At 61.2% G+C, this 922,746-nt stretch carries 782 protein-coding genes, 4 tRNA genes and 6 pseudogenes (1 of these 792 cut by a window edge); 396 read left to right on the forward strand and 396 right to left on the reverse strand.

Annotated features, from left to right (window positions below):
* The first annotated feature begins 188 nt into the window (after nt 1-188).
* From FXN63_RS13485 to FXN63_RS13495, 3 genes are all read left to right on the forward strand, one after another.
* Nucleotides 189-1,001: a GIY-YIG nuclease family protein gene (locus FXN63_RS13485; RefSeq protein ID WP_148815618.1), complete on the forward strand. Its 813-nt coding sequence runs from the start codon at nt 189-191 to the stop codon at nt 999-1,001.
* 100 nt (nt 1,002-1,101) lie between these two features.
* Nucleotides 1,102-1,593 carry an arsenate reductase ArsC gene (locus FXN63_RS13490; RefSeq protein WP_148815620.1) on the forward strand — a complete coding sequence of 164 codons (492 nt, stop codon included), beginning with the start codon at nt 1,102-1,104 and terminating at the stop codon, nt 1,591-1,593.
* 196 nt (nt 1,594-1,789) lie between these two features.
* Complete coding sequence (locus FXN63_RS13495; RefSeq protein WP_148815622.1) at nt 1,790-2,695, forward strand: DMT family transporter; 906 nt, start codon at nt 1,790-1,792, stop codon at nt 2,693-2,695.
* A 231-nt stretch (nt 2,696-2,926) separates the two neighbouring features.
* Here FXN63_RS13495 and FXN63_RS13500 read toward each other — a convergent pair whose 3' ends face one another.
* Both FXN63_RS13500 and FXN63_RS13505 read right to left on the reverse strand, forming a co-directional pair.
* Nucleotides 2,927-4,318: an MFS transporter gene (locus tag FXN63_RS13500; protein WP_148815624.1), complete on the reverse strand. Its 1,392-nt coding sequence runs from the start codon at nt 4,316-4,318 to the stop codon at nt 2,927-2,929.
* A gap of 189 nt (nt 4,319-4,507) precedes the next feature.
* Complete coding sequence (locus tag FXN63_RS13505) at nt 4,508-5,287, reverse strand: SDR family NAD(P)-dependent oxidoreductase (RefSeq protein WP_148815626.1); 780 nt, start codon at nt 5,285-5,287, stop codon at nt 4,508-4,510.
* A 284-nt stretch (nt 5,288-5,571) separates the two neighbouring features.
* Here FXN63_RS13505 and FXN63_RS13510 point away from each other — a divergent pair, with 284 nt between their 5' ends.
* The 3 genes from FXN63_RS13510 (at nt 5,572) to FXN63_RS13520 (ending at nt 7,962) form a co-directional block, all read left to right on the forward strand.
* Nucleotides 5,572-6,486, forward strand: coding sequence for a LysR family transcriptional regulator (locus FXN63_RS13510; RefSeq protein WP_148815628.1), 915 nt, complete (start codon nt 5,572-5,574; stop codon nt 6,484-6,486).
* An 81-nt stretch (nt 6,487-6,567) separates the two neighbouring features.
* Nucleotides 6,568-6,870, forward strand: coding sequence for an ArsR/SmtB family transcription factor (locus FXN63_RS13515; protein ID WP_148815630.1), 303 nt, complete (start codon nt 6,568-6,570; stop codon nt 6,868-6,870).
* 102 nt (nt 6,871-6,972) lie between these two features.
* Entirely contained in the window at nt 6,973-7,962 is a 990-nt protein-coding gene (locus FXN63_RS13520; RefSeq protein WP_148815632.1) for a zinc-dependent alcohol dehydrogenase family protein, read from the forward strand.
* A gap of 26 nt (nt 7,963-7,988) precedes the next feature.
* On the opposite strand, the gene prpR is transcribed toward FXN63_RS13520, so the two are convergent.
* Complete coding sequence (gene prpR, locus FXN63_RS13525; protein WP_148815634.1) at nt 7,989-10,022, reverse strand: propionate catabolism operon regulatory protein PrpR; 2,034 nt, start codon at nt 10,020-10,022, stop codon at nt 7,989-7,991.
* A gap of 184 nt (nt 10,023-10,206) precedes the next feature.
* Here prpR and prpB point away from each other — a divergent pair, with 184 nt between their 5' ends.
* Entirely contained in the window at nt 10,207-11,097 is an 891-nt protein-coding gene (gene prpB, locus FXN63_RS13530) for a methylisocitrate lyase (protein ID WP_148815636.1), read from the forward strand.
* Between the two features lie 111 nt (nt 11,098-11,208).
* Here prpB and FXN63_RS13535 read toward each other — a convergent pair whose 3' ends face one another.
* The 11 genes from FXN63_RS13535 to FXN63_RS13585 all read right to left on the reverse strand — a co-directional run bounded on the left by FXN63_RS13535 (nt 11,209) and on the right by FXN63_RS13585 (nt 23,757).
* Nucleotides 11,209-12,606: an MmgE/PrpD family protein gene (locus FXN63_RS13535; RefSeq protein ID WP_148815638.1), complete on the reverse strand. Its 1,398-nt coding sequence runs from the start codon at nt 12,604-12,606 to the stop codon at nt 11,209-11,211.
* Entirely contained in the window at nt 12,603-14,012 is a 1,410-nt protein-coding gene (locus FXN63_RS13540; protein ID WP_148815640.1) for an FAD-dependent oxidoreductase, read from the reverse strand. Before FXN63_RS13540 ends, FXN63_RS13535 begins: the two co-directional genes overlap by 4 nt.
* Nucleotides 14,013-14,194: 182 nt before the next feature.
* Nucleotides 14,195-15,790, reverse strand: coding sequence for an MmgE/PrpD family protein (locus FXN63_RS13545; RefSeq protein ID WP_148815653.1), 1,596 nt, complete (start codon nt 15,788-15,790; stop codon nt 14,195-14,197).
* Complete coding sequence (locus FXN63_RS13550; RefSeq protein WP_148815655.1) at nt 15,775-16,470, reverse strand: ABC transporter ATP-binding protein; 696 nt, start codon at nt 16,468-16,470, stop codon at nt 15,775-15,777. The genes FXN63_RS13545 and FXN63_RS13550 overlap by 16 nt, the downstream gene beginning before the upstream one ends.
* Before the next feature lie 89 nt (nt 16,471-16,559).
* Nucleotides 16,560-17,357, reverse strand: coding sequence for an ABC transporter ATP-binding protein (locus FXN63_RS13555; protein WP_148815657.1), 798 nt, complete (start codon nt 17,355-17,357; stop codon nt 16,560-16,562).
* A complete protein-coding gene (locus FXN63_RS13560; protein ID WP_148815658.1) occupies nt 17,357-18,223 on the reverse strand; it encodes a branched-chain amino acid ABC transporter permease in 867 nt (288 codons plus the stop codon). The genes FXN63_RS13555 and FXN63_RS13560 overlap by 1 nt, the downstream gene beginning before the upstream one ends.
* Before the next feature lie 15 nt (nt 18,224-18,238).
* Nucleotides 18,239-19,168, reverse strand: a complete 930-nt coding sequence (locus tag FXN63_RS13565) for a branched-chain amino acid ABC transporter permease (RefSeq protein WP_187394892.1) — start codon at nt 19,166-19,168, stop codon at nt 18,239-18,241.
* Nucleotides 19,169-19,225: 57 nt separating this feature from the next.
* Nucleotides 19,226-20,383, reverse strand: a complete 1,158-nt coding sequence (locus tag FXN63_RS13570; protein WP_148815661.1) for an ABC transporter substrate-binding protein — start codon at nt 20,381-20,383, stop codon at nt 19,226-19,228.
* Nucleotides 20,384-20,471: 88 nt separating this feature from the next.
* Complete coding sequence (locus tag FXN63_RS13575) at nt 20,472-21,179, reverse strand: isochorismatase family protein (protein ID WP_148815663.1); 708 nt, start codon at nt 21,177-21,179, stop codon at nt 20,472-20,474.
* A complete protein-coding gene (locus tag FXN63_RS13580; protein ID WP_148815666.1) occupies nt 21,176-22,549 on the reverse strand; it encodes a dihydroorotase in 1,374 nt (457 codons plus the stop codon). Before FXN63_RS13580 ends, FXN63_RS13575 begins: the two co-directional genes overlap by 4 nt.
* Nucleotides 22,549-23,757 (reverse strand): CobW family GTP-binding protein, encoded by a 1,209-nt coding sequence (locus tag FXN63_RS13585; protein ID WP_148815668.1) that lies wholly within the window; start codon nt 23,755-23,757, stop codon nt 22,549-22,551. Before FXN63_RS13585 ends, FXN63_RS13580 begins: the two co-directional genes overlap by 1 nt.
* 427 nt (nt 23,758-24,184) lie before the next feature.
* On the opposite strand from FXN63_RS13585, the gene FXN63_RS13590 reads away from it, so the two are divergent.
* Both FXN63_RS13590 and ypfJ read left to right on the forward strand, forming a co-directional pair.
* A complete protein-coding gene (locus FXN63_RS13590; protein WP_187394893.1) occupies nt 24,185-25,012 on the forward strand; it encodes an IclR family transcriptional regulator in 828 nt (275 codons plus the stop codon).
* Between the two features lie 147 nt (nt 25,013-25,159).
* Nucleotides 25,160-26,023, forward strand: a complete 864-nt coding sequence (ypfJ, locus tag FXN63_RS13595; protein ID WP_148815672.1) for a KPN_02809 family neutral zinc metallopeptidase — start codon at nt 25,160-25,162, stop codon at nt 26,021-26,023.
* 180 nt (nt 26,024-26,203) lie between these two features.
* Here ypfJ and FXN63_RS13600 read toward each other — a convergent pair whose 3' ends face one another.
* Together FXN63_RS13600 and argC are read right to left on the reverse strand one after the other, a co-directional pair.
* Nucleotides 26,204-26,716 (reverse strand): hypothetical protein, encoded by a 513-nt coding sequence (locus FXN63_RS13600; RefSeq protein ID WP_222863915.1) that lies wholly within the window; start codon nt 26,714-26,716, stop codon nt 26,204-26,206.
* A 36-nt stretch (nt 26,717-26,752) separates the two neighbouring features.
* Nucleotides 26,753-27,688: an N-acetyl-gamma-glutamyl-phosphate reductase gene (gene argC / locus FXN63_RS13605; protein ID WP_148815674.1), complete on the reverse strand. Its 936-nt coding sequence runs from the start codon at nt 27,686-27,688 to the stop codon at nt 26,753-26,755.
* A 126-nt stretch (nt 27,689-27,814) separates the two neighbouring features.
* Here argC and FXN63_RS13610 point away from each other — a divergent pair, with 126 nt between their 5' ends.
* A complete protein-coding gene (locus FXN63_RS13610; protein ID WP_148815676.1) occupies nt 27,815-28,699 on the forward strand; it encodes a LysR family transcriptional regulator in 885 nt (294 codons plus the stop codon).
* A 167-nt stretch (nt 28,700-28,866) separates the two neighbouring features.
* Nucleotides 28,867-30,093, forward strand: coding sequence for an MFS transporter (locus FXN63_RS13615; RefSeq protein WP_148815678.1), 1,227 nt, complete (start codon nt 28,867-28,869; stop codon nt 30,091-30,093).
* A 127-nt stretch (nt 30,094-30,220) separates the two neighbouring features.
* Here the strand turns inward: FXN63_RS13615 and FXN63_RS13620 are convergent, their stop codons facing one another.
* On the reverse strand, nt 30,221-30,670 hold the full coding sequence (locus FXN63_RS13620; protein WP_148815680.1) for an SMI1/KNR4 family protein: 450 nt from the start codon (nt 30,668-30,670) through the stop codon (nt 30,221-30,223).
* 51 nt (nt 30,671-30,721) lie between these two features.
* A complete protein-coding gene (locus FXN63_RS13625; RefSeq protein WP_148815682.1) occupies nt 30,722-31,261 on the reverse strand; it encodes a DUF4303 domain-containing protein in 540 nt (179 codons plus the stop codon).
* A gap of 269 nt (nt 31,262-31,530) precedes the next feature.
* Here FXN63_RS13625 and ddpX point away from each other — a divergent pair, with 269 nt between their 5' ends.
* The 5 genes from ddpX to FXN63_RS13650 all read left to right on the forward strand — a co-directional run bounded on the left by ddpX (nt 31,531) and on the right by FXN63_RS13650 (nt 36,985).
* Entirely contained in the window at nt 31,531-32,115 is a 585-nt protein-coding gene (gene ddpX / locus FXN63_RS13630) for a D-alanyl-D-alanine dipeptidase (protein WP_148815684.1), read from the forward strand.
* A 119-nt stretch (nt 32,116-32,234) separates the two neighbouring features.
* Nucleotides 32,235-33,836 (forward strand): ABC transporter substrate-binding protein, encoded by a 1,602-nt coding sequence (locus FXN63_RS13635; RefSeq protein ID WP_148815686.1) that lies wholly within the window; start codon nt 32,235-32,237, stop codon nt 33,834-33,836.
* A gap of 139 nt (nt 33,837-33,975) precedes the next feature.
* Nucleotides 33,976-34,998 carry an ABC transporter permease gene (locus tag FXN63_RS13640; RefSeq protein WP_246165194.1) on the forward strand — a complete coding sequence of 341 codons (1,023 nt, stop codon included), beginning with the start codon at nt 33,976-33,978 and terminating at the stop codon, nt 34,996-34,998.
* A 118-nt stretch (nt 34,999-35,116) separates the two neighbouring features.
* Nucleotides 35,117-36,031 carry a nickel transporter permease gene (gene nikC / locus FXN63_RS13645; protein WP_148815688.1) on the forward strand — a complete coding sequence of 305 codons (915 nt, stop codon included), beginning with the start codon at nt 35,117-35,119 and terminating at the stop codon, nt 36,029-36,031.
* 84 nt (nt 36,032-36,115) lie between these two features.
* Nucleotides 36,116-36,985 carry an ABC transporter ATP-binding protein gene (locus FXN63_RS13650; RefSeq protein WP_148815690.1) on the forward strand — a complete coding sequence of 290 codons (870 nt, stop codon included), beginning with the start codon at nt 36,116-36,118 and terminating at the stop codon, nt 36,983-36,985.
* 97 nt (nt 36,986-37,082) lie between these two features.
* On the opposite strand, the gene FXN63_RS13655 is transcribed toward FXN63_RS13650, so the two are convergent.
* Entirely contained in the window at nt 37,083-37,727 is a 645-nt protein-coding gene (locus FXN63_RS13655; RefSeq protein ID WP_246164813.1) for an HAD family hydrolase, read from the reverse strand.
* 280 nt (nt 37,728-38,007) lie between these two features.
* Between FXN63_RS13655 and FXN63_RS13660 the strand changes: the two genes are divergently transcribed.
* Complete coding sequence (locus FXN63_RS13660) at nt 38,008-38,778, forward strand: ABC transporter ATP-binding protein (protein WP_148819318.1); 771 nt, start codon at nt 38,008-38,010, stop codon at nt 38,776-38,778.
* Between the two features lie 110 nt (nt 38,779-38,888).
* Nucleotides 38,889-40,757 carry an ABC transporter ATP-binding protein gene (locus FXN63_RS13665; protein ID WP_148815692.1) on the forward strand — a complete coding sequence of 623 codons (1,869 nt, stop codon included), beginning with the start codon at nt 38,889-38,891 and terminating at the stop codon, nt 40,755-40,757.
* 116 nt (nt 40,758-40,873) lie between these two features.
* On the opposite strand, the gene FXN63_RS13670 is transcribed toward FXN63_RS13665, so the two are convergent.
* Nucleotides 40,874-41,689: an aminotransferase class IV family protein gene (locus FXN63_RS13670; protein WP_148815695.1), complete on the reverse strand. Its 816-nt coding sequence runs from the start codon at nt 41,687-41,689 to the stop codon at nt 40,874-40,876.
* A 135-nt stretch (nt 41,690-41,824) separates the two neighbouring features.
* Between FXN63_RS13670 and gcvA the strand changes: the two genes are divergently transcribed.
* The 5 genes from gcvA (at nt 41,825) to FXN63_RS13695 (ending at nt 45,001) form a co-directional block, all read left to right on the forward strand.
* Nucleotides 41,825-42,775 carry a transcriptional regulator GcvA gene (gcvA, locus tag FXN63_RS13675; RefSeq protein ID WP_148815697.1) on the forward strand — a complete coding sequence of 317 codons (951 nt, stop codon included), beginning with the start codon at nt 41,825-41,827 and terminating at the stop codon, nt 42,773-42,775.
* 150 nt (nt 42,776-42,925) lie between these two features.
* Nucleotides 42,926-43,387: a hypothetical protein gene (locus tag FXN63_RS13680; protein WP_148815698.1), complete on the forward strand. Its 462-nt coding sequence runs from the start codon at nt 42,926-42,928 to the stop codon at nt 43,385-43,387.
* A 43-nt stretch (nt 43,388-43,430) separates the two neighbouring features.
* Nucleotides 43,431-43,886 (forward strand): hypothetical protein, encoded by a 456-nt coding sequence (locus tag FXN63_RS13685; RefSeq protein ID WP_148815699.1) that lies wholly within the window; start codon nt 43,431-43,433, stop codon nt 43,884-43,886.
* Nucleotides 43,887-43,902: 16 nt separating this feature from the next.
* Complete coding sequence (locus tag FXN63_RS13690) at nt 43,903-44,349, forward strand: hypothetical protein (protein ID WP_148815701.1); 447 nt, start codon at nt 43,903-43,905, stop codon at nt 44,347-44,349.
* Between the two features lie 52 nt (nt 44,350-44,401).
* Complete coding sequence (locus FXN63_RS13695) at nt 44,402-45,001, forward strand: hypothetical protein (RefSeq protein WP_148815703.1); 600 nt, start codon at nt 44,402-44,404, stop codon at nt 44,999-45,001.
* An 18-nt stretch (nt 45,002-45,019) separates the two neighbouring features.
* Here the strand turns inward: FXN63_RS13695 and FXN63_RS13700 are convergent, their stop codons facing one another.
* On the reverse strand, nt 45,020-46,570 hold the full coding sequence (locus FXN63_RS13700; protein WP_148815705.1) for an MFS transporter: 1,551 nt from the start codon (nt 46,568-46,570) through the stop codon (nt 45,020-45,022).
* A 97-nt stretch (nt 46,571-46,667) separates the two neighbouring features.
* Here FXN63_RS13700 and FXN63_RS13705 point away from each other — a divergent pair, with 97 nt between their 5' ends.
* A complete protein-coding gene (locus FXN63_RS13705; RefSeq protein WP_148815707.1) occupies nt 46,668-47,474 on the forward strand; it encodes a helix-turn-helix transcriptional regulator in 807 nt (268 codons plus the stop codon).
* A gap of 83 nt (nt 47,475-47,557) precedes the next feature.
* On the opposite strand, the gene FXN63_RS13710 is transcribed toward FXN63_RS13705, so the two are convergent.
* A complete protein-coding gene (locus FXN63_RS13710; RefSeq protein ID WP_148815709.1) occupies nt 47,558-48,469 on the reverse strand; it encodes a LysR family transcriptional regulator in 912 nt (303 codons plus the stop codon).
* Between the two features lie 220 nt (nt 48,470-48,689).
* Between FXN63_RS13710 and FXN63_RS13715 the strand changes: the two genes are divergently transcribed.
* Together FXN63_RS13715 and FXN63_RS13720 are read left to right on the forward strand one after the other, a co-directional pair.
* Nucleotides 48,690-49,766: a zinc-binding alcohol dehydrogenase family protein gene (locus FXN63_RS13715; protein ID WP_148819320.1), complete on the forward strand. Its 1,077-nt coding sequence runs from the start codon at nt 48,690-48,692 to the stop codon at nt 49,764-49,766.
* The gene (locus FXN63_RS13720) at nt 49,763-50,935 is read left to right on the forward strand and encodes an MFS transporter (protein WP_148815711.1); all 1,173 of its coding nucleotides are present in this window, start codon (nt 49,763-49,765) and stop codon (nt 50,933-50,935) included. Before FXN63_RS13715 ends, FXN63_RS13720 begins: the two co-directional genes overlap by 4 nt.
* 20 nt (nt 50,936-50,955) lie before the next feature.
* On the opposite strand, the gene FXN63_RS13725 is transcribed toward FXN63_RS13720, so the two are convergent.
* Nucleotides 50,956-51,627: an NAD(P)H-binding protein gene (locus tag FXN63_RS13725; RefSeq protein ID WP_148815713.1), complete on the reverse strand. Its 672-nt coding sequence runs from the start codon at nt 51,625-51,627 to the stop codon at nt 50,956-50,958.
* A 218-nt stretch (nt 51,628-51,845) separates the two neighbouring features.
* The gene (locus FXN63_RS13730; RefSeq protein WP_148815715.1) at nt 51,846-52,703 is read right to left on the reverse strand and encodes a pirin family protein; all 858 of its coding nucleotides are present in this window, start codon (nt 52,701-52,703) and stop codon (nt 51,846-51,848) included.
* Between the two features lie 514 nt (nt 52,704-53,217).
* Here FXN63_RS13730 and FXN63_RS13735 point away from each other — a divergent pair.
* Nucleotides 53,218-54,855, forward strand: a complete 1,638-nt coding sequence (locus tag FXN63_RS13735; RefSeq protein WP_148815717.1) for an ABC-F family ATP-binding cassette domain-containing protein — start codon at nt 53,218-53,220, stop codon at nt 54,853-54,855.
* A gap of 87 nt (nt 54,856-54,942) precedes the next feature.
* On the opposite strand, the gene FXN63_RS13740 is transcribed toward FXN63_RS13735, so the two are convergent.
* Nucleotides 54,943-56,025, reverse strand: a complete 1,083-nt coding sequence (locus tag FXN63_RS13740) for a metal-dependent hydrolase (RefSeq protein WP_148815719.1) — start codon at nt 56,023-56,025, stop codon at nt 54,943-54,945.
* Nucleotides 56,026-56,099: 74 nt separating this feature from the next.
* On the opposite strand from FXN63_RS13740, the gene FXN63_RS13745 reads away from it, so the two are divergent.
* The 4 genes from FXN63_RS13745 (at nt 56,100) to FXN63_RS13760 (ending at nt 61,915) form a co-directional block, all read left to right on the forward strand.
* On the forward strand, nt 56,100-56,735 hold the full coding sequence (locus tag FXN63_RS13745) for a DedA family protein (protein WP_148815721.1): 636 nt from the start codon (nt 56,100-56,102) through the stop codon (nt 56,733-56,735).
* A 67-nt stretch (nt 56,736-56,802) separates the two neighbouring features.
* A complete protein-coding gene (locus FXN63_RS13750) occupies nt 56,803-58,581 on the forward strand; it encodes a DUF4153 domain-containing protein (protein WP_148815723.1) in 1,779 nt (592 codons plus the stop codon).
* Nucleotides 58,582-58,662: 81 nt separating this feature from the next.
* Nucleotides 58,663-60,414, forward strand: a complete 1,752-nt coding sequence (locus tag FXN63_RS13755) for a DUF4153 domain-containing protein (RefSeq protein WP_148815725.1) — start codon at nt 58,663-58,665, stop codon at nt 60,412-60,414.
* A 100-nt stretch (nt 60,415-60,514) separates the two neighbouring features.
* Nucleotides 60,515-61,915, forward strand: coding sequence for a DUF4153 domain-containing protein (locus FXN63_RS13760; protein WP_187394894.1), 1,401 nt, complete (start codon nt 60,515-60,517; stop codon nt 61,913-61,915).
* A 4-nt stretch (nt 61,916-61,919) separates the two neighbouring features.
* On the opposite strand, the gene FXN63_RS13765 is transcribed toward FXN63_RS13760, so the two are convergent.
* From FXN63_RS13765 to FXN63_RS13785, 5 genes are all read right to left on the reverse strand, one after another.
* Entirely contained in the window at nt 61,920-62,261 is a 342-nt protein-coding gene (locus FXN63_RS13765; RefSeq protein WP_148815729.1) for an immunity protein Imm33 domain-containing protein, read from the reverse strand.
* A gap of 110 nt (nt 62,262-62,371) precedes the next feature.
* Nucleotides 62,372-63,535, reverse strand: a complete 1,164-nt coding sequence (locus tag FXN63_RS13770) for a DNA-binding protein (RefSeq protein ID WP_148815731.1) — start codon at nt 63,533-63,535, stop codon at nt 62,372-62,374.
* A gap of 422 nt (nt 63,536-63,957) precedes the next feature.
* Nucleotides 63,958-64,506 (reverse strand): isochorismatase family protein, encoded by a 549-nt coding sequence (locus tag FXN63_RS13775; RefSeq protein ID WP_148815733.1) that lies wholly within the window; start codon nt 64,504-64,506, stop codon nt 63,958-63,960.
* A gap of 331 nt (nt 64,507-64,837) precedes the next feature.
* Nucleotides 64,838-66,760: a hypothetical protein gene (locus tag FXN63_RS13780; protein WP_148815734.1), complete on the reverse strand. Its 1,923-nt coding sequence runs from the start codon at nt 66,758-66,760 to the stop codon at nt 64,838-64,840.
* Nucleotides 66,750-71,285 carry an HTH domain-containing protein gene (locus FXN63_RS13785; protein ID WP_148815736.1) on the reverse strand — a complete coding sequence of 1,512 codons (4,536 nt, stop codon included), beginning with the start codon at nt 71,283-71,285 and terminating at the stop codon, nt 66,750-66,752. The genes FXN63_RS13780 and FXN63_RS13785 overlap by 11 nt, the downstream gene beginning before the upstream one ends.
* Nucleotides 71,286-71,977: 692 nt before the next feature.
* Between FXN63_RS13785 and FXN63_RS13790 the strand changes: the two genes are divergently transcribed.
* From FXN63_RS13790 to FXN63_RS13825, 8 genes are all read left to right on the forward strand, one after another.
* A complete protein-coding gene (locus FXN63_RS13790) occupies nt 71,978-73,192 on the forward strand; it encodes a tyrosine-type recombinase/integrase (protein WP_148815738.1) in 1,215 nt (404 codons plus the stop codon).
* Nucleotides 73,193-73,369: 177 nt separating this feature from the next.
* Nucleotides 73,370-74,980: a methyl-accepting chemotaxis protein gene (locus tag FXN63_RS13795; RefSeq protein WP_148815740.1), complete on the forward strand. Its 1,611-nt coding sequence runs from the start codon at nt 73,370-73,372 to the stop codon at nt 74,978-74,980.
* A gap of 1 nt (nt 74,981) precedes the next feature.
* The gene (locus tag FXN63_RS13800) at nt 74,982-75,476 is read left to right on the forward strand and encodes a chemotaxis protein CheW (RefSeq protein ID WP_148815742.1); all 495 of its coding nucleotides are present in this window, start codon (nt 74,982-74,984) and stop codon (nt 75,474-75,476) included.
* Nucleotides 75,473-76,987 carry a CheR family methyltransferase gene (locus FXN63_RS13805; RefSeq protein ID WP_148815744.1) on the forward strand — a complete coding sequence of 505 codons (1,515 nt, stop codon included), beginning with the start codon at nt 75,473-75,475 and terminating at the stop codon, nt 76,985-76,987. Before FXN63_RS13800 ends, FXN63_RS13805 begins: the two co-directional genes overlap by 4 nt.
* Nucleotides 76,987-77,670 (forward strand): chemotaxis protein CheW, encoded by a 684-nt coding sequence (locus tag FXN63_RS13810; RefSeq protein ID WP_148815746.1) that lies wholly within the window; start codon nt 76,987-76,989, stop codon nt 77,668-77,670. The genes FXN63_RS13805 and FXN63_RS13810 overlap by 1 nt, the downstream gene beginning before the upstream one ends.
* Nucleotides 77,667-80,117, forward strand: coding sequence for a hybrid sensor histidine kinase/response regulator (locus tag FXN63_RS13815; protein WP_148815748.1), 2,451 nt, complete (start codon nt 77,667-77,669; stop codon nt 80,115-80,117). Before FXN63_RS13810 ends, FXN63_RS13815 begins: the two co-directional genes overlap by 4 nt.
* Entirely contained in the window at nt 80,114-81,172 is a 1,059-nt protein-coding gene (cheB, locus tag FXN63_RS13820) for a chemotaxis response regulator protein-glutamate methylesterase (RefSeq protein WP_148815750.1), read from the forward strand. Before FXN63_RS13815 ends, cheB begins: the two co-directional genes overlap by 4 nt.
* The gene (locus FXN63_RS13825) at nt 81,153-82,169 is read left to right on the forward strand and encodes a diguanylate cyclase (RefSeq protein WP_148815752.1); all 1,017 of its coding nucleotides are present in this window, start codon (nt 81,153-81,155) and stop codon (nt 82,167-82,169) included. The genes cheB and FXN63_RS13825 overlap by 20 nt, the downstream gene beginning before the upstream one ends.
* 133 nt (nt 82,170-82,302) lie before the next feature.
* Here FXN63_RS13825 and fur (FXN63_RS13830) read toward each other — a convergent pair whose 3' ends face one another.
* The 18 genes from fur (FXN63_RS13830) to mltG all read right to left on the reverse strand — a co-directional run bounded on the left by fur (FXN63_RS13830) (nt 82,303) and on the right by mltG (nt 101,142).
* Nucleotides 82,303-82,740 (reverse strand): ferric iron uptake transcriptional regulator, encoded by a 438-nt coding sequence (fur, locus tag FXN63_RS13830; RefSeq protein WP_148815754.1) that lies wholly within the window; start codon nt 82,738-82,740, stop codon nt 82,303-82,305.
* 17 nt (nt 82,741-82,757) lie between these two features.
* Complete coding sequence (locus FXN63_RS13835) at nt 82,758-83,936, reverse strand: DUF1513 domain-containing protein (protein ID WP_148815756.1); 1,179 nt, start codon at nt 83,934-83,936, stop codon at nt 82,758-82,760.
* Nucleotides 83,937-83,999: 63 nt separating this feature from the next.
* Nucleotides 84,000-85,205: an imelysin family protein gene (locus FXN63_RS13840; RefSeq protein ID WP_246164815.1), complete on the reverse strand. Its 1,206-nt coding sequence runs from the start codon at nt 85,203-85,205 to the stop codon at nt 84,000-84,002.
* Nucleotides 85,205-86,713: a di-heme oxidoreductase family protein gene (locus tag FXN63_RS13845; protein ID WP_148815758.1), complete on the reverse strand. Its 1,509-nt coding sequence runs from the start codon at nt 86,711-86,713 to the stop codon at nt 85,205-85,207. The genes FXN63_RS13840 and FXN63_RS13845 overlap by 1 nt, the downstream gene beginning before the upstream one ends.
* 102 nt (nt 86,714-86,815) lie before the next feature.
* Entirely contained in the window at nt 86,816-88,141 is a 1,326-nt protein-coding gene (locus FXN63_RS13850) for an imelysin family protein (protein WP_148815760.1), read from the reverse strand.
* Between the two features lie 213 nt (nt 88,142-88,354).
* Entirely contained in the window at nt 88,355-88,741 is a 387-nt protein-coding gene (gene mnhG, locus FXN63_RS13855) for a monovalent cation/H(+) antiporter subunit G (RefSeq protein ID WP_148815761.1), read from the reverse strand.
* Nucleotides 88,738-89,019, reverse strand: coding sequence for a K+/H+ antiporter subunit F (locus FXN63_RS13860; protein ID WP_148815763.1), 282 nt, complete (start codon nt 89,017-89,019; stop codon nt 88,738-88,740). Before FXN63_RS13860 ends, mnhG begins: the two co-directional genes overlap by 4 nt.
* Complete coding sequence (locus tag FXN63_RS13865; protein ID WP_148815765.1) at nt 89,016-89,498, reverse strand: Na+/H+ antiporter subunit E; 483 nt, start codon at nt 89,496-89,498, stop codon at nt 89,016-89,018. Before FXN63_RS13865 ends, FXN63_RS13860 begins: the two co-directional genes overlap by 4 nt.
* Nucleotides 89,495-91,120, reverse strand: a complete 1,626-nt coding sequence (locus FXN63_RS13870; RefSeq protein WP_148815767.1) for a monovalent cation/H+ antiporter subunit D — start codon at nt 91,118-91,120, stop codon at nt 89,495-89,497. Before FXN63_RS13870 ends, FXN63_RS13865 begins: the two co-directional genes overlap by 4 nt.
* 5 nt (nt 91,121-91,125) lie before the next feature.
* Entirely contained in the window at nt 91,126-91,470 is a 345-nt protein-coding gene (locus tag FXN63_RS13875; RefSeq protein ID WP_148819324.1) for a Na+/H+ antiporter subunit C, read from the reverse strand.
* A 17-nt stretch (nt 91,471-91,487) separates the two neighbouring features.
* A complete protein-coding gene (locus FXN63_RS13880) occupies nt 91,488-94,406 on the reverse strand; it encodes a monovalent cation/H+ antiporter subunit A (protein WP_148815769.1) in 2,919 nt (972 codons plus the stop codon).
* Between the two features lie 264 nt (nt 94,407-94,670).
* Nucleotides 94,671-95,192 (reverse strand): peptide deformylase, encoded by a 522-nt coding sequence (def, locus tag FXN63_RS13885; protein ID WP_148815771.1) that lies wholly within the window; start codon nt 95,190-95,192, stop codon nt 94,671-94,673.
* Nucleotides 95,189-95,839 (reverse strand): ankyrin repeat domain-containing protein, encoded by a 651-nt coding sequence (locus tag FXN63_RS13890; RefSeq protein WP_187394895.1) that lies wholly within the window; start codon nt 95,837-95,839, stop codon nt 95,189-95,191. The genes def and FXN63_RS13890 overlap by 4 nt, the downstream gene beginning before the upstream one ends.
* 183 nt (nt 95,840-96,022) lie before the next feature.
* The gene (locus FXN63_RS13895) at nt 96,023-96,805 is read right to left on the reverse strand and encodes a TatD family hydrolase (protein WP_148815775.1); all 783 of its coding nucleotides are present in this window, start codon (nt 96,803-96,805) and stop codon (nt 96,023-96,025) included.
* Between the two features lie 653 nt (nt 96,806-97,458).
* Nucleotides 97,459-97,737, reverse strand: coding sequence for a hypothetical protein (locus FXN63_RS13900; protein WP_148815777.1), 279 nt, complete (start codon nt 97,735-97,737; stop codon nt 97,459-97,461).
* Nucleotides 97,738-98,264: 527 nt separating this feature from the next.
* The gene (holB, locus tag FXN63_RS13905; RefSeq protein ID WP_148815779.1) at nt 98,265-99,332 is read right to left on the reverse strand and encodes a DNA polymerase III subunit delta'; all 1,068 of its coding nucleotides are present in this window, start codon (nt 99,330-99,332) and stop codon (nt 98,265-98,267) included.
* Nucleotides 99,329-99,973 carry a dTMP kinase gene (tmk, locus tag FXN63_RS13910; protein ID WP_148815781.1) on the reverse strand — a complete coding sequence of 215 codons (645 nt, stop codon included), beginning with the start codon at nt 99,971-99,973 and terminating at the stop codon, nt 99,329-99,331. Before tmk ends, holB begins: the two co-directional genes overlap by 4 nt.
* Nucleotides 99,970-101,142 carry an endolytic transglycosylase MltG gene (mltG, locus tag FXN63_RS13915; protein WP_425468604.1) on the reverse strand — a complete coding sequence of 391 codons (1,173 nt, stop codon included), beginning with the start codon at nt 101,140-101,142 and terminating at the stop codon, nt 99,970-99,972. The genes tmk and mltG overlap by 4 nt, the downstream gene beginning before the upstream one ends.
* Nucleotides 101,143-101,324: 182 nt before the next feature.
* Here mltG and ygfZ point away from each other — a divergent pair, with 182 nt between their 5' ends.
* Both ygfZ and FXN63_RS13925 read left to right on the forward strand, forming a co-directional pair.
* Entirely contained in the window at nt 101,325-102,374 is a 1,050-nt protein-coding gene (ygfZ, locus tag FXN63_RS13920; protein WP_148815783.1) for a CAF17-like 4Fe-4S cluster assembly/insertion protein YgfZ, read from the forward strand.
* Between the two features lie 3 nt (nt 102,375-102,377).
* Nucleotides 102,378-103,169 carry an NRDE family protein gene (locus FXN63_RS13925; protein ID WP_148815785.1) on the forward strand — a complete coding sequence of 264 codons (792 nt, stop codon included), beginning with the start codon at nt 102,378-102,380 and terminating at the stop codon, nt 103,167-103,169.
* A gap of 50 nt (nt 103,170-103,219) precedes the next feature.
* On the opposite strand, the gene FXN63_RS13930 is transcribed toward FXN63_RS13925, so the two are convergent.
* The 5 genes from FXN63_RS13930 to FXN63_RS13950 all read right to left on the reverse strand — a co-directional run bounded on the left by FXN63_RS13930 (nt 103,220) and on the right by FXN63_RS13950 (nt 108,114).
* Nucleotides 103,220-104,200: an alpha/beta hydrolase gene (locus FXN63_RS13930; RefSeq protein ID WP_148815787.1), complete on the reverse strand. Its 981-nt coding sequence runs from the start codon at nt 104,198-104,200 to the stop codon at nt 103,220-103,222.
* Between the two features lie 51 nt (nt 104,201-104,251).
* Nucleotides 104,252-104,938: a histidine phosphatase family protein gene (locus tag FXN63_RS13935; RefSeq protein WP_148815789.1), complete on the reverse strand. Its 687-nt coding sequence runs from the start codon at nt 104,936-104,938 to the stop codon at nt 104,252-104,254.
* A gap of 123 nt (nt 104,939-105,061) precedes the next feature.
* Nucleotides 105,062-105,955, reverse strand: a complete 894-nt coding sequence (locus FXN63_RS13940) for an SDR family NAD(P)-dependent oxidoreductase (protein ID WP_148815791.1) — start codon at nt 105,953-105,955, stop codon at nt 105,062-105,064.
* A gap of 130 nt (nt 105,956-106,085) precedes the next feature.
* A complete protein-coding gene (locus tag FXN63_RS13945) occupies nt 106,086-106,373 on the reverse strand; it encodes a Dabb family protein (protein ID WP_148815793.1) in 288 nt (95 codons plus the stop codon).
* Between the two features lie 106 nt (nt 106,374-106,479).
* Nucleotides 106,480-108,114 carry a 3-(methylthio)propionyl-CoA ligase gene (locus FXN63_RS13950; protein WP_148815795.1) on the reverse strand — a complete coding sequence of 545 codons (1,635 nt, stop codon included), beginning with the start codon at nt 108,112-108,114 and terminating at the stop codon, nt 106,480-106,482.
* 228 nt (nt 108,115-108,342) lie between these two features.
* Between FXN63_RS13950 and FXN63_RS13955 the strand changes: the two genes are divergently transcribed.
* The 8 genes from FXN63_RS13955 to FXN63_RS13990 all read left to right on the forward strand — a co-directional run bounded on the left by FXN63_RS13955 (nt 108,343) and on the right by FXN63_RS13990 (nt 116,834).
* On the forward strand, nt 108,343-109,947 hold the full coding sequence (locus FXN63_RS13955) for a protein adenylyltransferase SelO (protein ID WP_148815797.1): 1,605 nt from the start codon (nt 108,343-108,345) through the stop codon (nt 109,945-109,947).
* Between the two features lie 39 nt (nt 109,948-109,986).
* On the forward strand, nt 109,987-110,388 hold the full coding sequence (gene msrB, locus FXN63_RS13960; protein WP_148815799.1) for a peptide-methionine (R)-S-oxide reductase MsrB: 402 nt from the start codon (nt 109,987-109,989) through the stop codon (nt 110,386-110,388).
* Nucleotides 110,389-110,515: 127 nt separating this feature from the next.
* Entirely contained in the window at nt 110,516-111,100 is a 585-nt protein-coding gene (locus tag FXN63_RS13965; RefSeq protein ID WP_148815801.1) for a septation protein A, read from the forward strand.
* Nucleotides 111,097-111,384: a BolA family protein gene (locus tag FXN63_RS13970; protein WP_148815804.1), complete on the forward strand. Its 288-nt coding sequence runs from the start codon at nt 111,097-111,099 to the stop codon at nt 111,382-111,384. Before FXN63_RS13965 ends, FXN63_RS13970 begins: the two co-directional genes overlap by 4 nt.
* Nucleotides 111,385-111,499: 115 nt before the next feature.
* Entirely contained in the window at nt 111,500-112,267 is a 768-nt protein-coding gene (locus tag FXN63_RS13975; RefSeq protein ID WP_148815806.1) for a peptidylprolyl isomerase, read from the forward strand.
* A 250-nt stretch (nt 112,268-112,517) separates the two neighbouring features.
* Nucleotides 112,518-114,497, forward strand: coding sequence for a phosphatase PAP2 family protein (locus FXN63_RS13980; protein WP_148815808.1), 1,980 nt, complete (start codon nt 112,518-112,520; stop codon nt 114,495-114,497).
* 76 nt (nt 114,498-114,573) lie between these two features.
* Nucleotides 114,574-115,827, forward strand: coding sequence for a chromate efflux transporter (gene chrA, locus FXN63_RS13985; protein WP_148815810.1), 1,254 nt, complete (start codon nt 114,574-114,576; stop codon nt 115,825-115,827).
* 125 nt (nt 115,828-115,952) lie between these two features.
* The gene (locus FXN63_RS13990; protein ID WP_148815812.1) at nt 115,953-116,834 is read left to right on the forward strand and encodes an alpha/beta fold hydrolase; all 882 of its coding nucleotides are present in this window, start codon (nt 115,953-115,955) and stop codon (nt 116,832-116,834) included.
* A 148-nt stretch (nt 116,835-116,982) separates the two neighbouring features.
* Here the strand turns inward: FXN63_RS13990 and FXN63_RS13995 are convergent, their stop codons facing one another.
* Both FXN63_RS13995 and FXN63_RS14000 read right to left on the reverse strand, forming a co-directional pair.
* Nucleotides 116,983-117,615 (reverse strand): ABC transporter ATP-binding protein, encoded by a 633-nt coding sequence (locus tag FXN63_RS13995; protein ID WP_342791165.1) that lies wholly within the window; start codon nt 117,613-117,615, stop codon nt 116,983-116,985.
* Nucleotides 117,616-117,672: 57 nt separating this feature from the next.
* Complete coding sequence (locus tag FXN63_RS14000) at nt 117,673-118,665, reverse strand: GlxA family transcriptional regulator (protein ID WP_148815814.1); 993 nt, start codon at nt 118,663-118,665, stop codon at nt 117,673-117,675.
* A gap of 64 nt (nt 118,666-118,729) precedes the next feature.
* Here FXN63_RS14000 and FXN63_RS14005 point away from each other — a divergent pair, with 64 nt between their 5' ends.
* Nucleotides 118,730-119,437 carry a DJ-1/PfpI family protein gene (locus FXN63_RS14005; RefSeq protein WP_148815816.1) on the forward strand — a complete coding sequence of 236 codons (708 nt, stop codon included), beginning with the start codon at nt 118,730-118,732 and terminating at the stop codon, nt 119,435-119,437.
* A gap of 127 nt (nt 119,438-119,564) precedes the next feature.
* Here FXN63_RS14005 and FXN63_RS14010 read toward each other — a convergent pair whose 3' ends face one another.
* Both FXN63_RS14010 and FXN63_RS14015 read right to left on the reverse strand, forming a co-directional pair.
* A complete protein-coding gene (locus tag FXN63_RS14010; RefSeq protein WP_246164817.1) occupies nt 119,565-120,554 on the reverse strand; it encodes a Bug family tripartite tricarboxylate transporter substrate binding protein in 990 nt (329 codons plus the stop codon).
* 318 nt (nt 120,555-120,872) lie between these two features.
* Nucleotides 120,873-121,376, reverse strand: coding sequence for an Lrp/AsnC family transcriptional regulator (locus FXN63_RS14015; protein ID WP_148815818.1), 504 nt, complete (start codon nt 121,374-121,376; stop codon nt 120,873-120,875).
* Between the two features lie 71 nt (nt 121,377-121,447).
* Between FXN63_RS14015 and FXN63_RS14020 the strand changes: the two genes are divergently transcribed.
* Nucleotides 121,448-122,635: an MFS transporter gene (locus FXN63_RS14020; protein ID WP_148815820.1), complete on the forward strand. Its 1,188-nt coding sequence runs from the start codon at nt 121,448-121,450 to the stop codon at nt 122,633-122,635.
* A 106-nt stretch (nt 122,636-122,741) separates the two neighbouring features.
* Here FXN63_RS14020 and purL read toward each other — a convergent pair whose 3' ends face one another.
* Complete coding sequence (purL, locus tag FXN63_RS14025) at nt 122,742-126,800, reverse strand: phosphoribosylformylglycinamidine synthase (protein WP_425468605.1); 4,059 nt, start codon at nt 126,798-126,800, stop codon at nt 122,742-122,744.
* 110 nt (nt 126,801-126,910) lie between these two features.
* Between purL and FXN63_RS14030 the strand changes: the two genes are divergently transcribed.
* Nucleotides 126,911-128,428 carry an NAD(P)H-hydrate dehydratase gene (locus FXN63_RS14030; RefSeq protein ID WP_148815824.1) on the forward strand — a complete coding sequence of 506 codons (1,518 nt, stop codon included), beginning with the start codon at nt 126,911-126,913 and terminating at the stop codon, nt 128,426-128,428.
* A gap of 84 nt (nt 128,429-128,512) precedes the next feature.
* The gene (locus FXN63_RS14035) at nt 128,513-129,415 is read left to right on the forward strand and encodes a DMT family transporter (RefSeq protein WP_148815826.1); all 903 of its coding nucleotides are present in this window, start codon (nt 128,513-128,515) and stop codon (nt 129,413-129,415) included.
* 134 nt (nt 129,416-129,549) lie between these two features.
* Here FXN63_RS14035 and FXN63_RS14040 read toward each other — a convergent pair whose 3' ends face one another.
* Nucleotides 129,550-130,281 carry an ABC transporter ATP-binding protein gene (locus tag FXN63_RS14040; protein WP_148815828.1) on the reverse strand — a complete coding sequence of 244 codons (732 nt, stop codon included), beginning with the start codon at nt 130,279-130,281 and terminating at the stop codon, nt 129,550-129,552.
* Nucleotides 130,282-130,348: 67 nt separating this feature from the next.
* On the opposite strand from FXN63_RS14040, the gene FXN63_RS14045 reads away from it, so the two are divergent.
* Together FXN63_RS14045 and FXN63_RS14050 are read left to right on the forward strand one after the other, a co-directional pair.
* Entirely contained in the window at nt 130,349-131,083 is a 735-nt protein-coding gene (locus tag FXN63_RS14045) for an arylesterase (protein ID WP_148815830.1), read from the forward strand.
* A 73-nt stretch (nt 131,084-131,156) separates the two neighbouring features.
* Nucleotides 131,157-131,552 carry a hypothetical protein gene (locus FXN63_RS14050; RefSeq protein WP_148815831.1) on the forward strand — a complete coding sequence of 132 codons (396 nt, stop codon included), beginning with the start codon at nt 131,157-131,159 and terminating at the stop codon, nt 131,550-131,552.
* 178 nt (nt 131,553-131,730) lie between these two features.
* On the opposite strand, the gene FXN63_RS14055 is transcribed toward FXN63_RS14050, so the two are convergent.
* The 8 genes from FXN63_RS14055 to FXN63_RS14090 all read right to left on the reverse strand — a co-directional run bounded on the left by FXN63_RS14055 (nt 131,731) and on the right by FXN63_RS14090 (nt 144,876).
* Nucleotides 131,731-133,659, reverse strand: a complete 1,929-nt coding sequence (locus FXN63_RS14055) for a SurA N-terminal domain-containing protein (RefSeq protein ID WP_148815833.1) — start codon at nt 133,657-133,659, stop codon at nt 131,731-131,733.
* A gap of 246 nt (nt 133,660-133,905) precedes the next feature.
* The gene (locus FXN63_RS14060; protein ID WP_148815835.1) at nt 133,906-135,516 is read right to left on the reverse strand and encodes a phospholipase D family protein; all 1,611 of its coding nucleotides are present in this window, start codon (nt 135,514-135,516) and stop codon (nt 133,906-133,908) included.
* A gap of 115 nt (nt 135,517-135,631) precedes the next feature.
* Nucleotides 135,632-135,707: transfer RNA gene (locus FXN63_RS14065), tRNA-Val, on the reverse strand.
* A gap of 83 nt (nt 135,708-135,790) precedes the next feature.
* Entirely contained in the window at nt 135,791-136,087 is a 297-nt protein-coding gene (locus tag FXN63_RS14070) for an HU family DNA-binding protein (protein WP_281290810.1), read from the reverse strand.
* A gap of 422 nt (nt 136,088-136,509) precedes the next feature.
* Nucleotides 136,510-138,000 carry an IS1182 family transposase gene (locus FXN63_RS14075; protein ID WP_246164818.1) on the reverse strand — a complete coding sequence of 497 codons (1,491 nt, stop codon included), beginning with the start codon at nt 137,998-138,000 and terminating at the stop codon, nt 136,510-136,512.
* A gap of 163 nt (nt 138,001-138,163) precedes the next feature.
* The gene (gene lon / locus FXN63_RS14080) at nt 138,164-140,602 is read right to left on the reverse strand and encodes an endopeptidase La (RefSeq protein WP_148815839.1); all 2,439 of its coding nucleotides are present in this window, start codon (nt 140,600-140,602) and stop codon (nt 138,164-138,166) included.
* A gap of 366 nt (nt 140,603-140,968) precedes the next feature.
* Complete coding sequence (locus FXN63_RS14085) at nt 140,969-142,867, reverse strand: TRAP transporter large permease (RefSeq protein ID WP_148815841.1); 1,899 nt, start codon at nt 142,865-142,867, stop codon at nt 140,969-140,971.
* Between the two features lie 620 nt (nt 142,868-143,487).
* A complete protein-coding gene (locus tag FXN63_RS14090) occupies nt 143,488-144,876 on the reverse strand; it encodes an alkyl/aryl-sulfatase (RefSeq protein WP_246164819.1) in 1,389 nt (462 codons plus the stop codon).
* 247 nt (nt 144,877-145,123) lie between these two features.
* Between FXN63_RS14090 and FXN63_RS14095 the strand changes: the two genes are divergently transcribed.
* On the forward strand, nt 145,124-146,023 hold the full coding sequence (locus FXN63_RS14095; RefSeq protein WP_148815843.1) for a LysR family transcriptional regulator: 900 nt from the start codon (nt 145,124-145,126) through the stop codon (nt 146,021-146,023).
* Nucleotides 146,024-146,145: 122 nt separating this feature from the next.
* Here the strand turns inward: FXN63_RS14095 and clpX are convergent, their stop codons facing one another.
* From clpX to FXN63_RS14115, 4 genes are all read right to left on the reverse strand, one after another.
* Nucleotides 146,146-147,420 (reverse strand): ATP-dependent Clp protease ATP-binding subunit ClpX, encoded by a 1,275-nt coding sequence (gene clpX, locus FXN63_RS14100; protein ID WP_148815845.1) that lies wholly within the window; start codon nt 147,418-147,420, stop codon nt 146,146-146,148.
* Between the two features lie 2 nt (nt 147,421-147,422).
* The gene (gene clpP, locus FXN63_RS14105; RefSeq protein WP_148815847.1) at nt 147,423-148,079 is read right to left on the reverse strand and encodes an ATP-dependent Clp endopeptidase proteolytic subunit ClpP; all 657 of its coding nucleotides are present in this window, start codon (nt 148,077-148,079) and stop codon (nt 147,423-147,425) included.
* Between the two features lie 2 nt (nt 148,080-148,081).
* The gene (gene tig, locus FXN63_RS14110; RefSeq protein ID WP_148815848.1) at nt 148,082-149,389 is read right to left on the reverse strand and encodes a trigger factor; all 1,308 of its coding nucleotides are present in this window, start codon (nt 149,387-149,389) and stop codon (nt 148,082-148,084) included.
* A 346-nt stretch (nt 149,390-149,735) separates the two neighbouring features.
* Complete coding sequence (locus FXN63_RS14115) at nt 149,736-150,119, reverse strand: hypothetical protein (RefSeq protein ID WP_148815850.1); 384 nt, start codon at nt 150,117-150,119, stop codon at nt 149,736-149,738.
* A gap of 366 nt (nt 150,120-150,485) precedes the next feature.
* On the opposite strand from FXN63_RS14115, the gene FXN63_RS14120 reads away from it, so the two are divergent.
* On the forward strand, nt 150,486-156,884 hold the full coding sequence (locus FXN63_RS14120; protein WP_187394896.1) for an Ig-like domain-containing protein: 6,399 nt from the start codon (nt 150,486-150,488) through the stop codon (nt 156,882-156,884).
* Between the two features lie 139 nt (nt 156,885-157,023).
* Here the strand turns inward: FXN63_RS14120 and putA are convergent, their stop codons facing one another.
* Entirely contained in the window at nt 157,024-160,926 is a 3,903-nt protein-coding gene (putA, locus tag FXN63_RS14125; RefSeq protein WP_148815854.1) for a trifunctional transcriptional regulator/proline dehydrogenase/L-glutamate gamma-semialdehyde dehydrogenase, read from the reverse strand.
* Between the two features lie 417 nt (nt 160,927-161,343).
* Here putA and FXN63_RS14130 point away from each other — a divergent pair, with 417 nt between their 5' ends.
* A complete protein-coding gene (locus FXN63_RS14130) occupies nt 161,344-161,712 on the forward strand; it encodes a hypothetical protein (RefSeq protein ID WP_148815856.1) in 369 nt (122 codons plus the stop codon).
* 27 nt (nt 161,713-161,739) lie between these two features.
* Here the strand turns inward: FXN63_RS14130 and FXN63_RS14135 are convergent, their stop codons facing one another.
* The 5 genes from FXN63_RS14135 to FXN63_RS14155 form a co-directional block, all read right to left on the reverse strand.
* Nucleotides 161,740-161,982 (reverse strand): hypothetical protein, encoded by a 243-nt coding sequence (locus FXN63_RS14135; protein WP_148815858.1) that lies wholly within the window; start codon nt 161,980-161,982, stop codon nt 161,740-161,742.
* A 111-nt stretch (nt 161,983-162,093) separates the two neighbouring features.
* Entirely contained in the window at nt 162,094-162,474 is a 381-nt protein-coding gene (locus FXN63_RS27420) for a four-helix bundle copper-binding protein (protein ID WP_484266852.1), read from the reverse strand.
* Between the two features lie 85 nt (nt 162,475-162,559).
* Nucleotides 162,560-163,324 carry a hypothetical protein gene (locus FXN63_RS14145; RefSeq protein ID WP_148815862.1) on the reverse strand — a complete coding sequence of 255 codons (765 nt, stop codon included), beginning with the start codon at nt 163,322-163,324 and terminating at the stop codon, nt 162,560-162,562.
* 66 nt (nt 163,325-163,390) lie between these two features.
* A complete protein-coding gene (locus FXN63_RS14150; RefSeq protein WP_148815864.1) occupies nt 163,391-163,591 on the reverse strand; it encodes a hypothetical protein in 201 nt (66 codons plus the stop codon).
* Nucleotides 163,592-163,758: 167 nt separating this feature from the next.
* Entirely contained in the window at nt 163,759-163,983 is a 225-nt protein-coding gene (locus FXN63_RS14155; protein WP_148815866.1) for a hypothetical protein, read from the reverse strand.
* Between the two features lie 171 nt (nt 163,984-164,154).
* Between FXN63_RS14155 and FXN63_RS14160 the strand changes: the two genes are divergently transcribed.
* Complete coding sequence (locus FXN63_RS14160) at nt 164,155-164,481, forward strand: hypothetical protein (protein ID WP_148815868.1); 327 nt, start codon at nt 164,155-164,157, stop codon at nt 164,479-164,481.
* Between the two features lie 78 nt (nt 164,482-164,559).
* Here FXN63_RS14160 and FXN63_RS14165 read toward each other — a convergent pair whose 3' ends face one another.
* From FXN63_RS14165 to FXN63_RS14175, 3 genes are all read right to left on the reverse strand, one after another.
* A complete protein-coding gene (locus tag FXN63_RS14165) occupies nt 164,560-164,949 on the reverse strand; it encodes a response regulator transcription factor (RefSeq protein ID WP_148815870.1) in 390 nt (129 codons plus the stop codon).
* Between the two features lie 114 nt (nt 164,950-165,063).
* Nucleotides 165,064-165,714, reverse strand: a complete 651-nt coding sequence (locus FXN63_RS14170) for a response regulator transcription factor (RefSeq protein WP_148815872.1) — start codon at nt 165,712-165,714, stop codon at nt 165,064-165,066.
* Entirely contained in the window at nt 165,711-167,660 is a 1,950-nt protein-coding gene (locus FXN63_RS14175; protein WP_222863917.1) for a PAS domain-containing sensor histidine kinase, read from the reverse strand. Before FXN63_RS14175 ends, FXN63_RS14170 begins: the two co-directional genes overlap by 4 nt.
* Before the next feature lie 238 nt (nt 167,661-167,898).
* Between FXN63_RS14175 and FXN63_RS14180 the strand changes: the two genes are divergently transcribed.
* The 6 genes from FXN63_RS14180 (at nt 167,899) to FXN63_RS14205 (ending at nt 172,518) form a co-directional block, all read left to right on the forward strand.
* Nucleotides 167,899-168,438 carry a DsbA family protein gene (locus FXN63_RS14180; protein ID WP_148815874.1) on the forward strand — a complete coding sequence of 180 codons (540 nt, stop codon included), beginning with the start codon at nt 167,899-167,901 and terminating at the stop codon, nt 168,436-168,438.
* Nucleotides 168,439-168,550: 112 nt separating this feature from the next.
* Nucleotides 168,551-169,042, forward strand: coding sequence for a GNAT family N-acetyltransferase (locus FXN63_RS14185; protein WP_148815876.1), 492 nt, complete (start codon nt 168,551-168,553; stop codon nt 169,040-169,042).
* Nucleotides 169,043-169,151: 109 nt separating this feature from the next.
* Nucleotides 169,152-169,589: a hypothetical protein gene (locus tag FXN63_RS14190; protein WP_148815878.1), complete on the forward strand. Its 438-nt coding sequence runs from the start codon at nt 169,152-169,154 to the stop codon at nt 169,587-169,589.
* A 136-nt stretch (nt 169,590-169,725) separates the two neighbouring features.
* Nucleotides 169,726-170,898, forward strand: a complete 1,173-nt coding sequence (locus FXN63_RS14195) for a hypothetical protein (protein ID WP_148815880.1) — start codon at nt 169,726-169,728, stop codon at nt 170,896-170,898.
* A 37-nt stretch (nt 170,899-170,935) separates the two neighbouring features.
* Nucleotides 170,936-171,577: a type VI secretion system-associated protein TagO gene (locus tag FXN63_RS14200; RefSeq protein WP_187394897.1), complete on the forward strand. Its 642-nt coding sequence runs from the start codon at nt 170,936-170,938 to the stop codon at nt 171,575-171,577.
* A 335-nt stretch (nt 171,578-171,912) separates the two neighbouring features.
* Nucleotides 171,913-172,518 carry a hypothetical protein gene (locus FXN63_RS14205; protein WP_148815884.1) on the forward strand — a complete coding sequence of 202 codons (606 nt, stop codon included), beginning with the start codon at nt 171,913-171,915 and terminating at the stop codon, nt 172,516-172,518.
* Nucleotides 172,519-172,617: 99 nt separating this feature from the next.
* On the opposite strand, the pseudogene FXN63_RS14210 reads toward FXN63_RS14205, so the two are convergent.
* A pseudogene (locus tag FXN63_RS14210) lies at nt 172,618-173,148 on the reverse strand (IS3 family transposase); the annotation flags it as partial.
* Between the two features lie 588 nt (nt 173,149-173,736).
* On the opposite strand from FXN63_RS14210, the gene FXN63_RS14215 reads away from it, so the two are divergent.
* Complete coding sequence (locus FXN63_RS14215; RefSeq protein ID WP_148815886.1) at nt 173,737-174,585, forward strand: DUF6694 family lipoprotein; 849 nt, start codon at nt 173,737-173,739, stop codon at nt 174,583-174,585.
* A gap of 383 nt (nt 174,586-174,968) precedes the next feature.
* On the opposite strand, the gene FXN63_RS14220 is transcribed toward FXN63_RS14215, so the two are convergent.
* A tRNA-Leu gene (locus FXN63_RS14220) sits at nt 174,969-175,055 on the reverse strand.
* Nucleotides 175,056-175,236: 181 nt separating this feature from the next.
* Between FXN63_RS14220 and dapC the strand changes: the two genes are divergently transcribed.
* The 5 genes from dapC (at nt 175,237) to FXN63_RS14245 (ending at nt 181,515) form a co-directional block, all read left to right on the forward strand.
* Nucleotides 175,237-176,427 carry a succinyldiaminopimelate transaminase gene (dapC, locus tag FXN63_RS14225; protein ID WP_148815888.1) on the forward strand — a complete coding sequence of 397 codons (1,191 nt, stop codon included), beginning with the start codon at nt 175,237-175,239 and terminating at the stop codon, nt 176,425-176,427.
* A 212-nt stretch (nt 176,428-176,639) separates the two neighbouring features.
* Entirely contained in the window at nt 176,640-177,473 is an 834-nt protein-coding gene (dapD, locus tag FXN63_RS14230; RefSeq protein WP_148815890.1) for a 2,3,4,5-tetrahydropyridine-2,6-dicarboxylate N-succinyltransferase, read from the forward strand.
* Between the two features lie 4 nt (nt 177,474-177,477).
* Entirely contained in the window at nt 177,478-178,659 is a 1,182-nt protein-coding gene (gene dapE / locus FXN63_RS14235) for a succinyl-diaminopimelate desuccinylase (protein WP_148815892.1), read from the forward strand.
* Nucleotides 178,660-178,688: 29 nt separating this feature from the next.
* Nucleotides 178,689-179,567: a 50S ribosomal protein L3 N(5)-glutamine methyltransferase gene (gene prmB / locus FXN63_RS14240; protein ID WP_148819336.1), complete on the forward strand. Its 879-nt coding sequence runs from the start codon at nt 178,689-178,691 to the stop codon at nt 179,565-179,567.
* A 31-nt stretch (nt 179,568-179,598) separates the two neighbouring features.
* Nucleotides 179,599-181,515, forward strand: a complete 1,917-nt coding sequence (locus tag FXN63_RS14245) for an ABC-F family ATP-binding cassette domain-containing protein (protein WP_148815894.1) — start codon at nt 179,599-179,601, stop codon at nt 181,513-181,515.
* 116 nt (nt 181,516-181,631) lie between these two features.
* On the opposite strand, the gene FXN63_RS14250 is transcribed toward FXN63_RS14245, so the two are convergent.
* Nucleotides 181,632-182,078: an immunity protein Tsi6 family protein gene (locus FXN63_RS14250; protein ID WP_148815896.1), complete on the reverse strand. Its 447-nt coding sequence runs from the start codon at nt 182,076-182,078 to the stop codon at nt 181,632-181,634.
* Between the two features lie 156 nt (nt 182,079-182,234).
* On the opposite strand from FXN63_RS14250, the gene FXN63_RS14255 reads away from it, so the two are divergent.
* Both FXN63_RS14255 and FXN63_RS14260 read left to right on the forward strand, forming a co-directional pair.
* Nucleotides 182,235-182,696, forward strand: coding sequence for a type III secretion system chaperone (locus FXN63_RS14255; RefSeq protein WP_187394898.1), 462 nt, complete (start codon nt 182,235-182,237; stop codon nt 182,694-182,696).
* 3 nt (nt 182,697-182,699) lie between these two features.
* Entirely contained in the window at nt 182,700-185,783 is a 3,084-nt protein-coding gene (locus FXN63_RS14260) for a hypothetical protein (RefSeq protein ID WP_148815900.1), read from the forward strand.
* Nucleotides 185,784-185,854: 71 nt separating this feature from the next.
* On the opposite strand, the gene FXN63_RS14265 is transcribed toward FXN63_RS14260, so the two are convergent.
* Complete coding sequence (locus tag FXN63_RS14265; protein WP_148815902.1) at nt 185,855-186,862, reverse strand: LacI family DNA-binding transcriptional regulator; 1,008 nt, start codon at nt 186,860-186,862, stop codon at nt 185,855-185,857.
* Nucleotides 186,863-187,157: 295 nt separating this feature from the next.
* On the opposite strand from FXN63_RS14265, the gene FXN63_RS14270 reads away from it, so the two are divergent.
* The 7 genes from FXN63_RS14270 to FXN63_RS14300 all read left to right on the forward strand — a co-directional run bounded on the left by FXN63_RS14270 (nt 187,158) and on the right by FXN63_RS14300 (nt 194,427).
* Nucleotides 187,158-188,267: a Gfo/Idh/MocA family protein gene (locus FXN63_RS14270; RefSeq protein WP_148815904.1), complete on the forward strand. Its 1,110-nt coding sequence runs from the start codon at nt 187,158-187,160 to the stop codon at nt 188,265-188,267.
* An 89-nt stretch (nt 188,268-188,356) separates the two neighbouring features.
* On the forward strand, nt 188,357-189,265 hold the full coding sequence (locus FXN63_RS14275) for a sugar phosphate isomerase/epimerase family protein (protein ID WP_148815906.1): 909 nt from the start codon (nt 188,357-188,359) through the stop codon (nt 189,263-189,265).
* A gap of 11 nt (nt 189,266-189,276) precedes the next feature.
* The gene (locus FXN63_RS14280) at nt 189,277-190,458 is read left to right on the forward strand and encodes an aldose 1-epimerase family protein (protein ID WP_148815908.1); all 1,182 of its coding nucleotides are present in this window, start codon (nt 189,277-189,279) and stop codon (nt 190,456-190,458) included.
* The gene (locus tag FXN63_RS14285; RefSeq protein ID WP_148815910.1) at nt 190,455-191,219 is read left to right on the forward strand and encodes an SDR family NAD(P)-dependent oxidoreductase; all 765 of its coding nucleotides are present in this window, start codon (nt 190,455-190,457) and stop codon (nt 191,217-191,219) included. Before FXN63_RS14280 ends, FXN63_RS14285 begins: the two co-directional genes overlap by 4 nt.
* 12 nt (nt 191,220-191,231) lie before the next feature.
* Entirely contained in the window at nt 191,232-192,464 is a 1,233-nt protein-coding gene (locus tag FXN63_RS14290; protein WP_148815912.1) for a CaiB/BaiF CoA transferase family protein, read from the forward strand.
* Nucleotides 192,461-193,660 carry an extracellular solute-binding protein gene (locus FXN63_RS14295; protein WP_222863918.1) on the forward strand — a complete coding sequence of 400 codons (1,200 nt, stop codon included), beginning with the start codon at nt 192,461-192,463 and terminating at the stop codon, nt 193,658-193,660. Before FXN63_RS14290 ends, FXN63_RS14295 begins: the two co-directional genes overlap by 4 nt.
* Nucleotides 193,657-194,427, forward strand: coding sequence for an enoyl-CoA hydratase/isomerase family protein (locus FXN63_RS14300; RefSeq protein ID WP_148815914.1), 771 nt, complete (start codon nt 193,657-193,659; stop codon nt 194,425-194,427). Before FXN63_RS14295 ends, FXN63_RS14300 begins: the two co-directional genes overlap by 4 nt.
* Nucleotides 194,428-194,617: 190 nt before the next feature.
* Here FXN63_RS14300 and FXN63_RS14305 read toward each other — a convergent pair whose 3' ends face one another.
* Nucleotides 194,618-195,604: a tripartite tricarboxylate transporter substrate binding protein BugE gene (locus FXN63_RS14305; protein ID WP_148819340.1), complete on the reverse strand. Its 987-nt coding sequence runs from the start codon at nt 195,602-195,604 to the stop codon at nt 194,618-194,620.
* A 370-nt stretch (nt 195,605-195,974) separates the two neighbouring features.
* On the opposite strand from FXN63_RS14305, the gene FXN63_RS14310 reads away from it, so the two are divergent.
* A complete protein-coding gene (locus FXN63_RS14310) occupies nt 195,975-197,420 on the forward strand; it encodes a SulP family inorganic anion transporter (RefSeq protein ID WP_148815916.1) in 1,446 nt (481 codons plus the stop codon).
* A 115-nt stretch (nt 197,421-197,535) separates the two neighbouring features.
* Here FXN63_RS14310 and FXN63_RS14315 read toward each other — a convergent pair whose 3' ends face one another.
* On the reverse strand, nt 197,536-198,330 hold the full coding sequence (locus tag FXN63_RS14315) for a class II glutamine amidotransferase (RefSeq protein ID WP_148815918.1): 795 nt from the start codon (nt 198,328-198,330) through the stop codon (nt 197,536-197,538).
* A 323-nt stretch (nt 198,331-198,653) separates the two neighbouring features.
* Here FXN63_RS14315 and FXN63_RS14320 point away from each other — a divergent pair, with 323 nt between their 5' ends.
* From FXN63_RS14320 to FXN63_RS14350, 7 genes are all read left to right on the forward strand, one after another.
* Entirely contained in the window at nt 198,654-200,864 is a 2,211-nt protein-coding gene (locus tag FXN63_RS14320) for a TonB-dependent hemoglobin/transferrin/lactoferrin family receptor (RefSeq protein WP_187394899.1), read from the forward strand.
* 73 nt (nt 200,865-200,937) lie between these two features.
* Nucleotides 200,938-201,984: a hemin-degrading factor gene (locus FXN63_RS14325; RefSeq protein WP_148815922.1), complete on the forward strand. Its 1,047-nt coding sequence runs from the start codon at nt 200,938-200,940 to the stop codon at nt 201,982-201,984.
* Nucleotides 201,977-202,876, forward strand: coding sequence for a heme/hemin ABC transporter substrate-binding protein (locus FXN63_RS14330; protein ID WP_148815924.1), 900 nt, complete (start codon nt 201,977-201,979; stop codon nt 202,874-202,876). The genes FXN63_RS14325 and FXN63_RS14330 overlap by 8 nt, the downstream gene beginning before the upstream one ends.
* Nucleotides 202,863-203,867 (forward strand): FecCD family ABC transporter permease, encoded by a 1,005-nt coding sequence (locus tag FXN63_RS14335; RefSeq protein WP_222863920.1) that lies wholly within the window; start codon nt 202,863-202,865, stop codon nt 203,865-203,867. The genes FXN63_RS14330 and FXN63_RS14335 overlap by 14 nt, the downstream gene beginning before the upstream one ends.
* Complete coding sequence (locus tag FXN63_RS14340; protein ID WP_148815926.1) at nt 203,864-204,664, forward strand: ABC transporter ATP-binding protein; 801 nt, start codon at nt 203,864-203,866, stop codon at nt 204,662-204,664. The genes FXN63_RS14335 and FXN63_RS14340 overlap by 4 nt, the downstream gene beginning before the upstream one ends.
* A 270-nt stretch (nt 204,665-204,934) precedes the next feature.
* On the forward strand, nt 204,935-205,843 hold the full coding sequence (locus FXN63_RS14345) for a ChaN family lipoprotein (protein WP_148815928.1): 909 nt from the start codon (nt 204,935-204,937) through the stop codon (nt 205,841-205,843).
* A gap of 15 nt (nt 205,844-205,858) precedes the next feature.
* A complete protein-coding gene (locus FXN63_RS14350) occupies nt 205,859-207,091 on the forward strand; it encodes a voltage-gated chloride channel family protein (protein ID WP_148815929.1) in 1,233 nt (410 codons plus the stop codon).
* A gap of 1,114 nt (nt 207,092-208,205) precedes the next feature.
* On the opposite strand, the gene FXN63_RS14355 is transcribed toward FXN63_RS14350, so the two are convergent.
* Together FXN63_RS14355 and aceB are read right to left on the reverse strand one after the other, a co-directional pair.
* On the reverse strand, nt 208,206-209,453 hold the full coding sequence (locus FXN63_RS14355; RefSeq protein ID WP_187394900.1) for a DUF4303 domain-containing protein: 1,248 nt from the start codon (nt 209,451-209,453) through the stop codon (nt 208,206-208,208).
* A gap of 198 nt (nt 209,454-209,651) precedes the next feature.
* Entirely contained in the window at nt 209,652-211,235 is a 1,584-nt protein-coding gene (gene aceB / locus FXN63_RS14360; RefSeq protein WP_148815931.1) for a malate synthase A, read from the reverse strand.
* 300 nt (nt 211,236-211,535) lie between these two features.
* Between aceB and FXN63_RS14365 the strand changes: the two genes are divergently transcribed.
* Nucleotides 211,536-212,453: a LysR family transcriptional regulator gene (locus tag FXN63_RS14365; protein WP_148815932.1), complete on the forward strand. Its 918-nt coding sequence runs from the start codon at nt 211,536-211,538 to the stop codon at nt 212,451-212,453.
* 236 nt (nt 212,454-212,689) lie between these two features.
* Nucleotides 212,690-213,718 (forward strand): alcohol dehydrogenase AdhP, encoded by a 1,029-nt coding sequence (gene adhP / locus FXN63_RS14370; protein WP_148815933.1) that lies wholly within the window; start codon nt 212,690-212,692, stop codon nt 213,716-213,718.
* 143 nt (nt 213,719-213,861) lie between these two features.
* Here the strand turns inward: adhP and scpC (FXN63_RS14375) are convergent, their stop codons facing one another.
* Nucleotides 213,862-215,373: a succinyl-CoA:acetate CoA-transferase ScpC gene (scpC, locus tag FXN63_RS14375; protein ID WP_148815934.1), complete on the reverse strand. Its 1,512-nt coding sequence runs from the start codon at nt 215,371-215,373 to the stop codon at nt 213,862-213,864.
* A gap of 180 nt (nt 215,374-215,553) precedes the next feature.
* Complete coding sequence (gene scpC, locus FXN63_RS14380) at nt 215,554-217,065, reverse strand: succinyl-CoA:acetate CoA-transferase ScpC (RefSeq protein WP_148815935.1); 1,512 nt, start codon at nt 217,063-217,065, stop codon at nt 215,554-215,556.
* A gap of 189 nt (nt 217,066-217,254) precedes the next feature.
* On the opposite strand from scpC (FXN63_RS14380), the gene FXN63_RS14385 reads away from it, so the two are divergent.
* Nucleotides 217,255-218,172, forward strand: coding sequence for a LysR family transcriptional regulator (locus FXN63_RS14385; RefSeq protein WP_148815936.1), 918 nt, complete (start codon nt 217,255-217,257; stop codon nt 218,170-218,172).
* 58 nt (nt 218,173-218,230) lie between these two features.
* Nucleotides 218,231-219,427 carry an enoyl-ACP reductase FabV gene (gene fabV, locus FXN63_RS14390; protein WP_148815937.1) on the forward strand — a complete coding sequence of 399 codons (1,197 nt, stop codon included), beginning with the start codon at nt 218,231-218,233 and terminating at the stop codon, nt 219,425-219,427.
* Between the two features lie 150 nt (nt 219,428-219,577).
* On the opposite strand, the gene FXN63_RS14395 is transcribed toward fabV, so the two are convergent.
* Nucleotides 219,578-219,997: a RidA family protein gene (locus FXN63_RS14395; protein ID WP_148815938.1), complete on the reverse strand. Its 420-nt coding sequence runs from the start codon at nt 219,995-219,997 to the stop codon at nt 219,578-219,580.
* 147 nt (nt 219,998-220,144) lie between these two features.
* Between FXN63_RS14395 and FXN63_RS14400 the strand changes: the two genes are divergently transcribed.
* The gene (locus tag FXN63_RS14400) at nt 220,145-221,074 is read left to right on the forward strand and encodes a LysR family transcriptional regulator (RefSeq protein ID WP_148815939.1); all 930 of its coding nucleotides are present in this window, start codon (nt 220,145-220,147) and stop codon (nt 221,072-221,074) included.
* A gap of 123 nt (nt 221,075-221,197) precedes the next feature.
* Here FXN63_RS14400 and FXN63_RS14405 read toward each other — a convergent pair whose 3' ends face one another.
* The 9 genes from FXN63_RS14405 to FXN63_RS14445 form a co-directional block, all read right to left on the reverse strand.
* On the reverse strand, nt 221,198-222,355 hold the full coding sequence (locus FXN63_RS14405) for a FecR family protein (protein ID WP_148815940.1): 1,158 nt from the start codon (nt 222,353-222,355) through the stop codon (nt 221,198-221,200).
* 77 nt (nt 222,356-222,432) lie between these two features.
* On the reverse strand, nt 222,433-222,930 hold the full coding sequence (locus FXN63_RS14410; protein WP_148815941.1) for an RNA polymerase sigma factor: 498 nt from the start codon (nt 222,928-222,930) through the stop codon (nt 222,433-222,435).
* Between the two features lie 234 nt (nt 222,931-223,164).
* Nucleotides 223,165-224,232 (reverse strand): GGDEF domain-containing protein, encoded by a 1,068-nt coding sequence (locus FXN63_RS14415; protein ID WP_148815942.1) that lies wholly within the window; start codon nt 224,230-224,232, stop codon nt 223,165-223,167.
* A 214-nt stretch (nt 224,233-224,446) separates the two neighbouring features.
* Nucleotides 224,447-226,288: an AMP-dependent synthetase/ligase gene (locus FXN63_RS14420; protein WP_148815943.1), complete on the reverse strand. Its 1,842-nt coding sequence runs from the start codon at nt 226,286-226,288 to the stop codon at nt 224,447-224,449.
* A 9-nt stretch (nt 226,289-226,297) separates the two neighbouring features.
* Nucleotides 226,298-227,173, reverse strand: coding sequence for an ABC transporter ATP-binding protein (locus FXN63_RS14425; RefSeq protein WP_148815944.1), 876 nt, complete (start codon nt 227,171-227,173; stop codon nt 226,298-226,300).
* Nucleotides 227,174-227,176: 3 nt separating this feature from the next.
* Nucleotides 227,177-228,370, reverse strand: coding sequence for an ABC transporter substrate-binding protein (locus tag FXN63_RS14430; protein WP_148819345.1), 1,194 nt, complete (start codon nt 228,368-228,370; stop codon nt 227,177-227,179).
* 165 nt (nt 228,371-228,535) lie between these two features.
* Nucleotides 228,536-229,573 (reverse strand): branched-chain amino acid ABC transporter permease, encoded by a 1,038-nt coding sequence (locus FXN63_RS14435; protein ID WP_148815945.1) that lies wholly within the window; start codon nt 229,571-229,573, stop codon nt 228,536-228,538.
* Between the two features lie 4 nt (nt 229,574-229,577).
* On the reverse strand, nt 229,578-230,456 hold the full coding sequence (locus tag FXN63_RS14440) for a branched-chain amino acid ABC transporter permease (protein ID WP_148815946.1): 879 nt from the start codon (nt 230,454-230,456) through the stop codon (nt 229,578-229,580).
* Entirely contained in the window at nt 230,456-231,256 is an 801-nt protein-coding gene (locus FXN63_RS14445) for an ABC transporter ATP-binding protein (RefSeq protein WP_246165199.1), read from the reverse strand. The genes FXN63_RS14440 and FXN63_RS14445 overlap by 1 nt, the downstream gene beginning before the upstream one ends.
* 300 nt (nt 231,257-231,556) lie before the next feature.
* Here FXN63_RS14445 and FXN63_RS14450 point away from each other — a divergent pair, with 300 nt between their 5' ends.
* The 7 genes from FXN63_RS14450 (at nt 231,557) to ggt (ending at nt 239,797) form a co-directional block, all read left to right on the forward strand.
* The gene (locus FXN63_RS14450) at nt 231,557-231,901 is read left to right on the forward strand and encodes a DUF3088 domain-containing protein (protein WP_148815948.1); all 345 of its coding nucleotides are present in this window, start codon (nt 231,557-231,559) and stop codon (nt 231,899-231,901) included.
* Between the two features lie 343 nt (nt 231,902-232,244).
* Nucleotides 232,245-233,891, forward strand: a complete 1,647-nt coding sequence (locus FXN63_RS14455) for an ABC transporter substrate-binding protein (RefSeq protein ID WP_222863921.1) — start codon at nt 232,245-232,247, stop codon at nt 233,889-233,891.
* 138 nt (nt 233,892-234,029) lie between these two features.
* Nucleotides 234,030-234,977 carry an ABC transporter permease gene (locus tag FXN63_RS14460; RefSeq protein ID WP_148815949.1) on the forward strand — a complete coding sequence of 316 codons (948 nt, stop codon included), beginning with the start codon at nt 234,030-234,032 and terminating at the stop codon, nt 234,975-234,977.
* Between the two features lie 127 nt (nt 234,978-235,104).
* A complete protein-coding gene (locus tag FXN63_RS14465; protein WP_148815950.1) occupies nt 235,105-235,992 on the forward strand; it encodes an ABC transporter permease in 888 nt (295 codons plus the stop codon).
* Between the two features lie 5 nt (nt 235,993-235,997).
* Nucleotides 235,998-237,098: an ABC transporter ATP-binding protein gene (locus tag FXN63_RS14470; RefSeq protein WP_187394901.1), complete on the forward strand. Its 1,101-nt coding sequence runs from the start codon at nt 235,998-236,000 to the stop codon at nt 237,096-237,098.
* The gene (locus tag FXN63_RS14475; protein ID WP_148815952.1) at nt 237,095-238,102 is read left to right on the forward strand and encodes an oligopeptide/dipeptide ABC transporter ATP-binding protein; all 1,008 of its coding nucleotides are present in this window, start codon (nt 237,095-237,097) and stop codon (nt 238,100-238,102) included. Before FXN63_RS14470 ends, FXN63_RS14475 begins: the two co-directional genes overlap by 4 nt.
* Nucleotides 238,103-238,186: 84 nt before the next feature.
* Nucleotides 238,187-239,797, forward strand: a complete 1,611-nt coding sequence (ggt, locus tag FXN63_RS14480; RefSeq protein WP_148815953.1) for a gamma-glutamyltransferase — start codon at nt 238,187-238,189, stop codon at nt 239,795-239,797.
* Nucleotides 239,798-239,846: 49 nt separating this feature from the next.
* On the opposite strand, the gene FXN63_RS14485 is transcribed toward ggt, so the two are convergent.
* Both FXN63_RS14485 and FXN63_RS14490 read right to left on the reverse strand, forming a co-directional pair.
* Nucleotides 239,847-240,875, reverse strand: coding sequence for a methionine synthase (locus FXN63_RS14485; RefSeq protein WP_148815954.1), 1,029 nt, complete (start codon nt 240,873-240,875; stop codon nt 239,847-239,849).
* A gap of 53 nt (nt 240,876-240,928) precedes the next feature.
* On the reverse strand, nt 240,929-241,912 hold the full coding sequence (locus tag FXN63_RS14490; RefSeq protein WP_148819349.1) for a DUF1852 domain-containing protein: 984 nt from the start codon (nt 241,910-241,912) through the stop codon (nt 240,929-240,931).
* Between the two features lie 112 nt (nt 241,913-242,024).
* Between FXN63_RS14490 and FXN63_RS14495 the strand changes: the two genes are divergently transcribed.
* From FXN63_RS14495 to FXN63_RS14510, 4 genes are all read left to right on the forward strand, one after another.
* Nucleotides 242,025-242,945, forward strand: coding sequence for a LysR family transcriptional regulator (locus tag FXN63_RS14495; RefSeq protein ID WP_148815955.1), 921 nt, complete (start codon nt 242,025-242,027; stop codon nt 242,943-242,945).
* A gap of 148 nt (nt 242,946-243,093) precedes the next feature.
* Nucleotides 243,094-243,756, forward strand: a complete 663-nt coding sequence (locus FXN63_RS14500; RefSeq protein WP_148815956.1) for an HD domain-containing protein — start codon at nt 243,094-243,096, stop codon at nt 243,754-243,756.
* Nucleotides 243,757-244,000: 244 nt separating this feature from the next.
* Complete coding sequence (locus FXN63_RS14505) at nt 244,001-246,460, forward strand: membrane-bound PQQ-dependent dehydrogenase, glucose/quinate/shikimate family (RefSeq protein WP_148815957.1); 2,460 nt, start codon at nt 244,001-244,003, stop codon at nt 246,458-246,460.
* Nucleotides 246,461-246,869: 409 nt separating this feature from the next.
* On the forward strand, nt 246,870-247,841 hold the full coding sequence (locus FXN63_RS14510; RefSeq protein WP_187394902.1) for a serine hydrolase domain-containing protein: 972 nt from the start codon (nt 246,870-246,872) through the stop codon (nt 247,839-247,841).
* Between the two features lie 61 nt (nt 247,842-247,902).
* Here the strand turns inward: FXN63_RS14510 and FXN63_RS14515 are convergent, their stop codons facing one another.
* Nucleotides 247,903-248,874, reverse strand: coding sequence for an alpha/beta hydrolase family protein (locus tag FXN63_RS14515; protein ID WP_148815959.1), 972 nt, complete (start codon nt 248,872-248,874; stop codon nt 247,903-247,905).
* 196 nt (nt 248,875-249,070) lie between these two features.
* Here FXN63_RS14515 and FXN63_RS14520 point away from each other — a divergent pair, with 196 nt between their 5' ends.
* Nucleotides 249,071-250,318 carry a YbfB/YjiJ family MFS transporter gene (locus FXN63_RS14520; protein ID WP_148815960.1) on the forward strand — a complete coding sequence of 416 codons (1,248 nt, stop codon included), beginning with the start codon at nt 249,071-249,073 and terminating at the stop codon, nt 250,316-250,318.
* 21 nt (nt 250,319-250,339) lie between these two features.
* Here FXN63_RS14520 and FXN63_RS14525 read toward each other — a convergent pair whose 3' ends face one another.
* Nucleotides 250,340-251,242, reverse strand: a complete 903-nt coding sequence (locus FXN63_RS14525) for a LysR family transcriptional regulator (RefSeq protein WP_148815961.1) — start codon at nt 251,240-251,242, stop codon at nt 250,340-250,342.
* An 80-nt stretch (nt 251,243-251,322) separates the two neighbouring features.
* Between FXN63_RS14525 and FXN63_RS14530 the strand changes: the two genes are divergently transcribed.
* Both FXN63_RS14530 and FXN63_RS14535 read left to right on the forward strand, forming a co-directional pair.
* Nucleotides 251,323-252,105 (forward strand): NAD(P)H-dependent oxidoreductase, encoded by a 783-nt coding sequence (locus FXN63_RS14530; protein ID WP_148815962.1) that lies wholly within the window; start codon nt 251,323-251,325, stop codon nt 252,103-252,105.
* Between the two features lie 195 nt (nt 252,106-252,300).
* Nucleotides 252,301-253,620 (forward strand): hypothetical protein, encoded by a 1,320-nt coding sequence (locus FXN63_RS14535; protein WP_148815963.1) that lies wholly within the window; start codon nt 252,301-252,303, stop codon nt 253,618-253,620.
* Nucleotides 253,621-253,682: 62 nt separating this feature from the next.
* Here FXN63_RS14535 and FXN63_RS14540 read toward each other — a convergent pair whose 3' ends face one another.
* The 4 genes from FXN63_RS14540 to FXN63_RS14555 all read right to left on the reverse strand — a co-directional run bounded on the left by FXN63_RS14540 (nt 253,683) and on the right by FXN63_RS14555 (nt 257,648).
* Nucleotides 253,683-255,188: a DASS family sodium-coupled anion symporter gene (locus tag FXN63_RS14540; RefSeq protein WP_148815964.1), complete on the reverse strand. Its 1,506-nt coding sequence runs from the start codon at nt 255,186-255,188 to the stop codon at nt 253,683-253,685.
* Nucleotides 255,189-255,407: 219 nt separating this feature from the next.
* Entirely contained in the window at nt 255,408-255,899 is a 492-nt protein-coding gene (locus FXN63_RS14545) for a type II toxin-antitoxin system YhaV family toxin (protein ID WP_148815965.1), read from the reverse strand.
* Between the two features lie 2 nt (nt 255,900-255,901).
* Nucleotides 255,902-256,234, reverse strand: a complete 333-nt coding sequence (locus FXN63_RS14550) for a type II toxin-antitoxin system PrlF family antitoxin (RefSeq protein WP_148815966.1) — start codon at nt 256,232-256,234, stop codon at nt 255,902-255,904.
* A 61-nt stretch (nt 256,235-256,295) separates the two neighbouring features.
* Nucleotides 256,296-257,648, reverse strand: coding sequence for an Nramp family divalent metal transporter (locus tag FXN63_RS14555; RefSeq protein WP_148815967.1), 1,353 nt, complete (start codon nt 257,646-257,648; stop codon nt 256,296-256,298).
* A 244-nt stretch (nt 257,649-257,892) separates the two neighbouring features.
* Between FXN63_RS14555 and mntR the strand changes: the two genes are divergently transcribed.
* The 3 genes from mntR to FXN63_RS14570 all read left to right on the forward strand — a co-directional run bounded on the left by mntR (nt 257,893) and on the right by FXN63_RS14570 (nt 260,111).
* The gene (gene mntR, locus FXN63_RS14560) at nt 257,893-258,360 is read left to right on the forward strand and encodes a manganese-binding transcriptional regulator MntR (RefSeq protein WP_148815968.1); all 468 of its coding nucleotides are present in this window, start codon (nt 257,893-257,895) and stop codon (nt 258,358-258,360) included.
* Nucleotides 258,361-258,501: 141 nt separating this feature from the next.
* On the forward strand, nt 258,502-259,818 hold the full coding sequence (locus FXN63_RS14565) for a tetratricopeptide repeat protein (protein WP_148815969.1): 1,317 nt from the start codon (nt 258,502-258,504) through the stop codon (nt 259,816-259,818).
* 62 nt (nt 259,819-259,880) lie between these two features.
* A complete protein-coding gene (locus FXN63_RS14570) occupies nt 259,881-260,111 on the forward strand; it encodes a SlyX family protein (protein WP_148815970.1) in 231 nt (76 codons plus the stop codon).
* 92 nt (nt 260,112-260,203) lie between these two features.
* Here FXN63_RS14570 and FXN63_RS14575 read toward each other — a convergent pair whose 3' ends face one another.
* Nucleotides 260,204-260,806, reverse strand: coding sequence for a hypothetical protein (locus FXN63_RS14575; RefSeq protein WP_148815971.1), 603 nt, complete (start codon nt 260,804-260,806; stop codon nt 260,204-260,206).
* Between the two features lie 324 nt (nt 260,807-261,130).
* Here FXN63_RS14575 and FXN63_RS14580 point away from each other — a divergent pair, with 324 nt between their 5' ends.
* Entirely contained in the window at nt 261,131-262,072 is a 942-nt protein-coding gene (locus FXN63_RS14580) for an ankyrin repeat domain-containing protein (RefSeq protein ID WP_148815972.1), read from the forward strand.
* Nucleotides 262,073-262,120: 48 nt separating this feature from the next.
* Here FXN63_RS14580 and FXN63_RS14585 read toward each other — a convergent pair whose 3' ends face one another.
* Nucleotides 262,121-264,220 (reverse strand): ATP-dependent helicase, encoded by a 2,100-nt coding sequence (locus FXN63_RS14585; protein ID WP_148815973.1) that lies wholly within the window; start codon nt 264,218-264,220, stop codon nt 262,121-262,123.
* 140 nt (nt 264,221-264,360) lie between these two features.
* Here FXN63_RS14585 and FXN63_RS14590 point away from each other — a divergent pair, with 140 nt between their 5' ends.
* On the forward strand, nt 264,361-265,377 hold the full coding sequence (locus FXN63_RS14590) for a TRAP transporter substrate-binding protein (RefSeq protein WP_148815974.1): 1,017 nt from the start codon (nt 264,361-264,363) through the stop codon (nt 265,375-265,377).
* Nucleotides 265,378-265,428: 51 nt separating this feature from the next.
* Nucleotides 265,429-266,334, forward strand: coding sequence for a DUF72 domain-containing protein (locus FXN63_RS14595; RefSeq protein ID WP_148815975.1), 906 nt, complete (start codon nt 265,429-265,431; stop codon nt 266,332-266,334).
* Nucleotides 266,335-266,900: 566 nt separating this feature from the next.
* Here the strand turns inward: FXN63_RS14595 and FXN63_RS14600 are convergent.
* The gene (locus FXN63_RS14600; RefSeq protein ID WP_148815976.1) at nt 266,901-267,821 is read right to left on the reverse strand and encodes a LysR family transcriptional regulator; all 921 of its coding nucleotides are present in this window, start codon (nt 267,819-267,821) and stop codon (nt 266,901-266,903) included.
* Nucleotides 267,822-267,947: 126 nt separating this feature from the next.
* On the opposite strand from FXN63_RS14600, the gene FXN63_RS14605 reads away from it, so the two are divergent.
* Together FXN63_RS14605 and FXN63_RS14610 are read left to right on the forward strand one after the other, a co-directional pair.
* Nucleotides 267,948-268,700 carry an SDR family oxidoreductase gene (locus tag FXN63_RS14605; protein ID WP_148815977.1) on the forward strand — a complete coding sequence of 251 codons (753 nt, stop codon included), beginning with the start codon at nt 267,948-267,950 and terminating at the stop codon, nt 268,698-268,700.
* A gap of 232 nt (nt 268,701-268,932) precedes the next feature.
* On the forward strand, nt 268,933-269,604 hold the full coding sequence (locus tag FXN63_RS14610) for a glutathione S-transferase family protein (RefSeq protein ID WP_148815978.1): 672 nt from the start codon (nt 268,933-268,935) through the stop codon (nt 269,602-269,604).
* A gap of 784 nt (nt 269,605-270,388) precedes the next feature.
* Here FXN63_RS14610 and aceA read toward each other — a convergent pair.
* Entirely contained in the window at nt 270,389-271,714 is a 1,326-nt protein-coding gene (gene aceA, locus FXN63_RS14615) for an isocitrate lyase (RefSeq protein WP_148815979.1), read from the reverse strand.
* 564 nt (nt 271,715-272,278) lie between these two features.
* On the opposite strand from aceA, the gene FXN63_RS14620 reads away from it, so the two are divergent.
* The 3 genes from FXN63_RS14620 to FXN63_RS14630 all read left to right on the forward strand — a co-directional run bounded on the left by FXN63_RS14620 (nt 272,279) and on the right by FXN63_RS14630 (nt 278,339).
* Nucleotides 272,279-272,764 (forward strand): hypothetical protein, encoded by a 486-nt coding sequence (locus tag FXN63_RS14620; RefSeq protein ID WP_222863922.1) that lies wholly within the window; start codon nt 272,279-272,281, stop codon nt 272,762-272,764.
* Between the two features lie 240 nt (nt 272,765-273,004).
* Nucleotides 273,005-276,283 carry a beta strand repeat-containing protein gene (locus tag FXN63_RS14625; protein WP_148815980.1) on the forward strand — a complete coding sequence of 1,093 codons (3,279 nt, stop codon included), beginning with the start codon at nt 273,005-273,007 and terminating at the stop codon, nt 276,281-276,283.
* Between the two features lies 1 nt (nt 276,284).
* Nucleotides 276,285-278,339, forward strand: coding sequence for a glycosyltransferase family protein (locus FXN63_RS14630; protein WP_148815981.1), 2,055 nt, complete (start codon nt 276,285-276,287; stop codon nt 278,337-278,339).
* Between the two features lie 185 nt (nt 278,340-278,524).
* Here FXN63_RS14630 and FXN63_RS14635 read toward each other — a convergent pair whose 3' ends face one another.
* The 24 genes from FXN63_RS14635 to FXN63_RS14750 form a co-directional block, all read right to left on the reverse strand.
* The gene (locus FXN63_RS14635; protein WP_148815982.1) at nt 278,525-278,707 is read right to left on the reverse strand and encodes a hypothetical protein; all 183 of its coding nucleotides are present in this window, start codon (nt 278,705-278,707) and stop codon (nt 278,525-278,527) included.
* A gap of 367 nt (nt 278,708-279,074) precedes the next feature.
* Nucleotides 279,075-279,650, reverse strand: a complete 576-nt coding sequence (gene pgsA, locus FXN63_RS14640; RefSeq protein ID WP_148815983.1) for a CDP-diacylglycerol--glycerol-3-phosphate 3-phosphatidyltransferase — start codon at nt 279,648-279,650, stop codon at nt 279,075-279,077.
* Nucleotides 279,651-279,749: 99 nt separating this feature from the next.
* Nucleotides 279,750-281,729: an excinuclease ABC subunit UvrC gene (uvrC, locus tag FXN63_RS14645; RefSeq protein WP_148815984.1), complete on the reverse strand. Its 1,980-nt coding sequence runs from the start codon at nt 281,727-281,729 to the stop codon at nt 279,750-279,752.
* Nucleotides 281,729-282,736: a beta-N-acetylhexosaminidase gene (gene nagZ / locus FXN63_RS14650; RefSeq protein WP_148819352.1), complete on the reverse strand. Its 1,008-nt coding sequence runs from the start codon at nt 282,734-282,736 to the stop codon at nt 281,729-281,731. Before nagZ ends, uvrC begins: the two co-directional genes overlap by 1 nt.
* Nucleotides 282,737-283,391: 655 nt before the next feature.
* Nucleotides 283,392-283,811 (reverse strand): holo-ACP synthase, encoded by a 420-nt coding sequence (gene acpS / locus FXN63_RS14655; protein WP_148819354.1) that lies wholly within the window; start codon nt 283,809-283,811, stop codon nt 283,392-283,394.
* A gap of 92 nt (nt 283,812-283,903) precedes the next feature.
* Nucleotides 283,904-284,659 (reverse strand): pyridoxine 5'-phosphate synthase, encoded by a 756-nt coding sequence (locus FXN63_RS14660; protein ID WP_148815985.1) that lies wholly within the window; start codon nt 284,657-284,659, stop codon nt 283,904-283,906.
* Complete coding sequence (recO, locus tag FXN63_RS14665) at nt 284,656-285,423, reverse strand: DNA repair protein RecO (protein WP_148815986.1); 768 nt, start codon at nt 285,421-285,423, stop codon at nt 284,656-284,658. Before recO ends, FXN63_RS14660 begins: the two co-directional genes overlap by 4 nt.
* The gene (era, locus tag FXN63_RS14670; RefSeq protein WP_148815987.1) at nt 285,416-286,318 is read right to left on the reverse strand and encodes a GTPase Era; all 903 of its coding nucleotides are present in this window, start codon (nt 286,316-286,318) and stop codon (nt 285,416-285,418) included. Before era ends, recO begins: the two co-directional genes overlap by 8 nt.
* Nucleotides 286,315-287,142 carry a ribonuclease III gene (gene rnc, locus FXN63_RS14675; RefSeq protein WP_187395232.1) on the reverse strand — a complete coding sequence of 276 codons (828 nt, stop codon included), beginning with the start codon at nt 287,140-287,142 and terminating at the stop codon, nt 286,315-286,317. Before rnc ends, era begins: the two co-directional genes overlap by 4 nt.
* A gap of 97 nt (nt 287,143-287,239) precedes the next feature.
* Complete coding sequence (gene lepB / locus FXN63_RS14680; protein ID WP_148815989.1) at nt 287,240-288,142, reverse strand: signal peptidase I; 903 nt, start codon at nt 288,140-288,142, stop codon at nt 287,240-287,242.
* A 34-nt stretch (nt 288,143-288,176) separates the two neighbouring features.
* Nucleotides 288,177-289,970, reverse strand: a complete 1,794-nt coding sequence (gene lepA, locus FXN63_RS14685) for a translation elongation factor 4 (RefSeq protein ID WP_148815990.1) — start codon at nt 289,968-289,970, stop codon at nt 288,177-288,179.
* Nucleotides 289,971-290,158: 188 nt separating this feature from the next.
* Entirely contained in the window at nt 290,159-291,640 is a 1,482-nt protein-coding gene (locus FXN63_RS14690) for a Do family serine endopeptidase (RefSeq protein ID WP_148815991.1), read from the reverse strand.
* A gap of 185 nt (nt 291,641-291,825) precedes the next feature.
* Nucleotides 291,826-292,806, reverse strand: a complete 981-nt coding sequence (locus FXN63_RS14695) for a MucB/RseB C-terminal domain-containing protein (RefSeq protein ID WP_187394903.1) — start codon at nt 292,804-292,806, stop codon at nt 291,826-291,828.
* A 38-nt stretch (nt 292,807-292,844) separates the two neighbouring features.
* Nucleotides 292,845-293,417 (reverse strand): sigma-E factor negative regulatory protein, encoded by a 573-nt coding sequence (locus FXN63_RS14700; protein WP_187394904.1) that lies wholly within the window; start codon nt 293,415-293,417, stop codon nt 292,845-292,847.
* A gap of 131 nt (nt 293,418-293,548) precedes the next feature.
* Entirely contained in the window at nt 293,549-294,148 is a 600-nt protein-coding gene (gene rpoE, locus FXN63_RS14705; protein WP_148815994.1) for an RNA polymerase sigma factor RpoE, read from the reverse strand.
* Nucleotides 294,145-294,651 carry a protein YgfX gene (locus FXN63_RS14710; RefSeq protein WP_148815995.1) on the reverse strand — a complete coding sequence of 169 codons (507 nt, stop codon included), beginning with the start codon at nt 294,649-294,651 and terminating at the stop codon, nt 294,145-294,147. Before FXN63_RS14710 ends, rpoE begins: the two co-directional genes overlap by 4 nt.
* On the reverse strand, nt 294,651-295,880 hold the full coding sequence (gene fabF, locus FXN63_RS14715; protein ID WP_148815996.1) for a beta-ketoacyl-ACP synthase II: 1,230 nt from the start codon (nt 295,878-295,880) through the stop codon (nt 294,651-294,653). Before fabF ends, FXN63_RS14710 begins: the two co-directional genes overlap by 1 nt.
* Nucleotides 295,881-295,975: 95 nt before the next feature.
* Entirely contained in the window at nt 295,976-296,221 is a 246-nt protein-coding gene (acpP, locus tag FXN63_RS14720) for an acyl carrier protein (protein ID WP_148815997.1), read from the reverse strand.
* 107 nt (nt 296,222-296,328) lie between these two features.
* Nucleotides 296,329-297,072 (reverse strand): 3-oxoacyl-ACP reductase FabG, encoded by a 744-nt coding sequence (gene fabG / locus FXN63_RS14725; RefSeq protein ID WP_148815998.1) that lies wholly within the window; start codon nt 297,070-297,072, stop codon nt 296,329-296,331.
* 9 nt (nt 297,073-297,081) lie between these two features.
* Nucleotides 297,082-298,017, reverse strand: a complete 936-nt coding sequence (gene fabD, locus FXN63_RS14730; RefSeq protein WP_148815999.1) for an ACP S-malonyltransferase — start codon at nt 298,015-298,017, stop codon at nt 297,082-297,084.
* 81 nt (nt 298,018-298,098) lie between these two features.
* Nucleotides 298,099-299,088 (reverse strand): beta-ketoacyl-ACP synthase III, encoded by a 990-nt coding sequence (locus tag FXN63_RS14735; protein WP_148816000.1) that lies wholly within the window; start codon nt 299,086-299,088, stop codon nt 298,099-298,101.
* Complete coding sequence (gene plsX, locus FXN63_RS14740; RefSeq protein WP_148819356.1) at nt 299,085-300,176, reverse strand: phosphate acyltransferase PlsX; 1,092 nt, start codon at nt 300,174-300,176, stop codon at nt 299,085-299,087. The genes FXN63_RS14735 and plsX overlap by 4 nt, the downstream gene beginning before the upstream one ends.
* A 235-nt stretch (nt 300,177-300,411) precedes the next feature.
* On the reverse strand, nt 300,412-300,594 hold the full coding sequence (gene rpmF, locus FXN63_RS14745) for a 50S ribosomal protein L32 (RefSeq protein ID WP_148816001.1): 183 nt from the start codon (nt 300,592-300,594) through the stop codon (nt 300,412-300,414).
* Nucleotides 300,595-300,825: 231 nt separating this feature from the next.
* The gene (locus tag FXN63_RS14750) at nt 300,826-301,458 is read right to left on the reverse strand and encodes a YceD family protein (RefSeq protein ID WP_148816002.1); all 633 of its coding nucleotides are present in this window, start codon (nt 301,456-301,458) and stop codon (nt 300,826-300,828) included.
* 296 nt (nt 301,459-301,754) lie between these two features.
* On the opposite strand from FXN63_RS14750, the gene FXN63_RS14755 reads away from it, so the two are divergent.
* Nucleotides 301,755-302,462 carry a Maf family protein gene (locus FXN63_RS14755; RefSeq protein WP_148816003.1) on the forward strand — a complete coding sequence of 236 codons (708 nt, stop codon included), beginning with the start codon at nt 301,755-301,757 and terminating at the stop codon, nt 302,460-302,462.
* Nucleotides 302,463-302,626: 164 nt separating this feature from the next.
* Nucleotides 302,627-303,373 carry an SAM-dependent methyltransferase gene (locus FXN63_RS14760; protein WP_148816004.1) on the forward strand — a complete coding sequence of 249 codons (747 nt, stop codon included), beginning with the start codon at nt 302,627-302,629 and terminating at the stop codon, nt 303,371-303,373.
* Between the two features lie 182 nt (nt 303,374-303,555).
* Here FXN63_RS14760 and FXN63_RS14765 read toward each other — a convergent pair whose 3' ends face one another.
* From FXN63_RS14765 to FXN63_RS14780, 4 genes are all read right to left on the reverse strand, one after another.
* Nucleotides 303,556-304,242: a hypothetical protein gene (locus FXN63_RS14765; protein ID WP_246164821.1), complete on the reverse strand. Its 687-nt coding sequence runs from the start codon at nt 304,240-304,242 to the stop codon at nt 303,556-303,558.
* Nucleotides 304,243-304,406: 164 nt separating this feature from the next.
* The gene (locus tag FXN63_RS14770) at nt 304,407-305,396 is read right to left on the reverse strand and encodes a S49 family peptidase (protein WP_148816005.1); all 990 of its coding nucleotides are present in this window, start codon (nt 305,394-305,396) and stop codon (nt 304,407-304,409) included.
* Between the two features lie 59 nt (nt 305,397-305,455).
* Nucleotides 305,456-306,118 (reverse strand): HAD-IA family hydrolase, encoded by a 663-nt coding sequence (locus tag FXN63_RS14775; protein ID WP_148816006.1) that lies wholly within the window; start codon nt 306,116-306,118, stop codon nt 305,456-305,458.
* Nucleotides 306,119-307,030, reverse strand: coding sequence for an RluA family pseudouridine synthase (locus tag FXN63_RS14780; protein WP_187395233.1), 912 nt, complete (start codon nt 307,028-307,030; stop codon nt 306,119-306,121).
* A 760-nt stretch (nt 307,031-307,790) separates the two neighbouring features.
* Between FXN63_RS14780 and FXN63_RS14785 the strand changes: the two genes are divergently transcribed.
* The 4 genes from FXN63_RS14785 to mobA all read left to right on the forward strand — a co-directional run bounded on the left by FXN63_RS14785 (nt 307,791) and on the right by mobA (nt 314,018).
* Nucleotides 307,791-311,261 carry an Rne/Rng family ribonuclease gene (locus tag FXN63_RS14785; RefSeq protein ID WP_148816008.1) on the forward strand — a complete coding sequence of 1,157 codons (3,471 nt, stop codon included), beginning with the start codon at nt 307,791-307,793 and terminating at the stop codon, nt 311,259-311,261.
* A 204-nt stretch (nt 311,262-311,465) separates the two neighbouring features.
* Nucleotides 311,466-312,152, forward strand: a complete 687-nt coding sequence (locus FXN63_RS14790) for a 2OG-Fe(II) oxygenase (protein ID WP_148816009.1) — start codon at nt 311,466-311,468, stop codon at nt 312,150-312,152.
* A 140-nt stretch (nt 312,153-312,292) separates the two neighbouring features.
* Nucleotides 312,293-313,396, forward strand: coding sequence for a GTP 3',8-cyclase MoaA (gene moaA, locus FXN63_RS14795; RefSeq protein WP_425468608.1), 1,104 nt, complete (start codon nt 312,293-312,295; stop codon nt 313,394-313,396).
* A gap of 4 nt (nt 313,397-313,400) precedes the next feature.
* A complete protein-coding gene (gene mobA / locus FXN63_RS14800; protein WP_246164824.1) occupies nt 313,401-314,018 on the forward strand; it encodes a molybdenum cofactor guanylyltransferase MobA in 618 nt (205 codons plus the stop codon).
* A gap of 55 nt (nt 314,019-314,073) precedes the next feature.
* Here the strand turns inward: mobA and accD are convergent, their stop codons facing one another.
* From accD to FXN63_RS14835, 7 genes are all read right to left on the reverse strand, one after another.
* Nucleotides 314,074-314,949, reverse strand: coding sequence for an acetyl-CoA carboxylase, carboxyltransferase subunit beta (gene accD / locus FXN63_RS14805; RefSeq protein ID WP_148816011.1), 876 nt, complete (start codon nt 314,947-314,949; stop codon nt 314,074-314,076).
* Nucleotides 314,946-315,854, reverse strand: a complete 909-nt coding sequence (gene trpA, locus FXN63_RS14810; protein WP_148816012.1) for a tryptophan synthase subunit alpha — start codon at nt 315,852-315,854, stop codon at nt 314,946-314,948. The genes accD and trpA overlap by 4 nt, the downstream gene beginning before the upstream one ends.
* 13 nt (nt 315,855-315,867) lie before the next feature.
* Nucleotides 315,868-317,067: a tryptophan synthase subunit beta gene (gene trpB / locus FXN63_RS14815; protein WP_148816013.1), complete on the reverse strand. Its 1,200-nt coding sequence runs from the start codon at nt 317,065-317,067 to the stop codon at nt 315,868-315,870.
* Nucleotides 317,068-317,263: 196 nt separating this feature from the next.
* Entirely contained in the window at nt 317,264-317,923 is a 660-nt protein-coding gene (locus FXN63_RS14820) for a phosphoribosylanthranilate isomerase (protein WP_148816014.1), read from the reverse strand.
* Nucleotides 317,924-317,999: 76 nt separating this feature from the next.
* Nucleotides 318,000-318,806, reverse strand: a complete 807-nt coding sequence (truA, locus tag FXN63_RS14825) for a tRNA pseudouridine(38-40) synthase TruA (RefSeq protein ID WP_148816015.1) — start codon at nt 318,804-318,806, stop codon at nt 318,000-318,002.
* Between the two features lie 8 nt (nt 318,807-318,814).
* Complete coding sequence (locus FXN63_RS14830) at nt 318,815-320,821, reverse strand: motility hub landmark protein FimV (RefSeq protein ID WP_187394905.1); 2,007 nt, start codon at nt 320,819-320,821, stop codon at nt 318,815-318,817.
* A gap of 84 nt (nt 320,822-320,905) precedes the next feature.
* Nucleotides 320,906-321,586 carry a response regulator transcription factor gene (locus FXN63_RS14835; RefSeq protein WP_148816017.1) on the reverse strand — a complete coding sequence of 227 codons (681 nt, stop codon included), beginning with the start codon at nt 321,584-321,586 and terminating at the stop codon, nt 320,906-320,908.
* Nucleotides 321,587-321,720: 134 nt separating this feature from the next.
* Between FXN63_RS14835 and FXN63_RS14840 the strand changes: the two genes are divergently transcribed.
* Entirely contained in the window at nt 321,721-323,649 is a 1,929-nt protein-coding gene (locus tag FXN63_RS14840) for a sensor histidine kinase (RefSeq protein WP_148816018.1), read from the forward strand.
* A 159-nt stretch (nt 323,650-323,808) separates the two neighbouring features.
* Here FXN63_RS14840 and FXN63_RS14845 read toward each other — a convergent pair whose 3' ends face one another.
* The 4 genes from FXN63_RS14845 to FXN63_RS14860 all read right to left on the reverse strand — a co-directional run bounded on the left by FXN63_RS14845 (nt 323,809) and on the right by FXN63_RS14860 (nt 328,747).
* Nucleotides 323,809-324,531 carry an ABC transporter ATP-binding protein gene (locus tag FXN63_RS14845; RefSeq protein WP_148816019.1) on the reverse strand — a complete coding sequence of 241 codons (723 nt, stop codon included), beginning with the start codon at nt 324,529-324,531 and terminating at the stop codon, nt 323,809-323,811.
* A 10-nt stretch (nt 324,532-324,541) separates the two neighbouring features.
* Nucleotides 324,542-326,473, reverse strand: coding sequence for a branched-chain amino acid ABC transporter ATP-binding protein/permease (locus FXN63_RS14850; RefSeq protein WP_148816020.1), 1,932 nt, complete (start codon nt 326,471-326,473; stop codon nt 324,542-324,544).
* Nucleotides 326,474-326,475: 2 nt separating this feature from the next.
* Nucleotides 326,476-327,354, reverse strand: a complete 879-nt coding sequence (locus FXN63_RS14855) for a branched-chain amino acid ABC transporter permease (protein ID WP_148816021.1) — start codon at nt 327,352-327,354, stop codon at nt 326,476-326,478.
* 178 nt (nt 327,355-327,532) lie between these two features.
* Nucleotides 327,533-328,747 (reverse strand): ABC transporter substrate-binding protein, encoded by a 1,215-nt coding sequence (locus FXN63_RS14860; RefSeq protein ID WP_148816022.1) that lies wholly within the window; start codon nt 328,745-328,747, stop codon nt 327,533-327,535.
* Between the two features lie 251 nt (nt 328,748-328,998).
* Here FXN63_RS14860 and FXN63_RS14865 point away from each other — a divergent pair, with 251 nt between their 5' ends.
* Entirely contained in the window at nt 328,999-329,766 is a 768-nt protein-coding gene (locus FXN63_RS14865; RefSeq protein WP_148816023.1) for a FadR/GntR family transcriptional regulator, read from the forward strand.
* Nucleotides 329,767-329,946: 180 nt separating this feature from the next.
* Here FXN63_RS14865 and yghX read toward each other — a convergent pair whose 3' ends face one another.
* The 11 genes from yghX to FXN63_RS14925 all read right to left on the reverse strand — a co-directional run bounded on the left by yghX (nt 329,947) and on the right by FXN63_RS14925 (nt 341,711).
* Nucleotides 329,947-330,834, reverse strand: a complete 888-nt coding sequence (gene yghX / locus FXN63_RS14870) for a YghX family hydrolase (protein ID WP_148816024.1) — start codon at nt 330,832-330,834, stop codon at nt 329,947-329,949.
* Between the two features lie 168 nt (nt 330,835-331,002).
* Nucleotides 331,003-332,127 carry an aspartate-semialdehyde dehydrogenase gene (gene asd / locus FXN63_RS14875; protein WP_148816025.1) on the reverse strand — a complete coding sequence of 375 codons (1,125 nt, stop codon included), beginning with the start codon at nt 332,125-332,127 and terminating at the stop codon, nt 331,003-331,005.
* A 72-nt stretch (nt 332,128-332,199) separates the two neighbouring features.
* Nucleotides 332,200-333,273 carry a 3-isopropylmalate dehydrogenase gene (gene leuB / locus FXN63_RS14880; protein WP_148816026.1) on the reverse strand — a complete coding sequence of 358 codons (1,074 nt, stop codon included), beginning with the start codon at nt 333,271-333,273 and terminating at the stop codon, nt 332,200-332,202.
* 27 nt (nt 333,274-333,300) lie between these two features.
* Entirely contained in the window at nt 333,301-333,951 is a 651-nt protein-coding gene (leuD, locus tag FXN63_RS14885; RefSeq protein WP_148816027.1) for a 3-isopropylmalate dehydratase small subunit, read from the reverse strand.
* 15 nt (nt 333,952-333,966) lie between these two features.
* Nucleotides 333,967-335,370 carry a 3-isopropylmalate dehydratase large subunit gene (leuC, locus tag FXN63_RS14890; RefSeq protein WP_148816028.1) on the reverse strand — a complete coding sequence of 468 codons (1,404 nt, stop codon included), beginning with the start codon at nt 335,368-335,370 and terminating at the stop codon, nt 333,967-333,969.
* A gap of 342 nt (nt 335,371-335,712) precedes the next feature.
* Nucleotides 335,713-336,585, reverse strand: coding sequence for a metal ABC transporter permease (locus FXN63_RS14895; RefSeq protein ID WP_148816029.1), 873 nt, complete (start codon nt 336,583-336,585; stop codon nt 335,713-335,715).
* Nucleotides 336,582-337,361, reverse strand: coding sequence for a metal ABC transporter ATP-binding protein (locus tag FXN63_RS14900; protein WP_148816030.1), 780 nt, complete (start codon nt 337,359-337,361; stop codon nt 336,582-336,584). The genes FXN63_RS14895 and FXN63_RS14900 overlap by 4 nt, the downstream gene beginning before the upstream one ends.
* 320 nt (nt 337,362-337,681) lie before the next feature.
* Nucleotides 337,682-338,515, reverse strand: coding sequence for a M48 family metallopeptidase (locus FXN63_RS14910; protein WP_148816032.1), 834 nt, complete (start codon nt 338,513-338,515; stop codon nt 337,682-337,684).
* 7 nt (nt 338,516-338,522) lie between these two features.
* A complete protein-coding gene (aroC, locus tag FXN63_RS14915) occupies nt 338,523-339,638 on the reverse strand; it encodes a chorismate synthase (RefSeq protein ID WP_148816033.1) in 1,116 nt (371 codons plus the stop codon).
* Nucleotides 339,639-339,741: 103 nt separating this feature from the next.
* The gene (locus FXN63_RS14920) at nt 339,742-340,995 is read right to left on the reverse strand and encodes a hypothetical protein (RefSeq protein WP_148816034.1); all 1,254 of its coding nucleotides are present in this window, start codon (nt 340,993-340,995) and stop codon (nt 339,742-339,744) included.
* 260 nt (nt 340,996-341,255) lie between these two features.
* Nucleotides 341,256-341,711, reverse strand: coding sequence for a CBS domain-containing protein (locus FXN63_RS14925; protein ID WP_148816035.1), 456 nt, complete (start codon nt 341,709-341,711; stop codon nt 341,256-341,258).
* 215 nt (nt 341,712-341,926) lie between these two features.
* On the opposite strand from FXN63_RS14925, the gene FXN63_RS14930 reads away from it, so the two are divergent.
* Nucleotides 341,927-343,243 (forward strand): O-acetylhomoserine aminocarboxypropyltransferase, encoded by a 1,317-nt coding sequence (locus FXN63_RS14930; protein WP_148819362.1) that lies wholly within the window; start codon nt 341,927-341,929, stop codon nt 343,241-343,243.
* A gap of 1 nt (nt 343,244) precedes the next feature.
* Nucleotides 343,245-344,072 carry an alpha/beta fold hydrolase gene (locus FXN63_RS14935; RefSeq protein WP_148816036.1) on the forward strand — a complete coding sequence of 276 codons (828 nt, stop codon included), beginning with the start codon at nt 343,245-343,247 and terminating at the stop codon, nt 344,070-344,072.
* Between the two features lie 42 nt (nt 344,073-344,114).
* Here the strand turns inward: FXN63_RS14935 and FXN63_RS14940 are convergent, their stop codons facing one another.
* On the reverse strand, nt 344,115-345,497 hold the full coding sequence (locus FXN63_RS14940) for a YihY family inner membrane protein (protein ID WP_148816037.1): 1,383 nt from the start codon (nt 345,495-345,497) through the stop codon (nt 344,115-344,117).
* 127 nt (nt 345,498-345,624) lie between these two features.
* Between FXN63_RS14940 and wrbA the strand changes: the two genes are divergently transcribed.
* From wrbA to FXN63_RS14955, 3 genes are all read left to right on the forward strand, one after another.
* Nucleotides 345,625-346,224, forward strand: coding sequence for an NAD(P)H:quinone oxidoreductase (gene wrbA / locus FXN63_RS14945; RefSeq protein ID WP_148816038.1), 600 nt, complete (start codon nt 345,625-345,627; stop codon nt 346,222-346,224).
* A 62-nt stretch (nt 346,225-346,286) separates the two neighbouring features.
* Nucleotides 346,287-346,679, forward strand: coding sequence for a DUF2069 domain-containing protein (locus FXN63_RS14950; RefSeq protein ID WP_148819365.1), 393 nt, complete (start codon nt 346,287-346,289; stop codon nt 346,677-346,679).
* A gap of 28 nt (nt 346,680-346,707) precedes the next feature.
* The gene (locus tag FXN63_RS14955; protein ID WP_148816039.1) at nt 346,708-348,105 is read left to right on the forward strand and encodes an FAD-binding oxidoreductase; all 1,398 of its coding nucleotides are present in this window, start codon (nt 346,708-346,710) and stop codon (nt 348,103-348,105) included.
* Between the two features lie 110 nt (nt 348,106-348,215).
* Here the strand turns inward: FXN63_RS14955 and FXN63_RS14960 are convergent, their stop codons facing one another.
* Both FXN63_RS14960 and dusA read right to left on the reverse strand, forming a co-directional pair.
* Nucleotides 348,216-348,890, reverse strand: coding sequence for a P-loop NTPase family protein (locus FXN63_RS14960; RefSeq protein ID WP_148816040.1), 675 nt, complete (start codon nt 348,888-348,890; stop codon nt 348,216-348,218).
* A 215-nt stretch (nt 348,891-349,105) separates the two neighbouring features.
* Nucleotides 349,106-350,146, reverse strand: a complete 1,041-nt coding sequence (gene dusA, locus FXN63_RS14965; RefSeq protein ID WP_148819367.1) for a tRNA dihydrouridine(20/20a) synthase DusA — start codon at nt 350,144-350,146, stop codon at nt 349,106-349,108.
* Nucleotides 350,147-350,577: 431 nt separating this feature from the next.
* On the opposite strand from dusA, the gene FXN63_RS14970 reads away from it, so the two are divergent.
* The 5 genes from FXN63_RS14970 (at nt 350,578) to FXN63_RS14990 (ending at nt 353,770) form a co-directional block, all read left to right on the forward strand.
* Complete coding sequence (locus FXN63_RS14970; RefSeq protein WP_148816041.1) at nt 350,578-350,937, forward strand: DUF1622 domain-containing protein; 360 nt, start codon at nt 350,578-350,580, stop codon at nt 350,935-350,937.
* A 303-nt stretch (nt 350,938-351,240) separates the two neighbouring features.
* A complete protein-coding gene (locus FXN63_RS14975) occupies nt 351,241-352,410 on the forward strand; it encodes a zinc-dependent alcohol dehydrogenase (protein WP_148816042.1) in 1,170 nt (389 codons plus the stop codon).
* 6 nt (nt 352,411-352,416) lie between these two features.
* Nucleotides 352,417-353,025: a hypothetical protein gene (locus tag FXN63_RS14980; protein ID WP_246164828.1), complete on the forward strand. Its 609-nt coding sequence runs from the start codon at nt 352,417-352,419 to the stop codon at nt 353,023-353,025.
* A 99-nt stretch (nt 353,026-353,124) separates the two neighbouring features.
* Nucleotides 353,125-353,529, forward strand: coding sequence for a phage holin family protein (locus FXN63_RS14985; RefSeq protein ID WP_148816043.1), 405 nt, complete (start codon nt 353,125-353,127; stop codon nt 353,527-353,529).
* Complete coding sequence (locus tag FXN63_RS14990; protein ID WP_148816044.1) at nt 353,495-353,770, forward strand: hypothetical protein; 276 nt, start codon at nt 353,495-353,497, stop codon at nt 353,768-353,770. Before FXN63_RS14985 ends, FXN63_RS14990 begins: the two co-directional genes overlap by 35 nt.
* On the opposite strand, the gene FXN63_RS14995 is transcribed toward FXN63_RS14990, so the two are convergent.
* Complete coding sequence (locus FXN63_RS14995; RefSeq protein WP_148816045.1) at nt 353,753-354,673, reverse strand: LysR substrate-binding domain-containing protein; 921 nt, start codon at nt 354,671-354,673, stop codon at nt 353,753-353,755. The genes FXN63_RS14990 and FXN63_RS14995 overlap by 18 nt on opposite strands.
* 116 nt (nt 354,674-354,789) lie before the next feature.
* Between FXN63_RS14995 and FXN63_RS15000 the strand changes: the two genes are divergently transcribed.
* Nucleotides 354,790-355,530 (forward strand): sulfite exporter TauE/SafE family protein, encoded by a 741-nt coding sequence (locus FXN63_RS15000; RefSeq protein ID WP_148816046.1) that lies wholly within the window; start codon nt 354,790-354,792, stop codon nt 355,528-355,530.
* A gap of 55 nt (nt 355,531-355,585) precedes the next feature.
* Here the strand turns inward: FXN63_RS15000 and FXN63_RS15005 are convergent, their stop codons facing one another.
* The 3 genes from FXN63_RS15005 to FXN63_RS15015 form a co-directional block, all read right to left on the reverse strand.
* A complete protein-coding gene (locus FXN63_RS15005) occupies nt 355,586-355,843 on the reverse strand; it encodes a DUF378 domain-containing protein (RefSeq protein WP_222863923.1) in 258 nt (85 codons plus the stop codon).
* Between the two features lie 201 nt (nt 355,844-356,044).
* A complete protein-coding gene (locus FXN63_RS15010) occupies nt 356,045-356,476 on the reverse strand; it encodes an Hsp20/alpha crystallin family protein (protein WP_246164829.1) in 432 nt (143 codons plus the stop codon).
* Between the two features lie 14 nt (nt 356,477-356,490).
* A complete protein-coding gene (locus tag FXN63_RS15015) occupies nt 356,491-356,928 on the reverse strand; it encodes an Hsp20/alpha crystallin family protein (protein ID WP_148816047.1) in 438 nt (145 codons plus the stop codon).
* A 201-nt stretch (nt 356,929-357,129) separates the two neighbouring features.
* Here FXN63_RS15015 and FXN63_RS15020 point away from each other — a divergent pair, with 201 nt between their 5' ends.
* Nucleotides 357,130-358,143 (forward strand): DnaJ C-terminal domain-containing protein, encoded by a 1,014-nt coding sequence (locus FXN63_RS15020; protein WP_148816048.1) that lies wholly within the window; start codon nt 357,130-357,132, stop codon nt 358,141-358,143.
* Nucleotides 358,144-358,186: 43 nt separating this feature from the next.
* Here the strand turns inward: FXN63_RS15020 and phhA are convergent, their stop codons facing one another.
* Entirely contained in the window at nt 358,187-359,077 is an 891-nt protein-coding gene (gene phhA / locus FXN63_RS15025) for a phenylalanine 4-monooxygenase (RefSeq protein ID WP_148816049.1), read from the reverse strand.
* Nucleotides 359,078-359,228: 151 nt separating this feature from the next.
* On the opposite strand from phhA, the gene FXN63_RS15030 reads away from it, so the two are divergent.
* Nucleotides 359,229-359,675 (forward strand): PaaI family thioesterase, encoded by a 447-nt coding sequence (locus tag FXN63_RS15030; protein WP_222863924.1) that lies wholly within the window; start codon nt 359,229-359,231, stop codon nt 359,673-359,675.
* A 35-nt stretch (nt 359,676-359,710) separates the two neighbouring features.
* Here the strand turns inward: FXN63_RS15030 and folE are convergent, their stop codons facing one another.
* From folE to FXN63_RS15090, 13 genes and pseudogenes are all read right to left on the reverse strand, one after another.
* Nucleotides 359,711-360,274, reverse strand: coding sequence for a GTP cyclohydrolase I FolE (folE, locus tag FXN63_RS15035; RefSeq protein ID WP_148816051.1), 564 nt, complete (start codon nt 360,272-360,274; stop codon nt 359,711-359,713).
* A 139-nt stretch (nt 360,275-360,413) separates the two neighbouring features.
* Complete coding sequence (locus FXN63_RS27395) at nt 360,414-360,848, reverse strand: methyl-accepting chemotaxis protein (RefSeq protein ID WP_425468731.1); 435 nt, start codon at nt 360,846-360,848, stop codon at nt 360,414-360,416.
* Between the two features lie 108 nt (nt 360,849-360,956).
* Nucleotides 360,957-361,736, reverse strand: a pseudogene (locus FXN63_RS27400) (PAS domain-containing protein); the annotation flags it as partial.
* Between the two features lie 332 nt (nt 361,737-362,068).
* A complete protein-coding gene (gene typA / locus FXN63_RS15045; protein WP_148816053.1) occupies nt 362,069-363,889 on the reverse strand; it encodes a translational GTPase TypA in 1,821 nt (606 codons plus the stop codon).
* Nucleotides 363,886-364,785: a tRNA pseudouridine(55) synthase TruB gene (truB, locus tag FXN63_RS15050; RefSeq protein WP_148816054.1), complete on the reverse strand. Its 900-nt coding sequence runs from the start codon at nt 364,783-364,785 to the stop codon at nt 363,886-363,888. The genes typA and truB overlap by 4 nt, the downstream gene beginning before the upstream one ends.
* 37 nt (nt 364,786-364,822) lie before the next feature.
* Complete coding sequence (rbfA, locus tag FXN63_RS15055; RefSeq protein WP_148816055.1) at nt 364,823-365,269, reverse strand: 30S ribosome-binding factor RbfA; 447 nt, start codon at nt 365,267-365,269, stop codon at nt 364,823-364,825.
* Nucleotides 365,270-365,284: 15 nt separating this feature from the next.
* Entirely contained in the window at nt 365,285-368,158 is a 2,874-nt protein-coding gene (gene infB / locus FXN63_RS15060; RefSeq protein WP_148816056.1) for a translation initiation factor IF-2, read from the reverse strand.
* Between the two features lie 40 nt (nt 368,159-368,198).
* Entirely contained in the window at nt 368,199-369,677 is a 1,479-nt protein-coding gene (gene nusA, locus FXN63_RS15065; RefSeq protein WP_148816057.1) for a transcription termination factor NusA, read from the reverse strand.
* Complete coding sequence (gene rimP / locus FXN63_RS15070) at nt 369,674-370,201, reverse strand: ribosome maturation factor RimP (protein ID WP_148816058.1); 528 nt, start codon at nt 370,199-370,201, stop codon at nt 369,674-369,676. The genes nusA and rimP overlap by 4 nt, the downstream gene beginning before the upstream one ends.
* Before the next feature lie 900 nt (nt 370,202-371,101).
* Complete coding sequence (gene rluB / locus FXN63_RS15075) at nt 371,102-373,174, reverse strand: 23S rRNA pseudouridine(2605) synthase RluB (RefSeq protein ID WP_148816059.1); 2,073 nt, start codon at nt 373,172-373,174, stop codon at nt 371,102-371,104.
* A complete protein-coding gene (gene scpB / locus FXN63_RS15080; protein WP_148816060.1) occupies nt 373,171-374,091 on the reverse strand; it encodes an SMC-Scp complex subunit ScpB in 921 nt (306 codons plus the stop codon). The genes rluB and scpB overlap by 4 nt, the downstream gene beginning before the upstream one ends.
* Nucleotides 374,092-374,672: 581 nt before the next feature.
* Nucleotides 374,673-374,921, reverse strand: a complete 249-nt coding sequence (locus tag FXN63_RS15085) for a CsbD family protein (protein WP_148816061.1) — start codon at nt 374,919-374,921, stop codon at nt 374,673-374,675.
* A gap of 134 nt (nt 374,922-375,055) precedes the next feature.
* Nucleotides 375,056-375,238 (reverse strand): CsbD family protein, encoded by a 183-nt coding sequence (locus FXN63_RS15090; RefSeq protein WP_148816062.1) that lies wholly within the window; start codon nt 375,236-375,238, stop codon nt 375,056-375,058.
* Between the two features lie 283 nt (nt 375,239-375,521).
* Between FXN63_RS15090 and FXN63_RS15095 the strand changes: the two genes are divergently transcribed.
* From FXN63_RS15095 to FXN63_RS15180, 18 genes are all read left to right on the forward strand, one after another.
* On the forward strand, nt 375,522-377,735 hold the full coding sequence (locus tag FXN63_RS15095; RefSeq protein WP_187394906.1) for an FUSC family protein: 2,214 nt from the start codon (nt 375,522-375,524) through the stop codon (nt 377,733-377,735).
* A 182-nt stretch (nt 377,736-377,917) separates the two neighbouring features.
* The gene (locus FXN63_RS15100) at nt 377,918-379,381 is read left to right on the forward strand and encodes a putative bifunctional diguanylate cyclase/phosphodiesterase (RefSeq protein ID WP_148816064.1); all 1,464 of its coding nucleotides are present in this window, start codon (nt 377,918-377,920) and stop codon (nt 379,379-379,381) included.
* An 89-nt stretch (nt 379,382-379,470) separates the two neighbouring features.
* A tRNA-Met gene (locus FXN63_RS15105) sits at nt 379,471-379,547 on the forward strand.
* Between the two features lie 40 nt (nt 379,548-379,587).
* A complete protein-coding gene (locus tag FXN63_RS15110; RefSeq protein WP_148816065.1) occupies nt 379,588-379,833 on the forward strand; it encodes a hypothetical protein in 246 nt (81 codons plus the stop codon).
* A gap of 62 nt (nt 379,834-379,895) precedes the next feature.
* Nucleotides 379,896-380,915, forward strand: coding sequence for a luciferase-like monooxygenase (locus FXN63_RS15115; RefSeq protein ID WP_148816066.1), 1,020 nt, complete (start codon nt 379,896-379,898; stop codon nt 380,913-380,915).
* Nucleotides 380,916-381,052: 137 nt separating this feature from the next.
* A complete protein-coding gene (gene bcsD / locus FXN63_RS15120; RefSeq protein ID WP_148816067.1) occupies nt 381,053-381,508 on the forward strand; it encodes a cellulose biosynthesis protein BcsD in 456 nt (151 codons plus the stop codon).
* Nucleotides 381,509-381,553: 45 nt separating this feature from the next.
* Entirely contained in the window at nt 381,554-382,402 is an 849-nt protein-coding gene (gene bcsP / locus FXN63_RS15125) for a cellulose biosynthesis protein BcsP (RefSeq protein ID WP_148816068.1), read from the forward strand.
* A complete protein-coding gene (gene bcsQ, locus FXN63_RS15130; RefSeq protein ID WP_148816069.1) occupies nt 382,399-383,172 on the forward strand; it encodes a cellulose biosynthesis protein BcsQ in 774 nt (257 codons plus the stop codon). The genes bcsP (FXN63_RS15125) and bcsQ overlap by 4 nt, the downstream gene beginning before the upstream one ends.
* Before the next feature lie 68 nt (nt 383,173-383,240).
* Nucleotides 383,241-385,385: a UDP-forming cellulose synthase catalytic subunit gene (gene bcsA / locus FXN63_RS15135; RefSeq protein WP_148816070.1), complete on the forward strand. Its 2,145-nt coding sequence runs from the start codon at nt 383,241-383,243 to the stop codon at nt 385,383-385,385.
* Complete coding sequence (bcsB, locus tag FXN63_RS15140) at nt 385,382-387,748, forward strand: cellulose biosynthesis cyclic di-GMP-binding regulatory protein BcsB (RefSeq protein WP_246164830.1); 2,367 nt, start codon at nt 385,382-385,384, stop codon at nt 387,746-387,748. Before bcsA (FXN63_RS15135) ends, bcsB (FXN63_RS15140) begins: the two co-directional genes overlap by 4 nt.
* A 14-nt stretch (nt 387,749-387,762) precedes the next feature.
* Complete coding sequence (gene bcsZ / locus FXN63_RS15145; protein WP_148816071.1) at nt 387,763-388,983, forward strand: cellulose synthase complex periplasmic endoglucanase BcsZ; 1,221 nt, start codon at nt 387,763-387,765, stop codon at nt 388,981-388,983.
* The gene (locus FXN63_RS15150) at nt 388,959-393,401 is read left to right on the forward strand and encodes a cellulose synthase subunit BcsC-related outer membrane protein (RefSeq protein WP_148816072.1); all 4,443 of its coding nucleotides are present in this window, start codon (nt 388,959-388,961) and stop codon (nt 393,399-393,401) included. The genes bcsZ (FXN63_RS15145) and FXN63_RS15150 overlap by 25 nt, the downstream gene beginning before the upstream one ends.
* Nucleotides 393,402-393,482: 81 nt before the next feature.
* Entirely contained in the window at nt 393,483-394,097 is a 615-nt protein-coding gene (locus FXN63_RS15155; protein ID WP_148816073.1) for an NUDIX hydrolase, read from the forward strand.
* Nucleotides 394,098-394,113: 16 nt separating this feature from the next.
* Nucleotides 394,114-394,884: a leucyl/phenylalanyl-tRNA--protein transferase gene (gene aat, locus FXN63_RS15160; protein WP_148816074.1), complete on the forward strand. Its 771-nt coding sequence runs from the start codon at nt 394,114-394,116 to the stop codon at nt 394,882-394,884.
* A 117-nt stretch (nt 394,885-395,001) separates the two neighbouring features.
* Nucleotides 395,002-395,838 (forward strand): arginyltransferase, encoded by an 837-nt coding sequence (locus FXN63_RS15165; RefSeq protein WP_148816075.1) that lies wholly within the window; start codon nt 395,002-395,004, stop codon nt 395,836-395,838.
* A gap of 52 nt (nt 395,839-395,890) precedes the next feature.
* Nucleotides 395,891-396,991, forward strand: a complete 1,101-nt coding sequence (locus tag FXN63_RS15170; RefSeq protein ID WP_148816076.1) for a quinone-dependent dihydroorotate dehydrogenase — start codon at nt 395,891-395,893, stop codon at nt 396,989-396,991.
* 165 nt (nt 396,992-397,156) lie between these two features.
* Nucleotides 397,157-397,885: an IclR family transcriptional regulator gene (locus tag FXN63_RS15175; protein ID WP_246165203.1), complete on the forward strand. Its 729-nt coding sequence runs from the start codon at nt 397,157-397,159 to the stop codon at nt 397,883-397,885.
* Nucleotides 397,886-398,136: 251 nt separating this feature from the next.
* Entirely contained in the window at nt 398,137-398,769 is a 633-nt protein-coding gene (locus FXN63_RS15180) for a LysE family translocator (RefSeq protein WP_148816078.1), read from the forward strand.
* 95 nt (nt 398,770-398,864) lie between these two features.
* Here the strand turns inward: FXN63_RS15180 and pbpG are convergent, their stop codons facing one another.
* The 3 genes from pbpG to FXN63_RS15195 all read right to left on the reverse strand — a co-directional run bounded on the left by pbpG (nt 398,865) and on the right by FXN63_RS15195 (nt 401,567).
* Nucleotides 398,865-399,980: a D-alanyl-D-alanine endopeptidase gene (gene pbpG, locus FXN63_RS15185; RefSeq protein ID WP_148816079.1), complete on the reverse strand. Its 1,116-nt coding sequence runs from the start codon at nt 399,978-399,980 to the stop codon at nt 398,865-398,867.
* A 142-nt stretch (nt 399,981-400,122) separates the two neighbouring features.
* Nucleotides 400,123-400,623, reverse strand: coding sequence for an acyl-CoA thioesterase (locus tag FXN63_RS15190; protein WP_148816080.1), 501 nt, complete (start codon nt 400,621-400,623; stop codon nt 400,123-400,125).
* Nucleotides 400,624-400,667: 44 nt separating this feature from the next.
* Entirely contained in the window at nt 400,668-401,567 is a 900-nt protein-coding gene (locus FXN63_RS15195) for a DMT family transporter (RefSeq protein WP_246164831.1), read from the reverse strand.
* Nucleotides 401,568-402,085: 518 nt separating this feature from the next.
* Between FXN63_RS15195 and phaP the strand changes: the two genes are divergently transcribed.
* Nucleotides 402,086-402,691: a TIGR01841 family phasin gene (phaP, locus tag FXN63_RS15200; protein ID WP_148816081.1), complete on the forward strand. Its 606-nt coding sequence runs from the start codon at nt 402,086-402,088 to the stop codon at nt 402,689-402,691.
* 184 nt (nt 402,692-402,875) lie between these two features.
* Here phaP and FXN63_RS15205 read toward each other — a convergent pair whose 3' ends face one another.
* Entirely contained in the window at nt 402,876-403,694 is an 819-nt protein-coding gene (locus FXN63_RS15205; protein WP_148816082.1) for a competence/damage-inducible protein A, read from the reverse strand.
* Nucleotides 403,691-404,488, reverse strand: a complete 798-nt coding sequence (locus tag FXN63_RS15210; RefSeq protein ID WP_148816083.1) for an EI24 domain-containing protein — start codon at nt 404,486-404,488, stop codon at nt 403,691-403,693. Before FXN63_RS15210 ends, FXN63_RS15205 begins: the two co-directional genes overlap by 4 nt.
* A gap of 144 nt (nt 404,489-404,632) precedes the next feature.
* Between FXN63_RS15210 and FXN63_RS15215 the strand changes: the two genes are divergently transcribed.
* Nucleotides 404,633-405,025, forward strand: a complete 393-nt coding sequence (locus FXN63_RS15215; protein WP_425468609.1) for a thioredoxin family protein — start codon at nt 404,633-404,635, stop codon at nt 405,023-405,025.
* Between the two features lie 127 nt (nt 405,026-405,152).
* Here the strand turns inward: FXN63_RS15215 and hrpA are convergent, their stop codons facing one another.
* The 3 genes from hrpA to FXN63_RS26715 all read right to left on the reverse strand — a co-directional run bounded on the left by hrpA (nt 405,153) and on the right by FXN63_RS26715 (nt 411,855).
* Nucleotides 405,153-409,412, reverse strand: a complete 4,260-nt coding sequence (gene hrpA, locus FXN63_RS15220) for an ATP-dependent RNA helicase HrpA (RefSeq protein WP_148816084.1) — start codon at nt 409,410-409,412, stop codon at nt 405,153-405,155.
* A gap of 78 nt (nt 409,413-409,490) precedes the next feature.
* A complete protein-coding gene (locus FXN63_RS15225) occupies nt 409,491-411,389 on the reverse strand; it encodes a hypothetical protein (protein ID WP_148816085.1) in 1,899 nt (632 codons plus the stop codon).
* 10 nt (nt 411,390-411,399) lie between these two features.
* Nucleotides 411,400-411,855 carry a type III secretion system chaperone gene (locus FXN63_RS26715; RefSeq protein WP_187394907.1) on the reverse strand — a complete coding sequence of 152 codons (456 nt, stop codon included), beginning with the start codon at nt 411,853-411,855 and terminating at the stop codon, nt 411,400-411,402.
* 314 nt (nt 411,856-412,169) lie between these two features.
* On the opposite strand from FXN63_RS26715, the gene argA reads away from it, so the two are divergent.
* The 5 genes from argA (at nt 412,170) to FXN63_RS15255 (ending at nt 416,923) form a co-directional block, all read left to right on the forward strand.
* Nucleotides 412,170-413,525, forward strand: coding sequence for an amino-acid N-acetyltransferase (gene argA / locus FXN63_RS15235; RefSeq protein WP_148816087.1), 1,356 nt, complete (start codon nt 412,170-412,172; stop codon nt 413,523-413,525).
* A 340-nt stretch (nt 413,526-413,865) separates the two neighbouring features.
* Nucleotides 413,866-415,008 carry a DUF3734 domain-containing protein gene (locus FXN63_RS15240; protein ID WP_425468732.1) on the forward strand — a complete coding sequence of 381 codons (1,143 nt, stop codon included), beginning with the start codon at nt 413,866-413,868 and terminating at the stop codon, nt 415,006-415,008.
* A 108-nt stretch (nt 415,009-415,116) separates the two neighbouring features.
* Nucleotides 415,117-415,899, forward strand: coding sequence for a 3-hydroxybutyrate dehydrogenase (locus FXN63_RS15245; protein ID WP_148816088.1), 783 nt, complete (start codon nt 415,117-415,119; stop codon nt 415,897-415,899).
* A 214-nt stretch (nt 415,900-416,113) separates the two neighbouring features.
* Nucleotides 416,114-416,386: an oxidative damage protection protein gene (locus FXN63_RS15250; RefSeq protein WP_148816089.1), complete on the forward strand. Its 273-nt coding sequence runs from the start codon at nt 416,114-416,116 to the stop codon at nt 416,384-416,386.
* Between the two features lie 153 nt (nt 416,387-416,539).
* A complete protein-coding gene (locus tag FXN63_RS15255; protein WP_246164833.1) occupies nt 416,540-416,923 on the forward strand; it encodes a nuclear transport factor 2 family protein in 384 nt (127 codons plus the stop codon).
* A 124-nt stretch (nt 416,924-417,047) separates the two neighbouring features.
* Here the strand turns inward: FXN63_RS15255 and FXN63_RS15260 are convergent, their stop codons facing one another.
* Nucleotides 417,048-417,944, reverse strand: coding sequence for a LysR substrate-binding domain-containing protein (locus FXN63_RS15260; protein WP_148816091.1), 897 nt, complete (start codon nt 417,942-417,944; stop codon nt 417,048-417,050).
* Between the two features lie 186 nt (nt 417,945-418,130).
* Between FXN63_RS15260 and FXN63_RS15265 the strand changes: the two genes are divergently transcribed.
* The 11 genes from FXN63_RS15265 (at nt 418,131) to FXN63_RS15315 (ending at nt 428,277) form a co-directional block, all read left to right on the forward strand.
* A complete protein-coding gene (locus FXN63_RS15265) occupies nt 418,131-419,741 on the forward strand; it encodes an ABC transporter substrate-binding protein (protein WP_187394908.1) in 1,611 nt (536 codons plus the stop codon).
* 97 nt (nt 419,742-419,838) lie between these two features.
* Complete coding sequence (locus FXN63_RS15270) at nt 419,839-420,807, forward strand: ABC transporter permease (protein ID WP_148816093.1); 969 nt, start codon at nt 419,839-419,841, stop codon at nt 420,805-420,807.
* An 8-nt stretch (nt 420,808-420,815) separates the two neighbouring features.
* Complete coding sequence (locus FXN63_RS15275; protein WP_148816094.1) at nt 420,816-421,715, forward strand: ABC transporter permease; 900 nt, start codon at nt 420,816-420,818, stop codon at nt 421,713-421,715.
* 32 nt (nt 421,716-421,747) lie between these two features.
* Nucleotides 421,748-423,262: a class I adenylate-forming enzyme family protein gene (locus FXN63_RS15280; RefSeq protein ID WP_148816095.1), complete on the forward strand. Its 1,515-nt coding sequence runs from the start codon at nt 421,748-421,750 to the stop codon at nt 423,260-423,262.
* A 27-nt stretch (nt 423,263-423,289) separates the two neighbouring features.
* The gene (locus FXN63_RS15285; protein WP_148816096.1) at nt 423,290-424,327 is read left to right on the forward strand and encodes a zinc-binding dehydrogenase; all 1,038 of its coding nucleotides are present in this window, start codon (nt 423,290-423,292) and stop codon (nt 424,325-424,327) included.
* Entirely contained in the window at nt 424,324-424,755 is a 432-nt protein-coding gene (locus FXN63_RS15290) for a PaaI family thioesterase (RefSeq protein WP_148816097.1), read from the forward strand. The genes FXN63_RS15285 and FXN63_RS15290 overlap by 4 nt, the downstream gene beginning before the upstream one ends.
* Nucleotides 424,756-424,852: 97 nt before the next feature.
* Nucleotides 424,853-426,553: an ABC transporter ATP-binding protein gene (locus FXN63_RS15295; protein WP_148816098.1), complete on the forward strand. Its 1,701-nt coding sequence runs from the start codon at nt 424,853-424,855 to the stop codon at nt 426,551-426,553.
* A gap of 28 nt (nt 426,554-426,581) precedes the next feature.
* Entirely contained in the window at nt 426,582-427,106 is a 525-nt protein-coding gene (locus tag FXN63_RS15300) for an L-2-amino-thiazoline-4-carboxylic acid hydrolase (protein WP_148816099.1), read from the forward strand.
* Between the two features lie 218 nt (nt 427,107-427,324).
* Nucleotides 427,325-427,528: a hypothetical protein gene (locus FXN63_RS15305; RefSeq protein WP_148816100.1), complete on the forward strand. Its 204-nt coding sequence runs from the start codon at nt 427,325-427,327 to the stop codon at nt 427,526-427,528.
* A gap of 18 nt (nt 427,529-427,546) precedes the next feature.
* Nucleotides 427,547-428,056, forward strand: coding sequence for a hypothetical protein (locus tag FXN63_RS15310; RefSeq protein WP_148816101.1), 510 nt, complete (start codon nt 427,547-427,549; stop codon nt 428,054-428,056).
* Between the two features lie 2 nt (nt 428,057-428,058).
* Nucleotides 428,059-428,277 carry a hypothetical protein gene (locus tag FXN63_RS15315; RefSeq protein WP_148816102.1) on the forward strand — a complete coding sequence of 73 codons (219 nt, stop codon included), beginning with the start codon at nt 428,059-428,061 and terminating at the stop codon, nt 428,275-428,277.
* Between the two features lie 93 nt (nt 428,278-428,370).
* Here FXN63_RS15315 and phoU read toward each other — a convergent pair whose 3' ends face one another.
* The 7 genes from phoU to FXN63_RS15350 all read right to left on the reverse strand — a co-directional run bounded on the left by phoU (nt 428,371) and on the right by FXN63_RS15350 (nt 436,974).
* Nucleotides 428,371-429,072: a phosphate signaling complex protein PhoU gene (gene phoU, locus FXN63_RS15320; RefSeq protein WP_148816103.1), complete on the reverse strand. Its 702-nt coding sequence runs from the start codon at nt 429,070-429,072 to the stop codon at nt 428,371-428,373.
* Nucleotides 429,073-429,186: 114 nt separating this feature from the next.
* The gene (gene rpiA / locus FXN63_RS15325; protein WP_148816104.1) at nt 429,187-429,864 is read right to left on the reverse strand and encodes a ribose-5-phosphate isomerase RpiA; all 678 of its coding nucleotides are present in this window, start codon (nt 429,862-429,864) and stop codon (nt 429,187-429,189) included.
* A 100-nt stretch (nt 429,865-429,964) separates the two neighbouring features.
* The gene (locus FXN63_RS15330) at nt 429,965-430,600 is read right to left on the reverse strand and encodes a pyridoxamine 5'-phosphate oxidase family protein (protein ID WP_148816105.1); all 636 of its coding nucleotides are present in this window, start codon (nt 430,598-430,600) and stop codon (nt 429,965-429,967) included.
* 277 nt (nt 430,601-430,877) lie between these two features.
* Nucleotides 430,878-432,383 carry a DNA recombination protein RmuC gene (locus FXN63_RS15335; RefSeq protein ID WP_148819387.1) on the reverse strand — a complete coding sequence of 502 codons (1,506 nt, stop codon included), beginning with the start codon at nt 432,381-432,383 and terminating at the stop codon, nt 430,878-430,880.
* A gap of 353 nt (nt 432,384-432,736) precedes the next feature.
* Nucleotides 432,737-433,156, reverse strand: a complete 420-nt coding sequence (locus FXN63_RS15340) for a group II truncated hemoglobin (RefSeq protein WP_148816106.1) — start codon at nt 433,154-433,156, stop codon at nt 432,737-432,739.
* A 57-nt stretch (nt 433,157-433,213) separates the two neighbouring features.
* A complete protein-coding gene (locus FXN63_RS15345; RefSeq protein ID WP_187394909.1) occupies nt 433,214-435,685 on the reverse strand; it encodes an ABC transporter permease in 2,472 nt (823 codons plus the stop codon).
* Between the two features lie 71 nt (nt 435,686-435,756).
* A complete protein-coding gene (locus tag FXN63_RS15350) occupies nt 435,757-436,974 on the reverse strand; it encodes a threonine ammonia-lyase (protein ID WP_148816108.1) in 1,218 nt (405 codons plus the stop codon).
* Between the two features lie 144 nt (nt 436,975-437,118).
* On the opposite strand from FXN63_RS15350, the gene FXN63_RS15355 reads away from it, so the two are divergent.
* Both FXN63_RS15355 and FXN63_RS15360 read left to right on the forward strand, forming a co-directional pair.
* Nucleotides 437,119-438,567, forward strand: a complete 1,449-nt coding sequence (locus FXN63_RS15355) for a catalase (protein WP_148816109.1) — start codon at nt 437,119-437,121, stop codon at nt 438,565-438,567.
* A gap of 264 nt (nt 438,568-438,831) precedes the next feature.
* The gene (locus tag FXN63_RS15360) at nt 438,832-439,380 is read left to right on the forward strand and encodes a GNAT family N-acetyltransferase (protein ID WP_148816110.1); all 549 of its coding nucleotides are present in this window, start codon (nt 438,832-438,834) and stop codon (nt 439,378-439,380) included.
* 161 nt (nt 439,381-439,541) lie between these two features.
* Here the strand turns inward: FXN63_RS15360 and FXN63_RS15365 are convergent, their stop codons facing one another.
* From FXN63_RS15365 to FXN63_RS15415, 11 genes are all read right to left on the reverse strand, one after another.
* A complete protein-coding gene (locus FXN63_RS15365) occupies nt 439,542-440,243 on the reverse strand; it encodes a hypothetical protein (RefSeq protein ID WP_148816111.1) in 702 nt (233 codons plus the stop codon).
* Nucleotides 440,244-440,382: 139 nt separating this feature from the next.
* Nucleotides 440,383-441,357, reverse strand: coding sequence for a GGDEF domain-containing protein (locus FXN63_RS15370; RefSeq protein ID WP_148816112.1), 975 nt, complete (start codon nt 441,355-441,357; stop codon nt 440,383-440,385).
* 330 nt (nt 441,358-441,687) lie between these two features.
* On the reverse strand, nt 441,688-443,190 hold the full coding sequence (locus FXN63_RS15375) for a tripartite tricarboxylate transporter permease (RefSeq protein ID WP_148816113.1): 1,503 nt from the start codon (nt 443,188-443,190) through the stop codon (nt 441,688-441,690).
* A gap of 6 nt (nt 443,191-443,196) precedes the next feature.
* Entirely contained in the window at nt 443,197-443,685 is a 489-nt protein-coding gene (locus tag FXN63_RS15380; RefSeq protein WP_148816114.1) for a tripartite tricarboxylate transporter TctB family protein, read from the reverse strand.
* 112 nt (nt 443,686-443,797) lie between these two features.
* The gene (locus tag FXN63_RS15385; RefSeq protein WP_148816115.1) at nt 443,798-444,784 is read right to left on the reverse strand and encodes a Bug family tripartite tricarboxylate transporter substrate binding protein; all 987 of its coding nucleotides are present in this window, start codon (nt 444,782-444,784) and stop codon (nt 443,798-443,800) included.
* Nucleotides 444,785-444,974: 190 nt separating this feature from the next.
* Nucleotides 444,975-445,862 (reverse strand): LysR family transcriptional regulator, encoded by an 888-nt coding sequence (locus FXN63_RS15390; RefSeq protein WP_148816116.1) that lies wholly within the window; start codon nt 445,860-445,862, stop codon nt 444,975-444,977.
* A gap of 135 nt (nt 445,863-445,997) precedes the next feature.
* Entirely contained in the window at nt 445,998-448,139 is a 2,142-nt protein-coding gene (pnp, locus tag FXN63_RS15395) for a polyribonucleotide nucleotidyltransferase (RefSeq protein WP_148819389.1), read from the reverse strand.
* Between the two features lie 304 nt (nt 448,140-448,443).
* Entirely contained in the window at nt 448,444-448,713 is a 270-nt protein-coding gene (gene rpsO / locus FXN63_RS15400) for a 30S ribosomal protein S15 (protein WP_148816117.1), read from the reverse strand.
* 276 nt (nt 448,714-448,989) lie between these two features.
* A complete protein-coding gene (locus FXN63_RS15405; protein ID WP_246164834.1) occupies nt 448,990-449,511 on the reverse strand; it encodes a YbaN family protein in 522 nt (173 codons plus the stop codon).
* Nucleotides 449,512-449,553: 42 nt separating this feature from the next.
* Nucleotides 449,554-450,960 (reverse strand): GTPase/DUF3482 domain-containing protein, encoded by a 1,407-nt coding sequence (locus FXN63_RS15410; RefSeq protein ID WP_148816118.1) that lies wholly within the window; start codon nt 450,958-450,960, stop codon nt 449,554-449,556.
* Nucleotides 450,957-452,639 (reverse strand): DUF2868 domain-containing protein, encoded by a 1,683-nt coding sequence (locus FXN63_RS15415; RefSeq protein ID WP_148816119.1) that lies wholly within the window; start codon nt 452,637-452,639, stop codon nt 450,957-450,959. The genes FXN63_RS15410 and FXN63_RS15415 overlap by 4 nt, the downstream gene beginning before the upstream one ends.
* A gap of 309 nt (nt 452,640-452,948) precedes the next feature.
* On the opposite strand from FXN63_RS15415, the gene FXN63_RS15420 reads away from it, so the two are divergent.
* Nucleotides 452,949-453,464 (forward strand): hypothetical protein, encoded by a 516-nt coding sequence (locus FXN63_RS15420; RefSeq protein WP_148816120.1) that lies wholly within the window; start codon nt 452,949-452,951, stop codon nt 453,462-453,464.
* Between the two features lie 45 nt (nt 453,465-453,509).
* Here the strand turns inward: FXN63_RS15420 and FXN63_RS15425 are convergent, their stop codons facing one another.
* A complete protein-coding gene (locus tag FXN63_RS15425) occupies nt 453,510-454,304 on the reverse strand; it encodes a hypothetical protein (RefSeq protein WP_148816121.1) in 795 nt (264 codons plus the stop codon).
* A gap of 187 nt (nt 454,305-454,491) precedes the next feature.
* Here FXN63_RS15425 and FXN63_RS15430 point away from each other — a divergent pair, with 187 nt between their 5' ends.
* A complete protein-coding gene (locus FXN63_RS15430) occupies nt 454,492-455,082 on the forward strand; it encodes a nucleotidyltransferase family protein (protein ID WP_187394910.1) in 591 nt (196 codons plus the stop codon).
* A gap of 88 nt (nt 455,083-455,170) precedes the next feature.
* Here FXN63_RS15430 and pssA read toward each other — a convergent pair whose 3' ends face one another.
* The 16 genes from pssA to FXN63_RS15510 all read right to left on the reverse strand — a co-directional run bounded on the left by pssA (nt 455,171) and on the right by FXN63_RS15510 (nt 473,739).
* On the reverse strand, nt 455,171-455,929 hold the full coding sequence (pssA, locus tag FXN63_RS15435) for a CDP-diacylglycerol--serine O-phosphatidyltransferase (protein WP_148816122.1): 759 nt from the start codon (nt 455,927-455,929) through the stop codon (nt 455,171-455,173).
* Nucleotides 455,929-456,570, reverse strand: coding sequence for a phosphatidylserine decarboxylase (locus tag FXN63_RS15440; RefSeq protein ID WP_148816123.1), 642 nt, complete (start codon nt 456,568-456,570; stop codon nt 455,929-455,931). Before FXN63_RS15440 ends, pssA begins: the two co-directional genes overlap by 1 nt.
* 130 nt (nt 456,571-456,700) lie before the next feature.
* Complete coding sequence (locus tag FXN63_RS15445) at nt 456,701-458,089, reverse strand: formimidoylglutamate deiminase (RefSeq protein ID WP_148816124.1); 1,389 nt, start codon at nt 458,087-458,089, stop codon at nt 456,701-456,703.
* A gap of 22 nt (nt 458,090-458,111) precedes the next feature.
* Complete coding sequence (locus tag FXN63_RS15450) at nt 458,112-458,897, reverse strand: amino acid ABC transporter ATP-binding protein (RefSeq protein ID WP_148816125.1); 786 nt, start codon at nt 458,895-458,897, stop codon at nt 458,112-458,114.
* Nucleotides 458,894-459,562, reverse strand: a complete 669-nt coding sequence (locus FXN63_RS15455; protein WP_148816126.1) for an amino acid ABC transporter permease — start codon at nt 459,560-459,562, stop codon at nt 458,894-458,896. The genes FXN63_RS15450 and FXN63_RS15455 overlap by 4 nt, the downstream gene beginning before the upstream one ends.
* Nucleotides 459,563-459,613: 51 nt before the next feature.
* On the reverse strand, nt 459,614-460,354 hold the full coding sequence (locus FXN63_RS15460) for a transporter substrate-binding domain-containing protein (RefSeq protein ID WP_148816127.1): 741 nt from the start codon (nt 460,352-460,354) through the stop codon (nt 459,614-459,616).
* Between the two features lie 21 nt (nt 460,355-460,375).
* On the reverse strand, nt 460,376-461,116 hold the full coding sequence (locus tag FXN63_RS15465; protein WP_148816128.1) for an IclR family transcriptional regulator: 741 nt from the start codon (nt 461,114-461,116) through the stop codon (nt 460,376-460,378).
* A 452-nt stretch (nt 461,117-461,568) separates the two neighbouring features.
* Complete coding sequence (locus FXN63_RS15470) at nt 461,569-462,459, reverse strand: NAD(P)-dependent oxidoreductase (protein ID WP_148816129.1); 891 nt, start codon at nt 462,457-462,459, stop codon at nt 461,569-461,571.
* Nucleotides 462,460-462,528: 69 nt separating this feature from the next.
* Complete coding sequence (locus FXN63_RS15475) at nt 462,529-464,097, reverse strand: gamma-glutamyltransferase family protein (protein ID WP_148819395.1); 1,569 nt, start codon at nt 464,095-464,097, stop codon at nt 462,529-462,531.
* 35 nt (nt 464,098-464,132) lie between these two features.
* Nucleotides 464,133-464,834, reverse strand: coding sequence for a GntR family transcriptional regulator (locus tag FXN63_RS15480; RefSeq protein WP_148816130.1), 702 nt, complete (start codon nt 464,832-464,834; stop codon nt 464,133-464,135).
* A 78-nt stretch (nt 464,835-464,912) separates the two neighbouring features.
* The gene (locus FXN63_RS15485) at nt 464,913-466,055 is read right to left on the reverse strand and encodes a GGDEF domain-containing protein (protein ID WP_187394911.1); all 1,143 of its coding nucleotides are present in this window, start codon (nt 466,053-466,055) and stop codon (nt 464,913-464,915) included.
* A gap of 647 nt (nt 466,056-466,702) precedes the next feature.
* Entirely contained in the window at nt 466,703-469,147 is a 2,445-nt protein-coding gene (locus FXN63_RS15490; RefSeq protein ID WP_148816132.1) for a sensor histidine kinase, read from the reverse strand.
* Between the two features lie 92 nt (nt 469,148-469,239).
* A complete protein-coding gene (locus FXN63_RS15495) occupies nt 469,240-469,950 on the reverse strand; it encodes a response regulator transcription factor (protein ID WP_148816133.1) in 711 nt (236 codons plus the stop codon).
* A 446-nt stretch (nt 469,951-470,396) separates the two neighbouring features.
* Nucleotides 470,397-471,422 carry a ketol-acid reductoisomerase gene (ilvC, locus tag FXN63_RS15500; protein ID WP_281290879.1) on the reverse strand — a complete coding sequence of 342 codons (1,026 nt, stop codon included), beginning with the start codon at nt 471,420-471,422 and terminating at the stop codon, nt 470,397-470,399.
* A 105-nt stretch (nt 471,423-471,527) separates the two neighbouring features.
* Entirely contained in the window at nt 471,528-472,019 is a 492-nt protein-coding gene (gene ilvN / locus FXN63_RS15505; protein WP_148816135.1) for an acetolactate synthase small subunit, read from the reverse strand.
* A gap of 10 nt (nt 472,020-472,029) precedes the next feature.
* A complete protein-coding gene (locus tag FXN63_RS15510) occupies nt 472,030-473,739 on the reverse strand; it encodes an acetolactate synthase 3 catalytic subunit (protein ID WP_148819397.1) in 1,710 nt (569 codons plus the stop codon).
* Between the two features lie 576 nt (nt 473,740-474,315).
* On the opposite strand from FXN63_RS15510, the gene FXN63_RS15515 reads away from it, so the two are divergent.
* The 11 genes from FXN63_RS15515 (at nt 474,316) to FXN63_RS15565 (ending at nt 483,593) form a co-directional block, all read left to right on the forward strand.
* Nucleotides 474,316-474,771, forward strand: a complete 456-nt coding sequence (locus tag FXN63_RS15515; protein ID WP_148819398.1) for an RDD family protein — start codon at nt 474,316-474,318, stop codon at nt 474,769-474,771.
* 89 nt (nt 474,772-474,860) lie between these two features.
* Entirely contained in the window at nt 474,861-476,018 is a 1,158-nt protein-coding gene (locus tag FXN63_RS15520) for a hypothetical protein (protein WP_148816136.1), read from the forward strand.
* 285 nt (nt 476,019-476,303) lie between these two features.
* Complete coding sequence (locus tag FXN63_RS15525) at nt 476,304-476,483, forward strand: hypothetical protein (protein WP_148816137.1); 180 nt, start codon at nt 476,304-476,306, stop codon at nt 476,481-476,483.
* On the forward strand, nt 476,480-477,433 hold the full coding sequence (locus FXN63_RS15530; protein ID WP_148816138.1) for a hypothetical protein: 954 nt from the start codon (nt 476,480-476,482) through the stop codon (nt 477,431-477,433). The genes FXN63_RS15525 and FXN63_RS15530 overlap by 4 nt, the downstream gene beginning before the upstream one ends.
* Nucleotides 477,434-477,496: 63 nt before the next feature.
* Nucleotides 477,497-478,492 (forward strand): hypothetical protein, encoded by a 996-nt coding sequence (locus tag FXN63_RS15535; RefSeq protein ID WP_148816139.1) that lies wholly within the window; start codon nt 477,497-477,499, stop codon nt 478,490-478,492.
* A 145-nt stretch (nt 478,493-478,637) separates the two neighbouring features.
* A complete protein-coding gene (locus tag FXN63_RS15540) occupies nt 478,638-479,630 on the forward strand; it encodes a hypothetical protein (RefSeq protein ID WP_148816140.1) in 993 nt (330 codons plus the stop codon).
* Nucleotides 479,631-479,891: 261 nt separating this feature from the next.
* Nucleotides 479,892-480,347: a hypothetical protein gene (locus FXN63_RS15545; RefSeq protein ID WP_148816141.1), complete on the forward strand. Its 456-nt coding sequence runs from the start codon at nt 479,892-479,894 to the stop codon at nt 480,345-480,347.
* A 12-nt stretch (nt 480,348-480,359) separates the two neighbouring features.
* Entirely contained in the window at nt 480,360-480,590 is a 231-nt protein-coding gene (locus tag FXN63_RS15550) for a hypothetical protein (RefSeq protein ID WP_148816142.1), read from the forward strand.
* Between the two features lie 24 nt (nt 480,591-480,614).
* The gene (locus FXN63_RS15555) at nt 480,615-481,643 is read left to right on the forward strand and encodes a hypothetical protein (RefSeq protein WP_148816143.1); all 1,029 of its coding nucleotides are present in this window, start codon (nt 480,615-480,617) and stop codon (nt 481,641-481,643) included.
* Between the two features lie 40 nt (nt 481,644-481,683).
* Nucleotides 481,684-482,709: a hypothetical protein gene (locus FXN63_RS15560; protein WP_148816144.1), complete on the forward strand. Its 1,026-nt coding sequence runs from the start codon at nt 481,684-481,686 to the stop codon at nt 482,707-482,709.
* A 122-nt stretch (nt 482,710-482,831) separates the two neighbouring features.
* Nucleotides 482,832-483,593, forward strand: coding sequence for a dienelactone hydrolase family protein (locus FXN63_RS15565; RefSeq protein WP_148816145.1), 762 nt, complete (start codon nt 482,832-482,834; stop codon nt 483,591-483,593).
* A 123-nt stretch (nt 483,594-483,716) separates the two neighbouring features.
* On the opposite strand, the gene FXN63_RS15570 is transcribed toward FXN63_RS15565, so the two are convergent.
* A complete protein-coding gene (locus FXN63_RS15570) occupies nt 483,717-485,972 on the reverse strand; it encodes a TonB-dependent receptor (RefSeq protein WP_148816146.1) in 2,256 nt (751 codons plus the stop codon).
* A 264-nt stretch (nt 485,973-486,236) separates the two neighbouring features.
* Between FXN63_RS15570 and FXN63_RS15575 the strand changes: the two genes are divergently transcribed.
* Together FXN63_RS15575 and FXN63_RS15580 are read left to right on the forward strand one after the other, a co-directional pair.
* Nucleotides 486,237-487,121 (forward strand): UDP-2,3-diacylglucosamine diphosphatase, encoded by an 885-nt coding sequence (locus FXN63_RS15575; RefSeq protein ID WP_148816147.1) that lies wholly within the window; start codon nt 486,237-486,239, stop codon nt 487,119-487,121.
* Nucleotides 487,122-487,236: 115 nt separating this feature from the next.
* Nucleotides 487,237-487,497: an acyl-CoA-binding protein gene (locus FXN63_RS15580; protein WP_148816148.1), complete on the forward strand. Its 261-nt coding sequence runs from the start codon at nt 487,237-487,239 to the stop codon at nt 487,495-487,497.
* Nucleotides 487,498-487,614: 117 nt separating this feature from the next.
* Here FXN63_RS15580 and FXN63_RS15585 read toward each other — a convergent pair whose 3' ends face one another.
* Nucleotides 487,615-488,610: a 2-hydroxyacid dehydrogenase gene (locus tag FXN63_RS15585; protein ID WP_148816149.1), complete on the reverse strand. Its 996-nt coding sequence runs from the start codon at nt 488,608-488,610 to the stop codon at nt 487,615-487,617.
* Nucleotides 488,611-488,845: 235 nt separating this feature from the next.
* Between FXN63_RS15585 and FXN63_RS15590 the strand changes: the two genes are divergently transcribed.
* A complete protein-coding gene (locus tag FXN63_RS15590) occupies nt 488,846-491,713 on the forward strand; it encodes a PepSY domain-containing protein (protein ID WP_148816150.1) in 2,868 nt (955 codons plus the stop codon).
* A gap of 136 nt (nt 491,714-491,849) precedes the next feature.
* Here FXN63_RS15590 and pncB read toward each other — a convergent pair whose 3' ends face one another.
* Nucleotides 491,850-493,019 (reverse strand): nicotinate phosphoribosyltransferase, encoded by a 1,170-nt coding sequence (gene pncB / locus FXN63_RS15595; RefSeq protein ID WP_148816151.1) that lies wholly within the window; start codon nt 493,017-493,019, stop codon nt 491,850-491,852.
* A 386-nt stretch (nt 493,020-493,405) separates the two neighbouring features.
* Here pncB and fdxA point away from each other — a divergent pair, with 386 nt between their 5' ends.
* From fdxA to FXN63_RS15660, 13 genes are all read left to right on the forward strand, one after another.
* Nucleotides 493,406-493,729, forward strand: coding sequence for a ferredoxin FdxA (gene fdxA / locus FXN63_RS15600; protein ID WP_148816152.1), 324 nt, complete (start codon nt 493,406-493,408; stop codon nt 493,727-493,729).
* 2 nt (nt 493,730-493,731) lie between these two features.
* Nucleotides 493,732-494,529 (forward strand): ferredoxin--NADP reductase, encoded by a 798-nt coding sequence (locus tag FXN63_RS15605; protein WP_148816153.1) that lies wholly within the window; start codon nt 493,732-493,734, stop codon nt 494,527-494,529.
* 276 nt (nt 494,530-494,805) lie between these two features.
* Entirely contained in the window at nt 494,806-496,065 is a 1,260-nt protein-coding gene (locus tag FXN63_RS15610; RefSeq protein WP_148816154.1) for a polyhydroxyalkanoate depolymerase, read from the forward strand.
* 74 nt (nt 496,066-496,139) lie between these two features.
* Nucleotides 496,140-496,880 (forward strand): electron transport complex subunit RsxB, encoded by a 741-nt coding sequence (gene rsxB / locus FXN63_RS15615; RefSeq protein ID WP_246164837.1) that lies wholly within the window; start codon nt 496,140-496,142, stop codon nt 496,878-496,880.
* A 37-nt stretch (nt 496,881-496,917) separates the two neighbouring features.
* The gene (nth, locus tag FXN63_RS15620) at nt 496,918-497,562 is read left to right on the forward strand and encodes an endonuclease III (protein WP_148816155.1); all 645 of its coding nucleotides are present in this window, start codon (nt 496,918-496,920) and stop codon (nt 497,560-497,562) included.
* 148 nt (nt 497,563-497,710) lie between these two features.
* Nucleotides 497,711-498,484, forward strand: a complete 774-nt coding sequence (locus tag FXN63_RS15625; protein ID WP_148816156.1) for an ABC transporter ATP-binding protein — start codon at nt 497,711-497,713, stop codon at nt 498,482-498,484.
* Between the two features lie 44 nt (nt 498,485-498,528).
* Nucleotides 498,529-499,230: an ABC transporter ATP-binding protein gene (locus FXN63_RS15630; RefSeq protein WP_425468734.1), complete on the forward strand. Its 702-nt coding sequence runs from the start codon at nt 498,529-498,531 to the stop codon at nt 499,228-499,230.
* 116 nt (nt 499,231-499,346) lie between these two features.
* The gene (locus FXN63_RS15635; RefSeq protein WP_148816157.1) at nt 499,347-500,558 is read left to right on the forward strand and encodes an ABC transporter substrate-binding protein; all 1,212 of its coding nucleotides are present in this window, start codon (nt 499,347-499,349) and stop codon (nt 500,556-500,558) included.
* Between the two features lie 109 nt (nt 500,559-500,667).
* Entirely contained in the window at nt 500,668-501,555 is an 888-nt protein-coding gene (locus tag FXN63_RS15640) for a branched-chain amino acid ABC transporter permease (protein ID WP_148816158.1), read from the forward strand.
* Nucleotides 501,552-502,541 carry a branched-chain amino acid ABC transporter permease gene (locus FXN63_RS15645; protein WP_148816159.1) on the forward strand — a complete coding sequence of 330 codons (990 nt, stop codon included), beginning with the start codon at nt 501,552-501,554 and terminating at the stop codon, nt 502,539-502,541. Before FXN63_RS15640 ends, FXN63_RS15645 begins: the two co-directional genes overlap by 4 nt.
* A gap of 451 nt (nt 502,542-502,992) precedes the next feature.
* Complete coding sequence (locus tag FXN63_RS15650) at nt 502,993-503,646, forward strand: cysteine dioxygenase family protein (protein ID WP_148816160.1); 654 nt, start codon at nt 502,993-502,995, stop codon at nt 503,644-503,646.
* Nucleotides 503,643-505,286, forward strand: coding sequence for a rhodanese-related sulfurtransferase (locus FXN63_RS15655; RefSeq protein ID WP_148816161.1), 1,644 nt, complete (start codon nt 503,643-503,645; stop codon nt 505,284-505,286). The genes FXN63_RS15650 and FXN63_RS15655 overlap by 4 nt, the downstream gene beginning before the upstream one ends.
* 384 nt (nt 505,287-505,670) lie before the next feature.
* Nucleotides 505,671-506,165, forward strand: coding sequence for a M48 metallopeptidase family protein (locus tag FXN63_RS15660; RefSeq protein ID WP_148819404.1), 495 nt, complete (start codon nt 505,671-505,673; stop codon nt 506,163-506,165).
* 54 nt (nt 506,166-506,219) lie between these two features.
* Here FXN63_RS15660 and FXN63_RS15665 read toward each other — a convergent pair whose 3' ends face one another.
* The 7 genes from FXN63_RS15665 to FXN63_RS15695 all read right to left on the reverse strand — a co-directional run bounded on the left by FXN63_RS15665 (nt 506,220) and on the right by FXN63_RS15695 (nt 512,350).
* The gene (locus FXN63_RS15665) at nt 506,220-506,522 is read right to left on the reverse strand and encodes a 2Fe-2S iron-sulfur cluster-binding protein (protein WP_148816162.1); all 303 of its coding nucleotides are present in this window, start codon (nt 506,520-506,522) and stop codon (nt 506,220-506,222) included.
* A gap of 12 nt (nt 506,523-506,534) precedes the next feature.
* Entirely contained in the window at nt 506,535-507,284 is a 750-nt protein-coding gene (locus tag FXN63_RS15670; RefSeq protein ID WP_148816163.1) for a sulfite exporter TauE/SafE family protein, read from the reverse strand.
* Nucleotides 507,285-507,559: 275 nt separating this feature from the next.
* On the reverse strand, nt 507,560-508,249 hold the full coding sequence (locus FXN63_RS27340) for an RcnB family protein (protein WP_342791171.1): 690 nt from the start codon (nt 508,247-508,249) through the stop codon (nt 507,560-507,562).
* Nucleotides 508,250-508,368: 119 nt separating this feature from the next.
* Nucleotides 508,369-508,734: an RcnB family protein gene (locus tag FXN63_RS15680; protein ID WP_148816164.1), complete on the reverse strand. Its 366-nt coding sequence runs from the start codon at nt 508,732-508,734 to the stop codon at nt 508,369-508,371.
* Nucleotides 508,735-508,870: 136 nt separating this feature from the next.
* Nucleotides 508,871-511,189, reverse strand: a complete 2,319-nt coding sequence (locus FXN63_RS15685; protein ID WP_148816165.1) for an ATP-dependent DNA helicase — start codon at nt 511,187-511,189, stop codon at nt 508,871-508,873.
* Between the two features lie 165 nt (nt 511,190-511,354).
* Complete coding sequence (locus tag FXN63_RS15690; RefSeq protein ID WP_148816166.1) at nt 511,355-511,978, reverse strand: LON peptidase substrate-binding domain-containing protein; 624 nt, start codon at nt 511,976-511,978, stop codon at nt 511,355-511,357.
* Between the two features lie 42 nt (nt 511,979-512,020).
* Complete coding sequence (locus tag FXN63_RS15695; protein WP_148816167.1) at nt 512,021-512,350, reverse strand: AraC-like ligand-binding domain-containing protein; 330 nt, start codon at nt 512,348-512,350, stop codon at nt 512,021-512,023.
* Nucleotides 512,351-512,699: 349 nt separating this feature from the next.
* Between FXN63_RS15695 and FXN63_RS15700 the strand changes: the two genes are divergently transcribed.
* Genes FXN63_RS15700 through FXN63_RS15710 form a run of 3 tightly spaced genes read left to right on the forward strand, consistent with a single transcriptional unit; the run spans nt 512,700 to nt 514,895 of the window.
* Nucleotides 512,700-512,993 (forward strand): DUF3649 domain-containing protein, encoded by a 294-nt coding sequence (locus tag FXN63_RS15700; RefSeq protein WP_148816168.1) that lies wholly within the window; start codon nt 512,700-512,702, stop codon nt 512,991-512,993.
* Nucleotides 512,990-514,606 (forward strand): PepSY-associated TM helix domain-containing protein, encoded by a 1,617-nt coding sequence (locus tag FXN63_RS15705; protein ID WP_148816169.1) that lies wholly within the window; start codon nt 512,990-512,992, stop codon nt 514,604-514,606. The genes FXN63_RS15700 and FXN63_RS15705 overlap by 4 nt, the downstream gene beginning before the upstream one ends.
* 7 nt (nt 514,607-514,613) lie before the next feature.
* Nucleotides 514,614-514,895, forward strand: a complete 282-nt coding sequence (locus FXN63_RS15710) for a DUF3325 domain-containing protein (RefSeq protein ID WP_148816170.1) — start codon at nt 514,614-514,616, stop codon at nt 514,893-514,895.
* Nucleotides 514,896-514,916: 21 nt separating this feature from the next.
* Here FXN63_RS15710 and FXN63_RS15715 read toward each other — a convergent pair whose 3' ends face one another.
* A complete protein-coding gene (locus FXN63_RS15715) occupies nt 514,917-516,455 on the reverse strand; it encodes a sensor domain-containing diguanylate cyclase (RefSeq protein WP_148816171.1) in 1,539 nt (512 codons plus the stop codon).
* Nucleotides 516,456-516,660: 205 nt separating this feature from the next.
* On the opposite strand from FXN63_RS15715, the gene FXN63_RS15720 reads away from it, so the two are divergent.
* The 4 genes from FXN63_RS15720 (at nt 516,661) to FXN63_RS15735 (ending at nt 523,268) form a co-directional block, all read left to right on the forward strand.
* On the forward strand, nt 516,661-517,191 hold the full coding sequence (locus FXN63_RS15720) for a sigma-70 family RNA polymerase sigma factor (RefSeq protein WP_148816172.1): 531 nt from the start codon (nt 516,661-516,663) through the stop codon (nt 517,189-517,191).
* Nucleotides 517,192-517,296: 105 nt separating this feature from the next.
* Nucleotides 517,297-518,343, forward strand: a complete 1,047-nt coding sequence (locus tag FXN63_RS15725; RefSeq protein ID WP_148816173.1) for a FecR domain-containing protein — start codon at nt 517,297-517,299, stop codon at nt 518,341-518,343.
* 196 nt (nt 518,344-518,539) lie between these two features.
* Nucleotides 518,540-520,966, forward strand: a complete 2,427-nt coding sequence (locus FXN63_RS15730) for a TonB-dependent receptor (protein ID WP_148816174.1) — start codon at nt 518,540-518,542, stop codon at nt 520,964-520,966.
* 88 nt (nt 520,967-521,054) lie between these two features.
* Entirely contained in the window at nt 521,055-523,268 is a 2,214-nt protein-coding gene (locus tag FXN63_RS15735; RefSeq protein ID WP_148816175.1) for a TonB-dependent receptor, read from the forward strand.
* Nucleotides 523,269-524,409: 1,141 nt separating this feature from the next.
* Here FXN63_RS15735 and FXN63_RS15740 read toward each other — a convergent pair.
* Nucleotides 524,410-525,519, reverse strand: coding sequence for a YeiH family protein (locus FXN63_RS15740; RefSeq protein ID WP_222863926.1), 1,110 nt, complete (start codon nt 525,517-525,519; stop codon nt 524,410-524,412).
* Between the two features lie 117 nt (nt 525,520-525,636).
* Between FXN63_RS15740 and FXN63_RS15745 the strand changes: the two genes are divergently transcribed.
* Nucleotides 525,637-526,575 (forward strand): LysR family transcriptional regulator, encoded by a 939-nt coding sequence (locus FXN63_RS15745; RefSeq protein ID WP_148816176.1) that lies wholly within the window; start codon nt 525,637-525,639, stop codon nt 526,573-526,575.
* Between the two features lie 95 nt (nt 526,576-526,670).
* Here the strand turns inward: FXN63_RS15745 and FXN63_RS15750 are convergent, their stop codons facing one another.
* The 7 genes from FXN63_RS15750 to hglS all read right to left on the reverse strand — a co-directional run bounded on the left by FXN63_RS15750 (nt 526,671) and on the right by hglS (nt 535,747).
* Nucleotides 526,671-527,441: a class I SAM-dependent methyltransferase gene (locus FXN63_RS15750; protein ID WP_148816177.1), complete on the reverse strand. Its 771-nt coding sequence runs from the start codon at nt 527,439-527,441 to the stop codon at nt 526,671-526,673.
* Nucleotides 527,442-527,695: 254 nt separating this feature from the next.
* Nucleotides 527,696-528,340 carry a DsbA family protein gene (locus tag FXN63_RS15755; protein WP_148816178.1) on the reverse strand — a complete coding sequence of 215 codons (645 nt, stop codon included), beginning with the start codon at nt 528,338-528,340 and terminating at the stop codon, nt 527,696-527,698.
* A 190-nt stretch (nt 528,341-528,530) separates the two neighbouring features.
* The gene (gene phnE, locus FXN63_RS15760; protein ID WP_187394912.1) at nt 528,531-529,328 is read right to left on the reverse strand and encodes a phosphonate ABC transporter, permease protein PhnE; all 798 of its coding nucleotides are present in this window, start codon (nt 529,326-529,328) and stop codon (nt 528,531-528,533) included.
* A gap of 138 nt (nt 529,329-529,466) precedes the next feature.
* On the reverse strand, nt 529,467-530,411 hold the full coding sequence (gene phnD / locus FXN63_RS15765; RefSeq protein WP_148816180.1) for a phosphonate ABC transporter substrate-binding protein: 945 nt from the start codon (nt 530,409-530,411) through the stop codon (nt 529,467-529,469).
* A gap of 256 nt (nt 530,412-530,667) precedes the next feature.
* Nucleotides 530,668-531,528, reverse strand: a complete 861-nt coding sequence (gene phnC / locus FXN63_RS15770; RefSeq protein WP_148816181.1) for a phosphonate ABC transporter ATP-binding protein — start codon at nt 531,526-531,528, stop codon at nt 530,668-530,670.
* A gap of 1,295 nt (nt 531,529-532,823) precedes the next feature.
* Entirely contained in the window at nt 532,824-534,338 is a 1,515-nt protein-coding gene (gene amaB, locus FXN63_RS15775) for an L-piperidine-6-carboxylate dehydrogenase (protein WP_148816182.1), read from the reverse strand.
* Between the two features lie 29 nt (nt 534,339-534,367).
* A complete protein-coding gene (hglS, locus tag FXN63_RS15780) occupies nt 534,368-535,747 on the reverse strand; it encodes a 2-oxoadipate dioxygenase/decarboxylase HglS (RefSeq protein WP_148816183.1) in 1,380 nt (459 codons plus the stop codon).
* Between the two features lie 232 nt (nt 535,748-535,979).
* On the opposite strand from hglS, the gene FXN63_RS15785 reads away from it, so the two are divergent.
* Nucleotides 535,980-536,891 carry a LysR family transcriptional regulator gene (locus tag FXN63_RS15785; RefSeq protein WP_148816184.1) on the forward strand — a complete coding sequence of 304 codons (912 nt, stop codon included), beginning with the start codon at nt 535,980-535,982 and terminating at the stop codon, nt 536,889-536,891.
* 30 nt (nt 536,892-536,921) lie between these two features.
* Here FXN63_RS15785 and FXN63_RS15790 read toward each other — a convergent pair whose 3' ends face one another.
* Genes FXN63_RS15790 through FXN63_RS15800 form a run of 3 tightly spaced genes read right to left on the reverse strand, consistent with a single transcriptional unit; the run spans nt 536,922 to nt 539,658 of the window.
* On the reverse strand, nt 536,922-538,808 hold the full coding sequence (locus tag FXN63_RS15790; RefSeq protein ID WP_148816185.1) for a putative bifunctional diguanylate cyclase/phosphodiesterase: 1,887 nt from the start codon (nt 538,806-538,808) through the stop codon (nt 536,922-536,924).
* Nucleotides 538,805-539,317: a YfiR family protein gene (locus FXN63_RS15795; RefSeq protein ID WP_148816186.1), complete on the reverse strand. Its 513-nt coding sequence runs from the start codon at nt 539,315-539,317 to the stop codon at nt 538,805-538,807. The genes FXN63_RS15790 and FXN63_RS15795 overlap by 4 nt, the downstream gene beginning before the upstream one ends.
* A gap of 2 nt (nt 539,318-539,319) precedes the next feature.
* Complete coding sequence (locus tag FXN63_RS15800; protein ID WP_148816187.1) at nt 539,320-539,658, reverse strand: hypothetical protein; 339 nt, start codon at nt 539,656-539,658, stop codon at nt 539,320-539,322.
* A gap of 349 nt (nt 539,659-540,007) precedes the next feature.
* Between FXN63_RS15800 and FXN63_RS15805 the strand changes: the two genes are divergently transcribed.
* A complete protein-coding gene (locus FXN63_RS15805; protein ID WP_148816188.1) occupies nt 540,008-541,219 on the forward strand; it encodes an NnrS family protein in 1,212 nt (403 codons plus the stop codon).
* Nucleotides 541,220-541,295: 76 nt separating this feature from the next.
* On the opposite strand, the gene FXN63_RS15810 is transcribed toward FXN63_RS15805, so the two are convergent.
* Complete coding sequence (locus FXN63_RS15810) at nt 541,296-542,207, reverse strand: LysR family transcriptional regulator (RefSeq protein ID WP_148816189.1); 912 nt, start codon at nt 542,205-542,207, stop codon at nt 541,296-541,298.
* On the reverse strand, nt 542,192-542,359 hold the full coding sequence (locus FXN63_RS26725; protein ID WP_187394913.1) for a hypothetical protein: 168 nt from the start codon (nt 542,357-542,359) through the stop codon (nt 542,192-542,194). Before FXN63_RS26725 ends, FXN63_RS15810 begins: the two co-directional genes overlap by 16 nt.
* On the opposite strand from FXN63_RS26725, the gene FXN63_RS15815 reads away from it, so the two are divergent.
* Both FXN63_RS15815 and FXN63_RS15820 read left to right on the forward strand, forming a co-directional pair.
* On the forward strand, nt 542,358-542,795 hold the full coding sequence (locus FXN63_RS15815) for a VOC family protein (protein ID WP_148816190.1): 438 nt from the start codon (nt 542,358-542,360) through the stop codon (nt 542,793-542,795). The genes FXN63_RS26725 and FXN63_RS15815 overlap by 2 nt on opposite strands.
* A gap of 267 nt (nt 542,796-543,062) precedes the next feature.
* Nucleotides 543,063-543,485 (forward strand): hypothetical protein, encoded by a 423-nt coding sequence (locus tag FXN63_RS15820; RefSeq protein ID WP_148816191.1) that lies wholly within the window; start codon nt 543,063-543,065, stop codon nt 543,483-543,485.
* A gap of 55 nt (nt 543,486-543,540) precedes the next feature.
* On the opposite strand, the gene FXN63_RS15825 is transcribed toward FXN63_RS15820, so the two are convergent.
* The 5 genes from FXN63_RS15825 to icd form a co-directional block, all read right to left on the reverse strand.
* Nucleotides 543,541-546,018: a TonB-dependent siderophore receptor gene (locus FXN63_RS15825; protein ID WP_148816192.1), complete on the reverse strand. Its 2,478-nt coding sequence runs from the start codon at nt 546,016-546,018 to the stop codon at nt 543,541-543,543.
* Between the two features lie 171 nt (nt 546,019-546,189).
* Complete coding sequence (locus FXN63_RS15830) at nt 546,190-547,125, reverse strand: FecR domain-containing protein (RefSeq protein WP_148816193.1); 936 nt, start codon at nt 547,123-547,125, stop codon at nt 546,190-546,192.
* Nucleotides 547,122-547,622: a sigma-70 family RNA polymerase sigma factor gene (locus FXN63_RS15835; protein WP_148816194.1), complete on the reverse strand. Its 501-nt coding sequence runs from the start codon at nt 547,620-547,622 to the stop codon at nt 547,122-547,124. The genes FXN63_RS15830 and FXN63_RS15835 overlap by 4 nt, the downstream gene beginning before the upstream one ends.
* A gap of 168 nt (nt 547,623-547,790) precedes the next feature.
* A complete protein-coding gene (locus tag FXN63_RS15840) occupies nt 547,791-550,703 on the reverse strand; it encodes an HD domain-containing phosphohydrolase (RefSeq protein ID WP_246164840.1) in 2,913 nt (970 codons plus the stop codon).
* 180 nt (nt 550,704-550,883) lie between these two features.
* Nucleotides 550,884-552,140: an NADP-dependent isocitrate dehydrogenase gene (gene icd / locus FXN63_RS15845; protein ID WP_148816195.1), complete on the reverse strand. Its 1,257-nt coding sequence runs from the start codon at nt 552,138-552,140 to the stop codon at nt 550,884-550,886.
* Nucleotides 552,141-552,439: 299 nt separating this feature from the next.
* Between icd and FXN63_RS15850 the strand changes: the two genes are divergently transcribed.
* Nucleotides 552,440-552,868 (forward strand): DUF1841 family protein, encoded by a 429-nt coding sequence (locus FXN63_RS15850; protein WP_148816196.1) that lies wholly within the window; start codon nt 552,440-552,442, stop codon nt 552,866-552,868.
* 131 nt (nt 552,869-552,999) lie between these two features.
* On the opposite strand, the gene FXN63_RS15855 is transcribed toward FXN63_RS15850, so the two are convergent.
* The 4 genes from FXN63_RS15855 to FXN63_RS15870 form a co-directional block, all read right to left on the reverse strand.
* Nucleotides 553,000-554,082, reverse strand: a complete 1,083-nt coding sequence (locus tag FXN63_RS15855; protein ID WP_148816197.1) for a hypothetical protein — start codon at nt 554,080-554,082, stop codon at nt 553,000-553,002.
* 243 nt (nt 554,083-554,325) lie between these two features.
* Complete coding sequence (locus tag FXN63_RS15860) at nt 554,326-556,359, reverse strand: methyl-accepting chemotaxis protein (RefSeq protein WP_148816198.1); 2,034 nt, start codon at nt 556,357-556,359, stop codon at nt 554,326-554,328.
* Nucleotides 556,360-556,734: 375 nt separating this feature from the next.
* On the reverse strand, nt 556,735-557,097 hold the full coding sequence (locus FXN63_RS15865) for a c-type cytochrome (RefSeq protein WP_148816199.1): 363 nt from the start codon (nt 557,095-557,097) through the stop codon (nt 556,735-556,737).
* A 14-nt stretch (nt 557,098-557,111) separates the two neighbouring features.
* Nucleotides 557,112-557,546: a c-type cytochrome gene (locus FXN63_RS15870; RefSeq protein ID WP_148816200.1), complete on the reverse strand. Its 435-nt coding sequence runs from the start codon at nt 557,544-557,546 to the stop codon at nt 557,112-557,114.
* A gap of 262 nt (nt 557,547-557,808) precedes the next feature.
* On the opposite strand from FXN63_RS15870, the gene FXN63_RS15875 reads away from it, so the two are divergent.
* Nucleotides 557,809-558,687: an AAA family ATPase gene (locus FXN63_RS15875; RefSeq protein ID WP_148816201.1), complete on the forward strand. Its 879-nt coding sequence runs from the start codon at nt 557,809-557,811 to the stop codon at nt 558,685-558,687.
* Between the two features lie 61 nt (nt 558,688-558,748).
* The gene (locus FXN63_RS15880) at nt 558,749-559,921 is read left to right on the forward strand and encodes a vWA domain-containing protein (RefSeq protein WP_148816202.1); all 1,173 of its coding nucleotides are present in this window, start codon (nt 558,749-558,751) and stop codon (nt 559,919-559,921) included.
* Nucleotides 559,922-560,087: 166 nt separating this feature from the next.
* Here the strand turns inward: FXN63_RS15880 and FXN63_RS15885 are convergent, their stop codons facing one another.
* The 6 genes from FXN63_RS15885 to FXN63_RS15910 form a co-directional block, all read right to left on the reverse strand.
* The gene (locus FXN63_RS15885; RefSeq protein ID WP_148816203.1) at nt 560,088-562,304 is read right to left on the reverse strand and encodes an NADP-dependent isocitrate dehydrogenase; all 2,217 of its coding nucleotides are present in this window, start codon (nt 562,302-562,304) and stop codon (nt 560,088-560,090) included.
* Nucleotides 562,305-562,534: 230 nt separating this feature from the next.
* Nucleotides 562,535-562,783, reverse strand: a complete 249-nt coding sequence (locus tag FXN63_RS15890) for a BrnA antitoxin family protein (RefSeq protein ID WP_148816204.1) — start codon at nt 562,781-562,783, stop codon at nt 562,535-562,537.
* A complete protein-coding gene (locus tag FXN63_RS15895; RefSeq protein WP_148816205.1) occupies nt 562,761-563,039 on the reverse strand; it encodes a BrnT family toxin in 279 nt (92 codons plus the stop codon). The genes FXN63_RS15890 and FXN63_RS15895 overlap by 23 nt, the downstream gene beginning before the upstream one ends.
* A 244-nt stretch (nt 563,040-563,283) precedes the next feature.
* Nucleotides 563,284-564,765: a cytochrome c gene (locus tag FXN63_RS15900; protein ID WP_148816206.1), complete on the reverse strand. Its 1,482-nt coding sequence runs from the start codon at nt 564,763-564,765 to the stop codon at nt 563,284-563,286.
* The gene (locus FXN63_RS15905; protein ID WP_148816207.1) at nt 564,762-566,396 is read right to left on the reverse strand and encodes a GMC family oxidoreductase; all 1,635 of its coding nucleotides are present in this window, start codon (nt 566,394-566,396) and stop codon (nt 564,762-564,764) included. The genes FXN63_RS15900 and FXN63_RS15905 overlap by 4 nt, the downstream gene beginning before the upstream one ends.
* Nucleotides 566,397-566,420: 24 nt before the next feature.
* Complete coding sequence (locus tag FXN63_RS15910) at nt 566,421-566,960, reverse strand: sugar dehydrogenase complex small subunit (protein ID WP_148816208.1); 540 nt, start codon at nt 566,958-566,960, stop codon at nt 566,421-566,423.
* Between the two features lie 185 nt (nt 566,961-567,145).
* Between FXN63_RS15910 and FXN63_RS15915 the strand changes: the two genes are divergently transcribed.
* On the forward strand, nt 567,146-567,709 hold the full coding sequence (locus FXN63_RS15915; protein ID WP_148816209.1) for an RNA 2'-phosphotransferase: 564 nt from the start codon (nt 567,146-567,148) through the stop codon (nt 567,707-567,709).
* Nucleotides 567,710-567,792: 83 nt separating this feature from the next.
* On the opposite strand, the gene FXN63_RS15920 is transcribed toward FXN63_RS15915, so the two are convergent.
* Both FXN63_RS15920 and FXN63_RS15925 read right to left on the reverse strand, forming a co-directional pair.
* Nucleotides 567,793-568,803, reverse strand: coding sequence for a Bug family tripartite tricarboxylate transporter substrate binding protein (locus FXN63_RS15920; RefSeq protein ID WP_246164842.1), 1,011 nt, complete (start codon nt 568,801-568,803; stop codon nt 567,793-567,795).
* Nucleotides 568,804-568,887: 84 nt separating this feature from the next.
* The gene (locus FXN63_RS15925) at nt 568,888-570,033 is read right to left on the reverse strand and encodes a mandelate racemase/muconate lactonizing enzyme family protein (RefSeq protein WP_246164844.1); all 1,146 of its coding nucleotides are present in this window, start codon (nt 570,031-570,033) and stop codon (nt 568,888-568,890) included.
* Nucleotides 570,034-570,076: 43 nt separating this feature from the next.
* Between FXN63_RS15925 and FXN63_RS15930 the strand changes: the two genes are divergently transcribed.
* Complete coding sequence (locus FXN63_RS15930; RefSeq protein ID WP_148816210.1) at nt 570,077-570,970, forward strand: LysR family transcriptional regulator; 894 nt, start codon at nt 570,077-570,079, stop codon at nt 570,968-570,970.
* 384 nt (nt 570,971-571,354) lie between these two features.
* On the forward strand, nt 571,355-574,156 hold the full coding sequence (locus FXN63_RS15935; RefSeq protein ID WP_148816211.1) for a beta strand repeat-containing protein: 2,802 nt from the start codon (nt 571,355-571,357) through the stop codon (nt 574,154-574,156).
* A gap of 176 nt (nt 574,157-574,332) precedes the next feature.
* On the opposite strand, the pseudogene FXN63_RS15940 reads toward FXN63_RS15935, so the two are convergent.
* Nucleotides 574,333-575,143 (reverse strand): annotated as a pseudogene (locus FXN63_RS15940) (IS5 family transposase).
* A 216-nt stretch (nt 575,144-575,359) separates the two neighbouring features.
* Nucleotides 575,360-575,854: a hypothetical protein gene (locus FXN63_RS15945; RefSeq protein WP_148816212.1), complete on the reverse strand. Its 495-nt coding sequence runs from the start codon at nt 575,852-575,854 to the stop codon at nt 575,360-575,362.
* 244 nt (nt 575,855-576,098) lie between these two features.
* Between FXN63_RS15945 and FXN63_RS15950 the strand changes: the two genes are divergently transcribed.
* A complete protein-coding gene (locus FXN63_RS15950) occupies nt 576,099-578,924 on the forward strand; it encodes a M16 family metallopeptidase (protein ID WP_148816213.1) in 2,826 nt (941 codons plus the stop codon).
* A 104-nt stretch (nt 578,925-579,028) separates the two neighbouring features.
* Here the strand turns inward: FXN63_RS15950 and FXN63_RS15955 are convergent, their stop codons facing one another.
* From FXN63_RS15955 to FXN63_RS15970, 5 genes and pseudogenes are all read right to left on the reverse strand, one after another.
* A complete protein-coding gene (locus FXN63_RS15955; protein ID WP_148816214.1) occupies nt 579,029-579,379 on the reverse strand; it encodes an NHL repeat-containing protein in 351 nt (116 codons plus the stop codon).
* A gap of 8 nt (nt 579,380-579,387) precedes the next feature.
* Nucleotides 579,388-579,810, reverse strand: a complete 423-nt coding sequence (locus FXN63_RS15960) for a carboxymuconolactone decarboxylase family protein (RefSeq protein WP_148816215.1) — start codon at nt 579,808-579,810, stop codon at nt 579,388-579,390.
* Nucleotides 579,704-580,072 carry a MerR family transcriptional regulator gene (locus tag FXN63_RS15965; protein WP_246165311.1) on the reverse strand — a complete coding sequence of 123 codons (369 nt, stop codon included), beginning with the start codon at nt 580,070-580,072 and terminating at the stop codon, nt 579,704-579,706. Before FXN63_RS15965 ends, FXN63_RS15960 begins: the two co-directional genes overlap by 107 nt.
* A 3-nt stretch (nt 580,073-580,075) precedes the next feature.
* Nucleotides 580,076-580,213, reverse strand: a pseudogene (locus FXN63_RS27405) (MerR family DNA-binding transcriptional regulator); the annotation flags it as partial.
* A gap of 78 nt (nt 580,214-580,291) precedes the next feature.
* Entirely contained in the window at nt 580,292-581,929 is a 1,638-nt protein-coding gene (locus tag FXN63_RS15970; RefSeq protein ID WP_187394914.1) for an ATP-binding cassette domain-containing protein, read from the reverse strand.
* Between the two features lie 382 nt (nt 581,930-582,311).
* Between FXN63_RS15970 and FXN63_RS15975 the strand changes: the two genes are divergently transcribed.
* Both FXN63_RS15975 and FXN63_RS15980 read left to right on the forward strand, forming a co-directional pair.
* Entirely contained in the window at nt 582,312-583,622 is a 1,311-nt protein-coding gene (locus FXN63_RS15975; protein WP_148816218.1) for an MFS transporter, read from the forward strand.
* A gap of 117 nt (nt 583,623-583,739) precedes the next feature.
* Complete coding sequence (locus tag FXN63_RS15980) at nt 583,740-584,702, forward strand: LysR family transcriptional regulator (protein ID WP_148816219.1); 963 nt, start codon at nt 583,740-583,742, stop codon at nt 584,700-584,702.
* 21 nt (nt 584,703-584,723) lie between these two features.
* Here the strand turns inward: FXN63_RS15980 and FXN63_RS15985 are convergent, their stop codons facing one another.
* Nucleotides 584,724-585,644, reverse strand: coding sequence for a LysR substrate-binding domain-containing protein (locus FXN63_RS15985; protein ID WP_148816220.1), 921 nt, complete (start codon nt 585,642-585,644; stop codon nt 584,724-584,726).
* Between the two features lie 296 nt (nt 585,645-585,940).
* Between FXN63_RS15985 and FXN63_RS15990 the strand changes: the two genes are divergently transcribed.
* The 9 genes from FXN63_RS15990 to FXN63_RS16030 all read left to right on the forward strand — a co-directional run bounded on the left by FXN63_RS15990 (nt 585,941) and on the right by FXN63_RS16030 (nt 596,811).
* Complete coding sequence (locus tag FXN63_RS15990) at nt 585,941-587,452, forward strand: ABC transporter substrate-binding protein (RefSeq protein ID WP_425468735.1); 1,512 nt, start codon at nt 585,941-585,943, stop codon at nt 587,450-587,452.
* Nucleotides 587,452-588,579 carry an NAD(P)/FAD-dependent oxidoreductase gene (locus tag FXN63_RS15995; RefSeq protein ID WP_187394915.1) on the forward strand — a complete coding sequence of 376 codons (1,128 nt, stop codon included), beginning with the start codon at nt 587,452-587,454 and terminating at the stop codon, nt 588,577-588,579. Before FXN63_RS15990 ends, FXN63_RS15995 begins: the two co-directional genes overlap by 1 nt.
* Nucleotides 588,560-588,856 (forward strand): (2Fe-2S)-binding protein, encoded by a 297-nt coding sequence (locus tag FXN63_RS16000; RefSeq protein WP_148816222.1) that lies wholly within the window; start codon nt 588,560-588,562, stop codon nt 588,854-588,856. Before FXN63_RS15995 ends, FXN63_RS16000 begins: the two co-directional genes overlap by 20 nt.
* Entirely contained in the window at nt 588,853-590,253 is a 1,401-nt protein-coding gene (locus tag FXN63_RS16005; RefSeq protein WP_148816223.1) for an FAD/NAD(P)-dependent oxidoreductase, read from the forward strand. The genes FXN63_RS16000 and FXN63_RS16005 overlap by 4 nt, the downstream gene beginning before the upstream one ends.
* A gap of 127 nt (nt 590,254-590,380) precedes the next feature.
* Entirely contained in the window at nt 590,381-591,322 is a 942-nt protein-coding gene (locus FXN63_RS16010; RefSeq protein ID WP_148816224.1) for an ABC transporter permease, read from the forward strand.
* Entirely contained in the window at nt 591,319-592,191 is an 873-nt protein-coding gene (locus tag FXN63_RS16015; protein ID WP_148816225.1) for an ABC transporter permease, read from the forward strand. Before FXN63_RS16010 ends, FXN63_RS16015 begins: the two co-directional genes overlap by 4 nt.
* Complete coding sequence (locus FXN63_RS16020) at nt 592,188-594,068, forward strand: ABC transporter ATP-binding protein (RefSeq protein ID WP_222863927.1); 1,881 nt, start codon at nt 592,188-592,190, stop codon at nt 594,066-594,068. Before FXN63_RS16015 ends, FXN63_RS16020 begins: the two co-directional genes overlap by 4 nt.
* A 20-nt stretch (nt 594,069-594,088) precedes the next feature.
* Nucleotides 594,089-595,279, forward strand: a complete 1,191-nt coding sequence (locus FXN63_RS16025) for an NAD/NADP octopine/nopaline dehydrogenase family protein (protein ID WP_246164846.1) — start codon at nt 594,089-594,091, stop codon at nt 595,277-595,279.
* A gap of 110 nt (nt 595,280-595,389) precedes the next feature.
* Entirely contained in the window at nt 595,390-596,811 is a 1,422-nt protein-coding gene (locus tag FXN63_RS16030; RefSeq protein WP_222863928.1) for an MmgE/PrpD family protein, read from the forward strand.
* Nucleotides 596,812-596,986: 175 nt separating this feature from the next.
* On the opposite strand, the gene FXN63_RS16035 is transcribed toward FXN63_RS16030, so the two are convergent.
* The 5 genes from FXN63_RS16035 to FXN63_RS16055 form a co-directional block, all read right to left on the reverse strand.
* Entirely contained in the window at nt 596,987-598,066 is a 1,080-nt protein-coding gene (locus FXN63_RS16035) for a type II asparaginase (protein WP_148816226.1), read from the reverse strand.
* Nucleotides 598,067-598,530: 464 nt separating this feature from the next.
* Nucleotides 598,531-599,658 (reverse strand): molecular chaperone DnaJ, encoded by a 1,128-nt coding sequence (gene dnaJ / locus FXN63_RS16040; RefSeq protein WP_148816227.1) that lies wholly within the window; start codon nt 599,656-599,658, stop codon nt 598,531-598,533.
* A 174-nt stretch (nt 599,659-599,832) separates the two neighbouring features.
* Nucleotides 599,833-601,764: a molecular chaperone DnaK gene (dnaK, locus tag FXN63_RS16045; RefSeq protein ID WP_148816228.1), complete on the reverse strand. Its 1,932-nt coding sequence runs from the start codon at nt 601,762-601,764 to the stop codon at nt 599,833-599,835.
* A gap of 173 nt (nt 601,765-601,937) precedes the next feature.
* On the reverse strand, nt 601,938-602,519 hold the full coding sequence (grpE, locus tag FXN63_RS16050; RefSeq protein WP_148816229.1) for a nucleotide exchange factor GrpE: 582 nt from the start codon (nt 602,517-602,519) through the stop codon (nt 601,938-601,940).
* Nucleotides 602,520-602,697: 178 nt separating this feature from the next.
* A complete protein-coding gene (locus FXN63_RS16055; RefSeq protein WP_148816230.1) occupies nt 602,698-603,363 on the reverse strand; it encodes a phosphatase PAP2 family protein in 666 nt (221 codons plus the stop codon).
* 244 nt (nt 603,364-603,607) lie between these two features.
* On the opposite strand from FXN63_RS16055, the gene FXN63_RS16060 reads away from it, so the two are divergent.
* From FXN63_RS16060 to FXN63_RS16095, 8 genes are all read left to right on the forward strand, one after another.
* Complete coding sequence (locus FXN63_RS16060; RefSeq protein WP_148816231.1) at nt 603,608-604,654, forward strand: GNAT family N-acetyltransferase; 1,047 nt, start codon at nt 603,608-603,610, stop codon at nt 604,652-604,654.
* 237 nt (nt 604,655-604,891) lie between these two features.
* The gene (locus FXN63_RS16065; protein ID WP_187394916.1) at nt 604,892-606,847 is read left to right on the forward strand and encodes a polysaccharide biosynthesis protein; all 1,956 of its coding nucleotides are present in this window, start codon (nt 604,892-604,894) and stop codon (nt 606,845-606,847) included.
* Nucleotides 606,848-606,898: 51 nt separating this feature from the next.
* Complete coding sequence (locus FXN63_RS16070; RefSeq protein WP_148816233.1) at nt 606,899-607,495, forward strand: sugar transferase; 597 nt, start codon at nt 606,899-606,901, stop codon at nt 607,493-607,495.
* A gap of 97 nt (nt 607,496-607,592) precedes the next feature.
* Nucleotides 607,593-608,801, forward strand: a complete 1,209-nt coding sequence (locus FXN63_RS16075) for a DegT/DnrJ/EryC1/StrS family aminotransferase (protein ID WP_148816234.1) — start codon at nt 607,593-607,595, stop codon at nt 608,799-608,801.
* 59 nt (nt 608,802-608,860) lie between these two features.
* Nucleotides 608,861-609,892: a polysaccharide biosynthesis protein gene (locus FXN63_RS16080; protein WP_148816235.1), complete on the forward strand. Its 1,032-nt coding sequence runs from the start codon at nt 608,861-608,863 to the stop codon at nt 609,890-609,892.
* Nucleotide 609,893: 1 nt separating this feature from the next.
* On the forward strand, nt 609,894-610,997 hold the full coding sequence (wbjC, locus tag FXN63_RS16085; RefSeq protein WP_148816236.1) for a UDP-2-acetamido-2,6-beta-L-arabino-hexul-4-ose reductase: 1,104 nt from the start codon (nt 609,894-609,896) through the stop codon (nt 610,995-610,997).
* A gap of 79 nt (nt 610,998-611,076) precedes the next feature.
* Nucleotides 611,077-612,216 (forward strand): non-hydrolyzing UDP-N-acetylglucosamine 2-epimerase, encoded by a 1,140-nt coding sequence (gene wecB, locus FXN63_RS16090; RefSeq protein WP_148816237.1) that lies wholly within the window; start codon nt 611,077-611,079, stop codon nt 612,214-612,216.
* Nucleotides 612,217-612,223: 7 nt separating this feature from the next.
* Nucleotides 612,224-613,528 carry a glycosyltransferase family 4 protein gene (locus FXN63_RS16095; RefSeq protein WP_246164847.1) on the forward strand — a complete coding sequence of 435 codons (1,305 nt, stop codon included), beginning with the start codon at nt 612,224-612,226 and terminating at the stop codon, nt 613,526-613,528.
* Nucleotides 613,529-614,661: 1,133 nt separating this feature from the next.
* Here FXN63_RS16095 and FXN63_RS16100 read toward each other — a convergent pair.
* The 6 genes from FXN63_RS16100 to FXN63_RS16125 all read right to left on the reverse strand — a co-directional run bounded on the left by FXN63_RS16100 (nt 614,662) and on the right by FXN63_RS16125 (nt 622,425).
* Nucleotides 614,662-615,882 (reverse strand): glycosyltransferase, encoded by a 1,221-nt coding sequence (locus FXN63_RS16100; protein ID WP_148816238.1) that lies wholly within the window; start codon nt 615,880-615,882, stop codon nt 614,662-614,664.
* A 298-nt stretch (nt 615,883-616,180) separates the two neighbouring features.
* Nucleotides 616,181-617,431, reverse strand: coding sequence for a hypothetical protein (locus FXN63_RS16105; protein ID WP_148816239.1), 1,251 nt, complete (start codon nt 617,429-617,431; stop codon nt 616,181-616,183).
* A complete protein-coding gene (locus tag FXN63_RS16110) occupies nt 617,428-618,435 on the reverse strand; it encodes a hypothetical protein (protein WP_148816240.1) in 1,008 nt (335 codons plus the stop codon). Before FXN63_RS16110 ends, FXN63_RS16105 begins: the two co-directional genes overlap by 4 nt.
* A gap of 45 nt (nt 618,436-618,480) precedes the next feature.
* Complete coding sequence (locus tag FXN63_RS16115; protein WP_148816241.1) at nt 618,481-620,691, reverse strand: polysaccharide biosynthesis tyrosine autokinase; 2,211 nt, start codon at nt 620,689-620,691, stop codon at nt 618,481-618,483.
* Nucleotides 620,692-620,698: 7 nt separating this feature from the next.
* A complete protein-coding gene (locus FXN63_RS16120; protein ID WP_187394917.1) occupies nt 620,699-621,748 on the reverse strand; it encodes a polysaccharide biosynthesis/export family protein in 1,050 nt (349 codons plus the stop codon).
* Nucleotides 621,749-621,906: 158 nt separating this feature from the next.
* Nucleotides 621,907-622,425, reverse strand: coding sequence for an arsenate reductase/protein-tyrosine-phosphatase family protein (locus FXN63_RS16125; protein ID WP_187394918.1), 519 nt, complete (start codon nt 622,423-622,425; stop codon nt 621,907-621,909).
* A 367-nt stretch (nt 622,426-622,792) separates the two neighbouring features.
* On the opposite strand from FXN63_RS16125, the gene FXN63_RS16130 reads away from it, so the two are divergent.
* A complete protein-coding gene (locus FXN63_RS16130; protein WP_148816244.1) occupies nt 622,793-623,071 on the forward strand; it encodes a hypothetical protein in 279 nt (92 codons plus the stop codon).
* A gap of 182 nt (nt 623,072-623,253) precedes the next feature.
* On the forward strand, nt 623,254-624,057 hold the full coding sequence (locus FXN63_RS16135; RefSeq protein ID WP_148816245.1) for a PhzF family phenazine biosynthesis protein: 804 nt from the start codon (nt 623,254-623,256) through the stop codon (nt 624,055-624,057).
* Nucleotides 624,058-624,133: 76 nt separating this feature from the next.
* Here the strand turns inward: FXN63_RS16135 and FXN63_RS16140 are convergent, their stop codons facing one another.
* The 4 genes from FXN63_RS16140 to hrcA form a co-directional block, all read right to left on the reverse strand.
* Complete coding sequence (locus FXN63_RS16140) at nt 624,134-624,694, reverse strand: LbetaH domain-containing protein (protein WP_148816246.1); 561 nt, start codon at nt 624,692-624,694, stop codon at nt 624,134-624,136.
* Nucleotides 624,695-624,785: 91 nt separating this feature from the next.
* Complete coding sequence (locus FXN63_RS16145) at nt 624,786-625,166, reverse strand: RNA-binding S4 domain-containing protein (RefSeq protein WP_148816247.1); 381 nt, start codon at nt 625,164-625,166, stop codon at nt 624,786-624,788.
* A 32-nt stretch (nt 625,167-625,198) separates the two neighbouring features.
* Nucleotides 625,199-626,317, reverse strand: a complete 1,119-nt coding sequence (gene hemH, locus FXN63_RS16150; RefSeq protein WP_148816248.1) for a ferrochelatase — start codon at nt 626,315-626,317, stop codon at nt 625,199-625,201.
* Nucleotides 626,318-626,370: 53 nt separating this feature from the next.
* Complete coding sequence (hrcA, locus tag FXN63_RS16155; protein WP_148816249.1) at nt 626,371-627,378, reverse strand: heat-inducible transcriptional repressor HrcA; 1,008 nt, start codon at nt 627,376-627,378, stop codon at nt 626,371-626,373.
* 46 nt (nt 627,379-627,424) lie between these two features.
* On the opposite strand from hrcA, the gene FXN63_RS16160 reads away from it, so the two are divergent.
* Both FXN63_RS16160 and recN read left to right on the forward strand, forming a co-directional pair.
* A complete protein-coding gene (locus tag FXN63_RS16160) occupies nt 627,425-628,333 on the forward strand; it encodes an NAD kinase (RefSeq protein ID WP_148816250.1) in 909 nt (302 codons plus the stop codon).
* A 63-nt stretch (nt 628,334-628,396) separates the two neighbouring features.
* The gene (recN, locus tag FXN63_RS16165) at nt 628,397-630,043 is read left to right on the forward strand and encodes a DNA repair protein RecN (protein ID WP_148816251.1); all 1,647 of its coding nucleotides are present in this window, start codon (nt 628,397-628,399) and stop codon (nt 630,041-630,043) included.
* A 106-nt stretch (nt 630,044-630,149) separates the two neighbouring features.
* On the opposite strand, the gene fur (FXN63_RS16170) is transcribed toward recN, so the two are convergent.
* On the reverse strand, nt 630,150-630,575 hold the full coding sequence (gene fur, locus FXN63_RS16170) for a ferric iron uptake transcriptional regulator (protein WP_148816252.1): 426 nt from the start codon (nt 630,573-630,575) through the stop codon (nt 630,150-630,152).
* A 107-nt stretch (nt 630,576-630,682) separates the two neighbouring features.
* Here fur (FXN63_RS16170) and FXN63_RS16175 point away from each other — a divergent pair, with 107 nt between their 5' ends.
* Entirely contained in the window at nt 630,683-631,285 is a 603-nt protein-coding gene (locus FXN63_RS16175) for an outer membrane protein assembly factor BamE (protein ID WP_187395238.1), read from the forward strand.
* Nucleotides 631,286-631,289: 4 nt separating this feature from the next.
* Complete coding sequence (gene dapB, locus FXN63_RS16180; protein WP_148816254.1) at nt 631,290-632,084, forward strand: 4-hydroxy-tetrahydrodipicolinate reductase; 795 nt, start codon at nt 631,290-631,292, stop codon at nt 632,082-632,084.
* Nucleotides 632,085-632,223: 139 nt separating this feature from the next.
* Here the strand turns inward: dapB and FXN63_RS16185 are convergent.
* Nucleotides 632,224-632,865 (reverse strand): annotated as a pseudogene (locus FXN63_RS16185) (CheB methylesterase domain-containing protein); the annotation flags it as partial.
* 85 nt (nt 632,866-632,950) lie between these two features.
* Nucleotides 632,951-633,826 (reverse strand): CheR family methyltransferase, encoded by an 876-nt coding sequence (locus tag FXN63_RS16190; protein ID WP_425468612.1) that lies wholly within the window; start codon nt 633,824-633,826, stop codon nt 632,951-632,953.
* A gap of 334 nt (nt 633,827-634,160) precedes the next feature.
* Between FXN63_RS16190 and FXN63_RS16195 the strand changes: the two genes are divergently transcribed.
* Both FXN63_RS16195 and FXN63_RS16200 read left to right on the forward strand, forming a co-directional pair.
* The gene (locus tag FXN63_RS16195; protein WP_148816256.1) at nt 634,161-635,384 is read left to right on the forward strand and encodes a hybrid sensor histidine kinase/response regulator; all 1,224 of its coding nucleotides are present in this window, start codon (nt 634,161-634,163) and stop codon (nt 635,382-635,384) included.
* Nucleotides 635,381-636,013 carry a response regulator gene (locus FXN63_RS16200; protein WP_148816257.1) on the forward strand — a complete coding sequence of 211 codons (633 nt, stop codon included), beginning with the start codon at nt 635,381-635,383 and terminating at the stop codon, nt 636,011-636,013. Before FXN63_RS16195 ends, FXN63_RS16200 begins: the two co-directional genes overlap by 4 nt.
* An 88-nt stretch (nt 636,014-636,101) precedes the next feature.
* Here the strand turns inward: FXN63_RS16200 and FXN63_RS16205 are convergent, their stop codons facing one another.
* The 12 genes from FXN63_RS16205 to flgB form a co-directional block, all read right to left on the reverse strand.
* Complete coding sequence (locus FXN63_RS16205; protein ID WP_148816258.1) at nt 636,102-637,001, reverse strand: response regulator; 900 nt, start codon at nt 636,999-637,001, stop codon at nt 636,102-636,104.
* A gap of 236 nt (nt 637,002-637,237) precedes the next feature.
* On the reverse strand, nt 637,238-638,719 hold the full coding sequence (gene flgL / locus FXN63_RS16210) for a flagellar hook-associated protein FlgL (protein ID WP_148816259.1): 1,482 nt from the start codon (nt 638,717-638,719) through the stop codon (nt 637,238-637,240).
* A 91-nt stretch (nt 638,720-638,810) separates the two neighbouring features.
* The gene (gene flgK / locus FXN63_RS16215) at nt 638,811-640,727 is read right to left on the reverse strand and encodes a flagellar hook-associated protein FlgK (RefSeq protein WP_187394919.1); all 1,917 of its coding nucleotides are present in this window, start codon (nt 640,725-640,727) and stop codon (nt 638,811-638,813) included.
* 154 nt (nt 640,728-640,881) lie between these two features.
* Complete coding sequence (gene flgJ / locus FXN63_RS16220; RefSeq protein ID WP_148816261.1) at nt 640,882-642,030, reverse strand: flagellar assembly peptidoglycan hydrolase FlgJ; 1,149 nt, start codon at nt 642,028-642,030, stop codon at nt 640,882-640,884.
* 1 nt (nt 642,031) lies between these two features.
* Nucleotides 642,032-643,183: a flagellar basal body P-ring protein FlgI gene (locus FXN63_RS16225; RefSeq protein ID WP_148816262.1), complete on the reverse strand. Its 1,152-nt coding sequence runs from the start codon at nt 643,181-643,183 to the stop codon at nt 642,032-642,034.
* Between the two features lie 9 nt (nt 643,184-643,192).
* Complete coding sequence (locus FXN63_RS16230) at nt 643,193-643,897, reverse strand: flagellar basal body L-ring protein FlgH (RefSeq protein WP_148816263.1); 705 nt, start codon at nt 643,895-643,897, stop codon at nt 643,193-643,195.
* Nucleotides 643,898-643,920: 23 nt separating this feature from the next.
* Nucleotides 643,921-644,703, reverse strand: a complete 783-nt coding sequence (gene flgG / locus FXN63_RS16235) for a flagellar basal-body rod protein FlgG (RefSeq protein WP_148816264.1) — start codon at nt 644,701-644,703, stop codon at nt 643,921-643,923.
* A gap of 37 nt (nt 644,704-644,740) precedes the next feature.
* On the reverse strand, nt 644,741-645,481 hold the full coding sequence (gene flgF, locus FXN63_RS16240; protein ID WP_148816265.1) for a flagellar basal-body rod protein FlgF: 741 nt from the start codon (nt 645,479-645,481) through the stop codon (nt 644,741-644,743).
* A 66-nt stretch (nt 645,482-645,547) separates the two neighbouring features.
* The gene (flgE, locus tag FXN63_RS16245) at nt 645,548-646,942 is read right to left on the reverse strand and encodes a flagellar hook protein FlgE (protein ID WP_148816266.1); all 1,395 of its coding nucleotides are present in this window, start codon (nt 646,940-646,942) and stop codon (nt 645,548-645,550) included.
* Nucleotides 646,943-646,983: 41 nt separating this feature from the next.
* Nucleotides 646,984-647,646, reverse strand: coding sequence for a flagellar hook assembly protein FlgD (locus FXN63_RS16250; RefSeq protein WP_148816267.1), 663 nt, complete (start codon nt 647,644-647,646; stop codon nt 646,984-646,986).
* 2 nt (nt 647,647-647,648) lie between these two features.
* Nucleotides 647,649-648,059: a flagellar basal body rod protein FlgC gene (gene flgC, locus FXN63_RS16255; RefSeq protein ID WP_148816268.1), complete on the reverse strand. Its 411-nt coding sequence runs from the start codon at nt 648,057-648,059 to the stop codon at nt 647,649-647,651.
* A gap of 15 nt (nt 648,060-648,074) precedes the next feature.
* The gene (gene flgB, locus FXN63_RS16260; protein WP_148816269.1) at nt 648,075-648,494 is read right to left on the reverse strand and encodes a flagellar basal body rod protein FlgB; all 420 of its coding nucleotides are present in this window, start codon (nt 648,492-648,494) and stop codon (nt 648,075-648,077) included.
* A gap of 132 nt (nt 648,495-648,626) precedes the next feature.
* On the opposite strand from flgB, the gene flgA reads away from it, so the two are divergent.
* The 3 genes from flgA to FXN63_RS16275 all read left to right on the forward strand — a co-directional run bounded on the left by flgA (nt 648,627) and on the right by FXN63_RS16275 (nt 650,141).
* Nucleotides 648,627-649,322 carry a flagellar basal body P-ring formation chaperone FlgA gene (gene flgA / locus FXN63_RS16265; RefSeq protein WP_187394920.1) on the forward strand — a complete coding sequence of 232 codons (696 nt, stop codon included), beginning with the start codon at nt 648,627-648,629 and terminating at the stop codon, nt 649,320-649,322.
* 128 nt (nt 649,323-649,450) lie between these two features.
* The gene (gene flgM / locus FXN63_RS16270) at nt 649,451-649,744 is read left to right on the forward strand and encodes a flagellar biosynthesis anti-sigma factor FlgM (RefSeq protein ID WP_148816271.1); all 294 of its coding nucleotides are present in this window, start codon (nt 649,451-649,453) and stop codon (nt 649,742-649,744) included.
* A 58-nt stretch (nt 649,745-649,802) separates the two neighbouring features.
* Nucleotides 649,803-650,141, forward strand: coding sequence for a hypothetical protein (locus FXN63_RS16275; protein WP_148816272.1), 339 nt, complete (start codon nt 649,803-649,805; stop codon nt 650,139-650,141).
* 149 nt (nt 650,142-650,290) lie between these two features.
* On the opposite strand, the gene FXN63_RS16280 is transcribed toward FXN63_RS16275, so the two are convergent.
* From FXN63_RS16280 to flhD, 15 genes are all read right to left on the reverse strand, one after another.
* Entirely contained in the window at nt 650,291-651,013 is a 723-nt protein-coding gene (locus FXN63_RS16280; protein WP_148816273.1) for an RNA polymerase sigma factor FliA, read from the reverse strand.
* Nucleotides 651,014-651,023: 10 nt separating this feature from the next.
* Entirely contained in the window at nt 651,024-651,638 is a 615-nt protein-coding gene (locus FXN63_RS16285; RefSeq protein ID WP_148816274.1) for a MinD/ParA family ATP-binding protein, read from the reverse strand.
* 64 nt (nt 651,639-651,702) lie between these two features.
* Nucleotides 651,703-653,292: a flagellar biosynthesis GTPase FlhF gene (flhF, locus tag FXN63_RS16290; protein ID WP_148816275.1), complete on the reverse strand. Its 1,590-nt coding sequence runs from the start codon at nt 653,290-653,292 to the stop codon at nt 651,703-651,705.
* Between the two features lie 60 nt (nt 653,293-653,352).
* Nucleotides 653,353-655,443: a flagellar biosynthesis protein FlhA gene (flhA, locus tag FXN63_RS16295; RefSeq protein WP_148816276.1), complete on the reverse strand. Its 2,091-nt coding sequence runs from the start codon at nt 655,441-655,443 to the stop codon at nt 653,353-653,355.
* Nucleotides 655,440-656,675 carry a flagellar biosynthesis protein FlhB gene (gene flhB, locus FXN63_RS16300; RefSeq protein WP_148816277.1) on the reverse strand — a complete coding sequence of 412 codons (1,236 nt, stop codon included), beginning with the start codon at nt 656,673-656,675 and terminating at the stop codon, nt 655,440-655,442. The genes flhA and flhB overlap by 4 nt, the downstream gene beginning before the upstream one ends.
* Nucleotides 656,676-656,975: 300 nt before the next feature.
* Complete coding sequence (locus FXN63_RS16305) at nt 656,976-658,661, reverse strand: methyl-accepting chemotaxis protein (RefSeq protein WP_187394921.1); 1,686 nt, start codon at nt 658,659-658,661, stop codon at nt 656,976-656,978.
* 184 nt (nt 658,662-658,845) lie between these two features.
* The gene (locus FXN63_RS16310; RefSeq protein ID WP_148816279.1) at nt 658,846-660,735 is read right to left on the reverse strand and encodes a chemotaxis protein CheA; all 1,890 of its coding nucleotides are present in this window, start codon (nt 660,733-660,735) and stop codon (nt 658,846-658,848) included.
* A 16-nt stretch (nt 660,736-660,751) separates the two neighbouring features.
* Nucleotides 660,752-661,516: a protein phosphatase CheZ gene (locus FXN63_RS16315; RefSeq protein ID WP_148816280.1), complete on the reverse strand. Its 765-nt coding sequence runs from the start codon at nt 661,514-661,516 to the stop codon at nt 660,752-660,754.
* Nucleotides 661,513-661,908 (reverse strand): chemotaxis response regulator CheY, encoded by a 396-nt coding sequence (gene cheY / locus FXN63_RS16320; RefSeq protein WP_148816281.1) that lies wholly within the window; start codon nt 661,906-661,908, stop codon nt 661,513-661,515. Before cheY ends, FXN63_RS16315 begins: the two co-directional genes overlap by 4 nt.
* Nucleotides 661,909-661,918: 10 nt before the next feature.
* On the reverse strand, nt 661,919-662,836 hold the full coding sequence (locus FXN63_RS16325; protein WP_246164849.1) for a chemotaxis protein: 918 nt from the start codon (nt 662,834-662,836) through the stop codon (nt 661,919-661,921).
* A gap of 72 nt (nt 662,837-662,908) precedes the next feature.
* Complete coding sequence (motB, locus tag FXN63_RS16330; RefSeq protein WP_148816283.1) at nt 662,909-663,850, reverse strand: flagellar motor protein MotB; 942 nt, start codon at nt 663,848-663,850, stop codon at nt 662,909-662,911.
* Between the two features lie 39 nt (nt 663,851-663,889).
* On the reverse strand, nt 663,890-664,750 hold the full coding sequence (gene motA, locus FXN63_RS16335; RefSeq protein WP_148816284.1) for a flagellar motor stator protein MotA: 861 nt from the start codon (nt 664,748-664,750) through the stop codon (nt 663,890-663,892).
* Between the two features lie 49 nt (nt 664,751-664,799).
* Nucleotides 664,800-665,252 carry a response regulator gene (locus FXN63_RS16340; RefSeq protein WP_148816285.1) on the reverse strand — a complete coding sequence of 151 codons (453 nt, stop codon included), beginning with the start codon at nt 665,250-665,252 and terminating at the stop codon, nt 664,800-664,802.
* On the reverse strand, nt 665,237-665,794 hold the full coding sequence (gene flhC, locus FXN63_RS16345; protein ID WP_148816286.1) for a flagellar transcriptional regulator FlhC: 558 nt from the start codon (nt 665,792-665,794) through the stop codon (nt 665,237-665,239). Before flhC ends, FXN63_RS16340 begins: the two co-directional genes overlap by 16 nt.
* Nucleotides 665,794-666,162, reverse strand: a complete 369-nt coding sequence (gene flhD / locus FXN63_RS16350) for a flagellar transcriptional regulator FlhD (RefSeq protein ID WP_148819429.1) — start codon at nt 666,160-666,162, stop codon at nt 665,794-665,796. The genes flhC and flhD overlap by 1 nt, the downstream gene beginning before the upstream one ends.
* Nucleotides 666,163-666,392: 230 nt before the next feature.
* Here flhD and FXN63_RS16355 point away from each other — a divergent pair, with 230 nt between their 5' ends.
* Complete coding sequence (locus FXN63_RS16355) at nt 666,393-667,541, forward strand: sensor histidine kinase (protein WP_148816287.1); 1,149 nt, start codon at nt 666,393-666,395, stop codon at nt 667,539-667,541.
* 92 nt (nt 667,542-667,633) lie between these two features.
* Here FXN63_RS16355 and FXN63_RS16360 read toward each other — a convergent pair whose 3' ends face one another.
* The 8 genes from FXN63_RS16360 to FXN63_RS16395 form a co-directional block, all read right to left on the reverse strand.
* Nucleotides 667,634-668,710: an FkbM family methyltransferase gene (locus FXN63_RS16360; protein ID WP_148816288.1), complete on the reverse strand. Its 1,077-nt coding sequence runs from the start codon at nt 668,708-668,710 to the stop codon at nt 667,634-667,636.
* A gap of 103 nt (nt 668,711-668,813) precedes the next feature.
* Nucleotides 668,814-669,569 (reverse strand): cephalosporin hydroxylase family protein, encoded by a 756-nt coding sequence (locus FXN63_RS16365; protein ID WP_148816289.1) that lies wholly within the window; start codon nt 669,567-669,569, stop codon nt 668,814-668,816.
* Nucleotides 669,570-669,610: 41 nt separating this feature from the next.
* Entirely contained in the window at nt 669,611-670,312 is a 702-nt protein-coding gene (locus FXN63_RS27410; protein WP_425468614.1) for a CatB-related O-acetyltransferase, read from the reverse strand.
* Between the two features lie 43 nt (nt 670,313-670,355).
* Nucleotides 670,356-671,201, reverse strand: a complete 846-nt coding sequence (locus FXN63_RS16375; RefSeq protein WP_148816290.1) for an NAD-dependent epimerase/dehydratase family protein — start codon at nt 671,199-671,201, stop codon at nt 670,356-670,358.
* Nucleotides 671,198-671,794 carry a dTDP-4-dehydrorhamnose 3,5-epimerase gene (gene rfbC / locus FXN63_RS16380; RefSeq protein ID WP_246164851.1) on the reverse strand — a complete coding sequence of 199 codons (597 nt, stop codon included), beginning with the start codon at nt 671,792-671,794 and terminating at the stop codon, nt 671,198-671,200. Before rfbC ends, FXN63_RS16375 begins: the two co-directional genes overlap by 4 nt.
* Before the next feature lies 1 nt (nt 671,795).
* Nucleotides 671,796-672,848, reverse strand: coding sequence for a CDP-glucose 4,6-dehydratase (gene rfbG, locus FXN63_RS16385; protein ID WP_187394922.1), 1,053 nt, complete (start codon nt 672,846-672,848; stop codon nt 671,796-671,798).
* Complete coding sequence (rfbF, locus tag FXN63_RS16390; protein WP_148816292.1) at nt 672,848-673,618, reverse strand: glucose-1-phosphate cytidylyltransferase; 771 nt, start codon at nt 673,616-673,618, stop codon at nt 672,848-672,850. The genes rfbG and rfbF overlap by 1 nt, the downstream gene beginning before the upstream one ends.
* Nucleotides 673,615-675,873 carry a tetratricopeptide repeat protein gene (locus FXN63_RS16395; protein ID WP_148816293.1) on the reverse strand — a complete coding sequence of 753 codons (2,259 nt, stop codon included), beginning with the start codon at nt 675,871-675,873 and terminating at the stop codon, nt 673,615-673,617. The genes rfbF and FXN63_RS16395 overlap by 4 nt, the downstream gene beginning before the upstream one ends.
* Nucleotides 675,874-676,409: 536 nt before the next feature.
* On the opposite strand from FXN63_RS16395, the gene FXN63_RS16400 reads away from it, so the two are divergent.
* The 7 genes from FXN63_RS16400 to FXN63_RS16430 all read left to right on the forward strand — a co-directional run bounded on the left by FXN63_RS16400 (nt 676,410) and on the right by FXN63_RS16430 (nt 682,874).
* Nucleotides 676,410-677,954, forward strand: coding sequence for a flagellin N-terminal helical domain-containing protein (locus FXN63_RS16400; protein WP_148816294.1), 1,545 nt, complete (start codon nt 676,410-676,412; stop codon nt 677,952-677,954).
* A gap of 253 nt (nt 677,955-678,207) precedes the next feature.
* Nucleotides 678,208-678,567 carry a flagellar protein FlaG gene (locus FXN63_RS16405; protein WP_222863929.1) on the forward strand — a complete coding sequence of 120 codons (360 nt, stop codon included), beginning with the start codon at nt 678,208-678,210 and terminating at the stop codon, nt 678,565-678,567.
* A gap of 88 nt (nt 678,568-678,655) precedes the next feature.
* On the forward strand, nt 678,656-680,155 hold the full coding sequence (fliD, locus tag FXN63_RS16410) for a flagellar filament capping protein FliD (RefSeq protein WP_148816296.1): 1,500 nt from the start codon (nt 678,656-678,658) through the stop codon (nt 680,153-680,155).
* 122 nt (nt 680,156-680,277) lie between these two features.
* Nucleotides 680,278-680,682 (forward strand): flagellar export chaperone FliS, encoded by a 405-nt coding sequence (fliS, locus tag FXN63_RS16415; RefSeq protein WP_148816297.1) that lies wholly within the window; start codon nt 680,278-680,280, stop codon nt 680,680-680,682.
* Between the two features lie 73 nt (nt 680,683-680,755).
* Nucleotides 680,756-681,055: a flagellar protein FliT gene (locus FXN63_RS16420; RefSeq protein ID WP_148816298.1), complete on the forward strand. Its 300-nt coding sequence runs from the start codon at nt 680,756-680,758 to the stop codon at nt 681,053-681,055.
* Nucleotides 681,056-681,120: 65 nt separating this feature from the next.
* Nucleotides 681,121-682,374: a flagellar hook-length control protein FliK gene (fliK, locus tag FXN63_RS16425; RefSeq protein ID WP_148816299.1), complete on the forward strand. Its 1,254-nt coding sequence runs from the start codon at nt 681,121-681,123 to the stop codon at nt 682,372-682,374.
* Entirely contained in the window at nt 682,371-682,874 is a 504-nt protein-coding gene (locus tag FXN63_RS16430) for an EscU/YscU/HrcU family type III secretion system export apparatus switch protein (RefSeq protein WP_148816300.1), read from the forward strand. The genes fliK and FXN63_RS16430 overlap by 4 nt, the downstream gene beginning before the upstream one ends.
* A 156-nt stretch (nt 682,875-683,030) precedes the next feature.
* Here the strand turns inward: FXN63_RS16430 and fliE are convergent, their stop codons facing one another.
* Nucleotides 683,031-683,372: a flagellar hook-basal body complex protein FliE gene (fliE, locus tag FXN63_RS16435; protein ID WP_148816301.1), complete on the reverse strand. Its 342-nt coding sequence runs from the start codon at nt 683,370-683,372 to the stop codon at nt 683,031-683,033.
* Nucleotides 683,373-683,575: 203 nt separating this feature from the next.
* Between fliE and fliF the strand changes: the two genes are divergently transcribed.
* The 13 genes from fliF (at nt 683,576) to fliR (ending at nt 694,690) form a co-directional block, all read left to right on the forward strand.
* A complete protein-coding gene (gene fliF / locus FXN63_RS16440; protein WP_148816302.1) occupies nt 683,576-685,300 on the forward strand; it encodes a flagellar basal-body MS-ring/collar protein FliF in 1,725 nt (574 codons plus the stop codon).
* Nucleotides 685,301-685,312: 12 nt separating this feature from the next.
* Nucleotides 685,313-686,311 (forward strand): flagellar motor switch protein FliG, encoded by a 999-nt coding sequence (gene fliG, locus FXN63_RS16445; RefSeq protein ID WP_148816303.1) that lies wholly within the window; start codon nt 685,313-685,315, stop codon nt 686,309-686,311.
* Complete coding sequence (locus FXN63_RS16450; protein ID WP_148816304.1) at nt 686,304-687,224, forward strand: flagellar assembly protein FliH; 921 nt, start codon at nt 686,304-686,306, stop codon at nt 687,222-687,224. The genes fliG and FXN63_RS16450 overlap by 8 nt, the downstream gene beginning before the upstream one ends.
* Entirely contained in the window at nt 687,221-688,669 is a 1,449-nt protein-coding gene (fliI, locus tag FXN63_RS16455; RefSeq protein ID WP_148816305.1) for a flagellar protein export ATPase FliI, read from the forward strand. Before FXN63_RS16450 ends, fliI begins: the two co-directional genes overlap by 4 nt.
* A gap of 12 nt (nt 688,670-688,681) precedes the next feature.
* The gene (gene fliJ, locus FXN63_RS16460) at nt 688,682-689,134 is read left to right on the forward strand and encodes a flagellar export protein FliJ (RefSeq protein ID WP_148816306.1); all 453 of its coding nucleotides are present in this window, start codon (nt 688,682-688,684) and stop codon (nt 689,132-689,134) included.
* Between the two features lie 5 nt (nt 689,135-689,139).
* Nucleotides 689,140-690,411, forward strand: a complete 1,272-nt coding sequence (locus FXN63_RS16465; protein ID WP_148816307.1) for a flagellar hook-length control protein FliK — start codon at nt 689,140-689,142, stop codon at nt 690,409-690,411.
* A gap of 137 nt (nt 690,412-690,548) precedes the next feature.
* Nucleotides 690,549-691,058 carry a flagellar basal body-associated FliL family protein gene (locus FXN63_RS16470; protein ID WP_148816308.1) on the forward strand — a complete coding sequence of 170 codons (510 nt, stop codon included), beginning with the start codon at nt 690,549-690,551 and terminating at the stop codon, nt 691,056-691,058.
* A 42-nt stretch (nt 691,059-691,100) separates the two neighbouring features.
* Entirely contained in the window at nt 691,101-692,105 is a 1,005-nt protein-coding gene (gene fliM / locus FXN63_RS16475) for a flagellar motor switch protein FliM (RefSeq protein ID WP_148816309.1), read from the forward strand.
* Entirely contained in the window at nt 692,095-692,484 is a 390-nt protein-coding gene (gene fliN / locus FXN63_RS16480) for a flagellar motor switch protein FliN (RefSeq protein ID WP_246164853.1), read from the forward strand. Before fliM ends, fliN begins: the two co-directional genes overlap by 11 nt.
* Nucleotides 692,484-692,810 (forward strand): flagellar biosynthetic protein FliO, encoded by a 327-nt coding sequence (gene fliO, locus FXN63_RS16485; protein WP_148816311.1) that lies wholly within the window; start codon nt 692,484-692,486, stop codon nt 692,808-692,810. The genes fliN and fliO overlap by 1 nt, the downstream gene beginning before the upstream one ends.
* 5 nt (nt 692,811-692,815) lie before the next feature.
* Nucleotides 692,816-693,610, forward strand: coding sequence for a flagellar type III secretion system pore protein FliP (fliP, locus tag FXN63_RS16490; protein ID WP_425468736.1), 795 nt, complete (start codon nt 692,816-692,818; stop codon nt 693,608-693,610).
* Nucleotides 693,611-693,643: 33 nt separating this feature from the next.
* Nucleotides 693,644-693,916, forward strand: coding sequence for a flagellar biosynthesis protein FliQ (gene fliQ / locus FXN63_RS16495; protein ID WP_148816312.1), 273 nt, complete (start codon nt 693,644-693,646; stop codon nt 693,914-693,916).
* A 12-nt stretch (nt 693,917-693,928) separates the two neighbouring features.
* Complete coding sequence (gene fliR / locus FXN63_RS16500) at nt 693,929-694,690, forward strand: flagellar biosynthetic protein FliR (RefSeq protein ID WP_148816313.1); 762 nt, start codon at nt 693,929-693,931, stop codon at nt 694,688-694,690.
* Between the two features lie 124 nt (nt 694,691-694,814).
* Here fliR and FXN63_RS27285 read toward each other — a convergent pair whose 3' ends face one another.
* The 6 genes and pseudogenes from FXN63_RS27285 to FXN63_RS16530 all read right to left on the reverse strand — a co-directional run bounded on the left by FXN63_RS27285 (nt 694,815) and on the right by FXN63_RS16530 (nt 700,772).
* Nucleotides 694,815-696,416 carry a sensor histidine kinase gene (locus FXN63_RS27285; RefSeq protein ID WP_148816314.1) on the reverse strand — a complete coding sequence of 534 codons (1,602 nt, stop codon included), beginning with the start codon at nt 696,414-696,416 and terminating at the stop codon, nt 694,815-694,817.
* Nucleotides 696,409-697,092 carry a response regulator transcription factor gene (locus tag FXN63_RS16510; RefSeq protein WP_148816315.1) on the reverse strand — a complete coding sequence of 228 codons (684 nt, stop codon included), beginning with the start codon at nt 697,090-697,092 and terminating at the stop codon, nt 696,409-696,411. Before FXN63_RS16510 ends, FXN63_RS27285 begins: the two co-directional genes overlap by 8 nt.
* 187 nt (nt 697,093-697,279) lie before the next feature.
* A complete protein-coding gene (locus FXN63_RS16515) occupies nt 697,280-697,714 on the reverse strand; it encodes an ExbD/TolR family protein (RefSeq protein ID WP_148816316.1) in 435 nt (144 codons plus the stop codon).
* A gap of 10 nt (nt 697,715-697,724) precedes the next feature.
* Nucleotides 697,725-698,522 (reverse strand): annotated as a pseudogene (locus tag FXN63_RS16520) (MotA/TolQ/ExbB proton channel family protein); the annotation flags it as partial.
* Complete coding sequence (locus tag FXN63_RS16525) at nt 698,483-699,313, reverse strand: energy transducer TonB (RefSeq protein WP_148816318.1); 831 nt, start codon at nt 699,311-699,313, stop codon at nt 698,483-698,485. The pseudogene FXN63_RS16520 and the gene FXN63_RS16525, both read right to left, overlap by 40 nt.
* A gap of 169 nt (nt 699,314-699,482) precedes the next feature.
* A complete protein-coding gene (locus FXN63_RS16530; protein WP_148816319.1) occupies nt 699,483-700,772 on the reverse strand; it encodes a solute carrier family 23 protein in 1,290 nt (429 codons plus the stop codon).
* A gap of 200 nt (nt 700,773-700,972) precedes the next feature.
* Here FXN63_RS16530 and FXN63_RS16535 point away from each other — a divergent pair, with 200 nt between their 5' ends.
* The 9 genes from FXN63_RS16535 to FXN63_RS16575 all read left to right on the forward strand — a co-directional run bounded on the left by FXN63_RS16535 (nt 700,973) and on the right by FXN63_RS16575 (nt 711,587).
* Nucleotides 700,973-703,051, forward strand: a complete 2,079-nt coding sequence (locus FXN63_RS16535) for a TonB-dependent receptor (RefSeq protein WP_148816320.1) — start codon at nt 700,973-700,975, stop codon at nt 703,049-703,051.
* A 90-nt stretch (nt 703,052-703,141) separates the two neighbouring features.
* A complete protein-coding gene (locus FXN63_RS16540; RefSeq protein ID WP_148816321.1) occupies nt 703,142-703,918 on the forward strand; it encodes a class I SAM-dependent methyltransferase in 777 nt (258 codons plus the stop codon).
* An 87-nt stretch (nt 703,919-704,005) separates the two neighbouring features.
* Nucleotides 704,006-704,461, forward strand: a complete 456-nt coding sequence (locus FXN63_RS16545) for an H-NS histone family protein (RefSeq protein ID WP_187394923.1) — start codon at nt 704,006-704,008, stop codon at nt 704,459-704,461.
* A gap of 449 nt (nt 704,462-704,910) precedes the next feature.
* Nucleotides 704,911-705,633: a translesion DNA synthesis-associated protein ImuA gene (imuA, locus tag FXN63_RS16550; RefSeq protein WP_425468737.1), complete on the forward strand. Its 723-nt coding sequence runs from the start codon at nt 704,911-704,913 to the stop codon at nt 705,631-705,633.
* Nucleotides 705,563-707,005, forward strand: a complete 1,443-nt coding sequence (locus FXN63_RS16555) for a Y-family DNA polymerase (protein ID WP_148816324.1) — start codon at nt 705,563-705,565, stop codon at nt 707,003-707,005. The genes imuA and FXN63_RS16555 overlap by 71 nt, the downstream gene beginning before the upstream one ends.
* Before the next feature lie 5 nt (nt 707,006-707,010).
* A complete protein-coding gene (locus FXN63_RS16560; protein WP_148816325.1) occupies nt 707,011-710,631 on the forward strand; it encodes an error-prone DNA polymerase in 3,621 nt (1,206 codons plus the stop codon).
* Between the two features lie 74 nt (nt 710,632-710,705).
* Nucleotides 710,706-710,930, forward strand: coding sequence for a hypothetical protein (locus FXN63_RS16565; protein WP_148816326.1), 225 nt, complete (start codon nt 710,706-710,708; stop codon nt 710,928-710,930).
* Nucleotides 710,931-711,010: 80 nt separating this feature from the next.
* Complete coding sequence (locus FXN63_RS16570; RefSeq protein WP_148816327.1) at nt 711,011-711,223, forward strand: hypothetical protein; 213 nt, start codon at nt 711,011-711,013, stop codon at nt 711,221-711,223.
* Nucleotides 711,224-711,269: 46 nt separating this feature from the next.
* Nucleotides 711,270-711,587 (forward strand): hypothetical protein, encoded by a 318-nt coding sequence (locus tag FXN63_RS16575; RefSeq protein WP_148816328.1) that lies wholly within the window; start codon nt 711,270-711,272, stop codon nt 711,585-711,587.
* A 145-nt stretch (nt 711,588-711,732) separates the two neighbouring features.
* Here the strand turns inward: FXN63_RS16575 and FXN63_RS16580 are convergent, their stop codons facing one another.
* Complete coding sequence (locus FXN63_RS16580) at nt 711,733-712,260, reverse strand: hypothetical protein (RefSeq protein WP_148816329.1); 528 nt, start codon at nt 712,258-712,260, stop codon at nt 711,733-711,735.
* 245 nt (nt 712,261-712,505) lie between these two features.
* Between FXN63_RS16580 and FXN63_RS16585 the strand changes: the two genes are divergently transcribed.
* The gene (locus FXN63_RS16585) at nt 712,506-713,369 is read left to right on the forward strand and encodes an SDR family oxidoreductase (protein WP_148816330.1); all 864 of its coding nucleotides are present in this window, start codon (nt 712,506-712,508) and stop codon (nt 713,367-713,369) included.
* 29 nt (nt 713,370-713,398) lie between these two features.
* Nucleotides 713,399-713,716: a YnfA family protein gene (locus tag FXN63_RS16590; RefSeq protein ID WP_148816331.1), complete on the forward strand. Its 318-nt coding sequence runs from the start codon at nt 713,399-713,401 to the stop codon at nt 713,714-713,716.
* A 323-nt stretch (nt 713,717-714,039) separates the two neighbouring features.
* Here FXN63_RS16590 and FXN63_RS16595 read toward each other — a convergent pair.
* The 3 genes from FXN63_RS16595 to FXN63_RS16605 all read right to left on the reverse strand — a co-directional run bounded on the left by FXN63_RS16595 (nt 714,040) and on the right by FXN63_RS16605 (nt 715,576).
* Nucleotides 714,040-714,115, reverse strand: a tRNA-Thr gene (locus FXN63_RS16595).
* A gap of 64 nt (nt 714,116-714,179) precedes the next feature.
* Nucleotides 714,180-715,121 (reverse strand): 4-hydroxy-3-methylbut-2-enyl diphosphate reductase, encoded by a 942-nt coding sequence (gene ispH, locus FXN63_RS16600; protein ID WP_148816332.1) that lies wholly within the window; start codon nt 715,119-715,121, stop codon nt 714,180-714,182.
* Nucleotides 715,121-715,576 carry an FKBP-type peptidyl-prolyl cis-trans isomerase gene (locus tag FXN63_RS16605; RefSeq protein ID WP_148819437.1) on the reverse strand — a complete coding sequence of 152 codons (456 nt, stop codon included), beginning with the start codon at nt 715,574-715,576 and terminating at the stop codon, nt 715,121-715,123. Before FXN63_RS16605 ends, ispH begins: the two co-directional genes overlap by 1 nt.
* 150 nt (nt 715,577-715,726) lie before the next feature.
* Between FXN63_RS16605 and radC the strand changes: the two genes are divergently transcribed.
* The 4 genes from radC (at nt 715,727) to FXN63_RS16625 (ending at nt 718,808) form a co-directional block, all read left to right on the forward strand.
* Complete coding sequence (gene radC / locus FXN63_RS16610) at nt 715,727-716,419, forward strand: RadC family protein (protein WP_148816333.1); 693 nt, start codon at nt 715,727-715,729, stop codon at nt 716,417-716,419.
* A gap of 423 nt (nt 716,420-716,842) precedes the next feature.
* The gene (gene rpmB, locus FXN63_RS16615; protein WP_148816334.1) at nt 716,843-717,076 is read left to right on the forward strand and encodes a 50S ribosomal protein L28; all 234 of its coding nucleotides are present in this window, start codon (nt 716,843-716,845) and stop codon (nt 717,074-717,076) included.
* Between the two features lie 25 nt (nt 717,077-717,101).
* Nucleotides 717,102-717,269 carry a 50S ribosomal protein L33 gene (gene rpmG, locus FXN63_RS16620; RefSeq protein ID WP_148816335.1) on the forward strand — a complete coding sequence of 56 codons (168 nt, stop codon included), beginning with the start codon at nt 717,102-717,104 and terminating at the stop codon, nt 717,267-717,269.
* 261 nt (nt 717,270-717,530) lie between these two features.
* Complete coding sequence (locus FXN63_RS16625; protein WP_148816336.1) at nt 717,531-718,808, forward strand: putative bifunctional diguanylate cyclase/phosphodiesterase; 1,278 nt, start codon at nt 717,531-717,533, stop codon at nt 718,806-718,808.
* A 47-nt stretch (nt 718,809-718,855) separates the two neighbouring features.
* Here the strand turns inward: FXN63_RS16625 and FXN63_RS16630 are convergent, their stop codons facing one another.
* The 3 genes from FXN63_RS16630 to purN form a co-directional block, all read right to left on the reverse strand.
* Nucleotides 718,856-720,058 (reverse strand): DesA family fatty acid desaturase, encoded by a 1,203-nt coding sequence (locus FXN63_RS16630; RefSeq protein WP_148816337.1) that lies wholly within the window; start codon nt 720,056-720,058, stop codon nt 718,856-718,858.
* Nucleotides 720,059-720,430: 372 nt separating this feature from the next.
* Nucleotides 720,431-721,921, reverse strand: coding sequence for an RsmB/NOP family class I SAM-dependent RNA methyltransferase (locus tag FXN63_RS16635; protein WP_148819439.1), 1,491 nt, complete (start codon nt 721,919-721,921; stop codon nt 720,431-720,433).
* 737 nt (nt 721,922-722,658) lie between these two features.
* On the reverse strand, nt 722,659-723,333 hold the full coding sequence (gene purN, locus FXN63_RS16640) for a phosphoribosylglycinamide formyltransferase (RefSeq protein WP_148816338.1): 675 nt from the start codon (nt 723,331-723,333) through the stop codon (nt 722,659-722,661).
* Between the two features lie 168 nt (nt 723,334-723,501).
* On the opposite strand from purN, the gene FXN63_RS16645 reads away from it, so the two are divergent.
* The 7 genes from FXN63_RS16645 (at nt 723,502) to dut (ending at nt 730,678) form a co-directional block, all read left to right on the forward strand.
* A complete protein-coding gene (locus FXN63_RS16645; protein ID WP_148816339.1) occupies nt 723,502-724,650 on the forward strand; it encodes a bifunctional riboflavin kinase/FAD synthetase in 1,149 nt (382 codons plus the stop codon).
* A gap of 23 nt (nt 724,651-724,673) precedes the next feature.
* The gene (locus FXN63_RS26730) at nt 724,674-724,838 is read left to right on the forward strand and encodes a hypothetical protein (RefSeq protein WP_187394924.1); all 165 of its coding nucleotides are present in this window, start codon (nt 724,674-724,676) and stop codon (nt 724,836-724,838) included.
* On the forward strand, nt 724,817-727,690 hold the full coding sequence (gene ileS, locus FXN63_RS16650) for an isoleucine--tRNA ligase (protein WP_148816340.1): 2,874 nt from the start codon (nt 724,817-724,819) through the stop codon (nt 727,688-727,690). Before FXN63_RS26730 ends, ileS begins: the two co-directional genes overlap by 22 nt.
* Nucleotides 727,690-728,211, forward strand: a complete 522-nt coding sequence (gene lspA / locus FXN63_RS16655; protein ID WP_148816341.1) for a signal peptidase II — start codon at nt 727,690-727,692, stop codon at nt 728,209-728,211. Before ileS ends, lspA begins: the two co-directional genes overlap by 1 nt.
* 186 nt (nt 728,212-728,397) lie before the next feature.
* The gene (gene coaBC / locus FXN63_RS16660) at nt 728,398-729,588 is read left to right on the forward strand and encodes a bifunctional phosphopantothenoylcysteine decarboxylase/phosphopantothenate--cysteine ligase CoaBC (protein ID WP_148816342.1); all 1,191 of its coding nucleotides are present in this window, start codon (nt 728,398-728,400) and stop codon (nt 729,586-729,588) included.
* Between the two features lie 176 nt (nt 729,589-729,764).
* Entirely contained in the window at nt 729,765-730,232 is a 468-nt protein-coding gene (locus FXN63_RS16665; protein WP_148816343.1) for a hypothetical protein, read from the forward strand.
* Nucleotides 730,229-730,678 (forward strand): dUTP diphosphatase, encoded by a 450-nt coding sequence (gene dut, locus FXN63_RS16670; protein WP_148816344.1) that lies wholly within the window; start codon nt 730,229-730,231, stop codon nt 730,676-730,678. Before FXN63_RS16665 ends, dut begins: the two co-directional genes overlap by 4 nt.
* A 514-nt stretch (nt 730,679-731,192) precedes the next feature.
* Here dut and FXN63_RS16675 read toward each other — a convergent pair.
* Together FXN63_RS16675 and FXN63_RS16680 are read right to left on the reverse strand one after the other, a co-directional pair.
* Nucleotides 731,193-732,353 carry an ABC transporter substrate-binding protein gene (locus tag FXN63_RS16675; RefSeq protein ID WP_148816345.1) on the reverse strand — a complete coding sequence of 387 codons (1,161 nt, stop codon included), beginning with the start codon at nt 732,351-732,353 and terminating at the stop codon, nt 731,193-731,195.
* A 78-nt stretch (nt 732,354-732,431) separates the two neighbouring features.
* On the reverse strand, nt 732,432-733,412 hold the full coding sequence (locus FXN63_RS16680) for a hypothetical protein (protein ID WP_148816346.1): 981 nt from the start codon (nt 733,410-733,412) through the stop codon (nt 732,432-732,434).
* A gap of 234 nt (nt 733,413-733,646) precedes the next feature.
* Between FXN63_RS16680 and FXN63_RS16685 the strand changes: the two genes are divergently transcribed.
* Nucleotides 733,647-735,530 carry a methyl-accepting chemotaxis protein gene (locus tag FXN63_RS16685; protein WP_148816347.1) on the forward strand — a complete coding sequence of 628 codons (1,884 nt, stop codon included), beginning with the start codon at nt 733,647-733,649 and terminating at the stop codon, nt 735,528-735,530.
* A gap of 484 nt (nt 735,531-736,014) precedes the next feature.
* On the opposite strand, the gene FXN63_RS16690 is transcribed toward FXN63_RS16685, so the two are convergent.
* The 3 genes from FXN63_RS16690 to clpS all read right to left on the reverse strand — a co-directional run bounded on the left by FXN63_RS16690 (nt 736,015) and on the right by clpS (nt 740,808).
* Nucleotides 736,015-737,535, reverse strand: coding sequence for a DEAD/DEAH box helicase (locus tag FXN63_RS16690; protein WP_148816348.1), 1,521 nt, complete (start codon nt 737,533-737,535; stop codon nt 736,015-736,017).
* Nucleotides 737,536-738,181: 646 nt separating this feature from the next.
* Nucleotides 738,182-740,491 (reverse strand): ATP-dependent Clp protease ATP-binding subunit ClpA, encoded by a 2,310-nt coding sequence (gene clpA, locus FXN63_RS16695; protein ID WP_148816349.1) that lies wholly within the window; start codon nt 740,489-740,491, stop codon nt 738,182-738,184.
* The gene (clpS, locus tag FXN63_RS16700) at nt 740,488-740,808 is read right to left on the reverse strand and encodes an ATP-dependent Clp protease adapter ClpS (protein WP_148816350.1); all 321 of its coding nucleotides are present in this window, start codon (nt 740,806-740,808) and stop codon (nt 740,488-740,490) included. The genes clpA and clpS overlap by 4 nt, the downstream gene beginning before the upstream one ends.
* A 369-nt stretch (nt 740,809-741,177) precedes the next feature.
* On the opposite strand from clpS, the gene FXN63_RS16705 reads away from it, so the two are divergent.
* On the forward strand, nt 741,178-741,423 hold the full coding sequence (locus FXN63_RS16705; protein ID WP_148819441.1) for a cold-shock protein: 246 nt from the start codon (nt 741,178-741,180) through the stop codon (nt 741,421-741,423).
* Between the two features lie 217 nt (nt 741,424-741,640).
* Nucleotides 741,641-742,102, forward strand: a complete 462-nt coding sequence (locus FXN63_RS16710) for a DUF192 domain-containing protein (protein ID WP_425468619.1) — start codon at nt 741,641-741,643, stop codon at nt 742,100-742,102.
* A 60-nt stretch (nt 742,103-742,162) separates the two neighbouring features.
* Here the strand turns inward: FXN63_RS16710 and pbpC are convergent, their stop codons facing one another.
* The 4 genes from pbpC to xseA all read right to left on the reverse strand — a co-directional run bounded on the left by pbpC (nt 742,163) and on the right by xseA (nt 752,218).
* Nucleotides 742,163-744,613: a penicillin-binding protein 1C gene (pbpC, locus tag FXN63_RS16715; RefSeq protein WP_425468738.1), complete on the reverse strand. Its 2,451-nt coding sequence runs from the start codon at nt 744,611-744,613 to the stop codon at nt 742,163-742,165.
* A 76-nt stretch (nt 744,614-744,689) separates the two neighbouring features.
* On the reverse strand, nt 744,690-749,849 hold the full coding sequence (locus FXN63_RS16720) for an alpha-2-macroglobulin family protein (protein WP_246164855.1): 5,160 nt from the start codon (nt 749,847-749,849) through the stop codon (nt 744,690-744,692).
* 250 nt (nt 749,850-750,099) lie between these two features.
* Nucleotides 750,100-750,717, reverse strand: coding sequence for a superoxide dismutase (locus FXN63_RS16725; protein ID WP_148816352.1), 618 nt, complete (start codon nt 750,715-750,717; stop codon nt 750,100-750,102).
* A 121-nt stretch (nt 750,718-750,838) separates the two neighbouring features.
* Nucleotides 750,839-752,218 carry an exodeoxyribonuclease VII large subunit gene (gene xseA, locus FXN63_RS16730; RefSeq protein WP_148816353.1) on the reverse strand — a complete coding sequence of 460 codons (1,380 nt, stop codon included), beginning with the start codon at nt 752,216-752,218 and terminating at the stop codon, nt 750,839-750,841.
* 286 nt (nt 752,219-752,504) lie between these two features.
* Between xseA and FXN63_RS16735 the strand changes: the two genes are divergently transcribed.
* The 7 genes from FXN63_RS16735 (at nt 752,505) to FXN63_RS16765 (ending at nt 757,377) form a co-directional block, all read left to right on the forward strand.
* Entirely contained in the window at nt 752,505-753,110 is a 606-nt protein-coding gene (locus FXN63_RS16735) for a MotA/TolQ/ExbB proton channel family protein (protein WP_148816354.1), read from the forward strand.
* Nucleotides 753,107-753,538, forward strand: coding sequence for an ExbD/TolR family protein (locus tag FXN63_RS16740; RefSeq protein ID WP_148816355.1), 432 nt, complete (start codon nt 753,107-753,109; stop codon nt 753,536-753,538). The genes FXN63_RS16735 and FXN63_RS16740 overlap by 4 nt, the downstream gene beginning before the upstream one ends.
* A 52-nt stretch (nt 753,539-753,590) precedes the next feature.
* Nucleotides 753,591-754,559: a tetraacyldisaccharide 4'-kinase gene (gene lpxK, locus FXN63_RS16745; protein ID WP_148819447.1), complete on the forward strand. Its 969-nt coding sequence runs from the start codon at nt 753,591-753,593 to the stop codon at nt 754,557-754,559.
* Nucleotides 754,540-754,713 (forward strand): Trm112 family protein, encoded by a 174-nt coding sequence (locus FXN63_RS16750; RefSeq protein WP_148816356.1) that lies wholly within the window; start codon nt 754,540-754,542, stop codon nt 754,711-754,713. The genes lpxK and FXN63_RS16750 overlap by 20 nt, the downstream gene beginning before the upstream one ends.
* 108 nt (nt 754,714-754,821) lie before the next feature.
* Complete coding sequence (gene kdsB / locus FXN63_RS16755) at nt 754,822-755,598, forward strand: 3-deoxy-manno-octulosonate cytidylyltransferase (RefSeq protein ID WP_148816357.1); 777 nt, start codon at nt 754,822-754,824, stop codon at nt 755,596-755,598.
* 152 nt (nt 755,599-755,750) lie between these two features.
* Nucleotides 755,751-756,404 (forward strand): adenylate kinase, encoded by a 654-nt coding sequence (gene adk, locus FXN63_RS16760; RefSeq protein WP_148816358.1) that lies wholly within the window; start codon nt 755,751-755,753, stop codon nt 756,402-756,404.
* A gap of 214 nt (nt 756,405-756,618) precedes the next feature.
* A complete protein-coding gene (locus tag FXN63_RS16765) occupies nt 756,619-757,377 on the forward strand; it encodes a 3-hydroxyacyl-CoA dehydrogenase (protein WP_148816359.1) in 759 nt (252 codons plus the stop codon).
* 1,471 nt (nt 757,378-758,848) lie between these two features.
* Here the strand turns inward: FXN63_RS16765 and murJ are convergent.
* A complete protein-coding gene (murJ, locus tag FXN63_RS16770) occupies nt 758,849-760,426 on the reverse strand; it encodes a murein biosynthesis integral membrane protein MurJ (RefSeq protein ID WP_148816360.1) in 1,578 nt (525 codons plus the stop codon).
* 932 nt (nt 760,427-761,358) lie between these two features.
* Here murJ and rpsT point away from each other — a divergent pair.
* Nucleotides 761,359-761,622: a 30S ribosomal protein S20 gene (gene rpsT, locus FXN63_RS16775; RefSeq protein WP_148816361.1), complete on the forward strand. Its 264-nt coding sequence runs from the start codon at nt 761,359-761,361 to the stop codon at nt 761,620-761,622.
* 230 nt (nt 761,623-761,852) lie between these two features.
* Here rpsT and FXN63_RS16780 read toward each other — a convergent pair whose 3' ends face one another.
* Nucleotides 761,853-762,641: a flagellar brake protein gene (locus FXN63_RS16780; RefSeq protein ID WP_148816362.1), complete on the reverse strand. Its 789-nt coding sequence runs from the start codon at nt 762,639-762,641 to the stop codon at nt 761,853-761,855.
* 186 nt (nt 762,642-762,827) lie between these two features.
* On the opposite strand from FXN63_RS16780, the gene FXN63_RS16785 reads away from it, so the two are divergent.
* Nucleotides 762,828-764,639, forward strand: a complete 1,812-nt coding sequence (locus FXN63_RS16785; RefSeq protein ID WP_148816363.1) for an EAL domain-containing protein — start codon at nt 762,828-762,830, stop codon at nt 764,637-764,639.
* A 51-nt stretch (nt 764,640-764,690) separates the two neighbouring features.
* Here FXN63_RS16785 and FXN63_RS16790 read toward each other — a convergent pair whose 3' ends face one another.
* Nucleotides 764,691-765,005 (reverse strand): DUF3579 domain-containing protein, encoded by a 315-nt coding sequence (locus FXN63_RS16790; RefSeq protein ID WP_148816364.1) that lies wholly within the window; start codon nt 765,003-765,005, stop codon nt 764,691-764,693.
* Nucleotides 765,006-765,417: 412 nt separating this feature from the next.
* Here FXN63_RS16790 and FXN63_RS16795 point away from each other — a divergent pair, with 412 nt between their 5' ends.
* From FXN63_RS16795 to FXN63_RS16805, 3 genes are all read left to right on the forward strand, one after another.
* Complete coding sequence (locus tag FXN63_RS16795) at nt 765,418-766,605, forward strand: aspartate aminotransferase family protein (RefSeq protein ID WP_148816365.1); 1,188 nt, start codon at nt 765,418-765,420, stop codon at nt 766,603-766,605.
* Complete coding sequence (argF, locus tag FXN63_RS16800) at nt 766,602-767,546, forward strand: ornithine carbamoyltransferase (RefSeq protein ID WP_148816366.1); 945 nt, start codon at nt 766,602-766,604, stop codon at nt 767,544-767,546. The genes FXN63_RS16795 and argF overlap by 4 nt, the downstream gene beginning before the upstream one ends.
* Nucleotides 767,547-767,727: 181 nt before the next feature.
* Nucleotides 767,728-769,155: an erythromycin esterase family protein gene (locus tag FXN63_RS16805; protein WP_187394926.1), complete on the forward strand. Its 1,428-nt coding sequence runs from the start codon at nt 767,728-767,730 to the stop codon at nt 769,153-769,155.
* Between the two features lie 78 nt (nt 769,156-769,233).
* Here FXN63_RS16805 and FXN63_RS16810 read toward each other — a convergent pair whose 3' ends face one another.
* Nucleotides 769,234-770,103: an MBL fold metallo-hydrolase gene (locus FXN63_RS16810; RefSeq protein ID WP_246164856.1), complete on the reverse strand. Its 870-nt coding sequence runs from the start codon at nt 770,101-770,103 to the stop codon at nt 769,234-769,236.
* Between the two features lie 19 nt (nt 770,104-770,122).
* On the opposite strand from FXN63_RS16810, the gene FXN63_RS26735 reads away from it, so the two are divergent.
* Entirely contained in the window at nt 770,123-770,347 is a 225-nt protein-coding gene (locus tag FXN63_RS26735; protein WP_187395262.1) for a hypothetical protein, read from the forward strand.
* Nucleotides 770,348-770,418: 71 nt separating this feature from the next.
* Nucleotides 770,419-771,339 (forward strand): LysR family transcriptional regulator, encoded by a 921-nt coding sequence (locus tag FXN63_RS16815; RefSeq protein ID WP_148816369.1) that lies wholly within the window; start codon nt 770,419-770,421, stop codon nt 771,337-771,339.
* A 76-nt stretch (nt 771,340-771,415) separates the two neighbouring features.
* Here the strand turns inward: FXN63_RS16815 and FXN63_RS16820 are convergent, their stop codons facing one another.
* Nucleotides 771,416-772,465 (reverse strand): hypothetical protein, encoded by a 1,050-nt coding sequence (locus FXN63_RS16820; RefSeq protein WP_148816370.1) that lies wholly within the window; start codon nt 772,463-772,465, stop codon nt 771,416-771,418.
* A gap of 7 nt (nt 772,466-772,472) precedes the next feature.
* Nucleotides 772,473-773,540, reverse strand: a complete 1,068-nt coding sequence (murB, locus tag FXN63_RS16825) for a UDP-N-acetylmuramate dehydrogenase (RefSeq protein ID WP_148819449.1) — start codon at nt 773,538-773,540, stop codon at nt 772,473-772,475.
* A 194-nt stretch (nt 773,541-773,734) separates the two neighbouring features.
* On the opposite strand from murB, the gene FXN63_RS16830 reads away from it, so the two are divergent.
* Together FXN63_RS16830 and FXN63_RS16835 are read left to right on the forward strand one after the other, a co-directional pair.
* Nucleotides 773,735-774,220, forward strand: coding sequence for a YajQ family cyclic di-GMP-binding protein (locus FXN63_RS16830; RefSeq protein ID WP_148816371.1), 486 nt, complete (start codon nt 773,735-773,737; stop codon nt 774,218-774,220).
* A gap of 193 nt (nt 774,221-774,413) precedes the next feature.
* Nucleotides 774,414-775,457, forward strand: a complete 1,044-nt coding sequence (locus FXN63_RS16835) for a zinc transporter (RefSeq protein WP_148816372.1) — start codon at nt 774,414-774,416, stop codon at nt 775,455-775,457.
* On the opposite strand, the gene FXN63_RS16840 is transcribed toward FXN63_RS16835, so the two are convergent.
* Nucleotides 775,451-775,996: a DUF1294 domain-containing protein gene (locus FXN63_RS16840; RefSeq protein ID WP_246164857.1), complete on the reverse strand. Its 546-nt coding sequence runs from the start codon at nt 775,994-775,996 to the stop codon at nt 775,451-775,453. The genes FXN63_RS16835 and FXN63_RS16840 overlap by 7 nt on opposite strands.
* 127 nt (nt 775,997-776,123) lie before the next feature.
* On the reverse strand, nt 776,124-776,606 hold the full coding sequence (locus FXN63_RS16845) for an Lrp/AsnC family transcriptional regulator (RefSeq protein ID WP_148816373.1): 483 nt from the start codon (nt 776,604-776,606) through the stop codon (nt 776,124-776,126).
* Between the two features lie 102 nt (nt 776,607-776,708).
* On the opposite strand from FXN63_RS16845, the gene ilvB reads away from it, so the two are divergent.
* Both ilvB and FXN63_RS16855 read left to right on the forward strand, forming a co-directional pair.
* Complete coding sequence (gene ilvB, locus FXN63_RS16850; protein ID WP_148816374.1) at nt 776,709-778,487, forward strand: biosynthetic-type acetolactate synthase large subunit; 1,779 nt, start codon at nt 776,709-776,711, stop codon at nt 778,485-778,487.
* A 235-nt stretch (nt 778,488-778,722) separates the two neighbouring features.
* Nucleotides 778,723-779,301, forward strand: coding sequence for a hypothetical protein (locus FXN63_RS16855; RefSeq protein ID WP_148816375.1), 579 nt, complete (start codon nt 778,723-778,725; stop codon nt 779,299-779,301).
* 80 nt (nt 779,302-779,381) lie between these two features.
* On the opposite strand, the gene FXN63_RS16860 is transcribed toward FXN63_RS16855, so the two are convergent.
* The 6 genes from FXN63_RS16860 to FXN63_RS16885 form a co-directional block, all read right to left on the reverse strand.
* Nucleotides 779,382-781,835: a TonB-dependent siderophore receptor gene (locus FXN63_RS16860; RefSeq protein ID WP_222863930.1), complete on the reverse strand. Its 2,454-nt coding sequence runs from the start codon at nt 781,833-781,835 to the stop codon at nt 779,382-779,384.
* 209 nt (nt 781,836-782,044) lie between these two features.
* Nucleotides 782,045-783,025: a FecR domain-containing protein gene (locus FXN63_RS16865; RefSeq protein WP_148816376.1), complete on the reverse strand. Its 981-nt coding sequence runs from the start codon at nt 783,023-783,025 to the stop codon at nt 782,045-782,047.
* Nucleotides 783,022-783,543 (reverse strand): sigma-70 family RNA polymerase sigma factor, encoded by a 522-nt coding sequence (locus FXN63_RS16870; protein ID WP_148816377.1) that lies wholly within the window; start codon nt 783,541-783,543, stop codon nt 783,022-783,024. Before FXN63_RS16870 ends, FXN63_RS16865 begins: the two co-directional genes overlap by 4 nt.
* A 195-nt stretch (nt 783,544-783,738) precedes the next feature.
* Complete coding sequence (gene dxs / locus FXN63_RS16875) at nt 783,739-785,628, reverse strand: 1-deoxy-D-xylulose-5-phosphate synthase (RefSeq protein WP_148816378.1); 1,890 nt, start codon at nt 785,626-785,628, stop codon at nt 783,739-783,741.
* A 35-nt stretch (nt 785,629-785,663) separates the two neighbouring features.
* A complete protein-coding gene (locus tag FXN63_RS16880; RefSeq protein WP_148816379.1) occupies nt 785,664-786,554 on the reverse strand; it encodes a polyprenyl synthetase family protein in 891 nt (296 codons plus the stop codon).
* A gap of 31 nt (nt 786,555-786,585) precedes the next feature.
* On the reverse strand, nt 786,586-786,849 hold the full coding sequence (locus FXN63_RS16885; protein WP_148819453.1) for an exodeoxyribonuclease VII small subunit: 264 nt from the start codon (nt 786,847-786,849) through the stop codon (nt 786,586-786,588).
* A gap of 360 nt (nt 786,850-787,209) precedes the next feature.
* Between FXN63_RS16885 and FXN63_RS16890 the strand changes: the two genes are divergently transcribed.
* The 4 genes from FXN63_RS16890 (at nt 787,210) to FXN63_RS16905 (ending at nt 794,070) form a co-directional block, all read left to right on the forward strand.
* A complete protein-coding gene (locus FXN63_RS16890) occupies nt 787,210-788,364 on the forward strand; it encodes an aromatic ring-hydroxylating oxygenase subunit alpha (RefSeq protein WP_148816380.1) in 1,155 nt (384 codons plus the stop codon).
* A 265-nt stretch (nt 788,365-788,629) separates the two neighbouring features.
* On the forward strand, nt 788,630-790,273 hold the full coding sequence (locus FXN63_RS16895) for a methyl-accepting chemotaxis protein (protein WP_187394927.1): 1,644 nt from the start codon (nt 788,630-788,632) through the stop codon (nt 790,271-790,273).
* A gap of 209 nt (nt 790,274-790,482) precedes the next feature.
* A complete protein-coding gene (locus FXN63_RS16900) occupies nt 790,483-792,201 on the forward strand; it encodes a methyl-accepting chemotaxis protein (protein ID WP_148816382.1) in 1,719 nt (572 codons plus the stop codon).
* A gap of 207 nt (nt 792,202-792,408) precedes the next feature.
* Nucleotides 792,409-794,070 (forward strand): methyl-accepting chemotaxis protein, encoded by a 1,662-nt coding sequence (locus tag FXN63_RS16905; protein WP_187394928.1) that lies wholly within the window; start codon nt 792,409-792,411, stop codon nt 794,068-794,070.
* 101 nt (nt 794,071-794,171) lie between these two features.
* Here FXN63_RS16905 and FXN63_RS16910 read toward each other — a convergent pair whose 3' ends face one another.
* Both FXN63_RS16910 and FXN63_RS16915 read right to left on the reverse strand, forming a co-directional pair.
* The gene (locus tag FXN63_RS16910) at nt 794,172-795,341 is read right to left on the reverse strand and encodes an MFS transporter (protein ID WP_425468739.1); all 1,170 of its coding nucleotides are present in this window, start codon (nt 795,339-795,341) and stop codon (nt 794,172-794,174) included.
* A 244-nt stretch (nt 795,342-795,585) separates the two neighbouring features.
* Complete coding sequence (locus FXN63_RS16915; protein WP_148816384.1) at nt 795,586-796,809, reverse strand: MFS transporter; 1,224 nt, start codon at nt 796,807-796,809, stop codon at nt 795,586-795,588.
* A gap of 179 nt (nt 796,810-796,988) precedes the next feature.
* On the opposite strand from FXN63_RS16915, the gene FXN63_RS16920 reads away from it, so the two are divergent.
* Nucleotides 796,989-797,591, forward strand: a complete 603-nt coding sequence (locus tag FXN63_RS16920; RefSeq protein ID WP_246164859.1) for a TetR/AcrR family transcriptional regulator — start codon at nt 796,989-796,991, stop codon at nt 797,589-797,591.
* Between the two features lie 169 nt (nt 797,592-797,760).
* Here FXN63_RS16920 and htpX read toward each other — a convergent pair whose 3' ends face one another.
* Both htpX and FXN63_RS16930 read right to left on the reverse strand, forming a co-directional pair.
* Nucleotides 797,761-798,642 carry a protease HtpX gene (gene htpX / locus FXN63_RS16925; protein ID WP_148816385.1) on the reverse strand — a complete coding sequence of 294 codons (882 nt, stop codon included), beginning with the start codon at nt 798,640-798,642 and terminating at the stop codon, nt 797,761-797,763.
* A gap of 292 nt (nt 798,643-798,934) precedes the next feature.
* Nucleotides 798,935-800,080: a UxaA family hydrolase gene (locus tag FXN63_RS16930; RefSeq protein WP_148816386.1), complete on the reverse strand. Its 1,146-nt coding sequence runs from the start codon at nt 800,078-800,080 to the stop codon at nt 798,935-798,937.
* Nucleotides 800,081-800,366: 286 nt separating this feature from the next.
* Here FXN63_RS16930 and FXN63_RS16935 point away from each other — a divergent pair, with 286 nt between their 5' ends.
* The 3 genes from FXN63_RS16935 (at nt 800,367) to FXN63_RS16945 (ending at nt 803,209) form a co-directional block, all read left to right on the forward strand.
* Nucleotides 800,367-801,215, forward strand: a complete 849-nt coding sequence (locus tag FXN63_RS16935; RefSeq protein WP_148816387.1) for a DMT family transporter — start codon at nt 800,367-800,369, stop codon at nt 801,213-801,215.
* A gap of 117 nt (nt 801,216-801,332) precedes the next feature.
* Nucleotides 801,333-802,202, forward strand: a complete 870-nt coding sequence (locus FXN63_RS16940; RefSeq protein ID WP_148816388.1) for a sulfurtransferase — start codon at nt 801,333-801,335, stop codon at nt 802,200-802,202.
* Nucleotides 802,203-802,297: 95 nt separating this feature from the next.
* Nucleotides 802,298-803,209: a bestrophin family protein gene (locus FXN63_RS16945; RefSeq protein WP_148816389.1), complete on the forward strand. Its 912-nt coding sequence runs from the start codon at nt 802,298-802,300 to the stop codon at nt 803,207-803,209.
* Between the two features lie 101 nt (nt 803,210-803,310).
* On the opposite strand, the gene FXN63_RS16950 is transcribed toward FXN63_RS16945, so the two are convergent.
* The 3 genes from FXN63_RS16950 to FXN63_RS16960 all read right to left on the reverse strand — a co-directional run bounded on the left by FXN63_RS16950 (nt 803,311) and on the right by FXN63_RS16960 (nt 805,933).
* Nucleotides 803,311-803,841, reverse strand: a complete 531-nt coding sequence (locus FXN63_RS16950; protein WP_148819459.1) for a PIN domain-containing protein — start codon at nt 803,839-803,841, stop codon at nt 803,311-803,313.
* A gap of 183 nt (nt 803,842-804,024) precedes the next feature.
* Entirely contained in the window at nt 804,025-804,903 is an 879-nt protein-coding gene (locus FXN63_RS16955) for a dienelactone hydrolase family protein (RefSeq protein ID WP_148816390.1), read from the reverse strand.
* 37 nt (nt 804,904-804,940) lie between these two features.
* Complete coding sequence (locus FXN63_RS16960) at nt 804,941-805,933, reverse strand: GGDEF domain-containing protein (protein ID WP_148816391.1); 993 nt, start codon at nt 805,931-805,933, stop codon at nt 804,941-804,943.
* Nucleotides 805,934-806,061: 128 nt separating this feature from the next.
* On the opposite strand from FXN63_RS16960, the gene FXN63_RS16965 reads away from it, so the two are divergent.
* Nucleotides 806,062-806,394 (forward strand): hypothetical protein, encoded by a 333-nt coding sequence (locus FXN63_RS16965; protein ID WP_148816392.1) that lies wholly within the window; start codon nt 806,062-806,064, stop codon nt 806,392-806,394.
* Nucleotides 806,395-806,571: 177 nt separating this feature from the next.
* On the opposite strand, the gene polA is transcribed toward FXN63_RS16965, so the two are convergent.
* Nucleotides 806,572-809,292: a DNA polymerase I gene (gene polA, locus FXN63_RS16970; RefSeq protein WP_148816393.1), complete on the reverse strand. Its 2,721-nt coding sequence runs from the start codon at nt 809,290-809,292 to the stop codon at nt 806,572-806,574.
* Between the two features lie 47 nt (nt 809,293-809,339).
* Here polA and FXN63_RS16975 point away from each other — a divergent pair, with 47 nt between their 5' ends.
* From FXN63_RS16975 to FXN63_RS16985, 3 genes are all read left to right on the forward strand, one after another.
* Nucleotides 809,340-810,083: an LOG family protein gene (locus FXN63_RS16975; protein ID WP_148816394.1), complete on the forward strand. Its 744-nt coding sequence runs from the start codon at nt 809,340-809,342 to the stop codon at nt 810,081-810,083.
* 106 nt (nt 810,084-810,189) lie between these two features.
* Nucleotides 810,190-811,146: a homoserine kinase gene (locus FXN63_RS16980; RefSeq protein ID WP_148816395.1), complete on the forward strand. Its 957-nt coding sequence runs from the start codon at nt 810,190-810,192 to the stop codon at nt 811,144-811,146.
* Nucleotides 811,147-811,166: 20 nt separating this feature from the next.
* Nucleotides 811,167-811,952: a BPSS1780 family membrane protein gene (locus tag FXN63_RS16985; RefSeq protein ID WP_148816396.1), complete on the forward strand. Its 786-nt coding sequence runs from the start codon at nt 811,167-811,169 to the stop codon at nt 811,950-811,952.
* Nucleotides 811,953-813,314: 1,362 nt separating this feature from the next.
* Here the strand turns inward: FXN63_RS16985 and FXN63_RS16990 are convergent.
* Entirely contained in the window at nt 813,315-815,687 is a 2,373-nt protein-coding gene (locus FXN63_RS16990) for a UvrD-helicase domain-containing protein (protein ID WP_148816397.1), read from the reverse strand.
* 230 nt (nt 815,688-815,917) lie between these two features.
* Between FXN63_RS16990 and budC the strand changes: the two genes are divergently transcribed.
* From budC to FXN63_RS17040, 10 genes are all read left to right on the forward strand, one after another.
* Nucleotides 815,918-816,724: a meso-2,3-butanediol dehydrogenase gene (gene budC / locus FXN63_RS16995; protein ID WP_148816398.1), complete on the forward strand. Its 807-nt coding sequence runs from the start codon at nt 815,918-815,920 to the stop codon at nt 816,722-816,724.
* A gap of 95 nt (nt 816,725-816,819) precedes the next feature.
* Nucleotides 816,820-819,483, forward strand: coding sequence for a leucine--tRNA ligase (gene leuS, locus FXN63_RS17000; RefSeq protein WP_148819461.1), 2,664 nt, complete (start codon nt 816,820-816,822; stop codon nt 819,481-819,483).
* Nucleotides 819,484-819,500: 17 nt separating this feature from the next.
* A complete protein-coding gene (locus tag FXN63_RS17005; RefSeq protein ID WP_246164861.1) occupies nt 819,501-820,004 on the forward strand; it encodes an LPS-assembly lipoprotein LptE in 504 nt (167 codons plus the stop codon).
* Between the two features lie 3 nt (nt 820,005-820,007).
* Nucleotides 820,008-821,096: a DNA polymerase III subunit delta gene (gene holA / locus FXN63_RS17010; RefSeq protein ID WP_148816399.1), complete on the forward strand. Its 1,089-nt coding sequence runs from the start codon at nt 820,008-820,010 to the stop codon at nt 821,094-821,096.
* A gap of 136 nt (nt 821,097-821,232) precedes the next feature.
* The gene (locus FXN63_RS17015) at nt 821,233-822,498 is read left to right on the forward strand and encodes a glutamate-5-semialdehyde dehydrogenase (RefSeq protein ID WP_148816400.1); all 1,266 of its coding nucleotides are present in this window, start codon (nt 821,233-821,235) and stop codon (nt 822,496-822,498) included.
* 115 nt (nt 822,499-822,613) lie between these two features.
* Entirely contained in the window at nt 822,614-823,036 is a 423-nt protein-coding gene (locus FXN63_RS17020) for a CopD family protein (protein WP_148816401.1), read from the forward strand.
* Nucleotides 823,037-823,746: 710 nt separating this feature from the next.
* The gene (locus FXN63_RS27100; RefSeq protein WP_246165212.1) at nt 823,747-825,105 is read left to right on the forward strand and encodes a THUMP domain-containing class I SAM-dependent RNA methyltransferase; all 1,359 of its coding nucleotides are present in this window, start codon (nt 823,747-823,749) and stop codon (nt 825,103-825,105) included.
* A gap of 111 nt (nt 825,106-825,216) precedes the next feature.
* Nucleotides 825,217-825,447 (forward strand): hypothetical protein, encoded by a 231-nt coding sequence (locus tag FXN63_RS17030; RefSeq protein WP_148816403.1) that lies wholly within the window; start codon nt 825,217-825,219, stop codon nt 825,445-825,447.
* Between the two features lie 142 nt (nt 825,448-825,589).
* On the forward strand, nt 825,590-825,817 hold the full coding sequence (locus FXN63_RS17035) for a hypothetical protein (protein ID WP_148816404.1): 228 nt from the start codon (nt 825,590-825,592) through the stop codon (nt 825,815-825,817).
* Nucleotides 825,818-826,347: 530 nt separating this feature from the next.
* Complete coding sequence (locus tag FXN63_RS17040) at nt 826,348-827,298, forward strand: aldo/keto reductase (protein WP_148816405.1); 951 nt, start codon at nt 826,348-826,350, stop codon at nt 827,296-827,298.
* A 1,139-nt stretch (nt 827,299-828,437) separates the two neighbouring features.
* Here the strand turns inward: FXN63_RS17040 and FXN63_RS17045 are convergent.
* From FXN63_RS17045 to FXN63_RS17065, 5 genes are all read right to left on the reverse strand, one after another.
* Complete coding sequence (locus tag FXN63_RS17045) at nt 828,438-829,679, reverse strand: quaternary amine ABC transporter ATP-binding protein (RefSeq protein WP_148816406.1); 1,242 nt, start codon at nt 829,677-829,679, stop codon at nt 828,438-828,440.
* Complete coding sequence (locus FXN63_RS17050; protein ID WP_148816407.1) at nt 829,676-830,539, reverse strand: ABC transporter permease; 864 nt, start codon at nt 830,537-830,539, stop codon at nt 829,676-829,678. The genes FXN63_RS17045 and FXN63_RS17050 overlap by 4 nt, the downstream gene beginning before the upstream one ends.
* 175 nt (nt 830,540-830,714) lie before the next feature.
* Complete coding sequence (locus tag FXN63_RS17055; RefSeq protein ID WP_425468740.1) at nt 830,715-831,713, reverse strand: ABC transporter substrate-binding protein; 999 nt, start codon at nt 831,711-831,713, stop codon at nt 830,715-830,717.
* 602 nt (nt 831,714-832,315) lie between these two features.
* Nucleotides 832,316-834,787, reverse strand: coding sequence for a glucans biosynthesis glucosyltransferase MdoH (mdoH, locus tag FXN63_RS17060; RefSeq protein WP_222863931.1), 2,472 nt, complete (start codon nt 834,785-834,787; stop codon nt 832,316-832,318).
* Nucleotides 834,771-836,294, reverse strand: coding sequence for a glucan biosynthesis protein G (locus FXN63_RS17065; RefSeq protein ID WP_281290815.1), 1,524 nt, complete (start codon nt 836,292-836,294; stop codon nt 834,771-834,773). The genes mdoH and FXN63_RS17065 overlap by 17 nt, the downstream gene beginning before the upstream one ends.
* A gap of 305 nt (nt 836,295-836,599) precedes the next feature.
* On the opposite strand from FXN63_RS17065, the gene FXN63_RS17070 reads away from it, so the two are divergent.
* From FXN63_RS17070 to FXN63_RS17080, 3 genes are all read left to right on the forward strand, one after another.
* Complete coding sequence (locus FXN63_RS17070) at nt 836,600-838,201, forward strand: OpgD/OpgG family glucan biosynthesis protein (RefSeq protein ID WP_148816409.1); 1,602 nt, start codon at nt 836,600-836,602, stop codon at nt 838,199-838,201.
* 398 nt (nt 838,202-838,599) lie between these two features.
* Nucleotides 838,600-838,902, forward strand: a complete 303-nt coding sequence (locus FXN63_RS17075) for a hypothetical protein (RefSeq protein ID WP_148816410.1) — start codon at nt 838,600-838,602, stop codon at nt 838,900-838,902.
* A gap of 90 nt (nt 838,903-838,992) precedes the next feature.
* Nucleotides 838,993-840,150 (forward strand): multidrug effflux MFS transporter, encoded by a 1,158-nt coding sequence (locus tag FXN63_RS17080; RefSeq protein WP_246164864.1) that lies wholly within the window; start codon nt 838,993-838,995, stop codon nt 840,148-840,150.
* Between the two features lie 212 nt (nt 840,151-840,362).
* Here FXN63_RS17080 and FXN63_RS17085 read toward each other — a convergent pair whose 3' ends face one another.
* Nucleotides 840,363-840,941 carry a YaeQ family protein gene (locus FXN63_RS17085; protein WP_425468621.1) on the reverse strand — a complete coding sequence of 193 codons (579 nt, stop codon included), beginning with the start codon at nt 840,939-840,941 and terminating at the stop codon, nt 840,363-840,365.
* Nucleotides 840,942-841,134: 193 nt separating this feature from the next.
* On the opposite strand from FXN63_RS17085, the gene FXN63_RS17090 reads away from it, so the two are divergent.
* Together FXN63_RS17090 and FXN63_RS17095 are read left to right on the forward strand one after the other, a co-directional pair.
* Nucleotides 841,135-841,494, forward strand: a complete 360-nt coding sequence (locus FXN63_RS17090) for an H-NS histone family protein (protein ID WP_148816412.1) — start codon at nt 841,135-841,137, stop codon at nt 841,492-841,494.
* 298 nt (nt 841,495-841,792) lie between these two features.
* A complete protein-coding gene (locus FXN63_RS17095; protein ID WP_148816413.1) occupies nt 841,793-842,437 on the forward strand; it encodes a TetR family transcriptional regulator in 645 nt (214 codons plus the stop codon).
* Between the two features lie 3 nt (nt 842,438-842,440).
* Here FXN63_RS17095 and FXN63_RS17100 read toward each other — a convergent pair whose 3' ends face one another.
* The gene (locus FXN63_RS17100) at nt 842,441-842,998 is read right to left on the reverse strand and encodes a DUF4136 domain-containing protein (protein ID WP_187394929.1); all 558 of its coding nucleotides are present in this window, start codon (nt 842,996-842,998) and stop codon (nt 842,441-842,443) included.
* Between the two features lie 370 nt (nt 842,999-843,368).
* On the opposite strand from FXN63_RS17100, the gene pepN reads away from it, so the two are divergent.
* Both pepN and FXN63_RS17110 read left to right on the forward strand, forming a co-directional pair.
* Complete coding sequence (pepN, locus tag FXN63_RS17105; RefSeq protein WP_148816415.1) at nt 843,369-846,071, forward strand: aminopeptidase N; 2,703 nt, start codon at nt 843,369-843,371, stop codon at nt 846,069-846,071.
* A complete protein-coding gene (locus tag FXN63_RS17110; protein ID WP_148816416.1) occupies nt 846,068-847,090 on the forward strand; it encodes a class 1 fructose-bisphosphatase in 1,023 nt (340 codons plus the stop codon). Before pepN ends, FXN63_RS17110 begins: the two co-directional genes overlap by 4 nt.
* A gap of 113 nt (nt 847,091-847,203) precedes the next feature.
* Here FXN63_RS17110 and FXN63_RS17115 read toward each other — a convergent pair whose 3' ends face one another.
* The 8 genes from FXN63_RS17115 to FXN63_RS17150 form a co-directional block, all read right to left on the reverse strand.
* A complete protein-coding gene (locus FXN63_RS17115) occupies nt 847,204-848,595 on the reverse strand; it encodes an LLM class flavin-dependent oxidoreductase (protein ID WP_148816417.1) in 1,392 nt (463 codons plus the stop codon).
* Nucleotides 848,596-848,694: 99 nt separating this feature from the next.
* A complete protein-coding gene (locus tag FXN63_RS17120) occupies nt 848,695-849,543 on the reverse strand; it encodes an ABC transporter permease (RefSeq protein ID WP_148816418.1) in 849 nt (282 codons plus the stop codon).
* The gene (locus FXN63_RS17125) at nt 849,540-850,574 is read right to left on the reverse strand and encodes an ABC transporter permease (RefSeq protein ID WP_148816419.1); all 1,035 of its coding nucleotides are present in this window, start codon (nt 850,572-850,574) and stop codon (nt 849,540-849,542) included. The genes FXN63_RS17120 and FXN63_RS17125 overlap by 4 nt, the downstream gene beginning before the upstream one ends.
* 10 nt (nt 850,575-850,584) lie before the next feature.
* Entirely contained in the window at nt 850,585-852,276 is a 1,692-nt protein-coding gene (locus tag FXN63_RS17130) for an ABC transporter substrate-binding protein (RefSeq protein ID WP_148816420.1), read from the reverse strand.
* Nucleotides 852,277-852,440: 164 nt separating this feature from the next.
* Nucleotides 852,441-854,321, reverse strand: coding sequence for an ABC transporter ATP-binding protein (locus FXN63_RS17135; RefSeq protein WP_148816421.1), 1,881 nt, complete (start codon nt 854,319-854,321; stop codon nt 852,441-852,443).
* 484 nt (nt 854,322-854,805) lie between these two features.
* The gene (gene lpxO / locus FXN63_RS17140; protein ID WP_222863932.1) at nt 854,806-855,714 is read right to left on the reverse strand and encodes a lipid A hydroxylase LpxO; all 909 of its coding nucleotides are present in this window, start codon (nt 855,712-855,714) and stop codon (nt 854,806-854,808) included.
* 229 nt (nt 855,715-855,943) lie between these two features.
* Nucleotides 855,944-856,921, reverse strand: a complete 978-nt coding sequence (locus FXN63_RS17145; RefSeq protein WP_148816422.1) for a quinone oxidoreductase family protein — start codon at nt 856,919-856,921, stop codon at nt 855,944-855,946.
* Nucleotides 856,922-857,038: 117 nt separating this feature from the next.
* Nucleotides 857,039-857,998 carry a DMT family transporter gene (locus tag FXN63_RS17150; protein ID WP_148816423.1) on the reverse strand — a complete coding sequence of 320 codons (960 nt, stop codon included), beginning with the start codon at nt 857,996-857,998 and terminating at the stop codon, nt 857,039-857,041.
* 507 nt (nt 857,999-858,505) lie between these two features.
* Between FXN63_RS17150 and FXN63_RS17155 the strand changes: the two genes are divergently transcribed.
* The 19 genes from FXN63_RS17155 to FXN63_RS17245 all read left to right on the forward strand — a co-directional run bounded on the left by FXN63_RS17155 (nt 858,506) and on the right by FXN63_RS17245 (nt 882,196).
* Nucleotides 858,506-859,504 carry a BMP family protein gene (locus tag FXN63_RS17155; protein ID WP_148816424.1) on the forward strand — a complete coding sequence of 333 codons (999 nt, stop codon included), beginning with the start codon at nt 858,506-858,508 and terminating at the stop codon, nt 859,502-859,504.
* Nucleotides 859,504-861,072 carry an ABC transporter ATP-binding protein gene (locus tag FXN63_RS17160; RefSeq protein WP_148816425.1) on the forward strand — a complete coding sequence of 523 codons (1,569 nt, stop codon included), beginning with the start codon at nt 859,504-859,506 and terminating at the stop codon, nt 861,070-861,072. The genes FXN63_RS17155 and FXN63_RS17160 overlap by 1 nt, the downstream gene beginning before the upstream one ends.
* Nucleotides 861,069-862,151 (forward strand): ABC transporter permease, encoded by a 1,083-nt coding sequence (locus FXN63_RS17165; protein WP_148816426.1) that lies wholly within the window; start codon nt 861,069-861,071, stop codon nt 862,149-862,151. Before FXN63_RS17160 ends, FXN63_RS17165 begins: the two co-directional genes overlap by 4 nt.
* Entirely contained in the window at nt 862,151-863,086 is a 936-nt protein-coding gene (locus tag FXN63_RS17170; RefSeq protein ID WP_425468741.1) for an ABC transporter permease, read from the forward strand. The genes FXN63_RS17165 and FXN63_RS17170 overlap by 1 nt, the downstream gene beginning before the upstream one ends.
* Nucleotides 863,087-863,102: 16 nt before the next feature.
* Entirely contained in the window at nt 863,103-864,380 is a 1,278-nt protein-coding gene (locus FXN63_RS17175) for an amidohydrolase family protein (RefSeq protein WP_148816428.1), read from the forward strand.
* Between the two features lie 135 nt (nt 864,381-864,515).
* Entirely contained in the window at nt 864,516-865,166 is a 651-nt protein-coding gene (upp, locus tag FXN63_RS17180; protein ID WP_148816429.1) for a uracil phosphoribosyltransferase, read from the forward strand.
* Nucleotides 865,167-865,326: 160 nt separating this feature from the next.
* On the forward strand, nt 865,327-865,704 hold the full coding sequence (locus FXN63_RS17185) for a GntR family transcriptional regulator (RefSeq protein WP_246164866.1): 378 nt from the start codon (nt 865,327-865,329) through the stop codon (nt 865,702-865,704).
* 66 nt (nt 865,705-865,770) lie between these two features.
* Nucleotides 865,771-866,652, forward strand: coding sequence for an ABC transporter ATP-binding protein (locus tag FXN63_RS17190; RefSeq protein ID WP_148816431.1), 882 nt, complete (start codon nt 865,771-865,773; stop codon nt 866,650-866,652).
* 5 nt (nt 866,653-866,657) lie between these two features.
* Nucleotides 866,658-868,079, forward strand: a complete 1,422-nt coding sequence (locus FXN63_RS17195; protein WP_148816432.1) for a hypothetical protein — start codon at nt 866,658-866,660, stop codon at nt 868,077-868,079.
* Between the two features lie 265 nt (nt 868,080-868,344).
* On the forward strand, nt 868,345-869,367 hold the full coding sequence (locus tag FXN63_RS17200) for a Bug family tripartite tricarboxylate transporter substrate binding protein (RefSeq protein ID WP_148816433.1): 1,023 nt from the start codon (nt 868,345-868,347) through the stop codon (nt 869,365-869,367).
* Between the two features lie 266 nt (nt 869,368-869,633).
* Nucleotides 869,634-870,986, forward strand: coding sequence for a glucarate dehydratase (gene gudD, locus FXN63_RS17205; protein WP_148816434.1), 1,353 nt, complete (start codon nt 869,634-869,636; stop codon nt 870,984-870,986).
* Between the two features lie 155 nt (nt 870,987-871,141).
* Nucleotides 871,142-872,005 (forward strand): IclR family transcriptional regulator, encoded by an 864-nt coding sequence (locus FXN63_RS17210; protein ID WP_187394930.1) that lies wholly within the window; start codon nt 871,142-871,144, stop codon nt 872,003-872,005.
* A gap of 130 nt (nt 872,006-872,135) precedes the next feature.
* Complete coding sequence (locus FXN63_RS17215) at nt 872,136-873,308, forward strand: acetyl-CoA acetyltransferase (RefSeq protein WP_148816436.1); 1,173 nt, start codon at nt 872,136-872,138, stop codon at nt 873,306-873,308.
* A 179-nt stretch (nt 873,309-873,487) separates the two neighbouring features.
* Nucleotides 873,488-874,285, forward strand: coding sequence for an SDR family NAD(P)-dependent oxidoreductase (locus tag FXN63_RS17220; protein ID WP_148816437.1), 798 nt, complete (start codon nt 873,488-873,490; stop codon nt 874,283-874,285).
* 1,471 nt (nt 874,286-875,756) lie between these two features.
* Nucleotides 875,757-876,791 carry an AI-2E family transporter gene (locus FXN63_RS17225; RefSeq protein ID WP_148816438.1) on the forward strand — a complete coding sequence of 345 codons (1,035 nt, stop codon included), beginning with the start codon at nt 875,757-875,759 and terminating at the stop codon, nt 876,789-876,791.
* 168 nt (nt 876,792-876,959) lie between these two features.
* A complete protein-coding gene (locus FXN63_RS17230; protein WP_148816439.1) occupies nt 876,960-877,448 on the forward strand; it encodes a MarR family winged helix-turn-helix transcriptional regulator in 489 nt (162 codons plus the stop codon).
* A gap of 96 nt (nt 877,449-877,544) precedes the next feature.
* Nucleotides 877,545-879,011, forward strand: a complete 1,467-nt coding sequence (locus tag FXN63_RS17235; protein WP_148816440.1) for an efflux transporter outer membrane subunit — start codon at nt 877,545-877,547, stop codon at nt 879,009-879,011.
* A 106-nt stretch (nt 879,012-879,117) separates the two neighbouring features.
* Nucleotides 879,118-880,479, forward strand: a complete 1,362-nt coding sequence (locus FXN63_RS17240) for an HlyD/EmrA/EmrK family protein (RefSeq protein ID WP_148816441.1) — start codon at nt 879,118-879,120, stop codon at nt 880,477-880,479.
* Nucleotides 880,480-880,585: 106 nt separating this feature from the next.
* Nucleotides 880,586-882,196 carry a DHA2 family efflux MFS transporter permease subunit gene (locus tag FXN63_RS17245; RefSeq protein WP_425468622.1) on the forward strand — a complete coding sequence of 537 codons (1,611 nt, stop codon included), beginning with the start codon at nt 880,586-880,588 and terminating at the stop codon, nt 882,194-882,196.
* Nucleotides 882,197-882,322: 126 nt separating this feature from the next.
* Here FXN63_RS17245 and FXN63_RS17250 read toward each other — a convergent pair whose 3' ends face one another.
* Nucleotides 882,323-883,612 (reverse strand): MFS transporter, encoded by a 1,290-nt coding sequence (locus tag FXN63_RS17250; RefSeq protein ID WP_148816442.1) that lies wholly within the window; start codon nt 883,610-883,612, stop codon nt 882,323-882,325.
* A 93-nt stretch (nt 883,613-883,705) separates the two neighbouring features.
* Between FXN63_RS17250 and FXN63_RS17255 the strand changes: the two genes are divergently transcribed.
* From FXN63_RS17255 to rng, 8 genes are all read left to right on the forward strand, one after another.
* Nucleotides 883,706-884,434 (forward strand): YebC/PmpR family DNA-binding transcriptional regulator, encoded by a 729-nt coding sequence (locus FXN63_RS17255; protein WP_148816443.1) that lies wholly within the window; start codon nt 883,706-883,708, stop codon nt 884,432-884,434.
* Entirely contained in the window at nt 884,434-885,708 is a 1,275-nt protein-coding gene (gene purD, locus FXN63_RS17260; protein ID WP_148819475.1) for a phosphoribosylamine--glycine ligase, read from the forward strand. The genes FXN63_RS17255 and purD overlap by 1 nt, the downstream gene beginning before the upstream one ends.
* Nucleotides 885,709-885,715: 7 nt before the next feature.
* Nucleotides 885,716-886,621 (forward strand): oxygen-dependent coproporphyrinogen oxidase, encoded by a 906-nt coding sequence (hemF, locus tag FXN63_RS17265; RefSeq protein WP_148816444.1) that lies wholly within the window; start codon nt 885,716-885,718, stop codon nt 886,619-886,621.
* The gene (nadD, locus tag FXN63_RS17270; RefSeq protein ID WP_246164867.1) at nt 886,618-887,232 is read left to right on the forward strand and encodes a nicotinate (nicotinamide) nucleotide adenylyltransferase; all 615 of its coding nucleotides are present in this window, start codon (nt 886,618-886,620) and stop codon (nt 887,230-887,232) included. Before hemF ends, nadD begins: the two co-directional genes overlap by 4 nt.
* A complete protein-coding gene (gene rsfS, locus FXN63_RS17275) occupies nt 887,233-887,631 on the forward strand; it encodes a ribosome silencing factor (RefSeq protein ID WP_148816445.1) in 399 nt (132 codons plus the stop codon).
* Between the two features lie 16 nt (nt 887,632-887,647).
* Nucleotides 887,648-888,118 (forward strand): 23S rRNA (pseudouridine(1915)-N(3))-methyltransferase RlmH, encoded by a 471-nt coding sequence (gene rlmH, locus FXN63_RS17280; protein WP_148816446.1) that lies wholly within the window; start codon nt 887,648-887,650, stop codon nt 888,116-888,118.
* 101 nt (nt 888,119-888,219) lie between these two features.
* Nucleotides 888,220-888,825 (forward strand): Maf family protein, encoded by a 606-nt coding sequence (locus FXN63_RS17285; RefSeq protein WP_148816447.1) that lies wholly within the window; start codon nt 888,220-888,222, stop codon nt 888,823-888,825.
* Between the two features lie 11 nt (nt 888,826-888,836).
* Entirely contained in the window at nt 888,837-890,300 is a 1,464-nt protein-coding gene (rng, locus tag FXN63_RS17290; protein WP_148819479.1) for a ribonuclease G, read from the forward strand.
* Nucleotides 890,301-890,370: 70 nt separating this feature from the next.
* On the opposite strand, the gene FXN63_RS17295 is transcribed toward rng, so the two are convergent.
* Nucleotides 890,371-890,931 carry a DUF4142 domain-containing protein gene (locus tag FXN63_RS17295; RefSeq protein WP_148816448.1) on the reverse strand — a complete coding sequence of 187 codons (561 nt, stop codon included), beginning with the start codon at nt 890,929-890,931 and terminating at the stop codon, nt 890,371-890,373.
* Between the two features lie 48 nt (nt 890,932-890,979).
* On the reverse strand, nt 890,980-891,192 hold the full coding sequence (locus FXN63_RS17300; RefSeq protein ID WP_148816449.1) for a hypothetical protein: 213 nt from the start codon (nt 891,190-891,192) through the stop codon (nt 890,980-890,982).
* Between the two features lie 481 nt (nt 891,193-891,673).
* Between FXN63_RS17300 and bcsD (FXN63_RS17305) the strand changes: the two genes are divergently transcribed.
* The 17 genes from bcsD (FXN63_RS17305) to FXN63_RS17385 all read left to right on the forward strand — a co-directional run bounded on the left by bcsD (FXN63_RS17305) (nt 891,674) and on the right by FXN63_RS17385 (nt 915,655).
* Nucleotides 891,674-892,135: a cellulose biosynthesis protein BcsD gene (gene bcsD, locus FXN63_RS17305; protein ID WP_148816450.1), complete on the forward strand. Its 462-nt coding sequence runs from the start codon at nt 891,674-891,676 to the stop codon at nt 892,133-892,135.
* A gap of 31 nt (nt 892,136-892,166) precedes the next feature.
* Entirely contained in the window at nt 892,167-893,537 is a 1,371-nt protein-coding gene (bcsP, locus tag FXN63_RS17310) for a cellulose biosynthesis protein BcsP (protein ID WP_148816451.1), read from the forward strand.
* A gap of 28 nt (nt 893,538-893,565) precedes the next feature.
* Nucleotides 893,566-895,776: a UDP-forming cellulose synthase catalytic subunit gene (gene bcsA, locus FXN63_RS17315; protein ID WP_148816452.1), complete on the forward strand. Its 2,211-nt coding sequence runs from the start codon at nt 893,566-893,568 to the stop codon at nt 895,774-895,776.
* Nucleotides 895,776-898,163: a cellulose biosynthesis cyclic di-GMP-binding regulatory protein BcsB gene (gene bcsB / locus FXN63_RS17320; RefSeq protein WP_222863933.1), complete on the forward strand. Its 2,388-nt coding sequence runs from the start codon at nt 895,776-895,778 to the stop codon at nt 898,161-898,163. Before bcsA (FXN63_RS17315) ends, bcsB (FXN63_RS17320) begins: the two co-directional genes overlap by 1 nt.
* A gap of 23 nt (nt 898,164-898,186) precedes the next feature.
* Nucleotides 898,187-899,488 (forward strand): cellulose synthase complex periplasmic endoglucanase BcsZ, encoded by a 1,302-nt coding sequence (gene bcsZ, locus FXN63_RS17325; RefSeq protein WP_246164868.1) that lies wholly within the window; start codon nt 898,187-898,189, stop codon nt 899,486-899,488.
* Complete coding sequence (locus FXN63_RS17330) at nt 899,464-903,804, forward strand: cellulose biosynthesis protein BcsC (RefSeq protein ID WP_148816453.1); 4,341 nt, start codon at nt 899,464-899,466, stop codon at nt 903,802-903,804. The genes bcsZ (FXN63_RS17325) and FXN63_RS17330 overlap by 25 nt, the downstream gene beginning before the upstream one ends.
* 137 nt (nt 903,805-903,941) lie before the next feature.
* A complete protein-coding gene (locus tag FXN63_RS17335) occupies nt 903,942-904,577 on the forward strand; it encodes an SGNH/GDSL hydrolase family protein (protein WP_148816454.1) in 636 nt (211 codons plus the stop codon).
* A 44-nt stretch (nt 904,578-904,621) separates the two neighbouring features.
* Nucleotides 904,622-905,335: an SGNH/GDSL hydrolase family protein gene (locus FXN63_RS17340; protein ID WP_148816455.1), complete on the forward strand. Its 714-nt coding sequence runs from the start codon at nt 904,622-904,624 to the stop codon at nt 905,333-905,335.
* On the forward strand, nt 905,332-906,021 hold the full coding sequence (locus FXN63_RS17345) for an alginate O-acetyltransferase AlgF (protein WP_148816456.1): 690 nt from the start codon (nt 905,332-905,334) through the stop codon (nt 906,019-906,021). Before FXN63_RS17340 ends, FXN63_RS17345 begins: the two co-directional genes overlap by 4 nt.
* A gap of 197 nt (nt 906,022-906,218) precedes the next feature.
* Nucleotides 906,219-907,625 (forward strand): MBOAT family O-acyltransferase, encoded by a 1,407-nt coding sequence (locus FXN63_RS17350; RefSeq protein WP_148816457.1) that lies wholly within the window; start codon nt 906,219-906,221, stop codon nt 907,623-907,625.
* Between the two features lie 188 nt (nt 907,626-907,813).
* Nucleotides 907,814-908,794: an alginate O-acetyltransferase AlgX-related protein gene (locus FXN63_RS17355; RefSeq protein ID WP_187394931.1), complete on the forward strand. Its 981-nt coding sequence runs from the start codon at nt 907,814-907,816 to the stop codon at nt 908,792-908,794.
* Between the two features lie 2 nt (nt 908,795-908,796).
* Nucleotides 908,797-909,453 carry an SGNH/GDSL hydrolase family protein gene (locus FXN63_RS17360; RefSeq protein WP_148816459.1) on the forward strand — a complete coding sequence of 219 codons (657 nt, stop codon included), beginning with the start codon at nt 908,797-908,799 and terminating at the stop codon, nt 909,451-909,453.
* Complete coding sequence (locus FXN63_RS17365; protein ID WP_148816460.1) at nt 909,450-910,130, forward strand: cell division protein FtsQ; 681 nt, start codon at nt 909,450-909,452, stop codon at nt 910,128-910,130. The genes FXN63_RS17360 and FXN63_RS17365 overlap by 4 nt, the downstream gene beginning before the upstream one ends.
* Nucleotides 910,131-910,178: 48 nt before the next feature.
* Nucleotides 910,179-911,588, forward strand: coding sequence for an MBOAT family O-acyltransferase (locus FXN63_RS17370; RefSeq protein ID WP_148816461.1), 1,410 nt, complete (start codon nt 910,179-910,181; stop codon nt 911,586-911,588).
* 7 nt (nt 911,589-911,595) lie between these two features.
* Nucleotides 911,596-912,783, forward strand: coding sequence for an alginate O-acetyltransferase AlgX-related protein (locus tag FXN63_RS17375; protein WP_222863934.1), 1,188 nt, complete (start codon nt 911,596-911,598; stop codon nt 912,781-912,783).
* A gap of 283 nt (nt 912,784-913,066) precedes the next feature.
* Nucleotides 913,067-914,701: a methyl-accepting chemotaxis protein gene (locus tag FXN63_RS17380; protein WP_148816462.1), complete on the forward strand. Its 1,635-nt coding sequence runs from the start codon at nt 913,067-913,069 to the stop codon at nt 914,699-914,701.
* Between the two features lie 171 nt (nt 914,702-914,872).
* Complete coding sequence (locus FXN63_RS17385; RefSeq protein WP_148816463.1) at nt 914,873-915,655, forward strand: EcsC family protein; 783 nt, start codon at nt 914,873-914,875, stop codon at nt 915,653-915,655.
* A gap of 138 nt (nt 915,656-915,793) precedes the next feature.
* On the opposite strand, the gene FXN63_RS17390 is transcribed toward FXN63_RS17385, so the two are convergent.
* From FXN63_RS17390 to hisN, 3 genes are all read right to left on the reverse strand, one after another.
* Complete coding sequence (locus FXN63_RS17390) at nt 915,794-916,399, reverse strand: RES family NAD+ phosphorylase (RefSeq protein ID WP_187394932.1); 606 nt, start codon at nt 916,397-916,399, stop codon at nt 915,794-915,796.
* 5 nt (nt 916,400-916,404) lie between these two features.
* A complete protein-coding gene (locus FXN63_RS17395) occupies nt 916,405-917,067 on the reverse strand; it encodes a hypothetical protein (protein WP_148816465.1) in 663 nt (220 codons plus the stop codon).
* A gap of 237 nt (nt 917,068-917,304) precedes the next feature.
* Nucleotides 917,305-918,111, reverse strand: a complete 807-nt coding sequence (gene hisN / locus FXN63_RS17400) for a histidinol-phosphatase (protein WP_148816466.1) — start codon at nt 918,109-918,111, stop codon at nt 917,305-917,307.
* 130 nt (nt 918,112-918,241) lie between these two features.
* On the opposite strand from hisN, the gene FXN63_RS17405 reads away from it, so the two are divergent.
* The 4 genes from FXN63_RS17405 to FXN63_RS17420 all read left to right on the forward strand — a co-directional run.
* Entirely contained in the window at nt 918,242-919,291 is a 1,050-nt protein-coding gene (locus tag FXN63_RS17405) for an ABC transporter substrate-binding protein (RefSeq protein WP_148816467.1), read from the forward strand.
* Between the two features lie 16 nt (nt 919,292-919,307).
* A complete protein-coding gene (locus FXN63_RS17410; protein WP_148816468.1) occupies nt 919,308-920,315 on the forward strand; it encodes an ABC transporter ATP-binding protein in 1,008 nt (335 codons plus the stop codon).
* Complete coding sequence (locus tag FXN63_RS17415; protein ID WP_246164869.1) at nt 920,312-922,012, forward strand: ABC transporter permease subunit; 1,701 nt, start codon at nt 920,312-920,314, stop codon at nt 922,010-922,012. The genes FXN63_RS17410 and FXN63_RS17415 overlap by 4 nt, the downstream gene beginning before the upstream one ends.
* 71 nt (nt 922,013-922,083) lie before the next feature.
* A protein-coding gene (locus FXN63_RS17420; protein WP_148816469.1) for a DeoR/GlpR family DNA-binding transcription regulator crosses the window boundary here: on the forward strand, nt 922,084-922,746 show its 5' portion. 114 nt of this gene lie beyond the right edge of the window; 663 of the gene's 777 nt are visible here — the first part of the coding sequence; its start codon is at nt 922,084-922,086; its stop codon lies off the right edge, out of view.

The raw sequence follows: 922,746 nt of genomic DNA on the forward strand, positions 1-922,746 counted from the left end.
GCATATAACCCACCCTTAAATACGCCCAATATCGTCTATTTGGATGAGTATGGCACGCTAGCCGCATTCGGAAAACCGAGCTAGCATCCCGCGCTGGGACAACGTCGTCCCGCCGACGCGTGTGACCGCAGTATTTGTGGCGCACGCGATCGTTCCGGCACGTGGCCGGGATGCCCGGAGACCGCCCAATGCTTGTATTCGATCTTGTCCGCCTGATGGACCCGGATGTCACGCCGGACAACACCAAAGTGCACCTGGCTGCCTGGAATGGCTCTGAAGACCCGCTTCAGGTGTATTTCCAGGGGCAGTTCGATGATTGGCAGGCCTGGCAGACCCAGCGCAACTTCGATCAGCCCTACGTGCTGTCGCTGATCAAGATGCCAGAACAGGATCGCTGGCTGTATGCCGGCGTGTACGCATCCGGCGGTTATGACACCTTGGACGATGGGCAGCACTTCAAATACCGCCTGAAGCCGGTAAAAGCCTGCGCCGAGATGGCCGGCCGGCTGATGGCCAACTTCACCCGCCCTGGGCGACAGTCCTATCTGGAAGCCGCCGACTACGACCAGGACATTCTGGTGCACGAGCTGCGGCCAGAACGCATTCACATGGCCGAGTTTCCGGGCTTCAAGAAGGTGGATCTGGCCTATCGCGATCTGAATATCCTGGTTCGTCAGAATTCCACGTCATGGCGTGTGGCACTGTCCAATGTCGCGGGTGTCTATCTGGTGTCCGACCCCGAAGCGGGCAGACTGTACATCGGCAGCGCGCATGGCGAAGGCGGCATCTGGTCGCAGTGGAGCCGCTTCATTCACGGCAGCGGCGACGACGAAGAATTGATGAATGTGATTGCCGAGCTGGGTGCGGAACGTGCCCGCCTGTTCCGCTTTTCCATTCTGGAAATTGCCGACATGCATGCCAGCCCCGAAGACGTGCTGGACCGCGAGGCGCACTGGAAAGGCGTGCTGCTGTTTCACGGGCATGGGTATCGGACGGGGTGAGCGTGCACAGGCATGCGAAGAAAGTCGAATTTCCGAAATCTTCCGGTCACCGGCGTAGTTCACGCTTGCGGATCGCGATAACCGAATCTTTGAGACTTCGATGACTTCTGCCTACAACGTATTGTTCATCTGCACTGCCAATTCCGCACGTTCGATCATGGCCGAAGGCTTGCTCAACAGCCTGGGTGGCGGCCGCTTCCAGGCCTTTTCTGCCGGCAGTTTCCCCAAGGGCAGCGTCCACCCACTGGCACTGGCGACCCTGGAGCAAATGGGATTGCCCACCGACGGTTATCGAAGCAAGAGCTGGGAAGAGTTTGCAGAACCCGGCGCGCCGGAATTGGATTTCATCTTCACGGTATGCGATGACGCAGCCGGCGAGGTTTGCCCGGTCTGGCCTGGTGAGCCGATCTCGGCACACTGGGAGGTACTTGATCCGGTCAGAGTCGACAGCAGCGAAGCGGCACAGAGCAAGGCTTTCCTGGAAGCTGCAGTCGTGCTGAAGCGTCGCATCGAACTGTTGGTGTCACTGCCGGAAGCGCATCTGGACGCGATTTCGATTCATCAGCATCTGCACGACATCGGCAAACAATAAGCCAGCAGCAATCCATCGGCGGTCCACAAGACACCCCGCCGATAAACCTGTCTGACCAAACCCAGACCTGGCACTAACCCTTATTCGATGCAGGTGTCCCAGAATCGACACCTGCACCGATGCGGTGCGCAGTATCATTTCGAGGCTTTCTGATGCGGCACCAGACCGGTCCGCGCGGCTTGGCGCTTCCTCGGCAATGAACTCCCCTTCTCTTACTATTCGCGGCGGTCTAGACCGCGTCGCGCTGGCCGGCATCGGCTTGATGCTGCTCGGCTATTTCATGTTTTCTCTGAACGATGCCATGGGCAAATGGCTGGTCACCGGTTATTCGGTTGCCCAGGTGCTGCTGGTTCGTTCGATCGGTGCATTTCTGCTGATTACGCCGGCGCTGCTGCGCCAGCCTGCCGGAACACTGTGGCGGCTTGAGCGCCCTGGCCTGCAAGGCTTGCGCGCATTGATGGCTACCTTGGATACCTTGCTGTTTTACAGCGCAACGGTGTACATGCCGCTTGCCGACGTAATGACTTTCTACATGGCCGGGCCAATCTATATGGCAGCCATGTCACACCTGTTCCTGGGCGAGCGGCTGAGTTCCCGCCAGTGGCTGGCCATTGGGCTGGGGTTCATCGGCGTGGTGATTGCGTTGCGGCCGTCTTCCGCCGCGTTTTCCTGGGCCAGCCTGATTGCCTTGGTCGGCAGCGTGTCGTTCTCGGTGTCGCTGATTCTGGGGCGACGCCTGCGCAGCACGGCCGACCCGGTATTGGCGGGCTGGCAAACCATCGCTGCGCTGGCGTCAGCTGCTGGTTTGCTGATCGGCAACTGGGTGTTTGGCGATGTGGTTCCGGGGCGTTGGGTTGCCACTGACTGGCATGCCCTGGGCGCAATGCTGTTGTTGGGCTGCGTGGCCTGCGCCGCACACCTGATGATGACCCGCGCGCTGAAGACGCTGCCCGCATCTACCCTGGCTCCGCTGCAATACACCTTGCTGCTGTGGGCGGTGATCTTCGGGTATCTGTTCTTTGGCGATCTGCCCGATCTGCAACTGGTGATCGGCTGCTCGGTGATCGTGGTGGCGGGTGCCTTGCTGCTCCGGCGACGTTGATTGCGGCGCGGGTTTGACGCTGAGGTCGTGTTTGTGGGCAAGCGGGCTTAACCGGCTTACCCGATACGCCAATGGGCAGACACACTAACCCCAGCTTGCTCGACATGACATGGCGTTGAAATTAGCGCCGGGCATCGCAACAAACGTGCAACCGGAACTGCAGCACCACAGGCCGGGCGATTCGACCAAGTTCGGCCGGCTTGGACATTAAATCCTGCGTGTCCTGGCCGCTTAAACCTTCGACGCCTTGAATATCAAACGCGACACACTCGTCACGCTTGCCACGGCCGCAAATCCTGCGGCCAGCCACAACGCCCACATTGCGCCCTGCCCGGTCGATACGTGAAAACATGCGGCCACCAAGGCTGCGCCAATTGCCTGGCCCAGCAGGCGCACAGTGGCCACCATGCCGCTTGCGCCGCCGCTGCGTGACGGGGGCGCAGCGCTCATGATGGCGCGCAGATTGGGCGACTGGAAGAACCCGAAGCCAGCGCCGCACACCGCCATGCGCCACAAGATGTCGAACACGCTGGGCGTGGCTGGCATGGTGGCCAGCAAAGCCAGTCCTACGCTCAACACGACCAGCCCACCGCCCCCAAGCAAACCGGCTGGGTAGCGATCAGACAAGCGACCCGCGATAGGTGCCAGTGCAGCCACCACCACCGGCCACGGCGTGATCAGAAAGCCCGTGTCCACCTGGGAATAGCCCAGCATGTTCTGCAGCAGAAATGGCAAGGAGACAAATGCCAGTCCCTGTGCTGCGAACGAGCACACAGCGGTGACCGCCGACAGCGCAAACACCGGCCGCCGCAGCAGATCCACGGCCAGCATCGGGGCCGGATGATCGTTCTGGCGCATCATCAGCAACACCAGGCAAACGGCTGCCACGGCAAGCTCGATTCCGACCGCCAGCCAGGTGGCCTGATGCGCACCCTCGCCCAGGCCAAGCACCAACAAGCCCAGTGCCACCGCGCACAGGCCTGCTGCCACGCCATCGAACTTATAAGTAGCGCGGCTGGTGTTCGGCAGTCCGCGCAAGCCGAAATACATGGCCATCAAGCAAAGCGGCACGTTGATCAGGAACAGCCAGTGCCACGAGCCCAGCAGCAACACCGCAGATGCGGCGGTCGGCCCGGCGGCGAACGACAGGCCCACAACCATCGCGTTCAGGCCCATGCCACGGCCCAACGATGAATTCGGGTAGATATAGCGCAGCAGCGCGCCGTTGATCGCCATGACCCCCGCCGCGCCAAGACCTTGCACCAGGCGCGCGCCGACCAGCCACGGCAAAGACGGAGCCAGGCCGCATGCCAGGGAAGCAAGCGTGAAGATGATCAACCCGCCCATGAAGACCCGACGGTGCCCCAGCACTTCGCCCAGCGAGGCCGCAGGCAACAGCGCCGCGACCATCGCAAGCTGGTAGATGCTGACCACCCAAATCGAATTGGCGTCGCTGGTTTGCAATGACGCGGCGATGGTCGGCAATGCCGTGTTGGCGATGGCGGTGTCCAGCGTGGCCACACACACGGCCAGCATGACGGCGATCAATGCACTGACGCGCTCCTTGTCGGGCAGGCCCTGTCCGATGGGATAGAGGCGTTGCTGCGAGAAGGCGAATGACATGACGGGGACCGAAGGCGGAACGCGAGCGCGCGAAATGAGCAGGACAGGCCGGTGAACGGCCAAGAGCAGCCGTCGAGTATAGCGGCCGATCCTGCGTGCTGGCCCAGTAGTCTGGCATCAACAGATACTTCGACGGCTAACTTTCGTGACCGCGGCAACACGACTAGCGTGACCCTGCCCGCCTTGCCATCACACGAACATGCCGCCCGAGGCCTCGACGCGCTGGGCGTTGATCCAGCGGCTGCCGTCGGACAGCAAGGCCGCGATGGCCCCACCGATGTCGTCGGGCATGCCGACGCGGCCCAGTGCGGTCATGCTGGCAACATATTGATTGACGTCTGCGTTGTCGCGCACGGTGCCGCCGCCGAAGTCGGTTTCGATTGCGCCCGGAGCCAGCGTGTTCACTGCGATGCCGCGTGCACCAAGTTCCTTGGCCAGGTAACGGGTCCACACTTCGATCGCGCCCTTCATCGATGCATACGCCCCGTAGCCAGGCAATGCAAAGCGCGTCAGGCCGCTTGATATGTTCACGATCCGGCCCCCATCGTTGATCAACGGCAGCAGCTTCTGGGTCAGGAAGAACGGGCCTTTCAGATGGACGTTCATCAATTGGTCGAACTGTTCTTCTGTTGTCTCGGCCAAGCCGACATGAACGCCGATGCCTGCGTTATTGACCAAAAAGTCGATGCGTTCGCGGCCGAACTTGCTGCGCAGCACATCAGCCAATGCAGCGGTGAAACCGGCAAAACTGCTGCTGTCACCGACGTCTAGCTGCAGCATTGCGGCTTGCCCGCCGGCCGCCTCGATCTCGGCAACCACGGCCTGCGCGTCGGCCGATTTGCTGTGATAGGTGCCAATCACCGTGACGCCCTGCGCAGCAAGGTGGATGGCAGCATGCTTGCCAAGGCCGCGGCTGGCACCGGTAATCAGGGCAATCTTTTGCGTACTCGTGGCGATGTTGGTGGTCATGGTGTGACTCCGGTTCGATATGACGAAGGATGAAAATACTGGCGGCTGTCGGTGAATTGGCGTGATTCAGGTTCGACGCTTTTGCCGGCCCGTTCAGCATGAAACGCAGTGTATTGTTCGATCATTGACAGATAAACTTGTGCTGACAGGAAACACTGTCCGACAAAACCGAACAATCCAGCGACATCGCACCAAGGCCGTGCAACAGCAGGTGCTAACTGAGCGCCTGCAAGCACGCCAGTCGCGTATCCACTCCGAGGGCCCTCCCCTCGCCGGCTTTTCCCATGAACAAACTTGACCTGCTGAAAACCTTCGTGCGCGTGACCGAGCTGTCCAGCTTCACGCAAGCCGGCGAAAGCCTGGGGCTGCCGCGCTCCACGGCGTCGGATCAGATCCGCATGCTGGAAGATCTGGTCGGCGCGCGGCTGTTTCATCGCACGACGCGCAAAGTGCAGCCCACCCAGGATGGCGCGGCGCTTTACGAGCGCAGCAAGGAATTGCTGGCCGACATGGACGAGCTGGAAGGCTTGTTCCGCCGCGACGGTGCTGTGCTGGCCGGCCGCCTGCGGGTCGACATGCCAACGGTGGTGGCGCGCAAACTGGTAATCCCGAAGCTTGCGCAGTTTGTAGACGCCTATCCCCATATCGAAGTCGAGTTAAGCAGTTCCGATCGCCGGGTGGACCTGGTTCGCGACGGCTTCGATTGCGTGCTGCGGATTGGCGAGCTGCCTGACGCGTCGTTGGTGGCGCGTTCGCTGGGTGCCATGACCATGCTGAACTGCGCAAGTCCGGCTTATCTGGCGAAACACGGTGTGCCGCATACGCTGGACGACTTGCGCAAGCACCGCGTGGTGCATTACGTGCCGGTCCTGGGTGCGCGACCCATCGGCTTTGAATATGTGCTCAACGGCGTCACCCACCAGTTGCCGATGGCCGGCACCATCACCGTCAATAACACCGACACCTACGAAGCGGCTGCCCTGGGCGGACTGGGGCTGATCCAGTCGCCAGTGCTGGGCATTCGAGATCACATCGAAAGCGGGCGACTGGTTCACGTGCTGCCGGACTTTGTCGCGGCACCCATGGACGTGTCGCTGCTCTACGCGAACCGCCGGCACCTGCCGCAACGGGCACATGTGTTCATGGAGTGGATGACGGCGTTGATCCGGGACGATGAAGCGCAGTATGCAAATCGATAGGTGCTGCAGTACATAGCTGGTTATCGTGCCCTCGATTCAACATCGTATTGACATATCGGTAAATTTCGATATCATCGAGTCATGGATCTACTCGACATCTTCAAAGCCCTCTCCAACCGCACGCGTCTCGACATCCTGAAGGGGTTGAAAGACCCGGCGAAGAACTTTCCGCCGCAAGACGAAGGCGACGTCAACGAGGTCGGCGTCTGCGTAAGCAGCATCCAGGAAGGTGTCGGGCTGTCGCAGTCCACCGTGTCGGACTACCTGGCTACCTTGCACCGGGCCGGTCTGGTCGAAGTTCGACGTATCGGCCAATGGACCTACTACAAGCGCAACGAAGCAAGCCTTAAGGCGCTTGCCGAGATCATTGGGAAAGAACTGTAGGAAAAAGCGGTAGGAAAGCGCGGTAAGTTCTTTGGCGCAAAAATTTTAACCCAAAATATCGGTAATTCTCGATATCCCGTTTTATCGAAACAGGAGCATTCAATGCAAGCAGCACTACTCACCTCATTTGGCGGTCCAGAGGCATTCGAGCTTCGTGATGTGCCCAAGCCCGTCCCTCAGGCAGGACAAGTTCTGGTCCGGGTGCACGCAACGTCCATCAATCCGCTGGACTACCAAGTTCGCCGCGGGGATTACGCAAGTCTGGTGCCCTTGCCGGTCATTACCGGGCACGACGTATCTGGCGTGGTCGAGGCTGTGGGGCCAGGCGTGACCGCCTTCTCGCCGGGAGACGAGGTCTGGTACACGCCGCAGATATTCGATGGGCCGGGAAGTTATGCCGAATATCACGTTGCTGCGGAAAGCATCGTGGGCATGAAGCCGCAGTCACTAAGCCATCTTGAAGCAGCAAGCCTGACCTTGGTTGGCGGCACGGTATGGGAAGCGCTTGTCGCACGGGCGGCGCTCAGGGTCGGTGAGAGTATTCTGATCCACGGCGGCGCGGGCGGCGTGGGCCACGTCGCGATCCAGATCGCCAAGGCGATGGGTGCACGTGTGTTCACCACTGTGCGTCCCGCAAACTTTGAGTTTGTGCGAAATCTGGGTGCCGACGTACTGATCGACTATCAACAGGAAAGCTACGTCGACGCCGTCATGCGGGAAACCGGCGGGCGCGGCGTCGATGTCGTGTTCGACACGATTGGCGGCGACACCTTGTCGACCAGCGCGGACGTGCTGGCGCAGTTAGGTCGCGTCGTGACGATTGTGGATACGGCTGCGCCACAGAACCTGTTGCAGGCATGGGCCAAGAACGCCAGCTATCACTTTGTGTTCACCCGACAAAATCGCGGCAAGCTGGATGAGGTGAGCGCGCTGGTCGAGCGAGGTCAACTGCGGCCGCATGTCGGTGCTGTTTATCCGCTGGCGGACATTGCACAGGCTCACGCCCGGCTGGAAAGTCGTGATAACGGACTGCAGGGGAAGATCGCGATTGCTGTTGTGAAGTCAGCTGATTCCAGCGACGCACAAAGTTGACGATCCGTTTCGAGAAAACGACTCCCTCAGCCAGCCGCCTTCAGCTTGCGCCACAAGGTCGCCCTGCTGATCCCAAGACGCTCGCAGGCCAGCGCCTTGTCACCCCCACATGCGGCCAGCACGTCCAGGATGTAGCGCAGTTCGTTTTCCCGGCGTCCAGAAAGTTTGGCAGTCGACATAGGCGGCGGTGGTGCTGCGTGTGTCGAGGCGGGAAGGTTTGTAGGTGCCTGCAAGTTTGCGGGTTGCTGCTCAAATGCCAAGGCCTGGGTGGTCGCGTTACGTCGCGCGGCAAACAGTTCGGGCGTCATCTCGCGCAGTGCAAGATCGATCTCGGCGGTCGATGCCCGGTCCCACTGCGAGCGATATGCCAGCGCACGCTCAAGCAGGTTTTCGAACTCCCGCACATTGCCGGGCCAGGCATAGCTCTGCCCCGCGTACGCCAGTCTCTGCAACATGGGCTGGACGCTTGTCGCATCAATGTCCAGACGCTCGCAAAGCTTGGCGACCAAGTGCGCACCGATCTCCGGCAAGTCCTCGGGCCGCTCGCGCAACGGCGGCAATTGAAGACTCAGGATGTTCAGGCGGTAATACAGGTCGCGCCGAAACTCGCCGGTCTCCACCCGCGCGGCCAGATCACGATGGGTGGCGGCAATCACGCGAACGTCGATGGGCGTGGGTTCAGTCGCCCCCAGTCGCAGAACCTCGCGTTCCTGCAGCACACGCAGCAGCCGGGTCTGCAAAGCCGGAGCCATTTCGCCGATCTCGTCCAGAAAGATAGTGCCGGTGTGGGCCGTCTCAAACAGACCCGCCTTGCCCCCGCGCCGCGAGCCGGTGAACGCGCCTTCCTCGAAACCGAACAACTCGCTTTCCAGCAAGGCCTCAGGGAAGGCCGCGCAGTTGATGGCCACGAACGGTTGCGCGGCGCGCGGCCCGGCGTGGTGAATGCCCTGGGCCAGCAATTCCTTGCCGGTCCCGCTTTCGCCCGCGATCAGTGCCGTGGCCTGGCTGGCAGCACAGCGCAATGCAAGCGCTTTGGCGTGTTGCATCGGGGTGCTGCTGCCCACCAGATCGTCCAGCGTGTATCTGGCCTGGGCACTGCGTGCCTGCCCTTTTGCCCGCAGCCGTCGATCTGCGCGCTGGATGGCTTGTGGGTCCTGGCAGACCAGCACGGCACCGGTGTGAATGCCCTGCTCAACAATGGGCGTACGCGTGGCGACCAAGGTCCGCTGGTTGATACGCGTAATTTGCTCGATATCGCTGCGGCCTTCACGCAGCGTCACTTGCAGGCTCAGCGACGGTGCGACATCACTCAGTTTTCGCCCGATTACGGTATCGGCCGCGCCCAGCACGGCTTCCATCGCCGGGTTCAGTGTCTCGATGCGCTCATCCAGATCAACGGCAACCACGCCGTCCTTCAGGTGCCCAAGAATGATGTTCAAGCGCTCGCGCTTGGCCAGCTCGATGCGCGCGATCCGGCTCATTTCGATGGCAACGTCGATGGCCTCGCGCACGGCATCGTGGGTGTAGACGAACAGGCCGTGCATGCCCGCCGCCTCGGCCAGATCCGACACCAGACCAGGGGCCACCACCGCTTCGATGCCGCGCAACTTCATATCGCGCACGCAGGTTTCCGCCTCTTCCGTGGTTCGGTAGCTGTGCTGTTCGATATTCAGCCCGAAGCGTGCACTGAACTGCTCCACCTCGACCGACACGCCGCCGTAGCTGACCAAGGCGATTTTGCTTGCGATCTGGCGGGCGCGCGCCAGTGCACGCATCACGTCAAAACCGCTGGTTTTGATGAGCACCACCGGCAGATCCAGCCGTTCGCGCAGAAACGCGCCGTTAGCACCCGCCGCGACCACCACATCCACGACACCGGCTGCTTGCATCGCGCGTAGGTCGTCGACGGCATCGACGAAACCTTTGTCCAGTACCTCGACCGAGATTGCAGGGCGATAGCTGGGGGCTAGGTCGAGCAGCAGCTCTTTCAGGCGGTGAAAGCCAACGGCGACGATGCGCGGCGCGGGTTGAGCGGAAGTTTGATGCGCGGTGACGGGCATGTGGTATTTCAATTATGAATTGATGTGCGTTTCATAAATGAAACCACGAATCGGCAGTATGTGTCAGCCGTTTAAGTGTGTAGTTGCCAGGACGAGCAATGACGCCACTTTAGGGAGCCTTTACGCCTGATGGCACAGACGTTGCATTGACAGGACCACACTTCCTCAACTGAACAGGTCTGCCATGTCCCGTATCCCCTCCCCCGGCGCAGCTTTCCGTCTTGCCTTGGCCGAAGAATCTCCCTTGCAAGTGATCGGTGCCATCAACGCCAATCACGCCTTGCTCGCCAAGCGTGTCGGCTACAAGGCGATCTACCTGTCGGGTGGTGGAGTTGCTGCCGGCTCGCTGGGTCTGCCAGACCTGGGCATCAACACCCTGGACGACGTGCTGATCGACGTGCGCCGCATCACCGATGTCTGCGATACCCCGCTGCTGGTCGATATCGACACCGGTTTCGGCCCGTCGGCATTCAACATTGCACGTACCGTGAAAAGCCTGATCAAGGCTGGCGCGGCCGCCTGCCACATCGAAGACCAGGCCGGTGCCAAGCGCTGCGGCCATCGTCCGGGCAAGGAAATTGTCAGCAAGCAGGAAATGGTTGACCGCGTGAAGGCAGCGGCTGACGCCAGGACCGATCCGGATTTCTTCCTGATCGCCCGCACCGACGCCATCGCCAGCGAAGGCCTGGACGCCGCCATCGAGCGCTCGCTGGCCTATGTGGAAGCCGGTGCCGATTCGATCTTCGCCGAAGCCGCCTACGACTTGGACAGCTATCGCAAGTTTGTTGATGCCGTGAAGGTGCCGGTGTTGGCCAATATCACCGAATTCGGCAAGACGCCGCTGTTCTCGGTGCAGGAACTGGCCGGTTCAGGTGTGGCCATCGTGCTGTATCCGCTGTCGGCGTTCCGGGCGGCAAACAAGGCTGCCGAGGCCGTCTACACCGCGATCCGTCAGGACGGACATCAGAAAAACGTAGTGGATCAGATGCAAACGCGTGAAGAACTGTACGACCGCATCGGGTATCACGCGTTTGAGGCACATCTGGACGCGCTATACGAGCAGAAGAAAGCCTAAGGCGCAGGCTGTAAGTCAAAACAGTTAAGTTGGCACCCTTGCCCTGGGGTGCCGGGCTTAGCTTTCCCCTGAGTTTTGCCTTGCTTGTACGAAGGCGGTCGGCAGCAGGTATCAACCCGCCTGCCGACACCCCGCCACCAATGCGGCAAGCGTGTCGCCTTCCATAATTCCCGCCCAGATCGCATCACAAGCAGCCACCGGCACGCTGCGCGACGCGTTGTCGATGAGCTTCTGGCGCACGCGGTCTGCGCTGGCTGGCCGTTCAGCGCTGCCAAGCACTTGCGCAATCTGGTGATGCAACACGCTGCCATCCGCCAACGTGACGCTCAAGTCAGCCGCAAAGCGTGCCGGAAAGCCGGAATCCATCCACGGTTCGGCCGTTACATGGCCAGCAAGGGCCACGGCTTGCGCATTGATCTTGATGCCGGTCATCGCATCCAGGTCGATTGGTTGACCCAACAAAGCCAGCGCCACCGTGTAAGGCAAGCTGTATTTGGCGGCATTGCTGTCACGCGGCGACTGCTTGGCGGACCAGGGTTCAGCAATTACCGTGGCCGCACCCGGCGCAACCTTGCAGTGTGCAGCAACGATGGCAACGCCGTTCACCTGCGCGCGCAGCAGTTCAGCGGCTTCCAGATACGGGTGGATGTAATGGCAGCAGGGATAGAACTTGAAGGCCGCTTCGCTCAAAGCCCATCGCTCGCCCAACGTTGTCAGCGAGGCTGACAAGCGGGCTCCGGCCTGCGTGTCGTCGGCGTAAGCCGCGAAGATACCGTGCTTGCCTTCAAGCACCGTCATCGGCCCGGTCATACCGGACTCGGCCAGCATGGCTGCCCAGATCGCACCGTGCGCGGCCCAACCTGGGTGCAAGGCCTTGACCTTGGACCCATTGCTGAGAAATTCAAAAATGCCGCTGCCCTGGCTGCCCGCAATGCCTGCGGCATGGGCGGTCTGCTGGGCATCACAACCGCGCGCCGTTGCAGCCAGAATCGCTGCTACCACCACGCCGCCTACAGACGTCACCTGAAACCCCCGGCGCTGAAAACTACCCGGCGACGCTTCGCCCAGCCGCACCAGCAATTCCCAGCCGATGATCGTCAAGCGCAGCGCGTCGTCCAGCGTCAGCCCTTGCTCTTCCGCCACGGCCAGCACCGTGGCCACAATCACCGCGCTGCCATGCACGATCGACCCCATGTGGGTGTCGTCGTACTCCAGCGAATGCATGGACGTGCCATTGATCAACGCCGCCACGCTGGCCGGCGCGGGGTCGGCAAAACCCAGCACAGTCGCCGCACCAGTCTGTGGAGAAGCCCGGCGCAGCTTGGTGAGCATGCTGCGGTGCGCAGGCACCGAAGCCGCCGCCAGGGCCACGCCAATGGCGTCCGCTAGATGCAGGCGGGCAAGCATGACGACTTCAGCAGGGATCTGGGCAAGATCTAATTGCCGGGCGAAGTCGATCATGCGTTCGGTGGCTGAAGATGTGGGCATATTGGCAGAGATTGAAGTCATCCTTCCACACCCGCTGCCGTCTTGCCCGCCATATACCCCAGGCCAATTGCCGTCAGCAGGCCATTGCCTGACGAATACCCAGCCGCCCCTGCCTGACCGCTGATGCCAGCTGCTGCACCACCACCGGCAAACAGCCCCGGAATCGGTGCACCATCTGCCCGCAATACGCGTCCGTGCATGTCGACGGCCAAGCCGCCTTGCGTGTGGAACAGCCCTGGCGTCACACGGCAGATCCACAGCCGCCCCTGCAGTGGAGCCATGCCAAAACGCTTGCGGTTGAATGGGTCCAATCCGGCATCCGGGGAAGCAGCCGCACGGGCATACGCGGCGAGCGTGGCAGACAAGGCCTGAACCGGCACGCCAAACACGGCGGCCAATTCCTCCGCACTGTCCGCCGACTTCACGCCGCCGTGGTCCACCAGTTCCTGGAATTCTTCTTCTTTGCTCGCCAGCGCCTTGATGCGGTCGTCGAAAATCGCATAAACCGACGACTGCTCGGCCAGAACGAAGCGCGCATAACCGGAATACCCCAAGTCTTCGTCGCCAAAGCGCTCGCCCTGGCTGTTGACCAGAATCCCGCCTTTCTCGATCGTGGTCCACGACAGCAAGGAACCATGCGGATATGCGACTGCTGCATAGCCCTGGTAGGCCTGCATGTTTGCCATGCCTGCGCCCAACTGCTCGCCCCAGGCCACCGCTTCGCCTTCGCTGCCCAGCGCGCCAAAGTACTCAGCACCGGCGATTTCCGGGCAGTACCGCTGCACTAGCGCACGGTTTGCGCCGAAGCCGTTGGTGGACAAGATCACCGCCCTTGCGCCGATACGCGATGTCTCAATCCCCTCGCCTTGCACGGCCGCGCCAACGATTGCGCCGGATTCATCCACATACAGGGTGCTGACGCCTTGGTTGGTCGCCAGCGGAATGTCGCGCTGCGCTGCTGCCGACAGCAGGTCGTCCACCAAGTCCTGCCCGCGACGCGACACGGGTGCGTGCAGGCGCGGCACGGTGTGGCCGACGTGGCAGTAGTCGGTGATCAAGGCCATGCGCGCGCCTACTTTGTCGACCAGCCATTCGCACAGTTCTGCCGACACTTGCGCCATGACGCGCGTCAGTTCGGGCAGTTCACTGGGGCCGGCGGTGCGCTCTAAATCGGCAATCATGTGCTCAGGGGAATCGACAATGCCAGCTTCACGCTGAAAACGGCTGCCCGCACCGGGGACTGATCCGGTGCTGAGCGAGGAGTTGCCGCCCGGTCGATCACGTTTTTCCAGAATGGCGACTTGCGCGCCGGCATCGTGCGCGGCAATGGCAGCGGCCAGGCCGCAGGCTCCGGCACCGACGACCAGCACGTCTACGTCCAGGTCCCAGTCGATGTCGGCAGTCAGGCGTTCAATCACGGCTTTCATAAATTCCTTGGGAGTCGGGGTGCGGTCGTGCGGGTGCTCTGACAAACGCAGTGCCAGCACGACTGAGATAGGGAATCAACAGATGGAGAAATGGCGGGTTCGTTCGTCAGCAACGCGGTCAATCGCGTGGGTAACAGCAGCCGTGCACGGAACGTCAGCGAGTTGCATCTTGAGTCGGGAGGTCAACGCAACGCAGGCGACGCGAACAGCGCGTCCAGCCAGTTCGCCCACGATGCATTCAAGCCATCAGCGGGGCCGATTACGGGGTCGGAGACAGCGCCAACAAGGTCCGCCGTTGCAGGATCACTCGACAATCCGTTTGCCTGCCGACGCACAAACGCGTCTTGCTCACTTGCCCAGATGGCCGCTTGGTCTGACTTGGCAGAACCTGCGCCGGTCAATGCTCCCTCACCTGCAGCAAGCGCCAAGGCCTGCAGCACCTGTGCCGCCTGAGGCGCAACCGGTTCGCACAATGCCGCCACCTTCGCCCAGACTTCCGCCTCGCCGAAGGGGCGATCCGGCCCGCCGCGTGCGCTCCAAACCGTCTCTGACACGGTGCCTGCGTGCGTAGAGATCGTCACCGTAGCCGGTCGATCGTGGGGTGCCGGGCGTTGCTCGGCAAATGGCACGATCTCGATCAGGCCGCGCAAACCCGCTACCCGAGGGTCGTCCAGCGACGCGGCATCGAAGGACTGCACGCCCCCGTCACCATGCACCACAGCCGCTGCCACCGCATGCGGCAGGGAGAACTTCGCGCCCAGCGTGGTAGCCGGCGCACGATTGTCCAGCCTCAAAGCCAGCGGATGCGCATCGACGCGAATGCCGGTCACCCCTGCCCCGCCCTTTATCGACGGATCGCGGGCAATCAGGGCTTGCACCGCTTCGATTGCCGAGTGTGCGTACTGGCAGCAGGCATTCATCTTCTGATAGCCCGATTCCACTGCCCATTCGCCGTCATCGGCAAAAGCTGTCAGATCGGTCGTGGCGCAACCCAAGCCCGTCACATACACATCAAAAGGCGTGCTGGCCAGACCACCGATGCCCGCACGCGCATGCTGCACAGCCAACAGCCCGGCATTTGCACCGTGCGCGGCCCACGCGTTGCGAATCAATGACCCCTGCACGGCCTGATTGAACGGCCCGGCCATGCCAAGCGCCGTAGCACCCGCCACCGCAGATACCAGTTGGTCGGCAGGCAAGCGCATCAGAAAACCCAGGCCTGCTGCTGCACCCACCGGCATCAACAAAGCATGCGGGTGCAGCTTCAGGTCCGGGAATCGCCAGGCACGGGCAACTCGGGCTACCGTTTCGTAACCCAGAATCAAGGCACGCAACACATCTTGCGCGCTGGCACCAGTGGCTTCCGCGCAGGCCAGCAACGCCGGCAGCACATACAGGCCGCCATGGCATACCGCTTTGCGATAGCCCTCGTCCAGCTCGTTCCAGCCCATGGTCAAGGCGTTCAAGGCAGCCGCGTCACGCTGCGAGGTACGCGGCCGACCCGGTGAAAACACGCTGACAGACCCTGATTCTGCGTGCGCCATAGTGAAGGCCCGCATCGCAGCCACTTCCGGCTCCGCCACCGCACTGAAGGCCGCCGCCAGGTTGTCGGCCAGCACCATCGCGCCGCGCGAGCGGGCCGAGGCGGGAATATCGGCCCATTCCAAGGAGGCCAGGCGATGCAGGCAAGCCTGGAAAGCCGCAGCAGCGTCCTCGCGCGATGGGTTCAACGCGGTAGCCGCAGCCGTCGCGCGCGCCGAAGTCAAAACAGCTCCCACAGGCTTTCCTGCTTCAGCAGGTCTTCGCTGGCCCCGTCATAAATGATTCTGCCCGACTTGATGACTACCGCCCGATCGACATTCTTCAGCGTGGCCTGCACGTTCTGTTCAACGATGATGACGGTGGTGCCGCGTGTGCGGTTGATCTCGCTGATGCTGGCCAGCACGTCACGCACGATCACCGGTGCCAGGCCAATCGTGGGTTCGTCCAGCAACAGAATCGACGGTTGGGTCATCAGTGCCATGCCCAACGCCAGCATCTGCTGCTGCCCGCCGCTTAACGACCCGGCGATCTGTTCGCTGCGTTCGGCCAGCAGCGGGAACAGGCCGTAGACCTCGTCGAACGCTTTCTTGCGTGCCGACGCATCATGCTTCAGCCCGGCAATCGCCAGGTTCTGCTGCACCTGAAGATCACGGAACACGTTATTGCCCTGCGGCACAAAGGCCATGCCAAAGCCCACGTTGTGATGGACTTCCGATACCTTGATGGGATTGCCGCGATACGCCACGTGGCCGTCGCAGGTTTCCAGGTCACCCAGGCAGGCCCGCAGCAGCGTGGTCTTGCCCGCACCGTTGTGCCCGAAGATGCCCAGGCGCTGACCTTCCGGCACGCTCAGGTCCAGGCCGTGCAGCACGTGGAGTTTGCCGTAATGGGCGTTCAAACCCTTCAGTTCAAGCATTGCTTCCTCTCTTGCGCGAATCGTGGCGAGCTGTCGGTCAGCGGGTAGATCAAGAAATCAATCGCCGTCACAAACATGGCACCCATCGCTCATTGGCCGAAATAAAGCTCGGCCAACACCTTGCTTTCCAGCAAGGTGGCAACGTCGCCGCGTTCAAGAATGCGGCCCTGGGCCATGAAGACCGCGCTGTTGCACAGATCGCGGATGAAGGACACGTTGTGCTCCACCACGCACACCGCCCGGCCCGATGCCGCCTCTTCCCGCACGATGTCGCGCATGGTTTCGTAGGCAACCCCTTCCACCCCCGCCATGGGTTCGTCCAGCAGCAGCACCGGCCCATTGCTCATCAGTGCACGCGCCAGGCCCACCAGCTTCTGTTGACCAAAGGTGATGTCGTTGACGTTGGCATCGGCCAGCGCGTCCAGCTTCATGCGTTTCAGAATCAAGTGCGCACGTTCACGTAATTCGGCTTCCGCCCGGCGCACGGCAGCGGGCGACAGAATCAACCGCAACAGCGATTCGCCGGGGTAATGCGACGGTGCAACCAGCATGTTTTCCAGCACGGTCAGCGAGCCGAACAGCCGCATGTGCTGCCAGGTGCGCGCAACCCCAACACGGGCACGTCGGTACAGCGGCAAACCAAGTAAAGACTGCCCGCCCAGCACAATGCTGCCGGCATCGGCCGCCACCACACCGGAAATCAGGTTGAACAAGGACGTTTTGCCCGCACCGTTTGGCCCGATCAGCCCCAGGATTTCGCCGCCGCGAATTTCCAGGTCGATCTTGTCGGCCACCACCACACCACCAAAGCGTTTGCACACGCCCTTGATGTCGAGAATGGGCGCAGATGCAGCAACACCTGCCTGCAAGGTTTGCGTAGCAGCCATCAGTGGCCTCCCTCGACGCGCTTGGCCGGTGCGATCAAGCCCTGCGGACGCAGGAACAGGAACAGAATCACCAGCGAGGTGAAGATCACGCCTTGCAGCGGGCCCATGATGCCCGAGGGCAAGTTCAGGAAAGTGATGGCCTCAGGCAGCAACAGCAGCAGCACCGCACCCACCACCGGGCCCAGCACCGAACCCATGCCGCCCACCACCACCATCGTCAGAATCATGGCGGATTGCAGAATCTGGAATTGATCTGGCGTGACGTATTGGTAGTAGTAGGCGTACAAGCCACCGGCCACACCGGCCATGCCCGAGCCCAGCGCAAAGATGGCGATCTTAATGTTCATGGCGTTACGGCCTAGTGCCAGAAACGCCAGTTCGTCATCCCGCATGGCCTTGATCGCACGGCCATACGGACCGCGCACCAGCGCCCGCACGGCAAGGACCACAATCAGCGCAACCCCCAGCGACACACCCGCAAAGACCAGATTGCGCTGTCCCGACACCACGTTGGGAATGCCACCCAGACCGCTGGCACCGCCCACGAAGTCCAGGTTCTTGATGATTTCCAGCAAGCCCAGCTGGAAGCCGATGCTGGTGATCAGCAGGTAATCGCCAGAAATTCGCAGCGACGGCAAAGACAGCGCAAACGACGCCACCAGGGCCACAAAGAACCCGGCGATCACACTCAAGACCGGATGCACGCCGAACTTCACGCTGAGCACACCCACGGTGTAAGCACCCAGCGCAAAGAAAATCGGGTGCGCAATGCTGATCAATCCGCCGAAGCCGATGATCAGGTTGAAGCTGGAAGCCAGGATGATGTAGAGACCCACCAACACCAGCATTGACGCGACATATTCCATTTATTGGCTCCTGGCTTAAGCGTCTGCGGGCGTGGCGGACACGGCTGGCGCAGCCGTTGGCTTTTTGGCGCGTCGCGTCAGTCGAACCCCCTGCGGGAAGAACAGAATCGTGATGAACAGCAGCGCGTACAGAATCAGGCTCTGCCAGGCCGACGGAATCACCAGAATGCTGAACGCGCGCAGCAAGGCCAGGAACACGGCCGCAACCGCTGCGCCAAACACATTGCCCATGCCGCCCAGCAGGGCCGCAATCACCGCGAACAACATCATTTCCAGCGGCGTGTTGGGCACCATCGAGGCACGCGTGCCGAACAGGTACATGCCTGCGGTGATCAGAATCGCCGCAACCACAAAGGTCAGCGCGTATACCCGGCGCACGTTAATGCCATACAACCGCGACAGGTGCGGGTTATCGGCCGCTGCCAGCATGAACTGGCCTTGGCGCGAGCGCTTCATGATCAGGTACAGCAAGCCCATCAAGACAATGGTGGTGGCAATGGCTTTCAAGTCCCACTCGCTGACGACCACGCCGCCCACGATGTGTGACGCCGACATCAAGGTGGTGGCCAGGGACACCGGTTCGGTACCGGCTGCCATCGCAAGCAGGTACTGCACCAACTCTGAGACCACCAGGGTGAAGATGAAGAAGGTCAGCGGCGGCGAATGGCGGCGGCGGAAGGTCTGCAAGCCCCACACTTCCATGGCCAGCGCAGCGGCAATCGCGGCGGCCGCACCCAGGGCAATCGCCACCGGGGCTGGCAAGCCGAATTTCTGGATTGCCGCATACATCGTGTAATACGCAATGCCCATCAGGCCAGCCTGGGCGAAGTTCCAAACCTTGACGACTTTGAGGACCAGCGCAAACGCAGCCGCCAACAGCACCGCGTAGCTGGAATTGGCCAAGCCGGTCCAGAAGATTTGCAACAGGGTCTGGATATCCAGCATCACTGCTCCCGGTAGAGAAGGCGGCGGCCGATGCATTCATCGGCGCGCCGCCTGGTCTTATTGAACGGTCGCGACCGGGACGAATTGCCCGCCCTTGACCTCGAACAGGTACACCGGCTTGTTCACGCGGTGGTCTGCACCGACCGTCAGCTTGCCGGTCATGGGCAGGTCGAAGTTGGCCACTTCCACCAGCGCCTTGCGCATGTTCGGGCCAGTCAGCGGCTGCTTGGTCTTCAGCAGATGACCATACAGTTCACCGATCAGGTAAGGCATGTCGTACAGGTACTGGGTGTACGGCAGACCATTCGGGATGCGGTTTTCGGCTTTCTTCCAGCGCTCGACAAATTCCGCAATACGCGGGTTCTGCTCTGCCGACGGGGCCAGTGCCGACACCAGCAGGCCTTCGGCGGCTGCACCCAGCTGCGCGATGATCTTCGGGTTGTAGCCAGCGGAATACGTGGAAATCGGCTGCTTCAGGCCCAGTTGACGCAGCTGCGCAATCACTTGCGGCAGGTCAGACACCAGGCCCTGGATGTGGATGATGTCGGCGTTCGACGTACGCACCTTCAGCAGCGCACCGGTGTAGTCGGTGGACTGCGCATCGTAGGCCTCGTAGGACACCACCTTGCCGCCCATTTTCTCGAAGGCGTCGCGGTAGATCTTCGCGCCTTCCACGCCGCTGTCGTTGTGGATGTACAGCACGGCGGCACGCTCCTTCTTCAGCGTTTCGCGGGCGTAGCGGGCTTGCGCCACCACGTCTACGTCAGCCAGCGGATAGGTCGTGTACACGTAGTCGCCCAGCTTCGCGATTTCCGGCGAATTGGCCCCCACGCTGAGCGCCAGCACTTCGCTGCGGTTGGCAATCGGTGCCACGGCCTTCACCACCGCGCTCCAGGCGGTACCGAACACCGGTACCTTGTCGACGTTGACCAGGCGGTTGACCGCGTTGATGCCCAGGCGCGGATCGGCTTGGGTGTCCAGCAGGATCATTTCCAGCTTGTGGCCGTCGATGCCGCCTTTGGCATTGATGTCTTCCACTGCCCACTGGGCCGCCTTGGCCTGATCCGCACCGAACAGGGCCTGCGAACCGGTCAGCGGCATGGCCAGACCGAAACGCAAGGGTTCCTTGGCTTGCGCCAGGACCTGACCGCCAAGACCAAAACTGGCGGCAATCACTGCCGCCGACAAAATAAGAGTTCTACGCAAAGGCTTCATGGCAATGTTCCCGGTTTATGGCATGGATCGAAGACGTGGGGGTGGAAAAACTATTGGGGCAAAGGTCTGCGGGTAATTCGGTCCAGCTTCAGCGCCCAACCTGGTTCAGGTTGGCGATCAGGGTGTCAGTCGTGCCAACGTCGGCATACTTTTCAGACATATCGAACAGGTTCACGGCATGGGACACCTGGCTGCGGTCATACACCGCGTCCTGCGGCACGAACACCTTGAAGTTCAAGGAAAACGCATCGACCACGCTGCCGCGCACGCAGCCGCTGGTGGTGCAGCCGGTAACGATCAGGCTGTCGGCCTGAAGGTCGATCAAGTGGCTGGCCAAGGCGGTGCCGAAGAAGGCGCTGGGGTGCTTTTTCGGCAGCAGCACGTCACCCTCGCGGGGGGCTACTTCCTTCACGAAGTCGTAGCCATGCGCCGGAATGTTCATGATCGCGGGCACTTTTTCCGCCAGGCGACCGCCGTCCGTCGCTTTCTTCGGCGCCACGTGCGGGTACAGCACCGGCCAGCCGCGCTCGCGGAAGGTGGCCAGCAGCTTTTCGATGTTCGCTACCGCCTTCCAGCCCACGTCTCCGCAGCTGGTGGGGAATTCCTTGATCGATTCCCAGAACGGTTGCGGCGTGGTGCCCACGGTGCGGTACTGCACGTCGATGATCAGCAGTGCCGGGCGCACGCCCAGGCCAGACGGGCGGCCGAAACCTGCGGCGCGATAGGCGCGCTGTTCTTCGTCGCTGATGATGCCGTCCCAAGGTTTCGGGGGGCTTGCTTGCTTGTTTTCGCTCATGCTTTGTCCGTATTCATGGTGCGAGCCAGGTACTGTCCGTAGCCCGGCCTGCCGGTGATCTTGCCGTCCTGCATCACGGTTTCGCCGCGCACGATGGTGCGAACCGGCCAGCCTTTCAGGTCCCAGCCGTCGTACAGGCTGTAGTCCGAGTAAGAACCCAGTTCTTTTGCACGCACCACGCGATTCTTTTGCAAGTCCACCAGCGTCAGGTCAGCGTCCGCACCCACGTCCAGCCGGCCTTTTTGCGGCAGATTGAAGATGTCGGCCGGGCGTCGGGTCAGCAGATCGGCAATGCGCGACAGCCCCAAGCGACCCTTGTGATAGCCCTCGGATAACAGCACCGGCAGAATCGTGGCGGTACCCGGAAAACCCTGGGACGCGAGCCACAGGGTCCGTTCCTTGGTCGCCTTCTTGCGCGGCACGTGGTCGGACGCCACCACGTCGATGCTGCCGTCGCGCAGGCCTTCCCACATGGCCTCGATGTCGTCCTTGGACCGGAACGGCGGGTTGGCCTTGCCCAGCGGACCCAGGTCGCTGTCTTCGTCGTGGGTCAGATAATGCGGGCAGGTTTCCACGTAGACGTGTTCGTAACGCTCGCGCCAGCGGCGTACCTCGTTCAGCGCCATTCGGGTGCTCAGGTGCGGAATGTAGATCTGCGCGCCAAGGTGTTCGGCAAACATCATGGCGCGCACGCAGCTTTCGGCTTCCGTGAATGCCGGTTTGGCATCGGACCAGTCACGCAGCGTGTCGCGGCCTTCGGCCTGGAAGCGTTGGCGGATGCGGTTCACGATCTCGATGTTCTCGGTGTGGCAGACCACTTTCACGTCGCCCAGCTTGGCCGCCTGAGCCAGCAGGTCGTAGAAGTAGCCGTCGTCGGTGCCGTCCAGCCCCAGATACCGCCCTTCTTCGCCCTTGAAGTTCATGAAGTACTTGAAGGACGTGACGCCGTACTGCTTCACGTATTCCGGCAGTTCGCGCACGTGCAATTCATTGGCCACGCTGAAGTGAAAGCCGTAGTCCACGTGGGCGCGCGTGCGGGCGTACTCCTGCTCGCGGCGATACACGTCGGTGTAGTCCTCGTTGTTCAGGAAGTAGCCCAGCACGGTCGTGAAACCGCCCTGCGCGGCGTACACCGTTTCAGTTTCGTATTCCGTGATCTTTTCGCCGAAGCCGAAGTGGATGTGCGCGTCGATCAGGCCGGGAAACACATGCAGGCCGTGGGCCGAAACTTCCGGCATGCCTTCTTGAACAGGCGTGCCGGGCAGCAGCCGCGCGGCGATGCGTCCGTTCTGCACCAGCAGGTCCAAGGCCTGTCCGTCGCTGTCGGTGTCCACCAGCACACCGCCACGCAACACAAAATCCGTAGCCATCAACGACTCTCCGAATGAGGGGGGAAAAGACTGTCCAGGGCGGCCAAGTCGCCAGGCAGCAGGCCCGGCTCGTCAATACGCAGGGCAGCCAGGCTGCGGGTGAGCCAGGCGCGGTCAAGTCCTACGCCAATGCACACAAGCCGCGAACGCGGGTCCGAGTCGGGCCATTGCGCGACCGGCTCGGGACGATGGAAGACCTTGCCCACCGTCTGAAGGAAAATTTGCGGCGGCTGCGCGTCGGACATGCGCAGCAAGCCTTTACAGCGCAGCAGCTCGTCGCCGTAGTGACGCGACACCAGGTTCCACCAGGCGGCAACGCCGGGCCAGGTGGACGGGGTATCTATATAGAAGCTCTCGGTCGAGACGCGTTCGTGGAAGCTGTGGGTGTGGTCGTGCGGATGATTCTTTGCATCGCCCCCTTCCTGTCCGTGCTTGTCCTGGGCGTGTGCTGTGTCGTGCGAATCAAGCCCGTCGCTGCCGTCAGCGTGATGCGCGTGGTCATGCCCACAGTCTTGACAGTGTTCGTGCGAATGGTCGTGTGCGTGTGCTTCGCCAAGCGCGCCGTCGCCCTGCCCCAGCACCGCATCCCACTGCCGATCCCCACCGCTGCGCGTGAAGATCGCTTCCGAGCCCTCGCCTTCTGTGCAGGTCGTGACCATTGCCATCGGGTTCAGACGCTGAACCGCCGCACGGGTCGCCGCTACCGTGCTGGCATCCGCCATGTCCGATTTCGTAATCACCACCACCTCAGCCGCCGCAATCTGCCGCACAGCTTCCGGTTGGCTGTCGAACTGACGCACGCCTTGCATGCCGTCCACCGTCACCACCACCTGATTCAGCCGCACCACGGCCGTCAGAATCTTGTCGCCCAGCAGCGAATGCAGAATCGGCAGCGGTTCAGCCAGCCCCGTGGTTTCGATCACGATGCGCGTCAGCGGCGTGGGCAGACGGCTGGCCTGCGCGATCAAGTCCAGCAGCGTTTCGCGCAAAGACCCGCTCAGCGTGCAGCATAGGCAGCCTGACTCCAGCAGCATGACGTTGTCGGCCACTTCGGCCAGCACCAGCTGGTCGATACCGATATCACCCACTTCATTGACGATGACCGCCGTGCCCTTGGACGCAGGCGAACGCAGCCAGGCGTTCAGCAGCGTGGTCTTGCCGCTTCCCAGAAAGCCGGTCAGCAGGTCGCAGTCAATACGCGAAGCCATGAGCCTTCACCACTCGAACCGAGGTTCATCAAGGGCCTGAAGGCGTCGCGCGCCTGTCAGACCCCGCGTTGTTCTTTTTGAAGGCGGCACGTGGGCCACCTTTGTCTCCGTTATTTCTTCGTCAGGCCGTTCATGTTTTCGTAACGACAAGCGAGACAACGTTTCGATAAGCATAACGACGAAATTAAAGTTACGCTAGATGGAATGACACGATCAGACAGAAATTGGCACCCTGCTCCAGGCTGGGAAGCCAATCGTGTGTCAGTGATCCACGCGCAATCCCGCGATGTACGGCCAGTTGGCAATGCAGTGCCAGCAGCCGGCACCACGGGAGAGCGGCCACCCCGACCTAGCAGGAAGAGAAATGCGTCAAAATGCCCGCCTCCCCGTGCAAACCCACGCCTACACCCGGACGCCTCCCTCCTCTATGGTCGAAAAAAACGCCAACTCCGTCGAAGCCGTGAAAGTCGCGGTGCGTGTGCTGGATGAATTGGCGCTGCAACAGCGCGCAATGGGCGTCACCGAGTTGGCCGACGCGCTGGGCGAAACCAAGCCGCGTGTGCACCGGCACCTGTCCACGCTGAAAGAAATGGGCCTGATCGAGCAGGACCAGTCCACCGACCGCTATCACCTGGGCTGGCGCGTGTTCCAGCTGGGCGAAGCCGCTGGCAACCAGTTCGACCTGCGCGCCCGCGCCGAGCCCTACCTGATCCGCATCCGCGATGAACTGAAAGAAACCGCCGTGTTGGCCGTGCCGATCAACGGCATGCCAATGGTGATTGCGACCGCCGACAACATCTACGCGCGGATCTGCATCAGCGTAAAGCCAGGCAACCGGCCGCTGCCACATTGCTCGGCACTGGGCCGCCTGACGCTGGCGTTTTCACCGCGCGCCATGTGGGACACCCAGCTGTCGATGCCGCTACTGGCCGAAACCGAAACCTCTTTGATCGACCCGGTGAAAATCCGCGAGCGCCTGGAGGTCATCCGCAACCAGTATTTCGAGGTGTCGAACGGCGAAATGATGCTGGGCGTGAACACCTTGGCCGTGCCTATTTTCCGAGACGGTGAACAGCTGGCTGGTGCACTGAGCATCGTCGGCTCGATCCAGAATATTCCCGAGCCGCCGCGCCGCGCGCAGGTGGAATTTTTGCAGCACTGCGCAGCGGCATTGTCGGCGCAGCTGAACAGCAACGCCTACGCTGATTGGCATGCCCGCCAGAGCGCCAATGAAATCCTCGGACGCCTGCCCTGATGCGGGTTTTCGGCACGTTTGGCGTTGTATTTTCAGGTACTTGTCAGCCACGTCGCAATCGGTAGGAATTTGACACGCGGACGCGCAAAAAACGAAGGTGCCCGCATGCCATAGTGCAGACTTCCCACCCCGTAACAGCTGACCATCATGCGCCTCGATGACTCCCGAGAAAGTTCCAACGTAGAAGACCGCCGATCCAGTGGCGGCGGTGGCATCGGCGTCGGCAAAGGGACGGTCGGCATCGGCACCATCGTGCTGGCGCTGGTCGCCATGTACTTCGGCGTTGATCCGTCTGTCGTACTGAACATGGCCGGGCAAGGCGGCGGCATGACCCAGCAGCAAGCCGCCGGACCGCGTGGCGCGCCGTCAGACGCAGAAGGCAAATTCGTTGCCAAAATTCTGGGCGAAACCGAAGACACCTGGAGCGCCGTTTTCAAGCAGCAGACAACGGGCACCTACAAAGAACCCACCCTGGTGCTGTTCCGAGGCGCAACGCCCACCGCATGCGGCACGGGTCAGTCGGCAATGGGCCCGTTCTACTGCCCGCCCGACCAGAGCGTCTACATCGACTTGGCATTCTTTGCCGAGATGAAAAACAAGCTGAACGCGCCGGGCGACTTTGCGCAGGCTTATGTAATCGCCCACGAAGTCGGCCATCACGTCCAGAACCTGCTGGGCACCATGGACCGCGTAAACCGTCAACGCAGCGCCCAGCCCAACCGCGCCAACGAATTGTCGGTGCGCCTGGAATTGCAGGCCGACTGCTACGCCGGCATCTGGGCGAACAAGGCAAATGCCGCCCGCCAGATCGTGCAGGAAGGCGACATCGAAGAAGCGCTGGGCGCGGCAACTGCCGTGGGTGATGACACCTTGCAGCGCAAGAGCCAAGGCCGCGTCGTGCCGGAATCCTTCACCCACGGCAGCGCCGCGCAGCGCGTCAGCTGGTTCAAGCGTGGCTGGCAGCAAGGCACGCTGAAGGCCTGCGATACCTTTGCGAATGCGCAGCGTTGATAGATATAGATAACGGAAAGCCAGCAGCCGCGTTGGAGTAGCCAACCGGAACGAAAATGGCCCCAGGCTGGTGATGTCCTGAGGCCATTTTCATGACTTGGTGCCGATCCGACTTGGCGTTCTCACAGCAGGTCCTTAACCAGTTCAACCGCTTGGTGAGATCGCCGACATTTGCAGAAGCTACGCCTCGCCTCTTTTCCTGATGTTCTCGAACACGGTGTAGATGAAATCCCCTCTTCTGCGGTCCACGGAAGCAGACACCAAGGTCATCGGGCAAATCTGCGCGGACTGGCCTCGCATATTTTTCAGCTGGGGCAAGCCGTAGAACGCATTCTTCTTGTCGCTGTAATCAATGAACCAGATGCCGCCCAAGTTTTTCCGAAAGGTTTCGCCGACATAACGGGTCAGGCCATCCCATACCAAAACTTCGCTGGGTTTCCGAAGGTCTTCCACACGTTCATAGCTGCGCAAGATGAACGCCTCGACGTTTTTTAAGGAGTCAGCAGAAAAATCGAGTTTTTCTGCTGATTCCCCAGGGACCGTCGCATGAAACCGTTCCAACGCGTCGTCCATGTCCATGAGCCAAAGCTCAAACTGATCCTCTTGTTCACACACGTGAAGTTCCTTTGCGTAGATATCGGTTAGTGCAGAGCTTAAAACCCGCTTCCCGATCGCAGGAAGCGGCGTTTCCATCCGCTACGCACCCGTCTGCGGCCGCCTGGAGCAGCGTCAGACGCCAGCCGAACCAAGCATCAGATCCAAGTTCTGAACCGCCGCGCCGGATGCACCTTTGCCCAAGTTATCAAGTACGGCGGCCAGCAGCACATGCCCCTCTTTTTCATTCACGAAGACGCTCAACTGCATGTCGTTGGTGCCATTCAGCGCCTGAGGGTCCAGATATTCCAGCGCGCTCGACGCCTGCAATGGCGAGACCTGTACATGGGCGGCATCGGCATAGTGACGTGAAAGCTGGGCATGCAAGGCGCTTGCGTCCACGCCCTTCTCCAACAGCCGCAACGCAATCGGCACGGTCAGCACAATGCCTTGGCGAAACGCGCCATAGGCAGGCGTGAAAATCGGACGATGTGCAAGGCCTGCATGCTGCTGGATTTCAGGCGGGTGCTTGTGTGCCAGTTGCAGCCCATAGGCCAAGTATGCCGGCGCATCCGACGCTTGCGCTCCCTCATATTTCTCCACGGCAGGCCGTCCACCGCCGGAATAGCCCGACACAGCATGGATGCTGATCGGGTAGTCAGCTGGCACCAGCCCAGCCTGCACCAGCGGACGCAGCAGGCCAAGCGCACCGGTCGGATAACAACCTGGGTTGGTGACCCGCTTTGCCTGCGCGATTTTTTCTGCTTGTTCCTGCGTCAGCTCTGGAAATCCGTACGTCCAATCTGCATGCGTGCGATGGGCGGAGCTTGCATCGATGACGCGCACCGCAGGATTCACGATTGCAGCCACGGCCTCACGTGCAGCGGCATCTGGCAAACACAGAATGGCGATGTCGCTGGCGTTGATGGCTTCTGCCCGACGCTGGGCATTCTTGCGATCCGCAGGGTCAAGCGTCAGCAGCTTGATATCGGTCCGACCATGCAGCCGCTGATGGATCAGCAAGCCCGTGGTTCCCTGGTCGCCGTCGATGAAAATAACAGGAGCGCTCATGCTTGAAATTCCTCGGTTCTGAAATGCCAGAAAGCAAATCGATCGCCCATTCTGCTTATCGCTCTAGAATATAAAAAGTTGAATTTCATGAAATGAACATTCAGATTTTCTGAATCAGGGAGCCACATGCGAGAGATCAGCCTGGACCGTTTGCGCACGCTGATCGCCATTGCCGAGCGCGGATCATTCACCGAAGCAGCGCGGGCATTGAACCTGGCACCGCCAACGGTCAGCCTGCACATTGCTGAACTTGAAGACCGCGTCGGGGCACCGCTGCTGTCGCGCAAGCGCGGAAACGTGAAGCCATCGGCAATTGGGGAATTGCTGATCGAGCGCGCGCGTCGCTTGCTGGCCGACGCCGAGCAGGCCTTGGACGACATTCAGCGCCAGGTGCAGGGGCTGGAAGGACGCGTGCGGCTTGGCGCATCAACCGGTGCCATCGCACACCTGTTGCCGCAAGCCCTGGAAGTATTGCGCCAGAGCCACCCGGCCATCGAAATCCAGGTGGCCGTGCTCACCTCGCATGAAACCTTGTCCCGACTGGCTGACGGAACGCTGGACGTCGGGCTGGTTGCCCTGCCGCAACCCCCGGTGGCTGGCCTCGTGATCAAGCCCTGGCGGCGTGATCCGGTGATGGCCTTCGTGCCTGCGCATTGGCAGTGCCCTGCGCGCGTCACACCTGAATGGCTCGCGGACCAGCCCCTTATTCTCAACGATGCCACCACGCGTCTTTCCCGCCTGACAGCGGAATGGTTTGCGAACAAGGGGCTGCACCCCGTGCCTCGCATCCAGCTCAACTACAACGACGCGATCAAAAGCCTGGTCGCCGCAGGTTACGGTGCCTCGCTGTTGCCCCACGAAGCAACCGCATCGCTGCCCGACCCGCGTGTTGTGATGCGTCCGCTGCGCCCTGCGCTGTGGCGTCGGCTGGGGATTGCACATCGTGCGGAATACGTGGAGCGCCCCACGCAGCATGTGCTCGATGTGTTGAGCGATCAGCGATTGCCTTAGGCATTGAATTTGGGGCCAGTTTGACGGACCTCTGGCTTGATTTTTTAATTCCCAAGCGCAAGAAACGGAGTTTCCGTCAGTTCCGGGCACGGCAAAGTGCGTCCACCCGTAGCGCATCGTGCCCCAATCCTGGAACGCCGATGACGCTGCGGAAACGGATACGCACCATGCACGTCACCCCGTCCCTGCCACCCGCCTTTCAGCGCCTGGCCTGGTCCAACCTGCTTGCCCAAGCTGCCGAACAGATCGGCTTGGCGACCGCCCCGCTTTTGGCAGTCTTTCTGTTCCAGGCCAACACCGGCCAGACCTCCACGCTTCAGACCATCCAGAGCCTGCCCTTCCTGCTGCTGGCGATCCCGGCCGGGTTGCTGGCAGATCGATCATCCCGTCGCGTAATCCTCGCTGCCGCAGAAGGCCTGCGCGCCTTTTCCTTCGGCTTGATCCTGCTGTTGCTGGCCACCCAGAACCTGACGCTTGCCGCGTTGGCTTGGCTGGGTTTTGTGGGCGCTGCGGGCACGGTGGTCTACAACGTGACCGTGCCTGGGATGGTGCCCTTGCTGGTCGACCGGCCGTCTCTACCGCAAGCCAACGGCCGTCTGGAATTGGCCCGCAGCATTGCGTTCACGGCCGGTCCCGGTTTGGCGGGTTTGCTTTTCAGCGCCGTGGGCGCACCACTGGCCTACGTGCTGGCTTTGCTGCTGTCGCTCGCTGCCATGAACTTCCTGCGTGCACTGCCCGGCAATGTCGTGGTGCCGCAGACCGCAAGCATCGCGGCTGCACTGCGTGAGGGCCTGATATTCACCTTCCGTCATGACCTGCTGCGCCCTACCGTGATTACTGCGGTGATCTTCAACACCTCGTGGTTCCTGCTTCAAGCTGCATATGTACCTTACGCCGTCGAGCACCTGGGCCTGTCTGCTGCGCAGGTTGGCAGCACGCTCGCAGCCTATGGCGTTGGCATGGTGTCAGGGGCATTGGTCGCACCGTGGATCGGCAAGCGTCTGCGTTTTGGATCGCTGGTCATCATCGGCCCTGTCAGCGCCTTCGTAGGTGCGCTGATCATGGCGGGCACCATCCGTTATTCGTCTCTGGTGTTGGCCTGGATCAGCTTCTTCTTGTTCGGGGCCGGCCCGGTGATCTGGGCGATTGCCACCGCCACGCTGCGCCAGGCCGTGACCCCGCAGGCGCTGATGAGCCGCGTATCGGCCGTCATCATGACCTTGACCTACGGTGCCCGGCCTGCCGGTGCTGCCATCGCCGTGGTGATCGGCACGCGCTACGGTGCGGCGACTTGCATGGTGGCTGCGGCGGTGGGGTTTGGCTTGCAGCTGATGATGATTCTGTCGTCTCGGGTACCCAGGCTGCCCAGCATTCCTGCGGGGCATACGGCATGAACTGGCGATATCTATCGTGAAGTATCGACGGCGTGCCGCTGTGGAACTGGATAGGTGACGATTCTGACGCGGTCAACTGGAGCAGACGAGCGACGTCGTGTGGTGCGGGACCGTGCCGACTGATCGGTCAGCCCTGCTCGCCATCAAAAAGCTGATCGCGGAATTCCTGGAAAGACGCAGAAATATAAAAAATGTCTTCCCCACCCGGGGCATACAGGTAAACCGTCCCAGCGTCCTGATCGCGCAGCGAGATGAAGAACGAATTGCCACCAGCATCAAACGCAAAGGGCAGGAACTCGCCCGCTGCCCATGTGCCGTATTGCTCATCGTCCGGCACGATGCTGTCCATGTCCTGCGCCAGTTGCTCGATGCAAAGCACCCCGTGCTTGATGGCGTTGAACCCATGCACAGGCAAGCCCCAGCGACCCGCTTCGACATCCTCTTCGGCAGGCGAACCACCATTGAATTGCCGGTAATGCGCAATCAGCGCATCAGGCACGGCTGACCCGAACCGTGACCGGAACGCGTGAATATCCGCGTCGGTAAGCGCCGCTTCGCAATCAACCAGGCTTGGCATCGCTACTCCCTTAGCAAAAACAAATGCTTGTGCTGAACCGCATGCGGTCGATCACTGTTCCCGCCCAAACCGATTCACGAATTTCTCGAAAACTTCAGGGCTGTTCAGCACTTTCGCAGACCTGTTTTCAACGTCTTCCGCCTCGTCATCATCGGTCAGCGTCACGAACAACACCGGCGCATCCCCGGATGACTGCGGCTTGAAAACGCCTTCCTTGCTCAAGCGGGCCAGCGCATTGGTCATGACTTCATAGACCTTTGCCTGAGTGTGCGCGAAGTCTTCGCTTTCCGGGATGTCGCCCAGCTTGGTGCAAATGTCATTGAAGGAATCGGCTTGCCAGCTTTCGTAGGCCCACTCGGATGTGGCCCATCGATAGTAGGCGGCTTCTTCACCGTCCGGGTCTGTCTCGTCGTTGGCAAGCTCGCGTGTCAGGCCTTCGACAGAATTCGCAGCGGGGCAAATCGTCATCGCGCCGCTGTCGGTGTAGAGCGCAAACGCATAGAACTGTTCATTCGGGTGTGCGTTCTGCACATTCACAAACACTTCCTTGGCCGCCGCGTACACCTCGTTTTCCAGCTCGTTCCAATTCATCGTTTCCCCCGAAAAATAAGATGTGCGATTGATTTTCGAACGCGGGTGATTCTATCAATCGACATGCGGTCGCTTTCCCATGCAGGGGCTGCGGATTGATAACAAAGCGTGAGTTACCGGACGCACAGAATCAACGCGATGCACATCTGGTCAAACATCTGACCAGGGGCTTGGCTAGACACGGCGGCGGGCGTAACCTGACACGACGCGCTTTGCGCCTATGTCTGCTTCCCTCTATCCAGTTTTTCCCGTCCTGATACCGAGTCCTGATGTCTTCGCTGCCCCTGTCCTCTGCCCCCCGCCTGCGCCTGCTGACCCCCGACACGCACAACATCGAGATCGACCTGGTCTACGCGACCGATCTGAACCTGACCGGCAAGGTCATCTACCAACAGGCCCATTGCCTGCTGCTGGAACCCGCCTGTGCCGGGCTGGAAAAAGCCATTGCACTGGCGGCCGGCATGGGTTTGCGCATCAAGGTGTTCGACGGCTACCGCCCGCCCGAGGCGCAGCAGGCTTTGTGGGATTTCCTGCCTGATCCGACCTTCATCGCCGACCCGCGCAAAGGCTCGAACCACGCGCGTGGTGTCGCTATCGACCTGACCTTGGTAGATGCGGACAACAATGAATTGGACATGGGCACGGGCTTCGACGAAGCCGTGGCCGAATCTGGCCATCATCACCCGAACGTGCCGCCCGAGGCGCAGCGCAACCGCATGTTGCTGCTGGGCACCATGCTGGCGGCGGGTTTTACTGCCAACCCGAACGAATGGTGGCACTACCAGTTACCGAACCCTACGCAGTACGCCCTGTTGTCCGATGGTGCGGATGGCGTGCCGCGCATGATGTCGTGAACCACTGCGCCCAACACTGACGCACACTCGTTTTTTTGTAGACCAAGCCCTGCAAGCCAAGCCCTGACAGACACCGTTTTCCGACAGTCGTATCCTCCACCCGCCCCCAGGATCGTCCTATGAAACTCGCATTCACCCGCAGTCTGGCCGCCGTGCTGGTCACCACCGCCTTTGCCGTGTCGGCCCCGGCACCCGCGTCGGCGGCGACGCCCAAGGATTTCCTGGTCATTGCAACCCTGCTGGATGAGTTCATCTCCCTGGACCCGGCGGAAGTTTACGAGCTGCTGCCGCAGGAATACGTAGCCGCCACCTACGACCGGCTGATCCGTGTGAATCTGGACAAGCCCTCGGAATTCAAGGGCGATCTGGCGGAATCGTGGACGGTCAGCGACGACGGTCTGACCTTCACCTTCAAGCTGAAGAAAGGCATCAAGTTCCACTCGGGCAACGCGCTGACCGCCGACGACGTGGTGTGGTCATTGCAGCGCGTGGCCTTGCTGAACAAGGGTGCAGCCAGCGTGATCGCGTCGATCGGGCTGGACAAGGACACGGCAAAAACGGCCGTCACCAAGGTGGACGACTACACGATCGCGGTAAAAACCGACCGCCGTTATGCATCCACCTTTGTGCTGAACGTGCTGGGTTCCTGGCCGGCGTCAGTGGTCGACAGCAAGTTGCTGATCAGCAAGGCCGTCGACAACGATTACGGCAACGGCTGGCTGAAGACCAACGAAGCAGGTTCGGGTGGCTACAAGCTGGTGAAGTGGACGGCCAACGAAAGCCTGATCATGCAGCGCAACGACGACTACCGCGTGCCGCAGGCCATGAAGCGCATCGTCATGCGCCATGTGGCCGAATCCGCCAGCAAGCGTCTGTTGCTGGAAGCAGGCGACGTGGATTCCGCCCGCGAGCTTAGCCCGGACGACATTGCCGCGCTGCAGAAGACTGGCAAGGTCAACGTGCTGGCTGTGCCGCAGGTCACGCTGCTGTACCTGGGCTTGAACGTGAAGAACCCGAACCTGGCCAAGCCGGAAGTGCAGGAAGCCATCAAGTGGCTGGTGGACTACGACAACATTCAGGCCAATCTGCTGAAGACCACCTACAAGGTTCACCAAGCCTTCCTGCCGGAAGGTTTCCTGGGTGCGGTCAACACCAACCCCTACAAGCGGGATGTCGAAAAAGCCAAGACCTTGCTGGCGAAAGCCGGGTTGCCCAATGGTTTCACCGTGACCATCGACGTGCGCAGCGGTTATCCGTATGCCGATATCGCCCAGGCTGTGCAGGCCAACCTGGCGCAAGGCGGCATCAAGGCGGAACTGATCCAAGCCGACAACAAACAGACCTTGGCCAAGTACCGCGCCCGCCAGCACGACATCTACCTGGGCGAATGGGCGGCCGATTACATCGACCCGCACAGCAATGCGCAAGGCTTTGCCTGGAACCCGGACAACAGCGACAAGTCAGCTTTCAAGCTGCTGGCTTGGCGCAACAGCTGGGACATCCCGGCCCTGACCAAGCGCACCGACGCCGCATTGGCCGAACCTGAAACGGCCAAGCGCGAGCAGGCGTATCAGGCGATGCAGAAGGACTTCATGGCGAATTCGCCTTTCGTGCTGATGTTCCAGAAGGTCATGCCGGTGGTTCAGCGCAAGGAAGTGTCGGGCATTGTGTACGGCCCGATCAATGATTTGACGTCTTATCAGGGCGCGAAAAAGCAGTAAGAACGGGCACGTTGGGGGTGCTTGTGTGGTCAGCAGGCACCTCAGCTGACTATCCCTCTGATCCGTTTCTCCGGTCTTCCCGCCTTTGTCCTCACCCTCGCCCGCCACGTTGCCACCGGCATCCAGCTCAGCCAAGGTCCTGCGAACCGTGTCGCATGCGGCGAGCGCCGTGGCGCGTTGGCTGCTAACCCTGGGCATCTCGCTCTTAGGCCTGCTGGCCGTCACCTTCGTGATCGGCAGGCTGGTGCCCATCGACCCGGTGCTTGCCGTATTGGGCGACCGGGCAACGGCCAGTGCGTACGCAGAAACCAAAATCCTGCTTGGCCTGGATCAACCCCTGTACGTGCAATTCGGCATCTATCTGCGCGACGTGTTCAGCGGCAACCTGGGCACATCCTTGCTGACTGCCCGCCCGGTGCTGGATGACATTTTCCGCGTCTTCCCCGCCACGCTGGAGCTGGCCACCATTGCCACCATCGCAGGCTGTCTGGTGGGCATTCCGCTTGGTGTGGCCGCTGCGGTGTATCACAACCGCTGGATCGACCACGTATCGCGCATCATCGGGCTGCTGGGCAGCTCGGTGCCGGTGTTCTGGCTGGCCTTGATGGGGCTGCTGCTGTTCTACGCCAAGCTGTCCTGGGTTGCCGGGCCGGGCCGACTCGACCCCGTCTTCGACGGCATGGTCGATGCCCGTACCGGCAGCCTGTTGCTGGATTCCTTGATGGCTCGCGAGTGGGACGTGTTCTTCAACGCCGTGTCGCACGTAATTCTGCCGGCCGGCATTCTGGCCTGCTGTTCGGTCGCCTACGTCAGCCGCATGACCCGTTCCTTCATGCTGGACCAACTGAACCAGGAATACATCACCACCGCGCGCGCCAAGGGCGTGGCGGAATGGCGGGTGATCTGGCAGCACGCCTTCGGAAATATTTCGGTGCCGCTGCTGACCGTCGTGGGCCTGACTTACAGCATGTTGCTGGAAGGCTCGGTGCTGACCGAACTGGTGTTTGCATGGCCCGGCATCGGTTCCTACCTGACCGGCGCGCTATTGAACGCCGACATGAACGCGGTGCTGGGCAGCACCCTGGTGATCGGTGTGAGTTTCATCACGCTGAACCTGGTGATTGATGCGCTGTATCGGGTGTTGGACCCGCGCACGCGATGACGGATTGCATCCAAACAATAGGTATCCAGACCAGCGGTTTCCACGTCTGCGGGAGCGGACTCGTTCTGGTTCTGGTTGACCAACCCCACGCCGCATTGCCCTCGGCACACACCACCCCATGAGTCAGCCCCCCACTACCTTGAAGCAATGGCTGCTTAGCGATAACCCCGCATCGCGCCGACAGGCTGCGTGCGGCCTGGCCTACCGCCGCTGGCGACGCTTTGCGCGCAATCCCATCAGTTTGATTGGCTTGGTGATCCTGCTGACGCTGATCGTCGCCGCACTTTTCGGCCCGGCCCTTGCCCCGCACGATCCGTATGCGCAGGAACTGGCCAATCGCCTGGTACCGCCCGGCGCGGCTGACCACCTGCTGGGCACCGACGCCCTGGGTCGCGACATCCTGTCGCGCGTGATCTACGGCGCGCGCATCACGCTCAGCATTGCCGTGTTGGTGGTCGTGCTGGTGGTGCCGGTAGGTTTGGCCGTCGGCACGCTGTCCGGCTTCCTGGGCGGTTGGGTCGACACCGTGTTGATGCGGCTCACCGACATCGCCCTGGCCTTTCCCAAGATTGTGCTGGCACTGGCCTTGGCTGCAGCCCTTGGCCCTGGTGTCATCAACGCGGTGATTGCGATTTCCATCACCGCCTGGCCTGCCTATGCCCGCTTGGCGCGTGCAGAAACCCTGCGTCTGGTGCAGTCCGATTTCATCCACGCCGCACGCCTGCAAGGCGCAAGCAACACCCGGCTGCTGCTGAAATACATCGTGCCGCTGTGTTCGTCGTCGGTCATCGTGCGGGCCACACTGGACATGGCCGGCATCATCCTGACCGTCGCCGGGCTCGGATTCCTGGGCCTGGGCGCGCAACCGCCCAGCCCGGAATGGGGCTTCATGGTGGCCTCGGGTCGCAACGTGTTGATCGATGCCTGGTGGGTGGCCACCGTGCCCGGCATCGCCATCTTGCTGGTCAGCCTGGCGTTCAATCTGCTGGGTGACGGCCTGCGTGACGTGTTCGATTCAAGGCATGGTAATTGATGATCGGGCCGGACCTCAGCCATCAGCGTGATCCACGCACAGCAGCCCGGTTTATCTGGTTTTGAACCTTCGCTTTTGAACCCCATGCAGCCAGATCACATTCAAAGCCACGAGCCGCTTTGCGAAATCGCCAACCTGCGTATCGGTTTCCGCGGCCACGACGGGCATCTTAGCGAAGCGGTTCGCGGCCTGAGCCTGCGGCTGCAGCCTGGTGAGCGCCTGGGCATTGTGGGTGAATCTGGTTCTGGAAAATCCCTGACCGGGCGTGCCCTGCTGGGGTTGCTGCCCTCGTCTGCCCACTGGTCGGCCGACGGCATGCGGTTTGGCGGCGAAGACCTGCTGACCATGCCGGCGCGCGAACGGCGTCGCCTGTGCGGACAGCAGATCGGCATGATTCTGCAAGACCCGAAATACTCGCTGAACCCGGTGATGACGGTCGAGCAGCAGTTGAAGGAAGCCTTTCGGCTACGCTCGCCGTCGCTACGCGGTCAGCCGCTGAAAGACCGCGTGCGCGAAGCGTTGGAAGCCGTGCACATCCGCAACCCGGACCAAGTCGCCAAGGCGTATCCACACGAACTGTCTGGCGGCATGGGCCAGCGCATGATGATTGCGATGATGGTGTCGTCCGGCCCGCGCCTGCTGATCGCCGACGAGCCGACCAGCGCCCTGGACATTTTGGTGGCGCAGCAGGTGTTGACGGTGCTGGACGAACTGGTCGCGCAGCATCGCACCAGCCTGCTGTTCATCAGCCACGACTTGCCGCTGGTGATGTCTTTCTGCGATCGCGTGGCAGTGATGTACGCCGGGCGTGTGGTAGAAACCTGCGCGGCGCGCGATCTGGCGCAGGCAACGCATCCCTACACGCGCGGACTGCTGGCCGCCACGCCGCCACTGAACAATCCGCCCGCTGCGTTGCCGGTGTTGGCGAGAGACCCAGCCTGGTTGTCCCGTTGATGTAGCTGCCAATTGAGGCTGCCGACGGGGGCTACCAAATAAGGCTGCCAACCGACGCTACCAGCCCACACCACAAACGTCTGGTTCAACTACGCCCTCAGGCTGAATCGGCAGAGTCTGCCGGAAGTGGAATGCCAAGCGCCCTCAGCTGCGCGCGCATGCCTTCTGCACCCTGGAAATGAATGGCATGAATGCCCTCCAGAGCGGCTGCATGCACATTAGGCAGTGAGTCATCGATGAATACCGTGGTCGCGGGGCGCACCTGGTATCGATCAATGATCAGTTTGTAGATGGCTGGATCGGGTTTGACAAGGCGTTCACGGCCAGACACCACGATGCCTTCGAACAAGGCCAGGAACGGGAAACGCGCCTCTGCAATACCGAAGGTTTCATGCGACCAATTGGTAAGTGCCAGCAGGCGAATATCCATGTCGTGCAGCTGCTGAAGCGTACGGACGCTTGCTTCCAACGCGCCGCCCAGGGTCTCTTCCCAGCGGTCGAAATAGGCCCTGATGTATGGCTCATGGGCCGGTGATCGCTTGATCGCCTCGGCCGTTGCATCTTCCCAGGAGCGGCCGCGGTCTTGTTGTTCGTTCCATTCCGTGTGGCATACCGTTGCCAGAAAATGCTCCATGGCGGCTTCATCAGTGCCAAACATTTTGCTGAACAGGTTGCGAGGATTCCAGCGAATCAACACATTGCCAAGGTCAAAAATGACGGTATCTACTGCGGGTGAGCGCATGACTCTCCATTGATATTTACAAGAAAACATCGCGAACTGACCAGCATGGGCAGTGCCGAATTGCTGCAAAAACCGAATATCAGTTAATAAAATGTCATCATTGACAACGAGGCTTCGCGTTCATAAAGTGCATTGGCAGCATGGAAACGCCGTCACCATCCGCCGTTACTACCCGTGGTCACTACCATCCACAGTTTACGTCGCCAACTTCTGTCCAGAATTCATTGACCTTATTGCAGATCCAGTGGCTGATAACTCTGCAGAAGCACCCAGCGTTGCCATGATCGCCATCAACGACCTCAGTATCAGCTTCCGCACGCCCAGGGGCGTGGTCGATGCCGTCAAGCACGTCAGTCTGCAGGTTGCACCGGGCGAAGCATTCGGTCTGGTCGGTGAATCCGGCTCGGGCAAATCCACGGTACTACGCGCGCTCGCAGGCCTTGCCCCGGTGGTTGGCGGCACACTTGAGCTCGACGGACAGGTGCTTGGCAACACGCGAAGCCCCGCCTTCTACCGTCAGGTGCAAATGGTCTTCCAAGACCCTTACGCATCCCTGCACCCGCGTTTCACCATCGACCAGACCCTGCGCGAACCCTTGGTCATCAACGGGCTGGACAGCCACGATGCCCGGATAGCCAAGGCGCTGAAAGACGTTGGCCTGCCCGACACCTTCCGCTATCGCTACCCGCACCAATTGTCTGGTGGCCAACGGCAGCGCGTGGCCATTGCGCGCGCCATGATTCTTGAACCCCGAATTCTGCTGTTGGACGAACCGACTTCCGCGCTGGACGTATCTGTGCAGGCCGAAATCCTGAATCTGCTGCGCGGCCTGCACCAATCTCGCGGTTTGACCATGATTCTGGTCAGCCACAACCTGGCGGTGGTGGGTTTCCTGTGCCAGCGCGTGGCTGTCATGCAGCGCGGTGAAGTCGTGGAACTTGCCGATATCGACGCCATTCGTGCGCAGCGCGTGAATCACGACTACACCCGTCGATTGTTGGCTGCTACGGAAGGCTACCGGCGCACCACATCCGACGCCTTCGCGATATAGCGCAGACACCGTCACCACCCTTACGCCTGCGCCCGGCACTGACACAGAACCGCCGCGCATGACGCGTTATGCTGTTGGTCTTACGTTGTTCCCCCAAGACAGAGCCCCGCATGCGTAGTTGGTTCGAAAGACTGCTGTACCCCTATCCCGACGACAATATCGGCACGCCGCCCAAGAAATTCTTCGCGTTCCTGTGGGCGTGCTCGAAAGGTGCGCGCGGCGCCATCGTCTGCATGATCATCCTGACGGGCATCATCGGGGCATTTGAAGCTCTGCTGTTTGCCATCATCGGCAAGATTGTGGACTGGCTGGCCAAACTGCAGCCCGACCAGCTGTGGGCGCAGGAAACCACGACCCTGATTGCGCTGGCGGCGGTGTTGCTGCTGAGCCCGCTGCTGGTCATGGCGCAGACCATGATCAAACACCAGACGCTGGCAGGCAACTTGCCCATGCGGCTGCGCTGGAATTTTCACCGCTTGATGCTCGGCCAAAGTCTTGGCTTCTATCAGGACGAATTTGCCGGCCGCGTATCGGCCAAGGTCATGCAGACCGCACTGGCCGTGCGCGACGTGATGATGATCCTGGCCGACATTCTGGTGTTTATCACCATCTACTTCATCACCATGATCGCCGTGGTGGGCAGCTTCGACCTGTTGCTGCTGCTGCCCTTCCTGAGCTGGGGCGCGTGTTTCGGGCTGGCGCTGTGGTACTTCGTGCCGCGTCTGGGCAAGTCGGCCAAACTGCAAGCCGATGCCCGCTCACTGATGACCGGACGCATTACCGATGCGTATTCGAACATCGCCACCGTGAAGCTGTTTTCGCATGCCGGTCGCGAGGCCGGTTACGCCAAAACCGCCATGCAGGACTTCCTGGTTACCGTGCATCGCCAGATGCGACTGGTCAGCGGTTTTGAAGTCGTCAATCACCTGCTGAGCATGTTGCTGCTGCTATCGACCATTGGCCTGTCCTTGTGGCTGTGGTCGCGTGGCGTGAATGGCGTGGGAGTTGGCGCAGTCGCTGCCGCCACCGCCATGGCTTTGCGGCTGAATGGCATTTCGCACTGGATCATGTGGGAAACCGCGTCCTTGTTCGAGCAGATCGGCACGGTGCAGGACGGCATCAACACGCTGTCGCGCCCGCAAACCGTGGTGGACAAGGCAGATGCCAAGCCGCTTCAGGTCACTAAGGGCGATGTGCGTTTCGAGAACGTAGGTTTCAACTACGGTGGCGATCGCACCGTTATCGAGAACCTGAACCTGCACATTCGTCCCGGCGAAAAAATCGGCTTGGTAGGTCGTTCGGGTGCCGGCAAGTCGACCATGACCAACCTGCTGCTGCACTTCTACGAACTGGAAAAGGGCCGCATTCTGATCGACGGACAGGACATTTCCCACGTCACCCAGGACAGCCTGCGCGCGCAGATTGGCGTGGTGACACAAGATACGTCGCTGCTGCACCGCTCGGTGCGCGAGAACATCTTGTATGGCCGTCCCGATGCCAGTGAAGACGACATGCGCGCGGCAGCCAGTCGTGCCGAGGCGCATGACTTCATCCAGACGCTTTCTGACAAAAGCGGTCGCGTAGGCTACGACGCCCATGTAGGCGAACGCGGCGTGAAGCTGTCGGGTGGACAGCGCCAGCGCATTGCGATTGCCCGCGTAATGCTGAAAGACGCGCCGATTCTGCTGCTGGACGAAGCCACCAGTGCGCTGGATTCCGAGGTGGAAGTCGCGATTCAAGCCAGCTTGTATAACCTGATGGCGGGTAAAACCGTGATCGCGATTGCGCATCGTTTGTCGACCATCGCGGCGATGGACCGTTTGATTGTGCTGGACGAAGGCCGGATCGTGGAAGAAGGCGATCACGAAAGCCTGCTGGCCCAAAACGGGATTTATGCCCGCCTGTGGGCGCATCAAAGCGGTGGATTCCTGGGGGAATCGGCCGAGGATGAAGACGTCCACGTCACCAGCACGAACTGAGCGACGGACCCGGAAAAGGCTGTGCGAATAGCCCCGGGTCCGCGTTTTGGACTGATCTAAGATGCGTGGCGGTCTCTCCACGCAGAAGACAGACCGAATTCAGCTGCTTCGCGAATTCAAAGCGCAGTCAGCGGCTCGGCTTGATATGCCCGATGCAGCAGACGAACGAAATCAGGCGCTTCCGGCAAAGACACCGCCCCGATTCGGTTCACTGCTACGCCCGGCGTCCACGAATTCATCACCACCGCACCCACCATCGCAGATAAGTCTGCCAGCCTGACAGGCTGGGTTCGCTGCGGAATGCCTAACTTCACCAACTGTCGCTTCACGATTGCCATCGTCGTGCCCCCAAGCATGGCTGCGTCCGGCCAGATGACGGTGTCGCCATCCCAGAACGCCAAGTTCCAGATCGTCCCCTCGCTTAACCGCCCTTCTCTGTCCACAAACGCGGCGTCGTCAAAACCTTGCGCGACTGCTTCGCGCAGGAACCAGGTTTTGGCGATTTCGCCTACGTGCTTGATGTCGGGCAAGACGCGCTCGTGCTCGACGCTTGCCAGGCTTAACGGGCCGTCCGGGCCATTCGAAGCCGGCGCGGTACGCACCAGCAGCTCGGGCACGGCGTCGGCTCCGGCCACGGTGAATTCTCCAGCTGGCGAATACACCGTGGCGATCAAGGACAGGTCCGGCGGCCCGTTGGCAATCGCCGTCCGCAGGTGAGCACGCAGCACGCTGTCGGGCAATGCCTGCCCGAACATGCGAATGGATGCCGTCTGCAGCCGGGCCAAGTGCAGGTCAAGTCCCCTGACCTGCCCGCCTCGGATCTGCATGGCGGTGAAGTGCGCATACCCGGCGAAGGCCAGCGGACTCAGGTCGTGACTATTGGCGGCTTGTCCGTTGCGTTGGGCAACGAAGGTAAGTTCGTGAACTGACATGACTATCTTCCAGAAGAAGCGATGCAACGCGTCGTGACTGACGCCTGATCATCAAGTCGGGCAGTATCTGTCGGTTGTCGATTCCAACAGAAGCAAGTACTTTTCACGCCATCATCAAATTTTCCTTGAAGATATATGCGCCGCCTGATGCCCGGCACCCGTGCCCTTCGAACCTTCGAAGCCGCAGCACGCCATCTGAATTTCACGCGAGCCGGGTCGGAACTCGGTCTGACACCGGCCGCCGTCAGCTATCAGATCAAAGAGATCGAAGACCAGTTAGGTTTGGTGCTGTTCAGCCGCACCAGCCGCAGCATTCAGCTGACGCCCGCCGGCACTGTGTTGCTTGATGCAGTGTCCGATGCATTGGACGGCCTGCAACGTGCTGTCGGCCGCGCACATCGCATGGCTCGTGGCACGGCGCAGTTGCGGGTAACGCTGGGTGCCCGCTTCGCCACCAACTGGTTGTTGCCGCGCCTGCCCAGTTTTCAAGCAGCCAATCCGGGGCTGGATTTGAGCCTGGACATCACCGACACCCTGCGCGATTTCGACACCGACGACATCGATATCGCCATCCGTTTCGGTGCAGGCGCGTATCCGAATACGCAATCCGACCGGCTGTTCGACAGCGTCGTGGTGCCGGTATGCAGCCCCGCGCTGCTGGCAGCCGGCTTAAGCCTGAAAACGCCCCAGGACTTGATCGGCCAAACCCTGTGTCATGTGGATTGCAAGGTCGATGGCAAAACCTGGCCGAATTGGGCGATGTGGATGGCTGCGGCGGGCGTGACAGACTTCGACGACAGCCGATGTGTGGCCTTTGCAGATTCCAGCCATGTGGTGCAGGCGGTGTATGACGGCGATGCGGTTGGCTTGGTCGAGCTGCCGATGATTGCGCGAGAGCTGGCCCAGGGTCGGTTGGTCAGGCTTTTCGACCTGAGCTTGAACCTTGCACCGGAATACGCGTACCACCTGGTGCACGCGGCTGATAGCAACCATGACCCGCGCATCGCGGCGTTTCGGGCGTGGATGTTGGCGGAAATCAATGCCTTGAATCAGTACGGGCCAACGCCCAATACGCGCAGCGACTAGGTTGAGGTCATTCCCGCGTAACGCAGGATTCGGCCACCTTCTGCGTAGTGTTACCTTACCTTTGATAAGAAACTGAAACGGGTGTTTGACACGTGGCTGCGGCGATAATCGGCGGCTCGACATTCGGGCCGACCCATGCAGAAAATCAAAATGAAGCTACGCGCGGTGGCGATGCTTTGCGCGTCTTTGGCTACCCCGTCTGCATTTGCCATGAGTTGCATCAGCGATATCAATCAGTTTGATTTCATCAAGACATCTCCCCAGCAGTTCTATTACGGCACGGAAGAGAAAGTCAGGAACATCTACGACAAGTGGGCAACGGAAGTAAAAGACCCCGCCCGCTTTGATCGAACCACCATTTTCCTGGCAAAAGGCGATTTGCAGCATCTGTTCACTGCATATTGCAAAGACGAGAAATGCACGGGCATGGACTTCATGAAGGGACTTCAGAACTGCTCGGCCAACGGCCCGCCCAGCCAAGACCCGATATGCCGGCCGGTTGCCGTGGTTTACAACAAGAAAGCGTATTGCCTGTTGGCACCGGGGCTGGACAACTACTCCAGCCAGAAGCCGTATCGCGAATTCGTGCCGTTCAGCAAACCCGGGCAATGAATAAGCGCGTGAATAAGCTCGTGATTAAGGTCCATGCCTTCAAATGACATACACAAAACCGACACTTCTGACTGCGCTTGCTGCACTGAGCCTGATGTGTGTGACACAGGCCCACGCGCTGACTTGCGAAGCTGACCCGGCCAAATTTGCATTTACTGACGACAAGCTCACGGTGTTCCGCTTCGGCACTCCGGAACAAGTTGATCGCGCTTATCAGACCTTGAAAGACACCATCGGCCCGCTGGATAAATATGCTGCCACCACGGTGTTCTATTCCAAGGGTTATACCAAGCTGACACAGCACGTTTGTGCCGACGGCAAGTGCAGCGTGCCTGATATCGGCAAAGGATTCAGCGCCTGCTCGGCGGGCGGCATGAGCTTGGCCGATGCGTGTTACCCGCTTGCGGTCGCATATCAAAACAAGCTGTATTGCCTGTTGGCTCCGTCAAACAAGACGGCGTCTGGCGAGTCGGCAACGTATGTGCCGCTGAAACCATGACCGGCTGCGCTGGGCAGTGAAGGCCATGACCGATACCGCAACTGGCCGGGATATTTTCGTTGCGCCTTCTGCGCTTAATCCGCAGACAGCCACGGAAATCGGCCTGCTGTTTGCCAATGCATTCGGCGTACCGCCCCATGCGCTGAGCCTGGACGACGATCCAGCCCAGCTTGCCGCTATTACGCAGCCAACGCGCATCGCCATCTACCATCTTGAACCCGACGGCGACTTCGCCTTCAAGCTGGCCATCGATCTGGACAAACCGATAGCGACGGATCGCTTTGCCAATCTGGCTTGCGATCATCAGTTGACCATCGCCTGGGCGGTAGATGAAGCGGCGTTATACGGTGACTACTACGTCGCCTTTCCCAGCGGAAAGACCGCTGTGCATCCGCTGCATTTCCGCGAAACAGAGGAGTCTTATGCCTGCATGCTGCTACCCAAACCCACATTCGACTGCTGAGCATAAGCGCCTGCCACTGAATTCGAACCATGCGGCGTCTTTGCTATGCGCAATGCTGGCTGGCTTGTTCAGCATCAGCAGTCATGCCGACACCGGCGCTGCCCGATCGGACACCCGCAACATCAAATCGCAGCTCACCATCTACGTCGATGCGCCCGTCGCGCAAACGGGTGGCACGGTGCTGGTCGTTGCCAAACCTGTGTCGAAACAGGAATGGGACAAGCTTCCGGCCGTGCCAGCGCAGCGGCTGGCTTCCGGCAATGCCGCTGACATCACGCCCGGCAGCAAACTGTTCGAGACCGTGATCGCATCGAAAGTATCGATTGTCGAGTTTGTATACCCCGAGGGCGGCAGCTTCGGATTCAATCTGGTGGCCGCCAACCGTAGCGCACCCGCGCTCAGCACGAAGCGCATTCTTGTCGGCAGCGGGTACTACACCGACAGAAAGACCGGCGAACGCGTCGATTGGAAGGATGTATCGGCCATCCATATCCAAGGCCCCGAGGTAGACGAGCAATTCAGTCGCCGGGTGCGGGTGTCGTCGGGCGAGATCATGAATACCTATCCGCCCGTAACGCGCCAACCCGGGGTCACGGTGCATGCCCCCACGGATGCGCAGCTTGATGCAAGCCTGGTCAAGGAGCCGGGCTAACAGGCGAATCGGTCTCACTCAAGCCCGTTCAGTCCGCGTCAGTACGACCAACACACCAACCGCCAGGCCCGCCGCCACCAAGTTCCAGCGCATGCCCGCCACAAACGCCGTGGCGTAATGCGCCGCGCCGCTTGTGCCCTCGCCCGCCGCCGCGCTGAACAACATGCCGACCACCGCCACACCCAGCGCAGCACCCACCTGTTGCAGGGTCGAGATCACCCCCGCCGCCATGCCCGCCTGTCTGGCATCCACCCCGGCCAACACCAGGTTCAACAAAGGCGTCATCACGAAACCCTGGCCCGCGCCCACGATCACCAGCACCGGAATCAGCCACCAGGGGTCAAGCGCCGCGCCAGCAAGGGCCACCTGGGCGACCAGCCCGCACAGCGCCAACGCATAGACCAGCGCCCCCGCTGCGATCGCGCGCGTGCCCCACTTTGCCACCCAGCGCGGTGCCGCAAGCGAAGCAAGCACAAAGCCGACACTGCAAGGCGCGAACAGACTGCCAGCGGTGAACGGATCCAGGCCCAGGCCAGATTGTGCGAGCAAGGCAAAGCACAGGAAAAAGGAACTGGAGGTGGAATAGATCACCAGCACCAGCAGCCCACCCAACGCAAAATGCCGCTGGCCAAGCAGGCGCATGTCCACCAGGGGCTGCTGCCCACCACGTCGACGCGCTTCCTGATGGCGATAAAAGCCCGCCAGCAACATCAGAGCTGCCGCCAATGACAGCAGGCTCCAGGCCGGCCAGCCTTGGGCCGGGCCTTCGATCAGCGGCACCAGCAGCAAGCCCAGCCCGCCGCTGACCAAGGCCACGCCGAGCCAGTCCAGCGTCGGGCGCTCGGCGGCCCGAGATTCCGGGATGAAGCGCGCGGCAACCATCGCCAGCAAGCCCACGGGCACGTTGATCAGAAAAATGCTGCGCCATCCGCTGCCGAACAGATCCGCATGCACCAGCCAGCCACCCAGCACTTGCCCGGCAATAGCTGCCAGACCAAGCGTCATGCCAAGCAGTCCGAAGGCACGACGGCTGTCGTCGCCGGAAAAACCGACCCGGATCGCGGCGTAGACCTGGGGGAACAACAACGCTGCCGCCAGTCCTTGCAATACCCGCGCAGCGATCAAGAAGCCGGCATCGGGGGCGAATCCGCACAAGGCAGAGGCCAGCGTAAAACCTGCCATGCCCCACACAAACAGCCGCCGCCTACCGAACAGGTCACCCAGCCGGCCGCCCGTGATCAGCATGACGCCAAACGCCAGCTCGTAACCCGCGACGATGAAGCCGATCTGCGCAAAGCTCGCACTCAAGCCCGCCTGCATGCTTGGGATGGCCACGTTGACGACAAAGAGATCGAAGATGGTGACGAAGCCTGCAAGCAGCAGCGCGGACAGGCCAAGCCACGGTGCGGGTGATGCGGTGTTGTTGGCGCTGCTTGCCGAGCCAGATGCTGGCGAGGGTACGGCGTGTTTGCTGAGTGAATCATTAGCCAGGCAATGTGCCGCGTCGGTATCCGACGTCCAGTTTTCTGCCCGATCTTGCCCCCCTTCACCACGTATTTTTGAATTCATCTTGCCCGCCCGGATTGATCAGGCGAGCATTCTCGAACCCCTTCCAGGCAATTACAATTTAACTACTTATGCTATTACTCAAGACAACAGGCTAGTCATGCGCACCCTTGAACGCACCCGTGATGACCTGGCCGCATTCCTGCGCACCCGCCGTGAACGGTTGTCACCGGCCGACGTCGGCCTGCCCAGCAGCGCCCGCCGACGCACCCCCGGCCTGCGCCGCGAAGAAGTCGCCGCACTCGCAGGTGTGGGACTGACCTGGTACACCTGGTTGGAACAGGGCCGCGACATTGGCGTGTCAGCAAACTTTCTGGACAGCCTGTCGCGTGTGTTGAAGTTGGACGCATCCGAGCGCAGGCACTTATTTCTGCTGGCCCACGCGCGTCCACCAGTTGAACCCGGCAAGACTTGGTGCGTGCTCCCGCCCTTGGTGCGCCGCTTGGTGCACGATCTCAGCCCGCATGCCGCTTATGTGCTGAACCTGCGCTGGGACGTGCTGGGGTTCAACCAACCGGCAGACGCGCTATTCGGCTTTGGTGCGCATGCGCCCGAGCGTCGCAATCTGCTGTGGCTGCTGTTCACCGATCCCGCGCTGCATGCGCGTTACGTGGATTGGGACGAACAAGCACCGCAAATTCTATCCAGTTTCCGCCGTGATTACGCGCGGGCCACGCAGGAGTCCGATATCCAGGACTTGGTACAGCAATTGGAAAAAGTGTCGCCTGATTTCAAGCGCTGGTGGCGTCAGCATGATGTGCACGCGGCATGCAGCGGGTCACGAATGCTGCGGGTGGATGGCGAAAACACGGTGTTCGAACATACCTCGCTCACCATCGATGAAAACCGGCATCTGCGAATGGTGGTGTATGCGCGGCAGGAAACGAGTGTGCAGCCAGCGGGCTGATGCCTGCGGCGATCGGCGCAACAACGGATGCCATCCGCCTGGGTCGACTTCTTGGCAGACGCGATGTCGCCGATGAAATCCAACTAGCGCCCAGCAGGCTCGACAGCAGCGTCCTTGAACACCCGCGCGCAAAGAAAATCCACAAAGGCCCGCACCTTTGGTGATGGGTGCTTGCTTGCCGGCCACAGCACGTGGAACACGCCGCTGCGCTGCACATGATCGACAAGAATGGATTGCAAGGTGCCATTGGCCAGTTGCTCGCGAATCGAGAAGTCCGGCAGGTACGCAATCCCCAGGCCACGCAACGCAAAACACACCCGCGTCTCGATGTTGTTGCAGATCATCGAGATTGGAATGTGCAGTTCAGGTGCCCCAGGTGCCTGTTGCAGCGCCCAGGTTTCCAATTTTCCCGTGGCGGGAAAGCGGTAGTGCAGACAGGTGTGCTGCGTCAGATCGGCAGGGGTAAGCGGCATGCCCCGCTGCGCCAGATAGTCTGGCGACGCCACCAGCATCGACCGGAATCCGCCCAGGCTGCGCGCCGTCAGGCGGGAATCATTCGGCGTGCCGGTGCGCACCACCGCGTCAAAGCCCTCTTCGATCACGTCAACCAGGCGGTCGCTGAAATCCAGATCCAGTTCGATCTCGGGGTAGGCGCGCATGAAGTCGGCCAGCACTGGAAGCATCAATGAGCTGACCAGCGGGAAACTCAGACGCAAGCGTCCGCGTGGTGCGCCGCTGGCCTGCGACAGTTCAAGTTCGGCGGCTTCGATCTCGGCCAGAATGCGCCGGCTGCGCTCCAGAAACAGCGTGCCTTCGGCGGTCAGCGTGACGCTGCGTGTGCTGCGATGAAACAGGCGCACGCCCAGCTTTTCTTCCAGGCGTGCCACAGACTTGCCCACGGCAGACGCTGACACCCCCAGCAAGCGGCCGGCGGCAACAAAGCTGCGCGTCTCGGCCACCTGCACAAACACTACAAAGCCATTCAGGCTGTCCATGATCGATCCTATTGCGGACACAAATGTCCGCATAACCAGGAACAGTAGCCCACTTTTTCTTTAATCGCAGGTTTTCTATCGTCACGGTCTTGCCAACTAACCATATTTGATCCATGACCACCCCATCGCTTCGTCCTGCTGGAGCACACCCTTTGCTCGGTGCACAGCGCGCTGCAACCAATCGGCTCTGGGCGCAAACATGAGCGGGGCATCTTCACCAATGCGTGCCATTGCGTTTCGCAAACATTCGAAGGCGACAGCGCCCGATTGTCTGACCGACATCGATGCCATCCGTCCTGTTCCCGGCCCACATGATCTGCTGGTGTCGGTGCGCGCGGTGTCGGTCAATCCGGTCGACACCAAAATTCGCGCAGGCTTGGTCGCAGCACCGGAAAACGTCACGTCACTGGGCTGGGACGCCGCTGGCATCGTGGAAGCTGTGGGCCAAGCCGTGACGCTATTCAAACCCGGGCAGGCCGTCTACTACGCTGGAAGCTTCGATCGCAGCGGCAGCAACGCGCAGTTCCATTTGGTGGACGAGCGAATTGTCGGCCACAAACCCCGCACACTTGGCTTTGCACAAGCAGCGGCGCTACCGCTGACCTCGCTGACGGCGTGGCAGTTGCTGTTCGACCGTCTGGGCGAGCAGCCCAACAAACGCCTGGGCGCGGAGAGTCTGCTGGTGTTGGGTGGGGCTGGCGGCGTCGGATCCATGCTGATCCAGCTTGCCAGAAGGCTGACCGGCCTGACGGTGATTGCCACCGCATCGCGCCAGCAAAGCCGCGACTGGTGTATGGCGCTGGGCGCACATCACGTGATCGATCACAGGCAAGCCCTGGTCGACCAGCTTGACGCACTGTCGGTACCCCCGGTAACCCGCATTGCCGCCTTGTCGAATACCGCCAGTCACTTGTCTGAATTGGCGACCGTGATCTCGCCACAAGGCCGGCTTGCGATCATCGACGACCACGACTCACTGGACATCGTGCCCTTCAAGTCCAAAAGCGTGTCGGTGCATTGGGAAATGGTCTTCACCCGTCCGCTCTTCGGCACCAAAGACATGATCGCGCAGCATCACATCTTGAATGAGGTGGCAGCGCTGGTCGATGACGGTGTGTTGCGCGGCACAGCCACGCAGGTGCTGTATCCGCTGAATGCCGAAAATCTGATCCAGGCCCATCGGCTGGTGGAAGCAGGCGGACTGACAGGCAAGGTGGTGGTCGCTATGTCCCGAGCCGATTCCACGGCTGACACCAACACCCTTGCCACCCCTGAAGACCAGCAGGCTCACTCATGACACACACTTCCGACAAGCGCCTGCCGCTGGGTTCCTTGCTGGCCCTGGCCATGGGCGCTTTCATCACCATCCTGACCGAAGCGCTGCCAGCCGGACTGCTGCCGCAGATGGCGCAGAGCCTTGGCGTATCGGAAGCCTGGGTGGGCCAGACCATCACGATCTACGCTGTTGGTTCTCTGGTGGCCGCGATTCCCTTGACCATTGCCACGCAGGGCGCGCGTCGCCGCCCGCTGCTGCTGGCCGCCATCGTGGGTTTTGTGATTGCCAACACCGTGACCGCGCTGTCGGGCAATTATCTGCTGACCATGGTGGCGCGCTTTCTGGCGGGGGTATCAGCCGGATTGCTGTGGGCGCTGCTGGCGGGCTACGCCGCGCGCATGGTGCCCGAGCACCAGCGTGGGCGCGCAATCGCCGTTGCCATGGTCGGCGCACCGCTGGCTTTCTCGCTCGGCGTGCCTGCCGGCACGTATCTGGGCAACCTGATGGGCTGGCGTTTGTGCTTCGGCGTCATGAGCATGCTGGCACTGCTGCTGGTGATATGGGTACGCGCCAAGGTGCCTGACTTCGCCGGCCAAGCCGCAGGCAGACAGCTGTCACTGCGCCAGGTGTTCACCATGCCGGGCGTGCGTCCGGTGCTGACCGTCGTGCTGGCTTATGTGCTGGCCCACAATATTCTCTACACCTACATCGCCCCCTTCCTGGTCACCGCCAACATGGTCGAACGTACCGACCTGGTGTTGCTGGTGTTTGGCGTGACATCACTGTTGGGCATCTGGGTAGTGGGCGCATTGATCGACCGCCATCTGCGGGTCATGACGCTTGTCAGCACCGTGTTGTTCGGGCTGTCTGCCGTCGCGCTGGGTATGGCGGCCAACAACGCTGCCGTGGTGTACGCGGCGGTTGCGGCCTGGGGTCTGGCCTTTGGTGGGGTGCCAACGCTGTTTCAGACTGCGCTGGCGAACACCGCAGGCGACGCGGCGGATGTTGCGCAGTCTATGTTGGTGACCGCGTGGAATCTGGCGATTGCAGGCGGCGGCGTGGTGGGTGGGCTGCTGTTGGCGCAGTTCGGTGGATGGGCGTTTCCACCGGCTGTGCTCGCCTTGTTACTTGTGACCCTGCTGGTGGCGGGGCTGGCGAAACAGCACGGTTTTCCTGCTTCGCATGCTTGAAAGCAATCCGTTGAAAGCAATCAGCGTTGGCCGCCTGCCTTCGCCAACACATCGGACTTCAGCACGATGACGCCTTGCGCCCTGGGCACAACGCGAACCAGGGCATTTGCCACCGATTGGGCGTGCACCGGTCGATACGCCCCAGGAATGACCGGTGCCAGAAGCTTCGCGATCGGGATCGACAGCTTTTCACCCAGCCGCGGGGGCTGCCCCAGGCCGTCTCGGTGATCCAGCAGCAAGGACGGCCGTGCAATCACCAGCGCGGTCAGTTCCATCGCAGACAACACGTTTTCCAGCTGACCCTTCACGCGGTTGTAGAACACCGACGAACGCGCATCGGCACCCGCCGCGCTGACCAGGCCCACGCGCTGCGCACCCGCTGCGGCGGCAGCTTTGGCAACGGCCAGGTTGGCATCCAGATCCACCGCACGAAACGCCGCCTGGCTACCCGCCACCTTGATCGTGGTGCCCAAGGCCAGATACACCTCATCAACCTGCGGCAGCTTGGGCAGATTGCGAAAATCGACCAGGTGCACACGCAACTTGGGGTGGCTGAGGTTCAACCCACGACGACCCAGCGCGTGCACTTCCGACACCGACGCGTCATCAAGCAAGGCTTGCAATATCAGGCCACCCACCAGCCCCGTTGCGCCGGCAAGCAGCACTTTTCGTTGGTCAACAGTATTGGGCATGGCGGTTTTTCCCTTGATTCAAGATAAGGCGGAAGAGACGCACGTGGCGTTCCCGCCTGACGCTGAAGTCTGCGCCAACAATATTGCGCTTGATCTGCGGTGCTGCATGTATCTCACTTCATGTATCTCACTTCATGCATCTCACTTCATGCATCTCACCTCATGCATCTCACTTCATGTCTGATCAAAACACTGCTTATCAAGCGCTGGCGTGAATCTCAACCCGCCCCGTTCATCTTCCCGGCTTGGTAATCCAGAATCGCCTGATGAATCTCGGCCTGCGTGTTCATCACGAACGGGCCATGCGACACCACCGGTTCACCAATCGGTTCCGCGTGCCCGAACAAGACCACGGCATCTGATGACGCCACGATTTCCACCTCGTCGCCGTCGTGCGCGAATTCGACCAGATTGAATGCCGCCAGCGCGTCGCCGTTGATGCTCACCTCGCCTTTCACCAGGTAGCAGAACACATTGCGCGAGTTTGGCGCAGGCAGCGTCACGCTTGCTCCGGCACCGATGCGAACAATGGCCAGTTGCACGTCGATCAAGGTCTGGATCGGCCCCGTCGCACCAAACCAATGACCGGAAACCGCAGTCAGGCTCACACGCGCGTCACCTGCAGGCACGGTCGGCATCTCGTTGGCCTGCAGGCCGATGTAGCGCGGCGCGACCATCTTCAGGTTGGACGGCAGGTTCACCCACAGTTGCAGGATTTCCAGCGGACCACCGTCGCGCTTGAAGGCATCCGGCGACAACTCGGAATGCACCAAGCCACGCCCGGCCGTCATCCACTGCACACCGCCTGCACGAATGATGCTCTCGTGGCCGCCCGTGTCGTGGTGCGCCAGTTCACCTTCCAGAATGAAGGTGACGGTCTCGAAACCCCGATGCGGATGCGGGCCGAAAGGCAGGCCCTGGTTATTCGGCCGGTAGACCTGCGGGCCGTGATGGTTCAAAAACAAAAAAGGGTCGATCTGCTCGACCTTGCGGCCGGGTACAGGCCTGCGGGTAATCAAGTCGCGGATGTCGTCCCGCTCTGCGGGGTGGACGGCGTGAACGCTTCGGAGGCTCATCAGGGGTCCTTGCGAAAAAAGGTGCGGTCATCGAACCCGCATGGCCACCATTATCCCCCTCGGGTCGGATGGTTCTCGTCTGGCCAGCGGCAAAGGTCCTTCTCAGGAAACGGGGTGATCGCTGGGGGACAACAGTGATATTTGCCCTGGTGGCGTGGTTTATTCCCGTCAATCCCTGGTGATTGCTACGTCACTACGGGCTTACCCGCGACGCCGAACGCTGGCTCGCACTACAATGTTGCTTCTCATGGCCGTGCCAACGCCCAGGATTCAGGCTTGATGTGTACCTGTGCGTGCCCCGGCCGGGCCGCGATGCCCGATTTGCGGTGCACCCTGCGCCGCTGCGAGATCCCAGGCTGACATGGCGCTGTGCTTCGAGCCAGCGCTGTCATGACGATGACCAGCCTGTGCGCCAGGATACGAACCTGGCCACGGTGATCGATTGATCGCCCATGTTTTTCCCCTTTTATCCGGTTTCCCGCGACGTGGCGGGCATTCCTTTTCCTGCGTACCGATGATCCGTTTCCAGCAAGTTTCCCTGATGCGTGGCATCAAGCCGCTGCTCGACAAGGTCGATCTCGTCCTCAACCCAGGCGACAAGATCGGTCTGATCGGTGCCAACGGCGCCGGCAAGTCGAGCCTGTTTGCGATGCTTCGCGGTGAACTGCACCCGGATCAAGGCGATCTGAGCTATCCGCCGACCTGGCGCATGGCGCACGTGGCGCAGGAAACCCCCGCACTTGATCGCAGCGCCATCGACTACGCCATTGACGGCGACGTGCACCTGCGCAAGCTGGAAGCAGAATTGGCCGCACTGGAAGTGGCTGAAGACACCCCGGAAAACGGCAACCGTATCGGTGAACTCTATGGCGAGCTGGCCGATGCCGACGCCTACACCGTCATTCCGCGCGCCGAAACCCTGCTGGCCGGCCTGGGATTCCAGCCCGAGCAGATGTACCAGCCGCTGACCAGCTTCTCGGGTGGCTGGCGCATGCGCCTGAATCTGGCGCAGGCACTGATGTGCCCGTCCGACCTGCTGCTGCTGGACGAGCCCACCAATCACTTGGACCTGGACGCCATCATCTGGCTGGAAGACTGGCTGAAGCGTTATCCGGGCACGCTGCTGATCATCTCCCACGACCGCGACTTCCTGGACGAAGTGGTCAACGTGATCGTGCACATCGACGAGCGCAAGCTGAAACGTTATGGCGGTCATTACTCGTCATTCGAGCGCCAGCGCGCGGCCCAGCTGGTGCTGGCTGCCGGCATGATCGAAAAGCAGCAGCGCCAGCGCGCGCACCTGGAATCCTTCATCAACCGCTTCAAGGCCCAGGCCTCGAAGGCGCGCCAGGCACAAAGCCGGATCAAGGCCCTAGCCAAGATGGAAGAAACCGCGCCGCTGCGCGCTGCGGCGGAATTCTCGTTCACCTTCCGTGAACCGCTGCGCTCGCCCGATCCCCTGCTGACCATGGACGCAGTGTCCGCCGGTTATCGCTTTGACGACGACCAGGGCAAGCCGGTTGAAAAGAAGATTCTCGACAACGTGAAGTTCTCGCTGCAAAGCGGCCAGCGCATTGGCCTGTTGGGCATCAACGGCGCGGGCAAGTCGACCTTCATCAAGACCATTGCCGGTGAAATCGCGGCGCTGGCTGGCGATGCCGAGTTCAACAAAGGCTTGGCGATTGGCTACTTCGCCCAGCATCAGGTGGAAATGCTGCGCCATAGCGAATCGGCGCTGTGGCACATGATGAAGCTGGCTCCCACCGTGCGTGAACAGGAACTGCGCAACTTCCTGGGCGGCTTCAACTTCGCCGGCGACATGGCTACGCGCCCGATCGAGCCGTTCTCGGGTGGCGAGAAAGCCCGTCTGGCCTTGGCCTTGATCGTCTGGCAGCGCCCCAACCTGCTGCTGCTCGACGAGCCGACCAATCACCTGGATCTGGAAACCCGCGAAGCCTTGACCGAAGCCTTGGCGCAATTCGAAGGCACGCTGCTGCTGGTGTCCCATGACCGCCACCTGCTGCGCGCCACAACGGATGAATTCATCATCGTGGCCGATGGCGAGGTCAAGCCCTTCGACGGCGACCTGGATGATTACAAGCTGTGGTTGTACAAGACCAAGCTGGCCAGCAAGCAGGCTGCCAAGGCTTGAGTCTGAAAGCTTGATCCCTGCGGTTGACCTGAGCAGCAGGGTGACTTCAAAAGCAGGCTGCCAACCCAGGCAGCCTGCAGACCAGCCTTACTTCCCTGAAGGCACGGGCGTGGGTGCTGGCGCTTTCACCGGCACCACATGCATCCGCTGCTCCCACTCAGTCAGGGGCAGTGTCGTCCGCCCCAGCAAACGATCCCACAGCATTCCCAATTCCGCCATGCCGCCTCGGTTTGTGGGCCACATGCTCGGCACCACCGGATGCCACGCGTGCGGCTGGCCTTCGCCCATCTTGAAGCGGAACGAGTAATAGCCCGTCGCCAAGCCCATGCGCAGATCGCTGACGACCAGGCTGTTGCCGATCTCGTCATACCGCAGCCAATCGCCGGTGAACCAGCGCAGCCCCGGCAAGAGCGGGGAATCGGGCAGGTCCATCGCCAGTTTTGCATTCAAAGGTAAACGAGCGCGTTCGAACGGCTTCTGGTCGAACACTCCCACGATGGCCTCGACATACTCGTCGCGGTCCACCTGCGCCACCACGCGCCAAGCCAGAATATTGAAGGGCGTGGGCGTGGAGAAGATGCGGACGACAGACGTACCGCCTGCCATTAGGTCGTTGCGCACGCGCGTTTCGATCACCTGCTTGAACGACAGCGATGCCGCGATATAGACGCAACACCAGGCCAGCGCCCACGCGCAGGTCCGGGGCACCCTGCCCTTCATGCCGACAAGGAAGCCCGCTATCGTCACCCCTATCAAGGGCACCGTGAAGAACGGGTCGATGATGAACAGGCTGGACCAGGACGTTGGCGTCGGTTTCAGCGGCCACCATAGCTGCGTGCCGTAGCTGGTCAGCGCGTCCAGCAATGGATGCGTAATTAGCGACAACCAGATACACAGTAACAAGCGTCCGAAGCTGTAGTCTGCGGAAGGTCGCCAAGCGCGGAACAATATGGTCAGACCGACCGAGACGGCACTGAGCACGAACAGGGAATGCGAGAAACCTCGATGGTTTATCATCGCCGACACTGGATCGGGCTGGCCAAGGAATACGTCCAGGTCGGGCAAGGTGGCAATCACCGCACCATAGAGCAACGCCTTGCGCCCCTGGAATCTACCCAGCAGAGCGCCCTGAATACCGGCGCCAAAAACCGCCTGGGTCACAGAATCCATCTTTTTCAATCCTTTGTCGCGTCACGAATCAGCGTGCGGCGACATCTTAGCTTGCGTGCATGACACGCCGATCAATGGACAGTTACGTTTCGCAAGTCATCAGCTTCATCGAAACCCATCAACTCTGGGCAGGCCCCGTCATCGCATTGTTGTGCCTTGGCGAGTCGATGATTCTTGTCGGCCTGTTCATCCCGGCCACGGCTTTGCTGATCCTGATCGGCGGGCTGGTCGGTGCAGGTGCCCTGCCGCTGACGACAGTGCTTGCATGGGGCATCGCCGGTGCCATTGTCGGTGATGCGATCTCGTATTACCTGGGCCGCTGGATGGGGCCTGGCATTTTGCGCTGGGGGCCTTTGCGCAGTCAGCGCACACCGGTGGCCCGTGCGCGCCTTGCTTTCTCGCGCTACGGCTTCATGGCGGTGCTGGTTGGCCGTTTCCTGGGCCCGATCCGGTCCACCATCCCGCTGGTGGCCGGCATCATGCGCATGCCCAATCGATCCTTCCAGCTGGCCAACGTGCTATCGGCCATCGCCTGGGTGCCCGTGATGCTGGCACCGGGCTACATCGGTGCCCGCACGCTGGGTGCCGCAGACAATGCCAACCAGATCGGCATGATCGTTGGCAGCGGTCTGTCAGTGGTGGTAGGCGTGTGGCTGCTGGTCAGCATGATGCGCAAACGCAAACGTCAGCCTCCCGCCACCAAGCCGTAAAAAGCACGGCAAACCACTTCCCCGTCAGTATGTCCGCCGCGTTGTGCGGCGTGCGGAGCAATCGTAAATGCCGATCGTCATGCGCAGGATGGCCCTGATCGGGCTTGTCCAAGGTGTGGTCTTGTGGGTACTGGCCACATTGGTAGATGGCAAACATTGGCCCAGCGACAACATGGCCGTGTTGCTGGGCTTGGTCTACACAGCGGTCGCCATCCCCGCCGCCTGGTACTTGAGCGAAGACGTTGCAGGGGTCAGCAAGCAGCGGCGTCGGGTGGTGGTGATTGCACTCGGCGTGGGTCTGGGCCTGCTGGGTGTCTGCGAAGGCTGGGTGAATCAGGACGTGCAAGGCCCGTTCAAACCTGGCCCATCGCTGCCAGCCTGCATTGCTCTTGGCTTTGTGGCACTGCCGCTATTGCTGCACGCGGGCGGACGACATACTGACAGCACCGACCGCCGTACCTGGGGTTGGAACTATGCCGATCTGTTCCAGACTACCTGGCGCAATGCCATGGTGCTGGCCATTACCGCGTTGCTGACTGGCATTTTCTGGGTGGTGCTGCTGGCAGGCGGCCACCTGATGAAGAGCATCGGCATCACCCTGGTGCTGGATCTCATCGGCACAAACTTCTTCATCTCGCTCGCGAGTTCCATCGTGGTGAGCTGCGCTGCCGCGCTGGCTTTGTCGCGGACAGACACCATCGTGGTGCTGCGCCGATTCTGGCTGTCCTTGAATCAGGCTTTCTTGCCGCTGGTGCTGCTGTTTTCCACCATGTGGGCAGTCGCGCTGCCGTTCACGGGCGTGGAACCCTTGTTCCAGACGCGCAGAGCCGCGCTGGTGCTGCTGTGGTTCGCTGTGCTGGCGATTAATTTCGTCAACGCCGCCCGCCAGGATGGCCTGGCCCCTGCGCCGTTTGTGCCCTGGCTTCGCCGCGCGCTGGCTTATGCCTGGTTGACCATGCTGGTGGTGGTCGCGGTAGCGGCGCTCGCCATCTACCAGCGCGTCGCGCAATACGGCTGGACGGCCGACCGCGTATGGAGCGTGTTCGTGCTGCTGATGGCTGCCGGTTATGCCATCGGCTATTCGCTCAGTGTCTTCAAGCCCGTGCGCGGCTGGATGTGGAGCATCGACCAGACCAATGTAGCGATGGCAATCGTGCTGTGCGTGGGACTGCTTGCGCTGGCGTCTCCGCTGGCCGATGCGCGCCGCATTTCTGTTGCCAGCCAGCTTGACCGCCTGTTGGCTGGCAAGACGGCGCTGGACGACTTCGACTTCTATTACTTGAAGTACCGCAGTGGCACCTATGGCACGCGGGCCATGCAGGCCATGATCGATGGCATTCCCGGGCATGCCCAGGCCGACATGCTGTCGAAAACTGCGCAGCTGGCCCGTGACGGCAAGCTGCGTTCCGGCAACTTGCTGTCCCCGGCCAACATGGACGACAGCGCAATGCGCAGCAAACTGAAGCCTGTCAATGATCAGACTTCTGTTCCGCCAGCAGTCGTGGACGCCCTGATTGCCCACCTTCGTACTGAGTCGGGACCCCGCTCGGAAGATATCTGCGCGTATGACTACGGTAAATGCTCGGTGTGGATGGCCGATCTGGATGGCGATGACAAGCAGGAAGTGGTGCTGATCGTGAACAAAAGCTGGCAGCACGTTGCACAGGTATTCAACTGGCAGCCGGATACGGCCACCCTGACCTACGCCGGCGAGATCAATGGCGTGACCCAGACCTGGATCGACGGCTTGGGCGATGGCACCGTCACTTTCCCGCAAAGCAAATGGCGAGATATCAATGCCGGTGGCGTGCAGTTGCGTGTGACGCCGCCCGACACCGACCGGTAAAAGCAGCGTCTTGGCTCAAGACGCCCACCTATTTCCCGAAGCGATTTGTCCGCGTGTTGCGGACCACGGAGCAAGCAAGGCATGTCGAATACCATGCGCAGATTGGCCATCGTTGGCCTGATCCAGGGGGCGGCGCTGCTGGCCATCTATCTGGCTTCCATCAACAAGGGCTGGTTGTCGACCCAGGCCCCACTGTTGCTGGCGTTGATTTACACCAGCTTCGCACTGCCCGCAGCGTGGTATCTGACGGAGGACATCGACGGCCTGCCGCCGCGTCGCCGGCTGGTGGGCGTGCTGTCCTTGGGACTGATACTGGCATTGCTGGGTGCCTGCGAAGGCTGGGCTGGGGCCGATGCAGACGGCACCGCGCTCCCCGATATCTCGACGGTGGCGTGCATCGTTCTGGGCTTTGTGGGCGTGCCGCTGTTTGCGCACGCAGAGCGCAGCAACGGCTTCGGCTGGCGCTGGAATTACGCCGCCCTGTTCCAAAGCGCGTGGCGCAACGCCATGATGTTGATGGTGGCGTTCCTGCTGACCGGCATCATGTGGGGCGTACTGTTAGCCGGCAGCGCACTGATGAGCAGCATTGGCATCAACATCGTGCGCGATCTGTTGATGCGGCCCTGGTTCTGGATACCCGTCTGCACCACGACCTTTGCCTGCGCAATGGCGCTGACCTTGGCGCGTGCCGACACCATGATCGCGCTGCGACGCTTCTGGTTGTCGATGAACCAGGCGTTCCTGGTTCTGATGCTGCTGTTCTCGACCATGTGGGCGGTCGCACTGGTGTTCACCGGGATCGACCCGCTGCTGAAGACCCGCGTGGCAGGCTTTGCGCTGCTGTGGTTCGCCGCGCTGTCGGTGAAATTTGTCAACGCTGCGTATCAAGATGGCACCCACGCACCGTTCAGCCCTTGGCTAAGACGCCCGCTCAGCCTCGCCTGGCTGACCATCCCGGTGGTCACCACGGTGGCCGGCGTCGCCATTTATCAACGCATTGCGCAATACGGCTGGACAGGCGAACGTGTGTGGAGCGTGTTCATCCTGATCATGGCCACGGGTTATGCGTTGGGCTACTCGCTGAGCGCCTTCGCCCCCAAGCGCGGCTGGATGTGGAGCATCGGGCAGACCAATGTGGTGATGGCGCTGGTACTTTGCGCGGGCCTGATCGCCTTGTCGTCGCCGATTGCCGATGCACGCCGTGTGTCAGTAGACAGCCAGGTTGGCCGACTGCTGGCCGGCAAGACGCCGGTAGACAAATTCGACTTCCGTTATCTGGACGAGAAAAGCGGCATCTATGGCCGAAAAGCCTTTGCCGAGTTGAAAGCAGGCGTGCCAGGGCATCCGCAGGCGGCGGCGTTTACCAAGGCGGCAGAAGAATACGAGCGCAAGAAAAATCTGTGGCGCACCGATAGCAAAGCGCCGCCGACCGACGACGAGCTTCGCGCCAACTGGACACTGTTGCCCGAGGGTACGCAGCCCCAGCCCGCATTGGTGGATACCTTGCTTGCCCAACTGCGTGACCAGAAACTGAAGAACAATAAGGCCAGCGCCTGCCTGGAGGCGCGCAACCTCTGCACCTTGTGGCTGGGTGATCTGGACGGCGACAAAACGCCGGAACTGATGGTGGTAATCGACCAGACGTGGCGACAAACTGCCGTCATCTACCGTTGGCAGGCAGAAGGCGCGCAACTTGCGCGTGTGGCCACCATCGAGGAATTGACCGAAGAATGGGTGAAAGCTCTGCGCCGAGGCGAAAGCAAGCTCGTGCCCAATCCGTGGCTGGATATTGAAGCAGGCGGTCAACGCGTGCAGATCAAACCGGAGAACTGAATCCAAGGGAGTAATGGAAACTGAACCCGAGGGTTCAGCACGGTATGCCGAAGCACGCCCGCCTGCTACTGTTAAAGCGGGTTTGCTTCGGAGCGCATCCATGCAAGACGTTCACGCCGCGCAGAACGCGCCAGGCAGGTCACGCAGGACATCGGTCATTGGCATGACCGCATTGGGTGCACTGCAAGGCGTCTGCTGCTACGCGCTGCTGTCGCCAGCGCTGGCAGGCACCTTGCGCGGTTTCGAGGCGGTCATGTGGATGATGTCGCTGATGCTCGTCATGACCGTGCCGCTGCTGTGGTACTTCACAGAAAACCTGCTGGGCCTGTCGACACTGCGCCGCGTGGCGATCGTGGCGGTGCTGGGCTTGATCATCCCCATTATGTTGACCACCGAATACACGGTGATGCAGCAACGTGAATTCCCACAGACCAGTTCCGCGCCCCTGATCGCATCGGCAGTGCTGGCGTTCATCTGCTTGCCGCTGCTGGCGCACCTGCGACATGGACAGCAGCCGGGGCGTGGTTTGCAGCGAACCGTATCGGGTTGGCATTGGTCGTATCCCGACCTGTTCCAAACGACATGGCGCAATGTCATCGCGTTTTCCACGGCATTGCTCTTGGCGCTCATTGGCGTGCTGTTGCTGGCAGCGATGGCGGCCGGGCTACGACTGGTGGGCATCGGGCTGATCGGGCAGATACTGTTTCAGCCAGCCACCCTGTTTGCGGCCTATGCCACACTGTTCGGAGCTGCCATTGGCTTGCTGCTGGCGAAAGGCACCTGGCTGATCGCCGCGCGACGCTTTCTGTTGGCGCGGAAGTATTTGCTGCCGCTGGCGGTTGGTACCTTCGTAATCTGGACACTGGTAAAGCTGCAAACCCAGCAGCCGCCCCCACAAGATCAGGGGATCTCGGCATTGCTGGCCGGACTGCTGACCTTGCTGCTGGTAGCGGTCAACACGCGTTATCAGGACGGACTGGAGCTTGCAAAGCCATCGCGATTCGCCCGAATACGGATGATCTGCGTCTGTCTGCTGGCGATTGCCGCCCTGGGGTTCATCGCCTTGACCTTGATTCGGCGCGTCAATGAACACGGCTGGAGCGCCAACTTGGTATGGGCAGTGTTCATCTGGGTGCTGGCAGCCGGTTATTTGGCGGGGTATGCGGCGGGCATGATCGCCACCAAGCGCGGCTGGATGTGGAGCCTTGCGCCCACCAACATCGCGATGGGCGCGGTTTTGTGCGTTGGCGTATTGCTGCTTGCCACCCCACTGGCCGACGCGCGCAGCCTTGCCGCACAAGACCAGATTCAGCGCCTGCTGAACGGCGACACCCCCGCAGCCAGCTTCAACTACGAAGCCCTGGCCCGCAACAACGATCGCTACGGGCGCGATGCGCTGAAGTATCTCAGTCAACTGGATCCGAAGGTCCCGAACGGCACCGCTATCATTGCCGGTGCAAGACTGGCCTTGGACATCACGACGACCAAATCAGACAAGTAGCGTCTTAGTCTGCCAGCCAGACATCCTCATAACCTGCCCGATCGATGATGAACTTCGCCCCGGCAGGCAGACACAGATAGTTCACCACCTGCGGCAACAGCTCATGCAAATGGGTGGCGTGCAGCGCCTGATAAAAGTCAGGTGACGGCGAATGCTCGCCGGCATGGATGAACCAGCTGATCGTCCCGTTCTCCGGCAACACGATCCGCGTGCCATAGATCGGGGACTGATCCAGCGACGCCAGGGCAATGGCCACCATGTCATCGGGTAGCTGCACGGGTAACCCGTACTTTTCGCAGATGGTTTTCTGCGCGTCCGTTGGGGCAGATGATCCGGGTGCTTGCATTGCGTGGTCTCGGGTTTCTTGGCTTGGGTGGAAGATGCGCGCTGGAACGTGACTGTCGTCGCGCTGTTGATTTGGATGCTTGATTAACTTTTGGCTGCTTATTGAACTGCTTATTTAGCGGGTTGTTTTCTGGCCTCGGTCTGTTTGCCCTGCGCCCTGCCCTGCTCGACAAGGCTTGCAAGTTCTTTACGCAGGTTCAGAACCTCTTGCTCGGAAGCACGCTGACTATCGACGGCCGCTTGAATCGCAGCCTGTGCATCCGCTTTTTCTTGCGCCCGTTGCTCGTCAGCGCGGACACGTTCTTCGCTGATCGCCGCAAGCCGGCCTTCCAAGGCACCAAGCTTGCCCTGCCACTGTGCCGACTGATCGTGCCATTTTGCCGCCTCGGCTGCGGCGGCCTCGGTCTTGGCGCCTAGTTGCGTTTGAGCCTGCATCAACGCCTTGTCCAACTGCGCCGCCCGCATGCGCTCGCGGTCCAGTTCCAGCAAATTGTGCTTGTGCTGCGCATCGAAGCGCGCCTGAATGCCCGACAGCGCATCCCGCGATTCAGCGTGGGCAGCGCTCAGCGCACGGCGGTGATCTTCATGCGCCGCCGCCAAACCAGCCTGAACCTCGGCCAGAGCCTCGCGCAGCGTCGATTCCCGCGCCGCAAATGCCTCACGCAGATCGGCTTCCCGCAGGCTGGCCGCCTGCTGCTGCGCCTTCGCGTACGCGTCCCGGACATTGATCGACTCGCGATGTGCAGCGGTCTCGGCTGACAAGCGCTCACGCAGCTCGTCGGCTTCCTTGACCGCATCCAGATGCTGCGCGCGCGCCTGCTGCAAGGCGTCTTGCTGTTCGGCATGCAGCTTCTGCAAGTCTTCAAGTTCAGCCTGCACCGAACCAAGCCTGGTCAGCGTCTGCGCCAAGGCGTCAGCCGCCTCGCTGCGCTGCGCATCAAACGTCTGCTCGGCATGTTGCTTGGCTTCACGCCACAGACTCATCGTCAGTTCTGCAGCGGCATTTTTCAGGCCATCGGGCATATCCGCATGATCGATTTTCACGCGCGACTGTTCTCGCAAGCTGTTCCAGAACGCCCCAAGCGCCGCCGCCGGCGCAGACATGCTGCCCTTGCGCACTAGCTGATACAGCCGATTTGCCGTCGGCGTCTGCCCGTACCGGAAGAACATCAACGCACAGGTCTCGCGATACAGCTCGGCCGTGTTCGAAAACTGCGCGCGCAGCGCGTCAACGTCGTTTTGCAGCTGCTGATCGGGCGTTGGCGCGGTTTGCATAGATGGCTCCGGTGTCGGTAATTAATAATACAACGTATTATGTATTTTTAAATGATACGAGAGCTAGATTTTTGACATTATTACTCTACTGTCAAATAATCACGTTCTGCTTGTCCCGTTGTTGACGAAGTCTCGTGTCGTGCTTGGGGAACGCCGCCAGCTAGCACCCAAGGTCGTAAAACGCGGTGAAAAGCTGGCTTGCGGCATGAAAAAGAGCCTGTGGCAACATGCCCACAGGCTCTCGAAATCTCTGATTTAGCAAATTTTTGGCGCTAAATGTTGGCGCTAAATCAGGCAGCATCGTCGCCACTACACCGCTGGGGAGTGCGGCAAATCAGGTCTGTTTGCAACACTGCTGACCCAAGCGCGTCAAGCGTCATAGGCAGGCATTGAACGCACCCACACGCGCGCAGATGACCGCATCACCCGCTTTTGATCAGTTCAAGCACCTCTCGAAACCCCGGGTGTTCGCAGCTGCCCAGCCACTCAAACGCCACCATCTCGTGGGTCACGATGATCGCCCCCGCATGGCTCAGGCGATGCATTGCCGCGTCGTGATCTTGCGGCTTTCGGGACCCGCAGGCATTGGCCACCACCCAAACCTGCTTGCCCGCACGCAGCAGTCCAAGCGCCGTTTGAAGCAGGCACACATGCGCCTCACAACCCGCCACCACAATCTGCCTGGCCCCATTTGCCGAGGTTTGAATGGCGTCCAGCAAGCCATCGGCGCACGCGTCAAAATGCATTTTTTCCACGATCTCGTCGCAAAGCACACGCAAGGCCTCGACGTTTGGCCCGAGTTTCGTTGGGTTCTGTTCGGTTCCCAACACGGGAATGCCCAGGATCTTCGCAGCCTGCGCCAGCAATACGGCATTCGCGGACGCACGCGCCGCATCATGAATGGCAGGCATCAGGCGCGCCTGGTAGTCAACCAGCACCAAGAGAGATGACTTTGCGCGGATGGTGTCCATGTCGACCCCCTCAATAGTTCACGTGGACGGATGACTCAAGTCGCAACGGTAAAAGTGCTCGCGACAATCTGGGGACACCTAATCTTCGATCACCAACCACTGAAGGTTGCCTGAGACCTGATTTGGAACCGCACATGATCGCACTGGGAGTACATATCCGAGCTCGCCGGCCGCCATTTTTACTCAAAATTTGGTTGGACACCCTGATCGAGACAATGTGGGCATCTACCTTGAATGCACGCCTCCCAAACGAGGCAAGCTAGCACAGCGCCTCTTCGGCACTATTTAATGCTCTGGCCTGCGATGGCTTAGCACTTAATGATTGAGCAGGCTAGTGAGTGAAAGCGTCGAGAGCAGCATCAGCACGCGCACAGTGCTTAGCAAGCATAGGTTCGATTTTCACCAAACGACGGAGCTTAGGCAGGAAAGCCTTGGCGGCGTTTTTATCGCTAGTTTCGAAAACGATTTCGGTGATCCATTCACCTGAGAATCGCGCCCATTCCTCAGGATCCTTAAAAGAGGCCGCTGTAGTCAGAACAATCCTCAGTTCTTCGTTTAAGTCTCCAGCAAGACGCTTCCTACGACGCATTACTCTCGTAAATACACGGAGGGCGTCTGCAAGATTTCTACTACGAGTGACCGCAGCAAGAGTTGCTAGGCCGACCACAAGATCGAAATTCTTGTCTTTGTCTTCCGTGCTCTCGAGAGAAAACCTGACACGTCGCAAAGCGTCCGCTGCCATGCTTGCCATAGCTTCCTCCATGTCAAATAACAACGCACAGTTCACAAGCCCTGCAAATGCTTTTGCCTCAAGACGATCGGCTGCAAGCGCTGCCTTTACCTCAACCAGCCACTCGTCAGGGTAGGGCCGCTTGGCTGCGATAGCCCCTTCCATCGGACCAGGAAGAAGAGGGAAAGGCCACTGAGTAGCTTGCATAAGCTTTGAGTTTGGACCGAGGAGGAGTTTGCTTAAAGAATCGACTTTGATCTTATCTTCATTCAAATGCACTGCATTCGTGATGCGACCTATAAATTCAAAGCGAAGTTGTTCGGCACTCACGTAGTCTGGTAACCACCGTGGCTCACGACGGAGATCTACCAAGCCTTGTAAAAAATAAATCAGACCAAAACCTGTAGTACGAGCCCACTGTGTAACGCTCGCCACATCAATTCCCGCCTCGCTAATAGCGCGAATCATAAGCGAGGCGTGTGCGATTGCAGCTTGCCTGAAATAGAAAGGCGGGACGTCACCAAGAATGCGCTTCCTTGCGAGCTCAGAAGCTGTCATGACAACCATAGAACTCAAGATAGCAAAACCACCGCCGTCATCTTCGGGATCATCCGACAATAGTGCTTCGACTATTAGCTCAATAAACGGAGCAAGCACCGGAACGACATCCAAATGAGCAAGGGCTACCTCCACCGCCCCGATTCGCGAGATCGGATCACCATGCTTGGCAATCCACTCATAAGCCTGGACAAGTTCACTATGATTAAGCCTATCGATTTTTATGCAGCCTGCAATCGACCCTGCCGAGCACATCAACAAAGAGAAAACAAAACTCTGCCAGCCCTTATAAAATTGAAGACTTTCGACACAAACTTTTGCTCCAGTCTCAATATAGTCGGCAAAAGTGGTGCTTTGCTCAAGCTTTCCAACAAGACGCTCATAGTAACGAAAATCATGCGGCACCAATCTTGCCGGCTCCATCCTCATCGTCCCCATATCATTCTGAAGAGTAAGAATAAAACTTCTTGGTGACAGCCTAATATCCACCATCAACTCTGAAAAATCGTTATCACTAAGTGCTGATTGCTGCATACGGGTTAGCCAACCACGGCTATTTTCACGATCTAGAAAAACCTCCGAAGCCGCTTTCTCCAACCAGCCAACTCGAACTGCCACATCATCTGCAAGTGCGGAGTGGTCTCTCAAATAATAGTGCTTTTCCCCGCCACTCAATAAGAATTCAATGCCGTCACCCTGAGGCCGAGTAAGCAACTGCCAAACCAAGCCATCACTATCTTCAATTTCAATAGCAGAACCCACGTCTCGGATGGCACCCCGAATACCTTGATATAGCTGACTACGATCAAAAGATGGTCCATCTGGCCCTATCGTGAGGATGCCGATCGTATCGATACCCCATCTTTGAGTAAATGCACCATCATCAAGCAGAGCGCTCTGAACATCGAAAGGGAAAAGATTAAAAGCCGCTTGAATAAGCCTTTCCTTGAGGACACTATGATCCATTTCTCGCCCCCAACCTCTCCACTGACAATTCAACATATTGGGCAACGACCTCCTTGGCTCGTTCGAGCAAAAGCGCATACATCTCTTGGTCTTCATCAGCAATTTTATTTAGAATACGAGACACAAACCAGCGCCAATAGGCCTCTTTAACCGATTGAGTCTGATCCACAACCAGCATCATCAGAAGAGCTACCCAATCAAGATATCGATCTTTCAAACGCTGCGCTTCCTCGTTCAGACGATGCGTCCAACCTCGGGCATCACACAGTATCAAAATCCAGTCTGATCGCGCACATGCTGCCACCTCGTTCAGATCATCAACCCATTGCTCCTTCAGCACAAGAACTGAAACACTGAGCAAGTCGTTTAACCAGGTAGCCTCCTTTGGTAACTGAAGAAGGTCACACATGCGGATCCGTTGGACACTTTCCCGAATGAGTCGCAGCTCTGCAGTTTCAACAAGATCTCCATCAACAATCGGTGCACTAGAAACAAATTCTGATAGCTCTCTATGGCTGATCGGCAGAATCGCATAGTTCGCGCGACGCAACGCCGTCTTAGCCTCCAAAATTCTTGCTGAAGACAGGACACCACGACGCTCTAGAGAATCCAGCAAATCCAAAGTCGTCAGCAACGGCTTAGTAGACACGCCTGAAGATATGAAAAGATGTTGATTAATGAATCTGTCATCACTAACACCTGCTTCTGCACTATCGATCAGCTTTAGCATAGCAGTGGACGGGTGCACCAAGGCTCCACTAGCATCATCGTCATCATCAACACGAATCGCCTTCCCCAAACCTACCCTCCCACTTTCAAGTGCATTTTTTAATTTAATCCGCAGCCCGTCTACAATATTAACAACCGCGGCACTGCTCGCATCATGGCTAATGAGTGCATCCGCCTCATCTATTTCGCTTTGAGGGATTACCACCGTAATGTCGGCACGATGCAGCTTCTGTAGCAGCCCGAGAAATTCGAGATGAGAGATAGTGATATCATCTAAATATAAAATAGCTCCATCCGCTATAAACTTAGGCGGCCAAGGTGTTTCCCGCAGTTTGAGCGATTCGCGAGCGTCGTGGGCCTCGCTCACGGTTAGAACAGCTTTTTGCGCAAGTTTCTCAACCAGGTCCACAGCGCTACAGAGGTACGGCATATAATCAGTGAGATCAGCCTCTTCTTTCATGAAAGTACTGACCCTATGGATAGGCCCACCCCTCACAACCAGTCGCTGCCTTTGGTCTGAATGATTAGGGTCTGAAGCTTCCGCAAGCAGCAATGCCAGCGAATCGCCAACCTCGCTGATTAGATTGTCAGGTGCATATGAATCTCCATCAAAAGCCAGCAGATGCTGGTCAGAGATCATTCGCCGAAGCGCTCGAGCAGCAGCAACCCGACTGGGTTGGTGAAATAAAATCTGAGCCTTTTCGTTCAACAACCAGCCAAGTGTGTTGTGGGGAATGAGAATCTTATCGAATGTTGAGACGTATATGTCAAAAACTCCCAGCAATTCAGCTGTCATCAAAGACGTTGGATCTATGGCAATCGTCTGAGGATCGACCACGGATGATTTACGCGCACCGCTAAATGCATGAACAATTGATCGCTGGCGAACGTCCTGCTCGTCGACATTAACCAGTGCTGACCAAAGAAAAACATTAAGAAGCGAACGGTTTAAAATTTTACCGAAAGTGAATTGAGGAATCTCCCCTCGGGTGAGTAAATTCCTAGCATTCGTCTCGCGCTCATCCCACGCAGGCTTTCGCTCGACAATGTCCTCGATTGATAACCTTTGGATGAGGCCATCACCCGCCTGCTCCGACAGCACAGCACTCTGCTCGAACCATTGAAACACTTCGCGACTTTCTTCCCAACCCGCCGAAACAGCTGCGTGATAACAACCAATAAGGGTTTTTGCATCTCCGTCTGCTCTCGCCGCAGCATCACAAACAAGATCCTTTCCTCGCACAGCTCCAATAAGCTGCGCAATCTGTCCCGCGCTGAGCAACTCCTCCGGCGTTCTCTCTAACCGATTGCTCCACTCGCCTTCTACAAACCCTTGCAATGAGTCCCAGTCGCCAGAAGCGATCGTCAAGCTGACCTGCAATTGGCGCGCACCAGTTGAATCGGAATTTTTCCGCAGAGTATTTAAAACCAACTGCGCTTTTTTGATATTACCTTGCTCAAAAAGAGTACGAGCGTAGAGCAGACGCGCGTTGTCATACTGAGCGTCTAGGTTTTCGTATTCAGAGAATACTGTCAGCACCTCTTCCAAATGCTCTTGGTTGTATAACGCGACCACATACCGGTGTGCGTCTGAAATATCACCAGTTTTTGCTAACAAATGCTTACCGTATTCGACAACCTTTTCCCAATTCCCCGCATTTTCATAGGCATCGACGAGAAGCCGTAGGTCAACGACAGATCTGCTGTTTTCGTAGGCTGCAAGTCGACCAACGATAGGATCATTGCCAGCAATTTCTCTAAGTAGAAGACTTAGCCTATTTTCCTCATTTGGCGCAAGCCCCTTTTCTACAGCCTCTCGCAGAAGAATTTCTGCTTGCGCGAATTGCCCTGATCTAGCGAGCGCCTCAATCTCAAGCAAATAAACCCCTTTCCACTCAATATGGTCCAGAAGTTGGGCACGATGTTTGTTTAAATATGAGGCTGTAGAAGCGTAACCTCCCTGAACAAGGGCTAGCGAGAAGCGGGCGACTGCTGCATCGGGCGAGGCACCGCCGCTTAGCACGGTCTGACGATCGACTTCCTTTTCAACTTGCGATAGATCAATCTCGATACCGAACTGCACGGCTAAATTCAGGCGTCGAAGAAGTACCGCCGGATCCCTTAGGCTCGTTTCCAACTCCCTTCGGGCGGCCGCTGCATATTCTGGATCCCTCAGTCTAAGCCAAAGCGCTCGATCACTTGAATCGCCCGCATGTAAGGGCAAACCAAGCGCAGTTGCGACCACTGTCAACTGATCATAGAGTTCGATAGCTTTTCTTCTGTCGCGGAGACGATCAGGCTCACTTCGCAGCGGAAAGCTCGCTGCATTGCTGGGTAGATACTGACGCGGCAGCAGTCGCAGTTCATCTGGTACAGCTTGAGAAAGATGAGCATCTGCGGCGAGCCTTAGAATCGCAGGTGTTCGATCGAAATCGACATTACTCAGTGCAGTTGCAGCTTCACATGCAATATCCCACGCCCCTGCCTCCAGCGCAGCCCCGATATGGAAGAACTTTGCATCGCTATCAAGATCACTCTTAGTTAAGCCAGCTTGACAAAGCCAAATTTCAGCCTCTTCAAAGCCTTTATCCTTTTGAACGCAAATGTAAGCAGCCCCACGCGCTATTGGCGTATCGATAGCCGCTAGTTCCCCTAAGCCTTCTGCAAGGCTGCCGCCACCCTGTTTCAAAAAACTGCGAACAACTGCAATAAGTTCCCGGTTTGGAGTGGTGATTTGGTTTAACGCAAACTGGGCTTCGTCGGGCGCAGCGGTCGCTAGAAATCTCGCACACCACGCAAGAGCATCACTTTTAGAGCTGCTACTAGCCGCAGCAAGGGCACCGCTAGTTAGACTTATAACGAGCCGCCGCGCCTCGTCTACCGTATCGACGCTGCCAAAAAAACGACATTTTCGCAGGCGTTCCGTTTGATGAATAACCTCAGCATCGATAATTGCCGTATCCATCGCCAGTACAAGCGGCCTTTTTTCCAATGTGCGCTCGAAGGCTTCAAGAGCCAGAGTTTGCTCTTGACTCTGTATGATAAGTTGCTTCAGTTGACTAGTGTTATTTTCGACAGCCTCGACGATCGGAGCTTTAGATGGCCAGATAAAAGAGCGAGCTATAAAATCTTTTACATGAATGTATACGTCCGCTTCCCGACTTGCTGGTTTGCAAATAGTTGTATGACTTTCATCTACAGTAATAGAGAGCTCAGGTAATCCTGGATCAGCACTATCCGACCAGACTACTCTTCCTAGTGTTTCTGGAAGATTAATTCCGAAGACGCGTTCTGGACGCCCCTCGGCCAAGACAAGATGTTCTATGCCATTGGCCTGACTCTTTTTTCGGTACCAGCGATTGAGATCTTTCAGCTGTGGACTGCCAAGAAGAAGATCTCGAGTTGCAGCCGAAGGCCGCAGGAAGAACACCCTCAGCGTCATAGCAATATTGGCAAGAATCGCCCCCCGGTGTGGTGTGCCTAAAAAGGCAATGCGCCTAACGCGTGACAAAAAGTGCTCCGCCTTTCTATTGCTAGCAGCATCCCGTTCGGCACCCCTAAGCAGTTGCTCAACTATGAGACCGCCGAGACTATGAACGACGAAGATAACATTCCCCTTTGCTAAAAGAGGTTCTGAAAGTAGCCTCGCAAGAATGTTGTCCGCCCGATCAGCTAACGTCAGTGCGATGCCACCCCAATTAGTTTTTGGAGCAGGATAGCCAACAAGCCATATGCCTAACCCAGCAATATCCTCTGACAGCCAGCTTGGCCATAGCACCGGTGGAGTTGACGCCATAGAGGTCCAAGTCTTACTTATGTCGCCAGATAGTCCATGTACAAAAATGACATGAGTATCGGCATTTGAATGGTTGCCTGCGATAGCACGGAGCTCAGTCAGAATATACTCCTCATTTTAATTAAAGTGATGCTGAGCGATTCACGCGTGCCTACATCTCAGCAATCCACTCTTACACTGGGTCGAAGACAAATCTGCGAACAGTGCGGACATTTTTTACGTTGCATCGCTCATAGCGCTAGCAAGGCTAGGCAACATTCTGCAAGCGCTTCCCTTGATAGTTGTCTTAGCTGAACAATCTCACGCTTGTATATTGCCCAAATTCTACGGCCTCAGCTCGCGGTGTAGTGATGGAATAAATATAAGCTATCGCGGAGTATCCTCAGCCGACGTCGGCACCCTAGAAGCACCGACAACTACCACGGGCCTTGCTCAGACAGCCACCTCGCGCAACTTGAGCGCTTTTCTATTGCTGATCGGATTCCTACTGATGCTTGCCGCACGCTTGCGTCGCCGCACTGTCCACCCTGAATCCGCGTAGACGATCATGCACAGTCTTGGTTCTACCATGGCGGGTGCAGGTCATTCACGCATTGAATTGAGGGTAACCAAGCGGTTCTAACTGCCTACAGCCGGAACCGGCATCACCGTCAAGGGCCATAATCGCGGGAACGACATCCCGAACATGATCCATGACCCTGGTAATTGCCGACGCCACTCCCCATCTTGCGCCTATCGAGACGACAGTGCTGCCGCGCGCGCTCGACGGCAGTCAGGGCGCAAACCGGGCAGTCGGCACGCGCGCCCAGATATCCGCCACCAATGACCCGGATGCGATCAAGGCGTGGCTGGCGCGCTTTGTGGACTCACCGACTACCTTTTCCAGCTATCGGAAAGAAGCGGAACGGCTGCTGTGGTGGTCGGTGCTGGAATGCGGCAAGCCCTTGTCGGGCCTGAACCATGAAGACCTGCTGGCCTACCAGAATTTTCTGCGTGACCCGCAGCCCGCCGCGCGCTGGTGCATGCCGAACGGCCGCAAGTTCGGTCGGCTGGATGCGGGTTGGCGGCCGTTTTCAGGGCCGCTGTCGGCAAGCAGTCAGCGGCAGGCCATCGTGATCCTGAACACGCTGTTTTCCTGGCTGGTGAATGCGGGTTATCTGGCTGGCAACCCGCTGTCTTTGTCGCGCCAGCGACGCAGGCGTGCCGAGCCGCGCATCGTGCGGTATCTGGACGATGCTTCCTGGCAGGTGGTCAAGGACAGCATCGCCAGCGCGCCGCCTGACGACTTGCGTGCGGTGCGGGTGCGCTGGTTGTTCTCACTGCTATATATATGCGGCCTGCGTGTCTCGGAAGTGGCGGCCAATGACATGGGCGGCTTTTTCAGCCGGGTCGATCGCACCGGCGAAACGCGGTGGTGGCTGGAGATTCTTGGCAAGGGCGACAAGTTGCGCCTGGTGCCGGCCACCAGTGAATTGATGCAGGAACTGGCCCGCTATCGCCGGCAGCTGGGCCTGTCTGCGCTGCCGCAGCTCGGCGAAACCTTGCCGTTGCTGCTGCCCCTGGGCGGTGAGCCACGGCAAATGACGCGCGCGGCGCTTCACGCTGTCATCAAGCAGGTCTTCGCAGATGCCGCAGACAGTCTGCTGGCCCGCAATCCGGCTGCGGTTGTCCAGGCCGGGCGCATTCGTGCCGCATCGGCGCACTGGCTGCGGCACACGGCAGGCTCGGCGATGGCAAGTGGTGACATGGATTTGCGGCATGTACGCGACAACCTGGGGCACGAGTCGATTGCGACCACCAGTCGTTATCTGCACGCCGAAGATGACCACCGTCATGCCGAAACCGAGCGGGGACACCGGCTTTCCTGGCCGGACACGTCTGCCGGGCCAGTTTCGACAGATGCGTAAATCTTCGCCTGCCTTGACCTGACACTACGTATCCCTGTGGCAAGCATGGAATAATCGCGCTAAGCGCGTGCTGCAACATCCTGCAACGAAGCTCGGTTCATCAGCAACATCGACTGCAACTGCCGTCGCAAACTCCCAGCACCGCCCGCCCTTCCACCTGCCGCCCCCGGGATAAGAATGAAAGATTGGACGCTGCGCCAGCGCATCAAGGCGAGTTTCATCGCCGTTCTCGCCATCATGCTGGCCATGGCAATCTCCGACTTCTACCGCTTGATGCGGGTCGAGATCGAGGCCGAGGCCATCACCGGCAACGTCGTGCCCAGCCTGTATCTGAGTTCGTCCATACGCGGCGGCTGGAATGAAGGTTATCTGCTGACCGAAGAGTTTCTTGATCTGCCCGCGACAGGCCGGATTGCCCAGCTTGAAGCCATTCGCGCCATCGATCGCAACGTGGACGAGTTGATCAAGAATTTCGACCGTGTGATTACCGGTAGCGACCAGCGCGTGGCCTTCGATGTCTTCCGCAAGGATCGTCTGTCTTATATCGCGCTGCGCGATCAGGTATTGCAGGCGAACATGAATCAGGAAGGCGATCAGGTGTCGATGCGACAGCAGATTCGTCCTACGTTCCTGGCAGTTCGAACGCAGATGGAAGGCTTGATCGCTGCCAATCGGAAGGAAAATGATGCGGCGCTTGAACGCATCATCGAGGTCGTAACCGGGGCGAAATACGCCATCCTGATCGCTATCGTGCTGGCCATTCTGGCCGCCGCCACCTGCGGCATGCTGTTGATGCGCGCCCTGCTGCAACCGATGCGCAGCATTGTCGACACCATCGGTGCGATTGGCGGCGGCGACCTGACCGAGCGCATGCGCCTGGCCCGCCGCGATGAATTCAACGTGGTTGAAACCGGCTTCAATTCGATGGCGGAATCGCTGACTGGCCTGGTTGGCCAGGCCCAGCGTTCTGCAATCCAGGTTGCTACCTCGGTGACCGAGATTGCAGCCACGTCCCGCCAGCAGCAGGCCACGGCTTCAGAAATCGCCGCGACCACCACCGAGATCGGTGCCACCTCGCGTGAAATTTCGGCCACCTCGCGTGACCTGGTTCGCACCATGAGCGAAGTGTCGAACGCCGCCGAACAGACGGCCACGCTTGCCGGCGGCGGGCAGATCGGCCTGTCGCGCATGGAAGACACCATGCGCAATGTGGTGGATGCGGCTGGCTCGGTCAACGGCAAGCTGGCGGTGCTGAACGAAAAAGCCGGCCACATCACCCATGTCGTCACCACCATCAACAAGGTTGCGGACCAGACCAACCTGCTGTCGCTGAATGCTGCCATCGAAGCCGAAAAAGCCGGCGAATATGGGCGCGGCTTTGTGGTGGTGGCCAGCGAGATTCGTCGCCTGGCCGATCAGACCGCGATTGCCACCTACGACATCGAGCAGATCGTGCGCGAGATTCAGTCTTCTGTGTCGGCCGGCGTGATGGGCATGGACAAGTTCTCGGAAGAAGTCCGCCGTGGCATGAACGAAATGCAGGCTGTGGGCGAACAGCTGTCGCAGATCATTCAGCACGTACAAACCTTGGCACCGCGCGTGGCCATGGTCAACGAAGGCATGCACGCCCAGGCCACGGGCGCCGATCAGATCACCCAGGCGCTGACTCAGCTGAGCGATGCAACCCAGCAGACGGTGGAATCGCTGCGCCAGTCCAGTCTGGCTATTGAAGGCCTGAGCACGGTCGCCGCCGACCTGCGCCAGGGCGTGTCTCGCTTCAAGGTCTGACGTGGACGCGAAACTGCGCGGACGCCGCCTGTTCCTGCTGTTCTGGCTGGGCACGGAGCGTTACGCGCTGGAAGCCCACGACATTGCGGAAATTCTGCCGCTGCGCCCGATGAAGCAAGTACCGGCAACCCCAGATTGGGTGGCTGGTGTGTTCTCGCATCGGGGCACGGCGGTGCCGGTGATCGACCTGTCGCGGCTGGCGACTGGCGTAGCCAGCGCATCGCGCGCCACGACTCGACTGGTCGTCGTGCACTATCGTCATCGGCAACGAAACACCGCACATTTGCTTGGTTTGCTGTTGGAACGCGTGGTGGAAACACAGTATTTCGCTGCCGAATCTTTCACGTCCGATGGGCTGGACCACGTCGATGCGCGTTATCTTGGCCCCGTTGCGCGCACGCCCGAGGGCATGTTGCAGTGGATACGCGTCACCGACCTGCTGCCCGATGCGGTTCACCAACGCTTGTTCCCTGACGAGATGGAGCCGCAAGCGTGAGTTTGCCCAGCTCCGTCATCACCATGCTGCAACAGCGCATCGGGCTGGACCCGGCATCGATCGGGCCGGCCATGATCGAGCGCGCGGTGCGTAGTCGCGCCACGCTGCGCACGCGTGGCAACCTGGAAGACTATCTGCGTGAACTCGATGGCAACGCCACCGAGTTCCAGGCGCTGGTCGATGCGGTCGTAGTCCCGGAGACCTGGTTTTTCCGTTACCCGGAATCGCTGACTGCGATGACCAACGTTGCCTTGCGGCGCTTGGCCGAGCAGCCCGCTGCACCGCTGCGGATATTGAGCCTGCCCTGTTCCACAGGCGAGGAACCCTATTCCATCGCCATGGCCTTGCTGAGCGCCGGTGTTGCACCCGCGCGCTTTGTGATCGACGCCGTTGATATCAGCGAAAGCAATATCGACGCGGCACGGCAAGCCACCTACGGCAAGAACTCGTTTCGCGGTGGTGACCTGAGCTTTCGGGATCGCTATTTTTCGTTGGAAGAACACGGCTACGTGCTGTCGCCGGCCGTATGCGCGCAGGTGCGCCTGCACCTGGGCAACTTGCTGAGCCCCCTGCTGCCGTTCCCGAAGTCGACCTACGACCTGGTGTTCTGCCGCAATCTGCTGATTTATTTCGACGTTGCCACGCAGACGCGAAGCATTCACATTCTGACCGGCCTGGCCCGTTCAGACGGGCTGCTGTTTGTCGGTCCGGCTGAAGCCAGTGTGCTGACGCGGATGCAGCATCGGTCGATTGGTGTGCCGATGGCGTTTGCGTTTCATGCAACGCCAAATACGGCGTCGAACTTGGCATCTCATTCGGCATCCAGTTCGGCTTCAAACACCGCTTTGAACCGGGCCTCGAACACGGCAACGAACACCTTCCCGCATCTTCGTCCGAATGCAAATACGGGGCTGACGAGTTCTGGTCTTACAAGCACGGGTTTTACAAACGCTGCCAGCACCAATCCCCGACCGCTGTCGGCATGGCAACCCGATGCCACAAGACCTGCATCGCTCGCCGGATCGCGCAGTCTGCCCCCCTTGCCTGCGGCCGTCTCGCATGCACGAACGCCAGCAGCCAGTGCCGTACAGTCCGCCATTGCGCCGCTTCGCGCGGAAGCGCCTTCACTGGCACCGGGGCCGATGACGGCTGCCATCACCGCGCCAGTTACAGCTCCCATCACCGAGCAGTCAGACAGCGCCGCCGAAGCCCTGTCGTTCGCCGACATGAACGCGCTGGCCGACAAGGGCCGTTTTGAAGACGCCCTGACCGCCTGCAACGCGCACCTTCAGCGCTTCGGCCCCTCGGCGACCGTCTTTTATCGCCAGGGGCTGTTTCACGACGCCGCGCGTCGCCCTGAAGCCGCGCAAGAGGCTTACCGCAAGACGCTTTACCTTGAACCCCATCATCCGCAGGCGCTGCTGCAACTTGCAGCCTTGCTTGAAGCCGCTGGCGATGCCGAAGGTGCAGCACGCCTGCGCCGTCGCATGAGCCGTCGCGAGGCGACCTAATGAGCGATACCTTGATCCAGGCCCTTGCGCCCTTGCACGATGACATCGACCCATGCTGGCGAACCATCGGCACGCGTGGCGACCAAAGCTGCCCCAAGCTTCAGGAATACTTGCGGTGTGTAAATTGCTCGGTCTATCACGACAAGGCTCAGGCACTGCTGGAACGCCTGCCCGCACGTGTAGACGACGAGGCGGATGAGGTCGAATTCGGCCAGGAATCCTCCAGCGAACGCTTCAACGTACTGGTCTTCCGGCTGGAAGGCGAATGGCTGGCCGTGCCCACCCGCATGCTGGATGAAGTCAGCGAACCGCGTGGCGTCCACCCTGTGCCCCATCGTCGCCGGGGGGCCTTGCTGGGTTTGGTCAATGTGCGAGGCGCACTGACGCCTTGCATATCCCTTGCCCGCCTGCTGTCTTTGCCAGCAGACACCAGTGACCGCAGCGGACTGGAAAACCGCGGACGCATGCTGATCGTGAAAGACGGGGCACGTCAGATCGCCATTCCCGTCGATGCCGTCGAGGGCATTCACGCGATTCGCCGACAAGCCGTCACCGCCGCACCCGCCACCCTGTCGGCTGGCACGCAGTCGGTTGCCACCGGCGTGGTCGATTGCGGCAAACATCGCGCGGGCCTGATCGACCCGACACGGCTGCAACAGGCGCTGGCGGGAGTACTCGCATGAATTCGGATCAATTGCGCGACGCCTCGCTGCTGGAACTCTTCCAGATGGAAGCCGTGGCCCAGGCTGAAGTCCTCAACGGCGGTTTGCTGGCACTGGAACGCGACCCGACATCTGCTGTGCATCTGGAAGCCTGCATGCGCGCCGCCCACTCGCTCAAGGGTGCGGCGCGCATTGTCGACCTCGACCCGGGTGTACGCATTGCCCACGTGATGGAAGACGTGCTGGTCGATGCGCAGGCCGGCCGGCTGCTGCTGGAATCGCGGCATATCGATGTGCTGCTGCAAGGTGTCGACCTGCTGCTGCAGGTAGGCGACCCAGTGCGCCACATGACGATCAGCATCGAGCAAGTGGACGCCTATGTGGTGGCCTTGGGCGCGGTGGTGGCAACGCCGTCGGCAGACACGTTTGCGCTGCCGGCAGTCGATACCAGCATGTCTTTCCTGGGCGATCTGCCTGCGATCGATACGGTGACGCCGTTTACCGATTTGAGCACGCCGCTGGTGCCGTTGTTGCCCGTGATTCCGAACGCGCTGGCATCGGACGGTTATGGCATTCCGGCGATACCCGCCACCCCAGCGATTCCAGTGATTCCAGCAACGCCACTGGCACCGCCGCCCCCGCCGGTCGTCGAAGAAGCCCCCGAACCCGTGCTGAAGCTCCCCGCACGCCCTGGACTGGAAGACACCGACGACGATCAGGACCGCGCGCTGCGCGTCAACGCCCGCACGCTGAATCGCTTGGTTGGCTTCGCAGGCGAAACGCTGGTGGAAGCGCACTGGCTCAAGCCTTTCAACGCCTCGGTGCTGCGTCTGCGCCGCAACCAGCAAGGCGCCACGCGAGCCGTCGCCCGTGTGCAGGACCTGCTGGCCGAACGCGGCCTGGATGATCCTCGCCTGGACGCCGCATTGGAAGAAGCCCGACGCCTGCTGGAAAGCTGCCAGCAAGGGCTGGGCGAGCGCATGGGTGAACTCGATCGCTTCGGCAGCCGCGTCGAACATCTGTCCCAGCGACTTTACGACACCGCGCTGGCTTGCCGCATGCGGCCGTTTGCCGACGCCTTGCCCGGTGGTACTCGCATGGTGCGCGACTTGGCCCGCACCTTGGGCAAGCAGGCTCGCCTGGAAATTTCCGGCGAGACCACCCAGGTTGATCGCGACATTCTGGAAGCACTGGACGCGCCGCTTACGCATCTGCTGCGCAATGCGCTGGATCACGGCGTTGAAACCCCTGCCGAGCGACTCGCCATGGGCAAGTCGGCCGAAGGCGTGCTGCGCCTGCATGCCATGCATCGCGCCGGCAAACTGCTGATCGAGGTCAGCGACGACGGCGAAGGTATCGATCTGGCGCGACTCAGGTCCCGCATTCAGCAACGGGGTTATGCCAATGCCGAAACGGCCGAACGGCTGAGCGAAGCCGAACTGCTTGCCTTCCTGTTCCTGCCTGGTTTCAGCACCCGCAACGCCGTCACCGAATTCTCGGGGCGCGGCGTGGGGCTGGACGTGGTGCAGACCTTGATGCGTCAATTGCGTGGCACGGCACGCATCGAACAGCAGCAAGGGCGCGGCACGCGCGTGGTCATGGAGTTGCCGCTGTCCCTGTCGGTGGTGCGCAGCCTGCTGGTCGATGTGGGCGGCGAAATCTACGCCTTCCCGCTGGCCCTGGTGGACTGCACGGTTCGTGTGCCGGCGGAAGACATCGTCTCGCTGGAAGGCCATCAGCACTTTGCGATGGGCAACCGGCAGATCGGTCTGGTGTCGGCGCGCCAAGTGCTTCAGGAAGGCAATGCCGATGGCCACCCTGGCGATGTGCCGGTGGTGGTGATCGGTGTGGACGACACCGCATTCGGTGTCACCGTGGACAAGCTGCTGGGCGAACGCACGATTGCGATTCAGCCGCTGGACCCGCGCCTGGGCAAAGTCCAGGACATCATGGCCGGCGCGGTGCTGGACGACGGCACGCCCGTGCTGGTACTGGACGTGGAAGACTTGCTGCGGTCCATCGACAAACTGGTCAGCGGCGGCCGCCTGGCCCGGGTCGATGCGCGCCAGGTTGCACCCGTTGCGCATGCGCGCAAGCACGTACTGGTAGTCGATGATTCGCTGACGGTGCGTGAACTTGAACGCAAACTGCTGCATAACCGTGGTTATGAAGTCAGCGTGGCGGTCGATGGCATGGAAGGCTGGAACATGCTGCACGCGGGCCGCTTCGATCTGGTGGTGACCGACGTCGACATGCCACGCATGGACGGCATCGAACTCGTGTCGCGCATACGGGCTGAACCCCGCTTGCGCGCCATGCCGGTAATGGTAGTCTCCTACAAAGATCGCGAGGAAGACCGACGTCGCGGCCTGGATGCCGGTGCCGACTACTACCTGGCAAAGGGAAGTTTCCACGACGATGCCCTGCTCGACGCGGTGGCTGACCTGATCGGAGAGGCAAGATCGTGAAAGTTGCCATCGTCAACGATATGCCCCTGGCGATCGAAGCGTTGCAGCGTGCCTTGGCGCATGATCCAAGCCTGCAGGTCTGCTGGGTTGCCCGATCAGGCGAAGAAGCAATCACACGCTGCGCCACCGACCGCCCGGACGTCATGCTGATGGACCTCATCATGCCCGGCATCGATGGCGTCGAGACCACCAAGCGCATCATGGCCAGCTCGCCATGCGCCATCGTGATCGTCACTGGCGACATACAGCGCCAGACCAATCGAATTTTTGAAGCCATGGGCCACGGCGCGCTCGATGTCACCGGCACGCCGGTGCTGGGCGGCAAAGACCCCGCAGGCGAAGCCCAAGCCCTGCTGCGCAAGATCCGCAACGTCGGCTGGTTGATCGGCCGCGCTGCCATCACCCGCAAACCGGCCGCTGCAGCCCCCGCTACCCGAGGCCTGCCCGGTCAGCTTCTGGCAATCGGTGCATCGGCCGGTGGCCCGGCAGCCTTGGCGCAATTGCTGGCCCGCTTGCCTGTCGATTTTCCCGCTGCAATCGTGCTGGTGCAGCACGTCGATGCCGCGTTTGCTGCAGGAATGGCCGAGTGGCTGGCGACACAGATCAGTTTGCCGGTTAGACTTGCGCGCGTTGGCGAACAACCCCTTCCGGGTACAGTGCTACTGGCCGGTACCGCCGACCACTTGCGGCTGCTGGAAGACCAGACACTGGACTATTGCGCCGAACCGCGTGCCGCGCTGTATCGCCCGTCGATCGATGTGTTTTTCGACAGCGTATCGCGGCATTGGCGCGGACCAGCTGTAGGCGTATTGCTGACAGGCATGGGTCGTGACGGCGCGGAAGGCCTGAAGTCCATGCGTCAGCACGGTTTTTTGACGATTGCACAAGACCAGGCCACCAGTGCCGTCTATGGCATGCCAAAGGCCGCCGCTGCCATCGACGCAGCCGACCGAATCATGCCGCTGGGGTTGATCGCCCCGCTTCTGATAACTCATTTTGCCCCCGATGCCTCACGACAAGCCCAAGGAAGTGGACATGAACGCGGTGCCCGATGACACAACGGCCACGCCGCCAGACAGTTTTCCGGCGATGGTCTTGTTGGTTGACGATCAAGTCATGGTTGGCGAAGCGATCCGTCGCGCGCTGGCCAACGAACCCGGCATCGACTTCCATTACTGCCCAGATCCCCAGCGTGCGCTGGCCGAAGCGATCCAGACGCGCCCGACCGTCATTTTGCAAGACCTGGTGTTGCCCGGTGTCGATGGCCTGAGCCTGGTGCGGGCCTACCGTGCCCACCCGGCCGTCAAAGACGTGCCCATCATCGTGTTGTCTACCAAGGAAGAAGCCTCGGTCAAGGGCGCAGCATTTACGGCAGGTGCCAATGACTACCTGGTGAAGCTACCTGACACCATCGAACTGGTGGCCCGCATTCGCTATCACTCGCGTTCGTATCTGACGCTGCAACAGCGCGACGAGGCCTACCAGGCGCTGCGCAAAAGCCAGCAGAAGCTGCTTGAAACGAACATGGAATTGCGCCGGCTGACCAACCTGGACGGCTTGACCGGGCTGGCCAATCGCCGTTACTTCGATGAGTACCTGGACGCAGAGTGGAAGCGCTCGTTGCGCGAGCGGCGCGAGATCAGCGTGCTGATGCTGGATGTCGACCACTTCAAGCCTTTCAACGACACCTACGGCCACGTTGCCGGAGACGAAGCGCTGAAGCGGGTTGCCGCCACCATTCTTGCCAGCTGCGACCGATCTACCGACTTGGGTGCCCGATACGGTGGCGAAGAATTTTCACTGGTATTGCCAGGCATGCCGGCGGGCGGCGCGCGTCTGATCGCAGAAAAGCTGCGTCGTGCCATTGAAGGCCTGAAAATTCCGCATGCAAGTTCGCCCACTGCTCCGCACCTGACGGCAAGCATCGGCATTGCGTCGGTCATGCCCGACCAGGCAGACGGCGTGATATCGCTGGTGCATTCAGCCGATCGCGGTCTGTACGAGGCGAAGCGCCTGGGCCGCAATCGCGCGGTGCCGGCGTCTATGGTCTGATCGAGCAAGCTGATCAGGCGCGGCTGACGCAAAAAGACCCAGGCATTGCCTGGGTCTTTTGCATTGAGCGCCTGACGGTCTTGCCTGGCGCTGTCTGACTAATGCTGTGCTACGCCGTCTTGCTTGCGCAGTATTACTTGGCGTTGCCTTTCTTGGTCTCAACGACACCGGGGCCCGTGCCGTACAAGGTGATCGAAAACTCGGCCAGGTTGAAACCCAGCTCTGCCGCGATCTCGTGCAGACGTTCCTCGATCTTCGGATCGTGGAATTCCGTAACCTTGCCGGACTGCGTGCACACCATGTGACCGTGATGGCGCTCGTTATCGGTCAGTTCGAACACGGCCTTGCCGCCCACAAACTGGCTGCGCTTGAGCAGGCCAGCCTGTTCGAACTGGGTCAACACGCGGTAAACGGTGGCCAGCCCGATGTCGACATTGTCGGCAACCAACAGGCGATAGACGTCGTCGGCGCTCAGGTGGCGGGTATCCCCTTTGCGGAATACGTCGAGCACCTTCATGCGGGGGAACGTCACCTTCAACCCCATGTTCTTCAGTTCGTCCAAATCGCTCATAAAAACTCCTTGCTGCGTCATCCAGCAATATATGCTTTTTTCGAATCGACGCGGCGAAAGTGATTGTCCCAAGCTGTACTTGGGTCGCGGTCGAATTCGGTGGTAGGAAGATTCGGGCCGCTTTGCTGCAACACGCCCTCCCCGCTGCTTAGTACAAAACGCCCTTCGCCGGCTGCTGCCACGCCGCAGCCATCTGCAATATCGGTACTGCCCAGGCATGCACCGCTGTCTGCATCCCAGTAGACCACCAGGCCGCCCACCGGGCTGGATGTTGCGACAATCTTGCCCGCCATGTCCACGCTGACCGACCCGACATAGTTGCGCAGCCGGCGCAGCAAGTCTGGCGGGCCCGCGAACAGCTCCGCCGCTGATTGACCCCGACGATGGCGGCCCACCAACGGCGGCTGGTCCTGTGCCGGCCCGGAATATTGCATGCCGAACCATACTGCGCCATCGGCGGCGATTGCCAGATGGCGGATCGACAACCGATGCTGAGTGGCCGGCAGCGCGACTCGGTCGACTACCTTGCCGCTTGCCAAGTCAAGATAGACCAGCGAAGGCGACATGGTGTCCAGGTTCAGTTCAAGCTTGCCGTAGTCTGGGTGGGTAAGGATGCCACCGTTGGCCACGCACAGCGTGCGTCCATCAGGCATCAGCAACACTTCGTGCGGGCCGACGCCGGCAGTGTCGAATTCTCCGACTCGGCGGTAGGCACCGCCTGGGCTGGCGTCATATACCCCAAGCACGCCACGCCCGGCCTCGAAGTCATTTTCAGTCGCAAACAGCAGGTGGCCGTCGTTGCGGTATACCCCGTGACCGAAATAATGCCGGTCTGCGGGCAAAGGTAGTTCGGTCGCGGGCTGACGTCCTTGTAGATCAAACGCAGTCGCGAAGAATCCTGCCTGTCTGCCGAATACCACCGCCCGTTGGCGGGGGGCGTCGATGGCAAAGCTGTGACCGCGTGCTTCCAGGTCGATTGTGCGTGCAACATGACCACGGGCATCAAGCACGACTGCTTGAAAGCTGTCGCCGTGCTTGCGTGCGGCCAGGTACGTGGGGCTGGTATCAGCGATGGCACCAGACGCGAACGCCGCCTCGCCCGTTTGCAGCTTCGATGCAGCATGCACCGCAGGCACCGCAGGCACCGCCAACAACGCAGCACCTGCCGCCAAAAACCTTCTGCGATCAATCGCCATCAGGCAGTCGCCAGCATGGCGGTTGACATCAAGACCGTTGCAAACGAGTCAACCATATCTGAATCAATCACCATCAAGCGCATTGAACCCAAGCGTGACACCAAAAGCGGGAGCGATAACGCCGCCGACCATGCTGCCCAGGTTGTCAGCAATCAGTTTCGCCAAGGTGAGATGGCGGCGATTCGGCTCTGCCAGCGCAGTGTCGAGCGGCATGTCGGCGATAGCCTGCAAACTGCTTTGCGCGCTGGCGATCTCCGTCAGGAAACCGGAATCAGCAGATCGCTCTTCCGAGCTGTAGCTGTCAGCCAGTTGCGCTGCGGCGTAGAAATCACCCATGCCACGCACGTTCGCCGCCAGATAACGAGCGGTCGAGCCACTGCGCCAGAAGGTGCCGCGCTGCGCGCGCGCCTCGGAGGCGGTGGCACCCATCATCGGCGCAAGCTTCGCTTCGCGCAGGAACTTGATGCCGGTAGCCAAGGCTTTGAAGGCTTCGGCGGCAACCTCCTGCGTATTGCGGTAGATGGAATTCTCGGCCTTCGGCTCGGTAAATGCGCGCCCGGTGTCGCCCGTGGCCGACCAGGCATCGACCAATTCAGCACTGATGTCACGCACATTGGCAGTCGTGGCGGCTGCCAGCAGACAGCGGTAGCGCGATGCAGGACTGCCATCGGACAAGGTGTCTGCGCCATCACCGAACAACAGGAATTCGACTGCGGGCAAGCCCTGCACTGCCACGCTGCGAGCGCGCAACGCGCCCGGAGCCAAGGCCGCAGGATCGGCAGCTTTCAAGGCCAGGCCCAGTTGCCTGGGGACCGCGCCGCGTGCGTCGGGCCAGAAGAAGATGCGTTCGAAACGGTTGTCGCCAATCATCGGTCCGAAGCGCAACAGTTCCACGCGTGCCCAGGCGTCCAGTAGCAGCCGGAAGTTTTCATCGATCTTTGCCCGACCCGCAGCTGGTGCACCCGCCTCGCACCAGGGCACCAGACTCGTCTGCAAGCTGTTGCTGCGTTCAAGCAGCTGGGCGGTTGCCGGCCGTATATAGCCGTCCGCCAGGCGCTGCCCCAGATCGGCGGGCAAGGTGCCGGCTGTGGCGTTTGCCGATATGCCGAATGCGGCGGCAGTCAGCACAAGCGTGGTGACCAGGCGGCGCAGATACGTTTCCGAGCTTGTCTTCCGACGCGCCAAAGCAACCACAGCAGGTGTCGCAGGACCGCCCGCCAAGGGCATCTTTTTCAGCCAGCTTTCACGAAAACCGCGCAGCGCATGCATTACAGGGACTCCAGGAATCTGATCAGGTCGGCACGTTCTTGCGCGGTCATCTTGACCACCCGGTCACGGGCCGGCTGCGCTTCGCCACCATGCCACAACACGGCTTCAAGCAGCGTGCGCGCCCGACCATCATGCAGCCAGGTAGCTTGCGGATTGACGGTCTTGGTCAAACCAATGCCCCATAGCGGTGGCGTACGCCACTCGCTGCCGCTTGCGTCGCCTTCCGGACGGCCGTCGGCCAGGCCTTCGCCCATGTCGTGCAGCAGCATGTCGGTATACGGCCAGATCAGCTGGAAGCGATGCTCCAGCCGGGCGGCGTCGCGTCGCGTTACGTACTTGGGCGTGTGGCAAGCCACACAGTTGCTGGCGTAAAACAGTTGCTTGCCCGCCAACACTCGTTCGTTATCGACCTCGCGACGCTGGGGTACGCCCAGGTTCTGCGCGTAGACATTCACAAGTTCGGCAAATTTCGCGGGCACTTCTTCCTTGCCCAAGCGCGCCTGCGCGCCGTGGGGCATGGCCAGACAGGCTTTCTGCGCTTCGGTGCAGTCACCGTAATGCGTGGGCAGCATGGGCGTGGACAAGCCCATGTCCTCGAAGAACGCCATTGAATTCTGCTGATTCACCGAGGGCTGGCCAGCTTTCCAACCAAAGCGACCCAGGACCACTTTGTTGGTCACCAGATCACGCGCCCGGTTCGGACGCCCACTTATGCCGTCGCCATAGTCACTGCGAGCATTAGCATAGATGTCGTCTTCATGAATCGCTTCCAGCAGGCCCAGGCCGATCACAGGCGGTGCCAGTCGCGGCGACATCATTACCTGCGGGTGCATGGGGCCGTAGCCCAGATCACGGATCTGGTAAGTGGGCTTCATCAAGGTGACCGTCTCGCCACCATTGAGCACAACCGGGACTTCGTCGTAGCGGATGTCGATACGACCTTCGCCTGGGACACCCGTGGCCGCAAAAGGCTGCAACTGAAGACCGTAGGTTGGTTCGGCGAAGGTGAACAGTTCCGGCACGTCAATCTTGGGGCCGCCCGCAGCAGGCGTTGGCTGCGGGATCGACAGACGCATCAACAAAGCCATGTTCTCAGACCGCTCCGGCCCTTCGAATGCCGGAATTGTGCCGCGACCGTCCTTCACATGGCAGCCCTGACAGGACCGCGCGTTATACAGCGGCCCAAGCCCGTCAGACGCATGTGTGGATGCAGGCGACGCCACCCAATCCTTGCGGAACAGACCGTTGCCCACCAAAAAATCCTGCCGGGCCTGCATGCTCAGATTGGCAGCGGGCTGGGAAAAGATATCGGCGTTGATCAGTTTGTCGATCGTGCCCGCTCCGCCCTGCATCAGCTCGAACCGTTCGGGCAGCGAAAAGTCGCGCGTGGGCGCGGTGATGGCACGAACCCGTTCCAGGTCTGCCGGGCTGAGATCACGGCGTGGACCGTCGCCAGCGGCCACTGCCGGCAAGGCAAGCGCCGCCAGCAGGAAGAAATAACTACGCATGCGAATTGGACTCACCAGGGGCTAGGCAGCACGCTTGAAATGAATGCCACACGCAGGCAGCACTGGACAGTGCTTGCCTGTGTGTGGATCGACAACCAGGGCTTATTTGAAGATTTCGCCCGGCTTGTCCAGGCTGTCCGAGCCCTCGACCTTCACACCACCCAGCTTCAGCGCCACCACGACACGCTCGAAGCTGCGCGTCTGATCGACCAGGCGGTCGATCGCTGCCTGCACCACGGCGTTGCCTTCCTTGTTGCCCTCGGCAATCATCTGGTCATAGGTTTCAACGGTTTCCGCGCGCTTTTTCAGCGCAGCCATGGCGGCCGTCGTGGCATCGAGCTTGGCGCGCACTTCTGCATCCAGGGCAGCGTCGCTGGCTTTCACCAGGTCTGACACGCTGGCCCCCTTGACCACTACGCCGTCGCTGCGCTTGTACGAACCCAGGTAGACATTTTGAATGCCAATCTGGTCGTAGTAATGCGAGTTGTGCGTATTGTCGGAGAAGCAGTCATGCTCTTCCTCGGGGTCATGCAGGATCAGGCCAAGCTTCATGCGCTCGCCGGCCAATTCGCCGTAGGACAGGCTGCCCAAACCGGTCATCAACGCAGACAGCCCTGCTGCGGGATCACTTACCACTGCCTTGCGGGCTGCGCCATTGACCTTCCAGTTGCTGACCATTTCTTCCAGGTCGGAAACCAGCAGATCGGCTGCGGCTTTCAGATACTGCACCCGGCGATCGCAATTGCCGTTGGTGCACTGCTTGGTATCGAAATCGGTAAACGGACGATTGCCTGCATGGCGTTCCTGCGGCGTGCCCTTGCGGTCGGCCGGTGCGGGACCGGTGCCGTTCAAATCCTGGCCCCACAGCAAGAATTCAATCGCGTGATAGCCCGTTGCCACGTTGGCTTCGTTGCCGCCCGCTTCCTGCAGTTGTTCAGACAACAGCGCCGGGTTGATCTTGCTGGCGTCGATCTGCTTGCCGGCAACCGTGAGCTTGGGATTGGCGATCACGTTCAAGGCGTAGAACGCATTTTCGTCCGAGCTGGTGCCGTAGCTGGCATCGACATAATCGATCAGGCCTTCATCCAGCGGCCAGGCGTTTACGCGCCCTTCCCAGTCATCGACGATGGCGTTGCCGAAGCGGAAGGCTTCGGTTTGCTGATAAGGCACGCGGGCGGCAAGCCATGCCGTGCGCGCCGCTTTCAAGGAAGCTTCGCTGGGCTTGGAGGCCAGTGCGTTGATGGCTGTGCGCAGCTTGCGTGCACCGGACAGGGAGTCCTGATACCCGGCAAGCGCCAGGTCTGCATACAGGGCGACGACCTGCTTGGGCTGGACAGCGGCCACAGCGCTTTGCGCGCTCAACAAACCGGTGCCGAGGAAGGCCGCGCTCAACAAGATCGCGCCCAAGCGTTTTTTATACGTCGTCATCGAATTTTTCCCTGAAGTTTCCGGATCCCCATCGGGCAAGTCCCGACAGCTTCCGAATCAATTCCGGGCCGCTTTACCAAGCCGGCCTCCTCCCACGAAGCCGTTGATTGTAAACGATTTTCATTTAATAACTGACGGCGAACTTACTGCCTGAACGTTCTATCCAGGCAGTAAGTTGTGCCGCGATCTGAAACGCTTCGGATTTTTTCCGGCTTATTTACGCAGCACGGCGTCTTCCGGACCGGGCTGCGGCATTTCCACATTGTCTTCGGCGTCTTCTTCCGCTGGACGCTCGCGCTTGCGATACAACGCCGCGCGAACCAGCAGCATTGCCGTCACCGGTGCCGTCATGGTCAAGAAAATGTAGATCAATACCTCGTGCACCACGGGCCGGCCACCCACAGCCGAAAACACCAGGATAGACGCAGCCAGAATGCACAAGGTGCCCAAGGTGGTGCCCAAAGCCGGTGCATGGAAGCGGGTCAGGAATTCACGCAGGCGCAGCAGGCCCACAGCGCCGACCAAGGCGATCAGGCTGCCCAGCACCAGCAGCAGCGAAGCGGGTAAAGCAGCCCAGAGCGGAACGTCTTCGAGATTCATGGTTCGATCACCTCCCCGCGCAACAGGAACTTGGCAAACGCCGTCGAGCCGACGAAGCCGAACAGTGCAATCAGCAGCGCCACATCGAAGTACAGCGTGGTGCCGTAACGAATGCCCACGGTCAGCACCAGCAACATGGCGTTGATATACAAGGCATCGAGTGCCAACACACGGTCTTGCGCACTTGGCCCGATCAGCAGGCGTCCAAGCGAGCACAGCATGGCGGCGCACAGCGCCAGCAACGCAAACGTCAGTGCATACCCAAGAATCTGATTCATTCGAAAATCTCCATCAGCGGTCGCTCGTAGCGATCCTTGATGAGCCGCGTCCACGTCTCCTCGTCTTGCACGTCAAGCACGTGGATGGTCAGGATGTTGTCTGCGTTCAGGTCGGTCCAGACGCTGCCCGGCGTGGCCGTCAACACACATGACAACACGGCCAGGCCGTGCGGATCGCGCATGTCGAGCTGAATGCGGATGAAACCCGACACGACCTCGTGCCCTGCCATGCCCAGCACGATGCGGCCCACCGCAATATTCGAGCGGACCACGTCGACGGCCACTCGCGCCATCAGGCTGAAGACGGTGAGAACGCGACGCGGCTGTGAACGCAACGGACGCATTGCGCCGGTGGCGGCCGGAATCGCAAACGCCAGCAGGCCGCCCACGATCAATTGCCCTGCTGAGGCGGAATTGTTCAGCAGCAGCCACAACACCCACAGGAACAGGGGCAGCCAGGGAAGTTGACGGCGGTTCATTGTGTGGCTCCCGGAAGACCGGCCCGGTCGGGCCGTGCAGCCATCACTGCGTCGATATAACCCTGCGGATTGGCCAGGCTGGCGGCTGCGCCATCCAGATAGGTCAGCACCGGGCCGGCTGCAGCAGACATCAGCACGCAGCTCATCACCAGCAAGGCCACCGGTCCGGCTTCGATGACTCGCAGGCGCGGTGTGGTGCGCTTTTCCGCACCCCAGAACGAACGCATGCCGATCCGGCACAGCGTAATCACGCCAGCCAAGCCGGACAACAGCAGCATCGCGACAAACGCCCATACCGCCAGCGAATCCACCGCTGTCGGTGCCGATGCAATGGCCGCCGACAACATGGCGAACTTGCCGATGAAGCCAGACAAGGGCGGCATGCCGGTCACGAGCAAGGCGCAACTGACAAAGGCCAGGCCCAGGAACGCCATTGCCGCCGGAATTGCCACGCCGACCACGTCGTCGCTGCGCATGGCGTCGGCCGGGTCTTCCATGCCGAAGGCTTCGAACGACACCGCCAGCAGATCCGCCCCGAACACGCGGCTGCGCGCCACCATTTCCACCAGCAGGAAGAATGCACCCGTGGCCGTTACCGAACTGACCATGTAGAACAGTGCCGGCGCATTCAGGCGCGCATCGTTCAGCCCGAAGGCGGTCAGGACAATACCGGACGACATCAACACGCAGTACGCCACGACGCGATCAAGTTGCTGAGACGCCAACAGCCCAAGCGTTGCGAACCCAAGCGTCGCCAGGCCGCCCGCCACCATCCATTCGCCACCCAGGGGGGCAAAGACGCCAGCCGGCGCCAGCAAGGTGTCAAGCCGCACCAAGGCATACACACCCACCTTGGTCATGATGGCAAACATGGCAGCCACCGGCGCAGCAGCCGCCGTATAGGCGCTGGGCAACCAGAAGTTGAAGGGCCAGACGCCTGCTTTGACCAGGAAGGCACTGGCCAGCAACGCAATCCCCACTGAGAACTGGGTGCGCTGCGCCTCGGACAGTGCCTGCACGCGGTCGACCATATCGGCCATGTTCAGCGTACCGGTCATGGCATAGATCAGCGCCACACCCAGCAGGAACAGGAAGGACGCGGCCAGGTTGATGGCGATGTAATGCAGGCCGGCGCGTACCCGTGCCACGCCCGAGCCATGCAGCAGCAAACCGTAGGATGCCGCCAGCAAGACCTCGAAGAACACGAACAGATTGAACAAGTCGCCCGTCATGAAGGCACCGCTCAAGCCCATCAACAGGAACTGGAACAGGCTGTGGAAGTGCACTCCGACGCGGTCCCAATGGGCCAGGGAGTAGATCAGCGTGGCAAAACCCAGCAACGAAGTCAGGCCAACCATGACGGCAGCCAACTGATCGACAACCAGCACGATGCCGAACGGGGCAGGCCAGCCACCGGGCAGATAAACGACGATCCCCGAAGGCCAGATTTCCGGCCATGCGCCACCGGCTGCGCGCAGCAACATTACTGCGCAGAACCCATGGATCAGCATGGAAACCAGGGCCAGGGCTTCACGCACACCACGCTGCGACTCGCGCAGCAACAACATCAGCGCCCCCGTGAACAAGGGGACGACGACAACCAGAATGGGCAGATGGGTCATCCAGCTCAAGACTCGGACTCCCTGCCGTCAACGTGGTCGGTGCCGGTAAAGCCGCGAGCGGCCAGCAGCACCACCAGGAACAATGCCGTGGTGGCAAAACCGATCACGATGGCCGTCAGCACCAGCGACTGCGGTAGCGGATCGTCATACAAGGTCGGGTCCAGGCCGCGCACCGCGTCGATCACCGGGGCGCGCCCGGTGGTCAGGCGGCCGGCGCTGAAGATGAACAGGTTCACCGCATAGGACAGCAAGGTCAGTCCCATGATGACCTGGAAAGTACGCGGGCGCAGGACCAGCCAGATGCCCGAGCCGGCTACCACGCCCACCGCGACGGCGTAGACCAGCTCCATTGAAATCGTGAATTCCATCATGTTTCTCCGTCGGTGAGCTGGTTCGCCGCACCCGCGCGTCCGGCCGAGGGCCGACGCTGGCTACGCAAGGACTGGTGAGCCAAGGCCACCAGGATCAGCACCGTGGCACCGATCACAAGCATGTACACGCCGATGTCGAATATCAGCACGCTGGACAAATGCACTTCGCCCACCAGCGGCAGCACCGGGTGCCAGGCAATTGCAGACATGAAGGGCATGCCGGCAAACCAGCCCATTACCCCTGCAGCCGCCGCACACAGCAGACCGAAGGCGATCCAGTACTGCGGATGAATGCGCGTGCGCGACTCGACCCACACGGTGCCACCCACCATGTATTGCAGGATGGCAGCGGTTGCCATCACCAGGCCGCCGACAAATCCACCGCCCGGCTCGTTGTGGCCACGCAGCAGGAAGAACAGCGACACCATCGCAGCAATCGGCAGCAACAGCCGGACATTGACGGCAGGAATGCGCATGGCATTGCCAGGCAGCAGCGCCGTTACGTCCGGGGCCGGGTGATCGTCGGCTTCGTCTTGATCCAGCTGCTGATGCGGCCGGTCGATACTTTCTGGTGGCGGACGGAAGCGACGCAGCAAGGCGTAGACGGTGAGCGCCACGATGCCCAGCACCGTGATTTCGCCAAAGGTGTCAAAACCGCGGAAGTCGACCAGGATCACGTTCACCACGTTGGTGCCACCGCCCAGCGGCAGCGCATTTTCCACGAAGAACGGACCAATGCCAGGCACCATCGGGCTGGTCAGCATCACGTAGGTCACGGTCGCCAAGCCCAGGCCCACCGCGCAGGCAATCACCAAGTCACGCAGGCGGCGCAGCTTGGCGCGCGCTGGTTCGTTCTCGTCGTCGCGGGCAATCCGGCGGGGCAGCCAGCGCAGACCCAGCAGGATCAGTACCACAGTCACGACCTCAACAGTCAACTGAGTCAGTGCCAGGTCGGGTGCAGACAACCAGACGAAGGTCATGCATGTCACCAGCCCTGCTCCACCCGACAGCATCAACGCCGCCAATCGGTGGTACTTGGCCTGCGTTGCCGCTGCCACGGCGCTGACGCCGCCAATCACCCACATCAGCAGGAAGACCGGATCGAGCTCAGTGACCTCGCGGCGCGGCCCGGTGGTATCACCCGTCCACCACAAGGCGGTCCCGATGATCAGGCAGCCCAGCACCAGCAACAGCAGTTGCACCTGCAGACGACCCGAAGACAACAGCCGCAGCGCGTAATTGGCAGCCCCCGTGACAAACGCCATCACGATGTCGAAGCTGCGCTTGCCGTCGAAGCGGTAGATCACCGGCGCCTTGCCCGGATGTTCACGCTGGTGACGACGCAGCGCCAAGTACAGGCCAATACCGCCCAGCAAGGCCAGCAAGCTCATGACCAGCGGGGTATTCCAGCCATGCCACAAGGCCAGGCTATACGTCGGCATCGTGTCGCCCAGAATGGAACGGGCAGCGGTATCGAGCAAGGGACCAACCGTCAGGGCAGGCAGCACACCCACGACCAGGCAGGTAATCACCAGCAAGGTGCTGGGCAACAGCATCCAGCGCGGCGGCTCATGCGGCGGGCGCGGCAGATCGTCCGACGGAGCCGGACCAAAGAACACCTGCAAGATGAAACGCAGCGAGTAAGCCACGCTGAACGTACTGGCAACCACCGCCGCCAGCGGCAGCAGCACACGAACGCTCAGGTTGCCGGCCACGTAGACGGTTTCGGTGAAGAACATCTCTTTCGAGATGAAGCCGTTCAGCAAGGGCACGCCCGCCATCGAAGCCGCCGCCACCATGGCCAGCGTGGCGGTAATCGGCATGGCTCGTCGCAGCCCACTCAAGCGTCCAAGATCGCGCGTACCGGTTTCGTGGTCGACGATACCCGCCGCCATGAAGAGCGATGCCTTGAAGGTTGCGTGATTGACGATGTGGAACAGCGCGGCCACCAGGCCGATGGTGCTGTTCATGCCCAATAGCAGCGTGATCAGCCCAAGATGGCTGATGGTCGAGTAGGCAAGCACCCCTTTCATGTCTTGCTGGAAGATCGCCGCGTACGCGCCGATGACCAAGGACAGCAAGCCCGCGCCGCCCACGATATAGAACCAGGCATCAGTGCCCGACAGCACCGGCCAGAACCGGGCCAGCAGGAACACGCCCAGCTTCACCATCGTGGCCGAGTGCAGATAGGCAGACACCGGCGTCGGTGCCGCCATGGCGTTCGGCAGCCAGAAATGGAAGGGGAACTGCGCGCTCTTGGTCAGTGCGCCCAGCGCGATCAGCACCAGCGTGGTCACGTACCAGGGGTGAGCGCGAACCACTTCGCCTGCCTGAAGCACCACGTCCAGCTCGTAGCTGCCGACGATATGGCCAAGCATCAACATGCCGGCCAGCAAGCAAAGACCGCCGGCCCCAGTGACCGTAAGCGCCATGCGCGCACCGCGACGCGCATCCGCACGATGATGCCAGTAGGCAATCAGCATGAAGGACGCGAAGCTGGTGACTTCCCAGAACACGGCCAGTTGGATCAGATTGCCCGACAGCAACACGCCCAGCATGGCACCCATGAAGGCCAGGAAGAACGCGAAGAAGCGCGGCACCGGGTCGGCGGGCGACATGTAATAACGCGCGTACAGCACCACCAGCGCGCCCATGCAGGTAACCAGCATGGCAAACAGCCATGCATAACCGTCCATGCGCAAACTGAAGTTCAAGCCCAGCGTGGGTGCCCAGGGCAACACCATGCGTACAGGTTCACCGCTTTGAATGGCGGGATACAGAGAGGCGGTCAGACAGACGCAGGCGACTGCAACCAGACCCGCCAGCCAAGCCTCGGCATTACGCGCATTGGCGGGTAATACCGCCGCGCACAGGCTGCCCAGGAACGGCAGCATGACTATCAAGAGTAGTGTCATGCATCCCCTCCTGTCAGCATGGCCCCTATGGCCGAGACAAAGGCTATATAAACAGCCGGATAGGTGGCTAGGCGAGCGGCCACCTGAGCGCCGCTCATCGACCTCGAGCGTTGAACTTCATCGATCATCAGACCCCGCAAAGCAGTTCGGCTGTGCCGAGATTGGATTTTTATTTTAATTTTATAGGGTCAACGCGCCTGATCGACGCAGATTGCAGATTTTTTTGCACAAATCGCGCCAATTACGCGGCGATTCGTGCTTTTTTCAGGCCTCAGTCGCAGGAAACAGTACGTCGGTGAACCCAAAACGGCTGAAATCGGTGATACGCATTGTGTACAGCGTGCCAACCAAGTGGTCGTATTCGTGCTGCACAACGCGGGCATGGAAGCCGGTTGCTTCACGATCGATGATGTTGCCGTCGGCATCCAGGCCCTGATAACGGATGTGCCGATAACGGGGCACCACCCCACGCAGACCTGGAATCGACAGGCAGCCTTCCCAACCGTCTTCGATCTCGTCCGACAAGGGAGTGATCACGGGGTTGATCAGCACCGTCCGCGGAACCGGCGCGGCATCTGGGTTGCGTTCGCTTTGCTCGAAACCGAACACCACCAATTGAAGATCCACGCCAATCTGCGGAGCCGCCAGCCCTACCCCGCCTTCGGCGTGCATGGTATCGAACATGTCTTCAACCAGTTGCGCCAATTCAGGCGTGCCGGTTTGCTGCACCGGCTGTGCAATGCGCAGCAGCCGCGAGTCACCCATACGTACGATTTCACGGATCATGGCTTTGCTCCGCGGCGCTTCACGTCGCGGTCAATGCGTTCACGCAGCGCATTGGCCAAGGTGGTGTGGCCCATCGATTTGGCAAAATCGGCGGCGTCCATGCCCAACTGATTCTTCAGCGTGGCATCGGCACCTTCGTCCAGCAACAGCTTCACGGCGTCAAAGTGGTCGTGTCGCGCGGCCATCATCAGCGGCGTGGTCTGGTTCGGTGCAGCGGCGTCGATATAGGCGTAATTGGCGATGAAGAGCTTGATCAGCTCGACATTGCCAATGGTTGCGGCGTAGTGCAGCGGCGTCCAGCCTGCCTGATTGACCTCGGCACCACGCGCAACCAAGGCAGTTGCGCGCGGCACGTCACCCTTGATCGCCAAGTACATCAGCGGGGTTTCCTTGGCCGGGTTCTGGATGTTCAGGTCGATGTCCTTGGCAGCCAGCAGTACATCGTAGACCCCCCAGGCATCTTCCTTGATGGCTTCCATGATGGCGGGGCTGCCGTCTTCGGCACGGGTGTTGGGCGACAGGCCGCGAGACAGTGCCGACTTTACTTTCGGTGCGCGATCGTTACGAACGTCGATAAAGAAGTCGTCGAACTGGCCCGCCGCGCTGGCGTTGCTTGCGCAGCCAGTCACGAACAGCATCGTGGCCATGACAAGCGCGCCAAGGGTGATGCGCCGCGCTGAGGAAACACTTGATATAAATGACATTCGCTTAATCTCTCAAGTCATTGTTTTTATTGGATAACAGCCTCTTCATAGATCACCAAACTTAAAGTGATTTATGAAGTTCTATACAGGATCTCATCATCATGACGACTGCCATAAAAGTTCAAGTCAAACGTGATGAGTACGATCTATCCCGTTGAACAACCGGAAGAAGTTGTCAGACGATATCCGGGCCACGTCCGCAACCGTCATGCCACGCAGTTCGGCGATTTTTTCGGCAACATGAATGACTTTGGATGGGTCGTTTTGCTTGCCACGGAACGGCACCGGTGCCAGATACGGCGAGTCGGTTTCGATCAGCAGCCGGTCAAGCGGCACGGTTCTGGCCACTTCCTGCAAGTCTCGGGCGCTTTTGAAGGTCACGATGCCCGAGAACGAAATATAGAAGTTCATGGCCAGCGCGGCATCGGCAACGGCCTGCGATTCGGTAAAACAGTGCATCACGCCACCGGCTTCCGACGCGCCCTCTTCCTGCATGAGTCGCAAGGTGTCGTCGGCGGCTGCGCGGGTGTGAATGATCAGGGGCTTTCGAGTTTGGCGGGCGGCTTGGATGTGTCGGCGGAAGCGCGCACGCTGCCATTCCAGGTCGCCGGTCAGGCGGAAGTAGTCCAGTCCGGTTTCACCAATGGCAACGACTTTGGGTGCGGCGGCCAGTGCGACGAGTTCGTCGACTGATGGTTCGGGTGTGTCTTCGTAGTCTGGGTGTACGCCTACGGACGCCCACAGGCCGGGCTGGCTGTCGACCATTTGCATGAGGCCGGGCCAGTCTGTCAGGTTGACGCTGACGCACAGGGCTTGGCTGACGCGGTTGACGCGCATGCGGGCCAGGATCTCGGGCAGTTGGGCGGCGAGGTCGGGAAAGTTCAGATGGCAGTGGGAGTCGGCAAACATAAGGGGGAAACGGGGACCAAGCTGGATAGTCAGCAAGCTTAACCCGTTCGGGTCTTGAACCTGGGCTTTACCCCTACGGTGGATTGGGCTCAACTTCTGACGTCTGGTGCGGCTTTCAGGTGCTGCGATGGCTTTGGCTATTTGCCGGGTGCCATTCGTTGTTGCTCGTTTTGTATATGGGTCAGTCGTTGTACGTGGGCCAGTCGTTGTACGTGGGCCAGTCGTTGTACGTGGGCCAGTCGTTGTACGTGGGCCAGTCGTTGTACGTGGGCCAGTCGTTGTACGTGGGCCAGTCGTTGTACGTGGGCCAGTCGTTGTACGTGGGCCAGTCGTTGTACGTGGGCCAGTCGCGGGCATCGGGGGCGCGTCGTCTGCCCCGCTGGACCTACGCGTCGGGTCTCCCGCCCTCCACGTCGTCCAGAAGGGCAGCCGCCACGCCCCCGACACCCGCGCCTTCAGAACTGTTCAGGTTAAAAACCAATCCCGCCTTTGGGCGTTTGCCGTTTTGCTGGCTGCTTGGTGCTGGATGCGGTTCTCGGCATTCGGTGGTCACCGTCCTTGATCGCCACGCGGCTGGCCCTGGGGACTGGCTGCCCAGGTCGCCACGAAGCGGTTTCTCCGGCTTTCGATTCGGTAGGTTCTTCAGCTGCCTTTTACGGCAGCGCCACGCAAGAAAATTTGCGCATCTGCTTGGTGGTGGGGTGACTTGGAAGCGGGTGGCCGCGCACCAGGTAATGCGACGAAAAAGCGAGGCGCTGAAGGTTGGCGCTTTGAAGGCTGTGCACTAAACGTTCGGACTGATGATCGACGTTCGGGCTGGCGATGAACGTTCGAAGCGATGACGTGCGTTCGAAGCGGTAAAGAACGTTCAAGACGGCGCTGAACGGTAGTGAGCAGTGCTGAGCGCCGATGATGCTAAGCGCCTCGACCAACACAGCACAGCTGTTTTACGCAAATCAGCCGCCAGCGCCACGATCATCGCGGCCACTCTCCGCATGCCGGGATGCGGCGGCCACCCGCTTCGGTGTCACCCCACCACCAAGCAGACGCGCAAATTTTCTTGCGTGGCGCTGCCGTAAAAGGCTGCTGAAGGACGGTCCGAAACGTGAGCCGTTGACTCGCTTCGTGGCGACCTGGCCAGCCAAGTCCCCGGCTCCAGCCGGGCGGTGCTCAAGGATTGAATACGTCAGTACGGGGGAGCCGCGTCCAGCACCAATCAGCCAGAAAAACGAAAACCGCCCAAAGGCGGCATGCGCTTTTAACCAAACCGCTTTGAAGGCGCGGGTGGTGGGGCCGGATTGGCTGCCCTTCTGGACGAGGTGGAGGGCGGGAGTCCCGACGCCTAGGTCCAGCGGGGCAGACGAGCCGGCCCCACCACCCACGACTGGCAAAAGAACGCTACACCGTAACCAACGTACCCAGCGCTACACCCTGGCAACGGCATAAAAAACCCAAGCAGTCACCTCCCCCGTACAGCCTCAACCACGCGCAGCAGCGTTTCGTGGGCGAACAAGCGACCATTCAAAGGATGACCAGAAATACCCTGCTGCCGTTGCAACCAACGACCAAGCTCAGCAATCGACACCCGGCCAGCACTGGTACCGATACGCTCCAACGCACCCGATGCACTCGGGTAATACCGTGCACCCGCACCCGCCTGGATCAAGGCGATATCCACCGTCATGCGCTGCAAGGCGTCTAACCAGTGCGCGGGCGGCTGCTTTTCCAGCAGTTCGACCATTGCTCCGACATCCGGGCTGCGGCCGGCAGCCAGGGTATCGATCAGATCGCCAAGCCACACCGGGCGCGCCGGGATTTCAGCCTGGAAGCTGCGCCACGCACCCATTGGAGCACCACCGTTGGCGGCCAGCCGGCCGGCCGCATCGTCGGCACCTTGCGCAGTCAGCCATGCCAGCGCCACATCCGGCGCAGGCACCGGCAAAGGCAACCTACGGCAACGCGAAATCAAAGTCGGCAACAGTCGATCAGGCGCATTGCTGACCAACAAAAATACCGTAGCTGGTGGCGGTTCTTCCAGAATCTTCAGCAAGGCATTCGCCGACACCACATTCAGGCTGTCGGCCGGATACAGCACCACAACCCGCAAACCACCCCGGTGCGTACCGGTAGTAGCCCAGGCCTCCATCGCCCGGATCTGCTCAACCCGGATTTCCTTGGACGGGGCCTTCTTGGATGCACGCGCCACCACATCCACTGCGGGTGCCTCGCCATCCTCGTTCTCACCGGCTTCTTCGTCGCCCTCTTCCTGCGCCACTGCGTCTGGCCGGATACGTCGAAAGTCGGGATGGTTGCCGCTGGACATCCACACACAGGCCGGACACACGCCACACGCCAAGTGGCCGCGCGGCGATTCGCACAGCAATGCCGCTGCTGCCGCCCGGGCAAAATCGACTTTGCCCGTGCCAGCCAAGCCATGAATCAGCCACGCATGGGCAAACCGTTCACGCTGCGACAGCCATTGCTGCGCTGTCTGCGCATACCAAGGGGGAACCACCGCCAAGCTCATGCAGCCACCCAGGTGCGCAGCTCTTGGGCCAGCAATTCGCGGATGGCATCAATGCTCTGCGTACCGTCAATCACCCGGATACGGTCGGGCGATTCCGCTACACGCGTCAGATAGGCGTTGCGCGTACGCTCGAAGAACGCGTCGCTTTCCTGCTCGAAGCGGTCTGGCACACGTGCACGGCCAAGTCGCTCGCGTGCTACTGACAGCGGTACGTCGAACAACCACGTGCGATCAGGCTGCAAACCCGGATGCAGCCACTTTTCCAGCGCCGCCACCCGATCGCCGCCCAACTGCCGGCCACCGCCCTGATAGGCGTAGCTTGCGTCGGTGAAACGGTCGCTCAGCACCCAACGGCCTGCCGCCAGCGCAGGTTCAATAACCTGTTTGATGTGTTCGCTGCGGGCAGCAAACATCAGCAGAGTTTCGGTTTCCAGTGACATCGGCTGGTTCAAGACCATTTCGCGCAGCGTTTCCGCCAGCGGTGTGCCGCCCGGCTCACGGGTCTGCAACACATCGATGCCCAGGTCGCGCAGGGTCTGCGCAATCCAGTCTACGTGCGTGCTTTTGCCCGCACCATCCACGCCCTCAAGCGTCAGGAAGCGGCCACGCGGGCCGCCAGTTTCAGTCGACGACAGGGTCATGGCTTGTTGGTAGTGGGGTCAGTCTTGGGAGCTTCGGTCTTTTCAGCGTCGGCCTTGATGGCATCGCTTGCGGCAGCATCGGCAGCAGTTGGTTCACCTGCGGTTTCCACACCGGGCACCGCTTGCACCGGTGCAGATGCTGCGCGACCCGCCGCGCGCATCGCGGCGATGTAACGCGCAACCTGGCGGTTGTGCCCGGCCAAGTCTTCAGAGAAGGCGCTGGTACCGTCGCCACGCGACACGAAATAGAAGAACTTGTGCTTTTCGGGCTGAACCGCTGCCAGCAAGGCCTGGCGACCAGGCGCGGCAATAGGTGTGGGCGGCAGGCCGTTGCGCGTGTAGGTATTCCACGGCGTGTCGGTTCGCAGGTCACGCCTGCGCAAGTTGCCGTCGAAGGCGTCGCCCATGCCGTAGATCACCGTCGGGTCAGTCTGCAGCGGCATGTTGATGCGAAGGCGATTGGCAAACACGCCGGAAATCCGCTCGCGCTCGGTGTGCAGGCCGGTTTCCTTTTCCACGATGGACGCCATGATCAGCGCTTCGTAAGGCGTGCGCAGCGGCAAGTCGGCAGTACGCTTGGCCCAGATTTCAGCCAGTTCCTTCTTCTGCGCACGGTAGGCGCGACGAAGGATGTCCACGTCCTTGGCACCCCGCGCAAACAAATACGTATCCGGGAAGAACAAGCCTTCCGGATGCGTTTCTTCCGCACCAAGCTCTTTCAGTAGGCTGGCATCGTCCAAGCCGGGAAGCGTCTGCGTGATATCCGGGTGCTTGCCCAGCGCCACGCGAATCTGCTTGAAGGTCCAGCCTTCGATGAAGGCGACTTCGCGTTGCGTCACGTCACCGCGACTCATGCGAGTCAGCAGCGTCCAAAGCGTTTCACCCCGTGACAATTCATAGCCACCCGCCTTGACCTGCGTATCGGTCTTGGTGATCCGGGCCACCGCAATCACCACTTCGGGCGGGATGCCGACACCGGCTTCATGAACCTGGCGCGCCACGCTGCGCATGGTGCTGCCTTGGTCGATGACGAAGTCGATTTTGTCGGAAGGCAGGGGCAACGGGGCGTAGATAACGGCCAGCACGGCACCGGCCACCGCCAGGATGCCAAGGAACAGCAGCGTGAAGAGGCCGCTGAACAGGCGGCCGGCAAACGAACGTTTGGACAAGACGGAAACCAGGGGAAACGACGCATGGCCGGGCTGCCTATAATAACGTGATCCAAGCACAAGCTTCTTCGATGCGCCGGTCAGGCGGTAATGGGTTTCGGCTTCTTCTGGGTGTTTCACTCAGGGAGTCGCGGACGTCATCCTGCCTTCGGCCAGCCCGTCCTCTTCTCCAAGGCAAGGCGATGACTGAATCCGTCCTCCCCAATCCCGCAGAACATCCCGTGCCGGTCGCCGGCGTCCCGCCCATTGCCGCCATCGAGGCATGGTCCGGTCCCTCTCTGCACGTGGCCGCGCTCGACCACTTGCAGGTCTTCGACGCCACCGGTGCCGACACCTGGACCTTCCTGCAGTCGCAACTGACGCAAGACGTGGCCAAGCTGCCGGCAGACCAGGCGCGACTGGCGGGCTATTGCACTGCCAAGGGCCGCCTGCTTGCGAGCTTCGTGGTGTGGTCCGAGCAGCCAGCGGGTGAAGCGCCTCGCGCGCTTGCCTTGGTCGACGCCAGTCTGTCAGCCGGTTTGCTCAAGCGTCTGTCCATGTTTGTGCTGCGCGCCAAGGTGAAGCTGGGCGTGACGCCGCTTGCTGCCTATGGCGTGCAAGCCCGCGTCGCGGCCGATGCTGCCGTGCTGGTCGGCATTGCCGGCGAGCTGCCCAGCAAACCCTGGGCGCGCGTGGAATTGCCCAGTGGCACCTGGATTGCCGCGCCGTCGCAGGGCGACAGCCAGCGCTGGTGGTGGATCGCCAGTGCCGAGCAGCACGCAGAATTGCTGGCCAAAGCACGTGGCGTGCTGGAACCGGGTGACGTGCAAGCCTGGCGTCGCGCAGACATCGCGGCGGGCTTGCCGTGGATCGAAGCCGCCACCCAGGACATGTTCGTGCCGCAATCGGTCAACTTGGAGTTGGTTGAAGGCGTGAGCTTCACCAAGGGCTGCTATCCGGGCCAGGAAATCGTTGCCCGCAGTCACTATCTGGGCAAACTGAAACGCCGCATGTTCGCCGGCATTGCCCACGGCGCAATCGACACCGCAGGTCTGGTCGGCGCGGACGTGTTTCATAGCGAGCGCGACAATGAACCCTCTGGCCGGGTGGTGAATGCAGCCCAAGCAGAAGGCGGCGTGGCGTTGCTGCTGGAAAGCACCTTGGCGAGCGCACAGTCCGGCAGTCTGTCGCTGGCCGCACCCGACGGTGCCAAGATCGAACTGCGCGCCCTGCCCTACGCCTTCCCGGGTTAAGCCATGTGCCTGCTAGCGTTTGCGTGGGACCCCAAAGCGGCCAATCGTTTTGTGCTGGCCGCCAATCGCGACGAGTATTACGCACGTCCGTCGGTGCCGGCAGGATGGTGGGCCAGCTACCCTGACTTGTGGGGCGGTCAGGACTTGCAAGCAGGCGGCACCTGGATGGGCATCACGCGTGGCGGTCGCTTCGCGGCCATCACCAATGTGCGCGAACCACAGACCAACCGCGCAGGCATGCAGTCGCGCGGCCTGCTGGTACTGGAATTCCTGACGGGGTTGGCCTCGCCCGAGGACTATCTGGAAGCCGTCGAAGAAGGCGCAGACCAGTTTCGCGGTTTCAACCTGCTGGTTGGCGAGCTGTATGGTGCAACGCCCAGCCTTTGGTATTACAGCAACCGGGGCGGCGAGGCACCCTGCCCGCTGTCGCCTGGGGTCTATGGTCTGTCCAATGCGTCACTGGACACACCCTGGCCCAAGGTGGTCTCGCTGACGTCAGCACTGACGCTGCTTAAAGCGGCCGACGCCCCACTGGAAGCGTACCTGCGTCCCCTGGCCGATCGGCACATTGCGCCTGACCAGGCCCTGCCCAGTACCGGCGTAACGTTGGCAATGGAGCGCATGCTGTCTGCGCCCTTCATCATCAGCCCCGACTACGGCACCCGTTCACAGACGGTGCTGATCGCCAACGCGCAGCGCCAGGTCGATATGATGGAACGCAGTTTCGACAATGCCGATCAGGCTACGCTGCTGGCACCTGCCAGTGTGCACAGCGACCGGTTCATGATCGATTGAAGTTCAACCGGCTGTAGTTCGAGATCGATAAAGCTCAAGACCGACAAAGTTCAAAACCGATTGAAACGCTCACTTAGCCAGGCCACCGTATCCCGGTGCGCCTGGCGCGATGCCGCCAGCGCACCGCCCATGTTGTAGAACGCGTGCGCCATGCCTTCGTACATGGTCATGTCCACCTGCACACCCGCCTCATCCAGCCGGTTGGCATAGGCAATGCCCTCATCCACCAGCGGATCGCATTCGGCCAATTGCAGCAGACAAGGCGGCAAGCCTGCCAGGTGCGGGGCATCCAGCACCGCGAAACGCCAATCCTTGCGATCGGCGTCGTCACGCAGATAGTTGCCGAAGAACCATTTCACCGTCTGGGTATCCAGCAGATAACCATCGCCATATGCCGCATGCGACGGCGTGTCCTGCCATGCGCAAGTGCCCGGATAAACCAGCACATGCGCCAGCATCTGCATACCCGCGTCACGTGCGCGGATGGCCGCCTGCGCCGTCAACGTGCCACCCGCGCTGTCACCCATGCCTGCAATGCGGGTGCGGTCGATCCCCAACTGTTCGGCACGGTCCCACACCCAGCGCCAAGCATTGAACACATCGTCGGCAGCCGTCGGAAAACGATGTGTCGGTGCCAGCCGGTAGTCCAGTGACAGCACACGGGCCTGCAAGCCATTGGCCAGCATCCGGCAGATGGAATCGAAGCTTTCCAGACCGCCGAGGGTGAATCCGCCACCGTGGCTGTAGATCAGCAATGGCGTGGGTTTGCTCACATCGGTGCCCGTCCCGGTATACAGACGGCCGTCGATCTGCCCGCCCGCCACCGGAATCAGCACGGAGCGCACATCGGCAACCGGTGCGGGATTCAGATCCAGAATCGGGCTGGATTTCTCGTAGAAATCGCGCGCATCTTCAGGAGTGCGTTGCCAGAATGGCGCACGTCCTGCCCGGTGAATCCGGTTGATCAGGTCAGCCGCTTTGGGCGCAAGCGGGCGCGGATGCTGCAAAGAAGGAAAACGGGGTTCGCGCATTGAACAAAAACAGTATGGAAGGAAATCAGAGATGAATGCCGGGCCGCTTGCTCAGGCGTAGCTGGACAAGGCCGGGTCGCCGCTGGCATCCAGATGCGGAATCGCATTGAAGCTCAGCAGCTGCAAGCCTTGCCGCGTGGTCTTGAAGGTGGTGATGGCCGTATTGTGCACGTGCAGATTCAAATGCACCGCGCTGGCTGCGGGTGCCTCCAGCGCCGCACACACCGCAGCGGCCACCGGCCCGCCAGAGGTGGACACCAGCACATTGCCGGTCGGAAAACGTTGCCGCAAGTCATGCAGCACATCCATGATCTGTTTTTGGAATACCGCAAAGGTCGGCATGCCCACTGGCTCGGTGCCACCTTCGGCCCAGGCCAGCAAGCCATCCCGCAATAGGCGGAAATACGTGCGTACCGTCTCTGGGTCGCGGTGGACGGCCTTGGGGTCGAAACTGGGCGGCTCACCCGTGAACGCCGTCACCACCGACGTGGCGTCGTACTCATTCAGCGCTGCTATACGCTCGATTTCGTGACTGGCGCTCGCGCCGTCCAGAATCGCTTCGGCGGTCTGATGATGACGGGTCAGGGTGCCTGCCACCACTGCATCGAACTTCAGGCCCAGCGAGCCAAAATGTTGGCCCAGCAAATGGGCTTGCCGCCGGCCCAGGTTGGTCAGGCGGTCATAATCTTCGGTGCCGAACGCGGCCTGGCCGTGTCGCACCACATAAAGCGTACCCATCTATACATCCCTGTTGGCGTATTGCCGTCTTTCCATTCTGCCGCGTCGCCATGACAGTGACTTAGACGCCAGCGCATCAAGCCCACAAGCGTCCGGCCTTGCTGCCTGCGACCAGCAACGCGGTCAGTCCGCCTCGTCCAGCAGGCTGCGCAACTGCTCGGCAAATTCCGGCCTGCCTGCGTATGGATCTGCCGGCAGACCACCCGCCACAATGGCCCCCGCGCGCGCCGCATACTGTCCCAATGCCTTGGGATGCGAATACAGATAGAAGCGACCTTCAGCCACTCCTTCGAAGGTCATCAAGGCAACGTCACGGGCGCTGATCTTACCCCCTGCCACGGCCTTGGCCGTCAACAACTGGGCCGCACGCTGTGATGCGCTCAAGCTGGGGTCTGCCGCACCTGCGATTGCCGTCGGCACAAAGAACGGGCACAAGACCGACGCGCCAATGGGTGCCTTCACCAACGCCAGGTCGTGATAAAGCGTCTCGGTCAGCGCCACTACGGCATGTTTGGACACGTTGTAGACACCCATGTTCGGCGGTGTCACCAAGCCTGCCATCGACGCCACATTCACCACATGCCCGCGCCAGCCCACCTGTCGGCGGCCGACTTCGATCATGGCCGGAACGAACGCGCGCACCCCGGCGACCACGCCGCCCAGGTTCACGCCCATGACCCGCTTCCACTCGGTATCTGGCGTTTCCCATATCAGGCCGCCGCCGATCACACCGGCATTATTGAAAACCAGCTGCGGCACACCGAAGCGCGCGAAAGTCTGGTCTGCCAACGCGTCCACATGGTCTGCGTGGCTGACGTCGACCACGCAGGTATCCACTTGCACGCCGGCGTCTTTCAAGGCGCTTGCCGTCACGCGCAAGGCATCTGCATCGATATCGGCCAGCATCACCCGCATGCCCAGCTCGCCTGCCCGTTGCGCAAACGCCCGCCCCAAACCGCTGGCTGCGCCTGTGATTACCGCAGTCGATCCACGGAATACAAAACCGGAAGTCGTCATGGAAGCCGCCGAAAATGGTTTGTGCGAGGCATCAGGCTCGTACAGGGCCGGTCTTACAACGGAATGCGCCCGTTTGGGCGCAGGCAGATGGAGAAAATCGGGGGCACAAACACATGCCCCCAGATAATCATCAACGCGTAACGGGATAATCCAGCACGTGTCGCGTGTCACGACGCGGGCCAAAGAAGGCCTTCACGATTTCGTGCGTCGGGTGCACCTGATAACCGTCAAGCGCTGCCTGATCGGCAAACAATGCGTTCAAGGACAGCTGCGTGTTCGCTTCAAACCCGGCCTGCACCACACCCACTTCGAATTCAACGATCCCGGGCACGCAGTCGTGGCACGCGGCCAGCAACTCTGCGGCGCGCGGCACATCGGCCGCATCCTTGAACGTCCACAACACCAAATGACGAATCATTCCTGCATCCTGAAAAAGCGGATCGGATGGCACGCAACAGACTTCCGATCACGCCAAAAAATTGAACCCACCAGGTGCGCCAATGCACCTGGTGAACAAAGCGACATCAGGCCGGATCGACGCCCGGCAGGCGATACCCTGCAAACTGGCGTCGCAACTCGGCCTTCAACATTTTACCGGTGGCCCCCAGCGGAATCGAATCGACAAACACCACGTCATCGGGCTTCTGCCATTTGGCGATCTTGCCATCGAAGAACGCCAGCATTTCCTCGCGATCCAGCGTGCTGTCGGGCTTGCGAACGACCACCAGCAACGGGCGCTCGTCCCAGCGCGGATGCGCCACGCCAAAACACGCCGCGATCTGTACGCCGGGATGAGAAACAGCAATGTTCTCAAGCTCGATCGATGAAATCCATTCACCGCCCGACTTGATCACGTCTTTGCTGCGATCGGTGATCTGCATATAACCGTCAGGGTCGATGACCGCCACATCGCCAGTCTGGAACCATCCATCCTGCAAGGCGCTTTTGTCTTCGCCGTAATACTCGTTCACGATCCAGGGACCGCGTGTCATCAGGTTGCCGAAAGTCTTGCCATCCCAAGGCAACTCATTGCCCTCGTCATCGACAATCTTCAGATCGACACTTGGCAAGGCAAGACCCTGCTTGAACTTCACCGCGTAACGCGCTTCGGCAGACAACGACGAATGCTTGGATTTCAGCGCACCTGAAGTACCCAATGGACTGGTTTCGCTCATGCCCCAGGCGTGGACCACGGTCACGCGGTATTTTTCCTCGAAGGCCCGCATCATGGCCGGCGGGCAAGCCGATCCGCCGATCACCGTGCGTCGCATGGTCGAAAACGCCAGGCCATTGGCATCGACATAGGCCAGCAAGCCCTGCCATACCGTCGGCACGCCAGCCGACATCGTGACGCCTTCGGCCTCGAACAAGTCGTGCAGGCTCTTGCCGTCGAGCGCAGGGCCAGGAAATACGATCTTGCATCCCACCAACGGTGCGGCGTACGGCAACCCCCAGGCGTTGACGTGGAACATCGGTACCACCGGCAGTATCACGTCGGTGGCCGACAAGTTCATCACATCCGGCAAGGCCGCCGCGTACGCGTGCAATACCGTGGACCGATGGCTGTACAAGACCCCCTTCGGATTCCCCGTGGTGCCCGACGTGTAGCAAAGCGAAGAAGCCGTGTTCTCGTCGAAAGACGGCCAGGTGAACTCGTCTGAGGCTGCGTCGACCAGGCTTTCGTAGGCAAGCAAAGGTGCGGCGGCAGACTCGGCCGGCAACCTGTCTGCATCGGCCATCAGCACATAGCCTTGCAGGCCAGGCGTTTTGCCGGCGATCTGCTCCACAATCGGCTGCAGATTGGCGTCGTAGAACAGGAAACTGTCTTCGGCGTGATTGATGATCCACGCGATCTGATCCGGCAACAGGCGCGGATTGATGGTGTGCAGAATGGCACCCATGCCTGACACCGCGTAATACAACTCCATGTGGCGGTAGCCATTCCAGGCGAGCGTACCCACTCGATCGCCGGGTTTGACTCCCAAAGCCGTCAACGCATTTGCCAACTTGCGAATACGGGTGTGCAGGTCGCGGTAGTTCGTACGGTGAATATCGCCTTCGACTCGGCGCGACACGATCTCGGTGTCGCCGTGGAATCGCGCTGCATGCTGAATAAGGTCTGAAATCAGCAAAGGCGTTTGCATCATGAGCCCGCGCATTCTTACTCCTCTTGGTCTCGCTGGGTGGGCCGGGAGTGGCCGGACGATTCTCTGTGCAGTATCCAGCATGGTCAACATGCGACAGACCCTAGCGCCCGTTTTAAGCCCGAATTACGGGCAAATCGCGGGCAAACCCCAGTACGTACATCGATGACCGGCCACATTGCGATACCGTCAAACGGCCCCAACTACAATGCACTGTTTATCTCGGCCGACAGATCGATGGCCATGCCGGAGATTCGTGTGACATCTGCTTTCGACCGCCCTGCTCTCGACGCTTCGCCTCTGGATTCTGCGAATTTGAACGACACCGTTTCGACCGACTTGCATCTGAACCCGCCCCTTGTGCTCAAGGTGCAGAACCGCTTTGCGGGCCTGTCTGAGGTCTTCTATTCACGTCAGCCGCCCGCGCCGCTGTCCGACCCCTGGCTGGTCCACGCAAACGAGGACGCAGGCCGTCTGATTGGCCTGGACCGCGATGCCATGCACAGTCAGGCCTTCCTGGATGTGTTTTCCGGCCGTGCGCCATTGCCCGGTGGCGACCCGCTGGCCGCTGTCTACAGCGGGCACCAGTTCGGTGTGTGGGCGGGTCAGTTGGGCGATGGCCGGGCGCTGTTGCTGGGCGAAGCTGTCGGTCCTGAAGAGGCCTACGAATTGCAGCTGAAAGGCTCTGGCCGCACTCCCTATTCGCGTGGCGCAGACGGCCGCGCCGTGCTGCGCTCGTCGATCCGTGAATATCTGGCCTCGGAAGCCATGCATGCGCTTGGCATTCCCACTACGCGCGCGCTGGCCATCGTGGCCTCGGACGATCGCATCCGCCGCGAAACCATGGAAACGGCTGCCATCGTCACCCGCATGGCCCCCAGTTTTGTCCGCTTCGGTTCGTTCGAGCACTGGGCCAGCCGCAAGCAGCCGGAACGCGTGCGTGAACTGGCCGATTTTGTCATCGCCAACTACTACCCCGAATGCCTGACCCCGCCCGACGGCGAGGCCGAGGTGCCCAACGGCGTCTACCTGCGCTGGTTGGGCGCAGTCGTGCGCCGCACGGCAGAAATGGTCGCGGATTGGCAGTTGGTGGGCTTTTGCCACGGCGTGATGAACACCGACAACATGTCCATCCTGGGCTTGACCATCGACTATGGCCCGTACGGCTTCATGGACGGCTTCAACGCCCACCACATCTGCAACCATTCCGACAGTTCGGGGCGTTACGCCTGGGATGCCCAGCCGTCAATCGCCCATTGGAACCTGTATGCGCTGGGCAGTGCGTTGATGTCCTTGCTCGACAACGAGGAAGCAGCACTGCGCAGCCAGCTGGACCAGTTCGAAGAGATTTTCCTGCGCCGCTTGTATCAGCAAGCTGCGCTGAAGCTTGGCCTGCTTGAATGGCGTGCCGAAGACTCGGCCTTGCTGAACAGCCTGTGGAGCTTGATGCACAATGCGCGTGCCGACTTCACGCAAAGCTTCCGTCGTCTGGCCAAGGTCCGAATCGACGACAATGCGGTGGACGCAGACGGTGAAACCTTCCGCGATCTGTTCATTGACCGCGACGCAGCCGACGCCTGGCTGGAGACCTACCGTGCGCGTCTGCGCCTGGAAGCTCGTCCCGATGCCGAACGCGCTGCTGCCATGAACCGGGTCAATCCGATCTACGTGCTGCGCAACCACCTTGCCGAATTGGCGATACGTGGCGCGCAACAACGTGACACGGGGCCTTTGGAAGCCTTGCTGAACGCGCTGCGCGACCCTTACACAGAGCGACCCGGCCTGGAACAATATGCGTCGCTGCCGCCAGACTGGGCCAGCGATATCTCTGTCAGTTGCTCGTCTTGAACGACGTGGCTCGCCACGTACTACCGTAAGGAGTCATCGATGTCGGAACCCCGCAAGGTCATCAAGTCGGAAGAAGAATGGCGCGACCTGTTGTCGCCCATGCAATTTGCAGTCGCCCGCCAGAAAGGCACGGAACGCGCATTCACCGGTGAGTTCTGGAATCATCACACCCCCGGTGTCTATTACTGCGTGGCCTGCAATACCCCGCTGTTTGCATCGGACACCAAGTTCGATTCGGGCTGCGGCTGGCCCAGCTATTTCGAGGCGCTCGACCCGAAGAATGTCCGCGAGGAAGTCGACCGCAGCCACGGCATGGTGCGCACCGAGGTGATCTGCAACGTCTGCGATGCCCACCTGGGCCATGTGTTCGAAGACGGTCCGCCCCCGACAGGCCTGCGTTATTGCATCAATTCGGTATCGTTGCGCTTCGAGCCCAAATAGGCGTCAAGTAATCACCAGGATCGACTAACACTCAGGCCGGAACCAAGCTCGGGCCTGAAAAGTCATAGATCCCTGCCACGTTCACACACCACGTAGTCATTCCGCTCAAAATCATCCTGCTCAAGCAATGAAACTTTTATTCGACCTTTTCCCGCTCGTCCTCTTTTTCATCGCCTACAAGTTTGCCGATATCTATACGGCGACTGCCGTGGCGATGGTAGCGGGAGTGCTGCAGATCGTATGGCTGTTTGTCCGCAAGAAGCCGATCGAGCCAATGCACTGGGTCAACCTGGCCATCATCGTGGTCTTCGGTGGCGCTACCTTGTGGCTGCATGACGAAACCTTCATCAAGTGGAAGCCCACCGTGCTGTATTGGGGCTTTGCGCTGGTGTTGAGCATTGCGCAACTGGCCATGGGCAAGAATCCCATTCGCGGCATGCTGGGCAAGCAGATTCGCCTGCCCGACGCGGCATGGGGTCGCCTGAACCTGGCCTGGGCAGGGTTCTTTGCTTTCGTCGGTACGCTGAACCTGTACGTGGCCTACAACTGGCCCACGGAAACCTGGGTCACGTTCAAGGTCTTCGGCATTTTCGGCTTGCTGATCGTGTTTGTGATCGCGCAGTCGGTCTATCTGGGCCGCCACATGCAGCCTGAGGCAGCCAACGACGACGTGGCCATGCCCGGCCGCACCGATCAGGATGCGCCGCGATGAGCACCAACCGAACCACGATTATCGAAGAGCGGCTTGCTGCGCTTTTACCGACCAGCCTGCGCATCGATGACGAGTCCCACCTGCACGCCGGACACGCGGGTGCCGCGGGCGGTGCCGGACATTATCGCGTACACATCGTAGCGGCTTGTTTCAAGGGCTTGCGCCTGATTGCACGGCATCGGCTGGTGTATGATCAGGTGCAAGATTTGATGCCGCACGAGGTGCATGCGCTGTCCATCCATGCCCTGGCGCCAGACGAAGTGGCGGCGGTAACGCCAGCGTAAACATGGTCATCGATGCGGCCTCGCGCTGGTAAGCGTTCAAACGCTTCCCGGGCATTCCCATCTCAGTTTTCCATTTAGATTTCACCCCGATCTCTTCCGTCAAGGATTGACCCAAATGAAGCGTGTTTTGATGTTGGCGGCGGCACTCGCCGTGGCCGGCCCGGTGTTCGCCCAGAATGCGGCCGTTGTAAATGGCAAGGCGATCCCGTCGACTCGCGTCGATCAATTCGTCAAGCTGCTGACCAAGCAAGGTCAACCCGACAGCCCGCAGCTGCGCGAACAGGTTCGTGAAGAACTGATCAATCGTGAAGTGCTGATGCAAGAAGTCGAGAAGCGCGGCATTGCCAAGAAGCCCGATGTTCAGGTCGAACTCGAACTGAGCCGTCAAAGCGTGCTGATCCGCCAACTGCTGGCTGACTACGCAGAAAAGAACCCGATTTCCGACGCCGCCATCCAGGCCGAATACGACAACGCCAAGAAGGTTCAAGGCGAGAAAGAATACCGCGCTCGTCACATCCTGGTCGAAGACGAAGCCAAGGCGCGCGAAATCATTGCTCAGCTGAAGGCTGGCGGCAAGTTCGAAGAACTGGCCAAGCAATCGAAGGACACGGGTTCCGCAGCCAACGGCGGCGAACTTGACTGGGCTCCCCCCGGCACCTACGTCGGCCCCTTCGCTGACGCGCTGGGCAAGCTGCAAAAAGGCCAACTGACCGACGCACCGGTTCAGACCCAATTCGGCTACCACGTCATCCAGCTGGAAGACGTGCGCGACGTGCAGTTCCCGCCGCTTGCCGAAGTCAAGCCGCAAGTCGAAGAATCGCTGCGCGCTGCCAAGCTCCGTTCGTTCCAACAGGAACTGCGTGAGAAGGCCAAGGTGCAGTAAGACAATCAGGCACTGCCAAGGTAATCATGCCCCAAGCAGTCGTTTGATGAACAAGGCCCGCTTTCAGCGGGCTTTGTTTTTTGGGCAGCGCAAACATCAAAACCCACGCACAACGGCACATGCAGGCCTGACAAGCCCCCCTTCTCCGCTGAATCGATGATCAGGGCGTAATCGCCAGGTCACATAGCATCTCTAGCATGCGCGAGCTCTACCACGCACAGCCAGGGTTTCCCCCTGGCGGAGATAATCTATGTCCCGGTCCTACATTCGCGGTGGCACGCTTGCCGTCACTTCCGTTGTCGTTGCACTGTCCCTCGCCGCTTGCGGTGGTGGAGATGACGACAGCACGCCCGTCGTCGTCACCCCCGTTGCACCGGTTCCCGCTGCGCCGGCTGCACCCGCTGGCGTCGGCTTCGAAGATACTGCGCCCGTCGCGAACGTCACGACCGTTCCGCCCTTCGTTGACAATGTGGCCAGCAACCAGCGCGGCGACGCCCGCTTTGCCACGATGGACACCAACGCCGGCGTGCGTGTGCTGTCCAGCTTCCTGGATGTGTGGAAGCCCTCGTCGCTGATCGTGGACGCGGGCGTGACCGCCCCGGCCAACGGCAACTTCCCCGCTGTCACCCCGTCCACCTGGACCGGCATTCCCGGCGACGCCACCGACGGCACCAAACTGAATGCGACGGTGCTGGACGCCAACATCCAGTACGTCATCAACACCACCCGCACGCGCACCCCGGAACAGGCCCTCATCGCCTACCTGGACGACCGCCGTGGCAAGGCCTATAGCGTGACCGACGCACTGGGCCCGCTGACCAACGCCTGGCGCACTGCCGCGCAGCAAACCACCACCATCAACGACGTTCCGGCCGACGCCACCACCGTGCTGTACAACGACGGCGGCAACAACATCGGTGTGGGCGGCACGGCCAACCCCACCTTCGGCACTGTGATCGACCTGCTGGGCACCATGGGTGCCAACGCCTCGACCGAGCCGGCCAAGCGCTTCTACAAATACGCACGCCCCTTCCGCTGGAGCACCGACGTGGTCGTGCTCCCGGCCTTGCTGCCCGCACGCAGCAGCACCCCGGCCACCGACGGCGGCTTCCCCAGCGGTCACACCGCAGAAGCTGGCCGCAACACGCTGGGCATGGCCTACATCGTGCCGGAACGCTTCCAGGAACTGGCGCTGCGCGGTGTCGAAATGGGCCAAAGCCGCATTCTGGCCGGCATGCACTCGCCGTTTGACGTGATCGGTGGACGCATCCAGTCCATCGCCGCCGTTGCCGCCAATCTGAACGCCGCCACCCCCGCTACCCGCAAGGCTGCCTACGACCAGGCGCACACGGTGCTGATGGCCGCGACCAACACCACCACCCTGGCTGACTTCTACGCCGCTGCACACGCCTCGACCAGCACCACGGACCGCTTTGCGGACTACTCCGTGAACAAGGCCAACAACTTGCGCTGGATGACCTTCGGCTTCCCGCAGATCGGTGACACCACCAAGCCGGCAGTTGTGCCCAAGGGCGCGGAAATCCTGCTGGAAACGCGTTTCCCTTACCTGGATGCCAATCAGCGCCGCATCGTGCTGAAGTCCACCGCCCTGCCCTCGGGCTATCCGGCGATGGACGACGCCGAAGGCTGGGGCCGTCTGAACATCTTTGATGCAGGCGGTTCCTACGGTGCCTTCAACGGCGACGTGAGCGTCACCATGAACGCCGCGCTGGGTGGTTTCAACGCCCGCGACAGCTGGGTCAACGACATCAAGGGCGCAGGCAAGCTGACCAAGGCCGGCACGGGCACCTTGCGCCTGACCGGTGCAAACACCTTCGCAGGCGGCACGGAAATCAAGGCAGGCACGATCGAAGCCGGTGCAAACAAGGCATTCGGTAACGGTGACGTGTACGTGGGTGGCGGCACCGTACTGGCCGATGCTCCGAGCGCAGTCACCATCGGCGGCAACTACACGCAGCTGGCAGCAGGTGCATTGCAATTGCGTCTGGCGTCGGACACCAGCAGCCGCCTGTCAATTGCCAAGACCGCCACGCTGGCAGGTACCCTGACGGTGACCTTCGCCAACAACTATCGTCCGGCCATCGGTTCGACGATCAGCCTGTTGTCGGCAAGTACGGTAAATGGCACGTTCTCGAACGTAACGGTGACTGGCTACCGCGTGACGCCGGTTTACACCAGCACCGGCGTGCAAGTTCGCATTGATGGCTGATGCATAAACGCGCTTAGGAAACTGGGTGCGTCGTATGATCTGCGGGCGAAAGTAGTTTCTACGCAGGCATAAGGTCATGACGCATCCAGCCGATTCCGGCGCTGGTTCAGAACCTGGTTCTGAACTCAACTCAAATACCGGCCGGCTATGGCCGGTATTCCTGATTTTTCTTCGACTCGGCCTCACCAGCTTTGGGGGGCCGATCGCACATCTGGCCTACTTCCGTGATGAATTTGTCACGCGGCGTCGTTGGATCAGTGACCGCGGCTACGCCGACTTGGTTGCACTCTGCCAATTTCTGCCAGGACCGGCCAGCAGTCAGGTAGGCATGGCGCTTGGCTTGTCACGCGCAGGCTACAGCGGTGCGTTGGCTGCCTGGGCGGGCTTCACCCTGCCCTCGGCAATTGCCCTGATTATTTTTGCAGTGGGACTATCGCAAGTTGGCATTGCGCAGACCGGCATGGTTGGTGGCCCACTGCACGGCCTGAAAATCGTGGCGGTCGCCGTGGTGGCCCAAGCCATCTGGGGCATGGCGCGCAGCCTGTGCGTGGGCGCATTGCGCGCCAGCATCATGGTCATGGCTGCCTGCCTGGTGCTGTTCGTGCCCTCGGCATGGAGCCAGGTTGCCGCGATAGTCATCGCCGCCTTGGTGGGATTGCGATGGATAGTACCGACCAAGCCTGAAGCCAGCGATGCCTTTGCCGTGCCCATCGGCCGCAAGGCCGGTGCTTGTTGGCTGGCCTTGTTTTTCGTTCTGCTGATCGGGCTTCCGGTTCTTGTCGGGCTTGCGCCCGGCAACGTGATCACACTGATCGACGCTTTTTATCGAGCAGGTGCCCTGGTATTCGGCGGCGGCCATGTCGTGCTGCCACTGCTGCAAGCGGAACTGGTGCCCACCGGGCTGGTGTCCAACGACGCCTTTCTAGCCGGTTACGGTGCCACGCAAGCGGTGCCCGGCCCGCTGTTCACCTTCGCCGCATTTTTAGGTGCGTCGCTGACATCGCAGCCCACGGGCTGGATGGGCGGTGTCATCTGCCTGCTGGCGATCTTTGCACCGGCATTCCTGTTGGTGGCTGGGGCACTGCCCTTCTGGGCGTCCCTGCGACACAAACTGCACGTACAAGCCATGTTGAGCGGCATCAATGCCGCCGTGGTGGGCCTGCTGCTGGCCGCCTGGTATGACCCGGTGTGGACCAGTGCCATCAAACAGCCCACAGACCTTGCGCTGGCCTTGGTGGCATTGCTTGCACTGATGTCGTGGAAACTAGCGCCGTGGATGGTGGTAGCGGGTAGTGCCGCCTTGGGTGGGCTGTTGGCGCTGGTGTATTGAAGGTTGGCCAGCGCTGCCCAGCATTGCACGAAACGAAACAGTGAATTGAGCTGAGCGGTGGTTCTCGGGAAATGGTCTGGAATCTAGTATGGATACCACACCAATTCATTTCCAACACAAACCACATGACAAATCAAACCACTATTCCCGTCAGCTATCACACCCAGAAAGTCGGTAATGTCGACGTGTTCTACCGCGAGGCCGGCTCAAAAAATGCCCCAGTGTTGCTGCTATTGCATGGCTTCCCGACATCCAGCCATATGTTCCGGGATCTGATCCCGCTGCTGGCAGGCCAATATCGTGTCATCGCGCCCGACTTGCCAGGCTTCGGCAACACCAAGGCCCCGCCACGCGGGCAGTTCGACTACACCTTTGAGAATATCTACAAGGTAATCGAAGGCTTCACCGAAGCCCTGGGCCTGGAAAAATACAGCTTGTATGTATTCGATTATGGTGCCCCGACCGGCTTTCGCCTGGCCGCAGCCAACCCTGAAAAAATCACCGCCATCATCAGCCAGAATGGCAACGCATACCTGGAAGGCTTCAGCGACGACTGGGCACCGTGGCAAGCCTATTGGCGCGAGCCGACGCAAGCCAATCGCGAAGCCTGCCGCGCATCCTTGTCGCCAGAGGCCATCCGGGACTGGCAGTATGGCACCGGGTCAGACCTAAGCAAGCTGTCACCGGACGGCTATACGCTGGACCTTTTCTACATGGCCCGTCCGGGGGCGGAAGACATTCAGCTGGACTTGATCTTGGATTACCGCAGCAACGTTGCAGCCTACCCGGCATTCCAGCGGTATTTCCGCGAGCACCAACCGCCACTGCTGGCAGTCTGGGGCAAGCACGACCCGGCATTTCTTCCGCCCGGTGCCGAGGCGTATCGCAAAGATATTCCCAATGCCGAAGTGCACTTGCTGGATGCCGGACATTTTGCACTGGAAACACACGCCAGCGAGGTGGCAGGTTATATCCGGGAGTTCTTGGGAAGAAAACTGAAAGACTGATACCGCACGATAAGCAATGTTCGAAAACTAAGATTTGAACATTGAGCGTGATAATGACCGGCGAGCTACCAGAGTTGCTCATGTGGTCACTCGCCGGTCAATCTTTGAAATCCGCATGCACCAAGGCTGTACTACCCAAGACTTTGCCTCAAGCAGGCTTCATATCCGCAAAGCGAATCATTTTTGCCTCAGACGCGCGTACCAGGTTCTCGTCGTAGCTGGTGAAAAACACCAGACGGTCTTTGGCCAAGGTTTTGAACAGCTCGCTCAACACCTTGCGTGACGGGCCATCCAGCCCACTGGTTGGCTCGTCGGCAAGCACCACGCTGAATTTGCCAATCGCGGTGGCAGTGAAGAAAAACTTCTTCCGTGTCCCAAACGACATCTGCTCAAAACGCTTGTCCAGGTGCGGTGTCAAGCCGAACGCATCGGCCAGCGCCAGCGTGTCAGCACTCAGCGAAACCCGCTGTGAGGCCGCTACCTTTTCCAGAAACGCCCGGCCAGTTTCGATCGGATATTCCGCATAGTCTTCTGGCACGTAAGCCAGCACTGCCTTGGCTTCGTCAGCGACTTGCGCCAAGGAATGCCCACCCAACCAGATTTCGCCCTCATCGGCATCCGCTTCGCCTGCCAATATGCGCAGCAACGTGGACTTACCGCTGCCGGTGTCATCTTCCAAGGCAATGCATCCTATGCCAGATTCGTAAGCCAGGCCCTGGAAGAGCACGCGGTCTTCATAACGCTTGGAAAGATTGTCAAACTTCAGCAAATGAGCATTCATCAAAGACCCTGATCCTGAAAATGGTAAATCCGTGCCCGATTGTTCAAGCAACTACCTTCAAGCACTGAACCGCGCTCGATAATCCTGCGGCGTAACCGCCAGCACCCGCAGAAAACTACGCCGCATGGTTTCTTCCGACCCGAAGCCACAGCGCTGGCAGATCCGCTTCACCGGCAAGCGAGATTCGGACAGCAAGCGCCGCGCGGCTTCAACACGCAGGCGTTCGACGGCACGGCCAGGTGTCATGCCAGTCGCCTCGGCATAATGCCGACTGAAACTGCGCTCGCTCATCCCCACTTGGTCGGCCAGCAAAGGCAAGGATAAATCGTCAGCCAAATGGCTGCTGATCCACTCGTGCAGCGGCCCGAACTTGTCTTCTGCCGTCTGCAACGACAGCGCGGCACTGAATTGTGCCTGCCCGCCGGGCCGTTTCAAAAACACGACCAAGTGTCGCGCCAAGGACAGCGCCATGCTGCGCCCCAGGTCCTCTTCCGCCAAAGCGAGTGCAAGATCGATCCCGGCCGTCACGCCCGCCGATGTCCACACATTGCCGTCGTTCACAAAAATGGGATCTGGCTCGACACTGATGCGCGGATAGCGCTGCGCGAATTCAGCACAGTAAGACCAATGCGTCGTCGCACGACGCCCGTCCAATACGCCGGCAGCCGCGAGCAGAAACGCCCCGGTACATACCGACGCAACCCGCCTGGCGTTCCTGGCACGTACCTGCACCCAGGCGAGCAACGCGGTGTCCGCAGACGCGGCCCTGACACCCGGCCCACCTGCGACGATCAACGTATCCACGGCATCGTCCACGGCAGGCAACGCAGTCGCCGCCAAACCCAGCCCAGAGGAACTCATCACGCCTTGCCCACCCGGGGCTACGACGCGAAGCTCATAGGGCCTGGACAGGCCTTCGGCATCGGCCCGGTCGTTGGCCGAAGCAAACACCTGCAAGGGCCCCGAGACATCGAGCAGTTGCACCGACGGATAGGCAAGCAATTCGATGACACGAACTGCGCTTGGCGGAAAACGAGGGGCTTTTGGCATATTCGCCAAATCATGCGGGGCTAAGCTGTGTTTGTCCATCCCGAATCAACGCCAGGAGACGTCAATGATTCCGCAAGACAAGCATCTGCAAATCGGTTCACTGCTGTTTGAAGGCATCGATCAAATCGATCTGACCGGCCCCTTTGAAGTACTGGCCCGCATCCCGAATTCCACTTACCGCCTGTACGGCCAGACAGGCGATATGGTTCGTGACCTGAAAGGCTTGCGCATCACGCCGGATGCCGCGATTGCCGACGCTCCGCAGCTGGATATTCTGCACATTCCAGGCGGACGGGGTCAGGAAGCACTGATGGAAAATGAGGAAGTGCTTGGCTGGATCAGACAGCAGGCCGCCGGTGCCCACGGTATTTTTTCCGTGTGCACAGGGGCCCTGGTGTGCGGCGCTGCGGGCCTGCTGAAGGGCCGTCGCGCGACCACGCATTGGGCATCGTTTCACCTGCTGCCGTACTTTGGTGCGATCCCGGTCAACGAGCGCGTGGTGGTCGATGGCAATTGGATATTCGCAGCGGGCGTGACTGCGGGTATTGATGGCGCGCTGCGGCTTGCTGCCGAACTACGGGGTGACGATGCGGCGAAAGCGATTCAGCTGCACATGGTGTATGCGCCGGAACCGCCGTTTGACAGCGGGACACCAGAGACGGCACCCGCCGACGTCTTAGCGCAAACCAAAGCGTCAATCGCGGCAATTACTCTACAGCGCGAGGCTACTGCGCGCCGTATTGCGGCGAAGCTGAATATCGATATCGCTTGAGCTTGAGGTTGGTAACCGGACGGTGCTGACCGGAAGACGCTGATCTGAAAGCGTTGGGACATGACATCAAAGCAGACGGCAGTCAGCTCACTTACCAGGCAGCACCCGGTAAGTGAGGCTCGGAAGCTTAATCCGCCGTGATCTGCGCCCGTGCAGCCACGGCACGCATAGCCGGGATTTCCTTCGCCAGCAAGGCATCCACTTGAGATGCAGGGCCGACAACCGCCTCTACACCTTGTTCAGCCAGGATGCGCACTACACCGGGATCAGCCATGATCACGTTAAGCGCTTTTTCCAGCTTGGCGTGAACGGGCTTCGGCAGTCCGCGCGGAGCCATGATCGATCCCCACGACTCAAGGACGACATTCGGAAAACCAGCTTCTGCAAACGTGGGTACGTTCGGCAAAATGGCCAAACGCCTAGGCGACGCGACGGCAATCGCGCGGATTTTTCCAGAACTGATTAGTGGCCGTGCCGTGACCACGGTGTCCATCGCAAGCGGAACTTGACCGCCCATCAAGTCCACCAGCATGGGCGAACTGCCCTTGTACGGCACGTGCAAAAGCTTGGTGTCCATTGCCAGCCAAGCCATTTCCGCGGTGAAGTGCGACGCGGTGCCAGCACCGAAAGATCCATAGGGCAATTGGCCCGAAGCTTTCTTGGCGGCAGCCTGAACATCCGCCACCGTCTTGAAAGGCGAATCGTTGCTGGCAACCAGAATCATGCCGGCACGGCTAAGCATGCCGATCTGCTCGAAGCTCTTGGTCGAATCGTAAGGCAGGTCTTTGCGCACTGCGGGGTTCAGCGTCAGCATGGAGCCAGAACCGATCAGCAAGGTGTAGCCGTCAGGGGCGGAACGGGCCACGTAGCCTGCGGCAATGGCGGTACCTGCACCCGGACGGTTTTCAATGATCACCGGCTGCCCAAGCTGTTCTGCAAGCTTAGGGGCAATGGCTCTGCCGATCACGTCACTGCTGCCCCCTGGCGGGAACGGCACGACCAAGGTAACGGGGCGTGAGGGATAGGCGGCTTGTGCGGCAACTATCGATGGGGCCATCAACGCTACGGCAATGACGGGCAAGGCTTGCAAGGTCCAGGCGCGGACAGACTTCATCATGAGAACGCTATTTAGAAAGATAAGTTGATTTTAAGGTAGTTTTTCTAACAAACACATATACCCAAAGATCATTAGCTTATTCAATAAAAATTAATCGAAAACCACCATAAGCCTCTTTAGAAACCGAATCATTAATTTAGCCATCGATATCAGACACACTAAAAAAACCCGTCACACCCTTCCAGTCTGGAGCACGACGCCCAATCGACAAATAAATTTAATCATGCTTAGAAACTCGTCGCAGCATCCGGGGCTTCCTGAGCCTGGATGCCGAATAATATTCGAATAGGTGTATTTCGCTCCACAAACAAGACCGCACTACAAAGCAGGGTCTGGGCCACGCTCGACGAAAGTGGACAACACGATATAACTCCGGGTGCCGTCCACGCCCTCAATATCCTGAATCTTGCCCAGCAGCTCTTCCAGCCCTTCGGTCTCGCGCACCCGCACCTTGAGCATCACACCGCTGTCGCCGGCCACGGTGTGCATCTCTTCGATCTCAGGCAGATTGTTCAGTGTCAGCAGCCGCTTGGTGCTGACGACATTCTTGGTGTTCACCAGCACGAAGGCCAGCAAGGTGCGACCCACCTTGCAGCCGTCAATCTTTGCCACCGTCGCCCTGATGACTCCATCGCGTTTCAGCCGCTTCACGCGATCGTGCACCGCCGGCGCAGACAGGTGCAGGCGTTCGCCCAATTCGGCATAGCTCTGTGCGCTGTCCGCCGACAACAGCCCTAATAGCTTTCGGTCGACATCGTCCAGCCTGGCGGGCTGATGACGCACCTGCTTAACCGCATTCGTTTCTTCTGTTTTGTTAGGCATTTGGTCTTTATTCCCTAATTTCCTTCAGCCTATGATGCACGGGTCTACTGAAATTTGCCATAGGAAAGATCATGCCAATCGCGTTATGGGCCCTCGTCATCGGGGCCTTCGGAATCGGAACCACAGAATTTGTCATCGCTGGATTGCTGCCGGCCATTGCCGCCGACTTCGGCGTCTCCATCCCCGTCGCCGCCTATCTGGCCACCAGTTACGCGCTCGGGGTCTTCGTGGGCGCACCTGTGCTGATCATCCTGGGCACACGTATCTCGAAGAAAACCATGCTGGCGTTCCTCGCTTGTCTGTTTGTTGTCGGCAACCTGGTAACCGCAATGGCCCCGACATTCGAAATAGCCATTCTTGGCCGCATCATTACCTCGTTGACGCACGGTGCGTTCTTCGGCATTGGCTCGGTACTCGCGGCTGACATGGTGCCAAAGGAAAAACGCGTGAGTGCAATCGCCTTCATGTTCTCCGGGCTCACCGTTGCCAACCTGGTGGGTGTACCGGTCGGCACTTGGCTCAGCCAGCAGTTCTCCTGGCAGGTCACCTTCTATGCGATCACGGCCGTGGGCGTCGCAACCGTTGCAGGGGTAATCGTGCTGATCCCACCTACGCCCAAACCCAAGGTCCAGCGCATCGGCCATGAGTTCACCGCCTTCGGTAATGCCAAGGTACTGCTGGCGATGGGCATCACCATTCTCGGCCCGGCCGCGTTCTTTACCTCGATCACCTACATCGCCCCGATGATGCAGGAGGTAGCAGGCTTCTCGCCCGGTGCCGTGACCTGGCTCTTGATGGTGTTCGGCTTTGGGCTGTTCGTGGGCAACTGGCTGGGCGGGCGTTATGCCGACCGCGCCTTGATGCCGCTGCTGTATTTCACCTTGGCGGCTCAGGCAATCGCGCTGTTCGTCTTCCACCTGGTGGCCGGCAGCCAGACAGCATCCGTGATCTGCATCTTCCTGATGGCGGCATTTGGTTTTGCGACGGTCTCGCCGATCCAGAAGCTCGTCATGGACAAGGCAAAGGCCGCAGGTGCCCCCACCTTGGCCTCGGCGGTGAACATCGGCCTGTTCAATCTGGGCAACGCGCTGGGCGCGTGGCTGGGCGGTGTCGTCATCGCCGCAGGTTTCGGCTTCACGTCGCCGAATTGGGCAGGTGGTTTGCTGTCCGTAGGTGCCTTGGCGCTGGCGATCGCATCTGGCCTGCTGGATCGACGTGATGCAGCAAACGCCCTGCAGCACGCCGTGCCGGTGCCCTGACCACGACGCTAGCTAAAAGCCCGCTCGGCAAGGCTTTCGACCGCGCCACAAAACAAAAACCCGCAGCGATTTCTCGCTGCGGGTTTTTTACGTCAGTCGGTGAAGATCAACCCACCCACTTCCGCGCATTGCGGAACATGCGAATCCACGGCGAGAAATCACCGCCCGTATCCGCATTGCCCCAGCTTTCCGGTGCCCACGACATCTGCACGTTACGGAACACACGTTCCGGGTGCGGCATCAGCGCGGTGAAGCGACCATCGGCCGTCGTCACACCCGCCAAGCCACCCGGGCTGCCGTTCGGGTTGAACGGATAGGCCTCGGTAGCAACACCAGTATTGTCAACGTAGCGCAGCGCGGCCACAGCCTTCGCCTTGTCACCCTGCTGCGAGAAGTCTGCGAAGCCTTCACCGTGCGACACGGCCACCGGCACGCGCGTGCCACCCATGCCTGCCAGCAGAATCGACGGCGACTCGGGGATCTCAACCAGCGACAGACGCGCTTCGAATTTCTCGGAACGGTTGCGGGTGAAACGCGGCCAGTCTTGTGCACCCGGCACCAAGCCTGCCAGGGCTGCGAACATCTGGCAGCCGTTGCACACGCCCAGCGCGAAGGTGTCGTCGCGGCCGAAGAAGCCGCCGAACATTTCGGCCAGCTTGGGGTTGAACTGAATTGTCTTTGCCCAACCCTCGCCTGCACCCAGCACGTCGCCGTAGCTGAAGCCGCCGACTGCCACCAGGCCCTTGAATTCGGCCAGGTCAACACGGCCCGACAGCAGGTCGGTCATGTGAACGTCGATGGAAGCAAAGCCTGCCTGGTCAAAGGCGTAGGCCATTTCAACCTGGCTGTTGCAACCCTGCTCGCGCAGGATAGCCATTTTCGGACGCGTGCCCAGGTTCAGGTACGGTGCGGCAATGTCTTCCTGCGGGTTGAACGTCACCTTGGGCGACAGGCCCGGATCATTTTCCAACTTCCAGACGTCGAATTCAGCTTGGGCGCTGGCAGGGTTGTCGCGCATGGCCATAATGCGGCGGCTGACTTCGCTCCACTCCTGGCCCAGTTCCACACGCGGTGCGGTCCAGATGCGTTTGCCGTCGCGGTACAGCTCGACGGTGTCGGTCTTGTTCAGCGAACCGATCACGTGCGAGTGGGCGGACAGGCCGGCACCACGCAGCACTTCCATCACAGCGTCACGGCTGCCTGCGGGTACCTGAATGACGGCACCGGCTTCTTCCGCGAACAGTGCACGCAGCGTGGCTTCGTCGCGTTGCACGGACATCTGGTCGGCGCGGATCTTGAAGTCACCTGCGTCAGACGTGTTCGGGTCCAGCGTGAGCATGTCCAGGTTGATGGACACGCCGGTATGACCAGCGAAGGCCATTTCCGACACGGTGGCGAACAAGCCGCCGTCTGAGCGGTCGTGGTAAGCCAGCACAACGCCGGAATCGGCCAGGGTGCGCACGGTCGCGAAGAAGGCCATCAGGTCTTCCGGCGATTCCAGATCCGGCACCGATTCACCAACCTGGTTGATGACTTGGCTGAAGACCGAGCCACCCAGGCGCTGCTTGCCGCGACCCAGGTCGATCAGGATCAGAACGGTGTCGCCTTGGTCGGTGCGCAGTTGCGGGGTGAGCGTGCCGCGCACGTCTTCCACCGGAGCAAATGCGGTGACCACCAACGACACCGGCGAGACGACCTTGCGGTCTTCGCCGTTCTCGTTCCAGGTGGTGCGCATGGACAGCGAATCCTTGCCCACGGGCACGGACAAGCCAACGGCGATACACAACTCGCTGAGTGCCGACACGGTGTCGTACAACGCAGCGTCTTGGCCGGGTTCGCCGCAAGCAGCCATCCAGTTGGCCGACAGCTTGATGTCCTGCATGCGTGCCACCGGGGCCGCCACCAGGTTGGTGATGGCTTCCACCACCGACATGCGGCCCGACGCGGCCGCGTCGATCACGGCCAGCGGCGAGCGCTCGCCCATGGCCATGGCTTCGCCACGCACGCCACGGTAGTCGGCCAGGGTGACGGCCACGTCTGCCACCGGCACTTGCCAGGGGCCGACCATCTGGTCGCGATGCGTCAGGCCGCTGACGGTACGGTCACCAATGGTGATCAGGAAGGTCTTGTTGGCCACCGTGGGGTGACGCAGCACGCGACGTGCGATGTCGTCCAGCGGCAGGCCAGCGATGTCCATGGGTTCACGCACGCCAACCTGGCGTTTGACGTCGCGATGCATGCGCGGCGTCTTGCCCAGGATCACGTCGATCGGCACATCTACCGGGCGCATGTCGCTTGCGGGCACGTCGTCAATCGCGCGCGAAGCACCTGCCACGGGGATGTTGAAGTCGTTCTCACCATCGACCACGCGCAGTTGGCGTTCTTCAGTTGCCACGCCCACCACGGCAAACGGGCAACGCTCGCGCGCAGCCAGCGCCGAGAAGCGCGGCAGGTCTTTGGCCAGAATGGCCAAGACGTAGCGTTCTTGCGATTCGTTGGACCAGATTTCGGCCGGCGACAGGCCGGATTCTTCCAGCGGCACGCGGCGCAGATCGAACACAGCACCACGCTCGGAACCATCGACCAGTTCCGGGAAGGCATTGGACAGACCGCCCGCGCCCACGTCGTGGATCGACAAGATGGGGTTGTTCGCGCCCAGCTGCCAGCAGCGGTCGATGACTTCCTGTGCGCGACGCTCGATTTCCGGGTTGCCACGTTGGACGGAATCGAAGTCCAGATCAGCGGTGTTGCTGCCCACGCCCATGCTGGACGCAGCGCCGCCGCCCATGCCGATGCGCATGCCGGGACCGCCGAGTGCAATCAGCAGTGCGCCGGGCGGGATTTCAAACTTGTTGGTCAGGCCGTCGTCGATGCTGCCCAAGCCACCGGCGATCATGATCGGCTTGTGGTAGCCCCAGCGCGTGCCGCCGCCCGTTTGTTCGTAGGTACGGAAGTAGCCAGCCAGATTCGGGCGACCGAATTCGTTGTTGAAGGCAGCGCCGCCCAGCGGGCCGTCGATCATGATCGACAGCGGCGAGGCGATACGGTCCGGCAGACCGTGGTGATCTTGTTCCCACGGCTCGATGGCGTCCGGGAAACGCAGGTTCGACACGGTAAAGCCGGTCAGGCCAGCCTTGGGCTTGGAGCCACGGCCGGTTGCGCCTTCGTCACGAATTTCACCGCCAGCGCCCGTCGAGGCACCTGCATAGGGGGAAATCGCGGTCGGGTGATTGTGCGTTTCGACCTTCATCAGCGTGTGCACGGTCGCATCACGGTGCACGAAGCGTTGTTCCACGCCTTCGCCCGGGGCTGGGTGGAAGCGCTGCGCCGGACCGCCAGCCATCACGGCAGCGTTGTCCGAATAGGCCACGACGGTGCCTTCGGGCTGCGCGGCGTGGGTCGCGCGGATCATGCCGAACAAGGTGTTGGTCTTGGCTTCGCCGTCGATGCTCCACTGCGCATTGAAGATCTTGTGGCGGCAGTGTTCGCTGTTGGCTTGCGCGAACATCATCAGTTCGACGTCGGTCGGGTCACGGCCCAGGGTCGTGAACGACTCGGCCAGATAATCGATTTCGTCTTCCGACAGGGCCAGGCCCATCGACACGTTGGCTTTCAGCAGCGCGTCGCGGCCATCGGCCAACACGCCCACGGTCTGCATCGGCTTGCCAGCCAAGGTAGAGAACAGTGCCGAGCCATCAAACTGGGCGTCGACCACGGTTTCGGTCATGCGGTCGTGCAGCAGCGCGGCCACTTGGGCCAGTGCGGCGTCATCAAGCGACTTGGCACCCAGCAGGCCGCGCTTCGGCACCAGCGTGTATTCCACGCCGCGCTCGATGTGGCGGATTGCCGTCAGGCCACAGTTGTGGGCAATGTCGGTGGCCTTGCTGGCCCAGGGCGACAAGGTGCCAAGGCGCGGCACCACTTGCAGGGTGTATCCCTCGGGCTTGGCCGGGGCCGGATCGCCATAGACCAGCAGGCTGTCGAGTCGTTTGGACTCGTCCGCATCAAGGGCACGGTCGGCATGGACGAAGTGCACGTATCGCGCTGCTATATCGGCGATTGGAAGCTCTTTCGACACGCCCAGATCACGCAGGCTCGCCAACAGGCGATCCTTGCGAAAAGACGACAGGGCAAGCGGTCCGGACAAGCGCAGGATGTTGGTCACAGGAGAAGTCACTGGTGGTGGGGCACGGATAAGACAAGCTAAGCCCAGCATTTTACCTCGACCAGCGCCAGGGGGGCATTAGAATGGTCATCTGACTTTGCTCACGCGCCATGGCCGCCACATCTCACCCCCTGTTCGGTTCGACTGCACTGCGTGCGCTCGAACACGCCGCACAGTCTGCACTGCCCCCTCACACCCTGATGCCGCGTGCGGCGCAAGCAGCTTGTTTGCTGATCTTGCAACGCTGGCGCGGCCGCCCCGTCACCATTTTGTGTGGTCCTGGCAACAACGGCGGCGACGGTCTGGTGCTCGCAAGATTGCTGAATCAGGCAAGTGTGCCGGTACGCATCTGGGCGCTGAACGTGGATAAACGCCCTGCCGACGCCGAACGCGCCTGGCGTGATCTGCCCAGGGGTCTTCTGCAAAGCGGTGACCCAAAAGGCGACGCCAAGGGCGCAGTCATTGTCGACGCCTTGTTTGGCATCGGCCTGCACCGTGATCTGGATGCCGACACCCGCCGCTGGCTGGCCTGGGCAAATGAGCAGGAAGGTGCCGTGCGTGTTGCGCTCGACATCCCAACCGGCCTGGACGCAGACACAGGTGAAGCCCGCGAGGGTACTTTCATGGCCGATGTCACGCTGACCTTCCTGCGCGACAAGCCCGGCCTGCACACCCGCAGCGGCCAGGACCACGCGGGTGAAGTTGTGGTCGACATGCTTGGCACCGATGCGGTAACCGCCGCTCTGCCCTCGGATGATCAGTCCATCGGCACTGGCAACTTGATCCGCCGCGCCGACTGCAAAACCTTGTTCGTCAGCCGCAAGCATGACACCCACAAAGGCAGCTTCGGCACCCTGGCGGTGCTGGGCGGCGGCCACGGCATGACCGGCGCAGCGCTGCTGGCCAGCCGGGCGGCTTTGCACCTGGGTGCAGGCAAAGTGTTTGTCGGGCTGGCCGAAGCCAACCCCGCGCTCAGCTGCGACCTGCTGCAACCGGAATTGATGCTGCGCCCCGCCGCAAGCCTGCTAGGCAAAAAAGATGCAGGCATCGGCGTGTGGGTGGTTGGATGCGGCCTTGGTACTGATCAAGGGGCAGCCGACTGGCTGGCCGCTACCTTGCATGCCGCACGCGAAACCCCCACGGTGGTGGACGCAGACGCCTTGATTTTGATGGCTGCCAATCCCAAACGGGTGCCTGCCCGCAAGGCGGCCTGGGTATTGACGCCGCATCCGCGCGAAGCGGCGCAATTGCTTGGCTGCGACACGGCCGCCATTCAGGCCAACCGCGTCGCACAGGCCCGCCGCCTGGCGGCAAAGTACAGCGCCTGGGTGGTATTGAAAGGCGCTGGCACGGTGGTCAGTAGCCCGGACGGCCGCTGGTCGGTCAACGGCAGCGGCAACGCAGGCCTGGCCACCGCAGGCACGGGCGACGTATTGGCCGGCATGATCGGCGCACTGCTGGCCCAGGGATTGGACATGGACGACGCAGTGCGCGGTGGCGTGTGGTTGCACGGTGCCGCCGCACAAGACCTGTCCGCACGCGGCATTGGCCCCATCGGCCTGACTGCCGGCGAAGTCATTGCAGCCGCCCGCGACTTGCGCAATCGCCCGGAGAACGGCGTGACCTGACTTGCGTAATTTCCACCTGCCTGCATTTCGCCCGCTTGTCTTCGACGCTTTCTTTCTGCACTGCCTTAGCCCCGGCCACACCCCATGACGTACGCTCCGCAACACCGCCCCGCACTTGCCGTCGGGCTGATGACGCTTTCTCTCTGGGTGCTGTCCGTACTCGATGGCACCAGCAAATGGCTGGTCATGGCGGGCATGCCAGTCTTGCTGGTGGCCTGGATGCGATACACGGTGCACTTTGGTTTGGCTCTCACCATTGGTGTACGACAGCATGGTTGGGGAATCTTGCGCAGCAAGGTGCCGCGCCTGCAATTGCTGCGCTCTGCGCTGATGATCGGGTCCAGCCTGAGCGTCTATACCTTGCTGGGCTACGTCCCGCTGGCTGAGGCCACTGCACTGGGCTTCGTGGCACCGCTGATCATGCTGGCGCTTGCCCCCTGGCTGCTGGGCGAGTCACCGCAGATCTATCGTTGGGTAGGCACGGCCATCGCATTTGCCGGCATGTTGCTGGTCATTCGCCCAGGCGGCAGCCTGCCTCCGCTCGGTATTGCGCTGGGGCTGTTGAACGCGGTGCTGATTGCCTGTGTCCAGTTGATTACCAAACGCATGCACGTCGACAACCCGTTTACCACCATGATCTGGAGTTCGATGGGCGGCACGATTCTGGTCACCGCCATGCTGCCCATCGCATTCGCGCAACTGGCCGATGACTTCATGCCAACCACCATTCAGTGGCTGGCGCTGCTGTCCACCGGCGTCACCGGCCTGATCGGCCACTTGTTGCAGGTAAACGCCCTGCAACGCGGCCACGCCTCGGTGATTGCGCCTTTCATCTATCTGCAGATATTCAGCGCCACGTTCATTGGCTGGCTGATATGGGATCAGCTTCCAGATCAACTGACTTGGATCGGCATCAGCATCATCTTCCTGAGCGGTGCGATGGTGGGCTTCATCGAATACCGCAAACATCGGCGGGTCGCGCGCTAAGTGATAAGTGATGATTGAAAAAGATGATTCGCTCGGGTTCTCGCAAAATATGCGATGGGAATCCGGGCGGCCTCCACAGTGACGATGTGCACGGCGACAGCCACCACACCTGTCACGTGGATCAAGTCAGCACATCACGTCACATCGGTCGCCGAATCATGCGTCAATCGCCCACTGGCAATCACCAACTGACGGCCGCAACGATGCGCCAGACGCGGATCGTGGGTGACCAGCAGCAAAGTGGTGTTGCGCTCGCGGTGCAACTCGAACATCAGATCGATGACCGCATCGCCGGTAGCCGAATCCAGGCTGCCGGTCGGTTCATCGGCAAACAGCAGGTCGGGTTCGACCACAAAGGCACGGGCCAGAGACACGCGCTGCTGCTCGCCGCCTGACAGCGTGCGCGGGTAATGATCCAGCCGCTTGCCCAGCCCCACACGTTCGAGCATGCGAATTGCTGGGTCACGGGCATTGCGGCCCGCCAGTTCCAGGGGCAGCATGACGTTTTCAAGTGCGGTCAGGTGTGGCAGCAGTTGAAACGCCTGAAACACAAAGCCGACATGGCGGGCGCGAAGCCGGGCACGATCGTCTTCATCCAGTGTGTACAGGTCTTGGCCTGCCAACCTGACCGTACCCGACGAGGGCAAGTCCAGCCCGGCCAACAGGCCCAGCAGCGTAGACTTGCCCGAACCCGAACTACCCGTGATGGCAACGGTCTCACCGGCTGCGATACTGAAATCGACGCGATCCAGAATCGTGAGCGTGCCGGTGGCATCAGTCACTTGTTTGATCAGACCGTCGGCGACGATGGCCGCCGCAACAGCCTGCCCGGTTGAACCAACGCGTTCGGTGGATTGTCCCGACATTGAATAAGTCACTTTAAGAGGAGGCGATTTGAATAAGTTGCCGTATGGAAGCAAGCCGGGAATCAGCATGGATCGCAACACGCAATGCGAATCCGACCTGTCCAGCCGACTGACGAGCCGCCGACAATGGCTTGCAGGGCTTGGTGCACTGACACTGGGCATCGCCGGCCTGTCAGCCGGCGTCTTTTCCAGTGACGCTCAAGCACAGACCGCGCCAGGCGCCACGGGTTCCCCGGCCGCGGCTGGTGGCGCACCCCGTTTGCTGGTGGTGGGCGACAGCCTGTCCGCAGAATACGGCATTGTGCGGGGTACTGGCTGGGTACCCTTGCTGCAAGAACGCCTGAAGAAAAACGGCTACCCGTATCAGGTGGTCAACGCCAGTATCAGCGGTGATACCACCAGCGGTGGCGTGTCGCGCATGCCCAGCCTGCTGACCCAGCACAAGCCCGAGGTGGTTGTAGTCGAACTAGGTGCCAATGACGCGCTTCGCGGCCTGGCATTGTCGATGACCGAACGCAACCTGGACAAGCTGGTTGGTGACGCCAAGCAGTCCGGCGCAAAAGTGCTGGTTGCCGGCATTCAGATTCCGCCCAACTACGGCCGCGATTACACCGAGCGTTTCAATGCCATTTTTGGCAAGGTTGCCAAGACACACCAGGCTGCTTTGGTGCCCTTCCTGATGGAAGGCATTGCCACCGATCGGGACATGTTCCAGGCCGATGGCATTCACCCGGTGTCTGCCGCCCAGCCCAAGCTGCTGGACAACGTGTGGGCACGTCTGGAACCGCTGCTCAAGCGCTGAACATGGACAATGCGCCAAGGCCTGCATGGCTTGGCGTAGCTGACCTGACAAGCGATTCGCGGAGAGTCGGACAATGACAAACACGGCTGAAGATGCGTTCCAGGCAGCGCTGCGCCTGGACAGTGCAGGCGACCACGCTGAGGCGGCGCGCTGCTATGCGTTGCTGGTGGAGGACTGCGAGGATGCGAGAGTCTTCATGGCTTACGGATACTGCCTGCAAGCCCTGTCGAGATGGAAGGCGTCGATTCCGCAGTTCCAGCGTGCCATTGCACTGAAGCCCGCGTACTGCGAGGGAGATACGCGGCTCGCGTTGGCAACGTCTTTGATGAATGCCGGAAGCAAGGCAAAGGCGATCGAGCAGTGGCGGCTAGCGGCGGCAATGGCACCTGAGTACCCGAGCTACGGCGCGGTGCAGGAAGCGGCCAATGCAGCCCTGGCGAAGCACGCCGGTGGTGGAAAACGGCGATAAGAAAGCAGTGATGATCCACGCCTGACGTCAACCGCCTGCCAGGGTTTCAAACCCCTTCTACAACTGAGCTTCGCACGCAGGCGAAGCATCTTGCTCCGACGACTGAATCAATCCTCACCCACAAAAAAATGGCCGGCATATCGCCGGCCATTTTCACGTGCATCGCACTGGATCCCGATCAACCAGCGTCGGCAGCCGTGCGCTTGATGAAGGCTTCACCAGCCGGCGTCACCGACACCTTGTTGGTCTCGCGCAGCACCTTCATGACGGCATCCTGTTCGGCAGCCGCCACACGACGGGCGATCTGCTCGCGTTCAGCCTTGGCACGGTCCGCGTCCAGTGCCGGCGCAGCATCAACCTTGCTGATGCGGGCAATCGTATAACCGTTGCCAGTATCGATGCCGATGAAGGCCGGCAGCGTCTTCACATCCGCACGCATCACGCCACCAAGCACGGCAGCAGGAACGTCCTGTGCCGACTGACGACGCGAGAACTGGCGGCTGGCGGCAAAGCCAGTCACGTCGTCCTTGGTCTTGAGTGCGGCCAGGCGCTCTTCACCGGCTTTCTTGGCCAGTTCGGTGGCACGCTCGTTGGTCAGCTGCGTGCGGATGCGTGCAGACACCTCGGCCAAGGGAGCAACGTGCGCCGGGTTGTGCTTCAGCAGATGCACGGCAACCAGGGTGCCGGTGGCCACTTCAATCGCACCAGAATTACGGTTTTCCTTCAACACTTCGTCGGAGAACAGCGCATCGATCACCTTGCGGTTATCCGAGATGCCAGGGGCCGACGGCGGGCCCGAAGGCGAACGCGTAATACCGGTTGCGGTGCGAACCGTCAGACCCAGCTTGTCGGCAGCCGGCTTCAGGCTGTCGCTTTGCTCGTAGATGATGTTGGTGAACTGCTCGGCCAGCTCAGCGTAACGAGCAGACGCCTTTTGCTGACGGATCTCGTTTTCGATCTGCGGGCGCACTTCAGCCAGCGGCTTGATCTGCGCCGGACGAATGCCGGTCACCTGAATGACGTGATAACCGAAGTCGGATTGCACCGGTGCCGAGATTTCGCCCTGCTTCATCGAGAAGGCGCTGTCTTCGAATTGCTTGACCATCATGCCGCGACCGAACCAATCCAGATCGCCGCCGGTAGCAGCACTGCCCGGATCTTGCGAGTTGGCCTTGGCCAGTGCAGCGAAATCAGCCGGCTTGGCACGCGCCTGGGTCGACAAGGCTTCCGCCTTGGCACGAACCTTCGCACGATCGGCGTCCGATGCCTTTTCGTCCACGGTCAACAGAATGTGGCTGGCGCGACGCTGTTCCGGCGCGCTGAACTTGGCTTCGTTCTGCTTGTAGTAGCTTTCGACATCAGCCGTGCTGACAGGCGTCTCTGCAATCGCGGCCTTTTCGTCCAGCACGATGTATTGCGCGTCCACCTGTTCCGGCACCGAGAACTGGGCAGCATTGGCGTCGTAGAACTTCTTGACGTCTTCGTCGGTAACCGTGACCTTCGCGGTGTAGGCGGTGGCCGGCAGATTCAGCAGGCGCACTTCGCGCTGCTGGCCTTGTGCGGCAACCACGGTGTCAAACACCGTCTTGGGCAAGGTGGCGGAATCAGACACCGGAGCCGTCACCGTCTGTTGGGCCAGATCGTTGCGCAGTTGCGCTTCAAACATCGTCGGGGTCATACCCTGAGCGGCCAGTGCAGACTGGTAACGCGACATGCTGAACTTGCCATCTTCCTGCACAGCCGGGATCGCCAGGATGGTTTCCTGCAGGCGACGGTCAGATGCGGAGAAATGCGATGCGGCAACCGTGCTGGCAACCAGACGGGTGTCGATCAGGCTGTCCAGCAGTTGCTGACGCGCCTCGGGCGTGTCGAACATCTGCGGATCGAAATTCGAACCGAACTGGCTTCGCAGCTGCTCAAGACGCGCACGCTGCGCGTTCTCGTATTCCTGCTGCGAAATCGAGACCTTGCCCACCTTGGCGAAGGCCGTACCGGTATCGACGAAACTCGAATAGCCTTGCACACCCACGAACACGAAGGACGGCAGGATCAACAGCAGCAGGATGAGTTGCATCCAGCGTTGGTGACTACGAACGAAATCAAACATGCGGCAAGGCTCCGGGACGCGCAGGGAACGCGCTAGGCCTAGACAACCAGGCCCGATAAAAAAATGCTCATAGACGGCTCGCCTATGAGCATTCGACTACGATTCGATCAGCCCGTTCCAGCAATGCGCAATGCACCCGTACACGACCAACCTGAATCGCAGTTTAAGCCTGCGAATATACCAAAAATCCCCGTCAGCCCAAAGGATCGCCCTGCCGCAGGGCCAGGAACCACCGGGCTGACAGGCTTACAGCATCCACTCGATCGGCAGGATCGACAGAAAGTGGATGCCCATGCGCTGCAAAAAGCTGGTGCCGGGCTCGGTGTCATGCACCTTCAGGCCGGTATCGGTCTGCTCGCGCCACTGCAGATCGCCATCTGCTGACAGCGTCACCGTGTAGGTCGATTCCGGCATGCGCTCGGCAAGCGTGCGTGCCATGGTCTGCGCAAGCGACGAGCTGTCGATCACAAAGCCCATTTCGGTATTGAGCTTGGCCGAACGCGGATCGAAATTGTAGGAACCCACATAGACCCGTTGCCCGTCCACCGAGAACGTCTTGGCGTGCAGACTGGACGATGAACTGCCCATCAGGCTGTGCTGCCCGCCACCGCGCGAATCCGGCGAGTTGCGCTTCATCTCGAACAGGTGAATGCCTTGCTCAAGCAGCGCCTTGCGATGCTTTGCATAACCCGCATGCACCACTGCCACATCAGTGGCTTCCAGCGAGTTGGTCAGAATGGTGATGCCCACGCCATCTTTCGCCATCTCGCCAAACGCCTTCACACCGGCATCGGTCGGCACGAAATACGACGACACCAGCACCAGATCATGCTTGGGGGTGCCCAGCATCGTGCGCAGCAGATGCGGCATCATGTGCGCCTTGTCAGCCTCGCCCAAGCCCTTGGCAGGGTCGTCGCTGATCATGCGCGTGGCTGCCCACTCGATATGCAAAGACTGCGACATCAGGTCTTTGACAAAAGCCGATTCCGACAAGGCCTGCTGGTAGCTCACGGCCTCTTTCGAACCCTTCACGTTCGCCACGTGGTCGGCCCAACGCTGCTTGTCCTGATCGGTCGCTGCGCTTAAAAATCCTTTTACCGGATACGACGATGCGCTCGCCCAATACCGATCAAAGTCGGTAGAGACATCGTTCACCACCGGCCCTACCGCCATCACATCCAGGTCGGCAAAACTCATGGTGTCGGCAACGTCGAAATACTCGTCGGCAATATTGCGTCCACCAATGATCGTTGCCTGGTTATCAGCCGTCATGGACTTGTTGTGCATGCGGCGATTCAGGCGCGAGAAATCGGTCACGTAGCCAATCGCGCGGAAGCTTCGCTGAACGAACGGATTGAACAGCCGCACTTCCATGTTCGGATGCGCGTCCAGCACCGCCAGCGTCTTGTCCAAACCCTTGGCACCGTTATCGTCCAACAGCAGGCGCACTCGCACGCCCCGCTCTGCTGCACGCGCCAGCGCGTCCAGCAACAAAGTGCCGGACATATCGTCGTGCCAGATGTAGTACTGCACATCCAGGCTGCGTTCAGCGGTATCGGCAAGCAGCACACGCGATGCGAACGCAGCGCGGCCATCGCTCAAGGTGTGGATGCCGGATACGCCCTTGCGGTCACCGATGAAGGTGCCCACCGCGCGCCCCAGGCGGGTATCGGCAGTGTCGCGCAGTACAGATGATTCAGGCCGCCCTTCCAAGGATGGCAAGCTACCGCATGCAGCAAGCAGGGTAAGCGCCGTGGCGGCAGCCAATAGTCGAATGCCACCAAGCAGATGCTTGAGGCTGCGCGACGGTGTCGCGGAAATCGCGCCGATAATGTCAGTCTTGATCGTCTCGGTCATTACTGTCGGCCCGGAAATAAAAAAACCCGCATCCATTAGCATGGTGCGGGTTCAGTTTCGCGCCTTCGATGCATGAAAGCATCTGGCGGTCTCGAGCGGTGCACCATCGAAATGGTGGTGGGTGCTGAGGGGCTCGAACCCCCGACCTACGCCGTGTAAAGGCGCCGCTCTACCAACTGAGCTAAGCACCCGCTCTTTCGCGAGAGACAGAATTCTACACAATTTTGCCGCGTTGTGCACGCGGCGGTAGAAACCTGGCTATCGCGATGCAAGCTTAGTTGACGGCGTCCTTCAGGGCCTTGCCCGGACGGAACTTCGGCACCTTGGCTTTCTTGATCTTGATGGCCTCACCGGTGCGCGGATTGCGACCAGTGCGTGCGGCGCGAGCGGTTACCGCAAAGGTTCCGAAACCGACCAGCGTCACGGTACCGTTCTTCTTCAGCGTGGACTTGACTGCGCCCACCAGTGCGTCCAATGAACGGCCTGCTGCAGCTTTGGAGATATCTGCATGCTTGGCGATGTGGTCGATCAGTTCGGTCTTGTTCATTGGCCCCTCACAGGTCTCTGACAAATGTTTTAAGGGCTTCCCGACGTCGGTGACGCGTGCGAAGCCCAACGTGGATGTTCATTGATGCAACGCGTTCACTCCGTGAACGTGCGACCGATGCTGCGACTTCGTAGACCGCTGAAAAAAGCGTTTGAACAAGCACTTTTCCAACGGATGTATACGCTGCCGCAAAGGTCTCGGTTAACAGCAATGCAGGCGAACTATTTAAGCCTTGCAGCGAAACGCGTGTCAAGGGAAAACGCCTCGAAAGGCGCATGAATACTCGGGCTGCGTACTGGTGCCAAGTCTCTGCCAGGATTTTTGACCGATGCCCTGCCCCGCCGCCGCAAACGATGCGCCCGGGCAAACAAAAGGGGCACCGAGGTGCCCCTTCAGACTGCTGACCAACCCCCCGTTTTCGGACGTGGGGTTTTGTTTTTTGGGGATCAAGCAGCGAGCGCGGCGGGTTGTGCAGACAGCCAGCTATCGAGCCATCCGTCGGCACGGGCGGTCAGGGCGCGCCACCAGGGCGCAACAGGGGCCGATATCGACCACTGCAGGCGCAATAAAAGGCGCGCAAGCACCAGGGCGATCTTCTTGATGTTCTGCGCCGCCGCCGCCAGCAAGCATTGCTCGGCGACCTTGCGCAGCCCGCGCATGCGCGCGTAGCGGTGCCCATGCAGTTGCTTGGCATCGGCGAAGCTGCGCTCCACAGTTTCCTTGCGACGGGCGTATATCTTCTTACCCCAGTCCGTGTGGCGGCGTGCGTCAACCAGTTCCTTGTCGCGTTCCCACACGTGGCGCACGACCACCTTGATCGCGCTCTGGCTGTTGGTGCACTGGCTGCGTACCTCGCACTGCTGGCATTGCGTCGGGTCTGACTTGTATTCGCGGTAGCCCGCCCGATTGGTGGTGCTGTACGGCAGCCGCTGCCCAGCCGGGCAGACATATTCGTTGCGGTAGCGGTTGAACGTGTACTGTCGTTTGTAGAACAGCCCAGGCTTGTGGTTCGGCGTGCGGTAGCCCATTACTCCTTGGATATCGCGCGCATGCAGCCCGTGGCAGATCATCGGCGTGTAGTACCCCGCGTCCAGGCCTACCTTGCGCACACCGAAGCCGAAGCGCTCGCGCTGCCGATCCAGCCTCGCCAAGTAAGGTTGGCTGTCGTGCACCGAGCCTGACGTCACGTGTGTGTCGGTGATGATCGCGAACTTCGCATCGACCGTGCGATGGTCCAGGTAGAAGAACCCCACCGGCTTGTCGTCACGCACCATGAACCCGCTGTCCGGATCTGTACGACTGATCTTGACGTCCTTGGTCTGGGCAGCGCTGCCGCCCGCATCATCGTCGCCGCTGTCACGCTTGAGCGGCCGCTTGCCATGTAGCGCCCGATCCGCATCGACCGCCGCATCCAGCTCAGCCAAGTATGCCGAGGGTGTTTGTGCGACCGTCACCACGTCGAATTTCTTCTTGCTGGCGTTGGCCTTCAAGTGAGTGCTGTCCGTGTACAGCACCCGGCCATCCACCATCCCCCGCCCGATCGCCTGACGCACGATCTCGTCAAAAATCTCCTGGTACACCGAGGTGTCCGTATAGCGTCGCCTGCGGTTCTGCGAGAACGTCGATGCATCGGGCACCTTGTCGGTCAGCTGGAAACCGATGAACCACCGATACGCCACGTTCACCTGCACCTCGCGCATCAACTGCCGTTCACTGCGCACCCCAAACAGGTAGCCAATGAACAGCAGCTTGAACATCACCACCGGATCCAGCGCCGGACGGCCGTTGTTCATGCTGTACAGGTGCGCAACCTTCTCTCGGATGAACTCAAAATCGACCGCTGCCGCGATCTTGCGCAACAGGTGATCGGCCGGAACCAACGACTCCAGCGTCACCATCTCCAGCTCGTGCTGGTGGGGGATCGGTGCTCTTAACATCACCCAATTATGAACAAAGCCTCCGTTTTACGGGAGGCTTTGTCAGCAGTCTGAAGGGGCACCGAGGTGCCCCTTCATCTTCCTTGCGCATCATCCGGGAAATCGCCCGGATTTCTGCGCTGATGCGGCCATGTAATCGTTCATAGCCGCAGTGTCATGCAGCTTAGTGCTTGATGACCGGATCGGTCGTGCCGCCACCTGCTGCCGGCACATGCTCGACCTTGGCTGCGGCTTCCTTGGCGGCTGCCACTTCCTCATCGGGCAAGGGGGTAGGCATGCGTTCCAGCGCCAGTTCAAGCACACGATCGATCCAGCGTACCGGCACGATTTCGAGATGGTTCTTCACGTTATCGGGGATATCGCTCAGATCCTTCACGTTCTCTTCCGGGATCAGCACCGTGCGAATACCGCCGCGATGCGCCGCCAGCAACTTCTCTTTCAAACCACCGATGGGCAGCACTTCGCCGCGCAGCGTGATTTCGCCGGTCATGGCCACGTCAGCACGCACCGGAATGCCGCTGAGCGAAGACACGATTGCCGTGGTGATCGCAATGCCGGCAGACGGACCGTCTTTCGGCGTTGCACCTTCCGGGAAGTGGACGTGAATGTCACGCTTCTCGAACACGGTGTCAGCAAAGCCCAGACGATGCGAACGCGAACGAACCACCGAGCGCGCTGCCTCGACCGATTCCTTCATCACGTCGCCCAACGAACCCGTACGGTTGATCACGCCCTTGCCAGGCATGGTGGCCACTTCGATGGTCAGCAGATCGCCGCCCACTTCGGTCCATGCCAGACCCGTCACCTGACCGATCTGGTTTTCCTTCTCGGCCATGCCGAAGCTGTACTTGCGCACGCCCAGGAAGTCATTCAGATTTTCGCTGGTGACCGCAACCGACTTCAGCTCAGGCTTGAGCAAGAGCTGCTTGACCACCTTGCGGGCGATCTTGCCGATCTCGCGTTCCAACGCACGCACACCAGCTTCACGGGTGTAGTAGCGCACGATGTCTTGCAAGGCTTCGTCAGCCACCGTGATCTCGCCGTCTTTCAACCCGTTGGCCTTGATCTGCTTGGGCAGCAAATGCTGGCGCGCGATGTTGATCTTCTCGTCTTCGGTGTAACCCGACAGGCGGATGACTTCCATCCGGTCCAGCAGCGCCGGCGGAATGTTCAGCGTATTGCTGGTCGCCACGAACATCACGTCGGACAAGTCGAAATCGACTTCGACGTAGTGATCCTGGAAGGTGTGGTTCTGTTCAGGGTCGAGCACCTCAAGCAGCGCAGATGCCGGATCGCCACGGAAATCCATGCCCATCTTGTCGACTTCGTCGAGCAGGAAGAGCGGATTGCGCATGCCGGTCTTCGACAGGCTTTGCAGGATCTTGCCGGGCATCGAACCAATGTAGGTACGACGATGGCCGCGAATCTCGGCTTCGTCGCGTACACCACCCAGGGCCATCCGCACGAACTTGCGGTTGGTTGCCTTGGCAATCGACTGACCCAGCGAGGTCTTGCCCACGCCCGGAGGACCAACCAGGCACAGGATCGGTGCCTTGACCTTGTCGACGCGCTGTTGCACGGCAAGGTATTCAAGGATGCGTTCTTTCACCTTGTCCAGACCGTAGTGGTCGTCGTCCAGCACCTTCTCGGCGTTGGCAAGCTGGTTGTTGACCTTGCTCTTTTTCTTCCAGGGCAAGCCAACCAGCGTGTCGATGTAGTTGCGCACCACGGTGGCCTCGGCCGACATGGGCGACATGAGCTTCAACTTCTTCAGCTCGGCATCGGCCTTTTTGCGCGCTTCCTTGGGCATGTGCGCGGCGATGATCTTCTTTTCGAGTTCCTCGAAATCAGCGCCCTCTTCGCCTTCGCCCAGTTCCTTCTGAATCGCCTTGACCTGCTCGTTCAGGTAGTACTCGCGCTGGCTTTTTTCCATTTGCTTTTTCACGCGGCCACGAATGCGCTTTTCGACTTGCAGAATGTCGATTTCGGCTTCGAGTTGCGTAAGCAAAGCTTCCAGACGCTCGGAGGTCGAGAAGACTTCCAGCATCTTCTGCTTTTGCTCAAGCTTGAGCGGCAGGTGTGCAGCGATGGTGTCGGCCAGACGGCCCGGTTCGTCGATACCGGCTAGCGAGGTCAGGATCTCGGGCGGGATCTTCTTGTTCAGCTTCACGTACTGATCGAACTGCGACACGATCGTGCGACGCAGGGCCTCGGTCTCGGCACCTTCGCCTTGATCCGGCTCGATCGGCACCAGCTCGGCACCGAAGTGGGTGTTCAGGTCATCTACGCGAGTAATGCGGGCACGCTGAGCGCCTTCAACCAGCACCTTGACGGTGCCGTCAGGCAACTTGAGCATCTGCAGGATGCTGGCCACGCAGCCGATTTCGTAGATGTCGTCCGCCGACGGTTCGTCCTTGGCAGCGGACTTCTGTGCCACGAGCATGATGTTCTTGCCGGCTTCCATCGCCGACTCGAGTGCCTTGATGGACTTCGGGCGTCCCACGAAGAGCGGGATCACCATGTGCGGGAACACCACGACGTCGCGCAGCGGCAGCAGCGGCAACTCAATGGGTTCTGCAGGGAGGATCTGGCTCGCAGACATGATTATTCCTTGGATACGGATGCAATCAGTGTGGGGGCGAGGCCGTCCGATTCAAGCGGTAACCAGCCAGCCGCGCCTATCGTGCCGTCAACTCGACAGCAGAGCTAGCCCCCGGTCAAAATCACTGTAACACGGTGCCCGGGCGACAACGCCCGGGAATAGGACTGTGGCGTACACGTGACGAAGCCCCGACACACGCCGTAGCGCCTTGCCGGGGCTTCAGGGGCGCATAGAAATATCTACGCGTCACAAGGTCATTCGGTTGCAAGCAGTCCTGGTGCGCGGCAAAAAATCACCGCGCAGACCCGCGTGGGCGCAACTGTAACATGCAGATTCAGCGCCCAATAACCGCGGGTCACCGGCCTGTCAAAGTGCCACGGTCGAGATCCAAGGTACTGCTGCAATGACGATCACACCCACGATCAGCGCCACCAGGTAAGACCAGATCGCACCGATGACCTCGTCGGGCTTGGCACCGCCGATCTTGCAAGCAATGTAGAAGCCAATACCAACGGGCGGCATCATCAAGCCGACATTCATCGCGCAGACAACCACCATGGCGTAGTGAACGTCATGAATCCCCAGTGTCTTGGCAATCGGGAACATGATCGGCGCAAGCAGCAGCACGGCTGGCAAGCCTTCCAGCAGGCATCCCAGCACCACGAACACCAGGATGGTGACCGCCATGAACGCAAATACCCCACCCGGCAGCGTGGTCAGCGCATGCGACAACTGCTGGACCACGCCACTTTGGGTAATAGCCCATGCCATGGCCGATGCCGCTCCCAGCACCAGCAGCACGGTGCCGGACAGCGCAGCCGTGTCGACCAGCATGTGGTAGATCTTGCGTGCATTCAGGCCGCCGTACATCAAGTGCCCGACCACCATTGCATACAGCACGGCGACCGTCGACACCTCGGTTGCGGTAGCAATCCCCTCCCCGACCAGGCTTCGAATCAGGAAAGGCAGCACCAGCGCCGGGCCTGCTACCAGCAGCAGCTTGCCAACGAGGTTCATCGGGGCGCGCTTGGCACCACGCATGTCTTCGTGACGCGCTTTCCAGCGCGCCAGGACCATCAGCGTCGTCAACAGGACCATTGCCACGACGAAACCGGCATTGAACAGGCCCGCGATCGACACGCCTGCCACGGCACCCAGCACAATCAGCACAATGCTTGGCGGAACTGTGTCGGCCATGGCCGCGCCCGTGGCAAGCAGCGCGACCATGTCCCCTTGTTTTTGACCCCGACGCTTCATTTCCGGGAACAGCGCCGGCGCTACCGTCGCCATGTCGGACACCTTGGAACCCGAGATACCGGACACAATGAACAGCGATCCAAGCAGTACGTAAGACATGCCGGCTTTCACATGACCCAGCAAGGACGCCAGGAAATCGACAATCGCCTTGCCCATGCCCGTAGCGTCAAGCACGCATCCCAACAACACGAAGATAGGAACGGAGATCAGCACCAGACTGGAAATGCCTTCGTCCATGCGTCCGATCACCACCATCAACGGCACCTGGGATGAGAAGGCCAGGTAGCTGATCGTGCCCGCCGCGAAGCAGAACGCAATCGGCACGCCGGAAAGCAGACTCAGCGCAACAAAGCCCACCATGAAGATCAGGACGTTGACGGTACCCAGCTTCGCCAGTTGCGGAGACAGGCCCCAGCAAGTGGCGGCCACAATCGCCACCAGCACCGCGCCGAGAATCAATGGCTGCATGCGCACCGTTCTGCCTGCGAAGCCCAACACCATCGCCAACATGCCGACGATGCCGAAGAGCAGCGCAGACACGCGGAAGCTGTTGCGGATCTCCATCGCCGGCGTGGTGATATGCCACTCTTCCTGCACATATTCGAGCGCAGGCGGAATCAGCGCGATCAGCACGGCCGCCATGGCCATCAATGCAAACCCGTGTACGTATTCGCGCAGCTTCTCCGGCAGCATGTCTACGAACACGCCCAGACGAAGATGTTCGTTGCGATACACGGCAATCACCGAGCCAATCATTGCCAGCCACAGGAATTGCAGCGACACGACCTCGTCAAGCCAGACGATCGGGCTGGAAAGGATGTAACGCGACAACACGCCCGTGAACAACAGCAGCGTGATCGACGCGCCCAGCAACGCGGCGACGGCTTCAAGCGCTTTCAGCCACATGGGGCGGGCGGCAGTCGATTCGGGTGCCAGCAATGGGGACGCCAACGCGTCAAGGGGCTCCGTGGGAGCGGGCAGCACTGCGCCTTTCAGAATGTCACTCATGATGCCCCCATCAACCCAGCTTGCCGGCGTAGCATTCTGAAGCCGGCATATGGTTGGCAACGTCTGAGGTGAGTGCGGCTGATTGTCCAAGGGCCAACTTCCTTGGACCTGCGCTGACGGTGGCTGCAACGGCAGCACCTTGTATAAGCTTGCGGCGTGTGAGAGCCATGTGGTGTTTCCACTTTAATTAGAGTTGTGCGCACCTAGGCTATGCGGCGGCCTTCTCAGCGCTTTATTTGGCCACCGTCTTGTCGAGCAGACCTGGTATTTCCATCACGTACACCCAGGCTCAACAACAGTCATTCGACACCCCCGCGGATGCCGCCTGCTGCGTTGATGATTAGCTGACTAATCATCGGGCTTAGAAATAACAAAAACCGATGAAAAGTCAGGCAAACCGTACAATAAGATTTGCTTTGTGAACCATCCATACAGGGTTCCCCCCAGATGACCAAGGGGTGGTACTTCTGAGACGTCTGTCTGAAGCCTTTGCTGGCTGCGCACTCGGCCATCCACGGCTCGTGAAAAACAAAAAACCCTCACATCCGAAGATGGAGGGTTTATCAGTAGACCGAGGTTGAGCAACGGGACGTCAATCCCGAGCAAGCCCAGACAAGCAATTACGGATTGCTGCGCAAGTACTGAGCAGTCGTAAGGTAGTAGTTGCGTGCCGTGGCGTTCTTCTGGCGCTCGCCAAGCTCAGTGAAGGCTTGCGCTTTGATCTTGCGAGCGTCGGCATTCTTGGCATCGACGGCCAGCACGTAATCAGCCTGTTCGGCCGCCCACTGAAAATCTTTGTCAGTGATTGCGCGCGCAGCAGACTTCAGCATGCCTTCCTTTCCACCCGTCATCGCCAGCAGCTTTTCAGCACGCTCCGCAGGGGTCAAGGGGAAGATGTTGGTCGCATTGCCATCAAACCAGCCAGCCTGCTGCGCATAGATGCCGCGCACAGTCCAAGCGACGCCGCCATACCATTCCTGCAGATAGGGATGCTTCGCCAGATTCGGGGGAAGCTTCACGTCCTGCACCAGTTCGTCTGGCGTTTTGCCTTTGCCAATGCCATCCATCGTCTGGTCAAAGATCGACTTGATGCCATCACGATAGGCGGTCAGCGCATCCTTAGCAGCAGTCTCACCGCTTATCGGGCTCATGTGGCCCGGCACGATGTACTCAGGATTCAGCGCCAGCATCTTTTCAAGGCTTGTGATCCACTTCTCGACCGGGCGCGTGGGCAAGCCACGCAGCGGCGAAATGTTGGGGAAGGTCTTGAGCAAATCGTCCCCAGAGAACAGCACTTTATCGTCCGCCAGCCAGACCGCCACGGTCTCGTCGGCTTCACCAGGCGCGTGAATCAGCTTCAACTTCACGCCCGCAATCGTCAGGTCCAGTTCGTCACCGTCGAATGTCCTGGTCGGCGGGAGAAAACCTTCACGCGTGTGCGGCGTTGTACGGCCATATTCCAGCTGTGTGCCCGCATTGATGAACTGATCTGCTTTCAAGGAGACGCCGAACGCATCACCGCCTTCCCGCCGACCGCGACCGACATCCGGCTTTGCGGAAAGCATGGTTTTATGCGCGATGATCTCAGGCTTGCCATTACCCGCGAAAACCAATGCGCCGCCGGAATGATCAGGGTGGTTATGGGTATAAATGATGGCGCGAATCGGCTTGACGAGTTTGTCGCCGAATGCCGCAAGAATTGCACGTGCGTCATTTGGGTTGGCAGAGGTATCGATGATGATCGATCCGTCCTTGCCTTGAATCAACGCGACATTGCTCGCTGAATACCCTACCGCCACATATACGCGCTCAGAGACCTGAACAACCTTCTTCGCAAACTCATCCGAGTGCGCTTGAAGCGCCTGGCGGCTGCTGGCTGGATTTTCGTGTGCCATGGCAGGCGTGCTCCCGATCATGATTGCAGTCAGTGTGACACCAGCCGCAAACACCAGTTGGACATTGCGCATAACAGGGCGCTGCAGACGATAGTTAATCCAGCTCGATTTCATATTTATCGGTTTCAATAAAAAAAACCGAGTTTAGGCTGCAAAAAAGCAAGCAAACACTGCCGCTTTTGCAAGGCCGACTTTCATAAATGAAATTCGCAAGTTGCCGGAAAACCCACTCCGTTATTTCAAAAATGAAAGTTAGCCCTTCACTTTTCGTGTTTTGAAACTTATTCGCGCATGGTAGCTTGGCGGCGGAAAGCAAAGCGCTGCTTTTCCAAGAAACGCATTGCTGGACTCTGGAGCGTCGATGGATCTCAACGCGGTACGCATGTTTGTGGCGATTGCACAGACCGGAAGCCTGACTGGTGCGGCCCAGCGCCTGAACATTCCGCTGCCTACTGTCAGTCGCCGACTCAAGGAGCTTGAACGCGAACTGAAGGTTCAACTGGTTCAGCGTGCCGCAAAGGGTACGGTGTTGACCGACGCGGGCGTGCGGCTGCTTGAACATGCAGCCGTTGGCATAGAAGCATTGCAAGATGCCGAACATGCCGTTCAGTCCGACCAGATGTCGCTGAAAGGCCGCTTGCGGCTGTCACTGCCACAGACATTCGAGCCTTGGTGGAAGCTGATCGCCAGCTTTCAGAATCGCTACCCGGACATCGAAGTACTGGTCTATGCGACCGAGCGTCGCATGGACTTGTATGAGGACGGTATAGACGTTGCCCTGCGCGTAGGCGACATTCGGCACGAGAACCTCGTTGCGCGAAAAGTGCTTAGCTTCCGAAATATCGTGGTGGCAAGCCCCGCGCTGATCGAGCGGCTGGGCCGCCCAACCGACCCTGCCGACCTGCGTCGGTACCCGTGCGGCGTATGGGCCTCAAGGATAGATGCGCGCGCACGTTGGAGCCTGGGCGATCAGGTGATCGAACCTCGGGCCGTGATCGCGGCAAACGACTATCAGATGCTGACCCAGCGGGCCATACATGGAGACGTGGTCGCAGAGCTGCCGCCGTTTCTTGCACTACCTGCGATTGCAGCGGGCAGCTTGGTAGCTATTCTGGAAGCGTACCCTTGCCCGGAATGGCCGGTTCATCTGCTCTACCCGCAAAGTCGGTTCCGATCGAACCTGGTGCGTACCTATCTTGAGTATTGTCAGCTCAATATCGGCGAGGTGCAGGCCGCCTGCAATCACCGTATCTGGTGTTGAATTAACTGGCAGAAATCCATTAAGAAACTTCCATAAAAAAACCGGCCCACTTACGTGAGCCGGTTTTTTCCGCCTGAGAAACTCGATTTGAAGAACACTCCAAATCGAGCTAACAGAGGGCTTTAGTGCTTGGCAGAGATCGCAACCTTGGGGGCCTGGTCTTCGCCGTAGATCAACAAAGGCTTGCCTTCACCGCTGATGGCGTTCTCGTCCAGCACCACCTTGACGACGTTGCCCTGAGTGGGCAGTTCGTACATGGTGTCCAGCAAAGAAGCCTCGATGATCGAACGCAGACCACGCGCACCCGTCTTGCGCTTGAGCGCCTTCTGAGCGATCGCGAGCAAAGCCTGGGGACGCACATCGAGTTCAGCGCCTTCCATGGCCAACAGCTTCTGGAACTGCTTGACCAGCGCGTTCTTCGGCTCGACCAGAATCTGGATCAGCGCTTCTTCGTTCAACTCGGCAAGCGTTGCCACCACCGGCAGACGACCAACCAATTCGGGGATGAGACCGAACTTGATCAGATCTTCCGGCTCGACTTCACCGAACAGATCGCTGGTCGTGCGGCTGGATTCTGCCTTCACGGAAGCCGAGAAACCGATGCCGGACTTTTCAGTACGACCACGGATGACTTTTTCCAGACCATCGAAAGCGCCGCCGCAGATGAACAGGATATTCGTCGTATCGATCTGGACGAAATCCTGGTTCGGATGCTTGCGTCCGCCTTGCGGCGGGACCGAGGCAACCGTGCCTTCGATCAGCTTCAGCAAAGCCTGCTGCACGCCTTCGCCCGATACGTCACGGGTGATCGACGGGTTGTCGGCCTTGCGCGAGATCTTGTCGATCTCGTCGATGTACACGATACCGCGCTGGGCTTTCTCGACATCGTAGTTGCAGTTCTGCAGCAGCTTCTGAATGATGTTCTCGACGTCCTCGCCCACGTAACCGGCTTCGGTCAGCGTGGTTGCATCGGCCATCACGAACGGAACATTCAACAGGCGCGCCAGCGTCTGGGCAAGCAGCGTCTTGCCGGAACCCGTAGGTCCGATCAGCAAGATGTTGCTCTTTGCCAGCTCGACGTCATCCTTGCCTCCCGCTTGGCGAATGCGCTTGTAGTGGTTGTAGACAGCCACTGCAAGGATGCGCTTTGCGTGCGGTTGACCAATCACGTATTGGTCAAGGATTTCCTTGATTTCCGCCGGGGTGGGCAGCTCCGACTTGGTGCCGGCCGCCACTTCACCACCGACTTCGTCGCGGATGATGTCATTGCACAGGTCGATGCACTCATCGCAGATGAATACAGACGGGCCCGCAATCAGCTTGCGCACCTCATGCTGGCTCTTGCCGCAGAACGAGCAATACAACAGCTTTTCGTTCGACCCTTTCTTTTCCGACATGCTTAGTCCTGCTCAACGCGCGACTTCATCACCTTGTCGACGATGCCGTAGGCCACGGCTTCTTCGGCAGACATGAAGTTGTCGCGCTCGGTGTCGAGTTCGATTCGTTCGACCGGCTGGCCCGTGCTTTCGGACATGATGCGATCAAGGCGGCCACGAAGTTCGAGAATTTCGCGTGCCTGGATCTGAATATCCGTCGACTGGCCTTGGGCACCGCCCGAGGGTTGATGAATCATGATGCGGGAGTTGGGCAACGAGAAACGCTTGCCCTTCTTGCCCGCGGCAAGCAAGAACGCGCCCATGCTGGCAGCGATGCCGGTGCACAGCGTGGAGACGTCCGGCTTGATGAACTGCATCGTGTCGTAAATTGCCAGACCCGCATACACCGACCCGCCAGGCGAGTTGATGTAGAGCGAGATGTCCTTGTCGGGATTTTCCGACTCAAGGAACAGCAACTGGGCAACGACGAGATTGGCGGACTGGTCAGCAACGGGGCCAACCAGGAACACCACTCGTTCCTTCAGCATGCGCGAGTAGATATCGTACGACCGCTCGCCGCGTCCCGATTGCTCGATGACCATCGGGATATATCCCAGCGACTGTGGGCCCAGCGATTCGGTCCCGTACATCGATGCGTAGAAATCTACAAAGCGGCGCATATTTAGGCAGTTCCCATCAGTTCATCAAAACTAACTTTTTGCTCGGTGACCTTGGCCTTGGCCAGCACGTGGGCGACCACGTTGTCTTCCAGCACGACAGCTTCGACTTCTGCACGACGACGCTTGTCGGCGAGGTAGTAGCCGATGACTTCGGCCGGGCGCTCGTAGTTCTGCGAGAACTCTTCGATCTTGCCACGAACTTGTTCGGGCTTGGCTTGAAGGTTTTCAGCTTGCACGAGTTCCGACACGATCAGGCCCAGGCGCACACGACGCTCGGATTCTTCGGTGAAGGCTTCAGCCGGGATGGGCATCGAATCTGCATTCGGCACACCGCGCGACTTCAGGTCTTCGCGAGCGGACGCAACGCGGCGCTCGGTATCGTCGCTGACCAGCGACTTGGGCACGTCGAATTCAGCAGCCTTGACCAGTGCGTCCATCACGCTGGACTTGGTGCGGGCCTGGACGCGGCTCTTGACTTCGCGTTCCAGGTTGCTGCGGATGTCGGCACGCAGCTTTTCGACGTCGCCTTCGGCTTGGCCGAGTTGCTTCGCGAATTCTGCGTCAACGACCGGCAGCACGCCTTCTTCGACCTTCTTGATCGTGATGGCGAATTCTGCAGTCTTGCCAGCGACATCGGCCGAGCCGTAGTCAGCCGGGAAAGCCAGCGGGAAGGTCTTGGTGTCGCCAGCCTTCAGGCCACGCGCAGCATCTTCGAATTCCGGCAGCATGCGGCCTTGACCCAGCACGAATGCGAAGTCTTCAGCCGAGCCACCTTCGAATGCAACGCCGTCGATCTTGCCGACGAAGTCGAGGGTGATCTGGTCATTGTCGGCAGCAGCGCGGTCTGCGCGCTCTTCGAACGACAGACGCTGCTTGCGCAAGATGTCCAGCGTACGGTCGATTTCTTCGTCGCCAACGCTGGCTTCAGCGCGGGTGACTTCCAGGGTCGACAAGTCGTTCAGCTTGACTTCGGGGTAGACCTCGAAGGTAGCCGTGAAAGCGATTTCGCCTTCGACTGCTGCGTCGGCCTTCGGCTCGACGCGCGGCATGCCGGCGACGCGCAGCTTGGACTCACCCACGGCAGCTTCGAAAGCTTCACCGATCTTGGTGTTGATGACTTCCAGGCGCAGTTCTGGGCCGTAGGTGCGGGTCACCATCGACATCGGCACCTTGCCGGGACGGAAACCGGGCATCTTGGCAGTGCGGGCCAGACTTTTGAGGCGCGAGTCGACTTGTTTCTCGACGTCAGCAACCGGAACAGACAGATCCACACGGCGCTCGAGGCCGGACAGCGTTTCAACCACAGGCATGCAAAAACCTATATCTAAGAGTTGGAAGGTGGGCATGCAGCGGTTCGTCGAGGTCTCCAACGATGAACCGGACGCTGCATGGCGCAGGTTTGCATGACACAGATGCGTTCATGCTGGCCACTCCTGCGCCACAAAAGCTGAATGATAGCGTAAACCGCCAAATGCGCTTGCTGCACCGCCTCAGAAGTGCTTGGCGGGCGCGACTTTGTTGATGGTTGGGCCACAGATGGAAAGCACAAGGGCAGGTGCGAACAAACCATAGTGGGGCAACTTTCGCCCTGCTACGGTTTGCGCGCCCTGCCCTTGGATGACCTTGACCAGAGGCCAAGGCATCAACGCGAGCAGATCAAGGCAGCACGTCGCTTACGCCGGGGCTGCTCTTGACGGGGCTGCCCTCCAAGGGGTCGGCGTAGGTACCCGCCTGAGCTCGACGCGTTGCGGCTGCGATCAAAGCCGCGCCGCCCACCGCAGCAAAAGACCCACCCGTCCAGCTTTCAGGCAGCGGTGCGCCATTGGCGATGGCCTCAAGCTGAGGTTGTTCCAGATCCTTGGCCGCTTCCTGCGCGGCCGCTTCCAGTGCCTCTGCACTGGTAGGCAAGCCAATGGCAGCGGAGAGCGCGGCGAATTGCGCGGCTACAACATGAAGCGCACCGGCAAATGGCGCAGCCTGAGCCTGAACATCAGGGTCTTTGTGCAAGCGTTCAAGGAAGGGAATCAGATTTTCAGACATGGCAGGCTCCTTGGCGAATCGATTTAGTGCGTCTCACGATAGATGGGCGGCGAGGCCGCGCCATCAAAGCAACCGCAGGCGCAGGATTCATGCCCAATTCAGCCTTTTGAAGCTTAGGTCAGCCCACTACGATCAAGCTAAATCTTTCATTAAAAGATACACCTGGAAACCAATGCCGCATTTGGCAATGTTCTCGAGACGTCGTTAACCCAGTGACGTATTCCCTTGATTGAGCCTTTGATGACCCCTTGCACAGCGCCCGTTTCAAATAGTCCCGACTACCTGAATCTGCCGCTGTGTGCGGCTCCATTCCCCACTCGTTTGCGGCATGCAGAGCCCGAGCGGTATGGCGGGCGGAAAGAAGTCGTGTTGATCGATTCGGCGCTGCACGACCGACAAGTGCTGATCGACGGCGTACCGGAAGGCGTGGAAGTCGTAGCGTTCGGCGGTGATCGGGAAGGGCTTGCCGACTTGGCCGCATGGGCCGTGACGGCTGAAGGCTATGACGCGATTCACTTGCTGTGTCATGGTGCACCGGGCCGCTTGACCTTAGGCACCCAGATCATAGATTGCGACACACTGAGTGATCCGCAGGTGCAGGATGCGCTGACAGATATTGGCCTGTCGTTGCGTGAAGGCGGTAGTGTGCAGCTGTACAGCTGCGAACTTGCACAGGGTCAGGCGGGTAAAACTTTTATCACAGCAATGGCGCTGGCGATGGGTGTGCCGGTGGCGGCGTCGGCCACCTTGGTGGGTGCCGCTGCGCTGGGCGGTAGCTGGACACTGGAACACACTTCGGGAATTGCTGCTGGACTGGCGCTGCAGTGGCCCGCATATGACCATGTGCTGGGGACCATCGCTCAAAACGTCACGACGTTTGACTCGGTCAGCAGTACGGCTTATGTGACAACCGGTACCAATGGCTATGCTCCCGGAACCGTATTGAATGCCAGCAACCTCGCCAATACCGGCTGGGATGTCGAAGCGCAGTCGAGCAGCGCAGGCATCACGTTCAGGATACAAGGCAGTACAACCGACGGCAGCACCATCGACTCCAGCACCCGCGGCGCAATCCGCGTCCAGGCCGACGATGTCGATTATGTAATCTTCAAGTCCAACGTCAATGGTTTCTACTTCGATCTGACTTCGTTCGACATTCGCAATCCGCGGGACAGCAACTTTACCATCCAGGCCATCGACGCATCCGGGGCATTGATAGGCACTGCGGTACCCAGATCCATGACAGGGATCACTTCCACTCCTGCTTCTGCCTTTCAACGCATTGACATGAGCGGCAATGCTGATTTTTTGCGCATTTATGGGTTCAAGCTGTCATTCCCCACCCCATACGATAACGCCAGCACGCCGAATACCGGCGAAGCGCCGTTCTTCGACAACATCATCGTCGCCAATATCGGCGTACCCGTATTCCCCACCACCAAAGTATTGACCGCCACCCTGTCGGACGATTCCAACATCGCCACCGACGACATCACCAATGTCACCGCGCAGACTATCAACGGCACACTCGATGGTCCGCTGCTGAGCGGCGAATCGGTGCAGGTGTCGTTCAATGGCGGGGTGAGCTGGACCACCGCCAGCAACGCCGTGGTTGGCAGCAGCACATGGTCAGCCACCGGCAACCTGCTGAGCGGCAACAATGCCTTGATGGCGCGCGTATTCACCGCCGATGGCAGTACCGCAGCGGTCAGCCGTAACTACACGCTCGACACGGCTGTGTCAGCACCCCCTACACCGGTCCTGCTCAATGCAGACAACTCCGGTTCAACCAGCGATAACATCACCAAAATCGACACGCCTACCATTACTGGCACGGCAGAAGTTGGCAGTACCGTCACGCTGTACGATACCGATGGCAGCACCATACTTGGTACGGATGTGGCAGCCAACGGCACATGGTCGATCCGTAGCAACACACTGACCCAGCCCACGCACACGCTGACTGTCAAGGCAGTCGATGTCGCAGGCAATGTCTCAACCGTTTCGTCACCACTGGTGTTGGTGATTGATGGCACCGTACCAACCGCCGTGGCCCTGAGCAGCACCAGCGCCACCACGGCTGCCGCCGGCGCCAATGCTGCGGTCGCCACGCTGTCGGCCACCGACGCCACCGCCGTCACCTATGCGCTGGCCACTGGCAGCGCTGGCAACGATTCCGGCAACGGCAGCTTTGCCATTTCCGGCACCACGCTCAGCGTGGGCAATACGCCGCTTTCGGCCGGCACCTACAATCTTTACCTGTCGGCCACCGATGCCGCCGGCAACGTCAGCTACCTGGCCCAGACCTTCACCGTCAATACTGTGCCGACGGTGAGCTCGATCGTGCGCGCTGGCGGTGCCGGCACCACCGCGGCCAACAACGCCACCTCGGTTGCTTTCACGGTTACCTTCAGCGAAAGCGTGACCGGCGTCGATGTCAGCGATTTTGCACTCGCCACCAGCAGCTCGGCCAGCGGCGTTATTTCGAATGTTACCGGCAGCGGCAGCACCTACACCGTCACCGTCAACAACCTGGCCGGCGACGGCAGCCTGGGCCTGAACCTCAACCCCAGCGGCACCGGCATCCAGAATTTCAGCAACGTCGCCATCGCTGGAGGCTTTACTGGCATCAACAACTATGTACTCGACCACACGGCGCCCGCCGCACCATCGGCGCCGGACCTGCGCGCACTCGACGATACCGGTGGGTTCAATAACGACAACGTCACCAGCGTCACCACGCCGGTGTTCACTGGTACGGCCGAAGCCGGCAGCATGGTGCGCCTGTACGACACGGACGGCACCGAGCTCGGCTCGGCCCCAGCCAACAGCGGCAACTGGTCGATCACCAGCAATGCGCTGACGTCTGGTTCGCACACGCTGACCGTCAAAGCCACCGATGCCGCCGGCAACGTGTCGGCAGCGTCTTCCGCGCTGGTAGTGATCGTCGATGCGGCTGCGCCAACGGCGCTGGCCCTGAGCGGCAACACCATCGCCACCGTCAACGCCAACGGCGGTGCCGCCGTCGCCACGCTGTCGGCCACCGATGACAGCGCCATCACCTATGCACTGGCAGTGGGCAACGGCACCAACAATGCCCACAACGCTAGCTTCGCTGTCAGCGGCAATACCTTGAGCGTCGGCGGCTCGCCGCTGTCGGCCGGTACCTACCAGGTCTATCTGTCGGCCACCGACGCCGCCGGCAACGTCAGCTTCCTGGCGCAGACCATCAATGTGGTCCAAGCGCCGAGCGTGTCCTCCATCGTGCGCGCCGGCGGCGCCGCTGCCGGTGTGGCGACCAGCGCCACCTCGGCCAGCTACACCGTCACCTTCAGCGAAAGCGTAAGCGGCGTCGATGTCAGCGACTTTGCGCTGTTCACCAACAATGCCGCCAGCGGCGTTGTCTCGAACGTGGTCGGCAGCGGCACGACCTATACCGTTACCGTCAACAATCTCGCCGGCGACGGCTCGCTGCGCCTGGACCTCAATCCCAGCGGCACCGGCATCCAGAACGGCAGCAACATCGCGATTGCAGGCGGCTACAGCAGCGGCGCCAGCTATGTGCTCGACCATACGGCGCCGGTCGCGCCTTCGCGTCCGGATCTGCGCACGCTCGACGACAGCGGCAGTTCCCAGAGCGACAACATCACCAGCGAAACAACACAGGTATTTACCGGTACGGCCGAGAGCGGTACCACGGTGCGGCTGTATGTCACCGACGGCACCATGGCAGGAACTTTCCTGCTCGGTTCTGTGACGACCTCCAGTGGCAACTGGGCCATTCCCGTCTCCACGCTGTCCGAAGGTACGCATACTCTGATCGCCCGCAGTACTGACGCCGCCGGTAACGTCTCCACCGACTCACTGCCGCTGACGGTGACCATCGATACCACCGTACCAACGGCGCTGGCGCTGAGCAGCAACAACATTGCCACTGCCCACGCCAGCGCAGGCGCGACGGTTGCCACGCTATCGGCTACCGACAGCTCTGCCATCACCTATGCCCTGGCGGTGGGCAACGGCACCAACAACGCCAGCAATGGCAACTTCAGCGTCAGCGGCAATACCCTGAGCGTCGGCAGCGCGCAACTGTTGCCAGGTGCCTACCAGATCTATCTGTCGGCCACCGATGTCGCCGGCAACGTCAGCTACCTGGCGCAGACCATCAACGTGGTCAATGCGCCGGTGGTCACCTCGATCGTGCGCGCCGGTGGCGCCGGCACCACCGTGGCCAGCAGTGCCACCCTGGTTGATTTCACTGTTACCTTCAGCGAAAGCGTGACCGGCGTCGATGTCACCGATTTCATGCTGAGCTCCACCAATTTCGCCAGCGGCGTGATTTCCAATGTCGCCGGCAGCGGCACCACTTACACCGTCAGCGTCAACAACCTGGCAGGCGATGGCCAGCTGCGCCTGGACCTGAACCCGAGCGGCACCAACATCCAGAACAGCGGCAACATCGCCGTCGCCGGCGGCTATGTCAGCGGAGCCAGCTATGTGCTCGACCATACCCCACCGCTGGCACCATCGAGCGCCACCATGTCTGCGCTTACCGATACCGGTGTATCGCAAACCGATCGCATCACGAACAACAGCGCCCCCACCTTTACCGGCACGGCCGAAGCCAACGCCACCGTGCGCCTGTACGACACCGACGGCACCACGGTGCTGGACACCGTCACCGCCAACGGCCTGGGTGCCTGGGAGATGAACAACGTCGCACTGACCGAAGGCAGCCACACCCTGACCGTGCGCCAGACCGATGCCGCCGGCAATGGTTCGCCAGCCAGCAGCGCGATCACCGTGGTGCTCGACACAAGCGCTGCGACGCCCGCAACGCCCTCGCTGGCAGTAGCCAGCGATAGTGGTACCGCAGGCGACCGTGTGACCAATGTCAGTACGCCGACCATCACCGGCACGGCCGAAGCGTTTGCCGCCGTCACGCTGTACGCTACCGACGGTGTGACGGTGCTCGAGACGACCACGGCCGACATCAACGGCAACTGGACCATGGTGACGCCACAGCTCTCCGATGGCACCCACACGTTGACCGCGAGACAGACGGACCGTGCTGGGAATGTTTCAGGTGCCAGCCTTGGCTTGGTGCTGCAGATAGACACTCAGCCGCCCGTAGCCCCCAGTGCTCCGGTACTGACCCTGGCCAGCGACAGCGGCACGCCTGGCGACAACATCACCACAGTCACACAGCCGGTATTGACCGGCACCGCCCTTCCGAACGCCGCCGTGCGTCTGTACGACACCAACGGCATCACCGTAGTGGGCACTGCGGTTGCCGACGGCAGTGGCAACTGGAGCATCACCAACGCTACGCTGACACTAGGCACGCACACCCTGACCGCACGCCAACTGGACGTGGCCGGCAATCTTTCATCTGCCGGGCTTTCGTTGACCCTGACCATCGAGGCCCCGCCCGCCCCACCTTCTGTGACCCTGCCGCCAACCACGGTGGATGGTGTGCCCGTGAGCCAGCAGCCGGTGTTTCTCCCTGGTGGCGGGACAGGCACCCAGACCGTCATCGGCATTATCACGAACGATCGGGCCGAATCCGCTGGCAACGCCGGCGTTGCCGACATTCCCTTGGCAAACAATGGCGGTAATACCTTGCTGTTGGCACAGCTGGCTCCGGGTTATGGCCTGACGGCATCTGGCGGCACAAGCCAACCGGTTTCCACGACGAATCTGCAGTTGACCCAGGCAATTCTTGCCGCCACCCCTGGTCATGCAAGCAACGACAAAAACCACCTGACAGGTGAAGGTGTCAAGTTCCTCAATCAATTGACCGCAGGCGTGCCCTTGCTGGTTAATTCCATCACGCCGGTCAGTACATCCAACGCGCCAACCGGCCCGCTGACACTGACGGGAACCAGCAACGCCAACCAGCACACGGCGCTGGTCATCGATACCAGCGGGCTTGCGCCAGGCAGCAACCTGGTACTCAACAGTGTGGATTTTGCTGCGATCATCGGTGCTGCCACGGTAACGGGCAATACGAACCGCCAGATATTGACGGGAGACGTTGCCAGCCAGGGATTCACCGTCACTGACGGTAATTCCAGTGCCATCTTCTCCGGCGGTGGCAATGACCGGGTCACCATCAATTCAACGCCCACCGTATCGACGCAGTCGTTGACGACCCAGACGGCCAGCACGGCAACCCCACTTGCCACATCGCAGGCAGTCAGCACGAACATCGTGCACGGCGGCCAGGGAAGCGACACCGTTGCATTCAGTGGCACAAGCACGGACTACAACGTGTCATTGCATCGGGGCTATGCAATCGTGTCGTCCAAAGCACAGCCAGGACAACAATCAGTGGTCATCAATGCCGAAGACCTGAGCTTTGCCAACACTACCCTCAAGATCGAGAACGATGCTTCGCTGACGTCGCTGGCGGGTCTTTACCAGAACGTTCTGGGCCGCCAGGCTGACCATCTGGGCATCGAATTCTGGGCAGACGCTCATGCAGGCGGGGTCAGCTATGGAGAGATTGCGCTGCGCATCATTGCGTCGGTTGAAGCACAAGGCCGGCAGGCTGTCGTGTTCAACGGCAACAGTGCGCACGATGTTGAGCTGCTTTACCTGACCATCTTTGGCCGAAGCAGCGATGCTGTGGGGCTGAATTTCTGGACCAATGCCATGGCGCAAGGCATGTCGTTCACACAAGTAGCCAGCCACTTCATCGAGGCACCGGAAATGGATATCCATAAAATCGGTGCTCAGAACTGGGATTTCCAGCTGTCCTGAAGCTGGTGGTGCCACGTCATCTGTAAAGCTGCCGGGAGAAAAAAGAGCACGATTGCCTGGGCAATGGTGCTCTTTTCTTTCGTCAATCAGCGGATATCAGCCAATCGTCCTTAACTGATCGTTCTTACCCGATCCTTTTTTACCCAATCGTCATCAAGCTCGCATTCCCGCCTGCTGCGGCCGTATTGACGCTGATCGAGCGTTCCGCCACCAGACGATCAAGCACGTAATCCGCGCCCGCCTCGATCGCACCTGATGACAAGCCCTGGACTGACAGGATCGGCCCGGGCAACGCAGCCACGCGTTTGTTCAGTTCGCGCAGCGCGTCGCTATCGCCCTCGAACAGCACCGCACCCAGCGAGGCTGGCCATGCCTGGCCTTCGCTCAGGAACACGACATTGGGCTTGAGTGCCTCGGGACGAGCATCGCGCACAGCATCTGCTGCCGCGCCTGCCGGGAAGACCGCCTTGTTGCCCGTTGCCAGCACGGCCGCGAACTGCGCAAACGCCCCTGCAATGGTGCTTGCAACGCACAGCACCGGGCCGCGCGGGTCCAGGCGGTAGGTATTGCGCTCGCCGGTGGGGCCGGGCAAGGTCAGCTGCGCACCAATGCCCGAGACCTGCTGCAGACGTTCGCAGCGCGCCACCTGGTCGCTCAAGCCGATGCCGGCCACCGTGGCACGCCATGTGGCCAAGGGTGCCAGGCGGGCAGCTTCTGCTGTCAGACCCGTACGCGGACGCGACGGGGCCATGGCCAACAGACGGCTCAAATACAGCGGACCGCCGGCTTTCGGGCCGGTGCCTGACAGGCCCTCGCCACCGAAGGGCTGCACGCCCACCACGGCACCGATCACATTGCGGTTCACGTAGACGTTGCCCGCATGGATACGCGAGGTCACGCGTGCAATCGTTTCGTCGATACGGGTGTGCACACCAAAGGTCAGGCCGAAACCGGTACCGTTAATGGAATCGATCAGCTTGTCCAGATCGACCCGCGCGTAACGCAGCACGTGCAATACCGGGCCGAAGACTTCACGCTTGATCGACGCGATGTCGTCAATCTCGATCACCGTGGGTGGCACGAAGGTGCCTTGGCGGGTCTCATCGCCCAACGGAAGCTGCTCAACACGATGACCGGCGTCGCGCATGCCTGCGATATGACGATCCAGGTTGTCGCGGGCTTCGGCATCGATGACCGGGCCGACATCGGTAGACAACCGGTCAGGGTTGCCAACCGACAATTCACGCATCGCCCCCTTCAACATGGTCAGAACGCGATCGGCGGCGTCTTCCTGCAAGCACAGCACACGCAGCGCAGAGCAACGCTGACCGGCGGAGTCGAACGAAGACAGCAACACGTCGTTGACCACCTGTTCGGCCAATGCGGACGAATCCACGATCATGGCGTTCTGACCACCGGTTTCCGCGACCAGCGGAATGGTGTGACCGTTGTCGTCCAGGCGCTCTGCCAAGGCACCAGCGATCAGGCGAGCCACATCGGTCGAACCAGTAAACATCACGGCGCGCACACGGGCGTCGGCAGTCAAGGCTGCGCCAACGATCTCACCCGTGCCCGGCAGCAGTTGCACCGCACCTTCCGGCACGCCTGCCTGACGCAGAATGCGCACGGCCTCGGCGGCGATCAGCGGGGTCTGCTCGGCGGGCTTGGCCAACACCGGATTGCCTGCAGCCAACGCGGCAGCAACCTGGCCCAGGAAAATCGCCAGCGGGAAATTCCACGGGCTGATACACGCAACCGGCCCCAGCGGACGATGCGTGTCATTCGAGAAATCGCGACGAATCTGCGCGGCGTAGTAGTACAGGAAGTCGATGGCTTCGCGCACTTCAGCAATCGCGTTCGGCAAGGACTTGCCGGCCTCGCGCACGATCAGGCCAAGCAGGCTTTGCATCTGCTTGTCGAGCAGCAAAGCTGCGCGTTCCAGGCATTCCGCGCGCGCTTCCACCGGCGTGGCTTGCCAGATGGGGGCGGTATCAACAGCGGCACGCAAGGCGGTTTCGACATCTTCCGGGCTGGCATCGATCACGAAGCCGACCACATCACGATGATCGGCCGGATTGCGCACCGGACGCGCACGATTGGTGTCGAAGGCGGTGTCCACACCCAGCAGCGGCGCAGCCTGCCAGGCCGATGCGGTGCCTGCCAACAAGGCAGATGACAGCGAGGCCAGGCGGTGTTCGTTGGACAAGTCCAGACCAGCCGAATTCGGGCGCTCGGCACCGAACAGCTCGCGCGGCAACGGAATACGCGGGTGCGGCGCGCCCAGCGGCGTGATGGCTTCGGCTTCCAGCACCGGGTCACCGATCAGCGAATCGACACTGATGCTGTCGTCGCCAATGCGATTCACGAAGGACGTGTTCGCGCCGTTTTCCAACAGACGACGAACCAGGTAAGCCAGCAGGGTTTCATGCGTGCCCACGGGCGCATAAATGCGGCACGGGCGATTCAGCTTGCCTTCCGAGGTCGGGCCGGTGACTTCTTCGTACAGCGGCTCGCCCATGCCGTGCAGGCATTGGAACTCGTATTGGCCGGGGTAATAGTTGTTGCCCGCCATTTGATAAATGGCCGACAAGGTGTGCGCGTTGTGCGTGGCGAACTGCGGGAACACGGCATCAGGAGCAGCCAGCAGCTTGCGGGCGCATGCCAGGTAGGACACGTCGGTGTAGACCTTGCGGGTATAGACCGGATAGCCCTCCAGGCCATCGACCTGTGCACGCTTGATCTCGCTGTCCCAGTACGCGCCCTTCACCAGACGCACCATGATGCGATGGCGGGTGCGACGGGCCAGGTCGATCACGAAGTCGATCACGTACGGACAACGCTTCTGATAACCCTGAATCACGAAGCCGATGCCGTTCCAGCCAGCCAGCGCGGGTTCCACACACAGCGCTTCCAGCAGGTCCAGAGACAGCTCCAGACGATCGGCTTCTTCAGCATCGATGTTCAAGCCGATGTCGTAGTTGCGTGCCAGCAGCGCCAGCGACTTCACGCGCGGCAGCAGCTCTGCAAACACACGATCTTGCTGCGCGCGCGAATAGCGCGGATGCAAGGCCGACAGCTTGATGGAAATGCCCGGGCCTTCGTAGATGCCACGGCCGGCAGATGCCTTGCCGATGGCGTGGATGGCTTGTTCGTAAGAGGCGTAATACGCTTCGGCGTCGGCTTCAGTGGTCGCGGCCTCGCCCAGCATGTCGTAGGAATAACGGAAGCCCTTGGCTTCGAATTTGCGGCTGTTGGCAAGCGCCTCGGAGATGCGTTCGCCGGTGACGAACTGCTCGCCCATCATGCGCATGGCCATGTCCACGCCCTTGCGGATCAGCGGCTCGCCGCCCTTGCCGATCAGACGGGTAAGCGCCGACGACAGCCCCGCTTCGCTGGTCGTGCTGACCAGCTTGCCGGTAATCATCAAGCCCCAGGACGCGGCATTGACGAACAAGGACTGCGAGTTGCCGGTATGCGAATGCCAGTCGCCATGCGACACCTTGTCGCGGATCAGCGCATCACGCGTTGCCTTGTCGGGGATACGCAGCAGGGCTTCGGCCAGGCACATCAGCGCCACGCCTTCCTGGCTGGACAGCGAGAATTCCTGGATCAGGCCTTCCACGCCGCCGCCCTTGCGCTTGGCGCGCAGGGCCACCACCAGCTTGCGGGCAAGTGCCTTGACCGCATCGGGGTTGTCCTGGCGAGCACCATTGACCATGAGCGCAACGCATTCCGACTCGGGGCGACGGTAGGCAGCGGTAATTGCGGCGCGCAGCACCGATTGGGCACCAACGCTTTGCGCGAACTCCATGAAGGGCTGGTAGCTGCTGTCTTGTGTGACGGTCGCCTCTTCAGCATCGACCCCGGCATTGGCCAAGTGCGACAGTTCAGCAGGCATCTGGCCCTGCTCGATCTTGTCCAGGTAGGTGAAGATCGCTTGTTTGATGAGCCAGTGCGGGGTGCGATCGACTTGCTGCGCAGCGGCTTTCAAACGAAGGCGCAGTGCGTCGTCAACCTTGACGCCAAGGGTGGTGCTTGCCATGAGGGCGGTTCCAGTGAGCCACGGAGAAACCGCATGCTAGCCCAAAGGCGCAACCCGGTGAAGCGGTATTTTTGGCCAAAGGTTGCACCTGCCATTTTCGATGAAGAAAATGGTGCAACCGCACAATTGAACAACCAGAGGCATTGACACTTGACCTCACCTGCCGGAATCAACGTCGCCAAGAAAGCTTGTGCCTGACACGCGTAAAATCGGGCCATGCAAGCAGGGCATGCTGTTGCCGAAAACCATCACTTCAAACGCTCAAACCGCGCTGAGGTACTTGGATGGCACTTCCATCTGGCGTTGTTATTAGTCCCTGACGACTCGACACGGATGGTTACGCAGAAGACAACTTCCCTTCACAACGTGCTTGCACAATAATTCCAACGCGCCAGGATTTGGCGCAGGAGATGGAAAATGCGCAAGATCACAGCAGCAATATTGATAGCAGCAAGTTCACTTGCCGTGGTGAGCACACCGGCACTTGCTGACCGGGGCAACGGCGGTGCCATTGCTGGCGCACTGATCGGCGGCGCTGTTATCGGAGCCGTGATCGGAGCCAACAGCAACCGCGGCCCGGTTGTCGTGGAATCTGGCCCGCGTTATTACGCTCCGCCGCCGCCGCGTCCGGCATGTTTTGATCCGTACTCGGGCGAGTATGTGCGCTGCTATGCACCGCCCCCGCCGCCGCGTTACGTGTACGCTCCGCCGCCGCCTCGTTATTACGGCCCGCCGCCGCCGCGCTACTACGGTCCCCCGCCCCCGCGTTATTACCGCGGCTGGTAATTTCGGCGGACGGCAACAAAGCTCGGGTTACCTGACGGCAACCCGAGCTTTTTGTATTTTTTGCGCATGCTGCGCGCTGGAGGGAGCCTGTGCGCGCAGGCGGCGCACAGCGGCTTCAACGCCTTGCGGCTTCAGGCATCGGGCACCAGGAGCCTGGCTGTCTAGCGGATCGCGGATCTTGACCGAACCGGGTGCCACACTGTCATCGGCAGCACTGCCGGCTTGTTCAAAACGGGCGCGGCCAAAGGTACGAAGAGAATTGATCTGCATGATGCGTGTCGTCTAAGAAGCTAAGCGTAGGCTTGCGGGAGACAGCAAATATCGTGCCTCGACGTGAACAACGCTCGCTGCAGACGCAAAACCCGCCCATGCAGCGACAACTTACTGAATCATTTGCAGGCAATGTGCCTCGCAGGCTTCGCATGCCTCGACACAGGCCTGACAGTGATCCTCAGTGTGTTGACGGCATTCTGCCGCGCAAGCATGACAAATTGCCGCACACAGTTTGCAGACCATCAAAGCATGATCGCTGCGGCGTGCCATTACCCCAGCCGCCAGCCGGCATACCGCCGCGCAATCGATGGCATTGCGGATGCACGCAGCCATATGCGCCGCCCTCCCCTCGGACAGGCAAGCCCCCGCGCAGGTATCGCAAGCAGTCGCGCAGGTGTTGCACGCGTCGATGCATGCGTCATATGGCCCTGGCGCAAGGCTGACCACGTCGGACTCGGTGTGCACACTCATCACAGTTCTCCTAGTCATGGAGGGACAATCCCCTCAACCATGCTCCAGGGCTGCAAGTGACATGCCTATATGTGTTAACCCGAAGGCGACTCAGATGGGTGAATCAAGGCGGTGAATCAAGCCCCGCCCCCAGCACGGCCTGCGCATCGTTGTCAGGCGCGGCAACCGGTGACGCTTTGGCCAGCGCCATCCACACACCAAAAGGCAATGCCGCCCGAGCCGCAGGCGCGGCGCGACGCACTTGCTGAAGCACCACGCCGTCGTCTACCAGCACCCCACAATCAGGGGGGATTTCCGACGGATCGGCGATCTCGCGCCCTTTCGCGTCGCGGCCAAGGACGTACCAGCATTCACCCATGTCCAGGTAGGCAGTACGTTTGTCAGGGCGCTTCAGGTCGCCCAGCAAGTCGGCACGACTGACTTTGATCTCGTGCACGATGGGCTCGACATAGGTTTCGACCGTGGTATTACGGATCGAGAACACATCGGGCTTTGCCACGCACCAGCGGGCAGGCGCGCTTGGCTCAGAAGCTGGAAGCTGTGCGCGCAAGGCAAGGCCTCTCCACGCAATGCGACCCGCGCGAAGCATGGCATGCGCCACGCGTTCGACCAGCGCCTCATGGGCAGACATGGCAGTGCGATTGCGTGACGCCTGTTCTGCCAACAACCGTATGCCGGCATCGGTTACCCGTATGGTGTCCTGCCCGAACGCACTGCTGACGCGTTCGGCCATGCCCGAAGCCAGCAGCTCGATTTCCAGCACATCCTGGCTGGGCCAGCCCGCCGACCGGTACAAGGTACGCAATCGACGCAGGTGATACCGTCCTAAAGGTATAGCTGTCGGTATGGCCGCCGGTGTGTCTGTCATACGGGTAAACCAGTCATGCGAATAACGCTGATGATGCGCAAAGCCAGGTCAGTTTTCTTCTTCGTGTCAGTTTTCTTCTTCGTATTCAACATCGGAAATGCGCCGACGAAGATTGCTGCCATCCACCTCATTCACGTGGGTGTAGGCAAACGCAATCTGCACTGGATCGTTCGGTTCGGCTTCACGTGCGCGGCGTAGTGCTGCTTCAAGGGCAAATACTCGGCGCTGTGCTGCGCGACCAGCGTACTGATGGAAAAATCGCTTCATGACATCACCTGGGTAAGAAGCCCCATCATACCTGTCGGCTGAGTCATAAACGGGTGGGATGCCAGTTCATTCTGCGCGGCGTCTTTTCAAACGCAAACAAGCGTAAAAAAACCACCCGCAGGTGGTTTCACGCTGATGACAGCGCTGGTGACAGCGCTTGTGAAAGATTACTCAGCTTTGCTGTTCAGGGCGTCCGGCCACTCACCCAGACGACGCAGGCCACCGTCACCTTCAAGCCGATACGCAGCCAGGAAACCGCGCGAATTACGCAAGACCACGTAATGCCGGCCATCCAGTTCACGTTCTTCGCTGTCGCGGCCCGGCTGGTCCGGTCCACCGGTGCGCAGATAGGCTTCGATCGCACGGGCAATCAGCCCTTTTTTCTCGCTCATGATTTACTTCCTTTCCACAATTTGGAGCGAGTCTACCAGCGTGTCGTCAAGAAGCGACCGATCAGCGAAAGTAAGCCGGTTTGGCACCCGACCGCAGGACCGGTAAATTCCAGGGAACACGTTGCGCCCGCAACGAACCGCGCCTCGGGAGAACAGGGGCTGGGAAACAGCATGTCGCGTTTCATCCTGATCGATAACAAGAGTGGCTTCATCTTTGGCGACACTGCCGACTACGCCGCCGGGGAATCTGACCTGAGCCCTGCCGGGGCCGCACGGCTGCTGGATTTGTCGATTGGCGAACATAATCGGACGTATACCGAACTGCCAGAAACGCCTGATACCGCACAGTTAGGCTACGAGGTTTACAGCCTGGACCGCCCGGGTGTCATCGATGTGGTCAGCGAAGGCCAAGACCCGACGTTTGTTGCCGAAGCCATTCGTGCAGGGCGGTACGCCGGTTTTGTGCTGATCGAAGCAACCGAACCCTTGAGCACCTGACGTTGAACACCTGAGCTGAAGTTTCCGCACTGCGTTGGCGATGATGACGCGGGCGCAAACCGGCGCAGCCGCCTGGCGTCACAGGCGTGCGGCCGCCCTGCCCTGATGCAGCGCGGCCGCCAGGCAGCCTGCCATGGCATCGCCATCCACCGGTTTGTCCAGATAGGCGCAGGCCCCCAGGCTCATGACACGATTGCGCACCGCATCCGTGGGAAACGCCGTCATGAAAATCATCGGAAACAGCCGACCGGAAGCGATCAGCCTCGCCTGCAGTTGATCGCCTGTCATCGGTGACATCTGCACGTCGGTAACCATGCAGTCGGGGTCCCCAGCACCCTGATCGTCCAGAAACGCAGTTGCCGACGCATAGGCGCGCACCTCGTAACCAAGCGAGCGGATCAGACTGCACAGCGACACCCTGACCCCCTCGTCATCGTCAACGACTGCGATTGTGGGAGTTGGAACCATAGACAAAACATCCTTCGTGCCGGGCCACACGAACGTGCGGCCAATACTCGGCATCGTCTTTATGCCTGAATGTCGCGGCCACGAAAATCATACAGAGGTTTGGTCAGCCTTTTGTCAGGGTGCCGATACACCCAAAGCCTGGGCCTGACGCACCAGGTCTGCAAGCGAACGCACACCCATTTTTCGCATGACGTTGCCCCGGTGAATCTTCACCGTGATCTCGCTCAAGCCCAGCAGACCGGCAACCTGCTTGTTCATCAGGCCAGACACCACATGCGCCAACACTTCACGTTCGCGCGGCGTAAGCGTTTCATGCCGTGCGCGCAGGTCCAGCATCGCGGCTGACTGGGCGCGTTGCTGGCGATCGCGCTCGATGGCCGCGGCAACGGCGTCAAGCATGTCTTGCTCACGAAATGGCTTGGACAGAAAATCGACCGCGCCCGCCTTCATTGCGCGCACCGTCATGGGAATATCGCCATGCCCGGTCATGAAAACGATGGGCAGATCGATACCTTGCCTGGTCAGCTGATCTTGAAAATCCAGCCCGCTGATGCCCGGCAGGCGCACATCAAGAATGATGCAGGCCGGCACGTTTGGCATCGCCACCTGCAGCAGTTCAGACGCAGAGCCAAAAAGCGTGGTTCGAAAACCCACCGAACGGAACAAGCTGTCGAGCGAGTCGCGCACCGCAGCCTCGTCGTCCACAATAAAAATAAGCGCCTGTTCGGATGCCAGCGTGGCATCCAGTGAGGTCTGGGCATTCATGATTGGTCTACACCGTCTGGCAATACTGCGAGTGTAAGTTGGAAGCTTGCACCGCCGCCCGGCGAATTCACGATCGACAATTCACCGCCGTGAGCTTGTGCCGTGGTCCGGCAGATCGCCAAGCCCATACCCATGCCTTGCTGTTTGGTGGTGAAGAATGGATCGAACAGACGGTCCAGATTTTCCGCTGCAATGCCAGGCCCGGTATCGCGTACCGAAATCACCAGGCTGCTGACGCTGGCCCGCCGGGCCTGAATCGACAGCACACGCGCAGCGGTCTGCCCCGCCATGGCCTGACAAGCGTTGACCATCAGATTGACCAACACCTGTTGCAGCTGAATCCGATCACCGACGATGGCAGGCAGCCCAGGTTCGATATCCAGCCGCAGCATGACCTGCTCGCGGCTGCATTCGTACTCGACCAGCCGGATAGCTTCATCGATGAGTGCGGCCGAGCTCAGCACGTCGCGCTGCGTTGGCGCTTTCATCAAAAATGCGCGTATGCGTTTGACGATTTCGCTGGCGCGCCGCCCTTCCGAGATGATGCGGCCCATTGCCGTTTCAACTTCATGCAGATCGGGCACCGGTCGTTTGAGCCAGCGCATGCCCGCTTCCCCGCTGGTAACCACCGCCATCAAGGGCTGGTTGACCTCGTGCGCAATGGACGCCGTCAACTCGCCCAGCGTAGCCACCCGGGTAGCGTGTGCAAGTTCCGCCTGGGACGCCAGCAATGCACTTTGTGCCTGCTTGCGCTCGGTGTTGTCGACCACAAACACCAGCACGGTGCCATCGGCGTCGTCCACGGTGGGATACGTGATGGTGAACAGCACCGGAAAGCGGCTGCCATCGGCACGGACCATTTCCGTCTCACCTTCCAGGAAGGTATCGCCGCGCGCAAAAGAAATCAGCGCCGATGAGAACGTGCGATCGCCCTCACTGAGCATGTCATCGACCGATTCCAGCGCGTCGAAGGGTACCGTGGGGTCACGATGCAGCATGGTCAACAAGGCCGGATTCACATCCACGATATTGACCAGGGTGCGCGCACGGCCGACAAATTCCGGGTGGCTGGCCAGGTAGGTGCGAAGCGCGTCGCCATCCAATAAATTCAGCGCGACCAATTCCGCCCTGAGCGCGCTCCAGCTCTCTTGCACCACGCCAATTCGGCTGGCGTCGAACATGCGGCGAAAACGCCGTTCGCTGGCGACCAGGGCCGCATACGCCACCTTGCGATCCGTGACATCCGTATGCGTTTCCATCACCTCGACAGGGCGTTTCAGATGGTCGCACTGAACCACCCACCGGCTTTCTACAAACAGCGTGGCTCCTGCCTTGGTACGTTGTTCAAGCATGCCTTCCCAGCGACCGGTGCTGAGTAATGCGGCTTCGATACTGCTGCGTTGTTCCGGGTATCGGGTGCCCAACAAGTCGTCTGCCACCCGCCCCACCGCTTCGCGCGAAGACCAGCCGTAGACTTCTTCGGCACTGCGATTCCAGAACGTGATGAAACCCGCGTTGTCGCGCACAAAAATCATGTCGTGCGACAGATTCAACAAGCGGGCCTGCGCGGCCAGCTTGTTGGTGGCATATTGATGCTGCAGCGCCAACAAGGCCGTGCCACCAATCGCCGACAGACTGACAGCAGCCCGTATGGTCTGCGCGCCCACATGATTGAAACCATGCGAGTCGACATAAGCCAGCAGCGTCAACGCCGCGCAGCCAATACTCGCCCACACGATATCCACGCGCCGGTAGGTTCGCGCAGCCAGCAGCACCACCATCACATACAACACGGCCACGGCACCTTCCACGGTGCTGAGCGTGTCGATCAGCAGAATTACGAACGCCAATACGACCGCAGCCAGTCGGAACGCGATTCTCATCGTGCGCGCATAGGGGCCTTCAGCGCCGTCGATATCCAATGGCGCAGATGAGATACGGGACATCTGCCCGCGCTTGGACGTGAACAACACCTATCTCCGGGATGGGGCAATAACGGGCTGGGATTCTACGATTAAACCAAGGTATGACGCGGCAAAACGATAGAGCAATGTCGGGCCAACAAACAGACGCCTATCCTGTTCGCCATTGGACAGCCCCCAATTGCCAAACCGACACCCACAGATGACGGTAGTAAGAGCCGGCTGCGGCAGCCACGCAGGCCCCTGATCAGGAAGACCCGTCATGCGCAATCTATCTGTCCCCGTTGGCCCGCTGGACCACAGCACGGGCCCGGCAAACGCACCGGTAACGCTGGTGGAATACGGCGACTACGCGTGCTCGCACTGTGGCGCAAGCTACACCACCATCAAGGCAGTACAGCTTGCGATGGGCAAGCAGTTGCGCTTCGTATTCCGCAACTTCCCCGTGACCACCCAGCACCCCCACGGGCTGCGCGCTGCGCAACTGGCCGAAGCGGCGTCACACGTCGGGCAATTCTGGTTGGCGCACGACATGCTGTATGCACACCAGCACGCACTGACAGACATCGACCTGATGCGCTACGGCAGCGGCGTTGGCGTCAATGCACTGGCACTGCGCGAAGCCTTTGACAGACGTTTCGACCGCAAGATCGAAAGCGACTTCATGAGCGGCATGCACAGCGGGGTGAACAGCACCCCGGCCATGTTTATCAACGGCAGCCGTTATGACGGGCCGCGCGATGTCGATAGCTTGATTGCGGCATTGAGTCAGGTGGCGCAGTTTGTACTTGCGCGTGTTTGACTAGCTGCCGTGACGGGCAGTGGCAGTTTGGTCAGCGTCTTCGGCTTCAGGCTTCGATTTTCATGTGAACCCTGGCTTGTCTACACTGCTGGCTTTTGCCTGGACGCACAGGATGAACAACCCAGTATTTCGGCATCCCGTGCTGGCAGACGCCGCGCGCTGCTTTCAGATCGAATCATCCGCCTACGAAGGTGATGAAGCCGCGACCTTCGAGAAGATCGCGCTTCGCATCGCGCAATATCCCGAAGGTTTTCTGATCATGGAGATCGACGGGGAAACGGTGGGCTTCATCAACAGCGGCTGCGCGCATGAAGTGCTTATGTCTGACGACGCGTTCAAGGAACTCGTGGGCCACGACCCTGCCGCGCCAAACGTCGTCATCATGTCTGTGGTGCTGGACGCGGCGTATCAAGGCAAGGGCCTGTCCACGCAGCTAATGCAAACCTTCGTTGCGCAGATGCGAGCACGTGGCAAGGAGACTATCCATTTGATGTGCAAGGATCGTCATGTGCCGCTGTACGCCAAGATGGGTTATGCATATGTAAAGCCATCTGCGTCGGATCACGGCGGCATGGCTTGGCACGAGATGGTGATGCGGCTTTGAGTAAATGCATTCCGACACCGTGAACGCGCAACACTCAAGAACGCCGCGACAGTAGCTGGTAACCCGATGAATCTTGCCCCCTATACTTGTTCTTTGTATAGGAGACGGAATGCCCAAAAAAGTCTGGCTCTTCGTGCTGGGAGTAGCGGTCGGTGCAGTGCCCACCTATGTTGGATGGAACCGGGAAGTTCGCGAGCTGCAGAGCATCACAAAACCGCTTGCAGACAAGAGCGCCAAGCTTGAACGAGACAATCAAGATTTACGGCTGGCGCTTGGAGACGGCACGAGTTTGCGGTATGACAGACAGGCGCTGTCGACATGCATGATGACTGGCGCGAATCGGGCTACCGCGATCGGTGCGTATGCGCGCGGGGCCGCGATGGTGCCGCAAGAGGCGGCGGCGTTTGAACCGTTACGGTCGATTGTGGTTCGTAATCGCGATGCGGGGGCGAGTCGGATATTGGAGTTGTTGGTTGCTGAATCTGCGAGGCTGGGGGATGCTTGTATTGATGCCAGCAGGGTGAATACACCGCCATTGCCGAAATAAGTAGAAACGGCGATCGATGTGACGCACTCAAGTTGGTAGAAATTCCAGGCCGCTGACATCACTGATGAATTTGCAGCTTGGCTTTTAGAATGTGACCAGGCAAAACGCACCTCTTTCGTTTCCGGCGGACCCTGACGTGATCCAGCTAACAATAAAGATAATCCTGAGCGGCACGCTTGCCGCCATTGCCCTGCCCGCGACCGCAGCAACCGTCGACGAACTCATCCTTGCATGTGAAAAACTGAAGCGCGCCGAAGATCGAGCCAACTGCTTCAAGGAAGCGATTCGGTCCACTGCTGCACCAGCCGCTGAAGCAAAAACCCAAAGTCAGAAAGCAGTCGCGGTAACGGCTGCTGAAGACGTCGTCAAAGCGCTCAGGCGGCTGGGCAGCGCTGTATCGGTCGGCATCACCTTGCGTGACTACAGCCAGCTATTGGTGACCGAGTCAGCGGTCATCGATGAAGCGCTGCGCAGCGTGCCGGACGGCAAGTTCAAGGGATCCGCGCTGAAATCGCGCCAAGCCTTCATCGACGCACGTGAAATCTGGTCTCAGTCCATTCAGGAAGACTACCTGTCCGTGTTCAGAATCGTGGCAGAACCGATTCTCAAGCGCTATGCCATCGAATATGTCGTCTACGACTTACGCCTGAACAAGCCCTCGGATATTCCGAAAAGCAGCTTCTTGTCTCCCATTTGGAATGCAGCCCAGGAAGCAGCAGCAGAGGCGGATTCCGAAATCGCAAGCATCATGGTCCCGCCAGCGGCACCTAAACCCGCTGCCACGGTTTCAGCACCAGTCAAGGCTGAAACTCAGCAGCCCGAGCGCAAAAACCCATGGCAGCGACAACCAACAGCCGAAGACCAACTCGCTGTGAAGACGCTCAGGAAGATTGACGACGCTGCAGACACCAAGCTGGGTTTGATTGAATACAGCAAGCTGATCAGTGCGGACGTTGTGGCGATAGACCGGGCACTTCGCGATATGCCCGACGACGAATTCAGAAATCACATTGTCATCGCCCGGCAAGCGTACATAGACGCTCGGAACGTGTGGCACATGTCTGAACAGCAGCAGTATTTGTCGCTGTTCGTGGAAGCAGCCAGACCACAGCTGCAACGTTATTCGGTAAGCATTGCCGAGCTGAATGCGGCAGGCACCAGAGACATGACACGGATACCTAAGCACCTTTTCCTGTTCCCGATCTGGCGGGAGGCACGGCTTCGGATTGACGACGCAGAGCGATTGTTGACGAGCGCTGGGGCGAATGCCGCGCCAAAGGCCGAAGCAACGTCACCAGGAAAGCACTGAGTTTGGCCATTCACATATCCACCCGACAACGAAAGATATGACCACCACGCAATTCATCAGATCGGCATTTTCCGCGCTTGCACTGTCGTCCGTGGCATACGGTGCTTTTGCGCAAACCAACGCAACCACCGTCGCTGGCAAAGAGATTGCCGAGTGCGCCGCCAACACAAATACCGTGTTGCGCCTGGCATGCTACGACGCGCTGGCAACCAAAAACGGGCTAGCTCCGGCGACCAAGCCCACCACGGTGACCGGATCTGGCGAGTGGCGCACATCAACCCAGACCGACCCGCTGACCGACAAGTCTGTCCATGTTGCGACGCTTATCGCCGACAGCGGCAGAGGCCGCTTCGGAGAAGCAATCGGGCTGACTGTACGCTGTGCCAATAACAAGACCGAGCTTTACATCAACTGGAATTCGTACTTGGGACTGGAGTCGATATTCACCACGTACAGGGTGGATAAAGATGCCGCAGCAAAGTCCACGTGGACGATATCTACGGATCACAAAGCGGCATTCTTCCCTGGTTCACCGGTTACGGTGCTCAAGCGTCTGGTGACTAGCCAATCGTTTGTGGCAAACGTGACGCCTTACGGCGAAAACCCTGTCACTGCGACGTTCAAGACGGCTGGGGCGGAGACAGCGTTGGCTGATATACGGAAGGGATGTAAGTGGTAGGGGTACATGACGCTAATCGAGCCAGTTCCAACATTTTTAGCCGAGTCTGGCATCAAGACTTCCCAAACGCGTGCCGAATAGTTGCCTCTCCCCACGAACGAAATTTCAAGGATTTGGGAAATCCCGATTACGGATTTCGCGCAGCTAGATCCAAAGGTTTTACCTTTCGGACTTAAGCCAGGCTAGCGTCGGCCCGCTGGGTGAGTTCGCTACCACTCCCTCGACTCGCGACCACGCTGCGTTAGCTGTCAGCGCAAATTCAGACTTACCCTGCTTGCCTTAGGGTTTTCGACATGCCAAACTCGTTTGAGTAACCCTATGTATCAGGAAAAGGCATGAAAGGAATTATTGGCATAACGGCAATTTTGGGAAGCATCCTGTTACTGAACACGACTCCGGCTGCAGCATGGGATGGCCCGTTTGGTCTTGAGATGGGGTTGAGCCTTGATCAGATCAAACGCGTAGCTCCCGTGACATATAGCAAACCGACCTATGTCACATCCAAAGTGCCGGTGCCCAACGCAGCATTTGATGACTACCGACTGCTGCTTACCCCGCAAACCGGGCTGTGCTCGATCACAGCTTGGACTCCTGAAATCGAGGGGCATGCATACGGCGATGCTGTAATGGCCAAGTTTGCACAGCTTAGTTCTATGCTATCGGCAAAATATGGCAAACCATCCAGCCAATTCGACTTTCTAAGGCAGGGGGCGATCTGGAAGGAGCCCCGAGATTGGATGATGAGTCTGGAGCAAAAGGAACGCACTCTAGCCACCTTCTGGGGCGGAGACGGTGCGCCACTCCCCAATGGCATCTCCAATATAGCCATCAAGGCAGTTCCTATGAGCTCTCGGGCAGCAATGATCAGCCTAAGGTACGAATTCAAGAATTTTGAAGAGTGCCGTGCGTTGCTCAACGGGAACTCCTCCAGCGGCCTCTAAGAAGGCGCACGAGAGCAGGCACCGCCTGATTTGGGTTGGCTCGGAGCCACGAGATAAGTTGTGGTGGTCAAGTTTTTGTGGACACGGAGATAGGGTGTTTTAGTGGCCAACTTTTTCGTAGTCAGCCGGTAATTGATAGCCCAGCGTCGAGTGCAGCCGATGGGTGTTGTAGAAGCCCACGATGTAGTGATTGATGTCGACGATCGCTTCAGCCGCATTGGCATAACGCCGCTGCCACACCCGCTCCATTTTGAGGTTCAGGAAGAAGCGTTCCATCACGGCATTGTCCCAACAGTTGCCTTTTCGGCTCATGCTGGCGACCAGCTCATGTTTGGCCAGCAAGTCACGGTGGGCATGACTTGCGTACTGGCAGCCACGGTCGGTATGCACGATCAGGCCAGGCTTGGGCTGACGCAGTGTGATCGCCATCTTCAGCGCGTTGCAGACCAATTCAGCAGGCATGGCCGGTGCCGTCGACCAGCCCACCACCTTGCGTGAGTACAAGTCCAGCACGGCGGCCAGGTACAGCCAGCCTTGGTCGGTGCGGATATACGTGATGTCGGCGACCGGCAGGTCGTGTCGGCTGTCGGTGGTATGCAAGAACTTGCGCTTCCAGCTCAGCTTGAGAGCTGCGCATGCCGTGTATCTATTGGCGGAAGGTCTGCTGCTCGTCGAACGTGAATAAGCACCTTATTTTTAAACACACTGCGTGCTTGGTCACTGTCGCTGACGGAACCCCTGAAGGCTTTCGTTAGCATACTGGTGCCATCCCAAATCTCGCTTTCCCGCTGCGCAGCCCAACGCTGAGCATAACGTTTAGTCCAAGCGTCACTGCTTCTCAACCCGTTTTTTGAAGATTTCGACACGCTAAGCATCCTCGCACCTTCTTAGTGACGCCATTAAGCGAACTCTCCCATTTCAATGTCGAATGGCGAACGAGTGGCGGGAATTTAGCGTAACGAGACGCCAAATTTGTGCGGCTATAGCTGGCATAGTAGGTATTCGCTGGAACCAAGGAGCTCGAACCCACTAGACGGTGTGACAGCGGCAGGCCCGAAGCGCATATCCGCCGGTCTGTCCGAATCGACGAAGCGACGTGGGGTGCGAATTTCGTAAGATGCGACAGCGCAACCGCATTGCGTCATGCAGTATGAACCGTAAGCAACGCCTTGATGCGATATACACTTAGTTACCCAAGTCTGAAATACCGGATGTTGCATGAAAAATCGCGCTGCGCGAATTTTGTCTTTGCTCTTTGTGTTCATGCTTTCGGCATGCACTGAAACACGTTTGGATGGTTCAAGCGATGCGTCGCTTCGCAGCTCTGTTGCAAAGATGCGCGGCAGCATCTCTGCGGACAAGCGAGCGCAATTTGATCACGCACTTCTATCGATTGGGTTTGGCAGCATCAATTTGAAATTGCTGGATAAGGTCGGCACCCCAGAGGCCGCAAATATAGGCCTCTCCCCTAGCGTACTTTTAGCGCTGGACGGTAAAAACGTTGCCGAAGTTTTGGCGACCGCCGAAGAAATTACTGCCCGACGTAAAGAGGTAGAAAAGATAATTGGCCTTGACAACATCAGTCGCTTGCAGCAAAAGAAAGAGAGACACGAGGCAGCCCTTGCCCAGCTTGCCCTTTTCGAAGTCAGCAAAGCTAGTTTCAAACTACTGCCTCAGCGTTATGGGCGCCCTAAGCCATTGATCGAAATGACAGTGACCAACCGAACAAATCACGCGATCTCCCGCGCCTATTTTGAAGGAACCGTGAAGAGTCCCGGTCGCTCGGTTCCCTGGATTAAGGAAGAATTCAACTACTCGATCCCAGGTGGTCTGGAGCCGGGTGAAACTGTGAGCTGGAGCCTTGCACCCAATGAGTATGGGCCGTGGGGCAAAACCGAGGTTCCCGCTGATGCGATCATGACGGTAACGACGACCCAATTAGACGGACCGGACAATAAAACCATTGCAGCATCAAGCGATATCACTTCGCTGAAGGTTTTCACCAGTGAAGACGAGCTACAGCTTAATCAATTGAGAAGAAAGTTCGAGGTAGACGCCAAGCAATAGGCGAAAATTCCACACTCAACTAATGTCAACGAGTTCCCATTCCGGCAACGTTCCGCTCTTGCCGATCTGATCCCCACCTTTTGAACTCTGAGACTTGCCGGCAATGTCACCGGGTCTCGCCCTCTTTCGACAAGCTACACCGAGACTACGTCGACGCGTGCTTTGACCATTTCCCTTGACTAAGCACGGCCGCATGCCACGAACCGCGCAGGACGTACTTTCGGAGATGTGCAGCGCTGGTGCCAGCAACCGCTATGACGAAGATGCTGAGCTTCGAACCAGCGCTACATTTCCATGTACACCTGATTTCGATTCAGGAACATCCCGTCTTGCCCAAACAAAGGCGAGCAGACTGCTCAAGCCTTTGATATATAAGCGAATTCTGGTGCGAGGGAGGGGACTCGAACCCCTACACCTTTTACGGCGTCAGGACCTAAACCTGGTGCGTCTACCAATTTCGCCACCCTCGCACACGCCACCGAACAAACCGTACCTGGCCGCTTTCACGTCAGGCGATATGGTCCGGGGCGGGCCCGAAGCGCATATCCGCCGGTCTGTCCGAATCGGCGAAGCGACGATTGTAGCCGAGGCGCGGGCCACTTTTGGCTTGGACGCAGGAATTTTTAAGGTGGGGACGGTACAATTCCTGCTATGAACCCACGCCTCGACGCTCTGCAACCCTACCCGTTCGAAAAGCTGCGCGCACTCCATGCGGGTGTTGTGCTGCCGAGCGGCCTGCGACCGGTCAATCTGTCGATCGGTGAACCCAAGCATCCGACGCCTGCTTTTATCGAGCAGGCGATCATTGCCAATCTGTCTGGCTTGTCCGGTTATCCGCCAACGCTTGGGCCCCTGTCTTTGCGTACTGCCATCGCGCAGTGGCTGCAAAAGCGCTATGCCCTGCCCTTGATCGATCCGGCTACGCAAGTGTTGCCGGTGCTGGGCTCGCGCGAAGCGCTGTTCTCGTTCGTGCAGACGGTGATCGATCCGGCGCACGGCGGGGTGGTGCTCAGCCCGAATCCTTTCTATCAGATTTATGAAGGCGCAGCCTTGCTGGCTGGCGCGCGTATCGAGTTCGTCAATGATGATCCCTCGCGTGGCTTTGCCTGCGATTGGGACAGCGTGCCGGAATCGATCTGGCAAGATACCCGTCTGGTCTTCACTTGCTCGCCGGGCAATCCGGCTGGTCATGTGATGTCGCTGGATGAGTGGAAGACTTTGTTCGACCGCGCCGACAAGTATGGCTTTGTGATCGCGGCGGACGAGTGCTATTCGGAAATCTATCTGGACGAAGCCGCTCCGCCGATTGGTGCGCTGGAAGCGGCGCACAAGCTGGGTCGTACGGATTTCCGTAATCTGATGATTTTCTCCAGCTTGTCTAAGCGTTCCAATGTGCCGGGCATGCGTTCCGGTTTCGTTGCGGGCGATGCCAAGCTGGTGAAGAAGTTCCTGCTGTATCGCACGTATCATGGCTGCGCCATGAGCGGCGTGGTTGCGGCTGCCAGTGAAGCTGCCTGGCTCGATGAGGCGCATGTGGTGGAAAACCGCCGCCTGTACCGCGAGAAGTTCGACGCGGTGGTGCCAATTCTTCAGGGCAAGATCGACGTGAAGCGTCCGCCTGCTTCGTTTTATCTGTGGGCCGGGGTGAAAGGCGACGACACGGCGTTTGCGCGCGATTTGCTGCAGACGGAAGCGGTCACGGTGCTGCCGGGTAGCTACCTGGCGCGTGATGCCTGGGGCCGCAATCCTGGCGCGGGTCGTATCCGCATTGCCCTGGTCGCGCCGCTGGCCGATTGCGTGGAAGCCGCCGAGCGCATTGCGCGCTTCGCTACCACGCGTTAGTTCTTTTTTGCGGTTGCGCCCGGGGTAAGACATCACCTGGGCGGGCTGCATTTCTATCAGCAGGGGCTGGTGTCGCGATGGCTTGATGTCTCGCAGCACGGTGTCTGTTCTTGCCATGTTGATCGCCATGCTTCAACGCATGCCGATCTCACTTTTTTCTTGCACGTGCCGTGTTTGCCGGTACGTTGTCCGACCCATTTTCTGGAATCCACATGAGCCTTCAAGCCCTGCAACAAACCATTGAACAAGCCTGGGAAGACCGCACGACGCTGTCCGCTGCCTCGGCACCCGCCGCTGTGCGCGAAGCTGTCGCCCACGCCATCGACGCACTCGACAACGGCTCGCTGCGCGTTGCCGACAAGTCGTCGGGCGAATGGGTGGTGCATCAATGGCTGAAGAAGGCTGTGCTGCTGTCTTTCCGTCTGGAAGACAACACGGTGCAAGGCTTCGGTGACGGTGCCCCGATCCAGTTCTACGACAAGGTCCCGACCAAGTTCGCGTCGTACACCGAAGAAGATTTCAAGAAGGGTGGCTTCCGCGTGGTGCCGCCGGCGGTTGCTCGCCGTGGTTCGTTCATCGCCAAGAACGTGGTGCTGATGCCGTCGTATGTGAACATCGGCGCGTATGTCGATGAAGGCACGATGGTCGACACCTGGGCCACCGTTGGCTCGGCTGCACAGATCGGCAAGAACGTTCACCTGTCGGGTGGCGTGGGCATCGGCGGCGTGCTGGAACCCCTGCAAGCCAACCCCACCATCATCGAAGACAACTGCTTCATCGGCGCGCGCTCGGAAGTGGTCGAAGGCGTGGTCGTGGAAGAGAACTCGGTACTGTCGATGGGCGTGTTCATCAGCCAATCCACCCGCATCTACAACCGCGAAACCAAGGAAATCATCTACGGTCGCGTGCCGTCGGGTTCCGTGGTGGTGCCGGGCACCCTGCCCTCGGCCGACGGTTCGCACAGCCTGTACGCAGCGATCATCGTCAAGCGTGTCGACGCGCAAACCCGCGCCAAGACCAGCATCAACGACCTGCTGCGAGCGTAATTCGATGACTGTGTCAGGCCGCCTGCATGGCGATAAACAAGACAGCACCGACAATGCCGTGCTGTCCCTGGCCGAGGCGCTGATCTCGCGTCCGTCGGTCACGCCAGACGATGCGGGCTGCCAGGCACTGCTCGCCGAACGGCTGGTTCCCTTTGGCTTCCGTATCGAGACCATCGAGCGCGGCGGCGTAGTCAACCTGTGGGCGCGACGCGGTACCACTGCGCCCCTGGTCGTCTTCGCCGGCCATACCGATGTGGTGCCCACGGGCCCGCTGGAACAGTGGACCAGCCCGCCGTTTGCACCCACACAGCGCGACGGCAATCTGTACGGGCGCGGTGCGTCCGACATGAAAAGCTCGATTGCGGCCTTTGTGGTGGCAGTCGAAGAATTGCTGACTGCTGAACCCGACTTGCCCGGCTCGATCGCCTTGCTGATCACCGCCGATGAGGAAGGTCCGTCGATCGACGGCACCGTGGCCGTCTGCGAGGTGCTGAAGGCACGCGGCGAGCAAATGGATTTCTGTATCGTCGGCGAACCTACGTCCGTGAAGACGCTGGGCGATACCTTGAAGAACGGCCGACGTGGCTCCTTGTCTGGCAAGCTCACGATCCAGGGTTTGCAGGGGCACGTGGCCTACCCGCAGTTGGCGCGCAACCCGATTCACCTGGTTGCGCCCGCGATTGCGGATTTGACGACGACCGAGTGGGATACCGGCAACGAGTATTTCCCGCCAACCACGTTTCAGATTTCGAATTTCCACGCGGGTACCGGGGCGACCAATGTCGTGCCTGGCACCGCGGTGCTCGATTTCAATTTCCGATTCTCGACGGCCAGCACGCCGGAATCCTTGAAGGAACGTGTGCACGCCATTCTGGATCAGCATGGTCTGGAATACACGCTGGACTGGAACCAGGGCGGCGCGCCGTTCCTGACGCCGCGCGGCACGCTGTGCGATGCGCTGATCTCGGCTGTACAAGATGAAGTCGGCGTGGTGGCCGAACTGTCGACTACCGGTGGTACGTCTGACGGTCGTTTCATTGCACAGATCTGCCCGCAAGTCATCGAGTTCGGGCCGATCAACGCCAGCATTCACCAGGTGAATGAGCACATTGCGGTGTCGGCGCTGCAACCCTTGAAGAACATTTATCGGCGCACTGTCACCACGCTGTTGGGCGGTAGCAAATGAGCAACCACGTAAGCGACAACGCGGCAGATATGTCTTTCGACATGCCCACCGTCGGCGAGGTGATCGAACACGCCGAAGCGCGTTTCCTGGAAACCGAGGTCTTCTTTGGCCACGGCAGCCTGGAAGCGTACGACGAGGCGGTTTACCTGGTGCTGTTTGCACTGGGCTTGCCGCCCGATGAGCTGGACCCGTATCTGGACCAGATTCTGAACGACGAGCAATTCGCGGCGATCGAGACGCTGATCAATCGTCGCATTGACGAGCGCGTGCCGGCTGCCTACTTGACCGGCGAAGCTTGGTTGATGGGCCGCAGTTTCCGCGTCGATCCGCGCGTGATCATTCCGCGCTCGTTCATTGCCGAATTGCTGGAAGAAGGCTTGTCGCCCTGGGTCGAAGACCCGGCGCAGGTTGGCCGCATGCTGGACATGTGCACGGGTTCGGCCTGCCTGGCGATTCTGGCCGCGCAGGACTTCCCCAACGCGCAGGTCGATGCGGTGGACTTGTCTTCCGACGCATTGGCGGTGGCCGTGCAGAACGTGGCCGACTACGAGCTGGAATCGCGCGTGCGTTTGCATCGCAGCGACTTGTTCGCGTCGCTGCCAGCTGCGCGTTACGACGTCATCATCTGCAATCCACCCTACGTGAATGCAGACTCGATGAACGCCCTGCCCCCCGAATACCACCACGAGCCCGAATTGGCGCTTGCCGGTGGTACCGACGGCATGGACCTGATCCGGGTGTTGCTGCGCGACGCCCCGCGTTTCATGAACGACCACGGCATTCTGGTGCTGGAAATCGGCAATGAGCGTGAGTTCTTCGAGAAGGCCTTCCCTAAGCTGGAACCGGTGTGGCTGTCCACTTCCGCAGGCGACGATCAAGTCTTGCTGCTGCGACGCGATCAACTGTGATCCGTCAGATTTTTTCTAAGGTTCTTCCTCTGTGATTCGCGCTTCCGGCCTGACCCTGCGTCGTGGCACCAAGGTATTGCTCGACGGTGCGGATTTTGTCGTGCATCCCGGCGAACGGGTTGGCATTGTCGGCCCCAATGGCGCAGGCAAGTCCACGCTGTTTGCGCTGTTCACTGGCCGCCTGGACGCCGACGCCGGCGACCTGGACATTCCCGCCACCTGGAAGGTGGCCGCCATTGCACAGGAAATCGACCACACTGATCGCGCCGCCGTCGAGTTCGTGATGGACGGCGACGGCCACCTGCGCTCCTTGCAGGCGGCACGTGCCAGCATCAATGCCGAACGTGATGGCACGCGATTGGCGGAACTGGAAGCGGAATTGTTCGACGCCGGCGTGTTCACTGCACAGTCGCGTGCCGAACAGTTGTTGGTCGGCCTGGGTTTCTCGGAAGCGGAATTCACACAAGCCGTGACCAGCTTCTCGGGCGGCTGGCGTATGCGTCTGAACCTGGCGCGCGCGCTGATGGCACCGTCGGACTTACTGCTGCTGGACGAGCCGACCAATCACTTGGACTTGGACGCCATGCTCTGGCTGGAGCGCTGGCTGGCAAGCTATCCAGGCACGGTGATGGTGATCTCCCACGACACCGAATTCCTGGATGCGGTCGCGCGCACCATTCTGCATTTCGATCACGCCAAGCTGATTCGCTACAAAGGCGGCTACGAAGACTTCGTGACGCAACGCGCTGAACGCATGCGTCTGACGCAGATTGCGTTTGACCGGCAGACCAAGGAAGCCGCGCGTCTGCAAGGCTTCATCGACCGATTCAAGGCACAAGCTACCAAGGCCAAACAGGCGCAAAGCCGGGTCAAGGCGCTGGGCCGCATGCAGATGCTGGCACCGCTGCGCGATGCGGCGGCCATCAGCATTCGTATCCCCTCGCCCAGCTACATGCCTGATCCGCTGCTGACGCTGGACAAGGTCAGTGCGGGCTATGGCGAGAAGCCAATTCTGCGTGGCGTGGAATTGCAGGTTCGATCCGGTGCGCGCATCGGCATTCTGGGTGCCAACGGTGCCGGTAAATCGACGCTGGTGAAGACACTGGCCGACGAACTGGCGCCGCTTGCAGGCGCACGCAAAGCGGCACGTGGCCTGGAAGTAGGTTACTTCGCACAGCATCAGCTGGACATCCTGGACCTGGATGCGTCGCCGCTGCAGCACTTGGCCCGCATCGCACCTGACACCCGCGAGCAGGACATGCGCAATTACCTGGGCGGCTTCGGCTTCTCGGGCGAATTTGTGACGTCTCTGGTGCGACCGATGTCTGGCGGTGAAAAAGCCCGTCTGGCCCTGGCGCTGATCGTGTGGAAGAAGCCCAATCTGCTGCTGCTGGACGAGCCAAGCAATCACTTGGACGTGGACACCCGTGAGGCACTGACCGAAGCACTGGCCGAGTTCGAAGGCACCATGCTGCTGGTGTCGCACGACCGGCACCTGCTGCGCACCACCGTCGACAGTTTCTGGATCGTGGCCGACGGCGGCGTGCAGAACTTCGATGGTGACTTGGAAGACTATCGCGATTGGCTGTCCAACCGGCGCACGCCAGCGGCAGGCACGGCTACCTCCGGCGGTTCATCCGACGACAGTCAGGGCACCGATCGCAAAGCCACCAAACGCGAAGAAGCGGAAAACCGCCAGCGCCTGTCGGCCCTGCGCAAGCCCCTGGAAGCCAAGCTGCAAAAGCTGGAGACCACGATGGCCAAGAACGAGGCACGTCGCAAGGAACTGGACGCGCTGATTGCGGACCCGGAACTTTACGAAGACGCGCGCAAGGATGAATGCCGTCGTGTGATGGCAGAGCACGGCGAATTGCTCAAGCAGGCCGGCCAAGTCGAAGAGGAATGGCTGGAAATGCAGGAATCGCTGGAACAGATCGCCAAAAGCTGAAGACGACGAAAACCGAAGCTTGAAATAAAGCCGGGCCGCATCATCAATGCGACCCGGCTTTTATTTTGCCCTGGTTCTATCTTGCCAAAACAGCAGCACAATCTACCCGGTGACATTCACCCTTGTCGCACCCGGCGTGCAGCCCGACGCAAACCTTGCGTGTCCATCGGCAGATCACCTTCCAGCCGATGGCCAATATGCGCAGCGTTTTTCAGCGCCCGCGCAAATACCGCATCCACACCGTCCATGCCGCCACGGGCAAAGCGGTCCAGCGCAATGTCACGCAGGCGTGAACGGTCAGTTTGCTTGCCCACCACCACGCCGCGCAGGTAATTGAGCTGATTTTCAATGGCGCTGTACAACTGCGCGCCCGGAAAACGGCGGCGGCGCTGGCGGCACAGGGCAAGTGCCTCGTCCAGATAGTCCACGGGCTGAAGCCCGACGCCTGCACTTTCCTTGAGCAGCATTCGCAGCTTCAGGACCGGGCCGCTGGCCTTGAGCTTGGATAGCAATGACCGCCGCGTGGTGGGCAGATCGCTACGAACGGAATGGGAGCTTGACATAAAAGGGGCGTTCAAATGGCCTAGCACGCCGGTACCAGCATGGTGCCCGGTTGGTCTTGTCTATGTTATCGGCATACTTTCCGTGGAACTAAGGGTCGTTTAACGTCACTCACGTTTTACCTGAGCCGACTTGAACCAATTACCAGGCTATTCCACATGGACCTCTCCTCCCGCTTCTCCGCTGCGCTCGCAGCGATTTCTCCTGAACTTGTCGCTGAAGACAATTATTGTGCGCTGACGGTCGATGCCCGGCTGGTGCTGCACGTGGCGCTGGACGACCACAGCGGTGCGGTAATCGTATGGAGTAATTTCCCCCTTCTGCCCGTTACACCTGCGTTGCAGAAGCGCTTGCTGCATGCCAATTACTTCTGGCAAGGCACGGGAGGCTCCAGCTGGAGTCTGGACCCAAACACCGATACACCCATGTTGGCCGAGCGCCTGAGCACTCAGCAGTGGGACAGCCCGGCGCTGGACGAGCTGCTGCAACGCTTTGCCGATCGCGCGATGGCATGGCAGACAGAGTTGGGCGACACCGCTGAGGAAAGCGCAGCAGCAGAACATTCTTCAGCCGGGTCGTTCTCATCCGAGTCTTTTGGCAACCCCTTCCTGCGAGCTTAAGCGATGGCGATTGAGTCGAATGTCCTGCGCAATATGGTTCAAGCCTCGGCGACACTTGATACGCCCGTAGACCTGCGTGCGGGCAAGGATCTACCCGCCCAGTCACACAGCCGTTTCAGCCTGTTCCGATCGGATACGGAAAAATCCGCGAATCAGGCCCAGTTTGCCAGTCTGAAAAGCATTCTGGACGGCGATCCGAAACTGGCGCTTGCACCTGGCGCGGCTCGGGCTGCCTATGCGGCGATTGCCCGGGCGGAAGCCTCTGGTGCGCCGCTGACCAGCCGGTTGATCGCGCAAGCCTACTCGGCCGGAGACAGCGCCGTGCAGGCGCACCGTGACGCCATGACCGTCGCCCGCCATGATGTGCTCGGCAAAGGCATGAAAGCGCTGTCGGCCGATTTGCAAAGCGGCGAGACCAGCAAGTTCTTGCCTGAAGGCGTCCGGTCAGCGTCCCTGCCGCAGTCAACACGCAATGCCGTCGCCGCCGTGATCATCGACCAGATGCGTACCGACCTGGCCGCCCTCGGCGCGCACGTCGATACGTCAAACGTCGATCCAAGCGAATTGATCCGCACAGCGACTGCCAGGTCTGCCGATGCCATCGCCAAGGTAATTGCCAATCCCCCGGCAAGCGCAGGCCCTTCCGGCGTATCCCCTCGCATCGCCCCAGTCGTCGACGAATTGCAGGCAATCTCGCACATGCGCATGGGAGCGCGGCTGTTTTCGTCGGCGGGTGCCAATCTGCGCAATGAACAGGAAATCGGTCGTGCAATGCAGGGCAAGCTGGCAGCAATGTCCAACGACAGCTTCCTGGCCTTGTACAAGACCATGCAGTCGGCTGATTTGATGGAATATCGCCTGTCGTTGGCCAACGCCGCCAATCCTGCGGCAGAACAGCTGCTGACCGACCTTAATACCTGGGAAGCCCAGGTTCATGAAGACATGGCGCGACGTATTGCGCTAGGCGGGAAAACCGTAGGTGCGGATGGCACGCGATCGGCCCTGTCGGGCCAGAACCTCGCCGTCTTGTCCGACGCCGAAAAAACCGCAGGCCGTGACGCGCTGGGTCGCCAGAGCGCCGAGTGGCTGTCAGGGCTGAGCGAGGTCCGCACAACGACTGCGGGGGCCATGCGCGTTGCCGCCGCGCAAAGCGTCTCTGCCCCCTTGCTGGAAAAAACCCTGCGGGATGCCGAACTCACGGTCAATCTGCCGCTTCAGCTTTTTGCATCGGCCAAAAAAGGTGAGCCGCCGTCCACACTGATCGGTGAAAAAGGGGCAATACAGCCGGAGCGCCTGCATTTGCAGAACGTCTTCCATCGCGGTGCAGCCGCCAAAGGCGCGGAATACCTGGAGCGTCGCCAGGCAATTGAACACAGTTATTCTCCAGCGCTGGCATCCCAGGATGCCATCGAGCTGTCACCTGACAACCATCCCATTTCCGCCGCCGTGAATGTGGGCCGTAAGGCCCTCGGTGCCGCCGGCGGCATGGGATACGGCAACGTCGTCATCGTGTTGAAGCCTGAAGTGCGTGATCGGTGCACCTATACCGCGCGCGACTCCTTCGATTCCTACGCTGCTCGTATCGATGCAGCGGGCAGCCGCCGCTTTCTGGACGGGCTGGCCAAGGCACCGGAAGGCAGCCCGCTGGCAGCCTTGGTCGCACGCTCGCCCACATTGCTTGACACCCTGGGCGAGCGCCTGGGCATGGCCGAAGCGGAGAACCTGCAATTGGGGCCGACTCATGGCAAGAATCTTGCGCCGTACCTGGCAGAAAATCTGCTCGCCGGACTGGTCAGAGGTGAAGATCCAGCGTACGAACAGCTTCTGAACCTCGCTGTGCATAGCTTTGTAGATGCCGACGCCACGCAATCTCACCTTGCGACACGCGATCACATGGACCGGCTGTTCTCCGCAATGACCACGGAAACCGCAGCAGGACTCAAGGAAGCAAGCGACCCGCTGCGCGTCAACTGTGGCGGGACCGCCGCGTACATCGAGGCGCAGGTCTGGGGTGGCATCGACTTTTCCCGCGACGTGGCTGAGATCCGAATGCCTGGTGGCGATTTCGTCGAAGGCATGGCACCAGAGGAACTGGAAGCACTCACGAACCTCACAAACATGGGCGAAGCGCTTGGCGTGAAAACCAAGAGCTATACCCTTGACACGATCGCACCTGGCGTTCGTGAGGTAGACAGCAGCGCCAAACCCTTCGCGACGGTGACCACGGGTGCACCCGTGGTCACGCGTGTAGGTGGACTGGCGGTGTTCAAGACCACGCAGCTACCTGCAATGCTTGACCAATACCGCAGCCACGAACAAGGCTTTGATCCCGACGGCCTGCATGGTCGGCAACATGTGTCACGCGCATTGCTGTATTCGAATGTGCTGGCCAATATCGCGCGAGAACACGGCGCAACCATCGACAGCCACGCGCTCTACACGACGACGGTCTTGCACGACGTCGGGCGTGAAGGCAACGGTGTCGATCGTTGGGAGGCGCAAAGTTCGCAGGCGGCGGTCACTGCCTTGCGGTCTGCTGGCATCACAGATCCGGCCTACCTGGATCAAGCGGCGGCTTGCATCGACAGCCGGGCACCTGCAAAGGACTGGACCCTGGAACGGGGTCTGTTGAAATCGGCAGACTCCCTGGACATTCTTCGTCTGCACAAGCGGGAAAACTACAACCCAGACTTCCTGTGGTTCATGCACCAGGACGTCGAAGTCGCACCCGGCAGATTCATGGATGCAGACCCAGCGCTGCGCACTGCCCTGATCGACGAAGTCGAGCAATTCGTCGCCGCCACGGCCACGCCGCCGCATCCCAACAAGGCATTGCTGACCAAGGCCACCGCAGAACTGAATCGACTGAGCGAACTGCCTTTCGGCGAGCAGACACCGGCGGTGAAAGCGCAGATCGGTAAGCTGGAGGTTCGCTGTGCCAGCTTGCAGACCGAGATGATTGCCGACATGAGAGCCGCAAATGATCGGCTGGACAGCGCCACGCTGTTCAGCAGCCTGGAGGCGGAACTGGTGAACAATCCGGGCAAGTATCCGACCTTGCATCGGTATTACGACCCATCGAAATAGGCGCGCCAGCCCTGACACAACGACTACCTTGGTCACGTAGTCAGGGCGGCATCCGGTGCCTTGGCTGTGAGTCACGCCACCGGAATGTTCTCTCTGAAGATCACCTGCAAACGCGGCAGATAACTCGGTTCGGACTCTCCCCGCACCGCTGCCGCCAAGGCCCGCACGATTTCCCGCGCCTCCACGCGCGGGTTCTGATCGATGACTGCATCCATGGTGCGATCCAGCAGCAAACGCTGGGTCGCATCGGTCAGATCATGGCCGATGTACACCGTGTCGCGCTGACGCCCTGCTTCCTGCAAGGCGCGCGCAATACCCTGGTTGCCTGCACCGATGTTGTAGATGCCAGCGGGCGGGTCTTCGCGCAGCAATTGCCCGGTAACGTCATACGCACGTTCCCGGTCATCGCCGATTTCCAGAATGCGCGCAATGCGCAGGTGCGGAAATTCTTCACCCAGCACCGACCGGAAACCCATCTCGCGTTCTTCGTGGCCCCGGTAGGCCAATGAGCCCACGAATACTGCAATGCGGTGTTCAACGCCGGCTGGCAGGAATCGGCCCAGCAGCAAGCCCGCAAGCCGGCCTGCCGCGCGGTTGTCGATGCCGACATAAGCCATGCGTGCGGAAATCGGAATGTCGGACACCAGAGTGGCTACCTTCACCCCACTGTCGCGCAAGGACACGATGGCGTCACGCACCTGGGGATGGTCCAGGCCGACCAAGCCCACTGCATCGGTGTGGCCGCGTAATTCGTGCAGCTTGGCGGCGAGCTTTTCTGCGCTGAATCCTTCGACCACATGCAGGCTGGGCCGGATCAGAGGGCGCGTCGCTGCTTCTTCCAGCAAATGACGGCCCAATGCGGCCATGAAGCTGTTGGTACCTGCCGGCAACACGAAGTCGATACGCACGCTGTCGGTCGCAGCGGGCGCAGGGTCACCGAAATAACCCAGCCGGTTGGCAATCGCCAGTACGTGGTCACGCGTCTTGGCGCGGACGCCTTCGCGTTCGTTCAGCACGCGGTCCACCGTGGCAGTGGAGACGTCGGCGGCATGGGCAATGTCGTGGATGGTGGCGCGCATGGATACGGGCTAACTCAAATGACTGCAATCAGAAGCAATCAGATTACATCAAATTCGATCAGAGATTGGATGTGTCTTTGATGTTTCTCAGCAAATGACGCCTTAAAAGCCGCAAAAACTAAGGGATTTCCTTGTCCATGAAAGCACTTGGTTTACGGGGAAACGCGTTGATGTAAAAGTACGATGCATTCACATCAATAAAAACCATCAAAACAATCATTTCAGCGATGCAGCAGAAGGCGGCAGCAGACCGCCAAGCATCCGCCCGATTGTTCGAGACCTGTCAGGAGACTCCATGGCGCACCCCGCTTCGTTCCAGGATCAACCGCTCTACCCCGATGTCACGGTGCGTGAACGCGGTTTTCGCATTGGCTGCATCGGGGCCGGCATGATCATGGCCGAGTGCCACTTGGCTGCCTACAAAGAAGCTGGCTTCCAAGTGGCTGCCATCGCCTCACGCACGCCGTCGCGGGCACGTGAAGTCGCCGAGCGCTGGGGCATACCCACCGTGCACGACACGCCGGATGCCTTGATTGCAGACAGCGAGGTTCAGATTGTCGACATCGCCTACCCACCCGACCAACAACCCGCGTTGATTCGCGCCGCGCTGAAGGCACCGCATGTGCGCGCCATCCTCGCGCAAAAGCCGCTGGCGCTGTCTCTGGAAGAAGCCCGCGCCCTGCGCGACGAGGCACGTGCGGCCGGCAAGATTCTGTCGGTGAACCAGAACATGCGTTACGACCAGTCGATGCAGGTGCTGGCGCAGCTTTTGAAACGGGGTGATCTGGGCGAGCCGGTGTTCGCGCAGATCGACATGCACGCCATTCCGCACTGGCAAGGTTTCCTGCAGGACTACGACCGCCTGACGCTGGCCAACATGAGCGTGCATCACCTGGACGTGCTGCGCTTCCTGTTTGGCGAACCGGTTGAAGTCAGCACGATGACGCGTCCCGACCCGCGCACCGAATTCGCACACCAGGACGGCCTGGTGTCTACCACCGTGCGCTTTGAGTCCGGGTTGCTGGCGCTGTCTCTGGAAGACGTGTGGGCTGGTCCGCGTGGCGAAGGTTTTGAAGACGACCAACACATTCGCTGGCGCGTCGAAGGCACCGAAGGCGTGGCCAAAGGCACCATCGGCTGGCCCGACGGCAAGCCGTCCACACTCAGCTACGCATCACGCCTGAGCACGGGCGGTGCCTGGGTCACGCCCAGTTGGGAAACCATGTGGTTCCCGCACGCATTCATCGGCGTGATGGAACAGCTTCAGTACGCATTGGCTAACGGCGAAACGCCTGCGCTGTCGGTTGCCGACAACGTCAAAACCATGGCCTTGGTCGAAGCGGCTTACGTATCGATCGCCGAGCGCCGCACGGTGCGTCTGGACGAAGTGTTGCAGAACGACTGATCGGCAGAGATCAAAAAAGCAGAAAGCACGCTGAGCAAACACCCAACAAATCACCCAGAACGTCCATAAAAACGAACAGGAGATCACCCATGTTGCAGACCGGCATTTTCTCGGGCTACTTCCCCTACGCACTGGAAGAAACCGCCACCAAGATCCGCGCCCACGGCTTCAACACCGTGCAGTTGGATTTGCACTTCAAGGACATGGATCTGAGCAAGCTCAGCCGCGACAAGTGCGTGCGTATCCGCGATACCTTCCGCGACCACAACTTGCCGATCAGCTGCATCTCGGCCTACACCAACATCGTTCACCCCGAGCCCGCCGAGCGTGCGCGCCGCAACGGCGTGTTGAAGGACATCCTGGCCCATGCGCAATACCTGGGCTCGCCCTACGTGATCTCGGAAACCGGCACCTTCGCCACCGATAGCGACTGGGTGCACCACCCGCACAACAAGACCGAAGACGGCTGGGACCAGTGCCGCACGGTGCTGCGTGAACTGGCCCAGCACGCCTACGACCACGGCGCGGTGTTCCTGCTGGAAACCTACGTGAACAACGTGGTGGGCTCGGTGGAAGAAACCCTGCGCATGTTCGCCGAAGTCGACCACCCCGGCATGGGCTTGCTGATGGACCCGACCAATTACTTCGAGGCGCACAACATCGACGCGATGGACAAGACGCTGAATCAGGTCTTCGACGCGCTCTCGGACAAGATCAAGATCGCGCACGCCAAGGATGTGAAGCGCTCGGACGACGACAAGTCGGAAAAGCACAGCGACATCGGCGACGACACAGCGGCCGAAAGCCACACCTTCCGTGGCGTGGGCGAAATCGAACTGCCAGCCCCGGGCCTGGGCGCACTGAACTACGACCTGTACCTGAAGCGTCTGGCGCAAAAGCACCCGAACATCCCGCTGATCATCGAGCACCTGTCGGAAGACGACGTGCCGCGCGCCAAGGCCTTCATTGACGGCAAGCTGCGCGCCAACGGCCTTTGAACGGAGCAGTCATGGCAGAGTTGTACGCAAGCCAGCTTACCCGGCGGCAAATCGAAGCACGCACAGGCCAACTGGCGCAATTCGCCGGCGTCAGATTGATGACGCTGGACAACGGCCTGGAACGCGGCATTCGCATGCTGGAATTCCGCAGCGGCACCGGCCTGCGTTTCACGGTGCTGGTCGACCGGGCCATGGACATCGCCGAGTGCGAGTACCGGGGTTATGCGGTGGGCTGGCATTCCCCTGCCGGTTTCCGCCACCCGGGCCTGCACGATTACGAGGGCGAAGGCGGGCTTGGCTGGATGCGCTCGTTCTCGGGCCTGATGATCACCTGCGGGCTGGATCACATCCTGTTCATGCACGATGCGCCGGCCGACCAGTACGTGTATGGGCCGCGCAAGACGGTCAAACACTCGATTCACGGCCGCGTCGGCACCATCCCGGCCAAGCTCACCGGGCATGGTGAACGCTGGGAAGGTGATCGCTGTTTCCTGTGGGCTGAAGGTGTGGTGTCGCAGGGCACGGTGTTCGGTGAACACCTGGAACTGCATCGCCGCATCGAGGTGGAAGTCGGCACCAACGATATTCAGTTGAGCGATCGGGTGGTGAATCGCGGCTTCTACCGCACGCCGCACATGCTTTGCTATCACATCAACGTCGGGCACCCGGTGCTGGACGAAGGTTCGCGTTACCTGGCACCGATCCGCGATGTAGTGTGGGCGGCCCATGCGGGTGACGATTATCGTCGGCAAGACGTGGGCTATCGCACCATGCCGGCACCGAAGCTGGGGTTTCACGAGCAGGTCTGGCAACACGAGTTGGGTGCCAACGACGCGGGTGAAGTGCCGGTGGCGCTGGTCAATGATCGGCTGGGCATCGGTATTGAAGTCACGACGCGCAAGGACCAGTTCCCCTGCCAGTACGAATGGCAGAACCTGCAGGCTGGTCAGTATGCGGTGGGCATTGAACCGGCAACCAATCACGTGCTGGGTCATGGCGCAGCAAGCGAGCGCGGTGAACTGATCTGGCTGGAACACGGCGAAGAACGGCGCTACGACACGCGTTTCCGCATTCTGGGCGATGCGCAGGCGATTGCCGACAGCGAGTCACGCATCCGTGCGATTGCCGAACAGCCCGATGATGACTTCCCGCAACCATCAGGCACGTTCTTGCCGATTGGGGGCCGTTCATGAGCCGCGAACGTTTCTCGCTGGCCGGTCGGCGTGTGCTGTACACGGGCGCAGCCGGTGGCTTCGGCGTGGACACCACGTGCGCCATGCTGGAAGCCGGTGCCACCGTGCTGGCGCTGGACCACGATGCCGACAATATTGCCCGCCTGCGGGCAACGGTGCCGGCAGCACTTGCCCAGCGCCTGGAGATTGTCAAAGTTGACCTGGCCGATGCCGCAGCGCTGCAAGCACATCTGGACCGGCTGGTATCAAACGGCCCGATCGATGTCGTGATCAACAACGCGGCCATTTATCCCTCCCGTCCTTTCGAGGAATACAGCGACGAAGAACTGACGCGGGTGCATCGCATCAACGTTGGCGCGGCCGTGCAGATCGTGCGCGCGGCGCTGCCCGGCATGCGTGACCAGCACTGGGGGCGAATCATCAACATCACCTCCATCACCTTGTCGGGGGGTTGGGAAAACCTGCTGCCCTATGTGCAATCCAAGGGCGCGATGCTGGGCAACACACGCGCCTTTGCGCGTGAATTCGGCAAGTGGGGCATCACGGTGAATGCGATTTCACCGGGAGCCTTCCCCACCGATGCCGAGAAGATCCACCCGGACCCGGAAGGCTACGAACGCATGGTGCTGGAGCGCCAGTCAGTCAAGCGTCGCGGGCACGCGGGTGACATCGCATCGACCATCCTTTTTCTTGCCTCGGACGAGGCGGGTTTCATTTCCGGCCAGACCATCGCTGTCGATGGTGGCTGGATCATGCACTGATTGGCGGAAGCAATGGCTGAAAACAACGCAGCTGAAAAAGCAGTACCCAAGGGCATTCTCTCGGGCTACAAAGTCCTGGATTGCTCCATCGCAATGGCCGGCCCGTTTGCCGCGCAGCGCCTGGGTGATCTGGGCGCGGACGTGATCAAGATCGAGCCGAAGACCGGCGAATGGCAGCGCCACGCGCCGGCCGGGGGCATTCACGGCAACAAGGTCAATGTGTCGTTCCTGTCCTTGAACCGGAACAAGCGTTCGCTGGCCATCGATTTGAAAAGTGAGGGCGGCAAAGAGATCATTTATGAACTGGCCCGCCAAGCCGACGTGTTCATCCAGAACTACCGTCCCGGCGTGGCCAAGCGCCTGGGCGTGGACTACGAAACGCTGTCGGCGCTGAACCCAGGCCTGGTGTACATCTCGATGTCCGGCTTCGGTGAAGACGGCCCCTACGCACTGCGCCCCGGCCAGGATTTGCTGCTGCAAGCCATGTCCGGTGCCATGCTGTCCACGGGCTGCGATGGCGAAGCGCCGCGTGCCGCTGGTCAGTACATTGTTGATGCCGTGACCGCCTACTGCGCGTTTGAAGGCGTGCTGGCAGCACTGCTGCACCGCGAACGCACGGGTGAAGGCCAGAAGGTCGAGGTCAACATGCTGGATGCGATCGCCACCATCCAGATGCAGGAATTGTCGGTGTTCACGGTGGGCGGCAAGCCGCAAACGCGCACTGCCGAACCGCATGCCCACGTATACATTCGTGCCCCCTACGGCACGTTTGCCACCCGCGACGGATATCTGGCGCTGGCCATGCCCGACATGAAGGTGCTGGCAGACGTTGTCAATGAGCCGCGCCTGCTGGATTACGCCGAAGAACGCGCCGGTTGGGAACAGCGCGACGAGATTTTCCGCCTGGTGCGCGACGCGCTGAAGGACTCCACCACTGCCGACTGGTTCAACCGCCTGAACGCAGCGGGCATCTGGTGCAGCCCGGTGTACGGCTACGCCGACCTGATTGCCGACCCGCAGATTGCGCACAACGGCACCTTTGTGGAATACGAGCACCCCACCGAGGGCAAGGTAAAAACGCCGGGCTTCCCGATCCGCTTCTCGCGCACGCCGTCTGCAGTCACCCGGGGGGCCCCGCTGACCGGACAACACACGGAAGAAGTGCTGCGCGACTTCGGTTTCACAGATGAGCAGATCGGTAGCTTCGAGGCCGACGGTGCCATCTTGCGCGGAGAGCAGCCGTGACACTGGCCTGGCGCGGACTGACCTGGGACCACCCGCGTGGTTACGGCGCGCTGCGTGCAGCAGCCGGTTTGCAAGCGCTGATCGACTGGAACACGCATTCGCTGGAAGGGTTTGAATCGGCACCGATCCAGGACATTTGCTCGCGTTATGACCTGGTGGTGCTGGACCATCCGCACTTGGGCGAAGCGATTGCGCAGTCTTGCCTGCGGCCGCTGGATGAAGTGTTCGATGCAAAAGACTTGGCGCGCATTGCGGCGGCCAGCATCGGGCGAACTTACGACAGCTACCACATGGATGGCAGGCAGTGGGCGCTGCCGCTGGACGCAGCCACGCAGGTCATGGCGGTGCGGGCGGATTTATTGGCGAAGGTGGATAGTGGGCACGCTGGTCAGCTGAATCAAGATACGCCCACGCAGGCTGCTCACGGACCAGTCAATGTCCCTAAAACCTGGGACGAAGTCCGCGCACTGTCTGCCAGTACAGGAAAGGTCGCGCTGTCCTTGGCCGGGCCGCACGCCCTGCTCTCTTTGTTGTCGATTGCGGCTGCGATTGACCCGACAGCCGACCTGCGCAACGGTGACCGCTGGCACACCAAAGCCACTATCACACAGGCCTGCGAACTGCTGCTGGAACTCGCTGCACGCAGCCCGGCATCCGTGCGCGCGCTCAACCCCATCGGCCTGCTGGCACACATGACCACGCACGACGACGTGATCCTGTGCCCGCTGGTCTACGGCTATGTGAACTACGCATCTGCATCACTGGCCCAGCCGCTTGCATTCCACGATGCCCCAAGCGCCAAGCCCGGCATCCCGGGCTCGATTCTTGGCGGCACCGGCATTGCCATTTCCCGCCGATGCGAGCCCGACGCTGCGCTGCGTGAACACCTGCTGTGGCTGATGAGCGAGGCCACACAGACCGGCTTCATTCCCCTGCACGACGGCCAGCCCAGCAACGTGGCGAGCTGGGCCGATCCGCAGGTCAATGCGCTAAGCGACGACTTCTATCGTCAGACCACCCGCACCCTGGCTGCTGCCAGCGTGCGCCCGCGTCACGACGGCTATATCGCCTTCCAAGACCGTGGTTCGGCGCTGCTGCGTGAAGGCATTGCCGCTGGAACATCGGCCAGCCAGTTGGCCGACGCGCTGGCACAGCTGTTTGCAGATACCCATTCTTCTTCCCGGACCCCAGCATGAGCAAGCACATCACCCTGAGCATCGACGGCCAGGTTGCGATCATCGAATTCAACCGGCCCGAAAAACTCAATGCCATGACACCCGAGATGGCGGACCTGCTTGATGAAGCCGTCTCTGCCTGCAACGCCAACGATCAGGTACGTGCAGTCGTCGTCACCGGTGCCGGCCCGAAATCGTTCTGCGCGGGCTCCGACATTGCCGAACTCGACACCTACGCAACCGCCTGGGATTTCCGCAACCGCCGCGAATATTGCGACAGCATTCGCGCGCTAAAAAAACCGACGATTGCGGCGATCAACGGCTACGCGTTTGGTGGTGGATTGGAAATGGCGCTGGCCTGCGACATCCGAATCGCGTCATCGAATGCATGCCTGGGTGCGCCAGAGATCAAGCTGGGCTGGATTGGCGGCGGCGGCGTGACTGCGCATCTGGTCCATTGCATCGGGCAATCGAACGCGGCCTGGATGATTCTGACTGGTGATCCCATCAAAGCGGACCAGGCATTGGCATGGGGATTGATCAGCGAAATGACCACACCGGAAGACATTCGTACGCGTGCGATCGAGCTGGCCGGTATCGTCGCTTCGCGTGCCCCGATCGCAGCGGAAACCGCCCGTGCCAACTTGCGCGCGGCAGTCAGCATGCCGCTGGAAAAAGCCGTGGAATACGAGCGCGACTTGCAGACCATCTGCTTTGCCACCGCAGATGCCATGGAAGGTCGGCAAGCGTTCAAGGAAAAGCGCGCACCGGTGTTCCAGCGGCGTTGATGCGCGTGCGCGTTGATGCATACATGCGTTGACGCGTACACGCGCTATGACAGCAAAACACGCCTCGTCGTGGCAGCCGTTTCCGGCTTGCCATGCAAAACGGGTGGCATACCATCGGCATGCCACCCGTTTTTCTACTGCTGCTTAAAGCCAATTGCGTGCTGGGCAGAAACCACCCAAAGCACCAGCCTTATTCCAGCGTCAACTTCTGCTTGGCCACCACGTCCTTGTAGGCCGCGAATTCATCAGCCAATTGCTTCTTGAATTCGTCAGGCGTGTTGCCGATCACCACCGAGCCGGTGTCCTCGATACGCTTGCGCAGACCCGGCTCAGCCAGCACCTTGACCAAGGCGGTGTTGAGCTTCTTCACGACTTCGGGCGGCATGTTCTTCGGGCCGACCACGCCGTAGAACGCCATGCGGTTGATGCCGGGCATGCCGACTTCTTCAAACGTGGGCACATTCGGGAAGGCCTCGACACGCTTGGGCGATGCCACGACGATCGGGATCAGCTGGCCGCTTTTCAGGAAGGGCATGGCCGAGGGCATGTTGTCCAGGGTCATCGCGACCTGGCCCGCCACCGTATCGATCAGCGCCGGACCTGCGCCGCGATAAGGTACGTGCACCATCTGCACACCTGCGGTGGCCTTGAACATTTCCATCTGCATGTGCTGAATGCCACCCGTGCCCGACGACGAGTACGAGTACTTCTCGGGCGACTTCTTCAGCTCGGCAACCAAGCTCTTGAAGTCCTGGCCGGGGAAGCTCTTGGTAACCGCGATCACGTTCGGCGTCGCTGCCAGGTTGATGATCGGCGTGAAATCGGTCAGCGGGTTGTACGGCGTCTTGGGATTGATGGCCGGGTTGGTGGCCATGCTGGACACCGTGGCGATACCCAGCGAATAACCGTCCGGGTCAGAACGCGCGGTTTCACCGGCACCGATCACACCACCGCCACCGCCACGGTTTTCGACGATAACCGTTTGACCCAGTTCCTTGGACAGCGGGTCGGCAACCAAGCGTGCTACTACGTCAGTGGTACCGCCAGCAGCGAAGGGCACAACCAGCTTGATCGGGCGATTCGGGTAGTTGCTGGCCGATTGGGCTACAGCAGCCAGCGGCGTCAGGCCAGCCACAGCCGCCAGGGCGGATACAGCAAGGAAAGCACGTTTTTGCATCATTCGGATTTCTCCAGTACTGGTTTTATAGCTTGGCAGGCAGGTGCTGCATGTGTGCACTGTTGGTGAAGGCCCCCACGGCCCTCCACCAATAGCGCAGGCCATACCGCCACGCAGCGCAATCATCCCCGCCTGCCGGAGAGAGGGCGCGACGCGATGATGGTACAAATATTGCAAAGGCACAATTGGGCTAACTACGATGGTGTGACGGGGTGCACATTCCCTTCACGGTACACTGCGGCCCCAGCCTCAGTTCCTGCTTCACGCCGGACCTGAGCGTCTGACGGCACTGCTTTACCGCATTTCATTTGTCCTACCCCTTTTGCCGTCCCCATCTCGCCGCGCCATGCGGCCAGCTTCACACCATTCCATGAAATCCGCCAACCTGCGCGCCGACGTTCTAGCCGGCCTGACGACCGCTTTTGCCCTGGTTCCCGAGTGCATTGCCTTTGCGCTGGTCGCTCAACTGAACCCGCTGATGGGCCTGTATGGGGCGTTTGTGATCTGTACGATCACCGCGCTCTTCGGTGGCCGCCCCGGCATGATCTCTGGCGCGGCCGGTTCCATGGCGGTGGTGATTGTTGCGTTGGTGGTCCAGCACGGCGTGCAATACCTGCTCGCAACCGTGGTGCTAGGCGGCTTGATCATGCTGCTGTTTGGGGCGCTGCGGCTGGGCAAACTAGTGCGCATGGTGCCGCATCCGGTCATGCTGGGCTTCGTCAACGGCTTGGCGATCGTTATTGCCATGGCGCAGTTTGAGCACTTCAAGCAAGGCGACGCCTGGCTGTCCGGCACGCCCTTGCTGGTGATGATCGGTCTGGTCGCGTTGACCATGTTTGTGGTGTATGTGCTGCCGCGCGTGACGCGTGCCGTGCCCCCTGCCCTGGTGGCGATTCTGGGCGTGGGTTTGCTTACCTACGGCCTGGATCTTCCCACCCGCACGCTGGGGGACATGGCGCAGATCGCAGGCGGCCTGCCGAAGCTGTTGATGCCGGACATTCCCTGGACGCTGGAAACCCTGACCATCATCGGCCCCTACGCGTTCCTGATGGCCATGGTCGGTTTGCTGGAAACCCTGCTGACGCTGAACCTGACCGACGAAATCACTGAGAGCCGAGGTCACCCGGACCGAGAATGCATGGCGCTGGGCGCGGCCAACGTGGCGTCTGGATTGCTGGGTGGCATGGGCGGCTGCGCGATGATCGGCCAGACCATGATCAACCTGAGTTCAGGCGGGCGCGGCAGGTTGTCTGGCGTCGTCAGTGGCACGATGATTCTGCTTTTCGTGCTGTTCCTGTCGCCGCTGATCGAACGCATTCCGCTGGCCGCACTGGTTGGCGTGATGTTCGTGGTGGCGCAGCAAACCTTCGCGTGGGGATCGCTGCGGGTGCTGAACAAGGTGCCGCGCAATGATGTGCTGGTGATCATCGCGGTCACCATCATCACGGTGCTGACTGATTTGGCTGCGGCGGTATTTTGCGGCGTCATCATCGCCGCCTTGAATTTTGCGTGGCAGCACGCGCGCAACCTGTACGCGGACAGCCAGCTGGATGCGGAAGGCGGCAAGCAATACCTGGCGCATGGCACGCTGTTCTTTGCGTCCACCACCCAGTTCCTGAACCTGTTCGATGCTGCCGGTGACCCCAAGCACGTCACACTGGATTGCCGTCACCTGAGCTTTGTCGATTATTCAGCGATTGCCGCGCTGATGACGCTGCGGGAACGCTACGAGAAGGCCGGCAAGCATCTGCGTGTGGTCCACTTGTCGGACCGCTGCAAGACCTTGCTGCGACGCGCGGGCGCGCATCAGCACTAAGGCATCAGCACCAAGACATCAGCATTAAGACGGTCGTTTGCCAAGCGGTCAGCGCCGGGCAAACGATAAACAGAACCAAGCTGGGGCGCGTTTCAATCACGCCTCCGCCCGCTTGTCACACCGCCAATTGAAACTCGTGGATGCTGCTTGCCACCGGCAAGCCATCGATGAAGACCTTCAGCTCGCCCGGCTGGAACCGCGTCCAGACCTCGTTGTTGGTCAACGGCTCGGTCACGATCATGGCGATCCGGTCGCTGGGCGTGGTCACCGACGCGAAGTCCACGCTCATGTCCTCGTCACACAGCTTGGCCAGCGTGAACGGGTATTGGCGAACCAGGTAATACAGATTGGTCGAACAGTGTGCGAACAGCGCCGTGCCGTCTGACAGCATGTAATTGAACGTGCCGTGGGTGCTGATTTCCGCGCTGAGTTCACGCACGGCTTCGTTCAACTGAGCCTGTGCCGGGCGCGTCGGAAACCGTTCGCGCAAGGACTGCAGCATCCAGCAGAACGCCAGTTCACTGTCGGTCGTTCCCACCGGCAGATACGGGCCGGTCAGCAGCGGCGAATAATTCTTCAGGTCGCCATTGTGGGCGAACACCCAGTATCGTCCCCACAACTCGCGCACAAATGGGTGGCAATTTTCAAGCGACACCTTGCCCACGGTTGCCTTGCGGATGTGGGCAACGACGTTCTGCGACTTGATCGGATAACGGCGGATCAGCTCTGCAACCGGTGACACCAGCGCAGCCTGGTGATCGACAAAATGCCGTACCCCATGACCTTCAAAAAAAGCCACGCCCCACCCGTCCACATGCTCACCCGTGCGCCCGGCACGGCAGGCAAACCCGGTGAAGCTGAAAACGATATCGGTCGGCGTATTGCAATTCATGCCGAGCAGCTGGCACATGACTAACCTTCTTGCGAAATGACACCGCTATCGTAGCTCGTCAGTGGGTTTCCACGAGGCAAGACAGGCGTTATCAGCACACTAATGCGACCGGGATACGACAAATTTATGTTGCGAATGCAAACGATTTGCGTTTCTAATACTGTTACTCACCGTGACGCACCTTGCTTTTCTCGCATCACCATCCCCTGACACCGCATGAAACCAGGCGTCCTCAATGTCTCGCTCGATCCGTCAATTCGCCCACGCGGAGTCCTGTACTCCGCATGACCTGCATCGCCATGCAGGCATCGCGGCCTATCGACTTTTCGATACCAGGCGCCATGACCACCAAGCTTGCCCCAACCCGTTCCCTGCTTCCCTGGCCCATGCGGCCGCTCGTCTGCCTGCTGACCGCCCTGCCCTTCGCAACGGCCGGCGCGCAAGTGCAGCTTGCCGCAGCTGAACTGCAGACCGTAACGGTGACGGCCACCCGTACCGAAAAGCAGATCGAAGACCTTCCGCCTTCGGTAACGACCACCGATCGTGCGACGCTCGATGAGAACTTCGTCGACGACTACCAGGATCTGGGCAAGCAAGTGCCGGGCGTGGACATCAGCCGCAGTGGCCGGTATGGCTACACCGACATCAACATCCGTGGCCTGCAAGGCAACCGGGTGCTGACCTTGATTGACGGCATCCGCCTGCCGGACACCTTTGAATTCCAAGGGCGTGACAGCCGCGTCGGCCAAGACCTGGTCGACTTCGGCTCATTGTCCAGCGTAGACATCGTGCGTGGTCCGGGCTCGACACTGTATGGCTCGTCGGCATTGGCCGGCATCGTGGGCTTGCGCACGCTCGACCCGTCCGATCTGCTCACCGGCAACAAGACCCTGGGTGGCCGCGTCAAGGGTGATTACGACGGCGCCGACAACAGCAAGGGCGTGCAAGCCGCGCTGGCCGGCCGTTTTGCCGAAGACACCTTGTGGCTGGTTCAACTGGGCGAACGTCGCGGGCACGAGCTCGATACCGGCGGCAGCATCAGCACGCCCGACAACCGTCGTACCCAAAGCGACCCGCAAGACACTACCCGTCGCAGCATAATGGCCAAATTGCAGCAGCGTTTCGACGGCGGTCACAAGCTTGGTCTGACGGCGGAATACTTCAAGACCGACATCGACACCGATCTGTTGAGCCTGCAAGCGCCTGCTGGCAACACCGCTGCCGCCCGTGTGCTGAATTCCACGGCGCGCGACGAACAGGAACGCCGCCGCGTCTCGCTGGAATACGATTACCGCGCGCCCGGCGCAGGCAGCTTCCTCGATGCCGCCTCGGCACGCATCTACCACCAGAAGCTGGAAAGCGATCAGTTCCGCCGCGAAGTCCGCGCCAACGCACCGCGTTACGAGCGCGACGGTCAGTACGAGCAATCGCTCAAGGGCTTCTCGGGCCAGCTGAGCAAACGCATTGCGGGCAGCAGCATCAGCCAGAACTGGGTGATCGGCGGCGAGTGGTGGGAAACCGAGACCGACGAATTCGCGGCTGGCTTCCCCAACATTGCGGCGATCAACGTGCGCACCGTACCCAAGACCCGCAACAAGCAATGGGGCGTGTTTGCCGACAACGAACTGAGCTTCGGTGGCGGAGCCTTCACGCTGACCCCGGGTCTGCGTTACGACAGCTACAGCATCAAGCCTGAAGTCGATTCGATTCTTGCGGGGCAGATTGCCTCGGGTTCAGGCTCGCGTCCGGCCACGCAAAGCGATTCGCGCCTGTCGCCCAAGATTGCCGCCAACTGGGCCTTGTCCGACCGCGCCCACCTGTTCGCGCAATACGCCCACGGCTTCCGCGCACCGGGCCTGGTTGAAGTCAACGGCCAGTTCACCAACACCCGCATGTACACGCTGATTCCGAACGCAGCGCTCAAACCGGAAACCAGCCGTGGCCTGGAATTCGGTGCGCGCCTGGGTGACCAGCAGCTGGGCGGCACGGTGACGGTGTTCGACACCCGCTACAAGAACTTCATTGAAATGTCGACGCTGACCGCCGGCAGCCCTGGCTTTGTGCCGGGCTACGGCAGCGTCTTCCAGTACAACAACGTGGCAGCTGCCCGCATCTACGGTACCGAGTTCACGGGTCACTACCAGATCGCCCGCAACTGGCGCGCGGAAGGCATGCTGGCGTGGATGCAAGGCAAGAACGACACCACCAACACCTGGATCAACTCGGTTCCGTCGGCCAAAGCGTCGTTGGCATTGCGTTACTCGGAAGACAAGTGGGGCGCAATGGGCCGCCTGACCGTGGCTCGCGCCAAGGACAAGACCGCATCGCCCACCACCTTTGCTGCGCCGGGTTACGGCGTGGTTGACCTGACCGCATGGTGGGTGCCGGTGAAGGACGTCCGCGTCTCGGTGGGCGTATTCAACCTGTTCGACCAGAAGTACTGGAACGGCGTCGATTCCTTGACGACGGCCCAGGCCGCCAACAGCAGTACCCTAGACTTTTACTCGCTCCCGGGCCGCAATCTGCGCGCCTCGGTTGCCTGGCAGTTCTGATGCATAGGTCGGCCCGGGCCTCTTGGCCGGGCCGACCGCTTTCATACACACATCAATCCAGGAGACAGAATTCATGAACGCACTGTGGGACCGATATCAGAGCCTGAAACAGGCCGAACCGCGCCTGCGCGCCCGTGACGCCGCGGCCAAGCTGGGCGTAAGCGAAGGCGAGCTGCTGGCCGCCGACCCGGTGGCTTGTCCGTTGCGCAAGGACTGGGCTGCGCTATTGCGCGCGCTGGAACCGATTGGCCCGGTCATGGCGCTTACCCGCAACGAAGCAGCCGTACACGAAAAGACTGGCGTATATGCCAACGTACAGATCGAAGGCATGATGGGCCTGGCCCTGAACCCGGACATCGACCTGCGTTTCTTCCTGTCGCGCTGGGCGCACGGGTTTGCGCTGGCGGGCGAGCGACCCAGCCTGCAATTCTTCGATGCGCACGGCGACGCCGTCCACAAGATTTTTGCCGTCGACGCCAGTGACCGCACAGCGTTTTCCGCCGTGGTGGCACAGTTTGCCGACGGCGAAGCGGGCAGCGGCAGCCTGGTTCCCACGCTGCGTGAACCGCAAGCAGCAGAAAAAGCCGACAGCGATATCGACGCCGCCACGTTTCAGTCGGAATGGCTGGGCCTGACCGATACGCACCAGTTCTTTGGCATGCTGCGTCGCCACGGTGTGACACGCACTCAGGCCCTGCGTCTGGCCCCGGAAGGTCACGCCCGCGAAGTGGGTATCGCCGCCGTCGATACCTTGTTGAACGACGCGGCCGCCAGCGGTCTGTCGATCATGGTCTTCGTGAACAACCCAGGTTGCGTACAAATCCATACCGGCCCGGTGCACCGCATTACGCCGATGGGCGTCTGGCAAAACGTGATGGACCCCGGCTTCAACCTGCATCTGCGCATGGATTTGTTCGACCGTGCCTGGGTGGTGCGCAAGCCCACCAGCGACGGCATCGTGACCTCGCTGGAGTGCTTCGACGCCAAGGGCGACCTGATCGTCCAGTGTTTCGGTGCACGCAAGCCCGGCCAGCCTGAACTGGGCGAATGGACAGCACTTGCTGCCCAGTTGTCAGAAATAGCCCCCGGCACCCCGCGCGAGGAAGTCAGCCATGCGTGAAGGTGTACGCCCGAAGGCATTGGCTCGGGTGATGAACGTGCTGCTGCAAAGCGGTGGACAGCACGCAGCCACCGTGGGTGTGCGACTCGCGCGCCCCTTGGCGGGCGGCCTGTTGGCGCTTGCTTGTCTGCAGCCCGCCCTCGCGGCGGAACGTCTGGTTGTGCTCAGCTCGGATATCGCTGAAATTGCCGTCGCACTGGGTAAAGCCAGTGAAGTGGTCGGCCGCGATCGCGCGTCGAAAGCGCCTGAATTGGCAGCAGCCACCGACATCGGCAGCTCGCGGTCCTTGTCGGCAGAACCCGTGATGCGGCTCAAGCCCACACTGGTCATCGGCACGGAACTGGCGCAGCCGCCCGCTATCTATCAGCAACTGGAAACGCTTGGTGTCAAGACCGCCAAGCTGGGCGCCAAGGCGGATGGCAGCGACTACGCGCAGGTCATCCGTGCCATGGGCAAGCTGGTGAATGCGCAGGCAAACGCTGAAAAACTGGCGACCGACTGGGAAGCCAGCATGCGCCAGGCCGGCATGCCACCCGTGGCAGGCAAACCGCCGCGTGTACTGATCACCTATGACGGCAAGGTTGTCGGTGGTCGCAATACCGCCAGCGACACGCTGATCCGCGCAGCCGGTGGCGTCAATGCCGCCGACAGCATCGACGGCTACAAACCGCTGAACCCGGAAGCAGTTGCCGGCCTTGCGCCGGATATCGTGTTGATCGGCGAACACAATCGCGCGGTTTACGGCAGCCTGGATCAATTCCGTGCACGCCCTGACATTGCGGCAACACCTGCCGGCAAACAGGGCAAGGTGTTCGAAATCGTGGTGCAGAAGTACTTCACGGTCAATCTTCACAGCCCGGCTGTTGTCCAGGAATTGCGTGCCCGTTTCTGAAACCATGTTGTCAGTGACGCCCAAGGCAGCACCGCGGCGGCCAGCGAGTCGCCTGGCCAACTGGCTGGGCGGAGTGGCGGTGGCCGTGCTGCTGATCGGCATCTGTCTTGGCGTGCAGGGTGATGGCTGGGCCGTGCCTGACTGGTCCGACCCGATCTTTCGGGGCCTGCGCCTGCCTCGGGTGCTGTCTGCCTTGCTGGTTGGCGCAGCACTCGCTGCCTCGGGTGCGGCCTTGCAGGCCTTGTTTCGCAACCCGCTTGCCGATCCCACGCTGATCGGGACGTCGAGCGGTGCTGCGTTGGCGGTCATATCTGTCATGGCACTTGGCCTGAGCGGCATCGGATTGCCACTCGCGGCATTCGGTGGCGGCTTGCTCGCCACCTGGCTGCTGCTGGGCATGTCCCGGCTGCTGGGTGGCGGTGAAATCGGCCTGTTGCTGCTTGGCTTGGTATTGGCCACATTTTCCGGGTCGATCACCGGCCTGCTGATGTTCAATTCAGACGATATGGCCTTGCGTTCCGCCATGGTCTGGTTGTCCGGGCACCTGGGCATCGTCGGGCACACCCCCTTCGCACTGGCAGCCCCCGTGGCGTTTGTCGGCATCGCTCTGCTGTTGGCCTTGGGCCGCGATCTGGACTGCATGCTGCTTGGCGAAGACGATGCGCGCGCACTGGGCGTAAACGTCGGCCGTGTGCGTTTGTTGACTGCCCTGGGCGCTGCGCTGGCAGTCGGTGCGGCGGTATCGATTGCAGGCATCATCGGCTTCATCGGCATGATGGTGCCCAACGCTTGCGCATTGGTATTGGGCGGTGGACGACGCCGATTGATCGCGGTGTCCACCGTGGTGGGTGCAGTTTTCCTGCTGGTGCTGGATACCTTGGCACGCAGCGTGGCCTACCCGCTTGATATGCCGGTGGGTTTGCTGGCGGGCTTGGCCGGACCGGTGTTCTTCATCTGGCTGCTGCGTCGGCGTGCGCGGGGTGCGGCATGAACACGAATTCAACCCAAGTCAGCAACCCGATCGTCAGTTTGCGCTGCACGGGGTTGGCTTATCACCATCGCAAGAAGCCGCTGGTCAGCGACATCGACGTTGACATCCCGTCCGGCAAACTGACCGCGGTGATCGGCCCCAACGGCGCAGGTAAAAGTACTTTGCTGCGTCTGCTTGGTGGTCTGCTGCCGGCTACCCACGGCGCGGTATTGCTGGATGACATTGCGTTGGACGCCATTCCCGCTGCCGAGCGGGCGCGGCGCATTGGTTGGCTGTCGCAGTTTCCGCCTGCGGAATTGCCGCTTACCGTGCTCGACTACGTGCTGCTGGGTCGCCGGCCAAGCCTTGGCAGCTTCGGCCGTGCAAGCGACGACGATATGCGCCATGTGAATCGCGCGCTTGCGTCATTCGATGTTGCGGACATGGCCGCACGTCCCTGGCGTGAGCTGTCAGGCGGAGAACGCCAACGTGCCGCCCTGGCGCGCCTGCTGGCCCAGGACGCACCGCTGTGGCTGCTGGACGAACCCACCAATCACATCGACCTGAAACACCAGGCGCTGCTTTTCCGGCGACTGCGTGAAGAAATCGACGGTGGCCGCACGGTAGTGGCCGTGCTGCACGATCTTGGCCCGGCTGCGCAGGCAGCCGACCACGTGCTGCTGATGAGCGGCGGCCATGTCATTGCAAGCGGTCCGCCCCAGGACGCCCTGCGTGCGGACACGCTGAGCCGGGCTTACGACTGGCCGGTGGACGTGCGTATCGATAGCGGACGCTGGCTGGTTGACGTAGGGGCTTGAGGTCGGTGCTTGGCTTTTGCGCCTAAGGTCAGTACCTACTTCGATGCTTGGCTTCAGTGCCGGACTTCGTTGCTTGGCTCCAGGACTGACTGCGTTGCCTGAAATCGGTGTTTAAGGTCGGCATCTGATATCGGCAGGTCATACCCGCCCAAGAAAATCTCACGCGATTTGACAGCATTTCAACCGCGCTTCGACAGCCTTTCGACCACGATCCGCCCACACTTCGTCAATCCGCGACACCTTGCGCGTCGCGCCAGCTAAAATCCCAGCATGCCCACGCCTATACCCACGACCCTTCGCCGCCTGCTTCCCCTTTGCGTCGCCACGCTTGCCGCGTGCAGCTCCATCCCTTGCGACCCGGAAGTGCCAATCGCCCGGCCGCTGGCCTCGCAACTTATCGCCAACCAGCTGATCTTGCTGGGCGAAGTACACGACAACGCCGAGGGCCACAAACAACGCTTGGCGGCACTCACCGCTGCAGTTGCCACTGGCTGGAAACCCGCCATTGCAATGGAGCAATTCGACCGCGAACAGCAACCCGCACTCGATGCGGCCATGGCCAAATGCGCCGACGCCGATTGCGTGATCGACGCCGTGGTGCCCGACCGCAAACAGTGGCGCTGGGACTTCTACAAACCCGTCATCACGCTGGCCCTGCGTGAAAAACTGCCGCTGTACGCTGCCAACCTGTCGCGTGCCGACGCCGGCAAGGTCATGCGCGAAGGCGTAAGCAAAGCATTCGATATACAAAGCTCGCGCGCCGTCGGCATGGATCGCGGCATTCCTGCCACCTTGCAGGCTGCGCAAGAGCGCGGGCTGGAAGGTTCGCACTGCGGCATGCTGCCGCCGCAATTCGTCAACGGCATGGCCCGCGCGCAAATCGCGCGCGATGCCTTCATGGCCAGCGTCATGCTGGAAGCGCGCAACGCCACACCCGGCAAGCCGCGCCCCGTGGTGCTGCTGGCCGGCAACGGCCACGTCCGTCGTGACATTGGTGTGCCGCAGTGGCTGGGCCACAACGCGTCGTTTGTGGTCGGTTTCCTTGAGATCGACAACAAAGCCCCCGTTCATGGCGCAGGTACACACGCACAGCTCAGCCAGGAACCCTACGACCGCATCGACAGAGTCGCGGTGGCCGAACGGGCTGACCCCTGCATTGGCATGAAGCCGATCAAGTAAGACGAAGGACTGCACATGATTCGCTACCTGGGCCGCTGGAGCATATTGGCGGCCTTGGTCGCAATCTTTGCCGGTACCGCATCGGCTGCATTTCTGTTCGCACTGGATTGGGCAGGCACCACGCGCGATGCCCACCCCGGCCTGATCTGGCTGCTGCCCCTGGCGGGCTTCGTAGTCGGCTGGGTCTATCTGCGCATCGGCCAATCGGTCGAGGCCGGCAATAACCTGCTGATCGACGAAATCCACGATCCCCAACGGACCGTGCCCTTGCGCATGGCCCCCTTGGTCGCGGTGGCCACCGTTGTTTCCCACCTGTTCGGTGCCTCGGTCGGCCGCGAAGGAACCGCCGTGCAAATGGGCGGGGCCTTGGCAGACCAGACATCGTATCGACTACGCCTGAATTCGGATGACCGTCGCACCCTGCTGATGGCCGGCATTGCGGCGGGCTTTGCGTCGGTATTCGGCACGCCGATCGCCGGGGCAGTCTTCGCGCTGGAAGTGCTGGCAATCGGCAAGCTGCGCCTGCCCGCCCTGCTGCCCTGTTTGCTGGCAGCCTTCTTGGCTGATCGTGTGGGGCAGGCTTGGGGTGTGCATCACACGCATTATCCCTTGCAAGGTCTGGCACCAACCACGGTTCATACGGTGTTGGCCGTGCTGGCTGCGGGTGCTTTGTTCGGGCTGATCGGGATGCTGTTTGCGCGGACCACGCATGGCCTGGGGCGCTTGGTGAAGCGGCGTATTTCGTATGCGCCGATGCGGCCGTTTTTGGGGGGCATAGTGGTGACGGTTGCAGTATGGGCACTGGACGCCTATCGCTATATCGGGCTGGGTATTCCGGCGATTGTGGATGCGTTCGTGCAGCCTGCCGGGTGGGATTTCCTGGGCAAGTTCGTGTTCACGGTTGTGTCGCTGGGGACGGGCTTCAAGGGCGGTGAAGTGACGCCTTTGTTTTTCATCGGGGCGACGTTTGGCAATGCGATGGCACCGTTGCTGGATCTGCCGTTTTCGATGCTGGCGGGCTTAGGATTTGTGGCGGTGTTTGCGGGTGCGGCGAATACGCCGATTGCGGGCACCATCATGGCGATGGAGATGTTCGGTCCGGCCATCGGACCTTTCGCGGCGCTGGCTTGTCTTGCGAGTTATTTGTTCTCGGGACATGCGGGGATTTATGGGGCGCAGCGAGTTGGAAGCGGGAAGTTCGGATGGGTGCCGGTTAAAGTACGGGCCAGATTTGGTGGACGGCGTTAGGTCTTGGTTGGTGCTGTGTCGCGCTATGTAGCCAGTCGTGGGTGGTGGGGCCGGCTCGTCTGCCCCGCTTGACCTTGGCGTCGGGTCTCCGCCCTCCACCTTGTCCAGAAGGGCAGCCAATCCGGCCCCACCACCCACGCCTTCAAAGACGTTTGGTTAAAAGCGAATGCCGCCTGTGGGCGTGCAGTGATTTTCTGGCTGCCAAGTGCTGGATGCGGTTCTCGGCATGCGTAGGTCACCGTTCTTGACCGCCACGCGGCTGATCATGGGGATTGGCTGGCCAGGTCGCCACGAAGCGACTTCTCCGGCTCACCACTCGGACGGTTCTTCAGTTGCCTTTTACGGCAGCGCCACTCAAGAAGATTTGCGCGCCTGCTTGGTGGTGGGGTGACACCGAAGCGGGTGGCCGCCGCATTACGGCATGCGGAGAGCAGCGGCGACGGTCGGGCGCTGGCGGCTGATTTGATACAGGCGATTAACGCACGTGTGAGGGCTTTCGGAGACGCCTAGCAGCATCAGCGTTTAGCAACACTCACACCGTTCTTCACACTCCGAATGTTTTTCACCGCTTCGAACGTTCGTCATAAGTCCGATCGTTGATCAGCAGCCCGAACGTGCGATGCACAGTCTCCAAAGCGTCCACCTTCAGCGCCCCGCCTTTTCGTCGCATTACCTGATGCGCGGCCACCCGCTTCCAAGTCACCCCACCACCAAGCAGGAGCGCGACAATGTTGAGTGGCGCTCCTGCGAAAGGCCACTGATATACGGTCACACCCGCGAGCCGCTGACTCGCTTCGTGGCGACCTGGCCAGCCAAGTCCCCGGCTCCAGCCGGGCGGTGCTCAAGGATTGAATACGTCAGTACGGGGGAGCCGTGTACAGCACCCGAGCAGCCAGAAAAATCGAATCGCCCAAAAGCGGGATCTGCTTTTAACCAAGCCGTTTTGAAGGCGTGGGTGTCGGGGGCGTGGCGGCTGCCCTTCTGGACGACGTGGAGGGCGGGAGACCCGACGCGTAGGTCCAGCGGGGCAGACGACGCGCCCCCGATGCCCGCGACTGGCACAAGAACGCTCAAAACCACAAAAAAACGCTCAACAACCGTCAAGAGCGCCCACCTATGCCCTCAACCCATCCAACGCCAGCCCCACCAAATATCGCATCTTCTCGTCCGAATCATCCTCACACGTTTTCAGCGCAGCAATCGCCTTGGCAACCCCCTGCTTCCCCAGACGCCGCTCATTCAACACACATGCCGCATGCCGGCGAATCACCACATGGGACGACTGCAACCCGCGTATCGCCTCGGGCACATCACCCACACGAATCGTGCAGAAACTCGACCCCGGCTTAAGCAGTTCTTCCACGTCCGCCGCCAACTCCGGCCACTGAGCAAGCAAACGCTCAACAGGCCCGTAATCCAGCGTCAACGGCAGTGCACCCCTATCCCGAAACGCAGACAAGTTAGCGCAACACCCCGCCATCGCAATCTTCGTCGGCTGGGTCAACAGCCACTCCACATCCCCCAAGTAACCCAGCGCCCGCGCCGACCAACCCCAAGTCGATTCCCCTTTCGCCGTCGTCCCCTTACGCAAAGCGGCAATCGCGGTCGGGTCTGCAACGCCCGCCAAGCCCAGGATCATCGCCGTCTTCCAGGCATCCTTGCCTTTGGCCATATGCTCCACAAGCAAGGGCAACGCACTCTTGCCATGCGCAACCAGCCAGTCGGAAGCCGTCTCGCCATCAATGCCGTCGTACTTGTCCAAGCGATTCACGTAATAAGCAGCTTGCTCAGACTCCGGCAGGCCAGCCAGGCGACGGCGGGTTTGTTCGGTTTCGTCTTGCTCGGGGAAATGCCGCAGGAACAGGCTGTCGGACATGCTGGTCTTTGCCAATGCCGGCCCGTGCGCATCGTCGTGGAAGAACACTACAAAATGCTTGTCGACCTGCGGATGCTTGGCAAAGTGCTTGCGCACGGCAGCAGCCGCGCGGGCCACGGTTGCCATGAAACGCGTTTCGGCCGCGTCCCATTGTTCGGGCGTCCCGCGATTGGCATAAGCCTGCAAAGACGCATCCAGCGCGTGCAATGTCTCGTCGCCATAGTCCGACGGCTCCCAAGTCCAGCGCCAATCCACCGGGCTCCACTTCACGCTCCAGAAACCCTCATCGCCTCGCTTGGGATGATCTTCATCAAGCGCGGCCAAGGTGTTGGCCGCCAAGGACGGCAGGTCGATCACACGTTCGTCTTCGCGGTAGCTGCCGAAGAAAGCCGCGGCGTAGAGCGTGCCCACGTTGCTTGCCAGCAGCTTGTCCAGCGTGGCGCATGCCGTCACGGTCAAATGGGTTTCCAGCGTCTTCCAATCCATCGGGTCTCCAGAATTCTGGTGCCAAACCACTGAGCCGCAGCAACGACACATCAGATATCAAGGCACCACCAATCGCGGCAAATACCGCGACCGAGATTGTCGCAAACGCCCTGCCCGCACTCCAATGCAAAACGGGACAAGCCGTAACAGCTTGTCCCGTTGAAAGATGCCGTCCGCCAGCGTAGCGGACAAGGCAGCTTAGATTTCTTCGTACAGCGGCAAAGTCAGGAACTCTTCGAACTTGTCCTGCGTGCTCATGGTGGTGAAGATGTCCGCAGCACGGGGGTAAGCCGGGCTGTTGCCTGCCACGGCCACGACTTTGGCCAGTTCCTGCGGCACCAGTTCACGCACCAGGGCTTCCGTCACCTTGCGGCCATCTTCCAGCACACCCTTGCTGGAACGAATCCACTGCCACACCTGCGAACGCGAAATCTCGGCAGTGGCGGCGTCTTCCATCAGGTTGTGAATCGGCACGCAGCCATTGCCGTCCAGCCACGAACCCAGGTAGTGGATACCCACATTGATGTTCATGCGCAAGCCGTGCTCGGTGATCGGCGCTTCCGGCTTGAAGTCCAGCAGGTTGGCGGCGCTCACGTTCACGTCGGGGCGCTGCTTTTCGATCTGGTTGGGCTTGTCGCCCAGCACCTTCACGAATTCTTCCATCGCCACGCCCACCAGGCCCGGGTGTGCCACCCAGCCGCCGTCGTAGCCGTCGGTGGCGTCACGGGTCTTGTCGGAACGGATGCCGCCCATGGCGATCTCGTTCTTTTCCGGGTCATTCTTGATCGGGATCAGCGCGCTCATGCCGCCAATGGCCGGCGCGTTGCGGCGATGGCAGGTCTTCAACAGCAGCAAGGCGTAGGCGCGCATAAAGGGCGAGGTCATGGTGACCTTGGCGCGGTCGGCCAGGCAGAAGTCGCTGTCCAGCTTGAACTTCTTGATGCAGTTGAAGATGTAGTCCCAGCGGCCAGCGTTCAGGCCGGCGCTGTGATTGCGCAGTTCATACAGGATTTCGTCCATCTCGAAAGCAGCGAGGATGGTTTCGATCAAGACGGTGGCGCGGATGCTGCCTTGCGGAATGCCAAGTTCGTCTTGTGCGGCGACGAACACGTCGTTCCACAGGCGCGCTTCCAGATGGCTTTCCATCTTGGGCAGGTAGAAGTACGGGCCCGAACCGCGCGACAGCAGTTCCTTGCCGTTATGGAACAAGTGCAGCGCGAAGTCGAAGATGCCGCCCGACACACGCTGGCCGTCGACCGTGACGTGCTTTTCGTCCAGATGCCAGCCGCGCGGGCGAACTTGCAGCACGGCCACCTTGTCGTTCAGTTGATAGGTCTTGCCGTTCTGTTCCAGCTTGATGGTGCGGCGGATCGCGTCGCGCAGATTGATCTGGCCGCTGATCTGGTTTTCCCACAAGGGCGAATTGGAATCCTCGTAGTCCGTCATGTAGCTGTCGGCACCGGAATTCAGCGCGTTGATCACCATCTTGCGTTCAACCGGGCCGGTGATTTCCACGCGACGGCACAGCAGGTCTTGCGGCAGCGGCGTGATGGTCCAGTCGCCGTCACGAACGGCCTGGGTTTCCGGCAGGAAGTCCGGGCGCTCACCGGCGTCCAGACGCTTGGCGCGTGCGGCACGGGCTGCCAGCAGTTCCTGGCGACGCGATTCGAACTGGCGATGCAGCTTGGCCACCAGCGCCAGGGCGTCAGGCGTCAGGATCTCGGCGAATTCAGCAGAGACGGGGGCAGAAATGGCGACGCCAGCGGGCAGATCCAAGCTCATGGAGGTTCCTTGAAAGGGGAAAATCAGACGCCGCTTCATGCCCGGCGCAATGTCAGCAGTGTAGGCCGCAGCCGCGCGGCAATTAGCCATAAAATAGTCACTTCAGATTTTACTTTCAGTATGAAGCTGGCAACGTCTGTTGTTCTGCTTGGGGACAGCGTGCGCCTTTCACGTTTCGGCTGAATTTCGCGTCTTGGTTTATGGCTTGCTTCATGTCTTGATATCTCTGCTGTCTTTGAAATTTTCAGCCCGCCCGCCTCCAGGTCCGGCAGCTCTCAACATCTTTTCGACCGCCTCAATATGGACCGCTTCAAGCAACTCGAAACCTTCGTGAATGCAGCCACGCTGGGCAGCCTGTCGGCGGCGGCGCGCGCTGAAGGCGTGGTGCCCGCCCTTATCGGCCGACGGCTCGATGCGCTGGAAGCCCGGCTGGGTTTGAAGCTGCTGGTGCGCAGTACCCGTCGCCTGTCGCTCACAGCAGAAGGCGCGCGGTTTCTGGTCAGCAGCCGCGCCATCCTGGAATCCTTGGAAGACGCGGAAAGTGAAGTCGCCGTGCGTGGCGCGCAGGCCAGCGGCCGCTTGCGCATCACCGCACCGGCGGGCTTTGGCAGGCGTCACGTCGCACCGCTTTTGCCCGCCTTGATGGACGCCCACCCTGCGCTGTCCGTGTCGCTGGACCTGACTGATCGCGTGGTGGACTTGCGCAGCGAGGGCTACGACTGCGCGATTCGCCTGGGCGACCTGGAAGACTCCAGCCTGGTGGGCGTGCGCCTGGGCGAAAACCGGCGCGTGGTAGTGGGCGCACCAGCCTACCTGGCGCGGCGCGGCATACCCACGCAGCCATCGGAGCTGGCCCAACACAATTGCCTGTCCCTGGGCGGTGCCGGGCAGGCGCGCGGCTGGTTGTTCTCTGACGCTGGCAAAATCGTCGCGCATCGCATCGACGGTGATATGGGTTGCAGCGACGGCGCGGTGCTGCACGCCTGGGCGCTGGCCGGACGCGGCCTGGCATGGCGCTCGATGTGGGAGGTATCGGAAGACCTTGCCAACGGCAGGCTGGCCTCGGTGCTTGACGACTACGCCGCGCCCCCCAACGGCATCTACGCCGTGTTCCCACAACGCAAACACTTGCCGGCGCGTGTACATGCGTTGGTCGATCATCTGCGCGAAGCGTATCGCGATGCGGCTTATTGGACGCGGGCGCAGACGCTGCCTTGATGACAATCCACGACGCGATGCAGGTCTACCAGACCCGGGCTCGATCATGCGTCACCGTCCGTGCAGCCCCGGAGCAAGCGTGCAGGCCAAGGAGTCCTTTACCTTGATTTCAATCAACGATCCCCCGTCGATTCGCGCGCCTAATGAACCATTGGTAGCGAAAGTGCAGTACTGCCAGCCGCCGTCGCCTGCGTAATCCTGCGCGCCGCAAGCGGCGGGCAGCGACAGGAGATGACATGGCCAAGACGATGAAAGCCGCGGTGGTGCGTGAATTCGGCAAACCACTCTCTATCGATGAAATCCCCGTTCCCGAGCCCAAGGCAGGCCAGATTCAGGTCCGCATTGCGGCCAGCGGCGTCTGCCACACCGACCTGCATGCAGCCGAAGGCGACTGGCCGGTCAAGCCCAATCCTCCCTTCATCCCCGGCCACGAAGGCGTGGGCACCGTGTCTGCCGTGGGCGCAGGCGTTACCCACGTGAAGGAAGGCGACCGGGTTGGCATTCCGTGGCTGTACACAGCCTGCGGTTGCTGCACCCATTGTCTGGGCGGCTGGGAAACCCTATGCGAATCGCAGCAAAACACCGGCTATTCGGTCAACGGCGGCTTTGCCGACTACGTGATCGCCGATCCCAACTACGTGGGCCACCTGCCGAAGAATCTGGACTTCCTGGAAGTCGCGCCCATCCTGTGCGCTGGGGTCACGGTCTACAAAGGCTTGAAGGTCACCAACACCAAACCCGGTGACTGGGTGGTGATATCCGGCGTGGGTGGCCTTGGTCACATGGCCGTGCAATACGCCAAGGCCATGGGCCTGAACGTAGCGGCCGTGGACATTGCCGACGACAAGCTGGAACTGGCTACCCGCCTGGGCGCATCGCTGACCATCAACGCGCTGAAGGAAGACCCGATCGCGGTGTTGCAAAAGGAAATCGGCGGCGCGCACGGCGTGCTGGTCACCGCCGTGTCGCCCAAGGCCTTCGAGCAGTCCATGGGCATGCTGCGCCGAGGCGGCACGGTATCGCTCAATGGCTTGCCGCCGGGTTCCTTCCCCCTGCCGATCTTCGACATGGTATTGCGCGGCATCACGGTGCGCGGTTCCATCGTCGGCACCCGTCTGGACCTGCAGGAGTCGCTGGCGTTCGCTGCCGAGGGCAAGGTCAAGGCCACCGTCACGGCCGATCGACTGGAAAATATCAACGACATCTTCGCCCGCATGCATGCCGGCACCATCGAAGGCCGGATCGTGCTGGATATGCTGCAGTAAACCGCTGCCCGGGGCATGCGGGGTTCATCGTAGTCAGATCGCGGCCACCAACATGGCTGGTCGCGGTCCCCCCTGTATCAATGTCTCGCCTGCTACTTAACGCTGCCAAGCCCCGTCTGCGCCAAGCACGGAAACCCTTGTAATTACGCCACCCGCAGCGCCGAACCACCCTCACGCATCGACCCGGTTTCCCGCTGGCGTTGGTGCCACGAGAACGCCTCTTCCAGCACATGCGGCGTCTGACCACCGCGCAGGCAGGCGCGGTTGAAGTAATCACGCAGCGCATCGCGGTAGCTGGGGTGGACGCAATGCTCGATCACGGCACGGGCGCGCTCGCGCGGTGACAAACCACGCAGGTCCGCCAAGCCGACTTCGGTGACGAGCACATCGACATCGTGCTCGGTGTGGTCCACGTGGGACACCATCGGCACCACGCAAGACACATCCCCGCCCTTGGCGATCGACTTCGACACGAAGATCGACAAATGGGCGTTGCGCGCGAAGTCGCCCGAGCCGCCAATGCCGTTCATCATGTGGGTACCGCTGACGTGGGTGGAATTGACGTTGCCGTACAGGTCGAACTCCAGCGCGGTATTGATCGCGATGATGCCCAGGCGACGTACCAGTTCCGGGGCGTTGCTGATCTCTTGCGGACGCAGCACGATGCGTTCGCGGTAGTGCTCGATCTGCTCCATGAAACGATGCTGCACCGGTGCCGACACGGTGATGGCCGAGGCCGACGCGAACAGCAGCTTGCCGGCATCCAGCAGCTCGAAGGTGCTGTCCTGCAAGACCTCGGAATACAGGCTCAGCCCGTCGAAGGGCGCATCCAGAAAACCGTGCAGCACGGCATTGGCGATGGTGCCGACGCCCACCTGCAAGGGCAACAGCGAACGCTGCAGTCGGGTGTGATGCACCTCGTTGTACAGGAAGTCGTTGATGTGTCCGGCGATCTGATCGGTTTCAGGGTCCGACGGCAGCGCATGCGAGGGGCTGTCGGCCTGGTCAGTCATGACGATGGCCGCGATACGATCGGGGTCCACCGAGATCGCGCTGCCGCCGATGCGCTGTGACACCGAGCCCAGTTCCATCGGACCACGCTGCGGTCGAGAGCCGGGCATGTAGATGTCGTGCAGACCTTCAATAGCGGCCGGCACCGATGTGTTCAACTCGATCACGATCTGCCGCGCCAGTTGCGCGAACACCGGTGCGTTGCCCACTGACATGGTCGGCACGATGGCGCCTGTTTCCGTGATGGCCGCCGCCTCGATCACGGCGACGTCAATAGCCGGCAAATGGCCAGCGCGCAGCCTTTCGGCGGTCTGCGACAGATGCTGGTCAATGAAAGCCACGTCACCGTGATTAATCGCACGACGCAATGTAGGATCGGTCTGGAAGGGAAACCGGCGAGACAGCACGCCAGCCTCGGTCAACAGGCGATCCGTGTCATGGCCCAACGAGGCCCCGCTCATCAGTCCGATATGTAAAGGCATTTGGGCCGCCCGCTTGACCAAGGCGTGTGGCACGGCCTTGGCATCGCCCGCGCGCGCAAAGCCGCTCAGGCCAAGCGTCATGCCATTTTCGATCAGGGCGGCAGCATGGTCAGCGCTGGTAATGCGCTGGCGCGAGGCGGGGTGGCGGATACGGTCGTGCATGCGTTTCTCCTGCCGCGCCGGGGTAGATTCCGGGTATGAGCGCGCAGGATGCGTCGCCGTCTGCGCGGTCTCGGGCAGTATGCAAGGCGGGCCGGGACGCATTTATGACCTAGATCAGGACAACGCGTTTTTCCTGAGCACGATGTGCTCGTGTCAGCCCGACGGCCCAGGCCAAACCGATCACGCCACCAGCAAGGCCCGCGCGCCCTCAAGCATCGACCCCGTATCACGCTGGCGTTGATGCCACGAGAAGGCTTCCTCCAGCACATGCGGCGTTTGCCCACCACGCAGACAGGCACGGTTGAAATAGTCGCGCAGCGCGTCGCGGTAGCTGGAATGCACGCAGTTTTCGATCACTGCCCGTGCCCGTTCGCGCGGAGCCAGGCCACGCAGGTCGGCCAGGCCAACTTCCGTAACCAGCACATCGACATCGTGTTCGGTATGGTCCACGTGCGACACCATCGGCACCACGCTGGATATATCACCGCCCTTGGCAATCGACTTCGACACAAAAATCGCCAGGTGCGCGTTGCGGGCAAAATCACCCGAGCCACCGATGCCGTTCATCATCTGCGTGCCGCTGACATGCGTGGAATTCACGTTGCCGTACAAGTCGAATTCCAGCGCGGTATTGATCGCGACGATGCCCAAGCGGCGCACCAACTCCGGCGCATTGCTGATTTCTTGCGGGCGCAGCACGATACGTTCGCGGTAGTGTTCGATGCGGTCCAGAATGCGCTGGTGTACCGAGGCAGACACCGTAATCGACGAGGCCGACGCAAAGCCCAGCTTGCCCAGGTCCAGCAGCTCGATGGCACTGTCTTGCAAGACTTCGGAGTACATCGTCAGATTCTCGAACGGGGAATCGACAAAGCCATGCAATACCGCGTTGGCGATCGTGCCAATGCCAGCCTGAAGCGGCAGCAACGAACGCTGCAAACGTCCACGCCGCACTTCGTTGAGCAGGAAGTCGTTGATATGCCCGGCAATCAGCTGGGTATCGGCATCTGGTGGCAAGGCGTTCGACGGGCTGTCGGGCTGGTCGGTCATCACAATCGCTGCAATGCGCGACGGGTCTACCGAGATTGCATGCCCGCCAATACGCTGCGACACCGAACAGAGATCGATCGGCCCGCGATGCGGCCGCGCGCCCGGTACGTAGATGTCATGCAAACCTTCGATTGCAGCGGGCACGGAGGTGTTCAGTTCAATCACGATCTGCCGTGCCTGCTGGGCAAAAGCGGCGGAATTGCCGACCGACATTGTGGGCACGATAGCCCCTGATTCCGTGATGGCGGCCGCTTCGATGATGGCCAGATCAACCGCGGGCAGATGGCCGGCACGCAACTGTTCGGCGGTATCCGACAGATGATGATCCACATAGGCCACATCACCATGATTGATCGCACGCCGAAGCGTGGGGTCGGTCTGGAACGGCAGGCGGCGCGACAACACACCCGCTTCGGTCAGCAGACGATCCGTGTCATGGCCCAGCGACGCGCCCGTCATCAGGCCAATATGCAAAGGTGCCTGCTTGGCGCGACGCGCCAGCGCGGCCGGCACGGCCTTGGCGTCACCGGCACGGGTGAAGCCGCTCATGCCCACGGTCATGCCATCTTCGATCAAGGCAGCAGCCTGGTCGGCGCTGGTAATGCGCTGACGCAGCGCGGGGTGACGAATACGGTCCTGCATGCATTTCTCCTGTCCGCACCGTGAAGACACTGGGCGCAGGCATTCATGCGACACCTTTGGTCTGGGCGGTTGGTCGGAGTATAGGAACGCGATCAACAATCATGTGATGACTTAAAATCATTCAAACGAGTCGTTTTTTTCATCATTTGACTTACGACTCATCCTGTTCAGCTTCCAAGGACCATACCCGTGGACGTCCGCGCACTGCGTTACTTCGTCGAAACCGTGCGTCTGGCCAGCTTCACGCAGGCCGCCAACAGCTTGTTCGTGACCCAGTCCACCGTCAGCAAGATGATCCGGCAACTGGAAACCGAACTGGGCACCCAGCTGCTCATCCGGCAGGGGCACCGCGCCTTGCCGACTGACACCGGCCGTATCGTGTACGAACGCGGCCGGCAGATTCTGGCGTCCATGCGTGCGCTGGACGGTGAGGTGCGCGAAGCCGCCGATCTGCAACGTGGCCGGCTGGAAGTGGGCATTCCGCCGATGATCAACCTGCTGTTTGCACCCGTCGTAAAGGCTTTTCGCACACGCTGGCCTGGGTTGCAGCTAAGCCTGCGCGAAGCCTCGGGGCAAGCCGTTGAGCGCCTGGTTTCCGCAGGGGATCTTGAACTGGGCGCAACCATCTTGCCGATCGACGCACAAGGGCCGCTGGAGGCTAAACGCTTCGGCAGCTTCCCGATTCTGGCCGTTGGCCAACCCGACGCGCCCTGGGCCGGCCGCCCTACCCTGACACTGGCCGCACTGCGCGATCAACCTTTGCTGTTGCCCGCCGAAGATTTTGCGCTGACCCGGCGTTTGCGCCAGGCATTCACCGATGCGGGCATCACGCCGCACGTGGCCGCACAAAGCGCGCATTGGGACTTCCTGGTGTCGATGGCGGCGTCCGGTCTGGGCGTAGCATTGCTGCCCGACCCGCTGGTGCGCCGCATGAAAACCCGTGGTCTGGCCACCGCACGGCTGGTGCGTCCGGCCCTGCATTGGGAGGTCGGCCACATCTGGATGCGTGACCGATATCTGTCCTATGCGGCACGCGCGTGGCTAGCGATTTGTGACGAAGTGCTGACCGGCCCCCGAGTAGGCGATAATTCCCGGGTTAACCCGTAAAAATAGTGAGCCGCGACGCGTTATTCTGCCGGCTCGACATATCGGAACCGAATTTTTCATGATCATCAAACCGCGTGTCCGTGGATTCATCTGCGTGACGACCCATCCCGTAGGCTGCGAAGCCAATGTTCGCCAACAGATCGACTACGTGAAAGCACGGGGAGCCATCGCTGGCGGCCCCAAGAAAGTGCTGGTCATCGGCGCGTCGACCGGCTACGGCCTGGCAGCGCGGATCACGGCATCGTTTGGCTGCGGCGCAGGCACCCTGGGCGTGTTCTTCGAGCGCCCCGGTTCGGAATCCAAGGCCGGTTCGCCCGGCTGGTACAACACCGCCGCCTTCCACAAGGCCGCCGACGAAGCCGGCATCTACGCCAAGAGCATCAACGGCGACGGCTTCTCGGACGCCGTGAAGCAGCAAGTCATCGACACCATCCGTGAAGATCTGGGCCAAGTTGACCTGGTGATCTACAGTCTGGCCGCGCCCAAGCGCGTCCACCCGAAGACCGGCGTGGTGCACAACTCGGTATTGAAGCCCATCGGTGCGCCCGTCACGCTGCGCGGCATCGACACCGACGCTGAAGTCATCAAGGAAGCCGTGCTGCAACCGGCCAGCCAGGAAGAAATCGACAACACCGTCGCCGTCATGGGCGGTGAAGACTGGCAGATGTGGATCGACGCCCTGCAATCGGCAGGCGTGCTGGCCCAAGGTGCCAAGACCACGGCGTTTACCTACCTGGGCGAAGAAGTCACCCAGGACATCTACTGGAACGGGTCGATTGGCGAAGCCAAGAAAGACCTGGACAAGAAGGTCATTGGCATCCGCCAGAACCTGGCTGCCATTGGCGGCGATGCCCGCGTGTCGGTGCTGAAAGCCGTGGTCACGCAAGCCAGCTCGGCCATCCCGATGATGCCGCTGTACCTGTCGCTGCTGTTCAAGATCATGAAGGAACAGGGCACGCACGAAGGTTGCATCGAACAGCTGTACGAGCTGTACCAAGATGCCCTGTACGGCCCCACCCCGCGCCTGGACGAAGAAGGCCGCCTGCGTGTGGACTACAAGGAACTGCAACCCAACGTTCAGGAAGCCGTGAAGCAGGCCTGGAGCGTGGTCGAGAACGACACGATCTACAAGCTGACCGACTTCGCTGGCTACAAGCAGGACTTCCTGCGCTTGTTCGGTTTCGAGATCGACGGCGTGGACTACAACGCGGATGTGAATCCGGACGTGAAGATTCCGAATCTGATCACGGTCTGATTGCGAGCTGATTGCGCACTCAGGTGGCTGGCTTGTCCAGCTGCCTTTGCAGACGTGCCAATGGCACGCTGCGGCGTTCAAACAAACGGGGCTGCACCGAACATCCGGTGCCGCCCCGTTGTCATGTCAGGACTGGATTGAAGCTTATATTCAGCCTTGCACAGCAGCGCCTTCTGCACCCTCCGGCAGCTTCGCAATCACCTTGATCTCGAACCGGAAGCCAGACAACCACGTTACGCCAACAGCAGTCGCCGTCGGGTACGGAGCTTCGCCCCAGTAATCGGCGGCGATCTCCCAGGCTTTGGCGAAGTGGGTATCGGGATCGACCATGAATACCGTCACGTCGATCACATCGGCAAAAGTGCAATCCGCCGCGTCCAACACCGCGTTCAAATTCTTGAAGGCCAGGCGAACCTGCGCCTCGAAGTCAGGTTCGGGCGACCCGTCTTCGCGCGCCCCGACTTGGCCCGACACGAACAACAGGCCATTGGACCGAACCGCAGCGGAGTAACGGTGCTGTTCGTACAGTGCGTGACGACCAGCGGGGAAAACAACGTCTCTTGTAGCCATGATGAGTAACCTCTGCAAAAGAAGCGGCAATCGCTCCGTATTGACGATGAGGACACTGTAGGCGGCTGGACCAAGGCGATAAACAGGCAATCGCACCCATCATTGTTTGTAAAATCCAAACAATCAACCATGCTGCCGGGAACCAGAATGGACCGTTTCGATGCAATGCAGGCATTCGTGCGCGTGGTGGAAGCTGGCAGCTTCACCAAGGCAGCCGACACCCTGCACATGAGCAAAACCACCGTCACGCAGCTGGTGCAGCAGCTGGAAGCACGGCTGCGCGTGAAGCTGCTCAATCGCACCACACGCAAGGTGAACGTCACGGCCGATGGCGCGGCGTATTACGACCGTGCGGTACGCCTGCTGACCGATATGGATGATGCTGAAACCAGCCTGTCCAGCGCCGCCGTAACGCCACGCGGGCGCTTGCGGGTGGACGTGCCCAGCCCCTTCGCCCGCATGATTCTGGTGCCGGCCCTGCCCGCTTTCCACGCACGTTATCCCGACATCCAGTTCGACATGGGTGTCAGCGACCGGGTGGTCGATTTGATTGGGGACAACGTGGACTGCGTGGTGCGGGGTGGCGAAATGCGTGACCAGTCATTGGTGGCACGCCACGTTGGCGACCTGCGCATCTGCCTGTATGCCGCTCCCGACTACCTGACGCGCGAAGGCGTACCCAGCCGGCCGCAGGAACTGGAAGACAGCCATCACCGCATCGTTGGCTTCCTGCGCACCCGTACCGGCAAGGTACCCGCCTACGCGATGCGTCGCGGCGAGGAAAGCTTGACCGTACAAGGCCGTTACGTGATCGCACTGGACGACGGCAATGCCTACCTGGCAGCCGGTCTGGCGGGCCTGGGTGTGCTCTGGTTGCCCGACTACATGGCCAAGCCGCACTTGGCGCGTGGTGAACTGGTTCCCGTGCTGCAGGACTGGCAGGTCGACCCCATGCCCATGTACATCGCCCATCCGCCGAATCGGCACGTGAGCGCGAAGCTGCGGGTGTTCATGGACTGGGTGATCGAGCTGATGCAGGAACATGCGCCGGTGATCCGGCCGCCGGTGAAACGTTGATGGCCAGTTGAGGCGATAACGCCCGATCAAGCCAGATGCGCACGGCCCCAAGGATGACGAGGAAGACACGTGGGCCTCACTCAGATATCGCCAGGGCATTGCACCAGCAAGCCAAGCCACCGCTTACTGCGCCCGCACAATCTCCGTCTGCCCCCCTGCCCCGGCCACCAGCCGAACCGGCAGAATCCGCGCAACCATGCGCGCAAAGTCCGCAGGCCTGCCGACTTGGTAACTGCCACCGATCGTCATGGCGGCAACGGCGGGATCACGGATCACCAACCCACTGGCACCGTATCGCTCCATCTCCAGCAAGGCATCGGCCAAGGACGTGTTCTCGAAGCGCACCATGCCCTTGCGCCACAGCGCAACGCCGCCTGGCGCAACAGCCGCCACGTCTCCGACCAAGCCAGCGGACGACACCGTCAGGCGCTGGCCTGCGATCAGGTCCACCGCGTCAGTCGCTTGCTGTCCCGTCACGCGCACATGCCCTTCTTCGACAGCCACCTTGACCATGCCCGCATCCATGCCTGCCTGCCGGTAACGCACTGAGAACCGCGTGCCGACTACTGCCACCCGCGCCGGCCCGGCCAGCACATGGAAAGGTTGTCTGGCATCGTGCGCCACCGTGAACATCACCTGCCCCTCCAGGATGCGCACCTCACGCCGGTCACGATAAAGCGCAACCCGGGTTTGGGTGTCGGCATCCAGGTTCAGTTCGGTGCCGTCGGGAAGTTTGATGGTCTGGTGCTGCCCGCGCTCGGAAACGTAACTGCCTTCAAAGACCGGCAACTGCCACCAGTGATGCAAGCCAAGTCCGATGGCAAGCAATACGGCACAGCCGAAGGCAAGCATGGCTCCCCGTGCAGCGAATCCACCTAGGGACCACGATGCCCGGCTCGAACGCTTGCTTGCTTTCGAGCGCTGATTTGCTGCCGAAGGCGATGCACGCTGCGGCTCACGCGACCGCGAATCTGCCTCCAGCGGCTGAACAAGCGGGCCACGAACATGCGCCAACTTTTCCGCCGGAACGTCTCGCAATTCCGCCGCGGTCTTAACCAACCGCGCATATGCGGCAGCATGCGCATCACTGGCGGCCAGCCACTGCGCGAGCTCAGCTTGTTCGCCAACCGTCAGCCCTTGTTCCCAGCGCGTGTGCCAGTCCGCAGCCGCCACATCGACCGGGTCGAACTGACGGAAATATTCCGCAAGCTCACGTGCCTCGTCCGCCTCGCTTGTTGCGTTGGCAGATGCAGGGGATGACGGCGGGAAGCGGCTGCTCATCTTATCGGTAGGAATTAGGACCGGACAGCACTACGCCCTGCCCGGAAAGCAGCGAGTACACCACAATCCGCCTGGTTTCAGTGGTCATCATCAAGCGCCTGTCTGCGCGCGGCACACGCCAGTTTCCCGCGGCTGATGTACTGATTCACCATGCTCAGCGACACGCCCATGCGCTCGGCAATTTCCTTGTTGGGCAATTCATCGAACAAGTACAGGCAGAAAGCCTCACGACACCGTTCCGGCAGCGCCTCGATGGTGCCGATGTAGGCCTGAACAGCCTGCGATGACGCGTAGGCCGCATCGGGTTGCCAATGATTCGGCCCAGCCGGCTGACTGGCATCGTCCAAACCATCGATGCTTTCGTGTTGGCGAAGCTCGGCACGTCGATCCAGATCGATCTTGGCACGCAAGGCCACGGTTCGCAGCAAAGCCGCCGGTTCTGCGATTACCTGCCCTGACTGCTCCATCGACAGCACCCGCGCATAGCTCTCCTGCGCCAGGTCGGCCGCGGTATCGCGGTCTCGCACCTTGCGCAGGCAGAACTTCAGCAGATCTCGATAATAAGTGGTCAGCACTGTCCGTAACCCAGGCACGACAAAGCTGTCGACGCAATGCTGCAATGCGCCCGCGACAGGGTCAGTCACGCGAGACGTAAGGAAGCGCCGGGATTATAGGCAAGAATGCGAATTGTTCGCATGTGAATGGGTGCCGGCCAGGACCGAATTGACGTTTGGCCGTTTGGGTTCAGGCAATGCCAAGAAAGCAATTTGCCAGTTGGGATACGCCGGCAGAAGCGATGACCGCCCGTGCTAATCCGCGACACACACCCTATCGCGCCCCAGCTGCTTGGCCTTGAGCATGGCCAGGTCTGCCCGGTGCAAGGTCTGCATGATCGACTCGCCTTCGCGCATGCCTGCAATCCCGGCAGATATCGTCAGCGTGCCATCGGGCCGTGGCACAGCGGCCAACAAGGTGCGCAGCCGCTCTGCCAGCAGCTTGGCCTCGCCTTCGTTCTGGTAAGGCAGCAGCACACAGAATTCCTCGCCGCCCAGTCGACCGAACACATCGCCATCACGCAATGCTTGCTGCACGGCGCTTGCCATGCCACGCAGCACGGCATCGCCGGCCGCATGGCCATGACCATCGTTCAGCCGCTTGAAATGGTCAATGTCCAGGTACAACAAAGTAAGCGGTGCCTCGGTTTCGCAAGCGATGACCGCCTCGATCTCGGCTTGCTGCAGGAATTCCGCCCGGCTGCGCGCGCCGGTCAGGGCATCAGTCACTGACAGGTCAGCCAACCGGCATTCCTGATCGAACGCATAACGCTGGTGGTCGTGAATCCGTTTGTGGCTGACCGACCCTGCCAGCAAGGCCATGCCCGCAAAGAACAGGCTGAATATGGTGTCGGTGCGGTTGGCCGCATGTTCCACCACAAAGGGCAGGAAGAAGGCATAACAGACCAGGCTGCCGGCAACCCATTGGGCAAGCGTCACCCAGAAGAAGCTGGTGGACAGCACAATGATCAGCGCCGCCGGCAGGAAGTACATCAATGGCCGATCGGTGCCCAGCGCGCCCAGGTAGCTGTTGAAAGTGACGGTGGCAATGGTGGCCAGACAGGCGAAGCCGTAGGCACGTACCGAGGGTGCTTTAACGATCAGATAGGCGAAAAGCGCAGTCAGCGGCAGTAGCGCCACGCGCAGGCCAAGGTATTCGGGCGTGGGGATCAGCAGGCGGATCAGGATGGCAACGATCGATCCGACCACAGCCATGACGCCCATCTCGACAGCGGTCAGCTGCAGGCGTCGCAGGGTCTGCTGGCGAAAAGCGTGTTCGCGATCGACAGCGATTGCGTCTCGCAGAAGCTTTCTGTGTGGCATCTACAAAATCGTCCAGATGCCGGATGACGACGTGATGCGGCAAGAATGTTCAGATGATGCCTGGGGCATAAACCCAGCTGCACCAGCGCGCACCAAGGCGCGCTGGGGGCATTTTAGCCAGGATCACCCGGCATCATCGTCGTGTTGCGCCGCTCACTTGGTAAGGAAACGTGGCGAAGCAACACGGAAAATCCCGCGCGCAAACGCTGCTGTATCACGCATACAGCCGTTCGATATCCTCCGCATACCGTTGGTAGATGCTTGAGCGGCGCACCTTCATCGTTGCGGTCACTTCCCCATCGTCGTGATCCAGCTCCTTGGTCAGCAGATGGAAGCGACGCACATTCGCCACCTGCGCCAGTTGCCCGTTGGCGCGGTCCACTTCGGTCTGCACCAAGGCCCGCACGCGGCTGTCTTCCACCAGCGATCGGAAGTGCGTGAAGGCAATACCCTGGGTTTGCGCCCATTTGCCCACGTTGTCGAAATCGATCTGAATCAAGGCCGACACAAAGCGCCGCCCTTCCCCGATGACAATGCACTCCTTCACATACGGGCTACCCTTCACCGCGTTTTCGATCTCAGACGGCGTCAGGTTCTTGCCGCCTGCGGTGATGATGATGTCTTTCAGACGGTCGACAATGCGCCACTGGCCGTCTGCACCTTGCTCGGCCACGTCACCGGTATGCAACCAGCCATCCTGAATGGCTTTCTCGGTCGCCTCGGGGCTTTTGTAGTAGCCAGCAAACACCATGTCGCCGCGTACCAGCAGTTCGCCTTGGTCGCCACGACGCAGTTCGGTACCGACCGCGCCTTCGCCTACCGACCCGATGCGTACCCGCTGCGGGTGCTGTCCCAGGATCATGCCGGTGGATTCGGTCAGGCCATAGACTTCGATCAAGGGCACACCCAGGCCGCGCATGAAGCGCAGGACTTCGGGCGGAATGGGCGCAGCGCCCGTCAGCGCAACATGCGTATTGCGCAAGCCCAGGAAGTTCTGCAAGGCGCGCAGAATCAACACGTACCACCACGCGTAGACCAAGCGTTCACGCAGGCTGCGTTGTGATGGGGATTTTTCAGCAAACGGTGCGCAGGCGGCGGTGGCACGTTCGTACAACCAGCGTGCCGGTGCCCCGGCTTCCTGCATCTTGATGCAGACGGCACCGTGCAGCTTTTCCCAGATGCGGGGCACGCCCAGGAACAAGGTGGGAGCGACTTCGCGCAGATCGTCTTGCACGGTGCGAATCGATTCACCAAAGTTCACCTGAGACCCGGTGTACATCGGCGCAAACACCGTCAGCATCTGCTCGGCCACATGGCACAGCGGCAGGTAAGACAAGTGCGTGGAATGCGCGTCCATGCCCAGACGTTCGATCAGACCAGGGGCCACACCGCGAATATTGCGATAGCTGATCATCGCGCCCTTGGGCTTGCCGGTGGACCCCGACGTATAGATCATCAGCGCAATGTCATCCAGGCGCTGTGCATCCACGCCCTGAATCATTTCCGGCAGGTATTCGTCCAGGCGATCCGCACCCATTGCTTCCAGTTCAGCAAAGGTCAGGATCATTTCCCGTGCCTCGGCCGGCAGGCTGCGCAAGCCCTTGGGATCGATGACCACGATCTTGCGAAGACGTGGCAGACCACCGGGTTGCGCCAACACCGCCAAGACTTTTTCGGTCTGTTCCTGATCCTCGCAGACGATCATGTCTACATCGGCGTGTTCCAGCACATAGCCGATTTCCGACGCCGGGCTGGTGGCGTAGACGCCCACCGTGACGGCACCGACGACCCCGGCACCCAACTGGGCCAACACCCATTCGGTGCGGTTCTCCGACACGATGGCAACGTGGCAACCGCGCGCCAGACCCAGTGCGCGCATGGCACGCCCGATGCCGCAGGCACGCCGCCAGTAGTCGGCCCAGCTTAGCGGCTGCCAAATGCCGAAGTCCTTCTGCCGCAGCGCGATACGGTTCGGAATGGTCTGTGCGTGGTGGTGCAACATCTGCACGATGGTGCGTTCGGGCAGCGTGGCATGTGTAGCGGTGGAAGTTTCCATGCTTGCTCCTTACGACAGCCAGCGCTTGCGGCGCTTGTAGTGTTTGATGTCGCGGAAGCTGCGCGATTCACCCGCGCCGCCCACGCCAAGATAGAACTCGCGCACGTCGGGGTCGGCCGCCAGGCGTTCGGCAGTGCCATTGATCACCACTTTGCCTGACTCCATGATGTAGCCGTAATCGGCCACAGCCAGCGCAAGCGACGCGTTCTGTTCCACCAGCAGCATGGCCACGCCTTGTTCTGCGTTGATGCGGGCAATGATGGTGAAGATGTTCTCCACCAGCATGGGCGACAGGCCAAGCGACGGCTCGTCCAGCAGCATCAAAGACGGCCGGCCGATCAGGGCGCGGCCGATAGCCAGCATTTGTTGCTCGCCGCCAGACAGGTAACCCGCTAGCCCTTTGCGACGTTCATGCAGGCGTGGAAAGTACTCGTAGACCAAGTCGAAATCGGGCTTGGCAGCGGGATCAGAACCCAGTGCCCCGCCGCCTTGCGCTGACGATTGCGGTGCAGTGCCCCTGCCCCGCCCGCTCAGCGCATAAGTTGCCGCCACCAGGTTCTCTTCGACCGTCAGGTCTTCGAACACCCGACGGCCTTCCATCACGTGCCCCAAGCCCGCGCGCACCAGGCCATGCGGCGTCATGCTTCCGATGTCTTGCCCCGCGAAGTGAACGTGGCCAGCGGTGACGGAACCGTCTTCGATATCCAGCAGATTCGACACCGCTTTGAGCGTCGTGGACTTGCCCGCCCCATTGCTGCCCAGCAAGGCCACGATGCGCCCACGCGGTACTGACAGCGACAGGCCGCGCAGCACCTGCACCGCGTGGTTGTAGACCACCTCGATATTGTTGACGGCAAGCAGCGCGTCAGTTGCCGCGTTTGTCATTCCTTACTCCAGCACGATCCAGTCTGACGCCGGCACCATGCGCTTCTGCTTCACGTCCGCCTGGTAGATGCGCCCGACCGGAATCGAGTTGCCCTTGATGGTGATCGGCACGCCAATCAACCCGCCCGTGTCGAAGTCCTTCAGCGACGTCAATGCCGACTTCAGATTCGGCCCGGTCAACGGTTTACCCGCAGCCAGCGTGCGCTTGGCCGCTTCCGCGAACAACATGCCACCCAGGAAGCCTTGCATGTAACCAGTGCTCTGGTATTCAGGCCGCATCTTGCGGATCTGATCCAGCATCGGCGACTTGCCTTCGGTGTCGTAGTAATAGCGGTACGGCATCACACCCATGAAGCCCTGCGCGTCTTCGCCCATCTGCATCACGGTGGAATTGTCCATGGTCCAGAAGGTGCCCATGTAACGCGACTTCAGGCCCATCTTCTTGCCCTGGCTGACGAATTCCGGGATGGGTGCCAGCACGTAGCCGTGGAAGATGGTGTAGTCGGGATTGGCACGGCGCAGCTTGATGATTTCGGTCGATACATCGACTGATCCGGGCGCAGTCATGATTTCAACGGCGACGTCCAGGCCGAGCTTCTTGGCTGCCTCGCGCGAGGTGGCGATCGGGTCGCGGCCGAACTCGGTGTCGGAATACACAAACGCCACCTTGGCCTTGGGCGTTTCCTTGGCGATATGACGCAGCAAGATGCCGAACATTTCGGTGTAGTCCGGGCCGAGCATGAACTGGTTCGGGTACTTCTTGGGGTCATTCAATTCCGACGCAAACGATGCGCCCGACATCAGGATGTTGCCACCCCGGTCGATCTCGGCATTGATGGTCTTGGAAAACCCGGTTGAATCACCGTAGTACAGATTCACGTTGTTCTGGCTGGTGATCTTCTTGAAAGCCGCAACCGATACGTCAACCTTGTAGGCCGTGTCTTCCGGCACGTAACGCAGCTTGCGGCCGTCGATACCGCCCTGCTCGTTGGCCCATTTCACGTAGTCGCCCAGGCCGGCATGAATGCCGATGCCTGCAAATGCAAAGACCCCGCTCATGGGCACGGATGCGCCAATCACGATGTCTTCCTTGGCAGGTGCCTGCGCAAAGGCGCTGGAGACACATGCTGCCAATGCCACTGGCAGCGCCAGGCGACGCAGCCAACGGGCTGCGTTTGAGACGGAAGGCGAGAACATCGCACCAGCGCCGTCTGCGCGGCCTTGGGCAATCGGGTGTTGAGTCATGAAGATCTCCTGTCGCAGCCGTAGGCTGCGGTGGGGCGTGCATTAGGGACTTGCTTAACGTGCTTGTCTTGAGGTCTTGCCAGTCTTGTTCTTGAAGTTTTTTGAATCGGTACCCGGTCAATGTTTGAACGGCCACAGGTGGAAGAAGCGCCGCACCCGTCGCCACATCTCGGCCAGGCCATGCGGTTCGAACACCAGGAAACCGACGATCAGCACACCGAACACGATGATGCGAATGGGAGCCACGTATTGCAGCGAATCCGCACCCAGCGAGGTCCAGCCCACCACCAGCTTCAGAAACTCCGGCACCATCGTCATGAAGGTAGCGCCCAGAATCGCGCCCAGAATGGTGCCCATGCCGCCGACGATGATCGCGGCCAGGAAGAAGATCGACATCTGCAGCGGGAAGCTTTCCGGCGTGACCACGCGGAAGAAGTAGGCCCACAAGCCGCCTGCTACCCCTGCGTAGAACGAGGACAGCGCAAAAGACAGCAGCTTGTAGCGCAGCAGCGGAATGCCCAGCACTTCTGCCGAAATGTCGCGGTCGCGGATCGCGATGAAAGCCCGGCCAATACGGGTACGGAACAGGTTGGCCGCGCCCAGCAACATCAGCGCCGTGACCGGCACCACCAGCCAGTAGATGCGGAAGGACGTATCCAAGGCCACGCCGAAGATCTTGGCAGGCGGCACCGACAGGCCCGCCGTGCCGCCGGTTACGCCCAGATTGGCGAACAGGAAGTGCACGATGAACGAGGCGGCAATGGTGGCGATGGCCAGGTACAGGCCTTTCACCCGCAAGGATGGAATGCCGACCAGCACGCCACCCAGCATGGCCACCGTGCCACCGATCAGCAGATTCAAAATGGCGGGCGTACCCAGGCGCTGCTCAAGCACGGCAACGGTATATGCGCCGATGCCCATGAAAGCAGCCTGGCCCAGACTCACCAGGCCGGTGTAACCCGTCAGTATGTTCAGCCCGGTGGCGCTGGCAATGTTGATGGCGACCAGGCAGGCCAGGTATAGCCAGTAAGGGTCTGCCACGAAGGGGAATGCGATCAGGGCCAGTACCAGCACCAATACCCAGGTGCGTTGCGTGGCGGAGTCGAACAGGGCCTGATCGGCCGCGTAGCTCTGTTTGGCGGTGCCGATGCGCATGCGTCTACAGCCTTTCGATATCGCGTGTGCCGAACAGACCGTAGGGCCGAACCATCAGCACCACGACCAGCACGACAAAAGTGGTAAGCAGCTTGTATTCGCCGCCCAGATAACCGCCTGCCAAAGACTCGACCACACCAATCAGCAGCCCGCCCACCAGGGCTCCGGCAATGCTGTCCAGGCCGCCGACGATCACCACCACCAGCACCGACAGGCCAAAGATACCCATGGTGGGCGACAGGCCGCCGATCGAGCCGACCACGATGCCGGCCACCGCTGCAATGGCGGCACCCGCCACCCACGACAGCGAGAACACACGCGGTACCGCAATGCCCATTGCGTAGGCGGCACCCTGGTCAGATGCCGTCGCCCGCAAGGCCACCCCACCCCGCCAGAAGCGGAACAACAGCAGCACGGCAAGCGTCAGCGCCAAGGCCGTCAGGAAGCCGTAGAACACCTTGGGCGCAATGAAGGCTTCGCCCAGCACGATGGGATCGCGTGGCATGAATTCGATCAGGCGATGGGTGTCGGCACCCCAGGCGAGCTCAACCACACCCACCAGAATCGACGACAGACCAACCGTGACCATGAAGACGGAAATTGGTGGTTCACCCAGCATCGGACGAATGGCAATGCGCTCGATCAACCCGCCGATCAAGGCACTGGCCACCACTGCACCGGGAATCGCCAACCACACCGGCCAGCTCAATCCCGTAGACAGCCCGAAGAAGGTGTAGGCACCGATCATCAGCATTTCGCCGATGGCCAGATTCACCACGCGAGTGGCTTTGTAGACGATCACGAAAGCCAGCGCTGCCAGCGCATACAACCCGCCACCGGCCAGGCCTGCCAGCGTGATTTCGATCAGGAACCAGATGTCCATCACGCCGCCTCTGCGCGCAAGCGGCGCCGCAGGTCGGCCACATCGCCGGCCCCAAGATATGCCCGAATGACTTCAGGATCGGCCTGCACCTGAGCGGGTGTGCCATCGGCAATCACCTGCCCGAAATTCAGCACCACCACGTGATCGGATAAGTCCATCACCATGCCCATGTCGTGCTCGACCATCAACACCGTAATGCCCCATTCGGCACGCAGATCGAGAATGAAACGCGCCATGTCTTCGGTCTCTTCGCGGTTCATGCCCGCCACCGGCTCATCCAGCATCAGCACAGTGGGTTGCATGGCCAGCGCACGCGCCAGTTCCACGCGCTTTTGCAGTCCGTAGGGCAACGACGCGACCGAGGCATGACGAATGTGGTCGATCTCAAGAAAATCGACGATGCGGCGTTCAATATCTTCACGCAGCGCCAGTTCTTCGCGTCGGGCCCGACCCAGATAAAACAGCGCATCGAATATGTTGGTGCGCAAATGAACGTGACGGCCGAGCTTGATATTGTCGAGTACGGTCATGCCGCGAAACAGCGCAATATTCTGAAAGCTGCGAGCCAGTCCCAGCTTGGCGCGGGCAGGCGGAGCCAGATGCGTAATATCGCGGCCGGCTACGTGGATACTGCCCGTGTTTGGCTTGTAAAAGCCCGAGATCGTATTGAACAACGATGTCTTGCCTGCGCCGTTCGGACCGATCAGCGTAGTGATCGAGCCTGACGCAACAGAAAATCCCACCTGGTTCAGCGCCTTCACTCCCCCGAAGGCGAGCGTCACGCCTTCCACCCGAAGAATCGGGTCTGCCGCTGAGCTTTCCACCCTGTCTCCCGTGCCATCGTTATTGTTTTTGAAGCACATGCCCCAGGCGTGCGCAGTCACCGCGCAAGCTCGCACCCCTGGTCTGTTTGAATCAAAGATATAGCAGCGTCAGACGAGCGGTAAGCCGTCGTTTGCCCTGTTGGGGGAACTACGAAGCCAAGCGGGTGCATTTGATTTCAACGAATCGGTAGTTCGTGCGGCGAGGAAAGGAATCCAGAATTCGGGGTTGCGAATTTTCTGTTTCTCGCTTTTTTTCACCCCTTCAGGACCTTCCTCATGAGCCGTGACCGTCTCTTTCTGCTTAGCCCTGGATTCGCCGACGCCAACCACCCTGGCGAACGTTTCGTCTGCCCGGACTGCATTCCCATTGAGGGCTTGCTGGCGGCTGCTCCCGACCTGCTTGGCAAGCTGGACATTTCGCATCACCCATTCGCACGGCCACGTACCGGTGTGATTGCTGCGCTTGATGCCGATCATCAAGGACTGCCGGTGCTGATCTTCGGTGACGAGCAGCCAGCACCGGCCGATGCCGAATCCGTGGGTAGTGTGCGTTTCGTGACCGACACTCGCCGCATTCTGGATCTGCTGGCAGAACGCCACGGGTTTCCGAAGCTGCATTGAGCGTCATGGGCTACGTAGTCTGGGCTACGTAGTCGTTCCCCCACAGCCTGCACCAAGCTGAGGCCGCTGCCTGTGAATCGGCTCACGTAATCGGGCATCGGAAAATCTGGCAGACAGTCACCGAGCCTGTACCGACAAGGCATCGAGATCACGCCCCGAAAAACCAGGTTTTTCAGTTTCCGCAGGGAATAACGAGCATTAGTTGCCAGTCAGTGGCACGACCTGTTGCCACCATAAAAAATGGCACGGTCTTTGCTCGAATGGATGAGGTCTGGTTATGCATAAGCCCGGCATAAACCCGGCGTAAACCCACATAGCCCCTCACCCTGCCTCGGAGCGGAACATGGATGAAAAGTCGTTGAAGCAAGCCCTTGCAGCACGTCTTGAACAGGACTTCCGCCGAAGAGATTTTCTGCGCGCCATCAGCGCAGGCACCATGCTCGGGGCAGGTGCATTGATGAGTGGCGGTGTTGTACGCAACGCCTTTGCAGCCGAGCCGCCCAAGCGCGGCGGCACACTGACCTGGGCACAGACCGTACCGCCCGACACGTTGGACCCGCACTTCACCGGCTCGCTTGCCGCCATCAAGATTCACAACAACATCTTCAATGGCTTGCTGAAGGTCGTCTACGACGGCAAAGCGGTCAGCTTCGTGCCTGATCTGGCGGAATCGTGGGAGATGACCGATGGCATGACGCACATCTTCAAGCTGCGTGCCGGCGTCAAATTTCACGATGGCGGCGTCTGCGATGCCGAGGCCGTGAAGTGGAGCATCGAGCGTGTGAAAGACCCGAAGACCGGCTCGCCGCACGCGTGGATGGTGGCCTCGCTGGCAGGCATCGACATCATCGATCCGCTGACCGTGCGCATTCGCTACAGCAAGCCCTTTGCCTTCTTCCCGGTTGCCATGAACGGTGCCACCGGGCGCGCCGGCACCATCGTGTCGCGCAAGGCCGTCGAAAAATACGGCAAGGATTTCGGCCGCAATCCGGTGGGCACAGGTCCCTTCAAGTTCGTGCAGTGGCGCGAAAACGAGATGATCGAACTTGAACGCAATCCCGACTACTTCGAAGCCGGCTTGCCCTACCTGGACAAGATTCAGATCAAGCTGGTGAAAGAGCCGACCTCGGCAGTGGCTGCCGTCATGTCGGGCCAGGTCGACGGTATGGATGCCTGCCCGTTCCAGCTGATGCCCATGCTGCGCTCGAACAAGAACCTGAACGTCTATGGCGAACTGGAAGGCAACTATTCCTTTCTGGGCATGAACAACAAGCGTGCGCCATTCAACGATCCCAATCTGCGTCTGGCGATTGCGTATGCAATCGACCGCGAGCTGATCGTCAAGCAGGGGTATTTCGGCGATGCGTCACCAGCCTATTCGCTGATCTCGCCACCGATGACGAAGTTCTTCGATCCGAACATCGCCAAGTCTGGCCGGGGGCAGTTCTTCGACTTGAAGAAAGCCCAGGAATATCGCGCCAAGGCGGCAGTCCAGGGCGAAATCAGCCCGGTCTACATCGCCACCGAGGCCTTCACCTCCAACGGCGGCAGCGGCAGCCGCAATGCTCAGCTGATCATCCCTATGCTGGCCAAGATCGGCATCAAGGTGAAGCTGGAAATCATGGACCCGGCGGTGTTGACCAAGCGTCGTAACGCGGGCGACTTCGACTTGTACGACGAAGCCTGGCAGGCCGACCTGGACCCGGACGAAACCATTCGCCCGGAATGGACAACGGGCGTGCCCTGGAACTTCGTCGGCTACAGCAACCCGGAATTCGACAAGCTGATTTTGCAAGCCGCCGAGATCGTTGATGTCGAGGAACGCAAGAAGCTGTATTACGCGGCCGAAGACATCATGCTGCAGAAGGACGCGCCGATTGCGCTGCTGGCCCACACCAAGGTGTTCAAGATCTTCAACAAGCGGGTGGAAGGCTTCAAGTATGTGCCGGTGGACCTGATGAACATGCACACGGTCAGCCTGAAGACTTAATCAGTCGCTGCCTTTACACGTCTGCGATTTCTCATCAAGGGCGCAGACGCTGGATGGCAGTACTCGCACGCCTCCTGCGAAGGCTGCCCCACACCGGGCAGCCTTCGCTGAACGCCCGTTCCTGCTGTTGCGATAGATATGGCCCGCGCCTTTCTCACCAAGTTGCTGCAGACCCTGCTGGTCTTGTTCATCGTCTCGATCGTGGCGTTCTGGTTCCTGAAACTGGCACCCGGCGACCCGGTGATGATGTTGCTGGGTTCCGAGTACTCCCCTGCCGCCCACGCCAAGCTCACCCAGGACTTGGGGCTGGATAAACCCATTGCCGTGCAGTACGTCGATTGGCTGGGGCGCTTTGTGCAGGGGGACTGGGGCACGTCCTACATCACACGCGCGGACATCTGGACGCAGGCCGTGATGCAGGCCTTGCCGGTGACGCTTGCGCTATCGGCAGCGGCGCTGGCAATTGCACTGCTGGTCGGCATTCCGGTGGGGATGATTGCAGCACTCAAGCGCGGTGGGCCGGTGGATTGGGTCGTGTCGTCGCTGTCCTTGCTGGGCTCGGCCTTCCCAAGCTTTTTCCTGGGCATCGTGCTGATCTGGGTGTTCGGCGTGGCGCTGGGCTGGTTCCCGACCATGGGCTTCGTTCGCCCGTGGGAACAGTTCTGGTCGGGCGTGCACCACCTGGCATTACCCGCCATCACGCTGGCAGCCTACTACTGCGGCCTGATCGCCATCACCACCCGCGCCAGCTTGATCGAGGTGATGGAAAAGCCTTTCATCAATGCGGTTCGCGCGCGTGGCGAGCCCATGTGGCGGGTGGTCGGCGTACACGCCATGCGCAACGTGATGATGCCGCTGGTAACCGTGATCGGCTTGCAGCTTGGCGGCTTGCTGCGCGGCGCAGTGATGACGGAAGTGGTCTTTGCCGTACCCGGCCTGGGCATGATGATCACCACCGCCGTGCTCAGCCGCGAGTACGGCGTGGTGCAGGCCGGCATCATGCTGACCGCACTTTTCTTCGTGCTGGTCAATCTGCTGGTCGACCAGACCTACACCTGGCTGGACCCCCGGTTGCGCAGCCGATGAAACAGCCACTACGCATGCACACGTCGTCGACAAGCGTCGCTCGCTGCGGCAGGCCCGCAACCAGCACCCCGCCGAGCGCACAACTTAGCGTACATCCCAGCGCGCAAACCAGCCTTCAGACACGCCTATGACTGCGATCTCTTCGACATCTGCGGGCAAGCGTCCCGCCCAGGCCGGCTGGCGACGCCGCTACTGGCAACCGGTGCGACGCCAGCCGACAGCCATTGCCGGTCTGCTCATCGTTGGCCTGTTCGCTTTCATGGCGCTGTTTGCGCCCTGGCTGTCTACCCACGACCCAATCGTGCAGAACTTTGCCGATGCGCTGCAAGGGCCCAGCCTGTCGCATTTCCTGGGTACCGATTCCTTCGGGCAAGACGTGTTTTCGCGCGTGCTGCACGGCACCCGGCTGGCGCTCGGCATTGGCGTGGCCTCGGTCAGCCTGGGCATGGCTGGCGGCATGTTGATCGGGTTGGTCGCAGGCCTGGCCGGTGGCAAGGTCGAATGGGCATTGATGCGAGTCGTGGACGCCTTGCTGGCCTTCCCCGAGATCATTCTGGCGATTGCCTTCGTAGCGGTGTTCGGCATGGGCGTCGACAAGGTGATCTATGCGCTGGCGGTGTCTTTCATCGGGCCGTTTGCGCGCATCGTGCGATCCGATGTGTTGCAGGTCAAAGCGCTGCCTTTCATTGAAGCCGCGCAATTGATGGGCGTGCCACGGGTGCAGATCATCCTGCGCCACCTGCTACCGAACGTTGCACCGTCCTTGTTGGTACAGGCCGGCATACGCATCAGCACTGCGATTCTGCTGGAATCCGGCCTGTCGTTCTTCAGCATCGGCGTGGTGCCGCCTACCCCCGACCTGGGCCTGATGATCGCCGAGGGTCGCGCCTTCATCACCATGGCTCCCTGGATTTCTGCGGCACCGGGCGCGGCCTTGGCCATCTTGCTGGTAGGACTCACCTTGCTGGGCGACGGGCTGAGCAATGCCTTCAACCCACGTTCGCAGGGGAGATGAAGGCCATGCCTGCATACAGCCATCAGCACGCGAACACGCCCGGCCCTGTTTTCCAGTCAGCAATCGCCGCAACGCCCCTTTCTACGACCTTGCACGACGCAAGCCAGCAAACCGGACACCCCCCCGATCTGAACAGCGCCACGCCAGACCTGCTGCAGATTCACGCCTTCACCCTCAAACGTGGCCGCGCCGCTGTGCTGGACAAGGTCAGCCTGAGCCTGAAGGCCGGCCGCACGCTCGGCTTGCTTGGCGAGTCCGGCGCGGGCAAATCGACCTTGGCCATGGCCATCATCGGCTTGCTGACGGCACCGCAAGTCGACGTCCAGGGCAGTCTGAAATTTGCCGACATCGAACTGGTCGGCCTGCCAGAAAAACAATTCCAGAAGCTGCGTGGCAGTCGCATCGGCTTGATCTTTCAAGACGCCACCGCGTCGCTTGATCCCTGTTTCACCATCGGCCAGCAAATCTGCGAACCGCTGCGCCGGCATCTGAAGCTGTCTCGCAAACAGGCCATCGAACGCGCAGTGGCATTGCTCGACAGTGTTGGCATTCCCGACGCCCGGGCACGCCTGAGCGCCTTCCCGCACCAGTTGTCCGGCGGCATGCAGCAACGCGTGATGATCTCGATTGCGCTGGCCTGTGACCCGGAATTGCTGATTGCCGACGAACCCACCAGCGCGCTCGACGTAACCATTCAGGCGCAGATCATGGAGCTGATTCTGCGTCGGGTCCGCAGCCTGGGGTCCAGCGCGATCTTTGTGTTACATGACCTGGCCTTGGCGTCCCAGGTATGTGACGACATCGCGGTGATGTACGGCGGGCAGATCGTGGAAACCGGCCCGGCAGATGCGGTGCTGCGACGCCCTCTGCACCCTTACACCGTGGGCTTGCGATCCTGTGTGGTTGAACTGGATTCCGAGCGCCTGGTGCCCCTGCCCGGCACCATGCCGGGCGCAGACCAGATGCCGGAAGGCTGTCGGTTTGCATCGCGCTGCGCCTATCGCCAGGCCCGTTGCGACACCACACGGCCGCCACTGGAAATGCGCGATGGCCGCCTGCTTGCCTGCTGGCGCATCGACGAGATCATGACGGGGAGCGCGGCATGAACAAGCTTTATCAGCTACGTGACGTTGAGAAGGCATACACGGTCGGCACACGCCCCCGCAAAGGATTCTTCGCCGGTCGTACCCCTTTGTTGCTGAAAGCGCTGGACGGCATCCGGCTTGACTTGGCAGATGGCGATTCGCTGGCCATCGTTGGCGAAAGCGGGTCCGGCAAATCCACGCTGGTGCGACTGATGCTGGGGCTGGAAGCGCCCAGCGACGGAAGGCTGTTCTACCAAGGCCGGGAACTGGCGTCCTTGTCGGCTGAGGACCGAAAAACCTTCACACGGGAAGTTGCCTTCATCTACCAGGATGCACGCGGCTCGATGAACCCCAGAATGCGGGTGCGAGACGTCCTGGCCGAGCCCATGTTGCTGCACCGGCTTTGCAGCGAGGCCCAAGTCGATGCCAAGGTGGCCGAACTGCTGAACCGGGTTGGCTTGGCACCCGAGATGGCAGACCGTTACCCCGCCGAACTGTCTGGCGGCCAGGTACGTCGGGTGGCCGTGGCACGCGCGCTGGCAGTGCAACCACGGGTGATATTTGCCGATGAATCGGTGGCGGGCCTGGACGTCTCAGTCCAAGCGCAACTGCTGAACCTGCTGCGTGATCTGTGTCGCGACATGGGTCTGACCCTGGTGTTCATCACACATGACCTGGGCGTTGCCAGTTATCTGTGCACCCGCATTGCGGTGATGTATCTGGGCCGCGTGGTGGAAGAAGGCCCCAGCGCGGAAATTCTGGCGAACCCGCATCACCCGTACACCCGCAGCCTGCTGCGCGCGTTCCCCAGCTTCGACAGGCCGCTGACGGCATCGCTGACTGGTGAGATTCCCAGCCCGATCAACCTGCCTGCGGGTTGCCGGTTTGCCAGTCGCTGCCCCGATGCGCGTGAAGCCTGCAAACAGACCGATCCTACGCTTGCGCCGGTTTCTGATCGCAGCAGCGTTGCCTGCCTGTTTCCGTTGAACGTGCAGCCGCAGGAAGTTCTGGCGGCGGTGTCATAACCGAGCATCTTCCCGCACCACGGAGCCTCGGGGGCTTTGTGCCCGACTCTCTTTGCGTCGCCCCATATTTTCATAGGCAAATCCATGCGTTCACCCACCGCCACCGCCCGCCAAGGCATGATCACCACGCCCCATCACCTGGCCACTGCGGCCGGTCAACGTGTGCTGGCGGCGGGCGGCAATGCCATCGAGGCGGCCATTGCGGCGGGCGCAGTGCTGACCGTGGTCTACCCGCACATGAACAGCATTGGCGGTGATGCGTTTTTCGGCATCGACGACGGTAAAGGCTATGTATCGGGCCTGGACGGCGCTGGCAGCGCGGGGGCTGCTTGCAGCATCGATAAATATCGCGCGCTCGGATTCGACGCCATTCCCAAACGCGGGCCGCCAAGTGCCACTACCGTGGCTGGCATGGTGTCGGTATGGGGAGAAGCCTTCGAACAAAGCCGCCAATGGGGCGGAACATTCAGCTGGGCAGACTTGCTGGCACCCGCGATTGCACTGGCCGAAGACGGTTTTGCGCTCAATGCAGGCCAGCCTTCATCCCTGCACGCGCACTGGGACATCCTGTCGAAGACACAGCGATTCGTCGATACCTTCGCACCAGAAGGCGTGATCCCGCTGCCCGGCAGCCATTTCAAGCAAATCGCGCTGGCCAATACCCTGCACCAGCTGGCGCAGGATGGTGCTGAAAGCTTCTACCGTGGTGCCCTGGGCCAGCGCATTGGTAATGGCCTGCACGCCGAGGGCAGCTTGCTTGATGCCGCCGATCTGGCTGCCTTCCGCTGCAAACGGGTCGACCTGCTGCAAGTGCCCTACCGCGACGGCCAGGTGGTCAACCTGCCGCCACCCACCGTTGGCATGACCGCGCTGATGGTGCTTGCCATTCTTGATCGCTTCGACCTGACGGGGCTGGACCCGCAATCCGCGCGTTTTGTGCACCTGCAGGTTGAAGCGGCCAAGCTTGCACACCAGCTTCGTGATCAGTATTTGAACGACCCCGATTTCAACCCGGTACCGACTGCCAAGCTTTTGGACAGCGCGTTCATCGACCGCCTTGCCGCCAGCATCGACCCCGATCGTGCAGCGCCCTTCACCAATGGCCCGACGCCCGGCGATACCGTCTGGTTCGGCGTGATGGATGCCGAGCATCGTGCGGTCAGCGCGATCCAGAGTATTTGCTGGGAATATGGCAGCGGGGTAATGGCGGGCGACACCGGCATCCTGTGGCATAACCGAGGGCACGGGTTTTCGATGGACCCGCAGCATGTCAACGCACTGGCACCCGGCAAGCGCCCATCGCACACGCTTAACGCACCCTTGTTCTTGAAAGACGGCAAGACGCGCATTGTGTTCGGCACCATGGGCGGCGAAGCGCAGCCGCAGATCAGCACGGCTGTGCTGACACGCGCGCTCGATCTGGGCATGCCACTGGACGAAGCGCTGGACGCGCCGCGCTGGGTCATCGGCCGCGCCTGGGGCGACCAGTCGCCTACCAGCTTGAAGCTGGAACGTCGGTTCAGTCAGCAGACTTATGACGAACTCGCCGCAATGGGCCACGAGATGGAGTGGTTCCCCGGCGACTACTCAGACTTCGTTGGCCATGCCGGCATCATCGTGTTGTGCGATGACGCCAACATGCAAGGCTGCGCCGACCCGCGCAGCGACGGGGCGGCCTTGGGCGTTGATAGCTGAAACACGTCCCGCAGCCATTTGGGCAGTTGCGGAAAGCTGATGACAAGTATCAGGCCGCGAGTTCCTGGCGGATAATTTCCGCGCCTGCGCTGAGCGCCTCCAGCTTGCCCTTTGCGATGGCGCGTGACAGAGGTGCCATGCCGCAGTTGGTGCAAGGGTAGAGCTTGTCGGCATCCACGAACTTAAGTGCCTTGCGCAGCGTGTTGGCGACTTCTTCGGGTGTCTCGACCGTGTTGCTTGCCACATCGATGGCACCCACCATCACTTTCTTGCCACGAATAAGCTCGATCAGGTCGATTGGCACATGCGAGTTGTGGCATTCCAGCGAGATGATGTCGATGCTGGACTTCTGCAGCTTGGGGAAGGACTCTTCGTACTGACGCCATTCAGAACCCAGCGTCTTCTTCCAGTCGGTGTTGGCCTTGATGCCGTAGCCGTAGCAGATATGCACGGCCGTTTCGCACTTCAGTCCTTCGACTGCCCGTTCCAGCGTGGCAATGCCCCACTCGTTCACTTCGTCAAAGAACACATTGAACGCAGGTTCGTCGAACTGGATGATATCGACGCCAGCCGCTTCCAGTTCCTTGGCTTCCTGATTGAGGATCGTGGCAAATTCCCAGGCCAGCTTTTCGCGGCTTTTGTAGTGGGCGTCGTAGAGCGTGTCGATCATGGTCATGGGTCCAGGCAGCGCCCATTTGATGGGTTGCTTGGTTTGCTGACGCAAGAACTTGGCGTTTTCCACAAACACGGGCTTCGGACGGCTCACGGCCCCAACGACCGTCGGCACGCTGGCATCGTAGCGATCGCGAATTCGAACGGTTTCACGTTTTTCGAAGTCGACGCCGCTCAGGTGTTCAACGAAGGTCGTGACGAAGTGCTGACGGGTCTGTTCGCCGTCGCTGACGATATCAATGCCCGCCTGCTGCTGCTCTTGCAGGGCCAGGCGCAAGGCGTCTTGCTTGCCCTCGGTCAATTCTTCGTCTTGCAGCTTCCACGGGGACCAGAGTTTTTCCGGCTGCGCGAGCCAAGACGGTTTGGGCAGACTGCCGGCGGTGGAAGTGGGCAACAATTTTTTCATGGTAGATAACTGGCAAATGATTTCGGGTATTTTTTTTTCGGATTTCTGTTCAGTTAGCGCGCGTAATTCGCCGCCCACTGATCGAGAATTTTCTTGTACGGCTTGATGAAATGCGTCTCGGTGAACTTGCCCTGCCTGACGGCCAACTGGCTGCGCTCTTCGCGGTCATAGACGATTTGCGTCAATGAATAATCCCGATGTTTCAGGCTGGGTTGGTATACCTTCCCTGCCACAGAATTGGCGTTGTAAATCTCAGGCCGGTAAATCTTCTGGAAGGTTTCCATCGTGCTGATGGTGGCGATCAATTCAAGATTGGTGTAGCCGTCAAGCAGGTCACCAATGAAATAGAACGCCAAGGGTGCCACGCTATTGGGCGGCATGAAGTAGCGAACCTGCATGCCCATCTTTTCGAAATACTGATCGGTCGACGAAAATTCGTTCTGCTGATATTCAACGCCCAGTACCGGGTGCTGGTTTTCTGTCCGATGATAGGTCTTGCTGCTTGACGCACTCAGACAGATAACCGGCGGCTTGCTCAGGTGCGCCTTGTAGGCGTCCGAATTCACGAAATGCTGGAACAACTTGCCATGCAAATCGCCAAAATCTTCGGGCGTGGCGAATGTCGATTTGTTGTTGTTATATTCCGGCAGCAACACACTGAAGTCGTAATCACGCACGTAGGACGAGAAGTTATTTCCCGCAATCCCTTCGATGCGCTCCTTGGTTTTCTTGTCGAGAATATTCGGCTTCAATATCTCGATCAACGGGAACACATTGCCGCCTGCGTCAGAAGCAATGCTCATTTCAACGGAAATGATTTCAAGCTCAACCGCGTAACGATCTCCGTTCGGGTTGTCCCACTGCGCCAAGCTATTGAAGCGGTTATCGATCATTCGCAGGGTGTTGCGCAAGTTCTCCTGGCGGCTTGCGCCCCGGGCCAGATTGGCGAAGTTGGTCGTCAGACGGGTGCCGTCCGAAGGCTGGTAATTCTCATCGAAGCGAATGCTGTTGATGTTGAATGTGAACTCGTTGCTCATCTTGCGCTGGCGTCCTGGATTTCTGCGGAAACAATGGAAGTGGATGCTAGAGGTCGCTATCGATGAAGTAAAATGGTCATTTCTCATAAATCCATGAATTCGGATCATCTGAATGCTTGAACGCATCCATCTCAGCATCGTTCAGCAGGTCGAACGACAAGGCTCGTTGACCGCCGCCGCAGGCGTGTTGAACCTGACCCAGTCGGCCCTGAGCCACAGCATGAAGAAGCTGGAACAGCAGCTGGGCACAGACATCTGGCTGCGCGAGGGGCGAAGCCTGCGGCTGACGCAGGCCGGCCAATACCTGCTGGCGGTGGCAAACCGGGTACTGCCGCAACTGGACCTGGCCGAAGAACGCCTGGGCCAGTTCGCGCAGGGCGAGCGCGGTGCGCTGCGCATCGGCATGGAATGCCACCCCTGCTACCAGTGGCTGTTGAAGGTGGTGTCCCCGTACCTGACGACGTGGCCCGACGTGGATGTGGACGTCAAACAGAAGTTCCAATTCGGCGGAATTGGCGCGCTGTTTGGCTACGAGATCGACCTCTTGGTCACGCCAGACCCGTTGTTCAAGCCGGGGCTGAAGTTCGAACCGGTGTTCGACTACGAACAGGTGCTGGTGGTGGCCAAAGGCCATGCGCTGGCCTCAGTAGCCTATGTGAAGCCCCAGCAACTGACCCAGGAAGTGCTGATCAGCTACCCCGTGGACATCGAGCGGCTGGACATCTACAACCAGTTCCTGTTGCCGGCCGGCGTCACGCCCAAGCGCCACAAGGCCATCGAAACCACCGACATCATGGTGCAGATGGTGGCCAGCGGCCGTGGTGTGGCCGCCCTGCCGCGCTGGCTGGTCGAGGAATATGCAGACAGGATGGACGTGGTGCCCGTGCGGCTGGGTGTGCGCGGCATCCCCAAGCAGATTTTCCTGGGGGCACGCGAGTCGGAAACTTCCATTGACTACGTGCGAGCCTTCATCGAATTGGCGCGGCAACCTGCGCTTGCTGCTGTTGCTGCTGCGCCAGGGAACAACGGATAAGGTCGTCAGCGAGCCGCTCTGCCGCTGCGCCGACGTTGCGCAGTGACGGCGCAACGTCGGGCATCAGCATGAAGCATTGAAGAAGCGCCGTTTGAGGCCAGCATTTCAGACCGGTTAAGCTGTGCCGCCCGACCGCTTTCGCATGCCGATGTCCGACACACTCACCACCTGGCACCCTCGCCTGATCGCCCTGGCCACCCACGATGCCCATGATGACGGTGCGCATGACCTGAATCATCTGCACCGCGTGTGGCAAGCTGCCCAGACACTGCTTGTGGAGCACCCGGAAGCCGATTCGTTGGTGGTGATGGCCGCCTGTTATCTGCATGACCTGGTCAATCTGCCGAAGAACCACCCGGACCGCGCGCTGGCATCGAGCATGGCGGCTCAACGTGCCATCGAGCTGTTGCGCGAAGCGGGCTTCCCGGCAGACAAACATGCGGGTGTCGCCCACGCGGTTGAGGCTCACAGCTTTTCTGCCGCCATCACACCTGAAACCATCGAAGCCAAGATCGTTCAAGATGCCGACCGCTTGGATGCCCTGGGTGCCGTTGGTTTGGCACGCTTGTTCTACACCGCCGGCCGCATGGGTTCGGCCTTTGCGCATCCCGACGACCCGCTGGCCGTCTCGCGTGCGCTGGATGACAAGGCGTTTGCGTTGGACCACATCGAGGTCAAACTGGCGGGCCTGCCAGCAACAATGCAGACCGCCGCTGCCCGCAAGCTGGGCGAATCCAGGCTGGTGTGGCTGCGTGCGTTCCGCGATACCTTCGTGGCGGAATGGGGCACGGCAGATACCTTGCCCAGTTGAAGCCGCGCGAAAAACGAGGCAGTCCGTTTGTTTTGTACAATGCGCGCGCTGTCGCAGGTCTTGCATAGAAGATAAGACCTCACGAGCCACTCCACGACTCGGTCAGCACGAACTCCGCACGAGCCCAGCCAGCAGTTTCCACCACCGTCCGCGCATGTCGCGAACGCCGTCGATGTCCTCTTGCTCATCCTGCGCCCAGGCGCGGATGCACGGCCGGGCCATTTTCTTTACCTCAGGATTTTTGATGACGTTGTCGTCTACCAAACCAGGCGGCATCGGTCGCTGGCTATTTGCACTCATCGCGCTCGTTGTGGCCGCTTTTGGCCTTGGCATGCTGGTGCTGGGCGGCAAGCTGGTAGTTGCGGGCGGCACCTGGTATTACGCCATTGCGGGTGCCGCGTTTGTGGTGGCCGGCGCACTGCTCGCGGCCCTGCGCCGCACTGGCGTGCTGCTGTTTGGCGTCACGGGCGCGGCCACCTTGATTTGGGCAACGGCTGAAGTCGGTTTCGACGGCTGGGCGCTGATTCCCCGGCTGGCATGGTTGTCGCTCCTGGGCTTGATGCTGTTCGCCTTCTGGCCAGTCGCCAGGCACGGCATGCGCGGCTTCAGCAAACCGGTGTATCTGGTCAGCATGGGCGTGCTGCCGTTGACCATGCTGGGTTCGATCGTGGTGCCGCTGTTCAACTCGCCCCATGTCGAATTGGCAAGCACCAAACTGGCCAGGGACCGCCCTGCTGTCGCCTTCAGCCGGCTGACCGTTGAATCGCCAGACGGCAACGTGGCCGCCAACCACGACGCCAGCAACTGGACGTCTTACGGCGGCTCGAACCTGTCGAACAAATACAGCCCGTCGGCCCAGATCACCCCGGCCAACGTGAGCCAACTGGAAGAAGCCTGGCACTTCCACACGGGCGACCTGAAGCCTGCCGATGCCAAGTTTGCGTACGCGTTTCAGAACACGCCCTTGAAGGTCAAGGATACGGTGTATGTGTGTACGCCCAGCCAGATCGTGATTGCGCTGGATGCGGCCAAGGGCACGGAAAAATGGCGGTTCGACCCGCAGACCAGCCGCGAGGCCATGAGCAGGATCGCCGCCAGCACCTGTCGTGGCGTGGCCTACTTCGAGGCCAAGATGCCGGTTACCGAGTGCCCGACCCGCATCGTCTGGCCGATGGTCGACGGCCGGGTCGGTGCTATCGATGCAGCAACCGGCAAGCTGTGCACTGGCTTCGGCACCAACGGCTATCTGGACTTGAACGACGGCACGGGCAACACCTTCCCGGGCTTTGTAGCCCCCACCTCGCCCCCGCTGATCATGCGCGGCACGGTCATCATTGGCACTGGCCAAGTACGCGACGGCACGGAACGCGACGCGCCGTCGGGCGTGGTGCGCGGCTACGACGCCATCACGGGTGCCCAACGCTGGGCCTGGGACCTGGGTAATCCGGGCGTAAGCACCCCACCCAAAGCAGGCGAGGTCTACACCCGCAGCACGCCAAACGTATGGTCGCTGCTGGCAGGCGACGACGAACTTGGCCTGGTCTATCTGCCTACAGGCAACCCGGCCAGCGATTTCTACGGCGCCGACCGCACCAAGCTTGAAGACGAATACACCGCAGCATTGGTCGCGCTGGATGCCAGCACTGGCGAAGAACGCTGGCACTTCCGCACGGTCAACCACGATCTGTGGGACTTCGATCTGAGCCCACAACCCAATCTGGTCGACTTCCCCACGGCAGAAGGCACACGTCCGGCCGTGGTTCAAGCCACCAAAAGCGGGCAGATTTACGTGCTGGACCGCGCCACTGGCGAGCCCATCATGCCGGTGGTGGAAATGCCCGTGCCCCAAGGCACCGACACCCCTGACTGGGTAGCCAAGACCCAGCCACTGTCGCCCGGCATGCCCAACACCGTTGGCCCGCCAAGCAAAGCCATGGAAGTGCTGGACGAAACGGCGGCGTGGGGCATCACGCCCTTCGACCAGTTGATCTGCCGCATTCAGTTCAAACAACTGCGTTATGACGGCCCTTACACACCGCCTACGTTGAAAGGGTCGCTGGCCTACGCAGGCAACCACGGCGGTGTGAATTGGGGCGGCGTATCGATCGACCCCGTGCGCGGCCTGATGCTGATGAACAGCAATCGCCTGCCCTACACCGAGCAACTGTTCACCCGCGAAAAAATGGACGAGCTGGGCGTGGTGTCGATCTTCCGTGGCAAAAGCCAGGTGTCGGGCTACATGCCGCAGAAAGGATCGGCTTACGGTGCGCGCAAGGAGCCGTGGATGTCGCCGCTGAACACGCCGTGCATTGCACCGCCGTGGGGCTACATGTCGGCCACCGACCTGCGCACCCAGGAAGTGATCTGGAGTCGCCCGCTAGGCACCGGCTACGACTCCGGCCCGCTGGGTGTTCCATCGCGCGTGAAGCTGGAAATGGGCACGCCGAACAACAGCGGTTCCTTGGCCACCGCAGGCGGCATGACCTTCGTCGGTGCGGCGCTGGACCAGTTCCTGCGCGGCTACAACTCGGAAACCGGTGAACTGCTGTGGGAAGTCCGCCTGCCGGCTGGCGCGCAGGCCAATCCGATGAGCTATGAGATCGATGGTCGCCAGTACATCGTGGCAGCCGTGGGTGGCCATCAGCGCATGGATACGAAGCTGGGCGACAGCGTGATTGCGTGGGCGCTGCCGAAGAGGAACTGATGGTGATTCGGGGTGTAAACCGGTGAAAACCTTCCGCTCGTGGCAAATAACCGGCTTATACGGCTGCGCCACCTTTTTCGCAGTCGGCGTCTCGTACACTGTCGCAAAGTTCGGCACCGTAGTTCGCTAGCTTGAAGGCCGCGATTGATTCCCTCATCAATCTGGCAGTTTGCCTGCGTGCTTGCCGCGACGCCCTTGGTCAAGGACATAGCAAAAGGGGCTGCACGCTCCCCGACACTTGAACTCCGCTGGTTGAAAAAGGTGGTCTGAACATGGTCGGGCAGCTCGCACGGCCACGCATCGTCAATGTGAAATGAACCTTCTTCGACGCAATCTGATTCTTTCCGGTTTCTCCGGGCTCGCCCTTTCCGCCTGCGCAACCAACCTGAGCAAGTACGGTGCGACACCAGTGGCAGAAGTCGCCACAGATGCAGGCATTTGTCATGCAAGCTACGTCACCCTGAAGGCCGGTGTGCCGGCATCGCCTGTTGTCCTTCAGGGTTGCGGACCATCAACGCTCGCAGCGCCAGACGGCATCCTGCAGGCGGCTTCGCTGACCAAACCGATCATCGCCTTCGTGGCACTCGAGTTGGTACGTGCCGGCAAACTCGATCTACGCTCTCCGGTTTCTGCCTATTTGCCCGAGGGTTATATCCATCGCCAACGGCCCTTCGACGGGCCAAGCGATCTTCATGTCGATCGGGTTTTGCCAGCCACGCTGGCCAATATCCCGATGGCAAGCCTGCTCAATCACAGCTCCGGTTTGCCGAACTGGTCGAGTGATGCGCTGGCCCCGACTTTCACTGCCGGGCAGCGGTGGCAGTACTCGGGCGAAGCCTATCTGCTTCTGCAAGCCATCATCACCGCAGTGACAGGCCAACCTATCGAAGCAACCGTCTCGCGCGTCGTTTTCGAGCCCTTGGGCATGCGAGATTCCCGGATGCGCCTGACTGATGACATCCGTGCTCGTGTCGTCACGGGCGTTGACTGGCTTGGCCGCGACAAACATTTCGAGTTCATCGAACCCAACGCGGCAGCCTCCATGTACACCACGGCGGGCGATTATGCGAAATTCCTCGCCGCCCTTGCTTCCAGGCGTGATCTGCTGGCGCTGATCACGGCCGACCCCATCGCGGTCGATCGCGATCTGGGCCTATCCTGGGGCTATGGCTGGGGCATCGAACAGGCAGAAGGCGGCCCCTACCTTTGGCAATGGGGCAACAATCCGGGGTACCGTGCCTTCGCCATGCTGTCGGTCGCGTCTGGCCACGGATTTATCCTCATGACCAATAGCGAGAACGGCCTGAAATTGGCCCCCTCGCTAGCGCAATCAACCGTCCCCGCCACGCATGGCGTGTTTCGCTTCGATATGCTGGGCTGAGCGCTTGCATCGCAAGCGCTGATTGCCCCCAGGCGCTTGGTGGGCAATCAGGGGACCACCGTTATTGGCCACCACGTTTCAGATGGCGTTGGAAGAAAGCCGACACCTTGGCATTGAAGTCCCGGTGAAACGACGTCCGGTCGAAACCGGGACCATCACGGCAAATCTCTGGTGCCATCTCTGCCATCGCTGCTGAGCATGGCGCAAGAAACGCAAAGTGCCCTGCCCCCGTTGCAACATGCCAGTCCGGCGCAACAGGTAGCGCATCGCGCAAGGCCGTCACCCGTTCCAGGGTGACGCCATCGCCACCTTGCGCTGAGGCCCACAGCTGAATGGGCACGTGCAATTGGCTCAAGCCGTCGCGGTTGAATACGGGCAGCGGGTCCACGATCACGGCGGCACGGATGCGGGAATCATTCTCCGGCATCGGTGGCAGCGCGCCGTTTGCGATATCGGTACACAAAGGCACTGGCGATGCGGCCGGGCAGAGATCCGTGAACATCCGCCATTGTGGTTTGCCACCGGCAGCCACCAGCCCGGTGAAACCTCCACGCGAGAAACCGAAGACACCGATTCGGTCTGCATCCAGTTGGGAACGGCCCGGCCAGGCACCAAGCAGGTAGTCGACCAATCGCGTCAGATCGTTGGGCCGGGTCAAAAACACGGACAGCGAACCTTGACGGCTAAGGTCTTGAAAGTTGTCACCGGGGTGGTTGATGGCAGCAACCACAAACCCCGCATCGGCCAGCGCGGCCGCCGTATCGTGATGCCCCAGAAACGAGCCGCCTGACCCGTGCGAAAAGACGATCAGCGGTAATTGCGTGCCCGCTATCGCGCAGTCCTCGCTGCCATCGATGCGCATGGGGCCAAGTGCTATTTGGCCCGCAGCCTTGTTGCAGGGTGTCCAGACGGCACCTCTCAATGCGGGTTGGCCTTGCGATGCGGGTACCTCGATGAAAGTAAATCCGGCGGCTTGGCTCAGCCCTGCCCAACATGACAGCAAAGCGACGCACAAGAAACGAAAAAAACGCATGACAGGCCTGGGTCAAGGTGGGCGGGTTTTCGCGGTGAATGGTAATGCAGCCTGCGCCTTGGCAGACGCCGCTATCGATAAAGGCCATGACGACCGCCGCCCGCCGACGCATTAGCAGCCCCGTCGTTTCCACCACCGGGCGACATTCGGCAATATAGTCGTCAGACAGCACCCGAACATCCGCAGACGAATCGCCATGTCGACTGACAGACCTACTCGCACCCAGCCCGGCACTTCACATGGCGTTCATCAAGGGGCCGATCCACTCATTCCCATCTGGGTCGTATTCGGCCTTGCCATGGGGCCAGCAGTCGCCTTGGGCCTGTCCCGATTTGCCTACGCCCTGCTGCTGCCCGCGATGCGAAGCGACCTGGCGTGGAGCTTTGCCGATGCCGGGACGATGAACACCGCCAACGCCGCGGGTTATCTGGCGGGTGCGTTGGTGGCGGCGACCATCGGAAAACAGTTTGGCGACAAACGCGTGTTCGCGCTTGGATTGCTGTTGACGGCGATCGCTGTCGGTGCCTCTGGCTTGACGGCCAATTTCACCCTATTGCTGATCTTGCGGATCGCTGCGGGTTTCACTGGTGCGCTTGCCTTCGTGACCGGTGCGGGCTTGACGTCGGCAGCGGCTGCGGGCGGATCAGCCAGCCGTGCGCCCACCTTGCTGGGCATCTACTTCGCCGGCGCGGGCATTGCCGTCACCGCCTCGGCGCTGGCCGTGCCACCCTTGTTGGACAACATGGGCTGGCGAGGCGGTTGGATGGTGTTGGGTGCTTTATCCCTGGCCGCCACTGTGCTGGGCTGGCTCGCGCTCAAGCGCTGCCCTGCGCCGATGCACCTGTCAGCTGGCCAGCCGCGCGGGAACTGGTCTTTGCGGTTCATGACGCGCGGCTTGATCGCGTATGGCTTGTTCGGCGCGGGCTACATCGCCTACGCCACTTTCATCGTTGCGTTTTTGCGTGGAGAACAGGGCTTCACCAACGCCAACATCACCATCTTCTGGTCGATTCTTGGCCTTGCCGCAGTAGCCGCTGCCTTCTTCTGGGGACCGGTGCTTGGACGCCTGCGCGGCGGGCAAGGCATTGCCGCGACGATGAGCACGGTGTTGGTCGGGGCGGTGGTGGCATTGGTATGGCCAGGCCCAGTGGGTGCCTATCTCTCGGCCTTGCTGTTTGGTGGGTCTTTTCTTGCCGTGGTGGCTTCGGCGGCAGCTTTTGCCAGGAAGTCTGCGCCACCACAATCATGGACCGCAGCGATTGGCGCGATGACGATTGCGTTTGGATTGGGCCAGTGCATCGGCCCGGTCTTGAGCGGGCTGCTGTCCGACGGCCCAAGCGGTGTCCGCGCTGGCTTGTGGGTGTCCGTGGGCATTTTAATGGTCGGCGTGATGGTCGCTGCGTGGCAGCCCGAGCCTTCTTCCAACATCACCAGGAAAGCCTGATTTATACCCAGGGCCGCGCCTTCAAACCGCCGCCGCGAATTGCTCCCGCAGCCATCGCTGCCCCGGATCACGATGCACGCGGTCGTGCCACAGCATCAGCATCTCAAAACCAGGGATCTCAAGCGGCGGCTCCACCACCTGCAAGGTATCGACATCACGCGCAAGCCGTGATGGCAGCATCGCCACCAGATCGCTGCGTTCCAGCACCGCGCGCAAGAACAGGAAGTGCGGTACTGATACCACCACGCGACGCGACAAGCCCATGGCCAGCAATGCCCCATCGGCCGGCCCCTGGAATCCACCGCCGCTGGTGGACACGATGGCGTGTTCAAGCTTGCAGAACTGCGCCAAAGTGGGCCGCCGCTTCAAGCGTGGATGCCCGGCACGGCCCACCAACACGTAGCGCTCGGTGAACATCGAACGCTGCCGCAAGCCAGCGGGCGCGTCTTGACGGATGTGAAAGGCGATGTCGATGTCACCCTGCTCTGCTTGGCGCGCCAAGGTAGACGGGACGAATTCATGCACCGCCAGTCGAGTGCCCGGCGCAGCGGTACGCAAAGCGGCCAATGCGGGCAGCAGAATCGTCGACTCGCCATAGTCGGACGCCATGACGCGCCACGTGTCGGTTGCCGTGGCGGGATCGAATGGACCGGCTGGTGCCAGTGCATTGGCCAGTGATTCCAACGCCAGCCGCAATGGCTCGCGCAATTCATCAGCACGCGCCGTGGGCCGCATTCCGCGTGGCCCGGGAAGCAGCAAGGGATCGTCAAATGCATCGCGCAGCTTGGCCAGATGCACGCTGACCGAGGGCTGCGACAAATGCAGGCGTTCGGCCGCACGCGTGACGTTGTGCTCGGCGAGCAAGGCGTCCAGCGTGACCAGCAGATTCAAGTCGAGTTGGTGCAGACTATTAAGCAATCGCATACCTGATATGGCAGAAATTCATTTCCACTATACCGGCCGCGGTCTTATCTTGGTTTCCATCAACCACATGGAAGCTTCTCATGAACGTCCTGATTGTCTATGCCCACCCGGAACCCCAGTCCCTGAACGGCTCGCTGAAGGATTTTGCCGTCAGGCATCTGGAAGCGGCTGGCCACAGCGTGCAGGTGTCCGACCTGTATGCAATGAACTGGAAGGCCCCGCTGGACGCCAGTGACCGCACTGACATGCCTGCCGGCGCACGCTTCGATGCCTCGATGGATTCCAAACACGCGTTCGAACACGGCACACAAAGCCCGGACATCACCGCCGAACAGGACAAACTGCGCTGGGCAGACGCTGTAATTCTGCAGTTCCCGCTGTGGTGGTATTCAATGCCCGCGATTTTGAAAGGCTGGGTGGAACGCGTTTATGCCTTTGGCTTTGCGTATGGTGTGGGCGAGCATTCCGATGCGCGCTGGGGCGACCGCTTCGGCGAGGGCAGCATGGCGGGCAAACGGGCGATGGTGATCGTCACGACCGGTGGCTGGGAATCGCACTACAGCCCGCGCGGCATCAACGGGCCGATCGATGACTTGCTGTTCCCGATCCATCACGGCATTTTGTACTACCCCGGTTTCGAGGTATTGCCGCCCTTCCCCATCTACCGAACCGGCCGCATGGACGAAGCACGGTTTGCCGCGACCTGCGATGCACTTGGGCAACGGCTGGATGATCTATGGACGACTGCCCCCATCGCCTTTCGCGCGCAGAATGCAGGTGCCTATGAGATTCCGGCGTTGACCTTGCGCGAAGACGTGGCACCTGGCGAGCATGGGTTCGGTGCCCACATTTCGCACCAATAGTCCGATTTGATTCGAGTGCATCAGCCCTGGGCAGCAGCCTGTTCAGGGTCTACGCAAACACATTCCAGCCAACACTCGTCATCTATATCAACGAGCGCAGATACATCTGCATTCGCCGTAAGCGGATCTCTCGCGCGCTATGCTCTCCCTCGCTCGGCGCACCGATTTGCCGTGTCGTTTGCCTGACGGAGAGTAATGATCAACGCTAACTTTTCATCCCCGAAGCCTGTCGTCGCCACACTGCTACGTCGGACCGTAGCGACTGCAACCGTGCTGGCAGCGACTGCCACGCCACTCCATGCTGCATCGCTGTTTGTGGACGTCGAGATAGGCGACACGGCGATCGCCTATGTGGACCAGGCAACGCAGACCCGCTTGTGGCCGCAGATATGGTCACAGGCGCAGCTGATTGCCTATTACGTGCCGACACAGACCATCGAGGGACAAAAGCAGCGGACCACGCCCCCGTTGAATCTGCGCAATTGCCAAGACGGTGCCTTATGCGCGCCCGACTCGCTCAACGCAAATTCGCCAATGGAACGTGAGGTCAAAGCGACGGCGCAGGTGGTGCAAAACAAGGCGGGACGGCCGGTGAAATTGCGGTTTGAACTGCCCAAATCGCCTGCGCCCCACTATCGTTTCAGTCATGCGCGGTTGCAGGCGTCTGCCGATACGCTCTGGAACCAGCCTTTGTTCGTCAGTTGGCACCAAGACTTGCCACCGGCCGGCCAGCGCAGCTTTGCCCAGCAACGCATTAAACCTTTGGTGATTCCGCTGGTGCTGGCCAAGCAACCAACACAAGATTTTCAGCTTGCAGATTTGAACCTGGTCACACCCGGGCAATTGACGCACAACGGGCGTCCGCTTGCCATGGCGACGGTGCGGGCCAGCTTGAACGAGCCAAACGGCAGCACTCGCCAAATCGTGCCGACCGATGCCGCAAACCCGGCGATTTCACAGAAGCTGTTCGTGCCGCCCGAAATCGCAAAAGATGGGGATTTGCACTTCGATGTCAGGGGCAGGCAGATTCCCCGCATGCTGTCGCCCATACATGCTGAGGAGCACATAAGCAAGATTGCCATGCCCGAAAACGCCCCACGCTGGCACGATCTTAAGCATCGCAACTTTCCGGAAGGTACCTGGGTGAAGCTGACGCAAAGTGGGCCACTTGCGCAGTTGGAGCTGGAGGCCAACGCAGGCCCCGAACGGGCTATCGATGGGCGTTTGCCGGTGAAGCGCGAGACCTGGATTTTCTTCCAGGACAAGCCGGTGCATTACCGAGGACAGCTGCATTACGAAAACAACGTTGACGACCTGCCTGGGGTGAGCTGGCAGGTGAACTGGGACCACGAGCGCCGGCTGAACGCGGAAACAAAGACGACGAGCATTCCTGCGTGCCGCTGGCAGGCGTGTCAGGACAACCTGGCCGAGGCCAAGGGGCAAATGCAGGCACCAGACGCCAAGCTTCATGCAGAAGGCCTGCGTTACCTGACACTTGCCCGTGGGCAGGAGTGATCATGGATGTGACCCACCCACGGATGTGATGCAGGCACGGAGGTGACGCACCGACCCTCGCGTCACCAATAACCCAGCAACTTCCACCACGTCGTCCCGACCACCGCGAAGATCAGCAACTCGATCACGCACATCACAAACCCCACGCGCCACCACGCACCCATCGTCACGTAGCCGCTACCGAAGATGATGGGCGAGGTGCCGGTGGCGTAATGGGTCAGGGTCATCATGATCCCCGAACCCGCCGTCATCATCAGCATGAACGGCACGATGTACTCAGCAGGAATCAACTGCGTGCCGACGGTCAGGAACGCAAACAGCATGGCGCTGATGTGCGCGGTGGTGCTGGCAAACATGTAGTGCGAAAACACGAAGGCCAACACCAGCACGGCGGCGACCGGCAACCAGCCCATGCCACTGGCGACAATGGCGGCTTTCATGCCGGCCGAGAACCAGGCGATCACGCCCAGCTTGTTCAGCTGTTCGGCCAGCATGACCAGCGCGCCGAACCACACCAGCGTGTCCCACGCACTTTTTTCGGACAACACGTCGTCCCAGTCGATGGTGCCGGTGATGATCAGCACGAAAAGGCCGATGAAGGCGACGACGGTGGGGTCGAGCGTGAACGATGGCCCCAGCAGCATGGCCGGCACGTTGGCCCACAGCACCAGCATCAGCCCGAAGGTGCCCAGCATGACCTTTTCCTTGAAGGACAGCGGGCCCATCTTGGCCATCTCTTCTTTCGCATAGGACACCGCGTTCGGTGTGGCCTTCAGTTCTGGCGGGGACAGCAGATAGATGATCAGCGGCATTACCAACAGGCAGATCAAGCCGGGCAGCAACATACACAGCGCCCAGGTGGTCCAGGTCAGGTGGAAGTTCTGATTGGTGGCGCGTGCCACGTAGTCGACCACCAAGGGGTTCGGGGCCGTGGCCGTCAGAAACATGGCCGAGGTGATCGGGTTGGCGTGGTAATTCACCAATGCCAGGTAGGTGCCGACCTTGCCCTGCGTGCCTTTGGCAGGATCGGAATCGAAAGCCGTGGCAATCGACTTCATGATGGGGTGAACGATGCCACCGCCGCGCGCCGTGTTGCTGGGGGTAAACGGTGCCAACACCAGTTCGCAGATCGTCAGGCCGTACCCGATACCAACGGTGCGCTTGCCCAGCATGGCGATGAACATCAGGCCAATGCGATTGCCCAGGCCGGTTTTCTTCAGCCCTTTCGAGATGAGGATGGCGACCACAATCAGCCAGATCAGCGGGTTCGAGAAACTGCTGAGCGCATCGGCGATTGCGCCCTTCGAGGTGTTGGATGTGACCTGCGCCAAGGACACGATGACGATGGCCATCATCGCCATCACCCCGATGGGCATGACCTTCAGGATGATCGCCACGATGGTGGTGATGAAGATGGCGACCAGCGTCCAGGCTTTGGGGGCCAGGCCTTCCGGGGCGGGGATCAGCAGCAGCGTGAGCAGCACGGCGGTGGTGATGAGCGCCGGAACCAGCCGGAACGGGACCGCATCTTTGAAATAGCGTAGCGTCGCCGCGAGTTTTGTGAACACCGTGCAGTTACTCCTATCCACGTCGCCTGCAGGTATTCGCAGGCAACTTGATTCAAGTCAGACCGGCAAGCCGGAATGACTGTCGATGTATTGATGGAAGTCTGCGCCGATGCATTCGAGAACCCTTTGTCCTGATGCAAGCTTTCTGAAGATTCAGATAAAAATAATTGTCGGATAACGGCTGAAAGCACGTTTGCAACGACGATGAAGAGGTACTGGCTATGGCTTGATAGAAGATGCGAGGTCAAGCCGACTCACTGCGCCGGCACCCGACGCTACCTTGTGCAAGGTGGCCCAGTCATCGGGTGGATTGCCGTCATCCAGCATCCCCTTGAAGACCTTGTATGCATCAGTCTGTGCGCCGTACGTTCGCAGGGTCTTTTCGTCGTTGACCCAGGCGAAGATAATCACTTTGGCGATCGAGTCATAACGGAAGAACAGGCGAAAGCGACCGTTCCCGAATTTCGCCCGAAACCAGTGTCTATAGGTTTCGCCAAGCGTAGACCCCTGCCGATACGTGCTTGCCGTTGGATCGGACGGAATGACTTCAAAAATCAGTTTTTTCAACGCTGCCAAAAGCTTGGTGTTGGCGTTTTTTTGATATTCGTTGGGCTTTTTTGCCTTCAATGTTTCAACGGTGGCGGTCAGCCTTTCCAACTGATCGAGAAACAATGGGTGCGCAAGAATGGTCCAGCCATTGATCGTGAGCATGGTCAGAGCGTGACGTCCCCATCAATGTCGTCGTCGAGATCAATACTCATATCGCCGACGAGCGTCGCCATGCGAGTTCGGAGCGCATCGGGCAGCGGAACGACAGAGGTGCCCGGATGCTCACTCATGTCGCGCGCCAGGAATTCGAGGAAGCGATCAACGACAGGATCGCTCACTTCTTCTGGTGCTTTCTCGATGTAGACGCGGTGAGCGTCATCGACAAAGAAGGCAATGCGCCCACCATAATCCACACCCAGCGCTTGCCGGACGGCTTTTGGGACCGTGGTCTGGCCCTTGGCGGTGATGGTGCTTTCTTCTTTCAGCAACGCAGCCATGATTGACTCCCAGCGTAGATGCTGCAAAAGTAAGGAAATTACCTTACTTTGTCAAGAATCCTTAGCCACTCAACAAGTCATACAACAGCTTCAGATTCAGCACCACGATAATCGCCGCCACAAACCAAGCCAGACTGGCTGTCCATTTCGACACCACGAATTTGCCCATCTTGGCCGGGTCGGTAACGAAGCGCACCAGCGGAATCACGGCGAATGGCAGTTGCATTGACAACATTACTTGGCTGATCACCAACAGCCGTCCCACGCTTTCTTCGCCATACAGCATGGTGACCACCACCACCGGCACGATAGCGATGCTTCGCGTCAACAGCCGACGCGCCCAGTTCGGGATGCGCAGGCGCAGGAAGCCTTCCATCACGATCTGGCCGGCCAGCGTGGCGGTGACGGTGGAATTCAGGCCCGATGCCAGCAAGGCAACGGCGAACAAGGTAGACGCGATGCTCAGTCCCAGCACGGGCGACAGCAGTTCAAACGCCTGCTCGATTTCGGCGACCTCGTGGCCTTTGCCGTGGAAGGCTGCAGCCGCCACGATCAGGATGGCGGCGTTGATGAACAGGGCCAGCATCAGCGCTACGGTGCTGTCGGCCGTAGCCCAACGGATCGCCTGTTTGCGGCCGGTGTCGGTGCGTTCGTAGGCACGCGTCTGCACGATGGATGAATGCAGATAAAGGTTGTGCGGCATGACGGTCGCACCCAGGATGCCGATCGCCACGAACAGCATCGCGGGGTTGGTGACCACCTGGGTAGACGGCAGGAAGCCGTTCAGCACGGCCGCTACCGGTGGCGCAGCCGCAACGATCTGGATGGCAAAGCAGCCGGCAATTACCACCAGCAAGGCCACCACGAATGCCTCCAGGAAGCGGAAGCCCCGGTTCATCAGCCACAGCAGCAGGAATGCATCGAGTGCGGTGATCAGCGCGCCGGCAATCAGCGGCAGGCCGAACAAGAGTTTGAGTGCGATGGCTGTGCCGATGACCTCGGCCAGATCGCAGGCGATGATCGCTGCCTCGCAGGCCAGCCACAGCATCAGATTGACCGGGCGCGAGTAGTGGTCGCGGCAGGCTTGGGCCAGGTCTCGTCCGGTGACGATGCCCAGCCGGACCGACAGGGCCTGAAGCAGGATCGCCATCAGGTTGGACAACAAGATGACCGACAGCAGCGCATACCCGAACTGCGAACCGCCCGCCAGGTCGGTGGCCCAATTGCCTGGGTCCATGTAACCCACCGACACCAGGTAGCCCGGGCCGATGAAGGCCAGCAGGCGGCGAAGCCATCCGCCTGTTTTCGGTACATGTACGGTGCCATGCACTTCAGGCAGGCTGGGACGGCTGTCGTCGGTGGGACTGGCGAACTTCCAGGGACGTCGGGGGATGGTGCTGCCGATGTCAGACATCGTTGAAACTCCTGCCATCCCGGCAAGCGTCTTGAATCGCAAGGCTCAAGCACGCCCAGGCTGGACATTATGCATTTGACTATACTCCATTGCCCAGGCTTTGTATTGGCGTGACGCGCGCCTATGTCTTACGGGGTAGCAGTTTCGCCACGTGCCGTGTAACCCTTCCGAAGGTAGGGCCGCGCTGGACAAAGCGCAGTCATGCCACGAACATGAGCAGCCGAGCCGACAGGAGCCCAGGACAGTGCCTTTCGCACCCCGCAACATTCCGCGAGACCAGCCCCTGCCCGATGCGGAAAGCCATGCCGAGGGCTTTCGTCATAGTCGCGAGGCGCGACGGCGTGCGCTGGTCGAGGATTACATCGAACTCATTGCCGACCTGATCGAAGACGGTCAGGAAGCTCGGCAGGTGGACATCGCCGCCCGACTTGGGGTGTCTCAACCAACGGTTGCCAAGATGCTGGTCCGGCTGACCGATGAGAAACTGGTGTTCCGCAAGCCGTATCGAGGCGTGTTTCTGACTGAGGCCGGCCGCAAAGTGGCGAACCAGAGTCGCGAGCGGCATCAGACGGTGGAAGCGTTTCTGCGTTCGATTGGTGTCAGCGCCGACACGGCCCGCATGGATGCCGAAGGTATCGAACACCATGTCAGCGAGGAAACCTTGTCGGCATTTCGTGATGCACTTCGCAAGCTGGATAATCCACCTGTCTAGCAAGATGCTATGGGCAGTTGTCACAAGCTGCGCGTTGATCCATTGATGAACCTCGCGGCCACATAAAATCCGGGTCATAACCCGTTACGGTATCAGCGCCTCGCAGGTAATGATCAAGCGCGGTGCCGGCTAGAATTTCGCATGAAATTTGCCCGCTCCCTGACGCTTGCGGCGCTGATGGCCGCCTCTGTAAACGGCTTGATGGCAGCGCCTGCCAACATCCAAGCCCCAACCATCGTGACGCGCCCGACATGGCTTTCGCCCGTGTTCTGGTATGACGTCGACCCATCCACCTGGACAAGATCCGACGCTGACCGCATTCAGCGCGATGCGGATGCGGGAAATGCCGAGAGCCAATATTTCGCGGGAGTGCTACGTGAAGACGGCAAGCTCGTACCGCAGGATTTGCCGGGCAGCTTGCGTTACTACCAACTGGCGGCCCAGCAAGGCAATGCCAGCGCACAGGCCTCGGTCGCACGCATGTTGCTCAATGGCTGGGCGAGCCCGAAAAACAGCGCTGAAGCCATCACCTGGAATGCGAAAGCAGCTGCGCAGGACAATCGCCGCGCGATCCATAACCAGGGTTTTTTTGCTAGCCGCGACATGATTTCGCCAAGCGGTGAAGCCACCGCGCTGGCGTTTTATGAGCGTGCCGCCGGCCTGGGCTTGCCGCAGTCGGCCTTGGAAATGGCACGCCATTACCGCAAACAGGGCAACGACAATCCACAAGCCTGGCGCTGGCTTGGCACGGCAGTCAACACGGGGTTTGCGCCAGCGCTGCTGGAGTTCGATGAATGGTGCAATCAGAATCCGGAAGGGCCCGATTGCATGGCAAAAGTGGGCAACGCGTTGAAGCAGGCAGCGGAAGCTGGCTATCCCCCCGCGCAGCTTCAGTACGGGGTGCGGCTCTGGGATTCGCACAATGCCAAGGCGGAGTGGCACGCGAGTCTGCGCAATCACTTCATCGATGTGGCGCTGGACACGCCAGGCCTGTCGACAGACAAGCCCGAAGGCTCCAAGTGGATGACCCGCGCCGCTCAGGCAGGCAACCCACGCGCCTTGTTCAACGTGGGTCTGCTGCTGGAAGAACAGAACTACCGGGCCCAATACTACAAACCCGAGTACAAGGTCGCATCGATCGAGACCATTCGAACCTGCTATCACCATGCCGCCGCCGCAGGCATTCCAGACGCCATGGTGGCCTTGGTGATGAACCTGCAGCAAGAACAAGAAAACGATCCCCTGAGCAAAGAGGAACGAGATGCGCTGTCTGCCTACTGGACCGGCAAGGCGGGCGAGACAGGCGTATTCCAACGCAATCAGATGTGGGCGATCAGTTTTTCAGGCTGGCAAAAGCAGGTTGGCACACCCGCACCGGCTTTCTTGCGCAAGGGTCTGGGAGAGCCTGCACAATGCGCGCTTGAAGCCCTGCCCGGCGCGCGCAAGAACAATAGCTGACGCAAACAAGACAATGGATCGATGTCGTGCAGCCTGCATCGATCTCGGGTCTAATCAGCGCCATGGACCATACGAACGACACCCACTCGCCCGAGACCGAGCGACGCCTGACCGATCTTGAGGTCAAGGCGAGCTTTACCGAAGATTTGCTGGATCAGTTGAACCAGACGATTTTTCGCCAGCAACAGATGATCGAGCGGCTGGCGCGCGACCTGGCTGCATTGCGCGATCAAGTGCCTGAAGACAGCACGACGTTCCGCAGTTTGCGGGACGAGCTGCCGCCGCATTATTGACGGTATCTGCATCAGCGGTGATGCAGATCCAAATGCGGCAGAGCGACTAAGCAGTTAAGCGGGTGGCATCACGCGTCCGTCTGAAGCGCAACTTAGTGCGCGTCGACCGTCGGCATTTCCATTGCCGCCAGGCTCTGGATCACACGAATGCGTTCCGCGCCCAAGCCCTTCAAGAACGCCATTGCTTCTTCGCCATATGCACGACGGCTCAGGCCGAAGAGCATCACGCCTTCGGCGTGCGGCAGATAGCGGTAGGCGTTCCACTCGACCACGTCTTCGCCGGAAGGCAGGCGTGCGCTCAGCAGGAAGTCGGCAATCGTTTCGCCCGTGGCAGCGCTTTTCATCACCGCGATGTTTGCGACCGGGTCGCTTGCCTTGCGGGCTTCGATCATCTTGACCTGGGCAGCCACGATGCTGTCCATGTCGTCGTCACCTACCACCAGTTCAACCAGCACCATGCGCTGATAGCGCTCGGCGGTTTCCGTGGCAGCCACGTATTCCTGTTTGTAGTAGGTAGGCGTGGGGCGAGCGGACCACACCAGCAGGTAGTCGACGCCATCGACACGAATCGGTCCGGGCACAGACAACTGATCGACCACGACGTCCGAGCCGTCGTCGGGCGGCATGGCCGACAATCGCAGGCGGCTGAACATGCCCAGGGACAGGACATCGAGGGCTTTCAAGAACGAGAACATCTACTTCTCCGTGCGGATGAATTGAGTTGCCGGCATGGCTGTCGTCGGCAGGTGTGACCAGGGTGCGATCACGGTGCTGGCTACAGCGCTGAAACGGCGAAGCCGTCATTGGACCTTTCCCGGCTGATTTTCGCAAACGCATGCTGCAACTCAGCGGATAAGGCCGCAGATATCGGGAGCCGAGGAACAGCCGCCGCAAGCTGATCATTGGCAATACCTAGCCATTACTGCCGTAAGAAAGTGTGAGCCTGCCCGATACCTGCGAGTGCGAATCGTTATTCTTGATGACCGTATGGCCTTCTAATAACTCACCAAGCGGCCAGCATGTCTCATTTACTTCAAAAGGCCGCCGAGCAGGGCAACACGGCCAAAATCAAACAGTTGCTCGACAAGGGCGATGACATCGAATGGCGGCACAAGGGCACCGGTCGGACTGCGCTTGTGTCGGCTGCCATTGCCGGTCAGCGTGATGCGGTCGAGGTGTTGATCCAACATGGCGCCAACATCAATCACCAGTGCTCGGCAGTCGGTTATTCCGCATTGGCGTGGGCAGGAGAGCTTGGGCTGACCGAGGTTGCTGATTTGCTGATCAAACGGGGGGCCAGTCTGGACCTGCCCTCGCCTCAGCTTAAACGTACTGCCCTGATGGCAGCAGCCCAGTCGGGGCATATCGACGTGGTGCGGCTGTTGTTGGATCAAGGTGCCGCCCCCGAGCTGGTGGATTTTTCGCACGACAACGCGTGGACGCTGGCGGCCGAGCGTGGTCACGTGGCCATCACCAGCATGCTGGAGGCGGTAGGAGCCGGCGCACCGACTCCCCCCAAACCTACCCCGGTATTGCCTTGGCCAGTGCGGCCGGACGATGTGCCCGCAACCGCCGAGCCGGCCTTGGTGGTGCATGCATATATTCAGGCCAGTTTCGACTGGGAAACGCATGGCCGCGAACTTAGCAAAGAGGGTGACGCCCTGCCTGATATTTTCTGGCAGGAAGCCGATGACATCGTGTCGCGTTATTGCACGCTGCGCGAACGTGTCTACAAGCGCCTGGGCTTTGGGTGGCCGCCTGAGTACACCCCGGACGATGAGCTGTTGTCGATCCGCCCGGTGTCCTCACGTGTCGAAGTGCTGGTCTGCGACGCCCCGCGTGAGAACGGCATGCGTTACGAGCATCTGTTCGTTGTCAAACAAGCGGGCGGCGAGTGGCGCATCGACAGTGTGAAAAAGCGCATGCGCGGCACCGAAGATTGGAGCAACGGTATCTTGTGATGCGGGCCGGGGACGGCATGTCGATCAGTCCCCGCTGTCAGCCCAGCATCAGCTCCATCGCCCGCGCAACCTTCCCCCGATATCAACCCTGGGCAGCACCGAAGGCGGCACCGCGCCCAGGATCGGCTCGCCTGGTGGCGGCCGCTTGGGGTAGGCGTCGAACAGCTTGGCCACCGCGTCGGGAATGAAACGGGTGCGCGAGGCGTACACGTGGCGGTCGCCTCGGCCGGTCTGGTTGTGTACATAGAAGCGCTGCGGAACCACCAGTTGCAGGCTTTCCTTGGCGCGTGTCATGGCCACATACAGCAGGCGGCGCTCTTCCTCGATCTCGGCGGCGGTACCCGTGGACATGTCCGACGGAATGCAGCCATCGATCACGTTCAAGACATACACAGCCTTCCATTCCTGCCCCTTGGCGGAATGGATGGTCGACAGGATCAGATAGTCTTCATCGCGCAGCGGCACACCGGATTCGTCGCTGGTGGCATCTGGCGGATCAAGCGTCAGTTCCGTCAGAAACTGTTCGCGCGAACCGTATAAGGCAGCGATACGCGACAACTGATCCAGATCGCCTTGTCGCACCGGCGCATCTTCGAACAAGCGCACCAATTGCGGCAGATACCATTCCAGTGCGGTGTCCATGTCGGCCGGCCAGGTTGCGTCCGGCCGACGCAGAATGTCGTAGGCGGCGACCAAGGTCTGCCAGTCGGCACCGGCCGCGCCGGGGAAGGTGAAGGCGCGCAGCGTGTCCATGGGCGCGGTGGACGTTTCCATCGCGTCAAGCAGCTTGCCGGCAGTGGCTGGACCAACGCCCGGTACCAATTGCGTCACCCGGAAACCGGCCAGTCGACTGCGTGGGTTTTGTGCCCAGCGCAGCAGCGACAGCACGTCCTTCACGTGCGCGGCTTCAAGGAATTTCAGCCCGCCGAATTTCACGAACGGAATGTTGCGTCGGGTCAGTTCCAATTCCAGATTGGCGCTATGGCTGCCGGTGCGAAACAGCACAGCCTGCGACTTCAACACCGTGCCGGCTTCGCGCTGCGCCAGTACTTGGTCAGCCACCCAACGCGCCTGCCCTGCTTCGTCGCTGACCGTGACCAACCTTGGACGCAGTTCGGATGCGCGATCGGTCCACAAGGCTTTGGCATAACGCTCGGACGACAAGGCAATCACGGCATTCGAGGCATCCAGAATGGGTTGGGTCGAACGATAGTTGCGGTCCAGCGTAATCACGTCGGCAGGTGTGGCGAACTGGCCCGGGAAATCCAGGATATTGCGCACGGTGGCCGCGCGGAAGGAGTAGATCGACTGCGCGTCGTCGCCCACCACTGTCAGGCCCCTGCCGTCGGGTTTCATGGCCAGCAGAATGGCGGCCTGCAAGCGGTTGGTGTCCTGGTACTCGTCGATCAGGATGTGATCGAAACGTGCCGACACTGCTGCGGCCAGTTCCGGTATTTCCATCATCTCGGCCCAGTAGACCAAAAGGTCGTCGTAGTCCAAGGCGTGCTGGGCCTGCTTGGCATCCACGTAGGCCGCAAACAGCTTGCGCAGCTCGTCGTGCCAGGCGGCGCACCACGGGAAGTGCTGGTCCAGCACCTCGGTCAGCGGGGCCTGGCTGTTGACCGTGCGCGAGTACACAGACAGGCACGTGGCTTTGAGCGGAAAGCGCTTTTCAGTGGCAGACAGCCCAAGGTCGTGCCGGGCAATGCCCATCAGGTCTTCGGCATCGCCCCGGTCGTGCACGGTGAAGTCATCGGCCAAGCCAATGTGCCCGGCATATTCGCGCAGCAGACGCGCGCCCAGCGCGTGGAAGGTGCCCGACCACGGCAAGGACGGCGGTGACTGCGTGCTGGCCAGCTTCATGACCTGCCGCAGCACATGGCCCACCCGCCGATCCATTTCGGCAGCCGCCCGACGCGAGAACGTCAGCATCATGATGCGATGCGGATCGGCCCCGTTGATGATCAAGTGGGCAACGCGATGTGCCAAGGTGTTGGTCTTGCCCGAACCCGCGCCTGCAATCACCAAGAGCGGCGGCGTGGCTGGTGCGCCCGCCGTTACACCGAACAGCACGGCATCACGTTGCTGGGGATTGAGTTCAGACAAGGCATCGGCAAGACGCACGGCCGACGGTTGGGAATCCTGCATGGCGTTGCAAATAAGATGAGAAAACACAAAGGGCGCGCAACAATGCTTGAAGTCAGTACTGTGCGACTGTATGGGCGTACAGTACTACAAAGTCTTGCCCCTCAATTATTCCCTTTCCCCGCCACCCGCAGAGCCCAACCGTGAAACCTACCCGCATCGCACTTGCAGTCAGCATTCTGTGTTTCTCCACTTTTGCCAGCGCAGCCGTCACCTGGAATGCTGTCTCTGAATACCCGGCCACCACCATGCCCGGTATCGGACTGGCCACCTTCGCTGAAGTGCTGCGCGAGCAGTCCGCAGGCGAAGTAACGGTGACGCCGCAGCATGATTCGACGCTCGGTTCGCTGGCCGCCTTCGAGGCGGTAAAGGCCGGGACGGTGCAGGTTGCCGACATGTTCGGTGGCCCGCTGGGCACGGTTGCGCCGATGTTCAGCCTACCCTCGCTGCCTTTCGTGACGGCATCGATCGACGATACCAAGTGCTTGCAAGCAGCCACGCGCGAGATGTACGCCAAGTACTTCGACAGCGTGGGCAGCCGTCTGCTGTATTCCACGCCGTGGCCGGCAACCGGGCTGTGGTCTGCAAAACCGGTGAAGACCATGGACGACTTCCGCGCCTTGAACGTGCGCACCTATGACGCGATGTCGGCGGCCTTCGTTGCATCAATTGGCGTCAAGGGCGTGAACATGCCGATGGGCAAGGCGTTGCCCTTGATCAAAAGCGGTGAAATCACCGGTGTGATGTCGTCTGGTGACGGCGGTGCAGGCCAGCGTCTGTGGGAGAACCTGCCTAACTTCACCGCACTCAGCTACGCCGCGCCGCTGTCGTTCACGGTGGTGAATAAGGCAGCGTATGAAGCACTGCCGAAACCGATGCAGGCCGCCGTTGACCAAGCAGGACGCACAACAGAGGACCGCTTGTGGACCGCCATCGAGGGCCGGCAAGTGAAGAATTATCAGGCGATGAAAGACAACGGCGTGGCGATTGAAACCAGCGTACCGACGGCAATTCAGCCGGAGCTGAAGCAGGCGGCATCGACCATCATTGCCGAGTGGTCTGGTCGTGCCGGCCCAGAAGCCGCTGCGGTACTTGCCAAGTACGACACGCGCCGCAACACCAATGAGGCAAGCAAGGACGCGGCTTACTGCGCGAAGTAAACATGGCGCGCGGTGCAGTACTGTGCTGCCCGCGTCGCCCAACACAAGCTCATGCGCATTCTCACCGGCACTGCCTCTTGGACCGACCCCACGCTGATTGCCTGTGGTCGGTTCTATCCGCCCAATGCCCGCACGGCAGAAGCCCGGCTGCGTTATTACGCCACGCAGTTCCCGATTACCGAAGTCGATTCCAGCTACTACGCCCTCCCCGACCCGGCTACGGCTTACCTGTGGGATCAGCGCACCCCTGACGATTTTGTGTTCGACATCAAGGCGTTTCGGCTTTTCACTGGCCACGGTGCCAGACCGGAAGCATTGCCCGCCGATATTCGCCGCGAACTGGATACTGACGACGGCGCAACGCTGTATGACCATCATTTGCCCGGCGAGTTACGTGATGAGCTGTGGCGTCGGTTCACACTGGCGCTGGAGCCGTTGCGTGCAAGCGGCAAGCTGGGCACGGTCCTGTGCCAGTTTGCGCCATGGGTGACGGCGGACCGTGGTGGTCATGCGCGGGTGGCAAATTGTGTAGCCCGGCTTGAAGGTGTGACTACCGCTGTCGAGTTTCGGCATCAGTCCTGGTTTGCGGGCACGCAGGCGGCCGCTACCTTGGCGTTCGAGCAGGAGCTGGGGGCGGTGCATGTGGTGGTGGATAGCCCCCAGGGCGCTGTCAATAGCGTGCCTGCGGTGTGGGAGTCCACGCGTGATGATGTCGCCGTGGTCAGGCTGCATGGGCGCAATGAGGTGGCCTGGAATAAGCGTGGGATTGCGGCGTCGTCGGGGCGTTTTATCTATGAGTATTCGGATGAGGAGGCGGATGCCTTGGCCAAGCAGATTGCTGCGTTGGCCAAGCGTGTTGCCGAGACGCATGTTCTGTTGAACACCAATTATCAGGATCAGGGGGTGAATAATGCGCGCAGGCTGGGGGCGGCGTTGGGGAGATTGGCTGTTCAGTAACGTTGCTGGGTGAACGCGGGTTCGTTTCTGTGCTGGTGGGTGCTTTGCTGTGTAGTCAGTCGCGGGTGGTGGGGCCGGCTCGTCTGCCCCGCTGGACTTTCGCGTCGGGGCTCCCGCCCTCCACGTCGTCCAGAAGGGCAGCCAATCCGGCCCCACCACCCACACCTTCAAAGACGTTTGGTTCGTAGTGCATGCCGCCTTTGGACGCGTGCTGATTCTCTGGCTGCTTGGTGCTATATGCGGTTCTCGGCATTTGTTGGTCACCGCTCTTGATCGCTATCCGGCTGGCCATCGGGATTGGCTGGCCAGGTCGCCACGAAGCGGCTTAACGGCTCACGGTTTGGGCCGTTTTTCAGAGGCCTTTCAGGGCAGCGCCACGCAAGAAAATTTGCGCGTCTGCTTGGTGGTGGGGTGACTTGGAAGCGGGTGGCCGCGCGTCAGGTAATGCGACGAAAAGGCGGGGCGTTGATGGGTGGTGCTTTGAAGGCTGCGCTGTGCAGGTTGCGCTTTGAACGTTTGGGGCGGTGGGGAATGGGGGAGTGTCCGTATTCCGTGTACGAGGCGATTTATCGGTTAACCGCGTGTGTCGGCAAAGGGGTGTTGCCGTTCAAGGCTGGAATCCTTGAAAACACGTCAGCCATGAAATCCATGAACACGATTGCCCGCGTGGGGAGCAGTCTTTTGGCGACATAGACGATCTGCACAGGGACGGGCGGAACAGCATGGTCCGTCAGGATGAACTGCAATCGACCGCTGTTCAGCCCGTCCTCAAAGAGCCATGCAGGTCCGTGCCCTACCCCCAGACCGGCTGTGACTGCGGCACTCACGGCGTCGGGTGAATTGATTCTGAGCCTGCCGGAGACCGGTATGTCGGCATCCCCGACGCGCCAGACGGCTCCCGACGACAGCAAGGTGTAGACGACGCAGTCGTGGTCGCGCAAGTCATCCGGTGTCTGTGGGATTCCACGTTTGGCAAGGTAGTCTTTGCTTGCCACGAAGATGCGGTCGTACCATCCAAGACGCCGGGCGCGCAGGGCGCTGTCCGCCAGGTGTCCGATACGAATGGCGAGCTCGGTCCCCTCATTGACCAGGTCCACATAGCGATCGTTGAGCTGAAGATCCAAGGTCAATTGTGGGTACCGTTCTAAGAACGTCGGCACGTACGGCAGCACGAACGCGTGTGCAAGCGCCGTCGGACAAGCTACGCGCAGGAGCCCCGATGGTTCGACGCTGTTCTTGAAGGACGATTCGGATTCATCCACCGCATCCAGGATTCGCCGGATGTCCGCGTAGTAGCGTTCGCCCTCCGGCGTCAAAGCTAGCTTTCGCGTGGACCGGTGAAGCAGACGCGTCTGCAAATGGTCTTCCAGTGCCGCCACATAGCGGCTGACATTGGGTTGTCCAAGGCCCAAGTCGCGCCCCGCTGCGGAAAAACTTCCGGTTTCCACGGCGCGCGCGAAGCAGGTCATCAACAGAAATCGGTCCATGCAGTCGCCTCGATTCATGCTTATTCAGCATGAATCATATGCAAATCGCTCATCTTATCCATTTCTGACTATGAGCACATCATTTCCCCTGTCGACCAAATCGGTCTTTGTTCACAGGAGAAATCAATGTCGCGCTTGCAAGGTAAACGTACGCTCATCACTGGCGGCACCAGTGGCATCGGGCTGGAAACAGCAAAGCAATTTCTGGCCGAAGGTGCCCGCGTCATCGTCACGGGGGTCAATCCCGATTCGATCGCAAAGGCCCAGGCCGAACTGGGATCTGACGTTCCGGTGTTGCGCGCCGACTCCGCCAGTGTTGCTGCACAGAAGGAACTGGCACAAGCCGTCAAGGACCACTACGGCCAGCTGGACGTAGCCTTCCTCAATGCCGGCGTATCGGTCTGGCTACCCATGGAGGACTGGACGGAAGAGATGTTCGACCATTCTTTCGACATCAACGTCAAAGGCCCCTACTTCCTGCTTCAGGCACTGCTCCCGGTCTTCGCGAATCCCGCTTCCGTCGTGCTGACCACTTCCGTCAGCGCACATGCCGGCGCTGACCGCTCGTCCGTGTATGCCGCCACAAAAGCTGCGTTTTTGAACATGTCGAAGACGCTTTCGACTGAATTGTTGGGACGCGGCATCCGTGTCAACGCGGTCAGCCCCGGACCGGTCGAAACGCCGCTGTACGACAAACTAGGCATACCGGACGCGTACCGCGAGCAGGTCAACAAAGACATTGCGGCAAGCATTCCGCTTGGCCGCTTCGGTACGGCCGACGAGGTGGCCAAAGCCGTGCTGTATCTGGCTTCTGACGAGTCGCGCTGGACCTTAGGTGCCGAAATCATCGTTGACGGCGGCCGCCTGCTGAATCGTTAAGCGCGCAGCCCAGAAGGTCGGCGAAATCGACTTGGGTCTAGAGCTACTTGGGTCTAGCTACTTGGCTCTGGCTACCTGGGTCTGGCCACTTAGGCCTGCTACTTGATTTTGGCCACTTGGTTCTAGCCGGGTGACAGCCCCTTCAATTCGAACAAAGAAAACAGCGGTACGCGGCCCCCCGTGCCCCTGTTTCCTCTCCTTAGACCATCAAGCGTCTCACCTTATATCGACCATGACTGCACTTACCCTGATAAGCCACCCGCTGTGCCCCTTCGTCCAGCGCGCTGCCATCGTGCTGCTTGAGAAAGGCGTGGAATTTGATCGAATAAACGTCGATCTGTCATCCAAGCCAGACTGGTTCCTGGCACTGTCGCCAACCGGCAAAGTGCCGGTGCTCAAGGTGCGCAAAGCCAATGCGGAGGACGCGATCCTGTTTGAAAGCGTGGTCATCTGCGAGTACCTCAACGAAACGCAAGGCGGGGCGTCAATGTACCCAGCCGATGCGCTGTCTCGCGCCCGGCACCGCGCGTGGATCGAGTATGCCACCCAGACCTTCGCCGAAGGCTGGCAGTTCCTCCACGCTCGCGACCTTGCTACCGCCAACGCCAAGCGCGCCGCATTCCGCGAACGGCTCGGCAAGCTGGAATCGGAACTGGGTGCGGGGCCATTTTTCGCCGGCGAGGCCTTTGGCCTGGTCGACGCGGTATACGCCCCCCTCTTCCGTTACTTCGGCATCATCGACGCGACGATCGCACACCAGATCTTCGAAGGCCTACCGCGCATCTCCGCCTGGCGTACGGCGCTTGCAGCGCGCCCCAGCGTAAGTGATGCCGTAGTCGAAGACTATGCCGATCGTTTCCACACGCATCTCCGCCAGCAAAAGGCGCTCATCGTCGCAGACTAATCGTATCGACCAGTCAACCCAAACCTTTCAGACGTCGCACCAGCCTGACCCGCCCATCTCAACTAGCGAGGCCAAGCGAAGCCAAGCCACGCAGCCGCCACCTGAGCCCGCCAGCGTCCGCCAACACCCATCAGCGCCCCACCCACTCTCCGCATGGCAAGCGCCCCGACCAACACACAGCAAAAGCGTTTTCGCCAATCAGCCGCCAGCGCCACAATCGTCGCTGTCGCTCTCTGTGCATGCCGTAACGCAGCGGCCACCCGCTTCGATGTCACCCCACCACCAAGCAGGCGCACAAATTTTCTTGAGTGGCGTTGCCGTAAAAGGCTGCTGAAGAACACACCGAATCGTGAGCCGGAGAAACCGCTTCGTGGCGACCTAGCCAGCCAATCCCCAAGGCCAGCCGCGAGTTGATCAAGAACGGCGGCCACCGCACGCCGAGAACCAAGTCCAGCACCTGGCAGCCAGAAAATCGCAGATCGCCCACAGGCGGGATTTGCTTTTAACCAAACGACCTTGAAGGCGTGGGTGGTGGGGCCGGATTGGCTGCCCTTCTGGACGAGGTGGAGGGCGGAGACCCGACGCCTAGGTCAAGCGGGGCAGACGAGCCGGCCCCATCACCCGCGACTGACTACAGAACAACCACACCGTCACAAGAAAACCGCCACTGGCAAAGGCACACCCCAACCAACGAACCGCCTAGTAAACAAACTGCCCACAAAAAAACACGTGCGTCAGCCAAAGCAACGCACGTGTTTTCTACCCATCACAGACTAGTTAAAAATCAAGCAACTTTGCGCGCATCCCCGTTCTCAAAGAACTGCTCATTCTCCGTCGACCCATGCAACGCCGTCGTCGACGACTGCCCGCCCTCGATGCACTGCGTAACCGCATCGAAATAACCCGTGCCCACCTCACGCTGATGCTTCACCGCCGTGAAACCATACTTGGCAGACGCGAACTCCTTCTCTTGCAGCTCAACAAACGCACTCATCTGATTGCGCGCGTACCCGTACGCCAAATCGAACATGCCGTGGTTCAAACTGTGGAAGCCCGCCAGCGTAATGAACTGGAAACGGTATCCCATCGCACCCAGCTCGCGCTGGAAACGCGCAATCGTGTCATCGTCCAGATGCTGCTTCCAATTGAACGACGGCGAGCAGTTATAGGCCAGCATTTTGCCCGGGAACTGACGATGAATCGCCTCGGCAAACGCCTTGGCATAAGCCAGATCAGGCTTGCCCGTTTCACACCACACCAAATCCGCATACGGGGCATAGGCCAGCCCACGCGACACAGCCTGTTCCAAGCCGGCGTTAGTGCGGAAGAAGCCTTCCATCGTACGCTCACCCGTGATGAACTCACGATCGTTCTCATCCACGTCGCTAGTCACCAAGTCTGCGGCCTGCGCGTCGGTGCGCGCGATCAGCAAAGTGGGCACACCCATCACGTCGGCAGCCAGGCGAGCAGCGCTGAGCTTGGCCACGGCTTCACGCGTGGGCACCAACACCTTGCCGCCCATGTGGCCGCACTTCTTCACCGATGCCAACTGGTCTTCGAAGTGCACGCCCGCAGCACCGGCTTCGATCATCGACTTCATCAGCTCGAAGGCATTCAGCACGCCACCGAAGCCCGCTTCCGCATCGGCCACGATGGGCGCGAAGTAGTCGATATAGCCCTCGTCGCCGGGCTGCTTGCCTTCCATCCACTGGATCTGGTCGCAGCGCTGCAAGCTGTTGTTGATGCGACGCACGACCAGCGGCACGGAATTGGCCGGGTACAGCGATTGGTCGGGGTACATCTCGCCAGCGACGTTGGCGTCGCCTGCCACCTGCCAGCCAGACAGGTAGATGGCTTTCAGGCCTGCCTTGACCTGCTGCATGGCTTGATTGCCGGTGAGTGCGCCCAGGGCGTTCACAAAATCGTCGTTGCGCAGCTGTTCCCACAAGCGCTCGGCACCACGTCGCGCCAAGGTGTGATCGATCTGGATCGACCCGCGCAGGCGCACCACTTCGTCAGCGCTGTAATCGCGGCGGATTCCTTTCCACCGGGGATTTTCGGCCCAGTCTTGTTGAAGTTGCTGGGAGGCTTGTTCACGTGTCGAGGTCATGATGTGTGCTCCGTGCTTGTTGAGGGAACCTGGGAATCAAGGACTGCGTTAGAAAAATTCTATGCCTCGACAAAGCTGCGCAACATACTTTTGTCTTATAGAAGATAAAAATATTAATTCAATTAAATCAATGACCTATAAATTTCATCCCATGATGCGGAAAGATATTTATGGCTATGAAATGCGCGTGCTGCATATGCACATGAGGATTTTCACAATGCGTCGGGAATATTCCGCATCATGGAAAAGGCTCAATTAGCGAACCTCATCTACAGCGGAAACAGGTACGCCTTAGCGAATTGTTGAATTCAGCGTCGGTCGCTGGTGAGTAGCGACACCAAGCATGCTTGGCATGCAAGGTCACAAAACACGTCATGAAGAAGTTGGCCGCCAGCACTGGCCTGGTTTTCACTTAATATGACTCTGATGCATGACCTTTGCATGACATCGGTGCAGTCAATCCGTATTCAGGGGGCGGGCCATGCAAAGCTGCGCAACAGGCTTTCTCGTCAGAGACAGCTACACCGCGCTAGAACCACAGACATAAAGTAAGACACCACTGGCGTGGTCCTGCCTATTCGCCTGCTTTCCTGCCGTGCAGGAGGTACGTTACTGAGGAATTCTTTGAGCGCTCCCCCTATTCCCGATGCGCCCTCAGATCAAAGCTGGCCGGCGATGCCTATGTTGCCCACCTCCTGGGGCGACGTTTTTGACCGCCTTGTCATCCTGCGCTTGAAACAGGCACATATCATTGATTCCATGCAGCGGGCGAACGTGGCCCGCGAGCTGGACGCGGTAAGCCACGCCATTGGCGACATCTCACGCTTCCCCGCTGCCCTGCACGCTTTATTGAGCGAGCTGGCTGTGGTCAACCAGGCGCTGTGGAACATCGAGGAAAGCAAGCGCGAGTGCGAGCGGCACCAGCGCTTTGACGACGACTTCGTTGCCCTGTCTCGATCCATCTATTTGCATAACGATCTGCGTGCGCGACTCAAAAAGCAGATCAGCCTGTTGCTGGGCAGCGCGTTGATCGAAGAAAAATCCTATTGATCGCTGGCCGGCCAAGCCACATCGGGATGACTGATGGGACTGACCCATGAGTGACCCTTGAGCGCCGATAAGTGATCTATAAGTGACCCGTCCAGTACCCACAGTGATCCATGAACCGACCCATTAGTGACCATTCGTCACCTGGCCAGCACCGACTGGAACCAAGTTTCTTGATCGGTCACTGACTTGTCTTATCAAGGGCGTACGCGCCCGTCACCGTACAGCTTTTTAGAACCCACTATGAATTCGACTGCCATCCAGACGCTGTATATCGCCCTTTACGGCCGCCCCGCAGACGCGAACGGCTTGGCGTTCTGGAGCGCACGGTTGGATGCGCTGGGCGGCAACCTTGCTGCGCTCGGGGCCGAGCTGGCCACAGATGGCGTTGCCGAATTTACTGCCACGCATGGCGGCAAGGACTTCGGCGCGATCCTGGCGACGGCCTACCTCAACCTGTTCGGTCGCGCTGCCGACGCCAATGGAGCCGCCTTCTGGCAGGCGACCTACGATGCGCGGGTAGCTGCAGGCGACACGCCAGCAGTCGCGCGTGCCAGCGTGCTTGCTGGTGTGGCGGCAGCGGCCTCAAGCAATACTGGTTCGGCCGATGCAGCCACGCTGGCGGCTCGGCTGGACGTCGCCCAGACCTTCACCAACCGCGTATTCGACAATGCGGTTTATGTCGCTGACCTGAACGTCGGCCGCACGCTGATTGCATCAGTCACCGCTGCCAACGTCGTTGCCAAGCGCGACGAAGCGGCGGCCAAAGCCTTTGATCTGGTCAAGCTTCCGGCCAACGCGCAAGCCGACGTGCAAGCCCTGTACATCGCCTGGTATGGCCGTCCGGCCGACCAACAAGGCTTGGCGTTCTGGAGCCTGACATATGGTCGCCTGGGCGGTGATAAGTCGGCCCTGGCGGCGGCGCTGGGCAACGCCGCGATTCCTGAATTCGCAGGCTTGCATGCCGGTCAGGATTTCCCTGCCCTGCTCGCCACCGTGTATGAAAACCTGTTCGATCGCGCGCCTGATGCCGGCGGCGCGGCATTCTGGCTGAGCAAATACACGTCGCGTGTGGCTGCTGGCGACGACGCGGGCACCGCGCGCATCGCCGTCATTGCCGACGTCATGGGCGCAGCGCTGGCCAATGGCGGCAATGCCGCGGACCAAGCCACCTTGCAGGCCCGGCTTACGGTTGCGAATATCTTTACGGGCAACCTGCCCAGCGGCACGAACTATCTTGCAACGCTGCAGGTTGGACGTGATTTCCTGGCTGGCGTTACTGCTGCCAACGCCGCTGCCAAGGCCGTCGAGGCGGTGACGGTGGCAAGCAATCTGAACGGCCAGATCAACCCCGGCAATCCACCCAGCGCGCCGCAAACGCAAACCTTGAGCCTGACCGCCAACGCAGATGCACTGACCAGCACGGCAACAGGCACGGTGACTTTTTCAGCCCCGCTGACGCAAGACAACGCAAACACCCTGAGCAGCGGCGATGTGCTCGACGGGCGCAGTGCGCAGCAGGCCAGCCTTGTCGCGACGCTCTTCTCGAACAACGGGCTGCTTACCGTTGCGCCAAGCTTGACTGACATCGGCACGGTGCAGCTGGACACATCGGGTAACGGAGACGTGACACTAAACCTTGGGCAGAGCACGGGTGTGCAGACGCTCAAGCTGACGGCGGCGGCCAATACGACCGTCAATGGCATGAACGCCATTGCCCAGGTTGCGCTGACCGGGGCAGCAGGTCGTGTCATGTTGCAGGACATGAGCGCAACGGCATTGGACCTGTCCATAGCCGGTGCCCAGTCGGGCCAGATTTTTCTGCTCGACAATGGCAGTGCGCTGAAGGCCATGACCGTTTCCCTTGACCACACACAGGCGTCCGTCACGCTCGCCGGCGGACAACCGCGCACGATCGACACGCTGACGATCAACAGTCGCGGCACGAGCGGCAATGTGCTGTCCATGTTCACCGGTACGGGCATGGCCGTTGATGTGGGCAAGGTGCTGATCACTGGAAGCGCAGACCTGCGTCTGGCAGGCGGACTGGAGGGTGTGCCGAATTACGGCAGCGCTGCGAACATCAGCGAGTTCGATGCATCGGCCGCAACCGGCAACATCATTGCGAAAGTGGCCAGCACCGGCGCATTGACACTCCAGACCGGCAACGGCAACGACCAGATCCTGGCAAGTGCGGCAGGCATCGCCACCATCGACCTGGGTGACGGCAACGATGTGCTGGAACTGCGCAGTCTCGGTACCGGGTCGACGGTGAACGGCGGCGCGGGACGCGACACGTTGACGATCAGCACCGCCGCTGCGCTTTCCGGTGTCACGGTATCGGGCTTCGAAGTCCTGGGACTCGACACCGCGCAAGGCACATTCGACATCGGGGCCCAGACCTGGGCGGAATCGGTGCGCATTTCTGGCACCAGTACCTCGACCGGCGCGGATGCGGTGCTTACCAACGTAGCGAGTGGCGTCGCGGTAGAAATCACTGCCGCCTACGTCAAATCGCTTCAACTCTCGTACGCCACCGCGACCGACGCTGTCGTGACGCTGGCTTCAGCAAACACGACCAACATCGACAAACTGGGCGTCACCACGGCGTCACCGGTCATCAAGATTGCCGCCGACGGCACCGCGCCTCAGTACAACATTGCATCGCTCGATTACAGCGGCGCGGCTCCGGGCCAGGCCATCGCGCTTACGCTTACCGGCAGTGCCCGCGTGGTGATCAACCAGGTTCAGACCAACAATAGCGGCGTGTGGATCATCGACGCCACCGGTCTTGCGGGCGGTCTCGACATCACGCTTGGCGGCAGCGGCGGCGTCAGCGACTTCAGCCGCGTGGCGGGCAGTGCGAAGAACGACAACGTCGTCATCAATCGAATAGCCGGCTCGCAGGTACTCGACCTTGGGGCTGGAGACGATACGGTGACGTATGGGAGCATTCTGAACCAGCTCGGGACACCTACGATGCGCATGGATGGTGGGGCCGGTGCCGATACTTTCGACGTCAGAAATCATGGCGACCGCATTCAGTTCTATTACGATGCTGGCGACTCGGTCTTTGAATCTGGCAGCACGCGCAAACATGATGTGATCCAGGGTTTCCGTGCGGGAACGGGCAGCGGGTCTAACGTGGACCAGATCATCGTCGACGCGCGTGGCTTTACAGGCGGCTCCGTCGCGGTCACGGATATTTCCTACACACGATACGACACGGGCACCAACGCAGCCAAGATCAGCGACTTTTTCCAAACCGGCACCGCCACCGGAGTATTCAGCAGTGATCCTGCGAGTAATGTCGGCGTCGCAGTGCTGTTCGAAGCAGCGGCAAGCACCGGCTCGGGCAACAGTACCTGGATCGCCGTCGACCTGAATCGCGATGGCAATCTGACTGGTGCAAACGACCTGGTGGTAGAGCTGCTTGGTATGGCGTCGAATTCCCTGTTCCTGCCGAATGGGGGGGCAGGCAGCGCGCTGATCAGAATCGACCCTGCATCACTGGTGCCCTGACATGTTCGGCCTGAGTCCACGTCGCGACGTTACGGTCGCGACCCGCTTCGGCGAACGCCAATTGCGCGCGGCTGCGGCGGGCACCGAAATATCGGTGGCCGATGTGCTGATTTCAGTCCACGGCGAAGCGATGTGCATCCAGCATGCTTTGGATCGCGCCGCACGCATGGATGCCGGGTTGCCGGAAACCGGCAGCCCAGCATCGACGCACACCGACGACCTGCGTCTGTACACGGAAGCCGGACTGCGCGCATGGCCGGCCTGGCCCATGCGACTTGGCCGCAGCGTTTTTCTGCGCGCGGAAGACACCGCGCCAACGGTGTTGGATACCCCAGCACCGCTGCCGGCGCAGCTTGCGCAATTGCGCAGCCGCCATCCTGGCAAGCAGCACTTCCGCATTGCACTGGTCAATGGCTTTGGTGGCAACCTGGGCGACACGATGCTGGGCGCAACAGCGTGGCGTAGCGTATGGCCGCAGTTGCGCGACGCGCTGGGCAGCGTCGCCGTCGATGCGCTGCTCGGCCCCGGCATGCCGGTGGCCGTGGCTGAACTGATTGCGCACGAGGACGGCATCGAACAGGTGAGCTTCCTGGGCCCCACGTTGCAGCAGTTCGCCCGCTACGACGCGTACTTCGATTTCACCGACCTGATCGACCTGCCACGCTACTTCGACATGGCCGCAGTAGATTGGTCCTGCTGGTGGATGGGCCTGGACCCGACAACCATTCCCGCTACGGACAAACGCAATCGCTTGCAGTTGCCCGACGAAGCCTGGCAATGGGCCAGACAGCGGCTGGCCGCCCTGCCCGCGCCACGCGTACTGTTCGCCTGGCAGGCCTCGATGCCCTTGCGCAGCATGCCCGAGGACAGCGCACGCCGCTTTGTGCAGGCGCTGCTTGCCGCCGCGCCGCACCTGACATTGCTCACCGACCGACCGCTCGGGCTTGTGCATCCACGCATGTACGACTTGGGCGCGGAGGCCGACAGTGCCGAGAAAATGATGGCGCTGACGGCGCAGGCCGATGGCCTGATTACGGTAGACAGCCTGGCGCAGCATGTGGCCGATGCAGCTGGTGTCCCCACCGTGATGCTGCTTGCAACGCTGCCGCATGGGCGTTTCCCCTATTACCCCGCCATGCGCATCGTCACGCCGCCTGGCATGGAGCATCTACCCGGATGGGGTAAGGTGAAAGTCGCCGAGGCCGACTGGGCGAGTATGCAGGGCAGCTATACGCAGGCGTGGGACGCCGTCGATCCGTTGGCCTGCTGGCAGTTGCTTCAGGGACAAATGGCCGGGCGTGTGGTTGGTGAGGCACGCGTCCGCACTGGTGCGCCATGGACGTCGGGAAGCCAGTGTGCATGGCAGCCCGGTGCGCCCTTCCCCCACGATCGCCAGCGCCCGGTCAACGCCTGGATGGATCAGCAACTGCTCGACATCGCGCGTCAGTTGACGCTGCCCGGCCAGACCATTGTCATGGCAAGCGGCGACCACGATGCACTTGCCACCACACTGGCGGCACGCCTGGGCAACGATGGGGTGCTGCATGTGTTCGAGCCGCGCCGGCTACGCGCGCAGCGTCTGGCGGCAGAGGCTATGCACAAAGGCGCTTACGCGCTGCACCTGCACGCCTTTGCAGCGGCGGCATCGGCAGGCCTGGGTTCCATCCCCGATTTCGATCCTGCCAGCGAGGCCGACCCCGCAAGCTGGGGCAACTCGCTGTGTTCGGTCCGCATCCCCATGGCACCGATCGACAGCCTTGCGCTGGAACATTGCCGGCTGCTGTTGCTGCGTCCACCGCAAGATGTGCTGGATGCGCTGCGTGGTGCGCGCGGACTGTTGACGCGTACCCGGCCTGTGGTACTTGCCGGGCCGGTCGCGCCAGCGGTGGCTCAGGCTATCGTGGAGTTGTTGGCGGCACACCAGTACACCGTGCTCGGTGCCCGGCATTCACCTGGGGATGCCGTGCCCGTGCTGCTGCTGGCTACACCGCAGGAACAGCCCATACAAGCCAAGGGCTTTGCGCCCATTACGGCAGTGCCTGCACCCGTGCAGTAATGCAGCCTGACGAGCCTGCCTGGACACGCTCGCGTCCAGTGCGATACCGGATCAAGCACTCGCCGCCTGACCTGACCTCATGGTCATGAACCACAGGGCCAGGTCATTCCAGGTAAGCGCCCAAAGTGCGCTTTATAAAAAAAACACCAGACGGTGAAAACAATGACGATCCTTTGTCACGCAGCTTATCGGCGACGCGGATCACCCGTGCTCGACACTCCCGGGCTGATACCAGTGGCCGCCTCTGTGCGCTGGCGTTCGTAGTACTCGTAATCCGGCAAGGTGGCGCAGGCCGGACCGTCTGGCAACTGAGTTGCCCGGCACTGTGCGGCGGTGCTCCGCATGCCGTTGTAGAGCGTACGTTCCATGGATGTGTCGGCACATCCGGCGAGCAGAAGAAGCGTGATGCAAAGTGCGGGGCAGCGGCGCATGGACGTTCCTTTCAAAATGATCCGTGTTGGGGTGGGTGTCGAGCCTGGTCTGTCATGGGCACATCAAACATGGACACATCAAACATGGGCACATCAAACGACGACATTGCGCCCGGCCAGGCCCATCATCGCCAAGCTAGACCTCATTCTGGCCAAGCGCAAGGTCTGCGCCAGCAAAGCATGAGGCCAAGCACCGACGCTTGCCACGCCTGTCACAGACGTGAAAACAAGCGCAAAAAAAGACCGCACGCAGCGGTCTTCCAGGTTCTGCAGCCGGCACGCCCACAACACGTGCCTTCGCTGCTTAACCACGTTCCTTGATGATCGGCCACGCCTGCTTCAGGTAATACATCATCGACCAGACCGTCAGCACGGCCGCGATTTCTGCCAGGCGAGCGCCCCAGAAGTGCGCGTCCAGATAACCGCCCAGGGTGCGCTGGTCGAGCAACAGCAAGGGAATTGCCGCCATTTGCGCGGCGGTCTTGAACTTGCCCAGCCAGTGCACGGCCACACTGGTACGCGCGCCCAAAGTGGCCATCCATTCACGCAAGGCCGAGATCGTGATTTCGCGCCCGATGATGATCAGCGCGATCACCGTATCGACACGCTGCATGTCCAGCAGGACCAGCAAGGCCGTGCAGACCATCAGCTTATCGGCGACCGGGTCCAGAAACGCGCCGAAGGCTGAAGTCTGGTTCCAACGCCGCGCAAGCCAGCCGTCGAACCAGTCAGTCAGCCCGGCCAGAACGAACCCGACGGCGGCGACCTGGTCGCGCAGCGTGGGAGACAGCACGGTTTCCGGGAGGTAGTACATGGCGACGAGCATCGGGATCATCACGATCCGCAACCAAGTCAACAAAATGGGGATGTTCAAAGGCATGGGCCGAATGCTAACAGGTGCCGCGATAGCGACGGGGGTGGTAAATGAAACGATCGCAGCAAGCCGGCAAGCGCTGGCCCTGCCTTGCCGATGCGGCGATCAATGAAGCTCGCGGTAAATCCGTTCAGCCAGATCGAAGGACACGCCTTCTACCGTAGCCAGTTCTTCCACGCTTGCGTTGGTTACGCCACGCAAGCCACCAAAACGCGCCAGCAAACGCTGACGACGCTTGGCCCCCACTCCGTCGATTTCTTCCAGACGAGAGGTGTTGCGTGTCTTGGCCCGACGCGCACGCATGCCGGTAATGGCAAAACGGTGCGCCTCGTCGCGGATCTGCGCCACCAGCATCAGCGCGGCAGATTCGCCGCCCAAAGCCAGTGGTGCTCGACCGTCGGCAAAGATCAGGGTTTCCAGGCCGACCTTGCGCCCTTCCCCCTTGGCCACGCCCACGATCAGCGCGATGTCCATGCCCAGTTCTTCGAACACCTGGCGGGCAACCTCGACCTGACCCTTGCCACCGTCCACCAGCACAATGTCCGGCGTGACACGATCGGCATCCGACACGCGTTCGTATCGACGCGTCAGCACCTGGCGCATCGCAGCGTAATCGTCGCCGGGCGTGATGTCACTGATATTGAAACGTCGATACTCTTTTGGCTGTGTGGCGTGGTGGTGGTAGATCACACAGGACGCCTGCGTCGCCTCGCCTTGCGTGTGACTGATGTCGAAACACTCGATGCGCAGTGTCTCAAGCGAACCTTCATCCACGTCCAGGCCCAACGTTTCCGCCAGGGCACGCGTGCGCGCCTGCTGCGAGCCGGCTTCGGCCAGCAGTCGGGACAAGGCAAATTCAGCGTTCTTTTTTGCCTGATCCAGCCAACTGCGACGCAGACCCTGCGGCTGACGGATCAGGTTGATGCGGGTGCCGGACTGCTCGGACAAGGCGTCGATGGCGGAATTGTCGGGTGGCTCATGCGACACCACGATGGCGGGCGGAATGCTGCGCTCGACATAATGCTGCGACAGGAATGCATCCAGCACATCGCCCGGCGAATCGCCGTCGAAATGCACGGGGAAGAACGCCTTGTCACCCAGATGACGCCCGCCGCGCACAATCGCCAGATTCACGCACACACGCCCACCCAGCATAGCCACGGCAACTACGTCGGCGTTTTGATCACCGTCGGCTTCCATGGTCTGCTGATGCAGGACGCGCGACAAAGCACCCATCTGGTCGCGCAGCGCGCCGGCTTCTTCGAACTTCAGTGCCTCGGCCGCCGCATACATGCGCGCTTCCATTTCACCCAGCACCTGCTGTGTTTCCCCACGCAGGAAACGCACGGCGCGCTGCACATCCTGCTGATAGTCCTCGTGCGGGATGGCGTTCACACAGGGGCCGGAGCAACGCTGGATCTGATACAGCAGACAGGGGCGCGAGCGGTTGGCAAAGACAGTGTCTTCACAGGTACGAAGGCGAAACACCTTTTGCAGAATCTGGATGCTTTCACGCACGGCCCAGGCACTGGGGAACGGACCGAAGAACTGGTTCTTGCGGTCGGTATTGCCCCGGTAATAGGCCACGCGTGGCCACTCGTGGCCGGTAATCTTCAAGTACGGATAGGACTTGTCGTCGCGGAACAGAATGTTGTAGCGCGGCGATAGCGACTTGATCAGGTTGTTTTCAAGCAGCAGCGCTTCGGCTTCCGAGCGCGTGACGGTCACTTGCACGCGCGCAACCCGAGCCACCATATGCGCAATGCGCGGGCTGCTGGAGGTCTTCTGGAAGTAAGACGACACGCGCTTTTTCAGCTCGCGCGCCTTGCCCACGTACATGACCTCGCCTTCGGCGTTGATGTGCCGATACACACCTGGCTTGTTCGGCAGGCCGGACAGGAAACGCTTCAGGTCGAAGGCGTCGGGGGTTGATGCGATAGGGCTGGCGGACTTGGCTGGGGAAGACGCTGATGGATCAGACGGCTGGTCAACCGCCGGCCTGCCAGAGGTCGCCGCATCAGCCTTCCCTTCTTCCTGCGCCTTGGCCGGCACATCATCGTCCTCGGGCGGCAAGACCACAGTCATCAGCCTTCCGCGCGCGCGGCTCGGCGAGCGGCACGGAAGCGTGGCAGGGCCTGGAGCGTGGCCCAGTCAGGCGCAGCCGTGACGGGCATCAGGCGACGGATGCGGGCCGTCGACGCGGGGTCGGGCGTGTGCATCAATCGCGTCAGCAGATCGTCGGCCAAGTCGGGACGATTGCAGACCAGCACCATGTCGCAACCTGCCGCCAATGCAGCCTTGGCGCGCGCCAGCATGTCACCGGCAACCGATGCACCTTCCATCGACAAGTCATCAGAAAACACTACGCCGTCGTAGGCCAGCTTGCCGCGCAAAATGGTTTTGATCCACTTGCGCGAGAACCCAGCCGGGTGGCGATCGACCTTGGGGTAGATCACGTGTGCGGGCATGACGGCGGGCAAGACCGCGTCGCCCAGCCATTGATAAGGCGCAGCGTCGTGTTCGAGAATTTCTGCCAGCGGGCGCTCATCGACCGGAATGGCCAAGTGTGAATCCGCATGGACAAAACCGTGGCCGGGGAAATGCTTGCCGCATGCGCCCATGCCCGCCAGCGCCAGCCCTTGCGCCAAGGCACGGGCCAACATGGCAACCACGCGCGGATCGGCATGGAAGGACCGATCGCCGATCACGGTGCTGCCACCATAGTCCAGATCCAGCACCGGGGCGAAGCTGAAATCGACACCGCAGGCACGCAACTCTGAGGCCAGCACGTAGCCGATTTCGGTTGCGCGACGCATTGCCCCCATCGGGTCGTGCATCCACTGCTCGCCCAGGGTTCGCATGGCGGGCAAAGACGTAAATCCATCGCGGCGGAAACGCTGCACGCGGCCACCTTCGTGGTCTACCGCGATCAGCAGCGGTTCGCTGCGGGCAGCGTGAATCTCGGCGGTCAGGGTTTGCAGTGCGGCGCGGCTGGTGAAGTTGCGTGCGAACAGAATCACGCCGCCCACCAGGGGATGGCGCAGGCGTTCACGTTCTGCGTCGGTCAGCACGATGCCGGCCACATCGACCATGACCGGGCCGGGTGCGAGCGAATCCGAGGGGGAAACCGAGGTGGTTTCCGGCACCAGCACAGAGGAGATCACGGAAGACACGGCGGAAGGCAGGATAGAAGAAGTCACAATAGCGGAATCAGAAACTGGGGCAGATACGAGATTCGGGTCGGAATCCAGGGCAGGCGTAATGCCGGGGTTCAGGTCAGCGTTCGGGCCAAGATCGGCGGCATCACAGGCAGGCGCAGCATCGCGCAGAAGATCGGCATCAATGGAACGGTCAAGACGAGCACTGGCAGCAGGGTCGGCAGCAAGCTCAGTACCCAGACCAAGGCCCGGCACATTCGCCAACACGCGATTTGCCGCCGCCGTGGCTTCCATCATTATCGCGGGCCAGGCGAACATGCCGCCCCACGCCCACCAGCCGGCAAGCTGAGCGCTCTGCACCCAGTCTTGCACGATCGAGTCCCGCAACATCGGGGCTGGAAAAATAGACGCTGGATTGACCGCCAAGTAAGCCATCGGGTCCTGAAAAACCAGGGCCTGAAGCGCCTCGACGTTGGCGACGGGAGGCGCTTCCACGCCACGCGCTACCGACATTGCTGTGCCCGAAGGCACGATAGACAGAGAAAGTGACGGGGCAAGTAACGAGGCAAGTAACGGGGCAAGTGAGCGATCAGACGCCCGGCGCGCGACGCTCGACCACGACATAGGCGGCTGCCATATCGGATTCATCAGTGATGGAAACATGCGCCGCCCCAAATCTTTCGATGTACCAGCTGTGAAGCGGTTCGGCGATGACAAGCACCGGACGGCCGCCTGGTGCGTTCAAAGTCTGCACACGTCGCCACGTCATGGGCATGCGCATTCCCAGGCCGATAGCCTTGGAAAACGCTTCCTTGGCGGCGAAGCGGGTCGCCAAAAAGCGCACCCCCCGCTGCGGATCACGGGCAGAACGTGCACGAAACTTGGCAAGTTCTTCAGGCCCGAGGATCTTGGCAGCGAACCGTTCACCACGACGCGCCAACGCGGCTTCGATGCGATCGATGCGCAGCAGGTCAGTGCCAATCCCGGCAATCGCGACAGGCGCTGGCATGGGATTCGGCGAGACCGATGCAGCCGGTGCCTGCACGGCAAGCGTCACAGGCTTGCCTTCAGTGGATGCGTTGCCGTCAGCAGCCGTGTCTGTCATTTCGCCATGCCCGGCTGCGTGCGCACAGCAGCAAGCCGCGCCTGAAGCATCTTGGTCTTCATCTCGCGAACCGCCTGGGTCCAGCCGACAAACACCGCTTCGGCAACGATGGCGTGACCGATGTTCAACTCCTTGATGCCATCAAGCGCCGCAATCGGCTCGACGTTACCCAGGTGCAGGCCGTGGCCGGCGTTCACGATCAAGCCTGCACGCAGGCCATCGGCGACACCATTGCGCACACGTGCAAGTTGCGCATCGAATTCTTCAGCCGGCGCTTCCGCATACGCACCGGTGTGCAATTCGATGACAGGTGCACCTGCACGCGCTGCCGCCTCGATCTGGCGCGCGTCTGCATCAATGAACAAAGACACCCGAATGCCCGCGTCCTGCAAGCGCTTGACCGCGCTGGACACGGTGTCGAAATGGCCCGCGACATCCAGGCCACCTTCAGTGGTCAATTCCGCACGTCGTTCGGGAACCAGACACACGTCCTGCGGCTTCACCTGGCAGGCAATCGCCAGCATTTCTTCGGTAACGGCGCACTCAAGATTCATGCGGGTGCGCAGTTGGCCGCGCAACGCAAATACGTCCGCGTCTTGAATGTGGCGGCGATCTTCACGCAGATGCAGCGTGATCAGATCGGCACCGGCTTCCTCGGCAAGCAAGGCAGCGCGAATGGGGTCGGGATAGATCGTGTGCCGTTGCTGACGCAAGGTGGCCACGTGGTCGATGTTTACGCCAAGATCGATCATAAGTCCTGCAAATCGTGAAGCACACGGCGCGTCGCCAACGGACGGCCATTCATATGATAGTCGAGACGTTCGCGCAGCAAGCGCCGCAGCGCTGGCTCGTCGGGTACGTCGTCGAAGTCGTCGGCAACCAGCGCCACCAGCGTGGTTCCGGGCACCACGCCAGCCTTGCCGGCGTCGTTGGCATCGGCGTGCTCGACACCACCCTGCACCTGAACCCGATACCAGCGGTCCGCCTCGATGGGGTCGCCTTTTTCGGTCACCGACGGATCGAAGCCATAACCTATCTCGCGCAGCAAGGCCCACTCGAAACTGCGCAAGGCAGCAGACACGCCAACGCCGGACGACAGACGCGCCAAGGTTTCGATGTATGTGTCGTAGATAGCCTCGTGCGCATCGTCACGGGCCATCAGGCGCAGCAGCAACTCGTTCAGATACCAGGCCGACATCATGGCCGAGCCGACCAGGCGCTGTGGGGCACCGCCCCACTCTGCCCGAACCAGGGTCTTGACCTCGCCGCCGCCCGACCAGCTCAGGCGCAGCGGCTGGAACGTGGCCAGTACCGAACGCAAAGCCGAGTGCGGCCGCTTGGCCCCTTTAGCCACCATGGCCACTCGGCCATGCGCACGCGAAAAAACTTCTGCAATCAGCGAGGTTTCGCGATACGCGTAGCTGTGCAGCAAAAAAGCAGGTGCGTCATCGACGCGTTGGGACGGCCGTGCCCGACTGCTGCGAGCAGCCGGACGCCTTCCCACTACTTCACTCATAACCCAGATCGCGCAGCGCGTTTTCGCGATCAGCCCAACCGCGACGCACCTTCACATAAACTTCCAGGTGCACCGGCTTGTCGAGCATCTTGGAGATGTCCTGGCGCGCTTCAGTAGCAATGCGCTTCATGCGCTCGCCGTTGGCACCGATCAGGATCGGGCGGTGGCTGTCGCGGTCCACGATCACACATGCCGCAATGCGGGCATGGCCATCGGACTCTTCCCATTGTTCGATGACCACGGTTGCGCCGTAGGGCAACTCGTCACCGACCAGGCGGAAGATCTTTTCGCGCACCAGTTCAGCGGCAATGAAGCGCGCCGGACGATCGGTCAGCGTATCGGCCTCGAACATGGCCTCGCCTTCCGGCAAACGGTTGGCGATCTCGTCGAGCAGGTGATCCAGCTGGCGCGACTTGGCCGCGCTGACGGGAATCACTGCATCGAAGGGATGCGTCGCGACGATCTTCTGCACGTAAGGGAACAGCGAATCGCGATCTTTCAGCAGATCGGTCTTGTTGACGGCCAGAATGGTCTTGGCGGCCGGCGGCAGCATGGGCAGCAGGTTGGAATCACCTTCTGACCACTTGCCGGCCTCGACTACCTGCACGACCACATCGACGTTGGCCAGCGACTGGCTGACCACACGATTCATCATGCGGTTCATGGTGCCGGCGTGGCGGGTCTGGAAACCAGGCGTGTCGATGAACACGAACTGCTCGTGATCACGCGTCAGTACACCCTGGATGCGGTGACGCGTGGTTTGTGCCTTGCGGGACACGATGCTGATTTTCGCGCCAACCAAGGCGTTCAACAATGTCGACTTGCCGACATTGGGACGGCCGATGATGGCAACGTAGCCGCAGCGGAACGGACGGGGGGCGGTTTGATCGCTCATGACTTTGACGGACTGGCGACAGGCGATACGCCTGACGCGGATGAATCGGGGGACGTGTCTGCAGGTGCCATGCCGGCGGCTTGCACCACGGCAACAGGCAGCGACAGTTGGGCAGTCTTGCGGGCGCGCGGTGCCCGCTTGGGCGGCACTGCATTGATGGCAAGTGCGGCTTCCAGCGCGCGTTTGGCACCTTCCTGCTCGGCGGCACGGCGGCTTCCGCCCGTGCCCACCACCTGCACTTCAAGCTTCGGAATCGAGCACTCGACTTCGAATTCCTGGCTGTGCGCCGCACCGTGGGTAGCCACCACAGTGTAGATCGGCAATGCGAGCTTGCGCCCTTGCAGGTACTCCTGCAACAAGGTTTTCGCGTCTTTACCAAGTGTCTTGGGATCGACGGTTTCCATCACTGGCTGGTACAGACGTGCAATCACCTTGCCTGCCGTCTCGAAATTCGAGTCGATGAAAATCGCCCCGAAAATCGCTTCGACCGTATCGGCAAGGATGGACGGGCGACGGAAGCCGCCGCTCTTGAGTTCGCCCTCGCCCAGTCGCAGGTAACGCGACAAGTCCAGGCGCTGCGCGATTTCGGCCAGCGATGCCTGCTTGACCAGATTGGCACGCAGCCGTGACAGGTCGCCTTCGTCGATGCGGCTGAAGCGCTCGTACAACAAGGTGGCGACTGAGCAATTCAACACGCTGTCGCCCAGGAATTCCAGGCGTTCGTTGTGTTTGGCGCTGTGACTACGGTGCGTAAGCGCCTGTTCAAGCAACGCAGCGTTCTTAAACTGGTAGTCCAGCTTGGTTTCTAACGTATTCAAACTCAAATTCATGCGTTCGCCTTGGCGGTACACGGCTGGCACGCGGCCAACCGTGTGATGCGCATCGCAGGGCGAAATCGGGACGGTGCGGCAACGAACCAGATCAATGGAATCGTCCGATGCGCTTCAAGTCGCTGAAATTCATCCATACGAAGAATGCTTTGCCCACGATGTTCGCCTCGGGCATGAAGCCCCAATAACGGCTATCGAGGCTGTTGTCCCGATTATCGCCCATCATGAAATAGTTACCTGCGGGCACGGTGCAGCGCACCCCTTCCCTGCTGTACGTGCAAGCATTCATATTGGGGAAGGAGCTGACCATGCCGATCTCGCCGGAACGGCCGGGATCGTTGAGGATGTCGTGGTCGACACCATCAAAGGTCTCGGTGAAACGCTGCGTATAGGTCACGCGGTCGGGATCGAAATAATCCCCGGCTGCTGCAGTCGGTACCACCTTGCCGTTCACCGTCAGGCGCTTGTTCAGGTAAGCCACTTCGTCGCCGGGCAGCCCGACCACACGCTTGATGTAGTCGATTTGCGGGTCGACCGGATACCGGAACACCACCACGTCGCCACGCTTGGGATCGTTGAACGGAATGACCTTGTTGTTCAGGATGGGCAGGCGAATGCCGTAGGTGAACTTGTTCACCAGGATCAGATCGCCAACCTGCAGCGTGGGAATCATCGAACCCGACGGAATGCGGAAGGGTTCGACGATGAACGAACGCAAGGTGAAGACGAACAGGATCACCGGGAAGAAGCTGGCCGAATATTCGACCCACCACGGCGCGCGAGCGGCCTGACTGACCGCTTCCTGGCGCAGACGTGCTGCTTCGGCGTCACCGCTCGATGCACGGATGCTCGGTGCGCTGACATTGTCAAAACGTTCGCCCGCCGCAATGGCACGCGCCCGACGCTGCGGCTGCAGCACCCAGCGGTCCAGCGCCCACGCAATGCCGGTAACCACCAGCAGCACGAACAGGATCAACGCAAAGTTCAAACTCATGCACGTGCCCCTTGCAAACCTTGCATCGCAGCGATCACTTGTCCTCCACCTGCAGGATGGCCAGGAAGGCCTCTTGCGGAATTTCCACGTTGCCGACGTTCTTCATGCGCTTCTTGCCGGCCTTCTGCTTTTCAAGCAGCTTCTTCTTGCGCGAGATGTCGCCGCCGTAGCACTTGGCCAGCACGTTCTTGCGCATTGCCTTGACGTTCTCGCGGGCGATGATTTCCGCCCCGATTGCGCCTTGAATGGCGATGTCGAACATCTGGCGCGGTATCAGTTCACGCATCTTGGCGGTCACCGCACGGCCACGGAAACGCGCGTTCGAACGGTGCACGATCATGGCGAGTGCATCGACGCGGTCGCCGTTGATCATCAGGTCAACCTTGACCACGTCAGCGGCACGGTATTCCAGGAACTCGTAGTCCATGGACGCATAACCGCGTGACACCGACTTCAGCTTGTCGAAGAAGTCCAGCACGATCTCGGCCAGCGGCATTTCATAGACCAGGTGAACCTGGCGGCCGTGGTAGGTCATGTCCATCTGGTTGCCGCGTTTGGAGATGCACAGCGTGATGACCACGCCCACATATTCTTGCGGCATGAACAAAGTGACGGTGACGATCGGTTCGCGCACTTCGAGAATGTGGCCGACTTCAGGCATTTTCGACGGGCTGGCGACTTCGATCACACTGTTGTCGCGCTGCACGACCTCGTAGACCACCGACGGTGCCGTGGTGATCAGGTCCATGTTGAATTCGCGTTCCAGGCGCTCCTGCACGATTTCCATGTGCAAGAGGCCCAGGAAGCCGCAGCGGAAACCAAAGCCCAGTGCGGACGACACTTCAGGCTCGTACTGCAGCGCGGCATCGTTGAGCTTCAGTTTTTCGAGCGAATCGCGCAGCGCGTCGAAGTCGCTGGACTCAACCGGGAACAATCCCGCAAACACCTGCGGCTTGACTTCCTTGAAGCCGCCGAGCGCCTCGGGCGCGGGCTTGGCCGCGTGCGTGACCGTATCGCCGACCTTCGCGCTTTCCAGCGTCTTGATGCCGGCAATGATGAAGCCCACCCCGCCTGCCGTCAGGAATTCGCGCGGCTGAGACTTCGGCGTGAAAACGCCGACGTGCTCGCACAGGTGGGTTGCACCGGTTGCCATCATCAGCAGCTTTTCCTTGGGTCGCAAGGTGCCGTTGACCACACGAACCAGCATGACCACGCCCACGTAGTTGTCGAACCACGAGTCGATGATCAGGGCTTGCAGCGGGCCGTCCGGATCGCCAACAGGCGCGGGAATACGGGCGATGACACCTTCGATGATGTCGTCGATGCCCATGCCGGTCTTGGCGCTGGCAAGAATCGCTTCGTCAGCGGAGATGCCGATGACTTCTTCGATTTCCTTGCGCGCGTTGTCGGGATCGGCCGAGGGCAGATCCATCTTGTTCAGCACCGGCACGACCTCAACGCCGAGGTCGAGCGCCGTATAACAGTTGGCCACGGTCTGGGCTTCGACGCCTTGAGAAGCGTCCACCACCAGCAAGGCCCCCTCACACGCGGACAGCGAGCGGCTGACCTCGTAGGAAAAGTCGACGTGTCCCGGCGTGTCGATGAGGTTCAGCTCATACGTCTTGCCGTCGCGCGCGACATACTTCAGCGCGGCAGTCTGGGCCTTGATGGTGATGCCGCGCTCGCGTTCGATATCCATCGAGTCGAGGACTTGGGCCTCCATCTCACGATCGGACAAGCCGCCGCAACGGTGGATGATGCGGTCGGCCAGGGTCGATTTACCGTGGTCGATGTGGGCGATGATCGAGAAATTGCGTATCTGCTGCATGCGATGTCGTAGTGACCGGCAGAACAGAACCGATCGGTGATCCTTCAAATAAAAGGGGGCGCCAAGCGCCCCCGTTCGGTGCTGCCGGCCGGGTTCAACCCGGTCGGCAGACGTGTCGCGTGCCGCATTTTACTTCTACCGGCACGCGGCGTCTTCTTTACTGCTTATTTGCCGACGTCTATCGCAAATTACTTGGCGAGCTTGACGGTAACCCATTGGGTCAGTTCGTCGCGGCGCACCAGCAAGCCGTAGGTTTTACCCTTTTCCAGCTTCGCGGTCAGCGTGCGGTACTGGTTGACGTTGACGATTTCCGTGGTACCCAAGGCCATCACGATATCACCCGGACGAATACCAGCACGTTCCGCTGCGCCTTCCACGGTCTGCACCTGCACACCACCCTGGATGCTCAGTTCAGCGCGACGTGCAGCCGGCACTTCGATCACGGCCAAGCCCAAGGTGTCGATCTGGTTCTTGGGCTCGTCGGGTGCCTTGCCCGGGGTGGGCACCTTGGCATCCTTGTCGGCCTGAAGCTCGGTAACCACCACGTTGACGGTGCGGGAATTACCCAGACGCCACACCTGCACCGGCACGCTGACGCCCGGCTTGGTGTCACCCACGGCGCGCGGCAGATCGGACAAACGCTCGATTGTGCGATCGCCAAACTTCAGAACCACGTCGCCAGGCTGGATGCCAGCCTTTTCTGCCGGGCTACCCTTTTCGATGGCACGAACCAATGCGCCTTGCTGGGTTTTCAGGCCCAAGGCTTCAACGATGTCACGGGTGACTTCGCCGATCTGCACGCCGATACGGCCACGGACCACACGACCGGATGCGCGCAGTTGTTCCACCACACGCATGGCGTCGTCGATCGGGATCGCCAGCGAGATGCCCATGAAGCCACCGTTGCGCGAGATGATCTGCGAATTGATGCCGATCACTTCACCGCGCATGTTCAGCAAAGGACCACCCGAGTTGCCCGGATTGACGGCTACGTCAGTCTGGATGAACGGCAGATAATCGCCCGTGTCACGACCCTTCGCACTGACGATGCCAGCGGTGACGGTCGAATCCAGGCCGAACGGCGAACCGATGGCCATGACCCATTCGCCCTTGCGCAAGGTGCTTGGATCACCGATACGCAGCGGGGTCAGGCCCGTGGCTTCGATCTTGATCAGCGCCACGTCGGTACGTTGGTCCGAGCCAATGATCTTGGCCTTGAACTCACGGCGATCGGTCAGCGTGACCGTAATCTCGTCGGCACCTGCCACCACGTGGTGGTTGGTCAGAATGAAACCGTCATTGGAGATGAAGAAACCCGAGCCCACGCCACGCGGGACTTCACGTTCTTCGCCACCACCACCGCCGCCACCACGAGGACCACGCGGCGTGGTGCCAGGGCCATTGCCCTGACCGGGCATTTCGAAATCGGGGCCGAAGAACCATTTGAACAGTTCAGCGGGGTCTTGGCCGCCAGGCGCGGGGCCGCGTGCGGATATTTTCGCACTGGTACGGATATTCACGACAGCGGGGTCGGCCTGATCGACCAGATCGGTAAAGTCAGGCAAACCACGCGTCTGGGCTTGTGCAATCGAACCCATCAGCATGGCAAACGCGGCAAACAGCATGAGCATGCTGTGACGCGCAAAGCGCCGCGACATGGACTGTGGCATGAAACACTCCGGGTCAAGAAACAGAAATCGGGAACTGGGAATTCAAAACAACGAATTCAGGGACAACGAATTCAAAAACGGCGAATTCAACACTGCAAATTCAAACAAGCATAGGCCGGCGCAACCGAACACGGTGCGCCGACCTGCAAACATTGTGCCGCAACCATTACCTGCGGCTGCCCGGCTTATTTCGAGGCGGGTTGGTGAACAATCGAATCGGCGACCTTGCGCACGGTTTCCGGCGGTGCTTCACCCAGTACCGTCAGCCAGTATTCGCCATAACGACGACCGAATACATGGATGGCACCACGCGACATCGACCCCGACGCTTGCGGATGCGAATCGGTAGCCGGCTCGATGAATACCGAGATGGCAGCCATGCCGTCAGCCATCACCAACTGCTTGACGTCCGAACGTTCGCCCATGGACCGCTTGACCTCGGTCACCTTGCGAAAGCCCGACACTTCACCTACGTTCCAGCCCATGGACGCCAGATCGATAGGCGTCACCTTCGTGCGTTGCACGGTCCAATCCTTGGTCGACCACTTCGACTTGAGTTTGCTGCGGTCAACCCCAACACCCACCGTCAGGGACGTGAACGCCAGCTGTTCAAGTACCTCGCCATTGGCATCCACCGTTTTGGCCTTCAACAGCAAACCCGATTCGACATCGGCACAGAGCAGATAACCGTAACGTTCGCTGTCGACCGGCGTGAGGCTGATGGCCTGACAATCCCGGTCGGCAACACGCTGCGGCTCGGGCTTGATCGACAGGCGATAACGATCGCCCAGGGCTTCCACCGATCCCAGCAATACACCGGGGAAACGCTCACGGGTGGGCCGATCCTCGATCACGATCAATTGCTTGTCGGGAATCAGGCACTGCACTTCTTCGTTGTGCCGAATGAATTCCGTGGGCACACCGTCGAGGATTTCCAGCCGCTCATGCTCGCCCGTGGCATCGACCACATGGGTAAGCCGCGAGGACTGCATGAAGCTGCCCTGCTGATAAGTATAGGTACCGCTGTAATCAAGTTTTTGTGCAGCCGCCTGAATACGGCGCAACACCGACAGATCATTGCCATCGGTTTGCGGCGGCGTAGCAAACGCCACGCTGCCGTGCGCCAGAAAGCCTGCTGCAACCACACTGCACAACAACCAGGACAAACGCCCGTTGCCTGAACTAACCGCCATCCCCGGCCCCCTCAACGCTGGGCTGCGGTGGTTCCGACGCTCACCGACACTTGGCGTACGGAATTCAAACCGGAATATTGACGATGGGCATCCAGATAGTCAGCCAGTTGCACGCCGGCGGGCAGGCGACCTGCCTCGACGCTGCTGGCAATGGCCGGGCTGCTGGTGCCCGATCCGCCCGGCAGGAAATAAGGCTGCGCCATCCAGGTGACCGAAGCCACCGCGGCCGCAGCGGCCAAGCCGGGCAAACCATAGCGGGTGACAAACTTGCGGCGACGCGTTGTCGTGTTTCGGCGCGGGGCAGCCACAATGGCGGGCTCGGCGGCAATGGTGGCAGATACCTTGGCGGCAAAACCGGCATTCAACGGTTGGGCCAGCGCCGGAGAGCGCATCACATCACCGATCAGGTGATAGACATCCCAGTCTGCTCGGGCGTCTGCCTTGGACAGCGCGTCGGAGAAGTCCTCGTCGCCAGTTTCGCCGTCCATGAATGCCGACAACCACGCCATATCCGAATCTGAATCGACGAGTTCGCCATGATTACCGGCAACTGCCGTGACTACCGAGCCGTTTTGTTGACGCATGCCTGATTGCATGTCATTACCCTCCGAAACCGGCCTGCGCCGGTCTGACTGATGCCTTGCCGTGCCTATGCACGTCACCGGGCTTGCACCCGGACCGATTGGGCTTGCTACGAAACCCGCAACGATGCGCGCTACCAGCGACGATCATCGTTGTTCCCCAGCAAGGGCTTGAGTCGCGACGCGATTGCCTCGCGCGCCCGGAAAATCCGGGATCGCACGGTACCAATGGGACAACCCATGGCGACGGCAATATCCTCGTAACTCATACCCTCGATTTCCCGCAACACGATCGCCGAGCGCAGCTCTTCGGGCAGAGCTTCGATCGCCGCGTTGACGGTTTCCGCAATTTCACGGCTCGCCAACACTGATTCGGGCGTGTTGTTATCACTTAGGGTGTCGGTTTCGTCGAAAGTTTCACCATCCTCGGTCTCAAATTCAGATGGAGAGCTCGGACGGCGTCCTGACGCGACTAAATGGTTCTTCGCCGTGTTGATCGCGATCCGGTACAGCCACGTGTAAAACGCGCTTTCACCCCGGAATTGCGGCAAGGCCCGGTAAGCCTTGATGAAAGCTTCCTGTGCGACATCCTCGATCTCGGAGGGATCGCGAATCAGTCGAGACAGGAGCCGAAGAATTTTTCGCTGGTACTTGACCACCAGCAGCTCGAAAGCATGCTTGTCGCCACGCTGTACGCGTTCAACCAGGATGGCGTCCGCTTCGCGTTCGCTCATTGGCCCTCCGCGTGGAACTGCGCCGACCGTGCCACGCATATCTGCAGGCGGCGCCAGGCGTCGGCCGACATACTGTCGGACCACAACACCACATTGGTCGAAGAGACGGTTTGGGTTGCCGGACCGGAACACGGCCCGCGCACGCTGACACAGCCCAGTGGTGAGCGTGTCAGTACATCGGGAAGCAGACGATCTGGCTGGTCCAGCCGCGCCAGGGGCGCAAGCGACCATACGCCGTCTGCTGAAATATGTAGGTGGCGGTATCCCGCCATGCTGCGATGGACACGACGACGCCAGGAAACCAGCGCCACCGCAATACTCAGCAGCATGATTGCACCACTGGCTTGCGGCAGCCAGACAGCCGCCGCAATGCCGAGTGCAAGCACGATCGCACCATGCAGACCCAAGTCGAGCCGCGCGGCACGCCGCGACGGCACCAACCGGGTAAACACGGCGAAGCCCGCATCAGGTGCGAGCCCCGCCGCAGAGGCGTGAGCAGCCATCAGACCTTGCGGACGAGCATGGTGCCGTTGGTCCCGCCGAATCCGAACGAGTTGGACATGGCCAAATCGATCTTCATGGGCCGCGCCTCATTGGCGCAGTAGTCCAGATCGCATTCCGGGTCCTGATTGAACAGGTTGATAGTCGGAGGCGAGACCTGGTTATACAGGGCCAGCGTTGTGAAGATCGCTTCGATCCCGCCCGCAGCACCCAGAAGGTGACCGGTCATGGACTTGGTCGAATTCACCACCAGCTTCTTGGCGTGGTCACCGAAAGCAAGCTTCAATGCCTCGCTTTCGTTCTTGTCGCCCAGGGGCGTCGAGGTACCGTGCGCATTCACGTACTGCACTTCTTCGGCATTCAAGCCGCCGTTGCGCAATGCGTTGCGGATGCCACGGCGCGGGCCGTCACGATCCGGCGTGGTGATGTGGTGGGCGTCGGCGCTCATGCCGTAACCCGCGAACTCACCATAAATACGCGCGCCGCGAGCCTTCGCGTGCTCGTACTCTTCCAGCACCATGACACCAGCGCCCTCGCCCAGCACGAAGCCGTCGCGATCGCGATCGAAGGGGCGCGAGGCCGTCTTCGGATCGTCGTTGCGCGTCGACAGCGCACGTGCCGAGGCAAAGCCGCCCACGCCCAGGGGCGAAACGGTTGCTTCGGTGCCGCCAGCGATCATCACGTCGGCATCGCCGTACTCGATCAGACGAGCAGCATCGCCGATGCAGTGCAGACCGGTCGTACACGCCGACACGATCGAATAATTCGGGCCTTTGAAGCCGTAATGGATCGACAACTGGCCAGAGATCATGTTGATGATCGAGGCCGGCACGAAGAACGGCGAAATGCGGCGTGCGCCACGATCGACATATTCCTGGTGCGTGTTTTCAATCAGGGGCAGACCACCGATACCGGAACCGATCAGGACACCGATACGCTCGGCGTTCTCTTCGGTGACCTCGATACCGGCGTCGCGCCATGCCTGGATGCCAGCCGCCATGCCGTAATGGATGAAGGTATCCATGTGACGGGCTTCTTTGGCGGGGATGTAGTCGGCAATGTCAAAGCCGCGCACTTCACCTGCGATTTCGCAGTTGAAGCCCGTAGTATCGAAACGGGTGATGCGGTCGATGCCCGACCGCCCGTTGACGATGTTGTCCCAGGCGGTGGGCACATCATTGCCCACGGGCGAGACGATGCCGAGACCGGTGATGACGACGCGTCGCTTCACAGAAAACTCCTTGGTGATTCGCAGACTGCAGTAACAAACCGTTGCTGGCAAAAAGAAGGCGGCCTTCGGCCGCCCATTTTACCGGCTGGCGGCGCTTACTTCTTGATGTGCGAACTGACGTAGTCGATTGCCTGTTGCACCGTGGTGATCTTCTCGGCTTCTTCGTCCGGGATTTCCGTCTCGAACTCGTCTTCAAGAGCCATCACCAGCTCAACCATATCGAGGGAGTCGGCACCGAGGTCGTCGACGAAAGAAGATTCGGTCTTGATCTCGGCTTCGTTCACGCCGAGTTGCTCAGCGACGATCTTCTTGACGCGCTGTTCGATGCTGTCTAGGGACATGGAGGTCTCCAAAAGGGGCTTAACTAATTTGCGGATTATAGCCATGCGCGCGGGAATGCAGCGCGTGACCGGGACAAACGGGTATCGCTTTGTGCAATACCCCTGAATTAACTCATATACATGCCGCCATTTACGTGCAGGGTGGTACCCGTCACGTAACCGGCTGCAGGCGATGCCAGGAATGCAACGCTGTGTGCAATATCTTCCGGCAGACCAAGACGGCCCAACGGGATTTGCGACAGCAATGCCTTGTGCTGGTCTTCACCCAGATCCTTGGTCATGTCGGTATCGATGAAACCCGGCGCGACACAGTTCACAGTGATATTGCGGCTACCCAGCTCTCTTGCAAGAGCACGGCTCATACCTGCGACGCCGGCCTTGGCCGCCGCGTAGTTTGCCTGACCTGCGTTGCCGCTGGAACCGACGACCGAGGTCACATTGATGATGCGACCCCACTTGGCCTTCATCATGCCGCGCAGCACTGCGCGCGAGATGCGGAAAACCGAAGACAGGTTGGTGTCGATGACGGCAGCCCAGTCATCGTCTTTCATGCGCATTGCGAGCGTATCGCGCGTAATGCCAGCATTGTTGACGAGAATATGCAGGCCGCCAAGCTCCGTGCCGATCTGGTCGATCAGCGCGTCAACCGATGCTGCGTCGTTGACGTTCAGCGTCGCACCACGGCTGCCCGCAGGTGCCGAGGCGAGGTATTCGGTGATCTTGGCTGCGCCGCCATCGGTGGTGGCCGTGCCGACCACGATTGCGCCACGGCTGGCCAGTTCTGCCGCAATGGCTTTACCGATGCCGCGCGATGCGCCGGTCACCAGGGCGACCTTTCCTTGCAATTCCATGTTTACTCCTTAAGCGATGGCTGCCAGCGCCGCGTCAAGCGATGCCGGGTCGGTGATCGCAAGCGCAGTCAATTCGCCATCGATGCGCTTGGTGAGACCGGCCAGAACCTTGCCCGGGCCGCACTCGATAAGATGGGTGACGCCTTGCGCCTTGAAGAACTGCACAGTCTCGACCCAGCGCACGGGGTGCCAGGCCTGGCGCACCAGCGCATCGCGAATCGCCGCAGCATCGGTCGGCGTTGCCACGTCGACGTTGTTGACGACCGTGATCGACGGTGCCGAGATCGTGATGCCAGCCAATGCGGCTGCCAGTTCATCGGCAGCCGGACGCATCAGGCTGGAGTGGAACGGTGCCGACACGGGCAGCGGCAGCGCGCGTTTTGCACCAGCCGCCTTGGCAGCTTCGCATGCACGCGTGACGGCAGCGGCGTGGCCGGCAATCACGACCTGTGCAGGCGCATTGAAGTTGACGGCCTCGACAATCTCGCCCTGCCCCGACTGCGCGCACACTGCGCGAACCGTGTCGTCATCCAGACCGAGAATGGCGGCCATGCCACCGGTACCGACCGGCACCGCACGTTGCATGGCGTCGGCACGAATGCGCACCAGGCGCACGGCATCTTCCAGGCTGAGTGCACCTGCAGCCACCAGCGCGGCGTATTCGCCCAGGCTGTGACCCGCCACCATGTCGGGCATACGGCCACCAGCAGCGCGCCAGGCGTCGAAGAAAGCAACGCCCGCCGTCAACATCACCGGCTGGGTGTTGGTGGTCAGATTGAGCTGTTCTACCGGGCCATGTGCGATCAATGCGCCCAGGTCTTGCCCCAGCGCAGCGCCGGCACGCGCAACGGCGTCAGCCACTGCGGCATTGCCAGCGAAAGCGTCGAGCATGCCGACCGCTTGTGAACCCTGGCCGGGGAAGACAAATGCAATTTTCTTGGTCATCAATTATTCCTGTCGCGGACGCAGCGAGTCAGCGCGGAGTCTGCCCGAAGACAGACTTCCGCGCGATACGCGCGTCTTGCTTTACATGCGGACCAGCGCCGCGCCCCAAGTGAAACCACCACCGACGCCTTGTAGCATAACCAGCTGTCCGGGTTTGATACGACCGTCCCGACGCGCCACATCCAGCGCCAGCGGCACGCTTGCCGCAGACGTGTTGGCATGCTGGTCCACCGTGACCACCACACGCTCGCTGGGCAGGTCCAGCTTGCGCGCCACGGCGTTCAAGATGCGGACATTGGCCTGGTGCGGAATCAACCAGTCGATGTCGGCAACGCTTATACCAGCTTCTTCGCTGACTTCGCGTGCGACCTTGTCGAGCACGTTGACCGCCAACTTGAACACGGCCTGCCCTTCCATACGCAGGAACGGGTCGCCGGTCACTTCGCCATACGCCACGTTGCCGGCTGCGCACAGGATCTTCATCTGCGAGCCGTCGGAATGCAACTTGGCCGACAGCAGACCGGGTTCGTCGGAAGCCTTCAACACCACTGCACCCGCACCGTCACCGAACAGCACGCAGGTGCCGCGATCGCTCCAGTCCAGGATGCGCGAGAACACTTCGGCCCCGATCACCAGTGCACAACGCGCCCGACCAGCTCGGATGAAGCTGTCAGCCGTCGTCAACGCATAGATGAAGCCGGTACACACCGCCTGCACATCGAAGGCAGCAGCGTTGGTCGCGCCGATATTGGCCTGGATCAGGCAGGCCGTGCTGGGGAAGACAAAATCGGGCGTGGAGGTCGCCACCACGATCAGATCGACTTCAGACGCATCGACACCGGCATCGGCCAGTGCGCGCTTGGCAGCTTCGGTACCCAGCTGGCTGGTGGTCACACCGCGCTCGGCGATATGACGCTGACGAATGCCGGTGCGTTCGACGATCCACTGGTCAGAGGTCTCGATACCACGCGTTGCAAGGTCTGCAGCGAGATCATCGTTGCTGACGACGCGTGGCGGCAGGCAGCTCCCCGACCCAACAAGCTTGGACCAGATTGACGTGACTGCGCTCATTGACGATCTCCGTGGCTGGACTGTGCGTTGGCACCTGCGTCGACACGCGTAAGCGTCGATTCGGCAGGCGTCTGCAGACTTTGGTTGATTTGCGCCACCACCTGCGTGGTAAGCGACAACATATCGTTGGCTACCGCACCGCGTGCGCGCTTCAGTGCGCATTCGAATGCATAGGCATCGGCAGAGCCGTGGCTTTTGATGACCACGCCTCGCAGACCGAGCAAGGCTGCACCGTTGTACCGACGATGGTCGACGCGATTGCGGAAGCGGCCAAGCACAGGCTTGGCAACAGCGCCCATCAGGAGCGTCAGCGGCGAGCGCTTGAACTCTTCCTTGATGAAGCTGCCAAGCATCTTGGCCAGGCCTTCAGAGGCCTTGAGCACGACGTTGCCGACGAAACCGTCACAGACGACCACATCGACCACGCCGGTATAAATATCGTTGCCTTCGACATTGCCAGTGAAGTTCAACGGGCTGGCACGCAGCAATTCAGCCGCCTGCTTGACGATGTCATTGCCCTTGATGACTTCTTCACCGATGTTGAGCAGGCCCACCGTGGGCTTTTGCCGCTGTTCGATGGCGGCCACCATGGCAGTACCCATGATGGCGAATTGCAACAGGTGCTGCGCCGTGCAATCGACGTTGGCACCCAGGTCAAGCATGTACGTGACCCCACCCTTCTGATTGGGCAAGGCAGTGGAGATCGCCGGGCGGTCGATGCCGTCCAGGGTCTTCAGTACATAGCGCGAGATCGCCATCCAGGCACCGGTGTTGCCGGCGGATATGCAGGCGTCGGCACGACCATCTTTCACGAGGGTCGCAGCCACGCGCATCGAGGAATCTTTCTTTCGCCGCAAGGCGACTTCGACCGGGTCATCCATCGCAACGACTTCAGTCGCCGCAACGATTTCCAAACGGTCACGACCCAGCGCACTACGCGCCGAGGCAAGCTGCGCCTCGATCTGATCCTGCAAGCCAACCAGCAGCAGATGCACATCAGGATGATGGTCGCGGAAATTCAGGGCAGCAGGGATCGTCACGGGGAGACCGTGATCGCCCCCCATGCAGTCGATCGCAATTCGGATCATGGACATGGACGCAAGAACGCCCGACTTCACATGATCATGCCGCGCCGGCCAGCATCAAGCTGGATGGCGGGATGATCAGGAAGACAGGCGATATCGGAAAAATGGTTCCGCGAGTGCCCAGGGGAAGGCTGCCGATCAAGACGCGCACCGAATACTCCGACACGTGTCCCGCTTGACATCCGCAACCCACCCTTGGGTAACGGCCCTAGCAGGTTCACCCCAGGGCCGCCCGGTATCACTCGTCGTTCTTGGTCTTGATGACCTTGACGCCACGATAAAAGCCGTTGGGGCTGATGTGGTGACGCAGGTGCACTTCACCCGTGCTCGGCTCGATGGCCGTCGGCGGGTTGATCAAAAAATCGTGGGCGCGGTGGTTGCCACGCTTCGACGGCGACTTCTTATTTTGCTGAACAGCCATGATGACTCCTTCTGACGGCGCGCATTGTAAGCCAGAAGCCTGATTCGGGCGCCGCGGGATTAACCCTTTCTACTACCTGCTTTGACGTTGTTTGACAATGACGGCCTGCGCAGGCGTGCCCGACGCATCATCGTTTCTTGCAATCTGTGTTTCTAAGCTGTCCGTTCGGCTGACCTTCAGCCGCCCTGCCAAGCGCCATACACCGGCCTTGTCAGGTTCTGCCCCCGGAACTCAGGGCTTGCGCGTCTTGAGTTGCGCCAGTACTGCGAAGGGGGATGGCCGCTTGCCTTCCGCGCCGTCAACCGCTTCATCAGTACTGCTTGGGTCTTGCTGCCCGTCATTATCTGCTTTTTTGGCAGAGACATCTTCCGAAACCGATGCTGGCACTACCAGCGGCTCTGGACAGACATCGTGACGCGGCACATACGGCACGCACAAGATCAGCTCATCTTCGACCTGTTCAAGCAGATCGAAGCGGGGCGATCCTAACACGCGTTCGGGCAAGGCGCTTGCGCCGACATCATCTTCGTCGCCCTCGCCGTCATCATCGCCTTCGTGAACGATGTCGTCGGCATTGAGCTGCGCTTCGGTTTTGACGATGTGCAGGACTGCCTCGGTGTGCAGCGGCAAGGCAAAATCAGCCAGACATCGCTGACATTCCAGCACCACTTCAGCATCGATGGTCAGACGGATCAACGGCTCGCCCAACGGGCCCCGTTCAGACTTGGCATGCCAGCGGGCATCCGAGTTCTGGATCGGCAGATCTTCAACCAGACGCTCCATATCTTCGAGCGCCACAGCCCCCTGCGCCTCGCGCCCGGGTTGACGCACAAAATCAAAGGCGTCGATCAGAAACGCGACCATGGGCAATGAATACCTGTAAAGCAACAACCGGCCAATTTCAGAGCACCTGAGCAGTGATCAGCCAGCATCGATTGACCTTCGATTGACCTTCAACAGACGCTGAAACAGCACCACCAAAGACCTCAACCAACACTGCAACCAAAAGGTAGCCGGTAAAACGTAGGATAATAGCTGGAAAAACCCAAGCGGGTCAAACACTTACGGCGCAAGGCAGGTATGGTCGACGGACTTCCACGACATACTCCACTCGCCCGCCCCAATAACAGACGCCGCCACTTACGCTTTCATTCGTTGACATGCCCCTTCAAACCCCCGCCCGCCCACTGATTCTCGCCTCTACCTCGGTCTATCGTCGCGAACTGCTGGGACGTCTGAAACTCCCGTTCGAGGTGGTTTCCCCCGAGGTGGATGAGACACCGCTGGCAGGAGAAACACCCGTGGCACTCGCCATGCGTCTGGCGCGCGCCAAGGCGCGCGCAGGCGTACAGTTGCGCCCCGGCGCAGTGGTGATCGGTGCGGATCAGGTTGCGACGCTGGACGCGACGCGCATCCCGGCACCCAGCGGCGCGCTGTCGCAACCTGCTGACGAAATCCCTTTTCATCCCACCGTGCGCGACCTGATCGGCCAGCCAATCGGCAAGCCCGGCACCTTCGAGGCGGCGCTTGCGCAATTGCAATCGATGCGCGGCCATACCGTGTCATTTCACAGCGCCCTGGCGGTCGATGATGGCGAGCGTGTCGAGTCGATCGACGTGGTGACTCGGGCCACATTCCGCGACTTGCCGGATTCCGCACTGATCGCCTACCTGCAGGCTGAAGCTGTGCTTGATACCGCAGGCAGCGCCAAGGCCGAAGGCCTCGGCATTGCGCTGATGTCACGCATAGACAGCGACGACCCAACCGCATTGATCGGCCTGCCTTTGATCGCCCTGACCCGCATGCTGGCGAATTTCGGTATCGACCCACTACTGTCACTGGCCGCGCACAGGCACGACACTCATTGAGAAGTGCGACGCCCATTGAGGCAGACCAAGCCAAGCAGAATCACTGCGACAGGCCGACCGAGCCATACCCGCCAAGCCGCACAACCAACACCAGCCAGACCTACGCGCGCCCACCAGTTGCTTGATCGGCCACCAGCGCGCGAACTGCATTCAGAGACCTATTCATGAGCCAATCCCCCTCTTCCACTACCGGTGCCCTTCACCTGATTCCGGTGTCGCTTGGCGATTCACCAGTTGAACGCTGGTTACCCAACGAGGTGCGCGCACTGGCAGGCCGGCTTGATTTCTACATTGCCGAGAACGCCAAGACTGCGCGCGCATTCCTGAAGCAGGTTGGCACCGTTCGACCCTTGCAGGAAATCCAGATTCACACACTTGAATCAGGCACCAAGGACGGTCAGATCCGCGAATGGCTGGCGCATGCAGTGGCAGGTGGTGAGATTGGCCTGGTATCGGAAGCAGGTTGCCCGTCGGTGGCAGATCCCGGCGCACGTGTGGCACGCCTGGCACATGCGTTGGGATTGCAGGTCAGGCCCTGGGTCGGCCCCTCGTCAATTCTGCTGGGCCTGATGGCCAGCGGCCTGGATGGCCAACGCTTTGCGTTTCATGGCTACGCACCGGTCGAACCGGCCGAGCGCCAGCGCACACTGAAGGAATGGGAACAGCAGTCGATTCGCTACAACCAGACGCAGATGCTGATCGAGACGCCCTACCGGAACGCTGCGATGTTCAATAGCCTAGTGTCGTCACTGCGGGCAGACACGCTGCTGTGCGTGGCTCGCTCCGTGACCACGGCCGATGAATGGGTGCGCACGCTGCCGATATCAACCTGGAAACAGCAGGCGGCACCAGCACTCGACAAGCAACCAACGATGTTCCTGTTCCTGGCGCGGAGCAGCGGAAAGGCTTGAGTGGTCGGCTTGGCGCTCGGCCGAGCGCCTAGCGAGGTGTTTGAACTGGTATCCGACCAGTGTTCAGCCCTATTACCGGCCGGCGTGCATCACGGCGCTGATTGGGGCTTGCGGCTTGCCACAAGCCCCAATCCGAAACACTGGCCTACAGCAGACCTCGTGAAGACACCCCACCTCGACGCTTACCAGCCCGTGCGTTGCAGCCGGGCTTTTGTTGCCTCATCAGCCGGGGTGGCCACCAGCCCGCCACGCGGGTTGATGCTGACCTGATACACACCGCCATCCAGCATGGGCAGGAACGTGGCACTGCCGTAATCGGCATCCACAAAAGGCAGCCACTGCGGGAATTGTCGCTGCAGGGACCACAGATCAGGCAAGGTCCAGCCATCCAAGGCGTGAACCGTGCGAGTCGCCGTGCGTTCTTTTTCGATATCGGCGTAGCGCCCTGTCAGACGGTCCAAGCGATAAATGGGCGGCACACCCGCCAGGGCCACCGGCACTCGCCAGCGAATTACGCGCGCTTCCAACTGCCACTGATCCCCGGCGATCACGAATTCCTGCGTGCGCCCTTCCGGCGTGGTCAGCGACACCCTGAACTGTTGCGGGCCGTCGGCTGCGACATCGACACGCGCCACCGGGCGGTCTGCGCTCAGCTGCACGTACTGATAGACCGACAGCGCACCCAGCACCAGCACCACGGCGCTCAGCAGGAAAACCGTGCCCAGCAAGCCACGGATCAACCCGATGCGCGCTGGACGTTGCGCAAAGCGATAACTCGGCTCGCGACGACGCCGCAACAAAAACCAACCCAGAAACGCAACCACGACCGCAGGTACCGCCAGCCACACCACAGGGGACAAGGCACTCACCAACATGCTCCAGAAGAAAGGGGCAACGCAGACAGCAACAACGGAAAAAAAGAAATGAGGCCACGCTGACGCGTGCCTCATTCAATCAAAGGAAACAGATAGTAATCCGACTCATCGACAACGAAGGGCCGGATGGGTGGATACGCGAAGGAATCCGTGCGGAATCAGCGCAAATTGCTGCCCTGGAAGGCCGCACGGAAGGCCCCAGCGCCGAACGCCACGCCAACTCGCTTCGCAAAACGCTCGGCAACGCTGTCACGCACGGTGTAGTCAACGATGGTGTCCACATGAACCAGATCACGCGTGACCGAGTCCACGGTGCCCAGGCCGTCTGCCAGCCCCAGCTCGACACTGCGAACGCCCGTCCAGACCAAACCGCTGAACATGTCGGGCGTTTCGCGCAGGCGGTCACCACGCCCCTGGCGCACTGCGGCGATGAATTGCTGGTGAATTTCATTGACCATCTGGGTCGCGTGCGCCACTTGAGCCGGGTCGGTGGGCTGGAACGGGTCGAGCAGCGCCTTGTTTTCGCCCGCCTTGATGACCCGACGCTCAATACCAAGCCGCTGCATGGCTTCCGTGGCACCAAAACCTTCCATGATCACACCGATCGAACCCACCAGGCTTGCCCGGTTGACGTAGATCTGGTCGGCAGCGGCGGCAATGTAATACGCGCCCGACGCACCCAGGTCTTCGATCACGGCATACACCGGCTTGTCCGGATTTGCGCCACGCAGACGGTGAATTTCATCACTGATGATGCCCGACTGCACCGGACTGCCGCCCGGGCTGTTGATGCGCAAGATCACCGCACGCGTGCCCGAGTCACCAAACGCGGCTTGCAATGCAGCCACAATGCGCTCACCCCCGGCGTCGCCGTCGGAATCGATCGCACCGTCGATCTTGATCAGCGCGGTGTGCGGCTCGGACGCGCTGGTATCCGAGCCCAAGCCCTTGACCGTCATGTAGATCATGGCTGCGCCGCCCAGCACCAGCGAGAGCGTCACCAGGCGAAAAAAGATCGACCAGCGACGGCGCGAACGTTGCTCGCGGATCGTGGACAGCGCCAACTCCTCAAGCACCGCACGCTCCCAGACCGGTAAATTCCGGTCCGAAACGCCAGCAGCCGGGGACGAAGATTCATTGAGGCTCATGCCTGCCTTGCTCGCAATGGATGAAAAGACACATGGTGGATGGAAACCGACTGCCCAACTCAGGCCGCAGCGCGTGCCACACGGGATAGTAGCCACTCGCGCAGCTGCGGCACCGTATCGACCAGACCGTCGGGCGCACAGGCCTCAAGTTCAGCCACACTATGCGCGCCGTACGTGACACCCAGCGCACCCGTGCCGGCATGCTTGGCCATGGTCAGGTCGTGCGAGGTGTCACCGATCATCAAGGTGTGCTCGGGGGCGACATCCAGTTCACGCATCAGTTCTTGCAGCATGGCCGGGTGCGGCTTGGAGAAAGTCTCGTCTGCCGTGCGGGTGCCGTGGAAGAAACGGCGCAATCCCGACGCATCCAGCCCACGCTCCAGCCCGACGCGGCTCTTGCCAGTTGCCACTGCCAGCTGAATGGGCAGCGCGGCCAGCTCTTCAAACAACGGCGCGATGCCACCAAACAAGCGCAACAAGGGATCGCGCGTCAGGTAGTGGAATTTGTAGCGTTCCAGGAAACGCGGCAGCTCTGCCGGGGTAAGACTGGGCACAGCCTTGTGCAAGGCATCGTGCAGCGACAGCCCGATGACCCAGGCAGCCGCGTCGTCGGTGGGCACCGGCAGCGCCAGGTCGCGGCATGCACCTTGAATGGCGGCGACGATGGACGGCGTGGAGTCCATCAAGGTGCCGTCCCAGTCGAAAATCACGAGCGAATACATTTATTGATCCTCTTTGGCGGCCAGCGCCTCGGTGAAGGCAACACAAGCCGGCGGCAACGGCGCCTGCAAGGACAGGCGCTCGCCAGTCAGCGGATGCGGCAGGCTCAGGGTGTGCGCATGCAGGAACATGCGTTTGAAACCACGCGCGATCAACGCGGCATTGGTTTCGTCCTTGCCGTACTTGTCATCACCCGCGATGGGGAAGCCTTCTGCGGCCACGTGCACCCGGATCTGGTGCGTGCGCCCGGTTTTCAGTTCAGCGTCGAGCAGTGAGAACTCACCGTAACGCGCTTTCAGGGTGAAGATCGTATGCGAAGCCAGCCCGGTCGGGTCAACGCGCACGCGCCGCTCGCCCGATTGGGTAGTCCATTTCAACAACGGATGGCGCACATGTTGACGCGCATTCATCCAGTCCCCGTCGACGAGTGCCAGATAGTGCTTCTCCCATCCACCCGCGCGCAACGACTCGTGCATGCCGGTCAGCGCGCTGCGGCGCTTGGCGATCAGCAGCAAGCCGGACGTGTCGCGATCCAGCCGATGCACCAGTTCCAGGAACTTGGCGTCGGGGCGTGCAGCACGCAATTGTTCGATGACACCGAAGGACACACCGCTGCCGCCGTGCACCGCCACGCCTTCCGGCTTGTCGATGACCAATACCGCATCGTCTTCGAAAACGATGGGAAATTCCACGGGTGGCACGTAATCGGTGCGAACTTCGGGCAAACGCAGCGGCGGGACGCGGATCACATCACCGGTTTTGATCCGGTAATCGACCTGGATCCGGCCCTTGTTCACGCGGACTTCACCGCCTCGAACGGCCTTGTAAATATGACTCTTGGGAACGCCCTTGCAGAGTCGGAGCAGGAAGTTGTCCAGCCGCTGGCCGTCATGCGCTTCGTCGATTTCGACCATGCGCACGGCAGGTGCGGGGGCGCTCGCCGGGCGCGGGGCGCGCGCAGCAGGCGAGGCAGGGGGGCGGGCGGAGGATTTCGCTTTGCGCAATGGGGGTGCCGTCATATAATTCGTGGGCCTGATCGAGTCAGGTGGGTTGGCCTTACCGCCGTCGTCGAGACGCGCCTCATGCGGCGTCTCCGCCACTGGTAGGGCAGAAAGCAGGCAGTCGGCCGGACAGACCAAAAATCAAGGAAGTTCCGTCGGCGCCGCTTTCCAACAGGCCGGAATTGTACCCGCCCTCCCCACCCGGTTCTACGGGTCGTCCCGGTCGCCTGCCGACCGCGTCAGCTGAATCGGTAACCGCGCAGCAAATTGCGCCCAGTCCATCCACCTGCCGCGTTCGCCATGATGCAGTCGCAGACGCCTTGCAGTCGAATCCCATTACGCTTGAACGCGGCGAAAATGCCGCGTTTGTCTGGCCCGTACAACCGTGAATTCTTACCTGTTCCTGCTGCTGCGTACGTTCACTGCCCTGCCCGCTAGACGCGGACGCAGCGCGGTGCCTGACGCGCGCACGGAAACAGCTTCATTGGTCACTACGCACTTCCCCGACCCTGCGTTTTCCGCGCCGCCCGGCACATAACCGGGCTTAGATTTGCGGGGTGCGCGCCTGGCGTGCACCGGTTTTCCCACTGCTCGCGCTGTGAGCTTCATCCTTCCGTGACGGCCTGGGGCTGCACGCCAATTTTGGCGCGCATGACCAAGGAGACCTTCACCCATGAAGCGCATGCTGTTTAACGCAACGCACCAGGAAGAACTGCGCGTTGCCATTGTCGATGGCCAAAAGCTTATCGACCTTGATATCGAGATCGCCGGCCGCGAACAGCGCAAAGGCAACATCTACAAAGGCGTCATCACTCGCGTCGAGCCCAGCCTCGAGGCCTGCTTCGTCAACTACGGCGAAGAACGCCATGGTTTCCTGCCCTTCAAGGAAATTGCCCGCAGCTACTTCAAGGAAGGCGTCGACGTTCGTTCGGCACGCATCCAGGACGTACTGCGCGAAGGCCAGGAACTCATCGTCCAGGTCGAAAAGGAAGAGCGTGGCAACAAGGGCGCAGCCCTGACCACCTTCATTTCGCTGGCAGGCCGCTACCTGGTCCTGATGCCGAACAATCCGCGTGGTGGGGGTGTGTCGCGCCGAGTCGAAGGCGAAGACCGCCAGGAACTGCGCGAAACCATGGACCAGCTGGACATCCCCACCGGCATGAGCATCATTGCTCGTACCGCCGGGATTGGCCGCAACGTCGAAGAACTGCAGTGGGACCTGTCCTACCTGATGCAGCTCTGGACGGCGGTTGACGGTGCCGCGCGTGAAAACGCCGCCCCGATCCTGATCTACCTGGAATCCAGCCTGGTCATCCGCGCGATCCGTGACTACTTCTCGCCGGACATCGGCGAAATCCTGATCGACACCGACGACATCGCCGACCAGGCCACCGCCTTCATGGGCGTGGTCATGCCGGACAACGTCCAGCGCGTGAAGCGTTACCGCGACGACGTGCCGCTGTTCTCGCGTTTCCAGATCGAACACCAGATCGAAACCGCATACGCGCGTACCGTGCCGCTGCCCTCGGGCGGTGCCGTGGTGATCGACCACACCGAAGCACTGGTAGCTGTCGACGTAAACTCGGCGCGCTCCACCAAGGGCAGCGACATCGAGGAAACCGCCCTTCGCACCAATCTGGAAGCTGCCGACGAAGTGGCCCGCCAGTTGCGCCTGCGCGACCTGGGTGGCCTGATCGTCATCGACTTCATCGACATGGAAGACAGCAAGAACCAGCGCGCCGTTGAACAGCGCCTGCGTGAAGCCCTTCATTTCGACCGTGCCCGCGTGCAAATGGGCAAGATTTCCCGTTTCGGCCTGATGGAACTGTCGCGTCAGCGCCTGCGCCCGGCCCTGAACGAGGGTTCTCACATCACCTGCCCGCGTTGCAACGGCACCGGCGTGATCCGCGACACCGAATCAAGCGCACTGCAAGTCCTGCGTTTGATCCAGGAAGAATCGATGAAGGAAAACACCGCAGCCGTGCACGCACAAGTGCCGGTTGAGGTCGCCACCTTCCTGTTGAACGAAAAGCGTGCCGACATCGCCAAGATGGAAGCCCGCCTGAAGGTCAACGTCATCCTGATCCCGAACAAGCATCTAGATACGCCGCACCATCGCCTGGAACGTCTGCGTCACGACGATCCGCGCCTGGAAAACACTCGCGCCAGCTTCGAGATGGCCGAGTCGCCCGAAACCGACTTGTCTTACCGCGCTGAAGCGCAGGAAGTGAAGCCGCGTCCGGAAGCGCTGGTCAAGGGTATTACCCCGTCGCAACCAGCGCCGGTGTCCAGCACCCCGAATCCGGTGCCGGTCGACAACGCCACGGTCGCTGCATCGCCGAAGCCGTCGCCGGCTGTTGCGGAAGCTGCTGGTGTTGGTGGTTTGTTCAGCCGATTCATGGGCTGGCTGCGTGGCACGCCGGTCGAACCGACGCCTGCACCCGCCCCGGCTCCGGTGGCCGCACCAGCAACGCGCGAGCGCGATTCGCGTGGTGGCAACCGTCGCCGTTCGGGTAATGGCAACGGCAATGGTGAATACAAGGGCCGTGGCCGTGGTGAAGGTGGCCGCGAGGGTGGTCGTGAAGGTGGTCGCAACGAAGGCCGTGAAGGCCAGGGAAATCGCGACAATGCACGTGACGGCGGTCGTGAAGGACGCGAAGGCCGTGACGGTGGTCGCGACAATCGCTCCATCGAGACTCGCGTAGCCGAAGCACGCATTGACAACGCGCGCCGCGAAGAAGCTGCACGCGAGGAAGCTGAAGGTCGTGGCAACCGTGGCAATCGTGGTCGTCGCGAAGGCCGTGCGCCGCGCGCTGAAGGCGAAACCCGCGATATCGCATTGCCGGCAGCCGCATTGGACGCCGCCAACAACTTCGCTGACGACGCTGCGGAAGCCGCCGATGGCCGTGGCAATCGTGGTCGCCGTGGCCGCCGCGGCGGTCGCCGTGACGACGGTGCCGTGGAAGGTGCAGATGCCGACGCAACCGACACCCCGGCGGTGTTCGAACCGGTGGCAGAACGCGAAGAAGCGCAGCAACGCCGTCCGTTGGCCGATGTGTTGGCCGCCCCGACCGAACCCGGTCAGGCAGTCGATAGCGATACGGCCGTGCTGGGCAGCGAAGAAAGCGCCGCCGAGCTGGAAGGCGATCAAGAGCGCAAGCGCCGTCGTCGTCGCGGTCGCCGCGGTCGTCGCACGGGTGAAGGTGCAGTGGAAGGCTCGGGTGACGGCGCAAATGGCCAGGAAGATGGCAGCGACGAGTTCGAGAACGAAACCTTCGCTGACGCACCGCAAGCGGGTGCCAACACGCCGGCTGCCGCACCTGTTGCACAGGCCCTGAGCGCTCAGTCCGCTCCGGTGGCTGCTGCACCGCAGGCAGTGCCCGCCGCGCCGGTTGCGCAAGCCGTGGCAGCCCCGGTGTCGACGCCCTCGCCCGACGCAGTGGAACACGCTGCCCAGGCGCTGAAGTCGGCTGCCAGCTCGGTTGCCGCTGACGCACAAGCAGCGAACATTGCCGTTGCGCCTGTTATTGGTGCACCTGCTGCTACGGCTTTTGCCGTAAATGTTGAAGCAGCACCGGCAGTCACGCCGGTTGCCGCCGCACCGGCTGTGCAAGCCCCCATCGCCCCGGCGCTGGACTTGCCCGCACCGGTTGCTCAGCCGCAAGCAGCTGCCGCTGCACCCGCACCGGAAGTCGCACCGCTGGCCGTTGCTGAAGCTGCGCCTGTTGTGCCCTCCACGCACGTGCATGAAGTCACGCCCGTGGCTGCCGTTGAACCGGCACCGGTGGCTGTGGCTGCTGCGCCGGTGGTCGAAGCACCTGTTGCTGCGCCCGCAGCCGCCGACGTGCCGGAAACCATCGTGGCACGCGTCGTGGATGCTGAAGCGGTTGCGCCTGTCGCAGCGGCTGAAGCAGCAGTTGTTGCACCGGTTGCTGCAACGGTTGTTGCAACACTCGCCCCGGTTGCCGCCAACCTGTCGGAAAGCGGTCTGCAGTTGATCCAGACCGATACCGCCAAGGTGCGCGAGGCACAGGCCAGCATCGCCAGCGCCGCGCCGGTTCGCCTGGGCCGTGCTCGCAAGGTGTCGGCACCGGTTGTCGAGACCCCGCTGGTTCAGGTCGAGACGCAGGACGAGGTCAAGTAAGACAAGGTGTGCAGCAGGCTTGCAACGCGGGATTTTCAGACGCGTTGCAAGCCGGGGTAGTTGCTGGAGTAGTTGCTGGAGTAGTTGCTTCAGTCGAACCAGCTACCCGCAAGCCGACCTACCGGGCGATCAGTGATCGCCCGGGTTTGATCATGACGTTCATGATGTTTTACGCATGGCATTCTGTTGCCTGCCGCTTCCACCATGACCCATACGTTTGATGACACCAATGGTGCCGCGTCCCCCGGACCGGACCTGTCTGGTGCACCTACCCAGATTTCCATCGATGGCCACGTCGTTTCTGTGCTGGCCACGCTCGCTGAACCCGCATTGACGGTATTCGGCAACCTATTTACCCGCGAAGAATGTGAGGCGCTGATTGCGTCGGCCCAGCCACGTCTGGCGCGCTCGCGCACGGTGGACCGCAGCGGCGGCACGGCCGTCTCGCACGAATCCCGTACCAGCGACGGCATGTTCTTCACCCTGGGCGAGACACCGCTGATCGACAAGTTGGAAAGGCGGATTGCTGGCCTGCTGCGCTGGCCGCTCGAACGTGGCGAAGGGCTTCAGGTCTTGCGCTATGGCCCCGGCGCGGAATATCAGCCGCACTATGACTTTTTCGATGCACAGGACGCAGGGACCGCTACGCACACCGCTGCCGGTGGCCAGCGCATCGGCACCTTGATTATCTACCTGCAAAGCCCCATCTCAGGGGGTGCCACGACTTTCCCGCAGATCGGGCTTGATGTCGCCCCCATACAGGGAAACGCGGTATTTTTTGCCTACCCACAAGCCACGCCAGCAAGCCTTACCTTGCATGCAGGCGCGCCAGTTACCGCCGGAGAAAAGTGGATTGCCACAAAATGGCTGCGTGTCAGGCGCTACGCGTAAACTGAAGGCATGGCGGAACAAAGTCTGCTGAGAAGCCCCAGCACGGCATGGCTTGTGGTTGGTGGTTTTCCTGGTCATGCCAGGCAGCCAGACACGTTGCCGGACTGCTTCTTTTCTTACCGCCTTTGCACGGACCACTCTTGACCGACAGGATCATCCCGCTCGTCGACGCGCGCAGCTTGCATGGCAAGCTGCCTGCCCCTGCACGCCCGCCCGTACCGGGCGAAGTGCTGCTGGACCGGCGTGCACGGGCATTGCGCGACCTGCGCATATCCGTGACCGATCGCTGCAACTTTCGCTGCGTGTACTGCATGCCCAAGGAAGTGTTCGACAAGGACTATGCTTACCTGCCGCATGGGTCTTTGCTCAGCTTCGAGGAAATTGCCCGGCTGTCCACGGTGTTCGCGCAGCACGGCACGGAAAAGCTGCGCCTGACGGGTGGCGAGCCACTGTTGCGCCGTCAGGTGGAATCTCTGATCGAATTGCTTGCCAAGATCCGCACACCTGCAGGCAAGCCCCTGGACCTGACACTGACTACCAACGCATCCTTGCTGGCCCGCAAAGCACGCGGCTTGGCGGCCGCTGGCCTGAATCGGGTCACGGTCAGCCTGGATGCCTTGGACGACAAGGTGTTCCGGGCGATGAACGATGTGGACTTTCCGGTCTCGGAAGTTCTGCGCGGCATTGATGCCGCTGCGGAGGCGGGTCTGGGGCCCGTCAAGGTGAACATGGTCGTCAAACGTGGCGTCAATGACGACCAGGTCTTGCCGATGGCCCGGTATTTCCGGGGCAGCGGCCACATTCTTCGCTTCATCGAATATATGGACGTTGGCGCATCCAACGGCTGGAACCTGAATGAAGTGGTGCCTTCGCGCACGCTGATCGAACAGTTGAGTGAGATTGCGCCACTGGTGCCGGTTGCAGCTGCCTATTCAGGCGAGGTTGCCGAACGCTGGCGCTACACCGACGGCAGCGGTGAAATCGGCGTCATTTCAAGCGTGACGCAGGCTTTCTGCGGCACCTGTACGCGCGCACGGCTGTCAACCGACGGCAAGCTCTACCTGTGCCTGTTCGCAGATCAGGGCTATGACCTGAAGACCTTGTTGCGCAACGGCGCAGATGACACGACCTTGGCTACCGCCATGGCGGGCATCTGGCAGCAACGCAATGACAACTACTCAGAGCGCCGCAGCGCCGACACCCAGCGCGCCAACAAGATCGAGATGAGTTATATCGGCGGTTGAGCACGTGCGTTCACCGATCCCTACCCACGATATTGCGGGCCTGATTCTGGCGGGTGGACAAGGCTCGCGCATGGGTGGCGTGGACAAGGGCTTGCAGGACTTGCATGGCCGCCCTTTGGTTGCCCATGTGCATGAACGACTGGCCGCCCAGGTGGCCACGGTGCTGATCAGCGCCAACCGCCATCACGACCAATACCGCGCGTGGAGCAGCCAGGTGCTGCCAGACAACATTGCCGACTACCCTGGCCCGCTGGCGGGCATTGAAGCCGCATTGACAGCCCTCGCATCACAAGCCCCCGCCCTGCCCTGGCTGGCAACGGTTCCCTGCGACGCGCCTTGCCTGCCTGCCAACCTGATCGAGCGACTGGCAACGGCGGCTGCCAACCAGCAATGCCACGTCGCCATTGCCCACCACGGCGACCGCGTGCACCCAGTCTTTGCGTTGATCCACATAGACAGCCTGCCCGCACTGCGCGCCTACATTGCCACCGGGCGCAGGCGGGCCGATGGCTGGTATGCCGACCTGCCACATGCCTACGCAGACTTCAGCGACGGCAAAGACGCGTTCATCAACGTGAACACACACGAAGAACTCGCCGCGCTGAGTTCGGCTCAGAAATAAAAAGGGGCTGGACCTTTGAAAGTCCAACCCCCTCTTCCCTACCGACTGCCTGAGATCAAACAGCCGAAATCACTTCCGCCGGCTGATTCGTCAAGATCGCCAGCAGGTGCGCAATTTCCTCACGCATCTTGCGACGGTCGACGATCATGTCGATAGCACCCTTTTCCAGCAGGAACTCGGCGCGCTGGAAGCCTTCCGGCAACTTTTCGCGCACGGTCTGCTCGATCACACGTGGGCCGGCAAAGCCGACCAAGGCCTTCGGCTCAACGATCACCACGTCGCCCATGAAGGCGAAGCTGGCCGACACACCACCCATGGTCGGATCGGTCAACACGCTGATGAAAGGCAGCTTGTTGGCCGCCAGACGAGTCAGCATGGCGTTGGTCTTGGCCATTTGCATCAGCGACAGCAAGCCTTCCTGCATACGCGCGCCGCCCGAAGCCGTCACGCAGATGAAGGGTACTTTCTGATCCAGCGCCTGCTGGGCACCACGCGCAAAGCGCTCGCCCACCACCGAGCCCATGGAGCCGCCCATGAATTCGAATTCAAAGCAGGCAACCACCACAGGAATGGCCAGAATCGAGCCGCCCATGGCGACCAGGGCATCGGTCTCACCGGTTTGCGCCATGGCATCTTGCAGACGGTCCGGGTACTTTTTCGAGTCCCTGAACTTCAGGCTGTCGATCGGCAGCGTGCCCACGCCGATCTCGTAGCGGCCTTCGGCGTCCAGCAAGGAATCGATGCGCTCGCGCGCGCCAATGCGCATGTGGTGGTCGCACTTCGGGCAGACCTGAAGGTTCTTGGCGAGGTCGTCGCTATACAGCACGGTCTCGCAGGACGGGCATTTGACCCACAGGCCTTCGGGTACCCGGCGTGCGGCACTGTCGGAGGTCTTGATCCGTGGGGGAAGCAGCTTATCGATCCAGCTCATGCGGATTTCCTTGTTTCATTGGGTGCGCTGCGCGGCGGCAACGCATCGAGCGCGTGGCGGATTGTACGCAACCACGCGCCCGCTGCGCGCGAAGCAAGCGCCGGCCAGTCGGCTTCCGGCGCATCTTTCACGGCGGTTTCAATTTCCTGGATGAGGCGCGTGCCAATTACCACCGCATCAGCAGTGCTGCCGACAGCCTGGGCACTGGCAGCATCACGGATGCCAAAGCCCACGCCAACCGGCAAAGAGATATGTTGACGAATGTCGTCAAGACGGCGGGCAACTTCAGTCGTGTCCAGGTTGCCGGCCCCCGTCACGCCCTTGAGCGAGACGTAATACACGTAGCCTCGCGCCACTTCACCGACGGACTTGATGCGGGCCTCAGTGGAAGTGGGTGCGAGCAGGAAAATCGGCGCCAAACCGTGCTGATCGAGCAGCGCGCCGAATTCCACCGACTCTTCCGGCGGGTAATCAACCACCAGCACTCCATCGACGCCAGCATCGACTGCCTGGCGCACAAAGGCTTCCTGACCCATGCGCTCGATGGGGTTGGCGTACCCCATCAAGACCACCGGCGTTTGCGTATCGGTCTGGCGGAATTCACGCACCAGGTCCAAGACCTTGCGCAGACCCACTTTGCGCGCCACGGCACGTTCGCTGGCGCGCTGAATCACCGGGCCATCGGCCATCGGGTCGGAGAACGGAACACCGAGTTCGATGATGTCCGCGCCGGCCTCGACCAGTGCGTGCATCACCGGCACGGTGCTTTCGGGCGACGGGTCACCCGTAGTGATGTAGGGAACCAAGGCCGGCGTGCCCTTTTCCGCGCGACGCGCGAAAGCGTCGGCAATGCGGGTGGACTTGGCAGACGAGGCAGAAGCAGATGAGAACGAAGTCGCGGTCATGATCGACATCTCCTTAGAAAGTGATGCCGGAACGTTCGCCGACGGTATGCATGTCCTTGTCGCCACGGCCGGACAGATTGACCAGCAGAATCTGGTCCGGCGACATGGTGGGTGCCAGACGCACAGCGTGCGCAATGGCGTGCGAGGACTCAAGCGCCGGAATGATGCCTTCAAGGCGGCAGCAATCATGGAAAGCGGCCAGCGCTTCTTCGTCGGTCACCGTGACGTACTCAGCGCGCGCGCTGTCCTTCAACCATGCGTGCTCGGGGCCGACGCCGGGATAGTCCAGACCCGCAGACACCGAATGGGTCTCGATCACTTGGCCGTCTTCGTCTTGCAGCACGTAGGTACGGTTGCCATGCAAGACACCTGCACGACCCAGCGTCAGGGACGCCGAGTGACGACCGGTATCCAGACCGTCGCCAGCCGCTTCCACGCCGATCAGCTTGACGGCATCGAAGGGGATGTAGGGGTGGAAGATGCCCATCGCGTTCGAGCCACCACCCACCGCTGCGATTATCGCATCGGGCTGACGGCCGGCAGCTTCAGGCATCTGTTCGATGCACTCGTTGCCAATGACCGTCTGGAAGTCGCGGACCATCATCGGATACGGATGCGGGCCTGCCACGGTGCCGATGATGTAGAAGGTCGATTCCACGTTGGTGACCCAGTCACGCATGGCTTCGTTCAAGGCGTCTTTCAGCGTGCGCGAACCCGATTCAACCGGCACCACAGTGGCACCCAGCAGCTTCATGCGATACACGTTGGCGGCTTGACGACGCACGTCTTCGCTGCCCATGTAGACCACGCATTCCATGCCGTAGCGCGCCGCGACCGTGGCCGTGGCCACGCCGTGCTGGCCGGCACCGGTTTCCGCGATCACGCGGCGCTTGCCCATGCGTTTTGCCAGCAATGCCTGGCCGATGCAGTTATTGACCTTGTGCGCACCGGTGTGATTCAGGTCTTCACGCTTCAACCAGATCTGCGCACCGCCCAGCTTTTCGGACCAGCGCTTGGCGTGGTAGACGGGGCTGGGGCGGCCCACGAAGTGCTTGAGCTCGTAGTTGTATTCAGCGACGAAATCGGGGTCGTGCTGATACTTGGCGTAGGTCTCGCGCAGTTCATCGATGGCCTGCATCAAGGTCTCGGCAACGAAGACGCCACCATAGGGACCAAAGTGACCGCGCGTATCCGGAAAGTCGTAAGTGCTCATGGAATTGAAGACTCGAAAATGGGGGATTCGAAGGTGTCTTGGGGACCGCAGGCATCGGCACACTGCCGAACGTCCTGCAAGTCCGAAGACCCGGCAATCGCGCCTTGGGTGGTCCACTTTTTGGGGCATGTCCCCAGGTGGTCAAACACCGTTGGCGCGTGGCGCGGTCAGCCTGTGGCGACCGCCAGCCCTGCCATCACGTCTGCGCCTGGCGCAGCTTGTCGTCGGCCAGCCTGACTTCAGTCACGAACTCGCGTATCCGTTCCGCGGACTTGATGCCGCGGGCAGATTCCACGCCGCTACTGACGTCGACCGCCGCCGGACGTATCGCCTGGATCGCTTGCGCCACATTTGAGGCATGCAACCCACCAGACAAAACGACCGGACGAGCGCTTGCGCTGCTGACCAGTGACCAATCGAATGTTCTCCCGCTACCGCCGTATCCGTCTGAGTGGCTGTCGAACAGCCAACCGGCGGCGGAGCCATAAGCTTCGCATGATTCTAACAAACCTGCGGCAGTATCGAGGCCCGGACCACCAACTCGGAAGGCCCGCAGGTACCGGTGGCCATAGCGTGCGCAGTCTTCTTCCAACTCATCGCCATGGAATTGCAGCAACTCCGGCCCGACCTCACCGCGTACTGCGTCGATTTCTTCCTTGCTGGCGTTGACGAACAAGGCCACCAGATCGACAAACGGCGGAATGCGTTTACGCAACTCGGCCGCGCGCGCAACGCTGAGTGCACGTGGGCTGGGCGGGTAAAACACCATGCCGATTGCATCGGCACCAGCCTCGACAACAGCGTCGATGTCTTCTTCGCGGGTCAGGCCGCAGATCTTGATACGGGTTCGGGTCATGACAGGATGATAACGTGGAGAGCGGTGTACACGCCGTTGATCGCCGCACACCACCTCCGATCATGCATACGGCGGTTCAGACTCCGAACCGGATCTCATCGCTGGCATCATGCAGCGGCAAGTCGAACTCGGCGGGGTAATCCACCCCAGTCAGATACAGGCCGTCGGGTGCAAAGGTAGGTGCCCCCTTGCGCCGATCACGGGCTGCCAGCACGTCTGCCATCCATTGGACAGATTCACGACCGCGACCAACGTAGGTCAAGGCACCCACAAAGTTGCGCACCATGTGATGCAAGAACGCGTTGGCGGTGAAAGAGAACACCACAAAGCGCCCGCGACGCGTGATGTCCAGGCGGTGCAAGGTGCGCACGGGCGACTTGGCCTGGCACTGCGACGCGCGGAAACTGCTGAAGTCGTGCTCGCCCAGCAAATACCCTGCTGCCTGCTGCATGGCTTCAACGTCAAGCGGATAGAAACTCCATCCCGCCTTGCCCGCCCACAAGGGCGAGCGCACCTGATCTTCCAACAGCAGGTAGACGTAGGAGCGCGCACGCGCTGAAAAGCGTGCATGGAAATCGGGGGATACTTCTCGCGCCCAGCGAATGGCAATGCTGGGTGGCAGATGCGCGTTCACGCCGCGCACCCAGGCCGTGTCGGCACGCAATACGGGGGCATCCAGATGAATCACCTGCATGGCGGCGTGCACACCGGTGTCGGTGCGCCCCGCACATACGGTGGGCACCGGCTGCCCGGCAAAGCGGGCGAGCGCGGCTTCCAGCGTGTCCTGCACCGTCAGGCCGTGGGGCTGCTTCTGCCAGCCCTGCCAGGCGCTTCCGTCGTAACTTACGCCCAGCGCGATCCTGGGCTGAACCACATCACTCATCTACCGTGTTACCGCAACGACGCCAGGGTCTCGCGAGCACGTTCCTGTTGGGCAGCGGTGCCGCCCTTGATGACGTCTTCGAGCAGCTCGCGGGCACCTTCCTTGTCGCCGATTTCAAGATAGGCGTCGGCCAGCTCCAGCTTGGACGCATTGTCTTCCGTCAGGTCCACGCCGACGGCGGGGTCGGGCGTGACCAACGGCGCGAACGCAGCGGTTGCCGGACGGGCAGGCTCGGGTTCAGTCTGCGGCCACTCGATTGCCGGCTCTGCGCGCGGCGGCGTGATGGGTGCCGACGGCACAACTGGCGGCACAGCCGGTGGTACAAGCGGCGCAACCGGTGCCGGCTCGGGTACCACGAGTTCGGGCACGTCGGCCGAGCTCTTCAACAAGCGCGGCGGCTCGTCATCTTCATCGGGCTCAACAGCGGCATTACGCGCAACCGCCTCGGCCGGCACGGGCTTGTCCAGGTCGAGGTTGAAGCCGAAGTCGACCGGGCGAACCGGCGGCGCGACTTCCTCGGCATGCGCAGCCAATTCTTCTTCATCGACTTCCGTCGCACGTACCGGTGCTGCCGGTTCAGCCCACGCCGGCGCAGCTGCCGAGGTTGCCAATGCGGCACCAGCAGCCAGCGCGCTCAGACGCTTTTCACGTCGACGGCGTGCGATCAGCAAGGCCAGCAGCAACAGGAACAGCACCGTCACCAGCGCGATGCCAATGCGTTGGGGCGTGGCAAAGGCTTGCAGACCAGATTCCGATGCATTGGCATCGGCTGCAGGCGTGGTGGTCTCGGGCTTGGCCGTGCCATCACCGACAGGCGTCTCACCAGGCGCAACTGGCGCGACTGTTTGTGCAGCAACCGGGGCGGCGGGTGCCGGTGCAGCGGGCGCTGTCACTGCCGGACCGGCAGGGGCAGCCAAGGCCGCGGCCGATGCCGCACTTGCACGGGCTTCGGCTTCCGCCAAGGCTGCGCTTTGCACGGTCAGCAAACGCTGCATATCTGCAACATTGCGCTCAAGTTCCGTGACGCGCGATTGTGCCTCTTGCAGCGCCTTGTCCTTGGACGCGAGTTCTTCCGCAGACCGATCTGCGACGTCTTGCGCCGCGCGCACGTTGTTGCCACTTCCGCCCGTGCCGGCAGCAGCCGGGCCGGCGGCAGACAGGCGCAGACGATCACGCTCATCAGGGGCCGGGGCAGCCTTGTCGGAGGTCGTGGCAGAGATCGTGCCCGATGCCTGTTGCGGCGTGGCCGCAGTGCCGCCACGACGCGCGGTCGCGCCGCTACGTCCGGCACGCAGGCGTTCGAATTCGGCTTGCTGGGTGGCCAGGTTGCGGCGTGCGGCAGCCTGGTCGATGCTGCGAACGGTTTCTGCATCGGGGACACGCAAGGTGGACCCGGCGCGCAAGCGGTTCACATTGCCACTGTCGAAGGCCGACGGATTGGCCTGTTGCAAGGCCACCAGAATCTGTTCAAGGCTGGCACCGGTATAACCGATGCGTTGCGCAACACCGCTGAGCGTATCGCCGCGCGCCACACGAATCTCGGACGTGGTGGTCGCGCCGCGCAGCGGTGCCGGGGGATCGACGAAGAAGGAATACTGTCGAATGAACCGGCCGCTTGCCCAGTTCAAGTCGACCAGCAGGTCAACGACACGTGCCTCGATGGGCGCATCGGAGCTGACCCGGACCACCTTGCGGCCGTCGGGCAAGTCCGCCAGCGCGACACGCACCGAGGACAGGAAATCAGGATGATCGAGTTGGGTCTGACGATAGATCTCGGCAGGCGCAAGCGCAGCACGCAAGGACTCGGCCTCGCCAGGCTGCACCGCAGTCACTTCGATCTGGGCGCGTAGCGGCTCCCCCGAGCCCGACAACACCGTCAATCGTCCCAGGCTTGCCGCCTGGCCGGCCGAAGCCGTCAATATCCCACCCGCTGCCAATACCACCAGTGCAGCTTTGCGCACCCGCTCCGACGCCGTGGTCTCGGCCCGGTCCAACCCAAATGAATCGCGAAGCACGCCGCTTCCCCGTATTTCTTCTAATCGGCCGAACATAACATCGGGCTCATAGCTGAGCAAGCGAAGACGTAAGCCTGGCGCGCCTCAGGGCTCGATTGTCAGCTCTGCAGTGAAACCGTAACCCACGCCGTGATAGGTATTGACAGGCAGCACAACTGAGGTTTCATGCATGACTTTCTGACGCAGACGTCGAACCATCGAGTCCAGGCGACGTTGGTCATAGGTCAGATAATCATCGCCGAATGCCGCAACGATGCGCTTGCGCGACACTGGCTGCCCCTGCCCTTCGGCCAGGGTTTTCAGAAATACGAATTCCAGGCTGGTCAGGGCGACATCGATACCGCTGGGAAGCGTCAGGCGATGCGCACCGATTCGCAGACGCCAGCTGCTCGGGGCAGGCAGGCGGCGTTGCAAGGCATTGACCACGGCGGCAAGCTCATCGAGCCGAACCGGTTTGGTCAGGTAATGGTCGGCACCCAGACTGAAACCCAGCACCTTGTCGTGACTGGTCGTGCGCGCCGTAAACATGACCAAGCCGATGTCTGCGCGCTGCCGGCGCAACGACGCCACCAGGTCCAGGCCATCGCCGTCGGGCAGGCCACGGTCGATGATGGCAATATCGACGGGCGTGCGTGGATCGGCAATACGGTTCTGAAACGCCTGAATATTTCCCGCCTCGCTGACGACATGGCCCTGAGCGACTAGAAAATCGACCAATTCCTCACGCAGCTCTGCTTCGTCTTCCAACAATAATAAATGGGCCATGGGATATCCTGCGGCTGAGAAATCGCTTTTCGATGCTACGGGACGCGTTGCGTAGCGGACTGACGAATTCTGACATTGTGTGCATGGATGGGAAAATGCTTTACCCTTGATGTATCGCTGCCCCCCGCCCACCCATGCCGCTTTCACTGCGCGTACTCGCCGCCGTATTCTTCTGCCTGCTTGCAGGCGGAATAAGCGCAGCGCCAATCATTGATATTGGCTCATCAAACACTCACTACGTCAGCGATGACAACGTCGGGGTATTGGTTGATTCCTCGCATGAATTAACCCTGCAAGACATCATGCGTCTTGCGCCGACGGCATTTTCAGACCAGCAAAGCCTGCAGCTGGGCTTCACCTCTTCCACGGTCTGGCTGCGACTCAACGTCTATCGCCATCTGCACGCGCCTCCAACGTGGTGGCTGGTATTCGACCAACCTTTGCTCGACCTGATCCATGTATACGTTCCCGCCAGCGATGGTTCGTATCAGGAACGGCGCGGTGGCATTAATCTGCCCTTCGGTGCCCACGAGATTGTTTCTCGCCGCCCCGCTTTTGCAGTAGATCTGCCCGCCAACGAAACGCAGACGATTTATGTGCGGCTGAATTCTCGCAATTCGCTGTCCACCAGCATTCAGCTGATGGAGCCCACGGCATTTTCCGCCCTGGCCATCCAGGAGGCGCTGGGCTTTGGAGCGTTCTTTGGTTTCTACGCACTTACCCTGCTCTGTTATCTGTTGTTCTGGTACTGGACACGTGAAGTGGTCAGCGGCCTGTATCTGCTTTATCTGACCTTCGGTGCTGCCGGGGCCGTGTTGAGTTCAGGCTACTTGCAACGACAGTTGTTGCCTGACTTGCCGCTGTGTAATGTCGCCATGATCATTCCTTTGGCCGGGGCGTTGATAACAGGCATGTTGTTCGGCATTCAGATTCTTGGCGTTCGCAAGGCTGCACCGCGCTCGGCGATGGTCATGATGGGCGCGACCTGTCTGATTACCGCCATCGGGCTGATTGCCGGCCTGATGGACATGACCCTGCTGGCCATGGTGACGCTGGAAGTCGGCTTGCTGGCAACCATGACAGTGCTGACCGCCATCGCCATCGTGCGTGCCCTGCACCACAACCCATCGGCCTGGTTGTACCTGGCGGCATTCAGTGTGCTGCACATCGGGATGGCACTGCGTTTCCTGCGCGACCTGGGTTTGACGCCGATCAACACCCTGAGCGAAAACGGAATCTACTTAGGTATCACGCTGCACATCCTGATGATGAGCATCGCGATTTTCTGGCGCTACGACCAACTGCGGCGCGATAAGGATCAGGCCCAGGCAGCAGCGCTGGAAGCCGATCTGCGCGCCTTGGCCGAACGCCATGCGCATCGCGAGCAGCGGGAATTCATGGCCATGGTGTCGCACGAGTTCCGCTCGCCGCTGGCCATTATTGATCTGACGGTTCAGAACCTGATTTACAGCACGCGCGAAGAAAACGACAGCCGGGTGCCGCGTTACGCAAAAATCCAGCGTGCTGCGCAACGACTCAGCGTGCTGATGAACACCTATCTGTCGGCAGAACGCCTGGAAGATCGGAACGAGCCGCCATCCATGCGTATCTGTGACCTGACCCAGCTGCTAAGCGGTGTGCTGCTGGATCTGGACACTACCAACGGCCCCGAAGTGAAACTGGAAATCGATTCACTCGATCCGAACTTCGCCTGTGACCCGGATTCGCTGCGCATTCTGATGACCAATCTGCTGGAAAACGCGCGACGCCATTCGCGTATCGACCAGCCCGTGATTCTGCGCGTAAGCGGTCGCCAGCCCGATGCGCTGGAAGTGTCCATCGTCGATCAAGGTGAAGGCATCCCGCCCGACGAATTGCCGCGCCTGTTCCAGCGCTTCTTCCGTGGTCGTTCGGCGCAACGCCATCCGGGCGCGGGATTGGGGCTTTATCTGTGCCAGCGCATCGTTCGGCAGCACGGTGGCGAGATCAAGGTCTTCAGCGAACTTGGCAAGGGCACAGAATTCCGGGTGTGGCTGCCGAAGCGGGAAATACCTGAAGTTTGATTGATGGGACTTGGTGCTGAGGCTCGGTGCTGAAGTTTGGTGTCGAAAGTTGGTCTGCTGACGTTTGCCTTGCCAAACGTGCCATGCGAATCGACATCGCACGTTCAGCAAGCCAGGCGACGCATTGCGCAATCGCCTGCCTGCCTCACAGCGACTCGCTCAGTGCGAACCGCCCAGATACGCAGCCTTGACGGCCGGATCGGTTTTCAACTGCTCTGCCGGCCCGTGCACCGAGATATGCCCGTTCTCCAGCACGTAAGCGTAATCGGCAACATTCAACGCCGCCGCCGCAAACTGCTCCACCAGCAACATCGTGACGCCCTGCTCCTTCAAGCGCGCAATGATGCGGAACACTTCTTCCACCAGAATCGGTGCCAAGCCCATTGACGGCTCATCAAGCAAGACCAGTTCAGGGTTGAGCATCACGGCGCGGGCCATGGCAAGCATTTGCTGCTCGCCACCAGACAAGGTCCCGGCCAATTGCAGCCGGCGTTCCTGCAGACGCGGGAACAAGTCCATGGCACGCTCCAAGTCTGCCTCGATGTCGCCACGCGGGCGGCTGCCCGTGTAGCGCGGGAAGGCCCCCAGACGCAGGTTGTCGACCACGGACAGCGTGGCAAACACCCGCCGCCCTTCCGGCGAGTGCGCCAGGCCCAGACGCGCAATGCGATGCGGCGGCAATTGTTCGATGCGCTTGTCCCCCAGCGTGATCTGGCCTGCGGTGGCCTGGATCATGCCGGAAATCGCACGCATGGTTGTCGTCTTGCCAGCGCCGTTGGAACCGATCAGCGTGACCACCTTGCCTTTGGGCACGTCGATATCGATGCCGTGAAGCACCTTGACCTTGCCGTAACCGGCTTCGAGTTGTCGAATCGAAAGCATCTGATCGTTCCTATACCGTCGCGCCGCCGAGGTAGGCGGTAATGACTTTTTCGTTGGACTGGATCTCGGCGGGCAAGCCTTCGGCGATTTTCTGGCCGAAGTCGAGCACCGACACCGTGTCGCAGGTGCTCATCACCACGTCCATGTGGTGTTCGATCAGGATCAGCGTAATACCGTGATCGCGCACCTTGCGGATGATGGCCAGCAGTTCCTTGATGTCGGGTGCGGTCAAGCCGGCAGCCGGCTCATCAAGCAGCAACAGCATCGGGTCGAGCGCCAGCGCACGCGCGATTTCCAGCAGGCGCTGCTTGCCATAAGGCAGGTTGCGCGCCTCTTCGTCGGCCAGGTCGCCCAGCCCGACAAAGTTCAGCAAGCCAAGCGCACGGGCACGTGCTGCGCGCTCTTCGCGCTTCCAACGCGGCCCCTTGATGGCGACCTCGGCCAGGTTGCTGTCGAAGGTGTGGTGCAGACCCACCAGCACGTTTTCCAGCGCCGTCATTTCACCGAACAGCTGCACATTCTGGAAGGTCCGTGCGATACCGGCCGAGGCAATGTCGGCAGGCGGCAGACCCACCACCGACTTGCCCACGAATTCGATTGCTCCAGCCGTGGGCACATAAATGCCGGTCAGCACGTTCAGCATCGTGCTCTTGCCCGAGCCGTTCGGCCCGATCAGGCCGTGAATGGTGCCGCGACGCACGGTCAGATCGACCTCGTTCAGGGCACGCAGGCCACCGAACTGCATCAGCGCACCCTTCACGCGCAGCAGCTCTTCGCCACCCGAACGTGCGGCCACGCTGATGGCGTCGTCTTGCGCCACGGCATTGATCGACGAGCTGAGCGCAGTGGGCTTGGCGCTGCGGCGTGGCATCAACAGATTGCGCACGAAACCGACAATGCCATCAGGCAGGTAGTACACGACAAACAGGATCAGCAGACCGAAGATCGACAGACGCCAGTCGGTCATGCCCTTCAGCCAGTAGGCCAGCACCGTCAACAGAATCGTGCCGACCACGGGCACGGCCACGCGTTGAACGGTGGTCGCCCCCCGAGCCAGCGCAACCGCCGCGCCGCCCGTCACCAGAATCGCCAATGTCAGCGCAATGATGCGGAACAGCGCGATGTCGTCCAGCAGCTTGGGCAGGATCACGATGATCGCTGCGCCCAGCAAGGCTCCGGTGCGGGTCTTGCGACCGCCCATGATGATGGCCAGCAGGAACAGAATGGTCAGTTCGAAGTTATAGGTGTTGGGCGAGATGTACTGCTCGGAATACGCATACAGCGCACCCGACAAGCCGGCGAAACCAGCGCTGATCACGAAGGCGTAAACCTTGTAGCGATATACCGATACGCCCATGCAATCAGACGCGATCGAGCTGTCACGCAAGGCCTGGAAGGCACGGCCAAGATGCGAACGCAGGATGCGGTGCACCACGATCAGGCTGATCACCAGCAGCACCGCCACCAGCCAGAAGTACTCCTGCTTGTTCAGAACGTGACCACCGATCGAGGGCTTGGGGATCTTGATGCCCAGCGGCCCTTCGGTCATGAAGGTCATTTCGTTGATCAGGATCTGGATGATCGTACCGAAGGCCAACGTCACCATGGCCAGGTATGGCCCGGTCACCCTTAAGGCTGGCAAAGCCAGAATGGCCCCGAATGCGGCCGTCAGGAGCACCGCCGCAGGCAGGGTGACCCAGAAGGGTGCACCCAGGTGAAAGAACAGCACACCGGCCGTATACGAGCCGATGCCGAACAGGCCGGCATGGCCGAGCGAGACTTGCCCGGTGTAGCCGACCACGATATCAAGACCGAACAACAGGATCGAATAGATCATGATGGTTTCGGCCAGGTGGATGTAATAGGCGTTGCCAGCCACCAGCGGGAACGCCGCCAGCGCCCCCAGCCCGAGCACTACCGCAGTGATACGTACAGGAGTCATCGTCATACCTTTTTGATCGCGGTCTTGCCGAACAGGCCGGCTGGTTTCACTGCGAGCACCAGCAGCAGCAGTACGAGTCCGGGTACGTCCTTGTACCCGGTAGACAGATAGAAGCCGGTCGTGGTCTCGGCCACGCCCAGGATCACGCCCCCGACCACCACGCCCATGCCGCTCGACAGGCCACCAATGATCGCGACGGCGAATGCCTTCAGGCCCAGCACCGCGCCCATGGTTGCGCCGGTCAGCGTAAGCGGCGCGATCAGCACGCCGGCAAAGGCTGCGGTCAAGGACGACAGGCCGTACGAGAACGTGATGACGATGCCCGCGTTGATACCCATCAGGCCAGCTGCGTCACGGTCGTTCGATGTGGCGACCACGGCCTTGCCGTAGATGGTCTTGCGGTTGAACAATTCGACGGCCAGCATCAGCGCAATCGCACCGCCAACCACCAGGATTTCCATCGGCAGCACGTTGGCACCCAGCACCTTCAACGGTGCTTCGGGCAAGGGCGACGGGAAGGTCAGGTCGTCACGACCCCAGACGTTCTCGGCCACGTTCTTGAAGATGATGCCCAGCGCAATGGTGGACATGATCCAGCCGAATTCCGACTTGGTCTTGATGGCGGGGCGCACCGCAATGCGCTCGACGAACGCGCCTTGCAGGAAGCCGAACACACACACCAGCGGAATCATCAACCAGTAGTTCAGGCCAAGCCGATCGACCAGCGTGAGGCCAACCAGCGCGCCCAGCATCAAGGCATCGCCCTGGCCGAAGTTAAGGGTGCCGGATGTGGCAAATGTGAGCTGGTAGCCAAAGGCAATGACCGCGTAGATCATGCCCAGCGCAATCCCGCTGAATATCAGCTGCGTCAGGATTTCCATCTGTGATTCCTAGAGATGCCGAACCGGCCTAACTGACTGCGCACAGAAATTCCCCCGAGCGTGTGGCTTCGTGATGACGTCGCCGGCCGAGGGGTGCTTTTGTCTTGGGATAACTCGGAGACAAAAAACTGCGCCAGGCAGTTTTCCCTACCTGGCGCGTGTCGTGGTGTTGCGAAAGTTATTTGCTGGCGGTCTTGGCGCGGACCGGATTCTTCTGGTCATCCGGGTAGGCGTAGACCACCTTGCCGCCCTTGACCTCACCGAACACCGGAATGTTGGCGGTGATGGCGTCGTGGTCGGTGGCGCTGAACGGCTTGTCGTAGGTGGTCACGACGCCTTCGACCTTGGTCTGCAGGTTTTCAAGCGCCTGACGAATTTTCTCGCCATCGGTCGAGTTGGCCTGCTTGATGGCGGCGGCCAGCAGCAGGATCGAGTCGTAGCCCTGGGCAGCCGACACCGGTGAGTCGATGCGATCGTTCTTGGGCTTGAAGGTGGCGAGGTAGGAATCGATGAACGCCTTGCGCTTGGGCGTGTTCGGTTCCTGGATGAAGGTCTGCGGCATGCGCGCGCCGTCACCGTTGGCACGGGCATTGTCGATGTAGTTGGCCATCGACAAGGTCCAGCTGCCGATGATTGGCACCTTCCAGCCAAGCTTGGCCATGCCGTTGGCGATCTGTGCCAGTTCGGGACCGATGCCATAGGTCAGCACGGCTTCTGCGCCGGCAGTCTTGGCTTTCAACAACTGGGCCGTCATGTCGACGTCCTTGATGTTGAATTTTTCCACGGCTACGGCAGTGATGCCCTTGGCAGTCAGCGCTTTTTCCAGATCCTCGCGGCCGAGCTGGCCGTAGTTGGTGGAGTCAGCCAGAATCGCGACCTTCTTGAAACCACGGCGGGTGATCGCTTCTTCAACGATCATCGGGGCCTGGATCGAGTCGTGGGCAGCGTTGCGGAATACATAGCTGTTGGGGTGTTCCGGGGCCTTGAACTGGTGCGTAATCACGCTACCGGTTGCCACGTTGTTGAACACCGGAATCTTGGCTTCCTGGAAGAAACGTTGCGAGGCCAGTGCCACACCCGTGTTGATGTAGCCCACCGCAGCAGTGACCTGCTCGCGATTGATCAGCTCTTGCGCGATCTGCACGCCGCGTTCGTTCTTGGCTTCGTCGTCGCGCTCGACCAGTTGCAGCTGGCGACCAAGCACACCACCAGCCTTGTTGACCTCTTCGGCAGCCAGGCGCACACCATCCCGCATGCTTACGCCCATCGACGAAGACCCGCCGGTGAACGGCCCGATCACACCTATCTTGATCGGGTCGGCGGCATATGCAGCGCTTGCACCAGCCAGGGTGAGCGCAATTGCGCCGGCAAGGGTTTTCAGTCGAATTTGCATTGCGTGTCTCCGCTTGGGTGTTTGTAGTTCGAATTGCGTGGACGAGCGGCGTGCGCGATATCGTCAGAACGGATCGCAACGGTCACGGAAAATCACGGGAAGCGGTGATGAAACACCGTCGATTGATATGATTGGTCCAGACGAAAAAAATATAGGGGGTCGGCCGGATCAGCGTCAACGGCTTATCGGGGAGCCGATAATGGGAGTTACCCTCGCCAGCGATCTATTTACGCGACATCCGCATATTCATCATGTCGTTTACCCGACTTTCCAGACCACTTTCGGCACCGGCCACCCAGCCTTTTGCCCCCCTGCCCCCGTTTTCGCCACAACGATTGCCCGACCTGATCGTGCAGCGGATCAAGCAACGAATTGCCAGCGGTGAACTCGGGCCGGGCGATAAACTGCCCACCGAACGAACGCTCGCAGCCCAGTTGCAGGTATCACGCACATCCTTGCGCGAAGCCTTGGGGCGCATGGCCTCTGAGGGCTATCTGCGCATGGGTGGGCGCGACGGCATTCGGGTGTGCGACCTGAGCGCCGCGACCGTGGCATCGCCGCTGGCGGGCCTGCTGGCAGCCGATCCCGACCGGAGCATGGACATTCTGGAAGTTCGGCTGGCGCTTGAAACGGTGGCCACCGTATATGCAGCCGAACGCGCAACGGCTGCCGACCATGCGCGCATTCGCCTGGCATTCGATGCGCTTCAGCGCGCGACTGTCCAATCGACTACGCAATCATCAGGCCCCGAATTGGTGCATTTTGATTTGGATTTTCATTTTGCGATTGCCGAGGCTACCCACAACGTGGCACTGATCCACGTGATGCACGGCATGCACAATCTGATTCTGGAATCGATGCAGATCACGCATCGGCATATGAATTACGACACCGAAGCCGAGCGTGAATTGCAAAGTCAGCACGAGGCCTTGTTTGTCGCGATATTGCGTCGAGACCCGACCGCTGCGCGTGCCGCGTCCGATGTGCACCTGGCTTATGTAAAAAAACTATATGGATAATATTTTCGGCCTTTTTCTGACCAATGGTGATTCAGCAATTAACAGAAGAACGATTATTTTCCACTGCAAAATATATGCAGTTAGGCAAGGTAGTCGAAAAATGCAATTTTTACTGTCGATAAAAAAAGGCCGTCAGGCTTGCGCTGACGGCCTGCTTGCCGCAAGGCTTTTCGACCAAGATCAGCCCAGGTATTTCCTGAACCACGCGATGGTTCGATCCCACGCAAGCTTGGCGGCCGCCTCGTCGTAACGCGGCGTGGAATCGTTGTGGAAGCCGTGGTTCACGCCAGGGTAGATGTAGGCCTCATAGGTCTTGCCAGCGGCCTTCAGCGCGGCTTCATAGGCCGGCCAGCCCTTGTTGATGCCTTCGTCCAGTTCGCCGTAGTGGATCAGCAATGGTGCCTTGATCCGGGCAACGTCTTCCGCCTTGGGTTGGCGTCCGTAGAACGGCACTGACGCTGCCAGCTCAGGATAGGCAACCGCGGCTGCGTTCGACACGCCCCCACCGTAACAAAAGCCCGTGATGCCGACCTTGCCATTGGTCTGCGCAGGCAGCATCAGGTATTCGATGGCGGCAAAGAAGTCGTTCATCAATTTTTCGGGGTCGATCTTGGCTTGCAGCTCCCTGCCCTTCTCGTCGTTGCCCGGATAACCGCCCACTGAACTCAGGCCGTCTGGTGCCAGCGCAATGAAGCCCGCCTTGGCAACGCGACGCGCAACGTCTTCGATGTAGGGGTTCAAGCCTCGATTTTCGTGGACCACCACCACGCCCGGCAAGGGGCCGGTGGCCTTCGCGGGCCGAACCAGGTAACCACGCACCGTGCCGTGCCCCTTGGGCGAGGGATAGGTGATATAGCTGGCGGTGATGTCCGGGTCGGTGAAGGAAATCTGCTGTGCCATCGCGTAGTCGGGCATCAGGGACGCAAGCACGGCCGTGGCGGTCAGGCCGCCCAGGGCCAGCTTGCCGGCACGGTCGAGAAAGTCGCGACGGCTGATCTTTCCATGCACGTAGTAGTCGTAGAGTTCAAGAATCGCAGGGTCGAAATCTTTGGCGGTAAGGCGGGCCATACGTTCTCCTTCGATGCACACCATGAACTGCAGGGCGTCGCCAAGCAGGCGGCTTGCTCAGACAACCGGCAGGTGAAAGTCAGAACGAGCATAAAGCAGGGAAAGAAAATCGGCGAAAAAAAACCGACCACGAGGGTCGGTTTCTTCAGTGCGGGAAACGGCTGGAAATTACAGCTCGCCCAACACGATGCGCAGCATGCGACGCAGCGGTTCAGCGGCACCCCACAGCAGCTGGTCACCCACGGTGAACGCGCTGAGGTAGTCCGGGCCCATCGACAGCTTGCGCAAACGGCCCACCGGGATGTTCAGCGTGCCGGTGGTAGCCACCGGGGTCAGGTCACGCACCGACGCTTCGCGCGTGTTCGGCACAACCTTGGCCCACGGGTTGTTATTGCGCAGCATGTCTTCGATCTCATCAAGCGGCACGTCTTTCTTCAGCTTGATGGTCAATGCCTGGCTGTGGCAGCGCATGGCACCGATACGGATGCACAGACCGTCGATTGGGATGATGGGCGAAGCGCCGTCACCGCGACCCAGGATCTTGTTCGTTTCGGCCTGGCCCTTCCACTCTTCCTTGGACATGCCGTCGCCCAGATCCTTGTCGATCCAGGGAATCAGGTTGCCCGCCAGCGGCACGCCGAAGTGCTCGGTCGGCAGCGTACCGCTTTGCTGCTTGCCGAGAATCTGGCGGTCGATGTCCAGAATGGCAGATGCGGGGTTGTCGAGCAGGCCCTTCACTTCCGCATTCAGCAGGCCGAACTGGGTCAGCAGTTCACGCATGTGCTGCGCGCCGCCGCCAGATGCTGCCTGGTAGGTCTGGGTGGTCATCCATTCGACCAGGTCGTGCTGGAACAAGCCGCCCAGGCCCATCAACATGCAGCTGACGGTGCAGTTGCCGCCGATGAAATCCTTGCCGCCCTTGGCCAGGGAAGCGTCGATCACGGCACGGTTGACCGGGTCGAGCACGATCACGGCGTCATCTTTCATGCGCAGCGCGCTGGCCGCGTCGATCCAGATGCCGTCCCAACCGCCGCCGCGCAGCTTCGGATACACCTCGTTGGTGTAGTCGCCACCTTGTGCGGTGATGATGATCGGCAATTTGCGCAGCGCGTCGATGTCGTACGCGTTTTGCAGCGGGCCTGCGCCCGGTGCCCACGACGGTGCAGCGCCACCAGCATTGCTGGTAGAGAAGAACACCGGCTCGATCAACGCGAAGTCACCTTCATCGCGCATGCGTTGCATGAGGACCGAACCGACCATGCCACGCCAGCCAACCAGACCGACAGCTTTCATTTCCATTCCTTTGTTATCGCGGATTTTTCCCGGCGCGGCTCGCACCGGGAAAGCGCGACACGCCGAACTGACTTACAGGGCTTTCAGCACCGCATCGCCCATGGCGGCGGTACCGATCTTAGTGGTGCCGGTCTCGAAAATATCGGCCGTGCGCAGACCTTGCGACAGCACTTTTTTCACAGCGGCTTCAATACGGTCGGCTTGCGCCGGTTTGTTCAGCGAGTAACGCAGCATCATCGCGGCCGACAGAATGGTCGCCAGCGGGTTTGCAATGTCCTTGCCTGCAATGTCGGGGGCCGAGCCGTGGCTGGGCTCGTACAGGCCCTGGCCACCGTCGTTCAACGCAGCCGAAGGCAGCATGCCGATCGAACCGGTCAGCATGGCCGCCAGGTCCGACAGAATGTCGCCGAACATGTTGCCGGTAACAATCACGTCGAACTGCTTGGGTGCGCGTGCCAGTTGCATGGCGGCGTTGTCGACGTACATGTGCGTGAGTTCGACGTCGGGGTATTCCTTGCCGACTTCGGTGACGATGTCCTTCCAGAACTGGAAGGTTTCCAGCACGTTGGCCTTGTCCACGCTGCACAGCTTGCGGCTGCGCTTGCGAGCGGTCTCGAAACCGACACGCGCGATGCGGCGGATCTCGGATTCCGCATAACGCATGGTGTCGAAGCCTTCGCGCTCGCCAGCGAACGGGCCGTCCGGCGAGGTGCGAACACCACGCGGCTGACCGAAATAGATGTCACCCGTGAGTTCACGGATGATCATGATGTCCAGGCCCGACACGATCTCGGGCTTGAGCGACGATGCGTTCGCCAGTTCCGGGTACAGAATGGCCGGACGCAGGTTGGCGAACAGCTTCAGCGACTGACGCAGACCCAGGATCGCCTGCTCGGGACGCAGACGGCGTTCGAGCGAGTCGTACTTCCAGTCACCGACGGCACCGAACAGCACGGCGTCGGACGCTTGCGCAAGCGCCAGCGTTTCGGGCGGCAGCGGGTGGCCGGCGGCTTCATAGGCGGCACCGCCAACCGGTGCCTGGTCGATCTCGAAAGATTCGCCCAGCGCGGTCAGCACACGGACGGCCTGTTCGATGATCTCGGGGCCGATACCGTCGCCGGGAAGTACTGCGATCTTTTGGGTCATGGGATAGCGTAAGAAAGAAGGAAGACTTTACAGGATGGGACGGGCGTCGAGCCACGGATGGCGCGCCAGGCGCTCTGCTTCGAAATTGCGGATCTTGTCCGAATTGCGCAGCGTCAGGCCGATTTCGTCGAAACCGTTGACCATACAGTACTTGCGGTGGCCAGTGATATCGAAGGACAGTTCACGGCCGTCTGCCGGGATCACGACCTGACGTTCCAGATCGATACGCAGGCGATAACCGACAAAAGCACGCACTTCGTCGAACAGGCGCGAGATTTCCAATTCCGACAACACGATCGGCAGCAAGCCGTTCTTGTAGCAGTTATTGAAGAAGATGTCGGCAAACGACGGCGCAATCACAGCACGGAAACCGTACTGGTCCAGTGCCCAGGGCGCGTGTTCGCGGCTCGATCCACAGCCGAAATTCTTGCGCGCCAACAACACCGACGCACCTTGGTAACGCGGCTGGTTCAGCACGAAGTCCGGGTTCAGCGGACGGCGGCTGTTGTCCATGCCGGGTTCACCGTGGTCTTTGTAGCGCAGTTCATCGAACAGGTTCGGGCCGAAGCCCGTGCGCTTGATCGACTTCAGGAATTGCTTGGGGATGATCAGGTCGGTGTCGACGTTTTCGCGATCGAGCGGGGCGACCAACCCGTCATGGACGGTAAACGATTGCATGATGGCTCCTGGGGATCAGCGGAAGTTGCGCACGTCGACGAAGTGACCAGCCACGGCAGCCGCAGCGGCCATGGCGGGGCTGACCAGGTGCGTGCGACCGCCCTGCCCTTGCCGACCTTCGAAGTTGCGGTTGGACGTGGATGCACAGCGCTCGCCCGGCTCCAGCCGGTCGGCGTTCATGGCCAGGCACATCGAACAGCCGGGATCACGCCACTCGAAGCCCGATGCCACGAAAATCTTGTCCAGACCTTCGCGTTCGGCCTGCGCCTTCACCAGACCGGAACCCGGCACGACCATGGCCAGACGCACGTTCGACGCCACACGCTTGCCACGCACCACGGCAGCTGCCGCGCGCAAATCTTCGATGCGCGAGTTGGTGCAGGAACCGATGAACACCTTGTCGATACGGATATCAGTGATCGCCATGTTGGGCTGCAGGCCCATGTATTCCAGCGCGCGTTCCATGCCGGAGCGGCGCACTTCATCTTTTTCGCGTTCCGGATCCGGCACACGACCGGTGACCGGCAGGACCATTTCGGGCGAGGTGCCCCAGCTGACTTGGGGGCTGATATCGCGGGCGTTGATTTCGACCACGCGATCGAATTGCGCACCCGGATCGCTGACCAGCGTGCGCCAGTAGGCAACGGCCTGATCCCACAGCACGCCGGTGGGCGCGAACGGGCGACCGCGGAAATACTCGATGGTTTTGTCGTCGACGGCGATGATGCCGGAACGAGCACCCGCTTCAATCGCCATATTGCTGACGGTCATGCGGCCTTCGATCGACAGGCCTCGCACGGCGCTGCCTGCGAATTCGATGGCGCTGCCATTTCCGCCTGCCGTGCCGATCACGCCGATCACGTGCAGGACCAGATCCTTGGCGGTGACGCCGGCCGGCAGATCGCCTTCGATCTTCACCAGCATGTTCTTGGACTTCTTGGTCAGCAGCGTTTGCGTGGCAAGCGTGTGCTCGACTTCAGAGGTACCAATACCAAAGGCCAGTGCACCGAATGCACCGTGCGTGCTGGTGTGCGAGTCGCCACAGACAACCGTCATGCCCGGCAGGGTTGCGCCCTGTTCCGGTCCGATCACGTGCACGATCCCCTGGCGGTGATCGTTCATGCGGAATTCGTTGATGCCGTAGTTGCTGCAATTGGCGTCGAGCGTATCGACCTGCAGACGCGACACCGGGTCTTCAATGCCTTCAGCGCGCTTGGTGGTCGGTACGTTGTGGTCGGCCACAGCCAGATTGGCACTGATCCGCCAAGGCGCACGGCCGGCGATCTTCAGCCCTTCGAACGCCTGCGGGCTAGTGACCTCGTGCAGCAGGTGACGGTCGATGTAAAGCAAACAGGTACCGTCGGGCTCCTGGTGGACGACGTGTGCGTCCCAGAGCTTGTCGTAAAGGGTCTGTGCCATGATTCCAGCTTGAGCTTTTGAGGGCGTGGTCAGGGCAGACCCAACGGGTGCGCTGCAGCGTCTGTGCCAAGATGTTGGCCGTCTTTTCAGTCAGCCGTGTTGGCAAACCACTTGGCTGGGGCGTCTCCTTTTGGGAGAGTTCCCCTGCAACACCTGCACGCTAGTTCGCAATTGTGCGTACTTAACGTTCGCGCCGGGCTCATGCCGGGTGACCGCACCCGTGAATGGAGCTCTTGATTATGCCATAGCAGTACGTAACAACCGTGCCTGGGCCACCATACGGCACCACACACGGTCGAGACGAACGCTTAACAGCACTGAAAGTGTGCGTTCGGGCACCGATCAGGCACGCAAATGGCGCAGATGCAGCCAGCGCCACACCATGCCGCCATGCGAGCCGAAAAAGAGCGACACGGCGTATTGCACGCCCGCAGTCAACACGATGGCCGGGCCGGACGGCAGGTTGAAGTGATAGGACAGCAAGAGGCCGCCATAAGCCGAGAACAGCGCGATCAGCATCGCCACGCCAAGCAGGCCCGGCAAGCGACGCGCCCACAGGCGCGCGGTGGCGGCAGGCAACATCATCAGCCCCACGGCCATCAAGGTGCCCAATGCCTGAAAGCCAGCGACCAGGTTCAGCACCACCAGGATCAGGAACACCAGGTGCGCAAACGCCCCGCCGCCGCCCATGGCACGCAGAAAATCGGTATCGAAGCTTTCGACCACCAACGGGCGATACAGCACTGCCAAGGCAATCAGCGTGATGCTGGCAACGCTTGCCAGGAACATCAGGGCCAGGTCATCAACGGCCAACACCGTGCCGAACAGAATGTGCATCAGGTCGACATTGCTGCCCCATTTGGACACCAGCAACACACCAACAGCCAATGAGATCAGGTAGAAGGCAGCAAAACTTGCGTCTTCACGCATCTGCGTGCCGCGGGTGATCAGCCCGGCACCCAGCATGACCACCAGGCCAGCGATCAGACCGCCAATGCTCATCGCGGTCAGCGACAAGCCGAACAACAGAAAGCCGATGGCGGCACCAGGCAGCACCGCGTGGCTGAGCGCATCGCCCACCAGGCTCATGCGTCGCAGCACCAGGAACACGCCGACGGGCGCGCAGCCGAAGGCCAGCGCCAGGCAGCCGACCAGCGCGTAGCGCATGAACGAAAATTCAATGAAAGGCTGCCAGAGCAGCGCGTAAAGCGTCATGGACGACCGGCAATAGGGGAAGAAACAGTGGCCACGGCATCGGGCCCGTCGATATCGCAGATCGGCGCATGGCCAGTCCACGTGGGCGTCATGCCATTGGCACGCAACAAGTTGGCAGGCGTCAACACGGCAGCGGTATCGCCCCAACCGATGCACTCACGTGCCATCAGCAGTGTCTGCGGGAAATGCCGGCGAACCTGTTCCATGTCGTGCAGTACCGCGATGACCGTGCGTTGCTCGCGACGCCAGTTCTGCACCACGGCAAGCAAGTCATCCGTGGTCTTGGCATCCAGTGAGGTGAACGGTTCATCAAGCAAGATGACCCGCGCATCCTGAACCAGCAAGCGCGCAAACAGAACGCGCTGAAACTGCCCCATCGACAACTCGTCGACATTGCGCGGCGCAAAGCCCGCCAAGCCGACGACATCAAGCTTGCGCTCGGCAGCCAGTCGCGCCTCGCGCGAGACGCCACGGAACCAGCCCGAGGAATGCCAGTGCCCGAGCGTGACCACGTCACCCACGGTGAGCGGGAAACTGCGGTCAAGCGAGGACTGTTGCGGCAGATAACCGATATCGCGCGGACGCAAGCCCGCCAGATCGATGCGACCATCAGAGGCCGGCAAAAGACCGACCAGCGACTTCAGCAAGGAGCTTTTGCCAGCCCCGTTGGGACCAACAATAGCGGTCAGTTCACCCGGGACAAAGCTGCCACTGACGTGATGCACGACCGGATGCCGCCGATAGGCGACGGTGAGATTTTCAAGACGGATCGGCATAGGTCAGCCCGCAATCGCCCACACGACAGCCAGCCACAGGCAGACCAGCATCGGTGCCACCAGCAACAAGCGCTGGAACACCGACAGAGAGAGCACGCTCCAGGCCATGTGTGCAGCCGGAGCCGGTGCCACATGGACGTGATGCGTGGCATGTTGCACATGGCCGGCTTGCGCACCATGCCCATGATCGTGAGCGTGATCGTGGGCATGGGTCTGAGCATGGGCATGGGCATGCGCGTGTGAATGCGAATGCCCATGGTCGTGCGAGTGTGCATCAGGCTGGGGCTTGCCAGCCTGAGACGTGTGGGTCAAGGGGTCGGTCATTTCGGCTTATAAAGCGGCAGCACGCGCGCGGACGCTTGCTGCAGATCGGCAATACGGCTGGCTGCGGACGGATGGGTCGACAGGAATTCGGGCTGGCCTGAGCCACCGATCTTGTCCATCTTGGTCCACAAGGTAACGGCAGCGCGCGGATCGAACCCGGCACGGGCCGCCAATTCAACACCGATACGATCAGCTTCGGTTTCGTGGGTACGGCTGTTCGGCAGATTGAAGGTGACGTCAGCCAGCTTGGACGCCATATCGGTGCTCAACTGGCTGCCGGTCACGGCGTTCAGCACATTCAGGCCAAAGCCGGTTGCCATCTGCTGCGACACGCGTTCGCGCGAGTGTTCGCGCAGGGCGTGGGCGATTTCATGGCCGATCACTGCCGCCAGTTCATCGTCGGTGGGCTGCACTTGTTTCATGAAGCCGGTATAGACGGCGATTTTGCCGCCGGGCATGCACCATGCGTTGACTTCATCGCTGCCGATCACATTGACTTCCCACTTCCAAGCCAAAGCGTCTTGGCGGAAGGTGCCGGTCTGTGCGATCAGGCGCTGCGCAATCGCGCGCACCCGTGCGGTTTCGGCCGCACTGGGGTTCAAGGCCGACTTGGTCTGCGCATCGGACAAGGTCTTTTGATAGAGGGTAGCGGCTTCGCCATCCAACTGTTCAGAGGACACCAGCGAGAACACGCGTTGCGAACGGTCGATACCGACGGTTCCCGATTGCGTGGTGTTGACGGTCTGGCAACCGGTCAGAGCAACACCGGCGAACAGCGCGGCAGCGGCCAGGCGGCGGCCGGTCAAGCGAACAGCGACATGCTTCAACATGAACTCCTCAAAGGGTGGGCGATCCCGGCGCTTGGCCAGGGATCACGGGCGTGGAGACGCGGACATCGGCGCACAGCGCACGGTGTCGCAACACATGGTCGATCAAAACCAGCGCCATCAGGCTTTCGGCGATCGGCGTGGCGCGGATGCCTACGCAGGGATCGTGCCGGCCGAGTGTCGAGACTTCAACCGGTTCTCCGGCCTTGTCGATCGACTGGCGACCGGTGCGGATGCTGGAGGTGGGCTTGATGGCAATCGACACGGTAATGGGCTGGCCAGTGGAAATTCCACCCAGCACGCCGCCGGCGTGATTGCTGGCAAAACCAGCCGGGTTCAGCTCGTCGCCGTGTTCGCTGCCACGTTGCGCCACGCTGGCAAAACCGGCACCGATTTCCACCCCCTTGACGGCATTCAAACCCATCATGGCGTAGGCAATATCGGCGTCGAGTCGGTCATAAATGGGTTCACCCAGGCCAACCGGCACGTTCTCGGCCACGACTTCGATACGGGCACCGATGGAGTCGCCATCCCGGCGCAGTTCGTCCATATAGGCTTCGAGCTGCGGCACGATGTCGGCGTTGGGCGCGTAGAACGGATTTTCCGGCACGGCATCCCAGCTGGCGAACGGAATTTCAATCGGGCCGAGCGCGCTCATGTAGCCGCGCACCTGCACGCCGTAATGTTCCTTCAACCACTTGCGAGCGATGGCACCGGCAGCAACCGTCGGCGCGGTCAGACGGGCCGAAGACCGGCCACCGCCGCGCGGGTCGCGCACGCCGTACTTGTGCCAGTAGGTGTAGTCGGCATGGCCGGGACGGAAGGTCTCGGCGATGTTGCCGTAGTCCTTGCTGCGCGCGTCCTGGTTGCGGATCAGCAGTGCAATGGGCGTACCGGTGGTCACGCCCTGGTAGACGCCGGACAGAATTTCAACCTGATCGGGTTCTTGTCGTTGCGTGACGTGACGCGACGTGCCCGGACGGCGGCGATCCAATTCGAACTGAATGTCGGCTTCGGAAAGCGCCAATCCCGGAGGGCAACCATCTACCACGCAACCGATGGCCGGACCGTGGGATTCACCAAAATTCGTGACGCGAAACAATTCGCCTAATGTGCTGCCAGCCATGGGAGATAGGCCCGGCGTTCCGGGCGATGCGATAAACCAACCGGGATTATCGCATTGCTGAAGCAACTCCGTTGCACCGGCGTCCTATTCCCTTGATTGCCCCCTATTGCTGGGGAGCCAGCACCTGCCAGATGCCCTGGTCGTCCCGGCACGCCACGCCTTCTGCGCGCTCGGTATTGCCATCGACAGTCACTACCTGTTCAAACACACGGCAATACCTGCCATCTACCGCGTCGTAGGCACGGGTGGTCTGAACCGTACCGCGTGCGCCACGCAGCGACCAGGCAATGCGCTGACCAACCTGCGCTTCGCTGGCAGCAATCTGTGCGTCTTCCAGCGCTCGCTGCTGGTCGTCATCCAACTGCGACAGCAGGGGCGTGGTGATCGCCGAGAAGCCGATCCAGCGATAGGCTTCTTCATCGGTCACGTAGCGCCCATAGCCCGGATACCAGCCGCCGTAAGGCCGCAAGATAGGCACTTCACGGTAGTAGCGGATACGCGTGTCCGGCACCTGGAACGGCCGCCCGCCCACGTAGACGTAATACAGACCACTGCGGCTGTAGCTCGGCGGGGACGAATTGATCACCACCCCGCCCGAATACACCGGCGGCGTGTAGTAACGCGGGGGTGGCGGTGGCGGCGGACGATGGTAGTAATCGGCCCCCGCCCCTTCCCAATAACCACCACGATTGTCGTAACGGTTGTCATGGCGATAGTCGGGCCAGTTGCCTCGGTTGTCGCGCCAGTCGTCGCGTCGATAGTCCCGGCGATCATCGCGCCGATATTCACGGCGGTCGTCCCGGCGATTTTCCTGCCGATACTCTTGCCGGAATTCCTGGCGACCACCGCCACCGTAAGACGGCGGATTGGGACGCGAAGGCGGCGTGTAGGCAGGCTGCGACGGACGCGACGGCTCGGGGCGGACATACTCCGGCGCACGTGGCGGAGGATCAGGACGGGAAAACGCACCCGAACCGCGATAGGTATCCGGACCACGCGGTGGCGGGTCGGGACGCGAGAACGCAGGTTGCGGCGCGCTTGGGCGCGGCTGGGACATGACCGGCGCAGCCGGACGCGGCGGTGGTGCAGGACGAGATGTAGCCGGCGGCGGCGGTGGTGATCCACCACGTCGGCCACCAGGCACGCCCTGGGATTCGCCAGCCATCGGGGGCGGCGGGTCAGCCGATGAAAATGCCTGGGCGTGTGCCGAATCGTGGATTGATACGAACGCTGCCGCCAAGGCAGCCGTCACGCAGATCAGACGCAGCGTGTGATGGCGCTCGGCCACGGCAGAGGCAGTGAGCAACGCGCCACGAGATCGGCTATCCACCACGACGGTTTTGATATTGTTTTTCATGTCCACCCGCCTATCGTTAATGCCGAACTCCGTCACGGCACCATGTTGCCGTGTACCTGCAGCATTGGCTGCAGATTGCAGATTACTGGCGCACGGGTGCAGACAGGATGGCGAATCCGTGAAGAAAAGTGGCGACTCTGTGGAGAATCGCACCGCGTTGATACATGTTCGCCCGACCTTTGCTGTCGTGACGCTTGCTGTCGCGTATTGCGCAGGGCCTGAGGCGGGGCCCGCATATCGCGTACCCGCCTGCTACCTCATCAGGCGTGGTCGCGCTCCTCGCCCGGCCAGTCGCGGATGTAGGCCTTCAGCATGCGATTTTCGAAACCCTGGGCTTCGAGTACGGCGCGCGCCACGTCATAGAACGAGATCACACCCATCAGCATCTTGCCGTCCATCACGGGAATGTAGCGTGCGTGACGGTCGAGCATCAGGCGACGTACTTCGTTGACTTCCGTGTTGGGCGAAATAGTGACCGGCGCATCGTCCATGATGCTGCGAATGGTGAAATCGCCAACGCTACAGTTGTTGCGCTGCAGATGGCGGATGACTTCGCGGAAGGTCAGCATGCCAACCAGATCGCCGAACTCCATGATGACCAGCGAACCGATGTCGTTCGAGGACATATTTTCGACGGCTTCCGACACCAGCTGGTCGGGACTGGCGGTATACAGGGTGTGGCCCTTGACCCGCAGAATTTCGCTGACTTTGATCATGATTGGTTTCCTGAGGGTTTCCCGGTTTGTGGCAGCCAACAGCGGGTACATATTGCACGCGCCTGAAGACAGATTGCCACGCCACATGGGTGCTTACATTAAGTGCATACATGGTGCTTTTACGTAGATTGTAGACCTGCCCGGGGCCGCCTGGAGGCCCCATGCTAGGATTCCTGGCTCGTCGGCCAACGGCGCGCACCCACGCGCATATCTACATGCCCACTTCGTCTTCTTCACCCGCGTCGCCCTTCCCGGGTTTCGATACCTTGATGTTGCACGCGGGCGCTGCGCCCGACCCCGCAACCGGGGCACGAGCGGTACCAATCTACCTCACCAGTTCCTTTGTTTTCAAAGATTCAGACCACGCCGCATCATTGTTCAACATGGAACGCGCGGGCCACGTCTATTCGCGCATATCCAACCCCACCGTGGCGGCATTCGAGGAGCGCATTGCGGCACTCGAAGGTGGTGTCGGTGCGGTAGCCACGGCCAGCGGGCAGGCGGCGCTGCATCTGGCTGTTGCCACCTTATGCAGCGCAGGTGACCACATTGTTGCCAGTCGTAGTCTGTACGGCGGCTCGCAGAACCTGCTGCACTACACCTTGCGCCGCTTCGGCATCTCGACCACGTTTGTCGATCCGCGCGACCCGGATGCCTGGCGCGCGGCGCTGCGCCCGGAAACCAAGCTGCTGTTTGGTGAAACGCTGGGCAATCCGGGCCTGGATGTATTGAACATTCCGGTGGTGTCCGAGATTGCGCACAGCCACGGCGTGCCTTTGCTGGTGGATGCGACCTTCACCACGCCTTGGCTGATGAAACCGCTGGAACTCGGTGCCGACCTGGTCTACCACTCGGCCACGAAATTCATTGGTGGCCACGGCACGGTGATCGGTGGCGTGGTGATCGACGGCGGTACGTTCGATTGGGAAGCGAGCGGCAAATTCCCCACGCTGACCGAGCCTTATGACGGCTTCCACGGCATGGACTTCGCCGAGGAATCCCCCGTTGGCGCATTCCTGCTGCGTGCGCGTCGGGAAGGCTTGCGCGACTTTGGTGCCTGCATGAGCCCGCAAAGCGCCTTCCAGCTGATCCAGGGCGTGGAAACCTTGTCCTTGCGCATGGCCCGCCATGTCGAGAACACCAACAAGATCGTCGACTTCCTGGCCACTCACCCCATGGTCGGCCAGATCCGCCACCCCCGCCGGCCCGATCACCCTGATCACGAACTGGCGCAAGCACTGCTACCACGCGGCTGCGGCGCAGTGTTTGCCTTCGACATTCTGGGCACCCGCAAACAGGGCGCAGCCTTCGTTGACGCGCTGAAATGGTTCTCGCACCTGGCCAATGTGGGCGACGCACGCTCGCTGGTCATTCATCCGGCCTCGACCACGCACTTCCGAGTCCCAGATGCAGACTTGGCCAAGGCAGGCATTTCAGAAGGCACTATCCGTCTGTCCATCGGCATTGAAGATGCAAGCGACCTGATCGAAGACTTGTCACGTGCCCTGCGCGCAGCGCAAAAGGCGGCCTGACATGGACATCACGCTGAACAATCGCCGCGCCTACGCGTACACCGGCGGACGGCCTTTCGATGCCACACGACGCACTGCCGTCTTCATCCACGGCGGCCAGAACGACCATAGCGTCTGGGCGCTTCAGACACGCTGGTTTGCCCACCACGGTTGGTCGGTGCTGGCGCTTGACCTGCCCGGCCACGGCAACAGCGACGGGCCGCCCCTGACCAGCATTGCCGCCATGGCGGATTGGGTAGCCGCATGGCTGGATGCATTGGGCGTCAAGCAAGCAGCACTGATTGGCCACAGCATGGGCACCCTGATCGCGCTTGAGCTGGCCGGACGCGAAAACGCACCGGTGTCGGCAATCGCCCTGCTGGGCGCAGCCGCACCCATGGCCGTCAGCGACACCTTGCTGGCTGCTACCCGCGACAACCCCGCAGCCGCCATCGACATGATCACGGCCTGGTCGCACAGTGGCTGGGCGCAGAAGCCGCAGGCACCCGGGCCGGGCGCATATCTGAACTGGGGTGGACGCCGCCTGATGCAGCGCATTGCGGCACGTCATGGGGCAGATGTATTGCCCACGGACTTTGCGGCGGTGAGCGCCTACCAAGACGGTTTGGTGCGTGCCGAGAAGGTCCAGTGCCCTGCCCTGCTGGTGTCGGGCGGTCGTGACGTCATGACACCGCCGAAGGCCGCCAAGGCCCTGGCGGCGGCACTGCGTGATGTGAAAACCGTGACCTTGCCGGAAGCCGGACACGCCATGATGGGTGAAGCACCGGATGCCGTATTGCAGGCGCTGGCGCAGTTCTTGAATCAGGCCGTGGCGGTTTCTGCGGCTTGAAAACGCACTGACAGCAACCCGGATAGCGCTTGTTCGAAGGCGCTATCCGCGCAGGATCACCGCCGCTGCGCCCGCAGCCAGTGCACCGCCCGACACCCCTGCCGCCATCGCATCCGGGGTATTGACCGAGTCAGCCTCGGCTTCTTCCGCAGCCCGCATCGCCGGATCGCGCAACGCGGCCACGTTGTCATCGACATCCCCATCCAGCAGCTCTGCCAGACAGACGGTGCCATCGGCCTGCCAGGCCAGTGCAGCCGCAGCCAGCAGGCGCGGATCTTCGCGCACGGTGGGCTGCCCTCGATCGATCAGCAAAGCATCGATCAGCGGACCAAGCGCCGCTTGCTGGGGATCGCACACCAGCGCCCAGCGTTCCTTGTGACCTTCACCCAGTCGGGCCACGTAGCCAATGCTTTGCAAGGTGTCGAGCACCACCACCAACTCGTCATGATTGAGCCGCAAGCGCGTGCCCAGGACTGTGGTCGCCAGGCCCGGCGGCACGCTGCCGCGCTCGGTGCTTAGCGCTTTCAGAATGCGCATGGCGTCGATGAACGCGGAACCCGCACGCGGCGAGCGATCCCAGCGGCCAATGCGGATCATCGGCAAGCTGGCGGCCAAGGTGGCACCAAACAAGGTCACCAGCCACGACAGATACACCCACAGCAGGAAAATCGGCAGCGTGGCAAACGCGCCATACAACATGGTATAGGTCGGGAAACGCGTCACGTAAAACGCGAAGCCCGCCTTCATCAACTCCAGCACGGCCGCCGCCGTGAAGCCCCCGGTGAGTGCGTCTCCCCACGGAATCTGCCGGTTCGGCACCACCACGAACAGCGCGGCAAACCCGAAGCCGGTCAACACCAGCGGCAGGAATGACAGCAGCACGCCGATCACTGGCGACACGTCGCCCACCAAACCCAGCGATTCGCGCGCCAGGAAGCCGGAGATCCACAGACTGGCGCCCAGCAACACCGGGCCAAGCGTCAGCGCTGCCCAATAGACCAGAATGCGCTGCGAGAACGGCCGGGCCTTGTGCACGTGCCAGATCTCGTTGAGCGCCTTGTCGATGGTCAGCATCAAGGACACCGAGGTGATGACCAGGAAAATACCGCCGATGGCGGTCAACCGAGATGCAGCCGATGCGAACTGGTTCAGATACCCCATGATGCTTTCGGCAATCGCCGGCGGCATCAGGCTGGTGACCAGGTATTGTTCCAGCGCCGTGCGGAATTGCTCGAACAGCGGAAAGGCCGTGAACAAGGCCAGGACCACCGCAAACAGCGGCACCAGCGATAACACCGTGGTGAAAGTCAGGCTGGCCGCCACCTGGGCAATCCGTTCCTCCGAGGCCCGCGCTGCGGCAAAGCCCAGCAACTGCACCACACGCCGGCCCCACGAGGTATGACGCAGCGCGCGCACGCGGGCCATCGGCGCAGTCGAAACGACGGCGGCAGGGGGAACAATGTCTGGAAGCGGGGACGGCGCCGGGGCAGCCCCTGATTCTTGAGGGGATTTCAGTGAAGAGGTCGCCATGACGAGGGATAATAGCAGCGACATGAACATTCTCATTCTCTACTACAGCCGTGGTGGTGCCACCCGCGAGCTGGCCGACGCAATCGCACTCGGCGTTGAACGTGTACCCGGTGCGGTTGCACGCCTGCGTACGGTGCCGCCCGTTTCACCGGTATGCGAAGCCACTGCGCCCGCCATCCCTGACGATGGCCCGCCCTATGTCGAGCTGTCCGACCTGGCCGACTGTGCAGCGCTGGCGCTGGGTTCGCCCACCCGCTTCGGCAACATGGCGGCACCGCTCAAGCATTTCATCGATGGCACGACCTCGGCCTGGCTCGCAGGTACGCTGACCGGCAAACCGGCTGCTGTCTTCACCTCTACCGGGTCGATGCACGGTGGCCAGGAAAGCACGCTGCTGTCCATGAGCCTGCCCCTGATGCACCACGGCATGCTGATGGTGGGTCTGCCCTATTCCGAGCCCGCGCTGATGTCCACCCAGACGGGTGGCACGCCTTATGGTGCATCTCGCGTGGTGGGGGTAGACGGTTCGCGCACACTCAGCGCAGACGAAAAACTGCTGGCCCAGGCGCTCGGTGCCCGGCTGGCGCGCACTGCGCAGGCACTGCAAGGGGTACGACCGTGAGCGAACCGGGGCAACAGGCAGACCGCGGCGCAGACGCCGCGTCGGGCAAGCAGCCCATCCCCATGCCCACCGCACCCGCTACCCTGGATGTACGCTTGCAACGCGGTGCCGCCGCGTCGCTGATCGCGCTGATCATCTTGTGTGTGCTGTGGGAAACGGTACTCTCTCCGTTGCGCCCGGGCGGCTCGTGGCTCGTCATCAAGGCCCTGCCGCTGTTCCTGCCCTTGCGTGGTGTGCTGCGCGGCAACTTGTACACCATGCAATGGGCGGCGATGATGATCCTGATCTATTTCACCGAGGGTGTGGTGCGCGCCACCAGCGACCCGGGTGGATTCTCGCCGTGGGCATGGGCTGAAGTTGCCCTGACCACCATTTTCTTCTGGTGCGCCGTGCTTTATGTACGGCCTGCCAAGCAGGCAGCCCGCCGCCGCAAGGCCGCGGCCTCGACACGCTAAACGTTCAAACGCTCAATCGGAAGCACTCATGGCACTGCTGGACGAACTCATCCACCTTCTTGGACCCGAACACGTTTTGACCGGCGCTGACGCAGCGCCGTGGCTGACTGACTGGCGCGGCCGTTATGTCGGCAGCGCCACCGCTGTCGTGCGCCCCGCCAACACCGAAGCCGTCGCCGAAGTCGTGAAAGCGTGCGCGCGCCACGGTGCGCCCGTGGTGCCGCTGGGCGGCAACACCGGCCTGGTCGGTGGCGGTACCCCCGACAACACCGGCACCGCCGTGGTCGTGTCGCTGCAACGCATGACGCAGATCCGCTCGCTCGACACCGACAACGACACCGTCACGGTCGAAGCCGGCTGCATTCTGCAAACACTGCAACAGGCCGCCCGCGACGCCAAGCGCCTGTTCCCGCTGAGCCTGGCCGCAGAAGGCAGCTGCACCATCGGCGGCAACCTGGCCAGCAATGCCGGCGGCACCCAGGTGCTGCGCTACGGCAACATGCGCGAACTCACGCTGGGCCTGGAAGTGGTCACGCCGGAAGGCGAAATCTGGCACGGCCTGCGTGGCCTGCGCAAAGACAACACCGGCTACGACCTGCGCGACCTGTACATCGGCAGCGAAGGCACGCTTGGCATCATCACCGCCGCCACGCTGCGCCTGTACCCGCAACCCGCCGCCAGTTGCACCGCACTGGTGGCGCTGGACTCGGTCTCTGAGGGCGTGACCCTGCTGTCGCAAGCGCGCCTGGGCTTCGGCCCGGCCCTGACCGGTTTCGAGCTGATGTCCGGTGAAAGCCTGGCACTGGTCACCCGCATCTACCCGCAACAAACCCTGCCGCTGCCCGCCTCGCCGTGGTTCGCGTTGCTGGAACTGTCGGACAGCGAAGGCCAGGAGCACGCCCGCGAGCGTTTCGAGACGGTGCTGGGTGCTGCGCTGGAATCTGGTCTGGCCAAGGATGCCGTAATTGCTGAAAGCATCGCGCAAAGCAAGGCGCTGTGGCATCTGCGCGAGAGCATTCCGCTGGCCCAGGCCGAGGAAGGCAAGAACATCAAGCACGATGTCTCGATCCCGATTTCGCGCATCCCCGAATTCGTCGAGACCACCGATGCCTTGCTGGCAGCCCGCTTCCCCGGCATCCGCCAGGTAATCTTCGGCCACCTGGGCGACGGCAACCTGCACTACAACGTGGCTCCGCCGCTGGGTGTCGACCCTGAAGTGTTCCTGCAAGAGCAAGATGACGTGTACCAGCTGGTGCACGACAGCGTGCACGCGCACAGCGGCTCGATCAGCGCCGAACACGGCGTGGGTCAATTGAAGCGTGACGAACTGCCGCGCTACAAGAGCCAGGTTGAACTGAACCTGATGCGCAAGATCAAAGACGCGCTGGACCCGAGCGGCATGATGAATCCGGGCAAGGTGCTGTAAGCATTGCTGGGCGTGTCTGCTTCGGAAGACACGTAAAAAAAGGCGACCTGCGGATTATCTGCAGGTCGCCTTTTTCGTTTCTGGCTTGGTGTGACCAGGCAAACAAGCGCCTATTCCTGCTCGGCAACATCCTTCACCAACGCACCCAACACATCTTCCACCGATACGGGCTCACCGGTCTCGGACACGCCCCACAAGCTGAAAACATTGCGAGCCAGCTGCTTGCACACATTGTTCAGCGTGGCCGGCAAACGATCGGGCACATCCGACTGCAACAGCAGCTTGCTGCTGGAAAACATGGGCACCGGCGGCAGAATGCGGTGACGATAATGCCCCATCAGACTATCGACAGCCTTGTCCGCGGCAGCGCGCGCATGGGCATTGGTCGGCCACTGGGACGGCAAGGCCCGGGCACGCGGAAAGCGCTCCAGATCGCTCATCACCGTGCGAATGTCTTCATGCGAATCACGGAACGGCAGCAGCACCAAGTCGGCAGGTTCCGCCAACATGCGATCGGTCGCAGGCCGATTGCCACCGCCATCCACCACACCGAACCAGTCCGGCACATTGCTGATGGTACGGATCACCTTGTTCAGATTGTCCGGGCTGCGCGCATCGAAAGGCAGATACGTGCGCGACTCCTTCGACAGCTTTTCGCGCGAAATGTCGGTCAGCACGCAGACCGCGCGTTTGCCCATCAGACCAATACCGTGCGCAATCATGTGCGACAGCGTCGTCTTGCCGGTGCCACCCTTATTACCGATGATACAAACGATCTGCGCCATGCCTTGCGTCACCCCGAATGATGCGTGGAATCCCGCTGAGTCTGACACTAGATCACCAAGCTCAAACACGGGAACAGGCAAGGACTATAGCCGCAACTCGACCATGGCCGCGACGCGCGTTGCATTCAGTGCTGATACGGTGTGATCGGGCAACGCTGGTGCGGCTGATGCTGGAATTGACAGACTGCCGGTCAGACCGACCAGCAGACTGACGATCAAGCTGCTCGTTTGTCCTGCGCGATCGATGCCCAGGCCCGATGGAACAAACCCGGATCGTTCGGCGCCAGCAGCTTCGGATCGGACATCATCTGACGCCAGCGCCGAGAGCCGCGCCGGCCCGTGCCGAAGCCCAGCATATGGCGAGCAATCGAGCGTACGGTGTCCCCGGCGGCCACGCGCTGCACGGCATACTCGGTCATTGCGTCAATGATCGCTTCGTCGCTCAGCACGGGTTCGCCCGGCCAGAAAAGCTGCGACAACTCGGCCAACACTTCCGGCCGGTGATACGCCTCACGGCCAATCATCACACCGTCCAGAATCGCAGTCTCGGGGGTAGTCGGCGGATTGTCCAAACCCAGCACACCCGCGATCTGCGCCACCTGCGACAAGCCGCCGTTCAGCACAATGTCGCAATCCGGGAAATCGCGCTTCAGCTGCGCCGCCACCTCGTAACGCAGCGGCGGAATCTCGCGATTCTCGCGCGGCGACAAACCTTTCAGAATGGCATTGCGCGCATGCACGATAAACGTCGTGCAACCAGCATCCCGCACCGTGCCCACGAAATCGCGCACAAAGCCATACTCCACCACCTTGTCGATGCCGATGCGATGCTTGACCGTCACCGGAATCGACACGGCATCCCGCATGGCCTTGACGCCATCGGCCACGGTATTGGGCTCTGCCATCAGACAGGCACCGAATGCGCCCTTCTGCACACGCTCCGACGGGCACCCGCAATTCAGGTTGACCTCGTCATACCCCCACTGCTCGCCCAGCTTCGCCGCCATGACCAGCGCTGGCGTCTCGCTACCGCCGATCTGTAGTGCGATCGGATGTTCGACTTCATCGAAATCCAGGTGGCGCGGATGTTCGCCGTGCTGAAGCGCACCGGTGGTGACCATCTCGGTGTACAGCAAGGCACGCGGCGCAAACAGGCGATGGAAGAAGCGGCAATGCCGGTCAGTCCAGTCCATCATCGGGGCGACGCTAAGCTGCCGCGACAAGGCGGCAGGCAATGAATGTTGTTGGTTTGTCATCATGTGGGCCGCAGTCAGGCGGCCGTTTTCCTGCGTATTGAACGTTCGCGCATCTCTGCGCTGCCAAGCCCGCAAGCGTGACAGCGGCAGACGGCATGCAAAACGGCGGGTAAGCACCGGATGCGGATCACCCGATAGCTTAACTCATGCCTGTATATGGCCTGGAACAGCGCTCACGTGAATGACCGCTCCGCCCGTCTTCCCAGCCGTCTTGGCAAACTGCGACCGGCCAAAGGAATTCGACAAACCCAATCGCTTGAACCGTGCACTACGCAGCCAATGCCTCGAATCATCCTGCGCCTATAGCACTTTCGAGGCTATGTGCCGCCAGACATTTTGCCTAGACTGGATGGCAGCATATTCACGCCCCCATGTGGAATCACGGTCCCAGCTGTGTTCACAGCGGCCAACAACTCCTGCCCATAAACACCATGTTCGAACACACAGAACACTTCGTCCGCCTGAGCGTGGAATGGCTTCGTCTTGGCGTTGAGGCACTCGGTGCGGTCGTCATCTTGTTTGGCCTGCTGGCCACGCTGCGGGTGTTGTTCAGAAAATTCACTGGCGACCAGGAAGTCGGCTTCGGCAAGGCACGCATCACCTTTGCGCGTTACCTGACCTTGGCACTTGAACTCCAATTGGCGGCCGACATTCTGTCGACATCGGTATCCCCAAGCTGGGACCAGATCGGCAAGCTGGCGGCGATTGCCGTGATCCGTACCGCGCTGAATTTCTTCCTCACGCAAGAAATGAAGGAAGAAGAACGAAATCCCGGCAAGACGATTCCCTGAACCGAAAGTCCGTCACGACCGTTTGGATTAATCCCAAAAACTGAACGAATAAACCACATCACCAAGCCACCCCCAGTAAGCGCCCCGAGTAAGCCACACTCAAACGCACTCCCCTTTTTTGCTCAAGCAATGAAGGGCGACATGGCTGTGCACCGGCACGCGCCATCTCTTCCAACAAACAAAACCCGCGTTATTGCTCGCTTCAGCGCCGATGAGCGCTGATCTTCGCTTGCTTGGCACGTCCTTTGCCAAGCCCAGGATTCGCGTTAAGCCATCCGGCTGGCGTAAGTCCTGGAGAAAACGATGAGAGCACTACGCTGGCACGGCAAGCACGATATTCGTTGCGACAACGTGCCCGACCCGAAGATCGAACATCCGCGCGATGCCATCATCAAGATGAGCGCTTGCGCAATCTGTGGTTCTGACCTGCACCTGTTCGACGGCTTCATGCCGGGCATGAAATCCGGCGACATCATGGGTCATGAGTTCATGGGTGAGGTTGTGGAGGTGGGCAAGCACAACAAGGCGCTGAAGGTAGGCGATCGCGTGGTCGTGCCGTTCACCATTACCTGCGGTGAATGCGATCAGTGCAAGCGCGGCAATTTCTCGGTCTGCGAGCGCAGCAACCGCAACAAGGACTTGGCGGCCAAGGCATTTGGACACACCACTGCAGGCCTGTTCGGCTATTCCCATTTGACGGGTGGTTATCCGGGCGGCCAGGCCGAATATGTGCGTGTGCCGTTTGCAGACAAGACGCACATCAAGATTCCCAATGGCCTGAGCGATGAGCAGGTGCTGTTCCTGGGCGACATTTTCCCCACGGGCTGGCAAGCCGCTGTGCAGTGCGATATCGAGCCGACTGACACGGTCTGCATCTGGGGTGCCGGCCCGGTCGGGCAGATGGCGATTCGCAGTGCGGTATTGCTGGGGGCCAAGCAGGTGATTGTGATCGACCGTGTGCCTGAACGCCTGAGCATGGCTGTTGCAGGCGGTGCGATCCCGATCAATTTCGACAATGAAAGTGTGATTGATCGCTTGATGGAACTGACGCAGGGCAAGGGGCCTGAGAAGTGCATCGACGCAGTGGGCATGGAATCGCATGCAACCGGCACGGTCGATGCCATGTATGACCGCGTGAAGCAGGCCGTGATGCTGGAAAGCGATCGGCCGCATGTGCTGCGCGAAATGATCTATGTGTGCCGGCCGGCGGGGACGCTGTCGGTACCTGGCGTGTACGGCGGCCTGATCGACAAGATTCCTTTCGGTGCGGCAATGAACAAGGGCCTGACCTGGCGCATGGGGCAGACGCACGTGAACCGTTGGAGCGAGGACTTGCTGCGCCGGATTCAGGAAGGTCAGATCGACCCATCTTTTGTGATCACCCACACCGTATCGATGGAGGAAGGTCCGGGCATGTACAAAACCTTCCGCGACAAGCACGACGGCTGCATCAAAGTCGTCATCAAACCCTAGGAGGCCATGATGCATACGCGTGATTCACAACACAGATCGACAAACCGGCCTCGTAACCCGCCGCCTGCAACAACGAAGATTGCGCGTGGCCTGGGCTGGTTCAGCATTGCGCTGGGCGTGGCCGAGATCGTGATGCCACGCACCGTGGCACGGCTGTGCGGCATGCAGGAAAACGAGCGGCTGGTGCAGGCATATGGTCTTCGTGAGATTGCTGTGGGCATCGGCATTCTGTGTGCACGCGACCCGCGCCCATGGTTGTGGGCACGGGTGGCGGGCGATGCACTGGATGCCGGCACCTTGGTCACGCAGGTGGATTCGCGCGACAAACAGGCGGTACAGCGCGGTGATGTCGCCTTGGCCAGCGTGGCTGCGATCACAGCGCTTGACGTATACACCGCGCAAACCTGGAAGCCCTTGTCGGTTGACCAACAATCGGCCTACGACTACAGCGGCCGTGTAGGCATGCCGCAGTCACCTGACCGGATGCGCGGCTTGGCAAGACGCGACTTCAAGGTGCCGCGTGACATGCGTACGCCCGAGGCCTTGCGTCCGTGGCCCACGGCACCGCAGCCAGGCTCGACCCAGCCCGATGCTGGCCCGTTGACCATTGCTTGAGGATTGGCGCGACTGAAGCCTGAATGTTGACGCGCGGGCTTGCAATCGAGTTCGCACACCGTGCGGTCAACCGCCCCACCCCACACCCGGAGCACCCTTATGTCCTTAAGTGCGGCCCTTGCCCGCTACAAGCGCATCGCCGAATTTGCCGCCTCACGTGTCGGCGATTACACAGAGCTATGCGCGCTGGAGCTGGCGACCTACCGAAACGCGCTGGTGTCGATGATCTCGGCCTATGTCGCCATGATTTTCTGCGCGATCTTTGCGCTCGGCTTTTTCTCACTGGCAGTACTGGTGTCATTCTGGGACAGCGACTATCGGGTGATTGCCGCATGGAGCATTTTTGCCGCATGGCTGGTGCTCGCAGTGCTTGCATTCGTGATCGCGCGCAAGAGCGCCCCCGATGCCGCCCCGCAATCGATATTGAGCCAGCAGATCAAACTCGACCTCGACACTATCAAGGGAAATTATGAATACGACGACCGCATCGATTCGACGCGATAGCCTGTTGATCCGTATGGCAATGGATCGCCAGCACTTGGCCACGGCCCTGGCGCGCACGCCCCGGCTTACGACCGCGAGTTTTGTTGATCCCGCCACGCGAGATTGGCTGATGACGGCAGCGTTGTGGGGCTTGAGCGCGCTGAAGCTGCCCGCTTTTGTGAAGGTGCCCTTGCGCAGCGCGGCCTCGATTTCCTTGCGAAATCGTGTGGCAGCGTTGATGAACTCAGGGCCGCGCGCCTAGCTTGGAAGGCGGGACTTGCGAACCCGCCACCAACTGCGCAACCAGTTCACCCACATACGCGGGCAACTCATCAAGCTGACGCATGCACACCACCAGTTTGCGCGCCGCCCACGGGTCGGACAAGGCAATGCGCCGGATCTTCATGGTCTTGGCGCATCGTATTGCAGCAGCTTCGGGCACGATGCCAATGCCGATACCCAGTTCGACCATGCGACATAGCGCGTCGAAATTGCGCAGTCGCACCCGGTAGTGAAACTGCCGGCCATCACGTCGTGCGTGTGCGGCCAAGTGCGCTTGCAGTGCACTGCCTTCCACCAGACCGACGAAGTCGAAGTCGATCAGCTCGGCAAGCGCTACGCTTCGACGCCCTGCCAGCACGTGTGAACGGGGCACGACCAGCGTCAACCGGTCGGGCCTGAACGGCAGCGTTTGCAGTCCGCTCAGATCGACACTGTCTGCCACGATGCCCAGATCGCAGGTACGCATGCGCACGGCATCCACGATGTCCTGACTGCTTCGCTCTTCGAACTCGATAGAAATGCGCGGGTGTGCCGCCAGGAAACCTTCGATTGCAGCAGGCACGTGTTCGCTCAGTGCGGCGGTATTGCACAAGATCCGCACATGGCCTTTCAGGCCCCTGCCATACTCGCCCAGGTCATCACGCATCCGCTCCATTTGCGACAGCACGGTACGGGCATGGTGCAGCAAGGTATGGCCTGGCGCGGTCAGTTGCACACCTTGTTTGGCACGTGTCATCAGCGGCATGCCCAGCATGTCCTCCATGGCGCGTACGCGCGCACTTGCCGATGCCAAGCTCATGTGTGAACGACTTGCGCCGCTGGTAATGGTGCCGGCTTCGGCAATGTGCAGGATCAGCTTCAGATCGGTCAGGTCGAAACGCATCCTGCAACCGTAGCACGGGCGAGTAGTTGAATCATCATTCATCCTCAGCCCAGGACTGAGGATGGATCTGCCAATCGCAGCTGTTCAGCCGCCCTGGCACTCGCCAGAATGCCGGCATGGACACCGCTACCCTCTTACTCGCCGCCTTGGTCTTTCTGCTTGCTGGCACCGTCAAAGGTGTCGTGGGCCTGGGCCTGCCCACCATTGCGATGGGGCTTCTCGCGCTGGGCATGCCGCCAGCCACTGCGGCTGCCCTGCTGCTGGTGCCGTCTTTCGTGACCAACGTTTGGCAGATCGCGCCGTTCAAAGGGATTGGTGTCCTGTTGCGCAGGCTTGCCCCGCTGCTGATCGCGGCCAGTGTCGGCACGATTGCCGGGGGACTGGTATTCGGTGCACCGGCTGGCACCTGGGCCTCGCTTGCGCTTGGCATCACCTTGGTTTTGTACGCCGTCTGGGGGTTGGCTGGCCGCCAGTTTCGCGTTGCCGAAAAACATGAAGCTTGGACAGGTGTATTAGTGGGCTTGGTCACGGGCGTAGTGACTGCCGCCACCGGCGTATTCGTGGTGCCCGCCGTGCCCTACCTGCAGGCGCTTGGCCTGTCGAAGAACACCTTGATTCAGGCAATGGGTATTTCGTTCACGGTCTCCACGCTTGCGCTAGCAGCAATGTTGAGCGGCACCGGCAGCCTGAGCTTGCCAACGATCCTGTCTTCACTGCTGATGCTGTTGCCTGCGTTGCTGGGCGTGGAAATCGGCAAGCGTATTCGCCATCGCATGTCGCCTGCCACCTTCCGGCTGTGTTTCCTGCTCGGCCTGGCTGCACTGGGTAGCTACATGGTGTATCGGGCGATGGGATGACGCCTTTCAGCAAAAAAAAGCGGCCCGCAGGCCGCTCCGTACATCGCATCGACGTTCACAGGCGGTGTCGTCCGCCAAGCCGGGTCAACAGATAGATGCCGTACACCGCGGACAGCCCGACCAGCAGGTAAACGGCGCGGCTCAACCCGCTGTCGGGACCGAACAGGCTGGCCACCAGGTCGATCCGGAAGGCACCAACCAGCCCCCAGTTCAGGCCTCCAACGATCATCAGGATCAACGCGATCCAACCGGCAACCGAAATGGGAGCAACATCAGCGCGCATACTGCCGGGGTGTGTGGAATCAATAGGCATGGATAGTTCCTCTGCAAGTTGTACCGGGCAGATGCGCCGGTGCATTCACCTGCGCAGACACCATGCCTGCCATGCATCGCCACATCAGTTCTGACTAACACCTGAATTTCGGTACATTCTTCCCGAGTTTCACCGCCCTGCTGGTGCGTGGCGATGCATAACTTGCCTCACACGAGTTTGCCTGCGCTGATGCCTCCGGACTTATTCCACCGTCACCTCAATGCGCCGTGGCTGCGCATGTGCGGCCTTCGGGATGCGCACCTCAAGCACACCTTGCACGAAAGTCGCGGCAATCTGGGATGGGTCAAGCTCTTTGCTGAGCGTGAAGCTGCGGCGATAGCGCGGCAATTGCACTTCGGCATGCCCGGCTTGCAGGCCTTGGGCGGCGGGCAATGACACCTCGCTTTCGATGGTCAGCGTATCGCTGTCGATGCGCAGATGCAGGTGCTCTTTGTTCACGCCCGGCATGTCGGCCACCAGCAAGATGCCATTGCCATCTTCCACGACATCGACCGGCGGCAGCAGCGCGGGTTCACGCTCCTTGGCTGCACGGTCTTGCTGCGGGGCACGTTCGACGGTCTGGGTGTTGTTGTCCACGCGGTTGTCCATGCGGTTGTCCATATGCTTGTCCATGACGATTCTCCGGATTACTGAATGGCGATGCGACGCGGTTGTGCTGACTCACGGCGCTTGATGCTGATGTGCAGCACGCCATCGCGATATTTCGCGGTGACGGCGGTCGGATCGATATCGTCGGGCAGGCTGATTACACGGCGGAAGCGGCCGGTGAAACGCTCGTTGATGTGGACCGAGCGTTTCTCGTCGCTCTCGGCGGGTTTGGTTTCACGTTGACCAGACACGGTCAGCACGCCACGGTCGAGGTTGACTTCGACCTGGGCCGGGTCAATGCCGGGTGCAAAGGCGTAGATCTCAACGGAATTCGGCGTGCCACCCACATTGATGGCGGGGAAGCCGCCACGGCCCAGGCCGCGGATGCTGGGGTACTGCTCGACGCTTTGCTGGATCTCGCGTTGCAGGCGATCGACTTCGGCAAACAGGTCTCGCGGGAACAAGGTTCGGTACATGACAAATGCTCCTGAATGAAGGTGCTGTGCACACCGGACACCGACGATTGGATGTCGAACGTCAGTCCGGAATTGCCTCGCATGTCAGCCAAATTGGTGCCCTTGATAGCTTTTCAATAGCCTTGAATCGGGTCGTCTCATCCCCATGTTTTCTGCATCAACCGGGGCGTCTGCACCACGACGACTGCTGGAGGCACAACTATGGAATTCAAGGATCACTACGAAATTTTAGGTGTGTCGCACGATGCGACGACAGCGCAGATCAAGCAGGCTTTTCGCCGCCTGGCGCGCAAATATCATCCCGACGTCAGCCAGGAAAAAGACGCGGCGCAACGCATGAGCGAGATCAACGAAGCCAACGCGGTCTTGTCAGATCCGGTGCGCCGGGCGGCCTATGACGAAATAGCGTGGCATCGCCATGCAGGGGCTCGCTGGGATGGCGGTGTTGATGAAAATCCGGGTGCGAATTTTCATGCGCCACCGGGATGGGATGCCGGCGCTGGATTCCCGGGCGCACGCCCGCGCGAGTCAGAACGCGATGCGCAAGAGTTCAGTGATTTCTTCGATGCCTTGTTCGGTCGCTCGGACAACCGGTCGCGGCGAAGCGCGGCATCTGGCCACGATCGTGGCGAGGACTTGCACGCATCGGTGAGCCTGGATCTGGCCGATGCCTGGCATGGATCGACGCGGCAGATATCGTTGCGTGTGCCCGACGATACCGGCGACTCGACGCTGAAAATCCTTGATGTGAAAATTCCCAAAGGGATTCGTGCCGGACAGCAGATCCGGCTAGCCGGACAAGGTGGCAAAGGGCGGCATGGTGCCCCTGACGGAGACCTGCTGCTTGAGGTGAGCTTCACGCCGCACGAACGGTTCACGGTCGATGGCCGCACCCTGCGGGCGGTGCTGCAAGTCGCGCCCTGGGAGGCCGCACTGGGGGCCGTCGTGCCAGTGACCATGCCTGATGGCAGCCGGCTCAGCGTGCGTATTCCGCACGGCACCCAAAGCGGCAACACACTGACCGTACATGGCAAAGGCCTGCCCGGCCAGCCGCCTGGCGACCTGGATCTGGAGGTTCAGGTGGTGTTGCCGCCAGCCGATACGGCCGAGGCGCGCAGTCTTTACGAGACGATGGCCAAGACACTTGCGTTTGACCCACGTAGCGTCGATTCTCACGCAGGTCAGTCGGCCAAGCGAACGACGCAGAGCCGTTGAAACCGGCCGTCGGGCGACGGCCGGGGTTAGCCCAAGTGGCCTTTCAAACGCCCTTGCCGCCGTGGTGATAGCTGCCCGTGCCGCGCGTAATGACCCGATCCGTATCGAGCACATCACCCGGTTCAAGCTCGCGCTGCGCACTTACGCGCGCGTACAAGGGCGCAAAGTCGATATCGGCAAGCTTGAGCAGATCGTCAAGGTCATCGAGCACGAAGTAGGTTTCCTGGAAGTCGTCGATGCGATAGCGGGTGCGCATCACCCGTTCCAGATCGAAGCCCAGGCGGTTGGGCGATGCGTCATCCAAGGCAAACACGCTTTCCGTGTAGGACGACGCAATGCCCGAGCCGTAGATCCGCAGGCCACCCGGCTCGCGCACCAGCCCGAACTCCACGGTGTACCAATAAACACGGGCAAGTTTGTCCAGCACGCCCAGTTGCTTGGCGCGCAGGCCGCCCTTGCCGTAGGCCTGGATGTAGTCGGCGATCACCGGGTTCATCAGCATCGGCACATGGCCGAACACATCGTGGAACACGTCTGGTTCTTCCAGGTAATCCAGTTCATGTCGTCGGCGGATGAACTGCCCTGCCGGGAAGCGGCGATTCGCCAGATGATCGAAGAACACTTCGTCGGGCACCAAGCCGGGTACGGCAACCACTTCCCAGCCCGTGTGACGAGCCAGCACTTCGCTCAGTTCGATGAAATTCGGAATCTGATCCGGTCCGATGGGCAAGGCCTTCATGCCGTCGACAAAGGCGGTGCACGCCCTGCCGGGCAACAACGCTGATTGCCGATTGAACAAGGTGCGCCAGATGTCGTGTTCTTCGGCCGTATATGCCGCCCAGCCTTGGTCGATGGTCCAGTCGGCACGCGCGGGGCGTCCCGCGTCACCAGCTGCCAATCCGTGTTTCAGTTTTTCAGGTACGAGGGAAGTCATAAGGAACTGCCTGTGAGCCAGATGTCCGCATCATACTGTGGCCCCTGATTGTTCACCCTGGCCATGCTGCATGACACCGCGCCGCCGTAGCGGGCACACAGACGACTATCATGTACCCCTATTGCGTCGATTCACCCTATGGAGCCCGTCAGTGAGCACACCTTTTGACCCCCGCAGCGAAGGCTGGTCCCCTATTTCCGGTTCTGGCTCGGGCTTTGTGGAATTGGTCGGTCCGTACTGGCAAAAAGAAAGCCCCGATGGCTTGCGCTTCGGAGTGGTGGTCGAGACCCAGCATCTGAACATCCAGGGCCGTACCCACGGCGGCATGCTGGCCACGTACTTCGACAACGCATTGGGCTGGGCAGTCATGGACGCCACCGGCCGTGTGCCGTGTGTAACCGTGCAGTTGGGCGTGCAATTCATCGCCGGCGGCAAGCATGGCGACTTCATCGAAGCCCGCACCCGCATTGTGCGCAAGACGCGCAGCATGGTGTTTGCGGAAGGTTCGCTTTACGTCGGTGACACCGAGATCGCGACCGCATCGGGCGTATGGAAGATCATCAACGACCCGACTCCGAAACTGCAACCGCAGGTCTGAGCCGGGTCTGGCGAGAAAACCGGATCAGCTGTGCATCAACCGCGCGCAAGCGACAGGAATTCGGTCCGCAGCGCCAGATTGGTCTGCAGCTCGCCCAGCAAGGCCGAGGTCACGGTTTCTTCGCCCGGCGTGCGAATGCCGCGGCTTTCCATGCACATGTGACGGCAGCGAATCATCACGCCGACCGACTTCGGTTGCAGGTGCTCCATCAAGGCATTCGCCACCTGGATCGTCAGGCGTTCCTGCACTTGCAGGCGCTTGGCAAAACAGTCCATCAGGCGAGTCAGCTTGGACAGGCCGACGATACGGCCATTGGGTGTGTAGCCAATGGTTGCGGTGCCGAAGAACGGTGCCAGATGATGCTCGCAATGGCTGTAGACGGGGATATTGCGAACCATGATGAGTTCGTTGTATTCCTCGGCCCCGTCTTCGAACACCTTGAGGATTTCAGCCGGTTCCTGGCCATAGCCAGATGTCCAGTGTTGCCATGCCTTGGCGACGCGGCTGGGCGTCTCGACCAGGCCGGGACGGCTCGGGTCTTCGCCCAAGGTCTCCAGCAGACGTCGCCAGTCGTTCTCGTTGAATTCTGTCGTGCTCATTAATCCAGTACCGTTTGAAAACCCCCGTCAATCTACACGATAAGCGGGAGGCGCTGGGCGAGCCCCTGCGCCGGCAAGGGCTTTGACCAAGGCCAGGGGTGCTCGACTTGCTGATTTACCGCCAGTGTCTTGGTGGCGATCAGCTGGCAGCAGCGTCGGTTGACAAGCTGCTCACTGCACGCACCACCTCGGCTGCCCCAACCCGGATGCGGGAAATGGCTTCGCCTGCATCACCAGCCAGGCTGACACCCTTGCGAGCCTGGTTCGAACACTGGTCCATGCTGTCGATTGCCGTCACGATGCTGGACTGAATGCTGTGCGTCACGCCCGATATCTGCTGGGTGGCCGATTTGGTTCGTTCAGCCAGCTTGCGAACTTCGTCAGCCACCACCGAGAATCCCCGACCCTGCTCCCCTGCCCGCGCCGCTTCGATGGCGGCGTTCAATGCAAGCAGATTGGTCTGATCGGCGATCTGACGGATGGTCTCGACCATGGCGTCGATTTCAACCGATTGCCCGCGCAGGATCTCCATCGCGTGTGACGAAGCCAGAATGGACTCCGCAGTCAGGCGCATCTCGGCAGCCGCTGCACCAATGACTTCTGCCCCGTCACGCGAGGTTGCCTCGGTTTCGGCCGAGACCTTGAACGCGATGCGTGCACTGTTTTTCTCAGCCTGTTGCGCCAGCACCTGAGCGGTAATGTTGCTGGCGATCTTCACTACGCCAGAGGGGCGGCCCTGCTCGTCCAGAATCGGGTTGTAGCTGGCCTCAAGCCACACCACTTCACCGCTTTTGGTGCGGCGGTCATAGCGGCCGGATGCGAACTCGCCGGCCTTCAGGCCGCTCCACAGCTTCCCGTAGGCCGGCGACTGCACAAACCCCGGATCGCAGAACATCTTGTGCGACTGGCCCACCACCTCGTGGCGGTGATACCCCATCAACTGAAGAAAATTGTCGTTGGCACTTCGCACGGTGGCATCGAGATCGAATTCGATGATGGCCATCGAACGATCGAACGCGGCCAGCTTTGCATGCTCCCGGCGCTCGCGTTCCACGTCATCGGTGACATCCATCGCGAAAGTCACGATGCGTGTGATGTTTCCGCTTTCATCGCGCACCGGGTTGTAGCTGGCGTCCAGCCATCGCACCGCGCCATTGCGCGCAATGCGCCGATAGCGGCCCGTGGCAGCATCGCCCCGTGCCAGCGCCGCCCAGAACGCCGTCTCCTGCCCTGCCCCTTCTACCGCCGCATCGCACAGCACGCGATGATGTTTGCCTACCAATGCCTCGCGCTCGTAACCCACGCACGCCAGGAAGGCAGGATTTGCCTCGCACACGACGCCGTCCCGGGTGAACTCGATCATGGCGGTAGTGCGGTCGATCGCCGTGATCAGCGCCTGTTGTGCGCGATTGTTTGCTTCGCTTTCTGCAAGACGTTGCTTAAGAGCTTTGGAAAACAACATAGAGGTCGCGTCACTTTAGCCCCGCGTGCCAGGCAGCGGGATGATTGAGGGGAACATGCTGAAGTGAGATACGCAGCAGCGTCGACATCCGATGCAGGATATTGAGATTTCTACGTACTTTTATAACCGGACCATTATGCTGCGCAGGATCTACTAACCAGTAGGTTATTAGGTCAGATTTCGTCAGATTTGATACAGCGCAAACAATGCTCTGCTGCAACGTGGCGATTTGCCTGCAGAACGCCATAAAAAAACCCCCGATTCTTTCGAATCGGGGGTTTTCGGCAGCTTTGTTTGCGCGGACAAACATCCGCGCAAACGGCTACGCAGCTTTATGCCGCGTCGCGGCTGGCACGCTTGCGCTCGTGCTCTTTCAGGTGACGCTTGCGCAGACGGATGCTCTTCGGCGTGACTTCGACCAGTTCGTCGTCAGCGATGAATTCCACTGCGTATTCCAGCGACATCTGAATGGCAGGCACCAGGCGCACGGCTTCGTCGGTACCCGAAGCGCGAACGTTGGTCAGCTGCTTGCCCTTGATCGGGTTCACAACCAGGTCGTTGTCACGGCTGTGAATGCCGATGATCATGCCTTCGTACAGGGCTTCGCCCGGCTTCACGAACATGCGGCCGCGATCCTGCAGCTTCCACAGTGCGTAGGCCACGGCATCGCCGTCGTCCTGGCTGATCAGCACGCCGTTGTGACGCTCGCCCAGGCCGCCGTCGCGGGCCGGTGCGTAGTCGTCGAACACGTGGGAGATCAGGCCGGTACCACGGGTCATGGTCAGGAACTCGCCCTGGAAACCGATCAGGCCACGGGCCGGAATACGGTATTCCAGACGCGTGCGGCCCTTGCCGTCGGACGCCATGTCCAGCAGCTCGCCCTTGCGACGGCCCAGCTCTTCCATCACGCCGCCTTGGTGGCCGTCTTCGACGTCCACGGTCAGCAGTTCGAACGGCTCGTGCTTGACACCGTCAACGTCCTTCATCACCACGCGCGGACGCGACACGGCCAGCTCGTAGCCTTCGCGACGCATGTTTTCCACCAGAATCGTCAGGTGCAGTTCGCCGCGACCCGAAACTTCGAAGATGGTGTCGTCGCCGGTGTCCTTGACGCGCAGGGCCACGTTCGACTTCAGTTCACGGTCCAGACGCTCGCGCAGCTGACGGCTGGTCACGAACTTGCCTTCACGGCCTGCCAGCGGCGAGGTGTTCACGCAGAAGTTCATGGTCAGCGTGGGCTCGTCGACCTTCAGCATCGGCAGCGCTTCGGGCGCTTCCGGGGCCATCACGGTGGCACCGATGCCCACTTCTTCAATACCGTTGATCAGCACGATGTCGCCGGCTTCGGCTTCATCGACGATCACACGTTCCAGACCTTGGAACTTCAGGACCTGGTTGATGCGACCCTTGATCGGTGCGCCTTCCGGGCCGAACTTCACGATCACGTCCTGCAGCGACTTCACGCGGCCACGGGTGATACGGCCAACGCCGATCTTGCCGACGTAGGTCGAGTATTCCAGCGACACGATCTGCAGTTGCAGCGGGCCGTTCGGATCGTCGTCACGTTGCGGGACTTTGTCGATGATGGTCTGGAACAGCGGCTTCATGTCGCCATCACGCACGCTTGCGTCATGACCGGCATAGCCGTTCAGACCCGATGCGTAGATCACGGTGAAGTCGAGTTGTTCTTCAGTGGCACCCAGCTTGTCGAACAGGTCGAAAGTCTGGTTGATCACCCAGTCAGGACGTGCGCCCGGACGGTCGACCTTGTTGATCACGACGATCGGCTTCAGGCCCAGGGCCAGTGCCTTGCGCGTCACGAAACGGGTCTGGGGCATCGGGCCTTCGACCGCGTCCACCAGCAGCAGCACGCCGTCAACCATCGACAGCACGCGCTCGACTTCACCGCCGAAGTCCGCGTGTCCCGGGGTGTCGACGATGTTGATGTGCACGCCTTCGTATTCCACGGCACAGTTCTTGGCCAGAATGGTAATCCCACGCTCTTTTTCAAGATCGTTGGAGTCCATCACGCGCTCGGTCAGCGCCTGGTTGTCACGGAAAGTGCCAGCTTGACGCAGCAGCTGGTCCACCAGCGTGGTCTTGCCATGGTCGACGTGGGCAATGATAGCCACGTTGCGCAATGCGCGAGTCATGTCGTTTCCTTCAAAGAAATCACTCGGTCAGGCAGCAGCCAGCCATCTTGCCAGCGCGCCGTACCCAAAAAGTCGTTGTCCGGTCCGTGCACCCGGAGTCGCTCAGCTTTCACGTCGGGTGCCGTCAGCTGCTGCCCATGCCCGAAACGGGCGGCGTCGCTGGCGTCAAGCTGCACAATCGGCAGCTCGGAAATCAGCGACTCGATCGGCAGCAGGGCATCGGTCGCACGCGGCAAGGCTTCCAGCGCCTCTAGCGTAATCGCCTGCTCGATCGAAAAACCGGCCGTGCGGCTACGCCGCAAAGCCGTCAAATGTGCACCGCAACCCAACGCGCGCCCGATATCCTGGGCCAGCGTGCGGATGTAGGTTCCCTTGCTGCACGACACATCGATCACTGCCCGCATCCCGTCAAAGGACACCAGGCGAATCTCGAAGATCGTGATCGTGCGCGGCTCGCGTTCAAGGACAATGCCCTCGCGCGCATACGCGTACAGCGGTTTGCCGTCGCGCTTGAGTGCCGAATACATCGGCGGAATCTGGTCGATTCTGCCTATGAAACGTGACAGTACGTCGTTCAGTTGTTCAAGCGAGACGTTCACTGCCGCCGTCGAGACGGTAAGACCGGTATTGTCGCCGGTCTCGGTCTCTTCACCCAGCATGACTTCAGCCAGGTAGGACTTGTCGGCGTCGAACATGCCGGCAGAGAACTTGGTCGCTTCGCCAAAACACAAAATCATCAGACCCGTCGCAAACGGATCCAAGGTGCCGGTATGACCGCCCTTGCGGGCGTTCAGTATCCGACGCGCCCGTTGCAGCACGTGGTTGCTGGACAAGCCGATCTGCTTGTCCATGACCAACACGCCGTCGAGCGGCAAACCGCGCTTTGAAGCACCCATCGCTTATCTTCCGCCTATCGCAGAAAGCAGTACGGCCTTAGCCGCGACCACCCTCTTCCGGGTTCGGCTTACGGCCCGGATCGTTGTCGGGAAGCTCGGCAGGTACATCATCGGCCAACACGCCCGGCGTGTTGGCCTGTCCGATCAGTTCGGCCAGCGCCATGCCCTGCGACATGCGCAGGTCATGCTGGAAATGCAGCGTCGGCACGGTATGAATGTGCAGGCGCTTGAACAACAGAGAATGCAACCAGCCCGCCTTGTCGCGCAGGGCAGACTCGGCGACTTCCGGCGTGGCACCCATGACGGTGAAATACACCTTGGCATGGGCGTAGTCGGCGGTCAGATCCACGCCCGTAAGCGTGATCAGACCGGCCCGCGAGATGTCCAGCTCTTGCTGGATCATCACGGCCAGATCCTTCTGGATCTGATCGGCGAGCCGCATGTTGCGGCCGCCCGGGACATTGGTTTTTTTGTGACGGCTCATTGTGATCGGCGCGCCTTACAGCGTACGCGCCACTTCCTTCACTTCGAACACTTCCAGCTGGTCGCCCACCTGGATGTCGTTGTTGTTCTTCAAGGTGATACCGCAATCGAAGCCCATCTTCACTTCCTTCACGTCGTCCTTGAAGCGGCGCAGCGATTCGAGTTCGCCAGTCCACTGGACCACGTTGTGACGCAACAGACGGACTTGCGAGCCACGACGCACCAGGCCATCGAGCACCATGCAACCGGCAATGTTGCCGACGCGCGATACCGAGAAGATCTCGCGGATCTCGACCATGCCGATGATCTCTTCGCGCTTCTCCGGTGCCAGCATTCCCGACATTGCTGATTTGATCTCGTCGACAGCATCGTAAATGATGTTGTAGTAGCGCAGATCCACGCCGTTGTTCTCGGCGATCTTCTTGACGGTCATGTCGGCACGCACGTTGAAGCCGATGATGACCGCCTTCGATGCGATGGCCAGGTTCACGTCGCTTTCCGAGATGCCACCCACGGCGGCGTGCACAACCTGCACACGCACTTCGTCGGTCGACAGCTTGGTCAGAGACTGCACCAGTGCTTCCTGCGAACCCTGCACGTCGGTCTTGACGATCAAGGCCAGCGTCTGCGTGCCTTCGCCAATGTTGTCGAACATGGTTTCGAGCTTGGCGGCCTGTTGGCGTGCCAGCTTGACGTCGCGGAACTTGCCCTGACGGAACATGGCGATTTCACGCGCCTTGCGCTCGTCGCTCAGCACGATCAGTTCGTCACCAGCCGACGGCACTTCGGTCAGACCCTGAATCTCGACCGGAATCGAAGGACCTGCTTCCGTGATCGGCTTGCCGATTTCGTCGATCATTGCACGGACACGGCCGAAGCTTGCGCCAGCCAGCACCACGTCGCCACGCTTGAGCGTGCCGCTTTGCACCAGAATCGTTGCCACCGGACCGCGACCCTTGTCGAGACGGGCTTCGATGACCAGACCCTTGGCGGAACCATCTACCGGGGCCTTCAATTCCAGCACTTCAGCTTGCAGCAACAGGTTTTCGAGCAGGTCGTCGATACCGGCACCGGTCTTGGCCGACACTTCCACGAAGGGAGAATCGCCACCGTACTCTTCCGGCACAACCTGTTCAGCAACCAGTTCCTGCTTGACGCGCTCGGGGTTCGCACCCGGCTTGTCGATCTTGTTGACCGCCACCACGATCGGCACGCCTGCGGCGCGCGCATGGTGAATGGCTTCCTTGGTCTGGGGCATCACGCCGTCGTCGGCAGCCACCACCAGAATCACGATGTCGGTTGCCTTGGCACCACGAGCACGCATGGCAGTGAACGCCTCGTGACCCGGGGTATCCAGGAAGGTAACCATGCCGCGTTCGGTTTGCACGTGGTACGCACCGATGTGCTGCGTAATACCACCAGCTTCGCCTGCGGCAACCTTGGCGCGACGGATGTAATCCAGCAGCGAGGTCTTGCCGTGGTCAACGTGACCCATGACGGTCACGACCGGTGCACGCGGCAACAGGGTCAATTCTGCTGCCGGCGTTTCGTCCAGGAATGCTTCCGGATCGTCCAGCTTGGCAGCCACTGCGGTGTGACCCAGGTCTTCGACCAGAATCATCGCGGTGTCTTGATCCAGCACCTGATTGATGGTGACCATCTGGCCCATCTTCATCAGGGCCTTGATCACCTCGGCAGCCTTCACGGCCATCTTGTGAGCCAGATCGGCCACGCTGATGGTTTCCGGCACGTGAATTTCACGCGCGATGAATTCTGCCGATTGCTGCGGAGCCTGTTGCTGACCACCGCGACCACGACCACCCTTGCCACCACGCCAACCGTCACGGCTGGTGCCCGACGAGGCATCGCCACGCGTCTTGAGTGCTTTCTTGCGGGCAGCATCTTCCGACCAGGTCGAAGCGACCTGGGCCGTCTTGATGACCTTCTTGCCCGGTGCTGCAGGCTTGTCGTCCTTCTTCGCAGGCGCTGCTTCACCCGGCTTTGCAGCGGGCTTGTGCAGAGTGCCGGCGATCGGGGCGGCAGGCGCAGCAGGTGCCGGCGCAGGGGCGGGAGCCGGTGCGTGCATGACCTTGCGCGGACGATTCAACATCTCGCGCAGGGCAGCAGCTTCGTCTTCTGCCTTCTGACGGGCCTTGTTGCGGTTTTCGGCAGCCTTTGCATCGGCAGCGCGCTTTTCCTCGACTGCCTTGCGGGCAGCGTCAGCCTTGGCACGTGCTTCATCGTTCTTCGATGCAGCGGCAGCAGCCTTGCTATCGGCAGCAGCGGAAACACCGACATCGGCGTTCGCTTCACGCGACTTGGCGGCTGCTTCGGCAGCCTCACGCGCTTCACGTGCAGCCTGTTCGGCAGCAGCGGCAGCGGCACGAGCCTGCTCTTCAGCTTCACGCACACGGGCTTCCGCCTCGATGCGTGCTTTTTCCTCGATTTCCTGGCGCTTGCGCTCTTCCTGCTCGGCCGCCAGCGCACGCGCTTCGGCCTCGCGGCGAGCGGCGTCTTCGGCCTCGGTAGATACCGGCACTTCGTCTTCCGCCGGCAGCGACGCACCAGCCTCGACTTCGCCACCTTCGGCGTTGTCGCGCTTGATGAACGTGCGCTTCTTGCGGACTTCAACCTGAATGGTGCGGGCACGACCGGTTGCATCGGCCTGTTTGATTTCCGACGTCTGCTTACGGGTGACCGTGATCTTTTTCTGGACCTCGGTTGCACCGTGCGCGCGGCGCAAGGATTCGAGCAGTTGTGCCTTGTCGCTTTCAGTGACGGCGTCGTCGACCGACTTGATGCTTACGCCGGCAGCGCGCAGCTGATCCAGCAGCACATTGGCAGGCAGTTTCAGCTCGGTAGCGAACTGGGCGACAGTGTTACTCGACATTCGTTTCTCTTCCCCGGTGACTGATCGATCGATGATGGGCTCAGGCCTGTTCGAACCAGTGCGCACGCGCACGTACGATCAAGGCCTTGGCCGCTTCTTCATCGATACCGGTCAGTTCGATGAGTTCGTCGACCGCGAGGTCGGCGAGTTCATCGCGTGTGTGGACATTGCCTTCGGCCAACTTGGTCGCAAGCTCACTCGTGACGCCATCAAGCGACAGCAGATCCTGCGCGGTCTCGACTTCTTCTTCCTTGGCGATGGCCTCGGTCAGCAGAGCGTTGCGCGCGCGGGTACGCAATTCGTTGATGGTGTCTTCATCGAAGGCTTCGATTTCGAGCAGTTCTTGGATCGGCACATAGGCGATCTCTTCCAGCCCGGTAAAACCTTCGTCGATCAGGATGCTGGCGACTTCTTCGTCGACGTCGAGTCGACTGATGAAGGCGTCGAGGAGGCCCTGACGCTCCTGCTCATGCTTGGCCTGGCTTTCGCCCGGCGTCATGATGTTGATTTGCCAACCGGTCAGCTCGGACGCCAGGCGCACGTTCTGACCGCTACGGCCGATGGCAATCGCGAGGTTGTCCTCGTCGACCACCACGTCCATGGCGTGTTTGTCTTCGTCTACCACGATCGACTGCACGTTCGCGGGTGCCAGGGCACCGATCACGAACTGCGCCGGATCTTCCGACCACAGCACGATGTCGACCTGTTCGCCGCCGAGTTCGTTGCGCACGGCCTGGACGCGCGAACCGCGCATGCCCACGCAAGTGCCGATCGGATCGACGCGACGGTCATGAGCGATGACGGCGATCTTGGCGCGCACGCCCGGATCGCGCGCTGCGCCCTTCAATTCCAGCAGGCCCTGCTCGATCTCGGGCACTTCGTTTTCGAACAGCTGACGGATGAAGTCAGGTGCCGAACGCGACAGGATCACTTGTTGACCACGTGCCTGACGGTCGATACGCAGCAGGAAAGCACGCACGCGATCGCTCACGCGCAGGTTTTCCTTGGGGATCATTTCCGAGCGCGGCAGGCGTGCTTCCACCTTGCCGATTTCGATGATGGCATCACCCTTGTCCATGCGCTTGATCGTGCCGGACACAATGGATTCGCCACGCTCGAGGAAATCATTCAGGAGCTGTTCGCGTTCAGCGTCGCGGATGCGTTGCAGAATGACCTGCTTGGCAGCCTGCGCGCCGATACGACCGAATTCGATCGGTTCGAGCGGCTCTTCAATGAAGTCGTCGACGTTGACGTCCGGTGCTTCGTCGCGTGCGTCCGACAGCAGGGTCTGCTGATCGGGCAGTTGCAGACCAGCTTCGTCGGGCACGACTTGCCAGCGACGGAATGCTTCATGGTCGCCATTGTCGCGATCGATAGATACGCGGATGTCGACGTCTTCTTTGTAGAGCTTCTTCATGGCGGACGCCAGCGCGCTTTCAAGCGCACCGAACACCACGTCGCGCGTGACATTCTTCTCACGTGCCAACGCATCCACCAACAACAGAATCTCGCGGCTCATCGCTTTTTGCCCCTGAAATTCAGAACCGGATCCAGCTTGGCGCGCTCGACTTCATCGAGTGCAAACCGCAACACCTGGATCTCGCCTGCTTTTACTTCGAATTCGATGCCGAACACTTCGGCTCCCTGACCGACCATGCCGCCAGCCGTTGCGGGCTCGGCGACGACTTCAGTCGTCTCATCGGCATCTGGAAGAACCAGCGTGCCGGTAAATACTTTGCGACCGTTGAAAGCGGCACGCAATTTGATCTCTACACGCTCACCCACGAAACGCACGAAGTCGCGCGCACGGCGCAGCGGACGATCGGTGCCGGGCGAGCCGACTTCAAGCCGTGCGTAATCGAGGTTCTCGACTTCGAATACGCGCGACAGCTGTTTCGATACCGCTTCGCAATCTTCGATACGTACGCCTTCCGGACGATCGATGGTGACCCGCAGCAAACCCTGGGGCGCGCGTTCGATATCTACCAGCTCGACGTCCAGCCCGACGAGGGACTGCTCGGTAAGCGCAAAAAGATCTGCCATGTGCTGAATAAACCTGCCTGTCGTTGAAACCTGAGTTGATCCGGGACTGCCCCGGCCGGCATGCAGCTGAGCCGCACCGCCACGCCACACAGGCGCAGGAAACTCAGGCTCGCAGCAAACTGAAAAAACAAATAAAAAAGGGCTGTACTGTCCAGCCCTTGTACGCCACCAAATGGCATCACGATCGGATCATGGCTGGCGCTTGCGCCAAGCCGTCGCCGCGGCGCCAGGGCTGCGGCAACTGTGGCAAGGACATGAACTGCAAATGCTGCACGTATCGTCACTGCCGACACCTGCCCTGCGATTCAACATCTTCACCACCACCGGCATCATTCGCCGGTCATTGCGCGGAATCCCGGTCACCATGGTGAGAGCCATGGTCCGGCCAACCCGGCTGATGAAACATCAACCGTGCGCTGAACACCTTCCGAGCGATGGGGCCGACATTCTCGACCACACCAAAAGTGCCCTGCAGCATCAATTCCGCCGCCCTACCCCACGTCGTACGGCCCGGACACACCTTGCGGCTACGCCCTGAAACGACAACGCTGTACCACCTGCATACCGCTTGTTGCCGTCTTGCCGATCTTCGATCGTTGGCTGATTCGGCTTGACCTGATTTCGTCTACCCGAAACCTGCATTCACTCAGTCACAACAACTGCTGATTGAACACTGGTCCCGAATACACGCATCCCGAACACTGATCCATTCCCAGTCACCACATTCATGTGGCGACCTGACAGAACAAAATCAAGTCTTGCCGAGCCTTGCTAACCCCAGCCCGAACTTAAACCCAAGCCCGCACCTTAAACTTTGGTGCTTAGCCTCGGAATAATATGCGATTTTGCATAATTCCTCAAGCATTCATATTAAACACGACGCCAGGCACACTCGATCAATCAATCACGACCACGCCGACCGCCGCGCGAACCACCGCCGCCACCGCCGATCACACCAAGACGGGATTCGTGCGCTGCCGGGCCACGAGGCTGACGCTCATCGCTGGGACCACGGCCGCGCGACGAGTTGCCGTCGTTGGTACGCGGACCACGCGATCCAGCAGCGCGCGGTGCACCAGGGCCACCCGAACGCGCGCCACCCGGGCCCGCATTGCGTTGACCACCCGCACCACCCGCCCCGCCAGCAGCCGAGCGCTGCCCACCGGAAGCCGCACCACGGGGGCCATTACCACGACTACCACTGCGCGGACCTTTGGTCCCTGCAGTTTCGCCCGCAACACGGTGCCCCGTTGCCCAAGGATTCGACGCCGCGGGCGCGCCAGCAGGCTGCGCACCACGCGTACGTCGGCGCTGACCGCCCTGACCTGCGCGCTGGCCGGTTGCCGGTGCACCAGAAGGCTTGCCACCACGGCGCGGTGCAGAACGATTTCCGTCCACATCCGGGCCGCCATTGCCGTTATGACCACCGTTGGGGTGACCATTGGCAAAGCCGATCGACATGGCCACACCCGTCCCGAAGGGGTCCGACGGATAGCTGGCGTTGCCAAACGGCGCACCGCCTTGCACCTGACCGCGACGGCCCACACGAGCACCGTGCATCCCGTTCTGAGACAGGGTGCCGAAGCCCGGGGGCAACGCGCTGTCGTGCGAGAGCGGCTGCGCAGTACGGCCACGACGGCTGCTGCTTTCTTCCGCGTCGGCACGGATGAGACCCAACTGCACCATCAGTGCCGTCGTGACATCACCCTCAAGCTCGTCCCAGCGACCGCGACGCAAGGTGCGCGGCAGAACGATGTCACCGAAGCGGGTACGGATCAGACGGCTGACCATCACACCAACTGCCTCGAACATGCGGCGGACTTCGCGATTGCGGCCTTCCTGCAGCGTGACGCGATACCAACGGTTGCTGCCATCGCCGCCCAGGTAATCCAGCGATCCGAACGCAGCCACGCCGTCATCGAGCGTAATGCCTTCGATCAGAGCCGTACGCTGCTCTTCGCTCATTTCACCCAGCACACGCACGGCGTACTCGCGCTCGATCTCGTAGCGCGGGTGCATCATGCGGTTCGCCAGATCACCAGAGGTGGTGAAGATCAGCAAGCCTTCAGTGTTCAGATCAAGACGACCCACCGAGACCCACTTGCCGCTCTTGATCTTGGGCAGACGACCGAACACTGTCGCACGGCCTTCCGGATCATCCTGCGTCACAATCTCGCCAGCGGGCTTGTGATACAGCACCACACGCGGGGGACGACCAGAGGCACGACGCTGCACCAGCTTGCCATTGACACGCACCTGGTCGGTGGGCAGCACGCGCTGGCCGATGTGCGCCGGCTCGCCATTCACAGACACGCGGCCTGCAACGATCAGGTCTTCCATCTCACGGCGCGAACCGATACCAGCTTCAGCCAGCACCTTGTGCAACTTCGGCGCGACCGCATCGCTGGACAGGAAGCGCGTCAGGCGCTTCTTGATGTCAGGTGCCTGCTCCAGGAAGGACAGCGCTTCCTCGGCCTCGACCTCGGCCATGCGCTGTGCTTCGGGATCGAGCGGGATGTAGGTTTCTTCGATCTCCTGCACCACCGGGGCGCGCGACGCACGCGGTGCACGAGACGCACTGCTGCGCTGACCTTCACGTTGGCCCTCACCACGCTGACCTTCGCCACGTTGACCATCAGGACGCGGGCCACGCGGCTTGCGAGGACCGCGACCACGCGGTGCAGCACCTTCGCCGCGAGCCGCTGCGGGTGCCGCAGCTGCTTCAGCGCCCTCGGGAAGCGGCTTCTTGCGTTGACGCGGCGCGCGCGGCGGACGCGCAGCAGCATCAGCAGCAGGCGCTTCACCATCGGCAGCAGCAGCGCCACCCGACGCACCCTCGGCTACCGGCTCGCCTGCACGACGGCGGCGGAAGGGGGTACGCAGATTGCGCCGGCCCTTGGCCTTGTCGCCGCCGGAAGTCGCAGCACCATCAGCGGGCGCGTCGTGCGGAATATCGTGCGGAGTATCGTTCATGATTGCGTAGGAGTGTTCTTGTTGGATATCGGCGCGTCGTCGATCTCATCACCGGAGCCGTCCGGCGCGCCGAGTTCCGGCGATGCGTCATGTTCAGAGGCGGCGGACGTATCCGCCGGCATATCGAATTCAGGTCCGTCCACCACAGGCCGGCTTGCTTCCGGCAACTCAGCGACGGGCTTATCTACCCGGGCATCCGCAGCAGGCGAATGCGACTCAGGCGGGTCGGTCTCAAGTAATTCAGTGCCAAGCGGTTCAGCCTTAAGCGGTTCAGTCTTGAGCGCTTCGGGATCTGGCGCTTCGGCCTGAAGCGATTCAGCATCAAGCGGCTCGGCTTCTTGCTCAGGCTCAGGTGCCGGAATCAAATCAGGCGTTCCGTCCAGCCCCGCAAGCGCCGCCACCACCGCCGTGGATTCAAGTGCGGGCAATTCATCGAGGGCTCGCAGGCCCAGGTCATCAAGAAAAGCCCGCGTGGTTCCGAACAAGGCGGGACGCCCAGGCGCATCGCGATGACCCAGGACTTCGATCCAGCCCCGATCCTCAAGCGTTTTGACGACCTGCGTGGACACCGTCACGCCACGGATTTCTTCAATATCGCCACGGGTAACCGGCTGGCGGTAGGCAACAATGGCGAGCGTCTCAAGCACCGCCCGCGAATATTTGGGTGGTTTCTCAGGGTTCAGACGCTCAAGAAACACCTGCATGGACGGCCGACTCTGGAACCGCCAGCCACTGGCCAGGGACACCAGTTCAATGCCACGGTCGCGCCATGCAAGCCGCAACTCATCGAGCCACTGGCGCAAAACATCGTTACCGACTTCGTCAGCAAACAGGCGGCGCAGATCGGATAGCTGCAATGGTTCCTGCGCACACAGCAACGCAGTTTCCAGAACGAGTTTTCCCTCGCCGGTATTCATGGATAGCAGGTCAAACGGAGAAACGCCCCGCGAATGGCCGATCAAAGCCCAGCGTGAACGGGCCTTCCTGGCGCAACTAAGTTATTCAGCGATTTAGCGTGCCGGTCTGCACCGCAATGGGCGACCTGGCAGGATATGTCCGATATTTATCGCAACAGATGGCAAAGGGCGGCAATCGGGCATCAAGCAACGATTCCGCGCAACGCGTAGGGCCCATTGGGCCTTGGACGCAAGGCAAAAAACCTTGGCTGCCCGTAGCGGCTGGCGTACCTGATAACTGTTCGACTACTGCCTGATGTACGCAACATGCTCGTGGCACCTGCTTGATTGCACATCAGTTGATCGAACAGCGGCATGCACACCTGTAAAACGTGGGCTAGTGTAGCCCCAGGCTTTGATTCCCACAAGCGGCATGCGGCCGCTCACCGGGAAAACATCATTTCTACTGAAGTGGGTCTGCCAACCTGGCAACACCGACACCCAAAAAGTGCTGCCGACGCTATGCAAAACCCGCTGACGCAGTAAGCGTCAGCGCAAGCATGGGCACAGCGATCAGGATCGCCCATGCCCTGCCCTACCCATCAACGACGGGTCAGTACCGCCAGCGCGTAGCCAACTGCGGCGGCCAACAGCAGCGCAGTAAACGGCTGCGTTTCGACTGCCTCAGTCAGTTGGTCGCGCGTGTCACCGTAAACACGTTGTGCCTTGCCGGCCACTTCGCGCAGTGCGCCTTCCGCTTTCCAGCTGTCCTGATCCAACAGCTTGCCGGCCGCGTTTTGAACCGCGCCAACCACTTCGTTCACACCACCTTCGATCTGGGCCTTGGTCATTTGCACACTCCTTACGGGTTGGGAATCGGTGCCATGACAACTGACACTCGAAAAGCAATCGGCCCAGCGTCAGAGCCGGGCCGGCTGCATTAACGACTTAAATTAACGACTTACATCAACGGCTTACAGCAACATCAGTGCTTGGATGCGTCGCGCACATCGTCACGAGCCTTGCCAACGGCGCTCTGAACCTTGCCCGCTGCTTTTTCAGCTTTGCCTTCCAGTTCAGTGCTGGTGCTACCAGTCACTTTGCCGGCAACCTCTTTGACGCTGCCCTTGACTTGCTTGACTGCACCTTCGATACGGTTCTTGTCCATGACTATGCACTCCATTGGTTATACCCCTGATGTTGGGGCTACTGCAGTTGGTGGTTGACCTATCAGCACAAACCGGACCAGCCGCATTGCAGGACCTCTTCGGTACTGCTTGGTAACCAGCATAGACTCGCGATTCACGCGAAGCGCTTTCAGCATGTGTCGTGGTGTGACCCCGTGTTGCCGCCCACCCTGGTGCCCGCACTGCGTGTCAACCCCAGTGCACGACCATAAGCACACGGCTTCACGTAGACTCGGACACTCTCCGAACGGCCGCAGCAAGCTGATGGACTACACCCCCCTCACGATTCGAAAATTCATCTATAGCGGTCATTTTTACAGTGGGCTGCGTCGCGCCATTGGTGGCCTGCTGCCAGCTCTCGTACTGGTGGGCATTTTTGACCTGCCGCTATACGGGCTGACGGCATCGTTCGGTGCGCTCTGCGTATCGATCGCCGACCAGCCCGGCCCGCTGCGCCACCGCACCAACGAGCTGTTCGGCTGCGCCTTGCTCAGTTGCCTGGTAGTGGGCATCACGGCGCTGGCCACCTCATATGGATGGCTGCTGTGGATTGCCGTGATCGGGCAGTGCATCCTGTTTTCGCTGTTCACGGCTTTCGGTCGCCAGGCCGGGCTGATCGGCTTTGCATGTCTGATCATCATGACGCTGACCATGCATACCCAGATTCCGCCGAACGAGGCTGGCCAGCATGCCCTGCTGACGCTTGCGGGCGGCCTTTGGTACGCGGCATTTGCGCTCACGATCAGTCACTTCCAGTGGCATCGTGAAGAACGGCAGGCCATTGCGCTGTGCATGTTCACCACCGCCGACTACCTGGAGGCCAAGTCCCGCTTCTACGATGCACGACTGGATATCGATGAGTGCTATCGCAATCTGATCGAACGACAGGCAGCAGTCGTTGAACAGCAGCAGGCCGCGCGCAACGTGGTGCTGCGGGGCCTGCCGCGCGCATCTGCCAACGCCGACGATGCGCGCCGGGTGATGCTGTTCAACCTGTTCATCAGCGTGATCGACCTGCATGAAACCGTGGTCGCCGTTCATACCGACTACGGCCTGCTGCGCCGGAGTTTTCAGGACAGCGATGTGTTGATCTTCATGCGCGACCTGGTGCGCAAGGCCAGCAAGGAAGTGGAAGACATCGGCCTTGCCTTGACGCAGAATCGCCCTTCCCGCCAGGAGATCAGCACCAAGGCGGAATTGCGCGCGCTGGAATACGAAATCGAACTGCTGAAATCGCGCGATTTCCCCAACACGGACCCGGACGCCTACGCGGCACTGATATCTACATTCAGGCGCTTGCGCAATTCGCTGCGCATCATTGATCGCCTGCATGCGAACACCGACCCGAAAAAGGCGACGACTGCACTATTGGATGTAAAGGCCTCATTCGAGCGCTTCCTGTCGCACGAGACCGTGACGGCAGGATTGCTGTGGAGCAACCTGCGCCTGAGCTCACCGAACATGCGCCATGCGCTGCGGGTGGCGCTGGCAGCAGCTATCGTAATGACGATGGCCGGCACCATTCTGGAAAAGCATCATCTGGAACATGCGTACTGGATTCTGCTGACGGCACTGATCATCCTCAAGCCAGGCTTCAGCCTGTCGAAGCAGAGAAATGTTCAGCGTCTGGTGGGCACCCTGGTGGGATGCGTCATCACCATCGGCATCTTGTTAAGCGTGCACTCCCCGCTTGCTCTGCTGGGCATCATGGTGGTGTCGTCGATCATGGCCAATAGCCTGGCGATCCTGAACTTCTTTGGCAGCTCAGTGTTCACCACGGCGTTTGCCTTGATTGGCCTGCACTTTCTGTCGCCGGGCTGGCTGTCGCTGACGGGCGAACGCGCACTGGATACGGTGCTGGGATCGGCCATTGCCTTCCTGTGCAGTTACTTCCTGCCGTACTGGGAGTTCCGGCAGATGCGCAAGCTGCTGGCTGCGGCAATTACTGCCAATCGCAACTACCTGGAACGCGCCGTCAACACTTTCCGTGGCCTTGCACCAGATGCCAAGCCCAGCCCTTCTCAAGACCTGGAATATCGCCTGGCGCGCAGCCAAGTGCACACGGCTTACGCAAACTTTGCCAGCGCCTTCTATCGCATGATGCAAGAGCCGCGCTCCAAGCAAGTGGCAGTTGCTGAGTTGAACAACCTGCTGATTCAGACCCACGTCTTCGCTTCTCAAGTGACGGCGATTGCGCCGCTGCTTAGCGCCGTGCCTGCTACGTCGCCCAAGCTGGAAGCAGCACTGAGTTCGATTCTGGACAATCTGCGTGCGGCTGAAGCAGGTGCCCCCGCCAGCCCGATTCGAAGCTTCGATGCGCTGGAGGCCGACAAGGAAGTGTCGCGCACCGACGACACCACCGCCGACAATCCGGCGGTTCGGCACGAGCTTCAGCAGCTGGGCTTTCAACTGAAACTGCTGGCCAGATCGGCGGAACTGATTCGCCAGGATGCGTCAGCAGCACGCTTGCCGGGCTAAGCGTCCGCTCACTCGGATGCAGGCGCAGCTGATCTATTTACCTGGACGCGGGCCGGATCCAAACGAACACGCAGCGCGTATATGCAAGAGCATATCGGCCAAGGGCATTTGCGAATTACTATGGGGATTGAGTTCCAGTGGCTGGCACCTGCCTGCCCAAGAACAAGGAATAAAGAAGCGCAATGACGACGGATTCGGCCATCAACACAGCCGGCCAGTTCGGTATGTGGGGGTGGGCCTTCGTCATACTTGCACTGGCTGTGATCTGCGCCGCCTTGCCGCTGGCAAGCGTACTGCGTCGCGCCCGCATTGAAACCCGCCATCTTCGCTACCTGGCACACCATGATGCGCTGACCGGCCTGAGCAATCGCACACACGCCAAGCAGCGCCTGACCGCGCTGACCGAGCCCAGTCGCAACCCCATGCCGCTGGCGCTGCTGTCGATCGATATCGATGGGTTCACGCTGCTGAGCGACGCAATGGGGCGTCAGGTGTCCGACCAGTTGCTGCGCCTGATCGGAGAGCGCCTGCACCGCGTACTGCAACGCAATGACGTGGCAGCGCGTCTGGATAAAGACGATTTTCTGGTGCTGCGACCCTGCGCAGACTCGGTCGCGGCACAGGTGCTGGCCCAGCAACTGATTCGCCGACTGTCCGAACCCTATACGCTTGAAGGCCAGCAAGTTACCGTAGGCGTGAACATCGGTATTGCGATGTTCCCCCGCGACGGCACCTACTTTGACACTTTGTGCAAGAACGCCGACAGCGCGGTTCATGACTTGCGCAAGCAAAGCGTCAATAACTATCGATTTTTCCAGCCGTCGATGGATGCCCAGGTGCAGCGACGCCTGGCGCTTGCGCAAGACCTGCGTGACGCCATTGCCGACAACCAGCTGCACGTGCACTATCAACCAATATGCGTGGTGAAGACTGGCAAGATCTGCGGCGTCGAGGCCTTGTTGCGCTGGGCACACCCGGTGCGCGGCATGCTGTCACCTGCCGAGTTCATCCCGCTGGCTGAACAGACCGGCCTGATCGTCGCGATTGGCAACTGGGTGCTGGAAACCGCCTGTGCCGCGGCCTGCCGACTGCCGGAAGACATCGAGCTGTCGGTCAACATATCGCCCAAACAATTCCAGCAGATCGACATGCCTGCCGTGGTGGCGCGGGTGTTGGCGCGCACGGGGCTGCCGCCTCACCGGCTTTGCCTGGAAGTGACTGAAAGCCTGCTGATCCACGACACGGAACGCATGCTTGCCTGCCTGGCGGACTTGCGCAGGCAAGGGGTGCGGGTGTCACTGGATGATTTCGGCACGGGGTATTCCGGCCTGAGCTACCTACGGCGCTTCTTCTTCGACAAGATCAAGATCGACCGCGCGTTCATTCGCGACGTGGAAAACGTTGCCGACGTGCAGGCACTGACCTCCACAATCGTCGCCCTTGGCCACCGCCTGGGCTTGCAGGTGGTGGCTGAAGGCATCGAAACCGAGGCACAACGCCATATTATTGAGACCTTTGGCTGCGACTTCGCGCAGGGCTACCTGTTCAGCCGTGCCGTGCCGGAGGAAGTGCTGCTGAGCATGCCCGAGTTCCTTCCGGTAAAAATGGATGTCGCCTTCGAGCTTGAGGCGCGGCCGGTTGCGTGATTGGCGGGGACCGGCTGCGGGTCGGTTTACAGGTTGTTTGCGCGTTATTTGCATAAGCAATCGAAAACCCCTATAATTCATTTCTCAGACGCGGGGTGGAGCAGTCTGGCAGCTCGTCGGGCTCATAACCCGAAGGTCGTAGGTTCAAATCCTGCCCCCGCAACCAGATTCGATTTGGTGCCAGCAAAGCTGGACTCAAATCTGCGATGAAAGTTGTCGCAAACAAAAAGCCCGCCATCGCGAAATCGATGGCGGGCTTTTTGTTTGCGCGTTCGGATGGCTTGGCTGATTGGGGGGGGGCTGATAAGGGGTGGTCGGGAGGGTCCATTTATCGTACCGTCATCTTCCAGGTTCAGCATGTCGACCCGGCCGCGGCCATCCGGGCGATTCATGGGCGAAGCGCCGAGTCCGTGCACGCATTGCCGACATGCATTGCCAGCCTTTATCGCTGACATCCATTGCCCGCACTTATCGCCAGCATCTACCGCCCGCACCTATCGCCATGAGGCAGCGCATGATTCCGTTTTCCGTCCTTGACCTCAGCCCGATCACACTTGGCAGCACGCCTGCCCAGTCGTTCAAGAACACCTTGGCGCTGGCACAGCTTGCCGAACGGCGCGGCTACTGCCGTTATTGGCTGGCCGAACATCACAGCATGACCGGCATCGCCAGTGCGGCCACTGCCGTGGTGATCGGCCACGTGGCAGCGGGCACGTCGACGATTCGAGTGGGGTCTGGGGGCATCATGCTGCCCAATCACGCCCCGCTGGTGATTGCCGAACAATTCGGCACCCTGGCCTCGCTGTTTCCGGGCCGCATCGACCTGGGTCTGGGCCGTGCGCCCGGCACCGATCAGCGCACCGCGCGCGCCTTGCGCCGTAACCTGATGGGCAGCGACGAGAGCTTTCCGCAAGATGTGATGGAACTCAAATCGTACTTCGAGCCACTCACCGACGGACAAAGCGTTCGCGCGGTACCGGGTGAAGGGCTTCGCGTGCCGATCTGGCTGTTGGGATCAAGCCTTTTCAGTGCGCACCTGGCAGCGCGCCTGGGGCTGCCTTTTGCTTTTGCATCGCACTTTGCGCCTGATTTTCTGTTGCAGGCACTTGATGTGTACCGAAGCAATTTCGAGCCCTCGGCGCAGCTGGAAAAACCGCATGCGATGGTGGGAGTCAATGTGTTCGCCGCAGATACGGATGCAGAAGCGGCGCACCTGTTCACGACCTTGCAGCAACAGTTTCTGAACATGCGGCGCGGCACGCGGGGGCAATTGCCGCCGCCCGTGGAGACCATGGACACGATCTGGACGCCAAGCGAGAAGGTGAATGTGGAACGCGCACTGGCCGTGTCGGTGGTGGGCGGACCCGAAACAATTCGCCGTGGCCTGGCTTCTTTGATACGACAAACCGGGGCAGACGAACTGATGATTACCGCGCAGTGCTACGACCATCAGGCGCGTCTGCATTCCTTCGATCTTGCAGCGGATGCACGTGAACAGTTAGCGCACGCATCCACCAAGACAGCGCTTACGTAAGCACTCGATATAAGACTCAAGTAAGGCGGAAGCAGGACGTTGATAAGGTTTCGTAATGCAGGATTGCGCAATCCCGACCATGCTTTCTGATACGCTGAATACCTTGATAACACGCGCCAAGCCCAGGAAGTGACACGGTGAATTCCTCGATCGTTGAATATCTGTCTGACAGGCAGTGCTCCAGGCAGTGGAAATCGTTTCTTGGCGCGTTGGCCGAAGAATTCTCCACACAGCTCGATCCGGCCGATCTGCGCGCCCTGATGCACCGCGTAGGCGCACGTTTTGCTAGCCAGATCACGCTTGATAGTTGCCAGACCGTGGACGACATGCAATTTGCCATGAGCAAAGTGTGGGTGGGCCTGGACTGGGGATGGGTCGCCGTGGAAGAAGCGCCTGATCATTTGCGCATCACGCATAACTGCGCGCCCTTACGATCGGCATTCGGACAGGACGCCCTGTCATGGACGCCGGCATTTCTGGAAGGCGTCTACCAGGGCTGGTTTCAACAGCAAGGGTCTGGCGCGGCATTGACCGTCAAGCAACACACCGAGCCTGACATGGCCGGTTGCGTGGAGTATCGCCTCGGGCGCTGATCCGGGAATGCACCTTTGTGTGCGTACGTTTTGAAAGATGGGGCCATGAAAGACTCCGACGATATCGCCAACCTGCTGAAACAATTCGGTGGGCGGCCAGATGAGTACTACGAAATCGGGCGAGCCAGCGAAGCCAAGGATTCCCAGGCCCGCTGGCCACTGCTGTCGTCCATCGAGGCCACGCAGGGCGAGCACCACCCGCCTGTTCAACCGCACATGCCGACCAATGCCGCCCAGTCGCTGCCGGGAAGTCTGCGTGGCCGTGTCACGCCGCCTGCTGGCGCGCACGCGGCAGGCGAGTCACGGGCAGAGCAACGGGGTGACGCTCGGCTCGACCCCCGGGTAGAGCCGCGTTTTGCGCCCCCTGCCCCGGCGGCCGAGCAGGCACCTGCACCGGTTGCGCCGGCACGCAGCGCACCGCAGGCACAGTTCGTCCCTCCTCGTCCGCGTGGTCACATTGTTCCGCCAACGCGTCCCGCAGGGTCGGCAGCCGGGTTGGCTGGCATGCGCCAAGGCTTGCCCGAACCGACTCCCGCGCAGCCCGAGCCTTTGGTGCAAGCGTCCAGGCCCGTGTCTGCGCCGCTTGCCGGGCTTGCTTCTACTGGGCATGTGTCTGCTGGCCATGCGTCTCCTGGACATGTGTCTCCTGGACATGCATCTACCCGGCACGCGTCTGGGCATGTTTCTGGGTCTATGCCCGGACCTGCGCCCACCTCACCCGCACCCACTACACTTGCATCACCGCCGATGCTGAGAAATGCACCGCCCGCGCCTGCAGAACTCACCCCGCTGCAAGCAATTTTTCAACGGTTGTCGCAGCCTCAGCCGACGCCAGACCCAGCGACGACGCGAGATAAAAGCGCGTCGCTTCTCCAACGGTTAAGCAGATTGTGAAGATCATTGCCATCGTGTCGGCCAAGGGTGGTGTCGGTAAGACCACCGTGACCGCAACCCTTAGCACGGCATTGCGCTATCGCGGCCACAGGGTGTTCACGGCCGATCTGGACCCGCAAAACGCCTTGCGTTTCCACTTCGGCATCAGCCCCCAGGAAATCAAGGGTATTTCGCGCGCCTCGCTGGCGGGCCAGCCGTGGGCCGAAACCTGTTGCCAGAGCCCGTCTGGCGTCGTGGTGCTGCCCTACGGATCGGTCAACGAGTCCGACCGCGAGTCCTTCGAAAACCTGCTCGATGAGCAGCCCACCTGGTTGCGCTCGCAACTGGACACGCTGGGCCTCGACGACGAAGACATCGTGCTGCTGGATACGCCACCTGGTCCTTCGGTTTACATGCGCCAGGCCCTGACCACAGCCAGTGTCGTGGTCATCGTCACCTTGCCCGATGCGGCCTCGTACGCAACCTTGCCGATGATGGAAGGCCTGGTGCAGACCTACTGCACACGCCGTCCGAATTTCTCAAGCTATTCGTATGTGATCAACCAGGTCGACAACTCGCGTCAGTTGGCGAAAGACGTGGTGCAAGTCATGAACGCCAATTTCGGTGATCGCATCATCGGGCTGATTCACCAAGACCCATCGGTCAGTGAAGCGCTGGCCTACGACAAGAGCGTGCTCGATTACGACGTGCGCTGCCAAGCCACCCAGGACTTCGTGAATTGCGCCGAGCGTCTGTCCGGCCTGATCCAATACGCAGGGCATCCCCTGTGAGCGAAGACACCGGCCTACCCGCGCCGCGCTCCAGATTTGCTGCATGGCTGACGCGATCGGGTGATCGCATGCTGTCCCTCAAAATCTGGGACTCGCGGGTAGTTCGATGGATGGCCATGCTGGTGGCCACCGCCCTGTTCGGGCTGGTGGTGACTGTGCCGCTGGACCTGTATCAACAGCTGGGTTTTGCGGCCACGGGTTTCATCGTAGCCCTGGTGCTCAGCAAGACCGGCAGCCGTCTTGGCACGCTGGCGATGATGGTCTTGTCGGTGGCGGCGTCGCTGCGCTACATGTACTGGCGCGTGACCGAAACCCTGGGCTTCGAGACCGCGCTGGATACGTTCTTCGGCACAGGCCTGCTGCTGGCCGAGCTCTACGCGCTGATCGTGTTGCTGCTGGGATATTTCCAGACCGCCTGGCCACTGGAACGCAAACCCGTACCCATGCCGTCGGACATGACGCAGTGGCCCACGGTCGACGTGTTCATCCCGACCTACAACGAACCGCTTGAAGTCGTTAAGCAAACCGTCTTCACCGCACTGGCGCTCGACTGGCCCGTCGACAAGGTGAAGGTGTTTGTGCTGGACGACGGCCGGCGCGACGAGTTCCGCGAGTTCTGCGAAGACGTGGGCGTGGGGTATGTGACGCGAGACAACAATCGGCACGCGAAGGCCGGCAACATCAATGCTGCCTTGCAAGTGACCGACGGTGAGTTCGTGGCGATCTTCGATTGCGACCACGTGCCCACGCGATCCTTCCTGCAGGTGACGATGGGCTGGTTCATGCGCGACGCCAGGCTCGCCATGTTGCAGACGCCGCATTACTTCTTCTCGCCCGATCCGTTCGAAAAGAACCTGGAAACCTTCCGTGCGATTCCCAACGAAGGTGAGCTGTTCTACGGCTTGATCCAGGACGGCAACGACTTGTGGAACGCCACATTCTTCTGCGGGTCCTGCGCGGTGATCCGCCGTGGCCCGCTGCTGGAAGTGGGCGGGATTGCGGTGGAAACCGTGACGGAGGACGCGCATACGGCGCTGAAACTGAATCGCCTGAACTACAACACGGCCTACCTGGCGATTCCGCAGGCAGCCGGGCTGGCTACCGAAAGCCTGTCGGGGCACATCGGCCAGCGCATTCGCTGGGCGCGCGGCATGGCGCAGATCTGCCGGGTCGACAATCCCTTGCTTGGCCGTGGCCTGAAACTTGGGCAGCGCCTGTGCTACCTGAACGCGATGCTGCACTTCTTCTACGGGCTGCCACGACTGATCTTCCTGACGGCACCGCTGTCTTTCCTGCTGTTCGGCGCGCACATCTTCCAGGCCAGCGCGATGATGATCACGGCGTTTGCGCTGCCGCACATCTTGCACGCCAGCATCACCAATTCACGCATTCAGGGCCGGTTCCGGCATTCGTTCTGGAACGAAGTCTATGAAACCGTGCTGGCCTGGTACATCTTGCGCCCGGTGGTGGTGGCCTTCATCAACCCCAAGCTTGGCAAGTTCAATGTGACGGCCAAAGGCGGGGTGATCGACGAGTCGTATTTCGACTGGACCATCGCCCGTCCCTACATCATCTTGTTGCTGCTGAACATGGTGGGCTTTGGCGCAGGTGCAGTGATTCTGCTGAACGGCGGAAGCCTGGAACCGATCACGGTGATCATCAACCTGTTCTGGACCTTCTACAACATGGTGATCGCCAGTGCCAGCATTGCGGTGGCCAGCGAGAACAAACAGATCCGGCTTGCGCCGCGTGTGGCGGCGCAGTTGCCCAGCACCGTGCGTTTTGCCAACGGCCGCACGATTGCCTGCGAAACGCAGGACTTCTCGCAGACCGGCCTGGGCTTGACCTTGCCGGCCAACATGGAAGTGCCCATGGGCGAGAAGGTGCAGGTGTCGATCTTCCGCAATCGCGAAGAAGGCGTATTCCCAGCGGTGGTGGTGTTCAACCGCAATAATCGGCTGGGTGTGCACTTCGAAAATCTGAACGTCAAGCAGCAGGTGGAACTTGCGCAGCTGACCTTTGCACGCGCCGACACCTGGGCAAACGCCTGGGGCAACGGCGTACGCGACACGCCACTGACCGCACTCAAGACGGTGGTGCGCATCGGTTTCAAGGGCTTCGGCCTGTTCTTCAAACATTTGTACAGCATGGCCACTGCCCCCCGCCACACACGCCGGGCATCAGCACCCAAACTCGACACGGGGGATAAATGAACGCTCGCACTGCCCGCACGACCATCTGCCATACCCGGCGCATTCACGGACTTCCCGGCGCGCGCCGTGGGTTGCCGGCCTTGCTTGCGGGCGTGTTGATGGTGGGCAGCGTGGCACCCGCCTGGGCCTTGACCGCAGCGGAACGGGCCGAGCGCGCCGAAGCCGCAGGCAAACCGGTACCGCTCGATGCCCCCATCATCGGTACCCCGGGCGGCGCTTCCTTGCCCGGCGGTTCGCGTACCTATCAGGTCACGCTGAAGCAATTGGGCGCGCTGTATCCGCTGCAATTGCGCGGTATTGAAGGCAGCAATGGCGTGCCCTTCAGCATCCGGGCTGACGAGATCGTCACCCGTGCAAAGCTGAAGCTGAACTATGCGTATTCGCCGGCACTGGTGCCCGAGCTTTCACACATCAATGTGATCGTGAACGAGGAAGTGGCGGGCACGATTCCGGTTCCGAAAGAAACCGCAGGCACCAACCTGAGCCGCGAGATCGATATTCCGCCTCGGCTGATCACCGAGTTCAGCCGACTGAACCTGCAGCTGATCGGCCACTACACCATGCAATGCGAAGACCCTGCGCATTCCAGTTTGTGGGCCAACATCAGCAACAACAGCGTGCTGGAATTCACGGTGTCGCCGCTTAGCCTGGAGAACGATCTGGCCTTGCTGCCACTGCCGTTCTTCGACCGACGCGACGTCCGTCCGTTGAGCCTGCCGTTTGTGTTTTCCGGTACGCCCACCACCGGTTCGCTGGAAGCCGCAGGCGCGCTGTCGTCATGGTTCGGTGCACTGGCGGGTTATCGCGGCGCGGCGTTCAGCGTCAGCCTGGGCCAGATTCCGCAAACCGGCAGCGCCGTGGTGCTGCTGACGGGTACCGAACGCCTGCCCGGCCTGAACGCGCCTGCCGTTGCCGGTCCCACCGTATCGATCGTGCCCAATCCGAACGATGCACGCGGCAAGCTGTTGCTGGTGCAAGGTCGTGATCTGAATGAATTGAAGATTGCTGCCAACGCGTTGTCCACGGGTTCGCAAGCCCTGTCGGGGCAGACCGCGACCATCACTCAGTTCGCAGACCTGAAACCGCGCCGTCCTTACGATGCGCCGAACTGGCTGCCTACCGATGGCCCCGTGAAGTTCGGTGATCTGGCACAGGCACAGACCTTGAACGTGTCGGGATATTCCCCTGACCTGATTCGTATCAGCATGCGCCTGCCGCCCGATCTGTTCGGCTGGCGCGACAAGGGCATTCCGATCGACCTGCGCTATCGCTACACGCCGCGCCCGGCAACCGACAAGTCCACGCTGAACATCAACATCAACCAACAGTTCGTGGCTGCCCTGCCGCTCTTCGCCGCGGAACGCGGTGGTGGCAACCAGGCGCAACGTCTGATGGCGAAGCTGATGCCCGATGGCACGGCTGCATCACAGCGTGACATCCGCATTCCGCTGTTCAAGCTGCCGTCGCAAAGCCAGCTGCAATTCCATTACTACTATGACATGGCCAAGCAAGGCGATTGCAAGGACGTCATTCTTGACAACGTCAAGGGTGCCATTGAGCCTGATTCGACCATCGATATCTCGGGCTACAAGCATTTCATCGCCATGCCCGACCTGGCAGCGTTCAGCAACAGCGGCTTCCCGTTCACCCGGCTGGCCGATTTGTCGGAAACCGCGGTGGTCTTGCCGGATGCACCGGTTGCCAGCGACTACGGCGTGTACCTGAACTTGCTGGGGCACATGGGTGAATCCACGGGCTATCCAGCAACTGGGGTTACCGTGGTGCCTGCACAGCAAGTGGACTCGGTTGCCGACAAGGACCTGTTGGTGCTGTCTTCCGGTGCCAAGCAACCCCTGCTGACCCAGTGGTCCAGCTCGCTTCCCTTCTCGCTGGATGGCAATACCAAGCGCTTCGAACTGTCTGACCTGGTGTATCGCGCAGTGTCGTGGTGGGACAGCAGCCGCGCCGACCGCATGGTGCAGCGCAAGCAGCTGTCGGTAACCAGCAACAGCACCGATACCGTGATTGCCGGATTCGAATCACCCTTGGCTAGCGGACGCAGTGTGGTGCTGGTGTCGAGCAATCAGGCGGCAGGCTTGGGGGATGCGGTCGTCGCCTTGCGAGACGCTGACATGGTCAAGCAGATCCAAGGCAGCTTTGCGGTGATCCGTGGCAAGCAAGTCAATAGCCTGGTGGCCGACTCGAACTATTACGTGGGTTCCCTTGGCCCGGTGCTGTATGCACAATGGTTCCTCTCGCAACGGCCATTGCTGTTGCTGGTCGCCAGTATTGTCAGTGCCGTGCTGGTGGCTGCGGTGCTGTACCTGACACTTCGTGCTCGCGCCCGTCGCCGTCTCAAGTAAAAAAACGGGTTCTCATGTTTCTCAGCAAGCTGCTGTCGCGCCTGCAAACAGGCCAACGACTTCGCCGTGTGGGCGGGGTGTTGGCCGTGCTGGCCGCGACCTGCCTGACCACGCCGGCAATCGCGCAGGGCAATGCGTGCCCATCGGCACAATGGCCGCTGTACCAGGACTTCTTGCAGCGCTTTGTCCAGCCTGACGGGCGTGTCGTTGACTTCAGCGTGCCGCAGTTGCATTCGACATCCGAAGGGCAGTCTTACGGCATGTTCTTCGCGCTGATCGCACGCGATGCCGACACCTTCGAAAGTCTTTGGCGCTGGAGCGTGGGCAATCTGGCTGGCGGCGATCTGTCGTCCCGCCTGCCTGCGTGGCAATGGGGCAAGCGCCAGGACGGCACCTGGGGTGTGCTGGACCCTAACGCGGCATCTGACGCCGATCTGTGGTTTGCCTACGTCCTGCTTGAAGCAGGTCGGTTATGGAAGCGCGACGACTATATTGCCGACGCGCACACGCTGCTGAAACGTGTTGCCCAGGACGAAGTCGTGGCCATCCCCGGGCTTGGGCAGATGCTGCTACCTGCTCCGGTGGGTTTTGCGCTGCCAGACCAGCTGTGGCGGCTCAATCCCAGCTACATGCCAGTGCCGGTGTTGCGACGCCTGGCCGCAGCAGACAAGCAGACACGCTGGAACGAAATCGCATCCAACACCGTGCGCATGCTGCGTGAAGCGTCGCCCAAGGGTTTTGCGGCGGACTGGGTTGGCTACAAATCACTGGATGGCAAGACTGGCAGCTTTGTCGTCGATACTGTCAAAGGCGACGTGGGCAGCTATGACGCCATTCGCAATTACATGTGGGCGGGCATGACCCCACCCGGCGACGCCCTGGCCAAACCGGCCCTGAATGCCTTGTCTGGCATGCGCGCGGCGGCACAGGCAACGCCGCTGCCGCCCGAATACGTGCAGGTGCTGACGGGTGTGGCGCGCGGAACGGGGCCGGTCGGGTTTTCGGCGGCCTTGTTGCCCTACTATGAGGCGCTGGGCCAGACGGCCTTGCGCAATGCGCAGGCTGCGCGGGTGCAGGCGGCCTTTGCGCCGGGCAACGCCAACCCGCCGCCCTATTACGATTACGTGCTCGGCCTGTTTGGCACGGGCTGGTCAGAACAACGCTACCGTTTCCTGCCATCAGGACAGTTGCAACTTCGCTGGGAGAAGGCATGTCCTCGCGCCACCGCTCGCTGATCTTCGGACTCGTCGCGGCCGTCATCCAGAATGCGGCCTATGCTCAGGACCCGATCAATGTCCTGATCGAACAAGGCCAATATTGGCAATCTCGCGGTAACGGCCAACGCGCTGCCGAAGCCTGGCAAAAGCTGTTGCGCCTGAATGCCACGCAGGCAGATGCCTTGTACGGCATGGCCACGGTGGAACTGGAAGCCAAGCGGCCAGAAGCTGCCCGCGATTATCTGGCGCAATTGAAGCGCGCCCATCCCGGCAGCCCGCTGGTGGCGCAGCTTGAACAGGCGATCAATCTGGGCGGCAATCCGCGCCAGTTGGAAGATGCCCGTCAGTTGGCCCGCAGCGGCGAATCGACGCAAGCCATTGCCGCGTATCAGCAAGCCTTGGGCGGCAAACCACCGCAAGGTCGATTGGCACTGGAGTACTACCAAACCCTGGGCGGCACGCCACAGGGTTGGGATGAAGCACGCCAAGGCCTGGAACGGCTGGCACGTGAATCGCCCAACGATTCACAGATTGCACTGGCACTTGCCCAGCACCTGACTTACCGCGAAAACACGCGTCGCGATGGCATTCAACGGCTGGCCGAACTGTCATCCCGGCCAGACGTGGGCAGTGCCGCCACGGCGGCATGGCGTCGTTCGCTGGCGTGGATCGGTACCCGTGCCGCAGACGTGCCGCTGTACCAGGCGTTCTTGCAAAAGAACCCTGACGACGCGGCCATCAAGGGCCGCCTGGACGAAATCACCAAGCAGGAACAGGAAACCCGTCGCACGGTGCAAGCCAGTGTCGATCCGCTGCGCCAGCGCAGCAGTGAAGGGTTCAAAGCGCTGGATACCGGCGATCTGGCCAAGGCAGAAGCCGATTTCCAGGCTGTGCTAAGCCGACGCGCCAACGACGGCGACGCATTGGGTGGCCTGGGTGTCTTGCGCCTGCGCCAAGAACGCTTCTCGGAGGCGCGCGACCTGTTGGAACGCGCTACTCGCCAAGGCTCGGCCGCGCGCTGGCGAACCGCGCTGAACAGCGCAAGTTATTGGTCCTTGATCGGACAGGCCACGGCCGCGCGCGACAGCAACGATCTGGGCACTGCGCGCCGCTTGCTGGAACAGGCAGTCAAGCTCGACCCCAAGGAAATCACTGCAGAAAACGCCTTGGCCGACGTGCTGGCGCAAAGTGGTCAGCTTGATGCCGCCGAAGCAGCGTACCGCCGCGTCCTGGCTCGTCAGAACGACAACCCGGACGCCGTGCGTGGCCTGGTAGGCGTCATGGCCCAGAACAACAAGCCTGACCAGGCGCTGGCGATCATCGAACGCCTGAGCCCGGCCCAGCAGGATCAGATTGGTGAGCTTGGCAAGCTGCGGGCAGCGCAAGCCGTTGGGGCCGCCAAGGCGGCGTCAGCACGCGGCGACGACAACACGGCGCGCATTGCACTGGAAGACGCCCTGCTGAACGACCCGAACAGCCCCTGGATTCGACTGGATCTGGCGCGTCTGTACATGAAGATGGGCGGGTTGAACGACGCCCGTGGCGTGATGGACGGGCTGCTGATCTCGAACCCCAACATGCCCGAAGCCTTGTACGCCAGCGCCTTGCTTGCCAGCGAGATGAAGGATTGGAACGGTGCCCTGACCACGCTGGAGAACATCCCGGCGCAAAACCGCACGCGTGACATGGCAACGCTGCAGCGCCGGGTGTGGGTGCACGCCCAGGCTGATCGCGCGTCCGAACTTGCTCGCCAGGGTAGCCAACGCGAAGCACTGGCAGTGCTTGGCCAGATCGAGGCATCGGCCGGGCAAGACCCGGAACTGCTGGGTGCGGTGGCCAGCGCCTACAGCGATGCGGGCGACTCGACCCGCGCGATTGGCATGATCCGCCAATTGATGGCGCGCACCACGCGCCCGGGTGCCGGCATTCGCCTGCAATACGCCGCCATCTTGCTGAAGACCGGGCAAGACGTTGAACTTGCCGGGGTGCTGCGGCAGTTGCAACCGGGCCAGATGACAAGCAGCGAACGCCAAAGCTTCGAGGACATCCGCCTGGCCTACATCGTTCGCCAGGCCGATGCCTTGCGTGAATCGGGCGACTTGGTGACGGCTTACGACACGCTGGCTCCAGTACTGGCCGAACGACCCGACGACCCGCAGGCAATCGGTGCACTGGCACGCATGCATGCCGCGGCGGGTGACCATGCCCAGGCATTGGCGCTGTACACCGAGTTGCTGCGTCGCAGCCCGGAAGACCTGCCCTTGATGTTGTCGGCCGTTGGCGTGGCGACCTCGGCCAAGGAATACGGTTATGCCGAGTCAACCATCGAAGCTGCGCTGGCCCGTGCCCCGCAGAATCCGGACGTATTGACCGCTGCCGGCCGTCTGTATCGGGCGCAAGGCAAGAACAGCAAGGCTGCGCAGTACTTCACGGCTGCCGTGGCAGCAGAAAATCAGCAGCGCGGCGTACCCGTGGCTGGTGGCCGTGGTGCCCCGGCCCAGGTGGCAAACGCAGGCCGGTCAACCAATCCGTTTGTTGGACGCCCTGGGCAACGCGCGAGTTCGGCACAGGGACAGCAACAAGCCCCCTCGGTGGCATCGCCCGGCTTCTTGCCGACCGTGCAGCCTGGCTATGCGCCGCAGGTGGCGTCAGCGCAAGGCTATGCGCCACAGGGTGGGAATCCATACGGCGGCAACGCCTACATTCCTACGCCTGCTGGGGCAAGCGGTTATGCCGCGCCCAGCCAGGACGCCTACGTGCAGCAGGGCTACACCCCCTACGGCGCGCCTTCTGCACCGGCCGCACCCGGTGCCTATTACCAGGATGCTGCTCCTGCAGCGCCTGCGGCCGCGCCACGCGGGGCGATCCCGGCCCCGGCCAGCACACGCACACCGGCGCGCAACACGGCGGCTGCGTCTGCTGCGTCGCCTTACGGGCAAGCACCGGTTGCGGCTTCACCCTATGGCGCAGGCAGCCAATACGGCCAGCAAGCGCCGCAGTACGCCCAGGCAGGTCAATACCCCCTGCCCGCTTACGGCCAGGCCCAAAGCTACGTGCCGCCGCCTGCCACGCCGGCGTCGCAAGCACCTGCCTACATGGCACCTTATTTCGCAGGCGGCGCAGCGCGGCAGGCATCGGCCTATGCAGCGGGCCAGCCCGCCGGTCCCCTGGCCAGTGCGCCCTGGTCCGTCGATGCACCGGCCGCAGGTGCCCCGCCACGCCCGCGCACCGTACAAGACGAACTCAACGAGATCCGTCAGGATCGCACCCCGACCATCGCCGTCGCGCCTACGGTACGCACACGTCAGGGTGAATCCGGCATGAGCGAACTCAGCGACATCTCGGCCCCCGTGGAAATGAAGCTGCCGGTGGGCGACGGCAAGTTTGCGCTGCGCGTCACGCCGGTGGCGATCGATGCCGGCACGCCCGGCAGCAGTTATGACGCCAACAGCCGCTTTGGTGGTGGCCCGGCAGCAGCCATCGCACAGGCTGGCCGCACTACCGGCGATGCAGGGTCCCAAAGCCAGACCGGCTTGGGTATTGGCGTGGGCTATCTGGGTGAACGGATCGAGGCCGATCTTGGCAGCTCGCCGCTGGGCTTTCGCTACACCACGCTCAATGGCGGCTTGCGTCTGAAAGGCCCGTTCGCCGGCGACTTCTCGTATAACGCCGAGGTATCGCGCCGCCCGGTTACCGACAGCCTGCTGTCGTTTGCCGGTGCCCGTGATGCACGAACCGGGGAAAGCTGGGGCGGCGTGTCGGCCACCGGTGGCCGGCTTGAGATCGGTTACGACAACGGCGAATACGGGCTGTACGGCTATGGTTCCTTCCACTCGCTGGATGGCACCAACGTGGTCACCAATTCACGCATCGAAGGCGGCGGCGGCATTTATGTGCGCATGATGCGCGACGCCAACAGCGATTTGACCGGTGGCATCAACATTACCGCGCTGTCCTACGACAAGAACCTGCGCTACTTCACCTACGGACACGGGGGCTATTTCAGTCCGCAAAGCTTCCTGTCGATGAGTGTGCCGCTGACCTGGAACCAGCGCAGCGGCCGCCTGGCCTACCAGGTGCGTGGCTCGATCGGTGTGCAGCACTTCACCGAAGACGCCGCCGATTACTTCCCCGGCAACAGCGGTCGCCAGGCTGGTGCCCAATTGGCTGCGGCCAGTGCGGTCGGTCTGAACCTGGGTGGCACCGGCAGCGCCATCTACCCGGGACAGTCGAAAACCGGGCTGGGCTACAACCTGGGCGCGGCGGTCGAGTACCAATTGGCACCGCAGCTGTTCCTGGGCGGTCATCTGGCCATGGACAACGCCAGCGACTACCGACAGTTCGTCGGCGGCATGTATCTGAAATACGCGTTCGAACCGATGACCCGGCAGGCGTCCTTGCCCGTCAACCCGGTGCGATCTCCGTATCACTACTAAGACCGCAGTCTTGGGACTGACTGCGTCCTTGGCCGACAAATGGGGTTTAATGGCAGACCGACTTTGCCAGCAAGATTGCCCATGACCGCACCGCCACGCGCGCTCGATCCCCTGACCTACTTCCCGGCCCCCCGCCTGCAGCATTTCTGCTCGCAGTGCGGGACGCCGGTGACTTACCGCGTCCCGGCCGACGACAACCGCGAACGCGCGCTGTGTGACCACTGCGGCGCGGTGCACTATCAGAACCCGCGACTGGTCGTGGGCACGGTGCCGGTATGGGGCGAACACGTGTTGCTGTGCCGTCGCGCCATCGAGCCGCGTCATGGTTATTGGACGCTGCCGGCCGGTTTCATGGAGCTTGGCGAGACCACCCTCCAGGGTGCCGAACGCGAAACCCAGGAAGAAGCCGGTGCGCGCGTCGAGATGGGCAACTTGTTCACGATGATCGACGTGCCCTCGGCAGAACAGGTTCACGTGTTCTACCTGGCGCGTCTGCTGGACACCGACTTCGCCCCCGGCCCGGAAAGCCTGGAAACCCAGCTTTTCCTGGAAGCCGACATTCCCTGGGAAGAACTGGCTTTCCGCACGGTATCGACCACGCTGGAACTGTTCTTCGAAGATCGTCGCAAGGGAAGCTTCGGGGTGCATACCCCAACGCTTGCGCCCTTGCGCGCTGCTGTTCCCGCTGGCAGCTGATACCCAGGTAGCCGCGATGCGCATGCCTGTGGTGCTGGACACCGACACCCCGTTTCCCCCTGTGGAAACCGCACTGACCGAACCGGCCGGCTTGCTGGCCATTGGCGGCGACCTTTCCCTGACACGGCTGCGCAGCGCTTATCGGCAAGGCATTTTCCCCTGGTATGCCCCTGGCGAGCCGCTGCTGTGGTGGAGCCCGGACCCGCGCATGGTCTTGTTCACCGACCGCTTTGCGCCCTCGCATTCCTTGCGTAAGACACTGCGCCGCCTGGCGCGCGAAGAGGCCGAGGGCAGCACCCGGGTGCAGGTGAAAGTCGATACCGCGTTCGATGCGGTCATGCTGGCCTGCGCATCACCCCGGGACGGCCAAGCCGGTTCGTGGATCACGCGTGAAATGCGCGCGGCCTACGGAGCTTGGCACCGCGCGGGCACGGCGCATTCGATTGAAACCTGGATAGATGGCGAACTGGCGGGCGGCCTGTACGGCATTGGCATCGGCCACACCTTCTTTGGCGAATCGATGTTCACCCGCGCCACCGATGCCTCAAAAATCGCCCTGGCCTACCTGGTGGGCTTTCTGCGGCAGCACGGCGTGCCCATGATTGATTGTCAACAAGATACGCAACATCTGGGATTCCTGGGGGGTTGCACGATCCCCCGCAGCGAATTCCGCCGCAGGATTGTAGAATTCCAGGACATGCCCGAGCTACCTTGGCAACGCGGCGTGTTGAGCGCAGCGGGCACGCTGCTTCCTGAGTCGGACACCATGAATCGCCCTATGGCTTGAATCATCCGACGGACTGACCCGGTGGTGCCATTAAATTGACACTGTCGGGTGGGTGCCATCGATACCGTCCAGAACGGACCGCTTGCGCATCACCAGCGGATTTCCGGAGTCGCCAGCATGACCCATCTTCGCGACCTGCCCTTCACCACCTTGCAGTTCTATGCAACGGCCCCGTATCCGTGCAGCTACCTGCCAGACCGGCTGGCGCGATCCCAGGTTGCCACGCCCAGTCACCTGATCAGCCCCGACGTCTACAGCGAGCTGGTGCGCGCAGGCTTTCGCCGCAGTGGTGTCTTCACCTATCGCCCCTACTGCGACGCCTGCCGGGCATGTGTGCCGGTTCGCATCCCGGTGAACAGCTTCACGCCGAATCGCGCCCAGAACCGCGCCCGCAAACAGCATCAGGGCCTGCGCGTATTCGTCGCCCAGCTGACGTATTCGATGGAACACTACGCGCTGTATCTGCGCTACCAGTCGGCGCGGCACGCCGGTGGCGGCATGGATCAGGACAGCCGCGACCAGTATGCGCAGTTTCTGCTGCAAAGCCGTGTCAACACCAGACTGGTGGAATTCCGCGACGACGAAGACACCTTGGTGATGGTGTCGATCATCGACGTGCTCGACGACGGGCTGTCCTCGGTCTACACCTTTTACGACCCGGATTTGAAGGGCAGCCTGGGCACCTGGAACATTCTTTGGCAGATCGAACAGTGCCGTTTGCTTGGCCTGCCCTACGTTTATCTTGGATATTGGATCGCCAACAGCCCCAAGATGTCGTACAAGATCAACTATCGTCCGATCGAGGGTCTTCAGGAAGGTGCCTGGGCACCACTGTCGATTGTCGAGACGACCCACGCAGCGCGTGGCCCGCACATCGCTACCGTTGCCCTGACCGAGATCGGCATGGCGCGACGGCAGCAAGACCCTGCGGGCCCGGAACCGACCACGCCCTGAGTCCGGGCGACCTGGTTCTCTCTGCTTTCCTTCTCTTTCAGCCACGTATCCGATGTCGCTTCTTTTCAATGCCTACCCGCTCGCCCGCGCGGCACTTTTCTCGCTCGACGCCGAAAAAGCGCACGAACTTACGCTGGACGGCCTGCAACACGCCTACAAACTCGGCCTGAGCCGCTTCATGCCTGCGCCGCCGATTGCGCCGCGCACACTGATGGGATTGACCTTGCGCAACTCAGTCGGCCTGGCCGCAGGTCTGGACAAGAATGGGGCATACATCGATGCCCTGGCCGCGTGCGGTTTCGGTTTCATCGAAGTCGGTACCGTCACGCCGCGCCCGCAGCCCGGCAATCCGCGTCCGCGCATGTTCCGCCTGCCGCAGGCCAACGCCATCATCAACCGCATGGGTTTCAACAACCACGGGCTGGATGCGTTCCTGGAAAACGTGCAGGCAAGCCGTTTTCGTCGTCGCGGCGGCATTCTGGGCCTGAACATCGGCAAGAACGCAGACACGCCGATTGAAAAAGCGGTCGACGACTACGTGAATGGCCTGACTGGCGTGTACCTGCATGCTGATTATGTGACGGTCAATATCTCGTCGCCCAACACCAAGAACCTGCGCGCCCTGCAAGGTGCTGACGAACTGTCGCAACTGCTGTCGCGCCTGTCCCAAGCGCGTGAAGAACTGTCTCAGACACATAGCCGCCGTGTACCGATTGTGGTCAAGATCGCCCCCGATCTGGATGAATCCCAGGTCGATGTGATTGCCGAACTGCTGCCCAGCTTCGGCATCGATGGTGTCATTGCCACCAACACCACGCTGGATCGCAGCGCCGTGCTTGGCATGGAACACGCCGACGAAGCCGGTGGCCTGTCTGGTCCGCCAGCGCAGGCGGGTTCGCTGCGGGTGATCTCGCGCCTGCGTGCCCGTGCAGGTGAATCGCTGGCCATCATCGGGGTGGGCGGTATTCAGAACGGCGCGGATGCGCAGGCCAAGATTGCCGCTGGCGCAGACGTGGTTCAGCTGTACACCGGCCTGATCTACCGTGGCCCGGCGCTTATCCGTGAATGCTCGGATGCAATCGGTCTGGGACGGGTTGTCAGCCCAGGTGCCGCCCCTGTTACCAGCCCCGCTACCAGTCCAATTCTGCCCTAAGGCCAACCCGCACTATCTTTTTTCACAATACGGGATAAAATAGCTTTTTGCGCACTGCAACAAAAAGCCATGTCCCAATTCCTGCAGACGGCGTCGGGCATACGTCCTTTGGACACCCCGACGCTAGACTCGTCTCCGCAAATCGCCATCCAGGTGCTGGAGCGCATGATGCGCTTGCTCGATGCCCTGGCGCAGCGCCCTGACCCGGTAAGTCTCAAGGACTTGTCGCGGATCACCGGCCTGCACCCGTCTACCGCCCACCGTATCTTGAACGACTTGGTAGTTGGCCGCTTTGTGGATCGGGTCGACAGCGGCATGTACGCGCTTGGCATGCGGCTGCTGGAACTTGGGCACCTGGTGAAAGACCGCCTGAATGTGCGTGATGCCGCCCTGGCCCCCATGCGTGCCTTGCATCGATTGACCGGGCAGACGGTGAATCTGTCGGTTCGGCAAGGCGACGAAATCGTCTATATCGACCGTGCCTACAGCGAACGCTCGGGCATGCAGGTGGTGCGTGCGATTGGCGGCCGCGCGCCCTTACACCTGACCTCTGTCGGCAAGTTGTTCCTGTCTGCCGATGACCCGCGTCAGGTTCGGGCTTATGCCATGCGCACCGGGCTTGCCGGGCACACTCGCAACAGCCTGACCGATGTCGACAAGCTTGAGCGCGAACTGGCAATCGTGCGTGTTCACGGCTACGCCCGCGACAACGAAGAACTGGAACTTGGCGTGCGCTGCATTGCAGCAAGTATTCGCGATGACACCGGCAAACTGATCGCCGGCCTGTCTATTTCTGCTCCTGCCGACCGCTTGCAGGATGACTGGATCGACAGCCTGGTGCAGACCGCCACCGGCATCTCGGACGCCTTGGGTTACGAGCCGATTCACGACTGAAGTCGGCGGCGATGCAAGATCAGGTGTGGCAACCGGGCATCGGAGACACCCGCTGGTTTCCGCTGTATCGCCTGTAGTTCATTAAATCTGTATCTGTTCGAACTGCTTTGCTGTGCATACAGTTGGGGCCGCGCCATCTTCGCGCATCCCTAGCCATGAGGTCGCCCCAAGCATCTGCTGGGGACACCACGCCTCATCACACAAAGCCTGTTCGCTCATTGCTTGAGCGCGCATATTCATAAGTGGCGCTCATGCCAGAAATCTCCAATCTTCTCGCCTTCGGCCTTATCTCGCTCGGCATGGTGCTGACGCCAGGCCCCAACATGATTTACCTGATTTCGCGTTCGATCTGCCAAGGCAGAACGGCCGGACTGATCTCGCTTGGCGGGGTAGCGCTGGGCTTCGTGTTCTACATGCTTTGCGCAGCGCTTGGCATCACGGCGCTGGTCATGGCCGTGCCCTACGCCTACGACGCGTTACGCCTGGGCGGCGCGTGCTACTTGCTGTACTTGGCATGGCAGGCGGTCAAGCCTGGTGGACGCTCGCCCTTTGCGGTGCGCAATCTGCCCAAGGACAGCCCCAAAAAGCTGTTCACGATGGGATTCATCACCAACCTGCTCAATCCGAAGATTGCCGTGATGTACCTGTCCTTGCTGCCTCAGTTCATTCAGCCAGAGCACGGCAGTGTGTTCGTGCAATCGATGGTGCTGGGCTTTACCCAGATCGTCGTCAGCGTAAGCGTCAACGCAGTGATTGCCGTGCTGGCTGGCACCATTGCGACTGGCTTGGCTGCACATCCCACCTGGCTGATCGTGCAACGCTGGCTGATGGGCACGGTGCTGGCCGGCTTGGCCGCCCGCATGATGCTGGAAAGCCGCCGCTGATTCTTAATCAGCAAAACACAACGGCAAAAAACAACGGCAAAAAATAAGCCCCCGATGACGGAGGCTTATCTGTACCCAGCAGCGCAAACCTTGGTTTACAAGGTGCGGATCTCGCGTTCCACCCACTGACGAATGCGCACGGCATCGGCAGTACGGGTCATGGTGCCAGCGGAATCCAGCAGCACGATGGCCAAGTCGCGGCCTTCGATGCTGGTCAGCATGACCAGGCAACGACCCGCTTCATTGATGAAGCCGGTCTTGGATACGCTGATGTCCCAGCTGGGGTTCTTGACCAGGGCATTGGTATTGCGGAATTGCTGGACCCGGTTGTTCACGGTGACGGCCATTTCGGTCGAAGTCGTGTATTGGCGAATCAGCGGACGCAGCGCAGCGGTCTGCATCAGGCGGACCAGATCGGTCGGGCTGGACACATTGCGGCTCGACAGACCGGTAGGCTCGATGTAGCGGGTGTCATGCATGCCAAGCAGCTGCGCTTTGGCATTCATGGCCTGCACGAAACCAGTCAGGCCACCCGGATAATTGCGGCCCAGCGCGTGCGCAGCGCGGTTCTCGGAAGACATCAGCGCCAGCTGCAGCAATTCGCTTCGGATCAGCTTGGTGCCGACCGACAGGCGCGAGTGCGTGTTCTTTTCCGTGTCGATGTCTTCGTGGGTGATCTCGATGACTTCGTTCAAGGCCTGGTTGGCATCAACCACGACCAGTGCGGTCATCAGCTTGGTGATCGACGCGATCGGCACGATCACGTGTTCGTTCTTGGCAACCAGAATGTCTTGCGAGTGGATGTCTTGCACCAGCACCGTGGCAGATGCCAGCGACGGCGGCAGACCGGCCTGGGCCAGGGCATGCGGCGACGGGGCAAACGATGCGCGCTGAACCGAAGAACCTTGACGGGCATTGGCGTTGGCGACGGCAGCGGCCATGCGCGCTCGGCGGTCACCGGCGTCTTCATTGGGCTTGATGACGGTTCGGATGCGGGCGGCAGGCTTGGCAGCAGCCTGGGTTCGGGCGGGAGCCTGTTTGACCACCGTTCGCGCTACCGGCTTCTGTGCGGCAGCCCGGGCAGGCTTGGCGGGCGCGGTGGCAGGTTTTCGAGGCTTCGCAGGTTCAGCCGCGTGACCCGCAGACGTGAAAACAAGCGGCAGCACAGACAACACGGATACCAACACTGTCTGCTTCCAGCTACGCACCATGGATCATTCTCCGAAAACTATTCTGCCCAGACGGGATGCTATCAGAGTTAAATCAAAAATTGTTTGTGAAATTAGGCACTTAGCGGCTTTTTTTAAGGTCGTGGCTTAAACAATACAGCGCGCTTCAGTCTGCCCATGCAGATCACCCCGCGTCGGCTTGTCGATACACCGCCTCTGTCGCGCTGCGCAGCGCGTCGGGCAAGGCAACGGGTCGGCGCGTGTCACGGTCGACGTAGACATGAATGACGTGGCCATGTGCGGCGCTTAACTCGTCGCCATCACGAAACACGCCAAGCTCATAACGCACGCTGGATCGACCTACGGATGTCGTACGCAGCCCGACACTGAGCGCGTCCGGGTACGCCACCGGTGCGAAGAAGCGGCACGTCGATTCGACCACCAGGCCGATCGTCTGCCCGCCGTGGATGTCGAGTGCGCCTGCGGAAATCAGGTAAGCGTTGAGCGCGCTGTCAAAGTAACCGTAATACGCCACGTTGTTGACGTGCCCATAGACATCATTGTCCGCCCAACGGGTCACAATGGGCGAGAAATGGGCAAAGGCACTGCGCGGCAGGGGCTGCGGGCGTTGGGGCTGAACCGCGGTTTGGGCAGAAGAAACAGACTGGGGTGCGGAGGTCGTCATGAATGCTGGCAGTGGAGTTTGAACAATAGATAGAAGCGGATTCTTCAGGGGGCCGGGCTTGCAGCTGCCGCCACGGGCGGCCGCCCTGCCACCGAGGCAACCCCTAATGCGGTGATGATCATGCCAGTCACCATCAACGGGGTCAGCGGCTCATCGAACAGCAGCCAGGCCAGGATGGCAGTCGTGGCAGGCGTCAGATACATCAGACTGCTGACCTGGGTGGCCCCACCCTGTCGCAGCAACACGAACAGCAGCGAAGTCGCCCCGATTGACAAGACCAGTATCGACCACACCAGCGCGCCGCTCATGGGCAGGTTCCAGGATATCTGGCGGGTTTCAGACAACAAGGCGATGGGCAGCACGACCAGCAGGCTGGCTGAAAACTGCAGCACGCTGCCTGCCCGCAAGTCGAACTTGGGACAGAAGCGCTTTTGATAAAGCGTGCCGGTCGTGATGGCAACCAACGACACCGCGCACAGCCCCAGCCCGACCAGCGGCACGCCATCCAGGTGCATGCGATCCCACACCACCAGGGAAACGCCTGCAAAGCCTACGCCCAAGCCCAGCCACTGCCTGAGTGTGGTGCGCTCGCCCAGCAAAGACGCAGCCACGGCAGTCAGCACGGGCTGAAGACCGACAATCAGCGCCACCAGGCCCGCGCCCATGCCCAAGCGGATGGCCTTCCACAGACAATAAAGATAGACCGCCTGAAACAGCACGCCCGAGACAGCGATATGAAAACGCTGGCGAGGCGTCGGCCAGGAAATCCTGGCCAGCAACGCCAACGGCACCATGACGACCAGCACGCCGAAGAATCGCAACGCGGTGAACGTAGCGGGCTCGGAGTACGGCATGGCATAGCGGGCAACGACGAAACCGGTGCTCCAGAGCAATACAAAGAACGGCGCGATCAGCGGTCTGATGGAAACAGGCGGGAATGACAAGATGAGACCGGCTTGGGTGACTGGCTGTGGAGACAGCAGTGGGTGTGGGCAAATCAGGGCGTTTGAATACGCCTCGGGAAATCATGATTCATTGTTCTCGCATGCAAGCGAAAATGCAAAGCAACGGTTCAGCAGTTAGCACCTGAGAACATCAAATATGGGGATTTTCACTTTTTGCGAGTATCGAAAATTCGTGTGCATCTGCAATAAAAACTTAACGAATGCTGGGCACCCTTTATCAGACTGAATGTCTTAAAGTCCATAAAGCACAAGGCTCATGTGCTGATAGATCACGCGTTTCGCCAGGAAAGCCGCGATGTTGACGGTGAGTGCACAGAAAGAACAACCTTTTGTCGCTTCACTATTGACTCTCAGGAATGCGTCCCTATAATCAAATGATGCACCGCAACATGGAACGGTTGCTGACAGAGTCGCACGACAGAAGCGACCCGTTCCGGCCCGGTGGGTAATTGGCACCAGTCCCTTATCCATTTTCCGTACCGACCCAGGAGATTTATATGTCCGCAATCCCCGAACGCGCCTTTGCCAGCCACAAGTCCAACGTCGAAGCTGTGCTGGCATTCCAGTCCAGCGCGTTTTCGGCTTTCGAAAAGCTGATCGACCTGAACGTCAAGGTTGCCCGTGCAACGCTGGATGAAGCCTCCTCGCGCGCCCAGGAAATCCTGGCACTGAAAGACCCGCAACAGGCACTGGCTTACACCGCGTCGATCGCCCAGCCCAGCACCGACAAGGTCGTGGCATACGGCAAGCACGTGTATGACATCATCGCCGGCGTGCAAGCCGAAATCGCCCGTCTGTCCGAAGCACAGATCGCCGAGCACCAACAACAGATCACCGAAGCACTGGAACAACTGGCCAAGAACGCACCGGCTGGTTCGGAAAGCGCCGTTGCCCTGCTGCGCAGCACCCTGGCCAACGCCAGCTCGGCCTACGACACCCTGAACAAGGCTGCTCGCCAAGCCGCTGAAGTTGCCGAGTCGAACATCACTGCCGCGACCAACGCAACCTTCGAAGCCGCTGACGCTGCCAACGAAACCGTTCGTGCCAACACCGCACGCGCTGCTCGTCGCGCTGCCGCTGCCACGCCTGCAGCAAGTGCTTGATCGAACGGCCTGATTTGCACGCTTGAATCAGGCAACAGAACGACCAGGAACGCACAAGGCCCCTGCGAAGGGGCCTTGTTAAAAAAGCCGGTTACCGCGTTGCGGAACCGGCTTTTTGCTTTTCGAGGCTTGGAAAGTCTGCTTGTCATGCACGCCCCATCACAGGGGCAATGCATGACGCAGATCACGCTGCCTGGAAGGTACCGCCAAGTCGTTGAGCCTCATCACGAATGAAGCGCAAAGCCAGCGCAGCCGCATCGGGCTCGCCCTTCACGCCCAGTTCGATATGCGGGCCCTGCCCGCCGCCGCCCACGCTGGGCAGGCTGAAGGCTTTCACACCAGGCCACTGACGCTCAACCGTTTCCATGGCGTCGATGATGCGGGATTCAGGCAGGTTGAACACCAGGAAGGAATGTTCGATGTGCGCAACAGCGTGGTGCAGTGCTGCGTAGCGCGTATCCAGCGTCCATTCCAGCATCGGCCACGCCATCACCGGGAAGCCCGGCACAAAGGTGTGATCCTGCACAAAGAAGCCAGGAATGCGGTTGTACGGATTCGGGACGATTTCACAGCCTGCCGGGAATTCGCCCATTTTCAGGCGCAGCTGGTTTTCTGGCGTGCTCATGTCGGCACTGCCCTTGCCTTGCGCAGCCATTTCCACACAGCGCTCGGTGATCAGCGCTTCGGCTTCTGGGTGCAATGCCAAGGGCACGCCCAATGCAGCGGCAACTGCTTGACGGGTATGGTCGTCCGGCGTGGCACCAATGCCGCCGCAGGAAATCACGATGTCGCCGCGCGCAAAGCTGCGGCGGTAGGCTTCCACCAACGCCTCGCGGTCATCACCGTGGATCTCGACCCAATCCAGCTTCAGGCCACGCACGCCGAGCATCTCGACGATCTTGGGGAAATGCGCGTCTTTGCGACGACCCGACAGGATCTCGTCGCCGACGATGATGAGGCCAATACGGCGGGTTGCCGCAGTGCGGCCGTTCAGTTCACTCATAGTTGGGTCTCGCTGCGCAGTCGGCGCAGTGCCTCCATTCCAAAATGCGAAAACATCAGTGCCGACAGGACCGGCAACAAAAACCAGGCAGGGGGAAACAGGTTGATCAGCGCGCAGATGCCGCCAAGCGCCCAGAATCCGACGTTGTGGCGGGCGTAAAGCACTTCACGTTCAGCGGGCGTGGCATGTTCGGCCAGCGCGTCGACACGCAGCATACGGCTGAAGGCAAACGACCACCAGAAAATCGGCAGCAGTACCGCAAACGGCGGGAACAGCCACAGCGGCAGCGTCAGCAGCCAGCCAATGACAAACAAGGTGGTGACCCACACGGCGTTCCACAAGCCACCCACAAAGCCATTGCCACCACGGCGGCCGACATCCGGGTAGTCACGCTCGCCGATGTGACGAAGCACCAGCGGCATGACCACCACTGCTGCAACAGCCAAGCCTAGAATGCCCGACAAGGGCAACAAGATCAGTGTGGCGGCCAGCGGTACGATCCACAGCTTGAGCACCACCATCATCGACCCGAAGCCGACCTGCGCCATGGTTTCGTCTGCCCAGGTAACCACCCCCAGGGTAGACAGGCTTTCTTGCAACCAGGCAGTAAGCGGTGTCCAGAACAGCAAGACCAGCACGACCGCAGCCACCAGCGCAACGGCCAGTGGCAGCAGCAATGCCATCAACATCTTGGGGTGGAATTGGGACACGATGGCACGCCCGGCGGCCCGGCCGACCCCCCACATGCCCGCTGATTTCTTGGAAGGCGCAATCGGTGGCAACACAGTATTCATCGATGGTTCCAGAAGATGAAAAAGCAGCGCGGCGCGTGGCGAAGGCAGTTCGCTGCGCCGCGCGTGCGCAATAGGCATAATAAGTCGATCCCGCCTCGATTCCGGCTTGGTTGAGACTTGATTACGTTACGTACTGGAAACCGGTTGAATCCACCTGCACTTGTTCTCTTCCCTGATCGCGATGCTGCCCGCCTGAAGACGTTGCTGCACGATCCGTCCCGCACCCTGGTTGCCTGTCTGTGCGCCGAGTGGTGCGGCACCTGCCGGGACTATCTTCCGCCCTTCGAGGCACTGGCCGCCAAGCGGCCGGACGATGCCTTTGTGTGGATCGACATCGAAGATTTTCCTGACTTGCTGGACGACCACGATGTCGAGAACTTCCCGACGCTATTGATTCAGCGCGGCCCCGACATCCTGTTCTACGGCACCATGCTGCCGCACATCGGCCACCTGGAACGCCTGCTGGATAGCTTCGGCGTAGACGCCGAGGCCATCGGTGCGCCGGCACCGGATGTCCGGGCGGCGCTCACGGCTTGAAGGACTGGCTGTCGGGCGCGGACACGACCGGCGTACCGCGCCGAACGGCCAGTGCACGCTGCCGCCTTGACAGGACTCGGCCCGCCGCCCGGCCGCCCGAAGGCGGCAAGCGTGGGGGCCTTCCCTTTCAGCGCTGAAGCGCCTCCCAGGCCTTCTGCAAACGCTTGACCGATACCGGCGACGGCGTGCGCAACTCTTGCGCAAACAAGGCCACGCGCAGTTCTTCCAGCAGCCAGCGGAATTCCGTCAGGCGTTCGTCCTCGACGCCCTTACGCGCCACCAGCGCGCGCTGGAACTGAACCTGCAAGGGCGTCAGGTCTGCCAGCAGACGCGCATCGCGCGCCGGGTCGGTGCGCAGCTTGTCGATACGCGCCACCGCGGCCTTCAGATAACGCGGGAAATGCGCCAACTGCGTGCCCGGCGTATCACGCAGGAAAGTCTTGGTGACCAGCGCACTGACTTGCTGCTGAATGTCGGCGTAGGTGGCCGCGTGCGGCTTGGCCTGCGGCAGCTTGCGCTGCAAGGCGTTCCACTCAGTCAGAATCGTCAGCGTCAGGCGTGCGACCTCTTGCGCCAGCAGGCCCAGCCTGCCCTTGCCCGCCAGCTTGCGCTCGGCAAACTTCTCGGCGTTGTCTGGCCAGGGTTCCATCAGGCAAGCTTGGGCAAGCGCGGCGTCGATGATCTGATCACGCAGCATTTCCTGCGTGCCCAGTGGCATGAACAGCATGCTCATCTGCGTCATGCCGTTCAGGTTCTTTTCCAGGAACTTGACCTGTTCCTTCAACTGCAGGCGGAACAGCCGCAACAAGCCCGCACGATGGCGGCGCGTAGCTTCGGCCGGGTCATCGAACACGTCCAAGTCGCAGTGGTCGCCCCGGTCGATCAGTGCCGGATACCCGATCACCGACATGCCGCCACGGCGAATTTCCAGCAGCTCGGGCAATTCACCGAAGGTCCAGTCCGTCAGGTTTTCATGCGCCAGCGCCTGCGCCACTTCCTTGTCGCGTGAGGCCACTTGCTGGAAGGTTACCTGTGCAGCCTTGCCGTGCTCGGCCTTCAATTGCGCCAGATTCCGGCTCATGGCCAACATGCGACCGTGCTCATCGACCACCCGGAAGTTCATGGTCAGGTGCGCGGGCAAGGTTTCCTGCTTGAAGTCGCCCGGTGCCAGCGCCACCTGCGTCTGTGCGCGCACGTCAGCGATCACGGTGTCGATCAGGCCCTTCGCAGGGTTCAGTGCCCCCTCGAACCAGCGGTCGTAGAAGCCGGCCGCATACTCGGGCAGTGGCACCAGATGCCGACGCAGCTTCTGCGGCAAGGACTTCAGCAGCAAATGCACCTTGTCTTTCAGCATGCCCGGTACCAGCCATTCGGTGCGCGACGGGTCAATCTGGTTCAAGGTGAACAGCGGCACCGACATGGTCACGCCATCGCGCGGCGAACCAGGTTCAAAGTGATAATCCAGCGCCATTTCCACGCCGTGCAGCGTGAGCTTCTTCGGGAAGACCTCGGTCGTGACGCCTGCCGCCTCGTGGCGCATCAGTTCGTCGCGTGACAGGTACAGGAAACGCGGCGCGGTGCGCGCCTCGGATCGATACCACTTCTCGAACGGGTCCAGGGCGCAAATGTCTGCCGGAATCTGGCCGTCGTAGAACGCGTGGATCAGCGTCTCGTCCACCAGAATGTCGGGGCGACGCGACTTGTGTTCCAGCTTCTCGATATCCGCGATCAGCTTGCGGTTGTGCGCCAGGAAGGGCAACCCGCCATTCGGACGTGGCTCGATCTCGCCCGCCACCAACGCTTCGCGGATGAAAATCTCACGCGCAAGCTTCGGGTTGATCTGGGCGAAGTCCACGCGCCGACCGGTGTAGATGGTCAGGCCATACAACACCGCCCGTTCGCTTGCCACCACGCGCCCGGCTTTCTTTTCCCAGTGCGGTTCCGACCAATTCTTGCGCAGCAGATGTTCGCCTGCACGCTCGATCCATACCGGATCGATCTTGGCAATGGTGCGGGCATACAGCCGCGTGGTTTCCACCAGTTCGGCAGCCACCACCCAACGGCCCGCCTTCTTCGCCAGCTTGGACCCCGGATGAATGTGGAAACGAATGCCACGCGCACCCAGGTAGCCCGCCTCTTCCTCGCCCTTGAAGCCGATGTTGCCCAGCAAACCGGTCAGCAAGGCCATGTGGATCTGCTCGACGGTCGCAGGCGACTGGTTCAGATGCCAGCCTTGTTCTCCCACCACGGCGGCCAGCTGGCTTTGCACGTCGCGCCATTCACGCAGGCGATTGGGCGACAGGAATTGCTGACGCACCTGTTCCACCAGCTTGCGCTGGGAGGCCTTGTGCTGAACCTGATCTTCGTACCAGGTCCAGATTTTCAGGAAGGACAGGAACTCGGAACGTTCATCGACAAACTTGGCGTGCGCAGCATCTGCAGCCTCTTGCGCTTCCAGCGGCCGGTCGCGCACGTCTTGCACCGACAGGGCCGACGCGATGATCAGCATTTCCGCCAAGCAGCCCTGCTGACGGGCCGCCAGGATCATGCGACCGATACGCGGGTCAACCGGCAGGCGAGCCAGCTCGGTGCCGGTAGGCGTGATGCGATTGTCGTCGTCGATGGCACCCAGTTCTTGCAGCAGGTGATAGCCATCGGCAATGGCACGGCCGGGCGGGACTTCGACGAAGGGGAAGCTCTCGATATCGTCGAGCTTCAGCGACTTCATGCGCAGAATCACGCTGGCCAGTGACGAGCGCAGAATTTCCGGGTCGGTGAACGGCGGACGCAGGCCGAACCCTTCCTCGTCATAGAGGCGAATACAGATGCCCGGCCCCAGGCGACCGCATCGGCCGGCGCGCTGGTTGGCAGACGCCTGGCTGATCGGTTCGACCCGCAGTTGTTCGACCTTGTTGCGCCAGGAATAACGCTTCACCCGCGCCAGGCCGGTGTCCACCACAAAGCGAATACCAGGGACCGTCAGCGAGGTTTCGGCCACGTTGGTGGCCAGCACCACACGCCGGCTGTTGCCCTTCGGGTGGAACACGCGCTCTTGCTCGGCCGCCGACAGGCGCGCGAACAAGGGCAGAATTTCCGTGCCCGGCGGATGATGCTTGCGCAAGGCTTCGGCGGCGTCACGAATTTCGCGTTCCCCGGGCAGGAACACCAGCACGTCACCCGGGCCGCTGCGCGCGCATTCGCTGACGGCATCGACCAAGGCGTCCATCAAATCGCGCGCTTCGTCACGCGACAGGTTTTCGCGGTCGGCACGCTTGGGCGGCGGGCGGTTGCTGTTCTCGTCTTCCGATTGCAGGTCGCGCGTATCCACTGGGCGGTAACGTACCTCGACCGGATATGTGCGGCCAGAGACTTCGATCACCGGAGCAGGATGCGCCTCGTCGGCACCGAAGTGCGTGGCAAAACGCGTGGCATCGATGGTGGCCGAGGTAATGATCAGCTTCAGGTCGCGACGACGCGGCAGCAGCTGCTTCAGGTAGCCCAGCAGAAAATCGATGTTCAGACTGCGCTCGTGTGCCTCGTCGATGATGATGGTGTCGTAGCGGCGCAGCAGCGGATCGCGCTGCGACTCCGCCAGCAAAATGCCATCGGTCATCAGCTTGACCGAGGCCGTCGGCCCGACGCGTTCGTTGAAACGCACCTGGTAGCCGACCACCTCACCCATCGGGGTCTTCAATTCTTCGGCAATGCGTTTGGCGACCGAAGTAGCAGCCAGACGGCGCGGCTGCGTGTGGCCGATCATGCCGCTGCGGCCGCGACCAAGTTCCAGACAGATCTTGGGCAGCTGCGTGGTCTTGCCCGAGCCGGTTTCGCCGCTGACGATCACCACCTGATGGTTCTGTATCGCGCGCGCGATTTCCTCGCGACGCGAGCTGACCGGCAGGTCTTCGGGATACGTGACTTCCGGAATTGGGCGAAGCGGGCGTTCGGCGCGATCTGTACGATCGGCCGGCGTTGTCCGTGGGGTGCGCTCTGGTCGCTCGGTTCTTTCCGTCCGCTCACCACGCTCGCCTCGCGGCCCCTGTTGTCGCGCGGGACGCGTGGTCAAGCCTTGACCTGCATCGCCCTGCTCTGCCGACCCGCCAGCTTGGCCGACAGACTTCGGCGCGCGCGGCGGCCGTGCTTCGCGGGACGGACGTTCACCACGGGGGCGGTCATCAGAACGGCGTTCAACTGCGGGCCGTTCACTTGCAGAACGGTCGCCAGCTTTGCTCGTCGGCTGCGCAGGCGACGCGGATGGAGCAAGGCTGACGCCTTTTCGCAATTGCGTCAGTTGCTCGGCCAGGGATTTCTGGGAGGAAGCGTCAGTGGCGTCGGAGGCTCGGGGCGCGCCGCCGCGTGCTGCCGGACGGCGGTCAGTATCAGGCATCGATGTGGATTATCCAGTTAGCCCTGGATTATAGCGACCGATGCCTGATCCAGACGGTAGTGCCTCAGACAATGCCGCTCAGACAGTCCCCCCGGTCGCGCGATCAAACGTCATGGTGTTGCTGATGTCGGTGACCACACCCAGCGGGAAGAACTCGGTGCGCGGTGGCCCGCCATCCACACCCGGGTGGATGTGAACCGTGGCAGCGGCCGACATGCTGGACCCTGCGTCGCCCACTGGGGTGCGCAATTCAGCGTCGCCAACCTTGCCAAAGCCCGTCACATTCCACTGCGCGGTGATCGTGACCGCCACGAAGCCCGTGCCTTCCTGTGACGCCATCTGGAAACTGATCTCGGGTTCGCCGCGTTCGAGCTGCACGCGGGTATCGCCCAGCAAGACCTCGCCGCCACCCGCCCCCAGGCTGCGCATGGTGGGCATCACCAGCGCATCGCGTGCCACGGCCGGGTCGAGGTAGCGCGTGGCTTCGCCCATGACGGCGGCGTCCTTGCCACAGCAGTTGTAAACCTGATTCAGAATGGACAATTCTGCGTGATCGGGGCCAGTGCTGTAGCCCAGCATGGCCCACCCGGTATTCATCAAGGCACGACCGCCTTCAAAAGCTGCCCCGCCATAGGTGACTGAGCTTGCAGGCAACTCAAGCGCCAAGTCCTTGACCTGCGATCCGAATGCCGTGGCTACACGGTATCCACCACGGTCCGTGGTGCCCGTGGGGGCACGTTCCAATCCGGCAATGGTGGCTTGGGCGCTTTGCTCTGACGTATCGGTGATCAGATAACTATGCGCTTGCACGCTGGCCAAGGAGCCGCTCCAGGTCTGCGCCACCTCAATGTGACTGCGCGCACCCAGCGGCGCAAGCTGTTCGGGGGAAACCTGGTCGGCGACCGCTTCCAGCTCGGCACGTTTTTCCGGCGTCAATGTGGCGGTTTCCAGGCGTTCGGCTACCGTCGGCGGCGCGTCACCACCGGCAGCATCCGGTGCCCGTTGCTCACGAATGGACTCAAGAACCAGAGCCTGTGCCAAGTCACGTGGCGTGGTGGTTTCGGTGACGACTGGTGGCGGCGTGTCGATCACCGCATCGGAAAACGCCGAGCGCCCGTCAATTGGCTGCGGCTCACTGCCCAATGTTTCCTGCAGACCGTCGACAGCCAGCGCGGCGCTCGACACAGCACTTTCCACGACTGCCGTAGCGGTCGACACCACGCTGCTGGCAACCGCCGTCGCGGTGGACACCACACTATCGATGGCACTGGATGCTGCTCTGCTGGCCATCGTCGTCGCATATTCAGTCAGCGGCTTGCCATAGTTCTTCTCGCCGGTGAGAAACTGATGCGCCAGCCCCGCCACAGCCTTGTACTGAGGATCAGCCCGCTGGTCGTATTCGGGCTTGTCGACAATCGCGCGCTGGATGATGTTCTTGATCTGACGGCAAGCAAAATCGCGCATGAACCCGGTGCCGATTGCCTCTTTCATCTTCTTGTCGAGCGGCTCCCAGCCGTGCTCTTTGACCATGGTTGCGACCACTTTTTCGGCTGCATGGTCGCCCACTACCCCTTCCGCAAAGCTAGATGCCGCCGACCGCACAGTGGCATCGATATGGCCTTTGACGATACCGCCCAGACCGCCGGTGTTCTTGTCCATCACCTTGCTCAGCCCCTCGCTGGCAAGGTCGGCCACGGCCGCTTTCATGCGGCCCATATCATTGGCAATCGCGGCGTCACGCACCATCGGAATCAGTTCGGCACTGCGCTCGCCCAGTGCCTTTGCACTGATGCCTTCCGCAACGCCAAGATCAACGACCTTGTGCAGAATGCGTTCGGCCAGTTTGTCTCGGTTGATGCTGCCACCGCTGACAAAATTGGCGATGGAATTGAGCGTGTCAAACTTGTTCAGGGCTGCAGCGGCCAGGGTCTGCAGGCCAATGCTGATACCGGCACCGACAGTGCTCAGGGTAACCATGGTGGGGCCTTTAAGCGCGGTGCATCGGGAAGGTGCCGGGTGCCTGCTCCACGACGGCAGGTGCCAAATTCGACGTCACATCAAGCAGGCGGGCGCGCCAGTGTTCGGCCTGGTTCACGAAGACTTCCAGCTGCTTCAGGGCAGCAGCTTCGTCCAGCAAGGCCAGGTCCAGGGTCTTGAAGAACAGCACGCGCCCCAGTTGCGGATCGAAACCGAACACCCCGCCACCCGTGGCCACCCCGAACAGGTGCAATTGCAGCAAGGCGGCAAAGAAGGTTTCGCGATTGATGGCTGGCGGCTCGGCCACAACCACATATAACTGCACCAGCCCGGTATCTGCTTCCGACTCGATAGACAGTTCCACATTCTGGTCGAACTTGATCGTGCAGCCGCCAGCGGCCACGGCAGCTTGGAGGTCCAGGTGGGTTTCCATGCTCAGCGCGGTCAGCAGTTGTGCAAAGTTCATGAGTGTTCTCAAAAAATACGGGAATCGGGGACAAGAAGGCGTGGCAGTGAAGCGCCGCTGTTGGTACCGGCTGTAGGTGTCACGCCCAGACAAGCAAGCTGCCAAGGTAGTAACAAGCCACGTGAAATGGTTCCACGGGCCGGCACATCGCCGCAACTGCATACAAATTTGATGCCGATACGGTCGTGTAGCCATGGTGTCGTCAGGTACGACCCCTATAATTTCGGTTGATTTTTCGCGTTTCATTTTTTCGTCGACATCGACGCCCAGACCGGCATCCGCCCGGTCCTTACTCAGGACGCTACACAGCCACCATGCCCGACCAGGAATCCCAGACCGCCGCCGCCATCGATCCAATCGACTCCAGCCGGGCGCAGTTCGTCCGATGGTTTCGAGATGTGGCACCTTATGTACATGCGTTCCGGGGCAAGACCTTCGTGGTTGCGTTTGGCGGGGAACTGGTACAAGCCGGCGCGCTGAATGCGCTGGTGCAAGACTTATCGCTGTTGAACGCGCTGGGCGTGCGGCTGGTGCTGGTGCACGGCTCGCGCCCGCAGGTCAATGACCAGCTGCGCATCAAGGGTATTCCGGCCCAGTTCGACCGTGGCCTGCGCATCACCGATGCGCCCGCCCTGGAATGTGCGAAGGAAGCCGCCGGCGAAATCCGACTGGATATCGAAGCGGCGTTCAGCCAGGGCTTGCCCAACACGCCGATGCAGGGTTCGCATATCCGCGTGGTGTCGGGCAACTTCGTGACTGCCCGCCCGGTGGGCATCATCGATGGCGTGGACTACCGCCACACCGGCCAGGTGCGCAAGATCGACGCCGATGCGCTGCGCTTTGCCACTGAACACGGCTCGGTCGTGCTGCTGTCGCCGCTGGGCTTTTCGCCGACGGGCGAAGCCTTCAATCTGGCGATGGAAGAAATGGCCACCGCTGCTGCCGTGGCACTGAAGGCCGAAAAACTGATTTTCGTGACCGAAACCCCGGGCGTGCGCGATGCCGATGGCAATATCGACACGGAAATCGCCCGCTATGACGCCGACGCGCTGTTGGCTGCCGGCCAGCTTGACGACGACACGGCGTTCTACCTGCGCCATGCTTCGCGTGCGGTGAAGCTGGGTGTGGCGCGCGCGCACCTGGTGCCCTTCTCGCTCGACGGCGGCGTGCTGCTGGAAGTCTTCACCCACGATGGCGTGGGCACCATGGTGGTCGAGGAAATGCTGGACGACCTTCGACCGGCCACCATCGAAGACGTGGGCGCAATCGTGCAGCTGATCGAACCGCTGGAAGCCGATGGCACGCTGGTCAAACGTGGGCGCGGCCGCATCGAGCGCGATATCGAACGCTTCTCGGTGGCCGAGCACGACGGTGTGATCTTCGGCTGCGCGGCGCTTTACCCCTATGCAGACGACAGCATGGCCGAAATGGCCTGCCTGACGGTGAACCCGGAATGGCAAGGCGGTGGCGAAGCCGACAAGCTGCTGCGCCACATGGAATCGCGTGCCCGTGCACAAGGCATTTCCCGTCTGTTCGTGTTGACCACGCGTACCGCACACTGGTTCGTCAAACGTGGCTTTGTGCCGGCGCGTCTGGAAGACCTGCCGCGCGAACGTCAGGCCAGCTACGACCGCAATCGCAACAGCCTGATTTTCATCAAGAAGATTTAAGGCGGTAAGGACATACCGAGGCAGATGCCCATTGCCTCGGTATGGCAATAGCGTTTGTTTTTGCCTCTTTCCGCTGGCCGCATCGAATCCGCAGATTGCTGGCTGATTCGGTTCACGGATAACCACGGTTTCAAAGTGCTTGTTTCGCGTTAACTGCTCAGGATTTCCCAACATGACGTCAGGGTCCGTTCCAAGCAAGTCAGCAGCAAAGAAGTCCGCAGGAACCAAGTCAGAAAAGGGGCAATCGGAAGCCAGCACCTCCGCACGCAGCGCCTCTGCCCATGCCGCAGTTCCTGCCCCCGTAGCGCCCCCGTCTACCGCCGCCGCCAACGCCCCCCGCATGCCCTATCACGTCGATATGCGCCGTGCCAGACGGGCCTTGGTACTGCAAGGTGGCGGTGCGCTGGGTGCCTATCAGGCGGGTGTGTTTGAAGTGCTGGCCGAACGGCCCGAACAGGCGGCCTGGGTGGCAGGTGTATCGATTGGCGCGATCAATGCGGCCTTGATTGTCGGCAACGCACCGGAACATCGGGTGGCCAAGCTGCGCGAATTCTGGGAACTGGTGTCGTCCGGCCCCGGACAGTCCTTGCCGCACGCAGCCGGGCCGCGTGCACTGCTCAATCAATGGAGCGCCGCCGCCAGCATTGTCATGGGCATTCCCGGCTTCTTCACGCCACGCATGTCGCCTGCCTTGCTGCTGGGTGGGAACGCCCCGCTGCTGAGCTACTACGACACCTCGCCCTTGAAATCCACCTTGGAACGCCTGGTGGACTTCGACCGTATCAACAGCCAGGAAATGCGCTTGTCGGTAGGCGCGGTCAATGTGCGAACCGGCAACTCGGTCTACTTCGACAACACCCGTCAGAAGATCGGCCCTGAACACATCATGGCAAGCGGTGCCCTGCCGCCCGGCTTCCCACCCGTGCATATCGACGGCGATGACTACTGGGATGGCGGCATCGTGTCGAACACGCCGCTGCAATACGTGCTGGATGAACATCCCCGCACTGAACCGCTGTTGGTGTTGCAACTGGACTTGTTCAGTGCGCGCGGACCCATGCCGCAAACCCTGGCCGAAGTGGCCGCGCGGCAAAAGGACATTCAGTACTCCAGCCGAACGCGCATGAACACCGATGTGCTGGCGGCCAACGTGAACCTGCAGCAGGCCCTGGCTGAACTGCTGGATCGCCTGCCCCCGCATCTGCGACAGGAACCTGCCCTGGCCGACTTGTGCACCCACATGAAGCACGAGCCCATCGACATCGTTCACCTGATCTACCGCAACAAGCCTTTTGAGGTGGATGCGAAGGACTACGAGTTCTCGCGCATTGCCGTGCATGAACACTGGGAAGCCGGGCTGCGCGACATGCGCACGACCTTCGAGCACCCGGAGTGGCTGCGCGCCGATGCCCAGGCAGGCGGAGTCACCACCTTCGATCTGGCCGAACCTGGCCATATTCGGGTGACCCATCCAGGCAGTTAATTCAGGCAACCAAGCCAGACAACCAAGCGAATTCCCAAGTTTCATCCTGGCGTCCGCGTGGACCCCAGGTCGTCTCCAAATCTCGACCAGCAAAGGAAGGAAGGCACCATGCAACTCAAGGACAAAGTCGCATTCGTCACCGGATCGGCAGCCGGCATCGGCAAGGAAATCGCGGTCTTGTACGCCCGTGAAGGCGCCAAGGTCGTGATCGCCGACCTGAACAAGCAAGCCGCCGACGCCACCGCAGCCGAAATCGTGGCAAGCGGCGGTCAGGCAATCGGCGTTGCGGTAGACGTGACCGACGAAGCCCAGGTTGACGCCTCGGTAGCCGAAGCCGTGAAGGTGTTCGGTGGCATCGACATCCTGGTCAGCAATGCAGGCATTCAGATCGTGCAGCCGGTAGACGAATTCAGCTACGCCGACTGGAAAAAAATGCTGGCCATCCACCTGGACGGCGCATTCCTGACCACCCGCGCCTGCCTGAAGCACATGTACGCGCAAGGCCGTGGCGGCAGCGTGATCTACATGGGTTCGGTGCACTCCAAGCTGGCCTCGGTACTGAAGGCCCCCTATGTGACCGCCAAGCATGGCCTGATCGGCCTGTGCAAGACGGTGGCCAAGGAAGGTGCCAAGCACGGCGTGCGCGCCAACGTCATCTGCCCGGGCTTTGTGCGCACTGCCCTGGTGGAAAAGCAGATTCCCGAGCAGGCCAAGACATTGGGAATCTCGGAAGAAGACGTGATCAAAAAAGTCATGCTGAAAGACACAGTGGATGGCGAATTCACCACCACGGCAGACGTGGCGCAAGTCGCGCTGATGTTTGCCGCGTTCCCGACCAATGCGTTGACCGGCCAGTCGCTGGTGGTCAGCCACGGCTGGTTCATGGAATAAGCGAACGACTTCGTCTGAGCCGCTTGCAGGGGCTCAACGGACTGTTCGGCGTTGGCACGGCCCTTACCCTTGCGATACGGGTGTAAGGGCCGTGTGCACATTCAGGGGCCAAGCAACAACGTGTGGGCACTATTCCCCTGCCCCGCGTCGCCCTTCTCCCGGTGTGGCGGCCTGCCTTCGATACAATGCCGCACCGAAGAAAACAGGAGCTTTCATGGCCCGCACCGTTCAATGCGTCAAACTCAAGCGCGAAGCCGAAGGCCTCGACTTCCCGCCCTATCCCGGTCCGCTGGGTACCAAGATCTGGCAAAGCGTGTCGAAGGAAGCCTGGGCCGAGTGGCTTGGCATCCAGACCCGTCTGGTCAACGAAAACCGCCTGAACCTGGCTGACAGCCGCGCCCGCAAATACCTGGCGCAGCAGATGGAACACTTCCTGTTCGAAGACGGCACCATCGAAGCCCAAGGCTACGTGCCGCCGTCGGCTTGATGTCCGGTTTAGCGTCCTGTAGTTGCTAGCCCAGCTTGTGCAGCTTGCGATTCACCGCCGTCATGCATGGCGGTGAATATCGCTTGGTCATCAAGCTGATGTGTTCAAGCAAATGCGTTCAAGCAAGCATGCGGTTTATCGAGGATGTTCCCGTTGAGCAATGAAGTTCAAAGCAATATCGAATTCCCGGTTCAAATGCAGCTCGCCGCCTACAACGCGCGCGACATCGACGCATTCATGCCGTGGTGGGCCGATGATTGCCAGTACTACGCGTTCCCGTCCACCCTGCTGGCGAGCAGCGCCGCAGAGATTCGCGAACGTCACATCGAACGCTTCAAAGAACCCGACCTGCATGGGAAGCTGCTGACACGCATCGTCGTCGGCAACATGGTGATCGATCACGAGACCGTGACGCGCACTTTTCCGGAAGGAAAAGGCGAAATCGATGTGGTCTGCATCTACGAAGTCGAACACGGGAAAATTGCCAAGGCCTGGTTCAAGCTGAGCGAACGGCGTCTGTTGGCTGAAAGTCTTTGATGTGTTGATAGGTGCCGGCAAGGTGCCCAGTCAACCTGATTGCCTGGCCCGCTGGCAGATTGCGATCCACCGCCGTGATGCATGGCGGTGATTTCTGAAAAGATAGCGTCAGCGCGATTACCTGTCAGACCAGGCGCGTCAGCAACCACTGCTTCAGCGCAAGTGCCCCAGCCGTCAACTCGACGTCGGCGCGATGGCACAGGTAGTAATCGCGCCCATCGTCCAGCGTTGCATCGAACAGCTTCACCAATGCGCCCTCGCGCAATTCACGCGTGATCAGCGGTTCTCGCATCAGCGAACATCCCAGCCCGGCCAAGGTGGCCGACAAGGTCAGTTGTCCATCTTCCAACAGCAAGCCCGGCAAGGCCGCTGACACATTGCGCACGCCTGCCCGCGCAAACCAGTCGCCCCAGGTGGCGCGGTCCTCGTCGTGCAGCAAGGTTTCTTGCAGCAGATCATTGGCCGATGTGATCGGCCCGCGTCGCGTCAGGTATTCCCTGCTGGCCACCGCGACCATCGCCCCGGACATCACGCGCGTGCTTCGATATCCCTGCCATTGGCCGTCGCCGAAACGCACAGACAAATCGGCCGCATCGCTTGGATAGCTGCGGTGATTCGCATAAAGCATGTTCACGTCCAGGTCTGCGGACTCGGACAGGAATTCGTGCAGATGCGGGATCAGCCACCCCATTGCAAACAGCGGAATGACACTGATCGTTACTTGGCGCGCCGCATGGCGATCACGCACTTGCGCCGTGGCCGCGCGCAGTACGGAAAACGCCGAGCGGATCGACCGATAGTATTCACGCCCTTCTGCAGTCAGCGCCAGATTGCGGCCGCTGCGCACAGTAAGCGGCGTGTGCACATGGGATTCCAGCAGGCTTAACTGGTGGCTGACGGCCGACGGCGTAATTGCCAATTCTCGCGCGGCAGCGGCAGCAGTTCCAAGCCGCGCGAATGCTTCGAAAGTGCGCACTGCACGCAAGGGTGGGTCTTGTACCAACTGTTCGATATTTTTCATCAATTGAATTTATCTATATTCCGAGCGCGAATTCGCAGGTTTATATTTTCATATAAACAAATACAAAACAAAGACTTATGAAACCATATAGAAATTAGAAATCGGTATTTGTTGAGCGCGCGGCGGCGAACCTAAGATTTATTCAAGATTTTCTCAACCTTCTTGAATCAGTAAGCAGCCGCCATCATGTCCGATTTATCCCGCCGTCAATTCTTGCTGGCATCTGCCAGCGGTGCTGCGCTGTCCAGCGCACCTGCCCTGTCTTATGCAGCCGACGCCAGCGCCACGCCCAAGCGTGGTGGCACACTGGTGGCGACCTGGGGCGGCCTGGAACCGCAAGCCCTCTTCGTGCCGGCGGGTGGTGGCAACAGCCCGTTTTTCACCTCCACCAAGTTTTACGAGCGCCTGCTCAAACTCGGTACGGATTTGAAATTCCACCCGGTGCTGGCAGAAAGCGTCGAGCCAGCAAAAGATTTCCTGAGCTATACGGTGAAACTGCGCAAAGGCGTGAAATGGCATGACGGCCAGCCATTCACGTCTGCAGACTTGGTATTCACGGTATTGCAGTACTGGAAACCGATTTCCGTCGGTGTGCCGCTGGCGGGCCTGAATGCAGCGGAAGCCACGGACGAACACACGGTGGTGCTGCGCTTTACCCAGACCATTTCGGAATTCGCGTTCAAGTCGATTCTGGCTGGCGTCGGCGGCTTGGTGATTCCCAAGCATATTTACGAAAAAGGCGACATCGCCACCAATGCGGCGAACAATTCGCCCGTGGGCACCGGCCCCTACAAATACAAGGAATGGGTGCGCGGCAGCCATGTGGAACTGGTGCGCAATGACGCCTATTGGGCACCGGGCCAGCCCTACCTGGACCGCCTGATCATCCGCTGGTGGCGTGACCCGGCGTCGCGTTCTGCCGCGTTCGAAGCAGGCGAGCTGCACCTGGCGGTATTCAACCCCTTCCCGCCGCCGGAAATCGAGCGCCTTGTGAAAACCGGCAAGTTCGTGGCGGAAACCGGCGGCTATCAGAACGCTACCTGGCAGACCTACCTGCACTTCAACACCAAGAACGAAGTCACCAGCAAGGTCGAGGTTCGCCGGGCATTGCTGCAAGCCATCAACCGCAAGTTCATTGCCGACACGGTTTACTTCAAGTACGCGGAACCCGGCATTGGTCCCGTGCGCCCGTCAAACGAACTGTTCTTCAACGCCGATATTCCCACCTACCCCTTCGACCCGGAAAAGGCCAAGAAGCTGCTGGATGAAGCGGGTTATCCGGTGAAGAACGGTTCCCGTTTCACGGTGAAGGTGCTGGCACCGGCCTGGTTCGAAGAGAACGTGAAGACCGGCAACTACATCAAGCAGGCGCTGACGGACATCGGCGTGAAGGTCGACCTGATCACCCCGGACCGTGCCACCTCGCTGAAGCTGCTGTTCACCGATTACGACTTCGACATCGGTCTGACCAACAATGGCACGCCGCTTGAACTGGTACCCGAAGTGACCATGCTCTACACCACCGACGGGATCATCAAGGGCGCGGCTTTCCGCAACAACAGCCGTTATTCCAACCCCAAGCTGGACGAGGTGGTGACACACCTGGCGCGCGAAGTGAACTACGAGAAGCGCAAAGCCCTGGCCCACGAGTTCGCCCGGATCGCCAACACCGACGTGCCCCTGTTGCCACTGGTGGTCAACCGTTCCACCACGGTTGCCAGCAAGAAGGTGCACAACCACTCCAACGCCGCCAACTACACCGGCGAGTCGTGGGGCGACCTCTGGATCGACAGCTGATTCGCACCCCGACCGGCCCCAAGACCCCAGTCGTGGGGCCGGTCATCCGTTTTCCTGTCGCCGCATGCCATGCCTGCGCGACAACTAGCCCGAACTCATGAAATCCCTTCTTTTCCGGCGCGTCCGGCAGGTGATACCGCTGATCCTGGCGGTGATCGTGCTGAATTTCGTCCTGATCCAGCTCGCGCCAGGCAGCTTCCTGGATGTGATGTCGTCTGACGCCCAGATCACCGACCCGGTGATGATCGAACGCATGCGCGCCACCTACGGCATGGACCAGCCGGTGTACGTGCAACTGCTGAAGTACATCGGCTCGGTCGCCACACTGGACCTGGGGTATTCGTATCGCCAGAACATGCCGGTGCTGGACGCGATCCTGTCTCGCCTGCCCGCTACCTTGTTGCTGATGTTCACCAGCATCGCGCTGGCTTTCGTGGCCGGCAGCGCAGCCGGCGTACTGGCTGCGGCACGCGTACGCACGGCCTGGGACAACACCGTGTCGACGATTGCCTTGCTGTTCTTCGCCGCGCCCGGCTTCTGGCTGGGCATCATGCTGACGATTCTGTTCAGCGTGCAGCTGGGCTGGCTGCCGGTGGGTGGCATGCGTACCGTGGGTGCCGCCACCGACGGGCTGGCGGGTGCCATCGATGTGGCTCGGCACCTGGCCCTGCCCGCCATCTCGTTGGGCTTGTTCTACGCCGCCACCTATACCCGCGTGATGCGTGCGTCGGTGCTTGAAGTCGCCCGCCTGGACTTCGTGCGCGCCGCGCGCGCTCGCGGGCTGCGGGGCACGCAAGTCTTGTGGCGTCATACCGTGCGCAATGCCTTGCTGCCCGTGGTGACGCTGCTGGGCCTGCAGCTCGGCACCGTCCTGGGTGGTGCGATATCCGTGGAAGCGGTGTTTGGCTGGCCGGGCATCGGCAGCTTGCTGCTGGACAGCGTGATGAGCCGCGACTACCCGGTGGTGCTTGGCATCATGGTGCTCAGTTCCGTGTTCACGCTGCTCATCAACACCGTGGTCGATCTGGCTTATCTCAAGCTCGATCCGCGCATCTTGGCTCGTTGAGGTTTTTCATGACTGATGTTTCTCATCGCGCTGCGCAGGTCAACGCCGCGTCCCGGCAGGACTTCCCCGCTACCCCAAGCGCATGGCAACGGTTTGCCAGAAATCGCGGTGCACTCGCCGGTGCCGTGTTGCTGGCGGCGCTGGCAGTCACCGCGGCCCTCGCGTCCTGGTGGTTCGGCTCGGACCCGCTGCGCATGGTCGGCAGCCCCGAACTCTGGCCAGCTGCCGATGCCGCCTTTCCGCTGGGTACCGATTCCATGGGTCGCGACATTGCCGCGATGATGGCGCACGGCGCGCGCACCACCTTGCTGATGGGCCTGGGTGCCAGTGCCGTTGCCACCATGCTGGGCTTGCTGATTGGCGCGGCGGCCGGCTACTACGGCGGCTGGGTCGACGACACGCTGATGCGGCTGCAAGAGCTGTTTCAGATCATGCCCAGCCTGATCTTCATCGTCACGCTGATCTCCATCCTGGGCCCGACCATCGGCAACATCACGCTGGCTATCGGCATCGTGTCCTGGCCGTCGATTGCACGGCTTACGCGCGCCGAATTCCTGTCGCTGCGCGAGCGTGAATTCGTCACTGCCGGCCGCGCGCTGGGCATGGGCGGGCTGCGGCTGATCTTCCGGGAAATCCTGCCCAATGCACTGCCGCCGGTGATCGTGCTGAGTTCACTCACGCTGGCCACCGCGTTGCTGTTCGAAGCCGTCATTGCCTTCCTGGGCCTGGGTGATCCGAACGTGGCCAGCTGGGGCCGGCTGATTGGTGAAGGCCGAACGCTAATCCGCACATCTTGGTACATCTGCGCGATTCCCGGCGTGGCGATCATGCTCGCCGTCCTTGCCTTGAACCTGGTGGGCGACGGTTTGAACGACGCCTTCAACCCTCAACTCGACAAACACGCCTGACGGCCCCGGCCGCACGTATCTCTGGAGTCATCATGCCCACTTGGCACAACCTTGGCGACCTGGTCGACCGCAGCCGCGATCTGTCGCGCGTTGCCATCGTCGATCTGCTGGACCCGCTCGCACCCAAGTCATACACCCACGCCGAGATCGACAATCTTGCCGGCGGCATCGCCAGCTTCCTGTTGCGACAAGGCCTGCAACGCGGCCAGCGCGTGGCAATCGCATCACTGAATCGCGCGGAATACGTCGCGGCCTACTTCGGCATCATGCGCGCCGGCCTGGTCGTCGTGCCGATCAACATCAAGGCCCCGCGCGCGGCCTTGCTGCACATTCTGAACGATGCCGACGTGCAGTTCGCCTTCGTCGACGCCGAGCGCGCGGCACTGATCCCGGCAGGCGTGCCAACGCTGAGTTTCGATGACACCAGTACAGACGGATTTGCAGCACGGGTGGTGCCCGGGCCATTTGAATCGGTTCGCCCCGCACCCGACGAAATTGCCCAGATGCTTTACACGTCCGGGTCTACCGGGCTGCCCAAGGGCGTGCCGCTGAATCACGAAGGCCAGTTGTATGCCCTGCGCATTGCAGCCCCTGCGCTGGTGCCGGAGGCAGACCGCTATCTGCTGGCACAGCCGCTGTACCACATGAACGGCCTGTTCTTCCTGAAAACGGTGTTTGCGACCAATGCCTTCGTGGTGCTGGTCCCATCGTTCAATGCACGCCAATACCTGGACTTGCTGAGCGAATACCGCGTCACCATCGGGCGGGCAGTGCCGACCATGTTCGCGCGTCTGATCAAGGAGCTGGAACAGACGCCCGACATTGATCTGAGTGCGCTCAGGCTGATCAATCTGGCATCTGCCCCATTGAGCCAGGCCTTGGTCGATCGCCTGCGTACACGCATCCCACATGCGCCGGTCGTGAACTGGTATGGCACGACCGAGGGCGGCCCGGGTGTGTTCGGGCCGCATCCCGACAAGCTGCCCACCCCAGACCTGTCGGTGGGATATCCACTGCCAAGCGGAGACGTGAAGCTGGTCGACGGACCCGACGAAAACAGCGGCGTGCTGGTGGTGCGCAACCCATCGGTGATGCGGGGTTATCACAATCTGCCCGCGCAAACCGCCAAGGTACTGCACGACGGTTGGTACACGGCCGGCGACGTCATGCGCCGCGATGCCAACGGTTTTTATTTCTTCATCGGCCGCGCCGACGACATGTTCGTGTGCTCGGGCGAGAACATCTATCCGGGCGAAGTCGAAAAGCTCCTGGAACGCCATCCGCAGGTGCGCGAAGCCTGCGTGCTGCCCTTGCCAGATGAGGAACGCGGGCAGGTGCCAGTGGCCTTCATCGTGCCGCAACCCGGTGCCGAACTGAGCTTTGACGAGATCAAACGTCACGCGCTTGAGCACGGCCCGGCCTACCAGCACCCGCGCCGCGTGGCCTTTTTGCCGCAGCTGCCCTGGGCAGGCACCAACAAGATCGACCGCGCCGCGCTGCTGGCCAGCGCGCGCGACAAAGAAACCTCGGCGGCCTGGAGCCGCTGAATCCCCCACTACAGGAGTTCCATCCCCATGAAAGCCCTCGTTCTGCGCGAGCACGGCGACGCCGAAAAACTGCGTGTCGAAACCGATTTCCCCGATCCGGTGATCGGTGCCAACGACGTGCTGGTGCGTGTCCACGCGTCGGCCCTGAACTACCACGACATCTTCACGCGCCGTGGCATGCCCGGCATCAAAATCCCGTTGCCCACCATCATCGGGCTGGATGTGGCCGGCGAGATCATCGAAGTCGGCAGCAACGTCGAAGGCTGGTCGGTGGGCGACCGCGTGCTGGTCGACCCCGTGGACATGGATACCGGTGCGCTGATCGGTGAGAACGTACACGGCGGCCTGGCTGAGCTGTGCCGCGTGCCGTCGCACCACCTGCTGCGCCTGTCCGACAAGGTGTCGTTCGATCAGGCGGCTGCCTTGCCGGTGGCTTACGGCACAGCACATCGCATGGTCAACACCATCGGCCAGATCAAGGCAGGCGAAAAGGTGCTGATCCTGGGCGCAAGCGGGGGCGTGGGCGTTGCCAGCCTGCAATTGGCCAAGCTGGCCGGTGCCTACGTGATTGCCGCTGCCGGCTCGGCCGAAAAGGGGGACAAGCTGCGTGAACTCGGTGCGGACGACGTCATTCTGTACAACGAGCTGGACTTTCTTGATGCGATCAAGGAACGCTACGGCAAACCCAGCCGCAATCGGGGCACGACCCGTGGCGGCGTTGACGTGGTGATCAACTTCACCGGTGGCGACACCTGGGTGAAGTCCCTGCGCACGCTGCGCCTGGGCGGCCGCTTGCTGACCTGCGGAGCCACCGCTGGCTACGCACCTCCGGAAGACATCCGTTATATCTGGACCTTCGAGCTGCAGATTCGTGGTTCCAACTGCTGGGACCGCGAAGACCTGCTGGCGCTCGTGAAACTGGTGGAAGACGGCAAGCTGGACCCACTGGTGGACGACGTCGTGCCGCTGGAACAAGCCAGCGCCGCATTGCAGCGCCTGGAAGACCGCAAGGTGTTGGGCAAACTGGTGATCGCCCCGCAAGCTGCGCAAAGAGAGGCAGCATGAGCGACGCGACCCTGCCCTTGACCAAAGCACAGCTTCAGACCCTGCTTGACGAAGCCCCCTTCAATCAACTGCTTGGCCTGAAGGTGGTCAAGGCTGACCCGGAACGAGAAGAACTTACCGTGGTCGCATCAGTGCGACCGGAATTCGAACGCCTGGCCGGTACCGGCCAATGGCATGGCGGACCACTGGCCGCGATCATCGACACCGTGGGTGACTTCGCGCTCACCATGCTGATTGGCCGCGTGCTGCCCACCATCAACTTCCGCGTCGACTATCTGCGCCCGGCCACCAGTGCCACGGTGAAGGCCGTGGCACGCGTGCGCCGCAACGGCCGCAGCGTCGGCCTGGTGGACGTGGACCTGTACAACGACGCCGACGTGCTGCTGGCGGTTGGCCGCGTCACTTACGCAACACAGAACGGGCGCTGATGAGATTGCCGTCGGTCTTTGTCTGGACGAATACGCGGGCGCAAATCCGCCCCCGCGCACGACACTTGCCGACGGCACACCTGCCCAGGAATCAAGCATGAGCACACTCATCGACATAAAGGGCCTGAATGTGGCCTTCCCCGGCCACCACGCCGTGCGCGGCCTGGACCTGCAACTGGCTGCTGGCGAAACCTTGGCGTTGGTAGGCGAATCCGGTTGCGGCAAGTCGACCACGGCGCTGGCTATCATGGGCTTGTTGCCAGGGTCGGCACGCGTCAGTGGCAGCATCGATGTCGACGGCAGGAACCTGCTGGCCTTGCCGGAACGCGAACTGTGCCAGGTGCGCGGCAAGCACATCTCGATGATCTTCCAGGAACCGATGACTGCTCTCGACCCGGTACATACCGTCGGGGCGCAGGTTGCGGAATCCCTGCGTCAGCATGATGGCCTGTCTGCCAAGGCGGCACGCGCGCGCGCCATCGAGTTGCTGGACTTGGTACGTCTGCCGGAACCGCAGCGTGCGATCGATGAATATCCCCATCGTTTTTCCGGTGGCCAGCGCCAGCGCATCATGATCGCAGCGGCCATTGCCTGTCATCCACGCCTGCTGGTGGCCGACGAGCCGACCACCGCCCTGGACGTCACCATCCAGGCGCAGATTCTGGAACTGCTGGACACGCTGCGACGAGAGCTGTCGATGGGCCTGCTGCTGATCACCCATGACCTGGGCGTGGTCGCACAATGGGCCGATCGCGTGGCGGTGATGTATGCCGGCAAGAAGCTTGAAGAAGCGCCCGCCGCGCGCTTCTTCGATGCCCCCACACATGCGTATTCGCGTGGCCTGCTGGGCGCCAGCCTGGACATCGGCAGCGGTCTGCACTACCGCCGTGATCGTCTGCCGGAAATTCGCGCGATCACCGATGCATCGAGCGGCCACACGCAATTCACCTTGCAAGGCGGGTCACGCGCGAATGCACCGACCTCGTTGTTGTCACCACCGACGGCCCCGCTGCTGTCGCTGATCGACGTACACACGCACTATCGCTCCAACACGCGGCAAGTGCACGCCGTGCAAGGCGTCAGCCTGTCGCTGGCCCGGGGCGAAACGCTGGGCCTCGTCGGCGAATCGGGCTGCGGCAAATCCACTCTGTCGCGCACCATCATGCGACTGGTCGATACCAGCAGCGGCAAGCTGGTGTTCGACGGCGAGGACATCACGCACGCGGGCACGCGCCAACTGCGTCCGTATCGCCGACGTGTCCAGATGATCTTCCAAGACCCCTATTCGTCTCTGAACCCTCGCCAGACCGTAGGCCAGATCCTGGATAACGCGCTGGTCATCCACGGCGTGGACAGCCGACGGGCACGCATGGAACGCGTGACGCGCATCATCGACGCAGTGGGTTTGCCGACAAGGTCGGTAGAACGCCATCCACACGCGTTTTCAGGCGGTCAACGGCAGCGCATTGCGATTGCACGCGCGCTGATCCTGCAGCCGGAACTGGTCATCTGCGACGAGCCGGTATCTGCGCTGGACGTCTCGATCCAAGCTCAGATCCTGAATCTGCTGGCAGACCTGAAAGCCGAGTTTTCCTTGAGCTACCTGTTCATCTCGCACGACTTGGCTGTGGTGCAATACATTGCCGATCGGGTGATGGTGATGCAAGCAGGCAAGATCGTCGAGACCGGTGACCACACCAGCATCTGGACCACCCCCACCCACCCTTACACACGCAGCCTGATCGATGCGATTCCGCACGGCAGCCGTGCACAACGAGAGAATGCGCGCGCCGCTTGAGCGCAGCGCATCCCACCGGAGACACCCCATGAACCCCAACCCTGACATCGGCATTCTGGCGCGCCGACGCATCGAAGCCGAAATCATCAAACCGATTTATGAAATTCTGGTGCGTGAACTTGGCAAGGAACGCGCAGGCGACATCATTGGCGAAGCGGTGTCAGGCGCTGCCGTGCAAGCCGGCAGACAGTTTGCCGAGCGTGAGCCGGGTGGTCGTGTCGACCTGAACACCTTCGCCGGCTTGCAGCATTTGTGGACCAAGGACGATGCGCTGCGCATCGAGGTTTATGCAAGCGACGCCCAGCAGTTCGACTATGACGTGACCCGTTGCCGTTATGCCGAGATGTACCAGGAAATGGGCCTGGGCGAGATCGGCCACCTGCTGTCCTGTAATCGGGACAGTGAGTTCATCAAGGGTTATGCCCCCAGCGTAGACCTGAGCCGCACCACCACCATCATGAGCGGGGCGGCGCGTTGCAACTTCCGGTATCGCGCGACGGACGTGTCGCAGCCGGAAAGCCCTGCACCGAAAGACGACACCCAGGAACGCTGAGTATTGGCTTGGCTGTGCTTGTACTGCCGACGATGCGCTGGCGCGACCATCGTCGGAACCGGTAAATCCCGGACACAAGAAACGAACGCTCGGTCACATGGTGTGCGGACTCGACGAGGGATAATCGCGGTCGTCATCAAACGCCGGGTCTGTCTTGCTGACTGTTAAGAACAGTGGCCTGGCAGATGGCCGTCGCCAACAATCAAAAGGCTTTTTTGATGTGGGATGTCGCCACCAGTTTCTACGCCCTGCTGCTGTTTCTGGCTTTGGCAGCATCGATCGGCATGAGCGCCCTGTTCATCTGGTTTGGCATTCGGTCGCCCACGCGACAAGGCACGCTGACCTGCGTGGTGCTGTCGGTGGCCTCGCTGATGCCCATCTTCTTTGTGGCATTGCTGGTGGTAGCGATCCGGTCGGATTGACCCTGACAAGGACACTGCATGCTGTTGATGAAGAGATTTCTGTTTGTGCCAGCCCTGATGGTCATCGCGCTGTCTGGCACCATGTCGGCCATGGCCGCCGCGCCAATACCCAGCGTCGCGCAGATCCTGGCTGTCTGCGAATCTCCGTCGGTCGAGGAAGCAACCAGCAAGGGCGACACCATCGGCTGGGCACGGATGAGCGACGCGCAGATTGAACCCTGGCGCAAGGACTTCCTTGCCTTCAACGGCGGCTCGGTGTCACCGGTGGGCTGGAAAAAGTCTGCAAAGCCCGATGACGATGTGTTGTCGTTCTGGATTGCCGCTGGCCGCGACAGCCACAAGGCATGCAGCTATCTGACGTCCAGCCCGGCAAGCCTGCTGGATCAACTGACCGCATTTCTTGGTGCGCCGCAGACGCTTGAAAAAAGTGCGCTTAGCACCACGGCTTTCTGGAAGCATGGAAATCGCGAGACCCAGTATTCGCAATCGGGGGCTGTTGGGTTGCTTAACGTCAGATATGCGCGCTGAACATGTACATCAATTCCGAGAGCCTTGGGCAGGTACTGATGTTCATGTTTGTCTTCGGCGCGGTGATAAGCATCGTCGTGCTGGCGCTTGGCATCTGGCTGGCCAAGAAGACATACCGCCACCTGCGTGCGCGTAATGTGCGTTTTGCAGGGCTGTTCGCCACGCTTGGGGTGATGGTGCTGTTTGCGGCTGTGGGGTACATCTTGGCCAGGACGCTTTGAGGCTGGCAAGCACAGAAAAAAACATACAGAAAAACAAAAGCCCGGGGCCAGCATTCACATGCCAGCCCCGGGCTTTTTCACGTCAAGCGTCGATCAGTTCGATGCCGCTTCGCGCTCGATGTTCTCAAGCCCGGTGTGACGAACGTCCTGGCCCTTGACCATGTAGACGACCAGTTCACACATGTTCTTCGCGTGATCGCCGATGCGTTCCAGCGCCTTGGCGATGAACAGCAGTTCGATGGAACGCGAAATGGTGCGCGGGTCTTCGATCATGTAGGTGACCAGTTGACGGATCACGCCTTGCCATTCGGCATCCACGCCCTTGTCCTGACGCACCACTTGCGCGGCGGCCTGGATGTCCAGACGGGCGAAGGCGTCAAGCGCCTGGCGCAGCATGGCGGTCACGCTGGCCGCCATGTGCCAGATTTCGACGGCAGGCATGTTGCGGCGGCCGGCTTCGTGAATGCGCTTGGCTTGCTGAGCGATCTTCTCGGCCTCGTCACCGGCACGCTCCATGTGGGTGACCATCTTCACCACGGTGATGAGCATGCGCAGGTCGCCTGCGGTCGGCTGGCGACGCGCAAGAATGTGGTTGCACGCCTGGTCGATCTCAAGCTCGTAGGTGTTGACTTCGTCGTCGCGTGCGACAACGCGTTCGAGCAGTTCCAGGTCGCCGTTGGCCAGGCCATCGACAGCAGCGGCGATCTGCGACTCGACCAGCCCGCCCATTTGAAGGAAACGCGAACGTACAGCTTCAAGCTCAGTGTCGAACTGACGGTTTGTGTGGTCGGTCATGCCGCCCTCCATGCAGGAAAACGCGAGAATACGACTCGCTTATGACAGGATTATGTCTGTCATGGACAGCGGACGAAACCCGTGTAGGGGTTTTCGCGCGCCGCCGACGTCAGATCAGCGTGAATCCAGGCGACGAATGCCATCCTGGGTGGCCAGCAGGGCCACATTGGCACCTTGCAAGGCGAACAATCCGCAGGTCACTACGCCAGGTACATCGTTCAGCAGGGTTTCCATTTCCTTGGCGCGCGGAATGGCCAGACCGTGGATGTCGATGATGGCATTGCCGTTATCAGTAACGAAACCTTCACGCAGCACGGGCTTGCCGCCCAGGCGCACGACCATGCGCGACACCGAGGCCAGGGCCATCGGGATCACTTCCAGCGGCAGCGGGAATTTGCCCAATTCAGTAACCAGCTTGGATTCGTCTGCGATGCAGATGAAACGGGCAGCGACCGAGGCGACGATTTTTTCACGCGTCAGCGCGCCGCCACCACCCTTGATCATTTGCAGCTTGCTGTCGATCTCATCGGCACCATCGACATAGATGGGCATGAAATCGACTTCGTTCAGATCGAACACCGGCAGGCCCAGGGCCGCCAGGCGGGCGGCGCTGCGCTCGGAACTGGCGACCGTGCCACGGATACGGCCCTTGAAAGCGGCCAGGCCGTCGATGAACAGGTCGGCGGTGGAACCGGTACCGACGCCGATCACGGTGTCGGGCGCGGCCACGTCTTCCACGAATTTAAGGGCCGCATCGGCGGCTTGCTGCTTGAGTTCCTGCTGCGTAAGCATGTCTTTGTGCGAAAAAAGGCGAAGAAGGCGGCATGCTAGCAGACCGCTGCGAAACGGCTTGCCAGCATGGGTTGGATTGGGTTTTAAGGTGTTGCGTGAATCAATACAAGGTCGTGCGGACGCGTTCGTCCAGGTCCTTGTCGTAGGTCACACCGTCGAAATGTTCGTCGCGGCGCGCGGCAATCGTGGCGACCAGCGTGCCGGTGGACGGCAGCGTGTTGCGCGCAACCTGACTGGCCGGGTTCCACAGATCGGCGCGCACCACTGCGCGGGAGCATTGGAAGTACGCGCGTTCCACCGTCACGATGATGGCTACCGATGGCGGTTTGCCGTTCATGCTCATGCTGTCCAGCAGGGCCGGGTCGGCGCTCAGGCGTGCGTGTCCGGCCACGCGCAGGGTTTCGCCCACGCCGGGAATCAGGAACAGCAGGGAGATCCGCGGATCGACCAGCAGATTGCGCAGGCTGTCGACCCGGTTGTTGCCTCGGCGCTCGGGCAGGATCAAGGTCTTTTCGTCCACGATGCGCACAAAGCCTTTTGGATCGCCACGGGGCGAGCAGTCCATGCCTTTGTCACCAAGGGTGGCCATCGCAAAGAACGGCGAGGCGTCGATCAATGCACGGTAGTTCTCGTCGATGTAGTCCAGCTCCTTGTACAGGGATGCCGGAGGTGGCGACCCGAAGCGGGCCAACAAGGTGTCTAGACTGGTGATGTCGAAGCTTGGATCGCCGTGCATGGAAGAACGCTCCTTGAAGGCCGTGGGGCCGGTATCAGATTCGGGGGCTGGGACTGCGCTCGAAGGATTGCAACACGGACCCATGCAGACCATGTGGCGGCCGGAGCGACGGGCAGGCGCGCGGGTTCGGTCACGGGTCGACGTGCGACTGGGCTCACGGGTCATTACCCTGCGCATTTCGTTGCCTGCCTGGTGATTGCTCGGTTGCTTGCGCGGTTATCCGTTCAGTGCTGGCTTGTCATTGCTGGCTTGTTATTACCGGCTTCTCAGTGCCAGCTTATTTGCCCGAGCGGCCAATCGTGGCCAGATCTTCATCTTCACCAAGCGACTCGGCATCATTTGGCGACTCGCCGTCCACATCACCAATGTTCTTCGGTTCCGCGCCCAACAACGCTACCGCCTCGGCCTCGGGCAAGGCCTCTACACCACGAAGATGACGTTGCATCGCGCGGGCGCGCACTTCCGTCTTGCCGATCTTGCTGCTGGCCGCATCCAGGCTGCGCTTCACGCTGGTCAGCACGTCACCGAACTTCAGGAATTCGGTCTTGATCGCGCCCAACACCTTCCACACCTCAGACGACCGTTGTTCGATTGCCAGGGTACGGAAGCCCATCTGCAGACTGTTCAACAACGCCGCCAAGGTGCTGGGGCCAGCCACGTTGATACGCAGCGCCTGAAGCTTATCCATCAACGCCGGGCGGCGCAGCACTTCGGCGTACAAGCCCTCGGTCGGCAGGAACATCAGTGCGAAGTCGGTGGTGTGCGGCGGCTGCACGTACTTGCTTTGAATACGCCTGCCCTCCACTTCCACGCCACGCTCGAAGGCCATGCCGGCCACGCGCACGCCTTCGACATCGGCGCGTTCCTGTGCATCGCACAGGCGTTCGTATTCTTCCTTGGGGAATTTTGCGTCGATCGGCAGCCAGACCGGCACACCGTCCAGCTCGCGGCCAGGCAGCTTGATCGCAAATTCCACGATCTCGGCACTGCCCGGAATCGGCTTCACATTGCGGCCGTACTGGTCGGGCGTCATGGTCTGCTCGATCAGCATGCCAAGCTGCACTTCGCCCCAGGTGCCACGCGAACGTACATTGGTCAGCACACGCTTCAGGTCGCCCACCCCAGTGGCCAGGCTTTGCATCTCGCCCAGGCCCTTGTGGACGGCGTCCAGGCGTTCCGACACCAGCTGGAAGGACTCACCCAGCCGGCGTTCCAGTGTGGCGTGCAGCTTCTCGTCCACCGTCTGGCGCATGGCTTCCAGCTTGGACGCGTTGTCGCTTTGCAGGTCTTTCAGACGTGATTCGACCGTGTCGCGCACGGCAGCAATCCGCTGCTCGCTGGATTCATTCAGCTTGCTCAAGGTCTCAGTCAGGCGGTCGCCAAAGCCAGTCAGCGCCTTGGCCGAGGTATCGCGATCATCCTTGGATTCAGTGGTAAGCGCGCCGCGCAGCGCGTCGAAGCGGTCTTGCAACTGCGTGGTCAGGGTACCCAGGCTTTGCGTGAAGCTTTCCAGCTGCTGATTGACGGCCTGCGCATGTTCGGCCTGTCGCTTGTTGCTGGATTCACCCACAGCACGCACGTTCTCGGACAGGCGATCGGCAAACAGGCCCAAGGCAGCACCCGAGGCTTCGCGGTCGGTCTTGGATTCCGCCGTGAGTGAACTGCGCAGCAGCTCGAAGCGATCCTGCAACTGGGTGCTCAGGGTGTTCAGGTTTTGCGCAAAGCCATCCAACTGCTGGTTCAGCACCTTGGCCTGATCGGCCTGCCGGTTGCTCGACACCATCTGCCCTTGTGCCAGGGCCTGCAACAGGTCGGCACGCAGACCACGGGTAGCGTCGGCGGTTTCTTGCCGCAATTCGCGCTGGCCCGACGCAAAATCTTCGCGCAGGCTGCGTTCCAGACGTTCCTGCTGTTCCACCAGACGTTGCTGGTTTTCGTTCAGCGCTTCCTGGCCCTGCAACAGCGCATCCCACCGTGCAGCGCTGCCCTTGCCCGCCCGGAACCAGGCAAGCCAGGCACCGACGGTTGCCAACACGCCCGTGACCGCAGCCACCAACAACAGCAATTCGGTCATACCTACTTCCGATTGACCCAGCATCGACGCACTCCTGGCTCTTGGCCGATGAAGTTTCGCCCTCAGTCCGCGCGATTGCGCATCCAGTCGGCAGTATTGAAGAAGGAAGCAAGCAGACGATCGGCCAGGTTGGCCTCGACCCCTACGTCTTGCATGGCGCGCCCCATGCACGTCACCCACTGATCGCGCTCGACGCTGCCAATGGAAAACGGCAAGTGCCGGGCGCGCAACCTAGGGTGGCCGAACTGGCTGACGTAGTGATCCGGCCCACCCATCCAGCCGCACAGGAACCAGAACAGGCGGTCGCGGGCGTTATCCAGCGACGGCCCGTGCGCCGCGCGCAGTTCGAGCAAGTCGGGTTCGAGGTCCATCAGGTCGTAGAAACGATCGACCAGCGCGCGTACTTGCGGCTCGCCGCCAATCAGCTCGAACACGCTGCGGGTGTGGTCGGTCGGTTCCAAGGGTTGTTGAATCAAAGCCATGAGTTCGATGGATCAGGCGCAATAACGCGCCTGTAGCAGTTCCAGAATGCCGACATTCTAAGCCTCGCGCAGGGTTGCCAACGGCGATTGGCGCAAGACACCACGCAATCCCATCCAACCACCCACCAGCGCGCAGATCATGCCCAGCGCCAGGCCCGCCACCCACACCCACAGGTTCAGAGACAAGGTGAAGTTGAAGGCAAAGCGCGCCAGCAGCCAGGCCGTGGCTGTGGCGCCGAACGACGCAAGAATCCCCGCCAACGCCCCGATGGCAGACAACTCCAGCCACTGCGCCATCGACAACTGGCGACGCGTGGCCCCCAATGCGCGCAACAAGCCCGCTTCGTGCACCCGCTCGTCGCGCGTGGATGCCAAGGCGGCGTACAAGACCAGCACCCCGGCCGCCAGCGTGAAGATAAACAGGAACTGCACAGCGGCGGTGACCTGGTTCAGCACCGATTCCACCTGGCGCAAGATCGCACCCGTATCGAAGATGGTCAGGTTGGGGAAGTCGCGCACCAGCTCGTTGGTCAGGGCAATGCGGTTATCCGGCAGGTGGAAGGCGGTAATCCAGCTTTGCGGCATGTCAGCCAGCGCAGCGGGTGATGTGATCGCAAAGAAGTTGACCCGCATCGAGTCCCAGTCCAGCTTGCGCAGGCTGGTTACCGTTACGTCCACCACATTGCCGCCCACGTCGAACTGCAACTTGTCGCCCAGCTTCAGGCCCAGCGTTTCTGCAATGCCGCTTTCAAACGAGACTTCACGCGAGTCCGGCGCGAACCACTTGCCGGCCACAACCTGGTTGTATTCGGGCAGATCGGTCATGTAGGACAGGTTGAACTCGCGGTCGACCAGACGCTTGGCACGCTCGTCGCTGTAGGCATCGACCTGCACCGGTTTGCCGTTGATCTGCGTCAGTCGCCCGCGCACCATCGGTGCCAGGCCACCGTCGCTGACGCCCGCAGCTTGCAGGCGCTTGCGCACTTCAGGCAGTTGATCGGGCTGGATGTTGATCACAAAACGGTTCGGCGCATCGACCGACACCATGTTGCGCCAGCCATCGACCAGGTCGGTACGGGTGATAGACAGCAGCAGAATGGCCATCAAACCGATCGACAAGGCGCAGACCTGGGTGATGGTGGCGCTGCGACGACGAATCACACCAGCCAGCGCAAAGCGCAAGACCACCGGGCCGCGCGACCAGCGACGCAGCGGTTCCAGCAGCTTCACGCCGCCGAAGGCCACGCCAGCAAATACCGCGAAGCCGACCAGGAAGCCGCCGACGGTCAGCAGACCCAGGCGAATATCCCGCGCAAACCACATCAGCAGCAGCGCAAAACCCAGTGCGCCAATGGCGTAACCAATGGCAGTACGTGCCTGGGGCGTGCCCACGTCACGTCGCAACACTCGGATCGGCGGCACCCGGCGCAGTTGCGCCAGCGGCGGCAAGGCAAAGCCCAGCAGCAGCCACACCCCGGACAGGAAGCCCTGAATGGCGGGCGTGGCGGTGGCACGCGGCAACTCGGTCGTGATCAGGTTGCCCAGCGCAAGCAGCAAGGCTTCGTGGCCGACAAAGCCCAGCACGCTGCCCACCGCAGCCGCGCCCAGGGCAAGGTAGAAGAATTCGATGGCAAACAGCCACGACAGGCTGCCTTGGGTGCTGCCCAGGCAACGCATGATCGCCACGCTGTCCAGGTGGCGCAGGGTGAAGCGGCGTGCCGACAAGGCCACTGCCACGGCGGCAATCAATGCAGCCAGCAAAGCCACCAGTGACAGGAAACGGTCGGCGCGGTCGATCGTCTGGCGCATTTCCGGCCGCCCGGATTCCAGCGACTCAATACGCTGACCACGTGTCAGGCGCGGCGTCAGCCAGTTGGAGAAGTCGGATACCGCCTCTGCCGGCCCGGCAAGCAGCAGGCGATAACCAATGCGACTACCCGCCGTCACCAGGCCGGTGGACGCCAAGTCGTCCGCCCGGATCATCACGCGCGGTGCGACGTTGATGAAGTTCATGCCGCGATCAGGCTCGATCACGATCAGCTTGTCGATGGTGAAACTGCGGTCGCCCAGGCGGATGGAATCTCCCATGCCGACTTCGAGCAAGCCCAGCAACTGCGCATCGACCCAGACCTTGCCCGACGCGGGCACATCCTTGGCGATCTCGTCAGGCGCACCGCTGCCGGTGGCCACCCGCAAGTTGCCTCGCAACGGATAACCCGGTTCCACCGCCTTCATGGCGCTCAGCTGCGCGCGCTGATCGTCCCCCTGCCCCGTCGTCGCCATTGACGGGAACTGCAAGACTTCCGCCACCTGCAAGCCGCGTTTACCTGCTTCGTCGCGCCATTCCTTGGGCGTGGGTGCATCGGACTGCACCACCAGATCGGCACCCAGCAACTGACCGGCATCGCGTTCCAGCGCGTTGCGAATCCGATCAGAGAGGAAACCGACACTGGTGACCGATGCGACCGCAATAATCAGCGCGGCCGACAACAGGCGCAGTTCGCCCGCACGCCAATCGCGCAGCGTCATGCGCCACGCCTGGACCAAGGCCAATTGCCAGGTAAAACCGCTAGGCTTGCTTCGACTCATTCAGTGGCTACTCAGTGATCGTGGTTGGTGGCGGGGAAACCCGCCTCGTTAAGTCGGGCGATGACGTCGGCAATGTGCTCGTGGCCGCGCGTCTGCAACACCACGTCGACTTCGACGTTCTGCACTGCCAGCGTGGTGAACGCACGCTGGTGATGCACTTCGGTAATGTTTGCCTGTGCGTTGGCGATCAAGGTGGTGACCTGGCTGAGCGCGCCCGGCAGGTCACGCAGCTCGATACGGATGCGCGCCAGACGACCCGCACGGACCATGCCGCGTTCGATGATGCCAGACAGCATCAGGGGATCGATATTGCCGCCACACAGCACCAGGCCAATGCGCTTGCCCTCGAACCGTGTGTTGCCTTCGGCACGCGCATGCAACAAAGCCGCCAGGCCCGCAGCGCCCGCGCCTTCGACCACGGTCTTCTCGATTTCCAGCAGCATGACGATGGCGTGCTCGATGTCACGTTCGCTGACCAGCACCATGTCATCGACCCGCGCCGCCACGATCGCCTGCGTCAATACGCCTGGTGAACGCACAGCGATGCCGTCGGCGATGGTGCTGCGGCCGCTTTGATGCGACCCGCCGTAACGCGTTTCGTACATGGCCGGGAAACGTTCGGCCTGCACGCCGATCACTTCAATCCCCGGCTTGAGCGCCTTGGCAGCCGTGGCAATGCCGGAAATCATGCCGCCGCCCCCGATCGCGATCACCAGGGTGTCGAGATCGGGCTGATCGGCCAGCAGTTCCAGGCCGATGGTGCCCTGCCCTGCAATAACCGCTTCGTCGTCGTAGGGGTGGACGACCATCAAGCCGCGTTCCTCGGCAAGCGCCAGGCCGTGTGCCTTTGCGTCGTCGAACGTCTCGCCTTCCAGCACCACATCGGCACCAAAGCGGCGGGTGTTGGCCACTTTCACAGTGGGCGTGAAGCGCGGCATGACGATCACGGCCGGAATGCCCAAACGCTGCGCGTGGTAGGCCACGCCCTGAGCATGGTTGCCTGCAGACACAGCCAGCACACCGCGACGGCGCTGGTCATCATCGAGCAGCGAGAGGCGATTGAGTGCACCGCGCTCTTTGAACGAGGCGGTGAACTGCAGGTTCTCGAACTTCAACCAGATCTCTGCGCCCAGCATCTCGGACAAGGTGCGCGAATGCAGGAACGGGGTGTGTGCGACATGACCGGCAAGGCGGGCTTGCGCGGCGCGGATATCGTCGATGCTTATCAATCTGGGCTCCGGGCGGCGTGATCAACAAAAACTATGGCGGCGATTAGGCCGAGGACTATCTCTTTTGATTTTTTAATTCATTGTACGGACCGCCAAGCCACCTCTAAGCTTGAGTTTCCCGATCCGCTCTACAGAAGGCGACCCATGACCATTCTTACCACTGCTACTGGCGCTCCCGTCGCCGACAACCAGAACTCCCGCACGGCCGGCGCCCGTGGACCGGTCTTGTTGGAAGACTTCCATTTGCTTGAGAAGTTGCAGCATTTCAACCGCGAACGCATTCCTGAACGCGTGGTGCATGCAAAAGGCTCGGGTGCCTATGGCGTGCTTGAAGTCACCCACGACATCACCCAATACACCTGTGCGTCGCCGTTTGCGCAAATCGGCAAGAAAACCGAGATGTTTGCGCGCTTCTCCACCGTCGGTGGCGAAAAGGGTTCCGCTGATACCGATCGCGACCCGCGCGGCTTCGCACTGAAGTTCTACACGGAACAAGGCAACTGGGACTTGGTCGGCAACAATACGCCCGTTTTCTTCCTGCGCGACGGGATCAAGTTCCCCGACTTCATCCACACGCAAAAGCGTGACCCGAAGACCAACCTGAAAAGCCCGACGATGATGTTCGACTTCTGGTCGCAATCGCCGGAATCGCTGCATCAGGTCACCACCCTCTTCTCGGATCGCGGCCTGCCCGATGGCTATCGCCACATGCACGGCTTCGGCAGCCACACTTACAGCCTGATCAACGCCTCGGGCGAGCGCGTGTGGGTGAAGTGGCACTTCCTGACCTTGCAAGGCATTCGCAACCTGGCCCCGGCAGACGCTGCGCGCATCGCAGGCACCGACCCGGATTATGCCCAGCGCGACCTGTTCAACGCGATTGAAAACGGTGATTTCCCCCGCTGGCGCGTCTGCATTCAGGTCATGACCGAGGCGCAAGCCACGCAGACACCGTTCAACCCCTTCGATCTGACCAAGGTCTGGCCGCATGGCGACTTCCCGCTGATCGATGTGGGCACCATGACCTTGAATCGCAACCCGCAAAACTATTTCGCGGAAGTCGAACAAGCCGCGTTTTCGCCCTCGGCCATTATTCCGGGCCTGGGTTTCAGCCCCGACAAGATGCTGCAGGCACGCCTGTTCGCCTATCACGACGCGCACCTGTACCGCGTGGGCACCAACTACCAGGCACTGCCGGTGAACCGTGCACATGTGCCGGTGAATACCTATCAGCGTGATGGCTCGATGCGCTTCGATGGCAACTTCGGCGGCGAGCCGAACTACGAGCCGAATCGCTATGCGCAAGCCCCCAAGCAAGATCCACGCTTTGCCGAGACGCCGCTGGCCGTGGACGGATACGCTGACCGCTTCGATCACCGTGCCGGCAACGACGACTACACCCAGGCAGGCGACCTGTTCCGCCTGATGAGCGACGATCAGCAGACGCTGTTGATCAACAACCTGGTGGGTGCAATGGGATCGGTGCCGCAAGACATTCAGCTGCGCCAGATCGAACACTTCCGCCGCGCCGACCCGCGTTATGGGGATCGGATTGCGGAAGGTCTGGGCTTGAAGACGTCGGTTGCGGCGTAACAGGATGGGCGCTGGAAGGTGCGAGTCGCATGACTGCTGACGGCTTGAACTTGATGGCCTGATCTTGCTAGCGTAGCTTGCCGGCCTACCTTGCTGGCCTACGCAAACAGGGCGCATCCAATGGGTGCGCCCTGTTTTTTTCTGCGCTTGATGGGATCATGACAAGCCCAGTGCTTTTATCCACTACTCAGAATATTATTTCCATAATAGTGGACACCCATCCCTTCGTTTCCTTCCTGCTTTCCACCTCTACATAACCGCCGAATGACCCCACCTGAAGCCACTGGCTCGCTGCGTCTGATCGACTGCACCGAAGCCGACCACGCTGCCGCCATCCTCGACATTCTGAACGACGCCATCGTCAACTCGACGGCCTTGTACGACTACGTGCCGCGCCCGCCCGAGGCGATGAAAACCTGGTTCGCCACCAAGCGGGCAAACGGCTTTCCGGTCATTGGTGTGGTTGACGAAGCAGGTGTGCTGCTGGGCTTTGCAAGCTGGGGCACGTTCCGGGCATTTCCGGCCTACAAGTACACGGTGGAACACAGCGTCTATGTGCACCACCAGCACCGCGGGCAAGGCCTGGCCAAGCATTTGATGCAGGCACTCATTCAACGCGCCCAGGAAGCCCAGGTGCATGTGCTGGTCGGCTGCATTGATGCCAGCAACGTCGGCAGCATCACGCTGCACGAGCGCCTGGGGTTCGTGCACACCGGCACGATCAAGGAAGTGGGCTTCAAGTTCGGCAAGTGGCTGGACGCGGCGTTCTATCAACTGACACTCGCAACACCCACCGCGCCGGTTGACGGCTGACGGCAACTCTCGCAGATGCGGAGCTGGTGCAGGGGCTGGCATGACGATCTGACGTGCCAGCGTTCAAGCGCGTGTCCTCAAGCGCGTGTCCTTAAACGCATACCCTCAAGCGCGTTCCTGCAAAAAACGTCGCCGCATCTGCCAGCGCGCACACGGGCCGGTCACCTCACCGGCAGGAATTGCAGGAACAGCAAGCTGTGGGCGTAGTTGATGCCAGCCCGCTGATAGCGTTCGTTCAGCATGTCCACCAATAGGTCGAGCCGACCCACCATCTTGCCGAATTCGCGCTCGAAGCTCACGTTGTAGCCCTGCTCCGATATCTCGTTCGAGATCAGCCAGGGCTTGCCCTCCCGGTCGTGGCGGCGGGTCAGCATCCACACAGCAATCTCGATGTTGCGGGCGGCGTTCGACACGTGGGTCGCGTTCATGCTGTCCAGCAGGAAGAACTCGGTCTTGCCGCCATGCGCGGTGATCAGCATGTTGGCCAGGCCGTATATCACCGCCGCCACGCGGTCGCCCGTATAAGACTCGTCCAGTGCCAATGCCAGAATCTGAATGTCGCGCCGGTTGCCAAGCTCTGGCAGCGGTTGGCTGTTCTGGATGGCGGTGCGTACCCGTTCGATGGCGGCTTCGTGGCTGGTGGCACCGCTTTTTCGCCACTCGCGCGGATTGCGCCGATAGAACTTGTCCAGCAGCACATACAGGCTGTCCAAGTTGGCCTGCATGGCCAATGTCGCCAGGCGGTTGGTGTCGCTCTGCGCCACCTGGTCTGGGGTAAAGGGCCGGTCGCGTGGAGTTGGCGTCGACATGGCGGGCAGCCCCGCGCAGCCGCCGATCGTCACACAGACTGCGGCGAGCGACATCAGCGCAAGCGCCCTGCGAGGCAGACCGCCCAAGCCGCTGGGGCTGTCTTTGGCCCCCGTACCACCCTTACAGCAAAGCAAAAAACCAGATCTCATGTATTCGTCCGCGTGATGCGCCCCGGTTGCCCGGGTCGCGGGTTCAGCGTGTGGACACGCGGTTGCGTCCCTGCTCCTTGGCCAAGTACAGCGCCTCATCGGCCAGCTGCAAAGCCACTTCCAGTGATTCGCCCCCCGAGCAGGTGCTGACACCCACGCTGACCGTGGCCGTGCCTGCCACCGGGTGCACCGATGCGCTGACGATGTGTCTCACGCGTTCCGCCAGGCTGCGGGCAGCCTCGAAGCCGGTACCGCTGGCGACCACCAGAAACTCCTCACCACCCCAGCGGTAAATCGTGTCACCGGGACGCAACTGGCTTTTGATCAGTTGGGCAATCGACGCCAGCACTTCGTCGCCAATCCGGTGACCGAACCGATCGTTGACGAGCTTGAAATGGTCGATGTCGAACAGCAGCAAGGCAACCGGGCGCATCAATTGGTTGCCACGTTCCTGCAGCACACGCTCCATGCCGCGACGGTTGGCGGTACCTGTCAGATCGTCGGTATAAGCGGCGTTTTCCATCAACCTGGCATGCTCGGACACCTTGCTGATCTGGGTGCGCAGCGCCACCATCATCGACATACACAGCAACACCAACAGGTGCGACGCATATCCATTGACCAGCAGCGCCCCCACATGCAGATCCCAGCCTGGGTCCCGCCCGAACAACAGCACGCCCAGTGGCGTGACCGAAGACAGCAGGAACACGGCCGCGCAACCGATGATGGCCTGCCACTTGGGGAAAAACGCAAAGCCCGCGATGTACAGAATCGGCATCCACTGCAAGGTGTTGGCGACTGCGTAGATGCTGTTGGCGTCGGGCCGGAGGATGAAGTACTGCAGGCCGATCACGATGTAGATCGCCAAGCCACCGAAGGCCAGGTATTCAGCAGCGCGATGCAGCTTCGGACGGTTTCGGATCAGCAGCATGCACACGCTGGTGACCAGCAGGGTCAGAATGACCGGATAGGCATAGACGTCGTAGGGCGACAAAATGCCGTTCGACTGCTCGAACACCCACAAGGTAGCAAAACACTGGGGATCAGCCCCATGATGACGACACGGCGTCGCCTTGACACTTCCATAACCGTAGTCCGTCCGATGCGCAGCGCGAGCGATGTTCGCTCGCGGCGATATTCATGGAAAGCACCCGTCCTGCGTGCGCCATAAAAGACGCCGAGAAACCGAGCCAAGACCTTATACCACCACGCAATCGCGTAAAGGCTGCGCCAAATGCAGTTGCGGCCGACACACTCGACAAGGATTGTGTCGAGATGTGCCGGCCGCATCACTTGCGCCTGCGGTGGGTGGACCGCCGCTTATTACACGCGGTTTATTCCACGAGCTTTATTCCACGAAGGCTTCTTCCCGCTTGCGCAAGATTGCCGGCGACAGCATTGCCAACAGCAGCACGAAGACCACAGCCAGAATGACAGCGCTGATGGGCGAGCGCACGAACACGGTGAAATCGCCGTCCGACAAGAGCATGGCGCGACGGAAGTTCTCTTCCAGCTGAGGACCCAGCACCAGACCGAGCAGCAGCGGAGCCGCTTCCACGCCGACCTTGATGAAGAAGTAACCCACCACCGCAAAGCCCAGCATCATCCACACGTTGAACATGTTGTTGGCGATGCCGTAGGTGCCGATGCAGCAGAACAGCACGATCGACGGGAACATCAGACGGTACGGGATCTTCAGCATGCGCACCCAGATACCGATCAGCGGCAGGTTGATCACCAGCAGCATCAGGTTACCCACCCACATGCTGGCAATCACGCCCCAGACCAGCACGGGTTGCTCGGTCATGATCTGCGGACCGGGCTGAATGCCGTGCATCATCAGCGCACCGACCATCAGTGCCATCAGTGCATTGGCCGGAATGCCAAGCGTCAGCAGCGGGATGAAGCTGGTCTGGGCACCGGCATTGTTCGCCGCTTCCGGACCTGCAACACCTTCAATCGCACCCTTGCCGAAACGCGAGGGGTCTTTCGCCAGCTTCTTTTCCAGCGCGTAGGCCGTGAACGGCGGCAGTGCGGCACCGCCACCCGGCAGCACGCCCAGCATTGAACCGATGGACGTACCGCGCACCATCGCGGGGAAGGCTTCGCGCAGTTGTTTCCAGCTCGGCATCAGGTCACGGATACGCGAGGCCACCACCACCGGACGCCCTTGCGGACGTCCCAGGCTGGCAATGATTTCACCCAGACCGAACAAGCCCATGGCGATCGGCACGAAGTCCAGACCGTCACCCAGTTCAGGCAGACCGAAGGTCATCCGCGAAATACCGGAAGACACGTCGATACCCACCGAGCCCAGCAGCAGACCGAGCACCACCATGGCCAACGCGCGGACGACCGATCCATGCGCCAGCACCACCGCGGCAATCAAGCCCAGCACCAATAGACTGAAGTACTCGACCGCTGTGAATTTCAGCGCCAGCGTCGCCAGCGGTGCGGCCATCATGGCGATGACCAGCGTCGCGACCGTACCGGCGAAGAACGAAGAGATCGCCGCGATTGCCAGCGCCAGGCCAGCCTGGCCCTTCTGCGCCATCTGGTGACCGTCAAGGCAGGTCACCACCGACGAGGTTTCCCCCGGCACGTTGACCAGAATCGCAGTCGTCGACCCACCGTACTGCGCGCCGTAGAAGATGCCAGCCAGCATGATGAACGCGCTGGACGGTTCCATGCCGAAGGTGAACGGCAGCAACAGCGCTACCGTCGGAATCGGGCCAATACCGGGCAATACGCCGATCGCCGTTCCAACCAGAACGCCGAACAGGCAATACAGCAAATTGTTCCACTGGAGGGCGGTACTCAGCCCCAGCAGCAAGTTATCAAAGAGTTCCATGCAAAATCACCAGGGCCAAACGGGAACAGGCAGCGCCAAGCCCTTGACGAACAGCAAGACTGCGCCGATCGACATGGCCACACTGAAAATAATCAACTCGCGCCAGCGCGATTCTTTGCTGGCAGCACCGGCCACCAGAATGGTGAGGATCGAACCGACCACCAGACCGAAGCGGCCAGCGGTCAGCGCAAACACGCCTACCGACAGCGCCACGCCAAGCAGCGGACGCAACTCGATCGGTCCAATGGATTGCGCCGCACGCTTGAAGGCGGCGAGCGCCAGGAAATACACGCCAAAACCAAGCAAGCCGATGGCCAGCACCCTTGGCATGAAACCCGCGCCCATATCGGTCAGGGTGCCGAAGGCGAGATTGCGAATGGAATACAGGGCAATGCCGGACACTGCACACAGGAACAAGCCCAGCAGCAAATCGGAGTTACCCAAGATGCTGGGCGAGGCGGTTGCCGTGTTGGAACTACTGGGGGTGTGACTCATCTGACTGTGACTTCTATTGACGGTGTCTGATCTGACGTGGACGCGGGAAGCCGTGAAACACGGCAGAGAATGATGGCCGTGGTTCACGGGCCATCATTCATCCCGTCCTGGCTTATTGAGCCTTGATGCCGGCGTCGGCGATGACCTTGCCCCACGAAGCGGCATTGGTGGTCAGCCAGGTGCCCAGCTCTTCGGGCTTGCCGCCGATGACCTTGCCACCCTGTTGCTTGATGCGATCGATGACTTCCGGGCGCTTCAGGATTTCGGTAACGGCTGCGTTGAACTTGTTGACCAGTGCCGGCGGCGAGCCTGCGGTGGTCACAATGCCTTGCCACGAACCGACGTCTGCATTGGGCAGCTTCGACTGTGCGAAGGTGGGCACGTCGGGGATGCTGGCAATGCGCTCGTCGCCGCTGACGGCCAGGCCGCGCATCTGACCATTGACCACGAAGGGCAAGGTTGCGGTGGCACCGTTGAAGATGGCCTTGCTTTCGCCGGACACCACGGCTTGCGTTGCTGCCGAACCGCCGCGATACGGAACCGTCTTCCACTCGATGCCCAGTTGCTTGGCAATCGACACCGCAACGATGTGGTTCACACCGCCCACGCCCGAATTGGCGACCGCGAGCTTGCCCGGGTTGGCCTTGGCGTAGTCGATCAGTTCAGCCACGCTCTTCACGGGCAGGTCTTTGTTCACGGCCAGGACGTAGGGCGAGAACATCACCATCGACACGGGGGCCAGATCGGCCAGCTTGTACGACAGGTCGGGGAACAGTGCCGGTGCGGTGGCCAGCGAGCCGACGTCGGCCAGCAGGTAGGTATGACCGTCCTTGGCCGCCTTGGCGACGCTGTCTGCGCCGATGTTGCCAGCAGCGCCCGGCTTGTTTTCCACGACAACGGTCTGGCCCAGGGCTTCGCCCAGCGGTTGAGCCAGGATACGCGCTACGGTGTCAGAGGTGCCACCCGGTGCATAGGGCACAACGATGCGGACGGTGCGCTCGAAGTTCTGTGCAGCGGCACCAAAGGAAACCGTGCCGAGCACGACGCCGGCTGCGATTGCGAGGGTCGTAAGTGCTGGCTTGCGAAGGCGCTTGTTCATGAATCTCCGTCCTTGAAATAGTTGGCGAACCGCGCGTTCTAGGGCGCGGCTTGGACGGATTCTAAGGCCGGCTTGCGCGTATGCCAGCACCAAATACGGCATGCGTCGATTCAATAATTGAATCGTTTAAGCTTCATTAGGCACAACCCTTAATGGTTTCCACCAGGGCGGTATTTGGCGAAAATACGGGCTAGCCCACTGGTGATTCCAAAAAGATATCCAGCACGCGACGCACCACGGGCTGCTCATCGCCCGGCCGCCACGCGGCAAAAAGTTCGGCCCCGTTGCCCGTCAGCGGCGTCAGATTCCGGTACACCACCCCTTCAAACCCCAGTCGCCGCGCGGCTTCCGGCACCAGGGCCACCCCCAGGCCGGTACGGACCAATGCCAGTACGGAGTGGATCTGACTGACCTGTTGAACCAGGTTCGGCAGTGCGCCCGCACTGGAAAAAAGTCGATGCACCAGGTCGTGAAAATACCTGGCTTCTGATGAATAGCCGATAACAGGTTCGTCACCGACTTCGGTCAGGTCAATGACTTCATGACCCGACAAACGGTGCTCGGCGGGCAGCGCAAGAATCATCGGCTCACGCAGCACCACCCGGGACAGGTAGCGCGTCGGACTGATCGGCGGACGCACCAGCGCAATGTCCAGGCGACCGGATGCCAGTGCTTCCAGCTGCGTGGCAGTCACCGCTTCCTTCAGCACAAACGACACCTCTGGCAGACGGGTGCGCAGCTTGTGGATCACGTGCGGCAGGAAGTCGTAACCGGAGGCCGCCGTGAACCCGATCGTGACCGTACCGGCATCGCCCCGTGCGGCTCGCTGAATGGACTCCACCGCCCCTTCGGCAAACTGCAGCAGGCGCTGCGCCTGCGGCAGAAAGGTACGCCCCAACGGGGTCAGTCGGACGCGTCGATTGGCCCGATCCAGCAACTGCGCACCCAATGCGTGCTCAAGCAGCTGAATCTGCCGACTGAGCGGGGGCTGGGTCATGTTCAGACGCGTGGCGGCGCGACCGAAGTGCAATTCATCGGCAACCGCAACAAAACAGCGAAGATGGCTGATTTCGAACATCTACAGACTCCTGGGGTACGACTTGCTTGCAGAACGACGATACGCCCGCCCAAACGCAACGCGGCGCCCGGGTAAGCGGGCGCCGCGTGGTTCAAGCGACGGACGATGCCGGTGGCATCATCCGCGTGGCAAGGATTATTCCTGTGCCGGGGCAGCCGGTGCCGCTTCCGGGGCAGCCAGCGGTGCAATCGCCTTGATCGACAGACGCAGACGGCCCTTGTCGTCAGCCTCGATGACCTTGACGCGGACTTGCTGGCCGACCTTCAGCACATCGTTGATGTTCGCGATGCGGTGGTTGGCGATTTCCGAGATGTGCAGCAAGCCGTCACGGCCCGGCAGCACTTGCACGATGGCACCGAAGTCCAGCAGACGCAGCACGCTGCCTTCGTAGACCTGGCCGACTTCGACGTCAGCGGTCAGGTCGGCGATGCGACGTTGTGCTTCGCGGGCACGGTCCAGATCGGCGCTGGAGATGACGATGGTGCCGTCATCCGAGATGTCGATCTGGGTGCCGGTTTCTTCCGTCAGTGCACGGATGGTTGCGCCACCCTTGCCGATCACGTCACGGATCTTTTCCGGGTTGATCTTCATCGACAGCATGCGCGGGGCGAACTGCGACAGTTCACCGTGGGCCGAGCCCAGGGCTTCGCGCATCTTTTCCAGGATGGTCAGGCGGCCTTCGCGGGCTTGTGCCAGCGCGACCTGCATGATGTCCTTGGTGATGCCCTGGATCTTGATGTCCATCTGCAGTGCGGTCACGCCATTGACGGTACCGGCAACCTTGAAGTCCATGTCGCCCAGGTGATCTTCGTCACCCAGAATGTCGGTCAGCACGGCGAACTTGCCGCCGTCCTTGATCAGGCCCATGGCCACACCGGCCACGTGATCCTTGACGGGGACGCCTGCGTCCATCATGGCGAGCGAGCCGCCGCAGACCGATGCCATTGACGAGGAACCGTTCGATTCGGTGATTTCCGACACCAGGCGAATGGTGTACTGGAAGTCTGCCGGTTCCGGCAGCAAGGACACCAGCGAACGCTTGGCCAAACGGCCGTGGCCGATTTCGCGACGCTTCGGCACGCCGATGCGACCGGTTTCGCCGGTGGCGAACGGAGGCATGTTGTAGTGCAGCATGAAGCGGTCACGGTACTCGCCCATCAGGGCGTCGATGATCTGCTCGTCTTGCTTGGTACCCAGGGTGGCGATCACCAGGGCCTGCGTTTCACCACGGGTGAACAGCGCCGAGCCGTGTGCGCGCGGCAGCACGCCCAGACGGATTTCGATCGGGCGAACGGTGCGGGTGTCGCGACCGTCAATACGCGGCTCGCCAGCCAGGATCTGGCCACGGACGATTTGCGCTTCGATGTCGAACAGGATGTTGTCGACCAGGACGTTGTCCGGGGTGGATTCACCGGCGGCAGCAGCTTGCTCGGCCAGCTGAGCCTTGACCGTGGTGGTCAGGGCGCGCAGTTGCACGGTGCGAGCTTGCTTTTCGCGGGTTTGGTAAGCGGCTTCCAGACCAGCTTGCGCGAGTTCCTTGACCTTGGCGATCAGGGGCTCGTTCTTGGCCGGAGCGGTCCATTCCCATTCCGGCTTGCCGGCTTCGGCAACCAGGTCGTGAATGGCATTGATGACGGCTTGCGATTGTTCGTGACCGAACACCACACCGCCCAGCATCACTTCTTCCGACAGCTGCTTGGCTTCCGATTCCACCATCAGCACGGCGGATTCGGTACCGGCAACGATCAGGTCCAGGTCAGAGGTCTTCAGTTGCGAAGCGGTCGGGTTCACGACGTACTGGCCGTCGATGTAACCCACGCGTGCGGCACCGATCGGGCCGTTGAACGGAATGCCCGAGATGGCCAGCGCAGCCGATGCACCGATCATCGCAGCGATGTCGGGGTCGATTTCCGGGTTCACGGACAGGGTGTGGATCACCACCTGGACTTCGTTGTAGAAGCCTTCCGGGAACAGCGGACGCAGCGGACGGTCGATCAGGCGCGAGGTCAGGGTTTCCTTTTCGGAAGGCTTGCCTTCACGCTTGAAGAAACCACCCGGAATGCGGCCGGCTGCGTAGGTCTTTTCGATGTAGTCGACGGTCAGGGGGAAGAAGTCCTGGCCGGGCTTGGCGCTGGTGCGTGCGACCACGGTGGCGAGCACCACGGTGTCTTCGATAGAGACCACCACAGCACCCGAAGCCTGGCGAGCGATTTCGCCGGTTTCGAGGGTGACGGTGTGCTGGCCGTACTGGAATGATTTCGTGACTTTATTGAACAACATGGGTGGGCATCCTGTTTAGGGTTGCTTGCATGGACCCGGCGGGAGTCCGTGAACCGGCCGCGCATTCAATGCGTTGGCCGATTTGGGACACGCTAGAAAACAAAAATGCCTGTGACAGGCAATCCTGACACAGGCACTCTCGATCCCGCGGGGGGTTGAACAGCACCAGCTTGCGCAAGGTTTTCGTTGCGCAAGCCAGCCGGAAGCCCGTAGCCGGTGCACGGGTTTGATCCCCTGCGCCGCTGACGATCTGGACGAATCCAGTTGTCAAAACCTCCACGGACTTCCTTTCTTGACCAGCTTACTTACGCAGGCCGAGCTTCTCGATCAGACCACGGTACGCATCGGCGTTGCGACGCTTCAGGTAGTCCAGCAGCTTGCGGCGACGGCTCACCATGCGCAGCAGACCGCGACGCGAGTGGTGATCCTTGACGTGTTCTTTGAAGTGACCGGTCAGCTCGTTGATGCGAGCGGTCAGCAGTGCGACCTGGACTTCCGGCGAACCGGTGTCGCCTTGGGCGCGTTGGTATTGCGAAACGATGTTCGCCTTGTCGATGTTTGCTACAGACATGGAATCCTCTCCGAAACTGGCGACGGGGCCGAGGCGCCCCGACGTGGGTTGATGTGCTGCTTTCCTCATTTTCCCCACTCAATTCACTCGCAAAGCTCATCAAGAACCGGGCCAAGTGGACAAGCGGAAAACGAAAAAAGCCCTTGAGTATAGCGCTATTTTCAAGCTGGCGTATAGGCCTGCGTGCATCGGCCGTGTTGACCGGGCTGAATGCATCGCGTCGATCACACGCCAAAGCAGTGCCCTGTCAGACCGGCACCTGCGCATCCCAGCCGATCAGGCATCCCGCACCCGCTCTGGCCGCGACCACATCCAGGCAGCGCCGCAGGCCATGCCCACTGCCAGCACCGCAACCAGAATGCGATGATCCGGCAAGGTCCACAGCATGATGCCAAGCGCCACACTCATGCTCAGGCTGGCACCCAGCTTGGCACGCCGGGTTACCACGCGCCCGTTGTGCCAATTGTGGATGATCGGGCCAAACAGGCGATGCCTGAGCAACCAGGCACGCAGCCGTGGCGAACCCTTGCTGGCCGCCCACGCCGCCAGCAACACGAATTCGGTACTGGGAATACCCGGCAGAAAGACAGCGATCACCGCCAGCCCCAGGCTGACATAGGCAAGAATCAGCCACAGCCAGCGAACGGCTGGGTGCGCCGGCTTGGCGTCCGGCAGATTGGTTTCTGGCGGGGTTTTTGATGGATGCGCACCATCTTGCCCGACGTTCGGCGCAGACGAAGCCACCACCGCAGAATTGTCGGCAGGCACGTTGACGAGATCTTCCTTACGCTGCGACACGACGCTATTTGCCGAAACTAGAAGCCACGATTATCGCAGCCTTCACGACGCCGCCACCGGCTCGGCACCCAGCAAGCTTGCAGCAATCGCATCACAAGCCTGTTGGCGGCGCGCGCTGGCGTCCACCTTGCCATTCAAGGTGGACCACGTGGGATGCGCCCGCGCGCCATGCAAGGCCTCGGGCAGCTTGCCGCTGCGCCAGACCTTTTCGATATCGGCATCCAGTTTCAGTGGGGTTTGCGAGGCGTGGCCTCGACGCGCCAGCGCACGGGCCAACGACAACTGACGCAAGGCCAACACCTGCAATACCTCGTCGCCCACGGTCAACTCCCGGTATCCGCGCACCCGGTCGAATGCCTGACGCCCTACCCGCTCAAGCCCTTCCCAGGCCCCACCCGCCGCAGCACCCGCCAAGGTCGCCACGCCCAAGGTCAGGCCACCCGCCATCACATCGACCACTGCGCCCACGCCCGCACCCGCCACCAGGCCACGCGCCACCCGTACACCCGTGTCTTTCAAGGCTTGCGGATGAAACAGATCGGTTTCCCATCGACCTTCGGTCAAGGGCAAGTTCGCCGAGTCATAGTCACTGGCGACAAACCCATATAAGGACAACAAGGCATCGACCGCCGCCTGCTCACGCGCGCGCACCGCGTCGTGCAGGTCTTTGAGCGCGGCTTCCACGGCGGCGGCATCGCCTTGCACCCGACGACGCAAGGCCGCCGTATCGATCAGCAAGTCGGCAATGCGCTGCGCAGCCGCCCGAAAGCGGTTCTGCTTCTGCAGCGCCAGGTCGTCGATCAAGCTGCGGGTGATCGCCTCGGCCCGCGCGTCCAGCAAGGTTGCCAGACGCGTGTACAGCCGTGCCTCGCCATCTTCGGCAGGCACGGCGGCGTCGAATTCCACAATCGCATGCAAGCCCAGACGGGCAAGCGTCTCGCGCCATTCACTTGCGCGGCTTTCTGGCTGGGCGATGAAGTTCAACACGGGCAACAGGGGGCGTGCGCAAGCACCCAGAATCAGCAGCTCGTCGCGATGCTTGGGCAATACCGGGTCGCGCGCATCGACCACGTACAAGGCCGCGTCACTGGCCAGCAGCTGGCGGACAACCTTGGCTTCCTGCTCGAAACGGCCTTTGGCTTCGGGCGTATCCAAGAAACGCGCAATGCGTGCCGGGCCGTCGGGGCGTTGCGCCAGGCCGTCCAGCGGGCGGGTATCCAGGCGCTCAAGGTAGGCAAGCAGAGCAATGGCATCTTCTACACCAGGGGTGTCATACAAGGTCAGCACCCGCTCACCCTTGACCATCAGGTGCACACCTTCGACATGGCGCGTGACACCAGGCCGATCGGCTACTTCACCGAAATCCCGGTCGCGCGCCAAGGTGCGCAGCAATGAGGTTTTGCCGGTATTGGTGTGGCCCACAACGGCGATACGCAGGGCTTCGCTCATGGCAGCGTCTCCCCAGAGGGGGATTGGGGCGAGGCAGTTGTGGCGGGCGCAGTCTGTGGATTGGGCAGTTGTGGGTTGCCTGGCATTGAATTGCCTGGTTTTGCACTACCCGTCGCAAGCCAATCCCAGACATCAGCTTCGCTGCCAGCAATCGAACCGCCAAGCTCACTCATGCTCAGCCTGTCCACCCAAGCCTGACGACGACTGGGCGATGCCTTGGCCGAACCTGCCAACAGAATGCGGCTCTCGGCAGCCAACCCAATCAACTCAGCAACCAGCGCCACGGTGCCCCGGTCAGGCGTCTGGCGCGCGTCACACACTACCAGCAGCCGCGCCGGGCGCGCCGCGTGCAAACGCTCGATGGCAGCCTCGCGCTGTGGCCCGCTATCGATGACACCAGCGTCATACACAGAGGGGGATTGCGTCTGCGTCGCTCGCAGATCTTCGGGCAGCTCGACAGAGATCAGCCACGCCTGACCGGGTGCGACTTGCTGACCACTGGAACGCACGTGTCGTGAGGCAGCTTCGTGTGTTGCGGTATCTGCCGGCAGCCCAGGATGATCGTGCGCCCCGCTTGTTTGCGGATTCGAACCTGGCGGAGTCAAACCTGGCTGATTCAGACCCGACTGACACACCCCCGACTGACTCCCATCGAACAAATTTGATTCGGGCAGCGCACGACTCGAAGCCTGAGCGGCATGACTCGCATGCGTCGACACCCACTCCCCAGCCGGTGCAGGATCGATCACCCCCGTGCGACGCGAAGCAGGCCGCAGCCGGGCTTCCAGGGTATCCAGCCCCGGCAACGACATATCCACCGTCAGCGTATTCACCCCACGGCGCACCTTCCAGACACATATCAGCAAGGCCAACGCACGTGGCAGCACCCCATAGACGGCCACCACGCCCAGCAACCAACCCGCCCATATCGCACGACCGTCCGCAGGCTGCGTCGCCACACCATCACTGGCGCGGATCAGCGCAGCGTCTGGCGTAGGCAGGCCCAGCATTCCGGGCAGACTCCCCAACCACAAGGCCAGCCGTTCCACATAGCCCGGGTCGAGAATCGTCGTCTCCCACACGAAGTCATAACGGCGGGTGGCAAGCATGGCCAACAAGGTCACCAGCGCGGCCCCCAAGGCCAACAGCCAGATCGCATGGCTGACGCCACCCAACAACCAAGGCAGCAAGCGCGCCCGCGCCATCAGATTCACCAAAGACTGCGGCGCAAGCGCCCCGGCAGGCCCGCGCGCAGCCCGCCGCGCCAAGACCAACCAAAGCTTGCCCAAGGCACCGCCCGAGCCCGCCCCGGTTGCCAGCGACCACGCCAGACCGCCCAACCATAAGAAAAGTGTTAGAACATGCAAACCCAGCAAGCCACTGACGGCCCAGAGCAGATTCACGGGCCGGCTGGCATCACCCAAGGCCGCAGTCGCAGTACCCGCTCCCAGCAACACAGCCACCACGCCCAACAACAAGGCAGCCAGATTCGCCCCGCCACGCCAGGTGCGCACGGCCTCGACCAGCCCTTCCCGCGCAGCCAATTGAGCCGCACGCTGGGTCAATGCAGCGTCCAGCGGCAGTTCGCGGGCGCGCAGCGCGCGCATTTCCGCGTCGTCGGCAAGCGGCCCCCACAAGGATTCGCGCAGGCGAACGGCTTCGACCAGCCAGTGGGACATCAACGGCGAAGCCGCTGCGGGAACATCTGAAGGCGAAGCAGGCGAAGAAGCGGAAGGCAAAGGAAGCGACAATGGGCAGGAGACGTGAAAGAGATGCGGCGCGTTTGCGGGTACGCAAGGGGGGTACGCAAAAGGATGTACAAGACAGCGCGCAAGGCAACGCACGAGGGGAAGGCGCAGGTCAGGTGCAAAGGAAGTGCAAGGCAACCAGCACGCGCCCAAGCTTACGTTTTTCACCTGCGCGGGTAAACCACCACCCGCCTGATCGGCGCGCCGCTTGGTACAGTCAAGCCATTGGAGGACATCACCGTGAACATTACCCTACCCCTACGCCTTGCTGCCACGGCTGTGCTCGTGGCGGCCCTGGGTGCCTGTGCATACCCTGGTCAATTGCAAACAGGCACCAGCGTGACCGAGGCCACGTCGAAATACGGCGCGCCGGTCGTGGAACGCCCGCTGCCAGGCGGCGGCAAGCGCCTGATCTGGACCACGCAGCCCCTGGGCCAATACGCCTGGCGCGCCGATGCTGACGCCAGCGGCACCATTCGCAGCGTCACACAGGTCCTGAGCACGCCGGAATTTGACCGGCTGTCTCAGGGCACCTGGACCAGGGACCGCCTGTTGGGCGAATTCGGCCCGCCCGCCGAAGTATCCACCGTGGGCTTCCGAACCAGCACTGAAGTCTGGTCGTGGCGCTATAAGGAATCGGACGTCTTCCCGTACATGCTGTATGCGTACTTCGACGATCGCGGAAACATGATCCGCTATCACAAGGGACCGGACCCGATGTTCGATGCCAAGGATGGCAGCGGGGATCGGCCGTAAGCCACCGTTTGTGCAAGGGGCCACCGTTTGTGCAAAAGGCGATAGTCAGCGCACGGCGCAAAGCCCCTCGCAGACCGTCTTGCGCATGGCCACGTCGATCCGATCGAAGTGCTTGGCAAATGGTGCCTTGGCTGCAGGGTCCAGCGCGTCCATCTCGGTCAAGACCTGCTGGCGCGCGGACACGGGCATGGCTGCCTGGACCGTGTCCGCAACGTCCGACAATGCCGCCAGCATGGCCTCTTTGTAGGCGGGTGACAGGCGGTCATCGTGCATCACCTCGAACAGGCTGGTGTAGTTGCTGGCAATGCCATCCAGCATATTGCGCAGCTTCGCCATTCGCGGGTCTCTGGCACGCGCCTCGGGACTGATTGCTTCCACCATTTCCAGAAGCGGTGCCAGTTGCTTTGACATGCAGCGCACCAGGAATGGCTGGATCAGCGCCAGCTCTTCCTGGAACGTGTAGGTGTTCTGCATCATGACGGCTGCTGCCTGATGGCCCACTTCGGGAAGTTGCGACTTGCGATCGATGCGGCGGTCCAGGTCGAACAAGGCATAGGCGACAGAAATCTGGTTCGCGCTATGACACACCGAAATCAAATCGCCTAGCTGCGCCTGCGTGAAAGTGCGCCCATCAAGGAACTGGCGGTGATCGGACAGACGTTTGATGAGCGGACCGGCGTCTGGGTCGCTCAGCCGAGGCATGCCACCCTGCTTCATGGCAATGTCCAGCTTTTTGCCGAGGGTCTGGCTGTCTGCCAGATAATCACTCAGGCTCTGGGCTTGAACCGAGAAACTGGCCAACGCCAATGCCGATGAAATGATCAGTCTTTTATAAATCATGCGTACCCAGTCAGAAGGTCAACACACCAGCCCGCGCGCATTGACTGAAGGCCGTGGTTTGAAGGCAATAGCTTAAAGGCCGTGCCTGCCAGCCGTGCCCGGCGCGGAACAGGCTCGATTTATAAACGCATGCATTGACCCGGCAAAAACAAAAAACAACTGGAAAGATAAAAGCGCGTTTTGAAGCATGAGCATCGCGACATCCCCCGCACACGAAAACGCGCAGCGGCTGCGCGCCATCGTATCTACCTCGGCATCGCTGATGGCTGCATTGCGGGCGGCGCGCTCGCTTGCGCTGCATGATTGGTGTATCGGGGCAGGTGCGGTCCGATCGCTGGTCTGGGACACGCTGCACGGCCATGCATGCCCCTCGGCCCCCGAGGACATCGATGTCGTCTACTACGACGCGCGGGCGTGTCCTGCGCAAGACGCGCAGCTTGAAGCCCGCTTGCGGGCAACGATCCCGACAATGCGCTGGGAAGTCACCAATCAGGCCCACGTCCACGAGTGGTTCGCCAGCACGCTTGGCCAGACCGTTGCGCCGTTTTCCAGTCTGAAAGAAGGCATTGCGACATGGCCTGAATATGCAACCTGCGTTGGCGTGTACGTGAACGAAGATGATTCAATCGGCATCGTCGCCCCATACGGACTGGATGATCTGTTCAACCTTCGGGTTCGGCACAACCCGACCAGAGCAAGTCTGGACACCTACCGGCAGCGTGTGCATGACAAGCGATTCCAGGAACGCTGGCCCAGGCTGTCGATCAGCATGGAATGAACGCACAACAAACAGGCAAAAAAAACGGCGACCTTGTCAGATCGCCGTTTTCCATAAGTATTGCTGCAGGCAGTAATACGTCAAACGCTCATTCGGGCAGACCACGCCGCTGACGCTTCAGCCGTTGCGCCTTCTGCCATCTCCAGAACCACAGCGCATAGCCGCTCAAACCGTAGATCACGAACAGCCCGAACAGTGCAATCGGCGGATCAACCGAGATGAACACGAACGCCAGCACCACCAGCAAAATGCCCCAGAATGGCACGCTGCGGCTCAGGGCAAACGACTTGCCGCTGAAGAACGGTGCATTGCTGACCATCGACACACCAGCGTAGACCGTGACGGCGAACGCTACCCACGGCAACCAGAGTTCCTGGATCGTGAGCTTGTTGTCCACCGCCAGCCAGACAAAGCCTGACACCAAGGCAGCAGACGCCGGGCTGGGCAAGCCTTGGAAATAACGCTTGTCCACCACCGTCAGGTTGGTGTTGAAGCGTGCCAGGCGAAGTGCTGCGCCAGCCACGTAAATGAATGCAGCCAGCCAACCCCAGCGGCCCAGGTCTTTCAAAATCCATTCGTACATGACCAGCGCGGGTGCCACGCCGAACGAGCACATGTCGGACAGCGAGTCGTATTGCTCGCCGAAGGCCGACTGGGTGTTGGTCAGACGCGCCACGCGGCCGTCCATGCCGTCCAGCACCATGGCGGCAAAAATGGCCATGGCGGCTACGTCGAAGCGGCCGTTCATGGCTTGCACGATGGCGTAGAAGCCCGCAAACAGGGCTGCCGTCGTAAAGGCGTTAGGAAGCAGGTAAATGCCGCGCCGGCGCCGTTCAATCTCTGTCATCAGATCTCCGCAAGAATCGTCGTGGTTGCGCTGACCTTGTCGCCGATGGTGACTCGGGGACGCGCTTCTGGCGGCAGGTATACGTCCACCCGCGATCCAAAGCGGATGAAGCCGTAGCGCTGGCCGCGGCTCAAGGTTTCACCGTTTTTGACATAGCAAAGAATGCGCCTGGCAATAAGGCCTGCCACTTGTACCGAGGTAACCACCACGCCATCAGGACGGCGGATGACGATGGCGTTGCGCTCGTTGTCCAGCGAGGCCTTGTCCAGGTCTGCGTTGACGAACTTGCCGGGGAAGTAGGCAACGCTTTCTACCGTGCCGTCGACAGGCGCGCGGTTCGAGTGAACGTTGAAGACATTCATGAACACACTGATTTTCAGCGATTCACGTTTTGCGTAGGGATCGAACACTTTTTCGACCGAGACAATACGGCCGTCGGCGGGCGACAGCACGGCGTTGGCCTGGGTCGGCGCCGTACGCGGCGGGTCTCGGAAGAACTGGAGGATGAACAGCGTGATGATCCACAGGGGAATCGACCACGAGAACGACCAGAACGAGACGAGCACCGAAAGGACGGCGGCGGCGCTGAGATAGGGCCAGCCTTCTCGCGCAATGATGGGGTGTGGGTAGTGTGTCTGCATGGGTGAAGATTAACCGATGCGCGCGCTGCCCGCCTGCTCGAAATTGCGGGCTGGCGCGATGGGCGGGCGCGTGCTGTCGACACGGCCCGCCCTGCCCCGCCAATGCTTATGCCAGTGCCTAGGTCAGTGCTTACGCCAGGAGCTGGCGACGCGCGGCAATAAAGGCGTTGCGGCTGCGCTCGGCCAGGTCGTGGCGACCGGCGTCAATGCGCTGTTTGCCAGCCGTCCAGACGCCTGCGATATCCGGTGCGCCACGCTGCGAGAAGATATGCGCACCCAATGCCTGCGCGGCTGGCAGGCCTGCCAGCCCGGCGCTGGCACCGTCCAGCACAACAAAGTCGGCCTGCTGACCGACGACCAGACCGCCCACGGCACGGGCGCTGGCGCGCGCGCCACCGGCAACTGCTTCCAGATACATGCGCTCGGACACCTGCGGTCGCGCATGCGACGCCAGTACGTTGCGGCGCTGAAGCAGCAGACGTTGGCCGTATTCGAACAGGCGCAATTCTTCGGTCACGCTGAGCGATGCATTGCTGTCAGACCCGATCCCCCAGGAACCACCGGCATCCAAGTACCGTTCGGCATCGAAGAAGCCATCGCCCAGGTTGCCTTCGGTCGTCGGGCAGATGCCGGCCGTGGCACCGCTGCGGGCCAGGCCAAGGGTTTCGGCTTCGACCATGTGCGTGGCGTGGATCACGCACCAGCGCTGGTCCACCGGCATGTGATCGAGCAACCAGGCAATCGGGCGCTGGCCGCTCCACGCGATGCAGTCTTCGACTTCGCGCTGTTGCTCGGCCACGTGAATATGCACGGGTGCCGTGGCATCCAGCGCATGCAAGCCGGCAACCGCGTCACGCAAGGCCTCGGGCGGGACGGCGCGCAGGGAATGCGGTGCCAGGCCAAGCCGTGCGTTCAACTCGGGGGCGGCCTTGCATTGCTGGGCCAGGCGGTCGATCAGACGCAGCATCGCGTCCGTGCCAGACAGGAAACGACGCTGGTCGGCCTGGGCTGGTTTGCCCCCAAAACCACCGGTCTGATACAGCACCGGCAACAAGGTCATGCCAATGCCGGTGGCCTTGGCCGCGCGCATCAGCGCCTGCATCATCTCGGTCGCGTCAGCGTAGGGCTGGCCGTCTTCCTGGTGATGCACGTAGTGGAATTCGCAGACGGTGGTGTAGCCGGCCGCCAGCATCTCGATGTAAAGCTGCGTCGCAATCGCTTCCAATGCTTCTGGCGTCATGCGCAGCGCAAAGCGGTACATCAGTTCGCGCCAGCTCCAGAAGCTGTCGGCGCGAGTACTGCGAAACTCGGTCAGGCCCGCAAAACCACGCTGAAATGCGTGCGAGTGCAGGTTGGGCATGCCAGGCAGCAACGGCCCGGCCGCACGCGGCACATCGGAACTGGGCAGGCTGTCGGGTTCGACACGGGTCAGGCGACCCGTTTCATCCCAGTTCAGCAGAACGTGTCGAGCCCAACCTTCGGGAAGCAGCGCCTCGGCGGCGAAAAGCGTGTGCATCATGGATAACAGTGGAAAAAATGGATTATTCGCGGCTCAACACAGCTTGCAGGAAGGAACGCGTGCGCGCCTCGCGGGGATTGGTGAACACCACAGCCGGGTCACCTGCCTCGACAATCACACCGCCGTCCATGACGACCACGACATCGGCCACTTCACGTGCAAAGCCCATTTCGTGGGTGACCACCATCATGGTCATGCCTTCCTTGGCCAGCAACTTCATCACCTGCAAGACTTCACCCACCAGCTCGGGATCGAGCGCCGAGGTCGGTTCGTCAAACAGCATGACACGCGGTTCCATGGCCAGCGCGCGGGCAATCGCAACCCGCTGTTTCTGACCGCCTGACAAGCTGCCCGGCATGGCGTCGGCCTTGTGCGACAGACCCACCTTTTCCAGCAGTACGCGTGCACGTTTTTCTGCATCGGCACGCGACAGGCCAAGCAGCTTGCGCGGGCCCACGGTCACGTTGCCCAACACGCTCAGGTGCGGAAACAGGTTGAAGCCCTGGAACACCATGCCCACGTGCTTGCGCAGCTCGTTCAGCTCGGACTCGGGCAGCATCTTGCCGTTATCGACCAAGCGTTTGCCGCAGATGTCGACGCTGCCGGCTTCAGGCACTTCCAGGCCATTGCAGCAACGCAGGAAGGTACTTTTGCCCGACCCGCTGGGGCCAATCACGACCACCACTTGCGAGGCATCGACATGGAAGTCGATGCCGTTCAATACTTTGTTCGCCCCGAAGGACTTGGCCAGGCCCCGGATATCGATCAACGGGGTCTTGCCCGTGGCATTCATCGCGGTCGAACTCATTGCACCATCCCTCCTGCACGCAGGCGCTTTTCAATCATGCGCAACACCAGGGTCGCAATGCTCGTCAACACGAAATACACCAATGCCACCGCCAGGTAGACCTCCAGCGAGCGGTAAGACACGCTGATGATCTTCTGCCCTTCATGCATCACATCGTGAATGGTCAACAAGGACACCAAGGCCGAATTCTTGATCAGTGCGATGAACTCGTTGCCCAGCGGCGGAATCATCCGCACGAAGGCTTGCGGCAATACGATTGCGCGCATGGCCATGCCGGACGACATGCCCATCGAACGGGCCGCCTCGGTCTGACCGCGATCCACCGACTGGATTGCGCCACGCACGATTTCCGACACATAGGCACCGGAATAAATGCCCAGGCCCACTGCGCCGCAGAAGAACGCCGGCAACATGATGTCGAAATGTGGCAGGCCGTAGAACCACAGGAACAACTGCACCAACAACGGGGTACCCCGAATGAAGCTCACATACGCCGTGCAAAGCCCATAGATCACGCGCTTTTTCGGGTCGAGCCGGCCAATGCCAACCAGCAGACCTATTGCACAGCCCAGCAACAAGGCCACGGCAGTCAGTTCAACCGTGACCAGCGCGCCACGCGCCAGGTCGCCGGCACCGGCGATCACCGGCGCAAAATCGAGTTCCATCAGGTATTCCCCGCTATCGGTCCAGAAAAGCCAATCAGTCAGATGCGCCGTTTATTGGGCAGGCGATTCGAACCACTTCTTGATCAGCGCGTCGTAGGTGCCGTTGGCCTTGATCTTGACCAGCGCTGCGTTCAGTTCCTTGGTCAGTTCCGGGCGGTCCTGACGCACGGCAATGCCGTAGTTCTCGGTGGTCAATTGCTCTTCCAGCACACGGAAGCCCGGACGGCTTTGTGCGAACAGCTTGGCAGCAGGCTTGCCGGTCACGGCAGCAGCGGTACGGCCGATTTCAGCCAGGTTGAACATTTCCTGGTTCTTTTCGACTTCGGTACGACGCACCAGCGGGTGGTTTTCCTTCAGGTAGTTGACCGACTTGGTACCGACCTGAACGCTGACGTACTTGCGGTCCAGATCCTTCAGGGTCTTGATTTCCGGGTCTTTGGTGACGACCACCAGGCCACCGGCGTAGTACGGGTCGGTGAAATCAACGACCTTGGCGCGTTCCGGCGTGATGTAGATGGCCGACACGGCGATGTCGAAGCGCTTGGACACCAGACCCGGGACCAGACCCTTGAAGTCGATGTCGGTCCATTCGATCTTCTTGCCGGCAGCGGCAGCCAGTGCTTCGGTCAGTTCGATGTCAAAGCCCGTGCGCTTGCCGTCTTTGAAGAACTCCATCGGCGGGAAGGTTGCATCGGTCACGGCGCGGATGACATTGGCGTCTTGTGCGAATGCGGTGCCACTGAGCGTCAGGGCGGCCAGGGCCAGGATCGAGAACGAACGGCGGGTAATCATGGGGGGTCTCCTCCAGGGGGCTTAGAAGCTCTGCAGACGCGCAGAGATGCGACCGGCGGCAATCACCGTCCGATCGATTAAATTTTTCTCGCGCGAGATCGCGCGGACACTGGGTGCCATCAAGGTCAGCGAACCAGCGGCACGGTCGCGGCGGCGGTATACCGGTACACCCACGCCCCAGATGCCGGCATCGACCTCACTGTCGCTGATCGCAAATCCGGCACGGCGCACGGCCTCCAGTTCATCGAGCAGGCGTTCGCGTGACTCGGGCTCGTTGGCCAGCAATTCGTCCAGCACGGCGGTGCAGGCAGCGCTTGGCATGAAGGCCAGCAGCGACTTGGCGGACGCACCACGCAACAGGGTCACGCCACGGCCACGCTCGAAAGAGCAACGCAGCGGCTGCGTGCTTTCCACGATGTCCAGGCAGACAACCTGATTCTTGACCGCCACCACCAGCCCCACGCTTTCGCCGGATTCACGCGACAGGCGCTCCATCTCGGGCCGTGCTTCGCGCACCAGTTGCTCGGCGTTATCGAAGCCGACCGCAAGCTGCAAGCTGACCGGACCGGGCGCGTATTCGCCATCGCGTTCAGACACGAACCCCCAGCGCTTGAGCAATGCCACCTGGCGGTAGACCGTGCTGGTCGCCATGCCGGTGTGCTCGGCCAGCGCCGCCACGGTCAGGGGACGGCCCTCTTGCGCCAAGGTCGCCAAAAGGTACAGAACGCGATCAGCGCCGGCGGATGGGACGGGTTTGTCCAACGGAGACTCGAAAAGTGTGTCTTGATGTATTTCCGGAGCTTAGCGGCGATTCTCGACACGTGGGGGAAGCATTCCCACCAAATGAGAATCAGCAGAACTTTTTGTTAGGCAACCACGATTAACGCAGGCGTAAAGGAATGCTGTCACGCATCGGCGAAACGGGTCAGAAGCCAATGGGATATGGAAAGTGAGAAGAGAAAGCAGAGCGAAGCAACCCTGCCATGCCGACCTGAGCAGGTGGCCAAACCGCACGCCAGCAAACGACGAATCTGCAAGCGATAAACCGATTTACAAGAACTGGATGGCAACAGCGGATGGCAACAGCACACTGCCCTGTAGCCCGCCGCCGCCATCCATTTCAACAAGGGGCTTTATGCGCTGAGCGCAACGACTGGAAGTCGTTACGGGCGACCCCGTGGATGTGAAGCGCCCTTCACACCCTTGTCGTCAACTTAGTTCGCGTCGCCGCGTTGCGCCAGGATCTCGACCAATTCGGGCACCAGCACTTGCGGATCGCTGTCCTTCACCGCGCCATTGAAGGTCTGGCGAACCCCATCGGCGATGGCGCGGGCGCAATGGCCGTCTTCGGCCATGGTGGTGTAGTAATCCAGGTCTTTCAGCGCATTGGACATCGCGAAGCGCAGGCCGCTCGTGTCCTTGTCGGTGATGGCCGGCTTGATGCGTTCCAGCGCCGTGCCGCCGCCACCGCCCTTGCTCAGCACTTCGATGAACACATCGCCCGAGATGCCCGCGCGCTCGGCGCAAGCGGCCGCTTCGGCGATCAGAGCGACCGAGCCCAGCGATACGAAGTTGTGCAGCAGCTTCATGCGGTGGCCGGCACCCACTGCGCCTGCGTGCGTGATGTTCTCGGCAAAGCATTCCAGCAGCGGACGGCATTCGGCAAACAAGGCCTCGTCCGCGCCAACCAGCAGATTCAGACGACCTTCGGCGGCTTCCTTGGGCGTACGCGTCATCGCGGCGTCCATGAAGCGACCACCGGCTTCGGACACGACGCCTGCCAGGCGCTCGGTCGAGGTGGGAATGGCGGTAGAGCAATCGATGATCACGGTGCCGGGCTTGATGCCCTTCAGCACACCGGTGTCGCCCAGCAACACCGCTTCAACCTGCGGCGACCCTGTCACGCAGAGCAGCACGATATCGACCTGGGATGCCAACGCGCTTGCGGTGTCGACGGTCTTGACGCCTGCGGCGAGCAAGGTGTCGAGCGGCTGGTTGCCCGGGTGCGCCAATACGACGAGTGAATGTCCATGCTTGACGATGTTGCTGGCAATGCCGTGTCCCATCATGCCAACACCGATCATGCCGATATTCATCTTGGTCATTTATATCCTTGCGAGAAACGTGAAATGTTGAGTAATTGCCGTTAACGGTGCTGCCCGCAGGCCGGCTGTTTACCAGCCCGCTGCCGCACCATCGCTTCGTGGGTCTGATCCACCCTCGAACAGACCGTCGGCATGCATCACGATAGCGCCTGCATGCCCCATGCTCTCATCGTAGGGCTGCAGCACATCCACCTGGTGGCCCAAGGCTCGCAATGCCAGGACGGTTTCGTCCGGGAAGCGTGATTCCACTTTCAGGGAATCGCTGCTCTGCCCCCAGGTGCGCCCCAACAACCAGCGCGGGGCATCGATGGCGGCTTGCGGATTCATGCCCATGTGCACGATCCGGCTGAACACGGCGCTTTGCGACTGCGGTTGCCCGTCTCCGCCCATGTTGCCGTAGACCAGCGTGCGGCCGTCAGCCAGATGCGCCATGGCCGGATTGAGCGTGTGGAACGGCTTGCGGCCCGGTGCGATCGGGTTGCGAGCGGCCGGGTCCAGCGAGAAGCTACAGCCGCGATTCTGCCAGTTGATGCCTGAGCCTGGCAGCACCAGGCCGCTGCCGAATTCGTGATAAATGCTCTGGATGAAGCTGACCGCCACCCCGTTGCGATCGATGGCCCCCATCCAGACGGTATCAGCAGGCCCCTGCCCTGCGCCCCAGGGCGCAGCGTGATCGCGCGACACGCGTGCCGTCATGGCGTCGAGCGCATCGGCGGCCAAAAAACTGGCGGGATCAAGGCTCATGTGACGCGGGTCGGTGATGTGCTTGTCGCGCACCGCGAAGGCTTGTTTGGTTGCCTCCACACACGCATGCACAAAACTCGCGCCAAGCGATTCCAGCGCCGGATGCCACAGGCGATCCAGCTGCCCCAAAATCAACAAGGACACCAGCCCTTGGGTAGGCGGCGGCATGTTGTAGACGGTACCAAGCGTGTGCCTGAGCGCAAGCGGCGTCTTCCACACAGCTTCATGCGCTTCCAGGTCTGCCAAAGCCAGCGGGCTGCCTACTGATTGCAGGTCAGTGGCAATGCTGCGCGCCAGTTCGCCCCGGTAGTAGTCATCAAGCCCTGCTTTGGCCAGGTGCTCAAGCGTGGCTGCCAGGCGCGGCTGCTGGAAGCGCGCACCAATCGCGGGTGCAGCACCGTCTTGCAGAAAGGTATCGGCAAACCCGGGCAGCTGATCCAGTTCCTGGCGACGGTTGGCGGTACAAACCGACTGACTGCGGGTGGTCGAAATGCCATCTTTCGCGTAGAAAATGGCATCTTCCAGCAAGCGCGACAAGGGCAGTCGGCCACCCAGTTCGGCCTGTGAATACGACAACGCGGCCTGCCATCCCGACACGGTGCCGGCCACGGTATTGGCGGCCAAGCCGCCGCGCGTGGGGACCGCAGTCAGCCCGTGGGCACGATAGGCGTCGATGTTGGCCGCAGCAGCCGCCGCACCACACGCTTCCAGGCCGCGCGGTGCCTCGCCGGGTTTGGAGATCAGCCAGAAGCCGTCACCGCCAATGCTGTTCATGTGGGGGTAGGATGCGGCGATCGCAGCCGCTGCCGCAATCATGGCCTCGACGGCATTACCACCATCACGCAAGACGGCCAGACCGCTTTGGGCTGCCAAGGTGTTCGGTGCCACCACCATGCCGCGTGAACCACGCGCCGGATTGGGAAAAGAGGTCAAAGCGACTCCTGATTAGGGGGTGACGAGGTAGAGGTACGCAACAGGAAACGCATCAATTCGGGCACCGTTCCCATGACGTGCTCACGCGCTGCGCGCTCGCAGCGGTCAGGGTCACGGCTGTGCAGCGCGCTCATCAGCGCGCGGTGGTCGTCACGGGCGGTGCTGTCGCCAGGCGACTCACGCTTCCAGAGCCGCATGTAGGGCTCGACAATCACGTGCAGGCCGGATATCTGGCGCGCCAGACGCGGACGGTCGCTGAGCGCGCACAAGGCTTCATGAAACTCGCGGTGGGCGCTTGCCCAGTCTGCGCGCGTATCGAGCGGGTCTTGCGAGTCAAGGCGATCGAGCATGCGCTCAAGATCGTCGAGTGCGCGGCTGGTCAGATTAGGCAGCGCCAGACGTGCTGCCAGCCCTTCGAGCACGGCTCGCATTTCGAACACTTCCTGCATGTCCGGCACGTTCAAGCCGCTGACAACTGCACCACGATTCGGCCGGATGGTGATCAGGCCATCGGCCGCAAGCCGTCGAAAGGCTTCGCGCACCGGCATGCGGCTGGTGCCGATCTCAACCGCAATGACTTCGGGTACCAGACGTTCACCCGCACGGTATCGGCCCGTGCGGATGGCGGCGTGAAGGTGGCGATACGCCTCGTCTTCCGCAGTGATCGCCAACGTTCCTGCATATAAACCCGCCTGCATGACCATCCTTGAAGTCCGCTATTCGGCAATCTACGTACAAGATTGGCCAATTGGATACAAGGATACACTCGACAGCAGTCAGGCAGACACCTGGGTCATATCGCAGATGGTGTCACGACCCGCCCGCTTGGCAGCATAGAGCGCGTCATCGGCAAGCCGCAGCAAGTCTTTGCCACGGGGGTCGCTTGCGCCCTGCATGGTGGCAATGCCGATGCTGAGCGTTACCCGCCCCTGCTTGCTGCGTTCGTGATCGATGCCCAGCGCACGCACTTCATTGCAAAGCTGGGTAGCCAGCATGCGCGTGGCATCCAGGTCGCACGCGGGCAGAATCATCGCAAACTCTTCGCCCCCGTACCGGCAGGCAACGTCGTCGCAGCGCTGCTGGCGTCGCAGGAACACGACGGCAACCTGGCGCAGGCAATCGTCGCCCCTCAGATGGCCATAGGTGTCGTTGAACAGCTTGAAATGATCGATATCGGCCATCAGCACCGACAGACTGGTGCCGGTGCGCCGAGCACGCTGACAGGCCTTTTCCAGCTCGTCGTCCAGATAGCGCCGGTTGTGCAGGCCAGTCAGGCCGTCGGTATGGGCCAGCGTCTGCAAGTGCCGGGTAGTCTGCATCTGAGTGCGTACGTGCTGCACGATCGACAGCATGATGGCGTTGAGCAGCGCCAGTTCGGCGGGCAGGTTGCTGAACAAGGCCACTTGCATGCCCCAGCTGCCAGGCGAATGACGGCCCGACCACGCCAGGGCCTGCACGGCAAGCAAGGCGATCAACCATGTCGAGATCATGCATTCGCTGCGGCGATTGACAATCAATACCAAAGCCAGAATCGGGGCGGCACCGATCAAGGTCGACAGTGCCACATGCAAACCGCCGCCAGACAAGGCGTGTGCCTCTGCCAGCGGCAACATGGCAATCAACGACAGGCCAGCTACCAGCACACCAGCGGTTGCCGACAGGCTCCAACCCGTGTGTCGATGAACCGGCGTGGCGGCGCTGATATCTTCACGCAGGGCATAAAGCAGAATCAAGGCCACATATCCCAGGGTTCCGCCCGCGTAAAACCATAAGGAAAGTACGCGCGCAAACTCGGTGTTGGTCACCAGTGCTGCGCCGCTTTCCCCGACAACGAGCAGCGCGAAAGCCGCACCAAGGTAGCGCAAGCCCTGATTCGGCAAAATGGCAGACAAGGCGGTCAGCATGACAGCGATTGCCATGTGAAGCCCGGCTTGCAAACCCGCTTGCAGGCCAGTTTGCAATCCGGTCTGTAAACTGGTCTGTAAGCCAGTCTGCACCCCAATTTGCAAGCCGCTTTGAATGCCGGTTTGAATCCCCGTCTTCTGAAGCATCGGTTCAGAACCAAGCAGCAGATCGGCCTGCAGACCGTCAGGTAGAAAACCAAAGGGCATGCCCTCGATTCCCATACTGGACAAGCCAAGCGATCCGACATGCGCAAGCATCACGATAAACGCGAAGCCAAACGCGCAGTATTGATGTCGATGCAGCGCAAACTCCAAACGCCTTGCGCTATGCGCCATGACTGCCGGATATTCCGTCATGCCCCATCCCCGATATTTACTGCTTCGCACTCATGGCAATTACCATGTTGTGCGACATCGGATCAGCAAATCCGACACATGCATTAAGTCTAGGAATTAAGTCTAGGAATTGACACTCAAGCACACCAAGCAGCGATGAGCATTGTTTGAATACTTGCCACCGAATAAGAGGACACGCGAAGAAGACACGCGGCTTCGGTGTTAATAGCGTGCAGGCACACGCAGGTATGCACACGGCAAGCGGAAGGTTTAGGGCAACAGGCTTAATGCGACAGGTTCAAAGCAACAAGCTCCAAGCAACAGCCTTAAACCATGGCCTTCAGATAAATACGGAATTCGCTACCCACGCCCAGCACACTGTCGACCTCGATGCGACCGCCATGACGATCCACCACCGTTTTCGTGAAGGCCAGACCAAGGCCCACACCCGGCTCGGCGTCGGGCTCGCGTTCACCCAGACGGGCGAACTTCTTGAACAACAGCTCACGATCCTCGAAGGCAATGCCACGCCCTTCGTCGCGCACGGCAACACACCAGTCACCCTCTACCTGATACACCGCACACACCACGCGGCTCTCACGCGGGCTGAACTTCACGGCGTTGTTCACCAGATTGATGACCGCACGCCGGACCAGTTCGCGGTCGCCCAGGCTTTGCGCCGCGTTGGGTGGCACATCCACATCAATGGTGATGCGCTTGGATTGCGCCTGGCTCCAGCAATCGTCGGCCGCATCCATCACGATGTCAGCCAGATCGACCGGCTCACGCTCGTGTTCAGGCGGCTCGGCACGCGCCAACTGCACGAACGATTCGGCCAGGGCCAGGCTGCGGCTTGCCAGACGGCGAATACGCGACAGCATTTCGGCTGGCGGCAGCTCGGTGGCGTCTTCGCGATTCAAGGTCAGCAAGGCCAGAATCGCCGTCAGCGGTGACCGCATGTCATGCGACAGGAAACGCATGGCATCGTCACGACGGCGTTCAGCTTCATGCAGCGCCGCCACGTCGACAAGACTGACGATCCATCCTTCACCATCGGCAAGAGTCATACAGGGCGCGCACTTCAGCAGGAATTCGGCACCCTTGTCGTCCCGGCACTCCACGCCGTGCTGGTACATCGCAAAGTCGAAACGACTGCCAGAGCCGCCCCACGCGCCGCCACCGACGGGCGTCAAGCCCGCCAGCAGGGTATCCAGCTTACGGTCATGCAGATTTGCGCTGCTTGCGCCGAAATACGTCGCGGCAGCAAGATTGCCGATCACCACCCGACCCGAGGCGTGACACACCAGAATAATGTCGGGCAGACTTTCAATGGCCGCCATCAAAAAGTCGCGCACCGATTGCCGCTCGCGCGAGTAATCGACCTCGGCGTCATCCGGATCCAGTAACCGGCCATTGGTCGTGGTGTCGTGGTGCGCGTGTCCGTTGCCATTGAGCTGGGCATTCAGCTGCGTGGGATTGGACTGCTTTGAATGTTGCTGCTTGGAATTCTGTTGATCGGCATTTTGCTGCTTAAGTCCTGGCTGCACAGGACTTGACTGCCTCGGCTTCATCGGCTCGCCATGCAGGCGTGCTGCCATGACCGGGCCTGCCACCGAATACTCTGCCCGGGGCAGCAGGCTGTTCGCCAGCCTGCGCGTCAAGACCGCAAACACCGGTGCCCCCACCAGCAGCAAGGCACCAGGAGCCACCCACAGACCGGCAATGCACCAGGCGGCATAACTTGCGCCCACCCCGGCAAAGATAATGGCCGCGCATATCTTGAACGCGCGCGCAGGCGGGTGCGACCACATTGCCACCAGCAGCAACAGCGCCAGCGAGGCCGTGAACAAGGCGTTCTGCCAGGCGTCGATACGAACATAGGGGTTGGCATGCAGGAAGGCGTCAGCGATGCCCGCCGAGGTTTCAATACCGACACCCACATGCATCGGGCCGGTACGCATCAACGCACGCGCATCCTGCAACCCCGATGCACCTACGCCAACCAGCACGACCTGCCCGGCAAAGACATCCGGCGCGACCTTGCCGTCCATGACGTCCTGGGCCCTGACGGTCGTATAAGGATGCAGCTGGGCGTGTCTGGCTGACCGGAGCGACCGTGGTTCGGAACCCGGCATCATCGTGGAGCCCGTGCTGACCGACATCAACGCTGCGCGTGTCAGGCCGCCTCTGAGCATTGGATCGGGCACAACGGTCGTATCGACCACCCCCACCGCCATCTGACGCCACCACCGGTCGTTATCGCCCCCCACTGCCAGCAGGCTATGGCGCAGCATCGACGCAGCGCTTTCCACATCAGGCCCGTGCCAGGCCATTGCAGGAGCGGGATCCAGCGACGCCTCACCATTGAGCTCACGGCCTGCCAGCACCGACTGAAACACCGCCGGCACCAAGGCAGGACTGGTGCCCATCGCAACTGCCAGATGCCGCCCCGTCGGCAGATCCGGCGTAGGCATCGACAAGACCATGTCCATGCCCACCGCCAGCGGCCGCTGGGCGGAAATTCGCTCCAGCAGATCCGCGTGAACTTCACGCGGCCAGGGCCACCTGCCGATACTGGCCACACAATCGGCACCGATGGTGACCACGACGACATCTGCGACCAGCGGCGTTGGCGCGCTTGCCGTATAGCCGTCTCGGATGACTGTGTCCATGCGCCCCAACCCGTTGCACAGACCCAGTCCCGTTGCCAGAAGCATCACCGCGACACTGAACGCGATACGCTCTGGCTGCTGAACGTAAGACGCCAACATGGCGATTCACCGACGCGTAACTGACTGCCACAGGGTAGGTACGACACAATCTGTCGGATGGATCGTCAACGGCTGGTGTAAAGGTGTCGTGTTCATGCCTGCTCTCCTTCATCTGCCGTGGGATCGACCGCCTCGAAGCGATAACCAAGTCCGTACACCGGTGTGAGTCGGTAACCGTTTTGCGGCCGCAGTTCCAGCTTGCGTCGAAGTTGGGACACATGCGTGGACACCGTCCGGGTATCGACCCCTGCTCTGCCCCACAACTCGCTCAACAAATGCTCGTGCGATAACAATCGCCCCGCATTTCGGAACAGAAAAAGCGCCAGCTCGTATTCTTTCGGCTTGAGCGGTACGGGCTGCTCACGCAGCGCCAGTTGCCGGCGATGCAAGTCGAAGGAATACACGCCGAATATCGTGGCCGGGCTGCGGATCAGGTCCGGGTAGGCCCGCCGAAGCAAGGCAGTAACCCGTGCTTTGAGTTCCTGCGGGCGGATCGGCTTGATCATGTAATCGTCGGCACCAGCATCCAGCCCTTCAATCACATCTTCTTCGCCGCCACGACTGGTGACGAACAAAACGGGCACCTGTTCGCGGATATGACGCCGCACCCAGGCAACCACCTCTGGTCCTTCGACGTGAGGCACGTGCCAATCCAGAATGAACATGTCGAACCGATCTCGGTGCAGCGCGCGAAGCAGCGCCCGTCCGTCGTCGAATAAATGGCAATCGTGATCGAGTCGAATCAACGCGCTTTGAATCGATCGCGCGTGCGCAGGATCATCTTCGAGTATCGCTATGCGCATTACTTACCGCCGCTTTGTTGCCTGGGTGGTCCGGCTGATCGGACTAGCCGGTCGGGTGACTTCTAGCCCAAGCTTAACGTGCCGTTCATGGCTTGGTTGCTATGCTTTCGACCCGTTCTAAATTGTTTATGTTGAGCGACAAACGGACATCTGTTGAGCATCTTGCAGCCGTGCAAGGCAGAAAAGATATCTGCTTAATTTATGTCCCAACGACTCATCCTGACAGGCTTGGCAGGGTGGGAGACTACTAGTGCGGAAATAGTGCCGAATACCGAAATAAATCACCAGCCCGGCACGAAAATTTCCGCCCAATAAAAAAAGCCTTCCCGAAGGAAGGCTTTTGATAACAAACCCAATCATTTTCAGATCCGCCAGCCCTTTCGGACTGGCGGTAGTTATTACCGGATAATCGGTAATATTTTCTGATTGGTCTATTACCCTACCGATCAGTTCTTGGTTTGATCGACCAGCTTGTTTGCCTTGATCCAAGGCATCATGTCGCGCAGCTTGCCGCCAACCGTTTCGATCTGGTGTTCAGCGTTCAGGCGACGACGCGACAGCAGCGTCGGGGCACCAGCGGCGTTTTCCAGGATGAAGCTCTTGGCGTATTCGCCGTTCTGGATGCGATCCAGGACGCCGCGCATGGCAACCTTGGTGTCGGCGTTGATGATCTTCGGGCCGGTCTCGTATTCGCCGTATTCGGCGTTGTTCGAGATCGAGTAGTTCATGTTGGCGATGCCGCCTTCATAGATCAGGTCAACGATCAGCTTCAGTTCGTGCAGGCACTCGAAGTACGCCATTTCGGGGGCGTAGCCGGCTTCCACCAGGGTTTCGAAACCAGCCTTGATCAGTTCAACGGTACCGCCGCACAACACGGCTTGTTCGCCGAACAGATCGGTTTCGGTTTCTTCGCGGAAGTTGGTTTCGATGATGCCGGCACGACCGCCGCCATTGGCAGCTGCGTACGACAGCGCGATGTCACGTGCCGAACCCGACTTGTCCTGGTGCACGGCGATCAGCGTGGGCACGCCGCCACCTTGGGCGTAGGTAGAACGCACGGTGTGGCCCGGGGCCTTCGGTGCAATCATGATGACGTCGATGTCTTCACGCGGCACGACTTGGCCGTAATGCACGTTGAAGCCGTGTGCGAAGGCCAGTGCTGCGCCCGACTTGATGTTCGGTGCAACGTTTTCCTTGTAGACCTGAGCGATGTTCTCGTCCGGCAGCAGGATCATGACAACATCCGCGCTCTTGACTGCATCGTCCACTTCCTTGACGGTCAGGCCGGCTTTCTCGGCCTTGCTCCACGAAGCACCGCCCTTGCGCAGGCCAACCACAACCTTCACGCCCGAATCATTCAGGTTCTGTGCGTGTGCGTGGCCTTGCGAACCGTAACCGATGATGGCAACAGTCTTGCCCTTGATCAGGGAGAGGTCGGTGTCTTTGTCGTAGAAAACTTTCATTGTCTTAATCTCCGAATGGCCACGAGCCCGGGGGTATCCCAGTGCCGGCCTGAGTGAACTGCTTATTGAACGAATTATTCAGGAAGGTATTTCAGCAAAGCTGCGGATGGGCAATCAAATCTTCAGGATTCGTTCGCCGCGTCCTACCCCGCAACTGCCCGTCCGGACGGTTTCGAGAATCGCAGTGCGATCAAGGGCTTCGATGAAACCATCAAGCTTGCTTTTATCGCCCGTCAATTCCACGGTGTAGCTCTTTTCGGTCACGTCGATGATGCGGCCACGGAAAATATCCGCCATCCGCTTCATTTCTTCGCGTTCCTTGCCGACCGCACGCACCTTGATCAGCATCAGCTCGCGTTCGATGTGGGCACCTTCGACCAGATCGACGACCTTGACCACTTCAACCAGGCGGTTCAGATGCTTGGTGATCTGTTCGATCACGTCGTCCGAACCGCTGGTCACCACGGTCATACGTGACAGGGTGGAATCCTCGGTGGGGGCCACCGTGAGGGTTTCAATGTTGTAGCCACGTGCAGAGAACAGACCCACCACGCGCGAAAGCGCGCCAGGTTCGTTCTCGAGAAGCACAGAAATAATGTGTCGCATGCGTGCTCCCTTACAGATCTTCAGAACCGAGCAACATCTCGGTCAGCCCCTTGCCGGCCTTGACCATCGGCCAGACGTTTTCGGTCTGATCGGTGATGAAGTCCAGGAACACCAGGCGATTCTTGGCAGCAAATGCTTCGCGCAAGGCACCTTCCACGTCGGCAGGCTTCTCGATACGCACGCCGATATGCCCGTAGGCCTCGGCCAGCTTCACGAAGTCGGGCAGCGAATCCATGTACGACTCGGAATAACGCGAACCGTAGTCGATCTGTTGCCACTGGCGAACCATGCCCAGGAAACGGTTGTTCAGGCAGATGATCTTCGGGCTCAAGCGGTACTGCTGGCAGGTGGACAATTCCTGGATGTTCATCTGGATCGAGGCTTCGCCTGTCACCACTGCCACATCGGCACCCGGATTGGCCATTTGCACACCCATGGCGTAGGGCAAGCCCACCCCCATGGTGCCCAGGCCACCGGAATTGATCCAGCGACGCGGCTTGTTGAAGCCGTAATACTGCGCCGCCCACATCTGGTGCTGGCCCACGTCGGAGGTCACGAAGGCATCACCGTGCGTGATCTTGCACAGCGTTTCGATCACGTACTGCGGCTTGATGACGGTGTCCGAATGCGCGAACTTCAGGCATTCCTTGCCACGCCACTGCGAAATCTGCTGCCACCACTTGCTGAGCGCGCCAGCGTCCAGGCTTTGCTGCGCAGCTTCCAGCTGGTTGATCAGTTCGATCAGCACTTCGCGCACGTCGCCCACGATCGGCACGTCGACCTTCACGCGCTTGGAAATCGACGACGGGTCGATATCGATGTGCACGATCTTGCGCGGATGCTGCGCAAAGTGTTTGGTATTGCCGATCACGCGGTCATCGAAGCGCGCGCCCACGGCCAGCAACACGTCGCAATGATGCATTGCCATGTTGGCTTCGTAGGTGCCGTGCATGCCAAGCATGCCGACAAAGCGCTCGCTGCTGGCGGGGTATGCACCCAGACCCATCAGGGTGTTGGTACACGGTCCACCGATCAGATCGACCAGGCGAGCCAGCTCTGCGGAAGCGTTTGCCAGGACCACACCGCCACCGGCGTAGATCATCGGGCGTTCGGCTTGCAGCAGCAATTGCACGGCTTTCTTGATCTGACCCGTATGGCCCTTGCTGACCGGCGAGTACGAGCGCATGCGGACTTCGTCCGGGTACACGTACTTGCACTTGGCCATCTGGACATCTTTGGGGATGTCCACCAGCACGGGGCCGGGGCGACCGGTGCGTGCAATGTAGAACGCACGCTTCATGGTCTCGGCCAGGTCTTTCACGTCCTTGACCAGGAAGTTGTGCTTCACGCAGGGGCGAGTAATGCCCACGGTGTCGCATTCCTGGAAGGCGTCGAGGCCGATGGCATGCGTAGGCACCTGACCGGACAGGATCACCATGGGGATCGAGTCGAGGTGGGCCGTGGCAATACCGGTGATTGCGTTCGTCACACCCGGGCCGCTGGTAACCAGGGCAACGCCGGTTTTCTGCGACGAGCGCGAATAAGCGTCAGCCGCGTGGATGGCAGCTTGCTCGTGCCGCACGAGGATGTGCTTGAACTTGTCTTGTTTGAAGATTTCGTCGTAGATATAAAGCACTGCACCACCGGGGTAGCCAAACACATGTTCGACTTGCTCTTCGGCGAGGCAGCGCACGACGATCTCGGCGCCGCTGAGTTCCATGGATGTCATCCATTCAAGATCGACACTGACACCCCGGTTCGCATCTGCCTTCTGGGCAGTTAAAAGCGTGATCCGCGCAGTAACCGTCAACACAATCGACGCTTTTCGGTTCACGGAACCGATCCGCTCGAACGCCTTGCCGACCCTGAACGCATCCACCGGAATGGGTGCTGAAGGTTGAAACGGAAGTCTGTGGACCGGAGAACCCGGTAAGGCCCAAAACGCTCGTGGCGTGGTCCGCAGATCAAGTTTGGCGCACATGCAAGCCGACGAGTGAGCCGGTCTTGCGAGGGCCTGATCAGGAAAGCTAGGTTTGTTTCCTGACGGTATGACAATCTATCGCGTCGTTATAAGAGGGTCAAGTGACGGCACGGCCAAATGCCCGTGAATCGCGCAGTTTCGCAACGAAACGGGGCAATCCGCACCAGTATGTGGCACGCAGATGCCGCAACGCCGCAACCGCCTGAACGACAGCCCGTCCGGGCAGTCCCTTAGGCTGGATCAAAACCGGCAGATGCAAGCCGGGTTATCGTTGCGAGCATGACCCAGCCCCCTGCCCCGTCGGTATCTGCCGCCATGCGCGTCACCTCTGCCCCCAACCCGGCCCGTGCGGCTGCCCCCACACCAGGCCGCTGGCGACGCTTCGCCTGCATGATGTACGAGGCCATTCTGCTTTTCGGAGTGTTGTTCACCGCCGAATATCTGTTCGACACGCTGACGCAGAGCAAACACGCGTTGGCCTTGCGTGAATGGCGCCAGCTTTGGCTGTTTCTGGTGATTGGCACCTATTTCATTATCAGCTGGCGACTGGGTGGACAAACCCTGGCCATGAAAACCTGGGGCATCCGCCTGGTGGACCGCGACGGCAGCAAGATCGGGCTGGGCAAAAGCATGGCACGGTACGTCTTGTGCTGGCCGGTGACGCTTACCGGCCTGGGATTTGTGTGGTCGTATTTCGATCGGGACAAGCAATTCCCGCACGACCGCCTGCTGGGTACACGATTGATCATGACAGGAGAGGGCCACTATTGATGCAGGGATCGACAGACGTGAGACAAGTTGCTGAATTACCTTCTTCCCGTACCTTGAATACCCATCGCCACGCATGTCGCGGTGTCAGCATGAACATGCGCCTGGGCATGATTGCCGCTGCCTTGCTGAGCATGGCGGCCTTGTCACCGGCACACGCACAGCGTCAGGGCAACACCCAGTGGGCAGCGAATGCGCCTGGCAGCAGTTGCAAGGTATGGGGCCCATCGATGCTGATCAGCGCGGGCGGTGATCAATCCGATTACCTGATGCGCTACCAGGGTGCCTGCAAGGATGGCGTGGCCAACGGGGCTGGCACGGCAACCTGGCTGTATCGCTGGGTGGATGGCAAGGTCCATTCCACCTGGAAGGGCAATTTCGTGAACGGCATCTTCGTTGGCCAGCAACCCGTGCGCAGCGTGACCGGCATGCCCGGCGACCGGTTCCTGATTCCGCTTGAAGGCACTGCCCCGCGCGTGCTGCTGCTCAGTCGCAGCGAGCAGACCGGCGCACTTGATATGTGCAAGATCGAAAAAGTCTTCGTGGAAGCAGGCACCGGGCCGAATGCGCTCGACCTGGAGAACGACGATGCCACCAAGGCAGCCTTGTCACAGGCCGTCGATGTCGTGCGCAAGCAGTGCCCGCAGGCCGGACGCCTGAGCCTGGAAGTCTATGCCGGCCCGATACAACCCGACGCCAACGGCCGTATTCAGAACCCCCTGGTGACTGCCGCCGTGCGCGAGGACGACAGCGCCCTGGCCAGCTACAACAACCGGAACAGTGACGCCAAGCGCCGTGCCGTGCAGACCGCTGCGCGCGCAGAGCAGGATGCTGTCAGCCGCACCCGTTTCATGGACTTCAGCCGCCGCCATGCGCTGAGCACCTGGGCGCTCAGCAGCCAGCTCGATGAAAACCCGTTCCTGTTCAGCGGCCAACGTGTCGGGTTGATGCTGCAACTGGAACGCATGGTGAGCCCCAATCAGGCCATCGTGCGCGATCTGCGTGAACGCGCAGGCGGCAGCCTGCTGCTGACCGGCATCACGCCCGAAACCTTCCGTGGCAGTTATGCCGTGGTTGCTGCCACCGTGGCCCCGCAACGCGCCAAACTCGAAAATACGTATCGCGGTGAGATTACCGAAGTGCAGGCAATCGAAGCCCTGCCCTGCGCCGACCGTTATTGCCAGGAATGGACCGGTTGGATGCGGCTGGGCGAGCCGCTGGCCTGGGGCAAGCCGATGCGCTGGGATTGATGTGCACTAGACTGACATGCGCTGGACTGAAATGCACTGGGACTGAAATCGCCCATTTGCCATAAATTTCCGACCGCATGACCCTCGCCAATCCCCACCCTCATTCGAACGGTGGGGATTTTTTTCGTTTTGAACCCGGGTAAATGCAAGCCAATTTTAGAGTTGCATCCGGATGCCACAACGGTCGAGTTGTGCTCCCTGTCCAAGGTATACAAACGCTGGTCGATAAAACCCCACGCCTTTGCACCCTTGACTGCGTCATGCCGATGACGAGGAGAGCCTTGCATGACGATCCAGCACGACACCACTCAAGCCCGTCAGGGGCTGCCTGCCGCCCAGCGCCAGGACAAACGGTTGCTGCGCCAGGGGCTTTTTCTTCCATGCGCCCGTCAGCCTGATGCAGTGGCAGATCATTGCCGTATCGGTATTCCACGAAAGCCAAACCGCCAATCGGGCCACGAATGAGATCAATCAGCTTCGTGGCGGGTGTGGCCGTCGACAAGGACATCTACTACATCGCCAGCACCCTGGACGAATCAGACGGAGACGCTGGCTATTCCGTCATGCTGTTTTATCAGGCGCAGCGGCAGGAAAAATGGTTCTTTCACTCGCTTCCCGATTGGCGAGTAATCGATGTGGCCTTCCCGCCCGTCAAGGCCGGTGCGGTAAGAGAGGTCTACGGCCTGGAAGAAAACGGGCGAATCGAAATCTACAGCCGCAATGGCAGCACCGAGATCCAGATCCCGGGCGCAGGCCTGATCGAGGACGACGGACAAGGCTATGTGAATCGAATCAGGTGCATCGGCGATGCCACGTATGTCTGCGGACACAGCGGGCAGATATATGAAAAGAAAGGTGACGAATGGGCCGACATCGGTTTGCCTGACTCGTCCTCCGGCGTACCTGCGCCGAGCGAAGCCGATGCTGGCCAGATTGCAAACACCAACGTGCTGGACATCGGCCTTGACGCAGGTGGGCTGATAGCGATCGGCACCGAAGGCATGATCGCCAGGCGCGTTGGCGTGACATGGCAGCAAGTACCAAGGCTGACCGCCGCCGATCTGCACGGCATATGCGCCGATGAAAACGGCAGGATCTGGATCGTCGGGCAGCGCGGCACGGTCGTTTGCGAGGCAGACGACACCTTCAAGGTACTGACAACACAATCTCTGGACACGGACTTCTACTCGGTCGCGTCCTTCGGCCAGGAGCTTTATATCGGCGCGGAGGATGGTCTGTATTCACTGGTCGACGGAAGTCTGGAGCGCCTGGCGGTCAGCGACACGTTCACGCTGAGCGGGGTGTCGCGCGTCGAGTCCAAGGATGGCGTCCTGTGGGTGCTGTCCGCAAAGAAACTGCTTCGGTACAACGGAGCGGATTGGGAATGCTTTGAGCATCCAAACAATGCCGATTGAGCCAGATGCCAAGCCGAGGTGATCTACCTACCGCGCAAAAACGCGTCAGACATGGAGCAAAGCTTGACCAACACGCCCAATGCCGAAGACATCCTTGCTCGTTTCGGCGACAAAAGCACCGACCCTCAGCTTGAAGCCCTCTTCGTCGCGCTGAACACAAAGCGTCGCCCTGAAATGCCCGACCCCGACGACTACCGTTACCACGACTGGGTCTTGGTCAAACGCAAAGGTGTCGAGCTTGGCTTTTCCGAATCGGAATACCACGCCGCCGCCGAATACTCGGAATGGGGCGAGGGCGATTTGATATTGACGCAGGCTTACTTCTATTCAGGCTTCGACGAGGTGAAGCCATTCGAAGGTGCCCTGCCCCATGGCCTGACGTTTGCCGACGATCGCGCCACCGTCAGGAAGAAGCTCGCCGCTTTTGAGGCCACACGTCATTCACATCGCACCGACACGTGGGACGTCGACGGCTACCGGCTCAACGTCACCTATGACGAAGACGATATCGGCATCGACCGCATGGCGTGCATCGTCTTGCCCGCAACACTCGCGCATGAGCCGGAAGACGTCGAGTTCCCCACGTTGGCACGCTTGATTGCTGCATTCGGCGAACCCTTGAAAGCGGATGCCATCGAAGCCTTGTGGCAGGAAGGCTGGGACGACGACTCGCTGGACGACGCGCGCGACGACGGCGACCTGGACCTCAGCGAGTCCTACGGCGTGACGGTTTACTACGCGGGCAAACGGAAGAAGCGCACCTTGCGCAGCTTCACACTGCATCGGGACCATGACGAAGACTCTACCCAGTGGGGCGGCGATCTACCCAACGGCCTGGACTTCGAAGACAGCCCGGAAACGCTGTTTGCCAAGATGCAGGTTCCGCCAGTACAGCAAGATGCCGAGGGGCTGGACGGCTATGCGGTGTGGCATCTCGACGATTTCACGCTGCATGTGCTGTACAGCAATCTCCACAACCGGTTGCTGCGCGTGACCTTGCACGCGCCGGGGACGTGGAAGTCGGTGGGTGGCATTGATGAACTGTTGGAAAACGACTGAGCACGATTCGATGGCGGTAGATCTGACCATGCACGCAAGGAGACAGGGCAAAGATGCTCATTGATATCTCGTTCCTACTTCCCGCTCGATAAACGGACGCGCGAGATCACTTTCGTCTACTTCAGCCATCCCGAAATAAACTGAGATGACCACGACACCTATTTCGCTGGACCTCGTGCTGTCGGCGCTGGGCCGTGGCACGGAAGACACCGCGTTGATTGCGCGTTTCGACGCGGCTACCTTGCGCAACTGGCCCGACCCCGAGGACGACAGGGAGATGGTCGAGGGCTACTGGCGTTTCGGTTTCGCGCTGGAGTTCGACCACCGTGTCGCGTTCGAGCGCCGATACGGACGCGCGGGCGCGCAAGGGCCGCTCGTGGTGTCCGCGATCGTCTTCTATGCGGATGAAGACGAGGGATACACCACCTGGGCACACGCCTTGCCGGCAGAGCTTTCGTTCGACATGTCACCCGCTGATGTTGCTAAACAGCTTGGTAGCGCCGTAGCGACGCGCGCGCCCTACGACCGTCGTGTCGACAAATTTTTTGTCGGCGATCACGTGCTGGACGTCTGCTTCGATGACGATGAACAGCGCATCGCATTCGTCTCGATTCGGCTGAAGGACATCTACGAACGCGAGGTCGCGCCTACTTCCGACCTGCGTTGGGAAGCGCTGGCGCAGGCAATTGCACAAGACGTCGAATCGCCCACGCTGCATGCATCGCTCGCCAGTGCCCTGCGCGTGCCGGTGACCAGCGACGAACTCGATGATCGCCAGAACGATGCATTCCATGAAGATCTGGGCCTGACTTTCTATTCGCTCAAGGGCAAGGAGATGCCAGGTGCTGGCGACAAGTCGGTTGCCCGCAAGCGGCTGGTCAGTGGAATCAAGTTCTGCCGAGCGGGCGTCGCGCGTTCATCCGGCTATGCCGGCACCCTGCCCTTCGGCTTGAACTTCGGCGACGGGCCAGATGCGGTACGCGCCAAACTGCCGCCCGATGCGTTCCAGGATGCCTACGAGGCGGGCGGCAGATTCACCTGCACCGTCGACGGCTACTTCTTTCACGTATACGTCAGCCTGGTGTTCTGGCAGACCATCGCCGTGTCGGTGTTTCACGAAAGCCAGGCTGCCGATTGAGCGGGAAGGATAGGCAATGAGGTTCGTACCTCGGAGAGTTAGTCAATGAACGCCACCGAGTATCTTGGTCTGTAGGGACTACCAGGGGCATTTTGTCTTTGCGACTTTTTCGGAGGATGGTTAGGTGAATACCGTGTGCGTTCAGTTGCCAGTTGCCGTGTAACTGTGGCCCCCCGGTCGCTAGGACGATGCCAAAAGCTGGCCGCTCACCACCGACGTCGAGTAGTACCGATTCCACCGATCAATCAATGGATTTCCAACATGCAGTGGCAGAGTTTTCTGGGCAATTACCATGGCGAGGACAGTATCGAGCGCTTGCTCGACACCCTCGGGATTGTCGACGTTCCAAAGCTGAAACGCGGGGATGAGGACGCCTACGTGAAGAATCGCAATGCGGGTGTAGAGCTGACATTCACGGACGAAGACACCCTCGACGCGGTGCCCCGACAATATCCAGAGCACGCGCTTGTCCTGACGAACATCCGTTTCTATGGGCCCGGCGCCAGCAAGAAATTCGAGAACTTCACCGCGGCACTCCCGAGTGGTCTGATTTTCGACATGTGCTATCAGGATGCGGTGCATGTCCTGGGTCCTGAAGGTGGCAATGATCCAGACAAGACACTGGTTCGGTGGGATCTGCCCGACCACGTTCTATTTGCCGACTTCAACGACGAGGACAAGCTCAAGGTCGTCAGCGTGCAACTCGCTGGTGCGTAACGCGGAGAACCCATGCCAACGCTTTATCTGGCTTCGTTGGGAAGCACCTGCAACGATGCAATCGTCCGAGACCTGCTCGGACAACTGTCGATCGCCGATGCCCCCAAGCTGAAGCGCGATGACGAAGGCGACGATCCGGACAAGAGCCTCGTGCGCTGGGACTTCGATGGCTACTGCGTGTTCGGCGACTTCGAAGACGGCCGGCTGGTCGTCGTGGACCTGCAATTGCCGGTCGTTGGCTGACCCGGCACCCACATGAGGTCGTAGATGGCCATCCCGACGGACAAGACTATTCAGGCAGGCTGCGCGCTGGACGGTGCCACGATCATGCTGGCGGAGTCTCTGGATTACGCGCAGGACAACGCCTACGAGGTGAGCTTTGTGGCGGCCTACGCGCCCCGGTATCTGGCAGACGATCCATGGCGGGTTCGTGCCTACGAAGCGTGGACGGTCGTGTCGGTCGCATTCTGGGATGCCTTCGGCCTGCGTTGCGTGCTCTCCCGCGAGGGCCAGGTCCGCTTGTACGGGCCGGGCGGAACGCCCGATCACACAAGCCAGATCGCCGACGCGGGTGTGTTCAACGACACGGCGATCGGCCTGGGCTACGTCAACCGCATCCGCGCAATCGGCGACCACCTCTACGTGTGCGGGCAGTCGCGCCAGGTGTGGTGCTTCGCGTTCGACGGCCAGGATTTCGCCTCGGGCACATGGCGCGACCTTGCTGCCGGGATGCGCCAAGTGCCAATGCCGGAAATGGACGAAGCATTGGACGGCGACGCGCTGGATGACTGGCTGGGCGCGCACGATGCGGTTGATCTCGTGGACATCAACGGCACGGCGACAGATGACCTCTATGCCGTTGGCGACGAAGCCTGGCATTGGGACAGCAGAGAATGGCGGCAACTCGCGCTGCCTGTCGATGAACCGCTCCACGCCATTGAAGTCGTCTCACGCGATGTGATCTATCTGGTGGGCCACAACGGGACAGTGCTGGCCGGCAACGCGCGCGACGGCTTCGTCAATCTGTCGCGCACGGAAGACAACCAGAACTTCACCAGCGCAGCATGCTTCGAAGGCAGCCTGTTCCTCGCTGCCCCAGAAGGTCTTTACTGCTACGACGCGAACAGCAAACGCATCGCGCCATACTTCACCGGCCTGACCCCGGAACTCCAGGATGCGCATCAGCTTGAAGCGAAAGACGGCATCCTGTGGTCCTTCGGTTTCAAGGATCTGGCGTGGTTCGACGGCAAAGACTGGACGCGCGTCGATCATCCCGATAACCCGCCGATCCGATGACGCCAATTTTCTGCGATCTGCGACGACACCATCGTATGCCATGAGCAAACACTCCCCTGCTGCCACGATCGAATCGGGAAGCCTCATTCGCGGGGACTTCGCGCTGCTGAACACGTCGATCGATTCGCTGCCACAAAGTGACGTCGACTTCTCCAGGGTCAGCGCCTACGAGTACACGGACGCCGAGGTTCCCTGGGCCTACCGCGACTATGACTACGTGGTGGCTTCGGTCGGTTATTGGCCCGCGACCGGCCTGCGTTGCGTGCTGTCGCGCGAGGGGGAAGGTCGCCTCTATGGTCCGGGTGGCAAGCCCGACCACACGTTCCAGATTCCCGGCGCGGGCGTGTTCAACGACACCGCCATCGGCCTGGGATACGTCAACCGCATCCGAGCAATCGGCGACCACCTGTACGTGTGCGGCCAATCCCGTCAGGTCTGGCGGTTCGAGATCGACGGGAAACACGTTGCGTCCGGCAAATGGCACGACGTCGCTGGCGACATGCGTCAAGCCCCGATGCCGGCACTTGATGTGGATCTGGAAGGTGACGAACTGGACCGCTGGCTGGACGAACACGACGCAATCGACCTGGTCGACATCAACGGGCCGGCAGAAGACGATATCTACGTTGTCGGCGACGAAGCGTGGCATTGGAATGGCAACGCGTGGCACCAGCTCGCCCTCCCCGCTGAAGCGCCGCTACATGCCATTGAAGTCGTCTCGCACGAGGTGATCTACCTGGTCGGCCAGAACGGTACGGTGCTGACCGGCAATGCGCGCGATGGCTTTGTCGATCTGTCTCGCCCCGAAGACCACCAGGATTTCACCGGCGCGGCATGCTTCGAAGGCAATCTTTTCCTCGCCGCACTGGAAGGCCTGTACCACTACGACGCCAACACCACACGCATTGTCCCAATCGCCACCGGCCTGACCCCGGAACTCCAGGACGCCCATCAGCTTGAAGCAAAAGACGGCATCCTTTGGTCCTTCGGTTTCAAGGATCTGGCGTGGTTCGACGGCAAACGCTGGACACGTGTCGATCATCCCGACAACCCGCCCATCAAGTGAGCCGCGTCTGGCCAAGGCAGGCAATGTCCACCGTCGAGCATTCTCGATATCAGGTAGTCTGCCCTGGCGCATCCAAGCGATCCGAACACAAGCCATGCGCCGGATCGCCGTCAAGGAACGACATGCCCACGGAACATACGACCATCTCCACACCAGATGGCAACTGTCCTGCTCACGTACTGACGCCCGAAGGCAGCGGCCCCTGGCCCGCCATCATCTTTTACGCTGACGCGGGCGGCATTCGCCCGGCCATGGTCGACATGGCAAGGCAGCTTGCCAATGCCGGGTATGTGGTGCTGTTGCCCGACCCGTACTACCGCTTCGGCGCTTACGGCCCGTTGGTACCGAAAGACGTCTTCGCCGGTGATGTCGGTGCAATTCTTGGCCCACTGATGGCGACCACGGGAAACGACAAGGCAGCGGCGGATACCGGCGCATTCCTTGCCTGGCTCGACACCCGCAACGATGTCGCAAGCGGCAAGTTCGGTGCCGTGGGCTTCTGCATGGGTGGCGGCATGGCGATTGCGTCGGCGGCGAGCTGGCCCGATCGCTTCGGTGCTGTCGCCAGCTTCCATGGTGGAAACCTGGCGAGCGACGCGCCGGCCAGTCCACATCGGCTTGTGCCCAAGTTGGCCGCCGAGGTTTACCTTGCCGTTGCGGAGAACGATCCTCACTACCCGCCGGACATGGCTGTGCGTTTTGAAGCGGCCTTGACGGCGGCGAACGTGCCCTACCAAACCGAGCAATATGCCGCCGCCCATGGCTGGATGGTTCCGGACTTCCCTGTCCATAACGGCAGCGAAGCCCGCCGTGGCTGGCAGGCGATGTTGGCGTGGTTCGATCGCACGCTGCGGACGACTGCATCGGCACCTGCGGCAGTTTGATCGACCGCTGACAACATTGCTTGAACACCCATAAAAAAATCTCCGCAAGGCGTTACCGCCTGCGGGGATCGATAGACTGCGCCAGCAAAGACAGCGCTGGGAAAACCCAGCGCGCTTCACCCATCAATACTTGAAGTTGGCCGTCAGAATCACCTGGCGTCCCGGCGCAACCGACACCATGTGCGTGGTGAAGGCGCGGTCAAAGTAGCGCTTGTCGGTCAGGTTCTGCACGTTCAACTGCAGGCTGACGTTCTTGTTGATTTCGTAGTCGGCGTAGGCATCCAGGCGCACGTAGGACGGCGTGTACTTGGTGTTGGCGGTATTGCCCCAGACCTTGTCGACGTAGAACAGGCCACCGCCCAGGGTCAGTTGCGGGATCAGCTTGTAGCTGGTCCACAGGCTGGCGCTGTTTTCAGCCGTGTTGGGGAACTGGTTACCGTTGAAGGCCGCGTTCACCGGGCCGGCGTTGGCCAGCTTGGCGTCCTGGTAGACATAACCGCCATACACCTTCCATGCCGGCGAGATGTTGCCCGCGAAGCCCAGCTCGAAGCCGTTCACGCGCTGTTCGCCGACATTGGCCATGGTGGTGGCGCTGGTCGCGACCTTGGCGTTGGTCTTCTCAATGTGGAAGATCGCACCGGTCAAAGACAGGCGACGATCCAGAACATCCCACTTGGTGCCCAGTTCCAGGCTCTTGACACGTTCGGCGTCCAGATCCTGGTTGGTCAGGGCCAGAGAGTCGGTACCATCACCCACCGAGATGCCCGGCTGGTTCGAGGCCGTGGCGTAGTTCACGTAGATGCTGCCGTTGGCTGCAGGCTTGTACACCACGCCCGCCTGGTAATTCAGGAAGTCATTCTTGCTGCGCAGGAAGGCCGTCGGGGCAAGCGCCGCACCGACCGTGCTGTACGGGCTGGCGTGCGTGTCGTAGTTGTCGTAGCGCAGACCCGCGTTGATCGACCACTGCGGGTTCAGTTCCAGCGAATCGAAGATGTACACCGACTTGGTTTCAGCCTCGGTGCGGGTACCGGCCGTTGCACGGGTGATGGTGCCGGTGTAGGCATCGTTGGGATTCGGGTTCAGGATGTTGGCCACCGGGGCTGCGCCCACCGTGTAGCCACGGCTGTTCACTTTATCCTTGGCATATTCGAAGCCCACTGCCAGCGAGTGCTTCAGGCCACCCGTGTTCACGGTGCCGCGCAGTTGGGTCGCGTTGATGAAGCCTTGGGATTCCGAGTTGCGCGACTTGGCGTTGCGGTTCAGGAAGCCCGAGGGCACCAGCACGGCTGCCGCCCCGGTGCCGATCGTGATCGGTGCGTTGGTGATGTTCAGGCCGCTGGAATCGCCCGGGTTGCTGGCGATGTAGTCATTACTCGACTCGGTGTAGCGGGTGGTGTTGCTGAAGGTGAAGCGGTCGTTGATGTCGTGCTCGACCTTCAGGGTGCCGCTGTCTACCTGCGTCTTGCGGAAGTCACGACCTTTCAGGCCGTAGAAGTTGTCGCGGTTGACGCCCAACGGGCCGCCGTCGCCATTGAAGCGGGCGTTGGCCGTGCCGGCGGCGAAGGGGTTGTTGTACGGAATGCCGTAATCCGGCATATCGTCGGTCTGGTAGTGGTAGTAGCCGACCGTGACACGGGTTGGTGTGCCAATGCCGAGGGCCAGCGTGGGCGCAACGCCCAGGTGTTCATAATCGACACCATTGCGGCCCGCCACATCACCCTTGGCACCCAGCAGATTCAGTCGGAAAGCGGAAGTCTCGCCCAGCTGACGGTTCAGATCGACCGTGGCGCGCTTGTACTTGTCGGTACCCAGGCCCAGAGACCCACCTATGCTGTTTTCCAGCGTCGGGGCTTTCTGCACCAGGTTGATCGAGCCGCCCACGGCACCGCCACCGTTGTAGACAGAGTCGGCACCCTTGGTCACGTCGACACGTTCAACGTTGAACATGTCGCGCGATTGCGAGCTGGGGTCGCGCACGCCATCGATCAGCACGTTGTTGATCGAGTCGAAACCGCGAATGAACGGATGGTCACCTTCCGGCGTGCCGCCTTCGCCCATGCCGAAGGTAATGCCCGGCGTGCCGCGCAGCACTTCCTGCAGCGACGTGGCGTTGGTTTCCTTGATCATTTCCTGCGTGATCACGCTGACGGTCTTCGGCGTGTCGAGCAAAGGTGCAACGTATTTGGTCGATGCGGCACGGTCAGCCTTGAAGCTGCCTTCGGCCACGCCTTCCGGCGAGGCTTCGACTGGAATCGTTGGCAAAGCGCTGACACCAGGGGACGGCGTGGTGGTCTGCGCCATTACCGGTGCAACCAGCATTGCGCCGCAGATGGCGACAAACAGACTATTCAGCCGAAACGACTCATTGCGCGCTTTCACTTTTCCCAGTCCTTTGATTGATTTACTCGCCGATAATTGGAAGGCGAATAGAAATATTTCTCATTAGCAACAATCCTATGAGAAATGGCTGACTGGTTTCTGAATGTGAGTGCTGGAGTTGCACGCCTGCGACAGGTATCTGCCCGGACGAATTTCGTTGACTCACCTGGGGAAAGTGGTCGTCACCGTACCGTCACTCGACATTCATGTGGGCGTCATGCCGCAGTGGTGAGATGGGTCGATCAAACACCCCGGAATACGCCGATGAACGACACGACATCGACGCAATGGCGCACGATCTGGATCTCGGATACCCATCTGGGGACGGCGGGCTGCAATGCGCCGCACCTGCTTGATTTCCTGCGCCGCAACGAGGCAGAGACGCTTTATCTGGTTGGCGACATTATTGACGGATGGCAGTTGCGCAGAAACTGGGTGTGGCCGCGCTCGCACAACGATGTCGTGCAGAAGATTCTGCGCAAGGCACGCAAAGGCACCAAAGTGATTTTCATCCCGGGAAATCACGATGAGTTTGCCCGACAGTTTGCCGGTTATGCCTTTGGGGATATTGAAGTGCAACATGAAGCCGTGCATGTGACTGCAGATGGCCGACGCCTGTGGGTGACGCATGGCGATCAGTTCGACGGCGTGATCCAGCACAGCAAGTGGCTGGCTCGGCTTGGCGATGGGATGTACACCTTTGCCCTGTGGCTGAATCAGCAGCTGAACCGCGCCCGTCACCGGGCGGGTCTGAACTATTGGTCTTTGTCGCAGTACCTGAAGCACAAGGTCAAGAACGCGGTGTCGTTCATCAGCGATTTCGAAAACGCACTGGTTGCCGAGGCGCGGCGTCGCGGCTTCGATGGTGTGGTCTGCGGTCACATCCACCAGGCTGAAATGCGCATGGTCGATGGCATTCTGTATTGCAATGACGGCGACTGGGTGGAAAGCCTGACGGCGCTGGCCGAAGATCACCGGGGCGAACTGCACCTGATCAAATGGGCCGATCAACGCCAGAAGCCGACCCCGACACCCGCACGCCGGACGCGCCCGATCGAATTGCCTGCCTTGCCCTCGGTGTTGCGTCGGCCGCGTGCAGCATCGGCGCAGCGCCAGCAGGAGCCTGAGCGGGAAACTGCTGACATGTAAGCCGGGTCATGTTGGCTTGCGCGGGCGGGTCGATGACCATCGCCCCTGCGCACTCCCCTACGATGGCATCGCTTCGCGTAGCATCGACCTGATATCTACAAAGGGGGGAACCAGCATGAATGACATTCAGACCCAATTCGACCAAGCCGTCGCCGCCTCGAAGTCTCTGCCGGAACGGCCCGACAACGCCACCTTGCTGCGTCTGTATGCCTTGTACAAACAGGCCGTGGAAGGGGATGTGTCGGGCGAGCAGCCTGGCATGACCGACTTTGTCGCACGGGCCAAATGGGATAGCTGGAAAGCCCAGGCAGGCAAAAGCTCAGACGCCGCGCGCCAGGAATATGTGGCGCTGGTGGAATCGCTGAAGGACGACTGAGCGGGTCGGCTGAGCAGGACTACCTGAGCTGCCCAACCTGAGCAGCCAGACCTGAGCACCATTACCAAACAAGACCACTGAGCGCCGGTTTCGGCGCTCAGTTTCAAGTGTGCTGCCTTAACCGCGCTGCGGCGTCGAGGTTTCCACGGGCAATGCGTCGGCATTCACCGTGCAACGCGGTGCCTTGCCATCCAGCCAATCGATCACATTGTCGACCGCCAGGCCGAGCATGGCGCGCCGGGTACGGGGGGTGGCGCTGCCAATGTGCGGGGTCAACACGGCGCGCGGTTGCGCCAGCAGATCCGGGTGTACCTTGGGTTCACCTTCGAAGACATCCAGGCCGGCAGCAGCCAGCTTGCCCGAGGCCAGCGCCGCTGCCAACGCGGCATCGTCCACCACCCCACCCCGCCCGATATTGACCAGCACGGCGGTGGGCTTCATCGACGCCAGCTCGGGCGCGCCAATCAGGTGATGGCTTTCCGCCGAATACGGCACCACCAGAACCACGTGATCGCAAGTACGCAGCAGTTCTTCACGCGTCACCCACGTAGCGCCATGTTCGCCAATCGGCAGCGGGCGTCGGTTGTGATAGACCACTTCCATGCCAAAACCGTGCGCGCGGCGTGCAATGGCGCGACCAATGCGGCCCATGCCGATGATGCCCAGACGCGTGCCGTGATAGTCGGCCCCCAGCCAGAGGTCAAACGCCCAGGCCGTCCACTTGCCGTCACGCAGCCATTGTTCCGATTCCGACACCCGCCGCCCGGCCGCCATCAACAAGGCCCAGGCCATGTCGGCAGTTGCCTCGGTGAGTACGTCAGGAGTGTTGGTGACCAGAATGCCGCGCCGGGTGGCGGCAGCAACGTCGATGTTGTTGTAGCCCACCGCGATGTTGGCGATCAGCTTCAGATCCGGCAGTTGGGCAAGCAATGCGTCGGTAACCGGGGTGTCGGCCGTGGTCAGCAGCACCTGCGCGCCGGCTGCGTGCTTGGCAAGCCCATCGGCATCCAGTGCCACATCGGCGTCGTTGGTGCGTACCTCGGCACGGCCTTCGAATACGGCAAGGCCTTCAGGGAAGACACGGCGGGTAACGGCAACGACAGGACGGGACAAGGCGGACTCCTCGGGGTTACAGGCTCCGGGCATAGTAACCGATGGCTTTTTGCTCACCGCCCCTGGGAAACCCGCCTTGGCAGACTGCGCTGAACCGAGGCTGGCCCAAAAAACCCCGCCACCAAAGGTTTACCCGTAGGTCACAAAAACTGCCTAACATGCGGGCTTGCGCGAACCACTCGAAATCGTTTGCATTTGTTTTCACATATTCCTCGCTGCGTATTGCGCGCTGTCCATGCTTAAAAAAGTCTTCTTCCAGCTCCACTGGTTCCTGGGTATCACCGCAGGGCTGGTCTTGGCGCTGATGGGTACGACCGGGGCCCTGCAATCATTCCAGCCGGAAATCCTTCGGCTGTTGAATCCGGGCGTGCTGTCGATCACCGCCCCGGCTGGTGCCGTGCCCTTGACCCCTGACGTGCTGCGGGAACGTGTGCTGGCTGACATGCCAGGACGCCGACTGAACTCGTTGACCATGCTGAGCGATCCGACGCTACCCGCCAGGGCAGTGTTCGCCTTGCCACCGCCGCCGCCCGGCCAGCCAATGCGACGCGGTGAATTGCGCTGGGTCGATCCATATTCCGGCAAGGTGTTGCCGGTGCCACGGGGCGTCGGTTTCTTCGAGACCGTGCGTGAGCTGCATCGCTTCCTGTTGGCGGGCGACGTAGGCAAGCAGATCGTCGGGGCCTGCGCCATGGTGCTGGTGTTCCTGTCCTTGTCGGGGCTGTATCTGCGCTGGCCGCGCCAAGTGGCGCGGTGGCGCGCGTGGTTCAGCGTCAGCCCCCGGCAGAAGGGCCGCGCGTTTCTGTGGAACCTGCATGCCACCATGGGCACCGTGGCGTTGCTGTGCTATTTACTGTCGGCCCTGACGGGCATGTATTGGGCGGTGGATGTGTACCGCGACACGGTGTCTTCCTTGCTGGGCGCACCACAGCGCAGTGCGGTCAGGCAAGCGGCTGCGGGGCCTCAGGCTGGGGGTGGAGCTAATTCTGGTGGGGCTGATGCGGGCGGGCCTGGTGCAGGTGGACCCGCCGCTGGGGCAACCAATACCGCTGCACCCAACACCACGGCCTCAAACCTCGTCGCCTCTAATGCCGGCGCACACAACGGACGCGTGTCCGCAGGAGACGCAAGCACAGCCGCCTCAGTTCGTGCGGGTGAAACCAAGCCTGCGGCTCCTGGGACCGCCGCGCAGAACATCGCAAGCTCCGCGACCGCCACACGCAACGGTACGCCACGCGCGGGGCAAGTTCGCAGTGCAAACAGTCCCCCGGCTGCCGCACCACCAGCACCGGTAACGCCCCCACCAATCAGTCTTGATCAGGTCCGCGCCCAGATCATCCAGACAGCGGGTGAGATCGACACCATCACCTTTGCACTGCCTGCCCGCCCCGACCTGCCCTTGCAGGTTACCTACCTCGACGCGAACGCACCGCACGACCGCGCCACGAATCAGGCCACGTTCGATGCAAGCGGCACCCTGCGCCAACATCAACGCTATGCCGACAAAACGGCCGGCGCGCGGCTGGTTGGCAGCGTCTACCCGCTTCATACCGGCGAATTCTTCGGACTTCCCGGCCGGCTGATCATGATGCTCAGCGCGCTCGGGCTGCCCGTGTTCGCGGTCACCGGATGGATGCTTTACCTGGACCGGCGACGCAAGGCGCGTGCATTGCGGGAAGCGCGCGGCGTGGCTGCCACGACCGGGCCTGACATGCCCGCTGCCGCCGCAACCCCGCTGCTGATCGCCTTTGCCAGCCAGAGCGGCACGGCCGAACGACTGGCGTGGCAGACCGCCCACGCCTTGCAAGGCGCGGGTGTGCCGGTGGCCGTGCACTCGATGGCTGGCCTTGATCTGACGATGCTGGCGGGCTTCCGGCGTGCGCTTTTTGTGGTCAGCACCTTTGGCGACGGCGAAGCCCCCGATGCCGCCCGGCGCTTCGCGCGCCAGGTCATGTCGCAAACCCCATCCTTGCGTGACATCGGCTTTGGCATGCTGTCGCTTGGTGACCGCAGTTATGCCGGTTTCTGCGGCTTCGGGCGCAGCCTGCACAGTTGGCTGACTGCCCACGGCGCGCACACCTTGTTCGACACGGTTGAAGTCGACAACCACCACCCTGCTGCACTGGCCACCTGGCAACAGCGTCTTGCCGTGCTGGGTGTGACTGACGCAGCGCCCTGGCAGGACCAACCCTTCCAGGCATGGACACTGAGCGCACGTGAACAGGTCAACCCAGGCAGCCAGGGATCACCACTGTTCCACCTGGTGCTGAACGCGCCGCAAGATGTACAGGCAAGCTGGCAATCGGGCGATCTGGTTGAAGTGCTGCCCCGCCATCAGGATGACGAGGTCGCCACGTGGTTGCGCGCCCGTGCACTGGACCCGCAAAGCCCCGGCGAAGGCGGCAGAACGCTGGCGGAATCGGTGGCCAACAGCGAATGGATCACCGGGCTGCCCGCCGATGCAGACCGCGACACCCTGCTTTCTCGCCTGCAACCCATGCGGCCCCGGCAGTATTCGATTGCCTCGATTCAGTCAGACGGCGCGGTACATCTGCTGGTTCGCCGCAGTGAACACGAAGCTGGCTTCGGCCTGGCCTCGGGTCTGCTGACCGCCACCACGCCGGTCGGAAGCACGGTCAACCTGCGTCTGCGTGCGCACCCAGGTTTCCATCTGACGGCCGACAACCGAGAACGCCCGCTGATCCTGATCGGCAACGGCAGCGGCCTGGCTGGCCTGATGGCCCATTTGAAAACGCGGGTTGCTGCTGACGAAACCCGAAACTGGCTGGTGTATGGCGACCGCAATGCCGCTGTTGACCTGCCCTATCGCGATCAACTGATGGCCTGGCAAGCGCAAGGCAGCATCGAACGCATGGATCTTGCGTTCTCACGCGATCAGCCCGAGCGCATCTACGTGCAGCACAAACTGGCCGATGCTGCGACCGAGCTGAAAGCCTGGGTGGACCGTGGTGCTGCCATCTATGTGTGCGGCAGCCTGGACGGCATGGCAGGCGGGGTGGATGCCGTGCTTCATGCCGTGCTGGGATCGGACCTGGTCGATGCGCTGAGCGCATCCGGGCGGTACCGGCGTGACGTGTATTGAGTAGATCGGGCGGATAGGTCGGTAACGACCCGGCCTTCAGCCAAGCAAACAAACCACGTCACCAGAAAATCGGGGCATGGCATACAGACGTATGCCGTGCCCCGTTTTACTGTCTGCCCTACCCCGGCAGACCGTATCAGGCGATCTCGAACACCTGCTTCAAGTAAGTCAGATAAGCCACATCGTCACACATGGTCTTCTCAGGCGTATCCGACAGCTTCGCCACCGGCTGCCCCTGGCAGCGCACCATCTTCATCACGATCTGCAAAGGCTTGTAGCCCAGATCGTTGGTCAGGTTGGTACCAATCCCGAACGCCACAATGCAGCGGTTGGCAAAGCGTTCGGCCAACTGGATGGCCAGCGGGAAGCTCAGGCTGTCCGAGAACACCAGCGTCTTGTTGCGCGGGTCGACCCGGTTGCGGCGGTAATGCGCAATCAGGCGCTCGCCCCATTCGAACGGATCGCCGGAATCGTGACGCGCACCGTCGAACAGCTTGCAGAAGTACATGTCGAAGTCGCGCAAGAAGGCGCTCATGCCGTAGACATCCGACAGCGCAATGCCCAGGTCGCCCCGATACTCCTTGGCCCAGCTCTCGAAACCGAAGGTCTGCGAATCGCGCAGACGCGGACCGAGTGCCTGGCAAGCCTGCAGATATTCGTGCGCCATGGTGCCCAGCGGCGTCAGGCCGTGCTTCATCGCGAAGTACACATTGCTGGTACCTGCCAGATGTTCGCCCATCCTGGATTTCATGGTGACCAGCACTTCTTCGTGCCACAGGCGCGAGAAGCGGCGACGGGTGCCGTAATCGGCAATGCGCAGGTCGGGCAGATCGGTGCGGCTTTGCACCAGATCAATCTTTTCCTGCAAACGACGACGGCCTTCGGTGTAGTCGGGCTGACGCTGCGTGTTGCGGAAATACACTTCGTTGACGATCGCCAGCACCGGGATCTCGAACAGGATCGTGTGCAGCCACGGGCCGCGTACCTGGATGTCCAGTTCGCCTTGCACGGCGCTGCGCTCCACCGTGACGCACTTCTCGGGCAGATGGAACAGGCCCAGGAAATCGATGAAATCGCTTTTCATGAAGCGCAGCGTGCGCAGATATTCCAGTTCGCGTTCGGAAAAGCGCAGAGTGCACAGCAGCCGGATTTCCTCGCGGATTTCCTCAAGATAAGGCCACAGGTCAATCCCGGGGGTCCGGCACTTGTAGCGGAACTCCGCCTCTGCGGCGGGGAACTGGTGCAGCACCACCTGCATCATCGTGAACTTGTACAGGTCGGTGTCTAGCAGCGAAGTGATGATCATGTTGCCTGCCCGCCGCAAGCGGCGAGGTCGGGTTGAATGCCAGGATGGCGCGGGTCATGCACTGATAGCCATGCAATCAGAGCCCCGCAACTTAGCACAGCGAGGCCCTGTTTCGGGCTCATGCCCATACCGGCGGGCCGGTAGTCAGCACCGACATACCACGGTATCCCGGCTGAAGATGGGGTTAACGCGACACGAGAAGCCCCAGTCCGGTAAAATCTCTGGCTATCCCGAATATTCATTACTGCACATCGCCTGCTCGCAGGACATCGAATCTTGTCGAAGACACGATTCGGGCGCGCGCTTATTGCTGCTCGCCCAGGCATATGCATGGTTGTCATTTCCGTTAGTTATTTCCTTATGCCTTTTTGGCTGGAGCTCTTTTCATGACTCACGTCGTCACCGAAGCGTGCATCAAGTGCAAGTACACCGATTGCGTGGACGTGTGCCCGGTCGACTGCTTCCGCGAAGGCCCGAATTTTCTGGTCATCGACCCCGATGAATGCATCGATTGCGCGGTCTGTATCCCGGAATGCCCGGCCAACGCGATCCTGGCAGAAGAAGACGTGCCGGCCGAGCAACTCGCCTTCATCAAGATCAATGCGGAACTGGCGCTGAACTGGCCCAGCATCACCCGCGCGAAAAAGCCCCTGCCCGACGCCGACGAATGGCGTGATGTGGCGGACAAGCTTCAACACCTGGAGCGCTGAGCATGACGGCCGACAAAGCGACGGTGGAAACACTGACCTCGCACCACACCTGGGTGCCGGGCAAGCTGTTCTCGTTTGCCACCACGCGGCCGGCCGACTTCCAGTTCACCGCAGGGCAGTTCGCACGCCTGGGCCTGGCACGGCCAAATGCCAACGGCGAGCCCGAGATGGTGTGGCGCGCCTACTCGATCGCTTCGTCGCCGCTGGCTCCCGAACTCGAGTTCTTCTCGATCGTGGTGCCTGACGGCCCATTCACCACGGGCCTGGTGGAGCTTGGCGTGGGTGACACCATCCACATCGACCCGGTTGCCTACGGCTTTCTGACGACGGAACGCTTTGCCCCTGGCGAAGATCTGTGGCTGATCTCTTCCGGCACCGGTCTGGCCCCGTTCCTGTCGATTCTGCAAGACCACGCGATCTGGCAGCAATACAAGCGGGTGGTCGTCGTGCACAGCGTGCGCGAAGTGGAAGAGTTGGCGTATCGCGTCGATATTGAAAACTTTGCCACACACCCGAACTTTGCGCCGTATTTTGCGCAAGAGCCCGATAGACTGAGCTATGTGCCCGTGGTGACTCGCGCTTCGGCAGGCGACATGCTCAACGCCCGGGTCCAGACCTTGCTTGAAGACGGAAGACTCGAAAGTCGTGCCGGCATAACCCTCGACCCGGCGCGCTCCCGTGTCATGTTATGCGGCAACCCGGACATGCTGAAAACCTTGCGCGCCCAGCTTGGCGAACGCGGATTCAAACCGTCACGCCGGGGTGAAGCAGGCAATCTGGCTGTCGAGAACTACTGGTAGTTTTCGATGGGCGGTGCAGGGGCGATATGCAGGTTTCGCCCGTGTGACTGCTTGCCATGACTGCTTAGCATGACTGCCGCGCCTGATGCCCGGGTTGCGCGTGTTGCGTATAAGCATCTTTGTGACCTGCGTACAAGAGGCCAGCTAGACGGACGGTAATTAACATAGTTGCGTACTTGCTACTACTTGTTGCCAGCATTCATTGCAATGCGGCGGCAAGCCGCGCACTATCAGCGTGTTTGCACGCTCCCCGCACGCGCCCTTTTCGAGACTTCCATGCTGTATCAGATTCGTGAACTGCAACGTGCCATCTTGAACCCGATGGTCAGTTTTGCCGAAGCCGGCGCCCAGCTTTTCTCAAGCCCGTACAGCCCCTTTGCCTACACGCCCCTGTCGCGTCGCATTGCTGCCGGATACGAGCTGTTCTACCGCTTGGCCAAAGATTACGAGAAGCCCGCCTGGGGCCTGTCCGAAACCACCATTGATGGCAAAACCGTTGCCGTCAAGGAGGAAATCGCTGCAGAACGTCCGTTCTGCAAGCTGGTTCATTTCCGCCGCGAAGCGCCGTCAGGCGTGCCTGCCGACCCCACCATTCTGCTGGTTGCACCGCTGTCCGGTCACCACGCCACGCTGCTGCGCGATACCGTCCGTGCCCTGATTCCCCAGCACAACGTCTACGTCACCGACTGGATCGATGCGCGCATGGTGCCGGTGTCTGCCGGGCCGTTCCACCTTGACGACTACGTGCGTTACGTCCAGGAATTCATCCGCCAGCTCGGCCCCGATGTGCACGTGATCTCGGTATGCCAGCCCACGGTGCCGGTACTGGCCGCCATCTCGCTGATGGCCACTGCCAAAGACCCGATGCTGCCGCGAAGCATGATCATGATGGGTGGACCCATCGACCCGCGCAAGTCGCCCACCGAGGTGAACAATCTTGCCGTCGAGAAGCCCTACGCATGGTTCGAAGACAACCTGATTCACCGTGTGCCCGCCCCGTTCGCGGGCGTGGGCCGCAAGGTGTATCCGGGCTTCCTGCAACATGCCGGATTCATGGCCATGAACCCCGATCGCCATGCGACCTCGCATTACGATTTCTATCTGGACCTGGTGCGCGGCGACGACGAAGACGCCGAAACCCATCGCCGCTTCTACGACGAGTACAACGCAGTGCTGGACATGCCTGCCGAGTACTACCTGGACACCATCAAGACCGTGTTCCAGGAACACCGCCTGCCGCGTGGCATCTGGAAGGTGGCGGGCGAACTGGTGCGCCCGGCTGACATCGAGACGGTTGCCCTGCTGACCATCGAAGGTGAGCTGGACGACATTTCCGGCTCTGGCCAGACGCGTGCTGCACAAGACTTGTGCACCGGCATCCCGAAGGCCAACAAGGAACACTTCACCTTGCCCAAGGCAGGCCATTACGGCATTTTCTCGGGCCGTCGCTGGCGCGAGATCACCTGCCCGAAGATTGCGGAATTCATCCGCCGCGATCGCAGCGAACCGGCTGTGAAGGTTCGCGCAAGCGCCTGAGGCATTACGCGGGATAATGGCGGGTTAGGCGGCCTATTGCGCCAGCAATGTGGTCGCATCAACCCTGACCCGCCATGATGGTTCCTGCAACTAATTATTCGACGCTTTCTTCGACGCCTTCTGCTGCTGCATCCGCCGCTGTCATTCCAGTGGTCATTCCCGATGCGCGCGCCGCCCTTACCGACCAGATCGATGCCTTGTTGCCGCAGACGCAGTGCACGCAATGCGGCTTCGATGGCTGCCGTCCGTATGCCGCAGCCATTGCCACGGGTGAAGCGGGTATCGACCGCTGCCCGCCCGGTGGCGATGTTGGCGTAACACGCCTTGCCACGCTGCTGCGACTTCCCGTGGTACCCCTGGATACGCACTACGGCGAACACAAGGCCCGCCATGTCGCCGTCATTGACGAACGCCATTGCATCGGGTGCACCTTGTGCATCCAGGCCTGTCCGGTCGATGCCATTCTGGGTGCCAACAAGTTCATGCACACGGTCTTGAACGACCTTTGCAGCGGTTGCGAGCTGTGCATTGCGCCCTGTCCGGTCGATTGCATCAGCATGGCACCGGCACGCGCCTGGGACCAGGAGGATGCGGACCAGGCTCGCCGGCGTCACCAGCATCGCAACCTGCGCCTGACAAGGCCGCCACGAAGCGTCAAGACGCCTGTAGCGTCCGAGAAGCTGCCTGCAGACTCCTGTATCCCGGCATCGCCAATGGACGCCTCTGCAGCACCTGCGGATGACGCCAAGCGCGACGTGATTGCCGCAGCCTTGGCCCGTGCCCGCGCGCGTCGCGCAGGAACGGGTACCGCGTGACCCTGCCAGCCGCGCCCATACATCACCACCACGCCCAATGAATCCCGCCAAACGCTTCGAGATATTTCGCCGCCTGCGCGATGCCAATCCCACGCCCAGAACCGAACTGGAATACGACACGCCTTTCCAGTTGCTGATTGCGGTGATCCTGTCGGCCCAGGCCACCGACAAGTCGGTGAACCTGGCCACCAAACGCTTCTTCCCGGAACACGGCACGCCCGCCACCCTGCTGGCACTGGGTGAAGAAGGCTTGTCGGACTACATCAAGACCATCGGCCTGTATCGCACCAAGGCACGCAATGTCATTGCCACCTGTAGGATCTTGCTTGAACAGCATCAGGGTGAAGTGCCACAAGACCGCGAGTCGCTCGAAGCCCTGCCCGGGGTCGGACGCAAGACGGCCAACGTGGTGCTGAACACGGCGTTCGGGCAGATCGCCATGGCGGTCGATACCCATATTTTCCGCGTGTCCAACCGCACCAATATCGCGCCCGGCAAGAACGTCGTGGAAGTCGAAAAGAAACTCATGAAGTTCGTGCCCAAAGAGTTTCTGATGGACGCACACCACTGGCTGATTCTGCATGGTCGCTATGTGTGCGTCGCCCGTACGCCGAAATGCCCGGTTTGCGGCATTGCAGACCTGTGTGAATACCGCGAGAAAACGCCTATCGCTAGCAGGTAATTGCCGCAGTGCGGCACCCTGGGCAAATACCGATGCTTTTGGGTGGGACCATCTTTCACAATGAGGCGCGTTGCGACAGCTGCGGGATTTTCTGCACTGCATCGCAAACCCGCCAGCTCCGGCGTGAAAGAAAAGGCATCCATCACCCATGAGCGACCTGATTTTAGAAACCCGCGCACTCACCAAAGAATTCCGAGGGTTCGTTGCCGTCAGCAACGTCAACCTTCAAGTGCAGCGAGGCCATATCCACGCGCTGATCGGTCCCAATGGCGCGGGCAAGACCACGTGTTTCAACCTGCTGACCAAGTTCCTGGCCCCGACCAAGGGCAAGATCCTGTTCAACGGGGCCGATATCACCGGTGAACGTCCGGCGCAGATTGCACGGCGCGGCATCATCCGCTCGTTCCAGATCTCGGCAGTGTTCCCCAACCTGACCGTGCTGGAAAACGTGCGTATCGGTTTGCAGCGCAACACGGGCACGTCGTTCCATTTCTGGAAGCGCGAATCCACGCTCAACGTGTTGAACGACCGTGCTCGCGCACTGCTCGATGAAGTCGACCTGGGCGGCTTTGCCGACACGCAGACCGTCAACCTGCCCTACGGCCGCAAGCGCGCGCTGGAAATCGCCACGACCTTGGCGATGGAACCTGAACTCATGTTGCTCGACGAACCCACGCAAGGCATGGGTCACGAGGACGTGGACCGCGTCACGCAACTGATCAAGAAGGTCAGCGCGGGCCGCACCATCCTGATGGTCGAACACAATATGAACGTGATCTCTTCGATCGCTGACAAGATCACGGTGCTTGCACGCGGCGCGGTGCTGGCCGAAGGTCCGTATGACACGGTGTCGCGTGATCCGGCGGTGATGGAAGCTTACATGGGCACCTCGGAAGGCGCACTTGAAGGAGCACACGGATGAGCGTGGCATCGATGAAGACATCGACCAGTGCACCGGTCGGCGAAATGGCGCTTGAAATCACCGGGCTGAACGCTTGGTACGGCGAATCGCACATCCTGCATGGCGTGGACATGAAGGTTCGGCGCGGTGAAGTCGTCACGCTGCTGGGCCGCAACGGCGCAGGTCGTACCACTACCTTGCGTGCGATGCTGGGCCTGACGGGCGCGCGCAAAGGCTCGATCCGCATCAACGGCACCGAAGCCATCGACATGCCCACGCACCGCATTGCCCACCTGGGCATCGGTTATTGCCCCGAAGAGCGCGGCATCTTTTCCTCGCTGTCCTGCGAAGAAAATCTGATGCTGCCGCCGCCGCTCAAAGGCAAGGGCAAGGGCATGAGCATCGCCGAAATCTACGAGATGTTCCCCAACTTGCACGAGCGCCGCAATTCCCAAGGCACACGTCTGTCGGGCGGTGAACAGCAGATGCTGGCGGTTGCGCGCATCTTGCGCACCGGTGCCAACCTGCTGCTGCTCGACGAGATTTCCGAAGGCCTGGCACCGGTCATCGTGCAGACGCTGGCACGCATGATCACCGAGCTGAAAAGCCGCGGCTACACCATCGTGATGGTGGAACAGAACTTCCGTTTCGCCGCCCCGCTTGCCGACCGCTTCTATGTGCTTGAACACGGTGCCGTGGTCGAACAGTTCGAAGCCAGCGAGCTGGCTGCAAAACAAGACACGCTGAACGAATTGCTGGGCGTCTGACACCTGCTATCCGCTGGCACTCACCCTAAGCTGGCAGCGCTATCACACTGCCGGCCGCACTACCGGCCAATCGAGCCGGGCCCATCACGTACCGCCCCCATAAGGGAGATTTTTTGATGAAACTCAACACCCTGGCTAGCGCCATCGCCACCCTTGGCCTCATCTGCGCTACTGGCGCGGCACAGGCGCAGGCTAACTCCGACGTGATCCGCATCGGTTTCATCACCGACGGTTCCAGCGTTTACGCCGACATCGACGGTCCCGCAGGCGCGGAAGCCATCCGCATGGCGGTTGCAGATTTCGGTGGCACGCTGAACGGCAAAAAAATCGAAGTGCTGTACGCCGACCACCAGAACAAGGCCGACGTCGCATCGTCGCGTGCCCGTGAATGGTTCGACCAACAGAACGTACAACTGCTGATCGGCGGCACCAACTCGGCGACCAGCCTGGCCATGCAGCAGGTCGCAGCCGAAAAGAAGCGCGCCTTCATCTCGGTGGGTGCCGGTTCTTCGCGCATCACCAACGAAGCCTGCACGCCCTATTCCATCCACTATGCCTATGACACCGTGGCGCTTGCCAAGGGCACCGGCAATGCGGTGGTCAAGCAAGGCGGCAAGAACTGGTACTTCCTGACCGCTGACTACGCCTTTGGCCAGTCGCTGCAGGAAGACGCCACCAAGGTGGTCAATGCAGCGGGCGGCAAGGTGGTGGGTTCGACCAAACACCCGCTGGCAGCGCCCGACTTCTCGTCCTTCCTGTTGCAGGCGCAATCCTCGAAGGCCGACATCCTGGCACTGGCCAATGCTGGCGGTGACACGATTGCCGCGATCAAGGCCGCCGACGAATTCGGCGTCACCAAGAGCATGAAGCTGGCCGGTCTGCTGGTCTTCATCAACGACACGCACGCAGTCGGCCTGCAAGCCATGCAGGGCCTGTACCTGACCGATGGCTGGTACTGGAACATGAACGACGAGACGCGTGCCTGGAGCGCCAAGTTCGAAGCCAAGGTCAAGCGCAAGCCGTCGATGCTGCAAGCAGCTGACTACTCGGCCACCATGCAATGGCTGAACGCTGCCAAGGCAACCAACTCGACGTCTGCCGAAGACACCATCAAGTACATGAAGGAAAACAAGATCAACGACTTTTTCGCCAAGAACGGCTACGTTCGCGAAGACGGTCGCATGATCTATGACATGTACCTGATGCAAGTGAAGACCCCGGCCGAATCGAAAGGCCCGTGGGACTACTACAAGGTCGTGGCAACCTTGCCTGGTGAAGAGGTCTACACCACGCGTGCTGAATCGCGTTGCTCGCTGATCAAGAAATAAGCCCGGTGCGCGGGCCGGCGTTGGCCGGCCCGTGCTTCTTCACCCCCGCACGTATCGTTTCGCAGCCGCTGCATGCACCGGGCGCTGCGGCAGTCGAGGTTCGCATTCCATGACCGATTTCTTCGGCATTCCTATTCAGGCACTGCTCGGGCAGTTGCTGCTCGGCTTGGTGAACGGATCGTTCTACGCGATTCTGTCACTGGGCCTCGCCGTGATTTTCGGCCTTCTCAACGTCATCAACTTTGCCCACGGTGCGCTCTACATGATGGGCGCCTTTCTCACCTGGATGGGATTGCGATACCTGGGCGTCAATTACTGGGTGATGCTGCTGTTGGCGCCGATCGGCGTCGGCATCTTCGGCGTCATCATCGAGAAGCTCTTCCTGCGCTGGTTGTACAAGCTTGATCACTTGTACGGCCTGCTGATGACCTTCGGCCTGACGCTGATGCTGGAAGGACTGTTCCGCAGCTTCTTCGGCGTGTCCGGCCAACCCTACCCGGTGCCCGACGCCTTGCGTGGCGCAACCAACCTGGGCTTCATGATCCTGCCGAATTACCGCGCATGGGTTGTCGTGGCTTCGCTGATCGTGTGCTTTGCAACCTGGTACGTGATCGAACGCACCAAGCTCGGTGCCTATCTGCGTGCTGGGACCGAGAACCCGCGCCTGGTGGAAGCCTTCGGCATCAACGTGCCGCTGATGGTCACGCTGACCTATGGTTTCGGCGTGGCGCTGGCCGGTTTTGCCGGCGTGCTGGCAGCCCCGGTGCTGCAGGTGTCGCCGCTGATGGGATCGAACCTGATCATCACCGTGTTTGCGGTCGTGGTGATCGGCGGCATGGGCTCGATCATGGGTGCCATCCTGACGGGCCTCGGCCTGGGTGTCGTTGAAGGTCTGACCAAGGTCTTCTACCCCGAAGCCTCGAACACCGTGGTGTTCCTCATCATGGCGATCGTGCTGATGATCCGCCCGGCCGGTCTCTTTGGGAAAGAAAAATGAACAAGCAAGTTCTCGGCTATGTGGCCCTGGCGGCCGGGGTCGCGGTCCTGCCCCTTCTTGGCGTCTATCCGATCTTCATCATGAAGGTCATGTGCTATGCCTTGTTCGCGTGCGCGTTCAACCTGCTGATTGGCTACACCGGCCTGCTGTCATTCGGTCACGCAGCCTTCCTGGGCGGCGCTGCCTATGCCACGGGTCATGCGATCAAAGTGTGGGGCATGCCGACGGAAATCGGCATTCTGTACGGCGTGGCGGTGGCAGCAGCGCTGGGCTTCGTGATGGGCAAGCTGGCCATCAAGCGCAGCGGCATCTACTTCACGATGATTACGCTGGCACTTGCGCAGATGCTGTTCTTCTTCTTCCTGCAGGCGCGGTTCACAGGTGGCGAAGACGGACTGCAAGGCGTGCCGCGCGGCACCCTGCTGGGCTTCATCGACCTGAAAAGCGATATCAACCTGTATTACGTGGTGCTGGGCATTTTCCTGCTTGGCTTCTTCATCATCTACCGCGCGGTGCACTCGCCTTTCGGTCAGGTCTTGAAGGCCATTCGTGAAAACGAACCGCGTGCTGTGTCGCTGGGTTATGACGTAGAGCACTTCAAGCTGCTGGCGCTCGTGCTGTCTGCTGCAATCGCCGGCCTGGCGGGTTCGGCCAAGACCTTGGTCTTCGTGTCTGCCACGCTGACGGACGCCACCTGGCAGATGTCGGGCCTGGTGGTGCTGATGACACTGGTGGGCGGACTGGGCACGATGCTTGGCCCGATCGTTGGCGCACTGATCATCATCACGCTGGAAAACAAGGTGGGCGAATTCGGCCGTACCTTGGCACAGTGGACCGGCATCGACTGGTTCCAGGGCCTGGGCGAATCGGTGACCATCGTCACTGGCCTGATCTTCGTGGTCTGCGTGCTGGCCTTCCGACGTGGTCTGGTGGGTGAGTTCATTGCCTTCGTGAACCGCCGCAAGGAAGCACGGGCGAACGTTTAAGGTGATTGCAAGGTATTGGTAAGGGCCAAGGGGCGGCAGGTGGTGGGTACGTGGTGAATATGTGGTGGATACATGGCAGATGCACATTGGGCACATATTCTGCTGATGCGTATCCACCACCACTCTACCCGGATCACTGCCATGAAATTGGTCATCCTCTGGCTCCTTGGCGTTCCCCTCAGCCTATTGATCGTGCTCAAGCTGATCGGGGTTTTCTGAAGTCGGGTGTTGGTCCAACCGACTTTGCCAGTCAAACGCATTGACACCTACGTTCGAGAAAGCGCCCTGCATGCGGGGCGCTTTTTTTCGTCTTGTGGTTTTGCGCTGCCTGGGCGGACGGCTTCGTATCAAGGCAGGAGTATCAAGCCAGTAGTACCAGGATATGGGCGCAAAATATGGATATGGAAAATATGGCGTTTTCTTCCCCAGCCCCAGCCCTGATAATTTCCCCATGACATCCTCCCCGTCTTCTTTGCCTGGCTCTTCCCCCAGTCCCTTGCCAAACCGGCCGGCATCATCGGCGCTACGCAATTTCGTCACTGGCTTTGCCGCCCTGCTCGATCGCGCGCCCACAGAAGCCGAGATACTCGAACACGGGGGTGCCTTGCTGCGCGATCTGGTCGCGCATGACGACTGGCTACCCGACGCGTTCGCGCAGCCTCATCCAACCTATTACCAACAATTTCTGTTGCATGCCGATTCCGCGGAACGCTTCTCTGTCGTGAGTTTTGTCTGGGGGCCGGGGCAGCGCACGCCGATTCATGACCATACGGTCTGGGGATTGATCGGCATGTTGCGAGGTGCAGAAACCTCGCAGGGCTTCACGCGTGATGCAGCCGTTCATCTGCACGCCGACGGGCCGCTGATTCGGCTCGACCCTGGCCAGGTGGAAGTCGTGTCGCCCAGCGTGGGAGATATTCACCAAGTGGCGAATGTGTTTGCTGACAAGGTGTCGATCAGCATCCACGTCTACGGGGCCAACATTGGTGCCGTGCGGCGCTCGGTGTACGCCGAAGACGGCACGCCCAAGGCGTTCATCTCGGGGTATTCGAACACCGTGTTGCCAAACATCTGGGACAGATCCAAGGAGACAGCAGCCTCATGAGTCATACGGGTACGAACGCAAATGCCGCGCAGGCAAGCCAGAACACCAGCCCCTTGCCCTCGCTCGACTACGCAGCCGTTCGCGCCAGCCTGCTGGCCGGCGAGGAAATCGCGCTGATCGATGTCCGGGGCGAAGACCCGTTTGCACAGTCGCATCCGCTGTGGGCGGCCAACTTTCCGCTGTCGCGGCTGGAACTGGATGCGTGGTCACGCATTCCGCGTCGCGACACCAAGATCGTGATCTATGGTGAAGATGCCAGCGGCGATCTGTCTGCGCGCGCTGCAGCGGTGCTGCACAGCCTTGGGTACACGAAGCTGCACCAGCTGACAGGCGGGCTGGCCGGCTGGATCGCAGCCGGTGGCGAGGTGTTCCGTGACGTGAACGTGCCCAGCAAGTCCTTCGGCGAACTGGTCGAGGAAACCCGCCATACGCCGTCACTGAGCGCACAAGAGGTCAAGCAACTGATCGATGATCGCGCCAATGTCGTGGTGCTGGATGCGCGGCGTTTCGATGAATACCAGACCATGAGCATCCCTGGGGCAACCAGCGTACCGGGTGCGGAACTGGTCTTGCGGGTACGTGCGTTGGCACCTGACCCTACCACCCAGGTGATCGTGAACTGCGCGGGGCGGACACGCAGCATCATCGGCACTCAGTCCTTGGTAAATGCCGGCATTCCGAACCCCGTGGCTGCCTTGCGCAACGGCACCATCGGCTGGAAGCTGGCTGGCCAGCAACTGGCGCACGGCGCAGATAGCCGGGCACCGGGTATCGATGCAGAAACGCGGCAATCCGCGCAGGCCGATGCCCGCCGCGTGGCAGACCGTGCAGGGGTGTGGCGAATCGCTCGCAATGCGCTGTCCACCCTGGTCCAGCCGGACCGCACGCTGTACCGCTTCGATGTGCGCACGCCCGAGGAATATGCGGCCGGCCACCTGCCCGGCTTTGCGAATGCGCCGGGCGGGCAATTGGTGCAGGAAACCGACCATGTGGCACCGGTGCGCGGCGCGCGCATCGTGCTTGCCGACGACGACGGAGTACGCGCCGACATGAGCGCCTCGTGGCTGGCGCAAATGGGTTGGGAGGTCTATGTGCTCGATCCTGCATCCACAGACGGGTTCACGGAAACCGGTCATCCCGATCTGAACGCGCCACCACCCCCCGCAGTGAACACCATCACGGCATCGGAACTGGGTGAATGGCTGCATCAAGCCGGTGCCGATGATGTCCAGGTGCTGGACGTCACTCCCAGCGCCAACTATGTGAAGGGGCACATCCCTGGCGCATGGTTTGCCGTTCGGGCCGAATTGGCACAGGCGCTGCAATCCCGCCCACGCCCGCGGCGTTATGTATTCACCTGCGGAACCAGTTTGCTTGCGCGCTTTGCTGCGGCCGATGCCGCACGGCTGACCGATGTGCCGATCTACGTGCTGGACGGCGGAACCCGTACGTGGGCGGCGGCAGGAAATGCGCTTGAAGCCGGCGAGACTGGCTTGGCCTCGGCACGCACCGACCGTTATCGACGCCCGTATGAAGGCACGGATGCACCGGCGCAAGCCATGCAGGCTTATCTGGACTGGGAGTTCGGCCTGGTTGCCCAACTGGGGCGCGATGGTACGCACGGCTTCCGGGTGGTGTGATCGCGCGGGTACGTGTGTGGGCTGCGCTGTTTTTAGCGCCGCTGTTTGTAGGCCGCTGTTTGTAGGCCGCTGTATTTGGGCTGCGCCATGTATGGGCTGCACGATGTGCGGGCTGCGCCGCGTGTAAACCTGCGGCGCTAGTGGCCGCAGAACCAGGCCACCGGCGCCTGGTGCGCATGACATGCGTCGCCGTGGGCGGTACGATGCGGTCCGCGGTCAGGATGTGTCGTCCACCGCTGTTCCGTTGGTGTTGTGATGCCCGCCTCTGTTCCCGATCCTGTGTCTGCCGTGCCCACCGGCACTGATCAGACCACGTCTGTCACCCCCACTGCCGCGCCTGCGGTCATGGATGCCGTGGCGCACAAAGCCGCCATGGATCGCGCCATGCGTTATCTGGGCTCCTACCCTGCATCCTTGAAAGCCCGCGCGCGGACCATGATCGAACGGGGCGAAGCAGGTCCGTGGCTGGCCAAACGTTATCCGCAGCGCCATCCGGTGCAGACCGACAAGGCGCTGTTCACCTTCGCCAACGAGATTCGCCAGAATTTCATGCGGCAGGCTCCCTTGTTGAACAAGGTCTTGTACGACAGCAAGCTGGATGTGATCGCGCACGCACTGGGCCTGCACACCGCCATTTCACGGGTGCAAGGCGGCCGTCTGGTGGCGAAGAAAGAAATCCGCATCGCATCGCTGTTCAAGCACATTGCGCCGGAATTTCTGCAGATGATCGTGGTGCACGAATTGGCGCATCTGCGCGAAATGAACCATGACAAGGCGTTCTACCGCTTGTGCGAAAGCATGCAGCCGGACTACCACCAGGTTGAATTCGACTTGCGCTTGCTGCTGGCACAACGCGAGGCACCCCCACCGATTGGCTGAGGGACGGATTGACTGTAGGGACGGATTGATCAGGGCCGGAAGGTGTGACCACGTTCAGCGCGGAGCGTCCCACAAGGTCGCCTCGGGCACGTGCAATTCCAACTCAGAGGTCGGTTTGGCAACGCAGGGCAGAATCCACCCCTCGTTGCGCTCTTCGCGCGTAAGCCCTGGCCGTTCGATCCGGTACGCCACACTACCACTGCGCAGTTGGCTCATGCAAGCACGACAGGTGCCATTGCGACACGAGGTCGGCAAACGAATGCCTGCAGCACGCGCTGATTCGAACAGGCTGCGATCAGGATCGGCCTCAAAGCGCCACCCCTGGGGGCTGATCAGTACCGGAAAGGCGTCGGCCATCACGCTGCCCGTTTAGTTGGCCAGCACACGCGGCAATGAGAAGACCAGCATCGCCAAGCCAGATGCGCTCAGCAACACCAGCACCAGACGACGAAACGCGGTATCGCTGATGCTGCGATACAGGCGCGTGCCCACCACGCTGGGAATCAGGACGGCCGGTGCAACGATGGCAAACATCGGCCACATTTCGCGCGAGATTACGCCCGTCAGCAAGTAGCTGATCATCGTCACGCTGAGCATGGTCAGATTGAAGTTCTGCACCACCGCGCGCTGGCTGTGACGCGGAAACCCGCGCACGGTTGTCCAGAGCGTCGGGATCACTCCGGAAAAACCGCCCAACGCCGACAAGGCACCACCCATCATGCCGACGACCCCGTCAGCCAGCTTGTTAGGCTGCTTGAGTACCGGGGGTCGTTTGATGAACAGCATGGCCGGGCACCAGATCAACAACAGCAGCCCCAGACCGAGCTTGAACGCGTCGGCATTGATATTGGGCAGCACGAGCACCCCCAAGGGCACACCGACCAGGCCACCCAGGATGAACGGCCACAACAAGGGGAATTCGACATTGCGCCGCACGGTGACCGTGGCGAGTATCTGCCCGGTCAATGCACCGAATACGGCCATCGCGGCTGCGATGTGCGGGTCCAGCACCCATACCCAGAAGGACATGGCCACCAGCCCGAACGCAAAGCCCGACAGGCCCTGCACAAAGCCGGCAACGACGGCACCCAGCACCACGATGACAAGAAACGAATTCATGCCGGGCATCATAGCTGCCAGACGGGCAAGAAGACGCAGATTTATCGGGGTTTATCGTGCTTTCTTGATGTCATCAGCGTCACAAGCACCGCATTGCGCCACCGCAACGGTTCAATGCCTCATTTAGCCCAACAAGTTGCTTGCTCGACAGCCTTTAATCAGCCGGACAGCAACAAGAAAGCCGGGCTGCCATCACATTGGCAAGCCCGGCTTTGTTCCTGTCCGGTTGCAGTTTCAGGCCGCAGTCCGGGTTGGCGCACAGAACGACAGTCAGATCATTGATTCATCAGAACCTGCACGATCACGCCGGTTGCAACCGCGATCAGCAGATACTCACCACCTGACTGTACCCATTGGTGGCCGCGCGGCGGCTGCTTCAAGCCGTGACCACGCCAGTCGTCAACAATGTACTGGCGGCCGCGATATTCCGCTGGCAGGCGCTGTCCACGTTCGAAGTGCGGGGGCCGATTGGCCTGCCAGCGCGGATCGTTGCGGCTTTGCTGCCACTGCTGCTGGCGCTGTTGCAGATCGAACTGACGCTGCTGCTCATAGCTCTGGCGTTGCTGCTGTTCCAGTTGCTGCCGCTGCTGCTCCATCTGCTGACGCTGCATTTCCTGCTGCTGACGCGCCCGCTCCTGGCGCTGACGCATGTCTTCACGCTGGCGCTGCAGATCTTGCTGGATGCGTTGCTGGTCTTGTTGCTGACGCTGCTGTTCGAACTGCCGGCGCTGAATGTCCTGCTGCTGGCGCAGCTGCTCGACCTGCATGCGTTGCTGTTGCAACTGCTGTTGTTGCTGTACTTGCAACTGCCGTTGTTGCTCGACCTGCTGGCGTTGCTGCTCTTGCAGTTGACGCTGCTGTTCTTGCTGCTGGCGTTGCATATCCTGCGGACTTTGCGCAAACACGGTCGGACTCGCAACCATGCTGAGCGCCATCAGCGCAGACACCAAAGTCGTGGTTTTCATGGTGTGTCCTGGAAAAGTTGATGACGCCATCATGCACGTCGTGGGTAGGCCTATCAGCCGCAAAAATCAGGCCCGCACACAGGGATTACGTGGTTGATACAAATCGGGGCGAAGACGCCTTAGCGGCTGATCAGCACTTGTGTGATCAAGCCAGTGGCGACGGCAACCAGCAGATAATCGCCGCCGGACTGCACCCAGCGATGACCGCGCGGCGGGGCTTTCAGGCCATGTGCACGCCAGTTCTCTACCACGTATTGGCGACCGCGGTACCGTTCCGGCAAGTGTTGCCCACGTTGGTAATGGCCTGAACGGGCGTAATCGCGATCATTGCGACGGTGGCCGTCGTCGTGATCGAAGCGGTCGTGGCCGCGCTGTTGTTGAACCTGGGGCGGCGGGCCGCGACGATCACCTTGGGCAAACACGGGCGTGCTGGCAGCAAAAGTCAGGGCCAGGGCGAGCGCAATTGCTTTGGTCTTGGTTTTCATGGTGGGTGTCCTTCAGGGTGTTGGTGAACACATCATGCATAAACCACCCGCAACAATCGCTAAAAAATTCGCTCGAATACCGTGATTACCCTGCGGACACATCTTCTGCGCGATTGCACCGCATTTCTTGCACTTTTCACCCTGCCTGCTTCACGCGAACCTCGGCCTCGTCGAGTGCCCACCAGCTCGGCAGCAGCTCGCGAATCTCGCGGCGGCCGAACCGGTCATCGATCAGATGCACCACGCCACGATCCGATGGCGACCGGATCACGCGCCCTGCCGCCTGCACCACTTTCTGCATGCCGGGATACAGGTAGGTGTAGTCATAACCCGAGGCAAAAGTGCGATCCATGCGTTCGCGAATCTGTTCATTGACCGGGTTGATCTGCGGCAGCCCCAGCGTGGCAATGAACGCGCCAATCAATCGCTTGCCGGGCAAGTCGATACCCTCGGCAAACGCCCCGCCCAATACCGCAAACCCGATACCCGAGGACGCCGGCGTAAACCGCGCCAGGAACGCGTCGCGCGCGCTTTCGTCCATGCGACGTGACTGCGACCAGACCGGTATGTTCGGGTGGCTTGCGGCAAACGCGTTAGCCACTTGTTCCAGGTAGTCGTAGCTGCTGAAGAACGCCAGGTAATTGCCCGGTGCCGCCGCATACTGCTTGCTCATCAGCGCCACGATCGGCGCAAGTGATTGACGGCGGTGGGCAAACCGGGTCGATACGTGACGGGCAACCTGCACCGACAACTGATTGGCCGTAAACGGCGATGGCACATCGACCCAAGCCGTATCGGCAGGCAAACCAAGCATGTCCTGGTAATACGCCTGGGGTCGCAAGGTGGCCGAAAACAAGGTGGTGCTGTGTGCCGCCGCCAGCCGGGGTTTCACAAAGGCGGCGGGTACCACGTTGCGCAGGCACAGCGTGGAATCGGCACGCGCAGCAGAGGCTGCCGCGCCCTCTGGCTGCGTCAGGTCACACAAGGAATCGCCATCAAAGAGTTCTGCCAGGCGACAGAAATGCAAGATGTCGAAGTACACGGCAAGCAGCGCCGGTTCGATCAGCGCCGCCTGTTCTGCCAGCAATTCGGTCATGGCGGTGCTGGCCTGCTGCAAGGCGTTCAACACCCCTGCCGGGACCGACTCATAGACGGCGTAAGCACCTTCCTGGTTCTTGCAAACCGTCTTCCACTGCCGCTTCACCCGGTCGAAGGCAGTACGCAAGGCGGGCGGTGCCAGGCTGCGCGCCACCCGAATGTCTTCCAAAGACAGCTGCGCGCTGTACATGCCGCGCACTCGGTCCACCAGGTTGTGGGCTTCGTCTATCAGTACCCCGACCTTCCATTGATTGGCCAAGGTCAGGCCGAACAACATGGCGTTCAGATCGAAGTAGTAGTTGTAGTCGCCCACCAGCACATCGCTCCAGCGGGTCAAGTCCTGGGCCAGGTAGTAGGGGCAGACGCCATGCTGAGCCGCCACGCCGCGCAGCGTGGCCTTGTCGAGCGTGGCCCCTGCTGCGGCAGCTTCGACCGCCATCTGGCGTGCTTGCGGCAAGCGATCATAGAAACCACGCGCCAGCGGGCAGGAGTCACCGTGGCAGGCCCGGTCAGGGTATTCACAAGCCTTGTCGCGGGCCACCAGTTCAATCACCCGCAGCGGGAGCGCGGGCGCACTGCGACGCAAGGTTTCGGCGGCACCCAGCGCAAGCTGTCGCCCCGAGGTTTTTGCGGTCAGGAAAAACACCTTGTCGATGCGCTGCCCCGGGCAAGCCTTGAGCATGGGGAACAAGGTGCCGATGGTCTTGCCGATGCCGGTAGGTGCCTGGGCCGCAAGCACCCGACCCGATGCCGCTGCGCGATATACAGATTCGGCCAATACCCGCTGGCTGGGACGGAAGTCGTCGTGCGGGAAACGCAGTACGCCCAACTGCTCGTCACGACTGGCCCGGTGCGCCGCCTCTTGTGCAGCCCAGGCCAGAAAACGTTCACACTGTTCTTCGAAAAACGCTTGAAGCGTGGCCGCGTCGTGGCGCTCGTTCAACACGGTTTCGGTCTGGCTGGCAATGTCGAAGTACACCAGTGCCAAGTCGATCGCGGGCAGCTCGCGTTCCTGGCACATCAGCCAGCCATAGACCTTGAGTTGCGCCCAATGCAAGTGACGATGGTTGGCCGGCATGGCAGCCAGGTCGCCCCGATGGGTTTTGATTTCTTCAAGCCGGTGGCTGGACGGGTCGTAGCCATCGGCCCGACCGCGCACCTTCAAGCCCTTGTATTCGCCGGCCAGGCTGACTTCGGTCTGATAAGGCGGCGGGCGGCGTGACGCGACCACGCCGTGACCGATCATGCCTTCCTGGGCGGAAGGTGACGGGGTGAAGCGCAAGTCCAGGTCACCCTGCTTGGCCGTGAATTCGCACAGGGTGCGCACCGCCACCGCATATGCCACCACATCATTCATTCGCGCTGCGCCACCCCGATAGACGACATTGGCCGTCCAATGTCAGGGGCAGATAATACTGTATAAATAAACAGTTACCGTGGCGCGACTCAGGACATTCAGGTCATATCGACCGAAATCATCGCCCTGGGATTACATTTCACGACGCACGCCTGCACTATGAATTCAGGGCCGAAGCGCCAGCAATCCATGCTGCGCCAGCAGGCTTTGAATCTCACACAGCCGCGTCACCGGGTCAGCCACTGCCAACAGCCGCGTGGCGTCTTCGGCTGCCAAGGGCAGCAATTCACACCAGCGATCTGCCACCCAACCCGCCTCGTCCAGCCTGAATGGCGGCAGCACGGGCATGGCCGATGGCGCTACCCCCTGCCGTTGCAGCTCGGCAATGAACTGGCCCAGCGCATCGGCACTGGCCTGCAAAGGAGGCGGGATATCGTTGACCGGGTCGTTGCCGATCGGGTCGAGATCGCCCATCCACAAGCCAAAGCGCCCCTGCCAGCTGGCACGCACACGGAAACGCGTGGTGCCCACGCAGCGCAGGCGAATCAACCCCGGCGCAGTTGCGTCGCTGTAATCGATGCGCGCCATCGTGCCGATACCGGCAAAAACTTCCTGCCCTTCGGGCGTGCGTACCTCGTTGCCACGCAGCAAAGCCACCACGCCAAAACTGCGGCGCTCGGCCAGACAGGTGCGGATCATGTCGAGATAACGCACCTCGAAGATGCGCAAATGCAGCACCCCGGCGGGAAACAGCGCTTTATTCAACGGAAACAGCGGCGTGTTGGGCATACGCGTGCCTCTGGGAAGGAAAAATCGCTGGCGCGTCCGATATCAGATGCGCCTCAGCAGAGTCACGAGCAGGCTTGCCTGGGTGCTGGCCATCAAGGTGTATGGCTCGTCGGCAGGCAAGGCGACCAACCGTCCCGGCGTCAAGGTACAGGCGCGGTCTGGCGTATCGACACTGACCTCGCCGGTCAGGCACTGGATCGTGAATTCCGTATCGACATGATGCTGCCGGACGACGTCGCCCGGCGAGAGCACGATCATCAACAATTGCAGTCGGTCGGTACGAAGCAGGCTGCTGCTGCGATCGGTGCCGCGGACTGTGCCGTCGGCGTGCAGGTCGATGACGTCCAGCGGCTTAGCGTGTTTCAAGGCCATGTTTGCTCCTGGTCAAGAGGGGGCGGGAAGGCCACTCGGACAATGGCGGCGCTGCAAGACACATTCCCAGCCTGAGCACCCAGTTTGACAGGGGTACAAGGCACCGTCGATGCCACGACTTCCCGAAGTGGCCACGCGTACAGGGCACGCCATGTGAACCACCTTGCCGGCCTCGCCTTGCAACTCTGCTGCCACCCACCTAAAATGCGAACGATTCGCATGTCTATTTGTTGTTGCGACGCGCATTGAGCCTGCTTCCTGGCGGACCGGGGGCCAAGCGCCCCCATCGATTGTCGTCGCGCGCCCTCCACGCCGACAGCCGCCTGTCTTGTCCGCCGGGTTTTCACGCATGTCGCTCAGCAGCTCCCTCATTGCCCGCGCGCCTTTGGTGTCGCGAATCATTGCCGCAATTTTCGGTGGCTACGGCCTGGCCAGTCTGGCTGCGGTCGCGTTGACCGCCCTGCCCGGCCACCCCAGCGAAGCGGTACTGATCGGCATGATGCTGAGCTTCGTCGTCTACACCTGCGCGGTCATCTGGGTATTTGCCGCGCGCAGCGCCTGGCGTGCCTGGGCTGGGTTGCTGATCACCGCGGCACCGCTGGCACTGATCGTGTGGACCCTGGTGACACCCGTCAAGCCATGAGCACGCAGGAAACCCGCAAGACCACGCCCAAGGCCCCTGGCATTCGCCAGACCATGTCGGACGTGCATACCTGGACTGGCCTGCTGGTGGGCTGGATTCTGTTTGCGATGTTCCTGACCGGCACCGTGAGTTTCTTCCGCGACGAACTGTCGCAATGGATGCGGCCCGAGGTGCGCACCACCACGCTGGTAGACGCCGCGACAGCCGCCAACCGAGTTGGCGACACGCTTCAGCGCATCGCACCGGACAGCCCGGCCTGGTACATCACCTTTCCTGATGCCCGCGCCAATACTGCCCAAGTCACCTGGCGTGGCACCAAGGGGTTCGAATCCGGTGCGTTCGACCCGGCAACGGGCCAACGCCTGGAAGCACGCGAAACACGCGGTGCCGAGTTCTTCTACATCTTCCACTTCCAGCTGCATTACCTGCCGGTGATCTGGGGGCGAATCATCGCGGGCATCTGCGCGATGTTCATGCTGATCGCGATCGTTACCGGGGTGATCGTCCACAAGAAGATCTTTGTCGACTTCTTCACCTTCCGCTGGGGCAAAGGGCAGCGTTCCTGGCTGGATGCGCACAACGTACTGTCGGTGTTCGGCCTGCCCTTCCACCTGATGATCACCTACACCGGACTGATCACGCTGATGGCCTTGTACGTACCTTGGGGCATTCAGGCGCAGTATCCGACCCAGGCAGACCGCGCGCGCTTCAACAGCGAATTCAGCGCCTTCCTGAACCCGACCAAACCCGCCGGCGAGGCCGCTCCCTTGCTGCCACTGGCCACCTTTGTGCAGGCGGCCGAACAGCATTGGAAAGATGGCCAGGCAGGACGATTGCAAGTCATCAACGCCGGCGACAAGACCGCGCGCGTGGTGGTGGTCCGACGCGATTCCCAGCGCATTTCCAACAGCCCTTCGTATCAGATCTTCGACGGCGTCACGGGTGAGGTGTTGAAGACCGTTGACGGCGCGCGCCCCGCTGCTGAAACCCGTGGCGTGCTGTACGGCCTGCATATTGGCCGATTTGCCGATGACACCCTGCGCTGGCTGTACTTCCTGTGCAGCCTGGGCGGCACTGCCATGGTCGGCACGGGCCTGGTGATGTGGACGGTGAAACGGCGCACCAAGCTGCCCGACCCGACCCGCCCGCATATCGGTTTCCGCCTGGTCGAGCGCCTGAACATTGCCAGCATTGCGGGCCTGTCGATCGCCATGGCGGGCATGTTGTGGCTGAACCGTCTGCTGCCTGTGGGCCTGGCGCAGCGCGCAGAGTGGGAGATCAATGGCTTCTTCATCATCTGGGGCGTGACCTTGCTGCACGCGATTGCACGGCCCGCCAAACGGGCCTGGCTGGAACAGCTGTGGGCGGGTGTGGCGCTGCTTGCCTTGCTGCCGGTGTTCAACCTGATTGCGACCTCGCGCGGCCTGATCAACAGCGTGCGTGACGGCGATTGGGTGTTTGCAGGCGTCGATCTGATGCTGCTGGCGCTGGCTGCCTTGCTGGCCGAGATCGCACGGCGTACCGCCAAGCATCAGCCTCGCGCCAAACCGGCCAAGCGCAATGCGGTTGCCCAGCCAAAGATTTCGACGGGCGAACCCCGTACCAACGGCTGAAGCCACGATGAGCCATCTTCTTACTTTGCTGGTTTCACTGGGCGGTTTTGTCAGCGTCTGCCTGTCCATGCCTCGGCACCAGGAAGACCTGCTGGCCCGCCTGCTGCCCGCCCGCCAAAGTCTGGTGCTGCGCCTGACAGGCTGGTGCCTGCTGGCGATTGCCTATGGCATTGCCACCCGGGCATTTGGCTGGGGAATCGGCTCGGTAGCCTGGATCGGGCATCTGGGTGCTGCAGCTGCGCTGGTGATGATCAGCTTGCTGATACACGACCGCCGCACTGCACGTTAAGGCAGGTAGCCTGCTTTCAGTTCAGGCCTGAACAGGCACGAATATCTCGGCCCGGCTGCGCCCGCCTGCCTTGGCCATGTACAAGGCCTGATCGGCCGCATCGAGCAGTTCAGCGGGGCTGCTGACGCCCGGCTGCAATGATGTGGCGATACCGATGCTCAGGGTAAGGCTGCCGCCGATACCGTCCTGATGGGGCACGTTCAAGGCAGCAATCGCGGCAAAGACCTCGGTTGCCACGGCCCACGCCCCAGCCAGATCCGTGTCCGGCAGCACCAGCACGAATTCCTCACCGCCATATCGCGCTGCCTGACCTGTCGAATGGTGCAGGCAATCACCCAGCACCTGCGCAACCTGTACCAGGGCAGCGTCGCCCTGTTGATGCCCATAGCGGTCGTTGTAGGCCTTGAAGTGATCGACGTCCAGGAACAGCAAGGCAATCGGCTGGCGCGTGCGCGATGCGCGCGCCCACACCCGATTCAGCACCGTATCCAAGGTCCGACGATTCGACAGCCCGGTCAGTGCGTCGGTACCAGCCAGCTTCTTCAATTCCTGCTCTGCGCGCCAACGGCCTTCCAGCTCATTTGCCAGACGTCGTGACAGCAACAGGAAGCCCGTGGCAAAGGTCAGCATCATTGCGCCGAGCAAGAGCGCGCGTATCGTCCAATTGTGCAGAATGTCTTGCACCGCCGGGGCAATCACCACGGCAAGCGGGTAGTCATCGACCCGTTTGAACACGTACAGGCGACGCATGTTGTCCACGGTGCTCGTCCCGATGAAGCTTCCCGAGGACGCATGCTGGATCAGCCGAAAATCAGCGTTGCTGCCAATCGTGGCGGTCAAGCCTTCTTTCTTGGGCTGACGCATCAGAAGCGTGCCATCGTTGCGCACAATTGCGGTTACCGCGCCCGTGCCCAGCGTCAGACCGTCCAGCAGATCGCGGAAGTAGTTGGTGCTGATGGCCACGACGGCAACACCGAGAAACTCCCCGTTGTCACCCGACACGCGTCGGCTGATGGCGACATTGAGTTCACCCGACAGACGTGACACAAGCGGCTTGCTCAGGAACAGGCCAGTATCGGCCAGGGTCGAGTGCGCCAGGAAATAGTCGCGATCTTTCACGTTGACGTTCAGCGTTCGCCCTTTCAGATCGACCGCCACATTGCCATCGACATCGATCAGGTAAGCCGAGGAGATGTGCCGCGCAAGCGTCACGCGGTCAAACAAGACCTGATCGCGAAGTTGGACCGGCATGCTCATCACAGCAGGCTGGCGATATCCGTCGGCCATCGCCTGCAATGACAAGGAATAGAACTCGAGATTGCGGGACAGATCGCGTTCAACGATGGTTGCAAGATTGCCCGAGGTTTCACGCGCATGCGCCAAGGCATCGACCCGCTCGCGATACAGCACGGCGGCGAACAGCGTCAACATGCTCAGCATGAGCATGCCCGCCGCACCCAGGACGTGACGCGAGAGATACCCGGTAATCGAACGCCCCAGATGCCGCAGGCATAGCGCGGCAATATCTGCCACAGAACGCTTGAGCGGGGAATCTGACATGGAGCTGAGTTTATCGGCGCAAGGGCCAGCACGACGAACGGTTTGACGCCAAATCAGCACACATTCTTATAACCAGACCGTAGTTGACGCAGATTCACGACACCGGGCCAGCAAAGCCTATCCCCTCTGGCCAAACTGGAGAATGACTGGCATGGCCTTGGTAGAATGAAAACCATTCTTGTTCTCAAGGACCCCATAGACCCTCATGCGCGCGCAACTCGTTTCCACCCCAGGCAACACGGCCAACGATGCCGTGCACGTGCTTTACGCCGATCACCACCAGTGGCTGGTCGGCTGGTTGCGTCGACGCCTGGGTTGCACGCATGGGGCCGCCGACCTTGCGCAAGACACGTTTGTGCGCATTCTTGGTCGCATGCCCGAGGCGCGCTCGCTGCGCGAGCCGCGTGCTTATCTGAGCACCATAGCGCAGGGTTTGCTGGTCGACATGGTGCGCCGGCAGCGACTGGAAGCGGCCTATGTGGAAGCCCTGGCGCAGCAACCCGAAGCAGTCACGCCCTCGCCGGAAATGCGCCTGATGTTGCTGGAAACCCTGGCGCAGATCGATCGTCTGCTGGACGGCCTGGCCGACCGGGCGCGCACCGCCTTCCTGATGTCGCGATTGGATGGACTGGACTACCGTGACATTGCATCGCAGCTGGGCGTCAGTGTCAGCGCGGTGGAAAAGTACATGGCAACGGCTATTCGCCATTGCTATCTGGCCAGCCATGCGGCTTGAAATCCAGAATCTGGAAAGCGCAGGCTGCCAGATTCAAGCGGGTGATTCGCGGTGTCACGTGGCTTGGTGTTCAAGCAGACAAGCCCCCGCTGCCGGGCTGCACGCATGACGTCCGTAACTACGTCGATTGCACCCGAGGTACTCGACGCCGCCATCATGTGGATGGTGCGTGCGCAGTCTGGTTTTGCCGACCGCGACACGCTGGAATCCTGTCGGCGCTGGCGGGCGGCGCACCCTGCACACGAAGCCGCGTGGCTGCAATTGCAGGCAGCCGAAGCGCCGCTGCAGGCCTTGCATACCCTTCCCCACGACACGCGCCATCTGGCGCGAGACACATTGCATGCGGCACGCGCAGCAGCAGCGCCAGTCGATCGCAGCAAGCGCCGCAGCGCCAAGCTGCTGGCCTGGACGCTGATGGGCGGCGGCTCATTGCTGCTGACGCGGCAACTGCCCTGGCAACGCTGGCGCGCCGACTATGCAACTGGCACTGGGGAACAACGCAGCGTCACGCTGAGTGACGGCACTCAACTGCGCCTGAACACGCGCAGTGCGGTCGACGTGGTGTATTCGGCCACCCAACGCCTGATCGTGTTGCGACAAGGCGAGATCTTTGTGGTGAGTGCGCAGGCTGCACACGGCTCGAACCCAGCGGCGAATCCTGATCCTCGCCCGCTGCGCGTACAGACCGGTCATGCCCGACTGCAAGCACTCGGCACCCGTTTTGGCGTGCGGCTGGACGATGACCATACACGGTTGCGTATGGAAGAAGGTGCCGTTGCCATGCACCCCGGCGCGCAGATGGATGCACCAGACAACATCGAACCCGCCGCCGTCGCCCATGCGGGTGACGCGTTTCGTATCGACACCCGGCAAGTACAACGCCTGCCAGACACCGCGCTGGACGGGCTGAGCTGGACGCGGCAGGTGCTGGTGGTCAAGCAGATTCGGCTGGATGCCTTGCTTGCCGAGTTGTCACGCTATCGCGATGGGTGGCTGGACTGCGATGCCGATGTAGCCAGTTGGCAAGTGTCTGGCGTGTTACAGCTGCGCGGCGATTCGCCTACCGATGCGGTGCTGCGGGCGCTGACACACAGCCTGCCCGTGCAGCTGCGGCAAGTGACGCCTTACTGGGTGACGGTCGGACGCGCCTGAACATCGATGGTGTTTTCGAAGACCCTTCAAAAATATTTTGCGATTTCCTTGAGGGTTTTTGAATCTGGTTCGGCATACCAGTAAGAGCATCAAAAAAAGGCTGTGCCGCGTCGTGTCCGTTGTCCGTTTCCCCTGCCAAGCTCCGTGCACCGCGCCTCTGCGCGCGCATGGTGTTGGCCTGTGGGTGCAGAGACGTATGTGGGTGCAGAAACATATGCAGGTGCAGACCTGGGCGCGAGGCTGCCTGACGCCTGTCATCCTTGGCGCGCTTCTGTGTGCCGCCGGACCGGTTCAATCACAGGTCGTGCCACGCGAGCCGCTTGCCGCCGTTCAACCCGTGCACCTGCAAAGTGGTCCTTTGGAAGACACGCTTAACCGTGTGTCCCAACAATTCGGCGTAACGCTGTCCTTCGACCCGGCACTCACACGCGGGCGCACAAGCCCTGCCCTGCTGGGCGACTACGACATCGATGACGTGCTGGCGCGGCTGCTTGCCGAGCACGGCCTGCAAGCATTGCGCGACACCGACGGCGCGTACACCTTGCGCCGCTTGCCAGGCGGCGTCGTGAGCCTGCCCACCATTCCGGTCACGGCACGTGCCAATGAAAGCAATGCAAGCAACACAGCGGTCGGCCAGACCAGCCGCAGCGCACGCTTCGGTGCCTTGGGCACGCGCGACTTGGCCGATGTGCCCTTCAGCGTCACCAGCTACACCCGGCAGACGGTGCAGAACCGGCAGGCGCAGACCCTTGGCGACGTGATACGCGCAGACCCTGCTTCGCAGACCGCGCTGGGACACGGCAATTTCTCGGAAGAATTCATCGTCCGAGGCTTTCCACTGTCGGCCAGCGACGTCACCTTTGGCGGCATGTACGGTGTCTTGCCCAGGCAGATCATCCCGGCAAACATCATCGAGCGGGTCGACGTTCTTAAAGGTGCCAACACCTTTCTGAATGGCATAGCACCCACCGGCAGCGGCATTGGCGGTGCGCTGAACATCGAACCGAAGCGTGCCGGCGACAAACCACTGACAGAAGTCACGCTGGACTACACCAGCGGACAGGTCGGCGGCAGCATCGACCTGGGACGCCGATTTGGCGACGACGCCGCCCTGGGCCTGCGGATAAGCAGCGCGCGCCGTAGCGGCAGCACAGCCATCGATGACGAACACCGGCAACTGAAGTTCGATGCGATTGCGCTCGACTATCGCGGCGAAGGCTGGCGCACCAGCCTGGACCTCGGCCGCCAGCGCCAGACCATCAACGGCGGACGTTCCGTCGTGTACCTGAGCGATGCAGGCGTACCGCCGCCGCCATCCACCACCATCAACTACGGTCAGGACTGGAACCTGTCGCGGCTGAGCACGCGCTTCGGCATGCTGCGTGGTGAAGTCGATCTGGCACCGGACTGGCAGGCCTACGCGGGTGTCGGCGGCAGTCGCACCAATGAGTTCGGCACCTATTCATCACCCACTGTGAACGCCAATGGGGTGGGCATTGCCGGCCGCCTGACCGTGCCGTATCGCGCCGAGAACGCATCGTTCGAAACCGGCCTGCGCGGACGTGTCCAGACGGGTGCAATCGCGCACCGCCTGACCTTGTCGGCCTCGCTGAGCGACATCCAGACTCGCGCCGCCTACAGCCGCGCGCTACCGGGCTTTCCAACCAGTCTGTACGACCCGCCTGATGTGCCTTATCCCGTCACCACCGAAATCGGCGGCAATCTTCAAGACCCGGGCCTGACCCGGCGCAGTCGCTTGCGCAGCATTGCGGCGTCTGACACCTTGTCGTGGCTGGATGATCGTATCCAGCTGAGTCTGGGTGCGCGCTATCAGCAGATCAAGGCCCAGACCTTCAACTATCGCGGCATCAACACATCCGCCTATGACCGCGCAGCGCTGACGCCCATGCTGGGCATTGTGGTCAAGCCCTGGCAATACCTGTCGGTGTACGCCAATCGCACCGAAGGCCTGGCGCAAGGTGGCCAGGCACCGGCCGCAGCCACCAACGCGGGCGAAACCTTCGCCCCCTTCATGTCCAGCCAGTACGAACTCGGCATCAAGCTGGAAGCCGCTGGCCTGTTCTGGACGGCCAGCCTGTTTGCGATTCGCCAGCCCAACGCCTACGTGGACGCGACGTCTTTGCGTTATCTGCCGGCCGGTGAACAGCGCAATCGCGGCGCAGAGATCACCGTGGCGGGCGAGGTCCTGCCCGGCCTGCGCATCGTGGGCGGCGCAAGTTTCATCGACGCAAGGCTTACGCGCACTGGCGACCGCAATACGCAAGGTCGCCATGCGATCGGCGTGCCCAGCAGCCAGCTGAGCCTGGGCGGTGAGTGGGATCTACCCGCGACGTGGGTCGGCATCGACGGGCTGACCGCTCAGGGCCAGATCATTCGCAGCGGCCCCCAGTTCGCCAATGCCAACAACACCCAACGCCTGCCTGCGTGGACGCGCATGGACCTTGGCCTGCGCTACGCCACCCGCATTCGCGGGCATGACGTGACCTGGCGAGCCAACCTCGAAAACGTGACGGACCGCCGCTATTGGGCGTCGGCCAACGGCGGCTACCTGACCCAAGGTACGCCACGAACCGTGAAGCTCGCGGTGACCATCGACTACTGAAGGCTGTTGGGACACCCAACCCATCGGCATTTGCCTTTCGCTGCGGCGCGACTGCGTGCGCCGCCTACTTTGTGACCAGGATCGTTTCATGACTCGCTTCGACCGCAATTCCGCCCTTTCCAATGCACCACGCAAACCACTTGCGTTGGTGATCGCCATCCGCGCCGCCTTGGCCTGCGGCCTGCTTGGTACCGGTGCCGGCTGGGCACAGACCGCCCCCGCCGCAACTGGCGTCTCCACGCTAACCCCGATTGCTGTCACCGGTGATGCCATCCCCACCGCAGGCGACACCCTGCCGCCGCCTGCCCCGGGTGGCCAGATCGCCCGTGGCGGCCGCCTTGGCGTGCTGGGCGAGCAAGACGCGGCCGACGTACCTTTCAGCGTCACCAGCTACACCTCGGCGCTGATCGAAAGCCAGCAGGCACGCAACCTGTCCGACGTGCTGAAGAACAACCCCTCGGTGCAAAGCTCATATGGCTTCGGCAACTTTGCCGAGGTGTTCGTGGTGCGCGGTTTCCCGCTGCTGTCGGAAGACGTGTCCTTTGGCGGCCTGTACGGCATTGCGCCGCGCCAGGTCATTGCCACGCAGATGATCGAACGCGTTGAAGTGCTGCTGGGTGCAAACGCCTTCCTGTCCGGCGCATCGCCCAGCGGCAGCGGCATTGGCGGTGCCATCAACGTGGAACCCAAGCGCGCCGGCGACACCCCCTTGAACCGCTTTTCAGTGGACTACACCAGCGACTCGCAAGTGGGCGGATCGTTGGACGTGGCACGTCGCTTCGGCCCTGACCAAGCCTTTGGCGTGCGGGTGAACGCCTTGCAACGCAGCGGTGACACCGGCATCGATCGCGAAGACCGCAACAACACCATTGGCTCGATCGGCCTGGACTATCGCGGCGACAAGGTGCGCACCTCTTTCGACCTGGGCTACCAGCGCCTTAAAGTGAACCAGGGCCGCACCGTGACTTACCTGGGCAGTGCGCTGCAAGCCGTGCCCGAGACCCCGAATGCCTCGCACAACTCAGCGCAAGACTGGAGCTTCAGTGACCTGAAAAGCACCTTCGGCATGCTGCGCGGCGAAGTCGATCTGAGCGACAGCTGGACGGCCTACGCAGGCGTGGGAGCCAGCCGCAACGAAGAGCTGGGCACGTATTCCTCGCCCACCGTGGCCGCCCTGAATGGTGCGGCCACCGCATCACGTCTGAGCGTGCCCTTTGAGTCGGATTCGGTCGGCGCGCAATTCGGTGTGCGCGGCAAAGTCCGCACCGGCCCGGTCAGCCACAGCCTGAACCTGGGCTATTCCGGCGTATACCGCCAGACCCGTACCGCGTTCATCTCCGGTGCCGCCTACACCACCAACCTGTACAACCCCAACTTTGTCACCCTGCCGCGCGCGACCTCGTCGGGCGGCAATTTCAACGACCCCGGCATGCGCAGCCGCACGCGCATGCATGGCCTGTCGGTATCGGACACCATCGGCGTGCTCGACGACCGCCTGCTGTTCACCCTTGGCGCACGCCGCCAGTCGATCGATGTGCAGGGCTTCACCTATACCGGTGTACGTGACGCGAACTACAACAGCTCGGTGACCAGCCCGGTCTATGGCGTGGTGTTCAAGCCCTGGGACCAGGTGTCGATCTACGCGAATCACATAGAGGGCCTGCAACAAGGCCCGACCGCACCGAACAGTGCAGCCAATGCGGGCCAGGTGTTTGCGCCGTATACCTCGAAGCAAAACGAGATCGGCATCAAGCTGGATCGTGGCAACTTCGGCGCGGGCGTGGCCTTGTATGAAATTGAGCAGCCGTCGGCCATCACGGATTCAGCTACGCGTATCTACAGTGTTGATGGTTTGCAGCGCAATCGTGGGCTTGAATTGACGGTGTATGGCGAGCCGGTGCGTGGCGTGCGTGTGTTGGGCGGGATTGCGTTCAACGATGCGAAGCTGAAGCGGACGGCGCAGGGGACGAACAATGGGCACGATGCGGTGGGCGTGCCGGATTATCAGGCGACGGCGGGGGTCGAGTGGGATGTGCCGGGGGTGGCTGGTTTGACGGCGCAGGGCCAGGTGGTTCGGGTGGGTCCGCAGGCGTTCAATGCCAGCAACTCTCTGCGGTTGAAGGCTTGGACGCGGGTTGATCTGGGGGTAGCCTACAGCACGAAGGTGAGTGGGTATGACGTGGTCTGGCGGGCGAATGTCGAGAATGTGGCGGATCGCGGATACTGGAATTCTGCGACGGGCGGCTATCTGACGCAGGGCGCGCCGCGGACGTTCAAGTTGTCGGCGACGATGGGGTTTTGATCTGTCCTGATGGGTGCCAGGATATCGTCGTGGCACCCTGCTTGCGAGGGTTTCTCGTCAGCTGATTTTTATCTGAAGGTCTGGTTGTTCTTGTGCCAGTCGCGGGTGGTGGGGCCGGATTGGCTGCCCCGCTTGACCTTGGCGTCGGGTCTCCGCCCTCCACCTTGTCCAGAAGGGCAGCCAACCCGGCCCCACCACCCACGCCTTCAAAACGGCTTTGGTTAAAAGCTGATCCCGCCTTTGGGCGTGCGGAATCTTCTGGCTGCCAAGTGCTGGAATCGGTTCTCGGCATTCGATGGCCACCGTCTTTGATGCCCACGCGGCTGGCCTTCGGGACTGGCCGCCCAGGTCGCCACGAAGCGACTCAGCGGCCCACGTCTCGGGCCGTTCTTTAGAGGCCTTTCAGGGCAGCGCCACGAAAGAATATTTGCGCATCTGCTTGGTGGTGGGGTGACACCGAAGCGGGTGGCCGCCGCGTCACGGCATGCGGAGAGCGGCAGCGACGATCGCGGCGCTGGCGGCTGATTTAATACATGCGCTCAACGGACGTGTGAGGGCTTTTGGAAACGCCCATCTGCATCGGCGTTCATTACCGCTGATCACGGTTACTCACCGCTTCGAACGTTCTTCATCAGCCCGAACGTTCAATGCGCAACCTTCGAAGCGCCAATCCTCAACGCCCCGCCTTTTCGTCGCATTACCTGGTGCGCGGCCACCAGCTTCCAAGTCACCCCACCACCAAGCAGAAGCGCGAATTCTTTTGCGTGGCACCGCCCTGAAAGGCCCCTGATATACGGCCAGACCGTGAGCCGCTGACTCGCTTCGTGGCGACCTGGCCAGCCATTCCCCACGGCCAGCCGCATGGCGCTCAAGGATGGCGGCCCACGCATGCCGAGAACCGATTCCAGCACCAAGCAGCGAGCAAAACGGCAAACGCCCACAGGCGGGATTGGCCTTTACCCAAGCAGTTCTGAAGGCGTGGGTACCGTGGGCGTGGCGACTGCCCTTCTGGACGACGTGGAGGGCGGGAGACCCGACGCGTAGGTCCAGCGGGGCAGGCGACGCGCCCACGGTGCCCGCGACTGGCAAAAGAACACTCACCCCATCCACAGAAAAACAAAGCTCAAAAAACGCTACCCCATCACCCCAGCAGCAAAACCATCACCCGATTGATCACCCCACCCCCAACCACCAGCCACACAAACAAACAAGCAGCCAACAACAAAGGCTTCATGCCCGCCTTGCGAATCGCGCTCAAATGCGTACTCAAACCCAGAGCCGCCATCGCCATCGCCAACAAAGCCGTATCAATCGCCAACAACACCTCAACCACCGCAGCCGGCAACACCTGCAGCGAATTGAACAAAACAACCGCCACAAACCCGAACGCAAACCACGGGATCGCCATCTTCCGCTTTCCATCGCCTGATGCGTCCCCACCCTCACGCGCCTCATCACGCGCCAGCCAGGCAGACAGCAGAATCAGGAACGGGGCCAACATCATCACGCGAACCATCTTCGCAATCACCGCCGCACCCGCCGCGTCGGGGCCAATCGCCCTGCCCGCCGCCACCACCTGCGCAACCTCGTGAATGGTCGATCCCACATAGACCCCGAAGCCATGCGTGCCACCAGGAATAAACTGCCAGATCGCATTCAGATCGAACAACAGCGGGTACAGAAAGATCGACAAGGTACCAAACACCACCACCGTTGAAATCGCGACCGTAACTTGTTCGGCCCGCGCCTTCACCACAGGCTCTGCACCCATCACCGCCGCAGCGCCACACACCGCACTGCCCACGCCGATCAGCATGGCGGTCTTGCGTTCCATGCCCAACCAGCGCACACCCAGCCAGCAGGACAGCATGAAGGTCGAGCCGATCACCAAGGCGTCGATGGCCACGCCGGTCAGCCCGACCAAGCCAACGTCTTGCATGGTCAGCCGCAGGCCATACAAGACCACGCCCGCGCGCAACAAGCGCTGCTTGGAAAAATTGATACCCGGTGTGCTGACTGTGGCAATGCGTGGGAAGACGGTGTTGCCGATCACCATGCCCATGATGATGGCGAGCGTCAGTGCGCTGAGCCCGTGCGCCTGTGCCCAGCCGCTGCCACCCAGCCACATCGCACAACAGGCCAGCGCAGCGCTCAGCGCCAGGCCCGGCCACATTTTTGCCATCCACCCCGATATCGATACTGTCGTGGGACCGCCAACGGTGGCGAGCGAGGGTGATGCGGGGCGGTTCATGGTGGGTCCGGCAGATACGGTGGGGATGCCGCCAATCTACGGACGCCGGAAAAACCCGTCCAACGTGTTATTTGCGTAATATCTATCTAACCAGTAGCTATATAGATATTTTTGTTCATGGACGTCCTGCGTCTTACGCTGCGCCAACTGCAGATTTTTGTCGCGGTTGCGCGCCACGGCAGCACCACTGCTGCCAGCGCCGAGATTGCCTTGTCGCAATCCGCCACCAGCTCGGCCGTCAACGAGCTTGAACGTTTGCTGTCACTGCAACTGTTCGACCGCGCAGGCAAACGCCTGTTGCTCAACGAGAACGGTCGCGCCCTGCTGCCACGCGCCCTGGCCTTGCTGGATGCCGCAATTGGCGTCGAGAACTTCGCACGCGAAGGCAGTGACCAGATGCAGTCGCTTCGCATCGGGGCCAGCACGACTATCGGCAATTACCTGTTGCCCAGTCTGCTGGGCAAGTTCCTGGGCGATGGGCATCGACGCGAGACCACCGACTGGAAATCGACGGTCGCCATTGGCAATACCGCGGCCATCTGCGAGTCGGTGGCGGCGTTCGAGTTGGATGTGGGCTTGATCGAAGGCCCGTGCCACGAGACAGCTTTGCAGGTAACGCCGTGGGTACATGACGAACTGCTGATCGTTGCCGCACCGGCCAGCGTGTTCGCAGGCCCGGCGTGCAAAGACCAGCCGCCCGTCACCCTGGCCAAGCTGCGCGAGACCATGTGGTTGCTGCGCGAGTCAGGATCAGGCACCCGGGAAGCCACAGACCAGGCCTTGCTGCCGCATTTGCGCGCCTACCGCCGCAGCATCGAACTGGGCAGTTCCGAAGCCATCATGCGTGCCGCCGCCGAAGGGCTGGGCGTGGCCTGCCTGTCGCGTTGGGTGGTGGAAGATTTCATTGCTGCCGGCCGCTTGTGTGCGGTGCGCAGCACACTGCCGACGATGATGCGGCAATGTCATGTGGTCACCCACCGGGACAAGCAGATGACGCCGGTGCTGAGGCAGTTCATGGCGCAGCTTCTGCCGGATGTGACTGGCGAAGAGACTTGATGAGGGTAGATGATCGAGATCAGTGTTGATCGGCTGATATTGATCAACTGATATTGATCAACTGATATTGATCAACGGATATCAAGCACCCACAGTCAATCAGCCAATCGCGTGGCGCGATAAACCTGCGTGCGATACGGGAACGACACCGTGTCCCCTTGCAGCGCCGGATAGGCGGCCACCAGGGCGCGCAGTTGCGCTGCCACGTGGGCTTTCTGATCGTCTGGCAAGGCGGCGATGAAGCTTACCGACAGGAAACGGTCGACGATCACGTCCTCGGCACTGCCCACGTGTTCATACGGAAAGGCAGTCTCCAGCAACGGGGTGAAAAAGCTGCCATCGAAAGGCTTGCGCCAGTCACCTTTGTAGAAGCGTGGCGCATCGCCCTCGTAGGGGGTGACCAAACGCGTCAAGGCCGCCACCCAGTCCACCGATTCATCGCGCACGTTCCACACCAAGCCAAGCTGTCCACCGGGTTTGAGCACACGATGGATCTCGGCCAGCGCTTCTGTGGTTGCAAACCAATGGAAAGCCTGAGCGCAGACCACGGCATCGGCAGATGCATCCGGCAAAGGCATGGCCTGCGCAGTGCCGGCGAAGGTCTGCACCGCAGGCAAGGCCGTGCCCAGCTGTTCACGCATGGCATCCACGGGTTCGACCGCGAGCACGGTTGCGCCCGTCTTGGTCAGCAGCTTGGTGAACTTGCCCGTCCCCGCCCCCAAGTCGATCACCGTCTTGCCGGCGCCCAGACCCAGTTCCTTGGTCAGCCAGTCCACAATCTCGGCCGGGTATTCAGGACGGCCACGGACATAGGCCTGGGCCGAGGTCGAGAAGCCCTGCTGGGCGGCGGTGTGCACCTTGCTCATGACGGTGTCCTTGGGTACGGATGATCGGGACGATGGACAAAAAAACCGGACAAAGATATCGGGCAAAGATATCGGGCAAAACATCAGGCGAAAACATCGCCCAATAATCTGGGCAGCCGCTGCAACTGAGCGCGCAAACACCAGACTGACTACTGAAGCCGCGATTCTGCAGCAGTCATCCAGCATTTGGCCTGAATAAGCTTCCCGACCAAGCGCTGATGCGCAGTTGTGCTGATTACCAACGTCCGCCCAAATCAATCCTGCGCAGTCTCTACCCGTTCCAGCAGATATTCCCGCCAGGTATCGGGCTGGCCCAGCCATGACCCGATGGACAGCGTTTCGCGCTGGCGTCCGTATTCCAGCACAAAGGTCGGGAAGCCCTTGCCACCTACTTGCTCCAGCAGGTTGCGGCTGGCACTGATGTGATAACGCGTGGCCTCGCCCGACACGTTGCCGAAGAAAGCGGTGAAAGCCTGCGGGTTCATGCCGATATCGACCGCCATATCGGTCAGCACAGCCGGATCGGCGATGCGGCGGCCCTCGATATAGTGCGCCCGTTGCAGGCGCGCCAGCATGTCCAGGCCACGGCCACCCAGCGCTTCTGCGGCCAGGATGGCGGTGGTCGGCGGCTCGGAATCCATGACCGCGCCCAAGTCGTTCAGCAAGCCGTCGAGATACGCGTCACCGAACACCTGACCCGTGAGCTTGGCAATGCGCAAGTCGTGCGGCATGACGTGCGCGCGCCATTCAGGGGTGATCGGGCGACGATTCGAGCCGGTCATCATGCCGCCTGCATGGAACCTGACTTCCAGGCCAGGAATGCTGCGGGCGACCTCAACCAAGGGCGCGGCCGCGTAACACCAGCCGCACAGGGGATCGAAAATATAGTGAAGAATCATGGTGGCGCTGCAGAATTTGGATAAGTCGGCAATCATGCCGGACGACACGCCGACCGACACGCAAGACGCTCATCTTAGAGCCGGCAGGCCTGATCGCAAACCGCGAATAGCGGGCACAGGCCATACCCAGTTCAAACGGGGGTGGCCAGCCCCCCGCAAGAACTGGCGCAGCAATCGGCGCTACGCCCTGTCAGATCAGGTGTTTGCGAATGCGTGCCGACACCAGGTCGATTGCACTCACCGTGACGATGATCAGCAGCATGACCGCGCAGGTCTCCGAATATTGGAAGCCCCGGATGATCTCCCACAGCACCACCCCAATCCCGCCCGCCCCCACCATGCCGACCACCGAGGCCGAACGCACGTTGGATTCAAAGCGGTACAGCGCAAACGAGATCCACAGCGGCATGACTTGCGGCAGCACGCCGTAGACGATCTCGTGCAAAGCGCTTGCGCCGGTGGATCGGATGCCCTCGACCGGTTGCGGGTCAATAGCCTCGACCGATTCCGAGAACAGCTTGGCCAACACCCCCGAGGTGTGAATCCACAAGGCCAGCACGCCCGCGAACGGCCCCAGGCCAACTGCCACCACGAACAACATGGCAAACACCATTTCGTTGATCGCGCGGCATGCGTCCATGAAGCGGCGCACCGGCTGGTACACCCACCACGGCACGATGTTCGATGACGCCAGCAAAGCCAGCGGCACGGCCGTGATCACGGCCAGCACCGTGCCCCACAGCGCGATCTGCAAGGTGATCACGATCTCGGTCACGTACATGCGCCACTGGGTGAAATCGGGCGGGAAGAATTCGGCGGAATAACTGACCATGTTGCCGCTGTCGCGCAACAGGTCTAGCGGCCGCATGTCGGCCCCGTCCCAAGACGCGGCAAGCAACAGCAGCATGGCTGCCCAGGACAGATACCAGACCAGGCTGCGCTTCGGCGCGGGCGGAACAGGCGTGGTCACGCCGTGAGAAGGAAGCATGGTTTGCATGGGCGTCGGAAAATATCAGGCGTCGGATGGAACACCGCCGCGAACCCGAAAGGTACGCGGCGGCCCTTGGCAACTACAGCAACTACAGCAACTACAGCAACTACACAATCACAGGCTTGTTGCGGGCGATCAGTTCAGCGCGGCCAGCTTCTTGTCGATCTCGGCCAGGCGAGCGGCCTTGTCGGTCTCGTTGATCACCGGGTCGGCGGCGATCTTGCTGCGCTGGCCGAACAGGTCGATCTGGCGGATCGGCAGCAGTTGGGCATTGGTCGATGCCTTGAAGCCCCACAGCTTCGAGATCTTCATCAGCACTTCTTTTTCACGTGCGTCCTTGCCGTAGCTCAGGAAGAACTTGGTGAGCTTTGCCTTCTGGTCGGCCGGCAGGTCGCTGCGCATCACCAGCGGGTCAAGCGCGATCAGCGGCGAGGTCCAGATGATCTTGATGTCGTTGAACTTGTCCGGGTAACGCTGCTTGATCTTGTCCAGGTTTTCGCTGTTGTTGGTGGCCACGTCGACCTGCTTGTTGGCCACGGCCAGTGCATTGCTTTCGTGGTTGGCGCTGCGCGTCACCTTGAAGATGGTCTTGGCGTCGACCTTGTTCTGCGCAAAGACGTAGAAGCCCGGCACCAGGAAACCAGACGTCGAGTTCGGGTCACCATTGCCAAAGGACAGGTTCTTGGCCTGGCCCAGCATGTCCTGCAGGTTGTTGACCGGGCTGTCCTTGTGCACGATCAGATGCGAGTAATAGCCCTGCGTGCCATCGGCATTGACCATCTGGGCGAACACTTCACCCTTGGCACGGTCCACGGCTTCCATCGCCGACTTGTTACCCAACCAGGCCAGCTGCACCTTGTTGAAGCGCATACCTTCGATGATGCCGGCGTAATCCGGGGCAAAGAAGGCGGTGACCTTCATGCCGGTTTCGCGGCTCATGTCAGCGATCAGCGGTTCCCAATCACCCTTCAGGTTTTGCGTGGCCTCGGTCGAGATGATGCCGAAGTTGATGTCCTGCGCCATCGACACGCCGGTCATGCCCAGGCCGATAGCCAGGGTTGCGCACAGTTTCTTGATCATGGGTGGGTTCCACATAATTGAAGTAGACGACAAAGGAAGGGACGACAAGGGATAACGCAGTGGGCCAATGCCCGCTGCGGCTAAGGTTCAGAATGCGGTTTTGCTGCTTGGCCTGCGGCTGGTCTGGGCTGCCTGCTTCAACTGCCTGCTTCAACTGCCTAATTTGGGCTGCCTGCTTCGGTTTCCTGTTCCGACAGCATTCAGGAAGGTCCAACCTGCGACTCAGTGGCGCTGATCAAGCCTCTGCACGCAGCATTCAGGCAACCTGGGTTTGCGCAGCCCAGCCAGCCATGGCCGGTTGCGGCGCAGTCTGCGGCGGCACATTTGGGGCCATTGCCGGTGCCAATATTTCGTCGGCCTGCACGCCATACAAGTCGCGCAACAAGGCGGGCGTAAGCGTCGCCGACGGGCCGTCGAACACCACCTTGCCTTGATGCAGTGCGATCACGCGCGGGCAGTATTTGACGGCGATGTCGACCTGATGCAGCGAGACGATCACGGTGCTGCGATCTTCGCGATTGATGCGCGCCAAGATTTCCATGACCTTGCGCGACGATTCCGGGTCCAGCGACGCAATCGGCTCGTCAGCCAGCACGACCTTGGCTCCTTGCACCAGCGTGCGCGCGATTGCCGCACGTTGTTGCTGGCCGCCGGACAAAGTAGATGCGCGTTGCGCATGACAATCGGCGATGCCGACGCGGGTCAGCGCTTCCAGTGCCAGGGCGCGTTCCTGTGCGACGAACACGCGCAGCAGGCTGCGCCACCAGGGCATGCGGTGTACCAGGCCGACCATGACGTTCATCAGCACGGGCAGGCGGGCAACCAGATTGAATTGTTGGAAGACGAAGCCGACGTGGGCGCGTACGGCGCGGATGTCGCTGCTGATGCGACCGTTACGTTGGACGCAACGGCCGTCGATTTCGATCAGCGATTCGCTGCCTGCGTCGGCGGTGACCAGGCCGGCGACGTGTCGCAGCAGCGTGGATTTGCCGGAGCCGGACGCGCCGATCAGAGCCACCATCTCGCCACGTCGAACGGTCAGATCTATATCGCGCAGGGCATGTTTGCCGTTGGCGAAGTGTTTGTTGAGACCTTTTATGCGCAGCGCGGTTTCCATGATGTGGATCCCCGAATCGTCTAGACAGGCGCAGTGTGGGGTCGACTTATTACGTTGTGTTGACAGTAAAAAGACGTCACGAAGACAGCGGATGAGTTCGCTTTACTGCTTTTAGGGTTTTCTCGTAGCTGGCTGGGTGGGTTTTGGTTCTGGTGGTGTGGTTGTTCTTCTGCCAGTCGTGGGCACCGTGGGCGCGTCGCCTGCCCCGCTGGACCTACGCGTCGGGTCTCCCGCCCTCCACGTCGTCCAGAAGGGCAGTCGCCGCGCCCACGGCACCCACGCCTTCAAACCTTCTTGGTTAAGAGCCAATCCCGCCTGTGGATGGTCTGCACGCTTCTGGCTGCCAGGTGCTGTACGCGGCTCTCGGCGTGCGGGGGCCACCATCCTTGACACCCATGCGGCTGGCCTCGGGGATTGGCTGGCCAGGTCGCCACGAAGCGACTCAGCGGCTCGCGGTTCCGCCTGTCCCTCAGCGGCGTTTAAGAACAGCGCCACGCAAAGGATTCGCGCGTCTGCTTGGTGGTGGGGTGACAAGGAAGCGGGTGGCCGCGCACCAGGTAATGCGACGAAAAAGCGGGGCGTTGAAGATTGGCGTTTTGAAGCGCCGTGCATTAAACGTCCGAACTGATGAAGAACGCTCGGAACAGTGGTGAGCAATGGTAGACGCTGATGCTGCCAAGCATTCTGAAAGACCACACACTTTCGTTGAATGCATGTACCAAATCAGCCGCCAGCGCCACGATCGTCGCTGCCGCTCTCCGCATGCCGTGACGCGGCGGCCACCCGCTTCGGTGCCACCCCACCGTCAAGCAGGAGCACAAATTTTCTTGAGTGGCGCTGCCGTAAAAGGCTGCTGAAGGACGGTCCGAAACGTGAGCCGTTGATTCGCTTCGTGGCGACCTGGCCAGCTAGTCCCCGGGGCCGGCTGCTTGGCTTGCAAGAATGGTGGCCAGCGCATGCCGAGAACCGATTCCAGCACTTGGCAGCCAGAAGAATCGAGACGCCCAAAGGCGGGATTAGCTTTTAACCAAGCAGTTCTGAAGGCGTGGGTGGTGGGGCCGGGTTGGCTGCCCTTCTGGACAAGGTGGAGGGCGGAGACCCGACGCCAAGGTCAAGCGGGGCAGACGAGCCGGCCCCACCACCCGCGACTGGCTCAATAGCGCTCACACCGTCATGAGCAAACAGCACTGGCAAAGAACACAAACTCCGACACACACAAAACCAAACAGACGAAAAAAAAGCGACTGCCCCAGAACCCAGTGCAGTCGCAATTTTCAAGCTACCACTTCAAAAACTCAGACGTCGAAACGAATACCCTGCGCCAGCGGCAACTCACGCGAATAATTGATCGTGTTCGTTGCACGACGCATGTACGCGCGCCATGAATCCGAACCAGACTCACGACCACCGCCAGTCTCCTTCTCGCCACCGAACGCACCACCAATTTCAGCACCCGACGTGCCGATGTTCACGTTCGCAATACCGCAATCCGACCCAACAGCCGACAAGAACGTCTCGGTTTCACGCAGATCATTGCTGAAGATCGCCGACGACAGACCCTGCGGCACATCGTTTTGCAACGCAATCGCCTCATCGATCGTGTCATAAGACAGCACATACAGAATCGGCGCGAACGTCTCGTGACGGACCGTAGCGCTCTGGCCCTTCATCTCCACGATAGCCGGCTTCACATAGAACGCATTCGGGAACTGGTCAGCCAACACACGCTCGCCACCGAACACCACACCGCCCTCCTCCCTGGCCGACGCCAACGCCGACTGCATGCCCTTGAAGGCAGACTCATCGACCAGCGGGCCAACCAGGTTACCCGCGGTCAACGGATTGCCGATCGGCAGTGCCGCGTAAGCCTTCTTCAGACGAGCCACCAGTTGCTCACGCACACTGCTGTGCACGATCAAACGACGCGTGCTGGTGCAACGCTGACCGGCGGTGCCGACAGCCGCAAACAGGATGCCGCGCACGGCCAGATCCAGGTCGGCGGTGGGGGCCACGATCACGGCGTTGTTGCCGCCCAATTCCAGCAGAACACGACCGAAACGCTGTGCCACGCGCGGACCGACTTCGCGGCCCATGCGGGTGCTGCCGGTGGCCGACACCAACGCCACCAGCGGGTTGTCGACCAGGGCTTCGCCCGTGTCACGCTCGCCGATCACGACTTGCGACAGATTGGCCGGTGCACCGTCGAAATTGGCAAGCACGCGCTCGAACAAAGCCTGGCAAGCCAGAGCGGTCAGCGGGGTCTTTTCCGACGGTTTCCACACAACCGGGTTGCCGCAGACGATGGCCAGCGCAGCGTTCCAAGCCCAGACGGCGACCGGGAAATTGAAGGCGCTGATCACGCCGACCACGCCCAGCGGGTGCCAGGTTTCCAGCATGCGGTGACCGGGCCGCTCGGAAGCGATGGTCAGGCCGTAGAGCTGACGCGACAGGCCGACGGCGAAGTCGCAGATGTCGATCATTTCCTGAACTTCGCCCAGGCCTTCCACGCGGATCTTGCCGGCTTCGTAGGAAACCAGTTCACCCAGTGCTTCTTTTTCAGCACGCAGCGCTTCGCCGAACAGACGGATCAGTTCGCCGCGACGCGGGGCCGGCACCGAGCGCCATGCCAGGAACGCGGTCTGTGCTTGCTTGACGATGGTGTCGACGTCAGCAACCGAATGGGTGGCCAGTTTGGCCAGATTGGCACCGTCGATGGGCGAACGAACATTCAGATTGCCGGCAGACAACACAGCTTCCGATACACCCAGGCGCGACAGCAAGGGGCGGATCGACACGTCAGATTGAGTCATGGTTTTCATCACAGGAGTTAAAGGGGCCGTCAGCCTTGCAACTGGGTGCGGACCAGTTCGATCGAGCGACGTTCAGCCGCTTCGTACAAACCGATTTCGTCCAGCACCTGGCTGCCCAGGGCTTGTTCAAACACCGCTTTTGCGGCGTTCGCGGTATAGCTTTTCTGTTCGGTGCCACCCAGATTGGACTGGAAAATACCGGCGGCACTGACCGGCAGGAAATCTTCATACACGATCGGATGCGCAAGCACATGGCCTTGCGCAATCAGGCTGTCCAGGGACTCGCCGGCAAGCGCCGGGCCGGCTGCTGCCACACCGGCATCGGTTGCCTGGTAGCGGTAATAGGCCAAGCCTTGCTGACGCAATGCCGTGTGATCGTCGGGGAATTCCTTGAAGACCGACGCCAGGCGGCCTTCATAGTCCTGGCCTGCATTGCCTGCCTGGCCGACGTCACGCACTTGCGCCAACAGGCGATCGTACAGCGCGCGGCCGGCTTGCGTCAGCGCCACACCGCGTTGCTCGATTTCACCAAAGCGCGCCGTGTGGGTACCCGGCGTGCCGTCAGCAGCCCCCTGGAACGCAATGGTCTCGACCAGCGCCTTGAAACTGGTCTGGCGCAACAGAATCGGACAGTCGCGGCGCGGCGGGCCTTCGACCACTTCCTTGGCCGCGATGCCGCGCTTGGGCATCTCGACCTGTGCGGTGTCGATGTCCAGCGTGCGCGGCGTCAGGTGATTGATGTGCGGGCCCTTGAAACAGACCACGTCGGCGATCAGCCGATGCGCCTGATGCAGACGGTGATAGGTCTGTGCATCCACGGTGGCGGCGTTGTGCCAGCGGAAGGTTTCCAGCGCCTGTGCAACGAACGCGTCGGCGTCTGCCGAATTCAGTCCACCCTCGCGCTCGAACTTGTCGGTGAGCGCAATCGCCTGCTCGGTGAAGATGCGGCGCTTTGCCAGGATGGCAGCGGCCTCGGCACGCAGGGCCGGATCATCGATCAGTTCCAGGCGCAGCAAGGACGTGAACACACGGAACGGGTTGATCGCCAGGGCTTTGTCGGTCACGGGACGGAAGGCCGTCGAATGCACCGGCACACCAGCCACCGACAGGTCGTAATACCCCACCGGCGACATGCCCATCACACCGAACACACGACGAATGGTCGACAGTTCCTCGGGCGTACCAAGCCGGATCGCACCATGACGTTCCAGGTCAAGGCGCTCAAGCTCACCAGCCTGACCCAATTGCGCTTTCAGCGAGGGATCAGCGGCCAGCACCTCGGCGTTCACGTCCGCGACCAGCTCCAGCAGTGTGCCGTATTGAGGCACTTCCTGCCGGTACATGTCCGACATCGCTTGGGAAAAACGGGTGCGAATTTCGTCCGGTGAGACGAATTGCGAGGAAGTCATGGGAAATGGACCTGGCAGAGAAAGGGAAAGTGGCGGTTTGATCAGAACAAGGCTGGCGTCCAAGACGCCAAAACATTACCTGTGCGCATGATCTGTACGCATCCTAAGTGGCGTTTCCCATGCGGTCAAACGATGATAACGTCTGACTTCATTCCAAATCAGAATGAACTACCGAACCAGCAGCCCATCAATAGCCCAACAGCGTGATGCGCTGCCTTACAGGACCGATCCAATGGCCATTCCCCGGCGATTTCTCCCGCCCATGTCCTTGCTGTGCGCCTTCGAAGCCGCGGCTCGTTCGCAGAGTTTCACTGCTGCCGCGGCCGAGTTGAAGCTGACGCAAAGCGCGGTCAGCCGGCAGATCCGGGCCTTGGAAGAGTTGCTGGGGTCTGATCTGTTCATCCGCGAGCGACAGACAGTCAGGCTCACGCTGGCAGGCGACGCATTTGCGCAAGAGATTCGCGGGGCCTTGGAACGTATCTCGGCAGCCACCCTGGGCTTTCGTGCCAACCCCCAGGGTGGCACTTTGAACCTGGCGATTTTGCCAACCTTTGGCACGCGCTGGCTGGCCCCGCGCCTGTCGGGTTTTCTGGCAGCCAATCCCGGCATCACCATCAACCTGACCACCCGGTTTGCTCCCTTCGATTTCCAGTCGGAAACCGTGGACGCAGCGATCCACTTTGGCTTACCGGAATGGCCAGGCGCCGAACTCGACTTTTTGATGAGCGAGACGGTGGTGCCGGCCTGCAACCGTGAATTGCGCGACACGCATCAATTCGCGCAGCCCGCTGATCTGTTGAAAGCGCCGCTTTTGCATCTGGTGTCCCGGCCGGACGCGTGGGAACGCTGGTTTAACGTCATGGGAACGGATATTCACGACGTGCACGGCATGCTGGTCGATCAGTTCGCGCTTGCCGCGCAGGCAGCAATTTCAGGCCTGGGGGTGGCCTTGCTGCCGCGCTTTCTGATCGAGAATGAATTGGCGCGGGGCGACCTGGTGGAAGCCATCGATGGGCCAGTGGAAAGCGCAGAACGGTATTACCTGGCCTGGCCATCTAGCCGCACGGCCTACCCGCCCTTGCAGGCATTCCGTCGGTGGTTGAAAAGCGCCACGGGGGCGAGCGCTGAATCGATACCGACCTGATGACACCGGCCTGATGATACCGGCCTGATATCAGGCCGGCTCAGGCACCTGGCGTGACGCGGTCTGCGCCAGCAACAGATCACGCACGGCGCTGGCGGGCATGGGCCGCGCCATCAGGTATCCCTGCACGTAGTCACAGCCTGCGCCTTGCAGCCAGGACAACTGTGACGGGGCCTCGACCCCTTCTGCCACCACCGACAGATCGAAGCCATGCGCCAGCGAAATGATGGCGCTGGTCATGGTGAAACCGTCTTCGGGCAGCAACTGCACAAAGCTGCGGTCGATTTTCAGGCGGTCGATCGGGAAGGATTGCAAATACGACAGCGACGAATACCCGGTACCGAAATCGTCGATGGAAAGCTTGACGCCCATTTCGCGCAACGCACGCATGAAGGCCAGCGCCGCTTCGACGTCGCCCATCAGGAAGCTCTCGGTCAGCTCCAATTCCAGCTGTGCGGCCGGCAAGCCGGTATCACGCAAGATTTGACCTACCTGGTCGACAAACGCGCGCTCGCGCAACTGGCGGGCCGATACGTTCACGGCCAAGCCAAGCGCCTTGCCCGTGGCCTTGCTCCAGGCGGCAGTGTCGGCACAGGCCCGGCGCAGCACCCACAAGCCCAGCTCGCCGATCAGGCCGCATTCTTCGGCAACCGGAATGAAGTCGCTGGGAGCAATGTAGCCTTGCTCGGCATGCGGCCAGCGGGCCAGGGCCTCGAAGCCGACAATGGTTTCCGAACGACAGTCGAACTGCGGTTGGTAAAACACTTCCAGCTCGTTGCGCTCCATGGCTTTGCGCAGGTCACGTTCAATACGAACGCGACGCTGGGCAGCCAAGGTCATCTCTGGCACAAAGCCCGAAAAGCGATTCTTGCCAGACAATTTCGCGTGGTACAGCGCGATGTCCGCGCTGCTCAACAACTCGCTCAGGGCAGTGGCGTCTTCAGGGAACATGCTGACGCCCACGCTGACGGTCACAAATACTTCCGCACCGCCCAGCAGGAAGGGCTGACGAAATGCCGCGATCACCGCACTGGCGATTGCAAACGCCTGATCGCGGTCACGCACCGGCGCAGAAATCACCGCAAACTCATCGCCACCGATACGGCCGACCAGATCGGACGGTCGCACTGCGGTGCTGAGCGCACTGCCCACTTTGCGCAGCAGTTGGTCCCCTGCCCCGTGGCCCGCCGTGTCGTTGACCGTCTTGAAGTTATCCAGATCGATGATCAGTACGGCGAACTTCTGGCCGAACTTGGCATTGGAGTCGAGCGCGCGTTCCAAGGCAACGTAGCTGGAACGCCGATTAGGCAGAGACGTAACGGGGTCGGTATAGGCCAGATAATCAAGCTCGCGCTCGGCCCGTGCCATGCGCGCATTGGTTCGGCGCAGCACCAGCCAGCCCACCGCCACCGCCACCAGCGAGGCCACGCCGAACAACATGCTGTACCTGAGCAGTCGCGTGCGAATGACGGTGGTATTGGCAACCAGCACCACCGTGCCCAGCACCTCGCCGCGATAGCGGATATTGCGCAGTACCGATACGTCCTGGCTGCCAGGCTGATCGAGTTCCACCGGCAGCATCTCGCTCGGCGGAGTCGTGTCGGTGTGATGCGCGGCAAACAGCTTGCCTTCCCGGTCGTAGGCCAGCACCGAGGTCAGATAGTTGGCATGGCTGAAGGAGCGCAGCATTTCGCGGGCAGCCACCCGGTCGTCGAACATCAGGGATGCTGCGATGTTGTCTGCCGCAATCGCGGCCTGCACTTCCACGTCGTCGCGTAAAGCCTGGCGCAGTGACACGAACTGGTAGGCGGTCAGAATGAAGCCCGCGATGATGAACGCGGCCATCGCCGCGACCAGTTGGCCGACGCCCAGATTCCTCGACAAGCGTCGGGAATAAAACCGCAGACTGCCTCTCAAGAGACATTCCTTGCAAGGCGCAGCAATTTGGAACTGAAGGTCAGCCCGCTGAAGGACGCCTTGCGGGTGTCGACGTCAAAGCGGATGTGCTCTTGCTCGTTGACGAGTTTGATCGCCGCTGACGACGGGCCCTGCACGCTGCCATCGTCAATCACCAGCGCGCTGACCCCCGCCTCGGTGCCCGCCAACGAACCCTCCCCGGACAACACAACAATGCGGCACTGACCAGGACCGGCTGCCGCCAGGTCCACCAAGGTCCACGGACGACCTTCGACCTTCTTGCCGTTGAGCTTTTCCAGGCTGTCCCACATGGGCGTCTCGGGCGTGGCGCAGACGTCAAAATGGGCCGTCGAGGCAACATCCTCCGGCCATGTGGTGAACAACGCAAAGTTGTAGATATAGGCAGCTTTCAGCGCGACGTCTTGTACCTGGGCAAAACACAGGACAGATGACACCAGAAAGCTGCATCCAAGTGCGATTGCGGCGCACAAGGGCTTTCGCTGCAACATGATCAGAATCCGCTAATCGGCCCAGAAAACAAGGCTACACGTTCTTGTGACAGCGTCTCCTGCGGAACACCCTGATCCACCCCGGGTGCCACGTAACGTAGTGCGTAGACCTCGGACACGGGTGCCAGCGGCACGAGTGCGGGCACCGTCGGCACGACAGCCAGACGCATCAGCGTTTCAAGCGGCAGGTCGGCAAGTGCAGCGCTGTCCACGTCAGACGACGTGCCAGGCGAGGCCAGTGCAGCACCAGGAACGGCATCCGCCGCAAACAGCGGCAACGCGATGGTGGACAGTGCCAGCGCAAGTGTTGCACGGCAAAGCATCGACGAGACTTTCGTCACGGCGTTTTCGAGGAGGATGAGGGTCGCGGTACGCATATGTTCTTTTTAACGGCGCATCGCACAGGAACTTTAGTGTCCAGGCCATACAACGCGCCTTGCATGCCAATGCCAGCGCGCTTTTCACTCGGGCGGACGGCGGAAAGTGCTGACGCCGGGCACGGAGATTTCGTGTCGATAGGACTCTATGGAAGTCATTTGGACTCCCGGTCAAAGTGACCTTATTTCCGGGCAGATCGTTGACGCACGCGGACCTCGCACATGGCATATCACTTGCAAATCAGAGGGCATCCCACCCAGCCCATAAGTCTTGACGGGTGGCGTGCTGCCACGTTTCTTTGCGAGTCTGTCGATGATCCCCCTGACCTCCCCTGCCCAGCACCGCGCTGCATCAGGCACCCCGCTCTGGCGGCTCGGCTTTCGCCCGTTTTTCCTGTTTGGTGCGCTGTTCACGGCCTTGGCAATGCTGGCGTGGATGGCATCGCTGCACGGTCACGCCTTGCCCTGGCAACCGGTGGGCGGCTGGCTGGCCTGGCATCGTCATGAAATGGTCTTCGGCTTCGTCATGGCGATTGTCGGCGGCTTCCTGCTGACTGCCGTGCCCAACTGGACGGGCATCCCGAGTGCGCGCGGCCGCAGTCTGATGATGCTGGCTGTCGTCTGGCTGCTGGCGCGTCTGCTGTGGTTGCTGGGTGCAGACCTGCGTATTGCTGCGATGGCACAGATGGCCTTCATGCTGGGGCTGGCAGGTTTCATCGCAAGCAACATCTATCGTGCGCGCCAGCCGCGCAACTATCCGGTGGTGGCCATCGTCGGCCTGCTGGGTGCGGCGAACCTGCTTGCGCTGGTGGGGGTTCTGCAAGGCGATCCCAGCTTGCAGACACGTGGTGCAATGGCCGCCATTCTGCTGTTGATGACCCTGACCGGGCTGATCGCCGCACGCGTGATCCCGATGTTCACCAAGAACGGCCTGCGCATCGCCCCCCTGCGCGCCGTCAAACCCGCCTATGCCTACAGCTTGCTGCTTGGCGGCGCGTTGGCAGGTGTATTGGCGGCGTTCCAGGGTACCCAACGCGCAGACGGCATGCTGGCTTGGGCGGCGACCGCGCTTTATCTTGCCTTGGGAATCGGGCATCTGTGGCAGTTGGCAGGCTGGTATCACCGGGGCATCTGGCGTGTGCCGCTGCTGTGGTCATTGCACTTGGCCTATGCCTGGATGGGCGCATTTGCGCTGGGCATGGCCGCCTGGCAATGGGGATGGCTTGACCGACCCGACCTGCCGTTGCACGCACTGACGGTCGGCGGCCTGGGCGGCATGACCCTGGGCATGATGGCGCGTGTGTCGCTTGGCCACACGGGTCGTCCTTTGCAGCCGCCCCGCGCCATGCACACCGCATTCATGCTGCTGAACCTGGGTGCCCTGCTTCGCGTCGTCGCTATCCCATCATGGTGGCAGGTTGTCGTGCCGTTGGCAGGGTTGTGCTGGGCCATCGCCTTTTTGATCTTTGCGGCAGCCTACGCAAAGATGCTGATGCAGCCACGGGTGGACGGCATGCCGGGTTGATCTTCCCCGGCATAGCAAATCCCGTTTTCTGGGGTATATGCCTGCATGCAATCGGCAAGCTCGACCCGTGCAGATATCAATCGGCCCTTTGCGCAACGTCTTCGCCCTGCAGCCTGGCCGCCGCAAACGTCGCCGCGATCTGATCCGCCAGCCGACGCGCAGCCGGCCGTCGGCTGCGGTCACGTCGCTGCACCAGGCCGATCTCACGATAGAACGTGTGTTCCCCAAGGCTGACTGCCCGCACATCAACCGGCCATACGCCGCACGAAGCAATCGGCGTGGGCACCAAGGCCACGCCCAGCCCGCACCCGACCAGGCGCACCAGCCCTTCCTGATCGTCAATCTCGGCCACTTCATTGACGTCAATACGCTGCTGCCGCAGGAATTGTTCAACCAGGCGTCCGCCGAAAGATGTCCGGTCGTAGCGCACGAAAGCCTGCTCGGCCAGCAGTTCGCGCCAGTCCTGAGCAGCCAGTTTTGCAGGCACCAGCAACACAAAAGGCTCGCGCGCCAGGACTTCCCAGCCAACTTCCGCAGGCAGCGCAAACGGCGGGCGAATCATCACGGCAAGGTCTACGTCGCCACTGTCCACCATGCCCAGCAGATTCAGCGATACGCCGGGCACGATCCGAGTGTGACATCCAGGCGACGCAGCATGGAAACCCGCCAACGCATCGGCCAGCGGCCCGGCCTGCACCGACGTGATCGCACCGATGCGCAATTTGCCGCCTGATTCGGGCGCTTGACCCAAGTCACCCAACCCGCCCCATAGCTTCACGATTTCTTCGGCGCGCGCGAGCGTGGCTTCACCCTGGGCGTTCAGTCGTGCCGACCGACCGGTGCGTTCGAACAGCACCAACCCCAGCGATTGTTCCAGCCGCTGCATCTGGGCGCTGACCGCAGACTGGGTCAGGCCGATATGGGCACCGGCACTGGCAAAGGTGCCGTACCGGGCCACGGCAACGAAGGTTTTCAGCTCACGCAACATGAATCAACAATTTCCTTGTAGCTCAGGGCAAAAATATATCGCTTTTCGTTGTGCTCGATCATTTCTAGACTTAAGGCTGGGTTCAACAAGGCTGCTGTGCAGGCCCCCCTTGAATCAACCGCCATCCCCATTATTTCAGCGACATCGATCATGCCCACTACCTTCACCGCCCCGCTCGCCCCGTTCCACCTCGCCTTCCCGGTTAACGATCTGGCCGAGGCCCGCAAGTTCTACGGCGAACTGCTGGGCTGTTCGGAAGGTCGCAGCTCGCCCGAATGGATCGACTTCAACTTCTACGGCCACCAGATCGTTGCCCACCTGGCCCCGTCGGAAGCGGGTGCCAGCCAGCGTAACGCGGTAGACGGCCACGGCGTGCCGGTGCGCCATTTCGGCGTGGTCTTGTCCATGGACGAGTGGAACACCGCAGCCGACAGACTGCGCGCCGCTGGCGTCCAGTTTGTGATCGAGCCCTACATCCGCTTCAAGGGCGAAGTCGGCGAACAGGCCACCATGTTCTTCACCGACCCCTCGGGCAATGCCGTCGAAATGAAGGCTTTCGCCAACATCGACATGCTGTTCGCCAAATAAGCCTGTTGGCCAAAAGAGGATGGTCATGCTGGCGCAAACCCGCCAGCATGGGCACCCGCCAAGAAAAACGCGCACCCTGGAGTGCGCGTTTTTCTTGGCAAGCTGCCAATTGCCGAGCGATCGGGTTTCATGCGAAATTCGATCCGTAGTCAGCAGCGAGAAAGCGCAGCAGTGCCATACTGATGCCACATCGACTGACGATGGCCAGCGCTTGCCAATGCCGCAAGCGCCTTCTCAACCACCGTTTCACTGCCGATCAAGGAAACCATGAGCCCCACCCTCGCAAAGCTGTTCCAGACCAAGACTTTCGGCGACGTCGCCACGCCGGTGGATCATCAGGACATCGTGACCGCGCTGTCGCTCGCGCTGGCCGACGAAAAGATCGCCGTGTTGCACATGCTGTATCCGCGGGTCGATGCCCGCAACCACAAGAGCCTGGATGCGCTGGTTGATGCCCTGCATCGCCACGGTCTGCATGAAGTCGGCGAAATGATCGCCAAGGAAACCCGTTATCTGCTGCTGAAGAACCCGGTGCACGCATGGCGCGTGTTCCACGAGATCAGCAACGACTCGCTGGCCATCGGCGTGCACCTGTACTACCAGGGCCTGTCGGGTGTGGCTGCTGAACAGGCGCTCAATCGCGACGCCCACGTGCCGGCCCCGCGCGCCGCGCTGCACGCCGCACGATAAGCAGGTCACCCTTGCGCCCTGCTTGGGCGCAAGGGTGAACAACGCCGGCTCTTCCTCAGAACCGGTACGTCGCCCCGAGCCGAATATCGCGCTCATAGCCCAGCACGCAGAAACTCGCCCCGCCGCGCATCACGTTGCACTGCGTTTTGTACTGCTTGTCGAACAGGTTGCCGACGTTCAGCGACAAGCGCCACGCGCCCAGCTGATAGGCCGCCATCGCATCGACCAAGGTGTAGCCGTCGTTGCGCGGCACCGGGCCGCTGGGCTGTGCAGCGTCGCCTGGCGCAGACGCAATGTGCCGCACGCCCACACCCAGCTCAAGCTTGTCGCGGCGGTACTTGCCCCACAGTGATGCAGCATGGCGCGGGTTGGCGGCGCGCTGCGTGCCCACTTCGTATGCCAGATTGCTGCGCGTAACCTTGGCGTCCAGGTAGGTATAGGCCGCAATCACCGAGAACCCGCCTCCCAGCTCGCCGCTGCCTTCGAGTTCCAGGCCGCGCGACCGCACCTCGCCCGTCTGTGTGTCGAAGCGGGGGTCGAGTTGCGAAGGCGTGCGCACGTTGGTCTTGCGCAAATCGTAGATCGCAGCACTGACGCTGTAGTCGGCCTGGGGCGGCGCATAACGCACGCCAAGCTCTATCTGTTTGCCTTCTTCGGGTTCGTAAGGCCGGCCATGTTGGTCGGTGGCCGTGGTCGTGCCCAACGGCGGCTGAAAAGCCGTGGTGTAGCTCAGGTATGGTGCAAGCCCGTTGGGAGCAAGGTAGATCAGTCCGGCACGGCCCGTGAATGCGTTGTCGGTGCGGTTCACGCGCGCGGTGCTGATCGGCCCGGTAGGAGTCAGGCGGGTATCGTAGGTGGAGTTGATCCTGGCGCTGTCGTGACGGCCAGCCAGACTCAGCACCCAGCGCTCGCCGAACTTGATCTGATCCTGCACGTACACACCAAGCTGCTCGTTGCGCGACATGGCGCGATCACTCAGGAAGCTGTCCTGCCAGTTCGGCCGGATGTACACCGGCTGCACCAGATCCAGCGGCGCGACGCGTCCGTTCAGTGACAGAATGCGCCAGTCCAGCTTGGACCGGTAGTAGTCCAGGCCCACGATCATCTGGTGTTGCGCGATGCCGGTCTTGAAGCGGCCTTCAAGCTGCGTATCGGTCACCAAGGTGTGCTCGCCATCGGGGCGCAGCATCGCCAGCCGCGTCATGCTCCGACCGTCGGCACCCAGACCGCGATTGCGCATCTCCTGACGCAGATTGGTGCCGTCGAGATAACGCAGGTTGTGGCGCAACTTCATGCCGTTGCCGAACTCGTGCTCGATCAGGTAACCGGCGCTGATCGTCTCCTTCTCATGAAAACCATCCGGGCCGTTGACGTTGATCGATCCACGCGACGGGCCGAAAGGCGTGTCGCGGTAGTAAGGAATGATGAAGCCGGTCTCGTCCTTCTGGTATTGCGCAAGCAGCGTCACGCGCGTGTCTTCACCCACCCAGGTCAAGGCCGGGGCGACGTAGGTGCGGTTGGCGTCCAGGTAGTCCCACTGCGTGCCGGCATCGCGCTTGAGCACAGTCAGGCGTGCCATCACATTGCCTGCGTCGTTCACCGCCCCGCCGATATCGGCCGTTACCTGCCGGCGATCAAAACTGCCCACTTCGACCCCAACTTCGCGCAAGCGCTCGGCGCGCGGGCGCTTGGTGACTGCGTTCAGCAAACCACCCGGTGCGGCCTGGCCATACAGCACCGACGCAGGTCCATGCACCACGTCCAGGCGCTCCAGCCCATAAGGCTCGATATTGGTCATGAAGCCGTTCTGCATCAGGCGCATGCCGTCGCGGTACAAACCGGTGCCGGTCAGTGAAATACCCCGCACGATCACATCGTCGTCGGTCACGCCGTAGTCATAAGGCCGCACGCCAGCGCTGTAGCGCACCGCCTCGGCCACACTCGAAATCGCCTGGTCGCGGATTTGCTCCTGGCCGATGGTGCTGACCCGCTGCGGCGTCTCATTGACCGGCACGTCCATCTTGCTGGCGCTGGCACCACGGGTGGCGCGATAACCCACAGGCGAGGTCCATGCCGAGTCGGCCTGTGCCGATACGATGACCGGCGACAAGGTACGTGCGCCTTGCGGTGCCACGCTTGCACGCAGGCGATACCCGCCAGCCTCGCGCACCGCTTCCAGGCCGGAACCGGCGAGCACCGCGGCAAGTCCTTCCTCCACACCGTAAGGTCCGCGCAATCCGGGGCTGCGGCGATCCTGTGCCAGTGCAGGGTCGAAGGACAGCGTCACACCAGCTTCGCCAGCAAAGCGCATGGCGGTCGACGCGAGCGGGCCAGCAGGAATGTCGTAGACGATGCGGTCTTGCGCAGCCGTCCGGGGTGCAGTCTGTGCGGCGCTTGACAGCGGGACGGCTGCAATCGCCGCACCCAGCCACGCCGCACGGCACAGATAGGCAAGCGCGTGGCGACGAATTGCCGGAGCGCGGGGCGCGAGCACGGCGACGGCAGGCAGCGCAGCACGAACAGGGGGATTCATGGTGGGTGATTTCCTTGCGTAGTGTGGAGTCGACCCCCCTATGCCGAACCAGACGCGAAAAAGGGACATTGGTACGTGCAATCAAGATTGGGGCTTGCAATCAAGGTGTGCGTCAGCCCGATGGCGCAAGCAATGCTGCCGCCTTGCGGCGATGCCGAGCATGCGATGCCCTCAGACGGGCGTGAACTCGACCCAGTAGCGCGTGCGGTAAGTCACCCTGACCGGCACGGCGGCGGCCACCATCGCCATGACCTGATCGGTGTCAGCGAGCTGGAAAGCCCCCGAGATACGTAGATCCGCCACCCGCGGGTCGCAGCGCACCACACCACTGCGGTAGCGCGACAGCTGCGCCACAAAATCTTCTAGGCGCATGTTGTCGGCATACAGCACGCCACGGGTCCAGGCGATCGCGTGCTCACTCAGCACCGTAGGTGCGTCGCAGGCCAACGCATCGAAGCGAACCGACTGACCTGCCGCCACGATGCGCCCTTCGCCCCGCGCAGGCTGAGCACGCACACGGCCTTCGGCCACCGACACATGCGTCGAATTCTGTTCGAGCGCTACGGCGAATCGCGTTCCCAGCGCCTGAGCCTCACCGTGAACGGTGATCACGGAAAGCGGTCGCGGGTCTGGTGCGGTGGCCAGATACACCGCGCCTGCCCGCAGCCATACACGTCGCGCGCTGTCGTCAAACGACACGTCCACCGCGCTGGCGGTATCGAGCGTCAGCCACGAGCCGTCGGGCAGACGCAGCTGGCGCTGCTCGCCGCGCGCGGTGCGCAGGTCCGCCGTCCAGGCCTGCCAGGGCACGTGACGCCAAGCCAGCCAACCCGCGGCCGGTATCACGGCAAGTCCCGCCAAGGATTTGAGCAGATCGCGCCGGCCACGCGAGGCGCGCGAAAGCGCCGGTACGGCCAGCGCAGCCGGTACTGCTGCCATCTGCGCCTGCAGGCGCTCGGCCCGCTGCCATGCGCGTTCGTTCACCTCTGCACTGGCACGCCAACGTGCCAGCGCCTCGCGTTCCGCAGCACCGCAAGTATTCCCATGCAACTGCACCAGCCATCTTGCCGCTTCACGCACGGCGACGCGCTCGGCATCGGCATTCATGTCATGGCCAGCAGGCAGCATTCAAAGCCTTGCGCCATGTAGCGCTTGACGGTGCGCTCGGTGATGTTCAGCTTTGCCGCCACCTGCACATAATCCAGCCCGCCGAACTGCGCCAGCACAAACGCCTCGCGCACTCTTGGTGCCAGGGCTTCGAACAGGCGGTCAAGCTCGTCCAGTATTTGCAGCACCACCAATTGTTCTTCAGGAGACGGCTCGTCAGACGCGGGCAGGGACGCCAGCGTCTCAAGATAGGCCTGCTCCAGCGAGCGGCGGCGCCAGTGGTCGACCACCAGACCGCGCGCAACCGTGGTCAGGTAGGCCCGTGGTTCTCGCAAGCCGGCCACGGCCTGAGGCCGCAGCAGCACCCGCACGAAGGTGTCCTGCGCCAGATCGCGCGCCGTCTCGGCACAACCCAGCCGGCGGCCCAGCCATGTACGCAGCCAGCCCTGATGGGCTTGGTATAGCTGATGGACGGGGGGATGGAAGACAGCGGTCATGATGAAAGCGTTCGAGCCGCAAACAGACGAAGGCGCGCGGTGCGCCACTTGACGCATCACTCAAAAGAGAATCATTCTCACTAAAATTTCGCATGATGACAAGCGTTGATGAGCGCATGACACGCCCACGTTGCAGGCCCGTCACGCCCTGTCGTCACTCGCGGGCAATTACGCCACAGACAGCATCTGCTCCAGACCGGCAATGTCCACGCGGTCCAGCTGTTCGGGCCGCAAGTGGTCGGCAGCAAAGGTCTGCCAGATACCGCTGCGCAGGAAGTACCGGAACAGCTCCGGGTCCAGGTGCCCTTCCCGGCACATGTTGGCCATGATCTTCAAGGCGTCCGACAGACGCTTGGCAGGCCGGTAGGGCCGATCCGCCGCCGTCAGGGCTTCGAAGATATCCGCCAGCGCCATGATCCGATCAAAAGTGTTCAGGCGACTTGCATCCAGCCTGCGCGGATAACCGTTGCCGTCCATTTTCTCGTGATGCGTCGCGGCGAGTTCCGGCACACGCGACAGCGCGCGCGGCCACGGTAGCCGACACAGCATGATGTAGGTCTGCACGATGTGATCGTTGATGCGGAAACGGTCTTCGTCGGTCAGCGTGCCGCGTCTGATGCTCAGGTTGTGCAGCTCACCCATGTTCTGCTTGTACGACGGCAGCACCATGTCGAATCCGTACAGGTTGGCCGGATCGCCCTTCTCGACCGGCGGCCGGTCCTGCCCCCAGGACACGATGTGCTCAGCCCGGTCGGCCAGCAAGGCTTCCCGTGCAGGCAGGTCAGGCGCGTGTGGCCTGGCCTCGTCCAACTGGCGCAGCTCGCCTACTGCCAGGCCAAGCCGGTCATCGAAATGCCGCAGCCAGGACTGACCTGCAATCTGGTGCAGGCGTGCAATGCGCTCGTCGGCCAGCACCTCCCCACCCAGATTGCACTGCGCAACGAACGCAAAATCGTCCTTTAGCGCAGCATGCCGCGCCCGCATTACCGCCTCGGACCCGGTCTTTTCCGCCCCCACGGCCATGCGCTGCAAATGCGCGATTTCGGCATCGCGCCACAAGACCTCGAAGCGCATCCGTATTTCGTGGATGCGGTTGTAGATCACTTCCAGCTTGCTTGCCTTGTCGACGATGTGTTCGGCGCTGGTTACCTTGCCACAGTCGTGCAGCCACGCCCCCAGGTAGAACTCGTAGCGCTGCGCGTCGTCCATCCGGAAGGCGCGGTACGGACCTTCTGTATCCAGGTTCATCCGATCGGCCAGCAGCAAGGCCAGCTCGGGTACGCGCTTACAGTGCCCGCCGGTATACGGGCTTTTGGCGTCGATGGCGTCTGCCATCAGCTGCACAACCGCATTGAGCAACTGCTTCTGTGAATCGATCAACTGACGTGTCTCGATAGACACCGCCAACATGCCGGACAGCTTTGCCATGAACGCAGAGAAGCCCTCGTCCAGATGCGCGGCGGTTCCCCGGTGAGCAAGCACCAGCAGGCCTTGCAGCTGACCATTACGGTCGCGCAATTCAAGATCGACTTGTTTGAGCCCCTCAACCAGCGGCCGATCTTTCGTCCGCTTGGCGCGGCCCATTTCGTATTCAAAACTTTCTGGCAGCTGCGCACATGCTTCGCCCACCACGGCATTACGATGCATGACGTCGTCCAGATGCAGGTACACCGCACCGGCCGCACAGTGGGTGGCGTTGACCACTTCTCGCAACACCGCTTCCAACATGCGCTGCATGTCTTTCTCAGTGGCCAGCTTCTGACTGATCTGCAGAAAGTGCTCGATGGTTTCGGCCATGCCGTCCATATCCTTGGACAGCTCGGCCACTTCGCGCGCCCGATCACGGGTGTTCGAATCTTTGCCGGTCTCGAAGTCAAAGCGGCGAATTTCGCGGGTTCGCCGAATCAGCCGATCCAGGCTGCTGCCAATCGTGTTGCCTACCCACCAGCCAATGGGCAGGAAGGCCAGCACAACTGCCGCAATGAACAGCAGCGTGCGATTGCCCATACGCCGCACGCCCTCGGTCAATTCGTCATAGGGGGCAACGGCCAACAGTCGCAGGTCTTGGGCCATGCCCATGTTCACAGGCACAGTCATGCCAAGCCAGCTCTGTCCGCCTGCCTCGATATCGTGAACCTGATCATCGCCTGCCGGCAGCTGCAATACGCGTTGCAGACTGGGAATGCCCATCATGTCGACGGTCTTGAAGATGAACGATTCCCCGACCGGCGTCAGGAAACGCGATACGTCGGGATACGCCAGTACTTTGTTCTGACGGTCGATCAGCGCCAGTTCCGTGTTTGGTGTCAGCTTCAAATCACGCAGGTAACTGGCCAGATCATCAAGCACTACGTCGATGCCGATGACCGCATCACCCGCCCGGCTGGTTCGGCTCAAAGACAGCCCGATCTGTCGGGTGGTGAAAAAAACGTACGGACTGGACATCACGGCCGTGGCCGGTGCCTGCTGCGCGCTTTGGTACCACGGGCGTTCGCGTGGGTCGAACTCGTAGCCAACCTGCTCTCTGCGCGCCAGCAGCGTCATGTCCTTGTCGTAGAACAGAAACTCGCCAATTACCTCACCGTCCGCGCTACGCTCGATCGATTGCAGCAGGTAGACCGCATCTGTCGGCGGCTTCACCAGCTGCCGTGTCTCCGGGTGGTCAAGCCGTCGCGCCAGGAAAAATTCGCCCTTGCTGTTACCCACGTAGACCGAAGACACCAGCGGATTGGACCGAAGCTCTTCGGTGAGCACAAAACTTCGCGCGAGTCTGTCGTCCAGCGTGTCGGCGGTGGTGATCGGGTCGAACGACACTTGGCGCAATACCGCTTGAGCCGGCTCCAGCATGCGGCCGATCTGTATCGACATCGCCTTGCCTACGCCCTGGATCTTGTCGGCGGTGACGGAAAGCACGGCCTGATCGACCCCGGCCTTGCCGACGAAGAACACGATCAGGGCACCTGCCAGCAAGGACACCACGCCCATGATCGAGCTCATGCTCTTGAGCGAGAGCGTGAAATGCGGCAAACCGCGCTGGGATGCCGGGTCGTTCTTTCCTACTTCACCCGCTGATGAAGACAAAATCGACAACTCCTGCAAGCTCAAGCATTCAGTGTGCGCAAACGTTAGCTTCCCTATGCGCCACTTGCAAGGAACAAAGCTGCAGCGCACAAAAGAAAACCCCCGAATTTCCAAAGAAACTCAGGGGTTCGGGCGACGCCTGAAGACATCGCGCAAAGCTCTTGCCTTAACGGCGGTCGATCACATGTTTTCGATCATCACTTCACCGAAGCCCGAGCAAGACACTTGCGTCGCGCCTTCGAGCAGGCGAGCGAAGTCATACGTGACCTTCTTCGACAGGATCGACTTCTGCATGCTTTCGATGATGAGGTCGGCAGCTTCGGTCCAGCCAATGTGACGCAGCATCATCTCGGCCGACAGGATCTCAGAACCGGGATTCACGTAGTCCTTGCCAGCGTACTTCGGTGCGGTGCCGTGGGTGGCTTCGAAGATGGCGACAGTGTCGCTCAGGTTTGCACCCGGGGCGATGCCAGTGCCACCGACCTGTGCGGCCAGCGCAGCGGAGATGTAGTCGCCGTTCAGGTTGAGCGTGGCGACCACGTCGTATTCAGCGGGGCGCAGCAAGACTTGCTGCAAGAAGGCATCGGTGATCGAATCCTTGATGACGATCTGGCGACCGGTCTTCGGATTCTTGAGCTTCAACCACGGGCCACCGTCGATCAGCTCGGCACCGAATTCCTTCTGGGCCAGGGCGTAGCCCCAGTCACGGAAGCTACCTTCGGTGAACTTCATAATGTTGCCCTTGTGCACCAGCGTGACCGAGCGGCGGTCGTGGTCGATGGCGTACTGGATGGCCTTGCGCACCAGGCGCTCGGTGCCTTCGCGGGACACCGGCTTCACGCCAATGCCCGAGGTGTTCGGGAAGCGGATCTTGGTGGTGCCGAATTCGTTCTGCAGGAATTCGATCAGGCGCTTGGCCTTGTCGGATTCGGCAGCGAATTCGATACTGGCGTAGATGTCTTCCGAGTTCTCGCGGAAGATGGTCATGTCGGTCTTTTCGGGTTCCTTCAGCGGCGACGGCACGCCCTTGAAGTAACGCACCGGGCGCAGGCAGACGTACAGGTCAAGTTCCTGACGCAGTACCACGTTCAGCGAACGGATGCCGCCACCGACCGGGGTCGTCAGCGGACCTTTGATGGACACGACGTAATCACGCACGACTTCCAGGGTTTCTTCAGGCAGCCACACGTCCGGGCCGTAGATCTTGATCGACTTTTGGCCAGCGAAGATTTCCATCCAGTGGATCTTGCGCTTGCCACCGTAGGCCTTGGCCACGGCTGCGTCCACCACCTTCAGCGCAACCGGGGTAATGTCAGCGCCAGTACCATCGCCTTCGATGAAGGGGATGATGGGTTGGTCGGGGACGTTCAAGCTGTTGTCCGCGTTGACCGTGATCTTCTGGCCCTCTGCGGGCACCTTGATGTGCTGATAAGCCATTGCGCGTATCGTTCCTCTGGTGGCGATCCGATGATTATCCCGTAATGCGAGCGCCCTTGTCTTGCGATGCCAAGCCAGCAACCGAGGCTTCAACGCGGGCGTCAATCCAGACGCGGCACGGGTCACGTCCGGGCTCTACCTGGGTTTGACCTGCAAAACACCGTATTTCAGCGTGGAAATTCCGCCCTTGAATGTCTGCTCTTGAATATCCAGCCTTGAATTACGGTGCCATGCTCCCATCTAGCAGGGAGCGTTTCTTGCACAGTCTTATAGCTTATACCCGACCCGCATCGACTTCCATGTTCAATCCCTCTCGCGACCAGGTACGACAGTTTTTCATCGACACGTGGCGCAAGCACCGGGCGACCGAATTGCTTACCCCGCTCGAATCCATGGCGCTTGACTGGATTCTGGAACACCCGGAATACCACGGCGATCTGGAGCGTGAAGACGCCATGACCGTGGAGTATGCCGTCGAAGGCGGACGTACGAACCCATTCCTGCATCTTTCGATGCACCTGGCTATTGCAGAACAGTTGTCGATCGACCAGCCGCCGGGCATCCGGGCGGCGTACCAGTTGATGGCTCCGAAACTGGGCGCGCACGAAGCGGCTCACCAGATCATGGAATGCCTTGGTCAGGTCGTATGGGAATCGCAGCGGCTGGGCAAGCCGCTGGATACGGAAGGGTATGTGGAATTGATTCGCCAGCGGGCGGGTCGTTTTTAAATCCCGGCGGAAAATCTGCGGCACGGTTGAGACGCCGTGCCGCATGTCAATCAGTCATTTTTCAGTCAGTCTTTTTTCAGACCCTATCGATCAGGCGATGTGATTTGGCAATGTGACCTGTCTATGTTCGATCAGGACATGCCCGCGTTTGCAAGATCGCCCAGCGCCTGTTCGGCACCCCGAATATCCTTGTCGCGATTCGGATCGTCCATCTGACTCTTGACCATGGCCATCAGGCTCTTCAGCGCGCGGGCAACCTGCTTGACGAGTTCCTTGTCAGCGTCCGATTGAGCCTCTTCCTCGCTGGGCGACAAGGATGCAACCAGCGCTGCGGCAGCCGAGGCGACGGTAGTCGAGGTTTCTTCGGTCGATTCCGAGTCGGTGGCGACTGAGTCAGTGCCAGCCGACTTGCTGGTTGCTGGTGCGTCAGCACCATCCACCTTGCCGTCCTTGTCCTTATCCTTTGCATGCACACCGCCGACACCCTTCTTGTCGTCGTTTTCTGCAACGGCGTCAGCCTCGGCTTCGGCCTCCGCAGCCACCTGTTCCGCGCCAGTCGCTGCGCTGCCTGCTGCGCCGGTTGCATCGCCTTCTGCTGCATCCGCCGAACCTTCGCCGGCACCGGTCGACGCGGCACTGGACGAGACCACATTCTGCACCGCCGCATCCGCCGTTGCCGCGCTCGCAGCAGCACCTGCCGTGGCGCTGGCTGCCGAACTGCTGGCCGCAGCCAGACTATTGATACTTGCCGTGCTCGGATCAGCGCCTGCAGTCGATCCACCGGAGTCGGACAAGGTCGCAGCAGCCTGTTTCAGCTCCTGTGCCATCGCCTTGATCTGGCCCGCCATCGCCTTGGCGGCTGCGGGGCTCAGGCCGATCATCATCTGGCGCATTGACTCGATACGTTCACGCAGTTGCTGAACGCGAACTCGTGCGGCATCTTTGCGCATGGCTGCGCCCGAAGGCATAGACTCGACGCGAGCCATGGCCTCTTGCATTTTCTTCATTCGATCAAGCAGCAGATCGCCTTGCGATGACTCGGCAGAATCCAGCTTCGCCCGGCCCTCGCGGCTGATCTCGACCTTCACCGACTCGTTGTTGGCCGACGCTTTATCAGCCGCATTCTTGGCAGCGGCCACGTTGGCACTGTTGGCAGCACCAACACCTGTCGTAGATGACTGATTTCTCAGCAAAGTCGTGATCAGCGTATTCATGTCAAATTTCCTGGCATCCGCAAGCATTCATCGAAGACATCAGCTTTCCGGGCATTCGTATCAAATTGTAGTACGTGCTGTATTACGTGCTGTATTACGTTCGTGCTTGGCGCGCGCATGACACGTGTTTAATCCACCTGTCATCAGCTTGCGACCACGCCACTCACGGAGCATCGCCGCAGACAGACCTCGGCAATCTTGCTTGCCGCGGTCCGTCTTCCTTTGCGTCCGTCTTTGCCTGCATCAAGTCCTGAGCGTGCGAATGGTGCTGTCCAACTCACGCGCCTGATCTTGCAAAGACTCACCTGCCGCTACCGACTGCTGCACCGCCGCCGCCGATTCTTCGGTGTGCTGCGCGATCTGTTCAACGCGGCTGGCAATCTGTTCCGACGCGGATTTCTGCTCGGCTGCCGCATTGGAAATATCCGCCACCACGGCTGCGGTGCGCGCAGCGGCTTCACGAATCCGCTGCAAGACATCGCCCGCCTGACGCGCGCTCTCGGCGGACGCCTGCATGTCGATGTTCACAGCGCGCATCGCATCTGCTGCCTGGCTGGTCTTGGTCTGCACCCCGCTGATCACCTGCGCGATCTGCGTGGTCGACACCTTGGTGCGCTCGGCCAGGCGGCGCACTTCGTCAGCCACCACCGAGAACCCACGTCCGCCCTCACCCGCCCGCGCGGCTTCAATGGCAGCATTTAGCGCCAGCAGATTGGTCTGTTCGGCGATTTCCTGAATGGTCTTGATGACCTCTGAGATCTCGCGCGACGAGGTCTCCAGTTCCTGCACCACATCGGCAGATGCGGTCACACGGCCAGCCAGCGTCTCGATCCCGCTGACGGTGGTCCGCACCACGGCAGCGCCTTCATTGGCGGCACCGCTGGACGCTTGCGAGAAGGTATTGGCGTCACGGCTGCTGTCAGCAATCTGCGAAATCGATACGGTCAATTGTTCAACCGCTGCGGCCACGCCGCTGGCGGCGTCGGACTGCACTTCCGTACTGCGGCCGATCTGTGCCAGGGCATCCAGCGTCTGGGTCGATGCCGCCGCAACTTGCGACCCGGTGGCACCCATCTGCTGCGCCAACAGCGCAATGCGCGCACGGGTGGCATTGATGCGGTCGGCCATGATGTGAATTTCATTGGACGACTTGGCCGGGCCCGCAGGCACGTCTACCCGCAGATCGCCGTCACCCAGACGCGTGATGCCGGCAACCACTTCGCGCACCGGGCGCAGGGTGCTGGCGGTGCGCCAGTAGATCAGCGCGCCGGTCAGCAGGCCGCCCAGCAGCATCACGCCAATCATCAGCGCGATGTCTTGATAAGAGTCGCTCAGGAATGCCTTCTCCGGGCCGACTGCGATCACCGTCCAGCCCCAGCCCGGCACGTTCAGATACGACATAATCTGGGGCTCGCCGCCCAGCGTTACGTCCATTACGCCGCGCTTTCCCTCACCAGCCAGCGACTGCAGCAAGGCAAGGTCTGGCCCGCTCATGACGGCATCGACCGACTTGCCTTTGTGTTGCGGATGAACCAGAAAGCGGCGGCCCTTACCGTCTGCCGTCGGTGCGATCACCCACATCTTGCCGTGTCCGGCAACCGTGCTGCGGGCCACCGATGCCAGCACATCGCTCACCTCGCGGCTGACGTCGATAATGACGGCAAAGCCACCGTAGGTGGATCCATCCATACCGCTCAATGGCTGCGCATAGGCCGCGTAGAATCGGCCGTCGCGTTCCATCAAGCCCGCGCCCTCTTCACCCTTGGTGAGCGTGTTCGCCAGGAATTCATCGTGGGGCAGCGCCGTGCCAGCCATGGAAATGCCGTTGGCGTCCTTCAACAGCGTCGCTGCACGCAGCCACTCGCCGTTGTGCCGCACCAGCACCGAGCTGTCAGCACCGGTGTAGCGGCGAATCGTCTCGAGCGGTTTGCTGTCGTTGTTGACGACCTTGCCTTCCGCCGTCAGCGTGGGCAGTTCAACGTTGCCACTGCGTGTGCTGCTGCCGTCAGGGATCGGCAGGCCACCGTATTCGTTTTGCATCAGGGGCGCCAGCACCTGCGCTCGCTCGACCGCGGCATTGTAGGAAAGCATCAGGCTTTCCTGGACCAGAGTCAGCACAGCGCTCATTTCGCGCTGTATTTCACGCTCGCTGGCTGCCAACGAACGCCAAGCCACCACGCCTGCGGTGACAGCCATTACCAACACGCTGGTAGCCAGCGACGCGACCAGAACCTGCGTGGCCAGCGAACGACGGCTAATGCGGTCTAAGAAAAACATCTGTGCTCCATAAAACCGTTTGGGATAACCACGCTTGATCCCGACTGATGTGTTTACGGCGCAAACAGTGAAATATTAAGGAAAGCGATATACAGGGAAACCCCTATCAGCCAATTGGCTTAGGTCGTTTTGCATATTGGAATTAATAAATGCGAAACAGTCGGGCACTGTGATGCAGGTCAATGCATGACCGCAGCCACCATGGCTCAGCCGATGGTGCTTGTCGAATCAGAGGGGGGCGATGCAGAGATGTGGTGCACCACGTACAGGGCGCATCAGTGGCCCTGCCGCAGTAACACGCACTGGATGGTCAGGATTCGCGCGACGCCTGCCAGTGACAGGCTGCGCGATCCGGTGACGAGATTGCGAAAGCGCTTACTGACGAACCTTCAGGTCGCCCGGCAGGCTGTGCAGATATGCGGCAACGTCTTCCACGTCCTTGGCGGACAGCTGGATCGCGAAGGCACCCATGATCGGATTCTTGCGGATATTGGCAGTCGGCGAGGCACCGGCCTGGCCACGCTGATAGGCGCGCAATGCGTGCACCAGGTAGTCCTCGTGCTGACCGGCCAGCTTGGGGTAGCTGGGATCGGTGCCAGTCTTGGCGTCCACGCCGTGGCACGATGCACAGTTGACACGTTTGTAGACGGCTTCACCCGCCACCTTGTCGCCCGCACAGGCAACTGCACCCGTGGCAGACAGCACCAGGCCAGCGAGCACAATGGAAATGCGCTTCATCGTATGTGCCCCGCTCACTTCAAGTTGGAATAGTAGGCAGCGACGTCGGCAATGTCCTGCTCGGACAAGCTCTTGGCGATGCCGACCATGGTGAGGTGCGAGCGGGCACCGCTCTTGTACTCACTCAAGGCCATTTCAAGGTACTTGGCGTTCTGCCCGGCGATCATGGGCACGCTGTACACCTCGGGGAAGCTGGAGCGATAACCTGGCAGGCCGTGACAGCCGATGCACATCGACACCTTGTTGCGCGCGGCGTCGACGTTGCCAACCACGGGGCCGGGGGCGGCAGGCGCAGCGGCTGGCGTTGGCGCCGGAGCAGTTGCTGGGGGGGCTGCTGGGGTAGCTTGGGCAAAGGCCGAGCCACCGATTGCACAGGTGCCAATCAGCGAGGCAAACGCAAGCGCGGATATTCGGCGGGAAATGCTTCGGTTTGAGATGCGCGACTTCATCAGAGGCCTGTGGAATCGAAAGGAAGAGCGCGGATTAAGGCGTGGCAGAAAAAGCGGCCAAACCAGAAAATCCGGGAAAACCCGAGTAAAAACGGGGAATACGCAGCGTACTCAGCGTAATACGCATAAACCTGTGCAGCGCTGGAGCCCGCCGATTGTAATGGACTTCATCTGAAACCGTCCAACAAGCATGCCGCAGGCACGGACTTATACTGAAGCAAAACCCATCTTCACGTCGGCTATTTTTCGAATCGGTTTGCCCATGACACAGACGCACGCCTCCGCTTTGCCCAAGCCCCGTTTCGAGGGCACAGACAGTTATGTCGCCACGCCCGACCTCAGACTCGCGGTAAATGCCGCGCTGACGCTGGGGCGGCCCCTGCTGATCAAGGGTGAACCCGGTACCGGCAAAACCATGCTGGCCGAAGAAGTTGCCCGTGCGCTGGGTCGTCCATTATTGCAATGGCATATCAAATCGACCACCAAGGCACATCAGGGATTGTATGAATACGATGCCGTGTCGCGGCTGCGCGACTCGCAGCTGGGTGACGGACGTGTCCACGATATTCACAACTACATATTGCGCGGCGTGCTGTGGCAAGCATTCGATGCCGATGAACCGGTGGTGCTGCTGATCGACGAAGTCGATAAAGCCGATATTGAATTCCCCAACGACTTGCTGCGCGAGCTCGATCGCATGGAATTTCATGTGTACGAAACACGGCAAACCGTGCGTGCGCGTCATCGCCCGCTGGTGGTGATCACGTCCAACAACGAAAAAGACCTGCCTGACGCCTTCCTGCGCCGATGCTTCTTCCACTACATCCGCTTCCCCGACAAGGAAACGATGGCCCAGATTGTGGACGTGCATTTCCCCACGCTGAAGAAAGAGCTGCTGCAAGCCGCGCTCGACAGCTTCTTTGCGCTGCGTGACGTGCCCGGCATCAAGAAGAAGCCGTCTACGTCGGAACTGCTGGACTGGTTGAAGCTGCTGCTGGCCGAAGACATTCCGCCAGAGGCCTTGAGAAGTGACGACCAGAACGCGATCATCCCGCCCTTGCATGGTGCCCTGTTGAAAAACGAACAAGACCTGCACCTGTTCGAGCGCCTGGTGCTGATGGCACGCAACGGCCGCCGCTGAGCGTTTCAAAGACCCGTCGACTCGTACCTGCCAGACGCCCTATTCACGCCAAGGCCGCGCCATGCTCATCGACTTTTTCTACCACCTGCGGGCGCACCAGCTGCGCATCTCGGTCAACGAGTATCTGACCCTGCTCGAAGCCCTGCAGAAAAACGTGATCGGCACGTCCATCGATGACTTCTACTACCTGGCGCGCGCCACGCTGATCAAGGACGAAACGCAGTTCGACAAGTTCGACCGCGCCTTTGCCAGCTACTACAAGAACGTCGAAGCCGCCTATGGCCCGACCAAGGAAATTCCGCTTGACTGGCTGTTGAGCCAGTTCCAGAAAACGCTCACGCCCGAACAGAAAGCCGAGATCGAAAAACTCGGCTGGAACAAGCTGATGGAATTGTTCAAGGAAAGGCTGGAGGAACAGAAAGGTCGCCACGAAGGCGGCAAGAAATGGGTGGGCACAGGCGGTACATCCCCATTTGGCAACAGCGGCTATCACCCGGAAGGCATTCGCGTCGGCGGCAAGTCGTCGGGCAACCGCAGCGCGGTGAAGGTCTGGGACTCACGCCAGTTCCGCGACTACGACGATTCCATCGAAATCGGCACGCGCAATATCAAAGTGGCTTTGCGCCGCTTGCGCAGGTTTGCGCGTGAAGGTGCAGACATGGAGCTGGATCTGGACGACACCATTCGCCAGACCGCGCACAACGCGGGCTATCTGGACATTCGCATGGTGCCCGAGCGTCACAACACCGTGAAAGTGTTGATGCTGCTGGATGTCGGCGGATCGATGGACGACCACATCAAGCGCGTGGAAGAACTGTTTTCCGCCGCCAGCAGTGAGTTCAAGAACCTGGAGGTGTACTACTTCCATAACTGCCTGTACGACTGGTTATGGAAAAGCAACAGCCGCCGCCAGGCCGAGCGCTTCAACACCTGGGACGTGCTTCGCAAGTACAACGCCGACTGGCGCGTGATCTTCGTGGGCGACGCCAGCATGAGCCCGTACGAGATCCTGCAGCCGGGCGGCTCGGTCGAATATCACAATGAAGAAGCAGGCGCGGTGTGGCTGCAGCGAATGGTCAGCGCCTATCCGAAGCATGTGTGGCTGAACCCGGAACCGGAAAGCCTGTGGCGCTACCGGCAATCGGTATCGCTGATCAGGGACATCATGCAGGAACGCATGTATCCGGTCACGCCCTCCGGGTTGGAAGGGGCCATGCGGATGTTGTCGAAATAAGCGACGACAAGTATCGATGAACCGTCGTTGCCGTCAGCGCCGGTAGCAACATCCGGGCACAGCTTTACAACCGTGACGGCGGCCGCAATGCCATGAACGACAAAGGCCCGCTGCAAACGCAGCGGGCCTTTTGTCTTACGTCACGCGGTGGTGACTTCGATCAGGCTTACAGCGACGCCAGTGCGTCGTTGAAGGTCTTGCTCGGGCGCATCGCGGCGGCGCACTTGGCCAGGTCCGGGTGGTAGTAGCCACCGATGTCCTGCTGCGAACCCTGGGCACCGTTCAACTCGGCCACGATCTTGGCTTCGTTCTCGGTCAGCGCCTTGGCCAGCGGCGCGAAGCGTGCCTTCAGCGCAGCGTTGTCGTTCTGCTCGGCCAGTGCCTGCGCCCAGTACATGGCCAGGTAGAAGTGGCTGCCACGGTTGTCGATCTCGCCAACCTTGCGCGCCGGCGACTTGTCGCTGTCCAGGAACTTGCCGTTGGCCGCGTCCAGCGCCTTCGCCAGGGTCAGCGCGGCGGCGTTGTCGTAGGTCTGGCCCAAGTGCTCCAGCGACGCAGCCAGTGCCAGGAATTCACCCAGCGAATCCCAGCGCAGGTAGCCTTCTTCGACGAACTGCTGCACGTGCTTCGGTGCCGAACCGCCTGCACCGGTCTCGAACAGACCGCCACCGGCCATCAGCGGCACGATCGACAGCATCTTCGCGCTGGTGCCCAGTTCCATGATCGGGAACAGGTCGGTCAGGTAGTCGCGCAACACGTTGCCGGTCACCGAGATGGTGTCCTGGCCCTTGCGGATGCGTTCCAGCGTGAACTTCGTCGCCTCGACGGGCGGCAGGACGCGAATATCCAGGCCGCTGGTGTCGTGGTCTTTCAGATACTTCTCGACCTTGGCGATGACCTGCGCGTCGTGGGCGCGGGCCTGGTCCAGCCAGAACACAGCCGGGGTGGCGCTCAGGCGGGCGCGGGTAACGGCCAGCTTGACCCAGTCCTGGATCGGCGCGTCCTTGACCTGGCACATGCGCCACAGGTCACCGGCTTCCACAGCGTGTTCGAACACGGTGGCACCCGAAGCATCGGTCACCACAACCTTGCCGTCGCCAGCGATCTGGAAAGTCTTGTCGTGGCTGCCGTATTCCTCAGCCTTCTGCGCCATCAGACCGACGTTGGGCACCGAACCCATCGTGGCCGGATCGAACGCGCCATTCTGGCGGCAGTCGTCGATGGTGGCCTGGTACACGCCCGCGTAGCAGCGATCCGGGATCACGGCCTTGGTGTCTTGCAGCTCGCCCTTGGCATTCCACATCTTGCCGCTGTCGCGGATCATGGCCGGCATCGAGGCGTCCACGATCACGTCGGACGGCACGTGCAGGTTGGTGATGCCCTTGTCGGAGTTGACCATCGCCAGACCCGGACGCTTGGCGTACTCGGCCTGCACGTCAGCCTTGATGGCCTCGGCTTGGTCTGCGGGCAGCTTGGCGATGACCGAATACAGATCACCGATGCCGTTGTTGGCATCGAAGCCCACCGACTTCAGCGCATCGGCGTGCTTGGCCAGCACGTCCTTGTAGAACTCGTTCACCACGATACCGAACAGCACGGGGTCGGAGACCTTCATCATCGTGGCCTTCAGGTGCACCGAGAACAGCACGCCCTTCGCCTTGGCGTCTTCGATCTGCGCATCGATGAAGCTTGCCAGTGCCTTCTTGCTCAACACGGCTGCGTCAACGATCTCGCCGGCCTTAACCGACACTTTTTCCTTGAGCACCGTGGTCGAGCCATCGGCCCCGACGAAGCTGATCTTCAGCGCGCCGGCATCGGCCATCGTGGCCGACTTTTCGCTGCCGAAGAAGTCACCCGACTCCATGTGCGCGACGTGCGACTTCGAGTCGCTGGCCCATTTGCCCATGCGATGGGGGTGCTTGCGAGCGTAGTTCTTCACCGACAACGGCGCGCGGCGATCGGAATTGCCTTCGCGCAGCACCGGGTTCACCGCGCTGCCCTTGACCTTGTCGTAACGCGCCTTGACGTCCTTGTCAGCATCGTTCTTCGGCTCGTCCGGGTAGTCCGGCAGCTTGTAGCCCTGCTCCTGGAGTTCCTTGATCGTCGCCTTCAGCTGCGGCACCGAAGCGCTGATGTTGGGCAGCTTGATGATGTTGGCTTCCGGCTTGGTCGCCAGTTCGCCCAGCTCAGCCAAGTGATCGCCGATCTTCTGCGACTCGTCCAGATGGTCAGGGAACTGGGACAGAATGCGCCCGGCCAGCGAAATGTCACGGGTCTCCACCACGATATCGGCGGTGCCGGTGTACGCATCAATGATCGGGAATAGCGACTGCGTCGCCAGGAACGGGGCTTCGTCGGTAAGCGTGTAGATGATCTTGGACATGTCGAATAGGTGCCTTGATTGCCTTGGAAGAGGAGCGCGCCGTGCGCGTGCCACGGGTGCCATGGCGTCGATGATGAACGATGGCAAGCACGCTATTGTCGCGCGCCGCGGGCTTTAGGGCAAAGCGGGGCATTTTTGCCCGCCAGCGCGAAGCCGGCTGGCGTCTGCACGCAAACTGGTTTCAAGTGCACGAACACATATACGCCGTCACCCGACACCCACCGTCACCCTCAACGCTGATGCGCCTGCATGTACTGTCGAAGCAGCTGGTTGATGCGCGTCTGGTAGCCGCTGCCCTGCGCTTTGAACCACGTCAACACATCCGCATCAAGGCGAATGGTCACCGCCTGCTTGACCGGCACACGCAGGTCCGCCTGGCGGAAGAAATCTTCGCCCAGTTCAGGAATATCGCTCTTGTCGATATCTTGATCGCCTTGGGCAGCCAAGCGATCCCAATCAGTTTTCGATACTTTTGACATACAGATTTGCCTCCTGGCGGGTGGCCTTGCGTGCGGAGATGACACGATACGAATCGCCATCTCGCTCGGTATAGACGACCACTGCAATCCAAGTGCGAAGCCATCCAACGGCAACCCAGCGCACTTCGTCGTAGTCGAAGCGGTTATCGATCATCGTCAACACGGGGTGCGAGAACATATCAGGGACGTCCTGAAAATCGATACCATGCTTGCGGATGTTCAACTGGTTCTTCGTCTCATCCCATTCAAACTGCATGGGATGACTTGTATTTACACGTGTACATACAGCATAACCTGTAGGACGTTATTCGGACACCGCTGCTCAGTCGGCGATACCTTACGTCTCTATAGCGCTGCTGTGTCGATGATGTGGCGCTGATTGTCCTGGTGAGAACACGGCCTTGGGACTGCGGAGATTTCCGCGATCCTGGCCAACGAAGGTTGGCCAGGAGTATTACGACTGCTACTTACTGACGTGCATTGACTGACTTGTCTGACGCTTACCGCTTGCGTGCCACCACACCGCGATTGCGTCGCTTGCTGCGCACGATCAGCGCCAGCAGCAACAGCAGCACAACCACTGCGCCGACACCCATGCCGATGCGGGCCAGCGTGATGATGTTGGAACGCGGGCCGCCGTCACGGATTACCTGCACGTCGGCCGCCGTGACTTGCAGCGTGGGCTCGCCGTGGTTCGTGAACACGTAGTTCGCGAGCTGGGCGATTTCCTCGTTGTTCAGCGCAACCATCGCATTGGGCTGACCACCGAACGGCGGCATGAAGACATGGCCGGCAGCAGTCTTGCGATCGACGCCATACAGGATCGTGGCAACCAGATTGCTGGTGCTCGGGCCCGCCGTAGCGGCGTTGCTGAACAGGCTGGGGTAGTAGCCGTCCTTGGTGCCTTGTGCGTTGAAGCCGTGGCACGACGCGCAATTCGCCGAGAACAGCTGCGCGCCGGCGCTTCCGCCCTTCACGCCCATCACATACCCTTCGCCACGGAAGCCCGACAGATCATTGCCGGCCTTGCCTTGTTCGAAGCGGCTCTTGCCCGAGGGCGCAGCCTTGGCGTCGGCCACGGGCTTGACGCTCATCACGTAGGTGGCGATGGCGTTCAGGTCGGCGTCGGTCAGGTGGCTGAAGCTGAACGAAATAGCTTCGGCCATGCTGCCCGCTGCCTGTGCCTTGCCTTCAACACGGCCGGTCTTCAGGTAGGTGACCAGCTCTTCACGCGACCAGCTGCCAATGCCGTACACCTTGTCCGACGTGATGTTGGGCGCGTACCAGGCACCCACTTGCGCGCCGGACAGGTCCCGGTCGCCGAGTTCCTGCATCGCCACGCCGCGCGGCGTATGGCAGGTGCTGCAATGCGCGGCACCTTGCGTCAGGTAACGGCCGCGGTTCCATTCTGCCGACTGGCCCGGATCGTCTGCCAGCGGTTTGCTGGGCAGGAACATCAGGTTCCAGCCGGTCATCAGGAAACGCATGTTCATCGGGAACGGCAGCTTGGTTTCCGCTGTCTGCTTCTCGACCGGTTCCACGCCCTTCATGAAGTAGACGTACATCGCGTGGATGTCTTCGTCCGTCATCAAGGCATACGATGGGTACGGCATGGCCGGGTACAGCCGCGCGCCATCGGCACGCACGCCCTTGCGCACGGCGTCCGAGAACTGCTGCTCGGTGTAGTTGCCGATGCCCGTGGTCTTCGACGGCGTGATGTTGGTCGACACGATGTCGCCCACCGGCGAAGACATCACCAGACCGCCCGCCATGGCTTTGCCATGATGAACCGTGTGGCAGGCAATACAGTCCGATGCCGTGGCCAGGTACTGACCGCGCAGGATCAGTTGCTTGTCGGCGTCGTTCATGCCGTCAAGCTTCAAGGGCACCGGCGGCTGTCCCGCCATGACGCTGCCGGCCGCAGCCAGCATCAGCGGGGCCGCAATGGCGGCGAGCAATTGCTTGAAACGACGCATGCTCATGCCCCCTTCGCTTGCTTGACCAACGCGTCGGCAGCGCGGAACGCCAATGCCGTCATCGTGATCGTGCTGTTGCCGCAAGCCGTGCTGGGCATCGCACCGCCGCCCGGAATGAACAGGTTGGCATGGTCGTGCGAGCGGCACTCGCCATCCACCACGGAATTGGTGGGATCGTTGCCCATGATGGTGCCGCCCATGATGTGCTTGCTCTGGTTGAACTTGGGGCTGAACTTGGCCTCGATCGCGCCCATGGCCTCGGCAATGCGCTTGGCGATCGGCGTGGCGTATTCCTTGGACGAACGGCGCACGTAGTCACCCACGTCATAGTGGATCGACGGCTTGGGCAAGCCGTGCCAGTCGCGCTTGTCCGACAGGGTCAGGCGGTTGTTGGGATCGGGCAGCATTTCGTGCGCCATCACCACATCGGCCGTGCAGGCGGTCAGGCGGCGGATTTCCGAATCCAGCGCCTTGCCGACCAGGCCCTTGTTCAGCGCCTGGAAGGTGACGAAGCGATTGCGCGCAAAGTTGTTGAAGCGGAAGTACGCGCCGCCGTGCTCGCCACGGAAGTCCCCTTGCGAGGTTTCCATGATGCCGCTGTTGACCACCGGACCCACACCCGACCAGAACGGCTCGGCCAGGGTCAGCGTCATGGTGATCTGCGGATGGTCCATCATGTTGCGGCCGACCTGATCCGAGCTGTTGGCCAGCCCGTTCGGGTTGCGATCGTCCTTGGACATCAACAGCAACTTCGGATTTTCCAGGCCGTTACAGGCCAGCACGAACTGCTTGCCAGTCACGCGATGCGTGGCCTTGTTCTGGTCGAAGTAATGCACGGCTTCGACCTGGTTCTTGGCATTGGTCTCGACGCGGTACACAACCGAGTCGCTGAGAATGACCGCGCCCTTGGCTTCCAGGCGACGCAAGGCGGTTGCACCGTCGTACTTCGCACCGATCGGACAGACCGGCACGCAATTGTTGTTGGCGCAACAGGCCGGACGGTCGTCGTAGGGCATGCCGCTGTTGCGGGCCTGCGAAACCGGAATGTTGTTGTAGCCCAAGGTCTTCACGACTTCAGTGAAGCGGGTTTCGCCAGGGCTGAAGGGCAGCGGCGGCATCGGGTACGGTGCCGAACGTGGCAGGCGCGGCCACTGCTGTTCCGGGTCCGACGGACCGCAGATGCCCAACTTCTGTTCCACGCGAACGTAATACGGTTCCAGCGTGGCGTAATCGAACACCCAGTCGCGGCCCACGCCATACAGCGTGTTCAGGCGCATGTCTTCGGGCGTCAGACGCCAGGACGTGCCCGCCCAGTGCCAGGTCGAACCACCCGCATAGCGGATGTAGGTCTGGTCGTAGGAATCCGGGCCAGTCAGTTGCAGATAGGTGTCATCCGGGTTGCCGGTCGGCGGCATGGGGTGCGGTGCCCAGGGCGCGGGCGGGTAAGACGAATTCGCACTGCCCTTGATGCCCAGGGGCAAGTTGCGGAAGTTCTCGACGATCACGCTGCGTTCAACGCGCGGACCGGCCTCGATCATCAGCACGGAAACACCCGCGTCGAGCAATTCTTCGGCAATCACGATGCCGACGACGCCCGTGCCGACGATCACGACGTCGGCGCTGTTCTTAGTAGTCATAGGAAATACTCTGGAAGTGCGCGCTCAGAAGCTGGGCATTGCGCTGAGCGGAACGGTCACCTGGCGCCACATGTTCGGGCCGGTGATGCCGTAAGACGGAATGGTGACCACGTCGCTGGTGGTCTTGAAGGTAAGCGCCTGCTCGAAGGTGAACAGTTCGGCGTTTGCCTTGGGCGAGGACACGCCCGAGTACCACGCGAAGATCACCCACAAGGCCAGTTGCTTGGCCTTGCCTTCGGGGATGTCGCCAAAGAAGTCTTCAACGATCTTGGCCTGCTTGGCGTCCGCAATCGCGATGATGGAATCGCTCGATTCCTTGAAGTCCGGCCGCTCTTTCATGGCGGTCTTCAAAATGCGCGCGCCAACCCGCGAATCGAGTTCGTGGTTGATCAGCAGACGCGACAAGGTCATGAAGCGCGTGAGCTGCGGATCGTTGGCGGCAGGCAGGGCAAAGGACGGCAGCGATGCGCCGGCGAAGTAGCTGCCAAAGATGGCAACACTTCCCAGCAACACGCGTCGACGTGATGTACAGGACACGGCGTCGATCTTGGTTTTATCGGACATCTTTTGCTTTCTGGATAAGAGTGTGGAGGCTACCCGCCGGATTGTATGAATTGATCCAGGTCAATAGGTGGTAGCGATGCCAGCAGATTGTAGCATTCAGCATTGACTCTTATAGATGACTGGTGTTATTGCGACTTGCACAAACGGTACCATTCCACCAGTACCACGATGAGGAGCCATCACGCATGAACAGCAAACAGGCGAACGAAACCAGCAAATTTCTGAGCTTTGTCTTGCGGCATGAACCGCAGGCCATCGGCATCGAACTGGATCGCGAAGGCTGGGCAGATGTGGACGCGCTGATTGCAGGCGCTGCGGCGCAGGGCCGGGAACTGGACTACGCAGCGATTGCGTCAATTGTCGAAGGCAACGACAAGAAGCGCTTCGCGCTGTCGGAAGACGGCAAGCGCATTCGCGCGGTGCAAGGACATTCCACACAAAGCGTGACTGTCACGCACGTCGAGAAGACACCGCCCGAGGTGCTTTACCACGGCACGGCTACCCGCTTTCTGGCGTCGATCCAACAGCAAGGCCTGCTGGCCGGTGCACGACATCATGTGCACCTGTCGCAGGACATCGACACCGCCGTGTCGGTCGGAAAGCGCTACGGACAGGTGGTGGTGCTGCGCGTCGAGGCAGCGCGCCTGCATGCGCAGGGCGTGACCTTCTTCCAGGCTGACAACGGGGTTTGGCTGGTCAATCACGTGCCGGCCGACGCTTTACAAGTGCTCGACACACCCGCCGCGTAAGGCGGACGGGGTCGTCAGACGCGCACGCCGCGCCAGGCTGACGTGTGAGTCGCCCGGCGCGTTACACAGGGCCAGCAGCCGGCTTATTCCGCCTTGATGCCAGCCCGCTGAATCAGCTCAGTCCACTTGGCCACATCGGCCTTGATACGCTGCGCAAACGCATCCGGCCCGCTGCCCACCGGCTCAAAACCGATGGCCGACAGCTTGGCATGCAAGTCACCCTTGCGCACCGACTCATCCAGTGTTGCGGCGAGCTTCTGCACGATCTGTGGTGGCGTGCCGGCGGGTGCCACCAGGCCAAACAAAGGTGACGTATCCACGCCTGGCAAACCGGCTTCCGCAAATGTCGGCACGTCGGGCAGTTGCGCCACCCGCTTGTTGCTGGTGACCGCCAATGCGCGCAGCTTTCCACTTTTGATGTATTCCAGCAGGCTGGGCACGGTGGCAAACGCAAACTGCACCTGACCGCCCAACAAGTCGGTGAACACTGTCCCGCCACCCCGATACGGCACGTGCAGCACGTCTACCTTGGCTTCGCGGCGCAGCTGTTCGCCGGCAAGATGCGGGGCGGAACCGACACCGGCCGAGCCATAGGACAAGGTGCCGGGTTTGGCCTGGGCCAGCTTGATGAACGCCTGGATGTCCTCGACGCCCACCGAGGGATAAACCACCAGCACGAAGGGCGCTGTCGCCATCAGGGAAATCGGCGTGAAGTCCTTGAGCGTGTTGTAGGGTAAGCGCTCGCCCAGCAGACCGGGATTGATGGTGAACGCGGAATCGACCATGCCAATGGTGTAGCCATCGGCGGTTGACGTGGCCAGCGCCCGCGTGCCGATGGTCGTCCCGCCACCACCCCGGTTTTCGACGATGAACTGCTGCCCCAGCGCCTGCGAAAACACCTGCCCTGCCAGCCGCGCCAGATTGTCGGTCGCTGCGCCGGGTGGGTACGGCACCATGAAGTGCACGGGCTTGTCAGGGTAGCCCGCTGCCCTGGCGTTCAGGCTCCAGGGCAGCATCGCGGTCGCAGCCAGCGCGCCTGTGGCGGCCATGAAGCCGCGACGGCGAGGGTTCGTGGGGCAAAGGGTGTTGGTCATGAGTATCTCCGTGCGCATTGTTGTTATGGGTGATGCGGGGCAGGAATCCAGCCTATCTGGCGGCAAACGACTTGGTTTCGAGGCTCAGCTTGCGTAACGGCCTTCGGCAAGCTCCGACTCGGGATCGGCACCCAAGCCCGGCGTGTCAGGCACCTGGACAAACCCGTTCTGGATGGGCACACGCTTGCCATAGGGCACATGCGCCAATTCCACGTAAAGACGCTCCAGCGCCACGTCGGCCTGCTGCGCAGCAATCAGGTGCAGCGATGCGAGGTAACCTGGCCCGAAGAACGCCACTTGCGGCGCACAGACAACCGGCGTGTCCACGCAATGCCGGGCGATGTCCCAGGCTGCGCTCAGACCCAGCTTGATGACACTGGGCTGCACGTAATCGACACTGTGGTTCGCAATCATCTGCTTCAAGGCATACGTGCTGGCGGCGTTTTCGCCGACTGCCAGCGGCACTCGGCATAGCTGCTTCAACTGCTTCAAGGCATGGTCGTCCTCCGGTGGCCATAAGGGTTCTTCGATCCAGAACGGGTCGTGCTCACGCATGGCCGCGATGGCGTCATGTGCCTCATCGGGCAACCATGCGCAGTTGGTGTCCACCATGATCGGGACACCCGCCCCCGTTGCGCGACGCACTGCTGCCAGCGCGTCGCTTGTGCGTTCGTGCAACTTGATTTCGGTATACCCCTCGCCAAGCGCCTGGGTGGTCACGGCGTCCAGGCGTTCCGCGTCACCGTAGTACTGCAGCAGCGAGGCGTAGACCCGCACCCTGTCGCGGCGCTTGCCACCAAGCAATTCGTAAAGGGGCACCCCTGCCCGCTTGGCGCGCAAATCCCATAGTGCGATATCCAGCCCAGCCAGCGCATGCACCACCGGGCCAGACCGCCCCAGGTTGTGCAAGGTGCGCTGCATGCCTGGCAATAAGGCGGCGTCGTCCGCATCCCTGCCCACGGCAAGCGGCGCAATCAAGGTACCGAAGATAGCGACCAACGCAGTCGGTTCGACACAATAGGACTCCCCCCACGCGACCGTACCGTCCTGGGTTTCCAGCCGCACCAGCGCGCTGTCCAGCTTGTCACGCGGACGGCCAGCGAACAGCGGCGCGGGGCTCCAGTGATGGAACGGCAGGCGCATGGGAATGCAGGTGACAGAGACGATGGTGTTGGCAGGCATGGGAATCAGGCGTCGACAGGATTGCCCATCGTCGTGCGCGGAACGCATATGGTCAAGTACCTGGATTGACTACTTCCATATGGTTTTTCGTATGCTTAGCCGCCGTGAACTGAAGCTGCTGCGCGCCATGCACACCCTGGGCACCGTCACCGCGGCAGCAGCATCCATCGACATGACCCAGCCAGCGGCCAGCGCCATGCTGAAAGACCTGGAAATACGCTTGGGCGTGGCGCTGTTCAGCCGGGAAAAACGGCGTCTGCGCATGACTGCGCAGGGGCGAACGTTGATGCCCGAAGTGCTGAACGCCCTGGCCGCCCTGGAAAGCGCCGACCGCCTGGCCAACGACATGCGCCACGGCACCGTGGCGCGCCTGGTGATCGGCGCGGTTGCCATCGCCGCATCCAGCCTCCTGCCCGCTGCCCTCGCCCGCGTGCGCGCCGCGCATCCCTCGGTTGCCGTCACCGTGCGGGCAGGCACCGCGCTGGAGATCATCGACATGGCCGTGGAACACCGCGTCGACCTAGGCATCATCATCGGCAAGGTCGCCGATAATCATCGGGTGACGAGTCTGACGCTGGCACCGCTGAGTTTGTATGCGGTGATGCGGGAAGATCATCCGTGGGCAGGACGTGTCGGTTTGTCGCTGACGGATATGGCTGACCAAACCATCATTGTGTTGGCAGATGCCCTACCCGCAGGCAGTGCCACCCGGGCGGCTTTCGACGCGCAAGGTGTGCCTTACCGGACGATGGTCGAGGTGATGCAGTCGTCAGCCGCGTGCGCGCTGGCGGCGGAGGGGCTGGGGGTGGCAATTGTGGAGAGCTTGGGAGCGCATTATGCGACGCGCGTTGGGTTGGTCGCTCACAAGCTGGTCGCGCTGGAGAATTCGGCGTTGACTTTGGTTTGGGCACCTGGGCATGTATTGAGCGCGCCAGCGATTTGTTTTCGAGATGGGGTGCTTGAGAAGGTGGCGGCGAACATGTAATACGTACCACAGGCATTTGCAGCCTAACCCGGGGCAGCAAGTAACCAGCCATCGTTACTGTCTGGCAGCGAGCCTGGAAAGACGTCACGCCATTCTTTGTGCTGGCGACCGATATCGGTGGCTTGGGCAATACGAATGTAATCAAGCTGGCGAGATTTTTCTGTACATACCCAATCGATAACCACGTCAACCGCCTTACTGCTGCGGTCTGTCCGGACCGAACAAGGATTCGTTTCTTAGTAGGTTTTTTCTATTTCCATAACATCAATGAAAACAGGGCAGCGCAACCATGATTTGCCATTGTTTTCGGATATATTTCTGCCCTGACTTGTATCTATATCTTTCAATTGGCGATATTTCGCCGTCTTCCGGAAAATAGCCGATATGGCAACGACCCCTACTGCCCAGCAATTGGCCATCACCAATCTCTACACAGCCTTGTTTAATCGCGCACCTGACGCCAATGGCTTGGCCTTCTGGACCGGGGCAATACTGAACGGGGCATCGCTGGACACGATTACGCAGGGGTTTCTGAACTCGCCAGAGTCCAATGCTATTTACCTGCCGGCGTATACCTCTGAACAGTTCATCTCGGCTTTCTATGCGACGGTATTTGGCCGTGCACCAGATTCAAACGGCCTTGACTTCTGGGTAAAGGCGCTGGAGGCTGCGGGCGGTCAGGACTCCCTAGCGGCCAAGGCGCTTGTCGTATCGCAAATCAATACCATTATTAATTCACCGCTCGACACCAAACCGGCCGACCTCACGGATGCCGAGTACGCACAGACCTTGGCAGATCGGGCGACCTTCGCCAACAAGGTTGCCGTCGGCGTGTACTTCGCCCTTGATACCCCCGGCACGAATCTAGATCTGGCCAAGAAAGCACTGGCCCCAGTAAACGCCAATCCGAGCACTGTTGACAACGGCAAACAGGTGGCGGATGGTACGCCGCTGACATCATCGCCGTCGGCCCCGGCCGTGACGGTGCCGACGCTGCGCCTGATTGAAGGGACCGAAGGTGCAGACACCTTCGACTTTACCCATTTGACGATCGGCGTAGATACCATCGTTGATGGGCTGGGCGGTGATGACACGCTGAACTATGTCGACAGCTCAAGCACTGGCATGAGTTTTCCCGCTATCGTCGTCAGGAATGTCGAAACCATCAACATCCGCAATGTGAATACGGCTGGCACGAGCGCCGAGTCGGTGCGCTACAACACGCCGCTCAATCTTCCTGTCGGCGAAAGCCTGACACTCGGCGGCATAACCGTGACCGCAACCGGCGGCAACGCTACCGGCACCGAGATCGCAGCCGCCATTGCCTCGGGCGCAACCAATGGAAATGCAGCGGTCTCAGGCGCGCTGCCAGGGTACACGAAGGTCATAAGCGGAACGTCAGTCATTCTCACGTCCACTGTGCTGGGCAACGTACCCGACCTGAGGGTAAGCGGCACCAGTTTCAACACCGGTGCTATCGGCTCAATCACCCAAGGCGGGAATGGCACGCGGGATTATGTAGGTGCCGCGAGTTTGACCAATGCCACCTTGCTCAACTCGGATCTGTCCACGGCTGCTATCTCGTTTAACGGCATGCTGGCGGGTCAGAAGCTCGGTGTGATCGGCAACAATGTGATTACCAACGGCGATGTCAACGGCAACTACCTCAGCGACGTGACCACGGCAACGGTCGTCCTGACTGGTGGAACCAAGATGTCCATGCTCACCCTGACCGGAACGGGGCTTGGCAACGTGCTGATGACCTCGACGGGCCTGGCCAACCAGGTCACGAGTTTGATGTTGAGCAGTGCCACGACGGCGCTGGAAGTCAACGCGGCTACCAACTTGCTCATCGGAACGCCCGGCGTCGTCGCCAGCGGCACTACCAGCGGTGCGGCATTGCGTACCGTAACGGTATCCGGAGCGGCAAGCTCCGTCGCGCTCGGCACGATTTCCTCCACGGTATTGAGCTCGATTGATGCATCGGGCTTGACCGGCGGCGGTGTGTCGGCAACGATTTCCTCGCCAACCGTGACTTTCACTGGCGGCGGCGGAAACGACTTTATCGGCTTGGCCGCAGGGGTCGTGATCACCAGCGCGATCGATGCCGGCGCCGGTTCCGCCGACACAATCGGCTTTACGACGAGCGCTTCGTTGACAACGGATACTGCAGCCTTGATTACGGGCTTCGAGGTGCTGCAGCTCAGCGCCCAGAGTGGCGTTCAAACCTATGACACGACGCTGATTGCCGGCATTACAGCGATCAAGGTTGCACAGTCGCTGGGCTCGGTTGCCTTGACGAAGTTGGGTGCCGGAGCGGCCTTGACGGTTTCCGGCTCTGTCAGCGGAGCAGGGCTGTCTCTGAGTCTTGACGACGACAGCGGGAATGCCGACATCTTAGACCTGACGCTGGACAACGGGCTGACGCCCGGCAGTGGGCTGGGCGGCGGCGTCAGCTTGTCGACGCTGAAAGCCGTCAATGTCGAAACCATCACGCTGCATTCGAAAGGCTGGGTGCTTGAGGGACTGATTGGCAATGCAGTCATCAACGACGAGGCAAATACCACCTTATCGAAAGTAGTAATCGATGGCGATCAGCCGATAAGCTTTGATACCGGCAGCTTGACGAACAGCGTGCCGCTTACCATCGACGCGTCGGCCGCAACTGCCTATCTGATGGTAAATGGTCATGCGGCCACCAAGGCATTCAGCGTCAACGTCGCGTCGACTGGGGCCTCGATCAGGAGCGGTAACGGCGGCGACGCAATCACCTTGGCGTCCAGCGGCCCCGCAATTGACACCATCATCTACACATCTGCCTCGCAGTCGCGGCAGGACTTCGTTAATGCTGCAGGCACTGCAGCCGCCACACAGGACGAAATCGTCAACTTCCAGTTCGGTGCCGACAAGATCAATCTGGCAGGTCTTAACCTGGCGGCAGATCGCGCGGTGCTGGTGAGCAAAAATTTTGCGACGACGACCGACCTGGTGACGGCAGAATCCAGCGCCGACTTTTTCAAGGATGGCGACGGTGTCACCCGGGGCGTGGTCGCCGCGACGGTTGGTGCCGATACCTACGTGATCGTGGATGCCAATCGCAACGGTCTTTTCAACGCTGAGAACGACTTGGTGATCAAGCTGGCCGGGGTGACAGCAATACACGAAGTCAGTTTTTGGTTCACTTGATTATCAAACACGACGCTGGTGCCAGTTCAACACCATTTTTATCGTGTCTAACTGGCACCCGTTTTCGAGCGTAGTTGCACACAGCTTGTCGCAGGCCAGGGCATTCATTTCCAAATGGAGATTGAGCTGCCTTTCGAAAATCTCCCTCATTTTCACCAATCATCCTTTAGAGCGTGTTATGCACTTCCTGCCGTTGCCAATATCTTGGTGGCGGCCGGCAGCATGAGGATGGCGAACACCAAAAAATGCAGCCCGCTCAGCACAGAAGGCAGACGCTCATAATCTCGCGTCAGGCGACGGAACCGAGCCAGCCAACCGAAACTGCGTTCAACCACCCAACGTCTGGGCAGCAAGACAAAGCCTTTCTTGGCCTCAGTCAGTTTGACGATCTGCAAGTCGATGCCGTGTATTTGTGCGGCCTGCGCGGCGTTCTCGCCCGTATAGCCTTGGTCCGCCCACGCCAATTTGACCGTCTCGCCGGTCGCTTGTTGAACGGCATTGCACAACATGTCGACTTGCGCACGCTCTTGCTCGTCAGCGGGCGTCACGTGCACAGCCAGTAATGCCCCAGCGTATCGACCGCCATGTGAACCTTGCTGCCGCGCTTGCGTTTATATCCGTCGTAGCCGGCGCGTGGCCCACTTTCACAACTCGATTGAAGCGTTCTGCCGTCCAGCACCACCGCGCTGGGCTGACCTTGGCGACCCTGGGCAACGCGAATCAACGAGCGCAAATCCGACACCATGGCTTCAAAACAGTCCGCCCCCACCCATCGACGGCTCTGTTGGTAGACCGCTTCCCAGGGTGGAAAATCATTCGGCAACATACGCCACGGCGCGCCTGCCCGAACGATCCAGCGCAAGGCATTGAACACCTCGCGCAGCGCATGTTGACGCTGCGGCGCGGACGTTTTCATCAGTGTCAGATACAGGGCCGCGAGCTCCATTCTTCATCGCTGACATCGGTAGGGTAAGGCTTGCGAGACATCCCAAAATTCTACACACCACTGACCCTGCCACGACCGAAGTTCATAACACGCTCTAGTAACGAGCAAATTCTGGCATGACAGCCTATTTACGATAGATTGGTAGAGCAATCTTCGCCACAGCATCCTCACTTGCAAGAACGGCGACCTCGCCTGAAGAATTTAGTTGAAAGGCTTGGTCAAAATAAACAGCACGCCTTCATCCAAGGCGGCGGCCTTCACCCCTCAAGCTCCCGCTTCGTGAAAAGCAGGCAGTGTGTTTTCTGCCCATCAAAGAACAAAGCAGGAACGCACATACCTCCCGATCCCTTCTCACACGCCGCGCCGCCTTTCAGGAAGGTATTCACATTAGCCGGCTGCTCAAATTTCACCAGCGCCACCTTGCTGAAATCCTGAAAAATGAACACTGCAGCTTCTTTGTCTCCAACCAAGAGCTTCCGCAACGATTCATTCGCCATGACTCGCGAATATCCATCGCCCTCATGGCGTTGCGCAAAAGACAGCATCGTCTCGTATTCTGACGACCCCGACGCCTTCCGCTTCTCACTTATCCTCTGCTTTAGCCCCGGATAATCACATTTCAGATCGGCTTGGCCGGCAGGCAATTTATCTACCGCCATGATGCTTACTTCAGGAGCGTCTGAAGCAGCACCCGCAACAGTCGGGATAGCTGCCACCAAAACTGCCGACATCATGCATAACATTTTGAACATAGTCATTTTCCAAAAGAATACGGCTGGTATACGTCATGCCTGGATGCTGATCTAACACCTACATCAACCTCGTCCAGACGCGACGAACCTTACCCTCCCCTGCGGCAGCATTCTTTTCCTCAATGAAAGGAATGCCTCTTTGTGTTGCGCGACATGCGGTCCATAAGCACATACCGCCGCCCGAACCATTCCGGCCAGATACACTCTTACCCTGTCACCTTAACGCCATGGATGTTCTCTGCCGATGAGCGCTTCGCCCCTTCTTCCTCTGGCACGCCGTTTCTGGATTGCCTTGCCCGCCGCCGGCCTGATTGCTTTGGCAGGCTGCCAGACCACCCCAAACACTGGCGCCAACGCTGTGCAGAACGCCCCGACGACTTCTACGACCGCGCCTGCTGCTGCGCCTCTTGCGCCGGTAACCTCGGTCGAGGGCATTTCCGAATACGTGTTGCCCAATGGGCTGCGGGTGCTGCTGGCACCGGATTCGTCCAAGCCCACCACCACCGTCAACATGACCTACCAGGTAGGGTCGCGTCACGAGAACTACGGCGAGACGGGCATGGCGCATTTGCTGGAACACATGCTGTTCAAGGGCACGCCTACCCACCGCAATGCGCTGGCTGAATTCGCGCGTCGCGGGCTGCGGGCCAATGGCAGCACCTGGACGGACCGCACCAATTATTTCGCCAGTTTCTCGGCCAACCCCGACAATCTGGACTGGTATCTGCGCTGGCAGGCTGATGCCATGGTCAATTCACTGATTCAGCGCAGTGACCTCGACAGCGAAATGACGGTGGTGCGCAATGAGATGGAAAGCGGCGAGAACAGCCCGTTCCGTATTTTGATGGAAAAGATGTTGTCCACGTCGTTCCAGTGGCACAACTACGGCAAGACCACCATCGGCGCACGTGCCGATGTGGAAAATGTCGACACCGACCGTCTGCGCGCGTTCTACAAGCAGTATTACCAGCCTGACAATGCGGTGCTGATCGTCAGCGGCGCGTTCGATGTGAAGGCTACGCTGGCCACCATTCAAGATGCGTTTGCATCTATCCCCAAGCCCACCCGCAAGCTGCCGAACCTGTACACGCTGGACCCGGCGCAAGACGGTGAGCGCAGCGTAACGTTGCGACGGTCGGGCGGCGCGCCGCTGGTGGCCACCATGTATCACGTGCCGGCTGCCGGCTCGCCTGATTACACGGCCATCGATCTGGCTGCGATTGTGCTGGGCGATACGCCTTCGGGCCGCTTGCACAAGGCGCTGGTGGATGCGCAATTGGCCGCAGGCACCTTTGGTTATACCTTCGACATGCACGACCCTGGCGTGGTGATGTTCGGTGCGCAGTTGCCGCCGGGTGCCGATCGCGAGAAGGCAACCGCCGTGCTGTTGAAGACGCTGGAATCGCTGAAGACGCAGCCGATCACGGCAGAAGAACTGGAGCGCGCGCGCATCAAGTGGCTGCAGTCGTGGGAACTGACCTACGCCAATGCCGAGAAGCTTGGCGTGGCCTTGTCGGAATCGATTGCGGCGGGCGACTGGCGTCTGTTCTTCCTGGCCCGTGACCGGGTGCGTGATGCCAAGCTGGAAGACGTGCAGCGCGTTGCGCAAAGCTATTTGGTCGAGTCGAACCGCACGCTGGGCAGTTATGTGCCTACGGAACAACCGCTGCGTTCGCCGGCACCGCAAACCGTGGATGTCGCGCCGATGGTGCAGGACTATCGCGGCAACCCCAATTTTGTTGAGGCGGAAGCGTTCGATCCGTCGCCCGCAAATCTGGATGCCAGCACCACCCGCAAAACGATTGCGCTGCCGGGCAATGGCACCTTGCAACTCGCCTTGTTGCCCAAGCCCACGCGCGGCAGTCGGGTGTCGGCTCAGTTGCTGATGCAGTTCGGCAATGTCGAAACGCTGCGTGGCAAGCGTGACATCGCTGATGCTGCTGCTGACTTGATCACACGCGGCACGCCTACCCTGTCGCGCCAGCAGATCGACGATCGCTTCGACAAGCTGAATGCGCAGGTTCGTATCGGTGGTAGCGGCACCAATGTCACGGCCTCGATCTCGACCACGCGTGAGAACCTGGCCCCCACCCTTGCCTTGGTGGTGGAACTGCTGCGCACGGCCAACTTCCCGGCAGACCAGGTCGAGGAATATCGTCGGTCGATGCTCACCAGCCTGGAACAGTCGCTGCAACAGCCCGATGCGATCGCATCGCGCGCGCTGGCACGTCACGGCAATCCCTACCCTGCCGATGACCTGCGTTACGCACCGAGCTTCCAGGACGATCTGAATGCCATTCGCGGGCTCAAGCGTGAAGACATCGTGCGCTTCCACCAGCAGTTCTACGGTGCCAGCCTGCTGCGCGTGTCTGCGGTGGGTGACTTCGACCCGGCGCAGGTGGAAGGCGCGTTGACGAATTCGCTGGCAGGCTGGAAAGCCGCGCCTGCCTACACCCGTGTGCCTAACCCGTTCACGCCGGTCACCCCGACCAAGCTTGAACAGGAAACGCCAGACAAGGCCAACGCGTTCTACATCGCCCGCATGCCGCTGGCGGTGCAGGACACCAGTGCCGACTACCCGGCGCTGATGCTGGCCAACTTCATGCTGGGCCTGTCCGAACACTCGCGCTTGTGGAACCGCGTGCGCGAGAAGGACGGCCTGTCCTACAACATCCGCAGCATGCTGCGCGCATCGTCGTTCGAGCCCAGCGCCAGCTGGTCGATGTACGCGATCTACGCCCCGCAGAACCGTGCCAAGCTGGACGCGGCCATCCGCGAAGAACTTGACCGTCTGACGGCCGAGGGCTTCTCGGAACAGGAAGTGAAGGATGGCGTGGAAGCGCTGCTGAACTACCGTCGTCTGTCACGTGCGCAAGACGGTGGCGTGGCTGCTGGCTGGATCGACCTGCTGGAAGCCGAGCGCACGTACGGCTTCACCGGCGAGGTGGATCGCAAGCTGCAAAGCCTGACCGCTGCCGACGTGAACGCGGCCTTCCGCAAGTACTTCGACACGACGAAATTCACCTCGTCGTATGCGGGTGACTTTGCGGGTGCGGCGAAGAAGCAGTAACGGGGTAAATCACGGGGATTGCTGCACAGCATCCCCGCTGAAATGGGTTCGGCAGCGTTCAGCTTCCGAACCCATTTTTTTTGTGGCATTGCTACGCGCCCGATCTATTTCAGTCGAATGCTGAAGGCCGCGTTCGCCCCCCAGGTTGCCACCGTCAGACTGCCATCGGGTGCCAGTGCCAAGCCCACCGGGCTGCTGAAGCCGTCGGCAAAGACGCTTTGCTGGCCGGTTGATGTGAAGCGCAGCACGGTGCCAGCCGACCAATTGGCCACGTACAGGTTGCCCTGCGCGTCGTAGGCCATGCCGACCGGTGATGCAAGGTTCTCGTGGATGCGCACCGGTTTTTGCGCTGACAAGGCGAGGCTTGCGGGTACCGTGTCGGCGCGTGCCTCGACGCCTGTTACCGCAGCGCTGGTGATGCTGACCACCCCTGCTGCCAAGGCGATATGAATCATGGCGCGCTTCATGCGTTGGCCGGTTGTGCAAACACGTCCTTGGCTGCCATCAAGCCATTCAGCGCTGCCGGGAATCCGGCGTAGACGGCCATCTGCATGATGGTTTCGACAACTTCGGTTCGGGTCACGCCCACGTTCAGCGCGGCATGAATGTGGACCTTGAGCTGCGGCGTGGCGTTGCCCATGGCGGTCAATGCGGCAACCACCGCAATTTCCCGGCTTCTCAAGTCCAGGTTCGGGCGCGAGTAGATGTCGCCGAAGGGAAATTCGATCAGATAGCGCGCAAAGTCTGGCGCAATATCTGCCAGCGCGGCCACCACGTTCTCACCGGCCTTGCCGTCGATCTCCCGCAGCTTTTCCAGCCCGCGTTCGTAGCGGCTTTGGGATGGGTTGGTGTTCGATTGATCCGTGCTCGACTGGTTGGTGTTCATCAGCATGTCCTTCCTCGGAAAATAATTCCGACGCCAGGGACTGCTCGACCGAGCGGTAATGCTCGATCTTCGCCTGCAAGGCTTCCGCCGCCAGCTTCATCGCGTCGATGTCTGCAAGAACCTCTGTCAGATGTTCTTGCAGCATCTGGCGACGACCTGGCACCGTCGCGTCCCCAGCGCCGCGTAATGCCGCGAACGTCTGCATCTTGCCGATAGGCATGTGCGTGGTTCGCAGGCGCAGCAGGAATTCGATCCAGGCCATGTCCGAGGCCGCATAACGGCGCTGGCCGCCGCTTGCGCGTGCCACCGGGCCGATCAGCCCGATGCGCTCGTAATAGCGCAGGGTATGGGCGCTCAGGCCCGTACGCCTGACGACCTCGTCAATGCTCAGATGGGATTCCATGGAAGGACTCTAGAAGTTTGAGTGCGCTCTAAGTCAAGCGATCTTATGCTGGTTTTGGGGTGGTGCGTTGGCCGATGTTCAGGCCGGTGCTCGCTCCGATTCCGCGATCTCTACAGAAACCAAACCACCCTGCCGCAAGCTCACCACCACATCGGGCGTGATCGGCCGTTCCCGATGCGACACCACCAGCAAGGCGCACTGTGGCAGACAACGCGCGATCAAGGCCATCACCTTTCTTTCGGCCACCGCGTCGATGGAATTGGTGGCTTCATCCAGAATCAGCATGGCAGGTCGCCGCAACAAGGACCGGCAGATGGCCAGGTATTGCCGCTCGCCGGCAGACAGGCGTTCCACCGATTCGTCCAGCGCGATTCGACGGTTGCCGAATTCGCTGTGCCAGCGGTCCCAGACTGCGGTCACCGCAGCAAGATCAAACTGCGGCGATCCCAAACCTATGTTGTCGAACACCGAACCACCGACCAACAAGGGATCAGCCGCGAGGTAGTGGATGGCTCCCCAGGAATCGGCCGCCTGCCGGGCTTGCATGCTGTCGTAGATCCAGCGCAGACACGTACTTTTGCCCGCCCCCGATGCACCAGCCAGAAACACCACGCCCGGTGCACCCAGGCTGAGCGCTCCATCGGCAAGGTGGAACCGGTACTGGGCAGACAAGTTCACCGAGCTGGCAATGGGCACGAGTTTTTCCTGTGGTTCATCGCCCAACTGCTGGTCCAGGCACGCATACCCGATCCCCATGGACACCAAAGACGATTGCAGGCCGCCAACCGCAGTGGAGATCGCGGCCATGGGTTGCACCACCCGGTCCAAGTAGAAGATCACCAGGAAAAACTGGCCGGCGCTGACCACGCCATCCCGCGCGCCAAGCACTGCCCATATCACCACGGCTGCGTAGGCCACACCAGTAGCCACGCTGAGCGCCACGCCGCGCGTGGTCTTGGTGCCGAAAAGCACCCGGTGGGCATCCAGCGATCGGTCGATATTGGCCTGAAGCCGTGCGCGGAAGAAATCGCCAGCAGCGAATTCCCGAATCAAGGCAGTGTTCGACAGGTATTCGCCGTAGTAACCAGCCACCTGGTTATCGAAGGAAAACGCGTGCTTGGTTTCCGCCAATTCGCGCGCTTTCATGAAGCGCACGGACATGAACAGGATCAGCAGACCAATGCCCACATAGGCAGCAGCGATTGGCCCGACCAGGTAGGCCACCACGGCCAGTACCACGATGAATTCGACCAGTGCCGGGAAGATCACCACGACGACGCTGTACAGAATGCCCACCAGGCTGAGGTTCATCTTGCTGATGACACCGGCCTGCTCGGCAATCGCCGCCACGCTTCGGCGCGTGCCCGCACGCCCTCCGTTGCCGCCCGCCAAGTCTGCGGCAATGTCGGCGCACTGCTTGTACGCGATCTGATAGATGACCGGGTTGACCGTGATCCAGCGAAAGTCTGCCAGCACCTGCCCGGCAAACCGGCACGCCAGATAAAGACCGGCATAGACAAGCAATTGGCTGCCACCGCTGCCCGTTGCAGACATGGTGGTGTCGATCAGCCGCGCAATGAAGATCGGTGCGAAGTTCAGCAGGAAGGTGGACACCACGACCACCAGGATTGCCTTGGCCAGCGACATGACTGCAGGCCGATTCAGGCCCGCATGAATGTCGTGCCAGACGCGGGCAGCCAGCTGGGTGTTTGTCATGCCGGACATTGGGTGCCTTGAGGACGAAAACGGAAATTGCGGCGAGGTGAGAACCGCAGACTGAGAAGGTGCGAAGAAACGCGCAAACGAGCGCCTGAACAAGCGCTTGAACAAACGAACAAGCAACCGAACAACCAACCAAAAAACAGAAACGATTCTCATTTTATCGCTTCAGCAAGTGGCCCTTCCCTGCTTTCTCGGCGCTTTTTGTCTCGCTAACCTGCGTTGAACCCAAGACCACGCCATCGATCACGAGCTGCCAAGGGTTAACCCCTCATAAGCCAGCGTGATCCGCAGGATAAGAAATGCGAATTATTTTTATGGCGCGGGCGGGCGTATAAAAGCTGCCTCAGATTCCACCCACGTTCTTAGAGACACAACAATGACGGGACACAACACGACAGGACATCAGCCGGTACGCGCATCGACCGCCGCCTTCGTCGGCACCATGATCGAGTGGTACGACTTCTACATCTACGCCACCGCCGCAGCGCTCGTGTTCGGCAAGATCTTCTTCCCGTCCGCCACCGGCTTCTACGGCACCCTGGCTGCATTCGGCACCTTTGCCGTCGGCTTCTTCGCCCGTCCGCTGGGCGGCGCGATCTTCGGCCACATTGGCGACAAGATCGGCCGCAAGAAATCCCTGGTCATCACCCTGCTGATGATGGGCGTGGTCACCGTACTGATCGGCCTGCTGCCAACCTACGCCTCGATCGGCTTCTGGGCACCGGTGCTGCTGGTTGTGCTGCGTATCGTGCAAGGCATTGCCGTGGGCGGCGAATGGGGCGGCGCGGTCTTGATGGCCAGCGAACACTCGCCAGACCAGAACAAGCGCACCTTCTTCGCATCGTTTGCGCAGCTTGGCAGCCCGGCTGGCCTGATCCTGTCGATGCTGATGTTCAAGCTGGTCACCGGCCTGGATGACGAAGCCTTCCTGAGCTGGGGCTGGCGTGTGCCGTTCCTGTTCTCGGCTGTGCTGCTGATCATCGGCTTCGTGATCCGCCTGAGTGTGAACGAGTCGCCCGACTTCCTGAAGGAAAAAGAGGCCCAGACCAAGCGCGCAAAACCCGCACAGGTTCCGCTGTGGCAAGTGCTGACGGGTGCGCCGAAGCTGCTGATGCTGGCCGTTGGTGCCAACGTACTGGGCATCGCAGGCTTCTACTTCACCAACACCTTCATGATCGCGTACACCACGCAGTACGTGGGCCTGGACCGTGGCGTGATCCTGAACTGCCTGCTGGTGGTGTCGATCATGCAGTTCTTCATCACGCCGCTGTCGGCCTACATTGCCAGTCGTATAGGCAACCTGCGCTTTCTGGGTTTCACCGCATTCGTGTCGATGTTCACGCCCTACGCCATGTTCAACCTGGTCGACCGGGGCAGCCTGCCCAGCATCACCGTCGGCGTGGGCATTGCCGTGCTCTTCATGGGCGCGTACTACGCAGTGATTGCCGGCTACGTCAGCGACCGCTTCCCCACCGCAATTCGCTACACCGGCATCTCGATGGCCTACCAATTGTCGGGCGCCATCTTCGGTGGCCTGACCCCGCTGCTGGGCACGATTTTGGCCGAGAACTTCAAGGGTCAATGGTGGCCGCTGGCGCTGCTGTTCTCGGTGATCTCGCTGCTGTCATTGGTGTCGGTGCTGATGCTGGGTGCGCAAGGCGCAAAGGACAACACGCAACCTGCTTGAATGGCGCGTGAGCATGTCGGAAACCGACCAGGGTCTATAGACTGACCTGCACGGGCCACGCCAACACCACAGCAAGCCCCGCCGCCTTTCCCACCGGGAAGGCGGCTACTATTTGGCATGTCCACCCGTTCCCCTTCTTCCCTCCCGCTTGCGCCCGAGCGCATGGATTGGAACCTGCTGCGCACCTTCATGTTTGTGGTGCAAGAGCGCGGCGTTGGCCGGGCTGCTCAGGCCCTGCACCTGAGTCAACCGGCCGTCAGTCAGGCCCTGAAACGATTGGAAGACGCCGTAGGCGGCGTGCTGCTGCACCGTCGCAACGGCGAATTCCGCCTGACCGCGCTGGGTGACGAGATCTACGCCATTGCCCGCGAGATGTACGGCACCATGGCACGCATCGAACATGCGGCCACGCAAGACAGCGCCGAGATCGCCGGCACGCTGCGGCTGCTGGTCATGAGCAAGGTGCAAAGCCCGGCCTACGACGACTTCCTGGCCGACTTCCATCGCCGTTATCCCAAGATCGAATTTCACGTGGACGTACTGCAAAGCGCCGCCATTCTGGATGCGCTCAGCAAACGTGTGCCCGCACTTGGCATCTGCATTTGCCGCAAACCGGTCGACCTGCTGGAACGCCAGCTATTCCTGCGCCACCGCTACGTAACCGTCTGCGGCCGCCACCACCCGCTGTTCTCGAAACCGCGCGTGTCCATCGAAGACCTGCTGGACCAGAACTTCATCTGCTTCGCCAGCGATCAAATCGGCGACACCTTGTCGCCGCTGACCATCTTCCGCGACCAGCAAGGCTTCACCGGCCGGATCGTCGGCACCTCGCCCAACATCGAGGAAATCCGGCGCATGGTGGTTGCGGGCATCGGCCTGAGCTTCCTGCCAGAGCACCTGATTCGCCAGGAAGTGATCAACGGCGAACTGCGCCGCCTGCCGCCCAATGAAGCGGTGGCCGAGATCGATGTGTTCCTGACCTGGCACAAGCAGCGCAAGCTGACCTCTGCCGAAAGCGCCTACCTTGCCGCGTTCGACCGCTTCTTGCGTCGCACGCCGTTGGAATCGCGCGCGAACTGAAACGCCCCACACCACGCCGCGTCACACAATCAGATGCGCAGGCAGCATCTTGCGGATTTCACGGCGTGCATTGTCGATGAAGGGTTTCAGGATCAGCGTGGACGACATGCGCGGCGAAATCACGATTGAGTAGTCCACCGTGACCTCAGGTTCGAAAGGAATGAACTTCAGCGCATTGCCCGTATAGGCGCTTGCCGTCAGTGGTTCGACCAAGCCGATGCCCGCCCCTGCTTCAACCAGCTTGACCACGGCCGAGGACAGCTGCGTTTCCACGTTCGTGCGGCGCTGCACCCCGCGCGCCAGCATCAGCGCATCGATGCGAGTGCGCGATTCCATCAGCGGTGCCAGCGACACAAAACGTTCACCGTCGAAGTCTTCGGGGTGCAATACCTCGCGGGTTGCCAGCCGGTGATGCACCGGCACGATGCCGACCATTTTGGCTGAGAGCAGCAGCTCACTATTGCCATAGCGCCCGTTGCGGGTGTTGCGCATCGCAAAACCCAGATCGCACCGACCTCCCTGAACCATGTCGATCACCGTCGAGGTGCTGTGCGTGTGCAGCGCTACCAGGGTGTCTGGATGCTCGGTCGTATAGCTGGCGATGGCGCGCGGCAAAAACGACAAGGCCATGGACGGTGCGGCCGCGATTTCCAGCCTGGGCAGGCGCAGGCTTTTGATGTTGGTGGAGGCGCTGGCGATGCGCTCGATACCCATCAGGGACTGGTGCACGTCTTCGAACAACAAGGTGGCTTCAGGCGTGGGCACCAACCGCCCTTTGGTCCGTTCGAACAGCGGAATGGCGATGCGTTCTTCGAACTCGGCAATCAGGCGGGTGACTACCGGTTGCGTGACATCAAGCATCTCCGCTGCACCAGTAACGGTCCGCCGCACCATGATGGCGCGAAACGCCTCAAGATGACGCAGGGTGATTCTATTTTCCATAGCTTTTAGACATTGGTTAATGTTGAGTCACTATTATATATATCGACAAATAAAATAAAAGCCTTTTAAATCAATGACTAAGAAAATTTGGCATGGTTATTGCGAAATGACATCGCATGGTACTTACACCACTACTGAAACAGCGCAAGTTTATCTAGCATTTATCCCTATCGATAAATGCTTTCGAACGTCTTCACGACCTCTTTCATTTACTCAAGGACCTGTTGATGAATCTGTCCATTTCCACGTTCCGGGCCAGCGTGCTCGCGACCCTCCTTGTGCTTTCCGGCGCAGGCATGCCCGCCCATTCCCAAACCGCTACGCGCCCGACATTGGTTGTCAGTCCGACGAATGCCGATATCGCCACGCTGGACCCGCATCGGGCGACCGCCTTTGGTGACAAGGGCATTGTGTCCAGCATCTTTGACGGCCTGGTTCGCTTCGCGCCCGGCAGCGCCGATCCCAAGACACTGGAAGCCGATCTGGCAGAAAAGTGGGAAGCAGCGCCGAACAACAAGACCTGGACCTTTCATCTTCGCAAGGGCGTGCAGTTCCACGGCGGCTATGGCGAGCTGAAGGCTGCCGATGTGGTGTATTCGCTGCAGCGCGCGGCCGACCCGAAACGGTCCAGTTTTGCGGCGAATTTCGTGGTCATGGCCAAGGTCGAAGCCTTGGACGACTACACCGTGCGCGTCATCCTGAAGTACCCGGACGCAGGTTTCCTGGGCAGGGTGTCGAACTACCACGGCGGCAACATCGTCTCGAAGGCCGCAGCAGAAAAGCTGGGCGACCGCTTTGGCCAATCGCCGATCGGCACCGGGGCGTTCGCGTTCAGCGACCACGTCACGCAACAACACGTGCGTCTGGTGGCCAACGATGCCTATTTTCGTGGCAAGCCCAAGCTGGCCGGCATCACGTTCCGCATGATCTCGGCCGACAGCGCACGTGAACTGGCATTTGCATCCGGCGAAGTCGACGTCGCGGCAGGCAAGCGCGAACAACGCTGGGTCGAACGCGCAGCTAAGCGCGGCACCAAGGTCGACATCTTCGAGCCCGCCGAATTCCGCACGCTGTTCATCAACCGCAGCATCAAGCCGCTGGATAACGTGAAAGTGCGCCAGGCAATCGCCGCAGCGGTGAACGTGGACGAGATCATCCGCTTTGTCGGCAAGGACGTTGCCGACAAAGGCTGCTCGGTGATTCCGAACGGCTACGTTGGCGAAGACTGCAGCGTCGGCCAATACACCTATGACGTCGAACGTGCTCGCGCGCTGCTGGCGGAAGCCGGACACCCCAACGGCATCAGCCTCAATGTGGTGGTGTCGAGTGTGGCCGCCCAGTTGCCGATCATGGAAGTCATCCAGGCACAGCTGGGCAAGGCAGGAATCAAGCTCAACATGGAAGTCGTGGATCACGCGACCTACCAGGCCAAGAGCCGCCAGGACCAGAGCGCCATCGTCTTCTACGGCGCCGCACGCTTCCCCAATGCAGACTACTGGTTGACCGAGTTCTATGACTCGGCAGCGGCCATCGGGGCCCCGGGTGCCATGTCCAACTTCGCCCATTGTTCGATCGCCGATGCAGAGATCCGTCAGGCACGCGTCGAACCCGATGCCACTCGCCAGCTTGCGCTGTGGAAGCAGGCGCAGACCAAGATCCACGAAGACGTGTGCGGCATTCCGCTGTTCGGCTTGAAGCAGGTCTGGACCCACGGCGATGGCGTGAACTACGGCTACAAACTGACCGGTGCGCTGAACCTGCAACCCGCGATCACCGAAGCCACCACCGTCACCCGAGGCGCACGCTGATGTCTCGCGACCATGACGTGATCGTGGTCGGTGCCGGCATGGTCGGTGCCGCCGTCGCCTATGGTCTGGCTGGCATGGGCCAACGAGTCTTGATGCTGGACGGTCCCGATACCGATCATCGCGCCGCCAAGGCCAACTTCGGCCTGGTCTGGGCCCACGGCAAAGGCATGGGGCATCCGGGCTACCAACGCCTGTCGATCCAGGCGGCACAAGCCTGGCCGGCATTCGCCGCCGAACTGGAAGCAGAAAGCGGCCTGGACATCGCTTACGAGCAGCGCGGCGGCCTGAACTTCTGCACCAGCGACGCAGACCTGTCTGCCCGTGCCGCGACCATGGACCGCTGGCACGCCCAGACACCTGAGCTTGCACCGTCGACGCGCATGCTTGATCGCGGCGAACTGCTGCGCCGCTTCCCCACGATGCGGCTGGGGCCGGCGGTCACCGGCGCAAGCTTCGGTGAACTGGACGGCCATGTGAATCCCATGCGCCTGCTGGCCGCATTGCAAACGGCTTTTCTGCGTCGCGGTGGCGAACTGCGCAACAACCATGCGGCCGACACCATTCGTGCTCTGCCGGGAGGCGGTTTTGAAGTGACGTCCGGCACATCCACGGCGCGGGCCGCACGGGTGCTGATCGCGGCCGGTCTGGGTTCCGTTGCACTGGGCCCGATGGTCGGTCTCGACGTACCGCTGCGTCCCCAGCGAGGCCAGTTGCTGGTGACCGAGCGGCTGGCCCCACTGCTGCCGATTCCGGCCAGTGGACTGCGCCAGACGGCCGAAGGCACGGTCATGATCGGCGTGACACAGGAAGAAGTCGGCTACGACCTGGCCACTACCGCCGAGGGCGCGGTTCGCATGGTCCGCAAGGCCCTGCGCATTTTGCCCGACCTGGCCCGCGCCAAGCTGGTGCGCCAGTGGGCCTGCCTGCGTGTCATGACCCCCGACGGCCACCCGGCCTACGCCAGTTCCGTCACCCACCCCGGCGCAGACATCGCACTTTGCCATTCAGGCGTCACCCTCGCGTCCTTCCATGCCGGCCCGTATGCCAAGGCCTTCATGGAACGCGCGCTCCCGGCATCTTTGGGAATTTTTCACCATGAACGCTTCCATGTTCAAAAAGCTGCCTGAACCAGGCACACCATCGCTCACGCTCTACATCGACGGGCAGGCAGTCCAGGCCAGCCCTGGCGAAACCGTTGCCGCGGTGTTGCTGCGTCAGCAGAACCCCGCCAGCCGCAGCACGCCGGTGAATGAGAGCCCGCGCGCGCCGTATTGCATGATGGGCGTGTGCTTCGACTGCCTGGCTGTGGTCGATGACGCAGGATCGACCCAGACCTGCCTGGTCACCGTTCAGGAAGGCATGCGCGTGGCCCGCCAGTTCGGACGCCGGAGCGTGATCGCATGAGCCGCCGATTCGACGTCGTAGTGATCGGTGCCGGACCGGCCGGCATGAGCGCAGCCATTGGCCTGCGCGCGCTTGATTTGTCAGTGTTGGTAGTCGACGAACAGGGTGCACCCGGTGGCCAGATCTGGCGTGCAGTCGAAGCCGTTGCCCACACGTCCACCGGCACCCTGCTGGGAGCCGAATACCGGGCAGGTGCCACGCTGGCTGAACGCTTCCGGGCATGCGGCGCGGTCTACGAAGCACAGACCCAGGTCTGGCAGATCGAGCCAGGCTGGCGTGTATTCCTCAAATGCAATGGTCAGACCGAAGCGGTGCAAGCCGAACATATCGTGCTGGCCACCGGTGCCCAGGAACGCCCCGCGCCTTTCCCTGGTTGGACACTGCCCGGTGTGCTGACCGTTGGTGCAGGCCAGATTCTGCTGAAGACCTCGCGCCAGATTCCATCGGAACCCGTATGGGTAGCCGGCAGTGGCCCTCTGCCCTTGCTGTACATGGCCCAGTTGCTGCGTGCTGGCGGGCGCATCGCAGGATGGCTGGACACCTCGCCCCCCGGAGGTTGGCGACGCGCCCTACCCTGGGCCGGCGCGGCGCTGGCAGACCTGGGCGAGATCGGCAAAGGCTTGTCGTGGCTGCGTGAAATCCGTCGGGCCGACGTGCAACGCATACGCGGCGTGACCGCGTTCCGGGCATCGGGCGACGGAAAACTGCAAACCCTGGAATACACCCAGTCCAACGGCCGCAGCACCCGTGTCGCGGCCAGTGTGCTGCTGGCCCATGAAGGCGTGGTGCCGTCCATCCACATGAGCCAGGCATTGGGCTGTGCGCATACCTGGAACGTGCAGCAATCCTGCCTGGTGCCCCAGTTGGATGCGTGGGGGCAGACCAGCCTGCCCGGCATCTACGTGGCAGGGGATGGTGGGGGCATTGGTGGTGCAAAGGCGGCGTGTGTGCGCGGCGAATTGGTCGCGCTTGGTATCGGTCAGCAGGCCGGGAAGCTGTCGGCAGCAGCCGCCGATACGCGCGCGGTGGGCAGCCGCGAGGCACTGCACAAGCTGCTGCGCCTGCGCCCCATGCTGGATGCGCTGTATCCGCCACGCGCCGACATTTTTGCGCCCGGCGACGACACCGTCGTCTGCCGCTGCGAAGAACTGACCGCCGGCGACATCCGCAAGGCAGTCGCCATTGCGGCACCCGGCCCCAATCAGATCAAGGCCTACACCCGCGCCGGCATGGGCCCATGCCAGGGCCGGCAGTGCGGCTACACCATCGCCCACATCGTGGCGACGGCACAGAAACGACAGGTATCAGAGGTGGGTTTCTATCGCATCCGCCCGCCCCTGAAACCGCTGACGCTGGGAGAACTGGCGTCGCTGGAAATCAACGAGGAATCGACATGAACGCGCAGAACCGCCGCGCCCTGCGAAGGATGGACCCGCCCTGCCGGCTCGTCGTCCACGGGCCCTCCGCCTTGACCGGCATGACCACCATGCGCCTTGCGTATGCACGCTGCATGGGGGTCGCATCATGATGCAATACACCATCAAGCGCCTGCTGCTTGCCATCCCCACCCTGGTGGCGATGCTGACGGCGGTGTTCATCCTGGTTCGCCTGGTGCCGGGTGACCCGGCCGCCGTGATCCTGGGCGACCAGGCCAGCGCCGAGGCCTTGAACGCCTTGCGCATCAAGCTCGGGCTGGACCAGCCCACCCACGTGCAATACCTGAACTTCCTGGGCGACATGCTGACAGGCAACTTCGGGGTCTCGATGGCCAGCGGCAAGAGTGTGATGCACGAAGTGGCGCTGGTCTTGCCGTGGACTATCCAGCTGACGCTCGCATCCATCTTGATCGGCGTGGTGTTCGGCCTGCCGTTGGGTGTGTGGGCTGCGCTGCGCCGCAATTCCTGGCCCGATTACCTGGGCCGCATGCTGTCCTTGACCGGTCTGTCCTTCCCTGCGTTTGTGTCGGCGATTCTGATGCTGCTGGTGTTCGCCATCCAGTTGCGCTGGTTCCCGGTCATCGGCAACACAGTGAACGCGGACTGGGGCACGCAGCTGCGCAACCTGGCGCTGCCTGCCTTCAACCTGGGGCTGATCATGACCGCCTACGTGATGCGCGTGACGCGCTCGTCAATGCTGGAAGTCATGGGCGAAGACTATGTGCGCACGGCGAAAGCCAAGGGTGTGCGACCCATGCGGCTTGTGCTGCGCCATGGCCTGCGCAACGCACTGATCCCCATTGTGACGGTGGTCGGGCTGTACTTCGGCACCTTGATCGGCAACTCCGTGCTGACCGAAATCGTGTTCAACCGCCCCGGCCTGGGCAAGCTGATTCTGGGTGCCCTGAACACCCGCGACTACACCTTGCTGCAAGGGCTGATGGTGGTATTCGCGTCCTGCGTGATCCTGGTAAATCTGTTGACCGACCTGGTGTATGGCCTGGTCGACCCTCGGGTGAAATACAAATGAGCGCCATTGCCGCAACCATGACGTCCCGGCCCAGCCCCATGTGGCAGGCCCTGAAGAAAAACCGCCTGTCCTGGGTAGGCCTTGGCCTGCTTGCCGCCATCGTGCTGGTGGCCTTGTTCGCGCCCTGGATTTCCCCGCACGATCCCTTGCAGCAGAACATCGCGTATCGACTGGAAGGTCCTTCGGCCGAGTTCTGGCTGGGTACCGACAGCTACGGCCGCGATGTCTTGTCGCGCTTGATCTACGGCACCCGCGTGTCCTTGCTGGTGGGCTTTGTCGCGGTGCTGATCGCCATGCTGATCGGTTCCACGCTGGGCATCATCGCGGGCTACGTCGGCGGCATGGTCGACCGCCTGATCATGGGTCTGGTCGACGTGCTGCTGTCTTTCCCCACCCTGCTGCTGGGCTTGATGATTGCCGCGATGATGGGTGCCAGCCTGGAGAACCTGATCATCGCGATCGCCATCACCGAGATCGCCCCCTTCGTGCGCGTGGCCCGTGCGCCGACCATTGCGCTCAAACAGCGCGACTTCGTGGATGCCGGTCGCGCCTTGGGTTACGGCCCAATGCGGTTGATGCGTGTGCACATCCTGCCCAACATGGTGTCAGACGTGGTGGTGCTGGGTTCCTTGTGGATGGCGTCTGCCATCCGCACCGAAGCCGCGCTCAGCTTCATCGGTCTGGGCGTGCCGCCACCAGCGGCCACCTGGGGCAGCATGATCCGCGAAGGCTTCGAGAACATTCTGGATGCCTGGTGGCTCACGGTGTTCCCCAGCGTCGCCATTTTGCTGACTGTGCTTGCGCTGAATCTGCTGGGTGACGCGCTGCGCGACGCCATCGATCCCAAGACCCGCTCGGAGCGCGCATGACTACCTTGCGCACGTCCAACCTGCCCGCTTCCATTGCCATGACTGACAAGCATCCCCACACGCCCGCGACCAGCCCCGTGCTGCAAGTCGCCGGACTGAATGTCGCGTTCCGCCGTGGCGACGCCTGGACCTCGGTCGTGAACGGCCTGGACTTCTCGGTATCGCGCGGCGAGACGCTCGCCATCGTCGGGGAATCCGGCTCCGGCAAGAGCGTGTCGGCCATGTCGGTGATGCGCCTGTTGCCGCCCAAGGCCAGCCGCATCGAAGGCAGCATTCGCTTGAACGGGCAAGACCTGCTGAGCCTGCCCGAACACGACATGGCGGCCATCCGCGGCAACCAGATCGCAATGATCTTCCAGGAACCGATGAGCTCACTGAACCCAGTGATGCGCATCGGTGACCAGATCTCGGAGTCCCTTCGCCTGCACCGCAAGCTCGATCACGGCCAGGCCCGCGCCGAGACCCTGCGCCTGATGGACCGCGTGCACATCCCGGCGTCGGCACAACGCTTCAGCGATTTCCCGCACCAGTTCTCGGGCGGCATGCGACAACGCGTGATGATCGCAATGGCACTGGCCTGCAACCCGTCGGTGCTGATTGCCGACGAGCCGACGACCGCGCTGGACGTCACCATCCAGGCGCAGATCCTGGCCTTGATCAAGGAACTGCAGACCCAGGAACAGATGGCCGTGGTCTTCATCACCCACGATATGGGTGTGGTGGCCGAAGTGGCCGACCGCACGCTGGTGATGTATCGCGGTGACATGGTGGAAACCGGCAGCACCGCCGACATCTTCGCGCGCCCCCAGGCCGCGTACACCAAGGCGTTGCTGTCGGCCGTACCCGAACTGGGTTCGATGAACGCCTACCCGCTGCCGCAGCCCTTCCCCATCTACAACGTGGAAACCGGCGCAAGCGACCCATTGCCCACTGTGCGCGACAGCGTGCAACACGATGCGCCGACCCTGTTGGAAGTCACAGGCCTGAGCGCCCGCTTCGACATTCGCTCGCCGCTGCTACGGCGAGTGACCGGCCGGGTGCACGCGGTCGAAAACGTCAGCTTCAAGCTCAAGCGCGGCGAAACGCTCGCCATCGTGGGGGAATCAGGCTGCGGCAAATCGACGACGGGACGCCTGATCACCGGGCTGTTGACGGCCTCACAAGGGCGCATCGTGCTGGAAGGCAAGGATGTCGGTGCCATCGCCCCGCAAGAACGCGCACGCAAGATCCAGATGGTGTTCCAGGACCCGTACTCCAGCCTGAACCCACGCCAGAGCGTGGGTGAAGCGCTGAGCGAACCCTTGCTGGTGCATGGCCTTGCCACCACCCGCGACTGCGACCAGATGGCTGCCGAGCTGCTGACCACGGTGGGCCTGCCCGCCGACGCTGCGTACCGACTGCCGCACGAATTCTCGGGCGGCCAGCGGCAACGTATCTGCATTGCGCGTTCGCTGGCGCTCAAGCCCGGCACCATCGTGGCAGACGAGGCTGTGTCGGCACTTGATGTGTCAGTGAAGGTGCAAATCGTCAACCTGCTACTGGAACTGCAGCAGCAGATGGGCCTGGGCTTTGTGTTCATCAGCCATGACATGGCGGTGGTGGAACGCGTCAGCCACCGGGTAGCCGTGATGTACATGGGCGAAATCGTCGAGATCGGCCCGCGCAGCGAGGTGTTCAGCAACCCGCGTCACCCGTATACCCGACGCCTGCTGGAAGCGGTGCCGGTGCCCGATCCGGCGCGGCGCAAGCAGCGGCAGTTGTCGGTGCGGGAATTGAAGACACCCTTCAAGCCGCGCGACTACACACCGCCGGTGCGGACCTACCACCAGGCAACCGAGGGGCACTTTTACATGGAAGCGGGTGCGGAATGGAACTGAGTGTGAGGGACGAGGGTGCAATGCAAAGCGGATTGAAGGAGGTGGATGCGGCGTCAGAGCAGACCGGGGCAGCACGAACCTCGTCGTTGCAGGCCTCATCGGCGCAAACGGGGCTGGAACAAGGGGCCTTGGGCACGCGGGTGAGCATGAAAGTCGGCGTCGTCGGCGCGGGCGGCATCGGCCTGGCTTACGCCGCGTGGATGGCCGATCGCGGGCACTCGGTCAGCATCTGGTCGCCGCGTCTGGCTGGCGTGGATGCCGCATCGGCCATGACGCTGACGGCAGGCGGTGTTCTCACCGGCAGCTATCCAATCTCCCAGGTGGTTGACGCACAAGCCCTGGCACTGGATTCGGAGATCATCGTCATAACCGTGCCGCTCAACGGCCACCGCCGCGTGATGGACGCCTTGCTGCCGCACCTGCGCTCAGGCCAGCGGGTCATCGTGAGTTCGATGGGATCGCTATCCTCGCTGTACCTGTACGAGCAGGCGCAACAACGTGGCATCGACATCCGGGTGGCAAGCTTTGGCAGCACCGCGCTGACCGCCCGGCGCAAGCAGGCGAACGAAGTCAACATCATGACCCGACGTCCCTCGCTGGGCGTGTCGTGTCTGCCCTTCGCCAGCGCGCCGCAATTGCTGACCGACTGCGAGGCCTTGTTCGGCAACACCTTTACGCTGGATGAGAACCCACTGGTCTCGACGCTGGCCAATACCAACGCCATCTCGCATGCACCGCTTGCACTGTGCAACTGGACCCGCATCGAACGTGCAGAAGCCTGGCCGCAATATCACTACATGACGCCACGCGTAGCCGCCGTCATCGAACAACTGGACAGTGAGCGCATGGCGGTGGCACAGGCCTTCGGATGGACGCTGCCAAGCGTCAAGCAGAAGCTGTCGCGCTCCTTTGGCATCGAGGCCGAGGGCCTGGCCGGAGTAGCCGCAGCCTTGCACGCCAAGCGCGGCGGGCCGCCCGGCCCGGTCGATGTGGCCACGCGTTATCTGTCGGAAGACGTGCCCTTCGGGCTGGTGTTCGTGCTTGCGCTGGGACAGATCGCGAAGGTACCAATGCCGGCAACGGCGGCAACGGTGGCGATGTCCAGCCTGGTCGTCGGCGAGGATTTCACCGCAGGCAACGACCTGATCGATGTACTGCGGATTTCGACCGAAACGGTCGAGGGGCTGTTGCAGCGCGTGAGTGGAGATTGATCGTGACGCACAGCATGAACATACAGACAGGGGATGATTCAGGAGTGCCGGATCATGGGCGTGATTTCGTGGAATATGAGCCAACGCGGATGCCGGTAGGAGATGACGCCGTGACACATCATCCGGGGATGCGTGAGCCTGTACAGACCGAGCCCACGACATCTGCCCCGCCACTGTCCGCACCATCCATAGTCCAGCAGATCGCCGCCTATATCGACGCCACCCAAGGTCAACGCAGCCCCGAGCCAGCACGTGAAGCCGCGCTCAAATGCATCTTCGACTTGCTGGCGGCGGCCGCCGTGGGCACGGAAGACATTGGCCCGCAAGCAATTCGCCAGACCGCGCCGCAGGTCTTCGGCAGTGGCACCGTCCCCCTTTGGTTCACCGGCCAGACCAGCTCGGTGATCGGTGCGGCCTGGGCAAACGCCTCGGCATCGGCTGCGCTGGATCTGGACGATGGCAACCGCTACGCACGTGGGCATCCCGGCGCAGCCGTAATTCCGACGGCCTTTGCGGTCGGACACGAGGTAGATGCAACCCAGGAAGAAATCCTCACGGCAATCGTCATCGGCTACGAAGTTGGCGTGGCAGTAGGTACTGCACGTACCACTTACGGCAGTTCAGGCACCTGGACACCTTATGGCGTGGTGGCAACCGCAGCCGCACTGCGGCGCACCCCACGGCACATGGTGGAGCACGCCTTGGCTATCGCCGGCGAAAGCGCACCAAACCAGTCCTTCGCAGGCGGCCCCGCGCCGCGCATTCCCGCGCCCGAGGGGGCAGCCGTCAAGGAAGGCATTCCCTGGTCGGTGGTGACTGGCCTGACGGCCTTGTACCTAGCGGAAGCCGGCCATACCGGCCCACGCAACATTCTGGACAGCGTGCGGCATTACCAATTTCCAACCAACTTGGCACTGGGCCGAAACGCTCACATTTGCCAGACCTACTTCAAACCCTACGCCTGCTGCCGTCACATCCACGCCCCACTGGCCGCCCTGCTGCACTTGATCGACGAGCATCAGATCGACGTGCAGACCATTGAGCGCATTGAGGTCGACATTCACGCGGCAGGCTTGCGCATTTCCAACCGACCGTCACCCGACAACCTGATCGACGTTCAATACAGCATCCCGTATTGCCTGGCGCTGGCCGCCTTGAGTGGACCGCAAGCACTCGTACCAGTGACCCAGGACGCGCTTGACCATGAAGACGTGACGGCGCTCGCGCACAAGGTAGTCCTCGCACTCGACACGGACCTGGACGCGGTCTATCCGGGCGAGATTCTGGCTCGGGTGTCGATCACCTGCGGCGCGCGGCGCTTCACCTCCGAGCCGACACCGCCTGCGGGCGAGCCGTTGATGTCGTGGGAGGAACTGAAGGCGAAGTTCCGGATGGCGACGCGGCTGGTGGCAACGGCAGCGCAGCAACAGCAGCTGATCGACGCGTTGCACGCGACCGAATCGGGGTCCATGGAAACACTCGTGGCTTGCCTGGCCGGGATGAACCTTGGCGTGCTGAACCGCGCTGTGTAAACACTACGGTGTGAACTCACGATTCACCGTTGTCCGTCTATCGCACCTTGAAACCGGCGCTACGGCGAAATAAAAAAGCCGCAAGCGGAATTTCCACTCGCGGCTTCGTTTCAAGCATCCATCTGTCATCACCAACCCGCACCGGTCACAAACCGGTGCAGGTCGGCAACGCGACTCAATACGACCAGAAGATCTTCTGCAGACCTGCCGTGTCGTTGGTCGGGCCATTAGCCAGCGCCAGTGCCAGCAGAATGCGCGCCTTCTGCGGGTTCTGGTCGCCGACCACCACGAAGTCGTACTTGTCGTCGGGCTGTTCGCCGTTACGCACCACGACGCCAGCACCCGTGCGCGAAGCGCGGATGATCTGGACGCCCTTGCCACGTGCTTCGATCAGCGGCTGCACCATGAATTCCGACACGCTGCCGTTGCCGGTCGCGGCGTAGATGATGCCCTTCACACCGCTGGCAACCAGTGCATCGACCGCAGCGCGGTCAACGTTGCCGTAGGCATAGGCGATGCCAACGCGCGGCAGCGCGGTGATGGTGTCGATGTCAAAGCCGCTGTAGATCGTGTGCGGGCGAACCGGCGCACGGTAGTACTGGGCCTGGCCTTCCACCACATAACCCAGCGGGCCATACGGCGATTTGAAGGTGTCGATCTTGAAGGTGTTGGTCTTGGAAACGTCGCGACCCGAGTGGATCTCGTCGTTCATCACGACCAGCGTGCCCTTGCCTGCCGATTCCTTGGCCGAGGCCACGATCACGGCTTCGTACAGGTTCAGTGCGCCGTCGGCGGACAGTGCCGTGCCCGGACGCATCGAACCGACCACCACGACCGGCTTGGCGCTCTTGACGGTCAGGTTCAGGAAGTACGAGGTTTCTTCGATGGTGTCGGTGCCGTGGGTGATCACGACGCCGTCGACGTCGGGCTGCTTGAGCAGTGCCGACACGCGCTTGGCCAGGGTGATCAGGCGCTCGTCGTTGAAGCTTTCGCTGCCGATCTGGAAGACCTGCTCACCACGCACGTTGGCGATGTTCTTGATCGCCGGCACGTTTTCGATGACGGCATCGACCGGTACCACGGCAGACTTGTAGGCCGAGGTATTGGTCGCGGCCACACCCGCGCCAGCAATCGTGCCACCGGTGCCAAGAATGACGATGTTGGGCTTGGTCTGTGCGTAGACACTGGCAAGCGAAAGGGCGGCGAATAACAGGCAGGTGGTGCCTGCGCGCTGGACGAGCGACTTGACTGACATGGATTTTTCTCCGGGGGTGCAATACGGGTCTGGTAAAGATTTGGCGAGTTTTATTGGTGCAAAAAAACAAGCTTTTGTCTTCACCGCGCATGATGCCGTGTGCCACGATTAATTACTATTCGTAGACAACATCGGTTGCAAGCCGCAGAAGAAATGACTGGGTAAACCCCAGGGTAAGCATCAGGGAAGTTGAAGCTCGATGGCGTCAGCATTACCTGATCGGTGGTGAGGGGTGGAAGTTGCTCAAGCAGCGGTTGATCAAGCGCGAGTTGCCCGATCGAAAGCAACTGATCGAAAACACATCAGCCAAATCCGCCTGCATTCGGTCCAGACGCAACTCGGCCGGCATTGCGCCGGCCGAGTTGTCTTGCAGAAATACGCTTGCTGAATCGCACTTACTGAATCGCACGTGCTGAATTGCACTTAGCGCGCAATCAATCCGCGCAAGTGTTCTCAGCAATCGATCAGCTGAAGAATTCCTTCACGCGATCCGTCCAGGACTTGCTTTGCGGCGAATGCTTGCCGCCGCCTTCGTCGACCGAGGTCGCGAATTCCTGCAGCAGCTTCTTCTGACGATCGGTCAGCTTGACCGGCGTCTCGATCACCACGTGGCAGTACAGGTCGCCCGGGTAGTTGGAACGCACACCCTTGATACCCTTGCTGCGCAGACGGAACGTCTTGCCGGACTGCGTGCCTTCGGGAATCGTGATGCTGCCCTTGCCGCCCAGCGTGGGCACTTCCAGCTCGCCGCCCAGTGCTGCGGTGGTGAACGGAATCGGCAATTCGCAGTGCAGGTCGTCACCGTCGCGGGTGAAGATGCCGTGCTTCTTCAGGTGGATCTCAACATACAGATCACCCGGCGGGCCGCCATTGACGCCCGGTTCGCCATTGCCGCTGGAGCGGATGCGCATGCCGTCGTCGATACCAGCCGGCACCTTGACCTGCAAGGTCTTGGTGCGGCGAACTTTGCCCACGCCGTCACAAGCCGTGCAAGGCTCGGGAATCACCTTGCCCGTGCCGTGGCAGGTCGGGCAGGTTTGCTGAACGCTGAAGAAACCTTGCTGCATGCGTACCGCACCTGCGCCACCGCAGGTCGAACACGTCTTCGGATCGGTACCGGGCTTGGCACCCGAGCCTTCGCAGACGTCGCAACGGTCCCAGCTGGGCACGCGGATTTCGGTATCGAAACCGTTGGCCGCCTGCTCAAGCGTGATTTCCATCGCGTACTTCAGGTCGGCACCGCGATACATCTGCGGGCCACCACCGCCGCGCTGGCGACCGGCTGCACCGAAGATTTCACCGAAGATGTCGCCGAAGGCATCAGCAAAGCCTGCCTGGCCACCCATGCCTGCACCACCGGCCGACGGATCTACGCCCGCGTGACCATAACGGTCATACGCGCCGCGCTTGTCGCCATCGGACAGCATTTCATAGGCTTCTTTGGCTTCCTTGAAGCTTTCTTCGGAAGCCTTGTCGCCCGGATTGCGGTCCGGGTGGTACTTCATGGCCAGCTTGCGGTAGGCCTTCTTGATTTCTTCGTCCGTGGCTGTCTTGGAGACGCCAAGAACTTCGTAATAATCGCGTTTTGCCATGTTGGGCCCAGCCTCGGGCAGAGGCGCTACTAAAAACGGTTTCGCCCGGACGACGCACAAGACGTCGACCAGGCGATGCGAAACGACGTTGTACACGGATCGTCGGACCCCTGGGGGCCCGACGACTCATCTACCGTCGGTGTGTGGCGGAAACGCGCTCCGCCGTGACACCGATCACTGGTCGCGCTTGACTTCCTTGAAGTCGGCATCAACGACATTGTCGTCAGCCGGCTTGCTTTCGCCCTGTGCACCTGCTGCACCGGCGGTGCCGCCTGCGGCGGCTTGCGCATCGGCGTACATCTTCTCGCCCAGCTTCTGCGAAGCTTGACCCAGGGCTTCCACCTTGGCGTCGATGCTGGCCTTGTCGCCGGTACGCAGCTCATCTTCCAGCGCCTTGACGGCCGCTTCGATGGCTTCCTTCTCGCCGGCTTCCAGCTTGTCGCCGTATTCCGTCAGCGACTTGCGGGTCGAGTGGACCAGCGCGTCACCTTGGTTGCGGGCCTGGGCCAGTTCGGCAACCTTCTTGTCTTCCTCGGCGTTGGCCTCGGCGTCTTGCACCATGCGCTGGATTTCAGCTTCGGTCAGACCAGAGTTGGCCTTGATCGTGATCTTGTTTTCCTTGCCGGTGCCCTTGTCCTTGGCCGACACATGCAGAATGCCGTTGGCATCGATGTCGAAGGTCACTTCGATCTGCGGGGTGCCACGTGCCGACGGCGGGATGCCTTCCAGGTTGAATTCGCCCAGGCCCTTGTTGCCGGCAGCGATTTCACGCTCACCCTGGAACACCTTGATGGTCACGGCCGGCTGATTGTCGTCAGCGGTCGAGAACACCTGCGAGAACTTGGTCGGGATCGTGGTGTTCTTCTGGATCATCTTGGTCATCACGCCACCCAGGGTTTCGATACCCAGGGACAGCGGGGTCACGTCCAGCAGCAGCACGTCCTTGCGCTCGCCGGTCAGGACCGAGCCCTGAATGGCGGCACCGACAGCCACGGCTTCGTCAGGGTTCACGTCACGACGCGGTTCCTGGCCGAAGAATTCACGGACCTTCTCTTGCACCTTGGGCATGCGGGACATACCGCCAACCAGGATCACGTCCTGAATGTCGGAGACCTTCACGCCTGCATCCTTGATGGCGATGCGGCAAGGTTCGATCGTGCGAGCGATCAGTTCCTCGACCAGCGCTTCCAGCTTGGCGCGCGTGATCTTCAGGTTCAAGTGCTTCGGGCCCGACGCGTCTGCAGTGATGTACGGCAGATTGATTTCGGTCTGCTGTGCCGACGACAGTTCGATCTTGGCCTTTTCAGCAGCTTCCTTCAGGCGTTGCAGAGCCAGCACGTCCTTGGACAGGTCGACGCCTTGTTCCTTCTTGAACTCGCCAACGATGTACTCGATGACGCGTTGGTCGAAGTCTTCGCCACCCAGGAAGGTGTCGCCGTTGGTCGACAGCACTTCGAACTGCTTTTCGCCGTCCACGTCTGCGATTTCGATAATCGAGACGTCGAAGGTGCCGCCGCCCAGGTCATACACCGCGATCTTGCGATCGCCGCCCGACACCTTGTCCAGGCCGAAGGCCAGTGCAGCAGCGGTCGGCTCGTTGATGATGCGCTTGACGTCCAGACCGGCGATACGGCCTGCGTCCTTGGTGGCTTGACGCTGGCTGTCGTTGAAGTAAGCCGGCACGGTAATGACCGCTTCGGTCACTTCTTCGCCCAGGAAGTCCTCGGCGGTCTTCTTCATCTTGCGCAGGATTTCAGCCGAGACTTGCGGCGGAGCCAGCTTCTTGTCGCGGGTTTGAACCCATGCGTCGCCGTTGTCGGCCTTGACGATCTTGTACGGCACCAGGTCGATGTCTTTCTGCACGACTTTTTCGTCGTACTTGCGACCGATCAGGCGCTTGACTGCGTACAGCGTGTTCGTCGGGTTGGTGACAGCCTGGCGCTTGGCGGGTGCGCCAACCAGGGTTTCACCGTCTTCCAGATAAGCGATGATGGAGGGCGTGGTACGGGCACCCTCTGCATTCTCGATGACCTTGACCGTGCCACCATCCAGGACAGCTACGCAGCTGTTGGTGGTGCCCAAGTCGATACCAATGATTTTGCCCATGATTTTTTCTCTTCCTGAATCAGTTCAGAAATGTTTCGGATGTCGAGTAGGTAGGTCGCACATTGACGATTTCAATGGCGCCGATCGCATTTTTCTTTCGCGTCATTCATGTGTCGCAAACCGACAAATAAACGACGCGAATCAGCCCTTGAATGTTCAGTTCAAGGCTTGGCTCAAGCGCCTGCGGAAACCGTGACCAGCGCAGGGCGCAGTACACGGTCCGAAATCAGGTACCCCTTCTGCAAGGTCTGCACGACGGTATTGGCCGGCAATTCAGAGGGAACTGACGAAATTGCCTGATGCTGGTGCGGGTCGAACTTGTCGCCGGCAGCCGGGGCAATTGCATTCAGTTTGTTGCGCTCGAACGCGCCGGTCAGCTGCTTCAAGGTGATTTCCACCCCTTCGCGCAGTGACTCGACCGTCTGGTCTTTCTGTGCCAATGCGGCTTCCAGGCTGTCTTTCACGGGCACCAGGCTTTCAGCGAAAGATTCGACTGCAAACTTGTGCGCCTTGTTGACGTCTTCCTGGCCACGGCGGCGGACGTTTTCCGTCTCGGCGCGGGCACGCAGCAATTGGTCGTAGTTGTCGTCTGCCTTGGCTTGCGCCGCCGCCAGGCGGGCTTCCAGGTCAGCGATCGGATCCACGGGGGCGGCCGTTCCCGGTGCGTCGTTCTGCACCGGGTCGGGAGTTCCCGGCTGGGTGGCATCCTGGTTTGCGGGCGGGGACGGTTGTCCCGGCGTCTGCTCGGCCGACATCGGTGTTCTCCGGTAAAAAGTGCCAAAAAGCTGGCTGAAATAGGGTCTGAACAGCAAATGGGGGCCTGCATCCCTATTTCAAGAGGGGTCTTTTTAACCGAAGGGAACTTTTCTGCACGGGCGCAAACATCCGGGCGACAGCATTGATCCCGCCCTGCCCGTATCCAGTCTGGCCGGGCTAGAACTCTACATCAGCGGGTACCAGGATGACACGCACGTGGCTGCCACCCTCGAAGGGGCTGCGTTCAATGAAACGGACATAGCGCTCAGACGCCCCCACCCATTCACCGGTACGAAGCCACAACTCGGTCTTGGCCGCCCGGGCAACGCCAGTGGGAAGCACCAGCACGGCACAAAAGCCGGCAATGGTAATTGGCAACCAGGGAATTGCCAGACGCATGGGCTGCATGCGCCGCAGGTTCAGCCAGGCGACACATCCGCCGATCGCGCCACCCAGCACGGTCTCCGACACCGTGTGATATCGACCGGCCACCAGTACCACGGCCATGACACCGGCGACGGCCCAACCGGCCAGTACCGCTGCACGCTTTACGCCGCTGCTGCGATTGCAGGCCAACAAGCCGAACAGCACGGGATAAACCGCTGTCGTCAGCATGGCATGGCCACTGACGCTGTACATGCCGATAGACGGCAAGGCCCAGCCGGTGAAATCGAAACTGGCCTTGCCCAGCACGATGGCAAGAAATGCTACGGCAAACGACGCGATCCATAACCACAAACGCGACCATGCCCGCTGCTGCATCAGCACCAGCGCGATTCCACCGGCCAGGGAAATGGCCAGTGCGGCATCACCAAAAATGATCACATATGTCCAGGAAGGCATGGCTGCTCGTGAAAAACCGCATTTTCAGGACTCTATACAAGCCCAAGCAGAATTTCCGTCCCAAACATAAACAAGCGTCATCGACACACGCGTCCATACGGGGCCGCATCTCAGAATGGTCGACATACTTATCCGTCCCATATCTGCCCGACCATTTCCTGCCACTGCTGCACGCGGCCTGGATCGGTAAACGCAGCCATGAGACGCAAAGCGACCCCCTGAATGCATAACCACGTGGCGCGCAATGATTATTACGCTGATAAATACCTCCGACCCGCAGTGGAACGATATCCTGTCTCGATGCAGGCATGACGTCTATCACACGCCTGCCTGGGCAATTACCTCGGAGATCAGCGAGGGCGGCTCTGGCATCGCGGCATACGCCCACCATCTTGGCCAGGAGCTGTTCGTGCCGATGCTCAGGCGCGAACTGGGCGACGGCAGGTGGGATGCAAGTTCGGCGTATGGCTACCCGGGACCGATCTGCAGTGACGGGGCCAGCCAGGAATTTCTGGACGCCGGGTTTCGCGGCATTATCGACTTGCTGCAATCCCAAGGTTGCGTGTCCTGGTTCATGCGCCTGCACCCTTTGCTGAATGCCAGCTGGCACATCGCTGAAGGCTTGACGGTAGATCATGGCCCCACCGTGTCGATGGATCTGACGCAATCCCCGGAAGTGATCTGGCAACACATCAGGGCTACACACCGACGTGCGATCAAAAAGGCCAGAGAGCTTGGCATGACTGTGAGCGTCGACACGACGCATCAATATCTTGATGCGTTCATCGACAGCTATCACTCGGACATGCGCAGGCTGGGTGCCTCCAGCTATTACCTGTTCAATCGCGATTATTTTGATTCACTGTTTTCACGATTGGACGGCAAAGCAGTATTAATGATTTCCCAGCGTGGCGACGATTTTGCGGGCGGCGTCGTATATACGCTTTCGCCGTCATCGGGAATCATCCAATATCACTTATCCACGACGCATGCAGATCATCGCATGCACCAACCGGCAAAGCTGATCATGCATACCGCCGCCCTGTGGGGCAAAGCGGCGGGCTACCAGCGCCTGCATCTTGGTGGCGGCATTGGTGCCGCGGAGGATTCCCTGTTCATGTTCAAACGGGGATTCAACCATGATCTGCATCGATTCCGCAGCCAGCGGGTAATTGTCGACAGCCACGAATATCGACAGCTTTCTCGTCTGGATGCAGATACAAAATTGAATCAAGACGGGTTTTTCCCCGCATATCGAAAACAAGCGCAATCAGAAACCGCCAGCCGATAAAAGGCTTATGCAAAGCGGGTTTTGCGCATGAATCGAGTATCTCCCAGGGAAAAGTAAACAATCCACCGACGGCAACGGAAGCATTGGCAGCATTAACCACAAATGAATAGAATTTGTACACCCCAAGTGGGTTAAGCAGGTCGACCGAATCCCGACGGCAGCAGCAAAGGATTGATGATGTTGTCTGACACCCGAAACTGGTTACTCGCACTGCCAAGGCCGCAGAAGATAATGGTGATGCTGGCTGCCGACGCACTGGTATTGCCACTTTGTCTGATTGCCGCGTATTACGTGCGGCTTGGTGACAGCACCTTGCTAAATGATTATGGTATTGGCGCGCCAATCATCATTGCCCTGGCCACCATTCCGGTATTTCACGTTTGTGGTCTGTATCGCAATGTCGTGCGTTTTGTCGACATGCACCTGCTTTATTCGACGGGCGTAGGGTTGGCCGTGCTGGCGGGTAGCGTTTACGCGCTGTCCTACATCGTCAACGACCCCCTGCCGCCGCGCAGCAGCCTGTTCATTTACTGGTTCATCGCTTTTGCCTACGTGGTGCTGACCCGTTTCGGTGCCCGCCATCTGCTGCGGGCACGCCAGGCAGACGCAGGCCGCATACCGCGGGTGGCGATTTACGGCGCAGGTGAATCCGGCGTGCAACTGGCCCACGCCATGCGCAGCAGCCAGACCTATACGCCACTGTGCTTTGTCGATGACGATCCGCAGTTGCGCAATCAGCATGTGGCCGGACTGCGCGTGATTTCGCTGGACACGCTTCGCAACACCGCCGGACTGCTGGGCGTGGATGAGATCGTGCTGGCCGTGCCCTCGGCGTCCCCGGCAGCGCGCCACCGCATCTACAACGCCCTGACCACGCTCGGCTTGCCGGTGAAAACCCTGCCGACCCTGGCCGAGCTGGCCAATCGCAAGGTCAGCGACGTGACGGTGCGCGACATCGACGTGGCGGACTTGCTGGGCCGGGCACAGGTGCCACCGCGCAAGGACTTGTTCGCCAAATGCGTGACGGGCAAGACCGTGTTGGTGACGGGCGCAGGTGGCTCGATCGGCAGCGAACTCAGCCGCCAGGTGGTGTCGCAACTGCCAGCCAAGCTGATCCTGCTCGACCACTCCGAATACTCGCTGTACGCCATCGAACGCGAGCTGCGTGAACGTGCACCGGATGTGCAGATCACTGCCGTGCTGGCGTCGGTCTGCGACGCCAAGGGGCTGGACGCCCTGCTGCGGCGCGAAACCATCCAGACCATTTACCACGCGGCTGCCTACAAACACGTGCCGCTGGTCGAGGCCAACGCCGCCGAAGGCGTGCAGAACAACGTGGTGGGTGTCTGGAACGTTGGCCTGGTGGCCGCGCGTTACCGGGTCGAAACCTGCGTGCTGGTGTCCACCGACAAGGCCGTGCGGCCTACCAACGTGATGGGCGCAAGCAAGCGCGTGGGCGAACTGATCTTCCAGGCGCTTGCCAAGCGGGCACACGGCAGCACGGTCTTCAGCATGGTGCGCTTCGGCAATGTGCTGGACTCATCGGGTTCCGTGGTGCCGCTGTTTCGCCAGCAGATTCGTCGCGGTGGCCCGATCACGCTGACCCACCCGGAAGTGGTCCGTTATTTCATGCTGATCCCGGAAGCCGCGCAGCTTGTGATGCAGGCCGGGGCCATGGGCCGCAACGGCGAGGTCTACGTGCTCGACATGGGCGCACCGGTGCGCATCATCGACCTCGCCCGCACGCTGATCAAGTTGTCGGGCCTGAGCGAACGCACTGCCGCCCAGCCCGATGGCGACATCGAAATCCAGGTCACCGGCCTGCGTCCCGGCGAGAAGCTCTACGAAGAATTGCTGATCGGCGGCAAGGTCGAGGCCAGTGCACACCCACGGATCATGGCCTCGCAAGAACACATGATCGAACTCGAGCGGCTTGAGCCGATGCTGGCCCACCTGCTGGCCGCCTGCAAGGCAGGCGACGGGCTGGAAGTACGCAAGGCACTGCAAAGCGTGGTGACCGAATACGCCCCGTACTCGGTTCTGCCAGACCGCAACGCCCTGCCGCGCCGCGAAGCCGATGCCGTCTCGGAGCAGGTTCCCTTGGTGTCCTCGCCACCCTCGGCAGTGTCGCCGATGGTCACGCCCGTACCCGCCATCGAAAAGTCCCAGGTCCCCGTCGGCCGAGCGGCCTGACCCCTCGCCGCTTGCCGCCTCGCACCCTTATCGCTTCAGGAATACGCGCTCATGCTTAAACGACTGTTCGACATCGTGGTTTCGCTGATTGCACTGATCGTGCTCAGCCCGGTGCTGCTGTTCACGCTTCTTGCGGTCCGCCGCAGCCTGGGCAAACCAGCCCTGTTCCGCCAGATCCGTCCGGGCAAGGGCGGCATGCCCTTCGAACTGGTCAAGTTTCGTTCGATGACCAGCGAGCGCGACGCCGCCGGCAACCTGCTGCCCGACGAATTCCGCATCACCCCGCTGGGCCACAAGCTGCGCAGTTCCAGCCTGGATGAGCTGCCCGAGCTGTGGAATGTGCTCAAGGGCGAGATGAGCCTGGTCGGCCCGCGCCCGCTGCTGATGGAGTACCTGCCGCGCTACGACACGCGCCAGTACCGCCGCCACGACGTGCGGCCCGGCATCACCGGCTGGGCCCAGGTTCATGGTCGCAACGCCCTGCCCTGGCCGCAGCGACTGGAACACGACGTCTGGTATGTCGAGAACCAATCGTTCTGGCTCGACCTGAAGATTCTTGCCATGACCGTACACACCGTATTGATCCGGGAAGGCATCAACAGCCCCGGTCACGCCACCGTGGACCAGTTCCGCGGACACCCGAAATAGACCTTGCCGCTCAGACGTCTCCACAGCAAGCCGCCACCCCCAAAGCCGCCATCAGGCCGCGCACCCAGGCCTGTTCTCTTCCTACGGATAGCCGACGATGCTCAATACGCCCTTTGCCCCCTGGCCCGCCTTCACCGCCGAAGAAGTCGATGCCGTTCGCCGCGTGCTCTTGTCCAATCAGGTCAATTACTGGACGGGCGAAGAAGGCCGCGAATTCGAACGCGAGTTTGCCGAATGGTGCCAAACCGAATACGCGGTGGCGCTGAACAACGGCACCCTGGCACTGGACGCCGCGCTGTACGCCCTGGGCATCGGTCCTGGCGACGATGTGATCGTCACGCCGCGCACCTTCTTCGCGTCGGTGTCCTGCATCGTCAATGCCGGTGCGCGACCGATCTTCGCCGACGTCGATCTGGACAGCCAGAACATCACGGCCGACAGCATCCGTGAGGTGATCACGCCGAACACGCGCGCCATCATCTGCGTACACCTGGCGGGCATGCCTTGCGACATGGACCCGATCATGGCGCTTGCCGCCAACCACGGGCTGTACGTGATCGAGGATTGCGCCCAGGCCCACGGTGCCCGCTACAAAGGCCGCCCGGTCGGCAGCATCGGCCACATCGGCACCTGGTCCTTCTGCCAGGACAAGATCATCAGCACCGGAGGCGAAGGCGGCATGGTCACCACCAACGACCGCCGCCTGTGGTCGGCCATGTGGTCGTTCAAAGACCACGGCAAATCCTGGGATGCGATCTACAACCGGCAAAAGCCGTTCGGCTTCAACTGGGTCCACGAATCCTTCGGCACCAACGCGCGCATGCTGGAAGTACAGGCAGCGATCGGGCGCATTCAACTGCGCCGGCTGGATCAGTGGGTCAGCGCCCGCCAGGCCAATCTTGCGCGCTTGCATGAAACCGCACAGTGGCATCCCGCCGTGCGGGTGCCGGTCACCCCCAATGCGGTCGAGCATGCGGCCTATCGCGGCTACCTGTTCATCCAACCCGACCAGCTGGCGGCGGGCTGGAATCGCGACCGCATCCTGTCCGAGATCAATGCGGCAGGTGTGCCCTGCTATCACGGCTCCAGCCCCGAGGTGTATCTGGAACGCGCGTTCTCGGGCACTGGCCTGGTGCCGCCGACCCGGCTGCCCAACGCCGCCTTGCTGGGTGAAACCAGCCTGGCCTTCCTGGTCCATCCGACCTTGAGCAACGAAGACATGGACAAGACGGTAGCGGCGCTTGACGAAGTGCTGCCGCGTGCCTGCGCAACAAGAACGCTTCGTCGGCGCGCCACTGCCTGCTAACCCCCTTCACCCGCCTGCCTGGCAGGCGGTCGTGCGGATGACTACTCCGGGAATCCAACATGTTGAATGACAAGGTATTGATGATCACGGGCGGAACCGGCTCTTTCGGTTGCGCCGTGCTGCGCCGCTTTCTGGACACCCCGGTGTCCGAGATCCGCATCTTCAGCCGCGACGAGAAAAAGCAGGACGATCTGCGCAAGAAGTACGCGAATCCGAAGCTCAAGTTCTACATCGGCGACGTGCGGGACTACCGCAGCGTGCACGATGCCATGCGCAGCGTGGACTACGTCTTCCACGCGGCAGCACTGAAGCAGGTGCCGTCTTGCGAGTTCTTCCCCATGGAAGCGGTCAAGACCAACGTGCTGGGCACCGACAACGTGCTGGAAGCTGCGATCAAGAACCGTGTTGAACGGGTCATTTGCCTGAGCACCGACAAGGCGGTCTACCCCATCAATGCCATGGGCACGTCCAAGGCCATGATGGAAAAAGTAATGGTCGCCAAGTCGCGCCTGATCGACAGCGGCACGGTGGTCTGCGCCACGCGTTACGGCAATGTGATGGCCTCGCGCGGATCGGTCATTCCGCTGTTCGTGGACCAGGTGCGCGCAGGGCGGGCGATCACCATTACCGACCCGTCGATGACACGTTTCATGATGACGCTCGACGATGCGGTGGACCTGGTGCTGTATGCCTTCCAGCACGGTCGCAACGGCGACATTCTGGTGCAGAAGGCACCTGCCGCAACCATCTCGGTGCTGGCCACCGCGCTGATCCAGCTGCTGGATGTCATGGACCACGAAGTGCGGATCATCGGCACGCGCCACGGCGAGAAGCGCTACGAGGTGCTGCTGAGCCGCGAGGAAATTGTCAACGCCGAAGACCGTGGCAGCTATTTCCGCCTGCCGCCCGACTTGCGCGACCTGAACTACGGCAAGTACGTGGAACAGGGCGAGCCGCGCATTTCCATGGCGGACGACTACAACTCCCACAACACCACGCGCCTGGACGTCGAGGGCATGAAACGGCTGCTGCTGAAGCTGCCCTTCATTCAGGCCATCACGCGTGGCGAGCCGGTCTACGCGGAGGACTGACATGCGTGTCCTGATCACCGGCGCCGACGGATTCATCGCCAAGACCTTGCGCGTGAAGCTGGTGGAGCGGCCTGACATCGAGGTCTTGTCCTACACCCGCGACGCAGACCCCGCCACCCTGCCCGCGCTGGTGGCGCAAGCCGATGCAGTCATTCATCTGGCAGGCGTGAACCAGAGTTCCGACGCCGAAGGCTTTCGGGTCGGCAATGCCGACTTCACCCGCCAATTGGCCGGACTGCTGTATGCCGACGGACGCGCGCTGCCGGTGGTCATGGCGTCGGCCGAGCAGACCCGTGTGCAGACACCTTACGCGCGCAGCAAATGGGAAGCCGAACAGGTGCTGAAGGCCTACGCGACGGCAACCGGTGCACAGGTCTACATCTACCGTCTGCCCACGGTATTTGGCAAATGGGCAGCGCCAGATCGGCATTCAACCATTGCCACCTGGTGCCGAGACATTGCCACGGGCCAGGCCGTCACGATTGACGACCCGGCAGAGCGCCTGCGTCTGGTGTATGTGGACGATGTGGCCGACGAGTTCATCCGTGTGCTGCAAGACCGGCCCGTGCTTGAACACCCCAGGGTGCCGGTGGAATACACCAGCACAGCAGGGGAAGTGCTGAACGCCTTGCGCGCATTTCGCGCGAGTCGCGCCACGCTTGCCACGCCTGATGTCGGCACCGGCCTGCTGCGCGCACTGCATGCGACCTATCTGAGCTACCTGCCGCCCGACGAATTCAGCTATCGCATTCCCCGCCACGCAGATGCGCGCGGTGCATTTGTCGAGGTGCTGAAGACGCCCCACGCCGGCCAGTTCTCGTTCTTCACCGCCGGGCCGGGCGTAACGCGTGGGGGGCACTACCACCACTCGAAGACCGAGAAATTCCTGGTGTTGCGCGGCCGCGCGCACTTCCGGTTTCGACAGATCGTCAGCGGCCTGACACACCAGATCCACACCGACGGCGACACGCCCGAAGTGGTGGAAACCGTCCCCGGCTGGACCCATGACATCACCAACGTGGGCGATCAGGAATTGATCGTCATGTTGTGGGCCAACGAGGTGTTCGATCGCGACCGGCCCGACACCATCGCGGCGGCGCTTTGATTGCTCTACCCGCTCTCACCTTGCTCACCGTTGTTCGTCCGCTCTCCCACTGCTCACCTCTCTTTCGGATTCGCACTTCATGAAAAAACTCAAGGTAGCCACCGTGGTCGGCACACGACCCGAAATCATCCGCATGTCGCGCGTCATTGCTGCGCTCGACGAAAGCGCCGACCATATTCTGGTTCACACCGGCCAGAACTACGACCATGAGCTGAACGGCATCTTCTTCGAAGACCTGCAGATCCGCTCACCGGACCACTTCCTGGAAGCAGCGGGCGGCAATGCGGCGGAGACCATCGGCAAAGTCATCATGGCAGTCGACAAGGTCTTTGCCGAGACCAAGCCCGACGCCTTGCTGATCCTGGGCGACACCAACAGCTGCCTGGCCGCCATTGCCGCCAAGCGCCGCAAGATTCCGATCTTCCACATGGAAGCCGGCAACCGCTGCTTCGACCAGCGTGTGCCCGAAGAAACCAACCGCACCATCGTTGACCACATCGCCGATGTGAACCTGCCCTACAGCGCCATCGCACGCGAGTACCTGTTGCGTGAAGGCCTGCCGCCCGACCGCGTGATCAAGACCGGCAGCCCGATGTTCGAAGTGCTGAATCATTACCGCGACCGCATCGAGCAATCCGACGTGCTGGAACGGCTGGGCCTGGAAGAAGGACGCTATTTCGTCTTCAGCACCCACCGCGAAGAAAACGTCGATTCCGAACAGAACTTCGGCAAGCTGATTGCCGTGCTGCGCGGCATGGCCGAGGCCTTCGATGACCCGATCATCGTGTCCACCCACCCGCGTACCCGCAAACGCATCGACGCCGCCGGCATCGAGCTGCCGCCATCGGTGCGCCTGCTGAAACCACTGTGCTTCAGCGACTACGTGACGCTGCAATGCCATGCGCGCGCCGTGCTGTCGGACAGCGGCACGATCACCGAGGAATCGTCGATTCTGAACTTCCCGGCACTGAACATTCGTGAAGCGCACGAGCGGCCAGAAGGCATGGAAGAAGCGGCAGTGATGATGACCGGGCTGGAACTGCCGCGCATCTTGCAGTCGCTGGCCATTCTCGATCGGGAAGGCAAGGAGCAGCGCGACGACAACCAGCGCCTGATCCGGCAAGTGGACGACTACAGCATGCCCAACGTGGCCGCCAAGGTCGTGCGCATCATCCACAGCTACACCGACTACGTGAACCACGTCGTCTGGAAGCGTTGAGGGCACCATGAAAACCGTCAATGACCGTTCTGCCGATATGAATGACGATGCCCCTGGTTCACGGGCCGACCTGCCGGCAGTGTCGGCCGGTCGCCCGCTGAACATTCTGATCATCACGCAGTGGTTCGAGCCGGAACCCTCGGCCAAAGGGCTGGCCTTTGCCAAGGCCTTGCGCGACCAGGGGCATTCGGTAGAGGTCTTGACGGGCTTTCCGAACTACCCGGGCGGCAAGCTGTATCCGGGCTATCGGCTGAAGCCGGTGCGGGTCGACACCATCGACGATATTCGTGTGGTGCGCGCTCCGCTCTACCCCAGTCACGACAGTTCAGCGTTGCGCCGCATTTTCAACTATGCCTCGTTTGCGGCGTCGGCGTTGATCGTTGGCATGCTGTGCACCAAGCGGCCGGATGTGATCTACATCTATCACTTGCCTGCCACGACTGGCGTGGCCGGTGCGTTGATGTCGAAGCTGCGCGGTGCGCCGTTTGTGTTCGATGTGCAGGACCTGTGGCCTGATACCTTGCGCGCGACCGGCATGATGCAGAACCGCCATGCACTGGCGCTGGTCGAACGGGTGTGCCAGTTTGTCTATCGGCGTGCGGCGCGCATTGTGGCGGTGTCGGCTGGTATCCGCGACACGCTGGTGTCGCGCGGCGTGCCGGCGGAGAAGATCGATGTGATCTACAACTGGTGCGATGAGCAGGCGATTCACGAGGGTACGTCTGCCCCTGCGCCGGCGATCATGGCGAACCGGTTCAACATTGTGTTTGCGGGAACGATGGGGAAGGCGCAGGCATTAGAAGCAGTGTTGCAGGCTGCCAAGCGGGTGGGTGCGATTCACCCGGAGATTCAGTTTGTGTTCATTGGCAGCGGGGTTGAGCTGGAGAAGCTGAAGAGCTTGAAGCATCAGCTGGAGCTGGACAATGTGGTGTTCGTGCCGCGCGTGCGCAGTCAGGAGATTGGTGCTTTCTTGAAGGCGGCGGATGCGTTGCTGGTTCACTTGCGTGACGATCCGCTGTTTGAGATTACGATTCCGTCGAAAATTCAGGCCTACTTGGCGGTGGGGAGGCCGATTCTGTTGGCGGTGAAGGGGGATGCGGCGGCGATCATTGCGGATGGTCAGTGTGGGGTGGTTGCGCAGCCGGAGGATCCTGCTGATATTGCGGCGGCGGCATGCAAGCTGTACACCATGGGGGAGGCTAGTCGTCAGACGTTGGCAGCTAATGCGGGCAAGCATTATCTGCAGCATTTTTCGCTGGCGATTGGGGCTCGGCGGTCGATGGATTCGCTTATCAAGGCGGTTCGGGATTGATGCTTTTGCACTGGTTTGGCGGTTCTTGAGCTGGTCGTGGTTTGCTCGTGACGGTGTAAGCGCTGTTGAGCCAGTCGCGGGTGGTGGGGCCGGATTGGCTGCCCCGCTGGACTTTGGCGTCGGGACTCCCGCCCTCCACCTCGTCCAGAAGGGCAGCCAATCCGGCCCCACCACCCACGCCTTCAAAACGGCTTGGTTAAAAGCAGATCCCGCCTTTGGGCAGTGTGCGTTTTTTTGGCTGCCGGGTGCTGGAATTAGTTCTCGGCATCCGTGGGCCACCATTCTTGAACGCCACGCGACTGGCCCTGGGGATTGGCTGGCCAGGTCGCCACGAAGCGGCTCAGCGGCTCACGCATCGGGCCGTTCTTTAAAGGCCTTTCAGAGCAGCGCCACTCAAGAATATTCGCGCGTCTGCTTGGCGGTGAGGTGACTTGGAAGCGGGTGGCCGCGCACTAGGTAATGCGACGAAAAGGCGGGGCGTTGAAGGTTGGCGCTTTGAAGGCTGCACATTGAACGTTCGGGGCGATGACGAACGGGGGACTGTCAGAATTTCTGTGTGCAAGGCTCGTCCAACAGCCCTCCGCACAGTTGAGCGCGTCAGGCTGACAACGCCCCGGTGGTGTTGATCTCGTCGCAAGGCAAGCGCCTCGACCAACGCGCAGCAAAAGCGTTTTCACGAGATCAGCCGCCAGCGCCACGATCGTCGCTGCCGCTCTCGGCATGCCGTGACGCGGCGGCCACCCGCTTCGATGTCACCCCACCATCAAGCAGGAGCGCAAATTTTCTTGAGTGGAGCTGCCGTAAAAGGCCGCTGAAGAACCCACCGAATCAAGAGCCGGAGAGCTCGCTTCGTGGCGACCTGGCCAGCCAATCCCCGGGGCCAACCGCGAGGCGATCTAGAACGGTGGCCACCGAATGCCGAGAACCGATTCCAGCACCAAGCAGCCAGAAAATCAGTACGCGCCCAAAGGCGGGATCTGCTTTTAACCAAGCCGTTTTGAAGGCGTGGGTGGTGGGGCCGGGTTGGCTGCCCTTCTGGACGAGGTGGAGGGCGGAGACCCGACGCCAAGGTCAAGCGGGGCAGCCAACCCGGCCCCACCACCCGCGACTGGCAGAAGAACAACCACACCGCCTCAAGCAGAAGCATCCGGCAAGCCCCTGGCAACTCTCCACCTGCGCAGCACAGAATTGAACAAAGCACGATTCGCCTCTATCACCTTCGGATCACTCAGCCGCTCACGCGCCCGTGCCCGCACACGCTCCCTGCCCTGCCGCCGCTGCCCGACATCAAGCGCCGCCAGCTCATCGATCCGCCGCGCAAACACCTCCGGCGCATCCAAGGGGACATCCCACCCTAAGCCCTCTGCAGCCAGATTGAGCCACGGCGTCTGATCACTCACCAACACCGGCGTGCCCACACTCAGACACTCGCCAATCACCTGCCCATAACTTTCGCCCCGCGTCGGGAACAAAAACAAGTCATAGCGCGAGAAAATCCGCTCCACGTCCTCGGCCGGCGCATCCCCGCAATAGGTCACGCGCACATTCGCCGGCAAAGCCTTGGCCAAGGCCCGGCATTCTGCCCAGTATTCGCCGTCCTCAACAGGCCCATAGATATCGAAGCTGACATCCGCTTGCACCAGGGCCAGCACACACAACGCAAAGTCGAGATTCTTCTTGCGCGAAATGCGCGACAGGAACACCAGTTTTACGCTGCGCGTGGCGGTCTGGTCTGACGACTCTTCGACGGTGGGCACAACTGCCGGCACTGCGGCTTCGGCATAACGGCGCGGCAGGTCGATGGCGATTTCCACGGCCTCAGCAGGCAGTTTCAACACATTAAGAATGGCCAGCTTTTCGTGTTCGCTCGCGGCCTGGAAGGTGGCGTCGCGGTACAGGCCCAGCAGGCCGGCCAGGAAGATGTAGGCGCGCTTGCGCCAGGGTTTCAAGGCCAGTGCACCTGGTGAGAACTCGCCACGGGGGGCGAGGAAAAGCGGTGCGTCCGATACGCGAGCGAAGCGGCGCAGCATCAAGGGCAAGATGCTGAAGCGGCGGTCGAAGAAGCTGTTCAGGTAGATCGCGTCGTGGGGAGTTTGCTCGATCAGGGCTTGTATCGCGGCAAACGGCGCTTCGTTGTCAACGTAGCAGACGCGGGCACGGCCTACTTGATTCCAGCAATTACGAGTCACGCCCGGGTACGGCTCGGCGTCGCCCAGATCGCGGTCACGCGTGACGATCCAGAATTCGAAATCGTCGGACAAGGTGTCGACCATGTTGGCAATGGTGCGCAACTGGCCGCCAGACTTGTGGCCTGGCAGGTAGTGTCCGACGAAGGTCAGGATTTTGGTGGTCATGCCGGCAGTCTCCGTCGAGAGGTCGAGGATGTGTGACGAGGGTGTATGACGAGAAAATAGGTCGAAGGTCTAGGACGAAACAGCAGGTCTGAACAGCGAGACGAAGACGCAACTCGGACAAACTCTTCGGAACAAGCAGGTCGAAAATCTGAGACGACTAAGGACATCAAAGCAATCAGGAATGCAGAGAAACCGCTGCAACTTCTTCACGGCAGCGACCGCAAGCTCAACAGCAACTGCTTCCCGTACGACTAAGCCACCAGGATCGAACCCCGACGCTGCGAACATCAACCCGCTATCAAGGCGGTGTCTGCACGCTCAACGGCAACTGCCTCCGATACGACCAGGCCATCAGGATCGAATACCCCGACGCGGCAAACATCAAGCCAGCCATCACGTAGTGATACGACGGCAGGCTCATGCCGACTGCGACGTACACGCCTACTGCCCCGGCCTTGGCAAGTCCTTGCACGATGGCTGCACGGGTGGCGATGGCCTCGGATACCAGCACGTAATTGAACATCTGCGTCACGCGCGAAGTGACGACGGCCACCACCACCAACGCCAGCGACGCCGACAAGGTGGCATCGTGCACACCTGGGCCTATCCATAGCCCCAGCACGTAGGCACCCGCCGCATACACGATCAACGCCCCGGCAGCAAAGGCCACGATCAGACCGCTGGCCAGGCCCAGGTTGTGGGGCATGCGTGCAATGCGCACGAAGACCACGGCCATGGCCGCATCGAACAGGCCCTTGAGCACGTCGAAGGGCTTGCGGTTCATCAGGTAGGAAGACACGGCACCGGGTGCCGCGCCTTGCGACAGGAACAGCACACCGTCGAACGAGAACATGGTCAGGTAGGACGCATTGGCCACAAATGCGCCCCAGCTCACGCCACTGAACGGCAGAATGCGCCAGCGCCAGCGATGGTGCTCGCGGGCCATCACCACTTGTCCGCAGAAGATCACCAGGCTGCGGCTCAGTGCGGCCAGGGCCAGGCCAAGAATGCCGTAGGGGCTGAGCGCGAGCACCAGGCCCAGGAACATCAAGCTGGCGAAGGCGTTCAGTGCATAGATCTCCACGAAGCGCGACTGCGTGCGCAGCAAGGCAGATTCGGCATAGCACATCACGCCCAGGGCAGGACACAAGGCCAGCACCACGAAGGGCAGGTATTGGTCGACCTGCTGGGTATGCGCGATCACCAGATAAATCGGCACCTGTACGCAGAACGCGATGATTGCGATGCGCAGCAGGTCGGAGCGCAGCCGCAGATACAGCGCCTCGATCTTGTCGGCGCGTTCGCCCACTGCCACTTTGATGAAACGCTCGGACAGGCCGAAGTCCAATGGGATGAACAAGGTGCCCAGTTCGACGATCGAGAACCAGACGCTGAACTGCGTTGCCGTCAGCGAGTGCCAGTAGATCGGGTACGCAACCAGGCTGACGCTGATCGCCACTGCCACCGCGAACAGCGACATCAGCACACCGGTGCGTGTGCCCTGGCTGGCCGGGGCGACGGCCGCTTTGCTCAAGGTAGGTACTGTCACGGATGCCCCGCGCCCGGTTCGGCCATGAAACCAGAGCCGTAGTGAATCGTGTCTTCGATGAAGGTCACGCCTTTCAGCGCGAAGTACACCAGGAATACCATGGTCAATACGTTCAGGCCACGTCGGTACTGAACGCCGTAATACATGAACGCGAAGTAGGAAAAGATCACCACGCGATCAGGCCCGACGGCATACGCAGCCGCCATGATTGGCAGGTGCACCAGCAAGGCTTCGAAGCGCCGGCCATGTGCGTAGACCTGGGCGGCAATCAGGAAGGCAAGTGGCTTGAGCAAGGTCTGTATGCCGCCGCTTTCTGCGGCGTACACCAGGAACTTGCCGACCACGTGTTCATACAGCAGGAAGGCCGCTACCGTGGCACCCAGCAAGCCGCCCAGCATGCGGATGGGTTTGCCATCCAGGCGTGCCGTCATCAGGCGTTTTGCCATGCCCCATGCCGGATAGGCCAGGCGACTGACCCACAGGATCATGGTCTGCGAATGGGTCAGTACGCTCAAGCCCGCAAAGACATAGCGCAGCGGCCCGCGCAAGGTGAACGCCAGCAGAAAGCAAAGCATGGCCAGCTTCAGGCGTTCGGCCGAGAAGAACAGCACCAGCAGGTAGAAGTTCGTGAACACCAATGCAATCACGATCATCGATGTGCGCACCCGCAACAGCCACAACGTCAACACGTAGCCCAGTGCCCCGTTCAGGATCGACATCAACCAGTCTTTCTCGATCAAGGGTGCAAGCAGGAAGACCAGTGTGTAGTAGCCGGGCTCGCGGGAGTCCAGCGTGTCGGCGTAGAATCCCAGGCCGTTCGTCCAGTCGTAGAACGGCAGGCCGTCGTAAAAGTTGCGGTAGTACAGCTGATCGCCGCTGGTGTAATACGGGAAGATGTACAGGCTGAACATCGTGCATGCCAGCCCCACGGCCAGCGGCACCACGGTGCGGGCCGCCGACACGGCACCGCTTGCATAAGACGCACGGATGTAGCCTGTGTTCATGATGTCAGGTCTCGTGATGTCATCACCCGGGGTGCCACGGCGCGTTCAGTAGGTGTTGCCATAGGTCAGCCGACGACGCTTCACACCGTTGAAGATGATGCCCTTGACCACCGTGCCGGCAGACTCCAGCTTCTTCATGGCTTCGCGCAGATCGTCTGCCGTGCTGTGCTCGGCGCGCACCACCAGGAAGACCGTGGCCGCGTTGTTGACCACGCCCAGCGTGTCACTGACGGGCAGCACAGGCGCTGAATCCAGAATGACGTGGTCGTAGTCGCGTTCCAGGCGCTTCAGCAATTCGGCAAAGCGTGCGCTTGACAGCAGTTCGCTGGGGTTGGGGGGCAACTGACCAGCCGGGATGATGTGCAATTCGCCCTCGGGCAGAATGCGCTTGCGCAACACGGCATCCAGCGTTGCCGACCCATTCAGCAGGTTCGACAAACCTGCCACCCGGCCATAACCGAAGTAGGCACCCAGCTTGGGGCGACGCAGATCGGTGTCGATCAGCAGCACCCGCCTGCCGCTGGACACCAGCAATACGCTCAGGTTTGCCGACACGAAGCTCTTGCCCAATGCGGCCGTGGCGCTGGTGACCACAATGCTCTTGTTGCTGGCATCCATCAACGCAAAACCCAGGCCGGTGCGTAAAGATCGAAGGCTTTCCACTGCCGGGTCATCGGGTCGCAACAGGGCCAGCAATGAACCCGTGGAGATCGCGTTCGCCCGGCCGGATCGCAAGTCCATCTTGTCCTGGAATGGGCTCTCCGGAATGCTGGCGTAGGACACCAGGCCAGTCGCGCGTTCGGCATCTTCGGCGTCGCGCACAGTCGGACGCAGCATGCGTGCACCGACCGCAGCCAACACACCCAGCGCCAGGCCCAGCGCAGCCGCTGCGCAGACGATGATGATCTTCTTGGGTGCCACGGCCTTGAAATCGGCCACCGCAAAGTCCACCACCCGCACATTGCCGACCGTGCCCGCCTTGGCCACTTTCAATTGCTGCGCGTTGTTCAGCAAGGCGATGTACATCTGGTTGGCGACCTCGGCGTCACGCTGCAGGCGCAACAGGTCACGCTGCGCGGCGGGCAGGCGATTCACCTGATCGTTCACACGGGTATTGACGCGTGCCGTTTCGGCCAGCTGCGCTTCCAACGCCTTCAGCTCCGGGTGGTCCGGCGTGTAGCGCTGGGCCAGATCGTCGCGACGCAGTTGCAGTTGCAGCCGGCCCTTTTCCACTTCCACGGCCTGATTCAACAAGGTCTCGGTAGAACGCTCGACGCTGACCGTGTTGGTGCGGGTGCGGAAGTTGTTCAGCAGTTCCTCGGCGCGTTCGACATCGCGTTTGATGCCTGGCAGTTGTTCATCCAGGAACTGCAGGCTTTGATAGGCCTCGGCATTGCGACGTTCCACGTTCTGCTTCAGATACGCACTGGCAATGGCGTTGACCAGGTCTTGCGCCAGCTTCACATCAGGGTGCTCGTAGCTGACCCGCATGATGCTGCTTTGCCGGCCGCTTTCGGCAATCGACAGGTCTTGCAGAATGTCCCGATACGCCGTCACCGGTGCCGCGCGCACCAGTTTGAAGGTGGTCAGATTGCCTGCGCGCATGTCGGCCACCATCAGGCGGCCGGGCTGGCCGTCAACGGTGAAGTCCAGCATCCGCCCCACCGTTCCGGCTCCCAGGCGTTTGCCGTCGTGGTCTTCCAGCTGATATTTGCCTGGGCCGTCTGCACGCACCTTGAATGGCTTGTCCAGCTGGCTTTCCGGCACGCTCAGCTCGTCCACGCGCAGGCGCTCTCCGCCCCACGAGAACATGTCCAGGCCGAATGGGGCGGCTACCGGCGCGGTGGCATCGGCGTGATAGCGGGCGAACCAGTTGCCGATCAGCGGCGGCTGGCTCGACACGCTGACACGGATGTCGGCGCGGGTGGCTTTCACCGCCTTCAAGATCACCTCGCGGGAACGCAGGATTTCGATTTCGCCGGTAACCGGGCTGCTGCCGCCGCCCCAGGTATCGGACAGCTGCTGCACCCCGCTGAGCATGGTGGTTTTCTTGTCTTCCACCTGGATCAAGGCATCTGCCCGGTAAATGGGGGTAGCCAGCTGCACATAGGCGGCCCCCGCCCCCAACACCAGCAGGAAGATGCCAATGACCCGCCACCGGTATTGCAGCAAGGTCTCCATCAACTCGGACAGGTTGATCTCGCCATTGGCGGGGGCGTGAATACGTTCTGACAGGACGATCGGCGTTGCGCTCATGACTGGTTCACCGACGGACCGCGGTAGCGGCCGGCAAAATGTTGGTCAGCACGCGACCGAAGCGGGTCACGCCGGTCGGGTCCACGTAAACGATGTCGCGCGGTTGCAGATCGAAGCGGTCGGCCAGCACCAGCGCGTCGGGGCTTGAGGCATTCAAATGCCAGATCTGCGGCCGGTTGTTCTGGCCATTGCGGATCACATACAGCTGACCGGTATTGGCGCTGAGCGGATTGAAGCCACCGGCGTCCGACAAGGCTTCTGCCAGGCTCATGCGGCCACGTGGCATCACACGCGATTGCGGTGTGGTGACTTCGCCCATCACGAAGACCTTGTTGTAGCGGCTCTCGGGCACCGTCAGGATGTCGCCAGGGCTAAGGCGCACGTCCTGGCTTACGTCGCCCTCGTAATACAGCGCGTACAGATTCACTGGCCGGGTCTGACCGCGACTGAGCAAGGTGGCGGCGCTCAGATCGGCCTCAGGAGTCAGCCCCCCTGTCTGAGAGATCAGATCGGTGACGGTCATGGGCACGTCAGTCACTGGCACCACGCCCGGGCGCGTCAGTTGCCCAAGGGCAAACACGCGCTGGCTGCGGTAAGTCAGCACCGAGACGTCAACCTGCGGCTGAACCAGATAGGTAGCCAGCTTCTTGGTCAGCTCGTCACGAATATCGTCCACGGTTCTGCCAACTGCCTGCACCTTGCCCGCATAGGGATAGAAGAAGGTGCCTGCCTCGCTGACCACGCGGCCCGACAACTCGTTGAGCGTGCCAGACGGGTTATTCAATTCCGGGTGGTTCCACACCGTGATAAGCAAGATGTCGTATTTGCCGACGGTGTAACGATACCCACCTGAACCGTTGGCCTTCAGGTCAGCCGATGCCTGGGCACGGGCGGCGGCACGCTCGGCGTCGTTGCGTTGTTTGTCCTGCACCATCTGCGCAATGGTCTGCGGCGAAATGGAGAAGATGTCGGCGCGATCCTTGACCGATTCCTTGGAGAAATCAGGCCTGTCGAGGGTGGATGCGTCCGGCACGACCCCCAGATAGGGTCCGGGCACGGTGCAGCTTGCAAGTATCACAAGCGCGGGTGCGCACAGCAGCCGGCGCCAGGCGATTACGCGGGCGAACATTGACGTATGCATGGATGAACCTCGACGATCAGTGGGCCGACGACGCGGGTGCGCGCAGACATGGAGAACAGCAACAAAGGGTTGTTTCAGGCTCGTGCAATACCCGGGGGGCGGGTCTGGGTGCTGACAGTCATCGCGATCGTGCCGGTAACGGGTTTGACCATGCCGGTTTCGCGCAGGCGACTGACCCAGTCCCGGGTGCATAGATCAATCTGTCGCCAGGTCGATTCAAAAATACCGAAAGGCATGCGCAGCGGATCGACAATCTGCAAGCCTTGCCAATGTCCAAGCAAAAACACTTTTCCGGTGGCAGCGGCGAAACGCTGGCGCATTTCGCGCCGGTGTTCGTCGTCCATGATGAATATGGCCGACGCCGCCGCGATTTCTGCACTGGTCGCATTTGCCGCGCGTTTATCGCTGGGCAAAGGCATGCCGTGCGCATCGGCCAGTTCCGTCACATAACGATGCGGCGGGCTGCCGACCGAGGCGGCCAACCCACGCGATATCACGCTGGCCTGCAGGTTATTGCGCAGCAGGTGATGGCGAAACAAGGTTTCGGCCATGGGACTGCGGCACACATTGCCGGTGCACAAAACCAGCAGCATTGGATAATCCGGAGATGGCAGCATTGTCTCGACCCTGAAAAGGTTGAACGATTCTAGGCACATCGGAATCCGGTTTCCAGACGCTAAAACTTTCAAATACCCGGCGACTTGCGGTTTTTGGGGCCAAACACCCTACCCAACCGTGCAAAGCCCCTTCATTTAAGCCATCCTGGCGATAGCATTCGCTAACTTTAAACAAATGCTCACGCGAGCTTATCGACCCGGAATCGATTAATCGTAAACGATGTCAATCGCGGTTTTTTATAATCAGGAACCGGTTATCCATGCGAATAAACTGCGGGTATAAGCAGCCGGGCACACAGATATCGAATACGTGGATTTCACCCCGCCTGCACGCGGAGACCGCATGAATATCTCGGAAATCAGTACGCCTTTTCAGGAAGCAGAAAGACGCGCGCACGATCGCGCGCGGCGTATTACCGACTGGATGCTGCGCGCAAGCGAACGCGACCCAGCCGGGTTCTGCGCGTTGCTGTGGGCGGACGACTGGGTACGGCTGGCCGAGCATGCCTGCATCGAGCCGCGCAACGTAAAAGCCATTCAGCGTCGCTTCTTGAAGATGGATGCAGACGAGCGACGCTCGGTGCTTGAGTCTTTTTTGTGGGACGCGCCCGAGGCGCACTGAGGCGGGGCTGGCCGGGCAGGGAAAACCGAGGGCCAATTCAGGGAGGGTCGTACGAGCACAGCACATCGCGGCCGTGGATAATATCCGGGCCAGTTGTTCTGGTTTGATATTCCCTGTTGTCTCATCGTGTTGTCTCATCGAAAGCCGGCCTACCGCCGGCGACAATAAAACGCCCGCACCCCATGCAATTACCCATTCACGTCATCGACGCATTCACCTCGGAACGATTCAAAGGCAATCAGGCCGCAGTGGTTCCGCTAGCCGCCTGGCTTCCCGACGCTGTCCTGCAGTCCATCGCGGCCGAGAACAACCTGTCCGAAACCTCGTTCCTGGTCTGGAGCGCCGATCGCGACGCGTTCGAGATCCGCTGGTTCTCCCCGCTCAAGGAAATCGCGTTCTGCGGCCACGCCACGCTGGCGAGCGCCTTTGTGCTGTTCGACGCCAATGCCACGCGCCAAGTGATCACCTTCTGGGCCGCGGCCGTGGGAAACGTCACCGCTACGCAGGAAGACAGCGGCCGCATCCGCATGAGCTTCCCGCGCCGCGACGCACAGCCCGTAGCCGATGCGCCCCTCGCCCTGCGTGAAGGCCTGAGCCCGGCACCGTCCGCCTACCTGGTGAATCAGCAGGCCTACGTGGCCGTCTACGACGACGAAGCCAGCGTGCTCGCGGTCAAGCCGGATCTGGAACGACTCAAATCCCTGGGCCCGCTGGATGTGGTGGTAACGGCGCCCGCAAACGCCGGGGCACCCTACGATTTTGTCAGCCGCTATTTCTGGCCTGCCAATGGCGGCGACGAAGACCCGGTCACCGGTTCCATCCACGCGGCGCTCGCCCCGTACTGGGCAGGCCGTCTCGGCAAGCAGGTCTTGGTCGGCCACCAGGCTTCGCGCCGCACGGGCACGCTGTTCTGCGAAGTGACCGAGGCCAGCGTTGAAGTGGCGGGCCATTGTGCGCGCTACCTGAGCGGCACCATCACGATCTGAGCCCCTTTTCCGCAACGGAACAGTTGGCTGCCATGCCGGCGCGAGCGCGCCGGCATGATTCTTGGCAAGCCTTGCCTCAGAAGTCGTTGCGAATGCGGCGATACGCCGTCGCCAGGCTGACGTTGGTCAGCATCACCGATTCCGAGAAATCGCGGGTGGCCTTGTCGGTCTGCGGCAGCTTGGCCAGATCAGTGTCTTTGCTGACCCGGGTCATCGAGGTCACATAGAAACCTGCCGGGATCTCGACACCGTCGACCACACTGTTGTGGCGAACCACAGCGGTGTCATGCACCACACAGTTGAACAACACCGAGTTGAAGCCGATGAACACGTTGTTGCCGATCCGGCACGGGCCATGGACGATCGATCGGTGGGCAACCGAGGTGTTTGCGCCGATGGTGACCGCCGCGCCATCCTTGGAGTGGATCACCACGCCGTCCTGAATGTTGGAGTTGGCACCGATGATGATCGGTTCCATGGTGCCGTCGGCGTTGACTTCGTCGGCGCGGATGACCGCATAGGGGCCGATGAAGACGTTTTCGCCCACTTCGACCTTGCCGCACAGAATGGCGGTGGGGTCGACAAAGGCGGTTTCGTGGACGACGGGGAAGTCGCCGCTGGGATTTTTACGCAGCATTCGAGTGTGCTCTGTCTGTGACTGGCGCGCGGCGTGCGCGCCCCGGCCATCACACGGGTCGCACGCTGCGCCAGACTTATAGTGGGTTAGATCAGGACTGATCGCGCCAGCTATCGAGCTGACGTCGGTCCTGCTTGGTGGGGCGGCCCTTGATCTCCCGCGACGGCTCATAGGCCTGCCGATTCAGTTCAATGACTTCCAGACGCCGCTTCAAACCGTCCGGGGTCTCGTCATACAGCGTGCGGGCAAACGTGGCCGGTCCGCGCATGCCGGACAGCCCCCGAACAATCACTTCAAACACCTGATCGCCCGCCCGCACTTCGATCCGGTCGCCAACACGCACTGCGCGCGCTGGCTTGGGACGCTCGCCGGCCAATTTCACCTTGCCGGTTTCGACGGCGGCCTGGGCAATGCTGCGCGTCTTGAAAAAACGCGCCGCCCACAACCACTTGTCGATACGTTGGTCATCCATGTTGCACCTGCATTGCTCGCAAATCGTGGCGTCTAGTCTATCGCGCCCACGTGCAAGGCCGCTTCGCGCTGCACCGCGCGCTCGGCGGCACGCGCTTCCGAGCGGTCGTTGGCCAGTGTAGGCCAGCCCTGAACCTGGCTCAGAATCAACTTGCCCAACGCATCGATCCAGGGGTCGGTGTCGTTCAGGGCAGGAATGTAGCGATAGTCTTTGCCGCCCGCATGCAGATAGGCTTCGCGCGCCTCTTCGGCGATTTCTTCCAGGGTTTCCAGGCAATCGCCGACAAACCCAGGGCAGAAGACGTCCACCGAATCCACGCCCTTCGATGCCAAGTCCTTCAAGGTGGGTTCGGTATAGGGCTGCAACCATTCGGCGGCACCGAAACGGCTCTGGAACGTGACTTCAAATTCGTCACGCGTCAGATTCAGGCGTTCGGCCAGCAGTCGCCCGGTCTTGTGACATTCGCAGTGATACGGATCGCCCAGTTCCAGCGAGCGCATCGGCACGCCGTGAAAGCTCAACACCAATTTTTTGGCCCGACCGCGCTCGGCCCAGAAGCTTTCCACACGATGCGCAAGCGCTTCGATGTAGCCCGGGTCGTCGTGGAAGTGACGCAGGTAACGCACCTCCGGCTGATTGCGCGCCTTGGCCAGCCAGCGGCCGACACAGTCGATTGCCGTGGCCGTGCTGCTGGCCGCGTATTGCGGATACAGCGGCACCACCAGAATGCGCTCGATGCCTTCTGCACGCATCTCGGTCATCACGGATGCAATCGACGGATTGCCATAACGCATGCCGTAGCGAACAGCAATGTGATGCCCTTGTTCGTCCAGCCAGGCTTGTGTGCGGGCGGTCTGGCGCTGGGTCCACACCATGAGCGGTGAACCTTCAGGCGTCCAGATGGACTCGTAGCGCTTGGCTGAATCCTTGGGCCGCACGTTCAGAATGACGCCGTGCAGGATCATTTTCCACAGGATCGGCGGGATCTCGATGACCCGGGGATCGGACAGGAATTCAGCCAGATAACGACGGACCGCCTTGCGATCGGGGGCGTCAGGCGTACCAAGATTGACCAGCAACACCCCTGTTCGCGCAGAGGCACCATGGTCGAACTGGCCGTGACGATGCGGCGGTTCCGGAGAAAAACGCATAAAGATTCCTGGCGGGCGCTCGGGCCTGCGTGAGTACCGATCCGGCAAGCGGATCAGTGTTGCTGGCTGAGCGCGTTGGAAAGCAGGCGGGCGGTGATGTCCACCAGCGGGATGACGCGATCATAGGACATCCGCGTCGGGCCGATCACGCCAAGCGTGCCGACCACCTTGCCATCGACGCCGTAGGGGGCGGTGATAACACTGACTTCGTCCATCGGCACCAGCTGGGAATCGCCGCCGATGAAGATCTGCACGCCTTCGGCGCGGCTGGACACATCAAGCAGCTGCATCAAGTCGCTTTTGCGTTCGAACAGCCCGAACATCTTGCGCAGGCGGTCCATGTCGGACGTGATGTCGGCCACTTGAAGCAGATTGCGTTCACCCGAGATCAGCATGTCATCGCCGCTCTGGGCGGCTTCGGCGCTGGCCTGCACTGCGGCCTGCATCAAACTGGAGATGTCGTCTTTCAGGCGTGCCAGGTCGGTTTGCAGGCTGCCACGCACCTGGTCGAAGGACTTGCCACCGAAGTGCTGGTTGAAGAAGTTCGCGGCCTCGGCCAGTTCAATCGGCGTGTAGTCGCGCTGCATGAACAGGATGCGGTTCTGCACGTCACCTTCTGGCGTGACGATGATCAGCAGCACGCGCTTTTCCGATAACCGGATGAATTCGATCTGCTTGAAAGCCTGCGACCGACGCGGTGCCAGCACCACGCCAGCGAACTGACTCAGGTTCGACAGCAAGCCGGCAGCGGCCGACAGCATGCGCTGCGGTTCAGAAGCAGGGAACTGCTGCTGCATGCGAGAGGCTTCGGCCTGCTCGAACTGGCGCACGGTCAGCAACGAGTCGACGAACATGCGATAGCCGCGCGGGGTCGGCACCCGGCCCGCAGAAGTATGCGGCGAATGGATCAGACCGATCTCTTCGAGGTCGGCCATGACATTGCGGATGGTAGCGGGGGACAGGTCGAAGACCTTCGCGAGTGTGCGCGAACCCACCGGCTGGCCGTCGGCAATGTAACGTTCTATAAGCGCTTTAAGCAGCGCACGCGCGCGATCATCCATATGTGTATTGTAGGGGCCGAGCGGACTCCAGCCCTATAATCATTTCATGCATTTTCCCACTGTCGCCCTCGTCGGCAAATACCACGACACCGGCATCGCCGCCCCGCTACTGGCGCTTGCCCATATGCTGCGCGCAGCCGGGCGCAAAGTGTTGTTCGAAAAAGATACGGCCATCAACATCGGCGTTCAGGATTTTCCTGTCGCCAGTGTGGCTGAAATTGGCGCAGAAGCATCACTTGCCGTAGTCATGGGCGGTGACGGCACCATGCTTGGGCTGGCTCGCCAGTTGGCCCCCTATGACGTGCCGTTGGTCGGAATCAACCACGGACGTGTTGGTTTCATCACCGATATCCCGCTGGACAAGTCTGTACAGGCACTGTCGGAAGTGATCGAGGGCAATTTTTCCAGCGACGAGCGCCTGTTGCTGGAAGGCAAGGTGTTTCGTGGCGATCAGGAACTATTTTCCGGCCCGGCCTTGAACGACGTGGTGCTCAGCCGTGCCAGCATGGGCGGCATGATCGAGATCAACGTACACGTTGATGGCGAATTCATGTCTCAACAACGTGCCGACGGCCTGATCATCGCCACGCCCACGGGCTCGACGGCCTACGCCTTGTCGTCCAACGGACCGATTCTGCACCCGTCGCTGCGCGGCATGGTGCTGGTGCCGGTGGCCCCGCAGGCCTTGTCCAATCGGCCGATCGCCCTGCCCGACACCTGTACCATCGATATCACCATCATCCGTTGCGCCGGGTCGAGCAAAGGCGGTGCAAGCGTTCACTTTGACATGCAGTCGTTCTCATCGCTGCAAGCGGGTGATCGGATTGTGGTGCGTCGTGGAAAGCACACCATCCGCTTCCTTCATCCTGCCGGATACAGTTACTTTTCTACTTTGCGCAGAAAGCTGCACTGGAATCAAAATCCGAGCGATCCCACGAGTTCGCTGGATAGCTGACTCTTTTGCGGGCTTGCATAGCAACGCGCCCTCGCCTCGTTATTTCCGGACACCCAGACCTGCATGCTTCGCGCCCTGCACATCAAGGATTTCGTCATCGTCGACCAGACCGAAGTCAGCTTCGGTGGTGGCTTCACGGTTTTCTCCGGTGAGACCGGTGCCGGCAAATCGATTCTGATCGACGCCCTGGCATTGGCCTTGGGCGAACGTGCCGACGCATCCGTCTTGCGCGAAGGTGCCACCCGCGCCGAGGTCTGCGCGGTATTCGACGTGCCCGACACCTTGCAAACCTGGCTTGCCGACCACGATCTGGACGACCAGGCCCTGGTGCTGCGTCGTGTGATCGATGCGCAAGGGCGCAGCCGGGGTTACGTCAACGGCAGCCCGGCCACGCTTACCCAGCTGCGTGAACTGGGCGAACAACTGGTCGACATTCACGGCCAGCACGCTCACCAAAGCCTGCTGAAAGCCGATGCGCAGCGTGACTTGCTGGACGGTCACGGCGAACATGCGGACCTGCGCGCGAAGGTGCTCGACACCTGGAAGAGCTGGCGAGAATTGGTACGCAAGCTGACCGCTGTCGAGGAAGATTCGGCAGCACTGCGCCAGGAACGCGACCAGTTGGAATGGCAGGCCGGTGAGTTGGGCCAGTTGAATCCGCAGGACGGCGAGTGGGAATCGATTCAGGCCGAGCACCAGCGCCTGGCGCATGCGCAGGCCTTGATCGACGGTGCAAACCAGACACTGGCCGCGCTGGATGAGGACGATGATTCGGCGCAATCGCGCTTGTCATCCGCCACGCACAAGATCGCGCAGCTTGCCTCGCATGACAGCGGTCTGCAGCCGATTGCCGACAGCCTGGAAATCGCCCGCATCACCTTGCAGGAAGCCGTGTCGGACCTGAACAGTTATCTGTCGCGTCTGGATCTGGACCCGCAACGGCTGGCAACGCTGGACAGCCGGATGCAGTCGCTGTTTCACACCGCACGCAAGTTCCGCCTGACGCCCAATGAGCTGCCCGCGCACTTGGCATCGCTGCAGGCGCGCCTGGATACGCTCAAGGACGCCGACAACGTCGAAGCATTACGTGAACGGGTAGACGAAGCGCGCAGCCGTTTCGATGCGGCTGCCAATGTGTTGTCGGTCGCTCGAGCGCGCGCGGCTACGTCTCTGTCGGATGCGGTGACGGAAGCCATGCAGTCGCTGGCCATGAGCGGCGGCAAGTTCGAGGTGGTGATGCAACGCGCGGCCGAACCCGGGCCAAGCGGCATCGATGCAGTGGAGTTCCGGGTGGCAGGCCATACCGGCAGCACGCCACGCGCCTTGGCCAAGGTGGCGTCAGGGGGTGAATTGGCGCGGATTTCGCTGGCTTTGTCGGTGATTGCCAGCCGCGCCGCGCGGGTCCCCACGCTGATCTTCGATGAAGTGGATACCGGCGTGGGCGGTGCGGTGGCCGAAGTGGTGGGCAGGCTGCTGCGCGAGCTGGGCAGCCGTCACCAGGTTTTGTGCGTGACCCACCTGCCGCAGGTTGCTGCGCGTGGTGACCTGCACTTCCAGGTCAGCAAGCAGATCGAAGATGGCCGCACGGTGTCGCATATTGCGCCGCTCGACCGGCGTACGCGGGTCGACGAAGTGGCCCGCATGCTGGGTGGCATCGACATTACGGCCACGACACGCAAGCATGCGCGAGAAATGCTGGGCGGCAACTGAAGGCTCTTGCCAGGGTTCACAGTCGGGAAGATCCACGCCATCGCAGCGTTGATCAGGAACCGACATCCGGCGGCAATCGCCCTGCCCGGCCCGCCGCCCTGTGGTCTTAGGCCCGGGCGGCCGGCTTACAGGCCCCGCACAGTCCGTACAGCGACAACGCGTGTTCGGTCAGCGTGAAACCGTGGCGATCCGCGATTTCCTGCTGGCGGCGCTCGATCTCGGCGTCGTGAAACTCTTCCACAATGCCGCAGCTGGTACAGACCAAGTGGTCATGGTGTTCGCCGCCGTTCAGCTCGAACACGGACTTGCCGCCGTCGAACTGACTGCGCAGCAAGATGCCAGCTTCTTCAAATTGTGTCAGAACGCGATAAACGGTCGCCAGACCGATGTCGACGTTTTCCGTCATCAACAGTCGATAGACGTCGTCGGCGCTCATGTGCCGGTGTTCAGCTTTGCGGAACACATCCAGGATTTTCAGCCGGGGAAACGTCGCTTTCAGCCCGATGCTTTTCAGTTCGCTTTGGTCGCTCATTTGGAGGTACAGCCCTTTCCTTCGATACAACCCTTATGATAGCGGTTTCACCAGTCTTAACGGATTCTGCTCCTGTGCCGAATGCTCCCAAGTCTTTGTTCGAGCCAATGCGCAAGTCGTTGCGCGTTCTGCGTGCGCCCTCTGCACTGGCCGCCGTCCTGGCGCTGAGCGCCTGCGGCGCGTACAACAGCTACGTCCCCGGCTTCATCACGCCCTATCGCTCCGACGTCCAGCAGGGCAACTGGGTGACCTCGGAAATGGTGGCATTGCTCAAGCCCGGCATGACCCGCGAGCAGGTCCGTTTCGCGCTGGGCAGCCCGGCGCTGGCCGACATCTTCCACGCCGACCGCTGGGACTATCCCTATACCTTCAATCCTGGCCGTGGCAAGCCCGAGCAGCGTCTGTTGACGGTGTATTTCGAGAACGACCGCCTGGCCCGCTGGGGTGGCGACGAAATGCCGGATCGCCAGCCTTTCCAGAAGGAACCGCCTCCTCGCGCCGTGAATGTGCCGATCGACAATCCGGCACAACGTCCGCCGGTGACCACGCCTGCGGAAGTGGGCTCGGGCAATCCGCTGCCCGGCCGCCCCGCTGACACGGCGGCTCCCAACACCGAGAAGCCGCGCGCGACGATCAATCGTGACGTGCAGCCCATGACCGATCCGATGGATCCGAGCGTTGCGCCGTCGCCGCGCCTGATCAGGGAGTAAGGTCATGCGCATTGCCATTGCCGGCGCCAACGGGCGCATGGGCCGCATGCTGATTGAAGCTGTGCTCGGTGCCCACGACCTGACGCTTGCCGTTGCCCTGGACCACGCAGGCAGCCCCGCCATCGGGCGCGATGCGGGCGAACCCATTGGCCGTACCACCGGCGTGCTGATCACCGATCAGCTCGACGCCTTGGCCGGTGCCGACGTGCTGATCGACTTCACGCGCCCGGAAGGCACGCTGGAGCACATCACCGCCTGCGTGCGTCACAACGTGAAGCTGGTGATCGGCACCACGGGCTTCGACGCGTCGGGCAAAGCCGCCATCAAGGCGGCCTCGCAGCACATCGGCATCGTGTTCGCACCGAACATGAGCGTGGGGGTGAACGTGACCTTCAAGCTGCTTGAAGTGGCTGCCCGCATCCTGCAGGAAACCTACGATGTGGAAGTGTTCGAAGCACACCACAAGCTCAAAGTAGATGCACCTTCCGGCACGGCGCTGGGCATGGGCGAAGCGATTGCCCGCACCTGGGGCAAGGAACTGGACGACATCGCGGTGTTCGATCGCCACGGCGTCACGGGTGAGCGCGAGGCCGGCAAGATCGGTTTCTCGGTCGTGCGTGGTGGCGACATCGTGGGCGAGCACACGGCGTATTTCTGCGGTCCGGGTGAACGCATCGAAATCACGCATCGTTCTGCCAGCCGCGTGAACTACGCCGCAGGCAGCCTGCGCGCCGCTCGCTTCCTGGGCGAACACAGCAATGGTCAGTTCGACATGCAGGATGTGCTGGGTTTGAAATAAGCCAGTACTGCTGATCAGTGCTGGTCAAGCGCTGATCATGAAAACGGGCCGGATGCATTGCTGCATCCGGCCCGTTTTTTATTGCACGCCAGAGGGCTGTCGTTACGCGTCAATGCATAGACAGCGCGTGCCCATACTTTCAGTCACCTTGCCCGCCACGGACATTGCCTGGCTGCGCCAGGAGCATGTCGCTACCATGACGGTTATTGAGTGCCGCGTACTGGTGACGCACCGCCGCCACAATGCGTGCCGCCACCTGCGACAGCGGCACCGTTTCATGCGCTGCGCCCAGGGCAATCGCTTCCCGTGGCATGCCGAACACCACTGAGGTCGCTTCGTCCTGCGCCATGTTGTAGCTGCCAGCCTGACGCAGCGTCAGCATGGCCTGAGCGCCATCTTTGCCCATGCCGGTCAGCATTACCCCGACACAGCCCGGGCCGGCCAGCCGTGCGGCCGACAGGAACAGCACTTCAACAGATGGCCGGTGACGGTTGACCGGCTCGGTGTTCAGCAACTGTGTGGTGTAGCCGAACGTAGACGTACGGATTGCCAGATGCGAATCGCCCGGCGCGATGTAAGCATGCCCAGGCAGCATGCGTTCGCCATCTACCGCTTCCTTCACGTGCAGCGCGCATTGCTTGTCCAGTCTTTCGGCGAAACTGCGCGTAAAACCCGGGGGCATGTGCTGGGTGATGGCAACCGGCGGCAAATCTGCGGGCAACGCAGACAATACGTCGCGCAAGGCCTCCGTGCCCCCCGTGGATGCACCGATCACGATCAGCATGCGTCGATCGACCGGAATGCCGGATGCAAGTACTGCTGTCATGACAACTCTCCGAGGCAAATATTGCGCATCGGGCCTCCTGTCATGCGTCGTCGCGCACGTACACGGTACGGCCAGTCAGGCGCAACGCCCGCTGACCGTGTGCAAAGTTTTCGGAGTGGCCCACAAACAGCGAGCCACCTGGTGCCAACATGGGTGCAAACCGCGACACGATCTGCAATTGCGTATCACGATCAAAATAAATCAGTACGTTTCGGCAGAATATCGCATCAAACGGACCTTTGGCTTGCCAATTCGCATCAAGCAGATTTTGCTGTTTGAAGGTCACCAGGCTGCGCAATTCCGGACGCACGGTGAAGTCCCCCGAGGCTTCCCGAATGAAATACCGGCGTACCAATGCTTCTGGCACCTTGGAAACGGTTTCGGCGTTGTACGTGGCTTTGCGGGCAGTGGCCAGCACGCCGGTATCAAGGTCGGTGGCCAGTATTTCCACGGGTGGCGTGAGGCTGCCGAATACTTCGGCCGCCGTCAGCGCAATCGTCCAGGGCTCTTCACCGGTAGATGCAGCCGAGCACCAGACACGCAGCTTGGTGCCGGGTTTTGCCCGCGTGCGCAACAAGGTGGCCAGTGTCTCGAAATGGTGTGATTCGCGATAGAAATACGTCAGATTGGTGGTAAGCGCATTGACAAACTGCTCCCACTCAGCAGTGCCCTGACGCAATCCATTCAGATAATCGCGAAAATTGCGCTGACCGGTGGCCCGCAGGCGACGCGCAAGACGGCTATAGACCATGCCGCGCTTGCTCTCGGAAAGCGAAATACCTGTGTGCTGTTTCAGCAGCGTGCGAACGAGCTCGAAATCCTGCAGATCAAAAGCAAATTCGCTGGGTACGCCGACAGCAGGGCTAGTAGTCGCGGCGTGCAGTGCTGCCGCCGGGAACGGATTTCTGACATTCAATTAAGTGACGCCTTGCAAGACCAGGTGCAGTAAGTCGAATGACTTGCGCACACGGTATGATTATCCGTGCATTCGGCCAATTACGCCGTCTGAACCGAACAACAACTTGCGCCAATCTGCGCGTTTGACGTACCAGCGTGATCCGCCCTTCAGGGGTAAAAACAACTATCTGCAATAAGCCGCGATATTCGAGGCCAAGTCTTTCGATATCGCCGCGCTGACCGCCATAACAGCGCTAAGATGCCATGCGCCATGGTGCCTGGGTTACGGATTCGGGTATATCCCAGCCCATCTCCACCGCAAAAACGTTCCGATCGAGAAGCCTCCTTTCCCCATGCAAGACGCCGACGCAATTCCCCCTTTCGCTGCACGTTCGCATACCCCGAATCCCGTGCCAGCTGCTGCGACGCCCGATGCTCCGGCGGCAGATGCTCGCCCGCTGGCGGTGCTGTTCATCGAGGATTCCGTCAGCGACTTCGCGTTGATGCAGGCTACCCTGCGCCGGGCTGGTATTTCATTCCAGCCGCGCCGGGTCGAAACCGAGCAGGAAATGCGCGATGCCCTGGGCGCACAGTCCTGGGACGCCATCATCAGCGACTATTCGCTGCCGACGTTCAATGCCGAGGCGGCACTGGAACTGGCGCAGCACCACAACGCCGATGTGCCCTTCCTGATCGTGTCCGGTGAAATCGGTGAAGGTGCTGCCGTCGAGGCAATGCTGGCCGGTGCCGACGACTACATCATGAAGAACAACCTGCGTCGCCTGCCGCCTGCGCTCAAACGCAGCCTGCGCGCGGCGCAGACGCGCCGCCAGCGCCTGCATGCCGAAGAGCAACTGCGTGAACTGTCACGCCACGCCGACCGCCTGCGTGAGCAGGAACGCGCAGAACTAGCCCGTGAAATTCACGATGACCTGGGTGCACTCGTGACCCGTATCCGCGCCGAACTGACCATGGCGCGGCGAAATTCGCAGGAAACCGACACGGCACAGCGCCTGGATGTTGCCGAGCAGCTGGTAGCGTCTTTGGGCGTGGCGATTTCCAGAATTGCGCGCTCGATGCGCCCGCCGGTGCTGGACTTCGGGATTGTTGCGGCCATTGAATGGCAGGCCCGGGATTTTGCGCAGCGCACGGGCATCCCGGTAAATCTGAACACCAATCAGGACGACCTGTCGCTTGACCTGGAACAGTCCACCAGCCTGTTCCGGATCTTCCAGGAAGCCTTGACCAACATCTACAAACACGCTGATGCCAACCGGATCGATGTCGAGCTGTTCGCCGATGAGCACAGCCTGACCCTTGAAGTCACCGACAACGGCCGGGGCATGAGCAGCGACGCCCTGCGCAAACAGACCTCGTTCGGACTGCGCGGCATGATGGAACGCATTCGCAGCCTGGGGGGCTGGATGGACATCGGTGCCGTCCAACCCACGGGGCGCGGCGACGACGCGACTGCAACCGGCACGACCTTGATGATCTCGATCCCGCTAGGCGCGGGCGCGTTTCCTGCGCCCGGTAACGCCGCAGACCCCTCTACACTTTCGGAATCGAATTCATGATCCGCCTCGTCATCGTCGACGACCACGCCATCGTGCGTTCCGGGCTGCGCCAGATTGCCCAAGCCGAAACCGATATCAATGTTGTCGGCGAAGCGGCTGACAGCGGTGAATTACTGGACGTCCTGCGCAAACAGGACTCAGACGTCGTGTTGATGGATATCTCGATGCCCGGCAAAAATGGGCTGGACGCGCTGAAACTGGTCAAGGAACGCTGGCCCACCACGGCAGTGCTGATGCTCAGCATGTACCCGGAAGACCAGTATGCCGTGCGTAGTGTGAAGGCGGGTGCTTCAGGCTATCTGCACAAGAATTCGCCGCCGGAGACGGTCATCCAGGCGATTCGTACGGTGGCCAAGGGCAAGAAATTCATCACCCCCGAACTCGCCGAGCAACTGGCCACCCACATTGGGCAAGATGCCGACCAACCGCTGCACGAACGTCTGTCAGACCGCGAATATCAGACCATGTCGATGATCGCCTCGGGCCATACCCTGTCGCAAATCGCCGAGCAGATGTCGCTGTCGCCCAAGACGGTGTCGGTATATCGCGCCCGCCTGCTGGAAAAAATGCGCCTGAAGAACAATGCAGAATTGACCCACTACGCCTTGAAGCACAAGCTGGTGGAATAAGCCGATTACGCGAAGCAAGTGCTTGCTCCAAAAGAAAATGCCCCGTTTTTTTGCGGGGCATTTTTTTGGACGGGCAACAGGGATATCGTCAAGGCAAGGGGATCGTCGCAATCACCTGGCGGCCGCCATCGCGGTACAACAGTTCGTGGAAAGCCAGCATGCGCGCCATGGCAATACCCCGGCCATGCGTGGCAAAGGCACGGTCTGGCGACATGTGCAGGTAATCGGGCCAGCTGAAACCATCACCCTGGTCGCTGATGGTGAAACTGAGCGTGGACGGGCTGCGCACGAATCCGATGGTGGCTACCCGGTCACGATATTCCGGCAAGCCCATGCGGCGTTCCACCTCGGCAGACCAGCCGCCTACGTTGTTCAAGCGCCCTTTCTCGGCATAACCAATGCCCAGATTGCCGTGTTCCACTGCGTTGATCATCAGTTCAGCCAAGCCGATGACGGTGGCGTCCGGGCTTGGGCACAGGCGGGCAAAAAAGGTGGCCAGCTGGCGGGCTTCGGTCAGCGTGCTGAACGAGAATTCAGCTGATTCCATACGCAGGAAAATTTCCTGGGCGTCATCGATACGACGACGCAGCGCTTTGCGGTGCTGGCGCGATTCAATCGCGGCATTCACCACCGACACCAGAATATCGCGGTCGTAGGGCTTGGCCAGATAATAGAAAGCACCCCGGCGAATACCTTCGATGACCTGATGCTTTTCCGCTGCCGCGGTCTGCAAGATCACGGGAAGATCGGCGAAGCGCGGGTCACGGCGAATGCGCCCCAGCAATTCCATACCGTCCATGCCCGGCATCATGCGGTCGAGCACAACCGCATCGACTTCGCTGCCCAACATATCCAGAGAATCCCACGCCTGCACACCGTCAACACTGCGTACCAGGCGAAAACGGGAATCGTCGAGATGCTCGGCAATGAGCTCAAGATTCAACGGTTCATCGTCGACTACCAGCACGGTGAAGACTTGATGGAGCATGGCTATTCCGTAAAGTGGGCAGCGCGTACCTTACCGGGTTACTGCTAAGTTTGCATGATTAGAGCAGATGAATCACACCCGGGTTGCGACGAATTCTTACCCGACAGCAAAAGCGCTGTTAAAACTGGCGCGACCCAACAAAAAAGCCGCCCTGGAAGGCGGCTTTGCTGTACACGGTTGAGCGTGTATCCAGGAAAAAGCATCGGTGCAATGACCGATGCCTTGGTACCGGGAATTCAGATGATGTTGAACAGAGACATGTTCGACACTTGCGCGTAGACCTTCTGCGCAGCTTGCAGCGACAGGTTGCGCTGTGCCAATTCGCTGATTGCAGCAACCAGATCTTGCGTGCCCATGCCAACTTCCTTGGTGATCTGGGCAGAGACGTTATCGCGGCTGACGGTGTCTTGACCGGTAAGCGCGTCAAGCTCGTCCTGACGAGAGCCCAAGGTCGTCGTGGCATCCAACAAACGGTTCAGGCCGCCGTCGATATTGGCCATCATTTCGCGCAGCACATTGTTTCGCTGCGTGGCTCCGTTTGCGGCGTCGGCGGCAGGGATCTTTGCAGCATCAATGGCAGCTTGCATTGATGCAAAAATATCTGCGGTGCCAGGCTGCTTGAAGGTGAACGTGTCGCCGGCATTAGGCACGCCGGAAACGTCGAGCGTGATGCCGGCAAAGGTCACGCTTCCGCCCTTGGCAGGATCAATCGTCCCAGTACCCACGACTGCGCCGGCGCCATTGCTGACCTGATACTTGCCAGCAACATCACCGATTGCAAACTTGTCACCCGCTGCCGGGTCGGTACCGAAATTCATCTGCATGCCGTTGATGGTCAGCGGCGCGCCGGGCGTGTAGGTGCCGGTACTGGTAACGCCCTTGCCATCAGTCAAGGTGTACGTCGTGGCGTCCGTGAACTCCAGCGAGAACGGCTTGTTCGCAGCAGCCTTGCCCCACGCAGCAGGATCCGTCACGGTCTGATTGACCGCGATGCCGTTGGTGGTGGTGCCGGTCGTGGTGGACACGAACTCCACGCTGTACGGGCCTGCGGCTTCGGCAGCCTTCCAGGCGGCGTTGTCCGTCACGGACACGTTCTTCATGTAGCCCGAACCCGTATTGGTCGACGTGGCCGTGCCTTCCACCTTGCCGTTGCCGGTGGGAACGCTCATGAACAGGTAATCACCCGTCATGTTCGCCGCCATGGTGCGGGTCGGTCCAATTTGAACTTCACGCACGCCGATGTCGCCGTTGTACGCAATCTGCCCTGCCCCGTCAGCAACAAACGGCTGCGTCTTGGCGGCGTAACCCGAGAACAGGAAGTTGCCATTACCGTCGGACTGATTGGCCACGCTGATCAGCTGATCACGCAGGCTTTCCATGTCTTTGATGTGGCTGGCGCGATCGGCATCATTGAGTGCACCGCTGTTCAGGGCAATCAGTTTGGTGCGAAAGGTGCCAATCGCTTCGCGAGCAGTGTCGAGGGTGTTTTCGATCTGCTTCAGCGAATCATTCACATCGCCCTGGTTCTTGATCATCTGCTCATACGCGGCCTTGGTCGCGGTCAGCGTCACTTCGCGCGCGGCAGCAATCGGATCGTCGCCAGGATTCAACACCTTGCGCTCACCCGAAATTTGCTGCGACAAGCGCGCGATTTCGGATTGCTGGGTGGTCATGGCACGAAGTCCGGCATCGAACTGGATATTGGTGCTTACACGCATGGGGCGTCCTTCAAGTCAAAGTGTCGCGCGGTCGGCAGATCGGCCTGGCACCGCCGCGACTGCAAGAGGGAAAACAGAGCGATCAACGAGATCAGTTGAGCGCAGCAAGAATCGTATCGAACAGCGAGGATGCGATGGCCAATACTTTGCCGGAGGCTGCGTAAGCTTGCTGGAAACGCAACAGCTTGGCGGCTTCTTCATCAAGGTTGACGCCCGCAGCAGATTGCTCTTCCACGATCGCCTGGCTCAAGATCACACCGTAGGCAGCTTTGCCTGCGGTAATTTCATTGGCGCGGCTACCCATATCGGACACCAGCACCGCGTAGTTTTGCGTCAGCGTCGAGCCATTGAGCAGTTTGGCCGAGGTCAAAGATGCCATCGCGGTGGCGTTACGATTGTCGCCAGTCGGGTCGGTCGCACCAGCCTTGACCGTGAACTCGTCACCAGCGGCAGGTGTCGTGGACACTTCGAACGACCAGCCGTTGTGGGCAATCTTTCCGTTGGGCCCGGTATAGGTGCCAGTGCCCACCGAGACCGGCGGCACATTCGGTGCAGCTTCCGTGCCGGCATCGAACAATTCGTACGCACCGTTGGCTGCGAATTTGACGGTGATCGAATTGTTGAAGTTCGGGGTGCCCTGACCGGAAGACGTCAATCGGCTGACCACTGCCGAACCGGTGTTGGCCGTTCCGTTGACCAAAGCCATCGGTGCTGCGCCAGCCAGATTCTTGGAATCCTTCAGCAGCACGTTCAGCCCCGCAGCAGCTTGACGCGAGGGATTGATGGTGAAGGTGTCACCCGACGCCATGGTGGGCTTGACTTTCAAGCCATCGACCGTGAACGTGCCATCTGCCGCCAGGGAACCGGTCGGAATGGTCGTCGTGTTGTTGTCGCTCAGGCGACGAACGCTGTAGTTGGTACCGTCGAAGGACACGGCGTAGTCGCTGGCCACCATGTTGCGCGTGTCGGCAATCGACACATCCAGCTTGGATGCGGCCGCATTGGACTTCGCGCCATAGGCAAGCGGAGGACCGACGGTGAACAGGGCCTTGCCTTGGTCGCCATTGGCGTCCAGACCGAACTGATTTTGTTTGTTGAGTGCCGCGGCCAGCGTGATGGCGATTTTGCCCAAATCGTCTTGCGATTTGGCCAATTCGTTGTTGCGGAAGCTCAGCGTTGCACCCAGATCGCCGCCAGAGACGTCGTCTTCGCGCAGCACCACGTTGTTTCCGTTGGTCTTCAGCTCCAGGCGCGCGCCGTTCAGGCTGTTCGGGTCGTCGGTGGACACCAGCGAGGACACGATATTGCCTACGACCAGGGGCTGGCCGCTGGACAGGAAGACGTTCAGCGACGTGCCGTCCTGAACCGTGGTGGACACACCGACCAGCTTGTTCAACTCGCGCACCAGGGCGTCGCGCTGATCGAGCAAGTCATTCGGCTGGTTGCCGCTGGCCGTACCCTGCGCAATGCCGATACGTTCGTTCAGCTGGCCGATACCTTGCGACAGCTGATTGATGGCGGCGACATCCGTGGCGATCTGCTGGTTGGCACCATTGCGCAGCGAATCAAGGGCATCGCTTGCGGTGCGGAACCGGGCGGCCATGGCTTCAGCCGACGACAGCGCCGTCTGACGGGCAGCCGGTTCACCGATACGCGCGCTGAAATCCTGCATCGACGTAAAGAACTTGTCGACCGACACGTTGACGCCGGTCTTGGCGTCGCCAAGCGTATTCATCAGCTGGGTCATCGACGCATCGTAGCTGTCGTGATAGCTGGACTGGCTTTGCGCGCGGGTAGCCTGATTGGTCAGGAACTCGTCATAAATGCGTCGCACCAGCGTCACCTGGACGCCGTTACCGATGAAACCTGCGCCGGTGTATTGGCCAAGCGTCGAGGTCTGCGCCACTTCCTGGCGGGTATAACCCGGAGTATTCACATTGGCGATGTTGTGCGACACCGTTGCCAAGGAAGCTTGCGCTGCATTGAGGCCACTAAGGGCCGATCCCATCAGACTCATCATCCACCCGCTATTTATATCTTCTATCTGTATTAACGGCGGGCCATTCGAAATCTTGAACCCGATTCGCGCAGAATTATTGCCTGGGCAAATTCACCGTAACGGAGCACCATCACGACGTGACCAGCGGCACTTGAGGCGACGATTACATCGCCAGTCGTTTGGTCACCTTGATGGTGCCAGTAAGTTTTTCGCCGTACTTCGGATCGGTTGCGTAACCGGCCTTTTGCATGCCATGACCGAACTGTTCTGGCGTTTCCGCCTGAACAACACCGGCATAGCGCGGGTTCTTGGCCAGCAGACGGGCGTAATCCTCGAAAGCGTGGTCATAGGAATCGTAGGCACGGAAGGCCTCTTGCACCCGCTCTGCCTTGCCGTTGGTGTATTCCGTCGTGGTGTTGACCGATACCTTGCCGCTCCAGTTCGTGGCCTTGATGCCGAACAGGTTGTGCGTAGGCTTGCCGTCGTCGCCACGGATTTCGCGACGCCCCCAGCCGGATTCCAGCGCAGCCTGGCCCACCATGAACTCGGCAGGAATGCCGGTGGCGGCCTCGGCACGCTTTGCAGCCGGGTAGAACTTTTTGACGAACGCTTCGCGCGCCTGATCTGCCGGCAAGTCGGGGTCGATGGCAGACGACTTTGTCTCGACCATCGGCGTTTCGAATTTGCCGTTCTGAATACGACGCGGCGCAAAGCCACCCATGCCGGGGTTGAAACCACCACCAGGCGTGTAGCCTGCCGTGCTGAAGCCGGAGCTTCCAGCCACCACGCGGGCGCGCGGATCGTAAGCCATGCCCTGGGCAGACTTGCTTGCGTCAGCCAGTGACAAGGTGGACATGGTGATGTCGCCTGCCGACTCGCGCAGACTGGCTGGCGAGATCATCTGGCGCGACAACTGCTTTTCAATCATGTCGGCCAGCCCCAAGCCGTGCTGGTTCGGCACGGTACGGGTAATTGCAGCCATTTTCAGCGCATCGGCATCGACCCCACCAGCGGTTGGCGTACCACTGCCGGCTTGCGCGCTGGGCACCCCTGCCAGCACCTGCGACATCTGCTGGTCCATCATCTGCTGCCAGGACTTTGCCGCCGGGCTGTTGAAGATGCTTGCAATGCCACCTTCGCCTGCCATGGAGGACTGGCGCATCTGGCTGAGCAGCATTTGCGTGAACTGGGCTTCCACCTGGCGTGCGGCACGCTTCATTGCCGCTTGGGGATTGTCGCGCGCGTCGCGTTTCAGCGAATCAAGCCCACGCGCATCCAGGGCCATGCCGCTGCCAGCTGGGGGGCTTGCCATCTTAGATAACCTCCAGCTCGGCGGTCAGCGCGCCTGACGACTGCAAGGCCTGAAGGATCGAGATCAGGTCTGCCGGCGATGCGCCCAGCATGTTCAAGGCTTTCACCACTTCAGACAGCTGCGCACCGCCATCGAGCTGGATCAGGGCACCGCCCTGCTGTGTAACCTGGATGTCGGTACGCGGCACGACTACCGTTTCGCCATTGCTGAATGCGTTGGGCTGGCTGACTTCCGGTGCGTTGTTGACCGTGACGGTCAGATTGCCGTGAGCAACTGCGACCGGGTTCAGCCGCACGCTCTGGTTCATGACGACCGAGCCGGTGCGCGCATTGACCACGACCTTGGCCGCAACACGACCCCGCGTGACTTCCAACTCTTCGATGCTTGCCATGAATTCGACGCGACCATCCGGTCCCGGCGGGGCAATGACTTCGATCACGCGCGAATCCAGCGCACGTGCAATATTCTGGCCAAAACGACGATTGACGGTATCGACCACCGACTTGGCAGTCGAGAAATCGGCCTGCAACAGTTCAAGGCGCAACGGGTGATCGTCACCGAATGCGGTAGGTACTTCACGTTCCACGGTTGCACCGTTCGGCACGCGACCTGCGCTCAGATGATTGATCTGCGCCTTGCTGCCACCCGCCGAGGCACCGGCACCACCCACCGCCAGGTTGCCCTGTGCCAGCGCATAGACCTGGCCGTCCGCGCCCTTCAACGGGGTCAGCACCAGCGTGCCGCCGCGCAGCGACTTGGCGTTACCCATCGAACTGACGGTGATATCCAGGGTTTGACCGGGCTGGGCGAACGGCGGAAGCGTTGCCGTCACCATCACGGCTGCCACGTTTTTCAGTTGCAGTCGCGTGCCAGGCGGAACGTTCACGCCAAGCTGCGACAGCATCGCCATCAAGGATTGCGTGGTGAACGGCGTCTGTGTGGTCTGGTCGCCCGTTCCATCAAGGCCGACCACCAGACCATAACCCACCACCTGGTTGTTACGCACGCCCTGCAAGGACGCGATGTCCTTGATGCGGGCGGCGTGGGCAGGCGCAACTGCGGTGACCAAGGCCACACCGGCCAACGCGCAACCCAGCAAGGTACGCAGGCGCAGCGCCAGATTTCGGGGAGCCAAGGAAACGAGAGTCGACATAGACGAGCCTTAGATCGGCAGGAACGAGAAGAAGAAGCGCGTCAACCAACCGGCGGTCTGTGCCGAGTCGATCGCACCTTCACCGCGGTATTCGATGCGTGCATCGGCTACCTGAGTGGAACTGACGGTATTGGCACCCACGATGCTGGCGGGGTTGACCACGCCAGAGAAGCGAATCCGCTCGGTTTCCTGGTTGGTGCCCAACTGCTTTTCACCGGCGACAATCAGGTTGCCGTTACCCAGCACTTCCATCACCGTGACCGCAATCGTGCCGGTCAACAGGTTCGACGCACCGGTTGCACCTTTCGAGTCGAAGGTGTTGGCCGAATTGGCATCAAGCCCCGTGCCGCCAAGGCCCTTCGCAAAGGGCAGCTTGTTGATCAGCGGGATGCCCAGGCTTGCAGAGCCTGTGCGGGAAGCGGACGAATTGTTCCGCTGCGTAGCATCGATACGCTCTTCGATTCGCACCACCAGCGTGTCGCCGATGTTACGTGCGCGGCGATCTTCGAACAGCGGACGGTAAGCAACAGCGTCTGCATAGATGCCGCCGCTTGCGCGACGCGACGCCTGCACGGCCACCGGGTCGACCGGGCGAATCGTGGTCGGACCGCTGATATCGATCTTGGGTGCGGCGCACGCGCTCAATACCAGCAGCGCGCCCACGGCCGCCAAGCCACGAAGCGACGCGAAAATGCTTTGCACACGGATATTCATTTCTCGTTTCCCGCTTGTCTTCATCAGAGCTGCGTGATCTTTTGCAGCATCTGGTCGCTGGTCGAAATCGCACGCGAATTGATTTCGTAGGCGCGCTGGGTCTGGATCATGCCGACCAGCTCTTCCACCACGTTCACGTTCGATGCTTCCACGTAGCCTTGGTTGATCAGGCCGGCACCGTTCTGACCCGGCGCATTGACCGTCGGCACGCCGGAGGCAGCGGTTTCAGCAAACAGGTTCTGACCCAGCGGCTGGAGGCCGACCGGGTTGATGAAGGTGGCAACCTGCAACTGACCAATCTGCACCGGTTGCGCCTGGCCAGCCACCGTCACGGTGACCGTGCCGTCTTGGCCGATGGCGATGTTGCGGGTGTTTTCCGGGATCACCAGGCCGGGGTCGACGACCAAGCCGTTGCTGGTCACGATCTGGCCCTGGTTGTCGGGCTGGAAGCTGCCGTCACGCGTGTAGGCAAGCGTGCCGTCTGCCAGCTGCACCTGGAAGAAACCGTTGCCGTTGATGGCGGCGTCGAGCGAGTTGTCGGTCTTTTGCAGTGCGCCCTGCGTGTAGTTGCGCACCGTGGCGACAGGACGTGCACCGGTACCAACGGTCAGGCCGGCCGGCACCTGGTTGTCCTGGGTAGCCTGCGTGCCTGCCGGACGCAGGGTCTGATACAGCAGATCTTCGAACACGGCGCGCGAACGCTTGAAACCGTTGGTGCTGACGTTGGCCAGGTTATTCGAGATGACATCGAGTTGGGTCTGCTGAGCATCGAGACCGGTCTTCGCAATCCACAGGGAACGCATCATGGCGGGTATTCCTTTTTTTCTTCGCGCCCTGGGGCGATTAGGTCAACGACAGCAACTGGGTCGCCGCTTGTTGGTTTTGTTTGGTGTTTTCGATGAACTGCGTCTGCATCTCGAAGTGTCGCGCCGAAGAAATCATGTTGACCATCGACTCGATCGCATTCACGTTGCTGCCTTCCACCATGCCGGCAGCCAGTCGCACCGTATTGTCGGCCTGAAGCGGCTGACCGTTGGTGCTGCGGAACACACCGTCTTCGCCACGCGACAACTGCGCGCGCGTCGGGTTGACAAGCTTGATCCGGCCGACGATCTGCGCTTGCGCGCGATCGTTCAGAGCAATGGCGGTAATCGTGCCGTCGTGCGAAATATCCACATCGCTATCGGGCGGGATGGCGATCGCACCGCCCTCACCCACGACCGGCCGGCCTCCTGCGTCGACCAACTGGCCGTTCTGCGAGATCGCCAAGCTGCCGCCGCGCGAATACGCTTCGGCACCGTTGGCCGTTTGCACGGCCAGCCAGCCATCGCCCTGAATGGCGACATCGAGCGTACGGCCGGTCGCCATCATTGCGCCCGGCGTCAGATCAGCACCTGACGCCGACTCGACTGCGTAGGCACGGGTGGACAGCAGATTGCCGCCGCTGACCGGTGCCGTACGTTGTGCGGCCAACTCGGCACGAAAGCCGGGCGTCGACGCGTTGGCAAGGTTATTGGCCTGAATGTCCTGGCGGCGCATCAGTTCGCGCGTGCCGGTGGCTGCAATGAAAAGCGAGCGGTCCATGAATCGATATTTCCTGAAAGTCTGCAGCGCGCGCGCCAACAGGCGCGCCACGCCGCCAAAGCCGTATCAGCGCAGATTGACCAGCGTCTGCATGATCGAGTCTTGCGTCTTGATGGTCTGCGAGTTGGCCTGATAGGCACGCTGCGCAGTGATCATGTTGACGAGTTCCGATGTCAGATCGATGTTGGCCTCTTCCAGTGCGCCGGATTGCAACGAACCGATGTTGCTGCTGCCGGGTTCGCCGACACGCGGGCCACCCGAGGAACCGGTCTCGGCGAACAGGTTGTTGCCGAGGCTCGACAAGCCTTGCGGGCTCTTGAACGTGGCCAGCACGATCTGGCCTTGCGCACGGGTTTGTTCGTTGGAGTAACGCGCTTGCACGATGCCGTCGGCACCAATCGAGTAACCCGTCAGCTCACCCGAGGTGTAGCCGTCCTGATCCTGGACGTTGATCCCGAAGATCTGGCCGTACTGGGTGGTGGCGCTCATGTCGAACAGGAACTCGATGTCCGCAGCACCATTGTTCAGCACGTCGTCCGTACCGGCACCCTTGATGGTCAGGGTCGGATTGAAGTCGGCACCCGTGTCGGCGAGCAGCGGTTTACCACTGGAATTGAACTTCAGTTCAGCAATCTTGCCGGTAGCCGGGTCAGCCAAGGCACCGGCATCGCTACCGACGATGGACACCGGCGGCGTGCCGGTGGTGATCTTGCCGTCAAGGCCTGCGTAGACCTCCCACTTCACATCACCGGAATACTGCACTTCACCGTTGACCAGTGCAGCCTCCGGCTGAACCTTGCGGTAGTAGGTGGTCAGCACGTGGGAATTGCCCAGCGTGTCGAACACCGTCAGCGACGTTGCCTTGGTGAAGGTCGAGGTATCAAGCGGGTCGAAAGGCTTGGGCGTGACCGGGCCCGGCGTTGCAGAGGTCGGCGGCGTAAGCGTCGCGATCGGCGCAACACGCGAATCCAGGTTCACGCCCTGCTCGGCACGGGCGGTGACACGCGGGTTGATGGTGTCCACCGTCAGACGCAGCGGCACCGGTGCCGAGGTCAGGACGTTGCCGTTGTTATCCACGCCGTAACCCGTGAGCTTCAGGCCATTGGAGCTATTGACCAGGAAACCGTCCTTGTCGGCCTTGAACTGACCGTTGCGCGAATAGACAACGCTGCCGTTGTCATCCATGCGGAAGAAGCCTTCACCATTGATTGCCACGTCGAGCGGGCGATCCGAGATGGAGATGCCACCTTGCGAGAAGGTTTGCGACACGCTTGCGACGCGGGTACCGATACCTGCCGAGGTGTTCGACACCGAACCGGCCAGCGTCGATGCGAAGACGTCCGCGAACTCGGCGCGCGAGGCCTTGAAACCGATGGTGTTGACGTTGGCAACGTTGTTGCCGATCACGTCGAGATTCTTGGAGGCGGCGTTCAGACCGCTCAGTGCTTGCTGGAAACTCATTCAATGCTCCCGTGTACGGAACGATATTCAGTAGTAGAAGATCAGCTGATCTGACGTACGGCCGACATGTTGTATTGGTTGCCGCCTTTATCGATGACCCTGGTACCCGCTGCGCCCGGCTGGATGCTTTGCACCGTTACCGTGGACAGCGTCGTGGCCGCACCGGTCACACCGCTTGCGGTCAACTGCACATCGAAGGTGTAGGTGCCGGGAGGCAGCTGATTGCCATCGGAGTCCTTGCCGTCCCAGTCAAAATGGGTGGTGCCGGCCTTGGTCTTGCCCATATCGGACGTGTACACCACAGCACCGTCGGCATTGGCGATGGTGAGCTTGGCGTTTTCCACGGCGTAAGGCACATCGAAACCACCGCGAACCGTCGAGTCTTCTTCCAGCACCAGCGTCTTGCCCGGCACTTCGACATCACGACCCACCAGCGCGGCGGCCTGCATCGATTGCATGCCTGCCAGGTTGCTACCCAGACCAGCCACGGTGTCGTTCAGCGAAGAAATACCGTTGACCGTGCTGATCTGCGCAAGCTGCGACGTCAACTGAGCGTTGTCCATCGGATTCATCGGATCCTGGTTCTGCATCTGCGCAACCAGCATCTTCAGGAACTGTTCCGACAGGTCGTTGGCGGTGGTGTCCTTAGTGGTGGTGGTCGCTATCGGCGCAGTGCTGGCGCCGCTGTTTACGGTAAGGCTCATCGTCAGGTTCCGAGAGTGATGGCTTTTTGCATCAGAGTTTTGGTGGTGTTCATGATTTCGACGTTGGTCTGATACGCCCGCGACGCCGCGATCATGTCGACCATTTCGTCAACGACCTCGACATTGGGCATGGTCAGATAACCATCGGCGTCGGCCAGCGGGTGCTTCGGGTCATAGACCCGCTTGCCGGGTGCGGAGTCGGTGACAACCTCTTTCACACGCACGGCTTTCGCATCCTTGGCGCTGCCCGGAAGCGAAAACGCTTCGAACACCACCTTGCGACCGCGATACACCTCGCCATCGGGGCCGGCCACGCTTTCCGCGTTGGCCATGTTGCTGGCCACCGTGCTCAGGCGCTGGCTGTTGGCGGTGAGCGCCGTATTGGCGATCTCGAATGCCTTATTGAGCGACATTGACGATCCTTCCTATCAGTTGTTCTGCATGACGGTTTGCATCGTGCGGATCTGGCCGCTCAGCATCCGAAGAGACGCGTCGTAGCGCAGCGCGTTCTCGGCGAACTGGCCGCGTTCCAGATCCGGATCGACGGTATTGCCGTCGATCGCATCCTGCGTGGGAGTGCGATAAAGCATGGCGACCGGCAAACCTGCGGTGGACGAACCGGCGATATGGCCGGTCTGGGTCCTGGCAAGGCTGACGGTCATTGCGCTGCCGATGGCCTTGCCGCCGCCAGTGGCTTCTTTCAAGGCCGTGGAGAAATCGAAATCTCGCGCCTTGTAATTCGGCGTTTCGGCATTGGCCAGATTGGCGGTCAATACCTCCTGCCGCTGCGAACGCAGTTGCAACGCTTGCGCGTTGAAGTTGAACTCATCGTTGATGCGACCAATCATGCCGTGCTCCGAACCTATTTATCAGGTGTAAGCATTATTCGTCCTGGCCCATCCATTGAAAGCCCGAGAATGAACGGATTTCTACCCCTGTTTCCACCTTCGCGTACCCACCCCGCGCGTAAAGTGCAGTCCATGCTTCTGATCAGATCCCTTGCCCTGGCCACCGCGCTGCTGGCATCGACCCCGCTGCTGGCAGCCCCGGTCGATGCGCAATCCATCGCTGAAATCGGCGAACGGATGCTGCGTGATCGCGCCCAATCCCAGGCCGACGTGCTGGGTGCCGAAATCGCTGTCCGGGTGCCGACACTGGCCTCCAGAGCCGCTGACGCGCCCTGCAAACCCGAAGTTTTCCTGCCGCCCTCCTCCAGATCCTGGGGCAAGACGCAGATCGGCTTGCGTTGCGCTGACAGCAACTGGACAGTGCGCCTGCCTGCCGAAGTGTCATTGACCGCCACGATTCCCGTGCCCACGCGTCCGATCAAGGCAGGCTCCGTGCTGGCACAGGGCGACTGGACCTTGACCGAGCTGGATGTTGCTGGCTGGACACGCGGCGTGACCGTTGATGAACAAAGTCTTGCCGGCTCACGGGTAACGCGACCGCTGCGTGCCGGTGAACCAATTCCGCCAGACGCACTGACCTCGGCAGCCCGCATGGGTGTTGGCGAACAAGTGCGTGTGTTGTTGATCGGCAAAGGATTTACCGTTCGCTCTGCCGGAGAAATCGTTCAGCAGTCGACCGTGGGCGGTTCAGCCCGGGTAAAACTTGAATCCGGACGAACGGTGTCGGGTACCTTGCGCGCGGACAAGCAGATCGAGGTACATCTGTGAGAACATATGCTGGCACGTGCCCGCGCAACTAGCGCGCCAAATACACAAACTGATAAAGTTCCTGGCGATATAGCCCTACAGTTTTAAGCAGGCCCGCCGTTACTAGGGTATATCGCAGGAGTCATGTCGTGAAAATCACCCAGAACGGTACCGATCCGCTTCGTCCCAGCAGCAATGCTCAGGCCGGAACACGCGTTCGCCAGACCAACGAGCAAGGCGCGCCCAGCGGCGTGAGCGCCAGCTCTTCATCGATCCAGCTGTCGGCTGCATCGCGCGAGACGCAAGGCAGCGAAGCACCTTTCAACGCTGCCCACGTCGAAGAAATCAAACAAGCCATCCGTGACGGCAAGTTCAAGGTGAACGCCGAAGCTGTGGCAGACAAGTTCCTGCAAATTGAACGCGAACTCATCACTTCCCGGTAATTCCCTCGCGGGATTACAAGGCGTAGACGCGGCTACCCTCAGCCGCTTCGAGCCCTTGATGCAACGTTGCGATGCGACGGGTGCCCAGCTGACCGATGCCATGGCACGCGGCGATTCCGACCTGGTCCGCAGTCTGGCGGGCGAAGTCGCGCAAATCCTGTTGAGCCTGCAAAAAGTCTTGCCGGAACTCGCAGAGCAACTCAGCACGGCAGATGAGTCAGTGCGCCAGGCATGGCGTGTCCGGATCGAGAACACGGCAAAGCCGCTGCGCGTTGCTGCTGCACTCTCCGACATTCAAGCTCACGCAGCCAGCAGTCGCCTGGCAGTACTGGCACGTGCCGCCGGTCTTGAGACCACATACGGTCCTGGCGGCCAACTGACGCTGAAGACGGTCTAAGCGTCGCAGCAGAACAGTGCCACCACAGTACTGCAAAGACATCCGGCCGACGATCCGTTGCCGGATGTCAGCCAGAAGCAGTTAGAAAATCCCCAAAATCCCCAGTAAGAAATCCCTTTTGCCGATTCAGTCGCCCAGCGACCTGAACCTCAATTGGCGCGCCAGCTCTTGAGTCGTGTCCGCAGGCGTGCAACCGCCTGAGAATGCAGCTGGCACACGCGCGACTCGGTCACGCCCAGCACGGCAGCAATTTCCTTCAAGTTCATCTCGTGCTCGTAGTACAGGCCCATCACGAATTTCTCGCGTTCGGGCAGGCGCTCGATACCTTCGACCAGCGCTTCCTTGAAACGACGATCGGTCAGCCGTTCCTGCGGATTTGCCGAATGGTCGGCAATATGGCGGTCCAGATAGTTGTCGCTATCTTCGTCCGAGTCCATATCCTCGTAGTAGAAGAGGTGCGAGCCGCGTGCATCGGCCAGCATGTGCCGGTACTCGTCGATCGGCACCTCAAGCGCTTCGGCCATTTCGTTTTCCGACGGTGCGCGCCCCTGCTTGTGCTCAAGCTTCTGCATGGCCACGTCGATTTTGCGCTGCGTCTGTCGAACGCTGCGCGGCAACCAGTCGCCGCGGCGCAACTCGTCGAGCATCGCACCGCGCACCCGCTGCGTGGCGTAGGTTTCGAACTGGGCACCCATGCCCTCTTCGAATCGTTCGAGCGCATCCATCAGGCCGATCATGCCGGCCTGGATCAAATCCTCGATCTGGACACTCGCAGGAAGCCTTGCCACCAGGTGGTGTGCCATGCGGCGCACCAAGGGGACATGGCGCTCCAGCTGTCTATCACGTTCTAGCGTGCCGGCTCGGTTGTACATGAGATCTTATTCAGGAAATATCCAACTCGGCGTGCAAGCCGAGAAAACGCTCGGCGGTCAGGCTGAGCTGGGTAGCGGCCTCCATCGCCGCGGCCCCCGCCCAGATAGACACCGACAGTTGCGGCAAGATGGCGTGCAGCCCTTTGATCAGCACATAGGCTGTCATCAATTGCCCCGGCTGCGAATCAACCACCATGATGAACCGCGTGTTTTCACCACTCCACGAGGCAAGCTCGCTCGCCCGCTGGCGGCCTGCCCCGATGATCAGGATGTCGGGCACCGACGGCAATGCCACGACAACATCCAGAATCTCTTGCATGGTTACATCGCCACTGACAACCCGCATCAAGGCGCGAGCTGCCGGCAGCAAGAAGCAGCCTGGCTCGATCGCGTGCAAGGCGTGATCGGCAGTGGTGTGGCCGTCCAGCAAATGGCCTAGTTCGAAGCGTGGCGTGACCGAGAACGCCCGCGCCAGGTCGCCGTATGACGGATCGAGCACCAGGGGTGCGCGACCTTCGCGGCGCAACGCCAGCACACGCCGCCGGATGGCAGCCGCGCGCACGGCTGAATTGGTTGCCCAGACGATCTCGACAACCGGCGTCGCAGGCTGCAGCAATCGACGCAAGCCCGATGCCTGATCAGTTAGTTCGCCAGAATATAGTGACGTGCCCTGCACGGTCAGGACTCCATCATGAGACGCGGGCCGGATTGCCGGAAGGGGCATCCACCGCAGGCATTGAAGACCAGTCCAGCTCATCGCCTTCAAGCTCGAACAAGGACGAGCCGCGCTGCTTGAGCGCGCGATGCACCAACAACTGGATGTTGGCACCGTGCAAGTCTTCCGGTACGCGCTGACCCGTGGTCAGGAAATGCAGCGGCAGCTGATGACGAATGGCGGCGTCCAGCGGACCGCCAAGGCGCACCGCTTCATCGAGCTTGGAGATGATCGCGCCGGCCAGGCCGTCGCCGCGATACGCCTGGACGATGTCTTCGGCCTGTTCTGCATGCGCACCACCCGGCAGTACCAGCAGGCGCTGCACGTTCGTCACGGCAAGGGATTGCAGATGTTCGGGGATGCGCTCGTCGCGCTGGCTCATACCGGTGGTGTCCACCAGCACCAGCTTGCGGTCGCTCATGCCCAGCAAGGTGGATTCAAGGTCTTGGGCACCGCGTGCGGTGTAGACATCGACGCCCAGAATGCGGCCGAAGGTACGCAGCTGGTCAACGGCACCGATCCGGTATTGGTCGGTGGTGATCAGACCAAGTGAACGGGCACCGTACTTCACGACGCAGCGCGCGGCGATCTTGGCCGTGGTCGTGGTCTTGCCCACACCCGTCGGGCCGACGATGGCGTAAATGCCACCTTTTTCGACAATGCTGTCAGCCAGCGGCACCGTGCGCAGATTGCGCACCAGCACTTCGCGCAACCACTGTTCTGCTTGAGCCTCGGCGTAATCGTCGGGCAGGCGAGCCAGAATCGTACGCGCCAACACCGGCGAGAAACCCGAGTCGACCAGCGTGCGCCACAGATTGCGACGCATGGGGTTGCGGTGGGTGGCATCACGCCAGGTCAGCGCGCCCATCTGCTGGGACATCCACTCACGCATGGCGCGCATTTCTTCCATGACCGGTGCGGTCGCGGCAGAAGCAATGGCCTGCGCATCTTCCGGCGAGATCGCGGGCGCTGCGGCTGGCTGGGCTTCAGGCGACGAATGCGAGGCAGCTACCGGCAAGCTGGGTTGCGACTGGCGCAGGGTCTCGCGCATGCCTTGTTCGGTTTCCGACACGCGGCTGCCCGATTCTGCAATCGGGCGCACGCGGGGTCGTTCAGGTTCGGGGTGTACGGCTTCACGTTGGGGACGGCTTGCCTGCGGCAGATTGGAGCGCACCACGTGCTGCGCCTGGTCCTCATCCATGCGCGGCCAGGCCGGCGTGCCGCTTTGCTGTGCCAGCACACGTGCAGCCGGCGACAGGCGCACGGGTTCGTCTTCGATCTCGTCCCACAACGCGCGGCCACCGGTCTCGCCCGTATCGTTGTCACTGCCGCTATCTTGACCAATCGGCGCGGGCACGCTGTAGGACGGACGCTGCGGCGCAACCGTGGCCGGCGCGAGCACGGCGTTTTGTACATCGTGCACTTCCTGCGCACTGGCCCCCACGATCTCGACCCCATCTGCCGTCTTCCGGGTAGACACGATCATGGCATCCGCGCCGAGTGCTTCGCGCATGATGCGCAGGCAGTCCCGGGTATTGGTGGCAATGAATTTACGCAAGTTCATGATGTCTCGGACGGTAGGGTCGGAATAAGCAGAGATTGCAACGATGAAACCAGCGGAGGATCAACGTCCACCCAGCGTCGACGTGACGCGGATGGTGCGAGACTCCGGTACTTCGGAATGTGCCAGCAACTTCAGGCGCGGCACGGTACGACGGAACAGACGAGCCATGCCACTGCGCAGGCGGTCGGGCACCAGCAGCACCGACGGCTTGCCCAAGGCATCCATGCTGTCGACGGCGCGATTGGCATCCTGCAGCAAGCGCTCTGCCAGCATCGGCTCGATCGCCCCAGCATCGCCGCGACCGAAGGCATTGGCCAGCACGCGTTCCAGATCGGGATCGAGTGCCAACACTTCCACATCGCCCGTCGGCCCGAAGATGCCTTGGGTAATGGCCCGGCCCAGGGCGATACGCACAGCAGCCGTCAATTCGCCCGGGTCTTGCGTGCGGGCAGCATGGTCGGCCAGCGTATCGACGATGCTGCGGAAATCGCGAATGTGCACACCCTCTTCCAGCAAGGACTGCAGCACGCGCTGCAACGTTGCCATCGGAATCAGCTTGGGCATCAGATCTTCCAGCAACTTCGGCGTCTGCGCGGTGAAGTGGTCGATCAGTGCCTGCAGTTCGCCGCGGCCAAGCAACTCGGCAGCATTGCTGTGCAACAGGTGCGACAAGTGTGTGGCGATCACAGTTCCCGGATCGACCACGGTGTAACCCGCAGCCTGCGCCGCTTCACGGCCAGCGGCGTCGATCCACAGCGCCGGCAGACCGAAGGCCGGATCTACCGTGGGAGTACCCTGGATTTCGCGGGTCACCCTACCTGGGTTGATGGCCAGCAGACCATTGGCCTGCACGTCGCCTTCGCCGATCACCACACCTTTGAGCGTGATGCGATAGGCACCGGGACGCAGCTCCAGGTTGTCGCGAATGTGCACGGCTGCCGGCAGGAAACCGACGTCTTGTGCAAATTTCTTGCGCAGCGCCTTGATCCGCTTGAGCAGTTCGCCGTCGGCGCTCTTGTCGACCAGCGGAATCAGGCGATAGCCCACTTCCAGGCCAATGGTGTCCACGTGGCTGACGTCTTCCCAGGTGGCTTCTGCCGACTCTGCTGGCGCGACAGCCGCCGCAGCGGGCTTGGCCACGACCTGAGCCGCCGCCGCATTCTTCTTTGCCAGACGGAACGCCAGGTAACCCATGCCGGCAGCCAGCACCAGGAACACCAGGTTCGGCATGCCTGGAATCAGCCCCAGCAGGCCGATGATGGCAGCCGAAATCGCAAGCGCCTGGGGCGAACCCAGCAGCTGCTTGCCGACTTCCGTGCCGATGTCTTCGCCCTCGCCCACACGAGACACGATCAGGCCGGCAGCAATCGAGATCAGCAGCGCAGGTACCTGACCCACCAGACCGTCACCGATAGACAGCAGCACATAGACCTTGCCCGCTTCGGCGAAGCTCAGGTCGTGCTGGCCCATACCGATGATCAGGCCACCGATGATGTTGACGAAAAGAATCAAGATGCCGGCGATGGCGTCGCCGCGAACGAACTTCGAGGCACCGTCCATGGCACCGAAGAAATCAGCCTCGCTGCTGATTTCTTCACGACGCTTGCGCGCCTCGGCTTCGTTGATCAGACCCGAATTCAGATCGGCGTCGATCGCCATCTGTTTGCCGGGCATCGCATCCAGCGTGAAGCGAGCAGACACTTCGGCGATACGGCCCGCACCCTTGGTCACCACCATGAAGTTGATGATCACGAGGACCATGAACACCACAATACCGACGGCGAAGTTACCGCCCACCAGGAAGGTTGCGAAGGCCTCGATCACCTTGCCGGCCGCATCAGGACCAGTGTGACCGTGCAACAGCACCACTCGGGTCGATGCCACGTTGAGCGACAGGCGCAACAAGGTGGTGACCAGAATGACCGTCGGGAACACTGCGAAGTCGAGCGGACGGCGAGTGTAAGTAGCTACCAACAACACCATCAGCGAGATGGCGATATTGAACGTGAACAAGATGTCGAGCAATGCTGGCGGCAAAGGCAGCAACATCATTGCAAGAATCATCAGGATGAACAGCGGCATCCCGAGTTCGCGCAGGCGGCTGGCCTCGAAGCGCAGCCCTGCGATGGTGACGCTGCGACCCGGCGTCATGCGGATGCTCCTTTGTCAGCTGCGGCTTTGTCGGCAGCGGCTTTGTCGGCAGCGACTTTTTCAGCGGCGATCTTGGCACGGCGGCCACGACCGATCGCATCCGTGTCATTGGGGTCCCAGCCCGGGGGCACGTCGACAGCCTGCCACGCAACCGAGGGGCCCGGTGCGCGCAATGCGTAGACGTAGGCCAGCACTTGGGCTACGGCACGGAACAAGGCCGTGGGGATTTCTTTTTCGAGTTCGCCGTGGCGATACAGGGCTCGTGCCAATTGAGGGCTTTCCAATACCGGGATCTTGTTCTCGGCGGCGAGTTCGCGAATACGTGCTGCGATCACATCCGTCCCTTTGGCCAACAGGCGCGGGGCGCTTGTCTTGCCTTCTTCGTATTTGAGCGCTACCGCGTAATGCGTCGGGTTGGTCAACACCACGTCCGCCGTCGGTACCGATTGCATCATTCGTGAGCGTGCGCGTTCGCGCTGCATCTGGCGGATCTTGCCCTTCAAATGCGGATCGCCCTCGGATTCCTTGTTTTCCTGCTTCATTTCTTCCAGCGTCATCTTCATTTGCTTGTGGTGGTTCCACCACTGCAAAGGAACGTCGGCCGCCGCGATGATGAACAGGCCGCTGGCCATGATCAGCATGTCAAAGCGCAGCATATTGCCAAGCGCCGTGATGGCGCTGGGCTGGGTACCGGCGATGAGCGCCATCTTGTCGGCGTTGCCGCGCCAGAACAGCAAGGCACCCAGGCCACCCAGCACAATCACTTTCAACAGGGACTTGCCGAGTTCGCCCAGGCCACGCGAAGAAAACATGCGCCCGAGGCCAGTCAACGGATTCAGACGGTTGAAGTCAGGCATCAAGGCCTTGCTGGACAACAACAAACCGCCCAGGCCGATCGATCCGATGATGCCGGCGATCATGGCGGCCCCCAGGATCGGCGCAATGCTGATCAAGGCATGTCCGACCATTTCGTAGAAGGCATTGACGATCGCGTTGTTGTCGCGCGCCGTGGCCACCATGCGCCCGCTGGCGATGAAGGAACTGCGAATCCAGGTCAGCGAGTCCGCGACCAGAATGGCACCACCGAATCCGACAGCGCAGGTTGCAGCGAAGGTAGACAAGGCTCCAGAAAGCTCGCGCGAACGCGGCACCTGCCCATCCTCACGCGCCTTATCCAGCCGCTGTTGAGAAGGGGCTAGTGTCTTGTCTTCGCTATCTGCATCTCCAGCCACCGTACGCGCCCACCGCTATCCAGTTCAATGGATGGCATTATTCCGCGTAACACCCTGTGTCAAAACGCAGAACAAGTGGTCGAAACCGAGGCTTATTCCTCCCCGTATCGTTACCGCCGCAAAATCGGGCGTGATACAGGGGCAGGAAGGGCAAGGATGGGAGAGGTTCGGGCAGGCGGCGCGAGCGCGCTGCGGACCTCATCGAGGTCCGCCCGGGGTATGGCCACGGAGTGCGGCCACGGGGGGCATCGCCAAGAAGGTGCGGCTGCTGGGTGGATCACCCTGCGCAGCCGCCCACGCTCACTTCAACAGCACTTCCGGGTGGAAGCCCAGGCGCAGCGCGCCCCAGTGGCGGCCCTTGATGAACAAGGGCATAGACAGATCGTTCAGAATTTCGCCGGTATCACGGCAGTAGGTCTGCAACAGGAACGGGTCCTTGCTGCGCCCTGCCCGCTGACCGACTTGATCCTTGAAGATCATCTTGTTGCGGCTTTTCACGCGATCGACGTCGGGGTTGCCGGTGGGCGGATGTGAATGGAAGCTGTTGTGTGCAGGCGCGTAGCCGTTTTCATCAATCGCGATGGCAAACACACCGCCATCGACTTGCTTGACGATTTCGTCCAGCAGCGGCTGCAATTCAGCTTCGATCGAATCGTCGTACGAGGTACGGAACTTGGCCGGATTGGTGCCGGTGACCGGGCGATAAGCCGTGTCGAACAGGTTCAGACCACGGCCGGCTGCGGTTTCCAGCAATGCCTGCACACGATCGCGCTGGGCAGCTACCCGTTCAAGAATCGTTTCATAGACCTCGTCGCCGATTCGGAAGCGCGCCGTCGTCTCGCAGATGTCCTCCGTTGCCGTGAACAGTTCGCGCGTGGAGACTTCCGATTCCTGCATCTTGCCGACCAGCCCACCCGACAATTCGCGGATGTCCACGACATGCTGCTGCACGGTGTTGTTGGCAACTGCCACCGTCGACATGTCACGGCTCATGCCCGACAGGTGTTCGCTCATCACGCCCAGGTCATGGACCATGGCCGAGAAGCCTTCCGTGGCACGACCGATGACTTGCTGCGCGTCTCGCACCTGCACCGTGATGTCGGAGGTACGACGGCTGGTACCATCGGCCAGCTCGATCATGCTGCGAATGCTCTCGAAGATCTCGCCGGTGGCGCCCTTGACGCGTTCAGCCAGCAATCGCACCTGATCGGCAACCACTGCAAAACCACGGCCGCTTTCGCCCGCACGGGCGGCTTCAATGGCAGCATTGAGCGCCAGCAGATTAGTCTGATCAGAAATTTCGCTGATCAGCTTGGCAATGTTCTCAATGGACTGCGAGCTGAGTGTCAGCTGTTCCACCACAGTGCCGAATTCGACCAGTTGGTCACGCACACGACCAACACTGTTGGACGCCTGTTCCAAGTCGGCAAAGGAGCTGTTGGCAACCGACACATGATGCTCGGTCGACGATGCCATTTCTTTTGCCTGGCCCGCCGTGGAGCCCATTTGTTCGGCGGTCTGCGCCACAAAACCAGCGGCCGCGCCAGACAGGTTGTCCTGCTTGCGTGCCATGTCGGCAGACGCCGTGACGTGTGCGGTTACTTTTGCAGATTCATAGGCAACCTGCACACCCAGTCGACGCACTTCGCGGATGATGCCGCGCAGGCGGACCGCGAAGTCGTTGTAGGCCTGAGCCAGATCGCGGAATTCGTCGTGGGTGAAGGTGGGCATTTCATGCGACAGGTCACCGGCACCTTGGCCGATGTCTCGCATCATGCTGGTCAGTTGCTGCACCGGCCGCACGATCAGGTGGTGCAAGTACAGGAAGGCACCGATACCTGCCAGCACGCCAATGCCTGCGATCCACGGCAGCCATTGGCCACGGCCGGTTGCCACGGCAATCCAGGCCAATACCGGCCAGATGGCGACGATGATCAGATTGCCGGCAAGTTTGCGCGACAAGGTATTGAAGATCGCACGCTCCACCGCTTCGTAGCCACGCCTGAGGGCGGACGGATTGGGTGGTGCGGCGGAAGCATGCCGCGTCGATGTGAATGAAGATTCAGTGAGCGCGCGCGGCTCTGCCTGGCTTACCAACATTGGGTGCGGCCTTTATCGATCAATTCCGACATGGGCCGGCCCGGACGGGCCGGCCGAGATACAGCGAGGATTAGTACAAGCCTTCGAGCAGCTCGCGCATTTCCAACACCAAGACTAGCGTGCCGTCTCCCGACAGCGTGGCACCTGCAACACCCTTGGGGTGAATGCCTTCCAGCGGCTTGATCATGACTTCGTCCTGACCGACAAAACCGTCGACGGTCAATACGAGTTGCTTGTCGCCATGAGACAGCACAACAGCAACCTCTGCCGGCTTTTCACGCGGCAGACCGATCAAGGTGGCCAGATCGAAGATGGGCAACACACGCCCACGAATCACGATCGAGGGACAGTCACCCACACGCTGAATCTGGGTGGTGTCGACCGAAATGATTTCCCGCACGGACGACAGCGGCAAGGCGTAGACCTGCCCCAGCAGTTCCAGCATCAACACAGGCAGAATCGCCAGCGTCAAAGGCAGAGAAATCGTGATGCGCGAACCGCTTCCGGGGACCGACTGAATATCGATACGGCCCTTGAGCTTTTCGATGTTCGTGCGAACCACGTCCATGCCCACGCCGCGGCCGGACAGATCGGACACTTCCGCCTTGGTGGAGAATCCTGGCAGGAAAATCAGTGCCAGACATTGCGCTGGATCAAGAACGCTTGCTTCTTCGGCAGTGATGGCACCTTTTTCAACCGCCTTGCGACGGATGACTTCGGCGTCCATGCCCTTGCCGTCATCGGTAACTTCAATGACGATGCTGTCGCCGGTCTGACGTGCCGAGACGTGCAGCGTGCCACGCTCCGGCTTACCGATACGACGGCGCTCTTCAATGGTCTCGATACCATGGTCAACCGAGTTACGGATCAAGTGAACCAGCGGATCGTTCAGTTCTTCCAGAATGGTCTTGTCGACCTCGGTGTCGGCACCGGTGATGACCAGGTCGACATCCTTGCCCAGCTGACGTGCCAGATCTCGCGCCAGGCGCGAATACTTCTGGAACACACGACCAACCGGCTGCATCCGCGCCTTCATGACTGCCGACTGCAGATCGGAAACCAGCGTGTCGAGTTGGCTCAGGACTGTGTCTACAGTCTTTGCGCCTTCCGCGTCCACGCCTTCGCCGTTGAGCGCGTCGCGCAGGCAATTCAGACGGTTCTTGGTCAGGCCGATTTCACCCGACAAGTTCAGAATCTGGTCGAAACGCGCGGTATCGACGCGGATCGTATTTTCTTTGGTGACAGCACTACCACCTTGCGGTGCACCCCGTGCCGGACGCGGTGCAGCTGCCGGCGCAGGCGAACGCTGAACCTGGGGTGCGGCAACTGCCTGACCCGTCTTCGGAGCCAGCAACTGCTGCGGTGCATATTCAGCGGCAGGTGTTGCAGCGCCCGGCGAACCTTCACCGTGTTTGGGTTCACCGAAAGCAGCACGGTAGTAACCGAGCCAGTCGGGCGAATTGGGATCGTGCGGAACATGTGGAACGGATGCGACAGGCGCAGCAGCAATCGGTGCGATGGATTCCACGTCGCGGATATCGCCACGCAGAGCGCGCGTATCCACGGTCTCGCCACGCGCAGCAGCCTCAAGTCCGGCCAGCAATGCTGCAGGCGCGGGCGAAGGCATGCGACCGCTTTCCATTTCGCCGAACATGCGACGCACCTCGCCGGTGGCGGCGAGGATCAAGTCCATGATTTCAGGCGTGATCTGCAGCTGGTGACTACGCAGCAGATCAAGCAGGTTCTCACCGCGATGGCACAGTTCGACCAGTGCCGTTGCTTCCAGGAAGCCGGCACCGCCCTTGACCGTGTGGAAACCACGGAAAACCTGGTTGAGCAGACCGTTATCGTTCGGGCGCTGCTCCAGGTCGACCAGACCGCTGTCGACGTCATCCAGGAGCTCGCCGGCTTCCGTAAGGAAATCGACGAGCAGATCGTTCATTTCGGCAAAGGCGGACACCTTTTGCTCCTTTGCGTCAGAAACCTAAGCTTTCAAGCAAGTCGTCGACTTGCGCCTGGCTCGTCACCACATCGTCGCGACCCTTGGCATCGACCACCGGACCGTTCATCCAGTCGGTCTGCGCCGTGCGCTTGTCTGCGGGCGTGGATTCGACCAGCAACTTTACCAATTGCGCTTCGAAATCGGAGGCAAGTTTCAGTACCTTCTGGATCACTTGACCCGTCAGATCATGAAAATCTTGCGCCATCATGATGTCGGTCAACAAAGCCTGAGTCGCCACTGCATCGGTACTGGCGCGCTTCATGAAAGCGTGCGTATCGGCAGCGACCACCTTGAACTCTTCCACGCTCAGCTCGCGGGCATACAGCTTGTCCCAACGTGCATTGAGCTTGAGTGCTTCGCCTTCAAGCGAACCCTGGATGTCCTGGCCCTTCTCGACGTTGGACAAGGCACGATCTGCGGCTTGTCCGGTCAGACGGGCAATGTAGTCCAGGCGCTGGCGCGTATCAGGCAAGGTACTGACCGCATGCTCGACTTTTTCGTGATAGCCCAGCTCGCGCAGGGCATCATGCAACTGTCGTGTCAGGATACCGATGCGCTGGAAGAATACGTCGCCATCCTCACCACCGGCTGCCGAAGCAGCTGGTGCGGATTGCTTTGCATCGTTCGCCGACGGCGAGGCCGCCGGTGCCGCCGGAGCCTGCGCATCCAGCCGCGCCAACGTTTCGGAGGAAATCTGGTCGAACAGGGCTTCTAGGTCTTCGGTATCGCGGGACATCATGCCGCTCCGGTCATCTTCTGGACGACTTTGAGAAGTTTGTCTTCGAGGGTGGCTTTGGTGAAGGGCTTGACGATGTAGCCGTTGGCGCCAAGTTGGGCCGCCAGCACAATGTCTTCCTTCTTTGCCTCAGCGGTCACGAGCAGGACGGGCATCTTTTTCAGACCCTCGTCTGCGCGGATTTCGCGAAGTAATTCAAAGCCGTTCATATTCGGCATGTTGATGTCGCTGACCACGAAATTGAACGCGCCGCTACGCAGCTTGTTCAAAGCAATCTGGCCATCCTCCGCCTCGTCGGCGTTGTTGTAGCCAATTTCCTTCAACAAGTTGCGCACGATGCGCCGCATGGTCGAAAAGTCATCGACGATCAGAAATTTCAAGTCGTCCTGGTTCATGTGTCTTCTTTCAAGCCTTCGTGGGCACGAGGTGACTGGTGATCATGGTGGCCAACTCGACGGGATCGAACTTCGCAACGTAGGCGTCCACGCCGACTTGCTGACCAAGCTTTTTGTTGGCGACCGAAGACAAGGAGGAATGCATAACCACGTGGATGCGCGCAAAGCGCGGATCCGACTTGATGTGTCGGGTCAGCACGTAGCCGTCCATTTCGGGCATTTCTGCGTCGACGAGAATCAGACCCAGCACGCTTTCGAGCGCGACACCGTCAGCTTCGGCACGCGAAGCGATTGCCTTGAGTTTTTCCAAGGCTTCGGCACCGTTGATGGCGTGCTGGTGCGGCAGACCAAGCTTGTCCAGAACTTCGACAATTTTCTTGCGTGCAATGACGGAATCGTCGGCGAAGAACACGTTGGCCTTGTGTTCGGGCGCCATATCCTCGATACCGGTCGGGACCTTGTCTTCGCCAATAACGGAAGAAAGAATCTGCTCGACATCGAGAATGGACACGAGCTTACCATCGGGCAACTCGGTAAGCGCCGTCATGAAGCTCATTGTGTTGGCCGGCATGGACTGCGGCGACTTCACATGATCCCAGTCGATACGAACGATACGATCGACATCGGCCACCTGGAACGCCTGCGTGTGGCTCGAAAACTCGGTGATCAGCAGCTTCGTGCGCGGTGCGTCGAGCTGCATGTTGATCGCGGTGGCCAGGTCGATGACCGGCAGGATCGCGCCTCGCAGCGAGATGATGCCTTCCACGCCGCGCGGAACATTCGGCGTCTTCGTGAGAGGCATGATTTCACAAACCTCACGCACCTTGAACACATTGATCCCGTAGATCTCGGTCCCGCCCAACGAGAACAGCAGCAGCTCCATTTTATTGGAACCGGCCAGGCGGGCCTTCTCGTCGATCATGTCCATGAGACGGTTGTCGCTAGTCCCCATGTATTTCTCCGTGGATTCGGCATTCAGCCGAACCAGTTGCTCAGTGAATCAATTTGTAGGCGTCAACGCCGGCTTGATCGAAATCGCTTCGGTCAAAGACGGTGTTTCGGGTGCGTCAGGAATCGCGACCGGTGCGCCACCGGTCTTCACGTACTCTTCGCTGCGGCGGTTCATGACCACAATGCTGATGCGGCGATTGGCCGGCAAGTTAGCATTATTGGCGTCGAACGGCACCGAATCGGCAAGACCGACAACCCGCAGAATTTTGGTAGGTGGCGTGCCAGCCGCAAGCATGGTACGTCGGGCCGCATTTGCGCGATCCGCCGACAGTTCCCAGTTGCTGTAACCCGCATTACCCGAGGAATAGGTACTGGAATCGGTGTGCCCGGACAGCGACAGGCTGTTGGGCACGCCGTTCAAAGCGCGCGCCAGTTCGATCAGAATCGTCTGGCTGTAGTCTTTCAGCACCGTCTTGCCCACGTCGAACATGGGTCGATTCTGTGCATCGACTACCTGAATACGCAGGCCTTCGTCTGTCAGATCTAACAGGATCTGGTTCTTGAAAGGCCGCAGCGTTTCCGTGCTGAAGATCATCGCCTCAAGCTTGGTCTTCAAGCCTTCCAGACTTTTCTTCTCTTGTACTTCCATGCGTGCACGGGCGTCACGGTCGATCTTTTCCAGTTCGGCACCCGAACGCATCTGCTTTTTCTGAATGGAAAGTTCGCTGCCGCCAACGATCACCGAATTGGATTGGCCCGACGACTGACCGCCCGCCATCGCAACCTTCATGGGCTGATTGAAGTAGTCGGCGATACCGCCCAGGTCGGCCTGCGAGGCCGAGCTGAGCAGCCACATGAGCAGGAAGAAGGCCATCATCGCGGTCACGAAGTCGGCATACGCGATCTTCCACATGCCGCCGTGGTGTTCGCCGTGGCCGCCCTTCTTCTTCCGGCGAATGATGATGGGCGCCGCGCCCTTGACTGCAGCCATGATTAGGTCCGTTTACTGTGGTCGCTGAACACAAGCCGCTTACGCGGGCTTGCGGCCCTTGACCGTATCTTCGAGTTCGGAGAAGGTCGGACGCTCGGTCGAGAACAGGATCTTGCGACCGAATTCCACAGCCAGCGCCGGGGCATAACCGTTCAGGCTCGCCAACAGCACAACCTTCACGCATTCGAACTGCTTGGAGCTCTCGTCTGCCTTTTGCTGCAGCACCGAACCCAGCGGACCGACAAAACCGTACGCCAGCAAAATGCCCACGAAGGTACCGACCAGTGCAGCACCGATCTTGCCGCCCAGAATCGACGGCGGCTCGCCCACCGATCCCATCACGTTCACCACGCCCATCACAGCGGCCACGATGCCGAATGCCGGCAGGCCGTCGGCCACGCGCTGAATGGCTTGTGCGGGAATCAGGGCTTCGTGGTGGTGGGTTTCGTTTTCCTGATCCATCAGGGCTTCGATTTCAAGCGGATTCAGGTTGCCGCTGACCATCAGACGCAGGTAGTCGGTCAGGAACTCGATCAGGTGATGATCGGCCAGCAGCGCCGGATACTTTTGCAGCATCGGGCTTTCATGCGGTTCCTCGATGTCACCTTCCACCGACATCAGGCCTTCGCGGCGGATCTTGTTCAGAATTTCGTACAGCAGCGCCAGCAGGTCAAGATAACGCTGCTTGGTGAAGTTGGAGCCCTTCAGGGTTTGCGGCAGCGCCTTGAGCGATGCCTTGACCACTTTGCCGGAATTGCCACAGACGAACGCGCCCAGTGCAGCACCTGCAATGATCAGGAATTCGAAAGGTTGGAACAATGCACCAAGCGACCCGCCGTGGAGCATGAAGCCGCCCAGGACGGACAAGATGACGATCAGATAACCAACGATGACGAGCATTCGTCGTCGCTCCTAAAAACGTGGCCTGCTTGCAGCCGCTGCGAATCACTCAGACCTGAGCATCGCCATAGAAAGGTTTTCGGCAGCACGCGCCAAATCTTGAGGCCTGGTTTCGAGTTGTAAGCGATGAAAATCCATCGCGAAACCGCTCGTAGCTGCCCGACTTTGCAATCGTTCCGTCAAAACCGTTCAATTCGGCCCCCACAGCGACCGTTCCGCTGTAGCAATAGACCGCGACCCCATCGAGCCGCGCATCGGCGCGGATCGCACGCAACACCGACCAACCGTCGGTGTCAGGCAAGACCATGTCGAGAAGAATGACGTCGGGCAGGACCGACATGCTGGTGCGGCCGCTGGACGCGCCAGCACCATGCAGGCCGAGCTGCGCCAACGCGGTCGCGCCGTCGGCAACTTCATCGACGCTTTGGCCGAGTCGTTGCAACCACGCGCGAGTCAGGCGGCGGGTAAGCGAATTGTCGTCAATGATCAGAACGCGGCACATGTCGTAGCAGGCTCCCGGCCAACCACTGCCTGGCGAGTCTTGCCAGCACGAGACGGCATATTGCACAGTCCGCACACGTATTGATGCGAAAGCTCAAAGCTGTGCGTGACGAAATGGCCTCGGCAAGAGGTGCATTCGGTCATGCCCAGCATGCCGGCACCGAAGAAACGCGTCAGACGCCAGGCGCGCGTCACGGAAAGCACTTCGGGCATGCCCAGGCTTTCGACTTGTTCGCGGTACAGGCGGAAAGCGCGGATCAGCGCTTCAACTGGCTCAAGATCGCTTGACTTGAACTGGTGCTGATAGATATTCATGAACAGCGACGAATGAATATTCGGCTGCCAGGTCATGAACCAATCAGTCGAGAAAGGCAGCATGCCTTTCGGGGGCGATTTGCCCTTGACCTCGCGGTACAGCCTCAACAGGCGCTCGCGCGACAGACTCACCTCGGCTTCGAGCACCTGGAGGCGGGCATCGAGTTCGATCAGATCGCGGGCAATGTCGATCTGACGGGCTTCAGTAAGAACGCTGCGCGCCATGATCAGACCGATTCCGTGGTGGTACGGCTGGCCATCAGGATGGCAGCATGCATGCGGGACGGTGCTTCATCACGCTTGGGCGAGGCCAGAAGGCTCCACACCATCGAGTCGTCGAAGCGGAAACGAGCCAGCAACATATTGGACGACGCGACGCGCAACACCTGGGCGGTGGTCAGCGAATCGAGAATGTCGGCCACTTCGCCAGACAGACCAAGCCGATACAGCGCTTCGGAACGATCTGCACGAATCAGTTGCTGAGCCAGCATGAGATACGTAAGGTTGGCGTCACGAATCTCGTCGTTCAGGCGCTGCACCGCAGAGCGGGCGGCAGGCTGGCGGACGGAAGAGACTTCTTCGGATGCGTCGATCATCAGGTCTTCGGCAAGGCGCATAGTCATGTTACTTCCTAGAGATCAGCACCAACTCGGTACCGAGCGATGGGCCGCGGCAACTGCGGGTTAACCCATGAACAGAATTATGCGCAAACAGTCGTTACGGGACCATACAGAAACAAGATGTTGCTGACGTACGGTTCCGCGCCGTTCGACGTGTAAGAAAAAGTCCTACACAATGTCAGCCATAACCTGCTTAGAGCTGCGTAATGACACAGATTTTGCCGCGCGTACTGCTTCACCCGACAGCGGACGCCGACACCCTCAGACGTGCTTTCACTTCGTTACCGGTGATTGCCTGGATGATCGACATCAACGGAAGACACGTTTTTGTCACAGACAGCTACGCAAAATTATTTGCCAAATCTGCCGATGAATGCATCGGCGTGTCGGTCGGCGATCTGTGGCCGCCGATGCTTGGTCACGCCTACGCGCTGCGCAATCAGCAGATGATGACCGTGGGTGCGCGCAAGCGCTTCGAAGAGATGTGGCCAGTAGGCGATGAGCCGCGCTGGTTCGAGATCGAACTGCAGTGTGTGGTCGATGACCAGGGCCGCGCAGAAGGCGTATCGGGCTTTGCGCAGGACATCACGTCGCGCATCGAGCGCCAGGAGGCAGCCCGCCGAAACCAGATCGATCTGGAGCGAAAGTTCGCCAAACGGACCGCAGAGTTGCAAGCATCCAACGAAGAACTGGAGGCTTTCTCTTATTCCGTGTCACACGATCTTCGGGCACCGCTGCGTGCTGTAGAAGGTTTCACTGACCTGCTGCGCGAAGATTACGGGCCGCAGCTGGACGAAATGGGCCAGGATTATCTGAGCCACATCGTGCAGGGCACCCATCGCATGAGTCGCTTGATCAACGACCTGATCGCGCTGGCGAAAATGAACCAGAGCGAGCTGGAACGCCAGCGGGTGGACTTGTCACACCTGGTGCGGGAAATCGTGGCCGACCTGCGTGCACGCGATCCGCAACGGGAAGTCGTGGTGAACATCGCCGAAAATATTTCGGCAGATTGTGACGTTGGCCTGATGAATGCCGCGCTGGAAAATCTGCTGGGCAATGCCTGGAAGTTCAGCAGCAAGATTCCGGACGCGCGTATTGAATTCGGCAGTTTCGCCCGCTCATCTTCTACGGTGTATTTCGTGCGTGACAACGGTGCCGGCTTTGACATGGGGCACGCCAGCAGGTTGTTCGCCGCATTCCAGCGCTTCCACCATGAACGGGATTTCACCGGAACCGGCATCGGGCTGGCGACGGTGAAGCGGATCATTCGCCGGCATGGCGGGCAGGTGTGGGCAGAGTCGGCCCCTGGGCAGGGGGCGACGTTTTACTTCACGTTGGATATGCTGGGCTAAATAGGTTGGGCTAACCCAGCCAGGCTGACCAGAAAGGACAAATCAAGGTCAGCAACGATGGATTCACGCGAGTTGAATCCATCGTTTTTCCATCACTCTGGCAAGCCATCCAGCGGATGATGCAGATCGGCACGCCGATGTTTCAGCAGCTTGGGACTGACATTTTCGACAATGCGGAAGACCGGGTCATCCAGCAACGCAGCCGACGGCACTGCCAGCATGTTGAAGCCATGCGGAGGCCCCTCCAGGTAGACCGACGCAGCCGGGATCAATTCGATACGACGATCCCCCATTTCCTGGTTGGTGTGGAAGTCGCGCAACGCATACACGTCGTAGCCCGCCGCGATCAACAGTGAGCAGATGGGCGTGTTCTGCAAGCCGTTGGTCCAATCCACGTAGTCGCGATGCACTTCGAACACGATGGCGGGCTTGTCCTTGGCCAGTACCGCTGCACTACCCTGCAGCGCGTCGATCTCGCCACCTTCGATGTCAAGCATCAGCAAACCGCAATGACGCTGCAGTTCATTGAAGTGATCGTCGATGGTGACGGTATCGAAACCTTCTTCAGTGCTGTCGGCAACCACGGCATTGGCGAAAGAATCGAAGCCGGTCAAACGCAGGCGTTGTTTGCTTTCGCGCCACAAGCCCAGGCGGTGGATACGCACGTTATCCAGGCCGTTCAGTTCGACATTGCCTTCCAGCATGGCCGACTGGGCGGTATCCGGCTCGAAGCAATGAACCTGCCGACCGGCGTCGGCAATCTGACGCGCCAAGGACATGGCGTGGTCACCGAAATAGGCACCACCAATCAGAATGTCGCCATCGGTGTGGCCCGCCAGATAGGCCAACAGACGTGTGGTCTGCGGCTCCCACACGTGGGTGGGGTGCTCACGATCAGCCAGAATGAAGTCGCGCGCAATCTTCGTGCGGAACAGGAACTTGAAGCGCGTTCCGTTCTCAAGGGTCTTTTCGTACAGATCGTCAGACGTATTGATTGCGTCGACGATAGGTCCCGTGATGTCGTCCCGAACTGCGACCGACGCATCAAAACGTGTTTCAGCACGCTTGAGCCAGTCCATCAGTTCCAGGCGCAGCGCCTCGTTTCTGCCCAGCAGAAACAGGGCCTTGCGCAACTTCTCACCATCGAGATCCCGCGGATCGTTAGACATAATGCCTACCTTATTGGCAACCGTACCGAACTTAGAAAACACATGAACGCCGCGCACCGGACAGCACTTTGCCTGGCCCGGTTTGCACGACGTGACAGACCGCTCAGGCGATACGGCGAAGGAAACCGTCTGGTGCAGACGTGATGAGCAAGCGATCTTCCACGGAGCGGTCGATCTCGAACTCGGGATGGCTCTTCATCCATTCCCAGATTGCGGTCTTCGGATTGTTGCCCTTGCCCCAGGGACGATCGGCCCAGACGTAATCGTCAGGCAGGTCTTCCACGAAGGTATCGAACACCACGCAGTAGCTGCCCACGCTGACCAGACCGGCGTACGCATTGAGTTCAGCCAGCACGTGTTCGTGGGTGTGGTTGGAGTCGAGGAACACCAGCACCTTGCTCTTGCCCGCAGCGACTTCCTTGACCTTGGCGACCACGTCGTCGGCAACGCTGGACCCTTCGATCAAGGTGATGCGCTTGGCCAAGGGGTGAGCTTCGATTGCCTGCCGATTGTGCGGACGGATATCGATGTCGATACCCAGGACTTCGCCATGACCCAGCAGTTCCAGCATGGAGGCAGACAACAGCACCGAGCCGCCGTGCGCCACGCCGGTTTCGATGATCAGGTCGGGCTTGACCGCAGCGATGATCTCCTGCATTGCCATGGCGTCCATGGGCAGCTGGATCATCGGGCGTCCGAGCCACGAGAAGTTGTTCATGTACTTGCGCTCAAGCGCAGCAGCGCGCCAAGCCACGGACAGGGCACGGAACTCTTCGTCGCTGGCGAAGGACGCGATGCGGTTTTTCTTCTCATCCCGATAGTCGGGGTGGGCATCGGGGGTGGTTTCGAGATACGTCATTTCAGCTCGACTTCTACTAACTATTGATCGATTCGCCGAGATCACTCGACGACATTGAAATTCTCTTTCAGCAGATATGCATCCATATCGCCGCGCTTGATCTTCTCTTTCATGGCTTTCACCGCGCGCTCCGGCTGATCCCAGCGTATGGCACCGGCATCGTGCTTCATCAGCTCGGGCCAGTCATAGTCCCACCAACGCAAGGCAAGCATTTCATCGATCAGGGCCTGCGAAAAGCGCTTTTTGATGGGTTTTGCCGGTACGCCACCCACAATCGTGTATGGCTCGACGTCGTGGGTAACGACGCTGCCGGCCGCGATCACCGCGCCATCGCCAATCTTTACGCCGCCCATGATTCGCGCATAAGCCCCGATCCACACATCATTTCCGATCACGGCCTGCTTGGGACCATACTCGAAGCTGTGCGGGATCGGCCACTGCATGGGCTCAGGCAGGTAATGCATGAACTGGAACGGGTGAGAGCTGACCCACTCGGTCGGATGATTGAAAAATCCGATTTCCACACCATGGGCGATCGAACAGAATCTGCCGATGCTCACCGAGTGGAAGGTACCGTTGACGATATACGAGTACGCCCCGATATCGCAGACATTGAGCTTGGCACCCGCAAAATAGACCCGGGTGTTCTTTTCGAACCGTAGCCGGCCATTGATTTCCACGCCCGGCGGAACCACAAAGCCATACGGCAATAACGCGGCGGCGATGCCGTCGTTGACGATCACAACCCTTCTCCTTGAAACCCGATGCCTGGGTGGCGCGATAAGGTCACAGCGACGCCTGCAAACTGTTCGCAGCCTTGTAACGACTCAAGTACCGGGGAAAATATTCGGAAAACGCAACGGGTGCGAATCCGAAGTGCGTACGTACTTTCGACACATCGACCGGTGCGAAATACCATTCCGGTGCATCGGGCAGCACACTGACGGCAAAGCCCATATCGCGCTCCAGGAAGCGCGCAATGTCGCCGTTTTCCACGGCCTCACCACTTGCCACGTTGAAAATCCCGTGTTCCGCAGAAAGCGCGATACGCGTCAGCAGTGACACCGCGTCGTCGATATAAAGGTAGTCTTTCTTGGACGTCAGCGCAGTGCGAAGCACCACCTTTCCGCTTCTTCTGCCCTCTTCCAGCAGCTGGTCGATGAAGATATCGGGGTCTGGTCGCAGACCAACGATATTGGACAGCCGGGCAATGCGGATATTGGGCAGACCTGCATGCAGGCAAAGCGACTCGCCCATCAGCTTCGAGATGTTGTACAGATCGCTGGGGTCATTCGGATTGACCCGCAACACCGCCGTTTCCGAGGTATCGCTTGCACCGGTGTAAACGCGCGTGCTGGACAGATAGGTCAGCGAATCGAAATTGCCCGAGGCAATCAATTGGCGCAGCACGCAAACATGCGCTTCCACGGTATCAAGCGGACGGCTGCGAAAATCGGCGGTAAGACCGATGGCGTAAATCACATGCCCCATCGGCTCACGACCCAGCTCGGCACCCCGGGCGGGAGCATGACAGTCATAGCCCTGTGCAGTCAGATGGGCGACCAGGTGACTGCCGACAAAACCACGCGCGCCCAAGACGGTGACCCGCGGTTTGGTGATCAATGTGTTCATCGATCCGCCCCCTGCGCCGCCACGCCTGCATACGCATCACGATCGATGAAGGGGCGTTGCGCATCGCGCGCCGAGACCTCGGTGGGCGGCAAAGGCCACACCACGCCTACTGCCGGATCGAAAGGACTCAACCCGTCTTCGAACTGTGCCGAATAGGCCGCCGTCACCAGATACATGACTTCGCTGTGATCTTCCAGCGACTGGAAACCGTGTGCGAATCCGGGCGGGATGATCAGGCCGCGCTTGTTGTCGGCCGACAATTCGACCCCGAACCACTGCAAAAAGGTGGGCGAGCCCGCGCGCAAATCGACGGCAACATCAAGAATGCTGCCTGCCACGCAGGTGACGACCTTGGTTTCGGCATGTGGTGCATGCTGAAAATGCAGACCGCGCACCGTGCCCGCCCGCGCAGAGCTTGAATGGTTGATCTGCACGATGGGATCTTGCAGACCGATCGCAGCAAATTCTTCACCGCAGTAGAAGCGGGTGAAAGACCCGCGATTGTCGCCGATCGGTTTGCGATCCACGATCCACAATCCGGCAATCGGTGCCGCCTGAAAGGTAAAGCGCGGCGTATCCAGTGAATCGTTCACGTCATTCCTCGTACTGCGCAATTTCAGCCTCACACAGATCACGCGCAAAGCCGCCGTCGTGATGTGCGCGATACCAGGCCATGGTTCGATTGACGGTCTCGGTCAGGCCCCATTTGGGACTGACGCCCAACACGTCTCGCGCCTTGGCAATTTCCAGACTGAGCAGACCTGCCTCGTGCGGTCCCTGCGATGCGGTCTCATAGTGCACGCTACCCGCGCCATAGGCGTGACGCGCCAGTTCCACAACCTCACGTACCGTGGCGGCTTCATGCGTCAGCGGGCCGAAGTTGTAGGCACTTGCCAGTTCCGGCTGCGTCCACAGGCGTTCGGCCAATGTCAGGTAAGCCGCCAGGGACGACAACACATGCTGCCAGGGGCGAATCGCCAGGGGTCGACGAATATCCAGCACCTGCCCGCTCTGCCAGGCACGAACCGCATCTGGAATCAGTCGATCTGCGGACCAGTCGCCACCCCCGATCACATTACCTGCGCGGGCGCTGGCAACGGCGACGCCTTGTGCGGCCAGGAATGCGTCACGGTAGCTGCTGATGACGATCTCGGAAGCAGCCTTGCTGGCGCTATAGGGATCATGCCCACCCAGGGGATCGTCCTCGCGATAGGGATAGACCGTCTCGTGATTGCGATACACCTTGTCCGTGGTGACCATGACCGCCACGCGCGCGGAATCCAGCCCGCGAAGCGCATCCAGCAAGTGAACGGTACCCATGATGTTGCTGGCATAGGTGCCGACAGGGTCTTGGTAACCAGGCCGCACCAGCGCCTGGGCTGCCAGGTGCAGCACGACTTCAGGACGCGCTTCTCGCACGATGCGCGCCAAGCCCTGCGCATCACGGATGTCGCAGAAGGTGCTGGTCATGCCCTGCTCGACCTTGGCCAGCTCGAACAGATTAGGCTGTGTCGATGGCGCGAGCGACACGCCAGTCAGTACCGCCCCCCGTCGTTGCAACCACAAGGACAGCCATGCTCCCTTGAATCCGGTATGGCCGGTAAGCAGTACGCGCTTACCTTGCCAGAAGCCCTGTGCAGCCGCCATTACCATTGTTTCCAGGGAGCCTTGCCGGAACTCCAGAGATCTTCCAGCAGGTTCTTTTCCCGCAGGGTATCCATGGGTTGCCAGAAACCCGTGTGCTGGAATGCCATCAGCTGGTCCTGAGCCGCCAGCCGTTCAAGCGGCGCGGCCTCCCACGAGACATCGTCACCATCGATCAGGTCGATCACCTTGGGCGACAGCACGAAGAAACCACCATTGATCAAACCGCCATCACCACGGGGCTTTTCGGTGAACCCTGCTACCTGCGCACCATCGAGCCGAATTGCGCCGTAGCGGCCCGGCGGCTGCACAGCCGAGATCGTGCCCAGTTTGCCGTGTTGCTTGTGGAAGGCAATGGATGCGGAAATATCGATGTCTGCAACGCCGTCACCATAGGTGAAGCAGAAGGCGTCTTCATCCTTGAGGTAGGCAGCAACCCGCTTCAGGCGTCCGCCCGTCATGGTGTCGTCGCCCGTATCGACCAAGGTCACGCGCCAGGGCTCGGCCTTGCGTTCGTGCACTTCCATGCTGTGCTTGCTCATGTCGAAGGTGACATCGGACATGTGCAGGAAGTAGTTGGCGAAGTATTCCTTGATCACGTAACCCTTGTAGCCGCAGCAGATGATGAATTCGTTCACGCCATGCGCCGAGTACATCTTCATGATGTGCCACAAGATAGGCTTGCCGCCGATCTCGATCATGGGCTTGGGACGCAGGTGCGTCTCCTCCGAAATCCGGGTGCCCAGACCGCCCGCCAGAATCACTGCCTTCACGCCTGACCTCCTTCACAATAAGCTTGCCACATGCGGCGATACCCGCTTTCGACGGCGTGTGCCAGGCCTGGCTCGTCCATGGCCGCACTGCGGTGCATTTCCTCGCGCAAGGTGGCGCGGATCTGCGCCAGGCGCGGCAGGTCACCAGCCAGATCGCAGGCGATCTGCAAATACCCATCGACGTCCTCGGCGATCCATTCCGCATGCCCCACCGCAGTCAACGCGCTGGCACCGACCCGGCCCACGGTCGGACGATGCTTGAGCGAGACCACCGGCAAGCCAAAATACAGGCTCTCGAACAGCGTGGTGCCCGAATTGTGGGGGAAGCAGTCGAGCATGATGTCGATGTTCGACATCGGGAGCCAGGCCGGCGAGGTGTAGTCGATGTCAAGGCGCGACGCCTCCACCCCCCGGCTGACCAGGCGGCTGCGCATCCAGTCCTGCATTTCCGGCGTGCGGAAGTCGCGGCTGTTCAGCACCAGGTGGCTGTCGGGCACCCGTCGCATCAGCTCCGCCCAGACATCGAGCAAGTCATCGTTCAGGCGGATGGCACGCGACAGCGAGCCGAAAGTGACATGGCCGCGGGCCAGCGCAGGCAACGGCGTCGGCTCGGGAAAATCGGCCGGCGGCCGATACACCAGCGCGGATGGCAGACGCCACGGAATCTCGGACAACAGGTGCTCGGAGCCTGGCGGGGTCAGCGCATCGTCGCTCAATAGATAGTCGATCGAGCGCATGCCGGTGGTGCTGACGTAACCCAGCCAGCTGACCTGGATCGGTGCCGGCTTCAGCGAGAACGCCTTCAGGCGATTGTTGGCCGTGTGGCCAGCCAGATCGACCAGGATGTCGATACCGTCCTGGCGTACCAGATCCGCCACTTCGTGGTCGCTCAGGCCACGCACGTTGCGCCAGTGATCCATGTAGCTGCGATAACGCTCGGTCATCGCGTCGGGCACCGCCACATCGGCATAAGCGAAGATTTCGAAGTCCTTGTGGCCGTGGTGCGCCAGCAGGGGCTCAAGAAAATACCGCACCGGGTGCGACTGGAAGTCGGGCGACACATAACCAATCTTCAGACGACGCCCCGGCTCGCGCGAATTGGCATGTGATGCCCATTCGCCCGGCGTGACCAGCGCATTCGCAAGCTCGTAGTCGCCGTACGCACCGAAAATTTCCTCGGCCGACAGTGTCGGGTGATAGTTAAGCGTGAACAGCAAATTGCTGAACGCTGCGCCGAAATCGGGCTTGAGTTCCAGTGCCGTGCAATGGGCAACCACTGCCTCTTCAAAGCGGCACATGTCCTGCAAGCACGTGCCAATCCCCATATAGATCATGGGCGAGGTCGGACGCAGCTTGCGAGCGTGCTCCATATATTCGAGGGCCGCCAGCGTGCGGCCGGCAATCTGCAACACCGTACCCAGGTTGACGTAGGGGTCGGCCAGCTCGGGCTGCTTGTCGATGGCATTGTTGAAGCAGTCCAGCGCTTCCTGGTCGCGCTTCTGGTCGCGCAGGATCAGACCCAGGTTGTTCCAGCTGATGGCCTGATTGGGGTCCAGTTCGAGCGCCCGCTGCAACGCGGCGATCGCCTCGTCCACCCGCCCGCGCTTGTTGCAGGCACCACCGAGATTGGTCCAGGCATCTGGCCAGTCGGGTGCAATGGCAGTCACCTGGCGGTACATGGCAATGCCCTCGTCGGTGCGATCTTGGCCGACGAAGGCATTGCCCTTCACCAAAAGCGCGAGGCGATTCAAGGGTTCATGTTTCAACGCACGCTCGGCCAGTTCGAGGGCCTCGTCGTAGCGGCCGGAATCGTTCAGGTTACCCGCCGCGTTGATCAACACATGCGGTAGGTCAGGGGCCATCGCCAAGGCCTTCATATTGGCCTCGTGCGCGCCGCTGAAATGGCCAAGGCGATTGCGGACCACGCCCAGGCAGTCCCAGATATCCAGATTATCGGGATCCAGCTCCAGTCCCTTCAGCAAGGCAGCCTCGGCCTCCGACAGGCGACCGAGATACAACCGCGCCCGACCTATTACATCCCAGCCCTTCGCCGCTTGCTGCGGAAACCGCTGCACCCATTCCTGCCCGAGGACTTCAAGCTCGGCGTAGCGACCTTCGTCATACAGGGCATTGCCACGCTGGAACAATTCGCTCAAGGCACGCCGCTGGGTCGGTGTGGTCGCCAGCAGCGCGGCCGATGGCTGGCCGTAGGAGACCTGGCCACGCGTCTTGCCGGGCGCTTTCGCTTTCTTCATTGAAACTCTCTAAGAATAGGGGTCAGGACAGGAGCGCTGCGGACGAATGAGCCTCGTTTGGCGATCCACTAGGTGGAAAAACCAAGACGGTCACCGAGGGAGTTCACCCTTCCCTACAACACGCTGTCTCCAATTGTAAAGACCTTGACCATGCCCGATCCGACGAACAAGGCCTGCCCAATAGCTCAGAGCAACCCTTAAGCCCCTGCAGTCACCCCCCGCACCACCACCTCGGCGCAGGGCACCAACACCACCAAACCCTTGACGCAAAAGGCCAAAATGCGTAAAAACCAGGACTTGCGGCAAGCCCGCGCGCAGGGCCGACACCCCACCAACCCTGCCTCCCGACTCAGTTTCTCCAGCCTGCCAAGTTTTTTTCGATTTCCCCCATCTTCTCCCCTAAAGTTCAGGAAAGAGCTTCCGTTAATTGGTTTATCGCGGCCAACTTGGCACCGTGCAACGCAGTAAGCAGCGCACTCCGCGAACCGGTCTTGAGACCGAAGCAAACCGTGTGACCGAACTCTTGGAGATGTGTCATGGCACAAGTCATCAATACCAACATCGCTTCGCTCAACGCGCAGCGCAATCTGACCTCTTCGCAAACCGCGACCCAGACCGCCATTCAGCGTCTGTCGACCGGCCTGCGTATCAACAGCGCAAAGGACGACGCAGCTGGCCTGGCCATCTCCGAGCGTTTCAAGACCCAGATCAACGGCCTGAACCAAGCTGTTCGTAACGCCAACGACGGCATCTCGCTGGCACAAACCGCTGAAGGCGCACTGGGCCAGATCGGCGACAACCTGCAACGTATCCGTACGCTGTCGGTTCAGTCGCGTAACGCCACGAACTCGCCGGAAGACCGCGCAGCACTGCAAAAAGAAGTTGCACAGCTGACCTCGGAAATCGACCGCGTTGCCAAGGGCACCGAGTTCAACGGTACCAAGCTGATCGACGGCAGCTTCACCTCGCAAGCCTTCCAAGTCGGCGCAAACCAAGGCCAGACCATCGACATCGCCGGCATCGCCAACGCGAACGTTGATTCGCTGGGTTCGTGGACCAGCGTTGTGACCAAGGCTGAAGTCAACGGCGCCGGCCCGGCCGGTACCGCAGTGGCTGCCGTCAACGGCACCGCCTCGCTGAACGCAGTGAACGCTGCTGCCACCGACGGCACCAACTTCACCTACGCCGCCAGCAGCATCAGCATCAACGGCACCTCGTTCAACGTTGCCGCTGTTACGCAAACCACCGCCACGGCTGCTCAGCAATCGCTGATCCAGAACATCAACAACGCCGTGACCACTGCCGGTCTGGCTGGCCTGACCGCTTCGACCAGCGGTGCCGGTGCCACCTCGACCGTCACGTTCACCAACGCTGGCAAGACCCCGTTCTCGATCACCGGTGACACCTTCGCTGGCACGACCACCGTCAAGGCACAAACCCCGGCATCGGCTACCTTCGCGGCCGTGAGCAACGGCGGCCTGACGATCAACGGCACCAGCCTGGGCGCAATCGGCGCAACCACCAGCGCCACCAGCCGCCTGAATCAGCTGAGCGACGCGATCAACAACCAAAGCTCCACCACCGGCGTGAGCGCAGTGATCGACGGCGGCCGTATCAAGCTGACCTCGGAAACCGGCAACATCACCGTCGGTGGCTCGCTGGGTGCTGCAGCAATGCTGACCGAAACTGGCCTGACCGCCGGCACTTCGGGCACCACGACCAACATCCCGGGCTCGACCGCCTACGCTGCTGGCAAGCAACAAGTTGGCTTCGCCAACCTGGATGTCTCGACGATCGAAGGCGCGGACAACGCAATCAAGGCAATGGACGCTGCCCTGAAGAGCGTGAACGAAGCCCGCGCTGACCTGGGCGCAATCCAGAACCGTTTCAGCTCGGTGGTTTCGAACCTGCAAACCACGTCGGAAAACTTGTCTTCGTCGCGTAGCCGCATCGTTGACGCCGACTTCGCCGAAGAAACGGCTGCAATGACCCGCAACCAGATTCTGCAACAAGCTGGTACCGCGATGTTGGCCCAAGCCAACTCGCTGCCCAACAACGTGCTGACCCTGCTGCGCGGCTGATCGGTTTGGCTGGCCAGGCAAGCTGCAAGGCTTGCCTGGTTGGACGATCCCGTCTACAAAAAGGCGAATCCTTCCGGGGATTCGCCTTTTTTACTGGTTGCCACCGCGTTTTACGCTGGCATAACGATGGTCCTAAAGTTTTTCTCCAGACCGTCCGTTAACTAGATATAAGCGCAATAGTTGCAAAACCGCATAACTCTCTTCGCGTCGCATGTGGCTGCCAAATGCCAGCGCGCCGCATCAGGAATCCGCCATGGACATCCGCTCCTCAATTCAGACGCCCGCTGCCTCGATCACGTCCAGCGCAGCCCCGGTCGTCCAGCCTCCCCCCGTGGGCTTGAAACCCGCCGCAGAGGCTGAATTGCCTACGGTAGCCGTAGACCCGGTATCCAGTGCCGATGTACAAAAGGCGACTGAGACCATCAACAGTTTCATGTCCTCCTCGGACCGCAGCCTGACGTTCAGCCTTGATGATGACAGCGGCAAAGTGGTGGTCAAGGTTGTCGATATGACCACCAAGGAAGTCATTCGCCAGTTTCCCAGCGAAGAAGCTATCGCCATCAGCAAGTCGCTGGACAAGCTGCAAGGCCTGCTGCTGAGCGACAAGGCGTAAGTCAGTCGCTTAGGTCAGTCAAGAAACGCCAGGTTCTGGCGACGAAAAGAATACGTACTACTGCGCGCAAGCGCACAAGGAGTTAACCGTGGCAAGTGTCGGCGCAGCGTTGGGTGTGGGTTCAGGGGCAGATATGACGACCCTGCTGAACAATCTGATGAAGGCAGAGAATGTTCCTCTGGTGGCGCTTCAAACAAAAGAAGCAGCAGAGCAGACGAAAATCACTGCCTACGGAACGCTCAGCTCTGCGCTGTCCGCGTTTCGGGATGCCTACGCCGCTGTGGACGAGACCAAGTTCAACACTGCCAAAGCCACCAGCAGCGATACAACTGTGGCGACGGTTACCGGGAAACTCGGGGCGTCTTCCGGCAATTTGTCCTTGAAAGTGCACAATCTGGCCACGGAAGCCAAGGTAGCAAGCGCTCGCGTGGTTGACTCGGATGGCAATGCAGCCACCAGCACCTCGACGGTCGGCGTCGGTACCATGACCTTCACCCTTGGCAAGGCAACGCAATCGCCTGCCGGGTTCGAGCCCGATACCGAGAAAGAGTCGTTCACGATCAACATCGGTTCGGATCAAGCCTCGCTTGCGGGCATCCGCGATGCAGTCAACGCCCAAGGCCGTGGCGTTACCGCCGCCATTGTCAACGATGGCACGGGCGCACGACTGGTGTTTTCCTCGACCAAGACCGGCGAGCAAAGCAACTTCAAGATCGAGACTTCAGGTCCTGCAAACGGCGACGGCCCCGGCCTGGCACAGTTTGCCTACGACCCGGCACAGCCCGGCCCGGCAGCCTCCAGCCCTTCGCAGCTGACGTTTGGCGTCAACGCCTCGATCACGCTGGACGGCATGGATATCAGCAGCCCCAACAATGTACTGACCGATACCATCGACGGCTTGAACATCACCTTGCTCAAAGGTGGGGTCACTGATGGAGTAACCGCATCCACGACCATCACTGTGTCGCAGGACAATGCCGGCGCAAAAGCGGCCGTGACTACGCTAGCCACCGCGTACAACACCTTGCTTGCGACCACTAAAAGACTGTCGCTGTCGGTGCCGCAAGATCCCGGTTCGACGGCTGCACGTACAGACGGCCCGCTGTCTGGCGATGCCACGATTCGCTCCCTGATGAATCAGATCAAGGCCGCGATCACCGCACCGATGGAAGGTGCTACTGCGCCCTACAGCTCGCTGGGTGCGATTGGCATGGAATTCCAGAAGGACGGCACGCTCAAGCTGAACGAAACACGTTTCGATGAAGCCATGGCCGCAGACCGTACTGCGGTGACCAAGCTGTTCACCAAAGTACCCAACGGCGAAGGCTCCGAAGGGATCACTACCGCCATCGCTTCCTTGGTCACGCCTATGATCGCTGATGGTGGTCAAGTCAAGAGCCGCATCGACAGCCTGACGACGGTAACCAAGCAGTTGCAAGCGCAGCAGACGTCCATGTCGGCACGTCTGGTGCAGATCGAGGCCCGCTACCGGGCACAGTTCACAGCCCTGGACCAGATGCTGACCAGCATGACCAGCACCAGCACGTTCCTGAGCCAGCAAATCGACGCCATGGCGTCATTGCGCTGACAGGCATCGTCCTAATTGACACGTTTTTTTGGTCAAGCTCGACTTTTAGAGATTCCCGCTAAAAGTCAGAAAACAGATAAGCTACTGACTAGTCAGGTCAAGTCGGGCGCGAGGAGAAGATAGTGCAAGGATTCGGCAGTTTTGGCGCACGCGCCTACGCCAGCGTCGGCGTCGAGACCAAGGTAACCAGCTCCAATCCGCATGCGCTTGTGCTGATGCTGTTCGACGGCGCACTCGACTCCGTGCAACGCGCGCTTGTCTGCCTGGAAGAGAAAGACATTCCAGGCAAGGCCAAAGCAATCGTGCGCGCTGACCGGATCATCAGTGAAGGACTGCGTGCCAGCCTGGACCCCAGCACCGGGGGTCAGTTGGCCGAACGCCTGGAAGCCTTGTATGACTACATGAGTCGGCGTCTGGTTGTCGCCAATGCAGGCAACGATCCGGACGCGCTTCTCGAAGTGCAAAAGCTGCTGCGCGAACTGCGTGGCGCATGGGCGGAGATTTCGCCTACGGCCCAGGCGGCCTGAGACTGGTGCCATCGGCAACGATATCGCCTGAGGTTCAAGCCATTTTTGAAATCCCGATTCAGTGACGCGTACCATGCACAGTTACCAACAGCTTTCCGATCTCAGCGTTGTCATGCTGGAAGCAGCGCGTCGCGGTGATTGGGACACAGTCACCAGCACCGAGCGCATCTGCGCCCGCGTGATCGGTGATCTGCGTCAATATCCGGACCCGGCCCCGGTCAACGATGTCGAGCATGAAGAGCGCATGCGTCTGCTTCGCACCATCCTGGCCAACGACGCGGAAGTGCGTGATCTGGCGCAACCCTGGATGCGCGAACTGGAACGGATTCTGCAATCCAGCAAACGGCGCCCGGCCATCCCCAGCTTTCGCTGATTCCACCCCGGCGCGTTGACTGTCTTTTCGACGCGTGTTCGACAAGTACCTAGCTAAGGATGTGAATGGCAACCGAAATGCCGCCCACCAGGCCGGTTGCCACTGTTGCACCGCTTAGCCCCTGGGATCGCCGCGAAGATCCCCGCCAGGCCGTTCTGGCCCGACTGCTCTCCCCCGACGGTCGCCCGCTTCCCGTTGCCGCTACCGATGCTGCCCCCACTGCGGGCGGCTTGGTTCGTGCACGCCTGATCGAAGCACGCGCCGGCAATGAAGCGCTGGTCGACATTGAAGGCAAGCCTTTCCTGATTCGTACTCGCCTGCCCCTGCCAATGGGCGCAAGCGTATTGCTGCGCATCATCGACCCAGGTGTAGACGACGCCGAGGCTGCACGTGGCGACGGACGCGCAGCAGCTGTTGATGCGAAGGGAAAGACCGGCGGCCCGGCACGCGTAGGTGTCGAGACAGCGGTTGATGACACGGCTGCTACCGAGGACGCCGATGGCGTCGCACCGCAGCGCGCGGTCAACACCGGCCCCAAGCTAGAGACATTGCTGTCCACCACTGGTGATGCGCGTGTGCGCGTCAGTGGCACGGCACGACTGATGTCCGAATTGGCGTCACCTGCGGCAGCGCAGCCCAAGATGATTCAGGTTGCCCCACTGGGCGGTGCGGAACAGGCCGATCCGTCTCGGGCTGCGCAACACCTGCAAAATGCCGTGGAAAAGTCCGGGCTTTTCTATGAATCGCACGTTCAGGCCTGGAGCGAAGGCCGTCGCGCCCTGGAAAGCCTGCGTGCCGAACCGCAAGGCAGCCTGCCGCAACACGCCAATTCCGCACTCAGTGCGGAAGAACAATCTGCCCTGCCCGAGCCCCGCGCGTTGAATGCGGCGCTGGCATCGATTCCTGCCAGCGTTCGCCCGTTGGTACAGGAACAGATCGCCCTGCTGGAAACCGGGCAACTGGGTTTGCAGGGCACTTGGCAAGGACAGGCGTTTTCCGTGCTGATCGAGCCTGACGAGCAAAACGACAACAAGCACATTCTGCCAAGCGAGCAGCTGGCGAACTGGCGCGTACGCATCGATATGGAAACGCCGAATCTGGGCCGTTTGCAAATAGAGATTGGCCTGGCCGGCGAAGCGGCCAGTGTGCGCGTGCGCGCCGAAGATGCTCAAACCGCCCGAACCACGCTGGGCGCACAGACCGGCGACCTGCTTCAGGCGCTGGATGCACGCGGTCTGCGCATGCAGGAATTGGCTATCGACAGAGTACCGCTGGCTGCGCGCAAGGCAGCAACTGACATTACGCCGGAGGATGCATGAACTTGCGTAACCGGCATACCGGCGGGCCGCAAAGCCCGGGCCAGGCAGGCGCGATCGGCAAAGACGCCAATCTGCCTGCGGGTGATTCTCGTACCCGTGCGGTCGCGTTGCGTTATGAACACGCGCGCGGCGCACCGTCGGTGGTTGCCAAAGGCACTGGCATCGTGGCCGATGAGATATTGCGTCGCGCAGAAGAAGCCGGCGTATTCGTGCACAAGTCGCGCGAACTGGTCGGCATGCTGATGCAGGTGGACCTGGATGCACGCGTGCCGCCGGCGCTTTATACCGCCGTGGCCGAGATCCTTGCCTGGGTTTATCGGCAGGATGAACGTGTTGCGCAACGCCTGGGACCGCTGCAAGGAGTCCCCGGTGGTAGCGTCCCGCCTGGAGCGGCACCGAATCTGCCCGCCCTGCCAAGCTTGAGCAAGCCGACAAGCAAGCCCGTCAGCAAACTGGCACCGACGGCGAAACCCAAATCGCCGAATCAGCTGAAACGTTGAAACCACGCGTTGAAACCATGCGTTGAAACCAAACGCTGAATTACCTGCACAAGCACACCCCAACCAAGCGTGAGCCTGTGCAGACAACAAGCCAGGCCGCTTGACGCGGCCTGGGCTGAACTCAAACAGGTCTTGAAACGAGCGTTGGAACGCGCCTCAGACCGGCATGTTCATCACATCGTTATAAGCCGCCACAACCTTGTTGCGGGCTTGCGCCAACATTTGCACAGACAGGCTGGCCTTGTTCATGGCGACCATGGTTTCTTCAATACCAACCGTCGGATCACCAGACTGATAAGCCTGTTGCATGGCTTTCGATGCGGTCTGGCTTTTGTGTACGCCGTCGATAGCTTCGGACAGCAGCGTCGAGAAGCTGAACTTGTCGTCCTTGCCTCCCATTTGCGACAAGGCGTCGGGATGGCCCAGCATCTGCGCGGCGCGCGTCATGCCGGTACTGGCGGTTTCCTGGCCCATCAGGGCGGCAATGCGATCGACCATGACATGACCTCTATCATCTAACGGTTCAATGGATGAGGGATATTAATGGTCGGGTTGTACTTTCCAGGAAGCGAAGTACAGCGCAAAACACCGCTTGTTCCAGCTTTAGGAAAAGCAAACATGCTTCGACAATGGTGACCGATTGTTAACAGGTCGGCGCTGCGCCGATCACGTTTCCCGACACAGGCTGCACCGCGCAATACATGGCTGAAGAATTCACCGCTCCCGCTTCACCCCCGCCTGCCGGCAACGCCCTGCAGGAAGCGTACGGCCGTCTGTCGACCCGACACCGCTTGGCGCTGTTCCTTGGGGTACCCCTCCTGCTGGCGCTGATCGTCGCTTCCTTGCTGTGGACACGCGAACCTGACTACAAAGTCTTGTTCAGCGGCTTGTCCGACAAGGACGGCGGTGCCATCCTGACCTCTCTTGCGCAGCAGAACGTGCCGTACAAGATGGCAGAGAACGGCACGGCGATCCTGGTCCCGGCCAATCATGTTCACGAAACCCGTTTGCGTCTTGCATCGCAAGGCCTGCCGCGTGGCGGCAACGTCGGTTTCGAACTGATGGAAAATGCCCGACTGGGTCTGACCCAGTTCCAGGAACAGGTCAATTACCAACGCGCGCTTGAAGGCGAGCTGTCGCGTTCGATCCAGAGCCTGGGCACCGTACAGTCTGCCCGTGTTCATCTGGCCATCCCGAAGCCCAGCATTTTCCTGCGTGAACAGAACAAGCCCAGCGCCTCGGTGCTGGTGCAGCTCTATAACGGCCGGGCGCTGGATCGCGGTCAGGTCGAAGGCATCGTGCATCTGGTGTCGTCGTCTGTGCCGGAACTGACGCCGAGCGCGGTCAGCATCATCGACCAGAACGGCAATCTGCTGTCGGCCGAATCGAAGACCAACGGTCTGGATTCCACGCAGATCCAGTACGTGCACGAACTCGAGCGTCAATACGCCCAGCGCATTACCGCGCTGCTGAATCCGATCGTGGGTGCCGCCAACGTGCGTGCCCAGGTTGCCGTAGACGTTGACTTCAGCCAGCTTGAACGGACAGAAGAAACCTTCAAGCCCAACACCGACCAGACGCAAGCCTCCATTCGCAGCATGCAGACGTCGGACTCGTCTGCGCCGGGCAACCAGGCTGCCCAGGGTGTGCCGGGTGCGCTGACCAATGCGCCTGGTGGCAACAACGTGGCTGCGCCGGTAACCGGTGCGGGCGTTGCCACCAACCCGAATGCGCCGCCGACACCTGCTCAGGCAGCCGCCGCAGCGGCAGCAGCCAATACCGCCGCACAGACCCAGATGGCGCTGGCGCAGGCCAATCGCTCGACGCAGCGCGCCAATACGACCAACTACGAAGTCGACAAGAGCGTGGTTTACACCCGCGAGCCGACGGGTCGTGTTCGTCGCTTGTCGGCTGCTGTGGTCGTCAACAACCGCATGACCGAAGTCGATGGCAAGCAGGTCAGCACGCCGCTGTCCAAGGCTGAAATCGACCAGATCAATGCGGTGGTGCGCGAAGCAGTGGGTGCATCGAACGAGCGTCGCGATTCGGTTTCTGTCGTGAACATGCCGTTCAATGCCCCGGCCGATCCGGTCGGACCTGAATTGCCCTTGTGGCAGCAGCCCTGGGCCATCGACCTGGCCAAGAGCGTGGGCCTTGCCTTGTTGATCGCCGGTATTGCGCTGTATCTGATCTTTGGTGTGATTCGCCCCGCAGTGCGTCAGCTGACCTCGCCGCCGCCGCCACCCGAACCCGTGGCAGAGCCTGGTCAGATCGATCTGAACGGCATTCCAGGCGCGGTCGAAAACGACGAACTGACGCTGGTGCAAGGCAACGATCCGCTCGACTCGGCCCGTCAGCTCGCGCGCGACAATCCTGAAGCAGTTGCCAATGTCCTCCGGCAGTGGGTTAACGGCGGCAACGCATAAGAGAAAACGAACATGGCAGATGATCAAGGCGTCGACGACGGTGCCGTATTTCTGTTGACGCTGGGGGAAGAGGAAGCAGCCAATGTGTTGCGTCACCTTCCGCCGCGCGACGTACAAAAGCTGGGCGCTGCGATGGCGAACATGCGCAACGTGCCGCGTGACCGCATCAACGCAGTGCTGGCGCGTTTCCATAACGACGCACAGATGCAGACCGGCGTGGGCACCGATGCCGATGCCTACCTGCGCAGTGTGCTGACCAAAGCCCTGGGTACCGACAAGGCTGGCTTCCTGATCGAGCGGATCTTGCATACCGGTGACACCACCGGTATTGAGAGCTTGAAGTGGATGGACCCTGCCAGTGTGGCGGAACTGATCCGCAGCGAGCATCCGCAGATCATTGCGTCGATTCTCGTGCACTTGGAAGCGGATCAGGCTGCTGCCATTTTGAACCGACTCACCGATCGCTTGCGCAGCGACGTGTTGTTGCGTATCGCCACGCTCGACGGCATTCAGCCGTCTGCGCTGCGCGAACTCAACGACGTGCTGCTGAAGATGCTGTCCGGCAACGAACAGGTCAAGCGCGCGAAGCTGGGTGGTATCAAGACGGCAGCAGAAATTCTCAACTTCGTGGGTACGACGTCCGAGGCGATGATTCTTGAGTCGGTGCGCGGCTTCGATGCCGACCTGGCGCAGAAGATCGTCGACGAAATGTTCACCTTCGACAACCTCAACGACGTGGACGATCGCGGCATTCAGACCATGCTGCGCGAAGTGCCCAACGAAGTGCTGGTGGTTGCGCTCAAGGGTGCAAGCATCGAGTTGCGCGAAAAGATGTTGCGCAACATGCCCAAGCGCGCGGGCGAACAGCTGCGCGACGACTTGGAAGCCAAGGGTCCCATGCGTGTGTCGGAAGTCGAGACCCAGCAGAAGGAAATTCTCAAGATCGTGCGTCGTCTGGCCGAGGAAGGCCAGCTGGTGCTGACGGCCGCTGGTGAAGACGACTATGTCTGATGAACGCCTGCTGCAACCTGGTCGGATCCTGAAGGCCGAAGAGGCCCTGGATCTGCCGGTGTGGCAGATCCAACCCTTCGCTGGCGGGATCGAAACCGCCCGCGAAGAGCAGCGCATCGAAGCAGCAAAAATTGCTGCCAAGCGCGAAGCAGAACTTGCGGCCAAAGCGGCTGCCGATGCCGCCGCCGCAGCGAAGGCCGCGACCATGGTGCCAGTGATGACACCGGAAGAACGCGAACGCGTGCGGCGCGAAGCCTTCGACGAAGGTTATGCGGCTGGCTACGACCAGGGGATCACAGCGGCAATTGCCGAGGTTCAGCGCCTGGAAGCCGTCGCACGCAACGCCGGTACGGCATTCACTGAATTCGAAGAAAAGCTTGCCCCGCAATTGCTGGCGCTGGCAACCGCCATTGCCCGTCAGATCGTGCGACGTGAAATCGCTATCGACAAGCAGGTGGTTCTGCCGGTCATGCGCGAAGCGTTCGAGCAACTGACGGGTAGCGAAACCGGCAAGCAGCTCTTCCTGAATCCCGCCGACGTGGAACTGGTGCGCGCGCATCTGAGTGAAGATGCAGGCACGGCCCCGTGGCGTATCGTTGAAGACGCTCGCATTGAATCGGGTGGTTGCCGCATTTCGACAAGGGAGTCGGAAATCGACGCCACGGTCGAGACCCGCTGGCGGCGAACCGTGGCAGCGTTGGGCGATCCCCTGCTTTGGCGCGATGCCGAGGCAGGTGACCAAGATGCCGCCGCCGCTCACGCCTCGAATGATTTCGGTTCGGTAGCGTCGATGGCTTTGTCGAGCATGCCGGCGGCCGCGCCTGCTGCCCGTGAAGGCAGCGCCACGCAGGCTGCTGACAGCATCGCCATCAAAACGGGGCCCGCATTGGGCGACACAGCGGACCAATCATGACCCAGGCCGTTGACGCACCGACCACCGCAGGTCGCCTGGAAGATTTCCTGAGCGACTGCACCAGCACGATTGGCGGAAACTCGCCCATCGAAGTGACCGGCAAGCTCACACGCGCAGCCGGCCTGGTGCTTGAAGCCATGGGCCTGAAGCTGTCGGTGGGCAGCACCTGCGTCATCCGCCAAGGCAAACAAGTGGGTGCCGAGGCGGAAGTGGTCGGCTTCAACGGCGAGCGCCTGTTTTTGATGCCCTCGACCGAAATGCAAGGCCTGACGGCGGGCGCGCAGGTATCGCCCGAAGAGCCAGGGGTGTTGATGCCCCCTTACCAGGTCTCGGGACGCATTCGTCCGTCAGTGGCTGCGCATGGCGAAGAGCGCACCAAGCATCTGCCGGTGGGTGAATCCATGCTGGGCCGGGTTGTGGACGGCGCAGGCCGCCCCCTGGACCGCCTGGGCCCGCTGAACACCACAGCGCGTGCTCCGCTTGGCGCAAAGCCGCTCAACCCGATTGAAAGAACCCCGATTGACCGACCGCTTGACGTCGGTGTGCGCGCCATCAACAGCATGTTGACGGTGGGCCGTGGCCAGCGCATGGGCTTGTTCGCCGGTTCCGGCGTGGGCAAGAGCGTGTTGCTGGGCATGATGGCCCGCTACACCGAGGCCGACATCACGGTCGTCGGTCTGATCGGCGAGCGTGGCCGCGAAGTGAAGGAATTCATCGACCAGATTCTGGGACCGGAAGGCATGGCCCGCTCGGTCGTGGTGGCGGCACCTGCCGATGCGGCACCGCTGATGCGCTTGCAAGGTGCGGCTTACGCCACGGTGCTGGCCGAATATTTCCGTGACCAGGGCAAGAACGTGTTGCTGATCATGGATTCGCTGACACGTTACGCCATGGCACAGCGCGAAATCGCCCTGGCCATCGGCGAGCCGCCTGCCACCAAGGGCTATCCGCCGTCGGTCTTTGCCAAGTTGCCGGCGCTGGTGGAACGCGCGGGCAACGGCACCGATGGCAAGGGGTCCATCACCGCCTTCTATACTGTGCTGACCGAAGGCGATGACCAGCAAGATCCGATTGCCGACTCGGCACGTGCAATTCTGGACGGCCACATCGTGCTGAATCGTGCGTTGGCTGAAACCGGGCACTATCCGGCCATCGATATCGAGCAATCGATTTCGCGGGCCATGCACAACATCACGGACCACGACCATCAGAAGTCGGCCCGTGTACTGAAGAATCTGTTCTCCCGCTTCCAGCGCTCGCGCGACCTGATCCAGGTCGGTGCCTATGTGCCCGGCAGCGACCCTGAGCTCGACCGTGCGATTACCGCACAGTCGTCCATCAGTGCCTTTTTGCAGCAAGACATTCTTGAGCAGTCGCCTTACCCGGTGGCCTGCGCCCAGCTGGACAAGCTGGCCAAGCAATACGGCACGCCGCAGGCGCAATAAGGAGCACATGACATGGCCAGCCAATCGACACTGGATACGCTCATCGAGCTTGCGCGCGATCGCAAGACCGACGCAGCCCAGGAGTTCGCGAAAGCGGTGGCGCGCGCGCAACAGTCCAAGCAACGCCTGCAGTTGCTGCAGAACTATCGTGGCGAATATGAAACCCGCATGCGCACACAGGCTGGTGTGGGTATCGGCGGCGCGCAGATCGCCAACTACAATCGCTTCATTGCGCAGTTGACCGATGCTTACGAACAACAGGAATTGGAAATTGCGCAGTGCGAAGCACTGGTAGAACACACGCGGCTCGCCTTTCTGGCTGAAGAGCGCAAACTGAAATCATTTGAAATACTTGCCGACCGTGCCGAGCAGCGTCAGACTGCCTCGGAGGCCAAGCGCACCCAGAAACAGTTTGATGAGTTTGCCGCGCGCGCAGCGTTTGCGGGCACGAACTCGAGGTTTTAACACTCATGACCACCGTATCCTCGCCCAACGCCGACATCGCGCAGCAGACTCGTACTGCGGCCAATCGCGCCTCGTCCTCGTCGACCACGGCAAAGCCCGACGAACAGCCCGCAGACCCGTTTGCGGCCCTGTTCGACGCGGCCATGCTGCTGCAGACAGAACCAACCCCTGCCCCGGTCGTTTCAACGACCGACAAGGCAGGTGCCGACACCTCGCTGACCGACGACGCGTCGACGACCGCAGAGGCGCCTGTTGATGTGGCTACCCTGCTGGCATCCATGCCCTGGGCCGCGCCCACGGATGCTGTCGTAGCGAAACCTGTCGAGGCAGCACCCGAGGCCAGCGACGACGCTGCAGCAGGTCTGGCAGCATCGGAGTTGCCTGCCACCGACACGGCAACCCTGGACCCCGCAACCATCGTTGCCATCCCGACTCCGGAAACCGCGTCGATGGTCAATCAGATGGGCCCGGCCAACGTGGCCGCCAGCGGCGTGCGCCGTGCTGGTCAGGCGCTTGGTGCCACGACCAGCGGTGTCGAGGCACGCAGCACCAGTGCCAGCGACACGGACGCCGATATCAAGACCGGCCAGGCCGCCGACGACAGCATCGATGCTTCGCCGCTGGCCAACGCCACGGCCATCGAGATGGCAGCAGCAGCCAACGCCGCCAGCGCACGCAACGTCAATGCAGGCAATACCGGCACGGGTGGCAACCCCGAGGCCAATACCGCCGCATCGGGTGTGCTCGCCAGCAACACCCATGCAAGCTCGACGCCGGTTGCGGCAGCAGCAACCCCTGCCACGGCTCGCCAGGAAGTCCCGACCGTGCCCGGCCCGCCAGTGCCCCTGCACGCGCCGCAGCTTCAGAATCGGGTTGATGACGCCGTACGCTGGATGAGCACGCAAAGCATCCAGACCGCTCAGATCCGTGTGACGCCCGAGAACATGGGGCCGATCACCGTGCACGTTCGCATGGACGGCGATACCGCCAATGTCACGTTCAGCAGCGAACATGCACAAACTCGCCAGGTGCTGGAGGCGTCGATGGGTGGCCTTCGCACCGCACTTGGCGAAGATGGCCTGCAACTTGGCCAGGCGCAGGTCGGTAGCGAACAGCAGAACCAGCAGGCCTTCGCGGCTTTTGCCAACTCGAGTGGCGACGATCGTCGCGCTCGCCAGGCAGCCGCCGATCGCATGCAAGCTACCGTCAGCGCACTCAGCGGACGGTCGGAACCTGTCGTCCAATCCGGCAACGGACTGGTCGACTTGTACGCTTGAGGGTTTGATTCATTCGCTGCCCGGGCGATAAGCCCGGGTTTTCTTTTGCTGTTCGCCCGATGCTTGCAACGTGGCGCCACCGATAATGTCGCCATATGGCGTAGCTATCGCCCCTGTTCTGTTACGGAGACCCGTTTATGGCGTCCGCCCTCAGCGCGCTGTCAAAGCGCAAGACGCTAATCATCATCGTCATCGTGGTCTTGATCGCGTTACTGGTCGGTGGTTTCTTTGTGGTTCGCATGTTGCAGCACCAACAGGCCGTTGCACTTGGTCTGACGGCAGCCGCTGATGAAGCGCCTGCCAAACCCGTTGCGCCGCGTCGTCCCGCAGGCCAGAACCCGTACTTCCTGCCGCTCGACATGTTCACGGCCAACCTGTCCGACAAGGATCGCGAACGTTTCGGCCAGATTGGCGTGACGCTCGAAATCGCGGGCAAGGAAGCCGAACCGATCGTGAAGTCGTACATCCCGATCTTCCGTAGCCGCATTCTGATGTTGCTCAGTTCCAAGTCGTCGACCGAACTGCTGACGCTGGAAGGCAAGAATGCACTCGCCGCCGAAATTCTGGCGATGACGCGATCGGAAGCAGGCAAAGAGAACGGCCCCAAGATCTACGCCGTCCTGTTTTCCAACTTCGTAGTCCAGTAAGCGCAAACCGACGATATGGCTGAACCAAGCGGAAATATCAGCATGGCGGGAGAGTTTCTCTCCCAGGATGAAGTCGATGCCTTGTTGCGAGGCGTCAACGGCGAAGAGGAAGAACAGACACAAGCGGACTTTCCTGGGGGCGTACGCCCCTACAACCTGGTCAAACAGGAACGGATTGTCCGCGGGCGGATGCCCACGCTGGAAATCATCCACGACCGCTTCGGCCGGCTGATTCGCACCGGTCTGTACAACTTCATGCGCCGCAACCCCGAGATCTCGGTGGGCCCGGTTCGCGTGATCAAGTACAGCGAATTCCTGCGCAATCTGGTGGTTCCGACCAACCTGAACATCGTTGCCTTGAAACCGCTGCGCGGCAACGCGCTGTTCGTGTTCGAGCCGCGTCTGGTGTTCTCGGTGGTCGACAACCTGTTCGGTGGCGACGGGCGTTTCCATACCCGCGTCGAAGGTCGTGATTTCACGCCGACCGAACAACGCATCATCCAGCGCATGCTGACGGTGGTGCTCGACGACTACATGAAAGCGTGGCAAGGCGTTTATCCGCTACGCTTCGAGTATCAGCGTTCGGAAATGCACACGCAGTTCGCCAGCATTGCCACACCGTCTGAAATCGTGGTGTCTGCCAGCTTCTCGATCGAATTCGGATCGTCGGGCGGCGAGCTGCACATCTGCTTCCCGTATGCGGCTGTCGAGCCGATTCGCGACACCTTGTACAGCCCGGTCCAGGGCGACCAGATGGAACCCGACAAGCGCTGGCTGCGCATGCTGCGCAAGCAGATCCAGCTGGCCGATGTCGACCTGAAGGTGAAGCTGGCCCAGACCCCGCTGCTGGTGCGCGACCTGCTGAAGATGCGCACGGGCGATGTGATACCGATCGACATCCCGACGCTCGTCGCGGCAGAAGTCGACGGCGTACCCGTATTTGAATGCAAGGTGGGGATCTTGAACGGCCAGCACGCGGTTCGCATCGAAAAGGTGCTGGCGACCCCGCAATCAGAAAATAGCCTCGGAGATGAAGATGGCGTCTAACGATACGGAAGACTGGGCCGCCGCGATGGCGGAACAGAGTCAGGCGGCGGGTGCGGTACGCGCCACTGACGAAGTGTTCGAGAAGTTCGGCAGCAGCGGCCCGGCGCCGTCGATGACCAACGATATCGACATCATCATGGACATCCCGGTCACGCTGACCGTGGAACTGGGCCGCACGCGCATTCCGATCAAGCAGATCCTGCAGCTGGCACAAGGTTCGGTGGTTGAACTTGACGGCATGGCCGGTGAACCGATGGACGTGCTGGTCAACGGCTGCCTGATCGCCCAGGGTGAAGTCGTGGTCGTGAACGACAAGTTCGGTATTCGTCTGACTGACATCATCACCCCGTCGGAACGACTGCGGAAGCTGAACCGCTGATGGGTGCGGGTCCGTCAATTCTGCAGACCGTTTTTGCGCTGTTCGCGGTACTGGCGCTGATCATGGGCTGCGCCTGGCTGATGCGCCGGGTTCAACGTCCTGGCGGACCTGGTGGCAACCTGCTCCGTGTTCGCAGCCAGATCATGGTGGGACCGCGCGAACGCGTGGTCCTGCTCGAAGTCGGCGATCAGTGGATCGTCACCGGGGTGGCGCAAGGCAATGTCCGCTCGCTCGCGGTCATGCCGCGTCCTGAAGACGCGCCGCCTGCTCCCGATCCTGTCGATGTCGCGGACTTCCGCGCCCTGCTCGCCCGACTGCGCAAGTAATCATGATGACGGCTGTTTCTCTTCAAGCGCGCCTGAGCGCGATGCGTACGCGCAGGCTCGCCCAGGCGGCGCTCGGCGCGATGCTGTTTGCCCTGCCCGTCATGGGAGCCATGGCACAACAGGCGGGCATTCCCGCGCTGACCAGCACACCGGGCGTGGCTGGTGCAACCACCTGGTCTTTGTCGCTGCAGACCTTGCTGGTCCTGTCGTCGCTGACCTTCCTGCCCGCGGCCCTGCTGATGATGACCGGCTTCACCCGGATCATCATCGTCCTGTCTCTGCTGCGCAGTGCCATCGGCCTGCAAGGTTCGCCGCCGAACCAGGTGCTGATCGGTCTGACGCTGTTCATGACCTTTTTCATCATGTCGCCGACCCTGGATCGCGTCTACGTCGACGCCTACCAGCCCTTCGAGCGCAACGAAATCACTTTCCAGGAAGGCCTGGTCCGCGCCGAGGTGCCGCTGCGCACCTTCATGCTGCGTCAGACCCGTGAGTCCGATCTGGCGCTGTTCTCGCGTCTGGCGAATGTGCCGCCCGTGGAAACTGCCGACCAGCTGCCGCTTCGTGTGGTGGTGCCGGCCTTTGTGATCAGCGAACTGAAGACGGCATTCCAGATCGGTTTCATGATCTTCCTGCCCTTCCTGGTGATCGACCTGGTGGTGTCCAGCGTGCTGATGTCCATGGGCATGATGATGCTGTCACCGGTGTTGATCTCCCTGCCCTTCAAGCTGATGCTGTTTGTGATGGCTGATGGCTGGAATCTGCTGATCGGCAGCCTGGTGGCCAGTTTTGCCACATGATTTCGCAATGCATTCGCCAGATGAGTTCTCGACATGAATGACGCAGGTGGCGTACTGACGCTTGCCCAGGGCGCGATGCAACTCGCGTTCTACCTGGCTGCTCCGCTGTTGCTGACGGCCCTGGTGGTTGGCCTGGTGATCAGCATCTTGCAGGCGGCCACGCAGATCAACGAAATGACGCTGGCTTTCGTGCCCAAGCTGGTGGGCGTTTTCCTGGCCGCCTTGCTGGCAGGTCCGTGGATGATCCAGATGGTGGTGGAGTACATCCAGCGTCTGTTTGGCAACATTCCCTACGTGCTGGGCTGACGGGCAGCAACCGTGCTCAGTTTCAGCGACGCCGATGTGCAATTGCTGTTCGCCACCTACATGTGGCCGTTCATGCGTTGCCTGGCGATGGTGCAAACCGCGCCAGTTTTCGGCCACCGCGCCATTCCGCAGCGCTACAAGATTGGCCTGGCGTTCATGCTGGCCGTCATCATCGGGCCGTCGGTTACCCCTAGCTCGGTCATCGATCCGTTCTCCGGTACCGGCATTCTGATGGTGTTGCAGCAGTTCATCGTCGGCGCAGCCATGGGCTTCGGCCTGCGGGTGGTGTTTGCGGCCTTCGAGTTGGCCGGTGACTTGATCGGCTTGCAGATGGGCCTGGGTTTTGCATCGTTCCTGGACCCGCAGCGCAACGCACCGTCGCCCATTCTGGCAACCTTCCTGATGCTGACGGCAACCATGGTGTTCATGTCGCTCGACGGTCACCTGACGCTGATCGTGACCCTGGTCGAAAGCTTCATCACCATTCCGGTCGGCCCTTCACCGCTGGCGTCCATCGACTGGATGCGCATGGCCGGACTGGGCAGCCTGGTGTTCTCGGCAGGCGTTCAAATGGCCTTGCCTGTGATGGGTTCGGTGCTTGCGCTGAACATTGCGCTGGGTTTCATCTCGCGCAGCGCGCCGCAGCTGAGCATTTTCAACATCGGCTTTGCGATCACCTTGATCGCCGGCATGCTGGCGCTGTGGATCACGCTGGGTGCCATGGCAGGTCCGATCTCGCGTATCACCACCATGGGTGTGCCGTACCTGAAGTAGCTGCGACAGGTGTCGTCGGTGAGCCAGGTACGGTTCGCGCGTTTCAGGTGGACGCGCCTTAAGCAGATGCACTTCAGGCAGGCACTGGCGGCGCTGTCATGACAGCGCCGCAGCCTTCACCCTGCTACCTGTGCGGCTCAGCCACTGACCCAGTCGGGAAATTGACCGTGAATTGCGTACCTGCAAATGCAGGACGGCTTTTCACTGTCACCGTTCCGCCGTGCGCTTGCGCAATCTCATGAACGATCGCCAAACCCAGCCCAGAACCTGACGCGCGGACGTTCGGTGCCCGATGGAAAGGCTCGAACACCTTGTCGATATCGGCCTCATCGATACCCGGTCCGTCGTCCTGAACGATCAACTGCGGTGGCGACGCGCCCACCTTCAAGGTGATGCATCCCGGGCGTGCGCCATGTCGCATGGCGTTGTCGATCAGGTTGCTCAGCAACTCATTGAGCAACACCGGGTCACCCGCGATCCACACCGGCTCGGACGGCGCGTCCAGGTCGATATCGATCTGGGCAGCACGCGCACGCGGCACCCAGGCAGCCCCGCCCTCTTGCACGACTTCGGCCAAGTCGACGGTCTTGAAGCTATCTTGCGGGCGTGTGGTCAGATCAGCACGTGCCAGCACCAGCAGCTGCTCACCTACCCGAATCATGCGGTCGGCAACCGATTTGATGCGTTCCGCGCGCTGACGAACATCATCAGGCAGGGGTCGCGACAACATCAGCTCAGATTCCAGCTTCAATCCCGTCAGCGGCGTGCGCAACTGGTGTGCAGCGTGGCCAATGAAGCGCCGTTGTGCGGCAATTGCTTGCCCCAGACGCGTCAGCAAGGAATTGGTCTGCGCCACCAGCGGTGTGATTTCGCTTGGCACCCCGGCTGCGCCGATCGGTTGCAGATCATCAATGCCACGTGCCTCGATTTCCTCGGACACCCGGCTGATGGACCGCAAGCCACTGCGCACGCCCGTGACGATCACGAAAGCCAGCATGACCACCATCAGCGTCAGGCCACCCACCAACACCGACAGGATCTCTTCGATCACACGGGTGCGCTTGTTGAGCGTCTCGGCCACCACCACATCCACCGGGGTGTCGCCCAGATGGAACTGAATGGATGCTGCACGCACCTCAACACCGTCCACCTGGGTGTTGTAGACCCGAGGGGCTGCCGCATCGACGGGCGATGAACGGCCAGGCGTACGATCGCGGGGAACCAGGTCGGCATCTTCAGGCTTGGCCGGCTCGCGCGCCAGATCGGTACGGCCCGCCAGGATCATGTCCTGCGTGCTGACACGGAAAAACACCCGGTCAGACGGGTCGCCGTCGAAAATCCCGCTGGCTTCGCTGAACGCCGATGGCGTGTCGTCACGCACTTCATCGCTGGAAGGTTCGTGAACGATGCCAAAGCGGTTCAGCAAGCGCGGGCCATCGGTTGTCTGGCGTACCTGGCGCGCAAGCGTGCGGGCGCTGTCGATCAGGGATCGATCGTAGACCTCGTTGCCCAGGCGCCGGCTGATTGCATACGTAGCAACCGTATCCAGCGCCGCCAGGGCAAGTACCGCAGGCAGCAGACGTATCAACAGGTGCCAGGCCAGCGAACGACCCCGGGTGCCGGCAGGAGCCGGGGCCGGGGGCGATGTATTGCCCGAGGTACTGGTCGATGCGTTGCTCGCCGAATTGGCAGACGTACTGCCCAGCGAATTTCCCGACCTAGGCATTGACAGCCGGCGTACCCGTTTCCAGCAGATAACCAAAACCGCGAACGGTCTGGATCAGCACACCCGAGCCTTCCAGGCGCTTGCGCAGGCGGTACACATATACCTCGACCGCGTTTTCGCTGAAGTCAGCGTCCCAGGCAGACAGAGAATTGACGATCTGGCGCTTGGTAACGACACGACCAGCGCGGTTCATCAACATTTCCAGCACGGACAGCTCGCGCACCGACAAGGCAATGCGTTCGTTGTTCAGACGGACTTCACGTCCGACCGTATCGAACACCAGCGGCCCTGCTTCCAGGGTGGGGCTGACGTGGCCGGCACGGCGACGGATCAGCGCGCGCACACGGGCGGCAAGTTCCGGCAGCTCGAAGGGCTTGGTGACGTAGTCGTCGGCACCGGCGTCCAGACCATCGACGCGGTCTTGCAGCGCATCGCGGGCAGTCAGGATCAGCACCGGTACGGTGTTCTCATTGGCGCGCAACCGACGCAGCACGGTCAAACCGTCCTCGCCGGGCAAGTTCAGATCGAGCAGGATCAGGTCATAGGGCTGGGCGGCGATTGCGCCCGCAGCCCGATCACCTTCGGTCAACAAGTCGACCGCATAACCCTGGTCGCCCAGGAACTCGCTGAGTGCGCCGCCCAGAGTCGGGTCGTCTTCAATTACCAATACACGCATAGGGGCGGAAAACCGGCGGCGCGGCCCGAAGTGAATAAACCAAGAGCGTAAACCCATAGGGGCCGACACGCCACTCGGCATGTCGGCCCCTATGAGCAATATTTGAAGTTTCCAGCATCCTGAATGCAGCTGGCGGCAGGTGTTTGCACCTTGCCGCCAGCATTTTCAGACCCAGCCTGCTTGAAAATTACTTGGGTGCAGGCGTGGATTCCGGCGTGCTGACAAAGCCGATCTTCGAGAGGCCCGCGCGTGAAGCGTCAGCCATTACCTTGGCCAGCACCTCGTAACGCGTTGCCTTGTCGGCACGCAGATTCAGTTCAGGCTGCGGCTGCTGCTTGGCGGCCGCGATGAAACGATCCGACACAACCTCGGCAGCGATCGGCTCGCCATCCCAGAACATCTTGCCGTCGGCGTCGATGGCGAAATCGACCTTGGACGGCTCGGCATCGATGGGGGCCGAGCTGGCCTGCGGCACGTCGATGCGCACGGAGTGCGACATCAGCGGTGCAGTCAGGATGAAGATCACCAGCAGCACCAGCATCACATCGATGAGCGGCACCATGTTGATCTCGGACTGAGGCGCACCACTGCCCGCCCCGCCGTTGAAACCACCAAAAGCCATCTGATTCTCCTTAGCTCTTGGCGATCACGCGGGTGTCGGCCGCCTTGATCGTGCGGACATTGCCTTCGGTGACGATTTGCTGGCCGGTGGTCAGGAACGCGAACAGGTCGTGGGCGAAGGCGTCCAGACGAGCCAACAACACACGGTTGCTGCGAACGAAGAAGTTGTAGCCCAGCACAGCCGGGATGGCGACTGCCAGGCCCAGGCCGGTCATGATCAGCGCCTCGCCCACCGGGCCGGCGATGCGGTCGATGGTGGCCGCGCCACCGGAACCGATGGCAACCAGTGCGTGGTACACGCCCCAGACGGTACCGAACAGACCGACGAACGGTGCGGTGGAACCGACCGATGCCAGTACCGTCAGGCCACCTTCGAGCTTGGCGGTTTCTTCATCGATGACCTTGCGCATGGTGCGGGTCACGAATTCGCCTTGCGAACCCGATTCGACCAACTTGGATGCACCGAACTTGGTGTGGTGGTCACGGGCATACAGCGCGTGGCTGGTCAGGTGCGAGAACGGGTCGGCCACGCCGTGCGTAGCGATTTCATGCGACACCGCTTCGAGCGAGGTCGCGTTCCAGAAGTGCTCGACGAATTCGTCGCTGCGGCGACGGATACGAGCATTCGAGATGGTCTTGACGATGATCAGGTACCAGGTGGCCAGCGACATCAGCACCAGGATGACGAACAAGGCCTTGCCCAAGGTGTCGGTCTGCGCAATGAAGTGCGAAAAGCCGAGCTGTGGAGTTGCTGCTGCGGGTGCCATGATCAAAAGTCCTTGAGTTTGAAGTTGAACGGGATATCGGCCAGGGCCGGATAGGCAACCCCGTTCTCGGTATAGGGTTTGAACGCTGCGCGACGGACTGCCTGCAACGCCGATTCATCGAGTCGCTCGTAACCGGACGATTTCTGGATCGTCGCCTGGTCCACGTAGCCCTTGGTATTGATCTGCACACGCACGACCACCACGCCTTCTTCACGCATGCGGCGCGAGATGGACGGGAACACCGGGGTTGGCGGCGCGCCCAGATAGTCGATATGGCCAATCATCTTGGGCTGCGGCGGCCCCGGAGGACCGGTCGGACCGGCGGGCGCTGCCGCACCAGTCGGTGCACCGCTTGGTGGCGGCGCAGCAGCAGCTGGCGGTGGCGACGGCGCGGGTGCGGTTTCAACCGGTGCCGACGGCGTCGGATCGGGTTGCGGCGCAGGCTCGGGCGTCGGAATAGGGCGCGCAACTGGCTTGGGCGTGGGCTTGGGAACCGGTTTGGGAATCGGCTTCGGCACGGGCTTGGGCTTTGGCGGCTCGGGAACCGGCTGCGGAGGCGGCGGCACGGGCGGCGGCGGAACCGGGGGGGCAGGCACCGGTGGCGGTGGAGCGGGCGGCGTGGGCGCGGGGGGCGCTTGCTGCGGCTCGGGTGCGATCTGGACGAAACGCACTTGAACGACCGGTGCCGATGCAATCTCGGTCACCGCCGTCTTGCCCATGATGAAGATAGCCGCTACCACGGCTGCATGCAGGGCAATGACAGTGAAACCCGCCCCCATGCGAAGCCACGACGGGGGCGCGGAAGATTTCCAGGATGCTGCGATCGCGCTCATTCAGGCAGGAGTGGCTTGGTGGTGAATTCAGCCCATCATTCTAAGGGAAATGCGATTTATTCGCAATTAGTAACCTAGGGTTGAACCGGATCGTGAACCCGACCATGCCAATCACGGTCTGAGGCAGCGCACGAATCCGCGCGCTGCCTTGGCGCAAATGCGCAGTGGATCAGTTGCGCGGACGCAGCAGCAGATGCAGCAGAATCGCCCCGAAGGTAGCGGTACCGATGCCACCCAGCGCAAAGCCACCGATGTGCAGCGTGAAGTCCCCTGCTCCCAGCACCAGCGTGACGGCAGCCACGATCAGGTTGCGGTTGTTCGAGAAGTCCACCTGGTTCTGCACCCAGATGCGTGCACCCGCCACGGCGATCAGGCCGAACACCACGATCGACACACCACCCAGCACGGCGTTCGGAATCGTCAGGATCAGGGCACCGAACTTGGGCGAGAAGCCCAGCACGATGGCAAAGACAGCCGCCGCCACGAACACCAGGCTTGAATAGACGCGCGTCACGGCCATCACGCCGATATTTTCTGCGTAGGTGGTCACACCGGTGCCGCCAGCCGAAGCCGACACGATGGTAGCCAGCCCGTCGCCCACAAAGGCACGGCCCAGATACGGGTCCAGGTTCTGACCAGTCATTGCGCTGACCGCCTTAATGTGGCCCAGGTTCTCAGCCACCAGAATGATGGCAACCGGCGCAATCAGCGCCATGGCTGCGGGCTGGAAGACCGGCGCAGCGAAAGCCGGCAGACCGAACCAGGCGGCAGCGGCGACACCCGAGAAATCAATCGGCTTGCCCAGTCCTGCCCCATTGGTCAGCACGGCGTACAGCACGTAGGCCAGCAGCAGACCCAACAGAATCAGCAGACGTTGCGCCATGCCGCGCGCCAGCACGGCCACGCCGCCTACGCACAAGATGGTCAGCACGGCCATCCATGCATCGAAATGGGTGGCGCTGACACTGCGCACGGCAATCGGTGCCAGGTTCAGGCCGATCACAGCCACAACGGCACCCGTGACCACCGGCGGCATCAGCTTTTCGATCCAGCGCGTGCCACTGACCATCACGATCAGGCCGATCACGGTGTAGGCCACGCCGCAGGCAATGATGCCGCCCAGCGCCACGCCGATATTGCCGTTCAGGCCCTTGCCTGCATAACCAGTCACCGCGATCACCAGGCCGATGAACGCGAAGCTGGAGCCCAGATAGCTGGGCACCCGGCCGCCTACCAGCACGAAGAACAGCAGCGTGCCGATACCCGACATCAGGATCGCCACATTGGGATCGAAGCCCATCAGCAAGGGGGCCAGAACCGTGGAACCGAACATGGCGACAACGTGCTGCAAACCGAGCACCACCGTCTGTGGTGCGGGCAGCACTTCGTCGGGTGCGATGACCTGGCCAGGGGCCTGAGCGTGTGCGCGACGCCAGGTTGGGAAATAAGAATTGGCCACCGCCGTTCTCCTTGTGTGTAGGTGCAAAGCGGTCGATCGGACCGATCAAAAAACCGCGCGACGCAAGTGTACGGAAGCGCACCCCTGACTGGCGATGGCAAGCAGGCCCCTGATCGATAAAAAATATTCGACGCAACACTTGTGCAACTCAGATGCATAAGCAACACTGTTGCAATAACTGTGCAATTGTCGGAATTTTCATGTCACTTCGTCTTCACCCGCTCACCCTTTCGGTTCTGCTGGCCCTGCCCGCTTACGCATTCCCCGTCCACGCACAAACTGCCGACAACGCCGCGCCACAAGTGCTGGCTCCGGTATCCGTCAGCGCCAGCCCGCTTGCGCAAGGCCGCGACGACCTGAGCACCCCCGCCACCATCCTTGAAGAAGAGGACCTGATCATCCGCCGCGACGCCACCCTGGGCGATACGCTGGACGGCGAACCCGGCATTCATTCCAGCAGCTTCGGGCGCGGAGCCACCCGGCCGGTGATCCGCGGACTTGATGGTGCGCGCGTCAAGGTGGTGTCCGACGGCTCGGAAATCCTGGATGCGTCCACCGTCAGTCCCGACCACGTGATCACGGTCGAACCGGCCTTGGCCGATCGCATCGAAGTGCTTCGTGGCCCCTCGACACTGCGCTACGGCGGCGGTGCGGTTGGCGGTGTGGTCAATGTCATCGACCGCAAGATCCCCACTGCGGTGCCTGAACGCGGTGTTGAAGGCAGCATGGACATACGAGGCAGCACGGGCACCCACGAAACCACGGGAGCCTTTGGGGTGACGGCTGGATCGGGCAACTTTGCAATCCGTGCAGAAGGCGTCAAACGCGATGCCAACGAATACGAAGTGGGCCGTGGCTGGTCGGGTGGCAAACGGGTGCCGGGCAGCGATCTGAACAGCGAAACCGGCACCCTTGGCCTGTCCTGGGTGGGTGACCGTGGTTATCTGGGCGTGGCATTCACCAGCATTCGCAGCCGGTATGGCCTGCCCGGCCACGACCACAGTGGCGAGGGCTGCGTGCCGCACCTGGGTGCCAATCCGCACTTCCATTGCTCAAGTGACCATGACCACGATCACGGCAGCGACGCGCACGACCACGATGCCGAAGACGCACACGCAGAAGGCGTCCCGTATGTGGACCTGAAAAGCCAGCGCTGGGATGTTCGCGGCGAATACCGCGATCCCTTCGCCGGATTTTCATTGCTGCGTGTGCGCGGCGGCCTGACCGACTACCGGCACAACGAACTGGAAGACGGCGCGGTATCGACCACCTTCCGCAACAAGGCTTACGACGGCCGGGTCGAACTGGAACACCTGCCGGTGGCGGGCTGGCGCGGTCTGCTGGGCGCACAGACCTTGCACCGCGACTTCAGCACCAGTGGCGAAGAGAAGTATGTAGACCCCACGACCACGCGTAATCATGGCGTGTTCCTGCTGGAAGAATTCCGCACGGGCAACTTCCGGTATGAACTGGGCTTGCGCCATGAATGGCAGGACATCGATGTCGAGTCCAGCCAGCCCGATCGCAAGCACTCCGGCACCTCGGCCTCGGCGGGGGTGGTGTGGCGCTTTGCGCCGCAGTATTCCTTGGGTGCGTCGCTGTCACGCAGCCAGCGCCTGCCCACCGCCGAAGAGCTTTACGCCAACGGCCCGCACCTGGCCAGCCACAGCTATGAAATCGGCAACCCGGACCTGAAGCGCGAAACCGCCAACAACCTGGACATCAGTCTGCGCAAATATGCGGGCGACACCACGTTCTCGGTGGGCGCGTATCACAACCGCATCAACGACTTCATCTATGGCCGGACGCTGGCCGTGCAGGACTCGCTGCAACTGCTGCAGTACGACCAGCGCAATGCCGTGCTGACCGGCATCGAGGGCAGCGTGCGCCAGCAGCTCACGCGCAATCTGGGTGCCACCGCCTTCGGTGATTACGTGCGTGCCAAGTTCGAAAATGGCGGCGGCAACCTGCCCCGCATCCCGGCCTATCGGGTGGGCATACGCCTGGATACCACCTGGAATGCATGGCGTGGCGATGCCGAAGTGGTGTGGAACGGCCGTCAGGACAAAGTGGCCGATCTGGAAACTGCCACTGCCGGATACGCAGTGCTTAACCTGGGGGTGAGCTACCAGGGCCGCATCGGTACGAACGACTACCTGATCTATCTGAAAGGCAACAACCTGACCGACAAGCTGGCCTACAACCATACCTCGTTCATCAAGGACGCCGCGCCGCTGGCCGGCCGCAACATCACCCTGGGTGCCCGCCTGAGTTTCTGAGCACCCGCGCCTGAAATCTGTCTAGTACGTATGGTCCCGCGTCCCGCCCGCCAGAGCCTGGCTGCGGGACGCTGCTATTCTCGCACCCCTATGAGTGATCCTTTATTCGATTTCATCCGTGACTACCAAGGCGAGCAAGCCTGGGGAAGTGTGCTGGACGCAGGCACCGGCCAGCATTCCATGCGCTGGCTGACCGGGCTGGACACGGAACGCTGGTCGGCCGTCACCGGGGCGGCGTCCATGGCCCAACAACTGCATCAAGACTTCGATGCGCAGATGCGCACCCAGGATTCATTGGTGCTGGGCAACTGGAGCGACCAGAACCTGCTGGCAGGTGAGCGCTTCGACATCGTGCTGGCAGACTACCTGCTGGGCGCGGTCGAAGGTTTTGCGCCCTATACCCAGGACCGTCTGTTCAAGCGCCTGTTTCCTCTCGTCGGAAAACGGCTTTATCTTATCGGGCTTGAGCCTTACGTTACCCATTACCCCGCCGACGAAGGCGGCAGGCTGCTGGTCGACATTGGCCGGCTGCGTGATGCCTGCCTGCTGCTTGCAGGGGAATTGCCTTACCGCGAATACCCGTCGGACTGGGTGGTACGCCACCTGGAGCAAGCCGGATTTCGCGTCGATACGGTGCAACACTTCCCGATCCGCTACCGCGAGCGCTTTGTTAACGGACAGCTGGACATGTGTGTCCATAGAATCAAACGATTACAGGATCGCGTTCTGGCGGATGCGCTCGATGCGCACGTGAAATCCTTGCGCAGCCGCGCCCTGGGACTGGTTGCGCAGAACAACGGCATCCGATTGGGTGCAGATTATGTGGTGGTGGCAGAACCAATTGCGTCATTGGCAGTCGTAGAATAATAACAATATCGTATGCATTACCGTCCTCACCCCCAATGGGGTGATACTGACCTACGATCCCGTTATCCCTCTTTCTGCGCGCAAAAAGTGAACACATCCCCTTCGCGCCGTCGTTTCACGGCATTGCTGGAACAGATATCCGTGCTCGAGAAAAAAGCCCAGTCTTTACAAGGTGCTCAGCGCGATACCGTCATTGAAAAAATCGTCTATCAGATGGACGAATACGGCATCACGCTCGAAGACCTGGAACGTGCGGTTTCTCCGCAAGGCCAGTGGCGCACCAAACCGCCTCCGGTCGTGCGTGCCCGCAAGGCTGCCAGCATCAAGTATCGAGATCCCGAAACCGGCCTGACCTGGACTGGCCAGGGTCGTGCACCCAACTGGATCACGGCAGCCGAAGCCGCTGGCCAGAAGCGTGACGACTTCCTGCTGCCGGTGACCCAGTTGTTCGGCATCGAGGTCAAGGCCGCCCCGCCCCGCAAGGAAAGCCTTGATATGTCGGCCCTGAGCCGGGCTTTGCAGGAAATCGACAGCAAGTCTTAACCAAGTCGGAACACCCAGGGCGGAATACCCAGGTCGGAATACCTTGGGTATGGGCTTCAGCCAAGCATGCTCATTGCCTGATTGGTATTCAGACAAAGACGATTGGCATGCTCGATCCAAGCGGCGGACCCGCGTTCGGTGTTGCTATTGAACGATGGCAACTCGACCGTTTGTCGTTTGCTCGCCAACATTGACGCTGCACGCAGGCACGGAATTGGGTTACTGTATATCCATACAGTATCAACCCAGCCGATGCCATGCCCATTCCGATCTCAGGCAGTGATGTAGCAGTTGGCTCAATCAGCCCGACGACCCGAACCTCGTCCAGCGCGTCGTCTACCCAGGCGCGTCACCGTGCTGGTCAGCCTTCGGATCAGTCTGCGCTCAAGACCACGGTTCAGCCTGAACTTCAGGCCGATCTTCAGCCCGCGGCCCAGCTCACCAATCAGGTGCCTGCCCACGCGACCAGTCTGGATGCACTGCATCCTGCGCTTTGGCGTGGGTCTCAGCTTGTCCGGCACGCAGGGCATTGCGTCGACACCGGGCATCCCGCGTTGTCGGCGGAATTGCCCGGTGGCGGCTGGCCCCAAGGCAGCCTGACCGAATTGCTCACGGCAGGGCCAGGCGCAGGCGAACTCCGTCTGCTGCAATCGGCCCTGGCCCGCCTGCCCGCGCAGCAGCCCATCGTGCTGCTGCAACCCCCGCATATTCCACACATTGCCGCTTGGCGCGCCTGGCAGCCTGCGCCCGAACGCCTGTTGTGGCTGCGCCCGACGCAGGCCAACGACGCCCTGTGGGCAGCCGATCAGGTATTGCGCTCGGGCTGTTGTGCCGCCCTGCTCTTCTGGGCACGCAACATCCGCCCGGAATCACTGCGTCGTCTGCACGTGGCGGCCCAGGGAAGCGACACCTTGTTCTTCATGTTGCGGCCGCTGTCTGCCGCCAGCCAGTCATCACCCGCCCCCTTGCGCCTGACCCTGAAAGCCGCCGCAGGTGGCGTTGAAGTCGGCATCACCAAACGTCGCGGCCCCGCACGCGACCAACCCGTGCATGTTGCGCTCGACATCAGCGCCCTGCCCCCGCTCTACCCGGATGTCTCTGATGCACCTATGGATTTGCGTACACCTGTCGCGGCTGAGCCTCGACGTGCTGCACACGTCCTGGCCCACTGAGGCCGTCGTGGTGCTTGAGCACGAGTGTGCCATCGCGCTCAGCCCCCAGGCCATCGACCAGGGACTGCAGGCCGGCATGCGTCGCAACAGCCTGTCGGCACTGGCTCCCGATGTGCTCATGATCGAGCGCCAGCCCTTGCGCGAAACCGATACGCGTGACGGCACCGCCCTGGCCTTGCTGCAATACACGCCCGAACTGGCCCATGCCGACGAAGACAGCCTGCTGCTGGACGTGGCGGCCAGCCTGCGCCTGTTCGGCGGGCCGCGTAACCTGTGCAGGCGTATCCGCAGCACCGTTGCCGCGCTTGGCCTGCATGCGCAACTGGGCATGGCCCCCACCGCCACCGGTGCCTGGCTGATGGCACGACGCGGCCGACGTGTGCTGCGCATGGCCCCCCTGGTGCGCCACCTGAACACCATGCCGTGCACCTGGCTCCCTGCTGCACGCCCCCATCGAGACTGGTTCGACGGCTTGGGCTGTCGCACCCTGGGGGCGGTGCGTGCCCTGCCCCGCGCCGGCTTGCAACGCCGCTGCGGCAAACCGCTGATACAGGCCCTGGATGCCGCCCACGGAGATACACCCGAACTGTTCGAATGGGTGATTGCACCTGCATCATTCAGCCGACGTATTGAATTGATCGCGCGCATCGATCACGCAGAAGCGGCCTTGTTTGTTGCCCGTCACTTGGTTGAGCAACTGTGCGGCTGGCTGGCGGTTCAGCAACGGGCCGTGTCGCAAATCACCCTGGTGCTGGAACACGAACGTGGTCGCCACGCCATTGCCCCTACCCGGGTCGATATCGCGCTGGCCGAACCCGCCTGGCAGCCCGAGCACCTGGTGCGCTTGCTGCGTGAACGCCTGGGGCGACTGGAACTGCTTGCGCCGGTCATTCAGATCGGCCTGGAGGCCCCGGATTCCGTCCCCTTTGCGCCGCCCAGCGATTCCTTGTTTCCTGAGCCGGGCGGCACCCCGGCCGACCGTCGTCGTCTGGTCGAATTGCTGACCGCCAGACTGGGACCGGAACAGGTGCTGCAAGTCGCCGCGCGCGCCGACCACCGACCCGAAGTTGCCAATCATTGGGCCCCCATCAACCACCGCCCTGCCAAGCTGCCCGATGCGCCCGTTGCCGACCGGCCCTTCTGGCTGCTCGACACCCCGATTGCGCTGGTGATGCGTGATAACCGACCGTTGTACGGTACGCCCTTGCACAAAGTGCGTGGCCCCGAACGCATTGAAAGCGGCTGGTGGGATCAGCTTGCGATTCGGGATTATTTTGTCTATGAGGACGAGCACGCCACGCGCTACTGGCTGTACCAGGACCGCAACCCGGGGGCCGATATCAAGTGGTTCCTGCACGGGATATTCGGGTGAGTTTCATGGGTGATGTCGTACAGGCTGATGTCGTACAGGGTGATGTGTTGCCGGGAGATGCGCGAAGGTCGGAGATTTCCGAGGCATACGCGCAAGCCAGCCGACAGATCGGTGGCGCTGATCCCAGTGCCCAAGCCAAGTCGTCACCCGCAGAACGGACAGCAAGTGCCAACGCGATCCATTTGTCCCCTGGCGTGCCCGGCCCGCCTACATCAACGGCAACGGGTCAGCCACCCAACGGACGCGACGAGCTGCCCGCCTACGCTGAACTTCACTGCCTCAGCAACTCAAGCTTTCTACGCGGGGCATCGTGGCCGGAAGAATTGGTGCAGCAAGCAAAGGAACTCAGTTATTCAGCGATTGCAATCACTGACGAGTGCTCGCTGGCTGGTGCGCCGCGCGCCCATTTCGAGGCCAAAAAACTAAACTTGACGTTGGTGATTGGCGCGTCATTTCGACTCGCTGGTGACGATGCGCCCACCTTGGTGGCATTGGCAAAAAATCGGGAGGGCTACGGCAATCTCAGCGAGATGATCACCCTTGGCCGCACGCGCGCAGAAAAAGGCAGCTACCTGATCACCCACGAGGATTTTGCCCGTCCTGCCCAGCCCAATGACCATCTGCGCGGCCTGCCGGACTGCTTCATCATCCTCGCCGCCGAGCATGGTGTCAGTGACGCGGTACTGGATGCACAGACGGCCTGGGCTTGTCAGGTATTTGGCGACCGGCTGCGAATGGGTTTGACCTTGCATCGCCGTGCCGATGACGACCGCCACCAGACTGTTGTGCAAACCGTGGCAGACAGACATGGCGTGCCCGTCGTGGCTACGGGGCGAGTGGTAATGCACACGCGAGCACGCCAGACACTGCATGACACCATGACCGCCATTCGCCTGAGCCAGCCGGTCGCACAATGCGGCTATTCGCTGGCACCGAACGGCCAGGCGCACTTGCGGCAACGGGTGGACCTTGCCCAGCTCTATCCGCTTGAGGCAATGGCCGAGACCCAGCGTATTACAGAGAACTGCCTCTTCAGACTGAGCGAACTGGAATACGAGTATCCCGACGAAGTCGTCCCTGAAGGAACCACGCCGGCCAGTTTCCTGCGCAGCGAAACCTACATCGGTGCAGCAAAGCGTTTTCCAACGGGCATCCCCGAAGAAGTCATCGCGCAGATCGAAAAAGAACTCGCGTTGATTGCCGAGAAAAAATACGAGCCCTACTTCCTGACCGTCTACGACATCGTGAAGTTTGCACGCGATGAAGGCATTCTTTGCCAGGGCCGTGGTTCCGCTGCCAATAGCGCCGTGTGTTATTGCCTGCACATCACTGAAGTAGACCCCAAGCGTGGCAATAACCTGTTCGAACGCTTCATCAGCCGCGAGCGCGACGAAGCGCCAGACATTGATGTCGACTTCGAGCACCAGCGCCGCGAGGAAGTCATTCAGTACATCTACCGCAAATACGGGCGGCTACGCGCTGCGCTGACTGCGGTGGTGATCAGCTACCGGCCTCGCAGTGTGCTGCGAGACACAGGCCGCGCATTGGGCATTGATGCGGGCATCATTGATGCAGTCGCCAAGTCGCATCACTACTGGGACGGGCGTGCAGGCTTTGGCGAACGGCTGGCATCCTGTGGCTTGGACCCAAATTCCAGCGTCGCACAGCAATGGGTGATCCTCGCAGAAAGATTGGCAAGCTTCCCGCGCCACCTGTCCCAGCATCCAGGCGGTTTTGTGATCTCGCGTGGAAAACTCAGCCGATTGGTGCCCATCGAAAATGCTGCGATGGCCGACCGCAGCGTGGTGCAGTGGGACAAGGATGACATCGAATCCTTGGGCCTGATGAAGGTTGATGTCCTGGCTCTGGGCATGTTGTCTGTGGTGCGGCGGGCGCTGGAGCTGGTCGCCCTGCGACGGCAAAGGCCATTCATTGCACAAGACATCAAGGATGACGACGTCCCCACTTTCGACATGATCTGCAAAGCAGACACCATTGGTGTCTTCCAGATCGAGTCGCGCGCACAGATGAGCATGCTGCCGCGCCTACGCCCACGGGTGTATTACGACCTGGTGATTCAAGTGGCAATCGTGCGACCTGGACCCATTCAGGGTGGCATGGTGCATCCGTATCTGAAGCGTCGGCAGAAACTCGAGGAAGTGACCTATCCAGGCGCATTGAAACCGGCATTGGAGCGCACGGAAGGCGTGCCGATTTTCCAGGAGCAAGTCATGCAGATCGCCATGATCGCGGCTGACTTCACCCCTGGCGAAGCAGACCAGCTGCGACGCTCGATGGCAGCCTGGAAGCGCAAGGGTGGCTTGCAGCACTACTACGACAAGATCACAAAAGGCATGGCCAGGAACGGTTATGAGCCTGCCTTTGCCGAACAGATTTTTGCGCAGATCCAAGGCTTCGGCGAATACGGTTTTCCTGAAAGCCATGCAGCAGGATTTGCCCTGATCGCCTATCAAAGTGCCTGGCTCAAGTGCCACGAGCCCGAAGCGTTTCTGGCGGCACTGCTCAACAGCCAGCCGATGGGGTTTTATTCGCCATCGACCCTGGTTCAGGATGCACAACGCCATGGCGTTGTCGTCCGCCCGGTAGACGTGATGACCAGTGACTGGGACGCGACGCTTGAGGAAGTGGCATCGGGCAAGCGCTTGGTTGCAGTGAACCAAAACGATGATCCGCAGCCACCCTTGCCACATTCTTTTGTAGCGGTTTCGGCAATCCAAGCGGCCAGCCAAGCAGATGAATGCGCCGATGATGAGGCGGACCGCTCTGTCAGTCCCTGGACCCATGATGCGCGTTGGTCTGCTGAACAGGCTCACTTGCAGGATTACGAATCCATGCACGGAACGACATGCACGCCAGCCACCGCCGCACAGCAAGATGCATCAGAGGAGTCTCCTCGCCCCGCCGTCCGCCTCGGCATGAGCCTGATCAAAGGCATGGACCGGGCCGCCGCCACGCGTATCGCCGAAGCCCGTGCTGTCCGCCCATTTACCGACATGAACGACCTTGCGCTGCGAGCCGACCTGAACCGTGCGCAGTTGCAAGCCTTGGGCGACGCCAATGCGCTGTATCAGTTTGCCGGCCATCGCCGCCAGGCCCTGTGGCAAGCCGTGGCAAGTGCCCCCGATCGCGGGCTGCTGCGCCATGCCGGCATCGAAGAAACCGAGCAACCCGTGCTGGCCGCCCCGACCGAGGGAGAAAACCTGGTCAGCGACTATCGCTCACTTGCGCTCACGCTGGGCCGCCACCCGCTTGCCCTGCTGCGTGGCAAGCTGTCTGCCATGCGTTTTGCCAGTGCCGCACAACTGCAGGACTATCCCAGCGGCAGGCTGGCCCGCGCCTGCGGCATCGTGACGGTGCGGCAGCGCCCCGGCACATCCAAAGGCACGATATTCGTGACGCTTGAAGATGAAACCGGTGTGGTCAACGTCATCGTCTGGCCACGTGTGGTCGAACGGCAACGCCAGGCTTTGCTGGGCTCTCAACTGATGGGTGTCTACGGCACTTGGCAAAATGAAAACAAAGTTCGTCACCTGGTGGCCGGCAGGCTGGTGAATCTGTCGCCCATGCTGGGTGAACTGGGTACCCGAAGCCGCAACTTCCATTAGAAAACCTGGCTTGCCACCCAGGCGGGCACGAATGCTGCTGCCGGGCTGGCGTCATATTTTTGAAGGCTCAAGCCATGGTCACTATCTACATCGACCGTGCCGAAACAGACGAATCGATTGCTCGGGTACGCGCCGAAATTGGCCCTCAGGCCGAGTATCATTTGGGCTGGAAGCTGGGTGATGTCGACGTGCAACGTGACGACCACACCTGGGTTGACGGCGATGACACGGCAGACCGGGCAGCGTTGCTGGCACTTGTGCAGAAGCTGCTCTCAGATCCCGTTTCCACCCCGCCCTGATTGCGCGAGCGTTGACTTGTGCGAGCTTCTGACCGGGCACCTGCCCGCTGCCTTACCACTACCCGATATCAGGAAGGACGATGCCTGAACACACTCTTCTTGCCCAACTCGACGTCGGCAGCCCCGCGTGGGAGGCCCGGCGCAAACTCGAGCGTGCGCTGGACGAGCACCGCCGCAAGATCGATGAATACCACCACTTCAACGCTACGGTGTCGCTTGGCATGACGCTCGCGGTGGCAGTCGGGGTCGGCTTGTTCGCCGCCTGGGCCATCCGCAAGCAACGCAGCCCCTGAATTCGACGGCGTTCACGCCGACGGCACCCAACGGAGACCACACCTTATGCGCCTACGGGATCCCGCACTGGAGTTTCTTGCCAGCCTGCCGCAGTTCCACCTGTCCAAACATGGCGATTACGTCATCCATCTTGGCTCTGGCACGGTAGTTCGCCGGGTCGTCAATCCGGTCGATGGACCTCAGCTCAATCTGCGTTGGCCGGGACAATCTGCCGACGTGCAAGTTGAAGTACCCGTCGATACCTATGTGCGTTATCAGCAATACGAAGCCGAACGCCTGGGCCATCCCACTGGCGAGAACCCCAGCCTGCTGGAAGGCTTGCTGCGAGAACTGGGGATCGTAGACCCACCTGCCCGCCAATAATCGCCATCACGACCGTCCGCACGGGAACCGCTGAACAGCGATCACCGTGTAGCACGCGTCCTGACATAAAAAAACAGGCGACCAGTCATGAACTGGCCGCCTGTTTTCACGAATGCCCGCCCGTTTACAGGCAGGCACTGCGCGATCAGTAGTACACGTGCTCGCCGCGGTTCTTCTTCCAGTCTTGTTCCAGCAGCGCGGCATCTTCAGCGTTGCGCGGACGCACGCCCATCAGAATGCCGCCGTTCTTGATACCTTCTTCGTAGCCCTTGACGCGCTCTTCCGGCATGTTCCAGCCAATCAGCGCACCCACGATACCGCCCGTTGCAGCACCTGCACCGGCACCAGCCAGCGCAGCGGCGATCGGACCGGCAACCACGATACCCAGGCCCGGAACCACCAGCGAGGTGCCCACCGCGGCAATCGCAGCAGCAACCGCGCCGATCGTGCCGCCGATGGCACCACCAACGCCTGCGCCCTCAGCGGCCTTGTTGCCCAGTTCGGTCGTGACACCATTACCGAAGTGACGCTCACGCGACTCGTCGGACAGCACCAGGTTCACATCATCCTTGCCATAACCACGGCTCGCAGCCGATTGATAGGCGAGCTCGGCCGACTCACGGTCGTTGAACAGGCCGGTAACGTAGCGATCTTCAGTGGTGGTCGTGACCATATGACTCTCCTTGTGGGTTCTGTTTACCGGGTCTATTCCGGGTAGAACCTCGCTACAGCAAAGCCTGTACCTGCTTGTCGGTCATCGGATCAGGGTGTAGTTCTCGGTCGATTAAAAGCGTGAAAAGCCATGTGCCACCTGATTGATTCAGGCCGCCGTCACGGTTGCGAAGGAATGCAATTTGCTTGGTTTGCCGCATGACTTGCGATGATTTCGCAGGACTAATTTACGGAGGTATACCCAATATGGCAGCGCAATCCGACCAGACGCTTCCCCCTCAACACCAACCCCGCCAACCCGGCATCGAATCCCAGATGGAGCCGCGTCCGGACATTATCCGCGCGGGGTATCAAGGCTCAGACAAGCTCAAAGGCAAGGTTGCCATCATCACAGGCGGCGACAGCGGCATTGGCCGTGCCGTTGCTGTGGCGTTTGCCCACGAAGGTGCCGACATACTGATCGCGTATCTGGATGAACACGATGACGCGCGAGAAACACGCAAGCTCGTGGAAGCCACCGGCCGCAAGTGTGAACTGATTGCCGGCGACATCGGCGACAACGACTTTCCCAGACAGGTTGTGTCCAAGGCCTTGGACAGCTTTGCGCGTGTCGACATCTTGGTGAATAACGCGGCAGAACAGCACGTTCAGCAGCAGCTTGAAGACGTCAGCAGTGAACAATTGGAACGCACGTTCCGCACGAACTTCTTCGGCATGTTCAATCTGACGCGTGAAACGCTGCCCCACTTAGCCCAAGGTTCCGCCATCATCAACACGACATCGGTCACGGCGTATCGTGGCAGCCCGCATCTTGTCGACTATGCGTCAACCAAGGGTGCCATCGTGGCATTCACGCGATCGTTGGCGGGTCAGTTGGCTGAACGTGGGATTCGTGTGAATGCCGTGGCTCCCGGCCCGATCTGGACACCGTTAATTCCCGCTACGTTCAGCGCTGAAGAAGTGGCGGAATTCGGGTCAAGCGTCCCGCTGAAACGCCCGGGCCAACCAGATGAAGTTGCTCCCTGCTATGTCTATCTTGCCTCGCAAGATGCAAGCTACATGACGGGCCAGGTGATGCACCCGAACGGGGGCGAAATCATCAACGGGTGAATCGTAGGCTACCGCCCTACAATCGGCAGATGCGTACCTTTCTGCTCTACGCCGCCACCGCGCTGGCGGAAATTCTGGGTTGTTACCTGTTCTATGTCATGTTGCGCGAGGGGCGCAGCGCCTGGCTGGCTGCGCCGGCAATATTCAGTTTGCTGCTGTTCGCGTGGTTGCTGACATTGCACCCCGCAGCATCGGGCCGTGTCTACGCGGCCTATGGTGGTGTTTATGTCGTGGCAGCGCTGATCTGGCTGTGGGCAGTAGATGGCATTCGGCCAAATGGCTGGGACGTGGCGGGTGGTGCACTTTGCCTGGCCGGCATGGCGATAATTGCGCTGCAACCGCGCTGAAGATTGGTGTGGACCGGTCAATCGCCAGATTTGTCTATCCAGCGCATTGGCGAAACGTGTTGATCCGATTCAGCAGCCAGCGTCAACATCAAAGCCCAATTCGACACACTGGCCTGACGCCAGGCGGCTGAAAAAAGCGACTGAAAAACAAAAAGGCCAGCTCGAAAGCTGGCCTTTTTGTTATGTGGCAGTTAATCATCGCTGATTAACCCGCCCACCTATCCTGCACTCCGACTATTTCCAGTGTTGGAAGCACTAATGCTTTAAACATTGGCTTGGACAATTTCTTGGACCAAACACCTGGAAATAATCGAACTTTATTCTGGTGCCGATGAGAGGAGTCGAACCCCCGACCTTCGCATTACGAATGCGCTGCTCTACCAACTGAGCTACATCGGCCAAGAAGGAAACTATAGCAAATAAATTCCGATTGCGTCAAACGATCGGCGGGTTTTTTTATCGATTACGCAGTTTTTTTCGACAAACCCTTCGGCAAGGGGAAAGAAACCCCCTCTTCCAGGCCCGGCATGGTGCGAACCGACACCGCGCCCAGCTCTTTAAGGCGCGCAATTACCGCTTGCACCAATACCTCGGGAGCCGATGCACCGGCAGTCACGCCAACCCGTGTCGTACCTTCCAGCCATGCCGGCTCAATGGATTCTGCACCATCGATCAGATACGCACGTGCGCCCTTGCGCTCGGCCACTTCGCGCAGGCGATTCGAGTTCGAGCTGTTGGTGCTGCCCACCACCAGAACCAGATCACAGTCCGGTGCCATGACCTTCACCGCATCCTGGCGATTCTGCGTGGCATAACAGATGTCGCTTTTCTTGGGTTCCACAATCGCCGGGAACCGTGCGCGCAATGCATTGGCAACCACGGCAGCATCATCAACCGACAAGGTGGTCTGCGTGACAAAGGCGATCTTCTCCGGGTCACCCACGACCAAGGCCGCGACATCGTCGACGGTTTCGACCAAGTGCATGCCACCTGTGGCCTGGCCAAGTGTGCCTTCCACTTCGGGGTGGCCCTTGTGGCCGATCATCACGATTTCCAGGCCGGCCGCACGCATCTTGGATACTTCGACGTGGACTTTGGTGACCAGGGGGCAGGTTGCATCATAGATATGCAAGCCACGCTCTTCGGCTTCGGCGCGCACGGCGCGCGAGACGCCATGCGCGGAGAACACCACGGTTGCCCCGGTGGGCGCATCTTCCAGCTCATCGATGAAGACTGCGCCCTTGTTGCGCAGGTCTTGCACGACATAGCGGTTGTGAACGATTTCGTGGCGTACATATATAGGTGCGCCATAGATTTCGAGCGCACGTTCGACGATGTCGATGGCGCGGTCTACGCCGGCGCAGAAGCCGCGTGGCTGAGCAAGGACGATCTCGACATCGGCCATCACAGCACTCCAAGAATGGATACGTCCACCCGCAGCGCACTGCCTGCAAGCGGATGATTGAAGTCGAAGCTGGCGTAGTCGTCAGAGATTTCCTTCAACACACCCGAATAACGCCCACCGTTGGGTGCGGCAAATTCGACCAGGTCACCTGGCGTGAAGGTCTCAGTCGCGCCCGCATGTTCGCGCAGCATCTTGCGGGTCACTCGCTGCAGCAATTCAGGGTTGCGATCGCCATAGGCGTCGGCCGGTGCCAAGGTGAAGCTGAAGGCGGTGCCTTCTGCGTGTCCGACCAATTGCGCTTCCATATTGGGCGCCCATTGTCCGGTGCCAAGCTGCAGCGTAGCGGGCCGCCCGGTGAAGGTGTCGGCGAAGACTTGGCCCGCGCCGGGACCGGAATCAAGCGTGATCCGGTAGTGGAGTGTCACGTAGGAATCCTCACGGACAAACACGGGCATCTCGGATGTGGAGGAGGTCAAGTGGTGTCACCGTATCGATACTGTGCCGGTCAGATGGCGCAGGCATTCCGCCTGCGCTCACGGCACACCAGGGTGCGCCAGTCGGCAAAAGTCCGATTTTAGCCCGCCTGCGAAATCCCAAGGTGAAACATGCACGTACCCGCCTCGCCCACCCTGCGCGACCTGCCCGCCGACATGCTGCCGCGGGAGCGCTTGTTGGGCCACGGCCCCGACGCACTCAGCGACGCCGAGTTGCTGGCCGTGCTGTTGCGCACCGGCATCGCCGGCTGCAACGCCATCGAACTGGGGCGCGCGCTGCTGCTGCGTTTCGGCGGTCTGCGTGGCCTGTTCACTGCGCCCCCACAAGAACTATTGGGGGTGCCCGGCGTCGGTCCAGTCAAAGTCAGCCAGTTGCTGGCCGCGCTGGAACTGTCGCGACGGCAACTGGCCGAAGCCATCACCCGCAACGATGCCCTGACCCAACCCGACCTGGTGAAGCGCTTTTGCGCCTCGACCCTGGCAAACAAGGAAATCGAGTGCTGCATAGCGCTGTACCTGGACACCCGCAACCGCTTGATCGCCAGTGAAGAACTGGCGCGCGGCACAATCGACCAGGCGGCGGTGTATCCACGCGAAGTGGTGCGCGCGGCCTTGCGCCACCATGCGTCCGCCGTGATCCTCGCGCATAATCACCCTTCTGGCGTGGCGGAACCCAGCCGCGCCGATGAGCAGTTCACACGCTGCGTGCGCGATGCATTGGCACTGGTGGACATTCGGCTGCTGGACCACATCATCGTGGCAGGGCAAAGCACCTTGTCCTTGGCCGAACGTGGGTTGATGTGAAGGGTGGTGCAAAGCCTTGTCCTGCAATACAAAGGCCGGGATAAAGCCACATCGGCGGTTGCGTGCGGTATGCCTCAGATAGCGTAAGGCTCGAAACGCTGCACTTTTTGAACGTGGAGATCGCGCGACATCTTCGCCCTTCTGCACAGTCCATTGATTCGCAAAGCGCTTCCGTGTTAATCTTGCGAGCTTTACAGAGTTGCCTATCTGGATGCATTGCTATGTTGCGTCGAGAAAAGACCGCGTTTTACGTGATCTCTTCTTTCCCCGCCATGTAGTCGTGCAGCAGCCAAGCACTCATAACGGATTCGCTCCCTCGCGAAAGATGATTTCGCGCGGACCGCAAGCCGCCTCTGCCGGCCACGATCGTAGCGCGCGGCGCTTGGGCGAAATGACGAATTTATTGATTAGAGAGGTGTCGCCATGGCACGTGTATGCCAAGTGACCGGAAAAGGTCCGATGGTGGGCAACAATGTTTCCCACGCCAACAACAAGACCAAGCGCCGTTTCCTCCCGAACCTGCAATCGCGCAAGTTCTGGGTTGAAAGCGAAAACCGCTGGGTTCGCCTGCGTATCAGCACCAACGCGCTGCGCACGATCGACAAGAACGGCATCGACTCCGTTCTGGCCGACCTGCGCGCCCGCGGCGAAATCTAAGCTAAGCGGCATATAGGAGCACATCATGGCTAAAGGCATCCGCGAGAAAATCAAGTTGGAATCGACCGCAGGCACGGGTCATTTCTACACCACGACCAAGAACAAGCGCACCACCCCGGAAAAAATGCTGATCAAGAAATTTGATCCGGTGGCACGCAAGCACGTCGACTACAAAGAAACCAAGCTTCGTTGATCGACAGCCGCACTTGCTGCTTCGGCAGCACGGTGACGGAGCCCCGCTCAGCGGGGCAATAAAAAAACCGCAGCCAGTCTGCGGTTTTTTTATTGCCGTCCACTTTCTTCATCGCTTCATTGACCTCTGTATTTCATGTTTTTGACGGCGATCCGAACTGAAGCATTGATAAGCAATCGGTTTGTACGCCAAACATGATAAGTTCCGGAATCACCAATTTGTAGCAACCCGGCGCAAGCCTGCGACTATCTCAACTCTGCGATGTCCCGCCAGATCAACAGCCTGCAACCACGGCGTCTCAACGAGCTGCCGGACAAGCATTTCTTCATTCGCGCACTGACCGACCGCATCAGCAAAGCAGGGCAAGAACGCCTGGCATTGCAGGTAGTGGAGTGCCCCGCCCACCCGGCGGGCCGTCCTGGCGAGTTGGAAGACGCGTTGGCACAGCGGATTTACGCCAGCGTTCGCAGCGACGACCTGGTTGCGCGCATTGATACGAATACCATCGGCATTCTGTTCAATCACGTTCAGACGACTGCCGAAGCCATCAGCATTGCCCAGCGCATGCTGAGCCTGACCAGCCCGATTGCCAACCCAGGTACCGGCGAAGCCTCGGTTGGCATTCTGATGCTGGACGGTCAAGCTGTGCCGGCCATGCTGGCCATTGCTCAGGCACATACCGCAGCACTGCGGGCGCAGCAATACAGTTGTGGCCGCTGGGAACTCTGGCGCTCGGATTCCGAGTCTGCCCATGCCGTGGCGCGTGAAGCCGATCGTTGGGCTCAACGGATTCACGCCGGGCTCAAGCAGGAAGAATTCCGTCTTTATTACCAGCCTCAGCTGGCACTGGACACCGGCAAGGTGGTTGGCGTCGAAGCATTGGTGCGCTGGCAGCAATCAGACCGCCTAGTGCCCCCGGCAGAATTCATCCCCGCCGCTGAAAACAATGGCTCCATCGTTCAACTGGGCGAGTGGGTACTGGACGAAGCGTGCCGGCAAATGGCGTTCTGGCAGCGAGAAGACATGCACTGCCCGCGCATGGCGGTCAATGTATCGGCCCACCAACTGCGTGGCGGCATTGTCGACACGGTGTGGCGCACGCTGGCCCGCCATAGCCTGGCTCCCAGCCAGCTTGAGATCGAACTGACGGAGTCTGCACTACTGAGCGACCCGGCCGAAGCCAAAGCCATTGCGCACGAACTGGCTGATTTGGGCGTAACGCTTAGCCTGGACGACTTCGGCGTGGGGTATTCCAGCTTTGCCCGCTTGCGCAGCATGCCCTTCAAGACCGTGAAGATCGACCACCAGTTCGTGTCGCGCATGACGGCCGACAGCTACGACTATGACCTGATCCGCATGCTGATCGACCTGGCCAAGAAAAAGCAGATCACCACCATTGCAGAAGGCGTCGAGCAGCCAGAACAGCGCGAACTGCTGAGCAGTCTTGGCTGCGATGCGTGGCAGGGTTACCTGTGCGCGCCACCGCTTCCTGCTGAACGAATCACTCAGTTCCTGCGACAACCGGGCGTGCTGCAATAAAAAAATCGGGCCGAAGCCCGATTTTTTTCGTCCGCACACCCAGTCAATCAGACCGCGTAGGTTCGCAACCGTGCTGAGAAGTCTTCCAGACGCGCAATACCGCTTTGTTGCGCGCGGGCGCACCAGTCTTGCAGCTCTTTCAACAACTGTTCGCTGGACGCACTGGAACGCTCCCACATCCGATTCAACTCGCGTCGCATTTCAACCAGCGTAGCCAGCGAATGATGCTCGGCCAGCACGCTGTCGAGTTCGGCACGGTGGGCCGCCGGCAAGGAATCGTGGTCGGCATGCGTCAGCCAATTGCGCACTCGACGCAGGGGCTGCCAGTCTGCAGCCGATACCTTGGCATTCTTCAGACGGCTGATCTCGTCATGGCAAGTGTGCTTCAACACATCGGCATAACGCGCCATGATTTCGTAGCGATGCGTAATGACCGCCTGCAACGTGTCCAGATCGATCACCGGCTTGGCTTCATCCAACCGCAGCTTGGGCGCAACCTTCTTTACCTTGGCCAGACCCAGCATTTGATAGAAACGGATGTGCATCCAGCCGATATCGAACTCGTACCACTTGCTGGAAAAGCGCGCCGACGAAGCATGTGCGTGGTGGTTGTTGTGCAGCTCTTCACCGCCCACCACGATGCCCCACGGAAACACGTTGCGGCTGGTGTCCGGGCTGGCGTAGTTGCGATAGCCCCAGAAGTGGCCAATGCCATTGATGACACCCGCCGCCCAGAACGGAATCCACAACATCTGGACCGCCCACACCGTCAGGCCAAGCACACCAAACATGGCAACATCCAGGATCAGCATCAAGGCCACGCCTTGCATGCTGAACCGCGTGTAGACATTGCGCTCCATCCAGTCATTGGGCGTGCCATGACCGAACTTGTTCAGCGTGTCGTCCTTTTTCGCCTCTTCACGGTACAGCTCGGCGCCCTGGAAGAACACCTTGCGAATACCGAATACCATCGGTGAATGCGGATCGCCTTCGCGCTCGCAGCGCGCATGGTGCTTGCGGTGGACTGCCACCCACTCTTTCGTGACCATGCCCGTGGTGAGCCACAGCCAGAATCGATAGAAATGCGAAATCACCGGATGCAGTTCGACACCACGGTGCGCTTGCGTACGGTGAAGAAAAATCGTGACTGCCAAGATGGTCAAGTGCGTCGCCACCAGCGTGAATGCGACGATTTGCCACCATGCGGCGTCGAGCAGGCCGTCAGTCAGAAAATTGACGAAGGAATCCATACACCCCTGTGCAGCCACCGGCGGTGCCAGGTGGCGAAAGAAAACACATGTGAAAACATGCGCACAAACAAGCGATCACCAAGCAAGCAGTCGCCAGGTAATAACGATCACACGCACCAGCCGACCACAGATCGAATAGTGCGCTTTCCGCTTACAAATCGCTGAAAAACGTACACACAAAGTTTAGCCGACCGCCCCAGGCGGTGGCACAGTGCTTACACTAATTCGACCGCCCACGCCCAGGGAGTTCCCCTGGGACACGAGGCTTTTACGTAAGCAGGTATACAACAGTGCAGGACGGGCTACGCATCAACCCGCGCCCATTGCACAGAAACTAAAAGGGGCACGCCAAGCATGCCCCCCAAGCCCTGATTAGACAGCCGGCGCAACCGGCGGCGTGTCTTCATCCGGCACAGGTGCCTCGGCAGGCTCAACCGCTGGCACCTCGACTACCGCGCCGTCATCAACTTCCGGCACGTCTGCGGGCGCAGGTTCAGCCAACACCTCGGGCACTACCACTGCCGCTTCAGCCACGGCAATCACTGCCTTGACGGCGGGATCGGCGGCCGCTTCCGCTGCCAAAGCTGCGCTTGCACCAGCCGCCTTGCGCTGGAATACCGCGGCAAAGAAGCCGTCGGTGCCATGCACGTCGGGACGCAGCTTCAGGAACGGCGTGGTCAATTCAGCTTCGCCAACCATCTCGCCCGCACGCCCGGCACGCAGGATTTCCGTGGCCGACAACAATTCGAAGTCAGGATTTTCGGCCAGGAAGGTTTCAGCCTGGCCTTCGTTTTCTTCACGCAACACACTGCAGGTGCCATACACCAAGCGGCCGCCTGGTGCCACGCAGCGCGCCGCCGATGCCAGGATGCTGTGCTGCAAAGCCACCAATTCCTGCACGGAATCGGGGTTCTGACGCCATTTCAGGTCCGCATTGCGACGCAGGGTGCCCGTACCGCTGCACGGAGCGTCGACCAGCACACGATGCGCCTTGCGCGACAGGCGCTTCACACGTGCGTCGTTTTCATTGGCGATGACGATCGGGAAGACGTTGGACAGACCGCTGCGCGACAGGCGCGGCTTGAAACGCGCCAGCCGGTTCTCGGACACGTCGAGCGCATACAGGCGACCGGTCGAGCGCATCATCGCGCCCAGCAGCAAGGTCTTGCCACCCGCACCGGCGCAGAAGTCGATGACCATTTCGCCGCGACGCGGGGCCACCAGCATGGTCAGCAACTGGCTGCCTTCGTCTTGCACTTCAATGCTGCCGTCTTCGAAACGATTCCAGCGGTTCAAGGCCGGACGACCTTGCAGGCGAATACCGAACGGCGAATAAGGCGTAGGAGCTACTTCCGCATCGGGCGCGCCGGCCAGCAATTCCGCCATCATGGCGTCGCGGTCGGTCTTCATCGGATTGACCCGGATGTCGAGCGGCGCCGCACGGTTGAGCGAGGCCAGCAGGCGTTCGGCCTGCGGCTCGTCGCGCAGGGCTTCTTCCAGCCAATCCGGCACGCTTTGGCGGACAGCCAGGGGCATGGATGCCGGGTCGATGGACAGCACACGCGTCAGCCACGCGGACTCTTCAGCTTCCAGTGCCGGACGCAGGACTTCCTGGCGCACAGTGGCTGCCAGGCCCAATACGGCCAGACGGCGGGTGGCGGAACCACGGCCGCCCTCGGCCACTTGGCGATAACGGCGCAGATGACGCAGCACGTCGTAGACGGCTTCGGCAATTTCGCCACGATCACGCATGCCAACGCGGGGGTTTGCGCGGAACCAACGCGACAGCGTCAGATCGGCCGGACCCGACCATTGCAGCACTTCGCCCAAGACGTCACGCACCTGGTCGATGCGGATGGCCATGGGCCGGGCAGCGGAATTGCGCGCCGGGCCTTGGCCTTCGCGGGACGGGCGTGCGGATTTGTCGCCGGCACCGTCACGAGATTGAGACTGATCACGCGCTGCATCACGCGGCACGTCACGAGACACATCGCGATTCTTGAAGGCTGCACGCGTCTTCTTGTCGCGGCCTGCGCCCGGGTTGGGATTTTCGCGATTGTCCATCGAGGTGTCGCGGTACGCGCGCGGGTTTTCGAAGTTGTCGCGCGAGGTGTCGCGCTTGCCGCTGCGTGCGCCAACATGAGCGGGGCCACGGCCAGCGGCCGCACGACCAGCTTCGCGTGCGGCTTCACGGCCGATGTCGCGGCTGTTGTCGCGAGCGTGTTCACGAGCGCCGTCGCGGTTGCCATCACGGCCACCGGTACGCGCTTCGCCACGGCCGAAATCACGACCGGATTCACGGCCAAAGTCACGACCCGCATCTCGGCTGCCACCACGCGGGGCATCGCGAAAGCTACGGAAATCGCGCACTTCGCGGGATTCGCGTGAATCACGAGATTCGCGCGGCGCGCCGTCACGGCGGTCGCCACCGGCGTCGGGGCGCGCGCCACGAGCGCCCGCATCGGCGGATTTGCCACGGCGCAGCGACGGATCGACTGCACGTTCCCGATTGGGCGCAGCCGAACGCGCTGAACGTCCATTTGCGGCGTCAGCGGGTTTGCCGGTGCCGCCAGGGGCGGATCGGAAAGGTTTGGAAGCAGTCATGCGGACTCCAGGAGCCGGTTGTTCTCGCCGTCGACGATGACGCGGTTGCCGTCGAGCCGCACGCGGCCCTCGGCCAACCAGCGCACCACTTGCGGGTAAAGGCGGTGTTCGACCTCAAGCACACGGGCAGCGAGGGTGGTTTCGGTATCGTCATCGAGTACCGGTACCGCGCCCTGCGCCAGGATGGGGCCGTGATCGAGCACGGGGGTGACGAAGTGCACCGAACAGCCATGGACACGCACGCCGGCAGAAAGTGCCTGTGCATGGGTGGCCAGACCGGGGAACATCGGCAACAGCGAAGGATGGATATTGATGAGCCGGCCGCGATAATGATCGACGAAGCCGGAAGTAAGTATGCGCATGAAGCCCGCGAGCAACACGTAATCGGGCGCAAAACGGTCGATCTCGGCCGCCAGGGCCGCATCGAAAGATTCGCGCGAATCATGGTCCCGATGAGACACCACTGCCGTGGGGATACCGACCTCGGCAGCCCAGGCCAGACCAGCGGAATCTGCCCGATTACCGATTACGGCGACAATGTCTGCCGGGCAGGTGCCCGCACGTGCAGCCTGCACGATGGCGCGCATATTACTGCCACGACCAGACACGAGAATGACGAAACGACGCGCAGCCGACGCGGGCGGCTGGGGAGAAACTTGGGGTGCTTGCATGTCGCGATTGTATCACCGCCCCTGTGTGGCTCTATTAAAAAAGCCCTATAATTCAACGTTTTAGGCAGTGTCCGCTGTCTTGTTTCAAGCGTTTTGTCTGAGCAATGCGTGCAACCTGCCACCAAGCCCTTTTCTTCGAAGCCGAGTGATTTGTCGACCGATGCATCGATGAGCGAATCGACCCAATTACCCGTGCCGGCTCCGCTGTCCGCTTCGCTGACTGACGCCCAGTCTGACATCCGGGACGGTGCCAGCGCTTCGTCTACAGACAACACCTGTGGGTCTGGCCCAGTCCCTGATCACACGCCCGATCAGCCCCGTGATGAAGTCCGGGTCTTTCGGGGCGTGCCGCCCTCGGGCCAGCGTCCGCCTTGCGCCTTGACGATCGGTAATTTCGACGGCGTACACCTGGGTCACCAAGCCATGCTGGCCGCGCTGCGCGCCGCCGCCGAACGCCTGTCGCTCAAGCCCACCGTCATGGTGTTCGAACCGCATCCGCGTGAATATTTCGCGCAATTGCAACAGCGCCCGGAATTGGCCCCTGCCCGCATCGCCAGCCTGCGCGACAAGCTCACCAGCCTGGACGAAGCCGGTGTCGAGCGGGTCATCGTGCAGCGCTTCGACGCCGCGCTGGCTTCCATGCCGCCGGAAGAGTTCATCCGCCAGATCCTGGTTGAAGGCCTGAACGTGCGCTGGTTGCTGGTGGGCGACGATTTCCGTTTTGGTGCCCGTCGCGCCGGCAATCTCGACACGCTGCGCGAAGCCGGTGCCCGCCTGGGCTTCGAAGTGGTGTCCTTGCCCACTGTCAGCGCCGACGGCCAGCGCATCTCAAGCTCGGCGATCCGCACCGCGCTGGCAGAAGGCGATTTCGCCCAGGCAAAGAAGCTGCTGGGTCATCCGTACATGATCGGCGGCCATGTCATCCACGGCCGCAAGCTGGGGCGGACCATCGGCTACCCCACCATGAACCTCGGCGTTGCGCCGGGCCAGACCAGTCTGTCGGGCATTTTTGTGGTGCAGGTACACGGCCTCGGGCCCCAGCCGCTGGCCGGTGTAGCCAGTCTTGGCGTGCGCCCCACCATTGAAGACGCAGGCCGGGTATTGCTTGAGACCTACATCTTCGATTTCAGCGGCGACGCATACGGTAAACTCGTGCGGGTGGAATTCCTGAAAAAAATTCGCGACGAAGCCAAATTCGTCGATCTGCCTACCCTCATCGCCGCCATTGATCGCGACGTCGACCACGCACGTGCCTGGTTCGACACCACGCATCGGGTGCAGTCAGACCTGGCCACTTCCGCCACTGACCGAATTTGACCGGGCCGTGCCGCGGCGTCCGAATGACTGACATTCAGACGTTCCGCTTTCAGGAAGGCGCGATGCGCGCCTTGCGGCCCGCGCCCGACAACTTCCGTCTTGAAATTTCCGCCTTGCAGCCTGCCCGCCCCGCAATCGGGGCCGACGCGACCCTCTTCGTGTTCCCATGGACTATAAAGAAACTCTGAATCTTCCCGACACCCTGTTCCCCATGCGCGGCGACCTCGCCAAGCGCGAACCTGGCTGGGTCCAGAACTGGGAAGAAAAAAAGATCTATCAGGCCATCCGCACTGCAAGCGCCGGCCGTCCGCGCTTCGTGCTGCACGACGGCCCGCCGTATGCCAACGGCCAGATCCACATGGGTCATGCGGTCAACAAGATCCTGAAGGACACTATCGTCAAGGCCCGCCAGTTGAAGGGCATGGACGCGATCTATGTGCCGGGCTGGGACTGTCATGGCCTGCCGATCGAAAACCAGATCGAAAAGACCCACGGCCGCAATCTCAGCCGTGACGAAGTGCAGGCGAAAAGCCGCGCCTACGCCACGGAACAAATCGCGCTGCAGAAGAAAGACTTCAAGCGTCTGGGTGTGCTGGGTGATTGGGACAATCCGTACCTGACCATGAATCCGGGCAACGAGGCCGACGAAATCCGCGCCTTGAAGCAGATCATGAAGCGTGGCTTTGTCTACCGTGGCCTGAAGCCCGTGTACTGGTGCTTCGATTGCCGCAGCTCGCTGGCCGAGTTCGAGATCGAATACGCAGACAAGAAGTCGGACACCATCGATGTCAGCTTCGAGTCGGCCGAGCCGGAAAAGCTGGCTGCAGCCTTCGGTCTGGCATCGCTGCCCAAGCCCGCGTTTGCCGTGATCTGGACCACCACCGCCTGGACCATCCCGGCCAACCAGGCACTGAACCTGAACCCGGACCTGGAATATTCGCTGGTCGACACGCCGCGCGGCGCGCTGCTGCTGGCCAATGCGCTGGTGGAAAAGGCGCTGGCCCGCTACAAGCTGGAAGGCACGGTGCTGGCGACTACCGTCGGCAAGAATTTGGCTGGCCTGAACTTCAAGCATCCGCTCTACGACGTGGACCCGGGTTATGCCCGCGTTGCCCCGGTGCTGTTGGCCGAGTACGCCACCGCCGACGACGGCACGGGTATCGTGCACTCGTCGCCCGCCTATGGCGTGGATGACTTCAACAGCTGCATCGCCAGCGGCATGTCGCACGACGACATCCTGAACCCGGTGCAAGGCACGGGCGTGTATGAAGCGGAACTGCCGCTGTTCGGCGGCCAGTTCATCTGGAAGGCTGTGCCCGTCATCATCGACGCACTGCGCAATGCCGACCGCCTGCTGTCCACGGAAACCATCACCCACAGCTACCCGCATTGCTGGCGTCACAAGACGCCGGTGATCTACCGCGCGGCTGCCCAGTGGTTCGTGCGCATGGACGAGGGCGAAGGCGTGTTCACGTCGGAAAAAGCCCCGGCCACACTGCGCCAGCTGGCCCTGGACGCCATCGAGCAGACCAGCTTCTACCCGGAAAACGGCAAGACCCGCCTGCGCGACATGATCGCCGGCCGACCCGACTGGTGCATCTCGCGTCAGCGCTCCTGGGGTGTGCCCCTGCCCTTCTTCCTGCATCAAGCCACCGGCGAATTGCATCCGCGCACCATGGAATTGATGGACGTGGCGGCCAAGATGGTCGAGGAAGGCGGCGTCGAAGCCTGGAGCAAGGCCACGGCCGAAGAAATCCTGGGTGCGGAAGAAGCCCAGCACTACACCAAGAGCAACGATATTCTCGACGTGTGGTTCGACTCGGGCACCACGCACTTCCACGTGCTGCGCGGTTCACACTTCGACAACGCCATCAGCGGTGGCGGCTCGCGTGACGAAGGCCACCACACCAGCGGCCCCGAGGCCGACCTGTACCTGGAAGGCCACGACCAGCACCGCGGCTGGTTCCACTCGTCCTTGCTGACCGCCTGCGCCATGTACGGCCGCGCGCCCTACAAGGGCTTGCTGACCCACGGCTTCACGGTGGACAGCCAAGGCCGCAAGATGAGCAAGTCGCTGGGCAACGGCGTTGATCCGCAAAAGACCAGCGAAAAGCTGGGCGCGGAAATCATCCGTCTGTGGGTGGCCGCCAGCGATTATTCCGGCGACATCGCCGGTGACGACAAGATCCTGGCACGCGTGGTGGACGGCTATCGCCGCATCCGCAACACGCTGCGCTTCCTGCTGGCCAACACCAGCGACTTCGATATCAAGACGCAGGCCGTTGCCCCTGCCGACATGCTGGAAGTCGACCGCTGGGCACTGGCCCGCATGGCGCAGTTCCAGGCCGACGTGCTGTCGCACTTCGAGGTCTATGAATTCCACCCGGTGGTCGCCAAGCTGCAGATCTTCTGCTCGGAAGACCTGGGCGCGTTCTACCTGGACGTGCTGAAAGACCGTCTGTACACCACCGGTGCCGACAGCTTGGCGCGTCGCTCGGCGCAAACCGCGCTGTGGCACATCACGCAGACCATGCTGAAGCTGATCGCCCCGATCCTGTCGTTCACCGCCGAAGAAGCGTGGGCGCTGGTGAACCCGGGTGCGCTGACCATCTTCACCGAGACCTATCACGCAGTCCCGCAGGTTCCTGGCCACGATGCGCTGCTGACCCGTTGGGCGAAGGTGCGCGAACTGCGCGCTGCGGTCACCCGTCAGCTGGAAGACGTGCGTACCGCCGGTGGCATCGGATCGTCCTTGCAGGCCGAAGTGGACATCTACGCATCGGGTGCCGATCTGGCCGCCTTGCAGGAACTGCAAGACGACCTGCGCTTTGTGCTGATCGTCTCGCGCGCCACCGTGCATGCCACAGAGGGAGACACTGCGGGCGAGACGCGCATTGAAGTCACGCCGTCCACCTATGCGAAGTGCGAGCGCTGCTGGCACTACCGCGCAGACGTGGGCGCAGATGCTTCGAATAAGCTGATCTGCGGCCGTTGCGTGTCCAACCTGTTCGGTGCGGGTGAAGCCCGCTCGCACGCATAATGGCGACCGCGCGCACGGCAGCGCCCCGCGCCTCGGCGGGCGGGGGCTCGAAGCGGTTGATGGGCTGGCTTGGCATCGCCGGGCTGATCATCCTGATCGACCAGCTGAGCAAGATCATGGTGGACCGCACCTTCGCGTATGGCGAGCGCGTGGCGGTTCTGCCCTTTTTTGACTTCACGCTGCTGTACAACCGTGGCGCGGCCTTCAGCTTCCTGGCCGGCGGTGCCGGCTGGCAGCGCTGGTTCTTCACGGTAATCGGCCTGGGCGCGTCTGCCCTGATCATCTGGCTGCTGCTGCGCCATGGGCACCAGCGCATGTTCTCGTGGGCGATCACGCTCATTCTGGGCGGTGCGCTGGGCAACGTGATCGACCGGCTGATTCACGGCCACGTGGTCGACTTCCTGCTGTTCTACTACGACAAGTGGTATTTCCCGGCCTTCAACATCGCCGACAGCGCCATTACCGTGGGTGCCGTGTTGATGATCGTCGATGAAATAAGGCGTGTGCGCAAAGGGTCTTGACCAAGACCGCTGGGAGGTATCGCAGAAGGTGCAATCCAGACGTTGACAGGCAGGTTCACCGCCACCTTGCAGCGCCACCGTTCACCGCGATACTTGCCAGCCCCACATCGCCCTCATCGCTTTGGCCCCACCTTCCCCGCCTGTCGCCCCATGCGCGACAGACTCTTTTACTGATCGGAACACGCCATGCAGGATCTCGCTGGACAACGCATCGTCGTCGGCATCACCGGTGGCGTCGCCGCCTTCAAGAGCGCCGAACTGGTTCGCCGCCTGACTGAACAAGGAGCCACGGTTGACGTCGTGATGACCGAGGCAGGCACCCGCTTCATCACTGAAGTCAGCATGCAGGCACTGTCGGGCAGGCCAGTCTGGACCGACACCTTCGATGCCCGGGTCCATAACAACATGGCCCACATCGAACTCAGCCGTGGCGCAGCCGCGATTGTCATTGCCCCGGCCAGCACCGACTTCATGGCCAAGCTGGCTCACGGCTTTGCCGATGATCTGCTGTCTACCCTGTGTGTGGCGCGCGCCTGCCCGCTGCTGATTGCCCCGGCCATGAACCGCGAGATGTGGGCCCACCCCGCCACGCAACGAAATGCCGCGCAACTGCGGGCAGATGGCGTCCAGATCCTGGGCCCGGCCGATGGTGACCAGGCCTGTGGCGAGATCGGCAGCGGCCGCATGCTGGAAGCCACCGAGATCGTCGAAGAACTCATCAGCTTCCTGCAGCCCAAACCGCTGCGCGGCAAACGTGTGCTGATCACAGCCGGGCCGACTGCCGAGCCTATCGACCCGGTGCGCGTGCTGACCAATCATTCATCGGGCAAGATGGGTTATGCGATTGCACGCGCCGCGCACGAAGCAGGCGCGGAAGTTACGCTGGTATCGGGGCCGACCGCGCTTGTGGCTCCGCGTGGGGTGTTGCGCCTGGATGTGGACACGGCCGAGCATATGCTGGCCCAGGTTCTTGCCGAAGTCGCGCGCAACGATGTCTTCATTGCCGTCGCTGCGGTGGCGGACTGGCGCATCAAGCATGTCAGCCCCAGCAAGCTGAAGAAAAATGGCGATGCCTCGATGACGCTGGAATTCGAACTCAACCCCGACATTCTGGCGACCGTGGCCGCGCTGCCAAACGCACCTTACTGTGTGGGTTTTGCTGCCGAGACAGACGACATGGAACGCCACGCCGCCGAGAAGCGCGTGCGCAAACAAGTACCCCTGCTGGTGGGCAACATTGCGCAGCAGTCGTTCGGGGCGGACGAATCGGTGCTGACCTTGTTCGACGAGCAGGGTGGGCATCCTTTGCCCCGCTTGCCAAAACTGGCCGGTGCGCGACAATTGATTGCGCAGATCGCACAACGCCTGCCGCGCTGAGCGTGTCGGCCCGGTTGTAATCCGCATCATCGTGGCGTCGAGATAAACGCCGTCACGCAGCAAGCCCTTTCCGCATCTCGCCAAAAACCAGCGGCCGGTCGCACCGACCCGCGCCGTTTCCTTCCTTATCGCTGCCTGAGCGCACCCTGGTCGCCCGGCACTTGAGCGGAGCCTACATGCCCTTCGACGCAGAACCGAAGAACGGTGACTTTGCCGCCTACGTTGATCGCCTGGTGAATCAGGGTGGCCATGCCCCGGGCGCTGGCATGTCTACGGAGATGTGGGCCGCCAAGGCGTCTGAGCGCGCGCTGGCGCAAGGCAAAGCCAGCGGCTTCCCTACAGGCCTTGCCAAGACAGGCAGTGCGCCTGCCGCCCGAACATCTGCATCGGCATCTGCATCTGCGCCTGCACTTGCACCCGGCCAAGGCCCCGTGCCCGGCACCTATAAAGTACCCGGTTCACACAAGCTCACCGCCAGCGCCAACAGCTGGGGGCGCAGTGGCGAATCCACGGCACCGATGAACTCGGTGCCCTCATCCCCAAGCATGCCCACCCTGGGATCGTCCACGGGTGCGACACGGATTCAACAAGCCAGCGAGACGCTGGCATTCATCATCAAACAGTTCAACTCACGTCGTTCATGAAAGCCATCGATATCAAGATTCTCGACCCGCGCATGCGGGAATTCCTGCCTGCCCACGCCACGGGCGGCTCCGCCGGCGTAGACCTGCGCGCCTGCCTGGACGAAGCCATTGTGCTGGCCCCAGGCCAGACCGCGCTGGTGCCCACTGGCCTGGCGATCCACATCGGTGACCCCGCCTACGCCGCGCTGATCCTGCCGCGCTCGGGCCTGGGCCACAAGCATGGCATCGTACTGGGCAATCTGGTCGGCCTGATCGATTCGGATTATCAAGGTCAGCTGATGGTGTCGACCTGGAATCGCGGTTCGACCACGTTCACGCTGGAACCTTTCGAGCGCCTGGCGCAGTTGGTGATCGTGCCGGTGATGCAAGTGCAGTTCAATGTCGTGGAAGACTTCACGGCATCGGAGCGTGGCGAAGGTGGCTTCGGCAGCACGGGGCGCGCATAAGCGCGCTTGTTGATGGCACCGGCGTGCAATGCGCAGGTGCCTGATTTTTGCTGGATAAGAAGCCGTGCTTTTTGAGCAGGGCTTGTCATACTGAAATGCGGGTTCTCAAGCGCGATAGCCAAGACGACCCGCCGGGATTTACCAATCCTGCCACCACCTCTTCAAATCACCTGACGCCAAGGCGCTTGCGGCGCGTGGCGGTGGGCGAAATCGGTAGCGCCGATGCAAGGGCACGAATCGGGGAGGCAAGGGAGCGCATGTTTGAGCGGGACGCTTGTGAACAAGCCGGGGGCTTGTTCACCCCGCGAGTTCGCGACCGCCCCGATTCGCGCCATTGCATCGGGGAGTCCTGGCGCAGCCAGGACCGCAACCGCTTGAGCCTGCCGCCATGCGCCGCAAGCGCCGCTTAAGAACTCAACTGCACCAAAAAATAAGCCGCGACATCATCGCGGCCCGCCAGAACAACAGCCAAACCAACCAAGCGCCGAGAAACCCCCGACGCCCGGCACAGCAATTACTGCTCAGCCGCGTAGGTGAACTTGCCGTTCTTGACCACGCCCATCACACGTGCGCGCTCATCGAAACCTTGGTGGTCCTTGGCCGACAGATTCAACACACCATTCGGCACCGTCAGATTCGCCGTCGACTCCAACGCATCACGCAGCGCGCGACGGAACTCCACCGTACCCGGCTTCGCACCAGTTTTCAGCGCACGGCCCGTCGCATCGTCCAGCAACTGCCAGGCACCCCAGGCATCCGCCGCAAACTGAGTCGACGTGCCAACGCCATACGCCTTCTCGTAGCGATTGACGAAATCCACCGCAGCCTTCTTCACCGGATGGCTGTCAGGCAGATCGGCAGCCACCACTGACGGACCAGTCGGGAACAAAGTGTTCTCCGCCTCCTTGCCCGCCACACGCAGGAAATCAGGCGTGGCAATGCCATGCGTCTGATAGATTTTGCCGGCATACCCACGCTCGACCAGCGTACGCTGCGGCAAAGCTGCAGGCGTACCAGAAGCCGCGATGAACACCGCATCCGGCTTGGTCGACATGATCTTCAGAATCTGGCCCGTGACCGAGGTATCGGTACGAACAAAACGCTCGTTGGCCACCAGCTTCACGCCCTGCTTTTCCACCAGCGCGGTCAACTCCTTGGCCCAGCTTTCGCCATAAGCATCGTTGAAGCCGATAAAGCCCAGCGTCTTGATGCCCGCACGACGCATGTGCTCAGTCACCGCCGTAACCATCAACGCATCGTTCTGCGGCATCTTGAAGACCCACTTGCGGCGCGGATCGGACTGCGGCTCGATGATGGCTGCAGACGCAGCAAGCGCCACCAGAGGCGTCTGACCCTCAGACACCGCGTCGATCACCGCAATCGCGCTGGGCGTGATGTTCGGGCCGACGATGGCATCGACACGCTCGTCGGCAATCAGCTTCTTGACGTTGGTGACCGCATTGGTCGGGTCAGTCGCATCATCCAGGATGATGTAGCGGGCCTTCTGGCCACCGATCTGGTCCGGCCACAACTGGACCGCATTCTTTGACGGAATGCCGATGGCAGCAGCCGAACCGGTGGTGGACAAATCGATGCCGATGGTGATGTCGGCACGGGCCGACGCGGCAGCGCCCAGCAGCGCGAAAATCAGCGCGCTACGCAGGATGCGGTTCATGAAGGTGTCTCCGTAATGCTGGAATGGAACGAATAACCGTCATGTTACCTGGGTACCTGCCTTCACCACGCAGACAATTCAGTCGAGTTGCTGGTCGACATCGACATCCACATCGGCTGGCCGCCACGGACCGGGAGCGATCAGGCTCACGCGCTGCAAACGCCCGTGCAAGTTGCTGTAGAGCACGTGCAAGGTGTAATCCGGCAGCGTCCATACCGCCAGCCCGGCCAGCTCACCATCGATGTGATACATGGGCTTGGTCTGCAGCTTGGTCAGCAAGGTGTCGGGGCTGTCCTCGAAATCCAGACCGGCAGGCAGCTCGCCCGTCCAACCCGGTGACGCCAGGTCGCCATTGCGATGCAACGCAATCGTGCGCAGCCCTTGCTTGCCGTTCTTGCGTGCGTAGGTAAGCGTCACGCCGTAGGAGTCGGTCATGTCCAGCTCGCCGTCATCAAGCGCCAGACCCAAGGCCTCGTCGTCCCACCCAGCCGGCCACACAGGCTTGAGCGCAACCGGCTTCGGGGGGTCACCAAAGGTCTTCAGGATGGCCTCGATTGCGGGCGGCTCGAATTCGCGCAGGCGTTTTACTGGCGCGGGCACGGCCAGACATGCGATGCCTGCCACCGCAAGCTCGTCTTCGTCGTAGGTCACGCTCATGCGGTAGCCGTCCACATCCCAGGTGTCTTTCAGACCGGAATGACGGCTTGCCTCGAATGCAGCGAGCTTGGCGCGCACAGCGTCACGGCTGTCTTCCATCGACAGCCCATACGGCAACTCGCCTTGATAGGGATCGATGCCTTCGAAGTTGGCATAGAAATAAACCTGGGTCAGCAAAATATCGCCGCTGCCCCACAGGTAGAAAAATCCGCCCGACTGCAATTGAGAATCCGAGAACCCAAGCTCGATGCCGAGTTCAGGAATCATGATCCAGTCATGAAACCGGTAATCCTCAACCGGCAGTTTCGGGCGCAGCGGCGTGCCGAGGCGGGTCAGGAGCGCTTGCACGCGCTCGTCATCGGCACGGGTGCCGAGCAGGCTAAGAATGTCGTTGGCGTTCATGGGGGCTTTCTACCACAAAAGAAACCGCACCGGCCCCAATTCTCATTCGCATAGCGCTGATGTGCGCAAAAAAGCACATTGGGCTATTCGCTCGCTAATTGAAATTCTATTTACCCGGATTCGACGTTAAGGCCGCCGTAAGCAAATGTTAGTATCGCTGCGCGTTGAAACAGCGCTTTTATTTACTTCAAATTCTTCCCCTCCCCTTCTGCCCCGCCCCCCGGAGTTATTTGCATGAAGATTGCCCACAAGGTCAGTCTGGCCGCTGCCGTCGTGCTGTTCCTCGCCACAGGCCTTTTGTCCGTCGTACAAGTCAGCGCAGTTCGCGATTCTCTGCGTCAACACGCATCGGCCAGCATTGCCGAATCAAGCGGTGCGCTGGCTCGCCAGATCGAAAATTGGCTGAATGCCAAATTGAAGATGATCAATCTGCTGACGCAGAATCTTGGCAGCCAATACAGCCCTGCCGAGACCACGCGGGTCATCAGCAGCCCCCTGTTGAAAGAAGAATTTCTGCTGATTTTCGGGGCGCTGCAAAGCGACGGAAAACCCATCAAGAACCTGGATTCCTGGAAACCGAAACCCGATTGGGATGGCCGCACACGCCCTTGGTATGCCACCGGCATTGCCGCCCAGGACGCGGTATTTTCCGAACCATACGTAGATTCCACGACAGGTGAAACACTGATTTCCGCAGTTACCCAACTGCGCGATGGCAATACCGTACTGGGGGTGATTGGCGGCGATATTCGCCTGAAAACAATTGCCGACGCGGTCAGCAGCTTCGATTTCGATGGTGCCGGTTACGCATTTCTGCTGAGTCGGAGCGGAAATATCATTTCCCATCCCAAAAATGAAATGCACGGCAAGAATTACAGCGAGCTGTTTGGCGGACAAAGCCCGACGCTGCGTAATGAGCTGCATGAAATGCGGGTAGGCGATAAAAACCTGATGGTGTCCTTCATTCCCCTTAGCAATCTGAAGGGAATGGAGTGGTATATCGGCGTCGTGCTCGATGAAAGCATCGTCATGGCAGAAGCCAACAGCCTGAGCCAGCGCGCTGTCGTTGCAACCATCCTGGGCGTGATTCTGAGCATGCTGGTGCTGGGTGCATTCATGACCCGCCTGCTTAAACCGCTGGAATTGCTGAACCGCTCGATTCGTGAAGTCAGCCGCGGCGAAGGTGACCTGACCCGCCGCCTGCCGGTAAGCGGCAACGACGAAGTGGCGCAGGTAGCACGCGAGTTCAACGGATTCCTGGGAAATCTGCAGACCTTGATCGGCCAGGTCACCGGCAGTTCAGGCCAGGTGCGCGACGGCATCAACCTGAATCTGCACGGGGCCAGCGCTGCCGCAGATCAGCTACGACAACAATTGCGTGAACTGGACCAACTGGCCACCGCCATGCATCAGATGTCGGTCACGGCTGAAGACGTGGCGCGCAATACTCAGACCGCTGCGCAAGCGGCCTATGTCGCCAACCAGGAAGCCGAAAACGGCGAAGCTGTGGTGCAGAAATCGACCACCGCAATCAAGCACCTTGCTGTGGACATGGAAGACACAGGACGGGCGATCAGCGAGTTGGCGCAGGTCAGCAACAGCATCGAATCGATTCTTGGGGTGATCACCAGCATTGCAGACCAGACCAACTTGCTGGCGCTCAACGCAGCCATCGAGGCAGCGCGCGCGGGCGAATCTGGCCGAGGATTTGCCGTGGTCGCCGACGAAGTGCGCACACTGGCATCGCGCACGCAGCAGTCGACGCAAGAAATCCGCCAGATGATCGACCAGTTGCAAGCCGGCGTACGCAATACGGAGTTGCGCATGCAGCAAAGCCGTCAGAGTGCAAGCCGGACTGCCGACGAAGCCGCAGCGGCCAATGACATCCTGCACCGCATTCGTGAAGGCATTCTGCGCATCAACGACATGAATACGCAGATCGCCACGGCAGCAGAAGAGCAAAGCGCAACGACCGAAGAGATCAACCGCAACACCAACAATATCCGCGACATCAGCCAACAGGTTGCCGTGGCGGCACAAGACCAGGTCGGCAAGTGTAGTGTCATGGTGGAACAGGCAGACCAGCAAGGCCAGTTGCTGGGCCGCTTCAAAATCTGAGGCGATGCGTCAAGGTAGTGTGTTGATGCCCTGTATTGATTGCGGTGTGGCGCTGCAGTGCGGCACTAGCGTGCTGACCAGGCAACTGGCACCGAGAACGACCTGACTGACAGATGCGCCTGAAATTCAGGCTTGATCTGAAAGTCAAAGGGCTGATCCCGACACGCATTGGGATCAGCCCTTTTTTCTTGAAACGGTGTTCTGAAAGACCTGCGCTGAAGATTGGCAGCGTTGACACGCAACGGGATGCCGTCCTCAAGCAGCCTGCCTCCCCCGCAGATTCACACACACGTCCTCAACGCCAAACCGCAAATGCGGATACATCCCCGGGCGCACAATAAAAAACACCCTGATCGCCAGGACAGAAGTCCGACTATCAGGGTGTTTTTTTGACGGCAACGCTGACTACAACGCACTGCCGACCTATCAAATGCTGCGGTCAACCTATCGGTGCTGCCGCAGGGGCAACATCGATACCTGAACCTTAGGCAACCTTGCGGCGCGAGTCGAAACGACGCGGTGCAGTGCCTTCCGGACGGGCCGGACGATCACCGGCGGGACGGTCGCCCCAGGTACGCGCAGCTTGCGGACGATCGCCAGCCGGACGTGCCGGGCGGTCGCTCCAGGTGCCAGCCGAGCGGGCCGGACGATCGCCCCACGGACGGTCGCCTTGCGGACGCGGTGCGGCACCATCACGGCCACCGAAACCAGGTGCCGGGCGGCCTTCGCCACGATAGCCACCACCGCCTTCGTTGCGATAGCCGCCGCCGCTACGCGGGGCTGCGCCGTCACGGGAATAACCGCCACGGAAGCCAGGACGTGCACCACGAGGACCCGAACGGTCGCCGCTACCCGGACGCGGGGCGCGTTGCGGTTCCAGACCAGCAATGGTTTGCACCGGAATGCTTTGTTCGGTGTAACGCTCGATGGTACGAACCTTGTGACGCTCGGAGTGCGTAGCCAGCGTGAACGCCAGGCCATCACGACCGGCACGGCCGGTACGACCGATACGGTGCACGTAGTCTTCAGCTTGCATCGGCAGGTCGAAGTTGATCACGTGGCTGATGCCTTGCACGTCGATACCGCGAGCGGCAACGTCGGTGGCAACCAGGATCTGGACTTGACCACGCTGCATCATCGACAGCGTACGGGTACGCTGGCGCTGGTTCATGTCGCCGTGCAGGGCTGCGGACGCGAAACCGCCGTCGGCCAGGGTGTTGGCCAGATCATCGGCCGCACGCTTGGTCGAGGTGAACACGATTGCTTGCTGGACGTTGACGTCGCGCAGCAGGTGATCGAGCAGGCGGCTCTTGTGGCTCATGTCATCCGCGTACAGCAGCGTCTGCGTGATGTTCGCGTGGTTTTCCTTCTGGTTCGACACTTCCACACGCTTCGGGTCGCGCATCATGCGAGCGGCGAGCTTGGCGATGGTGCCGTCCAGCGTTGCCGAGAACAGCAGCGTCTGGCGGGTAGCCGGGGTGCGGGCAACGATGGCTTCGATGTCGTCGATGAAGCCCATGTCCAGCATGCGGTCGGCTTCGTCGAGCACCAGGGTTTCGACTTCGGACAGGTTCACACGACCGGCTTGCACGTGGTCGAGCAGACGGCCCGGGGTGGCAACCAGCACGTCAACGCGACGGGCCAGCGAACGGATCTGTGCGCCGTAGGGCATGCCGCCGACGACGGTGGCGGTGCGCAACCAGTTCAGGTTCTTGCCGTAGACGCGGGTGGCGTCGGAAACTTGTTGGGCCAGTTCACGGGTCGGGGTCAGGACCAGCACGCGCACGCCGGTGGCGCGCAGCGGCGAGCCTTCGACTTGGCGGCTGAGCGACGGCAGCATGAACGCGGCGGTCTTGCCGCTACCGGTTTGTGCAGACACCATCAGATCGTGGCCTTCCAGGGCCAGCGGGATCGATTGTTCTTGAACGGGCGTCGGCGCGGTGAAACCGGCTTCGGTAATAGAGGACAGAATGGCGGGGTTCAGGCCAAGGGCTTCAAAAGACATGCGTATTTCCTATCATTCGCTGAGAGGCACATGCACATTTCGTTCAGACGTCCTGAAGCCATTCGCATACAACAATGCGATACGCGCGGCACCGTTCGAAAACGGGCAACGGGGCAACAGAGCAGACCAATGGAAACGGGCGCTGTGCAAGCGGAGCTGGCTTATAGCCGCTCCGGACGGTTCATCGGCGCCGACCGATATCACCGTGCGCGGTGGCACCTGAACAGGAGCCAGCGAAGGGAAAGACGAGGTCAGTGCTGATGCAGTGTCGAGCGATGCAAAGGCATCCTCGATCGACTGCGAGTTGGCCACGAGAAAGGTAGCTCGGCAGAGCAGGTCGCCAGGCAGTAGAAGCCGTCGGAACCTATATAAAACCGGGTGAAACCGAAACGTGATTTGTGCAGTGCCGTAACTATACGAGAAACTTATGCTCTTGTCACGATCTATTCGTGGATACCCTTAAGCGCGGTGTCTTTTTTTGATGTAAAGCGTGTTCAATAAATTTTCAGATTCAAGGCAGCACTGATTTTTCCAAACACACGTTTCTTTGCACTGCCCTATCCAAAACAAAGGCCCGGCGTTTTTGAAAACACCGGGCCTTGAAGACGCAATCAATCAACTTGCGTCCTGAACCACGCCTGCATGCTTACTCGGTCAGCACGACTTCGGGTTCCGGCGCAGCTTCGGGCGGTGCGCCCTCATTGAAGTCCAGCACCACTTCTTCATTGCCTTCGCCGTTTTCCTTCACGTCGACCGTCACCTTGCCGCCAGAGGTCAGCTTGCCGAACAGCAGTTCGTCGGCCATGACACGACGGATCGAGTCCTGGATCAGACGCTGCATCGGACGCGCGCCCATCAGCGGATCGAAGCCCTTGCGCGCCAGGTAAGCGCGCAATGCATCGGTGAAGATCACATCGACACGCTTCTCGTGCAGTTGCTCTTCCAGCTGCATCAGGAACTTGTCGACCACGCGCAGGATGATCTCTTCGTCGAGCGACTTGAACGAGATGATGGCATCGAGACGATTGCGGAATTCAGGCGTGAACATACGCTTGATTTCGTTCATCTCGTCGCCGTGCTCGCGCTTGTTCGAGAAGCCGATGGTGCGCTTTTGCAAGGCTTCGGCACCCGCATTGGTGGTCATCACGATGATCACGTTGCGGAAGTCTGCCTTGCGACCGTTGTTGTCGGTCAGCGTGCCGTGGTCCATCACCTGCAGCAGGATGTTGAAGACTTCGGGATGCGCCTTTTCGATTTCATCGAGCAGCAGCACGCAGTGCGGCTTGCGCGCGATGGCTTCGGTCAGCAGACCACCTTGGTCGAAACCAACATAGCCCGGCGGCGCACCGATCAGGCGCGACACCGCATGACGTTCCATGTACTCGGACATGTCGAAGCGAAGCAACTCGATGCCCAGCACAAAGGCCAGCTGACGTGCCACTTCGGTCTTGCCCACACCGGTCGGGCCGGAGAACAGGAACGCACCCGTAGGCTTGTCCGGCTTGCCCAAGCCCGAACGCGCCATCTTGATCGACGCGGCCAAGGCCTCGACAGCGGGATCTTGACCGAACACGACCGCCTTCAGGTCACGGTCGAGCGTGGCCAGCTTGCTGCGATCGTCGCTGGATACCGACTGCGGCGGAATCCGGGCGATCTTGGACACGATATCCTCGATCTCGGACTTGCCGATGATCTTCTTCTGACGCGACTTCGGCAGAATTTTCTGTGCGGCACCGGCTTCGTCGATGACGTCGATTGCCTTGTCGGGCAGATGACGGTCATTGATAAACTTGGCCGACAGTTCTGCCGCCGCCGACAAGGCAGCCGCCGAGTACTTCACGCCGTGGTGATCTTCGAAGCGCGGCTTCAGCCCGCGCAGGATCTGCACGGTTTCTTCCACCGACGGCTCGGTCACGTCAACCTTCTGGAAGCGACGCGACAGCGCGTGGTCTTTTTCGAAGATGCCGCGATATTCGGTGTAGGTGGTTGCGCCAATACACTTCAGTTGGCCCGAAGACAGCGCCGGCTTCAGCAGGTTGGAGGCATCCAGCGTACCGCCCGATGCAGCACCTGCACCGATCAGCGTGTGGATCTCGTCGATGAACAGGATCGCGCGCGGATTGTCCTTCAGCTGCTTCAACACCGCCTTCAGGCGCTGTTCGAAGTCACCGCGATATTTGGTGCCAGCCAGCAACGCGCCCATGTCGAGCGAGTAGACCGCCGCATCGCCCAAGACGTCGGGCACTTCGCCCTCGGTAATGCGCCACGCCAGGCCTTCCGCAATCGCCGTTTTGCCAACGCCTGCTTCGCCCACCAGCAAGGGGTTGTTCTTGCGGCGACGACACAGGATCTGAATGACACGCTCGACCTCGTGCTCACGACCGATCAGCGGATCGATCTTGCCCGCTTTCGCGGCAGCATTGAGGTTCTGCGTGTACAGGTCGAGCGGCGACTGACGCGGTTCGGCCTCAGCTTCAGCCTCGGGCTCTTTGGGCGTGTTCGACGCTTCGAGCTGGGGCTGCTTGGTGATGCCGTGCGACATGAAGTTCACGACGTCCAGACGGGTGATGCCCTGCTGGTGCAGGTAGTACACCGCGTGCGAGTCCTTTTCGCCGAAGATCGCGACCAGGACGTTGGCCCCGGCGACTTCCTTCTTGCCGTTGCCGGTGGACTGGACGTGCATGATGGCGCGCTGGATCACGCGCTGGAAACCGAGCGTAGGCTGGGTATCGGCCTCGTCGGTGCCGGGGATGACCGGCGTGTTGTCATGGATGAAGTTGCGCAAATTGCGGCGCAGGTCTTCGACGTTGGCTGCGCAGGCACGCAACACCTCAGCTGCCGACTGATTGTCGAGCAGCGCGAGCAGCAAGTGCTCGACGGTGATGAATTCATGCCGGGCCTGACGGGCCTCGACAAATGCCATGTGCAGGCTGACTTCGAGCTCTTGGGAAATCACGCTTCCTCCATGATGCACTGAAGCGGATGCTGGTGTTGCCTGGCGAACCGGCTCACCTGATCGATTTTGGTCGACGCTACATCGCGCGGATAAATTCCACAGACGCCTCGACCCTGTTGATGCACGTTGAGCATAATCTGCGTGGCCTGCTCGTGCCCCTTGCTGAAGAACTTTTGCAGTATCAGCACGACAAACTCCATCGGCGTGAAATCGTCGTTCAGCAAGACCACCTTGAACATCGGTGGCGGCTTGACTTGGGCGGTCTCACGCTCGAGCAGCGTTGTCTGGCTTTTCTGCGACCCGAACTCGGTGCTCATGCGCCTATTCTATCCACTTGAAATCCCCCCGCAAGCAAAGTGCGCTGTACGGCTTGTAAGCTTGGCTTGTAAGCTGAATACCCACTTGACTTGAAGGGACTTGTTTCTCCATCATTTCGACGGAAGACGTTTGGAACAAGTGTACGGCAGTCGCTGAAAAAATGCGGGCACCGGCCACGGCCGACCTACATCCACACCACAAGTATTTGCCACGCATCGTGCAAAACGCTGCATCGACATCGCACGCCTGTGGGCGCGTTGCTGTCGAGCATCGACGCCCTTTACCGGCGTCTTGGTGGGGAGATGGGGGCCGGGCGCAACAAAATCAAGCGATTGCATTTCATCCCCAAGAAAAAAGGCAATCCCGTCATGTCTACCGAGCAAAGCAGTGCCGCCAGCAACACCGCCGACCGCGCCAGCGGGATCGTGAAGTGGTTCAACGACGCGAAGGGTTTCGGCTTCATCACCCCCGATGATGGCGGGGATGACCTGTTCGCCCACTTTTCGGCGATCCAGATGAACGGATTCAAGACGCTCAAGGAAGGTCAGAAAGTGGTCTACCAGATCACCCAGGGGCCGAAGGGCAAACAGGCGCTGAACATCACCAGCGACTGATGTACAGCACGAAGGATGCAGGCGCGGAGGCCTTTCTGTCAGGTGATGCTGATACGCTAGCATCTCATCGACTCGGATGCCGTTGATCATGCTTCGCCTGCGTTTTCCGCTTTTGAATTCAGCTGCTTTGAATTCTTTGCTTTCCCTTACACCCCTTTCCCGTACACCCATCACGCAATCGCCCTGCCCTGCATCGGGCCATTCGCGTACTTCACCCTTGCGTCGTATTGCCCAGACCTGCGCCTTTGCGCTTGGTCTGGCGCTGATGACGCCCGTCGTCCAGGCCCAGCAAACGCTGCCGTCCCAGCCGATGCCTCGTTTGCCCGTGGTCAACCTCACAGCTGGCATGCACGTGATCCACGCAGAACTCGCCGCCCGGCCGGAACACCGGGCACGTGGCCTGATGTTCCGCGAGCAGTTGGGTCCGAATGAAGGGATGTTGTTCATATTCGACGATACGGCTATCCAGTGCATGTGGATGCGCAATACCTTGGTTCCGTTGTCGGTGGCGTTCATTGCCGATGACGGCACCATCGTCAATATCGAAGACATGACGCCGAAAAGCGAAGAAAGCCACTGTGGATCGAAGCGCCTGCGCTATGCGCTGGAGATGCAGCAAGGCTGGTTTGCCAAGCGCGGACTGAAGGCCGGTACGGTCATTCGGGGCATTCCGAACTGACGCAGGCAGCTTGCGTGGGCCAGACTGGGTCTGCAGGGCCTGCCCCCTGGCCCATGCCTCTCAAGACGGGGGCAGGCCTCGCACCTGGAAGGGCACGCGATCAAAGCGGCCCGCCTCGTCCAGCACGGTAAGCGCGTGCGCCCCGGCTGAGGAAAACCGCAGTCGTCGGCTACGGGCGTCCCCTTGCGGGGACGCGGCATCGACATCGGCGCGTGCAATCACTGAATCGCCGCTTCCCACGGTGCCGTCGCTGTTGAGCACTTGACCATCAAGCAGCCAGTAGACCGGGCCGCTGGCGTTCAACACTTCCACATTGACGCTCAGCTCACGCGCCCCGGGTACTGGCAACAAGGTCGCGCCGTCATCCAGCCCGACGATGCGCAAGTTGCCCGCACTACCCGCAGGAACACAGTCGGGATGCCAGGCAGGCAGCTGGCTTGCCGGGCCGACCTGAGATGCCAGCCAGGGTCGCAAGTGACTGGGCCAATTGGCCTGCTCACGCGGGTTGCCGGCAATGCGACAATCGGGCCGGGTTCGCAAGCCGCTTTGGGGATCGATCCACACGGTTTCCAGCAAAGCACCCAACCCCAGACGGTCGGGCAAGGTGGGCGGAATCGCACCGTCCAAGGTCCACGCGGCACGCCGAACCTGGCAATGTTCCGGTGCCGTGCTGGCGGCGGGCAAGCCAAGCGGCCAGCAGATTTCCGCCTTCCCCACCGCTTCCGGCTGTACGCGGGCTTTAGGCGGCGCAACCGGCAAGGCGGCCACAATGTCGCGCAACAGCGGCGCGGCGACATTGGCACCGAAGAAACCTGGGTTGGGTGTGCCATCAGGCCGCCCTACCCATACGCCGATGGTCCATTGATCGGTGACGCCAATCGCCCACGCATCTCGAAAACCAAAGCTGGTGCCGGTTTTCCACGCAATGCCGCGTTCCGTGCCTTCACGTGCCCGATCCGGTTGACCACCGCCTTCCAGAATGTCGCGCACAATAAACGCAGCGCCCGGGCTCATCAGCCTGAACTCGTTGCGTGGTGCCCGCGGCGTCATGCGCGGCGTTCCCGCCAAGCCGTCGTGGGCCAGCGCACGATAGGCCCCGACCAACTCTTCCAGCGTTGTGCCACCCCCGCCCAGAATCAGGCTCAGATTGGGTGTTGCTCCTTGCGGCATGCGTAGCCGCACCCCTGCCGAGCGCAGCGTGGACGCAAAGTACGCCGGCCCGACGCGATCCAGCACGTCCACGGCGGGCACGTTCAAGGACCGCTGCAAGGCCTGCGACACGCTGACCGCACCGGTGAACGAGGCCTGGAAGTTTCCGGGCTGATAACCGCCGAAAGACTGCGGCGCATCGACCAGCAGGCTTTCCGAATGAATCAAACCCTGGTCAAGCGCCATTGCGTACAGGAAGGGCTTGAGCGTGGACCCGGGCGATCGCACCCCTCGCACCATGTCCACATGGTTGTAGCGCTTGGCATCGGAAAAATCGGCCGAGCCTGCGTAGGCGCGAACCGCCAGCGAATCGTTTTCCATCACCAGCACCGCCATCGACACCTTGGGCGGCAGACTGTCCACCCGATCCAGCAGCATGTGCTCAACGACGGACTGGGTTTCCGGATTCAAGGTGGTCTGCACCACGCCTGCACGACGGCGGCCAGGTGAACTTTGCTGGCGCATCCGCTCTGCAGCCAGCGGAGCCAGCCACCGGGCGCGCAAGGGTTGCGCAACCACGGTTTCAATGCGGGCGTCGGCTACTTCAGCAGCGGTCCATATGCCTTGATCGGCCATGCGTTGCAAGACTTTATCGCGCGCGCGCTGGGCCGCTTCGGGTTCGCGGTCGGGCCGCAGCCGGGACGGTGCTTGTGGCAGTCCCGCCAGCAAGGCCGCGTCGGCCAGGCTCAACTCCGCCGAGGGCTTGCCAAGATAGGCGCGGCTTGCCATCTCGACGCCTTCGACAATGCCGCCCATGGGCGCATGCGCCAGGTACAGGCCCAGAATTTCATCTTTGGAGTAATGCAGTTCCAGCTGCACCGCGCGCGCCATCTGCCGAAGCTTGTCACTGACCTTGCGGCTGCCAGGCTGGCGCAAGACCGGGTCGATCATGCGGGCAACCTGCATGGTCAGCGTGGACCCGCCAGACACGATGCGCCCACTGCGAATCCACTGCGATGCCGCACGCAGCATCGCCACCGGATTCACCCCCGGGTGGTAGTAGAACCAGCGATCCTCATAATCCAGCAAGGCTTGCAGATAGTACGGCGACACCTTGTCGGGCCGGATCGGATATCGCCAGACGCCATCGCGGCTTGGCCAGGTGCGCAGTGGCAGACCGTCTTCCGCGACCACCACCAAGCCAGCGTCGGCACCCCGCGCAGGCAAAGGAAACAGGCGATCAACGATCAGTACACCGACCGTCAAAGCAAGCAGTGCGCATCCGCTGCGCACTGCCCATTTCTTCCATCGGGACCGAGGGGTTTTGTTCAGCCCGGGATTGGGCGATGGGGATGAAGACACAACAGGATCAGACACCAGGCCCGGTCGAGGAGCCGGGCCTGAACCCGGTTCCTCTTCTTGACCAGGCTTGGACATGTCACCGGGTCCGCGCCGCGCGCGGATCGGTCACGACGACATCTGCCGACGTAGCACCGCTGGCACGGATGTCAGGGCGATACATGTCTTCGATCACCGGTGCCGGTACGCGATAGCGACCCGGCGTCACCACACGCACGGTGTAGAACAAGGTGTTCTTGCCGTTGGCACGAATTGCCGCCACAAATCGATCGTCGCGGTATTCGGTGTGGCGGATCGCTCCGTCGGTCATGGCCGCGGCGACAACCTTGCCGTCGATGGTCCAGTCCTGACCGCCGCTTGCCACCAGCAGGTTCATGTTCTCCACTTCCATGCCGGCCGGCACGCGGTCCACCACCAGCGCGTCTTCGATACGACGACGGCTGTTGGTTTCCAGGCGCACCACCATCGTGTCACCGGTGTTCAGGGCACCACCCGTCCAGCGGCGGCCATCCTTGTAGAACCAGGTGCGCGTGATCGACAGCCCTTCGCTTTGCGTGGTGTCGGGTTGCGTCGGGAAGCCCTGCACATCAGCCTCGATGTACATGGCCTTGTCGCTCAGGTTGGTCAAGCCGGCCTGATTGATCATTTCGGCCGACACGCTGCGCATCTCGGTGGTGCGCGAGGTGACCGTCTCGCTGCGACCGCCCTGGTCCCAGCGCGCCTGCCACTCACCACCGCCCGCACCCATGGCACGTGCCGCGCGGAACACCGAGATCTGTTCCTGAGTGGACAGATAACGACGACCAGCCAGACGTTGCGCGATGTCGTTTAGCAGCAGTTCACGACGCGGATGATCGATCTTGGCTTCAGACAGCAAAGCATAGGTCATGGACAGGTCACGCACCGCGCTGCCGTAGTCACCCAGCCACTCGTTGCCCTCACCACCGTATGGGCGCTTCATGCCCTCGTCCAGCATCTTGTCGGCACGGGCCGCATCACCCATGGCACGCAAGGCCAGCGACAAGTGGATCAGGGGCAGCGGCGACATGGCGCGGTCGGCATAACGATCTGCCAACACACGCAAGGTCGACAGCGGAGCCTGATTGTCACGGGCCAGCACGAAGGAGGCATAGGCCAGGTCAGCAAAACGACGATGGCTGTTGCGCAGCAATTCCAGATCGCGGGATGCGTAGCGACCGTTGCTGTCGCGGGTCATCCTCGGCAGCGTCGGGAAGTAGTTGGGTGCCGATTGCAACTGCGACAGCAACCAGGTCTGGGTCTGCTTGCCCATCGACTCGGGCACGGCGAAGCCTTCCTTGCGGGCATCCTGCAGGAAGCTCAGCACATACGAAGACAGCCAGGCATCCGGTGCACCGTCGCCCCACAACGTGAAGCCGCCCGTGCTCTTCTGCGTACCGGCCAAGCGAGCCACGGCGGCCGCGACGCGCTGCGCACGCACTTCGCGAGACTGCGGTGCCAGGCCCCATGCCTTGGCTTGATCGGGCTCAATCAACACGAAGGGATACGCCGCACTCAGCGTCTGCTCGGTGCATCCGTACGGATAGTCGAGCAGGCCTTGCACCAGGCGCGAGATGTTGAACGGCGGTTGGTTGGACATGGTGATCGACACCGATGCGCCATCCGGGTACAGCCCCGTCACCCACGCCGGATCAGGTTGCCACGTAGCTCCAGGTGCAACGCGCACGCGATAGCCCGCACGCACGGCCGGCCACACCGGCTGCACTTGCAAGGCCGAGGTACGAACGATGTCGATCGGCTCAGGACCGCCGCGGCCAGTGACCTTCAGTTGCAACACGCCTAGACCAACCGGCCCGCTTGCTTCGACTTCGAAGTGCACGGTATTGCGTTGCTTGTCGGTCAGGCGAACGCTGCGCGCGCCGTCCACGATGCGCACAGGTGCGGCACCATCAAGCGTTACGCTGACGTTCTGCGTGGCACCGCTCAGGTTGGTCAGGTCGAGCGCGATCATGGCGCGGTCACCCGGGCTGATGAAACGCGGTGTCGACAGTTCGGCCACGATCGGCGCAGCCACCACCATTTCAGCCTCGGCGTTGCCGAATCGGTTTTCGGTGAAAGCCACTGCCATCAGACGCAAGGTGCCATTGAAGTCAGGGATGTCGAGCGGGATCTGCGCACGGCCTGCTTCGTCCAGTTGCACCACGCCGCTGAACAGGTCGACCAGCTTGACCTTGGCGGGCATGTTGCGGCTGTCTGCGCGGTCGGCGTCACCGCCCCAGCGCGGCTGCAACATGGTGCCGTCCATCTTCTCGATCAGCTTGCCGTACAGGTCCAGCATGTCCGGCGCGTAACGCTGCTTGCCGAAGAAGAAGTTGAAGGGATCGGGCGTCTTGTATTGCGTGATGCCCAGAATGCCGACATCAACCGCCGACAAGGTCACGTGGGCCTTGGTCCCGGCGGGCACGCCTTCCACCTGCACACCTACCGTCTGCTTGCGTTCCGGGCGGATCTTGGCAGGGGCTTCGAGCTTGACCTTCAGACCACGGTCACTGCGTGCAAGCGGCAGGTGCAGCAAGCCGACAGCACGTGCGGGCGTCACACCATTGCCCTGGCTACCAGGGCGGAACACCGCCACCGATACATACAGGTCGTGGCGATTCCAGTCCTTGCCGAACGGAATCTCGATCTGCGTGCCAGTGGCCTTGACCGTCTCACGACCGGTCCACAACAGGCCCTGACCTTCGACCGTGATCAGCGCTTCGCCATCATGCGGCGGGGTGATGGTCAGCTTGACCGGTTCACCTTGCTTGAGCGGCGACTGTTCGATCTTCAACTGCACGCGGTCCGGGCGATTGCCCATGGCCTCGGCGTCCTGGGCATCCCAGCCGGCGTAGAAGCGGTAGCGCATGGTCTGACCATGTTCTGGGTCAGTCACTTCCAGACGATAACGGCCCCAGCGAACCGGCAAGCCGATGCGCGCACGCTCGGTCAGGTTCAGCGTGGCGGTTTCCGTCAGTTCTTCGGTTTCGGTGTAGCCGCTGTGCCAGCCACGGTTGTCGTCATAGCGCCAGTAGTACTGACGGTCTTCGCGATACAAACGCATCTTGGCCTCGGCCAAGGGCTGCACCTTGCCTTCCGTATTGACACGGATGAATTCGAATTGCGCCAGGCTGCCTTCGCCGGTGACGTTGCCGCTGAATTGCGGACGCACGGCGATCAGCGCGGGGGCCGGCCAGACATCACGTTCAATCGAACGCACTACCGGGCGACCGCCGGATTCAAGCAGGCTCAGGCTGGCTTTGACACGCATTGGCGAATGGACGTTTTCCAGTTCGACCGGCAGCGTGAATTCAGCTGCGCCCTGATCGTCCAGTTCCATTTCCGGCAGGTCGGCGATCTGCTTGCTTGTGTCATCGGCCACGTCACCGAAGATGAAGCCGGGCCATTGTTGCGGCAAGGCAAGCGGCTTGCGTGCGATCAGACGCGTACCCAGCAGGCGGTTGCCCGCAGCCGGTGCACCGTACAGATAGTCACCCTGAACCGTGACCTCGATGTCTTCGCCAATCTGAACGATCGGCGGGCCGGCATCCAGCGTGAGCTTCATGCGTTCGGGCAGGAACTCTTCCACCTGGAAGGTCCAGCTGGCATCGGCTTGGCGCGCACCCGGATCGACACGCAACTCCAGTGTCCAAGTACCGGTCTGGCCATCGGCAGGCACAGCCAGAGTCTGGCGCAGATAACCAGCAGGATCGACACCTGCGGGCCAGGTCGAGGTGCTGACCGTGCGTCCGTCCGGACGCTTCAAGGTTGCCGACAAGGGGCTGGGCGGCAGCGGTTCGCCATCGGGACCACGCACCAGCACCGATACGTCGATGCGTTCGCCCGGGCGATACAGATCGCGGCCGGCGTAGACGAACAGGCGATTGCTGCGCGCAGGCAGACCACCGATGTCGAACTCGGACAAATCAAGCGCCGGGTTATGCAGCGCAATGACCGAGATTTCCTTGCCACGCTGCGTCAGCAGCAAGCGAGCGCTGTCCAGCGCGCCGGTGAAGGTGGCGTGACCCAGGCTGTCGGCGGTGGCCTTGGCAATCGGCTTGGCATTGCCATCCAGCAGGCGCATGTCCAGACCTGAAATGGCCTTGCCCGTCTTCAAGGAACTGGCGAATGCATCGATGCGACCGTCATAACGGCGTGCATGCAGACCGATGTCAGTCACGTAGAAATAGCTGACCTGATATTCCTCGCGGAAACGGCCTGGCTGATTCATCACGGCGACGTAGATGCCCGGTTGCTGCAAGGCTTCGAGCTTTTCCACCGGCAGGAAGCTGACACGGCGGCGATTCGGCGTCTGTTCGGTCTGATAGCGGCCAATGTGCACGCTGGTCGACATATCTTTCAGGCGATCCAGCGCCCAGTTGCTGGACGTGCCTTGCAAGGCCTTGCCCGAGCTGCCGTATTCGTAGCCATACTCGTAGTCGTCTTCGCTCTGCTCTTCTTCCTCTTCGTTGCGCTTGGTGGCGGGCTTCACACCCAGCACTTTTTCGAAGAATTCGGGCATGTGCGCTTCGTCAATGCGCAGGAACTGCACGTCGACTTCAGGCACGTTCACCGTGACGATGGGCAAGCCGCCATTTTGCGCCGCTGGCAGCACCACGCCCTTGCTGGCGAAATAGAAGCTTGCCGGCATGGCTTCACTTGCCATCTCGCAGTGGGCGATGGCGTCGAGCGCGTCACCTTCACGCGGCTTCAGGCCAGCGTCGATGGTGACGGCATAACGTCGTTGCGGCGTGGCAAACGGGAAATACACCACGCGCGGATTGTCGCCAACGACCCAGTTGCCGTTGCGTGCGGTGCCGCCGGTGGCGGGACCGGGCTGGGGCAAACCTTGGCTGGACGCATCGGGCTTGGCTTCACCCAGCTCAGAAACGCGCATGACCTTGTCGAGCGACTGACGCGTATCGATGGGTTGCGAGAAGGTCACCGCCAGCGCAGGCGAATTATCGAACAGACGCGCCTGGCAACTGAGGACGGCAAACTTTTCCTTGCCCCCCGCGACAGTCCCGACCGAGGACGGCGCACTGGGAGCCGGCGTGGCTGCTGGCGGAGCTGCTGGCGTGTTGGTCGGCGTCGGCGCAGCTACTGGCGCTGCGCCTTGCTCCCCCCTTCCTTTGAACCACACGATTCCGGCGATGACTGCGGCAACGATTGCCAGCAGTACGACAAGCATGATGCGTTTGGGAGCGGGGGTGGCTGCCATATAGCTGATCTTCCGATGGGTGCGACGCACTGAGGGCGTCCGGGCGACCCAGATGATACGGAAGAAGTTCCCTGCTCGACAGGAAGGCGATGCAACCGAGCGTGACCATCATGAAAAACGGGTGAATGCCCGCGCCTGCGGCATCCACCCGTTCAAGAAATACGAGCAATAAAGCGGTATTTCAGGCACTCGATAAACATCGATTGCCATTGGCCTGCGCGGTCAAACGCGGCCTGATCATCCGAATAGCTTAGGCCTTGGCCGCAGCGAAACGCTCAGATACGTTCTTCCAGTTGACCACGTTCCAGATGGCGGCCAGGTAGTCCGGGCGGCGGTTCTGGTAGTTCAGGTAGTAGGCGTGTTCCCACACGTCGATGCCCAGGATCGGCGTGCCCTTGACGGTGATTTCCGGCAGGTCGAACAGGGGATTGTCCTGGTTCGCGGTCGAGGTGATCTGCAGCTTCTTGTCAGCGTCGACCACCAGCCATGCCCAGCCCGAACCGAAGCGGGTTGCAGCGGCTTCCGAGAACTTCTTCTTGAATTCGTCGAACGAACCGAAGGTGGCGTCGATGGCAGCAGCCAGTTCGCCTTCCGGGTTGCCACCGGCGTTCGGGGCCAGCACGGTCCAGAACAGCGAGTGGTTGTAGTGGCCGCCGCCGTTGTTGCGCACTGCCGGCGCGAACTTGGAGATGTTCTTGTTGATCTCTTCGATCGACCATTCAGCCTCGGGCTTGCCTTCCAACGCTTTGTTCAGGTTCGTGACGTAAGCCTGATGATGCTTGCCATGGTGGATTTCCATGGTCTTCGTATCGATATGGGGCTCAAGCGCGTTGGTAGCGTAAGGCAGTGCCGGAAGTTCAAATGCCATGGTTGGCTCCTCTGTCAAAGTGGACCGTCGGGTAGACAGCATGTCGCGCCACAGCCTGCGGGCGCAAACATGAGAATTTGGGGGGCAAGTGCGTCAAACGAGTGACATCAGACAAGCAGCATCACTCTTGCACCGGGACCGACTGCCCATCGGCCGACACCTGCGTCACAGACGCCTGCGCCTGACCTTGGGCAAATCCTAGTGTAACTGTGTCACCCACCCGAAGGTGGGCAGCCTGTCGCAGGATGTTGCCATCCTGGTCGGTAACTATGGCATATCCACGCGCCAAAGTCTGGTCAGGCCCCAAGGCCTGCAGCGCAGCCCGATGCGATGCAAGCTGAGCACGCAGCGTGTCGATGCGTCGTCGCTGGGCTGCCGGCAATCGGCGCACCGCATCGCTGAGTCGATCACGAAGACGGCTGGTCGTGGGCACGCGATAGCGCAAACGCTGCTGCAACATGGCCAGACGAGCACCGCGAGCCTGTTGCGGCATGCGCCATGCCGCGATCAAACGGTGCACGGTGGCTTGCAGTCGTTCGCGCTGGCGGGACAGCCGGTCCCGGGGCGACAGCATGCGACCGGCCACGCGATCCAGCCGTTGCGTCGCCTGATCCAGACGTCGCTGCTGGCTTCGCATCAAGGCCTGCGCAGCGCGTTCGACCCGTGCCATCCATTGGTCCCGCGGCATGGCGGCAAGCTCGGCGGCGGCCGTGGGCGTAGGTGCGCGCACGTCCGCAACAAAATCGGCGATGGTGAAATCGGTCTCGTGCCCCACCCCACAGACCACCGGTATCTGGCTATTGGCCACGGCACGCGCCACCGCCTCGTTATTGAAGGCCCACAGGTCTTCGATACTGCCGCCGCCGCGCACCAGCAGCAGCGTGTCGACCTCGGCACGACGGTTGGCCAGATCGATGGCAGCCACCAGCTTGGCCGGTGCATCGTCACCCTGAACCGGCGCTGGGTACACAATCACCGGCAGATGCGGCACACGACGGGCCAAGGCGGTGATCACGTCATGCAAGGCCGCCGCGCGCAGTGAGGTCACGACCCCGATGGCGCGTGGCAAGGCCAAAGGCACCCGCTTGCGATCCGGCGCGAACAAGCCCTCGGCTTCCAACTTTGCTTTCAGGCGCATGAAGGCTTCGAACATGCCGCCCTGCCCGGCCCGACGCATGCTTTCGGCTTGCAGCTGATAGTCGCCACGCGGCTCGTACAAGGACACCCGCGCGCGCACTTCGACCTGATCCCCCTCGCGCGGGACGAAGCCAACCAGGCCCGCCCGCCCGCGGAACATCACCGTGCGAACCGCGGCACCGCTATCTTTCAGCGTGAAGTACCAATGACCGGACGCGGCAGCGGTAAAATTCGAGACTTCGCCACGAACCCACACAAGCGGGATGTGCCGTTCGAGCAGGTTCGATACAGTACGGTTTAGCTGAGTAATCGTAAGTATTTCCCGCGTCGGGGCGTCCTGCGGCGTCCAGGATGCCGCGCTCACGCGGTCTTCCCGGCAAAAAGCTGTCCACAGTGGCGCGGATGCTCGATGTCAAGAAATATTTTATTCTTCATGCCGTTTTTTTTGGATTAAGCACTTGATTTAATTGAAAATTCGTCAAGGCCGAGCAGTTGTACAAAAACTGGGCAGCCTAGCTCGACCCGCATGAAACGTGGGCCGGATGCGAGTTACGCACATCATTATCCACAGTAACTGTGGATACTTGTGGTGTTGTCCCCCGCCACCCGTCCTGCGGTTACATCTTACGATCTTTTATCAGGAGAGCCTTTTGCTCGCCATCATCCGCGACGCCGGCTGGCCCATCTGGCCGTTGCTCGTCACCTCTGTGCTGACCCTCGCTCTTATCATCGAACGTTTGCTGTCCCTGCGCCGCGAACGCATTTTGCCGATCGGCCTGCTCGACGAAGTGCTCGGCCTGGTTCGCCAGCGCCAGGTCACGGTCGAAAACGTCAACCGTCTTGAAGCCAACTCGCCGCTGGGCAAGGTCCTGGCTGCCGGCCTGCGTTCACGCAAGCTGCCGCGCGAACGTACCCAGGAAAGCCTGGAATACGCAGGCGGCGTTGCTGCACACGACCTGGGTCGCTATGTAGGTGCGCTTGGCACCATCGCTGCCATTGCACCGCTGATGGGCCTGTTCGGTACCGTCGTCGGCATGATCGAAATCTTCGGCGCGTACTCGCCCACTGGCAGCGACCCGGCCCAGCTGGCACGCGGCATTTCCATTGCGCTGTACAACACCGGCTTCGGCATTCTGATCGCCATTCCGGCCATGGTGTTCTACCGCTACCTGCGCGCCCGCATCGACGCCTATGTGCTCGACATGGAACACGCCGCCTGGCGCTTGCTCGACACCATCCACGGAGCCGAGGCATGAAATTCCGCCGCGCCCACCAGCGCGACGAACCGGATATCAACCTGATTCCGCTGATCGACGTGCTGCTGGTGATCCTGATTTTCCTGGCCGCCTCAACCGCGTTCACCAAGGTATCGGCCTTGCAGATCGTGCTGCCGACGGCCCAGCAGAACACACCGGTGGATCGCAGCCAGGACATCGTGGTGGCAGTGGCAGCCGACGGGCGTTATGCCGTGGACGGCAAGCTGCAAGCTGCTGGCAGCTCGCCAACCCAGTTGGCCGAGGCCTTGCGCCAAGCTGCGACGGGTCGTGATGCGCCTGCGGTGGTGGTCAATGCCGACGCCGCAGCCAGCCATCAATCGGTGATCCAAGTGATGGAAGCCGCGCGCCTTGCGCAGATCGGGCGCCTGAACTTTGCCACGCAAAACAGCCCCGCCGCCCCCCGCTGATCCGGCCTGGCTGCATGCAGAGTGGCAACGCGCCGGTTGGCGCAGCCACCTGATGCTGCCGCTTGCCTGGTTGAACGGGGCGGTGCTGAGACTGCGGCGGGCAGCCTACCGGCTTGGCCTGCGCCAAGCCTGGGTGGCCCCCGTACCGCTGGTGGTGGTCGGCAATATCTATGTCGGTGGCACCGGCAAGACCCCCTTGCTGATTGCCCTGATCCAGGAACTGCGAGCGCGTGGCTGGCATCCTGGCGTGGTCAGCCGGGGCTATGGTGCGCAAGTGGGCGAACAACCTAATGTGGGCTGCGGTGAACTCGATCCGCGTGCCTTTGGCGACGAGCCGGCGCTGATTTCCGCGCGCACCCACGTGCCGATTGCCGTACACCCTCGCCGCCCGGCTGCGGTGCGCAGCCTGCTGGCTGCTCATCCAGAGGTAGATGTTGTGCTGTCTGACGACGGCTTGCAGCACCTGGCACTGGCCCGCGACGTGGAAATCGTGGTGCAGGACGCCCGGGGTGTCGGCAATGGCCGCTTGCTGCCTGCCGGCCCGCTGCGTGAATCGGCTGCGCGTCTGGCCTCGGTGGATGCCTTGGTCACCAATCTGAACACAGGCGATGCACCAGGCCCTGCGCGAACAATCGCTGCCCGCCAACTGGACATGCGGGTCGCGGGCGACGTCGCCGTGAACCTGCGCAGCGGCGAAAAGCGGTCACTTGCCAGCTTTGCGAACGCGGGCAAGGTTGGTGCCGCAGCAGGCATCGGTCGGCCGTCGCGCTTCTTTTCCATGCTGCATGCCGTGGGCATCCAGCCAGTGGAAGAACTGGCCCTGCCCGACCACTATGACTACGCCGTCTCACCTTTCAGCGCAATAAATGCCGATGCGGTCCTGATCACCGAGAAAGACGCCGTAAAATGCGGACATCTCGACGATCCGCGTTTGTGGAGCGTTGCCGTGTCGGCACATCTGTCCGACCCTTATTTCTTCGATTGGCTGGAGGCCCGACTCCATGGACGTACGTTTGCTTGACATCCTGGTATGCCCGGTCTGCAAAGGCCCGCTGCGTTACGACCGCGAACGCCAGGAACTGATTTCCGAGGCTGCACGCCTGGCCTACCCGATTCGGGACGGCATTCCGATCATGCTGGAAAGCGCAGCCCGCCCGCTGCCCACGAATCACTGAAGTCGATTCATCAAGCCAGTTGCATGACCTGTTTTCCCAGGTCTGGCTTGATTGACCCATCTGCCCCGCTTTACCGACACCACCAGACTTCCCGAGTCATCGCCATCCATGGATTTCATCGCTGTCGTTCCCGCCCGAACCCGCTCGACGCGGCTGCCGGACAAACCGCTTGCCGACATCGCCGGCATGCCGATGGTCGTGCGCACTGCTCAACGTGCGCTTGCCAGCGGTGCAAAGCGTGTGGTGATCGCCACCGATGATGTGCGGGTGCAAGACGCAGCGATTGCCCACGGCATCGATGTGCTGATGACACGTGCAGATCACCCGACCGGCACCGATCGCCTGGCCGAAGTCTGCGTGCAGCTTGATCTGCCCGATGACCAGGTGGTGGTGAATGTCCAGGGCGACGAGCCCTTAATCGACCCGGCCTTGATTGCAGAGGTGGCCCGCATGCTGGGGCAGCACCCCGATGCCGCCATCTCGACGGCAGCGCATCCCATTGCAGATGCTGCAGCGCTTTTCAATCCGAACGTGGTCAAGGTGGTACGTGGTGTAGATGGCCGCGCGCTGTATTTCTCACGTGCGCCCATACCTTGGGCACGCGACGCCCTGTCGGCAAGCGAAGGAAACCAGATTCTGGCTCCGGGCTTACCCGCGCTGCACCATATCGGTTTGTACGCATATCGCGCCGGTTTCCTGCGCCGCTTCCCCACCCTGCCGACCGGGGTACTGGAACGCTGGGAGTCCCTGGAACAGCTGCGTGCGCTGGAAAATGGCTACCAGATTGCGGTACACCTGGCAGCCCATGCACCGGCTGCCGGCGTGGATACCCCCGAAGATCTTGAGCGGGTGCGTGCCACGTTTGCACATCACCCCGCCATTTGACCGCTTTATCGCCCTACGGTAAGTTTCGTCACAATTACGTCGCAATGTCGGCCCGTATGGCGACATTGTTCGCGCCTGGCACCGGCCGGAGAGCCGTCGGTGCCAATGCCACGCATTACTCAGAATACTCAATCACCATCAGGACAATTCCCATGCGTCTCATTCTGCTCGGCGCCCCGGGTGCCGGCAAAGGTACCCAAGCCACTTTTCTAAAGGAACGTTTCGGCATTCCTCAGATCTCGACCGGCGACATGCTGCGCGCCGCCGTCAAGGCCGGCACGCCGATGGGTCTTGAAGCCAAGAAGATCATGGATGCAGGTGGCTTGGTGTCGGACGACATCATCATTGGTCTGGTCAAGGATCGCCTGAACGAACCCGATTGCGCCGACGGTTATCTGTTCGACGGTTTCCCGCGCACGATTCCGCAAGCCGACGCACTGAAGAGCGCCGGCGTTGCGCTGGACTTCGTGATCGAAGTCGACGTGCCCGAAGAAGAGATCATCGAGCGCATCAGCGGTCGCCGTGTCCACCCGGGCAGCGGCCGCGTGTACCACACGCGTTTCAACCCGCCGAAGGTTGAAGGCATCGACGACGTGTCCGGCGAGCCGCTGGTGCAACGCGACGACGATCTGGAAGAGACGGTGCGCAAGCGCCTGACCGTCTATCGCGAGCAGACCCGTCCGCTGGTCGAGTACTACTCGACCTGGGCCGAGTCTGGCGACACTGCCGCCCCGCAATATCGCCGCATCGCCGGCGTGGGCACGGTTGACACCATCAAGGCCCGTCTGTTCGAAGCGCTCGAATAAGACGTGTACGACCTGAAACGCGCCGTCTTCGGACGGCGCGTTTTGCTGCAAGCCCCTTTCTTTATGCACGGCGATGAATAAGGTGTCACATCAGACATTTATTCTCGGCGCGCATGATTGACGCGTATTGATTGACGCGCGTTGATTGACGTTTACGTAAACGATAGGCAGCCCTTCCACTCAAGGCGTGCCGCCCCGACTCAGGAGATTTTCGATGGACATCACAGGCAAAGTCGTTCTCATCACCGGCGGGGCCTCGGGCCTTGGCGCGGGCACGGCACGACGCGTGGTTGCTGCTGGCGGCAAAGTGCTGATCGCCGACGTGCAAGATGAAGCAGGCAAGGCGCTGGCCGCCGAGCTGGGCCAGAGCTTTGTGCATTGCGACGTGACGAGCGAGGCCGACGGCCAGGCGGCTGTGGAAGCTGCGCAAGCACTTGGCAAGCTGGTTGGCCTGGTGAACTGCGCCGGCATCGCCCCTGCAGCGCGCACGGTTGGTCGTGATGGCCCGCATGCGCTGGGTCTGTTCCAGAAGACGATCGGCATCAATCTGATCGGCAGCTTCAACATGATCCGTCTGGCGGCAGCGGCCATGGGCAAGAATGAGCCAGAATCTACTGGCGAGCGCGGTGTGTTGATCAATACGGCGTCTGTGGCAGCGTATGACGGGCAGATTGGTCAGGCGGCCTATTCGGCGTCGAAGGGTGGCATCGTAGGCATGACTTTGCCGGTGGCGCGCGATCTGTCGAAGGTCGGCATTCGCTGCGTGACGATCGCCCCGGGGATCTTTGGTACGCCGATGTTGTTCGGCATGCCGCAGGAAGTGCAAGACGCGCTGGCCGCGTCGGTCCCCTTCCCGTCGCGCCTGGGTACGCCGGACGATTACGCGAAGCTGGCGCTGCACATTTTCGACAATGACATGATCAATGGCGAGACGATCCGCCTGGATGGTGCAATTCGTCTGGCACCGAAGTAAGCAGTCGACGTCTGAGTTTTACTCGACGGTTTGTTGAAGCGGGTCATGCATTGCATGGCTCGTTTTGCATTTCACGGTTGCCAGATTCGCTGTTGTTGCGGCGTTTTGCTCGTGAAGGTGTAGCTGTTCTTCTGCCAGTCGCGGGTGGTGGGGCCGGATTGGCTGCCCCGCTGGACGTTGGCGTCGGGACTCCCGCCCTCCACCTTGTCCAGAAGGGCAGCCAATCCGGCCCCACCACCCACGCCTTCAAGCTTTCTTGGTTAACCGCACATGCCGCCTTTGGACGCATTTGGATTCTCTGGCTGTTTGGTGCTGTGAACGGTTCTCGGCGTGCGGTGGCCACCGTTCTTGATCACCATGCGGCTGGCCTTGGGGACTTGGCTGACCAGGTCGCCACGAAGCGACTCAGCGGCTCACGTCTCGGGCCGTTCTTTAGAGGCCTTTCAGGGCAGCGCCACGCAAGAAGATTTGCGCGTCTGCTTGGTGGTGGGGTGACTTGGAAGCGGGTGGCCGCGCACCAGGTAATGCGACGAAAAGGCGGGGCGTTGACGGTCAGCGTATTAAAGGCTGCGCACTGAACGTTCGGAGCGATGATCAACGTTCGAGGCAATGAAGATCGGCGATGAGCGATGGCAAATGCTGACGCTGCCAAGCATTTCCAAAAAGCACTGACACGTCCGTTGAGCACCTGTATCAAACAGCCGCCAGCGCCACGATCGTGTACCTATGGGACGGTCAGAATTTTTGTGTGCAAGGCGCTTCCAGCAGCCTCGCGTACATAGTTTAGGCGCTCTAGCCCGCCGACGCCCCAACAGTCCTTAGCACACAATTAAGCGTGCCAAGCCGCCAACGCCCTGGTGGCGTTGCCGCTACCGCACGCCAAGCGCCGCGAACGACACGCAGCACAAGCGTTTTTATGCAAATCCGCCGCCAGCGCCACAATTGTCGCTGCCGCTTTCCGCATGCCATGACGCTGCGGCCACCCGCTTCGATGTCACCCCACCACCAAGCAGACGCGCAAATTCTCTTGAGTGGCACTGCCGTAAAAGGCAGCTGAAGAACCCACCAAATCGTGAGCCGGAGAAATCGCTTCGTGGCGACCTAGCCAGCAGTCCCCATGGCCAGCCAGGTGGCGTTCAAGAATGGTGGCCGCCGAATGCCGAGAACCGATTCCAGTACCTGGCAGCCAGAAGATTCCGCACGCCCAAAGGCGGGATTTGCTTCTAACCAAACAACTTTGAAGGCGTGGGTGGTGGGGCCGGATTGGCTGCCCTTCTGGACAAGGTGGAGGGCGGAGACCCGACGCCAAGGTCAAGCGGGGCAGACGAGCCGGCCCCACCACCCGCGACTGGCTCAATAGCAACTGAAACGCCACAAGCAAAACGCGGCAGGCAAAAGAACACCACACCGCCGCCCAGAAAACGCCAACGCTACCAAACCCACACCCATCACAACAGCAAAAAACCTCAAATCACGCCTGCTTAGAAGCAACTACCGACACAGCACTGGCACGACGAAGATGACGAGGACGCAGACCCATCGCCAGCAACGCCAACCCGTAAATGCCAGCAGCGACACCAATCACCCCCAACAGATACGCCACCCGCACCAGACCATGCATCGCCAGCCAATCCAGATGTTGATTGGCAAACACCAGAAACGCCGACATCGCCCCCACGGCCACCACCATCCGTAACGCCAGAATCCCCCACCCCGACACCGGCCGATAAATCCCACGACGACGCAACCCGATCAACAACGCCAACGCATTCACACACGCCGCCAACCCAATCGACAACGCCAAGCCAGCGTGCTGCAACTGCGGCACCAACAACAGATTCAACATCTGCGTCACCACCAACACCATCACCGCAATACGCACCGGCGTGCGGATATCCTGCCGCGCGTAAAACCCCGGTGCCAGAATCTTCACCGCCAGCAAGCCCACCAAACCAACCGCATAAGCCAATACCGCCAGCCGCGTCTGCCCCACATCGGCCGCAGTAAACGCGCCATAGTGGAACAACACCGCCACCAAGCCCTCAGACGACAAAGCCAAGCCCAGCGCAGCCGGCAGACCCAGCAAGACCGTCAAACGCAGGCCCCAGTCCAGCAACGCGCTGTACTGCGCCGTGTCGCCCTTTGCGTGCGCCTGCGACAGGCTGGGCAACAACACCGTGCCCAGCGCCACCCCCAGCAACGCAGTCGGAAACTCCATCAAACGATCGGCGAACGACAGCCAGGTGACGCTGCCAGGCGCAAGCCACGTGGCAATGTTGGTGTTGATCAGCAAAGACAACTGCGCCACCGACACACCCAGCGTGGCGGGCAGCATCTGCCGCAGAATGCGTTTGACGGTGGGATCTGCCCACGCGGTGCGCAGGTCCAGCGACAGGCGCGGCAGCATTTTCAGCTTGGCCATGGCGGGCAATTGCGCGGCGATCTGGGCCACGCCACCGATCATCACACCAATGGCCAGCGCATAGATCGGCGGATCAATGTGCGGGGCGATCCACAGGCTTGCGCCGATCATCGCCAGATTCAACAACACGGGCGTTACCGCCGGCACCGTGAAGCGACGCCAAGTGTTCAGCACACCAGACGCCAGCGCCACCAGTGACATGCAGGTGATGTACGGGAACATCATCCGCGTCATCCACACGGCAGAATCGAAGTCTGCCGCGCGCTCGGGGCCGCGCATGCCGCTGCCCATGGCCGACACGATCAAGGGCGCGGCGATGATGCCGACCAATGCCACCAGTACCAGCACCACACTCAGCAGGCTGGCAACCCGATCGATCAGCACACGTACTTCGGCCTCGGGACGCTGGGCTTTCACCTCGCCAAGAATAGGCACAAAAGCCTGTGAAAACGCGCCTTCGGCGAACAGCCGACGCAACAGATTCGGAATCCGGAACGCGACCCAGAAAGCGTCAGTCAAGCCACCCGCACCAAAGGCACGTGCGATCAGGATGTCGCGTGCCAGGCCGGTGAAGCGTGACAGCAGCGTCAGGCCGCTGACGGTGGCGGCGGAACGCAGCAGACTCATGAGAAAACTCCGGAAAACGAAAGTACGCGAACGATGAGCGCGACAGGCGGACAGTACTTGCAAGGACGACCGCACACATCGGCAGCCCACGATGGCGAAAGTACGAGAGTTCAACACACCCGATCCGAATCGATACTGAATCGATCCGATCAATCACACCGGCGCGCGGGGCGACAGGCGCGGTGGATTGTAGAGCGTTCGCCATTGCCATCGACAAGTAGACTTGCGTCTGCCAGACAGACCATGCGCACGGCGCCACACCATAAATGGATGTCGCTGGGACACCTTTCCCGGGATAGTTCTGCGTTGCCGTCGCGCTGACCGGGTCTCACCATGCACGGAACGTGAAAAACGGAGAAACGACTGGTGCCACTGCGACCAATGCGACTCCCCTGAAATCAGTCCCTAATAGCCCGACAAGCGCGGCCTGCCGCAGCTTGCAAGGCCCTCTTCAGCCTGATGAACGGCGCAATCCTCACATTGGGCTACTATTCGGCCTGAATCCAAGCACTTGGACGGCCTTTGTGTTGATTTCCCGGCCGATCCGGGCTATATTGCTTGGCTTTGCGAAGTTCTTTCTTAGCTGGAAGTTTCCCCGGCCCGGCGTTTGTTCAACAAGCAGGCCAGGGGGAGAGTGGGACTTAAGACCAGGCTTTTTTCGACTGCGTTCTTGAGCTGATGTGAAACCGGGCTTTCAGACTGATTTCACGCAGGGTTGAATTGCCAAGGCTTAAACGCCAAGACATGCCAACCAGGGCGTAACTGCCACCTTCTCGACAAAACTTTTTGGCCTTGATGCAACGGATCGACGTAGGACCCTGCTCTTTCGGGCTTTACGCAGATATGTGGCTCAAGACCGAACAGCCCCTCTGAACCATCCGCTTGAACTAACGAGCTTCGCTCTCTTGAACCGGAAACTGGACTAATACCTCATGGCCAATACTGCCCAAGCTCGCAAGCGTGCACGCCAAGCTGTCGCACGCAACAAACACAACTCCAGCCTGCGCTCGATGCTGCGCACCTCAATCAAGCGCGTTCGCCAAGCGATCGACGCTGGCGACAAGGCTGCTGCCACCACCGTCTACCAAAAGACCACCAGCGTGATCGATCGCGTGGCTGACAAGAACATCATCCACAAGAACAAGGCTGCTCGTCACAAGAGCCGTCTGGCTGCCGCCATCAAGGCACTGGCCTAAGTTCACGACAATCGTTGGGAGCGCAAGCGCGTCAAGCACTGCACTCCCGGCGATAACGGCAGCAATGCCGTCCAGGTCGAAAAAAACCCCGGAACGCTTTGCGTATCCGGGGTTTTTTATTGGCTGAATTTTCTGATCAGTGCCATCGTTTGATCAGCGCCAGCGCTTTTGTCAGCCCTGGCACCTCAGGCCACGGCCATCAAGTCCGCAGCCTGCCAGCCCAACAATAATCAAGCGCCGTTGCGACGAAGCAGTTCCAGGTGATAGATCACGCGCTGCACGAAAGGCTCGTCGCTGCGACCTGGATCGATGAACTGGCAACCGAAGTGGCTGACTTGTCCGACCGCCATATCAACCGCGCGCTGCGACATCACACGCAGGCCGATCTGCAAGCTGCCCAGCTCACCGAAGCTCAGCAAGGCATCGCTCAACACCGTACCAATAGGCAGATCATCAAGCGGCAGGTCGCGCGCGCGCAGCCCGACACCACCCAAGGAAATATCGTGCAGGTATAGCGAGCGCTCTTTGCCATCGGCCAGCACCGAGACGCAGCCATACGGATTGCTTTTCTTGGCAACCGCACGGAAGTGCCGGCGCATTTGCAGTCGGATAAGACTTTGCGGCAGCGGCGACACCAGCACGCGCACGCCGTCGATCTTGCGTTCAACCGGCGGCGGCGTCACGAAGCGAACGCGAATGCCGGATGCGGAGCCCGAAAACGCGATGGCTTTGGCAGCCAGCAGCGAGTCCGTGACCCCCGGAGCCATATCAGGCTCGAACATCCATTCCTGCTTGGCGTTATCGACGTGGACGACACTGGTCACGCCCTGTTGAGCGCCAACACCCCAACGCATGGTCAGGGGATTACGGCCACGCCGGAGGTCGGCAAGTACCGAGCAAATATCCAGCGGGTGCACTAGCCGATAAGAATCCATCGACGGTTCGTCTTTGGCGTCATCGCTAGGCGGCGCATTCAGCGCTTCTGACGACATGGGATGGGTATCGGTGGAAAGGCTCATGGGACTCGGCGCGAAAATTTGTCACAACTTTTCATATCACACTATACGTCAGGTAGCGGTCTCGTGGAGCCTTCTGGCAAACGTTTTAAGCCGATGCAGACATGAAGCAATGCCGCAACATTTTTATATAGGGAAAACCCTAGAGTAACAAAACCATCACGAGGGGGGACTAGGCTCCCACGAGCCATGCCAACCCTCACTGACCTGCATGCCGTCAACCGGCCCCTTTCCTCGCCTGAGCGCCTGGTCGATCAGACTGCGCTGCACGCGGTATTTCAGCCGGTCATCGATCTTGCACGCGGCAAGGTCTATGGTCACGAAAGCCTGATCCGAGGACCGCGCGACACCGATATTCAATTCCCTGACGCATTGTTCGCCCTTGCGCAGCGTCAAGGGCGAGTGGTTGAACTGGAACGCGTGGCGGCGCGGGTCGGTGCGGCCAGCTACGCCGCACAACGGGGCTGCGCAAAACTGTTCGTCAATTTCGGGGCGACCGCCTTGCTGGCCTTGGCGCGACAGAACCCGGTTCGCCCGCTGGCCAGCCTGCTTGCCGATACCGGCATCGATGCCTCGCAACTTGTGATCGAGCTGACCGAAGACGATCCCGGCCCAGGCTCTGACGATTTGGGTCGCGTGCTGCGGCAGTTGCGCGAACAAGGTGCCATGCTCGCCCTGGACGATTTCGGCAACGGTTATTCCAGCCTGCGTCGCTGGGCTGAATTGCAGCCCGATATCGTCAAGATCGACCGCTATTTTGCACGCGATGTGCATCTGGATGCACGCAAGATGCAGGCGCTGCGCGCCCTGCTCGACATCGCAGAAGCCTATGGCACACGTTTGGTGGCCGAGGGCATCGAGACCGCCGACGAACTGGGTGCGGTGCGTGACCTGGGCTTTCATTACGCGCAGGGCTACTTCCTTGATCGGCCGGCACTGGGCGTCAATCATCATCTGAACCAAGCGACGCTGGAAGTGCTGGAACACCGTCAGGTGGCGGTTTATCCACCGTCGGGGCCGGTTGCGCACAACAACCATCATGTGGATGCCCTGCGGGTCGACGCGCCGCCTGTGCTGCCCAATACCACCAACGATGCCGTGGTCGCCCTCTTCCACCAGACACCGGCGCTGCATGCGGTCTGTGTGGTCGACACCGCCTCGCGTCCGCTTGGCCTGATCAACCGGCGTGACTTCATGGACCGCTATACCCAGCCCTATCACAAGGAGCTGTACGGTCGCCGCAGTTGCGAGCCCTTCATGCGAGCCGATCCCATTCTGGTGGAACGAGCGCAGACCCTGGACGAGATGACGGCCTTGCTGCTGTCGGGCGATCAGCGCTATCTGACCGATGGTTTTGTGATTGTGGACGATGGCCGCTATCTGGGCCTGGGCACGGGTGAACAACTGGTGCGCGCAGTTACCGAAGTGCGCATCGAGGCCGCCCGACATGCCAACCCGCTGACCTTCCTGCCCGGCAACATTCCGATCAGCGCGCACATTCAGCGGCTGCTTGATCACGGCAAGCCATTCACCGCCTGTTATGGCGACCTGAATCATTTCAAGCCATTCAACGACGAATACGGCTATTGGCGCGGCGACCAGATGATCCGCCTGCTTGCCGAGGTGCTGATATCGCAGTGCAATGCACGCCGCGATTTCGTTGGTCACGTCGGCGGTGACGATTTTGTGATTCTGTTCCAGAGCGAAGACTGGCAAGAGCGAGTCGAACGCATGCTGGAAGAATTCAACACCCGCGCAGCACTGCTGTACGACGAGACCGCACGCGCTTTTGGCGGCATTGAAGCGGAAGACCGTCAGGGCTATCTGGCCTTTTTCCCGCTGACCACTTTGGCGGTGGGAGCGGTCCGGATTCAGCCAGGGAGCTACCAACGCCCGGAAGAAGTGGCGAGCGCGGCGGCGCTGGCCAAACATGCCGTCAAGCAACGTGGCGTGGGTCTGTACATCGAAGAATCTGCCAACGCAGGACCGGCGGCGGCCTGATCCACGCCACAGCGTCCAGGCGAAAAAAATGCCCTTGCGGGCGGTATCGGCTTACTTGATCGGCGGGTCGTCTGGTGACACGGTGGACTCGATGGTCTGCAGGCCGTTGTCGCGTGCAAAGTCGACCGCAAATTTCCACGCCAGCGGTTCAATGCCGCGAATGCGCTCATCGACCACCACACACTTGATGCCGTCGATGAAACGCGGCACCACGTAAGGCGAATAGGTAATGTGGCTGCTGGCGCTGCCAGCCGGCCGGAAGCATGCCATTACGCCAGCCAGGCGCTCGGCCCAGTCACTGGGGCGAAACGTGCTGCCGGAAGAGGTAATGCCCTGAATGATGAGCTGTTTGACGCTGTCTGCCATGGAGTCGTGAGTGTTCCCGCACCGTTCCCGCACCGCCCCAGGCGCTTATGAGAAACGCGATGAAGGCCAAGCCAAAATTGTAGCGCAAGCCAGAGCCTGATCGCGCATCGCCCTGGAATTGGCGTCCAGACTCACCCGGATGCCGTGCGCGCGCCCCTCGGGTATCATCGCTGGGTAACATTCGTGTTGTAGTGTCTGACGCGATGCTGCGCGGCCATGCTTGGTGCGCACGTGCACGGCCGAAGGCAGTCGTGAGCGCTTGTTGTGAGCATGTGCCGTGAACGTGTGTCGCTGTCGCGTTCTACCGTCTTTGCCATTGATTTCCCGCTGTGCTTGCCACGGCGGTTCCAACTGGGCGGCCTCATCCGGGCCGCCGTTTTCATTTATTGATCGACGCTTTCAGGAGTCATCGATGTCGTCAGCCCTTATGTCCACCTATTCCCGCCTGCCCGTTGCGTTCACGCACGGCGAAGGCGTCTGGTTGTGGGACACCGAGGGCCGACGATACCTTGATGCGCTTGCCGGCATTGCAGTATCGGGCCTGGGCCATGCCCACCCGAAGTTGGTCGCGGCCATCAGCCAGCAGGCTGCGCGCGTGATCCACACCTCGAACATCTACGAAGTGCCGCTGCAGACTGAACTGGCTGAACGTCTGGTGAAGCTGTCGGGCATGAAAGAAGTGTTCTTCTGCAACTCCGGCAGCGAAGCCAACGAAGGCGCGATCAAGATCGCTCGTCGTTATGGCTACCTGAAGGGCAACACGCACGCACACATCATCACGATGAAAAACTCGTGGCATGGCCGCACGCTGGCCACGCTGGCTGCCACCGGCAGCGCCAAGGCACGCGAAGGCTTCGAGCCGCTGCCCACGGGTTTCATCGCCGTTGATTACAACGACATCAAGCAGATCGAACAGGCCGGCGACAACGAGCCGCGCGTCAACGCCGTGCTGCTGGAAGTGCTGCAAGGCGAAGGCGGTATCCGTGAAGCCGACCTTGATTTCCTGAAGCAGGTGCGCGCCTTGTGCGATGCGCGTGGCTGGCTGTTGATGATCGACGAAGTGCAGTCCGGCATCGGCCGCACTGGCCGCTGGTTCGCACACGAATGGGCAAACATCCGCCCGGACGTGATGACACTTGCCAAGGGCCTGGGCTCGGGTGTGCCGATCGGTGCCGTGCTGGCGGGTGAACGTGTGGCAGACGTGATGACGCCGGGCACCCACGGCACGACCTTCGGTGGCAATCCGCTGGTCAGCGCAGCCGCCTTGGCCACGCTTGACGCGCTGGAAGAAGAAAAGCTGCTTGCCAATGCCACGCGCGTTGGTGACTACCTGAAGGCTGCGCTGCAACGCGCGCTGGACAACACCGAAGGTGTGGTCGAAGTGCGCGGGCGCGGCCTGATGCTGGGCATCGAGCTGGACCGCCCTTGCGGTGTCTTGGTCAAGCAGGCGCTGGATGCAGGCCTGCTGATCAACGTGACACGCGACAACGTAATCCGCATGCTGCCTCCGCTGATCTTCCAGGAAGCAGACGCGGAAACACTGGTATCCATCCTGACACCTTTGGTGCAGCAATTCCTCGCGGGAGGAAAGAACGCATGACAGCCACGAAAATTCAAGCCCCGGTGCCGGTGCGGCACTTCTTGCAGTTCAAAGACCTGTCGGCCGAAGAACTTGGCTACCTGTTCGAACGCACGCAAGTCATCAAAACGCACTTCAAGCAATATCAGCCCCACCAGACGCTGCATGACCGCACGCTGGCCATGGTGTTCGAGAAGGCCAGCACGCGCACGCGTGTGTCGTTCGAAGCCGGCATGTATCAGCTGGGTGGCTCGGTCATTCACCTGACCACGGGTGATTCACAACTGGGTCGCAGCGAACCGATCGAAGACACCGCGCGCGTGATTTCGCGCATGGTCGACATCGTGATGATCCGCACCTACGAACAAACCAAGATCGAGCGCTTCGCCAGCGTGTCGCGCGTGCCGGTAATCAACGGTCTGACCAACGAATTCCACCCTTGCCAGATCCTGGCCGACATCTTCACCTGGATCGAGCATCGCGGCAGCATCGCGGGCAAGACCGTGGCGTGGGTGGGTGATGCCAACAACATGCTCTACACCTGGCTGCAAGCCGGTGAACTGCTGGGCTTCAAGGTCAACGTGTCGACCCCGCCGGGTTATGCGGTTGACCTGGCGCAAGCAGGTCTGGGCGATGCCTCGCATGTGGCCACTTTTGATGATCCGATCGACGCCTGCCGCGGTGCCGACCTGATCACCACCGACGTGTGGACCAGCATGGGCTTCGAAGCCGAAAACGACGAACGCCGCGAGGCCTTTGCCGACTGGTGCGTCGATGCCGACATGATGGCGGTTGCTGCTCCCGATGCCTTGTTCATGCACTGCCTGCCGGCACACCGCGGCGAGGAAGTCACGGCCGACGTGATCGACGGCCCGCAAAGCGTGGTGTGGGACGAAGCAGAAAATCGCCTGCACGTGCAGAAGGCACTGATGGAGTTCCTGCTGCTGGGCAAGTGCGACTAAGCTGAAACCGATACGGGTGGAACGTACACCCGGACATCGATCAAACCGGGCGTCATGGCCCGGTTTTTTTATGTTCCTTAATGCCAGCACACCGCGCAGAGGTATGTGTGTGTCGCGCATGTGGGCCATGTTGCTGCACACCTATTTCAAGCCAGATCCAGATATGCCAGTCCTGAATTCCGTGCCATCCAACACTCGCCCTGCCCTCAACACCATTGCCGGCCCGCTTGGCCTGAAACTGGCCAATGAGTGCCGCAAGGGATGGGGGCAGTTGATATGGCGGCAGCGTCGAACATCCCTGGCCTTTTTGCTTGCGACAAGCTTGCTGGTGGGCATGTCGGGTCTGTCGCAGGCACAGGCTTTGTCGCATCCGTCACCCAGCACCCCCACCCACGCGTTGACGACGCTGGCAGCCAGCCACAGTACCCAGGAATGGGCTTTCGTCGACACCTTGGTCGCCGGCAAAAAGTTAGTGCTGCTGGGCGAGTCCGGGCATGGGGTTCAGCAGTCGCTGGAAGCCAGGAACAGGCTCTTCGAATACCTGGTGCAGACGCACGGCTTCACCACCATTGCGCTGGAAACCGGGTTTGAAGATGGCATGGAGGTCAATGAATACGTCAATGGTGCGCGCAGCCTGGATGACACGCTGGTCGCCAAGGTGTTCTCGTTTTCTGCGCCACGCAGTTGGGATGCGAATCGCCAGTTGATCGAATGGATGCGGCAGCACAACGCGCGTGTGGGGCCAGCAAAGGCCGTGCGCTTCTACGGCATCGAGATGCTGGGCAACGCGCGTTATCTGAACGGTGCCGATCGAAGCCCGGCCCGCCGCTCGGCAGACGCTGCGCTCGCCTATCTTCACCAGGTTGACCCCGGTGCAGGCAAGGCTTGGCAGCAGCGCATGGAACCGCTGCTGGCAGCGCTGGTGCAACAGCGATATGCCGACATTTCCTCGGTCGATCGCGAATCCATGACGCTTGCGCTCGCAGACCTCGTCAAGCTGTTCGAACGGCAGAAAAACGCGTGGACGGGGCTTAGCTCGTTCCAGCGTTTTCAGCGCGCTTACCGCAATGCGCTGAACGCCAGGAACCTGGATACCGATCTGCGCAGCAATGGCTGGTGGGCAGGCGCAGACCCCGGCAATCGACAGCGCAACCTGGACATGCGTGATGCGTCGATGGCCGACAACGTGAAGTGGGTGCTGGATCAGGAAGGTGCACGAGGACGCGTGTTGGTCTTCTCTGCGTTCAAACATGCGGTGCGTGTGCCGCGAACCAGCCACCGGGCCTCGGACCGGGGTTTCATCCCCATGGGCCAGCAACTGCACACCACGTTCAAGCACAACATGGCCATCATCGGCATGATTGCCGCGCGGGAAGCCCGCGAGTTCTACACTGACGATGGCTTGGCCGCATTCATCAACGCGGGATCTGCCGATGTGTTTGCGGTCAATTTCCGTGAACTTGCGGGCAAGCCTGACGCATCGAACTGGTGGCAGACATCCTGCACGTTCGGTGACTGCCAGCAAGCCCTGACAAGCGCGGCAGACGCGGTGATTTTTGTGAAAACACCGCAAGCAGCGCTCAGCGCGACAACAGGCCGGGGCAACTGAGCGACCCGGCATTGACCCGGAGGCCATGCAGGTCGATTGCTATCGCAATGACCTGCTTACCCCACCCAGTTCCGATGTTTACTTTGCCGTCGATGTGCGATCGATGAAATCCACCGGCACGAAGGTATAACCCCCGCTTTGCTCGGCCCGGACATGGCCAATCCCCGGGTACGGCAAGTGTGCACCCGCCACCAGACTGCGCTTGGCAGCAAAACCAGCAAACTGGGTTTCACGTTCCGAGGCTGCATGTTTGGGGTCTACGTCATAGACGATGGTGATTGCCGTCTTGGGAAACTGCACCGCCGCTACATGCACGATGTCGCCAATGAAGGTGATGCTGTCGCCCTTGCTTTCCAGCGCATAGAAGCTGTGACCGGGCGTGTGGCCCGGTGCGGGCAAGGCCTTGATGCCGGGCAGGATCTGCGTTTCACCACTGAAGGCGTGCACCTTGCCCGCTTTCACGTAAGGGGTGAGCGAAGCCACGGCTTGCTGGAAATACTGCTTGTCGTAGCCATCGACACCATTGGCGTTTGCCGGGTTCAGGAAGAAGTCCACATCGGGCTTGCCCACATGCACCGTGGCATTCGAGAACACCACCTTGCCGTCTGCAGTCAGGCCACCGCTGTGGTCGGCGTGGATGTGGGTCAACAAAATGTCGTCGATCTGGGCCGGCTCGTAGCCCGCTGCCTTCAGATTGCCCAGCAGCTTGCCGCCATTGCCTGGGCCGAACAACAAGCCCGCGCCGACCTCGACCAGCACCAGCCTGGAACCTGTGTCGATCAGGTAGGCGTTGATCGACACCTCGACCGGGTTGGCCAGGAAGGCGTGGTGCAGCAGCGCATCGACTTCTGCCTGCTTGATGTTGGTCAGCAGTGCGTGCAAGTTCTGCGGCACCGTGCCATCGGAAAGTGCGGTGACCTGGAAATCGCCAATCCGGTACTGATACACGCCTTGGGATTGCGCCCGAGTGCGCGCAATAGTGGTCGCGTCCGCGCCGGCGGCAAAGGCAGAAAAAGGAATGCTTGTGGCTGAAACGGCAGATGCCGCAACTGCCATTGCCGTGATGAGTTTGCTAAATTTAATTTTGCTAAATTTGGTTTTGCTGAATTTCATGGTGCTCGCCTTGGATGATTGCGACCCAGTGATGGCAGCATTTGCCATGCAAAACGCTGCCTCTGCCCGGATGTCGTAGAAGAACGGCGAGCGTAGATCCTCGTGCGTCTGCACCACGAGTGCGCATTGACGATACGAGGTATAAGCAAAATGGATATCAGGCGCTCGGACCTTCCGCTTCTCATTTCCCTGGACGTGCTGCTGGAAGAGCGCAACGTCACCAAGGCGGCAAAGCGGCTTCACATCAGTCAGCCAGCACTGTCTGCACAACTGAGCCGGCTGCGGGACTTGTTTGATGATCCCCTGCTGGTTCCCTCGGAAGCCGGGCGTGGCATGGTGCCCACGGCCAAGGCGCTTGCCTTGCAGACGGGGCTACACGATGCCTTGATGGATCTGCAAAGCGCGGTGCAGTCACAGGAAAAGTTCGACCCCACCCGGCAATCCCGACACTTCGTCGTCGCCATCGACGACAACGTGTTCACGATCATCGGCATGGCAGTGGCGAAGATGGTGCTGGCGCAGTACTCGCCGAACATCCGATTGAGTTTCGTGACGCCGGAGGAGACCAATCTTGTCTACAGCATGGAGCGTCGCGAAATCGACCTGTATCTGGGCCTGCGCGACAAGATCCCCGGCCCTTTGCGATCTCGTCATCTGCTGACCGATACCTTCCGCGTAGCGCAGCGCCGTGGACACCCACGCGGGCCAGGCCCGCTGTCGCTCGCGGAGTATTGCCGGCTGGCTCATGTAATGGTGTCTCGCCAAGGCATGCTTCACAGCAGCATTGACGATGCCCTGGCCGCACTGGATGCACGCCGCGACGTGCACATCACCGTATCAAGCTACAACCAGGTGCCCCTGGTGCTGGCCGACACCGACTGCATCACCACGCTGCCAAACCTGCTGCTGCAACGTTATGCAGACGGCCTGGATATCTTCGAGCCGCCGCTGCGCTTGCCGTCCTTCGATATCGCCATGGCCTGGCACCCTCGTGCCCATGATGATCTTGGGCATCAGTGGTTGCGGGATAGATTCGTGGCGGCAGCCGGTGCGTTGACCGACGTGAGTTAGTGACCGGCATGCATGTACTGGCCGACACCAGCACACCGCCCTGACCGCGCGTCGTGCAAGCCCTGTCTATGCCTCGCTACGCGTCGTACTCGTAGGGCCGAATTTCGATAGGCTTGTCGAACGAGGTGGCAAGTTCCTGGCCAAGATCGTTCAACCCATCGGGCTTGCCATTGCCAGTGACAAGTATCAGTTTGTCCGCGACATCCGGGCAAGACGTGCGGCATCGCACATACAGCCTGGACCCGCCGCCCCCCTTGGCGGGCAACATGCGCTCGATCTCGAAGCCCAGGATATCGTCGCGGGGAATCACGAATAGCTGAGTGGTGCAGAAGATCAGTGCGCGCCGGTCCGACGGCCAACCCAGTTTGCCCAACAACTGCGGCAAGTAGCCGGACGGCTCACGGACATATTCCAGTTCGGTTTCACTGGGTGCGGTGTCAAGGATCTGCTCGGCAGACTGCGGATACAGAGAGACGCCGGGATCCATCGCCTGGAAGGCGGCAAGCCATGCGGCTTCAAGCTCGCTGGGCGGCTGCCTGAACCCCGTTCGCACATGGATGAAGCACGCCGTGATCAACCTGGGCTCGGCATCATGCGCGTCGTTTTCCAAGTCCTGCGACTGCCATTCCGGTGGCCAGGCAATCAGTTCGATGGCAGCAGCACCAGCCCGCCATTCGCAAATCCAGGTGTTGTAACGCTCGCCGATGGGAGCCGGGCCAAGATGCTGCGCCAACGCATCGTGGGTCTTTTGCACATTCAGACGCGTGTCGGTGCTCAAGGAGACGATGCCCTCGAACTCCGCAATCGGAAACTCGGGAGAAAGCCGATCGAAGCTTCTTGCATGCCAGGGCAGCATGAAGCCCGGCAAAGGGGTTGCCTGCTCCAGACTGACCATGTCGGAGCGGTACCAGGGATGCTGCTGTATGCCACAAGCCTGCTCCACCACCCTACGCGGGGAGCGCCAGGGCAGCCCAAGCTGATCGAGGAAGACATGGATCGGGTTTTCACCGCTTGGCAGCATGTCAAGGCGTCGAGGCTCGGGCGGCGTGTCGTCGCACTCCGGATCTGGCTGCGATGGTTTTGCGCCAAACAGGCGTTTGAAGAATCCCGGCTTCGTATCGGTCATCGCGTCCTCAAGTCACCACAATAGGTTCAGGCTCCAGCACCACGCCGAACTTAGTCATCACATCGGCTTGAATCGCACGCGCCAGCGCCATGATGTCGGCAGCGCTTGAGCCACCCAGGTTCACCAGCACCAGCGCCTGTGCGGCATGCACCCCTGCGCGACCCAAGGCCTTACCCTTCCAGCCGCATTGGTCGATCAGCCAGCCAGCGGCCAGCTTCACGTTGCCATCGGCCTGGGGATAGGCGACCAGCCCGGTGTGTTCCGCAGCCAGCTTGATGTGCGTGGCAGCATCCACGATCGGATTCTTGAAGAAGCTGCCTGCATTGCCCAGCACGGCCGGGTCGGGCAGCTTGCGGATGCGGATTTCGCAGACCGCATCAAAAATCTGTTGGGCCGTGACATTGCCTGCTTCGCGCGCGGCAGCCAGTGCCGAATGGCGTTGCAGGTCTGGGTAGTCCAACACCGGTGCCCAGGCACGCGGCAACCGAAAGCGCACCGCCGTGATGATCCAGCGACCAGGATGATGTTTGAAGATGCTGTCGCGATACGCAAAGGCGCAGGCGGCGTGGTCCATCTCTACCCAGGATTCTTCGTGCAGGTCATAGGCCACCACGCTGTCGAAACGGTCTTTCAGTTCGACACCATAGGCACCGATGTTCTGAACCGGTGCAGCACCCGTCTGCCCGGGAATCAGTGCCAGGTTTTCCAGCCCCGGCCAGCCTTGCGCAATGGTGTGGGCTACCACCTCGTGCCAGCGTTCACCGGCGGCGGCTTCGATCAGCAAGTGGTCTGCGGTCGTGTCCAGCAGGCGAATACCGCGCAGCCGCATATGGGCCACCAGCATGTTCACCTGGCTTGGCAACACCATATTGCTGCCCCCGCCCAGCACCAGCAGGCCCGGATACTCGCGGGCAAGTTGGGCCAGCGCGGGCAACTGCGCGGCGTCATCGATCTCGACGAAGGCATGTGTGTGCGATGCCAGCCCAAGCGTATTGAAGGCACGTAGATCTTGCGCAACCGGCGTCAGGACGGCTTGCTGGCCATCGGCGTGCGCAGCGTCTGTAAGTGGGTTCATCGGCGAGGCAGGCAAACCGGAATCGGGGAAAACGGGCAGTGACACGAGCGATCCGCGCAGCAATGACAAGGATGGCCATGTTACTTGACTACAATCGAGGGATAGCCGGTGCCGTCTGCGCACCGGAATCCCCAAACGCCCCGGCTGCGCGCCGCGCCTTCTGCTTGCGTGCAGACACTGATATGGAGTTTTTCATGCCCTCATTCGATACCGTGTGCAAACCCGATATGGTCGAACTGCGCAACGCGGTTGAGCAATCCAACAAGGAAATCGGCACGCGCTTCGACTTCAAGGGGTCGGATGCCAAGGTCGAGCAGACCGAAAAAGAACTGACGATCTTCGCCGACAGCGACTTCCAGCTGGACCAGGTGCGTGACGTGCTGCTGAGCAAGATGACCAAGCGCAAGGTCGATGTCCGCTTCCTGGACATGGGCAAGGTCGAAAAGATGGGCATGGACAAAGCCAAGCAGGTGCTGACCGTGCGCAACGGCGTGCCGCAGGAAAACGCCAAGAAGATCGTGGCCGCGATCAAGAATTCGAAGATGAAGGTGCAAGGCAGCATTCAAGGCGACGTGGTGCGCGTGCAAGGCAAGGACCGCGACGATCTGCAATCTGCAATTGCACTGCTGAAGAAGGAAATCACGGACTTGCCGCTGGGCTTTGAGAACTTCCGCGACTGATTTTCAAGAGTCGCAGCTATTGCAAGTGCTGAAAAGCCATCGGATCGTTGTACGACCGGTGGCTTTTTTTATTGCACCGTTGTTATTGCTTCGTTGTTATTGCTTCGTTGTTATTGCTTCGTTTGTTATCACGTACACGGATTTGCAATCCGTTGCATGACCACCCTGCTACCTCTTTTCTGATCAGGCCCCCTTGAGCTCCGACCACAATCACGCACATAACCATGCAGCCGGTGCCAATGAAAAGTCTCTGCGCATCGCGTTGGCGCTGACGGCATCGTTTCTTGTCGTGCAGGTCATTGCCGGGCTGATGACACAAAGCCTGGCCTTGCTGTCCGACGCCGCGCACATGTTCACCGATGCGGCGGCGCTGGCGATTGCGCTGGCGGCAATCCAGATCGCCAAGCGCCCGGCAGACAAGCGGCGCACCTTTGGTTATCACCGCTTTGAAATTCTGGCGGCGGCGTTCAATGCCATGTTGTTGTTCATGGTGGCGATCTACATCGTGATCGAGGCCTGGCAGCGCATTTTCTCGCCGGTGCAGATCGAGTCGACAGGCATGCTGGTCGTCGCCGTGCTGGGACTGGTGGTCAATCTGATCAGCATGCGTCTGCTCAGCCAGGGCAAGGATTCCAGCCTGAACGTGAAAGGCGCTTATCTCGAAGTCTGGGCAGACATGCTCGGTTCGGTGGGCGTGATCATCGGGGCGCTGGTCATCCGCTTCACGGGCTGGGGCTGGGTGGATTCGGTGGTGGCGGTGCTGATTGGCCTGTGGGTGTTGCCGCGCACGTGGGTGTTGTTGAAGTCCAGCTTGAACATCTTGCTGGAAGGTGTGCCCGAGGACCTGGATATCGATGCGGTCGAACGAACCATTCTGGCGGTGCCGGGGGTGTTGTCGATTCACGATTTGCATGTCTGGTCGTTGACCAGTGGCAAACCCAGCCTGACGGTGCACGCGGTGGTCGATCCTGTGATCGATGCGGAAACCGAGGTGGTGCCGGCGATTCGCCGTGCGCTGATCGCCGCGCACGGCATTGCGCATTCGACGGTGCAATGCGAACGCGTACCGTGTCAGCCGCTACCTTGGGATGCGCATTTCGAGGGGCATGGGCATGTGGAGGATCAGCGCGCGGAGTCTGGGGGTAGTGGCGTGGCGCACAGTCATGCCGATCACGGTCACGACCAGAACCACGATCACGATCACAACTCCAGTGCCAGCCAGAAACGCGATCACTGACCGCGTGTGATGACGCTGTGCAGTGCTTGCCATCCTACAAGCAGCAGACGATCCAGCGAGATGCCGCTACGGCTCCAGAGCAACCAGGTCAGCACGCCAAGATTGACGACCACCGTCAAGCGAAACATCCACTGGAACCCGGCCTTGCTCGACTTGTGACGAAACACTGACTGCGCCAACAAGGCACCCGGCCAGCCGCCCAAGAGTGCCAGCAGATGCAAGCTGCGCTCGGGCGTCCGTCGCCGGTTCGCCATCGCGGCAGACTTGTCCAGCCCATATACCAGCACGCTTATGCCGCTCATCACCGCATAGACCAGCGCCACCCAGGCGGGCACGCGCCCTGCGATGGCACCAAGCGCCAAGGCGATGACAAAGAACAGCCCGATGGTTGCGCCAAGCCCCCAGCCACCGGCATGTCTTGCCGATCTGGCCATCCGCGCTGGCGCAATGGTGCCGGTTGGTTCGGCACGCCCATCGCGCCTGGGAGCCGTGACCGGCTGAATCGTGCCGCCTGGTGCCACCCGGGCTTTTGTGCCCACACCGCCTGCCGTGGTACGGGCGGCGCGATCGTTTGATGGCTTGGTCGTGGATCTGCTGCTTGATCGGGCCGGTTGCGCAATTGTTGGCTCGACCCGCACGGCTGCCTTGCTCGCTCCTCGCCTTGCTTCAGCCACGAGTCTGCGCCCCGGCCAAGTGCAGCGGCAACGCGCTTTCTTTCAGGCGTCGCAGCACGAAGCTGGACTTGCTGTGCCGAATGCCGGGAATCATATAAAGCCTTTCACGCAGCAGCCTTTCGTAGTCGCGCGTATCGCGCACGGCGATACGGATGAAATAGTCGTAGTCGCCAGACACCAGGAAGGCTTCCAGCACCTCGGGAATCTGGGCCAGCGCCTGGCCGAACTTGTAGAGCATTTCTTCGCTGTGGCTTTCCAGCGTCACGTGGACGATCACGGTGTCCATGAAACCCACGGCGGCCGGGTCGATCTGCACCGTGTAGCCCTTGATGACACCCGCCGCTTCCATGCGCTTGATGCGGTTCCAACAGGGGGTGGATGACAGGCCGACTGCCGTGCCAATGTCCTGCAGACTGGCCCGCGCATCGCCCTGTAACACGCCCAGAATTGCCAGATCGAACTTATCGAGGTTCATTTTCTCTCATCCAGACTATCTGCAGAAAATTTTTCCTAACACGCCGATTTTAGGGGAAATAATAGGGGAATATTTCTTCGCCGATCGTCATAAGATGTTGACATGAATGATCGCCTCGCACCCCACCTCGTATCCGGCGCCGTCGAGCTCGCCCAAGCCCCTTTTCTGGGTGCCCACGCGCTGATTGACGCCTTGGTCGCCAATGGCGTCGATACCGTCTTCGGTTATCCGGGCGGTGCCGTCTTGCCGCTGTACGACGCGCTGTTCGCCGAACCGCGTCTGCGCCACGTGCTGGTGCGACACGAACAGGCGGCGGTACACGCAGCCGAAGGATACGCCCGTACCACTGGCAAGCCGGGTGTGGTGCTGGTGACCTCGGGTCCGGGTATGGCCAACACCACGTCTGGCCTGCTGGACGCAATGTGCGATTCGATCCCGCTTTTGTGCATCAGCGGCCAGGTTGCCAGCCATGCGATCGGCACCGATGCCTTCCAGGAATGCGACGCGCTGGGTATCTCGCGCTCGGTAACCAAGTGGAACACGCAGATCCGCGCGGTGGAAGACGTTTCTGACACCGTCACGCGCGCCTTGGGCATCGCTACCGGCGATCGTCCCGGCCCGGTGCTGATCGATTTCCCGAAAGATATGCAATTGACACCCGCGCCGCGCGGCTACACCAAAGCTCCGGTGGCCCTGCGCCGCCAGCCGCCCGCACGCCGCACGCCGCCGCCCCGGCAGTTGGCCGAAGCCGCCAACCTGATCGCCAACGCGCGTCGCCCGGTGTTCTACGGTGGCGGCGGGTTGATCAACTCGGGTGCAGAAGCCTGCGAGGCTTTCGCCAAGCTGGTTCGCCACACCGGCGCGCCGTGCACGCTTACTTTGCTGGGCCTGGGTGCCTTCCCCGCGTCAGACCCGCAGTTCGTCGGCATGCTGGGCATGCACGGCACGCTGGAAGCCAACCTGGCCATGCACCATGCCGACTTGGTGATCTGCATCGGCGCACGTTTTGATGACCGCGTGACCGGCAAGCTGCGCGACTTCTGCCCGAACGCCAAGAAAATCCACCTGGATATCGACCCGTCGTCGATCAACAAGGTGGTGCAGGCCGACGTGCCGCTGGTGGGCGATTGCCTGCCGGTGTTGCTGGCCTTGCAGGAAGCCGTGAATGTGCATCGGCAAGTGTCCGGGCAACTGGACGACTGGTGGAAGCGCATCGAAGTATGGCGCGCAGAAAAGTGCTTGGCGGTACCTACGGACACCACGCAGATCCTGCCGCAGTTCCTGATGCAGCGTCTGCAAGCCACCATCGCGGATCGTGACCCGATCGTGTCTACCGATGTCGGTCAACATCAGATGTGGGCAGCCCAGCATCTGAAGTTCGAGCGCCCGAATCGCTGGCTGACCTCGGGCGGTGCCGGCACCATGGGTTATGGATTGCCGGCTGCCATCGGCGCGCAGATCGCTCATCCGGACGACTTGGTAGTGTGCGTCAGCGGCGACGCTTCCGTGCTGATGAACATCCAGGAATGCTCGACCGCGATGCAGCACCGCACGCCGGTGAAGCTGGTGCTGAGCAACAACGGCTACATGGGCATGGTGCGCCAGTGGCAGGAACTGATCCACGGGGGTCGCTACAGCCACAGCTACACTGAGGCCTTGCCTGATTTTGTGGCCTTGGCCAAGGCATTCGGCTGGCAGGCTGAACGCGTGACAGACCCGGCTGAACTGGATGCCGCGCTGGAACGCTGCATGGCGTCCGATGGCCCCTACTTCCTGGATGTGGTCGTGGCTGCCCAGCAGAATTGCTTCCCAATGATGCCCGCAGGGCGTGGTCACCACGAGGTGATGCTGGCGGCAGATCGCTGGTACGTGGAACGCTGAGCACGACATTTGTTTCCTGCGAACGAGCAGCAGTAAGACTTCACGCTGCTTGCTCGTTTGCTGTCCCTGTCTGCCGTCCCTGTCTGCTGCCCATTCCGCGCAATACCCGCGCTCACGCAAGGGGCGCAGGGCCTGATGCCAGGCGCTTGGATTAGCATCCTTCCCGCATTTCCGCTGCCCGGTGGCTATCCGGCAACCGAGCGCTGCGGATCGAACCTGCCCTGAAGGAATATCCATGACGCTTGGAACGCCAGACCCGAAGCACGCCGTCAGCCCGACGGTTGAATCCCTGATCCGCACCTACATCCACGCCAAGGACAGCAACCGTCCTCATCTGATGGCGAGTACCTTCGCGCCAGATGCCAGTTTGACGATGCTGGTCAAATCAGAAGCGATCTCCTTCCCCGCCCAGACCCAAGGCCAGTCGGCCATTGCCGATGTGCTATCGCGCCGCTTCGGGCAGAACTACGACAACGTCTATACCTTCTGTCTCGATACGCCGCCTGCCGACAAGGCGCTGGACAGCTATCGCTGCGACTGGCTGGTGGGCATGACCGAGAAAGCCAGCGGCAGTGTTCGGGTGGGCTGCGGAAGTTATCTCTGGCAGTTCGCGGGCACTGAAAAAGGGCTGCGCGTGCAAGGTCTGGAAATCACGATTGAAGCCATGCAAGTGCTGGCTGCCGAACATGCCGAGGCAGTGCTGGACCAGTGGCTGGCTACGCTGTCCTATCCCTGGTGCACGGCATCGACTGCGTTGGCCACCGCCCCGCAGATAGCTGAACTGGCACCGGTGTTGGACTACATCAAGCGATAAGCCATCAAAGACTGGTTAAACCGATACGACGCAGGGGCGGCATCACCCACCCCTGCGCCACCTTGCTTACCAGCGATACGTCATCCCTGCCGCCACCGTGCGTTCCTTGCCGTAGTAGCAACCAAGGAATAATTGCAGTTCGAGATGTATTCCTTGTCGAACAGGTTCTGCACGTTCAAGGTCAGCTCTGCCCCGCGCCATCCGGCGTTGATCTCGCCCAAGTCGTAACGCAACGCTGCGTCGAACACGGTGTAGGCCGGCGTGCGGAAGGTGTTGCCGGAGTCACCGTACTTGCTGCCCGTCCAGCGTGCGCCCAGGCCGATATCCAGTCCTTTCAGCGCACCGTCGGGCAAGCGATAGTTGGCCCACAGCGAGGCAGACCAAGGCGGGCTGAATACCGCTTGTTTGTTCAAGGATGCCGCGTTGTTCGACTTGGTCGTGCGCACGTCGGCGCGCGACACCGCCGCGATCACGTCGATGTTATCGAACACCCGCGCCTTGATCTCCAGTTCCGCACCTTGTGAACGCACCTCGCCTTCCTGCACCGAGAATCCGGGGTGTGCGTAGTCGGTGGTGGTCAGGTTCTTCTGGCGAATGTCGAACACCGAGAAGCTCGCCAATGCGCGTGTGCCTGGAGGCTGGAATTTCACACCCAATTCGATCTGCTCACCTGTGGTGGGCTTGAAGGTGGAGCCGTAGAAATCCGTGCCGACGATGGGTACGAAGGACTCGGAATAACTCACGTACGGTGCCCAGCCGCCACCCGCCAGCCACGTCAGCCCTGCGCGGCCAGTGAATGCAGAATGATTCTGCTCGGTCTGCGTGTTGGCGAACTGATCGCGGTTGTGGATGCCGGCCCAGTCGTGGCGGCCGCCAACGGTCAGGATCAGGTCACGCCAGCGCATCTGGTCCTGAAGATAGAAGCCAACTTGGTCCACGGTGTCGTGCCAGTTGGTAGTCAGCACCGGGTCGGCCGTAGCCAGGTCGTAGCGCGGGTTGTACAAGTCAATGGCCGTGACTGAATAGGCGTTGTAGCCGTCGTAGCGGCGGTCAAAACGACGGTAGTCCACGCCGGCCAGCACCGTGTGTTGCACCGGGCCGCTTGCGCTGCGCCATTCCAGGTTGTTGTCCAGGCTGAGCACGGTGTTGTGCTGCTGCCAGTCGATCTTGGTGCGCAGCGCGCGGCTGTAGTCGCTCTGGCCGCCAGCACCGGAGGCGAAGGCGCTCAGGTAGAAGCCTTTGTAGCGGTCGTTGACGTTGACAAAGCGCAGGCCCTGGCGGAATTGCAGGCTGTCACTGAAGCGGTGTGACCAGTCCACGCCCAGGATTTGCTGTTCACGATAGAAGTCGTTGTAGTTCGGATCGCCGCCAAAGAAATCGCGGGAAATGCGTTGACCGCCCGGGCCTGGCAACAGGCTGCCGATGTGCGGCAAGGCTTGATAGTCCTGAACGGCGTCGTCGCGTTGCAGTTGCAGGTAGGCCGTGATCGAGGTGGCCGCGCTGGGTCGCCAAGTCAGGCTGGGGGCAATGAACAGGCGCTGGCCTTTAGTTGCGTCGATCTGCTGGTCGCCGGTGTTGGCGACTGCCACCAGTCGATACAGCAGGCTGCGGTCTTCATTGATGACACCCCCCACGTCGAGCGCGCCATTGACGCGTCCGTAGCTGCCCAGGCCGAGCTTGACCTCGCGCACAGGCGTGTCGGTCGGCTTCTTGGTGACCATGTTGACGATGCCACCGGGCTGGTTCTGGCCATACAGCACAGACGCTGGCCCCTTGAGGACTTCAATGCGCTCAAGCGAATACGGTTCGATCTGCGAGGCCCCGCCCAGGCTGCCCGCATACGGCAGGTAGCTGCCATCCAGATATTGCGGCGACGGGGAAAAACCGCGCGAGGTGGTCTCGTCGGCCAGCATGTAGCTCTCGGTATAGCCGCGATTGCTGACGCCCGGTGTGTAGCGCAAGGCCTGGCTGAGACTGATTGCCCCGCGTGCGGCGACTTCGTCAGCAGTCACCACGTTGATGGTCTGCGGAATTTCCACAATCGGCGTGTCGGTCTTGCTGCCGCTGGCCGTGCGTTGCGCAACAAAACCTTCGACTCGCCCGCGTGCATCTTCGACGACATCGCCCGCTACCTGCACCGTGGGCAAACGCGAGATATCGGGGGCTGCCGCATTCTCCAGCCGGTATTCGTTGCCCCCACGCGGTACCGCACGCAGGCCGGTGCCGGCCAGCAGGCGGTTGAAGCCCTCCCCGACCGAGAATTCGCCACGCAGGCCCGGGCTGTTCAGGCCCTGCGCATCAGCGGGCTGGAACGGCAGCAATACACCTGCCGTCAGCGCAAAGCGGTTCAGCGTGGCATCGAGCGGGCCGGCAGGAATGTCGTAGCGCTTGTTGGCGCTGGCCGTGCTGGCCTGTGCGTGGGCGCTGTCGGGTACGGCAGTCGCAGCCAGTGTGGCAGCGGTCAGCACCAGCACGGACAGGCGGCGCAGCGTAAGAGAAGGACGTGGCACGGCAGGAGAAATACGAGAGTTCATGATCGTCCGCAAGGAGACAGTGGTTGTTCTGTCTCCTTAACCGAGCGAGTTCAAAAAACCTGCAGTCCTTGTGCGAAAAAATTTCGGAAAGATGCGAAGACGATGTGGTGGCGAAGCACGGTGCGATGACGCTGGCGGGACGATAGGCCCCGAACCGATGCGGACAGACACGTAGGCAGGCCATTGCGATCAGGCCTATGCCAACGCACTCAGACAACAGTCCTGGCGCGTACCGTGACCCACCAGCGCGTCTGCATATCGATGCGCAAGTCCAGCGTGCGCGCCACCGCGGCCAATGCCCGGTCGGTATCGGCCAGCGGGAAGGCACCCGAAATGCGCCGACCTGCTACCGCTTCCTCGCAGCGCAACACCCCTGCCCGATGCCGGCCAAGTTCATCCAGAAAGTCATCCAGCCGCATATCGCGGGCAACGATTGCGCCGTCGATCCAGGCAATCGCATCGGCATCAGCCGCCGTCATCGCGCCTGTGTGAAGCGCGTCGAAACGCAGTTGCCGACCGGCATCGACGCGCACGGGCTGTGCGCCCTGACTTAGAAGGACTTCGACCGCACCGTCGAAAACCGCCACCACGGTATCCCCACGATACTGGCGCACCAGAAAACGCGTACCCAGCGCACGGATAAGGCCGTCGCGGGTACGCACCCGGAACGGCCGTGCAGGTACTTGCCGGTCTGGTGCGGTGGTGATCAGGATTTCGCCTCGGCGCAGGATCAACAGACGTTGATGCTCGTCGTAGCGCGCGTCGATGGCGGTGTCAGTATTCAACTGGATGCGTGTGCCATCGGCCAGCAAACTGTCGCGCCGCTCGCCCACACCCGAACGCCAATCGGCGGCCAGCGCGTGCCAGGCAGCGTCGGGTTGCACGGCCCACCAACTGGCGCCCGCGCCCAGCATCATGGCGATCACGCCCAGCGCACCGCGTCGATTCATCATGTCACGGCGACGTCGCCGCAAGGCACTGCCGTCATCAAGCGTGGCGTGGGCCAGCACGCCGGGCAAGGCTTGCACGCTGCCACCCAATGCCTGCAGGCGTGACCAAGCCAGTGCATGTTCGGGGCTGGCCTCACGCCAGCGGCGGCAGGCCTCGTGCTGTTCTGCGGTGGCTACACCAGATTGCAGATCGACCATCCAGTCGATGGCTGCCCGCACCACATCAGGCCGGGGATTCATGTCTCGTCGGCGTATTGCGCCGCATAGCAGGCGGCGTAGGCCCGGGTCATGTATTGCTGTACTGAGCTGACAGACACGCCAAGCTCGGTTGCGATGTCGCGATACCCCATGCCATCAAGTTGACTGAGCAAAAAGGCCCGCCGCACTTTGTCGGGCAGGCCATCGAGCATGCGATCGACCGCCAGCAGCGCTTCCAGCACCAGAGAACGTGCTTCGGGCGAGGGGGACTGCGGTTCAGGGATCAGTGCCAAGGCATCGAGAAACGCCTGTTCCAGCGCACGTCGACGGAAATGGTCGACGACGATGCTGCGCGCGATTGTCGACAGCAAGGCGCGGGCTTCCTCGACGTACAGACTATTTCGACTGCGCAGCACCTTCACAAAGGTGTCCTGCGCCAGATCGGCTGCCTGATCGCGGCATCCGACGCGGCGTTGCAACCAGCCCAGCAGCCAGCGATGGTGGCCAGTGTAAAGCTGGCCGATGGCGTCCACGCTCAGGCCGGATGTAGAAAAAGACATGGGCAGTCGCCACGATGTAAATGAGAAAACGTCTCAATTATATCGATGGCGACTGCCCATGGAAGGATTCTCTTGGCAGTTCTGCGTCAGACCATCTCGGCGCAGCGCCGACCGGCAGGTGTGCACGCTACGGTCAATGCAGATGACGTCCGGCGTATTGGCTGAATCCGGGAGGGTCAGCTTTGTGCCGGTCCCTCAGTCTGCGGCCGCAACCTTCGCGACCGGTGCCAGGTTTTCTGCAAAACGCTTGCGAATCGACGCTTCAATACCCGCAGCGTCCAGCCCGACACCCGCCATCAAGGCAGCCACATCACCGTGGTCGATGAACTGATCCGGCAGACCCAGGTTCAGCATCGGAATAGTGATACCGGCTTCGTTCAAGGCTTCGGATACTGCACTGCCCGCGCCACCCATGACGGCACCGTCTTCGATGGTGACCAATGCGTCGTGGCGTGAAGCCAGATCGAGGATCAGCGCGCGGTCGATAGGTTTGACAAAACGCATGTCGGCAACCGTGGCACCCAATGCCTGCGCGGCAACCAGGGCCGGGTGCAGCAAGGTGCCAAAGGCCAGGATCGCAATGCCCTTGCCTTCGCGACGCACCACGCCACGACCGATTGCCACGCCTTCCAGACCACTGGCTTCCGCCGCGCCGACACCCGCACCGCGCGGGTAGCGCACAGATGCCGGGCCGACGTGCTGGTAGCAAGCCGACAGCAACAGACGGCATTCCTTTTCGTCCGACGGCGTAGCAATCACCATATTGGGGATGCAACGCAGGAACGAGATGTCGTAGTTGCCGGCGTGGGTGGCACCGTCGGCACCGACCAGTCCTGCGCGATCCAGCGCGAAGGTGACATCCAGGTCTTGCAAGGCCACGTCGTGAATCAGTTGGTCGTAGGCGCGTTGCAGGAAGGTTGAATAAATGGCGACCACCGGCTTCTGGCCTTCGCAGGCGATGCCGGCTGCAAAGGTCACCGCGTGTTGTTCTGCAATGCCCACGTCGAAATAACGGTCTGGGAAACGGCGTTCGAATTCGACCATGCCGCTGCCTTCGCGCATGGCGGGCGTGATGCCAACCAGCTTCGGGTCGGCTTCGGCCATGTCGCAGAGCCAGTCGCCGAACACCTGGGTGAAGGTTTTGCGGCTGGCTTTGCCGCCGGTGGCGATGCCCACTGCCGGGTCGAACTTGCCAGGGCCGTGATACAGCACTGGATCGGCTTCGGCCAGCTTGTAGCCCTGGCCTTTCTTGGTCACCACATGCAGGAAACGCGGGCCGCTCTGGCCGCGCAGGTTCTGCAGCGTGGGGATCAGTGAATCCAGGTCGTGACCGTCGATGGGACCGACATAGTTGAAGCCCAGCTCTTCGAACAGCGTGGCGGGCGTGACCATGCCCTTGGCGTGTTCTTCGAAGCGACGTGCCAGTTCCAGCACGGGCGGCACCTTCGACAGCACGGCCTTGCCCACATTGCGCGCAGCCGAATAGAAGCTGCCCGACAGCAGGCGCGCCAGGTAGCGATTCAGCGCGCCGACCGGAGGCGAGATCGACATGTCGTTGTCGTTCAGGATCACCAGCAGGTCGATGTCAGGCGTGACGCCTGCATTGTTCATGGCTTCGAACACCATGCCGGCCGTCATGGCACCGTCGCCGATCACGGCGATGTGCTTGCGCGGCGTGCCGGCGTTGCGCGACGCCACGGCCATGCCCAATGCAGCGGAGATCGAGGTCGATGAGTGTGCCGTGCCGAAGGCGTCGTACACAGATTCACGGCGACGCGGGAAGCCGGAAATGCCGCCTTCCTGGCGCAGCGTGCCCATCTGGTTCTTGCGGCCGGTCAGGATCTTGTGCGGATAGGTCTGGTGGCCCACGTCCCACACGATCCGGTCATGCGGCGTGTTGAAGACGTGGTGCAGCGCGATCGTGAGTTCGACCGTGCCCAGGTTGGACGACAGATGGCCACCGGTGCGCGACACCGATTCGAGCACAAAGGCCCGCAACTCGTCGGACAGCACCTGAAGCTCGCGACGGTCCAGGCCCTTGAGATCGGCCGGCGATTGGATGGAGTCGAGCAGCGTAGAGGTCATCGTTTTTGATTCGTGTCGGTGCACCGTCGACCGCCTCAGCGGTCGCGCAGCACGATAAAGTCGGCCAGGGCGGCCAGGCGCTCGGCGCGCGAGCCCAAGGGTGCCAGCGCAGCATGCGCCTGTTCACGCAGCGATTCCGCCAGCGCACGGGCGGCATCGAGTCCCAGCAAGGACACATAGGTAGGTTTGTCGGCCGCCGCATCCTTGCCGGCGGTCTTGCCCAGTTGCGCGGCATCGCCGGTCACATCCAGGATGTCATCGACCACCTGGAACGCCAGACCCACGGCCTGTGCATAGGTGTCGATGGCGCGGCGCTGTTCCGGCGCAGCACCCACGACGATGCCACCCAGGGCAGCACTGGCACGCAGCAATGCGCCGGTTTTCAGCCGGTGCATGCCTTCGAGTTCTTCACGCGTCAGCTGCCGACCCACACTTGCCAGGTCGATGGCCTGCCCACCCGCCATGCCCGCACTGCCGGCAGCCACCGTCAACACCTGCAAGGCCTGCACGGTCAATGCCGGGGCGACTGGCAAACGTGCCAGCACATCGAATGCCTGGGCCTGCAAGGCGTCACCGACCAGCAAGGCGCAGGCTTCGTCGTACTGCACATGCACGGTCGGCCGGCCACGGCGCAGCACGTCGTCGTCCATGCAGGGCATGTCGTCGTGCACCAGGGAATAGACGTGGATCAATTCCACAGCCACGGCGGCGGCATCCAGCGCCGCGCTGTGATCAGCCCCATTCTGGCAGGCTTCGCCCGCCGCGTAGACCAGCAAGGGACGCACCCGTTTGCCGCCGCCCAGCACCGCATAACGCATGGCTTCGTGCAGGCGTTCGGGGGCCACGTCGGCATCGGGCAGGTAATCGTCAAGCGCGCGTTCCGCGCGCGCCGCACAGGCCTTCATCCACAGATCGAGATCGTTCATCGTACCGTTCATGCTGCGTGCGCCACCCGGATCATGCTTCGTCCGCGCCCAGCGGGCGCAGCAGGTCGGCTTCCAGCACCTTGACTTGACCTTCCACATCGGCCAGACGTTCCTGGCAGATACGCACCAGCGCGACGCCACGGCGGTACGCGGCCAGCGAAGTTTCCAAGGGCAGACTGCCATCTTCCATGGTGCCGACCAGCGACTCCAGTTCGGCCAATGCCGCTTCGAAAGCAAGCGGAGCCTCGGCTCCCGCGGCTTTACTGCCACGCGTGCGCTTGGGCTGCTCGGGCAGCCGCGGCGATTCGGGCAGTTCGGTCAACAGGGGTTCGGTCAAAAGAGTCTCCGGAAAAACAGGGGGCGGCCAAGCCTGACGGTAACCGCTGATTGTAAGGGAAATGCTTCAGGACGCCCCACTTGCGACACGATCGGGCACAAAAGCTTCCGCTTGTCCGCGCTGGCAAAGCTCAACGTTCATGCGGGACACCCCGTTCAGGCGCAGGTACAATAACTCTTTGATCGGACAGATCATTTTCTCTGCGCCCCCGCTTTTCATCGACAGTCCAGGCCGGACGCCCGTTCCGGCTCGCCTTAAGTCGCGTAAAAGGCGGTACTTCGACAGCTGGGGGCCCATCCATTTCCGCGGAGGGAAGTCATGGCCGATATCGGTCGCGTGGCACACGTGACGGAGAGCCGAGCGCAGCTCCCCGTCAGTGCCTATTTCGATGAAGCGCGTTTTGCGCGCGAGATGCAATCCATCTTTGCCCGGTCCCCACGTTATGTCGGGCACGAAAAGATGCTTCCCGAGGTCGGTGATTACCGAAGCTTGCGCCAGGAAGACGGCGGACGCGTGCTCGTCCGAAACCAACAAGGCATTGAACTCTTGTCCAACGTATGCCGCCACCGACAGGCGGTCATGCTGGGCGACGTGCGTCCGGACGCATCGGGCGAAATCCGCTCGTCCGGCAATCTTGGACCAGGCGGCAATATTGTCTGCCCGCTGCATCGCTGGACCTACAACGGTCAGGGCGAACTGATCGGCGCGCCGCATTTTGCCGAAACACCGTGCAGCAACCTGCAGAAGTTCCCGCTGCAGAACTGGCATGGTTCGCTGTTCGAAGGGCCGCGCAATGTGGCGGCCGACTTGAAGGGCTTGCCCGACCGGCCGGAGTTCGATTTTTCGGACTACGTGCTGGACAGCGTGAAGGTACACACCTGCAATTACAACTGGAAGACGTTCATCGAGGTCTACCTTGAGGACTATCACGTCGGCCCCTTCCACCCCGGCCTGGGTAACTTCGTTACCTGCGACGACCTGGAGTGGGAATTCGGCGACTGGTTCAGTCTGCAGAAAGTGGGCGTGAGCGACGCGCTGGCCGACCCGGGTTCACGGATCTATCAGAAGTGGCACGACAAGGTGCTTGAATTCCGTCGCGGCAAGCCGCCGGAGTTCGGTGCGGTGTGGGTGACGTATTACCCCACTCACATGATTGAGTTGTATCCGCACACGCTGGTACTGTCGACGCTGTATCCGAAGAGTCCGCAGGAAACCGTGAATATCGTCGAGTTTTATTACCCCGAGGAAATCGTGCATTTCGAGCGCGAATTCGTTGAGGCGCAGCAGGCGGCCTATATGGAGACTGCGGTAGAGGACGATGAGATCGGTGAACGCATGGATGCCGGTCGCCGCCTGCTGATGCAGCGCGGCGTGAATGAAACTGGCCCGTACCAGTCGCCAATGGAAGATGGCATGCAGCACTTCCACGAGTGGTATCGCAGGCAAATGGACGAACCGGAAGCACGCGGTTAAGCGCTTTTCCGGTCTGTATGTCGGCCCGCCCGCGCGGCCGACATACTCCACCTTTCACGTATTTCTCTTTTCCCGAAAGAAACGCTTCAGTTATGAAGCTCCTGGCCGATAGCAGATGGAGACTGTATCCATTTATGTCCGCAGGCGGGCGTTGCCCCCCCGGACAATTGCTATCTCTAGGGACTTCATGAGCGCCGTCACTCCTTCGGGGACACCTCCCCTTTCTTACGTTTCCGACGCACGCGCTTCAGGGTCCGGTCGTCGCATGCAGTTGTCCCTGCGGGGAAAGCTGCTGTTGCTGGTCTGTACAGCGTTGTTGTTGCTGATCGGCCTTGAAGTCTGGAGCCTGACCTCCGAGCGCAAGCTGTTGTTGCAGGACAAGCGCACGGAAGTGCTGTCGATTGCCCAGGCGGCCCACAGCGTGATCGGCCAGTTCCACGAGTCTGCGCGCGCCGGCAAGATCACTGAAGCACAGGCACAGGAACTTGCCACCCAGGCCATCAATGGCTTGCGTTACAGCGGTGCCGACGGTCGCGCCAACTACGCCTTCGTGCTGGACAGCAATGCGGTCTACCGCGCGCACGGTGCCAATCCGAAGCTGCTGTCAGGCATCAACCCCGATACGTTCATGGTCGGCAAGGAAACCTTGCGGGCATTCACCAAACGCCACTTCGACCTGTCGCGCCAGAGCAATGGCGTGCACTTCGAAGTCGTGCCGATTCCCCGTCCGGGCGCACAAGTGCCTGAACCCAAGCTGGGCGTCTATCTGGAATACGCGCCGTGGGGCTGGATGATCGGCACGGGCGCGTACATGGACGACATCGATGCTGCGGTGGAAAGCAGCATGAAAAAAGGCGTGGTGTTCACCCTTGTTTTGATCGTGTTGCTGCTGGCGGCCGGCTGGGCAGTGGTTCGCAGCATTACCCGCCAGGTTGGCGACGACCCGCGCGCCGTCATTGCAGTGATGACCCGTGCCGCCAACGGCGACTTGACGCAGACCTTCCCGAATGCGCCGCCAGGCAGCATTCTGGCAAGCTTCGGTGCGACTTCGGCTGCCACCCGTGCCGTGCTGACCCGCGTGCGCGATGAAGCCGCCGCCATGAAACGCGACGCGCAGCGAATTGCCGATTCAGTTCGCCAGGTATCCACCGCCGCTGCCGCACAAAGCGAGGCAACGTCCTCGGTTGCCGCTGCCGTTGAACAACTGACGGTATCGGTCGGCCATATCTCGGAGGCTGCACTGGAAACCCAGCGCAACTCGGAAAACGTGACCGAGAAGTGCCGCGCCGGCCAACAGGAAGTCGAGACGTCCACCACTGGGATGGGACGCATTGCCACGGCGGTCGGCGAGGCCTCGGACAAGATCAGCGGCCTGGCTGCGCGCGCCGAACAGATCAGCGCGATTGCCGCGTCGATCAAGGAAATCGCTGCGCAAACCAATCTGCTGGCGCTCAATGCCGCGATCGAAGCTGCACGCGCGGGTGAACATGGGCGCGGTTTCAGCGTGGTGGCCGATGAAGTCCGCAAGCTGGCTGAACGCACGGCGTCCGCCACGATCGAGATCGAGCAGACGGTGGGTGCCGTGCAACGCGACACCATGGCGTCGACCAGCACCATGGCGCACATCCTGCCCATGGTGTCCGAAGGCAAGACCGCGACTGAACACGTGGCCCGTGCGCTGGGCGAGATCGGCACCAGCGCCGATGTATCGCTGGAACGCGTGCGTGAAGTGGCAAATGCCACGCGCGAGCAGTCATCTGCCAGCACCTCGATTGCTCAGCAGGTAGAGAGCATTGCCCAGATGGTTGAGCAGACCACGGCGGCGATGGGTGAAACGGCCCGCTCTGCAGAGGAAGTGAGCGCCATGGCCGATCGTCTGGATGCGCTGGTGGCGAGCTTCAAGGTGTAGGCATCGCAGGGCAGGATGGATGACAGCGGCCTGCGAATTCACCACTGTCATCCAACTGTCACAACACAAGAAAAATCACGTAAAAATTTGTACACAGATGGCTACAGTTTCGTCTGGTACGACCGTAATAGCAGGCACACTAATTGCTGACGCACGCCTGAAAACGCCTTTAGCGTAGCCAGGATGCTACTGATAAAGGCCCATCCCGCATGAGTTCCGCCCCCATCTTCGCCAGCGACGCCGGTTCTGGCGTCAAGCTTCGTAGTCCCGCTCGTTCCGCTGCCCGCAACGGCTATTCACTGCGCGCCAAGCTGCTGTCGCTGGTGGTCTTTGCGGTTGCGGTGTTGGTCGCCTTGCAGGTCTGGGCGCTGTATACGCAGCGCGATATCCTGCTCGACAACAAGCGCACCGAAATCCTGTCGATCGCACAGGCATCGCTAAACCTGATCTCCAAATATCATGAGGCGGCGCGCAGCGGAAAGATGTCGGAGGCAGAAGCACAGCGACTGGCCGCCGAGGCCGTTGCGAACCTGCGTTACGGCGGCGCAGATGGCAAGGAGGGCTACACCTTCATCTTCGGCAAAGATGCCCGCTACCAGTCGCACGGCGTCAATCCGAAAGCGGGGGAACTGGACCCGAAAGCCTCCAAGATCGGCGCGGAATCGCTGTATGACTTCACCATGCGCAACTTTGCGCTGGCTCGCAAGAACGGCGGCGTGCACTTTCAGGAACTGAATTTCCCGCGCCCGGGTGGACAGGTTCCGGTGCCGAAAATCAATGTCTACGTGGAATATGCGCCGTGGGAATGGCTGATCGGCACAGGCATGTACATCGACGACATCGAAAAAAACGTACAAGAACGCGCCATGCTCACCCTGGGCATTGGCGTGGTGCTGATCGGTTTGCTGCTGGGTATTGGCTGGTTGATCGTGCGCAACGTCACGCGCCAGATCGGCGATGACCCGCGCAATGTAATCAGCGCGCTGGAACGCGCAGCGGCGGGCGACTTGACGCAGACCTTCCCCAACGCGCCGGCCGGCAGCATTCTGGCTGGCTTCGGTGCCACCTCGGCAGCCACCCGCAGCGTGCTCAGCCAGGTTCGCGAAGAAGCGTCGGCCATGAAACGCGACGCCAATCGGATTGCAGAATCGGTGGCGCAGGTGTCCACGGCAGCCAGCGCACAAAGCGAAGCGACGTCATCAGTAGCGGCCGCGGTTGAACAGCTGACGGTGTCGGTCGGCCACATCTCGGAAGCCGCGCTGGAAACCCAGCGTAATTCCGAAAACGTGACCGAGAAATGTCGCGCCAGCCAACATGAAGTCGAGACGTCCACGGCTGGTATGAAACGCATTGCCACTGCCGTGGGACAAGCCTCGGACAAGATCGGTGGCCTCGCCTCGCGGGCTGAACAGATCAGCGCGATTGCCGCATCGATCAAGGAAATCGCCTCGCAGACCAATCTGCTGGCACTGAACGCCGCGATCGAAGCAGCGCGTGCAGGTGAACATGGCCGTGGGTTCAGCGTGGTGGCTGACGAGGTGCGCAAGCTTGCGGAACGCACGGCGTCAGCCACGGTGGAAATCGAAGAAACGGTGGGTGCCGTGCAACGCGAAACCCGCGAATCGACAGCCACGATGGCGCACATTCTGCCGATGATGTCCGAAGGCGCGTCAGCAACCGAACAGGTGGCGCGCGCCTTGAACGAGATCGGCACCAGTGCAGACGTATCTCTGGAACGGGTACGCGAAGTGGCTCACGCCACCCGCGAACAGTCGTCGGCCAGCACCTCGATTGCGCAGCAGGTGGAGAGCATTGCGCAGATGGTCGAACAGACCACCGCCGCCATGGGTGAAACCGCCCGGTCTGCCGATGAAGTCAGCGCCATGGCCGGTCGCCTGGATGAGCTGGTAGCGCGCTTCAAGGTGTAAGACGCTCGCAAATAGCGAACGGTATTAGGGGAAACGTTGCTACAGATTCCTACAGAGAGTGTCGTTGTCACGGATAGAACGATTATCTACGACCGCCTCATCACGGATGAACCGACATGTGATGAGGCGACTACCACTCGATGAGGCATCATGAGCGCAGTCATTCAATCTGGGGTTAGCTCAGGCACCCCATCCGCACGCGGCTCGATGTCTGGTGTCAAACCGCGACGCTATCAATTCTCCCTTCGCGCGAAGCTGTTGGTGTTGGTGGCGTTGGCCATCACACTGATGATCGGCCTGCAAGCGGTGGCGCTGTATACCCAACGCACGCTGCTGATCAACGACAAGCGCACCGAAATTCTGTCGATGATGCAAGGCTTGACGAGCCTGGTGTCGAAGTATCACGAGGCGGCCAAGGCAGGCAAGATCACCGAGGAACAAGCCAAGCAACAAGCCGTTCAGGCCATTACCGATCTGCGTTATGGCGGCGCTGATGGCCGGGAAGGTTATGCCTTTGCACTTGGCAACGGCTCGGGCTTCAAAGCACATGGGGCCAACCCCAAGCTGCTGGACGCCAATCCCGATACGTTCATGATCGGCAAGGAAACCCTGCGCGTGTTCATCGCCCGCCAGTTCTCCTTGTCGCCGGCGAACGGCATCCATTATGAGATGCTGGAATTCCCGAAACCGGGTGGCCAGGTGCCCTACCCGAAGATCAACGTCTACATCAAGTTCGCCCCCTGGGACTGGCTGATCGGCACGGGTGTCTATATCGATGACATCGATGAAGCCATCATGAACCGCGCCAAGAGTGCACTTGGCATCAGCGCCGCGCTGATTGCCATCCTGCTGGTTGCCGGCTTGCTGATCGTGCGCAGCGTCACGCGCCAGATCGGTGGGGATCCGCGCGAAGTGATTGCGGTGATGGCGCGTGCCGCCGACGGCGATCTGACACAGACCTTCCCGAAGGCACCCGCCGGCAGCATTCTGGCCGGATTCGGGGCCACGTCCGCAGCCACCCGCGACGTACTCAGCCAGGTTCGCGAAGAAGCGTCGGCCATGAAACGTGATGCTCACCGGATTGCGGACTCCGTTGCGCAGGTGTCGTCGGCCACAGCCGCGCAAAGCGAAGCGACGTCTTCTGTCGCGGCCGCCGTCGAACAACTGACGGTATCCGTTGGCCACATTTCGGATGCGGCACTGGAAACCCAGCGCAACTCCGAGAACGTGACGGAGAAATGCCGTTCCAGCCAGCACGAAGTCGAGACATCAACAGCAGGCATGAAACGTATTGCCACGGCTGTAGGTCAGGCATCCGAAAAAATCGGCGGACTGGCGTCGCGTGCTGAACAGATCAGTGCGATTGCAGCGTCCATCAAGGAAATTGCGGCTCAGACCAATCTGCTGGCGCTGAACGCCGCCATTGAAGCAGCGCGCGCTGGCGAGCATGGTCGCGGCTTCAGCGTGGTGGCCGACGAAGTGCGCAAGCTGGCCGAGCGCACTGCATCAGCCACGATTGAAATCGAGGAAACGGTCAGCGCCGTGCAGCGTGAGACCAAGGAATCGACCGCCACCATGGCGCACATTGTGCCGATGATGGCCGAAGGCGCAGCAGCGACCGAACAGGTGGCACGTGCACTGGGTGAAATCGGTTCCAGCGCCGACACGTCCTTGGAACGAGTACGCGAAGTGGCCCACGCCACCCGCGAACAGTCGTCGGCCAGTACCTCGATTGCACAGCAGGTGGAGAGCATTGCGCAGATGGTCGAACAGACCACGGCCGCCATGGGTGAAACCGCGCGTTCCGCTGACGAAGTCAGTGCCATGGCGCAACGCCTGGACACGCTGGTGTCGCGCTTCAAGGTGTGATGCAAAAGGGGGAAAGCGGCTTGTTCGCTTTCCCCCTTTTGATCTTTGGTATTTGGTGGCGGCTGGCTACGTGCCCCAGCCACCACCCATATCTTTATGACTTATTCCAGTTCCTTGCCCTTCAACTCGGGAATCAGGAACACCGTGGCGATCATGTCCAGCAGGTAAATCGCCGCCAGCAACGCAATCGCGATCTGGAAGGAATAAGCGGCTGCCAAGGCACCGACCACCACCGGGCCAAACCCACCAATACCCCGGCCGATGTTGAACAGTACGTTCTGCGCAGTGGCGCGTGCTTCGGTGGGATAGGCTTCCGACATCAGCGCGCCGTAACCACCCAGCATGCCATTGACGAACATGCCCAGCAGCGCGCCTGCCCACAGCATGGTCACCGGGTCGTTGAGCTGGGAATATGTCAGCACCATCGCGATGGCCCCTGCCTGGAACAGCAGGAAACTGGGCTTGCGGCCGATGCGATCGGCCAACTGGCCGAAGATGAAGATGCCGATCATCATCCCCAGGATGGTGACGGAGGTCCACATGGCCGACTTGGTCAGGTTGAAGCCCAGCTTGTTGGCCAGGAAGCTTGGCATCCAGATCATGATGCCGTAGTACCCGAAGTTCTGAACGGCACACAAGATGGCAATGCCCACGCTGATGCGTGTGGTCTTGGCGTCTTTCACCAGCAGCCCGAAGGTCTTGGCACGCGCGCCCTTCACGCGCACTTTGCGCACGAACACTTCCGGTTCATGCAGTTTGCTGCGGATCACCCAGGCGGCAAACGCGGGCAAGACACCGATCAGGAACATGCCGCGCCAGCCGATGTAGGGCAGCAGCAAAGGCGTCAGCAATGCGGCACCCAGCACGCCCACCTGCCAGCCCAAGGCCACGTAGGACGACACCCGCGCCCGATGCTTGGCCGGCCACGCTTCGGCGGCCAGCGCCATGCCGATACCGAATTCACCACCCAGGCCAATGCCGGCGATGGTCCGGTAGATCAGCAGATCCCAATAGCCTTGTGCAAATGCGCACAGCCCGGTGAACACCGCAAACAACACGATGGTCCACGCCAGCACCCGGATGCGTCCGTAGTAGTCGCTCAGCGACCCGAAGATCACGCCGCCTGCCACCGCGCCCACCAGTGTCCAGGTGACCAGCGACCCGGCCTGTCCTGGCGTCAGTTGCAGATCGGCGGAAATCGCCGGCAACATGAAACCCAGGATAAGCAGGTCAAACCCATCCATCGCATAACCGATTGCAGAACCGGCCAGCGCCTTCCACCCGTAACTGCTGACCTTGTCCGTTACGCCGCGCGCAACCCCTTGCCCACTACTACCCGCCCCTGCTTCCACCACACCATCCCTTGGTTTTGATCTGAATTGCGCGATCGGCCTGCTGCAAAGCAGCCTGCTGATCGGCACCGCCCTTGCGGCGCGGCCGAAATGATAAAGGCTGCCGGTAACAACTGGCAGCCTTTATCTCTGGGGGTGGGTTCAGTGCGACACGCCTGGCAGGCTAGCTTGCCGCGGGAAGCATCGCGTCAGTGGGCGCTGGCGTCTGGGTCAAGGCAAACAAGCGACGATAGCCCGCCACCATGGCCGCTACCGCCACCAGCCCACCGAAGACAGCGCCCCAGAATCCGTTGGACGCGCCATAGGCATCGATCATCCACCCCGACACCGACGATCCGGCGGCAAAGCCGATCAACACACCCGTCATGGCATAGGTAATGCCTTCGGTCAGTTGCGCGCTGGGCACGATGCGCTCGATCAGGCTCATGCCGGTGATGAAAGTCGGCGATGCGATCGACCCGGAAATGAAGACCATCAGCGTCAAGACCCACAGGTTGCCGACGAAGGGCAAGGGCAAGGTTGTGATCAACGCCACCACACTGGCAATCAGCAGACGGCTGGCCAGGGATCGCTTGAAGGACATGGCACCGAACAACAGGCCGACCGCACATGAACCGGCTGCGTACAAGGACAGCACGTAGGTAGCTGCCGCCTTGTTGCCCAGCGCTTCGGCAAACGCGATCACCGCCACTTCGACCGTGCCGAAGATCATGCCGATGCCGATAAACACAAACACCACGAACCACATGGCGGGATAACGCATGACGGAACCGCTGCGATTCAGCGTTTGCGCGCCAAGCTTGGGTTCGGTGGATTTCTGGATCATGAACAGCGTGCTGCCCACCGCAAGAAAGCTTGCCGCCGCCAACACCCCTGCCTCCGGGAACAGTGCCACGCTCAGCCCAATGCCAAACACCGGCCCGGCCATGTAGACCAGTTCGTCCAGCACCGATTCAAACGCGAACGCCGCATGCAACTGAGGCTCGCCCCGGTAGATTTCCGTCCAACGCGCACGCACCATCGACCCGATGCTGGGCATGACACCCGCGATCAGCGCAAATACAAACAGTACCCAGTTGGGCGATTCGGCCCAGGCAGCCGCCGCCAACCCGATAAGCCCAAGAAAAGCGATGCTGACCGTGGGTGCCAATACGGCCGCTTGCCCTTTTCTGTCCACCCAGCGCGATACCTGCGGTGCGATGAAGGCGTTCGCCAACGCAAAGGTGGCCGACACGGCCCCCGCCAGCCAGTATTCGCCGTGCGTCTGCGACAACATGGCCACGATGCCGATGGTGCTCATCGGCAAGGGCAGCCGGGCAATGAAACCGGCCGAGGAAAAACCTTTGGTGCCGGGAACCCGGAAAATTTCAGCGTAGGGATTGGACATCAGAAGTCGCTCTGGAAGGCATGGGTGCGGCGGCGCTGTCGGGTGTCAAAAGCCATGGACTCACATACGCCGCGTATGTAATCATATACGCCGCGTATGTAAAACTCAATACACATACGCGACGTATGCAAACGATGCAATGGCGGCAGGCGACGCATGTCGCGCCGTGGAGAACTGGCTTGGCACCAAAAACACGCAAGGAAATGATCTCAGAGACCCGTGGCAAGCTGATTGCCGCTGGCCGCCAGGCCTTTGCGACCAAGGGCTATGCGGATGCTTCCATGGACGACTTCACCGCTGATGCGGGACTGACGCGCGGTGCGCTGTATCACCACTTCGGTGACAAGAAAGGCCTGCTGCATGCGGTCATCGTCCAGATCGACCAGGAAATGTCCGATCGCCTGACCGCCATCGCCAATGGTGCCGATTCCGTCTGGCAAGGCTTCATCAACGAATGTGTGGCCTATATGAACATGGCGCACGAACCTGAAATTCGCCGCATCATGTTGCTGGATGGTCCTGCCGTGCTGGGCGATCCGTCACAGTGGCCGACGCAGAATGCCTGCCTGCAGACCACTACCGCCAGCCTGCAACGGCTGATGGACGAGGGCACCATCCGCCCGATTCCTGCTGAAGCCACCGCCAGATTGATCAACGGCGCGACCCTGAACGCGGCCTTGTGGATTGCCAGCGCAGATGATCCGAAAGCGGTGTCTGAACAAGCGGTTGCTGCGTTCCTGGCGATGGTCGAAGGACTGTTGAAAAACGTCCCTGCTCGCTAAGCAGCGCCGCCGGTCAGGTATTGGCCAAGTATGGCCCAGAGATCGACCAGATACCGGCAAACGCCCTGCCCCAGTTCCAGTGCAGACAGCTAAGTTCTCTGCATGCAAAAGGGGCACCCGAAGGTACCCCCTTTTCACAAGCGCGAAGACTTGTCTTGCTGACTGACGATCAGCCCTGTGCTTGGCGCAGCGCGGCGATGCGTTGCTCCATCGGCGGGTGGGTCGAGAACAGCGCGGCGATCTTGCTGCCACCAGCAATACCCGACGCAGCCATGTTCTGCGGCAGTTCACCCGGGTGGGTGCCGCTCAGACGCTGCAGCGCATTGATCATCGGCTGACGCGAACCCAGCAGCTTGGCCGAGCCGGCATCGGCACGGAACTCACGCTGACGCGAGAACCAGGCCACGATCATCGAGGCCAGGAAACCGAACAGGATTTCACAGACGAAACTCGTGATGTAGAAACCGATGCCCGGGCCATCGCCTTCCTTGCGGAAGATCGCGCGGTCAACCAGGTTGCCCACGATACGCGACAGGAAGATCACGAAGGTATTCACCACGCCCTGGATCAGCGTCAGCGTGACCATGTCGCCATTAGCGATGTGGGCAACTTCGTGGCCCAGCACGGCAACCACTTCTTCTTCGGTCATGCTGGTCAGCAAACCTGTGGACACAGCTACCAGCGACGCATTCTTGAACGCACCCGTGGCGAAAGCGTTGGGTTCGCCGTCGTAGATCGCCACTTCAGGGCGACCGATCTGGGCGCGGTCAGCCAGTTGGTGAACGGTTTCGACCAGCCAGGCTTCGGTCTGGTTACCCGGGCGTGCCGGGTCGATGACCCGCGCGCCAGTGCTCCACTTCGCCATCTGCTTGCTCATCAGCAAGGAAATGAACGAACCGGTGAAACCCACCACCAGCGAGAAGCCAAGCAATTGACCCATGTTCAGGCCCTGGGCGCTGACGTAGCGGTTCAGCCCCAGCACGCTCAACACGACCGACAACACTGCCATCACAGCAATATTGGTGAGCAAGAACAACACGATGCGTTTCATGGCGCACGAATCTCCGATTACCAAAATCAAGGCGGCAGGCACCGAAGCGCAAGCCGCCAAACAGTAGCTTGGACGAGCTTGCTCGACCAAGGTTCCTGACAAAAAACTGAACACTCAAGCCGCGATATTACCGCGCCCCGGTGCACTGCACCATGAACGATGCTGTGCAGACACGGGGTGTGGGTTCACGACGACTCTTTCCGCATATGGCGGCATCGCCATAACGATTCAAGCGGTACCGGTCTGACCTGCAAGCGCTTTTTTTGGGCGCTTCCGAAAAGCCAAGCCGATTTCAGGCACTTTCATAAAGCCGAGTCAGCGCGAATTCCTGATGCCCGGTCACTTCCGCCGCCACCAGTCGCCCGTTGACCGTGCGCAGCACCAGGGCCGACAGACGCGCTGACGAGGTATCGCCGCCGTATTCGCCATCGGTAGACGGAGAAATGTCTTCGTCCAGATGCTCGGCCAAGTCTTGCAACGTAGCGGTGTTGGCACTGACTTTCAGCACCGGCAGCACCGGGTTGCCAACCGGATTGCCGCTGTCGGTCGGGAAGATGTGCAGCACATAACCCGCTGCAGCGAACAGGGTCAGCGCTTCGGCCGGGGCCGAGGGCGTGTCGACAAACCACAGACCAGCGTGCGGCGGCACCTGCGCCTTGTCCAGAATGCCGTCGATAGAGGTGCTGGTGCCAATGCGACCAATACCGGCAACCGCCACGGCCTCGGGCCAGCCAGCGGGCACTTCGGCAATCGAGCGACGCCCCTGGTGCAGATCGCGATAACGATCCAGCACTTCGTGCAGACGCGCACGCACCACATCGTCACGGCAGCGGAAAGCGGCGTCGCTTTCGTAGCCGTCCAGCGAGGCCGTTTCGCCCACGCCAAGCGTTGCACCTTGTGCGTACAAGGCGTCCATCACCTCGCCCACCACCGAGGCGGTCGGCTGATAACCCGAGCCATTGCCCGGTGCAGGATCACCAATGGATACCGACACCGCCAGTTCGGACAGCGGCACCACTTCGCGCTGCTGCTCGCTGGCCCACTGCACGAATTCGGCGGCGGCGCGGCTGGCGCGCAACACGGTGTTGCGGTCACCAAAGGTCTGGATCGCAAAGCCCACGACCGGCTTGCCGCTGACCGCAATGCGGTCCACCAGCCACTTGGTCTGCTCGGCGTTGGCACCCACCACCACCACTGCCGCCACGTTCGCGTTCACACCCAGGCCGATCAGGGTGCGCAGGAACAGGTCCAGGTCCGCGCCATACAGGCCGGGGCCGGCCTGATGCGACAAGGCCACGGCACCGTGAACGGCGCGCCCGACGGCCTGGGCCGCGACACTGGCGGCCGCATCGACCGGCAGGACGAGGACGTGGTTGCGAATGCCGACACGGCCGTTGTCCCGGCGATAACCGAGAAACGTGGCGGAAGCTGGGAACATGAAAAAATCTCCGTCGAAGGGGACCAGGGTCTGTCAGGACGCTGGAAGGGTCGTCGCGCAGGCCGGATATCGGAACATCGCGGGGCATCGGGCATGCGGAACGTCCGCACGGCCCTCGCGCGCGCCACGCCGCATCCTACCGAAACCGCGCGAAGCGTGCGCGCCCGGCGCGTACAATCGATGGCTCGCGCGTTGTCCCGTCGACGCTTCTGGTGGGTTGGCCTGCGATGCAGCCACACCATGACGCTGCTTCTTTCTTCTTTTCCCCTTCTTCTTCCCCCCCCGCATGCAAGCGCTCTGGATGCTGTTCGCCTCGGTGATGTTTGCCATCATGGGCGCTTCCGTCAAACTGGCCGCCGCCGGCCTGCCGCTCCCCGAAGTCGTGTTGATGCGCGGCCTGCCCATCGTGATCGTGCTGCTGATCTGGGCGCGCCGCAGCGGACGCAGCCTGATTCCACCCAGCTGGCGCTTGCACGCCGTGCGCAATATCTCTGGCATTGCCAGCATGTGGATGTCGTTCTACGCCATCTCGCATCTGTCGCTGGCCACCGCAACCTCGCTTTCCTACACCTCGCCGCTGTTCATCGCCGCGTGGGTCATGTGGCGCAGCAACACCCGCGACAGCTTGCGCATCGCAGCCTTGTTCATCGGTTTCATCGGTGTGCTGATCCTGCTGCGACCCAGCGTGACGGAAGATCAATGGGTACCCGCCATGATCGGGCTGGCCGGGGGCGCGCTGATGGCCGTGGCCTATTTGGGGCTGCGGGTGCTGGGACAAGCAGGCGAACCCGAATGGCGAACGGTGTTCTATTTCGCGTTGTCGGCGTCGCTGTCGGGCCTGGTCATGCTGCCAGTCACCGGCTGGGTATCGCCCGGCATGGACGGCTGGCTGGCTTTGCTCAGCATGGCGGGCAGCGGCATGTTGGGTCAGTTCGCCGTCACGCGCGCTTTTGGGCGCGGGTCGGCCTTGCTGTCAGCCGCGCTGCAGTATTCGACCATCGTGTTCTCGGCAGGCCTGGGTTATCTGTTCTGGAACGATGCACCCGATGCGCTTGGCTGGGCCGGCATGGGATTGATCGTGCTGGCCGGGTTAATCTCGACATGGTGTACCCGTCGCGACAAAGGCAAGGCGTAAGCCTGTCGGTGCTTGATGTTTGATGCAGGGAAGTTTGATGCATGGAAGTGCAATGCATCGACCCCTTGATCTTTGGCCGGGCGGCGTACCAGGCAACGTCTACAAGGAATCACCCGCATGTTCACCACGCTGATCTCGCCTGCCGATCTGGCAGCGCACCTGAATGACCCAAGCTGGCGCATTGTCGATGTGCGTCATGATCTCGCCAACAAAGCCGCCGGCGGCGACGCGTTTCGCCAGTCGCGGATTCCGGGCGCGCTGTTCCTGGACGCCGAAACCCAGCTGGCCGGCGTACACACGGGCACCAATGGCCGCCACCCCCTGCCGAGCCGCGATGATTTCGCTGCGCTGATTGCCCAGGCCGGTATCGGTGACGACACCCAAGTCGTGGTCTACGACGCAAGCGGCGGCATGTTCGCCGCCCGCCTGTGGTGGATGCTGCGCTGGATCGGCCACGACAAGGTGGCAGTGCTCGATGGCGGCTTCCCCGCCTGGCAGGCCGACGGCCACCCCGTTGACCAAGTTGCGCTGGATGTAGACGCCTCGCGCCGACTGCCCGGCCCGGGTGCCACCAGCCTGTCGATTCGTCCGCCGCTGGTTGATACCGTGGACGCCGACGCGGTGCTGGCCAACCTGACGCAGCCCGCATTTGCCGTGCTGGACGCACGCGCCGCCCCGCGCTATCGCGGCGAAGTGGAACCCATGGACCCGGTCGCCGGCCACATTCCCGGCGCGCTGAATCGTCCCTACACCGACAACCTGAACGCCGACCAGCGCTTCAAGTCCGCAGAACAACTGCGTGAAGTCTTCTCCGGCGTGCTGGCAGGCCGCAGCCCGCAATACCTGGTTCACCAGTGCGGCTCTGGCATCACCGCTTGCCACAACCTGCTGGCCATGGAAGTGGCCGGGCTGAGCGGCTCGCGCCTGTATCCCGGCTCGTGGAGCGAGTGGTGCTCCGATTCCACCCGCCCGGTAGCAAAGGGCTGATGATCGCCAGGTGCACCCAATCAGGGGTTTACCCGTATCATTGATGCCCTTCGGTCTGCGATGCCGTCATCGCAGATCGCCTGCCAGGGTGTCTCATGATCGTCCGTCCCCGTCCTCATTGGTTGCGCCTGATTTTTGTCGTGCGCGGCTCGATCCTGCGCGACATTGCCCCGCAACTGCTGCTGACCACCGCCTTTGCCACCTTGGTCACCTATCTGCATGGCCAGGTGTTCCTGTGGAAAGTGCCACTGAACTTCGTGCCCTTCTCGCTGATCGGCCTGACCTTGGCGATTTTCCTGGGCTTTCGCAACAACACCAGCTACGCGCGGTACTGGGAGGCCCGCCAGTTATGGGGCGCGCTACTGGTTGAAACACGCACGCTGGCACGCCAGGCCCTGAGCCTGACGGACAATCCCCAAGACGCCCCCGTGCTGATCAATCAGCTGACGGCTTTTGTCCATGCGCTGCGGCATCAGCTTCGGGGTACCGACCCCAGTGCGGACCTGGCCAGACTGCTGCCCGCCGAGTCCTGTACCCGACTGGCACAAGCGCGCAACAAGTCTGCCGTGCTGTTGTTGATGATGGGCGACTGGATGGGCGAACAACGACGGCGTGGGCACTTGGCGCCCGCGCTGGCACAAGCAATGGAGCGCCCGCTGGGCAGACTGGGCGCGGCCTTTGGTGGCTGCGAACGCATTGCCAGCACGCCGATTCCGTTCACGTACTCGGTCATCGTGCATCGCACGATCTACGCGTATTGCGTGTTGCTGCCCTTTGGCCTGATCGATTCGATCAGCACCATGACACCCGTGATCGTTGCCTTCATTGCGTACACGTTTTTTGCGCTCGAAGCCCTGGGGGCCGAGATCGAAGAACCCTTCGGCCTGGCGGCCAACGACCTGGCCTTGGATGCGATGTGCTGGAACATCGAAGACAACCTGCGCGAATCGCTGGGGCTGACGTCCTTGCCGCCGTTGCCGAATGCCCAGAGCGTGATCAGGACGTAATAAAAGAACGTAATCCGGGCGGCCTGATTGGATGCTGTCCAGTGCGGTCTGATACAGTGCTGTCTGATTCGGTGCTGCATTGATCTCGCAGCACCCCCACATCAACACCGCTTTGCCAACCGATACAAGCGTTCCCGCTTCAAGGTCACAGCCAATTCCTCACCCGGCCGACCCAGCTCGCGGGTGTAGTCGGGCACACGTGCCAAGGCCTTGCCAACCAGCGTGGCATCTCGTTCCCACCATTCGAACAACTGCCGGTCCGGGTCACGCACTTCCATGCCCGCCCGACGCAATTCACTGCGATCGAAGTCCTTCAGGTTCCAGGTCAGCACCCGGGTTTCAGCCGGCCGCACCGCCGCACGGGCACGGCGCGCAAGTCCTGCCGCAATCACATGCACGTCCTTGGGATCCGAATACTTCAGCCCGACCTCATAAGCACTGAATTCGCCCGCATCCGCATCAGGAAAACGCGCGTTCATCGCGTCCCATTGGGCTTGCAGGGTTTCCGGGGGGATCTGCCAGATACGGGCAGCATTGCGCCGCCACTCATCGCCGATGCGCGCGCTCCAAACGGGCTGGAAGCATCCCGCATCGGCCAGGTCCAGCAACAGCGGACGCAGCACGCTGGACATCAGCACACAGGCGTCCAGCACCAAATACAGGGAAGGAAAAACGGGAGAAGGGGCAGCAGCGCCGCCCCCCTCGACATGCAGATCAGACAAGATCAACTGCCGTAAAAATCACATGCCGTCGGCATGACTGCCGCCAACATCAACAGGCACCACGCACATTGCGCGGTGCCATCAAAGACCAGATCAGCCCAGATGCTTGCCGAACCAGGCCAGCGTGCGCTGCCAGCCGTCCTGCGCTTCCGCCTGGCGATAGCTGGGACGGTAGTCGGCGTTGAAGGCGTGCGGGGCTTCCGGGTAGATGTGGAAAGTCGATGCCTTGGCCGAGACAGAACCGTTAGCCAGTGCTGCCTTGAAGGTCTCGACGGAATCCAGCGGAATGCCGGTGTCCTTGCCGCCGTACAAGCCCAGCACCGGGCCGTTGATCTGCGACACCACGTCGATGGGCTGCTTGGGCTGCAAAGTGGCGCTCGGGCCAACCAGCTTGCCGTACCACGCCACACCCGCCTTGACCGACGGATTGTGTGCCGCGTACAGCCACGTGATGCGACCACCCCAGCAGAAGCCGGTGATCCCAAGACGCTTGGCATCACCGCCATTCTTGGCAGCCCAGGCCACGGATGCATCCAGATCGGACATCACCTGGGCGTCGGGCACCTTGCTGACCAGCTCGGAAATCAGCGTCGAGATTTCCGTGTACTTCGAGGCATCGCCCTGACGCGCGTACAGCTCGGGGGCGATCGCCAGGTAACCGGCCTTGGCCAGACGACGGCAGATATCCTTGATGTGCTCATGTACTCCGAAGATTTCCTGAACCACCAGAATCACCGGCAAGTTGGTCTTGCCAGCCGGTGCGGCACGGTAGGCAGGCATCTCGCCATCGGCCGTGGGCACACGAATTTCGCCAGCGGTCAGACCTTGCGTGTCGGTGGTGATCACGTTCTGCGCGGAAACCGAGCCCGCGGCGGCAGCAAAGCCGGTGGCGAGCGAGGTCGCGATGAAACCGCGACGCGTCAGAGTAAGCGGGGGCAGCAAGCTATCAAAATCGCCGTTCGATTGCGTCATGAAGTTTTCCGAGTGATGAATAAAAAGAATGGACCGGTCAGACGTTCTGGAGTTCGACGCGATTGCGTCCCAGTTCCTTGGCTTGTTGCAGCAAGGCACCGGCGGCTTCCAGGCTGGCATCCAGGCCGTTTTCAGCAACAACCGCACTGATCGACACCGTCAACTGCGTGGAAATCTGCCCATGGACCGCAAACTGTCGCCCTGCGATCTGGCCACGGATACGTTCGGCGATCAAGCCTGCCACCTGGATGCTGACGCCCGGCATCAGTGCCACAAAACTGTCATCGGACAGGCGTGCGCAGATATCGGTGGGCCGCAAACCGTCATGGATCAGATCAGCCACGGTTTTCAACAAGGTGTCGCCGGCAGCCCTGCCAAGCGCCTGATTGAGCCGCGCGAAATAATCGATATCGATCAGCAGCAGGCAGACTTGCACACCATCACGACTGGCGCGTGTCAGTTCGTCGGTAAAGGTTTCCGTCATCCAGCGACGATTGTGCAGGCCACTGACCGCATCACGATGCGTCATGAATTCGAGCGACTCGGCACCGTCATCGGCAGCCATGCCGAAACTGACGTCGTGCAGGCGTTTCAACAACAGTTCGACCATGTTGAGAGCAACCTGGGGGAACTGTGTCATGAGCCCGCGCATGACACTGGCCTGGATGGCCAACACCCGCGCCGGCCATTGGGCAAATACGTAGAACGCCGATCCGCTGTCGTCGTGCACAGCCTGTTCGCCCACCAGCTCACCAGGGGCAAGCCGGGTCAGCAGACGGTTCTGAGCGGGGTCCCGGAAAATCCCGAGTTGGCCTTCAACCAACACGTACACATACGCGTTATTCTCTCCGGGCTGGAGCAACAAGGTTCCGTGCGGTACGTGCCGCACAAAGGCCGCATGCGCGGCAATTGCCACCGCTTCGGCAGGGCATCCAGCGAATATTCGGGAACGCGCAAGCGCCACCGCATCATCAGGAGTAAGGTCACCAGGACGCCCGTCGGCGGGCTGGTGGGAAGGAATCGGTGACATGATTGGTAAATCACCCTACAGTCGCGCGCCGTAGCGCCGTTATCTTGAACATGAACGTCAGGATCATCCTCTTTCCCGCTTCGATTTGCCAGCACGGCAGGGCCTCCCTGCTTCGCGGCAAAGCCGTCTTGCGCGGGCTCCTCCGAGTTTTCGCCATTGCCGGGCTGACCAGCCTTGCTGCGTGCGACTACCTCGGCCTGCAAAGCTCGACTCAACTCGAGGCACGGCTTGGCGCCGAAGGCAAAGCGGTAGGCGGTGCCTGCCGCCACGCTGGCCGAGCACTCGAAGACTGTTACATGCTCAATCCGCGTGTGCCCAAGGCACCCATCTTCGAAGGATGGCGCGAGATGAACAACTACATGATCGAGAACAAGATCGAGGTTGTTTCGCCCGACCTGGCTAACAAGAAGCGTGCCGCCGATGCCTTGGCAGCTGCGCTGGCGGCCAAGGAAGCGCGTTAAGCAGGCAACCAGGCAGGCAAAAAAATCGGGCAGCTCGCGCTACCCGATTGCCTGAACAGGCCGACCACCCCGCTTGCGGTGGTACGGCCTGTTTTATTGCGCTTGCTTTAGTGTGCTTGTTTTAGTGCGTTTGCTTTAGTGCGCGTGTTTGCTGTGCCCCTGTCCGGGGCACCGCGTTCAGTGCGCCTGTTCCCAGTTCGACCCGCTGCCCACCTCGGCCACCAGCGGTACATCCAGCGCCGCCACGCCGCACATCAACGCCGGCAAGCGACCACGAATCAGTTCCAGTTCTTCATCCGGCACTTCCAGCACCAGTTCATCGTGCACCTGCATCACGATGCGGCTGCCCAACTGCTCGGCTGACAGCCAGTCCTGCACCGCCACCATCGCCAGCTTGATCAGATCCGCTGCCGTGCCCTGCATCGGTGCATTGATGGCCGCACGTTCCGCGCCCTGACGGCGCGGGCCGTTCGGGCTGTTGATCTCGGGCAGCCACAGACGACGACCGAACACCGTTTCCACATAGCCATGCTCACGCGCCTGCTGACGCGTGTTTTCCATGTAGCGGGCGACGCCGGGATAGCGTTCAAAGTAGCGGTCGATATACAGCTTGGCGGCGTCGCGTCCGATGTTCAGGTTGGCCGCCAGGCCAAATGCGCTCATGCCGTAGATCAGACCGAAGTTGATCACCTTGGCGTAACGGCGTTGTTCTGAGGTCACATCTTCAGGTTTGACCGAGAAGATTTCGCCGCCGGTTGCACGGTGCACGTCGTCACCACGCGCAAATGCCGACAGCAGATTCTCGTCGCCAGACAGGTGCGCCATGATGCGCAGCTCGATCTGCGAATAGTCAGCCGACACGATCTGGCGGCCTGCCGGGGCCACAAAAGCTTCCCGCACCTGCCGGCCTTCAGCCGTGCGCACAGGAATGTTCTGCAGATTCGGATCGCTGGACGCCAGGCGACCAGTCACCACCGCCGCCTGCGAATAGCGTGTGTGTACCCGGTTGGTTGCCGGGTTGATCATCTTCGGCAGCTTGTCGGTGTAGGTGGACTTGAGCTTGGACACGCCGCGATATTCCATCAGCGTGGCCGGCAGGGGGTAGTCCTGCGCCAGCTTGGACAGCACATCTTCGTCGGTAGACGGTGCGCCGCTCGCGGTCTTCTTCACCACCGGAAGGCCCAGCTTGCCGAACAGGATCTCGCCAAGCTGCTTGGGCGAATTCAGGTTGAAAGGCTGGCCTGCCAGCTCATAGGCCTTGGCTTCCATCTCGATCATCTTCTGGCCCAGCGCATGGCTCTGGCGGCCCAAGGCGGCGGCATCAATGGCCACACCATTGCGCTCGATGATGGTCAGCACGCGCGACGCCGGCATCTCGATGTCGTAGATGCACTTCAGCTTGGCATCGGCCTCGATCTTCGGATACAGCACCTGATGCACTTGCAAGGTGAAATCACTGTCTTCCGATGAATACTGCGCAGCAATGTCGATGGCCACTTCGTCAAAGCCAATCTGCTTGGCACCCTTGCCGCAGATCGACTCGTAGGTCACCCCTTCCCGGCCCAGCCAGCGCTTGGCCAGGTCCTGCAAACCCACACCCCGATGCGATTCGAGCACATAGGCCTGCAACATGGTGTCGTGTGCCACGCCACGCAGGCTGATGTCCGCGTTCGCAAACACATGGGTGTCGTACTTGGCGTTGTGCAGCAGCTTGGGGGCCTTGTCGTCTTCCAACCAGGGCTTCAGACGCGCCAGCACTTCCTCCAGCGGCAATTGCTCGCCGGAATCCATGCTGCGATGAGCCAGCGGAATGTAGCAGGCCTCACCCGGTGCCACCGCCAGCGAAATACCGACAATGCGCGCTTCCATTTCCGACAGAGACGTGGTTTCGGTATCCAGCGCCACCAGTTCGGCTGCGCGGATCTTTTCCAGCCAGCGATCGAAGCCTGCCCAGTCCTGAATGGTCTGGTAGTTGGTCTCGACCGGGGCAGGCGGCGGGCCATCGGGCATGCGGGCATCGCCTTCCGGCACACGCTCGGTGTCGCCAGTCACGTCGCGCAGCCAGGTGCGGAAACCGTAACGCTCGTACAAGCCGGTCAGCGCGACGTTGTCAGGTTCGGCCGGACGCAAGGCCTCCAGATCCTTCACATGCGCACTCAGATCGCAGTCGAGCTTGACCGTCAGCAGTTCACGCGTAAGCGGGAAGTTGGAGATGGCCTTGCGCAGGTTTTCACCGGCCACGCCCTTCACGCCATCGGCCTGGGCGATCAGTGCCTCGATAGATCCGTACTGTGTGATCCACTTGGCGGCGGTCTTGGGACCGACCTTTTCCACGCCGGGCACGTTGTCCACGGTATCGCCGGTCAGCATCAGGTAGTCCACGATGCGGTCGGGCGGCACACCGAACTTTTCCAGCACGCGCGGCGGGTCCAGCGTTTCGCTGCTCATGGTGTTGACCAGCGTCACGTGGTCATTCACCAGTTGCGCCAAGTCCTTGTCACCGGTCGACACAATGGTGTGCACATCCAGCGCGCGCGCCTGCACGGCCAGCGTGCCGATCACGTCGTCGGCCTCGACGCCTTCGACCGCAATCACCGGCCAGCCCAGCGCCCGCACGGCCTGGAAGATGGGTTCGATCTGGCGTCCGAGGTCTTCCGGCATCGACGCCCGATTGGCCTTGTACTCCACATACAGGTCATCACGGAAGGTCTTGCCCCGGGCATCGAAGACGCAGGCAATGTAGTCTGCCTTATGATCGCTACGTAGGCGACGCAGCATGTTGATGACGCCATAGAGCGCGCCCGTGGGTTCGCCTTGCGCATTGCGCATGTCGGGCATGGCGTGGAAGGCACGGTACAGATAGCTGGAGCCATCCACCAGCAGCAGCGTTTTATTCATGGATTGGATCTAGTCAGGCCGGTAGAGCCAGCGAATACGGGAATCAGATGAAGACAGCGAACAACACCAAACGGATCCCGGGTTTCGGCGACGTGGTGAGCGCGGAGCACACGACCTCGGTCAAGGCACGTGAGTCGTGGCATGTGCTGGGGATTATGTCAGAGTTCGTCGAGGCAGCAGAACGCCTGAAAGACATCCGGCCAGCCGTCAGCATTTTCGGCAGTGCCCGCACCAAGACCGACGATCCGCTGTATGCACTTACCGAGGACATTGCGCGCCGCCTGTCGGACGCGGGCTTCTCGGTGATCTCGGGCGGTGGCCCCGGCATCATGGAAGCCGCCAACAAAGGGGCTTTCGCCGGTGCCAGCCTGAGCGTGGGCCTGAACATCGAACTGCCCTTTGAGCAGCACGACAACCCCTACCTGGATGTGAGTGTGCAATTCCGGCACTTCTTCCCGCGCAAGGTGGCCTTCGTCAAATACACCTCTGCCTACGTGGTGATGCCGGGCGGCTTCGGCACCCTGGACGAATTGTTCGAGGCCTTGACGCTGGTGCAGACGGGCAAAAGCCGCAGCATGCCCATTATTCTGGTCGACAGCGCGTATTGGTCGGGCCTGGTCGCCTGGATCAAGGAACAGACCCTGGCGCGCAAGCTGATTTCGCCGGGCGACCCGGACCTGCTGCAAATCATCGATGACCCGGCCAAGGTGGTCGATGCCATCTTCGACTTCTACCAGCGTCGTGGTTTTGCCGACTCCGCAGGCGAACGCGAGCAGTTGCTGAAGCTCTGAGACAGGCCATCCGGGGACGGACGGGCTAGAATGCGCAAGCGCCTCGATATCGAGGCGCTTGCTTTTTGTCCGTGACGACTTTCCTTCCCGCTTACCACCGACCCCTATGGCCGTCTTCACTCCCGTCTCCGAGGCGCAAGCCAAAGAACTGCTTACCCACTACACGCTGGGCGACCTGGTTTCGCTGCGCGGGATTGCCTCTGGCATCGAGAACACCAATTATTTCGTCACGACCACGACGGGTGTCTATGTATTGACGCTGTTCGAGCGCCTGACGCACGAACAACTGTCGTTCTATATCGAGTTGATGCATCACCTGGCGGCCCGGGGCGTAGCCGTGCCCGACCCGCAGTCGCGCACCGATGGCACGCGTATCGGTACCGTGAACGGCAAACCAAGCAGCATCGTGACCTGCCTGCGCGGCGCATCGGTAATGGCACCCGGCCCGGTGCACTGTGCGCAGGTGGGCGAGGCACTGGCCCGCATGCACCTGGCAGGCGCAGATTTCCCAGTGGTCCAGCCGAATTTGCGCGGCCTGCCCTGGTGGCAGGAAACCGCGCCCACCCTGCTTCCGCTTCTGGATGCAGAGCTGGCCGCGTTGCTGACCGATGAAATGGAAGTGCAGACCCGCGTGGCTGCCATGCCCGAGGCACGTAGCTTGCCGACAGGGCCTTCGCACTGCGATCTGTTCCGCGACAACGTATTGTTCGACGGCGACACGCTTGGCGGATTCATCGACTTCTACTTCGCTGGTTGCGATACCTGGCTGTTCGACGTGGCGGTGACGCTGAACGATTGGACGTCCGACCCGGCAACCGGCGAGATCGACATGGCTCGCTACGATGCGCTGCTGCAGGGTTACCGGCGTGTGCGGGCCTTCACCGACGCCGAACATGCTCTGTGGCCATACGCGTTGCGTGCGGCGGCATTGCGGTTCTGGATATCGCGTCTGTACGACTTCCACATGCCGCGTCCGGCGCAGACCTTGACGCCCCACGACCCGCGCGTGTTCGAACGCATTTTGCGACTGCGACGCGCCGCCGATTCTTTTTTGTTGCCCTGATTTTTTAGTTGCCCCGACACATGCAAGCTGCATCACTTCCGTTATCTGCCGGCTGGTTCTGGATCAAGGCAGGCTTCGAGCTGTTCCGTCGTCAGCCGATGACCATGTTCACCTGGGCTGTCACGCTGGGTTTCCTGCTGTTGATGGCAAGCGCCATTCCGCCGATCGGTCCGATTTTCTTCATCGTGCTGATGCCTTCGGTGACGGTGATGACCTTGCACGCATGCCGTGAGATCGCAGCGGGCCGCAAGGTAACGCCGGTGCAGCTGTTCAGTGCGCTGAAGGCACCGAAGCTGTTCCGTAAGCTGATCGCCATGGGCGGTGTGTATGTCTTGTCGGTGACCGTGGTCGGCATTCTGATTTTCATGCCGTTCATGAGCGATATACGCACGGTGTTTGAGGGCACGAAGGATCTGAGCATGGGCGATGTCATGAACGCGATGGCTACGCCGCTGATGTTGTTCGGGCTGGCTTATGTGACGATTGCTGCGCTGTTCTGGCATGCACCGGCCTTGGCGGCCTGGCATGGCATGAGTCTGGGCAAGGCTTTGTTCTTTTCGGGCATTGCGTGCTGGCGCAATAAGGGCGCGTTCATCATTTACGGCGTTTGCTGGTTTGTGATTGCCTTGGCTTTGAATCTTTTTGGTGAGCTGTTGTTGGCGATTGGTTTGCCGGAAAGTTTGGCCAGTCTGATTCAGATGCCGATCAGTTTTATCGTTGCGGCGACGTTGTATTGCAGCTTTTATCCGACTTACACCACGGTTTTTCATACTCCCGATGATGTTGGGATTGAGCAGGGTGTTTGATTGATTTCGATGTGGCGATGAGTTGAGCAGGTGGTTCTGCTGACAGTCGCGGTTTGCTCATGAGGGTGTGAGCGCTATTGAGCCAGTCGCGGGTGATGGGGCCGGCTCGCCTGCCCCGCTTGACCTTGGCGTCGGGTCTCCGCCCTCCACCTTGTCCAGAAGGGCAGCCAATCCGGCCCCACCACCCACGCCTTCAAGGTCGTTTGGTTAAAAGCGCATGCCGCCTTTGGGCGCGTATTGATTCGCTGGCTGCTTGGTGCTGGACGCGGTTCTCGGCATTTGATGGTCACCATTCTTGAACGCCGTGCGGCTGGCACGCGGGATTGGCTGGCTAGGTCGCCACGAAGAGATTTCTCCGGCTCACGATTCGGTGGGTTCTTCAGCAGCCTTTTACGGCAGCGCCATGCAAGAATATTTGCGCTTCTGCTTGGTGGTGGGGTGACACCGAAGCGGGTGGCCGCCGCATTACGGCATGCGGAGAGCGGCCGCGACGACCGTGGCGCTGGCGGCTGATTTACGTAAAACGCTTGTGCTGCGTGTTGGTGAGGCGCTTGCCATGCGGCGATAACAACACCACCGGAGCGTCGGCGGCTCGGCACGCTTAACTGCGTGCGGAGAGCTGTTAGAAGCGCCTTCCACGCAAAAATTCTGACAGTCCCACAGGTCCACGGTCGTGGCGCTGGCGGCTCATTTGATGCATGCGCTCAGCGGACGTGTGAGGGCTTTCGGAAACGCCTGGCACCATCAGCACTTGGCTGCACCTAGCACCACTCATCACCGTTCTTCATCGGTCCGACCGTTCTTCACCGCGTCGAACTTTCCCTATCGCCCCGAACGTTCAACGCACAGCCGTCAACGCGCCAACCGTCAACGCCCCGCCTTTTCGTCGCATTACCTGATGCGCGGCCACCCGCTTCCAAGTCACCCCACCACCAAGCAGGCGCGCACATTTTCTTGAGTGGCGTTGCCCTGAAAGGCCTCTGATATACGGTCAGAGACGTGAGCCGCTGAGCCGCTTCGTGGCGACCTGGCCAGCCAATCCCGGGTGCCAGCCGCGTAGCGATTGAAGGATGGTGACCACCGAATGCCGAGAACCGCTAACAGCACCAAGCAGCCAGAGAAACGGCAAACGCCCAAAGGCGGCATGCGCTTTTAACCAAACGACCTTGAAGGCGTGGGTGGTGGGGCCGGGTCGGCTGCCCTTCTGGACAAGGTGGAGGGCGGGAGACCCGACACCAACGTCCAGCGGGGCAGACGAGCCGGCCCCACCACCCGCGACTGGCAGAAGAACAACCACACCGTTACAAGCAAAAAGCAACCGTAGAACCAACCACCGTCACAAGCAAAGCAAACACAAGCAAATCACAAGGCCGTCAGTTTCGCCATCGCCAAGGCCAGCGTCTTGGTACCAACATCGGCGAAGCGCACCTGCACCTGAGCATCGGTACCACTGCCGGTCAGGGCCAGGATCACCCCTTCACCAAAGCGAGCGTGCGCCACACTCTGCCCCACCTTGAACATCGTGCCACCCACCTCAACGCCGACCGGCCCATTGCGGCTGCTCGAATAGCCTTGCGACGAACCAAAATAGCCCTGCTCGCGGCTGCGGTTGTGCCAGGTCGTCCCGACCTGCTCAGGGGCAGACTTACCATCGTCCCGCCACGCCGACGTCGCCCACGCAGACCCCACATCCGCCGCCCGCCCCGCCTTCGGCGTCAACCACTTCAACGCCTCGTCGGGCATCTCCGCCAGGAAGCGTGAACGCATGTGATAACGCGTCTGACCGTGCAACATCCGCGTCTGCGAGAAGCTCATATACAGACGCTGACGCGCACGCGTGATCGCCACGTACATCAGGCGGCGCTCTTCTTCCAGACCCGATTGTTCAAGAATGCTGTTCTCGTGCGGGAACAAACCTTCTTCCAGACCCGTGATGAAGACGGCATCGAATTCCAGGCCCTTGGCCGCATGCACCGTCATCAACTGCACGGCATCCTGGCCAGCGCTTGCCTGATTGTCGCCAGCCTCAAGCGCCGCATGCGACAGGAAACCCGCCAGCGGAGACGGAATGTCCTGGGCCAGGTCCGGCACCAAGGCACCTGCCTCGTCTTCGGGGTCGGGCAAACCTTGATCGGCATCGTTGATGCCCACCGTGCTGCCTTCGATCACGCCATCCTGACGATCCGGGTCGCGCATGTGGCCAGCTTCCGAGGCAAATGCAGCGGCGGCGTTCACCAGTTCGCGCAAGTTCTCGACGCGTTCGGCACCTTCTCGTTCGCCCTGGTAATGCGTGACCAGGCCACTGGCCTCGATCACGTGTTCCACCACTTCGTGCAGTTGCATGCCCTGCGTGTCGAAGCGCATCTGGTCGATCAGCATCGAGAAGCGCACCAGCGCGCTGCCGCCACGGCCCGGCACGCGGGCCACGGCAGAATACAGGCTGCCGTTCAGTTCACGGGCCAAGTCGGCTTGCTGTTCAAGCGTGCGTGCGCCAATGCCGCGTACCGGGAAGTTGGCGACGCGCATCCAGGCGGTGTCATCGTGCGGATTTTCCATCAGGCGCAGGTAGGCCAGCGCGTGCTTGATTTCCTGGCGTTCGAAGAAGCGCAGACCGCCGTAGACCTTGTAGGGAACGCCTGCCGAGAACAAGGCGTGCTCGACCACCCGCGACTGCGCGTTGCTGCGATACAGAATGGCAATGTCGCTGCGCAGGCGGCCTTCACCGATCAAGGAGCGGATTTCTTCCATGATGAAATGCGCTTCCTGGTTGTCCGACCCGGCTTCATACACACGGATCGGTTCACCATGCCCTTGATCGGTCCACAGGTTCTTGCCCAGACGGGTGCCGTTGTTCTGAATCAGCGCGTTGGCAGTGTCCAGAATGTGCCCATGCGAGCGATAGTTCTGCTCAAGCTTGATCACTGCACCGTGTGCGAATTCGTGTTCGAACTCGGCCATGTTGCCCACGTTGGCACCACGGAAGGCATAGATCGACTGGTCGTCGTCACCCACCGCAAACACGGCTGCACCGCCACCGGCCAGCAGTTTCAGCCAGCGGTACTGCAAGGTGTTCGTATCTTGAAACTCGTCGACCAGAATGTGACGGAAGCGCCGCTGGTAATGCTCACGAATCGGCGCGTTGCGTGCCAGCAGTTCGTAGGAACGCAGCAGCAGCTCGGAAAAATCAGCCACCCCTTCACGCTGGCATTGCGTGTCGTACAAGTCGTAAAGCTCGACCATGCGGCGCGTGAACGCGTCATGGGCCTCTACGTCGCCTGCGCGCAGGCCAGCTTCCTTGTTGCCGTTGATAAATTGCTGCAACTGCTTGGGCGGATATTTCTCATCGTCAACGTTGGCGGCCTTCAGCATGCGCTTGATCGACGCCAGTTGATCGGCAGTATCCAGAATCTGGAAGGTTTGCGGCAGGCCGGCGTCGCGGTGATGCGCGCGCAGCAAGCGGTTGCACAGACCGTGGAAGGTGCCGATCCACATGCCGCGCGTGTTGATCGGCAGCATGGCAGACATGCGCGTCAGCATTTCACGCGCTGCCTTGTTGGTGAAAGTCACGGCCAGCAGGCTGTGCGGCGTGGCACGGCCGGTCTGGATCAGCCAGGCCATGCGCGTGGTCAGCACCCTGGTCTTGCCGCTCCCGGCCCCGGCGAGCACCAGCGCATGGCGCGGCTCCAGCGTGACAGCGGCAAGTTGCGGGGGGTTCAGATTGGCAAGCAGGGACATGGCGGGACCGACAAAAAAGACAGAGAGAGCGCCGGGCAGTCTAGCACCTGACGACCGGCCGACTGTGGCCGCCCCGGTCCTGCTTGTCCTTCTGGCAGCACCGATTCGCTCCCAACAACGGGAACAGCTCTTGCGCCAGGGATAACCCTTTGCCGTGCGAAGTAAGGCCTTCCGTGGAACCTTCACCGAGGCCTTGCCACCGCGGCCAATCCGAGCAGGAGTTGTCACGCATGAGATTTGCAAACAAGACGGTCATTGTCACCGGCGCGGGATCGGGCATTGGTGAAGGCGCAGCGCGCCGCTTCTCCCACGAAGGTGCCAAGGTGGTGCTGGTTGGCCGAACCAAGGAAAAGCTTGAAAAGATCGCATCCAGCCTGCCAGCAGACCGCACGCTGGTCCATGTTGCCGACGTATCACAGGAAATCGAAGTGAACGCGCTGATCTCAGCCGTGGTCACGAAGTTCGGCAGCATCGACGTGGTGGTCAATGCAGCCGGCGTATTTGCGGGCAGCACCATTACCGAATCCACCACGGAAGACTGGCGCAAGGTCATGTCCAACGATGTGGACAGCATCTTCTTCATGTGCCGGGCCGCCATGCCGCACCTGATCCAAAGCAAGGGCAACATCGTGAACATCTCGTCGGTGTCGGGCATGGGTGGCGACTGGAATTCCAGCCTTTACAACGCGGCCAAGGGCGCGGTCACCAATTTCACACGCTCGATTGCGATGGACTACGGCCGTCAAGGGGTCCGGGTCAATGCCATCTGCCCGAGCATGACCATGACCGACATGACGCAGGACATGCTGGACAAGCCCGAACTGATGGAAAGCTTCAAGGAACGCACGCCACTGTGGGGGCCAGCCACGCCTGAAGATATCGCCGGACCGATCGCTTTTCTGGCCAGCGACGACGCCCGATATGTCACGGGTGTGAACCTGCCGGTTGATGGCGGCGTGACGGCAGCCAACGGTCAGCCGCCGCAGGGTGGAGCTCGGCCCTATAATGCTGGGTTAGGTCGCGCGGCCTACTCGTGATGATGTTCTCCGGGGGCCGCGCCCACGCCTCGCGTCCCGGCCGCCGTGCACGGGATGGACGCATTTCCTTGATCGCAGCCCAGCCCCCGGAAACCATGCAGGAACGCTACCACCCCGCCGAGGTCGAATCGGCCGCCCAGCAACACTGGAACGCCACCAACGCCACGTTGACCACCGAACACGCCAAGCGCCCGGACGGCTCTGAGAAGCCCAAGTTCTACGCTTGCTCCATGCTGCCCTACCCCAGCGGCAAGCTGCACATGGGCCATGTGCGCAACTACACCATCAACGACATGATGGCCCGTTATCTGCGGATGACCGGCCACAACGTATTGATGCCCATGGGCTGGGACGCCTTCGGCCTGCCCGCCGAAAACGCCGCCATGGACAAGGGCATCGCGCCCGCCAAGTGGACGCGCCAGAACATCGCCGACATGAAGGCGCAGATGCAACCGCTGGGCCTGTCGATCGACTGGTCGCGCGAGCTCGCCACCTGCGACCCCGAGTACTACAAGTGGAACCAGTGGTTCTTCCTGAAGATGCTGGAAAAGGGCATCGCGTACAAGAAGACCCAGGTCGTCAACTGGGACCCGATCGACCAGACCGTGCTGGCCAACGAACAGGTCATCGACGGCCGTGGCTGGCGCTCTGGTGCCGTGGTGGAAAAGCGCGAAATCCCGGGCTACTACCTGGCCATCACGCAATACGCTGACGAACTGCTGGACAACGTGTCCGACCCGGCTGCCCCCGGTTACCTGCATGGCTGGCCCGAGCGTGTGCGCCTGATGCAGGAACACTGGATCGGCAAGAGCCAGGGCGTGCGCTTCGCCTTCCCGCATGACATCAAGGACGCCGACGGCAAACTGGTGCAAGACGGCAAGATGTACGTCTTCACCACCCGTGCCGACACCATCATGGGCGTGACCTTCTGCGCCGTGGCCCCCGAGCACCCCATTGCAACGCTGGCCGCCGCGACGAACCCGACGCTGGCCGCGTTCATCGAGGACTGCGCACAAGGCGGTACCTCGGAGGCCGAAATGGCCACGAAGGAAAAGGAAGGCGTGCCGACCGGCTTCTTCGTGACCCACCCGCTGACCGGCGCGCAAGTGCCGGTGTGGGTCGGCAACTACGTGCTGATGGGTTATGGCGACGGCGCTGTCATGGGCGTCCCCGCCCACGACGAGCGCGACTTCGCCTTCGCCCGCAAATACAGCCTGGAGATCAAGCAGGTCGTGGCCGTCGAAGGCCAGCAATACAGCGACCAGGCTTGGCAAGAGTGGTACGGCGACAAGCAGCGCGGCGTCTTGGTGAACTCGGGTGAGTACACCGGCCTGGGTTATGCAGCCGCCGTCGACGCAATTGCCGCCGCCATCACGGTCAAGGAATTGGGCGAGAAAAAGACCACCTGGCGTCTGCGCGACTGGGGCGTGAGCCGCCAGCGCTACTGGGGCACGCCGATCCCGATCATCCACTGCGCCGATTGCGGCGACGTGCCGGTGCCCGAGAAAGACCTGCCGGTGATCCTGCCGGAACACCTGATCCCCGATGGCAGTGGCAACCCGCTGAACAAGGACGACGCGTTCCTGAACGTGGCGTGCCCGCACTGTGGCAAGCCGGCCAAGCGCGAAACCGACACGATGGATACCTTCGTGGACTCGGCCTGGTATTACATGCGCTATACCTGCCCGGACAGCGCCAACGCGATGGTCGATGCACGCAACGATTACTGGTCGCCGATGGACCAGTACATCGGTGGCATCGAACACGCCGTGCTTCACCTGCTGTATGCGCGCTTCTGGACCAAGGCCATGCGCGACATTGGCCTGATCAAGTACGACGAGCCGTTCACCAAGCTGTTCACGCAGGGTATGCTGCTCAATGAGTCGTATTTCCGCGAAGAGCCGAATGGCAAGAAGCGCTGGTTCTACCCCAGCGAAGTGGAAGTCACCCACGACGAGCGCGGTGCCCCGGTCAGCGCAGTTGCGCGCGCCGACGGCCAGCCGGTGCAGATGGGCGGCATCGAAAAGATGTCGAAGTCCAAGAACAACGTGGTGGAACCGGGCGACATCATCAGCCGCTTCGGTGCCGACACGGCACGCCTGTTCACCATGTTCGCAGGTCCCCCGGACCAAAGCGCGGCATGGTCCGACACCGGTGCCGAAGGCACGGCACGTTATCTGCGTCGCGTCTGGACCTTTGCCCATCGCCAAGCCGATGTCGTGCGTGAAGCGGGTGACGATTTCACCGGCATCAGCCCGGCCGGTGCACGCCTGCGCCGTGACATCCACTTGCTGCTGCGCACGGTCGGCCATGACTACGACCGCCTGCAATACAACACCGTGGTGTCTGGCACCATGAAGCTGCTGAATGCACTGGACGACGCCACGCTGACCGATTCGCCGGCCGACCGTGCTGCCCTGCGCGAAGGTACCGGCATTCTGTTGCGTGCGCTGTACCCGGGCGCACCGCACATCACCCACGCGCTGTGGCAGGAGCTTGGCTTCGGCACGCGCATCGGTGATCTGATCGATGCACCGTGGCCGCAGGTCGACGAAGCCGCGCTGGTGCAGGACGAGATCGAGCTGGTGTTGCAGGTCAACGGCAAGATGCGTGGTTCGGTCACCGTGCCCGCAGCGGCCGACAAGGACGCCATCGAAGCCGCCGCCCGCGCACACGAGGCGGTCGAGAAATTCCTCGAAGGTCGTCCGCCCAAGCGCGTTATTGTGGTGGCCGGCAAACTTGTCAACGTGGTGGGATGATGGTCAAACGGTTTGAGATGGATCCGGCACGACGCACGGTGTTGCGCACCGCGCTGGCGCTCGGCATGACCGCAGCGCTGGCCGGTTGCGGCTTCGCGCTGCGCGGCCAGGCCACCCTGCCCTACAAGACGATTTACCTGGGTTTCTCGGGTAACAACGAACTTGGCGCAAACCTGCGACGCAACATCCGCTACACCTCCAGCACCGAAGTGGTTGATCGGCCGCAGGACGCAGAAGCGCTGTTCCAGATGATGAGCGAAGAGCGTCAGAAGATCATTCTGACGCTCGACGGTCAGGGTCGGGTACGCGACTACGAGCTGATCTACCGCGTGGTCTTCCGCGTGCATGACGGCAAGGGTCGCGAATTCATGCCGCCGACCGAAATCAGTCTGCGCCGTGAAATCTCGTTCAACGACAGCGCACTGATGGCCAAGGAATCGGAAGAACGCCTGATCTACCGCGAGATGCAGGCTGACCTGGTGCAGCAGATCATGCGTCGCATGGAAGCGCAGGGCCGCTGATTCATGGGTGTGTCATTACGCGCGGAGCAATTGGCTGCCCGGCTCAAACCGGGCGAGCCTTTGTCGTCGCTCTACACCGTTACCGGCGACGAAGCCCTGCTTGTCATCGAAGCCATGGATGCGCTGCGGGCGGCTGCGCGCGCGGCCGGCCACCTTGAACGTGAGGTGGTAGTCGCCGATGCGCGTACCGACTGGACCACGGTCCTGGCCGGTACGCAGTCGATGTCGCTGTTCGGTGAACGGCGCATTCTTGAGCTGAAGCTGCCGGGTGGCAAACCCGGCAAATCAGGCGGCGATGTCATTGCGCGTCTGGCGGCCGATTGCGGCACCAAACCGCCGGGCACCGCCGACTGCATCACGCTGGTGATGCTGCCGCGCATCGACAAGACCGGTCGCGCAACACCGTGGTTCACCGCACTGGCCGCGCATGGCGTGGTGGTGGAAGTACCCACCATTGATCGCAATGCGCTGCCGGACTGGATCGGCCTTCGTCTGGCAGCCCAGCAACAACGCGCCCGTGGCCCGGTATTGCAATGGATGGCCGAACGGGTCGAGGGCAATCTGCTGGCCGCGCATCAGGAAATCCAGAAGCTGGGTTTGCTGTATCCGGAAGGCGATCTGAGCCTGGAACAGGTGCAGGATGCCGTCGCCAACGTGGCCCGCTACGACGTGTTCACCTTGCGTGACGCAATGCTTGCGGGTGATGCCACGCGCGTGGTGCGCACGCTTGACGGCTTGCGCGCTGAAGGTGAAGCACTGCCGCTGGTGCTGTGGGCAGTTGGCGAGGAAATTCGCCTGCTGGCCCGCCTGGCCGAAGCGCGTGCACAAGGCCAGAACCTGAGCGCATTGATGCGCAGCCTGCGTTTCTTCGGACCGCGTGAGCGCCTGGCCGAACAGGTGCTTGACCGGGTGGCTCCAAACGCCTGGCCTGCCGCGGTTCGACATGCCCACGAAGTCGACAAGATGATCAAGGGTTTGTCGGTGCCCGGGCGCTTGGCAGACCCGTGGCACGAAATCACCCGACTTGCCCTGCGACTGGCCGCACGCCCGTCGCGCCAGACACCACGCCGACCTCCGCGCCCTGCAGCCTGACCGGCAGTTTTCCCAAAGCGCTTACACTCGGTAAGCGCCCGGCTCGGCCGCTTGATTTGCCGGCTTACTTGCCACCTCAATTGCCGCCACCCGCCGCCCTTTCCAACAGCAGACCCAGACACGTCCGCCGACGACCATGAAATCTCTCGACATCTCCGAATACATGACGCAGCTCGGTACGCGAGCACGCGCAGCATCGCGCGCCATCGCCCGAGCTGACGACACTGCCAAGTCAGGTGCCCTGCGCGCCATCGCACGTGGCCTGCAAGCCAATCGCGATGCCTTGATTGCCGCCAATGCAATCGACCTGGCGCGAGCCCGCGACAACGGCCTGGAACCCGCGATGCTGGATCGTCTTAAGCTGGACGACAAAGCCCTGTCGCGCATGATCGAAGGCCTGACCCAGATCGCCGGCATGCCGGACCCGATCGGTGAAATCACCGAGGTCAAGATTCGCCCCAATGGCATGCGTGTCGGCCGGATGCGTGTTCCGCTGGGTGTTATCGGCATCATCTACGAATCGCGTCCCAACGTGACCATCGACGCGGCGGCGCTTTGCCTGAAGTCGGGCAACGCGACGATTCTGCGCGGTGGCTCGGAAGCCATCGAGTCGAATGTGGCGCTGGGCGCTGTGATTCGGGCGGGATTGGAAGAAGCCGGCTTGCCGAGCGACGCAATTCAAGTGATCGAAACCACCGACCGTGCGGCCGTCGGTGCCTTGGTCACCGCCACGGAATACGTGGATGTGATCGTGCCGCGCGGCGGCAAACGCTTGATTGCGCGCCTGACCGAAGAAGCACGTGTACCGCTGATCAAGCACCTGGACGGCAACTGTCATGTCTACGTGGACAGCGCCGCAGACCTGGCACAGGCCCACACGATTGCGCTGAATGCCAAGACATATCGCTTCGGCATTTGCGGCGCGATGGAAACGCTGCTGGTGCATCAGTCGGTAGTCACCGATTTCCTGCCCAAGCTGGCTGCGGAACTGCGCGCCCGCGAGGTGGAATTGCGCGGCTGTGAACGCACCCGTGCCCTGTTGCCCGATGCTGCTGTCGCCACGCAGGAAGACTGGTTTACCGAATACGCCGCGCCCGTGCTGGCGATCAAGGTGGTCGACAGCCTGGACGAGGCCATCGACCATATCGAGTATTACGGCTCGCACCACACCGATTCGATCGTTACCGACAGCGTCACGCACGCCCGTCGCTTCCAGCGCGAAGTCGATTCCGCTTCAGTGTTGGTGAATCTGCCGACCTGCTTTGCCGACGGCTTTGAATACGGCCTGGGTGCGGAAATCGGCATTTCGACCAACAAGCTGCACGCGCGTGGCCCGGTTGGCCTGGAAGGCTTGACCACCCTGAAATGGGTGCTCGACGGTGAAGGCCAGCAACGCGGCTGACCTTCAAACCGGCGCAAGGCTGCATGACAACAGACTTGCGTCAACGGCACGACACGCTTGATCCCCTGACCAGGCGTGGTTCTTTTTCTTATCTATATTTCTACAGGATGGCCGGATGCTCTGGGTAAAGGCTTTGCACATCGTTTTCGTCGCGTCGTGGTTTGCAGGACTGTTCTATTTGCCACGAATCTTCGTCAACCTCGCGCAGGACAATGACCCGGCGGTCACCACCCGATTGCTGCGCATGGCACGAAAGCTGTACCGTTTCATGAGCATTCTTGCTTTGCCTGCGCTGATTCTGGGCCTATGGCTGTTCCTGGGTTACGGCATCGGCAAAGGCCCGGGCAACGGTTGGCTGCACGCCAAGCTGGGCGTGGTCGTACTGATTATTGGCTACCACCACGCCTGTGGTGTGTTGCTGCGCAAGTTTGAAGCGGGCCGCAATGCGCGCTCGCATGTGTTTTATCGATGGTTCAACGAAGTCCCGGTCTTGTTGCTGCTTGCAGCGGTAGTCCTGGCTGTCGTCAAACCCTTCTGAACTCCAGGCAGGTTACTACTTTGTCCGACGATTCCGTCAAGAAAACCCTCACGTTGAAGCCCCAGGCCCCCGCCCAGCGCGGAGCCCGGCGCGACGACCCGCCCAGCGCACGCAGCGGTTCCCGTGCGCGCCGTGTCGCGCAATCCGACATCGAGAGCAGCAAGGCCAAAGCCAAGGCCCGAAGCGGTGGCCCGCGCCCCGCGTCTGGCGATGCGGCTGACCGTCCGCCGCGCGATGCCGGCGATCGGCCACGCGGCGACCGACCCAGCTATGGCGACAGACCGGCAGGTGCACGTCCGGCCCGACCGGCAGGTGATCGCCCCGAGCGCGGAGCCCGTCCGGAAGGCGGCTTCCGCCCGGATCGTGGCCCGCGTCCGTCGTTCACCCCGCGTGATGGACAACGCGACGAGCGCGAAGCTCGACCGGCACCGGCAGCGTCGCAATACGAAGACCCGACCGACTCGCCCTACGCGCGCCCGCGCAGCCAGCCGCCCCGTGCGGAAGGTGGCCGTGGCGACGCACCGCACCGGGATGGCCAGCGCAGTGGGGGGGCTCGTGGTGAATCGTCCCGTGGTGACTCATCTCGCGGTGATTTTTCCCGTGGTGACGCGCCTCGTGGCGAATACGCACGCGGCGATCGTCCGCGCGGCGACAGCGCACGTGGCGACGCACCGCGTACCGATCGCCCCCGCACCGACCGTCCGCGCGACATGGCACTGCGCAGCGCGGCGCGCGCCGCCGCGATTGCAGCCGCCGCCGAATCGGCAGCCAGCGGCAAGCCGCTGGCCCAGGTAACCGGAGCCGCTACGCCCGCCCCGGCAGCACGAAGCGCTGGCGCAGCCGATCACCGTCCGCCCCGTCGCCCCTACGACAAACCAGCAGGCAGCCCGACGCGCACCACTATTGACGGTCACACGTCCGGTGCCGAAATCTTCCAGGTCTTCGCCCCCTGCCCGCAAGGCCTGGACGAAGCCCTGGCCGGCGAACTGCGCGATCTGGGCTTTGCCGACGCCCGCGCTGGCCGCGCCGGTGCGCATTTCAGCACCGACTGGAACGGCGTCTTGCGCGCCAACCTGCATTCGCGCCTGGCCACGCGCATCCTGGCACAAGTCGCCCAGGAAACCGTGGCCACCGAAGAAGAGCTGTACGCCCTGGCACGCGCTACCCCCTGGGAACGCTGGTTCGGTGCCGAACAAACGCTGCGCGTCGATACCTCGGCCGTGCGCAGCCCCATGCAAAGCCTGCAGTTCTGCAACCTGCGCGCCAAGGACGGCATCTGCGATCGCCTGCGCGAACGCGAAGGCGAACGCCCCAGTATCGACACCGTGCGTCCCGACGCGCGTGTGCACGTCTTCCTGTCGGAATCGACCGCCACGCTGTATCTGGACACCTCGGGCGAATCGCTGTTCAAGCGAGGCTGGCGTCTGGACAAGGGCGAAGCACCCCTGCGTGAAAACTTGGCCGCCGGCATGTTGGCGCTGGCAGGCTGGGACGCTGCCACCCCCTTGCTCGACCCGTTCTGCGGCAGTGGCACGCTGGTGATCGAAGCGGCCCTGAAAGCCCTGCGCGTTCCGCCCGGCATTTCTCGTCCGTTTGCTTTCGAACGTCTGCGCGGTCACCAGGAACGTCGCTGGTACGACCTGAAGGAAGACGCCCGCGCCAAGATCCTGAAGGAAATCCCCGCCACCCTGGCAGGAGCCGACCTCGATCCCCGCGCCATCGACGCAGCACGCATGAACGCAGACCGCGCCGGCCTGACCGAAGAAGCCGTGTACTTCGAAGTCGCAGACGCCCGCGATACCTGCCCGCTTGACGAACGTCCCGGTGCCATCATCACCAATCCGCCTTACGGCGAACGCCTGGAACTGGCCGAGAACGCCACGCTGTGGCCGGAATGGGCCAGCACACTCAAGCGTGAGTTCAATGGCTGGAAGATGCACATGATCACCAACGACCTGGATCTGCCGAAGAAGCTTCGGCTCAATCCGTCGCGTCGTACCCCGCTGTACAACGGTGCGCTGGAGTGCCGCCTGTTCAGCTTCGACCTGGTGTCTGGAGGCTTCCGCTAAGCCAACCAGAATCCTGTTGCTGTAGTGCAATAAAACAGGTCGCTTCTTGCGGGCCATGATGAGCAAGGGTTATCCTAGGGTTATTACCTAGTCGTTAACCCGGAGTTCATCATGGCCCGTTTTCAAATGCCCGCTTCCAGCGCCAACTACCCCTTCGCCGCCGGCTATCTGCCGCAATCCTTCATTCAAGAAAGCCGTCTGACCGATGACATGGAGCGTTCGCTCGCCCATGCAGAAGTGCGCTCGCAGATCTACGCCGATGCCCTGCCCTTCCAAGGGATCGCACGTGCATTCAAGGCCTGGATCGCCCGCGGCACCGCACGCCGCACCGCCAATGCCTAAGACGTCGATGCACCACGTGGCATGTAGTTACGCCGCAACGTGGTGCACGATTTAAGCAAATAGCACCAAAATAGTTTGCAGTGCACCACGAAGATGCTTAACATTAGGGTTATCACTTAAACGTAAACCCAAGGAGCTCTTCATGAACCACTTCCTCTACTCGATGCCCACTTCGCAAGACCTGATTCGCAACTTCCCGGCCGACGGTCGCCTGACCGACGAACTGGAACGTGCTCTGGCACACGAAGAAATGCTGAACAATTCGTCCCTGGTCAACCCGCTGGCAGACCTCTTCGCTGTTGCGAAGCAAGCCTTCCTGCGCGTGATCGGCCGCACCAAGTCGCACGGCCTGCAACAAGCCGGCGCCTAAGAAGCAGCCAAAGGGTTAAGACCCTAGGGCCACAAGCCCGATCGACCCAGTGATAGGTTGATGTTTGACGAGCTCGCCTCCTCCAAGGCGGTCGTTGAACAAGCGTGATGAGCCTCCTCCCTGCAGCGCGCCGCCTTTTGGCGGTGCGCGCTGCAGAGTCAGTAGGCTCTTGTCTTTTGTACGATCCGTTTCGCATCATGCGTTGCGTGATCCTCAGGCGGACCAAGGTCGCAGATCCTTGTTGCGGTAGCGTTATCGCAAGGAATGCCCGTCGATGGCATTCAGACAACAGGCTGCATAAAACCGAAGGTCTGCCGCATGTGGTGATGCCCCGCCCTGTACACGGGTGCCTCGCTGCCGATGCACGAATTCGTGCAGGTTTTTCACCCACGTAGTGCACCGTCTTTGCGCCGCGCCTCCTGCGCGCATTCTTACGTTTCCCTCCAGCGCCCGCCGTTGCGGCGCGCATCAAAATGCGACACTTGTGCGTCTGGCCACTTCCTGGCCAACTCACGCACAGGAGTTTTCGCATGTCTCTTCGTCAACTCGGACGTTCCGGCATTCAAGTGCCCCCGCTGGCCTTCGGCGGCAACGTGCTTGGCTGGACGGTCGACGAGCCCACCGCCTTCACCTTGCTGGACGCGCTGCTTGATCAAGGCCTGAATTTCATCGACACCGCCGACATGTATTCGGTGTGGGTGCCGGGCCACCAAGGTGGCGAGTCCGAGACCATTCTTGGCAACTGGTTCAAGGCACGTGGCAATCGTTCGCGCGTGGTGTTGGCCACCAAGGTGGGCATGCAGCTGACGCCTGAGAAGAAAGGCTTGGCCCCTGACTACATTCGTCGCGCGGTGGAAGATTCGCTGACCCGCCTGCAGACGGACTACATCGATCTGTACCAATCCCATGAAGATGATCCGACGGTGCCCCAGGAAGATGTATTGGGCGCGTACGCGGATTTGATCAAGGCGGGCAAAGTGCGCGCCATTGGCGCATCGAATTTCACGGCGGCGCGCTTGGCGAGTGCACTGGAGATCAGTGAGCGTACTGGCCTGCCTCGTTATGAAACTTTGCAGCCGGAATACCATTTGATGGCGCGCAAGGATTTCGAGGCGGAGCTGGAGCCGCTGGTGTTGGCGAAGGAAGTTGGCGTCATCAATTGGAAGGGCCTTGCGAGCGGCTTCTTGAGCGGCAAGTATCGAAGCGAGGCGGATGCCGGCGGTCGTACGCGTGGCAAGCAGGTGCTGAAGTATCTGAATCCAAAGGGGATGCAGGTGTTGGCGGCGCTGGACGATGTTGCCGCGCGTGTGAATGCGAATCCGGCGCAGGTTGCGTTGGCTTGGCTGATTGCCCGCCCGAGCATTACGGCACCGATTGCGAGTGCGACTAGCTTGGCGCAAGTCGATGACTTGGTCGCGGCGACGAAGCTGAAGTTGGATGCTGAGGCGATTGCTCAGCTGGATCGGGCTAGCGCTTATTGATCGACCAAATTTTGAGCGTCGCGGTTTGGTGCTCTTTAGTCAGTCGTGGGTGATGGGGCCGGCTCGTCTGCCCCGCTGGACTTTCGCGTCGGGACTCCCGCCCTCCACGTCGTCCAGAAGGGCAGCCAATCCGGCCCCACCACCCACGCCTTCAAAGACGTTTGGTTAAAAGCGCATGCCGCCTTTGGGCGGGCAGAATTCTCTGGCTGCCAAGTGCTGTACGCGGTTCTCGGCATGCGCTGGCCACCATCCTTGATTGCCACGCGGCTGGCCTTGGGGATTGGCTGGCCAGGTCGCCACGAAGCGATTTCTCCGGCTCACGATTCGGTGGGTTCTTCAGCAGCCTTTTACCGCAATGCCACTCAACGAAGTCACGCGTCTGCTTCGTGGTGGGGTGACACCGAAGCGGGTGGCCGCCGCGTCACGGCATGCGGAGAGCGGCAGCGACGATCGTGCGCTGGCGGCTGATTTGATACATGCGCTCAGCGGACGTACGAGTGCTTTTTGAAACGCCTGGCAGCATCAGCACTTACTACCACTCATCACCGTTCTTCATCGGTCCGAACATTCTTCATCGGTCCGCACGTTCTTCACCGTGTCGAACTTTCTCTATCGCCCCGAACGTTCAACACACAGCCTTCAAAGCGCCAACCTTCAGCGCCCCGCCTTTTCGTCGCATTACCTAGTGCGCGGCCACCCGCTTCCAAGTCACCCCACCACCAAGCAGGAGCGCACATTTTCTTGCGTGGCACCGCCCTGAAAGGCCCCTGATATACGGCACGATGCGTGAGCCGCTGAGCCGCTTCGTGGCGACCTGGCCAGCCAGTCCCGAAGGCCAGCCGCGTAATGACTAAGAACGGTGGCCAACGCATGCCGAGAACCAAGTCCAGCATCTGGCAGCCAGAAAATCGCAGATCGCCCAAAGGCGGGATTTGCTTTTAACCAAACGACCTTGAAGGCGTGGGTGGTGGGGCCGGATTGGCTGCCCTTCTGGACAAGGTGGAGGGCGGAGACCCGACGCCAAGGTCAAGCGGGGCAGACGAGCCGGCCCCACCACCCGCGGCTGGCAGAAGAACCAAGCACCGTCACGAAAAAACCGTACCAAGCCCAGCAACACAGCTACCTAGCCGAAAAACCCTTCAAGAAACCGTCTCAGCCACAGGCTTCACATCCTCACCCGAATCGGCAACAACTTCAGGTTCAACAACCGGAGGCACCACCAACTCCACCACCTTGCGGCGCGACAGCCAGCCAATGAACTCCTCCTGCTCGCCCGTCACCGCCAACGGCTGATCACTGCGCAACAGACGCCCCAAGACCTCATCCAAGCCCGTCGTCGCTGGCACGGACGCAATATCTTCCACATAAGCAGACACATCCCGCGCCGACTCACGAATCGCCTGCTGCACAGACGACAGCGTCAACACACCCGCCAACCGCTTGCCATCCAACACCGGCGCATAGTCATAACGCAAAGACTGCAAACGCTCCAAGGCATGCTGCGGACGCGAACGCATCGTCAGCGTAAAGCGCGGCTCGTCGCGCACCGCATGTGCCGCGTTCAACACCCGGCTACGATTCACATCCTGCAAGAAAGCTTGCACGTAATCGTTGGCCGGATTCAGCAGAATGTCTTCCGGCGTCCCTTCCTGAATCAGCTCGCCATCCTTCAGGATCGCAATCCGATTGCCCAGTCGCAAAGCCTCATCCAAATCGTGCGTAATGAAGACGATCGTCTTGTTCAGCTTCGCCTGCAGGCGCAGCAACTGATCCTGCATCTCACGACGGATCAGCGGGTCAAGCGCCGAAAACGCCTCGTCCATCAGCAGAATTTCCGCATCGGTGGCCAACGCACGCGCCAAGCCCACGCGCTGCTGCATGCCGCCCGACAACTGGTGCGGGTACTGCGACTCGAAGCCATTCAAACCCACCTGATCCAGCCAGTGACGTGCCTTCTCTTCACGCACGGCACGGTCCACGCCCTGCACTGCCAAGCCATAGGCCGCGTTCTCCAGCACCGTGTGATGCGGGAACAGGCCGAAGCGCTGGAACACCATGCTCATCTTGCGCTGACGGAAGGTCTCCAGATCACGCGGCGACATCGATACCACGTCCACGCCATCGACCAGAATCTGCCCACCACTCGGCTCGATCAGGCGATTGAAGTGGCGGATCAGCGTCGACTTGCCCGAGCCCGACAAGCCCATCACCACAAAGATGCTGCCCTCCTCGATCGACAGCGAAATGTCGCGCAGACCCAGCGTGTGACCACTGCGGGACAGCAGCTCTTCCTTGCTCATCCCGCCCTGGACATCTTTCATCCACTTCTGGGGTTGCGGGCCGAAAATCTTGTAGATGTTGCGAACTTCGATCTTGCTCATCGCTGACCTCCAATGCGCGCGCGTTGGCGCTGGCCGTAGGATTGGGTGATACGGTCGAACAGCACCGCCAGCGCAACGATGCCCAGGCCGGCCATCAGGCCACGGCCGACTTCCAGGCGGTTGATGCCCAGCAGCACTTCATGCCCCAGCCCACGGGCACCGATCATCGAGGCAATCACCACCATCGACAGGGCCATCATCGTGGTCTGGTTCACACCGGCCATGATGTTCGGCAAGGCCAGCGGCAACTGCACACCGAACAGCTGCTGGCGCGTCGACGCACCGAAGGCGCGCGAGGCTTCCAGCACTTCGCGGTCGACCAGGCGAATGCCCAGGTCGGTCAGACGGATCAGCGGGGGAACGGCGTAGATCACCGTGGAGATGATCGCCGGGATCTTGCCCAGGCCGAACAGCATCACCACCGGAATCAAATACACAAAACTTGGCATGGTCTGCATCACGTCGAGCACGGGCAGCATGATCTGGCGCAGCCAGTCCACCCGCGCCATCAGAATCCCCATCGGGATGCCGATCACCACCGACACACCTGTGGCAACGATCATCAAAGCCAGCGTCTGCATGCCGGCGTCCCACAGGCCCAGCATGCCGATCACACACAGCAACGCGCCCATCGCGACGCTGAAACCGATACGGCGGCTGACCGCCCAGGCGATGGCAATCACGACCAGCGTGACGGCCCACCAGGGTGAATCGCGCAATACCTGTTCGATCCAGATCAGCAGATTGAGCAGCGGACGGGCCATCGCCTCGAGGGTCGAGGCGTAGTCGGTCACCAGATGGTCGACAAAACCGTCGATAGCCTGCCGGATTGCTCGGGCAGGAAAGAACTCAGGAAACATGGTTTTATTTTCTCCGTGGATATGAACCCGGCCACCCAGGTTCGATGCAGCCGGTGCAAGCGCTGCTCACCGGAAAAAGAACTGCATCGACCGCCCCGCAGGTTGCGGCGGCGGCGGGTTCACAGATCGGGCGGGGCCGTACAAGAGGTACAGGCCCAGCGCCCGGGCGCAAGGCTTACAGCGATGCCTTGACGCGGTCGGCCACATCGGCCGGGACCCACTGGGTCCACACATCGGGGAATTGCTTCAGGAAATACGTGGCAGCTTCATCGGTGTCGACACCGGCCTCGTCGTACCAGGCCAGCAGCTTGTCCACGGTCTCACGCGGGATGGCAACCTTGCCCAGGAATTCAGCGGTCTTCGGAGCCTTGGCCGCGAAGTCGGTGTTCACAGCGGTGAAGACCGGATTGTCCGGGTAGTCGCTGGGCTTGGGGTTGGCGCACTTGGGCGAGGTATTGCAGTTGTGCGCTTCGGCGTTGTAGGCCGGCAGTTCAAGCTTCACCAGGTCCAGGCCGCCTACCAGCGGCGTCGGGTACCAGTAGTAGAACGCAATGTTCTGCTTGCGCTTGTAGGCCGAGGTCAGCGCGGCTTTCTGTGCGGCACCGGTGCCCGGCGAATACAGCACGAAGTCCTTTTCCAGACCCAGCGACTTGAACAGATTGGTGCTGGTCACTTCGCAGCCCCACCCTGCCGGGCAACCGTAGAAGCGGCCCTTGCCAGGCTCTTCCGGGTCAGCGAATTCTTTCTTGAAACGCGGCAGGTCGCTGGCTTTCTTCAGCTCGGGGAAGCGTTCTGCCACATAACGCGGAATGAACCAGCCCTCGCCGCCTGGGTACAGATCACCAGCCTTGGCAACCTTGCCGGTCGCCAGCGCTTTTTCCCAGGGGTCGCGCACGCTGTTCAACCAGACTTCCGAATTCACATCGACGTCGCCGCGTTGCAGGGCGGCCAGCATCGGCAGCGTTTCACCGGACTCAACACGGGTCTTGCAGCCGTAGCCTTTTTCCAGAATCGCGCGTTCGATGTCGGTGACGATCAGGTTGGATTCCCAGTTCATGCCGCCAAACAGAATGGGACGGTCGAGTTCGCAGGCAGGCGCAGCGGCCTGAGCGGCGATCGGAGCAAAGCTGGCAGCAACGGCAACCGCGCCGGCACCAAGAATCGAACGGGCCAGACGCGTGAATCGTACGGGGGTGGACGATAGGGACAAAACAGCCTCCTCAAGGTAGAAACCATGGGGGATGCACAACCCGCCGGGCACAGGTACGCCCAAGCGCCGGATTGGCAAACAAGAAAACGCCGGGAGCGTCGCGAATGGCGGCCAGCAGAGAGCCACCAAAGGGGGCGCCGAGCGAGTTGGGTCGGCCGCGTCAGGAGAATTGTCTGGAAGGCAGGCAATCGGTCGACGGGGACACCAGCGACGTCGGCATGGATAGCGCGCAGCAGTGCTTGTCTACAAAGTGCGCGCTGGGCTACGCAAAGGGCAGCCGGGGATGCGAGCTATTTATCGATAGCTATCAGAAGATGACAGCATCTTACCGAAAGATGCCAGTTATTGCAAATAAAGCAGGGAACCCTGGCGATGAACGGGCGTCTTAAGCACCTTTTACAAGCCAGCGAGTTACTCAACAGTAGACCTGCTTTGATCTGTTTAGAAGACAAAAACGGTGCCCTGATAGCAGCCGTATAACGCAAAAAAAAGAGCGTGATCGACAGACATCGATCACGCTCTTTTTTCATGCTGTCGGGCCTGAAAAAGCTCCCGCCATCGCCCCATCAAGACGGTGCTTTTTCTCGCAACCAGACCGGTGCACGGCCCTCGATCCAGACCCGTTCATGCAATCGGGACAAGACCACCGGATCGTTCAGCAGCTTGATGCGCTGCGGTTCGGTCAGGCCGATCGGACCTGCTTCAAGCGCTGCTTCGACCATTTCCGAGCGATGCTTTTCGACCGGGGCTGCGTCGCGGTGACGCGCGGTACCCATGCCGCAAGCCAGTGCATTGATCACCGGGTCGGCCACGGCATCCAGGAAGCCCGGTTTGCGCTTGGCGCGGTTTTCGTCGGTGTACTGCTTGGTCGCCACCAGCGCCGCCGGCGGGTCGGTTTCCTCGGGAATCAGCAGCAACTTGTCGTCAAACGCCTTGCGGCCCAGCGTCACGTAGCTGGAAATCACCGACAGCGGAATCGCCAGCAGCAGCGACACCAGAATCGGTGCCATCCACCACAGGAAAACCGGGTTCAGCCAGGCCACCAGTGCGCCCCACAACAAGCCCAGCAAGGTCTGCAGGCCGTGACGCTTGATGGCCTCGCTCCAGGGCGTCTGATCGTTATCACGTGCGGGAGATTTCCACTGCACCGACCAGCCCAGGAAGGCCGACACCACAAAGCGCGTATGGAACAACATGCGCACCGGTGCCAGCAGCATCGAGAACAGGACTTCCATCAGCATGCTCGTCATGAGCTTGCGCGGCCCGCCAAAGCCTTTCGAGTCTTGAACGATGATCAGCAGCACGCTGAGCACCTTGGGCAAGAACAGCAGCACAGTGGTCGTCGTGAACAGCACGATGGCCTTGTCCGGATGCCACTGCGGCCAGATCGGGAACAACTGCCGGGGTTCGGCGAAGTACGTCGGTTCCATCAAGGTATGTACACCCAGCAGCGCGGTGGACAAGGTCAGGAACAGGAACCACAGCGGTGCCGACAGATAAGACATCACACCCGTCAGGAACACAGCGCGGTGCACCGGGTGCATGCCGTTGACCAGGAACAGGCGGAAGTTCATCAGATTGCCCTGGCACCATCGCTGGTCCCGCTGCACTTCATCCAGCAGATTGGGCGGCAATTCTTCGTAGCTGCCGTCCAGGTCGTAGGCAATCCACACACCCCAACCAGCACGGCGCATCAGCGCAGCTTCGACGAAGTCATGCGACAGAATCGCCCCTGCAAACGCACCTCGGCCCGGCAAGGGCGCAAGCGCGCAATGCTGGATGAAAGGCGCAAGCCGGATGATCGCGTTATGGCCCCAGTAATGCGACTCGCCCAGTTGCCAGAAATGCAGACCGGCGGTGAACAAAGGGCCGTACACACGTGTGGCGAACTGCTGGAAACGCGCATACAGGCTGTCCATGCCGGACGCACGCGGTGCCGACTGGATGATACCGGCTTCCGGGTTGGCTTCCATCAACACCACCAGGCGCTTCAGGCATTCGCCCGTCATCACGCTGTCGGCGTCGAGCACGATCATGTAGCGATAGTCTTTACCCCAGCGACGGCAGAAGTCGTCGATGTTGCCGCTCTTGCGCTTCACGCGACGGCGGCGACGGCGATAGAAGATGCGACCGAAGCCGCCAACCGCCTGGCACAGCTCTACCCATGCGGCGTGTTCCGCCACGCAGGTGTCGGCGTGATAGCTGTCGCTCAATACGAAGAAGTCAAAGTGATCGAGCTGTCCTGCGGCTGCCACCGACTCATAGGTCGCCCGCAGTCCGGCAAACACGCGTGCCACGTCTTCGTTGCAGATCGGCATGACGATTGCAGTACGCGCGCCCGGCGTGATCGGCGCATCTTCCACCGCAGACGCCGAGATGCTGTACTTGTCGCGGCCCATCATGAGCTGCAGGAAGCCCATCAAGGCCGTCCAGAACCCCGCCCCGACCCAGCCGAACAGCAAGGCGAACAGGAACAGGATCGCGACTTCAAGAATCTGGCCGCCTTGGTACGGCAGCACCGCTTTCATGTACCAGGTGGCCACGCAGGTCTGCACGATCACCAGGAACAGCAACACCATGCGGCGTGACTCGCCAGCACGACGCCAGCGCGGCTCGACGTGCGATGCGCCTTCGATGGAACGGCGCTTGGGTGCCGTGCCACGGAAGCGCCGCCAGCCCCGCACCACCGGGTTGGTGATCCAGGGTTCCGGGGCCATCGAGGTACGCGCGAGCGGCGGCGTGGCAGCCAGACAAGCGGCACCACGCGCGTCTTCTCGCACGACGCCTGCCTCGACCAGCGATTCGCCAAAGCCGATACCCAGGCGAGTCGCCTGCGAGGCGGCCACCGGGTCGGTAACGTCGGCGCGCTCGACGGCGCTGTCTGCGCCGGCAAGCACCCGGTGTGTTTTCAGGAAGGCGTCGGACTCGGCCGGATCGCCCACGGCGTTGTGCAGGACATCGCGCTGCGTCCCGGACAGCGGCAAGAGGTCGAGATAGACCTCGGCCGGCGCGTTCATAGGCTTATTGGGCGTTTTCATTGACCGGCAACTGGTAGCTCCAGGTTTCCGACAAAATATTGTCGCCGTTGCGCAATTGCGCCCGCAGTTCGGCAGGCTTGGTTGCGTCTTTGACCTTCAAACGAATCAGCAGACGCCAACCGCCCGTGACCGGGTTGCGGCGGACCGTGGATTCAAGAATGTCGGCATTGCCGTTGTGCGAGACGTTCGAACCGATCACCACGTCTTGCGGCAGGTCCTTGAAGACCGGGCCGACGAAGTCGATGTAGAACGCCGTGCTGTCGTCCGGACGACGGATCTGGTCAGCACCACGGATTTCGCCGGGTGCACGACGCGTCTGCTGAACCCATGCAACCTTCGAGTCGTGATACTTCGGCTCGTTGCGCGTCCAGTACATCGTGTATTCCAGGTCCAGCGCCTCGCCAGCCTTCGGCTGCGTCTCGGGCACCCACATGGTCACGATGTTGTCATTGGTCTCATCGCCAGTCGGAATCTCGACCAGTTCGACACGACCCTTGCCCCACTGCCCTTTGGGCACGATCCACAGGCTGGGACGCAGTTCGTAGCGGTCCTCGATGTCCTCGTAACGCGAGGGATCACGGGCACGCTGCAACAGACCGAAGCCAGCCGGGTTCTCGATCGCAAAACCACTGGTCGCCAGGCGACGCGGATTGTTCAGCGGACGCCAGATCCATTCGCCATTGCCGGCGTGGATGGCCAAGCCGTCCGAATCATGCAGTTCGGGACGGAAGTTAGGCGTTGGCGACGGCTGGTTCGAGCCGAACAGGAACATGCTGGCGGTGGCGGCAATACCCAGCTTGGATACACGGTCACGCAAATAGATACGCGACTTCACATCCACCACGGTGTCGTCGCCGGGCGTGAAGGTAAAGCGGAAAGCGCCCGTGGCACGCGGCGAATCCAGCAGCGCGTACACCACCAGGTGCTTTTCCTTGTTGCCCGGTCGGGCAATCCAGAACTCACGGAAGCGCGGGAATTCTTCACCCGTGGCCATGGCGGTATCGATCGCCAGACCGCGCGCCGATTGACCGTAGACCTGGCCCTTGCCCAACACGCGGAAGTAGCTGGCACCCAGGAACGACGCAACTTCGTCGTCACGCTTGGCCGGGTCATTCAGTGCGCTGAGAATCCGGAAGCCAGCAAAGCCCCCCAGATTCTTGGCGACATTCGGGTCGAGCTTCACGTTGCCGTAGTCAAAGAGCGCGGGATCGAACTTGATCTCGCGCACGCCTTGCGCGTCGATCTCGTGAATCTTCACCGGCTCGTCGAAGCTCATGCCCAAATGATTGAAGGCAATCTGGAACGGCAGCTTCGCATCGTTCCAGTGGTAGCCCTCGCGCTTGGCCTGGATCTGCTGGTAACCAGCAAACTTCAGGTCGCGCAGCTCTTTGGGAATGTTGTTATTGACCGGCTTGAAGCCTTCAGACGACAAGGTCTTCGCACGTTTGGCGACGTCGAAGAAGTTGAACGCGTTGGCCTGACCCGCGCACAGCAAGCCAAGAACCATTACGCCAGCACCAAGGCTGCGACGTCCGCCAATAAACGGCAGGCGGAAAAAAGAAGAAGACGAGATCACGAAGCCTCTGTGTATGGTCAGTGTGCATAAATTCGCACACGGCGATTTTAAGGAGTACGCGTGCGCCACAGCCAAATGCGCGTATCTGTTTGTAACTTTCGGGCTTTTTGCTATTCGTGCATCGATCCGTAAGGCCGAGCCCAATCAGAACCATAGGGTTACGTCTGGCTGACGGGAAAGCCACAAGTGTTTGCTACTGTATTGATTTTTGCAGATCTTGACAGCGACCCCGGCCTATGATTGATCGACGCACTTTCCTTGCTTCCGCCGCTGCCTCCGTTGGTTTGACTGCGCTCGGGTATTCAAACGCGACAAACGCAGCCGCACTTTCCTTTAGCCCTGCAAAACCTTTTTCTCACGACGGCCTGATTGCTCAGGCCCGCGACATGGCTGGCAAACCCTACGCGCCCGCGTGGGTCTTGCCGCCTGAAGTGCTTGACCGTATCAATTACGAAGAGCACGGCAAAATCCGCTTCAAGCCCGACCATGCCCTGTTCGTCGACGGACCAGGCAAATTCCCGGTGACGTTCTTCCACCTTGGGCAGTTTTTCCGCATTCCCGTGCAGATGTTCCTGCTGGACAAATCGGACGACACCACCGTTGCCCGCGAAATTGCCTACGACGACAAGTACTTCGACATGCCGGAAAACAGTCCGGCCCATGAACTGCCCCACGGTGCCGGTTTTGCCGGATTTCGTTTCCAGGAAGCACGCGACGGCGACCTGGACTGGAAAAAGAACGATTGGGTGGCATTTCTGGGTGCCTCGTACTTCCGCGCCATCGGCGAGCTCTATCAATATGGACTGTCGGCGCGCGGCATTGCGGTCGATGTCGCCGAACCCACGTCACCGGAAGAATTCCCCGACTTCACCCAGTTTTATTTCGACCCTCCCAAACCGGGCAGCGACGTGGTCACAGTCTATGCCCTGTTGAACGGTCCCAGCGTGACCGGTGCCTTTCGATTCGACATGCGGCGTGGAAAAGGGGTGGTCATGGATGTCGACAGCGTGCTGTTCCTGCGCAAAGACATCAAACGCTTCGGTGTCGCACCGCTTACCTCTATGTATTGGTACTCGGAAACCGAGAAACCCACGGCAGTGGACTGGCGTCCGGAGGTGCACGATTCGGACGGCCTGGCCATCTGGACCGGTGCAGGCGAACATCTGTGGCGGCCACTGAACAATCCGCCGCACACCACCGCATCGGCGTTCATGGATAACAAGCCACGCGGCTATGGTCTGTCGCAGCGCGATCGCAATTTCGACCATTACCTGGACGGCGTCCATTACGACCGCCGCCCAAGCCTGTGGGTGGAACCGATCGGGGATTGGGGCAAGGGTTCGGTGCAGTTGGTCGAAATCACTACTGATGACGAGATTCACGACAACATCGTTGCCATGTGGGTGCCGCAAGATCCGGCGCGCCAGGGCCAAAGTTATCGCTTTGGGTATCGATTGCACTGGCTCGCAGATGACCCGTTCCCCAGCCCCTTGGCCCGCTGCGTGGCAACGCGATTGGGCAATGGCGGCCAGCCGGGCCAGCCGCGCCCAGCCAATGTGCGCAAATTCCTGGTCGAGTTTTCGGGCAAGCCCTTGGCAGAGTTGCCGTTTGGGGTGATACCGGAACCGGTATTGACCACCTCACGCGGAAATTTCTCCTACGTTTTGCCGGAAGCAGTCCCGAATGATGTGCCTGGTCACTGGCGTATTCAATTCGACCTAGTGGCCGATGGTACGGACCCGATTGAACTGCGTCTGTTCCTGAAGTCCGGCGACAAGACGCTGACAGAGACGTGGTCGTTCCAATATCACCCGTTCCCTACGCGCACTACACGCTGAACCCGCAGGACTAAGGACAAAAGGGCACCTATTTGGTGCCTTTTTTTTGCGCCAGCTCAGTTAACACTGAATACAAGCTGAATTATTCGAGGTTTATCTTGCACACTGCTGAACCTGCCATTTCCGGGCGGGTCGAATCATCACGCCAACATTCGCAGCCTGCTGCAGTCATTTTTACCCGGACGAGTTGCTGCTTGTGCGCAATTCCCGCTTCCACTTCGCAACAATACCGGGTAATTACTTACACCCCTGGTATGATCGCCGACGCTGATATATAGCGGCAACCGCACACAGTCATGCGCAAAACCGTCTTCCACAGTACCGGTCCAACGTATCCGGCTTTGTCTGGCAAATGACTGAACGGCCCGGCAATTCACCTTTTTAAAGGTACGCCTGTCATGTCTGAAGCCTCTGCATTTCGCTACACCATCACCATTGCTCCTGATCTTGCAGATAAGACGCCACCACTGCGCTATACCGCAGACACCGCCCATGATCTGCTGCACGCTATTGCTCGCTTGAATGCGGCGGGTCGTTATGTACCTGCTGATGCGGCCGCACTCGCTTGTGCCTTGCACACCATCGAAAACGTGATCCAGGCTTATCCGGAAGACGAAATCCTTGCTCCCCTTGCTGGCCCGGTCACAGAAGCCCTGCGTCGCCTCGAACACTGCACGCCGCCGCATGCCGTATTTGCGTAATCTGACTGCTCTACCTTCACGCTTTCCCCTTACCGATCCTGCTTCTTCTTGATGTCTCTTAAATCCCCTATTCCCGGTTGGCTGGTTCTGATGGCTTCGTTGACCGCGCTTGGTCCACTGTCCATCGACATGTATCTGCCGAGTTTCCCGGCAATTGCAGAAAGCCTGGCCACCGACCGTGGATCGGTTGAACGTACCTTGGCTGCGTTCCTGATCGGGCTGGCGATTGGCCAATTGTTTTACGGCCCGCTGAGCGATCGCTTCGGACGCAAACCGCCGCTATATGTAGGCCTTGCCATTTACGTGGCGGCGTCCCTGGGCTGCGTATTTGCATCCAGCATCGACGCCCTGACCGCCTTGCGATTTTTCCAGGCATTGGGCGGCAGCGCGGGGATGGTGATTGCACGCGCAGTGATTCGTGACCGCAGCGACACCCGGGGTTCCGCCCAGGCCTTGTCGCTGTTGATGCTGGTAATGGGCGTTGCGCCGATTCTTGCCCCGTTGCTGGGCGGTGCGCTGCTGACTCTGGCCGGCTGGCACGGCATCTTCGTATTTCTGAGCGTATTCGGCGGTGGCGTATTGGTTGCCGTCGTAAGCCGCATGCAGGAAACCGTTATCGCACAAAGCGCAGCACGCATCAGTATTGGTTCGGTGCTCAGCAATTACGGCCGGCTGCTGAAGAACCGCCATTTCATGGCCTGTGCAGCCGCTGGCGGACTTGGCATCTCGGGCATGTTTGCGTACATCGTCGGCTCGCCGCATATTTTCATCGAACACTATGGCGTTTCACCTGGACATTACGGCCTGCTGTTCGGGCTGAACGCGATCGGTATCGTGGGCGGCTCGCAAGTCAATGCCCGACTGCTGCGCAAATGCCAGCCGCATCGAATCCTGCGCAAGGCGCTGTGGGGATTACCGATTGCGAGCCTGGTCGGCCTGAGCCTGGCCGCCAGCGGCATGATTAACCTGCCCTTGTTGATGCTTTGCCTGTTCGTATTTATTGGCAGCCTGGGTTTCATCGGTCCCAATGCAACGGCGCTTGCGCTGGCAGGCCAAGGTGCCCGCACCGGTGCCGCATCAGCCCTGTTGGGCACCTTGCAGTTTGTTTTGGGCACCTTGGCAGGCGTGGCAGTCAGCCTGGCACCGAACGCGGGGGAACTCAGTTTGCTGGCGGTAATGTCGGTGTGCGGCGTGGGTGCCCTGTTGCTGGGCAAGGCCGGCATTTCTCGACACGGCGAGCCGCACTGACGGCAAACTGAAGACCGGCTGGGGGCATCTGCAATCGAGCGCTTGAATGACGCTCGACTGCAGATGCAAACCGGACTGCCATATACCAACGCCAACTGCCACACGGTAAACGCCGGACGGCAAACCGTGCAGGACGATGGGTTAGAGACGCACTGAGTCAGATACGCAATGAGCCAGATACCCAACTTGGCGCTTACTGCTGCAGTTGCCAGCTACCGAGCCTTCTGCAAAAGTTCGCGCTCCACCCGCACGGCGGCATCGCCCGTGGTCACCCAGATCTCGTTATCTTCAATGGTGCACTGAACCTGCATGGTTCGTTGTGCCAGTTCAGCCAGCGCCAGCGTTTCTTCCACGCCGAAGCGATAAACCGACAGATTCGAAATCTTGGCCAGTGCACTCTTGTGCTGGGTCCACCACACGTCGGCAGAACGTCCGTACAGATAAAGCACCACTTGGTCGGAACGACCTGCCGCCTTTCGGATCAGACGTTCATCAGGCATGCCCACGTCGATCCACAGGGTAATCGCACCGGTTAAATCCAGGCTCCAGATATCGGCCTCGTCGTCGGCACTCAGACCTCTGCCGAAAACCAGGTGTTCTTCTGCATGGAGGGCAAATGCCAAAACCCGCACCATGACCCGTTCTTCCGTCTCGGAAGGATGGCGGGCAATGGTCAGCGGGTGCTCTGCGTAGTACTGGCGATCCATGTCGGATACCTGCAGTACGGCTTTGTAAACAATCGATCGAAGCGCCATGGGAGTTAAGAGTTTATTAACGAAAATGTGTATCAAGTCTATCCGAGGTCTTCACCACTGCGTGATTTAACCAATAGAATGACAGCTATGGATTTTTTCTGCAGAATGCCGTAAAAGGCTTCCACCGCAGAAAAACAGAAATTTGGCATCCGGCACGCTGCTGGCGACAAACTGACCAATCATCCCTCGCGCACGGCACAGCCGTATGCTTTACAACTAATGGATCACCATGGCTAAAGAAACGTATCAAGCGATCCAGGCACAAATCAAGCGCCTGCAAGACAAAGCCGATACGCTGCGCGCCAAACAGCGCCAGCCTATCATCGCATCGATCGTGCGATCGCTGGACGAGTACTCAATCACGCTCGACGAAATCAAAGCAGCACAAACCAAAGGCGTATCCGTGCGCAAGTCGCCGGGCCGTCCGGCGGGTAAAGCCGCTGCCGCGCCGAAGCCTGCACGTCAGGTCGCACCGAAGTATCGCCATCCCGATACTGGCGATACCTGGACTGGTCGTGGCAAGGCTCCGCGCTGGCTCGCCGCCGCCGAAGCGCAAGGCGCAACGCGCGACTCCTTCCTGATCAAGTAATAATCAGGAATTCATTCAGCTGCATGGGACGCCCATAAGGCGTCCACATCAGAAATCCGCACGAGAAATCTGTGCGACATGTCTCCGTGAACAATCCGCATGAGACATCTGCTTTCATGCAGCTGAATATTTTTACAAGCCAGGTTCTTCTACAAATCGGCTTGCGCAAATCCCATTGCATAGCGGCAAACGTGGCTTAACGCCTCACTCCGCTCATCGCCTCCCCCGACTTTGCTCCCGTCAGCGGTATGCTATCCTGCATACATACTTCAGTGTATGTAAGTGGGATCTGTCGATTATGGTTCGCAAAACCAAAGAGGAAGCCCTGGAAACACGCCAGCGGATTCTCGAAACTGCCGAGTGCATCTTTCATCACAAAGGTGTCGCCCATACCTCGTTGCACGATATCGCCGAAGCAGCGGGCGTGACCCGAGGCGCCATTTATTGGCACTTCAAGAACAAAACCGACATGATCGACGCAATGCTTCAGCAAGTCGTCTTGCCGATGGAAGAAGCATTTCGAGTTCAGGTAGAAGACAGCCAGCTCGATCCAATCGAACAATTGCGCAGCTGTAATGGCATTGCACTACGAAGTCTGCGAGACGACGAGCGCATTCGGCGCATCGTCGAAATCCTCTTCTTCAAGTGCGAATATGTCGACGAAACCGCCGACATGCAGCGCCGCCATATATCCAGTCGTGCATTGAGTCTGCAACGCCTGGAAAAGTGGTTGCGCAGTGCAACTGAAGTCAAACTATTGCCAGCAACAGTCGATCCTGTCCAATCGGCTATTAGCCTGCATGCACTGACCGACGGGCTGTTATTGAACTGGCTGCTGGTACCGAATTCATTTGACGTGGTTGAACTCGGCACCCAGATGACCGACATATTCTTGCGCGGCCTTGGTTGGTGTCCGACCGAACAACAGATGAAGTCAGGCTGATAGTCAGTCAAGCTTATAGGTCACGTCTCGGACCTGCCCATTCGCATTTGGGAAGTTATCGAACGCCGAGCGCAGCAACCACGGCATCACAGCGGGAAAATTCTCGCTCTGCCCGACATGGACTGCGGTCGTTTCATATACTTTAGTATTAGCCTGCGTTCGATCTCGAATCTCTATCTTCAATGCATTGCGAAATGCGGGAACCGTCGTGTTTTCCCAGTACGTATTGGCAAACGGATAGGGCTGAACCCAGCGGTAATACACCCGGCCATCACGCGCGACGTAAGCCACGGGGCGCGGGTTTGAATAGAACGGGTCAGTCACAGGCCGCTGCACTGACACCGCACCCGGCGTCACGCCATATTCCATCGAGATACCGAAGCGCGCCGTCTCACCCGGCCGGATTTCACGCAGACCGGTCACGCCCAGTGCAGCACGTGCTTCCTCTTCGTATTGCTCATGCTCCAGGCTGTCGCGCTGCGAACCTACCCGTTCAAATACATAGGTCGATCCGGTGGCATTGGCCGGCCACTGCTGAAAGGTAGTGACGCGGCTGCTCATGGTGGACGCGCAGCCGCTCAGGACAAGTGCCAATACACCCAGACCAGCCAGGCGCAGCCACGCGGACCGACCTGCGGCGGGCTCAATCGGGTGCTTAGCTGACTGCCGGACAACTGCCTGTGCGTGACTCATGATGCAAAACTCTCCAGCGGAAACACCGCAAAGCGGCATTCTATAGTTGGGTAGACCTCGGCCGAGCAACTTGGTTCGCGGTAAACGATGATCGCGATTGCTTTCCGATATTTTTCTGCCCCACCCGATTACCCATACCTGATTGCCTGTCGTTACCTGCCGCTACGGCGCGAGACGGCAGCGCCCCGCTACAATCGGGGCAGCTCAATTTCCGCGCCTTCAAGCGCAAGCTGCCCACATGCGTACAGACTCGCCGGTCACCATCAGCCGACAGGACTATCGGCCCTACCCCTTCGAGATCGAATCTGTCGATCTGCAGTTCGACCTCGATCCCACCCGCAGTCTGGTGCACTCGCGTCTTGCGCTGCAGCGGCTGACGCCCGACGCCGAGCTGGTGCTGGACGGCGAAGAACTCGAACTGGTGTCGGTCAAGGTAGATGGTGAAGTGCTGGCCGCCGATCGTTATACGGTCGATGCCCAGGCTTTGCGCATCAAGGGCCTGCCGGAACACTGCGTGCTGGAAATCACCAGCGCCTGCAACCCGTCAACCAATTCCACGCTGATGGGCCTGTACGTGTCCAACGGCAACTTCTTCACGCAGTGCGAAGCCGAAGGCTTCCGCCGCATCACTTTCTTTGCCGACCGGCCCGACGTGATGTCGCGCTACACGGTCACGCTGCGTGGCAACAAGGCTGCCTATCCGGTGCTGCTGTCCAACGGCAACTTGCTGGGTGAGCGTGACCTGGAAGATGGTCGCCACGAAGCCCGCTGGGAAGACCCGTTCCGCAAGCCCTGCTACCTGTTTGCCTTGGTGGCCGGCAAGTTTGCCCATGTGGAACGCACAGCGCGCACCAGCTCTGGCCGCAATATATTGCTGCAGGTCTACAGCGACCCGGGCAGCGAAGACAAGACGCTGTACGCGCTGGATTCGCTCGAACGTTCGATGATCTGGGATGAAACCCGCTACGGCCTGGAACTCGATCTAGACCGCTTCATGATTGTCGCCACGCGCGACTTCAACATGGGCGCGATGGAAAACAAGGGCCTGAACATCTTCAATGCCGCCTATGTACTGGCCGACCCGGACTTCGCCACCGACGCCAACTACAGCGACATCGAGGCCATTGTTGGCCACGAATACTTCCACAACTGGACCGGCAACCGCGTGACCTGCCGCGACTGGTTCCAATTGAGCCTGAAGGAAGGTCTGACGGTCTTCCGTGACCAGGAATTCTCGGCCGACATGATGGCGGCATCGCTGAGCGCAGAAGAAGCCGCCAGCGCCCGTGCCGTCAAACGCATCGACGACGTGGTAACCCTGCGCGCCGCGCAGTTCCCCGAAGATGCCGGCCCGATGGCCCACCCGATCCGCCCGGAAAGCTACCAGGAAATCGGCAACTTCTACACCGCCACGGTGTACGAGAAAGGTGCTGAAGTCATCCGCATGCAGCAGACCCTGCTGGGCGTCGATGGCTTCAATGCCGGCCTGAAAGAATACTTCCGTCGCCACGACGGCCAGGCAGTCACCTGCGATGACTTCGTCGCCGCCATGGAATCGGTCTACCAGGCCCGTCACCCGGGCAAAGATCTGACGGTGTTCCGCCGCTGGTATCGTCAGGCCGGCACCCCGCGCGTGACCGTTACGCTGCGCCACGATGCAGCGGCGCGCACGGTGACGGTGGAACTGGCCCAGCGTTCGGACAAGGTGGGGGTGGAACGCCTGCCCGGTGAGCCTGACAAGCAGCCGCTGCACATCCCGTTTGCGATTGGTCTGCTGGACCAGACTGGTCGCGCATTGCCGCTGCGCTTGGCGGGCAGCACAGACGCGGCCGATACGGTGCTGCTGGAACTGACCACCGAGCGCCAGCAGTGGGTGTTCGAAGACATCGCCGACGCCCCCGTGCCGTCTTTGCTGCGTGACTTCTCGGCCCCCGTGATCGTTGAATACGATTTCAGCGACGCCGAACTGGCTCTGCTGCTGGCACACGACACCAACGCCTTCACACGCTGGGAAGCCGGCCAGGAACTCGCCAGCCGCGAAATCCTGCGCCTGACGGCTGATCAAGCCGCCGGTCGTCCCCTGTCCTTGTCGGCAAGCTTCGTAAACGCCTGGGCCGCCGTGCTGCGCGAACCGACCCTGGATGCGGCCTACCGCGAACGTGTATTGGCACTGCCGGGCGAAAAGACCCTGGCCGAGCGCATGACCGAAGTCGACCCGGTGGCACTGGCCGTGGCACGCGACTTCGTGCGCGCCGAACTGGGCCGCCAACTGGCCGCCGACTGGCAGGCTGCGGTCGACAACAACCAGACACCCGGCGAATATTCGCCCGATCCGATCCCTGCTGGCCGCCGCGCGCTGAAGAACTTCGCGCTGGCAACCTTGCAGGCGGGTCAGGTCGCAGGTGCCGAAGCACAGTTGGAAGCGCAATACGCCGCCGCCCAGAACATGACCGACCGCCTGGGCGCACTGGCTGCGCTGGTGCAGTTCGGTGAAGCCGCCGCTGCCGATCGCGCGCTGCAAGACTTCTATCAGCGCTGGGAACACGAGCCGCTAGTAATCGACAAGTGGTTTGCGCTGCAAGCCACCGGCCGTCGCACCGACGTGGCCGCCGTGCGCAAGCTGGCCGATCACCCGGCCTTCACGCTGCGCAACCCGAATCGTGCGCGCGCGCTGATCTTCCAGTTCTGCCTGAACAACCCGCGTGGTTTCCACGCGGCAGGCGGTGCAGGTTATCGCTTCTGGGCCGAGCAAGTGCTTGCCCTGGATGCCCTCAATCCCGACGTCGCGGCCCGATTGGCGCGGGCGATGGACCGCTGGGTGCGGTTCGTGCCTGCCCTGCGTGCGCCCATGCGCCAGGCCCTGGAACAGGTGCGCAAGCACCCGGGCCTGTCCCGCGCCGTTACCGAAATCGTCAGTAAAGCCTTGGAGATCAGCGCATGAAAAGAACCACGCTCACCCAGTTTTTGATCGAGCAGCAACGCAATCACAATACCGTTCCGGCGGAATTGCGCCTGCTCATCGAAATCGTCGCGCGTGCCTGCAAGGCCATCGGCCATAACGTGGGCAAAGGCGCGCTTGGCGGCGTGCTGGGCAGCCTGGACAGCGAGAACGTGCAAGGCGAGGTTCAGAAGAAGCTCGACGTGCTGTCCAACGAAATCCTGCTTGAAGCCAACGAATGGGGCGGCCACCTGGCTGCCATGGCCTCGGAAGAGATGGAAACCATCCACCGCATTCCGAACCGTTACCCGCAGGGCGAATACCTGCTGCTCTTCGATCCCCTGGATGGCTCCTCGAACATCGACGTGAACGTGTCGATCGGCACCATCTTCTCGGTGTTGAAGGCGCAGGATCACGTGGCCGGCAAGGACGTGACGGAAGCAGACTTCCTGCAGCCGGGCAAGCAACAGGTTGCCGCAGGCTATGCCGTCTATGGCCCGCAGACCATGTTGGTGCTCACTTTCGGCCACGGCGTATTCGGCTTCACGCTGGACCGCGAGATGGGGTCGTGGGTGCTTACCCACCCGGATATCCGTATTCCGGAAGAGACCAAGGAATTCGCGATCAACATGTCCAACGAGCGCCACTGGGCCCCGCCGATGCGTCGTTACATCGACGAAGCACTGGCTGGTACCGAAGGCCCGCGCGGCAAGAACTTCAACATGCGCTGGATCGCGTCGATGGTTGCCGACGTACACCGCATCCTGAACCGTGGTGGTGTGTTCATCTACCCGTGGGATGCGCGTGAACCGGGCAAGCCGGGCAAGCTGCGCCTGATGTATGAAGCCAATCCTATGGCCTTCATTGTCGAGCAAGCTGGTGGTGCCGCGACCAACTGTGTGTCGCGCATTCTGGACCTGCAGCCAACGACGCTGCACGAGCGTGTCAGCGTGGCATTGGGTTCGAAGTCGGAAGTCGAACTGCTGACGCGTTATCACAACGAAGCCGGGGCAAAGGCTTAAGTGCTCAGGCTTAAGTGCGCAGGCTTAAGCGCGTCGATTTAAGCGCATCGGCCTAAGCGCATTGACCTAAGTCTTTCCGACTTGAAACGTCGCGGCGTGAAGTCAGTATTGCCTCACGCTACGACGCTTGAACGCCGAAATGCTGCACCCGGGTGGCCAGCGCTCAGTTGGTCACCCCGCCCCCACAACTTCTGTCGCAAGCTGCCGTCGGCATAAGCTGTCTTGTAGCGCCCACGCGATTGCAATTCGGGGACGACCAAGTTCACAAAATCCTCGAATCCTTCCGGCACCACTGCACGTGCCAGATTGAAGCCGTCTATACCGGTGTCGTCAATCCAGCCAAGCATGGCATCGGCCACCTGCCCTGCATCCCCCACCACCGTTGCATAGCGCCCGCCCAAGGCCAGATCGTGATGCAGGTCGCCCATGGTGTAGTCGGATCGACCGCCGCTGAGTCGTCGCACCGCATTTTCAATGCCATTGCTGCCCTGCTGCTGAATCAGCGGTCGATCAGATGCGTACTGGGAAAAGTCGATGCCTGCTGTCGCCGCAAGGTGCGCAACCCCTGCTTCGGGGTTGGCGTAGCGCACGTACTCCGCGTATTTTTCCTGCGCTTCGCGTGCGGTCTTGCCGACAATTGCGGTCAGCCCCATGAACACTTTCACCTCGTCAGGGTGCCGTCCGGCACGCACCACCTCTTCACGCAATTCGCGCACCAGCTTGCGGGTAGCATCACGATCCTGAATCGCCACGAACACACATTCAGCATGGCGCGCAGCGAAGCGCAGGCCACGGCCCGAACTGCCCGCCTGGAACAGCACGGGGGTGCGCTGGGGCGATGGCTCACTCAGGTGATAGCCCTCGACATCGAAGTAACGGCCATGATGTTCGATGCGATGCACCCGCGCCGGGTCGGCATAGACCCGCGCGTTGCGGTCGCGTTTCACCGCGCCGTCTTCCCAGCTTCCTTCCCACAGTTTGTAGAGCACCTCCAGGTATTCGTCGGCACGGTCATAGCGCTCGTCGTGGCGAATCTGTTCGCGCTGGCCCATGGCGCGTGCGGCACTGTCCAGGTAGCCCGTGACAATGTTCCACCCTACCCGTCCTCGGGTCAGGTGATCCAAGGTAGAAAAACGGCGCGCCAGCAGATACGGCGCTTCGTAGCTCAGATTGACGGTGACACCAAAGCTCAGGTGCCGCGTCACCGCAGCCATTGCAGGCACCACCAGCAGCGGATCGTTGATGGGCAGTTGAATCGCTTCACGCAACGTGATGTCGGCAGATTGTTCGTAGGTTTCATAGACCCCCACGATGTCGGCCAGGAACAGCCCGTCGAACAGGCCACGCTCCAGCGTGCGCGCCAGGTCGGTCCAGTAGTCCAGCGAGTGGTAGTCAGACGAGCGATCGCGCGGATGCGCCCACAGGCCGTGGTTGATGTGGCCCACGCTGTTCATGTTGAACGCGTTGAGCAGGACGGGTTTGGCGGTGGCAGATACGACGGACATCAGGAAACTCGGTGGTGCATGGGGTGGAAGACAAAAGCGGCGATATCGATCAAAGCGACGCGGGCAAAAGCCGGACTGGCACAAGCCGACATACAGCAATCACGACGGCACCGGCCCTGTGCCGCGCGCACGCCGCAGGCGAGGATTGAGCGCGGCATGCAGCGCGTCGCTCAGCAGGTTCAGCGCAAGTACCGTCAACATGATGGCCAGACCGGGAATGGCGGTCATATACCAGCCTGTGCGCAGTGCATCGCGCCCAGTGCCGATCATCGAGCCCCAACTGACCAGGTTCGGATCGCCCAGGCCCAGGAAAGACAGGCCTGCTTCGGACAAGATGGCGTTGGCCACCAGCAGCGCGGTGGACACGATCACCGGCGTCCAGGCGTTGGGCAGAATGTCGCGGAAGATCAGGTGCAGGTCGCTTGCGCCCAACGCCACGCTTGCGCGCACAAATTCGCGTTCACGCAGCGCCAGGAATTCAGCTCGTACCAGGCGTGCAATGCTGGTCCAGGAGGTCACACCCAGTGCAAACACAATGGTGCCGACTGAGGGCTCCAGCACGGCAACCAGAATGATCGCCAGCAGGAAGGCTGGCACCGTCTGGAAGAATTCCGTGATGCGGCTGAGCACCGCATCGACTCGTCCTCGGTAGAAGCCAGACGCCGCACCCACTGCCAGCCCGATCAGCAACGCGATGAAGGCGGACGACAGCCCCACCAGCAGGGATACGCGCGCGCCGTGAAACACCCCGGCCAACAGGTCACGGCCCATCAGGTCGGTGCCCAGCGGAAGCGTGGCGTCTTGCCCCGGCCACAGGTAAGGGCTGCCCACCATGTCCATCGGGTCATCGGGAAACAGCCAGCCCGCGACCAGCGCGGCACCAACGATCAGCAACAACACCAGGCCGCCCACGATGGCAGAGGGCTGCAACAAGGTCCAGTTTTTCATGCGGCTTCCTTTGCCACGGCTGCCAGGTGGTCAGCGGAAAGATTGTCCGCAGGCACCTTGACCGCCCGGGTGCGGATACGCGGATCGAGCCGTGCCAGAGCCAGGTCCACCAGCAGGTTGGCAATCACAACAAAGGCCGCGCTGAACAACAACACGGCCAGCAGCACGGGCAAGTCACGACTCTTGATCGCCTCGAATGACAATTGCCCCAGGCCCGGCCACGCAAACACGGTTTCGACCACCACCGAGCCGCCGAGCAAGGCACTGCTTTGCAGGCCCAGCATGGTCACTACCGGCAGCAAGGCATTGCGCAAGCCATGCCTGAAAATCACGCGTTGTTCACGTGCACCCTTGGCGCGAGCCGTGCGGATGAAGTCTTCACCCAAGGTCTCGATCAACGCCGCACGCGACAGGCGCGCGTAGACCGCCACGTAGTAGATCGACAAGGTAAGCACCGGCAGCACCAGGTGCGCGGCCAGGTCCAGCACCAGACGCCAGCCGGTGTAGGCCGCGCTGATGTCGCGCAGCCCGGCGATCGGCAGCCATTCAAGCCGCACGCCGAACAGCACGATCAGCATCAAGGCCGTCCAGAACATCGGTGCCGAATAACCCAGCGTGGCCAAGGTAGACAAGGCAGCGTCAACCACGCCATGCGGCCGGCGTGCCGAGGCAATGCCCAGCAGCACCCCGGCAACCACCGACACCAGCAGCGCTGTGCCCACCAGCGCAAGCGTTGCCGGCAGGCGATCCAGCACCAGGCCCAGCACCGGTTCGCCAAAGCGGAACGAAAAGCCCAGATCGCCCTGCGCCAACTGGCCGACATAGGCCAGCAGTTGCTGGAACACGCTGCGATCCAACCCGTACAACTGGCGCAGCTGTGCCACGTATTCCGCCGTGACACTGCCGCTTTCGCTGGCGATCACGTCCACCAGATCGCCAGGCAGCAGCTTTAGCAACCCGAAGTTCAACACGGCAATGGCCAGCACCACGCCAACCAATTGCAGCAATCGCGCCAGTACCTGCCTTGTCATGGACACCGCCTTACGCCTTCGCGTCGAACCACACCCGGGCAAAGTTGCTCTGGCTGTGGTTGAAGGTGTCGGTCACGTTGCGCAGGCGCTTGTCCCACACGCCGAACCAGCGGAACTCGAACAGGTGCAACAGGGGCAGGTCTTTCTGCACCAAGCGCTGCACGTCCTGATAGATCTGCGCGCGCTTGGCGATGTCGGGTTCGACCTGTGCCGCTTCCAGCAGACGATCCATCTCGGGGCTGGCGTAGCCCGAGGCGTTCTGCCAGGGCGTGCCTTTGGATTCGGCCTTGGACCAGTAGTGTTGCTCCAGGCCCAGTTGCGGGTCTTGCCAGTTCACGCCCCAGGAACTGACCAGCTGGAACTTGTAGTCAGCGAACACATCCTTGGTCCAGCTGGCCAGGTCTTGCGACTTGAGGTCGACATTGACGCCCACCGCGCGGAAGGCCTGACGCACGAATTCACCAGTACGACGGTAATCGTCGCCATACGGAATGAAGGCGTGGGTCAGGTCGAAACGCCAGCCATCGGCTTTCTTGGGGTAACCCGCCTCTTCAAGCAAGGCCTCGGCCTTCTTGCGATCGAAAGGATATTGCTGGGTGTCGGCGGTGTAGAAGGTCTTCAACTGCGAGGACACCGGGCCGGTGGCGGCAGCGGCATAACCGCCCCACACCGTACGGACCAGCGCGTCGCGGTTGATGGCGTGCACCAGTGCCTGACGCACCGCCAACTTGCCCAGGATAGGATCGCGAAGATTGGGGATCAACCACAGTGTGGCCGCAAAGCCGTTGTAGCCGTCAGTGCTGACCACCAGCTTGTTCGACTTGGCCAGACGATCGGCATCGGCAAAGGTCACCGGATTGCGTTCACCGTAATGCACCGCGCCGGTTTCCAGTGCCGTGGCACGCCCTGCCACGTCGGGGATCACCTTGAAGGTCAAGCGGTCCAGGTACGGCAGGCCCGGTGCCCAATACTTGTCGAAGCGTTCCAGCGCAATGTGGCTGCCGCGCGACCATTCCTTGAACACGAACGGCCCGGTACCGACCGGCTTGTTGTTGTGCGGATTGTTAGGAATGTCCGTGCCCTCGTACAAGTGGCGCGGCAACACCGGCGCGGCCACCACATCAAGCGCATTCAGGATCACAGGGGTGGGTTTCGACAGACGCAGCACCACGGTGTGCGCGTCGGGCGTATCGACTTGCGTCAGGTTCTGGAACACGCGGCGCGCAGTCGGGGCGTACTTGCGCCAGACCTGCTCGGCCGAGAATTTCACGTCTTCCGAGGTGAAGGGCTTGCCGTCGTGCCAGAACACATTCTTGCGCAAGTTCAGCGTCACGCTCAGGCCATCGGCCGCCACCTGCCAGCGTTCGGCCAACTGGCCTCGCGGTTGCAGATCCGGGCCGTAGTCCAGCAAGCCATCGAAGATCTTGCTGGCCACCAGCCGGGTCGGCGTGGCGGTGTTGATGAAGAAGGCCAGCGTGGGCGGTTCCGGGTGCACCAGCGCTTCCAGTGTGCCGCCGCGCTGCGCGCCGTCCTCGGTATTGGGCAAGGCCTTGGTCAGCGCATTGGCCTCGCCCGTGGGCAGGCCGGACAGCAGACCGCCCGCCAGCAAGGCACCGCTGATGCCGAAGAAACTGCGTCGCTGCAAGTCGGCGATCACCTCTTGCTCGTCGGCGGAAAGAGGCAGCTGGGTCGAAGAAGTCATCAAGGCTCCGGAAGTGCAAGATCGCGCCGGTGGAAAGCGACGCGGGATACGGGAAGTACCCGCCGCATACGCGGCGAGCGGATCAGGGGTTCAGGCGACAGGGGCTACGGCGGTGTCGGGAGAAAGCGCGGGACGGGCATTCGGGAATAGTCAGGACCAGAAACTCAAGCCGCCCACTTGCGGGTGCCTGCCCCGGCTTGTGTTTCAGGCTGGGCATGCGCGTGGGGCTGGGCATGCGTTGGCAAGTGGGGTTGCGCAAGGGCTTGCGCCGAAGCGTGTCCAGGCCCCTGCCGCTGCCCACGGTCATGCGCGCCCGGCACAGCCGCGATCAGGCTGCGGGTGTATGCATGTTGCGGGGCCTGCCAGATCGTCTGGCGGTTGCCGAATTCAACGATCTGGCCGTCATGCATCACCATCACCCGGTCGGCCAGATAACGCACCACTGCCAGGTCGTGCGAGATGAACAGATAAGACAGGCCGTAGACGTTCTTCAAGTCCATCAGCAGATTCAGAATCTGCGCCTGCACCGACACATCCAATGCCGACACCGGCTCGTCGCAGATCACCAGTTCCGGACGCAGCACCAGCGCGCGGGCAATGCCGATGCGTTGACGCTGACCACCAGAAAACTCGTGTGCATATCGACGCGCTGCCGTTGTGGGCAGGCCTACATCATCAAGAATTGCGGACACGCGGCGCGTGCGCTCGGCGCGGTCACGCACGCCGTGAATCTCCAGCGCATAACCCAGGATGTCGTCTACCCGGTGCCGGGGATTGAGCGAGCCATAAGGGTCTTGGAAAATCATCTGCATGTGCTTGCGCCAAGGCAGCAAGGCACGCGCAGACAGCGCCAGCAAGTCCTGGCCGGCCAGCGTCACGCTGCCGCGCTGAGCGGCCGTCAGGCGCATGATGGCGCGTGACAGGCTGGACTTTCCGCAGCCCGATTCGCCCACCAAACCAAGCGTTTCGCCAGGTGCGATATCGAAGGACACCCCACGGACGGCATGCAGGTTGCCGTGAGCACTGGCGTAGTGCACGTGCAGGTCTTGGACGGCAAGCAGCGGCGACACGGGTGCCGCAGGCTTTGCGGATGACACATTCTGCCCAGCCGCCACACGCGGCGTCGGCCGCACCAATACAAACTCCCCCTTGGCATCCAATCGGATCTCAGGCAAGCGTGTATTGCTGTCGTGAGTTTGATCATCGCGCGAGAAGTGCAAGGATGCGCCCAGCAGCCCCCGGGTGTAGGGGCTGGCCGGCGCGGCAAACACACGCGCAGCATCGCCCTCTTCCAGCTTGCGCCCGCCATGCATCACCGCTACCCGGTCGGCCCATTGCGCCACCACGCCAAGATCGTGGGTGATCAACAGCACGGCCATGCCCAGTTCGCGGCGCAAGGAATCGATCAGCGCCAGAATCTGCGCCTGCACCGTCACGTCCAGCGCGGTGGTGGGCTCGTCGGCAATCAACAGACGCGGGCGGCAGGCAACCGCCATGGCGATCATCACGCGCTGACGTTGGCCGCCCGACAAGTGATGGGGATAGTCATCGAAACGACGCGACGCTGCAGGCAGCTGCACCAAGTCCAGCAGGTCGATTGCGCGTTGGCGTGCCTCGCGCGCGGAAAGCGGCTGGTGCAGCGTGATGGCTTCGGCCACCTGCTGACCAATGCTCAGCAAGGGGTTCAGGGAACTCATCGGCTCCTGAAAAATCATCGACACCCGATTGCCGCGCATGGCCGCCAATTGCTTGGGCGACAGCGCCAACACGTCTTCACCGTCCAGCAGAATGCGCCCGTCGATGCGTGCCTGCTGCGGCAACAGCCGCATGATCGACAGCGCCGTGGTGGACTTGCCGCAGCCCGACTCACCTACCAGCGCCACGGTTTGGCCGGCCTGCACCCGCAAGTCCAGCCCGTCGACCGCCACCTGCCCCGGAAAACGCACACGCAGGCCGCGCACATCAAGCAGCGCCTCGGCAGATGCCGCTTGGCTGCCCGACACCACTGTCTGTGCTGCAAACGTCTGTGTTGCGCTACCCGCCATCAATCACCCTGCCGTCGAAAGAATCGAATCGCCGGCCAAGGCGCGACGTCCTGCGTGGCAATGCTTCTGCCACCGATCAGGCACCTATTGAATCGTTGTCGTGCGCAATCCTGAAGTATTCTTTTCTACTAACCTTATGCCTGCAAAAGACGAATTCAAGTCTTTGTTTTTATTGATATTTTTACCTCAACCATCCATTAGAAAATATCGTTTCGGAATAAGGGTTTGATCCTGCCGGCAGGGGTCGGCGAGCTTTCCAGCCACCGCAAAAAGCAACAGGGCCAAGTGCTGATCATCATGGATGACCTCACCATGAATGACTCACACTTGGCCCTGTCTGGGCATTGCATTTAAAACGGCTTCAGCCTTGTCTCAAGCCCGGCCTACCATCAACTTCGATTCTGCCCTGCCCTGCTGGTTCGAGGCCCAAGCGGACCACGAGGACCACAAGCACCAAGCGCACCACGCGGCCCAACCACCCATCTCAACCAAAGATAATCAGCGCAGCCAAGCCCACCATCAGGCTGAACTTGATCACCTTGTACACGGTCTTGTTCCAGGCCTTCAGGCGACGACGGTACTTGCCGATCACCGAGAACACATAGAACACCTTGTTGATGCCACCGGTCTGGTCGCCCGTCTCGTTGGGCGAGCTGGCAGCCGTCATCACCTTGCGACCGAACCAGCCGTTGAACACTTCAGCCCAGCGATAACGCAGCGGGCGTTCAATGTCGCAGAACAGAATGATGCGGTTGGCATCGCTGGTGTTTTCGGCCGAGTGGATGAAGGTCTCGTCGAACACCACGCTTTTGCCATCACGCCAGCTGTAGACCTGACCATCGACCACGATGTTGCAGCGGTCGTCGTTCGGCGTGACCAACCCCAGGTGATAACGCAGCGAACCGGCATACGGATCACGGTGGGCATTGAGCTTGCCGCCCGGGGGCAGCTCGGCAAACATCGCCGCCTTCACTTCCGGGATGCCGCGCAGAATTTCCACGGTACGCGGGCACATCGCCAGCGCAGACGGGTGCTGGGCTTCGTACCATTTCAGGTAGAAACGCTTCCAGCCGGTCTTGAAGAAGGAATTGAAACCCGCGTCGTCATTGTTGGCGGCAGCACGGATCTGCTGGGCTTGCGCCAGCGCCACCGCTTCGTCGCGGATGATGTGCCAGTTGTCGTCCAGCACCTTCAGCGCGGGCACGTGCCGGGCGTCGATATACGGCGTGGCGGGCACTTTCGACGTCAGGTACATCAGTACGTTGACGGGTGCCAGCACCGCGGAATGATTGAACAGCTGCCGAAGAAAGCCGAACCGGACCCGTCCACGGAAGTGAACGTAGGCGATCGACGACAAATAGATGACCACAAGGGCCCATTTTACGAAAGTCACGCGATGACCTGCAGAGCGTTGAACCGGCGCCAAGCGTAACCCCACGGGGCACGCGCTGTAAAACCCTGATGCCCGGCGGCGCAGCACGCACGCAAAAACGCCGGCCAAATGAAACGCCGGCCAAATGGCCGGCGTATGGGGCTGATGTATGGCATCTGGTGCCTACACCAAGGTGCCCGACCCGGCCACACGCAAGCGTGCAGCCAGATGCCAGATCACACGATTACGCTCAGTCCAGCGTGAAAATCGTGGAACCCGTGGTCTTGCGGCTTTCCAGGGCTCTGTGCGCCTCGGCAGCCTGCGACAAGGGGAAGCGCTGGTCGATCTGCACCACGATGTCCTTGGACTTGATCAGCCCGAACAGTTCGTCTGCAGCCGCTTGCAGCTTCTCAGCCGTGGCCACATGGGTGCCAAGCGTGGGACGCGTGACATAGATCGAGCCCTTCTGCGCCAGGATGCCCAGGTTCACGCCCGTCACCGGGCCAGACGCATTGCCGAAGCTGACCACCAGGCCACGTGCCTGCACGGAATCCAGCGAAGCTTCCCAGGTGTCTTTGCCCACACCGTCGTAGACCACCGGCACTTTCTTGCCACCGGTGAGTTCCAGCACGCGCTCGGCCACATTTTCGTGGCTGTAGTCGATGGTTTCCCATGCGCCGTGCTCACGAGCCAGCTTTGCCTTTTCGGGGCTGGACACCGTACCGATCAACTTCACGCCCAGCGCGCGTGCCCATTGGCATGCAAACAAGCCAACGCCACCTGCAGCAGCGTGGAACAGAATGGTCTCGTCACCTTGCAGACGATAAGTCTGACGGAACAGGTACTGCGTCGTCAGGCCTTTCAGCATCGACGCAGCAGCTTGTTCGAAGCTGATCCACGAAGGCAGCTTGACCAATTGGTGTGCGGGCACGTTGCGCACTTCGGCGTAGGCACCCAGCGGGCTTTGGCCATAGGCCACGCGGTCGCCCACTTTCAGGCGCTTCACGCTTGCGCCCACTTCTTCAACCACGCCAGCACCTTCAAAACCCAGGCCATGCGGCAGCGGGCTGGGATACAGGCCAGTGCGATAGTAGGTATCGATGTAGTTCAGACCGATCGCGTGCTGGCGGATACGGACTTCGTCTGGGCCGGGCGCAGCCACGTCCACGTCGACAAACTTCAAGACTTCAGGTCCACCGTGTTGATCGATCTGGATTGCCTTGGGCATTGATGACTCCTGGTGCAAGGAATATGACTGGAAAATTTGCGCAGCAACCGCTGCAGAAATGACTGCAGGCAAATGGTCTGTGACGATACACCCGCGCATGCGTGCACCACAGAAGCCTCACACCTTTTTTCGACTCAGGATGAAGATACCGACCAGCACCAATGACATGCCGGACAACTGCCAGCTGGTAATCGGCTCATCAAGCAGCCATGCCCCCAGGAACAGCGTGGACACCGGCCCCACCATGCCCATCTGCGAAGCGCTGGGCGGACCGATGCGCTGAACAGCCCACATGGTCGCGAACACCGGCGCCACCGTGCACAGCACCGCGTTCAACAAGGAATACCCATACACCTCGGGGGGTTGCTGGAACAATTTTGCGGCGGGATGGACCAGCAGGTACTGGATCACACAGGCCACGCTCGATACACACATCGCATAGGCCACCAACCGGGTGGCGCCTACGCGGGCCAGCAATTCACCCGACAGGATCAGATAGCAGGAATAGCTGACCGCCGATGCCAGCACCAGCAAAGACCCCAGCACCACTGCGCCCCCACCCAGCGAGGCGTCGTGCACGAACACCAGCAAGATGCCGCCATAGGACACGCCCAGCGCCAGCAATTCGCGCTTCGTGACCGGCCGCCGCAGCACCAGCACAGTGATCAGCACCACGATGGTGGGCGTCAGGAACAGAATCAGGCGTTCCAGGCCGGCGCTGATGTATTCCAGGCCCAGGAAGTCCAGAAAACTCGCCAGGTAATAGCCCAGCAGGCCCAGCACGATGATGCGCGCCCCATCTCTGCGGCTGAGCAGCGCGTTGCGTTTCTTCGCCCGCTGACGCTCTGCATAGGCGATCAGCAGGAAGAACGGAAACGAGAAAATCATCCGGAACGCGATCAGCGTGACCGCGTCGACGCCGTAGCGATACGTCAGCTTGGCCACGATAGCCTTGCCCGAGAACAGGATCGCCCCCAGCGCGGCCAGGCTCATGCCGATGATCAGATTGCGCCGGGACCCAGCTTGTACGGGGGGAGCGGCAGGGGATGAGGTAGGTGGGGAGGCAGGAGAAGACATCAGCAGCGGGAAATAAGGCCGGGTCGGCGGCCGTCTTGCAGATTTGCCATGCCGAGATCTGACCGAAGTATCAATCCTGCACTAAAATGGCGAGTTGCAGGAAGACAATGTGGCAGACCACCCCATGTTGGTGCATTTCTTTTCCATGCTCAAAAGCAGTGCGCGAGCCGATTTTCAGAATCGCCGACACAAGCTTGGCGCGACCTTGACACGACCCGATCTGACCATTTGGTCAGTTTTGATACGAGCCTGGCTGACAGAACCGAATTGGCAGCCTGGGCCGCTGCGCATGGCATCGAATTTGCTTTTGCGTACGGGGCGCGACTGCCGGTGAAGTCCCGGCGGCGCGTGCCGGAACAGCCCCGCTCCTGTCGTTCCGGCACCTGACCGCAGCTTGTCGCTGCACGCTTTTCGCAAGAATCGACATTCTTCCTGTTTTTGTCCGCTTCATCCGCTTTGTCCGCATCCGTTTTGTCCGATCACGTCCACATTCCAAAGGCTCACCCCATGACCACTCGCCGCACTCTGCTGTCGGCTGGCGCCGCGCTGATCGCGCTGTCCACCGGCCTGTCGCTGCCCGCATTCGCGCAGGAAAAAATCAAGGTCGCCGCCATCTACACGGTGCCCGTTGAACAGCAGTGGGTCAGCCGCATCCACAAGGCACTCGACGCAGCCAAGGCGCGCGGCGAGATCGACTACGTGTTCTCGGAAAACGTCACCAACGCCGACTACGAGCGCGTCATGCGCCAGTACGCCGAGCAAGGCAACAAGTTCATCGTGGGCGAAGCCTTCGCGGTGGAAGCTGCTGCCCGCAAGGTTGCCAAGGACTACCCGAAGACCGCCTTCCTGCTGGGTTCCTCGGGCAAGCCCCAGGCCCCCAACTTCGCGGTCTTCGACAACTACATCCAGGAACCGGCCTACTTGAGCGGCATGATCGCCGGTGGCATGAGCAAGACCAACAAGATCGGTCTGGTTGGCGGCTACCCCATCCCTGAAGTCAACCGCCTGATGCACGCCTTCATGGCCGGTGCCAAGGAAACCAACCCGAAGGCCGAATTCACGGTCAGCTTCATCGGTTCGTGGTTCGATCCCCCGAAGGCCAAGGAAGCGTCGTTCGCCATGATCGACAAGGGCGTGGACGTGCTGTATGCCGAGCGCTTCGGTGTGTCCGACGCCGCCAAGGAACGCGGCAAGCTGGCCATCGGCAATGTCGTGAACACCCAGCCGCAGTACCCGGAAACCGTGGTGGCCTCGGCACTGTGGAGCATGGAACCCACGATCAACGAAGCGCTGAAGGCCATCAAGGCAGGCACCTTCAAGGAAGCCGACTACGGCGTCTACTCGACCATGAAGCACAAGGGGTCGGAACTGGCACCGCTGGGTACCTTCGAGTCCAAGGTTCCGGCTGACCTGATCGCCAAGGTCAAGGCACGTGAACAGGAAATCCGTGACGGCAAGCTCGTCGTGGTGGTAAACGACAAAGAGCCGAAGTCGACGGCACGTTGATGACTGCACAGACTGCCCTCCTGCTTCGTGGGATCACGAAGCGCTTCGGCAGCCTGACTGCCAACGACGATATCTCGCTGACGGTGAACAGCGGCGAAGTCCTTGCCCTGCTGGGCGAGAACGGCGCCGGCAAGTCCACCCTGGTGTCTATCCTGTTCGGTCACTACGTGGCCGACGCAGGCAACATCGAGGTATTCGGCCAGCCGCTGCCGCCGGGTCGTCCAGACCTGGCGCTGGCGGCGGGTGTCGGCATGGTCCACCAGCACTTCACCCTGGCCGACAATCTGTCGGTCCTGGATAACGTGCTGGTTGGAACCGAGTCGCTGTGGCGCTGGCGCTCTGGCCGCAAGGAAGCCCAGGCGCGTATTGTCGCGCTGGGCGAACGTTTTGGTCTGGCTGTCGATCCGGACGCCCGTGTGGGTGATCTGTCGGTCGGTGAAAAACAGCGGGTCGAAATTCTGAAAGCGCTGTATCGCGGCGCGCGTATTCTGATTCTGGACGAGCCGACATCGGTCTTGACCCCGCAGGAAGTGGACGCCTTGTTCGCCACCTTGCGCGGTTTCATTGCCGAAGGTCTGGCCGTCATCTTCATTTCGCACAAGCTTGACGAAGTGATGGCGATCTCGCATCGCGTGTCCGTGCTGCGCCAGGGCAAACTGGTGGCCGAGCGCGATACCGTTGCCACCAACCCCAGCGAACTGGCCGAACTGATGGTCGGTCGCAAAGTGGAAATGCCGCGCCTGGCAGATTCCTCGGGTGCGCCTGCGTCCATGCCGGTGTTGCAGTTGAAGCAAGTCACGGTAACCGGTGGTGGTCATGGGGGCCGCGCCAGCAAGCTCGAAGCGCTGGACCTGACCGTGCATCAGCATGAAATCCTGGCGGTTGCAGGGGTTGCCGGTAATGGCCAGCAAGCATTGGTGTCGGTGCTGACCGGCATGCACGCGCCCGACAGCGGCACCATCCGCCTGGGGACCGCCTCGGAAGCAGCACCGATTGCGCCTGCCCAGTGGACCGCACGTGGCGTGGGCCGCATTCCCGAAGACCGTCACGGCGAAGGCATGATCGGTGATGCCGCGCTGTGGGAAAACGCGATTGTCGAAGACCTGCACGACCCGCGCTTTGCGCGCTTCGGCCTGATCCGGGCCGGTGCTGGCCGTGCGTGGGCCAAGACACTGGTGGAACGCTTCGACGTGCGTGCTGCCTCGCTGGATGTGCGTACGCGCAGCCTGTCGGGCGGCAACATGCAAAAACTCATTCTCGGCCGCACGTTGGCGCGCGAACCGCGCCTGATCGTGGCCGATCAACCGACCTGGGGCCTGGACATCGGGGCCGTCTCTTATGTGCACTCGCAGTTGCTTGCCGCACGCACGCGTGGGGCTGGCGTGCTGCTGATTTCCGAAGACCTGGAAGAGATCTTTGCCTTGGCCGACCGCATTGCCGTGCTGTGCGCCGGTCGCCTGGTGGCCGTGCGCCCCGCGCGCGACTGGACGCTGGCCAGCATTGGCCTGGCCATGACCGGCGTTGACCCGGCCACCATTCCGGTGGCTGATGCAGGAGCCACAGCATGATCGGCGCATGGCGTTTGGAACGCCGTACCGAACCCAGCCGCACCGCCACCGCGCTTGCGCCGCTGGCGGCCATTGCCTTCACCTTGCTGGTATGCGCGGCGCTGGTCGCCTGGGCGGGCGCACCGATCGGCCAGACCTATGCCCTGCTGTTCGATGGGGCCTTCGGTTCACGTTTCGCTATCTCGGAAACACTGACCCGTGCCACCCCGTTGATCTTGACCGGCCTGGCCTGCGCCGTGGCATTCCGGGCGCGGCTGTTCAACATCGGGGCCGAAGGTCAGTTGTACCTGGGTGCGCTGGCTGCCGTCGCGGTCGGTGGCATGCACGGCGGCGAGGCGCTGGACTGGCCCATGCCCGTGCTGTTCGCTGCCATGATGGCCGCTGCTGCGCTGGCCGGTGCCGTCTGGCTGCTGATCCCGGCCTTGATGAAAGCCAAGCTGGGTGTGGACGAAGTCGTCACCACGCTGCTGGGCAATTTCATCGTGCTGCTGATCGTGTCGATGATGCTCGATGGTCCGATGAAAGACCCGATGGCCATGGGTTGGCCACAATCGGTGGCGCTGGCATCGGACCTGGAACTCGGCAAGCTGATCGAACGCACGCGCGCCCACACCGGGCTGCTGTGGGCGGCTGGTCTGGCCGTGGTCGTGTGGCTGGTCAACCGCTACACCGTGTTCGGATTCCGCATGCGTGCCGTGGGTGCCAATGCCCACGCATCGAAATTCCTCGGCCTGCCCGTTACGCGCGTGATGATCGGAACCGCCCTGCTGTCGGGTGCCCTGGCCGGTCTGGCCGGTGCCATCGAAGTGGCCGGTCGCACCAGCTACGTCACCTTGGACATGTCGCCGGGCTACGGCTACAGCGGTGTGGTGGTGGCCATGCTGGCTGCGCTGCACCCGCTGGGTGTGGTTGCAGCCGCCGTGTTCGTGGCAGGTGTGCTGGTCGGTGCCGATAGCATGAGCCGCGCGATTGCCGTCCCCAACTACATCGCTGACGTGATCGTTGCCACCGCCTTGTTGTCCATGCTGGTCGCGATGCTGTTCTCGCAATACCGGCTGCGCCGCATGGGAGCCGCATGATGGAAACCTTGGATCTGCTTGGCAGCGCGGCCTTCTGGGTCGCCATGCTGCGTATTGCGACGCCCCTGATTCTGGGCACGCTTGGTGTGCTGTTGTGCGAACGCGCAGGCGTCTTGAACCTGGGCATCGAAGGCATCATGGTCGCCGGCGCTTTCTCGGGCTGGTTGGCCGTCTATCTGGGTGCACCGCTTCCGGTGGGCGTGCTGGTTGCAGCCGTCGTCGGTGGTCTGTTCGGCCTGCTGCATGCCGTGCTGACCGTCATGCTGGGCCTGTCGCAGCACGTGTCGGGGCTTGGCGTCACCATGCTGGCCAGCAGCTTGAGCTACTTTGCGTATCGCGTGAGCTTCCCGAAGGTGGAAACCCCACCGACCATCACGCCGTTTGCTGAAATGCACTGGTTGGACGGCATTCCCATCATCGGACCAGTGCTGGGTGGGCAAACGCCCATGACCTTGTTTGCACTGCTGGCGGTGCCGGCCATTGCCTGGCTGCTGTATCGCACGCCGGTCGGTTTGGCGCTGCGCATGGTCGGCGAAAACCCCGCTGCCGCAGAAGGCCAGGGCTTGTCGGTGACGCGTCTGCGCATTGGTGCCATCGTCGCAGGCTCTGCCTTGATGGGTGTGGCGGGCAGTTTCCTGACGCTGTCGGCCTTCAACGCCTTCTTCTTCAACATGATCAACGGCCGTGGCTGGATCTGCGTGGCGCTGGTGGTATTTGCGTCGTGGCGACCCGGCAAGGCCCTGGCAGGCGCGCTGCTGTTCGCGTTCTTCGACGCGCTGCAACTGCGCCTGCAACAGTCCTCGGGGGCATCGCTGCCCTATCAGGTCTACCTGATGATCCCCTACATCCTGTCCATCCTGGCCCTGGTGGTGATGGCGCGTCGCGCCGCCTACCCGCAGGCCCTGATGAAGCCCTATCGCAAGGGCGAACGATGATTTTCTACCAGGCAACATGATCGATACGCTTATCAAGAACGCCACCCTCGCTGACGGCCGCAAGGCCATCAGCGTGGCCATTGTCGACGGCCGCATCGATGCCGTCGGCCCCGACGCCGAATTCGCCAATGTGCAAGCGGGTCAGGTGATCGACGCGGCCGGCCAATTGCTGTCCACGCCCTTCGTTGACGCCCACTTCCACATGGACGCCACGCTCAGCTACGGGCTGCCGCGTGTGAACCAAAGCGGCACGCTGCTGGAAGGCATTGCGCTGTGGGGGGAACTCAAGCCCCTGCTGACGCAAGACGCCGTGGTCGAACGCGCACTGGCGTATTGCGATTGGGCGGTGGGCAATGGCCTGCTGGCCATCCGCAGCCACGTGGACGTCTGTGACGCCAGCCTGTTGGCGGTGGAAGCGCTGCTGCACGTCAAAAAACAGGTTGCGTCCTATCTGGACCTTCAACTGGTGGCCTTCCCGCAAGACGGCGTGCTGCGTTCGCCCGGCGCGCTGGACAACCTGAAGCGTTCGCTGGACATGGGTGTCGACGTGGTGGGTGGCATTCCCCACTTCGAACGCACTATGGCAGACGGCGCGGAATCGGTCCGCATTCTGTGCGAAATCGCGGCCGAACGCGGCCTGCGTGTGGACATGCATTGCGATGAAACCGACGACCCGATGTCGCGTCACATCGAAACCCTGTCGTACCACGCCCATCGCCTGGGCCTGTTCGACCGCGTCACCGGTTCGCACCTGACGTCCATGCATTCCATGGACAACTACTACGTGTCCAAGCTGATCCCGCTGATGGCCGAAGCACGGGTGAACGTGATCGCCAACCCGCTGATCAACATCACCATCCAGGGCCGCCACGACACCTACCCGAAGCGTCGTGGCATGACGCGCGTACCGGAATTGATGGCCGCCGGCATCAACGTGTCCTTCGGCCACGACTGTGTGCGCGACCCCTGGTATTCGCTGGGTTCCGGCGACATGCTGGACGTCGCCTTCATGGGTCTGCACGTGGGCCAGATGACCGGCCGCGATCCGATGCTGGCCTGTTTCGATGCGGTCACCCGCAACCCGGCCAAGACCATGGGCATCGAAGGCTACGGCCTGGAACCTGGCTGCAACGCCGACCTGGTGCTGTTGCAAGCCGCCGACCCGGTCGAAGCCCTGCGCCTGCGCGCCACCCGCCTGTGGGTGATGCGCCGCGGACGTATCATTGCGCATACGCCGCCTGCGGTGGCGACCCTGGACTTGCCGGGTCGTCCGTCGCGCGTCGACTGGCAGTAAGGCTGCGGTGGCGGGTTTGCTTCGACCAGCTTGCCCGGAACCACGCAGCACAATCATTACCAGCAGGTCCACGCCGTCGAGCGTAGCGCCCGGTCGGACCTGACCCACATTCATCAGAGAAAGTATCTCGCACCCATGAAAACCGATCCGCGTTTCCCCAACCTGTTCATCCTTGATCACCCGCTGATCCAGCACAAGCTGACGCACATGCGTGACAAGGACACGTCCACGCGTACCTTCCGCGAACTGCTGCGCGAAATCACGCTGTTGATGGGTTACGAGATCACGCGCGACATTCCGCTGACCACCCGCACCATCGAAACGCCCATGGTCACCATGGACGCCCCCGTCATTGCCGGCCGCAAGCTGTCGGTGGTGCCGGTGCTGCGCGCGGGCAGCGGCATGGCCGATGGCCTGCTGGAACTGGTGCCCTCGGCACGTGTGGGCCACATCGGCCTGTATCGTGGCGCGGACCACAAGCCGGTGGAATATCTGATTCGCCTACCCGAAGTCGAAGGCCGCAGCTTCATTCTGTGCGACCCGATGATCGGCACCGGCCACTCGGCTGCCTACGCGGTTGACGTGCTGAAGCAGCGCGGCGTGGCTGACAGCGACATTCAGTTCCTGGCGCTGGTGGCATCGCCCGAAGGCATGGCCGTGTTCTGCGAAAAGCACCCGAACGTGAAGATCTACGTGGCTTCGCTGGACGAGTATCTGGACGACCACGCGTACATCGTGCCGGGCCTGGGTGACGCGGGTGACCGCTTGTTCGGCACCAAGAACTGATCTGGCTTGTTGAGTGGGTTTGCCGGGTTTCCTTTACACGGACGTAGGCACGACGCCCTGCTGAACGCCTGAAAGCTGGCCTGACATCAAGTCAGGCCAGCTTTTTTTATGTCTACCACTTCGCCCTAAGTGTATTGCTATACTAATACACATGGACGCCATGAAGTTACACATCGAGCCCAGCTCGCCTGACCCGATCTACCGACAGATCGTCGGTCAGATCACCCGGATGATCGCCGCAGGGCAGTGCCCGCCAGGCACCCGCCTGCCTTCGGTGCGCGAGGTCGCCGCAGCACATGCGATCAATCCAATGACGGTATCCAAGGCCTATGCCCAGCTGGAAACCCAGCACCTGCTGGAGCGCCAGCGTGGCAAAGGCATGGTGGTGGCCGACCGCACGCAGGGGGTGACATCCATGGAAGAGCGGCTTCAGGCGCTCGACCCCGCCTTGCGCGACTTGGCCAGGCAAGCACAGGAACTCGCGCTGCCAGTCGATCAGGTGATCGATGCACTGCGCAAGCTGATGAAAGACAGCTGATAGACGAACGCGTAAGAAGAACGCACACGCAAAACGCATGAAGACAACCGACGAAAGGAATCAGGAATGACGGATGTGCCCCACCCCGCAAACTTGTTGAGCGCCGAAGGACTTGTGAAAGATTACGGCCATCACCGTGTACTTGATGAGGTGTCGCTACACGTGGAACCCGGCAGCATCGTGGGACTGGTAGGCCGTAACGGTGCGGGTAAAAGTACCTTGATCGAGTGCATGATTGGCCTGCGCATGCCGGATCGCGGCCAAGCCATACTGTTCGGCAAAGCTGCCACGAGCATTGATGACACCGACAAGTCGCGGCTGGCTTACGTGCCGCAGAAGCCTGATGGCTTCGACTGGATGACGATTGCCGGCATGCTGAACATGATCGCCAGCCTGTACTCGAATTGGGATGCACAACTGTGCGCCCGTCTGCTGAACGAATGGAAGCTGGATGGCACGCGCCGCCTGCAGGCCCTGTCGCCGGGTGAACGCCAGCAAGTCGCCATCATTCGCGCCCTGGCACCGCGCCCCAGCCTGCTGGTGCTGGATGAACCCGCATCGGCACTCGACCCCGTCGCCCGGCGCGCCCTGCTGCGTGAAGTCGTGAATCTGGTCGGCGAAAACGAGACCACCGTGCTGTTTTCCACACACCTGATCTCCGATCTGGAGCGAGTGGCCTCGCATGTTGCGGTCTTGCATGATGCTCAGTTGCGCCTGCACGCCAGCCTGGATGATGTGAAAGAAAGCTGGCGACGAGTCTGGTGGCCGGCGTCGTCGGCGCTACCGGCACAGCCCCTGCCCGGCGAACAATCACGCCGCGCGCTGGAGGCCGGCGGATGGACTCTGCTGATGCACGATGCGACAGGAACGCTGTCAGCAACATTGCCTGCCGCCGCCCAAGTACATCCGGTCAATCTCGACGACCTGTTCATGGAGGTCGCGGCATGACGGTAATGTCTTCGCAATCCATGTCTGCGCAATCAATGTCTGCGCAGTCCAAGACCACATGGCTGCGGACCATCTTGCCCGCTCCCTGGCTGAGTCTGCTGAATCTGGTGTTGTTCATTGGCGGGCTGGGCATGGCGGCTTTCATCGGCCACATGGATAACGACAGCGCCGGCCGACTCGTCTGGTTGAAAGGCTGGGCAATTGCCGCAGCAGTCTGGTGGCTATTGATGGGCACGCGCGTCTGCAGTCTGGTCTACCGCATGACGTCGTTGCGACTGCCAGGAATCAGGCGCGTTTTCTGGCGTGGTGTGTTGCTGCACCTAGCGTTCTCCGTGGGGTTGCCCGCCATGACGCTACTCGTGTGGCAGCCAGCTGGTGCAGACATGCCGGCACTGATCGCCGCCTTGTGGTTGGGATCTGCCATGGGCTTTCTGATCGTCAGCATGCCGGCTGCCGTCCCGGTCATGCCTGCACTGATCATCGGTACCAACTGGAATACGATGGCAACGCCGGTGTTCAGCTTGTTGATGGGCAGCTTCGCCATGCTGATCGCAGGCTTGGCGTGGCGATGGCACCTCGGTCCGCTCAGGTTGCCGTTCCTGGCACCGTTTGCCATGGTGATGGAAGGCATGTCGCTGGATGCATTTCGCTTTTCCAGACAGGCGTCGAAAAAACAGACAAGCCGCCAGACTCCTACGCACGCAACGCCAACCCTGGGAAATCGCGACCTGCTTGCCGCACTGCTTGGACGGGGATGCCAGACTGTCCGCCAAGCGCTTGGCCAACGTGCGCAGCTAATCACTTATCTGGTCACCGCGACTACCATCGCCGCCATGCTGTGGGCTGCTGCCTTCCTGATGGACGAGCAGGCGCGTGTCCATAACATGCCCGTGCTCGCCCTGATGGTTACCGGCCTGATGCTGGTCGCAGGTAGGCCGGCCAGCGCAATTGCACACATCCATCACGCGCGATCAGCCCAACTGGCTGAACTGATGCTGGCCCCCGGCATGCCGCCACGCGACCGTCTGGGCGGCATGTTGATGCGGCAGGTGGCGCATTGTCTGGTGGAACGCATTGCGCTGGTCAGCCTGACGGCAGCCGTCGCCCTGCACCTCGCCTACCCGGTAAGTCTGCCTTGGTTGATATGGTGGACATGCTTCAGCATGGTCGTGCTGGTGCTGGCGCTAGGCGCTGCATGGCTCGCGTCGCAAGGGCAGCGTGGTGGATGGGGGCGAGCAGGTATCAGCGCACTGCTGATGGTACTGGGCACTGCCACCAACATCTGGGTGGCGAAGAACGAGACGGCCCTGTCCATCGGTTGGCTGGCAGCCTGGGGCGGGTGGAGCATGCTGGCAGCGGCGTGGTGGTTGACGTGTTGGCGTCGCGTGAGCGGCGGACCTCGCGGCAACGCAGGTCTGGCCACATGACATACGGGATTTCAGGTGGAAACCCGCATGTCATACGACAACCTACAACACAGCACTGATTGATGAAAAAGTCAGCCCGAGCATCGGGCTATCCCCAATCGCCTATCTTGTACGACAACGTATGATTAGCGTAGCGATACGGAGTCACGAAAGATCCGGACGCCCCCACCCGACACATCGCACGGTGCCCAGACGCCGGCGGTAAATACCCAGGTGGGCGTTGCCTGCGGTATGGGCAGCGTCCATCTGGAACAGGATGCTTGCCATGAAAAAAATCGCCCTGGCTTTTTCCCCGCAGACCGCTAACCGCCTGCGTGCAGCCACCCTGGCCGCAGTCTGCGCAACCGCAGGCTTCGCTGCATCCGCGCCCGCGCTGGCACAGACCACTGACTGGCCCACCAAGAACGTCACCATCGTCGTTCCCTTCCCGCCCGGTGGCTCCACCGACGCCGTGGGTCGCGTCATGGCTCAAGGCTTGCAAACACAGCTTGGCCAAACTTTCTTGATCGACAATCGTCCGGGTGCCACCGGCACGATCGGTGCAGCCTCGGTGAAGCGCGCTGCACCCGATGGCTATACCCTGCTGTTCGCGTCGCTGGGCCCGTTTGTCATCTCGCCGCATCTGATCAAGGGCGTGGCTTACGACGCGACGAAAGACTTCGACTACATCAGCGTGCCGGTGCAGGCACCCAACGTGCTGGTCGCCAGCCCCAAGCAAACCGCACAGACGGTCGCCGACGTGATCGCGGAACTGAAGAAGCGTCCGGGTGCGGTCAGCTTCGCCAGCTCGGGCAATGGCTCGTCTGACCACCTGTCGGCAGAACTGTTCTGGCAGCAGACCGGCACGCAAGGCCTGCATGTGCCGTACAAGGGCGGCGGCCCGGCAGTCAACGACTTGCTGGGTAGCCAGGTCGACTTCTCGTTCCAGAACGTCAACACCGTGATCGCCCACCTGCGCGCCAAGTCACTGCGTCCGATCGCCGTGACCGGCCACACGCGTTCGCCCGTGCTGCCTGACGTCCCGACCCTGGCTGAAGTAGGCGTGCAAGGTGCCGAGATCTACTCGTGGCAAGGTTTCGCAGCACCCAAGGGCCTGCCGCCCGCCGTGCTGAAGAAAATTTCCGATGCCACCATTGCTACCTTCCGCGATCCGGCCATTGCCAAGCGCATGACTGACCAAGGTCTGGAAATCGTTGCCAACACGCCGGAAGAAATGACCGCCTTCCAGTCCAAGGAATCGGCCCGCTGGAAGCAACTGATCGAAACCCGCAAGATCACGGCGGACTGAGTCATCTGATGTCGTGTGCCGTGGTGCGCTGAGTGCGTGCCGCGGCATTTGGTGTTTGTTGTGCCGTGTTTTCCTGCTGGTTTTTGCTGTGATTTCTTGATCGTATGAAGTCCGTTCTTAGCCCCTTTTAGTTTTCGTCCTGCTTTTTTCGTCCCGTTCTTTTCGTTCTTTTCCTATTCGCTTATCGCCGTCGCATTGCCTTCGCGCAGCAGCCCCATCGCAGGGGCCTCTACGCAGTGTTCCACTTTCGCCAGCCGCAGCCATCTATGTCCAACACCTCCCCCCGCATCCCCGCATCCAGCCCACGCATCACCGACGTCCGAGTCATTCCGGTCGCCGGCCATGACAGCATGTTGCTCAACCTGAGCGGCGCACATGCACCGTTCTTCACGCGCAATCTGCTGCTGTTGACTGACAGCGACGGTCGCACGGGTATAGGCGAAGTGCCGGGCGGCGAAGGCATTCGGCAGACGCTGGAAGACGCGCGGCCGCTGATCGTCGGTCAAACGCTGGGTAACTACCAAAAGGTGCTGGCCGACGTGCGCCGCGAGTTCGCCCAGCGTGACCAGGGCGGACGCGGACTGCAGACCTTCGATCTGCGCATCACCATTCACGCCGTGACAGCGGTTGAAACCGCCATGCTCGACTTGCTGGGCCAATTCCTGGAAGTGCCGCTGTGCGCACTGCTGGGCGACGGTCAGCAACGCGATGCGGTCGAAATGCTGGGCTACCTGTTCTTCGTTGGCGACAGCAAGCGCACCGACCTGCCCTATCGCCGCGACGAAAACGCCGAAAACAGCTGGTTCGGCGTGCGCGACCTGGAAGCCCTGACCCCCGCAACCATCGTGCGCCAGGCTGAAGCGGCCTACGAACGTTATGGCTTCCGTGACTTCAAACTCAAGGGCGGCGTGCTGCGCGGCGAGGAAGAAGTCGAAGCCATTCGCGCCCTGCACGCCCGCTTCCCCGAAGCACGCGTCACGCTCGACCCCAATGGCGGCTGGCTGCTGAAAGACGCCATTCGCCTGTGCCGTGACTTGCATGGCGTGCTGGCCTACGCGGAAGACCCTTGCGGCGGCGAAGGCGGCTTCTCGGGCCGCGAAGTCATGGCCGAATTCCGTCGTGCCACTGGCCTGCCTACCGCCACCAACATGGTTGCCACCGACTGGCGTCAGATGGTGCACGCGATCTCGCTGCAAGCCGTCGATATCCCGCTGGCCGACCCGCACTTCTGGACCTTGCAAGGCTCGGTTCGCGTCGCCCAGCTGTGCGAATCCTTCGGCCTGACCTGGGGTTCGCATTCCAACAATCACTTCGACATCTCGCTGGCGATGTTCACCCATGCAGCCGCCGCTGCACCGGGCCGCGTGACTGCCATCGACACCCACTGGATCTGGCAGGACGGTCAAGGCCTGACGATCAACCCGCCGCAAATCATCGACGGCCACGTTGCCGTGCCGACCACACCGGGCCTGGGCGTGACCCTCGACATGGCAAAGGTCGAGCAGGCGCACCAGCTTTATCTGCAACACGGTCTGGGCGCACGCGACGACGCGATTGCCATGCAATTCCTGTCGCCGAACTGGCGCTTCGACGCCAAGCGCCCTTGCCTGGTTCGCTGAAAACCGGAGAAGAACACAGGAACTATCCAGTAAGTGCCCAATAAGTGCCAAGGGATAACCCGTAGCCAAGCCACTGAATAAGACATCCCCATGACTCACCAGGGCAAAAGTGCCGTATGGTGGCATTGATGAAATACCGCGCGCCGTGTCCCGGCATGGCACTCGGTATCATCGACGCCAACATGCAGTCCTTCGAAGAAGGGACGGCAGCCCTGGAGAGCATTAGGATGGACAAGGCAACACCCCGTAGCGCAGCTGCTGCGGGCACCCAAAGCATCGAACGCGCTATGGAAGTCCTGCGTTTCGTTGCCAGCGCACACCATCGTGGCGCGCGACTGACTGACGTCGTAGACGCACTCAAGCTAAGCAAATCCACCGCACGACGCCTGCTGGGCGCGCTGGCCCGTTCGGGCATGGTGGAACAGAATCCCGACAATAAACACTACGTACTGGGCGAAGAGGCCTGGGTGCTGGGCACCTTGGCCAATGGTCGTCAGCGCCTGCTCGACGCCGCCACCGACAGCGTCACGCGCCTGGCAAAGCTCACCGGCGACACCGCATTCCTGGTGATTCCGCGCGGCAGCTACAGCGTCTGTGTATTGCGCGAAGAAGGCTCGTACCCGATTCGTACCCATCTGCTGCAACCAGGTGGACGCCACCCCTTGGGCATCAGTGCCGCAGGCCTGGCCATTCTTGCCTCGCTGCCCGATGCCGACATGGAATCTGCGCTGCAAGCCAACGCAGCCGTCATTGCCGAACACTATCCACGTGTGCAGCTCGCACGCGTGCGCGAAATGGCTGCCCAGACGCGTCGCGACCGGGTGGCGCTCAACCCCGGCATGATCCTCGAAGGTTCGTGGGCGCTGGGTGTGGCCATCACCGATAAGCAGGGCCGCCCGATCGGCGCGTTGTCGATTGCAGCCATCGAGTCGCGCATCGTCGGTGCACGCCAGGAAAGCCTGTCGGCCCTGCTGCGCACCGAGGCCGACACCGTCATGCAACGCATCAACACCCTCTGATATGACACCGGCGTGGAAGGTATTGCGGGTCGCCGCAAGGCGTCCGCACGTCCTCTGATTACCGGCTTGTTGATTACTCCAGTTGTTGTTACCCCATTCAATACGCAATCAACCCACAAGGAAACGCACCATGACTCCCCAGGTATGCATCGCTGGTTGGGCCCACAGCCCCTTTGGCAAACACGACGCGCTGGACGTGGAAGACCTGATCCGGCTGGTGGCACAACCCGCGCTTGACGACGCGGGCGTAGAAGCGGCTCAGGTCGATGCGATTTTCCTGGGTACCTTCAACAACGGCCTGTCGCCGCAGGACTTTGGTGCAGCGCTGGTCGCCATGGCCGTCCCTGCTCTGCGCCACACCCCCGCCACCCGGCTGGAAAACGCGTGCGCAACCGGCTCGGCCGCCCTGCACGCCGCCATGCATTACATCGAATCGGGTGCCGGCAAGATCGCGCTGGTACTGGGTGTCGAGAAGATGACCGGTGTACCCAACGACAAGCTGATCGACGTGCTGCGTTCCGGTTCCTACCGCAAGGAAGAAGACCGCATCGACCACGGTTTTGCCGGTGTGTTCGGCCAGGTGGCCAGCGAGTACTTTGCCGAGCACGGTGACCAGAGCCTGGCACTTGCCACCATCGCCGCCAAGAACCACCGCAATGGCGTGCACAACCCCTACGCACAGTTCCGCCGCGACCTGGGCGTGGACTTCTGCAACACCGTGTCGGACAAGAACCCGCTGGTTGCCGCCCCGCTGCGCCGCACCGACTGCTCGCTGGTATCCGACGGTTCCGCCGCCCTGGTACTGGTCAGCGGCGATGTCGCACGCACCCTGGACAAGGCCATCAAGTTCCGCTCCACCGTGCAGGTCAACGACTTCCTGCCGTTGAGCCTGCGCAAAGACCACTACTTCGGCGGCGCATCGCAAGCCTGGAGCAAGGGCCTGAAAGAAGCTGGTGTGGGCCTGTTCGATCTGGACCTGGTCGAAACCCACGACTGCTTCACCATCGCCGAAATGCTGGAATACGAAGCCATGGGCCTGACCCCGCGCGGCAAGGGCTGGCAAGCCGCGCTGGACGGCACCACCGCCCGCGAAGGCAAGCTGCCGGTCAACCCCTCGGGCGGCCTGAAAGCCAAGGGCCACCCGCTGGGAGCCACCGGCGTATCGCTGCACGTCATGGCCGCCATGCAATTGATGCATGCCGCAGGCGACATGCAGATCCCCAATGCCACGCTGGCCGGCGTCTTCAACATGGGCGGCGCAGCCGTTGCGAACTACGTAAGCATTCTGGAACGCGCACGTTGATCGGTTGATTGGCGGGTGGTGGGTCTGTGTGTTCGGTTTTGCATGTGGATTTTGCATTTGCGTTCTGCCCGACACCGCACCCGCCACACCAACGCATTACCTGCTGCGCGACGCATCAACCTTGATCCTCGCCCGTCAGCACCTCATCAGACCATCCCATTTTTCTTCACGAGACAAGCATGAGCCTCCCCCTTGAAAATCGCGTCGCCCTGGTGTTCGGCGGCGGGTCGAACGACACCACTGGCTGGAGCAACGGCAAAGCCACCGCCATCACCTTCGCCCGCGCCGGCGCGCATGTGGTGGTTGCCGACATCAGCGGTTCGGCAGCAGAAGCCACCCGCGACGCGATTCTGGCCGAAGGATTCAAGGCCGAAGCAGCCACGGTCGACGTGACCAACTCGGCGCAAGTCAAAGCCCTGGTGGACGAACTCGCCGCGCGTCTGGGCAGCATCGATGTGTTGCACAATAACGTTGGCATCACGGCCATGGGCGGTCCGATCGAAGAGTCGGAAGAGTCGTGGCAACGTGTGATGGACGTGAATCTGAAGAGCATTTTCCTGACCTGCAAGCACGTGCTGCCGCACATGATTGCGCAAGGCAGGGGTTCGATCATCAACGTGTCGTCCTTGGCCGCTATTCGCTGGACGGGCTACCCCTATGCGTCGTATTACGCCAGCAAGGCGGGCGTGAACCAGTTCACCGTTGGCCTGGCACTGCAATACGCGGGCCAAGGTATTCGCGCCAACACCATTCTGCCGGGCATGATCAATACGCCGTTGATTTACAAGCAGATCAGCAATCAGTACGCGAGCCCCGAAGAAATGGTCGCGCAACGCGACGCGGCATGCCCGATGAAGCGCATGGGCACGGCATGGGAAATCGCAAATGCGGCGCTGTTCCTGGCGTCGGACGCATCAAGCTATATCACTGGTGTGAATCTGCCGGTTGATGGCGGGTTGTCGCTCAAGGTTTCTTGAAGGTTAGTTATTTCGGCTAGGTTGCTGTGCTGCTGGGCCGGGTGCGGTTTGCTCGTAACGGTGTGGCGGTTCTTCTGCCAGTCGCGGGTGGTGGGGCCGGCTCGCCTGCCCCGCTTGACCTTGGCGTCGGGTCTCCGCCCTCCACCTTGTCCAGAAGGGCAGCCAATCCGGCCCCACCACCCACGCCTTCAGACTTTCTTGGTTAAAAGCCAATCCCGCCTGTGGGTGAGCTGGACTTTTCTGGCTGCTTGGTGCTGGAATCGGTTCTCGGCATTTGATGGCCACCATCCTTCAATCGCTATGCGGTTGGCACGCGGGATTGGCTGGCCAGGTCGCCACGAAGAGATTTCTCCGGCTCACGATTCGGTGGGTTCTTCAGCAGCCTTTTACGGCAGCGCCACGCAAGAATATTTGCGCTTCTGCTTGGTGGTGGGGTGACACCGAAGCGGGTGGCCGCAGCATTACGGCATGCGGAGAGCGGCAGCGACGACCGTGGCGCTGGCGGCTGATTTACGTAAAACGCTTGTGCTGCGTGTTGGCGAGGCGCTTGCCATGCGGCGATAAAAAAACCACCGGAGCGTCGGCGGCTCAGCGCGCTCAACTGCGTGCGGAGAGCTGTTAGAAGCGCCTTCCACGCAAAAATTCTGACCGTCCTACAGGTCCACGATCCTGTTACTGGCGACTGATTTGATGCATGCGCTCAGCGGACCTGTGAGTGCTTTTTGAAACGCCTGGCAGCATCAGCACTTACTACCACTCATCACCGTTCTTCATCGGTCCGAACATTCTTCATCAGTCCGCACGTTCTTCACCGCGTCGAACTTTCTCTATCGCCCCGAACGTTCAACACACAGCCGTCAAAGCACCAACCTTCAGCGCCCCGCCTTTTCGTCGCATTACCTGGTGTGCGGCCATCCGCTTCCAAGTCACCCCACCATCAAGCAGACGCGCAAATTCTCTTGCGTGGCATCGCCCTGAAAGGCCCCTGATATACGGTCAGAGACGTGAGCCGCTGAGCCGCTTCGTGGCGACCTGGCCAGCCAATCCCGGGTGCCAGCCGCGTAGCGATTGAAGGATGGTGACCACCGAATGCCGAGAACCGCTAACAGCACCAAGCAGCCAGAGAAACGGCAAACGCCCAAAGGCGGGATCAGCTTTTAACCAAACGACCTTGAAGGCGTGGGTGGTGGGGCCGGGTCGGCTGCCCTTCTGGACGAGGTGGAGGGCGGGAGCCCCGACGCCAACGTCCAGCGGGGCAGCCGACCCGGCCCCACCACCCACGACTGACTCAAGAACGAAAACACCGTTACGCGCAAAACCCAACTCGCAGAAAAACCACCGCACCATCACCAACAAACCCCGTAAAACTCGTAAAGGATCTGGCAAGACCAGACAGACAAGTCCCCCACTGCGGTAAGGTCCAACAAACCGCCAAGCGCGACACCAGCACACGTACGGAAATGGCCACCCCATGCCCAACGCCCCCCAGACCGCCCAGAACGACGCCATCAACCGGCCCATCGCCATCGCCAGCTGGCTACTCGCAGCCGCCGCCCTGATACTCGTCCTGCACCTGCGCCTGCTGCTCCCCCTGCTCTGCGGCCTGCTCGTACACCAACTCGTCCGCCTCATGTCGCCGCTGCTACAGCGCCGCGTATCCGGCGAACGCGCCCGCATGATCTCCGTTGCACTCGTCGCCACCATCGTCATCGCCGCCCTCGCCATCGCCGTCGTCGCCGCCATCAGCTTCCTGCGCAGCGACGCCGGCAGCTTGCCCCACCTGCTGGGACGCCTGATGCGGGTCATCGACGAAGCCAAAACACAAGTGCCTGGCCCGCTCGTGCAATACCTGCCCACCGACGCCACCGAATTCCGCAACGACGTCATGATCTGGGCGCGCGAACACATGAGCACCCTGCGACTGGCCAGCGGCGAAGTCGTCACCGGCATCGTGCACGCCATCATCGGCATGGTGCTGGGCGGCATGGTGTCCCTGTACCAAGCTCGACCGCCGCACGAATCCGCCCCCCTGGCCGAAGCGCTGACCCTGCGCATGCGCCTGCTGGCCGACGCCTTTCATCGCGTCGTCTTCGCTCAGATCCGTATCTCACTGGTCAACACCGCACTGACTGCCGTGTTCCTGGTGGTCCTGCTGCCGCTCTTCGGGGTGCACCTGCCGCTGACCAAGACCATGATTCTGGTGACCTTCTTCGCCGGACTGCTGCCGGTGGTGGGCAACCTGATTTCCAACACGGTCGTGGTGCTGGTTGCCCTGTCCGCATCCTTGAACGTGGCGATTGCCGCACTCGCCTTCCTGGTGGCCATCCACAAGTTCGAGTACTTCCTGAACGCGCGCATCGTGGGCACCCGCATCCACGCGCATTCCTGGGAATTGCTGGCCGCCATGCTGCTGATGGAAGCCGCCTACGGGTTACCCGGCCTGGTTGCCGCACCCGTTTATTACGCCTATCTGAAAAACGAGTTGATGCGCGCACGTCTGGTTTGACGCGAAATCGGCCCCATATGGAATGCACAGACAGACTAAACAGCAGACCAAACACCAGGCGAAAGCCACCGCTGTGCCTGGATAAACAAAATTGGTCATCGCGCAACAGTTGCTGTGCAAGCAGCAATCTTTATTGACAATTACTGCATAGGCAGTAAACTTTGAGTCATGAGCCTGCCAAACGATCCTCTCCAGTCCGCCCCTTGGTGCCTGACCAACTTTCGGCCCGAAGAAAGCATTGGTTATCTGATCAAGTCGGCTTACGCCTCCATGCAGCGCGCCATCGATATCGAGGTCGCGCCCATGGATTTGACCGCAATGCAGTGGACACCACTGCTGCGCATGGCGGCTGGTCAGGCCGATACCGCTGCTGAACTGGCGCGGGTGGTTGGTATGGACACCGGCGCCATGACCCGCATGCTGGATCGCCTGGAACACAAGGGGCTGATCCGCCGCTCGCGTAGCGCCGAAGACCGTCGTGTGATCAAGCTTGAACTGACGGAAGAAGGTCGGCACAAGGCGAATCAGATTCCGCCTTTGCTGTTGAAGGTCACGGAAATGCATTTCGCCGGCTTCGATGAGAATGAACGCGAAATCATGAAAGGTCTGCTTCGTCGAATGCTGGCCAATGGAACCCCTCCCCCGGACCAGCCCTGAAAAAAGCCAGCGGTGCGAGCCGCTTTTTTTTCTACAAATAGCTGCCTAAGCAATTACAGCCCGGTCAATATAATTCAGCTAACTGTCAGAACCATCATGAAACTTCGTCTTCTGCTTATCCCCATCGTGGCCGCCGTGCTCAGCGCGTGCGCCAGCATCGACGCCGGCGCGCCACGTGCAACGGCAGTCGATCCCGCCGTGCTTGGCGCGCAACTCACGCCGGTTACCTGGCCCACTGAACAGTGGTGGCAGCGTTACGGCGATGCGCAGTTGAACGCGCTGGTGGACGAAGCGCTGACGGGCAGCCCTAGCCTGGCCGTGGCACGTGCCCGGCTGGCGCAAGCCAATGCAGCTGCCGGCCTGGCACGGGCATCAAGCGGCGGTCGTGTCACAGGCAATCTGAACGCCACCCGCCAGCGGTACACGGAAAACGGCGCGGTGCCCAAGCCCTTGGCTGGCAGTGTCGATACCGATGCCAAGCTGTCTTTGGATGCTTCGATCGACCTGGATTTCTGGAATCGCAACGGTTCGCTGCTGGATGCCGCGCTGTCACAAGCCCGCGCCGCACAGGCCCAGCAGCAAGCGGCCCGTGTGTTGATCGCTGGCACCGTGACCAGCAGCTATCTGGACTTGCAGCGTCTGTTCACCCAGCACCAGGTGTTGAGCGCAGCCATCAAGCAGCGTGAAGACTTGCTGGCCCTGACTCGCCAGCGCTTCGACGCCGGGCTGGATACGCAGGTGGAAGTCCGCCAGGCCGAATCCGAAATGGCATCTGCCCGTACCGAACGTGCGCGCCTAGATGAATCGATTGCACTGCAACGCAACCAGTTGTCGGCGTTGATCGGCGCAGCGCCTTCGCGCGGCGAAGCGGTGGTGGCTCAAGCGGTGAAGACTCCTGACACGATTGCCCCGTCTGCCATTCCGATTGACCTGCTGGGCCGTCGCGCCGATGTAGTGGCGGCGCGCTGGCGTGTCGAGGCCAGCGAACGCGACATCGATGCCGCGCACGCCAGCTTCTATCCGAACGTGAATCTGGTGGGCTTTGTCGGGCTGTCGGCGCTGGGTCTGCCCAATCTGCTGAAAAGCGGCAGCGGCATTGCCGGCATCGGCCCGGCGATCAGCCTGCCGATCTTCGATGCAGGCCGGCTCAATGCCAACTACCAGGGCAAGCGTGCAGATGCCGATCTGGCGATCGCCAACTACAACCAGACGGTGACAGATGCCGTTCACCAAGTTGCCGACACCTTGCAGTCCATGCAGTGGCTGAAAAGCCAGACCGCCGAGCAGCGCCAAGCGCGCCAGGCCATCGAAGCCGCTTATGAAATCGCGTTGAAGCGTTATCGCGCGGGTCTGGGTACCTACCTGACGGTGCTGACCGCGCAAAGCTCGGTGCTGGCCCAGCAGCGGCTGGATGCGGATCTGCAAGCGCGCGCCCTGCTGCTGGATGCCGACCTGATGCGCAATCTGGGTGGCGGCATCGATACCGGCGACTGGCCCGAAGCCCGCGCCACCCCCGAAGCCCCGGCAGCCCCGCAAGACGTGGCGAGCGCAGCACCGCGTTGACGACGCGCCGAGCACTGCCATTGCTCACTGCCCTTGCTTCTTGCGCCGCCCATGACCAAACACCTTCCGGCCCGCCGCCGGGACGAATGACAGAAAGGTAACCACGATGTCCAGCAACCCCAACTCGGCTACGACCTCCCCCGCTGCTGCACCCACGCCTGCCGCAGCCCCCGCTTCGCCCAAACGCAAGTTTCTGATGCTGTCCTTCGGTGCTCTGGTGGTGCTGGGCGCAGTTGGCTACGGCATGTGGTGGAATCAGGTAGCGCGCTATCACGAAGGCACCGACGACGCCTATGTTCAAGGCAATCTGGTGCAGATCACGCCGCAGATCGCCGGCACGGTCGTGTCTATTCACGCCGACGACACCGACTTCGTGAAAGCCGGCACGCCGCTGGTCGATCTGGATCGTGCCGACAGCCAGATCGCGCTCGATCAGGCTCGTGCGAACTTGGCCCAGACCGTGCGCCAGGTTCGCACGCTGTACACCGGCAACGGTGCCTTGGCGGCGACCATCGATGTGCGCAATACCGAAATCAAGCGTGCTCAGACCGAACTCACCCGCGCCCAGGCCGACTTGAAGCGTCGTCAGGAATTGGGCAGTTCGGGTGCAGTCAGCGGCGAAGAACTGCTGCATGCGCAAAGCGCGGTCGACACCGCACGCGCCGCTCTGACCGCGTCGCAGGCTGGCTTGGTGGGTGCCCGTGAACAACTGGCATCGAACACCGCGCTGACTGATGGCACGCGTGTGGAAGACCACCCGAATGTGATGCTGGCTGCGTCCAAGGTGCGTGAAGCCTATCTGAACTGGTCACGCACGGAATTGCCCTCGCCGGTGTCTGGCTACGTCGCCAAGCGCGCCGTGCAGCTGGGCCAGCGCGTGGCTCCGGGCGGCACGATGATGTCGATTGTTCCGCTTGACCAGGTATGGGTGGACGCCAACTTCAAGGAAGTGCAGCTGCGCAATATGCGCATCGGCCAACCGGTGAAGCTGGTTGCCGACCTGTACGGCGACAAGGTGGAATACCACGGCACCATCGCCGGGCTGGCAGCAGGAACTGGCAGCGCGTTTTCCCTGCTGCCTGCGCAAAACGCCACCGGCAACTGGATCAAGATCGTGCAACGCCTGCCGGTGCGCATCGCGCTGGACCCGAAGGAAATCGCCGCGAACCCGCTGCGCGTGGGCTTGTCGATGACGGTGGAGGTGAACATCACGGACACCTCTGGCCCCACTCTGGCGCAAGGCAAGCGCAGTGCGCCCGCCTACGCCACCCAGGCCTTCGACAGCGTGTCGCCTGAGGCCGAACGCCTGGTCAGCGAAACCATCGCCGCCAATCTGGGCAACGCGCCAGTTGCCGCATCACAAGCCGGCCCGTCCACCGCATTGACACGCGCCCCCGTAAGCAAGGCGGCATCGGCACAGCATCAATCTGGCAAGACGCCGTCACTTGCGGCCAATCGCCAGGGTTGACTGCGAGGTCGATCCGTTATTGGTATCAAGCTGGGTACCAAATTCGGCACCCAGCTCAGCACCGAGCCGCCGTTTTGCGCTTCAGTCACTGAATAGACACCCGGCCATGACCGACACGACTATGTCCTCACCTGCCCCGGCTGCGGCACCCGCACCAGCCCCAGCCGCCCCCCAGGCCGCCTACCCGCCCCTGGTTGGCAGCCAGCGCCTGATCGGCACCATCGCGTTGTCGGCGGCCACCTTCATGAACGTGCTCGACAGCTCGATTGCCAACGTGTCGCTGCCCGCGATCTCGGGCGACCTGGGCGTTGCGGCCAGCCAGGGCACCTGGGTCATCACCTCGTTTGCGGTGTCCAACGCCATTGCCGTGCCACTCACGGGTTGGCTCACACAGCGCTTCGGCCAGGTGCGCCTGTTCGTGGCGTCGATCATCCTGTTCATCATCGCGTCCTGGTTATGCGGCCTGGCCCCCAACCTGGAATCGCTGATCGCCTTCCGTGTGCTGCAAGGCCTGGTCGCCGGGCCGATGATTCCGCTGTCACAAACGCTGATGCTGTCCAGCTACCCCAAAGCCAAGGCCGGGCTGGCGCTGGCTTTGTGGTCGATGACCACGCTGACGGCACCGGTTGCCGGCCCGCTGCTGGGCGGCTGGATTTCCGACAACTTCAGCTGGCCGTGGATCTTCTACATCAACATCCCCATCGGCCTGATCGCGGCCTGGGCCACATGGTCGATCTTCAGCAAGCGGGAAACCCCCACGCGCAAGCTGCCCATCGACACCATCGGCCTGGCCTTGCTGGTGGTCTGGGTATCTGCCTTGCAGATCATGCTGGACAAGGGCAAAGAACTTGACTGGTTTGCCAGCAGTGAAATCGTGTTGCTGGGTATCGTGGCGCTGGTGTCCTTCGTATTTTTCCTGATCTGGGAACTGACCGAAAAACACCCGATAGTTGACCTGCGCCTGTTCGCAGGACGCAACTTCACGTCCGGGGTGCTGGCCATTTCAGTGGCCTACGGTGTGATGTTCGGCAACGTGGTGTTGATGCCGCTGTGGCTGCAAACCCAGATGGGCTACACCGCCACCTGGGCAGGGGTAGTGACCGCGCCGGTCGGCATATTGGCGATCATCATCAGCCCCTTCGTGGGCAAGGCGCTGGCCACCCGCGACCCGCGTGCGATTGCCTCGATTGCGTTCATGATCTTCTCGCTGGTCAGTTTCATGCGCTCTGGTTTCAACACCGAAGTCGACCTGCGCACCCTCATGCTGCCGACCGTGATTCAAGGTGCAGCCATGGCGATGTTCTTTGTGCCGCTGGTGTCGATCACCTTGTCGGGACTGCCGCCGGAAAAGATCCCCAGTGCATCTGGCCTGTCGAACTTCGTGCGGATCACCGCAGGTGCATTCGGTACATCCATTGCCACCACGCAATGGGAAAACCGCGCTGCCGTGCATCACGCCACGCTGTCCGAAGTCACCAACCCCGGCAACCCGATCACCGAGCAGGCCTTGGTTGGCATGCGCGCAGCGGGTCAGAGTGTGGAGCAGACCTACGCCATGCTGGAACGCATGGTGACGACGCAGGCGATGACCATGGGCGCGCTGGATATCTTCCACGCATCGGCCATCGTCTTCCTGGTTTTGATTCCGCTGGTGTGGATTGCCAAGCGTAACCGCAAGGGCGGCGCTCCGTCGGCCGAGGCGGCCGGGGCACATTGAATTCGACCTGACCGTGCGTAAGCCGTCCTTCAACGGCTTCGCGCATACGTTTCGGGACCAAGCGGCTTGGATTCGCCAAGGTCGACCAGGTATTTGCCGACCTGGCATACAACTACGGCGTGACGCTCAATCGTGCGACGCGTCGCCTGAAGACTTATGTTGAACAGGGCGGCGGCTGAACCACCACGCCACCACCAGGTTGGTGGCAATCGCCACGAACAGCGGTGCCACACCCAGGTGCACGGCCAGTGCCCCGAACACCAGGGGCAGCATGAAGCCCGACACATACGAGAACATCACGCGCAGCGCAATCGCTTCACCGCTGCGGTGATGCGGCACGACCTCGTGCAGCAAGGCCAGGACATTTGGCTGGCAACTGCCCAGCGCCATGCCGATCACGAACGACAACGCGCACATCACCGCCGTGTCAGGGGCCAGGGGATACAGGTAGTAGCCGGCGGCACAGGTCAGCATCGCGCCGTGCACGATGGTCCAGCCGCGCACCCGGCGCACCAGCCATTGCATCGCCACCCGCACCGCAAAGGTGCCGGCCGAGAAGAACGCGATGATGGTGCCGATTTCCGCCGGGCTGAGCGCCATGGTGTGGCCCAGCAAGGGCACGGCAAAGGTGTGCATGTCGAAAGCCAGCGACACGGCCACAGACGCCAGCAGCACCTGGCGCACCGGCGGCTCGCGCAGCAGTCCGATGGAGGACGGGGCGCGATGGGCACGACGCGCCTGTCGCCGGCTTGTCCAGCGGCCAAACCAGCTGGTGCCCGCGGGCGTCACCAGTGTCACCGGGGCAGGTTTGGCCGGAGCCGGCCGTGGGCTGGCAGCCAATGCGGGTTCCAGTGCAAGCTGCTTGCGGCGATGCCACAGCAGGCCAAGCGTAGCCAACGGCCCCAGCAGCACAATGGCCTGCGCCACGCGATAGCCGCCGTGTTCGATGCCAAAGCCTGCGATCAGCGGCGACACCACCATCGAGGTCGATACGCACAGCGACAGCCAGGTGAACAGGCGCGTGCGATGCACGAGATCGCTGGCTGCGCGCCCCATGGTGCTTTGCAGCGATATCTGGTGGATGTTGTAGCCGGTGCCGACCAGCGCCACCGAAACAAACAGACCGACCACATCCTGGAACACGATCGGCAGGAAACACCCGGCTGCCGTCATGGCCGCCCCCAGGCGCATCGGCCCGGCCTTGTGATGGCGATCGATCCAGCGCCCCAGGGGCAAGGACGTCAACATCGGGACGAGCGACAAAGTCGCCAGCAACGCGCCAGCGATGAAGGGAGAGTCACTGAGGGCAAGAACTGACAGCAGCGCAACGAAGCGCGTGCCTGTGTAACCGACGTGATTGAACAGCGAGAGGATCACCAGCCAGGTAACCGGCGACCGGGAATGCAAGCGATTCATTGCGGGGGATCTGAATTAGACCGACAGTTTAGACCCGCAGGCGTCCGGTCTAGTAAAATGCTGGGTTCCTTTTACCGAATTCAAGCGAACCCCATGGCCGGACACAGTAAATGGGCCAATATTCAGCACCGCAAAGGCCGTCAGGATGCCAAGCGCGGCAAGCTGTGGACCAAGATCATTCGTGAAGTTACCGTCGCCGCGCGCGCTGGCGGGGCCGATCCCGACGTCAACCCGCGTCTGCGGCTGGCCTGGGACAAGGCCACCGACGCCAACATGCCCAAGGACAATATCCAGCGAGCGATCCAGCGCGGCGCCGGCGGCGTCGATGGCGAAAACTACGAAGAGATCCGCTACGAAGGTTATGGCATTGGCGGCGCGGCCGTGATTGTCGACACGATGACCGACAATCGCACCCGCACTGTGGCTGAAGTGCGACACGCATTTGCGAAAAACGGCGGCAATCTCGGCCAGGAAGGCTCGGTGGCCTTCATGTTCCAGCATTGCGGCCAATTCCTGTTTGCGCCCGGCACGCCCGAAGACCGCGTGATGGAAATCGCGCTGGAAGCCGGTGCCGAAGACGTGCTGACCGATGACGAAGGCCTGATCGAAGTCATTACCGCGCCGAACGACTACGCCGCCGTCAAGAAGGCATTTGACGCAGCTGGTCTGAAAGCAGACGTCGATGGCATTGTCATGAAAGCCCTGAACGAAACTGAGCTTGCCGGCGACGACGCCGTGCGCATGCAAAAATTGCTGGATGCGCTGGAGTCGCTCGACGACGTCCAGGAAGTCTTCACCACCGTAGTACTGGACGAACAATGATGAAAATCCTGGTAATCGGCTCGGGCGGACGCGAACACGCTTTGGCGTGGCGCATTTCGCAGTCGCCCCGTGTTCAACAAGTCTTCGTGGCCCCCGGCAACGGTGGAACCGCGCGCTCGGCCGACCTGAAGAACGTGCCGATCGAGGACCCGGAAGCCCTGGCCGACTTCGTTGTCAAAGAAGGCGTGGGCCTGACCGTCGTCGGCCCCGAGGCACCGTTGGCCGCTGGTGTGGTCGATATCTTCCGCGCTCGTGGCCTGAAGATTTTCGGCCCGACCAAGGCTGCCGCCCAGCTGGAAAGCTCGAAGGACTTCGCCAAGGCCTTCCTGATCCGCCACGGCATCCCCACCGCTGCCTATCAGACCTTCACGGAAACCGAACCGGCACACGCCTACATTGATGCGCAAGGCGCACCGATCGTGATCAAGGCCGATGGTCTGGCTGCCGGCAAGGGTGTCGTGGTTGCCATGACCCTGGAAGAAGCACACGCCGCCGTTGACGACATGCTGTCGGGCAATCGCCTGGGTGCCGCTGGTGCCCGCGTGGTGATCGAAGAGTTCATGGAAGGCGAAGAAGCCAGCTTCATCGTGCTGTGCGATGGCCGCAATGTGTTGCCGCTGGCCAGCAGCCAGGATCACAAGCGCTTGAAGAATGACGACAAGGGCCCGAACACCGGCGGCATGGGTGCGTACTCGCCCGCCCCGGTCGTGACCCCCACCGTGCACGCCCGCGTGATGCGCGAAATCATCCACCCGACCATCCAGGGCATGGCACGTGACGGCATTCCGTTCACGGGCTTCCTGTATGCCGGCCTGATGATCAGCCCCGAAGGCAAGGCACGGGTTGTCGAGTTCAACTGTCGCATGGGTGACCCGGAAACCCAGCCGATCATGATGCGTGTGAAAAGCGATCTGGTGCCCGTGTTCGAACACGGTGTGGCCGGCACGCTCGACCACGCCGAGATCGAATGGGATCGTCGTACCGCGCTGGGCGTGGTGATGGCTGCGCACAACTATCCCGAGACCCCGCGCAAGGGTGATGCGATCTCCGGTCTGCCGGCCGATGCCGATGACTGCATGGTGTTCCACGCAGGCACCGTCGAACAAGACGGCAAGGTGTTGACCAACGGCGGCCGTGTGCTGTGCGTCACCGCCCTGGGCGACTCGGTGCGGATTGCGCAGCAACGCGCGTATGACGTACTGCGTGGCATCAACTTCGACGGCATGCAGTACCGCGACGATATCGGCTGGCGCGCCTTGTCGCGTCGCACCTGAGGCCTGAATGCAGATAGACACCCGCCGTACCTACGAATACTTCACCGGCTTGCAGGCCCGCATCGTTGCGGGACTGGAAACCGTCGAAGGCCAGCCCTTCCGCAACGACACCTGGACCCGACCGGAAGGCGGTGGCGGGATCTCGCGCATGATCGAGGGCGGCAATTTCTTCGAACGCGGCGGCGTGTTGTTCAGCCACGTGTTCGGCAAGACCTTGCCGCCGTCGGCCAGCGCACACCGGCCGGAACTGGCCGGACGTCCATGGGAAGCCATGGGCGTGTCGCTGGTGTTGCACCCGCGCAACCCTTATGTGCCCACCGTGCACATGAACGTTCGTTGTTTTGTCGCCAAAGCCGTCGTGCCCGGCGACGCCGACGTGTTCTGGTTCGGTGGCGGCATGGACCTGACACCCTACTACCCGTTCGATGAAGATGCGGTGCACTTCCACCGCACCTGCCGCGACGCCCTGGCCCCCTTTGGCGACGACTTGCACCCCCGCTTCAAGCAGTGGTGCGACGAGTATTTCTACCTGAAGCACCGCAAGGAAGCGCGTGGCGTCGGTGGCATTTTCTTTGACGACGTAAGCCAGCCTGATTTCGAACAGGCATTCGCCATGACCCGCTCGGTAGGCGACCATTTCCTGGACGCCTACCTGCCGATCGTCGGCGCGCGACGCGATATCGCCTACGGCGAACGCGAGCGTGATTTCCAGGCATATCGGCGCGGACGCTACGTCGAATTCAATCTGGTATTCGACCGCGGCACCCTGTTCGGGCTACAGTCGGGCGGGCGCACGGAATCGATTCTGTTGTCGATGCCGCCCATGGCCGCCTGGCGTTACGACTGGCACCCGGAAGCGGGTTCGCCTGAAGCGCGTCTGTACGAGGCCATCGTGCCTCGGGAGTGGGTGTGACGGGTCTGCAGGCAACACGCCGAATCGGTTTGTTGGGCGGCAGTTTCGACCCCGTTCATCTTGCCCATGTCACGCTGGCTGAAACTGCACTGCGACATTTGCAGCTGGATGCCGTACATTTAGTGCCCGCCGCAGAACCGTGGCAGCGTCCGCCGCTGGGTGCCGCACCCCAGCATCGGGCCGCAATGCTCGAATTGGCCATTGCCGGACACTCCGGGCTGGTGGTCAACCAGATTGAATTGGCCCGCGGCGGCCCCAGTTATACGATCGATACCGTCGAGGCGCTGAAGCGCCCCGACACATGCTACGTGCTTATTCTTGGGGCCGATCAGGTTGCCAATTTCTGCACGTGGCACCGGTGGGAAGACGTCATCACGAACGTTGACCTTGCTGTCGCGGCGCGCGCCGGCGACCAGCCGGACGTCCCCGAGGCACTGGCCACATGGCTGGCTCGCCACGGTCGCGCGCTGCAAGACCTGCCCATGCCCGCGATGACGGTGTCGGCATCGACCATCCGTCGCAGACTCGCCCAAGGCGAGCCCGTCGACGACCTTATCTCTCCTGCGGTGCTGGACTACATCCGTTCGCATCGCCTCTATGGCACTACCTGAATGGATATCAAGAAACTGCAGCGCGTTGTTGTCGACGCGCTTGAAGACGTGAAAGGCCAGGACATCCGTGTGTACAGCACGACCCACCTGACCGGCCTGTTCGACCGTGTGGTGATCGCCACCGGTACCTCGAACCGTCAAACCCGTGCACTGGCCTCTGAAGTGCGTGAACGCGCCAAGAAGGCTGGCGGCGAAGTCATCGCCACCGAAGGCGAAGAGACCGGCGAATGGGTGCTGGTCGACCTGGGTGACATCGTGGTCCACCTGATGCAACCGGCCATCCGCCAGTACTACAACCTGGAAGAAGTCTGGGGTGGCAAGCCGGTGCGCATGAAGCTCAACGCCGAGAGCAAGCCCAGCGGCCCGCACCTTGGCCCGCTGGACCCGATCGACGACTGAGTTTTCGCCCGTCGTCATGAAACTTGTCATTGTGGCGGTCGGCACGAAGATGCCCTTCTGGGTGGACGAAGCCTTCGCCGACTACGCCAAGCGCATGCCGCTCGACTGCCCGATCGAGCTGCGCGAAATCAAGCCCGAGCCGCGTACCACCGGCAAGACTCCCGCGCAGATGATGGCGCTGGAAGCGCGCCGGATCGAAGCGGCGCTGCCGCCCGGTGGGCATTGGCTCGCGCTCGATGAACGCGGGCGCGACCTGACCACCGTTGCGCTGTCCGAGCAATTGGAACAGTGGCGCGAGAACGGGCGCGACGTGGCCTTGCTGATTGGCGGTCCTGACGGATTGGACCCCGATCTGAAGGCACGCTGCGCAGGCCTGCTGCGGCTGTCCAGCCTGACCTTGCCGCATGCCATGGTCCGCGTATTGCTGGCAGAGCAGCTCTATCGAGCCTGGTCGATCCTGAGCAATCACCCCTACCACCGCGTCTGACGAGTCAGGCATGATTCAGGGGTGACACATGGATGTCACCTCAAACGGGGTGACTCCCGCCTTGGGTCTCACTTCCTTGGGCATCCCCCTTCCCTGAATTCATGACCGTCATCTATCTCGCCTCAAGAAGCCCGCGCCGCCGCGAACTGCTCACCCAGCTGGGCGTGGCCCACGACGTGTTGCTGTTTGCGCCTGCCGCACCAGGCGTGGACGACGAGCCCCAACTTCCTGGCGAAGCCGCCGCCGACTATGTGCGTCGCACTGCCCGCGACAAGGCATGGCAAGGCGCGCGTGCGCTCGCTGAACGACAGCTACCGCCGCGCCCGGTGCTGGCTGCAGACACCACGGTCATTCTGGCCGGCGAGGTGCTGGGCAAGCCGCGTGATCGCGACGACGCGATCGGCATCTTGCGGCGTCTGTCGGGTGCTACCCACGAAGTCCATACCGCGCTTGCCTTGGTGGACGGCGAACAGCTGCACGAAGACGTATCGATCACCGAAGTCGTGTTCGATGTGCTTTCCGATGCGCAGATCGCCGCCTACTGCGACAGCGGTGAACCTTATGACAAAGCAGGTGCCTATGGCATTCAAGGCGGCGCTGGCCGTTTTGTGTCGCGCATAGCGGGCAGCTTCACCGGCGTAATGGGATTGCCGCTGTTCGAGACCGCGCGCCTCCTGGCCAAGCTGGACAACCGAAAATCCTCATGATGCGTGCCGCCATGACTGAAGACATTCTGATCAATATCACCCCCTACGAGACCCGGGTGGCTGTGGTGCTGCAAGGCGCAGTGCAGGAACTGCACATCGAGCGCAGCGCCCAGAAAGGGTTTGTTGGCAACGTGTATCTGGGCAAGGTGGTTCGTGTGCTGCCCGGCATGCAAAGCGCGTTCATCGACATTGGCCTGGAACGTGCCGCGTTCCTGCACATTGCCGACATCCGCGAGAACCGCCAGGAACGCAGCACCAACCACGCAATCACGCCGATTGAAAAGCTGCTGTTCGAAGGGCAGACATTGATGGTGCAAGTCATCAAGGACCCGATCGGCACCAAGGGTGCGCGCCTGTCCACGCAGATCAGCGTGGCCGGCCGCATGCTGGTGTACTTGCCGCATGACCCGCACATCGGGATTTCGCAGCGCATCGAATCGGAAGCCGAACGCACGCAGTTGCGCGAACGCTTGCAGAAGATGATGCCGGAGGACGAGAAAGGCGGCTTCATCGTCCGTACCCAGGCCGAAGAAGCCACCGACGACGAGCTTGCTGCCGACGTGGCCTACCTGCGCAAGCTGTGGGCAAGCATGCAGAAGCAGGCACGCGTGAAAGGGGCACCGCACCCGCTGCACACCGACATCACCTTGGCGCAGCGCGTATTGCGCGACTTGGTCAGCGCCGAGACCACGTCGATTCACGTGGATTCGCGCGAGAACTTCGCCATGTTGACGGCCTGGGCGCGTGAATACACGCCGTCGGTTACCGAACGCCTGGTGCATTACACCGGTGAACGCCCGCTGTTCGAGTTGTACAACGTCGATGAAGAGATCAGCCGCGCACTGTCGCGCCGGGTGGAGCTGAAATCCGGCGGCTACATCATCGTGGACCAGACCGAAGCGCTGACCACGATCGATGTGAATACGGGCGGGTTCGTTGGCGGCCGCAATTTCGACGACACCATTTTCAAGACCAATCTGGAAGCCGGGCAAGCCATTGCGCGTCAACTGCGCCTGCGCAATCTGGGCGGCATTGTCATTCTCGATTTCATCGACATGGACAATGTCGAGCACCGCGATGCGGTATTGGCAGAATTGCGCCGGGCACTGACCCGCGACCGCACCCGCATGACGGTCAACGGGTTCACCCAGCTTGGCCTGGTGGAGATGACACGCAAGCGCACTCGCGAGTCCTTGTCGCACTTGCTGTGTGAGTCCTGCCCCACCTGCCAGGGCCGGGGCAATATCCGCACGGCACGCACCGTCTGCTACGAGATTTTGCGGGAAGTGCTGCGCGAAGCCCGCCAGTTCAACCCGAAGGAATTCCGCGTGCTGGCGTCGCAGTCGGTGGTGGATCTGTTCCTGGAAGAAGAAAGCCAGAACCTGGCAATGCTGGGGGACTTCATCGGCAAACCGGTGACCCTGCAAGTCGAGACGATCTATTCGCAGGAACAGTACGACATCGTGCTGATGTAGTACGGGAAAGGGGCGGCATGGCAGCCCCTTCGGCAATCAACGCGCTAATCATGAAGCGCACCCGACGCGATTACATCCCGTGGTCTGACTTACCCAAAGCACGGGCCATATTCAGCCGATCCTGAAAGCCCGACACCCTGCTTTTGGCAAAGGCTTTGATTTCCGGGTCGTCCGCTTTTGCACTGGTGTTCTGGAAGCTCAACAGATTGTTCTGTTGGGAAATCACACCGATCTGCTGGACATACATCTTGTCCGCCTCCTCACCCTCCAAGGCACCCAGCGCTTTCAACTGCGTGCGTTGCAACACGCTGGGTTCCGTGACCGGCGTACTACCCTTGAGCGTTGCCAGGGCGCCGATCTCGTCATTCAACGCGCCCTGATCCTTGATCATCCGCTCTGCGAACGTCTTGATCTTGGGATTCGCGGTCTTGGTCAGAATCAGCTTGCTGGCTTCGACAGCCGCCAAGCCGGAGGCCAGGCTTTCATCCAGAAAATTCTTGTCGGACGTGCCAAGCTGCTTGCCAGCAGGTGCCGAGGCAACCGTCTTGCCTGCAGGCGCTTGTGCCGATACGGGCGCAGACAACACACCCAGACAGATCAGGCCGGCGGCGGCCAAAGTGCGATAGCGCATGGACGCTCCTGAGGAAACGGATCAGCGGAAGCAGAAAACCGCAAAGGCTTATAAAGTCAGGTCAGGACGTGACCCAAGTACCTGAAGTTCTGGTTCGGGATGCAGGGCGATGATCTCGCGCAGGCGGACGGCGTAATCCGGATCGGCCCCGGCTAGTTCCGCGTCCAGCGTTTCGATGGCGGCGATAGCGGCTTCTCCACCCCGCAGCACTGTCTGCTCAAGGTTCTTCAAGGTCGCATCGGGCAAGGGTTCGTTATACATGTTGTCTCCCGTCATAAGCCTGGACATTGATGGTTGTAGCAATCGGCATACCAGTCGATGCAGATATTTAGACCCATGAAACAGATTGTTGCCCCTGGCACCCCTTGTCGTTTACCATCGGGAAGTACCCGTAACCAGACAATGGGTACCGCTTCAGACGCAAGGTCATGCTCCAAGAACACGTGGCTGAACCACGTGGCTCCGCCTTGCCAGACGGGAACCTCCTGTCATGAATGCTTCGATTTCCGTTTTGTTCGGCTTTGACCGCCCAACGCCCCCCTGCGCAATGCCGGGGTTTCAGGTCATCGCCTTGTCGGCCAGGCGCTTCGCCGCCTAGGGCCACGCATCCTCCAGTTGCCGCCGCGCCTTCGTTGCTCCAGTGCTTCATGCCATGGACGCGAAGTCATGGCTCTTCGCTCCTGTGCGCAGCCGCTTGCGCCGCACCGGAACCTATTCCTGATGAATTGTGAACGAGACGATTGTGGCCGACACGAACGCTGCGCTTGAATATTTTGCTGCCCGCCAATGCCCAGAGCAATGGAAGGGTTTTCTGAACGCCACTGCGGCAGAACTCGCCAGCCATTTCGGCCCGGATGAACTGCGCCTGGTGATGCACGGCATTGGCAGCCGCTTCGCCGCCGAGATCGAATTGCCCGACAGCAATACTGTGCCGGCCATGGAAGCCGCCATGAGTGCGGTCTGGCAAAAACTAAATTGGGGTTGGGTGGAACTCGGCGAGGAAGCTGGTTCCTTACAGCTTGTCCACCACTGTTCCCCGCTGATGGCCGCTTTTGGCGCAGAGGCACTGAACTGGACCCCGGCCTTCCTTGAAGGCGCTTATCAGCAATGGTTTGTTCAGTTGGGGGCGAGCGACGTGTTGCGCGTTCGGCAGGTTTCGCCGGCCGAGCCACAGGCAGGCATCGTATTCAGCTTCGGCAAGTGACATCTGCCGGACCTTGGGCCAGGAGATTTCGATGAAGACCACGACAGAAAGCGATATTCCCGAGTTGTTCCGCCAGTTCAGCGGCAATTCGGCCAATTACCAGGAGCTCACGCGAGCCGCTGCCGCGCGCGCCTCGCAAGCGCGCTGGCCGCTGCTGTCTGCCGTCGAACTGGAACAAGGCGATATTCCTGCCGTGATCGATCGGGAAACCGGTCGCACGGTGCTGGAAACCGCGCCGACCAAACCGGACGCAGCGCTTGCAGAGCCTGTGGTGTCTGTTGTTCCAGCCGTGCCAGCCGTGGCCGCGGAACCTGAATTTGCCGTGCTTACCGAGGTGATTCCAGAAGCACCGCCCACGACGGGTGAGATCCTGGCGCTGGCAAGCGATGACGGCGTGACGCTGACCAACGATGAAATTCTGGCGCTGACCGACATCGACGCCCCGCCCGCCGCCCCCGAGCCGATCACCGTGCCCGGTACCAATACCATCTTCATGGCTCCGGCCCCCTTCAGCGCGCGCCATTTTGCTCAGGTGGAACGCGCACTGGCGGCGCGTCGTGAGGCGGCGCTGAATGAACTGGCGGCAGAGCCTGAGCGTGCTGAAGACGTGGTCGCTGGCGACGTCGGGACTGTTGAAGCAGCGGCTGATACGCTGGCGACTGGTGAAGCGATGGCTGATGAGCCAATCGTGCTCAAACCGCAGTTTGTCGCGCCGCTGATCGAAACACCGCCTGCTGTTGCCGCTGATGCGGAACTGCCCCCATTCGCATTGGCCGCACCGGTTGAGGCCCCGGCTGAAACCCCGGTTGCCGCTGTCAGTCCGGTGGTTACGCCGGTTGTGATCCCTGTTGTGATCCCAGCGGTGATCCCGGCCGCAACCCCGGCCATCACGCCCACGGCTCCCGTTACGGCTGCACCGATCGCGGAAACGCCGGTGAAAAGCTCACCGCTCAAGCCGCTGACGCTTCGCCCGGCTGTTGCCAGAACGCCTGTAGCGGACACGCCTGCAATCCACACCCCGGCAGCAAGCAATCCCGTCTTCGCAAGCCCTGCCCCGGTTGTGCCTGCGTCCCTGTTTACCCCTGCCGCGGTTGCACCGGCACCAGTGCCCCTTGCCCCCATCGCCGCGCCCGCCCCCGTTGCCACCCCGCCCTTGGCAACTCGCCCTGCCCTGCCCCGCAAGACCATGCCCGCAATACCCTCGACCCCAGCTCAAGCCGTGCAAGCCGCCCCAAGTACCCCCGCACCGACGGTGCCGGTTGCCGCGCCGCAAACAGCGCCTGCCGACGGCGAGGCTGCTGTCAAACATGCCGGCTTGAAGCCGCTGTTCGACCGCCTGGCCGCGCCCGAAGAAACCACCACGCCGGTGATGTCGCTGTTCACGCGACTCCTGAAATCGTGAACGCCATGCTTCTGAATCGGACCGCCACGTGAGCACACCCCAGCCATTTTCCGACCGCGGCGAAGCGCCGTCGCCGCTCGACGCCCGGGTTGAATCCTGGTCCAAACATCCGTTCTGGCAGCACAAGGCGACGTCGACGGTACTGAGCGTCATCGCCGTCATCTGTCTGATCGTGGTCGTCAGCGCACCGCTGGATACCGTTGCCCAGCTCGGTTTCTCGCTGATCGCGCTCGCCTTTGCCTTGTTCCTGCGCCGCGTCGGCGGACGCCTGGCAACCATCGTGATGGTGCTGATCTCGGTCATCATGTCGCTGCGCTACATGTACTGGCGCGTGACGTCCACGCTGGACTTCCAGAACTGGCTCGACATCTTCTTCGGTTACGGGCTGCTGCTGGCCGAAATCTACGCGCTGACCGTGCTGCTGCTGGGCTACGTCCAGACCATCTGGCCGCTGCGCCGCGACCCGGTGCCCATGCCGCTGGACGTGGACACCTGGCCCACCATCGACATCCTGATCCCGACCTACAACGAGCCGCTTGAAGTGGTGAAGCTGTCGGTGCTGACCGCTGTGTCGATGGACTGGCCGCCCGAACGCATCCGCATTTACGTGCTGGATGACGGTCGTCGCCCGGAATTCCAGGCCTTCTGCACGGAAATCGGCGTGGGTTACATCGCGCGCGACAGCAACGAATCCGCCAAGGCCGGCAACCTGAATGCCGCGCTGGCACTGACCGATGGCGAGTTTGTGGCGGTCTTCGATTGCGACCACATTCCGACGCGCTCTTTCCTGCAGATCTCGATGGGGTGGTTCCTGAAAGACCCCAATCTTGCGATGTTGCAGACACCTCACTTTTTCTTCTCGCCCGACCCCTTCGAGAAGAACCTGAACACCTTCCGTGCGGTACCGAACGAAGGCGAGCTGTTCTACGGACTGGTGCAAGACGGCAACGATTTGTGGAACGCAGCGTTCTTCTGCGGATCGTGCGCCGTGCTGCGTCGCAAACCGCTGATGGAAATCGGCGGCATGGCGACCGAAACCGTGACCGAAGATGCGCACACTGCGCTGAAGCTCAATCGCGCCGGTTACGACACAGCCTACCTGGCCGTGCCGCAGGCTGCCGGGCTGGCGACCGAAAGTCTGTCGCGTCACATCGGTCAGCGTATTCGCTGGGCCCGTGGCATGGCGCAGATTTTCCGTCTGGACAATCCGTTGTTCGGCAAGGGCCTGAACATCGGCCAGCGCATGTGCTACCTGAACGCGATGCTGCACTTCTTCTACGGCTTGCCGCGCATCGTGTTCCTGACCGCACCGCTGGCGTTCCTGTTCTTTGGTGCCCACGTGTTCCAGGCGTCTGCGCTGCTGATCACGATCTACGCCTTCCCGCACATCATTCATGCAAACGTGACCACCTCACGCATGCAGGGGCGATTCCGGCATTCGTTCTGGAACGAGGTCTACGAGTCGGTGCTGGCCTGGTACATCATGCGTCCGGCATTCCTCGCCATCGTCAATCCCAAGCTGGGCGGCTTCAACGTCACGGCCAAGGGCGGCATGAGCGGCGATGCCTGGTTCGACTGGGATATGGCACGGCCCTACCTGGTGCTGCTGGGGCTGAACATCATCGGCATGATCGTCGGTATCGGCGCGCTGATCCTGGGCGATCACGATGCGGGCGGCGTCTTCACGCTGGCCATCAACCTGGCCTGGACGCTCTACAACATCATCATTACCAGCGCCAGCGTGGCGGTGGCGCGTGAAGAACGTCAGTTCCGTGCCCAACCGCGTGTGGCAGTCTCCTTGCCCGCCATGCTGCGCCTTCGCAACGGCAAGACCGTGGTGTGCGAAACCACCGACTATTCGTCCAGCGGCCTGGGCATTCGCCTGCCGCCCGACTTCCCGCCGATTGCCACCGGTGAACGACTGCATGTGTCGATCTATCGCGGTACGGAAGAACGCGTCTTCCCTGCCAAGGTCATGTTTGCCGGGCGCGACGTGCTGGGTCTGAACTTCGAGACCCTGACGATGCACCAGCAGATCGAACTGGCAGAAATGACATTTGCTCGCGCCGACACCTGGGCCAAAGCCTGGGGTCAAGGTACGCCCGATACGCCCTTGCAGGCGTTCAAGGAAGTCACGCGCATCGGCATTCACGGATTCAAACAACTCGTCACGCTGGGCTGGCAGGCGACGCGCGAGCGTCGGGCTGCGCGTTCTCTCAAAACAAAAACGGAAACCTGATGACTTCGACGCTTCTTTCGAGCCGACGCCGCGAGCGCTCCGCAAAACGTCCGCTGGCCTTGGCCTTGTCGGCAGTGATGTTGGCCGGTGCACTGCCGCTGCAAGCCACGCAGGCTGCCCCGCCACGCGCTGCTGTGCCCGCCCCTGCCGCTGCACCGGTACCGGTCGCACCGACTGCCGCGACCATTCCTGCGGTCGGTGCTGCCGCTACGCCGGTGATCGCACGCGTCGACCTGCCAGAAGGCGGACGTCGTTATTCCGTCACGCTGAAGCAACTGGGTGCACGTATCCCGATGGTGTTGCGCGGCATCGAAGGCAGCAGTGCCGTGCCGTTTGCCATCCGTGCCGACGAAGTGGTGTCCAGCGCCAAGCTGACCTTGAAATACGCGTACTCGCCGGCCCTGCTGGCCGACCTGTCGCACATCAATGTGATGGTCAACGGTGAAGTGGCCGCCACGGTGCCGGTGCCCAAGGTGGCTGCCGGCACCAATCAGGAAATCACCGTCGACCTGCCACCGCCGCTGATCACCCAGTTCAACACGCTGAACATCCAGTTGATCGGCCACTACACGATGGAATGTGAAGACCCACTTCATACCAGTCTGTGGGCCAACATCAGCAATCGCAGCGTGCTGGAAGTGACGGTTTCGCCGCTGGCGCTGGTCAACGATCTGTCGATCCTGCCGCTGCCCTTCTTCGACCGTCGTGACGCCAGCCAGTTGAGACTGCCCTTCATCTTCAACAGCGCGCCCGACAACGGCACGCTGGAAGCTGCTGGTGCCCTGTCTTCGTGGTTCGGTGGCCTGGCAACGTATCGCGGCGCGAAATTCCCGGTATCCACCACCGGTGAAATTCCGACCAAGGGCAATGCCGTGATCGTCGCAACCGGCGCGCTGCAATCTGCCGGCATCGACGTGCCCGCGCCCAATGGCCCGACCGTTACCATCGTTCCCAATCCCAACGACCAGTTCGGCAAGCTGCTGATCGTCGGCGGCCGGGACGCCAAGGAATTGAAGCAGGCGGCCCTGGCCGTCGTCACCGGCAACAAGACCCTGACCGGTCAGCGCGCCGTCATCACCCAATTGCTGGAACTGGAAAAGCGCGTTCCCTACGACGCCCCCAACTGGTTGCGCAGCGACCGTCCGGTCAAGCTGGGTGAACTGGCCACGCCCGAAACCCTGAACGTCACCGGTTTCAGCCCGCGCCCGATCGCCATCGACATGCGCCTGCCGCCTGACCTTTTCGGCTGGCGCGAAAAGGGTGTGCCGCTGAACCTGAAGTATCGCTACACGCCGCAGCCGATCTCGACCAACTCGTCCTTGACGGTGGGCCTGAACGATCAGTTCATCAAGTCGATCCATCTGCCGTCGGTCGCCCGTCTGGGTGGTGGGGAAGGACTGCTGGAACGCCTGAAGTCCGACAGCAGCATTCCCGTCACCGATCAGATGGTGATCCCGCTGCAGATCATGAACCCGCGTTCGCAACTGCAACTGCAACTGCGTTATCAGTACGACTACATCAAGCAGGGCGAGTGCCGTGACGTGATCATCGACAATGTGCGCGGTGCCATCGAGCCTGACTCGACCATCGACATCTCGTCGTTCTCGCATTACATCGCCATGCCGAACCTGGGCGTGTTCAACGACAGCGGCTTCCCGTTCACCAAGATGGCCGATCTGTCGCAGACCGCCGTTGTCTTGCCGAACAACGCTGGCCCGGCTGAATTCAGCGCCTATCTGAGCGTGCTTGGCCGTTTCTCGGAATCCACGGGCTACCCGGCGACTGCCGTTACCGTGGCGCGCCCGGATCAGGCGCCGACGCTGGCCGACAAGGACTTGCTGGTGATCGCCTCTGGCGACAATCAGCCGCTGCTCAAGCAATGGGCCAAGCAACTGCCCATGAGCCTGGACGGCCCCGGTCGCCGCTTCGAGCTGTCTGACCTGATCTACCGTACGTGGAACTGGTTGATGCCGAATCCGCGTGCTGCCGTCGATCAGGCCCGCAACAGTGTGTCCTTCACCACCGACGGCGCAAGCGTCGTGCTGGTGGGCTTCGAGTCACCCTTGCAGGCAGGCCGCAGCGTGGTGGCAATTTCCAGCAGCCGTCCGGAAGGTCTGGAAGAAGCGGTCAATGCCATGATCGGCGGTGAGGAATATCCGCAGACGATTCAGGGCAGCGTGGCCGTCATCCGTGACAAGCAGGTCGATTCGCTGGTCGCTGACCAGACCTATGCCGTCGGCTCGCTGGGCCTGGTTGGCACGGTGCAGTGGTACATGTCGCGTCACCCGTGGCTGGTCGTATTGCTGGGCATTCTGGGCATTGCACTGCTGTGCGTGCCGATCTACCTGGCCCTGCGTGCCCGGGCGCGTCAGCGCCTGGGTAGCTGAGTACGCCTGACATGGCCCGCAGCATGACGGCAATCACGACCACGCTGACTGCACGCGCAGCACTGGTGTCGCAGCGTTCGCGCTGCGGCCTGCCGGCGAAGTTCGCCCTGGCAGCCGTGACGCTGTTGATGGCGGGCCTGTCGTCGGCGCAGGTTGCCACTACGCCGGCTCCCCTGGCCGCGCCCGTGGCGGCATCGGCAGCCAATACCTGCAAGGTGCCGGCGTGGCCGATATGGCGTGACTTCACCACCCATTTCATCCAGCCCGATGGCCGGGTGCTGGATGCCAGCACCCCGCAGCAACACAGCTCGTCGGAAGGCCAGTCATACGGCATGTTCTTCGCGCTGGTGGCGGGTGATCAGGCCATGTTCGACAAGCTCTGGCGCTGGAGCGTGTCCAACCTCGCGGGCGGCGACATCAGCAAGCAGTTGCCGGCCTGGTACTGGGGCCGCCAGAAAGATGGCAGTTGGGGCGTGCTGGACAAGAATTCCGCGTCTGATGCCGACCTGTGGTTTGCCTACGTTCTGTTGGAAGCAGGCGAACTGTGGCAACGGGCCGACTACACGCGCGATGCCCAGCAATTGCTCAAACGTATCGAAAACGAAGAAATCGCAGACCTGCCCGGTCTGGGTCCGATGCTTTTACCCGGCAAGAATGACTTCGCGCGGCCAGACCACCTGTGGCAGTTGAACCCAAGCTACCTGCCGGTGCCGGTCTTGCGCCGACTGGCCCTGGCATCACCCAATGGCCCGTGGTCGCGCATTGCCGAAAACACGGCCGCGATGATGCCGGCAGTCAGCCCCAAGGGCTTTGTGGCCGACTGGGTGTCGTATCGCGGCACCTCGCCCACCAGCGGCGTATTCGTGGTCGATCCCGTCAAGGGCGATCTGGGCAGCTATGATGCGATCCGCAGTTATATGTGGGCCGGCATGACACCTCCGGAAGACCCGCTGGCGGCACCCGTGCTGCGGGCGCTCGACGGCATGACAACGGCTACCGCCGCCGCAGGCACGCCGCCCGAACGTGTCCAGACCACCACAGGTTCCAGCACCGGCAGCGGTCCGTTTGGATTTTCGGCCGCATTGATTCCGTATTTCCAGGCAAAGGGGCAACCCTGGTTGGCTGATTTACAACGACGACGCGTCGATACGCAGCTTCAACAGAGTCTGCTGCCGGAACGTGTTCGCGGTCGCCAGCCGCCCTATTACGATGTCGTCCTGAGCATGTTCAGCCTTGGCTGGGCCGACGACCGATACCGATTCCTCAGCACTGGAAAAGTGCAACTCTCCTGGGAGAAAACATGTCCCCGCGCCACCACTCGCTAGCGGTCGGTTTGCTGACCGTGCTGGCCGCGCAACCGGGGCTGGCCGCACCAGCGAATCCCTTCGCCCAGTCCGAAGCTGCCGCACCCGCTGCCAACGCTGCTGCGGGCACGCAGACCGCCCCCGCCAATGCAACGGCCGGTCAGGCCCTGCTTGAGCAAGGCCGTTACTGGCAGGCCCGCAACAACGCCGCGCGTGCTCAGGAAGCATGGGGCCGGCTGCTGCTGATCGACCCGACGAACGCCGAAGGCCTGTACAACATGGGCCTGCTCGAACTCGATGCCAAGCGCGCTGCGCGGGCACGCGACTACCTGACGCAGTTGCAGAAGCTCGGCTCGGCCGAGGTATATGCCGCCCAGCTCGACCAAGAAATCCGCTTGCGCGACGGGACAAAACCCAAAGATCTGGAAAAAGCCCGCCTGCTGGCCACGTCTGGTGAGCTGGACAAGGCCGTAGCGCAGTACCGCACGGTGTTCGGCAACCAGCAACCGCACGGCAAGATTGCGCTCGAATACTACGGTTATCTGGGCTACACCGACGGCGGCTGGGAAGAATCGCGCCAGGGCCTGGAGCGCCTCCAACGTGAATCGCCGGGCGAGCCGACCATTGGCCTGGTGCTGGCAAAACTGCTGATCCGCAACGAAACCACGCGTGCTGACGGCATTCGTCGCCTGTCGCTGCTGGCCAATCGCCCGGACATCGGTGGTGATGCGACTGAGAGCTGGCGTCTGGCACTGACTTGGTACGGCGTGCCGCGCCCGGCTGAAAAGCCCTTGTTCGAAGCCTATTTGAAGGCCCACCCGGACGACACGGAAATCCGCGACCAGTACCGCAGCACGCGCGACCCGGCGCAAGCATCACGCGCAGCACCGGCACCGGTCTGGAAGCAAGATGCCAGTCTGGCCAATGGCTTCAAGGCATTGGAAGCCGGCGACATGGTGCAAGCCGAAGCCAATTTCGTCGCCCGCCTGAAAGTCCAGCCCAACGACGCCGATGCACTGGGTGGCCTGGGCTCGGTGCGACTGCGCCAGGACCGGCCCGACGAAGCTGTAGAACTGCTGACCCGCGCCAGTCGCCAACCCGGCAATCGCACGGGCTGGAAAAACATGCTGGCCACCGCGCAATACTGGTCGCTCAATGGCCGTGCCGAACAGGCACGTGCTCGTGGCGATTTTGACAATGCACGGCAATTGCTCAATCAAGCCATCAAGCTTGACAGCAAAGACCTGACCGCCGAGACCGCACTGGGCCGCGTGCAGGCCGAAAGCGGCCAGCTTGCAGAAGCTGAACAAACCTATCGCCGCCTGCTGGCGCGCGATCCGGGCAATGCCCTGGCGACCGAAGGCCTGGTCAATGTGCTGGCCCAGAACAATCGCGCTGACGAAGCACTGCGCCTGATCGACAGCCTGCCGGCGGACCGCCAGGGGCAGATCGCCTCGGTTGGCCAACTGCGTGCCGCGCAGGCCCGTGGTGCTGCCAAGACAGCCAGCGCGCGTGGCGACGATGCCACTGCGCAGCGCCTGCTGGAAGATGCCCTGCGCTTCAATCCCGACGATCCGTGGCTGCGACTGGATCTGGCGCGGGTGTACTTGAAGTCTGGCAATTCCCTGCAGGCACGCGGCGTGGTCGATGGCCTGCTGCTGACCCACCCCGACATGCCGGGTGCCTTGATGGCCAGCGCCCTGATGTCGTCTGAGCTGCAGGACTGGCCTGCCGCGCTGTCGGCGCTTGAACGCATTTCGCCGCAGAACCGCACCCGCGAAGTGCAGGAACTGCAAAAGCGCGCCTGGCTGCAGAACGAAGCCGCCCAGGCCGTGCAGATGGCACGCCTTGGCAACAAGCCGGAAGCGCTTGCCATTCTGGCGCGCCTGGAACCAGAAATCGGCCAGAACCCGGATTTGCTGGGCACGGTGTCATCCACCTATGCAGATATCGGTGAATCGACCCGCGCACTGAGCGTCTTGCGCCAGGCCGCCGCACGCTCGACCAGCGCGGACAACAGCCTGCTGTTGCAATACGCAGGCGTGTTGCTGAAGACCGAACAAGATGCCGAAGCCGCTGGTGTGTTGCGCCAATTGCAGTCCGCCAACCTGACGGAAACCGAACGCCGCAACTTCGAAGGTCTGCGCAAGATCTACACCGTGCGACAAGCCGAAGCCCTGCGCGGGCGCGGCAAGCTGGCCGATGCCTACGACATGCTGGCACCGATGCTGGACCAGTATCCCGACGACCCCTTGGTGGTCGGCGCGCTGGCCCGCATGTACGGCGCGGCCAACGACGGAGCCAAGGCAACCGGCTTGTACAAGCAGTTGCTGCGCAACGACCCGGAAAACACCGATCTGCTGGTAGCTGCCGCCCAGACCGCTACTCAGGCAAAAGACTACGACTACGCCAACAGCGCCTTGGACACGGCATTGAGCCTGAAGCCGCAAGACCCCGAGGTACTGGGTGCGGCAGCGCGGGTATATCGCAGCCAGGGCAAGTCAGGCAAGGCGGCCGAATATCTGAAGCTTGCGATCGCTGCCCAGACCAAGGCACGCCCGGTGGCCAGCAGCAACGGCTTCACCAACGCGCCCAGCGCTGCGCCCCAGGCGGCGGCAGACCAGAATCCCTTCGCCCGTCTGCCGGGACAGACCCGCAGCAATCCGCCTGCGGCGCAGCAGTACGCAGCACCGGCAGCGCAATCGTTGCCAGTGATCGTTCCTGTACCGTCGGGATCGTATGGACAAGCCGCCCCCGCGGCCTATTCCAGCAGCCCGGTGTTCGGCAATGCGCCGTCGTCGCCGTCGAGCTATGGCGCATCAAGCGCTGCTACCCCCGCACCCAGAACGCAACCGCCCGGGACATCGAACTACGGGTCGTCGAACACCGGGACAGCAAACCGCGCTGCTCCCTCCCAGGTGATGCCGCTGGCTCCCGCGATTCCTGCTGCGGCCCCTGTCTCCCCACGGTCGGCCCGCCCCGAGCCGATCGCCGCCGCGCCGCGTCCGGTGCAGTTGGCTGCCGCAGGCGACATTTCTTATCCGATCTACCCCAGCGCGCCCGTGCCAGCGCCCATGCCGGGTGCTTTCAGCGCCAACGCGCAAGGCCGTCTGACCGACGACAGCGCCGATGCCGTCAGTGGCGCACGCTCGATGGAAGCCGAACTGGCTGAAATCCAGCAGGCACGCAGCGCCACGGTCACCGTCGGCACCACCATTCGTCAGCACAACGGCGACGCCGGCATGGGTCGCATCCTGGACGTGGAAACGCCGGTAACGGTGCAGTTCCCGCTGGGTGAAAACCGCGCATCGATTCAAGTGACACCCGTCACGCTGAACGCAGGCACCGTCGATGGCAGCGTTGCCAGCGGCAGCCGCTTCGGTGCCGGCCCGGCCGCGGCCGTCCTGCCTGGCCAAGTCAGCGCCGGCAGACAGCGCGAGAGTGGCGTGGGCGTTGCCGTCGGCTACGAAATGCCCGGCGTGAAGCTCGATGTCGGCACCACGCCCATCGGTTTCCGTTACCAGAACATCGTGGGCGGTGCCGCCTTCAGCGGCGCGGTCGAAGCCGATCCGAGCGGCGGACCGCGCTTCACCTACGGCGCAGAAGTGTCCCGTCGTGCGGTCACCGACAGCGTGCTGTCGTTTGCCGGCGCACGCGACAGCCGCACCGGTGACACCTGGGGTGGCGTGACCAGCACCGGCGGTACTGCGAACGTCGGTCTGCACTGGGCCAACAACGGTTTCTACGCCCGTGGCGGCTGGCATAGCCAGGACGGCCACAACGTCGATTCCAACAGCAGCCTGGAAGGCACGGCAGGTGCCTACATGCACCTGATCCGCCAGCCAAACCGCGTGCTGACCACCGGCCTGAACCTGACGAGCTTCTCTTACGACAAGAACCAGAGCAACTACACCTACGGCAGCGGCGGCTACTTCAGCCCGCAACGTTTCGTGGCGCTCAGCGTTCCGATGTCGTGGGCGGAACGCCAAGGCCGTTTCAGTTACTTAGTGAAGGGATCGATCGGCGTACAGAACATCCGGCAAGACGCCGTGCCGTACTACTCAGACCCGGTTCGTCAGGCCAACGCCGAAGCGGCCAATGGCGGAACCGCCATGTTCCCGGGTCAGAGCAAGACCGGCGTCGGTTACGGCCTGGCCGCCGGTGCCGAATACCAGATCGGTCGCAAATGGTATCTGGGCGGCAACATCGGCGTAGACAACGCCCGTGACTATCGCCAGTTCAGTGGCGGCGTGTACCTGCGCTATGCCATGGAAGAACAGAACGGTCAGATGGCACTGCCGATGCTGCCGCTCGCGTCGCCCTACACCGTGGAATAAACGCGGCGCAGTAAACGCAGTAGAACAAGCAGGGCCGACAACGCACGGTCGACTAAGCAAGATCAACATCGGTGCACGCAAGCAACTGTGTGCCGATGTTGAAGACCACTCGCATCAACGCATTACCGGAGTTAGATATGGTGTCCATTCTCGCAGGCCTGACTATTCTGATCATTGGCGACAGTCACCTGGCGACCCCCAATTATCTGATCGGATCCTTGCACGACAATCTGCTCAAGCAAGGTGCCAAGACTGTCCACACTGTTGGTGTCTGCGGCTCGACGCCCAGCGACTGGCTGGTGGCAACGCCCGGTACCTGCGGTGGCGCAGAACGCATCGGCAGCGCCAAGACCGTGGTCACTGGTTCGGGTGCCATGACCAAGCCCATTGCACAGCTGCTGGCCAGCGACAAACCGGACCTGGTGCTGATCGTCATGGGTGACACCATGGCCGGCTACACCAAGGAAAGCTTCCCTAAGACCTGGGCCTGGCAACAGACCACGGGGCTGGTCAAGGCCATCAGCGCCGGCGGCACCAAGTGCGCCTGGATCGGACCGGCCTGGGGCAGCGAAGGCGGCAAGTACGGCAAGACCTTTGCACGCGTCGAACTGACCTCGCGCTTCATCGGCGCCAATGTCGCCCCCTGCAAGTACATCGATTCGCTGAGCTTCTCCAAGAAGGGTGAATGGGCCACGGTCGACGGCCAGCATTTCACCGCACCGGGTTATTCGCAGTGGGCGAACGCCATCACCAAGGCGCTCGAAAAGCCGTAACCGGCTGAATTTCCACAGCCTTTCATTCGTTTTCTGGAGTAGTCATGTCGCTGTCCGTATTGGCTGGACTGAGCATCCTTGTGCTCGGTGAAAGCCACCTCACCATCAGTGGATCGCTGATCGAGTCACTGCATGATGAGTTGAACAAGCAAGGTGCCGCCGTGCATTCGATCGGTGCCTGCGGTGCCAGCGCACAAGATTGGCTGGTGAAAAAGAACGTCGATTGCGGTGCCGACCGGGTCGGTACCGGCAAGGCCGTGGTGCGTGGTCGCGACTCCACCACCACGCCGATCAGCCAGCTGATTGCCACCGACAAGCCCGACCTGGTGGTGCTCGTCATTGGTGACACCATGGCCTCCTACGACAAGGAAGCCTTCCCCAAGACCTGGGCCTGGCAAAGCGTCACCAGCCTGACCAAGGCGATTGCCGCGACCAACACGCGCTGCGTATGGGTCGGCCCGCCCTGGGGTACCCCGGGCGGTCAATACAAGAAAAACGACGCACGCGTGCAATTGATGTCGCGCTTTTTGGCGACCAATGTTGCGCCTTGCGACTACGTCGATTCGCTCACTTTCTCGAAACCCGGCCAGTGGACAACGACCGACGGTCAACACTTCACGGTTGCCGGCTACAAGTCCTGGGGCGCAGCCATCGCCAAGGCAATTGCCGCGTCGGACGCGGCAAAAGCCGTCGCCAAGACTGGCGCAAAACCTGCTGCCACCGCTGCCACTACAGCCGCACCCGGAGCCCGGAAATGATCCATACTTTTTCTCGTCTGCATCGTGCAGCCCTTGCCGCCGCCCTGCTGGCCGCCCCGTTTGCCGCCGTTCACGCAGCCGACATCCCGCTGTATCCCACCGGCCCGTCGGAAGACTCGTCTTTCGTGCGCTTCGTGAATACCGGCGACACGCCAATCTCGCTGGAAGCCACCGGCAGCAAGGCTACGCTGGCCCTGCCCCCATCCAAGCCCGCATCGGATTTCCAGCCGGTTGCCGCCAACAAGGCGCTGGTCGGTACCTTCACGCGTGGCACGCAGCGCGCGCCGATCGACGTCACAGTCAAGCCGGGTGAATTCGCCACGGTGTTCGGCTTCGTGTCGGCCAAGGGCGAGTTCAGCACCAAGGTCGTCCGCGAGCTGCCCGAGGACTTCAACGCCCTGCGCGCCTCGCTGGCCTTCTACAACCTGGACAGCGCCTGCCCGCAAGCCGGCCTGAAGCCGGCCGGCCGCGATGTTGCCGTGTTCAGTGACGTGCCGGTCAACGAAGCCAAGCGCCGTTTCATCAACCCGGTGGCGCTGTCGGTACAACTGGTGTGCGCAGGCAAGCCACAAGGTGAACCGCTGGCCCTCGGCTCGCTGGCACCCGGCCAACGCTACAGCGTGTTCGCAGTTCCCAGCGCCAACGGCACACGTGTGTTCTTCACGAACGACGCGCTGGCGAACTGACGCCAAATTGATTCCGAATTAACCCGTTACTTGAAAACATCGATTCAGGCTTTCACGGCCTGAATCGATGACCTGCTCAGCCCTCCTGCTGCGCAGACATTTGCACCTGAACACCACACCTGGCGGCCGCTGCTGACACAACGGCGGTACGACAGGTGTAGCCCTTCGATCCCCAACTTCGTCACTGGCCCCGTCCTATGGTCTTCGCATCGCTGGAGTTCCTGACGCTATTCCTGCCTGCTTTTTTGCTGGTCTATGCGCTTTCTCCTGCCCGGTGGCGTAACGCCGTGCTGCTGTTCTGCAGCTGGGCGTTCTATGGGTGGTGGAGCCCGCTGCTGCTGAGCCTGTTTGTCGGGCTGACGTTGGTGGGCTGGGTCGGTGGCCTGGTGATCGACCGGTTCCAGACCAACCGGGCGCGCCTGCAGGCGCTGACCGTGTTCATCGTCATCAACGTGTCGATTCTGTGCTGGTACAAGTACGCCAACATCCTGGTCGAAACCACCAACAACATACGTGTCATGGCAGGTGCGCTACCCATTGAATGGGAACGCGTGATCCTGCCGATCGGCCTGTCGTTCATCGTGCTGCAATCGATCTCCTACCTGATCGACGTGCAGCGACGCACGGTGGCCGCCGACCACAGCTTCATCAACTTCGGTGCCTACCAGGCCATGTTCGTGCACCTGATCGCCGGGCCGATCATCCGCTACGACTGGGTCTGCCAGGAACTATCGTCGCGCACGGTCAACCTGGCGCAATTCTCGCTGGGCGCGCGCCGCTTCATGATCGGCATCAGCATGAAGGTGCTGATCGCCGACACCCTGGCACCGTTGGTTGACGTCGCCTTTGCCCTGCCCGCCCCCACCTTCGTGGATGCCTGGCTTGGCTGCCTGGGCTACACCTTGCAGCTGTTCTTCGACTTCGCCGGCTACAGCGCCATGGCCATCGGCCTGGGCCTGATGCTGGGCTTCCACTTCCCCGAGAACTTCCGCCAACCCTACCTGGCGCGCAGCATCCAGGACTTCTGGCGGCGCTGGCACCTGTCTTTGTCCAGCTGGATTCGCGACTACCTGTACATCCCCCTGGGCGGCAGCCGCATCGGTCCGGTGCGCACGTATGTGAACCTGCTGCTGACCATGTCGATTGCCGGCCTGTGGCACGGTGGCGATAACTGGAACTTCCTGCTGTGGGGCATGGCGCACGGCTTGGCACTGGCGTTCGAACGCCTGTGGACCAATCGCGGCCTGCCCGCCCTGCCGCGCATTCCCGCACACGTGGCCACGCTGTTGTTCGTGATGCTGGCCTGGACCCTGTTCCGCGCGCACGACTTCCATGCGGCCATGACCATGTACGCAGGTCAGTTCGGCTTCAACGGTTTCTGGCTTGGCGATGCGATGGCAGTCAGCCTGCGTCCCACGCACGGCCTGGCCATCGCGCTGGGCATCGCGTCGGTGCTGTATCCGCTGATCGACACTCGGGTACGTGATTCGTCGTGGAGCAGCCTGCGCACAATCGACGCTGTGTGGCCGATCGCCGGGTTTGTGATCGCCTTCGGGTTGATGGCAAGCCGTGGTGCCGTGCCCTTCCTCTACTTCCAGTTCTGATGCCACCTACAGACCAGGCGTCGACACGCGATGGCTCTGCGCCAGAGCACATCGTCACGCGATGGGCACGCAACCTGGCAGCAGCAGGCCTTGCGCTGTTTTTGCTGCTTGGACTGGTTACGACCGCGCGGGCAATTCTGCAGCATCGGATAGATGTGCTGCCAGAAACCGTGACCTGGACATCTTTCATGACAGGGCAGACAACCTCGAACATCTCAAAAGCATTGCTGTGGGCACCTGTTCCTGTCGAGGCAACCCGCCTGCAACGCGCGATGAGTTGGGAAGTGCTTGCCGACCTGGGGCCTCTGGTTCGCAAGGGATGCCCTGGCTGGTTGTTCATTGCCGACGAACTGCGTGTGCATCCGCACGGCGCGTTGGACATGACCGTCCGTGCTGACGTACTGGCCCGGGTACGCGATTACCTTGGGACGCGCGGCACTACGCTGCTGGTCGTTACGGTTCCCGACAAAAGCCGGGCCCAAGCCGACCAATTGTGTGGCCTGGGACGTCCCAGTGCCCTTGAAGGACGTCTGCAGACATGGAACGACTTGCTGCTTGCACGCGGCATTGCGCATCTTGATCTGCAGACCACGTTACACAAAACCCAGCAGCTCACAAACCAGCCAATGTTCCTGCGCACAGACACACACTGGAACGAAGTGGCTGCCAAGGCTGCTGCGCAAACGACAGCCGCTACCGTGCTTGCACAGGGCGTGCAACCGGTGCCGGCACAGGGTTGGCAAACCCAGCAACGTGTCGCAGAACACGGCGATCTGATCCGGCTGGCAGGCCTGGATCACTGGCAGGCACGACGTCCATTACAGGCAGATGTCGTGCAATCCTCGATTTTCCAGGCGGTGGCAACCGGCAATAAGGAATTGAGCGACGAAGATCTGTTTGGCGATGCGCAGGCACCCAATATCGCCCTGATCGGTACATCTTTTTCCAACATTTCCAATTTTGGTCGATTTCTCGAACAAAGCCTGCAGGCACGTATCGGACGTTTTGCCAAAGACGGCGGTGATTTCGACGGCGCGGCACAGGCATATTTCAGCAGTGATGCATATCGGCGGAATCCGCCACGGCTACTGATCTGGGAAATTCCCGAACGGGTATTGCAGCTGCCGGGTGCGCACGACCAGATTTCCGTCATTTTCAAAGAACATTAATCATGTCTACATCTTTATTTGCTGCGTCTGTTCTGATCATCGGAGGCAGTCATCTGGCCACGCCGAACTACCTGATTTCCTCGTTACACGACGCCCTCCAGGCCAAGGGGGCAACAGTCCACACCCTGGGAGTATGCGGCACCACACCCAGCGATTGGTTGAAGGAAACGGCGGGTACTTGCGGAGGCGCTGAACGTGTGGGCAAAACCACGCCCACGGTGCTTGGTGCAAAAGCCGTCACGCAGCCGATCGGACAACTGATTTCCAAGGACAAGCCAGCGTTGGTGGTCGTCGTCATTGGCGACAACATTGCCGGCTATGGAAACCCGGGTTTCCCAAAGGCCTGGGCCTGGCAACAGGTAAGCAGCCTGACAAAGGCCATTGCCGCCACCAACACACCTTGCGTGTGGATCGGTCCTACCTGGGGCAACGAAGGCGGCCATTACAACCGAACCTTTCCCCGTGTGCAGATGGTTTCGAAGTTCCTGGAAACTGGCGTGGCACCGTGTCGCTATATCGATTCGCTGAAGCTATCGAAACAAGGCGAATGGCCTACGACCGACGGTCAACACCTGACGGCGACGGGTTACCGACACTGGGGGGAAGCACTGGCTAAAGAAATCAGCGCTGTGCCTGCATCCGGGAAGGCCGTGCAATGACCAATTTCCGTTCGATATCGCGCGGCTTTGCTTCGTTGCTGCTCGCCATGATTTGCCTGGGTGCCAGCGCCCAACCCACCCGACTGTACCGCGCCGGACCAACAGCAGACGCTTCATTCCTGCGCTTCGTGGACGGAACCGGTGGTGGCGTAACTGCCACTTCGGCGGCAGGCACAGTGGTTCTGACAGCTCAACAAGCCAGCACGGCATTTACGCCTGTTGCGTCCAAATGGCAGGTCAAAGGCCAGGTGACAAAGAACGGCAAACAGGCGCACGTCGCGGTAGACGTCCAGCCAGGCGAGTTCGTGACCGTGGTGGCTCTGCCTGGCTCTGCTGAAGGGTTGGCGTTGCAATTGCTTCGTGAGCAGCCCGACGATTTCAACGCAATCAAAGCATCGCTGGGATTTGCCAACCTGGCAGAAAAAGAATGCGAAGCAGCCGGTTTGAAGCTTGCAGGGCGTGACACGTTCCTCTTTGAGAAAGCAGATGCCAAGACCTTCTCGCGCCGACTGCTTAATCCAGTCGATGTTTCCGTGCAACTGACATGTGGCGGCAAGCCGGTCGGTGCTGCACTGGCACTGGGTCAGCTAGAGGCGGGCGAGCGTTACAGCGTCCTTGCCATTCCCGACACAAAAGGACCGCGACTGATTTTTGCCCATGATTCGCTGACGCAGTGATCGTGACGCCGGATTGATTTCCCCTGGTTCTTTGACGGAACGCTCGACATGGTTTTTGCGTCGCTGGAATTTCTGACGCTGTTTCTGCCCGCGTTTCTGGTGCTGTACACGTGCACGCCCAAGACATGGCGAAATACCGTGTTGATGCTGTCGAGCTGGGTCTTCTACGCCTGGTGGAGCCCTGCGTTCCTGACGATGTTGGTTGGCCTGACGGTATTGGCATGGTTGGGCGGCATGGCACTTGCACGTAGTTCGAGCCACAAAAAACGCGCCAAATACTTACTGGTGGCTTTACTGACCATCAACCTGGGTCTGCTGTGTTGGTACAAATACGTGAACATCGTGGTTGCCCATCTCAACGAACTGATCGGATGGCTAGGCGCAACGCCGGTTCACTGGCAAAAAGTCGTGCTGCCGCTTGGCCTGTCATTCATCGTATTGCAGGCAATATCGTATTTGGTGGATGTTTATCGCGGCACCATCAAGCCATCTCGCCATTTCATCGATTTCGCTGCCTACACGGCGATGTTCGGGCAGTTGATCGCCGGTCCCATCGTGCGTTATGCCTGGGTGGACAAAGATCTGGTCGACCGCAAATTGACGTGGCTGCAGTTCACCAACGGTGCACGCCGCTTCATGATCGGCATGTCGATGAAGGTATTGGTGGCAGACACGCTGGCACCCGTGGTGGATATCGCCTTCAGCCAAAGCAACCCCTCTTTCACCGATGCATGGATTGGCTGCCTTGCCTTCAACCTGCAGCTGTTCTTCGACTTTGCAGGCTACAGCGCGATGGCTATCGGTCTTGGCCTCATGCTGGGCTTTCACTTCCCGGAAAATTTCAACAATCCCTATATTGCGCGCAACATCCAGGATTTCTGGCGTCGCTGGCACATGTCGCTGTCATCGTGGTTACGGGACTACTTGTACTTTCCGCTCGGCGGCAGTCGCAACGGCGAACTGCGCACCTATGTCAATCTGATGCTGACCATGGCCATTGCGGGGCTCTGGCATGGCAGCGATAGCTGGAATTTCCTGTTGTGGGGACTTGCGCACGGCGTTGCCCAATGCGCGCAGCGGTTATGGGAACGTCTCGGGTTGCCAGCCTGGCCAGCCATTCCCGCACACGTGTTCACCTTGCTGTTTGTGTGCCTGACCAGGACCGTGTTCCGAGCACCGGATTGGAGTACCGCCTCGACGATGTATGCCGCACAGTTCGGATTCAGTGACTTTGCACTGGGTGATCCCTTACGCTTGGAATTGCGTTGGGTGCATGCGCTGGCTGCGTCAATAGGCGTTGCAGCCATCTTGTTCCCGGTGCTGCGCCAACGTTGGGAATTTGCAGGCAGGCCCAGTGCTTCAGCCCTGGGCTATGTATGGCCAGCAGTAGGCTTTTTGCTGGCTTTTTCACTGATCGCCAGCCGTGGCGCAGTCCCTTTCCTTTACTTCCAATTCTGAGGCTGCCGTGACGCAACCCTCCGCGCCGCTGAACGTACCGCTCACCTCCGCCACAGCCACTGTTGCCAACAGCCGCCTGGCTGGCATCAGCCTGCTGGTCTTCATTGCAGCCGGACTGCTCACGGTGATCTGCGCAGTTATCTGGGGCGGTGTGTCGCTCACCAAGCCACCCGTCACCTGGAGCGCTTTCCTGGACGGCAAGACCACCAAACAGATCGCCGATTCGCTGGCCGATACCCCCATGCCCCAGGCTGCCGCCAAGCTGGAACGCGGCTTGTCGTGGCTGGCGATTGGCGACCTTGGCCCACGTGTTCGCCAAGGCTGCGCGCGCTGGCTGTTCCTGAGCGACGAGCTGACGGTCTATCGCAACGCCGAAGCCAATGCGCTGGCGCGTGCCGCTGAACTGGCGCAAGTGAAGAATCGCCTGGCAAGCCAGGGCATCGAACTGCTGGTGGTAGTTGTGCCCGACAAGACACGCATCGCCGATCAACTGCTGTGCGGCCTGCGCCGGCCGGCGGCGTTCGAGCATCGTGTCGACAACTGGATCAAGGCCTTGCCCGGCGTGAACGTGCTGTCATTGGCGGGCGACATGCAAGACCCTCAGGAACGCTACTTCCTGCGTACCGACACGCACTGGAACGAGAAAGGGGCTGCCACCGCCGCCAATGCAATTGCCCAACGCCTGCGTGAACCGGGTGGCTTTGAGCTACCAACCCCCACCTTGCATATGCGCACCGAAGTCAGCGCCGTCGTCCGACGCCCCGGCGACCTGGTGCGCCTGGCCGGCATCGACTGGTTGCCCGAAGGCTTGCAGCCGCCTGCCGACATGATGCGGCCCACGCGTTTCATCGAAATCGGTGGCGCAGGCAGTGGCGCTACTGACCCGGCGGCCAAGACCGGCGACACCGGCGACGACCTGTTTGGCGACACTGGATTGCCAAGCATTGCAGTGCTGGGCACCTCGTTCTCGCGCAACGCCAGCTTCATCCCCTTCCTGGAAACGGCGCTTGGCACACGGGTGGGCAACTTCGCCCGCGACGGTGGTGAATTCGCAGGGGCCGCCCATGCGTATTTCAACAGCGCCTCGTTCAAGGACACCCCGCCCAAACTGGTGATCTGGGAAATCCCGGAACGTTCCTTGCAACGTCCGCTGGCTGGCGAGCCGGCCATCTGGCCGGCAGTTGCCAGCAAATAATCGGGATGGTGGGTACGTTCCCGCACATATAAATTCACATATTTGCTGCACGACCACGCGCCTGGCGATCGCCAGGCGTATGCTTGCATCCGCAGGCAATTTGGCACCAGCGCCCTGCAGCGCATGGCCCACATCGCACCAGCCCCCCGCACGCCCCTTACGTTTTGCCGTCGTCGCATCTTGAATAGATGACGCGCGGCCGCACCTGCACGCTTTGGCAGGGCCGCTCAGCCACCCGGCAAGCGCCCGACCCGGCAGCTATCCGCACCCAACAGGCCCTTCTATGTCTACCCCCTTGACCATCTCCCAACGCCTGGCGCTGGGCTTCGGGCTCGTGCTGTCCTTGATGATTCTGATTGCGCTGATCGGCATCCAACGCGTCGGTTTGATCGACGACACCCTGCAAAGCGTCAGCCAGGGCGCAAGCCCCAAGCAGCGTCGGGCCATCAACTTCCGCGGCAGTGTTCACGACCGGGCGATTGCCGTGCGCGACGTCGTGCTTGCTCGTGACGAGGCATCACTGAATGGCTACCTGCAGACCATTCAGCGCCTGGAAACCTTCTACCAGGAATCTGCCGGGCCGCTTGACCGCCTGATGGCCGCTGACGCCACGCCTGCCGAGCGCACCATGCTGGCCGACATCAAAGCCATTGAAACCACCACGCTCGGCGTCACCAAACAGTTGATCAGCATGCGCCAGACAGGCGACACAGCCGGCGCACAAGCCCTGCTGTCCCGCGAGGTATCGCCCGCCTACACAGAATGGCTGAAGCGCATCAACGCCTTCATCGACTATCAGGAAAATGCGGCCAATACCGACCTGGCACTGGTGCGCGACACAGCAGGGGGGTTTCGTTCGCTGATCATCATCGCCACCGCGCTGGCCGCACTGCTGAGCGTTGCCGTGTCGATGATGATCATCCGCAAGATGCGTTCGACGCTTGGTGCCGAGCCCCATGAAGTAGCCGAGGTCATCAAACGCCTGGCCGATGGCGACCTGAAACAACGCATCGACACCCGCTATCCGGGCAGTGTCATGGGCGCAGTCAAGGACATGGTTGCGCGCCTGAGCGACACCATCACCCAGGTACGTACCGCTGCCGCAGAACTGAGCCAATCGTCGGCACAGCTGCTGTCTACCTCGGCCAACAACCACCAGCAGTTGCAGGTGCAATCGCGCGAAGCAGAACAGATGGCCCTGGCCGTCAACCAGATGGCCACTACGGTGAACGAAGTCGCCACCTACGCCGACAATGCGGCGTCCGCGACCCGCAACGCCGACAGCGAAGTCGTCACGGGCAATCGTGTGGTGGAAGAAACCGCCAGGGCCATTCAGAATCTGGCGCACATCCTGGAAGGCACGCTGGGCACCGTGCAACAGGTGTCCACCGACAGCGAAAGCATCGAAAAAATCATGGAAGTGATCACCGGCATTGCGTCGCAGACCAACCTGCTGGCCCTGAACGCCGCCATCGAAGCCGCCCGCGCCGGTGAAGAAGGCCGAGGCTTTGCGGTGGTGGCTGACGAAGTCCGTTCGCTGGCATCACGCACCCAGGACTCGGCGCGTGAAATCAGCGCCATGATCACCAAGCTGCAACAAGGTGCCGGCAAAGCCGCCGACGCCATGAAAAGCAGCAGCCTGCTCGCACAGGAAACCGTTGAACAGACCCGCGTCGCCGAAGGTGCCCTGAGCACCATCCGCCGCGAAGTCGGTGCCATCAACGACATGAACGCGCAGATCGCCAACGCATCCGGCCAGCAAAGCCTGGTGGCCGATGAAGTGAACAAGAACATCAGCCGCATTCGTGACGCCACCGTAGAGACGTCCGCAGGATCGGATCAGGTGGCAGCGTCCAGCCGCGAACTGTCGGCACTGGCCGGCAAACTGACGGAAAAAGTGAGCTTCTTCACGGTGTGAGAATGAGAGGCGTGACACGGTGGCGTGGGCCACCCGCCCCGCCGTCAGGCGTATATCGGTGACTGATTGCTTGTGCATTAGCAGATCGATACACGCCTGACAGACGCCTGGCACCAGCACAGGCGACAATCTTCGCAGGCCCTGTTTTTCCCGGCCGTTCTGGAGATCGCCATGCCCCTCGCCCCCTCAGACCTGCAAGCCTTGCGTCAGGCCAAGATTCTGCTTGAGCATCCCGGCCTTGCCGCCAAGGCCAGCAACCTGCTGGGGTCGCCAATCGAGAAAGGCTTGGCCATGCTGCCCGGCCAGTGGGCCGACAAAGTGGGCGATGCCACCCGCAAAGCCATCGAAGTTGCCCTGTCCACGGCGCTGCGCACCATGGACGCCGACACCCCGAAAGCGCCCTCGAACTGGTGGCACAAAAGCGCAGTATTTGCCTCGGGAGCCGTAGGCGGTGCCTTCGGCGTGCCCGCGCTGGCAGTGGAATTGCCGGTATCCACAACCATCATCATGCGATCAATTGCAGACATTGCGCGCAGCGAAGGCGAAGACCTGAGTTCGCATAATGTGCGCCTGCAATGTGTGCAGGTGCTGGCATTGGGCGGAGCCGCCAAGCACGACGACGCCGCGGAAACGGGCTACTTCGCCGCCCGCGCTGCGCTGTCGGAAGCCATCACCGCTGCCGCCAAACATCTGGCGGCAGGTGGTTTGAACAGCAAGATGGCCCCGCCGCTGATCCGATTGATCACGGATATTGCGGCGCGCTTCTCGATCGTGGTGACCGAGAAAGCCGCCGCCCAGGCAATTCCACTGGTGGGTGCAGCAGGCGGTGCGCTGATCAACACCTTGTTCATCAGCCATTTCCAGGACATGGCACGCGGGCATTTCACGGTGCGACGCCTGGAAAGGCTGTACGGGCCGGAACGGGTGAAAGAGGCGTATGCGGCGTTGGAATGATTGCCCGTAAGCCATTTCAGACAAGCAAATTCACGACCTAGAAGCGTGAGTGGCTCAGACGGCGTCTTGTGCTTAGCCTGAACTCAGTACACCCATGGAAGCACCCAGTGCTGCCAATGGCCGAGTGCTGTCACGAAATCAGGGACCGATGGTCACAATCCCCAGCCTGTTCTTGGCCTGGGTCAGCCCTGATGCAGCTGCCAGTGGTGTATAGGTAGGCGTACCAAACTTCGCTTTTGCTCTGTCGAACAGAACGATCGCTCGTTTATCGTTGAGCTGCTTGGAGATAAATATAAAGCCATCGACATTAGCCGGATGCGCGTTGACCGCTTCGCTCCAGCGCTGAGTCATGTCGTAAGGATATTCGGCAGACAGGCTATTGTCCCCACCGATGCGCTTGAGGTGCTGGCCGGTGAGATCAGCCAGCCTCAGCATGCCCTTGTCGGCACCCATCGCAAAAGTCACTAGATAACGTACGTCGATATCTTCCTGCCGAATCTTGAACACGCCATTTTCCGGCAGCTCATCGTGCAACACTGTTTCTGCGATAGCGGTGTCCAACTGAGTGCCGCAATAACACGTCCCGAACCCCTTTTTCGGATCATCAAATCGGTTAGCAGCATGCTTACCAAAATAGGGTTCCCCACTGTTGCGTCGACCAATTCTCTTCAGCTTCGTCACAGAGAATTCTCTGACATGCAAAGGCAGCTCGGAGAAATTGGCCGCAGGTGCTTGAAGTGGCACGACAGTCAGGCCTCCGTCGATACTTCAGCGAAAGCGGCAGCGACATCCTTGACCTTGGCAAAACGGCCATCAGCCAGTGCGTCCAAGGGCGTACTGCCCCCCAGAGAGCCTTTGCGTGTCAGGAAAAACTGAAGCTTGGCACCGCCCGGCAGATCGCCAAGCACCTTGGTGACCGCCTCCAGGTGGCTGCGGTCGTAACGCGCATCACCGTAGAACGCAGGGAAATAACGCTCTGCCTGATGTGTCAGATAAAACACGCGATGGGTTTTCGCAGCCTTCCACACCGCCTGCCGGCTGGCCCATCCCATCAAGCGCTGAAACTCGACAGGCGTCAACAACTGGCCTTTTTCGATCATGGCCTCGGTGGTGTCCAGAACCAGTGCAGCAGTCACCTGTTTGGCAGCAGGCTTGGCAGTGACCGAAGTCTGCACCCGGTTAGGCACCGATTGAACGTCAGCCGTCGCGATCCGCAGAGTTTTGAGTGTTTTTTCCAGTTCGTTCAGAACGACCACCAACTCACGGCGAGCACGTGGCTTCAAGCCCTTACTATCGGCCGGTGGTGTGCTGGCAATACGTACGGCTTGCTTGTTGACCTCACGAATGTGGTGAACCAAGGACGGAATATCAATCTCATTCTTTGCACGGGTACGGACGGCAGCGGTGGACATCAGCAACTCCTGGTGACGCTTTCCATGGTTTATCGCATTCCGTAAACCACGTCAACCCGGTCAACTCCGTCAACTGAACAATCAACCATCATCGTCGCAGCAGACGGCACAAATCATTGGCGCTCTTGGCTGTAAACCGCTGCGTGCGAAAGCATCACAGCCCGATCTTGTCATTGAACTATTCGGGCTGTGTCATCGCTACCTTCAGCGGCTAGACCTGGCGGGTAGACCTGGTGCCTAGCCTCGCAACACCCGCAACGCCTCCGCATGCAGCGTGGCAGTCGCCGCCGCCACCACATTCCCATTCGACGCCATCGTCAGCGGCTGCCCTTCCCAGTCGGTAATCACCGCGCCAGCCTGCGCCAGCACCGTCACAATCGCCAGGTAGTCATAAGGCTGCAGGCCCGACTCGATCACCAGATCGATATGCCCTGAAGCCAGCAAGCCGTAGCTATAACAATCGCCACCAAAGCGCCGCATGCGGGTCTGCTTGCGCACGCGCTCGAAGCGTTCCCAGCCATCAGCATCGAAAATGTCGGGCGAGGTGGAATACAAGCAGGCATCAGCCAGCGTTGTGCAATTGCTTGCGCGAGCTTCCGTGCCGTTCAAGGCGGCACCGTGACCTTCCAGGCCGAACCAGCGCTCGCCGGTCATCGGCACCTCAATCAAGCCCAGAATCGGTCGGCCGCGCCACAACAGTGCGATCAACACGCCCCAAAGTGGGGAACCGCTGATGAAACTGCGCGTGCCGTCGATCGGGTCCAGCACCCATACGAACTCGGCGTCGGTAGCAGCCTGGCCGTGTTCTTCGCCCAGGATGCCGTGCGAGGGGTAACGCTCGCCAATGCGCTTGCGCATGGCGGCTTCCACCTCACGATCGGCAATGGTGACGGGGCTTTCATCGGCTTTATCGATGATGTCCAGGCGGGTGCGGAAGTAGCGCAGCGCCAGGGCACGGGCCTCGTCAGCCAGCTCGTGAGCAAGCGTTGCGTAGGCGGAAAGGGAGGCGGCAACGTCGGCCGGCAGTGCTTCGGTATATGGCATGGTTCCTGCTTGGTTGGTGTCGTATTGCAAAACTATGCTCAATTACCCAGAAATACACAAGAAACTTTCTGAGTTTCGTTTTCCGGGTTTCGTCTTTCCAAGTTTTCGCCTGCCCTTGCCGGAGCCTGACATGCGCGCCCACTCTATTCTGTCCTCGATTCGATCCGCTTTTCGCAAACCCGCTCGCCTGCACAGCCTGGCGCTTGCGGCCAGCCTGATGGCCGCCGCCGCCGCGCATGCCGGCACGATCGTCGCGTACACCGCACTTGAAGAAGACGAGATCAAGGACTACCTGGCGGCTGCCAAGAAGGACATGCCGGACGTCGAGGTCAAGGTGCTGCGACTGTCCACGGGCGACCTGGGCGCACGCATTCTGGCCGAAGCGGGCAACCCCCAGCACGATGTGATCTGGGGCTGGGCGGTGACCAATCTGCTGGACCCGCGTATCAACCAGTTGCTGGAACCCTACGAGGTCAAAGGCGGTTCCAAGCTGGGGATCAAATACCGGGGCGCGGACATGAAGTGGTTTGCGGCAACGGGTTACATGGCCGCGTTCTGCGTGAACACCGAAGTGCTGAAAGCCAAGAATCTGCCGGTGCCGACCACCTGGAAAGAACTCGCCAATCCTATCTATAAAGGTGAGGTCGTGATGCCCAACCCGGTGTCCTCGGGAACAGGTTATCTGCAGATTGCCGCGCTGCTGCAATCGCAAGGCACCGACGCCGGCATGGCCTTCCTGAAAACGCTGGACGGCAACGTCGCGCAATACATCAAGTCGGGCTCGCGTCCGTGCAAGGCGGCGCGTTCGGGTGAGTTCGCCATTGGCACCTCGCTGGCCTTTGCTGCCATGCAATCGATTGAAGAAGGCTTCCCGATCAAGATGATCATCCCGAGCGATGGCGCGGGTTACGAACTGGAGGCATCGGGCCTGATGAAGTCGTCGAAGAACCCGACTGATGCCAAGCGGTTCCTGGACTGGACCTTGTCTCCTTCCGTGGCCACGATCTACACCAAATACAAGGAAATCGTGACGATTCCGGGTGTGCCGCAATCGAAGACGGCGCAAGCGGCTGGACTGCCGGCGGATCTGTCCAAGGTCTTGTACCCGATGGACTTCTACAAGTCGGCCAAGGATCGCGACGCGACCCTGGCGGCCTGGCAAAAGAACATCGGCCGTTAAGCCCAGGAGCGCCTGCATGTCTCTCGAAATTCGTAATCTGCTCAAGACCTTCGGCGGCGTGCCGGCGCTCGAACGCATCGATCTGGCTGTCGGCGCATCCGACTTTGTCTGCCTGCTTGGCCCCAGCGGCTGCGGCAAGACGACGTTGCTGCGCATCGTCGCCGGCCTGTTGGCGGCTGACAGCGGCAGCATTGTGCTGAACGGCCGCGATCTGTCTGCAGTGCCGGCGCGTGAACGCGGTTTTGGCATTGTGTTCCAGTCTTATTCGCTGTTTCCGCAAATGACGGTGGCGCAGAACGTGGGCTACGGTCTGCATATTCGCAACACCGCGTCGGCCACAGCCGCCAGACGCGTGGCGGAATTGCTGGATGTTGTGCGACTGAGCGAGTTTGCCAACCGCTATCCCGGCCAGTTGTCGGGCGGACAACAGCAGCGCGTGGCGATTGCCCGCGCGCTGGCCGTGGACCCGGCAGTGCTGTTGCTGGACGAACCCTTGTCGGCGCTCGACGCCAAGGTTCGTGCTGAACTGCGAACCGAACTGCGCGCGGTGCAGCGCAGCCTGGGCATTCCTACCCTGATGGTGACCCACGATCAGGAAGAAGCCATGATGCTGGCCGATCGCGTGGTATGCATGAACCGGGGGCGCATCGAACAGGTCGGTACGCCACAACAGTTGTACGACACACCGCACACACGCTTCGTCGCCAACTTCATGGGGCACAGCAATCTGCTGCCCGCGACCTGGTTGCGTGGTGCTGCGCCGCAGTTGCTGCAAGCAGCGGGCCGCTCCATTGCCGATGGCGAAGAAGCCTGCGTGCGCCCCGAGCGCATCGGTTTGCAAGTGCAGTCTGGCGCAGACGCCACCGTGACCGACATCAGTTTCCTGGGCAATGTGAAACGCGTTGGCGTGGCCTGGCGCAACCGGCAATTGTTGGCCGAAGTGCCGGCACGCATGCCCGTGACCGTGGGTGATCAGGTCAATGTCAACATCGACCCGCACGATTGCGCATGGGTCGCAGCATGACGGCCGTTCCCATGCCCGCGACGGCCAAAGCTCGCCTCACGGTGAAACTGCCCGTGTCCTTCACCGACCGCTGGTTGCTGCGCATCTGCCTGGGCCTGCCCCTGGCTGCGCTGCTGCTGTTCTTTGCGATGCCGATGGTATTCATTGCCTGGCGCAGCCTGATGCAGGAAGGCGGCGGCATCGGCCTGGGCAACTACGCTGCGCTGCTGCATACGCCTGGTGTGTGGCGGGCCACCGGCAACAGCGTGCTGGTAGGCGTCAGCACCACCGCCATCACCCTGGTCTTTGCGTTTGTGATGGCCTACGGTCTGGAACGCACCTGCATGCATGGCCGTCGCTACGTGGCCATGACCTTGTCACTGCCCATGCTGGCACCGTCGCTGGTGCTGGGCCTGGGCCTGATCTTCCTGCTTGGTCGCAACGGACTGATCGGCAAGATGCTGGGCATTCGGCCTGACATCTACGGCTTCTACGGCCTGGTGGCAGCCAATGCACTGTACGCCTTGCCGCAAGCCGTGATGATTCTGCGCACGGCCCTGCGCCACGCCGACGCCCGCCAGTACGACGCGGCGGAAGTGCTGGGCGCAAGCCCCTGGCAACAGTTCCGCGACATCACCTTGCCGGCCATGCGTTATGGCCTGCTGAGTGCGGCGTTCGTGGTGTTCACGATCACCATCACCGACTTCGGCAATGCCATGGTCATCGGCGGCAACTTCCCGGTGCTTGCCACGGAAATCTACAGCCAGGTCAACGGACAGATGAAGTTCGGCATGGGCGCAGTCGTCGGACTGTTGCTGCTGGCACCCGCAGCCTTGTCGGTGTGGATCGAGCGCGCGGCCGCACAACGCCAGGCGGGTGTCGGCGCTGAATCCGCAATTGCCCCGGTGCCTGTACCCAGCCACCGGCGCGACATGGCCTACACCTTCGCCTGCGTGGGCCTGGGCACCGGTATTCTGGCGGTGGTTGCCACCGTGGTGCTGGCAGGTTTCATCCGCCTGTGGCCCTACAAGCTGGACCTGACGCTCAAGCACTACGACATCACAGTGTCTGACGGCTACGCCAGCTTGTGGACATCGGTATGGGTGTCGGCCCTGGCTGCTGTGATCGGCGCGGTACTGCTTTTCCTGCTGGCCTTCTCGGTACGCCGCCTGCCACCCGGCCCCGCACGCACGATCACCTTGCTGGCGTCACTGCCGGTGGGGGTTCCCGGCCTGGTGCTTGGTCTGTCCTACGTGTTCGCCTTCAACGTGCCCGGTACACCCTGGCACTGGTTCTACGGCAGCGCGGTGCTGCTGGCCATGTGCAACTTCTATCACTATCACACGCAAGGTTTCGTCACGATGATGACGGGTCTGCGCACCGTGCCGTCCACCCTGGAAGAAGCGGTCAGCGTGCTGGGTGGTGGGGTGCGGCGTGTGCTGGGTGACGTATATCTGCCCGTGGCGCGCAGTACCCTGTGGACGGTGGCGGGCTTCCTGTTCATGCGCTCGATGGTGACCTTGTCTGCGGTCATCTTCCTGATCACGCCGTGGTTGTCCTTGTCTGCGGTTACCGTAATGCGTCTGGACGAAGCCGGATTCACGTCCCAGGCGGCCGCGTTCTCGACGTGCATCATGGCCGTGGTGGGCACCGTGGCACTGGTTTTGCATGCTGCGAACCAGCGCAGTGCACGCAGCACCCAGGCAATCAAGCACTAGCAATCATTCACCGCCGCCATCTTTCTGCCATCTTCATCCACTCGACCGCTTTCCGGGACCGCCCTGCTCGCATGCTTCAAGAAGACCGTTACCAACGCATCTGCACCCTGCTGGCCACCGTCAAACGGCTGAGCACCGAACGCATCGCCGCCGATCTTGGCGTGTCCCGAGAAACCGCGCGACGCGACGTGGTGGCGCTGGAAGCCCTTGGCCAGTTGCGGCGCGTGCGCGGCGGTGTGGCGGCCAAGGGCAGCGAGCCCGAGCCGCCGATTCATGAACGCATTCGGGCACGTCATGCCGAAAAGCACGCCATTGCGCGTGCGGCGGTCGGCTTGCTGCAGGCCGGGCAAACACTTTTCCTGGATGCCGGCAGCACCACGCTGGCCCTGGCGGAAGCGCTGGTGTCCTTGCGCGGACTGACCATCATCACCAACGGCTTCGATATCGCGCGCATTCTGGTGGGCACCGATTCACAGGCCGAACGGCGGCACGAGGTGATCGTGTTGGGTGGCACACTGTTGCATGGCCTGGCGGCCACTGGCGGTGCGTTGGCGATTACTGAGATCAATCGCTACCAGGCAGACGTGGCAATGCTGTCACCCGTGGGCGTGGATACCAGCCTGGGGGCCAGCAGCTTCGATCACGCCGAAGCTGCTGTGGCACGCGCCATGGCAGAACGCGCCGATCGCTGCGTGATTCTTGCCGACCACAGCAAGCTCGGGCAACGCAGCCGG

This window comes from Pigmentiphaga aceris (genome assembly GCF_008119665.1).
Taxonomy (GTDB): Bacteria; Pseudomonadota; Gammaproteobacteria; order Burkholderiales; family Burkholderiaceae_B; genus Pigmentiphaga; species Pigmentiphaga aceris.

Bases quoted from the DNA above. Each gene is read 5' to 3' on its own strand.
- FXN63_RS13485 (WP_148815618.1), top strand. From the start codon at position 189: ATGCTTGTATTCGATCTTGTCCGCCTGATGGACCCGGATGTCACGCCG.
- FXN63_RS13490 (WP_148815620.1), top strand. From the start codon at position 1,102: ATGACTTCTGCCTACAACGTATTGTTCATCTGCACTGCCAATTCCGCA.
- FXN63_RS13495 (WP_148815622.1), top strand. From the start codon at position 1,790: ATGAACTCCCCTTCTCTTACTATTCGCGGCGGTCTAGACCGCGTCGCG.
- FXN63_RS13500 (WP_148815624.1), bottom strand. From the start codon at position 4,318: ATGTCATTCGCCTTCTCGCAGCAACGCCTCTATCCCATCGGACAGGGC.
- FXN63_RS13505 (WP_148815626.1), bottom strand. From the start codon at position 5,287: ATGACCACCAACATCGCCACGAGTACGCAAAAGATTGCCCTGATTACC.
- FXN63_RS13510 (WP_148815628.1), top strand. From the start codon at position 5,572: ATGAACAAACTTGACCTGCTGAAAACCTTCGTGCGCGTGACCGAGCTG.
- FXN63_RS13515 (WP_148815630.1), top strand. From the start codon at position 6,568: ATGGATCTACTCGACATCTTCAAAGCCCTCTCCAACCGCACGCGTCTC.
- FXN63_RS13520 (WP_148815632.1), top strand. From the start codon at position 6,973: ATGCAAGCAGCACTACTCACCTCATTTGGCGGTCCAGAGGCATTCGAG.
- prpR (WP_148815634.1), bottom strand. From the start codon at position 10,022: ATGCCCGTCACCGCGCATCAAACTTCCGCTCAACCCGCGCCGCGCATC.
- prpB (WP_148815636.1), top strand. From the start codon at position 10,207: ATGTCCCGTATCCCCTCCCCCGGCGCAGCTTTCCGTCTTGCCTTGGCC.
- FXN63_RS13535 (WP_148815638.1), bottom strand. From the start codon at position 12,606: ATGACTTCAATCTCTGCCAATATGCCCACATCTTCAGCCACCGAACGC.
- FXN63_RS13540 (WP_148815640.1), bottom strand. From the start codon at position 14,012: ATGAAAGCCGTGATTGAACGCCTGACTGCCGACATCGACTGGGACCTG.
- FXN63_RS13550 (WP_148815655.1), bottom strand. From the start codon at position 16,470: ATGCTTGAACTGAAGGGTTTGAACGCCCATTACGGCAAACTCCACGTG.
- FXN63_RS13555 (WP_148815657.1), bottom strand. From the start codon at position 17,357: ATGGCTGCTACGCAAACCTTGCAGGCAGGTGTTGCTGCATCTGCGCCC.
- FXN63_RS13560 (WP_148815658.1), bottom strand. From the start codon at position 18,223: ATGGAATATGTCGCGTCAATGCTGGTGTTGGTGGGTCTCTACATCATC.
- FXN63_RS13565 (WP_187394892.1), bottom strand. From the start codon at position 19,168: ATGCTGGATATCCAGACCCTGTTGCAAATCTTCTGGACCGGCTTGGCC.
- FXN63_RS13570 (WP_148815661.1), bottom strand. From the start codon at position 20,383: ATGAAGCCTTTGCGTAGAACTCTTATTTTGTCGGCGGCAGTGATTGCC.
- FXN63_RS13575 (WP_148815663.1), bottom strand. From the start codon at position 21,179: ATGAGCGAAAACAAGCAAGCAAGCCCCCCGAAACCTTGGGACGGCATC.
- FXN63_RS13580 (WP_148815666.1), bottom strand. From the start codon at position 22,549: ATGGCTACGGATTTTGTGTTGCGTGGCGGTGTGCTGGTGGACACCGAC.
- FXN63_RS13585 (WP_148815668.1), bottom strand. From the start codon at position 23,757: ATGGCTTCGCGTATTGACTGCGACCTGCTGACCGGCTTTCTGGGAAGC.
- FXN63_RS13590 (WP_187394893.1), top strand. From the start codon at position 24,185: ATGGTCGAAAAAAACGCCAACTCCGTCGAAGCCGTGAAAGTCGCGGTG.
- ypfJ (WP_148815672.1), top strand. From the start codon at position 25,160: ATGCGCCTCGATGACTCCCGAGAAAGTTCCAACGTAGAAGACCGCCGA.
- FXN63_RS13600 (WP_222863915.1), bottom strand. From the start codon at position 26,716: ATGGAAACGCCGCTTCCTGCGATCGGGAAGCGGGTTTTAAGCTCTGCA.
- argC (WP_148815674.1), bottom strand. From the start codon at position 27,688: ATGAGCGCTCCTGTTATTTTCATCGACGGCGACCAGGGAACCACGGGC.
- FXN63_RS13610 (WP_148815676.1), top strand. From the start codon at position 27,815: ATGCGAGAGATCAGCCTGGACCGTTTGCGCACGCTGATCGCCATTGCC.
- FXN63_RS13615 (WP_148815678.1), top strand. From the start codon at position 28,867: ATGCACGTCACCCCGTCCCTGCCACCCGCCTTTCAGCGCCTGGCCTGG.
- FXN63_RS13620 (WP_148815680.1), bottom strand. From the start codon at position 30,670: ATGCCAAGCCTGGTTGATTGCGAAGCGGCGCTTACCGACGCGGATATT.
- FXN63_RS13625 (WP_148815682.1), bottom strand. From the start codon at position 31,261: ATGAATTGGAACGAGCTGGAAAACGAGGTGTACGCGGCGGCCAAGGAA.
- ddpX (WP_148815684.1), top strand. From the start codon at position 31,531: ATGTCTTCGCTGCCCCTGTCCTCTGCCCCCCGCCTGCGCCTGCTGACC.
- FXN63_RS13635 (WP_148815686.1), top strand. From the start codon at position 32,235: ATGAAACTCGCATTCACCCGCAGTCTGGCCGCCGTGCTGGTCACCACC.
- nikC (WP_148815688.1), top strand. From the start codon at position 35,117: ATGAGTCAGCCCCCCACTACCTTGAAGCAATGGCTGCTTAGCGATAAC.
- FXN63_RS13650 (WP_148815690.1), top strand. From the start codon at position 36,116: ATGCAGCCAGATCACATTCAAAGCCACGAGCCGCTTTGCGAAATCGCC.
- FXN63_RS13655 (WP_246164813.1), bottom strand. From the start codon at position 37,727: ATGCGCTCACCCGCAGTAGATACCGTCATTTTTGACCTTGGCAATGTG.
- FXN63_RS13660 (WP_148819318.1), top strand. From the start codon at position 38,008: ATGATCGCCATCAACGACCTCAGTATCAGCTTCCGCACGCCCAGGGGC.
- FXN63_RS13665 (WP_148815692.1), top strand. From the start codon at position 38,889: ATGCGTAGTTGGTTCGAAAGACTGCTGTACCCCTATCCCGACGACAAT.
- FXN63_RS13670 (WP_148815695.1), bottom strand. From the start codon at position 41,689: ATGTCAGTTCACGAACTTACCTTCGTTGCCCAACGCAACGGACAAGCC.
- gcvA (WP_148815697.1), top strand. From the start codon at position 41,825: ATGCGCCGCCTGATGCCCGGCACCCGTGCCCTTCGAACCTTCGAAGCC.
- FXN63_RS13680 (WP_148815698.1), top strand. From the start codon at position 42,926: ATGAAGCTACGCGCGGTGGCGATGCTTTGCGCGTCTTTGGCTACCCCG.
- FXN63_RS13685 (WP_148815699.1), top strand. From the start codon at position 43,431: ATGACATACACAAAACCGACACTTCTGACTGCGCTTGCTGCACTGAGC.
- FXN63_RS13695 (WP_148815703.1), top strand. From the start codon at position 44,402: ATGCTGGCTGGCTTGTTCAGCATCAGCAGTCATGCCGACACCGGCGCT.
- FXN63_RS13700 (WP_148815705.1), bottom strand. From the start codon at position 46,570: ATGAATTCAAAAATACGTGGTGAAGGGGGGCAAGATCGGGCAGAAAAC.
- FXN63_RS13705 (WP_148815707.1), top strand. From the start codon at position 46,668: ATGCGCACCCTTGAACGCACCCGTGATGACCTGGCCGCATTCCTGCGC.
- FXN63_RS13710 (WP_148815709.1), bottom strand. From the start codon at position 48,469: ATGGACAGCCTGAATGGCTTTGTAGTGTTTGTGCAGGTGGCCGAGACG.
- FXN63_RS13715 (WP_148819320.1), top strand. From the start codon at position 48,690: ATGCGTGCCATTGCGTTTCGCAAACATTCGAAGGCGACAGCGCCCGAT.
- FXN63_RS13720 (WP_148815711.1), top strand. From the start codon at position 49,763: ATGACACACACTTCCGACAAGCGCCTGCCGCTGGGTTCCTTGCTGGCC.
- FXN63_RS13725 (WP_148815713.1), bottom strand. From the start codon at position 51,627: ATGCCCAATACTGTTGACCAACGAAAAGTGCTGCTTGCCGGCGCAACG.
- FXN63_RS13730 (WP_148815715.1), bottom strand. From the start codon at position 52,703: ATGAGCCTCCGAAGCGTTCACGCCGTCCACCCCGCAGAGCGGGACGAC.
- FXN63_RS13735 (WP_148815717.1), top strand. From the start codon at position 53,218: ATGATCCGTTTCCAGCAAGTTTCCCTGATGCGTGGCATCAAGCCGCTG.
- FXN63_RS13740 (WP_148815719.1), bottom strand. From the start codon at position 56,025: ATGGATTCTGTGACCCAGGCGGTTTTTGGCGCCGGTATTCAGGGCGCT.
- FXN63_RS13745 (WP_148815721.1), top strand. From the start codon at position 56,100: ATGGACAGTTACGTTTCGCAAGTCATCAGCTTCATCGAAACCCATCAA.
- FXN63_RS13750 (WP_148815723.1), top strand. From the start codon at position 56,803: ATGCCGATCGTCATGCGCAGGATGGCCCTGATCGGGCTTGTCCAAGGT.
- FXN63_RS13755 (WP_148815725.1), top strand. From the start codon at position 58,663: ATGTCGAATACCATGCGCAGATTGGCCATCGTTGGCCTGATCCAGGGG.
- FXN63_RS13760 (WP_187394894.1), top strand. From the start codon at position 60,515: ATGCAAGACGTTCACGCCGCGCAGAACGCGCCAGGCAGGTCACGCAGG.
- FXN63_RS13765 (WP_148815729.1), bottom strand. From the start codon at position 62,261: ATGCAAGCACCCGGATCATCTGCCCCAACGGACGCGCAGAAAACCATC.
- FXN63_RS13770 (WP_148815731.1), bottom strand. From the start codon at position 63,535: ATGCAAACCGCGCCAACGCCCGATCAGCAGCTGCAAAACGACGTTGAC.
- FXN63_RS13775 (WP_148815733.1), bottom strand. From the start codon at position 64,506: ATGGACACCATCCGCGCAAAGTCATCTCTCTTGGTGCTGGTTGACTAC.
- FXN63_RS13780 (WP_148815734.1), bottom strand. From the start codon at position 66,760: ATGGATCATAGTGTCCTCAAGGAAAGGCTTATTCAAGCGGCTTTTAAT.
- FXN63_RS13785 (WP_148815736.1), bottom strand. From the start codon at position 71,285: ATGGCGTCAACTCCACCGGTGCTATGGCCAAGCTGGCTGTCAGAGGAT.
- FXN63_RS13790 (WP_148815738.1), top strand. From the start codon at position 71,978: ATGACCCTGGTAATTGCCGACGCCACTCCCCATCTTGCGCCTATCGAG.
- FXN63_RS13795 (WP_148815740.1), top strand. From the start codon at position 73,370: ATGAAAGATTGGACGCTGCGCCAGCGCATCAAGGCGAGTTTCATCGCC.
- FXN63_RS13810 (WP_148815746.1), top strand. From the start codon at position 76,987: ATGAGCGATACCTTGATCCAGGCCCTTGCGCCCTTGCACGATGACATC.
- FXN63_RS13815 (WP_148815748.1), top strand. From the start codon at position 77,667: ATGAATTCGGATCAATTGCGCGACGCCTCGCTGCTGGAACTCTTCCAG.
- FXN63_RS13825 (WP_148815752.1), top strand. From the start codon at position 81,153: ATGAACGCGGTGCCCGATGACACAACGGCCACGCCGCCAGACAGTTTT.
- fur (WP_148815754.1), bottom strand. From the start codon at position 82,740: ATGAGCGATTTGGACGAACTGAAGAACATGGGGTTGAAGGTGACGTTC.
- FXN63_RS13835 (WP_148815756.1), bottom strand. From the start codon at position 83,936: ATGGCGATTGATCGCAGAAGGTTTTTGGCGGCAGGTGCTGCGTTGTTG.
- FXN63_RS13840 (WP_246164815.1), bottom strand. From the start codon at position 85,205: ATGCATGCGCTGCGCGGTTTTCGTGAAAGCTGGCTGAAAAAGATGCCC.
- FXN63_RS13845 (WP_148815758.1), bottom strand. From the start codon at position 86,713: ATGCGTAGTTATTTCTTCCTGCTGGCGGCGCTTGCCTTGCCGGCAGTG.
- FXN63_RS13850 (WP_148815760.1), bottom strand. From the start codon at position 88,141: ATGACGACGTATAAAAAACGCTTGGGCGCGATCTTGTTGAGCGCGGCC.
- mnhG (WP_148815761.1), bottom strand. From the start codon at position 88,741: ATGAATCTCGAAGACGTTCCGCTCTGGGCTGCTTTACCCGCTTCGCTG.
- FXN63_RS13860 (WP_148815763.1), bottom strand. From the start codon at position 89,019: ATGAATCAGATTCTTGGGTATGCACTGACGTTTGCGTTGCTGGCGCTG.
- FXN63_RS13865 (WP_148815765.1), bottom strand. From the start codon at position 89,498: ATGAACCGCCGTCAACTTCCCTGGCTGCCCCTGTTCCTGTGGGTGTTG.
- FXN63_RS13870 (WP_148815767.1), bottom strand. From the start codon at position 91,120: ATGACCCATCTGCCCATTCTGGTTGTCGTCGTCCCCTTGTTCACGGGG.
- FXN63_RS13875 (WP_148819324.1), bottom strand. From the start codon at position 91,470: ATGGAGCTGGTCTACGCCGTCGCGGTGGGCGTGGTAGCCGGCTCGGGC.
- FXN63_RS13880 (WP_148815769.1), bottom strand. From the start codon at position 94,406: ATGACACTACTCTTGATAGTCATGCTGCCGTTCCTGGGCAGCCTGTGC.
- def (WP_148815771.1), bottom strand. From the start codon at position 95,192: ATGATCCGTGAAATCGTACGTATGGGTGACTCGCGGCTGCTGCGCATT.
- FXN63_RS13890 (WP_187394895.1), bottom strand. From the start codon at position 95,839: ATGGCCACGATGCTGTTCGTGACTGGCTGCGCAAGCAACGCCAGCGCG.
- FXN63_RS13895 (WP_148815775.1), bottom strand. From the start codon at position 96,805: ATGTTTGCCGACTCCCACTGCCATCTGAACTTTCCCGACCTCGCCGCC.
- holB (WP_148815779.1), bottom strand. From the start codon at position 99,332: ATGAGCTTGGCGGTGGTTCCCCCTTGGTATGCGCAGACAGCGCAGCAA.
- tmk (WP_148815781.1), bottom strand. From the start codon at position 99,973: ATGACCCTGTCGTCGACTGAAACTGGCGGCCCGCGTGGCCGCTTCCTG.
- ygfZ (WP_148815783.1), top strand. From the start codon at position 101,325: ATGACTGAATCCGTCCTCCCCAATCCCGCAGAACATCCCGTGCCGGTC.
- FXN63_RS13925 (WP_148815785.1), top strand. From the start codon at position 102,378: ATGTGCCTGCTAGCGTTTGCGTGGGACCCCAAAGCGGCCAATCGTTTT.
- FXN63_RS13930 (WP_148815787.1), bottom strand. From the start codon at position 104,200: ATGCGCGAACCCCGTTTTCCTTCTTTGCAGCATCCGCGCCCGCTTGCG.
- FXN63_RS13935 (WP_148815789.1), bottom strand. From the start codon at position 104,938: ATGGGTACGCTTTATGTGGTGCGACACGGCCAGGCCGCGTTCGGCACC.
- FXN63_RS13940 (WP_148815791.1), bottom strand. From the start codon at position 105,955: ATGACGACTTCCGGTTTTGTATTCCGTGGATCGACTGCGGTAATCACA.
- FXN63_RS13945 (WP_148815793.1), bottom strand. From the start codon at position 106,373: ATGATTCGTCATTTGGTGTTGTGGACGTTCAAGGATGCGGCCGATGTG.
- FXN63_RS13950 (WP_148815795.1), bottom strand. From the start codon at position 108,114: ATGCGCGGGCTCATGATGCAAACGCCTTTGCTGATTTCAGACCTTATT.
- FXN63_RS13955 (WP_148815797.1), top strand. From the start codon at position 108,343: ATGCCGGAGATTCGTGTGACATCTGCTTTCGACCGCCCTGCTCTCGAC.
- msrB (WP_148815799.1), top strand. From the start codon at position 109,987: ATGTCGGAACCCCGCAAGGTCATCAAGTCGGAAGAAGAATGGCGCGAC.
- FXN63_RS13965 (WP_148815801.1), top strand. From the start codon at position 110,516: ATGAAACTTTTATTCGACCTTTTCCCGCTCGTCCTCTTTTTCATCGCC.
- FXN63_RS13970 (WP_148815804.1), top strand. From the start codon at position 111,097: ATGAGCACCAACCGAACCACGATTATCGAAGAGCGGCTTGCTGCGCTT.
- FXN63_RS13975 (WP_148815806.1), top strand. From the start codon at position 111,500: ATGAAGCGTGTTTTGATGTTGGCGGCGGCACTCGCCGTGGCCGGCCCG.
- FXN63_RS13980 (WP_148815808.1), top strand. From the start codon at position 112,518: ATGTCCCGGTCCTACATTCGCGGTGGCACGCTTGCCGTCACTTCCGTT.
- chrA (WP_148815810.1), top strand. From the start codon at position 114,574: ATGACGCATCCAGCCGATTCCGGCGCTGGTTCAGAACCTGGTTCTGAA.
- FXN63_RS13990 (WP_148815812.1), top strand. From the start codon at position 115,953: ATGACAAATCAAACCACTATTCCCGTCAGCTATCACACCCAGAAAGTC.
- FXN63_RS13995 (WP_342791165.1), bottom strand. From the start codon at position 117,615: ATGAATGCTCATTTGCTGAAGTTTGACAATCTTTCCAAGCGTTATGAA.
- FXN63_RS14000 (WP_148815814.1), bottom strand. From the start codon at position 118,665: ATGCCAAAAGCCCCTCGTTTTCCGCCAAGCGCAGTTCGTGTCATCGAA.
- FXN63_RS14005 (WP_148815816.1), top strand. From the start codon at position 118,730: ATGATTCCGCAAGACAAGCATCTGCAAATCGGTTCACTGCTGTTTGAA.
- FXN63_RS14010 (WP_246164817.1), bottom strand. From the start codon at position 120,554: ATGATGAAGTCTGTCCGCGCCTGGACCTTGCAAGCCTTGCCCGTCATT.
- FXN63_RS14015 (WP_148815818.1), bottom strand. From the start codon at position 121,376: ATGCCTAACAAAACAGAAGAAACGAATGCGGTTAAGCAGGTGCGTCAT.
- FXN63_RS14020 (WP_148815820.1), top strand. From the start codon at position 121,448: ATGCCAATCGCGTTATGGGCCCTCGTCATCGGGGCCTTCGGAATCGGA.
- FXN63_RS14030 (WP_148815824.1), top strand. From the start codon at position 126,911: ATGGCCGCCACATCTCACCCCCTGTTCGGTTCGACTGCACTGCGTGCG.
- FXN63_RS14035 (WP_148815826.1), top strand. From the start codon at position 128,513: ATGACGTACGCTCCGCAACACCGCCCCGCACTTGCCGTCGGGCTGATG.
- FXN63_RS14040 (WP_148815828.1), bottom strand. From the start codon at position 130,281: ATGTCGGGACAATCCACCGAACGCGTTGGTTCAACCGGGCAGGCTGTT.
- FXN63_RS14045 (WP_148815830.1), top strand. From the start codon at position 130,349: ATGGATCGCAACACGCAATGCGAATCCGACCTGTCCAGCCGACTGACG.
- FXN63_RS14050 (WP_148815831.1), top strand. From the start codon at position 131,157: ATGACAAACACGGCTGAAGATGCGTTCCAGGCAGCGCTGCGCCTGGAC.
- FXN63_RS14055 (WP_148815833.1), bottom strand. From the start codon at position 133,659: ATGTTTGATTTCGTTCGTAGTCACCAACGCTGGATGCAACTCATCCTG.
- FXN63_RS14060 (WP_148815835.1), bottom strand. From the start codon at position 135,516: ATGACCGAGACGATCAAGACTGACATTATCGGCGCGATTTCCGCGACA.
- FXN63_RS14075 (WP_246164818.1), bottom strand. From the start codon at position 138,000: ATGTTAAGAGCACCGATCCCCCACCAGCACGAGCTGGAGATGGTGACG.
- lon (WP_148815839.1), bottom strand. From the start codon at position 140,602: ATGTCTGCGAGCCAGATCCTCCCTGCAGAACCCATTGAGTTGCCGCTG.
- FXN63_RS14085 (WP_148815841.1), bottom strand. From the start codon at position 142,867: ATGAGTGACATTCTGAAAGGCGCAGTGCTGCCCGCTCCCACGGAGCCC.
- FXN63_RS14090 (WP_246164819.1), bottom strand. From the start codon at position 144,876: ATGAAATCGAGCTGGATTAACTATCGTCTGCAGCGCCCTGTTATGCGC.
- FXN63_RS14095 (WP_148815843.1), top strand. From the start codon at position 145,124: ATGGATCTCAACGCGGTACGCATGTTTGTGGCGATTGCACAGACCGGA.
- clpX (WP_148815845.1), bottom strand. From the start codon at position 147,420: ATGTCGGAAAAGAAAGGGTCGAACGAAAAGCTGTTGTATTGCTCGTTC.
- clpP (WP_148815847.1), bottom strand. From the start codon at position 148,079: ATGCGCCGCTTTGTAGATTTCTACGCATCGATGTACGGGACCGAATCG.
- tig (WP_148815848.1), bottom strand. From the start codon at position 149,389: ATGCCTGTGGTTGAAACGCTGTCCGGCCTCGAGCGCCGTGTGGATCTG.
- FXN63_RS14115 (WP_148815850.1), bottom strand. From the start codon at position 150,119: ATGTCTGAAAATCTGATTCCCTTCCTTGAACGCTTGCACAAAGACCCT.
- putA (WP_148815854.1), bottom strand. From the start codon at position 160,926: ATGGCAAGCACCACCCTTGGCGTCAAGGTTGACGACGCACTGCGCCTT.
- FXN63_RS14130 (WP_148815856.1), top strand. From the start codon at position 161,344: ATGCGCAAGATCACAGCAGCAATATTGATAGCAGCAAGTTCACTTGCC.
- FXN63_RS14135 (WP_148815858.1), bottom strand. From the start codon at position 161,982: ATGCAGATCAATTCTCTTCGTACCTTTGGCCGCGCCCGTTTTGAACAA.
- FXN63_RS27420 (WP_484266852.1), bottom strand. From the start codon at position 162,474: ATGACTAGGAGAACTGTGATGAGTGTGCACACCGAGTCCGACGTGGTC.
- FXN63_RS14145 (WP_148815862.1), bottom strand. From the start codon at position 163,324: ATGACAGACACACCGGCGGCCATACCGACAGCTATACCTTTAGGACGG.
- FXN63_RS14150 (WP_148815864.1), bottom strand. From the start codon at position 163,591: ATGAAGCGATTTTTCCATCAGTACGCTGGTCGCGCAGCACAGCGCCGA.
- FXN63_RS14155 (WP_148815866.1), bottom strand. From the start codon at position 163,983: ATGAGCGAGAAAAAAGGGCTGATTGCCCGTGCGATCGAAGCCTATCTG.
- FXN63_RS14160 (WP_148815868.1), top strand. From the start codon at position 164,155: ATGTCGCGTTTCATCCTGATCGATAACAAGAGTGGCTTCATCTTTGGC.
- FXN63_RS14165 (WP_148815870.1), bottom strand. From the start codon at position 164,949: ATGGTTCCAACTCCCACAATCGCAGTCGTTGACGATGACGAGGGGGTC.
- FXN63_RS14170 (WP_148815872.1), bottom strand. From the start codon at position 165,714: ATGAATGCCCAGACCTCACTGGATGCCACGCTGGCATCCGAACAGGCG.
- FXN63_RS14175 (WP_222863917.1), bottom strand. From the start codon at position 167,660: ATGTCCCGTATCTCATCTGCGCCATTGGATATCGACGGCGCTGAAGGC.
- FXN63_RS14180 (WP_148815874.1), top strand. From the start codon at position 167,899: ATGCGCAATCTATCTGTCCCCGTTGGCCCGCTGGACCACAGCACGGGC.
- FXN63_RS14185 (WP_148815876.1), top strand. From the start codon at position 168,551: ATGAACAACCCAGTATTTCGGCATCCCGTGCTGGCAGACGCCGCGCGC.
- FXN63_RS14190 (WP_148815878.1), top strand. From the start codon at position 169,152: ATGCCCAAAAAAGTCTGGCTCTTCGTGCTGGGAGTAGCGGTCGGTGCA.
- FXN63_RS14200 (WP_187394897.1), top strand. From the start codon at position 170,936: ATGACCACCACGCAATTCATCAGATCGGCATTTTCCGCGCTTGCACTG.
- FXN63_RS14205 (WP_148815884.1), top strand. From the start codon at position 171,913: ATGAAAGGAATTATTGGCATAACGGCAATTTTGGGAAGCATCCTGTTA.
- FXN63_RS14215 (WP_148815886.1), top strand. From the start codon at position 173,737: ATGAAAAATCGCGCTGCGCGAATTTTGTCTTTGCTCTTTGTGTTCATG.
- dapC (WP_148815888.1), top strand. From the start codon at position 175,237: ATGAACCCACGCCTCGACGCTCTGCAACCCTACCCGTTCGAAAAGCTG.
- dapD (WP_148815890.1), top strand. From the start codon at position 176,640: ATGAGCCTTCAAGCCCTGCAACAAACCATTGAACAAGCCTGGGAAGAC.
- dapE (WP_148815892.1), top strand. From the start codon at position 177,478: ATGACTGTGTCAGGCCGCCTGCATGGCGATAAACAAGACAGCACCGAC.
- prmB (WP_148819336.1), top strand. From the start codon at position 178,689: ATGTCTTTCGACATGCCCACCGTCGGCGAGGTGATCGAACACGCCGAA.
- FXN63_RS14250 (WP_148815896.1), bottom strand. From the start codon at position 182,078: ATGTCAAGCTCCCATTCCGTTCGTAGCGATCTGCCCACCACGCGGCGG.
- FXN63_RS14255 (WP_187394898.1), top strand. From the start codon at position 182,235: ATGGACCTCTCCTCCCGCTTCTCCGCTGCGCTCGCAGCGATTTCTCCT.
- FXN63_RS14260 (WP_148815900.1), top strand. From the start codon at position 182,700: ATGGCGATTGAGTCGAATGTCCTGCGCAATATGGTTCAAGCCTCGGCG.
- FXN63_RS14265 (WP_148815902.1), bottom strand. From the start codon at position 186,862: ATGCGCGCCACCATCCACGACATTGCCCATGCCGCCGACGTCTCCACT.
- FXN63_RS14270 (WP_148815904.1), top strand. From the start codon at position 187,158: ATGGCGCACCCCGCTTCGTTCCAGGATCAACCGCTCTACCCCGATGTC.
- FXN63_RS14275 (WP_148815906.1), top strand. From the start codon at position 188,357: ATGTTGCAGACCGGCATTTTCTCGGGCTACTTCCCCTACGCACTGGAA.
- FXN63_RS14280 (WP_148815908.1), top strand. From the start codon at position 189,277: ATGGCAGAGTTGTACGCAAGCCAGCTTACCCGGCGGCAAATCGAAGCA.
- FXN63_RS14285 (WP_148815910.1), top strand. From the start codon at position 190,455: ATGAGCCGCGAACGTTTCTCGCTGGCCGGTCGGCGTGTGCTGTACACG.
- FXN63_RS14290 (WP_148815912.1), top strand. From the start codon at position 191,232: ATGGCTGAAAACAACGCAGCTGAAAAAGCAGTACCCAAGGGCATTCTC.
- FXN63_RS14300 (WP_148815914.1), top strand. From the start codon at position 193,657: ATGAGCAAGCACATCACCCTGAGCATCGACGGCCAGGTTGCGATCATC.
- FXN63_RS14305 (WP_148819340.1), bottom strand. From the start codon at position 195,604: ATGCAAAAACGTGCTTTCCTTGCTGTATCCGCCCTGGCGGCTGTGGCT.
- FXN63_RS14310 (WP_148815916.1), top strand. From the start codon at position 195,975: ATGAAATCCGCCAACCTGCGCGCCGACGTTCTAGCCGGCCTGACGACC.
- FXN63_RS14315 (WP_148815918.1), bottom strand. From the start codon at position 198,330: ATGTGCCAGCTGCTCGGCATGAATTGCAATACGCCGACCGATATCGTT.
- FXN63_RS14320 (WP_187394899.1), top strand. From the start codon at position 198,654: ATGACCACCAAGCTTGCCCCAACCCGTTCCCTGCTTCCCTGGCCCATG.
- FXN63_RS14325 (WP_148815922.1), top strand. From the start codon at position 200,938: ATGAACGCACTGTGGGACCGATATCAGAGCCTGAAACAGGCCGAACCG.
- FXN63_RS14330 (WP_148815924.1), top strand. From the start codon at position 201,977: ATGCGTGAAGGTGTACGCCCGAAGGCATTGGCTCGGGTGATGAACGTG.
- FXN63_RS14340 (WP_148815926.1), top strand. From the start codon at position 203,864: ATGAACACGAATTCAACCCAAGTCAGCAACCCGATCGTCAGTTTGCGC.
- FXN63_RS14345 (WP_148815928.1), top strand. From the start codon at position 204,935: ATGCCCACGCCTATACCCACGACCCTTCGCCGCCTGCTTCCCCTTTGC.
- FXN63_RS14350 (WP_148815929.1), top strand. From the start codon at position 205,859: ATGATTCGCTACCTGGGCCGCTGGAGCATATTGGCGGCCTTGGTCGCA.
- FXN63_RS14355 (WP_187394900.1), bottom strand. From the start codon at position 209,453: ATGGATTGGAAGACGCTGGAAACCCATTTGACCGTGACGGCATGCGCC.
- aceB (WP_148815931.1), bottom strand. From the start codon at position 211,235: ATGAGCTTGGATCTGCCCGCTGGCGTCGCCATTTCTGCCCCCGTCTCT.
- FXN63_RS14365 (WP_148815932.1), top strand. From the start codon at position 211,536: ATGGACCGCTTCAAGCAACTCGAAACCTTCGTGAATGCAGCCACGCTG.
- adhP (WP_148815933.1), top strand. From the start codon at position 212,690: ATGGCCAAGACGATGAAAGCCGCGGTGGTGCGTGAATTCGGCAAACCA.
- scpC (WP_148815934.1), bottom strand. From the start codon at position 215,373: ATGCACGACCGTATCCGCCACCCCGCCTCGCGCCAGCGCATTACCAGC.
- scpC (WP_148815935.1), bottom strand. From the start codon at position 217,065: ATGCAGGACCGTATTCGTCACCCCGCGCTGCGTCAGCGCATTACCAGC.
- fabV (WP_148815937.1), top strand. From the start codon at position 218,231: ATGATCATCAAACCGCGTGTCCGTGGATTCATCTGCGTGACGACCCAT.
- FXN63_RS14395 (WP_148815938.1), bottom strand. From the start codon at position 219,997: ATGGCTACAAGAGACGTTGTTTTCCCCGCTGGTCGTCACGCACTGTAC.
- FXN63_RS14400 (WP_148815939.1), top strand. From the start codon at position 220,145: ATGGACCGTTTCGATGCAATGCAGGCATTCGTGCGCGTGGTGGAAGCT.
- FXN63_RS14405 (WP_148815940.1), bottom strand. From the start codon at position 222,355: ATGAGCAGCCGCTTCCCGCCGTCATCCCCTGCATCTGCCAACGCAACA.
- FXN63_RS14415 (WP_148815942.1), bottom strand. From the start codon at position 224,232: ATGCCACACAGAAAGCTTCTGCGAGACGCAATCGCTGTCGATCGCGAA.
- FXN63_RS14420 (WP_148815943.1), bottom strand. From the start codon at position 226,288: ATGGAAACTTCCACCGCTACACATGCCACGCTGCCCGAACGCACCATC.
- FXN63_RS14425 (WP_148815944.1), bottom strand. From the start codon at position 227,173: ATGACAAACGCGGCAACTGACGCGCTGCTTGCCGTCAACAATATCGAG.
- FXN63_RS14430 (WP_148819345.1), bottom strand. From the start codon at position 228,370: ATGTTCTCGCCTTCCGTCTCAAACGCAGCCCGTTGGCTGCGTCGCCTG.
- FXN63_RS14435 (WP_148815945.1), bottom strand. From the start codon at position 229,573: ATGCGCATCGGCACCGCCAAACAGAGCTACGCGGCCGATCAGGCCCTG.
- FXN63_RS14440 (WP_148815946.1), bottom strand. From the start codon at position 230,456: ATGGACATCTGGTTCCTGATCGAAATCACGCTGGCAGGCCTGGCCGGT.
- FXN63_RS14450 (WP_148815948.1), top strand. From the start codon at position 231,557: ATGAGCCGTGACCGTCTCTTTCTGCTTAGCCCTGGATTCGCCGACGCC.
- FXN63_RS14455 (WP_222863921.1), top strand. From the start codon at position 232,245: ATGGATGAAAAGTCGTTGAAGCAAGCCCTTGCAGCACGTCTTGAACAG.
- FXN63_RS14460 (WP_148815949.1), top strand. From the start codon at position 234,030: ATGGCCCGCGCCTTTCTCACCAAGTTGCTGCAGACCCTGCTGGTCTTG.
- FXN63_RS14465 (WP_148815950.1), top strand. From the start codon at position 235,105: ATGACTGCGATCTCTTCGACATCTGCGGGCAAGCGTCCCGCCCAGGCC.
- FXN63_RS14470 (WP_187394901.1), top strand. From the start codon at position 235,998: ATGCCTGCATACAGCCATCAGCACGCGAACACGCCCGGCCCTGTTTTC.
- FXN63_RS14475 (WP_148815952.1), top strand. From the start codon at position 237,095: ATGAACAAGCTTTATCAGCTACGTGACGTTGAGAAGGCATACACGGTC.
- ggt (WP_148815953.1), top strand. From the start codon at position 238,187: ATGCGTTCACCCACCGCCACCGCCCGCCAAGGCATGATCACCACGCCC.
- FXN63_RS14485 (WP_148815954.1), bottom strand. From the start codon at position 240,875: ATGAAAAAATTGTTGCCCACTTCCACCGCCGGCAGTCTGCCCAAACCG.
- FXN63_RS14490 (WP_148819349.1), bottom strand. From the start codon at position 241,912: ATGAGCAACGAGTTCACATTCAACATCAACAGCATTCGCTTCGATGAG.
- FXN63_RS14495 (WP_148815955.1), top strand. From the start codon at position 242,025: ATGCTTGAACGCATCCATCTCAGCATCGTTCAGCAGGTCGAACGACAA.
- FXN63_RS14500 (WP_148815956.1), top strand. From the start codon at position 243,094: ATGTCCGACACACTCACCACCTGGCACCCTCGCCTGATCGCCCTGGCC.
- FXN63_RS14505 (WP_148815957.1), top strand. From the start codon at position 244,001: ATGACGTTGTCGTCTACCAAACCAGGCGGCATCGGTCGCTGGCTATTT.
- FXN63_RS14515 (WP_148815959.1), bottom strand. From the start codon at position 248,874: ATGCGTTTTTTTCGTTTCTTGTGCGTCGCTTTGCTGTCATGTTGGGCA.
- FXN63_RS14520 (WP_148815960.1), top strand. From the start codon at position 249,071: ATGTCGACTGACAGACCTACTCGCACCCAGCCCGGCACTTCACATGGC.
- FXN63_RS14525 (WP_148815961.1), bottom strand. From the start codon at position 251,242: ATGCGATTGCTTAATAGTCTGCACCAACTCGACTTGAATCTGCTGGTC.
- FXN63_RS14530 (WP_148815962.1), top strand. From the start codon at position 251,323: ATGAACGTCCTGATTGTCTATGCCCACCCGGAACCCCAGTCCCTGAAC.
- FXN63_RS14535 (WP_148815963.1), top strand. From the start codon at position 252,301: ATGATCAACGCTAACTTTTCATCCCCGAAGCCTGTCGTCGCCACACTG.
- FXN63_RS14545 (WP_148815965.1), bottom strand. From the start codon at position 255,899: ATGCTCACGATCAATGGCTGGACCATTCTTGCGCACCCATTGTTTCTC.
- FXN63_RS14550 (WP_148815966.1), bottom strand. From the start codon at position 256,234: ATGGCTGCGTTGCTGAAAGAAGAAAGCACCATCACCGCCAAGGGCCAG.
- FXN63_RS14555 (WP_148815967.1), bottom strand. From the start codon at position 257,648: ATGTCTGACATCGGCAGCACCATCCCCCGACGTCCCTGGAAGTTCGCC.
- FXN63_RS14565 (WP_148815969.1), top strand. From the start codon at position 258,502: ATGAAATTTGCCCGCTCCCTGACGCTTGCGGCGCTGATGGCCGCCTCT.
- FXN63_RS14570 (WP_148815970.1), top strand. From the start codon at position 259,881: ATGGACCATACGAACGACACCCACTCGCCCGAGACCGAGCGACGCCTG.
- FXN63_RS14575 (WP_148815971.1), bottom strand. From the start codon at position 260,806: ATGTTCTCGTTCTTGAAAGCCCTCGATGTCCTGTCCCTGGGCATGTTC.
- FXN63_RS14580 (WP_148815972.1), top strand. From the start codon at position 261,131: ATGTCTCATTTACTTCAAAAGGCCGCCGAGCAGGGCAACACGGCCAAA.
- FXN63_RS14585 (WP_148815973.1), bottom strand. From the start codon at position 264,220: ATGCAGGATTCCCAACCGTCGGCCGTGCGTCTTGCCGATGCCTTGTCT.
- FXN63_RS14595 (WP_148815975.1), top strand. From the start codon at position 265,429: ATGCGCATTCTCACCGGCACTGCCTCTTGGACCGACCCCACGCTGATT.
- FXN63_RS14600 (WP_148815976.1), bottom strand. From the start codon at position 267,821: ATGGACCGATTTCTGTTGATGACCTGCTTCGCGCGCGCCGTGGAAACC.
- FXN63_RS14605 (WP_148815977.1), top strand. From the start codon at position 267,948: ATGTCGCGCTTGCAAGGTAAACGTACGCTCATCACTGGCGGCACCAGT.
- FXN63_RS14610 (WP_148815978.1), top strand. From the start codon at position 268,933: ATGACTGCACTTACCCTGATAAGCCACCCGCTGTGCCCCTTCGTCCAG.
- aceA (WP_148815979.1), bottom strand. From the start codon at position 271,714: ATGACCTCGACACGTGAACAAGCCTCCCAGCAACTTCAACAAGACTGG.
- FXN63_RS14625 (WP_148815980.1), top strand. From the start codon at position 273,005: ATGAATTCGACTGCCATCCAGACGCTGTATATCGCCCTTTACGGCCGC.
- FXN63_RS14630 (WP_148815981.1), top strand. From the start codon at position 276,285: ATGTTCGGCCTGAGTCCACGTCGCGACGTTACGGTCGCGACCCGCTTC.
- FXN63_RS14635 (WP_148815982.1), bottom strand. From the start codon at position 278,707: ATGGAACGTACGCTCTACAACGGCATGCGGAGCACCGCCGCACAGTGC.
- pgsA (WP_148815983.1), bottom strand. From the start codon at position 279,650: ATGCCTTTGAACATCCCCATTTTGTTGACTTGGTTGCGGATCGTGATG.
- uvrC (WP_148815984.1), bottom strand. From the start codon at position 281,729: ATGACTGTGGTCTTGCCGCCCGAGGACGATGATGTGCCGGCCAAGGCG.
- nagZ (WP_148819352.1), bottom strand. From the start codon at position 282,736: ATGGTCGATGTGGCCGGCATCGTGCTGACCGACGCAGAACGTGAACGC.
- acpS (WP_148819354.1), bottom strand. From the start codon at position 283,811: ATGCCAGCGCCTGTCGCGATTGCCGGGATTGGCACTGACCTGCTGCGC.
- FXN63_RS14660 (WP_148815985.1), bottom strand. From the start codon at position 284,659: ATGATCGATCTTGGCGTAAACATCGACCACGTGGCCACCTTGCGTCAG.
- recO (WP_148815986.1), bottom strand. From the start codon at position 285,423: ATGAGTGAAGTAGTGGGAAGGCGTCCGGCTGCTCGCAGCAGTCGGGCA.
- era (WP_148815987.1), bottom strand. From the start codon at position 286,318: ATGAGCGATCAAACCGCCCCCCGTCCGTTCCGCTGCGGCTACGTTGCC.
- lepB (WP_148815989.1), bottom strand. From the start codon at position 288,142: ATGAGTTTGAACTTTGCGTTGATCCTGTTCGTGCTGCTGGTGGTTACC.
- lepA (WP_148815990.1), bottom strand. From the start codon at position 289,970: ATGCAGCAGATACGCAATTTCTCGATCATCGCCCACATCGACCACGGT.
- FXN63_RS14690 (WP_148815991.1), bottom strand. From the start codon at position 291,640: ATGCCACAGTCCATGTCGCGGCGCTTTGCGCGTCACAGCATGCTCATG.
- FXN63_RS14700 (WP_187394904.1), bottom strand. From the start codon at position 293,417: ATGCGTCAACAAAACGGCTCGGTAGTCACGGCAGTTGCCGGTAATCAT.
- rpoE (WP_148815994.1), bottom strand. From the start codon at position 294,148: ATGAGCGAACGCGAAGCGGACGCCATCCTGGTTGAACGCGTACAGCGT.
- FXN63_RS14710 (WP_148815995.1), bottom strand. From the start codon at position 294,651: ATGGCTGCTCACGCCTCTGCGGCGGGGCTCGCACCTGATGCGGGCTTC.
- acpP (WP_148815997.1), bottom strand. From the start codon at position 296,221: ATGTCCCTAGACAGCATCGAACAGCGCGTCAAGAAGATCGTCGCTGAG.
- fabG (WP_148815998.1), bottom strand. From the start codon at position 297,072: ATGGAATTGCAAGGAAAGGTCGCCCTGGTGACCGGCGCATCGCGCGGC.
- fabD (WP_148815999.1), bottom strand. From the start codon at position 298,017: ATGACCAAGAAAATTGCATTTGTCTTCCCCGGCCAGGGTTCACAAGCG.
- FXN63_RS14735 (WP_148816000.1), bottom strand. From the start codon at position 299,088: ATGAGCGCAGTCACGTCAATCTGGTCCAAGCTTGTTGGGTCGGGGAGC.
- plsX (WP_148819356.1), bottom strand. From the start codon at position 300,176: ATGATCCGAATTGCGATCGACTGCATGGGGGGCGATCACGGTCTCCCC.
- rpmF (WP_148816001.1), bottom strand. From the start codon at position 300,594: ATGGCTGTTCAGCAAAATAAGAAGTCGCCGTCGAAGCGTGGCAACCAC.
- FXN63_RS14750 (WP_148816002.1), bottom strand. From the start codon at position 301,458: ATGGTCGCGTTTCTGATCGACGCCTTTGATTTTGTGCGTCAACCCGGG.
- FXN63_RS14755 (WP_148816003.1), top strand. From the start codon at position 301,755: ATGCCCCTTCAAACCCCCGCCCGCCCACTGATTCTCGCCTCTACCTCG.
- FXN63_RS14760 (WP_148816004.1), top strand. From the start codon at position 302,627: ATGAGCCAATCCCCCTCTTCCACTACCGGTGCCCTTCACCTGATTCCG.
- FXN63_RS14770 (WP_148816005.1), bottom strand. From the start codon at position 305,396: ATGAGCCTCAATGAATCTTCGTCCCCGGCTGCTGGCGTTTCGGACCGG.
- FXN63_RS14775 (WP_148816006.1), bottom strand. From the start codon at position 306,118: ATGTATTCGCTCGTGATTTTCGACTGGGACGGCACCTTGATGGACTCC.
- FXN63_RS14780 (WP_187395233.1), bottom strand. From the start codon at position 307,030: ATGGTCGAAATCGACGAAGCGCATGACGGCCAGCGGCTGGACAACTTC.
- FXN63_RS14785 (WP_148816008.1), top strand. From the start codon at position 307,791: ATGAAGCGCATGCTGTTTAACGCAACGCACCAGGAAGAACTGCGCGTT.
- FXN63_RS14790 (WP_148816009.1), top strand. From the start codon at position 311,466: ATGACCCATACGTTTGATGACACCAATGGTGCCGCGTCCCCCGGACCG.
- accD (WP_148816011.1), bottom strand. From the start codon at position 314,949: ATGAGCTGGATCGATAAGCTGCTTCCCCCACGGATCAAGACCTCCGAC.
- trpA (WP_148816012.1), bottom strand. From the start codon at position 315,854: ATGACCGCGACTTCGTTCTCATCTGCTTCTGCCTCGTCTGCCAAGTCC.
- trpB (WP_148816013.1), bottom strand. From the start codon at position 317,067: ATGAGCACTTACGACTTTCCGGATACGCGCGGTCACTTTGGTCCCTAT.
- FXN63_RS14820 (WP_148816014.1), bottom strand. From the start codon at position 317,923: ATGACCCGAACCCGTATCAAGATCTGCGGCCTGACCCGCGAAGAAGAC.
- truA (WP_148816015.1), bottom strand. From the start codon at position 318,806: ATGAGTGATGTGGTTCAGCCCAGGATCGCGCTGGGCGTAAGTTACGAC.
- FXN63_RS14835 (WP_148816017.1), bottom strand. From the start codon at position 321,586: ATGGCCCATTTATTATTGTTGGAAGACGAAGCAGAGCTGCGTGAGGAA.
- FXN63_RS14840 (WP_148816018.1), top strand. From the start codon at position 321,721: ATGCCGCTTTCACTGCGCGTACTCGCCGCCGTATTCTTCTGCCTGCTT.
- FXN63_RS14845 (WP_148816019.1), bottom strand. From the start codon at position 324,531: ATGCTTTCGATTCGACAACTCGAAGCCGGTTACGGCAAGGTCAAGGTG.
- FXN63_RS14850 (WP_148816020.1), bottom strand. From the start codon at position 326,473: ATGACTCCTGTACGTATCACTGCGGTAGTGCTCGGGCTGGGGGCGCTG.
- FXN63_RS14855 (WP_148816021.1), bottom strand. From the start codon at position 327,354: ATGGAAATCCTGACGCAGCTGATATTCAGCGGGATTGCGCTGGGCATG.
- FXN63_RS14860 (WP_148816022.1), bottom strand. From the start codon at position 328,747: ATGCAAATTCGACTGAAAACCCTTGCCGGCGCAATTGCGCTCACCCTG.
- FXN63_RS14865 (WP_148816023.1), top strand. From the start codon at position 328,999: ATGTCGTTTACCCGACTTTCCAGACCACTTTCGGCACCGGCCACCCAG.
- yghX (WP_148816024.1), bottom strand. From the start codon at position 330,834: ATGGCCCGCCTTACCGCCAAAGATTTCGACCCTGCGATTCTTGAACTC.
- asd (WP_148816025.1), bottom strand. From the start codon at position 332,127: ATGAAAGCTGTCGGTCTGGTTGGCTGGCGTGGCATGGTCGGTTCGGTC.
- leuB (WP_148816026.1), bottom strand. From the start codon at position 333,273: ATGACCCAAAAGATCGCAGTACTTCCCGGCGACGGTATCGGCCCCGAG.
- leuD (WP_148816027.1), bottom strand. From the start codon at position 333,951: ATGCAATCGTTTACCGTCCATGACGGGTTGGTCGCCCCGCTCGATCGC.
- leuC (WP_148816028.1), bottom strand. From the start codon at position 335,370: ATGGCACAGACCCTTTACGACAAGCTCTGGGACGCACACGTCGTCCAC.
- FXN63_RS14895 (WP_148816029.1), bottom strand. From the start codon at position 336,585: ATGACGCTTTACGCGCTGCTCTGGCAGCCTTTCATTGAATTTTCGTTC.
- FXN63_RS14900 (WP_148816030.1), bottom strand. From the start codon at position 337,361: ATGCCGATCCGTCTTGAAAATCTCACCGTCGCCTATCGGCGGCATCCG.
- FXN63_RS14910 (WP_148816032.1), bottom strand. From the start codon at position 338,515: ATGTTGAAGCATGTCGCTGTTCGCTTGACCGGCCGCCGCCTGGCCGCT.
- aroC (WP_148816033.1), bottom strand. From the start codon at position 339,638: ATGGCTGGCAGCACATTAGGCGAATTGTTTCGCGTCACGAATTTTGGT.
- FXN63_RS14920 (WP_148816034.1), bottom strand. From the start codon at position 340,995: ATGAAAAACAATATCAAAACCGTCGTGGTGGATAGCCGATCTCGTGGC.
- FXN63_RS14925 (WP_148816035.1), bottom strand. From the start codon at position 341,711: ATGATCAAAGTCAGCGAAATTCTGCGGGTCAAGGGCCACACCCTGTAT.
- FXN63_RS14930 (WP_148819362.1), top strand. From the start codon at position 341,927: ATGCCCACTTCGTCTTCTTCACCCGCGTCGCCCTTCCCGGGTTTCGAT.
- FXN63_RS14935 (WP_148816036.1), top strand. From the start codon at position 343,245: ATGGACATCACGCTGAACAATCGCCGCGCCTACGCGTACACCGGCGGA.
- FXN63_RS14940 (WP_148816037.1), bottom strand. From the start codon at position 345,497: ATGGCCCGCGTGCGCGCGCTGCGTCATACCTCGTGGGGCCGGCGTGTG.
- wrbA (WP_148816038.1), top strand. From the start codon at position 345,625: ATGAACATTCTCATTCTCTACTACAGCCGTGGTGGTGCCACCCGCGAG.
- FXN63_RS14950 (WP_148819365.1), top strand. From the start codon at position 346,287: ATGCCCACCGCACCCGCTACCCTGGATGTACGCTTGCAACGCGGTGCC.
- FXN63_RS14955 (WP_148816039.1), top strand. From the start codon at position 346,708: ATGGCACTGCTGGACGAACTCATCCACCTTCTTGGACCCGAACACGTT.
- FXN63_RS14960 (WP_148816040.1), bottom strand. From the start codon at position 348,890: ATGGCGCAGATCGTTTGTATCATCGGTAATAAGGGTGGCACCGGCAAG.
- dusA (WP_148819367.1), bottom strand. From the start codon at position 350,146: ATGACAAACCAACAACATTCATTGCCTGCCGCCTTGTCGCGGCAGCTT.
- FXN63_RS14970 (WP_148816041.1), top strand. From the start codon at position 350,578: ATGTTCGAACACACAGAACACTTCGTCCGCCTGAGCGTGGAATGGCTT.
- FXN63_RS14975 (WP_148816042.1), top strand. From the start codon at position 351,241: ATGAGAGCACTACGCTGGCACGGCAAGCACGATATTCGTTGCGACAAC.
- FXN63_RS14980 (WP_246164828.1), top strand. From the start codon at position 352,417: ATGATGCATACGCGTGATTCACAACACAGATCGACAAACCGGCCTCGT.
- FXN63_RS14985 (WP_148816043.1), top strand. From the start codon at position 353,125: ATGTCCTTAAGTGCGGCCCTTGCCCGCTACAAGCGCATCGCCGAATTT.
- FXN63_RS14990 (WP_148816044.1), top strand. From the start codon at position 353,495: ATGAATACGACGACCGCATCGATTCGACGCGATAGCCTGTTGATCCGT.
- FXN63_RS14995 (WP_148816045.1), bottom strand. From the start codon at position 354,673: ATGCGTTTCGACCTGACCGATCTGAAGCTGATCCTGCACATTGCCGAA.
- FXN63_RS15000 (WP_148816046.1), top strand. From the start codon at position 354,790: ATGGACACCGCTACCCTCTTACTCGCCGCCTTGGTCTTTCTGCTTGCT.
- FXN63_RS15005 (WP_222863923.1), bottom strand. From the start codon at position 355,843: ATGCCTATTGATTCCACACACCCCGGCAGTATGCGCGCTGATGTTGCT.
- FXN63_RS15010 (WP_246164829.1), bottom strand. From the start codon at position 356,476: ATGGACAAGCATATGGACAACCGCATGGACAACCGCGTGGACAACAAC.
- FXN63_RS15015 (WP_148816047.1), bottom strand. From the start codon at position 356,928: ATGTACCGAACCTTGTTCCCGCGAGACCTGTTTGCCGAAGTCGATCGC.
- FXN63_RS15020 (WP_148816048.1), top strand. From the start codon at position 357,130: ATGGAATTCAAGGATCACTACGAAATTTTAGGTGTGTCGCACGATGCG.
- phhA (WP_148816049.1), bottom strand. From the start codon at position 359,077: ATGACTTCCCTCGTACCTGAAAAACTGAAACACGGATTGGCAGCTGGT.
- folE (WP_148816051.1), bottom strand. From the start codon at position 360,274: ATGAGCACGACAGAATTCAACGAGAACGACTGGCGACGTCTGCTGGAG.
- FXN63_RS27395 (WP_425468731.1), bottom strand. From the start codon at position 360,848: ATGCGCCTGACTGCGGAGTCCATTCTGGCTTCGTCACACGCGATGGAG.
- typA (WP_148816053.1), bottom strand. From the start codon at position 363,889: ATGACTCGCGCATTGCGCAACGTGGCTATCATTGCCCACGTCGACCAT.
- truB (WP_148816054.1), bottom strand. From the start codon at position 364,785: ATGGGTGCTTCAAAGCGCGGTTTGCCGCTCGACGGCGTGTTGGTCATG.
- rbfA (WP_148816055.1), bottom strand. From the start codon at position 365,269: ATGAGCCGTCACAAAAAAACCAATGTCCCGGGCGGCCGCAACATGCGG.
- infB (WP_148816056.1), bottom strand. From the start codon at position 368,158: ATGTCGAGTAACACTGTCGCCCAGTTCGCTACCGAGCTGAAACTGCCT.
- nusA (WP_148816057.1), bottom strand. From the start codon at position 369,677: ATGAGCCGCGAGATTCTGTTGTTGGTGGATGCGTTGGCACGTGAGAAG.
- rimP (WP_148816058.1), bottom strand. From the start codon at position 370,201: ATGGCAGATCTTTTTGCGCTTACCGAGCAGTCCCTCGTCGGGCTGGAC.
- rluB (WP_148816059.1), bottom strand. From the start codon at position 373,174: ATGAACGATACTCCGCACGATATTCCGCACGACGCGCCCGCTGATGGT.
- scpB (WP_148816060.1), bottom strand. From the start codon at position 374,091: ATGAATACCGGCGAGGGAAAACTCGTTCTGGAAACTGCGTTGCTGTGT.
- FXN63_RS15085 (WP_148816061.1), bottom strand. From the start codon at position 374,921: ATGACCAAGGCCCAGATCGAAGGTGGTGTGAACGAAGTGGTTGGCGCG.
- FXN63_RS15090 (WP_148816062.1), bottom strand. From the start codon at position 375,238: ATGGACAAGAACCGTATCGAAGGTGCAGTCAAGCAAGTCAAGGGCAGC.
- FXN63_RS15095 (WP_187394906.1), top strand. From the start codon at position 375,522: ATGGACTACACCCCCCTCACGATTCGAAAATTCATCTATAGCGGTCAT.
- FXN63_RS15100 (WP_148816064.1), top strand. From the start codon at position 377,918: ATGACGACGGATTCGGCCATCAACACAGCCGGCCAGTTCGGTATGTGG.
- FXN63_RS15110 (WP_148816065.1), top strand. From the start codon at position 379,588: ATGAAAGTTGTCGCAAACAAAAAGCCCGCCATCGCGAAATCGATGGCG.
- FXN63_RS15115 (WP_148816066.1), top strand. From the start codon at position 379,896: ATGATTCCGTTTTCCGTCCTTGACCTCAGCCCGATCACACTTGGCAGC.
- bcsP (WP_148816068.1), top strand. From the start codon at position 381,554: ATGAAAGACTCCGACGATATCGCCAACCTGCTGAAACAATTCGGTGGG.
- bcsA (WP_148816070.1), top strand. From the start codon at position 383,241: ATGCTGTCCCTCAAAATCTGGGACTCGCGGGTAGTTCGATGGATGGCC.
- bcsB (WP_246164830.1), top strand. From the start codon at position 385,382: ATGAACGCTCGCACTGCCCGCACGACCATCTGCCATACCCGGCGCATT.
- bcsZ (WP_148816071.1), top strand. From the start codon at position 387,763: ATGTTTCTCAGCAAGCTGCTGTCGCGCCTGCAAACAGGCCAACGACTT.
- FXN63_RS15150 (WP_148816072.1), top strand. From the start codon at position 388,959: ATGTCCTCGCGCCACCGCTCGCTGATCTTCGGACTCGTCGCGGCCGTC.
- FXN63_RS15155 (WP_148816073.1), top strand. From the start codon at position 393,483: ATGACCGCACCGCCACGCGCGCTCGATCCCCTGACCTACTTCCCGGCC.
- aat (WP_148816074.1), top strand. From the start codon at position 394,114: ATGCGCATGCCTGTGGTGCTGGACACCGACACCCCGTTTCCCCCTGTG.
- FXN63_RS15165 (WP_148816075.1), top strand. From the start codon at position 395,002: ATGACCCATCTTCGCGACCTGCCCTTCACCACCTTGCAGTTCTATGCA.
- FXN63_RS15170 (WP_148816076.1), top strand. From the start codon at position 395,891: ATGTCGCTTCTTTTCAATGCCTACCCGCTCGCCCGCGCGGCACTTTTC.
- FXN63_RS15175 (WP_246165203.1), top strand. From the start codon at position 397,157: ATGATGCGCTTGCTCGATGCCCTGGCGCAGCGCCCTGACCCGGTAAGT.
- FXN63_RS15180 (WP_148816078.1), top strand. From the start codon at position 398,137: ATGCCAGAAATCTCCAATCTTCTCGCCTTCGGCCTTATCTCGCTCGGC.
- pbpG (WP_148816079.1), bottom strand. From the start codon at position 399,980: ATGGTGCGTAGCTGGAAGCAGACAGTGTTGGTATCCGTGTTGTCTGTG.
- FXN63_RS15190 (WP_148816080.1), bottom strand. From the start codon at position 400,623: ATGACGACCTCCGCACCCCAGTCTGTTTCTTCTGCCCAAACCGCGGTT.
- phaP (WP_148816081.1), top strand. From the start codon at position 402,086: ATGTCCGCAATCCCCGAACGCGCCTTTGCCAGCCACAAGTCCAACGTC.
- FXN63_RS15205 (WP_148816082.1), bottom strand. From the start codon at position 403,694: ATGAGTGAACTGAACGGCCGCACTGCGGCAACCCGCCGTATTGGCCTC.
- FXN63_RS15210 (WP_148816083.1), bottom strand. From the start codon at position 404,488: ATGAATACTGTGTTGCCACCGATTGCGCCTTCCAAGAAATCAGCGGGC.
- hrpA (WP_148816084.1), bottom strand. From the start codon at position 409,412: ATGCCTGATACTGACCGCCGTCCGGCAGCACGCGGCGGCGCGCCCCGA.
- FXN63_RS15225 (WP_148816085.1), bottom strand. From the start codon at position 411,389: ATGGTTACCCTGAGCACTGTCGGTGCCGGTATCAGCATTGGCCTGCAG.
- FXN63_RS26715 (WP_187394907.1), bottom strand. From the start codon at position 411,855: ATGAACTTTGCACAACTGCTGACCGCGCTGAGCATGGAAACCCACCTG.
- argA (WP_148816087.1), top strand. From the start codon at position 412,170: ATGCCCGACCAGGAATCCCAGACCGCCGCCGCCATCGATCCAATCGAC.
- FXN63_RS15240 (WP_425468732.1), top strand. From the start codon at position 413,866: ATGCCCTATCACGTCGATATGCGCCGTGCCAGACGGGCCTTGGTACTG.
- FXN63_RS15245 (WP_148816088.1), top strand. From the start codon at position 415,117: ATGCAACTCAAGGACAAAGTCGCATTCGTCACCGGATCGGCAGCCGGC.
- FXN63_RS15250 (WP_148816089.1), top strand. From the start codon at position 416,114: ATGGCCCGCACCGTTCAATGCGTCAAACTCAAGCGCGAAGCCGAAGGC.
- FXN63_RS15260 (WP_148816091.1), bottom strand. From the start codon at position 417,944: ATGAAAAATATCGAACAGTTGGTACAAGACCCACCCTTGCGTGCAGTG.
- FXN63_RS15265 (WP_187394908.1), top strand. From the start codon at position 418,131: ATGTCCGATTTATCCCGCCGTCAATTCTTGCTGGCATCTGCCAGCGGT.
- FXN63_RS15270 (WP_148816093.1), top strand. From the start codon at position 419,839: ATGAAATCCCTTCTTTTCCGGCGCGTCCGGCAGGTGATACCGCTGATC.
- FXN63_RS15275 (WP_148816094.1), top strand. From the start codon at position 420,816: ATGACTGATGTTTCTCATCGCGCTGCGCAGGTCAACGCCGCGTCCCGG.
- FXN63_RS15280 (WP_148816095.1), top strand. From the start codon at position 421,748: ATGCCCACTTGGCACAACCTTGGCGACCTGGTCGACCGCAGCCGCGAT.
- FXN63_RS15285 (WP_148816096.1), top strand. From the start codon at position 423,290: ATGAAAGCCCTCGTTCTGCGCGAGCACGGCGACGCCGAAAAACTGCGT.
- FXN63_RS15290 (WP_148816097.1), top strand. From the start codon at position 424,324: ATGAGCGACGCGACCCTGCCCTTGACCAAAGCACAGCTTCAGACCCTG.
- FXN63_RS15295 (WP_148816098.1), top strand. From the start codon at position 424,853: ATGAGCACACTCATCGACATAAAGGGCCTGAATGTGGCCTTCCCCGGC.
- FXN63_RS15300 (WP_148816099.1), top strand. From the start codon at position 426,582: ATGAACCCCAACCCTGACATCGGCATTCTGGCGCGCCGACGCATCGAA.
- FXN63_RS15305 (WP_148816100.1), top strand. From the start codon at position 427,325: ATGTGGGATGTCGCCACCAGTTTCTACGCCCTGCTGCTGTTTCTGGCT.
- FXN63_RS15310 (WP_148816101.1), top strand. From the start codon at position 427,547: ATGCTGTTGATGAAGAGATTTCTGTTTGTGCCAGCCCTGATGGTCATC.
- FXN63_RS15315 (WP_148816102.1), top strand. From the start codon at position 428,059: ATGTACATCAATTCCGAGAGCCTTGGGCAGGTACTGATGTTCATGTTT.
- phoU (WP_148816103.1), bottom strand. From the start codon at position 429,072: ATGACCGACCACACAAACCGTCAGTTCGACACTGAGCTTGAAGCTGTA.
- rpiA (WP_148816104.1), bottom strand. From the start codon at position 429,864: ATGCTTACGCAGCAGGAACTCAAGCAGCAAGCCGCCGATGCGGCCCTT.
- FXN63_RS15330 (WP_148816105.1), bottom strand. From the start codon at position 430,600: ATGCACGGCGATCCAAGCTTCGACATCACCAGTCTAGACACCTTGTTG.
- FXN63_RS15335 (WP_148819387.1), bottom strand. From the start codon at position 432,383: ATGGTGTCGAGCAACCGGCAGGCCGATCAGGCCAAGGTGCTGAACCAG.
- FXN63_RS15340 (WP_148816106.1), bottom strand. From the start codon at position 433,156: ATGGCTTTGATTCAACAACCCTTGGAACCGACCGACCACACCCGCAGC.
- FXN63_RS15345 (WP_187394909.1), bottom strand. From the start codon at position 435,685: ATGACGCTGCGCGATTGGCGTGCGGGCGAACTGCGCCTGTTGTCGGCC.
- FXN63_RS15355 (WP_148816109.1), top strand. From the start codon at position 437,119: ATGACCATTCTTACCACTGCTACTGGCGCTCCCGTCGCCGACAACCAG.
- FXN63_RS15360 (WP_148816110.1), top strand. From the start codon at position 438,832: ATGACCCCACCTGAAGCCACTGGCTCGCTGCGTCTGATCGACTGCACC.
- FXN63_RS15365 (WP_148816111.1), bottom strand. From the start codon at position 440,243: ATGTCGCTCGCCGCAGTCTGTGTGACGATCGGCGGCTGCGCGGGGCTG.
- FXN63_RS15375 (WP_148816113.1), bottom strand. From the start codon at position 443,190: ATGGAACTCTTTGATAACTTGCTGCTGGGGCTGAGTACCGCCCTCCAG.
- FXN63_RS15380 (WP_148816114.1), bottom strand. From the start codon at position 443,685: ATGAGTCACACCCCCAGTAGTTCCAACACGGCAACCGCCTCGCCCAGC.
- FXN63_RS15385 (WP_148816115.1), bottom strand. From the start codon at position 444,784: ATGAACAAGCGCCTTCGCAAGCCAGCACTTACGACCCTCGCAATCGCA.
- FXN63_RS15390 (WP_148816116.1), bottom strand. From the start codon at position 445,862: ATGTTCGAAATCAGCCATCTTCGCTGTTTTGTTGCGGTTGCCGATGAA.
- rpsO (WP_148816117.1), bottom strand. From the start codon at position 448,713: ATGTCTGTAGCAAACATCGACAAGGCGAACATCGTTTCGCAATACCAA.
- FXN63_RS15410 (WP_148816118.1), bottom strand. From the start codon at position 450,960: ATGAGCGAAGCCCTGCGTATCGCCGTTGTGGGCCACACCAATACCGGC.
- FXN63_RS15415 (WP_148816119.1), bottom strand. From the start codon at position 452,639: ATGTCCCACTGGCTGGTCGAAGCCGTTCGCCTGCGCGAATCCTTGTGG.
- FXN63_RS15425 (WP_148816121.1), bottom strand. From the start codon at position 454,304: ATGATTTATAAAAGACTGATCATTTCATCGGCATTGGCGTTGGCCAGT.
- FXN63_RS15430 (WP_187394910.1), top strand. From the start codon at position 454,492: ATGAGCATCGCGACATCCCCCGCACACGAAAACGCGCAGCGGCTGCGC.
- pssA (WP_148816122.1), bottom strand. From the start codon at position 455,929: ATGACAGAGATTGAACGGCGCCGGCGCGGCATTTACCTGCTTCCTAAC.
- FXN63_RS15440 (WP_148816123.1), bottom strand. From the start codon at position 456,570: ATGCAGACACACTACCCACACCCCATCATTGCGCGAGAAGGCTGGCCC.
- FXN63_RS15445 (WP_148816124.1), bottom strand. From the start codon at position 458,089: ATGATGCACACGCTTTTCGCCGCCGAGGCGCTGCTTCCCGAAGGTTGG.
- FXN63_RS15450 (WP_148816125.1), bottom strand. From the start codon at position 458,897: ATGAGTTCGACCGCGATGAATGCCACGGGCAAGACCCCGTTGATCGAT.
- FXN63_RS15455 (WP_148816126.1), bottom strand. From the start codon at position 459,562: ATGGAACTCGATTTTGCGCCGGTGATCGCCGGTGCCGGCGACCTGGCG.
- FXN63_RS15460 (WP_148816127.1), bottom strand. From the start codon at position 460,354: ATGATTACCCGCCGTTCGTTCTCGATCCTGGCCCTGGCCGCCCTGACG.
- FXN63_RS15470 (WP_148816129.1), bottom strand. From the start codon at position 462,459: ATGACCAAGATGAATATCGGCATGATCGGTGTTGGCATGATGGGACAC.
- FXN63_RS15475 (WP_148819395.1), bottom strand. From the start codon at position 464,097: ATGGTGGTGGCACCGAACACCTTGGCAGCCCAAAGCGGTCTGGCCGTC.
- FXN63_RS15480 (WP_148816130.1), bottom strand. From the start codon at position 464,834: ATGCAGGCGGGTTTATATGCAGGAACGTTGGCGATCACTGCGGAAGAC.
- FXN63_RS15485 (WP_187394911.1), bottom strand. From the start codon at position 466,055: ATGGCAATCGCTGTCATGCTGACCGCCTTGTCTGCCATTTTGCCGAAT.
- FXN63_RS15490 (WP_148816132.1), bottom strand. From the start codon at position 469,147: ATGTTGGCGTCTTACGTTCAGCAGCCAGAGCGTATCGCGTTCAGTGTC.
- FXN63_RS15495 (WP_148816133.1), bottom strand. From the start codon at position 469,950: ATGCGCATAGCGATACTCGAAGATGATCCTGCGCACGCGCGATCGATT.
- ilvN (WP_148816135.1), bottom strand. From the start codon at position 472,019: ATGCGACACATTATTTCTGTGCTTCTCGAGAACGAACCTGGCGCGCTT.
- FXN63_RS15510 (WP_148819397.1), bottom strand. From the start codon at position 473,739: ATGGAACTCAGCGGCGCCGAGATCGTCGTGCGCTGCCTCGCCGAAGAG.
- FXN63_RS15515 (WP_148819398.1), top strand. From the start codon at position 474,316: ATGCGCGTCACCTCTGCCCCCAACCCGGCCCGTGCGGCTGCCCCCACA.
- FXN63_RS15520 (WP_148816136.1), top strand. From the start codon at position 474,861: ATGAACATGCGCCTGGGCATGATTGCCGCTGCCTTGCTGAGCATGGCG.
- FXN63_RS15525 (WP_148816137.1), top strand. From the start codon at position 476,304: ATGACGATCCAGCACGACACCACTCAAGCCCGTCAGGGGCTGCCTGCC.
- FXN63_RS15530 (WP_148816138.1), top strand. From the start codon at position 476,480: ATGAGATCAATCAGCTTCGTGGCGGGTGTGGCCGTCGACAAGGACATC.
- FXN63_RS15540 (WP_148816140.1), top strand. From the start codon at position 478,638: ATGACCACGACACCTATTTCGCTGGACCTCGTGCTGTCGGCGCTGGGC.
- FXN63_RS15545 (WP_148816141.1), top strand. From the start codon at position 479,892: ATGCAGTGGCAGAGTTTTCTGGGCAATTACCATGGCGAGGACAGTATC.
- FXN63_RS15550 (WP_148816142.1), top strand. From the start codon at position 480,360: ATGCCAACGCTTTATCTGGCTTCGTTGGGAAGCACCTGCAACGATGCA.
- FXN63_RS15555 (WP_148816143.1), top strand. From the start codon at position 480,615: ATGGCCATCCCGACGGACAAGACTATTCAGGCAGGCTGCGCGCTGGAC.
- FXN63_RS15560 (WP_148816144.1), top strand. From the start codon at position 481,684: ATGAGCAAACACTCCCCTGCTGCCACGATCGAATCGGGAAGCCTCATT.
- FXN63_RS15565 (WP_148816145.1), top strand. From the start codon at position 482,832: ATGCCCACGGAACATACGACCATCTCCACACCAGATGGCAACTGTCCT.
- FXN63_RS15575 (WP_148816147.1), top strand. From the start codon at position 486,237: ATGAACGACACGACATCGACGCAATGGCGCACGATCTGGATCTCGGAT.
- FXN63_RS15580 (WP_148816148.1), top strand. From the start codon at position 487,237: ATGAATGACATTCAGACCCAATTCGACCAAGCCGTCGCCGCCTCGAAG.
- FXN63_RS15590 (WP_148816150.1), top strand. From the start codon at position 488,846: ATGCTTAAAAAAGTCTTCTTCCAGCTCCACTGGTTCCTGGGTATCACC.
- pncB (WP_148816151.1), bottom strand. From the start codon at position 493,019: ATGATCATCACTTCGCTGCTAGACACCGACCTGTACAAGTTCACGATG.
- fdxA (WP_148816152.1), top strand. From the start codon at position 493,406: ATGACTCACGTCGTCACCGAAGCGTGCATCAAGTGCAAGTACACCGAT.
- FXN63_RS15605 (WP_148816153.1), top strand. From the start codon at position 493,732: ATGACGGCCGACAAAGCGACGGTGGAAACACTGACCTCGCACCACACC.
- FXN63_RS15610 (WP_148816154.1), top strand. From the start codon at position 494,806: ATGCTGTATCAGATTCGTGAACTGCAACGTGCCATCTTGAACCCGATG.
- rsxB (WP_246164837.1), top strand. From the start codon at position 496,140: ATGATGGTTCCTGCAACTAATTATTCGACGCTTTCTTCGACGCCTTCT.
- nth (WP_148816155.1), top strand. From the start codon at position 496,918: ATGAATCCCGCCAAACGCTTCGAGATATTTCGCCGCCTGCGCGATGCC.
- FXN63_RS15625 (WP_148816156.1), top strand. From the start codon at position 497,711: ATGAGCGACCTGATTTTAGAAACCCGCGCACTCACCAAAGAATTCCGA.
- FXN63_RS15630 (WP_425468734.1), top strand. From the start codon at position 498,529: ATGGCGCTTGAAATCACCGGGCTGAACGCTTGGTACGGCGAATCGCAC.
- FXN63_RS15635 (WP_148816157.1), top strand. From the start codon at position 499,347: ATGAAACTCAACACCCTGGCTAGCGCCATCGCCACCCTTGGCCTCATC.
- FXN63_RS15640 (WP_148816158.1), top strand. From the start codon at position 500,668: ATGACCGATTTCTTCGGCATTCCTATTCAGGCACTGCTCGGGCAGTTG.
- FXN63_RS15645 (WP_148816159.1), top strand. From the start codon at position 501,552: ATGAACAAGCAAGTTCTCGGCTATGTGGCCCTGGCGGCCGGGGTCGCG.
- FXN63_RS15650 (WP_148816160.1), top strand. From the start codon at position 502,993: ATGACATCCTCCCCGTCTTCTTTGCCTGGCTCTTCCCCCAGTCCCTTG.
- FXN63_RS15655 (WP_148816161.1), top strand. From the start codon at position 503,643: ATGAGTCATACGGGTACGAACGCAAATGCCGCGCAGGCAAGCCAGAAC.
- FXN63_RS15660 (WP_148819404.1), top strand. From the start codon at position 505,671: ATGCGTTATCTGGGCTCCTACCCTGCATCCTTGAAAGCCCGCGCGCGG.
- FXN63_RS15665 (WP_148816162.1), bottom strand. From the start codon at position 506,522: ATGGCCGACGCCTTTCCGGTACTGATCAGCCCCCAGGGGTGGCGCTTT.
- FXN63_RS15670 (WP_148816163.1), bottom strand. From the start codon at position 507,284: ATGAATTCGTTTCTTGTCATCGTGGTGCTGGGTGCCGTCGTTGCCGGC.
- FXN63_RS27340 (WP_342791171.1), bottom strand. From the start codon at position 508,249: ATGAAAACCACGACTTTGGTGTCTGCGCTGATGGCGCTCAGCATGGTT.
- FXN63_RS15680 (WP_148816164.1), bottom strand. From the start codon at position 508,734: ATGAAAACCAAGACCAAAGCAATTGCGCTCGCCCTGGCCCTGACTTTT.
- FXN63_RS15685 (WP_148816165.1), bottom strand. From the start codon at position 511,189: ATGAATGATGTGGTGGCATATGCGGTGGCGGTGCGCACCCTGTGCGAA.
- FXN63_RS15690 (WP_148816166.1), bottom strand. From the start codon at position 511,978: ATGCCCAACACGCCGCTGTTTCCGTTGAATAAAGCGCTGTTTCCCGCC.
- FXN63_RS15695 (WP_148816167.1), bottom strand. From the start codon at position 512,350: ATGGCCTTGAAACACGCTAAGCCGCTGGACGTCATCGACCTGCACGCC.
- FXN63_RS15700 (WP_148816168.1), top strand. From the start codon at position 512,700: ATGTCGCTCAGCAGCTCCCTCATTGCCCGCGCGCCTTTGGTGTCGCGA.
- FXN63_RS15705 (WP_148816169.1), top strand. From the start codon at position 512,990: ATGAGCACGCAGGAAACCCGCAAGACCACGCCCAAGGCCCCTGGCATT.
- FXN63_RS15710 (WP_148816170.1), top strand. From the start codon at position 514,614: ATGAGCCATCTTCTTACTTTGCTGGTTTCACTGGGCGGTTTTGTCAGC.
- FXN63_RS15715 (WP_148816171.1), bottom strand. From the start codon at position 516,455: ATGTCAGATTCCCCGCTCAAGCGTTCTGTGGCAGATATTGCCGCGCTA.
- FXN63_RS15720 (WP_148816172.1), top strand. From the start codon at position 516,661: ATGCGCGCGCAACTCGTTTCCACCCCAGGCAACACGGCCAACGATGCC.
- FXN63_RS15725 (WP_148816173.1), top strand. From the start codon at position 517,297: ATGACGTCCGTAACTACGTCGATTGCACCCGAGGTACTCGACGCCGCC.
- FXN63_RS15730 (WP_148816174.1), top strand. From the start codon at position 518,540: ATGTGGGTGCAGAAACATATGCAGGTGCAGACCTGGGCGCGAGGCTGC.
- FXN63_RS15735 (WP_148816175.1), top strand. From the start codon at position 521,055: ATGACTCGCTTCGACCGCAATTCCGCCCTTTCCAATGCACCACGCAAA.
- FXN63_RS15740 (WP_222863926.1), bottom strand. From the start codon at position 525,519: ATGAACCGCCCCGCATCACCCTCGCTCGCCACCGTTGGCGGTCCCACG.
- FXN63_RS15745 (WP_148816176.1), top strand. From the start codon at position 525,637: ATGGACGTCCTGCGTCTTACGCTGCGCCAACTGCAGATTTTTGTCGCG.
- FXN63_RS15750 (WP_148816177.1), bottom strand. From the start codon at position 527,441: ATGAGCAAGGTGCACACCGCCGCCCAGCAGGGCTTCTCGACCTCGGCC.
- FXN63_RS15755 (WP_148816178.1), bottom strand. From the start codon at position 528,340: ATGATTCTTCACTATATTTTCGATCCCCTGTGCGGCTGGTGTTACGCG.
- phnE (WP_187394912.1), bottom strand. From the start codon at position 529,328: ATGCTTCCTTCTCACGGCGTGACCACGCCTGTTCCGCCCGCGCCGAAG.
- phnD (WP_148816180.1), bottom strand. From the start codon at position 530,411: ATGATCAAGAAACTGTGCGCAACCCTGGCTATCGGCCTGGGCATGACC.
- phnC (WP_148816181.1), bottom strand. From the start codon at position 531,528: ATGGAAACCGCGCTGCGCATAAAAGGTCTCAACAAACACTTCGCCAAC.
- amaB (WP_148816182.1), bottom strand. From the start codon at position 534,338: ATGACTCAATCTGACGTGTCGATCCGCCCCTTGCTGTCGCGCCTGGGT.
- hglS (WP_148816183.1), bottom strand. From the start codon at position 535,747: ATGACTTCCTCGCAATTCGTCTCACCGGACGAAATTCGCACCCGTTTT.
- FXN63_RS15785 (WP_148816184.1), top strand. From the start codon at position 535,980: ATGGCCATTCCCCGGCGATTTCTCCCGCCCATGTCCTTGCTGTGCGCC.
- FXN63_RS15795 (WP_148816186.1), bottom strand. From the start codon at position 539,317: ATGTTGCAGCGAAAGCCCTTGTGCGCCGCAATCGCACTTGGATGCAGC.
- FXN63_RS15805 (WP_148816188.1), top strand. From the start codon at position 540,008: ATGATCCCCCTGACCTCCCCTGCCCAGCACCGCGCTGCATCAGGCACC.
- FXN63_RS15810 (WP_148816189.1), bottom strand. From the start codon at position 542,207: ATGTTGCGTGAGCTGAAAACCTTCGTTGCCGTGGCCCGGTACGGCACC.
- FXN63_RS15815 (WP_148816190.1), top strand. From the start codon at position 542,358: ATGCCCACTACCTTCACCGCCCCGCTCGCCCCGTTCCACCTCGCCTTC.
- FXN63_RS26725 (WP_187394913.1), bottom strand. From the start codon at position 542,359: ATGATCGATGTCGCTGAAATAATGGGGATGGCGGTTGATTCAAGGGGG.
- FXN63_RS15820 (WP_148816191.1), top strand. From the start codon at position 543,063: ATGAGCCCCACCCTCGCAAAGCTGTTCCAGACCAAGACTTTCGGCGAC.
- FXN63_RS15825 (WP_148816192.1), bottom strand. From the start codon at position 546,018: ATGAATCCCCCTGTTCGTGCTGCGCTGCCTGCCGTCGCCGTGCTCGCG.
- FXN63_RS15830 (WP_148816193.1), bottom strand. From the start codon at position 547,125: ATGAATGCCGATGCCGAGCGCGTCGCCGTGCGTGAAGCGGCAAGATGG.
- FXN63_RS15835 (WP_148816194.1), bottom strand. From the start codon at position 547,622: ATGACCGCTGTCTTCCATCCCCCCGTCCATCAGCTATACCAAGCCCAT.
- icd (WP_148816195.1), bottom strand. From the start codon at position 552,140: ATGGCTTATCAGCACATCAAGGTGCCCGCAGAGGGCCAGAAGATCACG.
- FXN63_RS15850 (WP_148816196.1), top strand. From the start codon at position 552,440: ATGTTCAATCCCTCTCGCGACCAGGTACGACAGTTTTTCATCGACACG.
- FXN63_RS15855 (WP_148816197.1), bottom strand. From the start codon at position 554,082: ATGAATACGCTGATCACGACTTTGCTGAGAAATCAGTCATCTACGACA.
- FXN63_RS15860 (WP_148816198.1), bottom strand. From the start codon at position 556,359: ATGTTTTTCTTAGACCGCATTAGCCGTCGTTCGCTGGCCACGCAGGTT.
- FXN63_RS15865 (WP_148816199.1), bottom strand. From the start codon at position 557,097: ATGAAGCGCATTTCCATTGTGCTCGCTGGCCTGGTGCTGTCTGCCACG.
- FXN63_RS15870 (WP_148816200.1), bottom strand. From the start codon at position 557,546: ATGAAGTCGCGCATCTCAAACCGAAGCATTTCCCGCCGAATATCCGCG.
- FXN63_RS15875 (WP_148816201.1), top strand. From the start codon at position 557,809: ATGACACAGACGCACGCCTCCGCTTTGCCCAAGCCCCGTTTCGAGGGC.
- FXN63_RS15880 (WP_148816202.1), top strand. From the start codon at position 558,749: ATGCTCATCGACTTTTTCTACCACCTGCGGGCGCACCAGCTGCGCATC.
- FXN63_RS15885 (WP_148816203.1), bottom strand. From the start codon at position 562,304: ATGTCCAAGATCATCTACACGCTTACCGACGAAGCCCCGTTCCTGGCG.
- FXN63_RS15890 (WP_148816204.1), bottom strand. From the start codon at position 562,783: ATGTCAAAAGTATCGAAAACTGATTGGGATCGCTTGGCTGCCCAAGGC.
- FXN63_RS15895 (WP_148816205.1), bottom strand. From the start codon at position 563,039: ATGCAGTTTGAATGGGATGAGACGAAGAACCAGTTGAACATCCGCAAG.
- FXN63_RS15900 (WP_148816206.1), bottom strand. From the start codon at position 564,765: ATGAGCATGCGTCGTTTCAAGCAATTGCTCGCCGCCATTGCGGCCCCG.
- FXN63_RS15905 (WP_148816207.1), bottom strand. From the start codon at position 566,396: ATGACTACTAAGAACAGCGCCGACGTCGTGATCGTCGGCACGGGCGTC.
- FXN63_RS15910 (WP_148816208.1), bottom strand. From the start codon at position 566,960: ATGTCCGATAAAACCAAGATCGACGCCGTGTCCTGTACATCACGTCGA.
- FXN63_RS15915 (WP_148816209.1), top strand. From the start codon at position 567,146: ATGAACAGCAAACAGGCGAACGAAACCAGCAAATTTCTGAGCTTTGTC.
- FXN63_RS15920 (WP_246164842.1), bottom strand. From the start codon at position 568,803: ATGACCAACACCCTTTGCCCCACGAACCCTCGCCGTCGCGGCTTCATG.
- FXN63_RS15925 (WP_246164844.1), bottom strand. From the start codon at position 570,033: ATGCGTTCCGCGCACGACGATGGGCAATCCTGTCGACGCCTGATTCCC.
- FXN63_RS15930 (WP_148816210.1), top strand. From the start codon at position 570,077: ATGCTTAGCCGCCGTGAACTGAAGCTGCTGCGCGCCATGCACACCCTG.
- FXN63_RS15935 (WP_148816211.1), top strand. From the start codon at position 571,355: ATGGCAACGACCCCTACTGCCCAGCAATTGGCCATCACCAATCTCTAC.
- FXN63_RS15945 (WP_148816212.1), bottom strand. From the start codon at position 575,854: ATGTTCAAAATGTTATGCATGATGTCGGCAGTTTTGGTGGCAGCTATC.
- FXN63_RS15950 (WP_148816213.1), top strand. From the start codon at position 576,099: ATGAGCGCTTCGCCCCTTCTTCCTCTGGCACGCCGTTTCTGGATTGCC.
- FXN63_RS15955 (WP_148816214.1), bottom strand. From the start codon at position 579,379: ATGATTCATATCGCCTTGGCAGCAGGGGTGGTCAGCATCACCAGCGCT.
- FXN63_RS15960 (WP_148816215.1), bottom strand. From the start codon at position 579,810: ATGAACACCAACCAGTCGAGCACGGATCAATCGAACACCAACCCATCC.
- FXN63_RS15965 (WP_246165311.1), bottom strand. From the start codon at position 580,072: ATGGCCTGGATCGAATTCCTGCTGCGCCTGCGAACCACGCACATGCCT.
- FXN63_RS15970 (WP_187394914.1), bottom strand. From the start codon at position 581,929: ATGACAAACACCCAGCTGGCTGCCCGCGTCTGGCACGACATTCATGCG.
- FXN63_RS15975 (WP_148816218.1), top strand. From the start codon at position 582,312: ATGACGGGACACAACACGACAGGACATCAGCCGGTACGCGCATCGACC.
- FXN63_RS15980 (WP_148816219.1), top strand. From the start codon at position 583,740: ATGTCCACCCGTTCCCCTTCTTCCCTCCCGCTTGCGCCCGAGCGCATG.
- FXN63_RS15985 (WP_148816220.1), bottom strand. From the start codon at position 585,644: ATGGAAAATAGAATCACCCTGCGTCATCTTGAGGCGTTTCGCGCCATC.
- FXN63_RS15990 (WP_425468735.1), top strand. From the start codon at position 585,941: ATGCCCGCCCATTCCCAAACCGCTACGCGCCCGACATTGGTTGTCAGT.
- FXN63_RS15995 (WP_187394915.1), top strand. From the start codon at position 587,452: ATGTCTCGCGACCATGACGTGATCGTGGTCGGTGCCGGCATGGTCGGT.
- FXN63_RS16000 (WP_148816222.1), top strand. From the start codon at position 588,560: ATGTTCAAAAAGCTGCCTGAACCAGGCACACCATCGCTCACGCTCTAC.
- FXN63_RS16005 (WP_148816223.1), top strand. From the start codon at position 588,853: ATGAGCCGCCGATTCGACGTCGTAGTGATCGGTGCCGGACCGGCCGGC.
- FXN63_RS16010 (WP_148816224.1), top strand. From the start codon at position 590,381: ATGATGCAATACACCATCAAGCGCCTGCTGCTTGCCATCCCCACCCTG.
- FXN63_RS16015 (WP_148816225.1), top strand. From the start codon at position 591,319: ATGAGCGCCATTGCCGCAACCATGACGTCCCGGCCCAGCCCCATGTGG.
- FXN63_RS16020 (WP_222863927.1), top strand. From the start codon at position 592,188: ATGACTACCTTGCGCACGTCCAACCTGCCCGCTTCCATTGCCATGACT.
- FXN63_RS16025 (WP_246164846.1), top strand. From the start codon at position 594,089: ATGCAAAGCGGATTGAAGGAGGTGGATGCGGCGTCAGAGCAGACCGGG.
- FXN63_RS16035 (WP_148816226.1), bottom strand. From the start codon at position 598,066: ATGTCAGTCAAGTCGCTCGTCCAGCGCGCAGGCACCACCTGCCTGTTA.
- dnaJ (WP_148816227.1), bottom strand. From the start codon at position 599,658: ATGGCAAAACGCGATTATTACGAAGTTCTTGGCGTCTCCAAGACAGCC.
- dnaK (WP_148816228.1), bottom strand. From the start codon at position 601,764: ATGGGCAAAATCATTGGTATCGACTTGGGCACCACCAACAGCTGCGTA.
- grpE (WP_148816229.1), bottom strand. From the start codon at position 602,519: ATGTCGGCCGAGCAGACGCCGGGACAACCGTCCCCGCCCGCAAACCAG.
- FXN63_RS16055 (WP_148816230.1), bottom strand. From the start codon at position 603,363: ATGCCTTCCTGGACATATGTGATCATTTTTGGTGATGCCGCACTGGCC.
- FXN63_RS16060 (WP_148816231.1), top strand. From the start codon at position 603,608: ATGATTATTACGCTGATAAATACCTCCGACCCGCAGTGGAACGATATC.
- FXN63_RS16065 (WP_187394916.1), top strand. From the start codon at position 604,892: ATGCTGGCTGCCGACGCACTGGTATTGCCACTTTGTCTGATTGCCGCG.
- FXN63_RS16070 (WP_148816233.1), top strand. From the start codon at position 606,899: ATGCTTAAACGACTGTTCGACATCGTGGTTTCGCTGATTGCACTGATC.
- FXN63_RS16075 (WP_148816234.1), top strand. From the start codon at position 607,593: ATGCTCAATACGCCCTTTGCCCCCTGGCCCGCCTTCACCGCCGAAGAA.
- FXN63_RS16080 (WP_148816235.1), top strand. From the start codon at position 608,861: ATGTTGAATGACAAGGTATTGATGATCACGGGCGGAACCGGCTCTTTC.
- wbjC (WP_148816236.1), top strand. From the start codon at position 609,894: ATGCGTGTCCTGATCACCGGCGCCGACGGATTCATCGCCAAGACCTTG.
- wecB (WP_148816237.1), top strand. From the start codon at position 611,077: ATGAAAAAACTCAAGGTAGCCACCGTGGTCGGCACACGACCCGAAATC.
- FXN63_RS16095 (WP_246164847.1), top strand. From the start codon at position 612,224: ATGAAAACCGTCAATGACCGTTCTGCCGATATGAATGACGATGCCCCT.
- FXN63_RS16100 (WP_148816238.1), bottom strand. From the start codon at position 615,882: ATGACCACCAAAATCCTGACCTTCGTCGGACACTACCTGCCAGGCCAC.
- FXN63_RS16110 (WP_148816240.1), bottom strand. From the start codon at position 618,435: ATGAACACAGGCTACATCCGTGCGTCTTATGCAAGCGGTGCCGTGTCG.
- FXN63_RS16115 (WP_148816241.1), bottom strand. From the start codon at position 620,691: ATGAGCGCAACGCCGATCGTCCTGTCAGAACGTATTCACGCCCCCGCC.
- FXN63_RS16125 (WP_187394918.1), bottom strand. From the start codon at position 622,425: ATGCTGCTGGTTTTGTGCACCGGCAATGTGTGCCGCAGTCCCATGGCC.
- FXN63_RS16130 (WP_148816244.1), top strand. From the start codon at position 622,793: ATGAATATCTCGGAAATCAGTACGCCTTTTCAGGAAGCAGAAAGACGC.
- FXN63_RS16135 (WP_148816245.1), top strand. From the start codon at position 623,254: ATGCAATTACCCATTCACGTCATCGACGCATTCACCTCGGAACGATTC.
- FXN63_RS16140 (WP_148816246.1), bottom strand. From the start codon at position 624,694: ATGCTGCGTAAAAATCCCAGCGGCGACTTCCCCGTCGTCCACGAAACC.
- FXN63_RS16145 (WP_148816247.1), bottom strand. From the start codon at position 625,166: ATGGATGACCAACGTATCGACAAGTGGTTGTGGGCGGCGCGTTTTTTC.
- hemH (WP_148816248.1), bottom strand. From the start codon at position 626,317: ATGCGTTTTTCTCCGGAACCGCCGCATCGTCACGGCCAGTTCGACCAT.
- hrcA (WP_148816249.1), bottom strand. From the start codon at position 627,378: ATGGATGATCGCGCGCGTGCGCTGCTTAAAGCGCTTATAGAACGTTAC.
- FXN63_RS16160 (WP_148816250.1), top strand. From the start codon at position 627,425: ATGCATTTTCCCACTGTCGCCCTCGTCGGCAAATACCACGACACCGGC.
- recN (WP_148816251.1), top strand. From the start codon at position 628,397: ATGCTTCGCGCCCTGCACATCAAGGATTTCGTCATCGTCGACCAGACC.
- fur (WP_148816252.1), bottom strand. From the start codon at position 630,575: ATGAGCGACCAAAGCGAACTGAAAAGCATCGGGCTGAAAGCGACGTTT.
- FXN63_RS16175 (WP_187395238.1), top strand. From the start codon at position 630,683: ATGCGCAAGTCGTTGCGCGTTCTGCGTGCGCCCTCTGCACTGGCCGCC.
- dapB (WP_148816254.1), top strand. From the start codon at position 631,290: ATGCGCATTGCCATTGCCGGCGCCAACGGGCGCATGGGCCGCATGCTG.
- FXN63_RS16195 (WP_148816256.1), top strand. From the start codon at position 634,161: ATGCAAGACGCCGACGCAATTCCCCCTTTCGCTGCACGTTCGCATACC.
- FXN63_RS16200 (WP_148816257.1), top strand. From the start codon at position 635,381: ATGATCCGCCTCGTCATCGTCGACGACCACGCCATCGTGCGTTCCGGG.
- FXN63_RS16205 (WP_148816258.1), bottom strand. From the start codon at position 637,001: ATGCTCCATCAAGTCTTCACCGTGCTGGTAGTCGACGATGAACCGTTG.
- flgL (WP_148816259.1), bottom strand. From the start codon at position 638,719: ATGCGTGTAAGCACCAATATCCAGTTCGATGCCGGACTTCGTGCCATG.
- flgK (WP_187394919.1), bottom strand. From the start codon at position 640,727: ATGGGATCGGCCCTTAGTGGCCTCAATGCAGCGCAAGCTTCCTTGGCA.
- flgJ (WP_148816261.1), bottom strand. From the start codon at position 642,030: ATGGCAAGCCCCCCAGCTGGCAGCGGCATGGCCCTGGATGCGCGTGGG.
- FXN63_RS16225 (WP_148816262.1), bottom strand. From the start codon at position 643,183: ATGTCGACTCTCGTTTCCTTGGCTCCCCGAAATCTGGCGCTGCGCCTG.
- FXN63_RS16230 (WP_148816263.1), bottom strand. From the start codon at position 643,897: ATGAATATCCGTGTGCAAAGCATTTTCGCGTCGCTTCGTGGCTTGGCG.
- flgG (WP_148816264.1), bottom strand. From the start codon at position 644,703: ATGATGCGTTCCCTGTGGATTGCGAAGACCGGTCTCGATGCTCAGCAG.
- flgF (WP_148816265.1), bottom strand. From the start codon at position 645,481: ATGGACCGCTCGCTTTTCATTGCAGCCACCGGCACGCGCGAACTGATG.
- flgE (WP_148816266.1), bottom strand. From the start codon at position 646,942: ATGAGTTTCCAGCAAGCACTGAGCGGTCTGAACGCCGCCTCCAAGAAT.
- FXN63_RS16250 (WP_148816267.1), bottom strand. From the start codon at position 647,646: ATGAGCCTTACCGTAAACAGCGGCGCCAGCACTGCGCCGATAGCGACC.
- flgC (WP_148816268.1), bottom strand. From the start codon at position 648,059: ATGTCGCTCAATAAGGCATTCGAGATCGCCAATACGGCGCTCACCGCC.
- flgB (WP_148816269.1), bottom strand. From the start codon at position 648,494: ATGATTGGTCGCATCAACGATGAGTTCAACTTCAACGCGCAAGCGTTG.
- flgA (WP_187394920.1), top strand. From the start codon at position 648,627: ATGCTTCTGATCAGATCCCTTGCCCTGGCCACCGCGCTGCTGGCATCG.
- FXN63_RS16275 (WP_148816272.1), top strand. From the start codon at position 649,803: ATGCAACGTTGCGATGCGACGGGTGCCCAGCTGACCGATGCCATGGCA.
- FXN63_RS16280 (WP_148816273.1), bottom strand. From the start codon at position 651,013: ATGTACAACCGAGCCGGCACGCTAGAACGTGATAGACAGCTGGAGCGC.
- flhF (WP_148816275.1), bottom strand. From the start codon at position 653,292: ATGAACTTGCGTAAATTCATTGCCACCAATACCCGGGACTGCCTGCGC.
- flhA (WP_148816276.1), bottom strand. From the start codon at position 655,443: ATGACGCCGGGTCGCAGCGTCACCATCGCAGGGCTGCGCTTCGAGGCC.
- FXN63_RS16315 (WP_148816280.1), bottom strand. From the start codon at position 661,516: ATGATGTCCCGCGATACCGAAGACCTAGAAGCCCTGTTCGACCAGATT.
- cheY (WP_148816281.1), bottom strand. From the start codon at position 661,908: ATGAACCAGGACGACTTGAAATTTCTGATCGTCGATGACTTTTCGACC.
- FXN63_RS16325 (WP_246164849.1), bottom strand. From the start codon at position 662,836: ATGGACATGATCGACGAGAAGGCCCGCCTGGCCGGTTCCAATAAAATG.
- motB (WP_148816283.1), bottom strand. From the start codon at position 663,850: ATGGCTGCAGTCAAGGGCGCGGCGCCCATCATCATTCGCCGGAAGAAG.
- motA (WP_148816284.1), bottom strand. From the start codon at position 664,750: ATGCTCGTCATCGTTGGTTATCTGATCGTCATCTTGTCCGTCCTGGGC.
- FXN63_RS16340 (WP_148816285.1), bottom strand. From the start codon at position 665,252: ATGTGCCGCGTTCTGATCATTGACGACAATTCGCTTACCCGCCGCCTG.
- flhD (WP_148819429.1), bottom strand. From the start codon at position 666,162: ATGATCGACGCATCCGAAGAAGTCTCTTCCGTCCGCCAGCCTGCCGCC.
- FXN63_RS16355 (WP_148816287.1), top strand. From the start codon at position 666,393: ATGACACAGATTTTGCCGCGCGTACTGCTTCACCCGACAGCGGACGCC.
- FXN63_RS16360 (WP_148816288.1), bottom strand. From the start codon at position 668,710: ATGTCTAACGATCCGCGGGATCTCGATGGTGAGAAGTTGCGCAAGGCC.
- FXN63_RS16365 (WP_148816289.1), bottom strand. From the start codon at position 669,569: ATGACGTATCTCGAAACCACCCCCGATGCCCACCCCGACTATCGGGAT.
- FXN63_RS16375 (WP_148816290.1), bottom strand. From the start codon at position 671,201: ATGAACACATTGATCACCAAACCGCGGGTCACCGTCTTGGGCGCGCGT.
- rfbG (WP_187394922.1), bottom strand. From the start codon at position 672,848: ATGGCGGCTGCACAGGGCTTCTGGCAAGGTAAGCGCGTACTGCTTACC.
- FXN63_RS16395 (WP_148816293.1), bottom strand. From the start codon at position 675,873: ATGAAGAAAGCGAAAGCGCCCGGCAAGACGCGTGGCCAGGTCTCCTAC.
- FXN63_RS16400 (WP_148816294.1), top strand. From the start codon at position 676,410: ATGGCACAAGTCATCAATACCAACATCGCTTCGCTCAACGCGCAGCGC.
- FXN63_RS16405 (WP_222863929.1), top strand. From the start codon at position 678,208: ATGGACATCCGCTCCTCAATTCAGACGCCCGCTGCCTCGATCACGTCC.
- FXN63_RS16420 (WP_148816298.1), top strand. From the start codon at position 680,756: ATGCACAGTTACCAACAGCTTTCCGATCTCAGCGTTGTCATGCTGGAA.
- fliK (WP_148816299.1), top strand. From the start codon at position 681,121: ATGGCAACCGAAATGCCGCCCACCAGGCCGGTTGCCACTGTTGCACCG.
- FXN63_RS16430 (WP_148816300.1), top strand. From the start codon at position 682,371: ATGAACTTGCGTAACCGGCATACCGGCGGGCCGCAAAGCCCGGGCCAG.
- fliE (WP_148816301.1), bottom strand. From the start codon at position 683,372: ATGGTCGATCGCATTGCCGCCCTGATGGGCCAGGAAACCGCCAGTACC.
- fliF (WP_148816302.1), top strand. From the start codon at position 683,576: ATGGCTGAAGAATTCACCGCTCCCGCTTCACCCCCGCCTGCCGGCAAC.
- fliG (WP_148816303.1), top strand. From the start codon at position 685,313: ATGGCAGATGATCAAGGCGTCGACGACGGTGCCGTATTTCTGTTGACG.
- FXN63_RS16450 (WP_148816304.1), top strand. From the start codon at position 686,304: ATGTCTGATGAACGCCTGCTGCAACCTGGTCGGATCCTGAAGGCCGAA.
- fliI (WP_148816305.1), top strand. From the start codon at position 687,221: ATGACCCAGGCCGTTGACGCACCGACCACCGCAGGTCGCCTGGAAGAT.
- fliJ (WP_148816306.1), top strand. From the start codon at position 688,682: ATGGCCAGCCAATCGACACTGGATACGCTCATCGAGCTTGCGCGCGAT.
- FXN63_RS16465 (WP_148816307.1), top strand. From the start codon at position 689,140: ATGACCACCGTATCCTCGCCCAACGCCGACATCGCGCAGCAGACTCGT.
- FXN63_RS16470 (WP_148816308.1), top strand. From the start codon at position 690,549: ATGGCGTCCGCCCTCAGCGCGCTGTCAAAGCGCAAGACGCTAATCATC.
- fliM (WP_148816309.1), top strand. From the start codon at position 691,101: ATGGCGGGAGAGTTTCTCTCCCAGGATGAAGTCGATGCCTTGTTGCGA.
- fliN (WP_246164853.1), top strand. From the start codon at position 692,095: ATGGCGTCTAACGATACGGAAGACTGGGCCGCCGCGATGGCGGAACAG.
- fliO (WP_148816311.1), top strand. From the start codon at position 692,484: ATGGGTGCGGGTCCGTCAATTCTGCAGACCGTTTTTGCGCTGTTCGCG.
- fliP (WP_425468736.1), top strand. From the start codon at position 692,816: ATGACGGCTGTTTCTCTTCAAGCGCGCCTGAGCGCGATGCGTACGCGC.
- fliQ (WP_148816312.1), top strand. From the start codon at position 693,644: ATGAATGACGCAGGTGGCGTACTGACGCTTGCCCAGGGCGCGATGCAA.
- FXN63_RS27285 (WP_148816314.1), bottom strand. From the start codon at position 696,416: ATGCCTAGGTCGGGAAATTCGCTGGGCAGTACGTCTGCCAATTCGGCG.
- FXN63_RS16510 (WP_148816315.1), bottom strand. From the start codon at position 697,092: ATGCGTGTATTGGTAATTGAAGACGACCCGACTCTGGGCGGCGCACTC.
- FXN63_RS16515 (WP_148816316.1), bottom strand. From the start codon at position 697,714: ATGGCTTTTGGTGGTTTCAACGGCGGGGCGGGCAGTGGTGCGCCTCAG.
- FXN63_RS16525 (WP_148816318.1), bottom strand. From the start codon at position 699,313: ATGAGCGCGATCGCAGCATCCTGGAAATCTTCCGCGCCCCCGTCGTGG.
- FXN63_RS16535 (WP_148816320.1), top strand. From the start codon at position 700,973: ATGTCACTTCGTCTTCACCCGCTCACCCTTTCGGTTCTGCTGGCCCTG.
- FXN63_RS16540 (WP_148816321.1), top strand. From the start codon at position 703,142: ATGAGTGATCCTTTATTCGATTTCATCCGTGACTACCAAGGCGAGCAA.
- FXN63_RS16555 (WP_148816324.1), top strand. From the start codon at position 705,563: ATGCACCTATGGATTTGCGTACACCTGTCGCGGCTGAGCCTCGACGTG.
- FXN63_RS16560 (WP_148816325.1), top strand. From the start codon at position 707,011: ATGGGTGATGTCGTACAGGCTGATGTCGTACAGGGTGATGTGTTGCCG.
- FXN63_RS16565 (WP_148816326.1), top strand. From the start codon at position 710,706: ATGGTCACTATCTACATCGACCGTGCCGAAACAGACGAATCGATTGCT.
- FXN63_RS16570 (WP_148816327.1), top strand. From the start codon at position 711,011: ATGCCTGAACACACTCTTCTTGCCCAACTCGACGTCGGCAGCCCCGCG.
- FXN63_RS16575 (WP_148816328.1), top strand. From the start codon at position 711,270: ATGCGCCTACGGGATCCCGCACTGGAGTTTCTTGCCAGCCTGCCGCAG.
- FXN63_RS16580 (WP_148816329.1), bottom strand. From the start codon at position 712,260: ATGGTCACGACCACCACTGAAGATCGCTACGTTACCGGCCTGTTCAAC.
- FXN63_RS16585 (WP_148816330.1), top strand. From the start codon at position 712,506: ATGGCAGCGCAATCCGACCAGACGCTTCCCCCTCAACACCAACCCCGC.
- FXN63_RS16590 (WP_148816331.1), top strand. From the start codon at position 713,399: ATGCGTACCTTTCTGCTCTACGCCGCCACCGCGCTGGCGGAAATTCTG.
- ispH (WP_148816332.1), bottom strand. From the start codon at position 715,121: ATGGCCGATGTCGAGATCGTCCTTGCTCAGCCACGCGGCTTCTGCGCC.
- FXN63_RS16605 (WP_148819437.1), bottom strand. From the start codon at position 715,576: ATGCCCGTGTTTGTCCGTGAGGATTCCTACGTGACACTCCACTACCGG.
- radC (WP_148816333.1), top strand. From the start codon at position 715,727: ATGCACGTACCCGCCTCGCCCACCCTGCGCGACCTGCCCGCCGACATG.
- rpmB (WP_148816334.1), top strand. From the start codon at position 716,843: ATGGCACGTGTATGCCAAGTGACCGGAAAAGGTCCGATGGTGGGCAAC.
- rpmG (WP_148816335.1), top strand. From the start codon at position 717,102: ATGGCTAAAGGCATCCGCGAGAAAATCAAGTTGGAATCGACCGCAGGC.
- FXN63_RS16625 (WP_148816336.1), top strand. From the start codon at position 717,531: ATGTCCCGCCAGATCAACAGCCTGCAACCACGGCGTCTCAACGAGCTG.
- FXN63_RS16630 (WP_148816337.1), bottom strand. From the start codon at position 720,058: ATGGATTCCTTCGTCAATTTTCTGACTGACGGCCTGCTCGACGCCGCA.
- FXN63_RS16635 (WP_148819439.1), bottom strand. From the start codon at position 721,921: ATGGCCATCCGCATCGACCAGGTGCGTGACGTCTTGGGCGAAGTGCTG.
- purN (WP_148816338.1), bottom strand. From the start codon at position 723,333: ATGCAAGCACCCCAAGTTTCTCCCCAGCCGCCCGCGTCGGCTGCGCGT.
- FXN63_RS16645 (WP_148816339.1), top strand. From the start codon at position 723,502: ATGAGCGAATCGACCCAATTACCCGTGCCGGCTCCGCTGTCCGCTTCG.
- FXN63_RS26730 (WP_187394924.1), top strand. From the start codon at position 724,674: ATGACTGACATTCAGACGTTCCGCTTTCAGGAAGGCGCGATGCGCGCC.
- ileS (WP_148816340.1), top strand. From the start codon at position 724,817: ATGGACTATAAAGAAACTCTGAATCTTCCCGACACCCTGTTCCCCATG.
- lspA (WP_148816341.1), top strand. From the start codon at position 727,690: ATGGCGACCGCGCGCACGGCAGCGCCCCGCGCCTCGGCGGGCGGGGGC.
- coaBC (WP_148816342.1), top strand. From the start codon at position 728,398: ATGCAGGATCTCGCTGGACAACGCATCGTCGTCGGCATCACCGGTGGC.
- FXN63_RS16665 (WP_148816343.1), top strand. From the start codon at position 729,765: ATGCCCTTCGACGCAGAACCGAAGAACGGTGACTTTGCCGCCTACGTT.
- dut (WP_148816344.1), top strand. From the start codon at position 730,229: ATGAAAGCCATCGATATCAAGATTCTCGACCCGCGCATGCGGGAATTC.
- FXN63_RS16675 (WP_148816345.1), bottom strand. From the start codon at position 732,353: ATGAACCGCATCCTGCGTAGCGCGCTGATTTTCGCGCTGCTGGGCGCT.
- FXN63_RS16680 (WP_148816346.1), bottom strand. From the start codon at position 733,412: ATGAACGCCAACGACATTCTTAGCCTGCTCGGCACCCGTGCCGATGAC.
- FXN63_RS16685 (WP_148816347.1), top strand. From the start codon at position 733,647: ATGAAGATTGCCCACAAGGTCAGTCTGGCCGCTGCCGTCGTGCTGTTC.
- FXN63_RS16690 (WP_148816348.1), bottom strand. From the start codon at position 737,535: ATGTCTTTTGAAGCCCTTGGCCTGAACCCCGCCATTCTGTCCTCTATT.
- clpS (WP_148816350.1), bottom strand. From the start codon at position 740,808: ATGAGCACCGAGTTCGGGTCGCAGAAAAGCCAGACAACGCTGCTCGAG.
- FXN63_RS16705 (WP_148819441.1), top strand. From the start codon at position 741,178: ATGTCTACCGAGCAAAGCAGTGCCGCCAGCAACACCGCCGACCGCGCC.
- FXN63_RS16720 (WP_246164855.1), bottom strand. From the start codon at position 749,849: ATGGCAGCCACCCCCGCTCCCAAACGCATCATGCTTGTCGTACTGCTG.
- FXN63_RS16725 (WP_148816352.1), bottom strand. From the start codon at position 750,717: ATGGCATTTGAACTTCCGGCACTGCCTTACGCTACCAACGCGCTTGAG.
- FXN63_RS16740 (WP_148816355.1), top strand. From the start codon at position 753,107: ATGAAATTCCGCCGCGCCCACCAGCGCGACGAACCGGATATCAACCTG.
- lpxK (WP_148819447.1), top strand. From the start codon at position 753,591: ATGCTGCCGCTTGCCTGGTTGAACGGGGCGGTGCTGAGACTGCGGCGG.
- FXN63_RS16750 (WP_148816356.1), top strand. From the start codon at position 754,540: ATGGACGTACGTTTGCTTGACATCCTGGTATGCCCGGTCTGCAAAGGC.
- kdsB (WP_148816357.1), top strand. From the start codon at position 754,822: ATGGATTTCATCGCTGTCGTTCCCGCCCGAACCCGCTCGACGCGGCTG.
- adk (WP_148816358.1), top strand. From the start codon at position 755,751: ATGCGTCTCATTCTGCTCGGCGCCCCGGGTGCCGGCAAAGGTACCCAA.
- FXN63_RS16765 (WP_148816359.1), top strand. From the start codon at position 756,619: ATGGACATCACAGGCAAAGTCGTTCTCATCACCGGCGGGGCCTCGGGC.
- murJ (WP_148816360.1), bottom strand. From the start codon at position 760,426: ATGAGTCTGCTGCGTTCCGCCGCCACCGTCAGCGGCCTGACGCTGCTG.
- rpsT (WP_148816361.1), top strand. From the start codon at position 761,359: ATGGCCAATACTGCCCAAGCTCGCAAGCGTGCACGCCAAGCTGTCGCA.
- FXN63_RS16780 (WP_148816362.1), bottom strand. From the start codon at position 762,641: ATGAGCCTTTCCACCGATACCCATCCCATGTCGTCAGAAGCGCTGAAT.
- FXN63_RS16785 (WP_148816363.1), top strand. From the start codon at position 762,828: ATGCCAACCCTCACTGACCTGCATGCCGTCAACCGGCCCCTTTCCTCG.
- FXN63_RS16790 (WP_148816364.1), bottom strand. From the start codon at position 765,005: ATGGCAGACAGCGTCAAACAGCTCATCATTCAGGGCATTACCTCTTCC.
- FXN63_RS16795 (WP_148816365.1), top strand. From the start codon at position 765,418: ATGTCGTCAGCCCTTATGTCCACCTATTCCCGCCTGCCCGTTGCGTTC.
- argF (WP_148816366.1), top strand. From the start codon at position 766,602: ATGACAGCCACGAAAATTCAAGCCCCGGTGCCGGTGCGGCACTTCTTG.
- FXN63_RS16815 (WP_148816369.1), top strand. From the start codon at position 770,419: ATGGATATCAGGCGCTCGGACCTTCCGCTTCTCATTTCCCTGGACGTG.
- FXN63_RS16820 (WP_148816370.1), bottom strand. From the start codon at position 772,465: ATGACCGATACGAAGCCGGGATTCTTCAAACGCCTGTTTGGCGCAAAA.
- murB (WP_148819449.1), bottom strand. From the start codon at position 773,540: ATGAACCCACTTACAGACGCTGCGCACGCCGATGGCCAGCAAGCCGTC.
- FXN63_RS16830 (WP_148816371.1), top strand. From the start codon at position 773,735: ATGCCCTCATTCGATACCGTGTGCAAACCCGATATGGTCGAACTGCGC.
- FXN63_RS16845 (WP_148816373.1), bottom strand. From the start codon at position 776,606: ATGAACCTCGATAAGTTCGATCTGGCAATTCTGGGCGTGTTACAGGGC.
- ilvB (WP_148816374.1), top strand. From the start codon at position 776,709: ATGAATGATCGCCTCGCACCCCACCTCGTATCCGGCGCCGTCGAGCTC.
- FXN63_RS16855 (WP_148816375.1), top strand. From the start codon at position 778,723: ATGACGCTTGGAACGCCAGACCCGAAGCACGCCGTCAGCCCGACGGTT.
- FXN63_RS16860 (WP_222863930.1), bottom strand. From the start codon at position 781,835: ATGAACTCTCGTATTTCTCCTGCCGTGCCACGTCCTTCTCTTACGCTG.
- FXN63_RS16865 (WP_148816376.1), bottom strand. From the start codon at position 783,025: ATGAATCCCCGGCCTGATGTGGTGCGGGCAGCCATCGACTGGATGGTC.
- FXN63_RS16870 (WP_148816377.1), bottom strand. From the start codon at position 783,543: ATGTCTTTTTCTACATCCGGCCTGAGCGTGGACGCCATCGGCCAGCTT.
- dxs (WP_148816378.1), bottom strand. From the start codon at position 785,628: ATGACCTCTACGCTGCTCGACTCCATCCAATCGCCGGCCGATCTCAAG.
- FXN63_RS16880 (WP_148816379.1), bottom strand. From the start codon at position 786,554: ATGAACGATCTCGATCTGTGGATGAAGGCCTGTGCGGCGCGCGCGGAA.
- FXN63_RS16890 (WP_148816380.1), top strand. From the start codon at position 787,210: ATGGCCGATATCGGTCGCGTGGCACACGTGACGGAGAGCCGAGCGCAG.
- FXN63_RS16895 (WP_187394927.1), top strand. From the start codon at position 788,630: ATGCAGTTGTCCCTGCGGGGAAAGCTGCTGTTGCTGGTCTGTACAGCG.
- FXN63_RS16900 (WP_148816382.1), top strand. From the start codon at position 790,483: ATGAGTTCCGCCCCCATCTTCGCCAGCGACGCCGGTTCTGGCGTCAAG.
- FXN63_RS16905 (WP_187394928.1), top strand. From the start codon at position 792,409: ATGTCTGGTGTCAAACCGCGACGCTATCAATTCTCCCTTCGCGCGAAG.
- FXN63_RS16915 (WP_148816384.1), bottom strand. From the start codon at position 796,809: ATGTCCAATCCCTACGCTGAAATTTTCCGGGTTCCCGGCACCAAAGGT.
- htpX (WP_148816385.1), bottom strand. From the start codon at position 798,642: ATGAAACGCATCGTGTTGTTCTTGCTCACCAATATTGCTGTGATGGCA.
- FXN63_RS16930 (WP_148816386.1), bottom strand. From the start codon at position 800,080: ATGTTCCCAGCTTCCGCCACGTTTCTCGGTTATCGCCGGGACAACGGC.
- FXN63_RS16935 (WP_148816387.1), top strand. From the start codon at position 800,367: ATGCAAGCGCTCTGGATGCTGTTCGCCTCGGTGATGTTTGCCATCATG.
- FXN63_RS16940 (WP_148816388.1), top strand. From the start codon at position 801,333: ATGTTCACCACGCTGATCTCGCCTGCCGATCTGGCAGCGCACCTGAAT.
- FXN63_RS16945 (WP_148816389.1), top strand. From the start codon at position 802,298: ATGATCGTCCGTCCCCGTCCTCATTGGTTGCGCCTGATTTTTGTCGTG.
- FXN63_RS16950 (WP_148819459.1), bottom strand. From the start codon at position 803,841: ATGTCCAGCGTGCTGCGTCCGCTGTTGCTGGACCTGGCCGATGCGGGA.
- FXN63_RS16955 (WP_148816390.1), bottom strand. From the start codon at position 804,903: ATGACGCAATCGAACGGCGATTTTGATAGCTTGCTGCCCCCGCTTACT.
- FXN63_RS16960 (WP_148816391.1), bottom strand. From the start codon at position 805,933: ATGTCACCGATTCCTTCCCACCAGCCCGCCGACGGGCGTCCTGGTGAC.
- polA (WP_148816393.1), bottom strand. From the start codon at position 809,292: ATGAATAAAACGCTGCTGCTGGTGGATGGCTCCAGCTATCTGTACCGT.
- FXN63_RS16975 (WP_148816394.1), top strand. From the start codon at position 809,340: ATGAAGACAGCGAACAACACCAAACGGATCCCGGGTTTCGGCGACGTG.
- FXN63_RS16980 (WP_148816395.1), top strand. From the start codon at position 810,190: ATGGCCGTCTTCACTCCCGTCTCCGAGGCGCAAGCCAAAGAACTGCTT.
- FXN63_RS16985 (WP_148816396.1), top strand. From the start codon at position 811,167: ATGCAAGCTGCATCACTTCCGTTATCTGCCGGCTGGTTCTGGATCAAG.
- FXN63_RS16990 (WP_148816397.1), bottom strand. From the start codon at position 815,687: ATGTCCCTGCTTGCCAATCTGAACCCCCCGCAACTTGCCGCTGTCACG.
- budC (WP_148816398.1), top strand. From the start codon at position 815,918: ATGAGATTTGCAAACAAGACGGTCATTGTCACCGGCGCGGGATCGGGC.
- leuS (WP_148819461.1), top strand. From the start codon at position 816,820: ATGCAGGAACGCTACCACCCCGCCGAGGTCGAATCGGCCGCCCAGCAA.
- FXN63_RS17005 (WP_246164861.1), top strand. From the start codon at position 819,501: ATGGATCCGGCACGACGCACGGTGTTGCGCACCGCGCTGGCGCTCGGC.
- holA (WP_148816399.1), top strand. From the start codon at position 820,008: ATGGGTGTGTCATTACGCGCGGAGCAATTGGCTGCCCGGCTCAAACCG.
- FXN63_RS17015 (WP_148816400.1), top strand. From the start codon at position 821,233: ATGAAATCTCTCGACATCTCCGAATACATGACGCAGCTCGGTACGCGA.
- FXN63_RS17020 (WP_148816401.1), top strand. From the start codon at position 822,614: ATGCTCTGGGTAAAGGCTTTGCACATCGTTTTCGTCGCGTCGTGGTTT.
- FXN63_RS27100 (WP_246165212.1), top strand. From the start codon at position 823,747: ATGGCACTGCGCAGCGCGGCGCGCGCCGCCGCGATTGCAGCCGCCGCC.
- FXN63_RS17030 (WP_148816403.1), top strand. From the start codon at position 825,217: ATGGCCCGTTTTCAAATGCCCGCTTCCAGCGCCAACTACCCCTTCGCC.
- FXN63_RS17035 (WP_148816404.1), top strand. From the start codon at position 825,590: ATGAACCACTTCCTCTACTCGATGCCCACTTCGCAAGACCTGATTCGC.
- FXN63_RS17040 (WP_148816405.1), top strand. From the start codon at position 826,348: ATGTCTCTTCGTCAACTCGGACGTTCCGGCATTCAAGTGCCCCCGCTG.
- FXN63_RS17045 (WP_148816406.1), bottom strand. From the start codon at position 829,679: ATGAGCAAGATCGAAGTTCGCAACATCTACAAGATTTTCGGCCCGCAA.
- FXN63_RS17050 (WP_148816407.1), bottom strand. From the start codon at position 830,539: ATGTTTCCTGAGTTCTTTCCTGCCCGAGCAATCCGGCAGGCTATCGAC.
- mdoH (WP_222863931.1), bottom strand. From the start codon at position 834,787: ATGAAAACGCCCAATAAGCCTATGAACGCGCCGGCCGAGGTCTATCTC.
- FXN63_RS17065 (WP_281290815.1), bottom strand. From the start codon at position 836,294: ATGGTTCTTGGCTTGCTGTGCGCGGGTCAGGCCAACGCGTTCAACTTC.
- FXN63_RS17070 (WP_148816409.1), top strand. From the start codon at position 836,600: ATGATTGATCGACGCACTTTCCTTGCTTCCGCCGCTGCCTCCGTTGGT.
- FXN63_RS17075 (WP_148816410.1), top strand. From the start codon at position 838,600: ATGTCTGAAGCCTCTGCATTTCGCTACACCATCACCATTGCTCCTGAT.
- FXN63_RS17080 (WP_246164864.1), top strand. From the start codon at position 838,993: ATGGCTTCGTTGACCGCGCTTGGTCCACTGTCCATCGACATGTATCTG.
- FXN63_RS17090 (WP_148816412.1), top strand. From the start codon at position 841,135: ATGGCTAAAGAAACGTATCAAGCGATCCAGGCACAAATCAAGCGCCTG.
- FXN63_RS17095 (WP_148816413.1), top strand. From the start codon at position 841,793: ATGGTTCGCAAAACCAAAGAGGAAGCCCTGGAAACACGCCAGCGGATT.
- FXN63_RS17100 (WP_187394929.1), bottom strand. From the start codon at position 842,998: ATGAGCAGCCGCGTCACTACCTTTCAGCAGTGGCCGGCCAATGCCACC.
- pepN (WP_148816415.1), top strand. From the start codon at position 843,369: ATGCGTACAGACTCGCCGGTCACCATCAGCCGACAGGACTATCGGCCC.
- FXN63_RS17110 (WP_148816416.1), top strand. From the start codon at position 846,068: ATGAAAAGAACCACGCTCACCCAGTTTTTGATCGAGCAGCAACGCAAT.
- FXN63_RS17115 (WP_148816417.1), bottom strand. From the start codon at position 848,595: ATGTCCGTCGTATCTGCCACCGCCAAACCCGTCCTGCTCAACGCGTTC.
- FXN63_RS17120 (WP_148816418.1), bottom strand. From the start codon at position 849,543: ATGAAAAACTGGACCTTGTTGCAGCCCTCTGCCATCGTGGGCGGCCTG.
- FXN63_RS17125 (WP_148816419.1), bottom strand. From the start codon at position 850,574: ATGACAAGGCAGGTACTGGCGCGATTGCTGCAATTGGTTGGCGTGGTG.
- FXN63_RS17130 (WP_148816420.1), bottom strand. From the start codon at position 852,276: ATGACTTCTTCGACCCAGCTGCCTCTTTCCGCCGACGAGCAAGAGGTG.
- FXN63_RS17135 (WP_148816421.1), bottom strand. From the start codon at position 854,321: ATGGCGGGTAGCGCAACACAGACGTTTGCAGCACAGACAGTGGTGTCG.
- FXN63_RS17145 (WP_148816422.1), bottom strand. From the start codon at position 856,921: ATGCCCAAGGCAATCCAGATCGATCAACACGGTGGACCTGAAGTCTTG.
- FXN63_RS17150 (WP_148816423.1), bottom strand. From the start codon at position 857,998: ATGTCTTCTCCTGCCTCCCCACCTACCTCATCCCCTGCCGCTCCCCCC.
- FXN63_RS17155 (WP_148816424.1), top strand. From the start codon at position 858,506: ATGACCACTCGCCGCACTCTGCTGTCGGCTGGCGCCGCGCTGATCGCG.
- FXN63_RS17160 (WP_148816425.1), top strand. From the start codon at position 859,504: ATGACTGCACAGACTGCCCTCCTGCTTCGTGGGATCACGAAGCGCTTC.
- FXN63_RS17165 (WP_148816426.1), top strand. From the start codon at position 861,069: ATGATCGGCGCATGGCGTTTGGAACGCCGTACCGAACCCAGCCGCACC.
- FXN63_RS17170 (WP_425468741.1), top strand. From the start codon at position 862,151: ATGGAAACCTTGGATCTGCTTGGCAGCGCGGCCTTCTGGGTCGCCATG.
- FXN63_RS17175 (WP_148816428.1), top strand. From the start codon at position 863,103: ATGATCGATACGCTTATCAAGAACGCCACCCTCGCTGACGGCCGCAAG.
- upp (WP_148816429.1), top strand. From the start codon at position 864,516: ATGAAAACCGATCCGCGTTTCCCCAACCTGTTCATCCTTGATCACCCG.
- FXN63_RS17185 (WP_246164866.1), top strand. From the start codon at position 865,327: ATGAAGTTACACATCGAGCCCAGCTCGCCTGACCCGATCTACCGACAG.
- FXN63_RS17190 (WP_148816431.1), top strand. From the start codon at position 865,771: ATGACGGATGTGCCCCACCCCGCAAACTTGTTGAGCGCCGAAGGACTT.
- FXN63_RS17195 (WP_148816432.1), top strand. From the start codon at position 866,658: ATGTCTTCGCAATCCATGTCTGCGCAATCAATGTCTGCGCAGTCCAAG.
- FXN63_RS17200 (WP_148816433.1), top strand. From the start codon at position 868,345: ATGAAAAAAATCGCCCTGGCTTTTTCCCCGCAGACCGCTAACCGCCTG.
- gudD (WP_148816434.1), top strand. From the start codon at position 869,634: ATGTCCAACACCTCCCCCCGCATCCCCGCATCCAGCCCACGCATCACC.
- FXN63_RS17210 (WP_187394930.1), top strand. From the start codon at position 871,142: ATGGCACTCGGTATCATCGACGCCAACATGCAGTCCTTCGAAGAAGGG.
- FXN63_RS17215 (WP_148816436.1), top strand. From the start codon at position 872,136: ATGACTCCCCAGGTATGCATCGCTGGTTGGGCCCACAGCCCCTTTGGC.
- FXN63_RS17220 (WP_148816437.1), top strand. From the start codon at position 873,488: ATGAGCCTCCCCCTTGAAAATCGCGTCGCCCTGGTGTTCGGCGGCGGG.
- FXN63_RS17225 (WP_148816438.1), top strand. From the start codon at position 875,757: ATGCCCAACGCCCCCCAGACCGCCCAGAACGACGCCATCAACCGGCCC.
- FXN63_RS17230 (WP_148816439.1), top strand. From the start codon at position 876,960: ATGAGCCTGCCAAACGATCCTCTCCAGTCCGCCCCTTGGTGCCTGACC.
- FXN63_RS17235 (WP_148816440.1), top strand. From the start codon at position 877,545: ATGAAACTTCGTCTTCTGCTTATCCCCATCGTGGCCGCCGTGCTCAGC.
- FXN63_RS17240 (WP_148816441.1), top strand. From the start codon at position 879,118: ATGTCCAGCAACCCCAACTCGGCTACGACCTCCCCCGCTGCTGCACCC.
- FXN63_RS17245 (WP_425468622.1), top strand. From the start codon at position 880,586: ATGACCGACACGACTATGTCCTCACCTGCCCCGGCTGCGGCACCCGCA.
- FXN63_RS17250 (WP_148816442.1), bottom strand. From the start codon at position 883,612: ATGAATCGCTTGCATTCCCGGTCGCCGGTTACCTGGCTGGTGATCCTC.
- FXN63_RS17255 (WP_148816443.1), top strand. From the start codon at position 883,706: ATGGCCGGACACAGTAAATGGGCCAATATTCAGCACCGCAAAGGCCGT.
- purD (WP_148819475.1), top strand. From the start codon at position 884,434: ATGAAAATCCTGGTAATCGGCTCGGGCGGACGCGAACACGCTTTGGCG.
- hemF (WP_148816444.1), top strand. From the start codon at position 885,716: ATGCAGATAGACACCCGCCGTACCTACGAATACTTCACCGGCTTGCAG.
- rsfS (WP_148816445.1), top strand. From the start codon at position 887,233: ATGGATATCAAGAAACTGCAGCGCGTTGTTGTCGACGCGCTTGAAGAC.
- rlmH (WP_148816446.1), top strand. From the start codon at position 887,648: ATGAAACTTGTCATTGTGGCGGTCGGCACGAAGATGCCCTTCTGGGTG.
- FXN63_RS17285 (WP_148816447.1), top strand. From the start codon at position 888,220: ATGACCGTCATCTATCTCGCCTCAAGAAGCCCGCGCCGCCGCGAACTG.
- rng (WP_148819479.1), top strand. From the start codon at position 888,837: ATGACTGAAGACATTCTGATCAATATCACCCCCTACGAGACCCGGGTG.
- FXN63_RS17295 (WP_148816448.1), bottom strand. From the start codon at position 890,931: ATGCGCTATCGCACTTTGGCCGCCGCCGGCCTGATCTGTCTGGGTGTG.
- FXN63_RS17300 (WP_148816449.1), bottom strand. From the start codon at position 891,192: ATGTATAACGAACCCTTGCCCGATGCGACCTTGAAGAACCTTGAGCAG.
- bcsP (WP_148816451.1), top strand. From the start codon at position 892,167: ATGAAGACCACGACAGAAAGCGATATTCCCGAGTTGTTCCGCCAGTTC.
- bcsB (WP_222863933.1), top strand. From the start codon at position 895,776: ATGACTTCGACGCTTCTTTCGAGCCGACGCCGCGAGCGCTCCGCAAAA.
- bcsZ (WP_246164868.1), top strand. From the start codon at position 898,187: ATGACGGCAATCACGACCACGCTGACTGCACGCGCAGCACTGGTGTCG.
- FXN63_RS17330 (WP_148816453.1), top strand. From the start codon at position 899,464: ATGTCCCCGCGCCACCACTCGCTAGCGGTCGGTTTGCTGACCGTGCTG.
- FXN63_RS17335 (WP_148816454.1), top strand. From the start codon at position 903,942: ATGGTGTCCATTCTCGCAGGCCTGACTATTCTGATCATTGGCGACAGT.
- FXN63_RS17340 (WP_148816455.1), top strand. From the start codon at position 904,622: ATGTCGCTGTCCGTATTGGCTGGACTGAGCATCCTTGTGCTCGGTGAA.
- FXN63_RS17345 (WP_148816456.1), top strand. From the start codon at position 905,332: ATGATCCATACTTTTTCTCGTCTGCATCGTGCAGCCCTTGCCGCCGCC.
- FXN63_RS17350 (WP_148816457.1), top strand. From the start codon at position 906,219: ATGGTCTTCGCATCGCTGGAGTTCCTGACGCTATTCCTGCCTGCTTTT.
- FXN63_RS17355 (WP_187394931.1), top strand. From the start codon at position 907,814: ATGACAGGGCAGACAACCTCGAACATCTCAAAAGCATTGCTGTGGGCA.
- FXN63_RS17360 (WP_148816459.1), top strand. From the start codon at position 908,797: ATGTCTACATCTTTATTTGCTGCGTCTGTTCTGATCATCGGAGGCAGT.
- FXN63_RS17365 (WP_148816460.1), top strand. From the start codon at position 909,450: ATGACCAATTTCCGTTCGATATCGCGCGGCTTTGCTTCGTTGCTGCTC.
- FXN63_RS17370 (WP_148816461.1), top strand. From the start codon at position 910,179: ATGGTTTTTGCGTCGCTGGAATTTCTGACGCTGTTTCTGCCCGCGTTT.
- FXN63_RS17380 (WP_148816462.1), top strand. From the start codon at position 913,067: ATGTCTACCCCCTTGACCATCTCCCAACGCCTGGCGCTGGGCTTCGGG.
- FXN63_RS17385 (WP_148816463.1), top strand. From the start codon at position 914,873: ATGCCCCTCGCCCCCTCAGACCTGCAAGCCTTGCGTCAGGCCAAGATT.
- FXN63_RS17395 (WP_148816465.1), bottom strand. From the start codon at position 917,067: ATGTCCACCGCTGCCGTCCGTACCCGTGCAAAGAATGAGATTGATATT.
- hisN (WP_148816466.1), bottom strand. From the start codon at position 918,111: ATGCCATATACCGAAGCACTGCCGGCCGACGTTGCCGCCTCCCTTTCC.
- FXN63_RS17405 (WP_148816467.1), top strand. From the start codon at position 918,242: ATGCGCGCCCACTCTATTCTGTCCTCGATTCGATCCGCTTTTCGCAAA.
- FXN63_RS17410 (WP_148816468.1), top strand. From the start codon at position 919,308: ATGTCTCTCGAAATTCGTAATCTGCTCAAGACCTTCGGCGGCGTGCCG.
- FXN63_RS17415 (WP_246164869.1), top strand. From the start codon at position 920,312: ATGACGGCCGTTCCCATGCCCGCGACGGCCAAAGCTCGCCTCACGGTG.